This is a genomic window from Streptosporangium lutulentum, from assembly GCF_030811455.1.
In the GTDB taxonomy this organism is placed as follows: domain Bacteria; phylum Actinomycetota; class Actinomycetes; order Streptosporangiales; family Streptosporangiaceae; genus Streptosporangium; species Streptosporangium lutulentum.
Window position 1 is genome coordinate 3,025,997 of record NZ_JAUSQU010000001.1, and the last position, 922,746, is coordinate 3,948,742.

The 922,746-nt window shown below is 69.3% G+C and carries 813 protein-coding genes, 1 tRNA gene, 3 rRNA genes, 27 pseudogenes, 4 riboswitches and 2 other annotated features (1 of these 850 running past the window's edge); of the genes and pseudogenes, 405 read left to right on the forward strand and 439 right to left on the reverse strand.

The window, feature by feature from the left end; all coding sequences use genetic code 11:
- Nucleotides 1–177 precede the first annotated feature (177 nt).
- Both J2853_RS13510 and J2853_RS13515 read left to right on the forward strand, forming a co-directional pair.
- Nucleotides 178–924, forward strand: a complete 747-nt coding sequence (locus J2853_RS13510; protein ID WP_307557840.1) for an amidohydrolase family protein — start codon at nt 178–180, stop codon at nt 922–924.
- The gene (locus J2853_RS13515; RefSeq protein ID WP_307557841.1) at nt 921–1,655 is read left to right on the forward strand and encodes an amidohydrolase family protein; all 735 of its coding nucleotides are present in this window, start codon (nt 921–923) and stop codon (nt 1,653–1,655) included. Before J2853_RS13510 ends, J2853_RS13515 begins: the two co-directional genes overlap by 4 nt.
- A gap of 69 nt (nt 1,656–1,724) precedes the next feature.
- On the opposite strand, the gene J2853_RS13520 is transcribed toward J2853_RS13515, so the two are convergent.
- The 5 genes from J2853_RS13520 to J2853_RS13540 form a co-directional block, all read right to left on the reverse strand.
- On the reverse strand, nt 1,725–2,705 hold the full coding sequence (locus J2853_RS13520) for a dihydrodipicolinate synthase family protein (RefSeq protein ID WP_307557843.1): 981 nt from the start codon (nt 2,703–2,705) through the stop codon (nt 1,725–1,727).
- A gap of 10 nt (nt 2,706–2,715) precedes the next feature.
- Nucleotides 2,716–3,579 carry a carbohydrate ABC transporter permease gene (locus tag J2853_RS13525; RefSeq protein ID WP_307557845.1) on the reverse strand — a complete coding sequence of 288 codons (864 nt, stop codon included), beginning with the start codon at nt 3,577–3,579 and terminating at the stop codon, nt 2,716–2,718.
- Nucleotides 3,576–4,442: a carbohydrate ABC transporter permease gene (locus tag J2853_RS13530; RefSeq protein ID WP_307557847.1), complete on the reverse strand. Its 867-nt coding sequence runs from the start codon at nt 4,440–4,442 to the stop codon at nt 3,576–3,578. Before J2853_RS13530 ends, J2853_RS13525 begins: the two co-directional genes overlap by 4 nt.
- A gap of 56 nt (nt 4,443–4,498) precedes the next feature.
- Complete coding sequence (locus J2853_RS13535; protein ID WP_307557849.1) at nt 4,499–5,746, reverse strand: ABC transporter substrate-binding protein; 1,248 nt, start codon at nt 5,744–5,746, stop codon at nt 4,499–4,501.
- A gap of 73 nt (nt 5,747–5,819) precedes the next feature.
- On the reverse strand, nt 5,820–6,989 hold the full coding sequence (locus J2853_RS13540; RefSeq protein ID WP_307557850.1) for a DegT/DnrJ/EryC1/StrS family aminotransferase: 1,170 nt from the start codon (nt 6,987–6,989) through the stop codon (nt 5,820–5,822).
- Nucleotides 6,990–7,051: 62 nt separating this feature from the next.
- Here J2853_RS13540 and J2853_RS13545 point away from each other — a divergent pair, with 62 nt between their 5' ends.
- The gene (locus J2853_RS13545) at nt 7,052–8,257 is read left to right on the forward strand and encodes a response regulator (protein WP_307557852.1); all 1,206 of its coding nucleotides are present in this window, start codon (nt 7,052–7,054) and stop codon (nt 8,255–8,257) included.
- On the opposite strand, the gene J2853_RS13550 is transcribed toward J2853_RS13545, so the two are convergent.
- The 3 genes from J2853_RS13550 to J2853_RS13560 form a co-directional block, all read right to left on the reverse strand.
- Nucleotides 8,254–9,309 (reverse strand): dihydrodipicolinate synthase family protein, encoded by a 1,056-nt coding sequence (locus tag J2853_RS13550; protein ID WP_307557853.1) that lies wholly within the window; start codon nt 9,307–9,309, stop codon nt 8,254–8,256. The genes J2853_RS13545 and J2853_RS13550 overlap by 4 nt on opposite strands.
- 32 nt (nt 9,310–9,341) lie before the next feature.
- Nucleotides 9,342–10,358, reverse strand: coding sequence for an NAD-dependent epimerase/dehydratase family protein (locus tag J2853_RS13555; protein WP_307557855.1), 1,017 nt, complete (start codon nt 10,356–10,358; stop codon nt 9,342–9,344).
- Between the two features lie 92 nt (nt 10,359–10,450).
- Nucleotides 10,451–11,347 carry a Gfo/Idh/MocA family protein gene (locus tag J2853_RS13560; protein WP_307557857.1) on the reverse strand — a complete coding sequence of 299 codons (897 nt, stop codon included), beginning with the start codon at nt 11,345–11,347 and terminating at the stop codon, nt 10,451–10,453.
- Nucleotides 11,348–11,895: 548 nt separating this feature from the next.
- Between J2853_RS13560 and J2853_RS13565 the strand changes: the two genes are divergently transcribed.
- Nucleotides 11,896–12,723, forward strand: coding sequence for a hypothetical protein (locus J2853_RS13565; protein WP_307557859.1), 828 nt, complete (start codon nt 11,896–11,898; stop codon nt 12,721–12,723).
- On the opposite strand, the pseudogene J2853_RS48150 reads toward J2853_RS13565, so the two are convergent.
- A pseudogene (locus J2853_RS48150) lies at nt 12,703–12,939 on the reverse strand (integrase core domain-containing protein); the annotation flags it as partial. The gene J2853_RS13565 and the pseudogene J2853_RS48150 sit on opposite strands and share 21 nt — an antisense overlap.
- A gap of 166 nt (nt 12,940–13,105) precedes the next feature.
- Between J2853_RS48150 and J2853_RS13575 the strand changes: the two are divergent.
- Nucleotides 13,106–13,534, forward strand: a pseudogene (locus J2853_RS13575) (transposase); the annotation flags it as partial.
- Between the two features lie 32 nt (nt 13,535–13,566).
- Here the strand turns inward: J2853_RS13575 and J2853_RS13580 are convergent.
- Nucleotides 13,567–14,777, reverse strand: a protein-coding gene (locus J2853_RS13580) for an IS3 family transposase (RefSeq protein WP_307568558.1) whose coding sequence is annotated in 2 segments (ribosomal slippage) — nt 13,567–14,468 and nt 14,468–14,777 — 1,212 coding nt in all. Because the reading frame shifts where the segments join, the coding sequence is not laid out codon by codon here.
- Between the two features lie 70 nt (nt 14,778–14,847).
- On the opposite strand from J2853_RS13580, the pseudogene J2853_RS13585 reads away from it, so the two are divergent.
- A pseudogene (locus J2853_RS13585) lies at nt 14,848–15,243 on the forward strand (transposase); the annotation flags it as partial.
- A gap of 52 nt (nt 15,244–15,295) precedes the next feature.
- A complete protein-coding gene (locus J2853_RS13590) occupies nt 15,296–17,395 on the forward strand; it encodes an ISAzo13 family transposase (protein WP_307557860.1) in 2,100 nt (699 codons plus the stop codon).
- Nucleotides 17,396–17,407: 12 nt separating this feature from the next.
- Here J2853_RS13590 and J2853_RS13595 read toward each other — a convergent pair.
- Nucleotides 17,408–18,205, reverse strand: a pseudogene (locus tag J2853_RS13595) (IS256 family transposase); the annotation flags it as partial.
- Nucleotides 18,206–18,336: 131 nt separating this feature from the next.
- Between J2853_RS13595 and J2853_RS13600 the strand changes: the two are divergent.
- Nucleotides 18,337–18,729 carry a VOC family protein gene (locus J2853_RS13600; protein ID WP_307557862.1) on the forward strand — a complete coding sequence of 131 codons (393 nt, stop codon included), beginning with the start codon at nt 18,337–18,339 and terminating at the stop codon, nt 18,727–18,729.
- A gap of 49 nt (nt 18,730–18,778) precedes the next feature.
- Complete coding sequence (locus J2853_RS13605) at nt 18,779–19,015, forward strand: hypothetical protein (protein WP_307557863.1); 237 nt, start codon at nt 18,779–18,781, stop codon at nt 19,013–19,015.
- On the opposite strand, the gene J2853_RS13610 is transcribed toward J2853_RS13605, so the two are convergent.
- Nucleotides 18,991–19,590 carry an IS3 family transposase gene (locus J2853_RS13610; RefSeq protein WP_307557865.1) on the reverse strand — a complete coding sequence of 200 codons (600 nt, stop codon included), beginning with the start codon at nt 19,588–19,590 and terminating at the stop codon, nt 18,991–18,993. The two genes, J2853_RS13605 and J2853_RS13610, sit on opposite strands and share 25 nt — an antisense overlap.
- On the opposite strand from J2853_RS13610, the gene J2853_RS13615 reads away from it, so the two are divergent.
- Nucleotides 19,517–20,991 (forward strand): IS3 family transposase gene (locus J2853_RS13615; protein WP_307557867.1). Its coding sequence is split into 2 segments (ribosomal slippage): nt 19,517–19,856 and nt 19,856–20,991, totalling 1,476 coding nucleotides; the frame shifts between segments, so codons are not numbered across the junction. The genes J2853_RS13610 and J2853_RS13615 overlap by 74 nt on opposite strands.
- 19 nt (nt 20,992–21,010) lie before the next feature.
- On the opposite strand, the gene J2853_RS48195 is transcribed toward J2853_RS13615, so the two are convergent.
- Nucleotides 21,011–21,157, reverse strand: coding sequence for a hypothetical protein (locus J2853_RS48195; protein WP_503167740.1), 147 nt, complete (start codon nt 21,155–21,157; stop codon nt 21,011–21,013).
- Between the two features lie 82 nt (nt 21,158–21,239).
- Between J2853_RS48195 and J2853_RS47880 the strand changes: the two genes are divergently transcribed.
- Nucleotides 21,240–21,698, forward strand: coding sequence for an IS3 family transposase (locus J2853_RS47880; RefSeq protein WP_370879250.1), 459 nt, complete (start codon nt 21,240–21,242; stop codon nt 21,696–21,698).
- A 6-nt stretch (nt 21,699–21,704) separates the two neighbouring features.
- Here J2853_RS47880 and J2853_RS13625 read toward each other — a convergent pair whose 3' ends face one another.
- Together J2853_RS13625 and J2853_RS13630 are read right to left on the reverse strand one after the other, a co-directional pair.
- Nucleotides 21,705–22,772 (reverse strand): IS3 family transposase, encoded by a 1,068-nt coding sequence (locus tag J2853_RS13625; protein ID WP_370879251.1) that lies wholly within the window; start codon nt 22,770–22,772, stop codon nt 21,705–21,707.
- On the reverse strand, nt 22,769–23,038 hold the full coding sequence (locus J2853_RS13630) for a hypothetical protein (protein ID WP_307557869.1): 270 nt from the start codon (nt 23,036–23,038) through the stop codon (nt 22,769–22,771). Before J2853_RS13630 ends, J2853_RS13625 begins: the two co-directional genes overlap by 4 nt.
- Nucleotides 23,039–23,189: 151 nt before the next feature.
- On the opposite strand from J2853_RS13630, the gene J2853_RS13635 reads away from it, so the two are divergent.
- Together J2853_RS13635 and J2853_RS13640 are read left to right on the forward strand one after the other, a co-directional pair.
- A protein-coding gene (locus J2853_RS13635; protein ID WP_307568558.1) for an IS3 family transposase occupies nt 23,190–24,400 on the forward strand; the annotation gives its coding sequence in 2 pieces (ribosomal slippage) (nt 23,190–23,499 and nt 23,499–24,400; 1,212 coding nt in all).
- A 32-nt stretch (nt 24,401–24,432) separates the two neighbouring features.
- Nucleotides 24,433–25,535 (forward strand): annotated as a pseudogene (locus tag J2853_RS13640) (IS3 family transposase); the annotation flags it as partial.
- Nucleotides 25,536–25,746: 211 nt separating this feature from the next.
- Here J2853_RS13640 and J2853_RS13645 read toward each other — a convergent pair.
- Entirely contained in the window at nt 25,747–26,628 is an 882-nt protein-coding gene (locus J2853_RS13645; protein WP_307557870.1) for a recombinase family protein, read from the reverse strand.
- 1,166 nt (nt 26,629–27,794) lie between these two features.
- A complete protein-coding gene (locus J2853_RS13650) occupies nt 27,795–28,034 on the reverse strand; it encodes a hypothetical protein (RefSeq protein ID WP_307557872.1) in 240 nt (79 codons plus the stop codon).
- A gap of 120 nt (nt 28,035–28,154) precedes the next feature.
- Here J2853_RS13650 and J2853_RS13655 point away from each other — a divergent pair, with 120 nt between their 5' ends.
- The 3 genes from J2853_RS13655 to J2853_RS13665 all read left to right on the forward strand — a co-directional run bounded on the left by J2853_RS13655 (nt 28,155) and on the right by J2853_RS13665 (nt 31,695).
- Nucleotides 28,155–29,012, forward strand: coding sequence for a protein kinase family protein (locus tag J2853_RS13655; protein ID WP_307557874.1), 858 nt, complete (start codon nt 28,155–28,157; stop codon nt 29,010–29,012).
- Between the two features lie 703 nt (nt 29,013–29,715).
- Nucleotides 29,716–30,540, forward strand: coding sequence for a BtpA/SgcQ family protein (locus tag J2853_RS13660; protein ID WP_307557876.1), 825 nt, complete (start codon nt 29,716–29,718; stop codon nt 30,538–30,540).
- Nucleotides 30,541–30,603: 63 nt separating this feature from the next.
- A complete protein-coding gene (locus J2853_RS13665; protein ID WP_307557878.1) occupies nt 30,604–31,695 on the forward strand; it encodes an SIS domain-containing protein in 1,092 nt (363 codons plus the stop codon).
- Between the two features lie 38 nt (nt 31,696–31,733).
- Here the strand turns inward: J2853_RS13665 and J2853_RS13670 are convergent, their stop codons facing one another.
- On the reverse strand, nt 31,734–31,883 hold the full coding sequence (locus J2853_RS13670; RefSeq protein ID WP_307557879.1) for a helix-turn-helix domain-containing protein: 150 nt from the start codon (nt 31,881–31,883) through the stop codon (nt 31,734–31,736).
- A gap of 167 nt (nt 31,884–32,050) precedes the next feature.
- Here J2853_RS13670 and J2853_RS13675 point away from each other — a divergent pair, with 167 nt between their 5' ends.
- The 5 genes and pseudogenes from J2853_RS13675 to J2853_RS13695 form a co-directional block, all read left to right on the forward strand.
- Nucleotides 32,051–32,278: a P-loop NTPase family protein gene (locus J2853_RS13675; RefSeq protein ID WP_307557881.1), complete on the forward strand. Its 228-nt coding sequence runs from the start codon at nt 32,051–32,053 to the stop codon at nt 32,276–32,278.
- Nucleotides 32,279–32,496: 218 nt separating this feature from the next.
- Nucleotides 32,497–33,719 (forward strand): IS3 family transposase gene (locus J2853_RS13680; RefSeq protein WP_307556111.1). Its coding sequence is split into 2 segments (ribosomal slippage): nt 32,497–32,779 and nt 32,779–33,719, totalling 1,224 coding nucleotides; the frame shifts between segments, so codons are not numbered across the junction.
- Nucleotides 32,772–32,885 (forward strand) — a sequence feature (AL1L pseudoknot). It overlaps the preceding gene by 114 nt.
- An 82-nt stretch (nt 33,720–33,801) precedes the next feature.
- Nucleotides 33,802–34,215: a MerR family transcriptional regulator gene (locus tag J2853_RS13685; RefSeq protein WP_307557883.1), complete on the forward strand. Its 414-nt coding sequence runs from the start codon at nt 33,802–33,804 to the stop codon at nt 34,213–34,215.
- A gap of 15 nt (nt 34,216–34,230) precedes the next feature.
- Nucleotides 34,231–34,566, forward strand: coding sequence for a mercuric ion transporter MerT (gene merT, locus J2853_RS13690; RefSeq protein WP_307557885.1), 336 nt, complete (start codon nt 34,231–34,233; stop codon nt 34,564–34,566).
- Between the two features lie 85 nt (nt 34,567–34,651).
- Nucleotides 34,652–34,771, forward strand: a pseudogene (locus J2853_RS13695) (YnfA family protein); the annotation flags it as partial.
- Nucleotides 34,772–34,909: 138 nt separating this feature from the next.
- On the opposite strand, the gene J2853_RS13700 reads toward J2853_RS13695, so the two are convergent.
- Both J2853_RS13700 and J2853_RS13705 read right to left on the reverse strand, forming a co-directional pair.
- Nucleotides 34,910–35,851, reverse strand: coding sequence for a hypothetical protein (locus tag J2853_RS13700; protein WP_307557887.1), 942 nt, complete (start codon nt 35,849–35,851; stop codon nt 34,910–34,912).
- The gene (locus tag J2853_RS13705) at nt 35,848–36,180 is read right to left on the reverse strand and encodes a PadR family transcriptional regulator (RefSeq protein WP_307557889.1); all 333 of its coding nucleotides are present in this window, start codon (nt 36,178–36,180) and stop codon (nt 35,848–35,850) included. The genes J2853_RS13700 and J2853_RS13705 overlap by 4 nt, the downstream gene beginning before the upstream one ends.
- 293 nt (nt 36,181–36,473) lie before the next feature.
- On the opposite strand from J2853_RS13705, the gene J2853_RS13710 reads away from it, so the two are divergent.
- Nucleotides 36,474–37,367, forward strand: a complete 894-nt coding sequence (locus J2853_RS13710; RefSeq protein WP_307555729.1) for an IS982 family transposase — start codon at nt 36,474–36,476, stop codon at nt 37,365–37,367.
- A gap of 143 nt (nt 37,368–37,510) precedes the next feature.
- A complete protein-coding gene (locus tag J2853_RS13715; RefSeq protein ID WP_307557890.1) occupies nt 37,511–38,119 on the forward strand; it encodes an SUKH-4 family immunity protein in 609 nt (202 codons plus the stop codon).
- 95 nt (nt 38,120–38,214) lie between these two features.
- Here J2853_RS13715 and J2853_RS13720 read toward each other — a convergent pair whose 3' ends face one another.
- The gene (locus J2853_RS13720) at nt 38,215–38,622 is read right to left on the reverse strand and encodes a hypothetical protein (RefSeq protein WP_307557892.1); all 408 of its coding nucleotides are present in this window, start codon (nt 38,620–38,622) and stop codon (nt 38,215–38,217) included.
- A gap of 140 nt (nt 38,623–38,762) precedes the next feature.
- On the reverse strand, nt 38,763–39,656 hold the full coding sequence (locus tag J2853_RS13725) for an IS982 family transposase (protein ID WP_307555729.1): 894 nt from the start codon (nt 39,654–39,656) through the stop codon (nt 38,763–38,765).
- A gap of 752 nt (nt 39,657–40,408) precedes the next feature.
- On the opposite strand from J2853_RS13725, the gene J2853_RS13730 reads away from it, so the two are divergent.
- The gene (locus J2853_RS13730; RefSeq protein ID WP_307557894.1) at nt 40,409–41,245 is read left to right on the forward strand and encodes an SMI1/KNR4 family protein; all 837 of its coding nucleotides are present in this window, start codon (nt 40,409–40,411) and stop codon (nt 41,243–41,245) included.
- Nucleotides 41,246–41,441: 196 nt separating this feature from the next.
- Here the strand turns inward: J2853_RS13730 and J2853_RS13735 are convergent, their stop codons facing one another.
- The 3 genes from J2853_RS13735 to J2853_RS13745 are packed head-to-tail and all read right to left on the reverse strand — an operon-like array spanning nt 41,442 to nt 43,580.
- Nucleotides 41,442–42,740, reverse strand: a complete 1,299-nt coding sequence (locus tag J2853_RS13735) for an MFS transporter (RefSeq protein ID WP_307557896.1) — start codon at nt 42,738–42,740, stop codon at nt 41,442–41,444.
- On the reverse strand, nt 42,737–43,198 hold the full coding sequence (locus tag J2853_RS13740) for a DUF6596 domain-containing protein (protein ID WP_307557899.1): 462 nt from the start codon (nt 43,196–43,198) through the stop codon (nt 42,737–42,739). The genes J2853_RS13735 and J2853_RS13740 overlap by 4 nt, the downstream gene beginning before the upstream one ends.
- A gap of 58 nt (nt 43,199–43,256) precedes the next feature.
- Nucleotides 43,257–43,580, reverse strand: coding sequence for a YciI family protein (locus tag J2853_RS13745; RefSeq protein ID WP_307557901.1), 324 nt, complete (start codon nt 43,578–43,580; stop codon nt 43,257–43,259).
- A gap of 142 nt (nt 43,581–43,722) precedes the next feature.
- On the opposite strand from J2853_RS13745, the gene J2853_RS13750 reads away from it, so the two are divergent.
- The 5 genes and pseudogenes from J2853_RS13750 (at nt 43,723) to J2853_RS13765 (ending at nt 47,915) form a co-directional block, all read left to right on the forward strand.
- Nucleotides 43,723–44,388, forward strand: coding sequence for a DUF998 domain-containing protein (locus J2853_RS13750; protein ID WP_307557903.1), 666 nt, complete (start codon nt 43,723–43,725; stop codon nt 44,386–44,388).
- 450 nt (nt 44,389–44,838) lie between these two features.
- On the forward strand, nt 44,839–45,144 hold the full coding sequence (locus tag J2853_RS13755) for a hypothetical protein (RefSeq protein ID WP_307557905.1): 306 nt from the start codon (nt 44,839–44,841) through the stop codon (nt 45,142–45,144).
- Between the two features lie 772 nt (nt 45,145–45,916).
- Entirely contained in the window at nt 45,917–46,822 is a 906-nt protein-coding gene (locus tag J2853_RS13760) for a hypothetical protein (RefSeq protein ID WP_307557906.1), read from the forward strand.
- A gap of 279 nt (nt 46,823–47,101) precedes the next feature.
- Nucleotides 47,102–47,200 (forward strand): annotated as a pseudogene (locus tag J2853_RS47885) (NADP-dependent oxidoreductase); the annotation flags it as partial.
- 67 nt (nt 47,201–47,267) lie between these two features.
- Nucleotides 47,268–47,915, forward strand: a complete 648-nt coding sequence (locus tag J2853_RS13765) for a zinc-binding dehydrogenase (protein ID WP_307557908.1) — start codon at nt 47,268–47,270, stop codon at nt 47,913–47,915.
- Nucleotides 47,916–48,045: 130 nt separating this feature from the next.
- Here the strand turns inward: J2853_RS13765 and J2853_RS13770 are convergent, their stop codons facing one another.
- A complete protein-coding gene (locus tag J2853_RS13770; RefSeq protein WP_307568671.1) occupies nt 48,046–48,966 on the reverse strand; it encodes a phosphotransferase enzyme family protein in 921 nt (306 codons plus the stop codon).
- A 162-nt stretch (nt 48,967–49,128) separates the two neighbouring features.
- A complete protein-coding gene (locus tag J2853_RS13775) occupies nt 49,129–49,833 on the reverse strand; it encodes an SDR family oxidoreductase (protein WP_307557910.1) in 705 nt (234 codons plus the stop codon).
- Between the two features lie 1,261 nt (nt 49,834–51,094).
- Between J2853_RS13775 and J2853_RS13780 the strand changes: the two genes are divergently transcribed.
- The 3 genes from J2853_RS13780 to J2853_RS13790 all read left to right on the forward strand — a co-directional run bounded on the left by J2853_RS13780 (nt 51,095) and on the right by J2853_RS13790 (nt 57,965).
- Nucleotides 51,095–52,072, forward strand: coding sequence for a multicopper oxidase domain-containing protein (locus J2853_RS13780; RefSeq protein ID WP_307557912.1), 978 nt, complete (start codon nt 51,095–51,097; stop codon nt 52,070–52,072).
- Nucleotides 52,073–52,302: 230 nt separating this feature from the next.
- Entirely contained in the window at nt 52,303–56,247 is a 3,945-nt protein-coding gene (locus J2853_RS13785) for a ThuA domain-containing protein (RefSeq protein WP_307557914.1), read from the forward strand.
- Between the two features lie 83 nt (nt 56,248–56,330).
- Nucleotides 56,331–57,965: an OmpL47-type beta-barrel domain-containing protein gene (locus tag J2853_RS13790; protein WP_307557915.1), complete on the forward strand. Its 1,635-nt coding sequence runs from the start codon at nt 56,331–56,333 to the stop codon at nt 57,963–57,965.
- Nucleotides 57,966–58,355: 390 nt separating this feature from the next.
- Here the strand turns inward: J2853_RS13790 and J2853_RS13795 are convergent, their stop codons facing one another.
- The 3 genes from J2853_RS13795 to J2853_RS13805 form a co-directional block, all read right to left on the reverse strand.
- Nucleotides 58,356–58,604 carry a hypothetical protein gene (locus J2853_RS13795; protein ID WP_307557917.1) on the reverse strand — a complete coding sequence of 83 codons (249 nt, stop codon included), beginning with the start codon at nt 58,602–58,604 and terminating at the stop codon, nt 58,356–58,358.
- 128 nt (nt 58,605–58,732) lie between these two features.
- Entirely contained in the window at nt 58,733–62,638 is a 3,906-nt protein-coding gene (locus J2853_RS13800; protein WP_307557919.1) for a WD40 repeat domain-containing protein, read from the reverse strand.
- Between the two features lie 184 nt (nt 62,639–62,822).
- Nucleotides 62,823–63,839, reverse strand: a complete 1,017-nt coding sequence (locus J2853_RS13805) for a helix-turn-helix transcriptional regulator (protein ID WP_307557922.1) — start codon at nt 63,837–63,839, stop codon at nt 62,823–62,825.
- Between the two features lie 179 nt (nt 63,840–64,018).
- On the opposite strand from J2853_RS13805, the gene J2853_RS13810 reads away from it, so the two are divergent.
- From J2853_RS13810 to J2853_RS13830, 5 genes are all read left to right on the forward strand, one after another.
- Nucleotides 64,019–67,909 (forward strand): S8 family peptidase, encoded by a 3,891-nt coding sequence (locus J2853_RS13810; protein WP_307557924.1) that lies wholly within the window; start codon nt 64,019–64,021, stop codon nt 67,907–67,909.
- Between the two features lie 331 nt (nt 67,910–68,240).
- Nucleotides 68,241–68,603, forward strand: coding sequence for an Imm49 family immunity protein (locus J2853_RS13815; RefSeq protein WP_307557926.1), 363 nt, complete (start codon nt 68,241–68,243; stop codon nt 68,601–68,603).
- 270 nt (nt 68,604–68,873) lie between these two features.
- Complete coding sequence (locus tag J2853_RS13820; protein WP_307557928.1) at nt 68,874–69,395, forward strand: hypothetical protein; 522 nt, start codon at nt 68,874–68,876, stop codon at nt 69,393–69,395.
- 18 nt (nt 69,396–69,413) lie between these two features.
- A complete protein-coding gene (locus tag J2853_RS13825; protein WP_307557930.1) occupies nt 69,414–70,442 on the forward strand; it encodes a peptidase in 1,029 nt (342 codons plus the stop codon).
- Between the two features lie 339 nt (nt 70,443–70,781).
- Nucleotides 70,782–71,465 carry an MFS transporter gene (locus tag J2853_RS13830; RefSeq protein ID WP_307557932.1) on the forward strand — a complete coding sequence of 228 codons (684 nt, stop codon included), beginning with the start codon at nt 70,782–70,784 and terminating at the stop codon, nt 71,463–71,465.
- Between the two features lie 282 nt (nt 71,466–71,747).
- Here J2853_RS13830 and J2853_RS13835 read toward each other — a convergent pair.
- Nucleotides 71,748–72,212, reverse strand: a pseudogene (locus J2853_RS13835) (IS5 family transposase); the annotation flags it as partial.
- Between the two features lie 281 nt (nt 72,213–72,493).
- On the opposite strand from J2853_RS13835, the gene J2853_RS13840 reads away from it, so the two are divergent.
- Complete coding sequence (locus tag J2853_RS13840) at nt 72,494–73,579, forward strand: phosphotransferase family protein (protein WP_307557934.1); 1,086 nt, start codon at nt 72,494–72,496, stop codon at nt 73,577–73,579.
- Between the two features lie 384 nt (nt 73,580–73,963).
- Here the strand turns inward: J2853_RS13840 and J2853_RS13845 are convergent, their stop codons facing one another.
- The gene (locus J2853_RS13845) at nt 73,964–74,338 is read right to left on the reverse strand and encodes a substrate-binding domain-containing protein (protein WP_307557936.1); all 375 of its coding nucleotides are present in this window, start codon (nt 74,336–74,338) and stop codon (nt 73,964–73,966) included.
- 60 nt (nt 74,339–74,398) lie between these two features.
- Nucleotides 74,399–74,659, reverse strand: a complete 261-nt coding sequence (locus J2853_RS13850; RefSeq protein ID WP_307569049.1) for a hypothetical protein — start codon at nt 74,657–74,659, stop codon at nt 74,399–74,401.
- Nucleotides 74,660–74,917: 258 nt separating this feature from the next.
- Between J2853_RS13850 and J2853_RS13855 the strand changes: the two genes are divergently transcribed.
- The 3 genes from J2853_RS13855 (at nt 74,918) to J2853_RS13865 (ending at nt 77,001) form a co-directional block, all read left to right on the forward strand.
- On the forward strand, nt 74,918–75,895 hold the full coding sequence (locus tag J2853_RS13855) for an aldo/keto reductase (protein WP_307557937.1): 978 nt from the start codon (nt 74,918–74,920) through the stop codon (nt 75,893–75,895).
- Between the two features lie 64 nt (nt 75,896–75,959).
- Nucleotides 75,960–76,268, forward strand: a complete 309-nt coding sequence (locus J2853_RS13860; RefSeq protein ID WP_307557939.1) for a hypothetical protein — start codon at nt 75,960–75,962, stop codon at nt 76,266–76,268.
- Between the two features lie 82 nt (nt 76,269–76,350).
- Complete coding sequence (locus J2853_RS13865; RefSeq protein WP_307557940.1) at nt 76,351–77,001, forward strand: flavodoxin; 651 nt, start codon at nt 76,351–76,353, stop codon at nt 76,999–77,001.
- Nucleotides 77,002–77,543: 542 nt separating this feature from the next.
- Here the strand turns inward: J2853_RS13865 and J2853_RS13870 are convergent.
- The 6 genes from J2853_RS13870 to J2853_RS13895 form a co-directional block, all read right to left on the reverse strand.
- Nucleotides 77,544–78,536: an Acg family FMN-binding oxidoreductase gene (locus J2853_RS13870; RefSeq protein WP_307557943.1), complete on the reverse strand. Its 993-nt coding sequence runs from the start codon at nt 78,534–78,536 to the stop codon at nt 77,544–77,546.
- A 13-nt stretch (nt 78,537–78,549) separates the two neighbouring features.
- Nucleotides 78,550–79,212, reverse strand: a complete 663-nt coding sequence (locus J2853_RS13875) for a CBS domain-containing protein (RefSeq protein WP_307557945.1) — start codon at nt 79,210–79,212, stop codon at nt 78,550–78,552.
- A gap of 144 nt (nt 79,213–79,356) precedes the next feature.
- Nucleotides 79,357–79,665, reverse strand: a complete 309-nt coding sequence (locus J2853_RS13880) for a hemerythrin domain-containing protein (protein ID WP_307568673.1) — start codon at nt 79,663–79,665, stop codon at nt 79,357–79,359.
- Between the two features lie 42 nt (nt 79,666–79,707).
- Complete coding sequence (locus J2853_RS13885; RefSeq protein ID WP_307557947.1) at nt 79,708–80,523, reverse strand: universal stress protein; 816 nt, start codon at nt 80,521–80,523, stop codon at nt 79,708–79,710.
- Nucleotides 80,524–80,602: 79 nt separating this feature from the next.
- Nucleotides 80,603–81,085, reverse strand: coding sequence for a CBS domain-containing protein (locus tag J2853_RS13890; protein ID WP_307557949.1), 483 nt, complete (start codon nt 81,083–81,085; stop codon nt 80,603–80,605).
- Nucleotides 81,072–81,950 (reverse strand): universal stress protein, encoded by an 879-nt coding sequence (locus J2853_RS13895; RefSeq protein ID WP_307557950.1) that lies wholly within the window; start codon nt 81,948–81,950, stop codon nt 81,072–81,074. The genes J2853_RS13890 and J2853_RS13895 overlap by 14 nt, the downstream gene beginning before the upstream one ends.
- Before the next feature lie 317 nt (nt 81,951–82,267).
- On the opposite strand from J2853_RS13895, the gene J2853_RS13900 reads away from it, so the two are divergent.
- The gene (locus J2853_RS13900) at nt 82,268–82,702 is read left to right on the forward strand and encodes a pyridoxamine 5'-phosphate oxidase family protein (RefSeq protein ID WP_307557952.1); all 435 of its coding nucleotides are present in this window, start codon (nt 82,268–82,270) and stop codon (nt 82,700–82,702) included.
- A 59-nt stretch (nt 82,703–82,761) separates the two neighbouring features.
- Here J2853_RS13900 and J2853_RS13905 read toward each other — a convergent pair whose 3' ends face one another.
- Entirely contained in the window at nt 82,762–82,917 is a 156-nt protein-coding gene (locus J2853_RS13905; RefSeq protein WP_307557954.1) for a hypothetical protein, read from the reverse strand.
- A gap of 256 nt (nt 82,918–83,173) precedes the next feature.
- Between J2853_RS13905 and J2853_RS13910 the strand changes: the two genes are divergently transcribed.
- The 3 genes and pseudogenes from J2853_RS13910 to J2853_RS13920 all read left to right on the forward strand — a co-directional run.
- On the forward strand, nt 83,174–83,416 hold the full coding sequence (locus J2853_RS13910) for an acetate--CoA ligase family protein (protein WP_307557956.1): 243 nt from the start codon (nt 83,174–83,176) through the stop codon (nt 83,414–83,416).
- Between the two features lie 235 nt (nt 83,417–83,651).
- Nucleotides 83,652–84,326, forward strand: coding sequence for a pyridoxamine 5'-phosphate oxidase family protein (locus J2853_RS13915; RefSeq protein ID WP_307557958.1), 675 nt, complete (start codon nt 83,652–83,654; stop codon nt 84,324–84,326).
- A gap of 22 nt (nt 84,327–84,348) precedes the next feature.
- Nucleotides 84,349–84,486, forward strand: a pseudogene (locus tag J2853_RS13920) (hypothetical protein); the annotation flags it as partial.
- A 148-nt stretch (nt 84,487–84,634) separates the two neighbouring features.
- Here the strand turns inward: J2853_RS13920 and J2853_RS13925 are convergent.
- Nucleotides 84,635–85,225: an Rv1733c family protein gene (locus J2853_RS13925; protein WP_307557959.1), complete on the reverse strand. Its 591-nt coding sequence runs from the start codon at nt 85,223–85,225 to the stop codon at nt 84,635–84,637.
- A 583-nt stretch (nt 85,226–85,808) separates the two neighbouring features.
- Between J2853_RS13925 and J2853_RS13930 the strand changes: the two genes are divergently transcribed.
- A complete protein-coding gene (locus J2853_RS13930) occupies nt 85,809–86,489 on the forward strand; it encodes a CBS domain-containing protein (RefSeq protein ID WP_307557961.1) in 681 nt (226 codons plus the stop codon).
- A 93-nt stretch (nt 86,490–86,582) separates the two neighbouring features.
- Nucleotides 86,583–87,224, forward strand: a complete 642-nt coding sequence (locus J2853_RS13935; RefSeq protein WP_307557963.1) for a response regulator — start codon at nt 86,583–86,585, stop codon at nt 87,222–87,224.
- A 117-nt stretch (nt 87,225–87,341) separates the two neighbouring features.
- Here J2853_RS13935 and J2853_RS13940 read toward each other — a convergent pair whose 3' ends face one another.
- Together J2853_RS13940 and J2853_RS13945 are read right to left on the reverse strand one after the other, a co-directional pair.
- The gene (locus tag J2853_RS13940; protein WP_307557965.1) at nt 87,342–89,054 is read right to left on the reverse strand and encodes a sensor histidine kinase; all 1,713 of its coding nucleotides are present in this window, start codon (nt 89,052–89,054) and stop codon (nt 87,342–87,344) included.
- Between the two features lie 74 nt (nt 89,055–89,128).
- A complete protein-coding gene (locus J2853_RS13945; protein ID WP_307568675.1) occupies nt 89,129–89,659 on the reverse strand; it encodes a hypothetical protein in 531 nt (176 codons plus the stop codon).
- Between the two features lie 464 nt (nt 89,660–90,123).
- Between J2853_RS13945 and J2853_RS13950 the strand changes: the two genes are divergently transcribed.
- A complete protein-coding gene (locus J2853_RS13950; RefSeq protein WP_307557967.1) occupies nt 90,124–90,825 on the forward strand; it encodes a CBS domain-containing protein in 702 nt (233 codons plus the stop codon).
- Between the two features lie 68 nt (nt 90,826–90,893).
- On the opposite strand, the gene J2853_RS13955 is transcribed toward J2853_RS13950, so the two are convergent.
- The 3 genes from J2853_RS13955 to J2853_RS13965 form a co-directional block, all read right to left on the reverse strand.
- On the reverse strand, nt 90,894–91,052 hold the full coding sequence (locus J2853_RS13955) for a VOC family protein (protein ID WP_307557969.1): 159 nt from the start codon (nt 91,050–91,052) through the stop codon (nt 90,894–90,896).
- A gap of 140 nt (nt 91,053–91,192) precedes the next feature.
- Nucleotides 91,193–91,552, reverse strand: a complete 360-nt coding sequence (locus J2853_RS13960) for an antibiotic biosynthesis monooxygenase family protein (protein ID WP_307557971.1) — start codon at nt 91,550–91,552, stop codon at nt 91,193–91,195.
- 172 nt (nt 91,553–91,724) lie between these two features.
- Entirely contained in the window at nt 91,725–92,171 is a 447-nt protein-coding gene (locus J2853_RS13965) for an anthrone oxygenase family protein (RefSeq protein WP_307557973.1), read from the reverse strand.
- A 90-nt stretch (nt 92,172–92,261) separates the two neighbouring features.
- On the opposite strand from J2853_RS13965, the gene J2853_RS13970 reads away from it, so the two are divergent.
- Together J2853_RS13970 and J2853_RS13975 are read left to right on the forward strand one after the other, a co-directional pair.
- Nucleotides 92,262–92,840, forward strand: a complete 579-nt coding sequence (locus J2853_RS13970; protein WP_307557974.1) for a TetR/AcrR family transcriptional regulator — start codon at nt 92,262–92,264, stop codon at nt 92,838–92,840.
- A 129-nt stretch (nt 92,841–92,969) separates the two neighbouring features.
- Nucleotides 92,970–93,134: a TetR-like C-terminal domain-containing protein gene (locus J2853_RS13975; protein ID WP_307568677.1), complete on the forward strand. Its 165-nt coding sequence runs from the start codon at nt 92,970–92,972 to the stop codon at nt 93,132–93,134.
- A 263-nt stretch (nt 93,135–93,397) separates the two neighbouring features.
- Here J2853_RS13975 and J2853_RS13980 read toward each other — a convergent pair whose 3' ends face one another.
- Together J2853_RS13980 and J2853_RS13985 are read right to left on the reverse strand one after the other, a co-directional pair.
- On the reverse strand, nt 93,398–94,399 hold the full coding sequence (locus J2853_RS13980; RefSeq protein ID WP_307557976.1) for a carcinine hydrolase/isopenicillin-N N-acyltransferase family protein: 1,002 nt from the start codon (nt 94,397–94,399) through the stop codon (nt 93,398–93,400).
- Between the two features lie 38 nt (nt 94,400–94,437).
- Nucleotides 94,438–94,815 carry a hypothetical protein gene (locus J2853_RS13985; protein ID WP_307557978.1) on the reverse strand — a complete coding sequence of 126 codons (378 nt, stop codon included), beginning with the start codon at nt 94,813–94,815 and terminating at the stop codon, nt 94,438–94,440.
- Between the two features lie 332 nt (nt 94,816–95,147).
- On the opposite strand from J2853_RS13985, the gene J2853_RS13990 reads away from it, so the two are divergent.
- Nucleotides 95,148–95,795, forward strand: a complete 648-nt coding sequence (locus J2853_RS13990; RefSeq protein ID WP_307557980.1) for a hypothetical protein — start codon at nt 95,148–95,150, stop codon at nt 95,793–95,795.
- Between the two features lie 429 nt (nt 95,796–96,224).
- The gene (locus tag J2853_RS13995) at nt 96,225–96,605 is read left to right on the forward strand and encodes a beta-galactosidase (protein WP_307557982.1); all 381 of its coding nucleotides are present in this window, start codon (nt 96,225–96,227) and stop codon (nt 96,603–96,605) included.
- Here the strand turns inward: J2853_RS13995 and J2853_RS14000 are convergent.
- The 3 genes and pseudogenes from J2853_RS14000 to J2853_RS14005 form a co-directional block, all read right to left on the reverse strand.
- The gene (locus tag J2853_RS14000) at nt 96,532–97,539 is read right to left on the reverse strand and encodes a transposase (RefSeq protein ID WP_370879256.1); all 1,008 of its coding nucleotides are present in this window, start codon (nt 97,537–97,539) and stop codon (nt 96,532–96,534) included. The two genes, J2853_RS13995 and J2853_RS14000, sit on opposite strands and share 74 nt — an antisense overlap.
- A gap of 343 nt (nt 97,540–97,882) precedes the next feature.
- Nucleotides 97,883–98,164: pseudogene (locus J2853_RS47890) on the reverse strand (transposase domain-containing protein); the annotation flags it as partial.
- Nucleotides 98,165–98,858: 694 nt separating this feature from the next.
- A complete protein-coding gene (locus J2853_RS14005) occupies nt 98,859–100,541 on the reverse strand; it encodes an ISAzo13 family transposase (protein WP_307553887.1) in 1,683 nt (560 codons plus the stop codon).
- 208 nt (nt 100,542–100,749) lie between these two features.
- Between J2853_RS14005 and J2853_RS14010 the strand changes: the two genes are divergently transcribed.
- From J2853_RS14010 to J2853_RS14020, 4 genes are all read left to right on the forward strand, one after another.
- Nucleotides 100,750–102,549, forward strand: a complete 1,800-nt coding sequence (locus J2853_RS14010) for a tachylectin-related carbohydrate-binding protein (RefSeq protein ID WP_307557984.1) — start codon at nt 100,750–100,752, stop codon at nt 102,547–102,549.
- Nucleotides 102,550–102,637: 88 nt separating this feature from the next.
- Entirely contained in the window at nt 102,638–102,841 is a 204-nt protein-coding gene (locus J2853_RS48200) for a hypothetical protein (RefSeq protein ID WP_503167745.1), read from the forward strand.
- Nucleotides 102,838–103,038, forward strand: a complete 201-nt coding sequence (locus J2853_RS14015) for a hypothetical protein (protein WP_307557985.1) — start codon at nt 102,838–102,840, stop codon at nt 103,036–103,038. Before J2853_RS48200 ends, J2853_RS14015 begins: the two co-directional genes overlap by 4 nt.
- A 205-nt stretch (nt 103,039–103,243) precedes the next feature.
- Complete coding sequence (locus tag J2853_RS14020; RefSeq protein ID WP_307568681.1) at nt 103,244–105,232, forward strand: M64 family metallopeptidase; 1,989 nt, start codon at nt 103,244–103,246, stop codon at nt 105,230–105,232.
- A 32-nt stretch (nt 105,233–105,264) separates the two neighbouring features.
- Here J2853_RS14020 and J2853_RS14025 read toward each other — a convergent pair whose 3' ends face one another.
- A complete protein-coding gene (locus tag J2853_RS14025; protein ID WP_307557988.1) occupies nt 105,265–105,534 on the reverse strand; it encodes a hypothetical protein in 270 nt (89 codons plus the stop codon).
- 151 nt (nt 105,535–105,685) lie between these two features.
- Here J2853_RS14025 and J2853_RS14030 point away from each other — a divergent pair, with 151 nt between their 5' ends.
- Nucleotides 105,686–106,429, forward strand: a complete 744-nt coding sequence (locus J2853_RS14030) for a DUF6461 domain-containing protein (protein ID WP_307557990.1) — start codon at nt 105,686–105,688, stop codon at nt 106,427–106,429.
- Between the two features lie 111 nt (nt 106,430–106,540).
- Here J2853_RS14030 and J2853_RS14035 read toward each other — a convergent pair whose 3' ends face one another.
- A complete protein-coding gene (locus tag J2853_RS14035; protein WP_307557991.1) occupies nt 106,541–106,951 on the reverse strand; it encodes a DUF6924 domain-containing protein in 411 nt (136 codons plus the stop codon).
- A 195-nt stretch (nt 106,952–107,146) separates the two neighbouring features.
- Here J2853_RS14035 and J2853_RS14040 point away from each other — a divergent pair, with 195 nt between their 5' ends.
- Nucleotides 107,147–107,917: a Tn3 family transposase gene (locus J2853_RS14040; RefSeq protein ID WP_370879257.1), complete on the forward strand. Its 771-nt coding sequence runs from the start codon at nt 107,147–107,149 to the stop codon at nt 107,915–107,917.
- Here the strand turns inward: J2853_RS14040 and J2853_RS14045 are convergent.
- Together J2853_RS14045 and J2853_RS14050 are read right to left on the reverse strand one after the other, a co-directional pair.
- The gene (locus J2853_RS14045) at nt 107,907–108,491 is read right to left on the reverse strand and encodes a DinB family protein (protein ID WP_307557994.1); all 585 of its coding nucleotides are present in this window, start codon (nt 108,489–108,491) and stop codon (nt 107,907–107,909) included. The genes J2853_RS14040 and J2853_RS14045 overlap by 11 nt on opposite strands.
- A gap of 277 nt (nt 108,492–108,768) precedes the next feature.
- Nucleotides 108,769–109,068, reverse strand: a pseudogene (locus J2853_RS14050) (IS30 family transposase); the annotation flags it as partial.
- On the opposite strand from J2853_RS14050, the gene J2853_RS14055 reads away from it, so the two are divergent.
- Nucleotides 109,019–110,089, forward strand: a complete 1,071-nt coding sequence (locus tag J2853_RS14055) for a hypothetical protein (protein ID WP_307569051.1) — start codon at nt 109,019–109,021, stop codon at nt 110,087–110,089. The pseudogene J2853_RS14050 and the gene J2853_RS14055 overlap by 50 nt on opposite strands.
- A 148-nt stretch (nt 110,090–110,237) precedes the next feature.
- Here the strand turns inward: J2853_RS14055 and J2853_RS14060 are convergent.
- From J2853_RS14060 to J2853_RS14070, 3 genes and pseudogenes are all read right to left on the reverse strand, one after another.
- Nucleotides 110,238–110,642: pseudogene (locus tag J2853_RS14060) on the reverse strand (transposase); the annotation flags it as partial.
- Between the two features lie 49 nt (nt 110,643–110,691).
- Nucleotides 110,692–110,928 (reverse strand): hypothetical protein, encoded by a 237-nt coding sequence (locus J2853_RS14065; protein WP_307557996.1) that lies wholly within the window; start codon nt 110,926–110,928, stop codon nt 110,692–110,694.
- A 152-nt stretch (nt 110,929–111,080) separates the two neighbouring features.
- The gene (locus J2853_RS14070) at nt 111,081–111,491 is read right to left on the reverse strand and encodes a RidA family protein (protein ID WP_031172423.1); all 411 of its coding nucleotides are present in this window, start codon (nt 111,489–111,491) and stop codon (nt 111,081–111,083) included.
- Between the two features lie 76 nt (nt 111,492–111,567).
- Between J2853_RS14070 and J2853_RS14075 the strand changes: the two genes are divergently transcribed.
- Nucleotides 111,568–111,939: a winged helix-turn-helix transcriptional regulator gene (locus J2853_RS14075; RefSeq protein WP_307557998.1), complete on the forward strand. Its 372-nt coding sequence runs from the start codon at nt 111,568–111,570 to the stop codon at nt 111,937–111,939.
- Between the two features lie 263 nt (nt 111,940–112,202).
- Nucleotides 112,203–112,874, forward strand: a complete 672-nt coding sequence (locus J2853_RS14080) for a recombinase family protein (RefSeq protein ID WP_307558000.1) — start codon at nt 112,203–112,205, stop codon at nt 112,872–112,874.
- 341 nt (nt 112,875–113,215) lie between these two features.
- Here the strand turns inward: J2853_RS14080 and J2853_RS14085 are convergent, their stop codons facing one another.
- From J2853_RS14085 to J2853_RS14100, 4 genes are all read right to left on the reverse strand, one after another.
- On the reverse strand, nt 113,216–113,551 hold the full coding sequence (locus J2853_RS14085) for a hypothetical protein (protein ID WP_307558002.1): 336 nt from the start codon (nt 113,549–113,551) through the stop codon (nt 113,216–113,218).
- Nucleotides 113,552–113,560: 9 nt separating this feature from the next.
- Nucleotides 113,561–122,869, reverse strand: a complete 9,309-nt coding sequence (locus J2853_RS14090) for an RHS repeat-associated core domain-containing protein (RefSeq protein ID WP_307558003.1) — start codon at nt 122,867–122,869, stop codon at nt 113,561–113,563.
- Between the two features lie 474 nt (nt 122,870–123,343).
- Nucleotides 123,344–124,300, reverse strand: a complete 957-nt coding sequence (locus J2853_RS14095) for a tyrosine-type recombinase/integrase (protein WP_307558005.1) — start codon at nt 124,298–124,300, stop codon at nt 123,344–123,346.
- A 327-nt stretch (nt 124,301–124,627) separates the two neighbouring features.
- Nucleotides 124,628–125,095: a hemerythrin domain-containing protein gene (locus J2853_RS14100; RefSeq protein ID WP_307558007.1), complete on the reverse strand. Its 468-nt coding sequence runs from the start codon at nt 125,093–125,095 to the stop codon at nt 124,628–124,630.
- A gap of 776 nt (nt 125,096–125,871) precedes the next feature.
- Here J2853_RS14100 and J2853_RS14105 point away from each other — a divergent pair.
- From J2853_RS14105 to J2853_RS14125, 5 genes are all read left to right on the forward strand, one after another.
- Nucleotides 125,872–126,825, forward strand: a complete 954-nt coding sequence (locus J2853_RS14105) for an NHL repeat-containing protein (RefSeq protein ID WP_307558009.1) — start codon at nt 125,872–125,874, stop codon at nt 126,823–126,825.
- Between the two features lie 555 nt (nt 126,826–127,380).
- Nucleotides 127,381–128,820, forward strand: coding sequence for an FAD/NAD(P)-binding protein (locus tag J2853_RS14110; protein ID WP_307558011.1), 1,440 nt, complete (start codon nt 127,381–127,383; stop codon nt 128,818–128,820).
- 258 nt (nt 128,821–129,078) lie between these two features.
- Nucleotides 129,079–130,239 carry an NAD-dependent formate dehydrogenase gene (locus J2853_RS14115; RefSeq protein WP_307558013.1) on the forward strand — a complete coding sequence of 387 codons (1,161 nt, stop codon included), beginning with the start codon at nt 129,079–129,081 and terminating at the stop codon, nt 130,237–130,239.
- 83 nt (nt 130,240–130,322) lie between these two features.
- Nucleotides 130,323–130,808, forward strand: coding sequence for a cyanase (cynS, locus tag J2853_RS14120; protein WP_307558014.1), 486 nt, complete (start codon nt 130,323–130,325; stop codon nt 130,806–130,808).
- Entirely contained in the window at nt 130,805–130,939 is a 135-nt protein-coding gene (locus tag J2853_RS14125) for a hypothetical protein (protein WP_307558016.1), read from the forward strand. The genes cynS and J2853_RS14125 overlap by 4 nt, the downstream gene beginning before the upstream one ends.
- A 43-nt stretch (nt 130,940–130,982) precedes the next feature.
- Here the strand turns inward: J2853_RS14125 and J2853_RS14130 are convergent, their stop codons facing one another.
- Both J2853_RS14130 and J2853_RS14135 read right to left on the reverse strand, forming a co-directional pair.
- Entirely contained in the window at nt 130,983–132,071 is a 1,089-nt protein-coding gene (locus tag J2853_RS14130; RefSeq protein WP_307558018.1) for a quinone oxidoreductase family protein, read from the reverse strand.
- A gap of 15 nt (nt 132,072–132,086) precedes the next feature.
- Nucleotides 132,087–132,641: a DUF302 domain-containing protein gene (locus tag J2853_RS14135; protein ID WP_307558020.1), complete on the reverse strand. Its 555-nt coding sequence runs from the start codon at nt 132,639–132,641 to the stop codon at nt 132,087–132,089.
- Nucleotides 132,642–133,097: 456 nt separating this feature from the next.
- Between J2853_RS14135 and J2853_RS14140 the strand changes: the two genes are divergently transcribed.
- The 3 genes from J2853_RS14140 to J2853_RS14150 all read left to right on the forward strand — a co-directional run bounded on the left by J2853_RS14140 (nt 133,098) and on the right by J2853_RS14150 (nt 135,089).
- Nucleotides 133,098–133,622, forward strand: a complete 525-nt coding sequence (locus J2853_RS14140; RefSeq protein WP_307558022.1) for a MarR family winged helix-turn-helix transcriptional regulator — start codon at nt 133,098–133,100, stop codon at nt 133,620–133,622.
- Nucleotides 133,623–133,644: 22 nt separating this feature from the next.
- Nucleotides 133,645–134,373 carry an SDR family oxidoreductase gene (locus J2853_RS14145; RefSeq protein ID WP_307558024.1) on the forward strand — a complete coding sequence of 243 codons (729 nt, stop codon included), beginning with the start codon at nt 133,645–133,647 and terminating at the stop codon, nt 134,371–134,373.
- A 218-nt stretch (nt 134,374–134,591) separates the two neighbouring features.
- The gene (locus J2853_RS14150) at nt 134,592–135,089 is read left to right on the forward strand and encodes a winged helix-turn-helix transcriptional regulator (RefSeq protein ID WP_307558026.1); all 498 of its coding nucleotides are present in this window, start codon (nt 134,592–134,594) and stop codon (nt 135,087–135,089) included.
- A 136-nt stretch (nt 135,090–135,225) separates the two neighbouring features.
- On the opposite strand, the gene J2853_RS14155 is transcribed toward J2853_RS14150, so the two are convergent.
- On the reverse strand, nt 135,226–136,632 hold the full coding sequence (locus tag J2853_RS14155; protein WP_307558028.1) for an amidase: 1,407 nt from the start codon (nt 136,630–136,632) through the stop codon (nt 135,226–135,228).
- A 791-nt stretch (nt 136,633–137,423) separates the two neighbouring features.
- Here J2853_RS14155 and J2853_RS14160 point away from each other — a divergent pair.
- From J2853_RS14160 to J2853_RS14185, 6 genes and pseudogenes are all read left to right on the forward strand, one after another.
- Nucleotides 137,424–138,695, forward strand: a complete 1,272-nt coding sequence (locus J2853_RS14160) for an IS256 family transposase (RefSeq protein ID WP_307568683.1) — start codon at nt 137,424–137,426, stop codon at nt 138,693–138,695.
- Nucleotides 138,696–138,995: 300 nt separating this feature from the next.
- Complete coding sequence (gene ltrA / locus J2853_RS14165; protein ID WP_307558030.1) at nt 138,996–140,462, forward strand: group II intron reverse transcriptase/maturase; 1,467 nt, start codon at nt 138,996–138,998, stop codon at nt 140,460–140,462.
- Between the two features lie 233 nt (nt 140,463–140,695).
- A protein-coding gene (locus tag J2853_RS14170; RefSeq protein WP_307558032.1) for an IS3 family transposase occupies nt 140,696–141,870 on the forward strand; the annotation gives its coding sequence in 2 pieces (ribosomal slippage) (nt 140,696–140,957 and nt 140,957–141,870; 1,176 coding nt in all).
- 45 nt (nt 141,871–141,915) lie between these two features.
- Nucleotides 141,916–143,448 (forward strand): annotated as a pseudogene (locus J2853_RS14175) (ISL3 family transposase).
- A 142-nt stretch (nt 143,449–143,590) separates the two neighbouring features.
- Entirely contained in the window at nt 143,591–144,640 is a 1,050-nt protein-coding gene (locus J2853_RS14180) for a chymotrypsin family serine protease (protein WP_307558034.1), read from the forward strand.
- Entirely contained in the window at nt 144,637–145,113 is a 477-nt protein-coding gene (locus J2853_RS14185) for a hypothetical protein (protein WP_307569052.1), read from the forward strand. Before J2853_RS14180 ends, J2853_RS14185 begins: the two co-directional genes overlap by 4 nt.
- Nucleotides 145,114–145,205: 92 nt before the next feature.
- Here the strand turns inward: J2853_RS14185 and J2853_RS14190 are convergent.
- A pseudogene (locus J2853_RS14190) lies at nt 145,206–145,358 on the reverse strand (transposase); the annotation flags it as partial.
- A 74-nt stretch (nt 145,359–145,432) separates the two neighbouring features.
- Nucleotides 145,433–146,026: an FAD-dependent monooxygenase gene (locus J2853_RS14195; protein WP_307558036.1), complete on the reverse strand. Its 594-nt coding sequence runs from the start codon at nt 146,024–146,026 to the stop codon at nt 145,433–145,435.
- Between the two features lie 44 nt (nt 146,027–146,070).
- On the opposite strand from J2853_RS14195, the gene J2853_RS14200 reads away from it, so the two are divergent.
- Nucleotides 146,071–147,293 (forward strand): IS3 family transposase gene (locus J2853_RS14200; protein ID WP_307558038.1). Its coding sequence is split into 2 segments (ribosomal slippage): nt 146,071–146,353 and nt 146,353–147,293, totalling 1,224 coding nucleotides; the frame shifts between segments, so codons are not numbered across the junction.
- Nucleotides 146,346–146,459 (forward strand) — a sequence feature (AL1L pseudoknot). (Overlaps the previous gene by 114 nt.)
- Nucleotides 147,294–147,393: 100 nt before the next feature.
- On the opposite strand, the pseudogene J2853_RS14205 reads toward J2853_RS14200, so the two are convergent.
- Nucleotides 147,394–147,534 (reverse strand): annotated as a pseudogene (locus J2853_RS14205) (FAD-binding protein); the annotation flags it as partial.
- A 35-nt stretch (nt 147,535–147,569) separates the two neighbouring features.
- The gene (locus J2853_RS14210) at nt 147,570–148,001 is read right to left on the reverse strand and encodes a Rossmann-fold NAD(P)-binding domain-containing protein (RefSeq protein ID WP_307558040.1); all 432 of its coding nucleotides are present in this window, start codon (nt 147,999–148,001) and stop codon (nt 147,570–147,572) included.
- Between J2853_RS14210 and J2853_RS14215 the strand changes: the two genes are divergently transcribed.
- On the forward strand, nt 147,964–148,827 hold the full coding sequence (locus J2853_RS14215) for an alpha/beta hydrolase (RefSeq protein ID WP_307558042.1): 864 nt from the start codon (nt 147,964–147,966) through the stop codon (nt 148,825–148,827). The two genes, J2853_RS14210 and J2853_RS14215, sit on opposite strands and share 38 nt — an antisense overlap.
- 235 nt (nt 148,828–149,062) lie before the next feature.
- On the opposite strand, the gene J2853_RS14220 is transcribed toward J2853_RS14215, so the two are convergent.
- The 3 genes from J2853_RS14220 to J2853_RS14230 all read right to left on the reverse strand — a co-directional run bounded on the left by J2853_RS14220 (nt 149,063) and on the right by J2853_RS14230 (nt 150,878).
- Nucleotides 149,063–149,911 carry a class I SAM-dependent methyltransferase gene (locus tag J2853_RS14220; RefSeq protein ID WP_307558044.1) on the reverse strand — a complete coding sequence of 283 codons (849 nt, stop codon included), beginning with the start codon at nt 149,909–149,911 and terminating at the stop codon, nt 149,063–149,065.
- 74 nt (nt 149,912–149,985) lie between these two features.
- Nucleotides 149,986–150,702, reverse strand: a complete 717-nt coding sequence (locus J2853_RS14225) for an alpha/beta hydrolase (RefSeq protein WP_307558046.1) — start codon at nt 150,700–150,702, stop codon at nt 149,986–149,988.
- On the reverse strand, nt 150,699–150,878 hold the full coding sequence (locus J2853_RS14230; protein ID WP_307558048.1) for a hypothetical protein: 180 nt from the start codon (nt 150,876–150,878) through the stop codon (nt 150,699–150,701). The genes J2853_RS14225 and J2853_RS14230 overlap by 4 nt, the downstream gene beginning before the upstream one ends.
- Before the next feature lie 95 nt (nt 150,879–150,973).
- On the opposite strand from J2853_RS14230, the gene J2853_RS14235 reads away from it, so the two are divergent.
- Nucleotides 150,974–151,930, forward strand: coding sequence for a LysR family transcriptional regulator (locus J2853_RS14235; RefSeq protein WP_307558050.1), 957 nt, complete (start codon nt 150,974–150,976; stop codon nt 151,928–151,930).
- A 298-nt stretch (nt 151,931–152,228) separates the two neighbouring features.
- Here the strand turns inward: J2853_RS14235 and J2853_RS14240 are convergent, their stop codons facing one another.
- The gene (locus J2853_RS14240) at nt 152,229–152,663 is read right to left on the reverse strand and encodes a hypothetical protein (RefSeq protein ID WP_307558052.1); all 435 of its coding nucleotides are present in this window, start codon (nt 152,661–152,663) and stop codon (nt 152,229–152,231) included.
- Nucleotides 152,664–152,825: 162 nt separating this feature from the next.
- Between J2853_RS14240 and J2853_RS14245 the strand changes: the two genes are divergently transcribed.
- The 6 genes from J2853_RS14245 to J2853_RS14265 all read left to right on the forward strand — a co-directional run bounded on the left by J2853_RS14245 (nt 152,826) and on the right by J2853_RS14265 (nt 156,536).
- On the forward strand, nt 152,826–153,485 hold the full coding sequence (locus J2853_RS14245) for a DUF998 domain-containing protein (RefSeq protein ID WP_307558054.1): 660 nt from the start codon (nt 152,826–152,828) through the stop codon (nt 153,483–153,485).
- Nucleotides 153,486–153,526: 41 nt separating this feature from the next.
- A complete protein-coding gene (locus J2853_RS14250; protein ID WP_307558056.1) occupies nt 153,527–153,898 on the forward strand; it encodes a YciI family protein in 372 nt (123 codons plus the stop codon).
- Nucleotides 153,895–155,193 (forward strand): RNA polymerase sigma factor, encoded by a 1,299-nt coding sequence (locus J2853_RS14255; protein ID WP_370879259.1) that lies wholly within the window; start codon nt 153,895–153,897, stop codon nt 155,191–155,193. Before J2853_RS14250 ends, J2853_RS14255 begins: the two co-directional genes overlap by 4 nt.
- A 138-nt stretch (nt 155,194–155,331) precedes the next feature.
- The gene (locus tag J2853_RS14260; RefSeq protein ID WP_307558058.1) at nt 155,332–155,676 is read left to right on the forward strand and encodes a hypothetical protein; all 345 of its coding nucleotides are present in this window, start codon (nt 155,332–155,334) and stop codon (nt 155,674–155,676) included.
- Nucleotides 155,677–155,731: 55 nt separating this feature from the next.
- Nucleotides 155,732–155,830 (forward strand): DUF6193 family natural product biosynthesis protein, encoded by a 99-nt coding sequence (locus J2853_RS47895; RefSeq protein ID WP_370879528.1) that lies wholly within the window; start codon nt 155,732–155,734, stop codon nt 155,828–155,830.
- Nucleotides 155,831–156,095: 265 nt separating this feature from the next.
- A complete protein-coding gene (locus J2853_RS14265) occupies nt 156,096–156,536 on the forward strand; it encodes a YybH family protein (RefSeq protein WP_307558060.1) in 441 nt (146 codons plus the stop codon).
- A gap of 256 nt (nt 156,537–156,792) precedes the next feature.
- On the opposite strand, the gene J2853_RS14270 is transcribed toward J2853_RS14265, so the two are convergent.
- Complete coding sequence (locus J2853_RS14270) at nt 156,793–157,422, reverse strand: LUD domain-containing protein (protein ID WP_307558062.1); 630 nt, start codon at nt 157,420–157,422, stop codon at nt 156,793–156,795.
- A gap of 158 nt (nt 157,423–157,580) precedes the next feature.
- Here J2853_RS14270 and sigJ point away from each other — a divergent pair, with 158 nt between their 5' ends.
- Nucleotides 157,581–158,519 (forward strand): RNA polymerase sigma factor SigJ, encoded by a 939-nt coding sequence (sigJ, locus tag J2853_RS14275; protein ID WP_307558064.1) that lies wholly within the window; start codon nt 157,581–157,583, stop codon nt 158,517–158,519.
- Nucleotides 158,520–158,669: 150 nt separating this feature from the next.
- Here the strand turns inward: sigJ and J2853_RS14280 are convergent, their stop codons facing one another.
- Nucleotides 158,670–159,269 (reverse strand): TetR/AcrR family transcriptional regulator, encoded by a 600-nt coding sequence (locus J2853_RS14280; RefSeq protein WP_307558065.1) that lies wholly within the window; start codon nt 159,267–159,269, stop codon nt 158,670–158,672.
- A 116-nt stretch (nt 159,270–159,385) separates the two neighbouring features.
- Here J2853_RS14280 and J2853_RS14285 point away from each other — a divergent pair, with 116 nt between their 5' ends.
- The gene (locus J2853_RS14285) at nt 159,386–160,207 is read left to right on the forward strand and encodes an SDR family NAD(P)-dependent oxidoreductase (protein WP_307558067.1); all 822 of its coding nucleotides are present in this window, start codon (nt 159,386–159,388) and stop codon (nt 160,205–160,207) included.
- Nucleotides 160,208–160,534: 327 nt separating this feature from the next.
- Entirely contained in the window at nt 160,535–161,938 is a 1,404-nt protein-coding gene (locus J2853_RS14290) for an FAD-binding oxidoreductase (protein ID WP_307558069.1), read from the forward strand.
- Between the two features lie 196 nt (nt 161,939–162,134).
- Here the strand turns inward: J2853_RS14290 and soxR are convergent, their stop codons facing one another.
- Nucleotides 162,135–162,575, reverse strand: coding sequence for a redox-sensitive transcriptional activator SoxR (gene soxR / locus J2853_RS14295; RefSeq protein ID WP_307568686.1), 441 nt, complete (start codon nt 162,573–162,575; stop codon nt 162,135–162,137).
- A gap of 113 nt (nt 162,576–162,688) precedes the next feature.
- On the opposite strand from soxR, the gene J2853_RS14300 reads away from it, so the two are divergent.
- Both J2853_RS14300 and J2853_RS14305 read left to right on the forward strand, forming a co-directional pair.
- Nucleotides 162,689–163,282, forward strand: a complete 594-nt coding sequence (locus J2853_RS14300) for an NADPH-dependent FMN reductase (RefSeq protein ID WP_307558071.1) — start codon at nt 162,689–162,691, stop codon at nt 163,280–163,282.
- A 45-nt stretch (nt 163,283–163,327) separates the two neighbouring features.
- A complete protein-coding gene (locus J2853_RS14305; RefSeq protein WP_307558073.1) occupies nt 163,328–164,287 on the forward strand; it encodes an erythromycin esterase family protein in 960 nt (319 codons plus the stop codon).
- Nucleotides 164,288–164,455: 168 nt separating this feature from the next.
- Here the strand turns inward: J2853_RS14305 and J2853_RS14310 are convergent, their stop codons facing one another.
- Nucleotides 164,456–165,889: an MFS transporter gene (locus tag J2853_RS14310; RefSeq protein ID WP_307558076.1), complete on the reverse strand. Its 1,434-nt coding sequence runs from the start codon at nt 165,887–165,889 to the stop codon at nt 164,456–164,458.
- Nucleotides 165,890–165,929: 40 nt separating this feature from the next.
- On the opposite strand from J2853_RS14310, the gene J2853_RS14315 reads away from it, so the two are divergent.
- Nucleotides 165,930–166,670: a Tn3 family transposase gene (locus J2853_RS14315; protein ID WP_307558078.1), complete on the forward strand. Its 741-nt coding sequence runs from the start codon at nt 165,930–165,932 to the stop codon at nt 166,668–166,670.
- Nucleotides 166,671–166,756: 86 nt separating this feature from the next.
- Here J2853_RS14315 and J2853_RS14320 read toward each other — a convergent pair whose 3' ends face one another.
- Nucleotides 166,757–166,885 carry a hypothetical protein gene (locus J2853_RS14320; RefSeq protein ID WP_307558079.1) on the reverse strand — a complete coding sequence of 43 codons (129 nt, stop codon included), beginning with the start codon at nt 166,883–166,885 and terminating at the stop codon, nt 166,757–166,759.
- A 423-nt stretch (nt 166,886–167,308) separates the two neighbouring features.
- Here J2853_RS14320 and J2853_RS14325 point away from each other — a divergent pair, with 423 nt between their 5' ends.
- The 4 genes from J2853_RS14325 to J2853_RS14340 all read left to right on the forward strand — a co-directional run bounded on the left by J2853_RS14325 (nt 167,309) and on the right by J2853_RS14340 (nt 170,505).
- Nucleotides 167,309–168,430, forward strand: coding sequence for a tyrosine-type recombinase/integrase (locus J2853_RS14325; RefSeq protein WP_307558080.1), 1,122 nt, complete (start codon nt 167,309–167,311; stop codon nt 168,428–168,430).
- Nucleotides 168,427–168,753, forward strand: a complete 327-nt coding sequence (locus tag J2853_RS14330) for a helix-turn-helix domain-containing protein (RefSeq protein ID WP_307558081.1) — start codon at nt 168,427–168,429, stop codon at nt 168,751–168,753. The genes J2853_RS14325 and J2853_RS14330 overlap by 4 nt, the downstream gene beginning before the upstream one ends.
- Before the next feature lie 315 nt (nt 168,754–169,068).
- Entirely contained in the window at nt 169,069–170,001 is a 933-nt protein-coding gene (locus J2853_RS14335; protein ID WP_307558083.1) for a site-specific integrase, read from the forward strand.
- 36 nt (nt 170,002–170,037) lie between these two features.
- A complete protein-coding gene (locus J2853_RS14340; protein ID WP_307558085.1) occupies nt 170,038–170,505 on the forward strand; it encodes a recombinase family protein in 468 nt (155 codons plus the stop codon).
- On the opposite strand, the gene J2853_RS14345 is transcribed toward J2853_RS14340, so the two are convergent.
- Complete coding sequence (locus J2853_RS14345; RefSeq protein WP_307558086.1) at nt 170,450–171,145, reverse strand: nitroreductase; 696 nt, start codon at nt 171,143–171,145, stop codon at nt 170,450–170,452. The two genes, J2853_RS14340 and J2853_RS14345, sit on opposite strands and share 56 nt — an antisense overlap.
- A 104-nt stretch (nt 171,146–171,249) precedes the next feature.
- Between J2853_RS14345 and J2853_RS14350 the strand changes: the two genes are divergently transcribed.
- The gene (locus tag J2853_RS14350) at nt 171,250–171,861 is read left to right on the forward strand and encodes a TetR/AcrR family transcriptional regulator (protein ID WP_307558088.1); all 612 of its coding nucleotides are present in this window, start codon (nt 171,250–171,252) and stop codon (nt 171,859–171,861) included.
- Nucleotides 171,862–171,885: 24 nt separating this feature from the next.
- Here the strand turns inward: J2853_RS14350 and J2853_RS14355 are convergent, their stop codons facing one another.
- Nucleotides 171,886–172,131, reverse strand: coding sequence for a DUF6010 family protein (locus tag J2853_RS14355; RefSeq protein ID WP_307558090.1), 246 nt, complete (start codon nt 172,129–172,131; stop codon nt 171,886–171,888).
- On the opposite strand from J2853_RS14355, the gene J2853_RS14360 reads away from it, so the two are divergent.
- From J2853_RS14360 to J2853_RS14380, 5 genes are all read left to right on the forward strand, one after another.
- Complete coding sequence (locus J2853_RS14360) at nt 172,114–172,437, forward strand: hypothetical protein (protein WP_307558092.1); 324 nt, start codon at nt 172,114–172,116, stop codon at nt 172,435–172,437. The two genes, J2853_RS14355 and J2853_RS14360, sit on opposite strands and share 18 nt — an antisense overlap.
- Nucleotides 172,438–172,681: 244 nt before the next feature.
- Nucleotides 172,682–173,023 (forward strand): ArsR/SmtB family transcription factor, encoded by a 342-nt coding sequence (locus J2853_RS14365; protein WP_307558094.1) that lies wholly within the window; start codon nt 172,682–172,684, stop codon nt 173,021–173,023.
- Between the two features lie 3 nt (nt 173,024–173,026).
- On the forward strand, nt 173,027–173,533 hold the full coding sequence (locus J2853_RS14370) for an SRPBCC family protein (protein WP_307558096.1): 507 nt from the start codon (nt 173,027–173,029) through the stop codon (nt 173,531–173,533).
- On the forward strand, nt 173,533–174,153 hold the full coding sequence (locus J2853_RS14375) for a dihydrofolate reductase family protein (protein ID WP_307558098.1): 621 nt from the start codon (nt 173,533–173,535) through the stop codon (nt 174,151–174,153). The genes J2853_RS14370 and J2853_RS14375 overlap by 1 nt, the downstream gene beginning before the upstream one ends.
- Before the next feature lie 110 nt (nt 174,154–174,263).
- Nucleotides 174,264–174,467 carry a hypothetical protein gene (locus J2853_RS14380; RefSeq protein ID WP_307558100.1) on the forward strand — a complete coding sequence of 68 codons (204 nt, stop codon included), beginning with the start codon at nt 174,264–174,266 and terminating at the stop codon, nt 174,465–174,467.
- Between the two features lie 97 nt (nt 174,468–174,564).
- Here J2853_RS14380 and J2853_RS14385 read toward each other — a convergent pair whose 3' ends face one another.
- Both J2853_RS14385 and J2853_RS14390 read right to left on the reverse strand, forming a co-directional pair.
- Complete coding sequence (locus J2853_RS14385) at nt 174,565–176,001, reverse strand: MFS transporter (protein WP_307558102.1); 1,437 nt, start codon at nt 175,999–176,001, stop codon at nt 174,565–174,567.
- A 379-nt stretch (nt 176,002–176,380) separates the two neighbouring features.
- Nucleotides 176,381–177,166, reverse strand: coding sequence for a sulfite exporter TauE/SafE family protein (locus tag J2853_RS14390; RefSeq protein ID WP_307558104.1), 786 nt, complete (start codon nt 177,164–177,166; stop codon nt 176,381–176,383).
- 230 nt (nt 177,167–177,396) lie between these two features.
- Here J2853_RS14390 and J2853_RS14395 point away from each other — a divergent pair, with 230 nt between their 5' ends.
- Both J2853_RS14395 and J2853_RS14400 read left to right on the forward strand, forming a co-directional pair.
- The gene (locus J2853_RS14395; protein ID WP_307558105.1) at nt 177,397–177,912 is read left to right on the forward strand and encodes a hypothetical protein; all 516 of its coding nucleotides are present in this window, start codon (nt 177,397–177,399) and stop codon (nt 177,910–177,912) included.
- A gap of 352 nt (nt 177,913–178,264) precedes the next feature.
- A complete protein-coding gene (locus J2853_RS14400; RefSeq protein WP_307558108.1) occupies nt 178,265–178,699 on the forward strand; it encodes a GNAT family N-acetyltransferase in 435 nt (144 codons plus the stop codon).
- A 31-nt stretch (nt 178,700–178,730) separates the two neighbouring features.
- Here the strand turns inward: J2853_RS14400 and J2853_RS14405 are convergent, their stop codons facing one another.
- Nucleotides 178,731–179,009 (reverse strand): hypothetical protein, encoded by a 279-nt coding sequence (locus J2853_RS14405; protein ID WP_307558110.1) that lies wholly within the window; start codon nt 179,007–179,009, stop codon nt 178,731–178,733.
- Nucleotides 179,010–179,205: 196 nt separating this feature from the next.
- Nucleotides 179,206–180,416, reverse strand: a protein-coding gene (locus J2853_RS14410) for an IS3 family transposase (RefSeq protein ID WP_307568558.1) whose coding sequence is annotated in 2 segments (ribosomal slippage) — nt 179,206–180,107 and nt 180,107–180,416 — 1,212 coding nt in all. Because the reading frame shifts where the segments join, the coding sequence is not laid out codon by codon here.
- A 255-nt stretch (nt 180,417–180,671) separates the two neighbouring features.
- Here J2853_RS14410 and J2853_RS14415 point away from each other — a divergent pair.
- Together J2853_RS14415 and J2853_RS14420 are read left to right on the forward strand one after the other, a co-directional pair.
- The gene (locus tag J2853_RS14415) at nt 180,672–181,490 is read left to right on the forward strand and encodes a helix-turn-helix transcriptional regulator (RefSeq protein ID WP_307558112.1); all 819 of its coding nucleotides are present in this window, start codon (nt 180,672–180,674) and stop codon (nt 181,488–181,490) included.
- 26 nt (nt 181,491–181,516) lie between these two features.
- On the forward strand, nt 181,517–182,269 hold the full coding sequence (locus J2853_RS14420) for an SDR family oxidoreductase (RefSeq protein ID WP_307558113.1): 753 nt from the start codon (nt 181,517–181,519) through the stop codon (nt 182,267–182,269).
- A 351-nt stretch (nt 182,270–182,620) separates the two neighbouring features.
- Here the strand turns inward: J2853_RS14420 and J2853_RS14425 are convergent, their stop codons facing one another.
- Nucleotides 182,621–183,211, reverse strand: coding sequence for a TetR/AcrR family transcriptional regulator (locus J2853_RS14425; RefSeq protein ID WP_307558115.1), 591 nt, complete (start codon nt 183,209–183,211; stop codon nt 182,621–182,623).
- A gap of 93 nt (nt 183,212–183,304) precedes the next feature.
- Between J2853_RS14425 and J2853_RS14430 the strand changes: the two genes are divergently transcribed.
- On the forward strand, nt 183,305–184,537 hold the full coding sequence (locus J2853_RS14430) for a glycosyltransferase (protein ID WP_307558117.1): 1,233 nt from the start codon (nt 183,305–183,307) through the stop codon (nt 184,535–184,537).
- Nucleotides 184,538–184,715: 178 nt separating this feature from the next.
- Here J2853_RS14430 and J2853_RS14435 read toward each other — a convergent pair whose 3' ends face one another.
- Nucleotides 184,716–185,132 (reverse strand): SDR family NAD(P)-dependent oxidoreductase, encoded by a 417-nt coding sequence (locus J2853_RS14435; protein WP_307558119.1) that lies wholly within the window; start codon nt 185,130–185,132, stop codon nt 184,716–184,718.
- 58 nt (nt 185,133–185,190) lie between these two features.
- Here J2853_RS14435 and J2853_RS14440 point away from each other — a divergent pair, with 58 nt between their 5' ends.
- Nucleotides 185,191–185,418 (forward strand): hypothetical protein, encoded by a 228-nt coding sequence (locus J2853_RS14440; protein ID WP_307558121.1) that lies wholly within the window; start codon nt 185,191–185,193, stop codon nt 185,416–185,418.
- Nucleotides 185,379–185,639: a winged helix DNA-binding protein gene (locus J2853_RS14445; protein WP_307558123.1), complete on the forward strand. Its 261-nt coding sequence runs from the start codon at nt 185,379–185,381 to the stop codon at nt 185,637–185,639. The genes J2853_RS14440 and J2853_RS14445 overlap by 40 nt, the downstream gene beginning before the upstream one ends.
- A gap of 52 nt (nt 185,640–185,691) precedes the next feature.
- Here J2853_RS14445 and J2853_RS14450 read toward each other — a convergent pair whose 3' ends face one another.
- Nucleotides 185,692–186,687 (reverse strand): helix-turn-helix transcriptional regulator, encoded by a 996-nt coding sequence (locus J2853_RS14450; RefSeq protein ID WP_370879261.1) that lies wholly within the window; start codon nt 186,685–186,687, stop codon nt 185,692–185,694.
- A 193-nt stretch (nt 186,688–186,880) separates the two neighbouring features.
- Here J2853_RS14450 and J2853_RS14455 point away from each other — a divergent pair, with 193 nt between their 5' ends.
- A complete protein-coding gene (locus J2853_RS14455; protein WP_307558127.1) occupies nt 186,881–187,639 on the forward strand; it encodes a DeoR/GlpR family DNA-binding transcription regulator in 759 nt (252 codons plus the stop codon).
- Nucleotides 187,640–187,692: 53 nt separating this feature from the next.
- Complete coding sequence (locus J2853_RS14460; protein WP_307558129.1) at nt 187,693–188,862, forward strand: MFS transporter; 1,170 nt, start codon at nt 187,693–187,695, stop codon at nt 188,860–188,862.
- A 199-nt stretch (nt 188,863–189,061) separates the two neighbouring features.
- On the opposite strand, the gene J2853_RS14465 is transcribed toward J2853_RS14460, so the two are convergent.
- The 10 genes from J2853_RS14465 to J2853_RS14510 form a co-directional block, all read right to left on the reverse strand.
- Nucleotides 189,062–189,871, reverse strand: a complete 810-nt coding sequence (locus tag J2853_RS14465; protein ID WP_307558131.1) for a TSUP family transporter — start codon at nt 189,869–189,871, stop codon at nt 189,062–189,064.
- A gap of 171 nt (nt 189,872–190,042) precedes the next feature.
- Nucleotides 190,043–191,581, reverse strand: coding sequence for a glycoside hydrolase family 13 protein (locus J2853_RS14470; protein WP_307558133.1), 1,539 nt, complete (start codon nt 191,579–191,581; stop codon nt 190,043–190,045).
- A gap of 39 nt (nt 191,582–191,620) precedes the next feature.
- Nucleotides 191,621–192,604, reverse strand: a complete 984-nt coding sequence (locus tag J2853_RS14475; protein WP_307558135.1) for a carbohydrate ABC transporter permease — start codon at nt 192,602–192,604, stop codon at nt 191,621–191,623.
- Between the two features lie 10 nt (nt 192,605–192,614).
- On the reverse strand, nt 192,615–193,529 hold the full coding sequence (locus tag J2853_RS14480) for a carbohydrate ABC transporter permease (protein WP_370879262.1): 915 nt from the start codon (nt 193,527–193,529) through the stop codon (nt 192,615–192,617).
- Nucleotides 193,530–193,619: 90 nt separating this feature from the next.
- Nucleotides 193,620–195,011 carry an extracellular solute-binding protein gene (locus J2853_RS14485; RefSeq protein WP_307558139.1) on the reverse strand — a complete coding sequence of 464 codons (1,392 nt, stop codon included), beginning with the start codon at nt 195,009–195,011 and terminating at the stop codon, nt 193,620–193,622.
- Nucleotides 195,012–195,687: 676 nt separating this feature from the next.
- Nucleotides 195,688–196,710 (reverse strand): LacI family DNA-binding transcriptional regulator, encoded by a 1,023-nt coding sequence (locus J2853_RS14490; protein ID WP_307558140.1) that lies wholly within the window; start codon nt 196,708–196,710, stop codon nt 195,688–195,690.
- Nucleotides 196,711–197,146: 436 nt separating this feature from the next.
- A complete protein-coding gene (locus J2853_RS14495; protein WP_307558142.1) occupies nt 197,147–197,506 on the reverse strand; it encodes a hypothetical protein in 360 nt (119 codons plus the stop codon).
- A gap of 367 nt (nt 197,507–197,873) precedes the next feature.
- Complete coding sequence (locus J2853_RS14500; protein WP_307558143.1) at nt 197,874–198,245, reverse strand: MerR family transcriptional regulator; 372 nt, start codon at nt 198,243–198,245, stop codon at nt 197,874–197,876.
- 26 nt (nt 198,246–198,271) lie between these two features.
- The gene (locus tag J2853_RS14505) at nt 198,272–199,024 is read right to left on the reverse strand and encodes an SDR family NAD(P)-dependent oxidoreductase (protein ID WP_307558146.1); all 753 of its coding nucleotides are present in this window, start codon (nt 199,022–199,024) and stop codon (nt 198,272–198,274) included.
- Between the two features lie 147 nt (nt 199,025–199,171).
- A complete protein-coding gene (locus J2853_RS14510; RefSeq protein ID WP_307558148.1) occupies nt 199,172–199,450 on the reverse strand; it encodes a hypothetical protein in 279 nt (92 codons plus the stop codon).
- A 10-nt stretch (nt 199,451–199,460) separates the two neighbouring features.
- Between J2853_RS14510 and J2853_RS14515 the strand changes: the two genes are divergently transcribed.
- Nucleotides 199,461–199,961 (forward strand): nucleotidyltransferase domain-containing protein, encoded by a 501-nt coding sequence (locus J2853_RS14515; RefSeq protein ID WP_307568688.1) that lies wholly within the window; start codon nt 199,461–199,463, stop codon nt 199,959–199,961.
- Nucleotides 199,962–200,063: 102 nt separating this feature from the next.
- Here J2853_RS14515 and J2853_RS14520 read toward each other — a convergent pair whose 3' ends face one another.
- Complete coding sequence (locus J2853_RS14520) at nt 200,064–201,956, reverse strand: transketolase (RefSeq protein ID WP_307558150.1); 1,893 nt, start codon at nt 201,954–201,956, stop codon at nt 200,064–200,066.
- A gap of 742 nt (nt 201,957–202,698) precedes the next feature.
- Here J2853_RS14520 and J2853_RS14525 point away from each other — a divergent pair.
- A complete protein-coding gene (locus J2853_RS14525; protein ID WP_307558152.1) occupies nt 202,699–204,078 on the forward strand; it encodes an FAD-dependent oxidoreductase in 1,380 nt (459 codons plus the stop codon).
- 236 nt (nt 204,079–204,314) lie between these two features.
- Nucleotides 204,315–204,602, forward strand: coding sequence for a HesB/IscA family protein (locus J2853_RS14530; RefSeq protein ID WP_307558154.1), 288 nt, complete (start codon nt 204,315–204,317; stop codon nt 204,600–204,602).
- A gap of 111 nt (nt 204,603–204,713) precedes the next feature.
- Here the strand turns inward: J2853_RS14530 and J2853_RS14535 are convergent, their stop codons facing one another.
- The 7 genes from J2853_RS14535 to J2853_RS14565 form a co-directional block, all read right to left on the reverse strand.
- Nucleotides 204,714–205,187, reverse strand: coding sequence for a hemerythrin domain-containing protein (locus J2853_RS14535; protein WP_307558156.1), 474 nt, complete (start codon nt 205,185–205,187; stop codon nt 204,714–204,716).
- Nucleotides 205,188–205,339: 152 nt separating this feature from the next.
- On the reverse strand, nt 205,340–206,293 hold the full coding sequence (locus tag J2853_RS14540) for an LLM class F420-dependent oxidoreductase (RefSeq protein WP_307558158.1): 954 nt from the start codon (nt 206,291–206,293) through the stop codon (nt 205,340–205,342).
- An 82-nt stretch (nt 206,294–206,375) separates the two neighbouring features.
- Nucleotides 206,376–208,676 (reverse strand): phosphoketolase family protein, encoded by a 2,301-nt coding sequence (locus J2853_RS14545; RefSeq protein WP_307558160.1) that lies wholly within the window; start codon nt 208,674–208,676, stop codon nt 206,376–206,378.
- A 305-nt stretch (nt 208,677–208,981) separates the two neighbouring features.
- Nucleotides 208,982–209,266, reverse strand: a complete 285-nt coding sequence (locus J2853_RS14550; protein ID WP_307558162.1) for a DUF427 domain-containing protein — start codon at nt 209,264–209,266, stop codon at nt 208,982–208,984.
- Nucleotides 209,267–209,404: 138 nt separating this feature from the next.
- Nucleotides 209,405–209,809 carry a PepSY domain-containing protein gene (locus tag J2853_RS14555; protein WP_307558164.1) on the reverse strand — a complete coding sequence of 135 codons (405 nt, stop codon included), beginning with the start codon at nt 209,807–209,809 and terminating at the stop codon, nt 209,405–209,407.
- 58 nt (nt 209,810–209,867) lie between these two features.
- The gene (locus tag J2853_RS14560; protein ID WP_307558166.1) at nt 209,868–211,142 is read right to left on the reverse strand and encodes a sensor histidine kinase; all 1,275 of its coding nucleotides are present in this window, start codon (nt 211,140–211,142) and stop codon (nt 209,868–209,870) included.
- Nucleotides 211,139–211,822 carry a response regulator transcription factor gene (locus J2853_RS14565; RefSeq protein ID WP_307558168.1) on the reverse strand — a complete coding sequence of 228 codons (684 nt, stop codon included), beginning with the start codon at nt 211,820–211,822 and terminating at the stop codon, nt 211,139–211,141. The genes J2853_RS14560 and J2853_RS14565 overlap by 4 nt, the downstream gene beginning before the upstream one ends.
- An 87-nt stretch (nt 211,823–211,909) precedes the next feature.
- Here J2853_RS14565 and J2853_RS14570 point away from each other — a divergent pair, with 87 nt between their 5' ends.
- Nucleotides 211,910–212,353: a hypothetical protein gene (locus tag J2853_RS14570; protein WP_307558169.1), complete on the forward strand. Its 444-nt coding sequence runs from the start codon at nt 211,910–211,912 to the stop codon at nt 212,351–212,353.
- Nucleotides 212,354–212,517: 164 nt separating this feature from the next.
- On the opposite strand, the gene J2853_RS14575 is transcribed toward J2853_RS14570, so the two are convergent.
- From J2853_RS14575 to J2853_RS14595, 5 genes are all read right to left on the reverse strand, one after another.
- Complete coding sequence (locus J2853_RS14575; protein ID WP_307558171.1) at nt 212,518–213,258, reverse strand: ABC transporter permease; 741 nt, start codon at nt 213,256–213,258, stop codon at nt 212,518–212,520.
- Nucleotides 213,259–213,288: 30 nt separating this feature from the next.
- Entirely contained in the window at nt 213,289–214,173 is an 885-nt protein-coding gene (locus J2853_RS14580) for an ABC transporter ATP-binding protein (RefSeq protein WP_307558174.1), read from the reverse strand.
- Nucleotides 214,174–214,201: 28 nt separating this feature from the next.
- On the reverse strand, nt 214,202–214,501 hold the full coding sequence (locus J2853_RS14585) for a transcriptional regulator (RefSeq protein ID WP_307558176.1): 300 nt from the start codon (nt 214,499–214,501) through the stop codon (nt 214,202–214,204).
- Nucleotides 214,498–215,127 (reverse strand): hypothetical protein, encoded by a 630-nt coding sequence (locus tag J2853_RS14590; RefSeq protein ID WP_307558178.1) that lies wholly within the window; start codon nt 215,125–215,127, stop codon nt 214,498–214,500. The genes J2853_RS14585 and J2853_RS14590 overlap by 4 nt, the downstream gene beginning before the upstream one ends.
- Nucleotides 215,128–215,571: 444 nt before the next feature.
- A complete protein-coding gene (locus J2853_RS14595; protein WP_307558180.1) occupies nt 215,572–216,021 on the reverse strand; it encodes a hypothetical protein in 450 nt (149 codons plus the stop codon).
- Nucleotides 216,022–216,162: 141 nt separating this feature from the next.
- Between J2853_RS14595 and J2853_RS14600 the strand changes: the two genes are divergently transcribed.
- From J2853_RS14600 to J2853_RS14610, 3 genes are all read left to right on the forward strand, one after another.
- The gene (locus J2853_RS14600) at nt 216,163–217,356 is read left to right on the forward strand and encodes an RNA-guided endonuclease InsQ/TnpB family protein (RefSeq protein WP_307558182.1); all 1,194 of its coding nucleotides are present in this window, start codon (nt 216,163–216,165) and stop codon (nt 217,354–217,356) included.
- A 358-nt stretch (nt 217,357–217,714) separates the two neighbouring features.
- A complete protein-coding gene (locus tag J2853_RS14605; RefSeq protein ID WP_307558184.1) occupies nt 217,715–218,443 on the forward strand; it encodes a CHAP domain-containing protein in 729 nt (242 codons plus the stop codon).
- A gap of 56 nt (nt 218,444–218,499) precedes the next feature.
- The gene (locus J2853_RS14610; RefSeq protein ID WP_307558186.1) at nt 218,500–219,429 is read left to right on the forward strand and encodes a siderophore-interacting protein; all 930 of its coding nucleotides are present in this window, start codon (nt 218,500–218,502) and stop codon (nt 219,427–219,429) included.
- A 39-nt stretch (nt 219,430–219,468) separates the two neighbouring features.
- Here the strand turns inward: J2853_RS14610 and J2853_RS14615 are convergent, their stop codons facing one another.
- Nucleotides 219,469–220,416, reverse strand: a complete 948-nt coding sequence (locus J2853_RS14615) for an AraC family transcriptional regulator (RefSeq protein ID WP_307558187.1) — start codon at nt 220,414–220,416, stop codon at nt 219,469–219,471.
- Between the two features lie 80 nt (nt 220,417–220,496).
- Between J2853_RS14615 and J2853_RS14620 the strand changes: the two genes are divergently transcribed.
- Both J2853_RS14620 and J2853_RS14625 read left to right on the forward strand, forming a co-directional pair.
- Complete coding sequence (locus J2853_RS14620; RefSeq protein WP_307558188.1) at nt 220,497–221,339, forward strand: NAD(P)H-binding protein; 843 nt, start codon at nt 220,497–220,499, stop codon at nt 221,337–221,339.
- Between the two features lie 120 nt (nt 221,340–221,459).
- Nucleotides 221,460–221,975 carry an anthrone oxygenase family protein gene (locus tag J2853_RS14625; protein WP_307558190.1) on the forward strand — a complete coding sequence of 172 codons (516 nt, stop codon included), beginning with the start codon at nt 221,460–221,462 and terminating at the stop codon, nt 221,973–221,975.
- 112 nt (nt 221,976–222,087) lie between these two features.
- On the opposite strand, the gene cobN is transcribed toward J2853_RS14625, so the two are convergent.
- On the reverse strand, nt 222,088–225,717 hold the full coding sequence (gene cobN / locus J2853_RS14630) for a cobaltochelatase subunit CobN (protein ID WP_370879263.1): 3,630 nt from the start codon (nt 225,715–225,717) through the stop codon (nt 222,088–222,090).
- Nucleotides 225,718–225,928: 211 nt separating this feature from the next.
- A riboswitch (cobalamin riboswitch) is annotated at nt 225,929–226,113 on the reverse strand.
- Nucleotides 226,114–226,141: 28 nt separating this feature from the next.
- Between cobN and cobG the strand changes: the two genes are divergently transcribed.
- From cobG to J2853_RS14645, 3 genes are read left to right on the forward strand one after another with little or no spacing between them, the layout of a single operon-like run.
- On the forward strand, nt 226,142–227,458 hold the full coding sequence (gene cobG, locus J2853_RS14635; RefSeq protein WP_307558193.1) for a precorrin-3B synthase: 1,317 nt from the start codon (nt 226,142–226,144) through the stop codon (nt 227,456–227,458).
- Nucleotides 227,455–228,081 (forward strand): precorrin-8X methylmutase, encoded by a 627-nt coding sequence (locus tag J2853_RS14640; RefSeq protein WP_307558195.1) that lies wholly within the window; start codon nt 227,455–227,457, stop codon nt 228,079–228,081. Before cobG ends, J2853_RS14640 begins: the two co-directional genes overlap by 4 nt.
- Nucleotides 228,078–229,604: a precorrin-2 C(20)-methyltransferase gene (locus J2853_RS14645; protein ID WP_307558198.1), complete on the forward strand. Its 1,527-nt coding sequence runs from the start codon at nt 228,078–228,080 to the stop codon at nt 229,602–229,604. Before J2853_RS14640 ends, J2853_RS14645 begins: the two co-directional genes overlap by 4 nt.
- A gap of 11 nt (nt 229,605–229,615) precedes the next feature.
- Here the strand turns inward: J2853_RS14645 and J2853_RS14650 are convergent, their stop codons facing one another.
- Nucleotides 229,616–230,380, reverse strand: coding sequence for a cobalt-precorrin-6A reductase (locus J2853_RS14650; protein ID WP_307558200.1), 765 nt, complete (start codon nt 230,378–230,380; stop codon nt 229,616–229,618).
- A 155-nt stretch (nt 230,381–230,535) separates the two neighbouring features.
- Between J2853_RS14650 and J2853_RS14655 the strand changes: the two genes are divergently transcribed.
- Nucleotides 230,536–231,609 carry a cobalt-precorrin-5B (C(1))-methyltransferase gene (locus J2853_RS14655; RefSeq protein ID WP_307558202.1) on the forward strand — a complete coding sequence of 358 codons (1,074 nt, stop codon included), beginning with the start codon at nt 230,536–230,538 and terminating at the stop codon, nt 231,607–231,609.
- A 52-nt stretch (nt 231,610–231,661) separates the two neighbouring features.
- Here J2853_RS14655 and cobM read toward each other — a convergent pair whose 3' ends face one another.
- The 3 genes from cobM to J2853_RS14670 all read right to left on the reverse strand — a co-directional run bounded on the left by cobM (nt 231,662) and on the right by J2853_RS14670 (nt 234,247).
- Entirely contained in the window at nt 231,662–232,405 is a 744-nt protein-coding gene (cobM, locus tag J2853_RS14660; protein ID WP_307558204.1) for a precorrin-4 C(11)-methyltransferase, read from the reverse strand.
- Between the two features lie 182 nt (nt 232,406–232,587).
- Nucleotides 232,588–233,865, reverse strand: a complete 1,278-nt coding sequence (gene cbiE / locus J2853_RS14665; protein WP_307558206.1) for a precorrin-6y C5,15-methyltransferase (decarboxylating) subunit CbiE — start codon at nt 233,863–233,865, stop codon at nt 232,588–232,590.
- Nucleotides 233,858–234,247 carry a pyridoxamine 5'-phosphate oxidase family protein gene (locus J2853_RS14670; RefSeq protein WP_307558208.1) on the reverse strand — a complete coding sequence of 130 codons (390 nt, stop codon included), beginning with the start codon at nt 234,245–234,247 and terminating at the stop codon, nt 233,858–233,860. Before J2853_RS14670 ends, cbiE begins: the two co-directional genes overlap by 8 nt.
- A gap of 420 nt (nt 234,248–234,667) precedes the next feature.
- Here J2853_RS14670 and J2853_RS14675 point away from each other — a divergent pair, with 420 nt between their 5' ends.
- From J2853_RS14675 to J2853_RS14695, 5 genes are all read left to right on the forward strand, one after another.
- Nucleotides 234,668–235,141, forward strand: a complete 474-nt coding sequence (locus J2853_RS14675) for a low molecular weight protein-tyrosine-phosphatase (protein ID WP_307558210.1) — start codon at nt 234,668–234,670, stop codon at nt 235,139–235,141.
- A 225-nt stretch (nt 235,142–235,366) separates the two neighbouring features.
- Nucleotides 235,367–236,965 (forward strand): peroxidase family protein, encoded by a 1,599-nt coding sequence (locus tag J2853_RS14680; RefSeq protein WP_307558211.1) that lies wholly within the window; start codon nt 235,367–235,369, stop codon nt 236,963–236,965.
- A gap of 113 nt (nt 236,966–237,078) precedes the next feature.
- Complete coding sequence (locus tag J2853_RS14685) at nt 237,079–237,693, forward strand: DUF1707 SHOCT-like domain-containing protein (RefSeq protein ID WP_307558212.1); 615 nt, start codon at nt 237,079–237,081, stop codon at nt 237,691–237,693.
- A 146-nt stretch (nt 237,694–237,839) separates the two neighbouring features.
- Nucleotides 237,840–238,655, forward strand: coding sequence for a helix-turn-helix domain-containing protein (locus J2853_RS14690; RefSeq protein WP_307558214.1), 816 nt, complete (start codon nt 237,840–237,842; stop codon nt 238,653–238,655).
- Complete coding sequence (locus tag J2853_RS14695; RefSeq protein ID WP_307558216.1) at nt 238,655–239,497, forward strand: hypothetical protein; 843 nt, start codon at nt 238,655–238,657, stop codon at nt 239,495–239,497. Before J2853_RS14690 ends, J2853_RS14695 begins: the two co-directional genes overlap by 1 nt.
- Nucleotides 239,498–239,625: 128 nt before the next feature.
- On the opposite strand, the gene J2853_RS14700 is transcribed toward J2853_RS14695, so the two are convergent.
- The 5 genes from J2853_RS14700 to J2853_RS14720 all read right to left on the reverse strand — a co-directional run bounded on the left by J2853_RS14700 (nt 239,626) and on the right by J2853_RS14720 (nt 244,291).
- The gene (locus J2853_RS14700) at nt 239,626–240,630 is read right to left on the reverse strand and encodes a methyltransferase (protein WP_307558218.1); all 1,005 of its coding nucleotides are present in this window, start codon (nt 240,628–240,630) and stop codon (nt 239,626–239,628) included.
- A gap of 194 nt (nt 240,631–240,824) precedes the next feature.
- The gene (locus J2853_RS14705; RefSeq protein ID WP_307558220.1) at nt 240,825–241,616 is read right to left on the reverse strand and encodes an ABC transporter permease; all 792 of its coding nucleotides are present in this window, start codon (nt 241,614–241,616) and stop codon (nt 240,825–240,827) included.
- Nucleotides 241,616–242,404, reverse strand: a complete 789-nt coding sequence (locus J2853_RS14710) for an ABC transporter permease (RefSeq protein ID WP_307558222.1) — start codon at nt 242,402–242,404, stop codon at nt 241,616–241,618. The genes J2853_RS14705 and J2853_RS14710 overlap by 1 nt, the downstream gene beginning before the upstream one ends.
- Nucleotides 242,401–243,384, reverse strand: coding sequence for an ABC transporter substrate-binding protein (locus tag J2853_RS14715; protein WP_307558224.1), 984 nt, complete (start codon nt 243,382–243,384; stop codon nt 242,401–242,403). The genes J2853_RS14710 and J2853_RS14715 overlap by 4 nt, the downstream gene beginning before the upstream one ends.
- 448 nt (nt 243,385–243,832) lie before the next feature.
- Nucleotides 243,833–244,291 (reverse strand): rhodanese-like domain-containing protein, encoded by a 459-nt coding sequence (locus J2853_RS14720; RefSeq protein ID WP_307558226.1) that lies wholly within the window; start codon nt 244,289–244,291, stop codon nt 243,833–243,835.
- A gap of 72 nt (nt 244,292–244,363) precedes the next feature.
- On the opposite strand from J2853_RS14720, the gene J2853_RS14725 reads away from it, so the two are divergent.
- Complete coding sequence (locus J2853_RS14725; protein ID WP_307558228.1) at nt 244,364–245,362, forward strand: helix-turn-helix domain-containing protein; 999 nt, start codon at nt 244,364–244,366, stop codon at nt 245,360–245,362.
- A gap of 22 nt (nt 245,363–245,384) precedes the next feature.
- Here J2853_RS14725 and J2853_RS14730 read toward each other — a convergent pair whose 3' ends face one another.
- From J2853_RS14730 to J2853_RS14740, 3 genes are all read right to left on the reverse strand, one after another.
- Nucleotides 245,385–246,308: a carbohydrate kinase family protein gene (locus J2853_RS14730; protein ID WP_307558230.1), complete on the reverse strand. Its 924-nt coding sequence runs from the start codon at nt 246,306–246,308 to the stop codon at nt 245,385–245,387.
- A 102-nt stretch (nt 246,309–246,410) separates the two neighbouring features.
- The gene (locus tag J2853_RS14735; protein WP_307558232.1) at nt 246,411–246,938 is read right to left on the reverse strand and encodes a YetF domain-containing protein; all 528 of its coding nucleotides are present in this window, start codon (nt 246,936–246,938) and stop codon (nt 246,411–246,413) included.
- A 378-nt stretch (nt 246,939–247,316) separates the two neighbouring features.
- A complete protein-coding gene (locus J2853_RS14740; protein WP_307558234.1) occupies nt 247,317–248,324 on the reverse strand; it encodes a LysR family transcriptional regulator in 1,008 nt (335 codons plus the stop codon).
- A 104-nt stretch (nt 248,325–248,428) separates the two neighbouring features.
- On the opposite strand from J2853_RS14740, the gene J2853_RS14745 reads away from it, so the two are divergent.
- Nucleotides 248,429–249,154, forward strand: a complete 726-nt coding sequence (locus J2853_RS14745) for an SDR family NAD(P)-dependent oxidoreductase (RefSeq protein ID WP_307558236.1) — start codon at nt 248,429–248,431, stop codon at nt 249,152–249,154.
- A 484-nt stretch (nt 249,155–249,638) separates the two neighbouring features.
- Here the strand turns inward: J2853_RS14745 and J2853_RS14750 are convergent, their stop codons facing one another.
- The gene (locus J2853_RS14750; protein WP_307558237.1) at nt 249,639–250,556 is read right to left on the reverse strand and encodes a cupin domain-containing protein; all 918 of its coding nucleotides are present in this window, start codon (nt 250,554–250,556) and stop codon (nt 249,639–249,641) included.
- A gap of 73 nt (nt 250,557–250,629) precedes the next feature.
- Here J2853_RS14750 and J2853_RS14755 point away from each other — a divergent pair, with 73 nt between their 5' ends.
- Together J2853_RS14755 and J2853_RS14760 are read left to right on the forward strand one after the other, a co-directional pair.
- Nucleotides 250,630–252,045, forward strand: coding sequence for an FAD-dependent oxidoreductase (locus tag J2853_RS14755; protein WP_307558239.1), 1,416 nt, complete (start codon nt 250,630–250,632; stop codon nt 252,043–252,045).
- 165 nt (nt 252,046–252,210) lie between these two features.
- The gene (locus tag J2853_RS14760; RefSeq protein WP_307558241.1) at nt 252,211–252,786 is read left to right on the forward strand and encodes a GNAT family N-acetyltransferase; all 576 of its coding nucleotides are present in this window, start codon (nt 252,211–252,213) and stop codon (nt 252,784–252,786) included.
- 40 nt (nt 252,787–252,826) lie between these two features.
- On the opposite strand, the gene J2853_RS14765 is transcribed toward J2853_RS14760, so the two are convergent.
- From J2853_RS14765 to J2853_RS14775, 3 genes are all read right to left on the reverse strand, one after another.
- On the reverse strand, nt 252,827–254,374 hold the full coding sequence (locus J2853_RS14765; protein WP_307558243.1) for an SDR family oxidoreductase: 1,548 nt from the start codon (nt 254,372–254,374) through the stop codon (nt 252,827–252,829).
- 59 nt (nt 254,375–254,433) lie between these two features.
- Complete coding sequence (locus tag J2853_RS14770) at nt 254,434–255,339, reverse strand: Sco1979 family transcriptional regulator (RefSeq protein WP_307558244.1); 906 nt, start codon at nt 255,337–255,339, stop codon at nt 254,434–254,436.
- 107 nt (nt 255,340–255,446) lie between these two features.
- On the reverse strand, nt 255,447–255,692 hold the full coding sequence (locus J2853_RS14775) for a DUF397 domain-containing protein (RefSeq protein WP_307558246.1): 246 nt from the start codon (nt 255,690–255,692) through the stop codon (nt 255,447–255,449).
- Between the two features lie 230 nt (nt 255,693–255,922).
- Here J2853_RS14775 and J2853_RS14780 point away from each other — a divergent pair, with 230 nt between their 5' ends.
- From J2853_RS14780 to J2853_RS14790, 3 genes are all read left to right on the forward strand, one after another.
- Nucleotides 255,923–256,426, forward strand: coding sequence for an ATP-binding protein (locus J2853_RS14780; protein WP_307558248.1), 504 nt, complete (start codon nt 255,923–255,925; stop codon nt 256,424–256,426).
- A 108-nt stretch (nt 256,427–256,534) separates the two neighbouring features.
- A complete protein-coding gene (locus J2853_RS14785; protein WP_307558251.1) occupies nt 256,535–257,371 on the forward strand; it encodes an SAM-dependent methyltransferase in 837 nt (278 codons plus the stop codon).
- Nucleotides 257,372–257,459: 88 nt separating this feature from the next.
- Nucleotides 257,460–258,278 (forward strand): SAM-dependent methyltransferase, encoded by an 819-nt coding sequence (locus J2853_RS14790; protein ID WP_307558252.1) that lies wholly within the window; start codon nt 257,460–257,462, stop codon nt 258,276–258,278.
- 240 nt (nt 258,279–258,518) lie between these two features.
- On the opposite strand, the gene J2853_RS14795 is transcribed toward J2853_RS14790, so the two are convergent.
- Nucleotides 258,519–259,220 (reverse strand): fasciclin domain-containing protein, encoded by a 702-nt coding sequence (locus tag J2853_RS14795; protein ID WP_307558254.1) that lies wholly within the window; start codon nt 259,218–259,220, stop codon nt 258,519–258,521.
- Between the two features lie 190 nt (nt 259,221–259,410).
- On the opposite strand from J2853_RS14795, the gene J2853_RS14800 reads away from it, so the two are divergent.
- Nucleotides 259,411–259,872: a PPOX class F420-dependent oxidoreductase gene (locus J2853_RS14800; RefSeq protein WP_307558256.1), complete on the forward strand. Its 462-nt coding sequence runs from the start codon at nt 259,411–259,413 to the stop codon at nt 259,870–259,872.
- Nucleotides 259,873–259,945: 73 nt separating this feature from the next.
- On the opposite strand, the gene J2853_RS14805 is transcribed toward J2853_RS14800, so the two are convergent.
- Both J2853_RS14805 and J2853_RS14810 read right to left on the reverse strand, forming a co-directional pair.
- Nucleotides 259,946–261,169, reverse strand: coding sequence for an NAD(P)/FAD-dependent oxidoreductase (locus J2853_RS14805; protein WP_307558258.1), 1,224 nt, complete (start codon nt 261,167–261,169; stop codon nt 259,946–259,948).
- A 109-nt stretch (nt 261,170–261,278) separates the two neighbouring features.
- Entirely contained in the window at nt 261,279–261,914 is a 636-nt protein-coding gene (locus tag J2853_RS14810; protein ID WP_307558260.1) for a hypothetical protein, read from the reverse strand.
- Nucleotides 261,915–261,931: 17 nt separating this feature from the next.
- Here J2853_RS14810 and J2853_RS14815 point away from each other — a divergent pair, with 17 nt between their 5' ends.
- Nucleotides 261,932–262,114, forward strand: coding sequence for a hypothetical protein (locus tag J2853_RS14815; protein ID WP_307558262.1), 183 nt, complete (start codon nt 261,932–261,934; stop codon nt 262,112–262,114).
- A 113-nt stretch (nt 262,115–262,227) separates the two neighbouring features.
- Here J2853_RS14815 and J2853_RS14820 read toward each other — a convergent pair whose 3' ends face one another.
- Genes J2853_RS14820 through J2853_RS14830 form a run of 3 tightly spaced genes read right to left on the reverse strand, consistent with a single transcriptional unit; the run spans nt 262,228 to nt 265,073 of the window.
- A complete protein-coding gene (locus J2853_RS14820) occupies nt 262,228–263,328 on the reverse strand; it encodes a Gfo/Idh/MocA family protein (protein ID WP_307558264.1) in 1,101 nt (366 codons plus the stop codon).
- Nucleotides 263,325–264,074, reverse strand: coding sequence for a sugar phosphate isomerase/epimerase family protein (locus J2853_RS14825; protein WP_307558267.1), 750 nt, complete (start codon nt 264,072–264,074; stop codon nt 263,325–263,327). The genes J2853_RS14820 and J2853_RS14825 overlap by 4 nt, the downstream gene beginning before the upstream one ends.
- Nucleotides 264,075–264,134: 60 nt before the next feature.
- Nucleotides 264,135–265,073: an ROK family protein gene (locus J2853_RS14830; RefSeq protein WP_307558269.1), complete on the reverse strand. Its 939-nt coding sequence runs from the start codon at nt 265,071–265,073 to the stop codon at nt 264,135–264,137.
- Between the two features lie 436 nt (nt 265,074–265,509).
- Between J2853_RS14830 and pgm the strand changes: the two genes are divergently transcribed.
- Nucleotides 265,510–267,147, forward strand: a complete 1,638-nt coding sequence (pgm, locus tag J2853_RS14835; protein ID WP_307558272.1) for a phosphoglucomutase (alpha-D-glucose-1,6-bisphosphate-dependent) — start codon at nt 265,510–265,512, stop codon at nt 267,145–267,147.
- Here pgm and J2853_RS14840 read toward each other — a convergent pair.
- On the reverse strand, nt 267,136–268,122 hold the full coding sequence (locus tag J2853_RS14840) for a class I SAM-dependent methyltransferase (RefSeq protein ID WP_307558273.1): 987 nt from the start codon (nt 268,120–268,122) through the stop codon (nt 267,136–267,138). The genes pgm and J2853_RS14840 overlap by 12 nt on opposite strands.
- 47 nt (nt 268,123–268,169) lie before the next feature.
- Here J2853_RS14840 and J2853_RS14845 point away from each other — a divergent pair, with 47 nt between their 5' ends.
- From J2853_RS14845 to J2853_RS14855, 3 genes are all read left to right on the forward strand, one after another.
- Nucleotides 268,170–268,748 carry a helix-turn-helix domain-containing protein gene (locus J2853_RS14845; RefSeq protein ID WP_307558275.1) on the forward strand — a complete coding sequence of 193 codons (579 nt, stop codon included), beginning with the start codon at nt 268,170–268,172 and terminating at the stop codon, nt 268,746–268,748.
- Between the two features lie 264 nt (nt 268,749–269,012).
- Nucleotides 269,013–270,242, forward strand: a complete 1,230-nt coding sequence (locus J2853_RS14850) for a metal-dependent hydrolase family protein (RefSeq protein WP_307558277.1) — start codon at nt 269,013–269,015, stop codon at nt 270,240–270,242.
- Between the two features lie 318 nt (nt 270,243–270,560).
- Nucleotides 270,561–271,328: a MerR family transcriptional regulator gene (locus J2853_RS14855; RefSeq protein WP_307558278.1), complete on the forward strand. Its 768-nt coding sequence runs from the start codon at nt 270,561–270,563 to the stop codon at nt 271,326–271,328.
- 24 nt (nt 271,329–271,352) lie between these two features.
- Here J2853_RS14855 and J2853_RS14860 read toward each other — a convergent pair whose 3' ends face one another.
- The 4 genes from J2853_RS14860 to J2853_RS14875 form a co-directional block, all read right to left on the reverse strand.
- On the reverse strand, nt 271,353–272,225 hold the full coding sequence (locus J2853_RS14860) for a diacylglycerol/lipid kinase family protein (protein WP_307558280.1): 873 nt from the start codon (nt 272,223–272,225) through the stop codon (nt 271,353–271,355).
- Nucleotides 272,226–272,287: 62 nt separating this feature from the next.
- Nucleotides 272,288–272,797, reverse strand: a complete 510-nt coding sequence (locus J2853_RS14865; protein WP_307558281.1) for a hypothetical protein — start codon at nt 272,795–272,797, stop codon at nt 272,288–272,290.
- A gap of 57 nt (nt 272,798–272,854) precedes the next feature.
- Nucleotides 272,855–273,781 carry an LLM class F420-dependent oxidoreductase gene (locus tag J2853_RS14870; RefSeq protein ID WP_307558283.1) on the reverse strand — a complete coding sequence of 309 codons (927 nt, stop codon included), beginning with the start codon at nt 273,779–273,781 and terminating at the stop codon, nt 272,855–272,857.
- Nucleotides 273,782–273,822: 41 nt separating this feature from the next.
- Nucleotides 273,823–274,359, reverse strand: coding sequence for an NADPH-dependent FMN reductase (locus tag J2853_RS14875; RefSeq protein ID WP_307558285.1), 537 nt, complete (start codon nt 274,357–274,359; stop codon nt 273,823–273,825).
- A gap of 887 nt (nt 274,360–275,246) precedes the next feature.
- Between J2853_RS14875 and J2853_RS14880 the strand changes: the two genes are divergently transcribed.
- Nucleotides 275,247–276,299, forward strand: a complete 1,053-nt coding sequence (locus J2853_RS14880) for a LacI family DNA-binding transcriptional regulator (protein ID WP_307558287.1) — start codon at nt 275,247–275,249, stop codon at nt 276,297–276,299.
- Nucleotides 276,300–276,326: 27 nt separating this feature from the next.
- Here J2853_RS14880 and J2853_RS14885 read toward each other — a convergent pair whose 3' ends face one another.
- Entirely contained in the window at nt 276,327–276,788 is a 462-nt protein-coding gene (locus J2853_RS14885; protein WP_307558289.1) for a MarR family winged helix-turn-helix transcriptional regulator, read from the reverse strand.
- Nucleotides 276,789–277,232: 444 nt separating this feature from the next.
- Here J2853_RS14885 and J2853_RS14890 point away from each other — a divergent pair, with 444 nt between their 5' ends.
- The gene (locus tag J2853_RS14890) at nt 277,233–278,210 is read left to right on the forward strand and encodes a slipin family protein (RefSeq protein WP_307558291.1); all 978 of its coding nucleotides are present in this window, start codon (nt 277,233–277,235) and stop codon (nt 278,208–278,210) included.
- A gap of 55 nt (nt 278,211–278,265) precedes the next feature.
- On the opposite strand, the gene J2853_RS14895 is transcribed toward J2853_RS14890, so the two are convergent.
- Both J2853_RS14895 and J2853_RS14900 read right to left on the reverse strand, forming a co-directional pair.
- The gene (locus tag J2853_RS14895) at nt 278,266–279,453 is read right to left on the reverse strand and encodes an anhydro-N-acetylmuramic acid kinase (protein ID WP_307558293.1); all 1,188 of its coding nucleotides are present in this window, start codon (nt 279,451–279,453) and stop codon (nt 278,266–278,268) included.
- 53 nt (nt 279,454–279,506) lie between these two features.
- Nucleotides 279,507–281,081: a glycoside hydrolase family 10-like protein gene (locus J2853_RS14900; RefSeq protein ID WP_307558294.1), complete on the reverse strand. Its 1,575-nt coding sequence runs from the start codon at nt 281,079–281,081 to the stop codon at nt 279,507–279,509.
- A gap of 201 nt (nt 281,082–281,282) precedes the next feature.
- On the opposite strand from J2853_RS14900, the gene J2853_RS14905 reads away from it, so the two are divergent.
- Together J2853_RS14905 and J2853_RS14910 are read left to right on the forward strand one after the other, a co-directional pair.
- Nucleotides 281,283–282,797 carry a glycoside hydrolase family 3 protein gene (locus J2853_RS14905; protein ID WP_307558296.1) on the forward strand — a complete coding sequence of 505 codons (1,515 nt, stop codon included), beginning with the start codon at nt 281,283–281,285 and terminating at the stop codon, nt 282,795–282,797.
- Nucleotides 282,798–282,822: 25 nt separating this feature from the next.
- Nucleotides 282,823–283,755: a MurR/RpiR family transcriptional regulator gene (locus tag J2853_RS14910; RefSeq protein WP_307558298.1), complete on the forward strand. Its 933-nt coding sequence runs from the start codon at nt 282,823–282,825 to the stop codon at nt 283,753–283,755.
- A gap of 11 nt (nt 283,756–283,766) precedes the next feature.
- Here the strand turns inward: J2853_RS14910 and J2853_RS14915 are convergent, their stop codons facing one another.
- Nucleotides 283,767–284,978: a low temperature requirement protein A gene (locus J2853_RS14915; protein WP_307558300.1), complete on the reverse strand. Its 1,212-nt coding sequence runs from the start codon at nt 284,976–284,978 to the stop codon at nt 283,767–283,769.
- Nucleotides 284,979–285,193: 215 nt separating this feature from the next.
- Here J2853_RS14915 and J2853_RS14920 point away from each other — a divergent pair, with 215 nt between their 5' ends.
- Nucleotides 285,194–286,132, forward strand: a complete 939-nt coding sequence (locus J2853_RS14920; RefSeq protein WP_307558302.1) for a MerR family transcriptional regulator — start codon at nt 285,194–285,196, stop codon at nt 286,130–286,132.
- Nucleotides 286,133–286,262: 130 nt separating this feature from the next.
- Here J2853_RS14920 and J2853_RS14925 read toward each other — a convergent pair whose 3' ends face one another.
- The 5 genes from J2853_RS14925 to J2853_RS14945 all read right to left on the reverse strand — a co-directional run bounded on the left by J2853_RS14925 (nt 286,263) and on the right by J2853_RS14945 (nt 289,107).
- On the reverse strand, nt 286,263–286,715 hold the full coding sequence (locus J2853_RS14925; protein ID WP_307558304.1) for a GNAT family N-acetyltransferase: 453 nt from the start codon (nt 286,713–286,715) through the stop codon (nt 286,263–286,265).
- Between the two features lie 85 nt (nt 286,716–286,800).
- Nucleotides 286,801–288,030, reverse strand: coding sequence for an epoxide hydrolase family protein (locus tag J2853_RS14930; RefSeq protein WP_307558306.1), 1,230 nt, complete (start codon nt 288,028–288,030; stop codon nt 286,801–286,803).
- Nucleotides 288,027–288,494 carry a MarR family winged helix-turn-helix transcriptional regulator gene (locus J2853_RS14935; protein WP_307558308.1) on the reverse strand — a complete coding sequence of 156 codons (468 nt, stop codon included), beginning with the start codon at nt 288,492–288,494 and terminating at the stop codon, nt 288,027–288,029. Before J2853_RS14935 ends, J2853_RS14930 begins: the two co-directional genes overlap by 4 nt.
- A gap of 86 nt (nt 288,495–288,580) precedes the next feature.
- Nucleotides 288,581–288,772 (reverse strand): response regulator transcription factor, encoded by a 192-nt coding sequence (locus J2853_RS14940; protein WP_370879266.1) that lies wholly within the window; start codon nt 288,770–288,772, stop codon nt 288,581–288,583.
- On the reverse strand, nt 288,760–289,107 hold the full coding sequence (locus tag J2853_RS14945; protein ID WP_307558310.1) for a hypothetical protein: 348 nt from the start codon (nt 289,105–289,107) through the stop codon (nt 288,760–288,762). The genes J2853_RS14940 and J2853_RS14945 overlap by 13 nt, the downstream gene beginning before the upstream one ends.
- Before the next feature lie 409 nt (nt 289,108–289,516).
- Here J2853_RS14945 and J2853_RS14950 point away from each other — a divergent pair, with 409 nt between their 5' ends.
- Nucleotides 289,517–290,128: a class I SAM-dependent methyltransferase gene (locus J2853_RS14950; protein WP_307558312.1), complete on the forward strand. Its 612-nt coding sequence runs from the start codon at nt 289,517–289,519 to the stop codon at nt 290,126–290,128.
- A 22-nt stretch (nt 290,129–290,150) separates the two neighbouring features.
- Here J2853_RS14950 and J2853_RS14955 read toward each other — a convergent pair whose 3' ends face one another.
- Entirely contained in the window at nt 290,151–290,789 is a 639-nt protein-coding gene (locus tag J2853_RS14955) for a response regulator transcription factor (RefSeq protein WP_307558314.1), read from the reverse strand.
- Nucleotides 290,786–292,237 (reverse strand): GAF domain-containing sensor histidine kinase, encoded by a 1,452-nt coding sequence (locus J2853_RS14960; protein ID WP_307558316.1) that lies wholly within the window; start codon nt 292,235–292,237, stop codon nt 290,786–290,788. The genes J2853_RS14955 and J2853_RS14960 overlap by 4 nt, the downstream gene beginning before the upstream one ends.
- 166 nt (nt 292,238–292,403) lie before the next feature.
- Here J2853_RS14960 and J2853_RS14965 point away from each other — a divergent pair, with 166 nt between their 5' ends.
- Nucleotides 292,404–293,123, forward strand: coding sequence for an MFS transporter (locus J2853_RS14965; RefSeq protein WP_307558318.1), 720 nt, complete (start codon nt 292,404–292,406; stop codon nt 293,121–293,123).
- A 60-nt stretch (nt 293,124–293,183) separates the two neighbouring features.
- Here J2853_RS14965 and J2853_RS14970 read toward each other — a convergent pair whose 3' ends face one another.
- A complete protein-coding gene (locus J2853_RS14970) occupies nt 293,184–295,454 on the reverse strand; it encodes an LLM class flavin-dependent oxidoreductase (RefSeq protein WP_307558320.1) in 2,271 nt (756 codons plus the stop codon).
- A gap of 103 nt (nt 295,455–295,557) precedes the next feature.
- Here J2853_RS14970 and J2853_RS14975 point away from each other — a divergent pair, with 103 nt between their 5' ends.
- On the forward strand, nt 295,558–296,076 hold the full coding sequence (locus tag J2853_RS14975) for a MarR family winged helix-turn-helix transcriptional regulator (protein WP_307558321.1): 519 nt from the start codon (nt 295,558–295,560) through the stop codon (nt 296,074–296,076).
- 151 nt (nt 296,077–296,227) lie between these two features.
- Here J2853_RS14975 and J2853_RS14980 read toward each other — a convergent pair whose 3' ends face one another.
- On the reverse strand, nt 296,228–296,728 hold the full coding sequence (locus J2853_RS14980; RefSeq protein WP_307558323.1) for a carboxymuconolactone decarboxylase family protein: 501 nt from the start codon (nt 296,726–296,728) through the stop codon (nt 296,228–296,230).
- Nucleotides 296,729–296,775: 47 nt separating this feature from the next.
- Here J2853_RS14980 and pdxR point away from each other — a divergent pair, with 47 nt between their 5' ends.
- The 6 genes from pdxR to J2853_RS15010 all read left to right on the forward strand — a co-directional run bounded on the left by pdxR (nt 296,776) and on the right by J2853_RS15010 (nt 313,775).
- Entirely contained in the window at nt 296,776–298,206 is a 1,431-nt protein-coding gene (gene pdxR, locus J2853_RS14985; RefSeq protein ID WP_307558324.1) for a MocR-like pyridoxine biosynthesis transcription factor PdxR, read from the forward strand.
- A 229-nt stretch (nt 298,207–298,435) separates the two neighbouring features.
- Complete coding sequence (locus J2853_RS14990; RefSeq protein WP_307558326.1) at nt 298,436–299,206, forward strand: GNAT family N-acetyltransferase; 771 nt, start codon at nt 298,436–298,438, stop codon at nt 299,204–299,206.
- A 228-nt stretch (nt 299,207–299,434) separates the two neighbouring features.
- Nucleotides 299,435–300,835 carry a glucose-6-phosphate dehydrogenase gene (gene zwf, locus J2853_RS14995; protein WP_307558328.1) on the forward strand — a complete coding sequence of 467 codons (1,401 nt, stop codon included), beginning with the start codon at nt 299,435–299,437 and terminating at the stop codon, nt 300,833–300,835.
- Between the two features lie 201 nt (nt 300,836–301,036).
- Nucleotides 301,037–302,671 (forward strand): glucose-6-phosphate isomerase, encoded by a 1,635-nt coding sequence (gene pgi, locus J2853_RS15000; RefSeq protein WP_307558330.1) that lies wholly within the window; start codon nt 301,037–301,039, stop codon nt 302,669–302,671.
- 861 nt (nt 302,672–303,532) lie between these two features.
- Nucleotides 303,533–308,380: a non-ribosomal peptide synthetase gene (locus tag J2853_RS15005; RefSeq protein ID WP_307558332.1), complete on the forward strand. Its 4,848-nt coding sequence runs from the start codon at nt 303,533–303,535 to the stop codon at nt 308,378–308,380.
- Nucleotides 308,381–308,444: 64 nt separating this feature from the next.
- Complete coding sequence (locus J2853_RS15010; RefSeq protein WP_307558334.1) at nt 308,445–313,775, forward strand: non-ribosomal peptide synthetase/MFS transporter; 5,331 nt, start codon at nt 308,445–308,447, stop codon at nt 313,773–313,775.
- A gap of 63 nt (nt 313,776–313,838) precedes the next feature.
- Here J2853_RS15010 and J2853_RS15015 read toward each other — a convergent pair whose 3' ends face one another.
- Entirely contained in the window at nt 313,839–314,777 is a 939-nt protein-coding gene (locus J2853_RS15015) for a GlxA family transcriptional regulator (RefSeq protein WP_307558336.1), read from the reverse strand.
- Between the two features lie 86 nt (nt 314,778–314,863).
- On the opposite strand from J2853_RS15015, the gene J2853_RS15020 reads away from it, so the two are divergent.
- Nucleotides 314,864–316,087: an MFS transporter gene (locus J2853_RS15020; protein ID WP_307558339.1), complete on the forward strand. Its 1,224-nt coding sequence runs from the start codon at nt 314,864–314,866 to the stop codon at nt 316,085–316,087.
- An 89-nt stretch (nt 316,088–316,176) separates the two neighbouring features.
- On the opposite strand, the gene J2853_RS15025 is transcribed toward J2853_RS15020, so the two are convergent.
- On the reverse strand, nt 316,177–317,106 hold the full coding sequence (locus J2853_RS15025) for a sulfotransferase domain-containing protein (RefSeq protein WP_307558341.1): 930 nt from the start codon (nt 317,104–317,106) through the stop codon (nt 316,177–316,179).
- Between the two features lie 338 nt (nt 317,107–317,444).
- Here J2853_RS15025 and J2853_RS47900 point away from each other — a divergent pair, with 338 nt between their 5' ends.
- Nucleotides 317,445–318,242, forward strand: coding sequence for an alpha/beta hydrolase family protein (locus J2853_RS47900; RefSeq protein WP_370879529.1), 798 nt, complete (start codon nt 317,445–317,447; stop codon nt 318,240–318,242).
- On the opposite strand, the gene J2853_RS15030 is transcribed toward J2853_RS47900, so the two are convergent.
- Nucleotides 318,145–318,984 (reverse strand): SDR family oxidoreductase, encoded by an 840-nt coding sequence (locus J2853_RS15030; RefSeq protein WP_307558343.1) that lies wholly within the window; start codon nt 318,982–318,984, stop codon nt 318,145–318,147. The two genes, J2853_RS47900 and J2853_RS15030, sit on opposite strands and share 98 nt — an antisense overlap.
- A 136-nt stretch (nt 318,985–319,120) precedes the next feature.
- Entirely contained in the window at nt 319,121–319,618 is a 498-nt protein-coding gene (locus J2853_RS15035; protein ID WP_307558345.1) for an NUDIX hydrolase, read from the reverse strand.
- A 276-nt stretch (nt 319,619–319,894) separates the two neighbouring features.
- Between J2853_RS15035 and J2853_RS15040 the strand changes: the two genes are divergently transcribed.
- From J2853_RS15040 to J2853_RS15050, 3 genes are all read left to right on the forward strand, one after another.
- Nucleotides 319,895–320,839, forward strand: coding sequence for an RNA polymerase sigma-70 factor (locus J2853_RS15040; RefSeq protein WP_307558347.1), 945 nt, complete (start codon nt 319,895–319,897; stop codon nt 320,837–320,839).
- A 93-nt stretch (nt 320,840–320,932) separates the two neighbouring features.
- Nucleotides 320,933–322,129: an NAD(P)/FAD-dependent oxidoreductase gene (locus tag J2853_RS15045; RefSeq protein WP_307558349.1), complete on the forward strand. Its 1,197-nt coding sequence runs from the start codon at nt 320,933–320,935 to the stop codon at nt 322,127–322,129.
- Between the two features lie 155 nt (nt 322,130–322,284).
- A complete protein-coding gene (locus J2853_RS15050; RefSeq protein ID WP_307558351.1) occupies nt 322,285–322,677 on the forward strand; it encodes a hypothetical protein in 393 nt (130 codons plus the stop codon).
- A gap of 214 nt (nt 322,678–322,891) precedes the next feature.
- Here J2853_RS15050 and J2853_RS15055 read toward each other — a convergent pair whose 3' ends face one another.
- A complete protein-coding gene (locus tag J2853_RS15055) occupies nt 322,892–324,097 on the reverse strand; it encodes an APC family permease (protein WP_307558353.1) in 1,206 nt (401 codons plus the stop codon).
- A 191-nt stretch (nt 324,098–324,288) separates the two neighbouring features.
- Nucleotides 324,289–325,545, reverse strand: a complete 1,257-nt coding sequence (locus J2853_RS15060) for a M6 family metalloprotease domain-containing protein (RefSeq protein WP_307558355.1) — start codon at nt 325,543–325,545, stop codon at nt 324,289–324,291.
- Between the two features lie 63 nt (nt 325,546–325,608).
- On the opposite strand from J2853_RS15060, the gene J2853_RS15065 reads away from it, so the two are divergent.
- Nucleotides 325,609–326,571, forward strand: coding sequence for a LysR family transcriptional regulator (locus tag J2853_RS15065; RefSeq protein ID WP_307558356.1), 963 nt, complete (start codon nt 325,609–325,611; stop codon nt 326,569–326,571).
- Between the two features lie 64 nt (nt 326,572–326,635).
- Here the strand turns inward: J2853_RS15065 and J2853_RS15070 are convergent, their stop codons facing one another.
- The 4 genes from J2853_RS15070 to J2853_RS15085 all read right to left on the reverse strand — a co-directional run bounded on the left by J2853_RS15070 (nt 326,636) and on the right by J2853_RS15085 (nt 329,771).
- Nucleotides 326,636–327,640 (reverse strand): NAD(P)-dependent alcohol dehydrogenase, encoded by a 1,005-nt coding sequence (locus J2853_RS15070; RefSeq protein ID WP_307558358.1) that lies wholly within the window; start codon nt 327,638–327,640, stop codon nt 326,636–326,638.
- Nucleotides 327,637–327,852, reverse strand: coding sequence for a helix-turn-helix transcriptional regulator (locus tag J2853_RS15075; protein ID WP_370879268.1), 216 nt, complete (start codon nt 327,850–327,852; stop codon nt 327,637–327,639). Before J2853_RS15075 ends, J2853_RS15070 begins: the two co-directional genes overlap by 4 nt.
- Before the next feature lie 11 nt (nt 327,853–327,863).
- Complete coding sequence (locus J2853_RS15080) at nt 327,864–328,292, reverse strand: hypothetical protein (protein WP_307558362.1); 429 nt, start codon at nt 328,290–328,292, stop codon at nt 327,864–327,866.
- A gap of 378 nt (nt 328,293–328,670) precedes the next feature.
- On the reverse strand, nt 328,671–329,771 hold the full coding sequence (locus tag J2853_RS15085) for an ice-binding family protein (protein ID WP_307558364.1): 1,101 nt from the start codon (nt 329,769–329,771) through the stop codon (nt 328,671–328,673).
- A gap of 590 nt (nt 329,772–330,361) precedes the next feature.
- On the opposite strand from J2853_RS15085, the gene J2853_RS15090 reads away from it, so the two are divergent.
- The gene (locus tag J2853_RS15090; RefSeq protein ID WP_307558366.1) at nt 330,362–330,607 is read left to right on the forward strand and encodes a hypothetical protein; all 246 of its coding nucleotides are present in this window, start codon (nt 330,362–330,364) and stop codon (nt 330,605–330,607) included.
- Between the two features lie 157 nt (nt 330,608–330,764).
- Here J2853_RS15090 and J2853_RS15095 read toward each other — a convergent pair whose 3' ends face one another.
- Nucleotides 330,765–331,604, reverse strand: a complete 840-nt coding sequence (locus J2853_RS15095; protein ID WP_307558368.1) for an aldo/keto reductase — start codon at nt 331,602–331,604, stop codon at nt 330,765–330,767.
- A gap of 194 nt (nt 331,605–331,798) precedes the next feature.
- On the reverse strand, nt 331,799–332,272 hold the full coding sequence (locus J2853_RS15100; RefSeq protein ID WP_307558370.1) for an RrF2 family transcriptional regulator: 474 nt from the start codon (nt 332,270–332,272) through the stop codon (nt 331,799–331,801).
- A 94-nt stretch (nt 332,273–332,366) separates the two neighbouring features.
- On the opposite strand from J2853_RS15100, the gene J2853_RS15105 reads away from it, so the two are divergent.
- A complete protein-coding gene (locus J2853_RS15105) occupies nt 332,367–333,110 on the forward strand; it encodes an SDR family oxidoreductase (RefSeq protein ID WP_307558373.1) in 744 nt (247 codons plus the stop codon).
- Nucleotides 333,111–333,112: 2 nt separating this feature from the next.
- Here J2853_RS15105 and J2853_RS15110 read toward each other — a convergent pair whose 3' ends face one another.
- Nucleotides 333,113–333,328, reverse strand: coding sequence for a cysteine hydrolase family protein (locus J2853_RS15110; protein WP_307558375.1), 216 nt, complete (start codon nt 333,326–333,328; stop codon nt 333,113–333,115).
- 348 nt (nt 333,329–333,676) lie between these two features.
- On the opposite strand from J2853_RS15110, the gene J2853_RS15115 reads away from it, so the two are divergent.
- Nucleotides 333,677–334,474 (forward strand): class I SAM-dependent methyltransferase, encoded by a 798-nt coding sequence (locus J2853_RS15115; protein WP_307558378.1) that lies wholly within the window; start codon nt 333,677–333,679, stop codon nt 334,472–334,474.
- Between the two features lie 210 nt (nt 334,475–334,684).
- Here J2853_RS15115 and J2853_RS15120 read toward each other — a convergent pair whose 3' ends face one another.
- The 4 genes from J2853_RS15120 to J2853_RS15135 form a co-directional block, all read right to left on the reverse strand.
- Nucleotides 334,685–334,912, reverse strand: coding sequence for a tautomerase family protein (locus J2853_RS15120; protein WP_307558380.1), 228 nt, complete (start codon nt 334,910–334,912; stop codon nt 334,685–334,687).
- Nucleotides 334,913–335,337: 425 nt separating this feature from the next.
- Complete coding sequence (locus J2853_RS15125) at nt 335,338–336,156, reverse strand: alpha/beta fold hydrolase (protein WP_307558382.1); 819 nt, start codon at nt 336,154–336,156, stop codon at nt 335,338–335,340.
- 344 nt (nt 336,157–336,500) lie between these two features.
- On the reverse strand, nt 336,501–336,869 hold the full coding sequence (locus tag J2853_RS15130; protein ID WP_307558383.1) for a nuclear transport factor 2 family protein: 369 nt from the start codon (nt 336,867–336,869) through the stop codon (nt 336,501–336,503).
- A 479-nt stretch (nt 336,870–337,348) separates the two neighbouring features.
- Nucleotides 337,349–338,203, reverse strand: a complete 855-nt coding sequence (locus J2853_RS15135) for a TetR/AcrR family transcriptional regulator (RefSeq protein ID WP_307558385.1) — start codon at nt 338,201–338,203, stop codon at nt 337,349–337,351.
- Between J2853_RS15135 and J2853_RS15140 the strand changes: the two genes are divergently transcribed.
- The 3 genes from J2853_RS15140 (at nt 338,190) to J2853_RS15150 (ending at nt 341,215) form a co-directional block, all read left to right on the forward strand.
- On the forward strand, nt 338,190–339,068 hold the full coding sequence (locus tag J2853_RS15140; RefSeq protein WP_307558387.1) for a hypothetical protein: 879 nt from the start codon (nt 338,190–338,192) through the stop codon (nt 339,066–339,068). The two genes, J2853_RS15135 and J2853_RS15140, sit on opposite strands and share 14 nt — an antisense overlap.
- Nucleotides 339,069–339,256: 188 nt before the next feature.
- The gene (locus tag J2853_RS15145) at nt 339,257–339,730 is read left to right on the forward strand and encodes an OmpA family protein (protein WP_307558389.1); all 474 of its coding nucleotides are present in this window, start codon (nt 339,257–339,259) and stop codon (nt 339,728–339,730) included.
- A gap of 171 nt (nt 339,731–339,901) precedes the next feature.
- On the forward strand, nt 339,902–341,215 hold the full coding sequence (locus J2853_RS15150) for an ATP-binding cassette domain-containing protein (RefSeq protein WP_307558391.1): 1,314 nt from the start codon (nt 339,902–339,904) through the stop codon (nt 341,213–341,215).
- A 198-nt stretch (nt 341,216–341,413) separates the two neighbouring features.
- On the opposite strand, the gene J2853_RS15155 is transcribed toward J2853_RS15150, so the two are convergent.
- Nucleotides 341,414–344,062, reverse strand: coding sequence for a helix-turn-helix transcriptional regulator (locus J2853_RS15155; protein ID WP_307558393.1), 2,649 nt, complete (start codon nt 344,060–344,062; stop codon nt 341,414–341,416).
- 73 nt (nt 344,063–344,135) lie between these two features.
- Here J2853_RS15155 and J2853_RS15160 point away from each other — a divergent pair, with 73 nt between their 5' ends.
- The 5 genes from J2853_RS15160 (at nt 344,136) to J2853_RS15180 (ending at nt 347,940) form a co-directional block, all read left to right on the forward strand.
- A complete protein-coding gene (locus tag J2853_RS15160; protein WP_307558395.1) occupies nt 344,136–344,777 on the forward strand; it encodes a DsbA family oxidoreductase in 642 nt (213 codons plus the stop codon).
- A 38-nt stretch (nt 344,778–344,815) separates the two neighbouring features.
- Entirely contained in the window at nt 344,816–346,336 is a 1,521-nt protein-coding gene (locus J2853_RS15165; protein WP_307558397.1) for an MFS transporter, read from the forward strand.
- Nucleotides 346,337–346,355: 19 nt separating this feature from the next.
- Complete coding sequence (locus J2853_RS15170) at nt 346,356–346,982, forward strand: DsbA family protein (RefSeq protein WP_307558401.1); 627 nt, start codon at nt 346,356–346,358, stop codon at nt 346,980–346,982.
- A complete protein-coding gene (locus J2853_RS15175; RefSeq protein WP_307558403.1) occupies nt 346,973–347,203 on the forward strand; it encodes a hypothetical protein in 231 nt (76 codons plus the stop codon). The genes J2853_RS15170 and J2853_RS15175 overlap by 10 nt, the downstream gene beginning before the upstream one ends.
- A 272-nt stretch (nt 347,204–347,475) precedes the next feature.
- On the forward strand, nt 347,476–347,940 hold the full coding sequence (locus J2853_RS15180; RefSeq protein ID WP_307558405.1) for a tetratricopeptide repeat protein: 465 nt from the start codon (nt 347,476–347,478) through the stop codon (nt 347,938–347,940).
- Nucleotides 347,941–348,194: 254 nt separating this feature from the next.
- Here the strand turns inward: J2853_RS15180 and J2853_RS15185 are convergent, their stop codons facing one another.
- The 3 genes from J2853_RS15185 to J2853_RS15195 all read right to left on the reverse strand — a co-directional run bounded on the left by J2853_RS15185 (nt 348,195) and on the right by J2853_RS15195 (nt 351,521).
- Complete coding sequence (locus J2853_RS15185) at nt 348,195–348,557, reverse strand: VOC family protein (protein ID WP_307558407.1); 363 nt, start codon at nt 348,555–348,557, stop codon at nt 348,195–348,197.
- Nucleotides 348,558–348,968: 411 nt separating this feature from the next.
- On the reverse strand, nt 348,969–350,171 hold the full coding sequence (locus J2853_RS15190; RefSeq protein ID WP_307558409.1) for an SMI1/KNR4 family protein: 1,203 nt from the start codon (nt 350,169–350,171) through the stop codon (nt 348,969–348,971).
- A gap of 411 nt (nt 350,172–350,582) precedes the next feature.
- A complete protein-coding gene (locus tag J2853_RS15195) occupies nt 350,583–351,521 on the reverse strand; it encodes a cyclase family protein (RefSeq protein WP_307558410.1) in 939 nt (312 codons plus the stop codon).
- A gap of 133 nt (nt 351,522–351,654) precedes the next feature.
- On the opposite strand from J2853_RS15195, the pseudogene J2853_RS15200 reads away from it, so the two are divergent.
- A pseudogene (locus J2853_RS15200) lies at nt 351,655–351,843 on the forward strand (IS5/IS1182 family transposase); the annotation flags it as partial.
- Nucleotides 351,844–352,380: 537 nt separating this feature from the next.
- Here the strand turns inward: J2853_RS15200 and J2853_RS15205 are convergent.
- The 3 genes and pseudogenes from J2853_RS15205 to J2853_RS15215 form a co-directional block, all read right to left on the reverse strand.
- A complete protein-coding gene (locus J2853_RS15205) occupies nt 352,381–352,767 on the reverse strand; it encodes a DUF2834 domain-containing protein (RefSeq protein WP_307558412.1) in 387 nt (128 codons plus the stop codon).
- A 398-nt stretch (nt 352,768–353,165) separates the two neighbouring features.
- Nucleotides 353,166–354,086, reverse strand: coding sequence for a cytochrome P450 (locus J2853_RS15210; protein WP_307558415.1), 921 nt, complete (start codon nt 354,084–354,086; stop codon nt 353,166–353,168).
- 271 nt (nt 354,087–354,357) lie between these two features.
- A pseudogene (locus J2853_RS15215) lies at nt 354,358–354,549 on the reverse strand (MerR family transcriptional regulator); the annotation flags it as partial.
- 134 nt (nt 354,550–354,683) lie between these two features.
- On the opposite strand from J2853_RS15215, the gene J2853_RS15220 reads away from it, so the two are divergent.
- The 5 genes from J2853_RS15220 (at nt 354,684) to J2853_RS15240 (ending at nt 360,001) form a co-directional block, all read left to right on the forward strand.
- Nucleotides 354,684–356,057 carry an IS1380 family transposase gene (locus J2853_RS15220; RefSeq protein ID WP_307556262.1) on the forward strand — a complete coding sequence of 458 codons (1,374 nt, stop codon included), beginning with the start codon at nt 354,684–354,686 and terminating at the stop codon, nt 356,055–356,057.
- Between the two features lie 304 nt (nt 356,058–356,361).
- Entirely contained in the window at nt 356,362–357,849 is a 1,488-nt protein-coding gene (gene istA, locus J2853_RS15225; RefSeq protein ID WP_307558417.1) for an IS21 family transposase, read from the forward strand.
- On the forward strand, nt 357,846–358,625 hold the full coding sequence (gene istB / locus J2853_RS15230; RefSeq protein ID WP_307558420.1) for an IS21-like element helper ATPase IstB: 780 nt from the start codon (nt 357,846–357,848) through the stop codon (nt 358,623–358,625). The genes istA (J2853_RS15225) and istB (J2853_RS15230) overlap by 4 nt, the downstream gene beginning before the upstream one ends.
- 814 nt (nt 358,626–359,439) lie before the next feature.
- Entirely contained in the window at nt 359,440–359,808 is a 369-nt protein-coding gene (locus tag J2853_RS15235) for a hypothetical protein (protein WP_307558422.1), read from the forward strand.
- 22 nt (nt 359,809–359,830) lie between these two features.
- Nucleotides 359,831–360,001 (forward strand): hypothetical protein, encoded by a 171-nt coding sequence (locus J2853_RS15240; RefSeq protein ID WP_307558424.1) that lies wholly within the window; start codon nt 359,831–359,833, stop codon nt 359,999–360,001.
- 445 nt (nt 360,002–360,446) lie between these two features.
- Here the strand turns inward: J2853_RS15240 and J2853_RS47905 are convergent, their stop codons facing one another.
- From J2853_RS47905 to J2853_RS47915, 6 genes and pseudogenes are all read right to left on the reverse strand, one after another.
- A complete protein-coding gene (locus tag J2853_RS47905; RefSeq protein ID WP_370879270.1) occupies nt 360,447–361,022 on the reverse strand; it encodes a helix-turn-helix domain-containing protein in 576 nt (191 codons plus the stop codon).
- Nucleotides 361,023–361,228: 206 nt separating this feature from the next.
- The gene (locus J2853_RS15250) at nt 361,229–361,678 is read right to left on the reverse strand and encodes a hypothetical protein (protein WP_307558426.1); all 450 of its coding nucleotides are present in this window, start codon (nt 361,676–361,678) and stop codon (nt 361,229–361,231) included.
- 1,044 nt (nt 361,679–362,722) lie between these two features.
- Nucleotides 362,723–363,910 (reverse strand): ISAs1 family transposase, encoded by a 1,188-nt coding sequence (locus J2853_RS15255; RefSeq protein ID WP_307558427.1) that lies wholly within the window; start codon nt 363,908–363,910, stop codon nt 362,723–362,725.
- Nucleotides 363,911–364,048: 138 nt separating this feature from the next.
- The gene (locus J2853_RS15260) at nt 364,049–364,933 is read right to left on the reverse strand and encodes a transposase (RefSeq protein WP_307568690.1); all 885 of its coding nucleotides are present in this window, start codon (nt 364,931–364,933) and stop codon (nt 364,049–364,051) included.
- 265 nt (nt 364,934–365,198) lie between these two features.
- Nucleotides 365,199–365,528 (reverse strand): annotated as a pseudogene (locus J2853_RS47910) (transposase domain-containing protein); the annotation flags it as partial.
- Between the two features lie 149 nt (nt 365,529–365,677).
- Nucleotides 365,678–366,253 (reverse strand): annotated as a pseudogene (locus J2853_RS47915) (transposase family protein); the annotation flags it as partial.
- Nucleotides 366,254–366,304: 51 nt separating this feature from the next.
- Here J2853_RS47915 and J2853_RS15270 point away from each other — a divergent pair.
- Together J2853_RS15270 and J2853_RS15275 are read left to right on the forward strand one after the other, a co-directional pair.
- Complete coding sequence (locus J2853_RS15270; protein ID WP_307556252.1) at nt 366,305–366,628, forward strand: transposase; 324 nt, start codon at nt 366,305–366,307, stop codon at nt 366,626–366,628.
- Nucleotides 366,629–366,630: 2 nt separating this feature from the next.
- Complete coding sequence (locus tag J2853_RS15275; RefSeq protein ID WP_307556253.1) at nt 366,631–367,539, forward strand: IS3 family transposase; 909 nt, start codon at nt 366,631–366,633, stop codon at nt 367,537–367,539.
- A gap of 30 nt (nt 367,540–367,569) precedes the next feature.
- On the opposite strand, the pseudogene J2853_RS15280 reads toward J2853_RS15275, so the two are convergent.
- Together J2853_RS15280 and J2853_RS15285 are read right to left on the reverse strand one after the other, a co-directional pair.
- Nucleotides 367,570–368,679: pseudogene (locus J2853_RS15280) on the reverse strand (ISAzo13 family transposase); the annotation flags it as partial.
- A gap of 233 nt (nt 368,680–368,912) precedes the next feature.
- Complete coding sequence (locus tag J2853_RS15285; protein WP_307558430.1) at nt 368,913–369,290, reverse strand: hypothetical protein; 378 nt, start codon at nt 369,288–369,290, stop codon at nt 368,913–368,915.
- A 498-nt stretch (nt 369,291–369,788) separates the two neighbouring features.
- Between J2853_RS15285 and J2853_RS15290 the strand changes: the two genes are divergently transcribed.
- The 7 genes from J2853_RS15290 to J2853_RS15320 all read left to right on the forward strand — a co-directional run bounded on the left by J2853_RS15290 (nt 369,789) and on the right by J2853_RS15320 (nt 377,888).
- Nucleotides 369,789–370,031, forward strand: a complete 243-nt coding sequence (locus J2853_RS15290) for a hypothetical protein (protein WP_307558432.1) — start codon at nt 369,789–369,791, stop codon at nt 370,029–370,031.
- A gap of 263 nt (nt 370,032–370,294) precedes the next feature.
- On the forward strand, nt 370,295–370,846 hold the full coding sequence (locus tag J2853_RS15295; RefSeq protein WP_307558434.1) for an RNA polymerase sigma factor: 552 nt from the start codon (nt 370,295–370,297) through the stop codon (nt 370,844–370,846).
- The gene (locus J2853_RS15300; protein WP_307558436.1) at nt 370,843–372,036 is read left to right on the forward strand and encodes a hypothetical protein; all 1,194 of its coding nucleotides are present in this window, start codon (nt 370,843–370,845) and stop codon (nt 372,034–372,036) included. Before J2853_RS15295 ends, J2853_RS15300 begins: the two co-directional genes overlap by 4 nt.
- 210 nt (nt 372,037–372,246) lie before the next feature.
- Nucleotides 372,247–372,759: a hypothetical protein gene (locus J2853_RS15305; protein WP_307558438.1), complete on the forward strand. Its 513-nt coding sequence runs from the start codon at nt 372,247–372,249 to the stop codon at nt 372,757–372,759.
- A 535-nt stretch (nt 372,760–373,294) separates the two neighbouring features.
- Nucleotides 373,295–374,455, forward strand: a complete 1,161-nt coding sequence (locus tag J2853_RS15310; RefSeq protein WP_307555645.1) for an ISAs1 family transposase — start codon at nt 373,295–373,297, stop codon at nt 374,453–374,455.
- 654 nt (nt 374,456–375,109) lie between these two features.
- Nucleotides 375,110–376,381: an IS256 family transposase gene (locus J2853_RS15315; protein ID WP_307568692.1), complete on the forward strand. Its 1,272-nt coding sequence runs from the start codon at nt 375,110–375,112 to the stop codon at nt 376,379–376,381.
- Nucleotides 376,382–376,601: 220 nt separating this feature from the next.
- A complete protein-coding gene (locus tag J2853_RS15320) occupies nt 376,602–377,888 on the forward strand; it encodes an endonuclease Q family protein (RefSeq protein WP_307558439.1) in 1,287 nt (428 codons plus the stop codon).
- Between the two features lie 105 nt (nt 377,889–377,993).
- Here the strand turns inward: J2853_RS15320 and J2853_RS15325 are convergent, their stop codons facing one another.
- Nucleotides 377,994–378,497, reverse strand: a complete 504-nt coding sequence (locus J2853_RS15325) for an XdhC family protein (RefSeq protein WP_307558440.1) — start codon at nt 378,495–378,497, stop codon at nt 377,994–377,996.
- A gap of 216 nt (nt 378,498–378,713) precedes the next feature.
- Here J2853_RS15325 and efeU point away from each other — a divergent pair, with 216 nt between their 5' ends.
- From efeU to J2853_RS15340, 3 genes are all read left to right on the forward strand, one after another.
- A complete protein-coding gene (efeU, locus tag J2853_RS15330; RefSeq protein WP_307558442.1) occupies nt 378,714–379,562 on the forward strand; it encodes an iron uptake transporter permease EfeU in 849 nt (282 codons plus the stop codon).
- Between the two features lie 11 nt (nt 379,563–379,573).
- Nucleotides 379,574–380,716 carry an iron uptake system protein EfeO gene (gene efeO, locus J2853_RS15335; RefSeq protein WP_307558444.1) on the forward strand — a complete coding sequence of 381 codons (1,143 nt, stop codon included), beginning with the start codon at nt 379,574–379,576 and terminating at the stop codon, nt 380,714–380,716.
- A 90-nt stretch (nt 380,717–380,806) separates the two neighbouring features.
- On the forward strand, nt 380,807–381,658 hold the full coding sequence (locus tag J2853_RS15340; RefSeq protein WP_307558446.1) for a DUF72 domain-containing protein: 852 nt from the start codon (nt 380,807–380,809) through the stop codon (nt 381,656–381,658).
- Between the two features lie 226 nt (nt 381,659–381,884).
- Here J2853_RS15340 and J2853_RS15345 read toward each other — a convergent pair whose 3' ends face one another.
- Complete coding sequence (locus J2853_RS15345) at nt 381,885–385,166, reverse strand: hypothetical protein (protein WP_307558448.1); 3,282 nt, start codon at nt 385,164–385,166, stop codon at nt 381,885–381,887.
- A 229-nt stretch (nt 385,167–385,395) separates the two neighbouring features.
- Nucleotides 385,396–386,193: an SDR family NAD(P)-dependent oxidoreductase gene (locus J2853_RS15350; protein ID WP_307558450.1), complete on the reverse strand. Its 798-nt coding sequence runs from the start codon at nt 386,191–386,193 to the stop codon at nt 385,396–385,398.
- A gap of 299 nt (nt 386,194–386,492) precedes the next feature.
- Here J2853_RS15350 and J2853_RS15355 point away from each other — a divergent pair, with 299 nt between their 5' ends.
- Genes J2853_RS15355 through J2853_RS15365 form a run of 3 tightly spaced genes read left to right on the forward strand, consistent with a single transcriptional unit; the run spans nt 386,493 to nt 391,268 of the window.
- The gene (locus J2853_RS15355) at nt 386,493–388,187 is read left to right on the forward strand and encodes an ABC transporter ATP-binding protein (protein WP_307558452.1); all 1,695 of its coding nucleotides are present in this window, start codon (nt 386,493–386,495) and stop codon (nt 388,185–388,187) included.
- Nucleotides 388,184–390,139 (forward strand): ABC transporter ATP-binding protein, encoded by a 1,956-nt coding sequence (locus J2853_RS15360; RefSeq protein WP_307558453.1) that lies wholly within the window; start codon nt 388,184–388,186, stop codon nt 390,137–390,139. Before J2853_RS15355 ends, J2853_RS15360 begins: the two co-directional genes overlap by 4 nt.
- 52 nt (nt 390,140–390,191) lie before the next feature.
- A complete protein-coding gene (locus tag J2853_RS15365; RefSeq protein WP_307558455.1) occupies nt 390,192–391,268 on the forward strand; it encodes an iron-siderophore ABC transporter substrate-binding protein in 1,077 nt (358 codons plus the stop codon).
- A gap of 188 nt (nt 391,269–391,456) precedes the next feature.
- Here J2853_RS15365 and J2853_RS15370 read toward each other — a convergent pair whose 3' ends face one another.
- From J2853_RS15370 to J2853_RS15395, 6 genes are all read right to left on the reverse strand, one after another.
- Entirely contained in the window at nt 391,457–393,493 is a 2,037-nt protein-coding gene (locus tag J2853_RS15370; RefSeq protein WP_307558457.1) for a beta-galactosidase, read from the reverse strand.
- A gap of 97 nt (nt 393,494–393,590) precedes the next feature.
- A complete protein-coding gene (locus J2853_RS15375) occupies nt 393,591–395,756 on the reverse strand; it encodes an alpha-glucuronidase (protein ID WP_307558459.1) in 2,166 nt (721 codons plus the stop codon).
- A gap of 80 nt (nt 395,757–395,836) precedes the next feature.
- A complete protein-coding gene (locus J2853_RS15380; RefSeq protein WP_307558461.1) occupies nt 395,837–396,523 on the reverse strand; it encodes a YesL family protein in 687 nt (228 codons plus the stop codon).
- 100 nt (nt 396,524–396,623) lie between these two features.
- Nucleotides 396,624–398,261: an ABC transporter substrate-binding protein gene (locus J2853_RS15385; protein WP_307558462.1), complete on the reverse strand. Its 1,638-nt coding sequence runs from the start codon at nt 398,259–398,261 to the stop codon at nt 396,624–396,626.
- A gap of 60 nt (nt 398,262–398,321) precedes the next feature.
- Nucleotides 398,322–399,188, reverse strand: a complete 867-nt coding sequence (locus J2853_RS15390) for a carbohydrate ABC transporter permease (protein WP_307568694.1) — start codon at nt 399,186–399,188, stop codon at nt 398,322–398,324.
- Nucleotides 399,189–399,190: 2 nt separating this feature from the next.
- Nucleotides 399,191–400,180, reverse strand: a complete 990-nt coding sequence (locus tag J2853_RS15395; RefSeq protein ID WP_307558464.1) for an ABC transporter permease — start codon at nt 400,178–400,180, stop codon at nt 399,191–399,193.
- 612 nt (nt 400,181–400,792) lie between these two features.
- Between J2853_RS15395 and J2853_RS15400 the strand changes: the two genes are divergently transcribed.
- On the forward strand, nt 400,793–401,566 hold the full coding sequence (locus J2853_RS15400) for a class I SAM-dependent methyltransferase (RefSeq protein WP_307558466.1): 774 nt from the start codon (nt 400,793–400,795) through the stop codon (nt 401,564–401,566).
- 30 nt (nt 401,567–401,596) lie between these two features.
- On the opposite strand, the gene J2853_RS15405 is transcribed toward J2853_RS15400, so the two are convergent.
- Together J2853_RS15405 and J2853_RS15410 are read right to left on the reverse strand one after the other, a co-directional pair.
- Entirely contained in the window at nt 401,597–401,803 is a 207-nt protein-coding gene (locus J2853_RS15405; protein ID WP_307558467.1) for an MbtH family protein, read from the reverse strand.
- Nucleotides 401,804–401,886: 83 nt separating this feature from the next.
- Entirely contained in the window at nt 401,887–424,614 is a 22,728-nt protein-coding gene (locus J2853_RS15410) for a non-ribosomal peptide synthase/polyketide synthase (protein WP_307558470.1), read from the reverse strand.
- Between the two features lie 155 nt (nt 424,615–424,769).
- Between J2853_RS15410 and J2853_RS15415 the strand changes: the two genes are divergently transcribed.
- The 3 genes from J2853_RS15415 to J2853_RS15425 are packed head-to-tail and all read left to right on the forward strand — an operon-like array spanning nt 424,770 to nt 427,796.
- The gene (locus J2853_RS15415) at nt 424,770–425,816 is read left to right on the forward strand and encodes a FecCD family ABC transporter permease (RefSeq protein WP_307558472.1); all 1,047 of its coding nucleotides are present in this window, start codon (nt 424,770–424,772) and stop codon (nt 425,814–425,816) included.
- Nucleotides 425,817–425,818: 2 nt separating this feature from the next.
- The gene (locus J2853_RS15420) at nt 425,819–426,955 is read left to right on the forward strand and encodes a FecCD family ABC transporter permease (RefSeq protein WP_307558475.1); all 1,137 of its coding nucleotides are present in this window, start codon (nt 425,819–425,821) and stop codon (nt 426,953–426,955) included.
- Nucleotides 426,956–426,959: 4 nt separating this feature from the next.
- Complete coding sequence (locus tag J2853_RS15425) at nt 426,960–427,796, forward strand: ABC transporter ATP-binding protein (RefSeq protein ID WP_307558477.1); 837 nt, start codon at nt 426,960–426,962, stop codon at nt 427,794–427,796.
- Nucleotides 427,797–427,994: 198 nt separating this feature from the next.
- Here the strand turns inward: J2853_RS15425 and J2853_RS15430 are convergent, their stop codons facing one another.
- Nucleotides 427,995–428,939 carry a methionyl-tRNA formyltransferase gene (locus J2853_RS15430; RefSeq protein WP_307558479.1) on the reverse strand — a complete coding sequence of 315 codons (945 nt, stop codon included), beginning with the start codon at nt 428,937–428,939 and terminating at the stop codon, nt 427,995–427,997.
- An 85-nt stretch (nt 428,940–429,024) separates the two neighbouring features.
- Here J2853_RS15430 and J2853_RS15435 point away from each other — a divergent pair, with 85 nt between their 5' ends.
- The gene (locus J2853_RS15435; RefSeq protein ID WP_307558481.1) at nt 429,025–430,371 is read left to right on the forward strand and encodes a lysine N(6)-hydroxylase/L-ornithine N(5)-oxygenase family protein; all 1,347 of its coding nucleotides are present in this window, start codon (nt 429,025–429,027) and stop codon (nt 430,369–430,371) included.
- Between the two features lie 202 nt (nt 430,372–430,573).
- Here the strand turns inward: J2853_RS15435 and J2853_RS15440 are convergent, their stop codons facing one another.
- The gene (locus J2853_RS15440; protein ID WP_307558483.1) at nt 430,574–431,011 is read right to left on the reverse strand and encodes a hypothetical protein; all 438 of its coding nucleotides are present in this window, start codon (nt 431,009–431,011) and stop codon (nt 430,574–430,576) included.
- A gap of 365 nt (nt 431,012–431,376) precedes the next feature.
- Here J2853_RS15440 and J2853_RS15445 point away from each other — a divergent pair, with 365 nt between their 5' ends.
- Nucleotides 431,377–434,253: a DUF7824 domain-containing protein gene (locus J2853_RS15445; RefSeq protein ID WP_307558485.1), complete on the forward strand. Its 2,877-nt coding sequence runs from the start codon at nt 431,377–431,379 to the stop codon at nt 434,251–434,253.
- A gap of 96 nt (nt 434,254–434,349) precedes the next feature.
- On the opposite strand, the gene J2853_RS15450 is transcribed toward J2853_RS15445, so the two are convergent.
- The 3 genes from J2853_RS15450 to J2853_RS15460 all read right to left on the reverse strand — a co-directional run bounded on the left by J2853_RS15450 (nt 434,350) and on the right by J2853_RS15460 (nt 437,613).
- Entirely contained in the window at nt 434,350–435,099 is a 750-nt protein-coding gene (locus tag J2853_RS15450) for a TetR/AcrR family transcriptional regulator (protein ID WP_307558486.1), read from the reverse strand.
- Between the two features lie 87 nt (nt 435,100–435,186).
- Complete coding sequence (locus tag J2853_RS15455) at nt 435,187–436,383, reverse strand: cytochrome P450 (protein ID WP_417850192.1); 1,197 nt, start codon at nt 436,381–436,383, stop codon at nt 435,187–435,189.
- Between the two features lie 465 nt (nt 436,384–436,848).
- Entirely contained in the window at nt 436,849–437,613 is a 765-nt protein-coding gene (locus J2853_RS15460; protein WP_307558490.1) for a class I SAM-dependent methyltransferase, read from the reverse strand.
- 62 nt (nt 437,614–437,675) lie between these two features.
- On the opposite strand from J2853_RS15460, the pseudogene J2853_RS15465 reads away from it, so the two are divergent.
- A pseudogene (locus J2853_RS15465) lies at nt 437,676–437,941 on the forward strand (transposase); the annotation flags it as partial.
- A 186-nt stretch (nt 437,942–438,127) separates the two neighbouring features.
- On the opposite strand, the gene J2853_RS15470 reads toward J2853_RS15465, so the two are convergent.
- The 10 genes from J2853_RS15470 to J2853_RS15515 form a co-directional block, all read right to left on the reverse strand.
- Entirely contained in the window at nt 438,128–438,865 is a 738-nt protein-coding gene (locus J2853_RS15470) for an SAM-dependent methyltransferase (protein ID WP_307558492.1), read from the reverse strand.
- Between the two features lie 141 nt (nt 438,866–439,006).
- On the reverse strand, nt 439,007–439,132 hold the full coding sequence (locus J2853_RS15475; protein WP_307558495.1) for a hypothetical protein: 126 nt from the start codon (nt 439,130–439,132) through the stop codon (nt 439,007–439,009).
- A 118-nt stretch (nt 439,133–439,250) separates the two neighbouring features.
- The gene (locus tag J2853_RS15480; RefSeq protein ID WP_307558497.1) at nt 439,251–439,577 is read right to left on the reverse strand and encodes a DUF1048 domain-containing protein; all 327 of its coding nucleotides are present in this window, start codon (nt 439,575–439,577) and stop codon (nt 439,251–439,253) included.
- Nucleotide 439,578: 1 nt separating this feature from the next.
- Nucleotides 439,579–439,935, reverse strand: a complete 357-nt coding sequence (locus J2853_RS15485; RefSeq protein WP_307558499.1) for a DUF1048 domain-containing protein — start codon at nt 439,933–439,935, stop codon at nt 439,579–439,581.
- On the reverse strand, nt 439,932–440,258 hold the full coding sequence (locus J2853_RS15490; protein ID WP_307558501.1) for a PadR family transcriptional regulator: 327 nt from the start codon (nt 440,256–440,258) through the stop codon (nt 439,932–439,934). The genes J2853_RS15485 and J2853_RS15490 overlap by 4 nt, the downstream gene beginning before the upstream one ends.
- Before the next feature lie 232 nt (nt 440,259–440,490).
- Nucleotides 440,491–442,308, reverse strand: coding sequence for an alpha/beta hydrolase (locus tag J2853_RS15495; RefSeq protein ID WP_307558503.1), 1,818 nt, complete (start codon nt 442,306–442,308; stop codon nt 440,491–440,493).
- 53 nt (nt 442,309–442,361) lie between these two features.
- Nucleotides 442,362–443,912 (reverse strand): glycerol-3-phosphate dehydrogenase/oxidase, encoded by a 1,551-nt coding sequence (locus tag J2853_RS15500; protein ID WP_307558505.1) that lies wholly within the window; start codon nt 443,910–443,912, stop codon nt 442,362–442,364.
- Nucleotides 443,913–443,988: 76 nt separating this feature from the next.
- Nucleotides 443,989–445,464 carry a glycerol kinase GlpK gene (gene glpK / locus J2853_RS15505; RefSeq protein WP_307558507.1) on the reverse strand — a complete coding sequence of 492 codons (1,476 nt, stop codon included), beginning with the start codon at nt 445,462–445,464 and terminating at the stop codon, nt 443,989–443,991.
- Nucleotides 445,465–445,665: 201 nt separating this feature from the next.
- Entirely contained in the window at nt 445,666–446,409 is a 744-nt protein-coding gene (locus tag J2853_RS15510) for an IclR family transcriptional regulator (RefSeq protein WP_307558509.1), read from the reverse strand.
- Nucleotides 446,410–446,807: 398 nt separating this feature from the next.
- Complete coding sequence (locus tag J2853_RS15515; protein WP_307558510.1) at nt 446,808–447,470, reverse strand: class I SAM-dependent methyltransferase; 663 nt, start codon at nt 447,468–447,470, stop codon at nt 446,808–446,810.
- Between the two features lie 457 nt (nt 447,471–447,927).
- Here J2853_RS15515 and J2853_RS15520 point away from each other — a divergent pair, with 457 nt between their 5' ends.
- Complete coding sequence (locus J2853_RS15520) at nt 447,928–448,593, forward strand: DUF4097 family beta strand repeat-containing protein (RefSeq protein ID WP_307558512.1); 666 nt, start codon at nt 447,928–447,930, stop codon at nt 448,591–448,593.
- A gap of 29 nt (nt 448,594–448,622) precedes the next feature.
- Here the strand turns inward: J2853_RS15520 and J2853_RS15525 are convergent, their stop codons facing one another.
- The 3 genes from J2853_RS15525 to J2853_RS15535 all read right to left on the reverse strand — a co-directional run bounded on the left by J2853_RS15525 (nt 448,623) and on the right by J2853_RS15535 (nt 451,451).
- Nucleotides 448,623–449,336 carry an alpha/beta fold hydrolase gene (locus tag J2853_RS15525; protein WP_307558514.1) on the reverse strand — a complete coding sequence of 238 codons (714 nt, stop codon included), beginning with the start codon at nt 449,334–449,336 and terminating at the stop codon, nt 448,623–448,625.
- A 308-nt stretch (nt 449,337–449,644) separates the two neighbouring features.
- A complete protein-coding gene (locus J2853_RS15530; RefSeq protein WP_307558516.1) occupies nt 449,645–450,787 on the reverse strand; it encodes a serine hydrolase domain-containing protein in 1,143 nt (380 codons plus the stop codon).
- 169 nt (nt 450,788–450,956) lie between these two features.
- Nucleotides 450,957–451,451 (reverse strand): FBP domain-containing protein, encoded by a 495-nt coding sequence (locus J2853_RS15535; RefSeq protein WP_307558518.1) that lies wholly within the window; start codon nt 451,449–451,451, stop codon nt 450,957–450,959.
- A 70-nt stretch (nt 451,452–451,521) separates the two neighbouring features.
- On the opposite strand from J2853_RS15535, the gene J2853_RS15540 reads away from it, so the two are divergent.
- Nucleotides 451,522–452,124, forward strand: coding sequence for a TetR/AcrR family transcriptional regulator (locus tag J2853_RS15540; RefSeq protein ID WP_307558520.1), 603 nt, complete (start codon nt 451,522–451,524; stop codon nt 452,122–452,124).
- A 284-nt stretch (nt 452,125–452,408) separates the two neighbouring features.
- Here the strand turns inward: J2853_RS15540 and J2853_RS15545 are convergent, their stop codons facing one another.
- Nucleotides 452,409–453,479, reverse strand: coding sequence for an NlpC/P60 family protein (locus tag J2853_RS15545; protein WP_307558522.1), 1,071 nt, complete (start codon nt 453,477–453,479; stop codon nt 452,409–452,411).
- 528 nt (nt 453,480–454,007) lie between these two features.
- Here J2853_RS15545 and J2853_RS15550 point away from each other — a divergent pair.
- Nucleotides 454,008–454,535: pseudogene (locus tag J2853_RS15550) on the forward strand (IS5 family transposase); the annotation flags it as partial.
- A 19-nt stretch (nt 454,536–454,554) separates the two neighbouring features.
- On the opposite strand, the gene J2853_RS15555 reads toward J2853_RS15550, so the two are convergent.
- From J2853_RS15555 to J2853_RS15615, 13 genes are all read right to left on the reverse strand, one after another.
- On the reverse strand, nt 454,555–455,265 hold the full coding sequence (locus J2853_RS15555; protein WP_307558524.1) for a 4a-hydroxytetrahydrobiopterin dehydratase family protein: 711 nt from the start codon (nt 455,263–455,265) through the stop codon (nt 454,555–454,557).
- Nucleotides 455,266–455,430: 165 nt separating this feature from the next.
- Nucleotides 455,431–456,306, reverse strand: a complete 876-nt coding sequence (locus J2853_RS15560) for an LLM class F420-dependent oxidoreductase (protein ID WP_307558526.1) — start codon at nt 456,304–456,306, stop codon at nt 455,431–455,433.
- Between the two features lie 151 nt (nt 456,307–456,457).
- Nucleotides 456,458–456,640 carry a hypothetical protein gene (locus J2853_RS15565; RefSeq protein WP_307558528.1) on the reverse strand — a complete coding sequence of 61 codons (183 nt, stop codon included), beginning with the start codon at nt 456,638–456,640 and terminating at the stop codon, nt 456,458–456,460.
- A 198-nt stretch (nt 456,641–456,838) separates the two neighbouring features.
- A complete protein-coding gene (locus J2853_RS15570; protein WP_307558530.1) occupies nt 456,839–457,915 on the reverse strand; it encodes a serine hydrolase domain-containing protein in 1,077 nt (358 codons plus the stop codon).
- Nucleotides 457,908–458,825 (reverse strand): N-acetylmuramic acid 6-phosphate etherase, encoded by a 918-nt coding sequence (murQ, locus tag J2853_RS15575; RefSeq protein WP_307558532.1) that lies wholly within the window; start codon nt 458,823–458,825, stop codon nt 457,908–457,910. Before murQ ends, J2853_RS15570 begins: the two co-directional genes overlap by 8 nt.
- A gap of 106 nt (nt 458,826–458,931) precedes the next feature.
- The gene (locus J2853_RS15580) at nt 458,932–459,942 is read right to left on the reverse strand and encodes a GNAT family N-acetyltransferase (protein WP_307558534.1); all 1,011 of its coding nucleotides are present in this window, start codon (nt 459,940–459,942) and stop codon (nt 458,932–458,934) included.
- Between the two features lie 5 nt (nt 459,943–459,947).
- Nucleotides 459,948–460,958: an ABC transporter ATP-binding protein gene (locus J2853_RS15585; RefSeq protein WP_307558535.1), complete on the reverse strand. Its 1,011-nt coding sequence runs from the start codon at nt 460,956–460,958 to the stop codon at nt 459,948–459,950.
- Entirely contained in the window at nt 460,955–462,007 is a 1,053-nt protein-coding gene (locus J2853_RS15590; RefSeq protein ID WP_307558537.1) for an ABC transporter ATP-binding protein, read from the reverse strand. The genes J2853_RS15585 and J2853_RS15590 overlap by 4 nt, the downstream gene beginning before the upstream one ends.
- Before the next feature lie 129 nt (nt 462,008–462,136).
- Nucleotides 462,137–463,057, reverse strand: a complete 921-nt coding sequence (locus J2853_RS15595; RefSeq protein WP_307558539.1) for an ABC transporter permease — start codon at nt 463,055–463,057, stop codon at nt 462,137–462,139.
- 67 nt (nt 463,058–463,124) lie between these two features.
- Nucleotides 463,125–464,171 (reverse strand): ABC transporter permease, encoded by a 1,047-nt coding sequence (locus J2853_RS15600; RefSeq protein WP_307558541.1) that lies wholly within the window; start codon nt 464,169–464,171, stop codon nt 463,125–463,127.
- Nucleotides 464,168–465,979 (reverse strand): ABC transporter substrate-binding protein, encoded by a 1,812-nt coding sequence (locus J2853_RS15605; RefSeq protein WP_307558543.1) that lies wholly within the window; start codon nt 465,977–465,979, stop codon nt 464,168–464,170. The genes J2853_RS15600 and J2853_RS15605 overlap by 4 nt, the downstream gene beginning before the upstream one ends.
- A 400-nt stretch (nt 465,980–466,379) precedes the next feature.
- A complete protein-coding gene (locus J2853_RS15610) occupies nt 466,380–467,594 on the reverse strand; it encodes a phosphotransferase (RefSeq protein ID WP_307558545.1) in 1,215 nt (404 codons plus the stop codon).
- Nucleotides 467,595–467,717: 123 nt separating this feature from the next.
- Complete coding sequence (locus tag J2853_RS15615; RefSeq protein ID WP_307558547.1) at nt 467,718–467,855, reverse strand: helix-turn-helix domain-containing protein; 138 nt, start codon at nt 467,853–467,855, stop codon at nt 467,718–467,720.
- Nucleotides 467,856–468,457: 602 nt separating this feature from the next.
- Between J2853_RS15615 and J2853_RS15620 the strand changes: the two genes are divergently transcribed.
- Nucleotides 468,458–469,054: a cysteine hydrolase family protein gene (locus J2853_RS15620; RefSeq protein ID WP_307558549.1), complete on the forward strand. Its 597-nt coding sequence runs from the start codon at nt 468,458–468,460 to the stop codon at nt 469,052–469,054.
- A gap of 120 nt (nt 469,055–469,174) precedes the next feature.
- On the opposite strand, the gene J2853_RS15625 is transcribed toward J2853_RS15620, so the two are convergent.
- Together J2853_RS15625 and J2853_RS15630 are read right to left on the reverse strand one after the other, a co-directional pair.
- Nucleotides 469,175–469,717, reverse strand: a complete 543-nt coding sequence (locus tag J2853_RS15625; protein WP_307558551.1) for a DUF5946 family protein — start codon at nt 469,715–469,717, stop codon at nt 469,175–469,177.
- A gap of 448 nt (nt 469,718–470,165) precedes the next feature.
- The gene (locus J2853_RS15630; protein ID WP_307558553.1) at nt 470,166–470,549 is read right to left on the reverse strand and encodes a hypothetical protein; all 384 of its coding nucleotides are present in this window, start codon (nt 470,547–470,549) and stop codon (nt 470,166–470,168) included.
- 1,335 nt (nt 470,550–471,884) lie between these two features.
- Between J2853_RS15630 and J2853_RS15635 the strand changes: the two genes are divergently transcribed.
- Nucleotides 471,885–473,108, forward strand: coding sequence for an MFS transporter (locus tag J2853_RS15635; RefSeq protein WP_307558555.1), 1,224 nt, complete (start codon nt 471,885–471,887; stop codon nt 473,106–473,108).
- 180 nt (nt 473,109–473,288) lie between these two features.
- Here the strand turns inward: J2853_RS15635 and J2853_RS15640 are convergent, their stop codons facing one another.
- The 3 genes from J2853_RS15640 to J2853_RS15650 all read right to left on the reverse strand — a co-directional run bounded on the left by J2853_RS15640 (nt 473,289) and on the right by J2853_RS15650 (nt 475,970).
- Complete coding sequence (locus J2853_RS15640) at nt 473,289–473,489, reverse strand: hypothetical protein (protein WP_307558556.1); 201 nt, start codon at nt 473,487–473,489, stop codon at nt 473,289–473,291.
- A 49-nt stretch (nt 473,490–473,538) separates the two neighbouring features.
- Entirely contained in the window at nt 473,539–474,612 is a 1,074-nt protein-coding gene (locus J2853_RS15645) for a MerR family transcriptional regulator (protein ID WP_307558558.1), read from the reverse strand.
- 368 nt (nt 474,613–474,980) lie between these two features.
- A complete protein-coding gene (locus tag J2853_RS15650; RefSeq protein ID WP_307558560.1) occupies nt 474,981–475,970 on the reverse strand; it encodes an ArsR/SmtB family transcription factor in 990 nt (329 codons plus the stop codon).
- Nucleotides 475,971–476,104: 134 nt separating this feature from the next.
- Here J2853_RS15650 and J2853_RS15655 point away from each other — a divergent pair, with 134 nt between their 5' ends.
- The gene (locus tag J2853_RS15655) at nt 476,105–476,956 is read left to right on the forward strand and encodes an isocitrate lyase/PEP mutase family protein (RefSeq protein WP_307558562.1); all 852 of its coding nucleotides are present in this window, start codon (nt 476,105–476,107) and stop codon (nt 476,954–476,956) included.
- Here J2853_RS15655 and J2853_RS15660 read toward each other — a convergent pair.
- The gene (locus J2853_RS15660; RefSeq protein ID WP_307558564.1) at nt 476,915–477,400 is read right to left on the reverse strand and encodes a carboxymuconolactone decarboxylase family protein; all 486 of its coding nucleotides are present in this window, start codon (nt 477,398–477,400) and stop codon (nt 476,915–476,917) included. The genes J2853_RS15655 and J2853_RS15660 overlap by 42 nt on opposite strands.
- A 112-nt stretch (nt 477,401–477,512) precedes the next feature.
- Between J2853_RS15660 and J2853_RS15665 the strand changes: the two genes are divergently transcribed.
- Nucleotides 477,513–478,400, forward strand: coding sequence for a LysR family transcriptional regulator (locus tag J2853_RS15665; protein WP_307558566.1), 888 nt, complete (start codon nt 477,513–477,515; stop codon nt 478,398–478,400).
- Between the two features lie 82 nt (nt 478,401–478,482).
- On the opposite strand, the gene araA is transcribed toward J2853_RS15665, so the two are convergent.
- Together araA and J2853_RS15675 are read right to left on the reverse strand one after the other, a co-directional pair.
- Complete coding sequence (araA, locus tag J2853_RS15670) at nt 478,483–479,988, reverse strand: L-arabinose isomerase (protein ID WP_307558568.1); 1,506 nt, start codon at nt 479,986–479,988, stop codon at nt 478,483–478,485.
- On the reverse strand, nt 479,985–480,653 hold the full coding sequence (locus J2853_RS15675; protein ID WP_307558570.1) for an L-ribulose-5-phosphate 4-epimerase: 669 nt from the start codon (nt 480,651–480,653) through the stop codon (nt 479,985–479,987). The genes araA and J2853_RS15675 overlap by 4 nt, the downstream gene beginning before the upstream one ends.
- A gap of 591 nt (nt 480,654–481,244) precedes the next feature.
- Between J2853_RS15675 and J2853_RS15680 the strand changes: the two genes are divergently transcribed.
- The 9 genes from J2853_RS15680 to J2853_RS15720 all read left to right on the forward strand — a co-directional run bounded on the left by J2853_RS15680 (nt 481,245) and on the right by J2853_RS15720 (nt 491,456).
- Complete coding sequence (locus tag J2853_RS15680; RefSeq protein WP_307558572.1) at nt 481,245–481,655, forward strand: histone-like nucleoid-structuring protein Lsr2; 411 nt, start codon at nt 481,245–481,247, stop codon at nt 481,653–481,655.
- Nucleotides 481,656–481,917: 262 nt separating this feature from the next.
- Nucleotides 481,918–483,153, forward strand: coding sequence for an RNA-guided endonuclease InsQ/TnpB family protein (locus tag J2853_RS15685; protein WP_307558573.1), 1,236 nt, complete (start codon nt 481,918–481,920; stop codon nt 483,151–483,153).
- A 58-nt stretch (nt 483,154–483,211) separates the two neighbouring features.
- On the forward strand, nt 483,212–485,662 hold the full coding sequence (locus J2853_RS15690; protein WP_307558575.1) for an AfsR/SARP family transcriptional regulator: 2,451 nt from the start codon (nt 483,212–483,214) through the stop codon (nt 485,660–485,662).
- Nucleotides 485,560–485,919 carry a hypothetical protein gene (locus tag J2853_RS15695; RefSeq protein ID WP_307558577.1) on the forward strand — a complete coding sequence of 120 codons (360 nt, stop codon included), beginning with the start codon at nt 485,560–485,562 and terminating at the stop codon, nt 485,917–485,919. The genes J2853_RS15690 and J2853_RS15695 overlap by 103 nt, the downstream gene beginning before the upstream one ends.
- Nucleotides 485,920–485,929: 10 nt before the next feature.
- Complete coding sequence (locus J2853_RS15700; protein ID WP_307558579.1) at nt 485,930–487,261, forward strand: FAD-dependent monooxygenase; 1,332 nt, start codon at nt 485,930–485,932, stop codon at nt 487,259–487,261.
- A gap of 633 nt (nt 487,262–487,894) precedes the next feature.
- On the forward strand, nt 487,895–488,989 hold the full coding sequence (locus J2853_RS15705; protein WP_307558581.1) for a cellulose binding domain-containing protein: 1,095 nt from the start codon (nt 487,895–487,897) through the stop codon (nt 488,987–488,989).
- 121 nt (nt 488,990–489,110) lie between these two features.
- Nucleotides 489,111–489,509, forward strand: coding sequence for a GntR family transcriptional regulator (locus J2853_RS15710; RefSeq protein WP_307558583.1), 399 nt, complete (start codon nt 489,111–489,113; stop codon nt 489,507–489,509).
- Nucleotides 489,506–490,468, forward strand: a complete 963-nt coding sequence (locus tag J2853_RS15715) for an ABC transporter ATP-binding protein (protein WP_307558584.1) — start codon at nt 489,506–489,508, stop codon at nt 490,466–490,468. Before J2853_RS15710 ends, J2853_RS15715 begins: the two co-directional genes overlap by 4 nt.
- A 13-nt stretch (nt 490,469–490,481) precedes the next feature.
- Nucleotides 490,482–491,456 (forward strand): ABC transporter permease, encoded by a 975-nt coding sequence (locus J2853_RS15720; RefSeq protein WP_307558586.1) that lies wholly within the window; start codon nt 490,482–490,484, stop codon nt 491,454–491,456.
- A 231-nt stretch (nt 491,457–491,687) separates the two neighbouring features.
- Here J2853_RS15720 and J2853_RS15725 read toward each other — a convergent pair whose 3' ends face one another.
- Nucleotides 491,688–492,233, reverse strand: coding sequence for a ferritin-like domain-containing protein (locus tag J2853_RS15725; RefSeq protein ID WP_307558588.1), 546 nt, complete (start codon nt 492,231–492,233; stop codon nt 491,688–491,690).
- Nucleotides 492,234–492,375: 142 nt separating this feature from the next.
- Here J2853_RS15725 and J2853_RS15730 point away from each other — a divergent pair, with 142 nt between their 5' ends.
- Nucleotides 492,376–493,452, forward strand: a complete 1,077-nt coding sequence (locus tag J2853_RS15730; protein ID WP_307558589.1) for a YihY/virulence factor BrkB family protein — start codon at nt 492,376–492,378, stop codon at nt 493,450–493,452.
- 152 nt (nt 493,453–493,604) lie between these two features.
- Nucleotides 493,605–495,725 (forward strand): tetratricopeptide repeat protein, encoded by a 2,121-nt coding sequence (locus J2853_RS15735; RefSeq protein WP_307558591.1) that lies wholly within the window; start codon nt 493,605–493,607, stop codon nt 495,723–495,725.
- Between the two features lie 89 nt (nt 495,726–495,814).
- Here J2853_RS15735 and J2853_RS15740 read toward each other — a convergent pair whose 3' ends face one another.
- The 5 genes from J2853_RS15740 to J2853_RS15760 form a co-directional block, all read right to left on the reverse strand.
- Complete coding sequence (locus J2853_RS15740; protein ID WP_307558593.1) at nt 495,815–496,612, reverse strand: hypothetical protein; 798 nt, start codon at nt 496,610–496,612, stop codon at nt 495,815–495,817.
- Nucleotides 496,613–496,871: 259 nt separating this feature from the next.
- Nucleotides 496,872–497,738 (reverse strand): carbohydrate ABC transporter permease, encoded by an 867-nt coding sequence (locus J2853_RS15745; RefSeq protein WP_307558595.1) that lies wholly within the window; start codon nt 497,736–497,738, stop codon nt 496,872–496,874.
- Nucleotides 497,735–498,763, reverse strand: a complete 1,029-nt coding sequence (locus J2853_RS15750) for a carbohydrate ABC transporter permease (protein WP_307558597.1) — start codon at nt 498,761–498,763, stop codon at nt 497,735–497,737. The genes J2853_RS15745 and J2853_RS15750 overlap by 4 nt, the downstream gene beginning before the upstream one ends.
- Before the next feature lie 42 nt (nt 498,764–498,805).
- Nucleotides 498,806–500,101 (reverse strand): extracellular solute-binding protein, encoded by a 1,296-nt coding sequence (locus J2853_RS15755; RefSeq protein WP_307558599.1) that lies wholly within the window; start codon nt 500,099–500,101, stop codon nt 498,806–498,808.
- 255 nt (nt 500,102–500,356) lie between these two features.
- Nucleotides 500,357–501,778: a glycoside hydrolase family 5 protein gene (locus J2853_RS15760; protein WP_307558601.1), complete on the reverse strand. Its 1,422-nt coding sequence runs from the start codon at nt 501,776–501,778 to the stop codon at nt 500,357–500,359.
- A 539-nt stretch (nt 501,779–502,317) separates the two neighbouring features.
- On the opposite strand from J2853_RS15760, the gene J2853_RS15765 reads away from it, so the two are divergent.
- On the forward strand, nt 502,318–503,331 hold the full coding sequence (locus tag J2853_RS15765; protein ID WP_307558603.1) for a LacI family DNA-binding transcriptional regulator: 1,014 nt from the start codon (nt 502,318–502,320) through the stop codon (nt 503,329–503,331).
- Between the two features lie 455 nt (nt 503,332–503,786).
- Here the strand turns inward: J2853_RS15765 and J2853_RS15770 are convergent, their stop codons facing one another.
- Both J2853_RS15770 and J2853_RS15775 read right to left on the reverse strand, forming a co-directional pair.
- The gene (locus tag J2853_RS15770) at nt 503,787–504,140 is read right to left on the reverse strand and encodes a hypothetical protein (RefSeq protein ID WP_307558605.1); all 354 of its coding nucleotides are present in this window, start codon (nt 504,138–504,140) and stop codon (nt 503,787–503,789) included.
- 269 nt (nt 504,141–504,409) lie between these two features.
- The gene (locus J2853_RS15775) at nt 504,410–505,195 is read right to left on the reverse strand and encodes a GntR family transcriptional regulator (protein WP_307558607.1); all 786 of its coding nucleotides are present in this window, start codon (nt 505,193–505,195) and stop codon (nt 504,410–504,412) included.
- A 73-nt stretch (nt 505,196–505,268) separates the two neighbouring features.
- Between J2853_RS15775 and J2853_RS15780 the strand changes: the two genes are divergently transcribed.
- Nucleotides 505,269–505,718, forward strand: a complete 450-nt coding sequence (locus tag J2853_RS15780; RefSeq protein WP_307558609.1) for an NUDIX hydrolase — start codon at nt 505,269–505,271, stop codon at nt 505,716–505,718.
- 182 nt (nt 505,719–505,900) lie between these two features.
- Here J2853_RS15780 and J2853_RS15785 read toward each other — a convergent pair whose 3' ends face one another.
- The 13 genes from J2853_RS15785 to J2853_RS15845 form a co-directional block, all read right to left on the reverse strand.
- A complete protein-coding gene (locus J2853_RS15785) occupies nt 505,901–507,013 on the reverse strand; it encodes a hypothetical protein (RefSeq protein WP_307558611.1) in 1,113 nt (370 codons plus the stop codon).
- Complete coding sequence (locus J2853_RS15790) at nt 507,013–507,288, reverse strand: helix-turn-helix domain-containing protein (RefSeq protein ID WP_307558613.1); 276 nt, start codon at nt 507,286–507,288, stop codon at nt 507,013–507,015. The genes J2853_RS15785 and J2853_RS15790 overlap by 1 nt, the downstream gene beginning before the upstream one ends.
- On the reverse strand, nt 507,285–507,977 hold the full coding sequence (locus tag J2853_RS15795) for a hypothetical protein (protein WP_307558616.1): 693 nt from the start codon (nt 507,975–507,977) through the stop codon (nt 507,285–507,287). The genes J2853_RS15790 and J2853_RS15795 overlap by 4 nt, the downstream gene beginning before the upstream one ends.
- Nucleotides 507,978–508,019: 42 nt before the next feature.
- Nucleotides 508,020–509,912: a hypothetical protein gene (locus tag J2853_RS15800; RefSeq protein ID WP_307558618.1), complete on the reverse strand. Its 1,893-nt coding sequence runs from the start codon at nt 509,910–509,912 to the stop codon at nt 508,020–508,022.
- Between the two features lie 392 nt (nt 509,913–510,304).
- On the reverse strand, nt 510,305–511,096 hold the full coding sequence (locus J2853_RS15805) for a hypothetical protein (RefSeq protein ID WP_307558620.1): 792 nt from the start codon (nt 511,094–511,096) through the stop codon (nt 510,305–510,307).
- Nucleotides 511,097–511,115: 19 nt separating this feature from the next.
- Nucleotides 511,116–511,760 carry a Crp/Fnr family transcriptional regulator gene (locus J2853_RS15810; protein WP_307558622.1) on the reverse strand — a complete coding sequence of 215 codons (645 nt, stop codon included), beginning with the start codon at nt 511,758–511,760 and terminating at the stop codon, nt 511,116–511,118.
- 348 nt (nt 511,761–512,108) lie between these two features.
- A complete protein-coding gene (locus tag J2853_RS15815; RefSeq protein WP_307558624.1) occupies nt 512,109–512,243 on the reverse strand; it encodes a hypothetical protein in 135 nt (44 codons plus the stop codon).
- A gap of 286 nt (nt 512,244–512,529) precedes the next feature.
- Nucleotides 512,530–514,401, reverse strand: coding sequence for an ABC transporter ATP-binding protein (locus tag J2853_RS15820; protein WP_307558626.1), 1,872 nt, complete (start codon nt 514,399–514,401; stop codon nt 512,530–512,532).
- Nucleotides 514,398–514,907: a hypothetical protein gene (locus tag J2853_RS15825; protein ID WP_307558628.1), complete on the reverse strand. Its 510-nt coding sequence runs from the start codon at nt 514,905–514,907 to the stop codon at nt 514,398–514,400. Before J2853_RS15825 ends, J2853_RS15820 begins: the two co-directional genes overlap by 4 nt.
- Before the next feature lie 14 nt (nt 514,908–514,921).
- Nucleotides 514,922–515,494, reverse strand: a complete 573-nt coding sequence (locus J2853_RS15830; RefSeq protein ID WP_307558630.1) for a MauE/DoxX family redox-associated membrane protein — start codon at nt 515,492–515,494, stop codon at nt 514,922–514,924.
- Nucleotides 515,495–515,589: 95 nt separating this feature from the next.
- Nucleotides 515,590–515,778 carry a hypothetical protein gene (locus tag J2853_RS15835; RefSeq protein WP_307558632.1) on the reverse strand — a complete coding sequence of 63 codons (189 nt, stop codon included), beginning with the start codon at nt 515,776–515,778 and terminating at the stop codon, nt 515,590–515,592.
- A 77-nt stretch (nt 515,779–515,855) separates the two neighbouring features.
- Complete coding sequence (locus J2853_RS15840; RefSeq protein ID WP_307558634.1) at nt 515,856–518,843, reverse strand: AfsR/SARP family transcriptional regulator; 2,988 nt, start codon at nt 518,841–518,843, stop codon at nt 515,856–515,858.
- A gap of 35 nt (nt 518,844–518,878) precedes the next feature.
- Entirely contained in the window at nt 518,879–519,340 is a 462-nt protein-coding gene (locus J2853_RS15845; RefSeq protein WP_307558636.1) for a S26 family signal peptidase, read from the reverse strand.
- A gap of 363 nt (nt 519,341–519,703) precedes the next feature.
- On the opposite strand from J2853_RS15845, the gene J2853_RS15850 reads away from it, so the two are divergent.
- Nucleotides 519,704–521,143: an MFS transporter gene (locus J2853_RS15850; RefSeq protein ID WP_307558638.1), complete on the forward strand. Its 1,440-nt coding sequence runs from the start codon at nt 519,704–519,706 to the stop codon at nt 521,141–521,143.
- A gap of 56 nt (nt 521,144–521,199) precedes the next feature.
- On the forward strand, nt 521,200–521,772 hold the full coding sequence (locus J2853_RS15855) for a TetR/AcrR family transcriptional regulator (protein WP_307558640.1): 573 nt from the start codon (nt 521,200–521,202) through the stop codon (nt 521,770–521,772).
- Between the two features lie 79 nt (nt 521,773–521,851).
- Here J2853_RS15855 and J2853_RS15860 read toward each other — a convergent pair whose 3' ends face one another.
- Nucleotides 521,852–524,740, reverse strand: coding sequence for an AfsR/SARP family transcriptional regulator (locus J2853_RS15860; RefSeq protein WP_307558642.1), 2,889 nt, complete (start codon nt 524,738–524,740; stop codon nt 521,852–521,854).
- A 359-nt stretch (nt 524,741–525,099) separates the two neighbouring features.
- On the opposite strand from J2853_RS15860, the gene J2853_RS15865 reads away from it, so the two are divergent.
- The 5 genes from J2853_RS15865 to J2853_RS15885 all read left to right on the forward strand — a co-directional run bounded on the left by J2853_RS15865 (nt 525,100) and on the right by J2853_RS15885 (nt 531,646).
- A complete protein-coding gene (locus J2853_RS15865; RefSeq protein ID WP_307558644.1) occupies nt 525,100–526,530 on the forward strand; it encodes an N-acetylmuramoyl-L-alanine amidase in 1,431 nt (476 codons plus the stop codon).
- 279 nt (nt 526,531–526,809) lie between these two features.
- A complete protein-coding gene (locus J2853_RS15870) occupies nt 526,810–528,732 on the forward strand; it encodes a Xaa-Pro dipeptidyl-peptidase (protein ID WP_307558646.1) in 1,923 nt (640 codons plus the stop codon).
- A gap of 324 nt (nt 528,733–529,056) precedes the next feature.
- Nucleotides 529,057–529,911 (forward strand): copper resistance CopC family protein, encoded by an 855-nt coding sequence (locus J2853_RS15875; protein ID WP_307558648.1) that lies wholly within the window; start codon nt 529,057–529,059, stop codon nt 529,909–529,911.
- A gap of 34 nt (nt 529,912–529,945) precedes the next feature.
- A complete protein-coding gene (locus J2853_RS15880) occupies nt 529,946–530,320 on the forward strand; it encodes a cupredoxin domain-containing protein (RefSeq protein ID WP_307558650.1) in 375 nt (124 codons plus the stop codon).
- 9 nt (nt 530,321–530,329) lie between these two features.
- Nucleotides 530,330–531,646: a hypothetical protein gene (locus tag J2853_RS15885; RefSeq protein WP_307558652.1), complete on the forward strand. Its 1,317-nt coding sequence runs from the start codon at nt 530,330–530,332 to the stop codon at nt 531,644–531,646.
- Nucleotides 531,647–531,770: 124 nt separating this feature from the next.
- On the opposite strand, the gene J2853_RS15890 is transcribed toward J2853_RS15885, so the two are convergent.
- Together J2853_RS15890 and J2853_RS15895 are read right to left on the reverse strand one after the other, a co-directional pair.
- The gene (locus J2853_RS15890; protein WP_307558654.1) at nt 531,771–532,073 is read right to left on the reverse strand and encodes a hypothetical protein; all 303 of its coding nucleotides are present in this window, start codon (nt 532,071–532,073) and stop codon (nt 531,771–531,773) included.
- Nucleotides 532,074–532,388: 315 nt separating this feature from the next.
- Nucleotides 532,389–532,874, reverse strand: coding sequence for an FBP domain-containing protein (locus tag J2853_RS15895; protein ID WP_307558655.1), 486 nt, complete (start codon nt 532,872–532,874; stop codon nt 532,389–532,391).
- 81 nt (nt 532,875–532,955) lie between these two features.
- Here J2853_RS15895 and J2853_RS15900 point away from each other — a divergent pair, with 81 nt between their 5' ends.
- Nucleotides 532,956–533,564: a TetR/AcrR family transcriptional regulator gene (locus J2853_RS15900; RefSeq protein ID WP_307558657.1), complete on the forward strand. Its 609-nt coding sequence runs from the start codon at nt 532,956–532,958 to the stop codon at nt 533,562–533,564.
- A 383-nt stretch (nt 533,565–533,947) separates the two neighbouring features.
- Nucleotides 533,948–534,715, forward strand: a complete 768-nt coding sequence (locus J2853_RS15905) for an ArsR/SmtB family transcription factor (RefSeq protein WP_307558659.1) — start codon at nt 533,948–533,950, stop codon at nt 534,713–534,715.
- Between the two features lie 263 nt (nt 534,716–534,978).
- On the opposite strand, the gene J2853_RS15910 is transcribed toward J2853_RS15905, so the two are convergent.
- Together J2853_RS15910 and J2853_RS15915 are read right to left on the reverse strand one after the other, a co-directional pair.
- Nucleotides 534,979–535,290: a hypothetical protein gene (locus J2853_RS15910; RefSeq protein ID WP_307558661.1), complete on the reverse strand. Its 312-nt coding sequence runs from the start codon at nt 535,288–535,290 to the stop codon at nt 534,979–534,981.
- Nucleotides 535,291–535,633: 343 nt separating this feature from the next.
- Complete coding sequence (locus tag J2853_RS15915; protein WP_307558663.1) at nt 535,634–536,134, reverse strand: hypothetical protein; 501 nt, start codon at nt 536,132–536,134, stop codon at nt 535,634–535,636.
- Between the two features lie 200 nt (nt 536,135–536,334).
- Between J2853_RS15915 and nthB the strand changes: the two genes are divergently transcribed.
- Genes nthB through J2853_RS15930 form a run of 3 tightly spaced genes read left to right on the forward strand, consistent with a single transcriptional unit; the run spans nt 536,335 to nt 537,946 of the window.
- A complete protein-coding gene (gene nthB, locus J2853_RS15920; RefSeq protein ID WP_307558666.1) occupies nt 536,335–537,000 on the forward strand; it encodes a nitrile hydratase subunit beta in 666 nt (221 codons plus the stop codon).
- Nucleotides 536,997–537,593, forward strand: coding sequence for a nitrile hydratase subunit alpha (gene nthA / locus J2853_RS15925; RefSeq protein WP_307558668.1), 597 nt, complete (start codon nt 536,997–536,999; stop codon nt 537,591–537,593). The genes nthB and nthA overlap by 4 nt, the downstream gene beginning before the upstream one ends.
- Entirely contained in the window at nt 537,590–537,946 is a 357-nt protein-coding gene (locus J2853_RS15930) for a nitrile hydratase accessory protein (RefSeq protein ID WP_307558670.1), read from the forward strand. Before nthA ends, J2853_RS15930 begins: the two co-directional genes overlap by 4 nt.
- Nucleotides 537,947–538,139: 193 nt before the next feature.
- On the opposite strand, the gene J2853_RS15935 is transcribed toward J2853_RS15930, so the two are convergent.
- The 4 genes from J2853_RS15935 to J2853_RS15950 all read right to left on the reverse strand — a co-directional run bounded on the left by J2853_RS15935 (nt 538,140) and on the right by J2853_RS15950 (nt 542,361).
- Nucleotides 538,140–539,657, reverse strand: a complete 1,518-nt coding sequence (locus tag J2853_RS15935) for a carotenoid oxygenase family protein (protein WP_307558673.1) — start codon at nt 539,655–539,657, stop codon at nt 538,140–538,142.
- A gap of 212 nt (nt 539,658–539,869) precedes the next feature.
- Nucleotides 539,870–540,277 carry a cupin domain-containing protein gene (locus J2853_RS15940; RefSeq protein ID WP_307558675.1) on the reverse strand — a complete coding sequence of 136 codons (408 nt, stop codon included), beginning with the start codon at nt 540,275–540,277 and terminating at the stop codon, nt 539,870–539,872.
- Between the two features lie 45 nt (nt 540,278–540,322).
- Nucleotides 540,323–541,144 carry a phosphoenolpyruvate hydrolase family protein gene (locus J2853_RS15945; RefSeq protein ID WP_307558677.1) on the reverse strand — a complete coding sequence of 274 codons (822 nt, stop codon included), beginning with the start codon at nt 541,142–541,144 and terminating at the stop codon, nt 540,323–540,325.
- Complete coding sequence (locus J2853_RS15950) at nt 541,141–542,361, reverse strand: Tm-1-like ATP-binding domain-containing protein (protein WP_307558679.1); 1,221 nt, start codon at nt 542,359–542,361, stop codon at nt 541,141–541,143. Before J2853_RS15950 ends, J2853_RS15945 begins: the two co-directional genes overlap by 4 nt.
- Before the next feature lie 285 nt (nt 542,362–542,646).
- On the opposite strand from J2853_RS15950, the gene J2853_RS15955 reads away from it, so the two are divergent.
- Nucleotides 542,647–543,180 carry a VOC family protein gene (locus J2853_RS15955; protein ID WP_307558681.1) on the forward strand — a complete coding sequence of 178 codons (534 nt, stop codon included), beginning with the start codon at nt 542,647–542,649 and terminating at the stop codon, nt 543,178–543,180.
- Here the strand turns inward: J2853_RS15955 and J2853_RS15960 are convergent, their stop codons facing one another.
- Nucleotides 543,181–544,170, reverse strand: a complete 990-nt coding sequence (locus J2853_RS15960; RefSeq protein ID WP_307558683.1) for a helix-turn-helix transcriptional regulator — start codon at nt 544,168–544,170, stop codon at nt 543,181–543,183.
- 30 nt (nt 544,171–544,200) lie between these two features.
- Nucleotides 544,201–545,298, reverse strand: a complete 1,098-nt coding sequence (locus tag J2853_RS15965) for an IS630 family transposase (RefSeq protein ID WP_307554255.1) — start codon at nt 545,296–545,298, stop codon at nt 544,201–544,203.
- Nucleotides 545,299–545,620: 322 nt separating this feature from the next.
- Between J2853_RS15965 and J2853_RS15970 the strand changes: the two genes are divergently transcribed.
- The 3 genes from J2853_RS15970 to J2853_RS15980 all read left to right on the forward strand — a co-directional run bounded on the left by J2853_RS15970 (nt 545,621) and on the right by J2853_RS15980 (nt 548,559).
- On the forward strand, nt 545,621–546,235 hold the full coding sequence (locus tag J2853_RS15970; RefSeq protein ID WP_307558684.1) for an SDR family NAD(P)-dependent oxidoreductase: 615 nt from the start codon (nt 545,621–545,623) through the stop codon (nt 546,233–546,235).
- Nucleotides 546,236–546,364: 129 nt separating this feature from the next.
- Nucleotides 546,365–547,033, forward strand: a complete 669-nt coding sequence (locus J2853_RS15975) for a TetR/AcrR family transcriptional regulator (RefSeq protein ID WP_307558687.1) — start codon at nt 546,365–546,367, stop codon at nt 547,031–547,033.
- Complete coding sequence (locus tag J2853_RS15980) at nt 547,030–548,559, forward strand: MFS transporter (RefSeq protein ID WP_307558689.1); 1,530 nt, start codon at nt 547,030–547,032, stop codon at nt 548,557–548,559. The genes J2853_RS15975 and J2853_RS15980 overlap by 4 nt, the downstream gene beginning before the upstream one ends.
- 30 nt (nt 548,560–548,589) lie before the next feature.
- Here the strand turns inward: J2853_RS15980 and J2853_RS15985 are convergent, their stop codons facing one another.
- A complete protein-coding gene (locus J2853_RS15985; RefSeq protein WP_307558691.1) occupies nt 548,590–549,513 on the reverse strand; it encodes an SDR family oxidoreductase in 924 nt (307 codons plus the stop codon).
- Between the two features lie 109 nt (nt 549,514–549,622).
- Complete coding sequence (locus J2853_RS15990; protein ID WP_370879273.1) at nt 549,623–550,132, reverse strand: helix-turn-helix domain-containing protein; 510 nt, start codon at nt 550,130–550,132, stop codon at nt 549,623–549,625.
- A gap of 319 nt (nt 550,133–550,451) precedes the next feature.
- Here J2853_RS15990 and J2853_RS15995 point away from each other — a divergent pair, with 319 nt between their 5' ends.
- Nucleotides 550,452–550,892, forward strand: a complete 441-nt coding sequence (locus J2853_RS15995; RefSeq protein WP_307558692.1) for a hypothetical protein — start codon at nt 550,452–550,454, stop codon at nt 550,890–550,892.
- Nucleotides 550,889–552,052 carry an epoxide hydrolase family protein gene (locus J2853_RS16000; RefSeq protein ID WP_307558694.1) on the forward strand — a complete coding sequence of 388 codons (1,164 nt, stop codon included), beginning with the start codon at nt 550,889–550,891 and terminating at the stop codon, nt 552,050–552,052. The genes J2853_RS15995 and J2853_RS16000 overlap by 4 nt, the downstream gene beginning before the upstream one ends.
- Before the next feature lie 95 nt (nt 552,053–552,147).
- Here the strand turns inward: J2853_RS16000 and J2853_RS16005 are convergent, their stop codons facing one another.
- The 7 genes from J2853_RS16005 to J2853_RS16035 all read right to left on the reverse strand — a co-directional run bounded on the left by J2853_RS16005 (nt 552,148) and on the right by J2853_RS16035 (nt 559,875).
- Complete coding sequence (locus J2853_RS16005) at nt 552,148–553,575, reverse strand: L-fucose/L-arabinose isomerase family protein (protein ID WP_307558696.1); 1,428 nt, start codon at nt 553,573–553,575, stop codon at nt 552,148–552,150.
- A 43-nt stretch (nt 553,576–553,618) separates the two neighbouring features.
- Nucleotides 553,619–554,770, reverse strand: coding sequence for an L-rhamnose isomerase (gene rhaI, locus J2853_RS16010; protein ID WP_307558697.1), 1,152 nt, complete (start codon nt 554,768–554,770; stop codon nt 553,619–553,621).
- Nucleotides 554,771–554,778: 8 nt separating this feature from the next.
- Nucleotides 554,779–555,096, reverse strand: coding sequence for an L-rhamnose mutarotase (locus tag J2853_RS16015; protein WP_307558699.1), 318 nt, complete (start codon nt 555,094–555,096; stop codon nt 554,779–554,781).
- Between the two features lie 70 nt (nt 555,097–555,166).
- Nucleotides 555,167–556,255, reverse strand: a complete 1,089-nt coding sequence (gene rhaS / locus J2853_RS16020; RefSeq protein ID WP_307558701.1) for a rhamnose ABC transporter substrate-binding protein — start codon at nt 556,253–556,255, stop codon at nt 555,167–555,169.
- 47 nt (nt 556,256–556,302) lie between these two features.
- Complete coding sequence (locus J2853_RS16025) at nt 556,303–557,349, reverse strand: ABC transporter permease (protein WP_307558702.1); 1,047 nt, start codon at nt 557,347–557,349, stop codon at nt 556,303–556,305.
- A complete protein-coding gene (locus J2853_RS16030) occupies nt 557,342–558,370 on the reverse strand; it encodes an ABC transporter permease (protein WP_307558704.1) in 1,029 nt (342 codons plus the stop codon). Before J2853_RS16030 ends, J2853_RS16025 begins: the two co-directional genes overlap by 8 nt.
- Entirely contained in the window at nt 558,367–559,875 is a 1,509-nt protein-coding gene (locus J2853_RS16035) for a sugar ABC transporter ATP-binding protein (RefSeq protein WP_307558706.1), read from the reverse strand. Before J2853_RS16035 ends, J2853_RS16030 begins: the two co-directional genes overlap by 4 nt.
- A 499-nt stretch (nt 559,876–560,374) precedes the next feature.
- On the opposite strand from J2853_RS16035, the gene J2853_RS16040 reads away from it, so the two are divergent.
- Complete coding sequence (locus J2853_RS16040; protein WP_307558709.1) at nt 560,375–561,367, forward strand: peptidase; 993 nt, start codon at nt 560,375–560,377, stop codon at nt 561,365–561,367.
- A gap of 107 nt (nt 561,368–561,474) precedes the next feature.
- Here J2853_RS16040 and J2853_RS16045 read toward each other — a convergent pair whose 3' ends face one another.
- Entirely contained in the window at nt 561,475–564,894 is a 3,420-nt protein-coding gene (locus tag J2853_RS16045; RefSeq protein WP_307558711.1) for a phosphodiester glycosidase family protein, read from the reverse strand.
- Nucleotides 564,895–565,435: 541 nt separating this feature from the next.
- On the opposite strand from J2853_RS16045, the gene J2853_RS16050 reads away from it, so the two are divergent.
- The 4 genes from J2853_RS16050 (at nt 565,436) to J2853_RS16065 (ending at nt 571,669) form a co-directional block, all read left to right on the forward strand.
- A complete protein-coding gene (locus J2853_RS16050; protein ID WP_307558713.1) occupies nt 565,436–567,832 on the forward strand; it encodes a M4 family metallopeptidase in 2,397 nt (798 codons plus the stop codon).
- A 282-nt stretch (nt 567,833–568,114) separates the two neighbouring features.
- Nucleotides 568,115–568,672 carry a hypothetical protein gene (locus tag J2853_RS16055; RefSeq protein ID WP_307558715.1) on the forward strand — a complete coding sequence of 186 codons (558 nt, stop codon included), beginning with the start codon at nt 568,115–568,117 and terminating at the stop codon, nt 568,670–568,672.
- Between the two features lie 67 nt (nt 568,673–568,739).
- Nucleotides 568,740–569,744 carry a COG1361 family protein gene (locus J2853_RS16060; RefSeq protein ID WP_307558717.1) on the forward strand — a complete coding sequence of 335 codons (1,005 nt, stop codon included), beginning with the start codon at nt 568,740–568,742 and terminating at the stop codon, nt 569,742–569,744.
- Nucleotides 569,745–570,157: 413 nt separating this feature from the next.
- Complete coding sequence (locus tag J2853_RS16065; RefSeq protein WP_307558719.1) at nt 570,158–571,669, forward strand: rhamnulokinase; 1,512 nt, start codon at nt 570,158–570,160, stop codon at nt 571,667–571,669.
- A gap of 9 nt (nt 571,670–571,678) precedes the next feature.
- Here J2853_RS16065 and J2853_RS16070 read toward each other — a convergent pair whose 3' ends face one another.
- The gene (locus J2853_RS16070) at nt 571,679–573,394 is read right to left on the reverse strand and encodes an IlvD/Edd family dehydratase (protein ID WP_307558721.1); all 1,716 of its coding nucleotides are present in this window, start codon (nt 573,392–573,394) and stop codon (nt 571,679–571,681) included.
- A gap of 179 nt (nt 573,395–573,573) precedes the next feature.
- Here J2853_RS16070 and J2853_RS16075 point away from each other — a divergent pair, with 179 nt between their 5' ends.
- From J2853_RS16075 to J2853_RS16090, 4 genes are all read left to right on the forward strand, one after another.
- The gene (locus tag J2853_RS16075) at nt 573,574–574,767 is read left to right on the forward strand and encodes an RNA-guided endonuclease InsQ/TnpB family protein (RefSeq protein ID WP_307558722.1); all 1,194 of its coding nucleotides are present in this window, start codon (nt 573,574–573,576) and stop codon (nt 574,765–574,767) included.
- 62 nt (nt 574,768–574,829) lie between these two features.
- Nucleotides 574,830–575,843 (forward strand): zinc-dependent alcohol dehydrogenase, encoded by a 1,014-nt coding sequence (locus J2853_RS16080; RefSeq protein WP_307558724.1) that lies wholly within the window; start codon nt 574,830–574,832, stop codon nt 575,841–575,843.
- Nucleotides 575,844–576,058: 215 nt separating this feature from the next.
- On the forward strand, nt 576,059–576,850 hold the full coding sequence (locus J2853_RS16085) for an SDR family NAD(P)-dependent oxidoreductase (protein ID WP_307558726.1): 792 nt from the start codon (nt 576,059–576,061) through the stop codon (nt 576,848–576,850).
- A 115-nt stretch (nt 576,851–576,965) separates the two neighbouring features.
- A complete protein-coding gene (locus tag J2853_RS16090) occupies nt 576,966–577,448 on the forward strand; it encodes a metallophosphoesterase family protein (protein ID WP_307558728.1) in 483 nt (160 codons plus the stop codon).
- A 71-nt stretch (nt 577,449–577,519) separates the two neighbouring features.
- Here the strand turns inward: J2853_RS16090 and J2853_RS16095 are convergent, their stop codons facing one another.
- The 3 genes from J2853_RS16095 to J2853_RS16105 all read right to left on the reverse strand — a co-directional run bounded on the left by J2853_RS16095 (nt 577,520) and on the right by J2853_RS16105 (nt 579,637).
- Nucleotides 577,520–578,011 carry a hypothetical protein gene (locus J2853_RS16095; RefSeq protein ID WP_307558729.1) on the reverse strand — a complete coding sequence of 164 codons (492 nt, stop codon included), beginning with the start codon at nt 578,009–578,011 and terminating at the stop codon, nt 577,520–577,522.
- Nucleotides 578,012–578,119: 108 nt separating this feature from the next.
- Nucleotides 578,120–578,566 carry a MarR family winged helix-turn-helix transcriptional regulator gene (locus J2853_RS16100; protein ID WP_307558731.1) on the reverse strand — a complete coding sequence of 149 codons (447 nt, stop codon included), beginning with the start codon at nt 578,564–578,566 and terminating at the stop codon, nt 578,120–578,122.
- Between the two features lie 42 nt (nt 578,567–578,608).
- Nucleotides 578,609–579,637 carry a TerC/Alx family metal homeostasis membrane protein gene (locus J2853_RS16105; RefSeq protein ID WP_307558733.1) on the reverse strand — a complete coding sequence of 343 codons (1,029 nt, stop codon included), beginning with the start codon at nt 579,635–579,637 and terminating at the stop codon, nt 578,609–578,611.
- Nucleotides 579,638–580,007: 370 nt separating this feature from the next.
- Here J2853_RS16105 and J2853_RS16110 point away from each other — a divergent pair, with 370 nt between their 5' ends.
- From J2853_RS16110 to J2853_RS16125, 4 genes are all read left to right on the forward strand, one after another.
- Nucleotides 580,008–580,193 carry a hypothetical protein gene (locus J2853_RS16110; RefSeq protein ID WP_307558735.1) on the forward strand — a complete coding sequence of 62 codons (186 nt, stop codon included), beginning with the start codon at nt 580,008–580,010 and terminating at the stop codon, nt 580,191–580,193.
- 73 nt (nt 580,194–580,266) lie between these two features.
- Complete coding sequence (locus tag J2853_RS16115; RefSeq protein WP_307558737.1) at nt 580,267–580,887, forward strand: NUDIX hydrolase; 621 nt, start codon at nt 580,267–580,269, stop codon at nt 580,885–580,887.
- 361 nt (nt 580,888–581,248) lie between these two features.
- On the forward strand, nt 581,249–581,899 hold the full coding sequence (locus tag J2853_RS16120) for a lysophospholipid acyltransferase family protein (RefSeq protein WP_307558739.1): 651 nt from the start codon (nt 581,249–581,251) through the stop codon (nt 581,897–581,899).
- A 75-nt stretch (nt 581,900–581,974) separates the two neighbouring features.
- Nucleotides 581,975–583,606, forward strand: coding sequence for a penicillin-binding transpeptidase domain-containing protein (locus tag J2853_RS16125; RefSeq protein WP_307558741.1), 1,632 nt, complete (start codon nt 581,975–581,977; stop codon nt 583,604–583,606).
- Between the two features lie 67 nt (nt 583,607–583,673).
- Here the strand turns inward: J2853_RS16125 and J2853_RS16130 are convergent, their stop codons facing one another.
- The 4 genes from J2853_RS16130 to J2853_RS16145 form a co-directional block, all read right to left on the reverse strand.
- On the reverse strand, nt 583,674–583,961 hold the full coding sequence (locus J2853_RS16130; RefSeq protein ID WP_307558742.1) for a DUF3040 domain-containing protein: 288 nt from the start codon (nt 583,959–583,961) through the stop codon (nt 583,674–583,676).
- A gap of 216 nt (nt 583,962–584,177) precedes the next feature.
- Entirely contained in the window at nt 584,178–584,996 is an 819-nt protein-coding gene (locus J2853_RS16135; protein ID WP_307558744.1) for an ABC transporter permease, read from the reverse strand.
- Nucleotides 584,993–585,982: an aliphatic sulfonate ABC transporter substrate-binding protein gene (locus tag J2853_RS16140; protein ID WP_307558746.1), complete on the reverse strand. Its 990-nt coding sequence runs from the start codon at nt 585,980–585,982 to the stop codon at nt 584,993–584,995. Before J2853_RS16140 ends, J2853_RS16135 begins: the two co-directional genes overlap by 4 nt.
- On the reverse strand, nt 585,979–586,806 hold the full coding sequence (locus tag J2853_RS16145; protein WP_307558748.1) for an ABC transporter ATP-binding protein: 828 nt from the start codon (nt 586,804–586,806) through the stop codon (nt 585,979–585,981). The genes J2853_RS16140 and J2853_RS16145 overlap by 4 nt, the downstream gene beginning before the upstream one ends.
- A gap of 324 nt (nt 586,807–587,130) precedes the next feature.
- On the opposite strand from J2853_RS16145, the gene J2853_RS16150 reads away from it, so the two are divergent.
- Nucleotides 587,131–590,508: a S41 family peptidase gene (locus J2853_RS16150; RefSeq protein WP_307558750.1), complete on the forward strand. Its 3,378-nt coding sequence runs from the start codon at nt 587,131–587,133 to the stop codon at nt 590,506–590,508.
- Nucleotides 590,509–590,527: 19 nt separating this feature from the next.
- On the opposite strand, the gene J2853_RS16155 is transcribed toward J2853_RS16150, so the two are convergent.
- Nucleotides 590,528–591,472 carry a helix-turn-helix transcriptional regulator gene (locus tag J2853_RS16155; protein ID WP_307558752.1) on the reverse strand — a complete coding sequence of 315 codons (945 nt, stop codon included), beginning with the start codon at nt 591,470–591,472 and terminating at the stop codon, nt 590,528–590,530.
- Between the two features lie 81 nt (nt 591,473–591,553).
- On the opposite strand from J2853_RS16155, the gene J2853_RS16160 reads away from it, so the two are divergent.
- Both J2853_RS16160 and J2853_RS16165 read left to right on the forward strand, forming a co-directional pair.
- Complete coding sequence (locus J2853_RS16160) at nt 591,554–592,300, forward strand: alpha/beta fold hydrolase (protein ID WP_307558753.1); 747 nt, start codon at nt 591,554–591,556, stop codon at nt 592,298–592,300.
- Between the two features lie 387 nt (nt 592,301–592,687).
- Nucleotides 592,688–593,011: a hypothetical protein gene (locus tag J2853_RS16165; RefSeq protein ID WP_307558755.1), complete on the forward strand. Its 324-nt coding sequence runs from the start codon at nt 592,688–592,690 to the stop codon at nt 593,009–593,011.
- Nucleotides 593,012–593,149: 138 nt separating this feature from the next.
- Here J2853_RS16165 and J2853_RS16170 read toward each other — a convergent pair whose 3' ends face one another.
- The gene (locus tag J2853_RS16170; RefSeq protein WP_307558756.1) at nt 593,150–593,593 is read right to left on the reverse strand and encodes a winged helix-turn-helix transcriptional regulator; all 444 of its coding nucleotides are present in this window, start codon (nt 593,591–593,593) and stop codon (nt 593,150–593,152) included.
- Nucleotides 593,594–593,704: 111 nt separating this feature from the next.
- Here J2853_RS16170 and J2853_RS16175 point away from each other — a divergent pair, with 111 nt between their 5' ends.
- The 6 genes from J2853_RS16175 to J2853_RS16200 all read left to right on the forward strand — a co-directional run bounded on the left by J2853_RS16175 (nt 593,705) and on the right by J2853_RS16200 (nt 599,271).
- Nucleotides 593,705–594,427 (forward strand): DsbA family oxidoreductase, encoded by a 723-nt coding sequence (locus J2853_RS16175; RefSeq protein WP_307558758.1) that lies wholly within the window; start codon nt 593,705–593,707, stop codon nt 594,425–594,427.
- 184 nt (nt 594,428–594,611) lie between these two features.
- Nucleotides 594,612–595,253: an FMN-dependent NADH-azoreductase gene (locus tag J2853_RS16180; protein WP_307558760.1), complete on the forward strand. Its 642-nt coding sequence runs from the start codon at nt 594,612–594,614 to the stop codon at nt 595,251–595,253.
- Nucleotides 595,254–595,551: 298 nt separating this feature from the next.
- The gene (locus tag J2853_RS16185) at nt 595,552–596,808 is read left to right on the forward strand and encodes a sensor histidine kinase (protein WP_307558762.1); all 1,257 of its coding nucleotides are present in this window, start codon (nt 595,552–595,554) and stop codon (nt 596,806–596,808) included.
- Nucleotides 596,793–597,440 carry a response regulator transcription factor gene (locus tag J2853_RS16190; RefSeq protein ID WP_307558764.1) on the forward strand — a complete coding sequence of 216 codons (648 nt, stop codon included), beginning with the start codon at nt 596,793–596,795 and terminating at the stop codon, nt 597,438–597,440. The genes J2853_RS16185 and J2853_RS16190 overlap by 16 nt, the downstream gene beginning before the upstream one ends.
- Before the next feature lie 119 nt (nt 597,441–597,559).
- Nucleotides 597,560–598,669 carry a sensor histidine kinase gene (locus J2853_RS16195; protein WP_307558766.1) on the forward strand — a complete coding sequence of 370 codons (1,110 nt, stop codon included), beginning with the start codon at nt 597,560–597,562 and terminating at the stop codon, nt 598,667–598,669.
- A complete protein-coding gene (locus J2853_RS16200; protein ID WP_307558768.1) occupies nt 598,666–599,271 on the forward strand; it encodes a response regulator transcription factor in 606 nt (201 codons plus the stop codon). Before J2853_RS16195 ends, J2853_RS16200 begins: the two co-directional genes overlap by 4 nt.
- A 14-nt stretch (nt 599,272–599,285) precedes the next feature.
- Here J2853_RS16200 and J2853_RS16205 read toward each other — a convergent pair whose 3' ends face one another.
- Nucleotides 599,286–600,137 (reverse strand): GDSL-type esterase/lipase family protein, encoded by an 852-nt coding sequence (locus J2853_RS16205; RefSeq protein ID WP_307558770.1) that lies wholly within the window; start codon nt 600,135–600,137, stop codon nt 599,286–599,288.
- Nucleotides 600,138–600,353: 216 nt separating this feature from the next.
- Here J2853_RS16205 and J2853_RS16210 point away from each other — a divergent pair, with 216 nt between their 5' ends.
- On the forward strand, nt 600,354–601,583 hold the full coding sequence (locus J2853_RS16210; protein ID WP_307558771.1) for an isochorismate synthase: 1,230 nt from the start codon (nt 600,354–600,356) through the stop codon (nt 601,581–601,583).
- A 195-nt stretch (nt 601,584–601,778) separates the two neighbouring features.
- Complete coding sequence (locus J2853_RS16215) at nt 601,779–602,336, forward strand: GNAT family N-acetyltransferase (RefSeq protein WP_307558773.1); 558 nt, start codon at nt 601,779–601,781, stop codon at nt 602,334–602,336.
- Between the two features lie 22 nt (nt 602,337–602,358).
- Here the strand turns inward: J2853_RS16215 and J2853_RS16220 are convergent, their stop codons facing one another.
- From J2853_RS16220 to J2853_RS16235, 4 genes and pseudogenes are all read right to left on the reverse strand, one after another.
- On the reverse strand, nt 602,359–603,003 hold the full coding sequence (locus tag J2853_RS16220; RefSeq protein ID WP_307558775.1) for a response regulator: 645 nt from the start codon (nt 603,001–603,003) through the stop codon (nt 602,359–602,361).
- Nucleotides 603,004–603,094: 91 nt separating this feature from the next.
- Nucleotides 603,095–603,724 (reverse strand): annotated as a pseudogene (locus J2853_RS48155) (histidine kinase); the annotation flags it as partial.
- The gene (locus tag J2853_RS16230) at nt 603,721–604,398 is read right to left on the reverse strand and encodes a DedA family protein (protein ID WP_307558779.1); all 678 of its coding nucleotides are present in this window, start codon (nt 604,396–604,398) and stop codon (nt 603,721–603,723) included. The gene J2853_RS16230 and the pseudogene J2853_RS48155, both read right to left, overlap by 4 nt.
- A gap of 114 nt (nt 604,399–604,512) precedes the next feature.
- Entirely contained in the window at nt 604,513–605,142 is a 630-nt protein-coding gene (locus tag J2853_RS16235) for a YigZ family protein (RefSeq protein WP_307558780.1), read from the reverse strand.
- A gap of 217 nt (nt 605,143–605,359) precedes the next feature.
- Between J2853_RS16235 and J2853_RS16240 the strand changes: the two genes are divergently transcribed.
- On the forward strand, nt 605,360–607,387 hold the full coding sequence (locus J2853_RS16240; RefSeq protein ID WP_307558782.1) for a hydantoinase/oxoprolinase family protein: 2,028 nt from the start codon (nt 605,360–605,362) through the stop codon (nt 607,385–607,387).
- Nucleotides 607,388–607,436: 49 nt separating this feature from the next.
- On the opposite strand, the gene J2853_RS16245 is transcribed toward J2853_RS16240, so the two are convergent.
- The 5 genes from J2853_RS16245 to J2853_RS16265 all read right to left on the reverse strand — a co-directional run bounded on the left by J2853_RS16245 (nt 607,437) and on the right by J2853_RS16265 (nt 612,862).
- Nucleotides 607,437–608,984 (reverse strand): PucR family transcriptional regulator, encoded by a 1,548-nt coding sequence (locus tag J2853_RS16245; protein WP_307558784.1) that lies wholly within the window; start codon nt 608,982–608,984, stop codon nt 607,437–607,439.
- A 40-nt stretch (nt 608,985–609,024) separates the two neighbouring features.
- On the reverse strand, nt 609,025–610,083 hold the full coding sequence (locus tag J2853_RS16250) for a DUF917 domain-containing protein (protein ID WP_307558786.1): 1,059 nt from the start codon (nt 610,081–610,083) through the stop codon (nt 609,025–609,027).
- Complete coding sequence (locus tag J2853_RS16255; RefSeq protein WP_307558788.1) at nt 610,080–611,261, reverse strand: hypothetical protein; 1,182 nt, start codon at nt 611,259–611,261, stop codon at nt 610,080–610,082. Before J2853_RS16255 ends, J2853_RS16250 begins: the two co-directional genes overlap by 4 nt.
- Entirely contained in the window at nt 611,258–612,565 is a 1,308-nt protein-coding gene (locus J2853_RS16260) for an MFS transporter (protein WP_307558790.1), read from the reverse strand. The genes J2853_RS16255 and J2853_RS16260 overlap by 4 nt, the downstream gene beginning before the upstream one ends.
- A 135-nt stretch (nt 612,566–612,700) precedes the next feature.
- A complete protein-coding gene (locus J2853_RS16265; RefSeq protein ID WP_307558792.1) occupies nt 612,701–612,862 on the reverse strand; it encodes a hypothetical protein in 162 nt (53 codons plus the stop codon).
- An 80-nt stretch (nt 612,863–612,942) separates the two neighbouring features.
- On the opposite strand from J2853_RS16265, the gene J2853_RS16270 reads away from it, so the two are divergent.
- From J2853_RS16270 to J2853_RS16280, 4 genes are all read left to right on the forward strand, one after another.
- Nucleotides 612,943–613,704, forward strand: coding sequence for a thioesterase II family protein (locus J2853_RS16270; RefSeq protein WP_307558794.1), 762 nt, complete (start codon nt 612,943–612,945; stop codon nt 613,702–613,704).
- A complete protein-coding gene (locus tag J2853_RS48205; RefSeq protein ID WP_503167746.1) occupies nt 613,704–613,889 on the forward strand; it encodes a DUF8820 family protein in 186 nt (61 codons plus the stop codon). The genes J2853_RS16270 and J2853_RS48205 overlap by 1 nt, the downstream gene beginning before the upstream one ends.
- Nucleotides 613,890–614,109: 220 nt before the next feature.
- The gene (locus J2853_RS16275; RefSeq protein ID WP_307558795.1) at nt 614,110–615,588 is read left to right on the forward strand and encodes a sensor histidine kinase; all 1,479 of its coding nucleotides are present in this window, start codon (nt 614,110–614,112) and stop codon (nt 615,586–615,588) included.
- Between the two features lie 223 nt (nt 615,589–615,811).
- On the forward strand, nt 615,812–617,992 hold the full coding sequence (locus J2853_RS16280) for a fibronectin type III domain-containing protein (protein WP_307558797.1): 2,181 nt from the start codon (nt 615,812–615,814) through the stop codon (nt 617,990–617,992).
- Nucleotides 617,993–618,158: 166 nt separating this feature from the next.
- Here J2853_RS16280 and J2853_RS16285 read toward each other — a convergent pair whose 3' ends face one another.
- Nucleotides 618,159–619,727, reverse strand: coding sequence for an alpha/beta hydrolase (locus J2853_RS16285; protein ID WP_307558799.1), 1,569 nt, complete (start codon nt 619,725–619,727; stop codon nt 618,159–618,161).
- A 312-nt stretch (nt 619,728–620,039) separates the two neighbouring features.
- Nucleotides 620,040–620,162, reverse strand: a complete 123-nt coding sequence (locus J2853_RS16290; RefSeq protein ID WP_307558801.1) for a hypothetical protein — start codon at nt 620,160–620,162, stop codon at nt 620,040–620,042.
- Between the two features lie 359 nt (nt 620,163–620,521).
- Between J2853_RS16290 and J2853_RS16295 the strand changes: the two genes are divergently transcribed.
- On the forward strand, nt 620,522–621,043 hold the full coding sequence (locus J2853_RS16295) for a hypothetical protein (protein ID WP_307558803.1): 522 nt from the start codon (nt 620,522–620,524) through the stop codon (nt 621,041–621,043).
- A 289-nt stretch (nt 621,044–621,332) separates the two neighbouring features.
- Here the strand turns inward: J2853_RS16295 and J2853_RS16300 are convergent, their stop codons facing one another.
- Nucleotides 621,333–621,506 carry a hypothetical protein gene (locus tag J2853_RS16300; RefSeq protein WP_307558805.1) on the reverse strand — a complete coding sequence of 58 codons (174 nt, stop codon included), beginning with the start codon at nt 621,504–621,506 and terminating at the stop codon, nt 621,333–621,335.
- Between the two features lie 167 nt (nt 621,507–621,673).
- On the opposite strand from J2853_RS16300, the gene J2853_RS16305 reads away from it, so the two are divergent.
- The 4 genes from J2853_RS16305 (at nt 621,674) to J2853_RS16320 (ending at nt 624,059) form a co-directional block, all read left to right on the forward strand.
- Nucleotides 621,674–622,273: an RNA polymerase sigma factor gene (locus tag J2853_RS16305; protein ID WP_307558807.1), complete on the forward strand. Its 600-nt coding sequence runs from the start codon at nt 621,674–621,676 to the stop codon at nt 622,271–622,273.
- Nucleotides 622,266–623,312, forward strand: coding sequence for a CU044_5270 family protein (locus J2853_RS16310; RefSeq protein WP_307558809.1), 1,047 nt, complete (start codon nt 622,266–622,268; stop codon nt 623,310–623,312). The genes J2853_RS16305 and J2853_RS16310 overlap by 8 nt, the downstream gene beginning before the upstream one ends.
- 134 nt (nt 623,313–623,446) lie before the next feature.
- Nucleotides 623,447–623,902 (forward strand): NUDIX hydrolase, encoded by a 456-nt coding sequence (locus J2853_RS16315; protein ID WP_307558811.1) that lies wholly within the window; start codon nt 623,447–623,449, stop codon nt 623,900–623,902.
- Between the two features lie 84 nt (nt 623,903–623,986).
- Nucleotides 623,987–624,059, forward strand: a tRNA-Glu gene (locus tag J2853_RS16320).
- Between the two features lie 339 nt (nt 624,060–624,398).
- On the opposite strand, the gene J2853_RS16325 is transcribed toward J2853_RS16320, so the two are convergent.
- Entirely contained in the window at nt 624,399–625,346 is a 948-nt protein-coding gene (locus J2853_RS16325; RefSeq protein WP_307558814.1) for an acyltransferase domain-containing protein, read from the reverse strand.
- Nucleotides 625,347–625,698: 352 nt separating this feature from the next.
- On the opposite strand from J2853_RS16325, the gene cpt reads away from it, so the two are divergent.
- A complete protein-coding gene (gene cpt / locus J2853_RS16330) occupies nt 625,699–626,220 on the forward strand; it encodes a chloramphenicol phosphotransferase CPT (protein WP_307558815.1) in 522 nt (173 codons plus the stop codon).
- 529 nt (nt 626,221–626,749) lie between these two features.
- Here cpt and J2853_RS16335 read toward each other — a convergent pair.
- From J2853_RS16335 to J2853_RS16360, 6 genes are all read right to left on the reverse strand, one after another.
- Nucleotides 626,750–627,022 (reverse strand): hypothetical protein, encoded by a 273-nt coding sequence (locus tag J2853_RS16335; RefSeq protein ID WP_307558817.1) that lies wholly within the window; start codon nt 627,020–627,022, stop codon nt 626,750–626,752.
- Nucleotides 627,006–627,371, reverse strand: a complete 366-nt coding sequence (locus tag J2853_RS16340; protein ID WP_307558819.1) for a hypothetical protein — start codon at nt 627,369–627,371, stop codon at nt 627,006–627,008. The genes J2853_RS16335 and J2853_RS16340 overlap by 17 nt, the downstream gene beginning before the upstream one ends.
- Nucleotides 627,372–627,418: 47 nt before the next feature.
- Nucleotides 627,419–628,273: a helix-turn-helix domain-containing protein gene (locus J2853_RS16345; protein ID WP_307558821.1), complete on the reverse strand. Its 855-nt coding sequence runs from the start codon at nt 628,271–628,273 to the stop codon at nt 627,419–627,421.
- Nucleotides 628,274–628,357: 84 nt separating this feature from the next.
- Nucleotides 628,358–629,194 carry an ATP-binding cassette domain-containing protein gene (locus J2853_RS16350; RefSeq protein WP_307558822.1) on the reverse strand — a complete coding sequence of 279 codons (837 nt, stop codon included), beginning with the start codon at nt 629,192–629,194 and terminating at the stop codon, nt 628,358–628,360.
- Nucleotides 629,191–630,219, reverse strand: coding sequence for an ABC transporter permease (locus tag J2853_RS16355; RefSeq protein ID WP_307558824.1), 1,029 nt, complete (start codon nt 630,217–630,219; stop codon nt 629,191–629,193). The genes J2853_RS16350 and J2853_RS16355 overlap by 4 nt, the downstream gene beginning before the upstream one ends.
- A complete protein-coding gene (locus J2853_RS16360; RefSeq protein ID WP_307558826.1) occupies nt 630,216–631,214 on the reverse strand; it encodes a sugar ABC transporter substrate-binding protein in 999 nt (332 codons plus the stop codon). The genes J2853_RS16355 and J2853_RS16360 overlap by 4 nt, the downstream gene beginning before the upstream one ends.
- 430 nt (nt 631,215–631,644) lie before the next feature.
- Between J2853_RS16360 and J2853_RS16365 the strand changes: the two genes are divergently transcribed.
- Complete coding sequence (locus J2853_RS16365; protein ID WP_307558827.1) at nt 631,645–632,625, forward strand: sulfotransferase family protein; 981 nt, start codon at nt 631,645–631,647, stop codon at nt 632,623–632,625.
- 114 nt (nt 632,626–632,739) lie between these two features.
- Here the strand turns inward: J2853_RS16365 and J2853_RS16370 are convergent, their stop codons facing one another.
- Nucleotides 632,740–633,633 carry a hypothetical protein gene (locus J2853_RS16370; protein ID WP_307558829.1) on the reverse strand — a complete coding sequence of 298 codons (894 nt, stop codon included), beginning with the start codon at nt 633,631–633,633 and terminating at the stop codon, nt 632,740–632,742.
- Nucleotides 633,634–634,001: 368 nt separating this feature from the next.
- Nucleotides 634,002–635,324 carry a lanthionine synthetase LanC family protein gene (locus J2853_RS16375; RefSeq protein WP_307558832.1) on the reverse strand — a complete coding sequence of 441 codons (1,323 nt, stop codon included), beginning with the start codon at nt 635,322–635,324 and terminating at the stop codon, nt 634,002–634,004.
- A 273-nt stretch (nt 635,325–635,597) separates the two neighbouring features.
- Between J2853_RS16375 and J2853_RS16380 the strand changes: the two genes are divergently transcribed.
- On the forward strand, nt 635,598–636,338 hold the full coding sequence (locus J2853_RS16380) for a GntR family transcriptional regulator (RefSeq protein ID WP_307558834.1): 741 nt from the start codon (nt 635,598–635,600) through the stop codon (nt 636,336–636,338).
- Between the two features lie 149 nt (nt 636,339–636,487).
- Nucleotides 636,488–638,779, forward strand: coding sequence for an ATP-binding protein (locus J2853_RS16385; RefSeq protein WP_307558835.1), 2,292 nt, complete (start codon nt 636,488–636,490; stop codon nt 638,777–638,779).
- Here J2853_RS16385 and J2853_RS16390 read toward each other — a convergent pair.
- The 11 genes from J2853_RS16390 to J2853_RS16440 all read right to left on the reverse strand — a co-directional run bounded on the left by J2853_RS16390 (nt 638,764) and on the right by J2853_RS16440 (nt 650,474).
- Nucleotides 638,764–640,386, reverse strand: coding sequence for an FAD-dependent oxidoreductase (locus J2853_RS16390; RefSeq protein ID WP_307558837.1), 1,623 nt, complete (start codon nt 640,384–640,386; stop codon nt 638,764–638,766). The two genes, J2853_RS16385 and J2853_RS16390, sit on opposite strands and share 16 nt — an antisense overlap.
- 1 nt (nt 640,387) lies before the next feature.
- Nucleotides 640,388–640,540: a hypothetical protein gene (locus J2853_RS16395; protein WP_307558839.1), complete on the reverse strand. Its 153-nt coding sequence runs from the start codon at nt 640,538–640,540 to the stop codon at nt 640,388–640,390.
- A gap of 12 nt (nt 640,541–640,552) precedes the next feature.
- Nucleotides 640,553–643,159 (reverse strand): ATP-dependent chaperone ClpB, encoded by a 2,607-nt coding sequence (gene clpB / locus J2853_RS16400; RefSeq protein WP_307558841.1) that lies wholly within the window; start codon nt 643,157–643,159, stop codon nt 640,553–640,555.
- Nucleotides 643,150–643,461, reverse strand: a complete 312-nt coding sequence (locus J2853_RS16405; protein ID WP_307558843.1) for a chaperone modulator CbpM — start codon at nt 643,459–643,461, stop codon at nt 643,150–643,152. The genes clpB and J2853_RS16405 overlap by 10 nt, the downstream gene beginning before the upstream one ends.
- Nucleotides 643,461–644,393 carry a DnaJ C-terminal domain-containing protein gene (locus J2853_RS16410; RefSeq protein WP_307558845.1) on the reverse strand — a complete coding sequence of 311 codons (933 nt, stop codon included), beginning with the start codon at nt 644,391–644,393 and terminating at the stop codon, nt 643,461–643,463. The genes J2853_RS16405 and J2853_RS16410 overlap by 1 nt, the downstream gene beginning before the upstream one ends.
- Nucleotides 644,393–645,037, reverse strand: coding sequence for a nucleotide exchange factor GrpE (locus tag J2853_RS16415; RefSeq protein WP_307558847.1), 645 nt, complete (start codon nt 645,035–645,037; stop codon nt 644,393–644,395). Before J2853_RS16415 ends, J2853_RS16410 begins: the two co-directional genes overlap by 1 nt.
- On the reverse strand, nt 645,030–646,952 hold the full coding sequence (gene dnaK / locus J2853_RS16420; protein ID WP_307558849.1) for a molecular chaperone DnaK: 1,923 nt from the start codon (nt 646,950–646,952) through the stop codon (nt 645,030–645,032). The genes J2853_RS16415 and dnaK overlap by 8 nt, the downstream gene beginning before the upstream one ends.
- Nucleotides 646,953–647,270: 318 nt before the next feature.
- Entirely contained in the window at nt 647,271–647,771 is a 501-nt protein-coding gene (locus tag J2853_RS16425; RefSeq protein ID WP_307558851.1) for a YflT domain-containing protein, read from the reverse strand.
- 90 nt (nt 647,772–647,861) lie between these two features.
- A complete protein-coding gene (locus J2853_RS16430) occupies nt 647,862–648,476 on the reverse strand; it encodes a DedA family protein (RefSeq protein ID WP_307558853.1) in 615 nt (204 codons plus the stop codon).
- 116 nt (nt 648,477–648,592) lie between these two features.
- A complete protein-coding gene (locus J2853_RS16435) occupies nt 648,593–649,240 on the reverse strand; it encodes a response regulator (RefSeq protein ID WP_307558855.1) in 648 nt (215 codons plus the stop codon).
- Between the two features lie 121 nt (nt 649,241–649,361).
- Nucleotides 649,362–650,474, reverse strand: a complete 1,113-nt coding sequence (locus J2853_RS16440; RefSeq protein WP_307558856.1) for a sensor histidine kinase — start codon at nt 650,472–650,474, stop codon at nt 649,362–649,364.
- A gap of 289 nt (nt 650,475–650,763) precedes the next feature.
- Between J2853_RS16440 and J2853_RS16445 the strand changes: the two genes are divergently transcribed.
- Together J2853_RS16445 and J2853_RS16450 are read left to right on the forward strand one after the other, a co-directional pair.
- A complete protein-coding gene (locus J2853_RS16445) occupies nt 650,764–651,450 on the forward strand; it encodes an ABC transporter ATP-binding protein (RefSeq protein ID WP_307558858.1) in 687 nt (228 codons plus the stop codon).
- Nucleotides 651,447–652,184 carry an ABC transporter permease gene (locus J2853_RS16450; protein ID WP_307558860.1) on the forward strand — a complete coding sequence of 246 codons (738 nt, stop codon included), beginning with the start codon at nt 651,447–651,449 and terminating at the stop codon, nt 652,182–652,184. The genes J2853_RS16445 and J2853_RS16450 overlap by 4 nt, the downstream gene beginning before the upstream one ends.
- Here the strand turns inward: J2853_RS16450 and menD are convergent.
- Together menD and menB are read right to left on the reverse strand one after the other, a co-directional pair.
- Nucleotides 652,177–653,832, reverse strand: a complete 1,656-nt coding sequence (gene menD, locus J2853_RS16455; protein WP_307558862.1) for a 2-succinyl-5-enolpyruvyl-6-hydroxy-3-cyclohexene-1-carboxylic-acid synthase — start codon at nt 653,830–653,832, stop codon at nt 652,177–652,179. The genes J2853_RS16450 and menD overlap by 8 nt on opposite strands.
- Nucleotides 653,833–653,953: 121 nt before the next feature.
- A complete protein-coding gene (gene menB, locus J2853_RS16460; RefSeq protein ID WP_307568696.1) occupies nt 653,954–654,793 on the reverse strand; it encodes a 1,4-dihydroxy-2-naphthoyl-CoA synthase in 840 nt (279 codons plus the stop codon).
- A 131-nt stretch (nt 654,794–654,924) separates the two neighbouring features.
- Between menB and J2853_RS16465 the strand changes: the two genes are divergently transcribed.
- The 3 genes from J2853_RS16465 (at nt 654,925) to J2853_RS16475 (ending at nt 658,014) form a co-directional block, all read left to right on the forward strand.
- A complete protein-coding gene (locus J2853_RS16465; RefSeq protein WP_370879277.1) occupies nt 654,925–656,103 on the forward strand; it encodes an AMP-binding protein in 1,179 nt (392 codons plus the stop codon).
- Between the two features lie 50 nt (nt 656,104–656,153).
- On the forward strand, nt 656,154–656,504 hold the full coding sequence (locus J2853_RS16470; RefSeq protein WP_307558864.1) for a hypothetical protein: 351 nt from the start codon (nt 656,154–656,156) through the stop codon (nt 656,502–656,504).
- 184 nt (nt 656,505–656,688) lie between these two features.
- Nucleotides 656,689–658,014, forward strand: coding sequence for an RNA polymerase sigma factor (locus J2853_RS16475; protein ID WP_307558866.1), 1,326 nt, complete (start codon nt 656,689–656,691; stop codon nt 658,012–658,014).
- A 303-nt stretch (nt 658,015–658,317) separates the two neighbouring features.
- On the opposite strand, the gene J2853_RS16480 is transcribed toward J2853_RS16475, so the two are convergent.
- The gene (locus J2853_RS16480; protein ID WP_307558868.1) at nt 658,318–658,758 is read right to left on the reverse strand and encodes a hypothetical protein; all 441 of its coding nucleotides are present in this window, start codon (nt 658,756–658,758) and stop codon (nt 658,318–658,320) included.
- Nucleotides 658,759–658,959: 201 nt separating this feature from the next.
- Between J2853_RS16480 and J2853_RS16485 the strand changes: the two genes are divergently transcribed.
- Entirely contained in the window at nt 658,960–659,547 is a 588-nt protein-coding gene (locus tag J2853_RS16485) for a TetR/AcrR family transcriptional regulator C-terminal domain-containing protein (protein ID WP_307558870.1), read from the forward strand.
- Nucleotides 659,548–659,910: 363 nt separating this feature from the next.
- Nucleotides 659,911–660,102 (forward strand): DUF5999 family protein, encoded by a 192-nt coding sequence (locus tag J2853_RS16490; protein ID WP_307558872.1) that lies wholly within the window; start codon nt 659,911–659,913, stop codon nt 660,100–660,102.
- Between the two features lie 17 nt (nt 660,103–660,119).
- Here J2853_RS16490 and J2853_RS16495 read toward each other — a convergent pair whose 3' ends face one another.
- Complete coding sequence (locus J2853_RS16495) at nt 660,120–660,725, reverse strand: alpha/beta hydrolase family protein (protein WP_307558874.1); 606 nt, start codon at nt 660,723–660,725, stop codon at nt 660,120–660,122.
- A gap of 136 nt (nt 660,726–660,861) precedes the next feature.
- Between J2853_RS16495 and J2853_RS16500 the strand changes: the two genes are divergently transcribed.
- A complete protein-coding gene (locus J2853_RS16500) occupies nt 660,862–661,200 on the forward strand; it encodes a hypothetical protein (RefSeq protein WP_307558876.1) in 339 nt (112 codons plus the stop codon).
- Nucleotides 661,201–661,221: 21 nt separating this feature from the next.
- Here J2853_RS16500 and J2853_RS16505 read toward each other — a convergent pair whose 3' ends face one another.
- The 8 genes from J2853_RS16505 to clsA form a co-directional block, all read right to left on the reverse strand.
- Nucleotides 661,222–662,004, reverse strand: coding sequence for a hypothetical protein (locus J2853_RS16505; RefSeq protein ID WP_307558878.1), 783 nt, complete (start codon nt 662,002–662,004; stop codon nt 661,222–661,224).
- A 120-nt stretch (nt 662,005–662,124) separates the two neighbouring features.
- Nucleotides 662,125–664,980: an aminomethyl-transferring glycine dehydrogenase gene (gene gcvP, locus J2853_RS16510; protein WP_307558880.1), complete on the reverse strand. Its 2,856-nt coding sequence runs from the start codon at nt 664,978–664,980 to the stop codon at nt 662,125–662,127.
- A gap of 157 nt (nt 664,981–665,137) precedes the next feature.
- Nucleotides 665,138–665,229, reverse strand: a riboswitch (glycine riboswitch).
- A 14-nt stretch (nt 665,230–665,243) separates the two neighbouring features.
- Entirely contained in the window at nt 665,244–665,864 is a 621-nt protein-coding gene (locus J2853_RS16515) for a MerR family transcriptional regulator (RefSeq protein ID WP_307558882.1), read from the reverse strand.
- A gap of 144 nt (nt 665,865–666,008) precedes the next feature.
- Entirely contained in the window at nt 666,009–666,479 is a 471-nt protein-coding gene (locus J2853_RS16520; RefSeq protein WP_307558884.1) for a bifunctional nuclease family protein, read from the reverse strand.
- Between the two features lie 79 nt (nt 666,480–666,558).
- A complete protein-coding gene (gene ftsR / locus J2853_RS16525; RefSeq protein WP_307558886.1) occupies nt 666,559–667,209 on the reverse strand; it encodes a transcriptional regulator FtsR in 651 nt (216 codons plus the stop codon).
- A gap of 26 nt (nt 667,210–667,235) precedes the next feature.
- The gene (locus J2853_RS16530; RefSeq protein ID WP_307558887.1) at nt 667,236–667,748 is read right to left on the reverse strand and encodes a double zinc ribbon and FHA domain-containing protein; all 513 of its coding nucleotides are present in this window, start codon (nt 667,746–667,748) and stop codon (nt 667,236–667,238) included.
- A 311-nt stretch (nt 667,749–668,059) separates the two neighbouring features.
- Complete coding sequence (locus J2853_RS16535; protein WP_307558889.1) at nt 668,060–670,561, reverse strand: mannose-1-phosphate guanyltransferase; 2,502 nt, start codon at nt 670,559–670,561, stop codon at nt 668,060–668,062.
- 3 nt (nt 670,562–670,564) lie between these two features.
- Nucleotides 670,565–671,161, reverse strand: a complete 597-nt coding sequence (clsA, locus tag J2853_RS16540; protein ID WP_307558891.1) for a cardiolipin synthase ClsA — start codon at nt 671,159–671,161, stop codon at nt 670,565–670,567.
- Between the two features lie 93 nt (nt 671,162–671,254).
- A riboswitch (TPP riboswitch) is annotated at nt 671,255–671,367 on the forward strand.
- On the opposite strand from clsA, the gene thiC reads away from it, so the two are divergent.
- From thiC to J2853_RS16560, 4 genes are all read left to right on the forward strand, one after another.
- On the forward strand, nt 671,360–673,093 hold the full coding sequence (thiC, locus tag J2853_RS16545; RefSeq protein WP_307558893.1) for a phosphomethylpyrimidine synthase ThiC: 1,734 nt from the start codon (nt 671,360–671,362) through the stop codon (nt 673,091–673,093). It overlaps the preceding riboswitch by 8 nt.
- Nucleotides 673,094–673,286: 193 nt before the next feature.
- Nucleotides 673,287–673,895, forward strand: a complete 609-nt coding sequence (locus J2853_RS16550; RefSeq protein WP_307558895.1) for a class I SAM-dependent methyltransferase — start codon at nt 673,287–673,289, stop codon at nt 673,893–673,895.
- Between the two features lie 100 nt (nt 673,896–673,995).
- Nucleotides 673,996–675,177 carry an acyl-CoA dehydrogenase family protein gene (locus tag J2853_RS16555; RefSeq protein ID WP_307558896.1) on the forward strand — a complete coding sequence of 394 codons (1,182 nt, stop codon included), beginning with the start codon at nt 673,996–673,998 and terminating at the stop codon, nt 675,175–675,177.
- A gap of 68 nt (nt 675,178–675,245) precedes the next feature.
- A complete protein-coding gene (locus J2853_RS16560) occupies nt 675,246–675,677 on the forward strand; it encodes an SRPBCC family protein (RefSeq protein ID WP_307558898.1) in 432 nt (143 codons plus the stop codon).
- Between the two features lie 392 nt (nt 675,678–676,069).
- Here J2853_RS16560 and J2853_RS16565 read toward each other — a convergent pair whose 3' ends face one another.
- The 3 genes from J2853_RS16565 to J2853_RS16575 all read right to left on the reverse strand — a co-directional run bounded on the left by J2853_RS16565 (nt 676,070) and on the right by J2853_RS16575 (nt 678,645).
- On the reverse strand, nt 676,070–676,852 hold the full coding sequence (locus J2853_RS16565) for an enoyl-CoA hydratase/isomerase family protein (protein WP_307558900.1): 783 nt from the start codon (nt 676,850–676,852) through the stop codon (nt 676,070–676,072).
- Nucleotides 676,849–677,763, reverse strand: a complete 915-nt coding sequence (locus J2853_RS16570; protein WP_307558902.1) for an alpha/beta hydrolase — start codon at nt 677,761–677,763, stop codon at nt 676,849–676,851. Before J2853_RS16570 ends, J2853_RS16565 begins: the two co-directional genes overlap by 4 nt.
- A gap of 192 nt (nt 677,764–677,955) precedes the next feature.
- Nucleotides 677,956–678,645 carry a gamma-glutamyl-gamma-aminobutyrate hydrolase family protein gene (locus J2853_RS16575; RefSeq protein WP_307558904.1) on the reverse strand — a complete coding sequence of 230 codons (690 nt, stop codon included), beginning with the start codon at nt 678,643–678,645 and terminating at the stop codon, nt 677,956–677,958.
- 488 nt (nt 678,646–679,133) lie between these two features.
- Here J2853_RS16575 and J2853_RS16580 point away from each other — a divergent pair, with 488 nt between their 5' ends.
- Complete coding sequence (locus J2853_RS16580; protein ID WP_307558906.1) at nt 679,134–680,249, forward strand: globin domain-containing protein; 1,116 nt, start codon at nt 679,134–679,136, stop codon at nt 680,247–680,249.
- A 207-nt stretch (nt 680,250–680,456) separates the two neighbouring features.
- Here the strand turns inward: J2853_RS16580 and thyX are convergent, their stop codons facing one another.
- From thyX to J2853_RS16595, 3 genes are all read right to left on the reverse strand, one after another.
- Nucleotides 680,457–681,188, reverse strand: coding sequence for an FAD-dependent thymidylate synthase (gene thyX, locus J2853_RS16585; RefSeq protein ID WP_307558908.1), 732 nt, complete (start codon nt 681,186–681,188; stop codon nt 680,457–680,459).
- Nucleotides 681,189–681,387: 199 nt separating this feature from the next.
- Nucleotides 681,388–682,548, reverse strand: a complete 1,161-nt coding sequence (locus J2853_RS16590; RefSeq protein ID WP_307558910.1) for an amidohydrolase family protein — start codon at nt 682,546–682,548, stop codon at nt 681,388–681,390.
- A 102-nt stretch (nt 682,549–682,650) separates the two neighbouring features.
- Nucleotides 682,651–684,789: an anthranilate synthase component I gene (locus tag J2853_RS16595; RefSeq protein ID WP_307558912.1), complete on the reverse strand. Its 2,139-nt coding sequence runs from the start codon at nt 684,787–684,789 to the stop codon at nt 682,651–682,653.
- A 430-nt stretch (nt 684,790–685,219) separates the two neighbouring features.
- Between J2853_RS16595 and J2853_RS16600 the strand changes: the two genes are divergently transcribed.
- Nucleotides 685,220–686,437: an alginate lyase family protein gene (locus J2853_RS16600; RefSeq protein ID WP_307558913.1), complete on the forward strand. Its 1,218-nt coding sequence runs from the start codon at nt 685,220–685,222 to the stop codon at nt 686,435–686,437.
- 72 nt (nt 686,438–686,509) lie between these two features.
- Here J2853_RS16600 and J2853_RS16605 read toward each other — a convergent pair whose 3' ends face one another.
- Nucleotides 686,510–688,222, reverse strand: coding sequence for an AMP-binding protein (locus J2853_RS16605; protein ID WP_307558915.1), 1,713 nt, complete (start codon nt 688,220–688,222; stop codon nt 686,510–686,512).
- 181 nt (nt 688,223–688,403) lie between these two features.
- On the opposite strand from J2853_RS16605, the gene J2853_RS16610 reads away from it, so the two are divergent.
- Both J2853_RS16610 and J2853_RS16615 read left to right on the forward strand, forming a co-directional pair.
- Nucleotides 688,404–688,817, forward strand: coding sequence for a MerR family transcriptional regulator (locus tag J2853_RS16610; RefSeq protein WP_307558917.1), 414 nt, complete (start codon nt 688,404–688,406; stop codon nt 688,815–688,817).
- A complete protein-coding gene (locus tag J2853_RS16615; RefSeq protein WP_307558920.1) occupies nt 688,814–689,797 on the forward strand; it encodes an aldo/keto reductase in 984 nt (327 codons plus the stop codon). The genes J2853_RS16610 and J2853_RS16615 overlap by 4 nt, the downstream gene beginning before the upstream one ends.
- 397 nt (nt 689,798–690,194) lie before the next feature.
- On the opposite strand, the pseudogene J2853_RS16620 reads toward J2853_RS16615, so the two are convergent.
- From J2853_RS16620 to J2853_RS16630, 3 genes and pseudogenes are all read right to left on the reverse strand, one after another.
- Nucleotides 690,195–690,344: pseudogene (locus J2853_RS16620) on the reverse strand (ClpX C4-type zinc finger protein); the annotation flags it as partial.
- Between the two features lie 311 nt (nt 690,345–690,655).
- The gene (locus J2853_RS16625; protein WP_307558922.1) at nt 690,656–691,642 is read right to left on the reverse strand and encodes a CU044_5270 family protein; all 987 of its coding nucleotides are present in this window, start codon (nt 691,640–691,642) and stop codon (nt 690,656–690,658) included.
- The gene (locus J2853_RS16630) at nt 691,635–692,162 is read right to left on the reverse strand and encodes an RNA polymerase sigma factor (RefSeq protein ID WP_307558924.1); all 528 of its coding nucleotides are present in this window, start codon (nt 692,160–692,162) and stop codon (nt 691,635–691,637) included. Before J2853_RS16630 ends, J2853_RS16625 begins: the two co-directional genes overlap by 8 nt.
- 492 nt (nt 692,163–692,654) lie before the next feature.
- Here J2853_RS16630 and J2853_RS16635 point away from each other — a divergent pair, with 492 nt between their 5' ends.
- Complete coding sequence (locus J2853_RS16635) at nt 692,655–693,119, forward strand: 50S ribosomal protein L7/L12 (RefSeq protein WP_307558927.1); 465 nt, start codon at nt 692,655–692,657, stop codon at nt 693,117–693,119.
- Between the two features lie 115 nt (nt 693,120–693,234).
- Nucleotides 693,235–693,645, forward strand: coding sequence for a YybH family protein (locus J2853_RS16640; protein WP_307558929.1), 411 nt, complete (start codon nt 693,235–693,237; stop codon nt 693,643–693,645).
- Between the two features lie 176 nt (nt 693,646–693,821).
- Here the strand turns inward: J2853_RS16640 and J2853_RS16645 are convergent, their stop codons facing one another.
- Nucleotides 693,822–694,190 (reverse strand): (2Fe-2S) ferredoxin domain-containing protein, encoded by a 369-nt coding sequence (locus J2853_RS16645; protein WP_307558931.1) that lies wholly within the window; start codon nt 694,188–694,190, stop codon nt 693,822–693,824.
- Nucleotides 694,191–694,342: 152 nt separating this feature from the next.
- Nucleotides 694,343–695,119: a (2Fe-2S)-binding protein gene (locus J2853_RS16650; protein WP_307558933.1), complete on the reverse strand. Its 777-nt coding sequence runs from the start codon at nt 695,117–695,119 to the stop codon at nt 694,343–694,345.
- Between the two features lie 99 nt (nt 695,120–695,218).
- Nucleotides 695,219–695,414, reverse strand: a riboswitch (cobalamin riboswitch).
- Between the two features lie 203 nt (nt 695,415–695,617).
- Here J2853_RS16650 and cobF point away from each other — a divergent pair.
- Nucleotides 695,618–696,376, forward strand: coding sequence for a precorrin-6A synthase (deacetylating) (gene cobF / locus J2853_RS16655; protein ID WP_307558935.1), 759 nt, complete (start codon nt 695,618–695,620; stop codon nt 696,374–696,376).
- 120 nt (nt 696,377–696,496) lie between these two features.
- Here the strand turns inward: cobF and J2853_RS16660 are convergent, their stop codons facing one another.
- The 3 genes and pseudogenes from J2853_RS16660 to J2853_RS16670 all read right to left on the reverse strand — a co-directional run bounded on the left by J2853_RS16660 (nt 696,497) and on the right by J2853_RS16670 (nt 698,724).
- Nucleotides 696,497–696,772 (reverse strand): hypothetical protein, encoded by a 276-nt coding sequence (locus J2853_RS16660; protein WP_307558937.1) that lies wholly within the window; start codon nt 696,770–696,772, stop codon nt 696,497–696,499.
- A gap of 386 nt (nt 696,773–697,158) precedes the next feature.
- A pseudogene (locus tag J2853_RS16665) lies at nt 697,159–697,581 on the reverse strand (helix-turn-helix domain-containing protein); the annotation flags it as partial.
- 219 nt (nt 697,582–697,800) lie between these two features.
- Nucleotides 697,801–698,724, reverse strand: a complete 924-nt coding sequence (locus J2853_RS16670; RefSeq protein WP_307558941.1) for a cation diffusion facilitator family transporter — start codon at nt 698,722–698,724, stop codon at nt 697,801–697,803.
- A gap of 82 nt (nt 698,725–698,806) precedes the next feature.
- Here J2853_RS16670 and cmtR point away from each other — a divergent pair, with 82 nt between their 5' ends.
- From cmtR to J2853_RS16690, 4 genes are all read left to right on the forward strand, one after another.
- Nucleotides 698,807–699,139 carry a Cd(II)/Pb(II)-sensing metalloregulatory transcriptional regulator CmtR gene (gene cmtR / locus J2853_RS16675; protein WP_307558943.1) on the forward strand — a complete coding sequence of 111 codons (333 nt, stop codon included), beginning with the start codon at nt 698,807–698,809 and terminating at the stop codon, nt 699,137–699,139.
- A gap of 503 nt (nt 699,140–699,642) precedes the next feature.
- The gene (locus J2853_RS16680) at nt 699,643–700,632 is read left to right on the forward strand and encodes a LacI family DNA-binding transcriptional regulator (protein WP_370879530.1); all 990 of its coding nucleotides are present in this window, start codon (nt 699,643–699,645) and stop codon (nt 700,630–700,632) included.
- A gap of 168 nt (nt 700,633–700,800) precedes the next feature.
- On the forward strand, nt 700,801–701,853 hold the full coding sequence (locus J2853_RS16685; protein WP_307558947.1) for a class I SAM-dependent methyltransferase: 1,053 nt from the start codon (nt 700,801–700,803) through the stop codon (nt 701,851–701,853).
- Nucleotides 701,854–702,216: 363 nt separating this feature from the next.
- Complete coding sequence (locus tag J2853_RS16690) at nt 702,217–702,426, forward strand: TOBE domain-containing protein (protein WP_307558949.1); 210 nt, start codon at nt 702,217–702,219, stop codon at nt 702,424–702,426.
- Between the two features lie 221 nt (nt 702,427–702,647).
- On the opposite strand, the gene J2853_RS16695 is transcribed toward J2853_RS16690, so the two are convergent.
- A complete protein-coding gene (locus J2853_RS16695) occupies nt 702,648–703,601 on the reverse strand; it encodes a sporulation protein (RefSeq protein ID WP_307558951.1) in 954 nt (317 codons plus the stop codon).
- A 429-nt stretch (nt 703,602–704,030) separates the two neighbouring features.
- Between J2853_RS16695 and J2853_RS16700 the strand changes: the two genes are divergently transcribed.
- Together J2853_RS16700 and mctP are read left to right on the forward strand one after the other, a co-directional pair.
- On the forward strand, nt 704,031–704,249 hold the full coding sequence (locus J2853_RS16700; RefSeq protein WP_307558953.1) for a DUF3311 domain-containing protein: 219 nt from the start codon (nt 704,031–704,033) through the stop codon (nt 704,247–704,249).
- A 3-nt stretch (nt 704,250–704,252) separates the two neighbouring features.
- The gene (gene mctP / locus J2853_RS16705) at nt 704,253–705,836 is read left to right on the forward strand and encodes a monocarboxylate uptake permease MctP (RefSeq protein ID WP_307558955.1); all 1,584 of its coding nucleotides are present in this window, start codon (nt 704,253–704,255) and stop codon (nt 705,834–705,836) included.
- A 196-nt stretch (nt 705,837–706,032) separates the two neighbouring features.
- Here mctP and J2853_RS16710 read toward each other — a convergent pair whose 3' ends face one another.
- Nucleotides 706,033–706,359, reverse strand: a complete 327-nt coding sequence (locus J2853_RS16710) for a putative quinol monooxygenase (protein ID WP_307558958.1) — start codon at nt 706,357–706,359, stop codon at nt 706,033–706,035.
- 185 nt (nt 706,360–706,544) lie between these two features.
- Between J2853_RS16710 and J2853_RS16715 the strand changes: the two genes are divergently transcribed.
- Nucleotides 706,545–707,222, forward strand: coding sequence for a serine hydrolase domain-containing protein (locus J2853_RS16715; protein ID WP_307558960.1), 678 nt, complete (start codon nt 706,545–706,547; stop codon nt 707,220–707,222).
- Here the strand turns inward: J2853_RS16715 and J2853_RS16720 are convergent.
- Nucleotides 707,164–708,435, reverse strand: coding sequence for an IS256 family transposase (locus J2853_RS16720; protein WP_307568683.1), 1,272 nt, complete (start codon nt 708,433–708,435; stop codon nt 707,164–707,166). The two genes, J2853_RS16715 and J2853_RS16720, sit on opposite strands and share 59 nt — an antisense overlap.
- Before the next feature lie 72 nt (nt 708,436–708,507).
- Between J2853_RS16720 and J2853_RS16725 the strand changes: the two genes are divergently transcribed.
- Nucleotides 708,508–709,032, forward strand: coding sequence for a serine hydrolase domain-containing protein (locus J2853_RS16725; protein WP_307558962.1), 525 nt, complete (start codon nt 708,508–708,510; stop codon nt 709,030–709,032).
- A gap of 247 nt (nt 709,033–709,279) precedes the next feature.
- Here J2853_RS16725 and rrf read toward each other — a convergent pair.
- The 3 genes from rrf to J2853_RS16740 form a co-directional block, all read right to left on the reverse strand.
- Nucleotides 709,280–709,396 (reverse strand): 5S ribosomal RNA (rrf, locus tag J2853_RS16730).
- Nucleotides 709,397–709,601: 205 nt separating this feature from the next.
- A 23S ribosomal RNA gene (locus J2853_RS16735) occupies nt 709,602–712,737 on the reverse strand.
- A 435-nt stretch (nt 712,738–713,172) separates the two neighbouring features.
- A 16S ribosomal RNA gene (locus J2853_RS16740) occupies nt 713,173–714,693 on the reverse strand.
- Together the 16S, 23S and 5S rRNA genes form the textbook arrangement of a ribosomal RNA operon.
- A 608-nt stretch (nt 714,694–715,301) precedes the next feature.
- Here J2853_RS16740 and J2853_RS16745 point away from each other — a divergent pair.
- The 4 genes from J2853_RS16745 to gnd all read left to right on the forward strand — a co-directional run bounded on the left by J2853_RS16745 (nt 715,302) and on the right by gnd (nt 720,772).
- Nucleotides 715,302–716,417, forward strand: a complete 1,116-nt coding sequence (locus J2853_RS16745) for a PP2C family protein-serine/threonine phosphatase (protein ID WP_307558964.1) — start codon at nt 715,302–715,304, stop codon at nt 716,415–716,417.
- Nucleotides 716,418–716,694: 277 nt separating this feature from the next.
- The gene (locus J2853_RS16750; protein WP_307558966.1) at nt 716,695–718,335 is read left to right on the forward strand and encodes a serine/threonine-protein kinase; all 1,641 of its coding nucleotides are present in this window, start codon (nt 716,695–716,697) and stop codon (nt 718,333–718,335) included.
- A 93-nt stretch (nt 718,336–718,428) separates the two neighbouring features.
- The gene (locus tag J2853_RS16755; protein WP_307558968.1) at nt 718,429–719,175 is read left to right on the forward strand and encodes a hypothetical protein; all 747 of its coding nucleotides are present in this window, start codon (nt 718,429–718,431) and stop codon (nt 719,173–719,175) included.
- A gap of 166 nt (nt 719,176–719,341) precedes the next feature.
- Nucleotides 719,342–720,772, forward strand: coding sequence for an NADP-dependent phosphogluconate dehydrogenase (gene gnd, locus J2853_RS16760; RefSeq protein WP_307558970.1), 1,431 nt, complete (start codon nt 719,342–719,344; stop codon nt 720,770–720,772).
- A 251-nt stretch (nt 720,773–721,023) separates the two neighbouring features.
- Here the strand turns inward: gnd and J2853_RS16765 are convergent, their stop codons facing one another.
- On the reverse strand, nt 721,024–721,629 hold the full coding sequence (locus J2853_RS16765) for a TetR/AcrR family transcriptional regulator (protein ID WP_307558972.1): 606 nt from the start codon (nt 721,627–721,629) through the stop codon (nt 721,024–721,026).
- Between the two features lie 70 nt (nt 721,630–721,699).
- Here J2853_RS16765 and J2853_RS16770 point away from each other — a divergent pair, with 70 nt between their 5' ends.
- Entirely contained in the window at nt 721,700–723,745 is a 2,046-nt protein-coding gene (locus J2853_RS16770; RefSeq protein WP_307558974.1) for a HelD family protein, read from the forward strand.
- A 152-nt stretch (nt 723,746–723,897) separates the two neighbouring features.
- Here J2853_RS16770 and J2853_RS16775 read toward each other — a convergent pair whose 3' ends face one another.
- Nucleotides 723,898–724,344, reverse strand: a complete 447-nt coding sequence (locus J2853_RS16775; RefSeq protein ID WP_307558975.1) for a PIN domain-containing protein — start codon at nt 724,342–724,344, stop codon at nt 723,898–723,900.
- 107 nt (nt 724,345–724,451) lie between these two features.
- Here J2853_RS16775 and J2853_RS16780 point away from each other — a divergent pair, with 107 nt between their 5' ends.
- The 4 genes from J2853_RS16780 (at nt 724,452) to J2853_RS16795 (ending at nt 729,378) form a co-directional block, all read left to right on the forward strand.
- Nucleotides 724,452–725,231, forward strand: a complete 780-nt coding sequence (locus J2853_RS16780) for a hypothetical protein (RefSeq protein ID WP_307558977.1) — start codon at nt 724,452–724,454, stop codon at nt 725,229–725,231.
- Nucleotides 725,232–725,283: 52 nt separating this feature from the next.
- Complete coding sequence (locus J2853_RS16785) at nt 725,284–726,384, forward strand: hypothetical protein (protein ID WP_307558979.1); 1,101 nt, start codon at nt 725,284–725,286, stop codon at nt 726,382–726,384.
- A gap of 178 nt (nt 726,385–726,562) precedes the next feature.
- Nucleotides 726,563–728,032, forward strand: coding sequence for a hypothetical protein (locus J2853_RS16790; RefSeq protein ID WP_307558981.1), 1,470 nt, complete (start codon nt 726,563–726,565; stop codon nt 728,030–728,032).
- Nucleotides 728,029–729,378 (forward strand): AAA family ATPase, encoded by a 1,350-nt coding sequence (locus J2853_RS16795; RefSeq protein WP_307558983.1) that lies wholly within the window; start codon nt 728,029–728,031, stop codon nt 729,376–729,378. Before J2853_RS16790 ends, J2853_RS16795 begins: the two co-directional genes overlap by 4 nt.
- A gap of 123 nt (nt 729,379–729,501) precedes the next feature.
- Here the strand turns inward: J2853_RS16795 and J2853_RS16800 are convergent, their stop codons facing one another.
- From J2853_RS16800 to J2853_RS16815, 4 genes are all read right to left on the reverse strand, one after another.
- Nucleotides 729,502–731,475, reverse strand: coding sequence for a phosphocholine-specific phospholipase C (locus J2853_RS16800; RefSeq protein WP_307558985.1), 1,974 nt, complete (start codon nt 731,473–731,475; stop codon nt 729,502–729,504).
- 30 nt (nt 731,476–731,505) lie between these two features.
- The gene (locus tag J2853_RS16805) at nt 731,506–732,012 is read right to left on the reverse strand and encodes an exonuclease/endonuclease/phosphatase family protein (RefSeq protein WP_307558986.1); all 507 of its coding nucleotides are present in this window, start codon (nt 732,010–732,012) and stop codon (nt 731,506–731,508) included.
- A gap of 39 nt (nt 732,013–732,051) precedes the next feature.
- Complete coding sequence (locus J2853_RS16810) at nt 732,052–732,957, reverse strand: endonuclease/exonuclease/phosphatase family protein (protein ID WP_307558988.1); 906 nt, start codon at nt 732,955–732,957, stop codon at nt 732,052–732,054.
- Between the two features lie 119 nt (nt 732,958–733,076).
- Complete coding sequence (locus tag J2853_RS16815; protein ID WP_307555729.1) at nt 733,077–733,970, reverse strand: IS982 family transposase; 894 nt, start codon at nt 733,968–733,970, stop codon at nt 733,077–733,079.
- 235 nt (nt 733,971–734,205) lie between these two features.
- Here J2853_RS16815 and J2853_RS16820 point away from each other — a divergent pair, with 235 nt between their 5' ends.
- Nucleotides 734,206–734,547 (forward strand): Ca2+-dependent phosphoinositide-specific phospholipase C, encoded by a 342-nt coding sequence (locus J2853_RS16820; protein ID WP_307568700.1) that lies wholly within the window; start codon nt 734,206–734,208, stop codon nt 734,545–734,547.
- A 216-nt stretch (nt 734,548–734,763) separates the two neighbouring features.
- On the opposite strand, the gene J2853_RS16825 is transcribed toward J2853_RS16820, so the two are convergent.
- Complete coding sequence (locus J2853_RS16825; RefSeq protein ID WP_307558990.1) at nt 734,764–735,717, reverse strand: GNAT family N-acetyltransferase; 954 nt, start codon at nt 735,715–735,717, stop codon at nt 734,764–734,766.
- A gap of 75 nt (nt 735,718–735,792) precedes the next feature.
- The gene (locus J2853_RS16830) at nt 735,793–737,328 is read right to left on the reverse strand and encodes an MDR family MFS transporter (protein WP_307558992.1); all 1,536 of its coding nucleotides are present in this window, start codon (nt 737,326–737,328) and stop codon (nt 735,793–735,795) included.
- A 165-nt stretch (nt 737,329–737,493) separates the two neighbouring features.
- Between J2853_RS16830 and J2853_RS16835 the strand changes: the two genes are divergently transcribed.
- The 4 genes from J2853_RS16835 (at nt 737,494) to J2853_RS16850 (ending at nt 739,703) form a co-directional block, all read left to right on the forward strand.
- Complete coding sequence (locus J2853_RS16835) at nt 737,494–738,045, forward strand: TetR/AcrR family transcriptional regulator (protein WP_307558994.1); 552 nt, start codon at nt 737,494–737,496, stop codon at nt 738,043–738,045.
- Nucleotides 738,042–738,308: a DUF4031 domain-containing protein gene (locus J2853_RS16840; protein ID WP_307558995.1), complete on the forward strand. Its 267-nt coding sequence runs from the start codon at nt 738,042–738,044 to the stop codon at nt 738,306–738,308. Before J2853_RS16835 ends, J2853_RS16840 begins: the two co-directional genes overlap by 4 nt.
- An 82-nt stretch (nt 738,309–738,390) precedes the next feature.
- The gene (locus tag J2853_RS16845; RefSeq protein ID WP_307558997.1) at nt 738,391–738,936 is read left to right on the forward strand and encodes a type 1 glutamine amidotransferase domain-containing protein; all 546 of its coding nucleotides are present in this window, start codon (nt 738,391–738,393) and stop codon (nt 738,934–738,936) included.
- A 236-nt stretch (nt 738,937–739,172) separates the two neighbouring features.
- Complete coding sequence (locus tag J2853_RS16850) at nt 739,173–739,703, forward strand: ATP-binding protein (protein ID WP_307558999.1); 531 nt, start codon at nt 739,173–739,175, stop codon at nt 739,701–739,703.
- On the opposite strand, the gene J2853_RS16855 is transcribed toward J2853_RS16850, so the two are convergent.
- The 3 genes from J2853_RS16855 to J2853_RS16865 all read right to left on the reverse strand — a co-directional run bounded on the left by J2853_RS16855 (nt 739,590) and on the right by J2853_RS16865 (nt 742,266).
- Nucleotides 739,590–741,026 carry a WS/DGAT/MGAT family O-acyltransferase gene (locus tag J2853_RS16855; protein WP_307559001.1) on the reverse strand — a complete coding sequence of 479 codons (1,437 nt, stop codon included), beginning with the start codon at nt 741,024–741,026 and terminating at the stop codon, nt 739,590–739,592. The two genes, J2853_RS16850 and J2853_RS16855, sit on opposite strands and share 114 nt — an antisense overlap.
- 3 nt (nt 741,027–741,029) lie before the next feature.
- On the reverse strand, nt 741,030–741,155 hold the full coding sequence (locus J2853_RS16860; RefSeq protein WP_307559003.1) for a hypothetical protein: 126 nt from the start codon (nt 741,153–741,155) through the stop codon (nt 741,030–741,032).
- 61 nt (nt 741,156–741,216) lie between these two features.
- The gene (locus J2853_RS16865; protein WP_307559004.1) at nt 741,217–742,266 is read right to left on the reverse strand and encodes a PucR family transcriptional regulator; all 1,050 of its coding nucleotides are present in this window, start codon (nt 742,264–742,266) and stop codon (nt 741,217–741,219) included.
- Nucleotides 742,267–742,369: 103 nt separating this feature from the next.
- On the opposite strand from J2853_RS16865, the gene J2853_RS16870 reads away from it, so the two are divergent.
- Together J2853_RS16870 and J2853_RS16875 are read left to right on the forward strand one after the other, a co-directional pair.
- Entirely contained in the window at nt 742,370–743,677 is a 1,308-nt protein-coding gene (locus tag J2853_RS16870; RefSeq protein ID WP_307559006.1) for a glycine hydroxymethyltransferase, read from the forward strand.
- Between the two features lie 216 nt (nt 743,678–743,893).
- Entirely contained in the window at nt 743,894–744,136 is a 243-nt protein-coding gene (locus tag J2853_RS16875; protein ID WP_307559008.1) for a DUF2277 domain-containing protein, read from the forward strand.
- A gap of 25 nt (nt 744,137–744,161) precedes the next feature.
- Here J2853_RS16875 and J2853_RS16880 read toward each other — a convergent pair whose 3' ends face one another.
- The 5 genes from J2853_RS16880 to J2853_RS16900 form a co-directional block, all read right to left on the reverse strand.
- Nucleotides 744,162–744,542, reverse strand: coding sequence for a hypothetical protein (locus J2853_RS16880; protein ID WP_307559009.1), 381 nt, complete (start codon nt 744,540–744,542; stop codon nt 744,162–744,164).
- A 75-nt stretch (nt 744,543–744,617) separates the two neighbouring features.
- Nucleotides 744,618–745,436 (reverse strand): carbohydrate ABC transporter permease, encoded by an 819-nt coding sequence (locus J2853_RS16885; RefSeq protein ID WP_307559011.1) that lies wholly within the window; start codon nt 745,434–745,436, stop codon nt 744,618–744,620.
- The gene (locus tag J2853_RS16890) at nt 745,429–746,409 is read right to left on the reverse strand and encodes a carbohydrate ABC transporter permease (protein ID WP_307559013.1); all 981 of its coding nucleotides are present in this window, start codon (nt 746,407–746,409) and stop codon (nt 745,429–745,431) included. Before J2853_RS16890 ends, J2853_RS16885 begins: the two co-directional genes overlap by 8 nt.
- Nucleotides 746,410–746,485: 76 nt before the next feature.
- The gene (locus tag J2853_RS16895; RefSeq protein ID WP_307559015.1) at nt 746,486–747,757 is read right to left on the reverse strand and encodes an ABC transporter substrate-binding protein; all 1,272 of its coding nucleotides are present in this window, start codon (nt 747,755–747,757) and stop codon (nt 746,486–746,488) included.
- A 119-nt stretch (nt 747,758–747,876) separates the two neighbouring features.
- Nucleotides 747,877–749,070 carry an ROK family transcriptional regulator gene (locus J2853_RS16900; RefSeq protein ID WP_307559016.1) on the reverse strand — a complete coding sequence of 398 codons (1,194 nt, stop codon included), beginning with the start codon at nt 749,068–749,070 and terminating at the stop codon, nt 747,877–747,879.
- Nucleotides 749,071–749,145: 75 nt separating this feature from the next.
- On the opposite strand from J2853_RS16900, the gene J2853_RS16905 reads away from it, so the two are divergent.
- From J2853_RS16905 to J2853_RS16915, 3 genes are all read left to right on the forward strand, one after another.
- Nucleotides 749,146–750,411: a Gfo/Idh/MocA family protein gene (locus tag J2853_RS16905; RefSeq protein ID WP_307559018.1), complete on the forward strand. Its 1,266-nt coding sequence runs from the start codon at nt 749,146–749,148 to the stop codon at nt 750,409–750,411.
- A gap of 88 nt (nt 750,412–750,499) precedes the next feature.
- Complete coding sequence (locus tag J2853_RS16910) at nt 750,500–751,408, forward strand: 1-phosphofructokinase family hexose kinase (RefSeq protein WP_307559022.1); 909 nt, start codon at nt 750,500–750,502, stop codon at nt 751,406–751,408.
- A 13-nt stretch (nt 751,409–751,421) separates the two neighbouring features.
- A complete protein-coding gene (locus tag J2853_RS16915; protein WP_307559023.1) occupies nt 751,422–752,264 on the forward strand; it encodes a class II fructose-bisphosphate aldolase in 843 nt (280 codons plus the stop codon).
- A gap of 71 nt (nt 752,265–752,335) precedes the next feature.
- Here J2853_RS16915 and J2853_RS16920 read toward each other — a convergent pair whose 3' ends face one another.
- From J2853_RS16920 to J2853_RS16935, 4 genes are all read right to left on the reverse strand, one after another.
- Nucleotides 752,336–753,709 (reverse strand): NADP-dependent succinic semialdehyde dehydrogenase, encoded by a 1,374-nt coding sequence (locus J2853_RS16920; RefSeq protein ID WP_307559025.1) that lies wholly within the window; start codon nt 753,707–753,709, stop codon nt 752,336–752,338.
- A gap of 291 nt (nt 753,710–754,000) precedes the next feature.
- The gene (locus J2853_RS16925) at nt 754,001–754,171 is read right to left on the reverse strand and encodes a hypothetical protein (protein WP_307559027.1); all 171 of its coding nucleotides are present in this window, start codon (nt 754,169–754,171) and stop codon (nt 754,001–754,003) included.
- Nucleotides 754,172–754,361: 190 nt separating this feature from the next.
- Nucleotides 754,362–754,871, reverse strand: a complete 510-nt coding sequence (locus J2853_RS16930) for a GNAT family N-acetyltransferase (protein WP_307559029.1) — start codon at nt 754,869–754,871, stop codon at nt 754,362–754,364.
- A 364-nt stretch (nt 754,872–755,235) separates the two neighbouring features.
- Nucleotides 755,236–756,174, reverse strand: a complete 939-nt coding sequence (locus J2853_RS16935; protein ID WP_307559031.1) for an LLM class flavin-dependent oxidoreductase — start codon at nt 756,172–756,174, stop codon at nt 755,236–755,238.
- A gap of 111 nt (nt 756,175–756,285) precedes the next feature.
- On the opposite strand from J2853_RS16935, the gene J2853_RS16940 reads away from it, so the two are divergent.
- On the forward strand, nt 756,286–756,735 hold the full coding sequence (locus tag J2853_RS16940; RefSeq protein WP_307559033.1) for a MarR family winged helix-turn-helix transcriptional regulator: 450 nt from the start codon (nt 756,286–756,288) through the stop codon (nt 756,733–756,735).
- Here the strand turns inward: J2853_RS16940 and J2853_RS16945 are convergent.
- The 7 genes from J2853_RS16945 to J2853_RS16975 form a co-directional block, all read right to left on the reverse strand.
- The gene (locus J2853_RS16945; RefSeq protein WP_307559035.1) at nt 756,645–757,319 is read right to left on the reverse strand and encodes a hypothetical protein; all 675 of its coding nucleotides are present in this window, start codon (nt 757,317–757,319) and stop codon (nt 756,645–756,647) included. The two genes, J2853_RS16940 and J2853_RS16945, sit on opposite strands and share 91 nt — an antisense overlap.
- Nucleotides 757,316–758,563, reverse strand: a complete 1,248-nt coding sequence (locus tag J2853_RS16950; protein WP_307559038.1) for a DUF58 domain-containing protein — start codon at nt 758,561–758,563, stop codon at nt 757,316–757,318. Before J2853_RS16950 ends, J2853_RS16945 begins: the two co-directional genes overlap by 4 nt.
- Nucleotides 758,563–759,540, reverse strand: a complete 978-nt coding sequence (locus J2853_RS16955) for an AAA family ATPase (protein ID WP_307559039.1) — start codon at nt 759,538–759,540, stop codon at nt 758,563–758,565. The genes J2853_RS16950 and J2853_RS16955 overlap by 1 nt, the downstream gene beginning before the upstream one ends.
- A 2-nt stretch (nt 759,541–759,542) precedes the next feature.
- The gene (locus J2853_RS16960) at nt 759,543–759,941 is read right to left on the reverse strand and encodes a hypothetical protein (protein ID WP_307559040.1); all 399 of its coding nucleotides are present in this window, start codon (nt 759,939–759,941) and stop codon (nt 759,543–759,545) included.
- Nucleotides 759,938–760,582, reverse strand: a complete 645-nt coding sequence (locus J2853_RS16965) for a DUF4129 domain-containing protein (protein ID WP_307559042.1) — start codon at nt 760,580–760,582, stop codon at nt 759,938–759,940. The genes J2853_RS16960 and J2853_RS16965 overlap by 4 nt, the downstream gene beginning before the upstream one ends.
- A 152-nt stretch (nt 760,583–760,734) precedes the next feature.
- Entirely contained in the window at nt 760,735–762,717 is a 1,983-nt protein-coding gene (locus tag J2853_RS16970) for a Xaa-Pro dipeptidyl-peptidase (RefSeq protein WP_307559044.1), read from the reverse strand.
- Nucleotides 762,718–762,926: 209 nt separating this feature from the next.
- On the reverse strand, nt 762,927–763,106 hold the full coding sequence (locus tag J2853_RS16975; RefSeq protein ID WP_307559045.1) for a hypothetical protein: 180 nt from the start codon (nt 763,104–763,106) through the stop codon (nt 762,927–762,929).
- 159 nt (nt 763,107–763,265) lie between these two features.
- On the opposite strand from J2853_RS16975, the gene J2853_RS16980 reads away from it, so the two are divergent.
- The 5 genes from J2853_RS16980 (at nt 763,266) to J2853_RS17000 (ending at nt 767,942) form a co-directional block, all read left to right on the forward strand.
- Nucleotides 763,266–764,798, forward strand: coding sequence for a hypothetical protein (locus J2853_RS16980; RefSeq protein ID WP_307559047.1), 1,533 nt, complete (start codon nt 763,266–763,268; stop codon nt 764,796–764,798).
- A 20-nt stretch (nt 764,799–764,818) separates the two neighbouring features.
- Complete coding sequence (locus J2853_RS16985) at nt 764,819–765,352, forward strand: NUDIX hydrolase (protein WP_307559049.1); 534 nt, start codon at nt 764,819–764,821, stop codon at nt 765,350–765,352.
- Nucleotides 765,353–765,415: 63 nt separating this feature from the next.
- On the forward strand, nt 765,416–766,612 hold the full coding sequence (locus J2853_RS16990; protein WP_307559051.1) for an acyltransferase family protein: 1,197 nt from the start codon (nt 765,416–765,418) through the stop codon (nt 766,610–766,612).
- A gap of 167 nt (nt 766,613–766,779) precedes the next feature.
- Nucleotides 766,780–767,388: a nucleotidyltransferase domain-containing protein gene (locus J2853_RS16995; protein WP_307559053.1), complete on the forward strand. Its 609-nt coding sequence runs from the start codon at nt 766,780–766,782 to the stop codon at nt 767,386–767,388.
- A complete protein-coding gene (locus tag J2853_RS17000; RefSeq protein ID WP_307559055.1) occupies nt 767,385–767,942 on the forward strand; it encodes a nucleotidyltransferase domain-containing protein in 558 nt (185 codons plus the stop codon). Before J2853_RS16995 ends, J2853_RS17000 begins: the two co-directional genes overlap by 4 nt.
- Before the next feature lie 43 nt (nt 767,943–767,985).
- On the opposite strand, the gene J2853_RS17005 is transcribed toward J2853_RS17000, so the two are convergent.
- On the reverse strand, nt 767,986–768,183 hold the full coding sequence (locus J2853_RS17005) for a hypothetical protein (RefSeq protein ID WP_307559057.1): 198 nt from the start codon (nt 768,181–768,183) through the stop codon (nt 767,986–767,988).
- Nucleotides 768,184–768,332: 149 nt separating this feature from the next.
- Between J2853_RS17005 and J2853_RS17010 the strand changes: the two genes are divergently transcribed.
- A complete protein-coding gene (locus tag J2853_RS17010; RefSeq protein ID WP_307559059.1) occupies nt 768,333–770,963 on the forward strand; it encodes a DUF4132 domain-containing protein in 2,631 nt (876 codons plus the stop codon).
- 168 nt (nt 770,964–771,131) lie between these two features.
- Here J2853_RS17010 and J2853_RS17015 read toward each other — a convergent pair whose 3' ends face one another.
- The gene (locus J2853_RS17015; RefSeq protein ID WP_307559060.1) at nt 771,132–772,268 is read right to left on the reverse strand and encodes an MBL fold metallo-hydrolase; all 1,137 of its coding nucleotides are present in this window, start codon (nt 772,266–772,268) and stop codon (nt 771,132–771,134) included.
- 559 nt (nt 772,269–772,827) lie between these two features.
- Between J2853_RS17015 and J2853_RS17020 the strand changes: the two genes are divergently transcribed.
- The gene (locus J2853_RS17020) at nt 772,828–773,484 is read left to right on the forward strand and encodes a pyridoxamine 5'-phosphate oxidase family protein (protein WP_307559062.1); all 657 of its coding nucleotides are present in this window, start codon (nt 772,828–772,830) and stop codon (nt 773,482–773,484) included.
- 272 nt (nt 773,485–773,756) lie between these two features.
- Here J2853_RS17020 and J2853_RS17025 read toward each other — a convergent pair whose 3' ends face one another.
- Nucleotides 773,757–774,053: an MTH1187 family thiamine-binding protein gene (locus J2853_RS17025; RefSeq protein WP_307559064.1), complete on the reverse strand. Its 297-nt coding sequence runs from the start codon at nt 774,051–774,053 to the stop codon at nt 773,757–773,759.
- Between the two features lie 207 nt (nt 774,054–774,260).
- Here J2853_RS17025 and J2853_RS17030 point away from each other — a divergent pair, with 207 nt between their 5' ends.
- The 3 genes from J2853_RS17030 to J2853_RS17040 are packed head-to-tail and all read left to right on the forward strand — an operon-like array spanning nt 774,261 to nt 776,511.
- The gene (locus J2853_RS17030; protein WP_307559066.1) at nt 774,261–774,965 is read left to right on the forward strand and encodes an endonuclease V; all 705 of its coding nucleotides are present in this window, start codon (nt 774,261–774,263) and stop codon (nt 774,963–774,965) included.
- Nucleotides 774,962–775,951, forward strand: coding sequence for an ankyrin repeat domain-containing protein (locus J2853_RS17035; protein ID WP_307559067.1), 990 nt, complete (start codon nt 774,962–774,964; stop codon nt 775,949–775,951). The genes J2853_RS17030 and J2853_RS17035 overlap by 4 nt, the downstream gene beginning before the upstream one ends.
- A gap of 11 nt (nt 775,952–775,962) precedes the next feature.
- Nucleotides 775,963–776,511 (forward strand): hypothetical protein, encoded by a 549-nt coding sequence (locus J2853_RS17040; RefSeq protein WP_307559069.1) that lies wholly within the window; start codon nt 775,963–775,965, stop codon nt 776,509–776,511.
- Here the strand turns inward: J2853_RS17040 and J2853_RS17045 are convergent.
- From J2853_RS17045 to J2853_RS17080, 8 genes are all read right to left on the reverse strand, one after another.
- On the reverse strand, nt 776,487–776,744 hold the full coding sequence (locus J2853_RS17045; RefSeq protein WP_307559071.1) for a hypothetical protein: 258 nt from the start codon (nt 776,742–776,744) through the stop codon (nt 776,487–776,489). The genes J2853_RS17040 and J2853_RS17045 overlap by 25 nt on opposite strands.
- A gap of 21 nt (nt 776,745–776,765) precedes the next feature.
- Nucleotides 776,766–778,316: a serine/threonine-protein kinase gene (locus J2853_RS17050; protein ID WP_307559073.1), complete on the reverse strand. Its 1,551-nt coding sequence runs from the start codon at nt 778,314–778,316 to the stop codon at nt 776,766–776,768.
- Between the two features lie 39 nt (nt 778,317–778,355).
- Nucleotides 778,356–780,296 (reverse strand): HsdM family class I SAM-dependent methyltransferase, encoded by a 1,941-nt coding sequence (locus J2853_RS17055; protein WP_307559075.1) that lies wholly within the window; start codon nt 780,294–780,296, stop codon nt 778,356–778,358.
- Nucleotides 780,293–781,000, reverse strand: a complete 708-nt coding sequence (locus J2853_RS17060) for a M48 family metallopeptidase (protein ID WP_307559077.1) — start codon at nt 780,998–781,000, stop codon at nt 780,293–780,295. Before J2853_RS17060 ends, J2853_RS17055 begins: the two co-directional genes overlap by 4 nt.
- A gap of 19 nt (nt 781,001–781,019) precedes the next feature.
- Nucleotides 781,020–784,256: a type I restriction endonuclease subunit R gene (locus J2853_RS17065; protein ID WP_307559079.1), complete on the reverse strand. Its 3,237-nt coding sequence runs from the start codon at nt 784,254–784,256 to the stop codon at nt 781,020–781,022.
- A gap of 98 nt (nt 784,257–784,354) precedes the next feature.
- Nucleotides 784,355–785,593, reverse strand: a complete 1,239-nt coding sequence (locus tag J2853_RS17070) for a restriction endonuclease subunit S (RefSeq protein ID WP_307559081.1) — start codon at nt 785,591–785,593, stop codon at nt 784,355–784,357.
- The gene (locus tag J2853_RS17075; protein WP_307559083.1) at nt 785,586–788,027 is read right to left on the reverse strand and encodes a type I restriction-modification system subunit M; all 2,442 of its coding nucleotides are present in this window, start codon (nt 788,025–788,027) and stop codon (nt 785,586–785,588) included. Before J2853_RS17075 ends, J2853_RS17070 begins: the two co-directional genes overlap by 8 nt.
- A gap of 546 nt (nt 788,028–788,573) precedes the next feature.
- Nucleotides 788,574–789,269: an HAD family hydrolase gene (locus tag J2853_RS17080; RefSeq protein WP_307568702.1), complete on the reverse strand. Its 696-nt coding sequence runs from the start codon at nt 789,267–789,269 to the stop codon at nt 788,574–788,576.
- Nucleotides 789,270–789,370: 101 nt separating this feature from the next.
- Between J2853_RS17080 and J2853_RS17085 the strand changes: the two genes are divergently transcribed.
- The 8 genes from J2853_RS17085 (at nt 789,371) to J2853_RS17120 (ending at nt 796,973) form a co-directional block, all read left to right on the forward strand.
- Nucleotides 789,371–790,582, forward strand: coding sequence for a helix-turn-helix domain-containing protein (locus tag J2853_RS17085; RefSeq protein ID WP_307559085.1), 1,212 nt, complete (start codon nt 789,371–789,373; stop codon nt 790,580–790,582).
- A gap of 121 nt (nt 790,583–790,703) precedes the next feature.
- The gene (gene istA / locus J2853_RS17090; protein WP_307553885.1) at nt 790,704–791,945 is read left to right on the forward strand and encodes an IS21 family transposase; all 1,242 of its coding nucleotides are present in this window, start codon (nt 790,704–790,706) and stop codon (nt 791,943–791,945) included.
- The gene (gene istB / locus J2853_RS17095) at nt 791,945–792,760 is read left to right on the forward strand and encodes an IS21-like element helper ATPase IstB (RefSeq protein ID WP_307553883.1); all 816 of its coding nucleotides are present in this window, start codon (nt 791,945–791,947) and stop codon (nt 792,758–792,760) included. The genes istA (J2853_RS17090) and istB (J2853_RS17095) overlap by 1 nt, the downstream gene beginning before the upstream one ends.
- A gap of 123 nt (nt 792,761–792,883) precedes the next feature.
- Nucleotides 792,884–793,078, forward strand: coding sequence for a hypothetical protein (locus J2853_RS17100; RefSeq protein ID WP_307559087.1), 195 nt, complete (start codon nt 792,884–792,886; stop codon nt 793,076–793,078).
- Nucleotides 793,075–793,308 carry a hypothetical protein gene (locus J2853_RS17105; protein ID WP_307559089.1) on the forward strand — a complete coding sequence of 78 codons (234 nt, stop codon included), beginning with the start codon at nt 793,075–793,077 and terminating at the stop codon, nt 793,306–793,308. The genes J2853_RS17100 and J2853_RS17105 overlap by 4 nt, the downstream gene beginning before the upstream one ends.
- Before the next feature lie 161 nt (nt 793,309–793,469).
- Entirely contained in the window at nt 793,470–794,585 is a 1,116-nt protein-coding gene (locus J2853_RS17110; RefSeq protein WP_307559091.1) for a radical SAM protein, read from the forward strand.
- 199 nt (nt 794,586–794,784) lie between these two features.
- Nucleotides 794,785–795,582, forward strand: coding sequence for a hypothetical protein (locus J2853_RS17115; protein ID WP_307559093.1), 798 nt, complete (start codon nt 794,785–794,787; stop codon nt 795,580–795,582).
- Nucleotides 795,583–795,932: 350 nt separating this feature from the next.
- Nucleotides 795,933–796,973, forward strand: a complete 1,041-nt coding sequence (locus tag J2853_RS17120) for a helix-turn-helix domain-containing protein (RefSeq protein ID WP_307559095.1) — start codon at nt 795,933–795,935, stop codon at nt 796,971–796,973.
- Between the two features lie 57 nt (nt 796,974–797,030).
- On the opposite strand, the gene J2853_RS17125 is transcribed toward J2853_RS17120, so the two are convergent.
- The 8 genes from J2853_RS17125 to J2853_RS17160 all read right to left on the reverse strand — a co-directional run bounded on the left by J2853_RS17125 (nt 797,031) and on the right by J2853_RS17160 (nt 816,693).
- Nucleotides 797,031–797,948: a hypothetical protein gene (locus J2853_RS17125; RefSeq protein ID WP_307559097.1), complete on the reverse strand. Its 918-nt coding sequence runs from the start codon at nt 797,946–797,948 to the stop codon at nt 797,031–797,033.
- A 25-nt stretch (nt 797,949–797,973) separates the two neighbouring features.
- Nucleotides 797,974–799,086 (reverse strand): AAA family ATPase, encoded by a 1,113-nt coding sequence (locus tag J2853_RS17130; RefSeq protein ID WP_307559098.1) that lies wholly within the window; start codon nt 799,084–799,086, stop codon nt 797,974–797,976.
- A complete protein-coding gene (locus tag J2853_RS17135; RefSeq protein WP_307559100.1) occupies nt 799,070–800,230 on the reverse strand; it encodes a DUF262 domain-containing protein in 1,161 nt (386 codons plus the stop codon). Before J2853_RS17135 ends, J2853_RS17130 begins: the two co-directional genes overlap by 17 nt.
- Before the next feature lie 194 nt (nt 800,231–800,424).
- Complete coding sequence (locus J2853_RS17140) at nt 800,425–805,548, reverse strand: DEAD/DEAH box helicase family protein (RefSeq protein ID WP_307559102.1); 5,124 nt, start codon at nt 805,546–805,548, stop codon at nt 800,425–800,427.
- Nucleotides 805,545–806,444, reverse strand: a complete 900-nt coding sequence (locus J2853_RS17145) for a hypothetical protein (RefSeq protein WP_307559104.1) — start codon at nt 806,442–806,444, stop codon at nt 805,545–805,547. Before J2853_RS17145 ends, J2853_RS17140 begins: the two co-directional genes overlap by 4 nt.
- Nucleotides 806,437–808,419 carry a hypothetical protein gene (locus tag J2853_RS17150; RefSeq protein WP_307559105.1) on the reverse strand — a complete coding sequence of 661 codons (1,983 nt, stop codon included), beginning with the start codon at nt 808,417–808,419 and terminating at the stop codon, nt 806,437–806,439. The genes J2853_RS17145 and J2853_RS17150 overlap by 8 nt, the downstream gene beginning before the upstream one ends.
- Before the next feature lie 139 nt (nt 808,420–808,558).
- Entirely contained in the window at nt 808,559–810,610 is a 2,052-nt protein-coding gene (locus J2853_RS17155) for an MBL fold metallo-hydrolase (RefSeq protein ID WP_307559107.1), read from the reverse strand.
- On the reverse strand, nt 810,607–816,693 hold the full coding sequence (locus tag J2853_RS17160) for an ATP-binding protein (protein ID WP_307559109.1): 6,087 nt from the start codon (nt 816,691–816,693) through the stop codon (nt 810,607–810,609). The genes J2853_RS17155 and J2853_RS17160 overlap by 4 nt, the downstream gene beginning before the upstream one ends.
- Nucleotides 816,694–817,230: 537 nt before the next feature.
- On the opposite strand from J2853_RS17160, the gene J2853_RS17165 reads away from it, so the two are divergent.
- The 3 genes from J2853_RS17165 (at nt 817,231) to J2853_RS17175 (ending at nt 820,717) form a co-directional block, all read left to right on the forward strand.
- Entirely contained in the window at nt 817,231–817,623 is a 393-nt protein-coding gene (locus tag J2853_RS17165; protein WP_307559111.1) for a hypothetical protein, read from the forward strand.
- Nucleotides 817,624–817,992: 369 nt separating this feature from the next.
- Entirely contained in the window at nt 817,993–820,359 is a 2,367-nt protein-coding gene (locus J2853_RS17170; RefSeq protein WP_307559113.1) for an AAA family ATPase, read from the forward strand.
- A 1-nt stretch (nt 820,360) separates the two neighbouring features.
- Nucleotides 820,361–820,717 carry a hypothetical protein gene (locus J2853_RS17175; protein ID WP_307559115.1) on the forward strand — a complete coding sequence of 119 codons (357 nt, stop codon included), beginning with the start codon at nt 820,361–820,363 and terminating at the stop codon, nt 820,715–820,717.
- 104 nt (nt 820,718–820,821) lie between these two features.
- On the opposite strand, the gene J2853_RS17180 is transcribed toward J2853_RS17175, so the two are convergent.
- Together J2853_RS17180 and J2853_RS17185 are read right to left on the reverse strand one after the other, a co-directional pair.
- A complete protein-coding gene (locus tag J2853_RS17180; protein WP_307559116.1) occupies nt 820,822–822,324 on the reverse strand; it encodes a long-chain-fatty-acid--CoA ligase in 1,503 nt (500 codons plus the stop codon).
- Complete coding sequence (locus J2853_RS17185; protein ID WP_307559118.1) at nt 822,311–823,708, reverse strand: PucR family transcriptional regulator; 1,398 nt, start codon at nt 823,706–823,708, stop codon at nt 822,311–822,313. The genes J2853_RS17180 and J2853_RS17185 overlap by 14 nt, the downstream gene beginning before the upstream one ends.
- Before the next feature lie 192 nt (nt 823,709–823,900).
- Here J2853_RS17185 and J2853_RS17190 point away from each other — a divergent pair, with 192 nt between their 5' ends.
- From J2853_RS17190 to J2853_RS17215, 6 genes are all read left to right on the forward strand, one after another.
- A complete protein-coding gene (locus J2853_RS17190) occupies nt 823,901–824,659 on the forward strand; it encodes an ABC transporter ATP-binding protein (RefSeq protein WP_307559120.1) in 759 nt (252 codons plus the stop codon).
- Nucleotides 824,656–825,381: an ABC transporter ATP-binding protein gene (locus tag J2853_RS17195; protein ID WP_307559121.1), complete on the forward strand. Its 726-nt coding sequence runs from the start codon at nt 824,656–824,658 to the stop codon at nt 825,379–825,381. The genes J2853_RS17190 and J2853_RS17195 overlap by 4 nt, the downstream gene beginning before the upstream one ends.
- 2 nt (nt 825,382–825,383) lie before the next feature.
- A complete protein-coding gene (locus J2853_RS17200; RefSeq protein WP_307559123.1) occupies nt 825,384–826,265 on the forward strand; it encodes a branched-chain amino acid ABC transporter permease in 882 nt (293 codons plus the stop codon).
- Nucleotides 826,262–827,299 carry a branched-chain amino acid ABC transporter permease gene (locus J2853_RS17205; RefSeq protein WP_307559125.1) on the forward strand — a complete coding sequence of 346 codons (1,038 nt, stop codon included), beginning with the start codon at nt 826,262–826,264 and terminating at the stop codon, nt 827,297–827,299. Before J2853_RS17200 ends, J2853_RS17205 begins: the two co-directional genes overlap by 4 nt.
- 3 nt (nt 827,300–827,302) lie before the next feature.
- Nucleotides 827,303–828,589 (forward strand): ABC transporter substrate-binding protein, encoded by a 1,287-nt coding sequence (locus J2853_RS17210; protein WP_307559127.1) that lies wholly within the window; start codon nt 827,303–827,305, stop codon nt 828,587–828,589.
- A 469-nt stretch (nt 828,590–829,058) separates the two neighbouring features.
- Entirely contained in the window at nt 829,059–829,295 is a 237-nt protein-coding gene (locus tag J2853_RS17215) for a hypothetical protein (RefSeq protein ID WP_307559129.1), read from the forward strand.
- Nucleotides 829,296–829,370: 75 nt separating this feature from the next.
- Here J2853_RS17215 and J2853_RS17220 read toward each other — a convergent pair whose 3' ends face one another.
- Both J2853_RS17220 and J2853_RS17225 read right to left on the reverse strand, forming a co-directional pair.
- A complete protein-coding gene (locus J2853_RS17220) occupies nt 829,371–830,003 on the reverse strand; it encodes a class I SAM-dependent methyltransferase (protein ID WP_307559130.1) in 633 nt (210 codons plus the stop codon).
- 272 nt (nt 830,004–830,275) lie between these two features.
- Nucleotides 830,276–831,496, reverse strand: a complete 1,221-nt coding sequence (locus J2853_RS17225) for a lipase family protein (protein ID WP_307559132.1) — start codon at nt 831,494–831,496, stop codon at nt 830,276–830,278.
- A gap of 349 nt (nt 831,497–831,845) precedes the next feature.
- Here J2853_RS17225 and J2853_RS17230 point away from each other — a divergent pair, with 349 nt between their 5' ends.
- Nucleotides 831,846–832,835 carry an asparaginase gene (locus J2853_RS17230; protein WP_307559134.1) on the forward strand — a complete coding sequence of 330 codons (990 nt, stop codon included), beginning with the start codon at nt 831,846–831,848 and terminating at the stop codon, nt 832,833–832,835.
- Between the two features lie 98 nt (nt 832,836–832,933).
- On the opposite strand, the gene J2853_RS17235 is transcribed toward J2853_RS17230, so the two are convergent.
- Nucleotides 832,934–833,584: a LysE family translocator gene (locus J2853_RS17235; RefSeq protein ID WP_307559136.1), complete on the reverse strand. Its 651-nt coding sequence runs from the start codon at nt 833,582–833,584 to the stop codon at nt 832,934–832,936.
- Between the two features lie 533 nt (nt 833,585–834,117).
- On the opposite strand from J2853_RS17235, the gene J2853_RS17240 reads away from it, so the two are divergent.
- Entirely contained in the window at nt 834,118–835,596 is a 1,479-nt protein-coding gene (locus J2853_RS17240; protein ID WP_307559138.1) for an MFS transporter, read from the forward strand.
- Nucleotides 835,597–835,715: 119 nt separating this feature from the next.
- Here the strand turns inward: J2853_RS17240 and J2853_RS17245 are convergent, their stop codons facing one another.
- From J2853_RS17245 to J2853_RS17260, 4 genes are all read right to left on the reverse strand, one after another.
- Nucleotides 835,716–836,822 (reverse strand): LLM class flavin-dependent oxidoreductase, encoded by a 1,107-nt coding sequence (locus J2853_RS17245; RefSeq protein WP_307559140.1) that lies wholly within the window; start codon nt 836,820–836,822, stop codon nt 835,716–835,718.
- A gap of 106 nt (nt 836,823–836,928) precedes the next feature.
- A complete protein-coding gene (locus tag J2853_RS17250) occupies nt 836,929–837,924 on the reverse strand; it encodes an ABC transporter substrate-binding protein (RefSeq protein WP_307559142.1) in 996 nt (331 codons plus the stop codon).
- Nucleotides 837,921–838,631, reverse strand: coding sequence for an ABC transporter ATP-binding protein (locus J2853_RS17255; protein WP_307568704.1), 711 nt, complete (start codon nt 838,629–838,631; stop codon nt 837,921–837,923). Before J2853_RS17255 ends, J2853_RS17250 begins: the two co-directional genes overlap by 4 nt.
- A 68-nt stretch (nt 838,632–838,699) precedes the next feature.
- The gene (locus J2853_RS17260; RefSeq protein WP_307559144.1) at nt 838,700–839,530 is read right to left on the reverse strand and encodes an ABC transporter permease; all 831 of its coding nucleotides are present in this window, start codon (nt 839,528–839,530) and stop codon (nt 838,700–838,702) included.
- Nucleotides 839,531–839,715: 185 nt separating this feature from the next.
- Here J2853_RS17260 and J2853_RS17265 point away from each other — a divergent pair, with 185 nt between their 5' ends.
- Both J2853_RS17265 and J2853_RS17270 read left to right on the forward strand, forming a co-directional pair.
- A complete protein-coding gene (locus J2853_RS17265; protein ID WP_307559146.1) occupies nt 839,716–840,198 on the forward strand; it encodes a cation:proton antiporter regulatory subunit in 483 nt (160 codons plus the stop codon).
- Between the two features lie 8 nt (nt 840,199–840,206).
- Nucleotides 840,207–841,364 carry a cation:proton antiporter gene (locus J2853_RS17270; protein ID WP_307559148.1) on the forward strand — a complete coding sequence of 386 codons (1,158 nt, stop codon included), beginning with the start codon at nt 840,207–840,209 and terminating at the stop codon, nt 841,362–841,364.
- Nucleotides 841,365–841,706: 342 nt separating this feature from the next.
- On the opposite strand, the gene J2853_RS17275 is transcribed toward J2853_RS17270, so the two are convergent.
- Nucleotides 841,707–842,357 (reverse strand): TetR/AcrR family transcriptional regulator, encoded by a 651-nt coding sequence (locus J2853_RS17275; RefSeq protein ID WP_307559149.1) that lies wholly within the window; start codon nt 842,355–842,357, stop codon nt 841,707–841,709.
- 22 nt (nt 842,358–842,379) lie between these two features.
- Here J2853_RS17275 and J2853_RS17280 point away from each other — a divergent pair, with 22 nt between their 5' ends.
- Both J2853_RS17280 and J2853_RS17285 read left to right on the forward strand, forming a co-directional pair.
- Entirely contained in the window at nt 842,380–843,729 is a 1,350-nt protein-coding gene (locus J2853_RS17280; protein WP_307559151.1) for an MFS transporter, read from the forward strand.
- Nucleotides 843,726–844,151 (forward strand): hemerythrin domain-containing protein, encoded by a 426-nt coding sequence (locus tag J2853_RS17285; protein WP_307559153.1) that lies wholly within the window; start codon nt 843,726–843,728, stop codon nt 844,149–844,151. The genes J2853_RS17280 and J2853_RS17285 overlap by 4 nt, the downstream gene beginning before the upstream one ends.
- A 305-nt stretch (nt 844,152–844,456) precedes the next feature.
- On the opposite strand, the gene J2853_RS17290 is transcribed toward J2853_RS17285, so the two are convergent.
- The 4 genes from J2853_RS17290 to J2853_RS17305 are packed head-to-tail and all read right to left on the reverse strand — an operon-like array spanning nt 844,457 to nt 849,313.
- Entirely contained in the window at nt 844,457–845,578 is a 1,122-nt protein-coding gene (locus tag J2853_RS17290) for an MsnO8 family LLM class oxidoreductase (protein ID WP_307559155.1), read from the reverse strand.
- A complete protein-coding gene (locus J2853_RS17295; protein ID WP_307559157.1) occupies nt 845,575–846,708 on the reverse strand; it encodes an LLM class flavin-dependent oxidoreductase in 1,134 nt (377 codons plus the stop codon). Before J2853_RS17295 ends, J2853_RS17290 begins: the two co-directional genes overlap by 4 nt.
- A 52-nt stretch (nt 846,709–846,760) precedes the next feature.
- Nucleotides 846,761–848,086: an NtaA/DmoA family FMN-dependent monooxygenase gene (locus J2853_RS17300; protein WP_307559158.1), complete on the reverse strand. Its 1,326-nt coding sequence runs from the start codon at nt 848,084–848,086 to the stop codon at nt 846,761–846,763.
- A gap of 48 nt (nt 848,087–848,134) precedes the next feature.
- Nucleotides 848,135–849,313, reverse strand: coding sequence for an LLM class flavin-dependent oxidoreductase (locus tag J2853_RS17305; RefSeq protein ID WP_307559160.1), 1,179 nt, complete (start codon nt 849,311–849,313; stop codon nt 848,135–848,137).
- A 124-nt stretch (nt 849,314–849,437) separates the two neighbouring features.
- Between J2853_RS17305 and J2853_RS17310 the strand changes: the two genes are divergently transcribed.
- Nucleotides 849,438–850,439, forward strand: a complete 1,002-nt coding sequence (locus J2853_RS17310) for a hypothetical protein (protein WP_307559162.1) — start codon at nt 849,438–849,440, stop codon at nt 850,437–850,439.
- A gap of 124 nt (nt 850,440–850,563) precedes the next feature.
- Here J2853_RS17310 and J2853_RS17315 read toward each other — a convergent pair whose 3' ends face one another.
- Together J2853_RS17315 and J2853_RS47920 are read right to left on the reverse strand one after the other, a co-directional pair.
- A complete protein-coding gene (locus tag J2853_RS17315; RefSeq protein ID WP_307559164.1) occupies nt 850,564–850,866 on the reverse strand; it encodes a hypothetical protein in 303 nt (100 codons plus the stop codon).
- A 285-nt stretch (nt 850,867–851,151) separates the two neighbouring features.
- Nucleotides 851,152–851,232 (reverse strand): annotated as a pseudogene (locus tag J2853_RS47920) (MarR family transcriptional regulator); the annotation flags it as partial.
- A gap of 63 nt (nt 851,233–851,295) precedes the next feature.
- On the opposite strand from J2853_RS47920, the gene J2853_RS17320 reads away from it, so the two are divergent.
- Complete coding sequence (locus J2853_RS17320) at nt 851,296–851,706, forward strand: organic hydroperoxide resistance protein (protein WP_307559166.1); 411 nt, start codon at nt 851,296–851,298, stop codon at nt 851,704–851,706.
- Nucleotides 851,707–851,715: 9 nt separating this feature from the next.
- On the opposite strand, the gene J2853_RS17325 is transcribed toward J2853_RS17320, so the two are convergent.
- On the reverse strand, nt 851,716–852,078 hold the full coding sequence (locus J2853_RS17325; RefSeq protein ID WP_307559168.1) for a DUF2203 domain-containing protein: 363 nt from the start codon (nt 852,076–852,078) through the stop codon (nt 851,716–851,718).
- 219 nt (nt 852,079–852,297) lie between these two features.
- On the opposite strand from J2853_RS17325, the gene J2853_RS17330 reads away from it, so the two are divergent.
- Together J2853_RS17330 and J2853_RS17335 are read left to right on the forward strand one after the other, a co-directional pair.
- A complete protein-coding gene (locus tag J2853_RS17330; RefSeq protein ID WP_307559170.1) occupies nt 852,298–852,525 on the forward strand; it encodes a helix-turn-helix domain-containing protein in 228 nt (75 codons plus the stop codon).
- Between the two features lie 2 nt (nt 852,526–852,527).
- Nucleotides 852,528–853,079 carry a Clp protease N-terminal domain-containing protein gene (locus tag J2853_RS17335; RefSeq protein WP_307559172.1) on the forward strand — a complete coding sequence of 184 codons (552 nt, stop codon included), beginning with the start codon at nt 852,528–852,530 and terminating at the stop codon, nt 853,077–853,079.
- Between the two features lie 339 nt (nt 853,080–853,418).
- Here J2853_RS17335 and J2853_RS17340 read toward each other — a convergent pair whose 3' ends face one another.
- The 3 genes from J2853_RS17340 to J2853_RS17350 form a co-directional block, all read right to left on the reverse strand.
- The gene (locus tag J2853_RS17340; protein ID WP_307559173.1) at nt 853,419–854,261 is read right to left on the reverse strand and encodes an amidohydrolase family protein; all 843 of its coding nucleotides are present in this window, start codon (nt 854,259–854,261) and stop codon (nt 853,419–853,421) included.
- A 172-nt stretch (nt 854,262–854,433) separates the two neighbouring features.
- On the reverse strand, nt 854,434–856,224 hold the full coding sequence (locus J2853_RS17345) for an aldehyde ferredoxin oxidoreductase C-terminal domain-containing protein (protein ID WP_307559175.1): 1,791 nt from the start codon (nt 856,222–856,224) through the stop codon (nt 854,434–854,436).
- Between the two features lie 226 nt (nt 856,225–856,450).
- Nucleotides 856,451–857,791 (reverse strand): cation:dicarboxylate symporter family transporter, encoded by a 1,341-nt coding sequence (locus J2853_RS17350; protein ID WP_307559177.1) that lies wholly within the window; start codon nt 857,789–857,791, stop codon nt 856,451–856,453.
- Nucleotides 857,792–857,893: 102 nt separating this feature from the next.
- On the opposite strand from J2853_RS17350, the gene J2853_RS17355 reads away from it, so the two are divergent.
- The 3 genes from J2853_RS17355 (at nt 857,894) to J2853_RS17365 (ending at nt 860,572) form a co-directional block, all read left to right on the forward strand.
- Nucleotides 857,894–859,480, forward strand: coding sequence for an ATP-binding protein (locus tag J2853_RS17355; RefSeq protein ID WP_307568706.1), 1,587 nt, complete (start codon nt 857,894–857,896; stop codon nt 859,478–859,480).
- The gene (locus J2853_RS17360) at nt 859,477–860,163 is read left to right on the forward strand and encodes a response regulator (RefSeq protein ID WP_307559179.1); all 687 of its coding nucleotides are present in this window, start codon (nt 859,477–859,479) and stop codon (nt 860,161–860,163) included. The genes J2853_RS17355 and J2853_RS17360 overlap by 4 nt, the downstream gene beginning before the upstream one ends.
- Nucleotides 860,164–860,227: 64 nt before the next feature.
- Nucleotides 860,228–860,572 carry an anti-sigma factor antagonist gene (locus J2853_RS17365; RefSeq protein ID WP_307559181.1) on the forward strand — a complete coding sequence of 115 codons (345 nt, stop codon included), beginning with the start codon at nt 860,228–860,230 and terminating at the stop codon, nt 860,570–860,572.
- A 48-nt stretch (nt 860,573–860,620) separates the two neighbouring features.
- On the opposite strand, the gene J2853_RS17370 is transcribed toward J2853_RS17365, so the two are convergent.
- Both J2853_RS17370 and J2853_RS17375 read right to left on the reverse strand, forming a co-directional pair.
- Nucleotides 860,621–860,854 carry an HGxxPAAW family protein gene (locus tag J2853_RS17370; RefSeq protein WP_307559183.1) on the reverse strand — a complete coding sequence of 78 codons (234 nt, stop codon included), beginning with the start codon at nt 860,852–860,854 and terminating at the stop codon, nt 860,621–860,623.
- Nucleotides 860,855–860,878: 24 nt separating this feature from the next.
- On the reverse strand, nt 860,879–861,085 hold the full coding sequence (locus J2853_RS17375) for a hypothetical protein (protein WP_307559185.1): 207 nt from the start codon (nt 861,083–861,085) through the stop codon (nt 860,879–860,881).
- Nucleotides 861,086–861,263: 178 nt separating this feature from the next.
- On the opposite strand from J2853_RS17375, the gene J2853_RS17380 reads away from it, so the two are divergent.
- Both J2853_RS17380 and J2853_RS17385 read left to right on the forward strand, forming a co-directional pair.
- Nucleotides 861,264–861,458 (forward strand): DUF5302 domain-containing protein, encoded by a 195-nt coding sequence (locus J2853_RS17380; RefSeq protein ID WP_307559187.1) that lies wholly within the window; start codon nt 861,264–861,266, stop codon nt 861,456–861,458.
- Between the two features lie 250 nt (nt 861,459–861,708).
- On the forward strand, nt 861,709–862,149 hold the full coding sequence (locus J2853_RS17385; RefSeq protein ID WP_307559189.1) for a type II toxin-antitoxin system PemK/MazF family toxin: 441 nt from the start codon (nt 861,709–861,711) through the stop codon (nt 862,147–862,149).
- Between the two features lie 150 nt (nt 862,150–862,299).
- On the opposite strand, the gene J2853_RS17390 is transcribed toward J2853_RS17385, so the two are convergent.
- The 3 genes from J2853_RS17390 to J2853_RS17400 form a co-directional block, all read right to left on the reverse strand.
- The gene (locus J2853_RS17390; RefSeq protein ID WP_307559191.1) at nt 862,300–863,349 is read right to left on the reverse strand and encodes a LacI family DNA-binding transcriptional regulator; all 1,050 of its coding nucleotides are present in this window, start codon (nt 863,347–863,349) and stop codon (nt 862,300–862,302) included.
- A gap of 89 nt (nt 863,350–863,438) precedes the next feature.
- Nucleotides 863,439–865,943: a glycoside hydrolase family 3 C-terminal domain-containing protein gene (locus J2853_RS17395; RefSeq protein WP_307559193.1), complete on the reverse strand. Its 2,505-nt coding sequence runs from the start codon at nt 865,941–865,943 to the stop codon at nt 863,439–863,441.
- Between the two features lie 203 nt (nt 865,944–866,146).
- Nucleotides 866,147–867,496, reverse strand: coding sequence for a DUF1996 domain-containing protein (locus J2853_RS17400; protein WP_307559195.1), 1,350 nt, complete (start codon nt 867,494–867,496; stop codon nt 866,147–866,149).
- A 369-nt stretch (nt 867,497–867,865) separates the two neighbouring features.
- Between J2853_RS17400 and J2853_RS17405 the strand changes: the two genes are divergently transcribed.
- On the forward strand, nt 867,866–870,871 hold the full coding sequence (locus J2853_RS17405; protein ID WP_307559196.1) for a discoidin domain-containing protein: 3,006 nt from the start codon (nt 867,866–867,868) through the stop codon (nt 870,869–870,871).
- 100 nt (nt 870,872–870,971) lie between these two features.
- Here J2853_RS17405 and J2853_RS17410 read toward each other — a convergent pair whose 3' ends face one another.
- Nucleotides 870,972–872,369 carry an FAD-binding protein gene (locus J2853_RS17410; RefSeq protein WP_307559198.1) on the reverse strand — a complete coding sequence of 466 codons (1,398 nt, stop codon included), beginning with the start codon at nt 872,367–872,369 and terminating at the stop codon, nt 870,972–870,974.
- A gap of 358 nt (nt 872,370–872,727) precedes the next feature.
- Between J2853_RS17410 and J2853_RS17415 the strand changes: the two genes are divergently transcribed.
- Nucleotides 872,728–873,552, forward strand: a complete 825-nt coding sequence (locus J2853_RS17415; protein ID WP_307559200.1) for a helix-turn-helix transcriptional regulator — start codon at nt 872,728–872,730, stop codon at nt 873,550–873,552.
- A 23-nt stretch (nt 873,553–873,575) separates the two neighbouring features.
- Here J2853_RS17415 and J2853_RS17420 read toward each other — a convergent pair whose 3' ends face one another.
- Entirely contained in the window at nt 873,576–875,120 is a 1,545-nt protein-coding gene (locus J2853_RS17420; protein ID WP_307559202.1) for an FAD-dependent oxidoreductase, read from the reverse strand.
- Nucleotides 875,121–875,214: 94 nt separating this feature from the next.
- Between J2853_RS17420 and J2853_RS17425 the strand changes: the two genes are divergently transcribed.
- Nucleotides 875,215–875,889: a TetR/AcrR family transcriptional regulator gene (locus J2853_RS17425; RefSeq protein ID WP_307559203.1), complete on the forward strand. Its 675-nt coding sequence runs from the start codon at nt 875,215–875,217 to the stop codon at nt 875,887–875,889.
- Nucleotides 875,890–876,058: 169 nt separating this feature from the next.
- Here the strand turns inward: J2853_RS17425 and J2853_RS17430 are convergent, their stop codons facing one another.
- From J2853_RS17430 to J2853_RS17440, 3 genes are all read right to left on the reverse strand, one after another.
- Complete coding sequence (locus tag J2853_RS17430; protein WP_307559205.1) at nt 876,059–876,472, reverse strand: tautomerase family protein; 414 nt, start codon at nt 876,470–876,472, stop codon at nt 876,059–876,061.
- 21 nt (nt 876,473–876,493) lie between these two features.
- On the reverse strand, nt 876,494–877,057 hold the full coding sequence (locus J2853_RS17435) for a TetR/AcrR family transcriptional regulator (RefSeq protein WP_307559206.1): 564 nt from the start codon (nt 877,055–877,057) through the stop codon (nt 876,494–876,496).
- A gap of 221 nt (nt 877,058–877,278) precedes the next feature.
- Complete coding sequence (locus J2853_RS17440) at nt 877,279–877,410, reverse strand: hypothetical protein (RefSeq protein WP_307559208.1); 132 nt, start codon at nt 877,408–877,410, stop codon at nt 877,279–877,281.
- Here J2853_RS17440 and J2853_RS17445 point away from each other — a divergent pair.
- The 6 genes from J2853_RS17445 to J2853_RS17470 all read left to right on the forward strand — a co-directional run bounded on the left by J2853_RS17445 (nt 877,400) and on the right by J2853_RS17470 (nt 881,606).
- A complete protein-coding gene (locus tag J2853_RS17445; RefSeq protein WP_307559210.1) occupies nt 877,400–877,585 on the forward strand; it encodes a hypothetical protein in 186 nt (61 codons plus the stop codon). The two genes, J2853_RS17440 and J2853_RS17445, sit on opposite strands and share 11 nt — an antisense overlap.
- Nucleotides 877,586–877,806: 221 nt before the next feature.
- Nucleotides 877,807–878,415 carry a helix-turn-helix domain-containing protein gene (locus tag J2853_RS17450; RefSeq protein ID WP_307554050.1) on the forward strand — a complete coding sequence of 203 codons (609 nt, stop codon included), beginning with the start codon at nt 877,807–877,809 and terminating at the stop codon, nt 878,413–878,415.
- Complete coding sequence (locus J2853_RS17455; RefSeq protein ID WP_307568556.1) at nt 878,403–878,942, forward strand: transposase; 540 nt, start codon at nt 878,403–878,405, stop codon at nt 878,940–878,942. Before J2853_RS17450 ends, J2853_RS17455 begins: the two co-directional genes overlap by 13 nt.
- A gap of 63 nt (nt 878,943–879,005) precedes the next feature.
- The gene (locus tag J2853_RS17460) at nt 879,006–880,217 is read left to right on the forward strand and encodes an IS701 family transposase (RefSeq protein ID WP_307568552.1); all 1,212 of its coding nucleotides are present in this window, start codon (nt 879,006–879,008) and stop codon (nt 880,215–880,217) included.
- Between the two features lie 253 nt (nt 880,218–880,470).
- On the forward strand, nt 880,471–881,079 hold the full coding sequence (locus J2853_RS17465; protein WP_307554050.1) for a helix-turn-helix domain-containing protein: 609 nt from the start codon (nt 880,471–880,473) through the stop codon (nt 881,077–881,079).
- Complete coding sequence (locus J2853_RS17470; protein WP_307568556.1) at nt 881,067–881,606, forward strand: transposase; 540 nt, start codon at nt 881,067–881,069, stop codon at nt 881,604–881,606. Before J2853_RS17465 ends, J2853_RS17470 begins: the two co-directional genes overlap by 13 nt.
- Before the next feature lie 11 nt (nt 881,607–881,617).
- On the opposite strand, the gene J2853_RS17475 is transcribed toward J2853_RS17470, so the two are convergent.
- The gene (locus J2853_RS17475) at nt 881,618–884,029 is read right to left on the reverse strand and encodes a GH1 family beta-glucosidase (RefSeq protein ID WP_307559212.1); all 2,412 of its coding nucleotides are present in this window, start codon (nt 884,027–884,029) and stop codon (nt 881,618–881,620) included.
- 310 nt (nt 884,030–884,339) lie between these two features.
- Between J2853_RS17475 and J2853_RS17480 the strand changes: the two genes are divergently transcribed.
- From J2853_RS17480 to J2853_RS17565, 18 genes and pseudogenes are all read left to right on the forward strand, one after another.
- Nucleotides 884,340–885,101: a DeoR/GlpR family DNA-binding transcription regulator gene (locus J2853_RS17480; protein WP_307559214.1), complete on the forward strand. Its 762-nt coding sequence runs from the start codon at nt 884,340–884,342 to the stop codon at nt 885,099–885,101.
- Nucleotides 885,098–886,039, forward strand: coding sequence for a 1-phosphofructokinase (gene pfkB, locus J2853_RS17485; protein WP_307559216.1), 942 nt, complete (start codon nt 885,098–885,100; stop codon nt 886,037–886,039). Before J2853_RS17480 ends, pfkB begins: the two co-directional genes overlap by 4 nt.
- Before the next feature lie 61 nt (nt 886,040–886,100).
- Nucleotides 886,101–887,252, forward strand: a complete 1,152-nt coding sequence (mtlA, locus tag J2853_RS17490; protein ID WP_307559217.1) for a mannitol-specific PTS transporter subunit IIC — start codon at nt 886,101–886,103, stop codon at nt 887,250–887,252.
- A gap of 2 nt (nt 887,253–887,254) precedes the next feature.
- Nucleotides 887,255–887,563, forward strand: coding sequence for a PTS sugar transporter subunit IIBC family protein (locus J2853_RS17495; RefSeq protein ID WP_307559219.1), 309 nt, complete (start codon nt 887,255–887,257; stop codon nt 887,561–887,563).
- The gene (locus J2853_RS17500) at nt 887,556–888,020 is read left to right on the forward strand and encodes a PTS mannitol transporter subunit IIA (protein WP_307559221.1); all 465 of its coding nucleotides are present in this window, start codon (nt 887,556–887,558) and stop codon (nt 888,018–888,020) included. The genes J2853_RS17495 and J2853_RS17500 overlap by 8 nt, the downstream gene beginning before the upstream one ends.
- Nucleotides 888,017–889,048: a zinc-dependent dehydrogenase gene (locus J2853_RS17505; RefSeq protein ID WP_307559223.1), complete on the forward strand. Its 1,032-nt coding sequence runs from the start codon at nt 888,017–888,019 to the stop codon at nt 889,046–889,048. The genes J2853_RS17500 and J2853_RS17505 overlap by 4 nt, the downstream gene beginning before the upstream one ends.
- A 124-nt stretch (nt 889,049–889,172) precedes the next feature.
- Complete coding sequence (locus tag J2853_RS17510; protein ID WP_307559224.1) at nt 889,173–889,457, forward strand: HPr family phosphocarrier protein; 285 nt, start codon at nt 889,173–889,175, stop codon at nt 889,455–889,457.
- Nucleotides 889,450–891,150, forward strand: a complete 1,701-nt coding sequence (gene ptsP / locus J2853_RS17515; protein WP_307559226.1) for a phosphoenolpyruvate--protein phosphotransferase — start codon at nt 889,450–889,452, stop codon at nt 891,148–891,150. Before J2853_RS17510 ends, ptsP begins: the two co-directional genes overlap by 8 nt.
- A gap of 324 nt (nt 891,151–891,474) precedes the next feature.
- Entirely contained in the window at nt 891,475–894,222 is a 2,748-nt protein-coding gene (locus tag J2853_RS17520) for a helix-turn-helix transcriptional regulator (RefSeq protein ID WP_307559228.1), read from the forward strand.
- Nucleotides 894,223–894,518: 296 nt separating this feature from the next.
- Nucleotides 894,519–895,451, forward strand: a complete 933-nt coding sequence (gene bdeA, locus J2853_RS17525; RefSeq protein WP_442480523.1) for a bis(hydroxyethyl) terephthalate hydrolase — start codon at nt 894,519–894,521, stop codon at nt 895,449–895,451.
- A gap of 279 nt (nt 895,452–895,730) precedes the next feature.
- Nucleotides 895,731–896,537, forward strand: a complete 807-nt coding sequence (locus J2853_RS17530) for a DUF3152 domain-containing protein (RefSeq protein ID WP_307559230.1) — start codon at nt 895,731–895,733, stop codon at nt 896,535–896,537.
- Nucleotides 896,538–896,821: 284 nt separating this feature from the next.
- Nucleotides 896,822–897,823, forward strand: a pseudogene (locus tag J2853_RS17535) (RNA polymerase sigma factor); the annotation flags it as partial.
- 87 nt (nt 897,824–897,910) lie between these two features.
- Nucleotides 897,911–899,008, forward strand: coding sequence for an IS630 family transposase (locus J2853_RS17540; RefSeq protein WP_307554255.1), 1,098 nt, complete (start codon nt 897,911–897,913; stop codon nt 899,006–899,008).
- Nucleotides 899,009–899,127: 119 nt separating this feature from the next.
- Nucleotides 899,128–899,568 carry a nitroreductase/quinone reductase family protein gene (locus J2853_RS17545; protein ID WP_307559232.1) on the forward strand — a complete coding sequence of 147 codons (441 nt, stop codon included), beginning with the start codon at nt 899,128–899,130 and terminating at the stop codon, nt 899,566–899,568.
- Between the two features lie 157 nt (nt 899,569–899,725).
- Nucleotides 899,726–900,115, forward strand: a complete 390-nt coding sequence (locus tag J2853_RS17550) for a hypothetical protein (protein WP_307559234.1) — start codon at nt 899,726–899,728, stop codon at nt 900,113–900,115.
- Nucleotides 900,112–900,879 (forward strand): alpha/beta hydrolase, encoded by a 768-nt coding sequence (locus tag J2853_RS17555; RefSeq protein WP_307559236.1) that lies wholly within the window; start codon nt 900,112–900,114, stop codon nt 900,877–900,879. Before J2853_RS17550 ends, J2853_RS17555 begins: the two co-directional genes overlap by 4 nt.
- A gap of 94 nt (nt 900,880–900,973) precedes the next feature.
- Complete coding sequence (locus tag J2853_RS17560; protein WP_307559238.1) at nt 900,974–902,023, forward strand: NAD-dependent epimerase/dehydratase family protein; 1,050 nt, start codon at nt 900,974–900,976, stop codon at nt 902,021–902,023.
- A 77-nt stretch (nt 902,024–902,100) separates the two neighbouring features.
- Complete coding sequence (locus tag J2853_RS17565; protein WP_307559239.1) at nt 902,101–903,000, forward strand: DUF72 domain-containing protein; 900 nt, start codon at nt 902,101–902,103, stop codon at nt 902,998–903,000.
- Between the two features lie 50 nt (nt 903,001–903,050).
- On the opposite strand, the gene J2853_RS17570 is transcribed toward J2853_RS17565, so the two are convergent.
- The 3 genes from J2853_RS17570 to J2853_RS17580 form a co-directional block, all read right to left on the reverse strand.
- Nucleotides 903,051–903,323 carry a WhiB family transcriptional regulator gene (locus J2853_RS17570; protein WP_307559241.1) on the reverse strand — a complete coding sequence of 91 codons (273 nt, stop codon included), beginning with the start codon at nt 903,321–903,323 and terminating at the stop codon, nt 903,051–903,053.
- 298 nt (nt 903,324–903,621) lie between these two features.
- A complete protein-coding gene (locus tag J2853_RS17575) occupies nt 903,622–904,632 on the reverse strand; it encodes a DNA topoisomerase IB (RefSeq protein WP_307559243.1) in 1,011 nt (336 codons plus the stop codon).
- Between the two features lie 158 nt (nt 904,633–904,790).
- On the reverse strand, nt 904,791–905,549 hold the full coding sequence (locus tag J2853_RS17580; protein WP_307559245.1) for a hypothetical protein: 759 nt from the start codon (nt 905,547–905,549) through the stop codon (nt 904,791–904,793).
- A 127-nt stretch (nt 905,550–905,676) separates the two neighbouring features.
- On the opposite strand from J2853_RS17580, the gene J2853_RS17585 reads away from it, so the two are divergent.
- The 10 genes from J2853_RS17585 (at nt 905,677) to J2853_RS17630 (ending at nt 915,160) form a co-directional block, all read left to right on the forward strand.
- The gene (locus tag J2853_RS17585) at nt 905,677–906,681 is read left to right on the forward strand and encodes an AAA family ATPase (RefSeq protein WP_307559247.1); all 1,005 of its coding nucleotides are present in this window, start codon (nt 905,677–905,679) and stop codon (nt 906,679–906,681) included.
- Between the two features lie 365 nt (nt 906,682–907,046).
- Nucleotides 907,047–907,994 carry a DUF58 domain-containing protein gene (locus J2853_RS17590; RefSeq protein WP_307568709.1) on the forward strand — a complete coding sequence of 316 codons (948 nt, stop codon included), beginning with the start codon at nt 907,047–907,049 and terminating at the stop codon, nt 907,992–907,994.
- Complete coding sequence (locus tag J2853_RS17595) at nt 907,991–908,938, forward strand: VWA domain-containing protein (RefSeq protein WP_307559249.1); 948 nt, start codon at nt 907,991–907,993, stop codon at nt 908,936–908,938. Before J2853_RS17590 ends, J2853_RS17595 begins: the two co-directional genes overlap by 4 nt.
- A 32-nt stretch (nt 908,939–908,970) precedes the next feature.
- Nucleotides 908,971–909,585 (forward strand): class I SAM-dependent methyltransferase, encoded by a 615-nt coding sequence (locus tag J2853_RS17600; protein ID WP_307559251.1) that lies wholly within the window; start codon nt 908,971–908,973, stop codon nt 909,583–909,585.
- Between the two features lie 127 nt (nt 909,586–909,712).
- Nucleotides 909,713–910,279 carry a TrmH family RNA methyltransferase gene (locus tag J2853_RS17605; RefSeq protein ID WP_307559253.1) on the forward strand — a complete coding sequence of 189 codons (567 nt, stop codon included), beginning with the start codon at nt 909,713–909,715 and terminating at the stop codon, nt 910,277–910,279.
- A 104-nt stretch (nt 910,280–910,383) separates the two neighbouring features.
- Nucleotides 910,384–911,181 carry a glycerophosphodiester phosphodiesterase family protein gene (locus J2853_RS17610; protein WP_307559255.1) on the forward strand — a complete coding sequence of 266 codons (798 nt, stop codon included), beginning with the start codon at nt 910,384–910,386 and terminating at the stop codon, nt 911,179–911,181.
- Between the two features lie 59 nt (nt 911,182–911,240).
- Nucleotides 911,241–912,596 carry an MFS transporter gene (locus tag J2853_RS17615; protein WP_307559257.1) on the forward strand — a complete coding sequence of 452 codons (1,356 nt, stop codon included), beginning with the start codon at nt 911,241–911,243 and terminating at the stop codon, nt 912,594–912,596.
- 147 nt (nt 912,597–912,743) lie between these two features.
- On the forward strand, nt 912,744–913,088 hold the full coding sequence (locus J2853_RS17620) for an RNA polymerase-binding protein RbpA (RefSeq protein WP_089205581.1): 345 nt from the start codon (nt 912,744–912,746) through the stop codon (nt 913,086–913,088).
- 196 nt (nt 913,089–913,284) lie between these two features.
- Nucleotides 913,285–914,169: a TIGR03854 family LLM class F420-dependent oxidoreductase gene (locus J2853_RS17625; RefSeq protein WP_307559263.1), complete on the forward strand. Its 885-nt coding sequence runs from the start codon at nt 913,285–913,287 to the stop codon at nt 914,167–914,169.
- Between the two features lie 175 nt (nt 914,170–914,344).
- Nucleotides 914,345–915,160 carry an isocitrate lyase/PEP mutase family protein gene (locus tag J2853_RS17630; protein ID WP_307559265.1) on the forward strand — a complete coding sequence of 272 codons (816 nt, stop codon included), beginning with the start codon at nt 914,345–914,347 and terminating at the stop codon, nt 915,158–915,160.
- 28 nt (nt 915,161–915,188) lie between these two features.
- Here J2853_RS17630 and J2853_RS17635 read toward each other — a convergent pair whose 3' ends face one another.
- On the reverse strand, nt 915,189–916,415 hold the full coding sequence (locus J2853_RS17635; protein ID WP_307559267.1) for a PP2C family protein-serine/threonine phosphatase: 1,227 nt from the start codon (nt 916,413–916,415) through the stop codon (nt 915,189–915,191).
- Between the two features lie 179 nt (nt 916,416–916,594).
- Complete coding sequence (locus tag J2853_RS17640; RefSeq protein ID WP_307559269.1) at nt 916,595–916,855, reverse strand: hypothetical protein; 261 nt, start codon at nt 916,853–916,855, stop codon at nt 916,595–916,597.
- Between the two features lie 206 nt (nt 916,856–917,061).
- Here J2853_RS17640 and J2853_RS17645 point away from each other — a divergent pair, with 206 nt between their 5' ends.
- The gene (locus J2853_RS17645) at nt 917,062–917,934 is read left to right on the forward strand and encodes an MHYT domain-containing protein (protein WP_307559271.1); all 873 of its coding nucleotides are present in this window, start codon (nt 917,062–917,064) and stop codon (nt 917,932–917,934) included.
- A gap of 76 nt (nt 917,935–918,010) precedes the next feature.
- Here the strand turns inward: J2853_RS17645 and J2853_RS17650 are convergent, their stop codons facing one another.
- A complete protein-coding gene (locus J2853_RS17650; RefSeq protein ID WP_307559273.1) occupies nt 918,011–918,199 on the reverse strand; it encodes an NUDIX hydrolase in 189 nt (62 codons plus the stop codon).
- A gap of 326 nt (nt 918,200–918,525) precedes the next feature.
- Between J2853_RS17650 and J2853_RS17655 the strand changes: the two genes are divergently transcribed.
- Nucleotides 918,526–919,644: a S1 family peptidase gene (locus J2853_RS17655; protein WP_307559275.1), complete on the forward strand. Its 1,119-nt coding sequence runs from the start codon at nt 918,526–918,528 to the stop codon at nt 919,642–919,644.
- A gap of 62 nt (nt 919,645–919,706) precedes the next feature.
- Nucleotides 919,707–920,276, forward strand: coding sequence for a snapalysin family zinc-dependent metalloprotease (locus J2853_RS17660; RefSeq protein ID WP_307559276.1), 570 nt, complete (start codon nt 919,707–919,709; stop codon nt 920,274–920,276).
- A gap of 161 nt (nt 920,277–920,437) precedes the next feature.
- Here J2853_RS17660 and J2853_RS17665 read toward each other — a convergent pair whose 3' ends face one another.
- A complete protein-coding gene (locus J2853_RS17665; RefSeq protein WP_307559278.1) occupies nt 920,438–920,935 on the reverse strand; it encodes a GNAT family N-acetyltransferase in 498 nt (165 codons plus the stop codon).
- Between the two features lie 289 nt (nt 920,936–921,224).
- Here J2853_RS17665 and J2853_RS17670 point away from each other — a divergent pair, with 289 nt between their 5' ends.
- Nucleotides 921,225–921,668: an SRPBCC family protein gene (locus J2853_RS17670; RefSeq protein ID WP_307559280.1), complete on the forward strand. Its 444-nt coding sequence runs from the start codon at nt 921,225–921,227 to the stop codon at nt 921,666–921,668.
- On the opposite strand, the gene J2853_RS17675 is transcribed toward J2853_RS17670, so the two are convergent.
- Both J2853_RS17675 and J2853_RS17680 read right to left on the reverse strand, forming a co-directional pair.
- Nucleotides 921,655–922,257 (reverse strand): FxsA family protein, encoded by a 603-nt coding sequence (locus J2853_RS17675; RefSeq protein WP_307559282.1) that lies wholly within the window; start codon nt 922,255–922,257, stop codon nt 921,655–921,657. The two genes, J2853_RS17670 and J2853_RS17675, sit on opposite strands and share 14 nt — an antisense overlap.
- 167 nt (nt 922,258–922,424) lie before the next feature.
- On the reverse strand, nt 922,425–922,746 hold the 3' portion of the coding sequence (locus J2853_RS17680) for a hypothetical protein (RefSeq protein ID WP_307559283.1). It continues 272 nt past the right edge of the window; the window shows 322 of its 594 coding nt (coding positions 273–594); its start codon lies off the right edge, out of view; the stop codon is at nt 922,425–922,427.

Here is a 922,746-nt window from a genome sequence, read left to right on the forward strand (position 1 = left end):
ATAGTCAAGGCCTGGCGGCGGGAGGCGAGCCGGATCAGGGATGCTCCTGGCGATAGCCATTTTCGCGCAGCCTCGACTGCAATTGTACGAACAGAGACCATCGGCGTCACCCGCCTTGCAGCCCGTCAGACCGGAAGATTATGGTCATGACCGGTATACGAATGGAAGGATGCCCGGATGATGCCCTTCGACCCCCGGCAACTGGTCGGCGACCTGGTGGTGACGCTCGACGCCGACGTGCTCGGCGGCGCCTACCCCGACCGCGACCTCCCACCGGAGCCCGCCCCGCGCGTCCTGGCCCGCCACGGCATCACCGCGGGCGCGGTGGCCAGCCTGCGGGCCGCGCTCTTCGACATGGTGTCGGGCAACGACGAGACCCTCGCCTCGGCGACCCCGGCGGGGATCGTGCCCGTCGGCGCCCTCGACCTACGCGACCCGCTGGGCGCGGTCCGCGAGATGGAACGGCTGGCCGCCCTGGGAATGCGGGCGGTCCGGCTCTTCCCCGACGAGCAGGGGGTCGAGGCGGGCTTCCCCTCGGTGCGGCATGTCGCCGGACGGGCCGCCGCACTGGACCTGACCGTGCTGACCGGGGGTGACGTGCGCCGGTTCTGGCGGCCGCTCGCTGGTCTCGGCCTGCGGGTCGTCTTCCTCGACACGCACTTCTACCATCTTGGCGACTTCCTCGTGACCGCCGCCGACGAACCGGGCTTTCACACCTCGACCCGGCTGCTGAACTCCCCCGACGCGCTGGAGACCGTCGCCGGCGAACTCGGCGCCGAACGCCTGCTGTTCGGCTCCCGCACGCCGTACTACGAACCGCTCGTTCCTCTGCTGCGCCTGGGCACCGGCGGCCTGAAGCCCGACGAGGTCGCGCTCGTCGCCGGAGGCAACGCCCGTCGCCTGCTCCTCGGGGAACCCTCATGATCATAGATGTCCACGCACACTGGGGTCCGTGGTTCTTCACCATGGACGTCTCCACGCTGACGATCCGGGCCATGGACCGTTACGGGATCGACCTGGCCATCGTGTCGGGCACCGAGGCCGTCATCTACGACGCCCCGGCGGGCAACCGTGCCCTGGCCGCCCACCTGGACTCCGCGCCCGGCTCCGCCCGCCTGTACGGCTACGTGACCGTCAACCCGCGCCGCTTGGCCGAGGCCGAGCGCGACCTGAACGCCTACCTGCCCACCGGCCGGTTCGTCGGCGTGAAAATCCACACCGAGTACACCGGTTCCCCCGTCGCCTCTCCGCGGATGCGCGACGCGCTGGCCCTGGTGGCGTCCGCGGGTGTCCCCGCGCTGGTGCACACCTGGGGCGCCTCCGTGCTCGACCTGGCCCAGGTCTGCCTCGACACACCCGGCCTGCGTGTGATCGCCGGGCACATGGGCGCGGACGGCTACCGGCACGCCATCGAGGCCGCCCGCGCCTGTGACCGCCTCTATCTGGAGCCGTGCTGGTCGCATTTCCCCTCCGGGCGCATCGCGGAGGTCGCCGCCGCCGTGGACCCGGAACGGCTGCTGTTCGGCACCGACTCCACGCTCATCGACCCGGCCTCCGCCTTCGGCTCCGTCGCGGCGGCCGGCCTGACCGGCGACGCGGCCGACCTCCTGGCCTGGCGCAACGCCGCCGCCCTCTTCAATCTCCCGATCGGCTGAGGGGTCCCCGGGCAGGTCACACCCCCACCTTCTTCAGCCTCCCGGTCGGCTGAGGGACCTTCGGGCAGGTCACATCCCGGCGAGCGCGGCCTTCTTCCTCGCCCGCTCGTCCTCTCCCATCACCGGGCCGTAGCAGTCGAAGGCGTGCGAGCGCGGGATGCGCCCCTCGGCGGCGGCCAGCCACAGCATGCGCTGGACGTAGCCCTCCATCGGCGCGGTGAACGTCGCGGCGGCCAGCCGGTCGAGCAGCGCCGACGCCCGCTCGAACTCCCGCAGGTCGTTCCCGGCGAAGGCGCGCATCACGTCGCGGGTGACGCCCACCCGCGCGGCCGCGAGTCCGACCAGCGCCGCCTCGGCGCCCCACAGCAGCGACGGGCCGAACATCCGGTCCTCCCCGGTGATCGCCAGCCGTCCCGCCTCGCGGGTGATCCGGATCGCCTCCTGACATCCCATCGCGTCCGACAGCAGCGCCGTCTTCAGCCCCGCCACCCCGGGGTGGCGGACGATCTCCTCCAATACGGCGGGCGGGCAGGGCAGCGTGTAGAGGTCGAAGGCGATCATGGGCAGTCCGGCGCCCCGCCAGACGGCGTCGTGCAGGGCGACCCGGTCCTCGGCGGAGGGAAACACCAGCACCCCGACGGCCCCGAGCGCGGCGGCGACCCGCGCCTCCTCGACGACCCGCTCCGTCGAACCCGGGGACGCGCCCTGGGAGACTGCCGGATCGTCCGGTCGCGCCGTACTCACGGTGACCGTGACCCCGCCCGGCCGCACTTCATCAGGGGCGCCGCCGACGCCGACCAGCACCGGCACGCCCAGGGAGACCGCGCGCTCGATCACGGCGAACCGTACCGGCGGGGGCAGGAAGGGACCGCGGCCGGTGTGGGCGAGCACCGCGAGCCCGTCGGCGCCGTCGGCGATCAGGCCGCGGAAGTAGGCCGTCACGAGGTCGAGGTCCACCTCGCCCGAGGCCGTCATGGGGGTGGCCGCCGCGGCGAGCAGCATGCCGCGCAGTTGCTCCCGCAGCCGCGCGGCCTGTAATGACATATCCATCTAAAGCACTTTATTTGAGCCCCGTCATCGCGATGCTGTTGACCAGGTAGCGCTGCAGGAGCGCGAACACCAGCAGGCAGGGCAGCACCGACAGCGCGGCGGAGGCCATGAGCACGGCCAGCGGCGAACCCTCCGTACGCATCGACGCCAGCCCCACGGTGAGGGTGCGCATCTCGTCCGACTGCGCCATGACGAGCGGCCACAGGAAGTCGTTCCAGTGCCACAGGAACACGAACACCCCGAGCGTGGCCAGGATCGGCTTGGTCAGCGGGATCACGATCTGCCAGTAGATGCGCCACTCGGAAGCCCCGTCGACCTTGGCCGCCTCGAACAGCTCGTCGGGCAGGTCGCGGATGAACTGCCGCATGAGGAAGACCGCCTGCGAGTTGGCCAGCGTCGGCACGATCAGACCCCAGAACGTGTCCACCCCGCCGAGCTCCGAGATCAGCACGAACATCGGGATCAGCGTTGCCTGGAACGGCACCATGAGCGTCGCGAGGAACGCCCACATCATGGTGTCGCGTCCGGGGAAGCGCTTCTTGGCGAAGGCATAGCCGGCCATCGACGCGGTCAGCAGGATGATCACCACGGACACGAGCGCGTAGATCACCGTGTTGACCGTCCAGCCGACGAACCCGGAGGACGACAGCAGGTTCACGATGGTGTCCAGGGACAGCGACCCCGGCCATCGGGCGGGCAGGGTGGGCTCGCCCGGCGGCGACAGCGCCACCACGAACATCACGAAGAACGGGCTGACCGTGATCACCGACACGAGCGCGAGCAGCATCCACAGCGGCCAGGGAAAGGACCTGCGCCGGGACTTGGCCGGAGGCTTCACGGCCGAGGTGGCGGGTCGGGTGGCGGTGAGCGTCATGCGTTTCCCCGATCGAGCAGGCGGCGCTGGGCCAGCGACACGACGAGCACCAGCGCGAAGAGCACGATGCCGATCGTGGCCGCGTAGCCGAGGTTGGAGAATCTGAAACCCTGGTCGTACAGGCCGTAGATGAGCGTGTAACTCGCCCTGGCCGGCCCTCCACCGGTCATCACGTAGATGGTGTCGAACGTCTGGAAGGCTCCGATGGTCTCGATGATGACGACGAAGAACAGGGCGGGCCTGAGCAGCGGCAGCGTGATCCGGCGGAACCGCTGCCACGGCCCGGCCCCGTCGACCGTCGCCGCCTCCAGGTAGGAGGTCGGGATCGACTTGAGGCCCGCGAGCAGGATCAACATGGAGTAGCCGAAGCCCTTCCACACCGACACCACCGCCAGCGCGGGCAGGACGAGGGCGGTTTCCTCCAGGAAGCCGACGGGGCCGAGATCGAGCTTGTCCAGCAGCCCGTTGATCATTCCGTCGAACTCGTAGATCCACCGCCAGATCACGCCGGCCAGCACGAAACTGGTGACGTACGGCAGGAAGAGCATGCCCCGGAACAGCCCGCGCATGAAGACGACCGCGTTGAGCAGCAGCGCGGTGCCGAGCGCGATGAGAACGGTCAGGGGCACATAGATCGCGACATAGACCAGCGTGATCCGCAGACTGTCCCAGAACTTCGGATCGTCGAACAACCGGGCGTAGTTGTCGACGCCGATGAAGTTCCACTCACCGCCGAGGTTCAGATCGGTCAGGCTCATGCCCCCTGCGCCCAGGATGGGTACGAACCTGAAGATCAGGAAGAGCACCAGCATGGGGAGGACGAACAGCAGGCCCATCATGGGGTCCCGCATGCGCTGTCGCACAGGTTCACGCCTTTCGCACATAACGGCCCCCTGCCGGGACAAGGGGGCGAATCGCTTCAGCCGCCGTTGGCCAGCAGCGTATTGGCCTCCTGGGCCGCGTCGTCGAGGGCCGTCTTGGCGTCCTTCTTGCCGAGCAGGGCAGCCTGGATCTCCGGCACGATCAGCGCCATCACCTGACGGGCCATCGGGTGGGTGTCACCCGGGAAGGCGTACTCCAGCGACTTGGCGAACTCCTGGACGACCGGGGAGGCACCGGGCACGGTCACGTCGGTGCGCGCCGGGAAGAAGCCCGACTCCTTGGCCAGCTCCGCCGAGACCTCCGGCGAGGACAGGAAGGCGGCGAACTTCTTGGCGGCCTCGGCGTTCGGCGAGTGCTTGGCCAGCACGAGCCCGCCGGGGATGCCGAACGCGACCTTCTTCTTGCTCTCCAGCGGCAGCCCGACGCCGACGTTGTCATCGCCGATGGCCGCGCCGAACTGGGTGGCCTGCAGCGCGGTGGCCGCGTGGTAGACGGCCGTCTTGCCCGCGGCCAGCGGGCCGCCCTCGATGTCGTTCTTCTTGGTCGCCGCGTTCTCCGGCAGGCCGCCCAGCTTCTGCAGGTCGAGCAGGAACTGCAGGGCCTCGACGCCCTCGGGTCCGTTGAAGGCGACGGTCTTGCCGTCGGCGGCGAACACGCTGCCGCCGTTGCCCCACAGCAGCGGGTAGAAGCTCTGGTTCAGGCCGACCTCGGGGGCACCCGGGTAGTCGAGGATCGCGACCTTCTGGGCGGCGAGCTTGGGCGCGGCGGCCTTGAACGCCTCCCAGGTCTGGGGGAAATCGGTCACGCCCGCGTCGGCGAACACCTTCTTGTTGTAGATCGGCGCGGTGACGGTCTGGTAGATCGGCACGCCGTAGAGCTTGCCGTCCATGGTCAGCGCGGTGAGGGCGTTGGGCAGGAAGGAGGCCTTGGCGGGGGCCACCACGTCGTCCACCGGGGCGAGCGCGCCCTGCTGGGCGTACTGGGGGATCTGGTCGGGGCCGAGCACGACCAGATCGAAGCCCTTCTTCGAGGCGAGTGCCGTGGTGACCTTCTCCTGGCGTCCGTCCCAGGGCTGCTGGTCGATCTTGAGGTCGATCGTGGCGTTCTTGGCCTCGAAGTCCTTCTCGACCTTGGTCCAGAACGCCTGACTCTTGGCCTGGTCCCCGATCACGGGATACATCCACAGCGTCACCGTGCTCTTGTCCGACCCTGAGCCGGAGCCGCCGCATCCGGCGAGTGTGACTCCCAGGGCGGCCGCGAGGCCGGTGAGTGCGACTTTCCTCATCGGAGCCTTCCTCTCATTGGTGATACCGGCTTCATCGTCAATACCGGTCCAGACCGAAATTTAGCGACCACCGTCAGAAGGGGTCAATGCCCGATATCCGAACGTAACGCCGAAACCCCTCGGCGATCGCCGTGACGTGGTCGGCGGTGTAGTTCTCGTTCAGGTCCACGATCAGCAGCGTCTCACCGACCAGGCGGTCCGCCTCGGGGCAGGCGGTGGGCGGCGCCGTCAGGGGGAAACGGGACGTGCCGTACATCGGCCCGTCCCACAGCGGTGCCCGGTTGAGCGGCTCGGCCAGATACCCGGCCCGGGCCGGAATCCCGTCGGCGGCCAACCTGGCGGCGAGCTCGCGCGCTCCCCCGCCCGGCAGCACGACCGGGAAGTACCACCACGCGTGCCCGCGGGGGTCGGGCAGCGCGAGGCCGGGCAGCCCCGCCAACTCCCGCAGCAACCGTAGAGCCCAGCGCCGCCGGGCGCCCACCACCCCGGGCAGCTTGACCAACTGCGCCCGGGCCACGGCGGCCTGCAGTTCGGTCATCCGGTAGTTGAGCCCGAAGCTCTGGTGGTGCCGCCCGCCGGCCCGGTCCCAGCCCTTGTCGGAGAACAGGCGCATCGCCATGGCCAGCGCGTCGTCATCGGTGATCACAAGGCCGCCGTCGCCGCACGTGATGTGCTTCCACTGCTGCAGGCTGAAGCAGCCGACCTCGCCGACACCGCCTACCGGCCGTCCGTCGGGCAACTCGCCCAGCCAAGCCTGCGCGCAGTCCTCGATCAGCATGAGCCCGTGCTCGTCGGCGATCACCCGCAACTCGTCCAGAGCCGCGGTGGCGCCGAAGAGATGCACCGCCATGATCGCCCTGGTACGCGGAGTGATCGCGGCCCGAACGGCGCCCGGATCGAGATTCCCCGAGAGTGGATCGACGTCGGCGAAGACAGGGACCGCGTTCTGCGCCAAGATAGGGGCCACGGTTCCGAAGTCGGTCATGGGCGTCGTGATGATCTCATCGCCCGGATCGGGGGCGGCCGCCACGACCGCGAGGTGCAGAGCCGCGGTGCCCGAGCTGCACGCGACAGCGTGCCGGGCGCCGCACAACTCGGCCATCTCGCGTTCGAGCGCCTTGGCTTCGGTGCCCCACACGGAGTTGAGCATCCCCGAGCGGATCACCCGCTCGACGGCGGCCACCTCCTCGTCGCCGAGTGTCCTGCCGTCCGCTTCCGCGGCGCTGGGGAACTTCGGAGTCACGCAACACCTCGCACGAGATAAAGTAATAGCGGTCTTGACCGTAATTTAGCCAGGAGGCTTCAGTGGGGATCCTCATCGGGGTGGTCGGCCCCCACGACCTGGTCGACGACGTGGCGGCCGTCTGCGAGGAACAACCGGGTGTGAGCACCCTGCGGCTCGACTACGACCACGAGTCCCAGGCGCCCACGATCGTCGAGGCGCACGCGAACGCGGTGGAGGGCTGGCTGTTCACCGGCATCGTGCCGCACATGCTCGCGCACGAGGCCGACGTCCTCACCCGTCCCGCCACGTTCGTTGACTACTCGGGCGCGACCCTGCTCAGCGCCCTCGTACGGCTCCAGCACCAGGGCCACGACGTCACCCGCCTGTCCATCGACACCCTGTCGAGCGCCGAGGTGACCGCCACGTTCGCCGAGGCCGGCCTGCCCACCGACGAGCTGCGGGTGCTCCCCTGGCGCAGCGGCACGACCTCGCAGTCGGCCATCGCCTTCCACCGTCGCGGCGGCGAGCACGTCGTGATCACCTGCCTCAGCTCGGTGCACGAGGCGTTGCGCGGCAAGCTCCCCGTGCTGCGCCTGGCACCGTCGGTGCACTCGGTCCGCGTCGCCCTGCGCCAGCTCCTGATGTCCGCGGAGGGCCAGGCGCATGAGGACGCGCAGATCGCGCTGGGACTGATCGAGCTCGACGGCGAGGAAGGCCTGCTGCGCGAGGCGACCGCGCTGGGCGGCACGCTCGCGGCCTTCCGCGGCGGCATCCATCTGCTGGTCACCACCCGCGGCCCGTTGCACGACGCGACGGGCGGCTTCTCCAGCCTGCCGATGCTGTCGCGGCTGGCCGCCTACAGCCGGGTCGTGCGGGCCGGGTTCGGTCTGGGCCGCAGCGCCGCCGAGGCCGAGAGCCTGGCCCGCAGGGCGCTGGCCAGGGCACGGCGCATCGGCGACGTGGCCGCGGTGCTGTCGCTGCGGGCCGACACCGACGTCGTGCTGGAGTCGGTCGCCCCGCCCCCGGCCAGCGAGACGAACCTGCCGCTCCTGGCCCACCGGGTGGGCCTGTCGGTGGCGACGCTGGAGAAACTGCTGGAGGCTCGGGCGACAGTGGGCGATCAGCCGCTGACCACCCGCGAGATCGCCGAGCGGCTCGCGGTGCAGCAGCGCACGGCCCGCCGGATGCTGCACCGCCTGGAGCTGGCCGGGCTGGCCGAACGCACCGGCAACCTCTCCAGCGGCTCCAGTGGCCGCCCGCTGACGCTCTACCGCCTGACCCTTTAGCGCAACCACCGGTCCAGTCCCTCGGCGACGAACTCGTCGTCGCGTAGCCACGGATAGGCCGCCCAGATCCGGTCGATCTCGGCGAGCTGCCCGGGGGAGAGCTCCTCCTCCGGGTCCAGGCACCAGCGCCCGGCCAGCAGACCCTGGCGCCGCAACACCTCGTGGATACCGGGGATGCAGCCGTGGAAGCCGTGCTCGGCGTCGAAGATGGCGGCGTTGGCGTCGGTCAGGTGCCCGTCGAGGGTGAGCAGCCTGCGCACGGCGGCGTCGTCGCCGCCACGGGCGCGCCGCGCCTCGTCGAGCAACTCGACCGCCCGCCTCACCCACACCGCCCACTGGCCGAGGAGACCGCCGACGAACTCGACGTCGACCTCGTCACCGTCCACGACGACTCGGTGCGAAGTGATCAGGTCCGACAGGATGTGGTCGTCGTTGCCGGTGTAGAGCGCCACCTCGCGGGTGCGCCCGGCCCTGACCACACCGTGGAGCACGTCCAGCGTCCGGTAACGGTTGAACGGGGCGACCTTGATGCCGACGACCGCGTCGATCGAGGCCAGGCGCGTCCAGTAGTCGCGGGTCAGCGCCCGGCCGCCGACGGCGGGCTGCAGGTAGAAGCCGATCACCGGCAGCACCTCCCCCACCGCGCGGGTCCGCTCGATGAGCTGGTCCTCGTCCAGCTCGCGGTGCGGGCTCAGCAGCACCATGTGGTAGCCGAGCGAGGCCGCCAGTTCCGCCTCCGCCACCGCCTGCGCGGTGCTGCCGGTCGCGCCCGCCACCAGCACCACCTCGCGCTCGTAGCCTCGGACGGTCTCGGCGGCCAACTCCAACACGGGCGGCAGCAGGCCGGTGCCGTGGATCGCGAACTGGGTCGTGTGTACCCCGACGGCCAGGCCGCCCGCCCCCGCCTCGACGTAGTAGCGAGTCAGCGCCCGCTGCCGCCGCTCGTCGAGCCGCCGGTCCTCGGTCAGCGCCAGAGGGTGCGCCGGGATGACCATGCCCTTGCGGAACAGGTCGTGGACGGAGCCCTGTCTCTCAGGTGCCGTGCTGAGCACGTACGTTCCCCTTTCGCACTCGCCGATGCGGGTCAGAACGCGCCGTCACGGCGCTCGAATTTGGTGGGCTTGCCCAGCAGCGGCCCCCCGTCACTCACCCAGCGGGCGGTGTGCTCGACCAGTTCGGCGAGCGTGAGATCGGGGTAGCCGAAAAGACCGTGGCAGCGCGAGGCGTTGGACAGCAGCGCCGTGGGGGCCTCCTCGCCGACGAAGACCGGCTCCCTGTCCAGTAGGCGGCCGAGGTCGGTGGCGACCTGCCGTACCGAGACCAGCTCGGGTCCGGTCACGTTGAGCACGTACGGCGGGACGGAGGCCAGCAGCAGCGAGCGGAGCGTCACCTCGTTGGCGTAGCCCTGCCAGACCACGTTCGCCTGGCCGGTGGTCACGTCGATGGCCTGTCCGGCGACGATCTTCTGCGCGAGGTCGACCAGCACGCCGTAGCGCATTTCGACGGCGTAGTTGAGCCGGATCAGTGCCGTCGGCGTGCCGCGCTCCTCGGCGAAATGAGTGAGCACACGCTCGCGGCCCAGGCAGCTCATGGCGTAGTCGCCGACCGGCCCGGTGGGCGAGTCCTCCGTGGGACCGCCGGAGGTGACCGGGACGAGCGGGTAGACGTTGCCCGTCGACAGCGCGGCGATCCTGCTGCCCGCGAACCGGTCGGCCACGCGACCTGGCAGGTAGGCGTTGGTGAACCAGGTGGCGTGCTCGCGCCCCTGGGTGCCGAACTTGGCCCCGACGAGGAAGACCACGTTGGGCGCGTCGGGCAGCTCCCGCAGCGTGTTCTCGTCGGCAACGTCGGCCGCCACGACCGTGGCGCCCTCGTCGCTGAGCGCCTGTGCCAGGCCCGGCTCGGAGAAACGCGACACCGCGATGACACGCTTGCCGCCTCCGGCCGCCCTGACCCCGTTCAATGCCAGGCGGACGAGGCTGGGGCCCAGCTTGCCGCCGGCGCCGAGCACCATGATGTCGCCGTCGAGCTTGCCCAGATCCTCGACCAGCCCGTCACGGGGGCGCGACAGGCGTTCTTCCAGCTCTGCGATGGTCCGCACGCGGAACTCCTCACTCTCATTTACGGTCCAGACCGTAACTGGATGCGAGTTCGGCTGTCAACGCCCGCCCGGCGTGCCGGGCGGACGGGATCCTAGGCGCAGGCCTCGCGGGCGGCCACCAGCGTGCCGAGCACGGACCTGGTCTGCTCCCAGGGCACCGGGCTCGGGGCGCCGCCCACCATGGACAAAAACGCCTCCACGGTGCCCCGGTAGCCCAGGCCGACGAGGTGGTCCGGCCCAGGCTCCACCACGACCTCATGGGTGCCGGCGCGCGTGTGGACACTGACCGTGTACGACTCCTCGTCGGTGACCCCGACGACCTCCACGGTGCCGACGACGCCGTTCTCCCAGGCCAGCGCCATGACGCCGGTGTCCTCCGACTTCAGAGCGGTGTAGGAGCGGGTGGCGGCCGCCGCCCCGGCCAGCCTCACGGCGGGGCCGAGAAGGGCGACCAGCAGTTCCACACCGTGCACGCCCATGGTCACCATCGTGCCGCCGCCCACGGCCGGGTCGTCCTGCCACGGGTTGTGGCCACCCGCCCACAGGCCCACGTCGTGCCGTACGGTGGCCCGCACCGAGAGCACCTCCCCAAGGTCCTCGGCCATCAGAGCGGTGAAGGCGGGCGCGAAGCGCAGCACCGAGGTGGACAACACCAGCTCGGGCCGCGAAGAGGCCGCCACGTCGACGGCGGCAAGCTGGGCGGCGGTCGCGGCGGCCGGTTTGTTGACGAAGCACGGCAGGTCCGCCGCCAGCACCCGGGCGAGCGCGGGAGCCACCCCCGGGTTGGGCACAGTCAGCACCACTCCGTCGGGGCGGGCGGCGAGCAGATCGTCCAGCCCGGCGGCGACCTCGGCCCCGGGATGTTCCTCGGTGAAGCGGGCCAGCCGAGCCCGGTCCTCCTCCCACACCATGAGGTCGGCGTGGGAGGCGAGGGTGCGGGCGTCGGTGTAGGGGTGGCTGGTGGCCAGCCCGGCGATGGCGATGCGCACGACGTTCTCCTGGTCGGTGAGGGGCTACCGACCGTACACCTCACGCGGGGAGCACAAACGTGGGCCGTAGTCGGCCGTTGTCGTGGAGGGCGTCCGAAAAGCCGGCGTTCGAGCAGCCGTTCATGCTGGTCGCCGCGATGAGTCGGCGACATGGGAGACCCTCACGTCTGATCCTCGATGCGAGGATTACAGCCCCGACCGTAAATAGCGTTGGAACGCTACAGGCACGCCAGAGCGGCTCATATGCCTTATTGATCCTTGACAGATCATCGCACACCTGTTTACGGTCGGGACCGTAAATTTTCTGATCTTGATGGCATCGATCGGAAATTCATGGGACACCCCTACGTCCGCCGTTGGCGGTCCCCCACTTCCCCGCTACAAGGCCGGCTTCGTCATGTCAGTGGCAATGCGCACGCGCGAGCCGGTGCCAAGGCGATGCCCCCGCCCTCCGGTCAGCAGCAAGAGGAGCAGATGTGAAGGATTTAGGTACGAGGCGCCTTCTCGCCGTAGCGTCGGCCAGAAGAGGAAGGCGAGTCCTACCGACATTGTTGGTCTCGTCGATCACAGCGGCAACGGCGTTTCTGACCCTGGCCGGTCCCGCTCACGCGATCAACGACAACAACCGTCCACTTGCCGGCCTGGCCGACGCGACGCCACCGGTGGCTCCGCCTTCGGACTCGGCCATCGAGACCATCGAGGCCGTCAATCGATCGGTGCTCGCCGAGCCGACCCAGTGGGCCGGCGCCTGGTATGACCGGGCGAGTGGCCAGGTGGTCACCGCTGTCCCGACCGGCGCGACAGAACGGACACGGGCAACGGCCCGGTCCTCGGTCGGCTCAAAGGGAGCGGTGGTGTCGGTCGGCCGTAGTTTCGCGGATCTCGCCCGGATCTCCGATGAGATCATGGAGCGCCGCTCCGTCGCCTCGGTCCCCATCGTGACCACGGGAATGGACTGGGAGCACAACGCGGTCGTCGTCGGCCTGGAGACGATCACCGACGATGCCAGGGCTGTTCTGGCGGCCGATTACGGCGATACCGTGACAGTTCGTCAGGTCCCCCAAGCGACACGGCAGGACGGACCCGACCGCTGGCGGGACCGGTATCCGTACTGGGGCGGTTCGGCCTGGGGAAACCCCGCCAGTAATGCCAGGCATTGCTCCACGGCATTTCCCATGAGACGCCCGGACCGCTCGAAGAAATTCCTGGTGACCGCCGGACACTGCAACAGTCCGAACGCCCTGGACGCGGCCACCCTGAACACCGACAGCACGAGCTGGAACAACGTCATCGGCACCAGCAAGGGCTACCTGGGGGGCCACGATGATTCCGGACAGCCGCCTTATGGGCGTAGCCTATGCGGCTGGTTGGGATGAAAGGGACTCGTTGAGCACTTCAAGCGGCGTCCGGTAGCCGAGCGCCGAGTGCAGGCGCCGCTGGTTGTAGAACCCTTCGATGTAGCGGATGACCTGCCGTTTCGCTTTGGCTCGGGTGGTGAAGACGAAGCGGTGGAGCCATTCGTTCTTGATCGCGGCGAAGAACGACTCGGCCATCGCGTTGTCATAGCAGACACCGGTGCGGCCGACCGAGCGACGGATTCCTAAGCCGGTCAGGAACCGGCCGAACTCATCTGAGGTGCAGTTCGAGGAGCAATGCTTGAACTCTGTGGATCTGTCGGGAAGGGGTGCACCTTCCCGATGATCATGTGAGACCTCAAGCATGACCGACGCGCCAACGTCGGTCGGGAAGGCACACCCGTTGCTCACCGTAGTCCCTGACCCCGCCGGCGGCGATCGCCCTCTCACCGACAGCTCCATCTCGCCGTCGCTGATCGATGAGATCGTGCGTGAGGGCGCCCGCCGAATGCTGGCCGAAGCGCTGAAGGCCGAGGTGGATGCCTACATCGCCGCCTTCGCCGACGAGCGCGATGAGTTCGGCCGCCGCCTGGTCGTGCGCAACGGCTCGCACCAAGCGCGGGAGGTCCTCACCGCGGCCGGCGCCATCGAGGTGACCGCCCCGCGCATCAACGACAAGCGCATCGACCCCGATACCGGCGAGCGGCAGCGGTTTTCCTCATCCATCCTGCCGCCGTGGGCGCGCAAGACCCCGCGCATCACCGAGGTGTTGCCGCTGCTGTATCTGCACGGCCTGTCTTCGGGTGACTTCGTGCCCGCCCTGGGTCAGTTCGGGCCTTGGCCCCAAAATGTTGACACCAGCTGTCATGCGGCGAGCAGGACCCTATCGGACCGCTGCTCGTAGGTGATCGGGCTGAGGTAGTTCAGGCTGGAGTGCCTCCTTCGGGTGTTGTAGCGAGTGATCCACTTGAAGACCTCCAGGCGAGCCTGGCGGGCCGAGGACCAGCGTTTGGCGCCCTGCAGCGTCTCGCGTTTGAGAGTGGCGTTGAACGCCTCGGCGGCAGCGTTGTCCGCGCTTGTCCCGACGGCGCCCATCGACTGGCGAACACCGAACTCCTTGCACACGGCGGCGAAGTCGGCGGAGGTGTATTGCGCCCCGTGATCGGAGTGAAAGACCGCCCCGGCCAGGTCACCACCCCGCGTGGCGGCGGCTGCCCGCAGCGCGTCGGTCACCAGCTCGGTGCGCATGTGATCGGCGATCGACCAACCAGCCAGGCGACGTGAATGCAGGTCCAGCACCGTCGCGAGATACAAGAACTGTCCCTCACCGACGGGCAGATAGGTGATGTCGCCCACGTACCGCTGGTTCGGCGCGGCCGCGGTGAAGTCCCGCTTGATCAGGTCGGGCATCTTCTGATGGGAGGGCTCGGGCACCGTGGTGCGGACCCTCTTACGCAGATGCAGCCCGACGATGCCGAAGACCCGCATGATCCGCGCCACCCGCTTGTGATTGACCCGCCGGCCCGCATCGCGCAGCTCGGCAGTCACCCGCGGGCTGCCGTAGGTGCCATCGAAGTCGGCGTGGATCTGCCTGATCTCCGCCGCGAGCGCAGCGTCGGCCGCCGTCCGCACCGCCCTCGCCGGTGTGGCGGCCACCCACCGATAGAACCCCGACCGGGAGACCTCCAGCACTCGGCACAGTCGCTTCACCCCGAAGGCGTCACGGTGATCGGCAACGAACTGGAAGCGACTCACCAGTTCGTCTCCCCGGCGAAATACTTGGCCGCCCGCCGCAAAATCTCGCGCTCCAGCTCCAGTTCCCGGATCCGGGCCCGCAACTGCTTGTTCTCCTCTTCCAGCACGTTGCCGGAGGTTACCAATCCCGTCGGCGGCCTCTTCACCGAGCCCGTCTTCGGAGCAGTGCCGGCAGACCGCGCCTGGTGCACCCACAGGCGCAACGTCTCACGGTTGACGCCCAGGTCCTTGGCCACCGACGCGTACGTCCGCGACGGGTCCGACAGATACAACGCGACGGCGTCTGTCTTGAACTCAACTGAGTAGGCCTTCATGGCCACGAGGAACTCCTTGGTCTCCAGATCTCTATGATCTGGCACTCAAGATGTCCACACCTCGGGGTGAAGGCCCTTCCTCGGCTCGACCGCGGGCCTGTCCGCACCGGTGATCACCAAGCTGACCGAGCAGTGGGCGGCCGAACAACGCACGTTTGCCGCCCGTGACCTGGCAGGTGTCGACTACGTCTACCTGTGGGCCGATGGCATCCACGTCAACATCCGGCTGGCCGAGCACAAGCTGTGCCTGCTGGTGATGATCGGGGTGCGCGCCGATGGCCGCAAGGAGCTCATCGCGCTGTCTGATGGCTACCGCGAGTCGACCGAGTCGTGGGCGGATTTGCTGCGCGATTGCAAGCGGCGCGGCATGCGCGCCCCGGTGCTCGCCGTCGGCGATGGGGCGCTCGGGTTCTGGGGTGCGTTGCGTGAGGTGTTTCCGCAGGCCAAGGCTCAGCGCTGCTGGTTTCACAGAAGCCGTAAGGAAATAACACGACGATTCCCGGTTTGGGGTTCGATGTGCTGCTATGGCGATCTTGTCCGAGGTGCTGGAGCAGCTGGCATTGAAGTTCGAGGTGCTGTTGCCGCATCTGAACGAGCGGCAGCGGCGGTTGCTGCTGGCCGCGGAGGCCCGCCTGCTCGGACATGGCGGAGTCCGAGCGGTGGCGCGGCTGGCCGGGGTGAGCGAGACCACCGTCCGCCGGGGCGTGTTTGAGCTGGAGGAGGGGCAGGACCCGTTTCCAGAGGGGCGGGTGCGGATGGAGGGCGGTGGCCGCAAGAACGCTGAGAACCTGGATCCGGGTCTCATACCGGCGTTATTGGCGCTGGTCGAACCCGAGGAGCGGGGTGATCCTGAGTCGCCGTTGCGCTGGACGACGAAGTCTCTGCGGCATCTGGCCGCAGAGCTGACCCGCCAAGGGCATCTGGTCTCCGCTCCGACGGTCGGGCGTCTGCTGCGCCAGGCCGGTTTCAGTCTCCAGGCGAACGCCAAGACGCTCGAGGGCACCCAGCATCCCAATCGGGACGCCCAGTTCCGCTATATCAACGAGCAGGTCAAACAGCATCAGGTCGACCGCCAGCCGGTGATCAGCGTGGATACCAAGAAACGTGAGCAGCTCGGCCGGCTGCCGATGGCCGGGCGGGAATGGCGGCCCAAGGGTGATCCGGTGCGGGTAGAGGACCACCATTTCTTCTTCACCGGCCCGGACGTGGAGCAGGCGATCCCGTACGGGATCTACGACATCACCGCCAACACCGGCTGGGTGAACGTCGGCGTCGACCACGACACCCCCGTCTTCGCGGTCGAGTCCATCCGCCGTTGGTGGAAGGCCCGCGGCAGCCTCGACTACCCCGACGCAACCCGGCTGCTGATCACCGCGGACTCGGGCGGCTCCAACGGCCACCGCTACCGCGTCTGGAAGAGCGAGCTGGCCGCGCTGGCTGCCGAGACCGGCCTATCGATCACGGTCTGCCACTTCCCGCCCGGCACCTCCAAGTGGAACAAGATCGAACACCGGTTGTTCTCCCATATCACCTTCAACTGGCGAGGCAGGCCCCTGACCAGCTACGAAGTAGTCGTCCAGACGATTGCGGCGACCCGCACTCGTGGCGGGCTGCGCGTCCAGGCCACTCTGGACCCCGGCGACTACCCCATCGGCGTCGCGATCAGCAAGGAACGCTTCGCCGCGCTGCCGCTGGAGCGGCACCTCGTTCACGGCACCTGGAACTACACCCTCCACCCCCAGCCCGCCACCGAGACCACCGCAACCACGGCCGCCGGCGAGACGAACGGTCCCGCCCAACGCCGTCAAGCCATGCTTCAACGCCTGGCTGACCCACGGCTGACCGGCCTGAACACCACACAACTCGAACGACTGGCTGCCCGGCTCGCCCCCGCTCAGGCCGCCCGCACCCAGGAACGACACAGCCAGCAACGCAGCGGACGAGCCCGCCGCGCCACCGGCAGACTCCGCGTCACGCCCCTGTTCGACGACGCCGCACGCCTGCTGCTTACACTCCTCTACCAGCGTCAGGCCTGCTCCATGAAAGTGCTGGCCGACCTGCTGGAAGTCACTGACGTCTGCATCAGCGACCTCGTCCGAGAGACCCGCCGGGTGCTGGAAGACGACAGCTACCACCCCGGCGTCGCACCGGTCCGTTTCGGTACCTCCGCTGCGCTGCTCGCCTTTTTGGACAGCAACCTGCAACCCGCACGAACCACGATCATCGAACGGCTGTCTGACCCGGCCCTGACCGGGCTGCCCCGCACCGAACTCGATCACCTCATCAAGCAACTCGCCGCCCGACAAACAGCTCAAAACGAGCGCCTCGGCTACCAACGCCGCGGCGGCCCCCGCCAGCCCGGAGCCCGGGGCGGCATCTTCCCCCAGAAGATCGGCAATAGTGAACGCGTCCTGCTGACGATCCTCTACCAGCGGAAACTCTGCACAATCGACGTCCTCGCCGATGCCCTCGGCGACGTCAGCCGATCCGCCATCGGCAACGTCATCCGCGAAACCCGCCCCCTCCTCCAACAAGAGGGCCACACCCCAGACCGAGCACCTACCCGCTACCGCACCGCAGCCGACCTCCTCGCCGCAGTACCAAGCCGCGACACGACACGTTGATTCCTTACGGCTTCTGTGAAACCAGCAGCGCTGTTCCTTGGTTTCGGGGAACACCTCGCGCAGCGCCTTCCAGAAGCCCAGCGCGCCGTCGCCGACGGCAAGATGCGGGGCGCGCATCCCGCGCCGGGCGCAGTCGCGCAGCACATTCGCCCACGACTCCGACGACTCCCGGTAGCCCTCATCCAGGGCTATCAGCTCCTTGCTGCCGTCGGCTCGGACGCCTACCAAAACCAGCACGCACGCCTTGGCCTGGTCCAACCTGACCTTCAGATGCACGCCGTCGGCCCAGACGTAGACGAAGTCGGTCGCCGACAAGTCGCGCTTCTGGAACGCCTTGTGATCGTCGGTCCACTGAGACGTCAGCCTCGACACCGTCGCCGATGACAGCCCGGTGGCCGACCCGAGGAACTGCTCCAGAGCGGGGACGAAGTCGCCGGTGGACAGGCCATGCAGATACAGCAGCGGAAGCACCTCGGATATCTTCGGGGTCTTGCGGGCCCACGGCGGCAAGATCGCCGATGAGAACCGCTTGCGTTCCCCGGTCTGGGCATCTACCCGCTTGTCGTTCACTCGCGGCGCCTTGACCTGCACCGGTCCGGCCGAGGTGGCAATCGTCCGCTCGCCGTGGAACCCGTTGCGCACCACCAGACGACGGCCGTCGGCGTCGCGAGCGTCGGCCAGCTCGGCCAAGTAGGAGTTGACCTCGGCCTCCAGAGCGGCGGCCAACATCCGCCGCGCCCCCTCCCGGACGATCTCATCAATCAAAGATCCGTTCGACGTCGTGCCGACGGTATTGACTACGGTAAGCATGGGCGTGCCTTCCCAGCCGACGCGCCAACGTCGGCCTACTCAGTGACCTTCGAATCGATCACTCGGGAGGGTACGCCCCCGAGCCGACCCACAGGTTCTGAGCATTGCTCTTCGCTGGAAGAATGATCAGCATGAGCCTCAAAGAGATCCGTAATTTCGACTACACGATCCTGCTCTGCGAGAAGATGAAGGAGACGAGAGCCTTCTACGAGGACGTGATGGGCTTTCCCGTCGAACTCGACCTCGAAAACTGGGTGAGCTTCAGGGTGGGCGCCACGTTGCTGACCCTACGGCCAAGGGGGCAGGGGCCGGCCTGGAACGACGGCCCTTCAGCGTCAGGAGCCGCGGCCGTCCAGCTTGCGTTTCGCGTGCCGCCCCCTGCCGTGGACGCCTGCCATGCAGAGCTGGTCGCCAAGGGCGTCACCATCGTCAGGGAACCGACGGACCTGCCCGGGTGGCGCCACCGGACGCTGTTCTTCCGCGATCCCGAAGACAATGTGATCGAGATTTACGCCGAGTACTGAGCGAGCCCGGCGTCAGCCGTACCAGGCCAGGCGCTAAAAGGATTACCTCATGACACCCGAGTACATGAAGGTCGGCGGCAAGCTCTACCAACTCGTGAATCACTACTGCTTACCTGACGACGGATGGAGCGTCGAGCTTACAGAGATGGGGGAGAACGGCGGCGGGCTGCTGCATGTACTGATTCCTGATGAAGATGCCGACCGACCGTGCGAGGTTCCACTGAGCTTGCTCCGCTTTGACGGACACCTTTGGTGTGGTGGTCAGGCCGTGTACGCGGCCTCGTAGGCGGCGGGACTACGGTAACCGAGGCTGCTGTGTAGCCGGTGCAGGTTGTACCAGCCCTCGATGAACTCGAAGATCGCGCTGCGGGCCGCGGCACGGCTGGGCCAGGGGCGATCGCCGAGCAGTTCGCCCTTCAACTTAGCGAAGAACGACTCGGCCAGAGCGTTGTCCCAGCACTGGCCGGTCCGGCCGACCGACAACCGAACCCCGAGACGACCAGCCAACTCAGCGAAGGCGCCACTGGTGTATTGACAGCCGCGATCCGAGTGAAAAATCACCGGCTGGGTGGGGCGACGCCGGCGACAGGCCGCGCTCAAGGCATCAGCAACCAACTCGGTGCGCAGGTGATCGGCGGTGGCCCAGCCCACCACCCGGCGTGAGGCGATATCGATGACAACCGCCAGATACACCCAGCCCTCCTGGGTCCCCTCCCTGCCAAAATGGACAGAGGTAGCAAGTAGGCATAAAACTCTGTATCGAGGGCGGGGAAGGAGACATCCCTTCGTGGAAGCAAGCAAGCTGGATCCGCAAATCCCTGACCCGCAGGTGCGTGAGCGGGCTGCGGTCCGCCGATACACCGCGGCCTACAAGGCCCGGATCCTGGCGGAGTACGACCAGCTCGACAAGGCCGGCAAGGGCGCGCTGATGCGCCGGGAAGGCCTGTACTCGTCGTTGATCTCCAGTTGGAAGACAGCCCGAGACCATGGCGCGAGCGAGGCTCTGGCCCGGCCGGTCGGCCGCCCCAAGGCCGATCCACGCGATAAGAAGATCGACACGCTGGAGGGCGAGGTTGAGCGGCTGCGCGCCGAACTCGACAAGACCCGCCAAGTGATCGAGGTGCAGGGAAAGCTCTTCGCGCTGCTGGATCAGTTCGCCACCGGCAGCGAGGCACCGACGGGCCGGGGCGAGCAGTGACCGAGATCATCGAAACCGCCCAAGCCGAGGCGATTGAGGAACTGACTCCGTTGCTTGGGCGGCGCAACGCGTGCGCGGCGGCCGGAGTGCCACAGGCCAACTGGTATCGCAAGAACCGCACCAGCCCCGCCCCGGACCGGCCGAGCATCCCGCGCACGCCGCACCCGGCCGCGCTCTCGCACGGTGAGCGCGAGCGCATCCGCACCGTGCTGAATGAGCGGTTCGCTGACGCGGCCCCGGCCACGGCGTACTTCACGCTGCTGGACGAGGGCACCTACCTGGCATCCGAATCCACCATGTACCGGATCCTGCGCGAACACGGCGAGGTCGGCCGCGATCGGCGCCGTCAGGCCACCCACCCGGCCAAGACCATCCCCGAGCTATTCGCCGACGCCCCGAACCGGGTGTGGGCCTGGGATATCACCAAGCTACGCGGCCCGCACAAGGGCATCTGGTACCACTTGTACACGATCATCGACATCTACAGCCGTTGCGTGGTCGGCTGGATGGTCGCCTCCCGCGAGTCGGCCGCGCTGGCCAAGCGGCTGATCGCTCAGACCATCATCAAGCAGAAGGTCAACCGTGACGCCCTGACCCTGCATGCCGACCGCGGCAGCTCGATGAAGTCCAAGACCGTCGCCGAGTTGCTCATCGACCTGGGCGTGGCCAAGTCGCATAGTCGCCCCAAGACATCCAACGACAACCCGCATATCGAGGCGAGCTTCAAAACGCTCAAGTACTGTCCGGCCTTCCCAGGCCGGTTCGGCTCGATCGAGGACGCCCGCGCCTTCTGCCAGGACTTTTACACCTGGTACAACCAGGAGCATTACCACTCCGGGATCGGCTACCACCACCCGGCTGACGCGCATTACGGTCGCGCTGCCGCCGTCCGAGACCGCCGCGCCCACGTCCTGGCCACCGCCCAAGCCGCCCACCCCGAACGCTTCGCCAGCGGCGGCGCCCCCACCCCTCCCAACCTGCCCGGCCCGGCGTGGATCAACAAACCCAAACAGGACCAGACGGACGAGCAGAAGGACACACCAGAGAAGCCGACACAGAATTAGCCCAGCTCAACTGCCTTGATCAAATTGACAGGTTCCGTTTCAGCACCGTGAAAACCGACCCTGGGGGCTTGCCCAGTGCCCGGGAGATCACGCTGATGGAGTCACCGGTGCGCCACCGCCGCCATAAGTCTTCTTTCATCGCGTCCGACATTCCCGGCCGACCCATCCGAGCCACGATCCACCCATCCACTAGCAGCGTTGCGTTGATCGTCTGAATCTAAGACAGCTTTCTTCGCGAAGGAGACCCGGTGAGGGTGCATCCCTTCATTGAGGCGGAAAAGCAGAGCGGGCACAACGTCAAACGGGCGTGTGAGCTGCGAGGAGTCTCCCGAGCCGCCTTCTATGCCCGTTGCCAGGGCACCACCGGTCCTCGTGCGGTGCGTGATGGGCACCTGGCTGAGCGCATCACCGAGATCCATCGACACTCGCGCGGCACCTACGGCGCTCCACGGATCCACGCCGTCTTGCAGCGGGAAGGAACTGGCTGTGGCCGGCGCCGAGTGGCGCGGCTGATGAGAGCGGCCGGGTTGCAGGGCCGTCACCGGCGCCGTCGGCAGGTGACCACGATCGCCGATCCGTCCGCGGCCGTTAGGCCCGACCTCATTGGCCGTGCGTTCCAGCCGGATGCGGCCGCGGTCGACACGCGCTGGTGCGGGGACATCACCTACATCCCGACCGGAACCTGTCAATTTGATCAAGGCAGTTGAGCTGGGCTAATTCTGTGTCGGCTTCTCTGGTGTGTCCTTCTGCTCGTCCGTCTGGTCCTGTTTGGGTTTGTTGATCCACGTCGGGCCGGGCAGGTTGGGAGGGGTGGGGGCGCCGCCGCTGGCGAAGCGTTCGGGGTGGGCGGCTTGGGCGGTGGCCAGGACGTGGGCGCGGCGGTCTCGGACGGCGGCAGCGCGACCGTAATGCGCGTCAGCCGGGTGGTGGTAGCCGATCCCGGAGTGGTAATGCTCCTGGTTGTACCAGGTGTAAAAGTCCTGGCAGAAGGCGCGGGCGTCCTCGATCGAGCCGAACCGGCCTGGGAAGGCCGGACAGTACTTGAGCGTTTTGAAGCTCGCCTCGATATGCGGGTTGTCGTTGGATGTCTTGGGGCGACTATGCGACTTGGCCACGCCCAGGTCGATGAGCAACTCGGCGACGGTCTTGGACTTCATCGAGCTGCCGCGGTCGGCATGCAGGGTCAGGGCGTCACGGTTGACCTTCTGCTTGATGATGGTCTGAGCGATCAGCCGCTTGGCCAGCGCGGCCGACTCGCGGGAGGCGACCATCCAGCCGACCACGCAACGGCTGTAGATGTCGATGATCGTGTACAAGTGGTACCAGATGCCCTTGTGCGGGCCGCGTAGCTTGGTGATATCCCAGGCCCACACCCGGTTCGGGGCGTCGGCGAATAGCTCGGGGATGGTCTTGGCCGGGTGGGTGGCCTGACGGCGCCGATCGCGGCCGACCTCGCCGTGTTCGCGCAGGATCCGGTACATGGTGGATTCGGATGCCAGGTAGGTGCCCTCGTCCAGCAGCGTGAAGTACGCCGTGGCCGGGGCCGCGTCAGCGAACCGCTCATTCAGCACGGTGCGGATGCGCTCGCGCTCACCGTGCGAGAGCGCGGCCGGGTGCGGCGTGCGCGGGATGCTCGGCCGGTCCGGGGCGGGGCTGGTGCGGTTCTTGCGATACCAGTTGGCCTGTGGCACTCCGGCCGCCGCGCACGCGTTGCGCCGCCCAAGCAACGGAGTCAGTTCCTCAATCGCCTCGGCTTGGGCGGTTTCGATGATCTCGGTCACTGCTCGCCCCGGCCCGTCGGTGCCTCGCTGCCGGTGGCGAACTGATCCAGCAGCGCGAAGAGCTTTCCCTGCACCTCGATCACTTGGCGGGTCTTGTCGAGTTCGGCGCGCAGCCGCTCAACCTCGCCCTCCAGCGTGTCGATCTTCTTATCGCGTGGATCGGCCTTGGGGCGGCCGACCGGCCGGGCCAGAGCCTCGCTCGCGCCATGGTCTCGGGCTGTCTTCCAACTGGAGATCAACGACGAGTACAGGCCTTCCCGGCGCATCAGCGCGCCCTTGCCGGCCTTGTCGAGCTGGTCGTACTCCGCCAGGATCCGGGCCTTGTAGGCCGCGGTGTATCGGCGGACGGGCCTTCACCCCGAGGTGTGGACATCTTGAGTGCCAGATCATAGAGATCTGGAGACCAAGGAGTTCCTCGTGGCCATGAAGGCCTACTCAGTTGAGTTCAAGACAGACGCCGTCGCGTTGTATCTGTCGGACCCGTCGCGGACGTACGCGTCGGTGGCCAAGGACCTGGGCGTCAACCGTGAGACGTTGCGCCTGTGGGTGCACCAGGCGCGGTCTGCCGGCACTGCTCCGAAGACGGGCTCGGTGAAGAGGCCGCCGACGGGATTGGTAACCTCCGGCAACGTGCTGGAAGAGGAGAACAAGCAGTTGCGGGCCCGGATCCGGGAACTGGAGCTGGAGCGCGAGATTTTGCGGCGGGCGGCCAAGTATTTCGCCGGGGAGACGAACTGGTGAGTCGCTTCCAGTTCGTTGCCGATCACCGTGACGCCTTCGGGGTGAAGCGACTGTGCCGAGTGCTGGAGGTCTCCCGGTCGGGGTTCTATCGGTGGGTGGCCGCCACACCGGCGAGGGCGGTGCGGACGGCGGCCGACGCTGCGCTCGCGGCGGAGATCAGGCAGATCCACGCCGACTTCGATGGCACCTACGGCAGCCCGCGGGTGACTGCCGAGCTGCGCGATGCGGGCCGGCGGGTCAATCACAAGCGGGTGGCGCGGATCATGCGGGTCTTCGGCATCGTCGGGCTGCATCTGCGTAAGAGGGTCCGCACCACGGTGCCCGAGCCCTCCCATCAGAAGATGCCCGACCTGATCAAGCGGGACTTCACCGCGGCCGCGCCGAACCAGCGGTACGTGGGCGACATCACCTATCTGCCCGTCGGTGAGGGACAGTTCTTGTATCTCGCGACGGTGCTGGACCTGCATTCACGTCGCCTGGCTGGTTGGTCGATCGCCGATCACATGCGCACCGAGCTGGTGACCGACGCGCTGCGGGCAGCCGCCGCCACGCGGGGTGGTGACCTGGCCGGGGCGGTCTTTCACTCCGATCACGGGGCGCAATACACCTCCGCCGACTTCGCCGCCGTGTGCAAGGAGTTCGGTGTTCGCCAGTCGATGGGCGCCGTCGGGACAAGCGCGGACAACGCTGCCGCCGAGGCGTTCAACGCCACTCTCAAACGCGAGACGCTGCAGGGCGCCAAACGCTGGTCCTCGGCCCGCCAGGCTCGCCTGGAGGTCTTCAAGTGGATCACTCGCTACAACACCCGAAGGAGGCACTCCAGCCTGAACTACCTCAGCCCGATCACCTACGAGCAGCGGTCCGATAGGGTCCTGCTCGCCGCATGACAGCTGGTGTCCACATTTTGGGGCCAAGGCCCCGTGAGACGTTGCGCCTGTGGGTGCACCAGGCGCGGTCTGCCGGCACTGCTCCGAAGACGGGCTCGGTGAAGAGGCCGCCGACGGGATTGGTAACCTCCGGCAACGTGCTGGAAGAGGAGAACAAGCAGTTGCGGGCCCGGATCCGGGAACTGGAGCTGGAGCGCGAGATTTTGCGGCGGGCGGCCAAGTATTTCGCCGGGGAGACGAACTGGTGAGTCGCTTCCAGTTCGTTGCCGATCACCGTGACGCCTTCGGGGTGAAGCGACTGTGCCGAGTGCTGGAGGTCTCCCGGTCGGGGTTCTATCGGTGGGTGGCCGCCACACCGGCGAGGGCGGTGCGGACGGCGGCCGACGCTGCGCTCGCGGCGGAGATCAGGCAGATCCACGCCGACTTCGATGGCACCTACGGCAGCCCGCGGGTGACTGCCGAGCTGCGCGATGCGGGCCGGCGGGTCAATCACAAGCGGGTGGCGCGGATCATGCGGGTCTTCGGCATCGTCGGGCTGCATCTGCGTAAGAGGGTCCGCACCACGGTGCCCGAGCCCTCCCATCAGAAGATGCCCGACCTGATCAAGCGGGACTTCACCGCGGCCGCGCCGAACCAGCGGTACGTGGGCGACATCACCTATCTGCCCGTCGGTGAGGGACAGTTCTTGTATCTCGCGACGGTGCTGGACCTGCATTCACGTCGCCTGGCTGGTTGGTCGATCGCCGATCACATGCGCACCGAGCTGGTGACCGACGCGCTGCGGGCAGCCGCCGCCACGCGGGGTGGTGACCTGGCCGGGGCGGTCTTTCACTCCGATCACGGGGCGCAATACACCTCCGCCGACTTCGCCGCCGTGTGCAAGGAGTTCGGTGTTCGCCAGTCGATGGGCGCCGTCGGGACAAGCGCGGACAACGCTGCCGCCGAGGCGTTCAACGCCACTCTCAAACGCGAGACGCTGCAGGGCGCCAAACGCTGGTCCTCGGCCCGCCAGGCTCGCCTGGAGGTCTTCAAGTGGATCACTCGCTACAACACCCGAAGGAGGCACTCCAGCCTGAACTACCTCAGCCCGATCACCTACGAGCAGCGGTCCGATAGGGTCCTGCTCGCCGCATGACAGCTGGTGTCCACATTTTGGGGCCAAGGCCCGACCGCAGCCCGCTCACGCACCTGCGGGTCAGGGATTTGCGGATCCAGCTTGCTTGCTTCCACGAAGGGATGTCTCCTTCCCCGCCCTCGATACAGAGTTTTATGACTACTTGCTACCTCTGTCCATTTTGGCAGGGAGGGCCACCGTTACCACCGAGATGCCGCTCGACCTGCGAAGGCTAAATCACGGTTGAGGTAGTCGCATGAAGGGTGGAGACGCCGGTGGGCCGCAAGGTGATGAAATCGGCGTGGGCGATGGCGATGGCGTCGGGGTAGGTCTGGGCCTTGTCGTGTTCGGCGAGGGCGCGGTAGATGCTGGCCAGGCTCGGGCTTCGGCCTTTGCGTTTGCCGGTTCCGATGATCAGGTCGGGTCCGATGGACTCGACGGACTCGCCTGCGGCCTTGCGTCGGAGCACGGTATGGAGCATGTCGTCGGTGATGAGGGGCGGACGACCACCGTGCTTGCCCTTGCGGGCGGCCGCGTCGAGCCCTTCGAGGGTGGCTTCGCGGATGTTCTCGCGTTCGGTCTCGGCCATGGCGGCGAAGAATCCGAACAAGATGCGGCCGGGCCCGGTGGGGTCGTAGGTGCCGGGAAGAGGTCCGGCGAGCATCTCCAGGACCAGGCCGTGGGCGGTGAGGTGATCGGCGAGCGCGGTGAGTTCGGCGGCGTCGCGGCCCAGGCGTTTCATCTCGTACACCGTGAAGATCACCCGGCAGTGCGGGGCGTGGCCTTTGATCTGGCGGGCCAGGGCGAACGCCGCCTCGAACTGCGGGCGCACCCGCACCCGGGTGCTGATCTTCTCGGAGAAGATCTTGTCGCGGCCGATGCCGTGCGCGGCCAGGGCGTCCAGCTGTGACTGCAATTCCTGGGTGAGCGTGAAGCAGCGGGCGTAGCCGATGCGGATGTCCGCGGTCGGGGTGTCGGGTGCGACAGCGAGTGGGGCGGGCGTGCCGGGCCGCCAGGGCTGTCCCGGTCCGCGGTCGGCCGGAGTCGGCACACGCAGGAGCTTGGCGAGCCGGGGCACCTGGGTGAAGCGGCCGGTGTGGTAGGTGCCGGCCACCGCGCCGCCGCGGGAGCGGCAGGGCGAGCCGGGCTCGACTGGCTATGACGGTTCCAGTTGGCCCCATTCGGCGGCCTGAACTGGACCCACTTAACGATCTTCATGGACTGGCGTGACGGCTTGATTCGGCCCCACCTTGGGCCAAGCGGAGCCGACGACAATGGGCCGGTCTCTGGACTCGGCCCAGAACTTTCAAAGCTCCGGCGAGGGGCAAGGTAGGTGGACCTGTGCGGCAAGGGTTGTGGTGATTGCCTTGCCGCACCTCGGGCCCGCGTGCAACCGCCGGAAGTTCCCAACAGCCGACCGCCTCCCACAACTCGAACCCGGCGGCCAAGGGCCCTGTCTCCCCGCACCGAATTGCCTACCGGGTGATCTCAACAATCCCTCACCGTGCTCCTCGCCGGAGCTTTGGGAGTCCTGGGCCTACTCAGAGGCTGCCGCCCCCGGACCCCTGCCAGGCGAGTGCATCGCCCGCTCAGCGGGTGTGAGGGCTGGGGTGTGCGGTGCGGCTGACGCCCTCGCTCCGGATCCCGGGCGGGGTCGTCACATCCCCTCGGATGCCACATCCGGGGTGGGGCCGCTTCAGGCCGACATCGAATTTTCAAGATCACCAGCGAGGCCGCATGGGTCCAGGTCAAGCCGTCCGGGTGGGGCCGTTCCAAGCCGTCATAACCACTCGACGCTGCAGCGGGGGCAGCGGTGGCGTTCGACGGCATCGGCGTCGCTCGGGGCGGACTCGGCAGGGGCGGTCATGCCTCCGGATGCTCTCACAAACATTTCTCAGAGGGAGCGGTTCCCCGTTTTTGCGTGAGAACGAGTTGTGAGAGTGGATTGGGCATCCGGAACGCGTCCTGGACGCCCTCTTGATCTTGCTCCGGGAATGGACCGTTTCTGAGAACGATGCCGAGCGACCTGTGGGAACAGGCTTAGCGTACGTTTTCGTTCCGCTGCACTCCGACCCCCGGTGCCCAGGTCCAGTTCGATGGAGACGAGGCTCGGGAGCTGGCTGAAGGTCATGTTCGGCACGATGAACTGGGCTTGCGAGAGAGCATTTTGAGGCGCCGTTCTCGTTGCGTAGCCTCGCGCGACTGCTGCGCCCCCTCGCCTTTCCCAGTGCTTCCGCGCGCCCGGCAGCCCGGCAGCGACCCGGTTGAGGCCGACTCGGCTCAGGTGCCCCTGTTCCTGCAGCCCCCAAACTGACGCCACCATTTGTTCAGGACCAGGCTGGCGAAAGCCGTGGTCGTGGCGGCGGCGGGTTCGACCGCGCCCAGGAGCGCGGTCGTGATGGCCGCTTGACTGCCCTGCTCCGTCGCAGGCCACCCGGAGCGGTTCTTCCGCTCGGCGACACGGACCGGACCGCGGCCGGTGAACGGCGCGGGACGCACCACCGCCTCGGCTTCATCCACTGGATGGTCCCGCCCGGATTGTATGGACGCCATTCCCTCCTCGGCGAGGTGTTGCGGTACTCGATCAAGCCCGTGTGCCGTACGGTCTAACACTTGGCCGAATCGAAGAGGGGAACCGCTATGAGCTCCGCCACGTACGCCGAACCCTTCGATTCCGAACCCGAGTTCGCGCTGATCGGCGGGGAGGTCACCGAGGGCGTCGTGCGCGTCGGTGATACGGTACGGCGTCCGGCCGGCTTCAACGCCCCGCTCGTTCATGCCCTGCTCGATCGCCTGGAGGCGGCCGGGTTCGCGGGCGCTCCGAGGTTTCTCGGCATCGACGCGGCCGGGCGCGAGGTTCTGACGTTCATCCCCGGCGAAGTCGCAGGACGGCCACGGCCCGCCTGGATCGCCGACGAGGAGCGGATGGCCTCGGTCGGCCGCCTTGTCCGGGCCTACGACGACGCGGTCGCCGGCTTCGTCCTCCCCGAAGGGGTCAGGCCTTTCGCAGGGCTCGGCGAACTCACCGAGCCGCCGGGCATGCCGCCCGCGCCGCCCTATCCGGTCGAACTGGTCGGGCACATGGACCTCACTCCCGACAACGTCGTGTTCCGAGACGGCCAGGCCGTCGCCCTCATCGACTTCGACATGGCCAAGCCCGTCTCCAGGGTCGACGAGGTGTGCAACATGATGTTCTCCTGGGCCCCGCTGGGCGATCCCGCCGACGCCGATCCGCCCCTACGGGACGTGGACGTGCCACGCCGCTGCCGGATCCTCGCCGATGCGTACGGCATGTCGGACACGGATCGGGCTCGGCTCGTCGAGGTGGCCGTGCTGCGGTCGAGACGGGCCTGGTACTCGATGAAGCAGATCGCCGAGGCGCAAGGCGGAGGCTGGGCTCGAATGTGGCAGGAAGGCGCCGGGGATGAGCTCAAACGCCAGGAGGCGTGGCTGGAGCGCCACGGCACGACGATCGCAACCGCGTTGACCGCGCCATAGTGTCCCTCGCGGCGACCAGACCAACCACGCGTACCCCGGTTCTACGGCGAGAGGAAGGCACCGATCCCAGCGGACCACCACCCGCTGCCTGACGGCGACATGGCACCGTCAAAGTCGCACGGCCGTACGCGTGCGAGTGTCGTCGCCCCCGGTGAAGGGGCCGTTCCTGATATGGGACGCCTTTCCAAGTGTCGTCACCACCCTGGACGACACCGTCCCGGACCTCGTCGTCATCTGCACGTGTCCCACCGCACCCGATACGACCCGGGACCTGATAACACCACCCGTTCGCAGGTTGACAACCATGGTCTGGAACGGCCGAGATTCGGATCATGGAACGTGGGCAATCACGAACGCCCACCCCCGATGACACCAAGACGGCGCATCCGCCAATCGTGCTGGCGCGTCGAGGAATTCGAACCTAAGACGTCGAGTAGCAGGCGGGCGCTGCGGCCCGTGACCTGCGAACCCCCTTTCCGCTGTCCCCCGCGTTCACGAACCCCCGGCCTCGTTCCGGGCGGCCGGTGAACCCCCCGATCTGCATGGGTGCGCCCGGGCGGCGGTGGTAGGCGGCCCGCGATGCGCGGGACTTCGTCGCGATCGGAGGGTGGGCGAGCGGCTGGAACGGTGTCATGGTGGGAAGGGCCGGAGATCTTGGAGCCGACCGTCCTTCGCGGGCGGTCCCGAGGCGGAAGCGGTGGCCATGCCGGATTCGAGCGGAGCGTCGTGGCTGGGGCGCGGCAAGCTGGTACTGGGCATGATCCATCTGCCGCCGCTGCCCGGCACCCCGTATCACGATGGGGGCGGCGTCGAGCCGATCGTGGAGCGCGCCGTCGCCTGCGCGCGGGCGCTCGTGGACGGCGGCGCGGACGGGTGCCTGATCCAGACCGTGGACCGGGTGTACGCCGCCGGAACGGACTCTGATCCGGCGCGGATCGCGGCCATGGCCCTCATCACCCGCGCCGTCGTGGAGACGGCCGGGCCCGAGTTTCGGATCGGGGCGCAACTGATGCGCAACGCCGTGCAGGCATCGCTGGCGGTGACGCAGGTCGCCGGCGGCCACTTCACCCGGGTCGGCGCGCTGGTCGGCGCGACGATGACCGCGGGCGGGCTGATGCAGGGCGACCCGCTCGCGGTGGCGGAGTACCGGAACAAGATCGGCGCACACGGCATCGCCCTGATCGCCGAGATCGAGTCGATGCACTTCTCCTGGTTCGGCGGCGGCAGGACGGTCGCCGAGGTCGCCGCGACCGCCTGGCAGGCCGGCGCGGACGCGGTCTCCCTGTGCCACCGCGACGACGACATCACCCTCGGCATGATCGCCGCCGTACGGGCGGCCTGCCCCGGGCTGCCGGTCATCCTGGCCGGGCACACCCATCACGGCAACGCCGCCCGCATGCTGGGATCAGCCGAGGGTGCGGACGGGGCGTTCGTCGGCACCTGCCTGGAGAGCGGAGGCTGGGGCGGCGTGATCGACAAGGACAAGGTGGCGGCGTACGTGGACATCGTGCGCTCCGCACAGCGGTAACCGAGACACCCAAGACTGAACGACGCCGGGCGCGGTGACGGTCGGCAGCAGAGGAAGGCGAGCATGACGATGACCTCTCCCTCTCCCTACACGCTGGCGGAGATCCCCCGCCAAGTCGCGGCGCTGAGCGCGGACCTGCGCGCGTGCTACCCCGTGGTCGCCGACGCCGTACGGCGACGGGCGAGCAAACAGGGGTGGGATGGCCTCTTGCGGGTGGTTGTGACCGGGAACGGCGACTCGCTGCACGCGGCGCTGGCCACCGAGATGGCCTTCCACACCTTCGGTGGGGTGGCGTGCGAGCCGGTGAGCACGCTGCGCCTGCTGGAGTACGGCACCCCGTGGGAGCGCCGAACGGGAGTGCACACGCTCGTGGTAGGCGTCTCCGCCTCGGGCGGCAACGCCCGGGTCGTCGACACGCTCGCACGCGCCGCCACGCAGGGCGCCTGGACGCTGGCCGTCACCTCGACCGCGGACAGCGCCGTGGCGCGGGCCGCCGAGCACGCGCTGGTGCTGCCCTTGACCGGATTACTGCCATGCCCGGGGATCCGCACCTTCCAGGCCAGCCTCCTGACGCTGTACATGGTCGCGATCGAGATCGGCCGGGCCCGCGGCCACCTCGGGGACCGCGAAGCCGACGACGCCGGAGCCGAGCTCGCCGCGGTGGCCGACGCCGTGGCGGCGACCGTCGACCTCGTACGGCACAGCTGCGCCCAGGTCGCCGAGCAGGTGGCCGGCTCCCCGATGATGCTGATGCTGGGCAGCGGCCCCGGGTACGGCAGCGCCCAGTTCACCGCCGCCAAACTCGTCGAGGCGGCCGGAGTGTTCGCCGCCGCCCAGGACCTCGAGGAGTGGGAGCACGTGGAAGTGCTGGCCCGCCCGCGAGACATGCCTACCGTGGTGTTCGCTCCGCCGGGCCGTACCAGGCAGCGGGCGCTGGCCGTGGCACGGCAGGCCCGCACCCTCGGCCGCACCGTGATCGCCGTCGGCGAGGACGGTGACAGCGAGCTCGCGGCGGCCGCCAGGACCCTGCTGCCGGTGGGCGGCGGAGTGCGTGAGGAGTTCTCACCGCTGCTGGCGCAAGTGGCGGCCGGCTACCTAGCCGGTGAGATCGCCAGCCGGCTGGGGCGGGTGCCGTTCTCCACCAACCGGCCCTGACGGCGAGGGCCTAAGCTGTTCCGTTCTCGCCCTCTGGCTTACGTAGTAGGGCTGTGCTCGGGTGGGTCGTAGCTGAAGAGGTCGCCTGGCTGGCAGACGCGCACGTCGCACAGCCGGATCAGCGTGGAGAAGCGGATCGCATCGGGAGAGATCACCGCCACCGTCCGCGCCTCCGTCCACGTGGTCACCGCCCGCGGCCACGGCGCCCAGCAGCGGCGCAAGCGCCTCGAATCCGCCAGGCGCAGGGGCCAGATGTATGCCGACCCGGCACGCACCGGGCAATCTGCCCCACCGAAGGACTCAGCAGACGTACGCGGAACTCCATCAGCCAGAAAGGGCGGTGTCCGTGAACCCTATGGATGAGATCCGCCAAGGCGGCGAGTTCAAGACCAAGACGCGCGCCGAGCTTCCCGTCGTGGATGCGTTGCCGAGGAACCGCGTGCTCGTGATCGACACCGATCCGCAAGGTCAGGTCGCCGCGCCCCTGAAGCACTCCTACGACATGGCCATCATCGACGTCGACCCGCACGGAAACATCGTTCCGTCCTTCACCACCGACATAGAGCCAACCCCCTCAGACTGAAACCCGCTCAGACCTGCTTAGACGAATGGCGATCATCCATCCGGAGCACTCGCAGGAGGCCCTGCGGGCCGGCGCATAAGCCTGGTTGCCGCCGAAGGGGATGGGCGCACGGCCGCCCCCTGCATCTGGTGGGTCCTGGGGCGGGGATATTCAGGAGCGGACACTTTGGGCCACCCCGAGTTAGTTGGAGGCTCCGATACCTGGAAGGGTGAGGAGTTATGGCACCACCGAGGAAGTATGCCCCTGAGCTGCGGGAACGCGCTGTCCGTATGGTTTTCGAGCTGCGTGCGGCCGGTGAGGGGGCGGGCGTGCTGGCCCGGGTCGCAGACCAGCTCGGGGTGCACCGCGAGGCGCTACGGACCTGGGTGCGCCAGGCCGAGGTCGATGGCGGGAAGCGCCCGGGGACATCGACTTCTGACGCCCAGCGGATCACCGAACTCGAGCGTGAGAATCGCGAGTTGCGGCGGGCGAACGAGATCCTGAAGGCCGCCTCGGCGTATTTCGCCCGGGAACTCGATCCCAGACTGCCGCGCTAGTCGAGTTCATCGATACCCATCGCGAACGGTTCGGTGTGGAGCCGATCTGTGCCGTGCTGGAGTTCGCGCCGTCCACGTACTGGGCGGCGAAGAAACGGGAGTCGAATCCGTCGGCTCGTGCGGTCCGGGACGAAGAGGTGAAAAAGGAGATCCTGAAAGTGTGGAACGGCCCGGGACGTGGCCTATATGGGGCGCGGAAGGTGTGGGGCCAGCTCAACCGCCAGGGCGTCACGGTCGCCCGGTGCACGGTCGAGCGGCTGATGCGCGAGCTGGGCCTGTGCGGGGCGACCTGGTCGCGCAAACGGCCCCGGACCACCGTCCCCGGCGCCGATCGACCCGGTGACCTGCTGGAACGCAACTTCACCGCGGGCCGGCCGGACCTGCGATGGGTCGCGGACATCACCTATGTCGCCACCGCCTCCGGCTGGGTGTACACCGCGTTCGTCCAGGACCTGTACTCCCGTCGGATCGTCGGCTGGCAGGTCGCCGACCACCTGGGCACCGATCTGGCACTCGACGCCCTGGAAATGGCGATCTGGGCGCGTGGAGGCGTCATCGATGACCTTGTTCACCATTCCGATAGAGGCGTTCAATATACTTCTATCCGCTACGCCGAACGGCTCGACCAGGTCGGTGCGGCTCGTTCTGTGGGCAGCAAAGGCGATTCGTATGACAATGCCGCTGCGGAGTCGCTCAACAGTCTCTACAAGAAGGAGCTAATCGAGTTCCATGGCGGCTGGAAAGGCGTCATGGATGTGACGATTTCCACCATGGAATGGGTTGCCTGGTATAATTCTGAAAGGCTACATTCTTACTGCGGGAACGTTCCTCCGGCCGAGTACGAGGAGACGTTCCACCGATCAACCGCCGACGGCGGCCTGGCGATCGAGAACCAAGCGATCTAGCCTCCAACTTCACCGGGGCGGCCCAAGAAGAAGACCAAGAATAGGCCGCCCGGCGAGAGCGCGTCCGGTGAGGGGTGCCAGGATGCGGCTGTGCAGCGGACAGGTGGCCGAACGCGCCGGCGTCAACCTGCAGACGCTGCGTTACTACGAGCGCCGCGGACTGATCGCCGAACCGGCGCGCAGCCCAGGCGGGCACCGCACCTACCCGCCCGAGACCGTCACCCTGCTGACCGTGATCAAGGCCGCGCAGCGGCTCGGCTTTACCTTGGAGGAGGTGGCCGAGTTTCTCGACACCGGCCGGCGCGGTCACCCCACTCCCGACCTGCGCGAACGCGCTCAGGAAAAGATCGCCGAGGTGGACGCGCGGATCGCTGATTTGACCACCATCCGGCGCGCTCAACGCGGTGGTCAGCGCCGGTTGCGACAGCCTGACCCACTGCACCTGCCCCGACTGTCCTCTGCCGTTTGCCGACCTGGCCACGAGCCGTACCCCTGAGGAGAACTGACCGCAGTGAGCGTCCACCATGACCATCGCGCCCCCGCCGGGCCCGTCCCGGTGACCCTGCCTACTGTCGGCCGACAGCCTGGAGCGGCGGGCGACCCGGACGCCAACGGCGGCGGGCCACCGCTGCGCAGCAAGGTCACCGCCGCCCTGGCCGTACTGGCGTGCGCCGCATGCTGCGCGCTGCCGGTGCTGATCGGCGTCGGGCTGCTCGCCGGTGCCGGCGCCGCGCTGGCCGAACAGACGCTGCTGGCCGCCTCCAGACTACTGGTCGCCGCCGCGGCGGGCATGTGGTGGCTGCACCGCCGCCGCGCCTCGCGCGCGGCCGGAAGCTGCGGATGCTGAACACCCGCCACGCTGCACCAGCCCCGGCAGCGACCCAGGTGGCCCGGCGAAGGGCCGGCTGCCGGGATGCGCTGTATTACCTGCCATGACGATCGTCCGTTCCCTGGTGTTGTTCGCCCTGGCCGCACTCGCCGAGATCGGCGGAGCCTGGCTGATCTGGCAAGGCATCCGCGAGCAGCGCAGTCTGGCCTGGGTCGGTGCCGGCGAGGCCGTCGAGATCGTGAACATCGGTAGCACCGCGATCTCCATCGCGGGCTGGACGGTCCGGGACGGCACGGCCGTGCGACACACCTTCGCGGCCGGCACGAGGCTGCCTGGTTGTTGATCCGCTGAGCGTTCTTTCTCAGGAAGCCGGGGCTCGTCTCAGGCCGCTCCGCCGCCGGGTCAAGGCAGCCGCGGCGGTGAAGGCCAGGGCCGCGCATCCGCACTGGGCGAGGGCGGTGGAGGTGGGCATCGACGGCAGGTCCCCGAGGTCGCCCAGGGCCGCCGCGGGCAGGAACAACAGCAGCGCCGCCCGCCGGCCCACGGCGGAGCGGCACGCGCACCCGGCCGCCAGCGCGACCACGATCAGCCACGGCATCGGCTTCCAGCCCGTGCTGACGTGGTCGGCGATCGCCTCCACCCATCGCGCTTGCATGATGGCCTTGCTGGCGGTGAGCCCCACCAGGGCGAGCGGCCCCCACAGCAGGAAAGCCCGCCGGGGAATGACCGTTATAGCGCGATACGCCGCGGGCGCGAAGGCGATGGCGACGGCCGCGAGTTGGGCCAGCAGGACCGGACCGTAGTTGGCTAACAACAGCGTGTCCAGATCCAGGAGGTAGGGGTGGTTGGCCTGGTACAGCACGTACGCGACCATGCCCAGTACGGCGATCCATCGTCGGCCGAGCAGCACGGCCAGCGCGGGCAGGGCTGCGACCAGGGCCGGCTCGGTCAGGAAACGGATCGAGCTCGGTTGCTCCAGGAAGGCCGCACCGTAACGCAGGGATTCGGCGAACCGCAGCGACACGGTCGCCACCTCGGCGACCAGCACCAGGAACGGCCACAGCGCCACGGCGACGGCCAACCCGTCGCGCCAGGCGCCCGCCGAGACCGCGCCGAAGGCCCGCCGGGCGTGCACCCGTGCCGCACCCCGCAGCAGGTCGGCCACGTCAGCCAGGTCCGGGCGGGTCTGTCCGGGCCGTGCCCCCGCCTGCAGCACTCCCATCATCTCCGCTTCGTGCCGCGCCCGGTGGTCGCGGGGATAGCAGGCCAGCAGCCGCCGGTAGCGGGCTTCGAGCGGGCTCATGCCGTTCCTCCCAAGCCGATCGCGCGCAGGCGTGCGGTGGCCGCCTTGGCGTGCCTGCGCATCCGCTCGGCCTCCGCCGCCAGTCTCGCCGCACCGTCGCCGGTCAGCCGGTAGTAGCGGCGCACCCGGCCGTCGACGATCTCCTCTCGGTCCTCGGTGATCAGGCCCTCTTCCTGGAGTCGGTCGAAAGCGGCGTACAAGGTGCCGGCGCGCAGGCGAACCTGGCCGTCCGAGATGCGCTCCACGTCGGTGATGACGCCGTATCCGTGTTGCGGACCGGCAGCTAGCGCGGTCAGGATCAGGAAAGTCGGCTCCTGCATCTGTCTCATGTGATCAATATATACCGATCACCTACTTATGGGCGCGCGGCAGTCACAACCGTTGAGGCGTCAAGTTGGATCGCATGACGACGCCTCTGAGGGGCATGGACTGCTGCCCGTACTCGCGCTGGCGGTGGCGGTGGCGGTGAGCGGGTGCGGCGGCGCGCCGCCGCACCCGCTCGTCTCGCTATGCTTTCTTACCGCCAGTAGTTGATCACTGTGTTGCGACGACCCCTAGACGAGTAAGTCCGATGTCTGGGGCCGGTGACCGGGCATGAAGAGAGGGCGTTCAAGATCATGTTGTGACGCAAGACCTGAACACCCTCTTGACCGCACTATATGTGAAGATCGACGACAAGATCGGAGGAAGCCGATCGATGGGCAGGCCGCCGCTGCTCAGCGACTCCGAGCTCGTCTGCCTAGCGGTGGCCCAGGCGCTGCTCGGTCACCACTCCGAGGCCCGCTGGCTGCGCTTCGCCCGCACGCACCTGTCCGGCATGTTCCCGTACCTGCCGCAGCAGTCGGGCTACAACAAACGCCTGCGCGCGGCATTGCCCCTGGTCAAGCAGATGATCCGGGAGCTGGCCACCGACAGCGACTTTTGGTTCGACAACCACTGGATCGTTGACTCCACACCGGTGCCGTGCGGGATGTCGCGCCCAACCGTGCAGCGCTCGAACCTGGCCGGCTGGGCCGGCTATGGCTACTGCGCCTCACACTCCCGGTTCTTCTGGGGCCTGCGGCTGTATCTGGTGTGCACCCCGACCGGCATGCCGATCTTATGGGCGCTGGCCAACCCGAAGATCGGCGAGCGGGAGGTGCTGGCCGCGATGCTCGAGGTCGATGCCGGCCTGATCGCCGAACGCGAGGGCATTCTGCTCATCTGCGACAAGGGTTTCGCCTCCAAGCCTTTTGAGAAGGAACTCGCCGCCCACGGCATCGACCTGCTGCGTCCCTCCCGCAAGCGGGAGAAACAGCGGCACGGCGAGCCAATGCTCAAGAAGGTCCGCCAGCTCATCGAGTCGGTCAACGACACTCTCAAAGGCCAACTCGACCTGGAACAACACGGCGGACGGACCTTCGAGGGCGTCGCCGTCCGCGTCGCCCAGCGCATCCTGGCGATGGCCGCGGCAATCTGGCACAACAACAAGACCGGAGCCCCGGTCACCCGCTCGCTGATCGCCTACGACCACTGATCACATCGGACTTACTCGTCTAGAAGCGGGGCGGAATCAAGGACACCGAAAGCGCCTCGATCCGCGACGCTGTTGTTGTGACCGCTTCCGTCCACTGACGGTCCCACGGCGCCCGTGTCGCCGTCCAGTTCGGAGTTTCGGCAGTGCTTTTTGATGTCACCCGCAGCGAACTCGTCGACGTCTTCGGCGAGGACCGTCTCACGACCCTGCCCTCCATCGCCTTTCCGCCCGCCGCCGCGGACACCGAGGGCGCCAGCCTCCTGCAGACCGTCGGCGTCCCCACCGGGACGCTCCGGCTGCGTGAGCCCGTCGAGGACTCCGGCCGCCTGCCCCTCGTCCAGGACGTCATTGACGTCGAGGACTTCGAGGACGCCTCGGAGGGCGCGGGCGAATGGCCCGTCATCGGCTGGTTGCTCAACGCCCACCTCGCCCTCGACCCCGCTTCCGGAAAGGTGCACGCCTTGGACGCCGACGAGGAGATCGTGCGGGAACTCCATACGGACGTCTCCTCCCTCGTCCAGGTCGCCCTCCGGTTCCAGCGACTGCTGGAAGGGTTCACCTTCGGCGGCGGCGAGGAAGCCGACTTCGAGCGTCTGGAACGCGAGGTCGCGCTTATCCGTCAGGAGACGAGCGGCATTGACCCGCTTCCCTTCCAGGACGACGAGACCGTCTGGTCGGTGGTCGGCGAGGAGATCGCCGCGGGCCGACGCTTCAAGGGCGACAGTCCGGGAGCCCGCTCGCTCTACGGGTGATCGCCGGCCGATGTCGCCCACGCACCGCGCGGTCTGCGCGGTGCGTGGGCGCTTTCCTGCGGACGGGTCTCCTCGTCGATCTGCCCGACCACTGATCAGTGCCGTGGTGACCGGAACAAGAGCTTCGTGTCACCGCATGGCCACATGTCGGCCGGTTCCACACGCAGCGAACGACATGGGGCGGCGCGACGGTCGGCGACGCGCAGCACCGGCGCGAGATCCTCCCAGGTGACCCCGGCCCGGCGGGCCGCGTCGATCAGGTCGGGCTCAGCGTCGGCCAGCCAGTCCCGCAGCGTTGCCAGCAACGTGAGCCCGGCCGGCGCCTCGTCGCCGGTCAGGGTATGGGAGTCCGGGCGCGGCTCGGTGAATTGCAGCAGTGAGGCCAGTTGGTCGACGTAGATGGGTTCGCTGCCGGGCGGCTGCCAACGATACTCGCCTGCGGGGTCGTCGTTGAGGAACCGCCGGGCGTCGTCGGGGTCGGCGAGGTCGTATGCAGACTTCACGGCACCATCTTCCAGATGTCGTCAAAGTGATGACAGATTCGTCGTCACAACGATGACACGTCATCCTCTCTTACCGCTCCTACTTGTCACTTGGCCGTAGCGTCGGGGGCACCGGGCCTAGACGAGTAAGTCCGATGTGATCAGTGGTCGTAGGCGATCAGCGAGCGGGTGACCGGGGCTCCGGTCTTGTTGTTGTGCCAGATTGCCGCGGCCATCGCCAGGATGCGCTGGGCGACGCGGACGGCGACGCCCTCGAAGGTCCGTCCGCCGTGTTGTTCCAGGTCGAGTTGGCCTTTGAGAGTGTCGTTGACCGACTCGATGAGCTGGCGGACCTTCTTGAGCATTGGCTCGCCGTGCCGCTGTTTCTCCCGCTTGCGGGAGGGACGCAGCAGGTCGATGCCGTGGGCGGCGAGTTCCTTCTCAAAAGGCTTGGAGGCGAAACCCTTGTCGCAGATGAGCAGAATGCCCTCGCGTTCGGCGATCAGGCCGGCATCGACCTCGAGCATCGCGGCCAGCACCTCCCGCTCGCCGATCTTCGGGTTGGCCAGCGCCCATAAGATCGGCATGCCGGTCGGGGTGCACACCAGATACAGCCGCAGGCCCCAGAAGAACCGGGAGTGTGAGGCGCAGTAGCCATAGCCGGCCCAGCCGGCCAGGTTCGAGCGCTGCACGGTTGGGCGCGACATCCCGCACGGCACCGGTGTGGAGTCAACGATCCAGTGGTTGTCGAACCAAAAGTCGCTGTCGGTGGCCAGCTCCCGGATCATCTGCTTGACCAGGGGCAATGCCGCGCGCAGGCGTTTGTTGTAGCCCGACTGCTGCGGCAGGTACGGGAACATGCCGGACAGGTGCGTGCGGGCGAAGCGCAGCCAGCGGGCCTCGGAGTGGTGACCGAGCAGCGCCTGGGCCACCGCCAGGCAGACGAGCTCGGAGTCGCTGAGCAGCGGCGGCCTGCCCATCGATCGGCTTCCTCCGATCTTGTCGTCGATCTTCACATATAGTGCGGTCAAGAGGGTGTTCAGGTCTTGCGTCACAACATGATCTTGAACGCCCTCTCTTCATGCCCGGTCACCGGCCCCAGACATCGGACTTACTCGTCTAGAAACCCCAGAGTTCCTGCGAACCCAAGGGCCGACGTTGAACTGTTGGGGTGGTCTGGGAAGTTATGCATCCTTGGGTTCGTCGGAACCCAGGGATTCCTACGGCCGGCCGGTCCCGGAGCGGCACCGGGCAGTGCCCAGGGCAGGCGACGGAGGTCGCCCCGGTCTCGCGAGCGGCTGAACTGGTGTGCGGAACCGCTCCCCGCGTGAGTAGGCATTCTCTGTCAGGACAACACTCGGCACCGGATCGTGCCGTCCTCGACCAGGGCCGGCACGCGACTCCTCGGCTTCACCACCGCTACAAAAACCTCAGCAACGAGGGAGAAGCTTCACCGATCCCGAGATCCCTTCAGCTGCCAGGCCAACGTGCTCTACGCGAAAAACGCCCTGGTCCTGGGGCTGGGCGACCTGGGGAGGCGCTCGGGAACCCAGAGCTTATTTCTTACTCGGCGATGGGGTTCATCATCCGGCGGACAGCGGCCAACAGCACCTACCGGCCGGCCTGAGAGCGCCTCCCCCGGCAAGACAGGACGTGGCACCGGGCATGGGTGTCGATCCGACGCCGCGGCCGGCCCCCGCGTGGAAAGAGGCGGGTCCGATCCTCGCCCCACGTGGACGGACACCACGGTTGGATCTTTGGTCGACGGGACGAGAAGCTTGATCATCAGCCACTACGCTTACGGGCCATGACAGCGATTGATGACTTGATCCGCTTTGTGCCGCCGCCCGTGGAACCGGTCGACGCGCACGGCGACTGGAGCGCGGTCGAGGCCACCCTCGGGCTTGGGCTGCCCACCGACTTCAAGGCCCTCATCGAACGATACGGGCTCGGCCAGTTTCTCAGCTTCATCACGCCGTTGACCCCGTTCGGTGCCCGCGACCTGCTGGTCCAGCACGCACAACGGCTGCTGGACAGAGAACGGTCCTACCGCGAGCAGTATCCCGACGAATGCCCGTACCCGTTCTATCCGGAACCCGGCGGGCTGCTGGAGTGGGCCGGCACCGACAACGGTGACTCGCTCTGCTGGCTGACCGACGGAGAGCCGGACAGCTGGAAGGTCGTGGTCTGGAACCCGCGCAACGTCTACTACGACGCGCAGGACGTCGGCGCGGTGGAGTTCCTCCACGGCTGGTTGAGTGGACGGATCACCACGACGATATTGCCCGGCGAGGTCGCGGCGTCGCCGTGGTTCGAGCCGTTTCGCGAGCGCGAACACGTCCGCATCGAGCTGTCCGACGGCGAGCTGCCTTACCTTGAGCGGCTGCGGATCCTCCGTGACGCGCTCGCGCCCACGGCCGACCGGGGCGTGAACGACGACGGGGACGACTACCGGCAAGACCATTTCGCCGCCACGGACCTCGGCTGGTCGCTGACCTACGAGACGGCCTACGGTCACCAGATCCTGGTCGCCTTCCCGGCCGAAGACGAAGCGCGGGCTCGCGCCACACTGTTCGACGCCGTCCACCGCATGGGCTGCCAGGTGCTGTCGACGACGACACGCCTCGGAGAGCCCACCTGGTAGCTCGCTCCCTCGCTATGACCTGGGGAAAGTCCGTGTTGTGCGTGGATTTAATGGGTTCTGGCTCACTCTTGATGTCGGTGAGGGTCTTGAGTGCAGCTCTGAGTTCAGGTGGGGGTGTTCACGAGTATGGCTGAGCTGCACGGATCCGAGGGTTCGATGATCGCTTCCCGGACGCACAGTGATCGTTTCCCGGTGCTTACGTTTGGGATGCGACCGTCGCTCCGTCCGCGTCGGTCCGGGCGGCTTCGGCCGGCTCCGCTTGCTCGTCTTCCCCAAGGCCGTCTTTGATCTGCCACACCGATGGAACGAGCAGGGCGGTTACGGTGATGAGGATGGCCAGGACTGCGCCGGCCGCAAGGACGGTGCCACTGCCGAATACCAGTGCCGCGGGTCCGGCGAGCCCCATGCCCAAGGGTGCCGCCGCGAGTGAGCCCAGCGTGACGACGGAGCTGGCCCTGGCGATGAGATGGTCGGGAACGTGGCGCTGGATGATAGTGGTCTGCAAAACGTTATAGATCACCACTTCCAGGCCGGCCAGGAAAGCGGCCGGCAGCAGCAGCCAGAGGGTGGCGGGTACAGCCAGGAGGGCTGGCAGCGGCGTCATCAGTAGAAACACCGCCAAAGCCGCACCCACGGGCCGGGAGGGCTTCCATCGAACCGCGACGAAGCCACCGGCGAGTCCTCCGACGGCGTACGCGATGCCGATCGCGGACCAGGCCGGTGCTCCGCCGAGATGCTCGTCTGCCACATACGGGCCGAGCACCAGGAACGGCGCGACCACGATCAAATTGGTCAACGCCACATGGATGACCGACACCAACAGCCACGATCGCCTGGTGACTTCCGTGAGGCCTCCCTTGATGCTGGCCAGTAGCCCTGTGCTCGCTGCCAGTCGCTGCGTGGCGACAGCGCGAGGAAGGCGAGAGAGAAAGGCCGCACTCACCAGGAACGTGGCCGCATCGATCAGGATCGCCCAGCCGGGCCCTACGGTTGCCGCCAGCGCTCCGGCCACGCTGAGCGCCAGGATCGAGGTGATGCTGCGCGACATCGACAGAAGCGAGTTGGCTTCCTGCACCCGTTTCTTGCCTGCGAGCGAGACCACAAGGCCGACAGAGGCGGGGTTGAAGAGGGCGGATCCCATGCCCGCGATGAGTTGCAGGACCACGATCATCCAGATGCGGGCCGTTCCGCTGAGGAGAAGCGCCGCGGTGGCCCCTTGAGCAAGGAAGCGCATCAGGTCGGCGACCAGCATGACGTTGCGCCGGGAGAAGCGGTCGCCGAGGGCGCCGCCGAGGAGGCTCAGCGCGATGATCGGTATCCGGGTGCTCAGGACGACGATGCCGAGGTCGGCGGGCGATCCGGTGAGGTGCAAGACAGCGAACGCGATCGCCAAGGGGGTCAGTGCGTCCCCGAACGTCGAGGCGGTATGTCCGAAGTAGTAGCGACGAAAGTCCCGGACGGTTAGGGGAGCGATCGCCTCGCGGATAGGTCTCACAGGCCATCACCGCTGTTCATGGCGGTGAGCGGGACTGAAACGCGGGGGCCGGAGGCGATATCGGCCCATCGGAGCCTTAGGCATGGGCAATCTGAATGCGATGGGCCAAGGTCACGCAAGGGGGCGCCTCTCTGGAGGGAATGCACTGATCCGAGTTCACGTCTGATGCCGTCAAGCTGCAGCACGTACAAGCCGGGCGTGCCGCCGAGCTCCCGCGCGCGCAGCATCGCGAGGAAATCACGGCGGATGAGGAGCTGATCCCAGCGCCCCCGGTTCTGCTCGTGCAACTGGACGGGTTCGCCCGAGGGCCCGATCCTCGCGGCGGAGCGGGACGCCTGGATCTCCTGAGCCAGCTCCTCGGCGAGGCCGACGTCGTGCACCATCCGCGTGAGCCCAGCGATGATCTTTGCCGACTCGAGTTTCCAGACCGCGTCGATGGTGCGATGGACGTTCGTCACAGCATGATGACAGCACCGCCCCGACTCGCCCGCAAGCCGGGACGGTGCCGTGGGCGGCTCAGGGGCCGAAGACCTGCTGGATCACACTCTCTCCGTCGCCAACGATCCTGCGGAAGCGGCGGGCCAGCTCGATCGCCTCCTCCTTGGAACGGACCTCGATCAGCGCGAAGCCGACCACGGCCTCCTTGGCCTCGGCGAACGGCCCGTCGGTCATCGTGATCGTGTCGCCGGAGGACGTGATGCGGACGCCCGCCGGCTCAAGGCCACCGGTGGCCAGCAGGGCGCCCGCCGCGGTCAGCTCCTCGACGAACTTGGCCATCTCGACGTACAGCTTCTCGTCGGGGGCGGTGTCGGAGGCCTTGGACATCATCAGGTAGCGCATGGGTTTTCTCCTTGAGTTCCGTTGCTCTGCCTACGCGTCGAACAATCCAATGCGACAGGGAACGGAGCCATTCCCTGTCACATCACCGGATCGACGTGTGAGCGAGAACCGAAGAAGACAGACCCCATGAAAGGCCTCGGCCATGACCGCCGTCCAGATCCCCGCCGCCACCGCCACCTCCCCCTCGGCCGTTACCCGCTCCCTGCTCATCTGCGCGGTCGTCTCGGCGCCCCTGTGGGCGGTCGTCTCCCTGACTCAGGCCGCCACCCGTGAAGGCTTCGACCTGATCCGCCATCCACTGAGCATGCTGAGCAACGGCTCCCTCGGCTGGCTGCAGATCACCAACTTCCTGGTCGCCGGCGTCCTGACCATCGCCGGGGCGACCGGCCTGCGCCGGGCCATGCACGGCTCCCCCGGAGGCACGTGGGCGCCCCGGCTGGTCCGCGTCAACGGCATCGGCATGATCGCCGCGGGGGTCTTCGTCATGGACCCGGCCGACGGCTTCCCCGTCGGCACCCCCTCCGGGATGCCCGAGACTCTCACCTGGCACACCTACGGCCACCTGGCCTCCGGCTCGATCGCCTTCATCGCCCTGATCGCCGCCTGCTACGTCCTGGGCCGCCACTTCAGTCGCGCCGGAAACCTCGGCCACGCCATCGCCTCCCGCGTCGCCGGCACCGCCCTTCTGCTCGGCAACGGCTGGTCGATGACCGGCGGCAAGGCCGGATCCCTGACCTTGGCCGTCGGCGCCATCACCGCGATGCTCTGGATCTCCGTGGTCGCCGTCCGGTACCGCCGCGGCCTCTGAACCTCCCTCCGAAAAGCACGACCGGTGAGCCGGTGGGCGGGGTCAGAAGCTGCTGCACTGGGGGGCGTCGAACGGATAAGTCCCGGCACCCCTTCTCCTTCGCCGGAGCTTCAGAATCCCAGCCATCACCTCAGGTCAGAGGTATGTTCGTTGGATTTTCCGCGATTGCTACCGGGACCCCTTTCCTGACCGTGTTCAGGCGTTTCGGTCGAAATGCCCGAACAGGCTCACGTGCCTTATTTGCCATACTTGCTACTTGCCTGGCAAGATCATCTCTCTCCGATCTGCGAGGAGGATAAGAACCCCAGATAAGTCGCGCTTCGCCGTCCTGGGTGCGAACCACTGCCCTTTTCTCCCGCGTTTGGTCTGCCCCCAGATAAACGATGGCACCCCCAGCTACGCCGTTAGGCGACCTTTCTAGTTGATCACGATATTCGCAAAGGGAAGATCTTGAATTTTCGCCGTATCAGCATCATGACTGCCCCCCTATTGGTCGCAGCGGCCATCGCCCTGCCGGTTACGGCCGCCCACGCATCCGAGACCTCGCAGGCGACGACGGCCCAGGTGGCCGCCGACTCCTGCAGCAAGGCATCCGCCGACGCGAGAGCCTGGCTGACGAAGGTCGGCAAGCCGATCAACGGTTCATGGTCGGTCCTGCGCAGTAGGATCGTCAGCGTAACCGGGACCATGTGGAACGGCCCCACCAAACAAGCGGGCCTCAAGATTACGACGCGGCTGACCAAACTGTGCCGCTGAGCGCGCCTTCCGCCCGGGATGCTCACTGACCGGGTGATGACGGTGAGGGGGGCGGACCGCCCCCTCATCGTCTCTCCGATGGCCTACGCCGCCCGGGCGAGAAGGGCGACGCGTTCGAGCCCCCCGCACCTTCCGTAAATCTACGTAGTGATGGGCTCCGGGTCGCACACCTCGCGGCCCGGAGCCCGTCACCGCAAAGCTAGCTCGCCCACGGCCTGGAGCGTGGCCGACGCTTGCCGCCGGTCAACTCCCTCGCTGACGCTCGGTCGACGGACTGGACAGTCGGCCGCGCGCCAGCCGGACAGGCCGCAAGGGGCGAGCCGGAGAACGGTGAGAGAGGAAAGCGACTGCGCATCGACTGCCTGGTCCGCGCGAACGCTTCTGCCGGGTCTTCGGGGAGGAATGGAGCTGTCAGCGGCGCTACCGCGTGCAGTTTTCTGCACGCCGGGTTGTGCCTGGTAGCGGCTTCGGGAGCGGGGGCTGATCGGCTGGTCGATCGCCTATACATTAGTCGTGCAACTTAAGGCAATTTTGTCCAGTTTATCGCCAGTTTACCCAAGAGAGGGCAAGTTCGGTTTGCCCCATTTCTAGTGAAATCCAACTGGCGCAAAGCCAACAATTCCGTATACTCCACGAGGACGATCTTGTTGCGCTTTAAGCGTTTCGCGAAGATTGTCCCTTTGGGTGCCCGGCACCCATTTCGCTGGATCTTGATGCAGCTGTCCGCTCAGCTACTCGAGCGCACCGCGAGCCGAAACTCTCGCCGCAGGAGGTGGTAACGCTCCAGGCGGACAACGCCCGGTTGCAGGCCGAGCTCACGGCCGCCCGCCAGCACAATGCGACCCTGGCGGCGGTAGCCGAGCGGGCCCGCGGAGACCACGCTGTCGCCGCTCGCGAGACCAAACGCCTGAGCAGGCTGGTGCCCGGCCCCGCCACCGGTGAATGCGATGCGGTCCGCGATGATGGCGACACCCCGCACCGCACCGGCGCAGAGGAACGGGACCTCCTGACCCGGCTGCTGGAACAGGCCGAGGAAGAACGCGACCGGGCGGTACGCGAGCGCGGCCTGCTGGCGCTGCGAGTGCACGCGGCGCACCTGGCGCCCGACCCCATCGAAGACGACGCCGTCTCGGCGACGTTCGCCGACCTGCTCGCCGATGCCCGTGACCGCTACCCCCTGCTGGAGATCAACGCCGACCCCGAGATCGCCGCTTTACTGGAGGCATATCCCAAGGCCGCGGCCTGGAGGCGGAAACCTCCGACGCGATGGCGACGATGGCGACGATGGCAGCGTATGCACAAGCCAAACGGCAGGCCCACGCCGCGGGCGGCGACTCGGTCGTCTCACAGGCGCCCTGTCACTTCACGTTGGGAGCGCTCCTTGCTCAAACGCCTGCTCGTTTCCGCCACCCTGGTCGCCGCCGCGTTCATCGCGCCGGCTGCGGTCGGCCCGGTCCACGCCTCCACCGTCACCGCCGCGGCGTCCGCGTCCGCGGGGAGCTCGTGCTGTTGTGGGACTTCGATGAGCGCCGCAGGCGCAGTCCGGAATGTCTTCGGGGTGCCGGCGAAGCCGCCGCTAGGAAAATCTCCAGCGATGCTTTCGTCCTCGCTCGGTTGCTGCGGGCAACAGCGGGCAGTGAAGTGGTGGTCGGCTACCGCCGATGAAGCCACGTTCTGAAGTCCTCATCGTCGCCGGGCACGTTTTAGCCCATGCCCAGGACCTGCCCCGTGTTGCCGGCCACCACCGAGATGGGCAAACGCCTCCCCATCGGCTCTGGGGCGCGTTGAACAGCGGCAGGGTGGGAATCTCGTGATCACTGAAGGTGTTGCACCGCCCGTCAGTAGCAGTCGTGTAAAGGGCTCTCCCGTGCGTGCCATACAGATCGATCGCTTCGGCACACCCGACGTTCTCAGTCTCGTCGAGGCTTCCCAGCCTGAACCAGGTCCTGAGGAGGTGGTGATCCGGACAGTCGCGACCAGCATCAATCCGGTCGACGACAAGACGCGGGAGGGCGCCATCGGCGAGGGAACACCCCCGCTGCCGATGACGCTCGGATGGGACCTGGCCGGCATCGTGGTCGACGGCGGCAGCAGCGATCTGCGCCGGGGAACGCGTCATCGCGATGTCGCACCAGCTCAGCTCCGGCCGGGGAACCTGGGCCGACCTGGTCGCGCTTCCGGCGCAGGCGGTAGCCGCCGCGCCGGAGGCGGTCAGCCTGGTCGAGGCAGCCACCCTGCCGCTTCCCGGGCTGACGGCCTTGCAGACACTGGACTGGCTTGCGGTGTCTGCTGGAGAGCGGCTGCTGGTCGCCGGTGCCGCAGGTGCAGTTGGAGGGCTGGCACTGCAGATCGCTCGCGCACGCGGCGTCGAAGTCGACGCTCTGGTCTCCAGGGACGCGCAGGTCGCGTTCGCCCATGGCCACGGCGCGGGCCTCGTCACCACCGACAGTCGCGATCTTCAAGAGCGCAGCTATGACGCGGTCTTCGACACCTTCGGGGCTTTTGTGAACGAGGCCGTGGCTGACGGCGGCCGATATGCGTCGATCGCCACCCAAGCCGGGCCGGTCCCCGACCTGTCCGCACGCGGTGTCCGTACCACCGTCAACCAAGTGCAGGAGGATGGCGCGGGACTGAACGAGCTCGCCAAGCTCGTCGACCGCGGCTCTTTGCATCTGCGTGTGCACTCCACCTTCGGCCTGCACGAGATTCAAGCCGCACACGAACGCTTCCTCCAAGGCAGCCTGGCAGGAAAGATCACCGTGACCTTCTGAGACTTCTGATCCTCCGGCGTACCCCCTAGCCGGAGGATCAGGGCAAGGTACTCACCCCGGACGACTCACCCGCGGGAGCCTTTCGGGGTGATGCCGGGTGAGGTGAGCGGCTGGTCGGAAGGGGCCTAGATCAGTCGTCGGCCGGCCCGGCCAGGAGTGTGTCGGTCGCGGCGAGGTCGGCCGGCAGGACGCTCACGGCGCGGTGCCGCAGCAGCCAGAACGCGTCCAGGTCGTCCTGGAACACACCCGGCTTGAGGTAGTGCTGCCGCACCCCGTACAGGCTTTTCAGCAGTTGCAACAGGGCGACCCGCCCACAGGTGCGCACATCAGCGGCCGCCACGGCGGGGTGCTCTTGCCGGTAGGCGCCGATCAGGGTGGCGGCGGCACCGAGCCAGTCCGCATCGCCGGTCACGCTGTTGGGGTAGAACGCCATCCGGCCCAGGTCGTAGGCGAGGAGGAACGGGTCCGGGGGCCGGAAGTCCAGCACCGCCGACAGGCGCTCGCCGACGAACAGCAGGTTCACCGGCGAGTAGTCGCCGTGCACGACCTGGACGGTCAGGTCCGCAGGCAGGCCGGCGACCAGCTCGGGGACGTGGACGAGCTGGTCGCGGCGCTCCAGCAGGGTGCGCTGCGCCTCGACGTCGAATGCATCGCCGTCGCCGGCGTCGATCCGCCCGGCGATGGTCTCCAGGAGCTGGTCGATCGTCGCGGTGATGTCGTCGACGTCGATGTCGCGCCACCGCTGCCCCGCCGGCCCTTCAGCCGGGGCGCTGCCCGGCAGGCCGGCGAACAGGGCGTGGATGCGGCCCAGTGCGGTACCGGCTGCGGCCAGCTGCGGCGGCGACAGCAGGGTGGAGACGTGGCCGGGCATCCACTCCCACACCGACACCGCCGGTGGGGTGCTGTCGTCGATCACCTTTCCTTCCTGGTTGGGGAGCACTCGCGGCCCGGGGATGCCCGCGTCCGTCGCTCGGGTCGACAGCGCGATGGCTGCGCTCTGACCTGTGCACTGACACCTCGTGGCAAATCGCCACTGACAGTTTCGTGGCAGTTCTCAGTCGATCGCGATGACACGCCCGGCGGCCCTGTGGCCGCCGGGCGTGCACAGGTGGTCAGGCCGCCTGGTGGACGGCATCGATGACACGGTCTTGCCGCTCGGTGCTGAGCGTGGTCGAACAAGGCAGGCGCAAGGCCGTGCGCCCGAGCCGCTCGGCTATCGGGATGCGAGAGCCGGGTACAGGGCGGTGACGGGCTGGGAGAGTGCGGCATGCACGCCCTTGGTCGTCTCGTCGACGAGGACCTCGTTCTCGCCCGCCTCCAGCGCGTCGAACACCGACGCGACGACGTCGGACGGCTGGTGCATGCCGGCCGTGTCGTTGCCCGCTTGCATTGGCGTGTCGGTCGGGCCGAAGTAGGCGCCGAGCACTTGTACCCCGTCCGGGGCGAATTCGAGCCGCAGGGCGTTGGTCGCCATCCACAGGCCGGCCTTGGAGACGCTGTGGGCCTTGCCGACGGCGAACCAGCTGAGGACGGAACCCACGTTGACGAGCGCACCCTTGGCCGATCGCAGGGCAGGGGCGAGGGCGCGGGTGAGGCGGATCGGTCCGATCAGGTTCGTCTCGATGGTCGCGGTGATGTCGTCGAACGGGGCGCTCAGCAGGTCGCCTCGGGGGAAGACGGCTGCGTTGTTCACCAAGATGGTGGTGTCGCCGGCCTCGCCCGCGGCCCGCTCGATCGAGGCGGGGTCGGTCAGGTCCAGTTGCAGCGGCACGACGCGCTCGTCGTGCCATTCCTTGGGGTTGCGTGCGGCGGCGTAGACGCGACCGGCGCCTCGCTTCAGGGCGGCCTCGACCAGTGCGCCGCCGATTCCGCCGTTGGCGCCGGTGATGAGGACGGTCGCGTTGTTGAGCGATGTCATCTTCTTGTTCCTCTTTCTTTCAGAATGGATCTGTTAGGACGAGTCGGCGTGGATTCCACGACGGCTCGTGTGCACCATCACGCCGCCGGAACGGCACTCGATCCGCAGCTGATACAGGAGCTGGAAAAGGCCGCCGCGGTGGAAAAGAGGCTCCGCGAAAGGGGCAAAAATCTCAGACGAGGAAGCCTCGCGAGGGCGATGCCGAGACCACAGCCCGCCGCCGACTACGGCGACGGCACCGCGCCCGGCTGACGGCGCCCGAACTGGGCCGCTCACGGGGCGGGCTGACCAGCAAGGTCCACGCTTCGCTCGGCCGTACTTCCTGGAGGCCGGGCTTCCCCGGCGCCGGGCCCTGACCAGGTTCCCGGATGGCCATCCGCGCGCCGTTTGATCGTACGACCGTCAACGGCACCTACGCCGGGCCCTTGACAGGGCACGGATGCCGCCTGCGCTCTGTCACAAAGGAAGCCGGAGCAGACCGGCGCGCACACAGGACGGCACTTGGGACTTCGGCAAGATGAGCCTGCCCCTCACGCAGCAATGCCCCCGCCAGCATCCTGTGGGCCGTGATGGCCACTTCCCGCGCGATCCCCGGCATCTTTTGCATGAGCTTCGACATAAGAACTGAATCGCTGCACAACGGGATCGGAGCGGCTGGGTGCCGCGTTCGGCCCCCGCGAGCCCTCGGCATCCCCACGCCATCCGCCCGAAGGCCAGGGCGTATGGGTCGCAGCCGGTAAGCGTGCCAGGTGGCGGGGTGCGGCGGGGACGAGCCGATGGCCGGCACAGGCGGTGACGGGCCTTCAGCGGGAGGGCCGCCGAGAGGCGGCGGCAGGGCGGCGGCAGGGCGGCGGCAGGGCGGCGGCAGGGCGGCGGCGTGTGGCCGAGTCGGTGCGAGCATGAGCGGATTCACCATGCGGCTCGCCGGGAGGGGCGGCGACCAGGGGTTATGGGGCGGGGGGTGCGGACGTGGGGGATGCGGAGAACTTCGATTTTGGGGCCACCGTAACAGCCGTATCCACCTTTGGCCAGATATGAGCAGAAGTTCTGACTCTTCCAGCGATACTTCTTGACATTTCGCCGAAAATGTCGCGTACTTCGATCGGATGTTGATCTCACCACCCCCTACGACACCACCGATCACGACGCGACCGGTCCAGGCCTAGACCCACGTCGCGCGAAAGCAGTGTCCCGAGCACCCGCAAGTCACCCTCACGTAAGCGTCACCGATTGGGGAACCATGACCGAGGTAGGCAGAGGCATGGCGAAAAGCCTGCTCTCCCGGCGTGCCTTCACCACGTCCGCGGCGGCTGCCGCGTTGGCACCATTGGTCACAGCGAGTCAGACCGCGGCGTCGGCCCAGGCCGGTACGGCCGGCACGACCATGGGCGCGGTCCGCCGCATTATCCTGTACGCCGAGCGACTGGAGGACGGCCGGCTGGGCTACGGCCTGGAGCCCGGCAAGGCCACGATTCCCGGGCCGCTCATCGAGATGGTCGAGGGCGACACGCTTGAGATCGAGATGGTCAACAACCTGGACGTGACGGCGAGCCTGCACGTCCACGGGGTGGACTACGACGTGGCCAGCGACGGTACGAGACTGAACGACAGCGTGGTCGAGCCCGGCGGCCGGCGCACCTACATCTGGCGCACCCACGCGCAGGGCAGGCGCGGGGGCGGCGCCGGCATCGAGCCCGGCAGCGCGGGCTACTGGCACTACCACGACCACGTGGTGGGGACCGATCACGGCACGGGCGGCATCCGGCAGGGGCTGTACGGCCCGCTGGTGGTCCGGCGGAAGAAGGACGTCAGGCCGGACAAGACGTTCACCGTCGTCTTCAACGACATGATGATCAACAATCACCCCGCGCACCACGCGCCGGAGTTCGTCGCCAAGGTCGGCGAGCGGGTGGAGTGGATCGTGATCACCCATGGCGAGCTCTACCACACGTTCCACATCCACGGGCACCGCTGGGCCGACAACCGCACCGGCATGCTGGAGAGCCTCGAGGACCCGAGCCGGATCATCGACACCAAGATCACCGGACCCGCCGAGTCGTTCGGCTTCCAGCTGATCGCGGGCGAGCGTGTCGGCCCGGGGGCGTGGATGTACCACTGCCACGTCCAGAGCCACTCCGACATGGGGATGGCCGGCATCTTCACGGTGACGGACGCGGACGGGAACGTGCCGGGTCAACCGGGCGGCGGTCACTCGGGCGGTGACCACGCGGGCCACTGACGGCCGCGCACGGTCCGCCCGGCCCCGGGCCGCCCCCGAGACCGGATCCGGTCGCCCCATGCCGTACGAGCACGGCTCCACACAGACGTCGACACCCCCCCCGGACCGCGGCCGACCCCCGAACTCGTCCGCAAACGGTCCTGAATCACCCTCGATCCCAAGGAGCAATGATGGGTCGAACAGGCTATTCACCGCCCCGACCACCCGCCTGGCGACGCGTACTGATCACGATGTCGAGTGCCGTCCTGGTGCTCGGACTGGCGACCCCGACCGCCGTGCCGGCCCAGGCACAGGCTCGGCTACAGGCACAGGCCCCCGCCCCGGCCGCCAAGAAGCCCGCCGTCAACGTGCTGGTATTCAGCGGTCAGGCCGCGCAGCAGGACGACCCGGTGCGGGCGGCCGCGACGGCGATCAGGGAACTGAGCAAGAAGAACGGGTTCTCCGTCGAGGAGGCCCAGGATCCGGCGTTCTTCACCGCCGACAACCTGGCGCGGTTCCGCGGCGTGGTGTTCCTGTCCGCCAACGGCGTGAGCCTGGACGAATCGCAGCTCGCCGCCTTCCAGGCGTACATCAGGGGTGGCGGCGGGTTCGTCGGCATCCGCGACGCCGCCCGCGCGCAGGTGGACTCCGCCTGGTTCACCGAACTGATCGGCACCCGTCCCGTCGGCGCCCTCCCCATCGCGGAGAAGGTGACGGAGACCGCGGCGAGCGCGGAGAACCCGCCGAACGAGACCAAGGACAAGGTTTTCGACGGGGACAACGACACCAAGTGGCTGGCCCGGACGCGGACCGGGTGGGTGCAGGGCAAGCTGGAGAAGCCCGTCGCGGTGGCGCACTACGCGCTGACGTCGGCCAACGACTCCGCCGGCCGGGACCCGAAGGACTGGACCCTCCAGGGCTCGCAGAACGGGACGACCTGGACGGATCTCGACAAGCGCAGCGGGGAGACCTTCCCCCAGCGGGCTCAGAGCAAGGAGTACAAGTTCGAGAACACCACGGCGTACCAGTACTACCGGCTCAACGTCACCGCGAACAGCGGTGAGCCCCTGACCCAGCTCGCCGAGCTGCGGCTGTTCGGGCCCGACTCCGCGCCTCCCCCCGAGGCGAAGGAGCAGAAGGCCGTCGTGGACATCCTCGACCGCCGGCATCCGGCGAACGAGGGACTTCCGCTCACCCTGTCGCGGACCGACAAATGGCTGAGCTGGAACCCCAATCCGGTGGGCAAGGTCCACACGATCGCGCAGGTCGAGGAGTGGACCTACAACCCGAGCATGAACGGCAACGGCCCGTTCCATCCGGTCTCCTGGTGCCGTGACTACGACGGCGGCCGGTCCTTCTACACCGGCATGGGCGGCACCGCGGCGAGCTACACCGGCGACAAGCAGTTCCGCACGCACCTCGCCGGCGCCATCCGGTGGGCGACCGGCATCGTCCGGGGCGACTGCCAGGCGACCATCGCGGCCAACTACACCACGGAACGGCTGACCGCGCCGAACACGCAGGGCCAGCTCGACCAGATCGGCGAGCCGCACGGCCTGACCATCGCGCCGAACGGCAAGGTGTTCTACATCGGCAAGGCGGCATGCGCCACCGGCCCGATCGCCAACTGGAACGACCCGAAGGTGGGCCTCGGCTGCGGCACCATCCACCAGTGGGACCCGAGGACCAAGCAGGTCAAGCTGCTGACCACGCTGCCCGTCATGGGCAACCGCGGCAGCGGCGACGAGCTGGTCAAGAACGAGGAGGGCCTGGTCGGCATCACCCTCGACCCGGACTTCGCGGAGAACGGCTGGATCTACGCGTACTGGATGCCGCACGCGTCGATCGACCGGGACAGGCGCATCGGCAAGCGGACGGTCTCCCGGTTCGACTACGACTCGCGGACCCAGACGATCGACCAGAGCAGCCGCAAGGACCTCCTGCAGTGGGACACCCAGATCCACAGCTGCTGCCATGCGGGCGGAGGCATGACCTTCGACGAGGACGGCAACCTCTACATCGGCACCGGTGACAGCAACTCCTCCGGTGGATCCGGCGGTTACTCCGGGAACAACTGGACCCAGGACTACAAGGGCACCTCGTTCCAGGACGCCCGCCGTACCTCCGGCAACACCAACGACCTCAACGGCAAGATCCTCCGCATCCACCCGGAGCCCGACGGCACCTACACGATCCCCGAGGGCAACCTGTTCACCGGCGAGGAAGAGGGCGGCGGCAAGACCCGCGCGGAGATCTGGGTGATGGGCGTCCGCAACATCGCGCGGCTGGAGTGGGACAAGAAGAACGACTGGATCACGGCCGGCTGGGTCGGCCCGGACGCCGGCGGCCCGAGCGAGACGTGGGGACCGGCGAAGTACGAGACCGTGACGGTTCTCACCTCCGCAGGCAACCAGGGCTGGCCGTACTGCATGGGCAACAAGCAGCCCTACCGCGACCGCAGCAACAGCAACGCCACCCAGCCCGCCGAGTGGTACGACTGCGACAACCTGAAGAACACCTCGCCGCGCAACACCGGCCTCGTCGACATCCCGCCGGCCCGCGACAACATGATCTGGTACTCGCCGCAGGGCGGTGGCCCGGTCTACCCGGAGCGGCAGGACGGCAGCGGTCTCCCGACCTACAAGCAGGGCGAGGAGACCTTCACCATGCCCTACCTCAAGGGCGGAGGCCAGGCGGTCATGTCGGGCCCGACCTACCACCGCTCCCAGACCGACACCGGCAGCGGGGTCGCGTGGCCGGAGTACTGGGACGGCAAGTGGTTCATCGGTGACCAGTCCAACGGCAACAACCGCGTCGCCGTGACCGTGAACCCGGAGACCGCCCGGGACGCGGGCCGGCCGGCGTTCGCCGAGGACCTGCGGAACATCATCCCGGGCGGCGGCGGCGCCAACCAGCTCCAGTCGTGGATGGACGCGAAGTTCGGTCCCGACGGCGCGCTCTACATGCTCGACTACGCCGGCGGCTTCTTCAGCCTGCACGCGAACCAGAAGCTGGTCCGCGTCACCTACAAGGGCGGCCCGGCGACGCCGAACCCGGACGCCGCCGTGGCGCGTCCCGCCCGGCAGAACGCCGAGCCCAGGACGATGACGTTCTCCAGCGCCAAGGCCGGCGGCGTGGCGTGGGAGTGGGACTTCGGCGACGGCAGCGCGCCGTCGAAGGAGGCCGACCCGACGCACACCTACGCCGGCTTCGGCACCTACGAGGCGACGCTGAAGGTCACCTACGCCGACGGCGAGCAGGCCACCGGGAAGATCGCTGTCACGGTCGGCTGCGCCGCGCCCGACGCCCGGCCGACGGTGCAGCTGCTCGACGCCTTCACCGGCGTGCGCAACAAGGCGGCCGGCGGCGGCTGCACGATCAACGACCTGATCGACGACGAGCGCGACTGGAAGAACCGCAACCAGTTCGTCCAGCACCTCGACACCGTCGTGAAGCAGCTCCTCAAGGACGGCGTCATCACCGCACAGGAGGCGGAGGCGCTGCGCACCGCCGGCGCCAAGTCGGAGGTCGGGAAGGTGAGCGGGTACCAGTCCATTTTCGACGGCACGGCGTCGTCGCTGCTGGGCTGGAGCCAGGCCCCGTCCGGGCGATTCGCCCTCCAGCCGGACGGCACGATCCGCAGCTCCGGCGGTCTGGGCATGCTGTGGTACTCCGACAAGGCCTACGCGGACTTCTCGGTCCGGATGCAGTTCCGTGACAGCTCGCCCGACCCGCATCGCGCCAACAGCGGCGTCTTCGTCCGGTTCCCGGACCCGAGGACCCCGCTGGAGCAGCGTCCCGCCGGAAGCTGCGGCACGGTCGGCTCGGCGCGCACGTCACCCGCGTGGGTCGCGATCTTCTGCGGCCACGAGATCCAGATCTACGACGGCGACACGGGCGAGCCGCAGAAGACGGGCTCCGTCTACAACTTCTCGCCCAACGGCCTGAGCCGGGCCGGGGTGACCCCCAAGGGCCAGTGGAACGACTACGAGGTCCGGGCGGTCGGCCAGCACTACACGATCATCCGCAACGGCACGGTGATCAGCGAGTTCGACAACACGCCGGGCAAGGCGTCGTCCCGCGCCGGTGACCCGCCCACGGACCTGCGCCAGTTCATCAGCGGGTTCCTCGGGCTGCAGAACCACGGCAACAACGACGTGATCGACTTCCGCAACATCCGCGTGCGCGAACTCTAGGACGGTACACCGGCCGGGTGCCGGGCCGGGGAGCGTTCCCCGTGCCCGGCACTCCACCCCAGCTCGGAAAGGTGCATCGACACATGCATGTCGGATCTCTCCCCTCCCTCGTGATCAGAGCCTTGCGGCGGGCGTCCGGAGCGGTGACGGCACCGCGCCTCGCCGTGGTGCTGCTCGCCGTGGCGCTTCCCGCGCTCTTCCTGTCGTCGGTCCAGGCCACCGCGCAGCCCCGTACGCAGCTCACCGCCGCGCAGGCGGCCGACCAGGTGCTCACCTGGACCGCCGACGACAGCATGACCGCCTACAAGTCGACGCCGGAATCGGCGACGGCGGGCCCCGCCACCATCGTCTTCGAGAACAGCGCGGCCACCGGCAACACCACCGGCATGACGCACACGCTGACGTTCGACACCTCCACCCCCGGCTACAACCACGACGTCAGCCTCAACATCATCGCCAGCCCCTTCGACGCCGGCGGCGGCCGGCACATCGCCCAGGTGAACCTCACCCCCGGCAAGTACCGCTTCTACTGCGTGATCCCCGGTCACGGCCAGATGACCGGCGAACTCGTCGTCACCGAAGGCGGGGGCGAGGACACGACCGCACCGCAGGTCTCCGCGCAGGTGGCGGGCGACCAGGACGCGGACGGCGACTACGTGGGCGCGGCGACGGTCACGATCACGGCGAGCGACACCGAGTCCGGGGTCGACACCGTGGAGTACTCGCTCGACGGCGGGGGGTTCGCGGCCTACTCGGCCCCGGTGTCGGTCAACCAGGTGGGGGCGCACACGGTGACCTTCCGGGCCACCGACAAGGCGGGCAACACCTCGCCCGTGGACTCGGTGGAGTTCACGGTGGTGGCTCCGCAGGAGGAGGACACCACTCCGCCCGAGGTCACCGGGGAGGTGACCGGTGACCAGGACGCGGACGGCGACTACGTGGGCGCGGCGACGGTCACGATCACGGCGAGCGACACCGGCTCCGGGGTCGACACCGTGGAGTACTCGCTCGACGGCCAGCCGTTCGCGGCGTACACACAGCCGCTGTCGGTCAACCAGCCCGGCGCGCACACGGTGACCTTCCGGGCCACCGACAAGGCGGGCAACACCTCGCCCGTGGACTCGGTGGAGTTCACGGTGGCGGCCTCGCAGGAGGAGGACACCACTCCCCCGCAGGTCTCGGCGCAGCTGTCGGGCGAGCAGGATTCGGCGGGCAACTACGTCGGCTCGGCGACCGTGATGATCTCGGTGAGCGACACCGAGTCGGGGGTCGCCACGGTGGAGTACTCGCTCGACGGCGGGGCCTACACCGAGTACCCGTCCCCCGTGTCGGTCAACCAGGCGGGCGCGCACACCCTGTCGTACCGGGCCACCGACAAGGCCGGAAACACCTCGCCGGTGGCGACGCTGAGGTTCACCGTGGTGGCTCCGGAGGACGACACCACGCTGCCGCAGGTGTCGGCCGCGCTCACCGGCACCCAGGACTGGGCCTGGAACTACGTCGGCTCGGCGACGGTGAAGCTGACGGCGAGCGACGTCGGCTCCGGGCTGGACACCGTGGAGTACTCGCTCGACGGCCAGCCGTTCGCGGCGTACACACAGCCGCTGTCGGTCAACCAGCCCGGTGCGCACACCCTGTCGTACCGGGCCACCGACAAGGCCGGGAACATGTCGGTGGGCACGGCCAAGTTCATGATCGTGGAAGCCGGCGGCGAGTAGCGCCCGCCGCGGGCAGGGGTGACGGCCGCCCCGAGAGACGAGGTCGTCAGCCGGTGAGCGGCCTCCGTCCAGGGACGGGGGCCGCTCACGCGTCAGGCCGCCCAGAAGACGGCGACGGCGTTCTGCAGCAAGAGGCGTGGGGCTCAGAGTGGGAGTTCGTACGCAGGTGGGCGGCCGAGGCCGCCATCGCGACCAACCCACACCCGGGCAGGCCAGCCATAGCCCCTCCGGTTTCCCGGGTGGGGGCCGCGCCATGCGGCCATCACGACGTAGGCGTCACAGCGGTTCGCCTGGATGCCGGCGGGCGGCGAAGTCTCCCACCGCCGGTAGGCGTCGAGGATCAGGGCTACACCGTGCTCTTCATTGGCCGGGTGATCGTTGCGATGACCGTCACCTGGATGTGGTTTGCACAGCGATCTCTTTGGCGGGGTCCTGGTCGGCCGGGTCGGCTTTCGGGCGCGCGCTGCGCAGTGCGGTCTCGACGCGGCGATTGCCGGTCATGGTCGCGGTGACAGCGGTCATGGTGAGGAGGAGGCCGGCGGCGGCGTAGAGCGGGGTGCGCAGGTCGTAGGTGGTGGCCAGCCAGCCGCCGAGGAAGGCGCCGAACCCGGCGGCCTCCGGGCCGGCACGGCCACTCACCAATGGTGTCTCGACGACGATCTCGGCCGTGAACCCGTCGAAGCGCGACTGGCGGCCGAGAACCCCGTGCGGATGACGAACCGCGCCGAGGGTGTGTCCAAGCCTCCAGCGACCCCGGTGGGTTCACCTCAGGACTTCGCGCACGGGGAGACGTATTCCGGGAACTCGTCAGGCGGCACCGCCGGCTCCGCCCTGAACCGGGAGCAGAGGAGGCCGCCGTCCGGGCTGAACGCGAGAGACCGTACCGTCCCCGCGTGACCGGCGAGCGCCGCCGGCAACGCGGACGGGCTTCCGGCCCGCCATAGCCGGATCACTCCCTGAACGGTGAACGCGACGGTGCCCCCGTCCGGGCTGAGGGCCAGACTTTCCGCGATCTCACTCATCGGATACCTGGCCTGTCGCCCGGAACGAAGGTCCAGCACCTCGAACGCTTTATAGGTGACATAGCCGAAATGAGAACCATCGGCGCTGAAGGCCGCGAGCGTTTCGGGGTTGGTGTGGTCGATGGGGTGGACGGCCGGCATGCGGCGGCCCGGGACGTCCCAGAGGCGGAGTGCTCCGTCGCCCGAGGCGGTCGCGAACCGTGATCCGTCGCCGGCCAGCCATATCCGGGCGATGTCCTTGAGCGGGAAACGTGGGCCCGCCCTGGTGCTCGTGGTGAGGTCCCACAGTTGTGCTCCGGATTCGTTGCTCGCGGTGAGTAGCCGCCCGCTACGGTCCAGGGCGACCCGGGTGATGGTGCCGCTTTCGTCCTCAACGGCGTCGGTCACGGGGTGAGGCGTCGTCTGGCGCACGCCGATGTCCCACGAACGCATCGTCCCGTCGGAGGCGGTGCTCAGTAACGTGCGGCTGTCCGGGCTGATGGACATGGACCGGATGGATGACGTATGTCCCACGAGGGGCTGGCCGAGCTCCTGCCCGGAGAGCGGGTCCCACAGGCGGATGACGCCGTCGATGCCGCCAATGGCCAGTACTCTCCCGCTGGGAGCGACCGTCAGTGCCCTTGGCATCGTGTCCTCGCGGAAGTAGGAGACCCCGGCGTTCAAACCGGGTTTCCTGGTCGAGACGTCCCAGCGGTCCACGCCCCCGCCGGTGCGGGCGGTCACCACGTACCGTCCGTCGGGGCTGAAGGCGAGCGTTTCCACCTTCTTCAGCGTTCCTGGATTCTCGATCGGCCGGCCACGTGACTCCCCGGTCCGAGCGTCCCAGGACCGGAGGGCGCCCTTGTCGTCGCCCGCCACGATCGTCCGGCGATCAGGGCTGATGCCGATCGCCGTCACGTCGGACATACCGGAGGCGATCGGGGGGCCGACCGCCTCCCAGGAGTGGACGTCTATCCGGTGGAGGACGCCGTCGCCGTCACCCACCACCAGCAGGGTTCCGTCACGGCTCAGATCCAGGGAGGTGACCTTCGGAACCAGCGCGCTGAGCGTCGTGCCACCGTCGCGCCAGACGGTGACGCCGATGGAATCATGCCCGGCGATCACCCGTCCGTCGTCACTCGGGACGATGTGCCACGCTCTCGCCAAGGCGTCGATTCTCCGGATCACCTCAAGCGTTCGGGCATCGCGCACCTCCGGCAGTGGATACGCACCTATATATACCTTTCGCCCATCCGGCGAATAACGGACGAAGCCCGAGGACAGCCGCGTGGAGACGGTTCGCAGGCCAGGGTAGGAGATCACGTTCAGCAGGGCGTGCTCGGCCTCGTCGGTGGCGGCGATCCGAGCGGCCATCACGGCCAGCCGGCGTGAGGACTCCGGGGCGGAGTGGAGGAAACGCTCACTGTCGGAAGCCCACTGCTTGGACAGGGCGATGTTGCGCTCGTTGGTGATGGTGAGGGCCGAGGCGAACGCGAGTCCCGCCGCCACGAGCGAGGTGACGAGCAACGCGACCAGCCCGGTCACCACACCGCGCCGGACCCGGATACGCCGCCGCTCCCCGGCCCGCCCCGCCCGCAGGAACTCCTGCGCCACGCCGGGCAGGACGGGGGATCGATCGGGATCGGTGATCCAGTCGATCCGCGCCGCCTCTGCGGCGGCTAGTTTGGGCCCCCGGTAGAGCACGGAGTCGTGGCGGTCGAGGCGCGCCCACTCCTCGGCGTCCGTGGTGATCTCACCGAGGAGGATCCGGCTCGCGACATCGTCTTCCACCCAGGTACGCAGTCGCGGCCAGGCGCTCACCAGGACGTCGTGGGCGAGTTCCACGGTGCCGGCCGCGGTCAGAGCCGGTGCCGCCGCAGGATCGCGGGCAACGGCACTTTCGATGGTCGGCTCCGGTGGCCCGGTCGGGGCGGGAGGGCCGGTGACCATCAGCCGGGCGGCGGCGAAGCTCTCGATGACCTGCCGAACCGGCCGCGGTCGCTCGGGCTCGCACATGGCGGCCAGTTCCCCCCACGTCACGCGGCGCCGGGTGACGTGGCCGTCGGCGGTGGTGAGCGTCAACGCCCTGATGAGGCGTTCGGCGATCTCCCGCTGCAACTCCTGTTCGCTCATCGGGCCCAGCACGAACACACGCTCCTCCAGTGCCCGCGCCAGCACCGGGTGGGCGGCGCACCGGTCGACGAAGTCACCGCGCACCGCGAGCACCACGACCCCGGCCGGCTCACCACCCCGGCGGCCGGTGCCGCGGCGAGCCCCATCCGGTGGACCGGCGCCGGTATCGGCCGGACCGATCCCGGTGGCGATCGCCTCCAGCGCGGCCATGAACGCCTCGGCCTCCCCGGCGTGTGCGCCGGTGGCGGCGGTGAACACCTCCTCGAACTGGTCGACGACCACCACCAGCCGCGGCGGGCCCTCACCGGTCGCGCCGTGCTGGTGGCGGCGGATCGCCTCGGCGGCCAGAAGCTGCCGGGCCCGTGCCCCGGCCCGGCCCGGATCGGCGTGCAGCTCCGCCAGTACGGTGTCGGGGTCGGCGCCGCAGCGCACCGCCAACTGCACCGCCAGCTCTTGCAGCGGCCGGGCCCCGGGAGTGAAGGTCACCTGCGGCCAGGACGCGCCGCCGCCGGTATCGCCCGGGGGCGCGGTGGCCAGGGCGGGCAGCAGCCCGGCGTGCAGCAGCGAGGACTTGCCCGCCCCCGAGGCGCCGGTCACCACGATCAGCCCGCCACCGGGGCGGGCGGTGACCATCGCCGCCAGCCGGGCGGTCGACTGGCCCCGCCCGTAGAACACGCCCGCCTGGGCCGGGCCGAACGGCGCCAGCCCCTGGTACGGACAGCCTTCCACCCACACCGCACCGCCACCGGTGTCCGGCAGCGGGCCCGGTCCGGCGGGAAGACGGCGCTCCAGGGCGCTCAGCTTTCCGCTCAGTTGCTCGCGCATCACCACCAGCAAGGCTTCTTGCCGCCGGCGATGGTCGCGGTCGAAGCGGTGCTCGGCATCTTGCCGGTACAGGGCCTGCTGGATTCGCCCGGCCGCCGCGTCCAGCCGTCCCAGCATCGGTGCCAGCGCCGCCGTCTGCTCGCCGAGCGCGGCGAAGCCCGCGACCATCTCCTCCAGCAGCCGCCCATCGCCATGGGCGATCGCCTCGCCGATCACTACCTGCGTGGCCTGCACCTCGCTCAGCACCACGGTCAGCACCTCGGCCAGCGCGTCGGCGCGGGCATCACCGGCTCGCAGGATCTCCTCCAGGCGGGCCGCCAGTTCCCGCTCCACCCGCTCCACATGTTCACCCGGCTCAGCGGCCGAAACGCCATCGCCGGGAGACGGGGCGTCGGCCTGCGCACCGCCTCGGGTTCTGGCGACGGCGGCGACCAGGGAGGCCCCGATGACATCGGACAGCAGGTTCGCCCCCACCGACCCGGCCACCAGGATTCCGGCCAATGCCACCTCCGGGCCCGGTTCGACCACGGCCAGGGGAGCCAGCGCGCTGGCGCACAACCCCGCCAGCAGCGTCCGTGGCGTCGCCCACCCCAGCCCCCGCGCGGACAGGACGGTCGCCTGGCGTACCCAGCCGCGCGCGCCGTCCTGGGCCGCGGCGACCTGGCCGGGCGACAAGACCGGGCCATCGGGCCGCTGCCCGCCCTGTCGGTCCACCTGCTACTCCTGATCTCGCGGCCCCGCGCTTGAACCTCGGGTGCCGACGTCGAACGGTGAAGCGCGTCTCCGGCACCGCATCGGTATCCACGGGCTTATCGACCCGGCCTCGCTGAGCGCTACCTGATCTCAGCGGATTGTTATGGCCCGCCGGCCATTCATGATCAATTGGACAGGCGGTGTGTCAGCCGCCCAGAAGGTTCTGGTGGGCGGCGAGCAGGCCCGCCTGGAAGCGGGTGCCCGCGCCGAGGTGGTCGCAGAGGGAACGCACCCGGCGCTGGACCGTACGCAGGCTGACGTCCAGTTGCCGCGCGATCGCGTCGTCCTTCAGCCCGGCCGCCAGCAGCGCGAGCACGTCCGCGTCGAAGTCCCCCAGCGGGGCCACCGGGAGCGCCCCGGCCTGTGAAGGTTCACCCAGGTCCGACGCGAAAGACCGGAACGCGGCGGGGCGCAGCGGGGTGGCGGTCCGCCAGAGCACCTCGAACAGCCCGACGAGCGCGTCGAGGAGGGCGGAGGGGTGCACGACGAGCGCGCTCTCCACCGCCCGGTCCTCCTCCGAGCCCAGCGGCAGGATCGCGGCCCGGCGGTCGGCCACGGCCAGCTTCATCGGGACGTGACCGAGACGCGCCTGCTCGCCCTCGGCTATCGCCCGCCGCGTGTGCTCGAACATGCCCGGGTCCTCGAACGCGCGCGGGCCGTAGATCCCCCGGACCCTCGCCCAGGATCGCGGAGCCCACTCCTCCAAATCGGCGCCGATGTCGACGGCGTACGGTGGGTGCACCAGGACGAGGAACTCCTCGGTCGCGTTGCGCTCGATCTGGAGGTAGCGCCTGGCCACGGCCGCCTGCCCGATGACGACCTCGACGAGCTCCTCGGGCTGCGGCCCGGTACGGTCGGCGACCTCGGCGGTCAGCAGGGCCGCCGCCGCGCGGCTGTGCGCGATCTCCTCCTGGCGCCGCGCGGCCAGCGCGTCCAGCGCGAGGTGCGGGGGCGTGGCGACCAGCCGCAACGGACGGCCCGCCAGGCGCGCGACCAGGCCCAGGTCCTCAAGGCGCGGCAGCATCCGGCGCAGCCCGGCCACCGACGCCTCGGTCTCGGCGGCCAGCTCGGTCAGCGTGGCTGGGCCGTGGCGCAGCAGCGCCCGGTAGGCCCCCTCCTCGGTCGCCGTGACGCCGAGCCCGTCCAGCAGCCGCCGATCCATGACGCCGGTCCCCCTCCGAGTCTTCTCGCCGTGCGAGTCGAACGTAGGCGAGTCCTGTCACGTTCGCGTGACGGGTTTGCGACAAGTCATGTTCTGGCCAGCCGAGAAGCATGGACACGCCCAGCCCTTGGCCGCTAGTAATTCGGTCGATCTACTTATCGTATTCCGGAGGTCCGTTGATGCGGAGATGGATGACGGCCGTCGCGGTGGCCACGGCGTGCGGTGTCGCACTCGGGGCCCCCGCGTCCGCCGCGATCGGCAACGCCCAGGCGAAGAACAGCCCGGGCGGCCCGGACACCGCCGCGGCCGAACCGAGAACGTTCACCGCGAAGCCGGACACCCTCGACGTCACGCTGGTGACCGGCGACCGTGTCCACGTCAGGCTCCTCGACGACGGCCGCCAGACGGCCACCGTCACCCCGGCCCCCCGCGAGGGCGGCCACATCCCGGCCTTCCAGGTGCTGGAGGACAAGGGGGAACTCAGCGTCATCCCGGGCGACGTCATCGGCCTGGTCCCGAACCGGCTCGATCCCGAGCTGTTCAACGTGACGGCGCTGATCGGCCAGGGCGGCGCCGACTCCGCCGACGGGACGGTTCCGCTGATCGCGACCTACACCGACCGGACCCTCGCCGCCACCGCCGCGGCACCGCCCGCGATCCCGGCGACCACCCTGACGCACCGCCTGGAGAGCATCGGCGGCGCCGGGATGTCGGTGGACAAGAAACAGGCCGCGCGACTCGGCGGCGCGCTGGCCGCTCTCGCCCGCGGCGAGAACGGCCAGGGAGACCGTACGGAGAACCCGCTGGCCGCCCCGCTGGCGGGGATCGACAAGATCTGGCTCGACCGGCGGGTACGGGTCGCCCTGGACCACAGCGTCCCGCAGATCTCCGCGCCCGCCGCGTGGGCGGCCGGGTTCGACGGGACCGGTACCACCGTGGCGGTGCTCGACACCGGCGTGGACGCGGGCCACCCCGACCTGGCCGGGAAGATCGCGGACGCACGGGACTTCACCGGGGAGAACGACGCGGGCGACCGCCACGGGCACGGTACGCACGTCGCCGACACCATCGCGGGCAGCGGGGCGGCCTCCGGCGGGCGGCTGAAGGGCGTGGCCCCCGGCGCGAGGCTCCTGAACGGCAGGGTGCTGGGCGAGGACGGCTCAGGCAGCACGTCGGGGATCATCGACGGCATGGAGTGGGCGGTCGCCGAGAAGCGCGCCGACGTCGTCAACATGAGCCTCGGCAGCCCGGAGCCCGGCGGCCCGCTCACCGAGGCCGTCGACGAGCTGACGCGGCGCCACGGCGCGCTCTTCGTCATCGCGGCGGGCAACCTGGGCTGTGACGGGTGCGTCGGAACCCCCGGCGACGCGGCGTCGGCGCTGACCGTCGGCGCCGTGGACCGCGCCGACCGGCTAGCGGACTTCTCCAGCCGAGGCCCGATATCCGCTAACTTCTCGGTCAAGCCCGACCTCACCGCGCCCGGCGTGGGCATCGTCGCGGCACGGGCCGAGGGGACGCTGCTCGGCGAGGAGGCCGGCGAGTTCTACACCGCCGTCTCCGGCACCTCCATGGCCACCCCGCACGTGGCGGGGGCCGCGGCCCTGCTGCGGCAGGCCAGGCCCGGCATCCGCGCGGGCGAGCTCAAGGCCCTGATGACGAGCACGGCCAGGCATCAGGACGGCGCCACCGTCGACGAGCAGGGCAGCGGCCGGGTGGACGTCGCCGCCGCGCTCGCCGTACCGGTCGTGGCCTCCGAGGGCGCGCTCGGTTTCGGCAACGTCATCAAGGGCGGCGACCGGGTCGTCCGTACGCTCACCTACCGCAACGTCACCACCGCGCCCGTGCGACTCGCGCTGAAGACGACCGGGACGTTCACCGTGTCACCGGCGACGGTCACCCTCCCGGCCGGGGGCACGGCCGAGGTCACCGTCACGCTCGACCCCGCCGGTGCCCCGATGGGCCTGCTGCGGGAGGAACTGGTGGCGAGCGCGCCGCAGGGCGGGGGCGTGCGGACACTGCTCACCGGGAACATGGACGAGCCGCGCGTGGAGCTGCGGATCAAGGGCATCGCCAGGGACGGCCGTACGGCGAGTGGCGGGTTCAGCGTGCTCGACCTGGAGCGGGGCACGAACGTGGGCCGCGTCCTGCCGAACGACGCCGCCCTGCCCTGCTCCGCGGATCAGTACGGTTCCGGCACCTGCCTGCTGGTGCGGCCGGGCACCTACTCCGTGCTCGGCCACCTCTTCACGATGCCCGCGTGGGAGGACGGCACGCCCGAGGACGCGACGCCGCTGAACGTGAGCCTGGTCGGCGACCCGGAGACGCGGATCACCAAGAACACCGAGATCGTGCTGGACGCCCGCAAGGCCGTCGAGGTCAAGGTCCAGACCCCCGACCACGAGACCAAGCGCAACATGGGGGCCGCCGCGTACCTCAAGTGGTACCGGTCGGCGCTGAAGGGGAACACCCCGATCCTGGGCGGTACGTATCTCATGCCGGGGGCGCTGATCGAGGAGCGGTTGTTCGTCCAGCCGACCAGGAAGGTCACCAAGGGCGTCTTCTCCGTCGGTACCCAATGGCGCCTCGAAGCGCCCGCCGTCACCATGAAGGCACCCGGCATCGAGCTGAACCCCGACTACTACGCGCCGCAGTGGTTCAGCGACCACTTCGAGGAGATGCCCAGGCTGGACGGTACGGAGCTGCTGCTGGCCGCCGACGCCGGACAGGGCAGGCCCGAGGACCTCAGGGGCGGGAACCTGCGCGGCAAGCTGGCCCTGATCCGGCGGAGCGACGCGATCCCGGTCGCGGTCCAGTCCGGCAACGCCGCCGCCGCGGGCGCGAAAATGGTCGCGATCTACAACGACCGCCCCGGCGCCAACCCCTCCCCGGGCGGGGTGGTCATGAAGCTCACCGTCCCGACGGTGTGGCTGTCACGGGAGGAGGGGGAGAAACTGCTCGCCCTGGCGCGCCGCGTCCCGGTACCGGTCGTGGCCAAGGGCGTCGTGGTGAGCCCCTACCAGTACGACCTGTTCCTGCGGGAGAGAGACCGGGTGCCCGACGACCTGCGCTACGTCGTGAACACCAGGTCGCTGGCCAGGGAGGAGGCCGAATTCCGCACCCAACTCGCCGGTGACGTGGTGGCGAACGAGGCACGCTGGGCCTTCGAGCCCTGGGACACCTTCTCGGTCACCACGAACCGGTCCCGGCCCCGTACGCCCCGCACCCAGGTCACCTACATCGTCCCGGATTCCGAGGTGCGCTGGAACAGCGGCGTGACCACGCCCGAGCGGCCGCACGGCTACACGTGGCCGCGTCCCGAGACGCCGCTCGTGGAGCTCGTCGACCCGGTGATGCGGGTCTACCACCGGGCGGGACAGAAGACCGACCTCACCTGGTTCAAGCAGCCGCTGGCACCGGGCGTCAACCCGCTCAGCCCGGTACGCAGGGAGGACGACCTGCTGTTCGTCTCCATGAAGGGCTTCGTGGACGCGAGCCGCAACTCCGCCTCCGCGTACACGAGCGACTTCGAGCGGGGACTGCGCACCAAGTTCAAGGTGTACAAGGGAGACGAACTGCTCACGGAGACGGACTACACGCCCACGGGCACCGTCGCGCTCTCGGCGGAGAGGGCGGGCTACCGCGTCGAATACACCGTGGAGAACCAGGCGACCTGGGCGAAATTGTCCACGAGGACCGGCTCGGTCTGGACGTTCACCTCGGAACGCGCGGCGGAGGGCGTCAAGACCGTCATCCCGCTGCTGCTCGCCGACTACGACATCGCGCTCGACAAGCAGAACCGGGGCAACCCCTCCTCCATCGGCCTGACGCTGTACCACCAGGCGGGCGCGGCCGGCGGCGCCGTCAAGGACGTCGCGCTGGAGGTGTCGTACAACGACGGCGCGAGCTGGAAGCCCGTACGGCGGCTCACCTCCACCGGCGCCGGGTCCTACCGGGCGCAGCTCGACCGGGAGTCCGGGGGCAACGGCTTCGTCTCCCTGCGGCTGAACGCCTCCGACAAGCAGGGCAACACCCTCAGGCAGGAGGTGATCCGCGCCTACACCACCCGCTGAACCCCTCACCTGCCCCGCCGGGCCCCCGGACGTCCTGTCCGGGGGCCCGCCGCCCTCCTCGGCGGGCTCGCCGGCGGCGGAGGCACGCTGTGGGGCGTGTCGGCTGGTCCGGCGCCACCCTGCTAAGGGCCACCTTGGCGACCCGCACGGGCCGTCTCGACGGTTCTCGATGTTTCGCGGTTGATCACGATGCCGTGTGCCCCCGTTGGCCCCCTCGGCTCACGCGGGCATACTTCGCACGGCGAACGCAGCGGACGCGAGCTGCTCTTCGTCAACGTCGAAGACCCATGAGTACAGTCCACCGGGCTTCAGGGGCAGGACGCCCACATTGATGGAGCCGGTGGTCGCGGCTGCCCAGGAGGCCGTCGAGGGGATCGAGGCGTCCGAGGACGACCGCTGGGACGCGCTGCCGTCCGCACTGTCGGCGGCGAAGTGGCACTGCCTCCAGGACTCGGTGGCGGGCGATCTCAGAACCTGGGAGTCGTGGGTCCTGGCCATGCAGGTGGGATCCGCGCTCTTCGCCGCCGGCACCGCGCAGGAGGGCCCGGTGACCTGCCGGGTCGGGACCCTGGACGAGGTGCGCAAGCTCCCCGCGACCGGTCCGCAGGACTACTTGCATGCCGGGAACTGGCTCACCGCGTTCTACCTGGCGCTCATCCGCCGCGAGAACGAGCCGCTGGGGGATGGAGGCTAACACCGAGACCGCACTGTTCGCTACAGGACATTGCCTCTGGATAGGGGCGTGTAGTTCGTGGGCCCATTGCCGGAGGACTGTGCCCTTCGGCAATTCATTGCCACGAAACGGCATTTCGGCGAATGCGCGCGTTTCACCTTGATCTTGATGCAACTACCGAGAGCTACCATCTGCTACGAGGCGTAGCAGTATGTCAACGTGCTTGATCCCTTAGGTCAGTGTCCGAGCTGCGCCTCGCCTTTCACACTCGCTTGAACATTGGATCAAAAAATGCGTAAACCGTTTTGGGTGGTCACCGCAGCCGTCGGCCTGGTCACCGCGACCGCCCTACCGGCCCTGGCCGTAGACACCGTCGTCACATTCTCGATTACGACCGCCGGTCTGACGATCAGCGCGCCGGGGACAGTGAACCTCGGCTCGGTGGAATCCGGCACCCCCAATATCTCGGGGCAGATCGGCCCGGTCACGGTGACCGACGAGCGCGCCACCCTGAACGGCTCCTGGACCGCGACCGCCATCTCCACCGACTTCACCACCGGCGGGGGCACCGAGCCCGAAACCATCCCGAACATCAATGTCAGCTATTCCCCCGGAGAGGCCACCGCCACGACCGGCGAGGGGACCTTCACGCCCGGCCCCGGTGGCGTCCTCAACATACCGCGCGTCGCGTTCACCGGTACCGCGCTCACAGGTGACAACACCGCCACCTGGAATCCGACGCTCACTGTGACGATTCCGCCCGCGGCCGTCGGAGGAACATATTCCGGCATCATCACCCAGTCGGTCGGCTAAACGGATCCGGAGACAATCGTGCGTCTTCGCAGCATCGTCGTGGGGTTGCTGGTGGCCGGGATTCTCGCCCCGGCCGCCGGTACGCTCGACAAGCCCGCGCAGGCGGCGGCCCAGTCATCGACGGGCGGCATCGGGATCCGCCTGCTCGAAGCACCGGTCGCGGCCCGAGCCGACAGGCGGGCCTGGGCCTACATCATCGATCACCTCGCGCCGGGGTCCGTCATCCACCGGCAGGTCGAGGTGTTCAACACGACCGGCTCGCCCAAACACGTTTCGATTTACACGGCCGCGGGGGAGATCCGCAACCAGAAATTCCAGTTCGCCGCCGGTCACACCGCCAATGAGCTGTCCACCTGGACCACCACGGACCGGCATGAGGTGACCCTGGCGCCGCAGGGCCGCTCGGCGGTTACCGCGACCATCACCGTGCCAGACGATGCCGCTCCCGGAGAGCGCTACGCCATGATCTGGGCCGAGGCGGCCAAGGCCGCGCCGCGCGATGGCGGCGTCGCCCAGGTCAACCGCGTCGGTATCCGGATCTACTTGGACGTCGGCCCCGGCAACCCTCCGGCGTCGGACTTCACCATCGACTCCGTGACGGCCCAGCGGTCACCGGACGGTCAGCAGAGCGTTCTCGCGCAGGTGCACAACACCGGAGGCCGCGCACTCGACCTGAGCGGCGACGTGAAACTGACCAGCAGCTCCGGCAGCCAGTACCACAGCGCGGGCCCGTACACGCTCCAAACGGGCACGACACTCGCTCCCGGCCATGCCGGATCCGTCACCGCCGCCCTCACCGAGCAGGTGTCCGATGGCCCGTGGCGCGCCCACATCCGTCTGGAGAGCGGGCTGACGAAACGCACTGCCGAAGCGACCATCTACTTCCCCGCCGCAGGGACGGCGCAAGCGATCAAGGCGGAGATGGACACCAGCTCCTACCCCATGGCGGCGCTGGCCGGCGGCATCGTCCTCGCCGCACTCGCGGCCATCACGTTCCTGCTGATTCAGCGGAAACGCCGTTCACGCCGGGAACGAAGCAACGCGTGAGATCTCGCGAATCGGCCGCGAACGCCGACCAAACCGGCCCGGACGCACGCGGCGGCTGATCAGGTTATAAAATATGACTCTTAGTTACTTTGGGCTGATGGCATGGGCCCAGTGGAGGGCCGACTACGCCCTCCAGTGCCTTCTTCGGCTGGCGGGGCACGGTGCCGTCCCTCAGATGGCCGTACACCGTCGAGCGCGGCACCCCGAACAGGTCCGCGATCTGCTGGACGGTCTTGTCTCGCGTGTCGTACAGCTCCTGGGCGAGGGCGGCCTGGTCGGCTGGCCCGAGAGCTGCACCTGTCCGTCGGCACGATCGGGCTCTTTTATTCGATCGCCTCGGTGGGGAGCCTCGCCGGTGCGCTGACGGCCGCGAAGATCGCTGCACGGATCGGCCAGGGCCCGGCGATCCGGGTCCCGATCGCGATCGCCGCACCGTTCCAACTGCTGACCCCGATGGCCCAGCCCGGCTGGCTGTTGTGGGTGGCCGCCTTCGCCTACCTGGTGATCTCGTGCTGCGTCGTGGTCAACAACGTCACCCAGGTCGGCTTCCGCCAACGACTGACCCCCGAGCACCTGCTCGGCCGGATGAACGCCACCATGCGCTTCCTCGTCTGGGGCACCACCCCGATCGGCGCCCTCATCGGCGTGCTGGGCCAACTACTCGGACCACCCCCCACACTGTGGCTGGCCGCCATCGGTGCGGTGATCCCGGTCTTGCCGCTGATCCTTTCCCCACTGCGGTATCTGCGTGAACTGCCGACGATGCCTTTACAATGTAGATTAATAAGTGGACTTTGTTCGACCGCACCCACAAGAAATCCGATGGCGTATCCCCTCTCCGTAACAAGAGCCTGCGGATCGCAGATGACGCCAACTCGGCCACGTGCACCCTCGCCGACGACTCCCCCATCGCCAGATCGCCCCCCGCTCTCCTGCCCCGGTCATCAGCCATACCCGCCAAAGGACAAGCACGGTGGACGGCCTGGTGTGCTCCTCCAGCGCCCGCCGCAATCAGCACCGTGAAAGCCCTCCCCCAGCCGGGCGACACTCGCGGTCGGGCGGCGCAGCAGGCGACGTAGGAGCGGCTGGTCACGCTGGACGCGACCGGTGGCAGGGACCCCGTCACCGTCGTACCACTCGTTGCTTTGTCCATGGGGCGGCGCCTGCCGATCTGATCGGGAAGCCCTCTGGGACGCCGAAAGCGTCGGGCCGGAGCAGGCGCGCGGCGGCGAGATCGTCATGATGCGCCCAGGCGACACCGTCTACACGCCTCCGGGGGAATGACATTCGCCCTCCTAAGAACTGCTAAAACAATGAGCTGAGACGGCGCCAGCAGATCAGGGCGCAGCCGAGCCTGAGGAAGGCTTCGTGGATGTCGTCACGAACTTCCCAGCGGATGCGCAGCCTGCGGAAGTGATGGAGCAAGGCGAAGGCCTGCTCGACGACCCAGCGGTGTTTACCCAGGCCAGAGCCATGCTCGGTGCCGCGCCGTGCGATGAGCGGGCGAACGCCCAGGGCGCGAACCTGCCTGCGGTACTTGTCGTAGTCGTAGCCGCGATCGGCCAAGAGGACGTCGGGCCGTCGGCGGGGCCGTCCGCGCTTGCCGCGCACCGGCGGGATCGCCTCCGATAGCGGCACCAGCTGGGTGACATCGTTGCGGTTGCCGCCCGTCAAGATGGCAGCCAGTGGGATGCCGGTGGCGTCGGTGATCAGGTGGTGTTTGCCGCCGGCCCGTCCTCGATCGACCGGGGACGGCCCGGCCTGCGCCCCCCTTTAAGGCTCTGACGCGGAATACGAGCAAGCCGTCCAGGACGCCAGGCACGTAGTCACCGGTGCCGCTGTCACCGAACCGGCGCCGCTTACCCCCGAGGCCGCCGCCGACTACCTGCCCCTCTGCCTATCCCCCTATCCCCACGCCTGCCTGGCAGAACCTCCTGGCGAAGCGTCAGCGACCGGGGTCGTGCCGAAACCGGCATGACATTCCCGTCGCACCTGTGGTCGGATGCTCTTCGTCCGAGACCCACTCGCGGACCACGTCAGGAAGGAAGTAGATGACCGACCGTGACCTGCCCGGCGCTGAGACGATCGAGGCCGTCCTCGCATCCCATGAGGGCGCATGGGGAGCCGGAACGCGCGTGCTCTCGGTGCGGGACCTGTCGCCCGGACTGGGACAGGCAGCAGTCCTTGGGGTGAGCACCACCGCACCAGACGATTGCCCGTCCCAGTGGATCGTCAAGATCCCCGGTTGGGGTCACCAGTCCCTGCTCGACTCGCGTGATGGCCAACTGGACCGCCGCGAAGCCCACTTCTTCGGCAGCGGCATTCCCGCTCTGCTGCCCCGCGGCCTGGCCACACCGCCGGACGCGACCGTGGTCAGCCACGACGGTCTCGCCTGGATTGTCATGCGCGACATCGGCGCTGCCCTGCACCAGCCCTGGAACCCCACCACCGCCACAACGACCGCCCTGCGCACCGCGCTGTTATATGTCCCAGGAGCCTTGCACCCCGACCTCCTCGACACCCCCTGGCTGGAGCACGAAGGCTACGCCGCCTACACCCACCACATCCCAGCCGGCCACGACAACCTCGACGCCCTGGCCCACGAGCCGCAGCTCAAGGCACTGTTCACTCGCGAGCAGGTCCACGCCCTGCACACCTGCCTGGACGCGGCTGCGGAGCTGAACTCACGCGCCGCCACGCTACCCACCACTCTCGTCCACGGCGATCTCACTCCGCGCAATGCCGGCCTGGACCGAGACAACGCCCTCGTCCTCATCGACTGGGAGCACGTCGGCGTCGGCCCCGTGGGCTTCGACCTTGGCACCTTCGTCTCTCTCTACCGCGCCTTCGGCGGCCACGGCGAGCTGAACGAGCCGGCCCTCCTCGAGGTCTACAGCCAAGCCCTCAGTGACCTGGCCGACACCGAGATGCGCCACTCCGCCGCCCTCGGCTTCGCCACTGTCCACCTCACCTGGGGACTACACCTACGTCTCGGCCCCGGCCTGACCGCAGTACGCCAGGGCTTCCAAGGCGAGACCCCGGGAGAACTCGCCCCGCACCTCGATGACATCCGCTCGGGATGCCTGCGCGCCCTGTCCTGGGCATCTGCGGCCGGAGTAGGCGCCGCGGGCCACTGACAAGCCGTCCGGCCGAATCGCGGGTCCCGGACGCCCGCGTAATTGCGCCCGAGCATGGGAAGCGGCAAACCAGACAGGCATCGATCCATCCGGCTCATTCTGGTACGACTCCTTAACGCTGAACTCCAGAGTGTGGTTTCTCACCCATGGAGTTCGTCGCCCCCGCCAGTGGCTCACCGCTGTTTTCTCGTACTCACGTCACCGTCCTTCGCATCGACCGGTATGACGCGGGCCGCGTCCGCGCGTGCGGGACCGAAGCCGAGCGGTCGTGCCGACAGCGCGACGGCCGAAGAACTTTTCACGCCTTTCCCGGTGGCGTGACCGCCAATTGTCTCGGGCTGGTGTGCGCGCGGCGTCGCCCGCGACGCCCAGGCTCGTCGAAAGTCACATGGGAGGCGGGGCCGTCGAGCGGCGAATGACGAGTTTGGGCGTCACGGAGAAGCGCACCGCCGACATGCGTCCCTCGATGCGTTCCAGCAGCAGCCGTCCCGCCGTGCGCCCCATGACGGCCCCGTCTTGGTCGACGCTCGTCAGTGCGATATTGGGCAGGGCCGCGAGGAGCGTGTTGTCGTAACCGGCGATCGAAACGTCGGCGGGGATGCTGCAGAGGGCCGTGATTCCACCTTCTCCCTCATTCGGCGCAGGTGGCAGGCCGGGCCGTTCGGGGTAATGACAGGGCCCCCATCGTGCTTTCCGGCAGGTCAGCACGGTGTGACACTGAAACCCAGTGGGCGGGCGGTGGTGCCGCAGCATGGACATGACGCGCCGCGCCCGGTCGTGACGACCCGCGCGGCCCTCAGGGTTAGGTGAGTGGCGCGGTCACGGCTGGGTCCTGGGCTGTTCCCGGTCTCGCGTGGAGAGGCCCGCGGCAGGGTGGGAGGCGGTCATGTCCAGCAGGAGCAGCGCGTCATGGTCGGGGGTACCGGGCTCGGCCACCTCCTCACGGCGCAGTCCCGGGGTCCGGCGCAGACCGGTTCCGACGGTGAGGCCCACCTGGCCGGGGCTGGTCTGGGTACGGCGGGCGTACAGGAAACGACCCAGCTCCGGGCCGCTTGCGTCAGAGGCGTGCCGATGTGCCATATCTCCGGTGTCACACCGCGCTGACCTGCGCGGCATTCATCTGAGGGGCCCTGCCATTACCCCGAACCACCCGGCCTGTCACCGCGACCGCCGCGAGAGCAGACTGAATGGGCGAGGACGAACGGCAGGCGAGCCCTCAACCTACTGATGTCACGCGAGTAATTACCCTACGTAATAATGGCAATGAGCGACAGACCGGGCATATCACCCTAATGTCGCGCTACGCCCGACAGATCATCTGCACAAGGAGATAACGGCATGCGATACATCAAGCTGCGCGACCTGGAGGTTTCCCGGATCGGACTGGGCGCGATGGGCATGTCGCACGGCTACACCGGCGCCGGCACCGACGAGGCGGAATCCATCCGCACCGTCCACCGGGCCCTGGAGCTAGGCGTCACCTTGATCGACACAGCCGAGATCTACGGCCCCTACACCAACGAGGAACTTCTCGGCCGGGCCTTGAAGGGGCACCGTGACCAGGTGGTGCTGGCGACGAAATTCGGCTTGATCGCACACGCCGGCGCGGGCCCCTGGAATCTGGACAGCAGTCCGAACAACATCCGCACCTCGGTCGAAGGCTCACTGAAGCGGTTGGGCACCGACCACATCGACCTGTACTACCAGCACCGGGTCGACCCGGACACACCCATCGAGGAGACCGTCGGCGTCCTGTCCGAGCTGGTCGAGCAGGGCAAGATCCGCACGATCGGCCTGTCGGAGGCCGGACCCGAGACCATCCGCCGCGCCCACGCCGTCCACCCGATCACCGCGGTCCAGTCGGAATACTCCCTATGGACCCGGGGCCTGGAGGAGCGGGTGCTGCCGCTGCTGCGCGAGCTGCGCATCGGGCTGGTGCCCTTCTCACCGCTGGGCCGCGGTTTCCTCACCGGGAAGATCCGCTCCACCGAAGGCTTCGCCGAAGACGACTTCCGCCACGACAACCCGCGCTTCACCGGTGAGAACTTCCAGCGCAACCTGCGTATCGCCGACGAGGTCCAAACCGTCGCCGCCGAGGCCGGCGCCACCCCGGCCCAGGTCGCCCTCGCGTGGTTGCTGGCCCAAGGCGACGACATCGCCCCCATCCCCGGCACCAAGCGCGTCAGCCGCGTTGAGGAGAACACCGCCGCCGACGCCGTCCAGCTGACCGATGAACAACTCGCCAAGCTCGCCGGCCTGCCCCCGGCCTCCGGTGACACCCACACCGAGGCCGCCCTGCGCATGCTGGAGCGCTGACCCACGTCACAGGCCCGAGCCCCGTCCGTGCCATCCTCACCACCCCCCACGAAAAGGGCAACCCATGCAGAGCGTCACCTTGGACAACGGCCTGGAGATGCCCCTCCTGGGTTTCGGCGTCTTCCAGATCCCGCCGGATGAGACCGAGCCGTCACCGACGCGCCGGCCTCCGCCGGCTCATCCAGCGGCAGATCGCGGTGACGTCACGTCGGCCGACGCCGGCCGGATGGCCGACGACCTCGATGTCTTCGGCTTCGAGCTCACCGACGACCAGATGGCCCGCATCGCCGCCCCGGACACCGGGTCCTCGCTGGACTTCGACCACCGCGACCCCGCCATCGCCGGCCGGCTCGGCACCAGACGCGTCGACTGACCGCGCCGAGATGGGACACACGCCGTCCGCCGCGCCGGGGCGACGCTCGCTCCTTCGCGGCGCACTCATCACAGGAACGGCCGTGATCACCGGCATGCAGGTGAGCGGTTGCTCCGCGCTCTCGCCGCGTCCGGCCACGCAACACCGGGTCCCGCCCTCACCATCGGGCAGGGCCGTTCTCCTGGCCGATTTCTCCCGGGCGGGCGAGAACTACCACTACGGTGGGCGCACTCGCCTCACGGTCGGCAACACCGAAGTGCTGGCTCGGATGATCAGCAGGCACATCGAATGCGATGTGCACCGCATCCTGCCTGCCGATCCCTACCCCGATGGCTACTCCCCGACCGTCGAGCGCAACGTCCGCGAGCAGAACGCCGACGCCCGTCCAGCCGTCGACGGCCCTTCGCCGTCGATGGATCGCTACGACACGGTGCTGCTGGGCAGCCCCATCTGGAACGTCCGCGCACCCATGATCATGTCGACGTTCACCGAGGGACTCGACTTCCGCGGCAAGACCGTCATCCCTTTCACCACCCACGCGATGAGCGGGCTGGGAACCACGGCACGCGGCTACGCCGCCTCATGCCCTGGCGCGATCTTCGCCGAAGGCCTCGCCGTCCGCGGCGAGCAGGTCAACGACGCCGACGCCGACGTCCAAGCATGGCTGGGGCGCCTCGGCCTTCTCCCCCTATCGCCCGGCCCCACCCGCCCACCGGCAAGCAACCCCGGGTAACAGCCCAGAACTCCTCCGGCTACGGGGCAAAGACATCCCAGGAGCCGTCGTGCGCACGAGCACCAAGCTCCTTGATCAAAGCGAGCGACGCGGAAGGATGTCCTTCCAGAGAGTCGGCGAACTTCATGACGTCGATCGTGAGTACCGTGACCGATTCCAAAGCCTGGACAGTCGTTTCTCACGTGACCGTACCTCCGCGTTGCAGTGCCTCGCGTTCGCCGAGAACTTGGCCCGGGTATCGGATGACGAGCACCCTCTCCGACCGAGGCCCTGCAGCGGGCCATCTCGTGGTCCGCCCACCGCTCAGAACGTGGCGGGACTGTAGAGAATCGGCCGACTGCGGGAACAGCACTCTCAAGATCTTCGAAGCACACCAAGATCACCCTGCCAGGCCACACGCTCGGTCACCACCGAATTCGTGCCAGAGCCGTTTGATTGACAGACCCGATCCAGGCTGCTCCCCCTTCCTCGCACCGGTGATCAACCTGTAAATGATCACCGGCATTCCTAGATCATTTTTAGGGCTTCTCAGCCCGGTTCGGTCAGTGTTCTTCCAGCATGTCGGTCACCGGGCGCCGGACGCCCTTGGTGTCGTCGAAGGTGATGCCCAGACGCATGATCATCTGAGGGTACTCCTGCGAGCACAGCTCCTGGCGCAGAAACTCCCGCAGGTGGAACATCTCCAACGCCTGGGTGTGGAAGGCCGCGCTGAGGCCGTGGGCGGAGGCGTGCAGCAGGACACGCTGCAGTGCCTGGCCGGCCGCGATCCAGTCCTGGCGGGAGTCGCCCTTCGTGGTCAGGACCGCCACGACCCCGGTGGAGGCGGAGAAGAACTGGTCGGCGTCACTGCCCCAGGGATGGCCGTGGGCGTAGTCACGCTGGGCGAAGTGCGGGCGAGTCCGCCGGGGCTCGCGCGGGTAGCTCTCGGCCGGCACCCCGTCCTTGCGCGAGCTTCCCGGCGGCCGCGCCCAGCGGATCAGCTCCAGCGACAGCAGCCGGTTCTGAGACTGCACGTCCTGGGCGGCGCAGGTGATCGCGGCGAGCACCCGGACGGCCGGCTCGGAGCGGACCGGCGTCAGGCGCGCCCCCTCGGTGCTCGCCTCGGCCACCAGCACCTCCATGAGGCGCTCAGGAACTGGCAGCTTCGTGAAGCCGGCCCGGTGGGTGCGGCGGCGTTCGATCTCGGCATGCAGCAGCAGGGCGTCCTCGTCGGCGGCCACGGCCGCAGCCGGCCGTACCGTCGCCAGCAGGGCCGGGCGGTCGGGGTCGGGCAGCACGCGCACCCGCGGCTCATAACCGAGCGCGCGCACCGCGAGCCGCACGTTCATCAGGGCCGCACCACAGCTGATCAGCAACTCCCGGCCGGCGACGTCGCCGACCCGCAGCTTTCTGTCGCTGTCGGCACGCAGCGCGATCTCATCACCGTCGACGACGAAGGACCATGGCTGGGTGTTGTGCACCGACGGCGCCCACCTGGCGGCCTCAACCGCCGCACGGACCACCGAGGCGATCTCCTCGGTTGCACGGACGTTCATGATTTCACCTCTGTCACAGGAATGGTGGAATAGGGGCCAGGTCATCGGATCGGTAGGTGAGAGCGTTTTCGACGTCGAGGATGCCCTCGATCCCACGGACCGCGGCGACCAGGCGTGCGATCTGTGAGCGGAACCCGATCTGGCCCGTCAGCGTGACCACGCCCGCTTCGATGCCGACGATCAGCTTTTCCGGGTTGATGTAGAGCTGGTTACAGACCTTGATGACCTCGCGTTCGATCTCCTCGGCCGGACGGATGAAGACCTTGAGCAGGTCGCTCTGGCAGACGGTGCCGGTGATGTGTCCAGTGGACGCGTCGATCACGGGCAGTTGCTTGATGCGGTGCTGGTGCATCAGCCGTGCCGCGTCCTGGACGGCGGTGTCCTTCGTGATGGTGATCGCGGGGGTGGTCATCACCTCTCTGGCCGTGCCGCCCGCTGCCTTGCGGTGCTCCTGACGTCTTTTGTAGCTATCGAAGACGCTGATTGAGCGCCCGCCGGAATCGGTCTCCCGGAGCAGGAGATCATCATCGGAGACCACGCCGATGGGGTGATCGTCGGCGTCGATGACGGTGAGTGCGCCGACCTTGAAGCGCCGCATGGCGTCGACCATCTCGGTGAACGACGTCTCCGGCCGCACCGCGACCACCGTGTCGCCCATGACTTCTCCGACCTTCATGATGAACCTCCTCACTACGACAATCACGGAGCGGTTCGGAAAGCGTCACCGGCGAAAGTCCCTGATCAGGAGGACTTATGGTCTGTCCTGCTCTGGGTGAGCTGCCCTCACAAGATGAGCTTCGCCCTGCCGGTGAACCCGCGGTCAAAGAGAGGCCAGAGAGAAGTAGGCCTCTTCCTCCTGGTCGAAGTGCAGGAGGAGCACCGCGTGCAGGCCGTAGAGGCAGGCGCACAGATCGTCGAGCTGCTCCGGACGCACTCCGCCGTCCTCGGCGAGGGCGAGGTGGCGGCCCAGCCGGCGCACGAGCCGTTCGATCTCCGCATGCGCCCTGCTCATGGTCATCGTGACCTCGGGACCGCCGAGAATGTGCCCCATCGCCGGATACAGCCGCTGTTCCTCAGCTCGTTCGTGCGGGAGCAGGCGTTCGGTGAGAAATCCATGGACCTCCCGCAGGAGGCCGCTTCGTGAGTTGACTGCGTTCGGTTGTCTCGATGGTCACGACCGGACCACCGCCACCGGGCATGAGGCTCGCCGAAGTAGCTCCTGGCTTACCGAGCCGAGAATCTGGGCCCGGACACGGCCCAGTCCTCTGGATCCGACGGCTAGCAGCGATGCGTGGCGGCTGTGGGACAACAGGACGGCGAGCGGCGGTTCGCTGAAGGTGCTGGTGGTGACGACCGGGCTGGAATGGTTTCTGGGCAGCGCGGCCATGGCCTCGGCGACCCATTGCTGAACCTCCTGCTCGGGCCGCGGCGAGGTCTGTGCCCGCGCATGAATCGCGTGCACCGGCAACCGGTGGATGCGGGCATGCCCGAGCGCGAACCTCAGGGCCGCCAGCGAGCCGGTGGATCCGTCCACTCCCACCACGACGGTCGCGGGACACGGCCGCGAGGCCGGCTCTGCTTGCGGAATGACGAGCACGGGGCAGAGCGCGTGGGCGGCGACGTGGGCGCTCACCGAGCCGATCAGCAGTCCAGCGACTCCGCCGAGGCCCCGGGAGCCGACCACCAGCATCTCCGCCGCCCGGCTGAGCGAGACCAACTCCGGCCCGGGGGTTCCCCGGATCAGGATCGAACGCACCTCCCGGCCGGACAGCAGCCGCTCAGCCAGTCCCATGCCGTCGAACAGGATGCGGCCCGCGAGCCTGCGCTGCTGCTCGGTGATCACTGCCTCGCACTCAGCGCGGGGACCGTCCCAGACATGGCAGACGGTCAACTCCGCTCGTCGCGCCCTGCACTCCCTCGCCGCCCACTCGATGGCGCTGCGACTGTGTGGCGATCCGTCGAACGCGACGATGATCTCTCGTCTCATGGGCACACCCACTCAGGTGCGATCGTTACGTCGCATCGAAGGTCGGTAAGGGGAGTGAATCGGCGAAATGAGCTCTGCGTCATCCCACGGGGGCGTGGGACGGCAGTACCGGGACCAGCCGGAACATCCCCGTCATCAGCTTCGGCGGCTCCTTGTCCTCGGTGATGCGGCCGGCCACGACCCGCAGCACGTCGGTGACGGTCATCATCCCCATCAGCTTCCTGTCCTCCCCTAGGACCCCGATCGCGTCGACACCGGCGTCGATCATGGCTGCCGCGGCGTTGGCCAGGGGCGTGCCGGGAGTGGTGTGCGGACAACGGCGATCGGCCAGCAACGCGTGGATTTGCATGCGTGACTGCTCGATCGGGCCACCGGACCAGTGGGCGGTGAGGTCTTCGCGGGTCACCACCCCGCGCAGGCAGCCATGTTTGTCGACGACCGGCAGGTGGTGGATACCCGCGCGGCGCATGATCTCCCAGGCCAGGAGCGGAGATTCGTCGTCTTCGACGACGACCAGCGTCCGGCTCATCACCTGCGCCACCGTGACGTTATGTGGATCCATCACACCTCCCCCACGGCGGCACCACCGCGACGGAGCAGCGAGCGTGGTGCAAGATCCCGTGGCTGACCGAGCCCAGCATGGCCGAGCCGAACCTTCCCAGCCCTCGGGAGCCGACGACGACCAGGTCCGCGGCGGCCGAGGCCTTGCAGATGACGTCGACCGGGTGCCCGCAGACCACCGTCTGCTCGACCTCGACCTTCGGATACTTCTCCCACCAGGCAGTAAGCGTGTCCGTGGAAACGCGCCGCTCGGCGGCCCGGATGTCCTCGATCAGCGACGTGTAGACGAAGGCGCCCGGTCCTACGACGGGCATCTGCCAGGTGTGGATCGCGTGCAGCTTGCTCTGGCGGCGGGAGGCTTCCTCGAAGGCGTACGCCAGCGCCGCCTCCGAGTGGGCCGAGCCGTCGAAACCCACGACGATCTGACCGCGGGTCTGCTCCGATGCGCCCCTGACGACCACGACCGGAGTGGCCACCTGCCCGGCCAGAGCCAAAGACACCGATCCAAGCAGCAACCCGGTGAATCCGCCCAGCCCGCGGCTGCCCACCACAACCTGTTCGGCGTCCTCGGCCTCACCTCGCAGGACCTCCGCCACCCGGCCCGCCTCCAGCACGGTATCCACCTCCAGATGCGGGGCGCGCCCACGCGCCAGCTCGGCCGCGCTCTCCAGCACGCTCTGGCCGTATTCGGTGATGGAGTCACGAAACCCCGGCGGAGTCTGCAGCGGGATATCACCGGTCCACGGCTCACACACATGAACGATCTTCAGCGCGCACCCGCGCCGCACCGCGTCATCGGCGGCCCACTCGACCGCGTCATCGGCGGGAGACGAGCCGTCCGCGCCCACCACTACCTGCGCTGTCATATCGACCTCCTCGGGTTCTCCTTCCATTCGACCGGTCACCGGCGTTTTCCGCAGCGGCCGAAAGGCCCATGGGGCAGGGACTTCCGGCCCCTACCGCCAGCCCGTCGCCCGCACCGGCGAGCGATTGACCCGGCTTTCCCACCGGGTCCGCGGTGAGATCCAGACTGCGTCGGCGGCTGCCGCCCTTCGCACGCGAATGTCCGATTAATGCCGACTCAGCGGCATCGGGACGAATGATGTCGCCGTCGGGACTTTGGTCCCTAGCGGAACATGCGGGGGAAGATGCCACGGTGGATCTATGAAACACGGAGAGTGCGATGAATGAGCGAGAACTGCGGCGCCTCTCTCGGGAGGAGTCCCTCCGCCTGCTCTCCGACGTGGCGATGGGGCGGGTGGTGTTCACCATGCACGCGCTCCCCGCGATCCAGCCGGTCAACCACGTCATCGACGGCGGAGACATCATCATCCGCACTCACCTGGGCGCGGCCATCACCATGGCGGTCGACGGCCATGACGCGGTGGTCGCCTACGAAGCGGACGCGATCGACCCGGACGACCATCTCGGTTGGAGTGTGATCATCGTCGGAATGGCCCGCCTGATCCATGATGAGGGGGATATCACCCGATATCGTCGGCTGTTGCGTCCGTGGGTGTCCGGCACGACAGATCACCTGATTCGTATCCGGCCCGAACTCGTCACCGGGTCCCGGCTGGTGATCTTCAGCCGGGCGGTGGGGCCGAAGGACCCCTGACATGGCGTCGAGCGTCGGGAAAAGCCTGCATCATGTCAAGCGTTGATGAAGGTGACGCACTACTTCGAAACGGTGAGATCACCCAGGTCAGACCGCTGCGAAGCACAGACCGCGCAGCCCTGCACGACCTGGTGGACCGCACCTCCGCCGAGGTGGCCGTCCTGATCGACGACCACGTACACGGGCGTGGCCTCGGCACCCTCCTGCTGGAACATCTGGCGATCGACGCCGCGGCCCACAGTGTGAGCGAGCTGATGGCCGAGGTGCTCACCGGGAACGGGGCGACGCTGAAGGTTCTTGCCGATCTCGGTCTTGCGATGACGCGCGAGTTCACGGGCAGCGAGGTGCGTGTCCGGATCGATCGGTGTCCCGCCGTACCGGAGTTGTCACCCGGCATCCAGCAGCAGACGCGCTCTCGGCTGCGTGCGGCCGCCGGTACCGACCCGGTCGATCTGACCGCCGACGGGCAGCGTGAGTGCCGAACTGCTCACCGACCGCGCCTTCCGCACCCCGCCGCTGACCGGCCAGGACGCCACGGAAATGATCCAGGAACTGCACTGCGCGCCGTTCCTGTTCGGATACGGGGGCCGCCCGGTGGCCGATACCTCCGCCCTGAAGGATCACATCGTCCGCGTGGCGAAACTCGTGGACGACCTTCCCCAGATTGCCCGCACGGGGTGTGGACCTCACCAAGTCAAGCGCCTGAACAGATAAGGTCTCCCGGCCGCAATGAACAGGACCTTTGGCCCTGTTCCCTCCGCTTCCCCTCGCCATAGCGTTCTCAATGAAAGGACATCCTCAGAGGCCGACGGTGAAGGTTCGGCGTCGTACCCGAAGCAGACCCGCCGTATGAGAAGAAGTTCAAGAACGCTACAACGGCAAGGAGAATCGGCCACCGCTGCGCACCCGGTCTCCGCCGACGACATCCACCTTTTGTTGGGAGAATCCCATGGCTGAACGCCTCAATGCTCCCGGTGACCTCGGCCGCCGGATCGCCAGGCGACGTGAAAGCCTCGGCCTGGACCGGGAGCAGCTGGCCAACCGCGCCGGAATCGACCCCGCCTACCTCGCCTACGTGGAGCAGAGGGCGGCCGCGCCTGCCATCGAGACCATAAACCGCCTGGCCTACGCTCTGGACACCAGCAGCGCAGAGCTACTCGGCGAGACCATCGACCTGCCGCCCGGGCGAGGCACCGCCGCCTGGCATCCTGAGCTGGAAAAACTGGACACCGAGGAGTGCTTGCGGCTCATCTCCCCCGGCGGAGTCGGCCGGTTGGCCTTCAACGACCTCGGCGGACCGATGATCTTGCCGGTCAACTATGTCCTTCACGAAGGCTCCGTGATCTTCCGCACCGCCTTCGGCGGCCCGTTCGACGCAAACCTGAGTACCGGGGTGAACGGCGTCGAGTTCAAAATCGCCTTCGAGGTCGATCGAATCGACGATGCCAACAGCGAAGGCTGGAGTGTGCTCATCCGGGGTGGTGTCCACCACGTCTCCACCGCCGAGGAACAGGCGGCTGTGATGACCTTGAACGTCCGGCCCTGGGCCGGCGGCGACCGCGAACTCTACGTCAAGATCACTCCTGCCGAGATCACCGGCCGCCGCATCTGGCACGGCCCGTGAGCTCCGCCAAGTCGGCTACGTAATCATCCGGGCGCTGCTGAAATACCGGTGGCGTCGCCTGCCCGAGGCGCGCTGGGCCGCCCGCGCCGCCGGATACGCCGGTGCGACGCTTCCCTGGCAGAGCGACAGCGACGGCCGGGAGAGTCGTTCAAAGCCACATGGATCCACGTTGAGCGCGGTCGTTCATGTCAGGGTGTCGGCACGTCTGCGCCCCGGCCTCTCCGCAACATCCCCGTGCGGCGGCCTCCAATGCGGACTCCGAATCACCGCCCGACACAATCGGCCGGATCCTTCCTGTGATCAGCTGATCAGCTCTGCCTTGGCCTGCGCCACCGCTGGTCGGCAAGCATCCATTCTTTCTCCCATGCGGCGTCACGACGCCGGTTCAGCAGCACCCGAACGCCTGCGAGACAGAGCGACAGGATCATCACAGCCCAGATCACCGCCATGATCATCGTGGACGCGGTGACCACGATCGTTCTCTGGTGGTTCTGCGGGGAAGCCGCCGGTCTGCCTGCTCCGTCAATCCAGATCTTGATCTGGGACCCGGCCGGCGTACTCGTCGGAAGTAGCACCTGACCTGTTCTCAGAGTTCCTCCCGGAGCGATCCACCGCACCGTCCGCGTCCAGCTTCCGGTGGCGCGCCATGGCGCATGGGGCTTGTCCACGACTTCGGCGGCGACCGCCCGCTGATGAGCCGGGTCGCCGACTTCCGCCCGAAGGCCGTTCGCATATGTCTGCCGGCCGAGTGCGACCATCGGCCACAGTCCGGCGATAAAGACCACCAAGGTCATCAGCACGGCCAGTGTCTCGATCCGATCCGAGCGCCTGCGCAAAGGATTGCCGTCAAAACGGTGAAGCCGCAGGCAGCGCATGATCCAATGGCTGAAGGAACGCATCGAATCACCTCCTGCCAGGGGTATGCCTCCACGGTCCGGTCTGTGCGCTCAGCACGCCAGGGTCCTTTGCTCGCCGCGTTCAAGGGCGAAAGTCCTTTTCTCATCGGAAAGAGGTCCCTTTCGAGCCGCGGCCGGTGAACATTCGAACAGAGGTTTACGCCACCACACCGGCAGCGGCTCGGAGGCCCTGATCTACAGGCCTCCTCGGGAGGCGGACGGCCGGCACCGAATCGGTCGGCGCCGCGTCAAGGCTGGGCAAAGCGACGTTCATTGAGATGTTCATTGATCGGTGCGGCCGTATCCCTTAGAGCCGACAGTCCCTACCCGAAAGGGCACTTGGACTCTAGGGGATGCCCTGAGGGTGATCGATGCTGCCTGTAAGAACCGAACCGCCGCCGAAGAGCGCGGCGCATTGCCGGATGTGAGTCGTATCGCCCGGCTTTGTTCGCCACCGTCGGACGACCACGCAGCGAAATGAACCGTCGACGGATCATCTGAACATTCGGTGTGACCGTCGCTCTTTCGCAGGCGGTTTCGATGACCGTGCCGGCCCGTATCACCCGCGGGCACGTTGGAGGCAGAGATGCACCATGTCACCGTCAAAGACGTGATGACCTGTCGGGTGATCTCCGTTGGCGAGAACACCTGTTTCAAGGACATCGTCCAGGTGCTCCTCACTCACGCGGTGAGCGCCCTGCCGGTGGTGGACGACGACGGCCATGTGGTCGGTGTCGTCTCCGAGGCCGATCTGCTGCACAAGGAAGAGCTGAGGGAGCCGTTCCTGGGCGAGAGCTACCAGCCGCATGCCTCGTCGGGCCGGGAGTTCTGCGTGGACAGGGCCAAGGGCGAGGCGGCTCGGGAGTTGATGAGCGCTCCCGCGATCACCGTCTCCATGGACGACTCGGTGGTGGCCGCCGGCCGCCTGATGGAAGGCAGCGGTGTCAAGCGGCTCCCGGTGGTCGATGTGCACGGCCGGCTGGTGGGCGTCGTCAGCCGCTGTGACCTGCTGAAGGTGTTCATCCGCTCTGACCGCGACATCGAGCGCGAGGTTCGCGTGGACGTTCTGGTGCGATCGTTGTGGATGGATACCTCGCGGGTCCAGGTCGCGGTCAAGGACGGCGTGGTGACGCTGAGCGGGCGGATGGCCCTGCGCAAGGACGCGCAGATCGCGGTGTGGATGACCCGGCAGGTCAACGGGGTGGTCGACGTGATCGACGCACTCACCTGGGACCGGGACAACACTCCTACCGGGGAGCGGTGTTGAAAGATCCCCACCAGCAAGATCAAATTATATGGCTGGAGTACTGAGGACCTTGGTCCCTACCTCCGGGGCCGCGAGGACGTTAGCGTTCAAGACATGATTCGCGTGTTCCTGGTCGATGACCATGAGGTGGTGCGCCGCGGCGTGGCCGCGCTGCTGGAATCCGAAGGCGACATCGAGGTGATCGGCGAGGCGGGAACCGCGGAGTCGGCGGTAGCCCGCATTCCGGCGCTCAGGCCGGACGTCGCGGTTCTGGACGTGCGCCTGCCCGATGGCAACGGAGTGGACGTCTGCCGGGAGGTCCGCTCCAAGATGCCGGAGCTGGCCTGCCTGATGCTGACCTCCTTCGCCGACGACGACGCCCTGTTCAACGCGGTGATGGCGGGCGCGTCCGGTTACGTGCTCAAGCAGATCCACGGCTCGGATCTGGTCGGCGCGGTCCGGACGGTGGCCGGTGGCCAGTCGCTGCTGGATCCGCAGACCACCACGGCCATGCTGGCGCGGCTGCGCGAGCAGGCCGCCCGTAAGGACCCTTTGAGCGCGCTGTCGGAGCAGGAACGGCAGATCCTGGAGTTGATCGGTGAGGGACTGACCAATCGGCAGATCGGCGAACGGATGTATCTCGCCGAGAAGACCGTCAAGAACTACGTGTCCAACCTGTTGTCCAAACTCAGCATGCAGCGCCGCACCCAGGCGGCCGCGCTGGCCGCACAGCTGAAGGCCGGTCGCCCGCGGTAAAGGAAACTTCACTCCTGCGGCGCGGCAGCGGCGCCCCGCAAGGCCTACCGGCTGTGACGTGTTCCGGCCGGCTGTCACTCTGGGCGGTGACCATGGTGAGGAACCTGCCGATCGCTTCTACGACCTCTCCTCGCCGAACGGGACACTCCAGACCATTCGGGTGCCGCCCTCGGGTGGGGAGCCGATCTTGAAGGACCCCCCCAGCCGTTCAGCTCGTTCCTGGAGGTTGCGCAGCCCGCTGCGCCTGCCATCGGCGGACAGCCCGACGCCGTTGTCGGCCACGACGAGGGTGAGCCGCTCCCGGCCGGCCTCCACCGAGACCTCGACCTTGGAGGCTTTGGCGTGACGTACGACGTTGGACAGTGCCTCGCGCAGCACGGCCGGCAGGTGCTCGGCGATCTGCGGCGGCACGTCGCTGTCCAGCCGGCCCTCCATGATCAGGCTCGGCATGAAGCCCAGGTGACCCCGTGCCCCCTCCACCAGGGCCACGATCTGCGCGCGCAGGCTCACCTCACCGTCCTGGGGGGAAGACTGCAGGGCGAAGATGGTCGAGCGGATCTGCCGGATGGTGCCGTCCAGTTCATCGATGGAGTTCTGCACCCGCGCCGAGGCTTCCGGCCGCTCGATCAGCCGCATGGTGCTCATCAGCGTCATGGCCACGGCGAACAGCCGCTGGATCACCACGTCGTGCAGATCCTTGGCGATCCGGTCGCGATCTTCCAGCAAACTCAGCCGCTCGGCGTCCATCCGGCTTTCGGCCAGCTCCAGGGCGATGGCGGCCTGACCGGCGAAGGAGTGCAGGGTACGCAACTCCGCCCGGCTGAACGGGATACGGCCCGAGCGTTTGCCCAGCGACAGCACCCCGCGTACGCTCCCCGACGCGCCGATCGGCACGGCGGCCACCGGCCCGAGCGAGATGTACTCGGCGATCACAACAGGTATCTCCGCCTCGGCCGGGTCGGTGACCATGAACGGCTCACCGCTGGTGAAGGCGCGGCCCGCCAGCGAATTGGCGATCGGCGCCTCGGCATGGGCCACCTGATCGCTGGCCTCCCCATCGGCGATCAGCGTTCGCAGGATCTGCCCGCTGTCATCCGGTAGCAGAACCGCCACGACGTCGGCCCCGGCCATCTCCCGTGCCCGCCGTGCTATCAGGGTGAGCACCCGGTGCGGATCGGCTCCCGACAGCAGGCTGGTGGTGACCTCCGCCGAGGCCTGCAACCACATCTCCCGGCGGCGGGTCTCCTCATACAGCCGGGCGTTTTCGATGGCGACGCCGGCCGCGGTGGCCAGCGCGGTGACGATCGCCTCGTCTTCTTCGTCGAACTCCCCGCCGCCGCGTTTCTCGGTGAGGTAGAGGTTGCCGAACACCTCGTCGCGAACCCGGACCGGCACCCCCAAAAACGAGCCCATCGGTGGATGGCCCGGCGGAAAACCATAAGATTCGGGGTGATCGGAGATGTGGGTCAGTCGCAGCGACTGCGGCTGTTTGATCAGCAGACCCAGCAGTCCGAGTCCGTGCGGCCAGTGTTCGATCTTGGCGATCTCCTCCTCGCTCAACCCCACCGGGATGAACTGAATCAGCGTGCTCTGCTCACCGGCTACGCCCAGAGCGCCATAAGTGGCGTCGACCAAGGTGGTGGCGGTCTCCACGATCCGGCGCAGCACGGTCTCCAGGTCCAGATCACTGCCCACGGCGACCACCGCGTTCAACAGCGCGTGTACCCGGTCGCGGGTGGCCAGAACGGCCTCCAGGCGCACCCGCAGCTCCGCCAGCAGCTCATCCAAGCGCATCTGCGGGATCAACGCACCGGGCTCGATCTTCGCCATACCCCAAGTTTCGCACCCATACGTGCGGACGCCCACCCCGGCGAGGAGTGGGCGTCCAGGTGTTTGAATGTCATTCACTTCAGGATCGGCAGGCGCCTGACCAGCGAGGTGCGGCCCCACCAGGCGCCGACGCCGAGGACGTCACCGGCGCCGGTCAGCGCCAGCCCGGCCAGCACGACGGCGTAGACGAGGTGCTCGTCCAGGAACGGGTTGGTCTCCAGCGGAAGCGCGGCGGCCCACATGAGCACCAGCAGCAGACCTCCGGTGATGGCGGCGATCCGAATGCCGGCGCCGAGGATGAGCGCGGCACCGACACCGAGGAGACCGATCATGAACAGCCAGTCGACCCACGCCTGCCCGGCCAGGCCGCTGAAGAAGCCGCCGAGCGCGTTCTCACCGGTGCCCTTGAGAAAGCCCGTGGTCGGGCTGCCGCCGGCGATCCAGGCGCGATCCGCCGGAGTGGCGAACCCCCAGCCGAGGAACTTGTCCAGGAACGCCCACAGGAAGGTCCAGCCCAGGCTGATGCGGGCGATCGCCCAGACGTAGCCGGCCGGACGGGTCGCGATCTCTGCCGGGGCGGTGTCCATGACGGGCGTGGTGTCCATGATGGGCGTGGTGAGATCTGTGCGGCTGCTCTGGCGGTGGCCTTTGGTGATCGTCATGGTTGCGCTCCCGGGGGCTGGTGGGCTCTGGTTTGTCTGGCTTAAGCACACCGTTTTCCGGGGTTTCCCGGCAGTGCCATACGACTTACGCGCCCAGCCCTGAAGGCCCTGTTTTACGGGACTTTCGACTCTGGATCGGATCAGTTCCTCCACCTCTTCCGGCCGTTGGAGGACAGACGCGGGGTCGGTTCGAGATGTTGCCGTGCACGTAGGTCGAAAGACCTCAGCATCAGGGACGTGTGGCCTCTGCCCGGCCCGGCCCCTGTCACGGTGAGATGGAGATCCGAGGACCCGATAGGGACAGGCAGGCCGACCCATCCTTGATGGCGGCTGAATCAATGCAAAAGAGCAAACCTGCAGGTCTGTCTGGTTGAAGTGTGGGCCCGCAGCGCGAGGGAGGTTCAGCGATGCACGCGACGGTCAAGAACGTCATGACCACGCAGGTGACGTCGGTCAACGGCAACACCCCGTTCAAGGAGGTCGCCGAGCTGCTCATCGCCCATGGTGTGAGCGCGCTCCCCGTCGTGGACGGCGAAGGGCACGTCCTCGGCATCGTCTCCGAAGTGGACCTGTTGCACAAAGAGGAGTTCAAGGAACGGTACTACCGCGAGGGCTACCAGCCGCCGCTACGCACCCGGTTGCGCCACCGCCTGGGCCAGAAAGGCGGCGACGGCCGAGCCAAGGCCCGTGGCGACACCGCCGCCGAGCTGATGACCGCCCCCGCGGTCACGATCCGGCCGCACGCCTCGATCGTGTCCGCGGTACGCCTCATGTCCGAACACGGAGTCAAAAGACTGCCCGTGGTGGATGCCGACGGGCTTCTTCAAGGCATCGTCAGTCGTCATGACCTGCTGAAGGTCTTCGTCCGCAGCGACGCCGACATCACCGAAGAGGTGCGCGAGAACATTCTCGGGCATTCCTTGTGGACCGCGCCCAACGATGCCACCGCCACCGTCGCGCACGGCATCGTCACACTGACCGGACGCATGCACCGGCGCGGCGACGCCCAACTCGCGGCGCGAATGATCCACCGGGTGAACGGGGTCGTCGACGTGATCGACAATCTGGAGTGGGACGTCGATGACACTCCGGCTTGGACGGGACGGTAAAGACACCGGTCTACGACATCACAGTCCGACAGCCATCACCGTCACCCACACCACCCATGCGGCGGCCCTTACCGATCTCCCGGTGAGCAGGCGCGCATGATGAGTGTGACCGGCGTGAAGTGCGCCACCGGCGGATCGACGCTCAGGCCGAGGATTTCGGCCAGGAACTGCGCCGAGGCTTGCGGGTCACGGGCGGGGACGATGGTGTGATTCAGTTCCACGGTCATAGTGACTCCTGTTCGGGGGCGGGGCTACGCGTGGTGGGGTGCTCGGTGGCCTTGGCGGCCCGGCATGGTGCATGGATGCGTGACTGCCCGGGGAAGGGCGGGGTCTCTCCGGCTGCCCTCCCCCGGACGCGGCCGCCGTGTCATACGTCGATCTGCTCGAAGATGTGCGGGTACGACACGACGTCGTCGGGGAACTCGGCCGCCATGCGCTGGAACTCTGGGCCGCCGAACGCCGTGGCGAGCGCCTCGGTCGACTCCCAGACCGCGACGTTCATCAGAAGCTGACTGTCCGCCGTTCCCTTGTGCATCTGCAGGGAGACGAACCCCGGCTGAGCCTTCACGAACTCGGCCTGCCTCCGAAAGAGGGCCAGGAACGATTCAGTCCTCTCCTTCGGGACGAAGAAGGTGTTGGCCAGGACGATGGGCCCGGTCTTCTCCTTGAACTGCGCGAACATCGGCGTGTGCGGGTCGAGACTCTGCAGCTTGGCCGTTCTCGGCACTTCCTCTCGCTATCGGTCAGTGGGTGTCGCCGGCGCCCGCGTGCTGGGGATACCAGCGGAGTTCGAGGGTGTTGGTGTCCGGGTCCTGGATGTAGATGGAGGTGGCGGTGCCGCACTTCGGGCGCACGGTCGAGTGGTTGCGGCTGACGACCGGGCGGGTGAGCCCGCGGGCTCAGGTGAGGGCGGCGACCAGCAGGGCGAAGGCGGCGATGATGACGGCGACGCGGACGTAGTGGAAGCGGTCCCAGCGGTTCATCTGCTCCTTCCAGTCGGCAGGCCGGTTGTCAGGGGTCCACGTCTTGCCCCGGTTGTTGATCGGAACGAGCAGCAGAAGCGACATGACCACACTGAGGATCAGCAGCGCGCCGGCGGTGACGACGAGGCCGGTGCCGTGGTGGTGCCATCCGGCGATGGCCCAGACCGCGACAAGAGCGAGCGAAGTGAGGTACCAGACCGGCATCACGGCGCCGAGCATCCGGCCCCCGTGGGCACGGCCGAGTTGGCCGCTGTCCTCCGGGAGGGCGTTGAGGATCGGGTTGATGACGAAGGCGACGGAGAACTCCACCCCCACCATCACACCGACGACCACGATGGTGACGACCTCGAGTGCGTTGAGCATGATGACCCTCTTTAAATCTAGTGCTGCTAGCTGATAGAGCAACACTAGTACTGCTGACGCTCCCTTGTCTAGCGGTGCTAGGATCGAACCATGTCGGTACAGGAACGCAAGCAGCGCGAACGGGCGGAGCGCGAGCGCCTCATCGTGGCGACGGCCCGTGAACTCGCCGAGCAGCAGGGCTGGGACGCGGTCACCACCCGCCAGCTCGCCGAGCGCATCGAATACAGCCAACCCGTCCTCTACAGCCACTTCCGCGGCAAGCGGGAGATCATCGGCGCCGTCGCCCTCCAGGGCGCCACAGAGATGGCCGCGGCGGTACGGGCCGCGACCGCCGCCGCGGACGGCCCGCGCGCCCGGGTGTACGCCCTCGCCCGCGCCTATCTCGACTTCGCCGAACGCAACCCGGCGGTCTACGACGCCATCTTCCAGCTCGACGGCGGCCTCGCGTACGCACAGGAGGAAACCCCGGAACCTCTCAAGGACGCCTTCGCCGCGCTGCTGGAGAGCCTCGGCGAGGTCGCCGGGGACGGCGTCGCCCCGGGGCTGTTCACCGAGATGTTCTGGGCGTCCCTGCACGGCCTGGCGACCCTGACCCGGTCGGGACGGCTGCCGCCGGAAGACACCGAGCCGAGGGTGGAACTGCTGGTGGACCGGCTCGCCATGGTCTGACACACCATCCCGGCGGGCACGCAGCCGGGGCCCTCGGGCCCCGCCGCCGCCTGCCTGCGGCAACGCTTCCGGTCACTCGCGTCCACACGGTGCGGCCGCAGATCGCCGGGCCCCGTACCCCGCGCCCGGCTGCTACAGGCCATGCTCGATCGCGCTCGGGAACGCGGCGAGCACCCACCCGACACGTTCGGCGTGCTCGACCACATCCTCGCCCCGATGTACATCCGGGTCCTGTTCGGAGCGGGACCGCTCACCCCGGACTACGTCGACGGCCTGGTCGCCCGATTGCTATGACCGCAACCTGACCCTGAGGCCGAGCGCGCCACGCGGCCTCGTTCATCCGGGGGCGGAGAGGCCGGCGAAGTCCATCGTGTCTTCGTGCTCGATCGACGAAGACACGGAACGTCACTATTCGGCCCTACGGGAGCGACAACTCGCGACAGTTGAATACGTGGCTCCACCAGTACCGGAGCCGGATGGGACTCGACCTACCCGGGCGCTGAGTCGCGCCGCGGGCGGTCAGCCTCGGCCGATCGCGGGAACGCCGCGGAGGGCGGTCACGACTCCGGGGGCTCCGGGGCGAGGCCGATCTCGTGGACGCGGTCCCAGCGCTGGCCGGTGACCAGACGGCCGGTGCCGGCGTCCAGGTCGTAGACGACCGACCAGCGCGTGTGCGGCTGGGCGACCTTCCGGAGCAGCTCCATCGCCTCCGTACGGCCGCCCTCGGCCAGGAGGCGGTAACGGCGGTCGGCCAGCTTGGTGGCCCGGTCAGCTCCCGTCAAAGCGATGTTCGTGAGGTAGCGCTCGTCGAGGACGTTGACCCGGCCCTCGCCGTACTCGACCACGGCCGACCTGCCCGCCCTGTCCGCGATCAGATAGTGCAGCTGCGGGCCGCCGGTGAAGTCGATGTCGTAGCGGCGCATCAGCTCGATCGCCTCGGGCACGCTCGCGGCGCGGTCGAGGACGAGCCGGATGATCCGCAGGCCCCCGACGGTGGCGTTCCCCGGCCTCGCGGCGGGCAGCCGCGCGTCCGGCGCCGCCGCGAGCCCTATGGCGAGCCCCTGGTCGTTCATGCCGTCGAACGGCGCCAGCACCGCGTGCGCCAGCCGCCGCCGGTCCTGCGGGTCCGCGAGGTCCGGCGCGCCGTGGCCGGCCTCGAACAGGTACGAGACGTCGGCCAGCGAGACCGAGGCGTGACCGCCCGGCGGACGCGCGCGGACGATCATCGCCGGGCTGGGGTCCCAGTCGAAGTTCCTGCCGAACTCGCCCTCGCGATGGAACAGCGAGCAGGCCCAGCCGTCTGCCGGGCGGGCCAGCTCCTCGTCGGTGAGCGGAGCCTCGGCGTCGTAGCCGCCGTGATAGGCCATCCGGTACATCGGCAGGTCGTCGACCCGGCGCAGGCTCGCCGTCGTACGCGTGATCTCGGCGGGGGTCTGCCTGAGGACCTCCACGCGGGCGACGGGCGCCGGTGACGGCATCCCGGCGCTTCCCGGCGTGCACGCCGGGGCCGCGGCAAGGGCCAGCGCCGACAATACCGTGGCAACAATACGGCTTCGCATGCCCGGATTGTGTCGCCCTCCGGGAGTCCTGTCACGACTTAACGGCCGCCCGACGCTCCGGGAGTCCTGTCATGCCCTCCGGACCCGGGGTCGAGGGCATGCCCTCGCCGGGCGGGCAGGCTCCGGGATGGGGAAGGTCGGCGCGGACGATCTTGCTTGGTGGTGGTGCGGGAGACCGGTGATCCATCCTGTCTGCCTGCCCCAGGGGTTACCAGCCCAGAACGCCGAGAACGACTCTCCTCGTGCCGATAGGGCAACCAGCGGGCGAGGAAGGTCACCGGGAGCAGGTACACGCGGTTGATGAGGTCGGCCTCGGTTTCGACCGCGTACGCCTCGGCGAAGCCGTCGTAGTCGTTGGCCGCGGCCTGGTCGGCGGGCCCGGCGGAGTTCTCGATCGTGGGAGGTATGCGGATCATCCTGGCATGGCCGTCACCACGGGCGTGTCCAGATCTGATCGGAGTAGGGGACGAACGTTTCCTGGATCGGAGCTGGACCCGATCATGACCCTGGGCCCGATCCCATGATGGGCGCAGACACAGTCGATGAGGGAAACTCCGGCGCGGCATGGAACCAATGGGCGTGTAATGGCATCCAACAAGATCACAGCACCGGAGGGAACTCATGTGATCATCTGGTTGAACGACACTGTTGGGGCAGGTAGCCATGTCACCATGGCCGGGCCTTTGGATAGACGACCGGAGGTGCGCATGACGCAGGGTGCCCTCGCAGCCGTGAATGTGTTCCAGGCATGGTGATCCGTAAACGCGCTCCACGCTCCACGCAGCGAATCGACGTGACCCGCCTTCCCGAAGAGGTCGTGGCGCTCATCGACGCCCTCGAGCCCGGCGAGAACTTGATCGTCACGCGTGACGGCGCGTCGATCGCGACGATCTCCAGCACCATCGACGTGGTTCAAGGCGCCGTCGTCGATCGCGACACGCCAGAGGAGACCGATGACCAACCACCGATCGACTACGACAGCGTGACCGTCGTCGCCACCGCGATGAAGCTGTCAAAGGCGGCCCGGATGTCGCTGTCCACCCAGCTGGGGGCGGACTACATCGTGCTCGACATGCGCGCGGCTCCCGCAACGGCCGACGTGCTGCTGGCACCGGCAGGCAGCCCGCAGCTGATCGCCAGTCTCCGAGCGATGTTCCCAAAAGCTCGTGTCATCATCACCGAAATCGAGGACCCCGAGCTCGGAGTCAATTACCAAGGCCCGGTCCAACGCCTGCTCAACGCCGGCGCCGATGCCTACCTGCCCGCGACGAGCGTCCCTCGTCTGGCCAGGCAGCTCGACTACACGCTCACCCATGGGCTTCAACTCACCGGAGGGATCGCCACGCCACGAGAGATCACACCGGCCACGGAACCACCAGATCCCGAAGATGACTGACCCGTTGCTGCTCCTCACACGAACCAGGGGTGCCATTAAGAGATGCGGCACCCCTGGTAGGACAACCAGCGGGCGAGGAAGGTTACCGGAAGTAGGTACACGCGAGGGGGAGCCGACACCGGCAACCTGGCCCGGTAGAGCGGAGCCCAGGCAGACGGGATGGATCACGCGGTAACCCCCTTGCGGTGAGAGATCAAAACCCGCCGGGCGCGAGGTCGAGTGACGCCGAGGCCCGCGCGGTGAAAGCCGAGCGTGCGGCAGGGGTGGCGGCCGCCGGCGGGCATCACCGATGACGTTGGTATGAGCGAGGAGGGAAGCCCGCCCAGCGTGCGGGCCGCTCAGTCGTTGACGTAGCGCGGGAACGCGCCGTCGAGCAGCTGCCCGAGCTCGAGAACCTCGCCGACGCCGAGCACTGGCGAGCTGGAGCGGATGAGCGAGCGAGCCCGCTGGGCCTACTCGGTCTCCTCGCCGATCCTTCGCCGCTACGCCCTGACGATGACCCGGCGTATCGCCGAGCGCTACCGCGACCACCTCGCCCTCGCCCTGTGGCACATCGACAACGAACTCGGCTGCCACGTGCCGTACGACTACTCCGACGACTCCGCCGCCGGCTCGAAACCCGGTACGGGACCGTCACCGCGCTCAACACCGCACAGTGAACTCCTTCTTCCGGGAACCGGGGTTCCCCCAGAGATCATGTGTCCACCAAACCGGGATAACTCCCAAGGCCGGGTAGTTAGCGTTTTCGCGGCCTTGGCAAGGGAGTCTGCGAGTGCGTCGTGGCGGTGTAAAGGCCGGAACCGATCTTGAGAATGAGGCCGCTTTCGGCCCATCGTGAGAGCTGCCGGTACATGGTGCCCAGGGTGATGTCGCCCAGGTGGTAGGCGATATCGCGGGGCCGCCAGGAGCGGCTGGGATCTTGCTGGAGGAGGGCCAGGACCCGCTTGCTGCGGCGGTCGGTCAGTGCGGCCAGCCGATCATCTCGCGATACCGCGGGCAGGGGGGCCTGCGAGGGCGGAGCCGCAAGGATGGCGATGGACAGAGCGGTGACGGGGCGGCTGCGGTCGGGTCGGCCGTCGTCGAGCCGATCGTTGTAGCGGGAGATCGGTGACGTGACCTTGCGGGTGCTCACCCGCAGGCGGCGGGGCGGAAGCAAGTTGGCCAGAACACGGCGCCCGATAGCCCCGACCAGAGTGATGCCGCAGGCGGTGATGCCGGCGGCCTGGACGACCAGATCGCGGGCCGTGTGCAGGGCGATGGAAAAACCGCAGCGGTCCGGATCGGTGCCGGGCCGGGACTCGGCGGCGTCGACCATCACCGTGCGAAGGAGCTGATAAAGCGTCAGCACCGACCACATCTCCTGCTCACACCCAGCCGGGTCGCCCGAGCGCAGTACTCGTCCCTGCATGATGGTGTGACGCAGCGCGTAGTAGGCCGACTCGTGTTCCCACCGCTGGTGGTAGAGCCTGACCAGGGCCGCAGCCGGATAACGGGCCGCGTCGGTCAAGGTGGTGACCAGGCGGTAGGAGCCGGTGAAGGTGGTGCCGTCCGCGCAGGTCACGGTTATGCGGGCTTCGACGATGCGGATCTGGAGGGTGCCGATCGTCGACAGGTAGGAGCCGTCGGCGAGCACAGTCAGGACGGGGGTGCGCCGGTTGCTGCGCAGCCGGCCCAGGGCTTGTGCGCCGGTGGCACTGACCTGGGTGAGAAAGGCATTGCTGTCGAAGCCTTTGTCCCATAACACGAGCATGTCCGGCGTCAGCAGGTGCAGCAGGCGCCGGGCATAGCCTCCTCTCGCCTTCGCTGGTGGGGCCGAAGACCGCGCCGATGAGGGCCCGGGTTCCGGTCTCGACGAGGGCCATCAGCTCCAGTTGGGGGTAGCCGCCGCGGCTTGGGCTGCCGAGCCAGGCCCGGTTGCGGGCGGTGTCGGGGGCCTTGAGTGAGCTGCAGCCGTCGAAGGAGACCGTGCGGTAGGGCCCGAATCGCACCCCGGGAGTTGAGGGTTGTGCCAGCGGCCCGCTTAGCACCTCAAACAGGCGGCGCATCGGTGCGCTGCCGACCCGGCGGCGCAGGTCACGCAGGGCTTTGGCGGTGGGCATCACGGCTGGCGGCGCGGTCAGCGAGGCCGTCAGTTTCTGCCAGACCAGCTGGTAGCCGATCTCGGGGAACAGGCACATGGCCAGCAGGAAGTAGACCCCGACCCGCGAGGGCAGAGCGCGCAGCCGGCGCTGCACTTTGCGTGTCTCGTGAAGGACCGCATCGACGAGCTCGAACGGCACGAGCGCGGTCAGCTCGCCCAAATGCCCGGGCGCGAACACCCCTTCGGCTGCTGGCCAGGGCGAGTTACTCGTCTTGATAGCGCTGGACACAGCAGTCCTGGCAGACTCAGTGATCAACGGAGATCCAGTTCTTCGACGGCTGGTTGTGGAAGATCACCTGTCTACTGGATCTCCGTTCCCACGTCCCGGGAACTCACGTGCTTGACAGCGCCACGAGCGCCTTAAATACCCGGCCTTGGGATAACTCCACATCTACCGCTGATCCTGGCATCGCCACAATGGTGGGACTCGAGTACTGCGGCTGGCGGGTCGACCTCATCCAGGTTGCCGGCGTCGACACCAGGAGCGCAGAAATAATTCGCCCACCAAGCGGCGGCGAACTCGGCGCTGGTACGGGCTGCGTGCGGATGAATCACGGTGCGGCACCTCTCGGCTTCTGGGTCGCCATCTCATCCCCACCCGCGGGTCCTGGCGTCTGCGTTGTCACTTAGCTAAGAAGTAGACGCTTGAGGGAAGGAAATGTCGCACCCATAAAGGCGTGCCGATGATGGTGCGATCGCCGGCGCGGTGTCCGTCATGGGCGTCGCTGTCGAAAAAGACGCGGGCGCAGTACTCCGACGATCCCGAACTGGTCGGGCCCACTCCTTTGACCCGGCTGGAGTTCCAACAAGCCTATCTGTACGCATATGGCGACGCTTGTCTTACATGTTGGCATAGTGCTCATTGCGGCATCAGCGGCCAGACCTTGTTGCGCGAACGGATTCACTTTAGGGCTCGCAGATTATTAACACGCAGCTTTGATCTTCGGTAGCGGAATGATGCCTTCCACCGCGGCCAGATCGTAGAGAGCCTCCAGCGTTGGCAGGCGATGAGGACTGGGCTGGATGGTGTACCCGGCCTGCTGGAGGAGTTGCCGGGTCTCACGCATGCGCCGGTTGAGGGTTTCGGGCCGGACGGTGAACAACTCGGCGATGGCGACCTGGGGTAAGCCGAACCGGTAGTGGACAAGGGCGCTCAGCAGCCGGTCGGCGAGGGTGAGGATGGGACGGCGTCCGGTGCCGGGAGCGGCCATGCGCGGACGGTGCCCGCGTCGCTTGTCCAGGTGTGCTTCGCGCTGCTGGTCATGCAGCGTCAGCAGGGTGGCGATCAGGGTGTCCCAGCCCGGGCCGGTCAGTCCGGTCAGGGCAGGGTGACAGAGCCAGGCCAGGTCGGGGCTCGGCTGGTCGAACGGGTCCGGGACATCGTTGACCTGGGCGTAAGCCTGCGGACGCAGCGTGTAGTTCCAATCGCCGTGCCAGTCGTGACGCTGCAACGGTAGAGCGTCCATCTGCCTGTCGCTGATGGTGATGCCGGTCGGGTAGATGCTGATATCGAGGTCGGCGTGCACGCGAAGCCCGGTGCGGGTGGTGGTGGAGGCGATGGTCTGCATGATGACCTCGTGGCTGCTCAGCGGTCGGCCCCGCCAGTTCATGGTGATGTGCGAGAACAGCCGATGCTCGACCTTGTTCCACTTGGAGGTGCCGGGCGGAAAATGGCACACGGTGATCTCCAGCCCGGTCTCCACCGCCAGTGCGGCCAGCTCAGACTTCCAGGCTCGGGTGCGATACCCGTTGGATCCTCCCGCGTCGGCGGTGATCAGCAGGCGTGTGGCCAGCGGGTAGTCGTTGCTGCCGGTTGCTTTCCACCAGCGGCGGATGGACTCCACGGCGAAGGCGGCGGTGTCGTGGTCGGTGCCGACGTTCACCCAGCCGGCATTCGCCGTGAGGTCGTAGATGCCGTACGGCACCGCTTTGCCCAGGCTCTGGTCGAGGAAGTCGTGGGTGCGGGTGGCCGTCGGTTCGCCCACCGGCCGCCAGGTTCGGCCCGCGTTCTTGAACTCCCCGACGAGTTCCTTCTTCTTGGTGTCCACGCTGATCACCGGATCGCCCGTGTGCTGATAGCTCGTGACCTGCTCGTTGATGTAGCGGAACTGGCCATCGCGGTCCGGATGCTGCTTGCCTTCGATGGTCTTGGCGTTGGCCTGCAGGCTGAATCCTTCCTCTCGCAGGAGGTCGGCGATGACATCGGCGCTGACCCGATGTCCTTGCTGCGTCAGTTCGGTGGCCAGGGTGCGGGTGGACTTGGTGGTCCACCGCAACGGCGACATCGGATCGCCCCGTTCGTCCGGTTCAACCAGGGCCAGCAGCGCTGGCCGCAGCCCGGGGTCCAGATCGACCAGGCGTTTGCGGCCCCCACCCCGGCGGCGCGCCCGCCCCAGCGGCTCGGTACCTGAGTCCAGCTCATCGACTCCTAACGACACCGTCGCCTCACGGACATCCGCAGCTCGGGCCACCGCCCGGATCCCGCCATGCCCCAAGGCACGAGCTTCGGCCCCCATCAGCAGCCGCCGCTGCCGTTCATCCAGATGAGGAAAAATCGTCCCGAACTTCAGCCTCAGCGTCTCCACCGTTTCCTGCGTCACGCCCATACCATCTCAACGAACGCAAACCCGGCAAGCTACGGCTTATTTCTCTGCGAGCCCTTAGTGTTCAAAGGCGATGTCAAGGTCATAACCGAATCGGTTTTCGAAATGCGGCCCCGCCGATCGGGAACATGCTGATTCGGAGTTCCATCTCGCTGCCGACCGCGATGGTGCGCGTGCCCACCGCCCATCGACGACCGAAGAGGATTCCACCATGGCAGATGACGAGCAGAAGTTCGCCGAGGGCGGCGTCAAGATGTTGATCTCCCTGGGGGGCCTTGCCTTGGGCGGCGCCCCGACTGTCGTCGGATTGATCAGCTTCGTGTCCGGTGTCATCGGCTTCCTGGCCGGCGGCTCCACTGACGACGCCGTGGCGCGCCTCAAACAGGAGATCGACACGCTCAAAGCAGACCTGGCCAGGCTGGACGAGCGGATCGACGAACTGGCTCTAGAACAGGGTCAGGAGGCCAACCGGAACGTCCAGGCACGCGTCGATGCCCAACTCGATGACATCGAACGCCTCAGGCTCCGTTTCGCTGACTCGCCAAGTGACGTGGACACGGCCGTGGACGTGGCCAATGAGCTCGGTGTCGTCATCGACGCGTTCCTCCGACACGACTTCGACCTCTGGCGCTGGACGGACGTGGTCGAGAAGGACGGGCATATAGACCTCGAGAGGCTGCGGTTCAAGAACGTCCCGACCCTGCCGGTCTACCTGCTCGGGCTGCTGACCTGGCTCGCCGCCCGACAAGTGGTCGTCGACGCGAAGCAGCGGCACCGACTGGACGGCGACGCGCCCAGGATCAGCCGTCACCTCCAGGCCGTCTCGGTACACGATGAGTTCGACAAGTACGCGGACGGGAATGCCTCGGTCCCCGCCTCGATCACCGAGCACATCAAGTGGCGGATCAGGGCCTGGGTGATCTCGCTCAATCGGCAGCCGGTGGACCGGACCTGTCGTTTCTACTTCGAGGTGCGGGACTGGATGACGGACCGCAGGATGTCGGCGGACAACTTCGAGATCATCACCCCCGGTGACAACGTGTTGTGCACCATCAACCCTGCCTCGCTGGGCACCCCGCACACCGAACTTCAGATGGAAACCGACGCAGGAGTGGACATCCTCAACGAGATGGCGGTGACGCTTGACCGGGTGGCCAGGACGGGCTCGGTACGCGAGCAGCTCATCGGCCGGTTTCCCGACACCAAGGTCTACCCGTCGGCCATCCTCTACGTCATCGCGCAAAACGGCGACCTACACTGGTACCGCAACGAGTCGTCAAGCCAACCCGGTGGTTCGACCACCTGGCAGGGCCCGAAGCAGGTGGGCAACGGCTGGCACGGCTTCACCACGGTCTTCTCCGGCGGCGGGGCCGCAATCTACGGCGCCCAGCCCGACGGCACGCTGGTCTGGTATGGCCACGATGGCTGCTTCACTGGCTCACTGACCTGGCGAGCGCTGCGTCAGGTCGGCAGCGGCTGGCACGGCTTCAAGGCGATCTTCTCAGGGGGCGAATATGTCGTCTACGGCATCCTGCCCGACGGCACGCTGGTCTGGTACAAGCACAACGGGGCCGCGAACGGCGGTAATGACACCACCTGGTCTGGTCCGGTCGTGGTTGGTTCGGGGTGGCATTCGTTCGCGAAGGTCTTCTCCGGGGGGCAGGGCGTCATCTTCGCCATTGGCACCGACGGAATTCTCACCCGCTACCACCACAGGGGATATGCCACCGGCACACATGACTGGGGACCGCATATCGCGATCGGCACCGGCTGGAACAGCTTCCAGGAGGTCGTGGCCGGACCCGACGGGGTGTTTTACGCCTTCACCAGGGATGGCCGGATTCTCTGGTACTGCTACCGGGGTGAGCGCCCGGCACCGCTGTTTCCTCCCGGCGGAGCCGGGGGCCACGATCCGCACATCTGGGAGGGACCGGTCGAGATCAAGCGCGGTGTGCCCGGTTTCAAGTCCGTCTTCCGGCTGATGGATCCGCCGTACCACGGCCCCAACTAAAGGCACATCCGATGCTGCGCGAGCTCGGCGTCACCGCATCCAGCCGGCTTCCGGCTGTCCTGACAGCGGCGAACAGCCGGCCGTAGCGATCGGCTCCAGCGTCCGCACCGCCCTCATCACCCTGATCTCCTGCGTCTACTGCTCCGGCTGGTGGATCAGCGGCTTTGTCCTCGCCGTCTTCCTGCCGGCCACTGGAGCCTTCGGCCAAGCCTCCCCGCTGGTCCACGCCATCGAATGGGCCGCCGTCCTCGGCAACCGCCGGGACGACTCCTGCAAGGACTCCAGCGCATGACCGCCCGCCGGCGGGGAGAGCTCACCGCGGCCGCCGCCCGCTTCACCACCCGGTTCCTCAAGACCCGCCTCAACGGCCAATCCTCCGGCCGGCAGAACACCGCCTGGAACTTCTACGACCAGGCGCCCGAAGTCCGCTTCCTCCTGAGTCGGCAACGCCATGTCCGGCGCCCGCCTCTTCGCCGGCCGCCGCGCTGACGACGGCACCGTCGAACCCGGGCACATCGGGAGCCGCGGCCTCGCGCCTACGCTTCCCGTTTCTTCAGACGACGGAAAAGGCCGTCCGAATATTCGTCATTTGCCCGATGCTGTACCGATCTGTCGTGGCTACCGTCCCAGGTGGGGGGCCGAGGCTCGCACTCCGCGCGGCTGGCCGCCTCCTGCAAATGAGGGTGAGGTGACCATGGCCAAGCGGAGGATAGCCGCCGCCGTGGGTGCGGTCGGTTTGTTGGGCACGCTGCTGATGGGAGCGGTCCCGGCGGTCCCGGCGATCGCCGCGTCGGCGGACGTCGGGTCGGCGACGGTGGTGCCGCTGCAGGTGACCGGCCCGCCGGAGGAACGGCTGAACCTGATCATCTTAGGCGACGGCTACACGGCCGAGGAGATGCAGCAGTTCCGCGACGACGTTGACAAGCACCTCAACGTGCAGTGGAGCATCGAGCCGTTCCGCAGCTACCGTGACTACTTCAACGTGTACATGATCGAGATCGTGTCGGGGGCGTCCGGCATCAGCTGCGACCCCGACGACGGCAACGTCCGCCGCGACACGCCGCTGAAGCTCCAGTACGCGTCCACCTGCCCGGCCGGCGTGAACGCCCGCGGCGTCACGTTCGGCACCGGCGGACAGCAGGCGCTGGAGCAGTACGTGTCGATGATCCCGGGTGTGACGGCCCAGAACCGGCAGACCCTGACGATCGCCAACACCAGCACGTACGGCGGCATCGGCGGCCGCAACGCCACGACGACCGGCCAGGCGCCGCAGGGCCCTCTGGTCAGCCCGCACGAGCTGGGCCACTCGCTGGGCCAGCTCCAGGACGAGTACCCGTACAGCGCCCGCAACGTCCCCGGCGGCGTGCACCCGGACACCGAGCCGACGTCGATCCACCACACCCGGCTGACCACGCAGGAGATGCTGGACCAGCAGGCCAAGTGGTACCGCTGGCTGGGTGAGAAGAGCCTGTCCGGCGGCATCATCGACCGCTATGAGAGCGGCATGACCCGCTCGTCCAACGTGTGGCGGCCGAGCGAGCACTCGATCATGCGATGGATCGGCTACCACTTCGACCAGGTCGGCCGCGAGCGGATGATCGAGAAGATCTCCGGCCGGCGCGACGTGGCGCAGATGTCCCTGCACTCCACACCCACCGACCAGCCGGTCTCCCCCAAGGACGTGCTCTGGGTCGAGACGATGCACCCGCTCTACCACGAGCTCACCGTCACCTGGGCGGTCAACGGCAGGACCGTCAAGAAGACCGACAACAGCCGGAACCTCGACCTCGAGAAGCACCGCGTACGGCCCGGCGACACCGTCACCGTCACGGTGTCCGACGACACCAAGGACGTACGCGACCCGGCCGTGGCCGACGGCGGCACGCTCACCCAGACCCGGCAGTGGACGATCGCCGAGCCCGCCGCCAAGGGCGCTTCCACGCCGCCCGAGGCGAGCCCGGTCGAGTTCACCTCGTCGACGGCGACCACCCACCCCGTCGGCGGCAAGGACGTCGTGTACGTCGAGACGACCCACCCGCGCGACCGCGTCCTGGACGTCACCTGGAAGCTCAACGGCAAGACGCTGCACAACCGGGAGAACAGCCGCAACCTCAACCTCGCCGACCTGCGCCTGAAGCCGGGCACGTACCAGCTGACGGCGACGGTGTCCGACCCGGCAAGGCACCGCGGCCCGACCGACACGCTCACCTGGACCGTCGACAACGTCGCGCCCGAGGTGACGCACGCGCTGTCCCAGCCGGTCTCGGCCAACGGCGAGCGCGGCCGCACGCCGAGCTACAAGTTCGACGAGTGGTTCGAGATGGGCCTCAACGCCACCGACAACCAGGAGGGCTACGTCGTCATCGAGTTCCAGCTCGACGGTGACGGCTGGTTCAACTACCACGGCTGGCCGGACGCGTCCGAGGGCACGCCGTACCGCTTCACCCCGTCCGGGACGGTCATCAAGGAGATCGCCTACGGCAACCTCGGCACCGGCGGTCTCACCAAGGCGCCGTTCGAGCAGTCCTACCCGGACTTCAAGCCCGGCTACGGCAAGCACGAGATCCAGTACCGGGCCATCGACGCCGCGGGCAACATCAGCGAGCCGAAGAAGTTCACGGTGACGGTCAACGACACCAACGGCGCAGTGCCCCTGCCCCCGGGCGCCATCGTCGTCGACTGACGCGCACTCCTGTGAAGCCCGCAGCTCGGGCTTCATGAAGAACCGGCCCGCCCGGCCGATCGGCCGGGCGGGCCGGACTGGATGAGGTCGCGGAGGCAGACGAGCCGCTGACGCTGGAAGAGTTCCTTGCCGCGCGGTAGCCGTACCCCGTGACCGGCGACGCGAACTGGCTCGGCGCCGCCGCCACCCTGATCGGCGCCTACCGGCAAGCGCACCCCGCCGTAGGTGCAGATGACCGAGCCGGCGGCGCTGATGCATCCGGCGGCCAGGTTGGTGATCGGCCTCGGTACTGGTGGAGTCACTTATTCGACTATCGCGAGTTCTCGATGCCGAGGGCCGTGGTAGTGACTTTCCGTGATGCCGGCGGCAACAAGCCGGGCTCTCGGGCAGCAGGTGCGCGCGGAAGGGCGAAGTGGGCCTGACTATGTCGGTGGGGCCTGCCAAGATCGCGACATGACAATCGATGCGCTGACGCCGTTCCGGTGGCTGCAACCGCCGTACGGCGATCGGGGCGACCTGCTCGGCGAGATCTACTGCGTGACCTTGGTGCGTGGGCTCGACCCGGCCGAGGTGCTGCGCCGGTTCGGCGCCCGTACAAGCACGCAGATGAGCTTCGCCGAGTTGGAGCTGGCAGTCTCCGACTTCACGATGGTGACCGAGGGTGGTGAGGGAGGTGGTTATGTCGGAGTGGTCGCAACCGGCGACGGGTGCGCGGCGGTGGAGCCGTGTGGCTGGTCGGGGACGGGCAACCCGACGCTGGAGCGTCTGTCGGCCGATACCGACGTGGTGTCCGTCCTGCGGCATGACTATGCCTGCGACTACTTTCATTACGCCGCGGACGGCATGGTGCTCACGGCTTTCGACCCGACTTTTCCCGAGCGTCGCTCCGGTGCCGACACCGACCGGCTCGCCGGCCTCATGCGCGAGTTCGGTCTGCCTCTCGAGGAGGGCTCAGATGAGGACGGGGATCAACGCTACGACGACCTGTCCGGGCATGGCCTCGCGCGGATGTTCGCGATGGCGGCCCGCCTCACCGGCGTGACGTTCACCGCCGATCTGCTGGACGGACCGTTCCTGGTGGGCGCGATCGCCGACCTGCCACCGTCACAAGAGCCTCAGCCCGGGAAGAGCCTCGGCGCTTTACTCGAGCAACTGAAAGCGGCAGGCGGCCCTGAGTCTGATCATGGCGCTGCTTAACCCCCATGGGCCTGCGGTACTGACTGGTGGGCTCGCGTATTCAACTGTCGCGAGTTGTCGTTCCCCTGGGCCCTACTGGTGACGTTCCGTGCTCGCCGGAGGCGTGGCGGTTCAGTCGTGGAACCCGCGGAAGACGCCGTCCGCGTCGGCGCTCTCGGCGAACTCGCCGAAGTCCATGTTGCCGATGGAGAGGTTGGCGTGAATCCCGGGGATCTCGGAGGGGATGACGCGCATCTCCCATGTGACTTCCAGCTCGATGACCAGGAACGGCATCTCCTGCGAATCGACGGTGACCTTGTCGGCGATGACGAGGATCGGGTCCTGGTATCCGTCCGGGAGCAGGGCGAGGATCTGCTGCGCGGTGAGGCCTTGATAGGCGGGGTCCTCGACGACCTCGAACTCCTTTGCCCAGCCGTCCTTGTCGATGTCGCCGAGCGTGTTTCGTACGGCCTGCCATCGTTCCTGGTCAGAGAAGTCGGTACGCACCACGAGCAGGGCGTCGACTTTGGGCAACATGTCCATCTGACGATCTTCGAGGCAATGCCAGTGGCTCCGCAAGCTCACCGACGACCGTAGTGTCTGTAGTGGCGTTTGGAACATCGGTACAGCGGTTAACGCTAAGCCGGTGATCATGGCGTCTAGCACAGGTGACAGGCCCGGCGGCGGGGTTCGGCGGAAGATCCCTTATCAGGGTCGGGCGCCGATAGCTTCACGCTCATGCCAGTGGAGTTCCTGACCGACGAACAAGCGGTGTCGTACGGCAAGTTCGACTTCGAGGTGAACGCCTGGACCGGCTTCCCGGACGCCTTCGTGCACCTCGGGGATGGCACCACCCGGATGAAGGACCTGTCCACCTCGGTAGTCGCGCTGCTGGTGTCCGAGGCGTGCAACATCGGCCTGGTCCCGGTGGTGAACCCCGCCCATGAGTCGCTGACCCGGGCCCGGCTCGTGCACGTCGACCAGTACTACCTGCGGGCCGACACGATCGCCGCGACGAACGCGCGGCTGATCGCCGCCCAGGCCAAGGTGCCCATCGTGAAGTTCTGGGGTGAGGGCCTGCTCGCCTCGGTCGACGGACTGCGGTTCGTCGTCCCCGTCCGGACCGTCAGCGCGGCGCCGTCGCCGAAGTACTTCGGGTTCAAGCGGGGCATCACCTGGCTCAACGCAGTAAACGACCAGGTCGCGGACATCGGGCAGATGGTCGTCCCCGGCACCCCGCGCGACTCCCTGCACATCCTGGACGCGCTGCTGAACCTGGACGGCGGGGTCAGGCCGGAGATGGTGGCGACCGACAACGACCCCGGCTGCCGGCTCCCTGCGCCCGCTGCGCGACCCGGACGCGCCCGAGCTGGACGAGGACGACAAAGGCGTGGACTGAACGCCCACATCGGGCGACGCGGGCATATCAGGTGGCCGAGGTGCTCGGAAATCGCAAGCGCCGGTAGGGGGCTGATGTCAGGCTGCCTGATATGTCCAACTAAGCCTTGATTGGTGCGGCCGACCTGGCGGCCTGCTCGATCTTCGCGCAGTAGGCTGCACGGGCTTCCTCGTCGATCTGCTTCTCGTGTTCGGGGCGCACCCCGGTCCGGCCGTCGAGGCCCTCGCGCAGGATATCGGCGTGCCCGGCATGCCGGTTGGACTCGCCGAGGACATGGACCATGACGGCGAACAGGTTCGTGTTGGGATAAGGCTCCGGCCACCACGGCACGTGGCCGGGGGCGTCGAGGGGAAGCTCGTTGATCGTCGCGTCCGAGTGTTCCCACGTGCGCCGGTAGAACCCGATGATCTGATCGCGGGTCTCGTCCGCGGTCGCCCACAGATCGCTGCCGTTGGAGTCCTGCCACCGGGGCAGCGGTTCCGGGGAAGGGCGGTCGAAGACCTCGCCGAAGTACCTGGCCTCGACGGTGGCCACGTGTTTGACCAGGCCGAGGAGGTTGGTCCCGGTCGCTGTCAAAGGTCGGCGGGCGTCGTATTCGGACAAGCCGTCGAGTTTCCAGAGCAGCGCCTTGCGGTCCCGCCGCAGTCTCTCGTGCAGGTTGTCTTTCGCGAATTCATCGATCATGCGGCATGAGCCTGCCATGGGCTGCTCGTGATCTCAAGATCCCGTACGTGGTCCGCAACGACTGGCAGAGCCGAGGCCTGGCCATGGCCGCCGTTTTTCACACTCACGGACGGCACTGCCTCGGGGCGAAGAGCGGGCGCCGTCGCCGGCCTCTGGCGGCCGCGAGGGCGTAAGGCCGAACGGGGCGGCGGAAACGGGCAGGCTGGACACCCTCACCAGGGTCAACCCTGCGACCGAGGATCGAACCCTGCCCGTCTGTCGTCAAACGATGACGTGCTCAAAGGATCAATGCATCACCGCTGTTCAGGATCTCAGCGTAGATCTCTTCCGGAGTGCCGTAGCCATGGATCTTGCGGGGGCGATTGTTGAGCTCGGCAGCGATGGCGTCCAGGTCGTCTTGGCTGAAGGTGCGTAGATCCGCGCCCTTGGGCAGGTACTGGCACAGGAGCCGGTTGGTGTTTTTGTTGGTTCCTCGCTGCCAGGGGCTGCGTGGTTTGCAGAAGGAGACCGGCATCGTGGTCGCGCCGGTGAAGGCGCGATGCTCGGCCATCTCCCGGCCGCGATCCCACGTCAACGAACTGCACGCCTGGGCAGCGCTACCGGGGTTCGGCGCGCACCTGATCCACGGCGTCGGCGGCCAGGGCAAGACCCGCCTGGCCGGCCAGTTGACCGAGGCGGGCTGGGCGACGGTATGGCTGAACCCCCGCACCTCCCCCCAAGCGTTGGAAGAGGTAAAGCTGATCATCGTTGACTACGCCGAATCCCGAACCGGCCAACTGCAGGCACTGCTGAAGGCCTGCGCCCAGCATCACAGCGCCACCCCGATCAAGATCCTGCTTTTGGCCCGTACCGCCGGATCCTGGTGGGACAACCTGAACGCGATGTCCGCGACAGCCGAGGCATTGCTGGACGGCACCCCCGTCAATGTCCTGCCGGCCTTGGAATCCGACCCCTCTGGTCGGGCGGGGGCCTACCGGGATGCGGCCCGCGCGTTCGCCGTCGTCCTGGACGTCACCACCGCGCCGGTCGCGCCGGGGCACTCCTGGGCGGCTTTGGCCGCGGGGTTGCCGGAGCGGCTGCTGCGGCGCGTTGGGTTGGACAACGCGCTGACCGTGCGTATGAGCGCGCTGGCCGACCTGCTGGACACCGCCCTGGCCCCACCGGCCACCACCGGCGTCCGCACGGAGGTGGCCGGCTTCACGTCGGTCACCGTGCAGGGAGTAGGGGATCGGCTGCTGCGCCTGCTCCAGGCCCCGGCCATCGATCCCGCCGATCTGCAGCGGTGGGCCGATGGACTTCCCCCCATCAGCTACGCCCTGGCCGAATGGGCCGCCCGCCTCACCCAGCGTCTGGTGACCTACCACCGAACCCACACCGGCTCCTCCGCCCTCGCCACCAGCCTGAACAACCTGTCGAACCGACTGGGTGAGCTGGGGCGGCGAGAGGAGGGCCTGGCCGCCAGCACCGAAGCCACCGAGACCTATCGCCGACTAGCGGAAACGCGCCCGGAGGTACATCAGCGTGATCTGGAACGATCGTTGGAGGTCTTGGCTTGGCTGCGGGGCATCACCAGCAACGACGGTGATGCACCGAGTTGACTGGCAGCTGCTGAACCCCGTTTCTCAAAATCCTCTTGCGTGTTAAGACCCCTTCCAATCCCGACCCCAACAGCAAGGCGTTCAAGGACGATGAAGAGAATGCCACATATGACAGAAACCCTCCATCCCCTAAAACGCAACCGCAGAGAAAGGCGGGCACTGACAGGCCGTACCGGTAGAGCAGCGGCAACACCTCGGTGATCTGGGGAGTTTTGCGCGCCCACGGCGGCAAGATGGCGGAGGAGAACCGTTGCCGCTCGCCGGTGTCGGGGCCGATGCGCTTGTCGTTGACACGGGGTGCGGTCACGTCGATCGCGCCGACCGCGGTGAGGATCTCCCGTGGCTGATGGGAGCCGTTACGGACGACCGGGCGGCGGCCGTGTTCGTCACGTTCGTCGGCGAACTGGGCGAGGTAGGCGTCGACTTCGGCCTTCAGCGCTTCGGCCGGCATCCGGCGGGCGCCCTCCCGGACGATCTCATCGATCAACGAGGAGGAGGAGCTGTCCGCAGGACGACGATCGCCGCCGTTGGAGTCAGGGACTACGGTGAGCAACGGGTGTGCCTTCCCGACCGACGTTGGCGCGTCGGTCATGCTTGAGATCTCACGTGATCATCGGGAAGGCGTGATCGAGGTCCTGATCGAGGTCCCGCAGGCGGCCGGTCAATTCCTCGATCTGGGCTTGGGTCTGCTCGATCTGGCTGGTCAGCACCTGCTCGCGGGCGTCGATCCGGTCCAGCAGCCAGGTGCCGGGGTCGAAGGTGTGGGCGTTCAGGTGACGCGCCAGGTGGGGGTGGAGGTGCCCGTCAGCCGGCGGGTCATCACGTCGGTCATCGCCCATTACATCCGCGATTCGAAGTTGGCTGGATCGTGTTCATAGCCGCGCACCAGGCGGCGGTGCAGGTCCGGGATGCCGTAGGCCTGTTCCACCACCCATCGCCCGGCCCACCTCACGCGGTCCGGCAGTGAGCAGGGCCCGCCATGTGTGCCGAATCAGTCGAGCAGTGCGGTTGCCTCGACCTCGACGAGCACATCCGGCTCGAAGAGGTAGTCGACACCGATGAGGCTGGCCGGCGGCATGGGAAGCTGGAGGCTGATCTCTTCGGCGACAGCCTCTACTCCAGCCATGAAGTCGCCGATCTTCTCCGGGCTCCACTGAGTCACGTAGAACGTCAGGCGCAGCACGTCCGCGAACGAGGCGCCCGCGCCCGCCAGGCCGAGGGCGGTGTTCCGCAGTGCCTGGGCGACCTGCCCGGCAAGATCGCCGGGGGCCACCGGGGTTCCGTCGGCCTGGCGGGCGACCTGCCCGCTGACATGTACCTGAGTCGTGCCCTTGCCGACGGCCACGTGGTGGTAGGGGGTGGGCTGCATCATGCCTTCCGGCGTGAAGTGCTGGACAGTCATGGCCGTTTCTCCTCAAAGTAGGTATCCGTAAGATATCTAGTACAAGAAGGACACTTCAACGAGACTAGGTTTCACCATGGATACCGACGGCGAACTTCGCATCGACGCCCCGCACCGCGAACTCCTCGATCAGGTGCTCGACAAGTGGTCCCTCGGTGTACTCAACGAGCTCTGCGAACACCCCTGCCGCTTCAACGAGCTGCGCCGGGCCATTCCCGCAGTCACGCAGAAGTCGCTGACCGCGACTCTTCGCCGACTTGAGCGCAACGGGGTGATCGAACGCGAGGTCGTCTGCACGCGTCCGGTGGCGGTCAGGTACCGGATCACGCCGCTCGGCAAGACCCTGCGGCAGCCCATTGACGTCTTGCTGGCGTGGGCCTCGGAGCACATGCCCGCCATCGAACGCGCGCGCGGCGCTTTCGATACGCGGGAAGATACAGGCCTCTGAGCCTTCTACCCTGGCCGGCACCGGCCAGCCCTACAGACCCTCCACTCGGGTCAGAGAAGACCGACATCCCAGACGACTGCGGAGCGCTAGGTCGACGCGGCCGTAGTGGTTGATGGTTTTGGTGAGCTGGCGGTCGTCGGCGGCCTCGAATAAACGATCGTTTATTGACGATCATGGTAGAGGGCTTCCACAGGTCCCAAAAACCCCTTCAAAAACCAGGGGTCGCCAACAACCTCCTGGCACCGTTTTCTGAGAATTCCGGGGTGACCGCACCCCCGCATCCCGCCGAACTGCTCGCCGCCGAACCCGCCGACCCGACCGGCATCAAGATCGGCTACGCCCGGGTCTCCACCGGTGGCCAGAACCTGGAACGGCAACTCGACGCGCTCAAGGCGGCCGGGTGCCGGCGGGTGTTCGCCGAGAAGAAGTCCGGTGCCGGCGCCGAGCGGGCCGAACTCGCCGCGGCGCTGGAGTTCATGCAGCCCGGCGACACCCTCGTCGTGCCATCGCTGGACCGGCTGTCGCGTTCCCTGCAGGAGCTGATCACCACGGTGGCCGAGCTGCGCCGCCGCGAGATCGGCTTCACCTCACTGCACGAGAACCTGGATACCACCACCCCGGGCGGCCGGTTGGTCTTCCACGTCTTCGCCGCGCTGGCCGAGTTCATCCGCGAGCTCATCATCTCCGGCACCCGCGAGGGACTGGCCGCCGCCCGGGCCCGCGGCCGCGTCGGCGGCCGACCCACCGTCATCACCCCCGACATCCTGCGCGCGGCCCGGGATCTGCTGCCCAACCCCGAGCACTCGGTCACCTCGATCGCCAAGCTGCTCGGGGTCAGCGCGGGCACGCTGTACAACCACATCCCCGATCTGCGCGAACTCCGCACAGGCAACACCAATCCCGACCCCAGAGATCCAGCTTCCACTGGTTCATAGCTCACTACCGCAGGTGACTGTAAAGCAGCGGTGTTAACGGCACGCCGTGGAGGGTCGACTTGGCGACGGCCCGAGTCTCCATGCGGCGTTCGGCTTCAAGTGGCGCCGAGGAGGCGGCCCAGCGCTTTCTGGATGGCAACACCGCCACCAGATCACTACTCAGCGATACCACGACCAGCGCAAATCCCAACCCTATCTCAAAATGTTACTAGAACACTAAGCACGAGCATTTGCCCTTATTTTTTACAATTGACCCATTTCGGAAATAACATATTGGATCAACACCCCAAAGGATTTGTCATCGCGAGTCCATTCTACCTTATGTTCCGTGCGGGTAGAGATCAGCCGGGCAACGAAACCAGCCGCGCAATTACCGCAACCCCAAGCACAAGAGATGCAATTCGCATTGATGTAGTACGGGCTATAACCATAGACAGCATATTAATGCTGATAGCAGTATAGAAAATCAATCGTGCCACAAGAAGAGCGTCAGAATCTACACCTAAAGACTCCCCGGTGTTCCAACTGTAATCATATACATCAATAAGGAAGCCCACGAGAGAAATCAACACACTTAGCGAAAACAACAGTGCCCAAACTAATGTGCGTGCCGCATGCTTCGCTTCCCCGCCTGGAACATCTTTCGAGGAGTAGCTGCCCTCAACTTGATCAACCATGGACCTTCCTCACCTAGTGCCGCCAAGGATTCCCACCACGATAGGCTTGGCTGCCATAAAATCGCGCGCGTAACGTTGTGCTTTAATGGAGTCCCAGTGCTCGCGCCCTCCATTATAGACCGCTGCGATCCACGTTGCCTCCCCATCGCCCAAGTAGCCGCCTCCCATTTGGCTACGCAGCGTAGAGATGTAGGACGCAACAATAAATAGATTTGACGCAGGATTCTTCAACGTTCTGACAATAGCCTGCATATCTAACGTATTTACATTTTCGTATTTATAGCCAAGGATTTGAGCGGCCAGCCCGATCTGCATGGAAACAGGTCCGAGCGAAGTCGCCATGGCCTCCGCTTTCCCCTGGAACATGTACCGGGCCTGGAGCGCAAGGTCATCGATCGCGGGAGGGTCGCCACCTACCTCGTTGAACGCGATACCGGCCAAGATCCAAGCCGGAACCCCGAAGTATGCGGCTGCGGCGGAGATTACATCCTTGTAACCCTTTACCCATCTTTCTTTGAAATTCATAACCTGTTCGCGAGCTTTTTCCTCGCTAATGGTCTTCTTAAGGGTTGCATATCTTAAACCATCTATATCACGCCATGTTGGCCCCTTGACCTTGGCCCACTGTCGAGCGAATTCGTCAGCAGCTCGATGCATGGCGGTACGACCATCTTTAACGGACTTGCTGTATACGCCTTCCGCACATCCCTGTCCATGCTCTACGCAATCGCCTGGATCCTTCACGGGATACTGGTTATGGTATGCAGCAGTCACCGCCCACAGAATTGAAAGTGTCTTATCGCTATGAATAGGTGCGTATTTTGACATGTAGTCATTCTGCGCTTCTTCATTCGCATACCAGAAGTCAATCACTTGATCGTCCGTCCTTTTGGGCACGGGCCGACCATTCGGCATGTATTCAAAACCCAGTCTTTCGATCTCATCATCTGAGAGATGCGGGCGATTCTCATAATCGTAGCCAGGGGCTGTGGTGTAGTCAGCCCACCATCTGGCCCTGGCGTCGGTTTCAAAACACATGCCCGAACTGCAGATGTACCCGCTGTTAACAGCATACGGATCGCTGAGCGAAATAGAGGGAGCGGTTGCAAGCCAGGAATGCCCGGTGGGGTCGATACCGGTAAGAGGCGCCGCGTTGGCATAGGTGTAGCGATTGGCCTGCACCGACGGGTTCGGGTCCAGGGTCACGGTGTCGCGGGAGGCGAAGGCGCCGGTGCCGGGCTGATACCAGCGGGCGTTCATGTTGACCTTGCCGGTGTCCGGGTCGGTGTATTCACCCTGGTAGCCGAGCGTGCGTTGGGTGCCGGAGCGATGGGTGACCTCGCCGAACGGGTCGTAGGCGGTCGAGTCGACCAGGGCGGTGCCGGAGAAGGTGGCGACCACGTCACCGTGCAGATCGGCCATCACGCCGAGCGCGGGGCCGGTGCCTTCTTGCAGGCTGAGCAGCCCGCCGGACAGGTCGCGGCCGTACTTGGCCTGGGTGGCGCCGGCGGCGTCGGTGACGGTGACGATGTCGTTGTCCAGGCCGGAGTAGACAAAGCGCTGCTGGGTGGCGCCCTGGGTGCGGGAGGTCACCCGGCCGAGCGCGTCATAGCCGTAGGAGGCCTCACCGTCGATGATCATCCGGTCGAAGGCGTCGAAGGTCAGGTTTTTGGTGACCCCGGCTTTGGTCTCGGTGGCGGTGGTGCCGCGGGGGGTGTAGGTGTAGTCGACGCCGGCGCCGGAGGTCAGCCGGTTGCGCTCGTCGTAGGTGAAGGTCTTGCTGCCGGCGCTGGTGCGGTTGCCAGCGTCATCCCAGCCGTACGCGGTGCTCGCGCCGCCGGGGGCGGTCCAGGAGGTCAGCCGTCCGGCGTGGTCGTAGCCGTAGCTGTTGGTGCCCGCGCCGGCGGTGCCGGAGGTGGTCTTGGAGGTGAGATTGTCGTCCTTGTCCCACCCGTAGGCGATCTTCGACAGTTCGGAGCCGGAGCTGTTCTTCAGCGTCTGGGAGGTGAGCCGGTTGGCGGCGTCGTAGGTGTAGGCCTGGGCGTTGACCGGGTTGGCCGAGGTTTTGCTGAGGAGGTTGTCGGCTTTGTCGTAGTCGTAGGTGAAGGTGCGCCCGGTCACCGGGTCCCCGGCGGTCTTCAGCCGGCTGGCGGCATCCCAGGTGTAGTTCGCCATGCCGGTGGCGTCGATGCGCTGGGTGGGGTTGCCCAGGGCGTCGTAGGTGTAGGCGGCGATCTGGTTGGTGGCCTTGGAGGCCTTGGTCAGCAGGCCGCGGTCGTTGTATTCCAGGCTGTAGTCGCCGATCGCGGTGACTCGGCCGGCCTGATCGTAGCTGACGGTGCGCTCAGGGGTGGTCACTGAGGCCCCCGTGCCGGTTTCCTTCACTACTTGCCCGAGAGGGTCGAAGGTGCGGTCGATGCGCACCCCGCCCGGCTGCAGGCTGGAGGTGGCGTTGCCTGCGGCGTCGTAGAGGGTGGTCCAGGTCCGATCGGCCGCGCTGGGATGGGCCGCGGTGGCCGGCTCGATGACCGACTCGACCAAGCCCAGGGTGTTGTAGCTGGTCCAGGTCGTGTTGCCGCGGCCGTCGGTGGTGCGGGTGCGCGCGCCGGTGGCGTCGTAGCCGAACGTCGAGGTGATCGACTTGTTGGTGGAGACCGGCTCGATGAGTGCGGTCATCCGGCCCAGGGCGTCGAACTGCTGGCGGGTGATGTGTCCCTCGCCGGAGGTGGTGGACGTCGGGTTGCCGGCCGGGTCGTAGCCGACACCGAGGGTGCGGACGACCGCTCCGGTGCGGGTGAGGTCCTTGGCGGCGATCTGGCGTCCGGCCAGGTCGTATTCGATTTCGGTGACGTTTTCCAGCGGGTTGGTCACCTTGGTCTGCCGGCCCAGGACGTCGTAGCCGATGCTGGTTTTGTTGAGGTTCGGGTCGGTAACGGCAGTGACCTGGCCGGCGGCGTTGACCGTGTAGCTGGTGGTCTTATCACCGGGGGCGACGCTTGTGATCAGGTTTCCGGCGCTGTCGTAGGTCAGCTTGGTGGTGAGCGCGGCGGTGGTGGGTTTGCGCTCGATCTGGGTGGTGGTGATTGTGCGGCCGAGGTCGTCGTAGGTGGCCTCGACCCGGGCACCGGTGGGGTCGATCACCGCGAGCGGTTCGCCCAGCAGGTCATAGGTCGACACCCATTGCCCGCCTGGCCCGTCCGGTCCGGGGGCGGTCTCCCGCACTGGGCGGCTGAGCGCGTCGTAGGTGGTGGAGGTGACATAGCCGCGCGGGTCGGTGACGCTGATCTGGCGGCCTGCCGCGTCGTAGTCGTAGCTGGTCGTGGGGATCAGTGTGGTTGTGCCCGGTGGGGTGTAGGCCGGGGCGGTGGTCGAGGTCAGGCGGCCGGCCTTGTCGAACGCCGAGGTGATCGTGCGGCCTTCCGCGTCGACGGCCTGGGTCACGAGACCGATGGTGTTGTAGCCCTGCTTGACCGTGGGCCGGCTCTCAGTGGTGGATCCTGCTTTGTCGACCTTCACCTGGGGGGCCGTGGTCTCGATGAGCCGGCCCGCGTTGTCGTAGCGCATCGTGGTGGTGAAGTCCGCCGCGGTGGCGCCGGTGGCGTTACCCCGCGGGTCGGTGGTGGTGATCAGCAGGCCGCGCTCGTCGTAGGTGCTGGTGGAGACCAGGTCGTCGGCGCCGTTCTCCACGGTTTGCCGTGTCACCTGGCCTAAGGGGTTGTAGGCGTAGGTGGTGGATTCCACCCGGGTGCTGCCCGCACCGGTGAGGTCCTTCTTGGTGACGTTGCCGGCCGCGTCGTAGGTGTAGGCGGTTTTGCGCTTCAGCGCGGCGGGGTCAAACGTGGTGGAGGTCAGCCGGCCGGCGGCGTCGTAGACGTTCTCAGTGATGGCCTTGTTGTCGGTGGCCTTCATACCGCCCGTGACCTGCTTGATCAGGTTACCGGCCGCGTCGTAGGTGTTGTCCTCCAGCACCACGTCTTCTGTGGTGGTGGAGCCGTTCAGCCGGGCATCATCGGCCATCACCTGCGACAGCTTGTTGTCGGCGAAGTAGGTGTAGGAGGTTTTGCGGCCCATCGCGTCCACCTGGGAGGCCAGCCGGCCTGCCGGGTCGTAGGACTTGGACTCCAGCACCACGTCCTGGGGTGCCTGCGGGCTGACCGGGCTGCCGGTCCAGTTCTTGAGCGTGGTGGAGGCCGGTTCACCGCGCTCGGTGTAGCCGAAGGTGAGCACCGTGCCCAGCGGGTCGGTCGTCGAAGTACGGGCGCCGGTGACATCCCAGGTGGAGCGGACCACGCCGCCCTCGGGGTCGGTGACCGTCTCAAGGCGGCCGTGCGCGTCGTAGGTGGAGGTGGTGGTGCGCGCCGGATCGCCGCCGGTCAGGTCGGTGAGACTCTGGGTGAGCGCGTTGCCGTCGGCGTCGTAGGTGGAGGTGGTCTTGGCGGTATGGGTCACGCCGGTGACCTCGTTCTTCACCCCGGCACCGGTCTGGGTGAGCACCCGGCCGAGGCCGTCGTAGGTGAAGGTCAAGGTCACCCCATCCGGGTGCGCCGCAGAGGTCTCCGTGCGCGAGGTCACCCGGCCCAAAGCGTCACGAACGGAGGTGATGACCAGCCCGGACGGGGTGCGCTGCTCGGCCAGGTCACCGGCGGCGGTGTAGCGGTAGGTGCTCTCTTCGCCCTTGGCGTTCTTCTCCGACTTCACCAGCCCGGCCGGGGTGTTGCCGCCGCCGACGGCCGCCTCGGTGCCGTCGGTGTAGGTGGTGCTGGTCGAGCGACCGTCGGGGAAGTCCGCGGTGGCCGGGGTGGTCTGCTTGGCCGGTTCACCAAACTCGGTGTAGGTGATTTTGGTCGCGTAGGTGTTATCGGTTGCCGACGATGACCGCGCGTCCCGCGACACGGTGAGCTGGTCGTTGCGGGGGTCGAACGGGTTGTCCTCGTTGACGTGGTAGGTGAAGTAAGTGGTGTTGCAGCTGCCTGCGGTGCGGCAGGTGCGCTGGCTGATCAGGTTGCCGCGCTCGTTGTGGGACAGCTCGGTGACGTTGCCGTTGCGATCGGTGATCTTCGCGGGGTTTCCGGCGGTGTCGTAGGCGTAGCTGGTGACCTTCTCAAGCTGGTCGGTCTGCGACACCATCCGGTGGTTGCGGGTGGCGTCGCTGACATAGCTCAAGGTGTCGTTGCGGGGGTCGGTGACCACGGTGGAGGCGTTGACGCCGTTTTCGGTGCCGGTCTTGGCGTACTGCAACGCGCCGAGTTTCCAGGTGCCGCCGTTGTGGTCGGTGTGGGTGAGCAGCCGCCCGCCATCAGCGGCGAAGGTGTTACTCGCCCGCACCCGCCCGGAGGGCAGGGTCGCCGTCGTCATCTGCGGCTGCGCCAGACGGGCGGCGTAGTGGGTGCGCACCTCGGCCAGCCCGAGCGGCTTGCCATAGACGGCGACCTCATCGAGGTCTCCGGTGAAGGGGAAGGCCCCGGCGGTGGTGACGGTGGCGGGCCAGGACGGGGAGGCATAGCCATACCCAAGACGCGCCTCACCCTGGTCCAGGTGGGTGATCTCACCGCTGAGCGTGCCGACGACCTGCCCGTCCAAAAACAGGGTCTGGGTGTTTTCCGCTCCCGAGAGCACCACGTGGTGCCAGGCGCCGTCGTTCACCGCGGCGGCCGAGGTGATCGGCTCGGTCTTGCCGGTGTAGAACTGGCCGCGCAGCTTGCCGTCGGTGCCGACATAGACGGCCGGGGTGAAGTTGCTCTGCAGGGAGTTCTGGTAGCCGATGACGGTGCCCGAGCCGGTGGTCTTAAACCACGCCTCGACCGCCAGCAGCCCGCCTCGTCCGTTGATCGCACCAGAGGGCAGTTGCACGTAGGTGGAGGTGGCGGTGCCGGCGAAGCGCATCGCGCCATCGCCGCTGCCGGCCAGCGCGCCGGGGGTGGCCGGGCTGACGTTGTAGGAGGCGCCGGCGAGCGTGGCGTCGGCGTCACCGGCGTTCCAGTCCGCCGAGCTGACGATCTTGTCGCCGAGTTTCGTGGTCGCCTCACCCAGCCGCCAGTACCCGGTGGGAGCGGCGTTGGTCATCACGCTGCGATAGCGCGAGGCGCTGGTGTAGGCGTAGACGGTGCAGGCGGTGCCCGCACCGGGTGCGCAGACCTTCGTCAGGGCGTCACCGGTATAGGTGTAGGTCCAGGTCAGCGCAGCACCATCGAGGGGGTCGGTGGACACGGTGGACACGTGGTTGCCGGTCCAGGTGAAGGTCAGCGACCGGCCGCCGGGCGCGGTGACCTTGGCCAGCTTGCCATCGGTTCCGTAGACCAGGTCCTGGGTCCGGCCGCGGCGGTCACTCACCTTGGTCAGCCGACCGGCATTGTCGAACCAGTAGGAGGTGGAGGAGGTGTCCATCAACCGCCAGCCACCCCCGGTGACCTCGGCCAGCGTGGCGTGCGTCCCCGGTGGTGGCACGTAGGTTCCGTCGCCCTTGGCCGCGAAACGCAACTGACGGCCATCGGGGTAGGTGAGCAGCAACGTGGCGGTGTGCGGCTCAGGCAGCACCCGCATGTCCCAGCGGGTGCTCCAGCCCGCACCGAACGCCCCATCCGCGCGAGGATCAAGGCTGTTGTAGGTACGGGTGACCGACAACGGCAACCCGGCCGCGGCGACGGTCGCATCGGTGACCGACTGGGTGTAGTTGCCGCTCACGTGGTCGAAGTCGCGCCCGTTGGTTCCCGAGGCCAGCAGCGAGTTGATCGTGCCTTGCTCCGGCGAGGTGGTGAACGTCCGCCATGGCGAGGTGACCGTGGCAAGACTGGTGCTTGCCTGCACGTACCAGGAGTAGGTTTCGCCCCACTTGAGCTTTCCGGCGGGTACCTGCCAACTCCACGCGTTACTCCATGATGGAGAGCTCTCGCACCAGTCCCATCGCTGCGGGGTGCCCTTACACAGTTGAAACCAATACGACACCGGCATAGAGGAAGCGCTTGGCTTGGCATAGGCCGCTAGCGTCGGCCGAAGAGAGCCGACCTGGGTGTTGTCTTCTGGTGAGGCCCATTGCCATGGCAGTACGTCTATCTTCATCGATTGCCAGGCCGACCAGGGGCCGACCACCCCAGAACCATCGGTGACACCCCGCACCCGCCAGCGCACCAGCCACCCATTGGTTAGCTCTCCGGCCGGAATCTGCACCGACACCGGGTAGCCCGGAGGGTTGTAATAGGTGCTCGTCCCCGACCAGATATACCCCGACCCCTGACCCGCCGGCGCAGCCGGATCATGCTCCACCTCAGCCGAGACCCTCACATCACGGCCACCCGGATCCGCCGGGAGCGCCTCGAGATACGGGGTCAACGTCGAGGCGACCCACACCCCCGACGACAACGTCCCCGGATTCATCCTCACATTCGACACCGACGGCTTATGAACATCCACCCGCATGCTCTGCCAGGCCGACCAAGGGCCGACCACCCCAGAACCATCGATGGCACCCCGCACCCGCCAGCGCACCAACCAGCCATCGGTTAACCGCCCGGCCGGAATCTGCACCGACACCGGGTTACCCGAGGGGTTGAAATAAGTGCTCGTCCCCGACCAGATATACCCCGACCCCTGACCCGCCGGCGCAGCCGGATCATGCTCCACCTCAGCCGACACCTTCACACTACGGCCAGCCGGATCCGTCACCTTCGCCGAGAAAGACGGGGTCAACGTCGAGGCGACCCACACCCCCGACGACAACGTCCCCGGACTCATCACCAAGTTCGACACCGACGGCTTATGAACATCCACCCGCATGCTCTGCCAGGCCGACCAAGGGCCGACCACCCCAGAACCATCGGTGACACCCCGCACCCGCCAGCGCACCAGCCACCCATCGGTTAGCTCTCCGGCCGGAATCTGCACCGACACCGGGTAGCCCGGAGGGTTGAAATAGGTGCTCGTCCCCGACCAGATATACCCCGACCCCTGACCCGCCGGCGCAGCCGGATCATGCTCCACCTCAGCCGAGACCCTCACATCACGGCCACCCGGATCCGCCGGGAGCGCCTCGAGATACGGGGTCAACGTCGAGGCGACCCACACCCCCGACGACAACGTCCCCGGATTCATCCTCACATTCGACACCGACGGCTTATGAACATCCACCCGCATGCTCTGCCAGGCCGACCAAGGGCCGACCACCCCAGAACCATCGATGGCACCCCGCACCCGCCAGCGCACCAACCAGCCATCGGTTAACCGCCCGGCCGGAATCTGCACCGACACCGGGTTACCCGAGGGGTTGAAATAAGTGCTCGTCCCCGACCAGATATACCCCGACCCCTGACCCGCCGGCGCAGCCGGATCATGCTCCACCTCAGCCGACACCTTCACACTACGGCCAGCCGGATCCGTCACCTTCGCCGAGAAAGACGGGGTCAACGTCGAGGCGACCCACACCCCCGACGACAACGTCCCCGGACTCATCACCAAGTTCGACACCGACGGCTTATGAACATCCACCCGCATGCTCTGCCAGGCCGACCAAGGGCCGACCACCCCAGAACCATCGGTGACACCCCGCACCCGCCAGCGCACCAGCCACCCATCGGTTAGCTCTCCGGCCGGAATCTGCACCGACACCGGGTAGCCCGGAGGGTTGAAATAGGTGCTCGTCCCCGACCAGATATACCCCGACCCCTGACCCGCCGGCGCAGCCGGATCATGCTCCACCTCAGCCGAGACCCTCACATCACGGCCACCCGGATCCGCCGGGAGCGCCTCGAGATACGGGGTCAACGTCGAGGCGACCCACACCCCCGACGACAACGTCCCCGGATTCATCCTCACATTCGACACCGACGGCACCGATTCGGCAGCCCCTACGCGTGATGGCTGCTCCGCGGAAGAGGGCACTTCCGCGTCTTCCATGGCCGGGCTTTCCGAGGTGGACCATAATGCTTCCCCGTCGGAAAAAGCCGTAGTCTCAGCCACCTTGTCATCTCGGTCCTTCTTACCGGGAAGAGGTGGAGGCGACTTCAAGCCGCCCGTGGCAGGCTCATCCGTAAATTTATGGCGACTTTCCGGAGGAAGCGCGCCCTTAGGAGGCTTCGGATCGCGCTTGGCCAACTTAATATCGGCGCTGGTCGCCTCAGTCGAGGCCATAGATGGCAGGCCATTCGCCGAACCGGTCAATTGCTTAGGTGAGTCCGGGCTGCCTTGAATCGAGGTGACCGCTTGTACTGCAGCGGTGACCGGAACCGCCTGGAACAACAACAGGCCGGGCAGCAACGCCGTAACAACCGCCCCCGTCACCCAGGCCTTCCGCCCTGCCGAACGCGACCATGACAAAGTACGGCGCATACGCCGTCACCCTCCGAACAAGTCAGCGCGAGAACCAGCGTCCTCGCGTTACCCCAGCCCGCCAAAAACCCAAGCAATGCCGGGGACGACGGTTCGGAGTCCGCAATTTAACAAACGATCAGAAGTTACACATGGAGAATCCCGGGACGCAAGATCTTTGTCGGGAGAAAATAAATACGAGATTCCAGGTTTAAGAAAGATCATTCCCGCATTCGTGTGCGTCGGGTAACTAAGAGTTACGGAACCGCGAAGCCAAATAATGACACAGAGGAAACGCGTAATAACACCGCGTCTAACCGCGACCTGTACATCGCCGGATCAGAAAAGAGCCCGGACCTCAACCCACCGGCCGCGATGCACTACACGGCCACTTTGCGCGATACCAGCCACCAGACATCCCAGCGACGCACAGGGGGAACCCTTTCCACTTCGTAGCTACTGACATCCCGTTGAGGAAAAACATGTGCCTAGTTCTCAGTAGTCGAGGGCACGGTCGATGAGATCGGCGATCTCGACGGCCGAGGCCCGGAAGTAGCGGGCGGTGGTCTCGATGGAGGCATGTCCGAGCAGGGCCTGGATCTGGGCGTGGTCGGCGCCGGCCTCGCGCAGCCGGGTGGCGTAGGTGTGGCGCAGCCGGTGCGGGCGCAGCCCGGGAAGGTCGGCGGCCTTTCCGACGGCGCGCACCACGTCGGTGACCCCGTCGACCGACAGGCGGCCGCGCTGGCCGGTCCACAGCCCGTCGCCAGCGGTCTCGGCCAGGGCGGGCCGGGCGGTGAGCAACTCGGTGCGGGCCAGCAGCCAGGCCGACAGGCGTTCGCGGGCCGGGATCGGCAGCGGCACGGTGCGGACCTCATCGCCCTTGCCGAGCAGGCGGGCGGTGCCGCTGCGCGCCGTGATGGGCACGTCGGCGATGCTCAGGCGCTGGCATTCCTCGGCGCGGGCGCCGGTGCCGAGCAGGACGGCGATGAGGGCAGCGTCGCGGGGTCCGCGCCGGTCGGCGGCCCGGCGCACCGCGTTCTCCTGCGCCCGGGTCAGAGCCTCGGGGGCGCCGGGTTTGGGCACCCGAGCGCGTTTGACCGCCAGCCGCAGCCCGGGCCCGTGTTCATACAGCAGGGTGATGGCGGCCAGGGCCTGGTTGACGGTGGCCGGGGAGGCGCTGCCGCCGAGCAGGTGCCGGCGCCAGGCGGTGACGGAGGCCTCGGCACCGACCCGGTCGGCGAAAGCATCGACGTGCTCGGCGGCCCGGGCCAGGAGCCAGTCACGATACGCGAGGGCCTGTCGCCGGTAGGCGGTCACCGTGTTGGCGGCCAGCGCGCAGCGATCCAGGTGCGCGGTGAACGCGGCGAGCGCCGAGGCGGCGGCCGCCGCGAGATCGTTACCGGACCGGATCGGCACCACATTGTCGAGGCGGTCATCGGCTGTCGCGGTCACCTTCGGCACCTCTCCTTATTATCCGGGGAGTTTTTTCGGGGTTAGCTCCAGGCCCGGATCGATGTTATCCGGGGAGATCATACTCAGACTCCCCGGATAATCAGAGTTATCCAGGGAGTTTCAGCAAAGCCGTTACGAAACGGCCTCCGCCTTCGGGAATTCCTCGATCAGCATCCCGGTATCGTTGCGCCGCCCATCGACCGTCCACCCGATGGGCCAGCAATGATCACCTCTCACGACTACCACCACTGTCGCGGCGAACGAGGCCTCACCGGTGAAGGTCGCCTCGTCGAATCACGGGCAGTACGACGGGATGGAAGGCCGAGATCAGAGCGGTCCGAGAAGGTCATGCGGATCGGCGTCGAGGTTCAGCGTGGACAGGACGCCTAGAAGTTCGCGCTCCTCGTACTGGAAATGGGACTCCATGATCGCGGAGAGACCGTCCAGGTGCATGGTCAGCTCGCTCGGCGTGGCGTCCGAGGTGATCGTGCGGTCCAACCGCCCGAGCAGCATCGCGATCATCTCGTGGTCCTGCTGGAGCTTGGCGATCGTGGGCCGCAGCGACGGATGGCGCGCGGACAGTTCGGGAAAGAGCCCGACGTCCTCGCGCACGTGATGCCCGTCGAGAGCGGCGCAGAATCCCTTGCAGTACAGCAGAAGGTCTGCCCGTGCCGAGGCGGTGTCCCCGGCTTCCAGGGATTCACGCGCGAGGCGCAGTGCTCGATGCAGGCGTTGATGCGCCGCCTGCAGTTCAAGGTTCCAGGCTATGAGCCTGTTCTTCTCGCTCTCACCCACGGGTGGGGAACGGGGAAAGGGTCATCATGACCGCCTTCCGGATCCGACGCCTCCATGCCTGACGCAGTCCGCCACCGACACGCGACGCTGCCTGGAATTCTAAGCCGACGGCCCCAGAAGAACAACTCAGGCCGGCCGCCCCACAACATCGGTGTTCACCTTCACCGCCGCCGCCCAGGTCCCGGGATAACCAAGGGCGCACCGGCTTCGCCGCGCCGTTGTGCGGAAGCTGACGTCTCTGCCACGTCCTTCTGCAGACTTCGAGTAGGGCGCTACTCGCATGCCGGGCTCCCCAGCGCGTGACAGTGAGAAATACGCGCGGCAATACCCGATGTAGGCAATGAACCACTGCTGCCTGGTCTCCCGCGCCCGCCGCACGATCTTAAAGATCAGCGCGACCTGGCCCTGGAAGAACGCGTTTTTAACCTGTTGGCAGCGCCTATGCGCACCCCCAGCACCCAGCTGACCAGCACCATAACGCCCGGCGAGTAAGGAAGGAGTGACTGCAACACCCCGCAGTCCGTGGAAGCCGACGCTCACCCGAGCGCCTTGGCCTCCAGCCCAGCACCGGTGATGCCAAAGGTGTCGCCGCCGCTATCGGCATCGGTGGCGGGTGCCGGACTGATCACCTGAATCGCCGTCCCCACCATTATTGCCGCCGACCCACTACCCGACGACCTTCGCCAAGTGTTCGACCATCAATCTCATACCAGTCACGAATCCACACCACTCCTGCGCATACCTACGACCAGTCTCATTCATCGGAAGGATCAGGAATGCCACGTAAACGCAAACGCGTCCTAGCGATCGTAATTGCTGTGTTCGCCACCCTCGCCTTTTCGGGTACAGTCTCACCGGTCGGTGCGGTTGCCGCAAATGATGCCGGCGTCCAGTCAACGGACCCGATCCTGTGGTACAACTCGGCCAACGGATCAGGCGGCATCGGTACCATCGACACCGGCGATAATCACGTGACGCTGCGCACATATCCGACGGGCGCGTTCGCTTCCAACTGGACCCACGCCGTTTCTACGGGGAACCGGATCCTGTGGTACAACTCGGCCAACGGATCAGGCGGCGTCGGCACCATCGACACCGGCAATAACCATGTGACACTGCGCACGTATCCGGCGGGATCGTTCGCTTCCAACTGGACCCACGTCGTTGCTGCTGGGAACCGGATTCTTTGGTACAACTCGGCCAACGGATCGGGTGGAGTCGGTGCTATCGACAGCGGTAATAACCATGTGACACTGCGCACGTATCCGGCGGGATCGTTCGCTTCCAACTGGACCCACGTCGTTGCTGCAGGGGGCCGGATTCTTTGGTACAACTCGGCCAACGGGTCAGGTGGGGTCGGTGCCATCGACGCCACCAATAGTCACCTGACACTGCGCACGTATCCGGCGGGATCGTTCGCTTCCAACTGGAACCGCGTTGTTTCGGTGGGGGGCCGGATCCTGTGGTACAACTCGGCCAACGGATCGGGTGGAGTCGGTGCCATCGACGCCACCAATAGCCACCTGACACTGCGCACATATCCGGCGGGATCGTTCGCTTCCAACTGGAACCGCGTTGTTTCGGTGGGGAACCGGATCCTGTGGTACAACTCAGCCAACGGATCAGGGGGAATCGGTACCATCGACACCAGCAATAATCACGTGACGCTGCGCACATATCCGGCGGGAGCGTTCTATAGGAACTGGACCCACGTCACTGCGGCATCATAGATATGATCCCGAACCTCGTTTGACCATTCGCGACCGGCCGGGGAAATCCAGCGATTCCGGTCTTGGTCGGCATTCCGCTGGTATCGCGCCGCTCTTGGGTGCTCGGTACGGAAGCAGGAGCCGTCGCCGGCGTTCAAGAGCTGTATCGGCTTCGGAAGTCGGCGCTGAATTCAAAGCAAATTCCCAATGCGCTTGAGTTTTCCGAAGCATCGTTCGACCAGATTGCGCCGCTTGTAGGTCTGGGCGTTGAAGGCGTGAGGGCGGCCTCCCCGGCCGCCCTCACGTTTGCGGTTAGCCGGTTGGTCCCTGCGTTCGGGGCCGAACTCCACCGGCAGCTTCCGGATCGTGCCCTGCGACACCCGGCCCATGTCGGGGTGCCGTCAAGAGTCGCGTCAGGAGCCGCAAACGATGGTGTTCCTGCAGGTGAGCGCCATCAACTGACGCCGTTCGGTGGCCGACCGAAGCCCCTCGTCCGGTCAGGGTCGTTCCGAGCGGAGCCGTTCGGCGCACGCTATCCTTTATATCCTACAGATATAGTGGGGTATCATGGATCGTGTGGCAGGTTCTCCATCGGTTGCCGTCGTGGGCGGCGGCGCGAGCGGCACCTTGGCCGCAGTCCATCTTCTTCACCGGGCGCGGGCGCTCGCCATGCCGCTGGAAGTCGTGATGATCGACCAGTACGGACGGCACGCGTTGGGGCAGGCGTACTCGACCACCGATCCGCATCACCTCCTCAACGCCTGTGTCGACAAGATGAGCGCGCTGGACGGCGATCCCGGACATCTGTTGCGGTGGGCCCATGACAGGGGGCTGGACATCGCCGGCTCCGGTTACCTACCGCGGCAGGTGTACGGGCGCTACCTGCGCGACGTGCTGTCCGCCGCCGAAGATCGGCCTCTGCGCGTGGTCCGCAGGGTGACCGGTACGGCGAGCGCCCTGACCTGTGATCCGGGCGTGCGGGTCCGGTTGTCGCAGGGCGGGCACGTCGACGCCGACGCCGTCGTCCTGGCCCTGGGCAATCGCACCCCGACCGCGTGGCCGCACCTCGCGGATGCCGCGAGTCCACGTCACATCGCCGATCCATGGGCGCCGAACGCGCTGGACCCGATCTGCGACGGCGCGCCGGTGCTCGTCCTGGGCACCGGATTGACCATGGTGGACGTGGCGGTCACCGTGACCCGGGCGCACCCGGACACGGTGGTGTACGCGGTGTCGCGGCACGCTCTGCTGCCCCGGACGCACCCGTATCCCCCGCCGTCTCCGGTCCCGGTGCCGATCCCGGACGGGCCACTGGGAGTCGCCGACCTGCTGCGTGCCGTACGCCTGGCGGTGAAGGACAACGCAGGCGACTGGCACGGCGTGGTGGACGGCCTGCGCCCGCAGGCCCAGAGGCTGTGGGCCCGGCTCACCCCGGATGACCAGAGGCGATTTCTGGGTGTGGCCGCCCGCTACTGGGAGGTCCACCGGCACCGGATTCCTCCCGCCACAGCCACCCGCATCGCCGACCTGCGGGCCACCGGCCGCCTTCGCGTGCTCCGCGGACAGGTGCTCCAGGCCACGGCCGTCCCCGACGGACTGCGCGCCCAGGTGGAGGCCGACGGCGCCGTTCGGGAGCTCGATGTCGGCTGGCTGGTCAACGCCACCGGGCCCGGGTCCGACATCGCCCGTGATCCCTTCCTCGCCTCCCTCATCGCCGGCGGCACGGCCCGGCCGGATCGGCTGCGGCTCGGCCTGGACGCCGGCCTGGGCGGCGCGGTCCTGGACGCGACGGGACACTCCGACGGCAGGGTCTTCACGCTGGGGCCCATGCTGCGCGGAAGCCTGTACGAGACGACGGCGATCCCGGAGATTCGCGCCCAGGCGGCGGCTCTCGCGTCACGCCTCATCGAGGCGGTCACCGTCCGGCCCGGCCGGGCTCATCCCGAGTCCGGCTCCTCCGAGCGCGACGAGCCGCCACTGACCGCACCACCGGTACGGCAGGCGCGGTCAGCCTAGGGTCAGGAGTTCCTCGTGGAAACCGCCGACGTCACGCGCCCGGAAGGATGAAAAAAGCACGAGCCGGCCGCCCTGCCAGGTGACGCGAGCCGCCTCGCGGAGACCCGTGTCGCCTCTGCTCTCGACCCCCGCGAGGCGTTGGCTCGGCGAGCACCCACGTATAGACGCTGCCTATCAGTGGATAGAAGCAAACGCTTTGACCTGTGGATATTCGTTGGCGGAGAGTGAGATCACCCCCACCGACAAGGAGCAGCGGCAATGGCCAAGGTTCTGTGTGTGCTGTATGACGACCCGATCGACGGATACCCCAAGACCTATGCGCGCGACGACCTGCCGACGCTCGCGGGTTACCCGGGCGGGCAGACCCTGCCGACTCCCAAGGGCGTCGACTTCACCCCCGGTCACCTGCTCGGCAGTGTCTCCGGCGAGCTGGGCCTGCGGCACTTCCTCGAGGAGCGCGGCCACACCCTGGTCGTCACCTCCGACAAGGAAGGCGCGGACTCGGTCTTCGACCGCGAACTGCCCGACGCGGACGTGGTGATCTCCCAGCCGTTCTGGCCGGCCTATCTCACGGCCGAACGCATCGCGAAGGCGCCGAAGCTGAAGCTCGCGATCACCGCGGGCATCGGCTCCGACCACGTGGACCTCGACGCGGCCATCACGCACGGCGTCACCGTCGCCGAGGTCACCTACTGCAACAGCATCAGCGTCGCCGAGCACGTCGTCATGATGATCCTGTCGCAGGTGCGCAACTACATTCCGTCTCACCAGGTGGTACTCGACGGAGGGTGGAACATCGCCGACTGCGTGAGCCGCTCCTACGACGTCGAGGGCATGCACATCGGCACCGTCGCCGCGGGGCGGATCGGCCTGGCCGTACTGCGCCGCCTGAAGCCGTTCGATGTGCACCTGCACTACACCGACCGGCACAGGCTGCCCCGCGAGATCGAAGAGGAGCTGAACCTCACCTGGCACGCCGGCACGCAGGACATGGTCCCGCACTGCGACGTGGTCACCGTCAACGCCCCGCTGCACCCCGAGACCGAGGGCCTGTTCGACGACAGGCTCATCTCCACGATGAAGCGCGGTGCGTACCTGATCAACACGGCCCGGGCGAAGATCGCCGACCGCGACTCAATCGTCCGGGCCTTGGAGAGCGGTCAGCTGGCCGGCTACGCGGGCGACGTCTGGTACCCCCAGCCCGCCCCCGCCGACCACCCCTGGCGCACCATGCCGCACCATGGGATGACCCCGCACATCTCAGGCTCCTCCCTGTCGGCCCAGGCCAGATACGCCGCCGGGACCCGGGAGATCCTGGAGAACTGGCTGGACGGCGAGCCGATCCGCGATGAATACCTGATCGTCCAAGGCGGCGGCCTCGCCGGCACAGGCGCCCACTCCTACTCCACCCGGACCTGACAACCGGCCCCGTACGGTCCCGGCGCGCGGGTCGGGACCGTACAGGGGGACAACCACCTGGTCTTCCCGCAGATACCCAGCGGATGAGCATGCGCTCGGCAACCGTCGACAACAACGGAGAAACCGTGGTCACCAAGCAAGAAGCAGCAGAAGCCGTCCGTCAGGCCAAGGTGGTGACCGGCGTGACATGGGACCAGCTCGCCAAGGCCGTCGGCCGGCCCCTGGCGTGGACCACGGCAGCACTGCTCGGCCAGCACCCGATGAGCAAGGACGAGGCGGCGACGGCAGCGGCCTTGCTTGAACTCGGCGAAGACGTCGCCCTCGCCTTCCAGTTGCAGCCCACCCGCGGAGCGTTCGACTCCCCCGTCCCTGTCGATCCGACCATCTACCGGCTTTATGAGGTCATCCAGGTCTACGGGCCCACCATCAAGGAACTGATCCACGAACAGTGCGGTGACGGCATCATGAGCGCCATCAACTTCCGCCTGGACGTGAAGCGGGTGCCCGACCCGGCAGGTGACCGGGTCGTCATCACCCTCGACGGGAAGTATCTGCCGTATCAATGGTGACGGCCACGCTCGCACGGGGACGGCACCGTCCGAGCGATGTTTTCGGGCAGCTCGGCGACCTGGAGGTGGACGCGGTGGCGAAAGAGCTCGACGTCCTTCTTGAGGACACCCTTCGCGAGGTGGCTTCCTGACCCCGATGACGGAGAACCCGGCGGGGTCGCGAGGGACGAGCCCTCACGTCCCCGCGGCCAGGTCGCGATCCACGATCACCGCGATCTTGCCCAGCGTTTCGCCGCCCTCCTTCAGCGACCGCAGTCCGGCGCTGATCGCCTCGACGGTGCTGTCGACGGTCTGGCTGACGTGCGGGATCACGAGTCCCTTCGTCGCCCACTCCATCGCCAGGTCCATCCCGCGCTGGAGGAAGCCACGCGCCTCGCCGTCGAGCATGGCGGGTTCGGAGAAGTAGCGCAGCAGGTTGACGTTGACATGCCTGGCTTCGCGCCCGGCCAGGATGGCGTCCACCGGGCTGTGCGTCTCGGCCAGGCGGGTCGTCCTGCCGGGGCCGACACCGAGCACGATCCAGCTGCCACCCCGCCGGACGGTCTTCGCGGTCTCGGCGAAGCTCTGCTCGCTGTACGTGGTGTCGAAGACCAGGTCAACGCCCCGGCCGTCCGTCAGCTCCGCGATCTCGGCGGCGATGTCGTCACGCTTGTAGTCGAAGACGAAGTGCGCGCCGGACTGCCGGGCCAGCGTGATCGACTGCGGCCTGCCACCACTGCTGATCACCGTCCCGGCGTCCAGGGCACGTGCCGCCATCTGCACGGCCAGATGCCCGACACCGCCCCCACCGCCCGGTACGTAAACCGTGGCACCGGGCTGGACGGCCCCGTAGAGACCCGCGAAAGCCGAGAGGAAGCACATGGGAAGCGCCGCCGCGTCACGGAAGCTCACGGACGGCGGCTTGCGGGCGGTGAGGAACCGCGGTGCGACGGCGTAGGAATCGCCGTCACCACCCGTCGCGGCCCAGCCCCCGTCACCGTTCAGGCCCGCCATGGCGGCCACCTCGTCACCGACGGCCACGCCCTCCACGTCACGGCCCACATCGGCCACCACGCCGGCGAGGTCGAAACCGAGCACGACGGGAGGCGTCCGTCCCATGAAGTTGAGGTCGGCCAGCTTGTACTCCAGCGGGTTGAGCGACGAAGCGGCGACGCGGATCAGCACCTCGTCGGCCGCCGGCCGCGGGACGGGAACGCGTACCGCCTCAAGTGGCAGCCCGGCGCGGTCCCTCGTATAACCGACACCGAGAAAGGTCTGCTCCATGTCCGCCACCCCTCTCTACCTCGTACGGGCGCCCGCCGGGACGAGCCGTTCCGGCACGGGCACGCCGAGGTGGTCGAGAAGAGCGGCGACCTTCCGGTCGAGTTCGACGCCGACGGCCGCTATCTGCGGATCGCCGAAGGAGGCGAACTGCGCGCTCGGCTGGTCGAAGGAGAAACGCGTCACCCCGCGGGTGTCCTCGTAGATCGTGGTACGCAGAGGCGCGTAGAGCAGGATGCCGGGATCGTGGTGGAACATCCGCTGGGCGATGGTGTGGTTGCCCATCAGGTACTGCGTGCTGTGCCACCGGTCACCGGATCCGTGCATGATCGCCGTGTTGTCCAGGCTCCAGAAGATCATGAAGCCGTGGGGCGCGTTCTCCGCGACGGTTCGCAGGACGGCGGCCCAGTCGGCATTGGAGAGGCGCAGGCGTTCGTACTTCGCCATGTCGAGCGGCGGCACCGCCCGCTCGTACCTCTCCCGGAAGGCCGCGAACGGCATGCCCGTGTCCACGGTCAGCCGGTGGACCTCGCGCGCGACGTCCTCAACGGAGTGGGTCTGGATGGCCGTCATGGTGATTCCCCCTTCACCGGTGCGGGCAGGTGTGGCAGTTCGCTCCGTGGGCGGAGCCGGCGTCGCCGTACGGCAGGGCGCGGTTCCCGCATCTCCTCCAGGACAGGACTGCCGACCGACATGACTTTCGAAACAAAAGTCGCTCTACGTGCGACGCTACGCTTGACACTTCTCAAATGCAAGCCAGGGTTCGGCGTTCGAGGGCCCGACCTTCCGGCGACGCATGGGGATACGACGCCCCCCGCGAAAGCCGCGCCGGGGGGCTGCCGCCGCCCGTGCGACCAGCCGCCCCCTCCCACTTGCGCACAGCCGGCTTGCTCGCTATCTTCCCAGGAAGATGGTTTCCCAGGAAGAATTGGTGGTCACAAGCTTGTGAGAGATGCGGATCTCAGTCCCGGTCGCCCCGACCGCCAGGACCCCGACGACGAAACACCGCGCGTCAGCGGACCCGACCCCATGGGGGTAGCCGCCCTCTGGCAGCGCGAACTGCCGGGCCTCGACGTCACCAACATCGTGCTGGCATCAGCGGTCCACCGGATCGCGCAGCTCCTCGAACAGGACTTCACACAACTCGCCAAGGAGTACGACCTTCTGCCCTCCGAAATGCGGATCCTGCTGGCTCTGCGCCGTTCCCCGCCGGACTACGCGCTCAGCCCGACCCAGCTGTTCCGCCGGCTCATGGTCACCTCCGGCGCGGTGACCAAGCAGGTGAACCGGCTGTGCGAACGCGGCCTGGTGAGCAGGCATCTCGACCCGCAGACGCCACGCGGGCAGCTCGTCCGCCTGCAACCGGCCGGAAGGCACATCGCCGACCAGGCGGTGCGCCGGATGTGCGCGGTGCACGCGGGGCTGGAAACCCTGGACAGGGCCGAGGCGCGCCAGGACATCGTGATGTTGCAACGCGTGCTGGGCGCACTGGACCCCTCTGTCGGCTCCCCTGGCGGCTCCCCTGGTGCGGACAGCGCGCACTCGTACCCGTAAGCCACGAACCAAAGGACATAAAATGACCGGAAAGATCGTCCTCATCACCGGAGCCAGCAGCGGCATCGGTGCCGCCACCGCCCGGCGTCTCGCCGGGGCGGGACACCATGTGGTGCTCGGCGCCCGGCGAGTCGACCGGCTCGCCGCCCTCACCGCCGCCATCCGCGAGGACGGCGGCTCGGCCGAACACACACTCCTCGACGTGACCAGCGCAGACAGCGTCGACTCCTTCGTGCAGGCGGCCCACCGCCGGCACGGGCACATCGACGTCCTCGTCAACAACGCCGGCGTGATGCCGCTGTCGCGCCTCGACGCGCTGCGCGTCGAGGAGTGGAACCAGATGATCGACGTCAACCTCCGCGGCACCCTGTACGGCATCGCAGCCGCGCTCCCTCTGATGCGCGAGCAACGGTCGGGCCACGTGATCAACGTGTCCTCCACCCTCGGCCACGAGGTCGTACCCAACTCCGCCGTCTACAGCGCCACCAAGTTCGCGGTCCGCGCGCTGGCCGAAGGGCTCCGCAAGGAGCAGCAGGACATCAGGGTGACCCTGATCAGCCCGTCGTTCACCCAATCCGAGCTGAACACCCTGGGCGGCGATCCCGACACCATGGCCTGGGTGCGCACCCTGGCGGACAAGCTCAACATGCCCGCGACCACCGTGGCAGAGGCCATCGCCTACGCGATCGAGCAACCCGCCTCCATCGACGTCAGCGAGATCGTCATCCGCCCCGTCGCCGAGGCCGCCTGACACCGAATCGGCTGCCCCCGGCGAGCACACCGTGGCGAACGACACTCGATGTCAAAGGACACACCGCCTGAAGGGAATGACGAGGCGGTCGCGCGGTGAGCGGCGTGACGCCGCATGCCAGGTCGAAGCGCCATGGGGCGAGGGGCCGCCCCCCTTTCCGGCCTTTCGAGCTAGACTTGCTTAACGCAAGCCAGTGGTGGGTTCGAAAGGAGGCCGATGTGACAACAGCGCCACAGGTGCCCGTTCCCTGCCCGATCGGCCGCGCCGTCGGTCTGCTGGGCGAGCGGTGGACGCTGCTCATCCTGCGTAACGCCAACCTGGGCACCACCCGCTTCGACGCCTTCCGCGCAGAGCTCGGCGTCGCCGACAACATCCTGTCCAACAGGCTCGCCCGGCTGGTCGAGGCCGGACTGCTCGCGCGGGTGCCGTACCGCGACGGGGGGCGCACCCGGCAGGAGTACCGGCTCACGACCGCGGGGGCCGAGGTACTGCCGGTGCTGCACGCTCTGGCCGTCTGGGGCGAGGAGCACACCGAGCCGGCCGAGCCGACCGGCTCGATGCAGGTGATCCACCAGCGGTGCGGCCAGGTCACGACCCCGGGCAGGGTGTGTGACGGCTGCGGCGAGCTCGTCCTGCGCGAGGAGGAGGCGTGGGTACGCCCCTGGCTCTCCCCCGACCCGATCATCCTTGCCAGCCCGGTCGCTACCGGCACCTGACCCCCGGGCGCCCGCCGGACCGGCGGCGGCTCCGTGTCATGGACGGGTCAAGGGCCGCCGTGCTGAACGCGCACGTGATCGCCACCGTGCTGCGGCCCCTGGTGGCCGTCGCGTTCATCATCGGCCCTCCCGGCCGTCAGAGGGCGGGATGCTGGTTGCGGACCGGGCTCAGCGACTCCAACAGCGAGGCGATGTACAGGATCGTCGACTCTGAGTGCCAGTTGGCCGCCAGCTGCACAGCGATCGGCATGCCGTCGCTGCTCGTGCCGAACCGCATGGACAGGGCCGGGAGCCCGGTCAGGTTGAACGGGACGGTCGCCGACATCACATGGAAAGCGTTCACCGTCCGGCCGTCGACGGTGAACTGTGTAAGCCCGTGCGCGTGCGCGGGGATCGACGTCACCGGGAGCAGCAGCGCGTCGTACCGCTGGAAGTACTCCGCGAAACCGTCCCGAAGCCGCTCGATGCCCTGCTCGGCCAGGACGTAGTCCTCCACGGACGTGTCGGGTACGGCGAGCATGGACGTGGAGTACGTGAACATCTGGTCCTCGTGACCGGCGGTGATTTCCCGGAACGCCGGTTTCATCTCCATGACGTGCTGCCGGGTGAAGAGTTCGAGAGGGTTGTCACGCTCAAGAGCCGGGATCCCCACGGCCTCGACCCGGACCCCCGCCCCCCGCAGGGCGTCGGCGGCCTCTTGCACAGTTGCCGCGATCTCTGCGTCGATCGGACCGAGTCCCGAGTCGACCAGCCAGCCAACGCGGACGGGCCGGTCCGGCGAGGCACCCAGGCCGGCGTCGAACTCGCGCGGAACGGTGGCGAAGCCGTCGGCGCCGTCAGGACCGGCCAGTATCGAATACGCCAGTGCGAGGTCGCGGATGGTGCGGGCCATGGGACCGACGTGCCAGTCACGACGCGGCTCCCGTGGCCAGACCCCCGTCATCGGGATGCGCCCGTGCGTCGGCTTGAGGCCCGCGATACCGGTGTCGGCCGCCGGTCCGCGCACCGAGATGGACAGGTCGCTTGCGATACCCAGCGGCGACATCCCTGCCGCGATCGCCGCGGACTCCCCGCCGCTCGAACCGCCGGAGCTGCGGTCGAGGTCCCAGGGGTTGTTCGTCCGGCCCGTCAGAAGGTTGTCGGACTCGATCCAGTACGCGAATTCCGGGAGATTGGTCTTCGCCAGGAGGATCGCACCGGCCCCCTTCATGCGCGCCACGCTGGTGGCGTCCGTGTCCGGGATACGCCCCGCGAAGATCGGCGAACCGCGCTGGGTGAGCACCCCGGCGGTGTCGAACGAGTCCTTGACCGTGAAGGGCACGCCGTGGAGCGGCCCCACCTCCGCGCCCGCCGCGAGCTCCTCGTCCGCCGCCCTCGCGGCGTCCAGCGCACCGTCGGCAAGCGTGACGACGGCGTTGATCCTCGAATCGGCGGCTTCGATGCGCTCCAGGTGCGCCTGAACCACCTCAACGGAGGAAGCCCTCCTCGTGCGGATCAGCTCGGCGAGCTCGGTCGCGTCGCAGTGGTTGAGATCAGTGCTCACGATGGATCCCCTTTTACTGGAAACAGACAGCACCGCCCGGTGCCGGTGCGCCGCAGGCAGCGGCGGCTCGTCAGATGCGGAGGACCTGGCGCGTGCCCGCCATGGCGCGGTCGAGCCGGCCGGGGCTGCAATGGATGCGCAGGAGAGTTGACGTGCTAGTTCCGTACGCCTCACAGCCTGACAAGGTGACTCTCATGGATTCGTACCGTAACCGTATGTGTCGGCTCTTGATCGAGATGAGAGGGTCACTCCATGATCGTTTACTTCTATCCCTTCGGTCTCGGTGCCTTCGAGCCTGTTGAGGTCCAGGTAGGGGTCTGTCCAGTAAACGGCGTGCGCCGTGAGGCGCTGTGATTTGAGTGGAGGTGGAAGACCTTCGCCTTCGGCCTGTCGTAGCAGGCCGGTGAAGCTGGGGGCAGCCTGGTCCGGGTGATGCCGGGGAGGGCGGGAGCAGCCCTGACAAAGCCGGGACGTGCCAGTACTGCCAGATGGTGCGGGTCCGGTGAGCATGATGAAGAGGAGTACGAGAGGAACCGACGTCGTTAAGTCCCTTCACTGGACGCCTGCTCGAACCTGGCGGATCTGGGCAGGACGCGGTGCGCACCTGTCGGCCGAAGGCCGGTGGGGAACTCCTGGGCCGGTTTGCCGATGCCGACCGGGAGGGAGCAATGATCGAAACCTGTGGATCTGCCGGGGAGGGGTGTACCTTCCCGGATCATCCGATGATGGTTTCGAGATAAGGCCGACGTTGGCGCGTCGGTCGGGAAGGCACACCCGTGCCGCTCACCGTAGTGCCCGAACCGCCCGCTGACGACAGCTCATCGACGGCCGCCGCCTCCTCGTTGATCGATGAGATCGTCCGTGAGGGCGCCCGTAAGATGCTGGCCGCCGCGTTGCAGGCCGAGGTGGACGCCTACATCGCCGCCTTCGCTGACGAGCGCGATGCGGCCGGTCGCCGTCTGGTGGTGCGTAACGGCTCCCATCAGCCGCGCGAGATCCTCACCGCGGCCGGCGCGATCGAGGTCACGGCCCCGCGCGTCAACGACAAGCGCATCGACGAGCAGACGGGTGAGCGTCAGCGGTTCTCCTCATCGATCCTGCCGGCCTGGGCGCGTAAGACCCCGCAGGTCAGCGAGGTGTTGCCGCTGTTGTACCTGCACGGCCTGTCCTCGGGCGATTTCATCCCCGCGCTGGGCCAATTCCTCGGCTCGACCGCGGGCCTGTCCGCGCCGGTGATCACTCGTCTGACCGAGACCTGGAAGGGCGAGCAGCGCGCGTTTGCCGCCCGCGACCTGTCCGGCGCCGACTACGTCTACCTGTGGGTCGACGGCATCCACGTCAACATCCGGCTGGAGGAGCACAAGCTGTGCCTGCTGGTGATGATCGGGGTGCGCGCTGATGGCCGCAAGGAACTCGTCGCGCTGAGCGACGGCTATCGGGAGTCGGCTGAGTCGTGGGCCGATCTGCTGCGCGATGCCAAAAGGCGCGGGATGCGGGCGCCGGTGCTGGCGATGGGGGACGGTGCGCTGGGGTTCTGGTCCGCGCTTCGGGAGGTGTTTCCGCAGGCCAGAGAGCAGAGGTGTTGGTTTCACAAGATCGCTAATGTGCTGGGGGCGCTGCCGAAGTCCGCTCACCCCGCAGCGAAGAAGGCCCTGGCCGAGATCTGGAACGCCGAGGACAAAGACCATGCCCAGGCCGCGGTCAAGGGCTTCCAGGCCGCCTACGGCGCCAAGTATCCCAAGGCCGTGACCAAGGTGGTCGACGACCTCGAGGAGCTGCTCGCCTTCTATGACTTCCCGGCCGAGCACTGGGTGCACCTACGCACGACCAACCCGATCGAGTCGACCTTCGCCACCGTCCGGCACCGCACCAAGGTCACCAAGGGGCCCGGCTCACGCGCTGCCGGGCTGGCCATGGCGTTCAAGCTGATCGAGTCCGCCCAGGCCCGCTGGCGCGCGGTCAACGCCCCTCATCTGGTCGCGCTGGTCCGCGCCGGGGCGACCTTCACCGGCGGCAAGCTCGTCGAACGACCCGACGACCACGTCCCATCCGCAGCCGCTTAAAAGATCTTGATCCACAGGTATTGACGATTGCTCCCGGGAGGCCATGGGGAAGGTCTGCGGCGTACTCATGGCGATGCCGCAGGGACAAAGTCGGGCTCCTACTTCGTCGAGCGAATCACGGTGAACACGGGAACCACTCGGTCGCAGCTCCAGGTCACGGGCATCCAGCCTGTCGGCCGGGATAGGCACATCGACCGCTGAACGGGCCGGGTGGGGCGGAGCCGCCGTAGTAGTCCGGGGCCGGGAGAGCCGGTCACATGGCGAAGGGCGGCAGCGGATTCGAGAAGAGAGGAGGCTGTAATGCCGAAAGACGCGCTGCCGAATGGCAGCGCCAGCGTCCTGGCCCCGGTGGGGTCGTGGTCGCGGGTATCGGAGATGCAGGCCAAACTTCACCGTTGGGCGGCGGCTGATCCTGGCCGTCGGTTCGACGACCTGTTCAACTTCGTGCATGACCCGGTCACGCTGCTCGTGGCATTCGATCGGGTTGCGGACAACCGCGGGGCACGCACTCCCGGCGTGGACGGCCTAACAGTCACCGACGTCGAGGAGCGCATCGGTGTTCCGGGGTTCCTGGACGACCTGCGAACCTCCCTGAAGGATGGTTCGTTCCGGCCTTTGCCGGTGCGGGAACGTAAGATCCCCAAACCGGGTGGGTCAGGAAAGGTCCGCGCCCTCGGGATTCCGACGGTGAGCGACCGGGTCGTGCAGGCAGCGCTGAAACTCGTGCTGGAACCGATCTTCGAGGCCGGCTTCGAGCCGGTCTCCTATGGGTTCCGGCCCAACCGGCGTGCTCAGGATGCGATCGCTGAGATCCATCATTTCGGCACCCGAGGCTATCGGTGGGTGCTGGATGCGGACATCGAGGCGTGCTTCGACCGGATCGACCACACGGCCCTGATGGATCGGGTGCGTTCCCGGGTGAAGGACAAACGCATTCTGGCGCTGGTCAAAGCGTTCTTGAAAGCCGGGATCTTGACCGAGCTCGGTGAGAACAAGAGCACCACGACCGGGACGCCGCAGGGTGGCATCCTGTCTCCGCTGCTGGCCAACATCGCCTTGTCGGTGCTCGATGAGTATCTGATGGAGCCGTGGAAGAGCAGCGGGTCGATGTCGAGTGAGGGCAGGCGCGGATACCGCCGCCGCAAGGGTCTGCCGACATGGCGGCTGGTCCGCTATGCCGACGACTTCGTCGTCTTGGTCCATGGGACCGAGCACGACACGCAGGTGGTGCGCGAGGACGTCGCGAAAGTGCTGAAACCGATCGGGCTGCGGCTGTCACCGGCCAAGACCCAGATCGCGCATCTGAGCGATGGGTTCGACTTTCTGGGGTTCCGCATCCGGTGGCGCCGCAAGAGGGGAACCGATAAGTGGCACGTCTATACCTTCATCGCCGACCGGCCCATCCGGTCGTTGAAGGCCAAGATCCGTGCCCTGACCCATAGGAAGTCACAACAAGACCTGGGATCCGTGCTGATCAGGCTCAACCAGATCATGCGCGGCTGGGCCAACTACTTCAAGCATGCCGTGGCCAAGGACCGGTTCTCCGCACTTCACCAGTTCGTGTGGTGGAGGCTGATCCGGATGCTGCAGGTCCGGCACCGCTGGAGTTGGAAGGACGTCCGACGTCATTTCACCACCCCAACCGGGAGGTGGCTGCCCATCACGGCGACGGGCGGGACCGAGTTGTTCGACATCGCCAAGGTGGCGGTGACCCGCTACCGCTGGCGGAGCAACAACATCCCCAATCCCTGGAATTCACCCATATGACGGCAGAGTCCGTGGAGAGCCCGTTGCGTTGAAAGGCGCACGGCGGGTTCGGCGAGCGGCTTGAGGAGACGGGTTCAGAGAAATCCGAGCACCGCGCCTCAAGCCGACTCGACTCTGTCGCAGATTCGGTGGTGACGGAACGTCTCATTGCGCCACGCTGAGTCATTGAGGTGCCCAGCGGATTCCGGACAGTCGGCTACATAAGCTGACAGAAGTCTGGAAGAGGTAGGTACGTGACAAGGCGCCGCAGGCAGTTCTCACCTGAGTTCAAGGACGAAGCCATTCGCATGGTGCTGGAGGACGATCGCACGGTCGCGGCGGTAGCGCGCGAGTTCGACATCAACGCCAGCACCCTGGGCAGCTGGGTGAACCGGCACCGGATCACGAGCGCGCAGGACGAGCAGCAGCCGGTCTCCGGGCCGCAGCGGGCGCGAATCCGGGAGCTGGAGCGGGAGAACGCCGAGCTGCGTGAGAAGTTGATCTTCCTGAAAAAAGCGGCCGCCTTCTTCGCGGCCGAGAGTCGATGACGCTCGCCAAGTACGAGCTCATCGACGCGGAGAAGGCTCACCATGCGATCGCCAGGATGTGTACCTGGCTGGGCGTGTCCCGCTCGGGCTTCTACGAGTGGCGTGAGCGGCCGACCTCGGCCACCGCGCAACGCCGGACCCTGCTGGCCGCTTTGGTCGCCGAGATCTTCGCCGACTCACACGAGACCTACGGCTACCGGCGCGTCCACGCCGCCCTGTTGCGCCGCGGCGAGCACTGCTCGGCCGAGCTGGTCCGCGCCCTGATGCGCGAGCAAGGCCTCGTTCCGGCTCAAGCACGCGCTTTCCGGCCGGTCACCACCGCAGCAGGCGACTTTCGCGGCATCCCCGACCTGGTCGGCCGCGACTTCACCGCCACCCAGCCGGGCACCAAGCTGGTCGGCGACATCACCTACATCCCCACCTGGGAAGGCTTCCTCTACCTGGCCACCGTGATCGACTGCCACAGCAAGGCGGTCCTCGGCTGGGCCATGGCCGACCACTACCGCACCGAGCTGATCAAAGACGCGGTCCGGATGGCGGTCGGCACCGGCCTGATCGAACCCGATGCGGTCTTCCACTCCGACCGCGGCTCGAATTACACCTCTGAGGAGTTCGGCCGCTTCCTGACCGGTCTGCAGATCCGCCGCTCGGTCGGCCGCACCGGGGTCTGCTACGACAACGCGATGGCCGAGTCGTTCTTCGGCGCGCTCAAGAACGAATGGCTGCACCGCTTCGTCTTCACCACCCGGGTCAAGGCAAGACGGCAGGTCATCCGCTACATCGAAGGGTTCTATAACCGCCGGCGTCTGCACTCGGCGCTCGGCTACCGGCCGCCCCTGGAGGTACTCAACGAGTCCCTTTCAGCCCAACCAGCCGCATAGGCTACGCCCATAAGACGGCTGTCCGGAATCACCGTGGCCCCTCACATGCATAGTGTCGAGGAACTCGTGAATGTGATGTTTTCGGGGTTATCGCCGCTGATCGTGGAGGACGTGGCGGATAAGGGCGAGCAGCTCCAGGTGCGGGCACGTACCCCGGAGGGACCGGTCTCCTGCTCGAAGTGCGGCGCCGAGACAGCACGGGCGCACGGCTATCACGACAGGACCGTTGCCGATGCCCCGGTCGACGCCCGCCACGTGCTCGTGGTGGTGCGAATTCGCCGCCTGGTCCGCCCGACACGCGGCTGCCGCCAGACCTTCCGCGAACAGCTGCCCGGCGTGCTGGAACGCTACCAACGCCGCACACCCCGCCTGGTCTGCCAGATCGGCGCTGTGGTCCGCGAACTGGCCGGACGTGCCGGCGAGCGGGTCTTATCCGCGCTGGCCGTTCGCCTGTCGCGGCATACCGCCCTGTGCCTCCTGCTGCGCCTGTCCCTGCCACCGCCACGCGTACCTCGGGTGTTGGGGGTGGATGACTTCGCCCTGCGCCGACGCCACCGCTAAGCCACCGTGCTGATCGACGCCGAGACCCGCCGGCGCATCGACGTCTTGGCCGACCGCACCGCCGACACGCTGGAAGCCTGGCTGCGCGCCCATCCCGGAGTGAAGATCGTGTGCCGAGACGGCTCGGGCGCCTACGCCGAAGCCATCCGCCGCGCGCTGCCACACGCCATCCAGGTTGGTGACCGCTGGCACCTATGGCACAACCTCGGCCAGGCCGTCGCCAAGGCGGTCGCCGCGCACAGTGCCTGCTGGGCCAAGGCCGGACCGCCACTGCAGGACGGCCAGCGCGTGCAGAGCACCCGCGAGCGCTGGCACCAGGTCCACGACCTGCTCGGCAAGGGCGTCGGCCTGCTGGAATGCGCGCGCCGGCTGAACCTGTCCCTGGGCACCGTTAAACGCTACGCGCGCGTGCCCGAACCGCAGCGTCTGCACCGCGCCCCGCAGTACCGGCCCACCCTCGTCGACCCCTACCGCGACCGCCTCAAACGCCGCCGCGCCGAAGACCCCGCCGTCCCCGTCCTGCACCTGTTCACCGAGATCAAAGCCCTCGGCTACCAGGGCAGCTTCAACCTGCTCTACCGCTACATCACCCAAGGCCGAGTCGAAGGTGACCGCCCGCCCATCTCACCACGTCGGCTGGCCCGGCTCCTGCTGACGCGGCCCGACAACCTTAAGGATGAGCATCGGTGTCTGCTGGACGACCTCACCGCCACCTGCCCCGAGATGATCGACCTGGCCGGGCTCGTCCGTGGCTTCGCCGACCTGATGCGGCCGCGCGAAGGCAACGCCGACCGCCTCGATGAGTGGATCGCCACCGCCCGGGCCGCCGATCTCCCTCATCTACACGCCTTCAGCCGCGGCCTCGACCAGGACCACGACGCCGTCCGTGCAGCCGTCACCTTGCCCTATCACAACGGCGGCACCGAAGGCGTGAACACCAAGACCAAGCGCATCATGCGCCAGATGCACGGCCGCGCCGGCTTCAAACTGCTCCGCCACCGCATCCTCTTGGCCTAACGCTCCGTCACCACCGAATCTGCGACAGAGCCGAAAACCGTACAGTCCCCTGACTGGGATCGCGCTGGACAACGGCGACGCCGACGAGACCTTCGCGATCGGTTTCGAGAGCGAGGATTCGCCGGCGGCCAGGACTGCCGAGGTGGCCGCCGCGGAAACCCCGTACTCGATCACTCCCCGGTACGCCGAGGTCGCCAACAGCTACCAGGCGCTGAACACCATCATTGACCAGGTGCTCGATCTGGACGGGACGATCCCGTCGGGAACCGCGCTGTTCGCCACGCAGGTCTGGCCCGAGCGCAACCTGGTCGTGGTGCAGTCCACCGATGCCTCCGCGGGGCTGCGTAGGGCGCTGGCGGACCGGTATGGCACGTACAACGTCGCCATCTGGTTGCGTTCGGAGAGTGACCGTCCGCGCCTGAACGTTCGGACGAAGTCCTCCGCCTCCGTCTCCGCCGCCGCGGACAGCCGGCAGAATGACACGGGAAAGCTCAACGGCGGTTCCAAGTTCGTTTCCTATAAGTCTGATCTCACCGAAGCCGGGGCGTGTACGACCGCATTCGCTATGGGGAGCGCGGCCGACAACCTCGTGGTGAGCGCCGGGCACTGCGCTGAGGGAGACGGGCGACTCTGGGACGCCGGCGTCATCGAATGGACGAACTGGCGGGACGGTCAAGGAACGATCAAACGGCCGAACCAGCCGACCTACTACGGCGACGTGTCCCTGATGCGGACGGGATTCGGCCAGGTCACAAGCCCCACCATCTTCATCGGCGGTAGGGACTCATCCGTCAAGGAATGGGTGGGCGGGCGGTTCTCGGTCCGCGCTCGGGAAGGCGACCAGTACTGCATCGGCGGCGCCAGCCCGAATCCCGAATCCAACGGCCAGATCTGCCGCTTCAAGGTCACCGACATCGCCTGGAAGGTCGACTATACAGACCCGAAAACCAGGGAACACGACGGCACGGTGCGGTGGGTTCAGGTCGGCAAGAAAACCGGCACGTGCCCGGTCGCCGGTGATTCAGGCGCGCCGGTCTACACTTTCCGCCAGAGTGATGGATACGTGGTGGCCAAGGGCATCTTCAGCGGCGGAGCAGGCGATGACAAGCCTGTCCAGTCCACCTGCGTGACTTACTTCACTGACTTCCATGACGTGATGAAGGCCGTCGGCAAGGACATCTACAAGAAATGAATCCCCTGGGCCCGTCCTTCCTGTGGCGCATGTGCTGCCTCCTGGTGTTGGCCGTCGCGATTTCCATGGCGGTCTCCATACGGGAGTCTCGGCCGGCTGAACCACCCTTCAATGGGTGGATCGACACGGTCGAGGTGGAAGGACGGGTCCTCATCCTGCGTGCGGTCAGTGGGATGAACTCCACGGAATGCCTTAAGGCTGACGAAGCTGAAGCGGCCGAGTTCGAGACGAGCGTGCGGGTCCGGGTAGTGCTTCGCGATGTCTGCCCGCGACGTGAACGCACGCTGCTTGAGAAGTGGCGGGACGAGTTGTGGCCGCGTCCTTCCATCGGTACCGGCGGGGTCATCTCTGTGCCCGTCACGCTCGACCGGCCCTTGGGGCGCCGGAAGGTCTTCGACGAGGAGGGCCGCGAGATCCGGGTCTGCCCGATCACGGGATCGCGATTGAAGACCATGCAACAGTGCCTGAAGTAGGGTGTGGGTGCCGAATACCCTGTCATGTCATGTGACCTGCTGGTATTCGTGGATGAATCCTCCGACTCGGTCGCGCCGGAAGATGCGTAACTGTACAAGATGGCGTTCACGATTTCTCGCAGGTCGTGCACACGCGCTGCCGTACCCGGCCCGCGCCGGGCCGCTCGCCAGGCCGTCAAGGTCGGTTCGATCAACGCCCACCGGGCGTCGGACAAGTCGCTGCGGTAGGCGCGCCGGGAAGCCATGCGATGGTCAACGACCGAACCGTCGCTCCGATATGGACAGATCATTCCGCAACAAGATCAGATGCCCTCTAAGCCTAAGAAGTAGATGGACTCGGCTGTCTGCAGGCCCGCGAGGACCTCGGGCACCACCCATCCCATGTCGCCGTAGATGCGGGCAGCACCTTGTGCGGGCCGTCGGCCGGTGTGGCGGCGCTGCGATCGGTGCGGTAGCCGAAGAAGGCGACGTTCCTGCCGTCTGCGACGCTGATCACGGCAACGGTGCGGCCGCCCGCGGAAAGGGTGCCGGTGGTTCCCTCCGCGATGTCCGCTGGCCGCTTGTCGAGCATGTAGACGGCGACCATGTGGTCAAGGTCGAGGCGATAGTCCTCTTCGGGGCCGAATGCCAGCGCGCGGGTGGCCGAATGCAGGCCGTCGGCACCGATGAGCAGATCGGCGTGCTCGATGCTGCCGTCGCTGAGGGTGACGTGCACCGCCCGCTCATCGTGGTTGACGGCATCGATGGTGGTGGCGAAGCGGATCTCGGTCGTGTCGCGGACCGCCTCATACAAGACGGTCTTTACGTCACCGCGCAGGATGTTCATCGACCGGTTGCCCATGGTGGCCGCGATGGTTTCGCGGGTCAGGGAGAAGCCCCGCTGCCCATTGGCCTTGTGATAGATGTGGGCCACCCCGAGTTAGTTGGAGGCTCCGATACCTGGAAGGGTGAGGAGTTATGGCACCACCGAGGAAGTATGCCCCTGAGCTGCGGGAACGCGCTGTCCGTATGGTTTTCGAGCTGCGTGCGGCCGGTGAGGGGGCGGGCGTGCTGGCCCGGGTCGCAGACCAGCTCGGGGTGCACCGCGAGGCGCTACGGACCTGGGTGCGCCAGGCCGAGGTCGATGGCGGGAAGCGCCCGGGGACATCGACTTCTGACGCCCAGCGGATCACCGAACTCGAGCGTGAGAATCGCGAGTTGCGGCGGGCGAACGAGATCCTGAAGGCCGCCTCGGCGTATTTCGCCCGGGAACTCGATCCCAGACTGCCGCGCTAGTCGAGTTCATCGATACCCATCGCGAACGGTTCGGTGTGGAGCCGATCTGTGCCGTGCTGGAGTTCGCGCCGTCCACGTACTGGGCGGCGAAGAAACGGGAGTCGAATCCGTCGGCTCGTGCGGTCCGGGACGAAGAGGTGAAAAAGGAGATCCTGAAAGTGTGGAACGGCCCGGGACGTGGCCTATATGGGGCGCGGAAGGTGTGGGGCCAGCTCAACCGCCAGGGCGTCACGGTCGCCCGGTGCACGGTCGAGCGGCTGATGCGCGAGCTGGGCCTGTGCGGGGCGACCTGGTCGCGCAAACGGCCCCGGACCACCGTCCCCGGCGCCGATCGACCCGGTGACCTGCTGGAACGCAACTTCACCGCGGGCCGGCCGGACCTGCGATGGGTCGCGGACATCACCTATGTCGCCACCGCCTCCGGCTGGGTGTACACCGCGTTCGTCCAGGACCTGTACTCCCGTCGGATCGTCGGCTGGCAGGTCGCCGACCACCTGGGCACCGATCTGGCACTCGACGCCCTGGAAATGGCGATCTGGGCGCGTGGAGGCGTCATCGATGACCTTGTTCACCATTCCGATAGAGGCGTTCAATATACTTCTATCCGCTACGCCGAACGGCTCGACCAGGTCGGTGCGGCTCGTTCTGTGGGCAGCAAAGGCGATTCGTATGACAATGCCGCTGCGGAGTCGCTCAACAGTCTCTACAAGAAGGAGATAATCGAGTTCCATGGCGGCTGGAAAGGCGTCATGGATGTGACGATTTCCACCATGGAATGGGTTGCCTGGTATAATTCTGAAAGGCTACATTCTTACTGCGGGAACGTTCCTCCGGCCGAGTACGAGGAGACGTTCCACCGATCAACCGCCGACGGCGGCCTGGCGATCGAGAACCAAGCGATCTAGCCTCCAACTTCACCGGGGCGGCCCAGATGAGCTCCTTGGTGATGAAGGCCTTGTCCTTGAGCGCGGGCAAGATGCCCATCCGCTCGGCAGCGTTGTAGCCGATGCCGCCGAAGGCAACCCCGTAACCGCCGCCGCGACGCTGGGACGCGCGTTCGATGATGAGGCTTTCCCAACCGATCTGGCGCAACCGCAGGGCGGCGGCCAGGCCGGCGATGCCTGCTCCGATGATGATGACGCGCATGAGACTCCTTAGCTGGGTGGTGATCTGGGGTGGCGTCAGAGCCGGTCGAGAACGTGCAGCTCTTTGACAGGATCGAGCCAGGTATCTGGCGACGGCGCGTCGAAGCGCGATATGGGATCTCCTTCGGCCTGCAGCCAGGCCCAGGTGTCGGCGATCGTGTCCCGCAACGGGCGGCAGGTCAGTCCTGCGGCGAAGACGGCGGTGACGTCGGCGTCGTGCAGGCCGGTCGGCGCGGGGTCATGCGGGAATCGGAGCCCGAACTCCATACCCAGCGGCAAGCCCTCCGCCTCCAGCAGCTCCGCGGGCGCCCACACCAGTTCGGTGTTGAACCCGGTCACCTTCAGCGCCGTCTCCAGCAGTTCTCCGATCGTGACGGCACCGGGGCGGCCGGTCACGGTGAAGGCGCCACCGATGCCACGATCGGCGGCGGTGAGCATCCAGGCGGCCATGTCGCGGGCGTCGACCACGTCGGCCGCCTTCGCCGACGTCACCGCGGAGCTGTGCCGCGATCTGGGGGTCGGCCGGCTCGCCGCGGTGGTGGGCATCTCGGCGGGCGGGCGCACCGCCCTGGCCATGGCGGCACGTCATCCGCACCTGGTGGAGCGGTTGATCTTGCAAAGTGCGGTCGGGTTCCTGCCCTGGCCGGACCGGCGCACCCGCCTGGGGGGCCGGCTGGTATTCAACGCCGGCATCGAGGCGGCCACCTGGGCCGCCGTCCACCTGCTGATGCGCATTGCACCGCAGGCAGGGTTGCGACTGCTGCTACGCGACTTGTCCACCCTGCCCATCCGCCACGTCGTGGCCGGCCTGAGCGAGCACGACCGGGCCGAACTCCTCGCACTGTTCGGGCTCATGCGCTCAGGCAGCGGTTTTCTCAACGACATGCTGGTTGTGCCCGACTGCGCCGCCCAGGTTGGCCAGCCCGCCCTGATCATCGCCAGCCGCACGGACCGCTCGGTTCCCTTCGCCCACGCCGAATCCCTCGCCACGGCCCTGCCCTGGGCCGAACTGGTGGCAAGCCAGGCCGATGGCCACATGATCTGGTTCGGATCCGACTACCCCGCGATCGCCGGCAAGATCAAGGATTCCTCGCCACGGGTTGAGCATTCGCCCGATCCTTCCGGCCCGCGGCGGCATACTTCGCCCTGGCAGGCTGGGGCGCGAGCGTCAGCCGATGATCGCTCGCTTCCCCGAGAGTGCGCGGCGGCCGGGGAAGACCAGCCCCCGTCGGCGGCGGCCCGCCAGTCGGTTCTCTCCACGCGCCGAGGCGACCATTGCGCCCCAAACGAGTGATCTTCATCACCTACTAACCTCTCGGGGAGCGCCAAAAGAGACACCACGCGCTTCGAAGAGAGCGACACGGGCTGTTCGCTTCGCCCGCTTCCAAAGAGACGTGACCTGCGAGGGACACAGATTTTGCCGTGACAAGATGCCATCTCTGCGGATCGAGCACGTCCGAAAGGAGCCTCAGCCGGACGGACCGTACGGCGGAGCGCCAGTATCAAGGCCGCAGGATTGGGTGCGGTGGTCAGTGGCGGCGGGCTGTGACGATCCAGGCACGCGAGTCGAAGTACACACCGCTGTCGGTGTTGTGGGCGGCGAGGGTGGCGCGTAGCCGCGTGCGTGCGTGCTCGGCTGTCGCGGTGTCGAGGTGGGCAAGCAGGTCTTCGTATTCCCGCAGGCGGAGCACGTTGTCGAAGGCGGTGGCGGTGTCCGGACCGTAGAAGACGGGCTCGCGCACGTCGGTGAAGCCGACCTGCGTGAAGCCTGCCGCCGCCAGGATGCCTTGCGTGACGGTCGGATCGGCGAGTGAGAACGGGCCCGGACCGCCGGTGGGAGGGGCGGGTGCGGCCGTTGCGGCGGTGAGGCTCCGGCGGATCGCGGAGGCCCATTCATTGCGGTCGCGATCCTGCCAGACCAGCAGCACGAGGCGCGCTCCGGGGCGCAGAGCGCGCCCGATATTGGTGAACGCGGCGACCGGGTCGGCGAAGAACATCGCCCCGAACCTGCTGATACAAAGGTCGAAATGCGTCGATGGGAAGCGGTGAACCTGAGCGTCCGCCTGCTGGTAGGCGATGTTGGGCAGTCCCTGGTCGTCACTGAGCTGACGGGCCCGTTCGAGCATCGGCGCGGAGAGATCGACGCCTACCACGCTGCCGGTGACGGCGGCGCGGGCGGCCTCGCGCGTGGACTGCCCCGTACCACAGCCGATGTCGAGCACACGGTCGCGCGAGCCGACGCGGGCAGCGGCACGGAAGAGTTCGTTGTGCAGCCGCAACTCTGCGTCGTAGTCGAACAGGTCCGTCTTCCTGGTCCCGTGCTCACCCACGGCCGGCGCGGAGTTCGGCCGCATCCGGGTACCCTCCTGGTTGGACATCACCGTCACCGGATCCTCTCGATACCGATTCGACACGTTGGTGCCCGGCGGGCCGGCCGCCGCCGAGGAACGGTTCACTGCTCGGCCCTCGTGGCAGACGCGGTAGCCGCGGTAGCCGCGTAGCCCGCCAACATGTCCGCCACCTCTTCGGGACGGCTGAGCGCGACGCAGTGGCCGCCCGCGATCTCGTCGGGGACGGTACCCAGGCGCTCGGGCACCAGCCGGCGAAAGAAGTCGGGCGGGAAGAAGCGGTCCTCGCCGCAGAGCACGAACCTCGTCGGCACGTTCGGCCACGCGTCCAACGGCCACGGAGCGGCCGATGCGGCCCTGGACGGATGGCCGCGCTCCTTGCCCATCGCCTCCTCGGCCAGCTCCCGCGGTACGTCGTGGTAGAAGCTCACGAATGGATCCGCGCTGCCGGTCAAACCGCCGTCGCGCCTGGCCTGCTCCTCCACCGCGCTCTGGAAGCCGGTGTTGGCCCACCACTCATCCGGCGACTCACCCGGCGACGGGATCATGCCGGCCAGGAGGACCAGCACATCGACGGGCAGCCGATCGGCGACCAACGGGGCGGTGAACGCACCGAACGAGTGGCCCACGACGACCAGGTCCTGCCTGTCACCGACGGCCTCGACCACGGCGTCGGCGTAGTCCGTCAGGGTCTTCGACTCGTCGTCACCCGGAAGGTCGGGAGCCAGCACGTCGTGCCCCCGCGCCCGGAGCTCGGCCTCCACCAGGTGCCAGGACCATCCGACGTCTCCTCCGCCGTGGATCAACACGAATGTGCTCATTGGACTCTCCCCTGATCGGTGGAACCCGGATTTATCAGGCGGAACTCGGAGCGCTCGACCATGATCCGGATCGCGAGGCAGGTCGAGCCCCAGACGACGTAGACGATCGCCAGGGTGGCCCCGACGAGCAGGAGAGGGCTTCGATCTTTTGCCGGTGCAACGGTGGTCGCTGTCATGCCAGCCACGCTAGGAGCCGAGCACCATCGTGAAAAGCGATTGTTTCCGATCAATTCGATCGCTAAAAGCGATGGCCGGGCGTACGGTGGAACCCGTGACCGATCTCGAACTGAGGCACCTGGCCGCCATGGCCGCTGTCGCCGAGGAAGGCTCGTTCGGCCGGGCGGCGGCCCGCCTCGGCTACACCCAGTCGACCGTGAGCCAGCAGATCGCCGCGTTGGAGAGGTCTGTCGGCGGCCCGGTGTTCGATCGACCGGGTGGGCCCAGACCGGTGCGGATCACACCGCTCGGCGCCGTCGTCCTCGAGCACGGACGCGAGCTGCTGGCGAAGGCGGCGGCCCTGGCCGAGGCCGTGGACCGGTTCCAGGCCGGCGACGGCCGGATCGACATCGGCACCTTCCAGAGCGTATCCACGGTGATCTTGCCGGTCGTCGTACGTCGGCTGCGCGACGAGCACCCAGGCTGCGACATCCGGCTGTCCGAGGAAGAGCCGGAGGCGCCTCAGATCGGCGATCTCGACCTGCTGTTCTACGACGGCCCCCTCAACGGCGACGTCGAGCATGTCAAGCTGCTCGACGATCCGTACCTGCTGGTGGCCGGTCGCGGCACCTTCTCCGAGCATTCCGTCCCGCTGGAACGGCTCGACGGCGCACCGCTGGTGGCCTGGCCGTCGACCTGCGACCAGCCCAGGATGGAGGAGGCGTTAACCCGCGCCGGCGCGAACCCGAAGATCGTCTTCCGTACGGCAGGCAACGAGACGCTGCTGTCGATGGTGCGCGCCGGGATGGGATCGGCGGTGCTGCCGTGGCTCGCCATCCACGCTGCCGACGCCCAGTCCGACGACCGGCTCCGCGTCCACGAGCTGCGACCGGCCATTCCCCCACGCGAGATCTGCCTGCACTGGCGAGCCGGCCGTACCCACTCCCCCTTGGCGGCCCGAGCGATCGAGATCGCCATTGAAGTCGCGTCCGACCTGGCCGACGAGCCGGCCCTGAAACAGGGGTGCTGTCAACGAACGTGTCACCCGCCCCGAACGAGCAAGAAGCCGTAGGTCAACGGGGTGTCATGGAGAGCGTGACGGCTCAGGGCGCTCACCCTCTCCAGGAGAGCCGTCGCCTGGTCTGAGCGACCAACCGGGTCGTCCCGGTAGCACGCTCGTCAACGGCACCCCGTGGTGTGGGCGTCCTTCGCAACGGCGGCGTACCGGATCGACTTTTCGGTTCCACCTGGCCGCCGGACGGCGGTTCGATGCCCGCGCTCCGGCATCGAACCGCCGACCAGGCGCTCCCCGTTCGTCCCGGCCGCTCAGATCGGCTCAGATCGGCTCAGGTCGGCGACATGAGCCGAGGTCAGATCCGGGTCATGTTGGATTCGTATCCGCCTCCGCCGGGGTAGACCCAGGCGCCGGTGACGGTGGTGCCGTCGGCGCTGAACATGCCTTCGTAGTAGGCGGGGCTGCCCTTCGCGCCGCCCCAGATGATCAACTTGTCGCCGGTCAGCTCGTACACGTAGTCGAGGGTGTTCCCGGTCGAGTCGTAGAAGCGCGACATCACGTCCGTGCCGGCCGGCTCGCCGAACGGGCGCAGGTTTCCGATCACTTCCAGACCGGTGACAGGCTGGCCGAACTGGGTGAGGTCGACATGCTGGAGCAGGAAGAATCCGCCGGGCATCCACTCGTACCGCACGGTTCCCTCAGCGCCGCCGGTGATCGCCCAGGTGCCGACCAGGCGATCCAGGGCCTTCACATCGGCGCTCGGCTGGTAGGTCTCCGTCATCTCGGACATCTCATTCTCCTTGTGGTTTCGGTGACCGCTTGCCGGTACCTCGGAGCCCGCTTACGCGCTTCGACACGATCCGGGTGTGTTTCAGATCACATCGCGGCCGCGTCGAGAGCCCGGATCCGGCTCCGAGGTAGCGGCAGGAACCCACCCCTCAAGGAGGAAGTCATGGCCACCACCGCAGCCACCACCCCGGCCGCCACCGGCGTCCCCGCCGTCCGCCGTTCGACCGGCCACCTGCTGCTCGCCGGCGCTCTGGCCGGGCCGGTGTTCTTCACCTCGGCGACCGTCCAGATGCTCACCCGCGAGGGTTTCGACATCACCCGCCATCCGATCAGCCAGCTCTCCACCGGAGACCTCGGCTGGATCCAGATCGCCACGTTCGTCCTCGCCGGCCTGGGCGCCCTGGCACTGACCGGCGGCATCAGGCGCACCGTCACCGAGGGGATCGGCCGGCGGGCGCTGCCCATCCTCGTCGGGATCTTCGGGGCCGGGATGATCGCCGCGGGCGTGTTCATCATGGACCCGGAAAACGGCTTTCCCGCCGGAACTCCCGACGGGCCGGTGGCTCAGATGTCCTGGCACAGCATCACGCACTCGGCCGCGGCCGCCGTCTCCTTCACCGCGCTGGCCGTCGCCGCCATCGTGCTGGCCGTCCGATGCGCCCGCCGCCGGGCCGTGCCGGCGGCCATCGGCAGCGGCGCCGCCGGACTCGTCCTGCTGGTGCCCATGTCGCCCGATCACATGAGCATCCAGATCGCCGTCAACGGCCTGGTCGCCTTCACCTGGACGACCGTCCTGGCCCTGTCCCTGCGCCGCTCCGCCTGACCTCGCGTACGCTTTCCCGAACGTTCGAAAGAGGATCCACCATGAAGTACTTACTGCTCAGCCACACCCCGGCCGCGGCCTGGGACGCCGCGACCGCTGACACCCCGTCGGAGGAGGCGCTGGCGGCGTTCGCCGCCTACCAGAAGTTCGAGCGGGAACTGATCGCCACCGGCGAGTTCGTCAGCAGCGAGGGCCTCGGCCACCCCGCGGTCGCCACCACGGTCCGCAAGACCGCTGACGGCGTGGTGGCGACCGACGGGCCGTTCGCCGAACTGAAGGAGGTCCTGGCCAGCTTCGCCGTCATCGACGTGGCCAGCCAGGAACGAGCCGTGGAGATCGTCTCGCGGATCGTCGAGGTGCTGGGTGAGCCGATCGAGATCCGGCCGATCATGGGTGAGGACTTCACGGCGTGACCGACCATGCCGAACCGGCGGCCGGCAGGGCGGCGGGAAAGGCGCACGCGAGCATGAACGCCGACATCGAGCACCTGCTGCGGGTCGAGGCGCCACAGGTGCTCGGTGCGCTGGTGCGGCGTTTCGGCCGCTTCGACGTCGCCGAGGACGCGGTACAGGAGGCACTGCTCACCGCGAGCCGCATCTGGCCGGCCGACGGCGTGCCGGACAACCCACGCAGCTGGCTGATTCGCATCGGCTATCGACGGATGGTCGACCTGCTCCGCGCCGACCAGTCCCGGCGCCGACGTGAGCAGGAGGCCGGCGTCGCCGAGCTGGCCATGCGGGAACCGGACCGCCGGCCGGGCACCGCACGGGAGACCGACGACAGCCTCGCCCTGCTGCTGCTCTGCTGCCACCCGGCGCTGAGCGCCACCTCCCAGGTGGCGCTCACGCTGCGGGCCGTGGGCGGCCTCACGACCGCCGAGATCGCGCATGCCCACGGAACCCCGGAGAACACCATGGGCACCCGGATCAGCCGCGCCAAGCAGCGGCTGGCCCGCGCCGGCGCCCGCTTCACCCCGCCGACCGACACCGACCGCGAAAGCCGGATGGCCGCCGCGATGCAGGTGCTCTACCTGATCTTCAACGAGGGATACACCGCCTCCACCGGCGACTGGCTCGCCCGCATCGACCTGACCAGCGAGGCCATCCGGCTGACCCGCATGCTCCACGCCTCCGTGCCCGCCGACGTCGAGGTCACCGGCCTGCTCGCGCTGATGCTGCTCACCGAGGCCCGTCGTCCCGCCCGCACCAGCGGCCACGACGAGCTGGTGCCCTTGGACGAGCAGGACCGGACGCGATGGGACCGCGACCTCATCCGCGAGGGCACCGAGCTGATCGACAGCGTCTGGGACCGCCGCGAGGTCGGCCCCTACCAGCTGCAGGCGGCGATCGCGGCCGTGCACGCCGCGGCGACCTCGCCGCAGCAGACCGACTGGCCGCAGATCGCGGCGCTCTACCTGTGGCTCGAACGGCTCAACCCCATCCCGCCGGTACGGCTGAGCCGGGTGGTGGCCGTGGCCAAAGCGTACGGGCCGGTTCGAGGACTGGCCCTGCTCGACGACCTCAACCGCCGCTTCCAGCTCGGCCAGGACCCGCTGATCCGGCAGCGTGAACGCGCGGTGCGCGCCCACCTGCTCCAGATGACCGGCGACGCGGCCGACGCGGCGAGACTGTACCGTGAGGCGGCTTCCCTGACCGGCAACCTGGTCGAGCAGCGATATCTGCTCGACCAGGCCGACCGTCTGGGCTGAGAACGCGGGCGTGGTGCGCTCCCACCGGTACCCCCGGCTCGCGCGGCGCCCGCCCATGGATCTCACACGACGTCCCGCGATGGCCGGTGCCGATGGCGTACCGGCCCACCGACGGTAGGGCGTCGTAGGCTCCACAACATGCACAGCACGCTGACGGAGCACGCCCGGTGTCTCTACGGAGACGAGTACCGACCCACGCCGAAGTGCGACCTCGAACACCGAGAGCACTACTTCGTCGAGGAGCTGACCTTCGCCGGCGCGGATTCGATCCTCGCCATGCTGCGTGAGCTATGCCCGCACGTAGTTGACGGCCTTCTGCCGGTCTGGGTACGCAACCTGTCCTATCGGCTGGTGCTTTTGCAGCGGCCGAACGAACCGGCGCTGATGCGAGAAGCCGCCGAGAACCTGTGGCTGCACGGACCGGACTGGGACGACATCGCAACAGACCTGACAAGGCAAGCAGACGCCCTGGGAACGGATTGATCACGCATATGACAACGGACACTTCCTCGTCCTGGGAGCTCCGGGCGCGGGCCGCATCGGTGAGACCGACACCCTGGAGGAGGCGTTCGCGCTGATCGCGGCGGACCTGCCGCCGGACGCCGGGCCTGCCGTACGGGGACCGGGCGGCCGGTAGGCCTCAGCAAACACCTGGGCGTCCATGGCGCTACAGCTTCGTCCTGCCCGACCTGCCCCCGGTGCGATCCGCGAGCTGCGCGACCCCGGCGCGGCCGTCGGCGACGAAGACGACACGTGACCTATCGAGGGGTCCCCAGCGGACAGTGCTCACCGGTGGTACTGCCGGGAGGTGCCGGTTGCCGCGAGCCTGACATCCCGGGGTGCTGTGTCGTCGAACCGGTGACAAGCCAAGGTTCCACACCGATGGGAAGTGATGGGTAGCGATGTCTGCGCACCGCGAGGTAGACGAAGCCAAGATCAAGCAGCAGGTCGAGAAGATCGTCGAAGGAATCCGCGCCAAGGATCTCAAGGGCCTGAGGCGGCTTTACGCGACAGACGTCGTCTCCTTCGACGTCGAGCCGCCGCTGCAGCACGTAGGGATAGAGGCGAAGACGGCGAACTGGACGAAGGTGTTCACGCTCTTCCAGGATGTGAACTATGAGCTTCGCGACCTGACACTCACCGTGGGCGATGACGTGGCATTCGGCCACGGCTTCGGTCGGCTCAGCGGCACGTTGAAGAACGGGACGGCGACGAGTGGCATGTGGGTCCGGGCCACGTTCTGCTTCCGGAAGACCGACGACCATTGGCTGATCGCGCACGACCAGGTCTCTGTGCCGTTCGACATCGCAAGCGGCAAGGGCGTGGCCGACCTCGAGCCCTGACGAGTCGTCGACGTTCGGGGGCGTCGCGGGCGCTGCCGCCGTCAAGCCGCCGGGCTGGTTTCGCAGGCCAGGGGCGCGGCGGTGCCGGCGGTGACGCCCCCGTCCGTGCTGACCAGGGCGTCACCGGCCGAGCGGGTCCGGGCGGGTGCTGAGGGGTTCGTTGGCGTCCTGCCATTGCCGGCACGATGAGACCTGGCCGCGGGACCGGAGTGCCCGGCGCCGATGTATCGGGTCCCCTGCGAGGAATGCCGGTGGTTCAGAATCCGATGGTTTCGCGGAGCAGCAGGACGGTGCCGCGCCCGGGGTGGGGTTCCGCGTTGAGGATGAGAAGGCGGTTGAGGGCACTGGGCTGTCCGTAGACCTTCATGGCGCGCTCGTTTTCCAGCGGAAGGCAGTGGTCTTCGACGCGCCGCAGCGCGGTGCTCAGGTCGGACACCACCTTCTGCGCCCCGGCGATCCAGATCACGCGGGCCGCGGAGCCCGAGTAGCCGGCCAGCTGGCTTCCGCCGGCCGAGGCGGCCACAAGGGATCCGGTCTCGGTGACCGCGGCGACGCTGCCCACGATGACGTCGGGGCAGGCGATCATCCGCCAGATCTCGGTCAATTGGGTGGCGCGGTCCATTGTCCTGCTGCGTTCCTTGACGGACTCGTATCGCCCGCTGCTGTTGATGTCCTCATCGATGCCGGACAGGCGGAGGGTCTCGCTGGCCCCGGTGAACACGCTGGCGCCCTCGGGTATCAGCTCTTTGACGCGAGTACGCGCGGCGGCGGCGTCGTCGAGGATTTCCACGGTGAAACCGTGTGCGGTCAGCGCCGTGGCCGCCCGCTCCAGGCGCTGCGCGAGCGCCGGGTCGGCGAACGGTGTCGCCGGAATTGAGGTAGTCATGATCTCTCTGAGCTTCCTGTGCGCTGGATGATGTGTTCGTCTCAGCAGTCCGACAACGCGGCCCCCCGGAATGTGAGGCGACGCACCGGCCTCACATTCCGGTGCGCTGTGTTGTCGAACTGGTGAGGGCAGATGCGACCAAGGGAGCCGTCGGCACCATGACCACCCGATCCCGGCCAGGACACGGCCGGCCCGATCCCGGCCAGGACACGATCACGAGCGAGCGGCGCCAGCTGATCAATATCGCCTACCGGCTCCTGGGCTCCCTGGCCGAGGCCGAGGACGCCGTTCAAGAGGCCTACGCCCGCTGGTACACCATGTCCCCGCAGCAGCAGGAGGCCATCGAGTCCCCCGGCGCCTGGCTGACGACGGTCGCCGGCCGTATCTGCCTCAATGTGCTCTCCTCGGCGCGGGCCCGGCGAGAGACCTACGTAGGCGAATGGATCCCCGAGCCGCTACCCGAACGTACGGAGCGGAGCACCGGGCGGCCTGCCGGCACCACCGTCGACCCGGCCGACCGGGTCACCCTGGATGAGTCGGTCAACCTGGCCTTCCTGGTGGTGCTCGAATCGATGACCCCGGCCGAGCGCGTCGCGTTCATCCTGCACGACGTCTTCTGCCACTCCTTCGCCGAAGTGGCCGAGATCGTCGGCCGCACGCCGGCGGCCTGCCGCCAGCTGGCCTCCTCGGCCCGCCGCCGTATCCGGGCCTCGCAGCCTTCCGCGACCCCGGCGGCCCAGCGTGCCGGCATCGTCAGGGACTTCAAGCAGGCATGGGAGGCCAAGGACATCAACGCCCTGATCGGCCTGCTCGACCCCGACGCCACGGCGATCGCCGACGGCGGCGGCCTCGCCACCACTTTCCTGCGCCCCATCGAAGGCGGCGAGCAGATCGCGCGCGCCTGGGTCGAGCTCGCCGACCGGAGGCCCGGCAACATGACGTTCCTGGAGCGTACGGTCAACGGTCAGCCCGGTCTGGTGGCTCAGCGGGACGGCGTCACCGTGACGGTGTTCGCGTTCGAGGTCGCGGGCGACCGGATCAAGCACATCTGGGTAGTGCGCAACCCCGAGAAACTGCGTCGCTGGACGACGGATTGAGGCGCGTCTCCCCACCGGGAGCGGCGCTCGGGTCGGCGCGACGTGCCCCAACCTGGTGCCCGGCGACCTGCGGCGACGTGTCTGCACACGGCGCACGGCTCGTGGTGGTCATCTGCGACAGACCGTGAAGCGACCACGGTGCCGACCTGTTCAGGGGCCGAAAGCTCTGAGGGTCACGTCGACAAGTGAGTCGGCGTATGTGGCGGTCAGCGGACCGCTGCGGTGCAGCCACCGCTGGAAGAGGGGGGCGTAGAGCACCTCGAGGACCAGGTCGAGGTCGGCGTCGGCGTCGAGCTGGCCGACTTCCTGGGCGCTGCGCAGACGTGCTTTCTTCGCCTCTTCCAGCGGCTGGGCCAGCTTCTCGCGGTACTGGGCCGCCAGCTCGGCATCGTTGGAGATCTCGGTGTTGAGGGCCCGGATCAGCCGGTCGAAGGACGGGTCGGCGAACTCCTCCGCCGTGGCGCGCATGACAAGCTTGAGGTCCGCCTCAAGGTCTCCCGTGTCCGGCAGCGCGACCGACTGCCCGTCCGCATCCTCACTCAGAGCCAGAAAGGCAGCGAAGACGACCGCGCTCTTCGACGGCCACCGCCGGTAGATCGTCTGCTTGCCGACGCCGGCACGGGCAGCGATGGCTTCGACGGTGACCTTCTCGTACGCCTCCTCGGCGACCAGGGCGCGGGTGGCCGCGAGGATCGCCTGCCGGGACCGTTCCTTGCGCCGGGAGTGGTCCGGCCCCTTCTCGTTGGACATGCGTTCAGCCTATCCATGAAACTAAACGAGACGATCCGTATTGATGGATTGAGAGCAACACTCTAAACTCAAAACGAACCGAGACGAACCGTTTTATTTACTGAGAGTGAGGTGCCGTGACGAATGCAAGAGTCTGGCTCATCACCGGCGCATCCCGCGGCCTGGGCAGGGCTTTCACCGAGGCCGTCTTGGCGGCCGGTGACCGCGTCGTGGCTGCCGCCCGCAACGTCGGGCCCCTGGAGGAACTGACCGAGAAGTACCCCGGCCGGCTTGTCCCGCTTCCGTTGGATGTCACCGACCGTCAGGGCGTGTTCGACGGGGTGGAGCGGGCGGCAGCCGCGTTCGGCAGGCTGGACGTTGTCGTCAACAACGCCGGCGCGATGCTCTACGGGATGGTGGAGGAAGCCACGGAAGAGCAGATCCGGGCGCATTTGGATGTGAACTTCTTCGGCGCTGTGTGGGTGGCCCAGGCGGTCCTTCCTTACTTGCGCGCCCAGGGCGGGGGACGGCTCCTCCAGGTCACCTCGATGGGCAGCGGCGGTGGCATGGCCACCGTCGGCTTCTACGGCGCAGGCAAGGCCGCGCTGGACTCGGTCAGCGAGGCACTGGCGATGGAGGTCGAGGGGTTCGGCGTCAAGGTCACCATCGTGCAGATGGGCGGCTACGACACCGGCCTGTTCACCACCGGCACCACGACCACCGAACCCCTGGCGCGGTACCAGCCCCTGCGCACCGAGATGGAGGCGATGTGGGGCGACGCCGTCACCCCGGGACCGGGCACCGCCGCTCCGGTCATCATGGAGCTGGCCTCACTGCCGGACCCGCCCCGACGGCTGATCGTCGGCAGCCGGTCCTTCGATCACGTCTTGGAGATGGACCAGGCCCAAGCGGATCTGTACCGGTCCTGGGAGCACCTCAGCCGCCTCGCCCCGGGCTGACCGGGTCCGCGCCACGACGTTCTCATGCCCGTACCCGCCCCGCCGCGCAGTCGCGGGGCGGGTACGGGCATGTGCCGGGAAGCACGCCGTACCGGCAGGGACCGCCGGAGTCGACCGCAGGGCAGCCCGTCCCGCACGGCACGCTGGCACGGAAAACGTCACAATTGAAGTTGCATGTCCGGATCTGAGTGGTTTATGGCTAGATGAAGGCGGCACACAACAACGAGGTCGCGGCACTATAGATCACAAACAGACTGCGCCTCGCGGAACCCCCAAGAACAGGGAGCGCAAAAGTCGAAAATTCGCACTAGCAACAGGACATATGCCATGACTTTCACCGACTCATCCCTGCCGCCGGTCCTGCCGGAAGATGCCGCGGCCCTCGTGGCCGCGGTGGCAGGTTCGGTCCTGCTGCCGGGCGACGCGGGATACGACGACGAACGCGCCGTCTTCAACCTGAATCACGACCTGGCGCCCGCGGCGATCGTGGTGGCGGAAAGCGCGGCCGATGTCCAGGCCACCGTCGCTTTCGCGGCGGAGCAGCACCGGCCGATCCTGGTGAAGACCACCGGCCACCAGATGATCGGCCCGGCGCACGGCTCCGTCGTGATCGCGACCCGTCGGATGAATGACGTGGCCATCGACGCAGTCAGCCGCACGGCCCGGGTCGGCGCCGGAGCGATATGGTCCGAGGTCATCACGGAGGCGGCCAAGGCCGGGCTGGCTCCGCTGAACGGATCGAATCCCACGGTGGGAGTCTCCGGTTACACCCTGGGCGGCGGCCTCAGCCCGACCCTCGGCCGCTCCCACGGCTACGCCGCCGACCATGCGCGCTCGCTCGAGGTGGTGACCGCCGACGGCGAACTGCGGCATGCCGACGCGGAATCCGAACCCGAACTGTTCTGGGCGCTGCGCGGCGGCAAGGGCAACTTCGGAGTCGTCACCGCGCTGGAATTCGCCTTGTTCCCGGTGCCCCGCCTCTACGGCGGCGGCATCTACTTCCCCAGTGAGCGGATGGCCGACGTGCTGCGAGCCTGGACCGCCTGGTACTCGGGCACACCGGAGACCATGGTCTCCTCGTTCGCGGCGATGCGACTGCCACCGCTGCCCGAACTGCCCGAACCGCTACGCGGGGCGTTCGTGGTGTCTCTGCGGTTCGCTTACAACGGCACGGCCGCGGACGGCGAACGGATGATCGCGCCGCTGCGGGCGGTGGCTCCGGCAGTCCTGGACACCGTGCGGGACATGCCGTACACCGAGGTCGCATCGATCCACAACGAGCCGACCGAATCGCTGCCCTACTACGAACGGGGCATCATGCTGCGGGAGTTCCCCGCGGAGGCACAGGACAAGCTGGTCGAACTCGTCGGCCCGGACTCCGACACCACCCTGTGGATCGCCGAACTGCGCGCCCTGGGCGGGGCCTGGGACCGGGAGCCCGCGGTACCCAACGCCGTGGCGACCAGGGGCCTGCCGTACAGCCTGTTGGGCGTCGAGGTCGGCCCGCTGGCGCAGGAACAGCGGCTCAAGAAGTCGGTCGCCGCGCTGCTCGACGGCATGAAACCATGGCAGGGCGACCGGCGACTGGTGAACAACCTCGCCCCGGAAGAGGCGACCGACGCCGCCGCGATCTACGGCCCGGAACGCTACGAGCGCCTGATGGCCGTCAAGAGGACCTACGACCCGGCCAACATGTTCCGGATCAACCACAACGTGGTACCGGCCGCCTGATCAGACGAATGATGGCCAGAGCCTCGGCGAAAGGTCTTCCAGAGCGAACCTGTGACCAGCGTGTTCACCAGCGGACCGCGCCTGGGCGGGCAGGCGCGCGGCCAGGCGGAATGGTGACGTGGATACCATCGGCCCACAGGTATAAGAAATAAGCTCTGGGTTCCCGAAGCTGCCACAAAGTGACAGGTAACTCAGCTCAAGGCTCCAGCAGGCGGCGGGGACCCGGCCCGTGTTCGGCGAGAGTGTCCCCGGGGTTGACCAGAGCACACTCCTCGAACGACAGACAGCCGCAGCCGATGCACTCGGTGAACCGGTCGCGCATCCGCTCCATCTTCTCGATACGAGCGTTGATCTCCTCGCTCCAGCACACCGACGCCTTGAACCAGAACTCCCGGGTGGGCGAAACGCCCTCCGGCAGAAAGCCCAGCACTCCCCCGATCACCGACAGCGGCATGCCGACGCTCTGCGAGGCACAGATGAACGCCACCCGGCGTAGCGTGCTGCGGTGATAGCGGCGCTGATTACCGGTCGTACGGCGGCTGGCGATGAGTCCTTGCCTCTCATAGAAGCGCAGCGCGGAGGTCGGCACACCGCTGCGCTCGGACAGCTCGCCGATGGTCAGTTCCTTGGCGATCATCGCGGATTCCGGCACGGGACAACCCTAGCTTGACGTGAACCTTGGTTTAAGTACGAGGCTGTTCACACGGCGCGACAAGCACCCAAACCCCTGCCACCAGTGGAGGCTCCACCATGCCTGAAAAGCCGATCCGGCTCGCCGTCATCGTCGGCAGCGTCCGAGAGGGCCGGTTCGGCCCGACCATCGCACGCTGGTTCGCCGACCAGGCCCGCCCGCACGAGGACCTGAACCTCGACATCATCGACCTGGCCGAGATCCGGCTCCCCATGGTGCTGCCGGCTTTCGGGACCGAGCCGACGCCGGAGGCGGCACGAGCCCTGAAGTCGCTGACCCCGCGGCTGGCCGCGGCCGACGCGTTCGTCATCGTGACACCGGAGTACAACCACAGCTTTCCGGCGCCCCTGAAGAACGTTATCGACTGGCACGGCCCGCAGTGGCACGTCAAACCAGTCGGCTTCGTCTCCTACGGCGGCATCTCCGGCGGACTGCGAGCAGTCGAGCACCTGCGTCTGGTCTTCGCCGAACTACACGCGGTCGGCATCCGCGACACCGTCAGCTTCCACAACGCCTGGAACCAGTTCGACGACAACGGAGCCCCGACCAGTCCTGAAGGCTGCAACAGCGCCGCCAAGACCATGCTCGACCAGCTCACCTGGTGGGCCCGAACGCTACGCGAGGGCAAGACCGCCCGCCCCTACGCCGCCTGAGCCCGACGCACGAACCGTTGAAACCCGTCCATCAAGGAGACCGCGATGACCGAAACGGTACCCCAGTGGATCAGGCGCAATGCCCATCCCCTCACCACCCTCGACCCCCAAGCCCCGCTCACCGATCTGGCGCCCCTGCGCGAGACGACGCGCGATGCCACGGTCGTCGCCCTTGGCGCATCGGCCCGCCAGACATACGAGCTGTCGGCCATCGCCCACCGAATGCTGAGGTTCCTGGTCGAGGAACTGGGGTTTCGCTCGATCGCCCTGGAGGGCGACGACGCGGGACGCCTCAAACTCGACGAATACGTACGCACCGGACAGGGCGACCCGCGAGCGTTGCTGGCCGGGGCCCGGTCCTTCTGGCAGACCGAGGAGATCCTTGAGGTCATCCGGTGGATGCGCGCCCACAACGAACGTCACCCAGCCGACCCGGTCCGCTTCGCCGGCGTCCCCGACCGTCCCCAGCAGGTCGCGCCACGCCTCGACGCCCTACAGGGAATGGTCGGGGACGTCATCGAACGACGCCTGGCCGAGGACACGATCCGGTGGCACGAACACACCGGCGACAAGATCGTCTACTGGGGTGGCATGGCCCACACGGCCAACGGCGCCACTCGGACCCTCTCCCCGCCGTCTCCGCCACTCACGCACCGCAACGCGGGCAGTCATCTGCGCGAACATTTCGGGCCCGGTTACCTGTCCCTCGGGCTGACCTTTCACCATGGTTCCCTCCCCTCTCGTGTCCCCGCCCCGCCCGCGGACTTCGCCGAGGCACCCCTGGGCGCCGCCGGCTTGGACGCCTTCTTCCTGGATCTGCGCGCCGAGGGCCCCGACGTGGTCCAGGCCTGGCTCGACGCGCCGACCAGGACGCGACTGATAGGTCCCGTCTACGACCCTGACAACGACGCAGCCCATCACCTGTCCGGCGACTCGCTCTCCGCCTGGTTCGACGTCATCGCCCACTGCCGGCAGGTAACACCCGTCCACCTCATCACCCGCTGATCCGAGGAACGACCGCCGGATATCAGAACCGTCCGAATGCTCGGTGATGGTGGATCTCACAGTTTCGCCCCATAACCGGCGGCTTGCTCGCCGCTGCGGGTGTTCGTCGGCACCGAAGGGCCGCGGATCACCCAGCAGGCCTACAGCAGGCCTCCTACGCCGAGCGGCTCAAGACGTGGGCCGGCGGGGAGAAGCTGTCAGCGGCGGCCCACTGACCGCTTGGCCTCCTGAGGGGTCGGCCCGGACGCCCCTCGGTGTCCGGTCCGCGGTCAGCCACAGGCCGGTGAACACGGCGCAGGCCAGCGTCACGGCACCCGCCGCGAGGAAAGCGCTGTTGAGGCCGGACTCGAAGGAGGCGCCGCCGGACTCCCGCGTGTGGACGATCGCCCCGAGCACCGCCACACCGAGCACCGCGCCGATCTGCCGGGTGGTGCTGCTGACGCCCGAGGCGAGGCCGCCCTCCCGCGGGCTGACCGCCTGGATGGCGGCCCCGGTCAGCGGCGACATGGTGAGCGCGAACCCGATGCCGACGACCGCCAGCCGCCACCACACGTTCCCGTAGCCGGTATCGGCGTGGACGAAGCCCAGCGCCAGCAGCCCCAGCCCGGCCAGCGCCAGACCGACGCCGGCGACGACGCGGAAGCCGTACCTGGCCGCGAACCGGCCCGCGTACGGGCTGACGATCACCATGGCCAGCGAGACCGGCAGGGTCCGCAGCCCGGCCACCAGGATCGAAGTGCCCTGAACGTAGACGAAGAACTGGGAGAAGAAGAACGACGACCCCATCAGCGCGAACCCGACCACGACCATCGCCGTGTTGGACGCCGTGAACAGCCGCTGACGAAACAGCCGCAGCGGCAGCATCGGCGTCGACACACGACCCTCGACCACGACGAACACGGCCAGGAGCACCAGCCCGGCGGCGAAGCCGCCCAGGATCACCGGCGAGGTCCAGCCGCGGGAACCGCCCTCGATCAGGCCGTAGGTCACCGCGCCCACGCCCGCGGCGGACAGGACCGTGCCGGGGACGTCGATCGGCGGCGCGCTCGGGTTGCGAGACTCCCCCAGCACGCGCAGCCCGGCCAGCAGCAGGACCGCCCCGACGGGCACGTTGACCAGGAAGATGGCGGGCCAGCCGAAAGCCTCCACCAAGATCCCGCCCGCCAGCGGTCCGGCGGCCAGGCCGATGCCGCTGAACCCGGCCCACAACCCGATCGCTCTGACGCGCTCCCCCGGGGCGGGATACGCGGCGACGAGCAGCGCCAGCGAGGCGGGGCTCAGCGCCGCGGCCCCAACGCCCTGCAGCACCCGCCCGGCGATCAGCCAACCGATCGAGGGCGCGAGCGAACACACCACCGACGCGGCCGTGAACACCGCCACCCCGGCCAGGAACACCCGCCTGCGGCCGAACCGGTCGGCGAAAACGCCGCCCGACAGCAGCAGCATGGCCACCAGCAGCACATAAGCGTCGACGATCCACTGCAGGCCGGTCAGCCCGATATGGAGCCGCTGCTGCATATCGGGCAGGGCCGCACCGACGACCGTGTTGTCGAGCAGCACCATGAACTGACCTGCACAGGTCAGAGTGAGCAACCCTTTCACGCACATCCCTCCTAAAACAGTTGATTACTGGTCTCACGCTTTGAACGCGGTCAACGACCAGGTGATGGGGATCGGACAGGTGGTGGTGCCAGGCACGCCGCGTGACTCCCTGTGCATCCCGGACTGTCTGATCAACCTCGACGCCGGGCCGAAACCCGAGGTGGTCATGACCGACCAGGCGTCCGATTCGGACATGGTGTTCGGGATCTTCTCCATGCCCGGCTACCGGTTCGCGCCCCGCTTCGCCGACCTGGGCGACCAGCGGTTCTGGCGCACCGACCTGCCCGACGGCACACCCCTGGCAGCTACGGGCCGCCGGAAGCGATCGCCCGCAACAAGATCAACCGGAAGAAGATCCACACGCGGTGGTGGACATGACCCGGGTCGCCGGGTCGCCGGGTCGCTGGTCACCAACCAGGTCCGTGTCTACGACCTGCTGCGCATGTTCGCCCGCAACGGACACCCCACCCCGCTCGGTCAGGCGTTCGCCGAGTACGGCCGGATCGACAAGACCCTCCACCCGCTGAGCATCCTCGACCCGATAGACAACACCTACCGCCGCAAACTCAACAAGCGGCTCACCGTCCAGGAACCGAGGCACCGTCTCGCCCGCAAGATCTGCCACGGCTGCGACCAGATGTGGCAGGCCTACCGCGAGAGAGCCGACGAGGCGGAAGATGGGCGATCGCCTCGTCGGCCAGTTCCACCGAGCTCACTTCACCGGCACACAATGCGGCTGCGAGGTCTTCGGCCGCCTGAAAATTCCATTCCACAAATGTGAATCTAACGGCCTGCCGCAGACGCTCGTCCCCACACAGGTCGCCGCATCCGCCGGAAAGCCGAAACGGCCACCTTCATTGGCCGAAGTCACGCACCCGTTTCTGCCATCCAAAATGGCCAGCCCCAGGTCAGCATGGTCGGCACCGGATCGACTCCACTGGCAAGGACATGAAATGCCACTTCGCGCAACGAGATAGATGTCTCAATTCTCATCATGTTTCCTCCGTCCACCGACTATTCGCTCGACCGCTGGCCATAACGCGCGGAGATTGTCCAGTAAACGGGGTGACTCATTTTAAATTCGTTCTATCGAGGTGGCTGGAGTCAGGCGGCCTTTTCTGTCTGGTCCGCGCCCCGCCGCGGCCCGTTTCTGCCGCATTCCGGAACCGCCGCGTATCGCAGTGGATGCGAATTGGCGACTGCTTGCGCCCCTTTGAATCGCCTGGTGGGAAAGGGTGTCGTGAGCTGGAGTTATCACGAGAGATACGTGCGGCTGGTGAGGTTATCAGGCTCTGAGCTGCAGCGGAGGCTCACATGCCGAAATGGTCCTCTGACCTGGAATGACGATCGGCGCTTCGCGTCAGATGCGAAAATTTCGCGTCAGATGCGATTGACGGAGAGTCGTCAGAGGAGGCCTCCATGGGCGTGGACGGGCTTGCCCCAGGAACTGCGGGGCTGCATCTGGTCGGTGGAGTTGCGCTGCTTCGGCCTGAGGAGCAGGTGTTCGAGGCGATGCTGGACGGTTGGCGCAACCAGCAGTTGGCCAGGAACCTGGCGCTGTCCACGATCGAGAAGAGGGAAGGGCGTCTGAGGGCCTTCGGCGAGCACGCCGAGGCGTTCCCCTGGCAGTGGACGCCGCAGCACGCCGATGAGTGGTTCGGGGATCTGCGGGCGGTGCGGGGCTGCGCGCACTCGACGCTGCGGTCCTATCAGGATGCGCTGCGCTTGTTCTGCCGATACGTGGTCGACCCGGCCTACGACTGGTCGGCGGTATGTGAGCAGCGATTCGGCGCCCATCCGATCCAGGTGGTGCACGAGTGGAACGCCGCGGCGCATGTCCAGGAGATTGAGGCCCGGCCCGAGAAGCGGGCCTTCACCATTGATGAGCTGCAGGACTTCTTCGACTACGCAGACGATCAGGTGACCACGGCGCGAGAGCGGGGGCGCAAAGGGTGGTTGCCGGCCTTCCGGGACGCCACCCTGTTCAAGATCGCCTACAGCTACGGCCTGCGACGCAACGAGACCCGGATGCTGGATGTCTGCGACCTTGGCCGCAACCCGCACGGCCCCGAGTTCGGCGACTATGGCCTGCTCCACGTCCGCTATGGCAAGGCCAAGAAGGGCTCACCGCCCAAACGGCGCAGCGTGGTGACGGTCTGGACCTGGACCGCCGAGATCCTGGACGAGTGGGTCACCGAGTTTCGGCCGCTGCTGGCGGTCCCCGGCATGTCGGCGCTCTGGCCGTCCGAGCGCGGCGCCAGGATCGGGTTGCAGCGCATCAACTCCCGGTTCGCCGCCTACCGCGACGCCCTTGGCCTCGATGCGGGCCTGGACTTTCACGGGTTGAGAAGGTCCTACGTCACGCACCTCATCGAGGCGGGCCGTGACCCGATGTTCGTCCAGTTCCAATGCGGACACGAGCACGCCAGCACGACGTCCCTCTACACCTGCGTGTCTTCGGACTTCCGCACCCGCACCCTGCGCCGGGCCTTGGACGAGACCCTGGCCGCCGCCCTTGAACCGCCCCGGAGGACTCGATGAAACGCCAGGTCAGCTACCAGTGGCGGCTACGAGAGGTGATGGCCGCCCATGGCATGTTCACCATCAGCGACCTGGTCCCGCTCCTGGTCGAGCGCGGCATCAACCTGTCGGTCTCCCAAGTCCACCGCCTGGCCACCGGTGTTCCCGAACGCCTGTCTCTGCCGGTGCTCGCCGCGCTCTGCGACATCTTCACCTGCACCCCGGCCGAACTGATCGCCACCAAAGCCGAGAATGCGATCGTCCGCAAGACCGCGACCGACGACGGCCCGGTCAATCTCAACGCCCGGCGGCCCAAGCGCGCCCGCCTTCGTTCCGAAGAGTGAGCGGACCCGGCCTGACCTGCGATGCTTGCGGGAAAGAGGGGCGGAGATACCGACGCGGGCTCTGCGGCCATTGCGCGTTGGCCGAAGACTTGCGAGCTGTCCTGAACCGTGGAGACGGCAGCATTCGGGCCGAGCTGCTGCCCTTCTTCGACGGCTTTCGCGCGATGGGCAACCCGCGGGCGGGCATTCAGTGGATCCGTCATCCCCATGTTCATCAAATGCTCCGGACCCTGGCCGACCCGGCCACACCCCTCACGCACGAGACGCTCAACGTGATGTCGCCCTGGCGTTCGGGCCTACCTGCGCGACCTTCTGATGCTGCACGGCGTCCTTTCGCCCGCAGACCGGCACCTCATACTGTTCCAGCGGTGGCTGCGCGACACCCTCAACCAGATCACCGAACCCGATGGCCGGCAGCTGGTGGCCAGGTTCGCCACCTGGCACTGCCTCCATCGGCTCCGGCGGTTCGCCGAACACGGGCCGATCACCGAGAAGCAAACCCAGCAGGCCCGAGGCGAGATCCTGCAGGCCATCGCGTTCTTGACCTGGTTAGACCAGCATGGCCGCACCCTCGCCACCTGCGACCAGACCGACATCGACGGCTGGTATGCGGGCGCCTACACCGCCAGACGCCTCACCCACGCCTTCCTCAGGTGGGCCATGCGGACCAAGCTCCTGCCCCGGCTGGCACTCCCGCACCACCCCACCACCAACCCCGCGCCCATCAGCCAGCAGCAGCGCCTGGCCGCCCTGCGCCGTCTCCTCACCGACGACGAGATCCCTCTGCTCACCCGGACCGCCGCCGTCATGGTGCTGCTCTATGCCCAGCCTCTGACTCGGATCCTGCGTCTGACCATCGACGACGTTGTCCAACACGACGGCCACGTCAGCCTCCGCCTCGGCGACCCAGCCACACCCGTCCCGGAGCCCTTCGCCACCCTGCTACTGCGCCACCTCGACCAGCGCCTCAACCTGAGCACCGCGACCAATCAGAATTCCCGCTGGCTCTTCCCTGGCCGCCTCGGCGGCCAGCCCATGACCACCGACGCCATTGAACAACGACTGCGAACCCACCAGATCGCCACCCTCAACAGCCGGGCCGCCGCACTACGGCACCTGGTTCTTCAGGCACCGGCACCGGTCATCGCCCGGATGCTCGGCTACACCGACCAGCAGACCAGCCGCATCGCTACTGCCTCCGGCAGCCCATGGAGCCGCTATGCCCCAGGCGACGACCACTCCCCGTGACGACCTCGGGCTCAACCACAGCCGAATAGGCGACAGTTGATTACGCGAGGTCGCCAGAGTCCGCCCCCCACGAGAACCTGGACACCACCAACCCCCGGCGGACGGCTCGTCTTCCACGTCTTCGCCGCGCTCGCGGAGTTCATCCGCGAGTTGATCGTCATCGGTACCAAGGAGGGCCTCGCGGCCGCCCGCGCCCGCGGCCGGGTCGGCGGACGCCCCAGCGTCGCCACCGAGGAGATCGTTCGCGCCGCCCGCGACCTGCTGCCCGACCCGGGCCGCTCCATCACCTCGATCGCGAAACTACTGGGCGTCTCCCCGGGCACTCTGTACAACCACATCCCGGACCTGCGCGAGCTGCGCGCCGGCTCCGTTCCCCGTCAGCTCGAAGCGCCGACGGAGTCGGCCAGCTCCAGCAAGATCAATCTCAGCGGCACTTTCCGTACCTCAACTACTCACACTCGTGGAAGGCCGTGGTCGTCTCAAGTGCGGCCCGCCCAGTCGTGACCTGGTTCACCGGCGCGGCCTCGTCGGCATAGCCGAAGGAGATGCCGACGAGCAGCTTTCCCGTGGTGACGCCGAGTTCGCCGCGAATGGTGTCGGCGTAGAAGCTCAGCAGCCCCTGAGGGCAGCTGTCCACGCCGTACGCGGTCATCGCCAGCAGCAGCGTCTGCATGTAGGCGCCGACATCCGCGGCCAGCCGCGGCCCGCCGTCGCCGGTGACGAACAGGAACGCCACGTGCGGCGCCCCATAGAAGCGCAGACTCTCGGCGTCGTAGGCCGCCCGCGCCGCGTGGTTGTCAAGACCGATGCCCAGCGCGCCGTAGAGCTCGGCGCCGAACTCCGCTCGCCGGGCCTGGTGCACTTGCGAGTACATGTCCTCCGAATACGGGAAGTCGACCGAGACGCGCCGCTCGGCGTGGGCCCTGGGCAGGGCGTCCGCCAGCCGGTCACGCACCGCGCCGCTGGCCACCTCCACCTGCCACGGCTGGGCGTTGGAATTGGACGGCGCGGCGCCGGCCAGGGAGAAGATCGCGCGCACCGTCTCCTCGGGTACGGCTTGCGGCCGGAACGCGCGCGTGGCACGACGTCCACGGATCAGCCTTTCGGCCTGGCTGCTCAGCTCGAAGGTCTCCGCCCGGTTCATGGGACGCTCCTCAACAACGACTTAAGTAAACGGAAGCGTTTACCTCCTGCTGTGAAGCTACCACCACGCACGAAGTGAAGTAAACGCAGGCGTACACTTGGTCCATGCTGACGGCCACAACACCGCAACGGCAGGGGCGCGGCGGACGTGAGCGCATCCTGGCCGCCGCCGCCCGTTTGTTCGCGAACCAGGGGATCGGCGCGACCGGCATGGAGCAGATCGCGGACGAGGCTCCAGTGTCCAAACGCACGCTCTACGCGCACTTCCGGACCAAGAACGACCTGGTGATCGCCCACCTGCAAGACCTCATCTCATCGGGCAACACCCTGGAGAGCGTGCTGACCCGCGAGGACCTCTCCCCGTGGGAGCGGATCCTGCAGCTGTTCGACCTGCCCGTGGCGGACGCGGCCCCGGTGCGCGGGTGCCCGTTCATCGATGCCGCGGCGGAGTTCCCCGACCCCGGGAGCGTGGTCCACTCCTACGCCCGCGAGCAGAAACTGCGGATGGTGCAGCTGGTCACCGCGCTGCTGACGGAGCTTGGCTGCCGCGACCCCGCCGTACTCGCCGAGCAACTGGTCACCCTCGCGGACGGGGCGGCCAGCCGCGCCATGGTGCTGGGCGAGGCCGGCTACGGCCGGCACGCACGGGCCGCCGCGGAGATCCTCCTCGCACACAGCCTGGCGGAACGGGCTGACGGGGGCGGCGAGGCTCGATGATGTGCGCGTCGTGAACGAGCCGCCTCACCCATGAGGCCAGCGCCGGCGCAAGTGTGACGACGCTGGCCATGAGCCCGGCAGGCGGGTATGGCCGCCGGTCCGAAAGACAGAGCCAGCGGGCCGGCGGGCGCGGAGCCGGCCGAGGACGGACGGCCCGCCGGCGAAGCACCAGAGCGCGATCACCGGGTCGCAGATGGCGCAGCCGAAGGAGGAGTGCTCGGCGAAGGGCAGGATCGGGGCATCCTTAAGGTGGTGGATGACGTCCCACACGGCTGCAACCTGCTGCTGAGCATCGAGGGAAGCGGCACCATCGACTGGAACACCGGCCCGGACAGCCAGTTCGACTTCGCGATCAACACCGACCCGCTCAACGGCACCATCACCGTGTCCGCCACCATCACCTCGGGCCCGCTGACCGGTGACAGCGGCATCGCTGTTCCCGTCCTCGCCCAACCGACCAGCAGACCAGCCGCATCGCTACTGCCTCCGGCAGCCCGTGGAGCCGCTATACCCCAGGCGACGACCACTCCCCGTGACGACCTCGGGCTCAACCACAGCCGAATAGGCGACAGTTGATTACGCGAGGCCGCCAGAGTGGCACCCCTCGTAGGGGTGCCGTCAACGAGCGGCGAACCCGGTGACAGGTAACCCGCCGATAGCTTTCGGATCGAAGGCGCCCTGCTCGCTCGTCGGTGTCGTCGGACGCTTCGGCTTCGGCGAGGAGGCGGCAGCCGCCGGCAAGGGTCACGATCGTCATCTGACAAGGCCTGCCTGATTCCTCCGGTTTTACGCATGCCGATATGGGCATATGATGGCACCCATGGCACGAGCAGCGACGACGTCGGACATCTTCAACGCGATCGCCGAGCCGCAGCGCCGGGAGATCCTGATGCTGCTGCGGGCGGGTGAGCGGCCGGTGACCGAGTTGGCCCAGGAATTGGGGATGACCCAGCCGGGGGCGTCCAAACACCTGCGGGTGCTCCGGGAGGTCGGACTGGTGCGGGACCGCAAGGCAGGCAAGCAGCGCCTGTACGACCTTGACGCCCGCGGGCTGCGATCGGTCCACGAGTGGACCGGCGGGTTCGAGCGGTTCTGGAACGAGAGCTTCGACCGGCTGGACGCCTACGTGCAGGACCTCAAGCAGGCAAGACAGGAGGAATAGCTGATGAGCGAGATGGGACGAGGAGCGCCGGCGCAGTCCGCGACGGCCGACCGCGAGATCGTGATCTCCCGGGTCATCGACGCCCCACGGGAGCTGGTGTTCGAGGCGTTCACCGAGGTCCGGCACCTGTCGAGGTGGTGGGGACCGGAGGGGTTCACCACCACCACGCGGTCCTTCGAGTTCCGCGTCGGCGGAGAGTGGGACTTCGTGATGCACGGACCGGACGGGACGGACTACCAAGAGTGGATCACCTGGATCGAGCTCGCCCCGCCGGAACGGATCGCGATGCTGCACGGTGAGACCCGCGACGACCCGAACGCCTTCGAGTCGGTCCTGACGTTCGAGCCCGACGGCACGGCGACCCGGATCGAGATGCACACGGTGTTCCCCACCAAGGAGCAGCGCGACGAGGCGGTCGAGAAGTACCACGCGATCGAGGGTGGCCGGCAGACCCTGAGCAACCTGGCTGCCTACGTCACCGAGACCGTTCGGAAGGGAGCGGAGGACTGATGGCCGGAAAGGTGTTCTTCAGCGTGTCGATGTCGCTGGACGGGTTCATCGCGCCCGAGTCCCCCGAGGACTTGATGAAGCGGCAGTGGATGGAACTACAGCAGTGGATCTTCCCGCTGCGGTTCTTCCGGGAGAACCTGAAGCTCGGCGAGGGCGGTAAGGAAGGGCGCGACGACGACATCGTGCGGGAGACGTTCGAGCGCACCGGCGCGAATGTCATGGGCAAGCGCATGTTCGACGCCGGCGAGCAGATGTGGCCGCAGGAGGCGCCGTTCCACACGCCGGTCTTCGTCGTGACGCACGAGAAGCGTGACCCCTGGGAGCGGCCGGGCGGAACCACCTTCCACTTCGTCAACGACGGCATCAAGTCCGCCCTCGACCAGGCCCGCCAAGCCGCCGGCGACCGCGACGTCCGCATCGCGGGCGGCGGCGCGACGATCCTGGAGTACATGAACGCCGGCCTGATCGACGAATTCTCGATCGCGCTCTCACCCGTGCTGTTCGGCTCCGGAGTCCGCCTGTTCGAGGGCGTGGACGCGGGCCGCGTGGCCCTGGAGCCGGTCCGCGCGGAGCCCTCCCCAAGGGTGACGCACCTGACCTACACCGTCCGGGAGCGATAACTGTCCCGACCTCAGCGCTCTCCCACCGAGGCCGGCTGCCCGCGGACGGCCCGGCCCGCCCCGGCGGTGACGGATGGCGATACGTGCTCACCTATGAGGGAGCTGACCACGTGCGCCGACACGGTGTCCGACTGCCGTCCGCAGTGATCCCCGGCTACGACGAACTTCCCAGCAACGAGAACAGCGACGAAGCAGCGTTCGTGACTCGCCACGAGGCGGCGATCGAGCCGGCCAACCTGGTGCAGACCGGGCTGGTGATCGACGCCACCGAGAACGACGGCTGGTCACCGGAACAGGTCACCGCCAGGCCCTGACGAGGCCGCACGCTCCAGGCGTCCGGACGGGGAGAGCGACAAATAGGAGTGCCGTAAAAAACGTGTCACCAACCACAAACCAGAGAGAAGGGGCAGGTCAGAGGCTTGCATCGAGGAGCTGCGATCGCTGGTCGGCGGGCCTGGCGTCGCGCAGGCCGAAGGCGGAGACCGCCGCCCCCAGCAGCACCATGACCACCGGGACGACGAGCGCGGTGCGGTAGGCGTCCAGCACCGCGCCCGGTGAGCCATCGGCGCCGGCCACTGCGATCCCGTACACCGCGGTCGCCGCGGAGATCCCGACCGCCGAGCCGAACTGGGTGAAGGTGTACAGCAGGCCGCCGGCCAGGCCCTGCTCCTCCTCCGCCACGCTGTCGGTTGCCGCGATCGTGAGCGGACCGTAGGCGAGGGCGAAGGCGGTGCCCGAGATGATCAGGGTCGGGAACATCGCCGCGTACGACCAGTCCATCTCCACCAGCAGGAAGAGCCCGTACGCCACAATCGCCAGCAGGAAGCCGCCGAAGATCACCCGGGCGTGGCCGTACCGGTTCACCAGGCGGGGGGTGAGGATGGGAGCCAGCACGGCGTCGCAACCCATCGCGATCAGCGCGATCGCCGTCTGCAGGGAGGACCAGCCGCGCAACTCCTGCAGGTAGAGCGTGACGATGAACTGAAAGCCGAAGAACGCACCCAGAAAGAGCAGCGCGGCGAGGTTGGCCCGGACCATCGCGGCCTTGCGGAAGATCCCCAGCCGGACGAGCGGCGCTTTGGCACGCCGTTCGATCACGATGAACGCCGCCACCAACGCCAGCCCGGCGGCGAACGCGCCGATGGTCAGCCCGAGCCCTTCGCCGCCGTGCTCGAGCCGGACGATGCCGTAGGCGAGCAGCAGCATCGCGGCGGCGGCGCTGGCCGCGCCGGCCAGGTCGTAGCCGCGATGCACGGGCTCGGGGCGGGCCTCGGCGGGCAGCAGCCTGAGCGCCGCCAGCAGGAGAGCGCCGGCCAAGAACACCGGGGCGAAGAACACCCAGCGCCAGCCGAGTTCGGTCAGCAGCCCGCCGATGACGAGGCCCAGCGAGAAGCCGCCGGCGCCGACGCCGGCGAAGACCAGCAGGGCCTTGTCGCGCTGCGGCCCCTGCGGATACGAGGTCGTGATGATCGACAGGGCGGCGGGGGTCATGAAGGCCGCCGCCACACCGGTGACGAACCGGGCCAGGACCAGCATCCAGCCGTCGGTCGCGAAGCCGCCCAGCATGGAGAAGACCAGGAAGACGCCCAGCCAGGTGAGGAACATCCGCCGCCTGCCCAGCAGGTCGGCGGCGCGGCCGCCAAGCAGGGTGAAACCGGCGTAGCCCAGCACGTAGCCACTCATCACCCACGCAGCGGTGCCGGTGGTCAGGCCGAGGTCGGCGCGGATGGTGGGAACGGCAACGGCCAGCATGGCGACGTCGCTGCCCTCGAGGAAGATCGTGCCGCACAGGATGAGCAGCAGAGCCCAGGCTCGCCCGCTCATGCGGGCCGCGGGAACGGGGGACACGGATGCGCTCCTCACCCGTTGAGTCGCTTGGTCACATCCGGTTCATCAGCGACGGACGCTGTCCGTCGCGCAAGCCGCACGAGCCCAGCCACGTCGCCCGTGCCCGCACGTCGAACCATCCATCCCGGAGCCCCCATGATCGCCATGGCCGCGACCGTACCAAGCACCCAGCGACCTAGGCCACGCCTTTTATCCGTACCCGGCGTCTGGGGGCGGAACGTGCTTGCGCCCGGACGCCCCACGACTTGCGCCCTGGTTCCCTCTCCAGCGGTCGGCCGCAACCAAGCGCAGCGGAACGAAAACGTATGCTGAGCCCGTTCTTGTGGGTCAACCGCGACGGCTGAACGCGGGAGCCGGCTCCCGTTGCCCCGCACGGCCATCAGTTGAGCGCTTGGACGACGTAGAGGCCGGCCAGGGCGATGGCCAACACTCCCAGTAGCAGCCGCAGTCCGGTCTCTGGCAGGCGTGGCTGGAGGTGGGCGCCCAGATAGCCGCCGATCAGCCCGCCCAGTCCGCACACCAGGCCCAGCGCCCAGTCCGGCGCGATGTCGCCGGGAGTGGCCAGCGCCAGGACGGCGTAGGTGAGCGCTCCCGCGATCGAGGTGAGGAACGTCGAGGCCAGCGCGGCGGGTGCGACCTTGGCGACCGGCAGGCCACGCCCGACCAGGATCGGTCCGAGCAGTGACCCGCCGCCGATGCCGTACATGCCGCCGACCATCCCCACGACCACCGCGAGCGCGAAGACAGCACGCGCGGAGGGATCATCGGGCGCGCTGTGGCGGCCAGGTGAGCGCACCGTGCGCACGCACAACCACAGGCCCAACGGGAACAGCAAACAGGCCACCAGGAGACGGAACACCTGGGCGCCGGGCAGCAGGAAGACCCGCACGATCGCACCGATGACGACGCCGGGCAAGGTGCCGAGCACCAGCAGGCGCGTCAGCGACCCGCCCAGATGGCCGCGCTTGCGGTACCGCAGCAACGCGCCAGGGGTGGCCACGACGTTGAACAGCAGGTTGGTGGGCGTCACCGCCGGACTGGGCACCTGCAACACGCTGAGCTGGACCGGCAGCAGGAACACCGCGCCCGACACCCCGACCGGAGTGGTGACCACCGAGATGAGCAGGCCCGCGGCGAACCCAAGCAGCCCCTGCCACCAACTCATCGGCTCACCGTCCGGGCTTCCACATCGCAGAGTCTGTCAGAGCACGCTGTCCACCCCCGCGCCCGACGACGGGCGCGGGGTGCTGGTCCGGCTCACCCCGCACGGGGTGAAGGCTGCCTCCCGGCTGGCCGAGGCCAGAGCCGAGCGATTCTCCGCCGTCCTGGACCGAGTCCCCTAAGGCGAACGCGCCGACGTGCTGCGCGCCCTGACCATCCTCACGGAGGCCATAGATGAAACCTAAGAATCGGCGCGCCCAGGCGCTCATCGCGGCGCTCGCGCTCATCGTCGTCGCCGCGACCGTGTACGTGCTCATCAGTCGCAACGAACAACAGGCGCTGGCCGCCCGGCAGGCCGAGATCGCAGCCAGGAGCCGGACGGTGATGCCGTTCGACCTGGAGCGCACCACGCACCGCTTCGCCAAGTCGGCCACCGGCGGCGTGCAGACGGTCACCTCCGAGGATCCGGCCGACATCGAGCAGGTCGCTCTGATTCGCGAGCACCTGACCGAGGAGGCGGCGGGGTTCGGCAAGGGCGACTACGGTGACCCCGCCTCCATCCACGGCACCGACATGCCGGGCCTGCGCGAGCTGGAACAAGGCCACGGCCGCGTCGACATCCGCTACACCGAACTGCCCGCAGGCGCCCGGATCACTTACACCACCTCCGACGCGCCCCTGGTCACAGCGTTGCACGCGTGGTTCGACGCCCAGGTCACCGACCACGGCCAGCACGCCGAACACGGCTGACCCACCCCCTCCGAACGCTTCGTTTTCCACCGGACCCGCATATTCCCTTTATACCCATCCGGGGTAGGGTTTCTTTCGCTGACGCAAATACCTAACCCCGGTATTGTTCCAGTCCGAGCGTCTGGACTTTGTCCAGGTAGCAGGCCATCCCCTCCCGGGCATCCGCCCGGGACCTCTCATCGCCGCCGGCGCAGCCATCCTGGCGCTGCGTCAGCTGGGCCACGTCCCGCCCACCGGCGGCACCCCTGGCCACTGACCGGCCCGATACCACCGGGCCTGCCCGCTCCTGCGGGCGGCCGCCGGCCTGACAGCACCCCCACCACTTCCTGAACCCGTACGTGGAAGGACCACCGTGATCACCATCCGTCGCGCCGCCCCCGATGACGCCGCCACCGTGCACGACCTCATCCATGGCCTGGCCGGACATCAAGACCAAGCCTGGGGCGTCACCGTGAGCGTCGACGACCTCAAGCGGCTGCTCACCCGCCCGGAGGTCGGCTATCTGATTGCCGAACGGGACGGCCACCCCATCGGCTACGTCTCCTGGCTGCAGCGCGTCAGCTTCTGGTCCGGCCAGGACTACCTTCACCTGGACGACCTGTACGTGACCGGTACCGAACGCGGCAACGGCGTGGGTGAGCAGCTCATGCGGGCCATCGCCGAGGCCGCCGACGGCAAGGTGATCCGCTGGGAGGTGGCCGAGGCCAACGCAGGCGCGCACCGCTTCTACGAGCGCCTCGGCGCCACCCTCGTCGCCAAGAAGATCGGCCGCTGGCAGCCGAAGTAGCCCCGTGCTCCCGACGCCCGGCGGTGTCGGATCAGATCCTGTAGCGCACGACATTCGCATCGAAGTGGAGCGAGACCATGGCTGACCCCGCCCCGCCCGTGCGGCGGTCACTGAGCGGATGCCCGCCTACCGCGAGCACGCCATCGCGATCGCGGCGGCCGTCAACGCCGACGGCGCCGCCCGCGTCCATCCCGATCCGCCACAGACGCCGATCTTCCACATCCACCTGCCGGCACTCCGGCGGGCCGTCGAACAGGCCGGCGCGGCCATGTTCGCCGAACACGACATCCAGCTGTACGGCCGGGAGCATGCGATGTCGCCGATTCGCATCAACTGCGATACGCGGCGGCTCCGGAATACGGCAGATTCGGGCCGTCGAGCCTCTGACATGCGACGTTGCAAGTCCAGCCGTCCGGCGTCCGGAAACGTCTACTTCGGACGCCTTGGCGACCGGGCGCGACGCCGCCCAGAAACGGGCCTTGGCCCCAAAATGTGGACACCAGCTGTCATGCGGCGAGCAGGACCCTATCGGACCGCTGCTCGTAGGTGATCGGGCTGAGGTAGTTCAGGCTGGAGTGCCTCCTTCGGGTGTTGTAGCGAGTGATCCACTTGAAGACCTCCAGGCGAGCCTGGCGGGCCGAGGACCAGCGTTTGGCGCCCTGCAGCGTCTCGCGTTTGAGAGTGGCGTTGAACGCCTCGGCGGCAGCGTTGTCCGCGCTTGTCCCGACGGCGCCCATCGACTGGCGAACACCGAACTCCTTGCACACGGCGGCGAAGTCGGCGGAGGTGTATTGCGCCCCGTGATCGGAGTGAAAGACCGCCCCGGCCAGGTCACCACCCCGCGTGGCGGCGGCTGCCCGCAGCGCGTCGGTCACCAGCTCGGTGCGCATGTGATCGGCGATCGACCAACCAGCCAGGCGACGTGAATGCAGGTCCAGCACCGTCGCGAGATACAAGAACTGTCCCTCACCGACGGGCAGATAGGTGATGTCGCCCACGTACCGCTGGTTCGGCGCGGCCGCGGTGAAGTCCCGCTTGATCAGGTCGGGCATCTTCTGATGGGAGGGCTCGGGCACCGTGGTGCGGACCCTCTTACGCAGATGCAGCCCGACGATGCCGAAGACCCGCATGATCCGCGCCACCCGCTTGTGATTGACCCGCCGGCCCGCATCGCGCAGCTCGGCAGTCACCCGCGGGCTGCCGTAGGTGCCATCGAAGTCGGCGTGGATCTGCCTGATCTCCGCCGCGAGCGCAGCGTCGGCCGCCGTCCGCACCGCCCTCGCCGGTGTGGCGGCCACCCACCGATAGAACCCCGACCGGGAGACCTCCAGCACTCGGCACAGTCGCTTCACCCCGAAGGCGTCACGGTGATCGGCAACGAACTGGAAGCGACTCACCAGTTCGTCTCCCCGGCGAAATACTTGGCCGCCCGCCGCAAAATCTCGCGCTCCAGCTCCAGTTCCCGGATCCGGGCCCGCAACTGCTTGTTCTCCTCTTCCAGCACGTTGCCGGAGGTTACCAATCCCGTCGGCGGCCTCTTCACCGAGCCCGTCTTCGGAGCAGTGCCGGCAGACCGCGCCTGGTGCACCCACAGGCGCAACGTCTCACGGTTGACGCCCAGGTCCTTGGCCACCGACGCGTACGTCCGCGACGGGTCCGACAGATACAACGCGACGGCGTCTGTCTTGAACTCAACTGAGTAGGCCTTCATGGCCACGAGGAACTCCTTGGTCTCCAGATCTCTATGATCTGGCACTCAAGATGTCCACACCTCGGGGTGAAGGCCCAACCTCTGTCCAGAAAACGCTGCGGCACAGCGCGCTCGCACACGAGGCGGCCCGGTCGGCAACACCTCCGGGCAGCGACACGTGTGAGCGCGCCGTACGGGCGAGGTCTGTTAATCACGACATAGCATGACCTGATGGGTATTTCCCGGCTCTCCACAAATGCGCGGCAGCGGCGCAGCTCCGAGATGCGCGCATTCCTCCGGTCGCGGCGCGCCCGGGTGACGCCCGCTGACGTGGGCATGCCGGCAGGCGAGGGCCGCCGTACGCCCGGGCTGCGGCGAGAGGAGGTGGCGGTGCTCGCCGGCGTAGGGGTGTCCTGGTACACCTGGCTCGAGCAGGGACGCGACATCAACGTCTCCGCCGACGTCCTGGACGCCATCGCCAGGGTGCTGCGCCTGGAGCCCGCCGAGCGCGAGCACCTGTACCTCCTCGCCGGCCTCAATCCGCCGCAGGCGGCGCCTTCCGAAGGCCGGGTCCCCGATGCCGTGCGGCGACTCCTGGAGGGCTGGCTGCCGCGGCCCGCGTACGTCATCGACCGGCACTGGAACGTCCTCGCGGTCAACCGCGCGGCGGAGATCGTGTTCCAGTGCAACGAGTACGACCACAACTGCCTGGTCAGCTTCTTCACCAACGCCCGCTACCGTGCGGCAGCCGTGGACTGGCACGACGCGGCGCGAGCGATGATCGGCCTGTTCCGGGCGGACACCGCCCGCTACCCGGACGATCCCGAATTCGGCCGCCTGGCCGCGGACATGTGCGCCGCGAGCCCCGCCTTCGCCGAGATCTGGGCGGAACTCCCCGTGGGCGGCCCCACCCACGGCACCAAGGCCCTGGAGATTCCCGGCCTGGGGACGCTGACCTTCGAGGCCACCATCCTGCCGCTGCCCGAACTGCCTGGCCACCGCCTGTCGCTGCACACCCCCGCCCCCGGGACGGGAACGGAGGCCCTGCTGGAGCGCTTGGTGGTGGTGTCAGACCCAGGTTCAGCCAACACTGCCGCGTAAGCTCGCACCGCTCGAGAATCGTCGGCATGAAGCGATTCACGAACAAAACAGTTTTGATCACCGGCGGCACCAGCGGCATCGGCTTCGCGACCGCACGCAGACTCCTCGATGAGGGTGCGTACGTCATCATCACCGGCCGCGACCAGGCCCGCCTCGACACCGCGGCAGAACGCCTGGGCTCCGAACGGGTCCTGCCCGTCCGCGCGGACGTCAGCGTCGACGCCGACCTCGACCTCCTCATGCGACGCGGCGAGACCTGGCGCGGCACCCTCGACGCGGTCTTCGCCAATGCCGGAATTGCGGACTTCAGGCCAGAGTTCACCCCGAAGGACTTCGACCACACCGTCGGAATCAACTTCAAGGGAGTGTTCTTCACGATCCAAAAGGCGCTGCCGCTGATGGGCGACGGAGGCGCCGTCGTCATCAATGCCTCCTGGACCCTGCACCGCGGCCTCCCGGCGGCCTCGATCTACGCCGCCAGCAAGGCCGCCGTGCACAATCTCGCCCGCACGCTCGGCACCGACCTCGCGTCGCGTGGCATCCGCGTCAACTCCGTCAGCCCCGGCTACATCGAGACCGAGATGTACCGGTCCGCCATCGACCCCAACGCGGAGACCCGCATCACAGCGGAGGTGCCGCTCGGCTCACTCGGCCACCCGGACGATGTCGCCGCCGCCGTCGCCTTCCTGGCCTCGGACGACGCGTCGTACATCACCGGTCAGGACCTCATCATCGACGGCGGCCTCGTGGGAGCGGCGCCCCTCGGGCTGCGCCTTTGACAGCCGTACAACAGCCGTGGCAGGCCCACCGCCACGCCGCCGTACGCGGCGAGGCATACACCGGCGCGACGTCCTCACCCGGTTCCAGGCAGCGCCGTACGTGCTCCACCACGGGCGGCATCTCGCGGGCCTTGGCGAAGCGGCCCAGCCGCTGAAAGCACTTGAGTGCGAGCGTCAGCAGGTGCTCATCGGTGTCGGCCTGTCACCGCGGCTCAGAGCTATATGTGTTGGATTCTTCGGCAGGACTGCCATGACCCTGTTTTTGGTGGAGGTCTTCAGTCCACTGTAAGTGATCTTGAACTTCCGAAGGATGGCCTTTACGTTGTAGATTAATAAGGCCGAAGCCGGCCGTCACTCCGCGCGAAGCCGCGCCAAGTGGTAGTCGAGCAACGCAGCGACCTCCTCGGGCGTGTAGTGCCCGACCAGGGTGGCGTTCACGATGCCCTGCGAGAAGGCGTACAGGATGCTCGCCTCCTTGTCCGCGTCCAGGTGGGCGGCGAGCTGCCCGGCGGCCTGGGCGGCCCTGATCTGCTCGGCGAAGAAGGAGAGCAGGAGCGGCAGCCCGAGCCGCATCGCCGCCGCCTGGTCGTCGTCCACCACCGAGCTCGCGTGGAACGCCAGCCCGATGCGGTTCAGGTAGCTGCGCTCGTCGTCCAGCGGCAACAACTCCAGCACGAGGTCCCGCAGCAGGTCGAACGGCGTGGACCGGCGCGCGGCCACGACCGCCACCCGGTTGCCGATCCAGATTCCGATGTGCTCCAGCGCCAGCAGCAGCATGTGATTCTTCGTCGTGACGTAGTACTGCACCGCGCCCATGGACATTCCGGCCTCGGCGGCGACCTCTCTGAGGCTGACGCTCTCCATGCCCTTGCCGTGGATGACGCGGTGCACGGCCTCGGCGATGTGCCGCCGCCGGTCGTCATGGTCGACGATCTTCGGCATGGCTCACCACTTTCTCATGCGAGTGCATGGTAAAAGCTTACCGCCCCGTTTATCATGCGACTGCATGATAAAACGACACGGGTGGTGACGCGGATGCGAGTTCTGATCATCGGAGTCGGTACGCGAGGGGACGTGGCACCGTACGCGGGGTTGGGGGTGCGCTTACGCGAGGCCGGGCACGAGGTGGCCATCGCCGCGCACGAGCCGTACGCGGAACCGGTGACCGACGCGGGCCTGGAGCATCTGCCACTTCCCGGAGATCCGCTCTCCGCGCTGACCGGCCGCATCTCCATCAGCGCGTTCAAGGAGTACAGCGAGCAGCTCATGGACGGCCTGGCCCAGATCGCCGAGCGGCAGGAGGCGGACCTGCTCCTGCTGGGCGTGGCGGGCGCGCAGGGCTCTCATGTCGCCGAGGCGATGGGCGTGCCGAGCATGGGGGTGCACCTGCAGCCGATAGACCCCACGGGTGACTTCCCGCCGGTCATGAGCCTGTTCCGGGGGTCGCTCGGGCGCTGGGGGAACCGCAGGGCGGCCCGGCTCGCGTTCGAGGTGCCCGCCGCCGGCCCGCTGCTCGCCGGGATGAGCACGAAGATGCGGGCCCGGCTCGGGCTGCCCCCGATGACCCCGCGCGACCTCTACCGGCGCCGGGAGAGCACACGCTGGCCGGTCTTCCACGGGATCAGCCCGCTGGTGCTGCCGCGCCCGGCCGACTGGCGGCCGGGGCTGGAGGTCACGGGTTACTGGTGGCCGCTCCAGCCGCGGGACTGGCGGCCGGATCCGGTGCTGCGCGACTTCCTGGCGTCGGGGCCCGCACCGGTCTTCGTCGGCTTCGGCAGCCTGGCGGGCGCGCGGGCCGAGCAGTACACGGATCTGGCCGTGCGGGCGCTGCGGCTAGCCGGGTTGCGCGGCGTGTTGCAGACCGGCCTGCGTGGACGCCTCTCCGACGATGTGCTGGCGGTCGGCGACGTGCCGCACGACTGGCTGTTCCCCCACATGGCCGCCGTCGCCCACCACTGCGGCGGCGGCACCACCGGGAGCGGGGTGCGGGCGGGAGTGCCCGCCGTGGCCGTGCCGGTCATGAACGACCAGCCGTTCTGGGCGTCCAGGCTGACGGCACTCGGCGTGGCCCCGGCCGCGATCCCGTTCCGCCGCCTGACCCCCGCACGCCTGGCCGCCGCCCTCACCACCGCGGTCACCGACCCGGTCTACCGGCAGCGAGCCCAGGCCCTGTCGGTCGGGGTATCGGCGGAGGACGGCGCTGCACCCGTCGTCGAGGCGGTGAACCGGCTCCGGGTCGCCCGCGGGCCCGGCCGCCGAACAGCGTGACAGCCGCCGAACATCCGACACGACTCCGGCGGACAGGCGTTCGGCGCAGCGAACCCCTTGTTCCGGGGACCGGGGTTCCCCAGAGATCAGGTGGCGTCCACCGAACCGGACCTCCTCCACCCGGCCGACGGGCAGCGCCTCCCCATCACCGGCTTCGGCCTGGCGACCTCCCCCGCGATCACCCGGCAGGATCGAGCCCGACGGGCGCCTGAGGCGGTCTGACCGCGGCGACGCTGCCGTACGACCGGCCCTTGAGGACCGGCACGGCGAACCGGGTGGACATCTCATCGAAGTCGGAGTGGTCCGAGGCGATGCCCACGCGCCGCTGGATCCCGGCGTTGTTGATCAGTACGTCCAGCTCCGGCATGACCTGCCGGACGTGGTCGGCGAGACGCCGGCGGTCCTGCGGGACGCCGACGTCGTTGGTGAAAGTCTCGATGCCGGGCACGTGGTCGGCCACCGAGGCGAGCCGGTCGGCGCTTCGTCCCGTGATCATGACGCGGTGTCCGGCCGCGTGGTAACGGCGGGCCAGGCCGAGGCCGATTCCCGAGCCGCCGCCGGTGATCAGTACTGAGGACTTCCCCGGTGTTGTCATGTAAACAAGGCTTCCACTCGTCTGTTTACATGACAACTCGGCACGTAATCTGGGACGCATGACACATCCGCTCGACCCGGCCGAGACAGCGCGCTGGACCGCGTGGAAACGCGCCCACGACACCGTACTGGAGGCCATCGGGGAGGAAATCCGCCACGTCGCGGGCATCTCGGTGGCCGACTTCGCCGTTCTCTCCCGCGTCATCGAGAACGGCGGCGGGCGCATGCCCAGCAGGAACTGGGCGCCATGCTCGACTGGAAGCGCGCCCGCCTCTCCCGCCAGCTGACCCGCATGGCCGAACGGGGCCTGCTGCGACGCGAACCGGGCAGCGGCCGGCAGCAGATCGTCGCCGTCACGCCCCAGGGCTCCTCCGCCCTGGTCGCCGCGCGTCCGGCCCACGCCCGGGCGGTCCGCCGCACACTGCTGGAGCCCAGCGCCTCATTCGGCGGCGGCTTCTGGGAAACCGTCCACGACATCACCGCCGGCACCCAGGGGCCCGCACATTGACGATCACAACGATCGCGCCCCTTTACAAAGTAGATCGAATAAGGGCGGGCGGTCATTCCCCGCGCGTGCCGTACAGCTCGGAGAGCCTGGCGACGGCGGCGGCCATCTGGGCGCGCAGCTCGGGCGGCCCGAGGACCTCGACGTCGCCGCCCAGGCGTAGCAGCTGCCAGCAGGCGTGCTTGACGGACTCGGTCGGCAGGCGCAGGACGACCCAGCCGTGCTCGTCGGGCGGACCGGCCGCGGCGAGCGCGGGGTCGGCGGTCTCCGCGCCGAGGGTGTAGCGCAGCATCGGCTCGACGCCGGGCGCCATCCGGACCAGGGCCTCACCGGTGTACATCCGCGCCCGGAACTCCTCGGTGTAGCGCTGCCAGTACGCCGTCAGGTCGAAGTCGCCGGGGCGCTCGAAGCGCCCGCCCAGGAGCTCGGCGGAGAGGATCCGCTCCACCTTGTAGGTGCGCGGCGCTCCCCCGTCGGCGGCGGCCACCATGTACCACGACCCTCCCTTCAGGACCAGGCCGTAGGGGTGGGCCAGGCGCTCGACGTCGCGCGGCCCCCAGCGACGGTAGACCATGCGCAGCGGCCGCTGGTCCCACACCGCCTCGGCGACCTCGCCGAGGAAGGACGGCGCCTTGTCGGCACCGCGATACCAGCCGGGAATGTCCAGGTGGAAGCGCTCGCGCATCCGGGAGGCGTGGAAACGCGGCTCGGGCGGCAGCGCGGCGAGCATTTTCAGCTCGGCGTTGGCGGCCACCTCCCCCAGCCCGAGCTCGGCGGCGGGACCGGGCAGCCCGGCGAGGAAGAGCGAGGAGGCCTCCTCGGTGGTCAGGCCGTTGAGCCGGGTGCGGTAGCCGTCCAGCAACCGGTACCCGCCGGCGGGCCCGCGGTCGGCGTACACCGGGACCCCTGCCGACGACAGCGCCTCCACATCCCGGTAGATCGTCCGGATCGAGACCTCCAGCTCCCCCGCCAGCTCGGGGGCCGTCATCCGCCCCCGGGTCTGCAGGAGCAACAACAGGGACAACAGACGGCTGGCACGCACGACACCCATTGTCGACCCTCCACACGGGTCGGTGCCACGGGCCCGAACAGCCCCGGACGACGCGCCGGGACCATCGGGCGGCGGGTGAGGCCGCCCTCGTTGTCACCGAGAGCCCATCCGCCGGGACCCGTCGCACCGGCCCGAACGGAGGACCCTGCCCCGCGATTTGCTAATCTCACATCATCGATGTTCAAATAAACACATGGAGAGTTCAGATCGGATCAGGGCGATCATGTCCGCACTACGCGTCAGCGACGCCGTCTCGGTGGCGGAACTGGCGGTCGAGCACGCCGTGTCGGAGATGACCATCCGCCGCGACCTGGACGAGCTCGCCCAGCAGGGCGTGGTCAGACGGATCCGCGGCGGCGCGGTGAGCCTGCTGCTGCGCGGGGAGGAGCCACCCTTCGGGGTGCGCGAGCGCGAGGCGGTGGAGGTCAAGCAGCGGATCGCCGTCGAGGTCGCGGCGCTGCTCGCCGACGGCGAGGCCGTGCTGCTGGACGGCGGCACCACCACCCTGGAGATCGCCCGCGCGCTCCGAGACCGCCGCATGACGGTCCTGCCGCTCTCCCTGCAGTCGGCCGGCGAGCTCAGTACGGCTCCGCGAATCCGCCTGGTGCTTCCCGGGGGCGAGGTCCGTCCCGGCGAGCTGAACTTCACCGGCCCGCTGACCGAGAGCTCCATCCGCTCCCTGCGTTTCGACACCGCGATCATCGGCTGCTGCGGGCTGTCCGCCGAGCACGGCCTCACCGCCCACGACCTGTCCGACGTCGCCGTCAAGCAGGCCGCCATCGCCTCGGCCCGGCGCGTCATCGTCGCGACCGACTCCGGCAAGTTCACCCGCACCGCCTTCGGCGCCGTCTGCCCCCTGGCCCATCTCGACATGCTCGTCACCGACACCGCGCTCCCCGGCTCCGAGCACGACGCCCTCACCGCCGCGGGCGTCGCCGTCCGCACCGTCTGACCGGGTCTCCCCGTGATGCCGCCTCGTCACCACCGCCTGACTGGAGCCCCTCCATGACGCACGTCCTCCCCCTCGACCGGGCCACGCTCGTCCGCGGCCGGATCGCGCTCTACCTGCTCTTCCTGCTCTCCGGCATGGCCATCGGCACCTGGACGGCACGAATTCCAGCGATCAAGCAAGAGCTGGGACTGAGCGACGGCCAGCTCAGCATCGGACTGCTCGGCATCGCCGCCGGGGCGCTCGCCGGCATGCAGGTGGTCGGCCGCCTGGTCGACCGCTACGGCAGCGTCAAGGTGATGGTGCCGATGGCGTTCGCGCAGAGCGTCGTTCTGATCCTGCCCGCCTACATGCCGAACCTGGTCGCCCTGGCCCTCGCGCTGTTCGCCTTCGGCGCCGTGCACGGCACGCTGGACGTGTCGATGAACGCCAACGCCGTCGAGGTCGAGCAGGCCACGGGCCGGCCGATCATGTCGTCGTTCCACGCGGTGTTCAGCATCGGCGGGTTCCTCGGCGCGACCTCCGGCGGGCTGCTGGCCCACGCCGCGTTCAGCCCCGGCACCACGTTCGTCGCGGTCGCCGTCGTGATCGTCGCGCTCGCGTTCTGGGCGGCCCGCTGGGCGCTCTCCCTGACCGCCGAGCCCGCTCCGGCCGGTGCCGGCCCGGCGGGCAAGAACCACGGCGTGCTCCTCCTGGGCGTCCTCGCGTTCTGTTGCATGATCGGCGAAGGCGCGGCGGCCGACTGGAGCTCGGTCTACCTGCTTGAGGACCTCGGCAGCTCCGCCGGATTCGCCGCGGCCGCCTACGCCGCCTTCTCCATCATGATGACCGCGGGCCGGCTCGCCGGAGATCGGCTGGCCGTCTGGCTGGGCCCGGTGACACTCGTACGCGGCTGCGGGGTGCTGGCCGCCTCGGGCCTCGGCCTGGCTCTGCTGATCGGTCATCCGATCGCCGGAGTGATCGGCTTCGGCTGCTTCGGCGCGGGACTGTCCTGCATCGTCCCGCAGGTCTTCTCCGCGGCCGGACGGCGCGACCCGGTCCGCGCCGGACAGGCACTGGCCCGCGTGGCGAGCCTGGGATACGTGGGCTTCCTCAGCGGCCCCGTGCTGATCGGCGGCGCCGCCGAACTCCTGGGCCTCCCCCGCGCGCTGGCGATCCCCGCCCTGTTGGCCCTGTTCGTGGCGTTGGCGGCGTTCGCGCTCAGGACCAGGCCCTTCACAAAGTAAACAGACGACGGGCCATATCGGGGGTGCGACCACCCGGCCGGTCCGCGGGCGGCCTCGGGGGCTCCTCGTATGACAGTCTCCGCCCGGCCGGAAAGAACGTGGCCGGGCCCTTCATCCGGAGGTCGTGGAGAAGCGGCTCAAGGTCTCCGTCGCCGACCACGCCCCCGTGGTGAACGGGAACCGACCGGCACGGGCCCGGCTATCCGGAGAACTGCTCGTAGCCGAGCTTGGCCACCAGCGCGACCACCACGCAGAGCAGGACGACCCGCACGAACCCGGCGCCCCGGCGCAGGGCCATCCGGGCACCGAGCTGAGCCCCGGCGACGTTGCACACGGCCATGGCCAGGCCGAGCAGCCACAGCACGTGGCCCTGGGAGGCGAAGACCAGCAGGGCGCCCAGGTTCGTGCACGAGTTGATGATCTTGGAGTGGGCCGAACCGCCCACGAAGTCCATGCCGAGGATCGTCGTGAAGGCGATGACCAGGAAGGTGCCCGTGCCGGGGCCCAGGATGCCGTCGTAGAAGGCGATCCCCACGCCGGTGACGGCGATCACGGCCAGGGCGCGGGCACGGGTGCGCAGTTGAAGCCGGAGGTGGGTGCCGAAAGCCGGGCGCAAGGTGACGAACAGCGCCACGCCGATCAGGACGGCCATCACCAGCGGGGCCAGCGCGTCCGGGGAGATGACCGTCGCCGACACGGCGCCGAGCCCGGCGAACGCCACCGCGCTCAGCCCGGCGGGCACCGCGACCCGTCTGTCGATCTTCGTGGTCCTGGCGAAGGTGACGGCGGCCGACGCCGTGCCGAAGATGGAGGCGAACTTGTTGGTGGCCAGCGCGTGGACCGGCGAGACCCCCGCCAGCAGGAGCGCGGGAAGTTGCAGCAGCCCTCCCCCGCCGACCACCGCGTCGACCCATCCCGCTCCGGTCGCGGCAACCAGCAACAGGACAATATCCGCTACACCCACCAAAACCCCCGAGTCATGAAATCGCCCGGCAGAGCGTATCGGCATGCCCCTCGGCGCGACGACGCCCTCCCCCGGAACGAAAAAACGGCCGTCCCGGCCCGCGTGGGAGCGCACAGGCCGGGGGCGACCGACGAGGCGGCGGCCGGTACGGCGGGCGGCCGTACCGGCCCTCCTCCTGCGAGGGGACGACCCGCTTTTCGCGGGACGGCGAGGTGATCAGGTCGTGCGTAGCCACACCGCGGTGTCGGAGGGAAGCTCGTCGCCCTCGATGGGGCCGCTGGCCAGCAGGACGGCCTCGTGGGGCGGCAGCCTCACGGGGTCGGCGGCCAGGTTGACGACGCAGGTCAGACCGGACTCCCGGGTGAAGGCGAGCACCTCGGGACCGAGGTCCAGCCAGGTGATGCCACCGTCGTCAAGCCACTCGCGCCGAAGGTGCAGGGCGGTGCGGTAGAGGTTGAGCATCGACCCCAGATCGGCCTGCTGGGCCTCGACGGTGACCTTCTTCCAGGCCTCCGGCTGCGGCAGCCACGGCGTCCCCGTTCCGAACCCGAACGGCGCCTCGTCTCCCGACCAGGGCAGCGGCACGCGGCAGCCGTCCCGGCCGATGACGGTGTGACCCGAACGGTGCCACATCGGATCCTCACGGAACGCGTCGGGGATGTCCTCGACCTCCGCCAGGCCGAGTTCCTCTCCCTGGTAGATGTAGACGCTGCCGGGCAACGCCATGGCGAGCAGCGCCGCCGCCCTGGCGCGACGGTAGCCGAGCTCGAGGTCGGACGGCGCCCCGTCCCTGCGGTTACCGTTGTCCCAGGAGGTGTCGGCCCTGCCGTACCGCGTGACCGGGCGGACGACGTCGTGGTTGGACAGCACCCAGGTCGCCGGAGCGCCGAGTGGCTGGTGCGTGGCCAGGGTCTGCTCGATCGACGTGCGCAGCGCGGCCGGGTCCCACGGGCTGCCCAGGAAGTCGAAGTTGAAGGCGGTGTGCAGCTCGTCGGGGCGCAGGTAGCGGGCGAAACGCTCCTGGTCGGGGAACCAGACCTCGCCGATCAGAAGCCGCTCGTCGTACTCGTCGCACAGGCGGCGCCAGCTCCGGTAGACGTCGTGCACCTCGGGCAGGTCGGTGTAGCCCTCGGGGTCGCCGCCGTCGAAATCCTTGACCAGCACGGCGGCCGAGTCGATGCGGATGCCGTCGACACCGCGGTCGAACCAGAACCGCAGCACGTCGTGGAACTCCTGGTGCACCTCCGGGTTGGTCCAGTTGAAGTCGGGCTGCTCGGGAGCGAACAGGTGCAGGTACCACTGCCCGTCGGGAACCTGCGTCCAGGCCGGGCCACCGAAGATGGACTTCCAGTCGTTCGGCTCGTCCTGGAACCAGAACCGGTTCCTGGCCGCCGACCCCGGTCCGGCGGCCAGAGCCTCCTGGAACCAGGCGCTCTGGTCGGAGCTGTGATTGGGCACCACATCGATGATGATGCGGATCCCCAGCTCGTGCGCCTCCTCGATGAACCGCTCCGCCTCGGCCAGCGTCCCGAACGACGGCTCGATGTCCCGGTAGTCGGCCACGTCGTAGCCGCCGTCGGCCATCGGTGACGGATACCAGGGGTTCAGCCAGATCGCGCCGATCCCCAGGTCTGACAGATAGGGCAGGCGACTCCGCAGGCCGGCCAGGTCCCCGATCCCATCACCGTTGCCATCGGCGAAACTCCGCAGATAGACCTGGTAGATCGCGGCTCCCCGCCACCACGTTTCCGACATGCTGGAACAACTCCTCGCGGTTGAGTGTGGGTGACGAAGTCAGCCCTTGAGGCTGCCGGCCGTGAGGCCGGCCATGATGCTGCGCTGGAAGATGAAGAAGACGACCATGGTCGGGATGCTCGCGATCACCAGCGATGCGATGAGCACGTTCTGCGGCATCTGCGAGGAGAGCGAGGCGATGCCGATGCTGATGGACATCTTTTCGCTGTCCGGCAGGACCAGCAGCGGCCAGACGAAATCCCGCCAGACGTTCACGACGGTGAGGATGGACACCACACCGAGGATGGGCCGGGAGATCGGCATCACCACCGACCACAGGGTGCGCCCCGGCGACGCGCCGTCGATCTCGGCGGCCTCGAGCAGTTCCCTGGGGATCGAGTCGAAGAACCGCTTGAGCAGGAAGATGTTGAAGCCGTTGGCCGCGGCCGGCAGCCAGATCGCCCACGGGGTGTTGAGCAGGTTCCAGCCGAAGATCGGCAGGTCCTTCACCGTCAGGTACGCCGGGAGCATGATGACCATGGGCGGGATCATCAGCGTCGCCAGCATCAGGGCCAGGATGACCTTGCCGAATATCGGGCGGAGCTTGGACAGGGCGTAGGCCGCCGTGACGTCGATGGCGAGCGTCAGCAGCCAGGCGCCGCCCGCGTAGAGGGCGGTGTTGCCGAGCAGCGTGCCCAGGCCGAGCAGGTCCCACGCCTCCAGGTAGCCGTCGAAGGAGATGTGCTCCGGCAGGAAGGTCGGCGGGATCGCGTTGAGTTCCTCGGCGGACTTCATCGCACCGGTGATCATCCAGTAGAGCGGGAAGACGAACGCGGCGGTGAAGCTCACCACCACGACCACCAGCACGATCCAGTAGATGATCCGGCCGCGGGTGGTGTTGAGCTGGTGCGGCGAGACCACGGTGCGGAACTGCGTGTTCATCGTCTTGCGGGGACGCCGGGGCGCGCGCCTGCGATGGTCCTTCCCCGCGGGTGCGGGCGGCGTGCCGGCGGGGCGGCCCGGGGTGATGGTGATGTTGGACACGGTTATCCCCTCACACCGTGTTGTCGCGCGAGAGGCGCAGGTAGATGGCGGAGAACGTCATGAGCACGATCATGAGCATCAGGCCGAGCGCGTTGCCGGCGTTGAGGTTGCCGAAGTTGAAGGCGTACTGGTACATGAGGTAGACGACGCTGATCGTGGCGTCCTCGGGGCCGCCTCCGGTGAGCAGGTAGGGCTCGATGAAGACCTGCATGGTCGCCACGATCTGCAGCATCAGCATCACCAGCAGGATCAGCTTGGTCTGCGGGATCGTGACGTGCCTGATCCTCTTGAAGAGGCCGGCGCCGTCGAGCTCGGCGGCCTCGTACAGCTCGCTCGGGATGGTCTGCAGGGCGGCGAGGTAGATCAGCGTGCCGCTGCCCAGGTTCATCCAGGTGGAGACGATGACCAGCGAGATCAGCGCGGTGCTGGTGGAGTTGAGCCACTGCAGCCCCGGCAGGCTGAAGAAGCCGAGAATCTGGTTGAACAGTCCGTAGTCGGGGTCGTAGAACCACTGGAACAGCAGGACGCCCACCGCGGGCGGCAGCATGACCGGCAGGTAGACGATGAAGCGCAGGTAGGCGCGCGCGTGCCGCAGCTCGTTGAGGACGAGCGCGATGACGAAGGGGATCGCGTAGCCGCACAGCAGGGCCAGCAGGGTGAACAGCGCGGTGTTGATCCAGGCGGGCGCGAAGGCCGGATCGTTGAAGACCGTCCGGAAGTTCTCCAGCCCCACCCACACGGGCGGGTCCACGAAGTTGGTCTGCTGGAAGCTGAGGATGACCTCCCAGACCATCGGGTACCAGGAGAAGAACGCGAAACAGATCAGCGCGCCACACAGGAAGCCGTAGGCGGTCAGATTGCGTTTGACAGAGCGCCGCCGTTTCGTGGGCTGCCGCTGCTTGCGGTCCGCTACCGGGGTACTCACTGTGGTCATCGTTGTGTTTCCGATCTCGACATGATTGCCGGGGCGCCGGCCGTGCGCTGGTGACGGTCGGCGCCCCGGGGTATCGAACGGTCAGCCCTTCGAGGTCAGCAGAGAATTGACCTTCGTCTCGGCGTCGGCGAGAAGCTGATCGATGTTGGCGTCCTGGCGGGTGAGCACGGCCGACATCGGGGTGTCGAGAATCTTGTAGATCTCCTGCGCGTACGGACCCGGCTCCGCCTTGGCCGGGATGCCCTTGGAGCCCTCCACCCAGCCGGCGAACTGCGCGGCGTCGATGTTGGCGTTCGCCTTGCGCAGCTCGTTGACGGCCTGGCCGGACGGGGTGTCCGCGCCGTACAGGTCGGGGTAGGGCTGGCCGACGGTCAGGTCAGCGCCCTTGGCCCGCACGTAGTCGAGCTGGCCCTTGCCCGGGGTGAGGAACTCGTACTCGATCCACTTGATACCGGCCTTGATCTGCTCCGGGGTGGACTTCGGGTTGATCATGTAGCCGGCGCCGCCGTTGAACAGGCTCTTGGCCTCGGGCAGCGCGGTGACCGCGTAGTTCTCGAACTTGCCGCCGAAGTCGTTGCGCAGCCCGATGAGGACGTCGGGCGCACCCAGCATCATGCCCATCTTGCCGGCGCCCATGGCCTTCATCAGGGCCGGCCAGTCGATGTAGAGGCGGGACCCCATGCTGTTGTCGGCCCAGCGCATCTGCTTGAGGTTCTCCAGCACGGCCTTGCCCTCGGGGGTGTTGAAGGCGGCCTTCGTGCCGTCGTCCGTGATGACCGAGCCACCGCGGCCGTAGAGGGAGGCGGTGAAGTGCCAGCCGCCGACGTTGTTGCCGCTGTACTCGCCGAACCCGACGTAACCGGCACCGAGCCCGGCGATCTTCTTCGCGGCGGCCTGCACTTCGGCCCACGTCTTGGGCGGGGTGTTCGGGTCGAGGCCGGCCTTGGTGAAGACCTCCTTGTTGTAGACCAGGCCCATGCCGTAGCCGTCGGTCGGCAGGCCGTAGACCTTGCCGTCCTTCTTGAAGAGGTCCAGGGAGCTGTTGTAGTCGGCGAACGTCTTCAGCTCGCTGGTGTAGGGCGTGAGGTCGGCGGCCTGCCCGCTCTCCATGAGGCGGCCCACGTTCGGGAAGTTGACGTAGAAGACCGTCTCAAGCTCGCCACCGGCGAGCTTGGCCTCGAAGGTGCGCGGCTCGTAACAGGGGAAGGCGTCGGTGGCCTTGGAGATGGTGATGTGGGGATACAGCTTCTGGAAGGCCGCGATGTCCTCTTCGAAGGTCGCGCGCTGTGCCGCGTTCGTCTTCGGCGGCATGCAGTTGACCGTGATCGACACCGGCGCCTCCCCGCCGGCCGCGGTGCCACTCGAGGAGGCGGTGGGAGCGGTTCCGGAGCTGTTGGAGTCGCTGGAGCCGCACCCGGCGGCGGTGAGCGCGATCGCTGCGGCTAACAGCATCGAGAGCTTGCGGGATTTCATCGAGGAGACTCCTTGGCGGGTCGGTTGCGAGAAACATATAGAGGCGTGCAGGGAGTAGCAAGAGCTCGTCATCAGTGATGCAAAAAAGTGACAGTGAACGGTCGGCTATCGGTCCGTAATATTCCGGCAACCAGGCGAAATACGGACTGACCTGCAGAAACGGGCATACGACGGAGCAGATGATTGATCGTTTGCATGAAGATGCCCACCGGTGTCGATTTCTTGTGAGGATCTTTAGCGGCGAACTCCGCCGGAGACACCCGCCGACGGCGGTGACCGGGCAACCCGGGCGGCCGGCACGACGGCCCCGAGATGATCAGGCTGCGACAGGCTTGCAGCCCGGAACGGTCACGGGCCACAACGAACGCGCGACCCGCATGCCCCGCGAGCCGGACCGGTCGCGCCGGAAACGGGCCCGCGCCCCGGACCGGTCGGTGGCCGGTGACCGGTCGGTGGCCGGTCGATCAGGAACGGGCCCGCGGAACGGGACGGCACCCCGAGGACCGCCGAACCAAGGCCGCCGGACCGGAACGCGTCCGCGGAACGAGACGGCGCCCGGGACCGCCGGACGGCAACGGCCGGCTCGCGGCGGACCCGCGGAGCGAGACCGCCGGGCCGGAGCGATCAGGCCGCGGACCGGGGACGGGGTGAGGCCCGGGTGAGGCGGGGGCGGCCTTCAGGCCGCCAGGGGCTTGCGGATCGCCGGGGCGGTGGAGGCGCGCACCACCAGTTCGGGTTCGAACAACAGCTCGTCCCCCTGCACGGCGGCCGCGTCGATCTGGGCGATGAGCAGGTCCACCGCCGCGCGGCCCATCGCGTCGATCGGCTGGCGCACCGTGGTCAGCGGCGGATCGGTGCAGTTCATCAGGGCCGAGTCGTCGTACCCGATCACGGAGATGTCGCGCGGCACCGTCAGTCCCGCGCGTCTGGCGGCACGTACCGCCCCCAGGGCGAGCAGGTCACTGGCGCAGATGAGGCCGGTGAAGCCCCGCCGTACCAGCCTGGCGGCGGCGGCGTGTCCCCCCTCCAGCGAGAACATGGCGTGCTCGACGGACTCCGGGCCGAACTCGAGGCCGTGGACCTGCGCGTACGCGGCGAAGGTGTCCAGCTTGCGGCGGGAGGGCATGTGGTCGGAGGGACCCATCACCATTCCGATGCGTTCGTGCCCGAGGGCTCGCAGGTGCCCGGCCGCCATCTCCGCGGCGGCGACGTCGTCGCAGGAGACCTGCGGGAAGCTGAGATGCTCGACCGCGGCGTTCACCAGGACGGTGGGCAGGCGCCGTTCCAGGATCCGTTCGTAGTGCTCGTGGGAGGCGTCCCCCTGGGCGTACATCCCGCCGGCGAAGACCACCCCCGAGACGTGCTGGGACAGCAGCAGGTCGACGTATTCGGACTCCGACACCCCGCCCACGGTCCGGGTGCACAGCACGGAGGTGAAGCCCTGCTGGGCGAGCGCGCCGCCGACGACCTCCGCGAACGCGGGGAAGATCGGGTTCTGCAACTCGGGGAGAACCAGGCCCACCAGCCGGGCGCGGTCACCGCGCAGGCGGGTCGGGCGCTCGTAGCCGAGGACGTCGAGTGCCGTCAGCACGGCGTCCCTGGTCGCGTCCGAGACGCCACGCTTGCCGTTGAGCACGCGACTCACCGTCGCCTCGCTCATCCCGACCTTCTTGGCTACCTCAGCAAGCCTGCGCGTCATGGACGCAAGTATACGACAGACTGCGCAAGCATTTACACAAATTTTGCGACCGAGTGTCATACCAAATGGGCAGAACCTCGCACCGGGGGTGCCAAATGAGAACTCTATGCCCTATTGGGCATAATTTCCGGCGCTTCGGATGGCACTTTTTGATCCTTGGGGGCGCCACCCTCCCTCCGGCGGGGCTGGACCGGTCCAGGTACCCCGGACTCGCGACGTGAGGGTGACGAATATCACCCAGTTCTTTGCCATATAAGCATGAAATATTGCAGATATATGGCCGATCTTCTATGGGATAGGCATCGCCTGGTTCCGGAGCTTTGTCGAAACAGCGGCATCACCCTGTCCCTGACCAGGGGCAAGGCCATGGGTCAGGAGACCCGGACGAGCGCGGACGCGACTCGGGACGAGGGGGGAAGCGCGCCGCGCGGAGACATCACCCCTGGTCCGGCGGCGGCTGCCATGATCCGGCCGGCGAGCGCACGTAGCGACCGGGCTCGAACCGCCCCGTCCGCAAGACGATCTCCAACACCAACGTCAGGTCGAGGAGCAGTCCGTCATAGCGGGACTCGGCGGCCGGATCGTGCGCGCCGTCGGTCCGGCCGTCCACGGTGGCGGCGATGTCGCCGTACACGTCCAGGCTTCCGAACGGCGTCCAGCGGTCCAGGCCGGGAGCCCCGCCCACCCCCTCCGAGCCCTCCCACGTGATGCGCGCGCGGCGCAGCAACGCGAGGTGCTCCGGCAGGACATCGAACGGGAACTCCTCGGTCATCTCCAGCGGGCCTCGATAGGTCATACCGCCATCCTGCCATCTGACCGTTTTGTCCTATTTATTGCTTTCTGAAGGCCGGCCGCACCGGCGCGCCGGCAAGGCCTACGGCTCCCGCGCCCACCGCGCCCACCTGCGACGGCGTGGCATCCGCTGCACCATCCCGGAAAAGACCGATCAGCTCCGCCACCGCAAGAACCGCGGGATCCGTGGTGGCAGGCCACCGAAGTTATGCAAGCTCGACCACCGGGAGCCGGCACGCCGTGGAATGCGGGATCAACCGACTCAAGCGCCACCGAGCCGTGGCCACCCGATATGACAAACTCGCCGTCCGCTTCGAGGCCACCGTCATCATCGCCACCATCAACGAGTGGCTGTGACCGTGGAACGCGGATCAGGCAACCGAGCGGATCTTCCCCTCGGTCACCCGACGCAGCGTCGCCGCCAACCGGTCGCGTGCCTCGATCTGGACGGCAATGCGCTCATCAAGGACGGCGAGGCGATCCAGCGCGATCTGAATTCCCCTGTCCGACGGTGGCGCGGCCACCACGTCACCATCCAGGCACGGCAGGAACGCACGGACATCTCCCAGGGTGAGACCGGCGACCAGCAAATGGCGGATGTTACGGACCCGCACCACCACGTCCTCGTCGTAGATCCGGTAGCCGTTGGGTGCCCGTCTGGAGGTGATCAACCCCTCATCCTCGTAGTGCCGAAGCGCACGCGCGGTCGTGCCCGTGGCCTGTGCCAACTCGCCGATACGCACCGACCCCACCTCCGCCGCCAGTCCTATCACGCGACCACCGCCCCGCCGTCCACCGGGAGCACCACTCCCGTGACGAACGAGGCCTGCGGCGAGGCGAGTTGCGTGATCGCCCACGCCACCTCTTCGGGGCGACCGATCCGTCCCAGCGGCGTGTGGGCCATCTGCCACTCCCTGACCGCGGTCATCCGCTCAGGCGACAGCCCTTGATGCTCACCGATCGGGGTATCGATCCCGCCGGGTGCCACCGCGACCACCCGGACCCGGCGTGGCGCCAACTCCACCGCCCAGCTACGGGTGAGCAGTTCCAGGGCGACCTTCGTCGCCGCATACACCGAGTTGCCCGGCCAAGCACGCTGCCCGACCGACGTGCTCACGTTCACAATCACTCCGCCACGAATCTCCAGCGCGGGCAACGCGGCCTGCGCCAGCAGCATCGGCGCGACCAGGTTCGTCGCCATCTGCGTTTCGATCAAATCCCGGGTCAGCATCCCGAGCGCCGCGCTGCGAACGATCCCCGCGTTGTTGACCAGCACGTCCAACCGGCCGTGTGAATCCATGACGCCGCGCACGATCTTCTCCGCGGCATCCTCGGCGGTGACGTCAGCGATCACCGGATGGATGCTGTCATAGCCGGTCGCGACCTCCGCCAGCGGCTCCGCCCTGCGGCCCACCGCCACTACCTGCGCGCCTTTGCCCGCGAACATCCGCGCCGTCGCACGGCCGATGCCCGTGCCGGCTCCGGTAACGATAACCACCATGTCCTGCAGTGAGCTGTCCATGCGAGAAATCTTCAGACCATGACGCCAATGACAAGGTCAAGACGGCCGACACTTTTCCCGGCCGAACTACACATCAGCCACTACACCGACTTCTGAAACACGCCCTGGGCTCGGATGCGCTGTGGCTCATTGGGGATGCCGATTCCTTCAGGAGGCCGAACAACTCGTCGATCCGTCCGCCGACGACGGAGCGCAGGTGCGCGGCGAGACAGTCCCAATCTTCGTGCGTCGGTGCTTGTCCGGGTGGCAGAGCGGTGAGTGCTTCTCGGATTTCGGCTGACGGCCGTCGTCGATGACTTCATCATCGCCATCGCGCCGCCGTCCGCACAGTGCGACCTGGGTTTCGGCGACGTCGAACGACCAAGGAACGTCGCACCAGGCGTGTTCACAAATCAGCTCCAGGCTGTCCGAGTTGAATGCCATCATGTGGGACGTGATGAACGAAACGGACGTATTGAAAGTGCTTGACGCCCTGGAGGAGGCCGATCTCACGGCCTGGGTCGACGGCGGATGGGGCATCGACGCTCTCGTCGGCCAGACGACGCGGGAGCATTCGGATCTTGATCTGGTTATATCATTGCCGCAGGTGGAGGCCGTTCGGATGGTCCTGGGCCGGCTCGGATATGACCGCCTTCTTCGGGACTGGCCGCCGGCCGCCGTCGCCGTCGCCGATGCGCGAGGACGTGAGATCGACCTGCATCCAATCACCCCTGCCCCTGACGGCGGCGGAACACAAGCGCAGCCCGACGGGAGTTCCTTCTACTATCCACCTCCCGTCCGAGGCATGATCAAAGATCGTCCGGTCTCCTGCGTCGATGCCTCGACACAGGTTCGTTGTCATCTTGGTTACCAACCTTCGGAGAAGGACCACCAGGACATGCTCCGCTTGCATGCAGCGACCGGGGTGGAACTCCCGGCCCGATTTCAGCCGCGCTGATCGGTTTCCCACCTCACTTTCGAAACAGGCCTCAGGAGACCCCGGCGCGGCGCCACCCCCTCCCCTGGGCCGGCGTGAGCGCTCTCCCCGGAGGGTGAAGGATCAGCCCTCGGCGAGCAGGGCGCGTGCGGCGGATTCGATGTGCCGCACGTCGATGCCCGCCGCGGCCAGCAGCTCCTCGGTGGTGCCCGAGCCCGGCAGTTCCCGGACGGCCAGGTGGGCGAGGCGCAAGGTCTGCGCCCCCTCGCTCAGCAGGGCGTCCGTCACGGCCGAGCCGAGGCCGCCCTCGGGATGGTGGTCTTCGGCCACGACGAGCCGGCCCTGGGTGGCCGCCACGGCAGCATGGAGTGTTCGGCTGTCGGCGGGCTTGACCGAGTACAGGTCGATCACGCGAGCCTGAATGCCGTCCTGGGCCAGCCGGTCGGCGGCGGCCAGGCAATGGTGAACGGTGACCCCGGCGCCGATCAGGGTCACCGCGTCGGCCGAACCGGACCGCAGAACCTTGGACCCGCCGACGGGGAAGGTGTCGTCTTCGTCGTAGAGGACGGGGTAGGCGCCGCGAGTGGTCCTGAGATAGCTGACGCCGGAGGTGTCGGCCATGGCGCGCACGAGGGCGGCGGTGCTGGTGGCGTCGCTGGGATAGAGAACCGTCGACCCCTGAACGGCCCGCATCATCGCGAGATCCTCCAGGGCCATCTGGGACGGCCCGTCGGCGCCGATCTCGACGCCCGCGTGCGAGCCGACGAGACGCACGTTCGCCTGTGAGACGGCGGCCATCCGGATGAAGTCGTAGGCCCGGGTGAAGAACGCCGCGAAGGTGGAGGCGAAGGGAATGTAGTGACGGACGCTGAAGCCGACCGCCGAGGCGACGAGCTGCTGTTCGGCGATGAACATTTCGAAGTAGCGGCCGGGGTACGCCTTGGCGAACTGTTCGGCGTAGGTGGAGTTGCTCACCTCGCCGTCGAGGGCGACCACGTTCGGATACTGGTCGCCGAGCGCTGTCAGCGCCTCGCCGTAGGCCTTGCGGGTCGCGATCTTGTCGCCCGGCGAGTACCGGGGCATGAACGACGACGTGCTCGGCTCGGAGGGCGTGATGGCCGGGGCGGCGGCCGCGTCGGGCAGCGGACCGCGCACCACCAGGTTGCTCTCGCCGCCGAGTTCGGCGATGGCCCGCACGGCCATGTCCTTGGGGAACGGCTTGCCGTGCCAGCCCTCGTGGTCTTCGACCTCGGAGAATCCGCGGCCCTTGACGGTACGGGCGAGGATCACCGTCGGCTTGGCTCCGCCACCGTCCGCGGCCGTGGTCAACGCGTCGTCGATCTCGGCGAGGTCGTGACCGTCGACGGTCAGCACCCGCGCGCCGAAGGCCTCGGCGCGGCGTGTGTAGGCGTCGATGTCCCAGCCGAGTTCGGTCGGTCCTCGCTGGCCGAGACGGTTGACGTCGACGATCGCGATCAGGTTGGACAACTGGTAGTACGAGGCCTTGTCGAGGGCCTCCCAGATGGAGCCCTCGGCCGTTTCGCTGTCCCCGCACAGCACCCAGACCCGGTAGGGGATCCGATCGAGATGCTTGCCGGCCAGTGCGACGCCGACGCCGACGGGCAGTCCTTGGCCGAGCGAGCCGGTGGCGACGTCGACCCAGGGCAGCACCGGGGTGGGGTGGCCCTCAAGACGGGAGCCGAAGCGCCGGTATCCCGTCATCAGCTCCTCGTCGGACACCACTCCCACTCCCTTGTAGATGGAGTACAGCAAGGGGGAGGCGTGACCTTTGGAAAAGATGAGATGGTCGTTGGCGTCGGAGTGGGGCCGATCCCAGTCGTAGCGCAGGTGACGGCCGACCAGCACCGCGAGGACGTCCGCGGCGGACATGCTCGAGGTCGGGTGCCCCGACCCGGCACTGGTGCTGGATCGAATCGAGTCGACCCGGAGCTGCCTGGCGAACTGCCGCGCCGTGTCGAAATCCGTCCCGGCCGGTGGCCGGCTGTTGCTTTCCATGGCAGACACCCTTTCTGTCGAACTGGTGAGGAACGCTCTTTACGAGACGGACGAATTCGACGCCGCCCGATCCGCGGGCACACCGCGCGGATTCGCGCGACGCCCGCGGCCGGCTCCGGCTGCCCCTTCACCGCGGGCACGGCCGCGGTCCCTTTCGGCCTCGGCGGTGAAACGCGATGAAAACCGGGAAACGCACCGGTCCGATCGATCGCGGCACGTCCTTTTCCGTGTTCCCGGCTCCGCCGGAGACGTGAGCGGCACCCCACGGACCGGCGGCTGCTCCGTCCGACCAGAATCACATCATCTACGTTGATTCTGTCACCAAGCGGACCGTCTTCTCCCATCATCGCCGGTTTCCTTACGCGCGTTCCGCATCACTTGACGACCCGCATAAGCGACGAACAGCCTGTTTTTACCTTTCCCGATAGGCGATTCTATTTTTTGCCGAATGACACCTTTCCCTTGGAAAGAACGCGAATCCATCCCGGGCGGAAAACCCTGACGTGATACTCGGACAAGCAATTTCGGATGGTCGAGGACTTCCCGTTTCCCTTTCCATGGAAAACGGTGCCGTCCGGCGAATCCCCTGCGGTTCCCACGCGGGCCCGGCTCGCCCGGGATTCCCCGCGTGGCGTGGGTCGTCACCGAGATCGCATCCGCGTGGGCGGTGGCGGCGTGGTCGTTTGCGGGCTCCGCGGGGAGGGAGCCCACGGCATCGGCGATTCACGGGGATGATGGGGCGATGACCGAACGACTGGTGGTGATCGGCGGCGACGCCGCGGGGATGAGCGCGGCCTCCCAGGCGCGAGACAGGCGCGGCCCCGACGACCTGAGGATCGTCGCCTTCGAGAAGGGCAGGCACGTCTCCTACTCCGCCTGCGGGATCCCCTACCTGGTGGGCGGGGAGGTGACCGACGTCAAGGACCTGATAGCCCGCCGGCCCGAGGTCTTCCGGGACGAGCTGTCCATGGACCTGCGGCTGGACAGCGAGGTCGTCGAGATCGACCTGGATCGCCGCGCGGTGGCCGTACAGGATCATCAGGGCGGCACCCGGTACTGGGAACCGTTCGACCAGCTCGTCGTCGCCACCGGCGCCGTGCCGCACCGCCCCGAGCTGCCCGGCGCCACGGCGGAGGGGGTGTACGGCGTGCAGAACCTGGACGACGGCATCGCGCTGCTCCAGGAGCTGGAGAACCGGCGCCCGCGCACCGCCGTGGTGGTCGGCGGCGGATACATCGGGCTGGAGATGGCCGAGGCGCTGGTACGGCGAGGGCTGAAGGTGTCGCTCATCGACGCCGCCGAGCAGCCGATGAGCACGCTCGACCCGGACATGGGCGCCCTGATCGCCGACGCCCTGCGCGGCCTGGGGGTCGAGGTGTACCTGGGCGAGCGCATCGAGGGCTTCTCCGAGTCCGGCGGGCGGGTCACCGCCGCCTGCACCGAGAACCGGGCCGTGCCCGCGGACCTCGTCGTCCTCGGTCTCGGCACCCGCCCGAACAGCGCGCTGGCCGAGGCCGCCGGCATTCCCGTCGGCGAGACCTCCGGGATCCGGACCGACCGGCGGATGCGCACCGCCGTCGAGGGCGTCTGGGCGGCCGGTGACTGCGTCGAGACCTTCCACCTGGTCTCACGGCGGCCCGTCGCGATCGCGCTCGGCACCCACGCCAACAAGCAGGGGCGCACCGTGGGCGTCAACATCGGCGGCGGGTACGCCGCCTTTCCCGGAGTCGTCGGGACCGCGGTTTCCAAGATCTGCGAGTACGAGGTGGCGCGCACCGGCCTGACGACGGCCGAGGCGGCCGAGGCCGGGTTCGAGACGGCCGAGGAGATCGTGGAGTCCACCACGCGTGCCGGCTACTTTCCCGGTGCCCGCCAGATCAAGATCAAGATGATCGCCGACCGCGGGACGGGCCGCCTGCTGGGCGCCCAGATCGTCGGCCAGGAGGGCGCGGCCAAGCGCATCGACGCCCTGGCCATCGCCGTCTGGCACGAGATGACCGTGGAGGACATGACGGGGCTCGACCTGTCGTACGCTCCCCCGTTCGCACCGGTGTGGGACCCCGTCCTGATCGCCGCGCGTAAGGCGGCCGAGCGCGTCGACCAGCTCAGCCGGAAGGACTGACCCGCTCACGGGGCCGCCGCGACGACGCGAACGATCGACGACGGGGCGGACTCCACAAGGACGCGCGGGAGGCGCCGTCGTCGCGGGCGATCCGTGCCCCGGCGGCACGCGGGGCCCGCGATCACCTGATCGACCGGTCGCGTCCGCCGGGGGAAAAAGCCGGGGCGGCATGATTGGGCCGGATGAGAGCGGGCAAGGGCGAGGAATCCAAGCTTCGATACCGACAAGGAGTGACAATGCTCACATTGACGGACACCGCAGCCCAGGTAATCAGGGATCTCAGCGCCCAGGCGATGGATTCCCCCGACACCGGAGTCCGCATCTCGTCCGAGAGCGACGGCACCGGCTCGCTCGTACTCTCGATCGTGGAACGCCCCGAGTCGACCGACAAGGTGGTGGAGTCGGAGGGTGCCCGGCTCTTCCTCGACCCCCAGGTCGTCGAGATGCTCGACGACAAGTCGCTGGACGCCGACGTCGACGAGGGAGGGGGCGTCGCGTTTCTCGTCACCGAGCAGGCCCCCTGACCATTCCGGGGGAGACACGGCACGCGGCCCCGGTCCCCTTTCGGGGACCGGGGCCGCGGGGCGTTCACCCTGCCCGTCGTCCTGCCCGTCGTCTTCCGGCGGGACGGACCCTCACGTGCCGGCGCTGCTCAGCGCGAGCGGATCGCGCGGCGCCTCGGACCTCGCCTTCTCCATCCGCTCGCCGATCTCCTGAAGGTCCTTGCGCCCCATGGCCTCCCGCACCTGCGGGAACCATTCCTGCTCCTCCTCCTCGACGTGGTGGCGGACATTTTCCATCAGCACGGTGACCTTGGCGTCGAACCGCTCGTCCTTGGGGTCCAGGTCTCTCAGCTCGGAGAGCATCCAGACCACCACGTGATGCTCCTCCACGCTCTCCAGAACGTGCGAGGAGGTCGCGGGCACGCTCTCGCGGGCGGCCGGGTAGAAGATCTCCTCTTCGATGTAGGCGTGAGCGGTGAGCTCCTTGATCATCTGATCGACGAGTTCCCGCTTCTTCTTGTACGCCTGCTCTCCGGCCTTCTCGAACTCCTTGAACAGCTTCTCGACGGTCTTGTGGTCGTCCTTCAGGAGCACGATCGCGTCCACGACGTTCCTTTCGTCTCAGGGTTTTCTTCTCAGGTTTTTCGTCTGGGGTTTCCGGTTCGGGGGCCGAGCGGGGCCTTGGCGGCTCCTTCCCGCCTCCTGTGGAAGATCTCGTAGCCGTGCGGGGTCCGATCCGGGGACGGGGAAGCCGGCGATCACCGCACCCGGGGCAGGACCTCCTTGGCGTAGAACTCGAAGAAGGCGTCCTGCTCCTGGCCGATCTGGCTGATGTAGACCTCGTCGAAGCCCGCGTCCGCGTATTTCTTGATCGCTTCGATGTGCACCGCGGGGTCGGGTCCGCAGGGCGAGCCCTGGGCGGCCTCCTCCTCGGTCACCGTCTCGGCGAGCTCCTCGAAGTGCCGGGGCAGGGGCAGCAGTTGCGCCGCCTCGCCCTTGATGCCCTGGGTCGGCCAGAGCCGGTGCACGGTCTTGCGGGCCGTGGCCTCGTCGGCGGCGTAGCAGACCTTCAGCCCGCCCTGGGCGGGCTTGCCCGCGCCTCCGGCCTTGTGGAACATCTCCACCATCTCCGCGTTCGGGCGGGTGGAGATGTAACCGTCGGCGATGCGCCCGGCCAGCTGCACCGACTTCTCCCCGAAGGCGGACATGTAGACGGGCGGGGGTTCGTCCGGAAGCGTGTACAGCCGGGCGGTGTCGAGCCTGTAATGGGTGCCTCGATGGGTCACGAGCCTTCCGCTCCACAGGTCCCGCATGAGCTCGACCGCCTCTTCGAGCATCTCCAGCCGCTCGGCGGCCGGAGGCCAGCGCGAGTCGACGATGTGCTCGTTGAGTGCCTCCCCGGTGCCGATGCCCAGCCGGAACCGGCCCTCGGACAGGACCGCGCTGGTGGCGGCGGCCTGCGCGATGATCGCCGGATGGATGCGGACCAGCGGGCAGGTGACCGCGGTGGTGATGGGCAGCGAGGTCGCCTCGGCGATCGCCCCGATCACCGACCAGACGAACGAGCTCTGACCCTGGACGTCCAGCCACGGATGGAAGTGGTCGGATATCCACAGTCCCTCGAACCCCGCCTGCTCGGCGCGTTTCGCCTGCCGTACAAGCTCTCGGGGGTTGTGCTCCTCGCTCGACAGGAAATATCCGAAAGCGGTCATTTTCGCCTCCCCAACGATGTGAGCTGCATCGACGTCCCCTATACCCCTGCCGCGAAGGTCAAACGACCGGCCCCGTCCGGGCTCAGTACGGCCAGGCCCAGTCACGGATCTCGGGCGGGTCCTCCCCGTGCTCGCGGGTGTGGGCGCGGGCCCGCAGACGCTCGTCGACCATGTGCTGGCGCAGGTGCGCGGCCCTGGTGCCGAGCCCGGGGACCCGGTCGACGACGTCCATCACCAGGTGGAAGCGGTCGATGTCGTTGAGCATGGCCATGTCGAACGGCGTGGTCGTGGTGCCTTCCTCCCTGTAGCCGCGCACGTGGAAGTTCTCGTGGCCGGCGCGGCGGTAGATCAGCCGGTGGATCAGCCAGGGGTAACCGTGGAAGTCGAAGATGACCGGCCGGTCGGTGGTGAACAGGGCGTCGAACTCGGCGTCGGCCATGCCGTGCGGGTGCTCCGAGGGCTGCTGCAGCCGCATCAGGTCGACCACGTTGATCACACGCACCTTCAGCTCGGGCAGGTGCTCGCGGAGGATGGCCGCCGCGGCCAGGGTCTCCAGGGTGGGCACGTCACCCGCGCAGGCCAGCACCACGTCCGGGTCCTGTCCCGAGTCCGTGGACGCCCACTCCAGGATGCCCAGCCCCCGGGTGCAGTGCGCGACCGCCTCGTCCATCGGCAGCAGGTCGAGCACCGGTTGCTTTCCGGCCACGATCACGTTGACGTAGTCGCGCGAGCGCAGGCAGTGATCCGCCGTCGACAGCAGCGTGTTGGCGTCCGGCGGCAGGTAGACGCGCACCACCGAGGCCTTCTTGTTCATCACCACGTCCAGGAAGCCGGGGTCCTGGTGGCTGAAGCCGTTGTGGTCCTGACGCCACACGTGGGAGGACAGCAGGTAGTTCAGCGAGGCCACCGGCCGCCGCCAGGGGATCCTCTTCGACGACTCCAGCCATTTGGCGTGCTGGTTGAACATGGCGTCGATGATGTGGATGAAGGCCTCGTAGCAGTTGAACAACCCGTGGCGCCCGGTGAGGAGGTAGCCCTCCAGCCAGCCCTGGCACAGGTGCTCGCTGAGCACCTCCATCACCCGCCCGCCCGGAGCGAGGTGCTCGTCGGTGGGCAGTGTCCCGGCGTTCCAGGCCCGGCCGGTGACCTCGAAGACGGCCGACAGCCGGTTGGAGGCCGTCTCGTCGGGCCCCATCAGCCGGAAGTTGTCCGGGTTCGCGGCGATGACGTCACGCAGGAAGGCACCGAGCACCCGGGTCGGCTCGCTCGGCGCGGAGGCGGGGGTCTTGACCTCGACGGCGTGGTCGCGGAAGTCGGGCAGGATCAGCGGGCGCAGCAGCTCGCCCCCGTTGGTGTGCGGGTTGGCGCTCATCCGGCGCGACCCCTCGGGCACCGTCCGGAGGATTTCGGCGACGGGCCTTCCCTCGGCGTCGAAGAGCTCCTCGGGCCGGTAGGAGCGCATCCACTCCTCCAGCATCTCCCGGTGATCGGCGTTGTCGCGGACCGCGGAGAGCGGCACCTGGTGCGAGCGCCAGGTGCCCTCCACCGGAAGTCCGTCCACCTCCTTCGGTCCCGTCCAGCCCTTCGGCGTACGCAGAATGATCATTGGTGGGCGGTCGCCCTCGGCGATCTCGTCGAACACCACGTCCAGGGTCTCGGCCATGATCTGGTGCATGGCCGACGGATCGTCGCCCGCCACGACGTGGGGGCTGAAGCCGTATCCCTGGATGAGCTTGAGCAGCTCCTCCTCCGGGATGCGGGCCAGGACGGTCGGGTTGGCGATCTTGTAACCGTTCAGGTGCAGGATCGGCAGGACGGCGCCGTCACGGCCGGGGTCGCGGAACTTGCCGGAGTGCCAGCTCGCCGCGAGCGGCCCGGTCTCGGCCTCTCCGTCGCCGATCACGCAGGCCACGACCAGACGCGGGTTGTCGAAGGCGGCGCCGTAGGCGTGGGCCAGCGAGTAGCCGAGCTCACCGCCCTCGTGAATGGAACCGGGCGTCTCCGGGGCGACGTGGCTGGGGATGCCGCCGGGGAAGGAGAACTGCCGGAACAGCCGCCGCATGCCCGCGGCGTCCCGTGAGATGTCCGGATACTTCTCGGTGTAGGACCCTTCCAGCCAGGCGTGGGCGACGGCCGCGGGGCCGCCGTGCCCGGGACCGGCGATGTAGATCATGTCCTGATCCCGGTCGGCGATGATCCGGTTGAGGTGCGCGAAGCAGAAGTTCAGCCCCGGCGTGGTCCCCCAGTGCCCCAGCAGCCGGGGCTTGATGTGCTCGGGCCGCAACGGCTCGGCCAGCAGCGGATTGTCCAGCAGGTAGATCTGGCCGACCGACAGGTAATTGGCCGCCCGCCAGTAGGCGTCGATGCGCGCGAGTGCGTCCATACACCCGACAGTTCCTCCGCTGAGGGATTCAAACCTCGCACCGGCGGAAACGCGGTCACCTCATGTGGCGTGACCGCGTTCTCAGGGACAACCGTCGGCCGGAGAAGACCTTTCCCGGGGTTTCGATGAGTTTGCCCCAGGGGCGATCCCGCTGAGATGTTCAGCTTCGCGCGGATGCCCGGCCCGGTCCTCAGGCAGCACGAAGGGCGAGTACCAAAGGACGGTCGGTCACGGGCAGGCGAGTGGCGGTGTCAGGTGACGCCGCCACTTCGCGATCGGTGCCCCGCCCCCTCGACGAGACGGGCTCAGGCGGTGACCTCCACACCGTTCCAGAACGCCACGTGGTCCTTGATCTCGGCGGCCTCCGCCTTGGGGTCCGCGTAGTACCAGGCGGCGTCGGGATTCTCCTTGCCCCCCACGTCCAGCGTGTAGTAGTTCGCCGTCCCCTTCCAGGGACAGACGGTGGTGGTCTCCGACGGCTTCAGGTATTGCGTGGACACCGAGTCGAGAGGGAAGTAGTGGTTTCCCTCCACGATCCGGGTGTCGTCACTTTCCGCGATGACCTCGCCGTTCCAGCGTGCAGTTGCCATGTGTCCAGGCTCGCACACCCCCCTCGATCGGAGGCCGGGTCCCCCTTGATCCGGACGCGAACGCGGACGGGCGGGACAGGAGGCGGCGGCAGGCCGTCGAATCCGGCCTGCCGCCGCCTCGTGGCGTTACCGGCCCCCTCAGTCGTCGTCCTGATCGTCGTCCTGATCGGTGCCCGTCTCGTTCTCCTGGTCCTGCTCCAGGATCGCACCGGTGGTGGCGTCGATCTCGAATTCATGCTCGACGGTGCCCTTGCGGAGCTCGATCTCCCAGGTGGTGGGGGTCTCGTCGCCGTCGAACTCCACCTCGGTCACCTGGGCGCCGGGCACCTTGTCCTGAGCGATCTTGACGGCCGCCTCCCGCTTGACCTTCGCCTCGGCCTCGCCGGGCTCCGGGGTACGCGGAGTCGTCGGGCTCGCCGGTGCGGGGGTGGTCGTTCCCCCGGAGGGGGTGGGCATCGCGCTCGCGGCGAAGGCGACACCGCCGCCGGCGACAGCGGTGAACAGTCCAACGGTGGCCACGGTGAGTTTCATTGTTCTTCTCATGCCTCCGAGCGTGCCGCCCGCCACGATAGAGCCGTGCTGCGGGAACCCTAAGGGATGGTTAAGGCGATGCGGGCGGACCGAAGGTCACCTCGACGACGGCCCCGCCCGCCGGAGCCGCGCCCACGCTCAGCGAGCCGCCTGACGACTCCGCGGTACGGCGGGCGATGTCCAGCCCCAGGCCGGTCGAATCGCCGCCGCTGTTGCCCCGGACCAGCCACTCGGCCCCGAAACCGGGTCCCGCGTCGGTCACGACCAGGCTCGCGCCGCCCTCCGCGCCGGGGCCGAGCCGCACCCCGAACGACACCCCCTCGGGAGTGTGCGCGAAGACGTTGCCGAACAACGCGTCGACGCACGCGGCCAGCTCGTTCGAGGCCACGGCGACCGGCAGCGGCTTCGAGGGAAGGTCGAGTCTCATCTCCCGGTCCTGGTCCTCGGCCAGCACCGACCAGAACCGGACGCGATCCACCACCACCGAGGTGGCGTCGCACGACTCTCGCACCGGCGAACGCCGCCTGGCGGTATTGATGATCGAGGTCACGGCCCGCTCCAGATCGTCCACGCGGGCCCCGATCTGCTTCGCCTCACCGGAGTCGGTCAGGGCCTCGGCGTTCAGCCGCAGTCCGGTCAGCGGGGTGCGCAGGCGGTGCGAGAGATCGACGACCGACTCGCGTTCGGCGGCCAGCAGATCGTCGATCCGCCCGGCGAGATGGTTGAGGGCCAGCGCCACCGACCGGACCTCTCTCGGGCCCTCCGCCGAGGCGCGCGCGGCCAGCTCCCCACCCGCCAGGCGATGCGAGACCTCGGCCAGGGCGGCGATCGACGTCGTCACGGTCCTGGCGAGCCTGTCCGCCACCACGATACCCAGCACGATCAGTGCCAGCCCGAGAGCCAGCAACCCGATCCACGCCTCCCGCACGCCCCGGTTGAGATCCGCCTCGCTCACGAACACCCGGACCACCACCGCTCCCAGCGACGGGCTCTGCACCGAGACCAGGACCTCGTTGCCGCCGGGCACCCGCGCCGTGACGCTGCGCCCCAGCGCCGCCAGGCGAACCGCGTCCGATCGGGGAACCGGGCGGCCGAGCGTTCTGCCGTCGGGCAGGAAGACCGTCAGGGGATACCCTCCCGACGCCGTGACCTGCTCGACCGTGAGAGCCAGTTCCTCGGGGGTCAGGGTGCTCACCGCCGCCGCGACCGACTCCGCCGCGTCGGTCGCCCGGTTGACGGCTCCGTTCTCGGCGACGGTGCCGATCAGCAACGCCATCGGCACCAGAAGCGCGATCAGCACCAGCGAGGTGGTGGCCGCCATGACCAGGGCCAGCCAGCGCCTCATGTGGGATCGACCAGCTTGACACCGACCCCGCGCACGGTGAGCAGGTAGCGAGGATTCTGGGCGGTCTCGCCGAGTTTTCGCCGCAGCCACGACAGGTGGACGTCCACGGTTTTGTCGGCTCCGCCGTAGGGCACCTGCCAGACCTCGGTCAGCAACTCCCTCTTGGTCACCACCTCTCCCGCACGAGTCGCGAGGAAGTGCAGGAGGTCGAACTCGCGGGGCGTCAGCTCAAGCGGCGCACCGTCCAGGAACGCGTCACGAGAGCGGGGGTCCAGTCGCAGTCCCGCGATCGCGACCGATGTGTCGGGAGCGGGGTCGTCGCCCGTCCGGCGCAGGACCGCCCGGACCCGGGCGTCGAGCTGCGCCGCGCTGAACGGCTTGACCACGTAGTCGTCCGCTCCCGCGTTGAGGACGGGGACCATCTCGGCATCGCCGTCGCGAGCGGTCGCGACGATCACAGGCACCCTGCTCACGGCCCTGAGCATGCGCAACAGCTCGGCCCCGTCGAGGTCGGGCAGCCCCAGGTCGAGCACGACCAGGTCGGGCCGGTCACGCATCGCCAGGCGCAGGCCGTCGAGAGCGGTGGGAGACGACGAGACGACATGACCCAGCTCCCGCAGCCCTCGCGTGAGAGCGGTACGGATCGTCATGTCGTCCTCGATGAGCAGGATTTCCGCCATGTGATGACACCGTAAACGGTGAACGACGACATCGATGGCAGGATGGACGTTGTCTTAGCCCGGCCGTGACACCGGAGGGGAGAAAGCATGGCGATGCGCCGGCGGCTGCTGCTGGCCGTGACCGGTTGGCTTGCCACGGCGCTCGTCGCGACGGCGGCGGGAGTCACCGTTCTGAACGTGCTGGGCGGTTCCCTGACCGGCGCCGGTGGTCACGCCCTGACGCCGGAGGAGGTCCGCGCGGAGCTGATCGCCGCCGCCACCCGCCCGCCCCTGCCGTCCTCGGCCGCCTCCCCCGAGCCGTCCGCTCCCGCGAAGGTGCTCAGCACCGGCGGCGGCACCGTGGTCGCGGTCTGCCAGGACGGTCTGGTCCGCCTGCGCTCCTGGAGTCCCGCCCAGGGATACTCCGTCGACGACGTCGAACCGGGTCCCGCGCGCCAGACGGAGGTGGAGTTCGAGTCGGACCGGTCGGAGCTCAAGGTCGAGGTCCGGTGCGGGGCCGACGGCCTTCCCGTTCACACGGTGGAGTCCTAACGCCCGGTTGACTCGTTCCCAGCGGCTTCGGCGAGAAAGGCGTCGGCCGGCTTTCCGAGGAAAGCCGGCCGACGCCTTTACAATGTAGATCAGATGAGGACGGAGGAGGCCGCCGTGACCCCGTGACAGCGGCCTCCTCCGCCGGTCTTCCCCGGAGGCGGGCGTCAGGAGAAACGGCGGCCCTCGTCACGGCGGTAGGCCCAGACGGCGAGAGCGCCGAAGACCACGACCCACACGCCCAGCATCACCAGGGAGAGCACGTTGGGAGGGAAGTCCGTACTCGCCGCCCAGACCAGCTCGACCGCTCCCCGGGCCGGCAGGTAGGGGGCGATGATCTGGATGAACTCCGGGGCGCCCGCCGGAGGGCCGGTGAGCAGCCCGGCGCCCACGGCCATCGGGAAGAACACCACCTGGGCGACGACGATCGCGGCCTTGGACGGCAGCGCGTAGCCGATGAACAGGCCCATCAGGGTGAAGGGGATCGACCCCAGCAGTACGGCGGCCAGGCCGAGCACCAGCTGTGCGGGGGTCACCGTCGCCTCGGTGAGAAAGGCCGCGATGAGCAACACGGGAATCATCGCGATCCCCATGATCGCGATCACGCTGAGGATCCGTCCGGTGAACCTGGCCAGCGGCCCGGCCGGCAACGTGCGCAGGTAGGGATCCCACGGCTGGGCCCGATCCTCCGCCACCCCGATGCCGTAGGTGAACAGGCAGGCCGACATGACCGCGAAGACCAGCATCGCCCCGGTGGAGTAGGTCGCCGCGACCGGATCGTTCCCGGTGAACGGCACCACGAAGAACAGCATCGACATCGCCGGGAAGGCCGCGCTTCCGACCACCGCGATCGGTACGCGGACCGTCTCCAGGAATTGGTATCGGGCATGGGTGAGAACGAGGGACATCACAAGCTCCTGTTGATGAACGGGGCGGGGTCAGGCCGTCTGGGATTCGCGGGCGGTGATGGTGAGGAAGGCCTCTTCGAGGGAGGTGGGCCGGATCTCCAGATCGGAGAAGGGAACATCGGCCCTGACCAGCTCGCGGACCAGGGCGTCGGCGTCGGCGGTGAGCAGGTGCGTGCGGGAGCCGTCGTGCTCGACGCCGAGGACGCCGGGCAGATCGGGAAGCTCGGCGCTGGTGAGGGTGACGCGGCGGATGCCGACCAGGCCCCGGATCGCGTCCATGGTGCCGTCGGTGAGCACCCGGCCTTCGCCGATCACCACGACCCGCTCGGCCAGCGCCTCGATCTCCTCCAGGTAGTGGCTGGTGATGACCACGGTCCCGCCCTCGGCGTGGAAGTGGCGGATCCCGTCCCAGAGCGCGCGACGGGCCTCGACGTCGAGCCCGGTGGTGGGCTCGTCGAGGAAGACCAGCCGGGGATCGCCGACGAAGGCCAGCGCCACCGCCAGGCGTCGCTTCTGCCCGCCGGACAATCCTCCGATCTGCCGCCGGGTGAGGTCCTCGAGGCCGAACCGCTCCAGCAACGCCCCACGGGCGACCGCGGCGGGGAAGTGCGCCGCCACGAAGTCGACGCACTCGCCGACCCGCAGCGTCGGCGGCAGGCCGGTCTCCTGCGGGGTGACCCCGACGCCGCGGCGCCGGACCGGGTCCAGGGGCGAGCCGCCGAGCAGCTCGACGGTGCCCGACGTCGGCCGCCGCAGTCCGGCGAACAGGTTGACCAGGGTGGACTTGCCCGCGCCGTTCGGCCCGAGCAGTCCGACCAGCTCTCCGGCGTGGATGTCGAGGGAGACCCGGTCCAGCGCCGTCACCGCGCCGTACCTCCGGGTGGCCTCGACGGTGCGAGCCAGGATCTCTGCCATGGGGGGTCCTCTTCTTCTCCGTCGGGTTCTACGTCAGGTCGAGTAATTCGCGGATGGCGGTGGTGTAGTCCTCGAAGGCGCGGCGCCCCTGCCGGGTCAGGGCGACGTAGGTCGCGGGGGTGCGCCCCCGGTGGGTCTTGATGATCTCCACGTAGCCGGCCTCCTCAAGCTTGGTGAGGTGCACCGACAGGTTTCCCGCGGTCATCCCGAGCAGGTCCTTCAGCCCCGGGAAGGTGATCTGGTTCTCCTCGCCCAGGGCGTTGAGCGTGGTCATCACCCTCAGCCGGGCCTGCGCGTGGATGACGGGGTCGAGCTCGTGCGCGGTCATGTCCTGTCCCGCTGCCGCCACCACTGCACCACGCCGACGGCGGCGAACCCGCCGCCCGCGCCGACGGACATGAGCAGGGCGTGCAGGGCAGGGCCCCCCACGGCGCCGATCACGTTGAACACCGCGACCCCCGCGCCGAGGTAGAACATCGTCGGCCTCCCCCAGAGCGCGCCTCCGGCCATGTAGAGGACGGCCACGATCGTCATGGACATCACCCCCCAGAGCAGGCCGATCTCGTCCGGCGGCAGCAGGAGGCTGAGCCGGGTGCCGAGCGCGCCCATGCAGGCGAAGCCGAAGGCCCAGGCGAAGCCGTACATCATGCCTTGTTCCCCGGACTTGCCCCGCACCTGGCCGGCCGCTCCCTTCCACTGCGTGAGGGAGTTGCTCGCCATGGCCAGGAGCATGAAGGGGAACAGCACCGCGAGCGCCACGCTCTGGGTGATGAAACCGTAGGTGTAGTGCAGGAACAGGGCGCCGAAACCCACCAGCCAGGCGACTCCCCACGGGGTGTACATCATCAGCGGGTTGCCGCCGAGCCCCACGCTCGTCCTGACCTGCTGCTTCTCGATCAGCCGGAGCGTCTCCTCGGGGCTCAGGGGCCTCTCGTCGTCCTCAAGCCGGTCCATGAGCCCACCCTCAAACTAGTTTGCGCTTCAAACTTCTGGTTTGAACTGTAAACCACGCTGCGACTCAAACTCAAGGGGATATTTCTGGCTTCATGTGAAATGCCCGCGGTGAGTCGTGGTCCCGCCCTCGACTGGTTGATCCGGCCTCCCCTGTTCAAGGGCTCCGGCCTGGGATTCGAAGGCTCTGACCTGGGAGGAGAGGGGGCGTCGCGCTAAGGTGCGGCCGTGAGCCGGTCTTCGCGGGACGGGATCGTCACCGCGTGCGCCAGGAAGGCTCCGGCCAGGTCGCGTAGTGGTCCGGCGATGCTCCCTGTCCCCTGCGGAGGCGGTGCACGGCCGGTGAACCGTCCGGCGGTCACCGCCGCGGGTGGTCGGTGGCGTAGACCCGGTCTTGGGCGGAAACGGGTGTCGAAGCCGGTGGCCGCGGCGGATGGTCGGCGCGGACTACTTCGTTCGCGGGCGGTTGCCCCACTTCGGCTTGCGGAACAGGTCGCGTCGCTCCAGGAGGTAGGCGAGTTTCGAGGCGGCGACCCTGACCGTCTCCTCGTAGCGGTGACGCTTCTCCGGGACGACCGCACTCCAGCGTTCGAGCAGGACGGCCATCTCGTCGGCGATCTCGCCGATCACCCGGTAGCGGGTGCTGAAGGTGTAGAGGTCACCGTGCACCTCGTTGACCAGGGCTTCGTCGACCTGCCGGGTCAGCGGCCTGATCTTCTTGAGGATGTCGGCCTCCATCGCCGGGGTGACCGGCGCCCGGCGGGCGTCGCCGTCCGGAACCATGATGAGCGCCCGGATCCGCGTGATGGCCAGGGTCCGTTCCGGCTGCGGGGTCGAGGGATGCTCGGCGAGGTCCAGAAGACGCCGGAGGGTCTCCTGCGTCTTGTCGTCGAACATAGAAACCCAATCCGCCTTCGTGTCCTGTCACCGAGCACCTGCAGCGTGGAGGTCCCGTCCTTCAGGACGGGAAGGAAACACGTAACAGCCACCCATGATGATCCCCCGGTTTTGTCGGTGGGCATCGGTAGGTTACTCGGTGTGTCCCGCTATCGGCTGCACCCCTCACCCGCCCAGGAGGCGGCGCTGATGGAGCACTGCGGGCAGGCTCGATATGTGTGGAACCTGGCCGTGGAACAACACGCCCACTGGCGGCCCGGGCGCACACCGGCGCCGGGGTTCACCGAGCAGTGCCGCCAACTCACCGAGGCCCGCGCCGCCTCGCCGTGGCTGGCCGCCGGGTCGATCATCGTCCAGCAGCAGGCGCTGAAGGACTTCCGCCAGGCGATGGCGAACTTCTTCGGCACAACCCACCGGCGGCCGAGGTGGCGTCGGCGTGGCCGCGGTGAGGGGTTTCGGATCGTCGCGGTCAAACCCGGTGATGTGCGCCGCCTGTCGCGCAAGGTCGGCCAGGTGCGCATCCCCAAAGTGGGATGGGTGCGATTCCGCTGGTCGCGCCCGGTGGAGGAAGCGAAGTCGTTTCGCGTCACCCGGGATGCGGCGGGGCGCTGGCATGTGGCGTTCGCGATCATCCCGGAGCCGATTCCGGCCCCGGGGACCGGTGCGGTGGTCGGGGTGGATCGGGGGGTGGTGGTGTCGGCGGCGTTGTCCACCGGTGAGCCGCTGACCGTTCCCACCTTGAGTCCAGGGCAGAAGAAGCGGCTGGTGCGGTTGCAGCGTGCTCTGGCCCGCGCCCGGTCCGGGTCCAAGCGCCGCGCCAAGGTCAAGACGGCCATCGCGAGGCTGAAGGCCCGGGAGGGTGATCGGCGCAAAAATTGGGTGGAGCAGACCAGCACCGATCTGGCCCGCCGCTTCGACGTGATCGGCATCGAGGACCTGAAGATCTCCGCGATGGTCCGGTCGGCGAAAGGCAGTATCACGGCGCCGGGTCGGAACGTGCGCCAGAAGGCGGGGTTGAACCGGGGCATTCTGGCCAGTGGGTGGGGGCGGTTGGCGGCCCGGCTGGAGCACAAGGCTCCGGGCCGGGTGTGGAAGATTGATCCGCGGTATACGTCGCAGACCTGCAATGCGTGCAAACACGTCGCCCGGGAGAGTCGCGAGAGCCAAGCGCTCTTCTCGTGTGTGGCATGCGGGCATCGGGACCACGCTGACGTCAACGCGGCGAAGAACCTCCGAGATACCGCCGCGGGATATGCGGTGGCTGCGCGGGGAGGCTCGCCGTTGGGCGGGCCTGCGAACCGCGAACCTCAACGTGACCTCCTCCTGGTGGGGTAGGTGCCGTTGGAATCCTCTGCCCGAAAGGCAGAGGAGGATGTCAAATGCTATCGACCAGGCGGTGCCCGTTCTCCCACTCCCCGAGCCGATGGGCGTACGGCGGGCGTACGGCGGACGCCGACGCGGACCGCAGGCAGGCGGCAGGCGGCAGGCGGCAGGCGGCAGGCGGACGATGATAGACGATGAAAGGCCGACGTTCACCCCCTCCATCAAATCCGGTATTCGACGGCCCCCTGGTGTAGTTATTTGTTGGAATATCCCCACTTTTCCATTTTTCTGCGAATAAAGTCCAGCGTTGTCGGACGGTGACCACCCTTCACGGAAGGGCGCAGCGGAGTGGACGGGGTGGCTGACGGCCATGGATCCGATCGGTGACGATCTGCTCAGAATCATGGAGCCGGAGCTCGGATACAGGGAAGGGCCCGGACAGCACAGCAAGTTCGGCGAGTGGTACTCGCTCACGGTCGACCAGGACCCCCAGTACAAGACGGCTCCCTGGTGCGACATGTTCATCGCCTGGGCCGCCGAGCGGGCGGACGTCGAGGAGTTCGTCGGCCAGTTCGCCTGGACGCCCTCCCACGCCCGCTGGTTCGAGACCCAGGGCGCGTGGTCGCAGACCCCCGAGGCCGGGTCCCTGATCTTCTTCGACTGGTCGGGCGGCAAGGACATCAAGGGCATCGACCATGTCGGCGTCGTCGAGCGGGTGGAGGGTGGAACGATCCACACCATCGAGGGAAACGTCGACGGGGTCTGGCTCAAGCGCAAGGCACGCGACGAGAGCAAGGTCGTCGGTTACGGGTCGCCGCGCAAGGTCAAGGAGAACCTGGCCGGTGTCACGGCCGGACAGGACGCGTCCGTCCTGCAGGCGGCGGGGCGGATCGAGGTCCGCCCCGCGCTCGTGCCCGGCTCCATGATCCTGACCGACTATCCGGGGAGGTTCCCGATCTCCCTGGAGGCGGCCCCCGTCGCGGCGCTGCTGACCCTCATCCTCGGAATGACGTTCGTCCTGGTCAGGGCTCGCCCTCATACCTCGACGGGGCGCCATCGCAGAAAGCGGCGGAGGCGTGAGCCGTACCGGCTTGATTAATAAGGTTAGGCAAAGCTAAGTTTCTCGCGACGATGTTTCCGAGCTAAGGCGGCGCGATGACAGCCGGCAGCGAGCAGACCATGGAGCGTACGGCGGAGGCCCCCGCCTATCGGCCCTTCCACGTGGAGGTCCTGCGGACGCGACGGCTCAGCCCGAGTTTCGTGCGGGTCACCTTCGGCGGCGAGGAACTGTCCGCCTTCGCCGACGAGGGCTTCGACCAGCGGATCAAGGTGGTCTTCCCGCTGTCCTGCGGCGGCTTCACCCCCGTCGGCGACGGCGACGACTGGTACCGGCGCTGGCGCGCGCTCCCCGCGGAGCTGCAGAACCCGATCCGCACCTACACCGTGCGCGCCGTACGGCCGGAGCTGCGCGAGCTCGACGTCGACTTCGTCCTCCACGGCGAGACCGGTCCCGCCTCCCGGTGGGCGATCCACGCCGCTCCCGGCCACCGGGTCGTGGTGATCGGCCCCAACGCCGCCCACCTCGGCCCCACCGGCGGCCAGGAGTGGGCTCCGCCCGCCGGGGCGTCGCACCTGTTGCTGGCCGGCGACGAGACGGCCGTCCCCGCCATCACCACCATCGCCGAGGCGCTCTCCGGCGGCGTGCGGGCCACGGTCCTGCTCGAGGTTCCCCGCTCCGCCGACGTACTCCCCCTCGACGTCCGGCCGGGCGTGGAGATCACCTGGTTGTCCCGCGGCGGAGCCCGTCACGGCGACCTGCTCATACCCGCCGTCCGCGACGTCCTCGCCGGGCTCGAAGCACCCGGCACGACGACGGGAACGGACCTGGAGGACGTCGACATCGAGGCGGACACCCTCTGGGACGTCCCGGAGGTCTCGGGCGGCGACGGACTCTACGCCTGGCTGGCGGGCGAGGCCGGTGTGGTCAAAACGCTCCGCCGCCACCTCGTGCAGGAGGCGGGGATCGACCGTTCCTCGGTCGCCTTCATGGGCTACTGGCGGCTGGGACGTTCGGAGCTCGGCTGAGATCCCCGTCCCTCCCGGTGCGGGCCGGAGGGACGGGGATCACCTCCCGGACGCCCCCACGCGGTGCTCCTGCGGGCTGATGCCGCGCACCCGTTTGAAGGCGGTGCTGAGCGCGAAGGAGCTGCCGTAGCCGACCTGCCGGGCCACCGCGCCGACGGTGGCGTCCCGCTCGCGCAGCAGATCGGCGGCCAGGGCCAGCCGCCAGCCGGTGAGGAACGTCATGGGCGGCTCACCGACCAGCTCGGCGAAGCGGCGGGCCAGGGCCGCACGGGACACCCCGGCCCCCGTGGCCAGCGTGGACACGGTCCAGGGGTGGGCGGGGTTGTTGAGCAGCATCCGCAGGGCCTTGCCCACCACGGGGTCGCTGTGCGCCCGATACCAGGCCGGGGCCTCGGCCTCCTGGAGGGCGAACCAGGTCCGCAGGACGGCGATGAGCAGCAGATCCAGCAGCCGGTCGAGAACCGCCTCCTGGCCGGGCTCGTCCTTGACGATCTCGGAGGCGAGCAGCGGGACGAGGGGGCAGTCCCAGGCGTCCTCCTCAAGGACCAGCAGCGTGGGCAGCGCTTCGAGCAGCCGCTGGCTGATCTCTCCGCCCATCTGGTACGTGCCGGTGAGCATCACGGTCGAGCCCGCCGAGCCGTCCGGGTCGCCCCAGGTGCGGACGCCCAGATTCATCGACTGGGACAGGTCCTCCCCCTCCGGGGTGGTACAGCGCTGCCCGGGGTGGATGACGATCTGGGGCGGTGTCGCCGGGTCGTCGGCGACGGTGTACGGCTCGGGGCCGCGCGTGATCGCGACGTCCCCGGGGCGCAGCCGTACGGGCTCACCGTCGTCGGGGACCACCCATGCCTCGCCCCGCACGACGGCCACCAGGGTGAGCGGCGCCCGGTCCTGAATGCGGAGGGACCAGGGCGGGTTCATGATCGAACGGAGGAGGAACGCTCCTCTGGCCCGAGGGCCGTCCAAAAGACCGGTGAATGCGTCCACCCCTCGATCCTAGACGCAGGAACATGGAATTGAGCCTCTCAACCATGTTCCGTCTCACTGTGAGGGGCTTTACTCGAAGCATGACGAACAACGATCACATGAAGAGAACGACGCTGGTCCTCGGCGGCACGGGCAAGACCGGCCGCCGGGTGGTGGAGCGGCTCACGGCGCGGGGCCTGTCTCCGAGGGCCGGTTCCCGCTCGGGCGAGCCGCCGTTCGACTGGGAGGACCAGGCCACCTGGGCGCCCGTGCTGAAGGACGTCGACGCGGTCTACCTGTCGTACCAGCCGGACCTGGCGTTCCCCGGCGCCGTCGCCACGGTCCGTTCGTTCACCGCGCTGGCGGTCGAGAGCGGTGTGCGGCGGCTGGTGCTCCTGTCCGGCAGGGGCGAGGAGGAGGCCCTGGCCTGCGAGCGGACGGTGCGGGGCTCCGGCGCCGAGTGGACGATCCTGCGGTCGAGCTGGTTCTGCCAGAACTTCAGCGAGGACTACCTGCTGGAACCGGTGCTCGGCGGCGTGGTCGCGTTCCCCGCCGGGGACGTGGCGGAGCCGTTCATCGACGTGGAGGACATCGCGGACGTCGCGGTCGCGGCGCTGACGGAGGACGGGCACGCGGGGCAGCTCTACGAACTGACCGGCCCCCGGCTGCTGACCTTCGCGGACGCGGCCGGCGAGATCGCCAAGGCGTCCGGGCGGGAGGTCGAGTACGTGCCGGTCTCCTTCGAGCAGTACGCGGCCGCGCTGGCGGAGCACGGCGTGCCGGCCGAGTACGCGACGCCGCTGCTCGACCTGTTCGCCAGGGTCCTGGACGGCCGCAACGCCTACCTGACGGACGGCGTCCGGCGCGCCCTGGGACGGGAGCCCCGGGATTTCACCGACTACGCGCGGGACGCCGCCGCCACCGGTGTCTGGGGCGGCCGGTAGGACGCCGGCGGCCGCGCGCACGAACTCCGTTTTCCCGCGGCTGCTCGTAAGCCCAGAATCTCCGTGGGAAACGCGTGCGATGTCGTGCTGAAGGATTTGATTCACATCATGGAGGTTGAGATGTTGGGGTTTTTCCGGCCCGTGGTGCTGATCGCGGCCACGATGACCGTGGGGCTCGTGGCGGGTCTCTTCTACGCCTATTCCTGCTCCGTCATGCTCGGTCTGGGCCGGGCGGAGGACCGGACCTTCGTCGACGCGATGCAGGGGATCAACACGGCGATCCTCAACGGCTGGTTCTTCCTGTGCTTCATCGGCTCGCTGGTGCTGATCATCCTGGCCGCGGTGCTCCATCTCCGCGAGGACGGGCGGTCCCTGCTGCCCTGGATCGTGGCCGCGGCCGTCATGTACGGGGCGACGCTCGTCATCACCGCCGTCGTCAACGTGCCGCTCAACAACGCGCTCGACGCCGCCGGGGAACCCGGCCGGATCGCCGATCTCGCGGCGGTGCGCGAGCGGTTCGAGTCGACGTGGGTCTACTGGAACGTCGCCCGCACGGTGACGTCCACGGCCGCGTTCGGCTGCCTCACCTGGGCCCTCGTGCTGTACGGGCGCATCACGACCTCGGGCGGAGCGTGACCCGCCCCTTCGACTCCTCGCGCGCCGCTCCCAACCGGGGGCGGGGCGGCGGGCGAGGAGTCGAAGGGGCGCCGCCGGGGCGCCGAGTGGACCATTCGGCGCCCCGCGCCGGTCAGGCTCCGTCTTCGAGGTCTCCCTCGGACTTGAGGTAGACCTCCTGGAGGTCGCGCAGGATGTCGGGGTCGGGGTGCTCCCACATGCCCCGGCCGGCCGCCTCCAGCAGCCGTTCGGCGATGCCGTGCAGCGCCCAGGGGTTGGACGTGGCGAGGAAGGCCTGGTTCTCCGGGTCGAGCACGTAGGTCTCGGCCAGTTTGTCGTACATCCAGTCGGCGACCACCCCGGTGGTGGCGTCGTAGCCGAACAGGTAGTCGACCGTGGCGGCGAGTTCGAAGGCGCCCTTGTAGCCGTGCTTGCGCATGGCGGTCAGCCAGCGGGGGTTGACCACCCGGGCGCGGAAGATCCTGGAGGTCTCCTCCGAGAGCGTCCGGGTGCGGACGGCGTCCGGCCGGGTGCTGTCACCGATGTAGGCGGCGGGGGCCTTGCCGGTGAGCGCGCGGACGGTGGCGATCATTCCGCCGTGGTACTGGAAGTAGTCGTCGGAGTCGGCGATGTCGTGCTCGCGGGTGTCGACGTTCTTGGCCGCCACCGCGATCCGGCGGTAGGCCGTCTCCATGTCCTGCCTGGCCGGGACGCCGTCGACGCCGCGGCCGTAGGCGAAGCCGCCCCACACCGCGTAGACCTCGGCGAGGTCGGTGTCGTCGCGCCAGTTGCGGCTGTCGATCAGCGGTAGCAGCCCGGCGCCGTAGGCTCCCGGACGGGATCCGAAGATCCGCATGGTGGCCCTGCGTTCGTCGCCGTGCCCCTCCAGGTCGGCGAGCACGTGCGCCCGGACGTAGTTGTGCTCCTCGGGCTCCTCCTGGGCGGCGGCCAGCCGTACCGCGTCGTCCAGCATCGCCACGACGTGCGGGAACGCGTCGCGGAAGAACCCGCTGATCCTGACCGTGACGTCCACGCGCGGGCGGCCGAGCTCCCCGGCCGGGATCGGCTCCAGCCCGGTCACCCGCCGTGAGGCCTCGTCCCACACCGGGCGCACGCCGAGCAGGGCCAGCACCTCGGCCACGTCGTCCCCGGCGGTGCGCATGGCGCTGGTCCCCCACACCGACAGCCCGACCGAACGCGGCCAGTCGCCGGTGTCGTTCCGGTAGCGCTCCAGCAGGGAGTCCGCCATCGCCTGGCCGGTCTCCCAGGCCAGCCTGCTCGGCACCGCCTTGGGGTCGACGGAGTAGAAGTTGCGGCCGGTGGGGAGCACGTTGATCAGCCCGCGCAGCGGCGAGCCGCTCGGTCCCGCCGGCACGTAGCCGCCGTCGAGGGCGTGCAGGATCGCGTCGATCTCGTCGGTGGTCCGCGCCAGCCTGGGCACGATCTCCGTCGCGGCGAACCGCAGGATCCGCTCCACCTGCCCGGTGTCCACCACGGTGCCCCCCATGACACCCGCGACGGTGTCGAGGGACAGGACGGCGGCGGTGACGTCGGCGACGGCGGACGGCTCCCAGGCCCGGTGTTCCATGGCCTCGACCAGCGCGCGGGCCAGCGTCTCGGCCTCGTCCGTGCCGATCCGCCCCGCCGTGCCGTCCTCGGCCAGGCCGAGGGCCTCGCGCAGGCCGGGAAGGGCCTCGCTGCCGGCCCACATCTGGCGGGCGCGGAGCATCGCCAGCACCAGGTCGATCCGCGTCTCGCCCTCGGGGGCGAGGCCCAGCACGTGCAGGCCGTCGCGGATCTGGACGTCCTTGACCTCGCACAGCCAGCCGTCGACGTGCAGCAGGAAGTCGTCGAACTCCGCGTCGTGCGGGCGGTCGGCGAGACCCAGGTCGTGGTCGAGTTTGGCGGCCTGGATGAGGGTCCAGATCTGGGCGCGGATCGCCGGGAGCTTCGCCGGGTCCATCGCCGCGATGGAGGCGTGCTCGTCGAGGAGCTGCTCCAGCCGGGCCATGTCGCCGTAGGTGTCGGCGCGGGCCATCGGCGGGACGAGGTGGTCCACCAGGGTGGCGTGGGCGCGCCGCTTGGCCTGGGTGCCCTCGCCGGGGTCGTTGACCAGGAACGGATAGATCAGCGGCAGGTCGCCGAGCGCGGCGTCGGGGCCGCAGGAGGCGGACATCCCGTTGGACTTGCCGGGCAGCCACTCCAGGTTGCCGTGCTTGCCCACGTGGACCACGGCGTGGGCGCCGAAGCCGTCGGCCAGCCAGCGGTAGGCGGCCAGGTAGTGGTGGCTGGGCGGCAGGTCGGGGTCGTGGTAGATCGCGATGGGGTTCTCGCCGAACCCGCGCGGGGGCTGCACCATGACCACGACGTTGCCGGCGCGCAGCGCGGCCAGCACGATCTCACCCTCCGGGTCCTGTGACCTGTCCACGAACAGCTCGCCGGGCGCCGGGCCCCAGTGCTCCTCCATCCGGGTACGCAGGTCTTCGGGCAGGGTGGCGTACCACTCGGCGTAGCGGCTCGCCGCGATGCGCACCGGGTTGCCCGCGAGCTGCTCCTCGGTGAGCCAGTCCGCGTCCTGCCCGCCCGCGGCGATCAGCGCGTGGATCAGCGCGTCGCCGTCCTGCTCGGTCACGCCCGGCAGTTCGCCCTCGGCGCCGATGTCGTAGCCACGTTCGCGCAGCACGGCCAGCAGCCGCACCAGGCTGGCGGGGGTGTCCAGGCCGACGGCGTTGCCGATCCGGGAGTGCTTGGTGGGGTAGGCCGACAGCATCAGCACGAGCTTCCGCTCCCCGGCGGGGACGTGCCGCAGTACGGCGTGCCGCACCGCGATGCCCGCCACGCGTGAGGCCCGTTCGGGGTCGGCCACGTAGACGGTCAGCCCGTCCTCGTCGATCTCCTTGAAGGAGAACGGCACCGTGATGATCCGCCCGTCGAACTCGGGGATCGCGACCTGGGTGGCCGCGTCCAGCGGCGACAGGCCGTCGTCGCTGTCGGTCCAGGACGCCCGGCTGCCGGTCAGGCAGAGTCCCTGCAGGATGGGCACGTCCAGGTCGGCGAGCGCGCCGACGTCCCAGGACTCGTCGTCCCCGCCGGCCGACGCGGTCGCCGGCCGGGTCCCGCCCGCGGCGAGCACGGTCACCACCAGGGCGTCCACCGTGCGCAGCGCCTCCAGCAGGCCGGGCTCGGCGGTGCGCAGGGAGGCGCAGTAGACGGGCAGCGCCCGGCCGCCCGCGTCCTCGATCGCCGCGCAGAGGGCCTCGACGAAGGCGGTGTTGCCGGCGACGTGGTGGGCCCGGTAGTAGAGCACCCCGACGACCGGCCCGTCCTGGCGACGGCTCTCGCGCTCCAGCACGCCCCAGCTCGGGGTGGGGGCGGGCGCGGCGAACCCGTGCCCGGTGAGCAGCAGGGTGTCGGACAGGAACCGGTGGAGTTCGACGAGGTTGGCGGGCCCGCCGTGGGCCAGGTAGGCGTGCGCCTCCGCGCAGACCCCGCCGGGCACGGTGGACAGCTCCATCAGCTCGGCGTCGGGCGCCCGCTCGCCGCCGAGCACGACGACGGGCCGGGGCCCGGCGAGCAGGGCGTCCAGTCCCTCCTCCCAGGCCCGGCGCCCGCCCAGCAGGCGGACCACCACCGCGTCGACGCCCTCCAGCAGGGGCGGGAGGTCCTCGGCGGAGAGCCGGGCGGGGTTGCCCAGCCGGTAGTCGGCGCCGCTCGCGCGGGCGCTGAGCAGGTCGGTGTCGGAGGTCGAAAGCAGGAGGATCACGCGCCACACTCCAGGGAAAGCGGGACGGTACGGCCCGGGGATGCCACAGGGTGGCGGAACGGCGAGAACGGGGCGGTACGCCCAGGGGATGCCACAGGGTGGCGGAACGGCGAAGGCGGGACGGTACGGCTCAGGGGTGCCACGAAGTGGCGGGGGAACGGCGAAAAGCGCACAGGGCTTCCTCCCTCGGGGTCCTCGCCCCGGGTCGTCGTCGGCTACGACGGCTGGAGTCTCCTGGCTCCCGGATCGGTGCTCACCCCGGCCTTCCCGTCCGTCGTCGGACAGTGACCTGGGTGGGGTTCGCTCCCCGGTTACAGTGGCGGGACCGCGCCGGACTCACACCGGCTTCCTCCCTTTTGCCATCGCAATGATGACACTACGGCAGTCCCCTTCCTTGCAAGAAACTGGCGTTAACATCCTGAGCGTGGTCATTGCACACTTTTCCGGACGATCGCGACTTGACGCATGTCCCGGGGCGCTCCAGGTGCACGCCGCCGCCGACGGCGGCCTGGCGCGCGTCCGCGTTCCCGGAGGCCGGTTGACGACCTCCCAGCTGCGGGAACTCGCCGGAGCCGCCTCCACGTACGGCAGCGGTGTCATCGAGCTGACCTCCCGGGCCAACGTCCAGGTGCGCGGCCTGGGCGAGGGAGGTGGATTCGCGGCCCGCATGGCGGCCGCGGGCCTGCTGCCCTCGGCCACCCACGAGCGGATCCGCAACGTCCTCGCCTCCCCCCTGACCGGTCTCGACGGCGGCGGGATCACCGACGTCGGCCCGCTGATCTCCGAGCTGGACCGGCACCTGTGCGCCCGGCCCGCCCTCGCCGCCCTTCCCGGACGGTTCATGTTCGCGCTCGACGACGGCCGCGGCGACGTGGCCGGGCTCGGCGCCGACGCCACGATCCTGCCGACCGGCCCCGACGAGGCCGCGGTGGTCCTCGCGGGCGTCGACGGCGGCCTGCGCGTCCTGCTGGACGCGGCGGTGCGGGCCCTGCTCACCGCCGCCGAGGAGTTCCTCGCGGAACTGGCCGCCCAGCAGATCACCGCCTGGCGGATCGGCGAGCTGGAGGACGGCCCCGCACGGGTCGCCGCCCGGATGCGCGCCCGCTCCGGCGAGTACCCGCCGCTCCCCGGCCATGACCCCGCACGGGCCGCCGGGACCGCCGCGTCCGCCGCCCCCCTGCGGCTTCGCCCCGTCGGGCTCGGGCCGGTGGGCGTCGTCGAACGACCGCGCGCGTCCGCCGACCGGCGGGTCGCCCTCGGGGTCGCGGTGCCGCTGGGACGGCTGACCTCCGCCCAGGCCGAACTGCTCGCCGGCCTGGCGTCCTGCGGAGAGCTGCGGCTCACCCCGTGGCGGGGCATGGTCCTGCCCCGGCTGGACCGGAAGGAGGTCGCCGGGACGGCCGCCCGGCTGGCGGAGGCCGGTCTGGTCACCGACCCCGCCTCACCGTGGATCGGCGTCACCGCCTGCACCGGCCGTCCCGGCTGCGCCAAGTCGCTGGCGGACGTGCGGGCCGACGCGACCCTCGCCATCACCTCGGTACGGAACGAACCGGCTGATTCCGGTACGCTCCCCGTGCACTGGGCGGGCTGCGAGAGGCGCTGCGGTCGCCCCAGGGGACGAGTCGCGGACGTGGTCGCCACCGGCGACGGGTACCGCCTGGACCTGGACGGCCGGAGCCTAGCCTGTGCGGACATCGAAGAGACCGCGGCCGCGATGACGGCCGCCAGAGGGGAACTGTGATCGACTACGTCCGTGACGGCGCCGAGATCTACCGCCGTTCCTTCGCCACCATCCGCGCCGAGGCGGACCTGAGCGGCATGCCCGCGGACGTCGCCCAGGTGGCGGTCCGCATGATCCACTCCTGCGGGATGGTCGACCTGGTCACCGACCTCGGATGGTCTCCAGGTGTCGTGGCGTCGGCGCGCGAGGCCCTGCGGGCGGGCGCCCCGGTGCTGTGCGACGCGACGATGGTCTCCTCGGGGGTGACCCGGCGCCGCCTTCCCGCCGACAACGAGGTGATCTGCACGCTGGGCGACCTCCGCGTGCCGGAACTCGCCGAACGGCTGGGCACCACCCGCAGCGCGGCCGCCATGGAGCTGTGGCGGGAGCGGCTGGAGGGCTCCGTGGTCGCGATCGGCAACGCGCCCACCGCGCTGTTCCGGCTGCTGGAGATGGTCGAGGAGGGCGCCGGGCGACCGGCCGCCGTCCTCGGGATACCGGTCGGCTTCATCGGCGCCGCCGAGTCCAAACAGGCCCTCGCGGAACACGGGGCCGGCCTGGAGTACCTGGTCGTGCACGGCCGCCGGGGCGGAAGTGCGATGACCGCCGCCGCGGTCAACGCGATAGCGAGCGAGGACGAATGAGCGACATGCTGACCGGACGGCTCTGGGGTGTGGGACTCGGCCCCGGGGATCCCGAACTGGTGACCGTCAAGGCCGCCCGCCTCATCGGCGAGGCGGACGTGATCGCGTTCCACAGCGCCCGGCACGGCCGGAGCATCGCCCGGTCGGTGGCCGCGCCGTACCTGCGGGACGGCCAGATCGAGGAAGCCCTCATCTACCCCCTCACCACCGAGACCACCGACCACCCCGGCGGCTACCAGGGGGCCATCGACGACTTCTACGCCGCCTGCGCGGTGCGGCTGGCGGCCCATCTGGACGCCGGGCGCGACGTGGTGGTGCTGTGCGAGGGCGACCCGCTCTTCTACGGCTCCTACATGCACATGCACAAGCGCCTGTCGCACCGCTACACCACCGAGGTGGTCCCCGGCGTGACCTCGGTGAGCGGCGCCTCCGCGGTCCTCGGGCGCCCGCTGGTCGAACGGGACGAGATCCTGACCGTGCTGCCCGGAACGCTCCCGGCCGAGGTCCTCGCCGAGCGCCTGGCCGCCACCGACTCGGCGGCGGTGCTCAAACTCGGCCGGACGTTCACCAAGGTCCGCGACGCGCTGGCCGAGGCCGGGCGCCTCGACGAGGCCTGGTACGTGGAGCGCGCCACCACCGGCGGGCAGCGCCTGGCCCCGCTCGCCGAGGTGGACCCGGACAGCGTGCCGTACTTCTCGCTGGCCCTGATCCCGAGCCCGGCCAACGCGGCGCCGGCCGCGGCCGCGCGGGAGAGCGAGACCTCGGCCGCCGGGACCTCGGGCGAGGTCGTCGTGGTCGGGCTCGGCCCGGCCGGACGGCCGTGGCTGACGCCCGAGGCGCAGGAGGCGCTGGCCGCCGCCGACGAGCTCATCGGGTACGGCCCCTACCTCGACCGGGTGCCGCCCAACCCGCGCCAGCTCCGCCATCCCACCGACAACCGGGTGGAGGCCGAACGGGCCGCGCACGCGCTGGAGCTGGCCCTCGCCGGATCCCGGGTGGCGGTGGTCTCCTCGGGTGATCCCGGGGTGTTCGCCATGGCCAGCGCGGTGCTGGAGGTGGCGTGCGAGCCACGGTTCGCCGACGTCCGGGTGCGGGTGCTGCCTGGCCTGACCGCGGCGCACGCGGTGGCGAGCCGGGCGGGGGCGCCCCTGGGTCACGACTACTGCGTGCTGTCGCTGTCGGACCTGCTCAAGCCCTGGGAGGTCGTCGCCGAGCGGATCAGCGCCGCGGCGAAGGCGGACCTGGTCCTGGCGATCTACAACCCGGCCTCCAAGAGCCGCACCTGGCAGGTGGCCGCCGCGCGGGACCTGCTGCTGGAGCATCGCGCGCCGGAGACCCCCGTCGTGATCGGCCGCGACGTCGGCGGAGCGGGGGAACGCCTGACCTTCACCACGCTCGGCGAGCTCGATCCCGCCGTGGTCGACATGCGCTGCCTGCTGATCGTGGGGTCCTCCACCACCCGCGTGGCCGAGCGGGGCGACGGCGGCCGGGTGGTGTTCACCCCCCGCCGCTACCCGGCGTGAACACCTCCCCGCTACCCGGCGTGAACGTCTCCGGCGCCCGCCACGGTCTCCAGCCAGGCGACCGCGTCCTCGACCGTCTCCACCGCGGTGACCCCGCCGGGCGGGGGCGGGCGCCGTACGATCACGACCGGAAGCCCGAGCTCGCGGGCGGCGAGCAGCTTGGCCGTGGTCATCTCGCCGCCGCTGTCCTTGGTGACCAGCATGTCCACCCGGTGCTCGCGCATGAGGGCCAGCTCCCCCTCCACCGTGAACGGGCCGCGGCTGAGCAGCACCTCCAGGCGGCGCGGGAGGGGCGGCTGCGGCGGGTCCACCGAACGGGCCAGGAACCACAGGCCGTCGAGGCCCGCGAAGACCGGCAGGCTGCGGCGGCCGGTGCTCAGGAACACCCGTTCCCCCAGCTCGGGCAGCGACTCGGCGGCGGCGGCGAGCGAGGGCACCCAGCGCCAGTCGTCACCGGGACCCTCCTGCCAGCCGGGGCGCCGCAGGATCAGCAGCGGCACGCCCGCCCTGCCCGTCGCCTCGACCGCCGAGGCGGTCATCCGCGCGGCGAACGGGTGCGTGGCGTCCACGACGACGTCGATCCGGCGCTCGGCCAGCCAGGCCACCAGCCCCTCGGGGCCGCCGAACCCCCCCTCGTGCACCTCCCCCACCGGCAGCTTCGGATTGCGCACCCGGCCCGCCAGAGAGGACACCAGATGTGTCCCGGCACGCCCGGCGAGCGCCGCGGCCAGCCGCCTGGCCTCGTCCGTGCCGCCCAGCACCAGGATGTTCAGCACACCGTCCCCTTTTCCATGTCGACCGCGTATCTTCCACCGCGGGACCTCGCCCCGCGGTCTCCTTCGCCACGAGACGTCGCGACGTGTCCCCCGCCGCGCCCTCCGCGCCCTCCGTCACAGGACCTCGCCCCGCCATGCCGACCGATCCTCGCACCATGAGCGCGCCCCTGCGCCACGGGTGGACCACCGGCGCCTGCGCGACCGCGGCCACCGCCGCCGCCTACACCGCGCTGCTGAGCGGCGAGTTCCCCGACCCGGTGGAGATCACGCTGCCCAAGGGGCAGCGCCCCGCGTTCGCGCTGGCCAGGGAGGAGCTGGCGGAGGGCCGGGCCATGGCGGCGGTGGTCAAGGACGCCGGCGACGACCCCGACGTGACGCACGGCGCGCTGATCTCCGCGACGGTACGGCACGGCGCCCCCGGCACCGGGACGGTGTTCGTGGCGGGCCCGGGAGTCGGCACCGTCACCAAGCCCGGACTCCCCCTGGACGTGGGCGAACCGGCCATCAACCCGGTGCCCCGGCGGATGATGCGCGAGCACGTCGCCGAGGTGGCCGCCCGGCACGGGGGCAGCGGCGACGTGGTCGTGGAGATCTCGGTGGAGCACGGCGAGGAGCTGGCCCTGCGCACCTGGAACCCCCGCCTGGGCATCCTGGGCGGGCTGTCGATCCTCGGCACGACCGGCGTCGTCGTGCCGTACTCGTGCTCGGCCTGGATCGACAGTATCCGGCGCGGCATCGACGTGGCCAGGGCCGCGGGCTACACCCATGTCGCCGGATGCACGGGAAGCACGTCGGAGAAGGTCGCCGCCGAGCTGTACGGGCTGCCGGACGACGCCCTGCTGGACATGGGCGACTTCGCGGGAGCCGTGCTGAAATACCTGCGCAGGCACCCCGTCCCCCGGCTGACCGTCGCCGGGGGCGTCGGCAAGCTCTCCAAGCTCGCCGACGGTCACCTCGACCTTCACTCCGGGCGCTCGCAGGTCAACCCCGGCATGCTCGCCGAGATCGCCCGCTCGGCGGGAGGCTCTCCGGGCCTGGCCGAGCGGGTGCTGGCCGCCAACACCGCGCTGCACGCCCTCCGGCTCTGCCAGGAGGAGGGCCTGCCGCTGGGCGACCTGATCGCCGAACGGGCCCGCCTGACCGCCGTCGGCGTGCTGCGCGAGGCGCCGGTGGAGGTGGACGTGGTGGTCATCGACCGCGCCGGGGTGATCGTCGGCCGCGCGGGATGAGCGGGCCCGGCCGCGGCGGCCGGCAGTCCCCGGCCGCCGCGGGACGGCCGGCTCAGTCACGGCAGCGGGCCGCCGAGTACAGATGGCTGTCGGGAAACTCGGAGGCGGTCAGCACCCGGCCGACGACGATCACCGCGGTACGGAGGATCCCCGCGGCGCGGACCTGCTCCGCGATGTCGGCCAGGGTGCCGCGCAGGATCACCTCGTCGTCCCGGCTGGCCCTGGCCACCACCGCCACCGGGCAGTCGGCGCCGTAGTTGGCGACGAGTTCCCCGGCGACCGCCTCGATGCGCTGCACCGCCAGATGGAGGACCATCGTGGCCCGGCTGCGCCCGAGCGTGTCCAGATCCTCGCCGTCGGGCATGGGCGTGGCCCGCACCGAGGTCCGGGTCAGCACGACCGTCTGCCCCACGCCGGGCACGGTGAGCTCACGCCTCAGCGACGCCGCGGCGGCGGCGAACGCGGGCACGCCGGGGATCACCTCGTAGGGCACCCCGGCCGCGTCCAGCCGCCGCATCTGCTCGGCCATCGCGCTGAACACCGACGGGTCGCCGGAGTGCAGCCGGGCCACGTCGTGCCCGGCCTCGTGGGCGGCGAGCAGCTCCGCCACGATCTCCTCCAGGGCCATCCTCGCGGTGTCGACCAGCCGCGCGCCGGGCGGGCAGGACTCCAGCAGCTCGGCCGGGACGAGGGATCCGGCGTACAGGCACACGGGCGAGGACGCGATCGCCCGCTGCCCTCGCACGGTGATCAGGTCCGCGGCCCCGGGACCCGCCCCGACGAACCGCACCGTCATCGTTCACCCTCCGACTGAAAACGTCTCACCCGAACACACTCCCCTTGAACAGGGCCCACTTCGACACCTCTCGAACACGCGCTCCACGCGAGGACGCCGCTTCTGTGCGTCCCCGCGAACGCGACCTTCTGAGCACATCCCGGCCCGGCGCGGCCTCTCCCCGGCCACGCGCCGTCACTTCGTCACACGCCGTCGCCGTCCGGAGTCCGGGGGAACGGCTTGACGACCGTCCAGATCGTCACCGGCATCATGGACCGCCAACCGGTGAAGCCTCCGACCGGGGCCGCCCTGCCGACCGCCAGCCGGACCAGGTCGCCGCCGAGTTCGCCGTACCGGGAGGCCAGGACCGTCTCCGACTCGACGGTCACCGCGTTGGCCACCAGGCGCCCGCCCGGGCGCAACGCCTCCCAGCAGACGTCGACCATCCCCGCGGCGGTCGCCCCGCCGCCGATGAAGACCGCGTCGGGTTCCTCCAGCCCCGCGAGCGCGGCGGGAGCCGCGCCGGTCACCACCTTCAGGCCGGGGACGCCCAGCGTCGAGGCGTTGCGGGCGATCCTGGCGGCTCGCTCGGGGTGGTTCTCCACCGCGACCGCCCGGTTGGACGGGTGAGCGCGCATCCACTCGATCCCGATGCTGCCCGCCCCCGCGCCGACGTCCCACAGCAGCTCGCCGGGGGCGGGCGCCAGCCGGGACAGCGTCACCGCGCGCACCTCGCTCTTGGTGAGCTGGCCGTCGTGCTCGAACGCCTCGTCCGGCAGGCCCGGGACGCACGGCAGCGGCACCGCACCGGCGTCGGCGCGGCACTCCACGGCGACGACGTTGAGATCGTGGGTCACGGGCGGGGACCAGTGTCCCGCCGTACCGGAGATCACGCGTTCCTCGGCTCCGCCGAGACGCTCCAGGACCGTCATCGGGCTCCCGCCGTACCCGCGCGCGGTGAGCAGCTCCGCCACCCGGGCCGGGGTGCGGCCGTCCGCGCTGAGAACCAGGACGCGACGGCCGGCGTGGATCGCGGTGTGCAGCGACTCGACCGGCCGCGCCACGAGGCTGACCACCTCGACCCGGTCGGCGGCCCAGCCGAGCCGGGCGCAGGCCAGGGAGACCGCCGACGGATGCGGCAGCACCCGCACGCGGTCCGCGCCGAGCAGCCGGACCAGCGTCGTGCCGATGCCGTGGAACATGGGATCGCCGCTGGCCAGCACGCACACCCGGCGGCCCCGGTGGGAGGCGATCAGCGCGGGCAGGGCCGGAAGCAGCGGCGAGGGCCACGCGACGCGTTCGGCGGCCGGTTCAGGGACGAGCGCGAGCTGCCGGGCGCTGCCCATCAGGACCTCCGCGGCGTGCAGCTCACGCCGCGCCGCCGGGGAGAGACCCTCCCAGCCGTCGGCACCGAGGCCGACGACGGTGACGGGGGCGGGGGTGACGGGAACGGCGGCGGTGACGGGAACGAGGTCAGACATTGCCCAGTATCCGGGTGACGCTGATCTCGATCACGACGCGGGCGGGGTTCTCCCGAGGTTGCCGGTAGCGCTCGGCGTACCGGCGTTCGGCGTCGGCGACCGAGGCGGGATCCCTGCGGATCACCGCGCGCCCCTCAAGGGTCGACCAGCGGCGCCCGTCCACCTGGCAGACCGCGACCGCCGCGCCCTCGTCTCCGGCGGCGAGCACGTGGCGAACCTTGTGCGAGCCGCCCGAGGTGATCACTCGTGCCGTCGCGGAGCCGACGTCCAGCGTCACTCCCACCGGGACGACGTGCGGCGTGCCGTCGGCGCGCACGGTGGTCAGCGTGCACAGGTGACGCTCCTGCCAGAAGGCGCGGAATCCCTCTCCGAGGTCCTTCAACTCCCACCCCTCCTGTTGTCTCCATGTCGTGCGCCGGGATCTTCCGTGCCCCCACCGGGCGACATGGTAGCCGTGACGGGGGCCCGACGACGGATCGCCTCCCCGGGCTCCGGGAAGGCCGCCCGCCGCGGCCGGTGCGGCACGGGTCCGCCGGCCGAACCGGGCCGGAGGCGGACGCCCGTCCACGGACCCATCGAACAGCACGCCCGATCGATCCGCCGCACCGCCCCCGCGGGAAGGCACACGTCCTTCTCGGTCCTTCCCGGTGTCCCGCCCTCGCGTGACCGCGACGGCCCCGGCGAGACCTCGCCGCACGGCCCGCCGGGACCTCGCTGCGCCGCCCGTCGGGACCGGATCCGTCCTGGCACGCGCCCGGACCCGAAGGTGCGACGGTACGGCGCCGGCGGCATCCTGGTAGGCATGAGCTACCACGTGTGTCTGGTCTGCATGGGAAACATCTGCCGCTCCCCGATGGCCGAGGTGGTGTTGAGGAAGACCCTCGACGACCACGGCCTGGGCGACCTCGTCACGGTCGACAGCGCGGGCACCGGGGGCTGGCACCAGGGCAGCCCGATGGACGAGCGTGCCGCCGCGGTGCTCGCCGACCACGGCTACGACGGCTCCTCGCACCGGGCCAGGCAGTTCCTGGGCGGCTGGTACGGCCGGATCGACCTGGTGCTGGCCATGGACGGCGAGAACCTGCGCGCCCTGCGCCGTCTGGCCCCCGACGACGCCGACGTGCGGTTGTTCCGCTCGTTCGACCCGGCCGCGCCCGAGGGCGCCGAGGTTCCCGATCCCTACTACGGCGACGGCGAGGGCTTCGCCGAGGTGCTGAAGATGGTCAAGGCGGCCTCCGAGGGCCTGGCCGGGCATCTGGCGGACAGGCTCCGGTGAGGCCTGGGCCTTCGGGGCCTGTGCCCCGCTCCGGCCGTCGCGAGGCCCCGCCCTTCACAAAGTAATTCAAGCACCGATCACCGGTACGGCCTCACCCGCGAACACCCTCGGCCGATTACCGAATGTTGACTGACACTCACGCTTCGTGTTACCTCTTGGTCGCGCACCGGCCCCTTCCCTGCCCGCTTCCCGCTCGGGCTCGGCCACGCACTGGAGGCGACACTCATGATCAACCGCGATCTCGACCGGATCGGCCTGCGCAACTGGATCGAATACACCATCGGCTCCAGCGGCGCCGCGGCATGGCGGTTCGTCGAGCGCACGCCCTCCCTGCGCCACCTGGCCAACCGCCAGTTGATCAATCGCGCCGTCGCCAAGCTGCCGGCCCGGCCGTATCCGTTCAGCACCCTCTCCCCCTACACCTCGTGGAGTTCGCTCACCGACCGGACCTACTGGTCGCGCCACCTGCCGCCCACGCCGTCGGCCGGGGAAGGGCTCCCCGCGCCCGCGGACACGGCCCGGCTCTTCGCCCGCGAGGGCGAGACGATCCACTGCCCCCGCTCGACCGTGCTCTTCGCCTACTTCGCCCAGTGGTTCACCGACGGGTTCGTCCGCGGCGACTCGACCGCGCCCCGCGATCCGGCCGTCAACACCTCGCCCCACGACATCGACCTCAACCAGGTCTACGGCCTCACCCCGGCCGTCACCGCCAGGCTCAGGACCTTCTCCGGCGGCCTGCTCAAGACGCAGCGGATCAACGACGGGGAGTTCCCGCCCTACCTGTGCTCCGACGGCGAGATCAAGCCCGAGTTCGAGGGGCTGAGCGTGGTCCGTTTCGCGGACATGCCCCGGGGCATGCGCGACACCCTGTTCGCGATGGGCAGCGACCGGGCCAACGTCCAGATCGGCTTCACCATGATCAATGTGCTCTTCCTCCGGGAGCACAACAGGATCGCCCGCCTCCTCGCCGGCCGCCATCCGGGCTGGGACGACGAGCGCCTGTTCCAGACCGCCCGCAACATCGCCATCGTCCTCCTCCTGAAGATCATGCTTGAGGAGTACATCAACCACATCACGGCCTACCGGTTCCGCTTCTTCACCGACCCCCCGGCCTTCTCCAAGGCCGACTGGCAACGGACCAACCACGCCAGCGTCGAGTTCAACCTCGTGTACCGCTGGCACAGCCTGCTGCCGTCCACGCTGCTCGTCGCCGGACTGAACCTGCCGCTGCTATCCACCCTGGCGGCGAACAACCTGCTCACCGAGCACGGCCTGGGCCAGGTCTTCGAAGACTCCTCACGGCAGCGGGCCGGGCGCATCGGCCTCTTCAACACCGCCCCCGACCTGCTGCACATCGAGGCGCTCAGCATCGCCGAGGCCCGCACGCTCCACCTGGCCTCCTTCAACGACTACCGCGCCTGCTGCGGCTTCCCCCGCCTGACCTCCTTCGGCCAGATCTCCGCCGACCCGCGCGTCCGGCGGGAGCTTTCGGCCCTGTACCGGAGCGTCGACGACGTCGAGTTCTACGTCGGGCTGTTCGCCGAGGACCCGTTACCGGGCTCGATCCTGCCGCCGCTGATGCAACGCCTGATCGCCATCGACGCGTTCTCACAGGCCTTCACCAACCCGCTGCTCGCGCCGCTGGTCTTCACCCCCGCCACCTTCTCCCCCCTGGGCATGGAGATCATCGACCGGACGTCCAGCCTGAGCGACCTGGTCAACCGCAACATTCCCGAGCAGCCCCGCGAGCGGACGGTCAGCATGACGGCGCGCGACGCGGCGTACGACCCGAAGCGGACGAGGAGCGCGCGTCCCAGGCGATGACCCCGCCGAGGAGACGACCGGTCCGGCGCCGTGCCCACCGGTTGCGGCGGACGGCGGAACGGGGGCGCGGACCCACATTACCGAGCCGGATCCGATCATCTAGTCTCCAAGGTATGGCGACCCTTCCGGACCGGGATCCGCGGGAAATACGAGCCGCTGACGGCGACCGCGACCACACTGCTTCAATCCTCCGCAACGCGGCCGGCGACGGCCGGCTGACCATGGAGGAGTTCCAGGAAAGGCTCAGCGCGGTCTACACCGCCAAGACCTACGCCGACCTGGAGCTTCTCACCCGCGATCTGCCGGACCTCACTTCTCCGGCGACCGCCCAGAACTACACCGGCCGGCAGTCGGGTGCGCCGACCAGCACCGTCGCCATCGGGGTCATGGGTGGCTTCAAACGGGTCGGCCGCTGGCGGGCTCCCAGGAACTTCACCGCCCTGGCCTTCTGGGGCGGCGGCCAGATCGACCTGCGTGAGGCGGTGTTCACCGACCGCGAGATAAAGATCCGGGCGTTCGCCCTCATGGGCGGCATCGAGGTGATCGTGCCCGAGGACGCCGAGGTGTTCGTCAACGGGATCGGGTTCATGGGCGGGTTCGGTCATGAGGCGAGCGGGGTCGGCCGGCCGAACGCGCCCACGATCGTGGTCACCGGATTCGCCATGATGGGCGGGGTCGACGTCAAGCGCAAGGCGTCCAAGAACAAGAACAGGAAGCTCGAGTCATGAGCGTCTCCCGGTAGCGGTTCCCGGGTGCCGCCGCGGGGAGACGCACGCGGCCGATCCGCCGCGCGGGAAGACCTTCCGGCCTCGGGGGCGAGTGGCCGCGGGCGCCGACTTGACCTTGTCGCAGCGTCAACGTTTCTAATGAGGGCATGCGGATCGGCGAGCTTGCCGCGCTGGTCGGGGTGTCCACCCGGACCGTGCGCCACTACCACCATCTGGATCTCCTCCCCGAACCGGTACGGCTGGCCAACGGCTACCGGGAGTACCGATTGCGCGACGCGGTCGCCCTGGCCCGCGTACGGCGGCTGGCCGAACTGGGCCTGTCACTGGACGAGATCCGTGACGTGCTGGCCGACGACCGGGGCCGGGAACTGCGTGAGGTGCTCGTCGAGCTGGACGCCGACCTGGCCAGGCAGCAGGAGGCGATAAGCCTCAGCCGCGACCGGCTGGCCGCGCTGCTGGCGGAGGTGGACCTGCACCCCGACTCGACGGTGTCCCCCGACATGGCGAAGGTGCTGCGCGGCCTCCACACCGAGGGCTCGAAGTTCGCCGAGATCGACCGCGAACTGCTGGCGCTGATGGACACCGTGGCCGACCCGGCCGACCGGGCCCGGATCCTCGACATGATGCGCCCGCTCTCCGAGCCCGACGCCCTCGCGCGAACGGCTCTCCTCTACAGGCGGCTCGACGAACTCGCCGACGCGGACGCCGGTGATCCCCGCGTCACCGCGCTCGCCGCCGACCTCGCCGCCCACGTCCCCGACGAGATGGCGGCGGTGATGGTCGCGAACCTGGACTCGGTTCCCGATCCCCTGCGCCCGCCCGGAGACGGTCCGGCGGAGAGCGCGGAGAGCACCGAGAGCACGGACGGCAGGCGATGGATGGAGACGATGCACGCCGAGATGTCCCCCGCCCAGATCGAGGTGTTCCGGCTGCTCATGATTTCACTGAGGGAGAAAATGTGATGCTCCGGATCGCGCGTGCCGCGATGTTCACCGTACTCCCCGCGGAGCTGCTGCTCGCGGTCCTGCTCGTGTCGGGGGTGTCGCTGCCCGTCCCGGTGATCGTGGTGGCCGAACTGGCCGTCGTGTCGGTGCTCGTCCTGGAGGGGGTGACCGCGTACCGGCTGTTCGGCGCCGAACGCCGGGGCGGCGCGGACCGGCGGACGGCACTCCGGGCGACCTTTCGCCGGCTGGTCCCCATACAGGTGATCAAGGTCATGGAGTTCGAGCTGAAGGGCCTGGCGAGCCTCGTCCTGTGGGTGGCGCGACGCCGCCACAGCGTGCCGCCCGGCTCCACGGCCGTGGCGTACTCGAAGGAGCAGACGCCGACCCTGGTGGCGTTCCTGTTCGTGATGATCGTGGAGACGGTGGTCCTGGATCTGCTGCTGATGGCGACCGGCGTTCCGGCCGGGCCGCGCCTCGTGGTGCTGGTGCTCCACCTCTACGGGATCGTGTTCGTGCTGGCGCTCGGCGCGGCCTGCGTCACCCGCCCGCATGTCGTCACCTCCGGGGAACTGCGCATCCGCTACGGGGTGTACTTCGACCTGCGGATCCCCCGTGACCTGATCTCCTCGGTACGGCTGTCGCGCAACTACAACGAGTCCGGGATGGTCATGGTGGCCGACGGGCGGCTCGGGGTGGCGGTGTCCTCCCAGACCAACGTGATCGTCGAGCTGACGGAACCGATCACCGTCGTCCGCCCCCTCGGCGGCCTCGCCGAGGTCACCTCGGTCCGCTTCTTCGCCGACGTCCCGAACACCGTCCTGAGCACCCTGCGGTCCCTTCCGCACCGCGAGGTCTCCTGATCCGCGATGCCGCGACGGCGATGCCGGCGCCGTCCGGACCTCCGCGAACTCATCGAATGCGGAGAGGTGAGCGCGTTCGCGCTCACCTCGGACCGCCCGGCCCCGGCCGTCGTCCGGGGCCGGGCGGCTCAGCTCGGCAGTGCCTCCACGACGGCGGCCCCGCCCGGCAGCTCGATCTGCCGGGCGAGCCGGAACCCGGCCTTGCCCAGCAGCTCGCCGTACTCGGAGGTGCTGCGTTCCATGCCCTCGCCGAACAGGGCGAGCATCCGCATGTCCAGGTCCTTGCTGACGTGGGGGAGGTCGTCGTCGGGGACGACCATCTCCACCAGCAGGACGCGGCCGTCGTCGGCCATGACGTTCCTGATGTTGCGCAGGATCCGCACGGCGTCCTCGTCGGACCAGTTGTGGATCACACTGCCCAGCAGGTAGGCGTCCCCGCCGGCGGGGACCGCGACGAAGAAGTCGCCGCCGACGTATTCACACCGGTTTTCGAGGCCGGCCTCGGCGAAGAACTCCGGGGCGCCCTTGACCACCTGCTCCTGGTCGAACAGGACTCCGCGTATCCCCGGGTAGGCGTTCAGGACGGCGGCCAGGATGTGCCCCTTGCCTCCGGCCACGTCCACCAGGGTGCGCACGCCGGAGAAGTCGTAGCGGGACGCCACGGCCTTCGCGAACGGCCAGGCCCTGGACATCATGTAGTCGTCGAACAGCGCTCCGGCCTCGGGGTTGGCCTTGAGGTAGCCGTACAGGGGCCCGTGGTGGGCGGCGAAGCCCGACCTGCCGGTGCGCACGCTCAGAGGGAGCTTGCCCATCCCGTACCAGAAGCCCTCCTCGATGATCATTCGTACGGCGGGACGCAACGAGTCGGGCGTGTCTCCGCGGAGGGTGGAGCCCGCCTCGGTCAGCTCGTAGACCCCGGGAGCCGTCGTCGCGACGATGCCCATGGAGGCGAGCTGGCGGAGCATCCTGCCGAGCGCGGACGGGTCCGCGTCACAGCGCGCCGCGAGCTCGCCGACGCTCAGGGGACCTTCTCGCAGGTGGTCGGCGCAGCCCAGTTCGGCCATCGCCGCGAGGGCGGCGAACCGGGAGACCCCGCCGATCGCATCCCAGATCGGCGCTTGCGGGTCGTTCATCCGTCATCCTTTCGTCCGGCACGCAGATTCGATCTCTCGGCGGACCTGTTCGATGTCCCGCACGCCGGTTTGACGAGCGGTGGGGTACGGCACGCCGGCCGGAGAGACCCGGCGGGCCTGTGCGGACGGCGCGCGCAGGCCGGTGCGAGCCTGCTTGGGCGGGCCCGTTCCGCGATCTCGGGTGCGGCAGGTCATCAGGCCGTCTGCCGGGCGGAGCGGTGCCAGGACAGGACCCGTCGTTCGACCGCGAGGAACGCCGCGTTGAACGCGTATCCCAGGACGCCCAGCGCCACGATGGCCCCCCACACGCCCGCCAGGTCGTACGACCTCTGGGCGTCCAGGAGCTGGAAGCCGATCCCGTCGGTGCTGCCCACCAGTTCGGAGATCACCATGAGGATCAGCGCCAGCGACAGGCTGATCCGCAACCCGGCGAAGATCTTCGGCATGGCGGAGGGCAGGATGACCCGCAGCAGTCGTTGCCCGCCCGGCATCCCGAAGACCCTGGCGACGTCCAGGTGCTGGCGATCGACGTGCCGGGCCCCCTCGCACGCGTTGATCAGAATCGGCCAGACGACGCCGAACGCGATCACGTTGATCTGCATCCGCGGGCCGATGGCGAACAACGCCATGAAGAACGGCAGCAGCATGGGCGGGGGGACGGCCCGGGCGAACTGGATGAGGGGGTCCACGAAGCGGAAGAGCAGGGGGGAACGGCCCAGCGCGATCCCGAGCGTGACTCCGGCGACTCCGGCCAGCGCCCACCCGGCCAGCAGGCGTCCGGTGCTCGCCGGGATGTTCGTCAGCGCCGCGTCGCTGAGCCAGAGCCGCTCGGCGGGGCCGGTCAGCCACATCTCGTGCATCGCGGCGGCGATCCGCGACGGCGGCGGGAAGGCCGGCAGTTCCGCGCCGCGGGTGACCGCCTCCCACAGCATCAGGACCACCGGCACCGGCCACAGACGGCCGGCGGCGCGCAGCGCGCCGTTCATCACGCCACCTCCGTACGGGCGCTGTGCCAGCGGAAGAGCCGCCGCTCCGCCAGCACGAACAGGCCGTTGGTGACCACGCCGATGACGCCGGCCCAGACGGAGGCGGCGATGATGTGCTCCATCGGGTTCAGGCCGCCGGCCGTCTCCAGGACAAAACTGCCGATGCCGTCGGAGCCGCCGCCCAGCAGCTCCACGCTGATCGCCACGATGAGCGCGATCGCGGAGGCCAGCCGGACGCCGGCGGCGATGAACGGCGCGGTGCTCGGCAGCGATATCCACCAGAGCACGGCCAGCCGGCCGAATCCGAAGCTGCGCAGCGTCTCCTTGGCGAGCGGGTCGACGTCCTTGAGGCCGTACATCGTGTTGATCAGGACAGGCCAGGTCGCCGCGTAGACGATCAGGGTGATCTTCATGTCGAACCTGTCGGAGAACAGGGTGAGCGCCAGCGGGATCAGCGCGATCGACGGGATGGGGCGGAGGAACTCCATGATCGGCCGGAGCGCGCTCTCCACGCGGGGCAGGCTGCCGAGCAGGAATCCGGCGGGTACCGCGACCGCGACGGTGGCCAGCAGGCCGAGGGCCCACACACCGAGGGTCGAGGCGACGTCGGAGAGGAATTCCGGGTCGGTCACGAGCGAGGCCGCCCGGCCCGCCACCGCGGAGGCCGGCGGGAACGCGAGCGGGTCGATCAGTCCGGTCCGACCGGCGATCTCCAGCGCGCAGAACAGCACCGCGACGCCGACGGCGCCGCAGAACAGCCTGCTGTCGAGGGGATTGCGCCTGATCACCCGGCGTTTCCGGAAAGGAGTGCCTTGGCCTCGATCCTGCTCTTCAGGTAGCCCTGCTCCAGCATCAGGTCCGCCACCCGCTGCAGCCGGGTCTGGTCAAGGCTGGTGGGGAAGGAGCCGAGGGTGATGACGGCGGCGGTGGCCGTGTCGATCTTGGTGTAGGTCGGCAGGATCTCCTCGACGGCCTTGCGGTCGGTGGCGGAGATCTGCTGGGCCTTGGCGATCGCCCGCTGGAAGGCGGCGGTCGTCGCGGGGTTCTTGTTCGCGAAGTCCTCTGTGACGACGACGCCCGCGATGGGGAAGCCCTCCATGGGGCCGACCATGGTGTCGGCGAGCTTGCCGGCGCCGATGGTCTTCTGGACGGCGGTCAGGTGGGGCTCGGTCATCCACGCGGCGTCGACGATGCCGGTGTTGAGTTTGTCCGCCATGTCAGGGAAGGGAAACTCCAGGAACTCGACGTCGGCCTCGGTGAGCCCATGGGTCTTGAGCAGAGCGGCCACCGCCAGGGTCCCGACGTTCTTCCTGCTGTTGACGGCGATCTTCCGGCCCTTGAGGTCGGCGGGCGTCTTGATCGGGGAGTCCTTGGGCACCATGAGGTTGAACGCGTTCGGGGCGGCCTGGTAGAGGTCCGAGACGACCTTCAGCTTGATCCCGGCCGAGACGGCGAGGAAGGTCGAGACGTAGTTGGTCTGGGTGGCGTCCAGGGAACCCCCGATGAGGGCCTGCTGAGCCTGCGCACCGCCCACGACCGGCTCGATGGCGACGGTGAGGCCCTCTTCCTTGAAGAAGCCTCTCGCGTTCGCGATGTAGAGCGCGGCCGAGTCGGGGATGGGGAGCGCGCCGACCGTGAGCCGGGTCTTCTCCGGGCCTCCCGTGCCCGCCGCGGTGCCGGCCGGTTCGCCGGAGCCGCCGCAGGCGCTCAGCACCAGGGCGGCGGTGACGCCCGCGATGACCGCGCGACTCGCCCGTCCGAACCTCATGAGGTCTCCTTAGCTGCGTGGGGTCGCGTCGGGCGGCACTCGCGCAGAGCTCGCCGGGCGGCATGGAGGGAGCCCGGGGAGGTACGGGACCGAGGGGGTGCGCCGGCCGTGGATCAGGGGCGAAACAGTTCCGTTGAATTACCACTCAATGTCCAAGCCTTTTAGGCCTTAAATACCATATAGGCGAACCACCCGCACGCACCAGCCAATGGACGGGTTTATTTGGCTGAGATTAGAGATATAGAAAGAAAGCCTTTTCGCAACTTTATGAAATTGCACGGTCACTGAACGAAGTGCCATTGTCTACTTACAGGCATAACGTGCCGATTCAAGATGCAAAACGAGTTATGTACGTTTACCGCGGTGTCTCCGCCCGCGTCGCCACCGGGCGGCGTACGGGCGGCGGCGCCCGGAGTCCGCGTCCGGCCTCCGGGCGCCGCCGCTCATGTCAGCAGCCGCACGCGATCCCGGACGACGGGGCGGTCAGGTCGTCGACGGGACGGGTGCGAGGCCCGGCGGCCGTCTCCACCGGGAAGCCCTCCCTCACCCAGTACTCATAGCCCCCGATCATCTCCTTGACCCGGTAGCCGAGCGTGGCGAACTCCAGCGCGGCCCTGGTCGCGCCGTTGCAGCCGGGCCCCCAGCAGTAGGTGACGACGACCGTGCCCGGCTCGATCAGGAGCGACGCCCGCGCGGCGATCTCCGCGGTCGGCAGGTGTACGGCGCCGGGCAGGCGGCCCTGCTCCCAGGCCCGCGCGTCGCGGGAGTCGACCACGACGAGCCCCGGGGTACGGGCCTCCAGGTCGGCGTGCACGTCACTGACATCGGTCTCGAAGGACAGCCGCGCCGCGAAGTGGGCGGCGGCCCGCGCCGGCGCGGCCGGCGGGATGAAAAGCGAGGAGGACATGCCCACGATCCTGGCGGGAGCGCAGGCCCCTCCGACAGTGGCGTGAACGACGCCGTTCGCTAAGTTAACGCCATGCGCGTCCTGCAGATCACCCGCCCCGGCCGTTCCGTCTCCGTGCTGGCCTACGACGGCATGTCCGCCTTCGAGCTGGGCATCGTCACCGAGGTGTTCGGCCTGCCCCGCCCGGAACTCGACGTCCCCTGGTACGACCTGAAGGTGTGCGCGCAGGGACCGGGCCCGGTGCGCGTCATCGGCGGCGCGTTCCTGAACACCCCGCACGGCCTGGATGCCTTCTCGGCGGCCCACACGGTCATCGTCCCCGGGGTCCCCGACGTGACCGGCGATCCGGCGCCGGAGCTGACCACGGCCCTGCGGCGGGCGCACCGGCGGGGGGCGCGCGTCGTCTCCATCTGCTCCGGCGCGTTCGCGCTGGCGGCCGCCGGGCTGCTCGACGGACGCCGGGCCACCACCCACTGGCGCCATGCCGACCTGCTGCGCCGCCGTTACCCCAAGGTCCAGGTGGACGCGAACGCCCTCTACGTCGACGAGGACGACGTGATCACCGGCGCCGGCAGCGCGGCCGGCCTCGACGTGTGCACGCACCTCGTCCGCAAGGACCACGGCGCGGCGATCGCCAACGCCGTCGCACGCCGGCTGGTCATCCAGCCCCACCGCGACGGCGGGCAGGCCCAGTACATCGAGACGCCCGTGACCGCCGATCCGGACGACGACCGGATCGCCCGGAACCTGGCCTGGGCGCTGGAGCGCCTCCCCGAACCTCTCACCGTGGAGACCCTGGCCCGCCAGGCGCACATGTCGACGCGCACCTACCTGCGCCACTTCGCGAAGGCGACGGGAACCAGCCCCATCCGCTGGCTCATCGTCCAGCGGGTGCAGGCCAGCCTCCCCCTGCTGGAGACCACCGCCGCCTCCGTCGAACAGATCGCGGCCGCGACCGGCTTCGACACCGCCGTGACCTACCGGCACCACTTCGCCCGGATCATGCGGACCTCCCCCACCGCCTACCGCCGGGCGTTCCACACCGGCGAGTCGGAAAGGAGCACGCCCTGAGGCGTCATCGTGGAAAACAGACTCACCTACCCGGCCGCGCGTGGCGCAGGCGGGCACAGGCGGCGTCGAGCGTGGCGGCATCGATCATCTCCTCGTGGGTGCCCGGGCTGCCGCAGGCGTACGCCCCGGAGACCGAGCCCGCCAGCACGCACTCCTCCGGCTCCGCGCCGGCCAGCCACGACCGGGTGAAGGCGGTGCTGAACGCGTCGCCCGCGCCGTTGCTGTCCACGACGGGCCGCTCGGGCGTCACTGCGGGGAAGGCCCGTACGACACCGTCCGCGCGTACCAGCATCCGGCAACCGTCGGCTCCGCCGGTCGCGACGACCACGGCGGCGCGACCCTCGTCGAGGATGTGGCGCATCACCTCCTCGCACCGGTCCCCGACCGTCGCCGCGCTCATGAAGACCAGGTCGGAGCGGAAGGCATAGGGGCGCGCCCAGGGGTCGCGGCCGTCCCAGGAGTGCAGGTCCGTCGAGACGGACCTGCCGAGGCGCTCGGCGTCGTCGAACACGGTGCCGGGGTGGTAGGCACGCGATATGTGCACGTGCCCGCAGCGTTCGAGGAAGGGCAGGTAGAACTCGGGCGGCAGCCTCAGATCAGCCGGGTGCCTGCCGTCGTAGAAGGAGAAGCGCCGTCCCCGGGCGTCCACCAGATTGACGCTGCGCGGTGTGCCGTTGGGTGCGGGCAGGTGGCTGACGTCGAGCCCGACGGCGGCGTACCTGTCGAGGATTAGCCGTCCCTGCGGGTCGTCGCCGATGAAGTCGACGAACTTCGTGCGCAGGCCGAGGGCGTGGAAACCGAGTGCCACACCGTTCCCGGAGTGGCCCACGTAGTCGTGGATCGGAGGGACGCCGGCGGAGTCTCCCCCGGGTATGGCCAGCGCGTCGACACGCACGATCGTGTCCACGCCGGTGCCGCCGACCACCAGGACGTCATAGTCGACCATCAACCGCCTTCATCCCTCAAATGGGCATCAAACACTTTTTCACCATACGGCTCAGTAGTTCCAAAGATCAGGCGAGCCGCGAAATCTCCCGGCGGCGCGGTGCTACCGTCCGCCCCCGGGCGGAGAGACCGGGTCCGGTGGTGCGGTCGGGGGGTGCGGCAGGACGGAGACGGCGCCCTTGGCCTCGAAGATCGCGAGGTGGATGCCGTCCGGACTGTGGTGCCCGTGCTGGCGGAGCACGGCGTCGAGATCGGCTCTGGTGAGCCCGCAACGGCGCAGGTTGCGCAGGTTGACGTGCCCGTCGTGGATCAGGATCCGCAGTGGTGGGTCGACCAGGCGGCTGATGGCCGGCAGGAGCCGCAGCCTGGTGATGGCCGCGTGGGCGGCGAGCAGCGCCAGTAGCGCCGCGGTGCCGGTCAGCCATGAGGCGTCGGTCGCGGTGGCGGTGCGTCCCACGATGGCACCGACCGCGACGGCGGCGACCCAGTCGAACGGGGCGAACTCCGCCATGGTCCGGCGCTCGGTGAGCCGGAACGCCACCGCGGCGGTCAGGAACAGCGCCGTCGCCTTGACCGCGGCATGGGCCGCACGGTGCCAGTCGCCGATCAGGGCGTCGCCGAAGCTGTCCACGACGGCCGCCCTCAGCCGGCGCCGTCGAGAGCGAGCGGGATCCGGCGGCTCCCCGGACCGGCGATGCCGGAGCCTTGGCCGGTCACGGCCCGGGGCGGTGCGGATTCCGATGGCTGTCTCATACGACCAGGCTAAACCGCCTCGCTTCGACCATGGCGAAACGCCTTACAGGCAGCGTTTCGTATACACGAGGGCGTGGCGCGAAGGTGGCACGAACAGAGACTCACCGGCGAGAGGACGGTCTGGTCGCGGTACGGGAGCTTCCAGTCGGGCCGGACGAAGCGGCAAATGTAGCCATCGGGTAGTGCTCGAGGTGGTCCCGGTGCTCGGGCTCGGCCTCCCGGAAAGTCCTCGCCCTCACCCACGGCCCATAAGCATTCAGCGCATAGTGAGATCGAGGGCGGCGATCAAAGCGGCGAGTTCGCGTTGCCGCGATGTGGCCGACCAGACCGCCCATGTTCTGCGGACGATGGGATCGCCGATCAGCGGGTGCCACACCATGCCCTCGGGCAGTGGGCGGGCCCAGCCGGGCGAGGCGAACGCGAATGCTCGTCCCGTGCCGACGGCCGCGAGTTTCACCTCGGGAGTGACCGGCCGATCCTCGTCGGCGGGCTGGTCGGCGACAGCGACGCCGTGACCGCGTAGTGTGGCCGCAACCTGGTCGTACCAGGCCGGCGTGTCCGACCGTGCGAAGCCGATCCATGCCAGTCCGGCGAGCCTGTGCAGCCGGACACCGGCGGCCTCGGCGATCTCCTCCGAACGTGCTGTGGCAAGGATGACCCCCATCGACTCCTCGACGGCGAGCACGGCGTCGAAACACGGATCTGCCGGCCGATCCCGGACCAGCGCCACGTCCAGCTCGCCTGCCTGCAACGCGGCCAGTTGCACGACACTCGAAGAGTGCCGGACCTCGACTCTCAAGTCCTGATGTACCGTGCTCAACTCAGTGAGCACGGTCGGCAACAGATCGACGGGAAACTCAAGCGGCACACCGATTCTCAGCAACCCGGTGGCCGCAGGCAGCCCGCTGACAGCGGCCACGATTCGATCATGATGTCCGATGAGCTCGCGAACTTCCTGAAGCAGCACCTTGCCCGCGCCGGTAGGCCGTGCCCCGGTGTGGCTGCGCAGGAGCAGCTGGACACCGAGCCGGCGTTCCAGCGCCTGCACCGTCTGTGACAGCGCGGATTGGCTCACATGCAGCTTGCGGGCCGCGGCGGACAAGCTCCCTTCCTCCACCACGGTCACGAACGCGCGCATCTCTCGTATCTCCACGTCCTCATTGTTGTCGATTTCCTGGTGTGCGGTTGCGGCCGGATTCAGCCAGCGGCCGTGCTTATGGCCTCTATCGGCAATAGCGGGATCCAATCGGCAATAGCGAATCACCGGTGGAAGTTGCAATCGATGAGCCGCCAAAAGGAGCACCGCCCCGTACGGGTGAGCCCCCTTACCGGCGATGGGAAAGTCAACCAAAACGGAGATTCGGCAACATGGAATTCGCAAACCAGATCGTGCTGGTCACCGGCGGAACTGCGGGAATCGGCCTGGAGGCCGCGCGTTTGTTCGTCCGTGAGGGCGCGCAGGTGATCATCACCGGTCGTGACACCGAGCGGGGCAAGAAGGCCGTCAACGCGATCAACGACACCGGGCGCGTGCGCTTCATCCAGGCCGACCTGGCCGACCTGGACTCGGTGAACTCGCTGGTCGAGCAGAGTGGCCCGGTCGACGTCATCGTCAACAACGCCGGAGCCTTCCCGGTCGCACTGACGATCGAGCAGGATGTCGCGGGCTTCCAGAAGATCTTTGACACCAATGTGCGCGGCGCTTACTTCCTCGTCGCCAAACTCGTGCCGCACATGCTCGGCAAGGGCCGGGGCAACATCGTCAACGTCACCACCATGGCCACGTCCAAGGGAATACCCGGAGCATCGGTCTACAGCGCCTCGAAGTCCGCGCTGGCCTCGTTCACTCGCACGTGGGCCGCGGAATTCGGCCCCCACATCCGGGTCAACACCGTTGCTCCCGGCACGACCAGGACCGACGGGGTGCTCGTCGAATGGGGTGAGAGCATCGAGGACATCGCCAGGACGTCGCCACTGGGCCGCACCGCCCGCGCTCACGAGATCGCCGAGGCCATCCTGTTCCTCGCGTCCCCGCGCGCGAGCTACCTCACCGGTGCGACGATCAATGTCGACGCCGGCGCCACCGCCGTCTGATGTGCTCTTGGATCGGGAATCGGATCACCCCATGGGGCGATCTCCGTGCCCGGAAGGTCTCGGTAACGGACATGGGCGACCTGCGACCACGGAAGCCGGCCGCAGATCACACCGAGGAGCATGCTCGGCTACTACGACTGCCGGCTGTCGAACGGACCGTCGCCCAGGATTCCCGAGCGGTCCGGCAGTCCGATCGCCACACGGAGCCTGGCGAACTCGACCGCGAGGACCTGAGGCGGATAGTGAGCATTGAGGCCGCTGGGATTCGGAAGGACCCATACGCGCGCACCGCCGACGGTCTCCGATTGCGGCCGACCACCGCACCGGAGACGCCGAAGGCCGAGCGGTAGCCGGTGACGCCCAGCAGAGCCAGCCACCTGGGCCGCAGAGACTCCATCCTCCTGACCAGGTCCCTGCCTCCCTCCACGTACTCCTGCGGGGTGAGGTCGGCCGCCCGAGCCGTCGGCCTGCGCACGACAATCGTTCACACCGCGTGTTCGAGATTCCGGCGGAACCGGGCCGGCGTCGACCCGGTCGCCATGCGGAACGCCCGGCTGAACGCGGACTCGGAACGGTAGCCGACTTCGGCGGCGACCGAGGCGACCGTGAGCTCGGTGTCGACGAGAAGTTCGGCTGCGGTCATCAACCGGATGTGCGTGAGAAACGCGCCGACGGTCATTCCGGTGCTGTGGGAGAAGTGCCGGATGAATGTGGCCCGCGACATCGCCGCCACTCGTGCGAGGCGCGCGATCGGCCACTCGCCGCCGGGGTCCCGGAACACCTCGTCGATGACGGCACGGATCCGCTCGTCGTGGGCGGCGGTCCACAACGCTGTTTCGGCGAGTCGTCCGTTCGACTTCCGCAGCACCATCGCGAGCAGCGCGTTGCAGAGCGCCGAGAGAATGGCCGCGGTGCCGGGCCCGTCGTTCTGCGCCTCCCGCCGCATGATCGCGCTCAGCATCCGGACGTTCTCATTCGCCTCGCCGGACTCCGCGAAGGACACGCGCAAGGGGTCGGGAAGGCTCCGAAAGAGCATGGCACCCGCGCCGGGACCGAACGAGTAGTGCCCGCAGAAGAGGTCGATCACGCTCTCACCCGCCCGGCTGCGGATGGTGGAGAACGCGCCACCGGGAGTTTCGACGACCCCTTGCTCGTGCCCGGCTCCGGTGGTGCGGATGCGGTGCGGCGTACCACGAGGGAGCAGCACGACGTCGCCCGGCTGAAGCTCGATGCGCCGATCTGAAAGCTCGAGCACGCACGCGCCGTCGAGCAGGACGTGGAAGTGCGCCTTGCCCTCGCCCTGCGGGGGCACGTCCATGACGGTCGCACCGGCGAGAAGGCAGCGCTTGTCCAGGATCGCCTGCAGTCTCGCCAGGCGGATGAGGTGACTGACTGAATCCATGATGAGACGATCGTGAGGAAAAATGAGATTAATAAGCCTTGTGAGCTCAATTCTACATATCGAGACTGGAGGTATGGACACCACCAACGACACTCTTCAGGCCGATCTTCTTGTCATCGGTTTCGGCAAGGGCGGCAAGGCCGTCGCGAAAACGATGGGCCGCCTCGGCAAGCGCGTGGTGCTCGTCGAGCAGTCGCAGCGGATGTACGGAGGCACCTGCCCCAACGTCGGCTGCGTACCGACCAAGGCACTGGTCCACCACGCCGGTCAGCGCCGGGAGAGCGACTCGGCGCAGGAATGGTACGCGCGCTCGGTCAAGGAGGTCCAAACTCTCACCGCGCTGTTTCGGCGCGGCAACTACGAGGCGTTGAACAACGCCGAAACCTCAACCGTCCTCACCGGCCGAGCCACCTTCCTCGATCCGCACACCGTCAGCGTCGACGCCGGCGGCGAACGCCTGCTGGTCTCCGCCGCGACCATCCTGATCAACACCGGCGCCGAAACGGTTATCCCGGACACCCCGGGCCTGCGCGAGAGCAAGCACACCCTGACCAGCACCGCGCTGATCGAGACGACCACCCTGCCCGAACGGCTGGCGATCGTGGGCGGCGGCTACATCGGCATCGAGTTCGCCTCGATCTACCGTCAGTTCGGCGCCCACGTCACCCTGTTCGAAGCCTCCGGGCGAATCCTGAGCCGGGAGGACGACGAGGCCGCCGCCGTCGCCGAGGCCATCCTCACCGGCGACGGCATCGAGATCATCAAGGGCGCGCACGTCAGCGAGGTACGCGACACCGCGCACGGCGCGAGCGTGATCTATGAGGCGGGCGGGCGCCGGTACACCCTGGACGTCGATGCCATCCTGGCCGCCACCGGGCGCGCGCCGGCAACCCGTGATCTCGGGCTGGAGGCCGCCGGGGTCCGCACCACCGCGCACGGCGCGGTCGAGGTCGACGAGTATCTGCGCACCAGCCAGCCGCACATCTACGCCCTGGGCGATGTGCGCGGCGGGCCGCAGCACACCTATCTGTCCCTCGATGACAGCCGGGTCGTCTTGGATCAGCTTCTGGGCCAGGGCCGGCGCTCGGTGTCCGATCGGGTCGCGGTGCCGCGCACCCTGTTCATGACTCCGCCGCTGGCCACCGTCGGGCTCACCGAAAAGGAGGCCCGCGCGGCCGGATACCGGGTGAAGATCGCCAGTGAGCCCGTGGCCGAGATCGTGGCGATGCCGCGCGCCTACATCGTGGAGGAGACCCGCGGATTCATGAAGTTCGTGATCGACGCCGACACCGACAAGATCCTGGGCGCCGTTCTGCTGAGCGTCGACGCGCAGGAGCTGATCAACACGGTCGCGCTCGCCATCCGGCACGACATCACGGCGTCGGAGCTTCGTGACGCGGTTTACAACCATCCCACCTCGACCGAGGCGTTCAACGAGGTGCTGGCCACCATCGTGCGTGTTGATGCGCCGCAGACCGCCGGCGTGTAACCCGTTCGGGCTCGCTCCCGATCAGGGGAGCTCACCCCGCGTCGACGTCGCACCGCCGGTGCCGGCCCCGGACGTCGACGTTGTCGACGCGGAGAGCTGTGAGAAGGTGAACGACGTGGTGGACGACGCCCCTCGCCACCGGCCGCCGCCCAGGGAAGGACTTTGATGACCGTCGCGTTGCGGGCAGAGGCCACGCCGTCCGCTCCCGCGCTCTTCCTGCGCCCCTGGAACGACGGCGACGTCCCGTCGCTGGTCGAGGTGTACCGCGACCCCGTGTTGCGTCACTGGACGACGCTCTCCGCCGAGAGCGTCGACGACGCGGTGCGGTGGCTGGACGTCCAGAGGCGGGGCTGGGAGACCGGGGAGCGGCTGAGCTTCGCGGTGCACGAGGACCGGACCGGCTCCGGCGAGAGCGAGAGCGAGAGCCGGTTGGTGGCCAACGTGGTGCTGAAGAGAACCGACCGCCACAGTGGGTCCGCCGAGGTCGGCTACTGGACGGCGGCCCACGCCCGGGGCCGGGGGGTGGCCCCTCGCGCGCTTGAGGCCCTCACCGTGTGGGCCTTCGACACCTTCGCCGCCGACAAGCTGGAACGTCTCGAACTGCTTCACCAGGTGGACAACACCGCGTCGTGCCGCGTCGCGGAGAAGGCCCGATACCGGTTCCACGAGGTCCTGCCCGCCCGGCCGCCCTTCCCCAGGGACGGTCACCTGCACGTACGGCGGGCCGACGCCCCCCTCTGACGACGGCGGGCTGCCGCGCCCACCTGGCGTGCCGGGACGCCTACGGGGTTTCCGGGGCGCCCTGACCGCGGGCGTCCCCGGTTCCGGCGGGGCCCGCGCGCGGGGCACCCGTCCCCGGCAGGGCGCCGCCGGACGGCTCGCCCCGCTCGGCGGTGGCCGCCACGTTGCGCGGCATCCGGCCGAATATCAGGACGTGGAAGGGCTTGAGCGACCACCAGTAGAGATGGCCCGCCAGGCCCCGGGGATGGAAGATCGCGCGCTGGCCGTAGACGGTCTCGTCCCGTTGCCGGAGCACCCGCAGCTCCAGCCACGCGAGACCGGGCAGGCGCATCTCCGCGCGCAGGCGCAGCAGGTGTCCGGGCTCGACCTCCTCCACGCGCCAGAAGTCGACGGAGTCTCCCACCCGGAGCCGCCGGGGGTCGCGGCGTCCGCGGCGCAGTCCCACGCCGCCGACGAGCCGGTCGAGGAGGCCGCGCAGGCGCCAGGCGACGGGCAGGGAGTACCAGCCCTTCTCGCCGCCGATCGCCTCGATCACCGTCCAGAGTGCCTGCGGGGACGCCTTGACGCGGCGGGCCCGCGCGTCGACGTAGAGGCTGCCGCCCGCCCAGTCGGGGTCGTTCGGCAGCGGGTCGCTCGGCGCCCCGGGGGTCGAGGCCGAGGACCAGCGCGTGAGGACCTCGGCCTCCCTGATCCGCCGCAGGGCCAGCTCTACGGCCCTTCTCAGCCCGATCAGGCCGTCCGCCGGGTCCTTGACGTGATCGGCGATGTCGTGTTCCCGGCAGATCGACTCGTTGCGCAGCGACTCCACCAGCGGGCGGGCCAGTCCGGCCGGAACGGGGGTGACCAGCCCCACCCAGTGGCTCGACAGGCCGGGGCTGAGCATCGGGACCGGGATGATCAACCGGCGGGGCAGCCCCGCGACCTCGGCGTAGACCCTCATCATGTCGGCGTAGGTCAGCACGTCCGGGCCGCCGACGTCGAAGGAGCGGTTCACCTCCTCCTCGATGTCCGCCCAGGCCGCGAGGTAGCGCAGGACGTCGCGGATCGCGATGGGTTGCGTCCTGGTCCTCACCCATCGCGGCGTCGTCATCACGGGCAGCCGTTCGGTGAGATAGCGCAGCATCTCGAAGGAGGCCGAACCCGATCCGATGATGACGGCCGCCCGGAGCACCACTGCGGGCACCTCGGAGCCCAGGAAGATCTCCCCCACCTCGACGCGGGACCGCATGTGGGGCGAGAGGTCCTCGTTGGGCGCGAGGCCGCCGAGATAGACGATGCGGCCCACTCCCGCCTCCTTGGCCGCGGCGGCGAACGTGGTGGCCGCGCGGCGGTCGGCGTCGGCGAAGTCCTCTCCCCCGCCCATCGTGTGGATGAGGTAGTAGGCGACGTCGACCCCGTCGAGCGCCTTCCTCGTCTGCTCCGCGTCGGTCGCGTCGGCTTCCGCGATCTCCACCCGCGCGGCCCACGGCTGGTCGCGCAGGCGGCCGGCCGACCGCGCCATGCAGCGGACCTCGTGACGCGCGTCGAGCAGTTCGGGAACGAGCCGCCCCCCGATGTAGCCGGTCGCACCGGTCACGAGACATTTCATTTAATAATTGTCGTACGGCCCGGCCGAATGGTTGCCGACTTGGCCGTTTCACGGCTTTTTTATAGCTGTTCGCGGATCCGGAGGAGGATCTCCCGCGTGCGTGAGGCCGGTTCGGCCTCGATGCACAGGCGTTCCATCACCTCGAGGTAGCTGTCGACCTCTTCCCGCTTCTCCAGATAGACCGCGCTGGTCAGCTGCTCCATGTAGACCACATCGGGCAGGTCGGGCTGGGAGAACCTCAGGATGCTGAAGGGCCCTCCCGCCGCGGCGTGGCCGCCGACGCTGAACGGCACGATCTGGACGGTCACGTTGGGCAGTTCGAGCGCCTCAAGGAGGTGGTCGATCTGGCCGCGCATCACCTCGGCCCCGCCGAGCGCGCGACGCAGCACCGCCTCGTCCAGCACGGCCCACACGTGGGGCGACTCCTCGCCGCGCAGCAGCCTCTGGCGTGCCATGCGCAGCCGTACCCGCCGCTCCAGCTCCTCCTCGGAGGCGGAGGGGAACCCCAGCCGGATCACGGCCCGCGCGTAGCCCTCGCTCTGGAGCAGGCCGGGCACGAACTGGACCTCGTAGTTCCGGATGACGGTGGCCGACTCCTCCAGGCCCACGTACGTCTCGAACCAGCTGGGCAGGACGTCGTTGTAGTTGTGCCACCAGCCGGTGACGTTGGCCCGTCCGACGAGGGCCAGCAGGGGCTCCCGCTCGCTCTCCTCCGTCACGCCGTACAGCGTGAGCAGGTCGGCCACGTCCCTGATCCGGAAGCTCACCCGGCCGAGCTCCATGCGGCTGATCTTCGAATGCGAGGCGCGGATGACGTGTCCCGCCGCCTCAAGGGTGATGTCGCGCTGCTCGCGGAGCCTGCGGAGCTGGGCGCCCAGCACGATTCTCAACACGGTCGAACTGCCCCGGAGCGGAACCACGGGCGCGGAGCTGACTCGCTCACCGCCGGCGTGAGGTGCGATCATCTACAGTCCTTATAGCGCGGAATGCGAGCCTTTACCTACTCTTCGTGCCTTCGAGATCCCTCACGGTACTCCGGTCGCGCATTTTCGGCTATACAGAACTTTATTCTTCAACCATTTCCGGTGACAAGGTCATCGAAGTCGCCGCTCTTCACCCTTCTGAGGAATGCGTCGACCTCGCGGCGAGTGTAGATCAACGCGGGCCCCTCGGGGTCGCGGGAGTTGCGCATCGCGACCCTGCCGTCGGGCAGCTCGGCGACCTCCACGCAGTTGCCGCTGGGATTGCTGAAGTGGCTCTTGCGCCAGACGACCCCGTCCAGCAGAGCCGCCGACATACCGCTGCGCAGCTGATTCATCGTCGCCTCTCACCCGTCAGGCAGGGGAACATACGTACGAGCATATATCTTTGTGCAGATGCACGTGCATTTGTACTTGCTTATGCACATCATGACGGGCAGGATGACGGGACGGATTGCCTTCGTTACGCGATCGCCACCCCTCACCAAGGTCGCCGATGACTGGTTGTCAAAGACATGGAGCCTCACCTGTCCGATCTGAGATCGGAGGATGGGAACGGTGGCTGTCGATGCTCGATCACATGCTCCCGCCGGGTTCCCCGCCGCCGTGGGCGGACGGTGAAACCCATGCCGACCGGCTCCGGATGACCGTGTGGAGTCTCCGCCACGCCCCCTACGCGGCGCGGACCGCCCGCGAGTTCACCTCCACCGCCCTGAGAACGTGGGGGCTGGAGCAGCTGGTCGACGACACCGGCGTCGTGGTGTCCGAGCTGGTGACCAACGCGGTGCGTCACGGCACGCGGGGCGCCCTCCACCCCCGGCCCGCCCCGGACATCAGGGTGATCCTGTGCCGGACCGAACGCTCGGTGTTGTGCGCGGTCACCGACCCCAGCGACCAGGGACCCCGCCTGCGCGAGCCCGACCACGAGGCGGAGGGCGGCCGCGGGCTGCAGGTCGTCCAGGGGGTCAGCGAGATGTGGGGCTGGGCTCCTCTGGAGACACGGGGCAAGGCCGTGTGGGCGGCCTTCGCCCTTCCGCACAGGACCGCGCGCCGCCTGGAGGCCTGTCACTGACGATCCTGCCTTTCCAATGCCAAAAAGCGGACTTAGGGAAATAAGCCCCATAGTCGGCTTAAGACGGATATTGTCCGCGGAAGCCCGATCCGCTGGATGGAGAACGTCATGGCGTCGTCAGAACCTGAGCGCCTCAGGTTTGACCCCAAGACCCCGAATTCGGGACGGATGGCCGACTACTTCGTCGGTGGCAAGGACAACTTCGCCGCCGACCGCGCGATCGCGCGGCAGGCACTCGCGATCGCTCCCGACCTTCCGGTCGTATCGCGAGAGGGACGCGGTTTTCTCGGCCGGGCGGTCCGGTTCCTCGTCGAGGCGGGCATCCGGCAGTTCGTCGACATCGGCTGCGGCCTGCCGACCCGGGGCAACGTGCACGAGATCCTCCGCGCGGCCGCCCCCGACGCGCGGGTGGCGTACGTCGACAACGACCCGGTGGTCGCCGTCCACGCCCGTGCCCTGCTCCAGAACGAGGACCTGGCCGCGGTCGTCGAGGCCGACGCCCGCGACCCCGAGCGGCTCCTCTCCCATCTGCGGTTCAGCGGCGTCATCGATCTGTCCCGGCCCGTGGCGATCCTCCTTTTCTCGGTCCTGGCGGATGTCCCCGACGACGTCGAGGCCATGCGGATCACGGCCGGCCTCCGGAAGGCGATCGCGCCGGGCAGCTACATGGCCATCTCCCACGCGGTCTCCGACCTGTGCCCGGAGACGACGGCGCGGCTCGCCGCCCTCTACCAGAACCACGGTGCGATCACCGGCCCGCGCCGCGGCAACCTGCGCACCAGGGCCGAGGTCGAACTCCTGTTCGGCGAGCTGGAACTCGTCGAACCCGGGGTGGTCTACGTCCCGCGGTGGCGACCCGGCGGCGCGGTGCCCCACCGGCCCGATTCCGTATGGGTGGTCGGCGGAATCGGCCGTAAAGCATGGATAGACTGCCGCCAGAAATGATCGGAGCTTTCCCCGTTCACCTGTGTCTCGACCTCCGTTCGCGAGCGGCACCGCTCGCCGGTGCGACAGGCGGCAGAGGAGATGACGTATGAGCGACGCGGCCCGGCGGCCACCGGCAGGTCTGGACACGAGCGTGGCCAACGTCGCCCGGATGAACGACTACTACCTCGGCGGCAAGGACAACTTCGCCGCCGACCGCGCGGCCGCGGAGGAGGTGCTCGCCCTGGCGCCCGAGATCAGGACCATGGCCAGGGAGGGCCAGGACTTCATGGCCCGGGGGGTGCGCTATCTCGTCGGGCAGGGCATCACCCAGTTCGTCTCCCTCGGCGTGGGGCTGCCCACGCAGAACAGCGTCCATCAGGTCGCCCAGGCGCTCCTGCCCGACGCCCGCGTGGTCTACGTCTCCACCGACCCGGTCGTGCTCTCCCACGCCCGCGCCCTGCTGGCCACCAACCCCGCCACCGCCGTCGTCGAGGGTGACGTCCTCCACCCCCGCCGGTTGCTCGCCGATCCCGAGTTGAGACGGCTCATCGACCTGGACCGGCCGGTGGCCGTCCTGATCGCGTCCGCCCTCCAGTTCATCCCGGACGAGGACGACCCGTTCAAGTGCGTGGCCGTCCTGCGCGACGCGCTGCCGGTCGGCAGCGCCTTCGCCTTCGGGCACGTCGTCTTCGACCGGCGCCCCGAGGTCATGGAGCCGATCGTCGGCATCTACCGGAGGATCCTCGGCCGCCAGGAGGGCGACGGCCGCACGAGCGAGCAGGTGCTGCGCTTCTTCGACGGACTGGAGCTGGTGGAGCCCGGTTTCGTCTACACGCGCGACTGGCGTCCCGACAACCCGCTCACCGTCCAGGGCCGGGACAGGACCTGGTCCATGGTCGGGATCGCCAGGAAGACCGAAGGCTGACCGGCGCCGGCCCGTGTCCTCGCCGGCGTCGAGTCGCCCCGGACGCGGATCGCGCCGTCCGAAGACTTCGCGAGCCGTCGCCTCCGGCCTCCGCGGCCTCGCTCGAAGCCGTCCCCCGGGCCCGTGACGCCCGCCTTCCGCGCCCGTTCACCGTCAACGGGCGCGGTGCTCGCCGGCGAGGCCTCTCATCGGCCGGAGGACCTGGTGAGGGGCGCCTGTGGCAGGCACCCCTCCGGCTCCTCAGCTCGCGCTCTCGCTCGGTGTCGCCGATGCCTCGGCGCCGGGCAGAAGAACGGAGTCGACGAGGTAGACCGTGGCGTTGGAGGTCTGCAGGTTGCCGCAGAGGATCTTGGCGTCGCCGACGGTGTAGTCCTCACCGGAGCCCGTGACGGTCAGGGTGCCGCCGCCGAGCGTCGTGAGCGGTCCCGCCGTGAGATCCGCGGGGGCCTTCCTCCCCTCGACGACGTGGTTCTGCAGGATCTTGGTCAACTTGTCCTTGTCGCCCATGATCGTGTCGAGCTCCTCCTTCGGGATCTTGTCGAACGCCGCGTTGGTGGGCGCGAACACCGTGATGTCCTTGGCGGAGTTCAGTGTCTCGGTCAGTCCGGCCGCGTCGACGGCCTTGGCCAGGCTGGACAGTTCCGGGTTGGCGGCGAGAGCGGTGCCGACCGGCTCCGTGGCCATGCTGGCGGCGCTGCCGGGTCCGGACGTGGGCAGGGAGGCGCAGCCCGGGCCGACCGGCGAGGCCGTGGCCCCCGGCGAGGTCATGTCCGTGGGCGACGGCATGTCGGTGGGCGAGGTCATGTCCGTGGGCGACGGCATGTCCGTGGGGGCTGGGGCAGGAGAGAGGAAGAGGAAGGAACTCGTGGTGGCCGCCTGGGCAGCCGGGGCTGCTGCCAGGGTGAGCGCTGCCAGAGCCGAGGCGAGAAGAGACTTCTTCACGTTGATCTCCTTGGTTGGGCGGATGAGCCCTTCCGGATCCGCCAAGCGGGTCCCGACGTGCTCATCGGTCTATTCGTAGATCAATGCCCTGCACATTGGTGACAAATACCCCACTAGACGACTCTTGACCACATATCTCCCTAAATGACCAGATGTGAACAGCTGTGACACGTCGCCGTACAGTGGGAACATGAGCCCGAAGATCGCGACCAACGAGGTCGTCTCACGTGAGCAGCTACTGGAATTCCTGCGTGGGCGCCACCGCGCGCTCGTCATCACGGCACGCCGTGACGGCACACCGCAGGCCTCCCCCGTGACATGCGGTGTCGACGCCGAGGGCCGCATCGTGATCTCCACCTATCCCGAGCGCGCCAAGACGGCCAACGCCCGCCGCGATCCCCGGGTGAGCGTCGTGGTCCTGTCGGACGACTTCGACGGGCCCTGGGTGCAGGTGGACGGCACGGCCGAGGTCCTGGACCTGCCCGAGGCCCTGGAGCCCCTGGTCGACTACTACCGGTCGATCTCCGGCGAGCACCCCGACTGGGACGAGTACCGCGAGGCCATGACCCGCCAGGGCAAGTCGCTGCTGCGCCTCACCCCGCAACGCTGGGGCCCGATCGCCACCGGCGGGTTCCCCGCACGCCTCGCCTGAGCCCCGGCCGCCCGCGATCGGCCCGCCTCGGACTCCCCGGAGCCCGGCCCCGCGGGGATCGGCTCGCCCGAGCTCATCCCAGGTCCTCCAGTACGGCGTCCGCCGCCCGGCGGCCCGAGACCAGGGCGCCCTGGTGGGAGCCGGTGTCGCGGTGGTCGCCGCACACGTAGCGACCGGGCGCGAAACGGACCGGGCGGCGCATCGGGAACGGCGGGGTCATCGCGGGCAGCGCCGCCTCGATCGGATAGGTCGCGAGGTGCTCCCAGGCGGAGGTGTTCGCCCTGTAGATCTGAGCCAGCCGGGCCCGGACCCGAGGCTCGTCGGCGTCGGAGAGAAGCCCCAGGACCGAGGTGGAGACCAGGGCGCGGCCGTCCGAGGAGTACTCGGGCGCGGCGTCGGTGATGACCAGGGTGTCGGTGATCTGGCCCTCCGCGTCCACGATCTGGGTGGGATCGTCGGCGGGGGACCAGGGGACGGCGTGGTAGAAGGTCGTCACCGCGCGCATCGCCGGGATCTCCAGCCCGGGGTAGAGGGCCGCGGCCATGGCCGGGTCGGTCGCCACGACCACCGTGCGGGCCGGGATCGTCTCGCCTCCCGCCGTCTCCACGCCCTCGTCCGTCACGGCGAGGACCGGGGTGTCGAGCTTCAGCGCCTCCGGCGGGATGCGCTCGGCGAGCCGGCGGGGGATCTCGCCCATGCCGAGGGCGGGCACCCCGACCGTGCCGAGGGCGAAGGACCGCCAGATCAGGTTGAAGAAGCGGCTGGAGGTCTCAAGCTCCCGTTCGAGGAAGACACCGGCCAGGAAGGGGCGGATCAGCTTCTCGATCATCTTGGAGGAGATGCCCCGGTGCCGCAGCTCCTCCTCCGTGGTGCGGTCCGGGTCACGGCGCAGCAACTCGGGAGGGAAGGTGACGTCGCGCGTGGTCAGCGCGGCCAGGGCGGCCTTGTCCCTGAGCGACCCCACATCGGCCAGCAGGCCGCTGAGCGCGTGCCGGGGATGCCGCCAGGGCAGCATGAAACGCTCCCGACGCCCCCTGTCGAAGGCGATCACCCCGGAGGGGATGGCGCGCAGATTCAGCGCGCCGACGTCGAGAACGCGGGCGGCCTCCGGATAGGCGGTGTTGAACACCTGGAAACCGCGATCGAGCCGGAAACCGTCGACGATGTCGGTGCGCACGCGACCGCCCACCTCGCCCGCGGCGTCGATGACGCGGACCGGAACCCCGGCGGAGTGCAGCCGGATCGCGCACGCGAGGCCCGCGAGCCCCGCGCCGATGACCACCACTGTGTCCGGCATGACGCCTCCCCCTCGAATCACGACGACGTGGAGCGGCCGGATCGGCCACCTCTGACCTCGGGTGGCGAGCCGCCGGGGGTCGCGTCCGCGTTCCGCTCCTCTCCCAGACCTACCCCAGCTTCACCGTGATCTCTCCCCCGAGCTGGAACCCTCCGGACAGTTCGAGGTCGTCCCCGCTCCAGAATCGGCCGGGGTCGTACCAGTTCGGCCTGCGACCGCCGGGAAGCAGCCCCATGGCCTCGTAGGTGACGGCGACGACCTCCGCGCAGTAGGCGCTCTCCAGGGCGCTCTCCTCCGCCCCCCGCTTCAGGATCTTCGGCAGCCGTCCCTTCATCCAGCGTCCGGCCAGCCTGGCCGTGGAGGGGAAGGGCGTGCCGTCCAGGCGGGCGACGGTGCGCAGGACGGCGTCGTCCATCTCCCGGGAGGTCTGGGGCTCCAGCTGGCGCAGCCAGGCACGCTGGCCGTACCTGGTGGCCCAGACGGAGACCGCGTCGCGCAGGTCGTGCAGCTGGACGCCGCGCTGGTGGACTCCCGACCACAGGTCGGGCAGGGAACGGCCGAGTTCGGCGTGCCACATCAACGGCGGCATGTCGTCGATGACGACGGACATGCCGACATGGTTGACGGGGCTGTTCGTCATGGTCTGGATGGCTCGGTCGGGAACGGTTCGGCCGCGGAACAGCCACACGTCGCCGGTACGGGTCAGGTTCGCGGCCTCATCGAGGCTGATGCTCTTGCCGGGCATTCCGCTAGCGTAGGCACATGCGATGGTGGAAGGTACTCGGTCTGGCAGGTGTCGCCGGCGTCGCGGCCACGGGCGTGGTCATGGTGCGGGCCGAAAGAAGGCGACAGGCCTACACACCGGACGAGATCCGGACCCGGCTCCGCGCCCGCCTGGAGGACTCTGCCACGGGCGACCCCCGGGCCGCCGGCCGTACTCCCTAGGAGTCTCCCCCGCCGCCTGATCCAGGTGAGCGGGTCGAACGAGCGGGACGGCTCACCCACCGCCGTCCCGCCGTCGTGTCAGGCCGCGCCCGCGGCGCCGCCCGCCTCAGGGCTCACCCGTCGCCTTTCACCGGATCCCACCCCTCGGGCAGCGGATCGGGCCTCGGGCACGTGCTGCCGACCTTGAGGAACTCGGCCCGCTCGGCGGACTCGGCGATGGTCAGCATCGTGTCCAGGACGTGCAGGCCCAGCTCTCCGGTGGCGCGGTGCGGCCGGCCCGCGCGGATGGCCTGGGCCATGTCGAGCACGCCCAGCCCGCGACCGGCGGTGGTTCCCGGCGTGGGGAGCGCGATCCACTCGTCGCCGCCGGCCCGGCGCAGCCGTACCTGGCCGCCGAAGGTGTTGGGGTCGGGCACCTCCATGGTCGCCTCCGTGCCCGTGATCTCGACGAACCCCGCACGGTGGAGCGGCGAGTCGAAGGTGAACATCATCGTGGCGGCCTGCCCCGCGGCGAACTCCAGGAGCGCCGCCGTGTGGGTGGGGACCTCGACGGCGAAGCGGGTCCCGGCCCTGGGGCCCGAGCCGATGATCCGCTCCTCCCGTGCCCGGCGGGCCATCGCGGCCACCCGCCCGGCCGGGCCGAACAGCGTCACGAGGGCGGTCAGGTAGTAGGGGCCCATGTCGAACAGCGGCCCGGCGCCCCGCTGGAACAGGAACTCCGGGCTGTGGTGCCACGCCTCGGGGCCGGGGGTCTGCAGCAGCGTCAGAGCGGTCAGCGGAGTGCCGATGGCCCCTTCGGCGACGAGCCGGGCCGCGGTCTGCAGGCCGGCGCCGAGGAAGGTGTCGGGAGCGCTGCCCAGGCGCACCCCCGCCGCCTCGGCGGCCCGGGTCAGCTCCGCGCCGGACTCCCTGTCCAGGGTGAAGGGCTTCTCGTTGTAGACGTGGCGTCCGGCCCCGACCGCCGCCATCGCCACCTCGGCGTGAGCGGACGGGATCGTGAGGTTGACGACCAGCTCGACGTCCGGGTGGGCCATCGCCCGCTCCGGGGTGGTCGCCACCGGCACGCCGTACCGGCTCGCGACCTCCCGGGCACGGTCCGGATCGAGGTCGGCGCACGCCACCACCCGCACGTCGGGGAAGGTGGTCAGGTTGCTCAGATACTGGTGGCTGATGGTGCCGCAGCCGACGATCGCCACCCCGAGCGGGCTCGTCACGGGCTCACCTGCCCGGCGGCGACCAGGCCGGTCAGGTAGGCGTGACTGTCGGCCAGTGCCTCGACCATGTCGGTGGCGCAGTGATCCAGCTCCACGATCCGCACCGCGTCCGGCGCGGCGGTCAGCGCGCTCACGATCGGCACGCCGCCCGCGCCCACCGCCGTCATCGGGCCCTCCTTCGTCGCCGGCCCGTCCTTGACGTGCAGGTAACGCACCCGCTCACCCAGCCGGGCCAGCAGCTCCGAGGGGTCGACCCCACCGGTCGCCGCCCAGTAGACGTCGACCTCCAGCAGCACCTCGGGAGCCAGCAGCTCGACCAGCGCCTCCAGCGCGGGACGGCCGTCCACCCGCTGCTCCAGCTCCCACCAGTGATTGTGGTATCCGAGCCGCAGGCCGTGGCCGGCCGCCTCGTCCGCCGCCTCGTTGATGCTCCGGGCGGCCAGCTCCAGCCCGTCCCGGTCGGCGAACCACTCCGCGGGGGCCGCCGGCACGATGACGGTGTCCGCCCCGATGACGACGGCCGCGGCGAGCACGCTCGAACGGCGCTCGTCGAGCAGCGGGGCGTGCACGCTGCACACCGTCAGCCCGGCCTCCTCAAGGTCGGCGGCGAGCCCGACCGGATCCACGTGCGGGTCGTACGGCTCGACCGCGCCGTACCCGATGTCGGCGATGCGCCGTAGCACGGCACGGCGGTCGACGGCCGCCTGCTCACGCACGGAGTACAACTGGACGGCGAGTGGGCTCATCCCAGGTCCCTTCGACGTTTTAGGATCTGCTCCGCGCCGGAGGAGGTCCCCCGACGGCGTTCAAGTGCCCCGGTGAGGCGTTCTCTCCTCGGAGGGAAGGACCAGGGCGGCGGCGCCGTACAGACCCGCGTCACGTTCCAGCGAGGTCCGCTCGACGGTGAGGCGTCGCAGGAAGCCGAGTCCGGCCTGCTTGGCGACCGCCTGGCGAAGGGGGGCGAGCAGTGTCTCACCCGCCGCGGCCACACCGCCTCCGATGACGACGTCGTCGACGTCGAACAGGGCGGCCGTGGTGAGGATCGCCGAGGCCAGCGCGTCCGCGGTCCGCTGGAAGGCCCGCTGCGCGGGGAGGACCCCGCGGGCGGCGTCCGCCGCGAGCGCCTTGGCGTCCGGGTGCGCGGCCGGGCACGTCCAGCCGTTCGCCAGCGCCCAGCGGACCATGCTGGGGCCGCTGGCGACGGTCTCCAGACATCCCACCGCCCCGCAGGGGCAGGGCTCGCCCCTCGGGTCCACGGATATGTGTCCGATGTGACCGGCGTTTCCCGTCGGTCCCAGGTACGGCACGCCGTCCAGGACCAGCCCGCCGCCCACCCCCGTGGACACCACGATCCCCAGCATGACCCGGGAGCCCGAGCCGCCGTGCCCGCCTCGCCACCACTCCCCCAGCGCCATGCACTGGCCGTCTCCGGCCAGCGCGACGGGAACGCCGCGAGGGCCGGGAAGCCCGGCGAGAAGCTCGCGCACCGTGTCGACCAGCGGGAAGTCCCGCCAGGACGGGATGTTGACCGGGCTGACCGTGCCGGCAACGGAGTCGATGGGACCGGCGGAGCCGATTCCCACGCCGGTCAGATCCGCGACCGCGGTGTCGCGGACCAGCGAGGCCAGCGTCGCCACGGGATCCGGTCCCACCGGCAGCTCCGCCCGCCGGGTCATGGTCCCGTCGGGGTGAACGAGCGCGACGGCGAACTTGGTGCCCCCGATGTCGATCGCCAGGGCGGTCAAAGCCGGACCTCGCCGACGCTTCCGAACGGGGAGAGGCTGGCGGTGGCCGGTGCGGCCACCACACGGCTGTTCACGGATTCCTCCGATGTATCGGCGTTGAGGGTTCGCGGATTCGGGTAAGCAAACCGGGCAGAAACGACAAACAAGGTGAACGTATGACGTCGATGACAACGTTGTCAACGGCGTATTCCGTTCATCATCGGCGTGTTTCGCAGGGCGGGTCTTCGACCGACGGGCGCTCCGGGGACGGAAGCGGGCGCGACGCGCTTCGGGGACGGAAGCGGTCGTGATGCGGAGATCCACCGGCCGCACGGCCGGGAGCGGCCGACCGGCTCCGGGGATCACCCGCGAGATTCCCGCGCATACGAGATCGAGTATGCGGTCTCCTTGAATTTAAGGGTAGATACGGTTGGCAAGGATGACTTGGGAGATTTTCATGACGCATGAACGAGCGGGACTGCCCGCTCAGCCGTCCGATCTTGTCGACGTGGCCCGCCTGGTGACCTCTTACTACGCGCTGCACCCCGACCCCGGGGAGGTCGGTCAGCGGGTGACGTTCGGGACGTCGGGGCACCGTGGCTCCTCGCTGAACGTCGCGTTCAACGAGGACCACATCCTCGCGACCAGCCAGGCCATCGTGGAGTACCGCGCGGCGCAGGGGGTGGACGGCCCGCTGTTCCTGGGCGCCGACACCCACGCGCTGTCGGAGCCCGCCCGGGTCTCGGCGCTGGAGGTCTTCGCGGCCAACGGCGTGACGGTCCTGATCGACGACCGGGACGGCTACACCCCGACACCGGCGGTCTCGCACGCGATCCTCACCTACAACCGGGGGCGTACGGCGGGACCGGCCGACGGCGTGGTGGTGACCCCCTCGCACAATCCGCCCGGCGACGGCGGCTTCAAGTACAACCCTCCGAACGGCGGCCCGGCCGACACCGACGCCACCTCGTGGATCCAGGACCGCGCCAACGCGTTGATCGCGGACGGGCTCAAGGAGGTCAGGCGGATTCCCTACACCAGGGCGCTGGCCGCCGACACCACCGGCCGTCACGACTTCCTCGGCCACTACGTCGACGACCTGCCCTCGGTGCTGGACCTCGACGCGATCCGGGCGGCGGGGGTGCGCATCGGCGCCGACCCGCTGGGCGGGGCGAGCGTGGCCTACTGGGGGGAGATCGCCGAGCGGCACCGGCTGGATCTGACGGTGGTGAACCCGCTGACCGACCCGACGTGGCGGTTCATGACGCTGGACTGGGACGGCAAGATCCGGATGGACTGCTCGTCGCCGTACGCGATGGCCTCGCTCATCGCCGGCCGCGACGCGTTCGACGTCTCCACGGGCAACGACGCCGACGCCGACCGGCACGGCGTCGTCACTCCCGACGGGGGGCTGCTGAACCCCAACCACTACCTCGCCGTGGCGATCTCCTACCTCTACTCCCACCGGCCCGGCTGGCCGGCGGACGCCGGGATCGGCAAGACGCTGGTGAGCAGCGGCATGATCGACCGGGTGGCGGCGGATCTGGGCAGGCGGCTCATGGAGGTGCCCGTCGGGTTCAAGTGGTTCGTGCCGGGCCTGCTCGACGGCTCCCTCGGGTTCGGCGGCGAGGAGAGCGCGGGGGCGTCGTTCCTGCGCCGCGACGGCTCGGTGTGGACCACCGACAAGGACGGCCTGATCCTGGCGCTGCTCGCCGCGGAGATCATCGCGACCACCGGCCGCTCGCCGAGCGAGCACTACGGCGATCTGGTGTCCAGGTTCGGCGACCCCGCCTACGCCCGGGTCGACGCCCCGGCGAGCCGGGAGGAGAAGGCGGTGCTCGCCAGGCTCTCGGCCGAGCAGGTCACCGCGGACACCCTCGCCGGCGAGCCGATCACGCAGGTGCTGACCGCGGCCCCCGGCAACGGCGCCGCCCTCGGCGGGGTCAAGGTCTCCACCGAGAGCGCCTGGTTCGCCGCCCGTCCCTCCGGCACGGAGGACGTCTACAAGATCTACGCCGAGTCCTTCAAGGGACCGGAGCATCTGGCGCGGGTGCAGGAGGAGGCCAGGAACCTGGTGTCGGCGTCACTGAGCTGAACCGGCCGGGGAGCCCCGCCGGAGCCGATGCCCACCGCACGGGTGAGCCGCTCCGGCGGCGTCGCCCGCGCCCGGCCCCGCGGAGAAGCCGGCGAGCGGGCGGTGGTGACCGGGGCGGGCATCCGTACGGGTGCGGCCGCCCGCCGGACGGTCAGGGCCGGCGAGCCACCCACGTGGTCCGACGGTCCGGACGGTGAGGTCCTCGCGCCGCAGGACGCCGTGGGGGCCGTCGCCGTGGATGACCGTGTCGAGGGCGACCAGGTCCTCATCGGGCAACCGGCCGTCGAGATGCGAGCGCAGCCTCCGCAGGCACACCTGGGCGTAGCGGCCGGTGGCGGCCGGCAGAGGGGTGGGCAGGTCGACGGCCCACGGGCGTTCGGCCTCCAGGACGAATCCCGCCCGGGCCAGGTGCTCCGTCCAGTCGGCGGCCGGCCCCTTGTTCAGGACGGCGTGGACGCGGGCTTCCAGGCCGGGACGGCCCACGCCTATGTCGTCGGGCAGGAAGCGGGGGAAGAAGTCCATCTCGGTCACGGCCAGGAGGCCGCCCGGCCGCAGGCCGTCGAACGCTCCGGCCAGAACGCGGTCGGGGTCGGCCATGTCGTGCAGGGAGGAGGCCGCCCACACCAGATCGCAGGGGGCGAGTGCCGGCCAGCCCTCCGTCAGGTCCGCCCGGACGCCGAGGACCCGGTCGGCGAGACCGAGCAGGGACGCCTTCTTCGACAGTCGATGGAGCATCCGCGGGGAAAGATCCACGGCCGTCACGTCGGCCCGCACGAAACGCCGCGCCAGGGCGATGGCGCCGGTCCCGGTCCCGCTGCCCAGATCGACGATGCGGCGAGGTTCCCGATCGGCCAGCTCACCCAGCCAGGCGGTCAGCTCCGACAGATGAGCCCGCAGAACCTCGGCGTCCAGTTCCAGGAGTTCGGCGAGGAGGTCGGACCCCGGGTGGTTCCGGTCCTGGTGAGAGGTGTTCATATTTCGACGATAACCATGCATTGCGCCTATCGTTTACACTCTTGCGCATGACGCAAGAAAGCGATGTGGACAGTACGGTCCGCATGCGCATCAGAGGTCTGAGACAGGCACGCGGCTGGTCACTCGACAACCTCGCGGAGCGCGCCTTCCTGAGTCCCTCCACCCTGAGCCGGATCGAGACCGGCCACCGGCGCATCGGCCTCGACCAGCTGATCTCACTGGCCCGCGCCCTGGACATCTCGCTCGACCAGCTGGTGGAAACCGTCAACGACGACGACGTCGTGATCAGGCCTCGGTGCGACGAACGGCACGGGCTGACCACCTGGCCGCTGAACCGCGGATCCGGGTCAGCCGGCATCACGGTCGCCAAGATGCGCATCACCGACGAAGCGCATGGCCAGGGAGCCGATCAGCTCGCGGTCCACCCCGGCACGGACTGGTTCACCGTCCTGTCGGGGACCATCACGCTGATCCTCGGCGAGCGCACCATCCAGGTCGAGACCGGCCAGGCGGCCGAGTTCTCCACCATGATCCCCCACGCCATCAAGGCACACGGCGGACCGGCGGAAATCCTGGGCATCCTCGATCGCGACGGCCGGCGCGCCCACCTCCACCCCCCGGCGTGACCGGCTCCCTCCGGCTCACTTACCGCCGACGGCCACGCTCCGAGACTTCTGGACGTCCCGCGGAGCCGCTTCGACCTCCACCGCGCCACCCGGGACAGGAATCGCCCGTACGCGCCCGGCAGGATCGTGCGGTCAACGGATCATCTGTCGCAGCCGGAGGGGGAAATGTCCGACGTTCGGAGGTAGCGGAGCGGGGTGCCGGGCGTGGACGCTGGGTGAACGCCTATATAAGCCTTATAAGACGAAAAAGGGTGGGAAAACGGCATGTCGACGTGGTTCAGCGGCGCGGTGGTCATCGACGGTAGCGGGAGCGACCCGGTTCGGGGGCAGGCGGTGGAGGTCGACGAGGGGCGGATCGTCCGGGTGGGCGGGACGCCTCCGGCGGGGGCCGAGGTGGTCGAGTGCGACGGGCTGACCCTCACGCCCGGGCTCATCGACGCGCACGTGCACCTGGGGTTGAGCAGTGACATCAACGCCAGCCTGCGGCGGGAGCTGTCGGTGGCCGAACTGGCCGCGGACATGTTCGCGAACTGCGCGCAGACGCTGGAGGCCGGGTTCACCACCGTGCGGGACGTCGGAGGCATCGACGGGGGTCTCGCCGCGGTCGTCGCACAGGGAAAGGTGCGCGGGCCGCGGATCCTGCAGTGCGGTCCCATCCAGTGCCAGACGGGCGGGCACGGGTATTTCGCGGCCGACTGGGAGCCGACCGCCGACTGGCACGATCACCACATCCCGGGGCTGCGGTCGATGGCGCTGCTGTCGGACGGGCCGGACGAGATGCGTAAGAACGTGCGGGAGTCGTTCAGGCGTGGCGCCGAGTTCATCAAGCTCTGCGTCACCGGCGGGGTCGTGTCCAAGCACGACAAGCTGACCGACACGCAGTTCACCGTGGAGGAGATCGCGGTGGCCGTGCAGGAGGCCGCCGCGCGCGGCACGTACGTCACCGTGCACGCGCACAACAACCAGGGCATCCGCAACGCCGTCAAGGCCGGGGCGCTGTGCGTGGAGCACGGCTCCGAGATCGACGAGGAGACGGCGGCGCTGATGGCGGCCAACGGGGTGGCGCACGTCCCGACGCTGGCGGTGGTGCACGCCCTCGCGGAGAACGCGGCGGCCAGCGGGGTGCCGGCGTCGATCTCGGAGCGGCTGGGGATCGCGATGCAGGGGCAGGCCGACGGGTTGCTGGCCTCTCGCGCGGCGGGTGTGCGCGTGGGGCTCGGGTCGGACCTGATCGGGCCCGACCAGTCTGGCCGCGGGTACGAGCTGGTGCTCAGGTCGAAGATCGAGAATCCGATGGCCGCGCTGGTGTCGGCCACCAGCGTCAATGCCGGAATCCTCGGGATCGGCGACCAGGTCGGCACGGTGCAGGAGGGCAAGCGGGCCGACCTGGTGGCCTTCGCCGGCAACCCGCTGGACGATCCGTCGATCTTCGCCGACCGGTCCCGGGTGGCGCTGGTGGTCCAGAACGGCGCCATCGTGATGGACCGGCGCTAGCGCGTGTTCCGAGTTCGGATCCTCAGGGGCGGAGGCCGCGGCTCCGTTCCTCGTCGGTGAGATTCACCTGCGCGCCGTCTCCGTACCCTCTCCGGGCCGGATGGCGCCGCGCAGGTGAATCGGCGACCCCGTGATCTGAACTCCCCGGCGGGCCCCGGCCCCCCGCCTCGCTGTGAGGACCTCGTCGCCCGCGTGTGACCGCCTTGCGGAAGTCGCGCTTCCTGATCACTCTTGACCTTCTCGTTGCGTCAACTCCTACGGTCGTGAACGAGCCGGAAAGCACCGGCTCGGCGATGGACAAGAACGGGTGAGCCGGTCATGGCATGGTCGATCACGCAGGTGGCCCGGATGTCGGGAGTGACGTCCCGGACGCTGCGCCACTACGACGAGATCGGGCTGCTGCCGCCCGCGCGGGTCGGCGCGAACGGCTACCGCTACTACGAGGAGGACCAGTTGCTGCGCTTGCAGCAGGTCCTGGTGTTGCGCGAACTGGGTCTCGGCCTGACCGAGATCAAGGAAATCGTCGAGCGGCACACCGACCCCGTCGTAGCGCTGCGCGAGCACCACCGGCGCCTGCTGGCGGAGCGCGACCGGCTGGACGACGTCACCCGCATGGTGGAACGCACCATCGCCGAACTTCAGCGGAACGAAGGGAAGACGACCATGTCCAAGATCAGCAGACCGGAGAACCTGTTCGAGGGATTCGACGGCGCACGGTACGAGGCCGACGCCCGCGAGCGGTGGCCGGAGCAGTGGCAGCGGAGCGGGCAGCAGGAACTCCTGGCCGGCCGCACTCCGCAGGAGCTGGAGCGGATGCAGCGGGAGGCGACGGCAGGGATGATACGGATGGCCGAGCACATGCTCACCGGCACCCCCGTCGACGCCCCGCAGGTCCTCGCCGAGCTCGACGTCCACTATCGGCACCTCAGCGAGTCCTGGACGCCGACCACGGAGCAGTATCTGCACCTGGCCCGGATGCAGGCGCAGGAGGAGCGGTTCCGGGTGAACTACGAGAAGGTCGCCGAGGGCCTGGCCGAGTACATGCGCGACGCCATGACCGCCTACGCGCACGCCCGGCTGAGCTGAACCGGGAACGGGTCCCGGCGCGGTTCAGGTGAACATCCGCCAGGCGGCGGGCATGACCGTCCAGCGCCGCCTGGCCGTACGGCCGACCAGTTCGCCGTCGGCGTTCACCGGTACGGCCTCACCCTCCACGGTCACCTCGCGCCCGCGGCCGGTGGTCACTCCCCGCATCTCGGGGTGGCGCCCCCGGCGTAGCCGCAGCGCGTAGGCGAGCCGCTCCAGCGGCCCGGTCGTCAGCGCGACGACGACGTCCACCATGCCGTCGTCGGGCCTGGCCCGGGGGGTCAGCGGGGTGCCGCCGCCGATGGTGACGCCGTTGCCGATGCCGAGCATGAGCACCGGGTCCTCCCCGGCCATCTGCCGGCCGTCCACCGTCACGCGCAGCCTCCAGCCGGGGCTGCGCACGCCCGCGAGCAGCCCGCCCACCGCGTAGGCGAGCCGCCCGAGCCCGGGCTTGAGCGGCTTGGCCTGCTCGGACGCCTCCGCGCCGACGCCGAGATGCACCGCGTTGACGACGACCCCGCCCTCGTCGTCAATGAGGAGGTCGAGGGGGTGAGGCCGTCCGGCGAGCACGACGCGTGCCGCCACCTGGGGGTCCAGCGGAATGCCCAGCCCTCGGGCGAAGTCGTTGCCGGTGCCCAGCGGGACGAGCCCCACCGTCCGGGTGTCCAGCTCGCCGCGCCGGTACAGGGTGGAGACCACCACGTGGAGCGACCCGTCGCCGCCCAGCACGACCACGTCACGGCCGGGGCAGGCGTCGAGCATCTCCTCCAGGTCCTTCTCGCCGACGGGCGCCTCGACCACGTCGGCGCCGCCGCGCAATGTCTCGATGACGGCGGTCCTGACGTCGTCGTCCGCGCTTCCCGCTCCCTCGTTGTAGATCGCCAGTAACTCGGCCATGTCGCTCCTTCGCGTGATCGTCTCCCCGGTCCCTGCCCCCAGGAACGGCGACCACGCTCACCTCAGCCCAGCCGCCACCAGCGCCAGCCCAGCCAGAGGCCCGCCGCGACCGCCAGCAGGGCGGACAGGACGTACACCACGACGATGCTCGTGCTCGTGAGCAAGCGGTCGTTGCCCGCGACGAGGATGGCCATGAGCACCGCGCTCAGCAGGCCCACCCCCACACCCGCGGCGAGGCCGACCCCGGAGGCCACCAGCGCGCGCTTCAGGGCGCTCCTGTGCCGGGGAGGCGGCGTCATGACCGGCAGGAGCCGCTCGACGACGAGCGCGGGATCGTCGTCGACCTGGCCGGCGGCGAGCTGGACGGCCACCCCGCCCCGCTTCGGCTCGCTCAGGTAGATCCACTGACGTCTGTCGAGGAAAATGGCCGCGTCACCCGCTCCGGGATAGCTCAGCCAGAGGAACGGCGCGCCCTCGGGAAACTTCCTGAGCCTGTGCCGGACGACCGGGACGCGAAGGTCGAGCGCCGCCTCCAGGACTCGCAATGCCCGTTCCTGATCCGCGTTACCCACGATGACCTCCCCCTTCCCACCTTCACACGGCACGGCGGGTCGTCCTCGACATCGTGCCTACGCCCCCGGGCGCACGTCCAGGGCGGCCGCGAGCTCGGTCAGTTGCGCGACCCCTCCGCGCAGGTCCGGCGGAAGCGGCTGGAGGGCGACGTGGTCCGCCCCGGCGTCGAGGTGCGCGCGGACCCGTGTGGCGACGGTGTCCGCGTCTCCCCACGCGACGATCGCGTCCACCAGCCGGTCGCTGCCGCCGCCGGCGAAGTCCTCGTCCGCGTAGCCGAGGTGGCGCAGGTTGTTGACGTAGTTTCCCAAGGTCAGATATATCGCCATGTGCGCACGGGCGATCCTCCTGGCCTCGGCCGGGTCTCTCTCCAGGACCACGGCCTGCTCGGGAGCGAGGATCCGGCCGGGGCCGAGGGTCTCGCGGGCGATCGCGGTGTGCTCCGGCGGCACGAAGTACGGGTGGGCCCCGTCGGCCTTGTCCCTGGCGAGCTCCAGCATCCGTGGCCGCAACGCGGCGAGCAACCTGGGCGTGGGCGGGTCGGGGGCGAACGGCAGATCGCCCACGACGGTGTCCATCGCGTCGAGATACGCGCTCATCGCGGCGACGGGACGCCTGTAGTCGTGTCCGCGCTGGGTGACCATGGGGGCGTGGCTGACCCCGACGCCCAGGGCGAACCGCCCCGGGTAGGCCTCGCCGTACGCCGCCGCACCGGTCGCCATGGCGGTCGCGTCGCGCACCCAGATGCTGGCGATGCCGCTCCCGACGGCGATGGTCCGGGTGGCCGCGAGCAGGATCCCGGCGGTGCTGAACGCCTCCCTGCTTCCCGGCGCCTCCCCGAACCACAGCGCGCCGTACCCGAGCTCCTCGATCTCCGTCGCCGCCTGCCGTACGGCCTGCACCGGAGCCCGTCCGAACAGGGGGTGCCACACACCGATCCGGCCGATGCCCATCGCGCCGCCTCCGATCCAGCTCGACTGAACCACCCGGTCAGTTTAGTGATCCTGGTACAGGCACCCCCCGGCCCTCACGTCCGGGCCTTGGCGAGCGACGGCGAGCACAGCTCGTCCAGCACCTTGTGGAACCGGCCGCGGAACTCCTTGTCGGCGAGCTTGCCGGTGGCGTCGAAGCGGCTGCGGCCCGAGGAGACCGCCAGATCCGCGCCGTACACGATCGCGCCCGCGGCGCCGAGTGCCCGTCGCAGGTGGGTCTGCGTCCACATCGCCTCGTGGGGACGCAGGCAGGCGGTCACCACCCCCACGGGCTTTCCCAGCAGAATCGCGCCGGCACGCGGAGACGACAGCCAGCCGAGCGCGTTGCTCAGCTGGACCGGCAGCGTGCTGTGGGCCGGAGCCGTGATCAGCATGCCGTTCGCCTCAGACACCATGCGGTACAGCTCGTCCACCGGCTGCGGGAGCTCGCCGTCCACGACGGGCGGTATCCGGTCCAGTCCCTCCCAGATCTCGAAGTCCGCCGTCGCCGGCAGCTCCCACGACGCGGCCTCCAGCAGCCTCCAGACGTACGCCCCCGGGTGCAGGCTGCCAGCAATCCCAATGATCTTCATCCCCGACCTCATCCCTGTCGCGATGCCGTGACACTACGCACGAGGGGGATCTCACTGCTTCGGTCACCTGACCGCGGTCGGCAGCATGAGAATTCCCCGACTCGCCGGCGGGAACCGCTGTACGGGTCCGCCATGATCCACGTGGAAGGCCCGTCCGCGGTGCCGCCGGAACCGATGCAGTCGCTCCGCTCACGAAGTCCGAGACAACGGGGACTTCTTCGCCGGTCACTATTGCCACACGGGTGTCGCCGGGCCTCACATTCCCTCACATTCAGGACGTGCCCACAGAAAAGGGTCACGAACATGAACCCTGAACACCGATCCCCCCATAAACCAGTGATTTATCGGTCAAAGCCAACGAAAACCACAGGTCCCAGGCCATGTCGTCGGCCATGATCGGCGTTCAGAAAATTTGAAAACCGCACCCGCCCGGCCCCGCGGAGCGCCTCCGGCGCCCCGCGATCATCGGCTCCGGCCCCTCCGGAGACCACGCTCTCCGGGGGGAGAGGGAGACCCCTCACGGTCAGGCCCCGAAACCACGGCACGCCTGTCCCGCGGGACGTTCGAAGATCGTCGGCGGGGTGCCCGTCGAGCCCTCGGCGGGGAAGTCGGGAGAGCGCTCTCCGAGCGCTGAGGTGTCCCCCACCGCGAATCGGACCGTGCCAGAGCCTCGCTCCACGGCGCGAAATCTTCTCCGTGCCCGACCGAAACAGACAGAGCCCACCATCGGCGGTCTTTCGGCGACGCCCCGGCGGCGGGAGCGGTTCTCGGGTAAAGGGCCCTCCGCAGAGGGGCGGGGACCGCGGGCCGCACCGGCGACGGCCCTCCCCTGGACAAGGCCGCCGACCTGGATGGAGAGCGCTCTCCCATATGCTATAAAAGCTCTCATGAGCGAAGACCTCCCGTCGATACCGAGCTCGTCCACCTTGGAGGACGTGGCCCGGGTGGCGGGAGTGTCCCGCGCGACCGTCTCTCGCGTGATCAACGGCATTCGCAACGTCGATCCCGACATCCAGGAGAAGGTCCGCCAGGCCATCGTCACCACCGGGTACGCCCCGAACCGGGCCGCGCGTTCCCTCGTCACCCGCCGCACCGGCTCGATCGCCCTGGTCGTCTCCGGCGCCGGCGGCGAAGGCGAGGAGGATCCGTTCCCGAACCGGGTCTTCGGCGACCCGTTCTTCGGCCGCGTGGCCAGCGGCGTCCTCGGTTTCCTGCGCCCCCTCGGCATGCACCCGGTCCTGATGCTCGCCGAGACCGCCGAGAGCCGGGAGCAGGTGATCTCCTACCTCCGGCAGGGCAACGCCGACGGCGCGCTCCTCGTCTCCAGCCACGCCGCGGACCCGCTGCCGAAGCTCCTCGTCGACGCCGGGCTACCCGCCGTCCTCTTCGCCAGGCCGCCCAGGCCGATCCCCATCAGCTACGTCGACGTCGCGCACCGGGCGGGAGGGACCCTGGCCGCCGAGCACCTCGTCGCCCGCGGCTGTCAGCGCGTCGCGACCATCACCGGCCCTCTCGACGTTCCCGCCAGCCAGGACCGGCTGGCGGGGTTCCAGGAGACGATGGCCAGGCACGGCCATCCCTACATCCCCATCGTCGAGGGCGACTTCAGCCATGACAGCGGCGAGACCGCGATGCAGCGGCTCATGGCGGAGCACCCGGACGTGGACGGCGTCTTCATCGCCAACGACCTGATGGCGCAGGGCGCTCTCCTCGTCCTGCGCGACCACGGCCGGCGGATACCCGACGACGTCGCCGTGGTCGGCTTCGACGACAGCAGCGCCGCCCTCGCCTGCCGTCCCCAGCTGACCACGGTCCGCCAGCCCATGGAGGACATGGCCGCGGAGATGGCCCGCCTGCTGCTCTCCCACGTCGAGGAGCCGGAGCGGCGGGTGACCTCGGTCATCTTCGAGCCCACCCTGGTGATCCGGCAGTCGGCCTGACGGCCACCCGTACCGCCCTTCGCCGGGTCACGGAGCGGACGCGCTCCCCTCCCCTTGCGTGCTGTGCCAGACCGGGAGGGCGAGCGCCGCGTCCATGCGCCGCAGCTCATCGCGGTGCAGCGCGCTCAGGCGCACCAGGACCTGCTCCCCCTCCGGCGTCAGCGAAACCCGCACCGCCCGTCCGTCGCTCGGGTGCGCGCCCCGCTCCACGAGCCCCTGCCCCTGTGCCCGGTCGACCAGTTCGACCACGCTGTGGTGGCGCAGCTGGAGCCGGTCGGCGAGCTCCCGCACGGTCGCCCACTCCCTGCCCGGAAACCCCTTCAGCGACAGCAGCAGCTGGTACTGCTGGGGGGTGAGACCGTCCCTGCGCACCGTCTCCTCACTGAAGCGCAGGTAACGGCGGATCCCGAAGCGGAACCGGGCCAACGCCTCGAAATCCTGTTTCGTCAGGGGCTCGAACTCCCCTCCCCCGCCTTCCGCCGTCACCACAGCAGGTCCCCTTTTCGCCTGATCTCCTGTTTCATCCAGGGAAAGTATATCGTGATACGACATATTTGTATCCGCCCCCGGGATGCGTACGCAATATGAGGGGTGCCACCCCACCTTTAGGGGAAGAAAAGTACATATCGGATACTTTGTATCGTGCTACGATAGAAGTATCCGAACGGGCACATTCAGCGAGATAACACCCGACGGACAGACCCCCCGGGAGGTCGTCGTGTTCAGTGATCACGAACGCGAGGTGTCGCACGGGATCCGGCGCCGCCTGGCGGCCGGGAATCCACGCACGAGTCCGCGAACCGCGGCACCCGTCCTCGCCGCCCCGCGACCGCTCGCCACGGGTGGCGCCGACGGCACCGGCCGCCGATCCGGACCTTCGAGGTGCCGGAAGCGCCGGAGCGGCGGGACCGAGGGCGGACATCGGAGGACGGAATGATCATCTATGCGCTGACCGTGATCCTGGTGGTGGTCGCGATGTTGCTCGCGTCGAGCGCTCGGATCGTCCAGCAGTTCGAGCGGGGCGTCGTCTTCCGGTTCGGGCAGGTGCGCAAAGAGCTCCGCAAGCCCGGGCTCGTCCTGATCGTGCCGGTCGTCGACCGTCTGCAGAAGGTCAACATGCAGATCGTCACCATGCCGGTGCCCGTGCAGGACGCCATCACCCGCGACAACGTGACCGTCCGCGTGGACGCCGTCATCTACTTCCGGGTCATCGACCCGGTCCGCGTGATCGTCAACGTCCAGGACTACGAGTCCGCCATTCGCCAGGTGGCGCTGGCCTCGCTGCGCTCGATCATCGGCAAGAGCGAGCTGGACGACCTGCTGTCCAACCGGGAGCGGCTCAACGAGGGGCTGGAGTTGATGATCGACAACCCAGCCGTGGGCTGGGGCGTGCACATCGACCGCGTCGAGATCAAGGACGTGTCACTGCCCGAGTCGATGAAACGCTCCATGTCACGGCAGGCCGAGGCCGAACGCGAACGGCGCTCCCGCGTCATCACCGCCGAAGGTGAGCTGCAGGCCTCCAAGAAGCTGGCCCAGGCCGCCGAAACGATGACCTCGCACCCGGCCGCCCTGCAGTTGCGCCTGCTCCAGACCGTCGTCGAGGTCGCCGCCGAGAAGAACTCCACCCTCGTGCTGCCCTTCCCCGTCGAACTGCTCCGCTTCCTGGAACGATCGACGCCCCCCGAGGTCGCGGAGCTCTTCGAGACCGACCGGCCCGCCGAGACCGTGGAGGTTTCCAGGGACGACCGGCCCGCCGAGCCGGCGGAGGTCTCCGAGGCGGAGCAGGACACCTCGCACTCCATCCCCGCGCCCTCTCCGGACCTGTCGATCTCACCGCCCGACCGGCGTCCCCCGGACCCTCGCGTCCTCGATCGAAGGATCGCGTCCAGGCGCTCACCGGACCTATAGGGCGGATGCCCCGTTTCTCCTGGCGTGCGGGTCGGGCTCGGCAGGGGGGAGGACGTCAGCTCCCCACGAAGGCGAGGCGGTCCGGTGCGCCGCGGAGGGGCGGGGGCAGCCTGAGCGGGCCCCGGCCAGGGGTGATCGTGCCGAGGATCCGCGCTCCGGACGCGCCCGTGCAGCCGGGGACCGTACCGGGCAGCCCGTGCGCCGTCAGCCAGCCCAAGAACGAGAAGGCGATCGCCTCCTTGGCGTCGGCGGGCACGCCGAGCTCGTCGCTCGGCGTGATCCGGGCCTCCGGGGCCCGCTCGCGCAGCATGCCGAGCAGGACCGGATTCCGCACCCCGCCTCCCGAGACCACCACGGTCTCGAGCCGGTGCCTGCGGATCTCCGTGGCCACGGTCTCGGCGGTGAGCGCGGTCAGCGTCGCCAGCAGATCGGGAAGGGCCGCCCCGTACGGCGAGGCCATCCTGGCCAGGTAGCCCGGGTGGAACAGCTCCTTGCCGGTGCTCTTCGGCGGGAGCTCACGATAGTACGGCTCCGCCAGCAGATCGCGCAGCAGGTCCTCGTTGATCTCCCCCGCCGCGGCGAGACGGCCGTCCTCGTCGAAGGGCCGGCCCGTGGCGGCGGACACCGCCGCGTCCATCAGCGCCGACGCCGGACCCGTGTCATAGGCGATTCCGGGATCTCGCACGGTCAGGTTCGCGATCCCGCCGAGGTTGAGCGCGCCGCTCGCACCGGGCAGCCCGGCCAGGAGCAGCAGGTCGAAACGGGAGACCAGCGGCGCGCCCTGCCCTCCCGCGCTCACGTCCCGCACGCGCAGATCCGAGACCACGGGCGCGCCGGTCCTCTCGGCGATCCAGGCGGGCTGGCCGAGTTGCAGGGTGCCCCGCACCCGGCCGTTCTCCACCCAGTGGAACAGCGTCTGCCCGTGCGAGCACACGAGATCGACCGGGCCGCACTCCTCGGCCGCGTCGGCGAACGCCTGGCCTATCAGGGTGTCGAGCCGGCATACCTCGGCCATGCCGGTCGGGTTCGGCGGGAGCGCGGCGAGGATCCGCTCGCGGAGCTCCCGCCCGTACGGCCGCGTGCCGGTGTGCTCGACGGTCCCCGTGAGCACCCCGGCGGTCATCGACCATTCCACGATCGCGCTGTCGATCCCGTCGTGAGACGTCCCCGACATCAGCCCGAGCACCCGCACCCGCTGTCCCTCCCCGATCTCCTCGGTGCCTCCGAACTCTTGACGGATCACCGCGGGGGGACGGCCCCTGGCGGGGTCGCGGGGGGATTCTCAACCGGACGTCATCACCGCACGCGGCGCCCGAAGCTCGGCGGGCTCTGGCGTCCGGGACGGTCCACGGCGGTCACGTAGTAATACGTTCCCCTGGTGCCCGCGGAATCCACCCAGCGTACGTCCCGGCCCGCGGGAACGACCGCGACCAGGTGCCGGGCGTCGGTGAAGTCCTCCGGCCCGGCGCTCCGGTCGAGGCGGAAGATCGCATACTGGAACGGGACGTCCCTGCCGGCGGCGCGGATGTTCAGCTCGACGCCTCCGTTCACCCTCTGCGCCCGGACGAGCAGCGGACGGAGCGGTGCCCTGCCCTTCGCGAGCCGGGGAAGCAACGGAGCCAGCGCGGGCCGGGTGTAGTGATCGGTCACGGCGGTGCTGATCGACCCGAGCCGGTCGTCGCGCACGTCGCCGGAGTTGTACCAGATATCGCCGCCGACCTGCGGGTGATCCCGGTTGAGGGTCAGGTGCCTGGTGAGCTCGCCCGGCTGGAACCACTCGGCGGGCTGCCCCGCGGCCCCCGCCTTGTAGGCCGCCTGCCCGATCCAGAGCTGCGTGCCGGTGCCCGCCGCCACGTCGGACCACCAGGGGACCAGCTTGGCGTAGTCGGCGTTGGACTGTCCGATGTACCAGTAGAGCTGCGGCGCGATGTAGTCCAGCCAGCCCTTCTTGACCCAGCCCCGGGTGTCGGCGTGCAGGTTGTCGTAGGACTGGCCGCCGCTGGTCTCCGAGCCGAGGGGGTCGGTGGCCTTGTTCCGCCAGATGCCGGACGGGCTGATGCCCCAGGCGATCTCCGGCTTGGCCCGCCGTACCCGCTGCTGCATCTCCCGCACGAGCAGGTCCACGTTGTTCCGCCGCCAGGTCGCGAGGTCGGGGAAGCCCCCGCCGTACCGGGCGTAGGCCGCGCTGTCGTCGAAGTCCGGGGTGTTGACCGGGTAGAAGTAGTCGTCGAAGTGCAGGCCGTCGATGTCGTACCGGGTGACCGCGTCCATCATCGCGTCCTGCACGAACGCGCGGACCTCGGGCATGCCCGGGTTGTAGTACAGCTTGCCGCCGTAGGCGACGATCCAGTCGGGGTGCTTGCTGCCCGGATGGTCGGGGTGCAGCTTGGCGGGGTCGGCCTGCATCGACACGCGGTAGGGGTTGAACCACGCGTGGAAGGCCAGGCCCCGCTTGTGGGTCTCCTCGACCACGAACGCCAGGGGGTCGTAGCCGGGGTTCTGCCCCTGGACGCCGGTCAGATACTGCGACCAGGGTTCGTACGGCGAGGGCCAGAAGGCGTCGGCGGTCGGCCGGACCTGGACGAACACGGAGTTCAGCTTGCGTGCCTGCGCCAGGTCCAGCCAGGCGAGATACTCGGCCTTCTGCTGGTCCGCGCTCAGCCCGGTCCTCGACGGCCAGTTGATGTTGGCGACCGAGGCGATCCACATGCCGCGCATCTGGCGCAGCGGCTGCGCTCCCCCCGCCGAGGCGGCGATCTCATCGGCCGCGGCGGAGGCGGAGGTCGGGGCGAAGACGGGCAGGGACACTGTGGTCGCCGCGGCGGCGAGGGCGAGGCCGCGCAGGACGGTACGCCGGTCGGGTGAGCTCATGCGGACTCCAAGGGGGTGTTCAGCTCCTGGCGGTTCCGGCCGTGAGGCCACGGACCAGGTGCCGTGGGACGAACACGAAGCTGGTCACGGAGGTCTCGCTCGCGAGAATGACAGAAAGCTACCTTCAAAGCAATTATGATGAAATAAATTGTCATTGATGTGTGATCTGCTCCGTGACGCTTCCAGCGAGAAGGTGGCCCTATGCCCCATCGCAGTCCCGACCTGGCCCGGCTGGCCCTGACCGTACTCCAGCCGGGCTTCGAGGGCACCGTTCCGCCCCGCTGGCTGCTCCGGGAACTCGCCGACGGCCTCGGCGGGACCGTCCTGTTCGCCCGGAACCTGACCGGCGCCGCGCAGACGGCCGAGCTCGTCGCCCGGCTACGCGAGGAGAATCCGGCCGTGGTCGTCGCGGTGGACGAGGAGGGCGGATCGGTCACCCGGTTGCAGGCCGCGACGGGCAGTTCCTGGCCGGGCAACCGGGCGCTGGGCGTGGTCGACGACGTGGAACGCACCAAGCGGGTCGCCGGGGAGATCGGCCGTCTCCTCGCCGCGGCCGACATCACCCTGGATTACGCCCCCGTGGCGGACGTCAACGCCAACCCGGCCAACCCGGTGATCGGCATCCGCTCCTTCGGGCCCGACCCCGGGCTCGTCTCCCGCCAGACCACCGCCTGGATCACCGGCCTGCAGGACGCGGGGGTGGCCGCCTGCGCCAAGCACTTTCCCGGCCACGGCGACACCGTCACCGACTCCCACCACGCGCTGCCGACCGTGCACGCCTCCCTTCGCCTCCTCCGGGAGCGTGACCTGCCGCCCTTCGCCGCCGCGGTGAAGGCCGGGGTCCGGGCCGTGATGTGCGGTCACCTGCTGGTGCCCGCGCTCGATCCCGACCACCCCGCCACGCTGAGCAGGAAGATCATGACCGGGCTGCTCCGCGAGGAGCTGGGCTTCGACGGCATGCTGGTCACCGACGCCATCGAGATGGGCGCCGTCGCCGCCCTCCACCCGCCCGGGGAGATCGCGGTCCGCGCGCTGGCCGCCGGCGTGGACGCGATCTGCGCCGGCATCACCTCCCCCGACGGGGAGACCGTCCGGGAACTGCGCGACGCGATCGTGGAGGCCGTACACGACGGAAGGCTTCCCGAGGATCGGCTGGCCGAGGCGGCGGCGCGGGTGCTCGCCCTGGCCCGCTGGTACGCCGAGAACGCCTCCGTCAGGAAAGCTCGGGAAACGCCGAACCCCGGCGGAGAAGGCGAGGACCGCGAGGAGGACGGGGACCTCGGCCTGGAGGTCGCCCGCGCGGCCATGCGCGTGGTCACCGCCGACGGTCACGAGGCCCGCCTCTCACGGCCGCCCCTGGTCGTGGACATCGCCCCGAGGCTGAGCCGGGCGGTCGACCCCGACACCCTGACCGGCGTCGCCGGCGCCCTGGCCGAGCTGTTACCGGGCACCGTCGCGTACGCCGTCGCCTCCGAGGCGGCGGAACTCCCCGACCTCGGCGACCGTGAGCGACCGCTCGTGCTGGTGGCACACGACGCCCGGCGCCAGGCATGGGTCCGGAACCTGCTGGCGCGGGCCGTCCGGCTGCGCTCCGACGCCATCGTGGTCGAGACCGGGCTTCCCGGCGAGCCCACCGGCGCCGTATACGTCACAACAAATGGCATTTCTCGGGCATCGGCCCGTGCTGTCGCTCAATGGCTGACCAAGGGCCAATAAAGTGGCCCTGACACGAGAGGTACGCATGAACGACCACGACGGCCCCACACCCGTGAACCTGGTGGCGACGGTAAGGGCCGTCCTGCCCTCGCTCACCCCCGCCGCCCGGGGCATCGCCCGTCTCATCCTGGACGATCCCGGCATGGTGGCCCGCAGCACCATCACGGAGTTCAGCGCGGTCTCCGGGACGAGCGAGGCCACGATCGTGCGCACCGCCAGGGCGCTGGGCTTCGCCGGATACTCCCAGCTGCGGTTCGCCCTGGCCGCCGTGGTGGCCAGGGACGAGCCCGAACGGCTGGTCCCCGGTGACCTGGGACCCGACGACCCGCTCACCGACGTGATCGCGAAGGTGACCAGGGCCGAGTCCGAGGCACTGGCCGACACCGCGGCGCAGCTCAACCCCGACCGGCTGGGCGCGGTGGTGGAGGCCATGGCCGCCGCCCGCAAGGTCGACGTCTACGGCGTCGGCGCCTCCGGCCTCGTCGCGGTCGACATGGCGCAGAAACTGATGCGGATCGGCCTGTCCAGCCACGCCTTCACCGACGCCCACCTCGCGCTCACCAGCGCCGCGCTGGTACGCCAGGGCGACGTCACCGTGGGAGTGAGCTGCACCGGCGAGACCCCCGACGTGCTCGGGCCGATGCGCCTCGCGAGCAAGGCCGGAGCCACCACCGTGGCCATCACCAACAACCCGCGCTCCTCGCTGGCCGAACTCGCCGACCACGTCCTGGTCTCCGCCGGCAGGGAGACCGCCTTCCGGCCGGGCGCGCTGGCCAGCCGCATCAGCCAGCTCCTGATCGTCGACTGCATCTTCGTCGGCATCGCCCAGCGCACCTTCGACACCTCCGACGCGGCCTTACGGGCCACCAGGGACGCCCTCGACGAGTTCCTGACGGACACCCGCCGCCGCAACAAGGCCGCCCAGAGCCACGAGCGCGCGGAACCCCGGCCGGTCTGACCGCCGGCCGGTCATCGGCGAGATCGCCCGGCGGTTTCAGGCGCGATGGTGACGGTGATCAGCAGGACGCAGACGGCCGCGATCGCCGCGACCACGGCGGCCACTCCGATCCACGGCACCGCGAGCGGCAGGAGCAGGACGACGGCGGCGCAGCCCAGGACCGCGGCGGGACGCATGACGGGCTCCGCCATGATGGGCGCGTGGACCATCCACAGCAAGGCGAGGAACACGCCGACCGGGATCGCGACGGCGTAGCAGATCGCGAGGGGTGAGGCCCCGACGTCGTGCCCGGTCTGCTCGACCATGACCTCAAGGCCGGCGCCGAGGGCCGCGAGGGCCGCAAAAATGCCGTAGTGGCCGTATCCCCACAGGTAGGAACGATGGCGGCGGTCGCTGAGACCTTCGCCGACCGGGGTAAGGAAGTACAGCCACCACAGGGCGAACAACAGGACCAGCCCGGAGACGACGACGGTGACGAAGGAAGCGCTGATCTCGGCCCCTTCGAGCGCTCCCTCGAGCCCCTTGGTCGCGGCCAGGACGCTCTCGCCGAGCAGAATGATCGTGAACAGGCCGTAGCGCTCGGCGATGTGATGCGGGTGCCAGTTGGTGGCCCTGGCCCGTTCCGCCCACCGCGGCACCATGAGTTCCAGGACGGCCAGGCCGGCGAAGAACAGCAGCTGGGTGAACGACGACAGGACACCCGTCGCCGCGAGGAGGAGGTGAAGTCCCCAGCCCCCCTGAAGGACGGTGATGCCGGTGGCGTAGCGCAGCGCGGTACGACGCCTCGCCGGGTCCTCGACCCCGGCCCTCACCCACTGGGTGACGAGCCCGATCCTCATGATGAGGTAGCCGAGCGTGACGGCACGGTAGTCCGAGTGGTCGGCCGCGGCCGGCACCCCGGCGGCGAGGACCAGCACCCCGGCCATCTGCACCATGGTCAGCAGCCGGTAGGCGACGTCGTCGGTGTCGTACGACGACGCGAACCAGGTGAAGTTCATCCACGCCCACCAGATCGCGAAGAAGACCTGGAGGAACGGGACGAGCCCGGCCGCTCCGTGACCGTCGGCGATGCTGTGCGCGAGCTGGGCGGTGGCGGCCGCGATCGCGACCACGAAGGTGAGATCGAACAGAAGTTCGAGCTGGCTCGAGACGCGGTGCGGTTCGTCGATCGGACGCGCGCTCATCCGGATCCGGATCCGCATCCTGGCACTTGCTGGTGGCAAGGTCTCGCTCCTGTCGTCCCATGGGTCCGTCCTGCTGGAAGACAGGACAGCGTCCTGTTCTGTGACACCTCGGCGCCGGAAACTCGCATCGATCGGAAGGGCCGAGGTCACCGGGCCGCGTCGACGTGGCGATCACGCGTGGATGAGGTGTGGTTTGCGGCCGGCGGGCGAATGGGCTTGAGTCTCCTCCAAGGGGAGGCGCGAGGGTGGAGGGCATGGACGGCGACACGCTCTACTCGATCGGCGACCTGGCCCGGCGGACCGGATTGACGGTCAAGGCCATTCGGTTCTACTCCGACCGCGGGATCGTGCCGCCGACCGACCGTAGCCCGGCCGGCTACCGCCTCTACGACATCGACGCCGTCGCACGCCTGGACCTCGTACGGACGCTGCGCGACCTGGGACTGGACCTTCCCACGATCCGCAGGGTCGTGAACCGGGAGGTCTCGCTTCCCGAGGTCGCCGCGGCGCACGCCGAGGCACTGGCGGTGCAGGTCCGCACGCTGCGCCTGCGGCGCGCGGTGCTGACGGTGGTGGCCAGGCGCGGGTCGACCCCTGAGGAGATGGATCTCATGCACAAGCTGGCCAAGCTCTCCGAGGACGAACGCCGACGTCTGATCGGCGATTTCCTCGACGCCGTCTTCGGCGGCCTGGACGCCCACCCCGGATTCGCGGGGATCATGCGCACGATGACCCCCGAACTGCCCGACAACCCCGAGGCCGAGCAGGTCGAGGCGTGGGTGGAGCTGGCCGAACTGTCTCAGGACCCGGATTTTCGCGCCGGAATGCGGCGGACGGCGGAGCAGCACGCGGCCGAACACGCCCGGGGCGACCTCACGGTCCCGCGCCGCGACGCCGCGGCCATGGTCCGCGACCAGGCGGGCCCGGCCCTGGCGGCCGGGATCGACCCGCTCTCGCCCGGGGCCGACCCGGTCGTCGGGGCGATCACGGCTCAGTACGCGCGCGCCTTCGGCCACCCCGACGACGCCGACCTGCGGCGCCGCCTGTTGACCCTGCTGGAGACCGCGAACGACCCCCGCAGGGAGCTGTATCTTCGGCGGCTCGCAGTGATCAACGGCTGGCCGGCCCCGGAGAGCCTGGCTCCGGTGCTCGACTGGTCCGTCCAGGCCCTGCGCGCCCGGGTACCGGGATAGCGGGTAACGGTGGGGGAACCGATCCGGTTCGGCCACCGGTGAACGGCGACCTGGGCCGCCGTCATCGCCGCGGAGAGGTGGGCGGACCTGACGTCACGACCCCGCGACAGCGACGCCGAACGCGCGGGCCTCAAACGGGGTAGGCGTACCTCGTGATCCACAGGCCGGGGATCACCTCGACGTCCTCGACCCTGCCGAAGCCGAGCCGCTCGTAGAGCGTGCGGGCGGGCACGTTGGCCCTGCCGGTGGACACGACGATCCGGCGGTCGCCCGCCCGCGCCATGACCTCGCGCACCAGCGCGCCCCCGATCCCCCGCCGGTGCATGCCCGGATCCACGACGAGCCGGTCGATGTCCACCGTCCGCGCCGTCTCCGACCACGCCACGGCCCCGGCCAGCCGGTCGTCGTCGAAGGCGCCCAGCCACGTCAACCGCTCCGCGCACAGGTCCTCAAGGGTCTCGTGCAGCGGGGGGATCCGGTCGTCTTCGATGAGCTTCGCCTCGACGGCGTAGGCCGCGTGCTGCATGGCGAGCAGGTCTCGTCCGAGAGTTCCGCGGTCAGGGGTCACGTCGGTGATGCGCATCCTGGAAGGATGCCAGCCCCTCGTTCCCCCGGCCAAGGCGTTTTCCGAGCCCGGCGCCCGTACCGCGTGAACGCCGGGTCGGCGGCTATCGGCGTCCGCGGAAGGTCCGGCGCAGGTCGTCGACCCACTCGTTGGGTATCTCCCAGGGGATGAAGTGTCCGCCGTGGTCATGGGCGGTGATGTTGACGTGGTTGTACCAGGCCGCGCGGTCGCTGTTGAGGAAGTGTTCCACCCGCTGCTCGTTGGTGGTGACGCCCGGCGGGTTTTCGAAGTCGACGAAGGTGACGCCGGTGGGTGCCTCGATGACCGGCCGGCGGTTGTGCACAGGCTGCCAGGGGTAACGGTTGTTGTTCGCGTAGGTGCGGATCGAGGTGGCGATCGTGTCTCCGGCCCAGTAGATGGTGGCGTGGGTGAGCAGGTCGTCTTTGGTGAAGACGTTCTCGATGTCGCCGTGATTGTCCGACCAGGCGGCCCAGCGTTTCAGGATCCAGGCGAGCATGCCGACGGGTGAGTCGGTGAGGCCGTAGCCGAGCGTGGCGGGGTCGAGCACGTGCGCGGCGAGGTGGACGGCGAACCGCCTGTCCAGCTCCACGATTCGCCGGCGGATGTCGGACGGGAGCTCGTCGGGGATGGGGTGGCCGCCGGAGAGGTCCCAGGCGCGGTCTCCGTTGAACATGGTGAGCTTCTGCGCGGAGCCGATGTGGATGGCGAGGAGCTCGTCGGCGTACTTGTGGCCGAGCTGTCCGGTGACGAGTGCGCCGACGTCGCATCCCGCCGCCGCGTACCTCCGGTGGCCGAGGACGCCGGTCATGAGCTCGTGCCAGATGTCGGCGATCTTCCAGAAGTTCATGTCGGGATGGCCGGTCAGCGGGGTGGAGAATCCAAAGCCGGGCAGGGAGGGCACGATGACGTCGAACGCCTCGGCCGGGTCGGCGCCGAACGCGCCGGGGTCGGCCAGCGGGTCGACGACCTTGGACCAGTGCCAGAACGTCCACGGCCAGCCGTGGGACAGGATGAGGGGCGTGGGGTCGGGACCGACGCCGGGCTTGCGCATGAAGTGCACGGGCACGCCGCCGACGTCGACCTTGTAGTGCTGGTAGGCGTTGATCGCCGCTTCCGCCGCGCGCCAGTCGTACTCATTGATCCAGTACTCCACGAGTTCCTGCAGGTAAGTGCGCCGCAGGCCGTAGTAGCCGTCCTCGTTGCCGGCGTCCGGCGGCCACCTGGTGGCCTTCAGCCGGGCGGTGAGGTCCTTGAGCACGTCGTCCCGGACGTGGATCGGAGCCGGCCGGAGGGGGAAGGACGCGTCTGTCATGAGTCGGCTCCCAGGTTGTCGCCGGATGTGGCGAGTTCGATGACGCGGCGCAGCGCGGGAACGGAACGTGCGATGGCGTCGCGCTGCTCGTCGTCCATATCCGCGATGAGCTGCCCGAGCCGGGTCACCCGGTTCGCGTGGCGTGCCCGCACGACCTCGGCCCCGGCGTCCGTCAACGCCACCAGGACGGCCCTGCCGTCACTGGGATCGGGGCGACGCTCGACCAGGCCGTCACGTTCCAGACGGCTCACGAGGCTCGTGATCGCCGGCTGTGTGAGCTGCTCCGTCGTGGTCAAGGCGGTCAGTCGCGTAGGCCCCCGCCGGGACAGCGTGTGCAGCACCGACAACGAGCTGAAGCCGAACTGCTGCACCGTCGGAAGTCGGATGAACAGCGTGTTGAAGTCTTCGATCACCGTCGTCAGCTCGTCGACGTTCAGCCGCTGCCCGCCCGTTCCTGTCTCCACCCGCGAAACTGTATCCATAATTTATATAAAAAGGCAATGTAGATTGCGGGGTGCGCACCGCCGGCCGCGGTCGCGCTCCGCCGGTGTCAGGCCGAGTCGGTCAGGTCGAGCGTGGTGAGTTCGCCGCGGGAGGCGACGCCGAGCTTGGGATACGCCTTGTAGAGGTGGTAGCCGACGGTGCGAGGACTGAGGAACAGCTGAGCGGCGATGTCCTTGTTCGACAGGCCCTGCGCGGCCAGCCGGATGATCTGTAGCTCCTGCGGGGTCAGTCGACCCACAGGGCGCCCCGCATGGGCACCGTGCCCGACAACGCGTCGGCGGTGAGTTCCCGAAACCGCCTCTCGTCGCCCTGTACGGCGGAAAGGTAGGCCAGGACGCTCTTGAGGTGAATGACCCATTGGTGCTGGCCGGTGCCCTCGGCGATGCGCAGCGCCGTACTGGCGGTGGCCGTCGCGTCGTGATGGCGTCCGTCGTGGAGGAGCTCGGCCTGGGCCAGGAAGAACAGCAGCATCGGCAGGACGCCGATGCTTCCCTCGGCGCGGCACTGCGCGGCCAGGTGTATGGCCGCCGGGCGGCGAAGACCAGCGCTTCGCGGGAGGAACGATCCAACCACTGCGCGTCGTCGAAGAGGCACAGCACCGGCCCGTCCTCGGCGACCTCCGCCAGGAGCGAGAGCACGGCGAGCCCGACGAGCAGCCGATCCGTCCCGTCCGCGTGGGCCAGTCCGAACGCCCCCTCCAGCGCGCGCCGCTGCGGCTCGGGCAGCGCGTCTCGCCCGTACACCATGCGCGAAACAGTACCTATCAAGATTCGATCATGACCAGCCGAACAGCCCAAGGGTGACGGATTCCCCGCCCGGAAGAGCTCCGTACGTTTGTGACCGGCAGGAACACGACCCGGAGCGCCGGAGGAGGGAACTCCGCGAGATGTCTCCCGTTGTTCACCCTGGACCCGTGATGACGGTGATCGCGCTGTTGGCACCATGAGCGTACGAATCGGGCGGCCACGACCCTGGAGCACACATGGTGAGACCGACCGGCCCCGGCCTTGAGGCTTCCGCGAGCACGTCCCTGCTACACGAGTTCCTGCGATCGCCGTTGCTGACCGCCACGGTCGCGCCGAGTTCGCGACGGCTCTCCGCGCAGATGACCGTGCCGATCCCCGAGCGCGGAGAACCGACGATCGTGGAGCTGGGCCCCGGCACCGGGGCGTTCACCCGGTTCATCCAGGATCGCCTGGGCGGCCGGGGCCGCCATCTCGCCATCGAGCTCAACCCGCGCCTCGCCGGGTTCCTCGGCCGCCGCTTCCCCGGCGTCGAGGTCGTGCACGCGAGCGCGGCCGACCTGCTCGCGTTGATGGCGGAGCGCGGCCTGTCCGCGGACGTCGTGGTCAGCGGGCTGCCGTGGGTCGCGTTCCGGCCGGCGGCGGGCGTGCCGTTGCTGCCGCTGGTGGCCGGCTCGCTGTCCCCCGGCGGCGTGTTCACCCAGTTCGCCTACACCTGGACCCGGTGGGCGCCACCCGCGCGACGGCACCTCCGTGACCTTCACACGACGTTCGAGGAGGTCGTGCTGAGCCGGACGGTATGGCGCAACCTGCCCCCCGCCCTGGTGTACCTCGCCCGCCGCCCCCGGTGACGCGGCCGCTTCCCGGTCCCGCTCACTCGCCGAGGCCGGCGGAACGCGCCCGGACGATCGCCTCGGCCCGGCTGGCGACCTGCAGTTTGGCGAAGATGCTGGAGATGTGGTTGCTGACGGTGTTCGGCGCCAGCCTGAGCCGGGTGGCGATCGCGGGATTGGCGAGGCCGGTGGCGATCAGGCCGAGCACCTCGTGCTCTCGCGGGGTCAGCTGGGGGAACGCGGGCTCCTCGCGCCGGGGGGCGGTGAGGTAGGTCAGTGCCCGGCGGGCGACGCCGGTGCCGAAAATGGCCTCACCGGCGGCGACGGCGGCGATGGCGCGGATCATGTTGTCGGGGTCGGCGCCTTTGAGCACGTATCCGAGCGCGCCGGCCCGCATCGCGGCGAAGACGGAATCGTCGTCTTCGAACATGGTGAGCATGAGCACGGCGACGGCCGGAACGACCCGGGCGATCTCTCTCGTGGCCTCGATCCCGGTCATGCCGGGCATCTGGATGTCCATCACGACGACGTCGGGTCGCAGCGTCACCGCGGCACGCACCGCCTCCGTGCCGGTGCTCGCGGTTCCGACCAGCTCGTAGCCGTCGACGGCGGACAACAGCGCGCGCAGTCCTTCCCGGACGACGGCGTGGTCGTCGGCCACGACGATTCTCAGGGTCATGCCGGTCCTCCGATTCCGTCGGGGAGCGTGATGCCCGACGCCGGTCCGTCCGAGGCGGTCGCGAGAGGAAGGTGAACGTCGACCCGCCCGCCGCCGCGGTCGTGCCGGATCGTACAGCGCCCGCCGAGTTCCGCCGCCCGTTCCCGGATCGACGTCAGCCCGACGCCCGGCCTCCAGTCGCCGCCCGCGTTGGCGCCGTCGTCGTGGACTCCCACGTGCAGCGTGTCCGGGTTCATCGTGAGGGTGACGACGGCGGTGGACGCCCCGGAGTGCCGGGTGACGTTGGTGAGCGCCTCGGTGACGATGCGGTAGGCGGCGACTTCCACCGCGGCGGGCAGTTCGGCCATCGGTTCGGGCGCGTCGACGGTGACCTGGAGCGGCGCCGCGTCGGCCCGCCGGGACAGCACCGTCGCGTACTCGCGCAGCGCACCGACCAGGCCCATGCTGTCCAGCGCGGGTGGCCGCAGGTCGTACACGAGCCGGCGGCGTTCCTCCTCCCGGGCGCTGATGACCCGTTCCCGGGACCGTCGCAGTTCCTCCGCGAGGATGCCGGCGTGCACGGCGACGGCGATCGGCGCGGCGAGCAGGCCGATTATCCGCTCGTCGCTCGGGTCCAGCCTGAACTCTCCGGAGCGCAGGCCGACGACGAGCTCACCGAGCCTCTCGTCGCCCTGACCCAGCGGGGTCGCGTGCAGCGCGGCCGGCGCCTCGCCGTACGCCACGATCTGCGTCCCGCGGAGCACGATGGCGGCCGAGGGGAGGCGCATGACCCGGCACAGCGCCTCGAGAATGCCGGCCAGCCCGGTGCCACTGGTCGTCCCGACCTCACCCAGTCGCGCCCCGACCTCGGCGAGCGCGCGCACCGGATCCTGCCTGGCGCCGTAGACGGCGCGGTCCACGATGTGCTGCAGCCATACGCGCACCGGGTTGAACCCCATCGCGATCAGCAGGGTGGCCAGCACCGAGGGACCGAGGGCGACCTGTTCGCGCAGGACCTGCTCCAGGGCCGCCACCATCGCGAGGTAGACACCGACCACGCCGGCGGTGAGCAGCAGGTAGAGCAGCGATCTGGAGAACACGAGCCGGATGTCGAGCAGCCGGTGACGCAGGATCGCCACGCTGATCGACAGAGGCACCAGGGCGATCGGAAAGATCGTGAGCACGCTGTCCGGCAGCAGGGGATCCAGCGCGAACAGCGTCAGGACGATCAGCAGTGCCAGCAGCAGCCAGCCGATCGGGTTGGCCGGGCGGTGCACGGCGATGGGCAGGCCGGCCACCGCCAGGGCCAGCCCGATCGTCGCGTTCGTGACCACCAGCAGGTCGAGCAACCGCTCCCAGTCGAGACTCGACGCCGCGCCGGCGATGGCGGCCGTGGCGACCTCGGTCAGCGCGATCCCGAACAGCACCCCGGCGGCGATCATGGTGCGCCGTCGGCGCGAACGGGTCATTGCTTCATCTTCCCGGCGATCACCCCCAGCCGAGTAGTGGCGGGCCACCATTTCCCGCCGGTGATGCACCCGGCCGGCCCGAGGGTCTGCCACCTGTGAGGTGGTCCACTCCCTGCCGCAGGCTGAGCACCGATCCCTTCACCGGCCCGGACCCGAGGAGTCGACCATGTCCACCGACCAGAGCCCCACCACCACCGACACCGCCGCCGGCAGACCGCCGCGAGACCTGCGCCGGTTCTGGCGTGTCCTGCTGGCCGTCGTCGCGCCGTTGCCCATGCTCGCCCTGGCGATCCACACCCTGCTGAGCCCTGTCGCGGGCGGCACCGGGTTCAAGGACACGGTGGCCGCGTACGCGGCGCACCGGCAGCTCGCGGATTCCCTCCAATGGGTGAACGCGGTGTTCGTGATCGGTCTCGTCCCGGCAGCGTTCGCGGTGGCGTGGGTGTCCCGTCGCGGAGCCCCGAGGCTGGCCACCGCGGGGGCCCTCCTGTCGCTGTCCGCTTTCCTGTCGGCCTTCCCGACGCTTCCCGACGACAACACGCTCGCGCTTCTCACCGTGCAGGAGAAACTCGACCTCACCACCGTCGAGAAGCTGGACCAGGCGCTGTGGGCCACGCCCCTGGTCTCGATCACCTCCGGTCTTTTCATCCTCGGGCTCACGATCGGCCTGGGCCTGCTGGGGGCGGCGCTCTGGCGCAGCCGGGTCGCTCCCGCCTGGATGGGCATCGCGCTCATGGTCGGCGCCGTCACCCACCCGTTCATCCCCGGCCAGGTGGGTGCCGCCGCCGGCCTGGCGATCGGCGCCGTCGGCTTCGCCGGAGCCGGTGTCGCCCTGCTGCGCACGCGCGACGACGACTTCGACCTGCCCCCCTCCCGGCACATGTGACCCGGACCGCCGCAAGGGCGCCATGCCGTCCCGGCGGGCGGTGTGGCGCGCGGGACACCGTCAGGGCGCGGGTGTGATGTTGAAGTTGCGGTTGAAGACCTCGTCGGGATCCCACTCGGCCTTGAGTTCGCGCAGGCGGGTCAGGGCCGGCTCAGGGAAGGCGTCGAGCAGGCGGCCCGGGTCTGTGCCCGTCTCGAAGCTCAGGTACATGCCGTCGAGGTGCGGATACAGTCGCGCCCAGTTCGCGTCCAGGCCGGCCACCTGGCTCGGTGCCGACGCGGCGAGCACGGAGAAGTTCTGGGTGCGGTGCGACCACGCCATGGCGTCCCCCGGGACGTCGCTCACCGCGCCGCCCATCGAACGGAACTGCACGACCATGATGTCGCCCGACCTCATCATCGCTTCGACGACCTCGGCGGCCTCCCTCGTGAGGTGCTCGATCAGGCCGCTCCGCGTGTCCGCGAGGCCGTGGCCGCGGTGCTCGTTCTCTGCCGGGGCGACGGTCAGGTGGTACGGCACGAGTTGCGCCTGCTGGTCGATGACAGGCCCGGCGCCGAGGAACGGGCTGAGGGCGTTCTGCGCGTCCTCGACGTCGTCGCCCGCGTACACGAGTGTGATCTGAGCGGTCACCGCTCCCCCGCCCCGAGCCGGGAACAGCGACAGGAAGCTCGTGATCTCACGCGGGGCGGCCTCGACCAGCCGTCCCCATTCGACGAGGAAGTCCGCCGTCTCGCTCGCGTCGGCGACGATCGTCGCGTAGGCGACGTTCCCGACCTCGTAGGCGTCGAGTTCGAACGCCGTCACGACGCCGAAGTTGCCGCCCGCGCCGCGGATCGCCCAGAAGAGGTCCGGATGGTGGCCGGCGTCGACGCGGAGCCTGCGGCCGTCGGCGACGACGATCTCGGCCGCCGTGACGTGGTCGATGGTGAGGCCGTGCTTGCGGGTCAGATAGCCGATCCCGGCGGCCGTCGCGAGGCCGCCGACGCCGACGTCGCCGTAGTCTCCCGAGCTCATCGCGAGGCCGTACGGCGCGAGCGCGCGGGCGACGTGTCCCCAGCGTGCGCCCGGCTCGACGCGGACGCGCCCGGTTTCCCGGTCGAGCACCTCGACGGCGTTCATCTTCGACAGGTCGATGACGACGCCGCCGTCGTTGGTCGAGCGGCCGCTGATGCCGTGCCCGCCGCTGCGCACCGAGATCTGGACGTTCTGGCCGCGTGCGTAGGCGAGGGCCTCCACGACGTCGTCGGCGTTCTCACAGCGGATGACCAGCGCCGGCGATCCGGTGCGGGTGTAGGTGTGGCGCACGCCGTCGTAGGCCCGGTCTCCCGGCTCGACGACCTTCCTCGCGAGTGATTCCGGGAGGGCGTCGTAGTCGATGGTGTCGTGCCGCCTGGCGAGCACGGTCGCCGGGCGCTTCGGCCCGGTGTCCGCACCGGCCCTCGCGCGCTCGCGGGCGACCTCCTCGCGGAGAGCGGGCCCGACCTCCTCGCCGAAGGTCCGGATGACGTCCGGGTCGTCCTGGCCGATGAGGAAGGCCGAGAAGCCGTGGTCGAGCACCAGGGGGAGCAACTCCTCCACCCACTGTTTCGGCGGCCCCTGCAGGTATCCGCGTCCGGCCGGGGAGAAGCCCACCCGGAGGAGGTTGAGCAACCGCCGGATCGCGCTCGGGTCGCGGCCCGCGGCGAGAGCGGCGTCATCGATGATCTGGTTCGACTCCGTCACCCCGGGAGTCCGGATGTACTCGAGCGTCGGCAGCCATCCGTCGGCCTTGCGTCCCGTGAGGCGCAGCATCCGCGGCTGGTAGGCGCCCAGCCAGACGCCGATGTCGTGCGCGGGACGGGGTCCGCGCTTCATCTCCGGGATCGAGTAGTGCCTCCCCTCATGGCGCAGGGGGCCGGGCTCGCGGTCGTTCCAGACGCCCCGGATGATGTCGATCGCCTCGTCGAGCGCCTCGATGTTCTGGCCGGTCGTCATCCGCCGGCCGCCCATGCCCTGAACGGCGTCGGGGAAGGCCCCCGCGCCGAGACCCAGTTCGAACCGGCCCTCCGACAGGAGATCGAGACTCGCCGTCGCGCGGCCGAGCACGGCGGGCGGCCGCAGCGGAAGGTTCATGACGTTCGCCGAGACGTGGATGCGCCGCGTCTTCGCCGCGACCCAGGTCAGCAGGGTGTAGGTGTCAAGGAAGTCGGCGTTGTACGGATGATCCTGGAACATCGCGACATCCAGGCCGGCGGCCTCCGTGAGTTCGGCCAGCGCCACGGCCTGGGCCGGGTTGTGCGCCGAAGGGGTGATGAACGTGCCGAACAACAGGTCGTGTCCGTAGTCAGGCATTAAAAGGCCCTCGATATCGTGTTGCCATGCAGCTAATCTTTCCTCCAATCTATATTAGAGACAACATATCTACTAACCAACACATTCCTGGTATCCTGCGGACATGACGGAAGACCCGGCCGACGCGCTCCCGGCGGGAGAGCAGGCCGCCGGCGCCAACCTGGGCTGGTCCCTCGGCATGGTCCTGCGCGCGTGGCAGGAAGAGGTCGGCGACGTGCTTCACGGCATGCCGGGAAGCAGCAGGGGCTACCACGTGCTCTCGGCCGTCGCCCATGGCGGGCCGCAGAGGCAGAAGGCCCTGGCCGAGCGCCTCGCGATCGACCGCACCGTGCTCGTCTACCTCATCGACGACCTCGTCGAGGCCGGCCTCGTCGAAAGGCGGCTCGACCCGCAGGATCGGCGTGCGCGCCGGATCGTCGCCACCGAGCGCGGACGGCGGGTCCTGGCCGAAGCGGAAACCCGCGTCTCGGCCGCGGAAGAGCGCATCCTCGACGGAATCTCGCCCGCCGACCAGGCGGCCTTCCACCGGATCGCGACGCGCGCGGCGACGAAGATCCGGGAGACGTCACCCGGAACGGACCCGTGCGTCGCCGCTCGATCGGTGCTCGACACACCGGCCTGACGCAGCGGCCCGTCACCGGACCTCGACGGGGTGGTCGATCCGGAGTGGTGAAGACGGCGCTGGTCGGCCCCTCTCGCCCAGCGCTCGCCGCCTGCCTCCGGACCCGCCCCCGATGCCCCCGTAACGATCATGCGGGGCCGCCCGGCCGGTGTCAGGCGCCCGGCGTGTGGTGGCCGGGGACCATCCGGGTGGACACCCCGAAGCGGTTCCACGCGTTGATCGTCGTGATCGCGACGATGAGCCGGGCCAGTTCGGTCTCGTCGAACTCGTTCGCGGCCCTCGCGTACACCTCATCCGGGACGAAGCCGTCCGTGAGCACGGTGATCGCCTCGGTCAGCTCGATCGCCGCGACCTCCTTCGCCGTGTAGAAGTGCCTCGACTCCGTCCACGCGTCGAGCTGGATGATCCGCTCCGCCGACTCGCCGGCCGCCAGCGCGTCCTTGCTGTGCATGTCCAGGCAGAAGGCGCAGTGGTTGAGCTGGGACGCGCGGATCTTGACCAGGTTGAGCAGGGTCGGCTCGACGCCCTGCCCGGCGGCCGTGTCAAGACGGATCATGGCCTTGTACGCCTCGGGGGCGAGCTTCGCCCAGTCAAGGCGCGGGGCGTGTTCCGGGAGGCGCTCCTTGCTTTCGTGCGTTCCGTTCGTTGTCATATCCGCAACGCTACGCGTCCAGTGGCACTGGGATATGGTCCATTTCCATGACGAATTCCCGGGCCAATTCCGCGTCCGCCCCGTCTTCCCCGTTCGGTGTCGACCTGCATCTGGAACCGACCGGATCCGGGCTGCGCGCCGGGCTCGCGGGCGCCCTGCGGGAGGCCGTGCGCACGGGACGCCTGGTGCCCGGTACCCGGCTGCCGTCGTCCCGTTCGCTCGCCGCCGATCTCGGCGTCGCCCGTAACACCGTGGCCGACGCCTACGCCGAACTGGTCGCCGAGGGCTGGCTCACCGCCCGGCAGGGTTCCGGGACCCGGGTGGCCAAGCGGGCCGAGCCGCGCAGGGCCGCGCCCCCTGCGAGACCGGCCCGGCACCGTCCCACGTACGGCCTGCTGCCGGGTTCGCCGGACCTCGCGGATTTTCCCCGCACACAGTGGCTCGCCGCGGCCCGCCGCGCTCTGACCGCGGCACCGCACGACGCCTTCGGCTACGGCGACGCCCTCGGCCGGATAGAGCTGCGCACCGCCCTCGCGGACTATCTGGCGCGGGTCCGCGGGGTGTACGCCGAGCCGGAGCGGGTCGTCGTCTGCTCCGGTTTCCACCACGGTCTGGCGCTGATGGCGCAGGCGCTCAGGGCGCGGCGGGTACGGGCGGTGGCCGTCGAGTCGTACGGCCTCGACATCTATCGCGACCTGCTGACCGGCGCCGGCCTGCGCACCCCGCCCCTCCACGTCGACGAACACGGCGCGCGCACCGGCGACCTGGCGCGGCTGAGCGGAGTCGGCGCGGTGCTGATGACACCGGCGCACCAGTTCCCGACGGGGGTCGCGCTGCGCTCGGACCGGCGTACGGCGGCCGTCGACTGGGCGCGTGCCACCGGCGGGCTGATCCTGGAGGACGACTACGACGGGGAGTTCAGATACGACCGCCAGCCGGTGGGCGCCCTGCAGGGCCTCGACCCGGAGCGGGTGGTGTACTTCGGCACGGCGAGCAAGTCACTGGCGCCGGGGCTGCGGCTCGGCTGGATGGTGCTGCCGGAGGAACTGGTCCCGGAGATCCTCGCGGCCAAGAGGCACTTCGACTACATGTCGAGCGCGCTGGAGCAGCTGACGCTCGCGGAGTTCATCGCGTCGGGCGCGCACGACCGCCATGTGCGCTCGATGCGGCTGCGCTACCGGCGGCGCCGCGACCAACTGGTCGCGGCTCTGGCGCGGCGGGCCCCCGGCGTCCGCGTGACCGGGATGGCCGCCGGGCTGCAGGTGGTCCTCGAACTCCCGCGCGGGACCGAGCGCTCGGTCGTCCAGGCGGCGGCCCGGCAGGGCCTGGCGGTCAGCGGAATGGCGCAGTTCCGCTACGAGGTGGCCGGCTCCGGCCGGCGGTTGCCCGAGCAGGACGCGCTGGTGGTCAACTACGCGGCTCCCTCGGACAGCGCGTGGGCGGGCGCGCTGGACACCCTGTGCGGGGTCATGCCGTAGGCGGGACAGCCTCCCGGGGGCGATCATCGGGCCCGGGCGCCGGCCCGCACGAACGACGCCCGGGTGGCCGCCCTTCCGGCGCACGGCGACGAGGGGCGTTCCCGCCAGGGGCGTCCCTTCGCCGGCGAGGTTTTTGGTGGTCTTCGGCGCGTGCTTCAGGGGTGGTTTGGATGGGCCAAAATCGACATATGTCCAATTCTTGATGGTTTTCGGAGGTATGTACGTGTCGATGCCCTCTGCCGTGAGCAGCCCGGAATTGGTGAGGGGCCTGCAGGAGAGAGCGGCCCGGGCCCTTCCGGCGGAGCAGGTCAAAATTGTCGAGGGGTGGTGGCTGCGCCATGCCCCCGGCCGTTCCTGGTGGGTCGGGACGGTGCTGCCGCACGGTGACGCCGAGCCGGGCGAACTGGTGCGCAGGGTCGTCGAGGCGGAGGAGTTCTACGCCGGCCACGACACGGCCACGCGGGTTCAGATCAGCCCGGGAGCGTGCCCTGAAGGGCTCGGCACCCTCCTGGCGGAGCGTGGCTATCGCCGCCGGAAATCGGTGTCGTTGCAGGTGGCGTCGACCGCGCGTGTCCTGGGGCAGGCGCCGGCGGGCTCGCCGCGGGTTCGGCTGCACGACCGCCCGACCCGCGCGTGGTTCGAGACCTGGCACGCCGTGCACGGTCACGGCGGCGACCCCCGTTCCGAGTGGGACATGCTCGATCGGGTGGAGCTGCCGTGCGCCTACGCCTGCGCCATGATCGGGGACGATGTCGTCGCGGTGAGCCGCGTGGTCGCCGACACCGGCTGGGCGGGAGTGTTCGGCATGGCCACACTTCCCGGGGCGCGCGGGCGGGGCACGGCCGGCGGCGTGCTCGCCGCGCTGGCCGGCTGGGCCGGCGCGCACGAAGCCGACCGCATGTATCTCCAGGTGGAACACGACAACCTCCCGGCTCTCCGGCTGTACGAGCGGACGGGTTTCAGCGAGGTATGCGGCTACCACTACCGCACCGCGGACTGAGTCCCCCTTCGGACACGATCACAGCCGCTCATCGACCCGGGTGCCGTACGGTGCCCGGGTTCGTGAAGGCCGGATCCGCGACCGTTCGCAGATGGCAAAGGTCAGGTCCGCGCTGCCCTGACGCGGCGTGAGACCACGGGGGCGGTGGGTATAGAAGCCCCCTAGACCCCGGCCGGTCACCCGGCACGCGAAGGCGTCGTCCTGGCGTGGCGCGGGGGGAGGGAAATCGTGAACACGACCACGACCGCACGGTCGGGGCAGGTCCTGGTGGTGTACGGCATCGCCGGCGACCTCGCCAAAAAAATGATCATTCCGGCGCTGTACCGACTGGCCGGCCGCGGCATGCTCGACGTCCCGGTGATCGGTGTGGACCGCGGCGACCTCGACCCGGCCGGGCTGCGGCGACACGTCCACGAGAGCGTCGCGGCCGCGTACGGCCAGGTGGACGAGAAGGTGCTCGGCTCGCTCACCGAGAAGCTGGGCCTGGTGGCCGGCGACGTGACCGACGCCGCCACGTTCGCCGAGATCGGGCGGCGGATCGGGGACGACGCGTTCGCCGTGCACTATCTCGCCATGCCGCCTCCGCTGTTCGTGCCCACCGCCCGCGGGCTGGGCTCGGCGGGGTTGAACACCCGGGGCCGGCTGGTGGTGGAGAAACCGTTCGGCCAGGACCTCGCCTCCGCCGAGCGGCTCAACACCGAGTTGCACCGATACTTCCCCGAGGAGCGGTTGCTGCGCGTCGACCACTTCCTCGGCAAAGAATCCGTCGAGAACCTCTTGGTCTTCCGGTTCGCCAACAGCATCCTCGAACCTGTCTGGAACCGGTCCCACATCGCCGCCGTGCAGATCACCATGGCCGAGGCGTTCGACGTCGCCGAGCGCGGGGCGTTCTACGACGCGGTCGGCGCCCTGCGGGACGTGGTGCAGAACCATCTGATCCAGGTGCTGACCTACCTGGCCATGGACCCTCCGGCGGATGACGGCGCCGAGGCGGAGCGCGACGAGAAGCATCGGCTGCTGCGCGCGATCCGGGCCGTCGCCCCGGAAGACGTGGTGCGCGGCCAGTACACCGGCTACCTCGACACCCCCGGGGTGGCCGCCGGTTCGACCACCGAGACCTACATCGCCCTGCGGCTGTGGATCGACAACTGGCGCTGGGCGGACGTGCCGTTCGTGATCAGGGCGGGCAAGGCGCTCGCGGTGACCGGCACCGAGGTCGTCGTCGAGTTCCGCCCCCCGCCGCGCATGCTCTTCCTGCCCGCCGACGCCGCCCGCCCTCAGCCGAACATCGTGCGGTTCCGGCTTGAGCCCGACCCGGGTGTCACCTTCGAGCTGCTCGCCAAGAAACCGGGTGAGGCCAACGCCACCCGGGAGGTGCCCGTCTCCGTCGACTTCGCGACCGCGCTCGGCAGGACGGAGAGCGCCTACGAGCGGATCCTGTCCAACGCGCTCTCCGGCGACCCCCGCCACTTCGCCCGCGAGGACAACGTGGAAGAGGCCTGGCGCATCGTCGATCCCGCCCTCGGCCACCAGCCGCCGGAGCCGTACGAGCCCGGCGGCTGGGGACCGCCCACCGCCGACCGGCTCGCCCTGCCCGGCCACTGGCTCTCCCCGGAAGTACGTCCGTGAGCCCTCGGCCGACCGACGAACGAGCACGGTGGAGCGCGGTGGATCGCGGTGCCCGGACGGGTGCCGCGGGCCCCTCGGATACGCGTGCCGTCCGCGGGCAGGGAGCATGGGTGTGCTCTCATGAGGAGGGTTCCGCCCCGTGCGTCCCGCAGGACCTGACCCGTCCCGCGGCTATTCCCACAGCTACCGGAGGACCTGCCGATGCCGACCATCCCGCTCCGTGACCGCGCCTCGTGGAAGGCGCTTGAGCGGCACCACGCCGAGATCCGCGATCGCCACCTGCGTGAGTTGTTCGCCGAGGATCCCGGACGCGGCGAGCGAATGACCGCTGAGGCGTCCGGGCTGTACCTCGACTACTCGAAGAACCGTGTCACCGGCGAGACGATGCGCCTGCTGACCGAGCTCGCGCGGGAGTCCGAGGTCGAGCAGCGCAGGGACCTGATGTTCCGGGGCGAGCCGATCAACACCTCCGAGCACAGGGCGGTGCTGCACGTCGCGCTGCGGATGCCGAAGGACGCTTCGCTCGTCGTCGACGGGACCGACGTCGTCGCGGAGGTCCACGGGGTGCTCGACCGGATGACCGACTTCGCCAGACGCGTGCGCTCCGGCCAGTGGAAGGGCCACACCGGAAAGCCGATCAAGAACATCGTCAACATCGGCATCGGGGGTTCCGACCTCGGGCCGGTCATGGCCTACGAGGCGCTGCGCCACTACGGCAGGCACGACCTGACGTTCCGGTTCGTGTCGAACGTCGACTCCACCGACTTCGTGGAGGCGACCCGGGACCTGTTCGCCGACGAGACGCTGTTCATCGTCTGCTCCAAGACCTTCGGGACGCTGGAGACCCTCACCAACGCCCGATCGGCGCGCGACTGGGTCATCGGCCAGCTCGGCACGGACGAGGCGATCGCACGGCACTTCGTCGCGGTGTCCACCAACGCCGAACGGGTCGCGGAGTTCGGCATCGACACCGCCAACATGTTCGGCTTCTGGGACTGGGTCGGCGGGCGCTACTCGATGGACTCCGCCATCGGCCTGTCCACCATGGTCGCGATCGGCCCGGAGCACTTCCACGAGATGCTGGCCGGCTTCCACGAGATGGACGAGCATTTCCGCACGGCCCCGCTCGCGGAGAACCTGCCCGTGCTCATGGGGCTGCTCACCGTGTGGTACACGGACTTCTTCGGGGCACAGACCGTCGGCGTCATGCCGTACGAGCAGTATCTGAAGCGGTTCCCCGCCTACCTCCAGCAGCTCACGATGGAGTCGAACGGCAAGCATGTGACCCGCGACGGCGACCCCGTCGACTACGACACCGGACCGGTCTACTGGGGTGAGCCCGGCACGAACGGCCAGCACAGCTTCTACCAGCTCATCCACCAGGGCACGCGGCTGATCCCGGTCGACCTGATCGGATTCGGCGCGAGCCTCAACCCGCTGCGCGACCACCACGACCTGCTGATGGCCAACGTCTTCGCGCAGGCGCAGGCGCTCGCCTTCGGCAAGACCAGGCAGGAGGTCGAGGACGAGGGCACCCCGGCGGACGTCGTGCCGCATCGGGTCATGGAGGGCAACCGCCCCACCAACGTGCTGCTCGCCGAGCGGCTCACCCCGCACGTGCTCGGCGCTCTCGTGGCCCTCTACGAGCACAGCGTGTTCACCCAGGGGACGATCTGGGGGGTCGACTCCTTCGACCAGTGGGGCGTGGAACTCGGCAAGGTGCTCGCCGGCCGGATCGCCCCCGAACTGGAGAGCGACGCCGAGCCGGAGCTTGACCACGACTCCTCCACCAACGCCCTCATCCGCCGTTACCGGGGGATGAAGAACCGGGGGTGACCCCCACCCCGCTCGTGATCTCACGGGCGGGGACGACGCTTCGCCGGGCACGTCCGGCCCTTGAAGGGCCGGACGTGCCCGCGGTCGTTTCCGGGGAAGGCTCGGGTCAAGCACCGCCCGGCATGCGGTTCCGTCGTGTGAAGGCCCGCCGGTGTGCCGGGCGCCTCACGGAGCGGCGCGCCCCCGGCTCCGTGGTGCCCTCGTCCGCGCGGGCCTTCCGGCGGTCTCCCTCGATCCGTGGAAAACGGCCTGTTGGAAGGCTCTGCCACGCGCTTTAAGCCGTTTCCAAGTCATCTGCAAGACAAAACCCACAATATTAGTCCAGCAACGTCTTCTCACAAGAAAATGAGGAATGCCCTGCGAAGACGACACTAGACACCAAAATTGGTGATATCGCCCATCTGGATACATTGCCCCGATCGGCATGGATATCCATGAAAGTTCACCGAACGCGATCGAAGGCGGTCGAATGACCGTCGCGATGGCGGCACTTCGGCCTGCCCGAAAGCCGCCGGCCCCAAATCCGATCGGCCGTCCCCGCAACCTCCCGCGGCCGCCTTCCCCCGAGAGACCGACGATCCACCACCGATGAGCTTCCTGCGCAATGTCATGTTTTGACCGAAAAAAGTGATTAATTACATATGGTCGACATGTCGTTAAGTGCGACCTTTAATCCCTCGACATCCACGGGGTGCCATATATCGCAAGGTAGTCGAAATGCTACTCAAAGGTAATTATACCCAACTAAATCTCATTAGGGTAAAAAAGCGATTTTGGCCTACCTAAGTCGGGCTCTCTTTGTCACTCTTGCCCGCGTATGACCCATGCATCCTTTTCCGAACACCAAGATGGAGATCGTAGTTGGCTGGCAACCTTGCACTGCTCGAACCGGTCCACAAGGCCTTCGAACAGCAGGTGCGACGAACCCCCTACCGCACAGCGATCATCGCCGGGGCGGCCCGCACGACCTACACCGGCCTCAACGTCCAGGCCAACCGGATAGCCCACGAACTCATCTCCCGGGGAGTCGGGCCGGGCTCGGCCGTCGGCGTGTGCCTGAACCGCGACGAGACGCTGATCGCGGCGCTCCTGGGCGTCTGGAAGACCGGCGCCGCCTACGTGCCGCTGGACTCGACCTACCCGGCCGACCGTCTGGAGTTCATCATCGAGGACGCCGGGGTGTCACACACGGTGACCTCCGCGGCGCTGTCGGAGCGGCTCCCCGAGCGCGGCCTCATCCTGACGGACATGATCGACGACCGGCTGTGGAACGATCCGAATTTGCCGAGCGACCCGTCTGATCTGGCCTATCTCATGTACACCTCCGGCTCGACCGGCCGCCCCAAGGGCGTCGCCATCGAGCATCGCAACGTGATGACGCTGCTGCGCTGGGACGCCGACCACTTCACCGCCGAGGAGCTGTCCGGCTTCCTCGCCTCGACCTCGGTCTGCTTCGACCCGTCCGTCCCCCAGCTCTACCTGCCCCTGCTGCTGGGCGGCACGGTGATCATGGCGGAGAACCCCCTCGCGCTGCACACCCTGCCCGCCAGGGACGAGGTCACGATGATCAGCGCGGCGGCCTCGGCGCTGACCGCGCTGCTGCGGGAGCCCCTGCCCCCGGGTGTGCGCACGGTGCTCTCCAGCGGCGAGCCGGTGAGCCGGGCGCTGGCCGACCGCGTCTTCGCCAACCCCGGCGTGCGGCGCATGGTGAACCTGTACGGGCCGACCGAGTGCACCGTGCACTGCTGCGCTCAGGAGATCCCCAGGGACGGGACGGACGAGCCGCCGATCGGCACGCCGTACGCCTGGTCGGAGCTGTCGGTGCGCGGCACCGGCGGCGAGGCGCTCGGCGACGACGAGCTCGGCGAGCTGTGGGTGGCCGGTCCGCTGGTCGGCCGGGGCTACCTGAACCGGCCCGAGCTGACCGCCGAGCGGTTCGTGACCGACGCCGAGGGCGTGCGCCACTACCGCACCGGCGACCTGGTCCGCAGGAAGGACGGGCTCTACTTCTACGAGGGGCGGATCGACGACCAGGTGAAGGTCGCGGGCTTCCGCGTCGAGCTGGGCGAGGTGCAGGGCAGGCTGGTGCGCCACCCGCTGGTGAACCATGCCGTCGTGCTCGCCCCCACCGACGAGGAGGGCACCCGGCGGCTGGTCGCCTACGTCGAACCGGCCGGTCCCGGCCTCGACGACGGGCGGTTGCGGTCCTGGCTGCGCGACTGGCTGCCCGACTACATGATCCCTTCCAGGATCGTCTTCCTCGACACCATCCCCGTGGGTCCCACCGGGAAGGCCGACCGCTCCCGCCTGCCCGCGGTGACGTTCTCCTCCGTCCAGGGCTCCCCCGCCCCGGCCTCCTCCGCCGCGGGCGCGACCGGGACCGCGTACGCCGCCCCCCGCGACGAGACCGAGCGCCGGCTCGCCGCCATCACCGCCGAGGTGCTCGGCGTCGAGCGGGTCGGCGTCCACGACCACTTCCTCGACCTGGGCGGGCACTCTCTGGCCGCCGCCAGGATCTGCGCCAGGATCGCGCAGACCCTCGGGGTCCGCGTCCCGCTGACGACGTTCCTGGCGCGGCCCACGATCGCCGAGCTGGCGTCGTACGTCGCCGAGGCCGCTCCGTCCGCCGTGACGCCGCTGATCCGCCATACCGGGCGGACCGGCTATCCGCTGACCGGCACCCAGCTCGGCATGTGCCTGATGCGCGAGGTCAGCCAGAACCCCGGCGCCACCGCCATCGCCTTCCGGCTCGGGCTGCGCGGCCTCACCTCCGCGGAGCCGCTGCGGGCCGCGCTGGACGCGATCGTGCGCCGCCACGAGGCCCTGCGCTCCGCCGTCGTGGACAACGTGACCGTCCAGGTCGGACCGCCGGTGCCGGTGCCGCTGGACGAGCACCGCCCGGCTTCGGCGGAGGAGGCCGACGAGCTTCGGCGGGCCGCGGTCGCCCATGACTTCGACCTCTCCCGGGAGTCGCCGCTGCTGCGGGCCACCCTGCTGTGGTCAGGGCCGGACAGCGCGGAGCTGGTGCTCCTCACCGACCACAGCGCGTTCGACGGCTGGTCGCTGGGGGTCGTCATGCGGGAGCTCCTCGACGAGCTCACCCGTCCCGGCAGCGTCCCGGAGCCGGCGTTCCAGATCGGCGACGTCGTGCTGCGCGAGCAGGCGGCCGCCGGAGACACCGAGGCGTTGCGGGCCTTCTGGGCCGAGGAGCTCGCTGGAACGGTCCCGCCGTACGAGCTGCTGCCCCGCCCGGACGACGGCCTCAGCCACCTGCGCGGCGAGCGCCTCGTGCGCCGGATCGACCCGGCGACGACCGCGCGGGTCGCCGAGCTCGCGGCCGACTGCGGCGCCACCCCGTTCACCGTCTACCTGACAGTGCTCGGCATGCTGGTCGCCGGGCTGACCGACCGGCGTGACGTCGTCCTCGGCGCCGCCGTGGCCGATCGCGCCGAGGAGGGCCTGGAGGCTGTGATCGGCCTGCTGGTCGACGTGGTCCCGGTACGGCTGCGTCTGGAGGACGGGCTGACGCTGCGCGCGGCCGTACGGCACGCGGGAGCCGTGACCGTCCGCGCGATGGACCACCGCGCGCTGCCCGGGCGGGAACGGACCGAGGTCAGCGGCATCGACCGCCCGCCCGGCGCGGTGCTGACGCCCGTCACGCTCTCGATCCAGCCGTCGGAGATCCCTCTCCGCCTGGAGCGCGAGGGGGTGGGCGTGGACCTGATCGGCGAGCTGGACGCGGGCAGCGCCCAGGCGCCGCTGATCGTCTACGTCAACGACACGGTGGCCGGGTCCGAGTTCCAGGTCGAGTACGACACGGAGCACCTGGACCGGGCCGGGGCCGAGATCCTCACCGACCGCCTGGTCCGCCTGCTGGCGGACGCGCTGGCCGACCCCGACCGGCCGCTGTCGGCGTTCGAGGTGGTCGGCGCCGAGGAGCGGGCGGCGCTGCTGGCGGCGGGAACCGGCGTGCCGTTGCCCGCCGGCGCGCCGCGGACCGTGGTGGAGGCGGTGCTGGAACACGCCGAACGGCACCCGCACGCCCCGGCGGTCGTCGACGCCGACGGCGTCCTCACTTACCGCGAGCTGGTCGACCGGTCGCGGCGGGTGGCCGCGGCGCTCGGCCCGGCGGCCGCGGGTGCCTGTGTGGGCGTGTGCCTGCCCCGCGACCGTCATCTCCCCGCGGCGTTGCTGGGCGTGCTGCTCGCCGGTGGCGCCTACGTCCCGCTCGACCCCGGCCATCCGCTCCAGCGGCTCCGCCATCAGGTCGACGACTCCTCCACCAAGGTGATCATCGCGGCGGGCGAGGGACTGGCGGTGGCCGCGAAGCTGGGCGGCACCGTCGTCGACCTGGCCGAGTCGTCGGCGGAGGCCGTACAGGACGGGGTGGATCCCGGTGACCTCTCACAGGTGGAACCCGGCGACCTCGCCTACGTCCTCTACACCTCCGGCTCCACCGGCAGGCCCAAGGGCGTCGAGATCACCCACGCCAACCTCGCCGCGTTCGTCGCCTCGATGACGATCGCCCCGGGGATCAGGCCCGGCGACGTGATGCTCGGCCTGACGCCGTTCTCGTTCGACGTGTTCGGCTTCGACCTGTGGGTGAGCCTGTGCCACGGCCTGCGGCTGGAACTGCTGGGCAGTGACGACACGCTTGACGGGCGGGCCGTCGCGCGGCGGATCGAGGAGGCGGGGGTCACCCTGATGACCGCGACCCCGACGACGCTGCGCATGCTGGTCGCCTCCGGCTGGCGCGGCGGGGACGTGCGCGTGGTCAGCATCGGCGAGGTGCTCGACCCCGCCCTCGCCGGTGACCTGCTGGAGCGGGTCGCCGAGCTGTGGAACGCCTACGGCCCCACCGAGACCACGATCTACTCCACCATGATCCAGGTCACGGCCCCGGTCGGCGACCAGGTCTCGATCGGCACGCCGTTGGCCGGGGAGCGCGCCTACGTGCTCGACCGGGCGGGCCGGATGCTGCCCGCCGGGACGCCCGGCGAGCTGTGGATCGGCGGCGCCGGCGTGGCCAGGGACTATCGGGGCCGGCCGGAGCTGACCGCCGCGGCCTTCGCCGAGGACCCCCTGGGCGGGCGCCGCTACCGTACCGGCGACCTGGCCCGCTGGCGGCCCGACGGCACGCTCGACTTCCTCGGCCGCCGGGACCAGCAGGTGAAGGTCCGCGGCCACCGGATCGAGCTGGGCGAGATCGAGACCGCGCTCCGCGAGAGCGTCGCCGACGCGGCCGTGACCGTGCACGGCGGCGACCACCTGGTCGGCTATCTCGCCGCGCCACCGGAGACCGACACCGGCGAGCTGGAGCGGCGCCTGAGCTCCCGGCTCCCCGACTACATGGTCCCCCGCCGCTGGATGCTCCTGGACGCCCTGCCCGTCACGGCCTCCGGCAAAGTGGACCGCACCGCTCTGCCCGACCCCGGCGACGAGGCCTCGCGGGTGCCGCCGAGCACCGAGGCCGAGCTGCTGGTCGCCGAGGTGTGGGCCGCCGTGCTGAACCGCTCCGGTCTCGGCGCGCGCGACGACTTCTTCGCCCTCGGCGGTCACTCCGCGACCGCCGCCCTCGTGGCGGCCCGGCTGAGCGACGCCCTGGGCCTGCGGGTGCCCGTGCGCCTGCTGTTCGAACGGCGGACGCTGGCCGACTACGCCGTGCGGCTCGAATCCCTGCTCCTGGCCGACCTGGAGGCGGGGTCATGACGAAGCTCACCGAGGTCGTCACCGGAAACAGTGAATCGGTCATGAGACCGACGGAGGAGACATCGTGACCATCAGCGACGAGCACCGGAGCGCCCTCACGGCCCGGCTGTCGGCCGCGCGCCGCGCCGCTCAGGCCGCCCCGGTGATCCCCGCCAGGGAGGCGACCGGCGGCCCCGACCCCCTGTCCCCCGCCCAGGCCCGGCTGTGGTTCCTCGACCAGCTCGACGACCTGGCCGCCTACAACGTGCCCGCCGCCGTACGGCTGCGCGGCCCGCTGAACACCACCGCGCTGCTGGGCGCCGTACGCGACCTCGCCGACCGGCACGAGGTGCTGCGCAGCCTGGTCACCGACGAGGGCGCCACCCCGGTCGACGCCGGCCGGGTCCCGATCACGGTTGAGGACCTCGACGACCACGACCTGCTGGAGGCGCGGCTGCAGGAGGAGCTCGCCCGCCCGTTCGCGCTGGACTCCGAGCCGCCCTCCCGCGCCCTGCTGCTCCGCCTCCCCGGCGCCGACGAGCACGTCCTGGCGCTGACCGTGCACCACATCGCCTTCGACGCCTGGTCGCGCAACCTGGCGCTGGCCGAGCTGTCCGCCCTGTACGCGGCGCGGCTCGGCCTGGCCGAGCCGCCCGCGCCGCCGGGGGTGCTGTACGCCGACTACGCGGCGTGGCTGGCCGGGCAGCCGGAGGGCGACCTCGCGTGGTGGGCCGAACGGCTGGCCGGGCTCGAACCGGTCCTGGACCTGCCCGTGGACCGGGCCCGGCCGTCGGTCGCCGACTGGTCGGGCGCCACCGTCCCGGTACGGCTGGCGCCCGCGCTGACCGCCCGGGTCCGCGAGGTCGCCGCCGAGACCGGCTGCACGCCGTTCATGGTGCTGCTGGCCGCCTGGCAGGAGTTGCTGGGCCGGGTCTCCGGCACCGACGACGTGCCGGTCGGCGTGCCCGAGGCGGGACGGCTCCACCCCGACACCGCGCGCATGCTCGGCTGTTTCGTCAACACGCTCGTCCTGCGCGGTGACAGATCCGGCGAGCCGACCGGCCGGGAGCTGCTGGCCCGGACCAAGGACTCCGTGCTGGACGCCCTCACCCACCGCGACGTGCCCTTCGAGCGGATCGTGGAGCACCTGCACCCCGAACGCAACCTCGCCACCACCCCGATCTTCCAGGTGCTGCTCAACGTCCTGGACGACCCCCCGCGGGCGCTGGACTTCCCCGGCCTGGCCGTGGAGCACGTGCAGGCCCCGCTGCGCACCGCCAAGTACGACCTCAACCTCGCCTTCGTCAACCAGGGCGAGGAGTACGACGGCGAGTTCGCCTACCGCACCGACCTGTTCGACGAGTCGACCGTGCGGCGCATGGCCGGCTGGTACCTGAACCTGCTGGAGGGCATGCTCGCCGACCTGGACGCGCCCGCGGCGGCCGTACCGCTGGAGCCGGTGACCGGGCCCCTCGTCTCGGGCACCCCGACGCGGATGGACCTGACCCGGCCGCTGCATGTGGTGATCGGCGACCGGATACGGAGCAGGCCTGAGGCGACCGCCGTGGTGGACGTCTCAGGGTCGCTCACCTACGGCGAGGTGGACCGGCTGGCCAACCGCCTGGCCCGTCACCTGGTCGCGGCCGGGGTGCGGCCGGACGAACCGGTCGGCATGCTGGTCGACCGGCACCGCGGGCTGGTCCCCGCGCTCCTCGGCGTGCTGCGGGCGGGCGGTGCCTTCATGCCGCTGGATCCCGTCTACCCCGGCGACCGCCTCGCCTACATGTTGGAGACGGCCGGCGCGCGCGTCGTGCTGGCCGACCGCGAGCACGCCGATCGGGTCCCCGGCGCGCTGGTCCTGCCCGACCTGCTGGCCGCCGGGTCCGACGAGCCCCTGGAGGTCGACGTCACCCCCGGTCACCTCGCGTATGTGATCTTCACGTCCGGCTCCACCGGACGGCCCAAGGGCACCGCGATCGAGCACCGGTCGGCGATGCACTACCTGCACGGCCTGACCGAGCTGGTGCCCGACGTCCACGAGTCCTACGGCGTGGTCTCCACGGTCGCCGCCGACCTGGTGATGACCTGCCTGTACGGCGCGCTCGTCCGGGGCGCCGCGCTCCATCTCGTGGACCAGGAGGCCGCCGTCGATCCGGAGGCGTACGCCGCCTATCTCACGGCGCACCCCGTCGATGTGATCAAGATGGTGCCCAGCCACCTGGAGCTGCTGGCCGCCCACGGCGACCTGGTCCGGATGCTGCCGCGCAGGCTGCTGATCCTCGCCGGTGAGGCGACGTCGTGGGAGCTGGCCGAACGCATCCGCGCCGCCCGCCCCGACCTGGAGGTGCAGATCCACTGCGGGCCGACGGAGACGACGGTCTCGGTGCTCGGCGGCCGGGTGCCCGACTCGCCGTCGGGGTCGGGGTCGGTTCCGCTCGGCCGCCCGCTGCCCGGCGTCGACTGCTACATCGTCGACCCGGCGGGCCGTCCGCTGCCCGCCGGGGTTCCGGGCGACCTGTGGGTGGCCGGCCCCCGCCTGGCCCGCGGTTACCTGAACCGCCCCGACCTGACCGCCGAACGGTTCGTCCCCGATCCGGTGACCGGGACCGGCCGCTGCTATCGCACCGGCGACCGGGTCCGTCTCAACTCCGCCGGACTCGTGGAGTTCCTCGGCCGGGTCGACGACCAGGTCAAGATCAGGGGCTTCCGGGTGGAGCTGGGCGAGGTGAAGGCCGCCCTGCAGGAGCGGCCCGGGGTCCGGGAGGCCGCGGTGCTGCCGATCGGCGAGGGCCGCTCCCAGCGGCTGGTCGCCTGGGTCGCGCCCGCCTCCGTGGACCTCGCCGCGGTCCGGGCGGGGTTGCGTGAGCGGTTACCCGACTACATGGTCCCGTCCGCGATCGTCGTCCTCGACGAGCTGCCGCTCACCCCGCTGGGCAAGGTCGACCGAACCCGCCTGCCGGCTCCCGAGGCGACGCCCGCCGCGGAGCGGGTCGCGCCGAGCACCCCGGCCGAACTGCGGATCGCGGCGGTGTGGGCGAGCATCCTGGAGGTGGAGGACGTCGGCGTCGACGACGACTTCTTCGCGCTGGGCGGCGACTCCTTCCGTGCGGTGCGGGCCGTCCGGGAGATCGACCCGGCGCTGCGCGTGATCGACCTGTTCACCCGGCCCACGATCCGTGAGCTGGCCGCCCACCTCGACGGCGGCGCCGAGGCCCCGGCCGGGCTGCTGCACCGCCTGGCCGGCCCGCGCGTGGCGACCCGTACCCTCGTCTGCCTGCCCTACGGCGGCGGTTCGGCCGCCGCCTACCGGCCGCTCGTCGCCGAGCTGGCCCGCACCTCCCCCACCACGGCGGTGCTCGCCGTCGAGCTGCCCGGGCACGACCCGGCCCGGCCCAACGAGGCCATGCTGTCGATGACGGAGCTGACCGACCGGCTCGTGGCCGAGCTGGCCGAGGTCTCCGGCCCGATCGCGCTGTACGGCCACTGCGTCGGCTCGGCCGCCGCGACCGAGCTGGCGCTGCGGCTGGAGGCGTCCGGGAAGCCGGTCGCCGGCGTCTTCGTCGGCGGCAGTTTCCCCGACGCACGGCTGCCCGGACGGCTGTCGGCCTGGTGGAACCGGAGGTTCCCCGCCCACCGCTGGGCCTCCGACCGCGCCCAGCGCGACTTCCTGCGCACGCTGGGCGCCCTGGACGAGGATTTCGGCGATACCGAGATCGTGCTGCGCGGCCTGCGGCATGACGTCGGGGAGGCACAGGCCTGGTTCAGCCGCCGCCTCGGCTCCCCCACCTTCGAGGAGCGCAGGCTCCAGGCGCCGCTGCTGTGCGTGATCGGCGAGCGGGACCGCGCGACCGAGCTCTACCAGGAACGCCACCGCGAGTGGGGGGCGTTCGCCGACCGGGTGGAGCTGGCCACGATCCCCCGGGCCGGTCACTACTTCCTCAAGCATCAGGCCGGGACCCTGGCCGGGCTGATCGAGGAACACCTGGACCGCTGGTCCGGCGGCGACCTGCCCGAGCCGATCGGGGAGGTCGAGGTCGCGGGCCAGAGCGCCCGCCGGAGCCTGCGCCGCTTCTACACCGTCGCGGCCGGACAGACCGTGTCGCTGCTCGGCGCCGCACTGACCTCTTTCGCGCTGGGCGTGTGGGCCTACCAGGAAAGCGGCCGGGTGCTGGACTACGCCCTGATCACCATGCTCGCCCTGTTGCCGTCGCTGCTGGCGGCGCCGTTGGGCGGCGCGGTCGCCGACCGGGTGGACCGGCGGCTGGTCATGCTGGTGTGCGACGGCGTCTCCGCCGTGGCCACCGGGGTCCTGGTGATCCTGCTGTGGCTGGGACGGCTGGAGGTCTGGCAGGTCGGAATCATCGCCGGGCTGCTGTCGCTGGTGACGGCCTTCCACCGGCCCGCCTATCTGGCGGCGGTGGCCCAGCTGGTGCCCAAGCCGTACCTCATGCAGGCCAACGCGCTGGCGAACCTCGGCACCGGCCTGGGCATGTTCGTCGGCCCGCTGGGCGGCGCCGCGCTCATCACGATGGTCGGGCTGCACGGCGTGGTGGCCGTGAACATCGTCACGTTCCTCGCCGGACTCGGCACGCTGCTGCTGGTCCGCTTCCCCGACCGGCTGTTCCACCGGATGGAGGAGTCCTTCGGTCAGGCCATCATCGGCGGCTGGCGCTTCCTCGTACGGCGCCGCCCTCTGCTGATCATGATTGTGTTCTTCGTCGTGCAGAACTACCTGAGCATGCTCGCCCTGGCCGTGACCGTGCCCGCGGTGCTGTCGTTCAGCGACGCCGCGGGGGTGGGCACGGTGACCGCGCTGCAGGGCCTGGGCGCGGTGCTCGGCTCCCTGATCATGGTGTTCTGGAGCGGCACCGAGCGGCGCGCGATCGGCATGGTCGGCTTCGTGATCGGGTTCGGGGCCGGGGTGCTGCTGGTCGGGTTGCGGCCCTCGCTGGTGCTGGCGGCCTTCGGCGGGCTGGTGTCGTGGGCGTTCCTCAGCGTGCTGAACGCGCACTGGCTCGCGATCATCCAGCTCAAGGTCGGCCTGGAGCTGCAGGGCCGGGTGCTGGCCACCAACCAGATGCTGGCGGTGTCGATGACACCGCTGGCGTTCCTCACCGCGCCCTTGCTGGCCGACGACGTCTTCGGCCCGCTCCTCGTCCCGGGCGGTCCTCTCGCGGACACGATCATCGGTGACGTCGTCGGAGTGGGGCCGGGGCGCGGGGTCGGGCTGCTGCTGACCGTCTGCGGCGCGCTGCTGATGCTCTGGGGCGCGCTGGGGCTGTGGTACCGGCCGCTGCGGCGCATGGAGGACGCGCTGCCCGACGCGGTCACGGGCGCCGAGATCGCCGACGACCTGGACGCGGTCCAGGCCGAGGCCGACGCCGCCCTGCGGAAGGGCGCCGCCCCCGTCCGATGAACGGCCGGCCGCTCACCGCGCCGCCGACGGCCGGGCACGCGGGTGGAGCGGCTGAGACCGCGGTCAGCGGAAGGAGCGGCGGTAGGCGGCCGGGGTGGTGTCGAGGGCGTTGCGGAAACGGCGGCGCAGGTTGACCGCGGAGGAGAGGCCGACACGCTGGGCGATCGTCTCGACCGGCAGGTCGGTCTCCTCCAGGAGGGCCCGGGTGCCGGCGATGCGCCGGTCGAGCAGCCAGCGGCCGGGGGAGATGCCGAGCTGTTCGGCGAAGTGGCGGCTGAGGGTGCGCGACGACATCCCCGACCGGGCCGCCATGTCCTCCAGGGTCAACGGCCGGCCGAGGTTGGCGGTGATCCAGTCGAGCAGCGGGGCGAGGGAGTCGGGGACCGGCCCGGTCGTCGGCAGCGCGGGATACTGGCGCTGGCGCCCCTCCCGGTGCGGGGCCGCCGACAGGTGCCGGCCGATCCGCATGGCGAGGGCGGCGCCGTGGTCGCGCCTGACCTGGTTGAGGCACAGGTCGACGGTGGTGGCCGAGGCGCCCGCGGTCGCGACGTCGCCGTGGTCGACGTACAGGACGGTGGCGTCGGCGCGGACCCTCGGGTAGCGCCGGCCCAGCTCACAGGTGAGCTCCCAGTGGGCCGCGGCGCCGCGGCCGTCCAGCAGGCCCAGGCTCGCCGGGAGGTGAATGCCCCAGCCGATCCCGACGATCCGCGCGCCGCGGCCGTGGGCGGCCAGGACCGCCTCGCCGAGTTCCGCGGAGATGTCCGGCCCGGGGCACCAGCCCGCGATGAGAATCGTGTCGGCCTCCGCCAGGGCCTCCGGGCCGTCGTCGACGACGATGTCGGCGCCCATCGTGGTCGGGATCGGGCCGGGCCGCTCGGCGCAGAGCCGGAAGTCGTAGAGCCGGGGGATGTCGGGGCCGTGATAGCCGAACACGGCGGACGCGCACGTCACCGGATACATCTCCTGCGTCGGGCCGACCAGGGCGACCACGCGATGCCTCATGGCACGAATGTACTCAATGATGTCGTTCATGGCTTCTGTGTGGATACGCGCGGATGTCCAGAATGAAGGATCATGGAGTTCGCCACATGACCGCGATCCTCGATCGTGAAGCCGCCTCAAACACTCCGGACACGCTCTGGACCAGGAATTTCTCGTTCTACTTCGCCGCCCGGGTGGTGTCACTGCTGGGCGACGCCATGATGCCGGTCGCGACCGCGCTGGCGGTCGGGGCCGTCTACAGGGTTTCGGGTGTGGGGTACGTTCTTGCCGTCTGGACGGCGCCCTTCGTGCTGTTCGTTCTGTTCGGCGGGGTCTTCGCCGACCGGGTCGGCGCACGCGCCATGATGGTCGGCGCGGACCTGGTGCGGATCCTCACCCAGAGCGTGCTCGCCGTCGCGTTCTTCACCGGAACCCCGCCGCTGTGGCTGCTGATGGTCGCCTCCGCGCTGTCCGGCACGGCCGCCGCGATGTTCCAGCCCGGAGTCAACGGCATGGTCCCGCTGGTCGCGAAGGACCCCCAGCGGGCCAACGGCACCCTCAAGATCGCTGACGCCGCCACCCAGCTCGGCGGGCCGGTCCTGGCCGGACTTCTGATGGCGCTGACCGGCGCGGGCGCCGTCTACGCCTTCGACGCCGCCACCTTCCTGGTCAGCGGCCTCTGCCTGGCCCTGATCAGGATCGCCCCCGCCGCCAGGGTCAGGGAGCACTCGACGGTCCTGCTCGACCTGCGGCGCGGCTGGACGGAGTTCCGCTCCCGCAGCTGGATGTGGTCGGTGATCCTGGTCTGGGTCTTCTTCGGCATGCTCGTCTTCGGCCCCTCCATCCCGCTCGGCTCACAGCTGATCGGCGACCGCCTCGGTGACGCCGCCTACGGCTGGGCGATGGCCGCCCTCGGCACCGGCACCGTGCTCGGCGGCCTCGTCGCGATCCGCTTCCGCCCCGCCCGCCCCCTGGCCGCGGGCGGGGTCGCCCTGATCGGCTTCACCTGCATCCCGTTGTCGGTCGCCCTGGAGCTGCCGCTCCCCCTGCTGATGGCGGGCCATCTGATCGGCGGCGCCTCCTGGGCGTTCTGGTCGGTGATGTGGTCCACCAGCGTCCAGACCCAGGTGGCCCCCGACGTCCTCAACCGCGTCACCGCCTACGAGGTCGCGGGCTCGGTCTCGGGGGTGGCCGTGGGCCAGGCCCTCGTCGGCCCGGTCTCCTCGATCGTCGACCCCCGGGACCTGCTGTTCGTCTCGACCGGCGTCACCGCCGCCGTCTGCGCCGCCCTGCTGCTCATCCCGCCGATCCGCAGGCTCCGCCGAGTCTGACCACTCGGAATGACCCGGCCGGCGAACCTTTCCCGTGGTATTTCAGGTCGGGCGGCCGTGGAGGTCTTACGGAGAAGTGACCGGCGCGGCTACGGAAAGATCTTTTCTCGGTGCACCCAGTTGACCAGTTCCGGGTCGGCCACTCGCGGGCCGGCCAGTTCCCGGACCCGGTCCCGGTAGTGCCGAAGGTCGTCCGCGTCGAGCAACTCGCGCCACTGCCCGCTCGCGCCCCGGCGGAAGAACTGTTTGCGGTCGATCCACACCCTCGCCTCGGGCGCCAGTTCGTCCGCCCGATTCCTCATCTCGCCGAAGCCCGCCGCCCTGACCAGCTCCGGCCACTTCTCCTCGGGAACCTCGATGCCGAGCCGGGCGGCGAGCCGGCGCATCACGCCTTCAAGGTCGTCCTGCATCTCCTGGTAGTGCAGGAGTACGACGTTGGGCCGGTCGCGCATCCGCCAGAAGGTGGAGAGGTGGTGCAGCATCGGCCGGAGGCCGACTATGCCCTCGGAGGTGTCGACCCACAGCCAGAACCGGCCCTGGGCCGACTCAGGCTGCTCAGGCAGCGGGTCGGGCGGCGGAGCATCGGCCTTCTCCGCCTCGACGACCGCCGCGCGGAGCGCCATCACGGCCGGGAAGTTCGTGTTGGCCATGTGGTTGTCCCAGGAGATCGCCACGTCTCGCGGGTCGCGCCCCACGCAGATGTAGGTGACCCGTTCGTCGTACGGAAGTCCGTCGAGCGGAACGTGAGTCTTCATGAATCGGCGGTGCCGCTGCGCGGTCAGTTCGGTCACTATCTCCTCGCGCAGGTGAAGAAGATAGTCGGGCCACACCGATATCGCGTCAAGCGGCCGGGGGAACTCGGTCGATTGGAAGATCAGCAGCGCACAGATCATCTGGGTCCAGGTCGTACCGCACTTCGAGGGGGCCGAGATCACGATGTCCCCGTCCCGAAACGCGATGTCGTCCCAGCGGGTGCTGTCCATCAGGATGTTCTGGTAACGAGCGATTGATGATCCCATTTCCGTACCGTACGCGCATGACGCATTGTCGATCCAGAACCGAGCCTGTTCCGTTTTGGCGGACATCCGATCCTCCTGTCGACGCCATCTGGAGAACGGCCCCGTGTCGCCGGGCGGATTCAACCGGTCGTCGCAACACCTTGGTCGTGCGGGAGGATGGTGCGGCGCGATGGAAGGGCGGATCGCGGAGCGCACATCGTTCCCCGCGACGGAAAAGCCGCACGTCACCGGCTCGCAATCTCTCGCAATCTCGATCAGGAGAATCAGTGCGCTTCAGGCAAGAACCACAGGTGGCAGGAAACGGCCTTGAAAGCAGCCAAGCCCCGAGAGGCTACGGCATGAAGGCGATACCCGCTCTCTTGTCCTTGGGGCTCCTCGGCGCGTGTTCACCCGGGGAGCCCCAGCGGTGGGCACCCACCGCATCACTACAGGACCAATGCGAAAATGCGCCCGCCAACGCCACGCGTGTGACTCTCCGCGCCCAGGACGGGGTTCGCCTGGGTGCGGCAGTGATCGGTTCTCCTGACTCCCGGGTCGGCGTGATAGTCGTCCATGGATTCGACCAGTCGCTCTGCGACTGGCTGGGAGAGGCGAGACGAATCGCATCTTCTCTAAAGGTCAGGGTTCTCGTTTTTGACCGGCGCGGGGTGGCGTCCAGCGAGGGAGAACCGGAAGCCCGGAAGTATGTGGACGACACCGTCGAAGCAGCACGCTGGATGAAACAAACGGGAGCACAGGAGATAGCCGTAATGGGTTCCTCGTACGGGGCGCCCATCGCGTTGGCCGCCGGTCAAGGAAACGGCGGATATCCAGACGGCGACGGCACCCAGGCGCCCGGGTCGGAACCGTCCGCCTGCGCCGTGATCGCCGTTTCTCCGGCGACGTCGATAGAAGAGCCGTCCGGCACCGTTCTGCCTCTGTCCGTAAAGTCGTACGGGCCGAAGCTCTGGATAGTCGCAGAGGAGGGACGGCCGGATATCGCGGCGAACGCCGCCGAACTTTTCCACAGGCTAGGCCGAGAGCACCGCCGTCACCTGATCAGAATTCCGGGAGAAGATCACAGCATCGCGCTGGTGGAGAACCACGAAGCAGCACGGGCGGCCATCGATGCGGCGATTGATTCTTGCGAACCATAGCCGATCCCTTTTCGCCCTTGGGCGAGCCGGCACGCCACGCGGTCGTGATCGAACGGCACCCGGAGCCCCCGGTTGTGACGGGCGGGATTGTGGTGATCAACCCGTCTACCGGTGGGAGGTGGTTCGAGCATTTCCGGAGCCGGTCAATCGCCTCCACCTGCTCGCGATGTGTCACCGGGCCAGGGCCTGCGAAGATGTACGCCTTGCCGGCATGACCGTCGTCGAGCAGCGCCACGGCCGCGACATCGGCGATGTCGGCCTCATGCGTGGGAATCTCGACGGCATCGGGGAACGGGTCGCGCACCACGCCCTCGAAACGGATGGACGGGCCCCACAGGAACAGCTTGTTCAAAGCGAACTCTCCGGGGCGCACGTGGGTCCAGGACAGGCCGGCCTGTTCAACGGCTTGTTCCACCGGCAGGTGGAAGCTGGTGTCGTAGCCGGCGGTCACCGCGGCCGACGACAGCACCACCACGTGACTCACGCCGGCCTCGCGGGCCTGGCGGGCCACATGCCGCGCCGTTTCCGGCACCGGGAAAGGAAACATCCGTTCGACACCTCGAAGGGCGTCCCCCAGTGTCGCCGGGTCGGCGAGGTCACCGCGCGCCACCTCCACTCCGGTGGGCAGACGCGCGGCGGCCGGGTCACGGGTCAGCGCCCGCACCGTCGCGCCGGTCCGTACCAACCGGTCCACCACGTTACGGCCGACATTGCCGGTCGCCCCCGTCACCGGAATCGTCATGGCGAACCTCCTTGTGGTCACATCGGTACGCGGGCACCGGACAGCGCCCGCCGGTGCGGTGCGTCCGGAGAGACCCCGTGGACGGCCGCGTCCCGGCCGATGCGACCGCGGTGTCGTCCGAGGTCGCGCGCCAGAATCACAGGCCGAACGGCACAGGTCTGGCCGGAACCCCGTCGGCGATCAGCGCCGCCAGCGGCGTGGCCAGATCGCGCGGTGAGAACACGTCGGGACCGCGGTAGTCCGCGATGTCCGACAGCCGCCACCAGCGGAAGCCGACGATGTTCTCGGCGGCGAGTTCGTCATCGGACATCGCGCCACGGGGGTTGAACGACGCGGTGCGGACAAGGAAGTAGTCGTTGATCACTCCGTCATAGCCGACCGCGTGTCCGGGGTCGATGACCTCCTGGTGCCAGACATGCGGTGGATCGGCGTCAACGGTGAGTCCTGTCTCCTCGTGCAGTTCCCGGCGCAGGGCGACAAGGGTGGCCTCGCCGGGATCGACGCCTCCCCCTGGCGCCGCCCACACAACGATCGTCCCGGCCGGCTTGGAAAAGACGAACCGGCACAGCAGGATGCGGTCGTCCTCGTCGAGGACGACCGCGCGGACCGAACGACGCAGACGCACCGGGGACATCCGTGCATGCTATCCGTTCGCCTCCGGCCTGAACGATCCCTTGAACGCTCGTCTCCCTCGAAGCCGGAGCGGTTCGATCCCGGAGGAGGGGCCGTCCGCCGACGCGGAAGGCGGCCCTTCTCGGCCGGTTCACGCCATCCGCAGGACGCCGGTGGCGAGCAGGAGGATGACCTCGGCGACCTCAAGCGACGCAGGCGTGGTGGCCCCTCGATCGTGGGGTAGCGAGCGAGCCTCCTGGAGGAGGTTTCGGTAACTCTGCCCCCATAGGATCGGGTCATGCCCTTGACCGCGGACGACGTCGACCGGTTCGAGGCATCCAGGCCGCGCCTGAATGCCATCGCCTACCGCTTCCTCGGCTCCGCCGGGGAGGCCGAGGACGCCGTGCAGGAGACGTTCCTGCGCTGGCAGGCCGCCGACGTCGACCGCGTCGAGGTCCCCGAGGCCTGGCTGACGAAGGTCCTCACCAACCTGTGCCTCAACCAGCTCGCCTCCGCGCGGGCGCGCCGCGAGACGTACGTGGGCCAATGGCTTCCCGAGCCGCTGCTCGCCGGGGACCCGATGCTCGGCCCGGCCGACACCGCCGAGCAGCGCGAATCGGTCTCGTACGCGGTCCTCACCCTCATGGAGCGCCTCTCCCCCAACGAACGGGCGGTGTACGTGCTGCGAGAGGCCTTCGACTACCCGCACCGGGAGATCGCCGAGATCCTCGACATCACCGAGGCCGCCAGCCAGCAGATCCTCCACCGTGCCAAGAAGCACGTCGCGGACGGCAAAGCCCGCACCGAGGTCGACGAGGCCGCCGCCCGGCGGATCGTCGAGGAGTTCCTGACGGCCGCCACCAGCGGCCGGACCGAGCCGCTCGTGCGCCTGCTCACCGAGGACGCCATCTCGATCGGTGACGGCGGCGGGAAGATCCCGGCCCGCGCCAAGGCGGTCGAGGGCGCCGTCGCGGTCGCGAAGTTCCTGAGGGGCCTGTTCAAACCCGGCGAGGCCAAGCGCGCCCTGGCCGGCGGCGCGCCCGAGGTCTACGTCTGGACCGCCAACGGCGACCCCGCAGCCGTGGCCGTCGTGGACGGCCGGGTCGTCGGTGTCATGTGCCTGGAGGTCACCGCCGAGGGCATCTCCGCGGTCCACAACCAGGTCAACCCCGACAAGCTCGAACGCGCGACCGCGCACTGGGCGGCCGCCGACCACGGGAAGCCCTTGTTCCACGCCTTCTGAGCGTTATGTGAGGTGCTTCACATCGCGTTCCTGTCAGGAAACGGCGGGCTGCCCGGTTCAAGGGGCGAACCCGCGCAAGACAGGAGCAAGGAAATGCAGCACCGCATCCTCGTCCTCGGAGCCGGATACACCGGAGCCATCGTCGCCGGCCGCCTCGCCAAGCGGCTCCGCCGCGAGGACGTCGCCATCACCCTCGTCAACGCCGAGCCCGACTTCGTCGAACGCGTCCGCCTGCACCAGCTGGCGACCGGCCAGGACCTCAGGCCCCGGCCGCTCAGCGAGATGTTCGCGGGCACCGGCGTCGAACTGAGGATCGCGAAGGTCACCGGCATCGACGCCGACCACAAGACCGTCGCCGTCATCGACGCGGACGGCGCCGAAGAACTCGCCTACGACACGCTCGTCTACGCCCTCGGCAGCGGCTGGAACACCCAGGGCGTCCCCGGGACCGCCGAGCACGCCTATGAGATCGCCGGGCGCCCCGGAGCACTCCGGCTGCGCGAGCGCCTGGCCCGCCTCGACGCCGGACAGACCGTGGTCGTCGTCGGCGGCGGCCTCACCGGCCTGGAGGCCGCGACCGAGATCGCCGAGGCCCGCCCGGACCTCGACGTCGCCCTCGCCGTCCGTGGCGGCCTCGGCGACTGGCTCTCGCCCAAGGGCCGCGAGCACCTGCGGAACACCCTCGGCAAGCTCGGGATCACCGTGCACGAGCACGCCGCCGTCACCGGTGTCGAAGCCGACCGCGTCGCCACCGCCGACGGCAAGGTCATCCCGGCCGTGGTCACCGTGTGGACCACCGGTTTCGCGGTCCACCCGATCGCGAAGGCGACCGCCCTGGAGGTCACCGGCACCGGCCAGATCGTGGTCGACGGGACCATGCGCTCGGTCTCGCACCCGGACGTGTACGCCGTCGGCGACGCGGCCATGGCGATGGGCCCCGGGGACAAGCCGCTGCGGATGTCGTGCGCCTCGGGAACTCCGGCCGCGTGGCAGGCCGCCGACGCGATCGCGGCGCGCCTGACCGGCGGGAAGCTCCCGAACGCGCCGATCCGCTACTTCAACCAGTGCGTCTCGCTGGGCCGTAAGCAGGGCTTGATCCAGTACGTCACCGCCGACGACCGCGCCGTGGGGGCGGTGCTGACCGGACGGCTCGCCGCCGTCTACAAGGAACTGATCTGCAAGGGCGCCGCCTGGGGCGTCGCCAACCCGACGCTCGGACTGCCGACCCGGCGGCGCCACGTCACCCGGGAGCGGGCCGCGGCGGGTTCGGCCGTCAAAAGGCCGGCGTAGAGCACGGATCCGGTCGTCAAGAGACCTGTGCGGAAGACCGAAGCGAAGCGCCCTTGCTGCGAGGGCGCCCGTTTCGGCCGGTCAGGCTCCGGGATCGGCGATTTTGTGACGACGTCCGGCACGGTCCGCATCAGCGTGACTCCGGCGGCGCCGCGATGCCACTCCCAAAAGCGGAACTGCAGCCGAGGAGCAGCAACGCCAACGTCGCCAAGGTGCAGGCGGGGGTCAACGCCACCCTGGAACGCGATCTCCCGCAGATGCTCGGCGGCGCCTTCCTCACCGGCCTGCGCTTCAACCTGGTCCGGGTGACCCTGCCCCAGGAGGTCCAGCGGTCGGTGGACACCTCCCTCGCGGCGGCCGCGGGCGTCGCCGAGGCCCGGGCGAAGGTCGACCAGGCCAAGGCCGAGGCGGAGGCCAACCGGGCCAGGCAGAACGGCTATGACAAGTGCCCCGCCTGCGCCGAGATCGACAAGCTCAAGTCCCTCCCCCAGGGCATCACCGTCTACGCTCCCGGCAATCCCGACGCCGTCGTCATCCCGAGCAGATAGGCGGCCGGACCGCCGGAAAAGAAGTGATCGCTCCGGGGCGTCCTTGCTGCTCCGACGACAACTCCGTGGCACCGGGCGGCGCGACCGCCCCCTTGCGAAACCGCCCAAGCCCCGGTCGTACGGTCAGACGGCGGTCATCGCGCGGCGGCCATGGTCCCGGGCGATGATGAGCGCCGGCTCGTCGACGCCGGCGCTCATTGCCGGTCGATGTCGGTCAATGCCTGAAGACGCTCACTTCTCCAGGCTCGGTCTCCAGGGCCTCGCGGTTGAACACCAGCAGGCCGAGGAAGAACAGCCCGCCCGCCAGAAGCAGGCCGACCACGATCAGGACGGGGACCAACGCCCCCGCCGGCACCGCCAGCATGAACAACGCGACGACCGACCACGTCAGCGCGCCGAACGCGACCGGCAGCTCGAAGCGCCCGAGGTCGAACGCGCCCTTCCTGCGATCCAGCCGTCTGCGCACTCCCAGGTAGAGGATGACCGTCAAGCCGTAGATGATCGCTGGGAGAATCGTCGCCGCCGTGATCAGCTCCAGCAGTGCGGCGCCCGGCAGCACGACCATCAGGACGACGCCTATGACGAAGATCAGGATCGTCGCCGGGACCGGCGTGTGCGTGCGCGGATCGACCCGCCGCATCAGCCGGTGGGCGGGGAAACGCGAGTCGCGCGACATCGCGAAAACGATCCGCGAGCACGCGGCGTCGAAGCCGACGAGCGTGGCGAGGCCTATGAGCATCGCGAGCATCAGCCCACCTCCGATGGCGAAATAGTCGGAGGCGTTCTCGGCGACACCGCGCGAGGTGAGGTTGCCGACCGCGCCGTCGCCCGTGATCGCCACAGCGACGAAAAGCATGATCGCCACCACCACGACGAGCACCAGTTCGAGCCCCACCGCGCTCGCGTTGATCAAACTGACGATGCGCGTCGAGCCCACCGCGATCAACACCTGGATGAGGAGTACCACGAGCGTGATCAGGCGCGCGGTGCCCTCGTCCGGCTCCAGGCCGATGAGCGGCATGAACGCCTGGCTGGCAAGCGCGTTGTCGACCGCCACCACGGCGATCGCCAGGTAGCAGAAGGTCAGCCAGCCGAACCCCCAGCCGATCTTCGGGTTGGCCAGCCGCGAGGCCCATTGGTAGGAGGAGCCGCTGAGCGGGATACGGGCCGCGAACTGCGCGACGATCAACGCCACCAGGGCCTGTCCTACCGCCGCGATGACCCAGAGCCAGATCCCGATCGGCCCCGCGTTCTGCAACACATCGTCGTATGTCGCGAAGATGCCGACCGCCACCGAGATGAACGCGAACGAGATCGCGAACACCTGAAAGGAACCCAGCGTCCGTTTCAGCTCCTGCCGGTAGCCCCCGAGCTGGACGGAGTTCTCCCCGCTCTGCCCACCCACCGAAGCTTCCGCCATCTTGGCCACCTCACCTTTTGTGGAGGGGGCACCACCGAACCTAGAGCAGACGAGCCGAATGCCGTTCCGAAGACTCTCGTCCGAAGATCCTTTTTCCGGAAATTGCGGAACCTTGCACAGAGGGATCAGCCCCTCGCCCAGGATGGCCTTCCTGCCGGGGGCGACAGGAAGGCCACAATCTCCTACCGGGGTTACGTCCGGCTGACGCGTACGGTGGTGTGGCCGCCGTTGGCCTTCAGCACGTCGATGCGGACGCCGGTCGCGGCATCGGTGAAGGACTGCCCGGGCTGGTAGGCACCGTCGTCGAGCGGCAGGCACCCGTTTCCGGGGGTGGAGCCGGGCGTGGAGTCCATGACGCGCATCGGTCCGGCGCCGGTCTGCGCGGCCGAGTCGACCTTGTAGATGAGGACGCCGGAGGAGCAGGCGGCCGAGTCAAGACCCTCGGCGCGCCGGGCCTCGGCGACGTAGGCCGTGGTGGGCCCGGTCCGTACGACGGCCAGCTTGGTGCCGCCGCCCTTGCTCTCGATCGGGCTCAGCTTGACGGTGCTCTGTCCCGCGGCGTCCAGGCAGGCCACCTCCTTGTCGTCGATCCAGCCGAGCTTCCAGGAATGCCAGCCCGAGTAACGGGGCGAGGCCCCGCTGATGAGGCCCATGACGTCCCAGCCTCCGACGTAGCCGTGGGTCTCACCGCTGAAGGCGTACAGGTCCGGCAGGCCGAAGATGTGGCCCGTCTCGTGGCTGAGCACCTTGAAGCCCCACCGCCACATGTCCTGGCCGAAGGTCACGGCCCACTTGACGCGCTTACCGTCGGCGACGACTCCGGTGGTGCCGGGGTCGAAGAGATAGGTGGGCGAGAACGTGATCGCGCCGGCCGCCTTGGTGGGGACCACGTAGACGATGTCGTAGTCGCCGAAGTCCACGTACGGGTCCGCGGCGGCGACGGCCTGGCCGACGTAGAGCTCGTGCTGCTCGAAGGTGATGCCGCGCTCGAATCCGTAGGTGTTCGCGTTCTGCGGCATGCGCATCCAGCGATTGATCGGCGTGATGCTGAGTCGCGCGTCACCGTAGGAGGCCTCGCGCAGCCAGTCCGCGGCGGGTGTGAGCTGCGCGGCGTCCTCGGTGGTGGACTCGGTGGCCGGCGCGTCGGGGAAGTCCACGAACAGCATGGCCGCGCGGATCTTACCGTCGGGACGCAGGAACTGGGCCGGGTCGGTGTCGTGTCCCTCGTCGGTCCACCCGGTTCTGCCGGGCAGCGCGCAGTCGGCCGGCGCCGCGGGCTTACGGGCGGCTTGCTGCGCCGCGTTCGCCTGGACGCTGTCGGGCTGGGAGCCGTCCGCCTGGGCGGGGAGCGCGGTGAGCAGCGCCAGCGCGGCCGTGGCCAACGGCAACAGCAGGCGCCCGAACCGAGGGGCGGACCGCTCGCCACGGTGGAGGATATAGTGTGACATATTACATAGTCTCAATAGGGGACTTCATCGATGGAAGATCTTATTTGCCCATAATGTGATGTTATGGAGCTGGAGATCCGCCACCTGCGGGTGATCTGCGCAATCGCCGACCATGGCAGCCTGACGCGTGCCGCCACCGCACTGGCGCTGACCCAGCCTGGCCTCAGCGCCCAGCTCGGACGCATCGAGATCATGCTCGGCGGCAGGCTTTTCGACCGCCGCCACGAGGGTGTGACCCCCACCGAATTCGGCGAAATGGTGCTCACCCGCGCCCGAGCCCTCCTGCCGAGCGTCGACGAGTTACTGAACACCACCGCCACGGCGGCCCGCGGCGAACGAGGGACTCGCCGCGTCCGGCTCGGCTCGGTCAACGCGCCGCTGCTCGGCGGGCTCATCACCGCCGTGGAGGAGCTGGTCCACGGAGCCCAGATCACCTCACGCGCGTGGCGCTCGCCGCTGACCTTGGTGGACGACGTAGCCGCCGGCCGGCTGGAGGCCGCCGTCGTCGGCGACAGCCCCGGCTACGAACTGGGCCCGCGGACCGGTGTCGTCCTCCACCCCGTCGTCACCGAACCGGTCTTCGCCCTGCTCCCCGCCGACCACCCGCTGGCCGTCCTCGACGAGGTGAGCCTCCACCGACTGGCCGAAGAGGACTGGGCCGTACCGGAGCCCAACGACGACAGGACCAGGGAGTACTGGAGCTCGGCCCTCGCCCTGACAGGCGTCCAGGCCAGGACTCCCTACGAAGCCGAAGGCCGCCTGCTCATCGACATCGTCCGCGCGGGGCGCGCGGTCAGCCTCTGCCAGGCCACCTTCGACGAGATGCCCGGCATCGCCGTCCGCCCCATCGCCGGCAACCCTCTCTGGTACCGGCACATCCTGACCTGGCACCACAAGAGCCCCGTCGCCCCCTTCGGCGACGCCATCGCCCAGCGGGTCACCGACCAGTACACCGCGAACTGCCGGCTCAGCCCCGTCTACGCGAGATGGCGCGAACGGCACCACCGCACCGCGATCACCGAGTGAGACGGCCCGGCGTCAGGGGCGCCGGCCACATCGAGCGGCGTGCGGGATCGGATACGGTGGACCGTCAGTCACCGGGCGTACGGCCGGCCCCTGATCCCATGGCAATGACGATCTTCCCGGTGGGGTGGCCTTCGGCGAGGTGGCGGATGGCGTCGGGGGCGTCGGCGAGGCGGTAGGTGCGGTCGACGACCGGGGTGACCGCACCGGATTCGATCAGCCGGCCCAGTTCCTCCAGTTCCTGGGCGCGTTCCCTGGAGGCAAGGCCGCGCAGGCGCTGGCTGGTGAACATCGACACCAGGGGTGCTCGCAACTGACGGGTGTAGCCACCGAGCAGTCCGCCGGCGTCATGCCCGCCGCCGGCCAGCACCAGCGTCCCGCGCGGGGTCAGGGCGCGCCGCAGCAGCGACAGCGGACGGCATCCCGCGATGTCGATGACCACGTCGTGGCGTGGCCCATCGCGGTCGATCTCCTCACGGGTGTAGTCGATCACCTCATCGGCGCCGAGCGACCGCACCAGTTCCGCCTTGCCGGTGCTGCACACACCGGTCACCCTCGCGCCGAACGCCTTGGCGATCTGCACCGCGAACGACCCGATGCCGCCGCCCGCGCCGACGACCATCACCCTCTGCCCCGCCCGCACCCTGCCGCCGTCGCGGACGCACTCCAGCGCGGTCACCCCGGAGATGGGCACCGCGGCGGCCTGCTCGAACGACAGGCTGGGCGGCTTGGGCGCGAGCTTCTCGCAGGAGGCGGTCGCGTACTCGGCGAACGTGCCGCCCGCGCCGGTGCCGTACACCTCGTCACCGGGCTGGAACCGCCTCACACCGGAACCGATCGCCGACACCACCCCGGCCAGCGCCCTGCCTCGCACCGCCACCCTGGGCCGCCGCAGCCCGAACGCGACACGCGCGCCGTACGGCCGGCCGGTCATGCAGACCCACACGCCCGGGTCCACCCCGGCGGCGCGCACCTGGACCAGCACCTGGTCCTCGCCGACCGACGGCTGGTCCACCTCGCATAACCGGAGCACATCCGCCGAACCGTACACGTCCTGAGCGATCGCTTTCATTTCGTCTCCTCCTGGGAGCCGGGGTATTGGAACACCTCGTCAAGCGGGACCTTGAACACGTGCGCGATCTGGAAGGCCATCTCCAGGGACGGTGAGTACCGGCCCTGCTCGATGGCGATGACGGTCTGCCGGGTCACGCCGATACGCTCGGCCAGCTCGGCCTGGGTCATCTCGTCGTGCGCGAAACGCAGTGCCCGGATGCGGTTGGTCACACGGGTCGGTTTCACCATTGAGGGAGGCTCCTGCGGTACACGACGACCTTGGTGACATTGCCCAGGACCGACGACAGCGCGAAGCACAGGTAGACCACGTTGGCGATCCAGAACCGCTCCCACCCGGCCATCGCCATGAGCATCGCCGCGACCGCGCCGATCACCACGAACGACTGGCCGACGTGATCACCCAGCCACCCGATCTCCCGATCCCGCACGTCCTTGACCAGGGACGCCTTCGGATTCACCACACCGATCGCCACCTCGGCCACGATCGCGGCGACGACGGCCGCCCCGACGCTCCACAGCAGCGCCGCGGCATAGGGCGCCTCGGCCAGCGGCTGCCCACCGGCCCGGCCTGACACCACGATCACGTAACCGCCGTACGCGACGACGGCCACCACCAGCCGGATCCAGGCCCGTTTCTCCTCGAGTGTCATGACCGGCTCCTCATGTACAGAATCTTTGACATTTCGAAAGTAACAAATCTTTGACCTCATGTCTAGAAAGCTTTACATCGATCCTCGGCTGGGCCCGATCCCCGAACAGGGATCGCGCACCTGCCGGCCGATGAAACCGCTCCGTCCGCTACCCGCCGGTGGCGGGACACGGCTACGCGCAAGCTGCCCGAACTCGATCGACACATCGCGCAGACTCAGGCCCTGCGGCAGGCAGTTGCGGACTGCCTGAAGCGCGGCTGCATGAAATTCGATCAGTGCGTACTACTCGATACGACGGATGCGGCGCCCTGACCGCAAACGCCCGACGGCCATGCGACTGCCGAAGCCCCAACGCTCGCCCACATTGGAAACGGTCGGTTAGGCGACCGAGTGGGTGATGGTGGCGGTATATTCGCCGACGACGACGCTGGCGGGCAGGGTCACGGTGATCGTCGGGTTCCAGGTGGCGGAGTTTTCGCCCGTGCCGTCGGAGACGGAAAAAGCCGTGCGCGCGGAGCTGAGGGAGCCGGTGATGCCGGGGGCGAACGTCGCGTCCCCGGTCGTGTCCGTGGTCTCGCCGGGTGAGTAGCTGATGAAGCTTTTGGCGATGGTCTCGGATGCGGTGGCGCCGCCGGTGGTGAAGGTCGTCGAGCTGACGGTCGCGATCCAGGCGGTGTCGGGGCCGTAGCGGGTGTCGGTCACGGTGACCTCACCGAGCGGAGCCGAAACTCCGGCGCTGCCCGCTCGTGCGGAACCTAGGTCCGCGTTCTGGGGCACGCTGATGGACAGGGTGCCGGCGGGGCGTGTAATGGTGTCGGCGTCCAGGGTGACGGTGCCGTCACGGGCCAGGACGCGGCCGTTGATGACTATGTTGGCGCCGGCGGTGATCGAGGCCAGCGCGAGGATGTTCCCGGCGAGGGTGGAGTCGGCTCCCAGCGTGGCCGAGGTGCCGACCTGCCAGAAGACATTGCGCGCCTGGGCGCCGCCGGTGAGGGTCACCGTACTGGCGGCTGCGGTCAGGAGGGTGGAGACGGTCTGGAAGATGAATATCGCGTCCGGGTCCCCCTGGGCGTCCAGCGTGAGGTTCCCGGTGTTGCTGAAGGTGCCCGAGACCGAGGTGTAGACCCCTGGCGTCAGGGTGGTGGCGCCGAGATCGGTGGGCACGGTGTCGGTGGGCGTGCGGGAGGCGACGTCGTCGTAGGCGATGGCGAAGTCACTTTGGGCCTGGACGGCGGCGGCGTCGTCCACATGGACCGTCCCGATCACGTTCCCGGGCGGGAAACCGGCCACCGTCACGCCTGGGGTCACCCCGAGGTCACCGGTGACGGTGCTGTCACCGGTGTTGACAACGGAGTCGCCGGCCAGAACGGCGAATCTCGCGGCCGTGCCGAGAGCCACCGCCGGTTGCGGTTGCGCGGCACTCGCGCCGGACCACCCGGCCAGGAGCAAGGACAGGAGGGAGGCCAGGAGTACGGTCACGACGGAGAAGGACGCCAAACCCTCCACCGGAGGCCCTGCCGGCCCGAAACTTCTGGCGTGTCGTAGCCCGGCCGAGATGAGGCTCCTCATGCGTCCCTCTCTTTTACCTCCAGGATCACAGCAGCTCAGGGCGCCGTCTTGCGAAGCTTGTCGCTGCGGATCGGCCACGCCCGGATCTGATGTCACAACCGGGCGGGCGTGCCGTTGACAGGTGTCACGGGATCAAGGATCGAGACCCACGAGGGCGCGACTCGCTGCGTCCCGGCCGCCCTTTCTCCAGCCACGCGCGGCGGTACTTCTCCCAACTGCGGAGCGTGCCATATCCGAAGACCGTCTCGAAGTCACGTGCCGCACGAATGATGATCTCGCTGTAGCCGAGAATAGAGGATCCTCGTAGCAATGGCCGTGAAACAAACCAACGGCGTGTCGCTGACCTGCGAAGACTTCTGATGCCACGCGACCGTGCCTCAGGTGAGGCCAGGTCTGCCCGTGCAGGTCGGAAACAGGTCCGTTGGATTCGGTCACGGAGCGCCTCCGGTGAGCCAGAGTCCTCATCAGCAAGGACCACCTGCGCGCCAGCCGAGCGCGGCGTGGGCTATGTGGTGCAGGCCAAGGGTGCGGTCACCGCACATCGGGCGCATGCCACACCCGAGACGCTCACCTACTGCGGCCTGGGGCCGCCGCCCAAGCCGCGCTATCGCACCAAGCCGGTCAGCCTGCGCGAGCACGTGCTGACCGGCGGCCGCACCGCGGCGGTGACGCCGACCTGGCGGGCCGGGGTGAAGGGGAACCTGACCTCGCAGGCGGCGGAGGGAAAGTGCCGCCCCTGTCGCTGATCGTCACGCCGGGACAGCGGACGGATTGCACCCGATTCAAGCCGGTCCTGGACAAGATCCGTGTCCAGCGTACGGGACGTGGCCGGCCACGCCGTACTCCGGACAGCGTGGGTGCGGATCCTCAGCCGGCTCCGATCACGACCAAAGAGGCAGAGCCCTATGCCGGCTCGGACAGCCGGTCCAGGCGGTCGCGGTGGTCCTGGAGCAGGTGGAGCTGAGCCGCAGCGAGGTTTTCCTCCAGGTGATCCATCCGGGCGGTGCCCGGGATCGGGAGAATGACCGGCGAGTGGTCGAGGAGCCAGGCGAGCGCGACCTGCGTGGGGGTGGCGCCGAGTTCGGCCGCCACGGCGGCGATCTCGGCCTTCGCCCCCGACGCCCCTGCCGCGACAGGCCGCCACGGGAGAAACGCGATCCCCGCCGCTTCGCAGGCCGCGAGCACGGGCTCGTGCTCGCGGTCGAGGATGTTGTAGCGGTTCTGCACGCTCACGACGTCGATGAGCTCCCGTGCCTGGTCGAGTTCGGCGACGGTGACCTCGGACAGTCCGATCCGGCCGAGCTTGCCTTCGGTCTGGAGGTCCCGCAGCGTGCCGAGTTGGTCGGAGAGGGGTGTCTCCGGGTCGATGCGGTGCAGCTGGAGCAGCTCGATGCGTTCGACGCGGAGCCGGCGCAGGGCCTGGTCTACCTGGTCGCGCAGGATGGACGGCCGTCCGTCGAGCTTCCACTCGCCCGCGGGGCCCGTTCGTGCGACGCCGACCTTGGTCGTGATGAGCAGGCCGTCCGGGTAGGGGTGCAGGGCCTCGGCGAGGAGTTCCTCGTTGGCTCCTCCGCCGTACAGGTGGGCGGTGTCGATCAGCGTGACGCCCAGGTCGACGGCCCGCCGGGCGACCATGAGAGAGGTCTCACGGGCGGAGCCCGGCTCGGTCGGCAACTGCATGGCCCCGAACCCGAGCCGCCGTACACTTAAGTCCCCGCCGATACGAAACTCGGTCGATGCCATGCGCCGTCTTCGCCCCTCTCGATCAACACGTAACCCTAACAGCGCGATTGGCCACCGAGCCGGTCCAGGAGCGAGGACGAGCGCTCGCCCCGGCGAAAACAACGAGTTCCCGATGCGGGGATCACCCGCATCCCGCTCGACCATCCCACCGTCCGCGGCCAGGCCTCCGGCTGTCGTATGCAGCGACGGATGCGCTAGGACGTTCCGGTCAGGCGCAGGCGGGTACGGGGTGGGGCCGATGGGGGCAGTGCGGCGATGATCTCAGCGAGCGAGGTCGCGGCGAGGCTGTTCCGCCAGGCTTCGTGGGCTTCGGCCATCTTCTCGGCGAGGACGCAGGGGTTCTGACACTCCTCGGCGGGCAGAGCTCCCCGTCCCTGCTGGCGGATCTCACGGCACTCGTAGGGCGAGGACACACCGTCGACCGCCTCGACGATCTGCAGGAGCGTGATCTCGGAAGCGGGCCGGGCCAGCCGGAACCCGCCGCGCGGGCCTGTTGTCGCAGCCAGCGCGCCGGCCTTGACCAGCGCCTGTAGCTGCTTGGCGAGATAGGCCACCGGCAGGTCGAAGTACTGGGCGAGCTGTGCCGCCGACGCGGTGGCCCCTGCCTCGAGCTGCGCCAGCGATGCGGCGCAGTGCAACAGCCATTCCGTACTCACAGGCAGCTTCATAAGCCCGATACTATCTCAGACATTGCGGATCTTTTTAGTCCGAGATAGCGTGAGCGGCAGCATGCAAGACAGAGGAGAGACCACCATGAGGACCATGCGAATCGCCGTTGCCGGAGCCACCGGGAACATCGGGGCCCGCGCCGTCGCCGTCCTGGAACAGGCCGGACACGAGGTCGTGCGCATCAGCCGCTCACTCGGCGTGGACCTGACCACCGGCGACGGCCTCGACGCCGCCCTGACCGGCGTCGAGGCCGTCATCGACGCCACGAGCCACACGGCAGCCGACCGGGACGACGCGGTGGCGTACTTCGGCACCACCACCCGGAACCTGCTCGCCGCCGAGGAACAGGCCGGTGTCCGTCACCACGTGCTGCTCTCGATCGTCGGCGTCGATCGTGTTGAGGGGAACGCGCACTACGCCGGCAAGCGCGAGCAGGAGCGCCTCGTGACCGAGGGCCCGGTGCCGTGGACGATCGTTCCCGCCACGCAGTTCCACGACTTCGCCGCGGCGGTGACGAGCTGGACCGAGCAGGACGGCGCCGCCGCGATCCCACCGCTGCTCGTCCAGCCGATCGCGCCCGCGGACGTGGCCGACATCCTCACCGAGATCGCCACAGGCGCACCGCAGGGGCGTTACCGCGATGTCGCCGGCCCTGAGCCGCAGGACCTGGTGGACATGGCCCGGCGCACCAACGACGCGCGCGGACACGCGGTCAAGCTCGTACCGACGTGGTCATCGCTGCTCGGTCCGGAGATGGCCGGCGACGTACTCCTACCCGGCGAGGGCGCCCGCATCGCGCCAACCACCTTCGACGAGTGGCTCGCAAAGCAGCAATAGCGTCACCCCGGCCCAGCCAAGGCGCTGATCAATTGGTTTCCCGCTGCCACGTCAAGGCCTGAGGCCCGGAGCCCGAAACATATGAAGATCACCGGGATTGCGGCGGCTCCGGCCATGGGGAGAACCTTTTCCATGACAGGAAGCACTCCGGCGGCGAAGGGGTAGTCGTCCACGATGCCCGCCTGCAGGTCGCCGACGATGAGCGCGGTGGTGGTCATACGGTTTCCTTGTCTGTACGACGCGCCATCGGCCATCCTCCACGATCGGATCCTTGGCGCTGCTGTCGTCGATCTAGTACGACGACTGTCCAGGGGACCTTGACGTTCGCCGTCGGATCGATGTTGATCTCGCAGGCACTCTGTGCCGCGACCGAGGCGCCGGCGTGACGTGGATCGGCGGTGGGCGAGGGGCGAGGGGAACGTCCGCCGATCTCCTGCCCGGGTGAATCCCGCTAGCCCTCCCCCTGTCAGCCGGGGCGCAACGTCCAGATCAGGGCCCCACTGGGCATCCGATCAGAGCAGGATATGCGGGTGACAGCGGCGTCGCCGCACCGTCAGAATTGGATCATGTTCCCCGATTTTCGGCTGCGAGCCACCTTCGACAAGGCGGCTGACATCTACCAAGACGCACGCCCCGACTATCCGGACGAGCTGTATTCCGATCTGCTTGCGATCACGAAGGTCACGCCGTCCCAGCACCTGCTCGAAGTCGGTTGTGGGCCGGGCAAGGCCACGCCGCCCTTGGCGCGGATGGGCTTCCCCATCACCGCGATCGAACTCGGCCCCGCCCTGGCGGCGGAGGCACGACACCGCCTCGCCGGATTCCCCGGCGTTTCCGTGATCACGTCGTCCTTCGAAGACTGGGAGCCGACGGCGGGCGCCCGCTTCGATCTCGTCTACGCGGCCACGGCATGGAAATGGGTGGACCCGAAGATCAAGTACGCGAAAGCAGCGACGCTGCTTGCCCAGAACGGCCACGTGGCCGTGTGGAACGCCGACCACGCCTTTCCAGCGGACTTCGACCCGTTCTTCACCGAGATCCAGAAGGTCTATGAGGAGATCGGCGAAGGTGACGGCGGCCCGTGGCCACCGCCGCTGCCCGAGGACACGCCCGATCCCGTCGCCGCAGAGATCGATGCCTCCGGGCACTTCACGGTGGTGGAGACCCGGCGCTACGTATGGGGGTCGCGCTACACGGCAGACGAGTACATCGCCCTGCTCAACACGTTCTCCGGCCACATCGCCATGGAGCCGGCCAAGAACGAGTTCCTCTACCGGGAGATACGGCGTCTCCTCGCCACACGCCCGGACGCACGACTCACCCGCCACTGGTCGGTCGTCCTCACCGTCGGTCGACGCCTGTGACCTGGAGCCAAGAGGAACGAGTGATCGTCTGCCGGGGCGGCTGAGCTTGTTCCGCTCTGACGGACACCACTGGTGTGGTGCTCAGTCCGCAGATACGGTCTCGTAGTCGGCGGAGCTGCGACATCCGAGGCCGCTGTGCAGCCGATACAGGCCGTACCAGCTCTCGATGAATTCGAAGATTGGCCGGCCCCGGGAACCGCCGCCGCGTGATCAGGCGTCCGTCGCGCCCTTGGCGAGCGCCTTCACGTCTTCCGTCGTGTAGGGCTTTCCCCCGATCCCCCAGTCACCGCTCTTCACCTCGCTGACGACGACCCAGGTGATCGAGCGCAGGTTCTCGCCCTCGATCCTGACCATCGCCTCGGTGAGGTCGCGTACGATCCTCTGCTTTTCCTCAGTACCGAATGTTCCTTCTAGGACTTTTACCTCGATAAGTGGCATCTCCAACCTCCTCATATCCATCGGCGACCGGCCGCGGATCCTACGTCGCGATCCGGCGCGTGCGCGTCAGGCCGCCGACGCCCGCAGGCGCACACGGCTGCGGCGGACCATGCCGTCGGCGGCAGCTGCGAACAAGGAGGATGGGGTGGTACGAGGGGAGGAACTGCGGTGCTCACCGACAGACCCAGACCTTTTTCATAATTCTACCAACCCGGCGGGCAACCTCCCGGGCGGCCCAGGCGTGTTGACGGTCATGAAAAATTGGACGCCTGGAGGAGACAGATGACGTTCGCGACCGCACCGCTCCGGTCGCTGACCGCGATCGGGGCCGGCCTGTCCATCAGCAGGCTTTCTCCGATCTTGCCGTTGGCCGCCCGCGCCGGAGCTGCCGCTCACCCGCCCGCACCACCTTGCCTGACCCCGCGTCAGCCCTTGACGAACTCGATCAGATCGCCGTTGAGCTGGTCGATGTGGGTGGCGAACAAGCCGTGCCCGGCCATGGGGTACTCCTTGTAGACGCAGCCGGGGATCAGCTTGGCCGTACGCCGCCCGGTCACGTCGATGAGGGCCGACTGGTCGGCGGCGCCGTGCACGACGAGCGCCGGCACGGTGATCCGGCGCAGCCCCTCGCGATGGTCGGCGCGGGCGGTCGCACGCCACAACTCGATGCCCGCCATCGGCGCGGTCTCCAGGCACCGGCGCACGCCCTGCTCGATCAGGGCGGGCGAGACGTCGTTGCCCAGGTGAGTGGCGTAGAAGCCCTGCGCCCGGTCGGCGAACCACTTGGGCCGGTCGGTGCGGAACTGCTTGACGGCCGCCTCGGACAGCTCGATCGGCAGGCCCTCCGGGTTGTCCTCGGTGCGCATGACGAACGGCAGCATCGCCGAGACGAAGGCGACCCTGGCGACCCGGTCCTCACCGTGCCTGGCCAGGTAGCGGGCCACCTCGGCACCACCGGCCGAGTGCCCGACCAGGGTCACGCCGCGCAGGTCGAGGTATTCGATCAGGCCGGCGATGTCGTCGGCGAGGGTGTCGAAGTCGTAGCCGCTACCGGGCCGATCGGAGCCACCGTGCCCGCGCCGGTCGAGCAGCACGCATCGGTATCCCTGTTCCACGAAGAACGGCACCTGGTACTCCCACATATCGGAGGCCAGCGACCAGCTCGCCACGAACACGATGGGCTCGCCGGTTCCGTAGTCCTCGTAGGCCAGGCGGGTGCCGTCGGCGGTATCAAAGAAAGGCATCGTCGCAACTCCTTGGTAGTGGAACGTGGCTTGATACGAGCAACCGACGCGTAGCCGCGTCGATTACGTATAGGTGATGCGCGGCCCCGCCCTTTCCTGTTCACGCGTGAGGCGCGGACCGCGCTGGGTGCCGGAGACGGCCGCGACGCAAACGGCGGCGCCTGCACGCCGACCCGTCTGCAGACAGAGCGCCCGGATGAGGAAGGACGACGCCGTCGTCATGGAACAGAGCAGGTAGACGGTCATCCCGGCCGGGAACGCCCGCTGGTGGAGCAGGCTCAGGTCGATCCGTGGTGAGCCGCCGCGTATCGCAGGTCGGGGGTTTCCGCGGGCCGTATCGGGGGTCAGATCTGGGCGGGGACTTTGTCGAGGAAGCCGTGGACCTTGCTGATGCGGCCGTCTTCGGTGAGTACCGCGACGTCGAAACCGACCACGAGGCCCTCGCCGCCGACCGGGCCCAGTTCCCAGGTGAAGCGGGCGATGTCGTGGTGGGCGTCCACCGGGCCGGCCAGGGTGAAGGCGAAGTCGGGGAACTGGCCCTGCACGGCGGCGATCGTGGCGTCGATCGCCTCGCGGCCTTCGGCGACCGCCATCGGGTCGGTGTAGGTGCCGTCCTCGGCCCAGATCTGCTCGATCGTCGCGCGGCGGGTGACCGGGTCGGTCTCGTTCCAGGTGGCGATGTACTGGGCGATGAGCTGGTCGATGTGGTTCATGGTGGATTCCTCCGTGTCGTGTTCTTGCTGGTCACAAACGTACGGAGATCCACTGGACGGGGAATCCGTCACCCTTAGGCAATTCGACTGTTCGTTGATGAATTTGATTAGGTCATCCGGTAGGTACTTTTTGGCATGTTGTGCGGGCGAGGCGCGGAGGGCCTCGGTCATCGACGACCTCCTCACCACGGTCGGCTCCGGGGGAAGCGGAGCTCTGGTGGTGAGCGGGAGCCGGGTATCGGCAAGACGGCCGGCCGGGCTGTCGAAGACGGCCCTCCTCGACCGCTGCGCCGACCTGCGGCCCGGACCGGCGACCGGCACCTCGGCCTCGGCCGTTCCGTCGTCGCTCAGGTCCCTCCACCGGCCCTCTCCCCCTGAACGCGCCACGTGCGGCATCCGTATGACTCGAAAGCGTGCGGCGGCCGGGAGCCCGGCCGGCAAGGACGGCAGTCGTGCTCAACGTCGGGAAACGGCGACTTTCACGACCTCGTTCGGGATCCTCTCTCCAGCATGGCGGCGAAACCGTCGAGGTGACGTGCGAGGCCGTACTCGAACAGTCCGTCCAGGTCCGACACTGTTTCCTCGGGAATCGCCGCCAGGAGAGGAAATCGTCCGCGGCCGAGGAGTTCGTCCGCCCGGCCCTGCTGGGCGAGTCGCCACCGGGTGAGCGTCACTCCGGTCTCGTGCTCCGCTTCGGCTTCGTCGGCCATGGACAGGGCGGTGGTGACGACCAGCGCGTGCAGCGTGAGCGCCTCACGGATTCGCGTCGTCATGGGCAGCCCGAGCCCGTCGAGCGCGCGCAGGGTCCACTCGGTGTGGGCCATCATGTTGGGCACGAGCAACGGGCGCGTGAAGGAGACGGCCCTGGGCAGCCAGAGGTGTCGGCGCCCCAACTCCCATTGCCGGCGGGAGATCAGTTCGAGTTTGGCTCGCCACCCCTCCGGCCCGGGGGTGGGCAGTTCCGGTTCGGCGAAGACTTCGTCGACCATCTGCGTCACCAGTTCGTCCTTGTTCGCCACGTGCCGGTACAGCGACATCGCACCGGCGTCGAGTTCCGACGCCAATCGCCGCATGGACACGGCGTCGAGTCCTTCACGGTCGGCGATCGCGATGGCGGTTAGGAGCACATGCCTGCGGTTCAGTGTCTGTTTGGGGGTGTCGGCTCGCCGCGGGCTTGGCTGCGTGGTCGGGCCGGCCTGCCGTTCCCGAACCGTACGGACGCCGACCACCGTGCCGGCGCCGACCTTCGTTTCGACCAGCCCCTCGTACGGTCGTGAGCTGATGCGGGCATCGATCTGGGCGAAGCCGTTGAAGTTCGGGGTGTCGTTCGTCATCTACGGCGCGACGCTCGCCTGGCTGTTGCCGAAACTTCACCGGGCAAGGCGCACGATGTGGGCCCTCGGAACGGCCTTCGCCGTCACCGGGCTGATCGACGTCGGTTTCATCGCGGTGCAGGCCGCCCGCGGCACCTACAGCCATTTCAACGTCAACACCGACGCGTTCAACCAGATCGGGCAGGTGGTCTTCTCCTCAGGCGTGGTCGGGTTGTTCGGGGCGAGCCTGCTCATCGCCGTCATGCTGCTGTTCCAGCGGGTCGGCGACACGGCACTCACCTGGGCCCTGCGTGCCGGGATCGGGCTGTCCGTCATCGGCATGGCGCTGGCGTCCTTCATCCGCGGGTGGTCCGCGACCGGACCACGGACGGCCGAGGACGCCTACGGGAACCCGGTCACGCTGCTGGGGCAGCACGGGGTCGGGGCACCGGACGGCGACGGCATGCCGGTCACGAACTGGAGCACCGTAGGCGGCGACCTGCGCGTTCCGCACTTCATCGGCCTGCACTCCATCCAGGTGTTCGTGCTCGCGGTGCTGCTTCTCACCGCCCTCGCGGCCCGGGTCGGCTGGCTGCGCGGCGAACGCGTGCGCGCCCGGCTGACCGGGGTCGTCATCCTGGGCTACACCGCGCTGTTCGCCATCACGACGTGGCAGGCGATGCGCGGCCAGTCGCTGGTCCACCCCGACGCGGCCACGTGGACCGCACTCGCCGTAACGGCAGTCGTGACCGCGCTGCCGGCGGCCCTGGTCATCTCGGCCGCCCGCCGCAGCGAGGCGGCACCCGCCGGCGACGGGCACCCGCCCGGCGCGCCGCCTCGCGAGCCCGTCGGGTCCTTGAGCCGAGACCATACCGCGGCTCGATGAGAACGAAGACGCGCGCCGCGTGGACGTCGAACGGGGTGTCGGGTCGGCGTCAGCCGCTTCGACACCCCGTTCGGAGTCGCCGACGCGACCGCCCGCCGGCCGGGCGACACGAGATAGAGAAGGCCGGCAAAATGCTGCGCCAGTCCCGGTCCGCTCGCGACCGCCCCCGTCGACCACAGTCGAGGACCATGACCAAGCTCCGCCATCTCAGACATCACACCATCTCCCCCGCCACAGTGGTGACGGTGGCGGGCCACACCGACTCCTCCGGCGACGACGCCGTCAACGACCCGCTGTCGCTGCACCGCGCCCAGGCGGTACGGCAGGCCCTGTCGGCGCTGCTGTCCAGGGACGGGGTCCGCTTCCAGACCGAGGGGTACGGCTCGCGCCGCCCGCTGTACAGCAACGACAGCGATGAGGGCAAGCACCGCAACCGCCGCGTCACGGTGACCTTCCCCAAACCTCAGCCCGCTCCCCGGGAACCGGTGGCCACGACCTCTCCCGGCGCGACCGGCCTGCCCGGCCGCCTGGAGGTCCCCACCGACGACGGCGTGGACTTCTACTGCGCGTGCACAGACGTCTCCGGCGTCCGCGTAATCGCGTTGACACCCCCACACCCCGTTCGTATGGTGAGGAATCCTCGTTGTCGTCGATCGGAGTAGGGCGTTGTTCGTCTGAGGTCTGAGACACCGTGCCGCACAGCGTCTGTTCGTCGCTGTCCGCGTGCTCGTGTGCGACCTCGGCCGTCGAGCCGTCCGCCCGACCGGGACCCTCTCCCCTTCGCGGTGTCTCCATCCGTTGACCTGTTCTCCTCGCAGCGACCGGAGGCACGTATGTCTCACGCCCCCACTTTTCTCACCTGTTCGGCACTCTCCTTCGCCTGGCCCGACGGGACAACCGTGTTCGACGGCTTCCAGTTGGCCGTCGGCTCAGGCAGAACCGGCCTGATCGGACTCAACGGCTCAGGGAAATCAACTCTGTTGCGGCTGCTGGCCGGCGAACTCACCCCCTCCACAGGCACGGTCAAAACCGCCGGTGACATCGGGTACCTTCCGCAGACGGTCGTCCTCGACACCGGCCTGCGGGTGGACGAGGCCCTCGGCATCGCCGCCACGCGAGCCGGGCTGCTCGCCATCGAGGTGGGTGACACGAGCGAGGAGCACTTCACCGCGGTCGGCGACGACTGGGACGTCGAGGAACGGGCCCGCGCCACCCTCGACCAGCTCGGACTCGGGCACATCGGCCTCGACCGCACCATCGGCGAGATGTCGGGCGGTGAGTGTGTCCTGCTCCGGCTCGCCACGCTCCTGCTGGCACGCCCCGACATCCTGCTGCTGGACGAACCGACCAACAATCTCGACCTGGTTGCCAGGGAGAGGCTGTACGCGGCCGTGGACTCCTGGTCGGGTGTGATGGTCGTGGTGAGCCATGACCGCGCCCTGCTGGAGCGGGTCGACCAGATCGCGGATCTGCGGGACGGCGAGGTGCGGTGGTACGGCGGGGCCCATTCCGCGTACGAGGAGGCGCTGGCCCAGGAGCAGGAGGCGGCCGAGCGGATGGTGCGGGTCGCCGAGGCCGACGTGCACCGGCAGAAGCGGGAACTGTCCGATGCTCAGGTCAAGTTGGCCAGGCGGGCGCGGTACGGCCAGAAGATGTACGACACCAAACGGGAGCCGCGGATCGTCATGAACGCGCGCAAGCGCGCCGCGCAGGAGTCCGCGGGCAAGCACCGGATCCTGCACACCGAGAAACTCGCGGAGGCGAAGGAGCGCCTCGACGAGGCGGTGGAGGCCGTACGGGACGACTCACTGAGCGTGGTCGAGAATGTGGCCCGTTTCGCGCCCGGGGCGACGAACAACGCGATCCGGGCGCGGCTCGCGCGCTTCCTCTTCCGGGGGGCGAGCGCCGACCGGCCGGCCGGCACCCTCTCTGGCGGAGAGCGCTTCCGCGCCTCGCTGGCGGCGCTGCTGCTGGCAGAGCCCGCGCCGCAGTTGCTGTTGTTGGACGAGCCGACCAACAGCCTGGATCTGGCGAGCGTAAGACGGCTCACGGCGGCGCTGGAGGCGTACGAGGGTGCGCTGATCGTCGCGAGCCACGATGTGCCGTTCCTGGACTCGATCGGCATCACCCGCCGGCTGACACTCTGATCTGCGGCGACCGGTCGTACGACGGGTCAAGCGGTCCGACCCGGCGTTGTCCGGGTCGGTGTCCCAACCAGCGTGCCGGGTCGCGTCCGCGAGGTTGGCGTGAGAGCGGGCCTGGTCACAGGCGGGGCGTCGCAAGGTGAAGGCGGCCGGCCCCGGGCCCGGCCCGCCTCCGGATCCGTCGACGGCCCCTGCGCGCGGCTATCCGACCAGGTCGAGCTTGGTCAGCTCGCCCCTGGAGGCCACACCCAGCTTGGGATAGGCGTTGTAAAGGTGATAGCCGACGGTTCTGGGGCTGAGGAACAGCTGAGCGCCGATGTCCTTGTTGCTGAGGCCCGTGGCGGCCAGCCGTACCACCTGAAGTTCTTGCGGTGTGAGACGGCCCAGCAGGTCCGGTTCTTGGTGGGAGGTCGTACGGCTCTCGCCTGTCGCACGCAGTTCACTGCCGGCCCGGTCGGACCAGGGGGTGGCGCCGAGCCGCCGGAAGGTCTCCACGGCGGAACGGAGGTGGGGGCGGGCGTCGACGCGGCGGTGCGCGCGGCGCAGCCACTCGCCGTAGTGAAGCTGGGTGCGGGCGTGCTCGAACGGTGCGGACCCGAGCCGCAGGGCGTGTCGGTAGTGGGGCTCCGCCTTTCGATCATCGGCCATGAGCGCACGGCAGCGTGACACGATCGCGTCGATCGCGGGCTGCCTGATGTGGTCGGCCCATGTCACGTAGCGGGTGAACGCTTTGTCCGCCGTCCCGCGCCGGCCCGCGCGAACCGCGACCTCCACGTGGTCCGCGAGCCACGAACCCGGGAGCTCGTGTTCGGTGGAGTGGCCGGCGAGCCGGTCGGCGGCCGTGTCGTACCTGCCGAGGCCGAGCTCCAGCATGATCATGTTCCGCGCGGCCTCGTGCCTAAGGTCCGGGAGATCCACCGTGTCCATGATCGCTTCTAACTCGGCATGCCGTTCCGTCTCTCCGGCGATCGCCGCCAGGTGCGCCAGCACCGCTGCCAGGTGCGCCCGGATTCTGAGCTGGCCGGTGTCCTCGGCGACGCGCATGCCCTCCAGCCCGCTGGCGCGCGCCTCACGATGCCTGCCGAGGTTCACCTGACTGCTCGCCAGTGCCAGCAGAGCGTGCGGCAGGACACCGATCGCTCCCTGGGTACGGCACTTCTGCTCGACGGTGAAGGCGCGGCGCAGGGCGCGCTGGTCATCACGCAGGAAGGAGGTCAGGCATGCCGCCCACACGGCGGCCCGAAGCGAGCCCTCCGGTTCCTCCTCGTCGAGTTCACGCACGGCGGCCGACCATTGCGTAACGTCCGTCGAGGCCAGATGGGCCATGGCCCGTGCGCGCCGCGCCGCCGGAAGTGTCCTGGCCTGGTCGGCCGCCTTCTCTGCTGCCGACGGATCGCCGGCGACCCAGGCCGACCCTGCGGCTTGGACCAGCATGCGCCCGGCGATGTCGGGCGCCACCTCAACGAGCGACCGCGCGGCGTCGGACAGGATCGAGTGCGCCTTGTGCAGGTCTCCCTGCAGGTCGGCGGCCATGGCCCGGACCTCGGCCATGCGGCCCAGCGAGACCGGTTCGGTGAGATGGAGGCTCGCCCGTTCCGCCAGCGAGCCCGCGTGCTCCACCTGTCCGGCCTCCAGCGCCGCCCGCGCCGCCGCCGACGGTCTGCGGCCCCGGTCCCGGGGGTCGGGGCTGAGGGCGGCGGCGCGCTCGTAGGCTCTGGCCAGTGCGGCGTGGCTGCCACGATCCTGTGCCCGTTGGGCGCTTCTCTCCAGCGACGCGGCGACGTGCTCGTCGGGTTCGGTCGTCGCCGCGGCCAGGTGCCAGGCCGCACGATCGTCATGCAGGCTCGCGGCGAGAGCGCGGTGCGCGGCGATTCGCCGCGCTGCCGGGGCGCTGTGGTAGACGGCGGCGCGGATCAGTGGGTGGCGGAATGTCAGCCGGTCCTCGTGCAGGTGGACGAAGCTGTGGCGCTCGGCCGGCTCAAGGTCGGCGACGGTCGCGCCGAGGTGGGCCGCCGCCTTGAACACCGTGGCCGGATCGCCGCTGTCGTCGGCCGCGATCACCAGCAGGAGAGTCCTGGTCCGTTCAGGAAGGCGGCCGATCCGGTCGGCGAAGGCCTGCTCGATCTTGCCGGTTGTCGAGATCGCCGAGTACGGCGAGCCCGACCGGCCTTGGCGTTGCGCGGTGACGAGTTCGAGCAGGGCCAGCGGATTTCCCTCGGCCTCGCGCAGAACATGGGCGCGCCGGTGATGGTCGAGGTCCGCGGCGTACAGGGCGAGCAGGTCCGCCGAGGCCGCACCGTCCAGTCGAGACGGTCGCAGCTCCGCCAGCCCGGGCGCGGGGAATTCGGGGGCGTGCAGGTCACGCGCGGCGAAGACAATCGCTACCCGCTCGGTCTCAAGGCGGCGGGCGGCGAACAGCAGGGCCTCCGCCGAGGACCGGTCCAGCCAGTGGGCGTCGTCGATCAGGCACAGCAGGGGTCGCTCTTCCGCCAGGTCCGCGAGCAGGGTGAGCACGGCCAGACCGACCAGGAAGCGATCGCCTCCGGCGGCCGATCCCAGCCCGAGGGCCGCCCGCAACGCCTGCGTCTGCGCTGCCGGAAGGCAGTCGAGGCGGCCGGTGAACCTGCGCAGGAGCTGGTGCAGGCCGGCGAAGGGCAGCGTGCTCTCGAACTCGACCCCGGCGCAGCGCATCACCCGCATGTCGGCTGCCGCCGCGGCGGCATGGTCCAGCAGCGCCGACTTGCCGATCCCCGCCTCACCTCGGATCACCAGCACGCTGCCACGGCTGGAACGGGCATCGGCGAGCACCTGGTCGATCGTGGCCTTTTCCGCGCCCCGCCCCATCAGCATGCCCGGAATCCTACTGCTTGGACATCTGTCGACCGGGGCGGCGAAACCCAGTCAGTCGACAGAGGCCCCGGTCATGGGACCGCTCCTAGCGTTGCTGCCCATGGACCCCAAGGTCAATGTGCAGATGGTCTTCGACATCCCGTGCGTGTGGTCGTACTTCACCTACGCCCGCCTCCAGCGGGCCCTTGCCCGTTTCCGTGCCGGTGGCGGCCAGGCGGAGCTGACCTTCCGCCCGTACCAACTGGTTCCGGACGCGACAGTCGAAGGCCGGCTCAAGGTTGACGTGCTCCGGCACGCGTTCGGCGACGACGCCGAGCATTCCATCGGCCGGATCGCCGCCCTCGCCTCGGACGAAGGACTCACCTTCCACCCCGCACGGGCGGTCCATTCCAATACCTTCCAGGCGCACCGGCTCATCGCGGTGGCGAGTGCGCAGGGCCGCGGCGAGGACATGGCCGAGCGGCTGTTCCGCGCACATCACACCGACCAGCTCAACCTCGCCGACCTCGACACGCTGAAGACGCTCGCCGCCGAGGTCGGCGTCGGCTGGAGCGACGAAGGCACCGCGCGGACACGCGAGGAGCTCGAGTCGACCCGGCGTCTCGGCGTTCACGGCATCCCGATCCTCCAGTTCGAGGGCCGGCCCGCGCTGACCGGCACTCCGTCCGAAGACTCCCTGCTTACGGCGCTGCACTCGGCTGTCGGCAGGCGCTGAGTGGCACCCGGATTCACGACCACAGACAGGAGACCCCCATGACCACGATCGCCACACCCCGAGCGGGCAAGAAGGAGTGGACCGGCCTGGCGGTACTGGCCATGCCGACCCTGCTCGTCGCGATGGACATGACCGTGCTGCACCTGGCGGTTCCATCCCTGAGCGCCGACCTGCAGCCAAGCACCGCGCAACTTCTGTGGATCATGGACATCTACGGATTCCTGGTCGCGGGCCTGCTCATCACCATGGGGACACTCGGCGACCGCGTCGGACGGAGAAAGCTCCTGCTGGCAGGCGCCGCCGCCTTCGGCGTGGCCTCGGTGCTGGCCGCTCTGTCCAGCAGTGCCGAGATGTTGATCGCGACCCGGGCGCTGCTCGGAATCGCCGGCGCGACGTTGATGCCCTCCACGCTTTCCCTGATCCGCACCATGTTCCACGACGCGTCGCAGCGTACGGTCGCCATCAGTGTCTGGATGACCGCCTTCGCGGTCGGCGGCGCGCTGGGTCCCCTACTCGGCGGATTCCTGCTCAACCACTTCTGGTGGGGGTCGGCGTTCCTGGTCGGCGTCCCGGTCATGGCGATCCTGCTCGTACTCGGCCCGGTGCTGCTGCCCGAGCACCGCGACCGTGAGGCGGGCCGGCTGGACCTGGCAAGCGTCGCACTGTCACTGATGGCCGTACTCTCGGTGGTCTACGGACTCAAGCTGACGGCCGAGCACGGCTTCGGCTGGTCACCCGTCGCGTTCGTGGTGTCGGGACTGGCCTCCGGGCTCGTCTTCATCCGCCGGCAGGGCAAGCTCGCCGACCCGCTGCTCGACCTCAAGCTGTTCCGCGAACGCACCTTCAGCGCCTCGGCCGCCCTGCTCACCGTCGGTATTCTCGTGATGGCCGGTTCACCGCTGTTCACGTTGCAGTACCTCCAGCTCGTGAACGGGCTCTCCCCGCTGCAGGCCGGTCTCTGGTCGCTGCCCAACGCGGCCGGTCTGATGGTCGGCGCCATGACCGCTCCGGCTCTGGCGGCCAGGCTGCGCCCCGGCTTTGTCATCGCGGCGGGCCTGCTCCTGGCAGCCGCCGGTCTCGGGATGCTCCTGCTGGTCAGTGCGACCGCCGGGTTGGGAATCCTGGTCGCGGCATCCGCGGTGATGGGCCTGGGACTGGGGCCGATGGCGGCCCTGGGCACCGACCTGATCGTCGGGGCGGCCCCGCCGGAGCGCGCCGGAGCGGCGTCCGCGATCTCAGAAACGAGCACCGAACTCGGGGCCGGGCTGGGCATCGCGGTGCTGGGCAGCATCGGCTTCGCCGTCTACCGCGGCCAGATCGCCGACACCATGCCGGTCGGCGTGGATGACGAGGCCGCGCGCGAATCGCTCGGCGGCGCGGTGGCGGTGGCCGGAGAACTCTCCGGAGAGGCGGGGGCGGCACTGCTCACCGTCGCCCGTGAGGCCTTCGTCCAAGGACTGCACACGACAGCCGCCGTCGGAGCCGCCGTCGCCGTCGCGCTCGCGGTCCTGGCGGCGACCCTGCTGCGGAACGTCCGGCCCGGATCCGGCGAGCACTGAGAGAGCGGAGATTCCCCACATGGAACGAACCGAGACCAAGAACGTCAAGGTCGAGATCGTCCTCGACGTCATCTGCGCGGCCTCCTACATCGCGTTCGTACGGCTGAGGCGAGCGATCGAGAAGGTGCGGGCCGACGGCGCGAAGGTCGAGGTGGCCGTCAAGCCCTTCCTGCTCGCCCCCGACGCGGACTTCGACGGGGAGCCACTGCTGGACGTGCTGACCGCCAGATTCGGAGAGCACGTGGTGGCAGAGACACGGCAGGCGGCGGCGGACGCGGTACGAGACGGTGTGACCCTGGCCTACGAACGGGCGGTGGCCGCGGACACCTTCGAGGCACACCGCCTCATCGCCTCGGCCGCGGCCCGCGGCCTGGCCGAGCCCATGGCCGAGCGGCTGTTCAGAGCACATTTCACCGACGGACTGAACATCGCCGATCTCGGCACCCTGGAACGGCTGGCCGCCGAGATCGGAGTCGATCGGAACGACGCGGCAGCGGACGAGGTGCGCGCCGAGCTCGCCGGCGTATACGAACGGGGCATCCGTTCCGTACCGTGGATCTCCTTCAACGACGGTCCCGCGGCGGTCGGAGCACGGCCCGAGAAGGCGTATTTCCAGGCCTTGCGAGCGTCCAGAGCGTGTACATGACGCTCGCCGTCGGCGGCTCCGCGCTGGGCGCCCTGGTCGGCGGATCCATCGCCCGCTGGATCGGCATCACCGGGCCCTTCTGGATGTCAGCGGTGATGATGGCCGTGCTCATGGGTGTGGCCTGGCGCCCCTTCGGCCGGCCGCTCCTCCCTTGCGACGCGAACAGGCGGGAGGACGGCCATGACGGCAGGCACGACAGCCAGGCACCCGTGGCCCGGTGAAGCCCACGGCCTTCGTCTCAGCCTTACGCCGATCAGATTTGGCCGCTGATCAGAGGCGAAATCGGTAGGCTGGGACAAGGTCATTCATTCCTGTGCAAGCAGGTAGAAAGACTCAGGGCTCGTCAGGCGTTCAGAGCGCCAGGCGAGTCCGTTCCGGTTATTCGTGCAGCCCCAACGACCCCAGTCGCTGATCAAGGAATCGCCATCCCGGCCTCGAACGCGGCTTATCAGACATATGTATTCGGTGCCCTGTACAGGTGAAGGAGCCGCCCATGACCCCCGACCCGACGATGACCCGAATCGGCCAGGGGGTGGAGTTGCACCACCGCCAAGGCCAGCGTGAAGCCGCGCGCGAGTTGTTCGCGCAGATCTGGGACGACATCGGCGGCGAGCAAGGCGACCCGCTGCATGTGTGCGTCCTTGCCCACTCGATGGCCGATGTGCAGGACGACGTGCACCAGGAGCTGATGTGGGATCTGCGAGCGCTTGCCGCCGTCGGCCTGATCACCGATGAGCGGGTGGCCCAAGCCGGAGTGCCGCTTTCGGTGGCCGGCTTGTATCCGTCGTTGCACCTGAACTTGAGCGATTGCTATCGCAAGCTGGGCGATCTCGATCGTGCCCGTGAGCACCTGCAGCAGGCGCGAGCCGGGATCGGCGCGCTTGGCGACGACGAGTACGGGCAGCTCATCAAGGGTGGGCTGAAGCAACTGGCCGAACAGTTGGATGACGCCGGCTGACTGCGCCCCGGCGAATTCCCGCACCAGCCGTTGATCTTCTTCGTGGATGCTCCGAGCCGGGGTGCCCTCAGGTCAGGAGGCCCGGGGTTTCGGGCGTTTCCCAGGCTGTCAGCTACCACCCTGGCCGACCCGGCACAGCGGCCGCCCGCCGCGAGCGAACGCGGCAAATCCACGACACCGGTGTGTGCCGTCGCGATGATCAGATCACATCCACCGGCCGGTATGTCCGCTCCTGCCGATGAGCGGTCGCACGATCAGCCGTCGTCGCGACACAAGCAGAAGGGGTGACCGGCCGGGTCGAAGAGCACCCGGACATTGTCTCGCGGCTGTTCCGCGGCGACCGAAGCTCCGAGGGCGACTGCCTCGGCGACCGCGGAGTCCAGGTCTCCGACCTGGAAGTCGAAGTGCATCATCGGACGCTGCTGCCCATCGACAGGCGGCCAGACGGGAGCCTGGTAACCGGTCGCCTGCTGGAACACGACATAAATGGACCCCTCAGGAGCCGCGAGAATCGTCGTTCCCGGCTCCTCATGGCCAATGGGCCACCCGAGCAGCTCGGAGTAGAACCTCGCCAAAGCGCCGGGATCGGGCGCCTCGATAGCGGTTCCCCACCACATGCCCCCTGTTCGAGATCACACCGGTGCACCTTCCCACGTAAGCGTCGATGATGGTCGCGGGGACACGCTACAGCCGGTTGCGGACGTTCTACTTCCGGATTGGCGACCCGTTGGGATCACCGTGGCGCACCGCGCCGGACGCACCACGGCCCATCGTCGAACACTGCTTTCGGCCCGCGCACGTTCGCACATACCTGGCTCTGCAGGGCGAAGATCGGGGTGGTGCCAGCCGGACAAACGGCTCCGGCGTCAACAAAGAAGGGGACGACGACCTCGTCTCCAGGGCCAATGCCCAACGCCGGCAGGGTCGGACGCAGGCCGAAGGGCCTTCGGCGAGGCACGAGACCACAAGGACCCCTCCGGCCTGTGGGACAGGATCGCCATGGTGCCCCACGCACACCGCTGAAGCGGTCACGCGGTCCCTTGCGCCGGTGGCTCCGATGTGTCAGCGGTGAATTGGCTCTCCCACTCCCGGCGTTCTCGTTCCAGCTCGGCGAAGTCGTCGGCGGTGTTCGGGACGAATCCGAGGAACTCGAGCGGGTCGTCGTCCGGGTCGAGGGTCGCGAAGCCTGCGGCGTCGAGGCGGCCGCGCATCCAGTCGAGGAGGGTCTCGGTGAGAGTACCGGGCAGCGGAGGGCCCTGGTCGTCGTGGCGCGGGTAGACGATGACCGGCCATCGGTCGGGGTCTCCCTGGGTCAGCCATCCGAGCTCGTCACCGTCGATGGAGTTGGCGAACGCCAGGAAGCCTCCGGGCTCCGGCCAGGCGGCCAAAGGGAAGTCCTCAGGGAACGACTCTCGGAGGTCGCGGTAGCCGTCGCTGACCACGGACGCCGTCTGGACGAGACCGTACCGGTCGCCGCGCAGGGGTGCGACGAACCGCATCCAGCCGCTGAAGCAGCCGGTTCCGTAGACGTCCATCAGCTCGACGTACTCGGACGGCAGCCGCGTGCCGAGGGTCGCGAACACCTCTTCCCAGGTGAGCTCGCCGAGATAGGGATCTTCGGGCGGCGGGGCAAGGAGGCGGAGAGCGGCGAGGCCGGCTCCCTCGGTGAGTGCGGCCCGGCGCTCGTTTTCCGGGACCCGTTCGGGTGACTTCTCGGGTGGGGTCCAGGGCGTGGCCGCCCGTAGGAAGCGGGTCCTGCGCGCAACCGGCAGAAGCGGGCCGAGAATCTGGCCGCTCGGCAGAGAGATCCCCTCGCTGAGGATGAGCGTCAAGGTCTCAAACAGGGGGGTGTCGAGGGTGAGCCAGGGGTTGTCGCCCTTGAGGGCGGAGTCCTGTTCGAAGATCACGACGGGCCATCGGTCCGGGTCCTTGGACGCGGAGGTGTCCCAGAACAGGTAAGAGCTGCTTCGCGTACTTCCCCAGGCGAGCAGCCCACCTTCCGAGGGGTGGAATGGTGGCGGCGTGTGCGGCGGTACCGTTCGGGCGACGATGCGGCAGTGGCGGTGCGTCTGCTCCAACCAGCCGACGTAGTCAAAGGCGTCGAGCCGGTTGAACTCGTACTCCTGAACGCATGGCGTGTACAGCCAGACGAAGTCGCCGATGTCGAGCGGGCCGTACGCGGCAAGGGCCTTGTAGTCCGAGGGCAGCGCGATGCCGACGTGAGACTCCACTACCTCCCAATCAACCTCGATCGGATCGGCTTCCACACGAGAAAGGAGGCCGAGGTAAGCGTTCGCGTCCATGGCCAGTGATTTTGCCATTGCCACACGACGTCTCGGGAAGAACATCGCCGAGGACACAGCTGGAGGGCACTGCTTACCACCTCCGACGAGTCGAACGGCTCGGCGAACGCCACACGATCACGAGCCTGCGACTCGCGCAGCACGAGCCGCTCGGTCCTGATCGGGGCGGCCGGCCGGCGTATCCGACGTCAGTCCGGCCGACAGCTATCGCTCGCTGCGACACCTCGCCCTGAGGCGCTCGTGCCGCCTGGTTCCCGACCAGCACGGCGTGTCCTCCACGACCGTGTTCCAGGTGCGGGCCGGGTCCTTCACGGCGTCGCACCCCCTCGTGAACCGCGGTCAGAATGTGGCGATCGGGTTGACCGGGCTGCCGGACGTACCGGCGAAGCGGACCGGCGCGACTGCGAGGTGGAAGTCCCACTGGCCGAGCTCGGCAGCCGTCGTCGCGCACACCTCCAGATCGCAGTTGTCGAGCAGCCACAGACCCATCGCGACGAGGCTCACGGCGTGAACCGGCATCAATATGTCTTCGTACCCCGACGGCTGAACGTCCTGGGGGGTGTCAGCGCCGATCAGCGCGACCCCCCGTTCCTGCAGCCACGGCAGGCAGGACGCGTGCCAGCCGGCCTGCGTGAAACCGCCGGCCTCACCGGCCTCGTGCCGGAAGCGGCCATAGCCGGTCCGCAGGAGTACCGCATCGCCGGGTCGCACCCGCACACCCTGGCGACGCTCGGCCTCCTCGAGATCGTCGGGAAACACACCCTGCCCCGGCTCCAACCACGGCACATCGCGAACCCTCGCGATGTCCAGCAGGACACCACGCGTGATGATCCCGTTCGCCGCCGCCGTGACGGCCGCCCACGCCGATCCCGTTGCGGCGTCGACCAACGAGTGCGACCGCCCGTTGTACATCGTGCCGTCCCAGAAGAGGTGACACGGCGAGTCGACGTGGGTGATGGTGTTGCCGTGGAAGGTGATGCCGAGCCGCTCGGACGAAAAGCCCCAGCGCCGGTCGTTGTGGAATGCCGACACCGGCATGTTCTCGGCACCCGGCATGTCGGCGGCGCACGGGCACGTCGTCGTCGACCGCTCCATCTCCGCCGGTACGGCAACCTCCCACGCGCACGACACGCTCCTGCCGTGGCGCACGGCCCGTGCCGCCGCCAGCCGGACGTCGTCGGTGATGTGGTTCAAAGTGCCGAGCTCGTCCTCGTCGCCCCACCGTCCCCAGTTCGACAGCGTGTCGAAGTATCCGAGCACGTCGTCCTGTGTGGGCATCGGTCGCCTTGCCGTCATCCCAGCATCGACTCCTCCGGTCACGTGGTGAGGCACCGCAGGCAGGATATCCCGCCCTCTCCCTTGACATGACCTCGCCGGGGCCGGAGCGACGGTGACAGGCCGTCACGGCCCGCTCACCGAGTCTCAGCGTGCGTTCAACCAGTTCCTGCGAGGCATCCGTGGAATCGGCGAACGGGCGAACACCCTGGTCAAGACCACATCCAAAGCCCCGCGCCGAGTCAGCCTCGACCCGAGCCGGATCACCCGGATCGCCGCCACAGCCCTCGTCCTGCTTCAACTGGAGTACGGACGGACCGCGTAAGGCGATCACGTACCGCCCTGAGCAGTTACAGGGAAAAGTCCGCTGGACGCGAAACGCGCCGCTGATGACGACCGTTCAGCCGGGGACGTGGTGACAGCCTGGATGGGTAGGGCAGACCAGCTTTCATGATCACATTCTTGGCCAGCGGTCGCCCGAGTAACGACGGATCAGAACTCTCGTCACAAGATAGACGACGCCCAGGAAAAGCCCACCGAGCAGCAGCATAAATACGATCCACTCAAAGCCATACCCAAGCATTCGTACCTCCGCCGCCAGTACTCCTAAAGTCCACTCGGTTCGGGCCCGCTCACCGGCATGCCGTCCTCAGAGCATCTCGATCAAAGGTCACAAAAACAACAGCGGCTCTGATTCGAGAAGCGATCGTCGTGTCCCCCGGTTCAGCGCCACAGATCGAGTTCAGGCTCTTCAGGCCTTGCGTGTTCGGCCTGCGACAGAACGAGACAGATGCGCTTTCACGCCGACCTGCACACGCACTCGAAACACTCCAGGGCCCGCAGCAAGGAGGGGGCGGCCAGGTCAGCACTTTCCGGCACGCCGAGCACGAGAGAACGTCGGGCGCTCAACAGGCAGGCCGAAGGCACCCCGTATAGGTTGCCGCCGGCGTTCCCGCAGCCACAGGTAGAGCGGGAGCCCGACCGAGGCGCCGGCGAACGACCCGACGACGACCCACACGCGATCGCGGACGCGCAGGGCGCGGTCGGTAACGGCCGCGGCGAGCAGCACCACCACCACGATGGCGACGTCCCAGCCGAAGAACGCGGCGACGTCGTTGGCGACCATGTCGTCGACGAAGCGTGGCAGGTCGAGCCCGTGCTCTCCGAGCCAGCCGATGGCGTGGCGATAGGGCACGACGATGCCAACGGCGAGCAGCAGCAGGTAGAGGCGTTGTCGCGGGGTGCTCATCGGGTCTCCTGACGTGCGGTGAGGGATCGGGTCGGCGCCGGGTGCAGCGCGCCCGGGTTGCAGGAGAGCGTGCTGTGGTGCGACGACCCAGCGATGGCGTCGACACCGGTGGCGGACATCAGTCGACATCGGCGGCGGGCGTCACCCGCTCGACGGTGGCGCGGACCCGGGCGGGGTGGCAGACGCCGCTGCGCTGAGCACCAGGATGGGTGTGGCGATCATCTGAACAGCCTGAACGCCCCGAAGCTCGAGGTGACCGCTCCGGGGCGCTTTTTGTCGCCCTTGACGGAACCCTGAGGCAACGTCCTCAGCCAAGGGCATCCGGCGCCTGGCTGCTTCTTCGTCCTGCATCGGTCCCTACGCCGCGTTGTTTCCAGTCGTAGGTTCGTCTCGAACGCTCACCAGGTGACGCGGAGCGCTATGGGTCCGATGTCGACCGCGTGGCGGGTCCATTCGATGTGGTCGACCGGATCCTGAAGCTGAAGGCCGGGCAGCTGACGGGCGAGCGCGCTGAGGGCGGCGCCGACCTCCAGGCGGGCCAACGGCGCGCCCAGGCAATGGTGCAGCCCGTGACCGAACACCAAGGGCGGGCTGGACTTTCGTCCGGGTAGGAACCGGTCGGGCTCGGGGAAGTGCCCGGGGTCTCGGTTGGCGGCTTCGAGCCGGACGAGGACCAGGTCGCCGGCGCTGATCGGGACGCCGGCCAGCTCGAGGTCTTCGTGGGCATAGCGGGGAAACGGTTCGCCGGTCAGTCCGGCCTGCATGCGCAGGACTTCCGCCACGGTCGCGTCAGCCTGGTCGGAGTCGGCGGTGGCCAGCGTGGCGAGTCGCCCTTCGGTAAGGAGCCGGATCGCGCCGACGGAGATGGCGTTCGTGGCCGAGAGGTAGCCCGCGGAGACGATCGTGGTGGTCATGGCGATGAGCTCGGTGTCGCTGAGCCGCCCGTCGTCGGTGTCGCGTACCGCGATCAGGCTGCTGAGCAGGTCGCCGCCGGGTTCCTTGCGTTTGGCCGCGACCAGTCCGGCGGCGTAACCGCCGAGCGCGTCCCACGCCTGTGCGGCCGCGGCCATGTCCTCTTCCGCGCCGAAGACGAAATCCGCGGCGCTCGCGGCGTCAGCCAGGGCGCGGAATCGCTCGCGCTCGTCGATCCCCACGCCGAGCAGCTCGCTGATCACCGTGATCGACAGCGGGGTGGCGATTTCCGCGACAAGATCGGCGGGCGGGCCGCCGCCGGCGACCGCCGACACATAGCCGGCGGCCAGTTGCTCGACGCGCGGGCGCAGTGCGGCAAGGCTGCGGGGGCCGAAGGCCTTCGACACCAGGCGGCGGCGCCATGCTATCCATCAGCACCAGCAGGTCACGATCCCACGCCGCCGACTTCGACGTCGGGACGTCGACCTCTCGGAGGAAGGCCACCAGTTCGGGCGAAGCGGTGTCGTCCGGACCCAGAGCTCCCACCTCGGCCTGCCTGAGCAGATCGGCGAGGCGGGATCGTCTGACCCAGATCTCCTGCTCTCGCTGGGCAAGGTCCGCGTCGATCTCCCGCAGGATCTCGGGCAGATCCCTGGCCCGGTCGTCCCTGATGATGTCGCGCGCCTCCTCCAGACTCAGCCCAAGATCGACGAGACGGCGGACGCGCGCCAAAGCGATGGCGTCGCGCATGCCGTACTTGCGGTAGCCGTTGGCACGGCGGGACGGTTCAGGCAGGACGCCCTGGTGGTGGTAGTAGCGCACCGTCCGGGTCGACACCCTCAGCAGCGCGGCGAGTTCTCCGATCCGCATGCCCACAGTTAACCTCGGGCTTTCACGGTGAATATCGCCAGCCTTGATCGTTTACATGAGAAAAGTGCCTTTGAACTGGGATGATCGGACTTGTCTAAGGTCCCGTCCACACCAGCTCAAGAGGCACTTTTCACGTGAAGACTATCGCTTCGCGACCCAAGATCGTCATGTCCGCCGACGGCTCCGGGCTCATCTCCCAATCAGGCGCGCTGCTGTTGCTGGAAACGCTGCGCGTCACCGGCCTGGACCAGGCCCTGTCGGAGCAATTGCAACGATGGCGACCGGCCCGCGCGATCCACGATCCCGGAAAGATCATCGCTGATCTCGCCGTCAGCCTCGCCCTGGGAGGCGACTGCCTGGCCGACATCGCGATACTGCGCTCTCAGCCGGAACTGTTCGGCCCCATCGCCTCTGACCCGACCGTCTCCCGGCTGATCGACCGGCTCGCCACCGACACCGCCAAAGCCCTGAAAGCGATTCGACGCGCACGCGCCATCGCCCGTGAACACGCCTGGACCCTCGCCGCGTCAGCCGCGCCCGGAGCCGACGGCCAGCTGATCCCCATCGATCTGGACGCCACCATCGTCATCGCCCACTCTGAGAAGGAAAACGCCACCCCGACCTGGAAGAAAACCTTCGGCTTCCACCCCATGACCGCCTTCGCCGACCACGGCACCGACGGAGCCGGTGAGCCACTGGCCCTGGTGCTGCGAGCGGGCAACGCCGGCTCCAACACCGCCACCGACCACATCAACGCCACCGTCTTGGCCCTGGCCCAACTGCCCCGGGCCCGACGCCGTCAGATTCTGATCCGCACCGACTCAGGCGGCGGCACTCATGAGTTCCTCACCTGGCTGACCCGTCCAGGCCGGTGGTTGAAATACTCCATCGGCTTCACCATCACCGACGACATCGGCGCCGCGATCGGTCGCTTGCCCGCCAGCGCGTGGACACCCGCCTACGACGCCGAGGGGCAGGTCAGAGCAGGCGCCTGGGTCGCCGAGATCACCGGCCTGGCGAACCTGACCTCCTGGCCCAAGGGCATGCGCGTCATCGTCCGCAGGGAGCGCCCGCACCCCGGTGCGCGGCTGCGCTTCACCGACCCCGGCGGGCACCGCTTCACCTGTTTCGTCACCAACACCAAGCAAGGCCAGCTCGCCGATCTGGAGCTGCGCCATCGTCGCCGCGCCCGCGCCGAGGACCGCATCCGCTGCGCCAAGGACACCGGCCTGCGCAACCTGCCGCTGCACGATTTCACCCAGAACCAGATGTGGTGCGAGATCGTCGCGTTGGCCGGCGACCTCATGGCCTGGATGCAGATGCTCGCCCTGCAGGGCCCGGCCCGCCGCTGGGAGCCCAAACGCTTGCGGCTGCGCCTGTTCGCCGTCGCCGGACGCCTGGTCCACGGCGGCCGGCGGCTCCGGCTCCGCATCGCCGCCCGATGGCCCTGGGCACCGCAGATCATCGCCGCCGTCACCCGCCTGCAAGCCCTGCCGGCACCGCCCTGACCAGCATCAAGCCGCTCCACCGACCAAGAAAGGACACCCACGGGCTCGTGGAACCCCGCCCACCCGGCGCGACAGCCGGGCCACCACGCTGACCAGGAAGCGAAATCACGCCTCAGCCAAATGCTTCAGCCGATGTCCGTGGCCATGTAAAAGTCCCCACAGGTGGCCAGTTCGAGGTCACCACTGATGGCCGATTTAGGTCCCCGCTTCTCGTTCGCGTGTCGTCGGGAGGTGTGTGCCCTGAGCGGTGATCGTGACGGTGTCAGCCAGTCACGAGATCACCGCTCAGGGGGTCTGTTCGGCCATGAAATCTTCGGGGGAAGTCATGGACATCATCGCCGCCTACCGCGAGGTAGGCACCTATCGCGGGGCCGCGCAGATATGCGGCACCACGCACAAGACCGTCAGACGCATCATCGAGCGCTCCCTGACCGGCAACAAGCCGACCTGCCGCAAACGCCGTGAACACAACTTCGACGCGGTCACCGAACTGGTAGCCGGCAAGGTGCAGGCCACCGCGGGGAAGATCTCGGCCAAACGGCTGCTGCCGCTGGCCCAGGCCGCCGGGTATACCGGATCGGCGCGTAACCTGCGGCGTCTGGTCGCATCAGCGAAGAAGACCTGGCGGCGCGATCACCATCGCGGGCGGCGTCCGGCGATCTGGACGCCGGGCGAGATGCTGGTCATCGACTGGGGGGACGCCGGCGGTGGGTTGCACGTGTTCTGCGCGGTGCTGGCCTGGTCCAGGATCCGGTTCGTGCGCTTCGCCGACAACCAGCGGGCCGCCACCACCCTGGCCATGCTGGCTGAATGCTTCGAAGAACTCGGCGGGGTGCCCAAAGCGGTGCTGGCCGATCGGATGGGCTGCCTGAAGGGCGGCGTGGTCGCCAACAAGGTCATCCCGACCGCCGATTACGTCCGCTTGGCGACGCACTACGCCTTTCGGCCGGACTGGTGCGAGGCCGCTGATCCCGAATCGAAGGGGATCGTGGAGAACCTGGTCGGCTATGCCAAGCGTGACCTGATTGCACCGCACGCCCCGTTCGATGATCTGACGGCGGCCAACGTCGCGGCGCGGCAGTGGTGCGCCGAGGTCAACGCGGTGCCGCACTCGGAGATCTGCGCGATCCCGGTCGAGCGACTGGCCGCTGAGCGCGAGTTGCTGAGCGCGCTGCCGTCGCTGCGGCCCGCGATCGGCAAGGCGCCGGCCACCCGCAAGGTCGACAAACTCTCATGCGTGCGCTTCGGCTCGGCCCGCTACTCGGTGCCGACCCGGCTGATCGGCGCCGCCGTCGCCGTCGTGGAGGCCGACGGGCGGCTGCTGGTCTCGGACCTGGCCACCGGTGAGATCGTCGCCGAGCACGTCCCGGTCGCTCCCGGCGAGGCAGCGGTCACCGACGCACACTACGGCGGTCCCCGGCCCGCACCACGCCGCCCCGCCCGACCCAGGACCGAGGCGGAGAAGACCTTCCTGGGACTCGGCCCGGTCGCGGAGGCGTTCTTGGCAGCCTCGGCCGCCTCCGGCAACACCCGCCTGGCCGCTGACTTGGAGGAGCTGGCCGCACTGCGTGCCGCGCACGGCGAAGCGGCCCTGCTGTCGGCGCTGGAGCGCGCAGTCGCTTTTCGCCGCTGGCGGGCCGAGGACGTGCGCTCGATTTTGGCCGCTGGAGCCGGAACCGCGCAGCCCTGCCCGGCCGGAGAGGCCCTCGTTTTGGAGCTGCCGCAGGTGCCGACCCGGCCGCTGTCGGCCTATACCCTCGACAAGCTCAACCAGATCGGGCAGGTGTCATGACCGCGCCCGCTCTTCCGCCGCTGGCCGCCGACCTCGATGGCGGGCTGCGCCGTCTGAAGCTGTCAACGATCCGGGCTCTGGCACCGGAGCTGCTCCTCACTGCCCGCACGCAACGGTGGAACCCCGAGGAGTTCCTGCGCACGCTCATCGATGCCGAGCTGGCTGCTCGGGATGCCTCCAACGCCCGAATGAGGATGAAGGCCGCCGCGTTCCCGGTCATCAAGACGATCGAGGAGTTCGACGTCGCCGCCTCCTCGATCCCCCGGGCAACGTTCGACTACCTGGCCTCGCTGGAGTGGGTTCGAGCGGCGGAGAACTACTGCGCGGTCGGGCCGGCCGGCACCGGCAAGTCCCACAGCCTCATCGCGTTCGGCGTCGCCGCTATCCAGGCCGGTTACAAGGTCCGTTATTTCACCGCCGCCGAGCTGGTCGAGACGCTCTATCGGGGTCTGGCCGACAACTCCGTCGGCCGCGTGATCGAGAATCTACTGCGCGCCGATCTGGTCGTCATCGACGAGGTGGGATTCGCTCCGCTGGACGATACCGGCACCCAGTTACTGTTTCGGTTCGTCGCCGCCGCCTATGAGCGCCGCGCGCTCGGGATCGGCTCGCACTGGCCTTTCGATCAGTGGGGGCGTTTCCTGCCCGAGCACACCACCGCGGTCAGCCTGCTGGATCGGCTCCTACACCACAGCATCGTCGTGGTCACCGAGGGCGAGTCCTTCCGCATGCGACAGGCCCGCATCCGAGGCCCAGGACGACCCACCATGAAGTAGTCAACTACGAAGAGCTGGGGACTTTTTCTTGGCCACCAGCGGCGACACGCACCTGGCCATTGACAGCCGACCACACGAAGATCACGAAAGATCGAGGTTAAGACCTTGACGCCGTGTCAAGGTCAAACCCGGTTTCACAAACTCGTAGGAGCCAGACATCAGGGCATGCGGCCCAGGCCGGCGACCGGATCGGTCCACAAGTAAGCAAGATGTCACCTGGACAGGCTCGGGAGCGGCGGACGGCCGGCTCGACATCCAGCGCAGCGCGTTCGGCGGATCGGAGATCGCATGAACAACAGCGGCCCTGGGTGGAGAAGCGATCGTCGCATCCCCCGGTTCAGCGCCACAGATCGATTTCAGGCACTCTTCATGCCTTACGTGTTCGGCCTGTACCAGAATGAGACAGATGCGCTTTCACGCCGACCTGCACACGCACTCGAAACACTCCGGGGCCTGCAGCAAGTAGGAGGCGGCCAGGTCAATACTTTCCGGCAAGCCGAGCACGAGAGAACATCAGGCGTTCAACAATCGGGCCGAAGGCATCACGTACCCGATGAACCGCGTGAACAGCCGACGAGAGCGCCAGATGAACCGCAGGAGCGGTTGAGCGTCTGGGAACGTCATGTGCCGATCGGCGAGAACCTTCTCTACAGGGTCAAGGATCCGCCCGCGGAGCAGGTCGCCAAGGTGAGCCGATCACGTACGAAGCCGATTTTCGGTGCTGTACAGGAATTTCAGACGCTACATGATTGGAACCAAAATCCGGCGTTGACCGTTTCACGGTGTGGCGACTCTGCGGCACGGAGGAGAGTGCGTGAACAAGTCGAAACAACGATCGAACAAGAGGGAAAAGCGGCTGCGAGCGCAGCGATTTCGGAACATGAAGGCACAGGCTCGGCGGAATACAGCGGACAGGAGCGTGTTCCCGAAGTTTGCCTCCTACACCGTGGTCGGTGTCGCCGCGATTTGGGGCGTGGTTCTTCTTGTCGCACCGGGACTCGAATGGCTGACAGCGGCCGGCATGGCTTCGATGCTGGTCTGCTTTGTCGCGTTGGCCATTCTAAGACACATGGGAATGCCGAGCAAAAACGGTCTGCCCATCAGCGTCGTCGCGTCGGTCAGCGGGATTATGGGAATCAGTTTCATAATCGTCTCAGAGATCCTGAAAGCCGGAGGATCTTAAAACGCGGTGAGATCCCGAAGAGATGAAGGGTTCACCCTTCTTTGATCCCAACATCGGCCCGCCGACCAAGGCATGGGAGGCCGAACGCATCGAGTGGGTGCCCCTCGCCGACCGCCGCGAGTCGGTCGGCAAGAGCGACATCGTGAGCGGCACCAGCATGGCCACGCTGCTCTACGTCCTCACCGACTCGTAGAAAACGAAGCGCTCCGACCATGGTTGAAGGTAACCACTTCGAGAAGTGACCTCCTCGCCGCCCCAGGTCGACGCCACGGGTTGAGTTCAGGCTCTTTTCAGGCCTTGCGTGTTCGACCAGTGAGAAAATGTCACAGGTGCGCTTTCATACAGATCTGCACATGCACTCGAAATACTCCAGGGCCTGCAGTAAATAGCAGGCGGCCAGGTCAATACTTTCCGGCAAGCCGAGCACGAGAGAACGTCTGGCGTTCAACAGGCGGGCCGAAGGCGTCACGTACCCGATGAACCGCGTGAACAGCCGACGAGAGCGCCAGATGAACCGCAGGAGCGGTTGAACGTCTGGGAACGTCATGTGCCGATCGGCGAGAACCTTCTTTCTCTACAGGGTTAAAGGTGATCCGCCTTCGGCGTCTCGCCGCGCGTCGGGCGGCAAGCCGGCCCGGCTACGGCTCTTCGGCCGGTCCGGGCCAGCACCGCCCACGCGCCACGTTCACCAGGCGGACAGCCGGAACCCGAGAACCTCTCCGGAAGTCACGACGATCCCTCCGTAAGGCTGCCGCACCGTTTCCGTTCCCCGGCCTGGCGGCCCTGCGGTACGGGTCGGCTTGCCATCGAATGGCCTCACGAACTCGCCGTGAGGCCACAGGATGCGGAAGATTCCCGCAGTAAGGTGCAGCCGTGTGACGGCTTGCGCTCTTCGACCTGGCCAACACCCTCACCAACCTGGGCGAGGCGTTCCAAGTACGGGCCAGGGAGTTCACCGACGAACCTGGTCTTGAAGATGAGGCGTCCAGACAGGCCAGGCCGATCTCGTTGAACCGGTGGATCACATCGCGCCCGGTGTCCTCGTCGGCCCGCACCAGCTGGGCGATCACCGGCACCCGGTTCCCGCAGGCCGATGCCAACAACATCATCGCGCGCCGATAGCACACCGAGTCGGTGCTGCCCCGGCGCACGATCTGCTGTAGCCGCTGCCCCTCCTGGTCAGTCAGTCTGCGGACGCGGACAGGCTCAGCCACCGCGCCTTCCAGCGGTCGGATCGGACGTCACCCCACATCCACCACCAACCCGGCGAACCCATGCGGTCACAGCACTAGCCGCGATGTCCCTCAGGCCGGCGTCGAGTCTGGCCTCGATGTCCTTGAGGACACTCTCGACGTCGTTGTTGTCGCTGGTCCAGTCCCCGGTGCCGGTGCCGGCCTTGGCCTTGTTTCCGGTGTCGGCATCAGCCTTGGCTTTCAGCGTTGGCGTCGAGGTCAGCCTCAGCCTTGTTACTGGTGTCGGTGTCGAGCTTGTTCATGAGCTCAGGCTCCTCCTCGGCCCTCTGCTTGGCGACGGCGACGGCGAGGCTCTCAAGGTCGGAGGCGCCCAGATTGATGCTGACCCTCTGGGTAAGATTCTGCGACTGGCGCTGCAGCGACCGCTGGAACTGACGCTGCCAGCTTCGCTGGCGGTGCCAGGAACGCTGGAACTGGCGATGCCAGGAACGGTGGCAGGCGTCGTCGCAGTCGTCGTCGCAATCGTCGTCGCAATCGAACAAAGTGCCTTGGGTGGCGCTGGCGCTGGCTGTGGCGCTGGCTGTGGTGATGGCGGTCGCGGCGCCGAGGCTAACAATTCCGCCTGCCAGCACTGTGCTGACGGCGAATGCTGCGACGACACCCTTGAGCTCGGACATGAAGTATCCCCTTTAAAAGGATCGATTACCCCTACTTAAACGTTTCTAAATCAATTAGAAAACGTCTCCGATAATCCTTATGGATCATCTCTGCACAATCTTGATTTCCTCGCACATCGTTGGATAAACGGCGATCTTCATCTTCTTTTGCTCGATTACCCTCTTGTTGATGATATTGGACTTACCTATTAACTTTCGCATGTCTACGTCAAGTCGCAATATCATCAAGTTTGCGACCTTTTTGGCAAATAGTCACAATATCAATCATTAGATCTCGGATCCGATAGCTCGCATTATGCATCGAATTTTCCTTTTTGACATGACTTATTGGGGCGAGACTTGTTCGCCACAAAATGCACTTGAATGCCGTTATATGGTGGACAAATTGTCTTGATCATCTAGCTCCGCAAAAGGCATTTATCCGACATGCGTACGATTTAATGAGACCAACTCTGGGTGCGGGTACGTATTCATGAGGAACGCCGCATTTTTGCCGCTCCACCCCGACCGACCTCCGCCGGCTTCCGTCGTATCGCGGCCGTCTTCCTTGACAGTCCGCGATCCGGTGTGGCGAGGTCGCGTAGGGCTCCCAGGGCGGAGCAAGTCTTGGGCGCGTGATCTGCGGTGGAGGGTGCGCCGCGAAATCAGTCTGGATCCACCGCGTGGATTCCGCCGCCATGCATTACTGACGGTACTGAAGCGCCGGGATTGCCGGCTGAAAGCGGCTCACCAGTTCGTCTCGCCCGCGAAATACTTCGCGCCCGGCGCAGAATGTCGCACTCCATTTGTCTCCGGATTTCCATCATCCGGTACTCAAGGTGTCCACACTTCAGGGGCAAGGCCCAAGGCCGGGTAGTTAGCGTTTTCGCGGCCTTGGCAAGGGAGTCTGCGAGTGCGTCGTGGCGGTGTAAAGGCCGGAACCGATCTTGAGAATGAGGCCGCTTTCGGCCCATCGTGAGAGCTGCCGGTACATGGTGCCCAGGGTGATGTCGCCCAGGTGGTAGGCGATATCGCGGGGCCGCCAGGAGCAGGGCCGAAGCGTTCTCATGTTGTGAGACCGAGTAGCTGAAGGCCGTCCGTGGGGTGGCTGCGGTAGTGGTCAATGGCGGCGGCGATGTTGGTCCAGCCGATCAAGCGGGCCAGGCCGATGGCCAGGTTACGCAGGCTCGCCATGACCCGTGGGGCGGTGCCGGTCCGAACGCGTGAGGCGTCTTCGCGGTAGGTGACGTCGCGGATGTGGTGCAGGGCCTCGATACTCCAGTGGCCGCGGATCAGTGTGGCGAGGTGGGCGTGGGTGACGCGGCCGGGCGGCAGGCTGGTGATCGCGTAGATCGTGACGATGGTGGTTTTGCCGGTGCGGCGGTCGGTGCGGCGGCGTTTGACCTGGATGGCCTGGGCGGCGTGGGGGAAGGGCAGGCCGGGCCGGACGGTGCAGATCTTCATGCGGCGGATCTCGCGGCGGCCGTGGCCGCGGGTATCGGTGCGGTCGTTGAGCAGGGCGTGGCGCCAGGGCAGAGCCTTGAGCCGGCGGTGCAAGGTGGGCTGGTTGCCTTTGACGATGAATAGGTAATGGCCGCCGGAGTCGATGATCTGGCGGGCATGGGCGTGCTGGGTATGCAGGGCGTCGGCGGTGACTACCACGTCGGACAGGTCCAGGCCGGACAGCAGGGGCGCAACTGCAGGGATCTCGTTGCTCTTGGCGGTGACCTGGCGTTGGGCGACGACGGTCTGGGTGTCGTGGCGCAAGGCGGCCAGCAGGTGCACCGTGCCGTTGGCGGTGCGACTGCCGCGTAGGGTCTTGCCGTCGATGGCCAGGCCGGTCAGCGGTGGTCGGCTTTCGGGGTGGTCGGTGGCGGGCGGGCCGCCGGCGGCGAGGGTGGCCAGGTAGGTGCCGGTCGCGGTGTCGAAGGCGTCGCCGTCCAGGCGGGCGAGTAGTCGCCGCAGGGTGCTGGCGGCCAGGCGAACGGTGCCGGGGAGCCCGGCACGAGACAGGATGTCCGGGTCGTATCCGTGGATGGATCTGTTGATCGCCGCTATGGAGGTGGCTCCGCTGAGTACGGCGAGCAGGGTTAGGGCCAGCAGTGGGCCGAGTCGGTAGCGACGTCCGCGGTGGCTGCGTGGGTCGGGCAGGGTGCCCAGTACCTCGGCCAGCGCGGGCAGATCGGTCGATGGGTCGAAAGCGGGGACGTGCTCCAAGTGGCGGGCGAGCACGTTGATCGGGAATGATGGCACGCGAACGCGGCCCCTGTTCTTGATCGACTGGCTAGACACCGACGATCATCAGGGGTCGCGTTTGTCATCTCCGCATCGGGGTGGCCTCTACTGCCAGCCCGCTGCAGGGCTGCGACCGTCTCAGCAGCCGAGAACGCCTCAGCCTTGCCGCCAGGAGCGGCTGGGATCTTGCTGGAGGAGGGCCAGGACCCGTTGTCTGCGGCGGTCGGTCAGTGCGGCCAGCCGGTCGTCTCGCGATACCGCGGGCAGGGGGGCCTGCGAGGGCGGAGCCGCAAGGATGGCGATGGACAGAGCGGTGACGGGGCGGCTGCGGTCGGGTCGGCCGTCGTCGAGCCGGTCGTTGTAGCGGGAGATCGGTGACGTGACCTTGCGGGTGCTCACCCGCAGGCGGCGGGGCGGAAGCAGGTTGGCCAGGAGGCGGCGCCCAATGGTCCCAACCAGAGTGATGCCGCAGGCGGTGATGCCGGCGGCCTGGACGACCAGATCGCGGGCCGTGTGCAGGGCGATGGAAAAACCGCAGCGGTCCGGATCGGTGCCGGGCCGGGACTCGGCGGCGTCGACCATCACCGTGCGAAGGAGCTGATAAAGCGTCAGCACCGACCACATCTCCTGCTCACACCCAGCCGGGTCGCCCGAGCGCAGTACTCGTCCCTGCATGATGGTGTGACGCAGCGCGTAGTAGGCCGACTCGTGTTCCCACCGCTGGTGGTAGAGCCTGACCAGGGCCGCAGCCGGATAACGGGCCGCGTCGGTCAAGGTGGTGACCAGGCGGTAGGAGCCGGTGAAGGTGGTGCCGTCCGCGCAGGTCACGGTTATGCGGGCTTCGACGATGCGGATCTGGAGGGTGCCGATCGTCGACAGGTAGGAGCCGTCGGCGAGCACAGTCAGGACGGGGGTGCGCCGGTTGCTGCGCAGCCGGCCCAGGGCTTGTGCGCCGGTGGCACTGACCTGGGTGAGAAAGGCATTGCTGTCGAAGCCTTTGTCCCATAACACGAGCATGTCCGGCGTCAGCAGGTGCAGCAGGCGCCGGGCATAGCCTCCTCTCGCCTTCGCTGGTGGGGCCGAAGACCGCGCCGATGAGGGCCCGGGTTCCGGTCTCGACGAGGGCCATCAGCTCCAGTTGGGGGTAGCCGCCGCGGCTTGGGCTGCCGAGCCAGGCCCGGTTGCGGGCGGTGTCGGGGGCCTTGAGTGAGCTGCAGCCGTCGAAGGAGACCGTGCGGTAGGGCCCGAATCGCACCCCGGGAGTTGAGGGTTGTGCCAGCGGCCCGCTTAGCACCTCAAACAGGCGGCGCATCGGTGCGCTGCCGACCCGGCGGCGCAGGTCACGCAGGGCTTTGGCGGTGGGCATCACGACGGGCAGGGCGGTCAGCGAGGCCGTCAGTTTCTGCCAGACCAGCTGGTAGCCGATCTCGGGGAACAGGCACATGGCCAGCAGGAAGTAGACCCCGACCCGCGAGGGCAGAGCGCGCAGCCGGCGCTGCACTTTGCGTGTCTCGTGAAGGACCGCATCGACGAGCTCGAACGGCACGAGCGCGGTCAGCTCGCCCAAATGCCCGGGCGCGAACACCCCTTCGGCTGCTGGCCAGGGCGAGTTACTCGTCTTGATAGCGCTGGACACAGCAGTCCTGGCAGACTCAGTGATCAACGGAGATCCAGTTCTTCGACGGCTGGTTGTGGAAGATCACCTGTCTACTGGATCTCCGTTCCCACGTCCCGGGAACTCACGTGCTTGACAGCGCCACGAGCGCCTTAAGGGCTCGCAGATTATTAACACGCAGCTTTGATCTTCGGTAGCGGAATGATGCCTTCCACCGCGGCCAGATCGTAGAGAGCCTCCAGCGTTGGCAGGCGATGAGGACTGGGCTGGATGGTGTACCCGGCCTGCTGGAGGAGTTGCCGGGTCTCACGCATGCGCCGGTTGAGGGTTTCGGGCCGGACGGTGAACAACTCGGCGATGGCGACCTGGGGTAAGCCGAACCGGTAGTGGACAAGGGCGCTCAGCAGCCGGTCGGCGAGGGTGAGGATGGGACGGCGTCCGGTGCCGGGAGCGGCCATGCGCGGACGGTGCCCGCGTCGCTTGTCCAGGTGTGCTTCGCGCTGCTGGTCATGCAGCGTCAGCAGGGTGGCGATCAGGGTGTCCCAGCCCGGGCCGGTCAGTCCGGTCAGGGCAGGGTGACAGAGCCAGGCCAGGTCGGGGCTCGGCTGGTCGAACGGGTCCGGGACATCGTTGACCTGGGCGTAAGCCTGCGGACGCAGCGTGTAGTTCCAATCGCCGTGCCAGTCGTGACGCTGCAACGGTAGAGCGTCCATCTGCCTGTCGCTGATGGTGATGCCGGTCGGGTAGTGGCCTTCCCCTTCTATCGTGGAGATCTGACCTAAGGAGAAGGTTGGGTCGTGGGAGAGACCAGACGCAGGTTCGATCCGGAGTTCCGGGCGGGCGCGGTGCGCATCGTGCGGGAGACAGGAAAGTCGATCGCGCAAGTCGCCAAGGATCTGGGCATCAATGCGGGCACGCTGGCCAACTGGGTGCAGATGGACCGGCTGGCCCGCGAGCAGAACGCCGGCAGCGAGGAACTGTCCGGATCCGAGCGGGAAGAGCTCGCCAGGTTGCGCAGGCAGCGGGCGGAGTGGGCCAAGGAGCGCGCCGAGCTGGAGATGGAGCGTGATGTCCTCAAACGCTCCGTGGTCTTGTGGGTCAAGGAAGCGACGGGCCGGTAAGCGTGGCGGCCTTCATCAGCTCCCAGAAGACCGAGCACGACGTCCCCCACGCGGTGACCTGCCGGGCCTTGGGTGTCTCGCAGTCTTGGTACTACAAGTGGCGCGACCGGGCGCCAACGGCCCGCCAGCAGCGCCGCAAGGATCTCGACGCGGAGATTGCGGCGAAGTTCACCGCCTCGGGCGGCACCTACGGCAGCCCACGCATCACCCGTGACCTACACGAACAGGGATGGCGGATATCGGAGAACACCGTCGCGCAGCGCATGGCCGAGCTTGGCTTAGCCGGCAGAGCACCAAGGAGACGCCGATCGCTGACCCGGCAGGGCAAACGGCCTGCCGCCCCTGACCTGGTGCGGCGCTCGTTCACTGCGGTCGCGCCGGACGTGCTGTGGTGCGGCGATGTGACCGAGATCGTCACCGACGAGGGCAAGCTGTATCTGGCCACGGTCGAGGATCTGTTCTCCCGCCGGTTGCTGGGGTATGCGATGTCGGAGCATCACGATGCGGCGCTGACCATTGCCTCCCTGCAGATGGCCGCTGTCACCCGCGGCGGGAACGTCGACGGGGTGATCTTCCACACCGATCGCGGCAGCGAGTACACCGCTGCCCGCTTCCAAGCAGCCTGCCGGCATTGGGGCGTGGTCCAGTCGATGGGCCGGGTCGGCTGTGCACTGGACAACGCCGCCGCCGAGTCGTTCAACTCCACCCTCAAGGTCGAATACGTGCACCGACACCGCTTCCGCGCCCGGGCCGAAGCCCGGCTGAAGATCGCGACCTGGATCGCTGACTTCTACAACGCTCGCCGACGACACAGCGCCGCTGACGGGCTACCACCGATCGTCTACGAGCAGCAGATCATGACCGCTCGAATAGCCGCCAGAGCGAGGCTTCAGGAGGCCAGCGCCGCATAACCGAATCTCCACGTTTTCAGGGGATAGACAGTAGATGCTGATATCGAGGTCGGCGTGCACGCGAAGCCCGGTGCGGGTGGTGGTGGAGGCGATGGTCTGCATGATGACCTCGTGGCTGCTCAGCGGTCGGCCCCGCCAGTTCATGGTGATGTGCGAGAACAGCCGATGCTCGACCTTGTTCCACTTGGAGGTGCCGGGCGGAAAATGGCACACGGTGATCTCCAGCCCGGTCTCCACCGCCAGTGCGGCCAGCTCAGACTTCCAGGCTCGGGTGCGATACCCGTTGGATCCTCCCGCGTCGGCGGTGATCAGCAGGCGTGTGGCCAGCGGGTAGTCGTTGCTGCCGGTTGCTTTCCACCAGCGGCGGATGGACTCCACGGCGAAGGCGGCGGTGTCGTGGTCGGTGCCGACGTTCACCCAGCCGGCATTCGCCGTGAGGTCGTAGATGCCGTACGGCACCGCTTTGCCCAGGCTCTGGTCGAGGAAGTCGTGGGTGCGGGTGGCCGTCGGTTCGCCCACCGGCCGCCAGGTTCGGCCCGCGTTCTTGAACTCCCCGACGAGTTCCTTCTTCTTGGTGTCCACGCTGATCACCGGATCGCCCGTGTGCTGATAGCTCGTGACCTGCTCGTTGATGTAGCGGAACTGGCCATCGCGGTCCGGATGCTGCTTGCCTTCGATGGTCTTGGCGTTGGCCTGCAGGCTGAATCCTTCCTCTCGCAGGAGGTCGGCGATGACATCGGCGCTGACCCGATGTCCTTGCTGCGTCAGTTCGGTGGCCAGGGTGCGGGTGGACTTGGTGGTCCACCGCAACGGCGACATCGGATCGCCCCGTTCGTCCGGTTCAACCAGGGCCAGCAGCGCTGGCCGCAGCCCGGGGTCCAGATCGACCAGGCGTTTGCGGCCCCCACCCCGGCGGCGCGCCCGCCCCAGCGGCTCGGTACCTGAGTCCAGCTCATCGACTCCTAACGACACCGTCGCCTCACGGACATCCGCAGCTCGGGCCACCGCCCGGATCCCGCCATGCCCCAAGGCACGAGCTTCGGCCCCCATCAGCAGCCGCCGCTGCCGTTCATCCAGATGAGGAAAAATCGTCCCGAACTTCAGCCTCAGCGTCTCCACCGTTTCCTGCGTCACGCCCATACCATCTCAACGAACGCAAACCCGGCAAGCTACGGCTTATTTCTCTGCGAGCCCTAACTACCCGGCCTTGGGGCAAGGCCCCCTGGGCATCAGCCACCAATCCAACCCCTCATGAATTTGAACAAGCGCTGCCCAGGTGGGCGACCGGTCGGCGAAGGCAATCGGAGCCGCCCGAGCGATGTCGCAAGTTGCGGAGTGGCTCGAACGTCGACACCGCGCCAGCGTGCCCGCTGCTACGCGGTCAACGTCACCACCAGGAACACCGCCCCCAGCACCAGCGCGACCGGTGTCATCACCGAGCGCTCGAACTTGCTGCGCGACAACAGGTTCAGCACCGAATTCAGCACCAGGTAAATCACGATCACCCACATCCCGATCGTCAACAGCGGCTCGCCGATGATCGACACCAGGCCGGCTTTGCTCAGTAGGAACAGCGCGAACACAACGTAAATCGGGACCGCGACTACGCTCCCGATCCGCAGGTTTCGAGGCAGCACGTCGTACTGACCGCCCCAGGCGAAGCGGCCCAAAGGCGCTCCGGCAGCAAGGGCGATCTGGAAAACGGCGAGTAGGGCGAGCAGGATCAGGCCTATGATCGCAAATGCTGACATGGCCTGACGCTACCGGGTTTCGAGGTCAACAGGTGTCCCCGATGGGTTTCCTGGGAAACAACCTCCAAGGCCCTGGATGGCGGGGCTGAATCGCCCCGGCTTCGATGGAGACCAGGGGCACACCACCTCCACAGGACCCGGGGCAGACCACAGAGCCTCCATCGAGGCTGGGGCGATTCATTGGGCACAGCCCCGGTGGCGTGGACCATCTGTTGCCACCGAAGGAAGTTCGGCATGGCTGCACACTGGAGGGCGGCCGGCATCTCAAGGGACAGATCGGGTTCAGGCGCGCTTCCGGGCTTTCATGTTCGGCCTGTGACAAAATGTCACAGGTGCGCTTTCATGCCGATCTGCACATGCACTCGAAATACTCCAGGGCCTGCAGCAAGGAGGAGAAGGCCGGGTCAACACTTTCCGGCAAGCCGAGCACGAGAGAATATAGGTGCTCAACAGGCGGACCGAGGGCATCACGTACCCGCCGAACTGTATGAACAGCCGATGAGAACGCCAGATGAGTCGCAGGGGCAGCCGATCATCTGGGAATGTCAAGCACTGATCGGCGAGAATCTTCTCTACAGGGTAGATCCGGAGGAGCTTACCAAGCTGACGATGCAACTCATTGTCTTCTCCGTCGGCTTAAGTAAGCCATTAAGCGTTCAGGAAGTACTGGCACGTTATTGCGAATGTGAGGTAACGGCCGTGGTTGCGCTGGGGTCGATGGGGCCTTCGGAACGCATGTGATCTGATCGTCTCGTCGCGTGTTGCTGGGCTTGAAGGGGATTACGACCGTGTCGGTGAGGTCGAGTTCGTCGATGCGATCCCCGCTGGTGCCGGGCGGCCCTGGCAGGGCCGCCGGGAAACGATCTCAATGGCGAGTCACGGGATCGTCCTTGGCCAGCTCGAAGGCGACCGGCGCCGCGAGGCTCTGACCTGGGGATGAAACACTTCCGGAGGTGCCGGACACCTGCTGGTGTGTTCTAGCACCTTTTGATGAGGAGACACCTGTGCAGGATCCACGCGGGCCCTCCGGCGCGCGCGATCGTTTCGAGGCACTCTACCTCGCCCATTACCTGGCGATCCATCGCTATGTGCTGCGTCGTACCGAGTCGCCCGACGACATCGCCGACGTGATCGCGGAGACTTTCCTCGTCGCGTGGCGGCGGCTGGACAGCGTTCCCGCGGGAGAGGCCACCGTGTTGTGGTTGTACGGCGCGGCCCGCCGCGTCCTGGCCAACCACCGGCGCGGGGAGTCACGCCGCACCGCGCTGGCCTCGCGGCTACGTGACGAACTGGCCGCCGGTCGGGGGACGATGCCTGCCCATTCACAAGCCGAGGCAGTCCACACCGCCTTCGCCACCTTGACCCCAGCAGAACGGGAGGTACTCGCGCTGGCCTACTGGGAACAACTGACCGGCCCACAGATCGCCAAGGTGCTCAACTGCAGCAGCACTGCCGCCCGGCTGCGTCTGTACCGGGCCCGCAAGCGGCTGACTCGGCTGCTCGAGACGACAGACGAGTTCCATGTGATCTCCGTTTTGAGGGGAGAGACCCGATGAGCAAGATCGACCGCATGATGTCGGCCATCGATCCCGCCGCCGGCTCCGCTGAGCCGCGCTTGAGCCAGGGTGTCTATGACCTGCTTGAGGAGATCGTGGCGACCCCGCCCGCGCGCCGTCGGCTGTCCTGGCTCCCGGTGGCAGGCCGGCGCCGCCTGGCCTGGGGATGGGCCCTGGGGACGGCCACGGCCACGATTGCCGTCGTTATGGCTGTCGTCACGCTGGTGGTGAACCTGGCCACCGTACCCATACTCGTCCCCGCACCGGTGCTCGTCCCGGCCGGCCGCAACGATGCCCTGCTCCGGCTGGCGGACCAGGTCGTACAACTGCCGGACGACAGCGGCGTCTACTGGCTCAGGCCTCTGCTCAACAACGGGCTGATACGAGTCCAGGCGGGCGGCGAGAGGTTCAATGTGCTCTCCTCGACACGGATCGACCTTTGGCAGCCGCGCGACCCCCGCGACCCTGTCCAGGTGGAGAGCCGGGAGCAGTTCACCCGGCCCGCCACTCCTGCCGACGAGCGCACCTGGCGGGCGGTCGGCTCTCCAGCCACGGTCCAGAAAGTGTGTACGCCGGGCACCCGCGTGCAGGACTGTAAGCAGATACGGCTGCACACAACCTCCTCAAAATGTGTGTATACACGCGCGACCGAACCTGGCGGCGTGCTCGATGACCGGCGACTGGGCGAACTTACGCTCACCGACCTCGCAGCACTGCCCGACGACGCCGTCCGGCTGCAAGAAAAACTTCGGACCTACTGGAAAGCCAGTCAGGATGGGGATAGCTACGAGGAGTTCCTCTCCAGAGCCTCGGCGCTGCTGGAACTGCCGGTCAAGCCCCCGGTCCGGGCGGCCGCCCTCCGCCTTCTGGCCGCACTGCCGACCACCACAGTGGGCGGCTCGGCCACCGACCCGCTGGGGCGCTCGGGTATCGGGGTCACCTTCGTGAAGAGCGAGGGTTTCTCCGCCCAGTTCGGCGCTGACGACGAGGTGGCCGAGCGGTACTCCACCATCCTCGACCCGCAGACCGGCACCATCCTGGCCCACACTTCCAGCGCAGCCGAGAGCGCGGAGGGGATCGAGAAGGGGACGGCCATGTACTACCAGGCGTGGGCACCTGAAGCCGGCTGGACAAGCGAACGCCCCGAGCGGCCACACGGCTGCCGGCTCAGTGACCGCCCGATCCCATGACAGGGCGCCCTGTACAAGCGCTATCGGCCTCCGGGACTGGTAGAACACAGAAATTGGCAGTAGCGATGATCATATTACCGGCGGCCCACGGATCGGCCTAAGAACTCCTAACAGAATGAGGTCGGCCGCGTCTGGGAACATGATTGGTCCTTGGAGTGGGCCGTCTACCCAAACTGGGGCAACTCCGGAAGTGTCCTATACGATCTTTCAATGCTGATGCGGAAGGACGTGCCAACAGACCGTCGCTCGCAGGCGTGGTTCGTGGTGGCAGTGAGTGCTTCGCTGGTGCCGTGGGCGTTGCTCGCCACGACGGAGAGCGGAGGGTCTCCCCTTCCCTTGCCTTTGGCAATGCTCGCCACTTTCTTTCCCGGGGTCTCGAACCGGGACTTCATAGCTCTGGACGTCTTTGTCATCGGCGTCCTGCCGCTTTTGATGGGCGTCGCCGCCATGAAAAGATCTCGCACGCTGGTCGGCACTATCAGCGCGATCTGCGGTGTCCTGGCCTTGCTCCATCTGTGGCTCGTGCTGGGAGAACTTCCGATAACCCTTCCGCCGGCGGATGCCACCGCGGACATGTTCGCCGGCAGTCAACCGGACTTCCACTTCGGTACGCACCCGGAGGGAGGGCTCTGGGCGCTGGCGCCCGTCGCCTATGCGGCCAGCGTTATCGCACTCCTTGTCGCCGCCCGACGGGGAGGTCGCGGGGTGACGCGGGACGGCTGACCTTGTGCCTGTCGTACTCCCTGTTCACTTTCCGGTCCCCATGCCCAATGAGGCTCTGCTTGCGTCCGGGATCGCGGTAACGGCGTTCGATCGTGGGTAGCAGCGACTCGATACGTTGCCGGGTCTCATCGGGGACAATCCGCGGTGGCCGCTCACCCTTCCTCACCCTCGGTTCGACGATTGGCCATGTTCCCGGACGCTGCCGACCTCATTCTGTTAGGAATTCTAAGGCATCGGTACTCGGCTCTTACTCACTCGAGTTCGTACGCGCCCTCAGAGTGAGTGTCGGTAAGGTCGGGTCGCCCGAAGGAATCTCATCCTCGGGCGACCCCAGGGCCCCGGCATAGTGGCGTTGAATGATGTGATGTCCGGTTCGCGGAGTGACGGACGCGAAGCCGGCCGGTAAGCAAGCAGGCACGATCTTCGAGATCATGAGGTTCTCTACGCCAAATGATCAGAGAAGGCCGTGCCTGCCCCCTCATCATTGCCGATCAACCCTGCCCTGAACCAACTGGCCGAAGTGAGCTGCGACTCCATGCCCGTCGTAGTCGCCGAGTACGCCAGCCTGCTGGATCAGTTACGGCAGGTTCCCGATCCGCGCGATCGACGCGGGATCCGACACGCGCTGGCTTCGGTACTGGCAGTGGCCGCAGCGGCGGTCCTGGCCGGAGCGCGGTCCTTCACCGCGATCGGCGAATGGATCGCTGATGCTCCAGTCCAGGTCCAGGCCATATTGGAGGTCAGACGCGACCCCGTGATCGGAGCTCATCGGCCACCACACGAGGCGACGATCCGCCGGTTGCTGGAGGTTGTCGACGCCGACATGCTCGATGCGATCCTCACTGGGTGGCTGACCGCCCGCCTGCAGATACACGCCGAAAGCGCCCCGACATCCGGGCGCGGCCGACAACGCCAGGCCATCGCGGTGGATGGCAAGGCGCTACGCGGTGCTCGCCTGGCCGAACACAGCACCGTGCACCTGCTGGCCGCCTTCGATCACAACTCCGGCTTGGTGCTGGCCCAGACCGACGTGGACGGCAAAACGAACGAGATCACCCGATTCCAGCCCCTGCTGGAAGGTCTTGACCTGGACGGATGTGTCCTCACCGCCGACGCGCTGCACACCCAGCGCGATCATGCCACCTTCCTGGTGACCAAGAAGAACGCCCATTACATACTGATCGTGAAGAAGAATCAGCCCAGCCTGCACACCCAGCTCAAACGCCTGCTGTGGAAACGGGTCCCCATTGCCGACCGCCGGCGCGATCGCGGACACGGCCGCGAGGAACGCCGCACGCTGAAGGTGCTCACCGTCAAAGCCGGCCTGCTCTTCCCGCACGCTGTCCAAGCCATGCAGATCAAACGCCAGGTCAGGGATCTGAAGCAGGGCAAATGGCGAACCGTGACCGTCTACGCCATCACCAGCCTGCCCACCTGGCAGGCCAGCCCCGCCGACCTCGCCGCATGGATCCGCGGCCACTGGAGCATCGAAAATCGGCTCCACTACGTCCGCGACGTCACCTACGGCGAGGACCACTCCCAAGCCCGCACCGGCAACGCACCCCGCAACATGGCCGCCCTGCGCAACCTCGCCATCGGCGTTCTGCGCCTGACCGGCGCGACCAACCTCGCCCAGGCCATCCGGCACCTCTCCCGAGACGCCACCCGCCCTCTGGCCCTCCTCGGCCTCACATGATCAAGAGCCGCCCAACCGACTTTGCCGGGGCCCTGCGGGCGACCCGACCTCAGTGATTCGGTGAGCTGACCTGTCCCCGGACGCGTGAACGTGATGGGGAAGCTCATAACGGGCCCTCAGGCAGGCTGTTCGCAGAGACGTCAGGGGGATGAACGCTGTTTGTGTGCCCAGTTCCCCAGGGGTGGGTCCTGCCGGCGCGGGAATGCTGGCGAGGCGTTCGACGAGTGCTACGACGGTGTCTCGGTCTCCCTCTGACGTGGGCGCACGGCCTGCCCTGCCTGGATGAGCTCGCCGATGATCGGGCCGACCGGCTTGGAGAAGACTCGAGAGGTCTTGTTCGGTGGCACGTGCAGCAGGCAGATCTTGTAGGGCTGCCCGGTGGACTCATCGACGGCCTCGTCCCAGCGAATGCAGTCGAGTTCGAGGCGGCGGATCTCGTCGATCCGGCATCCTCCGAACAGCGAGACCCCTACCAGGGCACGGATTCAATCGGGTAGTAGGTGGCGTGCCAGCCGGATGCTCTGGCGAGCAATGATCGAAACCTGTGGATCTGCCGGGGAGGGGTGTACCTTCCCGGATCATCCGATGATGGTTTCGAGATAAGGCCGACGTTGGCGCGTCGGTCGGGAAGGCACACCCGTGCCGCTCACCGTAGTGCCCGAACCGCCCGCTGACGACAGCTCATCGACGGCCGCCGCCTCCTCGTTGATCGATGAGATCGTCCGTGAGGGCGCCCGTAAGATGCTGGCCGCCGCGTTGCAGGCCGAGGTGGACGCCTACATCGCCGCCTTCGCTGACGAGCGCGATGCGGCCGGTCGCCGTCTGGTGGTGCGTAACGGCTCCCATCAGCCGCGCGAGATCCTCACCGCGGCCGGCGCGATCGAGGTCACGGCCCCGCGCGTCAACGACAAGCGCATCGACGAGCAGACGGGTGAGCGTCAGCGGTTCTCCTCATCGATCCTGCCGGCCTGGGCGCGTAAGACCCCGCAGGTCAGCGAGGTGTTGCCGCTGTTGTACCTGCACGGCCTGTCCTCGGGCGATTTCATCCCCGCGCTGGGCCAATTCCTCGGCTCGACCGCGGGCCTGTCCGCGCCGGTGATCACTCGTCTGACCGAGACCTGGAAGGGCGAGCAGCGCGCGTTTGCCGCCCGCGACCTGTCCGGCGCCGACTACGTCTACCTGTGGGTCGACGGCATCCACGTCAACATCCGGCTGGAGGAGCACAAGCTGTGCCTGCTGGTGATGATCGGGGTGCGCGCTGATGGCCGCAAGGAACTCGTCGCGCTGAGCGACGGCTATCGGGAGTCGGCTGAGTCGTGGGCCGATCTGCTGCGCGATGCCAAAAGGCGCGGGATGCGGGCGCCGGTGCTGGCGATGGGGGACGGTGCGCTGGGGTTCTGGTCCGCGCTTCGGGAGGTGTTTCCGCAGGCCAGAGAGCAGAGGTGTTGGTTTCACAAGATCGCTAATGTGCTGGGGGCGCTGCCGAAGTCCGCTCACCCCGCAGCGAAGAAGGCCCTGGCCGAGATCTGGAACGCCGAGGACAAAAACCATGCCCAGGCCGCGGTCAAGGGCTTCCAGGCCGCCTACGGCGCCAAGTATCCCAAGGCCGTGACCAAGGTGGTCGACGACCTCGAGGAGCTGCTCGCCTTCTATGACTTCCCGGCCGAGCACTGGGTGCACCTACGCACGACCAACCCGATCGAGTCGACCTTCGCCACCGTCCGGCACCGCACCAAGGTCACCAAGGGGCCCGGCTCACGCGCTGCCGGGCTGGCCATGGCGTTCAAGCTGATCGAGTCCGCCCAGGCCCGCTGGCGCGCGGTCAACGCCCCTCATCTGGTCGCGCTGGTCCGCGCCGGGGCGACCTTCACCGGCGGCAAGCTCGTCGAACGACCCGACGACCACGTCCCATCCGCAGCCGCTTAAAAGATCTTGATCCACAGGTATTGACGATTGCTCTGCTCTGGCCGCCAGGGTCCCGTAGGCGCGTAGATCATCGGCAGTTAGGGTCAGGCCCGCTGCCATGAGCTTGGCCCAGGTGAACCGCGCCGGGATTGCTGCAGGCTTTGATGTACCCCGAGTTCGACGGAGTCGGCTTGGTGGACCTTCAGGCTCTGCGTGTTCGACCTGTGACAAAATGTCATAGGTGCGCTTTCACGCCGATCTACACATGCACTCGAAATACTCCAGGGCCTGCAGCAAGGACAGCGACCTGGAGCACCTGACGCTGTGGGCACGGCGCAAGGGTGTCACTGTGATGGGCACCGGCGACTTCACCCATCCGGTCTGGTTCGACCACCTCCGTGAGTCCCTCGTTCCGGCGGAGCCCGGCTTGTTCCGGCTGCGCGCGGAGCTGGACAAGGACACCTCTCGCAGGCTGCCGCCCAGCGTGGCCTCCGACCCGGTGCGGTTCATGCTGTCGGTGGAGATCTCCACGGTCTACCGGCGCGCGGGGCGCACCCGCAAGATCCATCACCTGGTGTACCTGCCCGGCTTCGACGCGGCGGAGGCGTTCAACCGCAGGCTGGCCCAGATCGGCGACCTCGGCTCGGACGGCAGGCCCACCCTTGGCCTGGACTCCCGCGACCTGCTGGAGATCACCCTGGACTGCGGCGACGGCGCCTATCTGGTGCCGGCGCACGTCTGGACGCCGTGGTTCGGGGTGTTCGGCTCCAAGTCCGGGTTCGACACGGTCGAGGAGTGCTACGGCGAGCTGTCCGACCACATCTTCGCGCTGGAGACCGGGCTGTCCAGCGACCCCGAGATGAACTGGCGGGTCTCCGGCCTGGATCGCTACCGGATGGTGAGCTACTCCGACGCGCACTCACCGCCCAGGATCGGCCGTGAGACCACCGTCTTCGACGTTGGCCTGGACTACTTCGCGATTCTGCGCGCGCTGCGGACCGGCGCCGGGTACGAGGGGACGGTCGAGTTCTTTCCCGAGGAGGGCAGGTACCACCTGGACGGGCACCGCAAGTGCGGCGTCCGGATGACCCCGGAGGAGACGCGCAGGCGCGACGGTGTCTGCCCGGTGTGCGGCAAGCCGCTCACCGTGGGGGTGCTGAGCCGGGTCGAAGAGCTGGCCGACCGGAAGCAGCCCGTGCGGCCGGACGGCGCCGCCGGTTTCCGCAGTCTCGTCCCGTTCCAGGAGATCGTGGGTGAGGTCCTCGGCGTGGGACCGACGAGCAAGAAGGTGCTCGCGGAGGTCGACGCGCTCGTCGCCGCCCTGGGGCCGGAGCTGGCGATCCTGGAGAACACGCCCATCGACGACATCGCGGCCCGCTCCCTGCCGCTTGCCGAGGCCGTACGCCGGTTGCGTCGCGGCGAGGTGATCCGGGACCCCGGATACGACGGTGAGTACGGGGTGATCCGGCTTTTCGCGCCCGGCGAGCCGATCCCGGCGGACGCGGCCGTCACCCCGCCGCTTTTCTAGGGCAGCCCCGTCGCACCGCCGCTTTCCTGGAGCCCTCTGTCACCCCGCCGTCTTCGGCAAGGCCGCGGCCGGCGCGCCGGGATCGGGTGTGTCGCGTGCCGTGTCTCAGAAGTGGAAGCCACCCGGACGGCCGTTGCGGTCGGCGAGCAGGCCCGCGAGAGTCGCGAGGGCGATCTCCGGCGGCGTGCGGGAACCGATGTTGAGACCCACGGGGCGATGGACCTGGGCGATCTTCTCCGGTGGCACGCCCAGTTCGGCGAGTGCCTTGACGTGTGGGCCCTCATGGCGCGGGTTGCCCATGATGCCGACCCACCGGACCGGACGGGCGAGGACGTCTCGCAGTACCGTCCCCACCTCGGCGCGATGGTGGTCGGTGACCACGACATCGGCCGTGCCGTCCAGCTCCGGGCCGGCGGAGGTCAGGGCTCCGGAGGGCGCGAGCGCAGGGTCCGGTTCCAGGAGTAGCGTGCGGAACCCCAGTTCGGCGCCGAAGCTGAGCAGGAACCCGGCGACCGGGGAGGCGAACACCGCGACCAGGGTGCGCGTCTCGCTGTCCGGCCGCGCGTCGCCGTGCGCCACCGCGCATGCCGGGTCAGGTACGTGCGTCATGTCGCCAGCTTACGACGGCAGGCCGCCGCGAGCCGCCGACCGCTCAGGGGCGGGAATCGCCGACAGGCGTGGATGATGATCATGTCCGGTCCGGGTCCTCACCAAGATCCCGACTCTAGGGACAGTGTGTCATTTTTGACTCGATACACCCCACGAAGGAAACTTGAGGGCATATCAAGTAAGGTTTGCCTGCCCTAGTTTAGGCAAGCCTTCCTAATGACCCTTGGAGTGACGGTGTTCGCCAGCTACCTCATTGGCCTGCGCGAAGGGCTCGAGGCCACGCTCGTGGTGTCCGTTCTCGTCGCGTTCCTGGTCAAGGGCGATCGCAAAGACCGCCTTTTCCTCGTGTGGGCGGGGGTGATCGCCGCGGTGGTGCTCGCCGTCGGATTCGGCGCGCTGCTCACCTTCACCGCGGCTCACCTCGGACACCAGCAGCAGGAACTGTTCGACGCGATCACCTCGTTGCTCGCCACCGTCTTCGTCACCTGGATGATCTTCTGGATGCGCCGGGCCGCCCGGTCGCTCTCCGGCGACCTGCGCACCAAGCTCGGCGAGGCGATCCGGCTCGGTCCGGTCGCCGTGGCCGTCATGGCGTTCCTGGCCGTGGCCCGCGAGGGCCTGGAGACCTCGCTGCTGTTCTTCGCCTCCGTACAGGGCGCGACCACGAGCGCCACCCCGCTGATCGGCATCAGCCTGGGCATCCTCACCTCGATCGTGCTCGGCTGGGGCATCTACAAGAGCGCGCTCAAGGTCAATCTCACCAAGTTCTTCACCTGGACGGGGTTGCTGCTGATCCTGGTCGCCGCCGGCATCTTCAAGTACGGCGTGCACGACCTGCAGGAGGCCAACATCCTTCCGGGTCTCTCCACCCAAGCCTTCGACATCAGCGCCATCCTTCCCCCCGACTCCTGGTGGGGCGCGCTGGTCGCCGGCATGTTCAACATCACTCCGCAGCCGACCGTGCTGGAGACTATCGCCTGGGTCGTCTACGCGGTGCCCACGCTGATTCTCTTCCTTCGCCCGCAGTCCAAGCGCCCGGCGCCCGCCGTCACGACACCTGCCTAAATAGGAGCACCATGCGTACGTCCATCACCCTCGTCGCCGCCGGGCTGGCCTTGGCAGCACTGTCCGCCTGCTCCGGCGAGCCCCAGCAGGCGAGCACCGCCGCGAGCGCCGGCCCCGCCAAGGACAGCAAGATCGCTGTTGCGGCGAACGACACCGAGTGCAAGGTCGCCGTCAGCGAGGTGAGCTCCGGCACCTCCACGTTCGCCATCACCAACGGCGGCTCCAAGGTCACCGAGTTCTACGTCTACGCGCCGGGCGACCGGGTGATGGGCGAGGTGGAGAACATCGTCCCCGGCCTGACCCGCGACGTCATCGTCGAACTGCCCGCCGGCACCTACGAGACGGCCTGCAAGCCCGGCATGATCGGCGATGGCATCCGCAACCCGCTGAAGGTCAGCGGCGAGCACACGCCGCTGACCGACGACGCCATGCTGGCGGACGCCACCGCGAGCTACAAGCGCTACGTCAAGTCGCAGAGCGACACGCTGCTGGTCAAGACCCAGGAGTTCGTCGACGCCGTCAAGGCCGGCGACATCGACAAGGCCAAGGACCTCTTCCCGGTCGCGCGCACCTACTGGGAGCGCATCGAGCCCGTCGCGGAGATCTTCGGCGATCTCGACCCCGCCATCGACGCGCGCGAGGCCGACCTGGAGGAGGGTCAGAAGTGGACCGGCTACCACAGGATCGAGAAGGACCTGTGGATCAAGAAGGACGTCTCCAAGGACGGTTCGATCGCCGACAAGCTCATGACCGACGTCAAGACCATCGTGGACAAGTCCAACACCGCGGAGCTCTCCCCCGTCCAGCTGGCCAACGGCGCAAAGGAACTGCTCGACGAGGTGGCCACCGGGAAGATCACCGGCGAGGAGGACGTCTGGTCGCACACCGACCTGTGGGACTTCGACGCCAACCTGCAGGGATCCAAGGCGGCCGTCCAGTCGCTGCGCCCGGTGCTGGAGGAGCGCTCGCCCGAGCTGGTCAAGACGCTCGACGAGAAGTTCACCGCCGCCGAGGCCGCACTGGACTCCCACCAGAAGGGCGACGGCTGGAGGCTGCACAACGAGCTGTCCAAGGAGGAGCTGAAGGAGCTCTCCGACGCGATCAACGCGCTGGCCGAGCCGATCAGCAAGATCGCCGCCATCATCGTGAAGTGAGCCGCCCGGCCCGTGCCCGCCGTACGGCGGGCACGGGCGGCGGTACCCCTTCGGTCCTCTCTCCTGCGAACCTTGGATAGCGTCGAGGCCATGCGGCTTCATGTGGGATGCGCGATGTGGTCCAACACGGCGTGGCAGGGACGCTTCCTGCCCCATCCGCTTCCTCCGGGGGAGCGCCTGCGGTCCTACGCGACCTGGTGCAACGCGGTGGAGGGCAACACGACGTTCTACGCGACACCGACGAGGAGCACGGTGGAGTCGTGGGCCCGGCAGACCGCCCCCGGCTTCCGTTTTGTGGCCAAGCTGCCCAAGTCGATCACGCACGATCGCCGCCTCACCGGCGTCGACGAGGAGCTCCGATCGTTTCTAGAGGCGATCGAGCCGCTCGGGCCGCGAGCCCACGCCCTCTGGATCCAACTGCCGGCGTCGTTCGGCCCGACCGACCTCGGCGCCCTGGCGGGCTTTCTCCACCGGCTCCCCCGCTCGCACAGGTACGCCGTCGAAGTCCGCCACCGCGCGTTCTTCGACGACGCGCGATCCGAGCGGCTGCTCAAAGGCGTTCTCGCCGGCTCCGATGCCGAGTGGATCCCGTTCGACACCGACACCCTCTTCCGGAGTCCCCCGACCAGCGACGCCGAGCGAGACGCGTGGGCGAAGAAACCGCGCGTGCCACGGCGGGCGTTCGCCCTCACCGACCGTCCGATCGTCCGCTATCTCGGCCGGGACGACACGGCGCGCACGGTCGAGGGCTGGCAGCCGTGGATCGGCACGGTCGCCGGATGGCTGCGCGAAGGCCGCTCGCCGACGGTGTTCATCCACACCCCCGACAACGCCGACGCGCCGATGCTCGCCCGGCGTTTTCACGATGACGTGCGGGCGCTGCTGCCCGGGATCGAGCCGCTGCCCGAACCCGTTCCGGTCGAACCGCTGACCCTCTTCTGACCGATCGCGGCACCACCTGACGGAAGACGCCGCGCGCCGTAGGCCCGGACCGAGCTGATCGCGGCACCACCTGACGGAAGACGCCACGTGCCGGCGGCCCGGACCGTGCCGCCGGCGATGGCGTGACGGCCGGTCCGGCGTCATACACGGCGGGATCCGCCGCATGCCCCGACCTCCCGCTCCATGAGACGGAGGTCAGGGCAGGCCACCCCGGTGAGACGAGGGGTCAGCGGGGTCCGTCACCGTCCAGCACGCGCTGCCAGGCGGCGGCGAACAACTCCGGCAGCGGCCTGGCGGGCAGGAACTCACCGCTGACCTTGTCGCCGGAGAGCGTGAGCCCGTACGGCCCGGCCTTCCAGGTCTCCACCGGCAGGTGCGGCTTGTCCGCCTTCGCCCAGCCGCCCGGCAGGAACACGCCGCGCCCCGCGCGCGCCCGCTTGGCCTCCACCACCAGGCCGCGCCCGGCCAGGACCGCCACCGCGCCCTTGTGACGGGCCGGCGTCCAGCCGTTCCAGAGGCGGACGTTCTTGTCGGTGGGGGCGAGCAGCGCGAGCAGTTGGAGATAGAGGGCCGCCGGGTCCGGCTCAAGGCCCAGCCGCTCCCCCACCTCGGCCACGAGGTCCGGGACGACGGCCCGCGGGTTCGCCTCGTACGCGCCACCGGGCAGCGCACCGGACCGGATCCGCGCCGTCATGCGCCGGCAGGCGTCGTCGAGCAGCCATTCGACGGCGGTGAACTCCCGGCTGCCGTACCAGAGCGTGGTCATCAGGGTCTGGGAGCGGGAGTCCTCGGTGAACAGCGCGGGCCGGAAGAACAGCCTCGCACGGTCGTCGAACGAGGTGTTCCGGCCCAGGAGCGCGACGGTCAACCCGTCGTCGACGACGTCCGCCCCGAGAGGCTCACGGCTCCGATAGGGCTCGTCGCCGAAGAGCGCCCGCAGCTGTTCGGGCCGGTCACGTTCCCGTCCGGGCAGTCCCGCCTCCAGCAGCAGGCCCGGATGGGCCAGCCGTTCCCACAACAGGTCCACCGTGTCGCAGGCACCGTCTCGGACGGGGTCACCGGCGGGAAGTTCGGCATAGGCCCAGCGGACGCCCTTGGCGAGAGTGGTGAGGAGTTCTTTGAACTCCGGGACCCTCCTCTCGACGCCGGCGACGTCTACCATGTGACGCCCCCTCTCGAGCCAGGTGTCGAGGTCGGCGGTGAGGAGCGGAAGGCCGCGCGGGTCGGCGAGCGCCGCGCACAGATCGCCGCCGGACATCGTCGGCGTCCCCAGCGCCCTCGCCGCGGCCAGGGTCTCCTCGGGTATCCGCGGTCTGCGGCCGAACCGCTCGATCCACCCCTCGGCCACGTGCTCGGCGACGGCGCGCAGCCCGCCGGGCTCCCACAGCCGCTCCGGGTCTTCGGGCAGCGCGCCGGCCAGAAGATCGAGCCGCTGCTCGTCGGTCGGCTTGCCGAGCTCCACACGGGCGTCGTCGACCTCCGCGGCCTTGATCTGGAGGATGCCGCGTTCCGTCGCGTCGAGGAAGGGCAGCGTGTAGCTGCCGGCGCCGGGGATTCCGGCGAGGACGAGTGCGGCCGCGGCACGGCTCAGCCCGGTGCGTTCCGCGAGAAGGTCGACGGCCTCGCGATCCCAGGGCACCGGACCGCGCTCGCGGACGAGGGAGACGAGACGGCGCAACCGGCCGGCGTCGCCCCAGCCGCGCGGGACGCCGGCCACCGTGAGGACGGTCCCGAGGGCCGGCGGATCCGCCTCACCGGTGCGCAGGTCGACGAAACGACGCCCGACCTGGTGGACCCACCCCGTCGCGACGGCCGCACCGCTTTCGTCGCGGACGACGCTCCGCTCGGCCTCCACCACGCCGACGCGCAGCGGCGCGTCCGGGTCCGCGAACACGGTCTCGGCCCAGACCTCCAGCAGGGCCAGCAACCGTTCACGGCGTTCGGGGCGGGTCGAGGCGGCCGCCGCGCGAAACGCCACCCCGCCGATCCGGCCGATGAGCGATTCCCACCGAATCTGGGGCCACTTCGTGGCGCCGGCCTCCTCCATCTGGTCCTGACTCAGTGAGCCCTTCAGGAAGGCGTCGGCGACCTGGATGGATGACAGGGTTCTGTTGGCGCTGACGCTGCCGACCAGCCCGTAGAGCGCGTTGACGAGGGATTCGTCGTCCAGAGGATGCCGCATGAGCGCCCCCGCCGACGGCGTCCGGAGCAGCGGGCGCAGCGCGGGCACCCGCGCGAGGTTGTCCCTGCCCGGCCGGTCGACGAGCCTGCGCACCAGGGGCGCGAAGCCCGGGTCGGCGGCGAGCGCGGGGATGTCCTCATCCGCGTCCCGGTCCGACAGCCAGACGGAGAAGTCGAGGGAGGCGTCCGGCACCGGGGCCGCCACGGGCACCCCGTGCGCCAGGCAGGTCTCCAGGACCCGGACATCGATCTCGCGGCGGCCGTTGGAGAGCCCGTCCAGCCGCACCGGGACGCCGTCGGCGGCGAGCCGGGCGCTCATGGAGACGACGAGGGCGGCGAACTCCCGCGGCACGGTTCTGGCGTATCTGTCCCGGTGAGGCCGCTGAGCGTGCAGCACCGCCCGGCCGAGCCAGCCGGCCGCGCCGTCCGAGGGCTCCACGCCGTAGGCGTCGTCGCCGGTCAGGGCGGCGAGCGCCTCGCACTCTCCGAGGAGTTCCAGCCACCAGCCGTCGATCCCGTCGGCGGAGGGGAACAGCTCCAGCAGCATGCTCCGCACCCGGGGCGAGGCTTTCGCCAGCGAGACGAGCTCCGGGCGCAGCGCCTTCCACAGCTCCGCGGGGGCATGACGGAACGCGGGCAGCGGCAGCAGCCGCTCGATGAGGCGCCGCCGCTCGTCGGCCGGTTCGTTCCCGGCGGCCTCCGCGAGCGTCGTGATCTGGCGGGGCAGCTCCGGCCAGGGCGGCAGCCCGCTCCGCGTGCGGACCTCGGCCAGCTCGGCCAGCGCGTCGAGGGCGGGCTTGGGCTCGAACCGGTCTCGCAGCCCGGCCGCGAACCGGCCGGCGGTCTTGCCGCTCAGCGCACCGGCCGCCGCGAACTCCAGGTGGGCCGCGCACCATGAGGCGGCCTCGATCGGCAGTGAGTGCGTCTCTTCGGCCTCGCGCGCCCTGCCGAACGCGGAGGCGGCCCGCTTGGCGTCGCCCGCCCGCAGGAGTGCCCGGGCGGCATGCTCCCAGAAGACCGGCAGCTGCTCGACGGGCAGGCCGCGGGCCAACCGCCCGTAGATGTCCGCCGCGTCGCCGGACGTGGCGCGGGATGCCCGATGGAGGACGGGGACGGTGGCCAGAGCCGTCTTCGCACCGGCAGGGTCGTGGACCAGCGCCCATGCCGGGTAGGCCCTGGTCTCCAGCGCCTGCCGGGGTATCGGCTCGTGCACGGCGCCCCGGTCGTCACGGCAGATCAGCTCGTTGTCGTCGTCGAGGCTCAGCTCGTATCCGTTCCCGGCCGGAGCCCACTGCCGCGGGTCTGCCGGTGACGTCAAATCTCCCATGCCCGGCATGCTCGCAGACAAGGCCGACAAGATCCGCATTTGGGCGATCTCCCCAAGATTCCGGGGGCCTGCGGGCGGTCGGCGGCGGGGGACGCGCTTCGGCCGAACCCGGCTCCCAACGGCGGCGCCAGGACCGGCATTCCCGGGACCAGGACAGAAGGTCTTCCGTACGGTGGCGGCGAGGTGACGAGCAGGGCGTCGGTGGCGATGAGCGTGTCGGCCGGTCCGGTCACGCGTCGTGCCAGCCTCCGTCGATGCGCAAGGTCGCGCCGGTGATGTAACCCGCCACCGGGCTGGCCAGGAACGCGACGAGGTCGGCGTACTCGCGGGGCCGGCCGACGCGGCCGACGTCGTTGGGCGAGAGCCCGTTGACGAGGTTCGGCTCGATCTCCCGCCAGGTCTCCCCCCAGCCGTTCCGCCGACCCATGTTCACCAGGAATTCCTGGATGGCGGGGGTGAGAACGCCTCCCGCCGCGACGGAGTTCGACGTCACCCCGGAATGCCTCAGCTCACGCGAGAGGGACGTGGCGAGGGTGTTCCGAGCGGCGTTGGTCGCCGCGTAATGGGGCTGGCTCGCCGCGGGCAGCTCGCCGGTGACGCTGCTGATCTGAATGACCCGTCCCCATCCGCGCTCACGCATGCCGGGAACGAGGCGCTGGATCATTCGCACACTGGAGATGACATTTACATTGTAGATTTCGGCCCAGTCCTCGGGAGAGGAGCCGGTCCAGCTCATCGTCATGTCGTAGACGCCGACGTTGTTGACGAGGATGTCGACCGGCCCGCCTCCGGTCACCGCGGCCTCGACCGCGTCGGCGCCGGCGTCCGTGCCGAGGTCGCCGATGGCGACGGCGGCGTCACCGCCGTCCTCACGGATGGACGTGGCCACCGCCGCGGTCCTTGCCTCGTCCCGTCCGTGGACGACGACGGAGGCGCCTTCGGCGGCCAGCAGCTTGACGATCGTCTCACCGAGCCCGCTGCTCGATCCGGTCACGAGTGCCCGCTTGCCGCTGAGTCGCAAATCCATCGTGGTGATCTCCTTTACGCGCCCCCGACGCCTGTTCCGCGTTCGAGGGTTTTCCGGCGTTTGACGAGGTCCACCGCCCCGGGTGGACCATCGGGTCCAATATGCACGCCAAAAATTGGACTGGCAAGTCCAGTTCATTCGCCCGGCTCGACCCGTCGGAGGCGCGCGCGAGGGAGGCCCGATCCGGATCGGCGAGCACGCGAGCCCGCCGGCCGGAAACCGGCAGGACTGGCCCACCGCTGCAAATGTAGGCTAGCCTTACCTAAATTTCCTGATAGGGCTGTTCCTGAGGAGTACGGGTGGTTTTGGCGGCTTCGTCGGGACGAGATGTCCTGAGGCGTGCGATCAGGGGGCAACGGCGGGACGTCGCGCTCGGTTCACTCCTGGGAGCCGGGCACCAAGCCGGGGAGGCGCTGGTCCCCGTCCTGATCGGCATCGTGATCGACCAGGCCGTCGCCAGGGGCGAGGTGAGCGCGCTGCTGCTCTGGCTCGCCGTCCTCGCCGTGGTCTACGTGGGACTGTCGTACAGCTTCCGTTTCGGCGCCCGCGCCGGGGAACGGGCCGCCGAACAGGCCGGTCACGTGCTGCGCGTGGAGCTCGTACGGCGGGTGCTGCACCCCGGCGGCGGGGCCGAGAACGGCCGGCTGCCGGGCGCCCTGACCACGATCGCGACCGAGGACGCCAAGCGGGTCGGCGCCGTGAACCTGGCGGTGATGTTCGGGATATCGGCGATCATGGGGCTTCTCGTGGGTGCCGTGGTGCTGCTGTGGATCTCCCTCCCGCTCGGCCTGATCGTGCTGCTGGGAACGCCGGTGCTGCTCTGGCTCGGGCACCTGGTGAGCAAGCCGCTGGAACGTCGCAGTGAGGCCGAGCAGGAGCGGGCCGCGCACGCGTCAGGCGTCGCCGCCGACCTGGTGGCCGGGCTGCGGGTGCTCAAGGGCATCGGCGCCGAGGACGCGGCGGTCGACCGCTACCGGCGTACCAGCCGTGTCTCGCTGGTCGCCACCCTGCGCGCGGCGCGGGCGGAGGCCCTGCAGAACGGCACGGTGCTCGCCCTGACCGGGTGCTTCATCGCCGTCGTCGCGCTGGTCGGCGGGCGGCTCGCCGTCCAGGGCGACATCAGCCTGGGCCAGCTGGTCTCGGCGGTCGGGCTCGCGCTGTTCCTGCTCGGCCCGCTGGAGGTGTTCGCCTGGGTGAACGCCGATCTCGCCCAGGGCCGAGCGTCGGCGGCGCGCATCGCCGAGGTCCTGTCCACGCCCCCGGACGTCACGGCAGGCGGCGGGCGACTGCCGCTGCCGGTACGGGGTGAGGTACGGCTGCGCGGCGTCAGTCACGGCGGGCTGCGCGAGGTCGACCTGGACGTCGCGCCCGGCGAGCTGCTCGGCGTGGCCGCGACCGACCCCGCGGACGCGGCGGCCCTGCTGCGCTGCCTGAGCCGGCAGGCCGACCCCGAGGCCGGGGTGGTCGAGCTGGACGGCGTATCGCTGCGCGAGCTGGACCCGGCCGACCTCCGCCTGGCGGTGCTGGTGGCCGAGCACGACGCGGACCTGTTCGAGGGCACCCTGTGGAGCAATGTCGGCGCCGCCGGTCCCGGGTCGGCCGATCCGGGACCGGCGATGGCCGCGGCCGGAGCCGACGAGATCGTCCGGGCGATGCCCCGGGGCGGCGACACGGCGGTGAGCGGGCGCGGGCACTCACTGTCCGGCGGGCAGCGCCAGCGCGTGGCCCTCGCCCGGGCTCTGGCCGCCGACCGGGCCGTGCTGGTGGTCCATGATCCGACCACCGCGGTCGACGGGGTCACCGAGGCCGGCATCGCCCCCGGCATCCGTGAGATCCGCCGGGGCCGCACGACGATCCTGGTCACCACCAGCCCCGCGCTGCTCGCGGTCGCCGACCGGGTGGTGTTGCTCGACGGCGGCCGGATCACCGACACGGCCTCACACGCCGACCTGGTACGACGCCATGCCGCCTACCGGACGGCGGTCCTCGCGTGAGCGGCGGCCCCGGTACCGGGAAGGCCGAGACGACGACCACCACGGAGGACCACCAGATGCCGGATCCGGCCGGAGCCGACACCCCGGACACCTCACGGGACCGGGAGGCGGACGCGGCGCGGGCGCCGGAGGGGGCTCGGGAGCTGCTGCCCGTCGCGACCCCGGCCCGGACCCGCGCCGTCGTCCGCGAGCTGCTGCGCCCGCACCGGGGACTGCTCCTCGGCGGATTCGTCGTGATGGTCGCGGCGACCGTCGTGGGACTGCTCACGCAGCCGCTGCTGGGACACATCGTGGACCTGGTCACCGTCCGCCGCCCGGTCGAGGCGCTCACCATGCCGGCGGTGCTCCTGGTGCTCGTCGCGGTCGCACAGGGAATCACCACCGCGCTCGGGCTGTCGCTGATCTCGCAGCTCGGGGAGACCGTGCTCGCCCGGTTGCGCGAACGGTTCGTCGAGCGAGCCCTGGGTCTGCCCCTGGAGCAACTGGAGAAGGCCGGCTCGGGCGACCTCACCGCCCGCATCACCGGCGACGTCTCGCTGGTGGCCGAGGCCATCCGGAGCGCCCTTCCCGAGCTGGTCCGTTCGGTGCTGGCCATCGTGCTGACGCTGGGGGCGCTGGCGGTGCTCGACTGGCGGTTCATGCTCGCGGCACTGCTCGCGGTGCCGATCCAGGCGCACACCGCGCGCTGGTACGTGCGCAGAGCCTCCTCGATCTACGCCGAGCAGCGCGTCGCCACCGGCGTCCAGCAGCAGCAGTTGCTGGATACCATCGGCGGCGCCTCCACCGTCCGGGCGTTCCGGCTGGAGGATGAGCACACCGAGCTGGTCACCCGGCGATCCTGGTCCGCGGTGGAGCTGACGATGCGCGGGGTCCGGCTGATGCTGCGGTTCTACAGCCGTCTGCACCTGGGCGAGTACATCGGTCTGGCCGCGGTCCTGGTGGTCGGGTTCCTCCTGGTACGCAGCGGATCCACGTCCATCGGCACCGCGACGGCCGCGGCACTGTACTTCCACAGCCTGTTCACGCCGATCAACTCCGCGCTCGTGCTGATCGACGACGCGCAGTCTGCCGGCGCGAGCCTCGCCCGGCTGGTCGGGGTCGCCGACCGGCCGGTGGAGGAGCCGGAGCGGACGCGCGCGCGGTCGCCGGAACCCACCGCCCCGCTGGACGAGGTGGTGACGGTGACCGGGGTCGATCACGCGTACGAGCCCGGCCGGCCCGTGCTGCACGACGTGAACCTCACGCTCCGATCCGGGGAGCGCGTGGCCCTGGTCGGCGCCAGCGGCGCGGGCAAGACCACGCTCGCCAAGCTCATCGCCGGCATCCACCGGCCGACCACCGGTTCCGTACGGCTGGCCGTCGCCGGACCGCACGGGACCGGCCCCGCGGTGGCCCTGGTCACCCAGGAGGTGCACGTCTTCGCCGGGCCGCTCGCCGACGACCTGCGGCTGGCCGGCCCCGGCGCCACCGACGACGAGCTGCGCGAGGCTCTCACCCGGGTGGGCGCCCTGACCTGGGCCGAGGCCCTGCCCGACGGCCTGGAAACGGTCGTGGGCGAGGGCGGCCACCGCCTCACCGCCACGCAGGTCCAGCACCTCGCCCTCGCCCGGCTGGTCCTGGCCGGCCCGCCGATCGCCGTGCTCGACGAGGCGACGGCCGAGGCGGGCAGCGCCGGGGCCCGTGTCCTGGAGAAGGCGACCGAGCGGGCGATCGAGGGCCGCACCGCCCTGATCGTCGCCCATCGGCTCACCCAGGCCGCGACCGCCGACCGCATCGTCGTCATGGACGACGGCCGGATCGTGGAGAGCGGCGGGCACGACGAGCTGCGCGCCGCCGGCGGAACCTACGCCGCCCTCTGGGGGGCGTGGTCGGACACCCGCTTCGCCGCTCCTTCGCATGACACTGCACCACCCGCCGGCTCCCCCGCCCAGGACGCCGCCGCTCCCCTCTGACCTTCCACACCCAACGCGTCCACCGTCTGACGAGAAAACGAAGGACCCCCTGATGCTCCGCTCCCTGAGAGGCGCCCGGCTCGCCGCGGCGTTCGTCTCCATGCTGCTGCTCTCCGGTACCGCCGCCGCGTGCGGCTCCGGCTCCGGCTCCCCCGCCGCCGCTCCCGGCACCGCGGGCTCCGGCGCCGCCGCACCGGGGAGCGGCGCCTTCCCGGTGACGATCGAGAACAAGTTCGGCAGCACCACCATCACGTCCGAACCCCAGCGGATCGTCACGGTCGGCCTGACCGACCAGGACGCCGTGCTGGCCCTCGGCAAGGTCCCGGTCGGCACCACCGACTGGCTCGGCGGCTACAAGGGCGCCATCGGCCCCTGGGCGACCGGCAAGCTGGGCTCCGCCGCCGTGCCGACCATGCTCACCGACACCGGCACCGGACCGCAGGTCGAGAAGATCGCCGCGCTCGCGCCGGACCTGATCCTCGCGCTGTACTCGGGCCTCACCAAGGAGCAGTACGAGACCCTGTCGAAGCTGGCCCCGGTCGTGGCCCAGCCGAAGGAGTACAACGACTACGGCATCCCCTGGCAGGCGCAGACCGAGATCATCGGCAAGGCCCTCGGCAAGGAGGCCGAGGGCAGGAAGCTCGTCGAGGACGTCACCGCCTCGTTCGCGGCCGCAAGGAAGGAGCACCCGGAGTTCGCCGGGGCCGGTGCCGTGGTGGCCACGCCGTACGAGGGGTTCTTCGTCTACGGCAGCCAGGACTCACGCTCGCGCACCCTCACCTCGCTCGGCTTCACACTGCCGTCCGATCTCGACACCGTCATCGGTGACCAGTTCGGCGCCAGCATCAGCAAGGAGCGCAGCGACCTGCTCGACCAGAAGGCGATCGTGTGGACCGTGCCCGACCTCGTCAAGGGCCCGGCCGCGCTGCACGAGGACAAGCTCTACAAGGATCTGAACGTGGCGAAGGAGAGCCGCGAGGTCTTCATCGGGGAATCCACCGACTACGGCAAGGCCTTCTCGTTCGTCACCGTGCTGAGCCTGCCGTACGTCATCGAGCGGCTCGTTCCGCAGCTCGCGGCGGCCGTCGACGGCGACCCCGCCACGAAGGTGGAGGAGCCGGCGGCCTGACGCGCCACGAGAGAAGGAGGGCCGGGCCGCGAGCCGATTCGCGGCCCGGCCCTCCGCGTTCTCCGGGTGCCGTTCGGGATGATCGCCCGCCGTTCCCGAGCCGGAGGCCACCGCCGCGGCCCGGATCCCCGCCGACTCAACGGCGCCCGTTCCCCTGCCGGCCGCGCGTGGTGCTGCCGGGGGGTGCGTCACACGGGCGCCTGCCGTGTCCTGCGGATCACCGCGGCTCCGAGGGGGGCCAGGGTGATCTCTTCGGCGGCCGGCGTTCCGGTGAGGAGGTCGGTTCCCCGGCCGGTCAGGGGAACGGCGGCCGTTCGTTCGGCGTCGTGGTTGAGAAGGAAGAGGTACTCCTCCCGCTCGTCCGCGCGCACGACGCATTCGACCTGGGCGGGCACGCCGGGGAAAGGACTCTCCACGCCCGCGGCGCGCACCTCCTCCAGCAGCACCTCGGCGAAGGCCGTCTCCTCCAGCAGAGTGGCGACGTAGACGACCCGGCCGGAGCCGTAGGCGTTGGCGACGATCGCGGCGCGGCCCTTGAGCAGTCCGTCGGCGTAGACCGCCAGAGCGGTTCCCGTCTCGAGGTGGAGGTCCTCCCGCCACCAGCTCGCGGTCGTGGTGTGCCCGTCGGCGAACCGTACGGTGAACCGCTCGCCAGGGCGGGCCGGCCAGTATTCGTCGATCCTGGCCCCGATGAGATGGCGGAAGGCGCCGGGGTAGCCGTCCGGGCGGACCCGGTTGCACTCGTCCACCACCCCGGAGAAGAAGGACATCACGACGGTGCCGCCCGCGCGGGCGAACGCGGTGATCGCCTCCACGCCCCGGTCGTCGATGAGATAGGCGTTGGGCACGATCAGCACCCGGTAGGGAGCGAGGTCGCTGTGCGGGGAGACGACGTCGACGGCGTGGTGGCGCTCCCACAGCGGCGTGTAGTGGCGCATGACGGTGTCGGCGTAACCGAAGTCGTTGCGGGGCAGCCCGGCGACCTCCTCCAACCCCCACCAGCCGTTCCAGTCGAACAGGACGGCGACCTCGGCGCGGCCGGTCGTCCCCGCCACGGGTGCGAGGAGCTCGACCTCGCGGCCGAGGTCGGTGACCTCGCGGAAGGTCCGCGAGCCGGGCCCGGAGTGCGGCAGCATCGCGGAGTGGAAGCGTTCCTGGCCGCCGCGAGCGGCCCGCCACTGGAAGAACATGACCGAGTCGGCGCCGCGGGCCACCGCCTGGAGCGAGCCGAGCCGCATCCGTCCGGGCTCCTTGACCACGTTGAGCTTCCACTGGCTGACCGCGCCGGCCGCCTGTTCCATGAGCATCCACGGCTGCCCTCCCTTGAGGGAGCGGAACAGGTCGAACTGGAAGGCCGCCGACACGTGCGAGTCGGGATCGGCGGGGTCGGGGTAGATGTCCAGGGCCACGGCGTCCTGGAACGGAGCCCACCTCCAGTAGTCGGCGTTCCGGTAGAAGCGCATGAAGTTCGTCAGGACCGGGATGTCGTCGCGGAAGGAGCGGACGATGTCCCGTTCGGCGAGGTAGCACTCCAGGAGCGCGTCGGAGGTGAAGCGTTTGAAATCCAGGATGCGGCTGGGGTTCATCCAGGTGCGCGGGATGTTCGGCACCTCGATGTGGTCCCAGTCGGTGTAGACCTGGCTCCAGACGCGTGTCGTCCACGCCTCGTTGAGGGTGTCGAGATCGCCGTACCTGCGCTTCAGCCACCGCCGGAAGTTGGCCGAGCTCGCCTCGTTGTACGCCGTGGGGCCGTGCTCGTTGCCGATGTGCCACATCGCCAGTGCCGGGTGGAAGGAGTAACGCTCGGCGAGCCTGGTGGTGATGCCGGCCGCGTACCGGCGGTAGATCGGCGAGGAGGGGTCATAGTGCAGACGGCTCCCGAACCCGAACGGCTCGCCGTCCGCCATGATCGGGAAGACCTCCGGGTGCAGGTACGTCAGCCAGGCCGGGGGCGCCGCGGTCGGGGTGGCCAGGTCGACGGCGATGCCGTTGTCGTGGAGGAGGTCCATGACCTCGTCCATCCAGCCGAACTCGTACCCGCCGGGCTCGGGTTCGAGCGAGGCCCACGCGAAGACGCCGAGCGTGACGACGTTGACGCCGGCCTGCCGCATGAGCCGCACGTCCTCGCGCCAGACGCCGGGATCCCACTGTTCGGGGTTGTAGTCACCGCCGAACGCCAGGCCGCCGACGCGGTTCCTGAAGCCGTCCATTCGAGGGTTCGTCATGGTGGGACACTCCCGTGGTGATGCCGCTGAGCCGGAAACCCGCCGCGGGCCGAAGAACAGGACGACGAGCGGGGACGGTGCGGACCGGGCCTGGGCATCAAGGGATGCGGCGGCCGTGGACGTCGGGCACCCCTGATTTGCGGAGGAAATAGGCGTTGATCTGGTCGCGCCACTCCCGCGCGCAGCGGAGTTGCTCGTCGAGGAGGTCCGTCACCCGGGCGTGCAGTGCCGCCGGCACCGATCCGGTGCCGGCGAGGGTCTCCCACAGCGACCGGAGCTCGGCCACCCGCTCCACCCCGGCGAAGTGGGTGTCGTAGATGTGCTGGATGACGGTGGACCCGCTGTGCAGCACATGCCCGTACGGGACGTGGTGGAAGAACAGCAGCAGCTCGTCGGGGCAGCGCTCGAGCGACTCGTACACCTCCGACCAGGGCGGCGGGTACTGGCCGGTGAACCCGGTCCCGGTGGCGCGGGTGCGGTCCACCCCGACGCCGTCGCGGTCGGCGAAGTGGTAGGTGCCCCACGGCGTGTACTCGTACCCGTCGACGTCGGGACCGTAGTGATGCCCGGGACGCACCATGAACCCGACGCCGAGCGGCGCGGTGTAGCTCTCGTAGGTGCGCCAGGAGTCGTCCATCATCGCGTGCAGGGTGCGCCGCAGCCCCTCGGGATCGCCCGTCGCCACCGGTACGAAGGTGAGGTCGATCCATTCGTCGAGGATCTCGGCCGGATCCGTCCACGGCGCCCAGGCGAGCCGGCCGAACGCGTACAGGTTGGCCTGCGCGAGCGGGTGGCCGGTCCAGTATGCGTCGTCTCCCACGTTGGAGACCCCGACCAGGCCGCCGCCCCCGCCCGGCGCCCGCCCGTCGTGTTCCCCTCCCTCGCCGTCCGCCACCGCGCCGGCGAGGTGGGCCACGGTCGGGCCGGCGTGTCCCCAGGGGCGGAACCCGAGCACCTCGCTCCACATGGGGGCGAGATAGCACACGTGCCGCTGCTGACCGGTGTACTCCTGCGTCACCTGAAGCTCCACGGCCACGCGGGTGGCCGGCATGGCCGCGACGACGGGCGACACCGGCTCCCGTACCTGGAAGTCGATCGGGCCGTGCTTCACCTGGATGACCACGTTGTCCCGGAATCGCCCGTCGAGCCGGGCGAAGTGGTCATAGGCCGCGCGGGCCCGGTCGGTCGACCGGTCGCGCCAGTCCTGCCGGTGGTCGTACACGAAGGCGCGCCAGTGGACGACCCCGCCGAACGGCGCCAGCGCGTCGGCGAGCGCGTTCGCGCCGTCGGCGTGGTCGCGCCCGTACGCGAACGGTCCCGGCTGCCCCTCCGAGTCGGCCTTCACCACGTAGCCGCCGAAGTCGGGGATCGTCTCGTACACCCGCTCGGTGGTTCCCGCCCACCATGTCCGCACGTCCTCGTCGAGCGGGTCGGCGGTCGGCAACCCGCCGAGGACGACGGGCGAGGCGAAACCGACCGACAGATGCACCCGGATCCCGTACGGCCTCAGCTCGCCGGCGATCGCGGCGACGTCACCGAGCCGGTCCGTCAGCAGGTGGGCCTCCGTGGCGTGCACGTTCACGTTGTTCACCGTGATCGCGTTCACCCCGCACGCGGCCAGCAGCCGCCCGTAGGCCCGCACCCGTCCCAGGTCGCCGCGCGGGGCGCCGTCCCGCCAGAAGATCGAGCCGCCCGCGTAGCCGCGCTCGACCTGGCCCATCACCGGATGCACGTCGACGTGGTCCCAGTGATCGAGCATGCGCCGGGGCATCGCGGGCCGGTGATGCTCCGGCGGCCGGGCGGCCCCGAACGCCGTCTCGCCGAGCCGTACGACGTGGAACAGGCCGTGGAGCAGGCCTGCCGCCTCGTCGGCGAGCACCACCGTGACGCCGTCGTGGCGGGCGATCACGAACCCCTCGTCACCGATCGCGCGGCCGCCGGATTCGCCGGGTCCGCGGCGCCGCCGGAACTCGGCCTGGACCGTCTCGACGACGGCCGGCAGGGGCCCCGCCGCGGAGAGCGCGAACACGAGGTCGAACGGCTCGCCGGTCCGGTCACCATGTGTGTCCCGGTCGCCGGTCCCGCCGGGCGCGGAGTGCCGCACGCCGCCGCCGTACCGGGCGCAGGCCCGCGCCACCTCCTCCCCCACCGTGTCGACGAGGGGGCCGTCGCCGCGCACGAGCGTACGACGCGAGCCGATCGCCCGGAAGACCTCCGGCGGCAGCCACGCCGGGTGGACGTCGGCAGGTTCGTAGAGGGTCACAGGGCTCCTTCGGCCGAGGTGCGGGGCCGTCGGGGCGGCCGGTCCGGACGGGTGGTCTTCGGTGACGGGGGTCCGCGGCTTCAGGTCGTGAATCTGTCGCGGACCTCGGCGATCATCGGGCGGCTGTTCAGCAGAAGCATCGAGGCGAGCACCGACGCCAGCAGCACCGACGCCGCCTCGGAGGCGACCAGCGTGACGCCGGCCGCCACGATCAGGAGGCCGGCGTTGCCCAGCGTGGCCCGGGGGGAACGAGTGAGGAAGTACGCGGCCAGGCGGGCCACGTCCCTCGCCCGGAAAGCGAACAGGGAGGTGATCACCAGCGCGTTGGCGACCCAGAGGGTCGCCGCCAGCGCGATGAGGACCGACAGCACGGCCCACCACCCCGGGACTCCGGCGGCGGCGAGGTTCCCGAGGCTCGACCCGATGACGGCCAGCCACACCAGCCACGGGACCCAGAGCTTCACGACCCCGCGGACGTTGGCCCGGTAGCCGCGCCAGAACGCCGCCGCGGGATGAAGATCGGTGAGATCGCGGCGACGATGGTGCAACGCGTACAACGCGGCCGAGAGCGCGGGACCGGCCGGAAGCAGGCAGGCCGCGGCCAGCGGGACGTTGGCGGCGTCACGGTCGAGCAGAACCAGCCCGACCAGTCCGGGCACGACGGCGGTCAGGAGGAGGAGCTCGACCACGAGCAGGGTGTAGACGAGCGCGCAGGCGCGGGAGAGGGGTCCTTCCCCGAACCGGCGTCCGGCCGTCGCATCGATCATCGGGGAGACTCCGGCTCGGTCCGCATCACTGTCCTTCGCTCACCACACCGGCCGGTTCCGTCGCACCCGGCAGCCGGTGGCCCCGCACCGGGCGCGGCCGTCATCCGTGTTGCTTCTTGAAGCGCTCGTGGGCGGCGTTCACCATGTTGACGAAGGACGACATGTTCTTCCCTTCGAGCTCGGCGACGTAGGCGTCCCATTCGCCGAAGTCGCGCTTGCCGAGGATGAACATGACCGTGTTCTGGGTGACGTGGTCCTTCAGCGGTGTCTGCCACAGCGTCACCTGCTCGCGCTCCTCGTCGGTGAGCGGGTGCGGAGGCGGCACCGGCACGGGCTTCCTCGCGTTCATCACCTTCTGGAACGCCACCTCCTCCTCGGAGAAGGTCGACTGGAGGAGTTCGGTGGCCCCGCCGTAGGCGAAGACGCCGTTGGAGAAACCGAAGTCCTTCTGCAGGTGCTTCGGCGCCTTGGGATTGAGCCCGACGAAGTCGACGTCCGATGCCAGCTTGTACTTCCCGGACGCCTCCTTGGTATAGGTGACCCCCTCGACACCCCACTTGGAGAACGCCTGACCCGCATCGGAGTACCAGAGCCAGTCGATGAACTGCATCATGGCGACGAAGTTCTTGCTGTCGCGAGCCTTCTTGGAGATCATGACGCCGTTCTCCAGGCGGGTGTTCCCCGCCCCGTACTTGATGGGTCCGAGCGGGCCGACGGGTAAGGGGATCTTGACGAGCCTGGCCTCCGGATTCGCCTTCTCCAGCGGCGGCCGATACTCGTTGACCAGCGTCTGCGCGTTCGAACTGATCACGAAGGACTTGCCGGACACCAGCTTCTGGATCGCCAGGTCGTCGGCCTGCGTGAAGCTCTCCGGGTCGAGCAACTCCTCCTTCACCAGCGTGTTGAGGTACTGCAGCATCTGCTTGTACTGCTCCATGGCACCGGTGAAGGCGAATTTCTGGACAGCGGGGTCCCACATCACCCCTTCCCCGTAACCCCAGCCGCCGGGGGCGCCGTAGGAGATGCCGATGATGTTCAGCAGGTTGGCGCCGGGCGTGAGGGTTCCCCAGCGGTCGGACAGGGGGTAGGAGTCGGGGTATTCCTCCTTCAGCGCCTTCAGCACGGTGCGCAGTTCCTCCCAGGTCTGCGGAATCTGGAGGCCGAGCTTTTCGAGGATGTCCGCACGGACCGCCAGGGAGTAGTCCACCCAGGGGTTCTCGTGGAGCCCTGGGAGCACGTAGAAGCGGCCGTCCGACTGCCGGAGCGTGTCCAGGTCAGGCTGGAGATTCCACTTGGCGACCTTCTCCTTGAAGTTCGGCATCAGGTCGAGATAGTCGCTGACCGGGAGGATCGCGCCGGAGGCGACGAAGGGGGTCTCCTGAGCGGGGTACGTCTTCGGGATGATGAGCGGGGCGTCACCGGCGCCGATCACCAGGCTGCGCTTGTTCTCGTAGTCGCTGAGCGGCACCACACTCGACTGGAACGTCACGTTGGTCCGCTTGGTGAGCTCCGACCAGAACAGCCAGTCGTTCTTGATCGGGTAGAACGGGTGGTTGTTGTAGAGGACGGTGAACGAGAGCGGCGCGGCTGCCTTGAACTGGCTACCGGCGCCGTAGTTGGGCATCGCGCCGTCCCGGTTCGCCGAGAGGTTGTCGGTCTGCGGCTTGGAATCGTCACTGCCGCAGCCGACGAGTACGGCGAAGGCACCTATCGAGACCATCGCCTGACGCCGGTTCATCTGGTACATGGGAGTCCTTTCTCTCAAAACGAGTGGGGTGGAGAGCGACCGAGGCGGGGCCTATCCCTTGACCGCGCCGAGCGTGACCCCCGTGACGAAGTACCGCTGGACGAAGGGGTAGATCCCCAGGATGGGGAGGATGGTGAGCACCATCGTCACCGCCTTGATGTTGGCGGCCACCGTCATGTTCATGGCGTCGGCGCCGACGGACGACGCGCCGGTGGCTCCGGCGATCAGGTTGCGCAGGAAGACGGTCACCGGGAAGAGATCGGACTGACTCATGTAGAGGAAGGCGGAGAACCACGAGTTCCAGAACGCGACGGCGTAGAAGAGCACCATCGTGGCGATCACCGCCTTCGACAGCGGCAGCACGATCCGGAGCAGGATGCCGTAGGTGCTCATGCCGTCGATCGCGGCGGCCTCCTCCAACTCGACCGGCAGTCCCTCGAAGAACGCCTTCATGATCAGGAGGTTGAAGACGCTGATGGCGTTCGGCAGGACGATGGCCCAGAGGCTGTCCTTCAGCCCGAGGCTGGTGATCAGGACGTAGTTGGGGATGATGCCGCCCGAGAAGAACATGGTGAAGACGGCGATCCCGATCAGGAACGTGCGGCCCTTGAGATGTCTCTTGGACAGGACGTAGGCGTAGCAGGTGGTCATGAACATCGCGATCAACGTGGCGACGACCGTGTACACCACCGTGTTGCGGTAGTTCGTCCAGAACGTCGGGTCGGAGATCACGTATTCGTACGTGGTGAGGGTGAACCCGCGGGGGATGAGGTTGACCTGACCCGACCGGATGAAGTTCTCGTCGCTCAACGAGCGGGCGACGACGTTGAGGAAGGGGTACAGGGTCACGATCACGACGCCGGTGAGGATGACGGCGTTGACTCCCTGGAATACGCGGTAGCCCCTGGTCCTGTCCATGGTCACCACAGGCTCGTCCCCACTGTGCGACGGGAGATCAGGTTCGCCGACAGGACCAGGGTCAGTCCGATCAGGGCCTCGAACAGGCCGATCGCCGTGGCGTAGCTGAAGTTGTTGGAAACCACACCCATGCGGTACAGGTACGTGGAGATCACGTCCGCGGTCGGGTACGTCAGCGGGTTGTAGAGCAGGAGGACCTTCTCGAACCCGACCGCCATGAACGCGCCGATGTTCAGGATCAGCAGGACGACCGCGGTCGGCCGGATGCCGGGCAGGGTCACGTGCCAGGTCTGCCGCCAGCGGCCGGCGCCGTCGATCCGGGCCGCCTCGTACAGCTGGTCGTCGATGGTCGTGAGCGCGGCGAGATAGAGGATCGTCCCCCACCCGACGGTCTGCCACATCTCCGAGGAGACGTAGATCGTACGGAACCATTCCGGCTGCTGCATGAACGTGATGGGATCGTCGCCCGCCACGCGCAGGATCTGGTTCACCGGCCCGTCGCCCGACAGCAACTCCACGACGAGGCCGGCCACGACCACGATCGAGAGGAAGTGCGGCAGGTAGGACACCGACTGGACGAACCGCTTGAGGCGCCGGTGCCGGACCTCGTTGATCAGCAATGCGAGCACGATCGGCATGGGGAAGCAGAACAGCAGGGTCAGCGCGCCGAGGACCAGCGTGTTGGTGAACACCTGCCAGAACGTCGGGTCGTTCAGGAACATCCGCACGTAGCGCAGACCCACCCACTCCTCGCCCAGCACGCTGCCGCCGGGCTCGAACTTCCGGAAGGCGATCACGTTGCCGATCATCGGCAGGTACCGGAATATCGCGAAGAACAGCAGCGGGAGAATCGCCAGCGAGTACAGCTGCCAGTCGCGACGGAGCGCCTGACGCCAGGTACGGCGGGGGGCGCGATTCCGGGCGGGATCGGGCTTCGTCTCGTGGGGATCCCGGGTGCCGGATGACACGTCGACCGTCCTGACCGTGCTCATCCCGGTGCCTCCGGTGAACGCGCCGGCGGCCGCGGCCGGCGCCCCACAGGCTGGGTGGTCTTCTCGGCCGGTGTTCCGGGTGGATGGGGCGTCTCGTCTCGGCCGATGGGATCGGACCGGATATCTCGCCATCGTGCGGAATCACTCGATGTGGCGCTCGTGTCGTGTGACGGCTGATCGCTCATGCATCCCCTCGGCCGACGACGGCGTCACCCCACGCTGTCAGCGGACGGCGTCATCGTGGGGGCTGAAACTTTCAGAATGGTGCATTAATATTTCGGAAACATAGGCGTACCCACACGAATACGTCAAGGGCGCGTCGAGCCGGACAGTCAAGGAGCCGTCCGCTCGCGGCCCGGCCCGAGGCTCGACGTCCGGGAGCTCGCGGTCTCGCCGCTGTTCACGGACAGGTGGCGGGCGAGGAACGGCCTTACCCGGCACCCGCTCCCGTCACGAGCGGACGCCGACTGAAGCCTGGCTGAAATGTGGGTTATGTCCGGACCCATCGTGGGGTGGCCTGACCGTCGCGGGTGGTGCCGGTGACGCTCGCGCCGTTCACCGCCCGGGCTAAACCGTTGGACAACTCCTCCACCCACGGCCATCGTTGGCGGCATGAAACAGGAGGAGATCTGGAACGTCGATACCGCTCGGAGCTATGACACACCCGGCACCGGCATGTTCGCGCCCGAGGTCTTGGAGCCGACCGTGGACCGCCTCGCCGAACTCGCGGGCACCGGGCGGGCACTCGAGTTCGCCATCGGAACCGGCCGCGTGGCCGTGCCCCTCGCCGAGCGAGGAGTGCCCGTCACCGGCATCGAACTGTCACCCCCGATGATCGACCAACTGCGAACGAAGGTAGACGAAGCGACGATCCCGGTGGTCGTCGGCGACATGGCGACCGCCCTCGCCCCGGGGAAGTACGCGCTCGTCTACCTCGTCTTCAACACGATCTCCAATCTGCTCACGCAGGCCGAGCAGGTCGAGTGCTTCCGCAACGCCGCCCGCCACCTCACACCCGGCGGCCGGTTCGTGATCGAACTCTGGGTACCCGAGCTGCGCAGGCTCCCGCCGGGCCGGCAGGCCACGGTCTGGCTCTGCGAGCCCGGCTACATCGGCTTGGACACCTACGACGTCCTGCGCCAGCACGCCGTGTCGCACCACTTCAGGTTCGACGAGAGCGGGCAGACCCGGCTGTCCCGTAGTCCGCACCGCTACATCTGGCCGGCCGAGCTCGACCTCATGGCCCAGTTGGCCGGGTTCGAGGTGGAGAGCAGGCACGCCGACTGGTCCGGAGCCGACTTCACCGCCGACTCGCGTTCCCACGTGTCCGTCTACCGCATCCCGCCGGACCACCAGCTTCGCCCGGAGCCGAGCGGAACGCGGTAAACCCTGATTCCCGTACGCGCGTTCCCCGGGTCAGCCCTCCTGCTCCACAAGACTCTTCGGGCGCATGTCGGTCCAGTTGGCCTCGATGTGATCCAGGCACTCCTGACGGGTGGCGGGGCCGTGGACGACGGTCCAGCCGGCCGGGACGTCGACGAACTCGGGCCACAGGCTGTGCTGCCCCTCGTCGTTGACCAGCACGGAGTAGACACCGTCGGGGTTCTCGAACGGGTTGCTCATATCGGCTTCCTCTTCCTCTTGTGCGTGAATGAGTTGATCTGGCGTCGTACATGGGAACGCGCCGGTCCATCGGCCGGTTCGGTTCAGCGGCCGGCCTCCAGCACCTCCGCGCGGTCCACCAGGGCCCGTAGTACCCGGAACCAGGTCTCGGCGAGGTCCCGGACCGCCTCCTCGGTCAGCACCCCCGAGGCGTAGGACCAGGAGGCGACGAACTCCGGCCCTCCGGCCCGGTCCTCGGTCAGGGCGTTGACGGTGAGGGCGTGCGACATCGGCATCCGCGGATCGTCGCCCAGCTCCGCGGCCTCCGACTCGGCCGCCCACGACCAGTCGGTCGCCTCGGGGAGGCCGAAGCGGCCCAGGTAGTTGAACTGGATCTGCGGCTCCCGGTGGCGGGCCAGCTCCGGCCCGGTCACCGGGTTCAGGTGCCGCAGCAGGCCGTGGCCGATGCCGGCGGCGGGCAGGGAGGCCAGGTGTCCCCCGATCCGGGCCAGTGCCTCGTCGAGCGCGGGACCGCCGGCGAGCGCGTCGGCCAGGTCCACGGCGCCCGGGTCCAGGCGGACCGGGACGACGCTGGTGAACCAGCCGACCGTGCGCGACAGGTCCGCGTCGCCCGCCAGCTCCTCCTGGCGGCCGTGGCCCTCCAGGTCCACCAGCACCGCGTCGCCGGGACCCCGCACGCCCGCCCGGCGGCGCCAGTTGGCGACGGCCAGTGCCAGGGCGGTCAGCAGCACGTCGTTGACGGTCGCCCCGAAGGCCGCGGGCACCCGGCTGAGCAGCGGCGCCGTACGGTCCGCGGGCAGGGTGAGGGACAGGTGCCGCGAGGTGGCGACCACGTCCCGGTCCGGGTCGAGGGCCCGCGCCACGGGAAGCGGGTCGTCGGCTGCGAGGATCGAGGTCCACAGCGGCAGTTCGTCCTCGCGGGCCGGATCCGTGGCCCGCTCGCCGAGCAGCTCCGACCAGCGGCGGAACGACAGGCCGACCGGAGCCGGCACCGGCGGCCTGCCCGCCTCGACGTCCTGCCAGGCGGCGGCGAGGTCAGGCAGCAGGACGCGCCAGGACACGCCGTCCACCGCCAGGTGGTGGATCAGCAGCAGCAGCCGTCCGGGGCGTTCGCGTCCGGCGTCGAACCAGACCGCCCGCACCATGTCGCCCGTCTCCGGGTCGAGACGGGACCGGGCGGCGCGGGCGTGCTCGGCGATGACCGCGCGGAGCGCCGTGTCCTCAACGGCCGCGCCGGCCGCTTCGCCGGTCGGCGCGTCGAGTGCGGACGTGTCGACCCGGACGAGCCAGGACGCCACGTCCACCGTGCCCGGGGCGGGCACCCTCAGCGACCACCGCTCGGCGCCGTCCCCGCCGAAGGACGCGCGTGTCCGCTCCAGGCGGGCCCGCAGCATGTCGTGCCGGTCCGCGACGGCCTGGAGCACGGACCTGAGTCCGGGCTCGTCCAGGGTCGCCGGGGTCTGCAGGAGTGCCGCCTGGTGGTACCCCCGGATCGGACCGCCGCGCTCCCGCATGGCGTGCATGATCGGGGTCAGCGGGACCACGCCCGTTCCCTCCCCCGTCCGGCTCCCGGTGTCCGGGCCCGACGCGACGGCCACGGCGGCCAGACCGGCGACCGTGCGGTGCTGGAAGACCTCGCGCGGGGTGACCCTCAGGCCCGCCGCGCGGGCCCGGCTGACCAGCCGCATCGCGACGATGCTGTCGCCGCCGAGGCTGAAGAGGTCGTCGTCGGCGCCGATCTCGGACAGGCCGAGCACCTCGGTGACGACCGCGGAGAGGGCGCGTTCGACGTCGCCCGACGGCTTGCGGCCGCCGGCGGCGGACGTGAACTCCGGCACCGGGAGCCTCTTCCGGTCGAGCTTGCCGTTGGGCAGCAGCGGCAGCTCCTCCAGGATCACCACCGCCGCCGGGACCATGTAGTCCGGCAGGAGCGCCGCGACGAACGCGCGCAGGGCGGCCGGGTCAGGGAGCCCGGTGTTCCCCGCCGAGGCCGGGATCGGGGTCCCGCTGTCCCCGGCCGGACCCGGGGACGCGCCGCTCCCGGCCGGGACGACGTAGGCGGCCAGTTGCCTGACCCCGGGCCGGTCCTCGCGGGCGACGACCACGACCTGGGCGACCGACTCGTGCCGGTCCAGTACGGCCTCGATCTCGGCCGGCTCGACGCGGAACCCGCGGATCTTCACCTGGTCGTCGGCGCGCCCGCCGTACTCCAGCCGCCCGCCGTCGTTCCAGCGGGCCACGTCGCCGGTGCGGTACATGCGGCTGCCCGGCGTCCCGAACGGGTCGGCGACGAACCGCTCGGCGGACAGGCCCGGACGGCCGAGGTAACCGCGGGCCAGGCCCGCGCCGGCGAGGTACAGCTCACCGGTGACCCCCGGCGGAACGGGCCGCAGGGCGGCGTCGAGCACGTAGGCGCGGGCGTTGCCGACCGGGCGGCCGACCAGCGGAGACTCGCTGTCGCGGATCCGGGCGACCAGAGCGTCCACGGTGGCCTCGGTGGGACCGTAGAGGTTGAACGCCTCCGTGGAGCGCAGACCGGCCAGGTCGCTCCAGAGCGAGTCCGGTACGGCCTCACCCCCGACGCCGACCACGGCGAGCGGGCACTCACCGTCCTCGATCAGGCCGAGGCCGGCCATCTGCGCGAAGAACGAGGGCGTGACCTCGATGAAGTCCAGCCCCTGCTCGCGGATGGCCGCGACCGTCAGCTCGGGGTCGCGGCGCGTCTCGTCGTCCACGATGTGCAGCGCGTGCCCGTCCAGCAGCCACAGCTGCGGCTGCCACGACGCGTCGAAGGAGAACGACCAGGCGTGGCCGACGCGCAGGTGGCGGCGGCCGGTGGCGCGCTTGGCCGGGTCGTGGAGCGTACGGCGGTGGCTGTGGAAGAGATTGACGACGCCGCTGTGACAGACCACCACACCCTTGGGACGGCCGGTGGAGCCGGAGGTGTAGATCACGTACGCCGGGTGCCGCGGGTCCGGGGCGGTGGAGAGGTCGTCCGCGGATTGCAGGGCGAGCCGTCCGGCGGTTTCGAGGGTGTCGAGCCGCAGTCGCGGCACCTCGCTGTCCGGCAGGGCTCCGGCGAGCTTCGCGCTGGTCAGGATCAGCCGGGGCCGGGCGTCGTCGAGCATGTCGAGTATCCGCCCGGCGGGCAGGTCCGTGTCGACGGGCAGGTAGGCCGCGCCCGACTTCAGCACGGCGAGGATCGCGAGCATGAAGTCCGCCGAGCGCGGCAGCGACAGGACGACGATCTCCTCCGGGCCCGCGCCGTGCTCGACGAGCAGGCGGGCAAGCCGGTTGGCGCGCTCGTTGAGTTCGGCGAAGGTCCAGGCGACCGTGCCCGAGACGACGGCGACGGCGTCCGGGGTGGCGGCCGCCTGGGCCTCGAAGAGCGCAGGGACGGTGGCGGGGGCGCCGGGCGCCGCCGTCAGGCCGGTGTCGTTCCAGGTCTCCAGGACGGTGTGGCGGTCGGCGGGGCCGAGGATGTCGACCCGGCCGAGGAGCTGTCCGGCGTCGGCCGTCATCGCCTCGAAGAGCCGCACCATCGAGGCGGTCATGCGCTCGGCCGCCGCGCGGTCGAACAGGTCGGGCCGGTACTCGGCGGTGAGGACGAGCCGGTCGGCGGGCTCGACCGCCCAGGCGAACGGGTAATGGGTGGAGTCCCGGTGGTCGCGCACGACGGTGCGCAGGCCGCCGCCGGCCCCGAGCGCGGGCCCTCCCGCGTCGGGGTAGGACTCGAACACGACGAGCGTGTCGAAGAGCTCGCCCAGCCCCGCCCGCCGCTGGATGTCGGCCAGGCCGTGGTGCTGGTGGGCGATGAGCCGGGACTGCTCGTCCTGGAGCCGGTCGAGGAACGCCGACAGGGACTCGCCGTCACGGACGCGGACCCGGACCGGGACCGTGTTGATGAACAGGCCGATCATCGACTCGACGCCGTCCAGCTCCGGGGGCCGCCCGGAGACGGTCGCGCCGAAGACCACGTCGTCGCGGCCGGTGAGCCGGGACAGCAGGATGCTCCAGGCGCCCTGGACCAGGGTGTTGACGGTCAGGCTGCGGGACCGGGCGAGAGCCGTCAGCGCCTCGGTCAGCTCCCGGGTCAGGTGCGTGGTGTGCGTCTCGGGCACGATCGGGGCCCGGTTCGGATCGGCGGGCACCAGGTGGGTGGGTTCCTCCAGTCCGTCCAGTGCCTCGGCCCAGGCGTCGGCGGAGACCTCGGCGTCCTGTCGCGCGAGCCAGGCGAGGAAGTCCCGGTACGGGGCCGGCGGCCCGGAGGGATCCGCCCTCCGGCCGAGCGGATCGGAGGAGTCCGCGCCGTGGGCGTACAGCTCGGACAGCTCGCGCATCAGCTGCGACACCGACCAGCCGTCCAGCAGCAGATGCTGGTGCGACAGCACCAGGCGGTGCCGTCCCGAGGAGAGGCGGGCCAGCATCAGCCGCAGCAGCGGCGGCTCGGAGGGCGTGAAACGGCGCCGTTCCTGGGCGAGACAGCGAGTCCACCGGGCTTCGTGGTCCGCCTCGTCCAACCCCGAGAGGTCCACCTGGCGCCAGGGCAGGGTGACCGTGCGCGGGACGACGGCCACCGGACGGCCCGAGGACAGGTAGCGGAAGCCGGCGCGCAGGTTGTCGTGCCGGTCGAGCAGCGCCTGCCCGGCCTCGCGCAGCCGGGCGGCGTCGAGCGGGCCGTCGAGGTCGTACGACACCTGGACCGTGTAGACGTCTGGCCCGTCGGCTCCGGAGTCGAACGAGGCGTGGAACAGCAGGCCCGCCTGGAGCGGCGTCAGCGGCAGGATCTCCGCGTCCCCCGCCGGCAACCCGGCGCGCTCGTCGTCGGTGAGCGTGACGAGGGCGGCGTACGCGGGGGACGCGAGGGACGCGCCGCCCGGCGCCCCGGCGACGGCGGCCAGCGCGGCGACCGTCTTGTGCCGGAAGACGTCCCGGGGGCTGATCACCAGCCCGGCCGCGCGGGCCCGGCCGACCAGCTGCATGGCGACGATGCTGTCACCGCCGAGGGTGAAGAAATCGTCCTCGGCGCCGACCCGTTCGAGGCCGAGGACGGCGGCGAACAGCTCGCACAGCAGTTCCTCGCGTGGGGTGCGCGGGAGGGTATCGGTCACCTCGGCCGCGAAGTCGAACGCCGGCAGTGCCCTGCGGTCGAGCTTGCCGTTCGGGGTGAGGGGAACGGCCTCCAGGGTGACGAAGGCCGCCGGGACCATGTGCTCGGGCAGCGCGGCGCCGGCGTGGTCGCGCAGGGTCGCGGCCCCGGGGGCGTCCCGGCCCCCGGCCGGGACGACGTAGGCGAGCAGCCGTTCCTCGCGGACGACCACCGTGGCGTGCGCCACCGCCTCGTGGCGGGACAGCACCGCCTCGATCTCGCCGAGCTCGATCCGGAAGCCCCGGACCTTGACCTGGTCGTCGGCCCGCCCGAGGAACTCCAGCGACCCGTCAGGACTCCACCGCGCCAGGTCTCCCGTGCGGTACATGCGCGTGCCGGGGGCGCCGTGCGGGTCGGCGACGAACCGCTCACCGGTCAGCGAGGGACGGTCCAGGTAACCCCTGGCGAGCTGGACGCCCGCCAGGTACAGCTCCCCGGCCACGCCCGGCGGCACCGGGCGCAGCGCGGCGTCCAGCACGTACGTCCTGGTGTTCCACACCGGCCGTCCGATCGGGACGCCTCCCGCTCCGGGCAGGACCCGGACGGCGGTCACGTCGACGGACGCCTCGGTCGGCCCGTACAGGTTGTGCAGCTCGGCGCCGAGCACGGTGTGGAAGAGGGAGGCGAGGTCGGCGGGCAGCGCCTCCCCGCTGCACATCACCCGGCGCAGCCCCCCACACCGCGCGGCGCCCGGCTCCCGCAGGAACGCCCGCAGCATCGACGGCACGAAGTGCACCGTGGTGATCCGCTCGTCCTGGATCAGCCCGGCCAGGTACGCCGGGTCCCTGTGGCCCTCCGGCCGTGCCACCACCAGCGCCGCCCCGGTGATCAGCGGCCAGAAGAACTCCCACACCGACACGTCGAAGCTGGACGGCGTCTTCTGCAGCACCCGGTCCTCGGCGGTCAGGCCGTAGGCGTCCTGCATCCACAGCAGGCGGTTGACGATGCCCTCGTGCGGCACCACCACACCCTTGGGACGGCCGGTGGAACCGGAGGTGTAGATCACGTACGCCGGGTGCCTGGGGTCGTACGACCCGGGCAACTCCCCGGGCGGCCCGTCGGGCAGTCCGTCGCTCAGCACGCAGACCGGACGGGCGTCGTCGAGCATGAACGCGACGCGTTCCCGGGGGTAGTCGGCGTCCAGCGGCAGGTACGCCGCGCCCGTCCGGTGCACCGCCAGGAGGGCGACCACCAGTTCCGTCGAGCGCGGCAGCGCCACCGCCACCGTGCGTTCGGGGCCGGCGCCCATCCCGGCCAGCGTCCGTGCCACGCGTTCGACCCGGGCGTCCAGCTCCGCGTAGGTCAGGCGCTCCTCGCCGGAGACCAGGGCGAGCGCGTCCGGCGTCCGTGCCGCCTGGGCGCGGAACAGCTCCGGCAGGGTGGTCGCCTCCACCGCTCGCGCGGTGTCGTTCCACTCGCCGACGACCAGCTCGCGCTCCCGCTCGTCCAGCACCTCCAGTTCGCGCACCGGGCGGCCGGGGTCGGCGACGACCTGGTGCAGCAGCCGCACCAGCCGCCGCGCGATCCGCTCGACCGTGTCGTGGTCGAACAGGTCGGCGCTGTACTCGATCCAGCCCTGGATGCCGTTGCCGTCGCCCTGCTCGACGAAGTCGAAGCTCAGGTCGAACTTCGCGGTCTCCTGGCCGAGCGGTTCCGGCCTCGCGGACAGCTCCGGGAGGTCGGGGGCCACGCCCCGGCCGGTCAGGTAGACGACCATCACCTGGAACAGCGGGTGCCTGGCCAGCGAGCGGACGGGGTTGATCGCCTCCACCAGCCGCTCGAACGGCAGGTCCTGGTGCTCGTAGGCGGCCAGGTCGGTCTCGCGCACCCGTGCCAGCAGCTCGCCGAAGGTCGGCGCGCCGGACAGGTCGGTGCGCAGCACCAGGGAGTTGACGAAGAAGCCGACCAGGTCCTCCAGGCTCTCGTCGACGCGTCCGGAGATCGGCGCGCCGAGGGGGATGTCCTCCCCCGCTCCCAGCCGGTGCAGCAGTGCGGCGACGGCGGCCTGGGCCACCATGAACATGCTGACGCCCTGGTCTCGGGCGAGCCGTCGCAGGCCGCGCTCCAGTTCGGGGTCGAGCGACAGGCCGACCACCCCGCCTCGGTGACCGCTCTCCTGGGGGCGCGGCCGGTCCGTCGGGAGCGTCAGCTCCTCGGGCAGCTCCGCCAGGGCGCGCCGCCAGAAGGCGAGCCGGCGGGCCTGCGGGCTGCCGGGGTCGTCGGCGTCGCCGAGCACGTCGCGATGCCAGAGGGTGTAGTCGGCGTACTGGACCGGCAGCGGCGCCCACCCCGGCTCCCGGCCCTCGACGCGGGCGCGGTAGGCGATGGCGAGATCGCCCCACAGAGGCCGGTCCGACCACTCGTCACCGGCGATGTGGTGAACCACCAGCAGCAGCACGTGCTCCTGCGGCGCCACCTGGAACACCCAGGCCCGCAGCGGCGGTTCGCGGTCGAGTTCGAAGCCCTGCCCGGCCGCCTCGGCCAGCCTTCCGGGAAGCTCGGCCTCGGTGACCCGTTCGGTGTGGGTCACGACGTGGACCAGGCCGGGGTCGAGAACGAGCTGGTGGGGGTGTCCGTCCCGTTCGGGGAACACCGTGCGCAGGCTCTCGTGCCGGATCACCAGATCCCGCACCGCGGCCCCCAGGGCGTCCGCGTCCAGCGGGCCCGACAGCCGCCAGGCCATCGGGATGTTGTAGACGGGGCTCGGGCCCTGGAGCCGGTGCAGGACCCACAGCCGCCGCTGGGCGAAGGACAGCGGCGGGAACTCCGGCCGGACGGCGGGCAGGAGGGCGGGCATGCCGCCCGGCTTCTCCTCCCGCAGCCGTTCGGCGAGCCGGGCGACGGTGGGCGCCTCGAAGATCGCACGAAGGGTGATCTCGGCGCCCAGGGCCGTGCGGATGCGGCTGATCAGCCGCATCGCCAGCAGGGAGTGGCCGCCGAGGGCGAAGAAGTCGTCGTCGACCCCCACCTGGTCCGCCCCCAGCACGGCGGCGAACAGCTCGCACAGGATCTCCTCGCGGGCGTCGCGGGGGCGCCGCCCGGACGTGGCGGCCGCCGGATCCGGGGAGGGGAGCGCGAGGCGGTCCAGCTTGCCGCCGCCCGTCCTCGGCAGGGCCGTGAGCCGCACGAAGGCCGCGGGGACCATGTGCTCGGGCAGCGCGGCGGCGAGGTGCGCCCGCAGCTTCGCGGAGTCGATTTCCCGTCCGGGACAGGCATCGGAGGGGCCGTCCGGCCCGGACCGCGGGACCACGTAGGCCACCAGCCGCCGCGCGCCGGGGGTGTCCTCGCGGATCGCCACGGCGGCGTGCGCCACGTCGGGGTGGGCGCGCAGCACCGTCTCGATCTCACCGAGCTCGATCCGGAAGCCGCGCAGCTTCACCTGGTCGTCGGCCCGGCCGAGGAACACGAGGGTGCCGTCGGCGCGGCGGCGCACCAGGTCGCCGGTCCGGTACATCCGGCTGCCCGGCGTCCCGAACGGGTCGGCGACGAACCGCTCGGCGGTCAGCCCCGGACGACCGAGATATCCGCGGGCCAGGCCCTCACCGGCCACGTAGAGCTCGCCGGGCACGCCGGCCGGGACCGGCCGCAGCGTGGCGTCCAGCACGTGGGCGCGGGTGTTGGCCACCGGCGCGGCCCAGGGCCCGGTACGGCCGGCGCCCTGGGCGGAGCCGTCGTGCCGGAGGCCGCGGTGACGGCCGTCGCTGTGCCATCCGTAGGCGTCGACGGCGCACTCGGTCGGTCCGTACATGTCGTGGACGACCGTGCCGGGCAGCGCGCACAGCCGGTTCCAGAGCGGGGCGGGGGTGGCCTCGCCGCCCACCACGACGACTCCGGGGCGGGAGCGGCCGGGGTCGAGGAAGCCGTGGTGGATCATTTCCCGCAGGTAGGTGGGGGTGACGTCGACGTAGTCGATGCGTTCGTCGTCCAGGTAGGCCAGCAGGGCGGCCGGGTCGGTCATGGTGTTCTCGTCGACGACGTGCAGCTCGTGACCGGCCAGCAGCCAGAGCATCGGCTCCCAGGAGCCGTCGAAGCCGAACGACGCGGCGTGCACCGCGCGCAGCGTCTCGCGTCCGGCGGCCCGGCGGGCCGGTTCGATGAGGTCCTCGTGGTTCGAGCCGAACAGGTTGCTCAGACCGCCGTGGGTGCCGAGCACGCCCTTGGGCCTGCCGGTGGAACCTGAGGTGTAGATGACGTACGCGACGGCGGACGGCAGGGCCCGGGTTCCCGGGAAGGACTCGTCCCGGGCATGGTCCGCCGGCTCCGCGAGGGTCAGCGGGTCGTCGAGCAGCAGCGACCCGGCGCGCCCGGCGGGGAGCCTGGGGGCGATGGCCGAGGTGGTGAGCACGCACACCGGTGCCGCGTCGTCGAGCATGTACTCCAGCCGTTCGGCCGGATATCCGGGGTCGAGCGGAAGGTAGGCGGCGCCCGCGGCGAGCACCCCGAGGATCGCCGGCACCATCTCGGCCCGGGGAAGGGCCAGTCCGACCACGCTCTCGGCGGTCACCCCGCGCCTCAGCAGCAGCGCGGCGATGTCGCCGGCTCTGGCGGACAGCTCGCCGAAAGTCATCCGGCGGCCGTCGACGACCAGTGCGACCCGGTCGCCTCTCCGCCGGGCGGTCTCGGCGAACAGCGCGGGGACCGTGCGCCGTTCCACCGGTCGCGCGGTGTCGTTCCAGGCGCCCGTGGACGCCTCGCGCTCCTCTTCGGTCAGTACGGGAACCCGGCTGACCGGCAGGCTCGGATCGGCGGCCAGCCTGCCCAGCAAGGTCACGGTGCGGTCGGCCAGCGCTCGTGCCGTCTCCCGGTCGGCGAGGTCCTCGGCGTACTCCAGCAGCAGGGTGACGCGGTTCTCCTCGACGTGGTCGACGAAGGTGAAGTCCAGGTCGAACTTGGCGGTCTCGATCCGGGCCGGCCACCACTCGGTGGACAGGTCCAGCACCCGCGGATCGCCGCCGGGGCGGTAGTGATAGCCCATCATGACCTGGAACAGCGGGTTGCGGCCGGGCACGCGCGGCGGGTTGACCGCCTCCACGATCCGTTCGAAGGGCAGGTCCTGGTGCTCGAAGGCGGCCAGGTCGGCGTTCCTGACCCGGTCCAGCAGCTCGACGAACGTCGGGTCGCCGGACAGGTCGGTGCGCAGCACCAGCGTGTTGACGAAGAAGCCGACCAGGTCGTCCAGGGCGCTGTCGGTGCGCCCGGCGATCGGGGCGCCCAGCGGGATGTCGGTGCCCGCTCCCATCCGGTGCAGCAGGGTCGCGACCGCCGCGTGGAGCAGCATGAACATGCTGGTACCGGTCTCGGCGCACATCGCGCGCAGGGCTCGGGCGGTCTCGGCGGGCAGCTCCGTGCGCACCGTGCCGGCGCGACCGGTCGGTTCGGCGGGACGGGACCGGTCGAGCGGCAGCGGGATCTCCTCCAGCAGGCCGGTCAGTGCCCGGGTCCAGAAGGCGAGCTGCCGCGCGCCCTCGCCGCCGGGGTCGGCGGGCTCTCCGAGGAGTCCCCGCTGCCAGAGGGTGTAGTCGGCGTACTGCACCGGAAGCGGCGCCCACCCCGGCGCCCGGCCCTCCAGGCGAGCCCGGTAGGCGGTGTCCAGGTCGGCGAGGAAGGGCCGGTCGGACCACTCGTCGGTGGTGATGTGGTGCAGCACGATCGCCACCACGTGGTCGTCCGGCGACACCCGGAGCACCTCGGCCCGCAGCGGGAGCTCGGTGGCCAGGTCGAACGGGCGGCCGACCGCCGCGCCGATCCGGGCGTCCAGTTCCTCCTGCGGGCAGTCCTCGACGGTGAGGTACGGCTCCGCCTCCGCGGCGGGCACGATCAGCTGGTACGGCTCGCCCTCGTGTTCGGCGAAGACGGTGCGCAGCGCCTCGTGACGACCCGCCACGTCGCGCAGCGCCTGGTGGAGCGCGTCGGCCTCCAGCGTCCCGCGCAGCCGGAAGACCAGCGGGAAGTGGTAGGCGTCGCCGCCGCTGAGCCGTTCGGCCAGCCACAGCCGCCGCTGTGCCGGGGAGACCGGGATCCGCTCGGGGCGCTCCGCGATCGGTGCGACGGCCGGGCGGGCGGGCCGGCCGGCGTCGGCGCGCACGGCCAGCAGGGCGGGCGTGGGGGCCTCGAACAGGTCGCGGATGGCGAGTTCGGCGCCCAGGTCCGTGCGGGCCCGGCTGATGAGCCGGGTGGCGAGCAGCGAGTGGCCGCCGAGGTCGAAGAAGTTGTCCTCGGCGCCGACCTCCGGCAGGACCAGGACCCCCGCGAAGAGGCGGCAGAGCACCTCTTCGCGGGCGGTCTGAGGCCCGCGTCCTCCGGCGAGCGGCACCGGCGGTTCGGCCTCGGGCAGCGCCCGCACGTCGAGCTTGCCGTTGTCGTTCATGGGCAGCCGGTCGAGGGTGACGAAGCCGGCCGGGACCATGTAGTCGGGCAGTTGCCGCCGCAGGTCCTCCCGGAGCCGCCGCACGAGACCGCTCGTGTCTCGCGTCGCCGTCGGGACGTTGGCGTACGGGGCCACGCCGCCGCCCGGCGGGTAGAGGCCCGCGGTGACCCGGAACTCTCCCCGGACGAAGACGGCGTCGTAGTGGCCCGGCTCGCGCGACCAGGTGGTGAGGAGGCGGTAGCCCTCCTCGGCCCCGAGTTCGTGCAGCGCCTCGGGCTCCACTCCCCCGGTCAGGGTGGCGCCGCGCTCGCCGGCGGCGCGGGCGTCGGGGACGCCGGTCACCCGCAACCGCTCCGGCCGCCGCTCGCGCAGGTGGCGGGCGAGGCCGCCGGCCCACACCGGCCCGTCGGCCCACACCGGCACAAGCCCGCCGGCAGACTCCGGCACCGGGCCGGCGGTTCCTTCCAGAACCGGTCCGTCGGCCTCCGGCATCGGCCCATCGATCCGTCCAGGCACCGGCTCGCCGGACCGGATCTGCCCGTCGGTCCACTCCAGCACCGGCTCGTCTCCGAGCCGGACGTCGGCCTCACCGTGGTAGAGGACGGCGTCGTAACGGTAACGGGTCAGCTCGTTGTGGTGGTGCCCGCGCTTGGTGCGCAGGTCGACGCCGAAGCCCAGGGTGGTGAAGTAGTCGGGGTCGACGAGGAGTTCCTTCTCCAGCGCGAGGTTCCGCTCGACGGCTCGGCGGACGTGCTCGGGGTCGGAGTTCTCCCCCGAGCGGGTGAGCTGGATGCCGGTGTGGAAGGCGCGGGCCTGCCTCAGGTTCCGCACGTCGCCGACGAACAGGGCGCCCCCGGGCGCCAGCAGCCCCATGGCGCCCCGGATGACCTCGGTCAGGTGGTCGATGCTCGGGAAGTACTGGATGACGGAGTTGATGACGATCGTGTCGAAGTAGCCGGCGGGCATGCCCTCGGTCACGTGGGCGGGCCGGCAGCGCAGCTCGACCTTGGCGGCCAGCTCGGGGTCGCGCCGCAGGTCCTCGCCGATCTTGCGGATCACGGGTGCGGCGAAGTCCGTCGCCCAGTACGCCTCCGCGTCGGGCGCCAGGCGCGACAGCAGCAGGCCGGAGCCGACGCCGATCTCCAGGATCCGGCGCGGGCGCAACTCCCGGATGCGGGCGACGGTCTGCTCGCGCCACTCGCGCATGTGCTCGACCGGGATGGGCCGCCCGTCGTAGCTGCTGTCCCAGCCCGCGAAGTCCTCGGTGAAGACGGCGGTGCCGATCTGCTCGTACTCGTCGGAGTAGATCTCCTGCCACTCGTCGATCCGCTCCCGCTCGGCGGACTCCCGTTCCTCGCCGGTGAGTTCGGCGGGCACGACGTAGCCGATGAGGCGCTGGGTGCCGGGGGCCGAGGGGTCGTCGCGGGCGATGACGGCGGCCTGGGCGACCTGGGGGTGCCGGGCGAGCACCGTCTCGATCTCGCCCGGTTCCACCCGGTACCCACGGATCTTGACCTGGTCGTCGGTGCGTCCGAGGAAGTCCAGGTTGCCGTCGGCGCGGCGGCGCACCAGGTCGCCGGTGCGGTACATGCGCTCGCCGGGCTCGCCGTAGGGGTCGGCGACGAACCGCTCGGCGGTCAGGCCCGGCCGGTCGAGGTAGCCGCGGGCGAGGCCGATGCCGGCGATGTACAGCTCGCCGGGGACTCCGTCGGGGACCGGGCGCAGCCAGGCGTCCAGGATGTGGGCGCGGGTGCCGCGGATGGGGCGGCCGACGGTGGAGGTGGAACTGTCGTCGGTGCCGCCTCCGAGGGTGTTGATCGTGTACTCGGTGGGACCGTAGAGGTTGTAGCCGTAGGTGCCCTCGGTGTCGCGGAGCCGGCTCCAGACCGTTTCCGGCACCGCCTCGCCGCCGAGCAGCACCAGGGGCGGACGGTGGCCTTCGAGCAGCCCCTCCTCGATCAGCAGGTGGGCGTAGGTGGGGGTGACGTTGACGACGTCGATGCGGTGGGTCTCGCAGTACGCGACCAGGGCCTCGGCGTCACGCCTCAGCTCCTCGTCGCAGATGTGCACCTCGTGCCCCTCGACCAGCCAGAGCAGTTCCTCCCACGACATGTCGAAGGCGAAGGAGACCGTGTGCGCGACGCGCATCCGCCGGCCGCCGGCGGAGGCGATGGCCGGGGCGAAGATCTCCTTCTGGTGGTTGAGCTGCATGTTGGTCAGGCCGCGGTACGGCGTGACGACGCCCTTGGGACGCCCGGTGGACCCGGAGGTGTAGATGACGTACGCCGGGTGTTCCAGGCTGAAGCGGGGACGGTCGGCCTCGGTGACCGGGTCGCCGGAGAGCCCGTCCAGCTCCCGCGCCGTCGCCGGGTCGTCGAGCGCGACGCGCGGGACGTCCAGGACGCCGGGGCCGTCGGGCCCTCCGGAAAGACGGAGGACGCCGGGGCCGGCCGAGGGGTCGCCCCCCAGGCGCGCGGAGACCGCGGAGGTGCAGAGCAGCAGCGCCGGCCGGGCGTCGGCGAGCATCGTCGTGAGCCGGTCGTCCGGGTGGTCCAGTTCCAGCGGCAGGTAGGCGGCGCCGGTGCGCAGCACGGCGAAGAGCGCGACGACCATGTCGATGGAGCGCGGCAGGCCGAGTGCGACGATCTTCTCCGGTGCCGCTCCCCGGGCGAGCAGCAGCCGGGCCATGCGGTTGATCCGGGCGTCCAGGTCGGCGTAGGTGACGCGCCGGTCGCCGAAGACGAGCGCGGTCGCCTCTGGGGTGCGGACCGCCTGGGCGGCGAGCAGGTCGGCGACGGTCTCCCGCGGGACGGGCACGCGGCCCGCGGCCCACTCCCGCTCCAGCGCGGCGCGCTCGGCGGGTAGCAACGGGTCGAGGCGGCCGACGGGCGCGTCCAGGTCGTGGGCCAGCCGCTCCAGGAGCAGGACGAAGCGGTCCAGCAGCGCCTGGGCTCGCGGGCGGGCGATGACGTCGGGCCGGTGGGCGAGGGTGACCCGGATCCGCTCCCCCGGCGTCACGATGAGGTTGACGGGGTAGTGGGTGGCGTCGACGTTGGCGACGGCGGTGGCGCCGTGCCGGTCGGAGAGCTCCGCGAGCCGCTCCTCGGTGTCGCTGTTGCGCAGCACGAAGAGGGTGTCGAACAGCTGCCGGTGGCCGGTCTCGGCCTGCAGCACGCCCAGGCCCAGATACTCGTACGGCATCAGGGCCAGGCGCTCGTCCTGGACGCGCCGCAGCAGGTCCAGCACCGGCTCGGCCGGGGTGAAGGCGAGGCGGGCGGGGACGGTGTTGAGGAACATGCCGATGACGTTCTCGACGTCCGGCACCTCGCTCGGCCGTCCCGCGACCGTCGTTCCGAAGACGACGTCGGTGCGGCCGGTGGCACCGGCCAGCACCAGCCCCCAGACGGTGTTGAGCACCGTGTTGAGGGTCAGGCCGTGCCCGCGGACGGCGTCGCGCAGCCGGCCGCTCAGCTCCGAGGTGAGGTCGGCGTCCAGGCTCTCCGGGATGACCGGCTCCAGACCCTGGCCCGCGGCGAGCAGGGTGGGCTCGTCCAGCCCGCCGAGGGCGGCGCGCCAGGCCCGGGTGGCGACCTCGGTGTCCTGGGCCTCCAGCCAGGTCAGGTAGTCGCGGTAGGAGCCGGGGTCCGGCAGTTCACGCCCGTCGCCGTCCGTCTCGTACAGCGCGAAGAGCTGGTCGAGGAAGAGCCAGGCGGACCAGCCGTCCCACAGCAGCAGGTGCCGTCCGATGACGAGCCGGTCGCCGCGGGTCTCGCCGAGGCGGATCAACAGCATCCGGAAGAGCAACGGCCGGGCCAGGTCGAACCTGCGGGTCCGCTCGGCGTCCATCAGCTCGCGCAGCCGCGCGTCCTGCGCGTCGGCGGGCAGCGCGGACAGGTCGACCTCTTCGAGCGGTATCCCGGGGTCGCCGACGATGAACTGCACCGGCTGGCGCAGGCCGTCGCTGGTGAACCCGGCGCGCAGGCTGGGGTTGCGGGCCAGCAGCGCCCCGACGGCGGTGCGCAGGCGCCCGGCGTCGAGGCGGACGGCGACGTCGAAGGACTCGTGGACGGTGTAGACGTCCAGGGCGCCGTCGTCGTACGTCGAGTGGAAGAACAACCCCTCCTGCAGGGGCGCCAGCGGCCAGATGTCCTCCACGGAGCCGCCCCCGAGGCGGTGCACGCGCTCGGTCTCCTCCTCGGTCAGGGCGAAGGCGGAACCCGGGTCCCGGGGTTCGGCCGCGGGGGCCGTCGTGGCGGCCGTCGCCGCGACCGCCGCCAGACCGGCGGGGGTGCGGTGCTCGAAGACGTCGCGGGGGTTCACCTCCAGGCCCGCCCGGCGGGCACGGCTGGAGACGCCGATCGAGGTGATGCTGTCGCCGCCGAGCATGAAGAAGTCGTCGTCGACGCCGACCTCGTCGAGCCTCAGCACGGCCGCGAAGATCTCGGTGAGGACGTGTTCGCGCTCGTCGCGCGGGGCGCGGGACTCGGCGCGCACCGCCTGCGGGGCGGGGAGCGCGTTGCGGTCGAGCTTGCCGCTGGGGGTCAGCGGCAGGGCGTCGAGCAGCACGTACGCCCCGGGCACCATGGGCGCGGGCAGCGCCTCGGTGAGGGCCGCCCTCAGCGCGGCCACGTCGAACGACTCCTGCGAGTCGTGGGCGGAGGGATCCGGCGAGCCCTGCCGGTCCCGCGCGGGAACGTCGAGCGAGACCCGCCCGTCGTGGACGGAGGGATCCGGTGAGCCCCGCCCGTCCCGCGCGGGGACGATGTACGCCACGAGGGTCGATCCGTGGACGGTCACCGCCGCCTGGGCGACGGCGGGCCGGCTCGCCAGGGCGGCCTCGATCTCGCCGGGCTCGATGCGGTTGCCGCGCAGCTTGACCTGGCGGTCGGTGCGGCCGAGGTATTCGACGGTGCCGTCCTCGCGGAGACGCACCAGGTCTCCGGTCCGGTACATGCGGCTGCCGGCCGGACCGTACGGATCGGCAGTGAACCTCTCGGCGGTCAGGCCGGGCCGGGCGTGATAGCCCCGGGCCAGCTGCACGCCGGCCAGGTACAGCTCGCCGGGCACGCCGGCCGGCACCGGGCGCAGGCAGGAGTCCAGCACCCGCAGGCCGGTGTTCCACACCGGGCGGCCGATGGGCACGGTGGTGTCCGCCGAGCCGTCGTAGGCGTGGTGGGTGACGTCGACGGCGGCCTCGGTGGGCCCGTACAGGTTGTGCAGCGGCACCCCGGTGAGCGCCTGCCAGCGCGCGGCCGCGGCACCGGGCAGCGCCTCCCCGCTGCTGAGGACGCGGCGCAGGGGCGCGGCCCAGGACGGATCACCGGTGATCTCGTCGGCTCCCAGGAAGGCTTCGAGCATCGACGGCACGAAGTGCATCGTGGTGACGCGCTGTTCGCGGATGAGCCCGGCCAGGTAGGACGGGTCGCGGTGCCCGTCGGGCTTGGCGAGCACCACCGCGGCTCCCTCGCACAACGCCCAGAAGAACTCCCAGACGCTCACGTCGAAGCTGGACGGCGTCTTCTGCAGCACCCGGTCGTCGGCGCGCAGCCCGTACTCACCCTGCATCCACACCAGCCGGTTGACGATGGCGCGGTGGGTGACGACGACGCCCTTGGGGCGGCCGGTCGAACCGGAGGTGTAGATCAGGTACGCCGGATCGTCCGGGCCCGCGGCCACCGGGACGGAATCCGCGCTTCGGCCGCCGTCCGCCGGGCCCGGCAGGTCTGCAGGACCGGTCGGGACAGCCGGATCGGACAGGTCTGCCGCGGCGGGCGGACCTGACGGAGTGGACGGGACAGGGGCGTCAGCCGAATCGGCCGAGGCGTCGAGGACGAGTGGGGTGAGGCCGTCTGCCTCGGGCAGGCGCGGGGCCGTGGCGGCGGTCGTCACGACCGTCCTCGCGCCGGAGTCGGTGAGCATGTACGCGATGCGGTCGGCGGGGTAGTCCACGTCGATCGGCAGGTAGGCGGCGCCGGACTTCAGCACGCCGAGCAGCGCGACCATCAGTTCCGCCGAACGCGGCACGGCGACCGCGACGATCCGTTCCGGCCCGGCGCCCCGGGCGCGCAGGAGGCGGGCCAGCGCCTCGGCGCGCGCGTCCAGCTCCTCGTAGGTGAGGCTCTCGCCGTCGTAGACGACCGCCGTGGCCCGCGGGGTGCGGGCCGCCTGGGCCTCGAAGGCGGCGGCCAGAGTCGTCTCGGGGACGGGCCTGCCCTCCCCCTCCGGCAGGGCCCGCGCGTGTTCCCCGCCCGACAGCAGGTCGACGCCGGCGACGATCTGCCCGGGGTCGGCGGCCAGGGCCTGGAGGATCCGGGTCAGCCGGTCCGCGATCCGCCGGACGGCCTCGCCGTCCAGCCTTCGGACGTGGTGCTTCAGGCGCAGGTCGAGCCGGCGGCCCGGCTTGACGATCAGGGCGAGCGGGTAGTGGACGGCGTCGTGGAACGCGTGCCCGGTGATGCGGACCGTGCCGGAGGGGTCGGCGAGGCCGGTGCCGGCCGGGTAGTTCTCGAAGACGACGAGCGTGTCGAAGAGTTCGCCGCCGCCCGCGAGCCCGGCGACGCGCTGGATCTCGGCGAGACCGAGATGCCAGTGGTCCAGGAGCCCGGCCTGCTCGTCCTGGAGCCGGCCCACCAGGCCGGCCAGGGTGTCGGCGGGTTCCCACCGGAAGCGGGTCGGCAGGGTGTTGATGAACAGGCCGACCATGGACTCGATGCCGTCGACCTCGGCGTCACGGCCGGAGACGGTGGTGCCGAAGACCACGTCCTGACGGCCGGTCAGCCGCCCGAGGAGCAGACCCCAGGCACTCTGGACGACCGTGCCGAGGGTGACCCCGTGCTCCCTCGCGCGGGCCGCGAGCCGGGCGGTGACGTGCTCGGACAGCTCGATGCGGACCTGCTCGGACCCGAGCGGCCCGCCGTCCGCCGGGACGTCGACCAGGCGGGTCGGCTCGTCGAACCCGGCGAGCGCGGTCCGCCAGGCCGCGCGGGCGGCGTCGCGGTCCGCCGCCGACAGGCGGCGCAGGTAGTCGCGGTAGGGGGCCACCTCGGGCAGCGCGGCCGGGGCGGCCCCGTAGGAGGCCATCAGCTCGCGGTGCAGCACCGGCAGCGACCAGCCGTCCGCCACGATGTGGTGGAACGTCAGCACCAGCAGGCCGCGGTCATGCCCGAGCCGTACCAGCGCGCAGCGCACCAGCGGCGGCCGGGCCAGGTCGAAGCGGCGGGCGCGCTCCTCGGCCGTGACGGCGTCGACGAGCGACCGCTGTGCCTCGGCGTCCCGCGCGGACAGGTCCACCTCGTGCCAGGGCACCTCCAGCCGCCCGGCGACGATCTGCACGGCCCTGCCGTCCGGGAGCCGGCGGAAGCAGGCGCGCAGCGGGGCGTGCCGGTCCAGGAGGTTCTGGGCGGCGCGGCGCAGGGCCTCGCCGTCGACCGGGCCGGCCAGCTCGATGACCTGCTGGACGACATAGGCGTCGCCGTCCGAGCCGTCCACGAGGGAGTGGAAGAAGAAGCCCTCCTGGAGGGGGCTGAGCGGCAGCAGGTCCTCGACCGTGACCGGGTGGTCGCCCTGGACCTCCGCGAGCTCGGCCGGGGTCAGCTCCACGAGAGGGACGTCGCCCGCCTCTTCCCTCGCGTTCGCGGCGTTCCCGGTGTCCGTGCGGTCCACCGCGATCCGGGCCAGCGCGGCGACCGTACGGTGCCGGAAGACGTCCCTGGAGGTGAGCCGCAGTCCCGCCCCGCGGGCGAGGACGAGCAGCTGGATGGCGATGATGCTGTCGCCGCCGAGGGCGAAGAAGTCGTCGTCGGCGGAGACCGACCGCAGGTGAAGCGCCTCGGCGTACAGCGCGCAGAGCAGTTCCTCACGGGCGTCGCGCGGAGCGCGGCCCGAGCTGAGGGCGGCGTAGTCGGGAGCCGGGAGCGCGGCGCCGTCCAGTTTTCCGCTCGGGGTGACCGGGAGCCGGTCGAGGGGGACGAACGCCGAGGGGACCATGTAGTCGGGGAGCCACTCGGCCCCGTAGGAGCGCAGGGTCTTCATCAGGGCGGTGACATCCCGGAACGGCACGGGCCGGTTGGCGTGCGGGAAGGCGCCGCCCGGACGGTAGAGGTCGCCGAGCGGCGTGTCCCCGACGGCGAGGACCGCGTCGAGGCCGCCGTCGTCGGCGTGGCCGTTCCACGTGACGGCCACGCGGTAGCCGTGCCGGGCGGCGAGCGCGTGCAGGGTCTCGGGGTCGGTGTCGTCCGCGTGGACGGCGGGGCGGCTGCTGTCGTCGAGGGCGCACAGCGCGGCGAGGTCCTCGGTGAGCCGGGCGTTGGGGAGGCCGGTGACCCGGAGCCGGGCGGGCCGGGCGGTCAGGTGCGCGTCGAGCGCGTCCAGACTCCCGAGGTCGTCCCAGCGGATCTCCTCCGTGCCGGCCGGAACCGGTGTGACGGTGGTCCGCTTTCGCAGCACCACGTCGTAGCGGTAACGGGTCAGCTCGTTGTGGTGGGCACCCCGCTTGACGCGGATGTCGGCCTCGAAATCCTCCAGCGTCCCGAAGAAGTCGGGGTCGAGCAGCAGCTCGCCCTCCCAGGCCACGGTCCGCTCGACGGCCGCCAGCAGGGCCTGCTTGTCCTGCGGATCGGCGACGCGCCGGGTCTCGACGGCGGCTCGCAGGCAGCGCAGCAGGCGCAGGTTCCGCACGTCGCCGAGGAAGACGCTGCCGCCGGGGGCCAGGAGCGTCCCGGCCTTCCGCAGCACGTCCGCCAGATACTCGGCGCTCGGGAAGTACTGGGCGACGGAGTTGACGACGACGGTGTCGAAGAGGCCCTCGGGGAGTCCGGTGACGTCGTGCGCGGGCTGGGCCCGCAGCTCGACCCGTCCTGCCAGCTCGGGTACCGCGTCGACCTGGGCCCGCAGTGCCCGTACCGCCTCCTCCGAGAGGTCCGTGCCCCAGTAGGTCTCGCAGCCGGGCGCGACGCGGGAGAGGATGAGCCCGCTGCCGACGCCGATCTCCAGCACCCGGCGCGGTCGCAGCTCCTCGATGCGGCCGATCGTGGCGTCCCTCCACTCCCGCATCTCCTCGACCGGGATGGGCAGGCCGTCGTACATGCTGTTCCAGCCCGCGAAGTTCTCCTGGAAACCCTCGGAGCCGGCGGCGGAGTAGAGCAGTTCGTGGAGGTCCTTCCACTCCCCCACCCGTTCGGTCTCGTCGTGGCCCGCCTCGGCTTCGAGCGACGGGACGATGTACGCGGCCAGGCGCCGGTCGCCGGGCCGGTCCTCGCGGACCACGACCGCGACCTGGTCCACGGCCGGGTGCCCCCGCAGTACGGACTCGATCTCACCGGGCTCGATCCTGAACCCGCGGATCTTCACCTGCGCGTCGACGCGGCCGAGGTACTCCAGCCGCCCGTCGGGCTTCCAGCGCACCAGGTCGCCCGTGCGGTACAGCCGCTCCCCCGCCTGCCCGAAGGGGTCGGCGACGAACCGCTCGGCGGTCAGATCCGGCCGTCCGAGGTAGCCGCGTGCCAGCCCCTCACCGCCGAGGTACAGCTCTCCCGTGACCCCGGCGGGAACCGGCCGGAGACGGGCGTCGAGCACGTAGGCCCGCGTGCCCGGGTCGGGGACGCCGATGGGCACGATGGAGCCGGACGGGATCTCGGGGTCGCACAGGCCGAGGGTGGAGTTGGTGGTCGCCTCGGTCGGTCCGTAGGCGTTGAACATCATCCGGCCGCGCGCGTAACGGCCGACCAGCTCGGGCGAGACGCGTTCCGTACCGGCCAGCAGGGTGGCGGCGGGCGGCAGGTGGACGTCGTCCGGCATGGCGGCGAGCAGGGCCGGGGGCAGGATCATGAAGGTGATGCCGTTGGCGTTCGCGTAGTCGGCGAGCGGTGCGCCGGGCACCCGGCGTTCGGCCGGTACGACGACGAGGCGGCCGCCGGAGAGCAGGCCGAGGCACAGGTCCCAGAAGGCCACGTCGAAGCTGGGCGAGGCGAACTGCAGGACGCGGCTGTCCGGTCCGACGCCGAAGCGCTCGCTCTGGGTGGCCACGAGTTTGGCGACCCCGGCGTGAGACAGCACGACGCCCTTGGGGCGGCCGGTGGAACCCGAGGTGTAGATCACATATGCCGCGTTGAGGACGGACAGCGGCCCCCGGTCGGTCTCCGCCGGGTCGTGGTCCGGACGGGCCGATAACTCCCGCGCGGTCTCCGGCGCGTCGAGGACCAGCGGCTCCATCCCGTCGCACGCGGGGATGTCGGCCACCGTGTCGGCGGTGGTGACCAGGCAGGCGGGCGCGGCGTCGGCCAGCATGTAGGCGATACGGTCGGCGGGGTAGTCGGTGTCCACCGGCAGGTAGGCGGCGCCGGACTTCAGGACGGCCACCTCGGCGATGATCAGCTCGGCCGATCGGGGCAGGGCCAGGGCCACCACGCGTTCGGGCCCGGCGCCACGCGCGATCAGCGCGTGGGCCAGCCGGTTGGCTCGTTCGTCCAGCTCGGTGTAGGTGAGGTGGGTGTCCTCGAAGACCAGGGCCACGGCGTCCGGCCTCAGGCGGACCTGCTCGGCGAACATCTCCGGCCAGGTGCGCGGCGGGACGAGGTGGCCGGTGTCGTTCCACTCGACGAGGATCCGGTGTCGTTCCTCCGCGTCCAGCAGCTCCAGCTCTCCGACGCAGGCGTCCGGCCGGACCAGGCCGTCGGCCAGCAGGGTCGCGTAGTGGCCCAGCAGGCGGTCGACGGTCGCGGCCTCGAACAGGTCCGGGCGGTAGCTGACGCGCGCCTCCCGCACCGAGACCTCCAGCGCCACATCCAGCGGTCCGGCGGTCTCCCCCGCCTCGGAACCCGCGCCAGGACCGAAACCGGGATCGAAGCTCGCGTCGAACCCGTTGACGACGTCCGTGCCGGAACCCGTACCGGTGCTGAAGCCCGTGTTGAAGAACAGCCCGCCGCCGCGCGTGGGTTCCGGCCGCAGCCCGGCCACGAGCGCGGACAGCGGCATCCGGTGCGCGCGCGCCTCCTCACAGGCGACGGTCACGCGCCGCACCAGCTCGCCGAAGGTCGTGTCGCCACTCACCTCGACACGTACCGGCAACCCGTCGTACCCGACGCTGATGTCACCCGACCCGCCGTAGCGGTGCAGCAGCGCGACGTACGCGGCGAGCAGGGACGCCTCGGGCGCGGTGACGGTGAGCATGCGGCTACGCGTCCGTCGTTCCCCCGCGGGCAGCGGCGGATACGGGAAGTCAACCGGAAGGGCCGTCTCCTGCGGAAGCGGAGCGAGCCGTCGATCCCAGTACGCCGTCGCCTCTTCAATAGCGGACACAGGTGACCGAGCCTCCCAAGCTGAGCGGAACCGGCTCACATCGAGCCACGACCGCCACATACTAAGGTAAGCATTACCTAAGTAGATAGACCCTCCGTCGGGAGAGACCGTACGATTCCGGGCATTAAAGTTAAGGCCTGCCTAACCTAAGGAAGTTGAAAAGTGGAGACAGCTCGGTGACCCGGAGCGAGAGGCTGCGCCCGGCCTTTCTGGTGGTGCTGCTCGGCGCCCTCCTCGTCGCGCTCTGCCTGCTGTCGATCGCGCTCGGCGCCCGGAGCGTCCCCCTCGACCAGGTCGTGCAGACGCTTCTCGGCCACCCGGGCAGCGGGCTCGTCGAGAACGTCATCTGGTCGGTACGCGTGCCCCGCACCGCGCTGGGCCTCACGGCCGGCGCCGCCCTCGGGCTGTCCGGTGCGCTCATGCAGGCGCTGACCCGCAACCCGCTCGCCGACCCCGGACTGCTGGGCGTCAGCGCCGGAGCCTCCTTCGCGATCGTGCTGTCGGTCGCGGTGCTCGGGCTGGGGTCGCTGTTCGAATACATCTGGTTCGCGTTCGCGGGCGCGCTCATCGCGAGCGTCCTGGTCTTCCTGCTGGGCAAGCTGGGGCGTTCCGGCCTGACGCCGGTCAAGCTCGCGCTCGCCGGGGTCGCCGTGACCTCGCTGCTGTCCTCGATCACCAGTGCCGTCGTCCTGACCAACCCGGAGGCGCTCAACCGCTTCCGCTTCTGGGCGGCCGGTTCGCTCGCCGACCAGAGCGGCGACGTGGTGCTCCAGATCCTGCCGTTCGTCGCCGCCGGCACGGTGCTGGCACTGGCCTGCGCGCCCGCGCTCAACAGCCTGGCGCTCGGCGACGACGTGGCCGCCTCACTGGGACAGCGGCTCGGTCTCGTACGGCTTCAGGGGGTGGTCGCGATCACGCTGCTCACCGGCGCGGCGGTGACGGTCATCGGCCCCGTCGTCTTCATCGGGCTGGTGGTCCCGCACGTCGCCCGGATCCTCGCCCAGCACGCCGGGCTGGGCCCCGACCACCGCTGGCTGCTGCCGCTGTCGGCGGTGCTCGCGCCCTGCCTGCTGCTCACCGCGGACCTCATCGGGCGGGTCATCGCCCGGCCCATCGAGATCCAGGCCGGAATCCTCGTCGCCTTCATCGGCGGCCCGTTCTTCATCGCCCTGGTCCGTCGACGCCGACTCGCGGAGGTGTGAGCATGGTCCGCCCGTCTCCCGAGGTCCGTTCCGACGACCCTCCTCTCGATCCCTCGAACCTCAAGAAGGCGCGGCTCCGATCCGGCGCGGACGCCGTTCCCTCCCACCGGACCTTCCGGCTGGCCGCGCCGCCCGTCTCCGGAATCCTGCGGCTCCGGCTGGTCTCGGTGTGCGCGGCGCTCGCCGTCGCCACTTTTCTCGTCCTCTGCTGGGGCGTCTCGACCGGCGACTACCCGATCGGCCTGCCCCAGGTCATGAAGGCGCTGATCGGCTCCGGCGACCCCGGCACCCTGCTGGTCGTCCGGGAGCTGCGGCTGCCGCGGGCCGCGGTCGGGCTGCTGGTCGGCGTCGCCTTCGGCATCTCGGGCGCGCTGTTCCAGACCATGACCCGCAACCCGCTGGCCAGCCCGGACATGATCGGCATCACCGAGGGCTCCGGCACCGCCGTCGTCGCCGGCATCGTGCTGGGCTGGAGCGGCGGCCTCGGCACCCAGGCCTTCGGGCTGCTCGGCGCGCTGACCACCGCCCTGCTCGTCTACGCGCTGGCCTGGAAGCGCGGCACCACCGGCTACCGGATCGTCCTGGTCGGCATCGGGGTGTCGTGGATCTGCACCAGTGCCACCGACTACCTGGTGGCCAGGGGCGGGCAGTTCCAGGCGCAGGCCGCGCTCGGCTGGCTGGTGGGCAACCTCAACGGCCGCACCTGGGACCAGGCGGTCCCGCTCGCCGCCGTCATGGTGGTGCTGGTGCCGATCGCGCTCATGCTGAGCCGTCTGATGCGCACGCTCCAGCTCGGCGACGACGTCGCCGCCGGCCTCGGCACCCGCGTGCAGTCCGTCCGCCTGGCCCTGCTGCTCACGGGGGTCGGGCTGATCGCCTTCGGCACCGCGGCGGCCGGGCCGATCGCCTTCGTGGCACTCGCCGCGCCGCAGATCGCCCAGCGGATGGCCCGCACCGCCTGGCCGCCCCCGATCGCCTCGGGACTGGCCGGGGCACTGGTCGTGCTCTCCAGCGATCTCATCGCGCGCACGCTGATCTCCGGCATGGAACTGCCGGTCGGGATCGTCACCGGCGTCCTCGGGGCACCGGTCCTACTCTGGCTGCTCATCCGCGCCAACCGCGCGGGCTCAGGAGGCTGAACCCATGTCGACCACCGATCCGGACCTGCGGGCGAGCGGCCTCTCCCTGTCATACGACAGCCGCCTGGTCGTGGAGAACCTCGACCTGGTCGTCCCGCCGGGTCGCATCACCGCCATCGTCGGCGCCAACGCCTGCGGCAAGTCCACGCTGCTGCGGGCCCTGGCCCGTCTTCTCACCCCGCGTCAGGGCGCCGTCCAGCTCGACGGCCGTGCCCTGCAGTCCATTCCGACCAGGGAACTGGCCCGGCGCCTCGGCATCCTGCCGCAGGGGCCGGTGGCCCCGGAGGGGCTGACCGTCATCGACCTGGTCAACCGCGGCCGTTCACCGCACCAGACCTGGTGGCGGCAGTGGTCGAAGCTCGACGAGCAGGCCGTCCACGGCGCGCTGGCCGCCACGGGCATGACCGACCTCGCCGACCGCGCGGTCGACGAACTGTCCGGCGGGCAGCGCCAGCGCGCCTGGATCGCCATGGCCGTCGCCCAGGGCACCCCGGTGCTCCTGCTGGACGAGCCGACGACGTATCTGGATCTGGCCCACCAGATCGACGTCCTGGACCTCATCACGGACCTCAACCGGCGTGAGAACCGTACGATCGTGATGGTTCTCCACGACCTCAACCAGGCCTGCCGGTACGCCGACCACGTCATCGCCATGAAGTCGGGCCACATCGTCGCCGAGGGCGCCCCGGCCGACGTCATCACCGCCCGGTCCGTGGAGGAGATCTTCAATCTGCGGTGCCAGGTCACGACGGATCCGGTCAGCAACACACCGTTGATCATCCCGATGGGCCGCCACCACGACGTCTCAGACGTGCAGGCGTCCGCCGGGACGGCCGGCTGAGCACCGCGCCCACGCCCGGCCGAGCACCGTCGTCACCCTCCCCGGCCGGGCCCTGGTCCCCCGCATCCGGCCGAGCAGCGTCGTCACGTCCTGCCGGGTGCCGCTCTCACGACCGGCCGGGCCCTGTCCTCACACCCGGCCGGGTGCCGTCGTCGCACTCGGCCGCGTGCCGTCCTCGCGACCGGTTGAGCACCGCGTTCACGGCCGGGAGGTGAGATAGCCGCCCATCGTCTGGAAGTAGTCGACGGCCGCGTGCTCCGTACCGTCGTCGGTGCGCAGCCGCTTGACGACCAACCCGGGCCACTGCCCGCTCCGGGCGTTCAGACCGGTGACGATGACCACGCCGTCGCCCTCCCGGATGAAGACGCGCCCCGGGGTGCCGCCGTAGCGGGCCTGCGACACCTCCGCCGACACGATCCGGATGCGCTCCCCTCGGTAGTGGGTGAACGCGTTGGGGTACGGGTCCGACTGGGCGCGCACCAGCCGCTCCAGGTCCTCCGCCGGCCAGTTCCAGTCGATCCGGCTGTCCTCGATGGATCGCTTGTGGAAGAAACTCGCCTTGCTGCGGTCCTGCGGAACCCACCGCGCCCTGCCGGAGGCGATCAGGTCGAGTGCCTCGCGCACGATCGGCTCGATCAGGTCGACCGTCCGGTGGAACAGGTCGGTCACGGTGTCGCGCGGCCCCACCGGCACGGCCCGTTGCAGCACGATGTCACCCGCGTCCAACTCGGCGTTCATCCGGTGCGCGGTGACGCCGACCTCCTTCTCGCCGTTGATCAGGGCCCAGATCAACGGCGAGAACCCCGCGTACGCGGGCAGCAGCGAGTCGTGGATGTTGAGCGTGCCGTGCGGCGGGATGTCGAAGATCTCCGGCGGTAACCAGGTCCGCCAGTTGTTGGCGACGATGATGTCCGGCGCCGCGTCGCGGAGCGCGCGAATCAGGTCGTCGTCGGGCCGCGAGCGCAGCAGCACGGGGACGCCGTTCTTCTCGGCGAGTTCGGCGACCGAGTCGTCCCAGATCTTCTCGTAGGCGTGGTCGCTCTTGGGGTGGGTGACGACGAGGACCACCTCGTGGCCTGCGTCCAGCAAAGCCTGCAGCGTGCGATGACCCCAGGTTTGGTAGCCGAACATGACGACCCGCATGGTGGATCCTCTCCTTGATATGCATTCTTGCAAGGCAAGGCTAACCTTATCTAAGATGTGGCCCGCATAGGGAGGCGATGCCGCGGTGGACGACACACTGCACAGTGGTCCGGACAGCATCTACGACATCCTGGGGGTCGGTTTCGGACCCTCGAATCTGGCACTGGCCATAGCTGTTGAGGAGCACAACGCAAGGGTTCCAACCGCGGAACGACTACAGGCCGGATTCCTGGAGAGGCAGCCGCACTTCGGCTGGCACCGGGGAATGCTCATCGACGACGCGACGATGCAGGTCCCCTTCCTCAAGGACCTGGTCACCATGCGCGACCCGGCGAGCGACTTCAGCTTCCTGTGCTACCTGCAGGAGCGGGGCAGGCTGGTGGACTTCCTCAACCAGAAGACCCTCTTCCCGTTACGGGTGGAGTTCCACGACTACTTCGAGTGGGCGGCCGCCCGCGTGAGGCACCTGGTCGCCTACTCCGCCGAGGTCCTGTCCGTCGAGCCGGTGATGACGGAGGACGGCGAGGTCCGCTGGTTCGACGTGGTCAGCCGTGACCCCGACGACCCGGCCCGCACGATCCTGCGCCGGGCCCGCAACATCTCCGTGGCCACCGGTCTGGAACCCCACCTGCCGCCGGACACCGTTCTTTCCGACCGGGTCTGGCACACCAGCCAGCTGGTCCCGCGCGTCACCGAACTGGCCGCCGCGGGCACCCCGGTGCGTCGCGCCCTCGTGCTCGGCGCCGGGCAGAGCGCCGCCGAGGCGGTCGACTACCTTCACCGCACCCTCGCCGAGACCGAGGTCTGCGCGGTCCACGCCAAGTACGGCTACACCCCCGCCGACGACAGCCCCTTCGCCAACCGGATCTTCGATCCCGAAGCGGTCGACATCTACTTCAACGCCCCGCCCGGGGTGAAGCAGTCCTTCTTCGACTACCACCGCAGCACCAACTACTCGGTGGTCGACGTGGACCTCCTGCAGTCCCTGTACGCGACCACGTACCGCGAGAAGGTCCAGGGACGGCAGCGCCTGCGCATCCTCAACGTCTCCCGCATCCGGGACGTCCGCGTCCTGGACGACCGCCTGGACGTCACCGTGGAGTTCCTGCCCACCGGTGAGCGGAGGGTCCTGGCCGTGGACGTCCTCGTCCACGCCACCGGCTATCGCCCCTCCGACATCGGCACCCTTCTCGGCGACGCGGCCAAGCTCTGCATGCGCGACGAGGAGGACGCCGTCCGCGTCGGCCGCGACCACCGCGTGGAGCTCAGCCCCGAGGTCACCGCCGGCATCTACCTCCAGGGCGGCACCGAGCACACCCACGGCATCACCTCCACCCTCCTGTCCACCACCGCCATCCGCGCCGGCGAGATCCGCGACTCCCTCCTCGCCCACCGCGCGTCCGCGGCCGCCCTCACCGGCCTTCCCGCCTGAACCTCCCCCGGCGCCGGACGACCCCGCCGTCCCGGCGTCCGGGAAACCGAAGCGCCTCCCGGCTTGAGCCGGGAGGCGCTTCGGTTCTCACCGGGGTCCGCGACGATCCGGGCCCGGCCTCTGCCGAGGCCCCCCGATCCCACGACGTACCGAACCCCGGTCATGGTCTCGGGAACTCCGGATCATGTCATGCGGCCCGGGTTCAGGAGGACTTCGCCTTGAGGCACTTCTTGAGCGTGTCCCTGGCGTTCTGCTGACGCGGTGTGACCTTCGAGAGTTCCGCGCTGAGCACCTGCATGTACTTGGCCCCGGCGGCGTTGTAGGCGTCCAGCGCCTTCTTCGCGGCGGGGTCCAACGCCGGCGCGTTGGCGCTGAGCTCGTGCTGGGCCATCTGCTGCGAGAGCTTGTCGACGTTCGCGGCGTCGCGTGCCTTCATCATGGCCTCGTAGGCGTTCTTGACCGCCGGGACGGCGTCGACCTTGGCGAGGTTGTCCTCGGCCTCCATCAGCGCGAGGTGCTCCTGGGCGCAGGGGGCCGGCGCGGCGGGGGCCGAGGCCGAGGCGGCCGAGGCGGTGGCGGCGGTGGTCAGGGCGGAGAAAAGCCCGACGGCGACCAGCGCCGTCGCGGTACGGATGTACATGATGCTCCCGTGAGTGCTGAGGGTTGGTTGGCATGTGACCTTCTACACCGTAATCACTCTGAGCAAACGTTCGGCTACCCTGGGTTCGAGTCAAGCGATCGTCTACTCCAAGTTCATGCCAAGGGCGTCACGGACCCCCGGAGCCGATCGGCGCGAGGTGGAGCCGGGGAGATGCGACCTCGCGACCCGACCGGGCGTCCGATCGCCCGTACCGCCGGGAGAAACGCCTGTCCTGAAAGACGACAGGGGCGGGTGAGGAGGAGGCGCCGGCGTTGGGCCTTCCGCGACGGCTACCACGTCTCGACCCGTAGACGCCCCTCGGGGATGATCGGGTTCTGTCGGAGCCGATCTCTATGGTGTGCGGCATGACGACACCCCCCGAGAACGGGTCCTGGCCGGGCGTGCGCACGGCCATCGCCGCCGGCGACCCGGCGCTGGTCGCGGACGCCGTGCTGGCCCTCGGCAAGGCCGGGCGCCGCGAGGTGGCTCGCGAGCTGCCCGGCCACATCGGCGTCGCCAGGGAAGCGGCCGAGGAACACGACCGGCGCCGGGGCAGGTGGACCGGCAGCGAGGAATGGATCGAGTCCATGCGGATCGCCGGCGCGGGCGTGCTCGACGGGGCGGCGACCGTGGCGACCTGGCTCTACCGGCGTGACCTCACCCGTTGGCGACGGTCACTCGACTCCGAGCCGCTGCTGCGTGTGATCGCCGCGCGGCCGCCGGAGTGGCAGGCCGACCTCGCCGTACGGCTGGCCCTGCGGCTGCGCGGCAGCCGGGCCCAGGCCAGGGACGACAGCATGCCACTGGCCCTGGAGCTGCTGCGCCGCACCGGCGCCGTCCCACCCGGCCACGACCCGCTCACGATCGCCTGGGTGTCCCAGCCACCGGACCTGGAGCACGACCCGCTGGCCGAGCACCTGGTGCCCCGGTTGTTCGAGGCCGAGGGCGTGGGCCGGGCGCTGCGCGAGGACAACGTCGACCCGCCCTCCTGGAACGCCGGCCGCCGCACCTGGCTGGGGGCGCTGCGCACCGCGGTCGCGGCCGGCCGGTTCGCCCCCGAGCCGCTGGTCAGCGGCTGTGTGCGCCGGTTCCTGCGCGGCGGCAGCGCCACCGACCTGCGGTTCTTCGCCCGCCTGCACGAGATGCTCGCCCCGGCGCCGGGCAAGGACCGCGCCCGCGACTACCTGCGGCTGCTGCCCGCCGCGCCGGGCCCGGTGGCCGAGCTGGCGCTGCGGCAGCTGCGCGGCGCGGGCGAGCTGAGCGGCGAGGAGGTCGGTGAGGCGGTGTCGGCGCTGCTGTTCCGTCCCGAGAGCAAGCTCGTGCGTGCCGGGCTGACCCTCCTGGACCAGGCCGTCCGCGACGCGACCGGCGACCTCGACGACCTGGCCTCGGCGCTCGCCTCGGCATTCCTGTGCGAGTCGTACGAGGTGCGCGAGCGCACGGTGCGCCTGGCCATCAAGCATGCCGGGCGCTTCACGCCCGCCGGCGCCGAGGCCGTGCGCGAGGCGGCGGGCGTCCTGCCCGCGGAGCTGGCGGCGCGGCTGTCGGAGGCGTACGGCGTGGTGGCGGCCGAGCCGGAGGCGGCCGACGGATTCGAGCCCGGGACGCTGCCGCCGTTCGAGCCGCTCGCCCGCGAGCCGTTCCCGCCGGCGCTCGACGACCTGACCGCCGCCTACAACCGGGTCGACGACGGCATCGCCTTCGAACGGTGGCTCGACGGCTTCGTCCGCGACCCGTCCAAGCGGCCGCGCCCCGGCCGGGGCCGCATCTACGAGCTGCGCCAATGGTGCCGCCTTGAGGAGTGGACGGAGGCGCTGCTGCGCGAGGCCGCCGACCCCGGCGAGGAACCGCCCGTCCCCGAGCCCGAACACGCTCCCGAATACGCCAGGCACGTCATCGGCGTGCGCACCGCCGAGGGCGACGTCAAGGTGAAGTTCGGCCGGCTGCCCGCCGAGATGCGAAAGAGCATCACCGCGAGCCTCACGAAAAGAGGCGTTCCGCTGGGCAACCTGGAGCACTTCAAGGAGGGCCCGCCGCTCGAAGCGGAGATCCTGGGCGTGTCGATCATGACGTCGGGCCACTGGAGGGGCCGCGGCAAGGAGGAGGAAAGGCCGCGAGACCGGCTGCCGGACCCGCACCACGTCTCACCGCCGCACTACGCCATGCTGTTGCGCTGCGCCGAGATCCACACCGCGCTGAAGGCCGGGACGCTTCCGCCGTACCTGCTGGCCACCCCGACCCTGACCTCCGGCCACCTCGACCCCGCCGAACTGGTGGCCCGCCTGGAGGGGTACGAGCACGCCGGCGTCCAGGCCCTTCCCGCCGATCTGGGACAGGCGCTGCTGCGGCTGCCGCGCGCGGTCGACCCGCATGTGATCGACCGCGCCGGGAAGCTGACCTCGGAGGCGGGCGCCACGCTGGCGCGCTGGCTGGCCGACCGGCCGGAGCCGGAGCTGCGCGTGGACTGGTCGCACGCCGGCGGCGACTACACCCACGACCGGCAGAAGGGCGAGCACAGTCCTCGGTTGCACCCCCGCATCCGGATCGAGCCGACGGGACTGGCACTGATCGACACGCTGCTGTCCGACCCGCGTCCCTGGACGAGCGAAGGACACGGCCTGTACATGGACTCCTGGCGGTTGACGCTTCCCTCGGACCGGGAGGCGGTGGCCATGCACCTCCTGCCGCACCTGCTCAACACCTGGGACCGGGCCGGCTACTTCCACGAGTACGTGGCGGCGCTGTTCTCCCAGGACGGGCCGACGGGCGAGGCGACGGCGCTGCTGATCTCCGTCCAGCTGACCGAGATCGGCATGTTCGCCTGGCCCGAGCGCGGTCGGCGGCTGCTGCTGGGCGCGGCCGCCGCCGGCTGCCTGCCCGCCGTGGAGTGCGGGCGGCAGCTCGGGCTGTCCCTGCGCAGGGACGTGGCCAAGATGAGCCACGTACGCTCGGCGCTGGAGGAATGCGTGAAACAGGGCGCGCACCGGCAGGTGTGGGAGATCATGACCGGGTTGCTGCCCGTCTACCTGCCAGGACCTGACGAGCGGCCGCATTCCGGGCACACCCAGGCGCTCTCCTTCGCGACCGGCGCCGCCCTCTGGGCCGGAGCGCGCGGCCCCGTCCCCGCGGTCGCGGAGGCGGCGGCCCGCAAGGGGTCGAGCGACTTCGTGCGCACCGCCCGCACCCTGCACGAGCGGCTGCTCGGCGGACGGGAGCAGGCCGCGACGCGGACGCGCGTCTAGACGAGCGGAAGGCGGTGCGCGCCGGTCACGGTCGGCGTGAGGACGTAGGAGTCTGTGGCCATGACCTGCGCGTTTCGCCCGTGGGGGGTCCCGCCCTCAAGGGGCGTCGGCGGGACCACCCGCGTCCGCCGCTCCGGGCCGGTCCAGCCCGGCTGCCAGCTCGGCGATCGCCTCGTCGATCTCGTCACACAGGACGGCCATGGGCGGCGTGTCGTCCGGGCCGTCGGCGCGTTCGAGCCACCGTCCCATGACGACGCGCAGCGCCGTCAGCGCCGTCGCCGCGCACAGCGCCGGATAGATCCCGCCCGAGGCGGGTCCGCCGTGGTGCCGGTCTTGGCCCCGGGCCGCGATGCCGGGCTGGATGCGTCCGGCGATGGCGTCGGCGAGCGCCTTTTCCTGAGCCGCCAGCACGGCGAGCTGGTGAGGAACGAGCGACGGCGTCCTCCGGATGAGCTGCAGCGCCTTGACGTAATCATGGCCGGCGGCATCACCTTGGTCGACGACGGCGATCACCGCCTCGCGAAGCGCCCGCAACACCGATTCGGTGCCGGGCCGGGCCCGGAACTCGGCGATGAGCGCTTCGGCGCCGGCCGCGGCCGCCGCCACCACCGCCTCCTCCTTGCTGGAGAAGTAGTTGAAGAACGTCCGCACCGCGATGTCGGCCTCACTCGCGATCTGCTCGACGGTGACGTTCTCCACGCCGTCGCGCAGCGCCAGGCGCAGCGCCGCTTCCCGCACAGCGGCCCGGGTGGCCAGCTTCTTACGCTCGCGGCGCCCGGCCGCGGCCGCTGTGCCGGTGGCGGGAACGGCACGGGCCGCCGTGACCGGCGGGTCGAGGCGAACCATGGTGATCCCCTTCTGTTCGCGTGGCGTGCCGCGGTCTCGGCGGGCCTCGGCCGCTCGAGGACGGCAACCCAGCCTAGAGGGGATCGGTCAGGCCCACGTCACGGGCAGGGAGTGCACCCCGAAGATGAGCATCTCGTTGCGCAGCGGCACCTGGTCGGCGGGCACGGCCAGGCGCAGCTTGGGCAGCCGGGTCAGCAGTTCGCTCAGACCGACCTTCATCTCCGCCCGGGCGAGCTGCTGGCCCAGGCACTGGTGGATGCCGTGCCCGAAAGCCAGGTGCGGGCTGCGGGGCCGGTGCACGTCCAGCCGGTCGGGCTCGCTCCAGTGGCGGGGGTCGCGGTTGGCCTCGGGCGTCGCGATGATCACGGTGGAACCCGCTTCGATCTTCACGTCGGCCAGCGTGACGTCCTCGGTGGCCACCCGGCTGACGCCCATCTGGATGATGGACAGATACCGCAGCAACTCCTCGACCGCGGTGTCCATGAGGGCGGGGTCGGCGCGCAGCGCGGCAAGTTGGTCGGGGTGCTCCAGCAGCGCGAAGGTGCCCAGGCCCAGCATGTTGGCGGTGGTCTCGTGGCCGGCGCCGAGCAGGACGAGGGCCATGTCGGTCAGCTGGGCGTCGGTCAGCGGCGGGTCCGCGTCATGGACGAGCCCCGACAGCATGTCGTCGGCCGGCTTGGCCCGCTTGGCCGCCACCAGTTCCTGGATGAAGGCATACAGCTCAAGGCCGGCGTGGGCCCGTTCCTGGTCACCGGCGTTGGCGTTCAGCGCGACGGCGGTGCGCTCCTGGAACTCGGCCCGGTCGGCGTAGTCGACGCCGAGCATCTCGCAGATCACCAGCGAGGGAATCGGCAGCGCGTAGGCGGGCACGAGGTCGGCTTCGGTGCCTGCGGCCTGCATGGCCGCGATGTGCTCCACGGCGATCTCGCGGATGCGCGATTCCAGCGCCCGCATCCGCCGTACGGTGAACTGGCCGGTCAGCAGCCGCCGCAGCCGCGTGTGCTCCGGCGGGTCCATGAAGACGAACATCCCGTCGGTGCGGCTTTCCACGGCCTGCGCGGCGACGGCCGTCTGCCCGCCCTGGTGCGGCTGGGTGGCGTCGGGGTGACGCACCCGGTCAGAGCTGAAGCGGAGATCGCTCAAGACGGCGCGGGTCTCGTCCAGGCCGGTGACCAGCCAGCCGGAAGCACCGTTGAGCAGCTTCAGCGGCTGCACCGGTCCCTGTCCACGTCGCTGCCGCAGACCGGGCGGCGGGTCGAACGGGCATCCGCCCCGCTCGACCATGTCCGCGGACAGCAGTCGGCGCATCGCGGTAGGGGATTTCGCCGTCGGTCTGGTCTCGGTCTGCTCGCCGGAAGTCGTCATCACCACATCCTTTTCTCGGGCGGGCACGGTTCGGCCGCCCGTCGCTGGCGGGTCTGCCCGCCAGGCTACACCCAAAGATGCATAGTGTGCATAGATGCATAACGAGCATGTTTATGCGGGTGCCGGCGAGCTCCGCCATCTGCCCCGCACCGGGTTGATCCTGCTTCGTGGCCGGTGTCGTTGACGCACTCGACGCGCTCGGGGGCGGCCTGCTCGGCGGCCGCGATGCGCTCGGCGGTGACCTGCCTGCTCGGCCATCCGCTCCGGCTCGCTCTCTTCCTCCTCGCGCCCGAGGTGATCGCACCCGTGTGGCCGAGCGCTTCAGTTGGCGGGAATCGCCCGCTGAAACGCTCAGCCACCACAATCGATCGTTACGAGGCGCCGTCAGCCGGCTTCGAGAACGAAGAACAGGAAGCCCAGGAACCTCTGGCCGGTGATCTCGCGCAACTCCTCGGGGAACAGTTCGCGGGCTTCCGGCACAAACGGCGGTTCGCTGATGACACTGATGCGAAAGCCGGCCGCGGTGAAGGCCTCGGTCATCGCGTGCAGCGGCCGGTCCCAGAAGCTCATCTGGACGGTCTGCCCGCCCATGGTCCATTCTTCGGTCCGGATACGGGTCTCGAAATAGCTGGGCTTCTCCCCTGCCATGTGACGCATGAGGGTGATCGCGAATGGATGATCGACCGAGACGAGGAGCCGGCCGCCAGGCCTCAGCACGCGTCGCAGCTCGGCCAGTGTCGGTCCCCAGTCCTCCAGGTAGTGCAGCACCAGGGACGCGATGACGTCGTCGAACGCCTCGTCGGAAAAGGGCAGTGGGCCGGCCAGGTCGACGACCCGCAGGTCCGCGCCGGCGCCCAGCCGCCGTCGGGCCAGCTCCAGTATCCCGGCGCTCGCGTCGATGCCGGTCACGATGGCGCCTCGATCGCGCAGCGCGTGGAACAGGGGGCCCGAGCCGCAACCGGCGTCGAGGATGCGCCGACCGGTCACGTCCCCGGCGAGCTCCAGCATCGCGGGCCGCTCGTAGTACGCGTTCAGGAGGCTGGTCTCGTTCTCGGCCGCATACCCCTCGGCGATCCTGTCGTAGTCGTTGAATCGGGACGAATGTGCAGCCTCGGCATGATTTTCGGGCATGGTAGACATACGCGCCATTTTTGCCCATCAGCCTCGGACGGCACAGACGTACGGCCCGTTTGCCGTGACTGAACGCTTCGATCGGCGAAAATCGCCACCGACTGGCCGTGCGCAACGGCCACCACCGACCCGGAAGGTCACAACCTCGGCCGGCGTCGTCGAGGTGCGAGCTCCGCGAATAAACGACAAGCGCGTCGACGCCGCCAGCGGAGAGCGCAAGCGGTTCTCCTCGGCGATCCTGCCGCCATGGTGCCGTAAGCCCCCGAAGGTCGCCGACGTGCTACCCCTGCTCTATCTGCACGGACTCTCCTCTGGAGACTTCGTGCCCGCGCTGGAGCAGTTCCTGCGTTAACGGCGCTCACCTGGTGCCGCTCGTCCGGGCCGGAGCCTGCTTCAAACGAGGCCAACTCGTCGAACGCCCCGGGGCGCACGCAGCCTGAGGACGAGAGTCGAACCACGAGACCGCTGTACCCCGGCCGCGCGGCGCTGCGAGCTGTCGGGATTGAGCTTGGACACCAGGGCCTATCCAGGGTCAGTCGGACGTCTGACGCAGGACCAGGGAGACGAAGCCCCAGGTGTCCCGGTAGACGCGCAGCCATTCGGAGCGGCGGGTGGTGGCTGTCGCAAGCACGTGCGAGCTGCCCGGATCGGCAGAGTGGTCCAGGGCCCATGAGGCCAGTGACCCCCAGCAGGCCCATTCATAGTTGTCCAGCTCACGACGCGTGCTGACGTGCCCGTCGACAGGAACCCACCCATCGGCGACAACGCGGTCCACGGTGGTCGCCAGGTCGGTGAAGTCCCCGAGCATCTCGATGGCCTCCTGAGAAGGGTCGCGGTCCCAGAACCCCTCACCGATCAGGACGCGGCCGCCGGGAGCCAGGTGCTTGCGTGCCGCCGCGAGGGTGGGGAGCAGACCGCCGAAGGCATGCGTGGCCCCGACGCTGAGCACCAGGTCGAACGACTCCGAAGAAACGAAGTCTGCGGCCTCCTGGTGGTGCAGGACGAGGCGCTCTTGGACGCCGAGGCGGCTCGCTGCCTGGCGGGCCTGCGCCAGGGCGTCCTCGGAGATGTCCACGCCCTCGGCGTGCAGGTGCGGATGCGTGGCCAGGGCGCGCAGGAGCCATTCCCCGCCGCCGCAACCAAGGTCGAGCACACGCTCGTCGCCGCGCGAGACGCCGCGTTCCAGCAACCGGCGCACCGAGTCGTCATCGAGCGGAGACTTTATTGGATGATCGGCATGGGCGATCCTGGAGATCTGTTCACGGTTCACCGGCGCAGCTTGTCAGCGCCAGAGGTCGCGCGCACCTCATTTTCGTCTGCGGATTGGAGCCCTCCGAGGCAACCGCCGATCCACAGGTCTTGACGATTACCCCCAGTTCGAGCCGGGAGACACTGCTGAAAACTGACACATTCATCCTTTGTCGCGCGGGTGATACGCGAGTTGACGCTCGATGGATGCGTCGGCGAAGTCACCCGCCCCGTTGATCACCTCGCCCGCGCCGAGCTGGATTCCCCGGGCAAGCCCGAAGCCCTTCAAAACAGCGCCCCTGCCATCGGGATCGGGGCCGGTGAAGTCGTCGCCCCCGCCGAGATCGACATTCTGGGCCGATACGGCACCGATGATCTGAGACCTCGTACTCTCGGGCCGACGGGTGTCACTTCTCGGCCGTGCCGGGTTCCCCGCTGATGGACTCCTGGTAGATGTCCGCATAGGTGCGCGAGTCCTTGACCAGGTCGTCGCAGAAGGCGGCGACGTCGTCGCCGATGAGTTCCAGGACTCCCTTGCCGGCCGCGACGCCCTCCTCGAAGAAATCGACGATCCCTGAGAGCAGGGACCCGTCGAACAAGTCGATCGGCCCGACCTTGAAGAGGTACCTCTGAATCTCCTTGTAGACGATCTGGTAGTCCGGCGGGAGCGCCTTGACCCGCGCCTTGTACGCCCGCCACTGCTTCTTGCCCTCGATGATGTCTTGGATGCCCACGTCAGCCTCCTAGCCGGCCCAGTTTCCTTGCGACGTTCCTGTTCAACTGCTCGCGCCACCGGTCGCGAAAGCTCCGGGCCCCTTCTCCGCCGGCCAGCGCCGCGCAGAAGCCCCCGATGTCGTCACCCAGCACCTCGTGAATGCTCTGCCCATCGGCCGCCGTCTCCTCGAGCAGTCCCAGAGCGCTGTCGAGAATCGGCATCAGGTTTCGACCTGTGAAGTCCCCGTAGGGAAAAAGATGACCCTTGATCTCTTCCCACGCCGCCCGGTGGTCGGCCGGCAACACCGCGGCCCGAACTTCGAACGCCTTCCATTCCCTGGTGAGATCGCTGCCTGTCATGGTCTCCCAGAAGTTCATCTCCCGCCCTCCTTGAGCTTGTCGATCCGCGATGTGACGTACTCCCATTTCGCCCAGAACCTCGCGAGCTCGTCGCGCCCCGCGTCGTTGAGCGCGTAGAACTTGCGCGGCGGGCCCAGCCCGGACGGTCGTTTCGTCACCTGGACGAGCCCGTTCTTCTCCAGTCGCAGCAGGATGGTGTAAACCGTCCCCTCGACGACGTCGGCGAAGCCGAGGTCGTTCAGCCGGCGCGTGATGGCGTACCCGTAGGTCTCCTCGCTGCCGATGATTTCAAGCACGCAGCCCTCAAGCGTGCCCTTCAGCATCTCCGTCAGGTCGTCCATCGTGGGTCCTCTTCGATCTCCTGGTACTCCGTAGCACCGAGTACCACTATACGGTACCACGTAGTAGTGGACCATGCCCAGGGTGTTCCGCGACAGCATGCGTCCCCTGCGGCGGCCCGACGCGTGACACCGTCCTCCGCCGGGCCTGGAATTCCGCCGGGCCTGGAATGACAAAACGGCGGCCGCCCGGAAACCCGGGCGGCCGCCGCTCGCTCGACGGCGTCGAGAACGGTTACGCCATCGTCAGGGTGTTGGTGACCGAGATGAGGACCACCACGGCGGCGTTGATGAAGCCGCCGATGTACGGGTTGCCGGTCGTCCGGTAGATCTTGCGGGACACCACCGCGGCGACCGCCAGGATCACCACGACCGGGAACAGCCAGATGCTGTAGATGCCGCCGAACCCGTCGACCAGGTCGCCGGTCACGAAGAACGTGCCGTACTGGACGATCACCAGCACGAGCGGCGCGAGCGAGTTGAACAGCACCAGCACCGCGGTGTTCAACCCCTCCTTGCCGCGCAGCGTGAACCGGTTGAAGCTGTTGATCGCCAGCGAGTTCGCGAAGAAGTAGATCAGGAACAGCGGCAGGTACAGCAGCGCGATGCCGATCTTGTCCGGTGTGAACGTCTTCACCGCGACCACCCAGAGCCGGAAGTCGGTGGTGAAGAAGTAGTCGACGACGAACACGAGCGCGAACGCGGCCACCACCACGGTCAGCGCCAGCCCGATGCCGTGGAAGAACGCCCGCCAGCCCGGCAGCACGCCGAGCGCTCGCAGGTCCTGCCCGTTACCGCGGCCGAACAGCCGGTACGCGAGCGCCATGATGATCAGCCCGACGACGCCGTTCACCGCGGCCCACAGCCCGATGAAGTACGGCGCCTCCTGCGGCAACCCGGCCGGGGCGAAGTCGTCGACGCGCTGGCTCAGCCAGACGTAGCTGAAGGCGGACACGACGGCGGCGACGACGAGGCCGCCCCAGAACCAGGCGAGTCCCTTACGGGTGGTCGGCACGGCCTCGGCCACGGCGGTGTTCCGCAGCCCGGCGAAGGCGCGGGTGCCGAGCAGCGCCTGGGCGAACGCGACGAGGAAGATGCCGAACCCGATCAGGCCGAGGGTGTTGAAGGCCACCTTGAACTGCCACACCTGGGAGCCGGCCGCGATGGGGTTCGGCGCGCCGAGGGCCTGCTGGAAGAACTGGATCTGGCGGTCGGCGGCGGTGGCCGAGGTGTGACCCCACGGGTGGGTCTGGTTCAGGCTGTACAGCACGCGCATCGCGCCGTTCTGGTCGTACACCTGACCGGCCACGCGCTTGTCGGTGACCTGCGCGGGGTCGGCGCCGAAGTGCAGGAACGACTGCGCGTTGGGGGTCGAGGGGTAGTCCCGCGGCACGGTGACGACGTTGCCGTCGGCGTCGCGGCTGCGGAAGAAGAACTCGTCGTACTGGGCCTGGATGAGGCCGACGTCGCGGGTGCCGTAGATGTTCGCGTACTGCTTGGTCTCGGGGTCGCGGTAGGTCGGGTCGTTGTCGACGAGCAGCGCCGCGGCGATGAGCGGCGCGGGGGCCGCGTTGTCCTCTGCGACGGAGAAGTTCACCGCGCGGGCGCCGAAGGAGTGGCCGCTGACGCCGATCTTGCTCGCGTCCACGTACGGCAGGTCCGAGACGAGCCGCACGGCGTCGTACATGCCGGTGCCGCCGACGGCCTCGGTGCCCTCGGGCAGGTAATCGGAGTTGCCGTGGCCGTACATGTCGATGGACACCACGACGTAGCCGCGCCGGGCGAGCTCGACGAAGTTGAGGTCCTGCATCTCGCGGGTGTTGTACCAGCCGTGGCTGACGACGACCGCGGGGGCCTTGCGTTCAGCGGTGGCGGAGTCGGGTTTGAACAGCAGCGCGCTCAGCAGGTGGCCCGAGCGGGTCTCCCAGCGCATGTCCTTGATGGTGACGCTGCCGCCGGCCGTCTGCACGAACGAGGCGCCGATGCCGGAGATCAGGCACAGCACGAGGGACAGGGCGAGCCAGAATCCGTTGCGGCGCAAAAGGGGCTTCATGGTGGTACCTACTTGTAAGGGGGGTTGCCGGGGAGTGAGAGGCGGGGTCAGGCCTAGGTGAGCAGGGCGGAGATGCGCTCGCGGACCTGGGGGGTGTCCAGGCCGCGGACGGTCAGGGTGGTGCGGCGGCGCACGACGTCGTCGACGGTGGCCGCCCACTCGTGGTCGCGGGCGTAGACGGCCTGGGCCCAGATGTCCGGCCCGCCGGGGTGGATGCGCTCACCGAGCGCCGGGTCCTCGCGGATGAGCCGGGCCAGGTCGAAGGCGATGGTGCCGTAGTGGGTGGCCAGGTGCCGGGCGACCAGCGGCTCCATCCGGGCGCCGGGCTCGCGATCGGTCCACAGCCGCATGGCCACCGCGTCCGGGCTGGCCAGCCCGGGCAGCGGCACCGCGGGCAGGATGTCGGCCAGGTCGTCGCCGAGCGGCCGGCCGGGCAACCGGGACAGCGTGTTCAGCACGTGCCGGCCGATGTGCCGGTACGTGGTCCACTTGCCGCCGGCGACCGAGAGCATGCCGCCACGGCCGCGGGTGACCACGGTCTCCCGGCGCGCCGCGGCGACGTCGCCGGGGCCGCCGGGCAGCACCCGCAGCCCGGCGAAGGCGTAGGTGATGTCCTCGCGGCGCAGCCGGTCCGTGCGCACCGACAGTCCGGCCTCGGCGAGGATCTGGTCGATGTCGGCGTCGGTGGCGCGCACCTCGGCGGGGTCGCCCTCGTACGCCTCGTCGGTGGTGCCGAGCAGCAGGTGGTCCTCCCACGGGATGGCGAACGCCACCCGGTGCCGGTCGATCGGCGTGGTGAGCGCCGCCTTCCACGGCTCGTCGCGGCGCAGCACCAGATGCGCGCCCTTGGACAGCCGCACGCTGGGCGCGGCCCCGGGGTCCTCCATCCGGCGCAGCCGGTCCACCCAGGGGCCGGTGGCGTTCAGCACCAGCCTGGCCTCGACGCCGAACTCGCTGCCGTTGAGGCGGTCGCGCAGTTCGGCGCCGCACACCTGGCCGGAGCGGGTGCGCAGGCCGACGACCTCGGCGTGGTTGAGCACCACGGCGCCGGCGTCCACCGCGGCGCGCACCGTCATCACCGCGACGCGGCTGTCGTTCATCTGGTGGTCGCCGTAGACGGCGGCGGCGCGCAACCCGTCGGTGCGCAGCGCGGGCACCTTCGCCACGGCCTGGCGCGGCGTGATCAGCCGCCCGAGGCCGTCGCCGAACGCCGACAGCGCCGAGTACAGGAACACCCCGGCGCCCAGCTTGGCCGCGCCGTGCGGGCCGCCGCGGTAGATCGGCACCACGAACTGCAGCGGCTTCACCAGGTGCGGCGCGACGTCGGCGCCGAGCGCGCGGCGCTCCCGGTGGTTCTCGGCGACCAGCTTGAGGTTGCCGTTCTGCAGGTACCGCAGGCCGCCGTGCACGAGTTTGGAGGAGGCGCTGGAGGTGGCCCCGGCGAAGTCGCCGGCGTCCACCATGGCCGCCCGCAACCCGGCCTGGCAGGCCATCCAGGTGACCGCGATGCCAAGGATGCCGCCGCCGATGACGAGCAGGTCGTAGCCGGTGCCGGACAGCTCCTCACGGGTCGCGGCGCGCAGGTCGCGGGTGGCGATGGTCATGGATGTGTCCCCTTCGTACGGAGGTCGCCGGGCGGGCCGGCGGAGAGCTGATGCACCGTCGCCGGTACGGACGGGGTCAGTTCTCGACCCAGTCGAGGGTGCGGGCGACCGCCTTCTTCCAGTTGCGGTACTCGCGTTCGCGCACCTCCGGGCCTATGCGCGGCTGCCATTCGGCGGCCTTGTGCCAGTTGGCGCGCAGGGTGTCGGTGTCCGGCCAGTAGCCGATGGCCAGGCCCGCGGCGTAGGCGGCGCCGAGCGCGGTGGTCTCGGCCACCATCGGCCGTACCACCGAGACCGCGAGCACGTCGGCGAGGGTCTGCATGAGCAGGTGGTCGGCGGTCATGCCGCCGTCGGCGCGCAGCGAGGTGAGCGCCAGGCCCGCGTCGGCGTTCATCGCGTCGACCACCTCGCGGGTCTGGAACGCGGTGGCCTCCAGTACGGCCCGCGCGATGTGGCCCTTGTTGACGAACGCGGTGAGCCCGGCGATGACACCGCGGGCGTCGGACCGCCAGTGCGGGGCGAACAGGCCGGAGAAGGCGGGCACGAAGTAGCAGCCGCCGTTGTCGTCCACGGTGCGGGCGAGCGTCTCGATCTCGGCGGCGGTGGAGATGAGGCCGAGGTTGTCGCGCAGCCACTGCACCAGTGAGCCGGTGACCGCGATCGCGCCCTCCAGCGCGTACACCGCGGGGGTGTCGCCGATCTGGTAGCCGACCGTGGTGAGCAGGCCGTGCTTGGAGGCGATCGGCTCGCGGCCGGTGTTCATCAGCAGGAAGCTGCCCGAGCCGTAGGTGGACTTGACCTCGCCGGGCGCGAAGCACGCCTGGCCGAACAGCGCGGCCTGCTGGTCGCCGAGCGCGGCGGCGACCGGGATGCCGGCGGCCGTGCGGCCGTACACCTCGGACGAGGGGCGGATCTGCGGCAGCATCGCGCGGGGCACGGCCAGCACGTCGAGCAGCTCGTCGTCCCAGTCCAGGGTGTGGATGTTCATCATCAGGGTGCGGCTGGCGTTGGTCACGTCGGTGACGTGCCGGCCGGTGAGCTTCCAGATCAGCCAGCTGTCCACGGTGCCGAACAGCACCTCGCCACGCTCGGCCCGCTCACGCAGCCCCGGCGTGCCGTCCAGCAGCCAGCGCACCTTCGGCCCGGAGAAGTACGTGGAGAGCGGCAGCCCGGTGCGGTCACGGAACAGCTGCTCGTGCGCGGCGAGGGAACGGACCAGCGCGTCGGTGCGGGTGTCCTGCCAGACGATGGCGGGGCAGACCGGCCGACCGGTGGCGCGGTCCCACAGCACCGCGGTCTCCCGCTGGTTGGTGATGCCGAGCGCGGCGATCTGGCCGCTGTCGATGCCGGCGCCGCCGATCGCCTCGTCCAGCACGCCGCTGACGGCCTGCCAGATCTCCTCGGCGTCGTGCTCCACCCAGCCCGGCTTCGGGTAGATCTGGCGGTGCTCGCGCTGGGCGACGGAGATGATGCTGCCGTCCCGGTCGAACACGATGCACCGGCTCGACGTGGTGCCTTGGTCGATGGAGGCGACGTAGTCCTGTCGGGGCACGGATTTCCTCGCAAGTTCTTGAGTGATGGTTCGGCATCGCCGAACGCTGAGGGGAATATTATTCGGTCATCGGAGCAAGTCAACAGAGTTTCCCGGACGTTTCCGGACATTTATGCACGTTTCGGCGGCGTTCACCGGAGGGGGCGTGCATCTGAGGGGGCGTGCATCTGAGGGGGCGTGCATCTGAGGGGGCGTGCGCGCTCAGCGGGCCAGGTCGCGGCTGATCGCGCGGGCCGCGTCGCGCACGTAGGAGACCAGCTCCATCTGTGGATCGCCGTCCGCGGTGAGCCGCTCGATGGCGCCACGGATGCCGATCGCGCCGACCACCACGCCGTGATCCTTGATCGGCGCGGCGATGGACACCTCGCCCTCCTCCAGTTCCTCCAGGTCACAGGCCCATCCCTGCGTGCGCACCAGGTCGAGCTCGGCCTCCAGGGCGGCGGCTTCGGTGAGGGTGCGCGGGGTGCAGGCGGCGAGAGGCCGCGCCGGGTCGGTGTAGGGATCGGAGGCGAGCAGCACCTTGCCGAGCGCGGTGGCGTGCGCCGGCAGGTGCGCGCCGACCTGCAGCACCTGCATGCTGTTGTCGGGCCGGAACACGTGATGGATGACGAGCACCTGGCCCTCGTGCAGGGTGCCGATCCACACACTCTCCCGGCTCCTCCCTGCCAGGCCGTCGGCCCAGTTCAGCGACCGTGCCCGCAGCTCGTTGAGGTCAAGGTAACTGCCGCCCAGGGCGAGCAGCGTGGCACCCAGCCGGTACTTGCCGCTGGCCCGGTCCTGCTCGACGAAACCCACGTGCACCAGCGTGCGCAGGATCCCGTGAAGCGTCCCCTTCGGCAGTCCCATCGCCGTGGCCAGCTCGGCCACGCCGAGCTGACGCGAACCGGACGCGAGCAGCCGCAGGATGGCCGCGGCGCGTTCGACGGATTGAATCGTCTCTCCCACGCCGCAACCGTACCGCGCGTTCGGCATTGCCGAACACCAAAAACGCCCGTCCGGCTCCCCGAGCCATGGGCGGGCGATGACGACGCCGCGGCGGTGCTGTGCCGCGGGCGGACCGCGACCGGCGTCAGCCTAATTCGGGACTATCACTATTCGGCCTCTTTGACGTGCCGATTCACGTGGCCGGCGTGACGGTCGGCTACTGAGAGCGTTGTCTTCCGGTGTGGTCCGGACGGGGGCGGGGCCGGTGGGGTCGGTCGGGGCGAATCTGCCGTCCGATGTCATCGGGGCTTCCTGACCGCGGCCCGGACCAGAACTCGAGGCGGTGCGCAGACCGGCACCCAGCCTCCCGATCCTGGCCCGCGAGATCAGACCGTCTCCGGCCGCGGAAACGCCTGTTTTCAGGCTTTCTCGGGGTTCGCCGGTTTACGGAACAGCAGATGACCGGCCTCGAACCTCTCCAACTCCTCCCGCTCGCGCAGCAACCGGGCGACTTCGACGAACCCCGCCCTGCGCGCCAGCTCCGCCACACCGTCGATCGGCCACCGGTACGCCAACGTCACCTTGTGCTCGAACGGCTCAGCCACATGTGAGGCCCCCTCGCGGGACGCCTGGAAAGCGAGCAACAGGTAGCCGCCCGGTGCCAGCACCCGGTCGAATTCGGCGAACACCACCGGCAGTCGCTCAGGCGGCGTGTGAATGATGGAGTACCAAGAGACGACGCCCGCAAGGCCTCCGTCCGGCAGGTCCAGCCCGGTCATCGACCCCTCGTCGAACCGTATGTCCGGGTACTCCTTGCGGGCCAGCTCAATCATCGTCGGCGACAGGTCCACGCCGAAGACGTCCAGCCCGAGGGAACGCAGGAAGGCAGTCCCCATGCCGGGGCCACAACCGAGGTCGGCCACTGGGCCTCCGCCTGCGGCCTGAACCAGTTCGGCGAATGCGGTGAGCAGCCCACGCTCCAACGGCAGCCCTCCGAGGGAGTCGCGAAAAAGCTCCGCATAGATGACGGCGACGCCGTCATAGGAAGTCCGGGTGGTGTTGAGGTAGGAAGGTTCGGTCATAGCCGGGCACCCTAGCCTGTCCACATGCCGGGTGTTCCTCGGCCCGGGGGGGTGCGGAACCCCTGTGCACTGCGGCTCCATACCCGTTTCCCAGGATCACGGACCGCTCCGAACAGGGCAAGCAGAATACATTCGGCTCGCGCTCGGCCTCGGCGTCGCGAGCCAGCCGCTCGGCGACCCGCCGTGCCTCCACCGCGGCGTCCTTGTCAGCGGGCGAGCCTGCCGGCATCGCGATCTCCTCCGTAGTCCCCGACGCCTTCGCCATAGCGTTCACCCTCATACCATCGCAACACACCAGAGAGCCACTGTTGCATTCTATTCAAAACCATCGCAACGATTTTCGAGCATCTACCTGCAATAATGATGATTGTTCGCAACAAGCTTGTTGCCTGAATATAGAAAGCAACGTAGCGTTTCCCATGTCAGAAACAACACGGCACAGCGCAGGGAGCACACCATGCAGACCTTCACCACCCCCGCCCCGATCACCACCGTCCTGGACATCCCCGCCGGACGCATCCAGCTCATCGCCGCCGACCGGGCCGACACCACCGTCGAGATCCGGCCCACCAACCCCACCAAGAACCGCGACGTGAAGATCGCCGAGCAGACCGCCGTCGCCTACACCGACGGCGTCCTGCACATCCACACCCCCCAGTCCGGCCACCAGCTCTTCGGCCCCTCCGGATCCATCGAGGTCACCGTCAAACTGCCCACCGGCTCCCACATCAAGGCCACCACCGCCGGCTCCGAACTGCGCGGCGTCGGCCGCCTCGGCGACGTCACCTTCGACGGCGCCTACCGCCAGATCAAAATCGACGAGGCCGCCGCCCTCCGCCTCACCGCGTTCGACGGCGACGTCGAGGTCGGCCGGCTGGGCGGCCCCGCGGACATCAGCACCGCACGGGGCGACATCCGCATCACCGAGGCCATGGGCGGCACGGTGGTGCTGCGCACCCAGTCCGGTGACATCTCGGTCGGCGCCGCCGCCGGAGTCTCGGCCGCCCTGGACGCCGGCACCTCCTACGGCCGGATCACCAACGCCCTGAAGAACGACGGCACCGCCGACCTGGACATCCGCGCCACCACCTCCAACGGCGACATCACCGCCCGCAGCCTCTGACCCGCGGCCCCTGGCCGACGAGCATTCCGTTACGTATTCTCACTCGCCGCCTTTTCGATGAGGGCCACGGTGGGGCCCGGACGTGAGACGAACACCAGGTGCGAGGCGCCCTCGACCATCTGGACCTGCGCGCCGGAGCGCTGAGCCATGAACTCCTGCGCCGCCGGCGGGATGATCCGGTCGGCACCGCTGATCAGGTTGTAGTTCGGGATCGTGTGCCAGGCCTGCGGTCCGGCGGCGGGCTCGCCGAGGGCGGCGCCGGTGGCCGGGCGCTGCGCGATCGCGAAGAGCGCGGCTTCCTCGGCGAGCACATCCCCTGCGAAATGGGGATGGAACACCCGCGGGTCAATGTAGAGGTCGACCTGCCCATCGGGCAGCGGCACGGGTTTGAGTGACTCGCCCACGGTGCTGCCCGGGAACTTCTCGACCAGTTCCTGTACGCTCTCGCCCGTCTCCGGCACGAACGCCGCCAGGTAGACCAGCGCCTTCACCTCGGGATTGCCGGTGGCGGCGGCGGAGATGACGGCCCCGCCGTATGAGTGGCCGACCAGTACGATCGGCCCCTCGATGCTGTCCAGTAGTGCCTTGACCTGCTTCGCGTCGGAGGAGAGCCCCCGAAGCGGGTTCGGCGCGGCGACGACCGGATAGCCGTCGGCGACAAGCCGCTTGACGATCGTGGTGAAGCCGCTGCCGTCCGCGAAGGCTCCGTGCACGAGCACGATCGTCGGTTTGTTGTGTGCCATTTTTTCCACCTCTCATGACGTGATGGTGGAAAGCTACGGCGGCGCACTGAACGGGAAATGGACGCGAACGAGCGCCGTTCGGAGGCGGGATTCCCAGATCGTTCCATCCGCATCAAGTCGGATCCGCCAACCTGACCCCCGGAGGACGGACAAGCCAAGGGGGGTGGTCGCCTACGATGGCGCCGGGCCGTGGCCGGGCTCGCGGCGCGTAGTACCTTCGTGTCCTTCCCCGGCGGTGCACGAAAGCTGGGTTCGCCCATCGTCGAGCGCCTCTTCCCGTCGACGTACCCGCAAGGCCTCCGTGCGGCTCAATCGTCGATCAGGCACTTACGCACAGCCGCGATCAGACGGTTGGCGCGGGCGTCGCCGTGGCCGATCATGCGGTTGGCGACGTATGCGAAGCCCACGCCGAATTCGTCGTCACCGAAGGTGAACTGTCCGCCTGCTCCGTCGTTGCCGAAGCTGCGCTCCCCCAGCATCGGCCGGAAGGCCGAGTCGAGCAGGAAGCCCGAGCCCCAGCGTGCCCCGGCGTCGAAGCCCAACCATCCTTTGCCGGAGGAAACCTCGCGGACCGCGTCCGTCACGGTGTCCGGTGTGAGCAGCCGCTCTTGGCCCTCGATGCCGGTCACGGCCGCCGCGTACAGCCCGGCGAGTCCGCTCGCTGAGGCCGTGGCGCCCGCTCCGGGCAACTGCATGCCGAGCAGCGCCGGATCGTTCCAGCCGTGCGGCTCGTCGAGACCGGGGAAGACCAGCGCGCCGTTCATCGTCACGATGCGGGTGAGCAGGTGTTCAGGTCCTGGCATCGGAGAGCGCCCTTCGGCCTCGACGAGCCGGGCACGGTCGTCCATCTCCTCGGCGGGCAGGCCTATCCAGGCCCGTAGCCTCAGCGGCTCTCCCACAGCACGGCGGAAGTATGCGCCAGGGGTGAGCCCGGTGATGCGCCGGATGACCTCGCCGATGAGGAACCCGAAGACATGGCCGTGGTACTCATACGCCGTGTCCGGCTCCCACAGCGGTTCCTGCTCCTCGATGGCGTGGATCACCGGTGTCCAGGCGGCGATCTCCTCGAAGCTGAGCAGCGGGTCAAGAGTGGGGAGCCCCGCCCGGTGTCCGAGGACCATGCGACACGTGATGGCCTCCTTGCCGTGCTGTGCGAACTCGGGCCAGTACCGGCTCACCGGGGCATCGAGATCCAATTTTCTCTCCTGCGCGAGGAGGTGGGCGCAGATGCTGACGATGCCCTTGGCGCAGGAGAAGACCGGCACGACCGTGTCCTGTGTCCACGGCCGACCGGTCCGTCCGTCCGCGACCCCGCCCCACAGGTCCACAACCTTGCGTCCGCCGACGAACACGGTGACGGCCGCGCCGAGTTCACCGTATTCCTCGAAGTTTTGGGAGAATGCGTCTGCGAGCGCGCCGAACCGTTCGTCGACGAATCCGCTGCGCTTCATAGTGATCTTCTTCCTCTTGATGCGTTGTCGAAATGGCTTCGGTGTATGCCCATGTACGGGCCCCGAGTCCCTGCGGCCACGATCGTGGGCGGAGTTCCTTGAACCATGTGCCGGCCGGTAGCGCCCCGCAGGGTCGCGTCCGCGGCCGCCCGATCGAGGCCGTCTCAGCTCATGCCAGGATCTTGTCCAGGAACGCGGACAGCTTGTCCACGGTGCGATCGATCTGCTGCTCCACGGTCAGGGACTCTTCGAGGCGCCCGCCCAGGTCGGGGATCTTCTTGCCTCGCACGTACAGGGAACAAGCGAGGTCGGTGCACATGTACACGCCGACCGAGTTGTTGTCCCGGCCGGCCTGACCCGCTCGCCGGGCGGTCATCAAGGAGACGCCGTTGCCGGGGTGTGTGGTCAGGCACAGGGAACACATGCCGCGGTGGAGACGCCCGCGCTGCTGGGTGACCACGCGGAGCGCCACCCCTACGACCTCGCCGCCGCGCTCGGTGACGACGTAACCGCGATCGGGCGCGCCAGGGTCGCACCAGCCCAGGAAGTCCAGATCGTCCCAGGGCTGCTCGGCCAGGTCCCGCGGAAGCGCCAGCCGCTTGGCCTCCCCTCGGGAACAGTTGACGAACGACGTGCGGATTTCTTGCTCACTCACTGCTTTCATGGCGCCGAACGCTACATTGCCTAGGTATATTAGGCAAATATTCGGAGCCCTAGGCAAAGTGGAGGTGCGCGTGGCTCGTGCGGGACTGACATCTGAGCGCGTGACGGAGGCAGCCGCAGAACTGGCGGACGCCGTCGGGTTCGAGAACATCACCGTGTCCGCGCTGGCACGGAGCTTCAAGGTCAAGGACGCCAGCCTGTACTCGCACGTCAAGAACCTTCGGGATCTACGGGAACGGGTCGCGCTGCTCGCCGCGGAGGAGTTGGCCGACCGCATCGCTGCGGCGGTCGCGGGTCGGTCCGGGAAAGAAGCCATGGTCGCGTTCGCCAACGCCTACCGGGACTACGCGCTGGCCCACCCCGGCCGCTACGCGGCGACCCAGGCGGTCCAGCTGGACCCTGCCCTCCTCGCCCGGTCCACCGTCTATATCCGCACCATCGAGCTGACCCACGCGATGCTGCGCGCGTACAGGCTGGTCGAGCCGGACCTGACTGACGCGGGCCGCCTGCTACGTAGTGCCTTCCACGGCTACATCAACCTGGAGGCCAACGGTGGATTCAGCCATTCCCGCGACGTGCAGAGGTCCTGGGAGCAGGCACTGAACGGCCTCCACCTCCTGCTGGAGAACTGGCCTTCGGATTCGTCGCATCACGCAGCGGAGGAAGGGCCATGACGACGAACCCACGCCCATGCGAAAAGACGGCTCCCCACCCGTAAGCGGGTCGCCGATGTGTGGTGGCGAGCGGAGGGCGGCGCGGCGGACGTTGTCGTGAACGGAGGCGTGGGCGTCGGTTGAGGCCGGCACCTCAACGGCCACAAGATGTCCCCGTCTCGGTCCGGCTCGTCGAGGGCGCACAGCACGTGTCCGGTCATGACCACGTCGCGCGTCATGGGTGCTGTCAGCGGTGGGCCGTCGCGGTCCGGCGCCGGCCCACCGTCACACCACACGTCAACCGGCTACCAGGTGCCCAGGACGAGGCGTCCGCCGACGGGGTTCAAAGCGAAGGGACCGGAGGAGGTGTACCACTTGCCGGCGTAAGCGCCGCCGTTCTTCCAGACATGGAAGCTGAAGCCACCATCAGCGTCGGGATACGCGGCCACGATGTCATCGGTGCCGTCACCGTCGACGTCCCCGGCGGCGACGCGATCACCCGTGGCCGTCGTGCTCCAACCACCGGACTCGTAATTGGTGGAACGGGCGAAGGCAGCGCCGCTGGAGGCCCACCGCCAGATCGTCATGGTGCCGTCCCCGTCATCACGCATCATCGCCGGAGCCTCGGCCCCTCCTCCGCCGACGATGTTGTCGTAGCGGATGGGCGTATAGAGGCCGGCGTTGCCGGCGGTCCAGGTGCGCGAGACGGTGCCCTGGCTGCCGGTCTGCTCGATGACGACCGGTTGCGTGTGGGCGCTGTCCCCCCATCGGACGAACAACGCCACGTGATTCTCGTCCCGATCGCCGGTATGCCGCAGGAGCGCGTCCCCCGGCTGCAGGTCGCTGCGGGGGATCTGACGCGCCCTGTTCATCAGGTTGCCGGTCCAGAAGGCGCCCCCGGATCCGCCGAGGCCCCACGCCATCGAGACGAATCCGGAGCAGTCCGTGCGGTAGTCGCCGTACGAGTTGCGATAGCACCTCTCTTGGCTGTAAGGGATGCCGACGTTCAGCCAGTCGCGCGCTCGGGTGAGCACCTGGTTCCGGGTCACCGTCTTGTCGGCGCCGTTGTTGTCGCAGGGCAGGGGCGTGGTCGTCACCGCGAGCAGTCGGGTCGGTCCGTCCGGCGGCAGACCGGGGTACTTCGGCAGCGGCGGGTCTCCGGGCGACGGACTCTGCTCGACCGATGTGACGGCCGGTGCCGGCGACTCATGGTTGCGCGCCGAGTTACCGAGCTCGTCCTGCGCCTCGGAGGCGATGGCTGGACGAGATAGCTCGGCCGCTACGGCCGGCGTCGAGAAGACGGTGACCGGGCCCGAGGCGATGACGGTGACCGCGAGCATCGTCCACAAACTGCGGGACAGGAGGGGGATGTTCATGGCGAGAAGCTTCGGTTGTGCTAATCCAAATACGATCCAAATCGACTCCAAAGCGTTGAAGCTGGTCACAGAGCGATGACCACGGCCGTCCGCTGTACGGGGTCCCGGCGGTGATCGCCGAAAATCCAATGGATATGCCCAGAGGCGGAGCGGGCGCGGCGGCGTCGACCTGGTCGTGGCAATGCTCGCATCGGCCTCCGCCGGTGGCGATGGCGCACACCTTCCCGGCCTTGGTCCGGCTGCGGCACCGCACAGCCGGGGCGTGGAGTGGCTCCGACCGGGTGATCATGCGCGTGCGGCGCGTGCCCAGGGCGCGGCGACGGTGACGGCCGCCACGCCCAGCGTGGCGAACCCGGGTGCGCACCCGGCGACCGGCTGGCGGGCGAAGGAGCGGAAGGCTTTCTCACGCCATGTTTCTCCAGGTTGACGATTGGTGGCGAAAAGCCGCGTATTCCCGTTTTATCCGGAGGCTAGCGAGCCGCCACGGCGCCCTTTAGGGTCTGGTCGAGATCACGCGAAACTGGTGGACGCATGGACAAGCTCCGGCTGAAAGCCGCCCGGCTCGGACGCTCAAGGGGCGGGCAGACCAGCAAGGTCCACCTCGCCGCCGACCGCAAGTGCCGCCCGCTAGCGTTGGTCCTGACCGTGGGACAGGCCGCCGACAGCCCGCAGTTCATCCCGGTGCTGGAGAAGATACGGGTCCGCGGGCCGGTCGGCCGTCCCCGCACCCGACCCGGTGCGGTCGCCGCCGACAAGGCCTACTCCTCCCGCGGCAACCGCACCTACCTGCGGAAACGCCGCATCAAGGTGGTCATCCCGGAGAAGAGGGACCAGGCTGCCAACCGGAAGAACAAGGGCAGCAAGGGAGGTCGGCCCGTCAGTTACGACGCCGACCTGTACAAGGAGCGCAACACCGTCGAACGGCTGATCAACAAGCTCAAGGCCTGGCGAGGCATCGCCACCCGTTACGACAAGACCCCTGAGAGCTACCTCGCCGGCCTCCACCTTCGCGCCGCGATGATCTGGATCAAAGACCTCACCCGGACCACCCCTTGATCACAACCCGATACGCGCCCTAGTCCCTTCCCTGCCATGTCGTCACGCAGGCCTCGTTGCCTTCCGCGTCCGCCAGCACCCAGAAGGCGGGCGCCCGGACGTCGGACAGCAACACCCCGCCCGCCGCCAGCGCGGCCTTGATGCGACCAGGCGCCTCGTCGTGCGGGACCGAGACGTCGAAGTGGATCCGGTTGCGCTGCGGCCGGGGCGCGTCCATCTGCTGGAACCAGATCGCCGGTCCCTGCCCGAGGGGGTCGACGAGCGGGTCCTCCTCCCCCGACGCGCCGGCCTCGTCGTCGTAACCCATCACCGCTTTCCAGAACGGGCGGATCGCGGCGATGTCGAGCGCGTCGATCCCGAGCTCCAGGATCTGGATCGACCGCGTATCCCGCGCACCGACGTCGGCGCCGGTGCGCAGCCCGAGCTCGCTCACCGCCTCGGAGATCCGGCCGGCGAGCTCGACCTCGAGTGGCGTCACCCGGCCGACCTCGAGCGACTGCAGCGTGAGGACCACTCGATCCCTGCGGACGTCCAGCCACAGACTTCCGTCACCGTCGTCACCGGCCGTGGCCACCACGCGCGCGGCGACGTCGGCCGCCTGCGCCAGCGACGCCACGGGCACCGCCGTGCGCACGGTGCCCAGGACATAGCGCCAGCCCAGGTCGCCGACGGCGTCGGAGATCTCCTGCCGGCTCAGCCTCTTACCCGTATCCGGAACCTTCTGCGTCATACCGACATGATCGCAGCAACTCGCGTCCTACGAGGAACATCACCGGACAACTCGTCACCGCGCGTTCGGGCACCCGCGCGGTTCGGTCAGGAGCCGGCCCGTCGCCAGGCGGACAGCATGTCCCGGACGGCAGAGGGATCCTGCGAGGGTCGCGCGTCCCATCGGTCAGCGTCCGGCCGGCGTGATCCCGGAGACCTGTGAGGCGAGCTCGGCCAGACGCGCCAGGGAGGAGTCGTCGGCGGCGTCGGGGACGGCCGCGATGACGTGGTCGATGCCGAGGGCCGCGAGCTCGCCGCAGCGCTGGACGCTCTGATCGACGCTCTGGTCGTCGGCGATGCGCATGTGGAGCGTCTTCTCGATCGCCTCGAAGGGGCGCCCCAGACGCGCGCAGTGCGCGCGCAGCACGTCGAGCTTGTGGCGCACGTCGGCGCCGTGGAGGAAGTTGCAGGCGTCGGCGTACTCGGCGACGAGGCGGAGGGTCTTCTTCTCCCCGCTGCCGCCGATCAGGATCGGCGGATGGGGCCTGGACAGGGCCTGCGGCGAATTGAGCGTGCGCTCCAGCGTGTAGTGCCTGCCCTCGTACGGTTTCTCCTCGCCGCTCCACATCTGCCTGGCGATCTGGAGCGTCTCCTCCAGGCGCTCGAAGCGCTCGGCCGTCGGCGGGAAACGAAAGCCGAGGCCGCGGGCCTCCTCCGCGTACCAGCCGGCACCGATGCCGAGAACGGCGCGGCCACCCGACAGCACGTCCAAAGTGGTGACCTGCTTCACCAGCAGGCCGGGTTCGCGGTAGGAGACGCCGGTGACGAGGGTTCCCAGCGTGACGCGCCGGGTGAGGGCCGCGGCGTAGGCCAGGGCACTGTATCCCTCCAGCATCGGATCCTCCGGAGCGCCGAAGTTGGTGATCTGCCAGTGGTGGTCCATCACCCAGAGGCTGTGCAGCCCCGCTTCGTCCGCGCCGCGGGCGACGGCCGCGAACCTCTCGGCGATGGCCGCGTCGCCGCCGGGCCAGGTGAATCGGGGGCAGGTGAGTCCGAGTTTCATCGAGCGCTCCTTGGGAGCCGGCCAGGCAGGCCGGCGTGTCATGGGTTTCCGAAGGGGTGTGACCGGTGCCGCTCCGACCGCTCCGGTGAGGGCGTGCCCCAGCCGGACGGGATCGGCGCAGCGGTGCCGCACCGTCCGATGAGGGCACGCCTCAGACGAACGGGTCGGCACAGTCGAGGGCCGCCCGCGGGCGGGCCGCCGGGCGGAGAGTCGTCCCGACGGTCGTCACGGCGTCCTCATCCGGAGGGAGCCGAACGCCCGGCAGGGCGGAGGAGTCGTCCTGACGGCCGTCACGGCCGGTCAGGCGGAGGGCGAGCCTCGGTGCGTGGAACACCGGGAAAACCGTGAGCCGTGAACGGCGACGATGGCAGGACCTCACCGCGGAGCGGCGTTCCGGTGGCGCGGGTGGAGCCCGGCGCGGTGGTGAACGGTGGCCTTGTCGAGAGAGACCGAGGGGCGCGGGCGTGTGGTCAACCGGCGCCGCGAAGGGATTCTATCGGACTTCTGGTGACGTTTCGGCCAGGCACGGCGTTCAGGACAGGCGCAGGGCCTCGGCGGCGACCGCGTGGCGGAGGTCGCGGATGCCCGCGCGGCCACGGAGCGGGTGAACGTTGTTGGTCAGCAGGACGACCGTGAGAGCGCGTGCGGGATCGACGACGAGGGAGGTCCCGGTGAAGCCGGAGTGGCCGTATCCGCCGGTCAGCGGGCCGACGATGGCGGGGTCGCCGATGCGCACCCCCAGGCCGTGGCGGAAGTCCGCGCCCTCGGCCCCCTGGTCGCGGGTCATCTCCGCGACCGCTTCCGGACTCAGGATCGGGGCGCCTCCGGTGCGCAGCACCTCGGTGAAACGCACCAGGTCGTCGGCCGTGGAGAAGACCCCGGCGTGCCCGGCGACCCCGCCCAGGCCGTACGCGGTCTCGTCGTGGACCTCTCCGCGCACGCATCCGGAGCCGAGTCGCTCGGGCTTGTCCTCGGTGGCGACGATCCGAGGGCGCAGGGACGCGGCGGGCCGGTATCCGGTGTCCGGCAGGCCCAGCGGGCCGGTGACCCGGGCGTGCAGCAGCGCGTCCAGGGACGCCTTCCCGGCGATCTCGGCCACCCGCCCCGCCGTGATCAGCCCGACGTCGGAGTAGAGGTAGCGCCCGCCCACCGGGTGGAGCGCCCGCGTCGACAGGATCAGCTCCATCCGTGAGGCATGGATCTCGGAACCGTCTCCGGGGATCTCCTCGTGGGCCCTGCGCCCGGGCGGCAGGCCCGCGGTGTGGGTGAGCAGGTGCCGCAGGGTGACCTCCGGTGCCCCCGCGTAACAGGCGGGCAGCCAGGTGGCGACGGGTTCGTCCAGATCGAGGCGTCCCTCGTCGACCAGCGACAGGATGACGGCCGTCGTGAAGAGCTTGGTGATCGACGCGAGATCGAAGATCGAGTCGCGGCGGGCGGGCGGGCGGTCGTCCGCCAGTTCCTCCGAGACCGTCGCGTACCGTACGGTCTCCCCCACCGCGGCGGCGGCCACCGTGGTCCCGGCCACGGCGATCACCGCGACCGCGGCCGAGCACACGCGGGGCACCGCCGCCTCCAGGATCCCGCCGAGCACGGCCGGGGCTTCAGGCACCTTGCGCCCTGTCCGCCCCCAGCGCCGCCTCCAGACGGTCGCCGTGACGTTCCAGCAGGGTCCGGGCGTCGTCGGCGTCGAGACCGTGCTCGATCATCAGCACCGCGATCTTCACGTTCCATCCGGCCGCCTCGAGCGCGGGACGGATGACAGGGAGCTCGGCGCCGGTGATGTCGCCGACCATCCGGGCGGCCCGGTCGGCGAGCTTGGAGTTCATCGCCGACACCTCGATCATGGTGTTCCCGTAGGTCCGACCCAGCCTGACCATCGCGATCGTGGAGATCATGTTGAGGACCAGCTTCTGCGCGGTCCCGGCCTTGAGCCTGGTCGAGCCGGTCACCACCTCCGGGCCGACGATCACCTCGATCGGGTGCAGCACCGCCTCGGAGAGCGGGGTTCCGGCGTTGCACGACAGTCCCACGGTCAGGGCCCCGCGACGGCCCGCCTCGGCGAGCGCCCCGAGGACGAACGGCGCCCGGCCGCTGGCCGAGACCCCCACCACCGAGTCGAGTGCGCCCACCTCCCGCTCGGTGATCGCGGCGGCTCCCCCGGCGTCGTCGTCCTCCGCGCCCTCGACCGAGCGGGTCAGCGCGGGCTCGCCGCCCGCGATGATTCCCTGCACCAGCTCAGGGTCGGTGCCGAAGGTCGGCGGGCATTCGGAGGCGTCCAGTACGGCCAGCCGGCCCGACGTTCCGGCGCCCACGTAGAACAGGCGTCCCCCCGCCTTCATCCGGGTGACGACGGCGTCGACCGCGGCCGAGATCTCCGGGACCACCACGGCCACCGCCGCGGGCACCGTGATGTCGGCCGCGTTCATCAATCGGGCGACCTGCTCGGTGGAGAGCCGGTCGATCTGGCTGTAGCGCGGATCGCTCTGTTCCGTGGCCAGAGCAGCGAGTGAATCAATCATGTCGTCTCATGTCGCTAATTTTCATATCACACTTCTATTGTGTAGATAATCTTTCACAGGTCAGGTCTCGTCACGCGCGCCGTCGTGTCGCCGGATCCGGCCGCCGTCACAGGCCGCGGCCGTAGAGCCAGAAGACCCGTTCGGTGTGCGCCCCGACGGCCCTGGAGTAGAACCCCATCGGCCCCACCCAGCTGATCTGCGCGCTGGTCAGGCCCGCGTCCCGCTGCTCGGCGAGGCAGCGGCGCAGCAGCACCCGGCCGATGCCGAGGCCTCGCGCGGCGGGGGCGGTGCCCATCGGGCCGAACCAGGCGGGCCTGGCGCCCCACGCGGCGAAACCGAGGATCTCCCCCCTCCTGGAGGCGTAATGGCAGCCGGTCGCCCGCTCCACCTCCCACGCCCAGTTCTCGTTCCAGTTCTCCCGGACGAAGGCGCGCACGGCGGCGCGGTCGGCGGGACCGGCCGCGTGGACGGTGACGCCCTCCCTCGCGAGGCGCGCGAGATCGGTGTCCGTCGTCAGCGGAGCGGTCAGGTCGGCGGTCATGTTCCAGGCGGCGTGGTAGCGCTCGTAGCCGAGGCTCTCGGCCAGGCAGGCCGCCGCGGTGTAGCGCACGTCGATGCCCGGCCAGGCGTAGCAGGGTGGATTTCCGGCGAACCGGGCCTCGGCCGCCCCCTCGCCGCGCAGCCAGTCCTCGGCCGCGGCGACCAGCGCCCGTCCCGCGCCCCTGCCCCGGGCGGCCGGATGTACGGCGAGCAGGTCGATGTGCCCCACCGACCGGTCACGCGCCGACATCGAGGCGAACACCACCCCGTCGAGATCGCCGGTCACCAGCGCGGTCCAGCGGCGTTCCGGCGGCGGCGCCGAGAGCAGCGCCACCAGGCGTGGCGCCTCCTCGGCGTCCAGGGTGAGCGCGGCCCCGGCGAGCTCGCCGAGCGCCGAAGCGTCGGCCGCGACCGCCTCGCGGATCCCCTCGGCGGGGGTGGAACCGCCGTCACCTCGCGCGGTACCCCGGCCGAACCCGCCACCGGCCGCCCGGCCCGCGGCCGCCCCGCCGCCGGTCGCCTCTCCCGTGACGGCTCCTCCGACGGCTCGCGTGGCGGGGTCGTAGACCTCTCCCACGGGGTTCATGCTCGGCCGACCGGCGTGGCGACGACGCTCCGGCGCCGGGGGTGGAAGCAGGCGTGTTCCTGGAGCATGCCCCCGTCATGGCCGAGTTCCGGGCGCTCCGACTCACAGCGGCCGGTGCGGAACGGGCAGCGCCGCGCGAACAGGCACCCCGCGTCGTCGCGGCCCTCGTCGAGCGCCTCGGTCGGCACCACCGGCTGCTCGCCCGGCCGTTCCAGGCCGCGCAGTACCGGAATGGCCGACAGCAGCGACTGCGTGTAGGGGTGGACGGGATCGGAGATGATCGTCTCCACGTGACCGCGTTCGACGACCTGTCCGCGGTAGATGACGTACAGCTCACCGTCCTCGCCGATGTAGCGGGCGGTGGCCACGTCGTGGGTGATGAACAGCACGCTCACGCCGAGCCGCTCGCGCAGGTCCTTGAGCAGTGCCAGGATGCCCAGCCGCAGCGACACGTCGATCATGGAGACGGCCTCGTCCGCGACGAGCATCTCCGGATCGACCGTGAGCGCGCGGGCGATGACGACCCGCTGGCGCATGCCGCCGGAGAGCTGGTGGGGATAACGCGGCAGGACGTAGCCGGGGTCGAGCCCGACCAGTTCCAGCAGTTCCTCCGCCCGTCCCTCCACCCACGACCGCGGACGGCGGGTCCACTTGGCCCGCAGGTCGAGGGGCGCGTTCAGCGTCTGGTGGATCGTGCGGGTCGGGTTGAGCGCGGAGTACGGATCCTGGTGGATGAGCTGGATCCGGCGGAAGTACGGTTCCCGCTGCCTCGGGCGCAGGGGTGACATGGGGGTGCCGTCGATGGTGATCTCCCCGGAGTCGTGGCTCTCCAGCCCGGCGATGATCCGTCCCAGCGTCGTCTTGCCGGAACCGGACTCACCGATGAACGAGGCCGCGCCGCCCTTCCTGATGGCGAAGTCGACCCCGCGCAACGCTCTCACCTCCCGCCCGGCGAGGACTCCGCCTCGCTGCCTGAAGGTCTTCGTGATGCCCTCTCCCGTGATCACCCCTGCCTCCTCTCCGCTCCGTGCGCCTTCGCGACCCTCTGCGCCCCCGCCGCGGCCGTCCGCCTGCCGCGTTCCGCCTCGGCCGCGACCGCGTGACACGCCACGATCCACTCCCCGCGGGCGACCACCGGCGGCTCCTCCGTCTCGCAGACGTCCATGCGCAGATGGCAACGCTCTCTGAACACGCATCCCCGCGCCGGGATCGTCCCAAGCGTGGGCGGGCGGCCGGGTAGTGCCCGGGCCTCGCCGATGTCTCCCACGAGACGCGGGATGGCCCGGATCAGGCCCTGGGTGTAGGGGTGGCGGGGCGCGCCGAGCACCTCCATGGTCGGCCCCTGCTCGACCACCCGCCCGCCGTACATGACGGCCAGCCGGTCGGCGACCTCGGCCACCACGCCGAGGTCGTGGGTGATGACGAGCGTGGTGAGCCCGCGTTCGGTGTGCACCTCGCGGATGATCCGCAGGATCGTGGCCTGGGTGATCATGTCGAGTGCGGTGGTGGGCTCGTCCAGCACGACGAGGTGCGCGTTGAGGACCAGCGCGAGCATGATGCCCACGCGCTGGCGCATCCCGCCCGACAGCTCGTGCTGGTGGGAGTCGAGCACGCGGGCGCCGTCCAGCCCCATCCGGCCGAGCAGGTCCTTGGCGTCCCTGACCAGTGCGCGCAGGTCGTCCACCTCGTGCGAGCGCCCGAGGTCGAGGAGTTGCTTACCGACCGTCTTGAGGGGGTTGAGGGAGTTCTGGGCGGCCTGAAAGACGTATCCGATGTGCCGTCCTCGTGCCTTGCGCAGGTCGTTCCCGCCCAGCTGGACGACGTCGCCGAGACCGTCGATCTCCACGCTGCCCGACCTGATCCTGCCGGGTGGCTGAACGGCGTTGAGCAGCGACAGCGCCAGGGTGGACTTCCCCGAGCCGGACTCGCCGACCACGCCGGTGATCGTCCCGGGAACCAGTTCCAGATCGATCCCGGCGACGGCGGGGAGTTCCCCCGCCGGGGTCCGGTAGACGACGGAGAGGTCGTTGACGCGCACTCCCGGCGCCTGCTTCACGGGCGACGCTCCTTGAGGCCTCCCGGGGAGCGAGGTCCCGCCGGGCTCCTCGGGGAAGCACTCCCCCTCGGGAGCGGACGCCGTCCGTCCGGGATCCGGTGCCTTCTTCGTGGGGAACAGGAACATCCGTCACTCCTCCCGCAGCCGGGGATTGAAGATCTCGTCCATCGCGTCGACGACGAGCACGATGCCCAGGGTGAGCAGCAGGATCGCCAGCAACGGCGCCAGCAGGTACGGCAGCGCGGCGGTGGTCGTCAGCGCGCCGCCCCCGAACACGGCGAGGTTGAGCATCACACCCCAGTTGTTGGCGTCGAACGGCAGCACACCCAGGAAGAACAGTCCCACCTGCGCGTACACCGCGCCGGTCACCGCGATGAGCATGTTCATCGCGATGAAGGGGGCCATGCTCGGCAGCAACTCCCTGCCGATGATGTGCCTCGTGGACAGGCCCAGCCCCTTGGCCGCCTCGATGAAGCCGCGCTCGCGCAGGGACAGGGTCTGGGCTCGCACGGAACGCGCCACGCCGCCCCAGCCGAGGAGACCGAGCACCAGTCCCATCTCGAACGCGCCGGTGAACTTCCACACGGTCGACAGGACCAGCAGCAGCGGCAGGCCCGGGATCGCCAGATTCATGTCGGTGATCCGCATGAGCAGGCTGTCCCAGCGCCCTCGCCTGAACCCGGCGAACAACCCGACACCGGTGCCGAGCACGATCGCGATGACCGCGGTGATCAGTCCGGTCAGCAGGACGTACCGCGCTCCGGTGATCACCAGGGCGAGCACGTCGGTGCCCTCGAAGTCGGTGCCGAAGGGGTGGATCAAACTCGGCGAGGCGTAGAGCGCGTTGTTGTCGCGCGGCAGCTGCGCCGGGTAGAACAGCGGCCCGAAGGCGCCCATGACCGCGAACACGGCCAGGATGATCACGCCGAGCATCCGGCTGGGCTTGCGCCGCAGCACCCGCCAGACACCGCGCCAGAAGTTTCGCCTCAGGGTCGCGCGGGCGCCACCGGGCGTGCGCGTACCGCTCGGGATGATGGTCGGCGCGGTCATGCGGTCCCCTCCTTCGGTCGCGTGACCGTCGGGATCACGGCGCCGAGGCCTCCGTCGTGTCGCCAGGTCATGAGGCGGTCTCCCCTCCGCTCCGCACGCGCGGATCGATCGCGGTGTAGAGCATGTCCGCCACGATGTTGGCGACGACGATCGCCACGGTGATCAGCAGGAAGGCACCGCCCATCAGCGCGTAGTCACGGCTGGTGATGCTGTTGATCAGCAGCAGCCCCAGCCCCGGATAGTTGAAGATCATCTCGATGAAGATCGCGCCGCCGAAGAGCATGCCCAGCGAGAGCGCGAGGATGGTGAACAGCGGCAGGATCGCGTTGCGGGCCACGTAGCGGAAGATGATCCCGCGCTTGAGGCCGCGCAGCTCGGCGGCGAGGATGAAGTCGTCGCCGAGCACCGTGACCACGCTCGACTTCATCGCCAGGATCCAGCCTCCGTAGCTGGCCAGCGCGTAGGTCACGATCGGCAGTGTGGCGTGCTGGATCAACGAGCCGATGTAGCCGGCGTTGAAGCCGGGCTCGAACAGGATGTCCGCCGTGCCGCCGGCGGGGAAGATCGGCAGCAGGGTCGTGAAGATCGCGGCTATCAGCAGCGCGAGGACGTACTGCGGCAGGCCGTGCAGGAGCGAGCCCGAGATGGCCAGGAGGTCGCCGAGCATGCCCGAGCGCCTCATCGCCGCGTAGACGCCCATGGTGATGCCGACCACGAAACTCAGCAGGGTGCCGACCAGGACCGGGACGATCGTCCACGCGGCCGCCGAGGCGAGCAGCGTCGTGACCTGCACGCCGGGCGTGCTCAGCGACTGTCCCAGGTTGAGGTGGATCAGGCCCCTCATGTAGTCGACGTACTGCTCCCACAGGGTGCCGCGCGGCATGAAGCCGTACAGCGCGGCCGTGGCCCGCTGGGCCTGCTCCGGCGACATGCCCTGCTCCACCAGGCTCTCGTAGCGGGCGAGCAGGGGGTCGCCGGGGATGTTTCTGATGATCACGAAGCTGATCGTGGTGACCACCAGGATCATGACGAATCCGCGGACCAGGTGGCCCGCCAGCCGCCGTACGACGTTGTTGACCCCGGGAAGGCGCCGGGCCCCGATGAGCGTCGTCATGCCTGCTTCCTCTTGATCAGACCGAGCTGGAGCCAGACACCGGAGGTGAGTCGCAGTGTGTCGCTGTTGTTCGGCGGGAAACCGGTGAAGCGGGTGGTGTTGACGAACTGGGTGTTGACGTAGTCCCACATCTGGATCACCGGAAGGTCCTGGTTCGTGGCCTCGGCGAGGACCCCGATGATCTTCTTCTGCTCGGCCTCGGAGGCCGAGTTCAGTTGGACCGCGAGCGCGCCGGGGTCGACCTTGCCGACGCCCTTGACGTCGAGGGTCTCCGGTCCGCCCATCCAGTTGCCCTCCGTGCCCGGGGCCACGTGCTTGAGTTTGCCGCCGAAGAGCTGCCAGCCGTTCGACGCGCCGTACAGGCGCTGGTAGATGTTGTACGGCGAGGGCCCGAGCGCGACCAGCCAGAATCCGACGTCGTACCTGCCCTGGGCGATCTCCTGCAGGTAGAGCGGGTAGTCGGCGGTGCTGACGACCTGGGCGTCGATCCCGGCGTCGTTGAGCTGGCTGGTGACGGCCTTCGCCCCGGACACCCAGTCGGAGAACGACGCGGGCACGTTGATGGTCATCTTCCAGGGTGTGCCGTCCGGCATCGCCCACTTGCCGCCGATCTTCCGCATGCCCGCGGCCCTGAGTTCCTCCGCGGCCTTGGCGGGGTTGAACGTGTAGGGGTCGAGCGTGGAGAGCTTGTCGCCGAGCCAGGCTTCGGCGGCCTCCTGGTGCATGCCGGAGGTGGTCAGCGCGGCGACGCCGCCCTCCGGCGAGGCGACCTTCGTGACCTGCGCGCGGTCGATCAGATAGGCCAGCGCCCGGCGGACGTGCACGTTGTCGTAGGGCTTCTTGGACTGGTTGAACGCCAGCGCGTTGCCGACCGGCGAGTACCCCTTGACGACGTTGTTGCCCGAGGTCTGGACGATGCGCTTCATGACGTTGGCGGGGAGCGCGGTGAACGGCGCGTTGTCCAGCTGCCCGGAGATCAGGTAGTTCCAGACCTGCTCGTTGCCGGTGTAGTTGAGAATCTTCACCTTGTCGGGGGCGACGTTGGCGGCGTTGTAGAAATACTTGTTCTTGACCAGCAGCGCCTCACCGGGGTTCACCCGCGCCAGCGCGAACGGCCCCGCGGAGACGTCCTTGGGCGGGGCGAAGGCGATGACCTTGTCGGCCAGGCTGGTGATCTCGGCGCGCGCCGCGTCGGCCCCGGGAGCGTCGCTCTGCGCGGTCTTCAGCTTGGTCCAGAAGTCGGCGGGCAGCACACCGGCCCAGACGTGCTCCGGGACGATGAAGGTCTCCATCACGCCCTGGACGAAGGAGTTGCTCGGGTTCTTCGCCGACTGGGTGATTTTGATCGTCCGGTCATTAATGATCTTAATGTCGGAGGCCGTACCGGCCGCGGAGGGGTCGAGCGCGTAGGCGGTGCCGCCCTGGGTGTAGGCCAGGCCGATGGAGAACTTCACGTCCTCGGCGGTGATCGGCGTGCCGTCGGACCACCTGCCGTTCGGGCGGAGATTGATGGTGATCGAGGACTGGCGAGGAGCGATCTTCCAGCTCTCCGCGACGCCCGGGTAGAACTCGTCGGAGTCGGTCAGATTGTTCTTGGTCCACCCGAGCCACTCGGAGTTGTACCCCTGGAAGGCGTTGCCCTTGGGGTTGTACGGATTGATCGGCGCGTTCGCGTCGAGGCCCGGCTTGAGGGCGTCGATCGTCGTGTACACACCGCCGTCACTCGCGGCGGAGCCGCCTCCGGCACCACCGCCGCACGCCGCGGTGGTGAGGGCGATCAACACCGCTACCACTGCTAGTCGCTTCATGAACTACTCCGGGGAGTCTTGCCAGGCCAGGACGTCGGGGTTGTCCGGACACTACGTTCACTCGGCGACCTGAGTCAATAATTTCCAAAGCCCGCGTGTTTAATGTAACTTTCCTTCATTTCTTGTCCGCGGACACCCCATGCCACGAATCCCTCGCCCTGGACGGGGATCCGAGCCCTGCGGCCGACGGCCACGCCCGCCCCGGCTCACCCACCGGCTTCCATGCACGGGCTTTAATTTTTACGTTCCGGCTCGCCGGCGCCGTCCGGTGAACCCGGGACGGAGCCGGATCCAGGTTCTTCGCGGCCCACGACCGACAGGCCCGCTCCGGAGTCGGAGCGGGCCTACCGGTCGTGGGCGGACATCGGGCAGCGGTCGTCCGGACGGTCCGGCGACGGATCTAGGCGGGGTCCGGACCGTTGACCGCGCCAAGGGTGTCCAGGTCCAGGAGGGCGTTCGACGCGCGTTCGAGGATGCCGAGACTGATCGAGTCGGGCTGGAATTTCGGCTGGATCGCGCTGCGTCCGATGGACAGCAGCCAGCCGAAGTAGGACCAGAGCATCTGCCGGCGGTAGGCGAGCCACGCGGCCTCGACGTCCGGCGCCGTGCCTCCCGCCGCATCGAGCCGCTCCAGGTAGAAGGCCAGCAGGTCACGTTCCCAGGCGCGCCGGTCCTCCACGGCCAGCCCGGTCGCGATGGTGTACGACACGTCGTAGGCCCAGCTGCCGCGCATGACGACCTGCCAGTCGCCGAACCCCAGCCGGCCGGACCGGGTCTTGTAGACGTTGCCGATGTGCGAGTCGCCGTGCAGGAGGGTCAGGGGGCCCTGACCCGCCAGCTCCAGCGATCGCCAGAGCGCTCGGTAGAGGTCGTCGTGGAGGGGCAGGACGGCCTCGGGCATCACGGCCTTGGCGCGCTGGACCCCGACCTGGCTGCGCTTCTCCAGCCCGGCGAACTTGGCGAGGTTGCCGATGAAGGTCTCCGGCGTCTTCCGGAGGAACGAATGCCGATCCAGCTCCGCGTCGTCCCAGTACCGTCCGTGCCAGACCGCCATGTCGGCGAGCAGGCCCTTCATCTCCTCAAGGGAGATCGGGGTCTGCGGGGTGCAGAAGGTCGCCCCCTTGGTGGCGACGATGTCCTCCATCAGCGCGATCGAGCGCCCCGACGCCGGATCGACCGCTCCGTGATAGCCGTGGGGCGCCTCGATGTCCAGGTGGGGCCGGAGGTGCGTGTAGAACCCCGGCTCACCCGTGAGCACGTCGGCCATCCCCAGGAGCAGGCGCTGGGTCCAGCTCCGGCTCGTCTTGGCGAAGAGCGCCGTGGGCAGGCCCGCGTCGCGACCGGCGGCGTTGTAGACGACCGTGGCCCGCCAGCGGCTCGACGTACCGTTGCTCACGTCCTCCAGGCCGTGGGACTCGACCGCCGCGCCGGCGTGCTCACCGCACAGGACGGCGGTCAGCCATTCGCCGGTGACCTCCCTTGTCCGCACCGGCACGTCCGTCGAACGGGTCGCCGGCCGTCGGGTGAGCTGCTCCCGGAGAGCGTGGCCGCTGTATCGCAGGATTCCCTTGGCCACCACCAGCCCCGGACTGTCAGTGCGCGAACCGGTGTCCAATGACTGATCTCCTCGGTCATAGGCCGCAGATCCAGAAATGGATCTTGCTTCATGCGGAGTATGACCGATCAGGGAGCTCTGAGCCACCGTGAATCTCGGAATCAGGGCGGCCGACCGGGATGATCAGCCGTCCACCGGGACCACGGGCGCCGGGGAGCCAGGTCCGGCGATGCGCTTGGAGACGGCCTGCCGGGGGATCGACAGGTCTGCGGCGGCGTGCTGGAACCGGCCGGTGCCCACGACGGCGACGAACGTGCGCACAGCATCGAGATCCGCACCGGCCGATCTTAGTTCACAACTTACAGTTGTGAACTTTCGGTCAGGCGTTGTTTGACGAGCTTATCAACCGCACGTTTTGATCTCTCAAGTCAACGAATGGTTGTTTCGCAGAGATAGCGGGTGTGCGTTGGGGGAGTTCGCCTGGGCGGCGGTTCACGTGGTTCTGGGCCGCGTATACGGTCAGCGCGTCCGGCGCATGGCTCGCGTTCGACGCGTTCGCCCCGATCGCGATTCCCGCTCTGGACGCAGGGCCTGTCGAGGTGCCGGTTCCGGCCGCCGCAGGGCTCGCGGTCGGGGCGGTGGTCGCGGTGCCGCTCGGGCCGTGGGTGGAGTTCCGGCGCGAACGGCCGGTGATGATCGCGATGGACCTGATCCGGTTCGCGGCGCTGATGAGCGTCGCTCACCGTCCTCATGCTCGGCGACCTCGGGTCCACACCCTGGCGGTGCGACCCCGCCTTCGGCGCCCCCCGCATCGGCGGCTTCATCGGCTCGCGACTGGCCCGTCCGTTCCTCCTCCCTCGACACGACCGCACGTCCCACCTCAAGAACGCCGACCAGGCACCACCGGAAAGGCAGACACTCTCATGAGCACCGCCCCCACGCTCGACCCCGCACACACCGCCCTGCTCGTCATGGACTATCAGCCCGCGATCCTCGCGCTGCTCCCCGAAAGCGACAGTGAAGCCTTGCTGGGACGCATGGAAAAGGTAATCGCCGCCGTTCGCGCCAGGGGCGGTACCGTCGCCTACGTCCGGGTCGGCTTCACCGAGGCCGACTGGGCTGCGATCCCGCCCACCAACAGATCTTTCGCACCGATCGCCCAGCACCGTCTCATGCACCACGCGGACCTTGACACCGCTGTCCACGAACGTCTCGCTCCCCAGGACGGAGACATCATCGTGCGTAAGATCCGTTACGGAGGCCTGTCCACCACCGACCTCGATCAGCGGCTGCGCGAACACGGCATCACCACTCTGATCATCTCGGGCATCAGTACCAGCGGCGTCGTCCTGTCCACCGTCCTCGACGCGGCCGACCGCGACTACCGGCTCTACGTCCTGGCCGACGGCGTCGCCGACCCTGACCCCGAAGCGCATGACGTCCTGCTCCGTCAGGTCTTTCCCTCACGGGCCCACATCCTCGAAACCGCCGAGTTGCACACCCTCCTGCGAGCCGACTGACGCCGGCCGCGCCGGCACACCCGGCAGGAGAACGACCGCTCGCTCTCCTGGTGCCCGCCCCGGGACGCGGCCAAGCCGCGGACCAACGAGACCGGACGCCGCACCGTGCTGTGTCCGGCCTCAGCTCCCCGGCCTTGCCAGGGCCCGGGCATTCCACCGGCGGATCGTGGCATGGTGTGGCGACCACGACCGCCACACGTCGCGGCCCCAAGCCCAGGCGAGTCGCTCATGCTCGACCGCGTCACGGGCGGCGAGTACGTCGACGGCGGTCATCAGGCCGTGCTGCTGCGGCGGCCGCAGCCAGTGGAAGTAGTCCGGGCGGCCGGCCATCATCTGCTTGTGCAGCGCTGGACCGTCGCGCGGATCGGCCTCGCCCTCAACGAACAGGCACAGCGTCATCAGGCACAGCGCCAGGCCCTGGATCCCCCGCCGGCTACTGTCGCCGGAGTGCTGCGCGATGTATGCGTCCACGATCAACTGGTGGACATGACGGTACTCGGCGATGGTGTACGAGCGTGCCAGTAGCTCGCCGTAGCGCTCCCAGCACTCGGCCGACGCCCTGCGCTCGTCAGGGAGCGGCCCACCCGTGGCTGGGGCCACCAGCCCGCACCCGGGACAGGTGGTCGTGGTCATCGGGACCCGCTCAAGCCGGCCGACGCCCACGGGCGCACCTGCTCATGGTGGCCGGCCCAAGCCGGCCAGGCTGCCTGAGTCCGGCCGCGGACCGCTGTTGCGTGGCCGGCCCTGTTGATGGCGCGGTGGATGCCGGCCCCGGTGACCTCGCCGAGGAAGACCGATGGCGACGGGTGCAGCCAATCCGCCGCCACCAGATCATCGTCGTGTGATGCGACGTTCACACTCAAGATCTTATCCGCCGCGTGGCTCCGCGCTCTGGAACGGCCGCCCCACCACCCGACGCCTACTGCCGGGCGCCCTAGGACAATCATCCTGTTGGCGAATGCGTGACCGTAGGAGGTGGCGCCGTGGCCCAAGGTTCCCGAACACAGCTGGAAGTGCAGAATTTTCAACTGGGCTCGCTGCGGGTCCTTCGCCTCGCGGGTGAGCTGGATGCCCTTACGGCCCCCAATGCCTGATCGGCGATTTCACTCGCCTACGGCGTCGCGTTGTTGTTGTTGTTGGTGTTGTTGACCGGTTCGGAGCGCCGGCGGTCGCGGCCGTCGCGTCCGTCGCGTCCGTCGCGGCGGCGCTCGTCTTCGCTGAAGGTGGTGTTGTTGTTGTTGAGGTTCACGTTGAGGTGGAACCTCCTGTGGTCGCGGTGACTGGAGCAGCTGCGGTGGTGGCAGCTGCGGTGGTGGTGGCAGCAGCAGCCGCGGCGCCAGCCCCAGCCGCCACCGCCGCAGTTGGCGACGCTCGCGCCTGCGGTGACCGTGGCGGTGGCGTTGGCGGCGGTGGTCGCCGCGCTCAGGCTCACGACTCCGCCGGCCAGGGCCGCGCTGATCGCGAGCCCCGCGATGACATTTTTGATGTCGGGCATTACATTTCCCCTTAAAAGGATCGGTTGCCCCGATTCTGATATTTCCAGAATTATCGGAAAATGATCGGGATGACCACTTATAGATCGTCCCTGTTGTCATAGTTTCCTCGGATGTCATGCGACAAACGAATATTGACGGCTTTTGCTGTCTTATTATCCAACCATTGATGATGTTAGACCCTTATTGATTGTTTTACTATGAAATGCTTCCAATGTCGGATTTGACCCATAAGTTCCAGAGCGATCATGGAAGGCGCGCCGGGGGGCCGACGGCCCAGGAATGCCCGACAAAACAAATGAGCCGATCTTCTTGTTCCGCCTCCCTACCTGAGGCACGTCTCATTGAGCATGACGCATCCGTTTGGATGCCTCAGATACGAAAGACGGCATGCTCCTGACCGAGCCCGTGTCGACGACCGCCGTCCAAGCCTCCTCGGTGGCAGACCCGGGCGAATGCATTGGTCGGCCGGATGATGGAAACGGCGAAAGAGCCGGGAGGCTGATTGGACGACAAGTATTGACGGTGGGTCCGCATATTCTGAATCAACACGCATAGGTTGATATAGCATGACAATCTCAACTCTGATTTCGCCGCCGACGATGATCGGGCCCCCAACGACGGCACATGGTAAATGCAGCACCGCCAACGGCGGGGTATCCAGATCTACGTCCTGACCCGTGAAGACAAGCCCTCGCTTCCGCGAGGCTTTCTTCGTTATCGAGGTACAGCCGGAATGCGACAGGAACAGACTCTCGGCCCGCGTATCCATATGAAATTCGACCGATCCGTGGGGCCTTGCCAAAGCCGCACAGGATACGTGACCGGTCGTTGGCCAACCATGATTGTTCTCACCGGTACCGGCTATTCCATTGGCCCCAAAGCCGGACCACATCACAGCGCCGGTGCAATGGGTTCCCCGCCGCCCTCGTGCATCTGCGGGCCGGCTCCGTTCGCGTCGCCGCCGGCGAGAAGGTGACGACGGGGCAGTCGATCGCGGACTGCGGCAACCCTGGCAACTCCACCGGCCACACGTGCACGTGCAGATCATGAACAGCCCGGCTGTCACGCTCAGCGGCGTGACGGGGCACCGGGGCGCGACGACAATCACGGCCGGCCGGGCCGCCCGTCCCCGCGAGCCCTACCGGAACGCGCGCCACGGCGCGGGCGACAGGACGGCGAGCCTGCGGCTGACCTGCGGCACCGTCACCGGGGCCCCGGCCAGGCTGCACGGGGGAACCCGGTCGGCGTTGCGTGCGGGGCCGCTCGCTCCGGGATCTGACGGTGAGGTCTCAAACCCGCCAGCACACGGCCATGATCGCTGCTGGACTGGGTTCATGCCCACGACCACCACCTCTACCCCCGCCCCGGCCGCGCCGGCACGATCACCGCTGATCGGTTGGCTGGCCGTCGTTTCAGTGATGTTGGGGATCTTCTCGATCGTCACCGCCGAGATCCTGCCGATCGGCTTGCTGACGTCCATCGGATCCGACTTCGACGTCTCCGACGGCGCGGCGGGCCTGATGATGACGATCCCCGGCATTCTCGCCGCGATCGCCGCCCCGACGGTCACCGTCGTGACCGGGCGGTTCGACCGGCGCTTGATGCTGTGCGCCCTGATACTCCTTCTGGCCGTCGCGAACTTCCTCGCGGCCGCCGCACCGGCCTACTGGGTCATGGTGATCTCCCGCGTCCTGGTCGGGCTGGTCATCGGTGGTTTCTGGTCGATCGGCGCCGGCCTCGCCGTACGACTGGTGCGAACGGAGCGGGTCGGCACGGCGACCGCGGTGATCTTCTCCGCCGTCCCGCTGGGATCCGTACTGGGCGTACCCGCGGGCACCCTCATCGGGCACCTCGCAGGCTGGCGGACGGCCTTCGTCGTCATGGGGGTGATGACGGTGGGGGTGTTCCTCGCGCTGCTCGTGCTGGTGCCGCCGCTGCCCGCCGTCCAGGTGACGCGGTTGGCGGTCCTCGGCGACCTGCTCCGCGGCGCCGGCGTCCGGGCCGGGCTTGTTCTGACCTTTCTCATAGTGATGGCCCATTTCGGGACCTACACCTACGTGACTCCTTTCCTCCAGCAGGTCACCCAGGTAAGCCCCGGTCTGATCACCACGTTCCTGCTCGTGTACGGCATCGTCGGCATCGCCGGTAATTTCATCGCGGGCATGACGGCGACACGTAACCTGCGAGCCACGTTCGTCGTCAGCGGCTGCATGATCGCCGGCGCGACCCTGCTGCTTCCGGTCCTCGGCAGGGGAGACGTCGGCGCGATCGTGCTGCTCGTCGTGTGGGGGCTGGCCTATGGTGCCGTCCCGGTCTGCTCGCAGACCTGGTTCTCCACCTCGGCCCCCCACGCGCCGGAGGCGGCCTCCATCCTCTTCACCTCGTCCTTCCAGGCCACCATCGCCGTCGGCGCCCTGCTCGGAGGTGTCGTGGTGGACGCGGCCTCCCCCTCCACCGTCATGGTGGTCGGTGGGGCGATCGCGACCCTCATGGTGCTGACGGTCACCGCCGGCCGAGTCGCCCCCGAAGCGGCATCACCACGTCCGGGCGTGAGGTGATCGGGGTGTCCGCGCCGCGGTCATCCGTACAGGCTCACCACCCCGATCGTCCGTGAGAACCGGACGGCCGTAGGACCTCGTCGCGCGCACCGCGGCGAAGAACCGCGGCCCGGCCCGGCCCGCGCCCGGCGTCGGCTGCGGGCCGCGCCGAAGTCCAAAGCCCCCGGGGAGGGGAGGATGTCAACGGCGATCCGCCTTCGGGGCGGTGTGGTGCCAGAGCTGGGGCACCGCCCGAATGATCATGGCGACGGTCGCCGCGGTGAGCAGGCCACCGACCGCGCAGACCGCCGAGGCGGTCTGCAACCTCCGGTAGGCGGGGATCTCCAGGGGACGCCGGTCGAGCGTGTACGTGCCGAAGGAGCGGGCGGCCGACGCCCTCACCTTCTCGCACCGCCGTCGCGGCGGGCTCGGCCGACCAGCCGGAATCCGGTCAAAGGGTCACCACATCGGCCACCACGCACGCGATGTTGTCCGGTGCGCCCGCGGCGTACGCCAGCCCGACCAGCTCGTCGAGGACCTGCTCGGGGTCACCCGCGCCGCTCAGCACGCCGCGCAGGGATTCCTCCGGGACGACGGTGGACAGCCCGTCGGAGCACAGCAGGTAACGGTCGCCGGCGGCGGCCGTGTGCAGCGACATGTCCGGCTGGGACCCGCCCGTACCCGTGAGCGCGCGGACCAGCAGGGAGCGTTGCGGATGCGAGGCGGCCTCCTCGGGGCTGAGGTCGCCCTCGTCGACCAGCGACTGCACGTAGGTGTGGTCGTGGGTGATCTGGAAGATCTCGCCGTCGCGCAGCAGGTACGCCCGCGTGTCACCGATGTGCACCAGCGCCAGCCGGGAACCCGACCACAGCATCGCGGTCAGCGTCGTGACCGCCTCGCCGGACGAGGTCGACCCGGCGATGTCCCGGATCGCCCGGTCGGCCTGACCGACCGCGTCGGTGAGCGCGCCGAGAAGGTCACCGGCGGGTACGGCCCTCGTCTCCAACGGCTTGAGCGCCTCGACGGCCGCCGCGCTCGCGAGATCACCGCCCGGCCCGCGCACCCCGTCGGCCACCGCCAGCAGCCGGGTGCCCGCGTAGGCGGTGTCCTCGTTGCTCGTGCGGACCAGTCCCAGCTCCGACCGGGCCGCGTAACGAATCCCGATCATGGTTTCCGCGTCTTCCACGGCACTTCCCCTTCCTGACAGATAGTCGACGAGGAAGGTGGCCAGCTGTTCGCGGGCGGCGGTTTCGGCCACGAACAGCGCCCGGTAGGCGGCGACCTGCTCGGCCGCCGCCTCAGGCTCCAGGTCGCACACCTGGCGGATGCGGGCCAGCGGCATTCCCAGCCGCCGCAACCACGCGATCAACCGGGCCCGCTCCAGCTGCGCCGGATCGTAGAAGCGGTACCCCGACTCCCCGTCCACCGCGGCCGGCCGGAGCAACCCGAGCTCGTCGTACAGTCGCAACGCCTTCGGCGACAGTCGCGCGGCCCGGGCGAACGCCCCGATCGTGAGCAGCCCCACACCCAACCTCCTCGTGCCGGTCAGGACGACCGGCACCACGATGCTGCGGCTTCACCCAGGGGCAAGGTCCACACTTCCTCGCCGACCGGGCCGCGAACGATGCGGATCGTAACCGCCGGGGACGTAAAAATACGGGGTGTCACTCAACGGTCGACCAGCGGGCCCACGGTGGAAACCACGGTGGCGCCGTTGAGGCGCCTGCCCCGAACGGCGACACCCTGATCACCGGCCACGCGGGCGAATCACGAAGGACCGGTCATGGACGCGCCGACGGCGGCCGCAGGCCGCGACCGCCGCCTGTCCGGCGTTCCAGCGTGGTCACAACGCCCGCTCGGCAAGTCCGGCGAAACCCTGCTTCGAGCGGGCTCTCACGCCTGCGCGGTGAGCAAAGCATCGGCGAGGCCGGTGCGGGCGTACAGTACCGAGCGGCCCGCCCGGTGGGTGCTGGTCAGGCCGGCGGCCCGCAGTGCGGTGAGATGCTGGGACACACCCGCCGCGGAAAGGCCCGACCGCTGGGCGAGTTCGGTGGTCGAGGTGGGTGAGTCCAGCTCGACCAGGATCAGCGCGCGGGACCTGCCGATCACGGCGGCGAGGGCTTCCACGCGCTCATGGGGCCGACGCTCCCACAACGTGCCGATCCCGCGCGCCGGGTAGGCCAGCTGCGGTGGTTCCGATCCGGCGGAACGCGTCAGCACGCGCGGCCAGGCGAAGACCGACGGCACCAGGAGCAGCCCGGCCCCGGTCTCGATTCTGGTGATGGCGCAGTGCCGTTGCACCAGGTGGAGGCCACCGCCGGCCCAGCGCACCGTGTGGTGCAACTCGTTGAGGGCCTGGGCCGTACCCTGCTCGGCCACCTGGCGGCCCCGATGGAAGACGTCCGCCTCCAGCACCGAGCGGATCCTGGCCCAGTAAGGCGCCATCGCGAGCTGCCAGTAGGTTTCGATCTCCGTGACGATCCGCGGCAGGTAGGCCCGAGGGGTCCGGTGAAGGCTCCGCAGCCGGGAGGACAACCGGCCGTCGCGCTCGGTGGCCAGGCGGTCGAGGTCCCGCCGTACCTGCTCGGGGTCGGTGGCCTCGATGGCGGCCAGCTCGTCGGAAAGGTCGGGGGACGCGGTCGCCGGTGCGGGGTTGAGAAAGTCAGGGAGGTGGCCGACGGGCGGGATCATGTCAGCCAGCCAACCGTGATCGAGACCCGCGGCTGCGAGCCGAGGACGTACCTGGTCGGCCCAGCCGCGATGGGGGTCCGCCACCGCAGCGGCGTTCAGCACTCTGCAACCGGTGACGACCTCCCACATGGGCGAGACGGCGAACCGGGTCTCGGCCAGATCGTTCACCGAGAAGGTCAGCCGCGCCTTCATATCGCCTCCGTCGCTCCAGGATTCGGTCCGAGCTTAATCAATGGACGCTCGCTTCCCCGCCCGGCAGCATCCCATGAGCGGTGCCCACGAGGCAGGGTGCCGGAAAGCGGAACGACGCGAAGGCGGTCATGCATATGTCTGTTGACATCTCCCCCTCCATTGGCGCCGCGGCCGACAAGGCCCGGCTGTTTCGCACCTTGAGCGCTGAGTCCGTGCTGGTGCTGCCCAACGCCTGGGACGCCGCCAGCGCGGCGATGATCGCCGCGGCCGGTGCCACGGCGATTGCCACGACCAGCGGTGGCGTGTCGTGGTCCCTGGGTCGCGGGGACGGGCAACGGCTCAGCCGGGGCGAGATGGCGGAGGCCGCGCGGCGCATCGTGGACTCCGTCGACGTGCCGGTGACGGTCGACGTGGAGGGAGGGTACGGACCGGGCCCGGCGGATGTCGCCGCGACCGTGCGGGCGGTGATCGAAGCCGGTGCGGTGGGTGTCAATCTGGAGGACTCCACGGCCGCCGGCGGTCCACTGTTCGACGTCGCCGAACAGAGCGCCAGGCTGCGCGCCGCCCGGGACGCCGCGGCGGCGGCGGGCCTGCCGGCACTGTTCGTCAACGCGCGCACCGACGTCTTCCTGTTCGCGATCGGCCCGTCCGACGCCCGGCTGGGCGAGGTGCTGGCGCGCACGGCGGCATACGCCGCGGCGGGAGCCGACGGCATCTTCGTTCCCGGCCTGCTCGATCTGGACGTGCTGAGCACTCTCTGCGCCGAATCGCCCCTGCCGGTCAACGCGATGGCCGTCGCCGGTGGGCCGCGTGTCACCGAGTTCGCGCAGGCGGGGGTGCGCAGGGTCAGCCTGGGCACGGGACTGGCCCAGGCTGCCTACGCCGCGGCCCGCAGAGCCGCTGCCGAACTGCTCGGCGCGGGAAGTCTCACGGCTCTGGACGGCTCACTGGACTTCAGCGAACTCGACGCCTTGTTTCGTCATTGATCGAGGCCGGGAGGGCGGCTCGGGCAGGCGATCGAGGACGTGGACGGTGGTGTTGGCGATCGGCAGCAGCCCGCGCTCGGCGAAGACCTTCTTGGCGACCAGGGTCGCGTTGATTGACCGCGGCACACCACAGTAGACGGCGGAGTGCAACAGTGCCTCGGAGATCTCCGCAGGGGTGAGGCCGACGTTGAGCGCGCCGTTGACGTGCACCTCCACCTCGATCTCGCACCCCCCAAGGGCGGTGAGCACACCGAGGGTGACCAACTGCCGGTCGCGCGGCGACAGCTCGGAACGGGAGTACATGTCCCCGAACGCCCACGCCACCACCTGGTGACCCAGTTCCGGCGAGACATCGGCCAGCGAGTCCACGACGCGCTGCCCGGCCTCGCCGTCGACCTGCTCAAGGACCCGCATGCCGTACTCGTAGCGCTCCTGGCGGTTCATTTCATTCTCCTTCAGATGTCGTCCGGTGCGATGACTCGATCCTGTCGCGCACCACGCCGGAGCCCGCCCGATTACGCATGCTCCCTATACTTCCCATGCCTGGGAGGTATGAATGGAACTACGGCTGCTCGCCTACGTGGTCGCGATAGCCGAGGAGGGGAGCGTCAGCGCGGCGGCGCGGCGGCTGCACCTGACGCAGCCGACACTGAGCCGCCAGCTCCGCGAACTCGAACGGGAGGTCGGCACCACCCTCTTCGAACGCACCGGCCGCGGGCTCGCGCCGACCCAGGCGGGCCAGATCCTCGTCCAGCGGGCGCTCACCGTGCTCGCCCAGACCGAAGCCGCCCTCGCCGCGGTACGGCTGGCCGGGCAGGGCCTGAGCGGGCGGCTGACCATGACCTTCGCCGGCTCCGGCATCAACGGCCCGCTCGGTGCGGCACTGGGACGGCTGCGCCGCGAACTTCCCCGGGTGGACCTGCAGCTCGAGGAGAGCTTCAACGACACCGAGATGTCGACCGGGGTGCTGAATGGCCGCTGCGATCTCGCCGTACAGCGGCTTCCCCTCCGCGACGCACGCCTGGCCACCGAGGTCTGGTGGCGCGAGCCACTGACGCTGTTCGTGCCCGAAGGCCATCCCCTGGCGTACGGGACCGATCCCGTCCCGCTGTCGGCGCTCGGCCGGATCCCCCTGGTCGTCTGGCCCCGCGACGTCTCGCCCCGGTCCTACGACGAGATCATCGCCCTGTGCCACCACGCCGACGTCGTCCCTCGGATCGGGGCGGAGGGGCGCAGCATCCAGACGATCCTCGCCCTGGTCGCGGCCGGGTTCGGCGCCGCCGTACTCGCCGACTCCCACCGCGCGCTGCGGCGCGTCGGCGTCATACCCCGGCCACTGGCGGGAACCGAGACCGTGCTCCATCTCGTCTGGCGGGCGGACGACGACGACCCCCTCATCGAGCGGGTCCGGGCCGTCCTGCACCGGGCGCTGCCGTCGCAGTGACAGTCCCCCAGAGCGCCGGACCTTCCCCCCGGAGAGGCTCCCGATCCGGTGCCCGCTCTCCAGGCACCGGATCGGGAGCCTCTCAGAAGCCCTGGGCCAGGCGGTAGTACGCCTGGTTCCAGCGGATCTCCTTGGCGAACTCCCGGATCTTGGTGTCCGCGTCGATGACAAGAAGCTCGACACCGACCATGTCGGCGAGATCGGCGAGCTCCTCGACGCCGACGGCGGCGGAGAGCACGGTGTGGTGCGGGCCCCCGGCCGTCAGCCACGCCTCCGTGGAGGTGCGCAGGTCGGGCAGCGGCTTCCACACCGCACGGGCCACCGGGAGGTTCGGCAGCGGCTCGGTGGGGGCGACCACCTCGATCTCGTTGGCGACCAGCCGGAACCGGTCTCCCATGTCCGCCAGGCCCACGACCACCGCGGGACCGGGCTCGGCGTCGAAGACGAGCCTGACCGGGTCCTCCCGGCCGCCGATGCCCAGCGCGTGGATCTCGCACGAGGGCACGCCCTCGGCGATGGACGGGCACACCTCGAGCATGTGGGCGCCGAGAATGCGCTCCTGCCCCGGCTCCAGGTTGTAGGTGTAGTCCTCCATGAACGACGTCCCGCCGGCCAGCCCGGCGGACATCACCTTCAGCGTGCGCAGCAGTACCGAGGTCTTCCAGTCGCCCTCGCCGCCGAAGCCGTAGCCGTCGGCCATCAGCCGCTGGACGGCCAGGCCGGGGAGCTGCCGCAGCCCGCCGAGGTCCTCGAAGTTCGTGGTGAACGCGCCGAAGCCGCCGGAGACGAGGAAGTGCCGCAGGCCGAGCTCGATCCGCGCGGCGTAGCGCAGCGAGTCGTGCCGGTCCCCGCCGGAACGCAGTTCGGGCACGAGCCGGTAGGTGTCCGCGTACTCGCCGACCAGCGTGGTCACCTCGTCCTCGGCGACGTCGTCGACCGCCGCCACCAGGTCGTTGACGCCGTAGGTGTTGACCGACACGCCGAACCGCCGCTGAGCCTCCACCTTGTCGCCCTCGGTGACCGCGACGTCACGCATGTTGTCGCCGAACCGGGCCAGCCGCAGCGAGCCCAGCTCCGCGCGCCCGGCCGCCGCCCGCGCCCACGCGCCGATCCGCTCCGCCACCGAGGGGTCGCTCACGTGCCCGGCGACGGTCTTGCGGGGCACCCCGAGCCGCGACTGGATGTAGCCGAACTCCCGGTCGCCGTGCGCCGCCTGGTTGAGGTTCATGAAGTCCATGTCGATGGAGCTCCACGGCAGGGTCACGTTGGCCTGCGTGTGCAGGTGCAGCAGCGGCGTCCGCAGCGCGTCGAGCCCGGCGATCCACATCTTCGCCGGCGAGAACGTGTGCATCCACGCGATCACGCCGACGCACGCGTCCGAGCTGTTCGCGTCGAGGCAGACCCGACGGATCGACTCGGCGTCGGTGAGCACCGGCCGCCACACCACGCGGACCGGGACGCCGGAGGCGTCGTTCAGGGCGTCGGCGATCTGCCGCGACTGCTCGGCGACCTGGCGCAGAGTGTCATCGCCGTAGAGTGCCTGGCTTCCCGTGAGGAACCAGATCTCGCGCTCTTCGAGGGACTTCACCTGTCGACTCCTTGCCCGTAGACGTTCTGGTAGCGGTCGTAAAGCTTGTCGATGTCCCCCGGCGCGATCGTGAGGGTCTGGCCGAGCTGCCGCGCGATGTGCACGGTCCGGGCCACGTCCTCGCACATCACCGCGGCCTTGACCGCCGCCTTCGCCGAGTCGCCGATGGTGAACACCCCGTGGCTGCGCATCAGCACGGCGGGCGAGCGGTGACCCGACAGGGTCTCGACGATGCCCCGGCCGATGTCGTCCCCGCCGATCAGCGCGAACGGGCCGATCGGGATCTCCCCGCCGAACTCGTCGGCCATCGCCGTCAGCACGCACGGAATGGCCTCGCCCCGTGCCGCCCACGCGGTCGCATAGGTCGAGTGGGTGTGCACCACGCCGTTGACCTGCGGCATGTTCCGGTAGACATAGGCGTGCGCGAACACGTCGCTCGACGGCTTCAACCCGCCGTCCACGGGTTCGCCGTACAGGTCGCACAGGACCATCGAGTCCGGCGTCAGCTCCTCGTACGGCAGGCCGCTCGGCTTGATGAGCATCAGCTCCGCGCCGGGGACCCGCGCGGAAACGTTGCCCGCGGTCCACACGACCAGCTCTGAGGCGACAAGCTGCCGGTGGTGCTCCGTGAGTTCCTCACGGAGCCGGGTAAGGGGTACGGTCATCGTCTCCTCGCTCACTAACCTATCGCTTGCTTTTGGTTGCGCTAGTGGCCATGACATGGGCCGATCCGGCGCGGAGGGATCCCATGAGACAAGCGCCTTTCTGGTGACGAACGACTGCGCGGGCGGGCACCGGGGCCGTCTCGGAGGGCGATCTCCGATCCGGTGGCCCGGCTGTTGCGCACACTGGGGCATCTGAGTGTTTGCGATAACAGCCCAAGGTGTCAAGCCCAGATCTCGCCCTCCCGTATAACCGCATTTTTCCTGTTAAAAAGGATGGGGTTCTTGACCGAATTCAGTGATAGCGCTAACACTCACTGCGTCAACTCCGTCCCTGTTACGGGAGCACCTCCCCTTCACCGCGACCGCCGGGAAAGAGGCCGTGAACGCACGGCCCGTCGCCTGCGTCGACTCCGCCGCCCCGCCCCCGGCGCGGCGGCCTCGACGGCCGGCGGCGCCCGTCCCCGCCCGGACCGGCAGGGCCCGGAAAGGGCCGTGGATCGACAAACAACAGACCAAGAGCATGATCGATCCGGCCGGAAGCGGCATGATGCCACGGGCGACACCGATCAAGATCCATGGGAAGGACGGCAGATGGCGCAGAAGGTGATCCTGGTTGACGACCTCGACAACTCCGAGGGATCCGACGTGATGCGCAGGGAGTTCCCGCTGCTCGACCGGACCTTCGCCATCGATCTGTCCGACGGCAACCAGCAACGGCTCTGCGACGCCCTGGCCTTCATCGAGAGAATCCTGGAGAGGTCCCGCGAGGTCAAGCAGGCCACCCGCTCCAGGAAGGCCGTCGACACCGCGCCCCGGCTGCGCGGGTACACCAACACCGACGTTCGCGAATGGGCGCGCGAGCAAGGGCTGGAGGTCTCCCCCCGCGGAAAGATCACCGACGAGGTCCTCGACAAGTTCGTCGCCGCCCATCCCGACGCCCTGCCGGAGGAGCAGGAGGCCCCCGGCGCGGAGGGCACGCACGGAACACCGCCCGAACTCTGAGTTCGGGGGCGGGCGGAGAGGCGCCGGACCCGGCGCCCCCTCACCGCTCGTCCCGGACGCCTGAGCGCGCTCGAACCGGCCCCGGCCGTCTCCACCCGCCGATCCGCATGGGGAACAATCGACGCCATCGGGTTTGCGCGGAGGGTACCGCCTGCTTCAGCCGGCGGGTGAATCCGCGCCCTTTCTCCTCGAACGCGCATGCCGGGCACACCAAAAGTGATACAACCAGAACAAGCATTCGAGTTGAAGAAGCGGGGGTGGGATGGGGGTGCGGCGTTCGTTTAAGTTCCTGCTCCGCCCCACCACCCATCAGCAGACCGCGCTGACCGCGTGCCTGGATGACCACCGCGACCTGTACAACGCCGCGCTGGAGCACCGCCGGACCGCCTATCGCAAAGCCGGGGTAAGCGTCCGCTACGCAGATCAGTCGGCGGAGTTGAAGGACATCCGTGCGGCCGACCCGAACGGTCAGGGGCGCTGGTCGGCGGGCTCACAACAGCAGACGTTGCGCCGCCTGGATCGGGCGTTTGCCGCGTTCTTCCACCGGATCAAAGCCGGGCAGACACCCGGCTACCCGCGCTTCAAGGGCCGGGGCCGGTTCGACACGATCGAGTGGCCCGCGACGAAGAACGGCGCCACCTGGGACTCCACGCCGCACGACCCCACCGCCACCCGCCTTCGCCTGCTCGGCATCGGACACCTCCGCGTTCACCAGCACCGGACCGTGCGCGGCACGGTGAAAACGATCAGCGTGAAACGCGAAGGCACCCGCTGGTACGTCATCCTGTCGTGCGACGACGTGCCCGCCGAGCCGTTGCCCGCCACCGGCCGCCAGGCCGGGTTCGACATGGGGATCGTTCACTTCACCACGGCCTCCGAACCGATCGAGGGTGTGACCGACGGCCAAGGGCACGTCGCCAACCCGCGCTATTTGAAGACCGCAGCCGACCGGATCGCCGCCGCGCAGCGGGTATACGCGCGCACCCGGCGCGGGTCGAAACGGCGTACCAAGGCCGCCCGGCAGATCGGGAGGTTGCACAGGAAGGTCGCCCGGCAACGCGCCGATCATGCGCACAAGACGGCGCTGGCTGTGGTGCGCGCCTGCGATGTGATCGCGGTTGAGGATCTGCGTATCGCGAACATGACCAAAGCCCCTGCCCCCCGACCCGATCCTGAGCGGACGGGTGCATACCTCCGCAATGGGTCGGCGGCCAAGGCCGGGTTGACCACAAGCATTGTGGATGCGGGTTGGGGGGTGTTCCTGACGATCCTCGCGAGTAAGGCTGAAAGCGCCGGCCGCGAAGTGATCGCGGTGAATCCGGCCAACACCTCCCGCACGTGTCCCGCCCCCGGGTGCGGGCACCTGGCGAGGGAGAACCGCCTGACCCAGGCCGATTTCGTCTGTGTCGTCTGCGGGTACACTGCGAACGCGGACGTGGTCGGCGCGTTGAACGTCAAGAGGATCGGGCTGGTCCTTCGCGACACCCGTGAGGGTTAGCGAGAAGCCCCCTCGTTCACGGGGGAGTGGAGTCACGCAGTTCGGCATCCTCGGGCCGTTGGTCGTCCGCTCCCCCGCCGGTGAGGCGATCGCCGTGGGCGGCCCCCGGCCGCGCGCCCTGCTGGTGATGCTGCTGCTGAACGCCGGCCGGGTGGTCGGCATGGAACAGCTGATCGACGGCCAGTACGGCGACGCACCGCCCGCCGGCGCCGTCAACGCGGTACAGGCCCAGGTGTCCCGCCTGCGCCGCAACCTGCCCCCGGAGCTGATCGAGTTTCACGCGAGTGGGTACCGGCTCGCGATCGACCCCGGCGATGTCGACGTCCACCGGTTCGAGCGGCTCGCCCGCGAAGGGCGGCGGCTGATCTCGGCGGGCCGTCACGCCGTCGCCGCGGAGCCGCTGCGGGAGGCGCTCGATCTGTGGCGGGGGCCCGCCCTGGCCGACCTGCCCTTCCGGCAGGCTCAGGTGGCCCGGCTGGAGGAGCTCCGGCTGGCGGCGACGGAAGACCTCATCGAGGCGGAGCTCGCCCTTCCCGAGGGCAGTCCGGTGGCCGAGCTGCGGAGGCTGGTGGCCGAGCATCCGCTGCGGGAGCGGCTCAGCGGGCAGCTGATGCGCGCCCTGCAGGCGACGGGACGTCAGGCGGAGGCGTCGGCGGTGTTCGAGAAGGTCCGCCGCCTGCTCGCCGAAGAACTCGGCGCCGACCCCTCGCCCGAACTCGCCGCGGTCCACCTGTCCGTCCTGCGCGCCGAGCGGCCGGCGCCCCGGCAGCGGCTCGCGGCGCAGCTCACCAGCTTCGTGGGGCGCGAGCGGGAGCTTGAGCGGATCGACGCGCTGCGCGACTCCCGGCTGATCACGATCACCGGTCCCGGCGGCACCGGTAAGACCCGGCTGGCGATCGAGGCGGCCGGACGTACGCGAGGCGAGGTGTGCTTCGTTGACCTCTCCCCTCTCGACCGCGGCGACCAGGTGCCCCAGGCGGTGCTCGGCGCACTCGGGCTGCGCGAGGTCGCGCTTCAGTCGTTCCCGTCACCACGCGCGCCCGACCCCGCACAGCGCCTGGTGTCGGCGCTCGCCGACCAGGAGCTGATGCTCGTCCTCGACAACTGCGAGCACGTGATCGCCGCCGCCGCCACGCTGGCCCGTGACCTGCTGAGCGCCTGCCCGAGGCTGAGCGTCCTGGCCACCGGTCGCGAACCCCTCGGCATCGTCGGCGAGACGCTGGTGTCGCTGGCCCCGCTCGCCGTCCCGTCACCGGACTCCCCCGCGTCCGACGCACCGGCCTATCCGGCCGTGCGGCTGTTCGCCGACCGGGCGGCGGCCGTACGGCCGGAGTTCGAGGTGGGGCAGGGCAATGCCGAGGCGGTCACCCGGATCTGCTCGGCCCTGGACGGGCTGCCCCTGGCCATCGAGCTGGCGGCGGCGCGGCTGAGGTCGTTCACCGTCGAGGAGATCGACGCGCGCCTGGCCGCGAACGACCGGTTCCGGCTGCTGTCACGCGGCGACCGTACGGCGGCGGCCCGGCATCGGACCCTGCGCGCGGCGGTGGAGTGGAGCTGGGACCTCCTCACGGCGCGGGAGCAGACGCTGGCCAGACGGTTCGCCGTGTTCGCGGGAGGCGCCTCCTCGGAGGCGGTCGAGGCGGTCTGCGAGGTGGAGGGCGCCGCCGAACTGCTGGCCGATCTGGTGGACAAGTCGCTGATCGAGATGGGCGGCGGCCGGTACCGGATGCTCAACACGATCTCGCTGTTCTGCGCCGAACGGCTGGCCGAGACCGGAGAGCGCGATCACCTGGCCGCCCTCCACGCCCGGTACTTCCTCGGCCTGGCCCAGCGCGCCGATCCCCACCTTCGCCGGTCCGAACAGCTCCTCTGGCTGGCCGGGCTCTCCGCCGATCACGGCAACCTGATGGCCGCGCTGCGCTGGGCCGTGCCGAACGACCGGGAGACGGCGCTGCGGCTGATCACCGCGCTGGCCGCGTACTGGTGGCTGAGCGGGCGGCACAGTCACGCCGGCGAGGCGGCCGCCGAGCTCCTTGAGGCGACCGCCCGGCCGGTCCCGGGACTGGAGGAGGAGTACGTCATGTGCGTGGCGCACGCCGTGCCACGGGCGCTGCCCGAACACTGGGCGCGAGCCAGAGCGATCATGCGGACGTGCTGGGACGTCGGGCCGAGGGGCTGGTGCGCGAGGGTCATCTCGCCGCCGCTGCCGCCGACTACCGGAGCTCCGGGGAACTCGCCCGGAAGGCGGGCCGGCCAGGCGTGCCCGCATCGGTCGATGTGGGGCTGGGGGAGATCGCCCGGCTCGAAGGCGACCTGGCCGAGGCCCGGCGCCGGCTGGAGACGGCCCTGCACGCCACGGAGTCCTCGGAGAGCGGGATCTTCGGCGCCGAGGGAGCGCGGGCACAGGTGCTCACCGCGCTGGGCCGGCTGGCCGAGGCCGAGGGCGAGATCGCCGAGGCGCGGCTGCGCCATCACGAGGCGCTGGCCGCCGCGCGGAGGTCGCCGCTGACGACGGATCTGGCCGACGCCGCCGAGGGCCAGGCCGGAGCCGCCCTGCTGACGGGGGCGGGACAGCGGGCGGCGCTGCTGCTCGGTGTGGCGGTGGCGCTGCGCGGTATGGCGGTGGCCGGCGACCCCGACGTCGCCCGGATCGCCCTGGGCGCCCGCGATCTCGTCGGCCCGGAGGCGTTCGCGTCGGCGTTCGCCCGCGGGGCCGCGATGCGCCGGCAGGAGGCGTTGACAGTCTTCGACGGCGAGGACGCGTAACTGTCAGCCGGTGGTCGATGAGCTGTCAGCGGCCCTCGCGAAGCTCGTGACCATGAAGAACACCACCGTCCTCATCTCCGGTGCGAGCATCGCCGGCCCCGCACTCGCCTACTGGCTGAACCGCTACGGCTGCACCGTCACCATCGTCGAGAAGGCGCCCGCGCTGCGCGCCGGTGGCCAGGCCGTCGACTTCAAGGGCGCGACCCACCTCACCGTGCTGGAACGCATGGGGATCCTGGAGGAGGTACGGCGGCACCGGACCGGCGGGACCGACCAGACCATCGTCGACGCGAACGGCAGGAAACTGGCGGTCATGCCCGGCGAGTTCTCCGGTGGAGACCTGGAGATCCTCCGCGGTGACCTCGCCGCCCTGCTGTACGACAAGACCTCGGAGAGCTGCGAGCACGTCTTCGGTGACTCCGTCACCTCGCTGACCGAGACGGCCGGCGGCGTGCACGTCACCTTCGAGCGCGGCGTACCGCGCACCTTCGACCTCGTGGTGGGCGCGGACGGCATCCATTCCAACGTGCGGCGCCTGGCCTTCGGCCCCGAATCGGAGTACGTGCGCTTTCTCGGCTACCACTACGCCCTGGCCCACCTGGACCTCGACGTCGGTCCCGACGCCGTGATGTACAACGAGCCGGGCAGGCTGGCGGCGGTCGGCGGCCCCAAGGCGCCCGCGTTCTTCGTTTTCGCCTCCGAGCGGCCGGACTACGACCGCGACGACGTCGACCGGCGGAAACGGATCCTGATCGACGCCTACCGGAACGCGGGCTGGCGGATCCCCGAGCTCATGGACAGGGTGCCCGGCGCGCGCGAGTTCCATCTCGACTCGATCAGCCGGGTCGAGATCGACCACTACGCCAGTGGCCGGGTGGCGCTGATCGGCGACGCCGCCTACGGCAACACCCTGGCCGGCTTCGGCAGCGGACTGGCCATCGTGGGCGCGTACGTGCTGGCCGGGGAACTGGCGGCGGCCGGCGGCGACCACCGGGTGGCGTTCCGGAAGTACGAGGAGGCGTTCCACGGCTATGCCAAGGTGGCCAGGCAGGGCGGTGCCGGCCGTTTCCTCGCCCCGGCGACGCGGAGAGGGATCAGGATGCGGAACCGGCTGTTCAAGAACAGGTTCCTGTTCCAGGCGATGATGAGGCTCACCGACAGGTTCGCCACGGACATCGAGCTCAAGGACTACACGGCGACGTCGTTCGCCGGGTCCTCGGCCTCCGCCGACGCCGGAAATCGCGGCGGGGAGTCCGAAGCGCGCGTCACGACCGGTCTCCTGGACGAGCGAACGGCGACTCCCCCGCAGCCGAAGACGGATTCCGTCATCGACGGCGACTGAGAACCGGCCCGGTTCCCGGATATGCCCGGCGAGCCGGCCGCCTCGCGGTAGGAGGCGCGGATGGTCTCCCGGCATCGCCGGTATTCGTCGTCGTCGATCTCGCCGTTGGCGAACCGCCTGAAGAGCCGCTTCTCCTCGGACGAACGACCGGAGCCGTGCGGGCCGTTCGGGTACGAGTGATGGATCAGAACGCTGACACCGCCGAGCATCAACACCGCGAACAGGACGTCGAAGGCCACGAACAGGGCCTTCCAGCCGTTGATGTCGTAGAGGTGCACATACATCAGCGTGGTTCCTCTCGTGATGTCGGGGTGACAGGTGATCGGCGGGCTTCGAGGCTTCCGTGGTGATGCCCGTGGATTCATCGTCGGTCATGCGAGCTCTTTCAACCAGGACAGGCTTCACCCTGGGTTGCCCGTTCCTGGGTGTGCGGCAACCACCTTCGCCGTTCGGTCGCGACGCCGGACCGGGGCCGCGGCCCCTGCCCTCCGCGCCGCCGCCGGGGGCGGGATCGCTGAAAATTACACCCCTGCGGCCCTCGACGCCGCAGGTCGGCGCCTTCGTGACGGGCCGATGGCTTCCCGCTCCGCGGGGAGCCGCCTAGCATCGGGCCGACTACGGCGGGAGCGGACGATGCGGCGGACGACGCACGGGAGCAACTCGGTTCTGACGGTTCTGGTGGCGATGGCCGCGACCCTCGGATTCCTTCTGGCGGGTACGGCGGTGCCGGCGCAGGCCGCGGCCATCCGGATCATGGCACTCGGCGACTCGATCACCGGTTCGCCCGGGTGCTGGCGGGCCATCCTGTGGAACCGGCTCGCGAACACCGGCCACACCGACATCGACTTCGTGGGGACGCTCCCGCCCCAGGGCTGCGGCCTCGCCTACGACGGGGAGAACGAGGGTCACGGCGGGGCGCTGGTCACCGGCGTCGCCGACCAGAACCAGCTTCCCGGCTGGCTCTCGGCGACCCGGCCCGACATCGTGATGATGCATTTCGGCACCAACGACGTCTGGAGCAACCGCCCGACCGCGACCATCCTGTCCGCCTACGGCAAGCTGGTGGACCAGATGCGGGCGAGCAATCCCGACATGAAGATCCTGGTCGCCCAGATAATCCCCATGGATCCCCCCACCTGCGCCGAGTGCGGGCAGCGGACGTCCGCGCTCAACGCCGCGATCCCCGGCTGGGCGGCGGCCAGGACCACCGCGCGATCACCCGTCGTCGTGGTCGACCAGTGGACGGGCTTCAGCACCGCGGCCGACACCTACGACGGGGTGCACCCCGACGCGTCGGGCGACCAGAAGATCTCCGACCGGTGGTTCCCCGCCCTGACCGCCCTGCTCGACGGCGGCCCGACCGTCCCGCCGACCCAGCCCCCGACGCCGCCCGTCACCCCCACCCCGACTCCCACCGTCCCGCCCCCGGCGGGTGGCTGCACGGCCGTCTACAGGACCGCCAACCAGTGGTCGGGCGGTTTCCAGGGCGAGGTGGTCGTCAAGAACGCGGGTACCGTCCCGATCACCGGCTGGGCGACGAGCTGGACCTTCCCCGGCGGGCAGATCAGCCAGGCGTGGAACGCCACGCTCACCCAGAGCGGATCGGCCGTGACCGCGCGGAACGCCGCGTGGAACGGCTCCCTGGCCCCCGGGGCGACCGCGACCTTCGGCTTCATCTCCTCCGGGACCGGCTCCCCCGCACCGCAGATGTCCTGCACGACCGGCTAGGGATCCCCGGATCCGGTCCGCGCGCCGGGCTCCGCGACCGGAAGGCCTCTTCGAGCGAAGGGCCGGTTTGACGAAGATCGCGGACATCCATACCCTTTTACTAATCTAATAGTGAAAGGGTATGGCGGTGATCAACCTTCAGCTCGACCCGGGCTCCGGTGTGGCGACCTATCTGCAGCTGGTGCATCAGGTCAAACACGCCCTGCGGCTCGGTGTGCTCATGCCGGGCGATCAGCTGCCGACGATCAAAGAGGTCGTCGCCGACCTCGCGATCAATCCGAACACGGTGGCCAAGGCCTACCGCGAGCTGGAACGCGAGGGCCTGGTCGTCGGCCGGCCCGGGCTGGGCACGTTCGTGCAGCGATCCCTGGGCGGCGGGTCCACGGCCGATCACACCCGGCTGCGCCGTGATCTCGCCCGGTGGCTGCGCGACTGTCGTGAGGCGGGGCTCGACCCGGACGACATGGAGGCGTTGTTCACCTCGATGCTCAGCGATTCCCTCCGGGAGGAGACCGCATGACAGCGGATCGGACGGTACGGCTGTTCGGCGACGGATCCGGTGAGTTCGCCGCCCCCGCGCAGGGCCCGGCGGCCCTGGAGTCCACGGGACTCACCAAGCGGTACCGGGGCACGTGGGCGTTGCGCGACTGCTCGTTGTCCGTCCCCGCCGGCCGGGTGGTCGCGCTCGTCGGACCGAACGGCGCGGGCAAGTCCACATTCCTGCACCTGGCCGTCGGTCTGATCACACCCACTCGTGGAAGCGTGCGCGTCTTCGGCGAACCGGTCGGGCAACGGGCGGCCGCCCTCGCGCGGGTGGCGTTCCTGGCTCAGGACAAACCCCTCTACGATGGCTTCACCGTCGCCGAGATGCTCCGCTTCGGACACCATCTCAATCCGGGCTGGGACGACGCCCTGGCCCGGCAGCGGCTGGCGGAGCTGAACATCCCGTTGAACCGCAGGATCGGCAAGCTCTCCGGAGGTCAGCAGGCACAGGTGGCGCTGACCGTCGCCGTGGCCAAGCGGCCGGATCTGCTGGTCATGGACGAGCCGCTGGCCAACCTCGACCCGGTGGCCCGGCACGACGTCATGCGCTCCCTGATGGCGGCGGTGGCCGAGACGCGGATGACCGTCGTGCTCTCCTCCCATGTGGTGTCCGACCTGGACGGCACCTGCGACTGGCTGGTCGTGCTCAACCGCGGCCAGGTCCAGGTCAGCGGCGACATCGACGAGCTGCTCACCGCTCACCGGATGCTGTCCGGCCCGGCCGGGTCCGCCGACGCGATGGCGGCCCGGATGCCGGTGATCAGCGACAGCCGTAGCGAACGGCAGGCCGCCCTGCTGGTGCGCACCGGCCCGGGGGCGCCGTCGCACGACCCCCGATGGAGCGCCCGCGGCGTGAGCCTGGAGGAGCTGGTACTGGCCTACCTGCGCCGTCCCGACGCCACCTCGCTGCCTCGTCCGGCCCTGACCGGTTACTGATCTTCAAGGAGACATGGAAGTGTTGTGGCTTACCTGGCGGCAGCATCGCACGCAGGTGCTCGTCACCACGGCGCTGCTGGCCGTTCTCGGCGTGACCCTGCTCGTCAACGGCCTGAGCGCGGCCGGGTTCGCCGCCCAGAACCCTCCGCCGGCGACTGACTGCATGTCGGACGTGTCCGCCTGCGTCACCTATACCAGGGGGATGATGGGGCTGATGTGGTCGGTGGGTGACATCCTCGCGCTGCTTCCGCTGCTGGCCCCGGCGATGATCGGCGCTTTCTGGGGCGCCCCGCTCCTGGCCGGGGAGTTCGAGCGCGGCACGCACCAGCTGACCTGGACCCAGTCGGTGACGCGACGCCGCTGGCTGATCGCCAAGATCGGCGGGCTCGGCGCCGCCGTCACGCTCGGCGGGCTGGCACTGGGCGCCACCGTGAACGCGTGGCTGACCGTCTTCGACGCTCCCGCCTTCCCCGTCAACTACCTCGGCCAGAGCTGGTTCCGCCTGGTCGGCGTCCTTCCGGCGGTGTGGTGGCTGTCGGCGTTCGTGCTCGGCGTGGCCTTGGGCGCGCTGTTCCGGCGGACCCTGCCGGCGATGGGGGTGACCCTGGCGGTGTGCGCGGTGGTGTTCTTCGGACTCCGCGTGGCCCCGCCCTTCTACGCGACTCCGGAGCGGGCCGTGCAGACCACCGTCGCGGGTAACTCCGTACCGGATGACTCCATGATTGTGGACGACTTCTGGACGGACGGAAGCGGCACGAGGCTCACCTCCCAGAATGTGGAGCTCGCGCTCGCCGTCCCCTGCGGGACGGACCCGGGAACCACGGAGTACGCCACGTGTTCGTTCCGTCAGGGTTATCGGCAGACGGTGGAATTCCACCCCGAGAGCAGGTTCTGGCGGTTCCAGTGGACCGAAGCGGGGATCCTGCTCATCCCCACCCTCGCTCTGGGTGGCATCGTCGTCCGGCGCACCCTTCGGCCCCGCATCTGAGACCGATCACCGCCCCATCACGGCGGCGGCGCCGTCCACGATCACGGTGAGGCTCCGGTCACCCTCGGCGCCCGGTGTCCCACCCGCCGGGGGAATCGAGAGGGTCACCGTCGAAACCGCTCGCGTCGATCGGCCGGCTCGCCGCCGGGACCGAGACGCCGGGACCGAGACGCCGCGTCGGCCGGACGCCCGTACGGCTCACCTCGCCGTACGGGCGTCCGGCCGCCGGGCTCAGCTCTTGAGAGCGCCGGGGAGCCTCTCCAGCAGGGACTTGAGGTCGTCGGCGTGCTCCTCCTCCTGGGCGAGCAGGTCTTCGAAGATGCGCCTGGTCGTCACGTCGTCGTCACCGAGCCACTTGACGATCTCGGTGTAGGAGGCGATCGCGATCCTTTCCGCGATCAGATCCTCCTTGACCATCTCGATCAGGTCGAGGTTGTCGTCATATTGCGCGTGCGAGCGGGCGGTCAGGGTGTCCGGATTGAAATCGGGCTCGCCGCCGAGCTGCACGATGCGCTGGGCGATCCGGTCGGCGTGCTCCTGCTCCTCGGCCGCGTGCTCCAGGAACTCCGCGGCCACCGCCCCGGCGTGGATCCCGGAGGCGGTGTAGTAGTGGCGCTTGTATCGGAGCACGCAGACCAGCTCGGTGGCCAGCGCCTCGTTGCACACCTGGATCACCCGAGGAAGGTCACCGCCATAGGCGGACGTGATCGGCCCCCTGTCGATCTCCTCACGGGCTCGTGCTCGGATCTCCTTGATATCTGTCAGGAATTCAGCCATGCCCCTCCCCTACCCCGATTTTCGGAGACATCAAGTGTTCGCGGTCGCGGAGCAGGAAGGGACTTCCCTGTTCGCACCATCGCTTTTCGGGTAGCAGGTGCTTGATATGGGCACCGCGACGAAAGTTCCGCAGACACGGAGCATGAACGGTGAGGAGCTTTCCGCCGACCACGCGTGGGACACCCTGCGCAAGTACGGCCGCTGGCATCTCGTCCGTGACTCCTTCACACGATTCAGGTACGGCGACGGCCTGACCAACGCACGGGCACTGGCCTTCCAGATCTGCCTCTCGATCATTCCCGGCGCCATCGCGCTGGTCGGGCTGAGCGCGATGGTCAACCAGCGGCAGCTCGGCAAGGTGCTGGAGCTGACCCTGAGCCGGCTCGCGCCGGGGGCGGGGGTCGAGGCGGTCAGGGACGTGCTCGCCGACAGCCACCGGCAGGCGGGCCACACCGGGGGCGCTGTCGCCCTGTGGCTCGGCCTGATCACCGCGCTGGTCTCGCTGACCAGCGCCATGGCCCAGGTGGAACGCGGGGCGAACCGCATCTACGGCGTCGAACGCGATCGCCCGTTCCACCGCAAGTACGGCAGGGCCCTGCTGATGGCACTGTCCGCGGGCGCCTTCATGACCGTCGGCTTCACCGTGATGGTCGGTGGCGGGGCGATCGGGCGAGCCCTCGCCCAGGTCTACGAGTGGGGTGACGGCGCGATGGAGGCCTACAACCTGGTGCGCTGGCCGCTCGGGTTCCTCCTCGCGCTGCTGTCCGCCTCGGTGCTGTTCCGCGCCGCCCCCCGGCGAAGACAGCCGGGCCACACCTGGCTGGCGTTCGGGGCCCTGGTCTCCATCGCCCTGTGGACGGTCTTCACCCTGCTGCTGGCCTTCTACATCGAGAGCAGCGGCACCTTCGGCGCCACCTACGGCCCGCTCACCGCCGTCATGGCGCTGCTGCTGTGGTCGTTCCTGAGCTCGATCGCGCTCTTCCTCGGCCTGGCCTTCGCGGCGCAACTGGAGGCGTGCCGCGGCGGGAGCGCGGGGCCCGTCACGCCGGACCCCGGCCCCACCGCCGAGGAGGAACGGGAGCCGCTGGTGGGGGCCGCGGGCACGGCGGTCATCACGGCCGTACGAAAGCTGCCGGTGGCGGCCGCGGGCACGGCGATCGTCTCGGCCGCACGGAGACTGCCGGACCTCCTGCGCCGCCGGCCGGGCCCGGGGAGCTAGTCTCCGCCCGCCCGACGGCGGGACGACGTGTGACTCCCCTACCGGAGAACCCACGAAGGCGGTCAGACCCCCTTGCGACAGTCAACTCCTGCCCTTATGCTGCGCCGAACCATAGTGAAATATATTCATATGCAGTGAATCAGGGGTGAAAGGTGTCGGCGCAGGAACGCAGGCTCGCCGCCATCGCGGCGGCTTCGGCCGACGCCTTCCGGCACGGCGACTACCACCAGGTGCGAGCCGAGGACGTCGCGGAGCGCGTACGGCTGCCCCGGGGCGGAGAGCGTGAGCGGGGACGCAGCGCCGTCTGGCTGTACAACGAGGTCAGGAGCCGCCGCGTGCTCGTGGCCCTGGCGGTCAAGCACGCGTTCGACGAGTTCACCGCCAGCGACACCGTCCTCGCCGGCGAGGCCGCCGGCGGCCGGGACGCCGGGCCGCCGCGCTCCCTGCTCGACGCCCAGAGACCGGTCACCGCGGCGCTGCGCAGGGTGGCCCGTTTCCACCAGGTGGAGCGCTTCATGCTCGACCAGGTGCGCCTGGGGATCGGGGACATCTCGACGTCGGAGAAACGCCTGTCCGCGAGCCAGAGCCAGCCGTCGTGGGAGGTGACGGAGGTCTACGGCGCCACGGCCGCCGGCGGGTGGGACGGCCGCGTCACCGCGTACGCGCAGTATCTCGCCCCCCGGCTGGAACGTGCCGCGCTCGCCGTCTGCGTCCCGCCCGCCGGCTGGGCCGGGGCGAGCGCCGAGCGCCTGTCGGAGCTGGCCTTCCGCTCGATGACCGACGATCCCGAGGGCCCGGTCGACCATCAGGCGTCCGCGCTCTCCGCGCACTGGTTCGCCCGTGACCTCGTCCCGCTCGCCGGCGAGTGGACCGAGCGGTTGCTTACGGCCGAGCGGGGCGCCGAGCTCGCCGGACGCGCCGGCGACCGTGCCCGGGCGCACGCCCTCGAGGTGGTCTTCCAGGTCCTGCTGGACGGCCCCCTGCTCGCGCGGGCGGCGGAGGTCGGCGGGGAGCTGACGGACCTGCTGGCCGACGACCCCTCCGAACGGCGGGCCCTGGGCGACGTGACCGGCAGGCGGGGGCTCGCCCTGCTGCGCCTGGGCGACCTACCTGCCGCGAGAGCCTGCTTCGAGCACTCCCTGCGGGTCGCGGACGAGTTCCCCGCGCCCGACGGCGCGAGTTCCCACCACTCGCGAGCCGAGCACAACCTGGCCGAGGCGCTGGTGGAGGACGGCCGGCCGGGCGAGGGGTTTCGCGCGCTCAAGGACATGTACGGCAGGCAGGCCCGGGGCGTCTCGGCGACGGAGATCTCCCCGGCCTGGCGGCGCCTCACCCTCACCCATCAGGCGATGGCCAGGGCCGCCTCCAGGGCAGGGCGGACGGTCACCGGCGTGACCCTCGCCGAGGCGGTGCTGGCCGATCGGGAAGAACGCCTCGGCCAGGACAACGTCAACACGGCCTCGGCCGGGGTGACGCTCGCCGAGGCACTGCTCACCGCGGGCCACCCCGCACAGGCACGGCACCACCTGACCGAGGCGCTCCGGCTGCGCGCGCGGCAGCTGACGCCCGAGGGGTACTGGCCCCAGTACGACATCGTGCGCCTGGCGGAGATCGAGCTGACGGCGGGGTCTCCCGCGCAGGCCGTACGGCTGCTCACCGATGTCGTCGTCACCACCGAGTGGTTCGCACGGCAGGTCTCCCCGAAACTCCACGCCGAGGCCGCGCTGGTCCGCTGCCTGGCGCTCACCGCGTCGGGAGAACCGGCCCAGGCACTCGCCGGTCTTCGGTCGCTGCCCCCCGACCGGGCGACGCGGCGCGCTCAGGCCGCCGCCCAGCTGGCCCTCGGCGACGCGACGGCCGCGGCGCGGACGCTCACGGCCCTCGCCGAGACCGAACGCGACCTGGACGACGACTTCCCCGGCCAGGCGGAGAGGCTGCTCCTGACCGCCAGAACCGCACACGCGCTGGGGCGCGACGGCGAGGCGGAGGCGGCGAGCGCCGCGCTCATCTCGATGGGCGGGGAGTCCGTGGACGCCTGCCATCCCCTCGTCCTCGCGGGACGGCTGAACCTCGCGCTCCTGCGGGTGGGCGCGGGCCGGGTGGACGAGGTCTCCTCGCTGCTCGCGCCGCTGCTCGACCGGCGTCCCCTGGCCCACGGCCGCGCGTCGCTGAGCGACGGCCATCCTCTCCTGGCCGAGGCGAGATCCGTGGCGATCCGGGTGGGAGAGGCGCCGCCGAGCACGCCGGAAGACCGCCTCTGGGAGGACGGCTGATCAGGCCCGCCCTCTGGGAGGACGGCTGATCAAGCCCGCCGCGACCGGTCGTCGTGTCCCGGGCTCATGCCTGCGGAGCGGGGAGAGGGTCACGGAGAGTCTCCCGACGGGTGGAGCGGATCGTCTGGAACGGTCCATTCGATCTCCTCGACGGAGTGTTTTCGCAGGAGGGCGAGTCCGTGCTCGCCGAGCACGCGGCGGGTCCACTCGACGGTCTCGCCGACGTCGGAAGCCGCCCCTCTCCGTAGCAGCCTTCCCAGAGTGAACGCGGTCTCGTACGTGGCCGGATCCCCCTCGGGGAGGCACGGGAGTGCCCGCGCGAGCAGGTTCGCGGCGTCACAGCGGTCGGTGCCCGTGGCGTCCGGACGGCCGGAGCGCAGGGCCAGCGCCGTGCCGAGCCGGTAGCGCAGATACAGGGCGGCCCGCTCGTCGTCGTCGCATCCGTCGAGGGCCGCCCGCAGCCGATCGATCGCGAGATCGAGGTCGTAGGGCACCCGCCGGTCCTCGTGCCGGCTCAGCAGCAGTTCGGCGAGGGCCGCGTGATCGGCCGCGCTGAACCAGGCGTTCTCCGAGCGAAGGTCGTCGGCCTCGGAGAGCATGGTGATGGCGACGTCCCGATCGGCGGGATCGCCGAGGACCTCCCAGCGGACCTCGTGCGCCCGGCCCACGAGGGAGAAGGACCACTGCCCGCAGTCGTGGGCGAGGAGCCAGCCCGCGTGGTCGGCCGCCTCGTCGAGATCATCGCGGCTCGCACCACCGAGGCCGTCCTCGGCCGTGCACCGTCTCAGGAGCGCGTCGACGAGGGCGCGGCGCCACTCGGGCTCACCGTCGGTGCCGGTCATCTCCGCCCGCTGGGCACGCAGCCATGCGATCTCATCCCCTGCCATGCCGGCTCTCCCTTCGCGGACCATACAAAACTATATATAAATAATCACCTCCGACTTGTGGCAAATAAAGAACTGTTCCCGGGAAAGACGGGAGGCAGCGATCGAGCGGGCATCGACGGGTCCGGGTGCCGCGTTCCCGGAGCGGAGGGAGTGGCCCCGTCGATGCCCGCGGTCTTCGTCCCGCCCCGGCCGTGCGCGCCGCCCCGGCCTCCGCCAGGGTCGGGACGGCGCGCACGGTCGGGCCGGGAAGCGTGATGGATCAGCCCTTCGTCGCCCCGGCCGCGAGTCCGCCGATGAGATGGCGTTCGGCGATGGAGTAGAACCCGAGGGCGGGCAGCATCGCGAGGACGACGTAGGCCAGGACCCGCGCCGTGTCATCGGAGTACTGCCCCTGGAACTGCTGGACCCCGACCGGGATGGTCCACAGGTCCGGGTCGTTGAAGACGACCAGCGGCAGCATGAAGTTGTTCCAGCTGGCCACGATCGCGAGCACGGACACCGTGGCGAGCGCCGGCCGGGCCATCGGCAGGAGGATCCGCCAGAAGAACCCGTAGGCGGTGCATCCGTCGAGTGTCGCCGCCTCCTCGACCTCCCTCGGGATGCTCCTGAAGAAGGTGCGCAGGACGATGATCGTCACCGGCAGGCCGAAGGCGGCCTGGGGCAGGATCACCCCGAGGGGGTTGTCCAGCAGGCCGAAGGTCCGCAGCAGGATGAACAGGGGAAGGATCGCCACCGCGAAGGGGAACATCAGCCCGACGGAGAAGAGCGTGAAGATCAGTTCCCTTCCCCTGAAGGCGAAGCGGGCGAAGACGAACGCCGCCAGTGCCGAGACGCTGACGACGAGGAGCGTCGTGCTCACCCCGATGAGCACGCTGTTGCCGAGCGGGCGCCAGAAGGAGGAGGAGACGAAGAGGTCGGTGTAGTTCGAGAAGACCCACGGCGAGGGCAGCCCGAAGGGATTGGCCGTCAGCTGGGCGTTGTCCTTGAAGCCGCCGAGCACGCCGTAGACGATCGGCACGACGATGAACGCCCCGAGCACGATGACGATCGCGTGCAGGATGAGACCCCGGAACCGCGCGCCCGGCCGCCGGCCGGGCGCCTTCGCCCGGGCGCTCCGCCCGGTCATCGCTGGTCTCGCATAACGGTGATCGCTCCTTCGGTGTCACGGCGCAGGACGTATCGCTGGTAGCCCAGCGCGAAGACGAGGCTGATGAGGACCATCACCACGCTGATCGCGTTGGCGTAGCCGACCTGGTAGCGCTTGAAACCCTGCTGGAACATCGTCACGGCCATGGTCTCGGAGCCGTGGATGGGTCCTCCCTCGGTGAGCACCCACACCAGGTCGAAGAGCTGGATCGCCCCGATGACGGCCAGGAAGACGCTGATGCGGATCGTCGGCCCGAGCAGCGGCAGGGTGACGTACCAGAACGCCTTCCAGCCGCTCGCCCCGTCGATCTCGGCCGCCTCGGTCAGCTCCTTGGGGATGCCCTGCCGCCCCGCCAGGTAGAGGATCATGTGGAAGCCGAAGTACTTCCAGGTCATGACGAGGAACAGCGAGTACAGGACCAGGGACGGGTCCGCGAGCCAGGTCGCCGCCAGGTTGTCCAGTCCGACCAGGCTCAGGATGTGGTTCGCCAGGCCCCGGGTGGGCGAGAAGACCATCGTGAACAGGACGGCCGTGATGACCTCGGACAGGACGTAGGGCGCGAAGAACACCACCCGGTACAGTGCACGGCCGCGCATGCGCTGGTTGAGCAGCAACGCGATGGCGAGGGCCAGCGGCAGCTGGATCACCAGGGAGAGGACGATCAGGATCAGGCCGCGCTGGAGGTCGCCGAGGAAGACCTTGTCCTCGAAGAGCCGGACGAAGTTGTCCAGCCCCACGAAGTCGGTCGGCAGGCCGCCCAGCCCGTTCCACTTGAACAGGCTGGTGTAGGCGGCGATGACGATCGGCGCGAGGACCAGCAGGCAGAACAGCACCAGTGCCGGGAGCAGGAACAGCGTGATCGTCACCCAGCCGCGGCGCCGTTCGCGCCGCCGGCGCCGATCGGGCGTGCCCGCCTCCTTCGTGGCCGCGCGGGACGCCGCCGCGTCCCCCGGCCGCTCGCCGGCCGGGGGGCTGAGCTCGGACACGCCTTTCGGTGCACTCATCGTTCGCGCTCGTCCCCTACTCGTTCCTCGCCCGGTCACCCGTCACTGGTTCTGCGCCGTCTCGGTGATGGCGTCGGTGACCTCCTTGGGCCCGAGCGTCCCGGCGATGAGTTCGGCCACGCTGTCGTTCACCTGCTGTCCGACGGCGGGCGGGTAGGCCTGATCGAGGTAGAGCTGGAATCCGGCCGCCTTCCCGAGCTCCGTGGACACCGAGGCGAGCTTCTCGTCCTTGATGGCGTCCTCGGCTCCCTTGACGATCGGGAGGAACGCCCCGGTGGCCACGACCTTGCGCTGGTTGTCGAGGTTGGAGATGAACTTCAGGAAGTCGACCGCCTCCGGCGGCGCGTCCTTGCCGACGGCGAACCCGCCGCCGCCCCCGAAGGCGTCCGACGGGTCACCCTTGCCGCCTTCGACCGCGGGGAAGGGGAAGAAGGCCAGGTCCTCGCCGATGCCGTCGGGGGTGCCCGACGCGTCGCGCTGGACCGTGGGCGCCCACTGACCCATCAGTTCCATGGCCGCCTTGCCTCCGCCCATCAGCGCGGCCTGCCCGTCGGGCACGCCGTACCCCGCGCCGAGGAAGCCCTTCTGGAAGGGGTCGAGGTCGACGAGTTCCTTGAGGCGCTCGCCGGCCTGCACGAACTCGGGTGCGGTGAAGGTGGCGTCGGCGCCCGCCTGCTTGAGCGCGGGAAGGCCCGCCACGCGCATGGCGAGATAGGCCCAGTAGTAGTGGCCCGGCCACTTGTCCTTGCCCCCGAGGGCGATCGGGGTGATTCCCGCCGCCTTGAGTTTCTTGACGGTGTCGAGGAACGCGGTCCACGTGGTCGGTGTCTCGGAGATGCCCGCCTTGGCGAACAGCGCCTTGTTGTACCAGAAGCCCACCATGCCGACGTCGAACGGGACCGCGTAGGTCTTGCCGTCGAACTGGTAGGGCTGCACGGAGGCCGGCGTGAGCGTCCCGACCCAGGGGGCGATGTCGGCGGTGATGTCCTTGGCCAGCCCGGCGTCGATCTGCTGCTGCAGCACGCCGCCGCCCCACGTGTTGAAGATGTCGGGGATCGAGCCCGACTGGGTGAGCGTGGTCAGCTTGGCCTTGTACGCCTCATTCTCCAGGGCCGTGATCTTGATGGTGACGCCGGGGTGCGCCTTCTGGTACTCGTCGGCCAGCGCCTGCCACACGGGCAGCATCGGCTCGATGTTCTGGATGTGCCACCACTCGATCGTCTTCGAGGCGGCCTGTCCGGTTTCGCCTCCGCCGCCTCCGCCCTCGCTTGCGCAGCCCCCCAGGAGCAGCGCGGCGGCTGCCAGCAGCGCCACGCTCCGTCGACCTAACGAGATCACGATGATCCCTTCCTTTTCGATGGAGATGTCCAGGTTGTTTTGGTAACCCTCATCGGTGCCGTCCGGCCGGGAGCGGACGCGTGACGCGCGCGCTCTCACGTCGCGGAGCCCGTTATCGGCTCATCACCACTCGCATCTGATCAACGAAACTTTCGATCATATATCGATAGTTTCTGTGGGTGACGTGAGGCTATAGCGGCTTCCCGGCCGGATCAACGGCTGTTGTCGAGCTGTTACGCGGCGTCGCGAAGACCGCTACGAGGTGGCTCCGGAGCCGGGTCCCGTCCGCCCCGCGAGGCCGGCGGTCAGGAGTTCGACCAGCGGCTCCCGCCGTACGCAACCGGCCAGCGCGAAGGAGTCGGCGAGCGCGGCCAGCTCCTCCTCGGACAGGCCGCGGAAGAGCTCCGCGTACTCGGGGACGAGCGCCTGCGCGATGAGGATGTGCCGGATCAGGTCGTCGACCTGGTAGCGCGCGCCCCACGGGTACGGGTTCCAGGACGGGGCCTCGGTGTCCATGAGCCGGTGCAGGGGCGCGAGGTCGTCGGCCGTCTCCTCCATCGTCGAGCCCCACCGGTCGGCGCCGAGACGGTGCTTCTTGCCGATGAAGGCGCCGAAGCGGCTCAGGTACGGCCCCGCCGGGTCGGCGTGCACCACGCCCTGCAGCCCGACGTCCTTGTAGGTCCACAGCGACCAGCCGGCGTCGTGGACGTCGTAGATGGCGAGCTGGTCGCGGAGGATCCGGTAACGCTGGGCGTCGATCTCCGGATTCCCGGTGTAGACGGGCCCGAACTCCCCCACCCACAGCGGCGTGCCGGTCTCCCGCTGGAAAAGGGTCCGCTTCTCGAAGGCCCGCTCCAGATGGCCGCGGTCGACCCACTCCCCCCGGGTGTACCCGGGGTACGGCCCGCCGTGCGCGAATCCGGCGAGAGCGTAGTCGTGACAGACGAAGACGGTGTTCTCGTACACCTCGCGGAAGATCGTGAAATCGGTGGAGTAGGTGTTGCCGTCCAGGAAGAGCACGTGCGCGGGGTCGACGGCGCGGACCGCCTTGACCAGCCGGTCGTAGAACGGCCCGACGACCCGGCCGGCCACGTCGCCCGGCTCGTTCACCGGGTTGTACCCGGCGACCCACGGGTTGTCCCGGTAACGGTCGGCCATGAACTCCCACAGGTGCACGACCCGATCCTGGAAGTGCCGGTGCTGCCAGAACGCCGCGACGTGGGTGGGGTTGTCGGAGTGCCAGTGCTGGTTCTGCGAGCCGGGCAGGGCGTGCAGGTCGATCACGCTGTAGATCCCGTGCGCGCCCAGCAACCCGATGACCCGGTCCAGATGGCGGAACCCCTCCTCCCTCACCTCCATCGGCCGGTCGTCGGATTCGAAGTGCCGGTAGTTCACCGGGATCCGGACGCAGTTGACGCCCATCGCGCCGAGCAGCGCGGCGTCCTCCGGGCCGAAGAACGAGGTCAGCAGCCGGTCGAAGAAGAACGCGGCGCGTTCCTCCCCGAGCACGCCGCCCACGGCGATGCGCATCGTCGACTCGTTGGCGGGGTAGCCGGTGATGAAGTTCTCCATGTTCATCCAGCCCCCGAGGCCGACCCCGCGCAGCCGTACCGGATTTCCCGAGGAGTCGACGAGGCGGGATCCGTTCACGCGCAGGAGCATCTGGTTGTCGGGCATCAAATCTCCTCAGCCACTCGCCGGGAACCGCCTGCCGAGGAGCACGATTCACCGAACGGCTAAAAATGTTTCGGATATGTTCCGAATATTTCGCTTCCGTGACATTAGATAGGTCTTCCATCCCACGTCAATAGCGACGAGACGAAGGAGGCCGGACCGCGAAGGCCCTCCCTTGCGGAGCGGCGTTCGTCTCACGGGCCGCCCGGGGTTTCTCTGAAAGTTTCATGACGCCCCAGGACCGAATTACTCCCCCGAGCCGGAAACAACCGCCGCCCCCATCCGGCGGGCCGTGGATTCCCCATCCGATGGATCAAAGGCCGGAGCGGAGACCAGACAGGACCGAGTCGTCGTCCACGACCGACCCTCTCGCGACGGGCCATGGAATGTTTCATTTGATTTCAGAAAGTTTCAAAAACCAAAACCGCCACAGGCTGCCCGCCGGCCCTCGACAGCCCGAAAAGTGGGGCTTTCACGAGGGGATGTAGTCCATCGCAGGCCACCGAGCGACACTCCGAAAGCTTTCGGATATGCTGCCTGGCATGTCAGGTAAGCGCCGGGTGACGATCGCCCACATCGCCGAGGAGGCGGGCGTCTCCTCTCCCACGGTCTCCAAGGTGATCAACGGCAGGTCCGAGGTCTCGCCCCAGACCCGCAAGCGGGTCGAGCAGTTGCTCCAGGAGCACGGCTACATCCGGCGCACCGCGAGCGCGGACGGACCGGCGGGCATGATCGACCTGATCTTCGCCGAGCTGGAGAGCCCGTGGGCGATGGAGCTCATCCGCGGCGCCGAGAGCGCGGCCAGGGAGGCGGAGGCCAGCATCGTGATCTCCGTACTGCACACCCACGCCGGCCCCGGCCGCGACTGGCTCGAGCGCCTGGCGGCCCGCCGCACCGACGGCGTGATCATCGTCAGCTCCCGGCTCTCCGCCCAGCAGTACGGCCAGCTCAACGCCCGCTCGATCCCCTTCGTGGTCATCGACCCCGACGGCGAGCCCGCCCCCGACGTGGCCTCCGTGGGCGCCACCAACTGGCAGGGCGGCCTGACCGCCACCCGCCACCTCCTGGAGCTCGGCCACCGCCGGATCGGCATGATCGGCGGGCCACCCGACATGCTGTGCAGCCGCGCCCGCATAGACGGCTACCGGGCCGCGCTGGAGACCGCCGGGGTCAAGGTCGACCCATCGCTGATCATGAACGGAGACTTCCTCGTCGGCTCCGGGCACGACCACGGCCACGCCCTGCTCTCGCTCCCCGACCGGCCCACCGCCATCTTCGCGGGCAGCGACATGCAGGCCTTCGGCGTCTTCGAGGCCGCCCGCCAGCGCGGGCTCCGCGTGCCCGACGACCTGAGCGTCGTCGGCTTCGACGACCTGCCCCTGTCCAAGTCCGCCTGGCCGCCGCTCACCACGGTCCGCCAGCCCCTGGAGGAGATGGCCTTCCTCGCCACCCGCATGGCACTGGGCATCGCCCGGGGCGAGACCCCCGAACCGCGCAGGGTCGAGCTCTCGACCGACCTCGTCGTCCGCGAGAGCTCGGCTCCCCCTGCAACCTGACGACACCGGTCGCCGGGCACTCCGCCCGGGAACTGAACCCACGTACGAACTCAGAACAACTACCAAGAGGCGTGCGCCGGTACAGACTTACGGCGCCCGCCATACTCGCCTACCGAACCTGCCCGGCCAATAATGCCGACCAAACGGCCCGAGCCTCACTGATCCGCCACAGCCGGGTCTCATGAATCCGAGGACCGTCCTCATGCTGGAGGATCCGCCGAATGAACCCTCGGCCAGCGCTGACATGCAGCTCGTAGAACGTGGCCCGGCACGCGCATGTCCACGCCTCCGGACGTGCCCGTTCTAAGATGTCGTCCGGCGTTCGCCACTCCAGCCGCGCATGGTCCCGCTGAAGCGTGGAGACGTGCCGCGGGCTGACGCATTCCTCGGACATGGGCAGCACGGTGAACCCCGCCCCGTAGATCATCGGTTCGGCGTACGACGACGCCTGCCCTTCAGCGCGGCCCATGATCCATCCCGGCGACCTTCGGGACCAGCCAGGGCGGCATGTGCTGCTCCCGCAGTTCCGCGTACAGCACCGCGATTCGCTGTGCGGCCCGCTCGGGGTCGGTGGCAGAGTGCCAGGCGTAGACGAAGCGGCTATGCCGAAAGCTCCACCCGATGCGCCACCAGAACCGCTCCCCGTCACACCGGACGACCAGGCCCACCCAAACCGACACCAGCGCCAGGTCGTACCCATCATGGATATCGCAGGTAATCTGCTGAACGGCGAGCTCACGCCGAAGTAACTCCGCGGTCTCCAGCGAAGTCATCCCCATGGGAACCAGCGGCCTGATCGATTCCTCCATGACCGCTCCTACCCCGTGCCTAAAGCAGAACGCGGCTCCTGATACATCGAGTGTCCGTTATAGGAAGCCTCGTCAGGCCAGACAGGAAATCCGCACCAGAGAGAGGCGTTCCGCCTCTCCTCTCTACGAGACACACGCCGATCTGTCATGGATGTAGCCCTTCGGTCTGCTGATTTCGTACCGCCAGCACATCCATCAAGATATCTACTCGTCTAGAGGAGTAAGGATGCCATATCATTTATGGCTCCTCTAGACGAGTTCGTCAAGTGTTATCGAGCAGGAAGCTCGTACGAAAGCACGTAGGCATCGCTGGACATCACTGTGTCGCACACCTCCACAGCACGTCCGTCTGCGGCGTAAGCCGTACGGACCAAGCGAAACACCGGAACGCCCGGCGCCAGTTTGAGCGCCCGCACCTCATCGCGGAGCGGCATCCGGGAACGGATCTCCTCCACGAAGTGATCCAGCCTGTACCCCAATTCCTCCAGCCGGGCATATATCCCACCCGGACCACTGTCTGGCAGTGCGATCTGCGTGTCCCGAGCGATCTCCGCCGGGATATACGAGACGGCCGTCTCCACCGGCTGACCGTTGATCAGATACCGGCGTGACCGCCGGATCACATGATCTTCCAGGGGGATCCCCAATTTCTCGGCCACCTCCGCCGACACCTGCTCTTCGGCGATCGTTAAAGAGTCGACAGATGGCTTCCCACCCGTTCCTTCCGTCTCCGCGATGAACGCGGCCTTGCCCCGTTCGCGGTGGCGGCGGGCAAAACGATCAGAAGCCAGCCGTCGCACCAGAGGATGAGCCCGAACGAAGACACCACGCCCATGCTCGGCGACCGTCAGCCCTTCGCCCTGGAGGACCTGGAGTGCGTTGCGAACAGTCATCCGTGCGACGCCGTAATGTTGCATGAGCCGAGCCTCTGAAGGGATCTTGTCACCTTCGGATAGGGTGCCACGCTCGATCGCATCACGGATGTGATCGGCGATCTGTCGGAAGACGGCCCGGTCACTGGTCGGGTCCAGATCCGGCAACAGCAGCTCGGCCACACCCAACTCCTCAACTCATACATACATGTACCGCAGTTTGAGAATAGCGATCAGCAGCCCCGGAGGTAATCCGATGGATCACCACAACACGCACTCCGTCAGCGTGGCAGGTGTGATCATCAACGACCAGGGGCGTGCCCTCCTTATCCAGCGCAGAGACAACAATCACTGGGAAGCTCCCGGCGGAGTCCTGGAACGCGACGAGGACATCACCACCGGCCTGCTTCGAGAGATTCGAGAAGAGACCGGCCTGACCATCGAGCCCGTCACCCTGACCGGTGTCTACAAGAACATGACGCGGGGCATCGTCGCCCTGGTCTTCCGTTGCAAGGTCATCGACGGCCGACTCACCGAAACCGACGAAGCCCGCGCCTTCCGCTGGGTCACTGCCGAAGAGGTCCAGAAACTCGCATCCGAGGCATTCGCCGTCCGCGTCCTCGATGCCATGCACCACGACCGCGTACCGGCCGTACGCCACCACGACGGCACCCGGCTGCTCGGACCGTCACAGCTACACGAGTGACCTTCTATAGGCATCGGACGAGGATATGCATTCCAGCGAAAAGCGTGCTCACCTCGGTCCAGACGTTCGACCAGTCTAGGGACGGAGCTGGATAGCCGCAGTCCCCAAGGCTGAGAGGAGCTTGACGACGAAGGACTCGCAACGCCCTTCGGCGTTGCGAGTCCGTATCGTTCCGCACATTGCTACAGCAGAGAGTGGGCAGCCTCGGCCCACTCATCGATGCGGGCTGCTGCGAAGGACACCTTCCCAACCGCAGAGGAGATCTTCACCAGCGGCTTCCGCAGATGCCGGCTGAGACCGCTGGCCCCGTCGACGATCGTGCCGAACTCGTTGAGCTCCTGGACGCCTCCCCGGGCCGATGCAGCCAATCCGATCAAGCCGTTGAGGAACTCATCGAGTTCCTCCGCACGGTCATCGCGCGGGGTGACAGCGACGAAATTCAGGATGCCTCGCACGCCACCGTCGATCGCCTGCATCCGCTTGGCGAACCGCTTGGCGCTCGCCTCCAGCTCATCGGCCGGGCTACTGATGGCCATCGCGTACTTGGCGACCACGGCCAGGCGGGCGCTCATCGGAGCGCCTTCATGGGTGAGCCGGCTCAAATCGGGCCCGGATGCCTCCGACAGCGCTCCGATGGTCTCGATAGAGGAGGCGATCTCCTCCAGGTCTCCGGTCATCGCCTCCATTTCGGTCTCGAGCAGGACAATGCTGTCCAGGAAACCGGGGGCGTCCTCCGCTAGGACGGGATCGACCGCCATGGGTTCGATCTCCTGCCCCCGCATGACCCTGGCAGGAGTCAGGAGGTCGAACCCATCGCGCATGCCTGCCTCCAGCGCGCCCTCAAGGGCCTTGCGGGCCTTGATCAGGCCGCCCTTCACCTGGACGAACCTGATGGTCCTGATGGTCGAGATGTCGAATGGGAGTTGGCTGTGCTCACCGAGCTGGATCGTGGGTTTCCCGGTGGCATGACGTAACCCGAGCTCGTACATCACGTTCGCGTTGCCGCCACCCAGATCGGCGATGACGATGTCGGCTTCCAGAATGTTGCGGCAGACCTGTTCGTTGATCTCGCCCGAGCCAGGAAGATCATCTGCGCGGACCGGGTTGATGCCGAACTTTCGGCAGGCGGCCAGGGTGACGTGCTCGAAGACTTCCAGGGCATCCTCGTAGGTCTTCTGCTCCGGACTGTCGGGGGGCGCAAAGGCATCGCCGATCGGACCGATGGCGAAGCACGTCCACACGCGCTCCGGCTTCTCCGGCGGTTCCGCGAGGGCGGGTGGGGCCATGACGCTCATCAATTCTCCTCTGTCTCTCGGGCGGCATATCTGGCGCCCGTCTCCATGTCTTCGGCGTAGACCGGGACCTGGTCGATGCCGAGGGTGTTCAGTAGAAACGCGGTCGGGATGCGGTAGTGGTTGCCAACCCGGACTACGGGACAGGGAAAGCTCCCAACTCGGATCAGGCGGTAGGCGGTACCAGGACAGATGCCGAGGGCCCTGGCGGCGGTGCGCAGGTCGACAGCCAGAGGGAGGCCAAACACCTCGGCGAAGGTCAGCGGTGTCTCGGTCATCGGGCGGCACCCACGGGACGCAATGACAGAGTTCCGATGGGGCGGCCTTCGGCGGGGCGCCGCGCGCGATAGACGATGTCCATCAGCCCGAGCCGATGGGCGAGCGTCCCGAGCCGTTCGCCCTCGACCTGTGCGGGCGAGGCTGCGAAGCGGATCGCGGCAGAGAGTCCATCCTCCCGTGCCGGCGGAGCGATCTCCAGCTCCCACCCGTCTCGGGGGAACAGGTCCAGGTCGTCCAGCTGTGCGAATACAGAGGGATCTTCCGTGGCGATCTCCCTGGCACCGCTCCGAGCCGCGGACCAGGTCCTGTTGGCTGCGGACTTGAGGAGCCGCTTGCCCACACCGGGCAGTTCAACGTTGGCGGCCGTCAAACCCTCCAGAAAAGAGGTGACCATTTCGGCTTCGAGATCCTCGTGACTTACGCGCAGCCGAGTGGAGATCAGAGAGAGGGCGCGACGCATCCAGGGCTCCGCCAACCAGACGGCGAACAGCCGCCCCATCTCGTCTCCCGGCGCGTCTCGCTGAGCCTCGAGAATCGCCTCCCGCCAGACCGCGTCGCGCAGCCCTGTGTCACCACCGACGCCGCGTACCGCATCCCGGGCCTGATTCACCGTCAATCGGACGCGGCCGGTGCCGGAGTTGACGGACAGACCGGGGTGTTCCCCCGAGACGATCCACTCGTCGATCATGCGAGACAAGACGCCCCACGGGTGAAGTGCCATGAGTACTCCTCAGTCGTGTCGATTGATCACGTCGAGAAACCGCCCAACATTGGGATGCCGGTCGTCACCGACAGCGAACAGCACTGCGTCGACGGCCGCCTCGTGCTTCGAGTCCCCGGCCGCGACGCGATGCCAGCGCAGCATCGTGTCGCGGAGGGTGCCGCCCGGTCCGCGAGCCCTTAGCGTCCGCCTGATCAGCAGGACAGTCAGGGCGAATACCTCGTCGTCCGCGAACTGCGCTCCAAACCAGGCCAGATCACAGCGGAGCAGTTTGGGCAGGATGTAGGTCGCGTAACCTGCCTCTGCGCCCTCGGACTCCGTCCAGGCGCGCAGCACTCGGAGCACGGCACGCCGGTCGCCTCGGCGAAACAGATCGAGCAGTGCGTTGTCCACAGCGCGGTCGACGTAGCGGTGGGGCTCCACCTCCGCACCCCGAATGAGTTTGCGCATTAGCCCTAACGCCAGCCCGAGCGGAGCGATCTCGGAGCCGCCGCCGCAAGTGAGGGCCGCGACGCAGCGTAGGGGCCAGTCCCGTTCGTAGGCCCAGCTTCCCAGCTGACCTGCGGTCTCCCGCGAAAGATCCGGGTCGTTCACCAGAACCCGCAATGCTTTGGCCGCTACGGCACGCCCCGAGGGCCCGCCGGACATCGCGCAGACCCGGATCCGGTTCAGCCGTCCGGTTCCCCGCTCCGGCGGAACCGACATGGCGAGCGCCCATCCTGCTCGCTCGATCAACTCGCGCTCCTCGACGCTCCGTAACCAGGGGACGAGGAGATCAGCCAACGGCCCGCGCCACACATGCCGCAGGATGGCCCCGGGCCACTGACAACGAGCGAAGGCCACGCGGGTTTCCGGGGATCGGCCGGGGCGCCGAACCATGTCGGTGCGGACACCGATGGGGCGCAGCAGCGCGGAAATGGAATGCTGTCTTCCTCGGTTGGAGATGCCAGGGTCACAGGACGCCCCCTCCACCTTCAACGACAGACGTTCAGCCTGCTCTGCGATGGTCTGAGGGCTGGAGCCTGTGAAAACCACCGCCGCGATAAGCGCGTTCCGGGCCTGTGGATCCTCCAGCCAGCTTGGCAGGAACACCGCGATCTCGCGATCGGCCCGCTCGGCCAGGATTCCCCGAATGCGTGCGGCGCGTGTACCTGCGGCCTCGAGGGATTCTGCGGTGGCGATCACCGCGTCCACCACATCCAGTGCGTCGCGAGGAGAGGCGCCAGGAGGAAGGATCTCCGGCAACAGCTCCGCGGGGAGCCCGTCAAGCAGCCGTTGCCGCGCCTCCTCCCCAGGGACGGCAGCGGCGAGCTTCGCGTGGAAAATCTGCTCGGCGACCGGCGGTGTGCAGTGGACCGGCGCCATGCCAAGGAAGTCCTCCAGCTGGGCCACCAGTTCGGGATCGTCCGGAAGGATGACGACCATCGCAGCGTCTGCCTCAAGCAATCGGGAACCGATCGAGGTAAGGGCCGCGCGATTTCTGACAAGGCCGCCGAGGGTGCCTTCGACCAGGTACCCGTTCGCCTCGCCAAGAATCGGACGCCAGGTGCCGAAATCGAGATCGTCGTCGAGGTGATGAACGGAGGCGGCGGCGCCGTGCGTGCCGCACAGCAAGTTCAGCGCGGCCGTCTGCCTGCCGGTTCCACGCCCACCCGCCAGAAGCACGATTCCATTGCGGCTCTTCTTTTGCGCACTCGCCATCCAGTCGGGAGTAACAAACCCCTCAACAGCGTCCGCAAGCAGGCTCGCGGGCAGCCTGCCTCGCAGCCCTCGGCCGTTTCGGAGGTCCGGACCGGCCAGGAGATGGCTGCTCAGGCTCTGGTTTCCACCGATGAGACCGTTGTTGACGGCGATGTACAAGTGCGGCGGGTTGACGGGCTCGGAGGACGAAGTCTCAGGCATCGCGACCACCGTGGTCGACCGTGGTTGGGCCTCCGGTCTGGATCCTCGCAAGGTCAGGGAGAAGCAACGGGACGAGGGCGTAGGGGGCAGGATTCTGGGCGGTTACGGGAGCGCGGGCGGTGGCCACAAGGGCAGCGACGCTGAGCTCGTCGTGGAAACGATGGAGCCCGGGATGCAGCCGAATGCGGGTTCTGGTGTGGAAGACGTGCAGGGTCGGGTGGTTCATATGGATGACCTCCATGGACTCGGGAACGAGCCGAGGCCGTTTAGCAGCCCTGGCTCTCCTGTCGGCATGAGTGTCTGACGGCGCCCAGCGGACTTCGGCACTGCGAGTGCACAGAACGTGTGATCTGGGTCTCACTCGTATCCGGCGGAGCATGCTCAAGACGCCGTCAATGGAATTGGGTAATGGCTTGGTCACCATGGATGACTCCGTTGTTCAGGTTTCCTCCGGTGACCCAGTTGATCTCTTGTACTTGGCGCCTCGGCCGGTCGGTGGCGGGAGGCCGCGGCATAACATCCGGAGGCGGTTCCTCCATGAGGCGGCGGTCAAGAAGGTTGCCCGAAGGAGCCGGTATGTGGATCCATGCCCGCTGCTCGAACCCCTTGCCCCGAACGGTCGCCGATACCTCGATGAAATGATCAGGATGCAGTGTCCGGCCGCTGAGGACCGCATCCTCGTAACAGATGTTGGAGAGGATGGCCACCATTCGGGTCACGTGCGGGCTTGCCGCGGCAAGGATCGTCTTGTTCTGGTCCGCGTTGAGCAGACGGTGGGCGTCGTTGCGGGGGGTGCCGTTGCCGTCGTGTTCCAGACCTTCGACGGGGAGGGGTCCGATGTGCAGGCTGACACGAAGCCGGATCGGGGTCGGGGTCAGAGCGCGCTCGGAGAGAACAGCCTGGAGCTCCTTGAGCCACGGAGAAATGACATGCGGCATCATGCTCGGATTGAACCCGAACACATACCCGTCTCCTCGAGTAGCGGGGAACTCGCGGTCACGCCAGAGGCCCGCCAGACCAGCACGATTGAATGACAATTCGAGGATTTTTGGAATGACCTGAGCAATGATCTCATGTTCGACGGAAGAGCGTTTGGTGAAGCCCTCGGCATCCACCGCGACGATACCCCGATAATCCGGCATCGGAATACTACAGTTCGAACGTTTGAATGGTTCTTCATTCATGATGGCTACTTTCTCCCTTTCAGATCTCAAGTTCTCTCGCGGCCTTGCGAAGCGTTGGAAGATCGGTGATCGTGATCGCGTTCCGGCGAGCCTCGACACCGAAGCCCTCCAGTTGTTCGAGCAACTTGGAGATGGTGTTCCGGCCGACCCTGAGATGGCGGCCGAGATCGGTACGGGTAGCGTGCAGCACGACCTGTGTGGTGGTTCCAGCGCCGTTCCAGTCCCGGTCGGCAAGACGAGCCAGGGCGAACACCAGCCTGTCCAGGGGGCGACCTTTCCCTTGCACGATCATCGACTCGATGAGGCGCCCGCGTGCATGCTCTGCTACCTGGTCGACAAGTTCGCTCTTCGTCATGAATTTGAGGTACGTTTCGGCGGAAATGACGGCGACCTTGCACGGCTCCAGCGTCTCGACATTCGCGAAGCGACTGATGCCCCGCAGGACGGCAGTCCTCCCCAGGATCTCTCCCGGCCCGCGAAAGGCGAGAACGCCACATTCGCCGTTTGGCTCCAAGCGCTCCACCTTGGCCTGACCTTTGAGAATGATGACCACTTTGTCACCTGGATCACCTTGCCTAAGGAGAAGCGTCTCAGCACCATAGTGGATCTGCCGAGAGTTGGCGATGAGTTCTTTTTGCATTTCCCGCTCACGGACTGTACTCATGCGGCGATTCTAGGAGCCACACGACCCAATGCGGAGCTATAATTTAGTTCTTAAAAAAGGAGCCGCGACGGCACTATTCCAAGGCATTTTTGGTCAGCTTCCAAATTTTTGGAGAGGTCATCAAATTGTTGAGAATTTTTCATTTTCGGAGAGCCGAAGGCATCAAGCTCTACAAGTACGGTTTCTGACGAAACTGCTGCACGCTCTCCAGCTCGGCTGAAGTGAAAATCCGGAAAGGTCTACGGCTGAGCCATAGATGGCCATGGCGAGAACCGCCGCAAGCAGCGGCCCAAGCACTGCCCTGTTCGGCCCGAGTGGTGCTCGTGCGCGTGGTGTGCAGGAGCATGGCTACATCCGGCGCACCGCGAGCGCGGACGGACCGGCGGGCATGATCGACCTGATCTTCGCCGAACTGGAGAGCTCGTAGGCGATGGAGCTTATCCGCGGTACCGAGAACGCGGTCAGGGAGGCGGAGGCCAGCATCGTGATCTCCGTACTGCACACCCATGCCGGCCCCGGCCGCGACACTGGGCATCGCCCGAGGCGAGACCCCCGAGCCGCGCAGGGTCGAGCTCTCGACCGACCTCGTCGTCCGCGAGAGCTCGGCTCCCCCCGCAACCTGACGACACCGGTCGCCGGGCACTCCGACCGGGAAACGGCGCGCGGCCACGCCGCCGGCCCGCCACAGCGCGTCAGCCGGCGTCGTCACCCGTGACGCCGCCGCGACGGCGCCCGCCTCCACGGGCCGTCGCCGTCGCACGACCGGCTCTCACTGAACGCCGGCGTCCTCGCGATAGCCCCTGGACTGGATCTCGAACAGCCTGGCGTATCCCCCGCCCGTGGCCGTGAGCTCGTCGTGCGTCCCCTGCTCGACGATCCGGCCGTCGTCGAGCACGACGATCAGGTCCGCGTCGCGGACCGCGCCGAGCCGGTGCGACACGAGCAGGCTGGTACGGTCGGCGCGATGCTCACGCAGCCGCCGGTGCACCTCGTACTCGGCCTGCGCGTCCAGGCCCGAGCTGGGCTCGTCGAGGATGAGCAGGTCGCGCCGCTCGCGCAGCATGGCGCGGGCCAGCGCCAGGCGCTGCCACTGGCCTCCCGAGAGCACCACTCCCGCCTGCGGATCCTCGTCCTCGGACCCGAAGAAGATCCGGCTGAGCATCGTGTCATAACCCCGGGGCAACGCCTGGACGATCTCGTGGACGTCCGCCATCTCGGCGGCGGCCTGGATCCGGGCGCGGTCGGGCAGGGCTCCGATCTCCCCCACCCCGATGTTCTCCGCCGCGCTCAGGTCGTAGCTCATGTAGTCCTGGAAGAGCACACCCATCCGGTCGCGCAGTTCGGCCGGCGGCACCTCGCGAATGTCCACACCGTCCCAGAGGATCGCCCCGCGACACGGATCGTAGAACCGGCACAGCAACTTGATCAGGGTGCTCTTACCGGTTCCGTTGAGTCCCACCAGCGCGACCGACGAGCCATGGGGAATCGTCAGGTCGACTCCCTTCAGCACCCACGGATGATCCTCGGCGTAGCGGAACCACACATCGCGCAGTTCGATGCCCCGTCGTAGCGCGGGCAACGCGACGGCCGTCCCCTCCGCCCGCGGATGGAGCGGCCCCAGGTCGTCGGGCAGCGAGGTCACCTGTTCGTGGTGATCGAACAGCGACAGTGCCTGGCGGGCGTTGGCCGCGTTCTCCACCATCGCGATCAGCGCGCCCTGCGTCCCGGCCACCGCGGCGGCGAAGGCGGTCACGTCCCCGAGCGTCAGCCGGCCGTTCACCGCGGCGTAGACCGCCCATATCAGGCCCGCTCCGCTGACCACGGCGGAGAGCGTCGCGAGCAGCGTCTGCGTGATCGCCTCCCGCCGGTCCAGCCGCCGCTCACCCGCCTGGACGGTGAACAGTTCTCTGAACATCCGGTCCTTGAGGAAGTCGCCCAGCCCGAAGAGCCGGACCTCCTTCGCGGCTTCCACGTCGGTGATGAGGGAGGAGTAGAAGATCTGCCGCCGGACCGTCGCCGACTGCCCGGCGAACATCCTCATCCGCCGTTTCTCCAATGCCAGCCGCGCGACCAGGGCGGGGATCGCCGCCAGCGCCACCAGTCCCGCCATGAGCGGGCTCAGCACGGCCAGGGCGATCAGGAGGCCGGCCAGGGTGATGACGTTGCGCCCGACATCGAACAGTCCGGACGTGAGGGGCGTCAGCGCGCTTCCCGTCGCCTGGGTCGCCATGCGCAGCCTGTCCAGGAACGCCGGATTCTCAAACCGTGACAGACCCTGGAACCGGTTCACCGCCGTGTACAGCCGGTCCTGCATCAGGCGATCCAGCCTGCGCTCCGATTCGGCCTGCTGGTACGCGATGACATGCGGCAGTACCCCGGAGAGCAGCCCTATGACGGTGAGGCCGCCGACCGGCGGCAGCACACCACTCGTGTCGCCGGAGGCCAGCTCGTCGATGAGAAGCTTCGTCATCCACACGGCGCCCATGGGCAGTACGCCGCCGACGACGGTGACCGCAAGCTGGGACAGCGCCAGACCTGGGCCGGCCCGCCAGCACAGCAACGCCACCGCGCCGGCCTGCCGCAGTGAGCGCCGTAGCCAGCCCCCACGTGGCTCGGCGCCCGGAATCCGGGAGTCCGTCATATCACCGGAGCCATCTCGCCGAGCCCTTTCAGCTCGCTCAGCTCCGTCCCCGCCTCCAGGACCGTACCCTCCGGGCTGACACGCAGGAACGTCGGGAAGGCTTCGACACCGAGCGCTCTCACCATGCTCTCTGCGGCCTCCGCGGTGATGACGCTCACCCCGTCGCCGAGTATCTCGACAAGGTCGTCGGCCTCCCTGCCGTCACCGGAGATGACCGCCAGGGCCGTGCGGCTGCGGGCCGCGACGGCGAACTGCGGTGCGCGCTCGTGGCACGTGTCGCAGTGAACATCGAAGAACGCCACGAGTTGCGGGCGGACGGCACCGCTCGCGGGCAGCGTGCGTCCGATCAGAGCGACCGGGACGTACGGCATGAGCGGCGTACGGCCGGCCAGGCTTTCGAGCTCGGCCGTGTGCTCGCGCAGACGGCGCAGCACCGCGAAGGTGACCAGCAGGTTGAGCAGGCACAGCGCACCGAGCAACACGACGGCGGCGATCAGGAAATTCATCGGGCAACCTCACTTCAGGACTTCGGGCCTGCGGACCCGGCAGGTCGTCGAGGTGATAGAGGAGCGGCGAACAGCTCCATCAGGTCGTCCAGCCGCGTGACGAACAGGATGCCCACGGCGGCGGTGACCAGCGCGAGGGCGATACCGGCCGGATGCGGTGAGGAGCCGGCTCCGCCGACGACACCTCCAGCCGTGAACCCGGCACCCCCGGCGACCGCCAGGGCGATGTTGCGCACCACGTGCACCCGGCCGAGCGGCTTGGCGGAGGCGCCGAAACATCGGCACGGCGTCCGTTGTCCCCGGCGCAGGGCGATCAGGATGCCGGCCGTCATGACAACGAGCATCCCGGTAGCCGTCACGAATCCCAGCGGCACGGTGGACGGCAGCGCCAGCAGGACGACCACCGCGGCCTCCGCCCCCACCAGGACGTGCGCGGCCACCGCCGACCATGCTCCGGGAAGCACCCTGAGGGACACGATCGAGGCCACGAACCCGTCGAACGCCGCGCGTCCGCGAACCTTGCCGGCCAGCGCGATCACGAAGACACCGATCAGCAGCATCCGGCACGTGATTATCAGATAGAGCATCCTGCCCGTCCCACCCCCTCGTCCTCCGCGGTCTGGCGGCGGCTTCGAACGCCGCCAGACCGCGAAGCCCTGATCGATCCCGCGTCAGGAGAACGTCAGCACAGGGTGGGGTTGGCGCACGGCCCGCAGGAGGACCTGCCGCCGACGACGTGGCAGAGCTTCCTGTACTTGGTGCGCTCCCTGCAGTAGCAGGCCTCGTAATAGCTGGTGTCCGCCTTCGCGGTCGCCTTCGGCGCCAGCTTCTCGAGCACCCGGTCACCGAGCCTTGCCAGAAGATCGGTCATTTGCCCCACTCCCTTCATAGCGATGTGGTCTGACCAGAACGCTATTTTGGGGAAATACAAGCGCCGATACAGCGAAGCTACAACCGGACGGTGAGCAGCTTCTCCAATACCGGATCCCGTCGCATCGCGGAGTCGGCGAAAAGCTCCTCGGCCCGGTCGGCCTCCCGCGTCGCGGCAGGTGAGTCGTCCAGCGCGGCGTACGCCCTGGCGAGCTGGCGGGCCGCGGCGGCCTGGCCGTAGGCGTCACCGGCCTGCGCGGTCAGCTCCAGGACCCGGGCCAGGTCGGCCGAGGCCGAGGCCGGCTCGCCGCACCGGAGCCAGATCTCGGACCTGCTCAGCAGTACCTCCCACTCGTCCTCCCGGTTACCGGTCTCCTGGCAGCGGCGCAGTGCGTCCCCCAACGCGGCCAGCGCCTCGCTCCTGCGGTCGAGCAGGCAGTAGGCGCGGCCGAGCGCGGCCAGGGTGATGCCCTCCCCCAGCGGGTCACCGTCCGATCTGCGGATGGTCAGGCACTTCTCGAAGCACTCCACCGCCTCCGCGAACCGGCCGAGCCGGAGCAGAACCTCGCCCAGATTGTGCCTGACCGCCCCGATCCGATGCGGTGCGTGCGTCTCCAGCAGCAGCAGACCGGCGGTGATGTGGCCGAGGGCCGCGTCGAAGTCGTCGGCGCGCATGCTCAGCCAGCCGAGATTGTGCAGCGCCATCCCCTCGGACTCCCGGTCGCCCAGCTCACGCCAGAGCCTGAGCGCGTGGTGCATGCGGTCGTGAGCCACATCGGACCTGCCCGCCATCCAGTCCACCAGCCCCAGCATCGTGAGCGCGGACGCCTCCCCCGCCCGGTCTCCCTGCCTTCGCGCCACCTCAAGCGCGAGTCGCGCGACGGTCTCCAGCTCGCTCCAGTGGCCGCGTTTGGTCGCCAGCGCCCTGATCAACGGCATCAGATGGATGACGAAGCACGCGATCTCGGGCTGCCTCGTCGCCGCCTGTACGGCGGCCGCGATCAGGCACGGCATCTCGGTCTCCAGCCATCGCGCGGCCTCGGCGGGCGTACGGAGGGCCGTCCCGCTCTCCTGCGGGACCGGCCGCTGCGCGTCGCCGAACCGCCGGTGTGGCTGGATCAGTTCGTTCACCTGCCGGCAGAGGTCGAGGTACCAGTCCAGTGCCCGCCGGACGGCCCGCGCGCGCTCGTCCGGCGGGTCGTAGACGGCGGCCAGCTCCGCGGCGAACAGCCTCAGCAGGTCGTGCATGCGAAACCGCCCGTCACCGACCGGCTCGACCAGTCGGGCCTCGGCCAGCCGGTCGAGCGCGTCCTCGGCCACCTCCGGGTCCGCGTCGAGGAGCGCCGCGGCGAGCCCGACGCTGACCTCGGGCACGGCGAACACCCCGAACAGCCGGAAGGCACGCGCCGCGGCGTCCGTGGCCCGGTCCGAGCCGCTCGTCAGTGCCGCGTAACCGACCTCGAAACAGGATCGGACACCCAGGTCCGCCACCCGCAGCTCGTCCAGCCGTCGTCGCTGGTCGCGCAGTCGCTCACCGAACCGCGCAAGCGACCAGTCGGGACGGCCGGCGAGACGTGCGCCGGCGATGCGCAGCGCCAGCGGGTGGTGTCCGCACCAGCGCACGATGCCGGCCGCCGCCTCGATCTCGGCGGTCACCCGGGCCTGGCCCGCCAGCAGCGTGAGCATCCGCACCGCGTCCGCCTCGTCGAGCACGTCGACGGCGACCGGCACGGCGTCCACGGTGGTCAGCGCCGTCCGGCTGGTGATCAGTACCGCGCAGCCGCCGCCCGCCGGCAGCAACGGCGCCACCTGGGCGGCGTCGACGGCGTTGTCGAGGACGACCAGGACCCGCCGGTCGGCGAGCAGTGACTGGTACTGGGCGGCCGCTTCCGCCTGTGCCATGGGAACGTCTCCGTGGGGCACTCCCATGGCCCTCAGGAAACGGCCGAGCACCTCGGCGGGGCTCAAGGGCAGCAGGCCGGGGCTCGATCCCTGCAGGTCGGCGTAGAGCTGGCCGTCGGCGTAACGGTCCGTCACCGCGTACGCCGCCCGCAACGCCAGCGCCGACTTGCCGACCCCGCCCAGGCCGTGCAGCGCCAGCACCCTCGACCCGGCGCCCGGCTCCGGGCCGCCGCGCAAGACGGTGAGCATCCGGGCGAGTTCGGCCGACCGGCCCACGAACGCCGTGGGCTCCCGGGGAAGCTGGCGCGGGCAGGGGCGTCCGTCGCCGGCCCGCACGGCCACGGCCGGGGTGTCCTCAACGGCTCTCACGGTCACGGTGTCCTCCCCTGCCCGGAGCCCGACCGGCGACATCAGCTCCGCGTCCCGGCGCAGGACCGCCTGGTGCAGGCGGCACAGCTCGGGGCCGGGGTCGAGTCCGAGTTCCTCGGCCAGGATCCGGCGGGCCGCGCCGAAGACGTCCAGCGCGCCGACCACGTCACCGCACCGGTACAGGGCCACCATGAGCTGGCCGTGCAGCCGCTCCCGCAGGGGGTGCTGCCCGACCAGTTCGCGCAGCCGCTTGACCGTCGCCATGGGCCTGCCGAGCGCGAACTGGATCTCCGTGTACTCCTCCACCGCGCTCAAGTACTGGTCGGTGAGACGGGCGACCACCTCGCGCAGGGTCGGCCCCAGGGGCACGTCCTCGGCCGCCGCCCCTCTCCACAGCGCCAGTGCCTGGGTGTAGGCGTCCTGGGCCATCTCGAGATCCCGCCGGGCCAGCGCCTGGCGGCCGCGTGCGGACAGCGCCTCGAACGCGAACAGGTCGAACTCGTCCGGCTCGACCCGCAGCAGATAACCGGCGTCCAGGGTGACCAGCCGCTCGACGGTCTCCTCGGCGGTGGGGGGCAGCAGCTTGCGCAACTGCATGAGATAGGTGCGCAGGTTCGCCACCGCCGAACGGGGTGGCTGATCGTCCCACATCTCAGCCACCAGCGATCGGACCGGCACGACGTGCCCGGCACGCGCGAGCAACATGGCGAGGACCACACGCTGTTTCGGCGCCGCGATCCTCACGGGGAGCTCACCGGCCTGGACCATCACCGGGCCAAGGAGTCGAAACTTCACCGTTCTGCCTTCCTCACCCACCCCTTCGCCGTCGGCTACAGGGCCGGCCCGCCCAGCTGCCGCAGCGCGACGCCCAGCAGCCGGTCCGTGGGAAAGAACCCCCATTGCCGGGAGTCGACGCTGTCCTGGTTGTCCCCGAGGACCACCACCATCCCGGAGGGAACGCGGGACACCCCGTCACCCGCGGCGATCCCCGCCGGCACCGGATCACCGGGGAGCGCGGCGACCCGTTTGATGTTCCAGCGCCCACCGGTCGCGGCGGCGGGTCCGGGCTCGTATCGACCGCCGGGATCGAGCGGGGGTTCGAGCACGACGACATCACCCCGGCTCAGTTGGCCGAGCCTCCGCCGCCGTACCAGGACGCGATCGCCGTCGGCCAGCGTCGGGGTCATGCTCGTCCCGCTGACGGTGATCACCACGTAGCGCCCGCGAGCCCAGAGCGCTCCCGCGACCAGCACGAGAGCACCGGCAACCAGTCCCCGAAGGATCAACTCCACCGCGCCCTTCCGCCATCGGTCCGAGGGAAGGGTCGGCCCGTTCCCGGGAAACGATCTCCATTGGCGCGGGATCTGTCAACCGGCCCCGGCGAGCGTCCACCCCGCGCGGCCCGGAGATCCGCCCGGGCACCGGTCGCCCCGTGACAGGCGGCGCCTCGCTCGGACCGCGACGCGTTCCGCCCCGGAGAGGGGGCCGGGGGTTCCGCGCTCCCTTGTCGCGTCCACGCGGGCCGTGACGCATGCCTTCTTGCCACTCGTTGACACGCGTTTGACCTGAAAGACCAGGAGTTTTGCCTTGCTTGACCTGCAAAATACGATATGTCATCGTATGTAGACATCGACCGTAGACTTAGGGGAACGAATGTGAGCGAGCAGCAGGCCCAGAGAGCGCCCGGCCGGGCCCTCGTTCCCGGTTTGGTGTTCGTCGGGACGGTGGTCGCCGTCATCAGCAGTCTGGGGGCGCCGCTCATCCCCGCGGTCGCCGCCGCCAACAACGTCTCCCTGAGCGACGCGCAGTGGTCCCTGACCGTCTCGTTGCTGGTCAGCGCGATGGCCACCCCGGTAATGGGCCGGCTCGGCGACGGGCCACACCGCCGGGCGGTGATCCTGGCCGGCCTCGGGATCGTCACCCTCGGCGGTGTGCTGGCGGCTCTTCCGCTGGGTTTCGCCTCCCTCCTGGCGGGACGCGGCCTTCAGGGGGTCGGCCTCGGGCTCATCCCGCTGAGCATGGCCGTGGCCCGCGACGCTCTTCCGGTGGAACGCGCCCGTCCGGCCGTGGCGACGCTGTCGATCACCACCGCCGCCGGAATCGGCCTCGGCTACCCGATCACCGGGCTGATCGCCCAGTACGGCGGCCTGCACGCGGCGTTCTGGTTCGGCGCGGCGGTGAGCTCCCTGGCGCTGGCCGTCGCGGCGCTCGTGGTGCCGTCCTCGGCGCACCACCCGCCCCGGCGCCTCGACGTCTCCGGCGCGGTCCTGCTGGGCGCGGCACTGGCCGGTCTGCTGCTCGCCGTCAGCGAGGGCGGGAGCTGGGGGTGGACCTCGGCCCGCCTGGTCATCGCCGGCGCCGTGTCGCTCGCCGGGCTCGCCGGCTGGGTCCTGCTGGAGCTGCGCCGCACGCACCCGCTCGTCGAGGTGCGGTTGTTGCGCCTGCGGACGGTGTTCACCGCGGACGTGACCGTGTTGCTGACCGGAGTCGGGTTCTACCTCCTGGTCTCGCTGGTGACGAGGTTCGTCCAGACGCCGCTCGGCAGCGGCTACGGGCTCGGCGCCTCGACCTCCGTGGCCGGGCTGGTCCTGCTCCCGTTCTCCGCCGCCGGCCTCGCCGCCTCAAAGATCGCACCCGCCCTGGTCCGGCGCGTCTCGGCCGGGACCGTCCTGCCCCTCGGGTCGGGAGTGATGGTGCTCAGCATGCTGATGTTCGCCTACGCGCGCGGCGCCCTGTGGGAGATCGTCGTCGTCATGGGGATCGCCGGGCTCGGGGTCGGTTGCATTCTCGCCGTTCTTCCCGGGTTCATCGTCGGTTCGGTGCCCGCCCACGAGACCGGAAGCGCCCTGAGCTTCAACCAGGTGCTCCGCTACGTCGGTTTCGCCGTCGGCAGCGCGCTGAGCGCCGTGGTGCTCCAGGCCCACACCGCGCCGGGCCGGGCCCTCCCCGAGGGGGACGGCTACACCGTCGCCGGGCTCGTCGCCTGCGGTGTCTGGGTCCTCACCGCCGCCGTGACCCTCGTGCTGCCCCGCCTGCGAGCCCGCACGACCGTTCCCGCCGTCCGGGAGGTGGCGGTGGAGACCGACGTGCGGTAGATCAAGAGCATCGCCCGACCGGGCGACCACAGGCCACCAGGCACGAGGATTGACCCATGCCCAAGGAAACGACTCCGCGCCGCCGCGACTCGGCGGCCAGCCGCGAACGGCTGCTGAGCGCGGCGGGCGAACTGTTCGCCGATCGCGGGTTCGACCGGACGTCGGCACGTGAGATCGGCGAACGCGCCGGCGTCGACCCCACGATGATCGCCCGATACTTCGGGGGGAAGGCTCAGCTCTTCATCGCGGTCCTTCGCACCGAGGCGGACATCCCCGCCGACCTTCTCGATCCGGATCGGCTGACCGCGTTGCTCGACCGCATGGACCGCCACGGTCCCGGTCCGGTCATCCAGGCCGGCATCCGGCCCTACGGCGACGCCGAGGCCCAGGCCGCCGCCCGCGCTGAGCTCCAGCACCGCCTGGTCGCACCGCTGCGCGAACGCCTCGCCCGCGAGGGCGACGAGCAGGCGGACCTCCGCGCCGAACTGCTCGTCGCCGCCTTCACCGGCGTCATCCTCAGCCGCCGTTCCGGAGCCTTCGAGCACCTCTCCGGAGCGACCGCCGACGAACTCCTGCCCCTCCTCCGGGATCTCCTCGGCGCCGGGGAGCAGCGGGCGCACGAAGGCTGATCCGATGGGGTCCGCCCTCGCGCGCGTCTCCGGCGGCCTGCTGCACCTCCGCGAGAACCCCACCGGCCCCCCGGGTTCGTCATCCCCGCGACGGAGGGCCGTACGGACCGGCTATGGGTCTCAGTGCCAGGTCGGCGCCTCCGCGCAGCTCGCGCCGTAGCGTGCTGGCATGGCGCAGGTAGTCCCTGGCCAGGTGGGCACGGCCGGCGGAGTGATGCAGTTCGCCGAGTGTCTGGATCGCGGCCGCCTCCCCGCTCCGGTCGCCGAGCTGCTGGAAGATCACCAGAGATCTCTCCAGCTGGGCCGAGGCGTGCGACCGCTCGCCGCGGACCACCTGGAGCCCGCCCAGGCCCTGCAAGGCGTAGGCCCCGCAGTGGCGGTCGCCGAGGCTCTCGAAGATGTCCAGCGCGTGCCCCTGGAAGCGCATCGCCTGGTCCGCGTCGGCGGCCAGGACGTGTAATCGCCCGACCTGCATGGACACGCACCCCTCCCGGTGGGGGTCACCCAGCTCCCTGGCCAGCCGGAGCGCCTGTTCGAGCCACTCGGAGGCCTGGCCCGGCTCGCCCAGCTCCAGGCAGACCCGCCCGATCGCCTGCCGCGCGTACGCCTCACCGCTCCGGTTGCCCGTGGCGAGGAACATGGCGAGGGCCCTGCGGAAGTATCCGAGGGCCACCCGATGCTCACCGCAGAACTGGTTCACCGCCCCCAGCCCGCAGATCGAGGTCGCCTCCCCCCGCGTGTCGCCCAGCTCGCGGAAGATCACACGAGATCGCCTGAACATCTCCGCCGCCTCGGCGTAACGGTCCTGGTAGAGACAGACCTGGGCCAGGCCGCGCAGCATGGCCGCCTCGCCCTCGAGGTCCTCGGCGAGACGGGCGGCGTCCAGGGCGATCCGGTGCGTGTACTGCCACGCGTCGAAGTGACATCGCAGGTCGAAGTAGGGGACGAGGACCGCGGCGAGTCCCCACGCCGACTCGGCCGCTCCCGTGTCGGCGGCCAGCCGTACCGCGCCCACCAGCGCGTCGTGCTCGGCGTCGAACCACGACAGCGGGTCCGCGGTCAGCCGTCCGACGGTGTCGCCCGCCAGGTTCCAGCGGACGGCCTTCTCCGAGGTCATGCTGAAAACCGTGGTGGGCAGCCGCGCCCTGGCGTTCTCGGCGGTGGCCATCCACGCCCCGAACACCCTGGTGAGCGCGTGCCGTTCGAGGTCGCCGCCGGCCTTCTCCCTCGCGACGCAGCGGAGCAGGTCGTACAGCCGGAAGCGGGGCTGCCCGATCAGGTCGGTCCCGGCCAGCTGCAACAGGTTCGCGTCGACCAGCACGTCCATCACGTCGTCGGCCCGGTGCCGGTCCAGCACGGCGTCGACCACCCAGCCGGGAAGGGAGCCGGGACCGAGGAGTCCGAGCGCGCGGAAGGTCATGGCGGCGTCGTCGGGCAGCAGCCGGTAGCTCCGGTTGAGGCTGACCCGCATCTCCAGGTCCCCCGCGTACAGCTCGCCGAGTCTGCCCGACTCGTCGTCCAGCCGTTGCCGCAGCACGCGCAGCGACCAGCCCGGCCGCCCGGCCAGCCTCGCGCCCGCGATCCTGACGGCCAGCGGCAGCCGGTCGCAGTAGCGCACGATCGCCGCGGCGGCCTCCCGCTCCCCCTCCAGCCGCTCGGCGCCCACGATCCTGCCCAGGAGCTCCTCGGCCTCCTCCTGCGGCAGCACGTCCAGCTCCAGCCGCGTCGCGCCGGGCAGTTCGGTGATCCGCCGCCGGCTCGTCACGAGCACCGCGCAACCGCTGCCCGGCAGCAACGGGCGCACCTGCGCGGCTCCGGCGGCGTCGTCGAGGAGTATGAGCATCGGGCGTCCGGCCAGCAGGGACCGGTACAGCGCGGACCGTTCGTGCACGGTGTGCGGCAGGCCGTCCTCTCCGACGCCCAGCGCCCGCAGCGCCTGGGCCAGCAGCTCGCCGGGATCGGCCGGCTCGTGCGCGGTGCCTCCGAGGTTCAGGTAGAGCTGCCCGTCGGGGTAGTCGGCTTGGACGGCGTGCGCGCAGTGCACGGCCAGCGCCGACTTGCCCACCCCCGGCGGCCCCGCCACCACGATGACCGAAGGCGGCCCGTCCGGCGATCGCTCCCGGGGCGAGAGCGCCCGCCTGAGCGCGGCGACGGCGTCGGCCCGGCCGGTGAAGTCCGAAACGTCCGGGGGGAGCTGGTGAGGGGTGGGAAGGGTCGTGGCCGGAGGGGGCTCCCCCGCCAGAATGACCGCGTGTGCCCGGCGCAGCTCCGCGCCGGGTTCGATTCCGAGTTCGGTGACCAGCCGCTGCCTGATCGCGGTGTAGGTGCGAAGCGCCTCGGCCTGCCGCCCGCTCCGGTGCAGGGCGAGCATCAGACGTTGCGAGAGGTCCTCCCGGAAGGGGTGCTCTCCCAGCAGCCCGCGCAACTCGCCGATCGCGTCGGCGTACCGGCCCCGGTCCATTCTCAGGTCGATCAGCTCCTCGGCCGCGGCGAGCCGTACCTCCGTGAGCGACCGCAGGCGGCTGTCCCAGAGCGGGCTGTTCGGCAGGTCGGCGAGCGGGGTGCCGCGCCACAGCGCGAGCGCCCGGCACAGCCGGTCGTGGGCCTCCTCCGTACGGCCGGCCGCCCGCGCTCCGGCGATCAGGTCCTCGAAGAGGAGGAGGTCGAGGTGTTCGGCCGGCACCTCGATCGCGTAGCCGCGCGGGTGCGCCCGGATTCCGGCGCCGGTCGCCTTGAGGCCGCCACGCAGCGAGCTCACGTACGTGCGGAGGTTCGCGTGGGCGGACTGCGGGCGGTCTCGTGGCCAGAGCACCTCGACGAGGAAGTCCGCGGTGACCACCTGGTTCGCGTCGAGCAGCAGCGAGGCCAGCAGGACTCGGGGCTTCGTGCCCCCGAGGTGGAGAGAACGTCCCGAGATCCGGACGTCCAGCGGACCGAGCACGCTGAATACGGGCTGATCAATCACCATGACCGGACTTACCCCTCCCGAGGAGGCGTTGCAACCATTCATGCGGGTTATGTCATTTGACCCTTACAGATCTTTAAACCCATTTTTGATGTTCCCTGTGCGACTGAACCCCGGCAAGTGTCATTCGGAGAGATCCAACAGACAGGGCACGTTCCCCGTCAAGGCCATGCCCGCCGCAATCGCAGGAGATGACCCGTCCCGCCCGCCCACGCTGCGAGGTGCGTCCGACAGTCCCTTCGAACCCTGCGGTTGACAACGACGAGGGGCTGTCTCCGCCGTCGGCCGACGGCGGAGACAGCCCTTTCGACGAACCCACCTTTTAGGAGATACCCCCGATGCCCCGACTCCGTCGTTTAGCCATGCTGCTGGCAGGCTCACTTCTTCCTCTCGCGCACCTGGCGGGACCGCCCGCCAGTACCGCCCCGACGGCCCCACCGTCTCAGACCGCCCCGGCGGGCACCCTGGACTCGGCCTTCGCCCGCGCCGCCGCGACCTACGAGGTGCCCCGCGACCTGCTGGTCACGCTCGGATACGCCGAGACCCACCTCGACGGGCACGGCGGCGCGCCGAGCGCGAGCGGCGGCTACGGAGTCATGCACCTGGTCAGCAGCCCGGCCGGCCGCACCCTGGAACGCGCGGCGACACTGACCAGGCAACCGGTCGCGGCGCTGAAGGCCGACGACGCGGCCAACATCGTGGGCGGCGCGGCGGTGCTGCGCGCCTACGCCGACGAGCTCGGCCTGGACGCGACCGCCCGCAAGGACCCCGGGAAGTGGTATCAGGCGGTGGCCAAGTACGGCAACGCCTCGACCCCCGAGGTGTCCCGGCTGTACGCCGACACCGTCTACGAACTGCTGGCCAAGGGGGTACAAGCCGTCACCACCGGCGGCGAGGCTGTGACCACGACGGCGCGGACGGTGCAGCTCGACCGCGGCGGCTACGGCACGGCACGTGATCTGGGCACCCTGGCCGCCGCGGCCGTGGACTACCCCTCGGCCCGCTGGGTGGCGGCCAGGTCCTCCAACTACGCCGTCTCCAAGCGCCCGTCCAGCAACGTGATCGACCGGATCGTCGTCCACGTGACCCAGGGCTCCTACGCGGGCACGATCTCCTGGTTCCAGAACCCCGCGTCCCAGGTCTCGTCCCACTACGTCGTCCGCTCCTCGGACGGCGCCGTCACCCAGATGGTCCGTGAGAAGGACCGGGCCTGGCACGCCGGGAATTACAACAGCCGGTCGGTCGGCATCGAGCACGAGGGCTTCGTCGACAACGCCTCCTGGTTCACCGACTCGATGTACCGCGCGTCGGCCGCGCTGACCCGCAGCATCGCCGACCGGTACGGCATCCCCAAGGACCGCGCCCACATCGTCGGGCACAACCAGGTGCCCGGTGCGACGCACACCGACCCGGGCCCCAAGTGGGACTGGACCAGATACATGCAACTGGTCAACGGCGGCGGTAACCCGAACACCCCGCAGTCGGTCTGCGGCAAGGGCTACACGCTGGTCGACAGCGCGGCCCTCGGCTCGGCGGGCACCGTCTACCTGCTCTACAACACCGCCAACGACAACAACTGCGTGGCCACCATGAAGAACTCGTCCCTCGGCAAGGCCACCGCCACCACGGCCTACCTCGAGGTACAGGGCCAACGCCGGGTCACCCACTCCGGCAACGTCACCCACTACGCCGGCCCGGTACGCGGCTACGCGCTCGACAAGTGCGTCAAATGGGGCGGCAAGGCCGGCTCCTTCTCCTACAACAGTCCCTTCGAGTACTGCATATCCACCTAGCGGCTCGTTCCCGTGACGGCCGGCGCGTAGGCGGCCCGACGAACGCGGGAGCCCGGGCCGACGCCGTCGGCCCGGGCTCCCGATCGGATCGGGAACCGGCGGGCCGTGGCACGCGAATCCATCCCCCACCGATCCCGACAATCCATGAGGGATCCATACCGTCGGCGCCATGTCACATACCAGGACCAGGGTGATGTCGAACGTGTAAAGGATCTTGTCGGCCATACAGGACACTCGTGAAGATTGCGGATGTTTCCCTAGCTCCTCTGGAGGCTCCGCTTGCCAAAGTTACGAGCAGTCCTCATCGCCTTCGCCGTTGTCGCGGCGGGTGCAACCCCGGCTCACGCGAACACCGAGCCCTCCATCACCGTCAAGCAGGGGCGGACCCAGCCGGTCTTCTCCTACGCCGACGCCATCCGCGAGTCCGTCTACGTCGAGTCGAGCGTCGACAGCGACTCCAACGGGAAACTGGACCGGGTCCGCGTTGACATCATCAGGCCCAAGGAGTCGGGCCCCAGGCTCAAGGTGCCGGTGATCATCGACGAGAGCCCGTACTACGACAACTCCGGTCGTGGCAACGAGGCCGAGCGGAAGACCTACGACGCCAACGGCAACATCACGAAATTCCCCCTGTTCTACGACAACTATTTCGTGCCGCGTGGTTACGCCGTCCTCCACGTCGACATGATCGGCACCACCGGGTCCGAGGGCTGCCCCGACGTCGGCGGCCCGGCCGACGTGCTGGGCGGCAAGGCCGTCATCGACTGGCTGAACGGCCGCGCCGCCGCCTACCGCGCCGACGGCACGCCCGCGGCCGCGAACTGGACCACCGGCAAGGCCGCGATGATCGGCAAGTCCTACGACGGCACGCTGGCCAACGCCGTCGCGGCGACCGGGGTGAAGGGGCTGGAGACGATCGTCCCGATCTCGGCGATCAGCTCGTGGTACAAGTACCAGCGCTCCAACGGCGTGGTCTACAACTACAACTACATGTCGCGGCTGGGAAACACCGTCGACACCGACCCCGACGCCAAGTGCGCGGCCGTACGGGCGCGCATGGACGCCGAGGACGGCGACGACACCGGCAACTACAACGCCTTCTGGGCCGAGCGGGACTACATCTCCGGCTCGCTGGCCGACGTCTCCAAGGTGCGCGCCAGCGTCTTCGCCGTGCACACGGTCAACGACCTCAACGTCAAGCCCGACCACTTCTCCGAGTGGTGGCAGGCCCTGGCCGACAGGAACGTGCCCCGCAAGATCTGGGTCGGGCAGTACCAGCACGTCGACCCCTTCGACTTCGAGGGTCGCCGGGACATCTGGGTCGACACGCTGCACGGCTGGTTCGACTACTGGCTGCTCGGCGTGAAGAACGAGATCATGCGCGAGCCCCGCGCCGACGTGCAGACCAGCCTCAACACCTGGATCACCCAGCGCGACTGGCCGGCACCGCTCGCCCTGAAGGTCCCGTTCCGTCCCGCGGCCGACGGCTCGTTCGGCCTCATCTCCGCCAGGAAGGGGCAGACCGCCACGTTCACCGACGTCCGCCAGTCCGAGGACGCGATGGTGGCCGACGTCGGCACGACCAAGCCGGGAAGGGTGGCCTTCACCACCGGCGCGTTGCCGTTGGACCTGCGCCTGTCCGGTACGCCCGTGGTGGACCTGCGCGTCGCGCTCGACAAGCCCACCTCGAACCTGACCGCGCTTCTCGTCGACTTCGGCGAGGACACCCGGGTCGACTGGCGTCGTAACCAGGGCGTCACCAACCTCACCGAGGAGAGCTGCCACGGCGAGAGCACGGCCGCCGACGACGCCTGCTACAAGAAGGTCGTCACCAACCTGGCCACCCGCCCGCTGGAGATCGTCGCCCGCGGCTGGATCGACGTGCAGAACCGCCAGTCGCTCAGCTCGCCCTCACCGCTGACGCCGGGCACCTACGGCCAGGTCAAGTGGGAGACCCTGCCGCAGGAGTACATCTTCAAGAAGGGCCACAGGCTGGGCCTCGTGGTCGCCGGTACCGACTCGAACTACAGCGGCGAGACGGCCACCGGTGCGAACGTCACCATCGACCTGGCCAAGAGCAAGGTCGACATCCCGCTGGCGCTCACCCTCCTCACCAGCCGTGACGTGCCGAAGGACACGTCCAGGTGGCAGGGCCCGCAGCAGCTGAACCTGCCGGTGCCGGAGGAGAACACGTTCTTCTGATCCCCGACGACTGACCCCGTACGACGTACGACGTGATGGAGGCGTGAGTCCGGCCTGGCGCCGGGCTCACGCCTCCTTCGGTTCGGTACGGCGCGCCTCGCCGGAGCGGCCGGTTTCACTCCTCCCGCCGCGCGCTTTTTCGCGGCAGAGACAAAGCCGTACCTGCATAAACCGAAATCACTGCTCATAACGGTAAATGTGAGCATAGTTCTGTTCAAAACAAGCAAAAGTCGCTACTCTCAGCGGGAATTGGTCTCCACCGGCCGGAGTCTTCCGCAGTTCTCCCGGCCGGTGGGCTCTACCACGCGGAGAGCGGAGGCGGCGATGGCGCGGTGGCTGGACCGGTTGCTCGTGCTGACCCTCGTCGCCGGCGTCGCGCTGACCGCCCTCACGACACCCGCGGCCGCGCACGGCCAGCTCGTGGTGTCGACACCGGCCAAGGACAGCACGGTGTCCACCCCGCTGGAGTCGCTCGCGCTCTACTTCACCGAGAAGCCCTCCGCCGACGCGTACTTCACCCTCACCGCCCCCAGCGGCGTCCGAGTCGACCGGCCCTGGTCGCACGGCGAGCCCATCCGTCTCGACGAGCCGGTTCAGGAGTACACGCTCATCAACGGCGTCTGGGAACCGAGCCTCTACCACACCGGATTCCCGGCGAAGGTCCCGGTTGCCCACTGGCCGGAGCGGGGCCTGTACGTCGCGCGCTACCAGTCGGTCGCCTCGGACGGCGAGGCGGTCCAAGGGGAGGTCCGGTTCACCTACACGGGCAAGACCTCGGCGCCGCCCAAGGGCTGGAAGGCCCCCACCAACCCGCCCAACCCCGCCCTGCTGGCCGCGCTCGGCCACGGCGGCCCCACCCCGACCAGGGCGTTCGGGGCCACCACGCCCCAGCCCGCGTCGCCTGCCGTACCGCAGACCGGGCCGCAGTCCGCGCCCGCCACACCCCAGGCCGGATCTCAGCCGGCGCCCCCCACCGACTCCGGCACCGGCGTGATGGTGTGGCTGCTGCCCGCCGTCCTCGTCGCCGGCGTGGGGGTCATGGTGGTCCGGGCGGCACGCCGGCCCTCGCCCTCGGGAACGACCCGGCCGCATCCCGCCGGGCCCCGGGCGAGAACGCCGGCCCAGCGCGCGGCCCCGCCGCGCAAGGCACGGCGCACCAAGGCCGCCAAGCGACGTTGACCCGCCGTCCTCACCGCCCCCCAGGAGAACAGCCATGACGTTCCCCCTTGCCCGATTCCGCCCGTTGCTCGCCGCCGTGCTCGGCCTGGCGCTGCTGATGGCCATGCCGGCGTGCGGCGCGTCGAGTGCCGCTCCCGGAGCCTCGGAGGTCAAGGAGATCGCGGTGACCATCGCCGGTCAGACCGTGACCCCGCCACCGGGACGGATCGACGTGGCCAAGGGCCAGACGGTGCGGATCGCCGTGACCGGTGACGTGGCCGACGTGGCGCACGTGCACGGCTACGACAAGGCGGCGGACCTGAAGCCCGGCACTCCCGTGACGATCGAGTTCGTCGCGGACCGGGACGGCCTGTTCGAGGTCGAGACACATGATACGAATCTGCAGCTGTTCCAGCTCGTGGTGCGTTAGGCCCGCGGGATGCTACTGGCTCACGGTATCGGCGGCCGGCAGGATCTGCCGATACCGTTCGAGGCCGCGCTGATCGGCGCGATCCTCGCACTGCTGGTGTCGTTCGCGGCGCTCGGCGCCCTGTGGACCGAACCACGGCTGGGCGGCGACCTTCGCCGCGGCCGCCCGCTGCCCGCCGTCCTCCGGCGGGCGGTGGCCTCTCCGGCGTGGCCGTGGCTCTGGCGGATCGCCGGGCTCGTCGCCGCGGCGTACTTCTGCGTAGGTCTGATCTTCGGCCCCGACCGTGCCGAGAATCCCACGGCGGGGGTCTTCTACGTTCTGTTCTGGGTCGGCCTGGCGCCGCTGTCGCTGCTGTTCGGCCCGGTGTGGCGTGCCCTCAACCCGTTGCGGACGCTGCACCTGCTGGTCTGCAAGGGACTCGGGCGCGACCCGCGCACCGGGCTGCGGCCGTTGCCGCCGGGTCTCGGCCACTGGCCCGCCGCGGCCGGCCTCTTCGCCTTCGTGTGGCTGGAACTGGTCGCCCCCGAGCGGGCCACCCTGCCCGTCATCGGGACCTGGCTCGCGGCGTACGCCGTGCTCATGCTCGCGGGAGCGGTGCTCTTCGGGTCGCGGTGGTTCGGCCACGCGGACGCGTTCGAGGTCTACAGCTCCCTCGTCGGCAGGCTCTCCCCGGTGGAGAGACGTCGCGACGGCGTCCTGGCCTGGCGCAACTCACTCGACGGGATGGCCGGACTCCGGCCGGTGCCCGGACTGACGGTGCTGGTGGTGGTGCTCCTCGGGTCCACCATGTACGACAGTCTCTCCAACGCCCCGATCTGGGTGCGCCTCGTGCAGGAGAGTTCGATGCCGGCGCCGGTGATGGGGACGGCGGGCCTGGTCGTCGTCATCGGCCTGGTGCTCGCGGCGTACCGTGGTGCGACCGCGCTGGCCGGCCGCTGGGGCGCGGCGGAGCCGGGCACGACGGCGGGCGAGCTCGCCCACGCGATCGTGCCGATCGCCGTCGGGTACGTGATCGCCCACTACTACTCGCTCTTCCTCCTGGAGGGACAGCGGACCCTCGCCCTGCTCTCCGATCCGCTGGACACCGGCGCCAACTGGCTGGGCACCGCCGGATGGACCGTCCACGCGGCCGGCACCACCCCCGCCGGGATCGCCGTGCTCCAGGTGACGGTCATCGTCATCGGCCACGTGCTCGGCACCGTCCTCGCCCACGACCGCGCGCTGGTCCTGTTCCCGAGGCGGACGGCCGTCATCGGGCAGATCCCCCTCCTGGTGCTGATGGTGCTCTACACCGTGGCGGGCCTGCTTCTCCTCTTCGCCGGCTGATCCGCGCGGCGGCACGGGCCGCCACGCCGGGCCGGAGAGCGTGACCGAGAGCCGTGGCCGGCGAGCCGGCGGCCGGTACGTCGCCGGTTCGCCGTGGCCGGGTCACCAGACGTCCCTGCCGATCTCAGCCCGCCACCCGGCCGCCGCCCTTGCACCGGCGGCAGCCGACCCACACCGTCGTGACGACGGCGCCTCCTCCGGCGGTCGTGGTCTCGCGTTCCTTGTCGTGACCACCCGCTCCGCCGCAGTCGCCACAGGTCTTCTTCATCCCTGCCCGCGCCTTCGCCTTCTTCTGCCCGGCGACCGGTGCGACATCGGCGAAAGAAGCCTTGATCTTCTCGGCCTGTTCCCGGGTCAGGAAGGGAAGGACGACCTTGCCCCCTCCTTCCGTGGGGATTCCAAGAACATGTTGTCCCAGCTCGGGCACGGCTTTCTCCTAACGTCAGGGCTGATCATCACAAAGTCATCAAAGACGAACCGTCTATCACGCGTCGCCGATCCTCACGGTAAGTGCGCGCGGAGAACGCCGCAGCCGCACTCGCGCACGGCGCGGGCGGTGAACGGGTCGAGCGGGGTGTCATCACCCGGCCTCAGGGTGACGGGCTCCGCCCCGGCTCGGGCGAGGGTCAGCGTCGGCCGGATGGTGCCGGGACCGCCGGCAGCCGGTGCGACAGCGGGCCGTGCCCGGTGCGTTCCGGTTCCGGCGCACCGCGCACGAGGCCGGGCTCGACGAGGATGTCGATCATTGGGTCACCTTCCGCAGGAACCCGGTCACGTTGGCCGAGGTCCTGTGGATCTTCTCTTCGAGCGTGAGCGACTCGTGCATCCGCCCACCGGGTCCGACGTCCTTCTTGCCGCGCAGGTAGAGGGAGCAGGCCAGGTCGGTGCAGATGTAGGTGCCCACGGAGTTGCCGCCGCCGCCGGGGAGACGGGCGACCATCAGCGACACGCCGTCGCCGGTGTGCGTGGTCAGGCAGAGCGAGCACATGCTGCGCCGCACCTGTCCGGCATGCGAGGTGGCCCGTCGCAGTGCCACCCCTGCCAGGCCGTCCTCGTGCTCGGCGACCAGGTAGGCGCGCCCCGGCGACGAGGGGTCCTGCCAGCCCAGGAAGTCGAGGTCGTCCCACGGCCGGGCATCCAGGTCCCTGGGTACGGCAAGGCGTTTGGCCTCGCCCTTGGTGCAGTTGACAAAAGAGGCGCGGATCTCGTCCTCGCTGATTGACCTCATAGCCATGAAACTATTCGACGTATGCCCGTGCCGCAAATGATTATGAATTATCCTAGGAGCCCTAGGAATGGAGGACGGCGCATGGCGCGTGCCGGAGTGACGGTCGAGCTGCTGGCCGAGGCGGCGGCGGAACTGGCCGACGAGGTGGGGCTGGAGAACGTGACGGTCTCGGAGCTGGCGCGCAGGTTCGGCGTGAAGGACGCCAGCCTGTACTCACACATCCAAAACGCGCACGAGCTGCGGGTCCGGGTGGCCGTGCTGGCCCTGGCCGAGCTCGCCGACCGGGTCGCGGCGGCACTGGCGGGGCGGGCGGGCAAGGACGCGCTGGTCGCCTTCGCCGACGCCTACCGCGACTACGCCAGGGAGCATCCGGGCAGATACACGGCGACGCAGGTCGAGCTCGACCCGGAGACCGCGAAGGCGAGCGCCGCGCGACGACACTCGGACATGGCGCGGGCCATCCTGCGGGGCTACTCGCTGGCGGAACCCGACCAGACCGATGCGGTCCGGCTGCTGGGCAGCACCTTTCACGGGTTCGTGAGCCTGGAACGGGCAGGCGGCTTCCGCCATCATCCACGCGGTGCGGACGAATCCTGGGGTCGAGTGCTCGACACACTCGACGTCGCGCTCCGCAACTGGCCGGCGCAGGCCGTCGATTCCGGCAGCGGCCGGAAACAGAGGGGCTCCTGATCCGCCTGTCGGCGGAAACGCGTTGCGATCCGCCGATGTGAACGTTCGGCACGACGGCGGCTTTCTGCCGACGCGAACGTTCGGCACGACGGCGGCGACTCATAGTGACGCGCACCCGCCAACTGAACAATGGCGCCGCAGATCGCACCTCGAAGGGTCACGACACGGCCGTCTCGATCTTGACGCTCGACGCCGCATTTTCGATCCGTGCAAACGCACATGCCTAAAAGGCGCGACCGGAAATCCCGCGGTTCATGGCCGCCGGCCAGTCGCGATCCCTCCCCTGGGGGAGGCGCTCGGCCTTCGCAAGGGCTGTCATACCCCGACGTTAACGGCGAAACGCTTCGATGGCCGTCAAATAGAGGCGGGCTTAATCTGGCCATATGAGACAGCTGGAATCCGTACTCCAGGTGGGCGGAGACACCGACATCGCGATGATCGGCGCTCTGGTCGCCGACCCCGGGCGATGCCGGATCCTGCTCGCCCTCGATGACGGCCGGGCCCTGCCCGCCAGCCATCTGGCCGCCGAAGCCGGGGTCAGCCCCGCCACCGCCAGCAGCCACCTGGGCAAACTGACCGAAGCAGGGCTGCTCGCCGTCGAGGCCCGTGGACGCCACCGCTACTACCACCTCGCCGGGCCCGCCGTCGCGCACCTCATCGAGGCCCTGCAACAACTCGCGCCCGCCGCACCGATCCGCTCGCTCCGTCAGGAAAGTCGCGCCCGGGCGCTGCGCGAGGCCCGCACCTGCTACGACCACCTGGCCGGGCGCCTGGGCGTCGAACTCATGTCCGCGATGATCGAACGCGGCCATCTGAGCGGCGGGGACGGCACCTTCGACCTCGCGCGCGCCCACCACGACCAGCCCACCGGCTACGGCCACGACGTCGACTACACCCTCACCGAATCCGGTGAGGCACTCCTCACCGGATTCGGCCTGCACCTGCCGATATGCCGACGGCCCGTCCGCTACTGCGTCGATTGGAGCGAGCAACGCCACCACCTCGCCGGAGCACTCGGCCGCGGCCTGCTCGGCCGGTTCACGCAAGCCGACTGGATACGGCGCACCGACACCACCCGCGCCGTCCGCCTCACCGACATCGGCCGCCAAAGCCTGCACGACCTCTTCGGCGTCGACCTCACGTCACCGTGAGTGAGCCCGGCCCCTGCGACCCGGCCCACGCCGTACCGCATCCGCACGGACGGTCACTGTCGGTGAGGAGCGGCTGACGCGCGGCACGGACCAAGGACGACGCCGCCACCGGCGAACCGATGGAACGGGGGCCGTCCGCCGACGATCAGCGCTGAGACGCGTGAGCACATCTGCTTGATCGTCGGCGGACGGCCCCCGCCGGGTGGGGCATCGCCGGGCACTCGACCTGGAGTCCGAAGACGCCGGCCGAGCACCTCGTCGCCCTAGTGGCGGTTGAAGCCGCGGTCACGGTGGTCGCGGCTGTAGTGGTGGTCGCGGGCGTAGTCGAAGGAGACGGCGCTCCAGCGACCGCCGGACCAGCGGTAGAAGCGGTGTCCGTCGAAGTGGTAGCGCCCGCCGCGGTTGAGGGTGTTCATGGTCACGCTCGCGTTCGCGACGGTGGCGACGGCGGTGGTGGCGGCGGCGGTGGCGGCGGCGGTGGCCGCGGACGCGGCTCCTCCGGTGGAGGCGATGACGCCGCCGGCGATGGCCAGGGTCGCGACTGCGGTGGCGAGGCTTCGGGTGAGCTTGTACATGTCATTTCCCCTTTGTGGTGGTGCGTTGTTCTCAACGCATGCCTCAACCTAGATGGGTGAAATGTTCTTTTCTGCGTATAAAGTCACATTTATAGGCCAGTGTGCACTATGACGCATTTATGCCGATTTTTTGGATGTGTCATCTGGGGCCGGCGCCGGGCCGTACGGCGGTGACCTGCGCAAACGTGGCTCCTGGCGCAGGATCCGCCCCAGCCGGCGCTCGACGGCTTCGAGACGGCGCGGACCGCACGACGCGCCGTCTCGGCTGCCGCACCGCGAAAGCGGGCTCCCCCTGGGATCGCCTGGCACCGCCGCGCGGGCCGTCCGCAGCCGAAGAACGCGGTCAGGCGAGGCTGTCGTCTCCGCAGAAGACACACCCCCGGTAATAGGACAGCGGGGAAAGGACCCGGTGGCGTACGCAAGAGACGGCGACCACCTCCTCCGGGACCGGGAACCGGCGTGGTTCCGGAACGGCCGTGGACGGGTCGAACGCCTTGACCATCTGGCGGAACCGCCGCAGGGAGTCCTGGACGAAGGGGGGATCGTAGCCGAGCTCGTCCCAGCGGTGGCGGCTGAGCGCCAGGTCGACGACCTCCACCACGAAGCCCTTGTTCGTGGTGTGCTCGGCGGGGGCATCTCCCCAGTCGAGGTCTTCCAGGTCGAACCCCACGACTCCCCTGCCGAAGGCGGTCTGGTCCTGCTCCGCGATCAGTGCGGCGAATCGGAATTCCCACTCCCGGCTCGCGAGAGCGGACACCGCGAGCGTCAGCACCTCGACGAAGACCTCGGTGCCCCCGTTCGACATGTACAGATAACTGCCACCACCGCGGAACCTGTTCGCCACGCGATCACCCTACGGCGAAGGCACCCGGACCGGATCTCAACCCGGCGGAAACCGGCGTTCGGGGAACCGCGTGTATTCCCGACGGGCGCCGCCGCTCAGATCGGAAACCGCCCTGTCGGCGAATTTCACCCGCACCGAACCTGAGTCATACGTTCCGCTAAACGTCTGTCTGTCATCGTAGATCTACGAGAGGTGATGACATGGACGGAATCGCCGACATGGGGGGCACCGAGGGCTGGGGCCCCGTTCATCCGCCGCGCGACGACGAACCGGTCTTCGAGAAAACCTGGCAGGGCCGGGCGTTCGCGCTGGGACATTTCTCCATGCGGCTTTCCGGATGGAACATGGACGCGTTCCGGCATGCGATCGAGCGCCTGGACCGGAGCGCCTACCTGGACGACGGCTACTACGGCCGCTGGCTCAACGGCACCGAGCTGATGCTCACCGAGAGCGCCGTCCTGGCGCCGGACGCGATCGACGCCCGAGCGCGCAACCTGCGCGGCGAACACGTCGGGGAACCGCCGGTCCCCGAACCCGCCGGCCCCGGCCGCGCCCCGGCCGCCGAGAGCTCGCTACGCACCGTGGACACCCCTCCGGCCTTCGCCGTGGGCCAGCGGGTGCGCGCCAGGAACATGTCACCGCCCGGGCACACCAGGCTGCCGGGTTACGTGCGCGGGCACGCCGGAGTCGTCGACCTGATCCAGCCCGCCGCGGTGCTGCCGGACACGAACGCCCACTTCCAGGGCGAGAACCCGCAGTACGTCTACTCCGTGCGGTTCGACTCCCGCGAGCTGTGGGGCGCCGGCACCGACCCCTTCGCGGTCACCGCCGACCTGTTCGAGAGCTATCTGGAGAAGATCGCATGACCGGTGACGGATCCGCCGAACGCCTTCCCCCGGCGCTGCGCGCCGAGGCCCTCGAACAGTTGCTCACCGAGCGGGGCCTGGTCGACCCGGCCGCGATGGACAGGCTCATCACCCGGTACGAGACCAGCGTGGGCCCGCTCAACGGCGCCAAGGTGGTCGCCAGGGCATGGACCGACCCGGAGTACCGGCGGAGGCTGCTCGACGAGGGCACCGCCGCCATCAAGGAGCTGGGCTTCGGGGGGCCGCAGGGCGAGCACATCGTTGTCGTGGAGAACACCGCGACCGTCCACAACGTGGTGGTCTGCACGCTGTGCTCGTGCTACCCGTGGCCGGTGCTCGGCCTGCCGCCGAGCTGGTACAAAGACCCCGCCTACCGTGCGCGGATGGTCAGGGAGCCGCGCACGGTGCTGTCCGAGATGGGTCTCGAACTCGCCGGCGACGTGCGGATCACCATCCGCGACTCCAGCAGCGAGGTGCGCTGGCTGGTGCTGCCCGAACGGCCGGCCGGCACCGAGAACCTGTCCGAGGAACAGCTCGTGCCGCTGGTCACCCGGGACGCGATGGTCGGCGTGGCCAGGGTGAAAGCGCCGTGACCGCCCCGCTGGACATCGAGGGCCCGGCCGCGCCGCCGCGTTCCAACGGCGAGCTGGTGTTCGCCGAACCGTGGGAGAGCCGCGCCTTCGGCATGGCCGTCGCCCTGCACGAGGCGGGCGTGTTCACCTGGCCGCGGTTCCAGGCGGCGCTGATCGCCCGGATCGCGGCCTGGGAGTCCGCGCCGGCCGAGGGCGAGGGCTGGAACTACTACCGGAACTGGCTGGGCGCACTGGAGGACGTGCTGGCCGACGGCGGCATCGTGTTCGCCGGCGAGGTCACCGCGCGCGCCCGGACGCTGACCCGGCGTCCCGCCGGCCACGACCACCCGGACGACCACGACCACCCGCACTGACCCCGGAGAAGACCGGCTGGAGGGTGGCCTCCCGGCTCGGCGCGCGGACTCTGGGATCGGCGGCCTCCTTCACCCCGAGGAACGGCAACCCCTCAACCGGTGTCGCGTTCGCTCCTGATCGGCCGCCGGCGATCAAGAGCCTCGTGGATATGGCGCCGTCATCCGGATGCGGTCCGGCTCCCCCGGTGCCACGTCATAGCCGCAGAGCGTGGGCGGGTGACTCGGCGTCGCGCCAGCCGGGGATCGACTCGCCCGCCGCCCAGGTGGCGTGGGTTCCGCTGGAGATGCGCTCGGGAAGCCTGAGCCGCGCCAGCGGACCGTCGGCCACCCCTGCCGCGTCGAAGATCAGGCACTCGGAACGATCCTCGTTCATGTCGGTGGTCAGCGTGACGAGGTAACCGTCGTCCTCGGCGGAGGATCCCACCCGCGGCGCCATCGCGGGCTCGCTGCCGTACACGCCGGTGGGCAGCCCGAAACGCTCCTCGGTCCCGGTGAGCAGGTCGTGACGGACCAGCCCGTCGAACAGGAACCACCCCTCCAGCCCGGTCGCCGCGTAGGCGTAGCGGTGGCGACGGCCGCCGTAGGCGTTGTTGAGCACGCCGAACTCGGTGACGGAGTCGGTCAACCGCTCCTCCGCGCACCGGCCCGTCACCAGGTTCAGCCGCCAGCGGTGGAGCCGGGTCTGCATGCGGTCGAGCGCCAGGAAGCGGAACATCCGCTGATACAGGCCGCCCTCACCGGTGTCCCCGGGCTCGGGGGAATCCTGGAAGAACCCGTCCAGGACGATCTCGTCGCCCTCCTCGTAGGCGTTGACCCAGTGCAGGACGTAGGTGGGATCGGCCTCGAACCACTGGATCGGCCGGCCGCCGCCTCGGCGGGGCACGACGGCCAGCCTGGTCGGCAGCTCGGGGTGGAACCGCGCCGCGTACAGGCCCTTCGCCATCAGCTCGGGCTCCCAGAACAGGGGGCAGTCGTTGAGGATGGCGTAGTTCTCGGTGAAGGCCATGTCGTGCGGCAGGCGCGGCCCCGGAAGCGGGACCTCCACGTAGTGGCTGAGCCGGTCGTCGGCGTCGACGACCCCGTAGTGCATGTAGGGCTCGCCGGTGCCGTAGTTGAAGAAGAGAAGCTCGCCCGTGCGCGGGTCGGTCTTCGTGTGCGCCGAGACCCCGCAGTCGTAGGGGAAGGCCCCGCCCCACTCCGCCTTGCCGAGTGTCTCCAGGGTCAGCGGATCCAGCCGGTAGAGGTCTCCGCACTGGTAGAAGCTGGTGAGCGCGACGCCCGCGTGGACCATGACGTCGGTGCTGGAGGCGTCCTTCATCCGGCCTCGGGCGCCCCAGCCGTCCTGGCGCGGCGAGGAGGCGGGCCGCTCGGCGAGCCCGGCCCAGAGCGGTTTTCCCGCCTCCCGCTCGGCGAGCAGCCCGTCGGTGCGGATGAAACGGTTGCGGTAGAAGGCCTTGCCGTCCCTGAAGCCGACGACGTGGACCATGCCGTCGCCGTCGAAGGGGTGGTAGCGCTCGAGCGCGGGGTGCACCGGGTTCTCGGTGTTGCGCAGGTAGACCCCGTCGAGGTCCGCCGGTATCTCTCCCTCGATCACCTCCAGGTCCTCGGCGCGCCACTCGGTGGTCTGCGGCCGCCACGGCCCGGTGCGGTAGGGGTGGTCGTCGTCCTGTGGCAGGGTCGACAGCACGCGTCCGACGACTTCGACGTCCAATGCTCTTCTCCTCAGCTGGCCGCGCCGGGCCCGGTCGCCGGGGTCCGACCTCCCCGGACCGCCGAGCCGGACCCTGTCGTCCGGCGCCGACGACGAAACCGGTGATCGTCTTCCCCATTCTGATCGCCCGCCCGCCCGCCGACAAGGGCGGCGGGGCGCCCTGGAACGAAAGGACGGGCCCGGCGACGTCGTGGCCTCGGGGAAGGTCGCGATCAGGCCTGGCGCCACTCCGCCACGGTGCCCGCCTCGTGGACGCGCAGGTCGGGTGCGCCCTCCAGCGCCTTCTCCTCACCGCCGGGGGTGTAGGTGACGATCAGACGCAGCGGGCGCCAGGTCGCGTTGAAGGTCGAGTGGTAGGCGCCCGCGGGAATGTGCACGGTGTCGCCTTCCTTGATCGTGAACGGCTCGCCGTCGGCGACCGTCTGCACGGCCTCGCCGGAGATCACGTAGAGGATCTCCTCGGCGTCCGGGTGGTTGTGCCGGGCGTGCCCGCGGCCCGGGTTGACGATGACCTCGCCGAAGGTGCTGCCCGATCCCTCGACGGTGGACGGGGTGACGAACCATTTGATGAACCCCCAGTCGAAGGCCATCGTGGGTACGGCGTCCGGGCTCACATGCACGACATCTCCTCAGAGCTTCCCTCGGGGTCCACGTGGACCGGTGATTCAGAACTTCAGCGACTTGAAGGCCCTGACCTGCTCGGTGATCGCGCGCTCGGTCGGCAGCCGCTCGACCGACGACGCTCCGAAGAAGCCCACGACTCCCCGGGTGCGTTCCAGGACGTAACGCGCGTCCTGCGGCTCGGCGATCGGGCCGCCGTGGCAGAGGACGAGGATGTCGGGCCGGACGGCCACCGCGGCGTCACGCATCGCCTGGACCCGTTCGACGGACTCGTCCAGGGTCAGGGCGGTGCCCGCGCCGATGCTGCCCGCGGTGGTCAGCCCGACGTGCGGGACCAGGACGTCGGCGCCCGCCTCGGCCATGGCCCGCGCCTGGCCGGGGTCGAAGACGTAGGGCGCGGTGAGCAGGTCGCGCTCGTGCGCGAGCCGTACCATCTCGATCTCCAGGTCGTAGCCCATACCGGTCTCCTCCAGGTTCTGGCGGAAGACCCCGTCGTACAGGCCGACGGTCGGGAAGTTCTGGACGCCGGCGAAGCCCATGTCGGCCAGCTGGTCGAGGAACCTGGGCATCAGCCGGAACGGGTCGGTGCCGCACACCCCGGCGAGGACCGGGGTGTCCCGGACGACGGGAAGCACCTCTCCCGCCATCTCGACGACGATCTGGTTGGCGTCGCCGTACGGCAGCAGCCCGGCGAGCGAGCCGCGGCCCGCCATCCGGTAGCGGCCCGAGTTGTAGATGATGATCAGGTCGACGCCGCCGGCCTCGGCGCACTTGGCGGACAGTCCGGTTCCGGCGCCCGCCCCGATGACCGGCCTGCCCTCGGCGACGGTACGGCGGAGCCTGGTGAGAACGTCGTCGCGGTTCATCCCGCCCCTCCGGAGGAGATCATCAGGTGCAGCCGGTCGGCCATCGCACGGCCGAAGCCGGGGTCGTTGACGTGCAGGTCGAGTTCCTCCACCCGTACGGCGGAGCCTCGCAGGCCCTCGCGTACGGCCTCGAAGCAGGCCTGGTCGGCCTTCGGGTCGTGGAACGCCAGCCCCGGGGAGTCCAGGGCGGATACTCCCCCGCGCGGAAGGAAGAGCATGGTCGGACCGGTCGCGCCGCGCAGCTTCCCTGCCACCTGGTGGCCGAGTTCGGCCATCTCCCCCGCCGTGGTGCGCATCAGCGTCACGGTCGGATTGTGGATGTGGAACAGCCGCCCCTCGAAGCCCTCGGGCACGGTGTCCCTGGGACCGAAGTTGACCATGTCCAGCGCTCCGGGGGCGACGACCTGGGGCACGCCGTTCGCGCCCGCCGCGGTCAGTCGCCCAGGCCCCGCCGACAGCACTCCCCCGACCAGGTCGTCGGCCAGCTCGGTGGTGGTGAGGTCGAGCACTCCCGCGATCAGCCCGCTGCCGACCAGCGCCTCCAGCGCCTGCCCGCCGGATCCGGTGGCGTGGAAGACGAGGACCTCGTATCCGAGCTCCTCCAGGCGTTCCCTGGCGGCGTCGACTCCGGGCGTGGTCACGCCGAACATCGACGCGGCGACGAGCGGGCGGTCGTCGGCGTCGGCGGGGACCGCGACGCGCGCCATGCCCGCCACGGCGGCCGCGGCGTTGCCGAGGATGCGCCCGGAGACCCGGTTGATGCCCGCGATGTCGACGACGCTGTACATCAGCGTCACGTCCTTGGCGCCCACGTAGGGGGAGACGTCGCCGGAGGCCATGGTCGACACGATGACCTTGGGCAGGCCGATCGGCAGATCCCTGACGGCTCGGCCCGCGATCGAGGATCCGCCGCTGCCGCCCACCGCGAGCACGGCGTCGAGCCGGTTCCCGGCGTACAGCTCGGCCAGGATCACCGCGGCGCCCTCGCCCATCGCCGTGACGGCCGCGCCCCGGTCGCCGGCCGCGCGCAGCGCCTCGAGGTCGGCACCCCCGGCCTTGGCGACCCGGCCGTTGTCGATGTCGGCCGCCACCCGCGACTCACCCACCCCGGCGTCGACCAGGACGACCTCGCAGCCGAGATCGCGCAGTCGCTCACGGAGCCAGGCGTACTCCTGCCCTTTCGTGTCCAGCGTCCCTATCAGACAGATCGTCGGCATCTCGCCACGCCCCTCTGCTCGAAGACCTTCCTCGTCACGTTAATCGTGTTGATCGGCTTCGGGAACCCGGCGTACCGGACGCGATCACGTCCTTTCGCGGCGCGACCTCGCCTCGACGCGCGCCGGAGAGGCGCGGGTGTGCCGCCGGTGCCGACGTTCGGTCACCTCGGTCTCGCCGGCGCGGTGACCGCGTTCTCCGGCTCGCACCTCACATGGCGCCCCAATTCTCCTAGAATGTCATTCTAGGATTGGCCTGCTCACCGGTCCGTACCGCAAGGAGCCCACGTGCACGTCTCGCCAGAACTCCCGGAACTCCGTCAGCTCCGGGAACTCAACGCCGTCTTCGACCACACCGCCGTCGCCGCACCGCGGATCAGGGATCTCCTGCCGATCTACCATGATCTGCTGGGCGGCACCTTCCGCAGCGGCGGCGACCACCAGCTCGGCGGCTACCGGGCCATGCAGCTCACCTATCCGGGCGGCAGCAAGATCGAACTGATGGAGCCGCTCGCCGGATCCACCTTCTTCGACAGTTTCTTCGAGCTCACCCGCGGCAGGGGCGGCGTGCACCACCTCAACTTCCACGTGGACGACATCGACCGGGCGGTGTCCCTGCTCACCGGGCGCGGCTACCGCCTGCACGGCCTCAACCTGGGCGACCCGAGGTGGCGCGAGGTGTTCCTGCACCCCAAGGAGGCTCACGGCGTGCTGGTCCAGCTCGCCCAGCCCGGCCCCCGCGACTCCGAACCTCTCCCCTCCCTCGACGACGTCCTGGCCGGCCGGGGCCGCCGGGGCAACGGAATCCCCAGCCCCGCCTGATCAGAGCCCGGAACGACGTCGCGGCCCCGGCGCGTCATGCCCGTTTCCCCCGCGCGTGCCCGCGCCGCCCTCCACCCGCGCGGTTCTCGAACCGGATCGGGGCACCGGCTCGGCTCGGCGGCCGAGCCTTTCCTCACAGGCGGCCGGCTCGCCGGCCGCGCCTCGGAGTATCCGAGCCGGCATGGCCCAGCCGGCCAGCAGGTTCACGGCCTCCTGCGAGGGGGAACCGGGTTCGGCGGTGTAGACGACCAGCAGCTGGTCAGGGTCGGCGGCCATCGTCAGCACCTCGTAGTCGAGTTCCAGGTCGCCGACCAGGGGATGGCGGAAGCGTTTCCTGCCGAAGGTGCTCTCGACGACGCGATGAGCGGCCCAGAAGCGGCGGAAGTCCTCGCTCTTCGTCCTCAGCTCATCCACCAGCTCGGCGGTGCGCCGGTCGTTCGGGTGGCGACCGGCGCTCAACCGCAGCATTCCCACGAGCTGGGAGGTCACGGCCGCCCAGTCGCGGTACAGCACCCGCGTGGACTCGTCCAGGAGCATCCAGCGCACCAGGTTGCGGTGCTTGCACGGCATGGCGTTGAAGTCGGCCATCAACGCCCGTCCGATGACGTTGCAGGCCAGCACGTCTATCCGGCGGTCCAGAACGTACGCGGGCTGCAGGGGGAGGGCGTCCATGAGTCGGTGCAGGCCCGTGCGGACGCCCTGCGGGGCCACCTGCCGGCGGACGCACGCGGGCCGCGGCCGGGCCAGGTTGAACAGGTGCGCCCGCTCGGCCGGGTCCAGCCGCAGCGCCACGGCCAGGGCGTCCAGCACGGCCTCGGACGGGGTGATGTTCCGCCCCTGTTCCAGACGGGTGTAGTAGTCAGCGCTCACCCCGGCCAGCCGCGCCAGCTCCTCACGACGCAGGCCGGGCACCCGCCGATACGGCATGGCCGCGGGCAGCCCGACCGATTCGGGCTTGATTCGAGCTCGCCGGTTACGCAAGAACTCCATGAGCTCAGCGTTTCGGGTCATAGTGGCCCGTCACGCAACCTTGGCCGGGTAACTGGTCCAGCTTCTGATGGGTGAGCTGGCGGCGAAGTTCGTCTTGGGCCGGGCTTGGGCGTTGCGCCAGCGCACATAGGCGCCGATCGCCGCGTTCTGCTCGGCATGGCTGCGGTGATCAGTGCCATTGAGGGCGTAGTAGCGCAAGGCGGCGAATTCGGACTCGATCCAGTTCAACCACGAGCCATAGGTCGGCAGGAACACCAGCTCGACATCGTTGGCAGCCGCCCAGGCGCGGACCTCGCGGTGCTTGTGCGGCGAGTAGTTATCCATGATCACATGCAGTTTTTCGCCAGGCCAGCGCGCCCGGAGCGTCTTGAGGAAGGACAAGAACTCCCGCCAGCGTTTGCGTTTGCGGATGCGGTAAAACAGCTTGCCGGTGGCCAGATCCAGGGCCGCGATCATCTGCATGACGCCGTCGTAGCGATGGTAGGTGGCCCGCAGCCGGGCCGGTGAACCCTGAGGTCGCCACCGTTTGCCCTTACGCGGCAGCAGATTCAGCGGCCCGAGCTCATCGACGCAGATCACCCGCCCATCAGCGGGCGGGCTGTCATACAGCTTCAGCACGCGTCGCATCTTGGCGATGAAGTGCGGGTCGGTGGATGCCTTCCACGTCGTGGTGGTCTGCCAGCTCACCCCGCCCTTGCGCAGGATCCGCCGCAGATGCTCGCGGCTGATCGCCGCCACCACCCCTCGGGCGATGAGGTGCTCGGCCAGCGTGCGCAGGCTCCAGGTCGACATGCCGGCGATGCCCCACTCAGCGGGGACCGTCTTGGCGATCAGGCAGATGCGCTCACGCACCCGCTCACTGATCGCCGGGGGACGGCCCCCGCTCCATTTTGGGTCCAGCGCGTCAAACCCCCGCTCGTTGAAGGCGTGGATGACATCACGGACGTAGTCGTCACCGACCTGCATCAACGAGGTGATGTCCGGCACCGACTGGCCCTGGCCGGACATCATCACCACGATCGCCCGCCGCAACTTGATCGGATCCTTCGCGGTCCTCGTGATCCGCTGCAGTCTGCGGCCTTCCTCCATCGACAACGGCCGGACGAACACCTCTGGTCGGCGCGCCATGACCACCTCCCTATCTTGCGGAAGCAGCCAGCCTGACGGGTTCACCCCAGGAGATCAATTACCCGTCCAAGGTTCAGTGACGGGCCAATAGCTCCATGGTGCTCCGCCGTTTCCCAGCCCGGTGCGACGGGGTGCTCCGTTCCTAGGTATTCGTCTCCTAGGTCAAACTGGGCACCCGCACGGTCTCGGAAGACGTTCGGACCGGCGTTATTAGTGGAAGGACGGCCACAACGGCCGCCTCTCGTGAGACGGCGCGCAGCCCCGTGCGGATCGTGGCCGGCTCACCGAACCAGTCGGCGCTCATCCGATGGGGAGAAACATCGTGAAAACCTGGCTCATCGCCGGCTGCTCCACCGGCTTCGGCCGACATCTCGCCCAGGCCGTGCTGGCTCACGGCCACAGAGTCGTTGTGACCGCCCGCGACGTCGAACAGGTTGCCGACCTCGCGAGGGAAGGCGGCCGCCACGCACTGGCGATGAAACTCGACGTCACCGACCATGAGCAGGTGGTGTCCACGATCGGCCGGATCATGTCGGCCTTCGGAGGCATCGACGTGCTGGTCAACAACTCCGGCGTCGGCTGCTTCGCCGCGGCCGGGCGAAGCCCCGGCGATCAGATCCGCCGGGCGGGGCTCAGCGCCTTCGGGTTACCCGACGAGGTCCTCCTCGTCGAACCCAGCGAGCTTCACATCGGCAGGATCCTCTGTCCGCGGGCGGAGACCGCCTTGGCGGAGGAGCTCGGTCGCACGCCCACGGCCGGCACCCGGCGGGCGGCCGTCCGCGAGAGCGTGGGATCGGACGGCGACGATCCCGAACACGCGGCCATGGCGATCATCAAGGCGGTCGACGCCGACCCCCCTCCGCCCCGGTTGTCGTTCGGCCACGACGCCTACGAGTTCACCCTTGTCAGGCTCGGCGAACTGCGCGGGAGACTCTGACCCCTGAAGGCGGAGGATCCCGCTCGAAGATCGGAGAGTCCGCCTTCGGACGCCCGGTCAAAACAAAATTCTAGAATTATTGCCTTTACTCTTGAGGACGACCGTGACGACACCTCCGGAGAGGACCCGATGACACGCAAGCCTGGTGCCTGGGAGTGGAGCCGCACGGCGCAGACCCGTAAGAGCATGCTTCAGGCCGCGCGGGAGGTCTTCACCGAACGCGGCTTCGCCGAGGCCGGCGTGGCCGATGTCGTCGAACGCGCGGGGCTGAGCGTCGGCAGCCTCTACCACCACTTCGGGGGCAAGACCGAGCTGTTCCTCGCGCTGTGGGAGAACCACCAGACCGAGCACGAGGAGAACGCGGCCGGGGCGGTGGCGAAGGCCCGCCAGTCGGGTGTCCACGATCCCCTCGAACTGTTCGTCTCCGGCGCCCGAGCCTTCCTTGAGGGCTCCTGGGAGCGCCGGGACCTGGCCCGGTTGTTCATGGACGGCGACGTGCCACCGGGATTCGAGCTGATGCGCCGTACCCGGGGCCGCACGTGGGTCCGGCAGAACGCGGTCCTGCTGGGGGCGGGCAGCGCCCCCCTCGACCGCCTGACCGTCGCCGTCCTGACAACGATCATCGGCGAGGCGGGCCGGGAGGTCGCCACCTCCGACAGCCGGGAGGACGCCGAACAGATCACCGAGGCCGCGATCGAGCTCATCCGCCGCCTGGACCCGCTCCGCGACCTCCCTCACCCGGACCCGCAGGACCAGGGGCACCGGCAGGAACGGACCGGCGAACCCGGGCCACGGTGATCCGCCGCCGAGCGGCCGGGGCGGAGCACGCGAGCTCGCGGTCGATCGCGCGGAACGCGGCCCCCCAGGAGACCGGGTCCAAGAAGGCCGGGTCCAAGAAGGCCGGGCTCAAGGAGGAGGGCGACCCGTTCTCGTGGCGGTTCACCGCACCGCTGCTCATGGGCTCCGCCCTCAACCCGATCAACAGTTCCCTGATCGCCACCGCCCTCACGCCGATCGCCCACGCCATGGGCGTCTCGGTCGGCAATACCGCCGTGCTGGTGGCCGCCCTCTACCTGGCCAGCGCGATCGCCCAGCCGACCGCCGGCAAGCTGGCCGAGGAGTTCGGTCCCCGCCGGATCTTCCTGGCCGGCGCCTTCTTCGTGCTCGCCGGCGGCGTCCTGGGTGCCCTGGGCCAGAATCTGACAATGCTGCTGGTGTCACGTGTGTTGATCGGCATCGGCACCTCGGCCGGTTATCCGACGGCCATGCTGCTGATCCGGCGTCGCGCGGCGGCGGCCGGGATGCGTGAGCCGCCCGGCGGAGTGCTGGGTGCGCTGTCGATCACCGGACAGGCGACCATCGCACTCGGCCTGCCCCTCGGCGGCCTGCTCGTCGGCGCGGCCGGATGGCGCTGGACCTTCCTGATCAACATCCCGTTCGCGCTCGCCGCCCTGGCGATGACACTCGCCTGGATCCCCCGCGACGTCCCCTCCACGCGGTCGCGGAGCCTGCGCGAACTGAGCGCCCGCATCGACATCGCGGGCATCGCCGGCTTCGGCGGGGCCATGACCTCGCTGCTGGTGTTCCTGATGTCGCTGCCCGAGGCGAACTGGATCGCCCTCGCCCTGGCGATCGTCCTGGCCACCGCGCTGACCGTCTGGGAACTCCGGGCCTCCAGCCCCTTCCTCGACGTACGGCTCCTCGCCTCGAACCTGGCGCTGACCCGCACCTACCTGCGCAGCGGGCTGACTCTGCTGGGCGTGTACACCGTGCTGTACGGCGTCACCCAGTGGCTTGAGGCCGGCCGAGGGTTCTCCTCCGAGCTTGTCGGCCTGCTGGTCCTGCCGATGACCGGACTGGGCGTGCTCGTGTCCCAGGCCGTCGCCCGCCGTGACCTGACACGCGGGGCACTCATCGCCGCCGCCGTCTCCTCCCTGGCCGGCTCGATCGGGATGCTGTTCCTGGACGCGACGGCGCCGGTCATCGCCATCGTCTGTGTGACCATGCTCTTCGGGGTCGCCCTCGGCACCACGTCCATCGGCAACCAGACCGCCCTCTACACCCAGGCCCCGGCCGAGCGGATCGGCACCGCCTCCGGGTTGTTCCGCACCTTCGGCTACATCGGTTCCATCGCCTCCTCCACGATCACCGGTATCGCCTTCAAGAACGACGTCACGGACGGCGGGCTGCACACCATCGCCCTCATCCTCATCGCCGTCAGCGCTCTCATCCTCGTGATGACCCTCGCCGACCGCGCGCTGAGAAACCCCGCCGCGGCCCGCTCCGGACGGGCTGAACGGCGTCGGCGGGGCCGAACCGGATGACCCCGCCGGCGCTCGCCGTCGTGGACGGCCTCAGGTGGCCGACGACGGCCTCCTGCCGTTCTGCAGCGCGTTGGGCGCCGCCTTCCCGACCAGGCCGGGAATCACCTGGCCGAGCTCGGCGGGATCCCAGCGAGATCCCTTGTCGACCTCCGGCCCCGCCTGCCAGCCCTCGGCCACGCTGATCACGCCGCCTCTGACGTTGAAGACCCTGCCGGTGATCTCCCTGGCCTCCTCGCTGGCCAGCCAGACGGCCAGCGGGGCCACGTTGTCGGCCTGAAAGGCGTTGAAGTCGGTGGCGACGGGCCTGGGCCTTCCGGACATGAGGTTCTCGGTCATCCGGGTGAGGGCGGTGGGGGCGAGCGCGTTGACGGTCACGCCGTACCTGGCCAGCTCCTGGGAGGCGATGACGGTGAGCGAGGCGATGCCCGCCTTGGCCGCGCCGTAGTTGCCCTGGCCGGGATTGCCGTAGATGCCCGAGGAGGAGGTGGTGTTGATGATGCGCGCGTCGACGTCCGCCCCGCTCTTGAACCGTTCGCGCCAGTAGGCGGCGGCGTGCCGCATCGGGGCGAAGGTGCCGCGCAGGTGGACCCGGATCACCGCGTCCCACTCGTCGATCGTCATGTTCACCAGCATCCGGTCGCGCAGGATGCCGGCGTTGTTGACCAGGACGTCCAGCTCGCCGTAGTGGTCGATCGCCGCCTGGACGAGCCGTCCGGCGCCGTCGAAGTCGGAGACGTCCTCGCCGTTGGCGATGGCCTCTCCGCCCATCGCCCGGATCTCGTCGACGACCTCTCCCGCCGGTCCCTCCGACGAGCCGGTGCCGTCCACCTTCGCGCCGAGGTCGTTGACGACGACCCTGGCGCCCTGGCGTGCGAACTCCAGGGCGTGACCGCGCCCGATGCCCCGGGCCGCCCCGGTGACGATGACCACCCGCCCCGACACGATGCCGCTCATGCAACCTCCCAATTTTAGAATAAAGTTCTAAACAGGAGCGTGTCGAAGATCTAGGCCGATGTCAACGCCCCTCCGGAGACACCGGCCGGGCGATGGACACGACCGGTCCTCATGGCCCGACGCGCCCGCCCAGAGGGATAACAGTGATCAGGCGCCGCCGCCGAGGACGGCGGCGGCCCCACACATACGCGGGTACGCCCTCCATCGCCGTCAGCAACTCCAGTAGCGCGGGCCGCACCCACTGGCGCTGCGGCGCGGGCCGCCGCCTGTGCTGCTTCGGCTTGGCGAGGTGTAGCAGGTGGGCGTGCTCCGCGTCGGAGAGCTCGAGCGCACCGGAGATCGCGTCCAGCGCCTCGACCGAGACGTTGCGGCCGTTGCCCTGCTCAAGGCGCGTGTAATACGCCATGGAGACCCCGGCGAGCCGTGCCAGCTCCTCCAGCCTCAGACCCGGCACCCGGCGCCGCCGGCCGTACTCGGCGAGCCCCACGTCGGCCGGCTTCAGCCGGGCCCTGCGGGTGCGCAGGAACTCGCTCAGCTCCGTGCGCGGGTCGAGGTGCCGCTCATGGCCGGGGCCCGACACGGCTGCCTGGCCGGTGCGGAGGTCGGGGTGGATGGCCATGCCCCCAATATGCGCCGGGTGGGCCCGGTCGGGGCCCGCCAGCCTGTCCCTGCCGGTGGTAGTCCGCCGGGCGTAGGCAGAGGGGGTGTCTGGGTAACGCCGCACGACCGGAGCAACCTGAATGCCACCCGGGGAAAACGCCCGGGGCCATCCGACCGAGATGCCCTTGCACGACGTTGCGCGCGCCTACCAGGCCATGGACACCCGTCAAGCAGTCAAAGTCGCCGTCCGTCCGTAAGTCCCACGGCAGGGGACGACGACAGGCCGATTTGCGTCAGATCAACTTGACGTCAGATCAACTTGACGCGATGCTGGGATCATGTCCACTCCAGACGACCTCGAGGGCCGGTTCACGCTGCTGACCGCCGTCGCCCGCTACGACCGACTGCGCACCCGCGATGCTCTGGCCTCAGCGTTCGATGATGACGACGACCCCCGGTTCACACCCACCGATCCCGGCACGGCGCCCCTGGCGCGCGACGAGGCGCTGGAACTCCTCGCGCTGGGCGAGGTGATCGCACGGAAGGCGGGCTACGGACGTCAGCTCTCCGTGCGATCCGCCCGGAGAGCCGGCGCTTCGTGGTCGCAGATCGGTGCGGCCCTGGGGACCAGCAAGCAAGCCGCGTGGGAGACGCACGGCCGGTGGATCGACGACCAGGCCGAGCAGCACCGGCGCAGTGGCTACGAGGGCTTGGACGAGAACGATGTGGCGACCGCACGCGCGGTCGCCGGCGAGCCCGAAAGCGAGGAGGCGGAATGAGTGAGCGTGGGGAGACCATCATCCGCCCTTTCACCCTCGACATCCCGCAGGCGGACCTGGACGACTTGGCCGGCCGCCTGGCCGCGACCAGGTGGCCGGACGAGACAGCCGGCGCCGGCTGGTCCCGCGGAGTGCCGCTGGCCTACCTCAAAGAGCTGGCCGAGTACTGGCGCACCGTCTACGACTGGCGGGAACACGAGGCGGACCTCAACCGGATCCCCCAGTTCACGACCACGATCGACAACACCAACGTCCACTTCCTGCACATCCGCTCCGCCGAACCCGATGCGCTGCCGCTGCTGGTCACCCACGGATGGCCCGGATCCATCATCGAGTTCCTCGACGTCATCGGGCCGCTGACCGACCCCCGCGCTCACGGTGGTGACCCCGCCGACGCCTTCCACCTGGTGATCCCCTCCATCCCCGGTTACGGACTGTCCGGGCCGACCCGCGAAGACGGCTGGGATGTGCGCCGCGTCGCCGGGGCCTGGGCCGAGCTGATGCGACGCCTGGGCTACCACCGCTACGGCGCGCAAGGCGGCGACTGGGGACACGCGATCACCCGGGAACTCGGCGTCATCGATGCCGGCCACGTCATAGGAATCCATCTCAACACCCTGTTGACGCTGCCTCCCAGCGACCCGGCCGAGGCGGCCGAGCTCACCGAGGACGACAAAGCGCGGCTTGAACGGATGATCAGCGCGGAACCCGAGATGTCGGGCTACGCGAAGATCCAGGGCACCCGGCCGCAAACACTGGCCTACGCGCTCACCGACTCCCCGGTCGGACAGCTTGCCTGGATCGTCGAGAAGTTCAAAGAGTGGACCGACTCCACCGACATGCCCGAGGACGCGGTCTCCCGTGACCGGCTCCTGACCAACGTGATGCTCTACTGGCTCACCGCCACCGCGGGCTCATCGGCCCGCCACTACTGGGAAGCCTTCCATCCCTCCCACCCTCCGCGCACCGAGCCGCCGGCGACGCCCACCGGAGTGGCGGTCTTCGCCGCGGACCTGGCCCGCCCCGTCCGGCGGCTCGCCGAACGAGACAACACCATCGTCCATTGGTCCGAATTCGACCGAGGCGGCCACTTCGCCGCCATGGAAGAACCGGACCTGTTCACTCACGACGTCCGCGCGTTCTTCCGCCGACTCCGCTGACGGGCCTCCGGAGGGCCGGACGGGCGCGTTCGGCGGATCCGAGCGGGTCACCGGCACGATCACATGCTCGGGGCGACCCGCTCGACACCGGCCTCCTAGGGATTGACCACGACCATCTCTATGCCGAGCAGGTCGGCCACGGCGCGCAGTTCGGCGGCGCGGTGACCGGTGCCCAGGGCCCAGTGGTGGGAGATGCCGGTCGCGCTCCAGGCGTCGGTCCACTCGCCGGGGTCGCACCCGAAGTCCACCCGCGAGGTGGTGTTGCCGATCCGCAGGAGCGGGCCGTCCACCGTGGTCCCCTCGGAGACGACGAAGGCGAACTTCCCGTCCCGCTTCTGCAGCAGGCCGAGGGCGGTCACCGGGCCGTGCGTGACGTCGAACTCGACCGACACGCCCCAGCCGCGCTTGCCGTGGTAGACGCCCAGCCCGCGCAGCAGCGGCCGCTGCGAGCTGATCGCGAGATGGGCCGGCCCGTCGTGGCCCATCTCGACGTGCCCCCGCAGGAAGTCCAGCGCCTGGAACTCGGTGAAGGAGCCTCCGGCGCCGAGCCGGTCCATGACGAGCATGGCCAGGGAGGTGCGCAGCTCGTACTCGCCCGCCGCGGGGATCCCCCTGGCGGTCAGCAGGGACGCACCGAGGATCATGCCGGCGCCGAGACGCTCGTGGATCTCGCCGTCCAGGCCCCGGTGGTAGTAGGCCAGGCTGTCGAGGGCGAAGTCGTCGACGAGCCGGTCCAGGCCGACCGAGACGCGGGCGGCCCAGGAGAAGTCGTCGTCGTTGACCGTGTCGGCCAGCTCGAAGACCTCTCTGGCGAGGTCGGTGCGTTCCTTGACCTCGGCGTCGGTCACCTTCTCCACCCGTACGCGGAGGTCGTCGAACTCCAGCACCTCGACGTGCCCGCCGAGGTTGACCGGGATCAGGGTCAGGTCGGTGGCCACGTCCAGCATGCCGGGGTAGAGGTGGCCCATCAGGCCGTGCCGTCCCCGCTGGAGGGCGGCACGCACCCCGGCGGCCTTGACCCAGCGTCCGATCTTGGCCCAGGCCCGCTCGTCCTCCAGGTACCCCGACACCGATCGGAAGGGGATGCCGGCCCTGATGAAGGTGTTGGCCATCTCCGGCAGCGGGCAGGCGCCGCAGTAGGCCAGCCACTGGCCGGTGTCGAAGGTCTCGTGGTCCATCGACTCGCTCGGCTGCAGGTTGATCAGCAGTACCGGCGCGCCGCTGCGCTGCGCGACGGGGAGCAGCATGGTCGCGGTCATGTAGGTCGTCAGGAAGCCGACGATGATGTCGCAACCGGCCGCGCGGAGCTTCTCCGCCGCCACGGCGCCCTCCTGGGCGTCGGAGATGAAACCGACGTCGATGACGTCGCAACCGAGCTCGCGCATCCGCTCCGACACCCGCTCGGAGGAGCGCTGGAGCTGCGGCAGCAGGTCCGGGAACTGCGGCCAGTAGGCTCCGAGTCCTCCCGCCACCAGCCCCACCTTGGGCCGGGGGGCGTCGATCCGGTTGAGGGCGATGGTCATCGTTGTTCTCTCCTGTCAGTTCTTGTCCGCTCGGCCCCGCTCATCAGGCGCCCCAGCCGGCGGGGGCGCCGCCGACCCGCTCATCACGGACCCTCTCGAAATACCCCGACCGGGCATACGCCGCCATCGGATCGGGATCCAACCCCATCTCGGTGCGCACCTGCCCCAGCAACGGCCGCACATCGGTGTTATACGCATCCATCACCACCGCGTTGGCCCCCAGCACATCCCCCGCCGCCTGCGCCACCGCCAACGCCGCCCGATCCACCAGCAACGCCTTGGCCGTGGCCTCCTGCACATTCATCACCGACCGGATCTGCCCCGCGATCTTCGGCTCGATGTTGTGACACTGATCCAACATGAACGCCACATTCGCCTCGGCGTCATACCCACCCCCGCCGATCACCTCGAACATGATCCGAAACAACTGGAACGGATCCGCCGCCCCCACCATCAGATCGTCATCGGCATAAAACCGCGAGTTGAAATCAAACCCGCCCAGCTTGCCCTCCCGCAGCAAAAACGCCACGATGAACTCGATGTTGGTGCCCGGCGCGTGATGCCCGGTATCCACCACCACCTGCGCCTTGTCGCCCAACCGCAGGCAGTGCGCATACGCCGTGCCCCAGTCCGGCACATCACTGACATAAAACGCCGGCTCGAACAACTTGTACTCCAGCAAGAACCGCTGATGCGCCCCCAGCCGGGCATACACCCGCTCCAGCGCCTGCGCCAGCCGATCCTGCCGGGAGCGGATGTCGTCTTGCCCCGGATAGTTGGTGCCGTCGGAAAACCACAGCTTCAACGTCGCTGAGCCGGTGGCATCCATGATGTCCACGCACTCCAGCAGGTGATCGAGCGCCCGCGCCCGCACCTTCGGGTCCGGGTTGGTCACGCTGCCCAGCATGTAGGCGTCGTCTTGGAAGACGTTGGAGTTGATCGCCCCGATGCCCACCCCCAGCTCCGCCGCCCGTGAGGCCAGGTCGGCGTAGTCGGCCACCCGGTCCCACGGGATGTGCAACGCCACCGTGGGGGCCACCCCGGTGAAGCGGTGCACCTGCGCGGCGTCGGCGAGCTTCTCATACGGGTCCCGGGGCACTCCGGCCTGGGCGAAGACCTTGAAGCGGGTGCCGGAGTCACCGAACGCCCAGGACGGTGTCTCGATGCGCTGCCGCCGCAGCAAATCCTTGATCATTGAAATCCCTAATCCAGATGAAACGCCTCGACGAGGGTCACGAACCCCTCGTCCGGCCTGCCGTCGAGGTCTTCGAAGAACGGCGCCATCTCGGCCTGCCACCGCGCGTTGACCTCGGTCGCCGCCATGCCCTCGCGGGCCGCGTCGAAGTCCTCGGTCTCCAGGTAGCCGACAAGTAGCCCGTCCTGCCGCAGGAACAGTGAGTAGTTGTGCCAGCCGGTGGCCCGCAGGGCGTCCTGCATCTCGGGCCACACCGCCCGGTGCCGCTCGCGGTATTCGTCCAGGCGGTCGGGCCGCACCTTCAGCAGGAAGCAGACACGCTGCATGAAACGCCTTCCTTCCTCCTGCGGCTCGCGCCTCCCCGTGCCGACAGGCGCGAGCCGCAGGAGGCGTCTCTCAGAAGTCGAACTGGTCGATGTTGGCCGCGTCGAAGGTGAACGGCGGGCCGAGGATGATCTCGCCGTCCTTGCCGATGGTCCGCTCGCCGAGCTTGCCCGCCTTGAGCACCTCGCCCTCGGCGCCGGTGATCTGGCCGGAGGCCAGCGCGGCGGCGGCGTAGGAGGCGAGGTAGCCGAGGTCCTTCGGGTTCCACAGCGCGAACTTCTGGACGGTGTCGTCCTTGACGAACTGGCGCATCTGGTTGGGCGTGCCGAGGCCCGTCAGGACGACCTTGCCCTTGTACTTGGAGCCGGAGATGTAGCGGGCCGCGGCGGAGATGCCGACGGTGGTCGGCGAGATGATGCCCTTCAGGTCCGGGTAGGCCTGGAGCAGTCCCTGGGTCTCCTGGAAGGACTTCTGGTCGTCGTCGTCGCCGTAGGCGACCTTGACCAGCTTCATGTCCTTGTACTCGGGCTTGGTGAGCTCGTCCTTCATGAACTCGATCCAGGTGTTCTGGTTCGTCGCGTTGGCCGTCGCGGAGAGGATCGCGATCTCGCCCTTGTGGTCGATCATGTCGGCGAGCAGCTTGACCTGACTGCGGCCGATCTCCTCGGAGTTGGCCTGGTTGATGAAGATGTCCCGGCAGTCCTTGGAGGCGTCCGAGTCATAGGAAACGATCTTGATGCCCTTGGCCCTGGCCTGCTGGAGCGGGCCGCAAACCGCGTTGGCGTCGTTGGCCGCGATCAGGATGGCGTCATGGCCCTGCTGGGTCAGCGTGTTGATGTAGGAGACCTGCGAGGAGGCGGAGGCGTCGGACGGGCCGACCTCCTTGGCGTCGCCCTTGTACTCCGCGGCGGCCTCGATGCCCGCCTTGTCGACGATCGTCTCGTACGGGTTGTTGATCTGCTTGGGCAGGAAGGCGATCTTCAAGCCCTCCTTGATCGGCGCGTTCGGGTCGGCCTTGGCGGGAGCCGAGGACGCGGGGGCCGCGGGAGCCGCGGAGGCGGCCGAGTCCTTGGTGGTCCCGCCACAGGCCGCCAGGCCCAGGACGAGCAGGCTCGCGGCGACGACGGCTGAAGCCATCCGCCGGGGGGCTTTTGTCACCATTGTTCCTCTCTTGTGGATCTCGCTTGATGAGTTCTGGCTGACGTGTTTCACGGGACCGGCGATCGGCGCCGCTGCCGTACGACGGCCGCGAGGCGCGGGGTGAGCACCGAGACGATGAGAAGCAGGCCGGTGACGACCGACTGGATCTCGGTCGTCACGTCGTTGAGCATGAGCAGGTTGCGCAGGAGGCCGATGAGCAGCACCCCGGCGATCACACCGCCGAGGGTGCCCTTGCCCCCGTCGAAGTCGACACCGCCGATCAGCACGGCGGCGATGACCGCCAGCTCGATGCCGACGCCGTTGTCGGCGCGGGCGCTGCCGTACCGGAGGGTGAAGACGACCCCGGCGAAGGCCGCGATCGTGCCGGAGAGCACGAACAGCACGAGCTTGATCCGCTTGACCCGGATCCCGGCGAAGAAGGCGGCCTCCTCCTGCGAGCCGATGGCGAACAGGGACCGGCCGAAACCGGTGGAGTGCAGGACGACGGCGGTCACCACGGCCAGCACGACGAACAGCGCCACCGGATACGGGATCGGGGTGCCGGGCACGTCGTCCACCGCGAGGGAGGCGTACTGCTGGGGGAACTCGGCGATGGCCCTGTCCCCGAGCACGACGTAGGCGAGCCCCCGGTAGAGCGCCATCGTCCCGATGGTGACCGCCAGGGACGGCAGCCCCAGCCGGGTCACCAGGAGACCGTTGACCAGGCCGCACACCGCCCCGACCACGATCACCAACGGGATGATCGTCTCGATCGCCCAACCGGCGTCCCACAGCGAGCCCACCAGCGCGCTGGACAGGCCCAGCACCGAGGCGACCGACAGGTCCACCTCGGCGGCGACGACGAGCATCGTCATCGCCAGGGCGATCAGCGCGATCTCACCGAGGTCCCCGAGCGCGAACGACAGGTTGCCCGCGCTCGCGAAGCTCGGGGAGGTGAACGACCCCCCGAGGAAGACGACCAGCAGCAGGGCCGTGACGAGCACGTCCCAGCGGAGAAGGTGGCCGGCGCCTCGTCTGGAGGCCCCGGAGCCGGGGGCGGGCGGCGCGGGAGACGCCTTCTGGGCCGACGTGGCCCCGGACGTTGTTTCAGACACCGCGGACGTTCCTCCTTCGCAGCAGCCGGGCGACGCGCAGCGCGAGCACCCGGTCGACGCTGATCGCCAGGAGCAGTAGCGCGCCGGTGACGGCCTGCTGCCAGAACGGATTGACGCGCAGCACCACCAGGGCGCTGCCGATCGTCGTGAGGAGCAGGGCACCGAGCGTCGCGCCGTAGACGCTTCCCACCCCGCCGGTGATGGCCACCCCGCCGACGACGACGGCGCTCACGACCAGGAGCTCCCAGCCGTTCGCCGAGTCGGCGACGACCGTGCCGAACCTCGCCAGCCAGAGCACGCCGCCGAGGCCGGCGAGCGACCCGCTCAGCAGGTAGGCGGCCAGGACGCGCCGCCGTACCGGGATCCCCGCCAGGAGCGCGGCCTCGGGGCTGGAGCCGATGGCGTAGAACTCCCGGCCCGACGGGTAGGAGCGCAGGTAGAAGCCCATGGCCAGCATGATGAGAACGGTGATCAGCGGCAGGTACGGCACGCCGAGCACGCTGCCGTTGCCCAGGTCGAGCAGGCCCGCCGGCAGGTCGACCGCGTTGATCTGCCGTCCGTGGGCGAGGTAGTAGTCGATGCCCTGGATGACGTAGAGCGTGCCGAGGGTCACCACGAGCGCGGGCACCCGGCAGAAGCTGACCAGCAGGCCGTTGATCAGCCCGCAGGCGGCGCCGATCGCGACTCCCAGGATCACCACGGAGACGATGCCCCTGCTGTGATCGGCGGACAGGAAGTCTCCGGCGGAGAAGGCGACCAGGCCGACCACCGAGCCGACGGACAGGTCGATGTTCCGCGTCATGACCACCGCCGACTGGCCCACGGCCAGCAGCGCCAGGATCGAGGTGTTGAGCAGGATGTCCTTGACGCCCTGACCGGACAGGAAGTTGGGGTTGGCCGCCGCGGTCACGCCGACCAAAACCACCAGGGCCGCGACCAGGCTCAGCTCCCGCGCCCGGAAGACCAGGTCGACCAGGTTGCGGGCGCTGCGTCCCGCCACCGCCTCCGTCGCCGTACTCATGCGGCCCTCCCGGTCGCTGCGGACATGACGCTCTCCTCGGTGGCGTCGGCGCGGGGGATCTCGGCGGCGATCCGCCCCTCGTGCATGACGAGCACCCGGTCGGCCATGCCCAGCACCTCGGGCAGGTCGGAGGAGATCATCAGCACCGCGATTCCCTGGGCGGCCAGTTCGGAGAGCAGCCGGTGCACCTCGGCCTTGGTGCCGACGTCGATGCCCCGGGTGGGCTCGTCGACGATCAGCACCGAGGGGCCGGTCGCCAGCCACTTGGCCAGCACGACCTTCTGCTGGTTGCCGCCCGACAGCACGCCCACCCCGTCGGTGAGCCGGGCGAACTTCAGTTGCAGCCGCACGGCCCAGTCCCTGGCCCGGTCGCGCTCGGCGGCGCGCGAGATCAGGGGGCCCTTTCTGAGATCCCGCAGGCCCGCCAGCCCGATGTTGCGCTCGATCGACAGTTCCATGACCAGCCCCTGCTGGCGCCGGTCCTCCGGCACCAGGGCCAGCCCCGCCGCCATCGCGGCGGTCGGGGAGGCGGCGGGCAGCCGGGTGCCGCCGACCGTCACCGATCCGGCGTCGAACCGGTCGATCCCGAAGATCGCTCGCGCGACCTCGCTGCGACCGGCCCCGACCAGGCCGGCCAGCGCCACGATCTCGCCCCTTCGCACCTCGAAGGAGACGTCGGCGAAGACGCCCTCCCTGGTCAGCCGGTCCACCTTCAGGGCGACCTCGCCCGGCACGGTCTCCTGCTTGGGGTAGAGGGCGTCCAGGTCACGGCCGACCATGCGCCGGATCAGGTCGTCGTGGGTCAGGCCCTCGACCGGTTCGCCGGCGATCCAGGCGCCGTCGCGGAGGGTCGTGACCCGCTGGCAGAGCTCGAAGATCTCATCCAGCCGGTGGGAGATGAACAGTACCGCGCACCCCTGCTCCCGCAGCGCCTTGACGACGTTGAACAGCCGGGCCACCTCATTGCCCGACAGGGCGGCGGTGGGCTCGTCCATGATGAGCACCCGCGCGTTCCTGGACAGGGCCTTGGCGATCTCGACGAGCTGCTGGTCGGCGATGGACAGGCCGCGGGCGGGGCGCTGCGGGTCGAGCCCGACGCCGAGCCGCTCGAACAGCCTGTCGGCCTCGGCGTTCATGGCCCTGCGGTCGATGCGGCCCAGACCGCCCCGGGGCTGGCGGCCCATGAAGATGTTCTCGGCGACCGACAGGTCGGGGAAGAGCGTCGGCTCCTGGTAGATGACGGCGACGCCCGCCTGCTGTGCGTCGGCCGGTCCGTGGAAGACCACGGGCTCGCCGTCCAGCAGGATCTGGCCGCTGTCGGGGCGATGCACCCCGGCCAGCGTCTTGACCAGTGTCGACTTTCCGGCGCCGTTCTCTCCGGCGAGAGCGTGTGCCTCACCGGCGAAGAGCTCCAGCGAGACGTCTCGTAGTGCCCGTACCGCGCCGAAGGCCTTGCTGACATGTGATAGCGCCAGAGTGGGCTGCTCTGTCCCGGTTTCTCCCACCAGCAGCTCCTGCCAAAAACGATTTAACGGGTTGTGGTGGACAGTAGAACCAAGCTCCGACGGGTGTCAATGGAGCATGAACATGCCGTTTCCTTAGCGTTACACGACCTCCGGCGCCGCATCGCGGCATCCCGCCAGGCCAGCTCACCCGCGCACGACGGGCCGTGCGAGGAGCTTCCGCTTATTACGTTTTAACAACCCCGGCCGGAACCAGACCCGGAAGGCCGCCGGCGAAGTTGACGAGACTTTTGACCTCAACGCGAACACGGAGAGTAAAGCACTGAAAACGGATCGTGTTAGCTTCTGAAGACTTGATCCACTTCGAATGGAGAAGCTCGCTTTCGAAGGCTCTTCCACCTTCCGCATCACTACGGTTCGGGGATCCACCATGCGCAGTCCGCTGTTCGGCACCGCCGCGTCCGCCGCCCTCGCCCTGCTCGCCGGCACCCATACCGGCGCGATCACCCACTCGGTGGCCTAGCCGGGATCAGCGACAATCGTGTTTCGCCGTCTCACCGCTCTGGCCCTGTTGATGACCGCCGCGCTCGCCCCGGCCACCGGCATCTCGCAGGCATCCGCCCGGCCCGCACCGGACGGCATCGGGATCCGGCCGGTCGACGTACCTATCGTGACCAGGGCCGATCCACGGGCCCGGCGCTACATCGTCGACCACCTCAAACCAGGCATGGTCATCAACCGGCACCTCGAGGTGTCCAACCCGACCGACGAGCCTCTGCGGGTGGCGATCTATCCGGCCGCGGCGTCGATCAGCGACGGAAGGTTCGCGTTCGCCGACGGTCGCGCCTCCAACGAGCTGTCCACCTGGACATCCACGACTCCCCACAGGCTGTCCCTGGCACCGCACACCAGCTCCAGGGCCACCGTGACCGTCACCGTTCCGGACGACGCCTCCGCCGGAGAGCGCTACGCCATGGTGTGGGCCGAGGTGGGCACGATCACGCCGCCCGGCGGCATCCGCGAGGTGAACCGTGCCGGCGTCCGGATCTATCTCTCGATCGGCCCTGGTGACGCGCCGCCGACGGACTTCACCATCGACACGCTGACCACCCAGCGGACGGCCGAGGGCAGGCCGATACTCCTCGCCCAGGTGCGCAACACGGGGGGCCGCGCCCTCGATCTGACCGGTGACCTGCGGCTCTCGGACGGTCCACGGGGCATGGGTGCGGGATCGTTCGACGTCCAGCCCGGCACGACCCTCCCGCCCGGCGGCACCGGCACCGCCACCGTGGCCCTCGGGGACCAGGTGCCCGATGGGCCGTGGCAGGCACGGATCCGCCTGCGGAGCGGACTGGTGGAACGCCTCGCCAAGGCGACCATCCGCTTCCCGCCTTCCGCCGGCGTGGCGGCGGCGTCGACGGAGGCGGATCTCCTCCCTGTGGCGATCGCGGCGGGTCTGGTTCTGAGCGTGACCGGGCTGGCCGTCGTCTTCCTCGGGCGCGGCCGCCGGCGCGCCGCTCACACGCGACCGTGACGACCCTCTGTGGTACGGCCTGGCCGTATCACAGAGGGTCTCGCCGGCGATTCGACCGCCCTGCCCCAGCGGACCCACGGACCGCTGGGGCAGCGCGGGTCTTCAGGTCAGGCCGCCGCCCGCGCCGACAGCGTGACCGTCGACCGCCGGGTGACGCCGTTCACGGTGACCGCGACGACGACCTGTCCCGCGCGCAGCGCCGTGAGCGTTCCCGTGGCGGGATCGAGCACCGCGACATGGCGCGACTTCGCCCCGGCGCGGGTGCCGATGTGGAGGTTCGGCGAGCCCGACCAGTCCGCCGACGCGGGATAGGCGACGGGCACCGTACGGGTTCCCTGTGACAGGCTCGCCGCGACGTGGCCGGGCCTGCCGATCTCCACCGACGCGGGCGCGGTGAGCGTCAGCTCGTCGACGTGCGGGCGGACCTGCGTGCCGATCCAGGCCGGGGCGTCGGCGAACCAGTTGCGGCGCACGTGCGCCGCCTCCTGCTCGCTCACCGGATCGACCCCCCACAGCGACCAGCCGGTGAATCCTCCGTCGTCGGCGGCCGTGGCCGGGTTCTTGCCCGCGTTGCCGTTGACGAAGTACGGCACGGCGTCGATCCGCGAGGCGTGGAAGGTCCCGACGTGGGCGCCGATGTAGGCGGCTCCCTTGCCGGTGGTGCGCTGGAAGTCGGCGAGCCAGCCCTCGACCAGCGCGGCCTCCTTGCGGTCGCCGAGCTGGCTTGCCTTGCCGGGCGTCGGATCGCGCGGCGGCACGTGGAACAGCACCGCGACCGAGCCGATCGACGGGTCCTTCGCCGCCGCGTCAAGGCGCTCGCGCAACATGGCCACCTGCTCGAACCCTCCACCCCCCAGGTTCAGCCGCGAGGTGTCGAGGGTCACGAAACGGGTTCCCCTGTGGTCGAAGCTGCCGTACGTGTCGCCGAAGACCGACCGGAAATTGTCGATCTTCCCGCCCATGACCTCGTGGTTTCCCGGCAGGTAGTGGACGGGTAGCTCGCCGTGGAGTTCCTCGTCGAGGATCCGCCTGGCGAGCGCGAAGTCCTCAGGTGACGCCTCGTCGACGAGGTCTCCGTTGATGAGCAGGAAGTCGGGCCTGGCCGCCTTGATCTCCCGCAGGGTGCGGCGGGCGGCCGCGACGAGGTCGCTGTCGGGGTTCCGGGCCACGAACTGGGCGTCGGACATGACCGCGAACCGCCATGGCATCGCCGCGACCTCCGCCCCGGTGCGGACCACCGGGTCGGCCGTCCTCGGAGCCACCGGCGCGGTCAGGGACGGCGGCACCCTCGCGACGAGCCCGTCGACGACGATCTCGTTGGTGTACTTCTGGTCGGCCTTGGTCTCCGCGACGTAGAAGCGCCGGAGCCTGAGCGGGTGATTCGTCCCCGGCGGCACGGTGAACTCGACGAATCTCCAGCCGGTCCAGGTGAGGTAGGGACCTCGCAGGATCTGCGACTGCCCCTGCGCGTCGTAGAACTCCAGGCTCGGCCACTCCCCCTTGCCCGTCGAGTGGATCCACATGCCGAACGCCTGCGGCTGGCCGGGCACGACGACCTGCTGGGGCGGGGAGGCGTAGGCCGCACGGGTCGCCGTCGACTGCGTGAAGTCGTAGGCGAGCTTCAGCCCGCCGCCGCTCTGGCCCGGCGTCGCCGACAGCGAGCCCGTCGCGCGCGCCGCGGCGAACGTCCACGATCCCGCGTCCTCGAAGTCGGCGACCGGGACGCTCTCGTATCCGATGGTCACCGGCACCGCGGTGCTGAAGCCGCCGGCCCTCAACGTCACCAGGCCCGAACCGACCTCCTTCTTCGCCTTCACGGTGAAGAAGCCGTGTTCGGAGGCGACGACGTCGAGCAGTTCCCTGTCGTAGTCGAGCCGCACGTCGGCCGGTTCGATGGGGGCGGAGTTGCCGTTGCGGTCGTAGCCGACCACGCCGAACGTCCCCGTGGCGTTCGCACCCGCGAGGCCCACCAGGTCGGCCGTGGCGCCCACGCGCGCGAGGGGTTGCAGAACCGTGAGATCGATCTCTCCCTTTTTGCCGTCGCGCGACGCGGTGACGGTCGTCTGCCCGGGCAGGAGCGCGCGGAAGGTGCCGCGATCGACGAGGCCGTGCACCGCCTTGCTCACCCGCCACGAGGGAGTGCCCGCCGCGGGGCCGTACGTCTCGTCGTGACCGGCGGCGGTGAGTTCGCGGGTGAACCCGGGGAACACCCGGTCGGGACGACCGCCGCTGACCGGCCCGGCGCCCGGAGCCCTGGCCGGGTCGCTCGCCGTCTCCACCCAGAAGCCCTTGAGCCTGCCGCTTCCGGCGGGTGCGTAGAGCGCGAGGCCGTTGGGGACGTGCCGCTCGCCTCCGTCGGAGGGACTGTTCTCGATCTGGGCCTCGGCGGAGCCGGGCTCGCGGGCGAGCATCGTCGAGGAGCCGCCGCCGTCGAGGTTCAGCGCGTCGTGGGCGCCCAGCTCGGCCATCATCGCGCCGAGTTCGGTGAGCGTGACGCCCCTGCTGTCGGCCTGCCGGCCGTCGACGGTCAGCAGGTACATCCTGCGGCCGTCGGCGGAGAACCCGACGGCGGTGCGCGGGTGGGCCGTGTTGTCGGCCGAGGTCTGCACGACGCCGTCCTTGACGAGGACCTGGCTGCCGCCGACGGCCACCTCGACCGTCCTGCCGTCGGAGGACTTCGGCTGGTATCTCACCTCGACGCGGTCGCCCGTCTTCAGCGCGGCGAGCGCGGCCGCCCCGGCGTCCCGGCCGAGCAGGATCGTCGTGCCCGCGGGGATCGGGCCGCTCCCGGCGGAGGCTCGCACCTCGGTGACGGCACCGTTCCTGAGCTCGACCTCGGTGACCGCGTCCGAGCCCTCGACCGCGCGGGCCCTGCCGTAGGAGCCCCAGAGCGGGGTGAACAGCCCGACGCCGTCGTCCTGAATGAGCTGGTTGAACTGGGTCAGCGTGATCGGGGCGCCGCCCTCGGGGGACGCGGTGCCGTCGAAGTACATCCGCAGCACCCGTCCGACCCCGTCGGCCGTGATCGCGACGGCGTTGTCGTGGCCGGCGATCGGGCTCTGCACGAGGTCGCCCTCGTGGACGCCGATGCCCTGAGCCGCGCCGGAGTTGTTGATGTCGAAGAAGTCCCCGTTGACGGCGGCGACGGCGCGGGCCCTTCCCGCCGGCACGGACAGCGGCTCGTCCTTCGAGACCTCGCCGGAGTACAGGTAGCCGGCGCTCGCGCCGCCCGTGAGATCGGCGGAGATCGTGTCGGCACGCAACCAGCCGGCGCTGTCGTAGCGGTCGAAGGAGGTGAGGGTGATGCCCGGCGCGACCGGCCGGGTCCTCTTCGCCGTCTCCAGCCGCCCGGTGGGCGGGGCGACGAGCAGCGTGGAGCGGGCGGGCTGGGACGACGCCGGCGGCGCGTCCTCCGCGAGGGTCTGCTGGGGCGGCGGGTCGGCCTGTACGGGCCCGGCCGCGCCGAACGTGAGTGTGAGGGCGAGCACGGCGGTGGCCGCGAGGCGGAGACGGTGGTGTGGGGGCACCCCCGAACCCAATCGCGTAATGGTTACAAGTTTCAAGACCCAGAGATGTCTTAAAAGAAAATTTCAGACTTTCGGGGTCCCCGGGACGCCGCGGGCGGAGCCCGCGGTCCGGCGCCCGCCGTCGTCGCGATCGAATACGCCGGGGCGGACCGGCCGGGCGATTCGCCGGCCGTCCGGCGCTCGCGGGCGGGCGGTGCGAAGGCGCTGATCAGCGTCCACCGGACGTCGAGGGCCCACAACTCGCCCGCTGTCCTAAATCGGCCATCACTGCACTGATCAGGCACGTCAGGTAAATCACTCAACTAATGCCAAACAGTGAATTCAATATTGTTTACCAAAACATTGACGAAGAGGGGCGGATGGAGTCAAATGCGGATCAGTCCCACCAGTACTGGCGAGCCTCTCCGCCCCAATTTCCGTCAACGCCAGCGCGCGGCGTTCGCGGATTTCACGGCGAGTTCTCGCGTCCAGAAGGTTCGACGGGTCACGACCGCCCTCCAAAAGAGTTCGTGGTCCCGTCGCCCAGCAGAAGGAGTACCGCGTGAAACGCTCTGTTGCGTTTGCGCTAGTGGCCGCGGCGACCAGCGTGGTCGTGTCACTGTCCACCGCATCGGCTGGAGCAGCGGGGCTGACCGCCCTGGCTCCTCCCGACACCCCCGCCCAGGCCGCCGACCGTATGGTCGAAGCCCAGCCCGCCGTCCTCAAGGCATCGGCCAGGGACAAGTTCCTCCGCCACAGCGCCGTCGCGGGCAAGGGAGGGCTCAACTACGTCTCCTACACCCGCACCTATTCCGGCCTGCCGGTCTACGGCGGCGACTTCGTCGTCGTCACCAACCCCAGCGGCGGGGTGCTGAGCACGTCGATCGCCCAGAACGAGCCGTTGAACGTCAGCGTCCTCCCCAAGGTGCCGGTGGACAGGGCCGCGGAGATCGCCAAGGGCGAGGGCACCGAGGTCACCGAGGTCACCGCGCCGAAGCTGACGGTGATGGCCCAGGGCGCGGGACGGCTCGCCTACGAGGTCGTCGTGAACGGCACGGCTCAGGGTCGCGAGAGCAAGCTCCACGTCTTCGTCGACGCCCAGACCGGTGAGGTCGTCGAGAAGTGGGACGAGGTCCAGGACGGCCAGGGCTCCGGCTACTACAACGGTCCGGTCACCATCGGCACCACGCAGTCCGGCTCGACCTACTCCATGACCGACCCCGCCCGCCCGGGCGTCCGCTGCGGCGGTCAGGGCGGCACCGCCTACACCGGGCCCGACGACAGCTGGGGCAACGCCACGGGCACCAACCTGGAGACCGCCTGCGTGGACGCGCTCTACGCGGTGGGCAAGCAGTGGGACATGCTGAGCGCGTGGCTCGGCCGTAACGGCATCAACGGCACCGGCGGCGGCTTCCCCATCAGGGTCGGGCTCAACGACGCCAACGCCTTCTGGAACGGCAGCTACACCAACTTCGGCCGCTCGTCCGACAGCCAGCGACAGGCGACCCCGATGGATGTGGTGGCCCACGAGTTCGGCCACGCCATCTTCCAGACCACTCCCGGCGGTTCGGGCGGCAGCACCGAGAAGGGCGGGCTCAACGAGTCGACCGGTGACATCTTCGGCGCGCTGACCGAGTTCTACGCCAACCAGCCGGCCCAGTACGACCCGCCGGACCTGAGCGTGGGCGAGGAGGTCAACCTGTCCGGCAACGGGCCGATCCGCTACATGCACAGGCCGTCACAGGTCTCCGGTCACCCCGACTGCTACTCCTCCTCGGTGCCGAGCCTTGAGGTGCACCGCGGAGCGGGCGTGCAGAACCACTGGTTCTACCTGCTCTCCCAGGGCACGAACCCGACCAACGGGCAGCCGGTCAGCCCCACCTGCAACGGCTCCACCGTCACCGGGATCGGCATCCAGAAGGCCGGCCAGATCTTCATGGGCGCGCTGCAGCGCAAGACCACGACCTGGACCCACCAGCTCGTCCGCAGGGCCTCGCTGGAAGCCGCGATCCAGCTGTTCCCCGGCTCCTGTGCCGAGTTCAACGCGACCAAGGCGGCCTGGACCGCGGTGAGCGTTCCCGCCGCGTCGGGCGAGCCCGCCTCGTGCGCGTCGGGCAACGACTTCTCCCTGACGCTCAACCCGACCTCGGCGAACGTGCAGCCCGGCCAGCAGGCCACCGCGACGGTCGGCACGCAGACCACCTCGGGAAGCGCCCAGAGCGTGTCGTTCTCGGCGTCCGGCCTGCCCTCGGGCGCGACCGCCTCCTTCAGCCCGGCCTCGGTGACCTCGGGCGGCTCCTCCACCCTGACGATCTCGGTCCCCGCGGGCACGGCCTCCGGCTCCTACAGCGTGATCGTCACCGCTGACGGGTCCAGCGTCGACAGGACGGCCACGTTCACACTCACCGTCGGTGCGGCGAGCAACGTCGTCTTCAACGACACGTTCGAGACCGGCCTCGGCTGGACCACGAACGCGAGCGGCACCGACACCGCCACCTCCGGCGTGTGGGAGCGCGGCGACCCCGCGGCGACCGCCTCGGGGACGGCCCTCCAGCTCGGCACCACCGTCAGCGGGACCAACGGGCTGGTGACCGGCCGCCTGGCCGGCACCGCCGCGGGTGACTACGACGTCGACGGCGGACTGACCAGCATCAGATCGCCCGAGATCGCCCTGCCCACCGGGACGCTGACACTCAATCTGTCCTGGTATCTCGCCCACCTCAACAACGCCTCCAGCGCCGACTACTTCCGGGTGCGCGTGCTGTCCGGCGCCACCAGCACCCAGGTCTTCCAGCAGCTGGGCGCGGCCTCCAACCGCGCCGGAGCCTGGCAGACCGCGACGGTCAACCTGTCGAGCTACGCCGGTCAGACCATCCGGCTCCTGATCGAGACCGCCGACGCCTCGACGGCCAGCCTCGTCGAGGCCGGAGTCGACAACGTGACGATCACCAGGTCCTGATCCCCACCCCTCGCGGCCCCGGCTCCGTACAGGCGCCGGGGCCGCGTCATGCCCGGCCCACGGTGCCTCCCCACCGTCTCACCGCTCCGACGCCAGATCCGGACACCGCCCAGCTCTTCCGGCATTTTCGTCATTACCAGCACATGTCCCGACCGACCCTTTGCCGTCATCGTCACGCTTCGTAGTCATTGGCGATTTAAGGTGATCACTGCAGGTAGGGAGAGATCCATCTCCTGCTCACCCCCCGGATGGATCCGTTCGATCATTCGGAAGGAAGAGACCTTGCGTAAGAGATTCGTCATGCTCACCTCGGCGAGCGCGGGTGCACTGATGCTCGCCCTCGCGGCACCCGCGATGGCCGCCCCCGAGGCCGACACCATTGTCACGTTCGACGTGACCGCGGGCAGCCTGGACATCACCGCCCCGGCAGGTCCGGTCGATCTCGGCGACGGCGCTCCGGGAAGCACGATCACCAACCAGCTCGGCGTGGTGGCGGTCTCCGACACCCGCGGCGGGGCTACATCGGTCTGGGACGCAACGGTGTACTCGACGGCCTTCACCAACGGCGCGCTGACCATCCCCGTCGGCGCCGTGTCCTACTGGTCCGGAGACTCCCTCCCCGGATCGGAGACCGGCGGCGGCACCTTCACCCCGGGCCAGCCCACGACCGACGACCAAGTCCCCCTGACCGGTACGGCGATCACCGCCATACCGGCCTTCTCCCACTCGGGAGGCACCGGCGGCAGCACGGCGTCATGGAACCCCACCCTGGTGGTCAGGGTCCCCATCACGGCACAGCTCGGCACCTACACGGGAACGGTGACACATCAGGTGGCATAACCGGATCGCTGGACGGTTCGCGCTGACATTGCTGGTCGCGCTCTGCTCGATCGCGATCGGCACGCCTGTGAGCGCGAACCGGACCGCCGGGGAGGATTCCCGCGGCACGATCGGCATCCGGCTGCTCGAGGCGCCCGTCGCCCGCCGCGACGACCCGCGGGCGCTTATGTACATCGTCGACCATGTCTCTCCCGGCACCGTCATCAAGCGACGGCTGGAGGTTTCCAACACCACCGACGAGCTGCAGCGCCTCGCCCTGTACCCGGCCGCCGCCGATATCGTGCACAACAGCTTCGGCATGGCGAGAGGTCACGCCCAGAACGAGCTGACGAGCTGGATGTCACTCGATCGGCCCTCGGTCGCCGTGCCGGCGGGCGGGAACGAGACCGCCCAAGTCACGATCAAGGTGCCGCCGACCGCCTCGCTCGGCGAACGGTACGGCGTCGTCTGGGCACAGGCTGTCGCCAAGCCCGACGACGCTCACGGCGTGCGCGTCATCAGCCGGGTCGGCATCCGCGTCTACCTCAACATCGGGCTCGGGGGTGAACCGCCGTCGGACTTCCAGATCGAGAAGCTGACGCCCATGCGCGCCCCGGACGGCAGGCCGCAACTGTTGGCCACGGTCCGCAACACCGGCGAGCGAACCCTGGACATGAGCGGGACGCTGTCGTTGTCAGACGGGCCCGGTGGCCTGCGTGCCGGGCCGTTCTCCGCCGACCTGGGCGTCACGCTGGCCCCCGACAACGCCGCACCGGTGACCGTGACATTGGACCAGCGGATGCCGGACGGCCCGTGGAAGGCGGAGCTGACCCTGACGAGCGGCATGGTGAAGCGGACGGTCACCGCCACCCTCACCTTCCCGCGATCCGGCATGGGCCTGGCCGTCTCGCCGGACTCGAACCTGCTGACCCTCCTGGGCGTCATCGGAGGGCTGGTCGTGCTCGTGGCCACCTTCGTCCTGGCCATCGGCCTTCGCCGGCGTCGCGCCCGTTCCGTTCAGAGCCGACAGTCGGCCGGCTCCTCCCCTGGCGGAAGCCGTGAGCCCGCGCCCCCGAATTTCGACGACCGGTAACCTGCCCGCCCCGAGACCGGCCTCGGGGCGGGCACAGACAGACGTCGGCCCGACGTGCGGAAAACGAGACCGGCCCGTATCGCAGCAGCTTTTTATTACCGACGAGCAGGGTTTCATTGAAATCACCGGCGATTGGTCTCACATTTTCAGCATGGCCGATCAGTCCCCGCATGTCGGCGGGCTTCGGGAAGAGACCGGCCGCGAGCCGGCGGCGACGATGGTCACGGCGAGTCCATCGGAGAATGTCCGCCGTGCCGGGGAAGGCCGTATGCCGGAATCTCGCAGACCGGATATCCGTCTGATCCGCTGTAATCGCCAGGCTGGAACATTCGAGCCGTCAGTCTGACAAGAAACTGTCAGACCATTCAATATACAACCCATTCCGATATGGATTTTCAGGCTACGCTTGGACCGTGCCTGCCTATGTGGCCGTGGATCTCGGAGCTGAAAGCGGCCGGGTGCTGACCGGCGAATTCGATGGTGAACGGCTCTCGGTCAGGGAAGTGCACCGTTTCGCCAACCGGCCGGTCCGCATTCTCGACGATCTGCACTGGGATGTTCTCAGCCTCCTCGCGGAGACGCGCAGAGGAATCGCGCTGGCCGCCTCCCGGAGCCGGGTCACGAGCGTGGGCGTGGACGCGTGGGGCAACGACTTCGCGCTCCTCGACCGCGACCGGCGGCTTCTGGCCAACCCCCGCCACCACCGTGACCCCTACGCCTCGGGCCTGGTGGGCCTCGTCTCCTCCCAGGAGCACTACGAGGTGACCGGCGTCCAGCCCATGCCGACCAACACCGCCTGCCAGCTACTGGCACACGCCTCCTCCCCGCTGCTGGAGGTGGCCGACCACCTGGCGATGCTGCCCGATCTGTTCACGCTCTGGCTGAGCGGCGAGACGCTCACCGAGCGGACGATCGCGAGCACGAGCCAGCTGCTGGACGCCAGGACCGGCCGGTGGTCGAGCGGCCTCATCGCCCGGCTCGGCCTCCCCCGTCACCTCTTCACCGGCCAGGTCGTCGAGCCGGGTACGGTCGCCGGCCCGCTGCGCGGCGAGGGCTCCGGGGGTCCCGGGGGAATCGCAGTCGTCGCCGTGGCCGGTCACGACACCGCCTCCGCGGTGGCGGCGCTTCCCGTCTCCTCCGGCTCGGTCGGCTACATCTCCTGCGGCACGTGGTCACTGGCCGGGCTGGAGGTCGATCGGCCGATCACGACCCGGGAGGCCAGGCTCGCCGGTTTCACCAACGAGGGCGGCGTCATGGGAACCGTGCGGTTCCTGCGCAACCTCAACGGCCTGTGGCTGCTCCAGGAGTGCCGCAGGGTGTGGGGCTCACGGACCTCGTACGCGGATCTGGTCGCCGACGCCGCCGCCGCGCCGCCCTTCGGGTCCCTGATCGACCCCGATCACCCGGCGTTCCTCCAGCCCGGTGACATGCCCGCCAGGATCGCGGCCTTCTGCCTTTCCACCGGCCAGCCCCCGCCCGCGAACCGCGCCCAGACGGTGCGCTGCGTCCTGGAGAGCCTGGCGTGCTCCCACCGGTGGGCCCTGGAGCAGGCGGAGTTCCTCAGCGACCGCCGGGTGGAGGCCGTACACCTCGTGGGAGGCGGGGCCTCCAGCGACACGCTCTGCCGGCTCACCGCCGACTTCGGCGGGCGCCCCGTGCTCGCGGGGCCGGTGGAGGCGGTCGGGATCGGCAACCTGCTGATGCAGGTCATGGCCGACGGCCGCATCGGCTCCCTCACCGAGCTGCGCGAGGTCGCCCGCCGCTCGTTCCGGCCCCGGCTGTTCGTCCCCGACGACGGCCGCGAGCCGTACGAGATCGCCTACTCCCGGTTCCGGCAGCTGACCGGCATCAGGAGGTTCTGGAGCAAGGCCGCGCCCGCGAGGGGCACGGGCGAGGTGATCGCGGGGACGCTCCCCCGCCGGTGAGCGGGCCCGTCAGTGGGACTCGCGGGAAACCCGGTCCCCGCTGGAACCGACCAGGAAGTCGAGGTCGGCGCCCTGGCTGGCCTGCATCACGTGATCGATGTAAAGGCGCTCCCACCCCCGGGAGGGGGAGGCGAAACCCGCCAGCATCGCCTCCGAGGGCCGCCGCCGTTGCAGGTCCTCCTGCGGGATGTCGAGATCCAGCCGCCTCGCCTCGACGTCCAGGACGATGGGGTCGCCGGTCTCGACCAGCGACAGCGGGCCGCCCGCCGCCGCCTCGGGCGTCACGTGCAGGACCACCGTGCCGTACGCGGTGCCGCTCATCCGGCCGTCGCAGATCCGCACCATGTCCCGCACTCCCCGCTCCAGGAGCTTGGCAGGCAACGGCATGTTCGCCACCTCCGGCATCCCCGGGTACCCCTTGGGGCCGCAGCCGCGCAGCACGAGCACCGAGGAGGCGTCGACGTCGAGATCCGGGTCGTCGATGCGGGCGTGCATGTCCTCGACGCTGTCGAAGACGAGGGCCCTGCCGCGGTGACGCATCAGCTCGGGCGAGGCCGCGGCGGGCTTGACGACCGCGCCGCCCGGCGCGAGGTTGCCGTACAGCACGGCGATGCCCGCGGCGCTCTGCAACGGCTCGCCGCGCGGCCGGATGACGGTCTTGTCCCAGATCTGCGTGTCGTCCAGGTATTCGGTCAGCGGCCTGCCGGTCACGGTCAGCGCCTCGGGATCCAGCAGGTCGCGGACCTCGCGCAGCACGGCGAGCAGCCCGCCCGCGCGGTGGAAGTCCTCCATCAGGTGCCGGCCCGCGGGCTGCAGGTCGACCAGGAGCGGCACCGCGGCGCCGGTGCGGTCGAAGTCGTCGAGCGAGAGCTCGATGCCGAGCCGTCCCGCGATGGCCAGCAGGTGCACCACCGCGTTGGTCGATCCGCCGATCGCCGCCAGCGCCACGATCGCGTTGAGGAACGAGCCCCTGCTCAGCAGGTTGCTCGGGCGGTGCCCCCGCTCGACGAGCTCGACGGCCAGCCGGCCGGTGTCGTGGGCGCTCTGGAGCAGGCGGCTGTCGGGGGCGGGGGTGCCGGCGACGCCGGGGATGACGGTGCCGAGCGCCTCGGCGACGCAGGCCATGGTCGAGGCCGTGCCCATGGTGTTGCAGTGTCCCCGGCTGCGGATCATCGACGACTCCGACCGCATGAACGCCTTCTCCGACAGCGTGCCCGCGCGGACCTCCTCGCTGAGCCTCCACACATCCGTGCCGCAGCCCAGGGCCACCCCACGGAAGGTTCCGGTCAGCATGGGGCCACCGGGCAACACCACGGCGGGCAGGTCGACGGAGGCCGCGGCCATCAGCAGGGACGGAATGGTCTTGTCGCAGCCGCCCAGCAGCACCACGCCGTCGACGGGGTTGGCCCGCAGCATCTCCTCGGTCGCCATCGCGGCCATGTTGCGCCACAGCATCGCCGTGGGCCGGACCAGGGTCTCTCCCAGGGAGACGACCGGAAGGTTCATCGGGACGCCCCCGGCCTCCCAGATCCCCTGTTTGACGCTCTCGGAGACCTCGTTGAGGTGGGAGTTGCACGGGGTCAGATCGGAGGCGGTGTTGGCGATCGCGATGTGCGGGCGGCCGTCGAAGGCGTGCGCCGGCAGCCCCCGTCGCATCCAGGCACGGTGAATGTAGGCGTTCCGATCGGTCCCCGCATACCACTGAGAGCTGCGTTGCTCCACCATCAGATATTTGCCCCCCTTTGCACCTTTGACCCCATTTCTGGAACGGTAGTCTAATATCCGAAATTCACCGAACACCTACAGCATGGAGGTCCCGTCCTTCAGGACGGGAAGAAAACACAGAACGGTCACCCATAGTGGTCTCCCGGTTTTTGTCGGTGGGAATCGGTAGGTTGCTCGGTGTGTCCCGCTACCGGCTGCGACCCTCACCCGCCCAGGAGGCGGTGTTGCTGGAGCACTGCGGGCACGCCCGGTATGTGTGGAACCTGGCCGTGGAACAACACACCCACTGGCAGCGTGGGCGGGCGTCGGCGCCGGGGTTCACCGAGCAGTGCCGCCAGCTCACCGAGGCCCGCGCCGCCTGCGAGTGGCTGGCCGCCGGATCGATCATCGTCCAGCAGCAGGCGCTGAAGGACTTCCACCAGGCGATGGCGAACTTCTTCGGTGCGACCCACCGCCGGCCGAGGTGGCGCCGGCGTGGTCGCGGTGAGGGGTTTCGGATCGTCGCGGTCAAGGCGGGTGATGTGCGCCGCCTGTCGCGCAAGGGCGGCCAGGTGCGGATCCCCAAGGTGGGGTGGGTGCGATTCCGGTGGTCCCGCCCCGTGGGGGAGGCCAAGTCCTTCCGCGTCACCCGGGATGCGGCGGGCCGCTGGCACGTGGCGTTCGCGCTCATCCCTCAGCCGATCCCGGCCCCGGGGACGGGTGCGGTCGTCGGCGTGGATCGGGGGGTGGTGGTGTCGGCGGCGTTGTCCACCGGTGACCTGCTGACCGTTCCCGCATTGGGTGAGGCCGAAAAGAAGCGGCTGGTGCGGTTGCAGCGCGCCCTGGCCCGCGCTAAGCCCGGGTCCAAGCGCCGCACCAAGGTCAAGGTGGCGATCGCCCGGTTGAAGGCCCGGGAGGGTGATCGGCGTAAGGACTGGGTGGAGCAGATCAGCACCGATCTGGCCCGCCGGTTCGACGTGATCGGCATCGAGGACCTGAAGGTCTCCGCGATGACCCGGTCGGCGAAGGGCACCCTGGAGGCGCCGGGTAGGAACGTGCGGCAGAAGGCGGGATTGAACCGGGGCATTTTGGCCAACGGGTGGGAGCGATTGGCGGCCCGGCTGGAGCACAAGGCTCCGGGCCGGGTGTGGAAGATTGATCCGCGGTATACGTCGCAGACCTGCAACGCGTGCAGGCACATCGCCCGGGAGAGTCGCGAGAGCCAAGCGCTCTTCCGGTGCGTGGCCTGCAAGCATCGGGATCATGCTGATGTCAACGCGGCGAAGAACATCCGAGATACCGCCGAGGGATATGCGGTGGCTGCGCGGGGAGGCTTGCCGTTGGGCGGGCCGGTGAACCGCGAACCTCAACGTGACCTTCTCCTGGTGGGGTAGGTGCCGTTGGAATCTTCTGCCCTTTCAGGCAGAGGAGGATGTCAAAATGGAAGGGCTCGCGAGTGAGAGCGTTCGTCGTCACCGGGCCCCGCCGCTTCGCGGTGGAGGACGTCGAACCCCCGGTCGCGGGGGCGGGTCAGGTCGTGGTCGACGTCGAGCGCGCCGGGGTCTGCGGTACCGACGTCGAATTCTTCACCGGCGAGATGGCCTATCTCCATCAGGGTCACGCCGAATACCCGATGCGCCTCGGGCACGAGTGGTGCGGGACCGTCTCCGCGGTCGGTGACGGCGTCGACGAGTCCTGGATCGGCCGGCGCGCCACCGGTGACACCATGCTCGGCTGCGGCCGGTGCCGCCGCTGCCTGAGCGGGCTGCAGCACGTGTGCGAGGACCGCTTCGAGATCGGCATCCGCGGCGGGTGGCCCGGCGCCCTGGCCGAGCGGATGACGGTCCCGGCCACGGCGCTGCACGCGCTGCCGGACACGGTCGACGCGACGGCGGGCGCCCTGGTCGAGCCGGGCGGCAACGCGCTGCGGGCCGTACAGGGGGCGGATCTGGAGTCGGGGGCCAGGGTGCTGGTGCTCGGACCGGGCACGATCGGCCTGCTCGCCGCCCGGTTCGCCCTCGCCCACGGCGCCGAGGTCCACGTCATGGGCCTGTCCCAGCGGTCGCTGGACTTCGCCCGCACGCTCGGGGTGCACGGCGCGTGGACCGCGGACCGGCTTCCCGCGCTGCCGTTCGACGCCGTCATCGACGCCTCCAACGCCTCCGGCCTGCCGGCCCGGGCCCTTGACCTGGTGGAGCCGGGAAAACGAGTGGTCTACATCGGCCTCGCGGGCGGCCCCAGCACCGTCGACACCCGCACGATGGTGCTCAAGGACGTCACGGCCGTCGGGATCCTGAGCGCCTCCCCAGGGCTCGCCGGCACGATCGAGCACTACGCCTCCGGAGCGGTGGATCCGCGACCGCTCGTGGCGGCCACCGTCGGGCTCGACGAGGTCGGCGAGGTCCTCGCGGGATCGCGCCCGGCCGGTTCCGGCCCCGGACCCAAGATCCACGTCGACCCCCGCGTCTGATCGCCCCGGGAACCCGGGAACCCGGGAATCGGCGCCCGGCGCCCGGTGATCAGCGGCCGGCCGGTCCGGACGGCGACCGGTGGGAGCGACGGCCGGCGGTGGGCACGCCCGTGGTCTCACCCCGCCGGACCGGCGCGGACCACGGGCGGATCACGGCCGGAGCATCGGGGAGACGGGCCGGCGTAGAGCATGCCGACGGGGGAAGACAACGGGGCATGAATGAGACAAACAAGCGAACCGTGCTGGTCAGCGGCTCGACCTCCGGCATCGGCGAGGCCATCGCCACCGCCTTCGCCCGCGACGGCGCGACAGTCGTGATCAACGGCCGGAACCGGGAACGCACCGAGGCCGCGGCCGAGCGCGTCCGCTCCGCCACCGGTCACGACGCGTTGCTCCCCGTGGCGGCCGATCTGGCGACCGCCGAGGGCGCACAGATCGTGTTCGACGCCGTGCCGTACGTGGACGTGCTGGTGAACAACCTCGGCATCTTCGGCGCCGTCCCGCTCTTCGAGATCACCGACGAGGAGTGGCGACGCTACTTCGAGGTGAACGTCCTCAGCGGGGTGCGCCTCGCCCGCCACTACACCCCGCTGATGGTGGAGCGCGGCTGGGGCCGCGTGATCTTCATCAGCAGCGAGTCCTCGCTGATGACCCCCAGCGAGATGGTGCACTACGGGGTCACCAAGACCGCGCAGCTCGCGGTGTCGCGCGGCCTGGCGCAGGAGGTCGCCGGCACCGGCGTCACCGTCAACGCCATACTCGCGGGGCCCACGCTCACGCCGGGCGTCGCGACGTTCATCGCCGATCGTGTCGGGGCGGACGTCCCGTTCGAGGAGGCCGAACGGCGTTTCATGGCCGAGGAGCGCCCCGGCTCGCTCCTGCGGCGGTTGATCCGGCCCGAGGAGATCGCCGGCCTGGTCCACTACGCCGGCTCGGACGCCGGCTCGGCCACCACCGGCGCCGCGCTGCGGGTCGACGGCGGCCTGGTGCCCACCGTCATCCCCTGACCGGCCGCCGTCACGGGGGGGCGCTCCAGACGTTCCGGACACGGTACGGCCCGCCGGACGGCACCCCCCGCGGGCCGTCACCCCGGCGGGGCCGCGGGCGTGCGACGCTGTGGGGATGAAGGTCGTGGCCCTGTCCGACACCCACGCGCCCCGGCGGTGGAGATCATGCCCGCCGCGCGTGGCCGAGCATCTCCGGGACGCCGACGTGATCCTGCACGCCGGTGACGTCTGCGTCGCCGGGGTGCTCGACGAGCTCGCCGCCTACGCGCCGGTCCACGTGGTCAAGGGCAACAACGACGGGCCCGACGTGGTCGCGCCGGAGACGCTCGAACTCGATCTCGGCGGGCTGCGCGTGGCGATGATCCACGACAGCGGTGCGGCGCCGGGGCGGCCGGCCCGGATGCGGCGCCGGTTCCCCGGGGCCGACCTGGTGGTCTTCGGGCACTCTCACATCCCCCTCGACCACAGCGAGAACGGCCTGCGCATCTTCAACCCGGGATCACCCACCGACCGCCGCCGCCAGCCCCACGGCACCCTGGGCCTGTTGCTGATCGAGGACGGCCGTCTCCTCGACGCCAGGATCGTCCCGGTCACCTGAGCGGCGGGCTTCCCGGCCGCCCGCGCCCGCCGAGCCGTCCGGTTCGCGAGGCGGAGCGGTGTTCACCGAGCTCACGGGTAGGCTCCCGGACGGACGATCATGAGGACCACGACGGTCGCCCACAGCAGGTTGTAGATTCCGGCGAGCATGCTCAGGGTGCGCAGCCGCCCGCCGTCGTCGGGGTCGGCGAGGGCGTCCCGTTGACGCGGACAGATGTACAGGGCGAGCAGCCCGCCCGCGCCGGCGGTGAGGATCATGGCGATGTTGATCCAGATCTCGCCCATCCGGCCCTGGACGAGGGCCAGGGCGATCCCCACGACGGGCACGACGACGCCGAAGACGCCGTAGCCGCGGGTGATGCGGTGCAGCGCGACGGCCACGGCCCGGTTACGGTCTCCCGGAGCCTCCGGTCGCGGGCCGGCGGGCACCCCCTCGGCAGCCGGACCCACCGCGACACTCGTGGCGACCGGGGCGTAGCGCGGAAACAGACTCGCCGCGACGGCCGAGCCTCCGACGAACACGATGCCGGCGAGCACATGCACCGACAGCAGAAACCCTTCCATCGACTCCCCCTTCGCAACCTTCAGACATACTGAAGCCTAACAGATGCTTCAGTGTGCCTGAAGGTTGCGAAGGGGGACGGACCGCCCCGGGGCGCCTCGCCCGCCCGGTCAGGGCCGGGGAGGCCCCCCGAACGCGGCGCGCACCACGTCGGCGACCTGACGCTGGATCGGGTCGGCGTCCGGGCCGAACAACCGCTCGTCGACCCCGGCCACGGCCTTCATCGCCTCTCGCATGAGACTCGCGCCCTCGGGCGTGACCTCGATGGCCGAGGCGGACCCGGCGCGGGCGGTGTTGTCACGAACCAGCCCGGCGCCGGAGAGCGCCTTCACCGCCGTATGGACGCTCTGAACCGTGATCCCCGACATCCGCGCCAGGTCGCTGAACGACACACCGGGCACGCCGGCGATGTGCCCGAGCAGGCCCAGCCTGCCGACCGTCAGCCCCAGCGGCACAAGAGCGGTGCCGAGTTCGGACTCGATCCGGTGCGCCAGCGTGAGCAGCACGATGGAAGGGCTGGTCTCCGGCGGCCCCGGACGGGTGTTCTCGATAGTCACCCCGCCAGTCTTCCGGACTCGACGGCGACGCGCCGGATCAGGTCACCTCCCGGAGGTTCGGCCGGCCGTGGCCAAGGGGGCGGGCTTCGCGTCGCGGCGGTTGGCGTACACGCTCGTGAGCGTGACAGTGGCCAGGATCGCGACGATGGCCCCCAGCGAGACCGGAGTGGGAATCTCCGGGACCCAGGTCCAGACACCGTGCGCCCAGTGCAGGACGAGCTTGATCCCGATGAAGGCCAGGATGATGCCGAGGCCGTGGTTCAGGTGCCGCAGCTTCGCCAGGACGCTGCGGAGCACGAAGTAGAGTGCCCGCAGGCCCAGCAGGGCGAAGGCGTTGGTGGCGAAGACGAGGAAGGGATCCTCGGTCACGCCGTACACCGCGGGCACCGAGTCGACGGCGAAGACGATGTCGGTGGCGAAGACGGCCACGATGGCCAGCGCCAGCGGGGTCAGAGCGCGGCGGCCGCCCTCACGGACGACCAGGCGGGAGCCTCGGTAGTCGTCGGTGACCGGCATGAAACGCCGCAACAGCCGGATCGTGCGCATGGAGGAGATGTCGACCTCCTGCTCCTTCCCGCTCAGCGCGTCCTTGAGGATCTTGCCGGCGGTGACGATCAGGATCCCGCCGAACAGCAGGAACGCCCACGTACCGCTTTGCAGGACGGCCGCCCCCAGCGCGATGAAGATCGCACGCAGCACCAGTGCCCCGATGATGCCGTACAGCAGGACGCGCTGGGCCAGCGCGGTCGGGACCGCGAAGGCGGACAGCAGCAGCATGAACACGAACAGGTTGTCCACCGACAGCGACTTCTCCACCACGTAACCGGTGAAGAACTCGGTCGCCACCCCGGACCCGAAGGACAGCCATACGTAGACGCCGAAGACCAGAGGCAGGGCCAGGTAGAAGACCGACCAGCCCACCGCCTCGCGTATCCGCACCTCGTGGGGACGCCGGGTCAGCATGAAGTCCAGGGCCAGCAGTGCCACCAGAGCGGCCACGGTGATCGTCCACAGTTGCGGTGAACCGATCGTTTCAAGATTGTCCAACAACAGAGTTGCCTCAGCAGGCATGAAACCTCCTCGAACGTGCTTGGCGTTCGAGGTCTCCTTCACCCGTGCCTGCGGGCGGCCGTCCGGGGACGTTTTGAAACGTCCGTACTGACCGGATCGGCTCTTGGGAAGTACTCCCCTCGTCGTCCCAGGGTAGGCCAGCCACGGGCCGGGATACCACCCCAACCCGGTCGCGGACATTTGACGGGAGTCCGAGCCGCACGGATAGTGGAATCGAAGCGGAGGGGAGTACCCACCGTCCGACGCCCCGATCGTCATCACGGCCCCTGAGAGCAGGAGCCCGGCGGGGTGGCCCCCGTGCGAGACGGGGGTGTGGGAAGACCTTCGCCCTCAGGGTCACGTGTCCGCAGCGTGGTCGAAGGAGGGCTTGATGTCGACCGCCGTGCTTCTCGAAATTCTGCTGGGCGTCCTGCTGACGATCTCCGCGCTCGTCACCGTCGCCGTTCTGTGGCGGGGAAGGCGGCGACCCCTGTCGCCGGCCGTCCTCGAACGGCCCCTTCCTGACCGCCCGCCGCCGCCCGGCCCGAGACAGCGGGACCTGGCCGGACGACGGTGACGTCCGGCCGTCCGTTTCCGGGGGCGGGAACCGCCCGGTCTTTCATCGGTGTTCGTGTGCGATCGTGGTCGCCATGGCCCTGTTGCCCCCGTCCGACGAGCTTCGTCCCCGCATCGCCGCCAACCTGGCCGCCTTCCGGCGGCGGGGAGCCCTGCCGCTGACCGACGGCCTGCGGCACGCGGCGGTCACCGTGTGCGTGCTGGAGGACGACGAGGGCGGGCCGTACACGATCGTGATCAGGCGGGCCGCGCACGGCCGCAACGCCGGGCAGTGGGCGCTGCCCGGGGGACGGCTGGACGAGGGCGAGGACGCCCTGACGGCGGCGCTGCGGGAGTTGGACGAGGAGGTCTCGATCCGGGGCGTGGAGGTGGCCGGGCTGCTGGACGACTTCGTCACCGACTCCGGATTCGTGATCACTCCGGTGGTGGCGTTCGGCGGGCGGCAACGGCCTCGCAGGGACCCGTACGAGGTCGCCTCCATCCACCGGGTGCCGCTGGAGCGGTTCCTGGCGCCGGGGGTGCCGCGCTGGCGGATCGACGAGGAGGGACGGAGCCTGCTGCAGATGCCGCTCGGCCCCTCGATCGTGATCCACGCGCCCACCGGGGCCATCTTGTGGCAGTTCGCCGAGGTCGCTCTCAAGGGCCGTGACCTGCGGGTGGCGGGTGTGGCCCAGCCCCACTGGACACGCCGTTGACCGTGAAACGGAATAACCACCCGCAGACGTCCGTTAGAGTGATCGTGCCGATGTGGTTTGTGTCCCCCGGGCCGCAAATTACCGCCTTCACGGAATACCGTTCGGCTGGAGCCGTGTTGTGCCTCTCGCCGAGGAGGCGACCGCCACATCGGCACCAAACGTCCGCCCCGTGAGCGCCTTCGCTCACGGGGCGTCTCGTTTTTCTGAGTTCGCTTTGAAAAATCCCTAGGTTCGCCCTGGAAGAGGCCCATGGCCTTGGAGAAGCACTAAAAAGGTAGAGTCCTCGCTTGCGCGGGTGCGTACATCTAACGGCTATCGGGACACCACCCAGCGTTGTGAACCCGTCTCATGAGGAGAGCCTGTGCTCTATCGCCTGACCAAGATCTTCGGCGGCCCCGTCCTGCACCTGCTGTGGCCGACCACGGTCACCGGGGAGGAGCACGTGCCAAGGTCGGGCCCGGCCATCCTGGCCTCCAACCACCTGTCGATCGTCGACTCGACCTTCCTGCCGCTGGTGCTTCCGCGCCAGGTGCGCTTCGTCGCCAAGTCCGAGTACTTCACCGGCAACCCCGCCACCGCGATGTGGATGCGGGCCACCGGTCAGATCAGCATCGACCGGCAGAGCCCGACCGCCGCCCAGGACATGCTCGACACGGCCGCGCAGGTGCTCAAGGACGGCGAGCTGTTCGGCATCTATCCCGAGGGCACCCGCTCCCCCGACGGCCGCCTCTACCGCGGCAAGGTCGGGGTCGCCTGGCTGGCCCTCGCCACCGGCGCACCGGTGATCCCGGTGGCGATGGCCGGCACCGACAAGGTGCTGCCGATCGGCGCCTCGGTGCCCAAGCTCGGCAGGGTGAAGGTGCAGATCGGCAAGCCGCTGACGTTCACCGGCTCGGAGCGGAGCGCGCGCGACCGGCGCAGGGTGACCGACGAGATCATGGCGGCGATCGGGGCACTGTCCGGGCAGGAGTACGTGGAGTCCTATACACCAAGCCGGAATAAGGACAAATAGTCGTTTGTAGCCATATGTCGCATTGATAACGCTAAGCTGCGGCACTTCAGGCTTGGAGAACTGGGGGTGGTTCAAATGCCACGTGGCAAGACGATCGCGATCACGTCGATAACCGTTGTGCTGGTGGCAGGGGCCGCCGGCGGCGGCGCGTGGTGGTACCTGCACACCAGGGGCACCCCCCAGGAGACCGCTCAGCGGTTCGCCCAAGCGTGGCAGAAGGGCGACCTGGCCGCCATGCGCGCCGAGCTCGGCGCGGCCGACCCGGCGTTCGACAAGACATACGAGAACATGAGCAAGGCCCTCGGGGTCGAGAGCACCGCCGTACGGCTCGGCTCGGTCCGCGAGACCGGCGACGGCAAGGGGCAGGCGAGCTACACCACCACGCTGAAGCTGAAGAACATCGGCGAGTGGAGCTACTCCGGCACCATCGACCTGGCGGTCGTCGACCGCAACTGGCGGGTCACGTGGTCCCCCGCGGCCGTGCACCCCGACCTGACCGCGGGCACCGCCTTCGCCCTGAAGACCACCTGGCCGGAGCGCGCGAAGCTCACCGATGCCGAGGGCGACCGCATCGACGGCGGCGACGTGGGCGGCTCGGTCCAGCAGCTCGTCGGCTACCTGGACAAGGCCACGGCGAAAGACGTCAAGAGCCTGGGCTCCTCCTACAAGGCGGGTGACGCGATCGGCAGGGGCGGGTTGCAGCAGACCTTCCAGCGGCGCCTGGCCGGCACCCCCTCCACCGAGATCGATCTCGTCGGCGCGGACAAGAAGACCGTGAAAACCCTCGACAAGATCGAAGGGAAGAGCGGCGAGGCCCTGGAGACCACCCTGGACATGCGGGTCCAGCAGGCGGCCGCCGGCGCGGTCCGCGACCTGAAGCAGACCGCCGCCCTGGTCGCGATCAAACCCTCCTCCGGCGAGATCCTCGCGGTGGTGAACAACAAGGGCGGCTTCAACCGGGCGCTCGACGGCAACTACCCTCCCGGCTCGACCTTCAAGGCGATCACCGCCATCGGGCTGCTGGCCGGAGGGATGTCCCCCGGCGATCAGGTCACCTGCCCCAAGGACGTCAAGGTGGGCGGCCTGCCGATCCGCAACTCCCACCACGGCCAGTACGGCTCGGTGTCCCTCTCCGCCGCCTTCGCCTACTCCTGCAACACCACCTTCGCCCCGCTGACCCAGAAGCGGCTGAGCGCCGACAAGCTGACGGACACCGCGGAGCTGTTCGGTTTCAACAAACCGCTCAACATCGGCGTTCCGGCGACGAAGGGCAGCTTCCCCACGCCGCAGAGCGACGCCGAACTGGCCGCGGCGTCCTTCGGGCAGGGCCGCATCACCGCCAGCCCGCTGCTGATGGCCTCGGCCGCCGCCGCGCTGGCCGACGGCACCTGGCGCCCGCCGACCCTGGTCTCCTCCATCAAGCAGAAGACCGAACCGCAACCGCTCCCCGAGGGGATCACGTCCGAAATCGGTCAGATGATGTCCGCGGTGGTCACCATGGGAACCGCCAAGGACGCGGGCCTGCCGTCCGGCACCCGGGGCAAGACCGGCACCGCGGAGTACGGCTCGCAGGACGACCTGAAGACACACGCCTGGTTCATCGGCTACCGCGGCGATCTGGCCTTCGCGGTGATCGTCGAGGAGGGCGAGGGCGGCGGAACGGTCGCCGCCCCGGTGGCCGCCGACTTCCTGCGCGCCCTGAACTGATTCTCTCGCCGGCGCCGGGGGCTTCCGCCGATGCCGGGGAGCGCGGGGGCCACCGCGAGGATCGGGCTCACAGGGGAAGAGCGGCGGCCTCGTGGCGCAGGACCATGATGAGGAGCATGGCGATCAGTGTCGCGATCAGCAGCCAGCTGAACATGATGATGACCGTCGATCGGCGGGGGCGCCTGGCCGGCCGCTTCCCCTCCTTGTTTTTGGCATCACGCCTGCGCCGGCCGCCCTCCTTGCGCTGAACGCGCTCGTTGAACGACTCCAGCCGCGCGACCAGTCGCGGGTCCTCGTCTATCAGGTGACGCTCGATCTGCAGCAGCATCCGCTCCTCGTCCTGCGACCAGGCCATGCCGCACCTCCCGGGAAAGCAAGGCGTGTGCCGACGTTCTGCCCAATCATGAAGATCATTATCCGTTCCGAGGGTCTTGATTTACTTCTTCTTTTCGCCAACGCGATCAAAGCGGTCGATCATGCCCCGGCCGTAGGGGCGAGAAGGTGACGGAGGAGGTGTTGGGCGGTTCCCAGCGTTCTCGACGATCTAGACATTCCAGATCGCAGATCTTTTTCAGAACCTGTTTCGTACGGCTCGGCGCTCAACCAGACCCAGCACGGCGTCGGCTGTCTTGCCGAAGAGCGCGAGCAGCAGGATGGCGAGCAGGAGAATGTCGGTACGTCCCGTGTTCTGGCTGTCGATCAGCAGGAAACCGAGTCCCTTCGACGACGCGATGAGCTCGGCGGCGACCAGGAACAACCAGCCCTGCGCGAGGCCGAGCCGGAGCCCGGCGAAGACCGCGGGCGCGGCGCTGGGCAGCTGGATCCGGGTGAGCAGTTCCAGGCCGCGCAGGCCGTAGGCCCGCCCGGCCTCCACCAGGTGGGGGTCGACGTGGGCGAGCGCGGAGGACACGGTGGTGTAGACGGGAAAGAACGCGCCGATCGCCACCAAGACGATCTTCGGCCCTTCCCCGATCCCCAGCCAGAGCACCAGCAGCGGGACCCAGGCCAGGGAGGGGACGGCGCGCAGCGCGGCGATGCTGGGCGCCAGCAGGCGCCGGACCGGCCGGTACAGGCCGACGAGCACGCCACCGGCCAGCCCGGCCACCGCCCCGGCGCCGAACCCGATGAGCACCCGCTGGACGCTGATCGCGATGTGCTGCCACAGCTCTCCTCGCCGTACCAGCTCGCCCAGCGCCGACAGCACGCTCAGCGGCTGCGGCAACTGGCTCGGCGTGAATGCCTCCGCGACCGTGGCGAACTGCCACGCGGCGAGCACCGCCAGCGGCACGAGCACCCCGAGGGCCACTCCGCCGAGACGGGGGAACCCGGGCTTCTCACGCACCCGCTCCGGTGTCGCGATCACCGGCTTCCGTTCGGTGCCGGCGGTCATGACGCGTGTGCCTTCTCCGCGAAGGCGGGGTCGAACAGCGAGTCGAGCGCGGCCCGGGCCTCGTCGGCCGAGCGCACCTGGTTCTCCTCCACCAGGATCGGCAGGATGCGTTCGAGCACCGCGCGCTGCTCGGGGCCCGGCACCGGGCTGATCTCCGTCTTGGTGCGCTCCGTCAGCACGAGCTTGGCGATCTCGGGTGAGAGCTTGGCCTCCTCGGCCAGCAGCGTCACGGTCTCGTCCGGATGCGCGCCGATCCACGCTCGGGCCTTCTCGTAGGCGTTGACGACGGACTGCACGAGATCCGGGTGGTCCTTGATGAAGGCCTCGCGGGCGTTGAGGAAGCCGTACGACGTGAACGCCGGATTCCGGTAGATCAGCTTCGATCCGGCGTCGATCTGGCTCTGCGCCATGAGCGGGTCGAGCCCGGCCCAGGCATCCACGTCGCCCCGTTCCAGCGCGGTCTTCCCGTCCGCGTGCTGCAGGTTGACGACCTCGACGTCGGCCCCGGTCAGTTTCGCCTCGTGCAGTGACTGGAGCAGGAAGAAGTACGGGTCGGTCCCCTTGGTGGCCGCCACCTTCCTGCCCTTGAGTCCGGCGATGCCGGTGATGGAGGACGTCTTGGCCACCACGAGCGCCGCCCACTCGGGCCGGCTGTACACCTCGATCGCCTTGATGGCGGTGCCGTTGGCCCGGGCCTGGAGTGCGGCCGCCCCGGCCGTGGAGCCGACGTCGATCGTCTCGGCGCGCAGGTTCTCGTTGGCCTTGTTGCTCCCCGCCGACAGGACCCAGGTGACCTTGGTCCCCTTGGCGGAAAGCTCCTGTTCCAGCCAGCCCTGCTTGCGGACGACAAGGCTGAGCGGGTTGTAGTAGGCGTAGTCGAGCCGCAGCGCCCCGGCGGCCGGGGCGGCGGTGCCCTCTCCGGACGCGCACCCCGTCACCAGGGTCGCGAGCAGGGTGGAGACAAGAAAGGCTCGGCGGCGAATCATCGCGGGGTCTCCTTGAAGGGGGTGGGACGGGGAACGCCGAGGCGGTCAAGAAGGTCCGCGCGCAGGGCGGCGAGTTCGGGGTGACCGCGGTCTCGGGGACGGGGGTAGGGGACGTCGAGCACGGTCAGAACCGTCGCACCCTCGTGCGGTTCCTCCCCACCGAGGAGGATCACGCGATCGGCGAGGTGCAGCGCCTCGTCGACGTCGTGGGTGACGAGCAGGACCGTGGTGTTCGCGCGTCGCTGGACGTCGGCCAGGAGGTCCTGCATCCGCAGCCGGGTGAGGGCGTCGAGCGCGGCGAACGGCTCGTCGAGCAGCAGCACGCCCGGACGCCGGGCGAGGGCACGGGCCAGCGCGGTTCGCTGGGCCATGCCTCCGGAGATCTGCCGTGGCCGGTGCCGATGGAAACGGTCGAGGCCCACGACCTCCAGCCAGCGGCGTACGGCCTCGCGGCCGCTCGCGCGAGGTGTGCCCCTCGGCAGCCCGAGGGCGACGTTGCCCACCAGGTCCAGCCAGGGAAGCAGCCTCGGCTCCTGGAAGACGACGGCGCACCGTTCTTCGATGCCGCGCACCTTCCTGCCTTCGACGACCACGTCGCCGCTGGTGGGCTCGTCGAGACCCGCGACGAGCCGGAGCAGGGTCGACTTGCCGCACCCGGAGGGCCCGAGGATCGCCACGATCTCACCGGGGACGATCTCGAGTTCGAGATCACGGAGAACGACGTGGCCGGCTGCGCCCGCCCGGACGCCGAACGTTCGGCCGACCCCTCGCAGAACCACACTCGCGGGCCCGGCCTCCACGGCCGGGCTCAAGGAAGATCCCATTGGATCTTTCTACCACATAAAACCTACCTAATTAATAGGTTAAATGGTCATATCGGCCGGGGAACATCCGTACATGGGCGGAAGGTCGCCACCGCCTCGGCCCCGCCCACGGAGGCGCCGGCGGCGGGCCTGGGGTTCTCCGTCAGCCGTGGATGGCCGGTGGCATTCGATCACAGTCCGGCATGACGTGAGCAGCCTCTCCGATGCGCCGCCGGGGCCGGGCAGGGCTACCTCGGTGGACGGGTTGCTCCCGGTCATCACGAGCGTGAAATCATGATCGGGTGACCGGAGTCGTTCCCGGCCACCCGATCATGGAGCGACACGATGCCCGCCTACCTTCGATTTCCGACGATCTTCGGCGACATGGTCGTCTTCGCCGCCGAGGACGATCTGTGGATGGTGTCCACCACCGGCGGAAGGGCCTTCCGGCTGACCGCCGGGGAGGCCGAGGCGGGATATCCCCGGTTCTCCCCGCGCGGCGACCAGCTCGCCTTCGTCGGCCGCGAGGAGGGGCCGGAAGAGGTCTACGTGATGCCCGCCGACGGCGGCGCGGCCCGGCGGGTCACCTACCACGGGGCACGCTCCACCGTCACCGGCTGGGACCCCGACGGCGCCATCGTGTACGCCAGCGACGAGTGCCAGCCCATCGAAGGACAGAACTGGCTGCATCGGGTCCAGCCGTACGGCATCCCCGAGCGCCTGCCGTACGGCCCGGCCAACACCATCTCCTACGGCCCGCAGATCGTGCTCGGCCGCAACACCGCCGATCCCGCCCGGTGGAAGCGTTACCGGGGCGGCACCGTAGGTGATCTGTGGATCCAGATCGACGGCACCGAGCGGTTCCGGCGGCTGATCGCCCTGCCCGGCAACCTCGCCTCGCCCTGCTGGTGCGGGGACCGTGTCTACTTCGTCTCCGACCACGAGGGCGTCGGCAACATCTACTCCTGCACCGCCGACGGCGGCGACCTGCGCAGGCACTCCGACCACGCCGACTACTACGCCCGCAACCTGTCCGGCGACGGCCACCGGCTGGTCTACCACGCCGGAGCCGAGCTCCACCTGGTGGAGGACGGCGAGTCCCGCCCGATCGAGGTGCGGTTGCGCAGTTCACGCACCCAGCGCAACCGCCGTTTCGCCCCGGCCGAGGACTTCCTCGACAGTGCCACACTCAACCCCGACGGCAGCGGCCTGGCCGTCACCACCCGGGGCAAGGCGTTCTCCTTCGCAGCCTGGGAGGGGCCGGTGCGCCAGCACGGCTCGCTGTACGGCGTCCGTTACCGTCTGCTGAACTGGCTGAACGACGGCGAGCGGCTCATCGCGGCGGCCAGCGACGACGGTGATCGCGAGGTGCTGGTCGTGCTCACCGCCGACGGCAGCGCCGAGCCGGTCCGGCTCGACCACCTCGACACCGGCCGCGTCACCGCGCTGGAGGTCTCCCCCAGGGCCGACAGGGTCGCGATCGCCAACCACCGCAACGAGCTGATCATCGTCGATCTCCCGAGGGGGGACGGCCTCACCGCGGACGCCGACTCCCCGAAGGGCACCGGCCCCGAGGAGGACACCGGCCCTGCGGAAGGCGGCGGCCCCACGCGGAACGCCGATCCCGCGCAGGACACCGGCCCCGAGGAAACCACCGGCCCCGGACGGAACGCCGGCTCCATGGAGGACACCGGTACCGCGCGGTGCGGCGAACCCGGCAGGAGCACCGTGGTCGACTCCAGCCGGTTCGGTGCGATCGAGGACCTCGCCTGGTCCCCCGACGGCCGCTGGCTCGCCTACGCCTGCCGCGACACCGCGCAGACCATGGCGATCAAACTGTGCCGGGTCGAGACCGGCGAGACGTCCTTCGCCACCCGACCGGTGCTGTGGGACACCTGCCCCTCCTTCGACCCCGGCGGCGACTACCTCTACTTCATCGGCCGTCGCGTCTTCAACCCGGTCTACGACGAGCTCCAGTCCGCCCTGGGCTTCCCCCTCGGTTCCCGCCCCTACGCCGTCGCGCTCCGTGCCGACGTCGGCTCCCCCTTCGTCCCCGAGCCCCGGCCGCTCAAGGACGACGACGATGACGACGACGGCGGCGGCGAGGAGGAGATCGAGGTCGTCATCGACCTGGAGGGCATCGAGAACCGGGTCGCCGGCTTTCCCGTCCCCGAGGGCCGCTACGACCGCATCGCCGGGATCAAGGGCAAGGCCGTCTACCTCACCTTTCCCGTCGAGGGCAGCCTCGGCGACGACTACGCCGACTCCTCCGATTCCTCCGACGGCACGCTCCACCTCTACGACTTCGCCAAGCAGAAGCAGGAGACCCTGGTCGGGGACGTGTCCGAGTTCCAGCTCGGCCGTGACGGCGCCACCCTGCTCTATCAGGCGGGCAAGCGGCTCCGAGTGATCAGGGCGGGTGAGACGCCCGAGGAGGACGACTCGTCGAACCGTACGGGCGGCTGGGTCGACATGCACCGGGTCAAGGTGTCCATCCGCCCGGAGGCCGAGTGGCGTCAGATGTTCCGTGAGGCCTGGCGGCTGCAGCGGGAGAACTTCTGGAGCGAGGACATGGCCGGGATCGACTGGGACGGCGTCTACCGGCGCTACCTGCCGCTGGTGGATCGCGTCACCACCCGCGGGGAGTTCTCCGACCTGCTCTGGGAGCTCCTCGGCGAGCTCGGCACCTCCCACGCCTACGAGAGCGGGGGCGCCTACCGGTCCCGGCCGCACTACCGGCAGGGAAAGCTCGGCGTCGACTGGTCCTTCGAGGACGGCCACTACCGGATCGCCGGGATCGTCAACGGCGACCGCTGGGACCCCGAGGCGACCTCACCGCTCAATCGCCTCGGGGTGGACGTACGGCCGGGCGACGTGGTGCTGGCCGTCAACGGCCAGCCCGTCGGCCCGGAGGCCGGCCCGGACGAGCGACTGGTCAATCAGGCCGACCAGGAGGTCCAGCTCACGATCAGGCGCGGGCAGGAAAAGCGGACCGTCACCGTGAGGGCCATCGGCGACGAGCAGCCCGGCCGCTACCGCGACTGGGTGGAGGCCAACCGGGCCCGCTGCCACGAGCTCAGCGGCGGCCGGATCGGTTACCTGCACATCCCCGACATGGGCCCGGAGGGATACGCCGAGTTCCACCGCGGTTTCCTCGCCGAGTACGACCGCGAGGGCCTGGTGGTGGATGTCCGCTTCAACGGCGGAGGCCACGTGTCGGCCCTGCTGCTGGAGAAGCTCTCCCGGCGGCGCCTCGGCTACGACTTCCCCCGCTGGGGCGTGCCCGAGCCCTATCCCGACGAGTCGCCGCGAGGACCGATGGTCGCGATCACCAACGAGTGGGCGGGCTCGGACGGCGACATCTTCAGTCACACCTTCAAGGTGCTCGGCCTGGGCCCGTTGATCGGCAAGCGCACCTGGGGCGGTGTGATCGGCATCTGGCCCCGGCACCAGCTGGCCGACGGCACGGTCACCACCCAGCCGGAGTTCTCCTTCGCCTTCGACGACGTGGGCTGGCGGGTGGAGAACTACGGCACCGACCCGGACATCGAGATCGACATCACCCCGCAGGACTACGCCAGGGGCGTCGACACCCAGCTCGACAAGGCGATCGAGGTCGCCTTGGACCGCCTGGCCACGCATCCGCCGCACACGCCCAACCCGGATGCCCGGCCCCGGCTCCCGGTGCCGTCCCTGCCACCCCGGCTGAGAGCTCAGCCGTAGGCGTCGCCGCCCGCGGGGCTCAGCCCGCGGACTCCATGAGCCGCCCGGCCAGCGCCCTGACCTCCCCGCGCAGCTCGTCCGGTGCGATCACGGTGAACGGCCAGCCGAGCCCTGCCAGCATCTGCGCCATCCCGTCCAGCCGCTCGGCCCTGGCGGTCATCACCACCCCGTCGGGGGTCTCGGCCAGTGCCGCCGCGGAGGCCGGGATCCGTCCGGCCGCCTCCTCCAGGGTGGTGGCCAGCAGCACCTTCACCTCATGCCGGTACGGCACCGCCGACAACGATCGGACCACGTGCGCCACCGGGTCGAAGCCGTCGGGAGCGTCGAACGCCCGCTCGGTGCGCCTGGCACTCGCCACCCGGTCGACCCGGAAGGTCCGTACCTCCCCGCTGTCGTGATCGAGCCCGGCGACGTACCAGCGCCCGGAGTGGAAGACGATGCCGTAGGGGTCCAGGTCGCGCTCGGAGTCGTCTCCGCGCCAGGACCGGTAGGCCAGCCGTACGGTGACCCGGCTCCGGGCGGCCTCGGCGAGCGCGAGCAACGGCCCGGCCTGCGGGGTGCTCGCCCGCGCCGGGGTCCCGGTGTGATCCAGCGTCGCCGACACCGCCTCGACCCGCTCGCGCAGCGGCCCCGGGAGCACCCGCTGGATCTTGGCCAGCGCGCTCTCGGTCGCCGTCTCCCCCACCGCCAGCCCGGTCCGGCGCCCGGCCATCAGCCCCAGCACGACGGCCGTGGCCTCGTCGTCGGTGAGCATGAGCGGCGGCAGCTTGTAGCCGGGCAGGAGGCGGTAGCCGCCGTAGCGGCCCCGCTCTGCCTCCACCGGCACCCCGATCTCGGACAGCCGCACCGCGTAGCGGCGCACGGTCCGCTCGTCGACCTCCAGCCGGACGGCGAGCTCCGGCCCGGTCAGACCGGGAGCGGCCTGCAACAGCTCCAGCAGCGCGAGCACTCGGGTGACGGTCATCGAAACTCCTCGCAAAATCAGGACCGATTCTGTCCGGATTTGATCTTAGAGTAGAACCAAGCAACGAAGGAGAGAGAAAAAATGAGCACATATGTCCTGGTCCCCGGCTTCTGGCTCGGCGCGTGGGCCTGGGAGCGGGTCGCCCGGCCGCTGCGCGAGGCCGGTCACGAGGTCCATGCGGTGACCCTCACCGGACTCGGCGACCGGGCGCACCTGGCCGGTCCCGGCGTCGACCTGGAGACCCACATTCAGGACATCGTCAACGTCATCGTCTTCGCGGACCTGCACGAGGTGATCCTCGTCGGCCACAGCGGGGCGGGCGCCCCGGTCACGGGGGCGGCCGACCGGATCCCCGAGCGCGTCGCCCGGGTGGTCTACGTCGACAGCGGCCCGCAGCCCGACGGCATGACCCAGATGGACCTCAACGAGCCCGAGTGGCGAGCCTTCATCGAGAGGCGGGTCGCCGAGGAGGGCGGCGGGACGGCCTACCCGCTCATCTCCTGGGAGGAACAGGAGCGGGCCGGGGCCGGACTGGAGGGTCTGGGCGAGGCCGAGCGCGAGTGGTTCGCCTCCCGCGCGACCCCCCAGCCGTACGGCGCCATGACCCAGCCGCTGACCCTCACGGGCGGCGCGGACAAACTACCCAAAACGCTCATCTCCTGCTCGTTCCCGCTGGAGCAGGTCCACGCCATGATCGCCGCCGACCACCCGTTCTTCGCGGCGCTCGCCGGACCGGAGTGGAGCTTCGACGAGGTGCCCACCGGTCACTGGCCGATGTTCTCCAAGCCCGTGGAGACCGCGGCCGCACTCGCCGCGCTGTCAGGCTGAGCGCCGGCGGGGGTGCGGTCCGCCCGGATCCCCGCCCGGCCCGCCGCCCGCCGTTCCGCTGCCGTCGTGCGCGTCCGGTGACCCACCTCTCATGGCCGGAGACGTGCGGAGACCTCCCGACCGGGCGGAGGACGACGGACGGCCTTCCCGACACCGCGGGGCCGTGACCGGTCAGAATTGTCCATCGTCCGGGCGAACGCAGGAGCGTCGTCACGCGATGTAGCCATTGGCGTGCTTATAGTGACATTGCCTGGTCGGACACCATCGTGATTCCCCACGCACCAGCACGTGCCGGGGACGGATGGCGTGCCGATGCCGGAGACACCTGCCACCGGCTCATGTCACACCACGTGCGGGGCCGGGTGCCGATACACGAAGGAGCCCCTGATGTCCCATGTTCACCGCGCCGCCCTGGCCACGGCCGCACTCGCCGTCCCACTCGCCATTCCGTTCGTCCTCGCGCCCGTCGTCCACGCCGACGCCCCGCAGCCGTACTACAAATGTTCCAGCGGGCCGTTCCCCGGGCCTGGATTCACCGTCGACCGCCTCTTCCCCGTGATCAAGGGGAGCGGCTGCCGGATCAATCCTCTCGGCGCGAAGAACTCCATCGGTTTCACCTCCAAACGCGCCCCCGTCTACACCTGCGCCTCGATCCAACACCCCAGCGAGCTCCAGATGGTCATGGGCCAGTCCTGCAAAAGGCACACCTGAACCGAGGTCCCTGCGGCGATGGAGTGCGATCTCGCGAACCGGCGCCCCCGGGCCGGGGTGACGTGGCGTCGCACGCCGAGGTGGAGAGACCGTCCGCCCGGCCATGGCACCGTGCCCTCGCCGGGCGGGCAGGCCTCTTCAGGACGCGTTCCGTGGTGCGCCGGCGGCGTCGAAAGCGGTCTGGTGGTGTCGGATCTCGGCGTGGTGGTCGGAGGACCAGGCGGCCAGGGCGAGAACGGTGGACAGCAGCGAGGTGCCGAGGTCGGTCAGGGCGTATTCGACGCGGGGCGGGACCTCGGGGTAGGCCGTGCGATCGACAAGTCCGCTGCGCTGCAGGTGCTTGAGAGTGAGGGTGAGCATCCGCTGGGAGATGCGGGGGATCGCATAGGCGAGGTCTGAGTATCGGGTCGGGCCGTCGGCGAGGGTGCCGATGATCAGTACGCTCCACTTGTCGCCGACGAGATCGAGGATCTCACGGATGAAGTCGGCGTCCTGGTCGCCCCAGTGGGCGCACGGGCCCGGGACGCGCCGCACGTTCGCGCGCACATCGGTGCGCGTCGCTCCCAGTTTGCTCGCACTCATAGCCGCCGCCTTTTCCCCGATCGCACACATGAATGTGCCTTTTGTACCGATTGTCACACTAATGCACAGTGGGGTTGCGAACAGATCGTAAGCGGTCAGGAAGGGCACCCCATGAAGATCGAACTCTGGGCGGACATCGTCTGCCCGTACTGCGGGCTGATGGACAACCGCCTGCGCCTGGCGCTGGATCGCTTCGAGCACGCCGACGACGTCCAGGTGATCCACCGCTCCATCCAGCTCCACCCCGACCTTCCCCGTGAAGGCGTCACCCAGCGCCGGCTGTTCCAGATGGCCGGGATGCCCACCGCGACCGGCGAGAAGCTCCTGACCTCGATCGAGGCCACGGCCCACGCGGAGGGGCTGAGCCCCTACCACGCGCTGGAGCGAACCCTGGGCCCGACCGACCACGCCCACGAACTGCTCGCCCACGCCACCGCCCAGGGCCGCGGCAACGAGGTGTGGACGGCGATGTTCCGCGCCCACTTCGGACAGGCCCGCAAGCTGTGGACCCTCGACGAGGTCCTCGACTTCGCCGAAGAGGTGGGCCTGGACCGCGGCGAGGCCGCCCAGGCGCTCCGTGAGCGGCGCTACCGCGCACAGGTGGAAGCCGACCAGCGCGAGGCCGAGCGCCTGGGCGCCCGCGGCGCGCCGTTCCTCGTCATCGACGGCGCGTACGCCGTCCCCGGCGCCCTCGACACCGACCGGTTGCTCGCCGCGATGACCCGGGCCTGGCGGGAAAGTCACCCCGCCCCGCGGCCGCTTCCGGTCATCGCGGACGCGGAGGGTCTCTGCGGCCCGGACGGCTGCGCCGTCCCTCAGCGCCCCGCCCGCTGAACGCCCCCGTCTCACCGACACCCGCTGCCCCCGGCGCCCGGCGGGCCGGCCGCGAGGTCCACCTCGTCGTCGGCGCCGGCGGCCCGCCCTCCCAGATCTCCGAGGACGCCGCCCGCACCGCCACCAGGCTCCGCGCCGTACCGACCGCCGTACCGACCGCCGTACCGACACAGAAAGCACGATCATGTCCTACCTTCTCCGCATCGACTCCTCCGTCTCCGGGAGCGCGTCCTTCTCCCGGCAGGTCGCCGACACCTTCACCACCGCCTGGGGCGGCGACATCGTCACCCGCGACCTGGCCCTCGACCCCGTCCGCCACCTCGACGCCGCGGGCGTCACGGCCCGCACCACCCCGGCGTCCGAGCACACCCCGGAGCAGCAGGCCGCCGCCGCCGCGCAGGACGAACTCGTCGAGGAGTTCCTGGGCGCCGGCGCCTACCTGTTCGCGGTGCCGGTGTACAACTACTCGATGCCGTCGGCGTTCAAGGCGTGGCTGGACCACATCATGATCGTCGGCAGGACCATCGGCCTCGGCGACGCCGTCCCCACCCGCGGGCGGCCCGCCGTCATCGTCTCCGCCCGGGGCGGCGGCTACGGTCCCGGCGCCCCCCAGCACGGCAAGGACTTCCTCGTCCCCGCGCTGGAGAGCATCCTCGGCGACCCCGGCCTCATGGCCCTCGACGTCCATACCATCACCCCCGAACTCACCTACGCGCCCGTCATGGAACCCCTCCGGCACCTGCTGCCCCTCCATGAGGCCTCGCTGGAGAACTCGCACGCACTGGCACGCCGGTACGCCGAGACGATGTCCCTGACCACGGCCTGACCACGACCCGCGGCCCCGTCGGCAGCCGGGCGAGCCCGGCGGCCCTCGGCCTTCCCTCCCGAGGGGCGCGTTCCGTCCTTCGTCATGTCCGTGAGGACTCGGCGTCGGGGAGCGCACGGGGTGAGGCCGTATGGGCCTGTACGCACGATCGGGTGGGTCCAGGCCCACTCCGATGCCGATTCGATGTGAATCGGACTCCGTGCGCTGCATAGTGGACTCCACACCATTTTCAGATGATTCGTCCCAATACGGGCCCTACGGATGCCCGCGGTCGGATCATGAAGGAGGAAGGAGGACCATGAGACAGCCGGCAGCCTGGGGGGCGAGTGCCTGCGTGGGGTTCGCGCGCGCGTGCGTCGTGGTGGTCGTCAGCATGCTGGTCCCGGCCGTGTGGGCCGCCGCCGTGGCACTGTGGATCTGGTGGGGCGCGGACGCGTGGACGTGGATCGCGCCGTTCATATGGGCGTGCATTGGCACGTTCGTCCTGTCGCGTCCGGTCTGCCGGATGTTCCGCTCCCTCGTCGCGACATGGACGGACACCGTCATCCCCGCCGGCTACCGGCAGGCCGGGCCGGTGACGCGGATGTCCACCGGGTACTGGTGGAACGGCTTCAGCTACGAACGCACCAGGCGCGACGCCCTCATGGATCAGAGAATGCGGATCCGATGGAGGGATCCCGCCGTCTGGCGTGACCTGCGCTTCATGGGGATCGCGCCGATCACCGCGGGCGTGATCGCGGCCATTCCGCCCGCCGGAGTCGCGGCGGCGGTCCTCGGGTTTTCTCAGCCGGAGCTCTCCACGCGTCTCATCGGGGTGCTCGGCCTGGTCGTGGCGATCGCCGGCGCCCCGTACGCCTGGCGGCCCGTCGAGCCGGTGGCCGTCCGCTTCCTGCGCCCCTCGCCCGCGATGGCGCTGGCCGATCGGGTGGATGAGCTGACGGCCCAGCGCGCGGACACCACGGTCGCGCAGGCCGCCGAGATCCGCCGGATCGAGCGGGACCTGCACGACGGGGCGCAGGCCCGCCTGGTCGGGCTCGGGCTCTCCCTGGCGATCGCGGAGAAGCTGATGGAAACCGACCCCGACCAGGCCAAGGCCCTGATGAGGGAGGCGCGGGCCGGCGCCACCGCGTCACTGACCGAGCTCCGCGAACTGGTCCAGGGGATCAACCCGTCGGTGCTGAACGAGCGAGGGCTCATCGACGCCGTTCGCGCTCTCGCCCTGGACAGCCCGCTTGAGGCGACTGTCAGCGCCGACGTCCGGCTGCTCCTGGACCCGCCGATCGAGTCCGCCCTGTACTTCGGAACCGCCGAACTGATGACCAACGCGGTCAAGCATGCCCACGCGACCCGGGCACGAATCGCCATCGACCGGGACGGCACCGGCATCGTCGTGGATGTCGAGGACAACGGCCGGGGTGGGGCCGGCGTGCGAGCCGGCAGCGGACTCGATGGGCTGCGCCGCCGCCTCGCGGTCTTCGACGGCACCCTGGAGATCACCAGCCCGGCGGGCGGACCGACCCACGTGAGAATGACGGTGCCATGCGAATCGTCGTAGCCGAAGACCTCTACCTCCTGCGCGACGGGATCGTCCGCCTCATCGAGGCGTACGGCCACCAGGTGGTGGCGACGGCGACCACCGGACCCGAGACGCTCGACGCGCTGCTGAAGTGGCGGCCGGATGTCGCCGTCGTCGACGTCCGCATGCCGCCGACCCAGTCGGACGAGGGCCTGCGGGCCGCTCTCGCCGCCCGCGACGAGGTTCCCGGGCTGCCGATCCTGATTCTCTCTCAGCACGTCGAACAGTTGTACGCCCGCGAACTCCTGGCCGACGGCTCCGGTGGCATCGGCTATCTCCTGAAAGACAGCGTGTTCGACGCCGACCAGTTCATCGACGCGCTGGAGCGCGTCGCCGGCGGCGGGACCGCCATGGACCCGGCCGTCATCGCCAAACTGCTGTCCAGCGGATCCTCCAGCCGGCGGCTCGGACAGCTCACCGAACGCGAACACTCCGTGCTCGGCCTCATGGCCGAGGGGCTGTCCAATCAGGCCATCGGCCGGCGGCTGTTCCTCAGCGAGAGCGCCATCGGCAAGTACACCACCTCCCTGTTCGGCAAGCTCGGCATCACCGACGACGACAACGGCAACCGCCGCGTCCTCGCCGTCCTCACCTACCTGAACGAGTCCTGACGCGCTTGTTCCGCCGGGGAGCCGGGGAGCCGGGCAACCGGTAACGATCCGCCGGGCCGGCGACGCCCGGCCCGGCGATTACCGCCGGGCCGGGCGCGCCGCGTGGTAGGGATGATCAGGTGACGAGGAAGCCCGAGATTCCCGGGCGCGACCGGGAAGGCCGGGGATCCGGCGTGACGGGGAGGCCCGGCGACCTCGGCGCGCTCGCGTTCCATCCCTGGCTGCTGCTCGCCTATCCGCCGGTGCGCGAGCTCGCCGAGGGACTGGTCCGGCCCGCGGCCCCGGCCGCGCTCTGCCTGGCCCTCTTCGTCGCCCTCTACGCGCTCTCCGTCACGCTGTCCTTCCGCGGCCGGCGCCGCGCCGCGACCGGGACGCTGGTCGCCCTCGTGCTGGTGACCTTCCTGCTGCTGACGGCCGTCGCGGAGGGCTGGTTCTATCTCGCGCCGCTGATGACCATCGCCTGCGGGGTCGTGATGCGGGACGGGCCGGTCTACCCCGTTCTCACCGCCCTGACCGTCGCGCTGGCCGTGGCGATGTGGTGGAACGGATCGAGCTGGGAGAACATCTCCCTGTCCGTCTGGGGGACGGCCGCGGGCGGCCTGGTGGTCAGCATCGTCCTGAAGCTGTTCTCCGTGATAGCCGAGCTTCACAGGACCCGCGAGGAACTGGCCCACGCCGCGGTGGCCGAGGAACGACTGCGGTTCTCCAGGGACCTGCACGACCTGCTCGGGCACACCCTGTCGGTGATGGTGGTCAAGGCGCAGGTCGTGCGGCGTCTGGCCCCGCACGACGCGGAGGCGGCGGCCCGGCAGGCGGCCGACGTCGAGGCCATCGGCCGGGAGGCGCTGACCGAGGTCAGGGGTGCGATCACCGGTTATCGCGGCCGTGGGCTGGCCGCCGAGCTGGCGTCCGCCCGCACCGCGCTGGCCGACGCGGGCATCAGCACCGCGGTGACCGTCCCCGGCGCACGGCCGGCCCCGGAGCTGGACGCCCTGCTGGGCTGGGCCGTACGGGAGGGGGTGACCAACGTCGTCCGCCACAGCGGCGCCCGCACCTGCGAGATCAGGCTGGAGGGAACCGTGCTGGAGATCCGCGACGACGGCCGGGGGCCCGGCGCGAGCACCCTCGGCAACGGGCTGCGCGGCCTGGCCGAGCGGACCGCGGCCCTGGGCGGGACGCTGGAGACGCGTGAGGACGGCGGCTTCCTGCTGAGGGTGACGATTCCATGATCAGAGTGTTGCTGGCCGAGGACCAGGGCATGATGCGCGGCGCGCTCGCCCTGCTTCTCGATCTGGAGGACGACCTCGAGATCGTCGCCACGGTCGGCACGGGAGACGAGGTCGTGCCCGCCGCGCTGCGTGCCCGTCCCGACGTCGCGCTGCTGGACATCGAGATGCCGGGGATCAGCGGCCTGGACGCCGCCGCCGGGCTGCGCGACCGGCTGCCCGGCTGCCGGGTGCTGATGCTGACCACGTTCGGCCGGCCGGGCTACCTGCGCCGGGCGATGGAGGCGGGCGCCGCCGGGTTCCTGGTCAAGGACGGGCCGGTGGAGGAGCTGGCCGCCGCGATCCGCAGGGTCCTGACGGGTGAGAAGGTGATCGATCCCACGCTGGCCGCCGCCGCGCTGAGCACCGGCGCCAACCCGCTGACCGATCGCGAGCGGGACGTGCTGGCCGCGGCGGCCGACGGTGCGACGATCGCCGACATCTCCTCTCGGCTGCACCTGTCGGAGAGCACGGTGCGCAACTACCTGTCCGCCGCGATCGGCAAGACCGGCACCCGCAACCGCGTCGAGGCCGCCCGCACCGCCCGGGACAACGGCTGGCTGTGAACGCCGGGTGACGGTCAGGGGACGGGGATCGGCTGCCGGTCGTCCCCTGTGATCCATCCGCGGGCCGCCTCGAAGGTCTTCTGCGCGATCAGCTTCTGGCCTGCCTCGTTGGGGTGGAAGTAGTCCCACTTGCTGAGGTGGCCCAGTGTGAAGGACTGGTTGAACACGGCGTTGCCGTCGGATCTGCAGGCCGGGCCGTACGCGACGCAGAGCCTGGCGAGGACGGCGTTGTAGGCGGCGACCCTGGCCCGCACGCGGTCGCGGCGCGCCCGGTCGGCCGCGGACGTCGAGGCGGGTTTGGCCAGCATGGTGGGGCAGATCCGCCCGACGGCCCAGAACCCGCGCGCCACCAGGTCGCCCTTGCCGACCCGCCACAGCCGCTTGAGGTCGGGGATGCTCGCCACGAACACCCTGCCGCCGGGCCGCCCGGCCCGGAACAGCGTCAGGGCCTCGGCCATTCGCCTCTCGTAGACGTTCACGGGGGTCATCAGGCGTTCTTCGGACACGCAGGCGTCCTGGGCGCCGACCAGGATGGTCACGTAGTCCGCGCCGCGGGCGACCGCCTTCTCGACCTGCCCGGCGAGGTCGGCGCTGGTCGCCCCGGGGACGGCGAAGTTCAGGTTCTGCCAGGCGAGGCTCTCGTCCAGGCTCCGCAGCCTCAGGTAGTGGCTCTGGACGAAGGCGTGGTCGCCCATCGACCAGGAACGCGAGACACAGGGGACGTACCAGCCGCAGGCGTTGAACCCGGCACTGATCGAGTCTCCGAGCGCCGCCATGACCACCGGTCGCGACGACGTGGCCGTGGCGCCTCCGGCGGGGGCCGCCAAGACGACTGTGAGCGCCGTCACCCCTGTGAATGCGATCACAGTTCTGTGGAACGCGGCGCCTGTGAATGCGGTCACAGTCCTGCGAAGCATGGCACCTCCGGCTGAGAGATCACGTCTGCTTCGGATGTATCACCGCAGGACAGCGCGGTGCGCTCCATTGACCGAGTGCCTTGGTTTTCTTGACAGAACGTGGCGGCTGTGCTGGTTCCGGGGGCCTCGTCGAACACGTTCAGATTCCGGCATAGAGTGGCGGAGGTGAGTGTTGCGCTCGGATTGACCCGTCCCCTCGTGGTGCGAACCACCCCCGTCGGCGACCCCGGCGACCTGTTCGCCGAACTGCCCGAAACAGCCCCCTATGCCTGGATCAGACATGGTGAGGGGCTGGTCGCCTGGGGCGAGGCCGCACGTGTGACCGTACCGCCGGGTCCCCGGCGTTTCGACTGGGCCCGCGACTGGTTGTCGACCATCTTCGGCGAGGCCGACGTCGACGACGACGTGCGGACCCCCGGCTCCGGACCGGTCGCCTTCGGCTCGTTCACCTTCGACCCCGACTCCCGGGGCTCCGTCCTCGTCGTGCCCCAGACGATCCTCGCCCGCCGCGACGGCCGCGCATGGCTGACCACCGTCGGCGAGGAGCGGCTCGACCTGGTCACCCCGCTCCGCGATCCCGGCAGGATCCGGTACGGCGACGGCAGCCTGACCGCTCCCGAGTGGGAGCACGCCGTGGCGCGAGCCGTCAGGCGGATCCGGTCGGGCCGCCTGGAGAAGACCGTGCTCGCCCGCGACCTGACCGCCACCGCGGAGCGGTCGATCGACGTCCGCCTGCTGCTGACCCGGCTGGCCCGCCGCTATCCCGACTGCTACACCTTCTCCTGCGCCGGCCTGATCGGGGCCACCCCCGAACTGCTGGTACGGCGTACCGGGGAGATGATCGAGTCCCTGGTCCTGGCCGGCACGATCCCCCGGGGCACCGGCCGGGCCGACGACATGGCGCGCGGCTCGGCCCTGTTCGCCTCGGCGAAGGACCGCTACGAGCACACCTGCGCGGTGGAGTCGGTGCGCGAGGCGCTGAGCCCGCTCTGCTCCGAGCTGAAGATCCCCGAGGAGCCCGAGCTCCTGATGCTGCCGAACGTCCAGCACCTGGCCAGCCCCGTGACCGGACGACTCTCCGCCGGGGCCTCGGTCCTGGACGTGGTGGCGGCCATGCACCCGACCGCCGCCGTCGGAGGCACGCCCACCGAGGCCGCGCTCGAGGTCATCCGCGAACTGGAGGGCATGGACCGCGGCGGTTACGCCGGGCCGGTCGGCTGGATCGACGCCCGGGGCGACGGCGAATGGGGCATCGCGTTGCGCTGCGCCCAGATCGACGGCCCCCGGGCCCGGCTGTTCGCCGGCTGCGGCATCATGGGCGACTCCGATCCGGCGTCCGAGCTCGCCGAGGCCCAGGCCAAGCTCCGCGCGATGCAGTACGCCCTGGAAGGCTGACTCCCACGTGAACCGCGCCGGTCGGGCGGGCGCCCGTTTTCCCCACCCGCGCCTGTCCGCCGTCCGGCACATGGGCGTACCCTCACAAGGGCAAGACATCGGACATTTCCCGCAAGAAAACCAAAGCTTTCTTCTGCTCGACGTTCTTTCTTTCATCGCCGCGCAGCCGGCCCACTCGTCAGGGAGAGGAAGATCATGGCTTTACTGACCACCGCCCGCCTCACGATACGTGACTGGAGCCCCGACGACGCCGCCGAGGCCCTGACCGTCTACGGCGCGCCAGAGGTCACCCGGTGGCTTTCCCCGGCGATGACCCAGATCGACGACGAACAGGCGATGCGGACCACGCTCGAGTCATGGGTTCGCAATCGCGACGCCCTGATCCCCCCGCTGGGCCGCTGGGCGATCGTCCGCACCTCCGACCAGCGGGTCGTCGGCGGCCTCTCCCTGAGATACCTGCCGCCGGACGAGGAGGACATCGAGATCGGCTGGCAGCTCGCCCCCGGCTCCTGGGGGAACGGCTACGCCACCGAGGCCGCCCGGGCCCTGGCCGGGTGGGCGTTCTCCATCGGCGCCCACGAGCTCGTCGCGGTCGTCCGGGTGAACAACGATCGCGGCGCCGCCACGTCCAGGCGCATCGGCATGCAGTGGGTGGGCGAGACGGACAAGTACTACGAGACGCACCTCAACGTCTACCGGCTCTGGCCCAGCGACCTCACCACCGCCGAGGAGAAGGACGCGCTCCAGCTCTGACCGGGAAGGCCGCCGGGAGCCGTCAGGAGCCCAGGTAGCGCAGCACGGCCAGAACCCGCCGGCTGTAGCCGGTGACGTGCAGGAGCCCGAGCTTGTCGAAGATGGCGTTGACGTGCTTCTCGACGGCGCTCTGGGAGACGTGGAGCCGTTCGGCGACGGAGGCGTTGGTGCAGCCCTGCGCCATGTGGTCGAGCACGTCGCGCTCACGGGGGGTGAGGCGGCTCAGCGGGTCGACGTGGGTGGTGCGGGCGAGAAGCTGCCGCACGACCTCGGGGTCGAAGGCCGCTCCCCCGGCCCCGACCCGGTCGAGCGCGTCGAGGAAGTCGGCGACCTGGGCCACCCGGTCCTTGAGCAGGTAGCCCACACCGTCCACGTCGCCGCTCATCAGCTCGGTGGCGTAGTGCTTCTCGACGTACTGCGACAGGACCAGCACCCGCGTTCCCGGCCAGCGGCGCCGGATCTCCAGCGCCGCCCGCAGCCCCTCGTCGGTGTGGGTGGGCGGCATCCGGACGTCGGCGACCACGATGTCGGGCCGGTGCTCGGCCACCGCGTCGAGGAGCGTCTCGCCGTCGCCGACCGCGGCCGGGACCTCGTGGCCCTCCTCGACCAGCAGCCGGATCAGCCCCTCGCGCAGCAGCGTGGAGTCCTCGGCCAGGATCACCCGCACGGGAGCTCCGCGGTGACCGTGGTGGGCCCGCCGGGCGGGCTGTCCACCCGGAACCGGCCGTCCAGGGCGGCCACGCGGCGGGCCAGGCCGGCAGCATGGCCAGCGCGACCAGGCGCTGCTGCACGCCGTCGTGAAGGTCGCGCTCGATGCGCCTTCGCTCCTGGTCGACGGCCGCGACGATGCCCGCGCGGGTCTCGGCCAGCTCGGTGATGCGGTGTTCGAGCAGTTCGGTGGAGCTCGGCCCGAGTGCCTGCCGGGCGACCTGCCGCTCCAGGGCCACGAGCCCGATGAATCCCATGATCTCCAGGAAGAGCAGGACCAGCCCGCCGACCAGGAAGTAGAGCACGAGGACCGCGGTCGGCTCCATGTCGTCGAACGGCCTGCCCCGGCCCCACTGCCAGGCGAGCTGGACGCCGAGGCCGGCCCCGAAGACCAGGAGTGCGAGCACCAGGCCGCCCAGCACGCCGATCGGCCAGCGCCTCGCCAGGTAGCGCAGCGCCCGCCGCCCGTCGTAGCCGGACACCTCCACCCCGCCGAACAGCCTCAGCCGTACGACCTCGGCGTCCGCCAGCCGTACGGCCCCGGCCAGCACGCGCGGGCGCGCCCGGGAGAGGAGCAGGAAGGGGCCGGCGAGGATGAGGAAGGCCAGCTCGACCAGGGCCGCCGGAACTCCGAGCGCGTGCCCGGCCAGCGCCCGGCAGGCCCTGATCGCGACGCTCACGGGCGCGCGTGGTGCTTTCCCTTGCGCTGGTCCCTCAGCCGTATCACCACGAAGACCACCACGGCGAGCACGACGATGCCCAGGACGGCCTTGGACACGATCCCCATGTAGTTCTCGACCAGCGACCAGTTCTCCCCGAGTAGGTATCCGGCCATCACGAAGGCCGTGTTCCAGATGAGGCTGCCCAGCGTGGTGAGGAGGGTGAACGTCATGATCGGCATGCGCTCGACCCCCGCCGGGATCGAGATGAGGCTCCGGAAGATGGGGATCATCCGGCCGAAGAAGACGGTCTTCCTGCCGTGTTTGGCGAACCAGGCCTCAGTCTTCTCGATGTCGGAGACCTTGATCAGCGGCAGCTTCGCCGCGATGGCCACCACCCGGTCCCGGCCCAGCAGCGCCCCCAGGCCGTAGAGCGCCAGCGCGCCGATCACCGACCCCAGGGTGGTCCAGAGCACCGCGTCGAACAGGCTCATGCTCCCCTTGCTCGCGGTGAACCCGGCCAGCGGGAGGATCACCTCGCTCGGCAGCGGTGGGAACAGATTCTCCAGCGCGATGGCCAATCCCGCCCCTGGCGCCCCCAGGGTTTCCATAAGACCGACCGCCCATCCGGCGATTCCGGTGGCATCGGGTGAACTCAGAATCAAGGCGCTTCCATCGGCTGTCAGTGAACTCATGCACACAAGGCTACGTAGATCCGAACGCGGCGCGCATGCGGATCACATCACGTCTGCCGCGGACGCACCCCAGCGCCGGGGTGCGGAAAACCTCAGGTGCCCCGGGAGAGGCGGTCAGGCCCCCCTGAGGTAGAGCGTCCGGCCGGGCTCGATCACCGCGTGGCCCGAGGTCAGCGTGGCGATCCAGCCGGGAAAGGCGGCCAGGTCCGATTCGCGCACCGCGACGCGGAAGCCGACCTCGGCGCCGTAGACGACCTCCCTGACCTCGTACCGCGAGGCGTGCAGATCGTTCTCCAGCCGTCCCGCCCGGATGTGGTCCACGATCACCGTCATGACCTTCGCGGGCACCATCTCGACCAGGGGCGCGAGGTCCAGCGCCTTGCCGACCGACGAGCCGTACGCCCGGACCAGGCCCCCCGCGCCGAGTTTCACGCCGCCGAAGTAACGCGTCACCACCGCCACCACGTCGCCGAGTCCCCGGCGCAGCAGTGTCTCCAGCATCGGGGTCCCGGCGGTGCCGCCGGGCTCCCCGTCGTCGTCGGCCCGCTGGACCCGCCGATCTCCGCCGATCACGTAGGCGGAGCAGTTGTGGGAGGCGTCGGCGTAGAGCACCTTGCACTCGGCGACGAAGGCGCGCGCCTCCTCCTCGGAGGACACCGGCGCCAGGGTGCAGAGGAATCGAGACCGCTTGATCTCGGTCTCGTGCTCGGTGATGTCTTCCAGCGTCAGGTACGGCACAGACATTTGAACAGGTTATCGGCCTGTCGGGGCGTCTCCCGTCCTCCGGGCCACGCGGGGCCTCAACCCCTCTGACCTGCGGCTTAGCCGATTCTTTTCCCGCTTGTCCTTTCTTGGTCCGCCGCCCGTCCCCGGCGGCACGGGCGGAACGCACGGGTGAATCGCACAACACCATGCACCTCGCACAAGGGCCCGGCGGGGCGCTGCGCATACGGTCCAGGACATGAGTTACCGAGTCGCCATGGACATCGGCGGTACCTTCACCGACGTGGTCCGCTATGACGAGAGGACCGGGGCCGTGATGGCCTCCAAGGTCCCGAGCACTCCCGGCGACCTGGTCGAGGGTGTGTTCTCCGCGCTCGGGCAGGTCGTGGACGACCTGTCCGGGATCTCTCACTTCGTCCACGGCACCACCCAGGGTCTCAACGCCCTGCTGGAGCGCAAGGGCGGACGCACGTTGCTGCTGAGCAGCGAGGGAGTCAAGGACGTCTACCAGGTCACCCCGGGCAGCGGGGACCCGGTGACCGACCTGCGGTGCCGTAGACCCGAACCCCTGGTGCCCAGGTCGGACATCGTGGAGATCCCCGGGCGGCTGGACCGGTGCGGCGAGGAACTCATCCCCCTGGACGAGGACGCCGTCCGCGCGGCCGCCCGGAGGGTCAGGAGCGAGCGCTTCGACGCGATCGCGGTCTGCCTGCTGTTCAGCCACGCCAACCCGGCCCACGAGATCCGTGTGAGGGAGATCCTCGCCGAGGAGCTGGACGAGGAGACCCTCGTCGTCCTGTCCCACGAGGTCGCCCGCGAATGGCGCGAGGCCGAGCGAACCTCCTCCACCGTGCTGGAGGCGTACACGGGCCCCACGGTCCGCTGCTACCTGGGCATGGTCGAGGAACGGTCCGCCCAGCGCGGCCTGAAGGTCCCCGTGCACGTCATGCAGTCCTCCGGCGGCCTGGTCACCGCCTCCTACGCGAGGCGGCGGCCCCTGCAGACCCTGCTGTCGGGGCCGGTGGGCGGCGCCGTGGGCGGGGTCGCGGCGACCTGGCTCCTGGGGCGCGAGAACGCCATCTGCATGGACATGGGCGGCACCTCCTTCGACGTCTCCCTCGTGGTCGGCGGGCGTCCCGACATCAGCACCGACGCCCACGTCGAGGGATTCCCCGTGCTGATGCCGACCGTGAACCTCCACACGATCGGCGCGGGCGGCGGCTCCATCGCCTACGCCGAGGCGGGGACCCTGCGCGTCGGCCCCGAGTCCGCCGGAGCCGTGCCCGGCCCCGCCTGCTACGGCCAGGGCGGCATCCAGCCGACCGTCACCGACGCCAACGTCGTGCTCGGCCGGATGGACCCCGCCTGGTTCGCGGGCGGACTGATGTCCCTGAACGCCCGGGCGGCCGGCACGGCGGTCTCCAACCTGGCGCGCGAGCTGCGCCTGGAGACGCGCCAGATCGCCGAGGGCATCTGCAGCATGGCCAATGCCAAGATGGCCCAGGCCATCCGGACCCTCACCGTCGAGCACGGCGTCGAGCCCCGCGACTTCGCGCTGTTCGCCTTCGGCGGCGCGGGCGCGATGCACGCGGTCTTCATCGCCCGCGAGCTCGGCATCTCCGAGGTGGTCGTCCCCCGGTTCCCCGGCGCGTTCTCCGCCTGGGGCATGCTGGAGGCCGACGTCCGGCGCGACCTCACCCACCCTTACTTCCGGGCGGGCGAGGACCTGAACTGCGCCGACATGGCGGCCCGGCTGCTGGAGCTGGAGGCCCGGACCCTCGACGCGCTGACCGGGCAGAACATCGAGGCCTCCCAGATGTGCGTCGAGCACGCGGTGGACATGCGCTACGAGGGCCAGGACCACGCGCTGACCGTCCCCCTGGACAGCGCGGACGAGCCCTGTGTCCCCGGTTTCGCCGAGCGGATCGCCACCCGCCACGCCGAGGAGTACCTCAGGCGGTACGGCCACGCGGCCCCCGAGGCACCGGTGGAGTTCGTGATGCTTCGCAGCACCGGCTTCGGTACCTTCCCCCGGGTCTCCGCCGTCCTCGACGAGCCGTGCGACGAGGCGCGGATCGTCCGGGATGTGATCTTCGACGGCGAGGTGCACCCCACCCCGATCCTGCGCCGGAGCGGCCTGCGCGGCGAGCTCACCGGCCCGGCGATCGTGGTCGAGGAGACCGCGACCACGGTGATCCCCCCCGGCTGCCTGGCCTCGGTGGACGACAACGGGTTCCTGATCATCAAGGTGGGAACGGAACGTTGACCGGGCACCCCGCGTCCCGTGGGCCGACAGGGCCTCTCCCCCTGTCGGCCTACGGGATGGGCCGGGGCCGAAGGACGTGGGCGGCCAGGTGGAGAGCCAGCCGGGTCCCCGGGTCGTCCACGTCGAAGCCCGCGGCGCGGATCCGCTCCAGGCGGGTGGTGACCGTGTTGCGGTGGATGCCGAGCCGCTCGGCGGCGCGGGAGGCCCCGCCCTCGTCCAGGACGGCGGTGAGGGTCTCCAGGAGCGTCCCGTCGCGGTCCACGCTCAGCAGCGGGTCCAGGATCATCTGGGCCGGGGCGCGCAGGACGCCGCCCGGCAGGGCGGCCAGCAGCTTGGCCGGGCCCATCCGGTCGGCCCTCGCGACCACGCCGGCCGGGGAGACGAACGCGGCGGCCTCCGCCCCGAGCAGCGACTCCTCCATGACGCCGAGGTCGGGCACCTGCGTGCCGACTCCCGCCGCACAGGGCACCGGCAGGGCGGCGAGACACTCGGCCAGGCGGCCGGCGAGCCGGTCGGGCGGCAGCGCCGACCATCCCGCCCAGCTCTCGTCACGGCGCAGCACGGGGCCGGGCCCCACGGTCGCGGCGATGACCGACCCGACCATCCGCACATCGTCCAGGTCGGTGTCGTGGCACCGGATGGCGTAGGCGGTGAGCGGACCGCCGACCGGCCAGTGGAGGGCGACCGCCCGCGCGAGCGTTCCGTCCCCGCTCGCCTCCGGGTCCTCCCCCTCCGGCATCGCGCCCTGCGCCGTCCCCGGTGGCCCCGTCCCCTCCCGGACGTCCCCCGTCCGCACGGAGGCCCGCGCCCGCGACGAGGCGAGGGTGAGCAACCGGGTGGCGAGGGCCGACTGCAGGGCGACGTCCCGCTCGGCGGCGAGCCGTTCGGTGGCCGCCCAGGCGACCAGCGGGGTGACCGCCAGCCCCAGAACGGCGTTCACCACCGAGGGCCAGCCGGGAGACTGGAAGGAGCCGTGGGCCACGAGGACCGCCAGCGTGCCGCCGCTCGCGTCGGGGATGTCCACCTCCGCGAGTGAGGGTCCCTGCGCGCGGCGGCCCGCCAGGTGCGAACCCCACGGGTCGAGGAGTGCCACCGCGTTCCCCTGGAGTTCGGAGTTGAGCACGCCGAGCACCCGCCGGGCCGAGGCACCCGCCTCGGCCAGCCTGGTCGCGCAGCGGGCCACGAGCTGGGTCCTGGCCGCCTCGGGCCGGGCCGCCGCCGAGGCCACTCGCACGGCCGTCACCAGCGGATCCTCGTCCACGAAGATCAACGTCACGCCGAGGCGTTCGGCCAGCCCCGCACCGGATCCGGCGCTCATTCCGGCCGACGACGCGATGACGCACGCGGCGGCCTGCTCCCAGGCCCTGCGCATGGCCATCTCCACCGCCCAGCCGCCGGCGGCGGCCTGACCGACCAGCACCACCGCCGTATGAGGCGGCACCGAACCGAACAGCGTCAGGTCGTCGACGATCCGGACCTGGCGCACCGGGTTCTCCCCCGTGCCCCACATCCGGGCCCCGGCCAGCGGCCCCCCGTTGACCAGCTCGGCCACCGTGACCGGAACCTCCCAGTCCCGTCGCCCCCGCGACTCGATCACAGCACCTCCCCCGGTCCGTCGACGCCGGGCGCGCCCGCCGTCACAACGGCACCCCGAACGCCCGCAGTCCTCCCAGCGCGACGCCTTCCCCGGTGTGCCACACCGGCGCCGCTCTCACCACCATGACCTCCACCTCCAGTCCGGGAACCGCCTTGTCGACGTCGACCGCCATGCCGTCCACCGTCGAGATCATGCAGATCTGGTCGGGCGCCATGGCCGCCATCGCCCCGTCCACCAGGGCGAACACGATCTCATTGTGCGCCTCCAGCCGGATGAGCCTGCCGAGCCCTTCCTTCTCCTCGACCACGATGCTGGACGGCAGCGACGGCAGCGTCAGGTCCATGCCGTGCCCGGTGCTGGTCTCCACCGCGGCGATCCGGCCCCTGCACAGGGTCCGCACGCCGTACGGCGCGGCGATGGAACGCGGCGCTCCCGGCACTCCCGCCTCCATCAGGCGGCTGACCGTGCCGGGGACCACGACGCGTGCCAGCACCTCGGCGGTCATCGGGTAGCAGGCGGTCACCGTCCAGCCTCCCAGGGCCAGGACCAGCGGGCGGATCAGCTCCTCCACCCGGTCCGGCCCGGTGTCCAGCACCACCACGTCATCGGCGGGACCGGCCATCACCAGCGGCGTGACGCTGACCCCTCCCAGGGTGTAGGTGCTCTGGTTGAGCAGCGGGAACACCCTCCCGCTGCCGTCCCCGTCCACCAGCGGGATGTCCAGCAGCGCCGCGGTGATCACCGGGAGCAGCGCGCTCTCGGCGTCGAGGTTGAGCGCCACCACGGCGCCGATCTCCTGGCCGAGCCTGCGTTCCAGCCCGCGGATCACCTGGACGGGCTCGTTGCCCGTGGGCAGGCGCTCGCCGAGCGCCGTGCTGGAGCCGACGAGGCAGACCGCGGCGCAGAGCGTCCGCGGCGGCAGATCGGCGGCCCGGCACACCCTCACCCCCTCCCCGAGCACCGACCTGGCCCAGTCGGACGCGAGGTGGAAGGACAGCTCGGCCGCGCCGGTGGCGAACAGCTGTGATCCGGCGGCGAAGGCGCCGAACGACGTCAGGTCGATCTTCGGGGGCGCCTTTCCTGCGCTCTGGTGGTTCACATGATCGCCCCCTCCGCCCTGATCTCGACCCGGAAGAGGCCGTCGGGCAGGTAGGACAACGCGTTGACGATCGTGTCGGTGACCCGGGCGGAGCCGGGGGCGGCTCCGGCGCTCACGGCACGGGTCAGCGCCTCGTCCCGGGCCTCGTCGATCGCGCGGTCGAGCTCGGCGCGGCCCTTGGCCTGCACGATCCGCTCCACGTCGACCGAGGGCCTGGCCAGTGCCGCCCCGTAGGCCACCGCCAGCTCGGCCTGCTCCGGCACCTTCCAGCCCGGGCCCGCCTGCCGGGCGAAAGGCCCCACCGCGATCCCCTCCGACGCCGACACGACCAGCGGCAGCCGCACGTTCAGCGGGACGAACGTGTCGCGCCGATCACCCAGCCTGGGCTTCCCCCCGGTCACCAGGCCGGTGCGCACTATGATCCCCCGCTCCTGGACCGCGGTCTCGTCCAGTCCCGCCAGCGCGGCGCCACCGCGCAACGCGCAGGTGAAGGCGCCCAGGTAGCAGATCAGCGGGTAGCGGCGGAAGTAGTGCGTGGAGGCCAGTCCCGCCCCGGTTCTGGCGAAGAACACCGACACCCCCGGCAGGTCACGGATCATCCGGTCGGCGATCACGGCCGCCTGCGGACCGAGCGCCGCGTTCAGGATCGCGCTGTTCTCCCGCTCTCGCAGCCCGGCCCGGCCGAACTCGTACGACAGGGTGATCCGCGCCCCGGGCACCTCGTCCGCGATGATCTCGGCCACGGCCAGTTCGTGGTGGGGCAGCACCGGCGACCCGGTCGCGGTCACCGCGAAGTCCGTCAGGCCGCACTCCGCCGCGAAGCGAGCCACCGCGGCGGTGTCCAGCTCGGCGACCGGCCGCCCGGTGAGGCTGTGCCCGCCCCGCACCACCGTCGCCACTCCCGAGTCCTCGGGCCAGCCCACCATCGGGCCGAGCCCCGGCGGGCAGGGCCCCGCGACCCGGATCGCCGCCACCGGCGCCCGCCGTACCCCGTCCATGTCCACCGCCACCGCCGCGGCCCTGGGCGTCGCCGACGGCGCCCGCCGCGCCCCGTCCGGGTACGTCACGACCGGCACGGCCCCGGACGCGCCGGTCGCCACCCGCACCTCGGTCAGGACGTTGCCGTGGACGGCCACCGTCACCGTCGCGTGTCGTCCGAGATCGACGCCGAGGATCACTCCAGACCACGCCCCTCGGTCTCCGGCAGCGGAAGGGCGAGCAGCGCGGTGATCACCATGAACGCGTTGATCACCAGCATCGTCGCGGTGAACCCGGTGGCGCGGGCGAGCAGCAGGCCCACGGCCGCCGGAGCGACGGTGGTGGAGACGAGCTGGGCGGCGGTCGCCCAGGCGTAGCCGGTGCCGCGTATCGCGGTCGGGTAGAACTCGCCGTTCCAGGTGTTCCACACGCCCCAGGCGCCCAGGCTGAAGAACGACAGGATGAAGTTACCGGCGTACAGGCCGGCCGTCGTGGACGCGACCGCGAAGAAGAAGCCGCCGAGCACCGCGGCCACCACGTAGCACAGGAAGACCTTCTTACGGCCGAAGCGGCCCGTGAGCAGCGACGCGCTGACGTAGCCGGGGATCGTCACGAGCGCGCTGAGCGCGGCGAAGCCGAGGGTGGCGTCCAGGCTCATGCCCTTTCCCCGCATGAGCGTGGGCAGCCAGACCTGCAGGCCCCAGTAGCCCCAGTTGAAGGTGAAGTTGAGCAGCAACATCAGCAGGGTGACCCGGCGGAGCTCTCCGCGGAGCAGGTCCAGGGGGCGGCCCACCCGCTTGACGCCGACGATGAAAACCTCGCCTGCGTCGGGGCTGCCCAGCTCGCGCAGCACCGCCTTCGCCTCGGCCTGACGGTTCCGCGTGGCCAGCCAGTAGGGCGATTCGGGCACCCAGGCCCGGATCGCGAAAGCCCAGAACCCCACCAGCGCGCTGGCGATCACGACCCCGTGCCAGCCCATGTCCCCCAGGGTCACCGAGACCGCGATGGCGGCGAGCACGCCGACCGGCCAGCCGATCGACAGATAGACCGTCGCCCTGCCCCGGCTCCTGGTGGGCAGCAGTTCCAGGAAGTAGGGGAAGGTGACGGTGTAGACGCCGGCCAGAGCGAAGCCGGAGGCCACGCGCAGCGCCATCAGCGTCGTCACGTTCGGGGAGAACGCCGAGGCGAACGCGATCACCCCGTAGGCGATCAGGGACCAGAAGCAGGTGGGCCGGCGGCCTATCCGATCCGAGAGCGGGCCCCAGACCAGGGCGCCGGGGATCATGCCGAGCGCGACCGCCGACAGCACCAGCCCGACCCCGGCCTCGTCGACCCCGAAGGCCGTCCCGAAGTCTCCGGCGACGTAGATGAGGGCGACCTGCTCCCAGGACTCGATGACGAACGCGACGAACAGCGCCAGCGCGATCAGGACGTGTCTGCGGGTGAACGGCATCCGGTCGAAGGCGGCGCCGATCGGCAGCCTCCGGATCTCGGTGGCGATCATGGCGGTCTCTGGGAGGACGGTGATCTCTGAGATGCGGGCACGAAGCACTGCGGCGCCACAGGTCCGGCCTCCTCCCCCGGGCCTTTACCGGTGGCCCGCCCCGCACGATGTCCTGCCGTTCAGGATAACCACAGGTCAAGTGGTGTTCTCATGGACGTGCACGATGAGCCGATCCCTCTTGACCAGCCGTAGAACGACGGTCGTCCGCGCGATCTCCGGCTCGCCCTCGGCGAAGCCCCGGCGGATCAGCCGGTCCGGCGGCACCGGCGCCGTCGTCAACGGCGCCGTGGAAGCCATGATCGGCAACCGGGCGAAGGCGGGGGCCGGCGCGGATCGCGTTACCTTGGATCTCTCCCTGACGCGAAGGAGGACGGCCATTGTCCGGCGAGTGGATCGTGAGGGGAACGAACAGACCGGACGCCGACGTCAGGCTGTTCTGTTTCGCGCACGCGGGCGGCGGATCGGCGTTGTTCCACGGGTGGGACGAACTGCTCTCACCCGAGGTGGACGTGTGTCCGGTGGTCCTGCCGGGGCGCGAGTCGAGAATCCGGGAGACGCCGTTCAACCGGATGGAGCAGCTGGTCGGCCCGCTGTACGAGGCGTTGCGGGAACACGCCGATCGGCCGTTCGCGTTCTTCGGTCACAGCATGGGCTCCGCGGTCGCGTGGGAAATGGCCCGGAAATTCTCCGCGAGCCCTTCCGGCGGCCCGCTCGTTCTCTTCGTCTCCGGCCGGAGGGCCCCGCACCTGCCCACCCGGCGCCGGCTTTTCTCCGACTTGCGCGACGAGGAGCTGATGGCCGAGCTGGGCACGCTGAACGGCACCCCCTCGGAGGTGCTGGGCCGGCGCGACCTCCTGAGGCTGTTCCTTCCGGGCCTGCGAGCCGACTTCGAGCTGAACGAACGGCACACCCCGCTTCCGGGCCCGGAGCTGTCATGCCATGTGTCGGCGCTGTGCGGTGACGCCGATCCCGAGGTCGATCCGGACGAGATCGCCGCCTGGCGGGACGCCACGGCGGGCGGCTTCACCCAGCGGATGTTCGGCGGTGACCACTTCTATCTCAAAGGGCCACGCCCCGAGGTTCTCCAAGCGATCCAGGAGGACCTCCGCCGGGCGATGCTCGCCCACCTCGCGGGCTGATCGCCTGCCGGTGGACGCCCGACGTTTCGGACCCCGACCGGCTAGCGATCGGCGTCTTCGAGACCTCGGCCGTCGCCCACCTGCTGCATCCCGAGCACGGGGCCACGGGTTGCCCGCCGGGCACCTACGTCGTCCGGCGGCAGCGCGAGCACGAAGGGCACAGGGCGCGACTCGTCGCCGACTGACCGCCGGCGCGGGCCTCTCCGTGCACGGGTGGCCGGCCTCGCCCGAGGGCCGCGACCCGGCTTCCGGAGGGTCTTCCGGCTCTTCGACCGGACGTCGGCGCGGTCGCCGGGTCCGCGGCGTGGGTGCCCGCCCCCCAAAGCTTTACCTTACTTCGGGACGTTACTGCTGGATATCGCGGTTCTTTGACTTATCGGAGGTGAGCGATGTACGGGGGGTCGGATGACGAACTGGTACCCGTCGTCGTTCCGTGCCCGTAGAACATTGGCGACCGCCGTCGTCGCGACGCTGGTGTGCGTCGGAGTCAGTTTGCTCTTCCTCCTGTTCGCGGGCGGCAAGGAGGCCGCCAGCGCCCAGATGCTGGCCACCGGGGCCTGGAACCGTGTGGTGCCCCTCATCAGGCAGGGGCCCCTCCCGCCCGTGCTGCCGGACGTCAAGGGCGCGGCGATTCAGGTCGTGGACGCCCATGGCCGGGCGGTCGCGGCGACAAGTCAGCTCGCCGGCAAGCCGCCGATCGCCACCTTCCACTCGACCAGCAAGGACGTGCGCGCCGCACGGGTGCTGTGCCCTCCTGCCGGGCTGAAGGGCTGCATGACCGTCGTCTCCTACAAGGTCTATCAACCGGAGGGGGTCTGGCTGCTCTACGTGGCGGTTCCGGTGGTCCCCTGGTACGGGGACTCCACGGCGCTGCTCCTGGCGGTCGGCGTGTCCCTGCTGGTGATCACGATGATGACCGCCTGGACGTTCCGTGATCTCAGCAAGGCCCTGGCCCCGGTGAACGCCATCCGGACGGAACTGGCGGAGATCACCGCCACCGGCCTCGACCGCCGGGTCCCGGTGCCCAGGAAGTATGACGAGATCAAGTCCCTGGCCGAAACGGTGAACGACACCCTGGACCGCCTTGAGGGCGCCTACCAGCGGCTACGGCGCTTCACCTCGGACGCCTCGCACGACCTGCGCAGCCCGATCACCGCCATGCGGACCCAGCTGGAGGAGGCGCTCATGTATCCGCAGGACACCGACTGGCCGAAGATGACCGTGGCGGCGCTCTCCGGCCTGGACCGGCTGCAGGCGATCGTGACCGACCTGCTGACCCTCGCCCGGCTGGACGCACGCGCCCCCCTCAGCCGCGAGCCGACCGAGCTGGACCGACTGGTCGGCGCCGAGCTGGACCGCAGGACCTACCGGGTGGAGATCGTCAAGGATCTGCGGCCGGACGTCCTCATCGACTGTGACCGGCTGCGGATCACCCGGGTGCTGGTCAACCTGCTCGACAACGCCGAACGTCACGCCACCTCTCAGATCACCGTCAGCGTGCGGGCCGACGGGCCGACGGCGATCCTGGAGGTCGTCGACGACGGCACCGGAATCGCCGTCGAACACCGGGAGATGGTCTTCGACCGGTTCACCCGGCTGGACGCCTCACGCGACCGGGACGCGGGAGGGACCGGGCTGGGACTGGCGATCGCACGGGAGATCGCCGAAGCGCACCAGGGCACCCTGACCATCGAGGACAGCGAACGAGGAGCACGCTTCGTCCTGCGCCTCCCCGCACGCGCCCCCTCCCCGGCCGCCGGCCCCGGCGGCTCTTCCGAGACACGGGTCCCGAGCGCGGACGCCGAGGACGAGGGCATGCGCCCGAGACCACCCGCACGTGGAAGCCTGATGATTCCGAACCTGCGCGAGGGCGAGGCCTCATAGCCACCCGCGCCGGGGCGAAATTTTCGGAGTTCCGGAGCGAACACGAGAGAACGCCTCTCGTTTTCAGCTAGTTTCCAAAAGTTTCGGAATTCTCACAGAGATATTTCCAGCTCAGCAATGTGAAGGAAAATTGATCTTAGAAACATTTCGGCATCAACATTGACGTGTTTCGAGCGGGCTCTCAGACTGATCGCCAACATCCCACCCGGAAGGGAGAGCCCTAGTGATCATCAGCTTGACCCGCTCTCAGATCCGCTCGAGGGTCGTCGCTCTGGCGGTAGCGGTGATGCTCTCGGTCGCTGGAACGGTGACGGTCGCATCCACCGAGGCCGCCGCGGCCGTCGGAGTCGAGAACGAGGGCGCCGACTGCGCGGTGACCGGCCTGCCCGACGCAGGATCCTTGCCCACCAACTCCAGGCTCCCCGACCCCTTCAGAAAACTGGACGGTACGCGCATCTCCACCACGTCCGAGTGGCGGTGCCGGCGGGAGGAGACCAAGAGGCTGTCGGAGAGGTTCGTCTACGGCGAGAAGCCCGGAAAGCCGGCAAGTGTCACGGGGACGGTCTCGAGAACCGGCATCACCGTGAACGTGAACCACAACGGCAGGAGCTCCAGCTTCTCGGCGAGCGTCTCATTGCCGAGTGGTTCCGGACCTTTCCCGGCCGTCGTCGTCCTGGGAGGATTCGGAGCGGACACGGCCGCCATCAGAGCGGCCGGTGCCGCCGTCATCAGTTACGACCCCTACGCGGTCGGGCGCGAGGGCACGCCGCGAAACAACAAACAAGGCGCGTTCTACAGCATCTACGGCTCCTCCAGCAGCACGGGGCTGCTCCTCGCCTGGGGCTGGGGGGTGAGCCGGATCATCGACGTCATCGAGCAGTCGGACGGCAGCATTCTCAAAGCGGACGCGACCGGCGTCACCGGATGCTCGCGGTTCGGAAAGGGCGCCTTCGTGGCCGGTGCGTTCGATCAGCGCATCGCGTTGACCATGCCGATCGAATCCGGTAGCGCCGGTGTTCCCATCTTCCGCGGGATCCCCGGGGAAGGCGCCCAGAGTCTGAGCAGCGCCTACGGAGAGCAGCCGTGGCTGGGCGACGCGTTCGGCTCCTTCACGAGCAGCCCGACCAGGCTGCCGGTGGACACGCACCAGATGGTGGCCATGGTCGCCCCCCGCGGCCTGTTCATCATGGACAACCCCCACATCGCCAACCTCGGCCCCCGATCCGCGAGCGTCGCGGCCCTGGGCGGAGCCGAGGTCTACAAAGCCCTCGGCGCGGGAGAGAACATCACCTACTGGTCCGACGTCCAGGACGGCAGCCACTGCGCCAACAGGTCTGAGTGGAGGACCCCGCTGCAGCAGAACATCCAGAAATTCCTGCTGAAGACCGGCAACGCCCCAGGCGCGATCAGGATCTCGTCCAGGGCTCTCGGCAACCTGGCCGAGTGGAGAGACTGGCAGACCCCGACCCTCGGCAGCGCCGGCGACACCACCCCGCCGAGCGCGCCGGGCACCCCGGCCGCGTCCAACGTGACCGCAACCGGCGCCACGCTGACCTGGGCCGCCTCCACCGACCAGGGCGGCTCCGGCCTGGCCGGCTACAACGTCCACCGCGAGCAGGGAGCCACCGACCCGCAGATCGGCCAGTCCACCACCGCCTCGATCACCCTCACCGGACTGACCGCGAACACCCAGTACCAGGTGTACGTGCGGGCACGGGACGGCGCGGGCAACCTGTCCGCCACCTCACAACCGGTCACCTTCACCACGACCACCGGCGGCGGCGGTGGCGACACCTCACCGCCGACGGCCCCGGGCGGCCTGGCCGCCTCGGCCACCACGTCCACGGGCACCACCCTGAACTGGACCGCCTCGACCGACGACACCGGCGTCACCGGCTACGACATCCTGCGCGCGCCCGGCGCGAGCGGCGGCACCTTCACCCAGGCCGGCACCTCGACCACGACCACGTTCGGCGACACGGGCCTGACCCCGAGCACCACCTATCGCTATCAGGTCAGGGCACGGGACGCCGCGGGCAACACCTCCCCGGTCTCCAACACCACGGAGGTCACCACCCAGCCCGGCGCGTCCACCGGAACCTGCACGGCCGTTCCGTCCGTGCAGACCCAGTGGAGCACCGGATACGTCATCCAGCCGCTGACCATCACCAACACCGGCACCTCGGCGATCACCGGATGGACGGTCACCTTCACCCTGCCGGCCGGGCACACGCTGACCGGCTCGTGGAACGGCGCCGTCACCGCCGGCGGGCAGACCGTGGCCATCAGGAACGCCGGCCACAACGGCACCCTCGCCCCCGGAGCCGCCACCGCCAGCGTCGGCTTCCAGGTGAGCCGCCCGAACGGCAGCACCGCGCTTCCGTCCGGATACACCTGCGCCTGACAGCCGACGCTCCCCGGCCCGCCCGCCCCTCACCGGTGTGGGCGGGCCGTTTCCGCGGTTCCGTCACCTGCCGTCCCGGGTGCCGCCGGCCAGGATCGGGCTCCGGCCCACGGAGGCCCACGGAGGCCCACGGAGGCCCACGGGCGCCGCCGGGGTGACGCGGAGATCAGCGGGTGTGAAGGGGGCGGTCGGTCCGGGTGAGCGGCTGCTTCCTCGCCGAGTCCGTCGCGGTAGGCGGTTGCGTCAGGTATTCGGGGGCGCAGCGGGTGCCGCGTGGCGGCAGCCTGAGCTCGATCAGGTACTTCACGATCTTGTCGTGAACGCAGGCGCTGTTGCGGAACTGGCCGTGCCCGGCGCCCTCGTACTCCAGCAGAACCGATCGCGGGATCTGCCGCGCGGCCGTACGGTTCCACGCGGCCGGAGTGGCGACGTCGTAGCGGGCCATGGCCATCAGGATGGGTGGGGTTCCGCTGATCTTGAGCCTGCGCTGCGGGTTGGACACGGGGCCCTGCCAGTTGAGACAGCCCACCACGTCGGACCAGAACGGTGAGATCTTCGTGTGCGGGGCGATCGTCTCAAGCCGCCGCCGGTACTGGTCGAGCTGGGAGAAGCTCGTGACGTCCCACGTCCAGTCGGAACACCAGATGGCGGGGTAGGGATTGTTGATCATCTCCGCCCTGGTGATGCCCGCGGGCATCAGGGACGCCCCCCTGGCGTCGAGGGCGTTCAGCAGGCCGGCGGTATCGAACCACTCCCTGGGGTCGTACATGGTGATGAACAGCATCCGCCTCAGGTCCTCGGCGGAGATCGGGGAACCGTCGGAGGGAAATATCAGGTCGCCGGCCGTCGCCTTGGCGTGCAATCCGTCCCACACGTCGACGACGTTCCGGCCGTGCAGCGCGCAGGCCGCGGTCTCGCCGCACCACTTGGCGAATTCGAGGAAGCTGCCCTCGAAGTCCTCCGTCGTGGTCTTCAGGTACTGCCACGCGGAGGTGATGCTGTGGTCGATGTTGGAGTCGATCGCCATCGCGCGGATGTTCCCGGGGAACAGCTCGGCGTACTGCTGGAGGACCTGCGTACCGTAGGAGATCGCGAAGAGGCTGATCCTGCGCTCGCCGAGCGCCACCCGGATCGCGTCGACGTCGCGAGCCGCGCTGGCGGTGTCCACGTGGTCGAACAGCGGGCCGGTCCGCTCGCGGCAGTCCCTCGACAGCTCCGCGTTGAATCGCAGGAACGCCCGGTACTCGGCCTCATCGGCCGGATAGGTGTACGGCGTGCGGTTGACCAGATCCTCGCTGCACACCACCTGGGTGCTGTGACCGACGCCGCGGGGGTCGAGGCTGACGAGGTCGAAGTACTGCCGGATCGGGTCACTGTCCGGGATGACCCGCTCAAGGATGAACGGGTCGATCCCCGAGCTTCCGGGGCCGCCCGGGTGGGCGATCAGCACGCCGATCCGCTTGGCCGGGTTCAGTGCCTTGAGCCGGCCGACCGCCAGGTCGAGGGTCGGCCCGCTCGGCTTCTTCCAGTCGATCGGCACCTTCAGGGTCGCGCACTCGTCCTCGTGGGTGGCGCCGCACTCCGTCCACCGGATCGGCGCGGAGGGGCGCCATCCCGAGGTCGCGACCTGCGCGGCGGCCGGCTCAGCGGGGGACGGCTCCGCGAGGACCGGCTGCGTGAGCGAGGTCGTCAGCGCGAGTACCGCGAGCGCGACGGTGAACAATCGCCTCTTCATGTATTCCTTTCACGATCATGTCCCGCACGCGAGGGGCAGCGGTAGATCAGGAACATGCAGAAATGACTCCGATCACTTCCGGTGACACTCGCCGGTGGGCGAATGCCGCATCGCCGGTCGTGGGGGTCGCCTGAACCCGCCTCACATGCGCTTCCTTCTGGGGGTGTAATTCATTGGTCACTATCGGTTGATAAGACCAAAAATCGTGATATCAATGATCGAAAACGATCATAATTGATGAAAAACGCCAATGCTTATATTTCATCAAATATCGACTGAAAACCGTCTTCGGACACCGGTCCGCGGCCCCGATCACCGTCGCCGCGCCGCCTCGTCGATCTCCTCCGGCGCGCCCGCCGCCCTGCCGACGTAGGCGTTGGCCGCCTCGGCGAACGGACCACCGAGGAGAGGCCGCGCCACACCGACCCGGTCCACCGAAGAGGCCTTCTGCCGTACGGAATGCGCGGCATCACAGACCCCGAAAGCACGCAAGATCCATCGCCGCCGGAACGGGGAAATTTTCGTTTACCCTTCCGAAAAACAAATCCTTCACCTGGCGAAAGAGGGGTCTATATATTTCCTGTGCTGTCAAGGTCGCGCCGCGGGTGGAAATGCCGTCAGACCTCGCCAGGGCGCGTAATTTTGCATAAGGAGCACGCCGCATGCCATCGAAGCGACAATGTGTCCGAACCGCGATCAGCTGCGCTTTCGCGGCGGCCGCCGTCCTCGGTCTCGGAGCTTTCTCTCCGGCCCCGCCGAACACCCCGGGCGTTTCACCCACACCGCGGGCTTCGGTGGCAGAGCCGCCTCCCGAGCGCGAGGTCCGGGCTCTGACGGCTACCGAGATCCGGCGAAAGGGACTGGATCGCTTCATCGACATGTCCCACCAGAAGGAGACCCCTCCCACCCTGGTCGACGGCTCTCAGAACAAAGCCGCCGCGAGCACTCCCGCCCCCACCGACGATTTCCCCGTGAACAGCGCCGGAGATCTCGTTTCAGGGTGCTGGTCTCTGGAGACGTATGATTCGGTCGCCCGCGCGGGAATCGGTTATCACACGTGGTGCGGCGACGGCACCAGAATCACACACACCTCGACAAGCTGTACCGGCACGGGCTCGCCCGGCTACATGTATGAGGGTTGTGCGAGCCGCACGAACTACGGGGTGGGCTGGAACGCCTGGGACGCCGGGGAGCAATGGCATTTCTGCACCTCCTACGATTCCAGCACCGGCATGTGTTCCACCCGGACAGGCCCGTGGCAGAAGAACCGCTATGGGGCGGACGGGCAGGTCTGGCTCCTTGAGTGGGGCAACTAGGAGTCAGCCGCCCTCGGCGGGCCGTGACTCCGGGAGACGTCACATCCAGGGGCGAACCGATATCTGACGTGCCTGTCCGGGCTGCGCCTCCGTGCCGCGGTACCGGCGGGCACCACGCCCTGCCACGGTGGATACGACGGAGGGGTGCCACGCGTCGTGGCACCCCTCCTGGTCTGTGACACCCTCATACGGGGCACCCGGCCCCTTCACGCCCCGCCCTGCCGAGTCACAACACGAGGGTGTTCACATCAGGGCTCTTGCCCGAAAGGATGGAGCCCGCCTCGCGGTGCTAGGACACAATCACGGCGAAGGGCTCGTCGGCGGCGGTACCGTTCGCCCCGGTGCAGACGAGGACGGAATCGGGCTGGGCAGCACAGAGGCTATGGGTGGGAGCCGTGTAGATCTCCGCCTTCCAGTCGGCGGAGGTACCGGGAGTCGCGATCACGACGGACCGGGAAGCCACCTACGCCTCGTCGGCCGGCCAATTCTCCCCCGGCGGATGATCTTGTACTGCCCCCGCAGACCACGGCTGAGGAACGACCATGAAGGGGCCCGGCACCGGCGGGAACCGTTTGCGGCCGATTCGGCAACAACGGACGTCCTGATCCAAAGCCCGAGAGGCCCCGCAGAATGAATGAGACCAGCCGAGGAGAGGCCGATGATGCCTCTTTCATCGAGCGGTCCCGGCGCGAGCCCGAGGCCTTCGCCGAGGTCTTCCGCCGCTATGCCCCGGATATCACCCGCTACGTCGCCCGCAGGCTGGGGGAGGATGCCGCCGAAGACGTGGTGGCGGAGACGTTCCTGACGGCGTTCCGGCAGCGGGAAGGCTATGACCTCGCCCGCCCGCACGCACGGCCCTGGCTGTACGGGATCGCAACCAACCTGATGGGGCGACATCGGCGAACCGAGGTGCGGCAGTTACGCATCCTCGAGCGCACCGGAGTCGACCCGGTGACGGCACCGTTCACCGAACGCACCGACGAGCGACTCATCGCCGAAGCCTCCCGCCGCAACCTCGCGAACGCCCTGGCGGCCCTCCCGAAAGGGCATCGCGACGCGTTGCTCCTGGTGGCATGGGGCGACCTCAGCTATCCAGAGGCCGCTGAGGCGCTGGGCGTACGCCTCGGAACGGTGCGATCACGCATCAACCGGGCTCGAAACAAACTCCGCAAAGAACTCGGCGAGATCAACCCCATGGCCACCGTTAGCGAGGAACCCGTCTATGAATGAGATGACGCAGCTCAAGCGGTTCCGCTCGGAGATCCCCCGGCGCGACCTCACCGAACTGCAGACTCAGGAGAACCGGCTGCTGGCCGCCATCGCCGATCAACCGTCCGCGGGCGTGGAGCGCGCCGTCAGGCGTCCGCGCTTCACCAACCGCCTGAGACTGGGCCTCACGGGGCTGGCCGTCGCCACGGTGACAGCCGGGACCCTGACGATCGTCACCGACTCGGAACCAGACGCTCCCCAGACCATTCACACGATGCCCATGGCGGCGTCGCAAGTGCTCAAGCGGGCGGCCGACAACGTGGGCAAGACTCCGGAACTGTATCCGGAGCCCGGCCAGTTCCTGGTCTTCGAGTCGCAGACGATGAACCCCTCCGCCGGCCAAGACCGTAAAGGACGTCCTGAAATACACCTGTACCGAACAAAACGCAAGGTCTGGCTACCGGTAGAAGGTGATGCGACCGGTGGAGTCATCGAGAGTGAGCTTCTGCCGCCCAAACCGTTTCCCGGTCGGCCCCTCTCACCCGAGGCCAGCGAGGACGTTGGCCGCCACGGCCCGTCGAAGCTCGCCGACTTCGACGACCGAGCAGAATACCTGCGTTCCGACTACACCTACGTGAGCCGTCTGCCGACCGAGCCGGCGAAGATGTACGAGCATCTCTACAGCCACCTGGGACACAACGCCCAAGCGGATACCGACGCCTGGGGGCGGGTCCGTGACCTGCTCACGGAGGCATACCTGCCCGCGGCGCAGCGTGCCGCCCTGTTCCGTGCGGCCGCGGCGATTCCCGGTGTCATCACCGTTGACAATGCCGTGGACGCGGTGGGCCGTAAGGGAATCGCCGCGGCGAGGGTCGACCCGGTGATCGGTGAGCGGCAGGAGTACATCTTCGACCGCAAAACGTACATGTACCTCGGTGAGCGCAGCGTCGTCATAGACGCGGCCAAGGCCGAGGCGCCGGTGGGAAGTGTGCTGACCTCCTCGGCCCAGCTGAAGGTCTCTGTCGCCGATCACGCCCCTGCCGTCGTCGACGAGGACTGACTCACGCGGGGCGATGCAGGATCCAGGCGGCTCCCGGCCCCGGATGTTCGAGCCGGGCGAACGGCGGGAGCCGCCTGGCGTGACGGCAAGGCCATGGTCTCGTATCCATGCTTTCGCGACGATGAGGAGTGGCTGTGACGCAACGCCATCAGGTCACCGTCGACGTTCACGTGATCCTCGAACGCCAAGGCCGGATTCTGTTGTGCCTGCGAGAGGGCACGGGGTACGCCGACGGCCTGTACTGTCTGCCGTCCGGGCATCTGGAGGCCGGCGAGACGGTGGTGGAGTGCGCCGTCCGGGAGGTCCGCGAAGAGGTCGGGGTGCGCATCGACCCCGCCGATTTGCGGCCGGTCACGGTCGTCCACCATCTGTCGCCGGAGGGTGAACCCCGGGTCGGGTTCTTCTTCGCCGCCGATGTCTGGGACGGCGAGGTCGTGAACGCCGAGCCGCATAAATGCGGCCGGGTCGACTGGGTTCCAGCCGACCGGCTGCCGGACAACACGGTGGCGTACACGGCGGCGGGTGTAGCTCTTTACCTCGATGGTGTTGGCATCGGGGTGCATGGTTGGCCGGGACCGGAAGCGGCCTGACTCCACGCCGATCGGAAACCCCGGCTGACGCGACTGGTAGCCTGATCTTCCGGTGAGAGGTCCGTAGGGTCTCAACGCCGGGCCGCTCTCGTTGTCCAGTGGCCGAGGACACACGCCTCTCGGGGCGTGGACGCCGGTTCGAATCCGGCCGAGGGCACAAGGAGCTCTCGTTCGCCCCTTCGGAGGTGAGCGGGGGCTCTTTCACGTTCCCGAGGTCTATCCGTCGGCCGGCTGCCCCTCCCGCTCGGCGACGAACGTTCCCCTGCACAGCAAAGCCCCCGCTTCGTGACCTGAGATTGTCGAGACGCTCAGGAAGGTGCAGGGCCTGTGCACGACGGTGCCGACGATGCCTTCGAACCGGTACTTACGTTCCGGTCCAGCGGCACGATCATGCCCTCGCGCAGGCCGCGCAGCAGGCGCGGCGCATAGGTCGTCTCCCCGTCGGTGATCGGCCCGAACACCGCGTCCAGGACCGCACGGGTGCCACAGGACGCCACTACCAGATCGGGAAGCGGCCGCGGCGCCAGTGCCAGTGGCGGCCGGCCTTCAGGTGGTCGATGACCGCGCGCTGGAGCACGGTGCGGCGCGGCAGCCGGTCGAGCGGCGTGCTCAGGGTGCGGAACACGAACCGCAGCACCTCGACGTCGGCGTCCAGCCCTTCCGGCTCCTCGTAGGGCTCCAGCTCGAACCTCCGCTGGAACAGGACGATGTTGGAGTCCCCGGGCAGGTACTCCAGCAGCTGCGGGTCGAGCAGCCACGAGCCGCAGGAGAACGCCGTGTAGCGCTCGTCGGGAAAATGGCGCGGGAAGAACGCGCGGGCCTCGTCGAGCGACGCCGCGACCGCCTCCGGGGTCATCGGCCCCGACTCGGGGATGTGCAGGTCGATGGTGGTGCCGCCGCGGTGGTGCTGCAGCCGGCCCAGCTCGTAGACGCCGCCGCGCGCGTGCAGCGTCAGCCAGCTCTGCATGACCGGCCAGCCCTCGCGGTGCATCCGCCGGTCGATCGCGAGGTTGCGGCCCAGGTCCGCGAGGGTCACCCATGACACGGCATCGGCGATGCCGTGGTCGCGGTGGTACCCCGTGACGACGTCGACCAGGGCCAGGTACGCGTACACGTAGAGATGCCGCCAGGCGGGACCCCGTTCGCGCGGCAGCTCCGGACCGGGGGACAGCCAGCCGTGGCCCCCGAGATCGGCGCGGACCAGGGCGATCGAGAGGTCGAGCAGCCAGCGCAGCTCCGGAGTCCACAGTGGAGAGTCCGGGTCGGGCCAGCCCGCCATGATCTCGGCGGCGTCGTCCGGCCGCACCGCGAGCCGGTCGAGGAGCGCCGGCGCATCGGCCTTGGCGGGCAGCGGAGCCGACGGCCGGTCGCCGGCGAGCCGATGCACACGGTCGACGTCCTCGACGGGAACCCCGAGCCGGGCGGCGGTGTCGTCCAGATCCACGCGGACGATCCTACTTACCTTGTGTCCCGTTTTGTCGATCTCCTGCTCTCCTCGGCGCGAGAGGACTGCGAGCAGGGTCACCACCTGCCTCAAGTCGGTGAGACGGCCGACAGGACGCCTCACCTGCCTCGTTCTGGATGAGACGGGACATCTGACCTGCAACCCCTCGTTCGTGGCACGCGCCAGATCTGCCGTGAACCCCGTGCGGCCAAGAAGGGCCGGACCTCATGAACAAGGTCCGCGCATTTGCGACCGTCAACGTGACGGTCGCAAAGCGCTGCATGGCAGGGGCCGCCGAAATCCGTTTCGTGCCGTGTGGGGGAAGCTCTACTGTGGCGGGGTGGGGACTCAGATGATCATTATCAATGGTGGTTCCAGCTCGGGAAAGTCCGGGATCGTACGGTGCCTGCAGGCCGTTCTTCCGGATCCGTGGCTGGCGTTCGGCATCGATTCATTCGTCGACGCGATGCCCGCGAGGATGCAGGCGTCGGACGAGGGGATCGAGATCGCGGCCGACGGCGGGGTGAGCGTCGGGGCGGGCTTCCGGGCGCTGGAGGCGGCCTGGATAGAGGGCGTCGTGGCCATGGCCCGTGCCGGCGCCGGGGTCATCATCGATGACGTCTTTCTCGGCGGAGCCTCGTCCCAGCAGCGGTGGCAGAAGGCTCTGAACGGGCTGGACGTGCTGTGGGTCGGTGTGAGGTGTGAGAGTGCGGTCGCCGCGGGCCGCGAGGTCGCACGTGGAGATCGGGTCCAGGGTATGGCTGCGTTGCAAGCGGATGTGGTTCACGACGGCGTGATGTACGACCTGGAGGTGGACACGACGCATACCGAGTCCCTGGTGTGCGCGCGGACCATCGCCGCCCGTGTCAGCTGATCGACGGATCGGCTCCCGGCCGCCCGGCGTTTGGCACCGCCGCAGCTTGAGCTGCGGCGGCGCCGGGGTGGACGCCACCACGATCGACAACAAGAGCGGAATCGCCACCGGCCGGCTTCCCGGTGGCTCAACCCGGTGAACGTTCCCGGTCAGAGCACCAGCGGCGCCAGTGGCCGTCCCTACAGGTGCCCGGTGATGTCGCTGACCCACAGCCGGTCAGGCGCTTCCACCGTGAAGGCCCGGTGGACCGGATCCTCCTCGGTGGCGGCGTTGACGAGGTTGCGGCGGCCCAGTTTTTGTGACCCGATACGGAAAGCTGACAGAACTCAATCGGGTGAGGCTCGGGCACGAAGCACTTCCTTCCCAGCCGACACAGGGTCGACTCAGGTGAGGCGGCCGTGCCACGGGGGAAGCTCAGGGCCTGTGACGTGTGCGAACTTCCGGTTGGTGGCCGTGACCCCGGGAGACGTTACGTCTCCCTTGAGTGTGTCCCCCGGAGATCGATGATCTGTCCCGGGGCCACGGCGTTCTACCTGGCAGACCTCAGCGGCAGGTCGTAGGAGAACGACCATGACGCGGGCAGGGAAGGGGAAGCCTGCCAGAGCTCCAGTTCGACTTCCTGCATGCGGTCGCACAACTCGTCGACCGTGAGAGCTTCGATGATCCGGACCTGCTGGGGGTCACGGCATTCCCACGCGGTGAAACAGCGCCGCCACTGTCTCCACATCACCAGCCATCCGTACGTGCCGGCCTGCACCTGAGCGGCTGCCTCGATCTTCGCGGCGTCACACTCGGAGCGCATGCCGGGCCACGACGAGGTTTTCGAGGAGCCGGCCGTGCGGCAGTTCGGGTAAGGGGCGGGACTGCACGATCTCGTAGTGGGCGGCGATCCTGGCGGCGGCCCTCGCCGGACTCCTGGCGTAGGTGCGCAGAGGGCCGCCGCCGCGACTGGGTTCGGGGCTGGTCCACCAGATGTACCGGCCGTCCGTGTGGGCCACAAGCCCGTGGTACACCGAGATCAGCACCTGTCCGTAAGTGACCTCGTGTACGTCCGCCGGGATGTTCAGCAGGGCCAGCTCGATCTGTAGCGCTTCGGCGGCTCGGATGATCTCATCTCTGGAAAGACCGCTGTGCGGAAAGATGGGGGGCACGCAAACTACGCTAAATACCAGATAATGCCCACCTCAACAGTGTTGCGTCATGTTGCGTTGAATTTTCCTGCAACCGTTTCCAGGAGACGACGAGCGTCCTCGCCGTAGACGGCGGCACCGCTCAACGTCTCGAACGCCTTTTCATACACGGCGATGTCACTGGGCGCCTTGTGCTGGATCTGACCGGGCACGGTGTCGACGCGGACCCGGTCACCGTCGTAGATCCAGAAATTCTCCGGCGGCATGATCGGCGGCCGGGCGGCCGAGGGAATGATGCCGAAACTGACGTTGGCGACGCCGGACGTCAGCTCGGCGAGCCGTCCGATCTGGACGACCATCGGCCCCGGCTCGACCACCGGGGTGCGAAGGGCCTGCTCACCGATGATGAACGCGAACCGCCTGCTGCCGCTGCGCAGGATCTCCTGCTGTTTCAGCCTGGCGGCCACGGCCGCGTCGATGTCGTCGGGGATGCCCCGGAAGTCGATGATGGCCCGCAGGTGCGCGCGCACGTAGTCCGGCGTCTGGATCAGGCCCGGGACGGCCGAGTGCTGCCAGACCCTGAACTGGCGGGTCTTCTCGTAGAGCGGCAGGAACGACGACTGCACGTGGCGAAGTCCCGTCTCCTCCAGCCGTCGCCACTCGGTGTACATCGCCTCGATGTTCTGTGCGGCCGCGATGAGATCAACCACCTGCTCCTCGGCCTCGCACGCTCGGCACCACATCTTGATGTCGGCCTGGTTCGGCATCTGTACGGCATTCTCAATCTTGGAAATCTTCGTGTGGTCCATGCCGGTCTTGCTGGCCAGCGCTCGACCGGTCAGCCCGGCGTCCGCGCGGATCGCGCGGAGCCGGGCGGCGAGAATGCCTTTGGCCTCGTTGATTCGGGCTGTGGAGGTCGCCATCTGCCATCACCTCATCATTGGCAGGTCAAATATCCATTGATGACGGTACGGCAGCTTTTGATCGCAATTGCATAATGTTGCGAATCATTGCGAGGATTCATCGTCCGCAGGCGGAGGGCTCCCCCTGCTCAGCTCATGGGCGAGCTGCTCAAGCTCGGCTCCCCCGGCCATCAGCGAGGTCAGTTCCTCGGGGGTGATGTCCGCCTTGCCGTACTCACCGAGGCCGGCGCCCCGGTTGAGCAGCAGGAAGCGGTCGCCGATCGGATAGGCGTGGTGCGGGTTGTGGGTGATGAAGACGACGCCGAGGCCCCGGTCACGGGCCCGGGCGATGTAACGCAGGACGACCCCGGCCTGTTTGACGCCCAGGGCGGAGGTGGGCTCGTCCAGGATGAGCACGCGGGCGCCGAAATGCACCGCTCGGGCGATGGCCACCGACTGGCGCTCGCCGCCGGACAGGGTGCCCACGGGCTGGTCGACGTCGCGGATGTCGATGCCCATGGACCGCAGTTCCTCGCGGACCACCCGTTTGGCCCCGGCCACGTCGAAGCGGCGGAACGGCCCCCGGCCGAGCGTGGGCTCGGAGCCGAGGAAGAAGTTCCGCCAGACCGACATCAGCGGGATCATCGCCAGGTCCTGGTAGAGGGTGGCGATCCCCCGGTCGAGGGCGTCCCGGGGACTGGTGAAGGCGACGGGAACGCCGTCCACCAGGTACTCGCCGGAGTCGGGGGCGTGCATGCCCGCGAGGATCTTGATCAGCGTGGACTTTCCCGCGCCGTTGTCACCGAGGACGCAGGTCACCTCCCCCGCGCACACCCGCGTCGAGACGTCCCGCAGCGCGATCACACCGCCGAACGTCTTGCCCACGGCCCGGACCTCCAGCAGGACGGCGGAGCCCGCGGGGGGCTCATCGGTCGCGGTCAATGTCTCACCTCCTCCGCGTAGCGGCGGACGAACCGGTTGGCGAGAGTGGCCAGCAGCAGCATCGCGCCCAGGAAGAAGGTGAACCAGTCGGCGTCCCAGCCGGCGAAGACGATGCCCTTGTCCGCCATGCCGAAGATCACGGCACCGATCGCGGCGCCGACGGCGGAGCCGTATCCACCGGTCAGCAGGCAACCGCCGATCACCGCGGCGATGATGTAGACGAACTCCTGGCCGATGCCGGAGTTGGCCTGCACCGAGGTGAAGCGCAGCGCCATGATCGAGCCGACCATCCAGGCCGCCACGGCGGTGGTCATGAACAGTGCGATCTTCGTCCGCTCCGCGGGGACCCCGACGGCGCGGGCGGCCTGGTCGTCGCCGCCCACCGCGAAGATCCAGTTTCCCGCGCGGGTCCGGGTGAGCACCCAGGTGGCCAGTGCGGTGACGCCTGCCCACCACAGGATGGCCACCCGGAAGTCGGTCCCGCCGACCGGGATCGTCCCGGCGAACAGGGCCCGCGCCTCCTCGTATCCTTCGGCCCTGCGCAGGCCGCTGACCTGAACGGTCCCGGTGAGGGCCTTGGTGACGCCCAGATTGATCCCCTGGAGCATCAGGAACGTGCCGAGTGTGACGATGAAACTCGGCAGCTTGGTGCGGACCACGATCAGCCCGTTCACGAACCCGATCAGCAGGGCGGCGACGAGGGCGACGAGCATCGCCGCCCAGATCGAGAGTCCGTACCGGGTGGCGAGGATGACCATGATGAGGCCGGTGGTGCCGGTGAGCGCCCCTGCCGACAGGTCGAACTCCCCGCCGATCATCAGCAGCGCGATCGCCACCGCCATGATCCCGAGCGTGGAGGCAGGGTCCAGCCAGTTGGCCACGCCCTCGACCGAGCGGAACGTGGCCGACTGGCTCGCGAAGAACGCGAAGACCACGACCGCGCCGACCACCGCGCCGAGCTCCGGCCGGATCAGCAGCCGCCGGGCCACCCCGATCCGGGCGAGCCGTTCGTCCGCCACCGTCACCGGGTGCCGCTCTCGGCGAGCTTGGCCACCTGCTCGGCGTTGTCCTTGGTGACGAACCCCGGTCCGGTGTTGACCGGCAGGCCCCCGCCGACGGTGTTGAGGTTGTCCTTGTAGAGGGTCAGGAAGGTGATCGGCAACCAGCCCTGGAGATACTGCTGCTGGTCCACCGCGAACAGGATCTCGCCGTCCTTGATGGCGGTGACCACGTCGGCCGACAGGTCGAAGGTGCCGAGCTTGGCGGTGGAGCCGCCGTCGGCGATCGCGTCACGGGCGGCCACGGCCACGGCCGGGTTGAGGGTGAGCACGCCGTTGAGGGAGGTGTCCGACTGGAGCCGGGCCTTGATCTTGGAGGTGGCGTCGGCGAGGTTGCCCACGTCCACCTGGAGCCGTTCGACCGTGCCGCCCAGCCCCGCGGTCGCGCCGTTGCACCGCTGGTCGAGGCCCACGTTGCCGGCCTCGTGGATCACGCAGAGCAGCTTGGAGACCCCCTCGGCCTTGAGCTTCTCCCCCGCGCCGCGCCCCGCCACCTCCTCGGACTGGCCGACGTGGGTGATCGCGCCGAACTCGCGGGACCTGTCGCCGCCGGAGTTGATGGTGATCACCGGAATCCCGGCGGCCACGGCCTTTTCGACCGATTCCTTCAGCGCGTCCGGGTTGGCCATGGAGACCACGACGCCGTCGGCCTTCTGGCTCACGGCCTGGTCGACGAGCTGGGACTGCCGGGCGGGATCCCCGTCGCCCTGGTAACTCACCGTGACCCCGTACCGCCTGCCGGCGGCCTCGGCGCCGTTCTTGACCACGTCCCAGAAGGCGTCTCCCGAACCCGCGTGGGTAATGACCGCGAAAGTACCGCCCTCGGCCGCCGCCGGGCCCGAGGCGGTCGCCGCGCCCGCCGGTTCTCCGCCGCCCTGCCCGTCGGCCTGCCCGCCCGAGCAACCGGTCAGGGCGGAGAACCCCAGCATGGCCGCCACGACCAGCCCTGTTGTCCACTTCATCGGTAACCTCCGTGCGTTGCGTCGCCGGATCTTTCCCGCTTCTGGTTTGTAACCAACGCATTAACTAAATGTCAATGATTTGTCGTGACATTAGGACTTGCAACCGCACAGCATGCCTGAAAGATGGCCAGGTCAGTGATGGTGCGATGGCGTCAACATGTCGCCGGGCGCGAAATTCGAGGAGGGTATCCTGGTCGTGACGACGGCGCCGACCTCCCGGCCGTGGCCTGGGAGAACACCAACTTCACGTTCATCGAGTGAAACGAGGTGGCCCGCCTCGAATGACCTGGGCACCGATATCGACGCCCCAAGCCCTCTCCACCGAATTCCCGGCACGCGGCGATTCTCCCGCCGTCGGGCACTTGCCTTCGCTCCAGAAAAGACTATATTTGCCATAATATTAGTAGGAATTAAGGGTAATGTGATGCCCATGCCGGATTTCCTCACGATCGGGGCGCCGAAATCAGGGACCACCGCGCTGCACGCGGCGCTGGCCCGGCACCCGGGGCTCTTCCTGTCACCGGTGAAGGAACCGAAGTTCTTCCTCACCGACGGCCCACCGCCGACCCGCGGCGGGCCCGGAGACGTTCAGACCTACCGCGAGCACATCTGGCGGCGAGAGGATTACGAGGCCCTCTTCAGCGCCGCCCCACCGGGCACGCTGACCGGCGAATCCACCCCGCTCTACCTCTACGACCTGGCGGCGCAGCGGCGCATCAGGGCCGCGATCCCCGACGCCAGGCTCATCGTGGTGCTCCGCGACCCCGTGGAGCGGGCCCACTCCAACTGGACCCACCTGTGGTCGGCCGGGCTGGAGCCGATCGGCGACATCCTGCGGGCCTGTGAGGAGGAGCAACGCCGGATCGCGGCGGGCTGGGCGCCGTTCTGGCACTACCGCGGGCTCGGCAGGTACGGCGAGCAGCTGGCGCACCTGTTCACCCTGTTCCCCCGCGAACAGGTTCTGGTCTTCCGCTACCGGGACCTGGTCGACCGGCCCGCCGAAACCCTGGACCGGATCTGCCGCTTCCTCGGGGTCGAGACCGGTGTCATCACCGAGGTTCCCCGGGAGAACGTGACCGCGCACCCGGAGTCGACGCGCGGGCACCGCGTGCTGTCCCGGGCGTTGCGCGTCGGGTCGGCGGTCGGCCGGTTCCTGCCGTCGAGGGTGAGCGGAGTCCTGACCGATCCGCTGGAGCAGCGGCTGCAGCAGCGGGCGCGCTCTCGCCAGCCTCTGACCTGGGACCAGCGGGAGCAGCTGATCGGTTACTTCGCCAAGGACGTGGCGCTGCTCCAGAAGGTGACCGGCGAGGACTTCAGCGACTGGCTACGTCCTCGCGAGCGCTCCGGCGGACTGGTGGGCACCCGCCCCGCCGGCCAGCGCCAGGCCCGCAACGGGCGCCCGCAGCCGTAGCGCGGAGCCCGTACCGCGACGAACCACGCGGTACCGGAGCCCGTACGCCCCGCCGGTGTCCGGCGCGGGGCCCGTGCGGCGCGGCGGCGCCGCACGGGAGGTCGCGCGCCCTCGTCAGCGGAGTTCGGTGCGGAGCTCGTGCGCCCCGTCGGCGCGGGTGTACTCGTAGTAGAGCCGCCGCCCGCCCTCCGGCAGGTCCACGATGTCCAGGTAGCGCAGGCCACCGCCCGCGTGCGGCGAGGCCGCGGCGGGCACGGCACCGACCGGGGTCAGCACCGCCGGGTCGACACCGACGGCCACACCGGTCTTCTCCTCGTAGTTCTCCGCCGCGGTGGCCCGGCCGTCGTAGAAGGCCACCACCTGGTCGCCCAGGAAACGGACCGCGGCGATCCGCGCCCCCCGGGCGTCCCAGAGGCCGGGACGGCCGCTGAGCGCCGTGCCCTGCCAGATCCATTCGAGCCCGTCGGCGCTGGTGGCGTAGTCGCTCACCATCTGGTCGGCCTCCTCGGGCTCGGCCAGCGGGTGGCAGGAGGCCCACAGGTGCCACATGTCGCCCCGCCGTACGATCACCGGGTCCTTGACGCCCGTCTTCGGGTCGCCGGGCAGCACCATCCGGCGGTTCCCGGGGTCGAAGCCGGACGGGTCGTCGGCCTCCAGCACCTCCACCCGCCAGTGTTTGGTGCCGTAGGTGGCGCAGCTCAGGTAGAGCCGCCAGCGGCCTTCCGGAGTACGGACCAGCGTGGGCCGCTCCAGCGACTCGGTGTCCATCTCCTGCCGGCCGATCGTGAGGATGGTCTCGAACCGCACGCCGTCCGAGGATCGGGCGACGGCGACGGCGTAACCGCGCCCCTCACCGATCGGCCGGCGCAGCCGGTACGCGAGATAGATCAGCCCGTCGCTCGCCACCGCGCTCGGGGCACCCGCCCAGTGGCCTTCGCCCGGCTCCGCCGGTTCGATCGCCACCGCCGAACGTTCGGGGTCGGGAAGGAAGTCCTCGATAGTCAGCACGGCACCGACGTTAGGCAAGGCTTGCGCAGCACTCACGGAGAATCACCAATCATGGTCACGAGTTTTGGTCACCCTTGGACAATCGATGAGGGCAGATCGTCTTCAGGGCCTCCCGCGCGAGAGCGCCGGCGGCTGCTGCCCCTTTTCGAGGAGGGGCGCGATCCGGCGTGCCGGATTCGGCGTCGGGGGGCGGACGCGGGGGGTCGGATTCGGCGTCGAGGGGCGGACGCGGGGGGTCGAGCCCGGGAAAGGGCCCGATGTTCGACGGTACCTCCTGCCGGAGGGTGCCTCGAAGCGGGAATCGACGCTGGTCACGCCACATCTCCTGTGCTGGTGGGCTTCGCGCGCCGACACGGTCTTCAGGATCCTCAGGAACTGCGGAGGGTCGCGCTGGGCAGCGGAATGGCGGGGAACGGGTTGTCGGGGGGCAGGATGAGCCGCCGGGCCTCCGCCGGGCGCGCGGTGGCGTCCAGGTGAAGGAGCGCGGCTCCGATCCCGGCCGCGCCGACCATGTAGCCGGTGTCGGCGGTGACCTCCCAGGGCCGCAACCGCCGATAGGCCTGGTACCAGCGGGAGCCCTGATCATCGTGGCCGGTGGCCCGCCCGATCAGGTTCGCCCCCAGCGCGTGGGCGAGTTCCAGGTGTGTCTGACGACCGGTGGCCGCCCAGAGCCCGACGAACAGCTCCAGCAGCCCGGCCGCGCCACAGCACTGGCAGGCCGCGTTCCAGTAGCCGTCCGTCTGGCGGGCGGGCACGCCGCTGACGGCGATCCCTCTGGCCAGCCGCTCGACCCAGTCGAGATCGGCGGCGTCGCCCGCCACCCGGTGCAGTTCGTAGAACATCCGCGCGACCCCGGCGGAGCCGGAGCAGAAGCCGAGGTAGTGCAGGTCACGGCCCTGCGGGAGGTGGTGAGGGATCATCGCGCATCGTTCGGTGACGGTGCTGACCGCCCGGACGAAGTCGGCCCCCCTCCTGGCGGCGCCCAGGAAGGCGTTCTCCCCGGTCACGCCGTACAGGCGGGCGAGCAGGAAGGCGGTGCCGGCCGTACCGGACAGGAAACCCGGCGTGACGGCGTCCAGCGGAAGGTCGGCGCATGCGCCCTCGCCGAAGCGGTGGCCGGGCACGACGAGGGTGGCGATTCGGGCGCCGGCCTCGACCGCGAGTTCCTGGTAGGCGGGCACTCCCAGAATGCCCGCGGCGTGCAGGAGGCCGAGGATGATCCCGCCGTCGCCGCGCTGGGCGGGGTCGCCGGTCCAGCCCAGGCCGCCGTCGATCGGGCGGGCGCTGCGCGCGATGTGGTCGGCGACGGCCCCGGCCTCGATCTCGAAGGAGTCGTCGCCGGTGGCCCATCCGGCCTCGGCGAGCACGAACATCACCCCCGCCAGGCCGTGGTGGAGGGAGAGGTCGGCCTGGTCCCGCCAGGTGGCGGTCAGGTATCGGGCTCCGGCCCTCGCGTCGACGAGGTAGCTCTGGTCTCCCGTGGCCGCGGCGAGTTCGAGGAAGAACAGGACGATCCCGGCCGCTCCGGAGTACAGCGACAGCGGGTGGTCGGGCATGGCGGCCCGGCCGCGGGGGTCGGGGTTGGCTCGCCAGTGACGGCCCCGCTCGTCGTCCACGGCCGCCGAACGGATCCAGCTCGCGGCCCTGACCGCGGTGACCAGTGGGTTCTCGGCCCCCGGTTCCGGGCTCATGGCTGCTCCTTCGTGTGGCGAGACCATTACCTTACCCGCATTTCCTACAGGTTCAATGGGTAATTCTGATACCCAGGATACTCACCATGTCGCGCGGCGTCATCCTCCCGGTTATACCCACCGTCCGGGTCGGGCCACATCCCATGAACCGACACTACTGCCGTAGGCGGCCTCCGCCCACCCGGGCGTGTCTCCGCCAAGCAGAAGCGGTCATTTGTCATGACATTCTGATGTCCGATAGCCTGATCACGGAGCGTAAATACGGGAGGGCGGATGACCGCGAAGCTCGCCATCGATCTCGACCGGGCCAGCCCGATCCCGCTGTACTTCCAGGTCGCCGAGCAGATCTCCGAGGCCATCCGGCGTGGCGACCTGCCCCCCGGCTCCCGGCTGGACAACGAGATCCTGCTCGCCGACCGGCTCGGCCTGTCCCGGCCGACCGTGCGCCAGGCGATCCAGTATCTCGTCGACAAGGGCCTGCTGGTGCGCAAGAGAGGCGTCGGCACCCAGGTGGTCCACGGCCAGGTCAAGCGCTCGGTGGAACTCACCAGCCTCTACGACGACCTGCGCAGGGCCGGTCAGGAGCCCGCCACCCGGGTGCTGACCCTGGAGCCCGCACCGGTCCAGGAGGACATCGCCGCGATCCTCGGGGTCACGATCGGCACGGAGATGCTGCGCGTGGAGCGGATCCGCTACGCCGCCGGAGAGCCGCTGGCGCTGCTGCACAACTGGCTGCCCATCGGCCTCGCCCCGCTGACCGCCGAGAACCTCTCGGAACGCGGGCTCTACGAGCTGCTGCGCGCGGCCGGGGTGCGGATGCGCGTGGCGAACCAGCGCATCGGAGCGCGCGCGGCCACCGCGACCGAGGCCGGACTGCTCGGCGAGCGACGTGGCGCGCCGCTTCTCACCATGCTCCGCACCACCTACGACGACCAGGGCAGGGCCGTTGAGTACGGCTCCCACGTCTACCGGGCCTCGCACTATTCCCTGGAGGTCACGCTCATCGAGCGCTGACCGGCCCGAACCGCCCTCCACCAGGTCAAACCCCGTAAAAATAGCTTTGACCTGGTGGTTCTTCCGTGCACCGCTTCATCCTGCGGGAAGAGGACACGTAGGATCAACATGGAGGAAGCATGCCATGACCTCAGATCCAGGACAGGGCAATGCGCGGCCGGAGGAGTGAGTGGGCGGCGGTCCTCAAACTGCTGAGAACCGTCTCAAGTGCGCACCAGAGCGTCACGCTCGTCGAGGGCGAGCCGGGGATAGGGAAAAGCCTTCTCCTCCTCGAAGCCGCGAGCGTCGCCTCCGCGCGAGGAATCGCGGTGGCGGCCGGACGGGCCGACCAGCTGGGGCGGCTGATGCCGCTGGGACCGCTGCTGTCCGCCCTGGAGGAGTCACCGGCGCCCATCATCACCGCCAGGCACACCTTCCCCTTTCCCGAGGGCTCCGGCCTGCTGTTGTGGCTGGCCGAGCAGGTTCAGACCTCGCTGAAGGAGAGAACCGACTCCGGACCGCTGCTCGTCACCCTGGACGATCTCCAGTGGGCCGATCCGGCCACGCTCATGGCTCTGCGGACGTTGCCCGCGCGGCTGGCGTCGCGTCCCGTGTCGTGGCTCCTGGCCCGCCGCACCGCCCCGGGCCACGACGACGCCGACCGGCTGTTCGACCTGCTGGAGGAGGAGGGTGCCACCCGGATCCTCCTGCACCCGCTCGACGACGGCGCGGTGGCCGAGCTGTCCGCCGACGTGCTGGGCGCTCCCGCCGGGGAGGAACTGGCCGTGCTGGCCGCTCAGGCCGGCGGCAACCCGCTCCTGCTCTCCGAACTCCTCACCGGGCTGCGTGAGGAGAACTGCGTCCGCGTCGAGGGCGGTGTCGCCCGGCTGACCGGGTCGGCGCTGCCACGGCGCGTCCACACCGCCGTGCGGCGGCGCCTGGACGAGCTCGGCACCAAGACCCGGCACCTGCTGGAGGCCACGGCGGTGCTCGGGCGCTCGTTCTCGCCGACGTACGCGGCCGAACTGCTCGGCGAGACTCCGACCGCGCTGCTTCCCGCGCTCAGGGAGGCGCTGGCGGCGGGCGTGCTCGTCGCCACCGCGGACGAACTGGTGTTCAGGCACGAACTGCTGTGGCGATCGGTCGTCGAGAGGGTGCCCCCGCCGGTACGGCAGGCGTTGCACCACCAGATCGAGCACAACCCGCCCACCCGCCCGACCCCCGCGTACCGGCGTTCCGGCGGCTCCGGCGGCTCCACGGCCGGGTCTCCGGTGGACCTGTCCTTGCTGGCCTGGGACGAGGGCAGGCTCTCGCACGCTCTCGATCTGGCCCGTGAAGCCGTGGAACGACCGGCCGACGGATGCCGCCCCCAGCCGCGGACCGTCCTGGCGACGATGCTGGCCGATCTCTGGCTCCTCGACGAGGCGGAGACGGCGGCGGCGAGCGCCGAGGCGGAGGCGGTGGGACAGCCCTTGTGGGCCGCCGGGATCGCCGTCCTCCGCGCCCGGCTGGCCCTCGCCGCGGGCCGGCTCGACAGCGCGATCGAGCGGGCCGAGACCGGCCTGACCGCCGCGGGCGTCCTGGGCGATCCGGCCCTCGTCTCCTCGGCCGTGGCGGTGCTCGGCCTGGCGTCGCTGCGCGCGGGCGACCTTCCCCGCGCCGTCAGGTTCATGGAAAGGGATCCGGCCGGGTCGGCCCGGGGCATGGCGCCGTACGCGCGGTTCCGCTCGGAGCTGACGGCCGGGCGAATCAGCGAGGCGCGTGACGGAGCGGAGGCCGCGATGAGCTCGCTCGGCCAGGTCTACGACGCGCTGCCCGGCCATACCGGGGCGCTGACCTGCGATCCCACCGCCGCGGCGTGGCTGGTACGGGTGGCGATGGCGACCGGCGACCCGCAGCGGGCCGACGCCGTCGTCGACGCGGCCGAGCACCTCGCCTGGAACAATCCCACCCTGTCCGGTCCCGCGGTGGCCGCCGTCCACGCGCGGGGCCTGCGCGACCACGACCCCGACGCGCTGGGCCGGGCCGCCGCCGGGCACGCCGGCGCGTGGGCCAGGGCCTCGGCGGCGGAGGATCTCGGCGTGCTGCTCAGCGTGGACCACGGCTCCCGCGACCTGGCCGTCGACCGTCTCAACGACGCGCTCACCTGGTACGGAGCCGCGGACGCCACGCGTGACGAGGCGCGGGTGCGGGGCAGGCTGCGGGCGCTGGGCGAGCGCCGCCGTCACTGGGTGAGGACCGATCACCCCGTATCGGGGTGGGCCAGCCTGACCGGTACCGAGCACGCGGTCTGCGATCTGGTCGCCCAGGGGCTGACGAACCGGGAGACCGCCGAGCAGATGTTCATCAGCGAGCACACCGTCGCCTTCCATCTGCGCCAGGTCTTCCGCAAGCTGAACATCCGCTCGCGCGTCGAGCTGGCCAGACGCTCCGCGGAGGAGAGCGTTCATCCGAGGGGCTGAGACGCCTCGCGTGCGACGTGCTCGTGCACCAGCCGGACCGCCATCGCACCCTCACCCACGGCCGAGGCGACCCGCTTGACCGACTGGCTTCTGACGTCGCCCGCCGCGAAGACGCCCGGCAGGCTGGTCTCCAGGGGCAGGCCGTCGTCGAACCCGGTGAGAACGAATCCCTTGTCGTCGAGGGCGAGGGCGGGAGCGAGCCAGGCCGTGCACGGGTCCGCGCCGATGAACACGAACATGGCCCGCGTGAGCAGACGCGTCCGCTCTCCGGTCTGATTGTTCTCGGCGATGACGGCCTCCAGGCCGTCGGTGCCGACGAGCTTGCACACCTCGGTGTGGAGCATCACGTCCACCCGGGGATTGTTCTTGATCCGATCAGTGAGATAGTGCGACATGTCCTGCTCGAGGGCTTCGCCGCGGATGAGCAGGCGCACCGAGGAGGCGTGCTCGGACAGGAAGATCGTCGCCTGGCCGGCCGAGTTTCCACCGCCCACCACCACGACCTGTTCGCCCTTGCAGAGCCCGGCCTCGGCCAGGGTCGCGGCGTAGTACACGCCGTTGCCCTCGAAGTCCTCCAGCCTCGGCACCGCCGGCTTGCGGTAGCGCGCTCCGGTGGCGATGATCACCGTGCGACCGTGGACCGGCGGCCCCTCGCCGAGGCCCACGGTGTAGTGGCCGTCCCGCCGCTCCAGCCAGGCGGCCTCGGCCGGGAGCCCGAAGGACGCGCCGAACTTCTCGGCCTGGACGACGGCCCGCTCGGTGAGTTCGGCGCCGGAGATGCCCAGGGGGAAGCCGAGATAGTTCTCGATGCACGAGGAGGTGCCCGCCTGCCCACCGAGCGCGACCGCGTCGAGCATCACCGTGCTCAGCCCTTCCGACGCTCCGTACACCGCCGCCGCCAGGCCCGCCGGGCCCGCCCCCACGATGACGAGGTCGGCGACGGTCTCCGGCGCGGCCGGCATGGGCAGGCCGACGGCGCGGGCCAGCTCGGCGTTGCCGGGATTGCGCAGGACCCGGGTGCCGCCCAGGATCACGATCGGGGTCTGCTCCGACGTGATGCCGAGGTTCCGGATCAGCGCCTCCGCGTCCTTGTCCTCCTCCAGGTCGATCCACCGGTGCGGCAGCCGGTTCCTGGCGGCGAACTCGCGTAGCCTCCGGGTGTCGGGCGAGTAGCGGGAGCCGATGCCCCTCAGGCCCGACCCACTGGTGATCAGCAACGAGCGGCGGATGATGTAGGCCCGCAGGACCAGGTCCCCCAGCTCGCAGTCGCGGGCGACGATCTCCCGCAGGCGCCAGGCCGGAACCGCCAGGACCTCACCCGCCTCGCAGGCGACCGACGCCAGGAAGGCCTTCAGGCCCGTGAGCAGCCCCAGCTCGCCGAGGAAGCGACCGGGCCCGTGCACCCAGGTCACCTGCTCGTCGTCGACGCCGGCCACCTTCCCCGCCAGGATGACGAAGAACTCCGGGTAGTCCTCGCCCTGCCTGATCAGGACGTCGCCCACCCGGGTGGGCCGGCGGGTTCCGTAGGGTGTGAGCCTGTCGATCTGCTCGTCGCTCAACCGGGGAAATGCTCCGTGATGGTCGGGCGTCTCCGTGAACGTGTCCATCTCAGCCATCCTTCCCGCCTGCCGTCGCACCCGCCGAGGCGAGCGCGCCCTCCACCCAGGTGCGCAGTTCGGTGACCGGCGCGGCGCCCGCCGCGATCGCGGGCACGCGGTTCTTCTTCCCGCAGTTCTTGCACTGCACGATGCGCGATGACATGGCCGGTCCTCCTCATTCGTAGGTGACCACGAGTTCTCCGCCGGCGAGGCCGACCCGGATCACGGAGCCCTCCTGGGCCTCCCCTGTGATCAGCGCACGTCCGATGCGGGTCTCGACCTCCCTCGCGATGAACCGGCGCAGCGGGCGGGCGCCGTACACGGGGTCGTATCCCCGCTCGGCGATGTACCTGAGCGCGTCCTCGGAGACCTCCAGCCGGATCCCCCGCCGGTCGAGCCGGCCGCGCAGCTCGCCGAGCATGAGGTCGACGATGCGCTCGATCTCCTCGGGGGTGAGCGGCTTGAAGATCACGATGTCGTCCACCCGGTTGAGGAACTCGGGACGGAAGCGGGAGCGCAGCTCCGCCATGACCTGCTGCTTGGCGTCCTGTTTGATCTCGCCCCCCGGGGTGACGCCCTCCAGGAGGTAGATGGAGCCGATGTTGGAGGTCATGATCAGGACGGTGTTGCGGAAGTCGACGGTCCTGCCCTGCGCGTCGGTGAGCCGCCCGTCGTCCAGCACCTGGAGCAGCGTGTTGAAGACGTCGGAATGCGCCTTCTCCACCTCGTCGAACAGCACGACGGAGTAGGGCTTGCGTCGTACGGCCTCGGTGAGCTGACCGCCCTCCTCGTATCCGACGTAGCCCGGAGGCGCGCCGACGAGGCGGCTGACCGTGTGCCGCTCCTGATACTCGCTCATGTCGATGCGGACCATGTTGTCCTCGGTGTCGAACAACGCCTCCGCGAGCGCCTTGGCCAGCTCGGTCTTGCCGACCCCCGTCGGGCCCAGGAAGATGAACGATCCGATCGGCCGGCGCGGATCCTTGATGCCGGAACGGGCCCGGATGACGGCGTCGGCCACCAGCTGCACCGCCTCGTCCTGGCCGATCACCCGCTCGTGCAGGATCTCGTCGAGGCGCAGCAGCTTCTCCCGCTCCCCCTCCTGCAGGCGGCTCACCGGGATGCCCGTCCACCTGGAGACGATCATCGAGATCTCGTCGTCGGTGACGACCTCGCGCAGCAGGCGCGCGACGCCCTGCTTGTTGAGCAGACGTTCCTCCTCGGTCCGCAGCCGCCGTTCGAGCTCGGGCAGCTTGCCGTGCCGCAGCTCGGCCGCGCGGTTGAGGTCGTAGTCGCGCTCGGCCCGCTCGGCCTCGGCGCGCACCTGCTCCATCTCGCTGCGCAGGGCCTGGACCGTGCGCAGCGCCTGGCGTTCGGCCTCCCACTGCGCGCGCATGGCATCGGCCCCGGCGCGCAGGTCGGCGAGCTCCCTGCGCAGCTCCTCCAGGCGGGCCCTGCTCGCGGTGTCCTCCTCCTTGGCGAGTGCGGTCTCCTCGATCTCCAGCCGCATCACCCGGCGGGTGAGCTCGTCGAGCTCGGCCGGCATGGAGTCGATCTCCGTACGGAGCATCGCGCAGGCCTCGTCCACCAGGTCGATGGCCTTGTCGGGAAGGAACCTGTCGGAGATGTAACGGTGGCTCAGCACGACGGCGGCCACCAGGGCACTGTCCTGGATCTTCACCCCGTGGAAGACCTCCAGCCGCTCGCGCAGGCCACGCAGGATCGACACGGCGTCCTCGACCGAGGGCTCGTCGATCATCACCGGCTGGAAGCGGCGCTCCAGGGCGGCGTCCTTCTCGACGTGTTTGCGATACTCCCCGAGGGTCGTCGCCCCGATCATGTGCAGCTCGCCGCGGGCGAGCATGGGTTTGAGCATGTTGCCCGCGTCCATGGCGCCCTCCGCCGCGCCGGCGCCCACCACCGTGTGCATCTCGTCGACGAAGAGCAGGATCCGCCCCTCGGAGGCCTTGACCTCGCTCAGCACCGCCTTCAGGCGTTCCTCGAACTCACCCCGGTACTTGGCGCCGGCCACGAGCGAGCCCATGTCGAGGCTGAAGATCGTTTTTCCTTTGAGTCCCTCGGGCACGTCCCCGTTGTCGATCCGCTGGGCGAGACCCTCCACGATGGCGGTCTTGCCCACTCCGGGATCGCCGACCAGGACGGGGTTGTTCTTGGTCTTGCGGGACAGGATCTGTATGACACGGCGGATCTCGGCGTCGCGCCCGATGACCGGGTCGAGTTTGCCCGCCGTCGCGTCGGCCACCAGATCGCGCCCGTACTTCTCCAGCGCCTCGTAGGCGACCTCGGGCATCGCCGACGTCACCCGCTGGTTACCCCGGATCGAGGTGAGCGCCTTGAGGAAGTTGTCCCTGCTCAGCCCCCTCTGGTGCAGCAGCCATCCGGCGGCGGTCTCGTTCCCCTCCTCTATCAGGGCGATGAGCAGGTGCTCGACCGAGACGTACTCGTCCTTGAGCCGGTCGGCCTCGCGCTTGGCCGCCTCCAGCAGGCGTGACAGCCGCTGCGTCACGTAGACCTGGCCGGGCTCGGCCCCGGGCCCGCTGACCCGGGGCCTGCGGCTCAGCTCGGCCTCCAGCTCCTCCCTGAGCCGGTTGGGGTCGGCGTCGGCGGCGAGCATAAGACGGGGTATCAGCCCCTCAGGCTGGTCGAGCAACGCCAGCAGCAGGTGCTCACCGTCGACTTCGGTATGACCGAAGCGAAGGGCCTTGGTCTGGGCGTCGTGCAGCGCTTCCTGCGACTTCTGCGTCAGCTGGTTCAGGTCCACGAAGAGCCTCCTTGGGGCCGGGAACGGTCGCGCAGGGCGGCCTCCAGTTCGGCGATGCGGTCCAGCAGATGCACCACGAGGCCGAGAGCGGCGTAGTTGAGCGAGAATCCCGCGCGCAGGCGCTGAACCCGCGCCATGACCCGCAGTTCAGGTATCGGGAACCACAGGCGGCCGGCGGCGTCGCGCTGAGCTTCGAGCACGCCGAGAACGACGAGGCGGCGCACCAGCTCCGGATGGGTCCCGGTGGCTCTGGCGAACGTCTCCAGGTCCAGCCGGTCCGGCCTGGTGAGGGAGTAGGTCATCACCGCCTCCTCGGATCGAACGTCGAGACCGCGGCGAGCCGCTCGAACAGGTGCCGCTCCTCTTCCGACAGCCGTGGCGGAACCATGATCCGCACCTCGGCGTACAGGTCACCCGGCTTGCCCCGGGAGCTGGGCATCCCCCTGCCGCGCAATCGCAGCCGCCGGCCGCTGGACGTGCCCGCGGGCACCTTGACCTTGGCCTCGCCCCCCGGGGTCTCGACCACGACGGAGGCGCCGAGCGCCGCCTCCCACGGGGTGACGGGGAGGTTGACGTAGATGTCGCGGCCCTTGACCCGGTAGCGGGGATGCGGCGCGATCCTGACGATCAGGTAGAGGTCGCCGGCGGGAGCCCCGTCACCGCCCCTGCCTCCCTGCCCGGCCAGCCTGATGCGCTGCCCGTCGGTCACACCCGCGGGAATCCCGACCTCCAGCCTGCGCGAGTCGCCCAGGACGATCGAACGCCGGCCGCCGTGGTAGGCCTCCTCCACGGTCAGCTCGATCTCGGCCTCCTGATCGGCGCCGGGGATCGGCCCCCAGTTCCGGCCCGCCCGGCCCCCGCGACCGGTGAAGATGCCTCCGAGGAGATCCTCGAGGTCGATGTCCTGGGCGAACCCCCCGCCGAACCCCGCGGCCCCTGCCCCTGCCCTGCCCTGCCCGGCCCGGCCTCGGGCGCGCGCCCAGGTCTCCGGGTCCACGCCCTCGGGCACCTGGCGGAAGTCGGCGCCGAACGCGTCGTAGCGGCGCCGGGTCGCCGGGTCGGACAGGACGCTGTAGGCCTCCGACGCCTCCTTGAACCGATCCTCGGCGGCCGGGTCCTTGTTGACGTCGGGATGGTTGTCCCGTGCCAGCTTCCGGTAGGCGCGCTGGATCTCGTCCTGGCTCGCGTTTCTCGGCACCCCGAGGATCTCGTAGAAGTCGCGTCCGGGGGGCATCATTCCCCCTTGGCCACCACGACCATCGCGGGCCGCAGCTGCCGTTCGCCGTCTCCGTAGGCAGGCCTTATCACGTGCAGGACGGTTCCTTCGGGGGCGTCCTCCTGCGTGAGCACGGCCACCGCCTCGTGCCTGGCCGGGTCGAACATCGTCCCGGCGTCGTCGCGGCGGGCGAAGCCGAGGCGGGAGAGCACGTCCTGGGCCTGGTCCCGGATCGCTTTCAGCCCCTCGACGATCGACGCGGGATCGGTCTCCGCGTGTTCGAGGGCGCGTTCCAGGTTGTCCAGGACGGGCAACCACTCGGCGGCCGCCCGTGCCTGTTCGTCGGCCCGCACCCGCTCAACGTCCCGGATAACGCGTTTGCGAAGGTTGTCCAGGTCTGCCAGAGCGCGTCGCCAGCGGTCCTCCAGGTCGGAGACCTGTGTCTGGAGCTCCTCGATCCGCTGCCGAAGCCCTGCCGCATCCGGTCCGGTGCCGGTCTCCGGCTCAGCTCCCCGCTCCCGCGCGGCGCCGGTCTCCGGTTCAGTCATCCGCTCCGGCCCGATGCCGGCGCCCGGACCGGCCCTCCGCTCCCGCGCGGTGCCTTCGTCCGGGACGGCGTGCTCGGTGCGCCCGGTTTCCCTTGGTTCGGATCGCTCATTCATTGGTCGTGAACTCCGCATCGATGACGTCGTCGTCGTTCCCGCCCTGACCGCCCTGACCGCCCTGGCCACCCTGAGCTCCCTGAGCGCCTTCTCCCGGCCGGCCGGGACCGCCCGAAGGGCCGGAGGCCGACGCTCCGAGGCTGTGGTACGACTGCTGCAGGTCGGTCGTGAGAGCCCGGAGCCGATCGAGCGGAACCTCCTGCTTGACCGCCTCGCGGGCGTCGGTCACCAGCATCTCGGCCCGCGCCTTCTCATGGACGGGCACCGCGTCCCCCAGCTCCGCCAGGCGCCGTTCCACCTGGTAGGCGACGCTGTCGAGCTCGTTGCGCGCGTCGATCAGCTGCCGCAGCCGCTGGTCCTCGTCACGGTGCCGCTCGGCGTCGGCGACCATCCGCTCGACCTCGTTCTGGTCCAGGGTCGAGCTCTCGGTGATGGTGATGCGCTGCTCGGCGCCGGTGTCCTTGTCCTTGGCGGAGACGTTCAGGATCCCGTTGGCGTCGATGTCGAAGGTCACTTCGATCTGGGGTACGCCGCGCGGCGCCGGCCTGATGTTCTCCAGTCGGAACCGTCCGAGGACCCGGTTGTCGGCGGCGCGCTCACGCTCGCCCTGCAGCACCACGACGTCCACGGCGGTCTGGTTGTCCTCCGCGGTGCTGAACACCTCGGAGCGGCGGGCCGGAATTGTGGTGTTCCGCTCGATGACCTTGGTCATGATCCCACCGAGTGTCTCGATGCCCAGCGAGAGCGGCGTCACGTCGAGCAGGACGACGTCCTTCACCTCGCCCTTGATGACGGCCGCCTGCACCGCGGCGCCCAGCGCCACGACCTCGTCGGGGTTGACCGTCATGTTCGGGTCCTTGCCTCCCGTCATGCGGCGCACCAGGTTCTGTACGGCGGGCATCCTGGTCGAGCCGCCCACCAGGATCACCTCGTCGATGTCGTCGGCGGTGAGCTTGGCGTCGGACATGGCCTGCTGGACCGGACCCTTGCAGCGCTCGACGAGATCGGCGGTGATCTCCTCGAACGTCGCCCGCCTGAGCGTGGTGTTCAGGTGCTTGGGCCCCGAGGCGTCCGCGGTGATGAAGGGCAGGCTGACCTGCGTCTGGGTGACCGAGGACAGCTCGACCTTGGCCTTCTCCGCCGCCTCGAACAGCCTCTGCAGGGCCTGGGGGTCGCTGCGCAGGTCGATGCCGTTGTCCCGCTGGAACTCGTCGGCGAGATGGTCGACGATGCGCCGGTCGAAGTCGTCCCCGCCCAGGTGGGTGTCACCCGCGGTCGCGAGCACCTCGACGACACCCTCACCGACGGTGAGGACGCTGACGTCGAAGGTCCCGCCGCCCAGGTCGAAGACCAGCACGGTCTCGTTCTCCTTGCGGTCCAGGCCGTAGGCGAGGGCCGCCGCGGTCGGCTCGTTGATGATCCGCAGCACCTCAAGACCCGCGATCTTTCCCGCGTCCTTGGTCGCCTGGCGCTGGGAGTCGTTGAAGTAGGCGGGCACGGTGATGACGGCCTCGGTGACCTTCTCCCCGAGGAACTTCGAGGCGTCGTCCACGAGCTTGCGCAGGACCGCGGCGGCGATCTCCTCGGGCGCGTACGACTTTCCGTAGACCGTGAAACGAACGGCCCCGTCCGGCCCCGAGACCACGTCGAACGACACGGCGTTCAGCTCGCTGGCGACCTCGTCGTGGCGGCGGCCGATGAAACGCTTGGCCGAATAGATCGTTCCCTTGGGGTTGAGGATCGCCTGGCGGCGGGCCAGTTGCCCTACCAGACGCTCTCCCTGCTCGGTGAACGCCACCACCGACGGCGTCGTGCGCGCCCCCTCGGAGTTGGGAATCACCGTGGGTTTGTCACCTTCCATCGCGGCGATGACCGAGTTGGTGGTGCCAAGGTCGATTCCAACTGCTTTAGCCATTTTGGCCTCCTGTTTGCGCCGACCCTCGCGTATGCGCCGATATCGACACCTACATGCGCTGTGACGCCGACACTCGCCGGGCGGTGGCGGCGCCGCGTCCTCAGAACCGACGGTTCCATGCCTCGATGGGCCGCATGCCGGAGCGGCCGGGTACGGCAGACCTCGTGAACGGACTCCCCCGTCTTCGTCCGGCTCGGCCCTCAGGGGGTCTCTCCGGCCGCGGCGGCGAACCCGGCGTCCGGCTCCCGGGGGTGCGAACGGTTCCGTCCGCACCGCCGTCCCTCACCGGAGGTTCTCCCACCTTGCGCGAAGCCTCCGTTATGGGAGGTCTCTCATGTTGCCGGAAGCCTCTCGCTGCACCTGGGGCAGGCCGGCGTCGAGCAGCTTGCGCGCCTCGACCGCGTGCTCGGCCGTGACCAGGACCTCGTAACGCTCGGCGACCAGGGAACTGGAGGAGAGGAAGTCCCGTTTCCCTCCGGTGAGCGCGTGGGCGATCAGCCCGAAGATCGCTCCCGCTATGGCGCCCCAGATCAGACCCCACAGGGGCAGGGCGATCGGGAAGCCCCTGGCGAAGATCGCGAAGAACAGGCCGATCAGCAGACCGAACCAGGCACCCGAGGCGGCGCCCATCCCGGCCGCCCGCAGAGAGGTCAGCCGCCCGAGCACCTGTTCGATGAGCCGGAGGTTCACTCCGACGATCATCGTGTGCTCGACCGGGAACCGCTGGTCCGACAGATAGTCCACGGCCCGCTGGGCCTCGGCATAGGTATGGAAGGTGGACACGGGCTCGTGGCCGGTCAGAGTGATATCAGGTCGCATGGCGCTTCCCTTCACGGTGATTCCTCCTACCCACCGTGACCGCACCGCGGCGATCGCACATCCCCAGGTCTGGTAATCAGTCCGCCGGCTTCAAGCCTCCTGCGCGGCCGTTTTCGCCGCTCTGCGCCTGACGAACAGCATGGTCCCGGCACCGACCAGCACCGCGGCCGCCAGCCCCGCCCAGGAGACGCCCTTGAGCCACTTCTCCGCGACCCTGCCCAGGTAGTAGACGACCGCGGTGGTCCCGCCCGCCCAGACGATCCCGCCGAGCACGTTGGCGATCAGGAACTTCCAGTACGGCATCCGGACCGCACCCGCGAGCGGACCGGCCAGGATGCGCAGCAGCGCGACGAACCGGCCGAAGAACACCGTCCACATGCCGTAACGCTGGAAGTATCGCTCCGCCCTGCCGATGTGCCCCGGACCGAAATGCTTGGGGAACCTGCGGCCCAACCGGTCGAACATGGGCCTGCCGCCCTTGCGGCCGATGGCGTAGCCGATCGAGTCACCGACGATGGCTCCGGCGCTCGCGCAGACGCCCACCCAGATCGGGTCGACCGCCCCCTGCGCCGCCAGCAGCGCGGAACTGACCAGCACGATCTCCCCGGGCAGCGGAATGCCCAGGCTCTCCACCCCGATCACCAAACCGACCAGGAGACAGATCCACAGCGGAGAGATCGCCTGGAGCCACGCGTCGACATGCATGACAGACACCTTATTGCGGCGTCCCGACCGCCCCTCTCAGGCCGGGGCGGAGCCCGACGCCACGATCTCCCTCACCACGGAGGCGCCGACGGCCGGGCGGTACCGGAAACCACGGCTCACTCTTTACCCGGCGCCAGACCGTGCCGGAAGGCGTAGGTCACCGCCTGGGCTCGGTCCCGCAGGCCCGCCTTGGCGAACAGATTGTTGACGTGGGTCTTGACCGTCGCCTCGGAGATGAACAGCTCGCCGGCGATCTCCCCGTTCGACCGCCCCGCCGCGATCAACCGCAGCACCTCGCCCTCGCGGGGCGTCAGCCCGTCGGGCAGGCCGGGCACGTGGCGGCCCCTGGTCACCGCCTCGGCCAGCCGCCGCTGGATCCCGGGGTCGAACTGGGCCTGCCCCTCGACCACGGTGGTGATGGCGCAGGCCAGCGACTCGGCGTCGGTGTCCTTGGTCAGGTAGCCGCGCGCCCCCGCGCCCAGCGCGGCGAACACCGACTCGTCGTCGGAGTAGGTCGTCAGGACCACCACCTGAACGTCCGGGTGGTCCGCCCGAATCCGGCGGGTGGCCTCCACCCCGTCCATCCGGGGCATCCGCAGGTCCATCAGCACCACGTCGGGCCGGAGCGAGGCGACCAGGCGCATCGCCTCCTGCCCGTCGGACGCCGTTCCCGCCACCTCGATGCCGGGGAGCAACCCGAGCAACAGCACCAAACCCTCGCGGACGACGGTCTGGTCGTCGGCGACCACCACCCGAACGGTCACCGGGCCACGCTCCTCACCTTGAGACCACTCCCGCGAACGGGAGTCGTACGGGCCCCCGAGACCGCATGACCCCCCACCGTCGTCCCGGAGACACCCGCGGTCACGAGACCCCCCGGCGCCGTCACGCGGGCACCCGCAGCAACACGCTGAACCCCTCCGCGCCCGCCCCCACCGCCAGCGACCCGCCGATCAGCTCGGCTCGCTCCCGCATGCCCACCAGGCCGTAGCCGCCCCCCGACGACGCCAGCCGATCCGGGGTGCCCCCGGTGTCACGCACCTCCAGCTCGCACCAGCTCCCTAGACGGCGCAACGCCACCGACACCGCCGCGCCCCGCGCGTGCTTCCGCACGTTCGTCAACGCCTCCTGGGCGGTCCTGGCCACCGCCATCCTCGCCCCCGCCTCCAGCGAGTCGAACTCCCCGGCGACCGAGATCGAGCAGGGCGCCCCGGTCGCCGACCGGAACTCCACCGCGAGCCGCTCCAGCCGCTCGGTCAGCGGCAGTTCCTCCCCCCGCAGCGTGTCGAGCGCCCTGCGGGTCTCCTCCAGTCCGGCCCGCGCCAGCCCGACCGCGCGATTGACCCGGTCCAGGGTCGCCGCCGGATCACCCCCTCGCTCCAGGAGCAGCCGCGCCCCCTCCAGATGCACGATCTGCGCCGACTGCGAGTGCGCCAGGATGTCGTGAACCTCCCTGGCCAGCCGGGTCCGCTCGGCGAGCACCGCCTCGCGCGCCCTCGCGTCGGCGATCTCCGCGCCCTGCCTCCGCGTCTCCCCGAGCCGCTGGATCACGAAAGCGAGGATCGCCGAGTAGGTCAGGCCCAGTACGTTCCCCAGGATGGCTCCGAGCTCCATCCCGGTCAGGAGGGAGATGCCCGCGAAGGCCGCCATGTCGAACACCGCCAGCGCGGCCGCGGCCCAGGCCCCCGTCCTGAACGGCGCGACGTAGACCATCGCGTAGAGGAAGGCCATCCCGCTGTAGGGCACGAATCCGTTCAGGGTCAACCCGCCGAGCAGGGCCACCGCCAGCAGGATGGAGTTGCGCCTGTCCCCCTCCAGCGCCAGCGCACCCAGCAGGCAGCCGACGGCCGCGGCGCCGACGGGCAACGCCAGCGCGAAACCCGGCCACCCCCAGCGCGTCGTGACGTCCACCAGGCCGTAGACCGCGCCGAAGATCAACTGCCCGACCAGCAGCACGACGAAGGCCCGGCGCACGAAGGGGCGAGCGAAGAAGGCCACGCCGTCACGCTACCGGCGCGCCGAGGGCGTGACCATGGTCCCGTGGGTGGAGACCCCCTCCACCCACGGCCGGGGAGAACGGCCCCTCCGATCATCGCCCCGGCCCGTACGGGAACCACGACGTGGGCGAACGGCCCTGTCCTCGCAGAGCCTTCACGGGGCCATCACAGCGCCCCCACGGAGTCGTTCCCCACCCCGGAGGGGGACGGCGTCCGTCCCGGGATGGACATCCGCATCTCCACCGCAGACGCCACGAATCTCCCCCTTCCCGGGTGTCATCGTCGAGATCATGTCAGCCATCGATGTCGTCCATCTGAGTAAGTCGTTCGGCGACGTCCACGCCGTCGACGACCTGTCGTTCACCGCCGGACCGGGGGCGATAACGGCCTTCCTCGGTCCCAACGGGGCGGGGAAGACCACCACCCTGCGCATGATCCTCGGGCTGGTCACCCCCACGACGGGCACCGCGACGGTCGGCGGCGCGCCGTACCGCGACCTGGACCGGCCGATCACCATGGTCGGCGCGGTGCTGGAGGCGACGGCCTTCCACCCCGGTCTGACCGCCCACGCCCACTTGGAGGCGATCCGCGTCGCCGCCGGGCTGGACCCCTCACGCGTGGCACACGTCCTGGACCAGGTCGACCTCACCGGCGCGGCCCACCGGAAGGTCCACGGTTTCTCCCTCGGCATGCGCCAGCGACTCGCCCTGGCCACCGCCCTGCTCGGCGATCCGGGCATCCTCGTCCTGGACGAGCCGGCCAACGGCCTGGATCCGGCGGGCATGCGCTGGTTACGCGGCTTCCTGCGGGCCTACGCCCACCAGGGACGCACCGTCCTGGTCTCCACCCACGTGCTGTCGGAGATCCAGCAGATCACCGACCAAGTGATCATCATCTCGGCGGGACGGCTCCTCTTCGCCGGCCCGCTGCCCGCCGGCTCCGACCTGGAGGAGCTCTACCTGGAGGTGACCGGATGAAGCGCCTGATCCACGCGGAGCTGTTCAAGGCCCGCTCGAACCGCGCGGTCTGGATCCTGGCCGCGATCACCCCGGCGTTCTGCGCGCTGTGGGCACTCCTGTCGGTGTCACTGATGAACCTGGACAGCCCGGTACCGCTCGACCAGCGGGTGGAGAACGTCTACAACATGGCCCAGCAGGCCTACATCTTCACTTTCGTCCTGGGCGTCCTCGGCATGACCGGGGAGTACCGCCACCAGACGATCACCTGGTCCTTCCTGGTCACACCCGTGCGCGGCCGGGTGGTGACGGCCAAACTGGTCGCCTACGGACTGATCGGCCTGCTCGTGGCGGCCGGGTCCACCCTGGTGACGTTCGGCGCGGGCGCCGCCCTGCTCGCCGCGGGCGGGCACCCGATGACGACGCCGGACCTGCCGGCCGTCCTGGCCGGGACGACGCTCAGCATCGCCCTGTACGCCGTGTTCGGCGTCGCGCTCGGCGCCCTCATCCGCAACCAGGTCGCGGCGATCGTCGTGGCGGCCGTGTGGTTCGTCTTCGGCGACTACCTTCTCTCCTCGCTCCTGCCCGAGCTCGGCCGATGGCTGCCCACGGGGGCGGCCCGCGCGGTCGGCGGCATGACCCTGCAGAGCGGTGACCTGCTGCCCGCCTGGGGCGGCGGGCTGCTGTTCGCCGCCTACGTCGTGGCGATCGTGCTCGCCGCCCGCCTGATCACCCTGCGCCGCGACGTCACATGAGGTCACGGATCGCGGCGTGGGCCGCGTCGCGCATCATGGCGTGCAGCGTCGCGTTGGACTCCCGGTCGGTGCGCACCTCGACGATCCGCGGCCCCTCCCCGCGCAACGCCTTGGCCAGCTGGCCGGGTTCGTTCACGAAGGTGTACGGCGTGCCGGTGGAGGCGGCCACGTAGCCCAGGTCCACCCCGTGCGCGGTGCCGAAGATCCGCTCGAACGGATCACGCAACGCGGCCTGGGGCAGCAGCGAGAAGATCCCGCCACCGTCGTTGTTGACCACGACCAGGCACAGGTCGGGGCGGGGCTCACGGGGCCCGAGGATCAGCCCGTTCTGGTCGTGCAGGAAGGTCAGGTCACCCATCAGGGCGTAGGTGGGGCCGTTGTGGGACAGCGCCGCGCCCATGGCGCTGGACACCACGCCGTCGATCCCGGCGGCTCCCCGGTTGGCCAGGATCCGCAGGCCCCTGCGGGGACGCATCGCCTGGTCCAGGTCGCGGATCGGCATGGAGGACCCGGAGAACAGCAGCGATCCGTTGGGCAGCGTGTCCACCAGGTCACGGGCCAGGCGCGGCTCGCTGAGGCCGGCTCCGTCCAGCACCTCGTCGATCGCGCCCCTGGCCGCCGTGTCGGCGCGGCGCCAGGAGTGCAGCCAGGCGTCGTTCCCCGCGGGAATGGGGATCTCCACCTCCTGGGCCACCTGGGTCGCCGAACGGGTCGGGTCGGGCCAGCGGGTCATGTCGCGGGCGACCACGACGTGCTCGTCGGCCTGCTTGAGCCAGCTCAGCAGCGGCCGGGACAGGCTGGGGCGGCCCAGGGTGACCACCACCTCCGGCCGGTGCCTGTCGGCGAACTCGGGGGTGCCGAGGAGGAAGTGGTAGGCGGACATGGCGTGGTCGCCGTAGCGGGCGCCGCCGTTGGGCTCCGACAGGACCGGCCACCCGGCCATGCCCGCCGCCGCCACGTATCTGCGCACGTTGGACGCGCCGTCGCCGACGACCAGCACGCCCCGCCGCGTCGGCTGCAGGTGAAGCGCCACGGGCGGGGAGGCCACCCTGGCGCGGATCCACGGCCCTGTCGCGTCGCCCTCCAGCGACTCGCACCAGGAGGTGTCACCGTCCGGGACCAGCGGCTCACGGAAGGCCAGGTTCAGGTGGACCGGCCCCGGGTCGTAGGGACCCAGCGAGCGCTGGTGGGCGCGGCAGGCCAGGGAGCGCCAGTAGGCGACCTGACCCGGACGGTCCTCGGGCACGCCGACCTCGCTGAACCAGCGGACGGCCGAGCCGTACAGCTTGATCTGGTCGATGGTCTGGCTGGCGCCGGTGTCGCGCAGCTCGGGGGGCCGGTCGGCGGTGAGCACCAGCAGCGGCACCCCCGACTCGTGCGCCTCGATGACGGCCGGATGGAAGTTGGCCGCCGCGGTGCCGGAGGTGCAGATCAGAGCCACCGGACGCTCGCTGCGCCGTGCCAGGCCGAGCGCCAGGAAGGAGGCGGAGCGCTCGTCCACGCGCACGTGCAGCCGGATGCGGCTGTCGGCGTGCACGGCGAGGGCCAGGGGCGTCGAGCGCGAGCCGGGCGCGAGCACCACGTCCGTGAGGCCACAGCGCGCAAGCTCGTCGACCAGCACGGTCGCGAGCGCGGTCGCGGGGTTCACCGCAGTGCCTCCCTGGGCATTCGCATACGCACCGGCCGGCCCGCCTCGCGGCGGGCCGGCGCCTCCTCCATCACGAGGTGACGTCCTCCAGGACCGTACCCCGCTCCGATCACCTCTGCCATTACGGCCGACGCGGGAACTTGCCGAAATCGGGGGCGCGCTTCTCCTTGAACGCGTCGCGGCCCTCCTGCGCCTCCTCGCTCATGTAGTAGAGCAGGGTGGCGTCACCGGCGAACTGCTGCATCCCCGCGGCCCCGTCGGTCACCGCGTTCAGCGCGCCCTTGAGCATGCGCAGGGCCAGCGGCGACTTCTCCAGCATCTCCCTGGCCCAGCTGACCGTCTCCTCCTCCAGCCGGGCGAGGGGGACGACGGCGTTGACCAGGCCCCAGTTCAGGGCGGTCTGCGCGTCGTACTGGCGGCAGAGGTACCAGATCTCGCGGGCCCGCTTCAGGCCGACGGTCTCGGCCAGCAGCCAGGAGCCGTAGCCGCCGTCGAAGGAGCCGACCTTCGGGCCGGTCTGCCCGAAGACCGCGTTGTCGGCGGCGATGGACAGGTCGCAGCAGACGTGCAGCACGTGGCCGCCGCCGATGGCGTAACCCGCGATCATCGCGATGACCGGCTTGGGACAGCGGCGGATCTGCACCTGCAGGTCCAGCACGTTGAGCCGGCCCACATGCGGGGTCGACTTGTCGACGTAGCCGTCGTCGCCGCGGATCTTCTGGTCTCCGCCCGAGCAGAAGGCCCTGTCGCCCGCGCCGGTGAAGATGATCACACCGACCTCGGGGTCCTCCTGCGCGATGTTGAAGGCGTTCTTGAGCTCGAAGAGCGTCGTCGGACGGAACGCGTTGTGCCGCTCGGGACGGTTGATCGTGATCTTCGCGATGCCCTCGGCGGTCTCGTAGATAATGTCCTCGTACTGCCCCGACGGCTTCCAGTCGACCGTGCCCCCGGTCGCGCTCACCGTCTCGGGGGTCTCCCCGCTCACCGCTCGCTCATCCGTGCTCAGCTCGACTGGCTCCGTGCTCACGATCGCCTCGCCCTCTCCGCCGCGCCGGGGCCGCTCCCCAGCCTGTCGGCACTAACCTTACGACTATGATGACCATTCCTATGCACGGGGAGTGGCCTTCCGTGGACCGGGAGCTGCACGCGATCATGTCCCCGGCCGGGCCCGAGCTGTTCCGGGCCGTCGGCGCCGCCCTCGACGGCCGCGGCCCCGCCGTCCTGCCCCTGTCCCCCGACCTGCCCGCCCCCGCGCTGCGGGCGACGCTGGAGGCGTTACGGCCCACCCACGTCGACGGCGTACGGTACCCCGGCGGCGTGGGGGTGTCCGCCGACGTGGCCCTGGTCATCGCCACCAGCGGCTCGACCGGCGTCCCCAAGGGCGTGCAGCTCTCCGCCGACGCCCTGCGGGCCTCCGCGGCCGCCTCGCTGCGCCGCCTGGACGCCCGCCCGGGTGAGCGATGGCTGTGCTGCCTGCCCCCTTCCCATGTCTCCGGCCTGCAGGTGCTCGTCCGATCGCTGCTGGGCGAGACCGAGCCGATCGTGCACGACGGGTTCTCCCCCGAGGCGGTGCTCGCCGCCGACGCCGATCACGTCTCCCTGGTGCCGACCCAGCTCAGGCGCCTGCTTCACGCTGATCTGTCGGTCTTCAAGACGATCCTGCTCGGCGGCGCCGCCGCTCCGGCGGAGCTGCTCGCGGCGGCCGAGGCCGCCGGCGGCCGGGTCGTCACCACGTACGGCATGAGCGAGACCTGCGGCGGGTGCGTCTACGACGGCGTTCCTCTGGACGGCGTGGATCTCGAGGTCGGCGCCGACGGCCGGATCCGCATCTCCGGCCCGGTGCTGTTCCACGGTTACCGGCTCCGCCCCGACCTCACCCGGGCCGCCCGCGACGGCGGCTGGTTCGTCACCTCCGACCTCGGCACGCTGGCCGACGGGCGGCTACGCGTGCTGGGACGGGCCGACGACGTCATCAACACCGGCGGCGAGAAGGTCGTCGCCGCGACCGTGGCGGCCGTCGTGGCCGAACACCCCGCGATCACCGATGTCGCCGTGGTCGGCCGCCCCGACCCCGAGTGGGGCGAGCGGGTGGTGGCCGTCGTGGTCTCCTCCGCGCCCCCGCCCCTGGCCGAGCTCCGCGCCTTCGCCAAGGAGCGGCTCCCCGCCTACGCGGCCCCCGCCGAGCTGATTGTTCTGTCCGAAATACCGCTTTTGCCTAATGGCAAGCCAGACCTCGCGGCCCTCCGTTATGGTCTTCAACGGGAACCATGAAGGTGCTTCCGCACGTCCAAGAGGCAGCCGGAGCAGGAAGGACGAGCCCGATGAACGTAACCCGCAAGACCTGGGTCTCCGCTGGGATCGTCGGTGCGGTCCTCGTCGGCGGCATGTCCGTCGCGGCGGCCGCCGCGGACGGCGGAATCGAAAAGATCAAGGGCGGGACCGGAAAGATCGAGAAGGTCGGCGAGCGCACCCCCGTCGAGCCGCGGCAGCCGGGCACCTCCTCGCCCCAGAGCCCGCCCCCCTCGGGAGAGACCCCTCCCCCGTCGGACGACGTGGTGTCCAGGGAGATCAACCCGGACCCGGGGCAGACCGCGCGATACTGGACCGACGCCCGCCTGGAGGGGGCGCAGCCCATGCCCATGCCCGAAGGCCCGGTGAACGTGACCGAATAGGCCTGTCACACGCCCCTGACCGGGGTGGATGGCATGGACGACAACCCATCCATCATATTTTCCGAGTCAAACCGGGAACAGAAAGTTCTTGGTCGGGGTTATTGGTACTGGTGCGTTGAGGGACCCCCAGCACCCCACCCAACAAACTGTACGCAGACGACTCCGTGATGGAGGAGGTGTCCTCATGCCCCAAACCGCCGCGGCGACCTCATCTGAGACCTCGACGGCCCTTGAACAGTGCCTTGACCGAGGGCGAGCCCAGGGCCACCTTTCCCTTGCGGAGCTGCGTCGCGCCTTCGCCGAGGCGGGCATCAGCCCAGCCGAGGGCAGGTCGATCCTGCGAGAGCTCACCGAGGCGGGAGTCAGCCTGGCGGCCGAGAACGAGTCTCCCCTCGCCGCCGCGAAGAAGTCCGCGGCCAAGAGCACCCGCAAGACCGCCGGGCGCAAGACCAAGGCCGAGACCGCGAAGAAGCCGGCGACCGCCAAGACCGAGACCGCCCCCAAGGACGTCGAGGCGGAGATCGACGACGAGGAGTGGACTCCCTCCGGCGAGGTCGAGCTCGAGGCCGAGCCCACCATCGACCTGGACGACCAGTCGTCCGTCATGGGCGACTCGGTGCACACCTACCTGAAGTCGATCGGCCGCCGCACCCTGCTCACCGCCGCCCAGGAGGTGGAGCTCGCCAAGCGCATCGAGGCCGGCCTGTACGCCGAGTCCAAGCTGGAGTCCCAGCCGGGCCTGTCCGCCGCCGTGCGCGACGATCTGGAGTGGGTGGCCGAGGACGGCCGCCGCGCCAAGGACCACATGCTGGAGGCCAACCTCCGCCTGGTCGTCTCCGTCGCGAAGAAGTACACCGACCGCGGCATGGCCCTGCTCGACGTGGTCCAGGAGGGCAACCTCGGCCTGATCCGCGCGGTCGAGAAGTTCGACTACACCAAGGGTTACAAGTTCTCCACCTACGCCATGTGGTGGATCCGCCAGGCCATCCAGCGAGGCTTCGCCGACTCGGCCCGCACCATCCGCCTGCCCGTCCACGTGCTGGAGATGCTCTCCAAGCTGTCGCGCGTCGAGCGCGACATGCACCAGCGCCTGGGCCGCGAGCCCACGGCGGAGGAGCTGGGAATCGAGCTGGACAAGAGCCCCGACCAGATCGAGGAACTGCTCCGCACCAGCCGCCAGCCGATCAGCCTCAACGCCACCATCGGCGAGGACGGCGAGACCACCATCGGCGACCTCATCGAGGACGTCGACTCCCCCGAGGCCTCCGAGGTGGTGGACCGCCAGCTGCTCGGAGAGCAGTTGCGCGGCGTGCTCGGCAACCTCTCCCCCCGGGAGGCCAAGATCATGGCCCTGCGCTTCGGGCTCGTCGACGGCAAGCCCCACACCCTCGACGAGATCGGCAAGCACCTCGGGCTGACCCGTGAGCGGATCCGCCAGCTGGAGAAGGAGTCCCTCTCCAAGCTCCGCCACCCCAGCAACACGCGCCCGCTGCTCGACTGGGCCAGCTGACCGCTTCGCGAGGCGCCGCCGCGAGCTCTTCTCGCGGCGGCGCCTTCGTCTTGACGGAGCGCCCGAGCCCGCGTGATCCCGTGGGCGATCAGCCTGTCCAGGTTGGCACGATCCCGTTGACGATCGGCATCGGCGGTCTCGCCGCCGGACGGCCGAAAGTCCCGCCCCGTCCCGGCGGGATGTGCGGGAGACTCCGGGCTCCTGCCCGTTGTACCGGCCGATGAACGACGACACCCACCGCGACAGGTCGCGGTGGGTGCGGAATCGAATCGTCGTCGCCCCTTCGGCAGAAGGAGCGGGGGGTCACCTCGCGCCGGGCACCCGGAGGGGAGCGGGGGCGGCCTCGGGACGCCCGGAGGCGGCCGGGCGCGGAACCCGGGCGATGCCGGTCAGGCGGTTCTGCTCACGCAGAGTGCGCAGGCGGTTGACCTCGGCGGTCCACTCGGCGCCCTTCGGGGTGGCCTTGCCCTTGCGGCGGCGGATCCGGTCGTCGTAGGACTTGATCCCGAACGCCGCCCGCTGACTGGCCTCGGCGCTGCGCAGCGCCTCGGTCAGCGCACTGTCGAAGGCCAGACCGGCGGCTCGAAGCTCCTGGGGAGAGGCATGGTCGGCCTGTGTCCGGCGCAGCGCGGCCTCCGCCGTCCGCGCCTTCTCCAGAAGCTCGGGGAAGCTCTTCCCGACCTCCTGGTCAGCGTGGTGACGAACCTCCGCCTCCCGGCTCACGCGCGGTCGGAAAAACGCCATCTTCTGCCCTCTCTCATCTGTCCGCCGGACCTTCCCCGGCACGTCACGGCTCCTGGCTCTCGCCTCCGGCGTGAAAACCGGGGCACCGGCCCGCATCTCGGGTAGCTTACGCCGTTCCCCTCCGTCTCACGCACTCAGGGATCGAGCCGTCCGGCGCGCCTTCCTTTACACAGTAAGGTCAAGGGTGGCAGGATGCTCGGTATGCCTGCCAAACGACCACCCGTCCCGCTCTCCAGGGAGCGCATCATCGATGCGGCCCTGCACATCGCCGACAGCCAGGGGCTGAGGCGGCTGACGATGCGGCGGCTGGGCGACGCGCTCCAGGTGGAGGCGATGGCCATCTACCATCACCTGCCGCGCGGCAAGGACGCCCTCATGGACGCGCTCGCCGAGCACGTCACCGCCGTTCACGTCGAGCCCGGCGGGAGCTGGCAGGAATGCGCGAAGGCCTGGTGCCGGGCGAGCCGGGACGCGCTCAGGGAGCACCCGGGGGTGCTGGCGCTGGCGCTGACCAAGCCGCCCAAGGGGCGCACCGCGCTCGCCATCAGGGAGCAGACCGACCAACTGGCCGAGGCGGGGCTCGGCGACGCGCCGGAGGCCGTGCGGGCGCTGCGCGCCTACGTCTTCGGCGCGGTGGCGGTGGAGGTGCAGCAGTCCGGCTGGGCCGAGCCAACGGATGATCATGATGGGCCATGGCGCCCTCCGTCGCAGGGCGGCGGCGATCCGAGGTCCGACGCCGACTTCGAACTCGGCCTGGACGCACTCCTGGCGGGGTTGACCAGGCACTGAGCCATGCCGGAGACTTGTTCTGGAGGGTTTGAGCGACTGGCGGCGTGTCACGCTTGGCCCGGTATCATTCCATGAGGCATGCTGTGCGATAGGTCACACCCCCCCGAAAGCTCCCGAGGGACTCACCCGATAGCAGTTCGCAAACAGTCCTAACGGACTATGTCGCCGGGGTGGGATCAGATCGCACACTTGTTCCTGATGTGCGGGCCTCACTTTGTCCGGGGCGCGCACGGCCATACGTCAACCATTTCAGATGCTCGTCTCCCCGTCCTGCGTGGAAACGGAGTCCCATCGGGGACGGTCCCCACCGGCTGTCCGATGTCGACCCCAGCGAGCCGACACGAGAGATCCGGAGGCACGCCGATGTGCCCGCACGAGCCGTCCTGTCCGTCCGCCGACGCGCTGGACCGCGAAGCCGCCCGCACGATGGCAGCCCATCCCGAGCAGGGATGGAGCCTGCTCTGCAACGGTGTGGTGTTGTTCGAGGACACCGGCGAGCTCCTGCCCGACGGCGCCGTCATCGAGCCGCACCGTCCACTGGCCGGCGTCGTCTGACCGTCACGCTCCGACCATCACGCCGAGCCCGGCCGCATCCTCACATCGAGCCACTCGGCGACGGCCTCCCCCACACGGGCGGGGGCCTTCTTGAGATCGTGGCCCTCCCCCGGAAGCACCACCAGTCGCGCGGTGTCCGCCGCCTCGGGCACGCCGAAGGGGTCTCGGTCTCCGCTCACCACCAGCACGTCCACGCCCGCCGCGCGCAGCTCCCCGGCGCGAGACCGCTCCGGTCTGCCCGGCGGGTGCAACGGGAACGCCAGCGCGACGACCGCCTCGGCCCCGGCCCGCGGAGCCGTACGGCACGCGACCCTGGCGCCGTTGCTCCGCCCGCCCTGCACGAGCGGCAGCCCCGGATAGCGCCCGCGAAGCGCGGCCACCAGCGCCTCCCACGCCTCGTCCTGCTTGACCGCCGACCCCGGCGCCCGGGCGCCCCGCATGCGGAACGGCTGAAGCACCCGCGCGACCACGCCCCCGATTCCCGTCACGGCGTCCCGTACGGCCAGCAGGTCCGGGGCGTCCACTCCCCCGGCCGAACCGTGGGTGAGCACCAGCAGGAAGCGGGCCGCGGCGACCTCGTCGATCTCCGCGACGGCCGGGCCGTGCGGAGTCACGATCTCCACAGGCGGCACCGCGACCGCGGTGGACACGCGTCTCGAACTCGGAGTGGACACAGATCTCGTCCTAACGGCTGATACCAAGGGCCGCACTCACGTGGAGAATCAGAGAGTGCCGGACTATCAAGATATTCGCCAGGACATGCGAGCCACCATCGAGGCCCGCCGGGAGCTCGGCCCGGAATACGAGGCCGCCCTGGTCGAGTCGTTCGTCGAGCGCCTCGACCAGAGCATCGCCCACCGCGTCCGGGCCGAGATGCACGCCGCCGGGGCCCCGCCCCACCCCTCTGCCCCGCCGCGGAAGAAGAGCGGCAATCCCTCGATCCCGATCGCGCTGGGCTCGATGGGCATCGGTATCCCGCTGACCGCCATCGCCGCGACGGAGGCGGGCACCGCGGGGCTGCTGCTGGCCTGGGTGGGCATCGTGGCGATCAACCTCGCCCACGCGATCGGCAACCGGCGCGACCGCGGCCGCGACTGAGACCTGAGCCCCCCACGGGGCTCAGGCGTCGCGGTCGAGCCGGAGACGGACCTCGGCGGCGAGCTCCTCGTCGGTGCTTTCCAGTCCGTAGCTCCACACCCGCTCGGCGTCCTCGTCACGCCCTCTGAGCGGGAGCGTGCGGGCCAGGAGCTCGATGGCCAGCGCGCTGGTCTCGACGTCGCCGCCCTCCTCGACCGCCGCGGAGAACTCGGCGCACGCCAGCTCCAGATGGGCGATGCCGAGCATCACCCGTAACCTGGGCACCTCGGCCACCTCCGGCACCGAGAGCGCCTCCAGGAGCACCTCCGCGGCCGCGCCCGCCTCGCCCTCCTCCAAGAACACCTCGGCCAGCCTCTGAGCGGCCCGAGAGGCGATCTCCGGGTCGGCGGTGGCCAGAGCCGCCCGCAGCGCCTCCTCCGCCTCCTGGTCCCCTGTGGCGAGCCTGGCGAGGGCCATGTGCGCCAGCGGGACGTAGGCCGGATTGCCGAGCCCGAGCGCGGCCTGCCAGGCGGCCCGGGCCTGGTCGACCAGATCCTCCCGCTCGAAGCTCCCGGCGAGCAGGCAGGCGGCCTGCGCGGCGAATTCCGGGTGACCGGTCCCCAGTGCCGTGCGCGCGGCCGCACGGGCTCCCGGCACGTCTCCGCTCTCCTCCAGCACCACCGCCAGACCCACCGCCGCCTGGGCCCGGTCGGGCTCCGCCGGATCGGCGGCCAGTTCCGCGAAGATCGTGGCGGCGCCGTCGAGATCGCCCGCCTCGGCCAGCTTCCGCGCGGTGTGCAAGGGACGCGTGTCCACCTCTGGCATGCAAGGTCCTTCCCCGGAATAAGGAAACGCCCCGAGCCTAACGACTCGGGGCCACGCACGTCCCCCTCCATAGGCGACGGGTGTGCGGCTCACCCGGCGAGGTGAGCCGCACCGGGTGGATCAGTCCTCGTAGGCCTCCAGCGGCGGGCAGGAGCACACCAGGTTGCGGTCGCCGTAGGCCTGGTCGATGCGGCGGACCGGCGACCAGTACTTGCCGTCGCGCAGGGAGGCCAGCGGGTAGGCCGCCTCGGTGCGCGTGTAGGGGTGGGCCCACTCGTCGGCGACCAGGCAGTCGGCCGTGTGCGGGGCGTTGCGCAGCGGGTTGTCGACCTTGTCGTACGCCCCGGAGGCGACCTTCTCGATCTCGCCCCGGATCGCGGTCATCGCCTCGCAGAACCTGTCGAGCTCGGCCAGGTCCTCGCTCTCCGTCGGTTCGATCATCAGCGTGCCGGCCACGGGGAAGGACATGGTCGGCGCGTGGAAGCCGTAGTCGATGAGCCGCTTGGCCACGTCGTCCACGGTCACGCCGGTCTCCTTGGTGATCTGGCGCAGGTCGATGATGCACTCGTGGGCGACCAGGCCGCCGCGGCCGGTGTAGAGGACCGGGTAGTGCGGGCTGAGCCTGCGGGCCAGGTAGTTGGCCGACAGGATGGCCTGCTCGGTGGCCGCCCTGAGCCCGTCGGCGCCCATCATCCGGATGTACGCCCAGGAGATGGGCAGGATGCCCGCCGAGCCGTACGGCGCGGCCGAGACCGGGCCGACCGGGGAGTCGTCGCGCAGCGGGTGGCCGGGCAGGTAGTCGGCGAGGTGAGCGCGGACCGCGACCGGGCCGACGCCGGGGCCGCCGCCGCCGTGCGGGATGCAGAAGGTCTTGTGCAGGTTCAGGTGGGAGACGTCCGCCCCGAACTCACCCAGCTTGGCCAGGCCGACCAGCGCGTTGAGGTTGGCGCCGTCGACGTAGACCTGGCCGCCCGCCTCGTGCACCAGCTCGCAGATCTGGACGATCGTCTCCTCGTACACGCCGTGCGTGGACGGGTAGGTCACCATGATCGCGGCGAGCCGGTCACGGTGCTTCTCGATCTTCGCGGTGAGGTCGGCGAGGTCCACGTTGCCGTTGTCGTCACAGGCGACCACGGTCACGCGCATGCCCGCCATGACGGCGCTGGCGGCGTTGGTGCCATGCGCGGAGGACGGGATCAGGCAGACGTCCCGGCTCCCCTCGCCACGCGCCTTGTGGTAGGCGCGGATCGCCAGGAGGCCCGCGAACTCGCCCTGGGAGCCGGCGTTGGGCTGGATCGACACGGCGTCGTAGCCGGTGACCTCGGCCAGCCAGCCCTCCAGCTCCCCGATCAGCTCGATGTAGCCCCTGGCCTGGTCCTCGGGAGCGTAGGGGTGCAGCCCGGCGAACTCCGGCCAGGTGATCGGCTCCATCTCGGTGGTCGCGTTGAGCTTCATGGTGCAGGAGCCCAGCGGGATCATCGACCGGTCGAGCGCGATGTCCTTGTCCTGGAGCTTGCGCAGGTAACGCAGCAGCGCCGTCTCGGAGCGGTGGCTGTGGAAGACCGGGTGGGTCAGGTATTCGCTGGTGCGCACCAGGGCGGCGGGCAGGGCGTCGTGCGTGGTGGAGTCGAGGTCGGCCAGGACCGCGCCGTTGACCTCGAAGGCCGCCAGGACCTGCTCCAGATGGACGAACTCGGTCTTCTCATCGCAGGTGACGCCCACGTGGTCGGCGTCGGCCAGGCGCAGGTTGATCCCGTTGTCGCGGGCCGCGGCGACGATCTCGGCCGCGCGGCCGGGCACCCTGGCCAGCACGGTGTCGAAGAAGGTGTCGTGCACGACCTCGACGCCGCCCTGGCGGAGGCCCTCGGCGAGCACGACGGCGTGCCGGTGGGCGCGGAGGCCGATCCGGCGCAGCCCCTCGGGACCGTGGTAGACGGCGTACATGCCCGCGATCACGGCGAGCAGCACCTGCGCGGTGCAGATGTTGCTGGTCGCCTTCTCCCTGCGGATGTGCTGCTCGCGGGTCTGCAGGGCGAGCCGGTAGGCGGGGCGCCTGTCGGCGTCCTGGGAGACTCCGACCAGGCGGCCGGGCATCTGACGCTGCAGTCCCTCGCGAACCGCCATGTAGGCCGCGTGGGGGCCGCCGAAGCCGAGCGGGACGCCGAAGCGCTGCGAGGAGCCGATCGCGATGTCGGCGCCGAGCTCGCCGGGCGCGGCGAGCACGGTGAGGGCGAGCAGGTCGGCGGCGGCGACCACCTGGGCGCCGATCGCGTGCGCGGCGTCGGCGACGGCGCGGAAGTCCCCGACCCGGCCGCCGGCGCCCGGGTACTGGACGAGCACGCCGAAGCACTCGGGGAGTTCGCCAGTGAGGTCGTTCTCGACCAGCTCGATGCCGAGCGGCTCGGCCCGGGTCCGCAGCACCGCCTTGGTCTGCGGCAGCGCGTCGGCGTCGACCACGAACACGTTCGTGGTCGTGCGGCTCGCGCGGCGGGCCAGGGTCATGGCCTCGGCCGCGGCGGTGGCCTCGTCCAGCAGGGAGGCGCCGGCGACGTCGAGCGCGGTCAGGTCGGAGACGACCGTCTGGAAGTTGAGCAGGGCCTCCAGCCGGCCCTGGGAGATCTCCGGCTGGTAGGGCGTGTACGCGGTGTACCAGCCCGGGTTCTCCAGGAGGTTGCGGCGGATGACACCCGGGGTGATCGTGTCGTGGTAGCCGAGGCCGATCATCGAGGTGAGCACGCTGTTGCGCTTCGCGAGGGCGCGCAGCTCGGCGATGGCCTCGGGCTCGCTCGCCGCCGGGGGCAGGCTCAGCCGGTCGGAGACCCGGATCGCCTCCGGAACGGCCACCGCGATCATGTCGGCGGTGGAGGCGAATCCGACCGCCTCCAGCATGCGGGTCTGGGCTGCGTCGTCAGGCCCGATGTGGCGGGTCGCGAACGGCGGAGATATGAGCTCACTGAGCGGTGACAGGTCGGTCATGGAGAGCCTCCCGATGCGGTGGAGACCGGCGCAGGGCGCGGGCGTATGCCGGATTCCCCCTCTGTCACCTCGACCTGAGAGCTTCGCCTTCCCTGCCGGGGAGACTTTCACCGTCGGTGAGACACGTCTGGCGGACGTGCCTTCTTTCCAGAGTTGCCTCATCCGCGCGGTACAGGGTGCCTGAGAGATTCCGGGGAGGTTGCTCCTTCGGCGCCCCGATCTTGTCGGGGTCTCTCCCGCACGGTGTCAGTGGCGAGACAACTTTACCCCGTACGGCGAGCCCTGCGACGACGGGCCAGCTCATCGGCGTGATGATCTTCTAAAGGGCTCTCGCCCGACTCCGCGGGTTCGCCGGGAAGATCTGCGAGGGAGCCCTCCACCTCCTGCCACACCCGTCCGAGCGCGATGCCGAAGACGCCCTGACCGCCCTGGAGCAGGTCGATGACCTCGTCGGGCGAGGTGCACTCGTAGACGCTCACCCCGTCGCTCATCAACGTGATCTGGGCGAGGTGGTTGACGCCGCGGTCACGCAGGTGCTGCACCGCGATGCGGATCTGCTGGAGGGAGACGCCGGTGTCGAGAAGCCGCTTGACGACCTTGAGCACGAGGATGTCGCGGAAGCCGTACAGCCGTTGGGAACCCGAACCGTGAGCGGCTCGCACGGTGGGCTCGACCAGTCCGGTGCGCGCCCAGTAATCCAGTTGCCGGTAGGTGATGCCGACCGCGGCACAGGCCGTCGCACCTTTGTATCCGATGTCGGCGGGCACTTTCACCGGTTGCCCGTCGAACAGCAGACCTTCTTCACCCGCGCGCTGACGTGCCGATTGGCGCCGTTCCGGGTCATCCTGATCGGCGTTTCTATCCTCGCCGCTGCTGACCGCCACGCGGACCTCCGGCTTTCTCTCATCCCACGGCCTGATCTGGGGGTTTGCGCACGGCCGCAGGTTTCACTTGCACCGTAAGACTGGGGCCAAGCTCAGTCAACGACCCCACCCGGCGCGTCGTGAAGCGTAAATGCACCGAAATACCTACCCCGCGCGACCAAAGTCCTCGGGCGTAATCGTGTCAAGGAATTCCCTGAACTTCTCCACTTCGTCCTCCTGGTCGTCGGGAATGATCACCCCGGCTTCCCGGACCACCTCCTCGCTCGCGAAGATGCGTGCGCCGGTGCGGAGTGCCAAGGCGATCGAGTCCGAAGGACGGGCGCTCACCTCGACCCCGTTCGAGAACACAAGATCGGCGAAGAAGATCCCGTCGCGTAGCGCGACGATGTTGACCGTGCTCAGCCGGATCCCCAGCCCGTCGAGCACATCACGGAAAAGGTCATGGGTGAGCGGCCGGGGCGGTGGCTCCTCGGCCTGGGCCATGGCGATCGCCGTGGCCTCAGTCATACCGATCCAGATCGGTAGATAGCGCTCTCCTTGCGCCTCCTTGAGCAGGACGATCGGCTGGTTGGAGGGCATCTCAACCCGAACGCCCACGACCTCCATCTGCAACACGGGCTGCTCCGTCTTCGCTGGATTCCGACCGGTTTGTTCAACGTAACACTCGTGGGGGTACGAGTGCCTGGTCAGGTTCTCACCGGCCCAGGACCCCACGAACGCCCGAACGCAGAAGTGAGGCGTGCAATTCCAGCAGCAGGCCCGTTATCTCCCTGGCCGTCTCGTCGGCCTGGTCGATGGCGCCCGGCCCCCGGCGGCGCAGCAGAGGGGCGACGGCCTGCTCCACGAGGCCGGCCTCGCGCTCGGCGGCGGCCCTGACCGCCCGCAGGTGACGCGCCCGCAGGCCGAAGGCCGCGAGGGCGCCGACGCTGCGGGCCACGGCCAGCGCCTCGGCGTTGTAGTGGCGGGCCACGGCGGCCAGCAGGCCGTAGTCCTCCAGCTCTGTGAGGGTCTCCTCGTCGAGCTCGGCGGCGGCGAGGAGCTCCTCGCGGCTGAGACGGACCTCGGGGGGCGCGTCGTCGGGGACGGCCCGCGGTTTCGAGACCGGCCGATCGTCGCGATCGGCCGCCTCGAGGTGGTCCTTGATCACACGCAGCGGCAGGTAGCGGTCACGCTGCTCGCTGAGGATGTAGCGCAGCCGCTCGACGTCGGCGTAGGTGAACTTGCGGTAGCCGGAGGGACTGCGCTCCGGCTCGATCAACCCCTCGCCCTCCAGGAAACGAATCTTGGAGATGCTGACGTCGGGGAACTCGCTCTGCAGGAGAGCGAGCACCTCCCCGATGCTCATGTGCGCACGAGCGGCCTGCGAGCTCATCATCCTCCAGCGGCGCCACGGGTGAGGAAGACCAGGCGGAACTTGCCGATCTGCACTTCGTCCCCGCCGTACAGCGGGACCTCCTCGATCCGCTCGCGGTTGACGTAGGTGCCGTTCAGGCTGCCGACGTCACGGACGGTGAACATCGCGCCGCCGTGCCGGTAGAACTCCACGTGACGCCGCGAGACCGTGACGTCGTCGAGGAAGATGTCGCTCGCGGGATGACGGCCCACTGTGGTGAGGTCGTTGTCCAGGAGAAAACGGCTGCCCGCGTTGGGACCGCGCATGGCGACCAGCAACGCGGTGCCCGGGGGCAACTGCTCCACGGCTTGCCGCTCGGCGAGAAGCGTCTCTCCGGTCTCCGCCTCGTAGGCCTCGATCCCGGAGAGGGAGATGGTCGACGTGCTGTCTCCGGGTGGTTCGGCCCTGCTCAGCGGCGACCCGCAATGTGAACAGAAACGGGCATCCTCAGGGTTGGCATGACCGCACTGCGTGCAGTAGACGCTCGGCATCGATCGGCTCGGCCTCCTACCGCGAAGACGCGGCAACGGTGCTCAGGATGCGCGCCTCGCTTCTTCGCTTCTCAAGTGTTCTTTCAGACTGCGAATGTCGCAACCTACAGTGATGAGACGCGAAGGTCAAGGCTGACGCGGACCGCGGGTTCGGTCGGTGACAAAGTTACAGCGGGTACTGCCCGCGGTCCATGCCGCCGCGCTGTATTCGCTGTGTTTGCTGTGGGTTTCGTGTCCAGGTGATCCGCCGTGTTCGCCGCGTCCGCCGTGTTCGCCGGGAGGCCGGGAGGCCGGGACCGGGTGACCGCCCGTCAGCCGCCGGCCGCCTCCTCCACCACTCGCGCCCAGTGCTCGATCATGACCTGCGCGGAGTCGACGTCGGACCCCTCGGCCCACAGGTGGGTGACGGCCTCGGCCGGGTCGGGCAGCACCAGCGCCCAGCTCCCGTCCTCGGCGACGACCCGCACCCCGTCGGTGGTGTCGATGCGGTGGTGCTCGGCGGCCTCGATGACCGATCGCATCACCGCGCCCTTGGCCGCCCACGGGGTCGGCACCGTCCGGCGCAGCAGCTTGGCCTCGGGGATCCTGGCGTCGATCTGGCTGAGCGACAGCCGGGTCCTGGCCACCAGGCCGAGCAGGCGCAGGAAAACCGCCAGGCCGTCCACCGTGGGGCCGAACTCGGGCACGATGAAGCCGCCCCGCCCGTCCGCCGCGAAGACCATCTCCGGCCTTCTGGCGGCGGCGGTGAGCGCGTCGATCGCGGTGGAGGTCCACTCGGCCTGCACCCCGTGGAACCGGCAGACCTGCTCGGCCACCCGGGTGGTGGTGACGGGCAGCGCCACCCTGCCGCCGCGCCGTTCGGCCGCGACCAGGTCCAGCACCACCAGCAGGGCCCGCTCCTCGCTGATCAGCTGGCCCATCTCGTCCACGAGCGCGACCCGCTCCCCCACGGGGTCGAACCGCACCCCGAAGGCCGCCCTGGAGGAGCTGACGAGCTCCGCGAGGCGCTGGAGGTCGCGGCGGCGCTCGGCGAAGGTCTCGGTGGGAGAGGCGTCGTCCAGCCTGTTGTTGACGGTCAGCACGTCCACCCCGACCCTGCCGAGGAGGCTGGGCAGGACGAGCGAGGAGGTGCCGCCCGCGCAGTCGACCACGACCTTCATGTCCGCGTCGCGGACCCCGGTGATGTCCACGCAGCGCAGCAGTTCGTGGGTGTAGTCCTCCACCGCCCTGGCGGGGAAGCTGAGCTCGGCGATCTCGCCGGGGAAGGCCCTGCGGAACTCCTGCCGGGCGAAGACCCGGTCCAGCTTGCGCTGGGCCGCCGGAGACAGGTCGGCGCCGTGCTCGTCCATGAAGACGATGTCCACGCTCTGGGGGTCGCCGGGGGTGGTGCGCAGCGCTATGCCGCCGACGGCCTTCTCCCTGGCGGTGTGGAAGCGGGCGACGGGGAGCGCGGCGGCCTCCAGATCGAGCACGTTGATCGCGCTGGCGTTCAGGGCGCTGATCACGGCCCGCTTGAACGCCCGCGCGGCGCGGGAGGAGTCGCGGGAGGTGATGACCGAGGCGCCCTTCTTCAGGGTGGTGGCGTAAGCGCTGGCCAGCCGGACGCACAGCTCGGGGGTGATCTCCACGTTGACCAGCCCGGACACCCCTCGCGGGCCGAACAGGTTGCGCTGGCCCCGCGGCTCCCAGATGACGCTGTTGTTGATCACCGCCCCGGCTTCGATGGTCTTGAAGGGGTAGATCTTGACCCCGGAGGAGATGTACGCCTCGGCCTCGATGATGCACTCGTCGCCGACGACGGCGCCCTCCTCGACCCTGGCGCCGGTCATCAGGTCGGTGTTCTTGCCGATGACGCAGCCGCGCAGGTGGGTGCTCGGGCCGACGTAGACGTTATCGTGAACGGCCGCGCGATGCAGGAATGCTCCCTCGCGGACCACGGCGTTGCTTCCCAGCACGGAGTATTCGCGCAGCTCGGCCCCGGCCTCGACCTTGGCGTAGTCGCCGATGTAGAGGGGGCCCTTGAGGATGGCGTCGGCGTCCACCGAGGCGCCTTCGGCCACCCAGATGCCCGGCGAGACCTCGAAGGCGTCTATGTCCACCTTCACCCGGCCCGACAGCACGTCGGCCTGAGCCTTGAGATAACTCTCGTGGGTGCCGACGTCCTCCCAGTAGCCCTCGGCGACGTAGCCGTACAGCGGGGCGCCGCGCTCCAGCAGCTTCGGGAACACGTCGCCCGACCAGTCGACGGACTCTCCTACGGCGATCTCGTCGAGGACCTCCGGCTCCATCACGTAGATGCCGGTGTTGACGGTGTCGGAGAAGACCTGACCCCAGGTGGGCTTCTCCAGGAAGCGCTCCACCCGGCCCTGGTCGTCCACGATGACGATGCCGAACTCCAGCGGGTTGGGGACGCGCTTGAGCCCGATGGTGACCATCGCGCCGTTCTCGCGGTGGAACCGGACCATGTCGGTCAGGTCGATGTCGGTCAGCGCGTCACCGGAGATGACCAGGAAGCGCTCGTCGCGAAGCTTGTCGGCGGCGTTCTTGACGCTGCCGGCGGTGCCGAGGGGCGTGTCCTCGGTGGCGTAGTACAGGCTCATCCCGAGCTCGTCGCCGTCGCCGAAGTAGTTTCGGACCAGGGCGGCCAGGAACTGCACGGTCACCACGGTCTCGGTGAAGCCGTGCCGTTTCAGCAGCCGCAGCACATGCTCCATGATCGGCCGGTTGATCACAGGCAATAGAGGTTTGGGCTGGTTCGCGGTCATCGGCCGGAGCCGAGTTCCCTCCCCGCCCGCCATCACAACGGCCTTCACAGATCACCTCTTAAGGCGTTTAGCCTCGCTTATGAGCTGACGCACCTGTACCCAATACAGCACCCCGGACCACCAGTACAGACCTGTTCCCCAGATCGCGAGCGACCAGCCGACGAATCGGGCCGGATCCGCGTACCAGGCGTCGTAGTGGGCGAGGAAGAGCAGAGGGAAGGCGTAGAGCAGGTTGGCGGTGGCCGCCTTGCCGAGGAAGTGCACCGGCAGCGCCGGGCCGTACCCGAGGCGGCGCAGGATGAGGGGGATTCCCAGCAGCATGACGTCCCGCAGCGGGATCGCCAGCGCGAGCCACCAGGGGATGATGCCGCGCATGGCCAGGCCGAACAGCGTGGCCAGGATGTAGAGCCGGTCTGCCAGCGGATCCAGCAGGCGGCCGAGCTTGCTCGTCTGGTTCCAGGCCCGTGCGATCTTGCCGTCGAGCCAGTCGGAGAACCCTGCCAGCATCAGCAGCGCGACGGCCCAGCCGTCGGCCTGGGGGCCCAGCACCAGCCAGAGGAAGACCGGCACGCCGAGAAGCCTCGCCAGGCTCAACGCGTTGGGAACCGTCCAGATTCGATCTTCGGCCCCCGATGCTTCCGGATTCACCGATATGTCTCCCTCCCCGTACCTGATGGTGACACTACTGCGTCGGCTGCGAATGGGGGATGGCGGGCGGACGAGGGAGCGTTTATGGTTTTGATCAACCAACGCGGGAGCCCGGAGGACCGGGCTGAGAGGACGGCTACTGCGGCCGCCGACCGCTAGAACCTGCTCCGGATAATGCCGGCGAAGGGAGTTTGCGCGATGACTTCCGCGCGTATTTCCAGCTTCAAGACCTACCAGGGCGACCTGAACGTCCCCATGCGCGAGGTGCGCCTGACCAACGGCGAGTCGGTCACCCTGTACGACACCTCGGGCCCCTACACCGACCCGTCCCAGGTCACCGACATCACCCGCGGCCTGCCCCGCCTGCGGGAGGAGTGGATCCTGGACCGGGCCGACACGGCCCGGTACGGCGGCCGTCCCGCCGAGCCCGGCGACGACGGCTACCGGGACCGGGACTCCTGGGCCCGCGACCTCCGTTCCCTCGACGCGGTCTTCACCGGCGGCGGCGACCGGCCGCTGCGGGCGACGGGGGCGCCGGTGACCCAGCTCGCCTACGCCCGGCGCGGCCTGATCACCCGGGAGATGGAGTTCGTCGCGATCCGCGAGGGCGTGACCCCGGAGTTCGTCCGGGCCGAGGTGGCCGCCGGACGGGCGATCATCCCGGCCAACGTCAACCACCCGGAGAGCGAACCGATGATCATCGGCCGCAACTTCCTGGTGAAGATCAACGCCAACATCGGCAACTCCGCCGTGGCCTCCACCATCGAGGAGGAGGTGGACAAGATGACGTGGGCCACCCGGTGGGGCGCCGACACCGTGATGGACCTGTCCACCGGGCGCAACATCCACACCACCCGCGAGTGGATCATCCGCAACTCCCCCGTGCCGATCGGGACCGTCCCGCTCTACCAGGCGCTGGAGAAGGCCGGCGGCGACGCGGCCGGCCTGTCGTGGGAGATCTACCGCGACACCCTGATCGAGCAGTGCGAGCAGGGCGTGGACTACTTCACCGTCCACGCGGGGGTGCGCCTGGCCCACGTGCCGCTGACCGCGCGGCGCAGGACCGGCATCGTCTCCCGGGGCGGCTCGATCATGGCGGCCTGGTGCCTGGCCCACCACCGCGAGAGCTTCCTCTACGAGCACTTCGCCGACATCTGCGAGATCCTGGCCCGCTACGACGTGGCGTTCTCGCTGGGCGACGGCCTGCGCCCCGGGTCGATCTCCGACGCCAACGACGAGGCGCAGTTCGCCGAGCTGCGGACGCTGGGCGAGCTCACGAAGATCGCCCACGCGCACGACGTCCAGGTGATGATCGAGGGGCCCGGCCACGTCCCCATGCACAAGATCAAGGAGAACGTCGACCTGCAGCGCGAGCTCTGCGACGACGCCCCGTTCTACACCCTCGGCCCGCTGACGACCGACATCGCCCCCGGCTACGACCACATCACCTCGGCCGTCGGCGCGGCGATGATCGGCTGGTACGGCACGGCCATGCTCTGTTACGTCACGCCCAAGGAGCACCTGGGCCTGCCGAACAAGGACGACGTGAAGACCGGCGTGATCACCTACAAGATCGCGGCGCACGCGGCCGACCTCGCCAAGGGCCACCCCGGCGCGCAGGCCTGGGACGACGCCCTGTCCGACGCCCGGTTCGAGTTCCGCTGGGAGGACCAGTTCGACCTCTCCCTGGATCCCGACACCGCCCGGTCCTTCCACGACGAGACGCTGCCCGCCGCCCCGGCCAAGACCGCGCACTTCTGCTCGATGTGCGGGCCGAAGTTCTGCTCCATGAAGATCAGTCACGACGTGCGCAGGTTCGCCGAGGAGCGCGGCCTGACCGACGCCGAGGCGTTGGAGGCCGGGATGAGGGAGAAGTCCGAGGAGTTCTCCCGTGAGGGCGGCCGGGTCTACCTGCCCGTCGAAAGCCTCTGAGGGCGCCCGGCGGGGGCGGGGAGGGCGTCGTTCCCCCCGGCCCCGCCTCCCCTTCGCCGAGGGCCGGTGAGGACACCTGGTGAGGCATGGGGAGGACGTCGTTCCCGGCGCCGTCTTCCCCGCGTCCATCGGGTCTCCCGGAGCGGGAGGGCGGCGTACTCGCCGCCCGCGCGAACCCTCTACCCTTCACAGCATGACGAAAGACACCACGCTCTTCCTGGGCCAGTGGCTGCGCTCCCCGGGGACCGTCGGAGCGGTGGCGCCGAGTTCGCGACGACTCGCCGAGGCGGTGACCGCACCGGTTCCGCACCGGGGCGATCCCGTGATCGTCGAGCTCGGTCCCGGCACGGGCGCGTTCACGGCCGAGATCCAACGTCGGCTGGGAGGCCGGGGACACCACCTGGCCGTCGAGATCAACCCGAAGCTGGCCGAGTTCCTCGCCGACCGGAACCCGAAGGTGGACGTCGTGGTCGACGACGCGGTACGGCTGCCGCAACTGCTCCAGGAGCGCGGTCTCGGCAAGGCCGACGTGATCGTGAGCGGGCTCCCCTGGGCGGCGTTCTCCTCGGAGACGCAGACCAACCTGTTGAACGCCGTCGTCGCGATCATGGGACCCCAGACGGCCTTCACCACTTTCGCCTACAGCTTCGCCAAGCGGCTGCCGCCCGCGCGGCGCTTCAAGAAGCGCCTGACCGACACCTTCGAGGAGGTCGTCCTGGGCCGGACCGTGTGGGGCAACGTGCCGCCGGCCTTCGTCTATCACGCGCGCAGGCCGCACGAGCACGCGGACGCCTCGGGCTGATCGGGCGGACGGCCCGCGCCGACCGCCCTCGCGAAGCGGTGGAGTGTTACCCGAACATCGTTCTACGATTGCGCCCGCAACCAGAATGGAGTTGATCGCGGTGGACTTCACCCTTCCCGAGAGCGCGCTCGCCGTCCAGCGCGGCATCGCCGACATCTGCGCGCGCTACGACCTGGACTACTGGCAGCGTTGCGAGAACGACAAGCGCTGGCCGGAGGAGGTCTGGGCGGAGCTCGCCAAGGGGGGCTGGCTCGGTCTGGCCGTGCCCGAGGAGTACGGCGGCGGCGGGCAGGGCCTGCTGGAGCTGGCCGTGGCCACCGAGACCCTGTCCGCGTCCGGCTCGGCCGGCGGCTCTGCGTTCACGTACGTGCTCACCCCCGGCTTCGGCGCCATGACCCTGGCCAGGCACGGCAGCCCGTGGCAGCGGGGCGAGCTGTTGCCCAGGCTCGCCACCGGCGAGCTGGAGACCTGTTTCGCCCTGACCGAGCCGGACGCCGGATCCAACGCCCTGGGCATCTCCACCTTCGCCCGCCGTGACGGCGAGGAGTTCGTCGTCACGGGCCGGAAGATCTGGATCACCGGCGTGCAGCGCGCCACCTGGATGCTCCTGGTCACCCGGACCATTCCCGCCGCCGAGGCCAAGCCCCGCAGCGACGGCCTGACGGTCCTGCTGGTGAACGTCCCCGACGCGGTCGCCGCCGGGCGGCTCTCCTTCCAGCCGATCCCGAAGATGGGCGCGAACACCACCCCGTCCAACATGGTCTTCATCGACGAGCTGCGGGTGCCCGCGGCGAACGTGGTGGGCGAGGTGGACCAGGGCGCGCGGGTGCTGTGGGACATCCTCAACCCCGAACGGATCCTGCTGGCCGCCTCCGCCCTGGGCGGCGCCGAGGTCGCGTTGAGGGTGGCCGTGCGGTACGCCAAGGAGCGCGAGGTCTTCGGCCGCCCGATCGGCGCCAACCAGGCCATCGCCTTCCCGCTCGCCCAGGTCAAGGCCAAGATCGAACTGGCCAGGCTGATGCTCTACAAGGCCGCGTGGCTGTTCGACAGCCGCCGGCCGTGCGGCACCGAGGCCAACATCGCCAAGCTGACCGCCTCCCAGGCCGCCTGGGAGGCGGCCGACCACGCGTTCCAGACCCACGGCGGCATGGCCTACTCCCTGGAGTATCCGGTCGCCCGGCTGCTGGCCGACGCCCGCATCGGCAGGGTCGCCCCCGTGACCGAGGAACTCCTGCTGAACCATCTCGCCACCCAGGTGCTCGGGCTGCCCAGAAGTTTCTGAGCCGGTTGCCGGACGCGCCGCGGGGGAAGACCATTGAGCAGATCTGAGCGAGCACGAGGGAGTGGTCGATGTCCGTCTACGCCAGCACCGTGGTCAACACCCCCGCCGACGAGGTGTGGAGCTACCTGAGAGACTTCGGCAACCTGGCCGAGTGGCTGCCCGGAATGACCTCCTGCGTGATAGAGGAGGGCGTGAACTCACAGCCGGGGGCGGTGCGCAGGATGGAGGGCCCGGGCGGGCTCTTCAGGGAGCGGCTGCTCGTCCTCGACGACGACGCCCGCTCCGCGACCTACGAGATCCTGGAGTCCCCGCTGGCGGTCACCAACTACCGCGCCACCTATCGGGTCGCCCCGGTCACCGACAGCGGCCAGGCGTTCATCGAGTGGTCGGCCACCTTCGAGGCCGACGACGAGGCGAAGCTCAACAAGATCTTCACCCGCGGCGTCTTCGAGCCCGGCCTGGCCTCCCTGAACAAGCGTTTCCAGGACGGCCTCTCGTAGGTCCCGCCGGAAATCCTCCCGGCGGTGGCTCCTGCGCCTTCCTCAGGGCCCGGCCCCTCGTCTTCTTCGAGGTGACCGGGCCCCGGCCTGTTCCCCGGTGTCGCGCGGATCAGTCGCCGCTGCCGCGGCTCGCCCGCTGGAAGCTCGCGAGGACCGCGAGCGCCGGCCAGGGCCGCGCTCCCGTTCGTGTGGGACCTGGTTTCACCACGGTGACGGACATGTCGTGGTCATCCTCTCGCTCGTCGGCATCTCGTTCATGACGCTGTCGGAGCGGAGAGCGAAATCTTGCGCCGGATCGCGGAACTTCTTCCCGGGAGAGCTGAAACCGGATGCGCGTCCGGCCGCCTGAAACCGGGCGGCCTCTTCTCTCCCGGTCGGCCCTGTCAGCCGAATCAGTCGAAGGTGGGCGGGCGCTTCTCCCGCAGCGCCCGCACGCCCTCCGCCACATCCGGGCCGGTGAAGCCGAGAAACTCCATGGCCAGGGACGCGTCGAAGGAGGGTCCCGCGAGGCGGAGCCAGTTGTTGAGGGTGTACTTGGTCAGGCGAATCGCCTCGGCGGATCCCCCGGCCAGCCGGACCGCGATCTCCACGGCCTTGTCGTGCACCTGATCGTCGTCGACGCAGAGGCTGACCAGGCCCATCGCCTCCGCCTGCTCACCCGTGACCGGTTCGCACAGCAGCAGGTGGTACTTGGCCTTGGCCAGCCCGCACAGCAGCGGCCAGACGATGGCGGCGTGGTCGCCCGCCGCGACGCCGAGCCGGGTGTGGCCGTCGATGATGCGCGCCGTACGGCCCGCGACGGAGATGTCGGCCAGCAGGGCGACGGCGAGGCCCGCGCCCACCGCGGGTCCCTGGATGGCCGAGACGACGGGCTTGGAACAGTTGAGCACGTTGTAGACGATGTCGCGGGCCTCGGCGAAGACGCGCATGCGCGTGCCGTGGTCGCGCATCATCTCCTCGATCATCGACAGGTCGCCACCGGAGGAGAACGCCTCGCCCTCGCCCCGGATGACCACCGCGCGCACCTCGTCGTCGCGGTCCACGTCACGCCAGATCTCGGCCAGCTCGCGATGCCCGGTCATGTCCACGGCGTTGAGCCTGCGCGGCTCGCTGATCACGATCCTGAGCACCCCGTCGGCCGCCCAGTCGATCTTCAACTTCTCGTACTCCTTCAACGGAACGCCTCCTTGAGCCGTGCGGCGGCGTATTCACGCGCCTCGATCGCCTGGTCGAAACAGCCCGGCAGGCCGAAGAAGCCGTGGATGGCCCCCTCGTAGCGTCTGAGCTCCACCGGGACCCCGGCCGCGGCGAGCTGGGCGGCGTAGGCCTCGCCCTCGTCGCGGAGCGGGTCGCATTCGGCCGTGATCACCGTCGCCGGGGCCAGGCCCGCCTTGTCGGCGAGCCGGACCGGGGCCAGCCTGGGGTCGGCCGGGTCCCCGCCGTACTGCGCGATGAACCAGGCCATCTCGCCGGCGCCGAGCCCGAAGCCGGTGGCGTACGTCCGGTAGCTCTCGGTGTCCATCGCGACGTCGACCACCGGGTAGATCAGCACCTGGTGCGCCAGCCGGAGCCCGGCGTCCCTGGCCTGCCAGGCGGCCACCGCGGCGACGTTGCCGCCGGCGCTGTCACCGCAGACGGCGACCCTCTCCGGGTCGGCCTGGTAGGCCTCCGGCCGGGCGAAGACGTCCTTGACCACGCTCCACGCGTCGTCGGCCGCGGCGGGGAAGGGATGGTCGGGGGCGAGCCGGTAGTCCACAGAGATCACGATCGAGCCGTTGCGCACCGCCAGATCCCGGCCGAGGGCATCGTTGCGATCCACGTCGCCGAAGACCCAGCCTCCGCCGTGGAAGTAAACGATCACGGGAAGCGGGTGGTCGCCGTCCTGGGGGCGGTAGATCCGGACCCGCACCCCCGCGACCGCCTCGTCCCGGACCAGCGGTAGCGGCAGGATCGGCCCCCGCTGCTCGACGAAGGCGTCCATGGTCCGCATCTCGGCGATCAGTTCGGGCGTCAGCTCGGAGAAGAAGGGCGTCGCGTCGGCCGGAAGCAGCTTCAGGTAGGCCTCGGCCTGCGGGTGCAACGACATGATCGCACTTTACTCGGCGCGAGTCCCTCGCAGTGGGAAGCGCCGGAGAGGACGTCCGAGGCCGCCCGGCGGGCGCGGCGGGCGAGGGGGAGAAGAAGCCGGGCGAAGGGGCCTGCCGCGCGGGCGGCGGACCGAACGAGAGAGGCGCGGCGGGCCGGGCGAGAGGCGGGCGTGGCGGGTCAGAAGGCCGGGTCAGTGACGGGCGGCCGCGACCAGGGCCTCCACGAGCCGGTTGTCCTCACCGCGCTCGGGGTTCCACTGCACGCCGATGCCGAAACGGTGCCCCTGGAGCTCGATGCCCTCGACGATCTGGTCGTCCGCCCAGGCCACGGCGAGCAGGTTGGTGCCCAGCCGCTTGACGGCCTGGTGGTGCGGCGCGGTCACCTCCGCGCGGTCGCCCACCGCCTTGCCCAGCTTGCTCGACACGCTGATCTGGATGACGTGCGTACGGCCGGCCGCGGCGTGTCGGTCGTGGTTCACCACCTCGGGAAGCCAGGGGATCAGGGCGCCGCCCTGGGCGACGTTCAGGACGTGCATGCCCCGGCCGACGGCCAGCAGCGGCAGGTCGGCCTGGACCGCCGCGCGGGCCAGCGCCAGCTCGAAGCGGTCGCGGTGGGGCTGGGGAGCCTCGACCCGATCTTCGGAGGCGGCGCCGTACAGGGTGGCGTCGAGCTCACCCCCACCGGCGAGGATCACACCGGAGAGGCCGCTCACGTAGTCGTTGATCCCGCCCAGATTCAGCGGTGGCAGCAGCACCGGAAGGCCGCCCGCCTTCTCCACCGCCCGGGCGTAGGAGGGCGGCGACAGGACAGCCTCCCTGACCCATGTGCCCCAGCGGGCGGCCTCAAGGTAGGCGGTGATACCGATCAAGGGTCGGGGCATGCGTTCTCCAGGGGACCGTGCGCAAGGTGGCACCACCTGTTTCGGGCAGCACCCATCCCATCTCAGCAGCATCCCTATCATGGCGCACAAAATTTCGGCTACGTCACGCCTTCCGGGTATGAGTGCTCCTCCTTCGAAGCACCCGGGCCTCGCCTCGGACGGAGAGCCCGCTCGGGGAACCGTCGAAGGGAGACGCGACAAGGATATTCATCATCATTAAATCGGTGACTTCGGGCGAATGTGATCCTTATTCGCTTACCTCACCCGGGGTCGGCGAGGCGGTCACGGAAAATAACTTTCCCATTACGGATAGTTTGATTTCGCACCATATTGCTGAGAAACGGTTGTGACGTCTACATGGTGATGGAAGACTCAAATTCGAGCGACCACGTGCGCCGGGGCCACAGGTCACTCATCACCCGGAACCGTCAGGGAGGTGGATCTGCATGATCGGACTTTGATCCGATCAATTAGGGTGGGTTCGGTAAATGTCTTTGAATCCGCGTCTCGTCAAGGAAAGCTTCGCCGTCATCGAGCCCGTCGCGGACAAGGCCGCGGCGTACTTCTACGGCCGCCTGTTCGCCGGGAACCCGCACCTGCGCGGAATGTTCCCACCGGCCATGGACGTCCAGCGCGACCGCCTGTTCAGCGCGCTGACCAGGATCGTCTGGAGCCTGGACAGCCCCGACAGCCTGGCTTCGTACCTCGGCCAGCTCGGCCGTGACCATCGCAAGTACGGGGTGGTCGCCGAGCACTACACCGCGGTCGGCAACGCGCTTCTGTCCACGATCAAACACTTCTCCGCCGAGACCTGGAACGCGGAGATAGAGGCCGCCTGGGTGACCGCGTACACCTCGGCCGCCAATCTCATGATCGAGTCAGCCGAGGCGGACTCCGGCGTTTCCCCCGCCTGGTGGCTCGCCGAGGTGATCGACCACGAGCGCCGCACACCGGACATCGCGGTGATCACTCTGCGGCTCGACCAGCCCCTGCCGTACCTGGCGGGACAGTACGTCAACGTGCAGACCGCGCGCTGGCCGCGTGTCTGGCGCACGTTCTCCATCGCGAACGCGCCACGGGAGGACAACACCGTCCGCCTGCACGTCCGCGCGATCCCCGGGGGGTGGGTCTCGACCGCGCTGGTCGAGCACACGCGGATCGGCGACACCGTGACGTTCGGCCCGCCGGTCGGCACCATGACCCCCACCGGCTCGGGGCGCGACATCCTGTGTGTCGCGGGAGGCACCGGGCTCGCCCCGATCAAGGCCATCGTGGAGCACGTGATCGCCTCGGGACAGCGTCCCAACATCCATCTGCTGTACGGCGCGCGTCACGCCCACGAGCTCTACGACCTGACCGACCTGGTCCGGATGGAGTCGGCCTTCCCGTGGCTGCGGGTGCTTCCCGTGGTCTCCGATCAGCCCGGCTACGACGGCATGCGAGGCAGGGTGTCCGACGTGATGGAACGGTTCCACTCCTGGGCCGACCACGACATCTACATCTGCGGTCCCACCGACATGGTCAACGAAACCGTTCGCAAGCTCCAGCGGACCGGGGTGCCCCTGGCCAACATCCACCGGGACATCGTCCAGGGCGAACCCTGAACGACGTCCGAGATCGGCGACTCACCTTTCGTGGAATCCGGCGGAACACGTCACGGCATGACACCACGGGCCCGGCCCGGGGAAAGACGTCCGTGCGTGACACCCCTCGCCGCCGGCCCCCTTCTCTTCTACAAGGACACTCGGCATCCCGGCAGCCGGGCCGTTCCCCGCCACCGGGCGCCGAGACACACGCCCCGCCCGCCCCGTCTAGGGTGCGATCCGGCCGGCCTCGACGAAGGCCGCGTGCGTGAGGGGCATGAGCTCCGCCCAGGCGGCCTCCATCTTCTCCCCCACCATCTCGATCTCCCGCTGCGGGAACGAGGGCATCTTGGACTGCTCGTTCTTGGTGCGCAGGGAGAGGAAGTGCATGAGCGAGCGGGCATTGCAGGTGGCGTACATCGTGGAGAACAGGCCGACGGGCAGCACCGCCCTGGCCACCTCGCGGGCGATCCCGACCTCCAGCATCTCCCGGTAGGCGGCGTACGACTGCCGATACGACGCCTCCATCGTCTCTACCGTGATCTTGTGCTGCTCCTCGCTGCCCTCGACGAAGACGTACTTGCCCGGGCGGCCCTCCTGGACCAGCTTCCGCTCCGCCCCCGGAACGTAGAAATTGGCCTCAAGCTCCCGGTAACGACCGCTTTCCTCGTTGTAGGACCATCCGACCCTGTGGCGCTGGAATTCGCGGAAGACGAAGATCGGCGCGCCGATGAGGAAGGTCATCGAATTGTGCTCGAACGGGCTGCCGTGCCGATCGCGCATCAGGAAGTTGATCAGCCCCTTGGACCGCGCCGGGTCCTTTCCGACCTCCTCAAGGGACTTCTCCCCCGCGGTCGACACCCGAGCCGCCCAGAGCACGTCGGAGTCGGAAGCGCTGTGCTTGACCAACTCCACGGTCACGTCGTCGAGAAAACGCGCCTCTGCCTCATAACCCGTCAACTGGCTCCCCCTCATCCGTGGTTCGCGCCATATCGTAAACCGTGGAAGCGCCGATCTTGCCGACGGACCCTCGCACGACCGGTGGCCGAAAAAAGATCATGCCTCTCACCCGGTGCCCCTCCGGCCGTGTTCACCGGCGGCGGTTCGCCTCGGAGCGGGCGGACCATGCTCGGGGGGTCCGCCCTCTGAGCGAGGCGGTCTACAGCCGGTATACCCGGCGGGCATTGCCGGAGCCGATCATGTGGGCCACCCGAGCCGCGTCCGGGACGCTCCACTCGTCGGCGGCCAGCCGCAGCGACAGCGCCCTGGCCAGGCTCCGCCGGTAGTACAGCGCGCCCAGGTGGCAGGTCTCGGCCACCCCGTGGCCGCCGGAGCCGAACAGCTGCTTGTGAAAGGGGACAAGCTCCAGCAGCTCCCCCATGACCGCCGCCGAACCCACGGCGGTGCAGCTCAGGGCCAGGCCCACGTCGACGTAGACGTGAGGGAGGACACCGGCGAGGTAGGCCGCCTGGCGGTGGAAGGGATAGCAGTGCAGCAGGATGACGGGCACGCCGATCGGCTGCACCGCCCGGAGGAATCCGATCATCAGCGAGGGGTCCCCGCCGTGGGGGTCCGGGGCGGAATCGCCGTAGCCGATGTGGAACCGCAGAGGTCTGTTGCGTTCCCTGGCCACGTCCGCGGCCACCCAGAGCAGGTGACGCAGCAGCACCGGGTCGGTGAGCCGCTCGGCGGGCCCGGCCAGCCGCCGGGTGGCCGCCGCGATCACCGATCCTCTGCTGGGCCTGGCCGGGTCACGGCCCAGGCCCTGCCGGTAGGCGGCGGACGACGTGAGCCCGGCGGCCCGGGCGGCCCGGCTCACGAGCTGCTGGGTGAGGGTGGAGATGTAGGAGACGCCCGAGGCCGCCGTCCGCGCGACGTCGAGCTCGACCTGCTCGATCGTGACGATCTCCCCGGCCGAGGCGCCGCCCGCGTGGCCCATCTCCTCGGCCGACAGCAGGTCGGGACCGCCCGGGCCGCCGTCGACCAGGAAGGTGGTGATCCCGGCCGCGCCCAGCAGCCGCCGGTTCACCTCGGCCGCGCCCAGTTCGGCCCGGCGGGCCAGGTAGACGGCCGGCGGCACGTGCGGATCCAGGTCGAGGACCGGCGCGCACCAGCGGCGGACCGCGGCGCCCGCCGGGGTGTCGAAGTGGGTGGTGCCGGGAGGGGCGGGGGTGCCGGCCTGGGTGAGCAGCATCTCGAACCGGCCCCGCGCCAGGTCGTCGCGGCGCACTCCGTGGCAGTGATGGTCGATCAGCGGGGCCAGCAGGGCCTCCCGCACCGTGTCGGGAAGCTCGACGGGCAGCGCGTCGTCCGATCTCATGCCGGCTCCTCCCATGGCTGCGGGCGGATCGATATGGCCGATCCGCCCGCAGTTCTCACCTCAGGAGAACCATACGACTACCCAGTGTGATCTCGTGGCTCTTTACACAGAGGTACGGCAGAGCCTGAGAACGTTGGCGATGATCATCGCTCCGGCGCCGCCCCGGGCGGTGAGGATCGACTCGGGGTGGAACTGCACGGCGAAGCGCCGCCTCGCCACGTCCTCGATCGCCATCACCGCCCCGTCCGGAGTGAGCGCGGTGGTGGTGAAGCCGACGACTCCCTGCTCCTTGGCGTGGACCGAGTGGTAGCGCGCCGCGGTGAACTCCTCGGGGAGCCCCTCCAGCAGCGCGCTGTCGCCGATCCGTCTCACCTGGCCGCGCTTGCCGTGCTCGGGGTAGGAGAGCAGGTCGAGCGTGCCGCCCGCCTGCTCGACCATGCCCTGCAGGCCGAGGCAGACGCCGAACACCGGCAGGCCGCGCTCGTAGAGCGCCCCGACCAGCGCCGGCAGGCCGAAGTCGGACGGCCAGCCGGGCCCCGGCGACAGCACCACGAGCGACGGGGCGATCTCGTCGATCATCGGGGCGGGGAAGCCGTGCCTGAGCGTGACGACCTCGGCGCCCTGCTGGCGGAAGTAGTCGGCCAGGGTGTTGACGAAGGAGTCCTCGTGGTCGACGAGCAGCACCTTCATGCCCTCGCCCGGCCGCTCTCCCGCCGGTTCGGCCACGGCCTGCCCCTGCGGGGCGCCGACCGCGGCCAGGGCGCCGAGCAGGGCGCTGGCCTTGAGCTCCGTCTCCCGCTCCTCGGACTCGGGGTCGGAGTCGAACAGCAGCGTGGCCCCGGCCCTGACGGTGGCGACGCCGCCGCGGATCTGCGCGGTGCGCAGGGTCAGGCCGGTGTTCATCGAGCCGTCGAAGCCGATGAAGCCGACCGCTCCGCCGTACCAGCGCCTGGTGGTGGCCTCGTGGTCCTCGATGAACTGCATCGCCCAGGTCTTGGGGGCCCCGGTGACGGTGACGGCCCACATGTGGGTGAGGAAGGCGTCCAGGGCGTCGAACTCCGGCCGCAGGCGGCCCTCGATGTGGTCCACGGTGTGGATCAGCCGGGAGTACATCTCGATCTGACGCCGTCCGATGACCTGGACGCTGCCCGGCACGCAGATTCGGGACTTGTCGTTGCGGTCCACGTCGGTGCACATGGTCAGCTCGGACTCCTCCTTCACGCTGGACAGGAGGGTGCGGATCGCGTCGGCGTCCTCGATCGGGTTGCTGCCCCGGGCGATGGTGCCGGAGATGGGACAGGTCTCGACGCGCTCGCCGCTGACCCGGACGTACATCTCCGGGGAGGCGCCGACCAGGTGCTCGCCCTCGCCGAGGTTGAACAGGAACTCGTACGGCGCGGGGTTGACCTTGCGCAGGCCGCGGTAGAAGGCGGCCGGGTCGGTGCAGGGGGCGTGGAAGACCTGACCGGGGACGACCTCGAACAGGTCGCCTCGGACGAACTTCTCCTTGGCCGCGGCCACGACCTGGGCGTAGGAGCCCTTCTCCGGGTCGGCGGGGATCTCGGTGGGGGTGGCGGGCAGCGGGACGCTCTCCCCCTCGCGGGCGAGGCCCCGGGTGGAGAGACCGTCCACGGTGAACTCGTAGCGGTACTCCTTGCTGGTCTCCCGCTTGCGGTCGATCACCATCACCCGGTCGGGCAGGTGCAGCACGAGGTCGCGCTGGTCCTCGGCGCGCGCGAGGACCTGCCGGATCGGCTCGAACTGGAAGGCCAGGTCGTATCCGAAGGAGCCGTAGAGCCCCAGGTGTTCGTTCTCGCCCTTGAACGCGGCGATGATCTCACGGATCGCGGTGAACACCGTGGGACGGCGGCTGCGCATCTCCTCGGGAAGGATGTCCTCGGACTCCGCGACGTAGACCTCGATGTGATCCGCCGTCGGCTGCCCGGTCGGCTTGCCCGCGGCGAGCAGGCAGGACGCGACGACGGGCAGCACCACCCTGCCGCGCGCGTTCAGCGCGCGGGCGGAGATCCTGCGGCCTCTGGCCACGATCTCCATGCAGGGGTCGACGTAGGCCAGATGCCATCGGCTGTAGCGGCCGGGATACTCCATCCCGGAGGAGAGCACTCCCCCGCGGCGCTCGCCGAGCGTCGTGACGACATCCTCGAGCACCGTCTCGGGCACGTCGAAGGCCTCGACCTCGACCTCGATGCCCCCGGCGGTGGTATATCCGCTGGTCTCCACTGCAGTCTCGCCCCTTTTTGGTTTCCCTGAAGGCCAGAGGGGGGTGGAAACGCAAAAGGCCACCTCCCTGGGCGGCCGTCTGTCTCTCGCGAATGCGAAACCTGCGCCGCTCAGAAGCGGCGCCACCACTGAAGGGTGTCGAGGTATCGCATGGGCAAAGCGTACCGGCGAAAACCGTGATCATGCAACGTGCCCGCGTCGCGCCCTTGGTCATGTCTCGTGCATGTTTGCGGTAAGAGGCCCCTTCTGATCGATTACGTCTCACCTACGCCCCATCCATAAGGGACTCCGATGACCACCTTAAATGTTAGGAAACTTTCCTAAATACCTTGACGGGCGCTTGTCGAGCTGAGTTGGATGGGCGGTCATCGAGGCCCTCGGCCGAGATCTCTCGCCACCCCCTTGGCCTGTGGCCAGCGAGGAGTTCCCCATGCTCAGACGTGTCCGCACAACGGCCGTCGCGGTCATCGGCGCCGCGGCTCTCGCCGTCGCCTCCATCGCCGCCCCCGCCGCCGGCGCCGCGCCCCTCCCGACGACGACGGCCGTCAAGGCCGCCCCGGCGACCTTCACCCATCCCGGGGTCCTGGTCGGCAAGGGCCAGCTCGACTTCGTCCGGTCGAAGGTCAACGCGGGCGCCCAGCCGTGGAAGCGCGCCTACGACCAGATGATGGCCCATTCGCTGGCCTCGCTGTCCCGGACCCCGAAGCCGCGCGCCGTCGTGGAGTGCGGTTCGTACTCCAACCCCAACAACGGCTGCACCGACGAGCGCCAGGACGCGCTCGCCGCCTACACCCTCGCACTGGCCTGGTACATCACCCAGGACAGCAGGTACGCCAGGAAGTCCATCGAGATCATGGACGCCTGGTCCGCGGTGATCAAGGATCACACCAACACCAACGCGCCCCTGCAGACCGGGTGGGCCGGCTCCTCGTGGCCCAGGGCCGCCGAGATCATCCGGTACACCTACACCGGCTGGTCCGCCGCCGGCGTCAGCCGCTTCTCCACCATGCTGCGCGACGTCTACCTGCCCAAGGTCATCAACGGTTCCAACAGCAACGGCAACTGGGAACTGACCATGATGGAGGCCGCGCTCGGGATCTCGGTCTTCCTGGAGGACCGGGCCGCCTACGACAAGGCCGTGAGCAAGTTCCGCGGCCGCGTGCCCGCCTTCATCTACATCAGCGCCGACGGCGCGCTTCCCAAGGCGCCTCCGGGCAGCGGCATCGACACCAGGGCCGAGATCGTCGGCTACTGGCAGGGGCAGTCCACGTTCGTGGACGGCCTCACCCAGGAGACCTGCCGGGACTTCGTCCACACCGGGTACGGCCTCTCCGCCATCTCGCACTTCGCCGAGACCACCCGGATCCAGGGCCAGGACCTCTACCCGGAGATCAGCGAGCGGCTGCGCCACGCGCTGGGGCTCCAGTCGAAGTACCAGCTTGGCGCGGCCGTGCCGTCCTCGCTGTGCAAGGGCGATCTCACCCTTGGCCTGGGCCCGGTCACGGAGGTCGGGTTCAACGCCCTCGGCAACCGGATGGGCATCGCGATGACGAACACGCAGAAGCTCACCGAGCAGCAGCGTCCGGCCGGGACGAACGTCCTCTTCGTCGCGTGGGAGACCCTCACCCACGCCGGTAACCCCGGCTGACACCGACCCGTGACGGGAGGCCGGCAGGGGCAGCCGGCCTCCCGTCACGACCCCGGGCCGAACGGGTGAGCGTCAGGAGCGCGGTTCGCGGAGCTCGGGAAACTCCTCGTCGCGCCACTCCGGGAGGGAGGAGCCTCCGGCCGCGGCGTCCTGCTCGCGGCCCCGGAGATCGACCCGGCGGATCTTGCCCGACACCGTCTTCGGCAGCTCGAAGAACTCCAGCCGGCGCACCCGCTGGAACGGCGCGAGCTTCTCCCGGGCATGACGCAGAATGGCCAGCGCGGTCTCCCGGTCCGGTTCCCACCCCGCCGTGAGCGCGACATATGCCTTCGGCACCGCCAGTCGCAGCTCGTCCGGAGCCGGCACCACGGCCGCCTCCGCGACCGCGGGGTGCTCGATCAGCACGCTCTCCAGCTCGAACGGCGAGATCTTGTAGTCGGAGGCCTTGAACACGTCGTCGGTGCGCCCGATGTAGAAGATGTAACCGTCCGCGTCGCGGACCGCCACGTCCCCGGTGTGGTAGTAACCGTCTCTCATCGCCTCGGAATGCCGCTCGTCATCGCCCTGGTAACCCGTCATCAGCGAGACCGGACGGCGGCTCAGGTCGATGCAGATCTCGCCCTCGTCCGATTGCCCGCCGGTGACGAGGTCGACCAGCGACACCGGCATCCCGGGGAGAGGCAGACCCATGGAACCGGGCTTGACCGGCATTCCCGGCACGTTGCCGATCAGCAACGTGGTCTCGGTCTGACCGAAGCCGTCGCGCAGCGTCAGCCCCCACTGCCGCTGGACCTGCTCGATCACCTCCGGGTTCAGCGGCTCACCCGCCGACAGCACCTCCCGCAGGTCGCCGGGGCCGCCGGACAGATCAGCCTTTATCAGCATCCGCCACACCGTCGGCGGCGCGCAGAACGTCGTCACCCGCGCGCGGCGGATCTGGCCCAGCAGGGCGCCGGGATCGAACCGGCGGTAGTTGTACACGAAGATCGTGGCCTGGGCGATCCACGGTGCGAAGAAACAGCTCCAGGCGTGCTTGGCCCAGCCCGGGGAGCTGATGTTCAGATGCACGTCCCCCGGACGCGAACCGATCCAGTAGGCCGTCGACAGGTGTCCCATCGGGTAGGAGATCTGCGTGTGCTCGACCAGCTTGGGCCTGCTCGTGGTGCCCGAGGTGAAGTAGAGCAGCAGCGGGTCCTCCGGCGTCGTGCCCGGGTGCGCCACCGGCCGGCCGGGGAAGGCGTACGCGTCCCGGTAGGACGCCCAGCCCGCCGGGGCCTCACCCACGCAGATCCGCCCGTACTCCCCCGCCACTCCGTCGAACTTGGCGGTGTCCGCGGCGTTGGCGACCACGTACCGCGCACCGCCCCGGTCGATGCGGTCCGCCAGGTCCACCGGTCCGAGCGCGCTGGTGGTCGGCATGATCACCGCGCCCAGCTTCATCACCGCCAGCATCGACTCCCACAGCTCGACCTGGTTGTTCAGCATGAGCATCACCCGGTCGCCGTGGGAGACGCCCCGCTCCGCCAGAAACGCCGCGACCTGGTTCGATCGCCGCGCCATCTCGTCGAAGGTGTACCGGGCCTCGGAGCCGTCCTCCTCCACCAGCCACAGTGCCGTCTGGTCGTTGTCCCGGGCGATCACGTCGAACCAGTCCACCGCCCAGTTGAAACGCCCTTCGAGCTCCGGCCAGGCGAACTGCTCCACCGCCCTGGCGTAGTCGCCGCGCAGGCCCAGAAGCAGGTCGCGTGCCTTGAGGTAGATCTCGGTATTCCTGGTCGCGCCCACGGCGACACTCCTCTCGACGATCGCCACAAGGTACGGCACCGCCGCCGGAGGTGACACCCCTCGGACGGGGACACTCGTCGCGGCGGCCGGAACCGTGACGCGTTCCTCGAAGGCAAGCTTTACTTTCGCATTACGTGAACTGGTTTGACCTGGTGTGCGCTCCAGGATGGAGAGTGAACGCATGAAGACGGCGATTACCGGGCTCACACCGGAGGTGGAGGTCCCCGAAGAGGGGCTGCCGATCAGCGCGGCCGCCGCCGCCTGCGGGCTGAGCGTCGACGCCCTGCGCTACTACGAACGGGAGGGGCTGACGCTGACGCCCGCCGACCGGGCGCCCTCCGGACGGAGGCGCTACTTCGAACAGGATCTGAGCTGGCTGGCCGGCCTCGTCATGCTCCGCCGGACCGGCATGCCGATTCGCGACATCCGGGCCTTCGCCCAGGTCTGCAGGGAAAAGGACACCGAACCCGAACGCCTCGCCGTACTGGAGGCTCACCGCGACCGGATCCTCGCCCAGCTCCGTGAGACCCAGGGGCACCTGGCCGCAATAGAACGAAAAATCAACTTTTATCGAGAGAGCATCGTAAAAAAATGAAGATTCTTGCACTGGGATCCCAAGGTCTGACCGTCTCCGCGGAAGGGCTCGGCGCCATGGGCATGAGTGTCTGGTACGGCGCCCGCGACGAGCAGGAGTCTCTGGCCACCCTCCGCCGCGCCGTCGACCTCGGGGTCACCTTCATCGACACGGCGGAGGCCTACGGTCCCTTCGAGAACGAGAAGCTGGTCGGCCGTGCCGTCGCCGGCCGCCGTGACGAGGTCACCATCGCCACGAAGTTCGCCACCGAGTTCGACGACGACGGCACCGGCCGCGGTATCAACGGCAGCCCCGCCCACGCCCACCGGGCCGTCGACCGGTCCCTCAAGCACCTGGGCGTCGACGTCATCGACCTGTACTACCTGCACCGCGTCGACCCCGACGTGCCCATCGAGGACACGGTCGGCGCGATGGCCGAGATGGTTCACGCCGGCAAGGTCCGCTACATCGGGCTCTCCGAGGCCGCCCCCACGACGATCCGGCGGGCGCACGCCGTCCACCCGCTCACCGCGGTGCAGTCGGAATACTCCCTGTTCAGCCGCGAGCCCGAGGACAACGGCGTCCTGGAGACCCTTCGCGAACTCGGCATCGGCTTCGTGGCCTTCTCCCCGCTGGGCCGCGGCTTCCTCTCCGGGCGGATCACCCGTGTCGACGACCTCGATCCCGACGACGCCCGCCGCCACCTGCCCCGATTCGCCCCGGAGAACATCGCCAAGAACCTCGCCGTCGTCGAGGACCTCAAGAATCTCGCCGCGTCGAAGGGCGTCACGCCGTCGCAGCTGGCGCTGGCCTGGGTGATGGCTCAGGGCGTCGTGCCGATCCCCGGCACCAAACGGCGCACCTACCTGGAGCAGAACGCCGCCGCCGCCGACATCACCCTGACACCCGGGGAACTGGCCACGCTGGACTCCGCCCTTCCCCCCGGCGTCGCCGCCGGGGAACGCGACACGCCCGCCGGCCTGGCGAGAACGTATCTCTGACCCCCGCGGCGGGGGAGCCGTCGCGCGTGCCGGACGTCGAACTCGTCGGCCGGGCGGGACGCGCGATGTCCACGGCCTTCGCGCCGCGCCGGAGCCCCGCCACCCGGCTCCGCACCGCCTACTCCTCCCCGGAGAACCTCTCCCAGGCCGACTGCCGCGTCATCCCCAGGGCCGCGCCGATCCTGGCCCACGTGACGCCGTGCTCCCGCAGCCGCCCGACCCAGAGCTGCAGGTTGGCGTTGATCTGGGCGCCGGCCGCGGCGGTGCGGGGCAGGAGGTCGAGCATCTCCTCGTCGGTCAGCTTGTCCGGCCAGGGGATCTCCGGCACCTCCGGAGGCTCGGAGGTCAGGCCGTCGGCGTCATCGCCCTCGCCGGCCTCGGCGCGCTCCGGTCGCGGGAGCTGCTGCTCAAGGATTTGGTTGCAGAGCTCCACGCACAGGTTGCAGATGTAGACGCCGGGACCGGCGATCAGCTTGTCCACCTCGGTCTGCGGCTTCGCGCAGAAAGAGCAACGGAGCGCACGATCGGCAAGGGCCTGGGCCGCCATGGGTCCTCCTGGGTCGATGGCCGTCAGGCTGTGCCTGACAATGATGACCGCGATCTTACGATGTCAGGCGCAGCCTGACAAGAGCCGTCGCGTGCCGCCGGGGAAGCGTGCCCGTGAGACGACGTGGGCCCGTGAGACGACGTGGGCCCGGCGTCACCGCCGGGCCCGCCCGTGCTCACCTGCTCACCTGCTCATCTGCTCACCGCGGCGTGTCCCGCGATGCCGTACGAAGACCCCGGTGTGTCCCGCGACGCGGTCGACGGACGTGCCGTCGGACGGCGAAGGTGGCCGGGGTCGCCCCCGGCCACCCGCTACCGGCGCTGCCCGGCCTTCTCCACGATGCCCGACGCCAGCTCGGCGACGGTGAAGACGCTGCCCGCCTTGAACATCACCTCCGACCCCGTCATCTGGTCGCGTAGCCACACCATGCGCGTACCGAGATAGCGGAAGGTCCGCGGCTCAAGGATGAGATATCGCCGCGTCTCCGCGCCCGCCGCCTCCCGGAACACCCCGAGGCCCTTGCGTCCCGCACCGTCCTCGACGCCCACCTCGACCCCGACTCCGGGGATCCTCCCCAGCGCGCGGTACATCGCCGCCTCCAGCTTCGGCGGCATGATCGCCTGCTGCTGCAGGTAGACGGAGATCACCCGGAAGGCGCGCGCGTCGGGATCCTCCGCCGTACGCGTCACCCCCTCCTCGACCGGAAACTCGACCCAGTGCCTGTCGTCCCGGACCTGCGCGAGGAGCTTGTCGGGGTCGGTGGGCAGCTCGCGGAGCCTCCTGTCGTACTGCTGGGGCGAGAGGTCGTCGTCGCCGGGGTCCGGGGGAACGTCGCTGATCCGGAACCGTCCGTCGACGTCGTAGCCGCCGGTCTGCTTTCCGTCGTAGCGGATCCACCGCTCCATCGTGGTCCCGTCGCCCGGATCCCCGTTGGGCTGCCTGGAGAGGGTCTTGCTGTACTGCCACTGGTCCGGACGCGGGGACGTGCCCGTCGACCGCGTCTCCGCGACGAGGGCGGCCTGCGCGAACACCTCCGAGGGGCTGGCATACCGCGCCGCCGATGGAGGCACCCCGCCGATCTCACCGGTCCTGTCGATCTGGACGAGGGTCAGCACCAGGGCCGCCACGAGGCCGAAGGCACCGGCGAGCAGCACCGGACGGCCGGGGAACAAAAACCTTCGCCGGTCGGCGGCGCGACCCGTTCCGGCCACCAGTCGGGCACGAGGAGCCGCGAGCCGTCCGGCGTCCGGCTCGGGCGCTTCGGCGCGCAGTTCGCGGAGCGCTGTCAGATCATCCACGGTCGGCCTCCTCTTCGATGGCGGTGGGGTCGGCGCCGCCGAGCGCGGCGCGGGTCTTCTTCCTGGCCCGGTGGAGCCGTGAGCGCACCGTTCCGACGGGGATGCTCAGGGCGTGGGCGACCTCGTCGTAGCTGAGGTCGGCCCACGCGATCAGTAGCAGCACGTCCCGGTCGCCCCCTGACAGGGTCGCGAGCGCGCCGGCCAGCTCCCGGCGCGCGGCCGAGGCGGTGACGCTGGCGTCCACGCGGTCGGCGTAACTCTCGGCCACCTCGTCCACACCGGTCCGGGCCAGCGCGCGGTAGGCCCGGACCTCCGCCCGGCGGTGCTTGCCGACGAGGTTGGCGGCGATGCCGTACAGCCAGGGACGGGCGTCCGGCCGGGTCACGTCGTAGCGCCCGCGCTTTCCGAAGGCGGCGAGAAAGGTGTCGGCGACGATGTCGTCGGCGATGGAGTCACCCAGCCTGCGGGTGACATACCGATGGAGCTCCGGCGCGTGACGGTCGAACAGGGTCGCGAACACGTCGGGCTCGTCTCGGGACCGTCGGATCAGCTCCGCGTCGTCGGTGCGGTCCGATGTATGGGCGCATTGTGCGTCGGCGATCAAACATGGCTCCGCTCATCGGGCCTCTGTTCTCACGAGGCGGGGGGCACGGTCATCTCTATTCACCCGAACCGGGCGATCGAGTTCACGCCCTTACCGGTTCCGGCGGCCGGCAAGCCTGGAAGGACGCTCACGAAGCTGCGGCAAGCGGTCTTCATCATCGTTCGTGAACGCGTGAAAGCGCACGACGGCGGTTGCCGCCGAGCTGGACGAGACGCCCGTCAAGGCGGACGAGGAGACCTCGCCGGCGCGGCTCCCCGATGCTCCGGTCATGGGCGCTCGCCCGGAGCGAGCGAGGCGGCACCCGCCTTCCGCCCGTCCCGAGGCCGGCGCCGAACGGCGCGGGCGGTCGCGTCAACGGCCGGACCGCTTCCTGTACAGCGTGCGCGGACCCGTCATACGATGCGGTTCGTGCCGAACATCGGACCCGTAGAGCTGCTCATCGCCGCCGCTCTGCTCGCGGTGATCCTGGCGATCGTCCTCGGTGTCGTCGTGGTCGCCCGGAGGGGAGACAGGGCGTCCCTTCCACCGCCGATGCCGCCGGCGCCCCAGGATCTGCAGGAGCTCGTCACGCGGCTGACGCGCCAGGGACAGAAGATCCATGCGATCAAGGCGCTGCGCCATCACACCGGGCTCGGCCTGTCCGAGTCCAAGAAGGTCATCGACGCCGTGGCCCTGGGGCACCCCATGTGGAGCCATCCCGTGCTGGCCCCGTTCCGGCCCTCCCCCGTGGCCCTGCCGCACGCCGGTCCCGACCTGGCCACCCGCGTGCGCGAGCTCAAGGCCGCCGGTCGCACGGCGCAGGCGATCCACCTGGTACGCGGCGAGACCGGCATGGGTCAGGCCGAGGCCGAGCTGTTCGTCGGCAGCCTCTGAACGCCCCCGGCGAGCGTGCCCCCGGTGCTCCGGTCAGGAGGTTCCTGTTGACATTGTCGCCAATGTCAAGGTTTAGCCTCAAAGCTCCTGTCCCCGCATCCTGGAACGGACGCCGATGACCATCCTGGCCGACCCTGACGACCGCGCCCTCCTGCTCGACCGCGACCGGAGCTTCTTCGACGCCCTGGTCGCCGCCGACCTCTCCTGCCTGGACGACCTGCTGGCGGACGACTTCGTCATGGTCGCCATCGACAACGGCGCGACCGTGACCCGAGCCGACCTGCTCGGTCTGATGTCATCCGGAACCGTCCGGTTTCCGGCCGTGCAGTCCTTCCCGGACGAGGCCGTCGTCCGCCGTATCGGAGACGTCGGCATCGTCGTCGGGCGAACCGGCATGAACTTCACCGGCGCCGACGGCGCCGTCTTCACCGCCGGCAGCCGGTACACCCACGTCTTCGTCTCCGACTCCGTCGCGGGATGGCGCCTCGTCTCCGCGCAGGGCACGGAGATCAAGCCCGGCTCGTGACGCCCCTCTCGCCGGGGCCCGCCGGACTCCCCCGTCTCCAGACGGAGAGCGGACAGGACGGCGGCGGCCGATCCGGGACCGGTCGGCCGGGGACGCGATCGCGTTCGGCCGGCGGGGTCTCCGTGTCATCGGGATGACGGTGGAAATCCCGAGCCCCTCGATCCGGCGGGCCACCGTCAGGAAAGTGCCGGCGCGGTGCGGACACGGCGGGGCGGGGTGAAGACGTACAGGCTGAGGATGTCGGACGGTTCGGCCACTCCCGGGCCACCGGCACGAACCCAGGCCGCGATGTCCTCGGCCGCGTCCGGGTCGTTGACCAGGCCGAGCCACACGGGACGGCCTCCCGCGGCGCGGCCGGCGGCCGACGGCTGGACGACGATCACGTTCGCCCGCTCGCACACGTCCAGGCAGTCGGTGACGCGGACCGCGGCGGTCTCGGACAAGCGGGCGACCTGCTCGGCGTGGTCGAGTCCGGCCACCTTCCCCGGGTCGCCGCAGCAGCAGCCGCGGCAGACGACGATCCTGCATGGTGCCGGTTTCCTCATGCGCACGTGAATCCTTTGCCGGTGCATTCGAGCAGGTCAGATGACGGTTCGAGGCAGGGGCACGGGGTTCGCCCCGGCCGGTCGGGCGGGCGGGCCGGGAACCCGCCGGTCGCCGGCGGGTTCCCGGACACGCGGAGGGCCGGCCGAGCGGCTCATGGGGCTCCCCGGGCAGCTCGTACGGCTCGCGTCCACTGCTCGCGGCGGATCTCCGGATCGATCAGAGCGCAGTCGCCGCACATGCCGCCGCCCGGCAGGCGGTAGTACAGGCAGCAGCTGCGCCGGACGAAGAACGAGTGTCCCGGGGCGGGTTCGGCCAGCTCACCGCCGCCTTCCAGGACCCCCGTGGAAAGCAGTTCGCGCCCCAGCGCGCTCGCGCCGGCGGCGTGTCCCGGATGGCGGCGGGCGATCGCCTGGACGGTCCCGGCCAGCGCGGAGGCGGCGTTGCCCCACAGCAGACCGGGGGCGATCTTGGTGACCTCCCGCGTGGTGCGGGCCAGTGGCTCCAGCAGCCCGGTGACCACGACGCGGTAGATCGGCTCGGCCGCCCGGTTCGGGTCGGTGATCTCCCAGCCCTCCGGGTGGGCGACTCGCAGCGGGAGCGGGCCGCTCGGCGTGGGACGCCAGAACGCGCGGTCCGGCGCCAGGTCGACGAGCACCCCGCGGGTGACGGCCGCACCGATGACCGGCGACCACAGGCGAGCGGCCAGGCCCTGGAAGAAGATGGAGGCGGCGACCAGGTCCTCGGTGGTGCCCAGGCGTCGCGCCACCTCGGCGATCCTGCCCGACAGCACGCTCGGGCCGGTGAGCAGCTCGGTGAGCGGGAGCCACCCGGATTCGAGCGGTCCCGTTTCGAGCTCGAAGTAGGCGCTGATCGTCGCCACCTCGGACAGAACGCCTGCGACGCGACGGGAGGTCGCGGGTCGTGGCATCACCGGGACGGCCCCGATCGACGGGCAGGCCGAAGGGCGCACTGCCGGTAGGACCACATGGCGGCCACCGTCCTCTCCTGGGGAGATCCGCCCCATATCGTGAGGAGGCGACCGCGTGAGTCTCCTGGCTCTCGGGTCGATGCTCGTCCCGGCCTTCCCACCCGCACGCGGGCAGTGGCTTGTTCGGGATCCGCTCGCCGATCACAGTGGCGGGACCGCACCGGATTCACACCGGCTTCCTCGTTCCGCCGTCGCCTTCACCAGTCATGGTCGCACGAACGGTCACTGAGGACATAGCGGACCCAGCTCCCCGTTCCGTGGTCCGCGCGCCGAGCCGGCGGATCGCCGAGGGTCGCGGCCCCCGAGAAATCCCTCACCGTGGTCCGCGCGCCGAGCCGGCGGATCGCCGGGGGTCGCGGCCCCCGAGAGGTCCCTCACCATGGTCCGCGCGGCCGTCCGGCGCGCCGGTCTCTCCACGACAGCGGCAGACTCTTCCTCGTGAAGCGAATTCTCATCGTCGGCATCGGCGCGGGAGACCCCGACCACCTCACCCTCCAGGCGGTCAAGGCCATCGCGGCGGCCGACGTGTTCTTCATCCTGGACAAGGGCGAGGCCGGGCACGATCTCATCCGGCTCCGGCAGGACCTCGTCGACGCGCACGCCCGCGCGCCGTACCGGCTGGTCAAGGCCCGTGATCCCGACCGCGACCGGACCAGCGCCGCCTATGCCACCGCGGTCCAGGACTGGCGATCACGCCGCGCCGGCGTCTACGAACGGCTCATCCGCGACGAGCTCGGCGACGACGAGACCGGCGCGTTTCTCGTCTGGGGCGACCCCTCCCTCTACGACAGCACGCCGGCCGTCCTTGAGGAGGTCCTGGATCGGGGCGCGGTCCGATTCGTCTACGACGTCGTGCCCGGCATCAGCAGCGTGTCCGCTCTGGCCGCCCGGCACCGCATCGGCCTGACCCGGATCGCGCGGCCCCTGCACATCACCACGGGCCGCCGCCTGGCCCTGGAGGTCCCCGAGGCCGACGACATCGTCGTCATGCTCGACGCCCGCTGTGCCTTCGCCACCCTTCCCGACGCCGCCGAATTCGAGATCTACTGGGGCGCCTATCTCGGCACCCCCGACGAGATCCTGGTGGCCGGAGCGGTCACGGAGGTCGCCGGCCAGATCCGCGACGTCCGCGCCGCGGCTCGGGAACGCAAAGGCTGGATCATGGACACCTACCTGCTGAGACGGGTCTCTCGGTGAGACCGCGGGGATCACGGTCCAAAACGGCTCTGTCCCGCAGGATGCCCCTGGCCAATACGGCTGACCAGGGGCAAATGTGAAAACTCAGCAGAAAAGTGGAATTAATCAACCGCTAATGAACTACCAGCGGTAGATGGTGTAAGGGTTGTAGTAGACCTGGCCGTAGCTGAAAGGGTTGTAGTAGACCTGGCCGTAGCCGAGGGTGTTGTAGTAAACCCGGCCGTAGCCATAAGGGTTGAAGGGATCGATGAAGAAGTTGCCGCTGGCGCTCGAGTTCTCGGACGTGGCGGCGGATTCCTGAGTCGCGCTTGCGCCGGCAGGCTGGGCCGACACCGTCAGGCCGACGATGAGGGTGGAAGCCACCAATGTTCCGGCGGCGAGAGCGTGCTTGAACATGAAAAATCACTCCGTGTCTGATGTTTGAGCCTGGCGTGCTGCCTGGGCTTACAGAGCGCCGACCCGGCTTCCCGGAAATATGGCGAATCGGCGTCATGTAAGACGCTAGTTGAGGGTCATCCGTACGTTCACCCCAGAGAGAACAAAGCCTTGGTCCGGGATCATCACTGAAGAAAGGCGGAGGTTACACCTGAATGGAGATCAAAAGCCCGTTCTAGGTGACGAATCCGATAAATCGGCCGGACACGCCGACGAGACAGCCGAGCCGGTTTCTCGGTCGGAGCGGTGGTCGCCCGCACCGCGGACGACAGGCCACGCCGGGTTCTCCGGCCTTCTCTCACCCTCTCCGGTTTGAGGGCCGCGCCTCATCCGCCGGACGGTCCGCCGCGCCGAGGTCGGAGGCGACCGGTCCAGCCCAGTCGGCACAGCAGGTAGGCCACCCCACGCGCGGTGTAGGACACGTGGAATCTCTCAGCGATCAGCACGGCCACGCGTGAGGCGGTCCAGCACTGATCGTCCCAGCCGTAGGCGGCGGGCCCCTCCTCCAGGGCCTTCTCCAGCAACGTCAGCTGTTCGTCGGTGAGCTTGCAGCCGTTGCCGGCGGCGCCCTTGGAGGCCAGCGCGGCCTTGCCTCCCCGGCTCCAGAGCGCGTACCACTCGTAGGCGGACTTGCGGGTGATTCCCAGCAACCGGGCCACCCGCGGCGGCTCCATTTTCCCCGCGAACATGTCCGCGGCCCGGAACCGCAGCCTCTCGCGTCTGACCCGCTCCTGCGCGGACAGTCCCCCGCCCCTGTCGGAGTACCTCATGCTTCAAGGTTGTCATCCGGACAAAAGACACTCAACGGGCACCCGGCCCCATGTCACCTCCGCATTTCCCGGCCGTCGCACGCGGGCCGTACTCGCCGGGGATCGGACGGCATATGAAGCGCGGGCACGCGCCGGGCCATGGACGCATCCGTGAGGTGACCGAGCACCCCGCGCCGAGGTCGTCGGGCGCCGTTCACCGTGAGGACGCGATCTCCTGCCTCAGCGGTGCCGGGCGCCTTCGTGGTCGGCGTGCCCGGCAGGCTCCAGTTGCAGCGTGGAGTGCTCCACGTCGAAGTGGCCGGCCAGGCACTCGTGCAGCCGGTCCAGTACCTGGCCGAGGTCACCGCTGGTCAGGACCTGCTCTTCCACCACGACATGGGCCGACATGACCGGGACGCCCGAGGTGATGGTCCAGGCGTGCAGATCGTGGACGTCGAGGACGCCCTGCGCCTCCAGCAGATGCCGCCGGACCTCCTGCAGGTCGACGCCCTTGGGAACGGCCTCCAGCAGGATGTCCACGGCCTCGCGCAGCAGGCTCCAGGTGCGGGGCACGATCAGCAGGGCGATGACGACGGAGACGATCGGGTCCACCCTCGTCCAGCCGGTGAGCGCGATGACGACCGCGGCCACGATCACCGCGACCGACCCCAGCAGATCGCCGAGAACCTCCAGGTAGGCCCCCCGCAGGTTGAGACTCTCGGCCTGTCCGCGGCGCAGCAGCCACAACCCGACCGCGTTGGCGACCAGGCCGGCCACGGCCGCGACCAGCATCACCGTGCCGCCGACCGGCTCGGGGTCGCTGAAGCGCCGGACGGCCTCGTACAGGATGTAGACGCTCAGGGCGAGCAGCACGACCGCGTTGACCGCCGCGGCGAGGATCTCCGCGCGCTGGTAGCCGAAGGTCCGCTGGAGGCCGGCCGGTCTGCCGGCCACCCAGATCGCGAACAGCGCCAGTGCGATCCCCGCCGCGTCGGTGGCCATGTGCCCGGCGTCGGCGAGCAGGGCCAGGCTGCCCGACAGCACCGCCCCGATGATTTCGACGACGAACACGACGAGGGTCAGCGCCAGCACGACGGCCAGGCGACCGCGGTATGCCGCGGCTCCCGTCGCCCGGGGGTGGCCGTGCCCGTGTCCGTGTCCCATCCAGCGCCTCCTTGGTCAGTACAGCTTCCAGTGTTTATACACTAGCCACTGTATATACAGCAATCGGTGTATCGTCGTTGCCATGTTCACCGCCGCGACCCGCCTTGACGCGATGGCCCGGCTCGGAAGGGCGCTGGCCGATCCGAACCGCTGCCGGATACTGATCGCCCTGCTCGAAGGACCTACCTACCCCGCCCGGCTGGCCGACGAGCTCGGACTGACCCGCCAGAACGTGTCCAACCATCTGTCGTGCCTGCGAGGCTGCGGCCTGGTGATCGCGGCGCCCGAGGGACGTCAGACCCGCTACGAACTGTCCGACCGGCGCCTCGCCCATGCCATCGAGGACCTCCTCCACGTCGTGCTCGCCGTCGATCCCGGCCACCGTGACGCGCACGAGGCGCCTGGCGCCGACTAGGCCCCGCCTGCTCGGCATCACCGCGCTCAGGATCGCCACCGGCGCCACCACCGGTGGCGACCTGCCATTCACCGCATCGCCGACCCGGCGGCGGGGCACGCGCCCCGGCGCCCGGGTGCCGTACGGCCCTCGGGAGAAGCCGGAGCCCGACCGCAGCGATCAGGCTCCGGGGCCGGCTTCGGGCGGAAACCATCTGAAACCAAAGTAAAAGGTTTTCGAAGCATGGGTCCGGTGTGAGTCGATGTCGGCGGGAAGGCACCGTCGCCCTTGCTCTACCCCGTTCGGTCAGGCTATTTTCTGCATGGCACGTACCACGCGCCCCGACCGGGCGCACACCCTCTCAGCGAAAAGGTTTTCCTAAAGGGTTAACGGCGCCCTTCGGTATGAGCAGGATCGTGACCGGAGGACCCTCTCGCGGGAACCCCTTGCCAACGTCCACAGACGTGCCCAGATGACGGAAGGAACGGACGGTGAGATCACGTACCGAGCGCCGCTCCCCCGTGATGACCGATGTGGCCAAGGCGGCGGGCGTTTCTCATCAGACGGTCTCGCGGGTGCTCAACGAGCATCCCAACGTTCGTGCCGAGACGCGCACCCGGATCCTGGAAGTGATCGACCGGCTCGGCTACCGCCGCAACCTCGTCGCTCGCGCGCTGGTCACCCGCCACACCCGGACCTTGGGCGTGGTCGGCTTCAACACCACGCTGTACGGCCCGGCCAGCACGGTCGACGGCATCGAGCAGGCGGCCAGGGCGGCCGGTTACTTCGTGAGCATCGTCAGCCTGCGCACCGTCGACGCGGCGGGCATGCGCGACGCGATCGGCTATCTGGCCGACCAGGGGGTCGACGGGATCGTCGTGGTGGCGCCGCGGCGCTTGGCGGCCCGCGCCTTCGACGGCCTGCCCCGGGACATGCCCGCGGTGGCCGTCGAAGGTCAGCAGGAGGGCGAGATGTCGGTGGTCAGCGTGGATCAGATCGAGGGCGCCCGACTGGCCACCGAGCACCTGCTGGAGCTGGGGCACCAGACCGTCTGGCATGTCAGCGGCCCCTCCGACTGGCTGGAGGCCGAGAGCCGCATCGAGGGCTGGCGCACGGCCCTCGAAGCCGCCGGCCGGACCGTCCCCACGCCGTTGGCCGGCGACTGGAGCCCGCGTTCGGGATACGCGGCGGGCCGTCTGCTCGCCGCGATGGCCGACCAGGTCACCGCGGTGTTCGTGGCCAACGACCAGATGGCCCTCGGCGTGCTGCGCGCGCTGACCGAGGAAGGAGTGAAAGTCCCCGAGCAGGTCAGCCTCGTGGGTTTCGACGACATCCCCGAGGCGGAGTTCTTCTCCCCGCCGCTCACCAGCGTCAGGCAGGACTTCGGCGCCGTGGGCAGGAGCAGCATCGAGGTGCTGCTCCGGCAGATCGAGACGGGCGAGGCCCCCGTACGCGAGCGGCTGACCGTGCCTCCCCTGCTCGTCGCCAGGAACAGCACCGCCCCCCTGCGGTGACCACTCGCGGCGCGAGGAGAGAGGCGTCCTCGCGAGACGGTCTCCCCCGGGGCTCCACCGGCTGTGCACCGAGACGTCGCCCCTCGTGATATCGACCCGAAAGTCCTCAAAGCCCTCGCGTCTCCTGGCCTTCTAGCCATGTCAAGGCGGCATCTGCATGATTGACGTATGGCTGACGACGTGACACCGGTATCCACACCGCGGGCGATGACCGCCGCCCAGGCTCTCCGATGGGAGGAACTCCTGCGGAATGTCGCTGAAATGCTCCCGGCCGGACCGGCGTACGTGGTGGTCGACGGCGGCGGCGAGCAGGACCTGATCGTCGCCGAACGCCTCGCGGACACCGTCCACGCCGCAGGACGCGCCTGCGTCCGCCTGTTCGACACCGTCCCGTCCACCGGCGATGACACCTGGAGCGCCGCGTGCGACGCCGACGCGGTCGTGGTGGCACAAGGCTCCCACTGGCGGGCCCACCCACCTCGCGACCGCTGGGACGTGGTGATCCGGCTGCGCACCGCGTCCACCAGGCCCGGGAACGCGAAGTCCGACGCTGACATCGTCATCGACCTGAACGATCCGGCCTGGCCGGTGATCCGCCACGTCGCCGCCCGGCTGGCCGGCCACCCCCGGTGGTACGTCACCGAAAGCCGGGCCTTCTTCGCCACCCGCGCCGCCACCTGGGACACCAAGTTCGGCGACGACCTGCCCGCCTACGCCGCCGCGATCGCCGAGGCAGGTCTGCCGAAAGGCGGCGTCGTCGCCGACGTCGGCTGCGGCACCGGCCGCGCCCTACCCGCCCTCCGCCGCGCCGTCGGTCCCCGCGGCGGTGTCATCGCGGTGGATCTGACCCCCGAGATGCTCGAACAGGTCCGCTCTCAAGGCCGCGCCGAGCACGCGGCCCTCGTCCTCGCCGACGCCCGGCACCTGCCCCTCACCGACGCGTCCGTCGACGCGGTGTTCGCCGCCGGGCTCATCACGCACCTGCCCGACACCGACGCGTGCCTTCACGAGCTGGCGCGCATCACCCGGCCGGGTGGCCGGCTCGTCCTCTTCCATCCCTCGGGACGTGCCGCTCTCGCCGCCCGCCACGGCCGCACCCTGCGCCCCGACGAGCCTCTCGCCGAAGCGCCCCTGCGTCGATCGATGCACCAGACCGGGTGGCAGCTGACCGGCTACGACGACCCGGAACACCGTTTCCTCGCCATCGCCGCCCGCCGGTAGCCGAGCACGGAACCGGCGGGTTCACGGTACGGAGATCCGCACCACGGGGTGGGCACGCCGATACGCGGGGAATCCGCGCCATGAGGATTGATACGGCCGATACATGAGAAATCCGCGCCGTGGGGGTGGACGCGACCGGTACGTGAGGAATCCGCGCCGTGGGGGTGGATACGGCCGGGCGGACGTCGTCGCCGCGGGACGATTCCCGAACACCCCCTTCCCGATGAACGGTCGGCGCGCTCGTGACGATCGCGACTCCTCGTTGGCATTTCTCAGGTGAACACCGGTTTTACCGTGGCCGTGATGTGCCGGGAAGGGGGAACAGGGGAGGCAGGGAACGATTTCGATCAGGGAGAGCCTGTCATGCTGTTGAGTGCGCGCAACAAGATTCCGGCACGGGTCACCGCCGTCACCCACGGTGAGGCGACGGCCAACGTGGAGCTGGATGCGAGCGGGGTACGGCTGGTGGCCTCGATCACCATGGAGGCCGCGCGGGAGCTGGGCCTGTCTCAGGGCAGCGAGGTGATCGCGGTGATCAAGGCGTCCGACCTGATCCTGGCGACGCGCGACTGAGGACGTCAAGGGGGCGGTACGGCCCCGCCGGATCGGTCACGCGATGCGCGCCGAGGTGGACATCGTGGTCGGCCACGACCTGTCACCGCTCCAGGCCCATGCCGTGGCCCACATCGCCCCGGCAGGTGGTGACGGCCCCCCTCCCGCGCCAGGCGAGGCGGGCCGTCACCACCGGATCCCGTCAGGTCCCGTCCGGGCTCACCGGGCGGGTCCCCGGGCGGTCACTCCTCTTCGCCCTCCTCGCCTTCGAAGAACTCCTCGGCCATGTCCGCGACCACGTAGCCGCCGACCAGTCCCGCCGCTCCGGCGGTCACGACCGATCCCATCCCCGAACCGTGGTGCCCGCCGCGGTGACCACCGCCGTGGTGGGCGTACGGGTCGTGGCCGCCCTGGTGGAAGCCGCCGTGGGAGTACTGGGCCAGAGAGGCCAGCCAGCCGTTGATCTCCGATGCCCAGTCGCGGTGCAGGGCCTGGTCGTGGCTGACCTGCCAGCGGCCGATGGCGTCGGTGCTCGAACGGCCGGCGCGCTTGTCGGCTTCCACGATGACGTCCAGGCCACCGGGGCCTGCGACGAGGGTCAGTTCGACCTCGTTGATCTGCCCGGAGTACTGGGGCGGGGGGTAGAACTCGATCTCCTGGAAGAACGGCAGCTGCTGCCTGATGCCGTAGATGTGGCCCCGCTCCAGATCGGCTCCCTTGAACTGGAACCCGAACTGCGAGAACGCCCGCAGCACGGCCTCCTGGGAGGCCAGCGGTTCGATCTCGAGCGGGTCCAGGTCGCCCTTGTCGACCGCCTTGGCGATGGCCAGCTCGGTGCGCACGCCCATGGCCATGCCGCGCAGGTGCTGACCGGCGATCTCGGTGATCGGCGCCTCCCACGGAACGGGAAAACCGAACGGGACGACCTTGTCCTCACCGGTGCGCAGTTTGAACGGTCCCGAGACCTGCACGCGATGGAACTCCATCAGGCCGATCTGCTCACCCTCGCCGTGCTCAGATTCGACCCGGGTGACCAGCCCCAGCGCGATGTACTCGATGTCGGCGTCGAAGTCGCCGCCCTTGATCCGCACTTCTCCGTGCACCAGCCCGCCGGGCTGTACCCGAGACGCGGCCAGGACGGTGTCCACCGAAGGCGCCCCGACACCGAGGGCCCCCAGCATCCGTTTGAAGATCACGTTTTCCTCTCCTGCTCATGCGATGAATGAGACCGAACAACAAACGATCACCAGGTGGGCAGGGTTCCCGGACACGCCGAGCACGCACGGAGTGGCCATCGGAAGCGGCGGACGGCCTCACGTGCGTATCCTGGTCGGCTGGGTGGTTCGGGGAGCGTCTCGCGCCGCGTCGGTCACGACGTGCGGGCGGGCCCGCCCGTCCTGGACAACGGCGAGGTGGGCGCCGGTCCATCGGTCCTCCGCCGGGATGACGTTGTCGTCCGAGGCGCCGATCGCGACGGCGACAAGGAGGGGCGGCCCTACCGTTCATCGCGCGAACCGATCCGCTCGGCGCTCGGTGACCCGAATGAAACGGTCATGTAATTACGCTGCCGGTCAGCCGAAGGAGATGGTCCCGCCGACCATCCCCCTCTCCATCTCGAGGAGGCCATGTTGACCACTCCCAATGGGAGCGATCGAAGCGATCGCAGTCCCTGGAATTGGCTGCTGATTTTACCGATCGTCCTACCTTTACTTAGCTTTCTCTACAATTCCGATGAACCTCGGCTTTTTGGCTTCCCGTTGTTCTACTGGTTCCAATTCGCCTGCATCGCGGTCGGCGTCGTGACCACCACGGTCGTCTACCAGATGACCAAGCGGAGGCGATGACCGGTGAACGAGCACCTGACCGAGATCATCGTCTTCTCCGTGTTGTTCCTGCTCGTCAGCGGCATGGGGTTCGTGGCCGCGCGCTGGCGCCGTCCGGACAGCCTTGCCAGCCTCGACGAATGGGGCCTCGGAGGCCGGAACTTCGGGCCGTGGGTGACCTGGTTCCTCGTCGGAGGCGACCTCTACACCGCTTACACCTTCGTGGCCGTGCCCGCGCTGATCTGGGGCGCGGGCGCGATGGGCTTCTTCGCCGTGCCGTACACGATCGTGGTCTATCCGATCGTGTTCCTGGTGCTGCTCCGGCTCTGGTCGGTCTCGCACGTGCACGGCTTCGTGACGCCGGCCGACTTCGTCCGGGCTCGCTTCGGCTCCCCCACGCTGGCACTGCTGATCGCGATCACCGGCATCGTCGCGACGATGCCCTACATCGCGCTCCAGCTCGTCGGTATCGAGGCCGTGCTGAAGTCGATGGGGGTGACCGGCCATCTGCCGATCATCATCGCGTTCGCCATCCTGGCCGCCTACACCTACCAGTCGGGCCTGCGCGCCCCGGCCCTGATCGCCTTCGTCAAGGACACGCTGATCTACATCGTGATCATCGTCGCGATCATCGTGATCCCGATCAAGCTGGGCGGCTGGGACGCGGTCTTCGACAACGCCCAGGCCAAGTTCGCGGCCTCGCCCGCACCGGGCGACGGCATCTTCCTCAACGCCAACAACCAGCTGCAGTACATCACCCTGGCCCTGGGCTCGGCACTCGCGCTCTTCCTCTACCCGCACAGCATCACCGGCGTGCTGGCCTCCAGGAACCGTGACGTGATCAAGCGGAACATGTCCGCGCTCCCGGCCTACAGCCTGCTCCTGGGCCTGATCGCACTGCTCGGCTACATGGCCATCGCGGCCGGGATCACCCCCATCGGCACGGACAACAACACGATCGTGCCGCAGCTGTTCGACCAGATGTTCCCCGACTGGTTCACCGGGGTCGCCTACGCCGCGATCGGCATCGGTGCGCTGGTCCCCGCGGCGATCATGTCGATCGCCGCGGCGAACCTCTTCACTCGCAACATCTACAAGGAGTACATCAGGCCGAACGCCAACGACGCCGACGAGGCCCGGGTCTCCAAGATCACTTCACTGCTCGTCAAGGTCGGCGCGGTGCTGTGCATCCTGTTCCTGGACACCGGCTTCTCCATCGACCTCCAGCTCATCGGCGGCATCATCATCCTGCAGACGCTCCCGGCGGTCGCGCTGGGGCTCTACACCCGCTGGTTCCACCGCATCGGCCTGATCGCCGGATGGGCCGCCGGAATGGTCGCCGGAATGCTCATGCTCTACAACATCGGCAACCCCGCCACCGGCAAGCTGCACTTCGCCGGATCGGCGTTCCCGCTGGAGAAGCTGGGCCTGGACACCAAGATGACGATCTACGCGGGCGTCGTGGCGCTGGCCGTCAACCTCGCGGTCGCCGCGCTCGCCACGGTCATCGCCCGTGGTGCCAAGGTGGCCGACGGCGACGACACCACCCGGCCCGACCACTATCTCGCCGACGAGGGCGACCCCCGGGTCAAGGACCTCGACCTCTGATCTGGTACGGCTCGCACTCCCCGAAAACAGATGACCTGGTACGGCTCGCACTCCCCGAAAACGGAGGGCGAGCCGTACGGATCTCATCGACGCCCGTCGGCCGTTCCGGTCGCATCGCAAGGCCGGAAAGCATCTCGCCGTGATGAGCCGCGAGCCCGCCCGTGCGAGATCACCGGCCCGGGTCCGTCTCGACGCTCTACGAGGCCGGGGTCAGCTCCGCCATCTGTGACCAGCCCTCACCGGGCACCTCGACGTTGATGATCTGCGGGGTCTTCGCGATCACCTTGGGCATCCAGGCCATGGCGGTCTTGAAGTGTTCGGAGCTCACATGCGTTTCGCCCGCGGCGGACGAGGCGAACGCCTCGACCAGGACGAACTCGTCGGGCGTGTCGACGCTCTTGGACCATTCGAAGAAGATGTTCCCCGGTTCCCGCCGCGTGGCCTGGGTGAAGTCGTCGACGAGCGAGAGCCAGTCATCGCTTCGCTCGGGACGGACGGCGAACTTGACGACAATGAAGATCATGAGTTGGTTTCCCTCGCTGTGCCGCAGGTGACGATTCTCCGCCGGGCGCGGGTTGGGCGTGCCGCTTGGTCATCATCGACATTGTAATGAGCCACGCCCGCCCGGCTTCCGCTTCCATCGGGCGGGCTTACCTATATCCGGCCACACCTGTACCGTCACGATCACGGCGAATGGAGGGCCATCGGATGCGCGCGACCCGCCTCGGATCGATTTCACTGGTCATCGCCATGAGCCCGTGCTCCCAGACACCTCCCACCCCGGAGACCGAACCCCCACGAATCGGATACGCCTCCGCCGTTCAGGCCGGTGCGGACGATCTGGTGACCGCCGGATCACCTGGGGCGACGGTCCATTTTCGCGAGGGCGACGAGGTGAGGGAGGCAGCGGCCGGATTCGCCGACGCGACGGCACGAGACCCGATGCGGCCGGACCACCGCTTCCGGATCGCGAGCATCACCAAGACATTCACCGCGACGCTCGTGCTCCAACTGGTTCACGAGCGGAAACTCGCCCTTGGCGACACACTCGGGCGCCTACTGCCCGGAATCCTGCCGGGCGCCGATGCCGTGACCGTCACGCAGTTACTGACGCATACCAGTGGCATACCGGACTATCTCACCACTCCCCGTTTCATGGAAGCCATCCTGGAGCGCGGTGAGCACTCACGGAGATGGCCGCCCCGGACATTGCTGAGCTACGTGGGCAAACTCTCCGAAAGCGGCGACTATCGCTACTCCAACACCAATTTCATCCTGCTCGGGCTCATCATCGGAGCAATCGTCAATACCTGTGGATCAAGATCTTTTAAGCGGCTGCGGATGGGACGTGGTCGTCGGGTCGTTCGACGAGCTTGCCGCCGGTGAAGGTCGCCCCGGCGCGGACCAGCGCGACCAGATGAGGGGCGTTGACCGCGCGCCAGCGGGCCTGGGCGGACTCGATCAGCTTGAACGCCATGGCCAGCCCGGCAGCGCGTGAGCCGGGCCCCTTGGTGACCTTGGTGCGGTGCCGGACGGTGGCGAAGGTCGACTCGATCGGGTTGGTCGTGCGTAGGTGCACCCAGTGCTCGGCCGGGAAGTCATAGAAGGCGAGCAGCTCCTCGAGGTCGTCGACCACCTTGGTCACGGCCTTGGGATACTTGGCGCCGTAGGCGGCCTGGAAGCCCTTGACCGCGGCCTGGGCATGGTCTTTGTCCTCGGCGTTCCAGATCTCGGCCAGGGCCTTCTTCGCTGCGGGGTGAGCGGACTTCGGCAGCGCCCCCAGCACATTAGCGATCTTGTGAAACCAACACCTCTGCTCTCTGGCCTGCGGAAACACCTCCCGAAGCGCGGACCAGAACCCCAGCGCACCGTCCCCCATCGCCAGCACCGGCGCCCGCATCCCGCGCCTTTTGGCATCGCGCAGCAGATCGGCCCACGACTCAGCCGACTCCCGATAGCCGTCGCTCAGCGCGACGAGTTCCTTGCGGCCATCAGCGCGCACCCCGATCATCACCAGCAGGCACAGCTTGTGCTCCTCCAGCCGGATGTTGACGTGGATGCCGTCGACCCACAGGTAGACGTAGTCGGCGCCGGACAGGTCGCGGGCGGCAAACGCGCGCTGCTCGCCCTTCCAGGTCTCGGTCAGACGAGTGATCACCGGCGCGGACAGGCCCGCGGTCGAGCCGAGGAATTGGCCCAGCGCGGGGATGAAATCGCCCGAGGACAGGCCGTGCAGGTACAACAGCGGCAACACCTCGCTGACCTGCGGGGTCTTACGCGCCCAGGCCGGCAGGATCGATGAGGAGAACCGCTGACGCTCACCCGTCTGCTCGTCGATGCGCTTGTCGTTGACGCGCGGGGCCGTGACCTCGATCGCGCCGGCCGCGGTGAGGATCTCGCGCGGCTGATGGGAGCCGTTACGCACCACCAGACGGCGACCGGCCGCATCGCGCTCGTCAGCGAAGGCGGCGATGTAGGCGTCCACCTCGGCCTGCAACGCGGCGGCCAGCATCTTACGGGCGCCCTCACGGACGATCTCATCGATCAACGAGGAGGCGGCGGCCGTCGATGAGCTGTCGTCAGCGGGCGGTTCGGGCACTACGGTGAGCGGCACGGGTGTGCCTTCCCGACCGACGCGCCAACGTCGGCCTTATCTCGAAACCATCATCGGATGATCCGGGAAGGTACACCCCTCCCCGGCAGATCCACAGGTTTCGATCATTGCTCCATCATCGAGAAGGCCACCGGTCAGCCGTACGAGCAAGCGCTCCGCACGCGGATCGTGAAACCGCTCGGGCTCAGTGCCACAGAACTACCGGACGACCTCCTGCCGCAAAAGCTCGCCCAGGGCGAGCACGGCGAGAGTCGGGGAGCGACGCTCGTGCACTCCTCGATCTTCTGGTCAGCCGGCGGGCTGGTATCTACCGCGCACGACGTAGCGGTTTTCTATCGGGCGTTGTTCAACGGAGACCTGCCCGGAGGAAAGGCTCTCATTCGTAAGAACGGAATCGGTTTCGGCGTCTTCTCCGACGAGCTGCCATGCGGCATTCGCGTATGGAGCCATTCTGGGATGATCCACGGTTACTCAGGGGTCGCGATGAGCAGCGAGGACGGACGCCGCCAGATAGTGATCCAGCTCAACTCGTCCGCTGCCGGAGAGACCACGGCCATAGCGCAGAGACTGATGTGCCTGTGAAGTCGCGGAAAAACAGGCTGGATCGGTCGAGGAAACGACCCGCACACGAAACGGCCGGCCCGGGAAAGAATTCCGGCACAAGCCTGGGGAAAACCCTCAGGTCCGCGCGGTGGATCCGCAGGCAAAAAGCCGCCAGGGAAAACCCCAGGGAAAACCGCAGGGAACCCTGGGAAAGCCCTCAACGAAAAAAAGGGGGCTGGAAATGAAGAAAGGGCCACCCCGCATGGGGTGACCCTTCTCAAAGATTGTCCGGCGGCGACCTACTCTCCCACACCGTCCCCGGTGCAGTACCATCGGCGCTGAAGAGCTTAACTTCCGGGTTCGGAATGTAACCGGGTGTTTCCCCTTCGCCATAACCGCCGTAACACTATGAAACTATCAACACCACACACCCCCACCAACTCTGCCGTGGGGGGCGGTGTTTGCTGTTTCAGAATCACATAGTGGACGCGGGCAACACTGCCCTCCTACCAACCAACCCCAGCGGTCACGCGCTGCTCCGGACCCGGCGAAGGATACAGAGCGCAGCGACAACCACCATCGGTTGACCTTCAGAGCACGATTGCTTTGTGGTCAAGTCCTCGGCCTATTAGTACCGGTCAGCTCCACACGTTACCGTGCTTCCACCTCCGGCCTATCAACCCGGTCGTCTCCCGGGGGCCTTACCCACTCACGTGGTGGGAGACCTCATCTCAAGGCGAGCTTCCCGCTTAGATGCTTTCAGCGGTTATCCCTTCCGAACGTAGCCAACCAGCCATGCTCCTGGCGGAACAACTGGCACACCAGAGGTTCGTCCGTCCCGGTCCTCTCGTACTAGGGACAGCTCCTTTCAAGTCTCCTGCGCGCGCAGCGGATAGGGACCGAACTGTCTCGCGACGTTCTAAACCCAGCTCGCGTACCGCTTTAATGGGCGAACAGCCCAACCCTTGGGACCTACTCCAGCCCCAGGATGCGACGAGCCGACATCGAGGTGCCAAACCATCCCGTCGATATGGACTCTTGGGGAAGATCAGCCTGTTATCCCCGGGGTACCTTTTAGCCGTTGAGCGACGGCGCTTCCACATGCCACCGCCGGATCACTAGTCCCAGCTTTCGCTCCTGCTCGACCCGTCGGTCTCACAGTCAAGCTCCCTTGTGCACTTACACTCGACACCTGGTTACCAACCAGGCTGAGGGAACCTTTGGGCGCCTCCGTTACTCTTTAGGAGGCAACCGCCCCAGTTAAACTACCCACCAGACACTGTCCCTGATCCGGATCACGGACCGAAGTTAGACGTTCAAAACGACCAGAGTGGTATTTCACCAATGACTCCACCACCACTAGCGTGATAGCTTCAAAGTCTCCCACCTATCCTACACAAGACGTTCCAAACGCCAATGTCAAGCTGTAGTGAAGGTCCCGGGGTCTTTCCGTCCTGCTGCGCGTAACGAGCATCTTTACTCGTAGTGCAATTTCGCCGGGTCTGCGGTTGAGACAGCGGGGAAGTCGTTACGCCATTCGTGCAGGTCGGAACTTACCCGACAAGGAATTTCGCTACCTTAGGATGGTTATAGTTACCACCGCCGTTTACTGGCGCTTAAGTTCTCAGCCTCGCACACCGAAGTGCGCTAACCGGTCCCCTTAACGTTCCAGCACCGGGCAGGCGTCAGTCCGTATACATCGTCTTACGACTTCGCACGGACCTGTGTTTTTAGTAAACAGTCGCTTCCCCCTGGCCTCTGCGACCCCCACCAGCTCACAAAGCAAGTCTGATCACCAGCGGAGGCCCCCCTTCTCCCGAAGTTACGGGGGCAATTTGCCGAGTTCCTTAACCACAGTTCACCCGATCGCCTTGGTATTCTCTACCTGACCACCTGAGTCGGTTTGGGGTACGGGCCGCCACGACACTCACTAGAGGCTTTTCTCGGCAGCATAGGATCACCCACTTCGCCACAATCGGCTCGGCATCACATCTCAGGATTACATGAGAGGCGGATTTGCCTACCTCTCTCCCTACATGCTTACCCCAGGACTACCATCGCCTGGGCTGGGCTACCTTCCTGCGTCACCCCATCGCTTACCTACTACCAGTTCAGGCCAGGCGTTCAGCCTCACCCCTACACACCCCGAAGGATGCAAACGAGGGACTTAAGGACCCTTAGTATCACTGGATTCAGTATTGGCGCATCGTAGCGGGTACGGGAATATCAACCCGTTGTCCATCGACTACGCCTGTCGGCCTCGCCTTAGGTCCCGACTTACCCTGGGCGGATTAGCCTGGCCCAGGAACCCTTGGTCATCCGGCGCAGAAGTTTCTCACTTCTGATTCGCTACTCATGCCTGCATTCTCACTCGCACGGCCTCCACGACTAGATCACTCTGCCGCTTCGCCGGCCGCACGACGCTCCCCTACCCATCCACACACCTAAACCACAAAGGCTCAGCATACGTGTGAATGCCACGACTTCGGCGGTGTACTTGAGCCCCGCTACATTGTCGGCGCGGAATCACTTGACCAGTGAGCTATTACGCACTCTTTCAAGGGTGGCTGCTTCTAAGCCAACCTCCTGGTTGTCACTGCGACTCCACATCCTTTCCCACTTAGCACACGCTTAGGGGCCTTAGTCGGTGGTCTGGGCTGTTTCCCTCTCGACTACGGAGCTTATCCCCCGCAGTCTCACTGCTGCGCTCTCACTTACCGGCATTCGGAGTTTGGCTGACGTCAGTAACCTTGTCGGGCCCATTAGCCATCCAGTGCTCTACCTCCGGCAAGAAACACGCAACGCTGCACCTAAATGCATTTCGGGGAGAACCAGCTATCACGGAGTTTGATTGGCCTTTCACCCCTAAACACAGGTCATCCCCCAGGTTTTCAACCCTGGTGGGTTCGGTCCTCCACGCGGTCTTACCCGCGCTTCAACCTGCCCATGCCTAGATCACTCCGCTTCGGGTCTACAGCATGCGACTCAAACGCCCTATTCAGACTCGCTTTCGCTACGGCTCCCCCACACGGGTTAACCTCGCCACACACCATAACTCGCAGGCTCATTCTTCAAAAGGCACGCAGTCACATCACAAACACTCCGAAAAGTGTTTACGCTCCTACGGCTTGTAGGCACACGGTTTCAGGTACTATTTCACGACCCCTCACCGGGGCGCTTTTCACCTTTCCCTCACGGTACTTGTTCACTATCGGTCATCAGGGAGTATTTAGGCTTACCAGGTGGTCCTGGCAGATTCACACAGGATTTCTCGGGCCCCGTGCTACTTGGGATCCCCTCAAACAGTCCAACCGATTTCGCCTACCCGACTCTCACGGTCTACGGCGCCCCTTCCCAGAGGCTTCGACTATCGAAAGGATTTTTTACTGTTTGCAGAAACGGCAGTTCCTGCTAGAGGGTCCCACAACCCCGCCCGCGCAACGCCTGCCGGCTATCACACGCGAACGGTTTAGCCTGTTCCGCTTTCGCTCACCACTACTCACGGAATCACTATTTGTTTTCTCTTCCTACGGGTACTGAGATGTTTCACTTCCCCGCGTTACCACCAACCGCCCTATACATTCAGGCGGAGGCAACACCACATGACTGGTGCTAGGTTTCCCCATTCGGACATCCCCGGATCAACGTCTGGTTGGCGACTCCCCGGGGCTTAACGCAGCCTCCCACGTCCTTCATCGGCTCCTGATGCCAAGGCATCCACCGTGTGCCCTAAAAAACTTGGCCACAAAGATGCTCGCGTCCACTATGCAAATCTCAAACAACAAACAGCGACCGTATCCACCCCACCACCAGACACCCACACCCCCGCGAAGAGGTGATGAGCCGATGTGGCAGGAGAACGGTCCCGCAAACGAGGAACCAACGGCGCCCAACCCCACAACAGGGGCGAGCAGCCACTTACCCAGGCCACCACCCGACGGCGGTGACCCGAAAGCGGCCCGTTTCCTCAGGACCCAACAGTGTGTTCACCCCGGCCGAACCCCTGAAACCGTCGTTCCCACTCCCATGCTCCGAAGAGCGTGGGCGGTACTTGCCGGTCAGCGATCCCGCCGAACCGAATAGCCAGTGCTCCACTAATGAGCGTGCCATGCGTGAGACGAACGCTCACGAACACGGCGTAGACCCCGCAGCTTGCGCTGCACGGTCGGTGCTCCTTAGAAAGGAGGTGATCCAGCCGCACCTTCCGGTACGGCTACCTTGTTACGACTTCGTCCCAATCGCCAGCCCCACCTTCGACCGCTCCCCCCAGCAAGCTGGTTGGGCCACGGGCTTCGGGTGTTGCCGACTTTCGTGACGTGACGGGCGGTGTGTACAAGGCCCGGGAACGTATTCACCGCAGCGTTGCTGATCTGCGATTACTAGCGACTCCGACTTCATGGGGTCGAGTTGCAGACCCCAATCCGAACTGAGACCGGCTTTTAGGGATTCGCTCCACCTTGCGGTATCGCAGCCCTCTGTACCGGCCATTGTAGCATGTTTGCAGCCCAAGACATAAGGGGCATGATGACTTGACGTCATCCCCACCTTCCTCCGAGTTGACCCCGGCAGTCTCCAATGAGTCCCCAACCACCCGAAAGTGTTGCTGGCAACATTGAACAAGGGTTGCGCTCGTTGCGGGACTTAACCCAACATCTCACGACACGAGCTGACGACAGCCATGCACCACCTGTCACCCGATCCGAAGAGGCACCCATCTCTGAGTGTTTCCGGGCAATGTCAAGCCTTGGTAAGGTTCTTCGCGTTGCGTCGAATTAAGCAACATGCTCCGCCGCTTGTGCGGGCCCCCGTCAATTCCTTTGAGTTTTAGCCTTGCGGCCGTACTCCCCAGGCGGGGCGCTTAATGCGTTAGCTACGGCGCGGAAACCGTGGAAGGTCCCCACACCTAGCGCCCAACGTTTACAGCGTGGACTACCAGGGTATCTAATCCTGTTCGCTCCCCACGCTTTCGCTCCTCAGCGTCAGGTAAGGCCCAGAGAACCGCCTTCGCCACCGGTGTTCCTCCTGATATCTGCGCATTTCACCGCTACACCAGGAATTCCGTTCTCCCCTACCTACCTCTAGCCAGCCCGTATCGAATGCAGACCTGGAGTTAAGCCCCAAGCTTTCACACCCGACGTGACAAGCCACCTACGAGCTCTTTACGCCCAATAATTCCGGACAACGCTTGCGCCCTACGTATTACCGCGGCTGCTGGCACGTAGTTAGCCGGCGCTTCTTCTGCAGGTACACGTCAACTTCGTCCCTGCTGAAAGAGGTTTACAACCCGAAGGCCGTCATCCCCCACGCGGCGTCGCTGCGTCAGGCTTTCGCCCATTGCGCAATATTCCCCACTGCTGCCTCCCGTAGGAGTCTGGGCCGTGTCTCAGTCCCAGTGTGGCCGGTCGCCCTCTCAGGCCGGCTACCCGTCGTCGCCTTGGTAGGCCGTTACCCCACCAACAAGCTGATAGGCCGCGAGTCCATCCCTGACCGAAAAACTTTCCACACCCACCCCATGCGAGGAGGTGTCGTATCCGGTATTAGACCCAGTTTCCCGGGCTTATCCCAGAGTCAGGGGCAGGTTACTCACGTGTTACTCACCCGTTCGCCGCTCGAGTACCCCGAAGGGCCTTTCCGCTCGACTTGCATGTGTTAAGCACGCCGCCAGCGTTCGTCCTGAGCCAGGATCAAACTCTCCAAACAATGTCTGAAAAAGTTCACCCCAGCTGAAAGCACCCGCCCCTCACACAAGAGGGGCGCGTGTATCAACCAAAGGAATCCGTCCCCCACCCAGCGGGTGGGATGAACGGGGTTGTGCATCATGCACTGGCTTTTAACACACTGTTGAGTTCTCAAGAAACGGACGCGTACACCGGAGTGAATCAGAACCCGCAGGGCCCGACCATCCGGGGCGTTCGTTTTGTTTTATTGTGTTCTTTCGTTGTGCCTTTATTCTTTCAGACCCGCTTTTTCGTGTCAAACTCGCTTGTTTGAAGCGATTGACTCGATCTTGCTGGTCTTCATAGAATTCCGGCGACCCCGTTTCCGGAGCAACCCCTCCAACCTAGTCCACCACTCGATTCATGTCGAATCAGGCCATTTTGGGCACAAATATCCCAAAAGAGTGGATGTGATCGGGGAGGTTCCGAGGACGCGACGTTGCCGTCGTCTCCCTCGGGTCTGGTGAACCTTATGGACACCCGTCTACCTCGTCAAATCAACCGGCTCCACCACGGCGATTCATCCCGGCCGACCAGGCGGCCTACCGATAAAATCGCCCTCACCAGCCCTCTACCGCAGGCGAGACGCCGATGCCCGTAGAAGAGATCGTCCGCAGCGTGTGGTCCCCAGGCGAAGAGGTGTTCTACGCCGCCTCGGGCGAAGGACGACCACCTGCGAGGGGCACGTTCATCCTTCGACGGCCCGGCGTCGCCCGCTACCGCCTGCTGCTGGTCACCCTGACCGCCGCCGCACTCGCGGTCGGTCCCCTCAGCGCCACGATGGGCACCGGATGGGCGCCGCTGATTCTGCTCGCCCCGATCCTGCTGCTCGGCGGCCTGCGTCTGCGGTTACCCGCCATGGGCCTTCTCACCATGGTGTCCGTCATATCCGTGATCATCACGCTCACCGTGGCCGTACAACCCGGCCAGCTCATCGCGCTCATTGTGGTGGCAGGGCTGGCGTTGCGCCTGTCGCACATGCGCGGCGGCGTCGGCATCTACGGCCTGCGCGGAGATCAGGCCCTCATCGAGCTGAAACAGCGGCTGCAGAGGATGTGCCAGATGCCGACGCTGCCTCGCGGCTGGGGCCGTAAGGCCGTCATCCGGCGAGCCCCCGGATCGCTGTTCGGAGGCGACTTCCTGGTTTCCTGCCAGGAGGGCGACAACCTTCAGGTCGCGCTCGTCGACGTCTCCGGCAAAGGCGGCGACGCCGCCAGCCGGGCGATGATGCTCGCCGGAACCTTCGGCGGACTGCTCGGAGCCGTGCCCGCGTCCCGGTTCCTGCCCGCGTGCAACGCCTACCTGATTCGCGAGGACGGGCGCGAGGGTCTGGTCACCGCCGTACATCTGAGCCTGCACCTGAGCACCGGGCGCTACGTCATCACCTGCGCCGGCCATCCGTCACCCGCCAAGTTCGGCCGGGGCAGCGGCGGATGGGAGCCGAGCGCGGCGCACGGCATCGCGCTGGGTGTCGTACCCGACGCTCAGTGGGACAGCGTCCAGGGCACCCTGCGCAAGGGTGACGCGCTGATGTTGTTCACCGATGGGATGTGGGGAGCACGCGCCGACGTCGACGCCGGCATCGACCGGCTGCTCGGCCAAGCCGGGATCCTCGTCCAGCAGGGCTACGACAAGGCCGCGGCTCTCATCAAGGAGCTGAGCCACGGCGACGACGACAGCGCCATGGTGCTGATCTGGCGGACCTGAGAACCGGACCGCGACAGATCACACCGGAAAACGGAAGACGGAAGACGGAAGACGGCATAAGGCTTACTCCGAATGCCGCGGGAGAGGTAACGCGAATCACGGCTCCGGCGAAACACTGACCGTAAGCCGCTCCTCCGGAAGCCGGATGAGCCTGGCAGGAGGCCGGACGAACCCCGCAGGTGGTGCGGAACCGCTCCTCACTTGCACGAGAAGGCTTATGCACCCGGAATAAAAGTAAAAATCCGATAATCTGCCGCTCGTCTTCAGGAGGTGGCGAGTGGCCGAAACAGGTGCCATTGCAGTACCGGGGTATGAGGTGTCCGGTGTGCTCGGCCAGGGTGGTTTCGGAATCGTCTACCGGGCCAGGCAGTTGGCGGTGGAGCGCGAGGTGGCGCTCAAGGTGGACAACCGGGTGCTGGTCTCGGAGCGGGACCGGCGCCGCTTCATGCGCGAGGTCACCGCGGCCGGAGCGCTCTCCGGCCATCCGCACGTCGCCCACGTCTACGACGCGGGGGTCCTGCCCGACGGCCGACCGTACATGGTCCTGGAGCTGTGCCCCGGCGGGTCCCTGTCGGATCGGATGCGGGCCGAGAGACAACTGCCCGCCGCCGAGGTCGCCGACATCGGCATCCGCATCGCCGACGCGCTGGCGGCCGCGCACGACGCCGGGGTGTTGCACCGCGACATCAAGCCCGCCAACATCCTGATCAACCGGTACGGCAACGTGGTGCTCGCCGACTTCGGCCTGGCCGCCATGTCGGCCTCGGGCGCCGAGGTCTCGGTGACGCGTGAGTCGCTCACCCCGGCCTACGCCCCGCCCGAGGCGTTCGAGCTGACCGAGCCCTCCGCCGCCGGGGACGTCTACTCCCTCGCCGCCACGCTCTACGCGCTGCTGTCGGGCCGCCCACCGAGGTTCCCGGAGGGCGGCGTGGTCAACATCGCGGTCGTCATGGCCCTGCACCGCCTGCCCATCCCGGACATCCCGGGAGTGCCGCCGGAACTGACCGACCTGCTCAGGCAGGCCATGGTCACCGATCCCGGGCAGCGCACCCCGTCCGCCGCCATGGTGCGGGACGCCCTCACCGACCTGCGTCTGGATCACGGCGCCCCGGCGTCCCGGTCCTCGCGGCGCTCCGTCCCCCTCCCCCCGCCGGCGTCGCCCCTCGCGGGCGCACCCTCGTCGTACGGCACGCCGCCGATCCGCCCGGCCGCGGACGGGGAGCAGGCCCGCGCGCATCCGACCTCCCCCGGCCTGCGGAGGGTCGCGAGCACCCAGCCGCCCGCTGGGGCCGCCGTCGCGCAGGACTCGACGAACACCCGGGTGTTCGTCGCGGTGACCGCGGCCTTCCTGATCCTGCTGGTGGCCGGGGTCGGACTGATGTTCCTCGAGAACGGCCCGAACCTGTTCGGGCCGCCGCCACCGCCACCGCCCTGGTCCCAGGGGGAAGCTCCCCGGAACGCCGGCGCGGGGAACGGAGAGGTCCCCGCGAGGGCCACGGAGGTTCTCACGGTGACGGCCGCCTGTCCCGCGGCGGCGGTGCCCGGCGCGCGGGCCGCGTGCGTGAAGGAGGCGGAGTGCTGGAGCGGCCTTCTCGACGTCATGGGCGACGTCACGGCCAAAAGGATCGCCTGCGAGGAGTCCCATTCCTGGGAGACCTACGCGATCGCTCCCCTGCCCGCGGACTCTCTCACCTACGACTCGCGGGCCCTGGAAAAACATCCGACGGTAAAAAAAGTGTGCGCGAAGTCGATCTTGCTCGCGTCCCGGTATGGAGACGCTCGCGCCACCGCGTCCGCCACGTGGCGAAGTACGGTCCTGCCGCCCTCGAAGGAGCAGTTCGAGGGCGGCACGAGGACCTATCGCTGTCTCGGCGGCATCCTCGGCTCGGAGAAACCCGGCATCCGGTTCCGTCCCTGAAGGGCTGATTTCCGTCCCGGATGCGACCCGTTCGGGCCCGGATGAGGCGGCTCCGTGTTGGAACGGCGAGGGAGTTACTCGTACGGTGGGAGCATGACGACCGCAGAGAGCGAGGCGAGCCCCGCTGTGCGGCGACCGCCGGAACACGTTACGGCAGTATTCGACGCAATCATGGAGTGGGAGGCCGCCTACCCCGAGTCGGCTCCGACCGGGCAGGGAGAAGCGATTCTCTGGGCTCTGGGCAAGCGCGACCAGGCGCCGATCAGCGGCCGCCCGACGACGGGAGGCGTGCCGACCGTCGCCGACGCGCGTGCGGAGATCGACGCCGCCGAGCGGGTCGAGCGCCGGGGCCGGATCATTCCGGCCGACGGTGTCGTGAGCGCGTTGAGATGGCTGATCGGTGCCAAGGACGGGATTCCGATCCCCGGTCGCCAGCCTCCCGGAGGCTGGGGACACCTGGTCGGCGGGCGTGGTGTGGTAGTGCGCAGCGACGAGGAGCTCAACCGGATCATCGAGCGGGCCAAGGAAGGCCGGCCGAACGCCCCGACCGAGTGGGACGGGGCCTGGTGCCTGGGAACGATCGCCGTGTGTGAGTGGGTGCTCGGCACCCGCACGAAGTCGCCCATCCGCGACACACCGCGCCCCATGCACGGACCGACCGGGCTCAACCTCGGGAGGGAAGAGACCGCGGCCGAAGATGTCTCCCGCCAGCTGGGCCGGGGGCGTCAGCACTCCCCCGGCTACGGCGACGGGGTCATCCGCACGATCCACTGGCTACGGGGGCAGACCATCATCCCGCCCGTGAACGAGCAAGGACTACCGACGCTCAGCAGCCGCTGACCGCCTCCTGCGACCTTCTGTAATTCCCCTCCGATCCTCTTCACGAGGCGACCGGCCCGGACCACCTTTGGGTGTCCGGGCCGGTCGTGTCACAACCCCTTTGCATCCTCCGAACCGTTCACGGTGCAGACTTGTCATTCTTGGACGTGAAAAGGGGTGCAAGAGGATGACTCAGGCACAGATCGGTGTAACGGGACTGGCGGTGATGGGCGCGAATCTCGCCCGTAACCTCGCCCGGCACGGACACACGGTAGCTGTACACAACAGGTCGCAGTACAGGACCAAGGCATTGATCGAAGAGCACGGGCACGAGGGCACCTTCGTCGCCTGTGACACTCCGGAAGAGCTCGTCGCGGCGCTGGAGCGCCCCCGGCGCGTTCTGATCATGGTTCAGGCGGGGGCGCCGACCGACGCGGTCATCGAGGAGTTCGCGCCCCTGCTGGAACCGGGCGACATGATCGTGGACGGCGGGAACGCGCACTTCCTCGACACCCGTCGCCGTGAGGCGGCGCTGCGCGAGCGTGACATCCACTTCGTCGGCGCCGGTGTGTCCGGCGGCGAGGAGGGGGCGCTGCTCGGGCCGAGCATCATGCCCGGCGGCTCGAAGGAGTCCTACCGGGCTCTGGGCCCCATGCTGGAGGACATCGCCGCGAAGGTGGACGGCGTGCCCTGCTGCACGCACATCGGCCCCGACGGCGCCGGGCACTTCGTCAAGATGGTGCACAACGGCATCGAGTACGCCGACATGCAGCTCATCGCCGAGGCCTACGACCTGCTCCGGCAGGGTCTCGGCCTGAGTCCGGCCGAGCTCGCGGACGTCTTCGAGCAGTGGAACCAGGGCGAGCTGTCGTCCTACCTCATCGAGATCACCGCCGAGGTGCTCCGGCAGGTCGACGCGGGCACCGGAAAACCGCTCGTGGACGTGATCTCCGACCAGGCCGAGCAGAAGGGCACCGGCCGGTGGACGGTGCAGATCGCACTGGACCTGGGCGTCCCGGTGAGCGGGATCGCCGAGGCGGTGTTCGCCCGCTCGCTCTCCGGTCACGCGGAACTGCGGGAGGCCTCCCGCGGCCTGCCGGGGCCCGCCGGCGCGACGGCCGGATCTGCCGGCGAGGGCTTCGCGGAAGACGTACGGCAGGCGCTGTACGCCTCGAAGATCGTCGCCTACGCCCAGGGGTTCGACCAGATCCGGGCCGGCAGCACCGAGTACGGCTGGGACATCAACCCGGGCTCGCTGGCCACGATCTGGCGGGGCGGCTGCATCATCCGGGCCGTCTTCCTGGACCGCATCCGTGAGGCCTACGAGGCGGAGACCAAGCCGGTCACCCTGCTGGCCGCGCCGTATTTCGCCGATGCCCTGACCGTGGCGCAGGAATCGTGGCGGCGGGTGGTGGTGAAGGCGGCCGAGCTGGGCATTCCGGCGCCCGGCTTCTCGACCGCGCTGGCCTACTACGACGCGCTGCGGGCCGAGCGCCTGCCCGCGGCCCTGATCCAGGGGCAGCGGGACTTCTTCGGCGCCCACACCTACCGGCGGGTGGACAGGGACGGTTCCTTCCACACCCTCTGGTCCGGTGACCGCTCGGAGGTCGAGGCCTAGGATTCCGTCGCGGCGGTCGTCGCGCCCCCGGCTCCGGGGACGCAACGATCGCCGGGCTTCACCGAGCAGACTGTGAGGGCCCGGTGGCGAGGGGCTATGCGCCGTCACCGGGCCGTCTGCCGTGAGATCCGTCCGGCCCCGCCGACGACGCCCGCGGCCGGTTCCGGAATCGCGCCGGCGATCCGTACGGGCCTGAGTGGCCCTCAACCCAGTTCAGGCAGGGGCCCTCAGCCCAGTTCAGGCAAAGGCCCTCAGCCCAGTTCGGGCAGGAGCCGGAAGGCGCGGTCGGCGGCGGCGACCGCCGAGGGGTGAATCTGCTCGGCCGTCTCCCCCCGCACCAGCCTCAGCCAGTTCCCGCGGGCCAGCACCCGTTGCACGGCGACCACCTGAGCGGCGACGAGACGTGCGGTGAGCTCGTCCGTGATCTCGGCCAGCGCCTCGGCGAGCGCCTCCTCGTCCGTCGCGGTGTAGTGGAGCACGCGGGCCGCCAGGCTGGGCGTCTCGAAGATCATCCGATGGTAGCCGAGCACCTCGGGGATGTCGTTGAGCCCCGTCACGGGCTCGCGCCGGTCCAGTCCCGCCAGGAAGTGACGGTGGAGGGCCGCCAGCGGCGCCTCGCCCTGTTCGCGGCGCCGTACGACCCTGGCCGCCTCGCCCTGGTGGTCGGAGATCCGGTGCAGGACGAGGTCCTCCTTGGTCGCGAAGTATTTGAACAGCGTCGGCTTGGAGATCCCCGCCGACGCCGCCACCTCCGCGACCGACACCTGGTCGAATCCCCGGTCCAGGAACAGGGAGATCGCCGCCGTGGAGATCGCCTCATGGACCTGCCGCCTCTTGCGTTCCCGAAGTCCCGTCACCCATTCAACCTAACAGAAGCGCAACTGGGTTAATATTTTAACCCGGTTAAGTTTTTAGGGGTGGTGTGTGATGATCGGCACGGAGCTCGACGACGAGCGGGCCTACCTGGCGAGGTGCGGGGCGGCCCTGCTCCGGATGATCGACGGCGTGCGGCTGAACGTCGTCATCGGCGAGCGGGTGGCGGGCGACCGCTACAGCGCGGAGAGGCTCGGACGCCACCTCAAGAGCCTCGCCAAAGAGCTGGCCGAGGAGCCGGACGGCCCTCCCTTCTTCGGCCGCCTCGACTTCGACTCGGGCGAGCACCGCGGGCAGCGCTACTACATCGGCCGGCGGCACGTCTCAGGCGACACCGGGCAGCAGCCGATGGTGATCGACTGGCGGGCGCCCGTCTCCAGGGTGTTCTACCGGGCCGGTGCCCGGGACCCGCAGGGCGTCTCCGTCCGCCGCCGCTTCGGCTGGTCGAAGGAGCCGATCACGTTGACCGGTTTCGAGGACGAGCGTCTCGGCCACGGCCAGGAACTGGGAACGGCGAGCCGGATCATGGCCGCCGAGATCGAACGCCCCCGCGTCGGCCCGATGCGTGACATCGTCGCCACGATCCAGCCCGAACAGGACGAGCTGGTCCGCGCCGGGCTCGACGAGTCGATCTGCGTGCAGGGCGCGCCCGGCACGGGCAAGACCGCGGTGGGACTGCACCGGGCCGCCTACCTGCTCTACACCCACCGGCAGCGGCTCTCGCGCGCGGGCGTCCTGATCCTCGGCCCCAACCAGTCGTTCCTCGGCTACATCTCGGCCGTGCTCCCCGCGCTGGGTGAGGTCGACGTCGAGCAGACGACCGTGGACCGGTTGCTGGCCCGCGGACCGCTCCGCGGCGCCGACGGCGAGGAGGCCGCGGCCGTCAAGCACGACGTCCGCATGGCGGCGGTGCTGCGCCGGGCGCTCTACGAGCGCGTGCGCGAACCCGGCGGGCCGATCACCGTCCCCGACGGCTCCTACCGCCGGCGCGTGCGGGAGGAGGAGCTCCGGAGCATCGTGGAGGGCGCCCGCCGGGAGGCGACGCCGTACGACGTCGGCCGCGAGCGCGTGCTGTCGCGCACCGTCGCCGTCCTGCGGCGCCAGGCGGAGTCGCGCGGCCAGACCCCGAACGCCGCGTGGATACGGAAGATGAACAGGGCGGTCACCGGTTTCCTGGACGAGGTGTGGCCGGCCGTCCGGCCGCAGGAGGTCGTGGCGGGGTTGCTCGGCGACCCGGCCGCGCTGGCCAGGGCAGCGGAGGGGGTCCTCACCCCGGCCGAGCAGGCGGCGATCCTGTGGGCGCGTCCTCCTCGCTCGTTCAAGAGCGCCAGGTGGTCGGCGGCCGACGCCGTGCTCGTCGACGAGGTCGCGGGCCTTCTGGAGCGCCCGCGGGGTTACGGCCACGTCATCGTCGACGAGGCGCAGGACCTGTCGGCGATGCAGTGCCGGGCCATCGCCCGCAGGAGCGAGCACGGCTCGATCACGGTGCTCGGCGACCTGGCCCAGGGCACCACCCCGTGGGCGGCTCGCGGCTGGCGGGAGCAGCTCGGCCATCTCGGCAGGCCGAGGGCGGAGCTGATCGCCCTGACCCTCGGCTTCCGGGTACCCGCGGCCGTCGTCGCGATGGCCAACCGCCTGCTGGAGACGCTGGCGGCGGACGTGCCCGAAACCCGCTCGTTCCGTGCCGACGGCCGCCTCCGGATCCGTGAGGCCCCCGACCTCGCCCGCGCCACGGTCGCCGCGGTGCGCGAGGCCCTCGATCATGAGGGCTCGATCGCGGTGATGGCCGCGGACGCCACCCTGGAGAGGCTGACGACGGCGCTGAGAGCCCAGGGCGTCGCGGTCGCCACGCTCGACGATCCCGCATCCGACGCCCCCGCGGCCCGCGTCACCGCCGTCCCCGCGGCGATGGCGAAGGGCCTCGAATACGACCACGTGGTGGTGGCCGAGCCGGCCGAGGTCGTCGAAGCCGAGGCGCGGGGACTCAACCGGCTCTACGTCGTGCTCACCCGGGCCGTCTCGCGTCTGGACGTGCTGCACTCCCGGCCCCTGCCGCCCCAGATCCTCCCGCGGGTCGAAGCCGACCGCATCGAAGCGTGACGCACGCCTCCGGGGGCGAGCCGCGTCTCTCCGGCGGGCGATCGGGCAGGCCGATGGAGACACGGCCCGACCCGTGGTCCCGGCCGTATGGCGGATGATCAGTCAGGCCGGCGGAGACGGTCTGACCCGTGATTTCGGCCGTACAGGGGTGATCAGGCGGCCAGGTCCAGGGAGATGACCTGACCCGCGGTACGGCGGAGCCTGCGGTTGAGGGCGTTCGGGCGGGAGACCACCACGACCATGACGCCCCGCCCGGACAGCCAGCCGGCGAGGTCGGTGAAGATGCCGTCGCCGGAGCCGATGACCACGCGTTCGAAGCGGTCGTCGAGGTGGTCGAGACGGATCACCTCGCCCAGCGCCCGGTCGGCTCCGTCGGGGCCGGAGCGGATCAGGAGCTGGACCCCGGCCAGGGCCAGGCCGACGGTGACCAGGGCGCCGTGGTTGACGGCGGCGACGTACTGGTCCATGCCGCCGGTGGGCACCTGTTCGCGGTAGTGACTCATCATGGTCTGAACGTCTCTGGTGGCGGGGCGCGCGGCACCCGTCAGGTTTTCCACGTCCAGCAGGTGGACGGCCCGACCTTGCGATAGGTTGCGCATTAAATGCCCCTTTCGCCCCGCTATTACCGTTCTATGGCCTGCACTTTAATGCTGGAAATAGCTGGAATTCAAGGGAGACTGGTGGAACTCCTGTTACGATCCGGGCCGTGAGTGAATCACTGGACGCGCTGGAACGGCGGATAGCCGAGCTCCGCGCCGAGGTGCGACGAGCGGTCAAGGCGAAGGAGAACTCGCTCGCCCGATCGCTGCGCGGGGATCTGCGCCGGGCCGAGAAGGCCTGGGACGAGGCGATCACCGCCGAGGAGCCCCCGCCGAAACTCCGCGAGCCCGAAGCCTCGCTGCTGCCCATCAGGGAGCAGGTGCACCAGGCGCTCGCCCTGCTGGGCGTGCCCACCTCGGCCAAGCTCATCGTGGCGGTGAACGACGCGTTCTTCTCCCGCGAGCTGCGCGGCTCCCAGCTCACCAGCCTGCGCCGGGACGAGGAACGCTCCTTCCGCAGCGATCCCTACGCCCGGCCGTACTACCTGTGCGCCGCGCTGACCGACCGGCTCTCCCCCGCCCGGGGGCTGCTCGCCGACAGCAGCTGGGCGCCCGAGCTGCGGGTGCTGGGGCCCCTGAGCCCCCGCGTCGACTTCCTCACCTCCACCATGCGCATCGCCGAGCACCTGACCCGGCTGGCCGAGCCGCCCATGGGCGCGCTGCGGCTGCTGTCGCGGATGGCGCAGAACATCCCCGGCGCCGTCGAGGGCTTCGCCCCGGCCGATCCCGCGACCGCGATCCGCGCGGCCGGAGCCGAGCTGGAGGTGCACAGGGCCGCCGACACCGCGCAGCGGACCGAGGTGGCGGCGCGGGTGGCCAGACAACTACCGGACGTGGAGCGCCTGTTCGGCGCCGCCACGATGAGCACCTTGAGGGGGGCCTGTTGAGCAGGCTGGATGAAAGCCCGTTCCCGAACAGGCCGGACGAGGGAGCCCTCTCGTGAACAGGCTGGAGGAGCTGCGGGGGCCGATGCCGTCCCACCCGCACGACGCGCGGGCCATCGCGGCGCTGGCCGCCAATCCCGGCTGCGCCCGGCGGGCCCTGATGGACGCCGCGGGAGTGGACAAGGACCGGGTCGCCAGGCATCTGGGCTTCCCCGCCCCGTTCGGACAGTCGCAGTTCGCGATCACCCGGGGAAACGTGTTCGAGGCGCTGGTGAAGGAGAACGGCTGCGCCGAACTGCTGCGCCTCCTGCGGGAGCTGCTCGGCCTGCCCATCGCCCAGGTCGGCTACCAGGACGTGGAGAGCGTCGGCTCCCACCTGCGCCACTCCCACACCCGGGCGCTGATCGACCGGGCCGCGCGCGAGGACGACGGCACCGCGGTGTTCTACGACCATCCGCTGTTCAGCCTGGAGATCGCCGGTCACACGTCGTACCTGGAGCCCGACGTGGTGGCCTTCCAGATCGGCGGGCGCTTCCGCATCGTGGAGATCAAGTCCTTCGGCCTGATCGACGGCCAGGCCGAGCCGGAAAAGGTCGCGGCGGCCGCCCGGCAGGCGGCGGTCTACGTGCTGGCGCTGCGCACGCTCATGGCCGACCTCGGGCACGATCCGGAGCGCGTCTCCCACGACGTGGTGCTCGTCTGCCCGGAGAACTTCGCCAACCGGCCCGCCGCCGCGCTGGTGGACGTGCGCAAGCAGCTCGCGGTGCTCAAGCGGCAGCTGGCCAGGATGACCCGGGTGGACCGCCTGCTGGAGGGCCTGCCGCGGGATCTCACCTTCGACCTGGTCCCCGACCCGGACGGCGTCCCCACCCGTCCGGCGGACGAGCTGGCCGGGGCGTTGCGCCAGGTGCCCGCCCGCTACGCGCCCGACTGCCTGTCGACCTGCGACATGTGCATGTTCTGCCGCGACGAGGCCCGCTGCGACGGCTCCACCGACCTGCTGGGCCGCCAGATCCGCGACCAGCTCGGCGGCGTCTCCCGCATGACCGAGGCGCTCGGCCTGGCGGAGGGCACCCTTGAGCCCGCGGAGGGCCAGGAGGAGATCGCCCGCCTGCTCCGGCTGGCGGACCGCCTGCGCGAGGAGGCGCTGAATTGAACACGTCGCCCGCGCAAGGAAACTCCGCGTCCGACGCACCGCTTGCGCAAAAACGCCCTGCGGCGAACACGCCGCCCGCGCAAGGATGCTCCGCGTCGGACGCACCGCTTGCGCAAGGATGCTCTACGTCGAACGCCTCCGGCGGCACCGCACCCGCACGGCCGAGGGGAGAGGGACCATGAGCGCGCTGACCGCGCTGGCGCAGTTGCGGGCCGTCAGGGACGGCTCCGCGCAGCGGATCACCACGGTCCGGCACTGCCACATCGCCCCCCGCCCGCTGGTGTTCATCCCGCTCAAACTCGCGGGCGAGGCCGCCGCGCCGTTGGGCGCCATGGTGGGCACCGATCCCCACCACCCCCGGCTGCTCGTCGTGCCCCAGCCGCGCAACCGGGATCTGCGCTTCGCCTTCGCCGCCGACCTGGCCGAGGTGTTCCTGCCGTACATCGAGGGGTTCGAGAAGACCACCGAGACGGTCGAGCGGAAGGCCGGCGAGCCCTACGAACGGTGCCTGGACGCGCCGCAGATCCTCGTGCCGAACCGGTCGGCGATCGCGTTCACCGGGCTGCTGGGCCGGTCCACCCGGTTCCGCCGGGCCGACGGCCCCTACCCGGTGCATCCGTCGGTGCCGCTGCTGGGCCGGTGGCTGACCTACTTCGCCGACCGGTCGCAGCAGCCGGGTTCCTCCCTGCTGCTCGCGGCGACCGAGGCGCTGAGCCTGCACTGGGCGACCGGGCAGAGCGGCCTGGAGGACGCCAACCTGGCGGCGCTGCTCGGGTGGATCGCCCCGCCCGCGGGCATGTCGGGACGGCGTGCGGCCGAGGAGGCCGAGGATCCGCTGCTCTGGCCGCCGGCCGGGCCCGTCACCGACCCCGGCTTCGACAACGAGGTGCTCGGGCCCGCCGTGAGCGCCTACGAGGAGGCGCCGACCGACCGCGCCGTGGATCGTGTCACCCAGGCGTTGCGGACCCAGCTCGAACCGACCTGGCGGCTGATGTGGCGGGCGGTCGAGGAGCTGCGCGCGCTGCCCGAGGGCGGGCGGGTGAAGGACCGCTGGGAGATCGACCGCGGGTCGTTCACCCGGTTCGTCGAGCGGATCGGCGAGGGAGGCCCTCCGCAGGCGCGCAGGGACGGGGCGGTCGGCGCCGCCGCGCGCCTGGCGGGGCTGGAGCGGGCACGGGCGAGCTACGACGTGCAGCGGGCCCACGACGACCCGCTGATCATGGCCGAGTACCGGCTGACCGGCGAGGCGTTCGCCGGGACGGTGACGGCCGCCGACCCCGAGCACACCGAGGGTGAGGGGCGCTCACGCAAGCTGCGGCCACTGATCACCGTCCGGACCGGCGATCCGGTACGGCTGGCGACCGGCACCACGGTCGGCAGCCCGGACCGGCGCGGCCACGCCGCCGAGATCGTCGAGATCGCGGACGGGGAGATCACCTTGAAGATCACCAAGGGCATGGGCCGGGGGAAGACGCCCGCCCCGGGGACGGTGCCCGAACCCGGCGAGCGGATCACCTACACCTCGCTGACCGACGACTTCCAGTCCTCGGCGTCGCTCCCCGACCCCGAGCAGACGCCGTGGACCCACGGCGGCCCCCCGGAGGAATACGTGCCCAGCGACGACGACGCCCAGGAGGAATGGTCTTGACAGAACCGCAGGAGACGTCCTCCGCCGTCCGGCGGACGAAAGGGACGGCCCTGACACCGCAGCAGGAGGCGGCGGCCGTCGTCGGCGCGGTCCTGGCGGACCTGCCCCGCAACCGGGGCGTGGTGGTGGACTCCCCGCCGGGCGCGGGCAAGTCCACGCTGGTGGTCAAGGCCGCGGGGCACATCGCCGAGACCGGTGAGCCGTTGATGATCGTCGCGCAGACCAACGAGCAGGTCGACGACCTGGTGGAGCGGCTCGCGCTCGAACACCCCGACCTGCCGATCGGCCGCCTGTCGGCCAGTGGTTACATCACGCCCGGCCGCATCCTCGCCCACTCCAACGTCTCGGTGGCGGGCAAGCTGCCCGATCTCGGCGACCCCGCCGTGGTGATCGCCACCGCCGACAAGTGGGCCTGGATCGGCGACAGAAGCTGGCCGTGGGCGATCGTGGACGAGGCCTACCAGATGCGCTCGGACAAGCTGCTGCGCATCGCCTCGTTGTTCGAGCGGTCGCTGTTCGTGGGCGATCCGGGCCAGCTCGACCCGTTCTCGATCGTGGACGGCGACCGCTGGGCGGGCCTGTCGTGGGATCCGGTGCAGAGCGCGGTCTCGGTGCTGCTGCGGCACAACCCCGACCTGCCGGTGCACCGGCTGCCGGTCTCCTGGCGGCTTCCCGCCTCGGCGGCGCCGGTGGTCTCCGAGGCGTTCTACCCGTTCACCGGATTCCGCGCCGGGACGGACCACGCCGACCGGTCGCTGGAGTTCACCGTGAACGGCATGCGCACCTCCTACGACCTGGCGCTGGAGGAGGCGGCCGCCTCGGGCTGGGCGCTGTACGAGCTGCCCAGCCGCCACACCGTGCGCACGGACGCGGAGGCCGTACAGGCCGCCGCCGTGCTGGCGGTGCGGCTGCTGCAGCGGGGGCCGGTCGCGCACTCCGAGCGCGGCAGCCACCCCGTCACGGCCGCGCGGATCGCCATCGGGGCCGCCCATCGCGACCAGGTCGCCGCGATCCGTGCCGCGGGGGTGCCTGAGGAGATCACCGTGGACACCGCCAACCGCCTCCAGGGCCGGGAGTACGACGTGACGATCGTGCTCCACCCCCTCTCGGGACGACGGGACGCCACCGCCTTCCACCTGGAGTCGGGGCGGCTGTGCGTGCTCACCTCCCGGCACCGCCACGCGTGCGTCGTGGTCGCCAGGGCGGGCATCCCCGAGCTCCTGGACGCCCACCCGTCGGCCGAGCCCGTCCAGCTGGGCGTGCCGGTGAAGTTTCCCGACGGCTGGGAGGCCAACCAGGCGGTGCTGGCCCACCTCTCCAAGCATCGGGTCACCCCCGCCGGGTGAGGACTCCCGCCGTGAGGCCGGCCCGGCTTCGGGGGGCGGGCCTCACGGCCTGCGGCGCTCACGCCACGATCCGTCACCCGTCCCGGCGGGCAGGTGGGGGTGACGGACCGCGCCGGCCGAGGGTCAAACGTCGTGCAGGGTGCCCACGTAGCGCTGGGCGAAGCGGTCGCCGGTGCCGGCCGTGACGGTGAAGTCGTACCGGCCGCCGTTACCGGCCCAGGTCGGCTGGGCGTGACCGCCGGGCCCGACCCAGACGGTCTGCGGCTTGCCGCCGAAGTCGTTCGGCGTGATCGTGAAGGCGACCTCGGCTCCGCCGTCGTTGATCAGCTTCAACTCGATCGAGGCGGTTTCCCTGTGCCCGCCGTTGCGCGGCTTCGCCTGGACCGACGGGACGGCGACGTCGTCCTGCTCTGCCCGCACGACCGTGCCGGCGAAGCGGCGCACGAAGCCGTCGGCGCCGTGCACGGTGAAGTCGTAGCGGCCGTCCGTCGCCGTGGCGTCCCACACGTAGGTCCGCGAGGAACGCGGTGCCACCGTGAACGGGGTGCCGGTGAAGGGCAGGGCGAGGTTGGACAGGACCGTGAAGTGGAAGGCGGCCGTGCCGTCGTTGACAAGGGTGCAGGTGACCTTGCCGCTCTTGCGGTCCACCGACACGTCCGCCCACGGGCGGTAGGGAAGGGGGCGGTGAGGCCGGTCCCCGGGCTCCTGGACGGCCTCCGTCTGCTGCCCGGCCGCCGGTGGCCTCACCGCCGGCAGCGAACTGTTCGCGTCGGCCGCGGCCATCAGCGCCACCGTGTCGGGCAGTCGCGGGATGCTGTAGTCGGGCTTGGTGAAGTCGAAGCAACTGGTGAGGTCGCCGCAGACCGCGCGCCGCCAGTCCGAGATGTTGGGCTCCCGGACACCGGTGACGCGCTCCAGGAAGCGCAGCACCGAGGTGTGGTCGAAGACCTGGGAGTTGACCCAGCCGCCGCGCGACCACGGTGAGACGGCCCACAGCGGCACCCGGCTGCCGAGCCCGATGGGCTTGCCGCCGGCGAACTCGTCCGGCGTGCCCGGCTCGGGGAACGGCGGGATGACGTGGTCGAAGTAGCCGTCGTTCTCGTCGTACATCAGCAGGAAGACGGTGTGCTCCCACACCTCGGGGTTGGAGAACAGCGACTGCAGGGCGGTGTTCACCCAGTGGGCGCCGTAGCCGGGACTGGCCGCCGGGTGCTCGCAGAACAGGTAGGGCGCCACCAGCCAGGAGACCGTGGGCAGGGTGCCGTCCTTGCAGTGCTGGTCGAACGCCGTCAGGTCGAACCTGGTCATCGCGTTGACGTACCGCGGGTCGTCCTTCGGGAAGGCGTGGAACTGCTTGAAGTACGACAGCGCGTTGTCGTCGTAGTCGCCGTTGCGGTCGTCCGAGCCGTCGGGGTTGTGGTAGACGCGCCAGCTGACGCCGGCTTTCTCCAGCCGCTCGGCGTAGGTCGTCCAGTCGGCCACCGGGTTGTCCGTCACCGGGGTGTTGTCGGTCCACGGGCCGGTGGTGCCGTCGCGGCCGGGACCCGCGGTGCCCGACCACAGGTACAGGCGGTTGGGGTCGGTGGGGCCGTTCATGGAGCAGAAGTAACCGTCGCAGAGGGTGAAGGCGTCGGCCAGCGCGTACTGGTAGGGGATGTCCTGGCGGGTGAAGTACCCCATGGTCCGCTCGCCCTTGGCGGAGACCCACTTGTCCATGGCGCCGCCGTTGACGGCCGTGTGACCGGTGTCCCAGTCGTGCGGGAGGCCGCCGGCGTTCTGCGCGTTGTACTTGGTGGTGTCCATCCGGAACGGCAGCAGGTAGCCCTCGGTGCGCCCCCTGTCGGGCTGGCGGAACACCGAGTCCCCGTTGGGGAAGACCAGTGTCTGCCGGTCCTCGAAGCCCCGCACCCCGTTCAGGGCGCCGAAGTAGTGGTCGAAGCTGCGGTTCTCCTGCATCAGGATGACGACGTGCTTGACGTCGGCGATGCTCCCGTGCCGGTGGTCCGCGGCGTTGGCCGTGCCGGGCAGCCCTACGGCGACGGCCGCTCCGGCCGCCGCGGTGGCGCCCATGAAGGCGCGGCGGCTGATCTCAGTCATGCGAGGGGAATTCCTTCGGTCGATCGGGGGTCAGCGGGCGGCGGGCAGGGTGAAGGAGACGACGGCCGCGGCGTGGTCGGAGGGCCATCCGTTGGCGGCGGTGTCCGGCACCGGCCGCGGCCAGCCGGTGTACAGGCTGTGGGCCTCCAGGACCTTCAGCTTCCCCGCGTACTGGATCTGGTCGATGCGGTCCTGGGGTTCGGCGCCGCCGCCGTCGTGCTCCGGCCGTACCGGTGACCAGGTGGTGCCGGGGTCCTTCACCGGATTGGAGCGGGCGTCGCGGAAGGCGTCGACCAGACCTGCCCGCTCCAGTGCGTCCGTGACCGGCCAGCGGACGCGGCCGGCTCCGCCGTGCGCGGATGCCGTACGGGACGTCCAGTCCAGGTGGGAGGGAGAGGCGAGGCCGGCGGCCAGGACCACCGGGACGTCGGAGGCGAGGTCCCGGCGCATCGTGGCCAGCAGCGCCTGAGCCTGCCGGTAGCGAAGCGTCAGCTTCTCGGCGGCCTCCACCTGCGCCGCGGTCCGGCCGGAGCGCACCGCGTACGGTCCGTAGTCGGCCTCGTCCAGCTGGGCCGTCTACAGCCGCAGCGTGCGGTCGCCCGGCAGCCGGACGGTGACGGCCGCGGCGGGCAGGTCGGCGGTGGGGGCCGTGGGCTCGCTGAGCGGATGGCGGCTGACGATGCCGAGGCTGCCGTCGCTCTGGTAGAACTCCCAGCCCAGTGCCTCGGCGAGCGCGCGGGCGGCGGTGCCGCCGGTCTCCTGGAGCGCGACGAGGTCCAGGCCCTGGGTGAGCACGACGCGCAGCTGCTTCTCCAGGAGGTCTTCCACGTTTGATCCGGCGTCCCACAGGTTCAAGGTTGCGATCTTGACCTGGACGCGGTCCCTGGCCGCTCGCACCGGCACCTGGACGGTGACGGTGTCGGTGCCGGCCACGCTGTCCCGCACGCCGACCACCAGTTGCCCGGGGGTGCGGGGTGCGGAGACGGGGGCGGTGCCGGTCACGGTGCCGTCGGCGGCGACCGACAGCCAGGGCGCGCCGCCGAGGCGGCTGAAGGTCGCGTTGCCGGTGGGGTTGCCCTCCGGCCTGATCCACAGCCCGCCCAGGCGGACGGAGAACGCCGCGCCGGCGTCCTGCGGGGCGGTGGTGAGGGAGTCCACGGCCGCGTGCGGACGCGGGATGACAGGTCTGGGAACGAAGGAGAACGGGGCGGTGCGGGCGAGGACGCCGTAGCCGTCCTTGGCCAGCAGGTAGGCGGTGTAGGGGCCGCCGCTCAGGCCGGAGGTGTCGAGGGTGGTGTCGCCGGAGGCGCCGGGTGTGTACACCCACACCAGCGAACCGCCGTTGCCGGGCTGCCGGTCGCCGTCGTAGACGCCGATCCAGTTCGTGGGATCGGGGACGCCGACAGTCCAGTGGAAGGTCAGCCGGTCACCCTCATGAGGGCTGGTCGGAGAGGTGAGAGCGATGGTGTCGCCGTCTGTCACGGCGCCAAGGAGGGGTGGCACGGGAGTATGGGTCCTCTCCGCCCGGGCTCCGCTCGATCGGTACCCGGGTTGGACAAGTTGTCTATATAACTCGCCCTAGACGAGTAAGTCCGATGTGATCAGTGGTCGTAGGCGATCAGCGAGCGGGTGACCGGGGCTCCGGTCTTGTTGTTGTGCCAGATTGCCGCGGCCATCGCCAGGATGCGCTGGGCGACGCGGACGGCGACGCCCTCGAAGGTCCGTCCGCCGTGTTGTTCCAGGTCGAGTTGGCCTTTGAGAGTGTCGTTGACCGACTCGATGAGCTGGCGGACCTTCTTGAGCATTGGCTCGCCGTGCCGCTGTTTCTCCCGCTTGCGGGAGGGACGCAGCAGGTCGATGCCGTGGGCGGCGAGTTCCTTCTCAAAAGGCTTGGAGGCGAAACCCTTGTCGCAGATGAGCAGAATGCCCTCGCGTTCGGCGATCAGGCCGGCATCGACCTCGAGCATCGCGGCCAGCACCTCCCGCTCGCCGATCTTCGGGTTGGCCAGCGCCCATAAGATCGGCATGCCGGTCGGGGTGCACACCAGATACAGCCGCAGGCCCCAGAAGAACCGGGAGTGTGAGGCGCAGTAGCCATAGCCGGCCCAGCCGGCCAGGTTCGAGCGCTGCACGGTTGGGCGCGACATCCCGCACGGCACCGGTGTGGAGTCAACGATCCAGTGGTTGTCGAACCAAAAGTCGCTGTCGGTGGCCAGCTCCCGGATCATCTGCTTGACCAGGGGCAATGCCGCGCGCAGGCGTTTGTTGTAGCCCGACTGCTGCGGCAGGTACGGGAACATGCCGGACAGGTGCGTGCGGGCGAAGCGCAGCCAGCGGGCCTCGGAGTGGTGACCGAGCAGCGCCTGGGCCACCGCTAGGCAGACGAGCTCGGAGTCGCTGAGCAGCGGCGGCCTGCCCATCGATCGGCTTCCTCCGATCTTGTCGTCGATCTTCACATATAGTGCGGTCAAGAGGGTGTTCAGGTCTTGCGTCACAACATGATCTTGAACGCCCTCTCTTCATGCCCGGTCACCGGCCCCAGACATCGGACTTACTCGTCTAGTAAGCAGTCCTCCGGCTGCCAGTCCGTGAACGGCAGGCGACAGCCGCCCGAGAAACGCCGTAAATCACCGCAAAGCACCCAGCCAGGGGGCATGCCCGCACACCCGCCGATCCACCGTCGCCCCCATCCACCCCCCAGCCGGCGAGGCCGTCACCGCCGGAACCGGCATCCCCGGCGACCCGGACGCGGCGATCACGATGGTGAACGACCCGCGGGGCGCGAACGCGGCGACGATCCGCGACCTGGTCGAGCGCGGTTACATGGTGCGTACCCGATCGGACGAGCCGATGAGCACGGTCAAGAACGAGGAGTTCAGCCGGGTTGACATCGCGCTGGCCAGTGGGGCTCAGATGGTGACGACGGATTTCCCGACGGTGGGCATGGCCGCGCGGTACGACAGCGATTGTGTGGCGGAGCTTCCCGGCGGAGCCGTGGTGCGTTGCAACCCGGTGTCCGCTCCGCGCAACTGCCGCGATGACAAGCTGGAGACGAAGAGCTCTTCCAGGTAGTCGCGCCCCTTCGCCTTGGCCTTCGGCCTCTGTCCGCGGCGAGCCTCCATGGTCGGCCGCGGACAGAGGTGCTCGCCGGACGGCGCCGCGCGTCACGCCCTGCCCGTTTGCCGGCCCCCTGGAGGATGAGCCGGGTCTCGGAGGTCACGGGGCCTGCGCGCCGCCGCTGCTCCGGCGGCGGTGAGCCCCGGGGTACGGCGGGGCCGTACCCGGAGGTCAGACCGTACGCCGCCAGACGTCGATGGCCAGCACCTGGCGCATGCCGACCGACAGGTACAGGTCCAGCGCGGGCGTGCTGTTGTTGGCGTCCACGTGGAGGTAGGTGCCGGCCCGGCCGCGCCGGGCGTCCGCGGCGAACGCCGCGCGCAGCATGAACCGGCCCAGGCCGCGGCCCCTGAAGGCCGGCAGCACGGCCAGCCGGCGCACGTAGCCGCAGTTCTCGTCACCGGCGAAGGCGTCGGTGCCCAGCAGCATCGCCACCGGCTCATCGCCGATCCGCGCGACCGTGAGCTGTGACCAGTCGGAGCTGGCCGAGGAGTCCAGTTCTCCGTACCACTCGTCGTAGTCCACCGGGGTGAACCCGAAGTGGTCGGCGAAGCCGGCCTGCTGGACGGCGTGGCCCTGGCGGCGCACCTCCTCGGTGAGGCCGTCGTGCACCGACACCCCCGGGGGAAGGCCGGGTTCGGGGACCGAGGCCCCGTGGTCGGCCCGGAGCCGGATGAAACCGGTGGCGGCGCCGAACCCGCGGGCGGCGGCGACGGCGCGCTTGCCGCTGTCCTCCCGGTACAGGCCGATGTCCACCACGGCCCTGTCATGGCCGAGTCCGGTGGCGATCCGCCTGGCCCGTTCGGTCACCGTGTCCCAGAGCCCGTCCGTCAGCTCCGGCGCGTCGGGGTGCACGACCACGTCGATGTCCACGTTGTCGCTGCCGCCCTTGCGGCGGGCCCAGGCCCAGGCGACCAGGCGACCGGTCCCGTCGTGGACGACCCAGCCGTCGGCCTCCCTGTCGAAGGACGGTTCGTTCAGCTCGTCGGTGACGTCGTCGAGGGTCATGTCGGCCTTGCCGATCACCTGGGTGTCGCAGAGCGAGATCAGCTCGTGGATTTCCCGCGCGTCTTCCACCAGGGGCCGCCGGGTCAGGTACCCGGCGGCGGGTGCGCTTGTCGTCATGGCCTCATGGTGCCGGGCACCGCTTGCATCTCGCTGGGGCGCGACTTGGCGCCGGGCGCCTCTCGCCGGGGCCGGTCAGTCGACGACCGGAACGGGGTTCTGCGTCTCGTCCGCCTTGTCGAACCCTCCGCGCAGCGGGATCTCCCGGATGAAGGCCGTGGCGATCGGAACCACGACGGCGAACAGGATCGCCCACCAGAACACGCTGGAGATGGACGTCGCCAGCGACTCCAGGAAACCGGCCCGCACGGCCGGGGGCAGCTGCCGCATGGCCGCGGGGTCGAACTGGCCGCCGCCGGTGGCGAGCCTGTCCCCCACGGCGGGGCCCAGCCTGTCCGTCAGGCTGGAGGTGAGCTGATTGTTGAAGATCGCGCCGAACAGCGAGACGCCGAACGAGCCGCCGATGGAGCGGAAGAAGGTGGAGGCGCTGCTGGCGACGCCCAGGTCCTTCTGCTCCACGCTGTTCTGCGCGATCAGCATGGTGGTCTGCATCAGGAAGCCCATGCCGAGGCCGAGCACCGCGATGAACACGCCGGTCTGCCAGGAGGGTGTGTTGACGTCCATCAGGGAGAGCAGCCACATGGCGAGCGCCATGATCACGCCGCCGAGGACCGGATAGACCTTGTACCTGCCGGTTTTGGTGATGGCCCGGCCGACGAAGAGCGAGACGACCATGGAGGCGCCCATCATCGGCAGCAGCAACAGGCCGGAGTTGGTGGCCGAGGCTCCCTGGACCGTCTGCTGGAACAGCGGCAGGAAGTTGATCGCGCCGAACATGGCGAAGCCGAGCAGGAAGCCGACGATCGAGATCAGCGTGAAGTTGCGGTCGCGGAACACGTTGAGCGGCATGATCGGCTCGGCGGCGCGGCGCTCGACCGGGAGGAACAGCGCCAGCGCGACCACGGCGAGTGCCCCCAGGCCGAGGATCTGCGGCGAGGTCCACCCGTAGTCGTTGCCGCCCCAGGTGGTGATCAGGACCAGCGCGGTGATGCCGATCGACAGCAGGGCGGCGCCGAGCCAGTCGATGCGGTGTTCGGTGCGGTACGTGGGCAGCTTCAGCTTGACCGCCAGCAGGGCCAGGGCGACGAACCCGACGGGCAGGTTCACGTAGAAGGCCCAGCGCCAGTCGAGGTGGTCGGTGATGAACCCTCCGACGAGCGGGCCGGCGATCATCGCCAGCGCCATCACGGCGGCCATCAGGCCCTGGTACTGGCCCCGCTCGCGGGGCGGGACGAGGTCACCGATGATCGCCATGGCGTTGACCAGCAGACCGCCGGCGCCGAGGCCCTGGATCGCGCGGAAGGCGATGAGCTGGGCCATGCCGTCGGCGGGGCCGCCCAGCATGGCGGACCCGGCCAGGCCGCAGAGCACCGAGCCGATCATGAAGAGCACGATGGAGGCGAGGAAGATGTTCTTCCTGCCGTAGAGGTCGCCGATCTTGCCCCAGATGGGGGTCGAGACGGTGGTGCCGAGCACGTAGGCGGTGACCACCCAGGACAGGTGGGCCAGGCCGCCGAGATCGCCGAGGATGCGGGGCAGCGCCGTACCGACGATCATGTTGTCGAGCATGGCCAGGGCTATCGCGAGCATCAGGCCCGGCAGCACTACCATGACTTCACGCCGTCGCCTCGGTGCGGCTGCGGTCTCCGTCACTTCCGTCCCCCCTTTACGAGGAAAAGAATCTCTGGCTTACCTGCCGACCGGCTAGCGTCGGATACGATGGAAATGTAAGCCGCTACTTTCAGACCGTCAAGCCGATTAAGCCCAGAGGGGATTATGAGGGAACACCCGGACACCCGGACCCGCATTCAGGAGATCGCGCTGAAGCTCTTCATCGAGCAAGGGTACGAGGCGACCTCGCTTCGGGAGATCGCGGAGGCTCTCGGCGTGACCAAGGCGGCCCTCTACTATCACTTCAGGACCAAGGACGACATCGTCACCAGCCTGGCGGAGGATCGACTGCGGGCGGTCCAGGAGCTGATCGCCTGGGCCGAGACCCAGCCGCGCACCGACGAGACCCGGCGCGAGCTGATCCGCCGCTACTCCGAGGACCTGCACCGGGGACGGCACCACGAGGTCATGCGATTCTCCGAGCGCAACCAGACGGCGCTCAAGCATCACCCCGTGATGGAGAAGACCCGGGACCGGATGTTCGATCTGATCACCTTCCTCGTCGACCCGGACGACTCGACCAGCACCCGGCTGAAGAACTCGATGGCCCTGTTCTCCATGCACGCGGCCTGGTTCATGCTCAAGGACGACAAACTCCCCGACGACGAGCGCCAGGCGGCCGCCCTGGAGGTCGCGCTGGAACTCATCCAGCGGTGAGCGTGCTCATCGACCCGCCGAACTGGCCGGGTCCCCGCGATCTGCTCTGGTCACATCTGGTCAGCGACAGCTCGGCCGAGGAGCTGCACGCCTTCGCCTCGCGCCTGGGCGTGCCGCCGCGGGCGTTCGACCGCGACCACTACGACGTTCCCGAGACCGTCTACGAGCGGGCCGTCGCGCTGGGCGCGCAGGCCGTGTCCTCGCGCGAACTCGTCACCCGGCTCATCGCGTCAGGTCTGCGTCGTCGCAAAATTCGCCCTTGAATCCATGCCCTTCGCATAGACATCCCCATGTCGGGCATGACCCGCCCCTGAAGGACATAACCGCATATCAAAGGGGGAACCCATGCTCAACGACAAGACGATCGCGTTCCTCGTGGCGCCGGAGGGCGTCGAGCAGGTCGAGCTCACCGAACCGTGGAAGGCCGTCAAGCAGGCGGGTGGCACCCCCAAGCTGATCTCCACCCAACCGGGGCAGATCCAGGGGTTCAACCACCTCGACAAGGCCGACCGGTTCCCGGTGGACGCGACGGTCGACGAGATGTCGGCGTCCGACTTCGACGGGCTGGTACTGCCCGGCGGCGTCGCCAACCCCGACATGCTGCGAACCGTGCCGGCCGCCGTCCGGTTCGTGAAGGGCTTCTTCGACGCGGGCAAGCCCGTCGCGGCCATCTGCCACGCGCCCTGGACCCTCGTCGAGGCCGACGTGGTGCGCGGCCGGACGGTCACCTCCTGGCCGAGCCTCCAGACCGACCTGCGCAACGCGGGCGCGACCTGGGAGGACAAGGAGGTCGTGGTCTGCGGATCCGGCCCGAACACCCTGATCACCAGCCGTAAGCCCGACGACCTCAAGGCCTTCAACCAGGCCGCCGTCGACGCCTTCTCCGGCTGAGGCCCGCACGTCGGAATTCTCCGGCTGAGGCCCGCACGCCGGAACTCACCCGCGGTCGCGGGACGGACCGTCCCCCGGCCGCGGGGGTTCCGGAGACATCCGAACCCCGACAATCCCTGTGGCCCCTGCGGTCCCGGGGGTCCCTGGAGATCATCGCGCAGACACGATCACCTCTGTTCGGTTAGGACGACCAAGGTGGGGCAAGGCTCTAGTCGTCAGCCGTGAAGGAGGAGACTGTGGAGGCCACGATCGCGTTGCGTCTACCGCGTGACGCCGCGAGTGTTCCTGTCATCAGACAACTGCTGGACGCCTCGCTGGGTGCTCTCGGGGTGGTGCCACAGATCCGGGAGGACATCCAGCTCATGCTCTCGGAGGCGTGTTCCAACGTCATCCAGCACGCGACCCCCAGCGACGACTACATGGTGAGCACCGAACTCTGCCGTGACCGTTGCGTGATCAAGGTGGTGGACGCGGGGAACGGTTTCGACTTCCCGGGAGTGTCGTCCTCCCCGTCCCCCACCTCCGAACACGGCCGCGGCCTGCTCATCATGCAGGCGCTGGCCGACGACATCCGCTTCGTGAACAGGCACGAGCGGGGCTCGATCGTCTGCCTGGAGAAGATCCTGCACTTCGTCGAGGACGCCCCCGGTCTGTCACTGCTGCTCAGCGAGGAGCTTGAGCTCGGACAGCGCGTCCCTGAGGTAGTCGGTGACCGTCCACACGTCGGGAACCATCTCCCGGCAGGTGATCACGCCGACGTCCAGTGAGCCGTCGTAGGAGAAGACCGTGATGTTGAGTCCGCCGCTGGCGTCGGTGACCACCGAGACGGGGTGATAGGAGAGCAGCCGGGCTCCACTCACGTAGAGCGGGATCTGCGGGCCGGGAACGTTGGAGATCACAACGTTGATCGGTCCCGCGCTCCCGGCGAAGAGGTTGAAGGCCGCCCGGGCCGCCAGCCCGGTCAGGGCCGAGGGCATCATGTCGCTGAGTTCCTGGAGCCAGCGCGCCGGGGCGAGCGACGAGCGATCCTTGATCAGCTCCATCGCGTCCCGTACGGCCAGCAGCCGTTCCAGCGGATCGGCGACCTGCGTGGCCAGAGTAGTGATCATGATGGTGACCTGATTGCCCACGCTGTGGTCGCCGGGAACGCGGAGCGAGAAGGGCACCCCGGCGACGAGCGGCTGCTCGGGCAGCGCGTCGTGCTTGAGCAGCCACTGCCGCAGCGCCCCCGCGCACACGGTCATCACCACGTCGTTCACCGTGACGCCGAAGGCGTTCTTGACCTGCTTGACGTCCTTCAGCGGCAGCGTGGTGAAGGCGAACCGGCGGTGGGCGGTGATCCTGCCGCTGAAGGGCGTGCGGGGCACGGTCAGGCGGGGAAGGGCGGGCACCGGGGTGCCACCGGACAGGCGGTTGACCAGATCCCGGGTGATCCGCGAGACCAGCCCCGCTCCGGGCACCTGGGAGATCAGGGGGATCTCGTCCAGGTGCGGAACGGCGTTGATCAGGAACTTCACCGTGTTCGCCGGGTTGACGACGGCCCTGGCCACCCCTCTGGCGACCATCTCCCGGGGCTCGATCCGCTCTTCGGGCTCACCCGGAGGCGCCATCTCGATCTCGGCGGGCTCGGCCGAGGTGTCCAGCAGGGAGGCGAGCACGTCGGCGCCGGTGACCCCGTCGACAGCGGAGTGGTGGACCTTCATGTAAAGGGCCGTCCGGTCACCGGCGAGGCCGTGGATCAGGTACATCTCCCAGAGCGGGCGGCGCCGATCCAACCGGCGGGCGTGCAGCCTGGCCACCTGCTCGCCCAGCTGCTCGTCGTCGCCCGGCGCGGGGAGCGCGATCTCGCGCACGTGGTAGTCGAGGTCGATCCTGGTCTCCTCGGTCCAGTACGGATGATCCAGACCGAACGGCACGAAGACCAGCCTCCGGCGGAACGGCGCGGCCAGGTGGAGCCGCCGGGCCAGCAGCGAGACCAGGTCGCCGCGGGTCAGCCCGCCGGACAGGATCGCCAGCCCCGCGATGTTCGCGACGTTCGTCGAGGTCTCGAAATTCAGGAACTGCGTGTCCACCGCGCTGAGCTGCCGCACCGTCTACCTCCGGGAAGTCGTACTCCCATCCTGCTCCCGGGAGGTCATCAGGGCCAACACCGCCAGGGCGGCCAGCACGACCACCGAGACGATGAGCAGCGCGAGCCCGGCTATCACGAGCACGACCATGACAGTGACAATTCCGCCGATCAACTCCAGCACCGCAGAGCTGTGCCCGGTTTATGTGCCGTTACACCGCATTCCAGCGAATCAGCTTCAACGCGAGATGGAGTTCTAACCGATGCGCCCCATTCTTCAGGCTCCGCCCGGTGAGCTCCTCGATCCTTCCCAGCCGGTAGTACAGGCTGGTGCGGTGCAGGTGGAGCATCCGGGCGGTCTCCTGGGCGTCTCCCCCGCCGTCCAGGTAGGCCTCCAGCGTCACCATGAGCGCCGGATGCTCGCGCAGCGCGGCGATCGGGGTCGCGGTGGGCTCGGCGATCAGCCGGTAGACGCCCAGATCGGGCCAGCGGGCGACCGCCCCGAGCCCCGGTTCGGCCGCCGCGGCCCTGGCAGCGGCGATCGCCTCCCGGTGGGCCTCCAGGGCGGATTCGAGCTCCGGGTGGACCGCGCTGATCCCGACCTTTCCCCCGGTGCCCGCGGCCAGCCGCTCTCCCAGAGCCTGCGCGTCCTCGCGCTGGTTCAGCAGCAGCACGGCGTGCCGGTCCAGGATCGTGAAGGCCGGAGGCCGGCGCATGCGTACGAGCTCCGCGCCGACCGCCTCGCGCAGGTTCGCGGGATCACTGCGCAGGGCCAGGACGCGCAGCGGTCCCTCGCCGAGGACTCCGGCCGCCCGCCGTACGGCGATCTCTCCGGTGAGCAGGCGTCGCAGGGTGTGAGAACTCCCGCCGTCGTCGAGCAGGGCCGCGATCACGGCGGCGTCGTGGACGGCCCTGGCCTGCTCCTCGGCGTTCAGCGGGCCCGCGCCCTCGATGATCCATAGATAGCCGACGCGCCTGTCCTGGTGAAGCAGCGGCACGCAGAGCCGCGGCGCCATGCCCAGCTCCGGATTCTCCGGAAGCCGGACCGGCTCGCAGGTCTTCGTCACCCCGTGGGCCTCCTGCCAGGCCTCGACCTCGGCCGGAACCGACCGTGACAGAATGGCGTGGGCCCGGACCTGATCGACCTCGCCGTGGTGGGCGCTGTGCGCGACGACCCGGCCCTCGAGGTCGTCCACGGACATGCCCCGGCCGACGGCCACGGCCAGTGATTCAAGAAGGTCCTGAACGTCGTCCGCGATCACTCTCAGATCCTACAGATGTAGGAAGGATCTCCACCGGCGGGACGATGACTCCTCTCGGCGTGGGCCATACCGTCACACCCATCACCCCGTGAGAGGAACCGTCGTGGAGGAGCGCAGCCGGGTCGCGCCCTGGGCACCGCCCCGGGCGCAGCGACGCCTGGCGGAGCTGGAGTCCGAACTGGCCGGACTGGGCCTCGACGAGATCACCCGGCTGGTCGACGCGGTGCTGGCGGAGCACCGGGGCCGTCTGGACGAGGACGGCATCGTTCTCTACGCCGGCACCAACACCATGAGCCCGCGAGCCCGCGCGGCCCACGAGGCCTCCCTGGGCAGCCGCCCGTCGATGGGGTGGCCCGGGGACAAGCTCCAGACAGGTCTGGACGAGCTGGACGTGCTGGAGGTGCTCGCCCCGCTCCAGGTCGCGGCGGTGATGGGGGGCGAGTTCGCCGAGGTGAGGCTGCAGAGCGCGACGCTGGCCAACCTCGCCTGCTACAGCGCCCTCACCCTGCCGGGCGACACGATCGCGGTGCTGCCCGCGAACGCCGGCGGCCACACCAGCCACCACGCCCAGGGCGCGGCCGGGATCCGCGCCCTGCGAGTGGTCGACCTGCCCTACGACGCCGGGCGGTTCGACGTCGATCACGCCGCCCTGCCGGCGTTCCTGCGCAGGCACCGGCCCACGCTGGTGGTGATCGGGGCGAGCCTGATGCTGTTCCCCCACGACGTGGCCCGGATCCGGAAGGCGTGTGACGAGGTGGGGGCGTTCCTGGTCTACGACGCCTCGCACACGGCCGGGCTGATCGCGGCCGGCCGGTTCCAGCGACCGCTGGACGAGGGCGCGCACCTGGTGACCATGTCCACCTACACGTCCTTCGGCGGCCCGCCGGGCGCGGCCGTCGTGACCCGCGACGAGAACCTCGCGCGCCGGGTGTCGACGGCCGCCTATCCCGGGCTGACCGCCAACTACGACGCCTCCCGGCTGGCCCCGCTGGCCGTCGCCGCCGCCGAGCACGCCGCCGGGGGCCCCGGTTACGCCGACCGCTGCATGGCCGGCGCCGCCTCCCTGGCCGCGGCGCTGGACGGCGAGGGCTTCACCGTGGCGGCCGCCGATCTGGGCTGGACCGCCTCCCACCACGTGGCGGTGGACGCCGCCGCGTTCGGCGGCGGGGGCGGCGCGGCCCGGCTGCTGGCCGAGGGCGGCGTCTACCTCAGCGGCGTCGGCCTGCCCGGCCAGGCTCCCGGCGAACCCCCGCGCGGCCTGCGGATCGGCACCCAGGAGGTGACCCGACGAGGCTTCGGCCCCGGCGGCATGCGCGAGATCGCGGTCCTGATGCGCCGTCTGCTGATCGACCGCCAGGACCCGCTCAAGGTGCTGCAGGACACGGTGGCCCTGCGCCGTTCCATCCCATGATCCCGGACCGGCCCGCTCGACCCCCAGGGGCCTGCCCCTCTGGCGGGCCGGTCCGTTCTCGCCTCACCGCCGCGCGGAAGGGGCGCGCTCCGTCGGAGCTCCGCGACAGGACGTACGGGACGAAGATCCGTACGATGGCCGTCGGCGGTTCCGGATCGCGGCGGCAGATGCCCGAAAGGATCGCGCGGACGCCCGGACACGGCGTACCGTCTTGCCATGTGCCGGAGCATCAAGACCCTTCGCGAGCCCTACACCAGCGACGTGACCGACGACGACGTGCGAGCCGCGGCGCTCCAGTACGTCCGCAAGGTGTCGGGTTTCCGCTCCCCTTCCGCCCGTAACGCCGAGGCCTTCGACCGGGCCGTGGACGCCATATCCGCCGCGACCCGGATCCTGCTCGACGACCTCCGGCTCAAGCACGTCTCCCGGGCCGAGGCCGGCGTCGACCAACCCGGCTGATCTCCGTCAAGGACGGGTCACACGGTCATCTCCGCGTCACGAGCCAGCGCCAGCGCGGGATCTCGGTGACGAGGCAGGCCGCCGCGAGCACGCTCACCACGATCGCGATCGCCGGGTACCAGGCGGCCCAGGAGGAGATCACGGCGGCGGCCAGTTGCATGAGCACCAGGGCGATGGTCACCGCCCCGGGCACCGCGATCATCCCGTGTGCCTTGTCGCCGGGGGTGGTGAACACCGTCGGCAGGCCGATGAGCACCACGACCGACAGGATCGCGAGCGGAATGGAGAAGGACCACAGGGCCCACGGGGTCGCGATCCAGGCGACGAGTTCGGAGGAGGCGCGGAAGACGGACGCGAGACGGCTGTCGGGTGACTGTCCACCTGGACCGGTTCGCTGATTCGGCACGGGCGCACTTTTCCATGTTTCATGGGATAAATCCACATAAATGGTGCGTCCAAAATGTCGTGCTCCGTGCGTTTCTCAGCCCTTGATACCGGTGTGGGCGATGCCCTGGATGAACTGACGCTGCAGGAAGACGAAAACGGCGATGACGGGCAGGGAGGCGACCAGCGAACCCGCCATCAGGACCGGATAGTCGGTCCTGAACTGCCCCTGGAGGGAGGCCAGTCCGGCCGAGAGCGTCATCCGCTCGGGATCGGTGTTGACCACCAGCGGCCAGAGCAGGTCGTTCCACGACCACAGCAGCACCAGGACCGACAGCGCGACCAGCCCGGGCCTGGCCAGCGGCAGCATGATCGACCAGTAGATCCGCAGCGGCCCCGCGCCGTCGAGACGGGCCGCCTCCTCCAGCTCGCGGGGCAGCCCGAGGAAGAACTGCCTCAGCAGGAAGACCCCGAAGGCGCTGAACAGGCCGGGGACGATGAGCGCCTGCAGGGTGTTGAGCCAGCCGAGCGACAACATGATCTCGTACTGCGGGATGACGAACAGCTGCGGCGGAACCATCAGCACCGACAGGAACACCCCGAACAGCAGGCCCCGGCCGGGGAATCGGAGCCGGGCGAAGGCGTAGGCGGCCATCGAGGACAGCAGCACCTGCCCGACCGTCCGGCCGGCCGCCATCAGCACGGTGTTGAGGAACTGGTGGCCGAAGGGCAGCAGCTCGAACATCCGGCCGTAGTTCTCCCAGCGCCCCTCGGGCAGCAACGAGGGAGGCACCCGGGTGGCACCGCTCAGCGTTTTGAGCGAGGTGACGATCTGCCAGGCGAACGGCGTCACCATCACCAGGGAAGCGGCGATCAGCGCCACGTGCGCGCCGAGACGGGCCCTGGGCTCACGCATAGTGCACCCACCGTCGTTGCAGCCGGAACTGGACGGCCGTCATCGCGGTGATGAGGAGGAGCAGCATCACCACGATCGCCGCCGCGTAGCCGCGGTCGTTGGTGACGAAGGCCCTGTCGTAGAACAGCTGGACCACCGTCTGGAGCCGGGGGAAGGCGGGGTTGGCACGCGCCGCCGGCCCCGATCCGGCCATCACGTAGACGAGGTCGAACAGTTGCAGGGACCCGATCACCGAGATGATCGAGACGAAGAACGCCGTCGGTGACAGCAGGGGCAGCGTGACCCTGAAGAACTGGGTGATCCGGCCGGCGCCGTCGATCTCGGCCGCCTCGTAGTACTCCCGGGGGATCGCCTGCATCCCGGCCAGGAAGATGATCAGGTTGTAGCCGAGGCCGCTCCAGATCCCCACGGCCGCGAGGGCGTACAGGGCGGTGGCGGGGTCGGCCACCCAGTGCGGCCCGTCGACGCCGACCAGGGACAGGCCGTGGTTGATCAGGCCGTAATCGCCGTTGTACAGCCATCTCCACGCCATGGCGACGGCGACGGGCATGGTGACCACCGGCAGGAAGAACAGCGTGCGGTACACCCCGGCCCCGCGCAGTCCTCTCTGGTTGAGCAGCGCGGCGAAGACGATGGCCAGCGGGATCCCGGCGAGTCCCAGCGCCGTGTAGCCCAGGGTGTTGACCAGCGCCCGGCCGACCTCCGGATCCGCGAGGAGCCGGGCGTAGTTGTCGAGTCCCGTCCAGGTGTGACCGCCGAAGTATCCCCACTCGGTCAGCGAGAAGTACGCGGTCTGCAGGACCGGCCAGAGATGGAACACGGCGAGGCCGATCCCGGTGGGGGCGATGAACGCGTATCCCCACAGCGCTTCGGCGACCCGCCCGCGTCCCCGGCCCCCCGGGTGGCGGGGCTTCCTGTCGGGGGGCGCGCCGCGCTCGGCACGGGCGTCACCCGATCGCGTCGTGAGCGTCATGTCGCTACCCGGAGCGGGGCTTTCGTCGATGTCACCCGGAGCGGGGCACTCGTCGACGTTCCCCGGAGCGGGGCGTTCATGATCTCTCCCTGGACAGCAGGGCGTTCATCTCCGCCGCCAGGCCGGCGGCGGCCTCCTCGACCGGCACCTCGCCGGTCCAGGCCCTGGCGAGGTGGGTGAGCTCCGACTCGTTCCAGGCGGCGGTGTTCGCGGACACCGGGTACGGCACGCCGTAGGCCACCGCGTCCACGAAGGTCCGCAGGTCGAACTCCGGGTGCGCGCTCACCCAGGCGTCCTGCGTGCCGGTGTGGGCCGGCATCGGGCCCTTCCTGCCGAGGATGTCCGCGGCCTGCCTGGAGCCGAGGAACCTCACGAACTGCCAGGCCTCCTCGGGGTGCCCGGTCGTGGCCGACACGACGTTGGCGACCCCGTGGATGACCGTGGCCCGCCTCTCGCCCCTGGGCAGGGGCGCCACGTCCACCCTGCCCCTGGTGTAGGCGTTGGCGGAGAACTCCGCGACGTTCCACGAACCGCCCCAGTACATGGCGATCTTTCCCACCTCGAACAGCTGGAGCGGGACCGTGTCGGTCATGCTCATCAGGTCGGGCGACCGCCCCGCCCTGATCAGGTCGGTCCAGAACCGCAGTCCCGCGATCGTCCTCGGGTCGTCGTAGCCGGATCTCCTCCCGTCCGGGGAGATCACGTGTCCCCCGGCCTGGGCGATCGTGTTGTACTGGCACTCCTGGAAGCTGCCGAGCATCGCCGCGGTGCCGTACACGCCCGCGGCCGGATCGGTCAGCCTGGCCGCGGCGGACTGGAAGTCGGCCCAGGTCCAGTCGTCCGCGGGATGGGCGACGTCCTTGGCGTCGAACAGCGCCTTGTTGTACCAGACACCGATCGTGTCCATGTCCTTGGGCAGGCCGAAGCGCTCGCCGTTCAGGGTGTACAGGTCCACCAGCGGCCTGGGATAGACCGACAGGTCCACCCCGTCCCTGGCGATCTCCTTCTCCAGCGACCGGAGCATCCCGTTGGAGGCGTAGAGCCGGAAGTTGGGGCCGTTCATCCAGAAGACGTCGGGCGCCGCTCCGCCGCCGGCCGCGGCCCTGAGCCTGGTCCAGTAGTCGGTCCAGGGGGCGAGCTGGACGTCGATCGTGACGTCCGGGTGGGTCCTGGTGAACTCCCTGCCCAGCTCGTCCATCACGGGTCTCTGGCTGTTGTCCCAGATCGCGTACGACAGCGTGATCCTGTCACGGCCGCCCGCGGCGTCGGACTCGCCGTCGCCCGAACACGCGGAGACGACCAGCAGCACGCCCAGCAGGGCCGCGCCGAACCGCGTCGACTTCCGCATTCCCGATCCTCCCGTGAACGAGGCGCGCCGCCCGCCCCGCGTTCCACGCCGGTCCCCGGCCGGCCGCCCCCTGCCGTGACCACGAGCTTCAACTAATCATGGAGTCCATGGAAATTAAGTCAAGGTTCGACTCGGTCGCGGGACCGTCCACCCGCCAGGAATTGTTTCGGCGAGGCGAGCTCGCCTCGCCTGTGCAGCACCGAGTCGACGTGGTTCAGCGCCAGGCGGACCGCGCCGAGCGCCACTCCCTCGTCGCCGAAGCCGGACACGCGGACCTCTGGAGTGCGGATGCACCAGCGGTCCAGTTCGCGGCGGAACGGTTCGAGGATCAGATCCCCCGACCGGGAGAACCCTCCTCCGATCACGACCAGTTCGGGGTCGAGCGCGAGGACCAGCGCCGAGGCGCCGACCGCGATGTCCCTGACGTAGCGCCGCACGGCCGAGGCCGCCTTGCGGTCCCCGCCCCGGGCGGCCAGGAAGACGTCCTCCATCACCGTGTCGGGATCGGCGTGGGAGCCGTCGCCCGTCCAGGATCTCAGGTGGTCCGGGGCCTGGACCCACCTCGCCGCGGGAAGCGAGCCGATCTCGCCCGCGGCGTTGCCGAACCCCCGGTGCAGCTTCCCGTCGATGATCAGACCCGCGCCGGTGCGCAGGCCCGCGAGGATGAAGACCACGTCCTTGGCGTACCTGGCCACTCCGCGCCAGGACTCGGCCAGCGCCGCGATCTTGCTGTCGTTCTCCACCAGGACGGGGCCGCTCACCAGCCGCCCGACGTGGGAGGCCACATCGACGCCCGTCCACTCCGGCAGCGCCTCCGACAGCATGACCCGCCCGGTCGCGTCGACCAGGCCCGTCGTCGCGACACCCGAGGCCCACACCTCGGTGGCCGCCAGGCCCGCGTCGGCCAGGACCGCGTTGACGGTCCGGTCCACGGCGGCCAGCCGTTGCCTGCGTCCCATCTTCAGCGTGACGGCGGTCCTGGCGGTGTGCGTGACGGCGCCGTCGAGGTCGGCCACCAGTGCCAGGATCTTGTGACCGCCGATGTCGACGCCGAGAACCCGGCCCGCGTCCGAATGGAACCGGTAGCGGCGGGCCGGACGTCCCACCGTGCCCGCGGTGGGCTCGGCCTCGGTCATCCAGCCGTGCTCCAGCAGCTCGCGGACCACGTCCTCGGTGGAGGCGCGGGACAGTCCCGTCCGCCGGGCGACCTCGGTGAGCGTGAGCGCCCGCTCTCCGCGTAAGACCCCGATGACCGCGAGAGCGTTGAGCCGGCGGAGCCGGGAGAGGTCTCCCCCGCTCAGGCCTTCGTCCATCGCGCCCCCTTGAGATCCGCTTCATTACGACTAATAATGGTGGACTCCAGCGTAATTATGGAGGGAAAGGTCCACATGTCTGGGGTGACTCTAGCCCTCGTCGGGGCCGGGCTACGCGGGCAGTCCTACGCGCGGCACGCACTGGCGGCGGGCACCGGGCGGGTGGTCGCGATCGCCGAGCCGGATCACCACCGCCGCGAGAGCGCGGCGGCCGAGTTCGGGGTCCCCCCTGAGCAGGTGTACGCCGACTGGGCCGACCTCGCGGCGGCGGGGCGGCTGGCCGACGCGGCCGTCGTCGCCACCCAGGATCAGCTGCACACCGCCCCCGCCGTACGGCTGGCCGATCTGGGCTATCACCTCCTCCTGGAGAAGCCCATGGCCACCAGCGAGCGCGAGGCGGCCGCGATCGCCGACGCGGCCCGGCGCAACAAGATCATGTTGGCCGTCTGCCACGTCCTGCGCTACACGCCGTACACGCGGACGCTCAAACGGCTGCTCGGCGAGGGCCGCATCGGCCGGCTGGTCAGCGTCCAGCACCTGGAGCCCGTCGGATGGTGGCACCACGCCCACTCCTTCGTCCGGGGCAACTGGCGCCGCGAGGACACCTCCGCGCCCATGCTCCTGACCAAGTCCTGCCACGACATCGACTGGCTCATCCACCTGTTCGGCGACACACCAGCCAAGATCAGCTCTTTCGGCGACCTGAACCACTTCCGGGCGGAGGAGCGCCCCGCCGAGGCCGCGGACCGCTGCGTCGACTGCCCGATCGAAGCGGACTGCCCGTACTCGGCGAAAAGGCTCTACCTCGGCTGCCTCGGCGATCCCGCCCGCGAGTTCTGGCCCCTGAGCGCGGTCACCGAGAAGCACACCGAGGCCGGCGTGCTGGAGGCACTGCGCACGGGACCGTACGGCCGCTGCGTCTACGCCTGCGACAACACCGTCGTGGATCACCAGGTGGTCAACATGGAGTTCCCCGGCGGGGCCACCTGCTCGTTCACGATGAGCGCCTTCACGCCCATGGAGCACCGCCGCACCAGACTGCTCGGCACCCGGGGCTACATCGACGGCGACGGCCGCACCCTGCGCCTGGTCGACTTCCGGACGGGAGACGAGGAGAGCATCGACGGCCACGGCGGCTCCGGTTCGTCCGCCGCCGACGGCCACAGCGGCGGCGACAGGGCGCTCACCGAGGCCTTCCTCGCCGCCGTCTCCACCGGCGACCCCACCCTGCTCTCCTCCGACGCGGCCACGAGCCTCGCCACCCATCGCGTCGTGTGGGCCGCCGAACGCGCCCGGACCACGAACACCGTCGTTCACCTGGACAGGCAGGGACTCGCGTGAGGAAGGAACGCCGCATGACCCCTCACGCCGGGACCGGGACCGCCTCACGGCCCGAGCGCCGGCGCCGCGCCGCGGCGGGGCGGACGGTGTGATCGTCACCGTCACCCTGAACGCGGCCCTCGACGTCACCTACCGGATCGATCAGGTCGACTGGAACGGCGTCAACCGCGTCCAGAGCCCCCACCGCCGTGCGGGCGGCAAGGGCGTCAACGTGGCCCGCGTCCTGGCCGCCCTCGGCCACGACGTCCTGGTCCTCGGTCTCGCCGGAGGCCCCACCGGGCAGGCCCTCGCGATCGACCTCACCGCCTCCGCGCTCCCGCACGCCCTGACGGCCGTCGACGCCGACTCCCGCACCACCCTCACCGTCACCGGGCTTTCGGGGACGACCCTGTTCAACGAGCCGGGGCCGCTGGTGACGCCGGAGGAGCTCGGGCGGTTCCTCGACGGGTTCGACGAGGCGCTCACCGGGGCCGCCGCCGTCGTGCTCTCCGGAAGCCTGCCGCGCGGGGTTCCGGCCGACTTCTACGCGACGCTGGCCGCCCGCGCGGCCGATCGCGGGATCCCGGCACTCGTGGACGCCGACGGTGAGGCCCTCAGGCACGCCCCCACCGGGCGTCCCTCCATCGTCAAGCCGAACCTGGAGGAACTCGCACGGGCATCCCCCGCCGGGGCCACGGGGCCCGAACGGCAGGCGGAGCTGATGAGAGAGGCGGGCGCGGCGGCCGTGGTGGTCTCCATGGGGCACGACGGGCTGGTGGCCGTCACGGCCGAGGGGACCTGGCGCGCGCGCATGCCGTACAGGGTGGCGGGCAATCCGACGGGGGCGGGCGACGCCCTCGTGGCGGGGCTGGCGATGGGGGTGGTGGAGGGAACGCCGTGGCCGGAGAGGCTGAGGCTGGCCGCCGCCCTGGGTGCCGCCGCCGTGGCCACGCCCGTGGCGGGCGAGATCGACCACGGGACGTTCCAGGACGTCCATCGCCGGATCAACGTGTCCTAGATCGGAGTTCATCATGCCCGTGGCCGGTATCGGCGACATCATCGGCGGCGCCCGGACCGGGGTCGGCGCCTTCAACGTCATCCAGCTGGAACACGCGGAGGCGATCGTCACGGGAGCGGAGGCGGCCGGGGTCCCCGTCGTCCTGCAGATCAGCCAGAACTGCGTGCGCTACCACGGCGCGCTGGCCCCGATCGCCCTGGCCTCGCTCGCCGTGGCCCGCGCCGCGTCGGTGCCGGTGGCGGTCCATCTCGACCACGCCACCGACCGGGCGCTGGTCGAGGAGGCGGTGGCGCTCGGCGTCGGCTCGGTGATGTTCGACGCCTCGGCACTGCCCGATCAGCAGAATCTGGTCTGCACCGCCGAGATCGCCGCCTGGTGCCACGAACGTGGCGTCTGGGTGGAGGCCGAGCTGGGCGAGGTGGGCGGCAAGGACGGAGTGCACGCGCCCGGCGCCCGCACCGATCCGCACCAGGCGTCCGCCTACGTGAGCAGGACGGGCGTGGACGCCCTGGCGGTGGCGGTCGGCACCTCGCACGGCATGACCACCAAGGACGCCGTGCTGGATCTCGCTCTGATCGCCGAGCTGCGCGCCGCCGTACCGGTCCCGCTCGTGCTGCACGGCTCCTCGGGCGTGCCCGACGACACGTTGCGCGAAGCCGTACGGCACGGCATGAAGAAGATCAACATCGCGACCCATCTGAACAGGGCGTTCACCCGTGGAATCCGCGATCACCTGGCCGCCGACGACAAGGTCGTCGACTCCCGCAAATATCTCGGGCGCGGCCGTGACGCCGTCGCCCGCGAGGTCACCCACCTGCTCAGGGTGCTGACCGGGCCCCATCCGCCCCTGCCGTGACGGGGCCGCCCCATCCGGGAGACGCTCTCAGGTGTCTCCCGGATGGGGCGGCCCCGGATCCCGCCCGCGGCTCAGCCGACCCAGACGGTCTTGAGGTTGCAGAACTCGCGGATGCCGTGCGCGGACAGCTCCCGGCCGTAGCCCGAGTTCTTGACACCGCCGAACGGCAGCTCGGGATAGGAGACGACCATCCCGTTGATCGTGACGACGCCCGCCTCCAGGTCGGCGATGAAACGCTCCTGCTCGCCCTCGTCGGTGGTCCAGGCGTTGGAGCCGAGCCCGAAGTCGGTGGCGTTGGCCAGCGCGAGCGCCTCGTTGATGTTCTCCACCCGGTACAGCGAGGCCACCGGGCCGAACGCCTCCTCCGAGAAGATCCGCATCGAGGGGGTGACCTCGGCGACCACGGTCGGCTGGTAGAACCAGCCCGGCCGGTCGGGAGTGAATCCCCCGCACAGCACGCGCGCCCCGCGGACGACCGCGTCGGTCACGAGCGACTCCAGATCGTCACGCCCCTGCTCGGTGGCGAGAGGCCCCACGTCGGTCGACTCGTCCGCCGGGTCTCCCACGCGCAGCGCCTCCATCCGCGCCACGAACCGCTCGGTGAAGTCGGCGTACACGTCGGCGTGCACGATGAAACGCTTGGCCGCGATACAGGACTGGCCGTTGTTCTGCACCCGCGCGGTGACCGCGGTGGACACGGCGCCGTCGAGGTCGGCGGACGGCATCACGATATACGGGTCCGAACCGCCCAGTTCCAGAACGGTCTTCTTGACCTCGCTGCCCGCGATCGACGCGACCGACCGGCCGGCCGGCTCGGACCCGGTCAGGGTGGCGGCCACCACCCGCCGGTCGCGCAGCACCCGCTCGACCTGCTCGGACCCGATGAGCAACGTCTGGAAGCAGCCCCGGGGGAAACCCGCCCTGGTGAACAACTCGCCCAGGTAAAGCGCGGTCTGCGGCACGTTCGAGGCGTGCTTGAGCAGCCCCACGTTGCCGGCCATCAGCGCCGGGGCGGCGAACCGCATCGCCTGCCACAGGGGGAAGTTCCACGGCATCACCGCGAGCACCGGCCCCAGCGGCTGGTAGCGCGCGTAAACCCGCCGCGCTCCCACGGCGGATGCGTCCGCCGGTTCGTCGGCCAGCAAGGCCTCGGCGTGGTCGGCGTAGAAACGCATTCCCTTCACGCACTTGGCCACCTCGCTCCGGGCCTGGGCCAGGGGTTTTCCCATCTCGGTGGTCATCATCCGGGCCACCCGCTCCTGCTCCGACTCCAGCAGGTCCGCGGTGCCGTGCATCCAGGCCGCCCGCTGTTTGAAGTCGGTGGCCCGGTAGGTCTCGAACTCCGCGGCGGCGAGCGCGAGCCGTTCGTCCAGCTCCTGCTCGCTCAGCGGTTCGAAGGTTTTCAGCGTCTCCCCGGTGGTGGGATTGATCGTCGCGATCGCCATCGGTACCTCCTCGGCAACCCTCGCCCTCGGACAACGGGGCGGTCGGGCTTGAGAGCTCCCGGACGGGGGCCGGTCCGCGGCACGGCCCGCGCCTGCGAGAACGGACCGGCCTTCCACGGCCTCGGCCACACGCGGCACGGGCGGGAGCCCGCGAAAGTCGGCGTCCCGTCCCTTATGTCCAGTATCCCTCTCTCCGCTCCCTGAGCGGTGAGAGGGAATCGGACACCGGCCACGTGCCCCTTTTCGAGGGCTTTACACGATCACCCGGTGATGGAGCCCACCGGCCGGCGATCAGTCCCGGACGCGGGAGGAGCGGAAGAGCCGGGCCACGAACATGACCACCACGGCCACCAGACCGATGATCAGAGCCCACTTGAGCAGTCCGAAGATGATGCCCAGGAGCGAGCCGAGCAGGAAGAAGGCGAGCACCACGGCCGCCACGATCAACAGAATTCGTCCCATGCCCACCACGCTATGCGCCGGTACGGCCCGGCGGCAGAGGTGCGGGCCAAAGTCAGGGACAAGCCAGGGTCAGGCCTTAGGGACTGTCCGGCAAATGATCAGGGTTCGCGACCGGACGATCGGCCGTGGCGGGCCGGACCCTCTCTTCGGCTCCGGCCCGGACGCGAGCGATCATGGGCTTCTCGGACCCTCAGCGAAGGATCAGCTCGTACTCGATCTGCTCGACCGGGTTGCCGTCACCGAAGTCGTGGCCGCGGACCGCACCCGACTCCGTGAAGCCGCTCTTGGCGTAGAAGCGGCGGGACTGGGGCGTGTCACGTAGCGTCCACAGATGGATCCGCCCGAAGCCGTCCTCGCGCATCCCTCGCAGGGAGGCGGTCATCAGGGCACTCGCGACCCCGCTTCCCCAGCCGTCCGGGTGACCGTAGAAGCCGAAGATCTCCGCTGACTCCGGCCGCTCCGATGAGGAGCCGAAGTAGGAGTAGGCCAGCGAGCGCCCGTCCAGGGCGGCCAGCAGGACCGTGTCCTTGCCCTCGGCGAGCACGTCGTGCCATTTGTGGCGCCGCCGCCTTACCGCTTCGGCGAAGAACTCCGGAGAGAAGAAGCCGGCGTAGGCGGCCTTCCACGACTCCGCGTGGATCTCGCCGACCACATCCCCGTCGCCCGGGGAAGCCGGGAACACCGTGAAGTCTCTGGTCACAAGATCACAGTATCGAGCTCGGTACACTCTCGCAAAGAAAAAGCAGTTGCACATTACAGTAACTGCAAATAATTTGCAGGAAAAGACGATCTCGGCCCGGCCTCCGAGAGGCGCGCATGCTCGTCCGTCCTCCCGGGTGGTGGCAACGATCTATCCCCTGGACGCGCCGGCGGACCCGGCTGAGCGCTCCGCCTCAGGTTCCGAGGCCGGCGCCGACGGCGAGATCGCGACTGCGCTGACGCCGAAAGAGCGGTGCCCCGGTCCCGCGTTCAGGAGACACGACGTCGATACGCTCGCTGGAAGCGGGCCTGGGGCGTGGAAGTCCCGCAAAATACGGCAAGTAGCCGACAGGGCCGATGAGGACCTATGCCTTCGAAGCGCACTGGGCCTCGCGCACAGGAGTGATGATCTCGTCGACGAGCCGCTGTGCGACCTGTGCGGGGTAGGGGCTTCGCAGGCTGAGCACGATGTGTGTCAGGCCGGCGGCGATGAGATCCAGGATCGCCTTGCGGTCACCGGCGGGGTCGTCGTAGGAGACGATGTACTGCACGGAGCGGGTGATCGCCCGCGGGTCCCGGCCGATGGCCTCGCAGTGTGCGTCCAGGACGCGGCCGCGCTGGACGATGTAGTCGAGGGTGTTGTGCGGGGGGCCGGGGATGTTCCAAATGTCCGCCTGCTCGGCCACCAGGCGCAGGGTCCGGGTCCCCCAGCCGCCGACCAGCAGCGGTGGGCCCGGTCGCTGGACGGGCTTGGGCTCGTTGCGGTTGCCCTTGAGGGTGTAGTGGCGACCGTGGAAGTCGAAGACGTCCCGCGTCCACATGGACTTGAGGATGGCGATGGTCTCCGCCAGGCGGGCGATGCCCTCGGCCGGTGGGACCAAGGTCAGGCCGTAGGCGTCGTACTCCGCGACGGCGGGGTTCTCACCTGCGACGCCTCCGGCGTTGGGCGGTTGACGAGTGCCGCCCACGCCGAGGCCCATGACCAGACGGCCCCGGGAGATCACGTCGACCGTCGTGGCGATCTTGCCCAGGACGGCGGGCTGACGGATTCGATTGCTCGTGACCAGGAGCCCCAGCCGCAGTCGCCGGGTCTGCGCGGCGAGGGCGCTCAGAAGCGTCCACCCTTCGAGGATCTGCCCGTCCCTCGGGCCCGCGATCGGCATCAGGTGGCCCCACAGCCATGCGTCCGTAATCTGCGGCAGGGCGTCGGCCTCCTGCCACACGCGCAGGATCTCCTCGTAGGAGACGCGCATCGGGGTGGTCTTGATGCCGAACGTCACCCCGCCCTGGTGTTGGTCGCTCACGATGTGTACGCGCCCTTCGACTCGACGTGCCACCGCCTGGAGGTGGCAGTTCCGTCACTATAGCCGATCGTCAGCGAAGCTGACTATCAGCGCTCGGGTAAGATGCTGGGCATGACCGGCGACGCACCGTCCAATCCCCTCGCCTCCCGTTTGGGCTATCTGCTCAAGCACGCATATCTGCAACTGACCGAGGCGTCCGCGCACGCGCTGGCGCCATTCGGAATCGACGGCCGCGAGCTGGCGATCCTGGCCGTGCTCGCGACCGAATCCCCGCTGTCCCAGCTGGAGGCGGCCGGCAGACTCGGCGTCGACCGCACGACGATGGTGGCGCTCGTCGACGCGCTGGAAGGCAAGGGCCTCGTCGAGCGCCACCGCAGTGCCCAGGACCGGCGCAAGAACACCGTGCAGCTGACACCGGCGGGCCAGGACCGCCTACGCCGGGCCGAGCACGCCCGCCAGGAGATGGAGCGTCAGTTCCTCGCCCCGCTCTCCGGCTCGGACGCGGACCGCTTGGTCCGCGCCCTGCGGACCCTGGTCATCACCCCGAAGGCCGCTGACTGACGTCCGGGGACGCGCGGCCTGGCACCCGGTCGGGCCGTGGCCGCCGTGCCCGGCCGTTCGGCGCGTCCGCGTCCCTCCTTCTCCGGCCTCGTCAGAACGTAGGCGACGCCGAGCGCTCCCCCGGCGCCGAGGACGACGGCCACGGCCGAGGGGATCGCGAGGGACGCGCCGGCCAGCGCGGTGACGGGCAGGCACAGGGCCACGGACGCGGCGAGCACGCCCCCGAGCCGGCCCAGCCAGGCGATGAGCGGCGACAGGGGAATGCGCGCCGGCACCGGGAGGTGAGCCGCGAGGGCGGCCATGGCGTGGTGGATGTAGAGGAGCGCCCCGATCGCCAGCGCCACGATCCAGGACGGGGCGTAGCCGTACACGACGGTGGTCAGCAGCCAGGCCACCACGGTGGCGACCTCCAGGGAGAGCACCCAGGGGCTTTCCGGCTCCGCGGCCGCGAGCAGGCCGATCAGGGCGGCGAACAGCGGCATCACGATCCCGGCGCGGTAGTCCGGCGGCATCGCGACGAGCAGGGCCGCGGTTCCGCAGGCCCACACCATCGCCCGCCAGCTCAGCGAGTGCAGCGTGCTCATCGCGACACCGCGGCGATCCGGGCGACGTCTCGCAGGACCGCGTCCAGGCTGCCCGAGCCACGCCAGACCTCGACCGGAACCCCGGCCTCACGCAGGCGGCCGATGATGTTCTCGCGTTCCAGACGCCAGAGCCGCTCGGCCAGGTCCGACCACTCGGTCCCGGTCCGGTGGTGAAGTCCGGCGGGCAGGGTGTCGACCGCGATCAGGGAGCGGCGGGTGCGGGCCAGGGTGGCCAGGGCCGTGGCGCTGCGCGGGTCCAGGAGCGGGGTCAGCATGATGATCAGGGCGTTCGAGGCAGGCCGGCCGGCGAGCGGCGGGCGGTCGCCGAGCGCGTCCCAGCCTCCGGGCATGACCCTGGTGTCGGCCAGCCAGGCGAGCTGGGCCAGGTAGTGCCGCCGGCCCGTGCCGGGACGCAGCCTCCGCAGCCGGGGCCCGAGCTCCGTCAGGGAGACCCTGTCACCCTGACGGGTGTAGTGCTCGGCGATCGCGGCGGCGGCCCGGACCGTGGCGTCCAGCACGCTCGCCGTACCGTCGTCGCCGCCCGCCTCGTGCAGGACGTCCAGCAGCAGCACGATCTCGGCGTCGCGTTCGGGCCGGGTGGCGTTGACGTACGGCTCGCGGGTGCGCAGGGTGGTCCGCCAGTCGATGCGGCGCAGCCGGTCGCCCGGCCGGTAGGGCCGCACCCCGGCGAGCTCACCGCCCTCGCCGGACCGGCGGGAGCCGTGGATCCCGGACATCCCGTCGGCTCGGGGCACGAAGGCGTGCGAGGCGAAAGGCTCGGCGGACGGCAGGGCCCGCACGGTCCTGGGGGGCAGCACCAGCTCGGGGAACTCCAGGAGCCCGTCGCAGGCGATCACCCGGACCCGTACCGGTCCCAGCGAGTGGACGCCCCAGCGCCGGGCCGTACCGGCGAGGGTCACCTCGGCGGGCACCTCCGCGACGTGGTGCCCGACGTCCTGGTCGAGGCCGGGCGAGAAGACGGGGCTGACCACGCACAGCGCCGAGGGGTCACCGTCCACGGTGACCGAGGCGCTGACGTCGCCGCCCTCCACGATGTCGGTGTCGTCGAGGCGCATGGCCGCCCGGGGCGGCCCCGCCGGCCGGGAGCGCAGGGTGAGGGCCGTGCCCAGGGCGAACGGCACGGCCATGACCAGCAGGTCCACCCGGCCGAGTGTCGTCGCGAGCAGGCACAGCCCGGCGCTGAGGACGACGGCACGCCGCAGCGCCGGAGTGGAGGTCCACATCACGTGCCACCGGTGTAGGCGGGAAGGTGCCCGGAGGCGGGGGCGGGGGTGCGGGCGCAGATCTCCTCGACGATCGAGATGGGGTCGACGCGGCGGAGCCACGTCTCCGGGCGGAGGCCGATCCGGTGGGACAGCGCGGCGGGGGCGACCCGCTTGACGTCTTCGGGGATGACGTAGTCGCGGCCGTCGAGCACCGCGCAGGCGCGGGCGGTCAGCAGGAGGGCGAGCGAGCCGCGGGGGGAGGCGCCGAGGAGGAGCTGGGGGTGGTCTCGGGTGGCGGACACGAGGTCGACGATGTAGCGGCCGACCGAATCCTCCACAGCCACGTCCTCCAGCGCCCGCTGCATCTCCTTCAGGGTGGCGGCGTCCACGACGGGTTCGAGCGTGGTCTCCTCGGTACGGCGGGCCATCCGGCGCCCCAGGATCGCCCACTCCTCCTCCGGGGACGGGTAACCGAAGGACACCCGCAGCAGGAACCGGTCGAGCTGGGCCTCGGGCAGGGGGTAGGTGCCCTCGTACTCGATCGGATTGGCGGTGGCGAGCACGTGAAACGGCGCCTCCAGCGGATACGTGACGCCCTCGACGCTGACCTGGTGTTCCTGCATGGCCTCCAGCAGCGCCGCCTGCGTCTTGGGCGGGGTGCGGTTGATCTCGTCGGCGAGCAGCAGGTTGGTGAAGACCGGGCCCTCGCGGAAGACGAAGTCGCCGTCGCGCTGGTTGTAGAGGAACGAGCCGGTCACATCGGCCGGCAGCAGGTCGGGGGTGAACTGCAGGCGGGTGAAGTCCAGGCCGAGGACCTGCGCGAAGCAGCGGGCGGTGAGGGTCTTGGCCAGGCCGGGAAAGTCCTCCAGCAACACGTGGCCGCCGGCCAGGATCCCGGCCAGTACCAGTTCCAGGGCGTCGCGCTTGCCGACCACGACGGTGTTGACCCGGTCGATCACCTCGCCCGCGTGCCTGCCGACGTCGGCGAGTTCCATGTCTATATCTCCTCGATGCGCGCGATCAGGCGGGCCAGCTCGGCGCGGGTCGGGACCGCCGTCAGGGGGACGGTGATCAGTTCGTGCAGTTCGGCGCCCAGGATCTCCGCGGCGCGGGCGGGTCCGGTCGTGCCGTGTCGCCGGCGGAGCCGTTCCACGACGAGTTCGGCCAGGCGGCGCTGGACGAGCGAGTGGAACCTCGGCAGGTCGTCCCGGGTGGAGGCGAGCCGGTGCTCCCACCACCGGACCGCGGCGAACGCCCGGTCCGCCGCCTCCGCGGCGCGGGTCGCCTGAGGCGGTGCGGGCGGCCTCGACGAGACGACCGGGATCCGGCGGACGATCACGACGGCCAGCGTGACGGCGACGGCCAGGATCCCGAGATGCCACAGGACGACCGTCACGGTGACAGCTCCGCGTCCACCTCGGCCAGCGCCCGCCGGGCCGTGACGCGCAGCGCGCCGGTCACCTCGTGCGGGGCGTACCGCGCCTGGCGGTAGGCGTCGGCGAGGCGGCCCAGCGCGGTTTCGCCCACCCGGTGCGCGGCGAGCAGCCGGGTGACCAGGTCGGCGGCGGTGTCGGCGGCCAGTCGCGGGGTTCCGGCCCCGGCGGCCACGTGTTCCAGCCGGAGCCAGCAGGCGATCACCGCGCGGCGTGGGTCGTCCCCGGCGTCGAGGTCGGACAGGGCCGCCCGGAGCGCGGCCCGCACCTCGCCGGCGGCGGCCACCGGTTCCTCCCGTGCGGGCTCCCGTGCCGGGCGGGTGGCGGGCGGGCGATCGTCCGAACGGGTGAGCATCCGGATCAGCATGACGATCATGGGCGCGGCGATCACGGCGCCGATCACGACCAGGGCCCAGAAGGAGAACTCTCCCATCGGGTCGTCCCCCACGGGCAGGACGCCGATGCTCCGATCCAGGACCGGGGCGGGGCTCCGCCCGTCGAGATCCGGGACGAGGACGTCCAGGTCGAGAGCGGCGTCGAGCCGGATTCCGCCCGCGGCGAGCCCGACGGCCGCCAGCCCCACCATGACCAGGGCGAACGGCATCCACCGATGCCACCAGACCGGTAGTGAGCTTCTCAAACGGAGCATATCGCCGCTTACTCCATCAGCGCGCCGCCTCGCCGTCAAGAACCGGAATCCGTACGGGCCGCCGCCGGGGATCGGCTCCCCCGCGGCGGCCCGCCCGGCTGAAAGGACTAATCCAGGGCGGAGCGACCGCCGACCAGGGGAAGCGTGACCGAGCTGTCGGCGGGCACGACCGAGACGCCGGTTCCGGCGGGCAGGCGAAGGGTGAAGTCGCGGTCGGTGGAGATGAGCACGACACCGATCCGGTGGCCGGCCTTGACGATGTAGTCGTTGGGCTGGAGGTCGACGTCGAAGTCGTGGAAACGACCCTCGCGGAGCAGTTCGGTCCGGGAGACGGACTCACGGTTGCGGACGTCGAGCCAGCCCCTGGTGATGATCTTGTAGGGGGCGGTCACCGTGACGTGCTCGGCGAGCCTGGCACAGCCGGTGTCGCCCGGCACGCCCTGGCCGTAGCAGACCGGGGTGGCGCCGTAGACGACCGAACCGTAGGCGCGGGCGTCGGTGCCGTAGTCGACGAGCAGTGCCGTCAGGTACGGCGAGCGCCCGCCCTGGAAGGCCGCCTTCACCGAGACCTTCGGGGTGCCGGACAGGCGCACGTCCCTGGTCATGGGACTGGACAGGTAGGCCAGCCGGTTGGGGTCGGTGGTCACGACGTTCGCGGCGAGCTGCTCGGCGGTGCGGACGTTCTGGTCGACGAAGGACTCGGCGGCGTGACCCCGGGGGCGGCTGCCGCTCAGGGCGCCGTTCTTGCCGTAGATCCCGGCGGACAGGTTCAGCCGCACGTCACGGGTGCCCGGCAGCGGCCACGAGTCGTGCTGAGCCCACTGGCCGGGACCCGACTCCACGTCCGCCTGCGGCTCGTCCATGATGCCGTTGCGCAGGCCGTACAGGTAGAAGTCGAACCAGTGGTGAAGCTGGCGCAGCCACTCGGCGTTGCGCTGGGCGAAGGAGAACGGGTTGAAGTGGGCGCCCTGGTGCAGCCAGATCTTGCGCGGCACGTCCTCCTTGGCGAGTGCCTTCCACCACTGGACGGCCTGCTTGGTCTTGACGTTCCAGTCGTTGAGACCGTGCACCAGGAACACGCTGGCGCGCACCTTTCGCACGTCGTTGAGATAGTTGCGCTCGTCCCAGAATCTGGAGTAGTCGCCGGTGACGCGGTCCTGGTCCTTTTCGATCCGGTCGATGAGCGCGCCACAGGCCTGGTCGGCGTCGTCGCGGGTCAGGACGTAGCGGGCGAGCACGTCGGCGTCCTCACCCTGGTAGCCGCCCGGGGCCAGCACGCCGCCGTTCGCGCGGTAGTAGTCGTACCAGGAGGAGATGGCGGCGATCGGCACGATCGTCTTGAGTCCCTGGACCCCGGTGGCGGCGACGGCGTTGGGGAGCGTGCCGTTGTAGGAGACGCCGATCATGCCGACCTTGCCGGTGGACCAGTCGGCCCTGATCTCGTTTCCGGCCACGTCGAACCCGCGAGCCCGGCCGTTGAGCCAGTTGATCGCGGCCTTGGGCCCGGCGGCCTCGTTGTCCAGACCGGTCGTCGGACAGCCGGTCGCGCGACCCGAGCCGAGGTTCTCCACCAGCGCGACCGCGTAGCCGCGAGGGACGAAGTAGTTGTCGTAGTAACCGGTGAACGGCTGCGCGATCGCGCGGGCCGCGCTCGAGTCGTCGAGACCGAACATCTCGTCACGCAGGTCGTTGAACTTGTTGTGCCGGTATTCCATGCCCGCCGGGTCTGAGCCGTCGAGGTCCACGACGTGGTTGGGCACGTCGTTGCCGCCCGCGTAATAGGGGCTGGCCTCCATGATGACCGGGACCTTCAACCCCGACGCGGTTTCCCTGGGCCGCATGATGTCGACCGCGACCCGGTCGGGGCGGCCGTCCGCGTCGCTGTCGACTCCGGCGACCTCGACGAACACGGTCTCGGTCAGGGCGTCGGTCCGCGAGTAGACCGGCTGGGTCTCGTTGTTCTCGATCGGCGCGGTCGCGGGCCGCGCGACGGCGGGGGACGCGGCGGCGGGTTGCGCGGCCGCGGCGGGCAGGACGCCGGAAGGCACGGCCATTGCCAGCGCGATGAGGACTGTCTTCCACTTGTTCATCGAGGAGAACTCCCAGAGGGTCGACGAGAACCTGACAACTCCGGTCAATCTCGTCGAAGCAATCTTGACCTGCAAGATTGAAGGTATAACGAATAAGCGACTATCACGCGTTACGTGGAATTTTCGGCGCGTTTCACGCCGGTGGGCACGATCACCCCTAACCTGGGGATCCGCGAACATCTCAGACCATCAATCAGCTGAATATTCAATCAACCTGACGAGAAAGGATTGACATCCGCAGATCCGCCGAGCGATTTGCCGAGCGATTTGCCGCCAAAATCCCCTGGCTCGATTCCAAGCACCCGTTCTCGTCCGGCCACCACCAGGACCCGCCCTTGGACCGATTCTTCGATGGCATGCGCGGAGGCGGAAGCGTGGAGCTTGCTCATAGGCCTGCCGATTCACCGTGCGATTCGGCCTCGGTCACGACCCGGCGGCCGTCGACGGTGGTGGAGACGGCACCGGCTCGCGGATCGGCCCGTGCGCCCGTCTCCAGATCTGGGTATTCCGAACGGAGGCGAGACGACGCACACGACCACGGGAGGGCAATGCACATGACCACGCCGCGTTTGACCGGCTATCAGTACCTGGAGTCTCTCGATTCGGTCCGGACACCCTGGCTCGCTTCGACCGCGGTCGGCTCTGCCGAAGAAGAACAACGACGTGAGCTTCACGAACTGGAGGTTCTTCTCGAAGTGCTTCTGACGCTGGCGCTGGGCCGCGACATTGTGGTCCCACAGTCCTACGCCTTTGACTCGTGGAGTTTCCTGCGGGTGGCGAAGACCGTGTTCCGTGCCCGCGACCTGGCGGGTTCGGCGGCCAAGGACGAACATCCCTTCCGACTCCACCTTTACAACGCGAGCACCTACAACGACGCGGTGACCCGCATGCTCACCCGTGTCCACGATCGCGAAAACCCGTTCGTGAGCTCACTGCTACCGGAGTTGCGCACCCTGCCCGCCGGCCAGGTAGCCGGAATCACCAGGCTCGAACAGCTGTGTCAGAGCGGCTGGATAGGAGACGAACGCGCTCAGGCGCTGAAGTGTGTCGAAAGGAATTTCCAGAACCTCCCCAGAGTTCCCGCCCGCCCTCGGCCCGGGCAGGCCCGGCTCGCGGAACTGCTCAACCACTTCGTTGACGATTCGGCCCAGACGGCTCATTGGTTCAGCGGGCAGGCCAAGGAAGTGCACGAGGACCTGACCGGCGCCATCCGCCGGCTCGACCCGCGACGCAGCGGGCTGCTCAGCCAACGTAGCCTGCTACGAGCTCTCGAACCCTGGCCCGCCGACCCGGAGAGACGCACGCCAGAGGAGATCATCGGCCGGGAACGGCTGGACCTGGTGATCGAGTTCGTGGACACGCTCTACAACATGATCGTCGCGGATTCCATCGGCATCGCCCCCGTGACCTTCTCCACCGAGCTGACTCTCGGCAACGAGCGGCTCCATGCGAGGGGTATCGCCCAGAAGCTCGCCTGGGCGGGCTACGCGGCGGCGACAGAAGGACTGACCGTGTCGATACCGCAGGGCAAAGAAGGTTCGGTGTTCGAGGCTTGGACCGGCGACGGGCCGTCGCCCGGCGAGGAGGTCAAGGAGCTGAGGAGCCATGTGGAGGAGGGCCTGGCCGCACTGTTTCAACAGCGCGCGTGCCGAGGAGAGAGAGGCGGTGCCCGATCGGACTTCTGGAATGGGCTGGACAAGCTGAACGCCGCGCTCGACAGCGAGGATGTCGTCGCGGCTGAGAGAGCTCTGGCCGCTCACGTCAAGTGTGTAAGCAGGATTCTCGGCCGTGGTGCCGACGTTGTACCGGCGTCGAGCGGCGGGGGTGGAGGGGCGTCGACCTGGTGGATGCGACTCGTCCACAAGGGCACCTGGGGCGGGGCCGGCGTCGGGTTGACGACCATGGTACAGATGCCGATCGTGCCCGCGATCCTGACAGCGGGGCTGCTCACAATAGCCCCGGAGCTTGCCGAGGGGGGTAGGGCGGTCACCCAGCGTGGGAGGCGGTTCGCCATGCACCGCAAGGCATTGGGAACGGTGCTCGAGGTAAGGGGCAGCACGTCGAGGGGGACGACCGCGTGACGCGGCGACCTATACGCCGTGTGCGCGAAGTGCGCGCCTACGCCAACCGGTTCGTCGAGGTCTTCGATGACGAGGTGGAGTTCCCTGACGGCGCGCAGGGTTGCTACCTGAGAATCGTTCACGTGGGGACCGGCCCCGGTGTCGTGATTCTGCCCGTCCACGCCGGGTCGGTCGGGCTCGTGTACACCTACCGTTACCCGCTGGGGGCATGGCAGTGGGGCCTGCCTCGCGGCTTCGGACGGCATCCGGACCCTGAAGTGACAGCGCGGGCCGAGCTCCGGCAGGAACTCGGCGTCGAGGCCGCGAAAGTACGCCTCCTGGGCATGCAGACTCCTGACTCGGGATTGCTGGCGAGTCGCGTGGCGATCATGCTCGCGGAGGTCGCCGATCCCTCCGGCCGCCCTCAGGACAGGCGGGAGGTCGCCGCGTCGCGATGGGTCCCGCTGCATGAGCTGCGGGCCATGGCAGCCGCGAACGAGCTGGAAGACGGAATGACCCTGGCCGCACTGGCCCTTGCCGATGCGAAGGGCGTCTTCGAACCGCCCCACGTTTGAAGGAGGCCACGAACCCCTTAATCGCGCCCCGGCCTGCAGACGTTGATCGCTAGCATGAGCCGAATGCCGACAATTCAGGAAGCACCGCAGCAAACCAGGCGCCGCCTGGCATGGCTCGACGCCCTGCGTGGCATCGCCGCTCTGGTGGTGGTCGTGGAGCACGCGCTCGAGCCGCTGCTCCCCGAGGCGCGGCAGCCGGTCAAGGCGGTCTTCGAGCCGGGCTGGTACGGGGTGATGGTGTTCTTCTTGGTCAGCGGCTACATCGTGCCCGCGTCGCTGGAGCGGCGAGGTAGCGTGCGGGCCTTCTGGATCTCTCGTTTCTTCCGGTTGTACCCGCTGTTCGGTGTATGCGTGGCGGGCATGGCTCTGCTGGTGGCGGTGGGCTGGGACGACCTGCACCTCTGGTGGGGTTCCCGGCCGGTTTCCCTGGCGCTGGGTCATCTGACGATGCTGCAGAACCTGCTGTACATGCCGAACCTGGTCAACGTGCTGTGGACGCTGTCGTATGAGATGGCCTTCTACCTGCTGCTGACCGTGATGTTCACCTTCGGCGTGAACCGGAGGAGCACCACGGCGGCGCTCGGCTTCGCCGCGGTGGCCGTGCTGGGCGCGGGCGCGCTGCCGGTCACGCTGTTGTCGGCCGGCGGGTCGGGCCGGATGCTGACGGTCACGCTGCTGGTGACCGCGCTGGTGGCGGTGGGCCTGGCCGCCGTGCTCAAGGGCTCAGGCGCGGTACGGCAGGCGGGCGCGATCGTCATCGGGGTCACCGTGCTGGGGTTGTTGATGGTCAATCAGGGCTATCCCGGCCCTTGGCAGGGGCTGCTGATCCTGGCCACCATGTTCGCCGGCACGGCGCTGTATCGGGCTGAGCAGAGCGAGATCTCCTGGAGACAGGCCGGATGGGTGGTCCTGGTGCCGCTGGCCGGGATCTGGCTGGCGCGCGACGAGTTCGGCCTGCAGACGGCCATGGCCGCCGCCTGGATCACCTTCGCCGCCGGGATGGCGCTGCGGCATCGGAATGCGCCGCGAGCTCTGGCCTGGCTGGGGTTGGTCAGCTACTCGATCTACCTGCTTCACCCGCTGCTGCTGGAAAGCGTCCAGCGGTTCTGGCCCGAGCCGCTGTCCGCGCCGCTGGGTCTGCGACTGGTTGCTCTGGCGGGCGTAGTGGGGCTGCTGCTCGGACTCAGCGCGCTGACCTGGCGTTTCGTGGAGACTCCGGCACAACGGCTGGGCAAGCGCCTCGCGTCAGGCGACAGATGAGGCCGGTGCGGCCCGCTCCCGGCCATGGCCGCTCCTGAGCCGACCGGGTGACCGGCGCGGCCAGGGGGACGGCCGCGCCGGAAACCCCGTGTCGCGAACGCGCACCGGCCTGGCAGTCTGTGCGGATGCAAACACGGTGCCTCCCGCCTCACTCCATATTGTCGGTGGTGGTCGGTTCGCGGGCCTACGGCCTGGAGACCGAGGAGTCCGACGTCGACCGGCGCGGTGTCTTCGTGGCGCCGACCCGGTCGTTCTGGCGGCTGGCCAAGCCGCCCACCCACGTCGAGGGACCGCTGCCCGAGCAGTTCTCCTGGGAGGTCGAGCGCTTCTGCGGGCTCGCGCTGGAGGCCAACCCGACGATCCTGGAGTGCCTGTGGTCGCCGGTCGTCGAGCACACCACTCCGGCGGGCGAGGAACTGCTCTCCATCCGGCACGCCTTCCTGTCCGGTCGCGCCCACCGGACCTTCGTCGGATACGCCGACGCCCAGTTCCGCCGCCTGAATCCCGAGCGCCCCCGGTGGAAGCAGGCCATGCACATGATCCGGCTGCTGCTCAGCGGCCTGCACCTGGCCCGCCACGGCGAGCCCCTGGTCCGGGTGGACGCCCATCGCGACCGGCTGCTCGCCGTACGACGGGGAGAGCTTTCCTGGGACGAGGTCACCCGCTGGCGCTCCGAACTGGTCACGAGCTTCGACGACCCGGGCGCGCTGCCCGCCGAGCCCGACCGGCGGCGCGTGGAGGAATACCTGATCAACACGAGAGAGGCCGCCCTGTGACCGTCACCCTGCCCGCCTGGCTGGCCGAGATCCCGGCCGAGCAGGAGCACCCGGCGGCCTTCGCCACGGTCAGCGGCGCGCACCTGTACGGCTTCCCCTCGTCCGACTCCGACGTCGACCTGCGCGGCGTGCACCTGCTGCCGCTCGAAGAGGTGATCGGCCTGAGCACGGGCGAGGAGACCCTCACCCGTTCCTGGGTACGGCACGGCGTCGAGGTGGACCTGGTCACCCACGACCTGGCCAAGTTCTGCCGCCTACTGCTACGCCGCAACGGTTACGTGCTGGAGCAACTGCTCTCCCCGCTGGTGGTGACCACCTCCCCGGTCCACCAGGAGCTGATCGCCGCCAAACGTGTCGCCGAGCACGGCCTGTTGCCCGGTGACGCGCCGGACCGGGTACGGCTGGCGCACGACGTCGCCGGCCTCACCGCGGAGCTAGAGGGGGCCAGGGACGTCTCCCGGCTTCCCGAGACCACGACCTCGGCCTCGGTCCTCCACGATCTCGTCGTCCGCACCCGCCTGTCGGTCCGCGCCTCGCCGGAAGACTCCCGGTGATCGGCCTCCTCCCCGCAGGGGAACTCCCATGGGTAAGGCACGATCACCGTTCGGGTTTAGAGGCGGCGAGAATCGCGAGCAGGTTCAAGAGCGAGGCCACGAGCACCACGCCACCGAGGAGGTTCAGATAGCGGGCGAAAACAGCCGGCGACAGACCCCATCCCATCACCGCGACCAGTGCGCCCAGGACGGCGAGACTGCCGCACGTCCAGGCCCAGGCGCGGCGTTTGGCCGTATCCATGGGCTCCTCCCAGGCGTCGGATCGAGCGTATGACGCCCCCGTCCCACAGGGAAGGGGGCGTCGGCCTTCGCCTGGATGAGCGCTTCCTCCGGTGTTTTGTCGGAGCCGGCTGATAGTCGTAGGGCACCCCCTACCGCTGGAGATCACCGATGACTCAGGACACTTTCCGGGACAAGACTGCCGGCGGCAGGCCACCGGAGGGGTCCACACCACCGGACCTGTCCGAGCGGATCGACCCCGCCGCCGATCCGGTGCCCCCGCTCGCCGGGCTCGCCCCAGCCGCGAAGAGCGGCTTGGGTCTCCTCGACGAGCTCTCCCCCGAGCAGCTCGGCTGGCTCAGTGACGACATCGACCAGACCCGCGTGGACGTGTTCGCCCGGCTCGACGAGCTCTACGTGCCAGAGCGGCAATGGCACGTGCAGCCCTTCACCGAGAAGGTCGTCTCCGTGCTCGGGCCCGATATCGGCGACGCGCAGTGGCGCGCGATGGGAGTGTGGGCGCAGCTGCGGACGAACCTGTCCCACACCCGCGAGCGTGACCACCTTCGCGATCCGGTATCGCTGGCCCTGCGCGTCGCCGAGCGGAAACTCGCCTGGACCGGTGACGAGATCGAGCTGCTCTGGCAGGCCTCGGTCGAGCCGATCCTGTTCGACCGCGACCCCGGGTCCCCGCTGGTCCTCCCGCTGGCCGTCACCAGAAAGCTCTCCCACGAGGCACAGCGCCGCCATCTCCCCCTGATGCGCCAGGTCCAGGAGCTCCTGAACAGGTGCCGTGGATGGTTCAACTCGCAGGACAAACTCAACCTGGACGTCCTCCTCGCCGAGCACTCAGAGGACGACCCCATAAAGGCCGCCACCTGCCTGGTCGGCAAGGGCGACGGCTTCGCCACTCTGATGACCGCCGAGTACGGCGTGCGCCTCGGCGGCCCGCAGACACTCCCCTTGCTGCATCACTGGATCACCGCCACCCCCGCCCGCCCCAGTGCCACCTGGCTCCGGCGGGCCGCCACCCTTCTCACTCCGGACGCCGCCGCGCTCATCCGGGAGATGTTGGGCCGGCTGCCCGCCTATCGGGAGACGACGACCCTGCATCGGTACGGCGACTACGAGCGGACCGTGACGACATATCTGCACCCGCGCACCGCCACCCCGCTGCGCGGCATGGTGTGGACGTGCGAGCTGATCGACGAGCCGTGGGTGGTCCCGCTGCTGGGTGAGATCGCCCTGGCGGCGGGCACCGGAATCGGCGGGTCGGGGCCCAATCCGCGCAGCGAGATGCTCGCCAACGCCGCCCTGGGCGTGCTGGCCAAACGCGGCGGCCTGGAGGTGGTGGCTCCGCTTGCCCGGCTCCAGACCAAGGTCAGGCGAAGGTCGATCCTGGCGAAGGTCGCACAGATACTGGACGCGGTGGCCGCGCAGGCCGGTCTGAACCGCGAGCAACTGCTCGACCGGACCGTGCCGACGTTCGGGCTCGGCCCCGACGGAGTCCGGGAGGAGAAAGCCGGCGAGCACGTCCTTCGTCTGGCGTTGACCGAGACGGGCACCCCGACGCTGACCTTTCTCAACCCGGCGGGGAAGGCCGTCAAGTCCGCGCCGAAAGCGGTCAGAGAGAGTCATGGCGCGCTGGTCGCCGAGTTCAGGGGCACTCTCGCGGAGATGCGCAAGACCCTGCCCGCCGAACGACTCCGCGTCGAGCGGGCACTCGCAGAAGACCGGCTCTGGCGCTGGAACCAGGTCGAGGAGTTCTTCCTCGACCACCCCGTCACCGGCGTCCACGGCAGGCGGCTGATCTGGAAGATCCTGCAGGGCCCCGCCGGGATCCCGGTCAGGACCGCCGAGGGCTGGGAGCTCACCGATCCGCTCGGCCGCCGGATCCAGCCCCGGGCCGAAACCCCGATGCAGCTCTGGCATCCCATCGAGGCGGCCGTCGAGGAGGTCCGGAGCTGGCGCGACCACCTTCTGGAGATCGGGCTGCGGCAGCCGTTCAAGCAGGCCTTTCGCGAGGTCTATCTGCTCACCCCGGCCGAGGAGCAGACAGGGACGTTCTCCAACCGCTTCGCGGGCCATGTGCTGCGGTACGGCCAGGCCAAGGCTCTGCTGTCCGAGCGCGGCTGGACCGGGCTCTCACTCGGCCACTGGGACGCGGCGGGCGGCTCGGAGCAGGGCGAGGCCGTCAAGGAGGTCCCCGGCTGGCGGGCGCGCTGGAACATGCACCTGCCGTGGGGCTCCTGGGAGACCGACGGTTACGGCACTCCGGCCTCGTCCTGTGTCAGCGAACCGATCCGGTTCGACCGCACCGGCGTGGAACCGCGGGAGTCCGTCCCTCTCACCGAGGTGCCGCCGCTGGTCCTGTCAGAGATCATGCGGGACGCCGACCTCGCCGTCGGCGTCTCCTCCGTCGGTCTCGATCCCCAGGGACAGGGCGACTACTGGCAGTCCTACAACTTCGGTGACCTCACCGAGAGCGCCGAGGTCCGCCGCGACGCCCTGACCCGGCTGCTCCCCCGCCTGCGCATCTCCGACCGGGTCGAGCTCACCGAGCGTTTCCTGAGGGTCCGCGGAGACCTCCGCACCTACAGGATCCACCTGGGATCGGGCAACATCCTGATGGAGCCCAACGACGCCTACCTGTGCATCGTCCCCCGGGGCTCGTTCGACCAGGTCTTCCTGCCGTTCGAGGAAGACGGCGGCATGCTCGCGGTCATCATGTCCAAGGCGTTCCTGCTCGCCGACGACACCGCCATCACCGACCCGTCCATCACCCACCAGATCAAGGGCTGACCCGATCCCGAACCGCGTCGCCCGCTCAGGTGTCCGAGGCCACGCACGACAGTCGCCGGTCACAGCCGGCTTCGCCCGTGCCTCTCGACGCGGCCCGGGCGCGCGACGCGGGCTCGGCGCCACCTTGTCGTCCGTACCCACCGGCCGGAGTCCCGGCCGGTCCGGCGCCTATCGCGATCGGCCGGTCTCCCCGCCGTGGAGCAGCTCCCACCAGCTGTCCACCAGGGGCGCGTCGCCGGTGTCGATGCGATCGCCAGGGCGGGGGATCGCCAGGCGGACGTCGCGGGCCTTGGCCTCGCGCCACAGGCGGTCGACGGGTTCGGCCCACGGGTGCATGGCGAGCGCGAAGGTCGCCCAGTGGACCGGGAGGAGCAGCTCGCCGCCCAGGTCGAGGTGGGCGTTGACCGCCTCCTCCGGGTTCATGTGGATGTCGGGCCAGGCGGGGCTGTACGCGCCGATCGGCATGAGGGTGAGATCGAAGGGGCCGTGCGCGGCGCCGATTCCGGCGTAGCCGTCGAAATATCCGGAGTCGCCCGCGTAGAAGACCCGCTTGTCCTTGCCCGCGATCACCCAGGAGCCCCACAGGGTCGTGTTACGGGTGAAGGTGCGTCCCGAGAAGTGCCTGGCGGCGGTGGCGACGAACCGCAGGCCGGCGACGCTCGCCTCCTCGTCCCAGTCGAGCTCGATGATCCGTGAGGCGGGCACGCCCCAGCGCTCCAGGTGGGCGCCGATCCCCAGCGGCACCAGGAACGGCGCCGCCTGCATGGCGGTGAGCGCGCGAACCGTCGCGCGGTCGAGATGGTCGTAGTGGTCGTGCGAGATCACGATCGCGTCGAGCGAGGGAAGGCCGCTCAGCGGCACCGGCAGCGGATGCAGGCGTCGCGGACCGGCCAGCTGCGTCGGCGAGGCCCGACGGCTCCACACCGGGTCGATGAGCACGCGGCGGCCCTCGATCTCCACCAGCGTGGTGGCGTGGCCGTACCAGACGACGCTCAACCCCGTCGCGGACGGCGCGACGGCCGGAGAGGTCACCAGGGGAACCGGCACGGACGGGCGGCGCTCCTCCGCGTTGAGGATCATGTTCAGCAGGACGGCCGGCGCGCTCTCCATCGACGGCGCGACGGCTCCGGGCAGGGAATTGCGGAAGACGCCGTCATGAAACTGCGGCGAGCGGCGCATCCGCTCCAGCCGCTCTCCCTCGGCCCGGCCGCCCAGCTCCGCCGGAATGTTCCTCAGCGCCCATCCCGCGGCGGCCAGCGCCAGCCCGCCCACGAGGACACGTCCGATCGATCTGCCTGCCGCCATCGGCCCACGCTCCTGAAGTCGCCCGCTCAGGCAAACGATCCCTGCTCCGGAGGTGTTCCCGTTTCGCTGTGGGCGAGATGCCCGCTGACGTGCCGGGCGACGCCGATCCGGGACGCGACCTTCGCGGTCTCAGGATGTGGGAGCTCGATCGATGTGGGGGCTCGATGCCGGAGGTGTCCGGCGGTGCCGTGACGACCCGGCTCCACCCGTGGATCACCGGCGGAAAGCGCCCCCGGACATCCGGCTGTTTCGCGGGAGACGACGGGCGCCGAATCGTCGTCGGATACGAACAGCGGAATCCTCCTCAATATTGGGCACATATCCGAAGGTGTCTCGGAAATCCAAAAAGATTGAGAAAGCCGTTCTTGGCGCTTTACGGACCTGCTCAGAAGCCATCGGGAGTGTTCGGTGACAGCTTCCTTACCGGCATTCCATGTCGGACCACCCGGCCAAGGCGAACACTTGGTGATACGGGCGATCGGCCTTGACGTAGCCGACGCCCGCCGAGATCACCCGAAACACGAGTCGTACCGCCATCCACGAAAAGCAGGGAGTGCCGATGTCCGAGACAACACCCGAGTCCGGTGACCTCGGCCCGCGTGTCGCCTTCCACCGCGAACGGCTCGGCCTGACGCGTGAGGAACTCGACAAACGCACGGGCATCCCCCCGGGGTCGGTCGACTACATCGAGGAGAATCCCGTCGGCGTGACCGAAGGCGCCCTGTCCCATCTCGCCGACGCCTTGGAGACCACGCGCGGAGACCTCATCGCCGGTGACGTGCCCCAGCCTCCCGGCCACGACAGGCCCGCCTCGCAAGAGCTCGACCCGGCCGAGTGCATGCACCTCATCGCTCCCGGCGGGACCGGCAGGATCGCCTTCGCCGACGTGCCCGGACCGACCGTGCTCCCGGTCGACTACATGGTGCACGACGGGGCGGTCGTCTTCCGCACCCAGGCCGGCGGCCCGATGGACCAGGACCTGCGTGACGGTCTCCAGGACGCCGACATCACGATCGGTTTCGAGGTGGACCAGATCGACGAGGCCGAGCAGGAAGGATGGAGCGTGCTCATCCAGGGTCCCGTCCACCCCGTCACCGAAGAGGAACTGCCTGCGGTGACGGGGCCGGGTGTGGACTTCCGAGCGGGTGACGAGCGCGAGCTCTACGTCAGGATCGCCGCGCAACGAATCACCGGCCACCGCATCATCGGCTCCTGACGCGACCGTCCGCCGCCGAGGGGGCGACCCGGATCCGCCGCGACGGCGGGAAGGGGCCCCCGGGTGGCCGGGCGGCTTCACGAGGGCGAGCCCGGCCCGGGTGGCCGGACTCGCTCACGAGAGGCGGCGCCTGGGCCACCCGGTAGGGAGCGGCCCGGGTGGCCAACCGCTCACGGCGTACCGCGACGGCCGGGGAGCGCACGGCGGCGCCGGCTGGAAGCGTCCCTCCGGTGGTCCGGTTCGCGGGATCGGCGTGAACGCCGCCGGCGCCGTCAGGCGAGGTGCCTTTCGATGGTGGCGACCTTGGCGTCCAGCCTGCCCTCCTGCCCGCCCCGGATGTCGGCCTTGAGAACGAGGCTGACCCGCCCGCAGCGGGCCTCGACCGCCGCGACCGCGTCCTTGACCACGGCCATGACCTCGTCCCACTCCCCCTCGACCGTGGTGAACATGGCGTCGGTCCGGTTCGGCAGGCCCGACGCGCGGACCACCCGCACGGCCTCGGCGACGAGTTCGCCGACGTCCTCCCCCGCGCCGATCGGAGTCACGCTGAACGCTACGAGAACTGACATGGACGGCCCTTTCCCCGAAGATCTGTCCACGCACCCTAAGTTCTCTTCAAATCAACAGGCAAGCAGGGCGAGGTGAGCCGGAACCCGCGCGAACCGACCCGCGCGCCGAACTCACGCCCCTTCCTCCACGGCTTCACCGGCCATGGCAAAAACAGCCGGACATTCCTGCGATATAACGCCGTGACCCAAAATGGCGATCATAGAGACATGAAGGTACGAACGCCACGTACTGTCCTAGAGGCCGAGGCCATTCAGGACGAGCTCAGATCACTGCTCGACCTCACGGGTCCCGGCCCTCGCCGGCCCTCCAGGGTCGCGGGGGTGGACGTGGCATACCGGGGGGAACGGCTGGCCGCCGCGGTGGCCGTGCTGGACGGCACGACGCTGGAGACCGTCGAGGAGGTCACCGTCGGCGGGCGGGTGACCTTCGACTACGTCCCCGGCCTCCTCGCCTTCCGTGAGATCCCCGCCCTGCTCGAAGCCCTGGACCGCCTGACCGTCACCCCCGAGCTGATCGTCTGCGACGGGTACGGCCTGGCCCATCCCCGCCGCTTCGGCCTCGCCTGCCATCTGGGTGTGCTCACCGGGCTGCCCACGATCGGCGTCGGCAAGACGACCTTCGTCGGCGCCTACCCCGACCCCGCCCCCGAGCGGGGATCCTGGACCGACCTGACGCTGGACGGCGAGGTCGTCGGACGGGTTCTCCGCACCCAGCGGGGGGTCAAACCCGTCTTCGTCTCCGTCGGGCACCGCGTCGACCTCGACACGGCCTGCCACAACGTCCTCAATCTGACCCCCCGCTACCGTCTGCCGGAGACCACCCGCGTCTCCGACCGTCTGTCACGCCGGGCTCTGATCGAAGACTGTCGTTCGCTCCTGGTTGGATCTGATCAGCGCAAGAAGATGGGATGACCGTGGGCGACGACGAGTGGGCCGAGGACATCGGCGCATGGCGTGACAGCAATCTGGCCCAGATCCGCGAACGGCTGGCAGACGGGCTGGATCCCGGCCGGCTGCTGCCCTGGCTGCGCTCGACGCCGCTGCACCAGGCCGCCCAGGAGGGAGCGGTCCAGGTGATCGAGCTGCTCCTGGACTCGGGGGCCGCGGTGGACCCGATCGACGGCGACGGCGCCACCCCTCTGTGGGAGGCCGTACGGCACGGTCAGGACGCCGCCGTCCAGGCTCTCCTCGACGCGGGCGCCGATCCCTGGCGGCCGTGCATCGCCGGACGCTCCCCTGGTGTCCAGGCGATGTTCACCGAGCTCGCCGACCTGTTCGTCCACCTTCCCGGAGCCCCCCGCGTCAGCCCTCGGCTGCGCGAGCTTCAGGACACCGTCGACGAGATGATGTTCTCCTACGAGACCTACAACGAGGACCTCTGCGTCGCCTTCGTCGGCGGAGTGGACGAGGACGAGATCATCCGGCGCCTGGGCGCCGCGCCGGAGCTCTGCCCGCCGGTGGATCCCACCGAGTTGTGGAAGGCGGAGCAGAGCTCCCCCGTCGAGGTCCTGCGGATCGCCAGCCCGCCGGGGGGCGGGGTCGTGCTCTTCCAGAGCGGCGGCATCCTGCCGGTGCACGACGGCGTCGGCCGGATGGTCACCACCGGCGGCGGGATCCTGGCCGGGGCGTTCCCGTCCGCCAGTCCCTCGGTCGACATCTGGCGGGACGGCTTCGCCGTCGCGCGGCCCTCGGTTCACGAGCAGCTCAGCGACAACAGCCTGTTCGAGGTGTGGATGTGCCGTTTCGGCGACCGCGGCGCGCACCCCTCCACCGCGATCGAGCGCGCGCTGGCCCTGATGACGCTGCTGACCGCCACCTACATCACCGAAGAGTGGCTGTGGAGCGCTCCGATGAGACTCGTCCCGGTTCGGCTTCTGAGCGAAGGCTTGGGTCGATAGAGTCACAAACGATGAAAAAGCACACGATCACCGCGCTGTGGGAAGAGATCCCCGACGACGCCGACGACCGCGTCCTGGTCCGCGGCGGATTCCGGGTCTACCTGTGCCTCTGCGGCACGCAGCTGGCGGACCGGGCGGCCGCGGAACTGCACGCGGCGGAGACCAACCAGTGCACCACCTGCCTGGGCTCCACCGTCGAGAACATCCTGCCCAGCTTCTCCCAGCCGTGTACGGCCTGCGCCGGAACCGGCCGGCGCAAGGCGCAGCTCACCTGGGAACTCGCTTACGTGGAGGCCGAGACCGCGATCCCCGTCGAGATCGTCCGCAAGGTGATCGCCGGCTTCACCGAGCCCTTCCGGCTCTCACAGGTGGCCGACACGGTCCGGGACCTCCTCGGCCTTCCGGTCGGCCGGCTGCCCGTGGGCCCGCGCGTCCGTGACATCCTGCGACGGCTCGAAGCGGACGGCGAGCTCGTGCTGGTCTCCGCCCCGGACGAGCTGCTCCGCGGCACCTCCGTCATGCTCTACCGCGACCCCTACTGGCAGCACGCCTCCGACTGAGCGCGGCCGGCGAGATCCTCCCCCAGGACGGGAACCACGATGATCCGCCAGGTAGCCGCAAGCCGACCGTCGACGTCGGTGTCGAAGCGGAGTGCCAGCGGATCGCGCACCGTCTCCTCCGCCTGATCGAGGCGCCGCACCTGCGTATGCGCAGGACGCCTCAATCCCGGCCCCTCAACCTCCAGCGCCCACCAGCCCTCGGACCGCTGGGCCGTGACCCGAAACTCGTTCACTCGCCCTCCCCCTCGTCGTCATCAGAGATCCAGGTGGCCCAGGCTCTCTCGCACCCTGACCACCGCCGAATGGTCGGAGCCGTACAGACGGCTGAGATCGTCGAGCAGATCGGTGAGTGTACGGCTCGCGGATTCGACATCGCCCGTACTTTTCTCCAGTTCGCCGATCTGCCGTCGCAGTTCCAGAGTCCGCGGGTCATCCTCCGGATAGACGTGCAGCTCGTCGGCGAGCAGGTCGTTCATCAGACGGAGCGCCAGACCGCTGTCCCCGATATGTGCGTGGCATGTGGCTTCTTGCATACGGCACTGGAAGACCCGCTCATCATGAGGGTGATATTGCTTCGCTAGATCCACTGCGAGCCAGTGAAAAGCAGGGGCGGCGCGGCGATGATCGCCGGCCTCGAAGAGCACGTTGGCGAGTTGCCCGCGAAGATTAAGCACCTCTGGATCCTCCGCACCGAGGACCCGGCCCGCGGGCTCGGCGACGGCGGCGAGCACCTCGACAGCCTGGCTGTAGCGGGAGTCGCGGGCGAGCGACATCGCCTCACGGCGCGCCCGCTCGATGTCGCCCCTGCTGAAGTCCCCGTCGCCCGAAGACCGGGAGATCACGGATGCGGCATGTGTGGTCACACCATCGGCGACACCGGTGAAGACCCGGCTGACCGCGTGGGCGTACATGCGCCGGGGGCTGGGCCCGCACACAGTGATCCCGGGAAGCTGCCCCACACCTGTCACATAGGGAAGCAACCGGTCATGGACCGTACCGGCATCCGAAGGTCTGTCCTCGATGCGCTTGGCCAGCAACGACAGAATGATCTCGTCCAGCTCGGGTGGCACATCGGACCGAAACTGTCGCACGCGAGGGGGCGCGGTGTGAATCTGTTGCTCGTACACGCTGTACTCGGTGGGCCCTGTGAACAGTCTCCGGCCCGTGAGCAGTTCGTGCAGGACGCACCCGAGGGCATATAGGTCGCTCTGCGGCGCGAGCGACCCGGCGCGGACCTGCTCGGGCGGCATGTATGACGCGGTGCCCAGGATCTGACCGGTCCGGCTGAGCCGGGACAGCTCCGGGTCATGGAGCATGGCCAGGCCGAAGTCGAGCACCTTGAGCGTGCCGTCGGGGCAAAGCGTGATGTTGGAGGGCTTCAGGTCCCGATGGAGGATCGACCGTTCGTGGGCGGCGCTCAGCACCGCGGCGACCTGAGTCCCGATCGCGGCGACCCAGCCGACGGAAAGAGGCCCCTGCTCGTCGATGACGAAGTCGAGCGTCACGCCCTCGACGAACTGCATCACCATGAACGGGCGCCGTCCGCGTCGGGGATCGTCGAACGTCCCCGCGTCGTGGATGGCGGGCGTTCCAGGATGATCCAGTTGCGCCATGATCATCGCCTCGTGGGTGAATCTCCGCTCCAGTTCTGGGTCGGCGACACCGTCAGGGAGCAGGATGAACTTCACGGCGACGCGCCGGTCCAAATGCTTGTCGTAACCTCCCCAGACCTCTCCCATGCCTCCCTTGCCAAGGTGCACCTCGTCCAGTTCGTACCGTTCGAGGATGACCGTACGCTCAACCACCACGCCTCCGGGCGTCACAAAGGGATCAACAGAGAGAAACTACTCGGGTTGGAGAGTTCCATCGAGAAGGCCGTCGAGGCCGAGCCGTACCAGGCTGTCGCTGATCCTTCTGATCTCATGGACGTTCTCTTCAAAAGCGATAAGCCTTCGGAAGACGTCACCGTATATGCGTTGTTCGTCAATGGGCAGGCGCGGAAGCTGAGCCCGCCGAGGATCCATTCGAGCAGAGGACCCGAGGCGCGTGCTGGCCTCCCCCGTCACTCTGAGACATCCTGCGAGGAAGTGTGGATCGAGTCGCTCTGGATCCGCCCGAAATAGCAGAAGTTGAGGACCGAGCGCGGCTCCGGTCTCCTTCGCCACACGGATGACCGGGTCACCGCGAGGAATGAGCGGAGCGACGACGTCTCCGGATTCGATGACGACCAGCCCCGGTTCGTCCTCGGTGTATCCGCTGGGAGAACGGTCGAGCATAAGGTCTTTGGCTGTCAGGACGGGGAGAGAGCCTTCCTCAGTGGCCATTTTGAGCGGCCCCTGATGAACGGTCACCACTCCGGCTCTGGCCAGTTCCCCGACGCTGGTCATCGGCAGCTCCCGCCGCCGCGCCGACGGGGTCAAGGTGGGGATGTCCAGTCGCGCGAGAGCTGCCATCGCATGCTTTCGAGCCTCGATGAACGCCGACGGCTTCGATTGACTCAGGCCGCTAACCCGGTGAGCGGGAGTGAGTGCGACCTCTTCGTCGAGCAGATCGATGATTCGCACGGTACGGCTGGCGTCGGGCAGCTCTGCACCGTCGTTATAGGCGTGCCATGCGGTTTCCGCGAGTTCGAGATCCTCACCCGCGTTGACCATGAGCACGTCGAAGGTAGGCTGATCATCAAGGTCGGGGCGGCGGAGCACCCACAGGTCGGGGGCACCGCTGGACGCGGGTGCGGCCCCGGCGGAAAGCGTCATGACTGCGCGCAGCACGCCGGCCCGGAGCAGGTTGCCTCGGACCCGCCGGCCGGACCGACGGCTGGCTGCGACACCCGGCATCATGATGACGACGAGCCCACCGGGTCGGACGTGAGCGAGACAGTGCTGGAGCCAGGCCAGCTCGGACTCGCCTCGTGGCGGCAGACCGTACTCCCAGCGTGGATCGCTGGTCAGCTCCTCGTAACCCCAGCCCCGATCGTTGAACGGCGGGTTGCACACGACCGCGTCCACCCGCTCCCCCGGGAAGGCGTCGGCCCTCAACGAGTCACCCGACCGGATGACGGCTTCGGTGTCGTGTAACAGCAGCCGGACCGCTGTCAGCCGGGCCGCCGATTCATTGACGTCCTGGCCGAAGGCCCGGGTGGCTTCCGAGGCCAGCAGCAGCGTGCCGATGCCGCATGACGGATCCATGACGGTCCCGCCGGACGTTCCGGCGATCCTGACCATCAGCCTGGCCACCTTCTGCGGAGTGACCAGCAGCCGTCGCGAGTGTGCGTCAACGTAGCGAGCGCAGATCTCCTCGAAGGTCTCAGCGAACCCCTGCTCCGTTCCGACTTCCGCAATGGCACGGATCAGCGCAGGATCAATCTCCAGCTCGTGCGAGAGCTCCCCGGGCAGATCTGTCACCGTTCGGGAGACAGCGGCTGGAAGCTGCTTGAGCATCTGGTCGTCACTGAGGCGAGAGAGCTTCTTCCAGCCCGAGGGGTCTCGCCGTAGGTAAAGAAGAAACGCGCCCGTGTAGCCGACCGCCTCACCGAGGCGAAGATCGTCTCCTACGGTCCGGAGCCACTGCCAGATTCGCTCCAGAGGTGGCACCTCGACATATCTGCCATGTCGGCGCAGCCACTGCTCGACCTGGCCCAGGGAGAACGCCGGGCTGGTGGCTGTGCCACCCACCGGCTGCGGAAAGTCGTCGAAACGCTTGCGCCAGTTACTCACCGCCGCCCGGCCCACGTCCGCGAGCCGCGCGACGTCGGCGGCATTGACCGTGACATCGTCTCGCATCATCGTCCTTCCGCCGGGAGCCACAGGTCGGGGCCGAGACGGCGCAGGCGCTCACGGCAGTCCTCGTAGTCGGGCATCGTCCGCTCGACCAGCCGCCAGAACTCCGCGCTGTGATCATGACGCAGCAGATGGGCCAGCTCGTGGACCAGGACGTAGTCGACCAGCGTAGGCGGCAGCTGCATCGTCGCCCAGTGAATGTTGACCGCCCCCGAGGGGGAGCACGACCCCCAGCGATACCCCAGCGGCAAGACTCGCAGACCGACCACGTCGACTCCCATGCGTGAGGCCCACGGCTTGATCCGCCGTTTCAGCCAGGCCTCACCGACCCGGCTGTACCACCGGACCAGCTCGCGGGCCCCGCCGTCCCTGCTGAGCTCCAGACGCCCGCGGACGAGCCGGACCTCGGATGGAGGGTCGACGATCCGCAGCCGATAGGACCTGCCGAGATAGGAGAACCCCTCACCGGAGACATATTGCCTGTCCGGTCGGGACTCCCCCAGCTCACGCCGCTCGGCGAGCTTGCCGTACAGCCAGGACCGCTTCGCCTCGACCACCTTGACCAGCTCATCACGGGACACCTGAGGCGGGACGACCGCGCTGACCGAGGCATCCCGTTCGACGGTGAGCCGCACGCTTCTGCGGCGCGGGCTCACCGACACATTGACGTCAAGATCGCAGACGTGCAGGACACCAGGAAAATCACTCACGGTCATCAGCATGCCAGGCTCAGTTCCTGGGGATGTACTGCCGGTTGCTCTTGACCACGTCGAAGAGCTGAGCGGCGAGTTTGGGGAGCTGGCTGAACTCGCCGACCCTCGCATCGTCCAGGACGCGGAAGATGCGTCGGAGAAAGTCCTCCTGATCCACCTGCTTGCCCGCGCTCCAGAAGTCAGTGCGGTGAATGGTCTCGGCCGCGACCCGGTGCAGGGTTCTGGCGACGTCGGCGAGGTGCTCGCTCTGGGCGTCGTCGGCGGAGGTGGCGGTCTCGGTGAGGATCACTCCGTACAGCGCGCTCTCCACCTTGCTGAGCCCGAATGGGTTCTCCGGCTGCTCATCCTTCACCTGGGTCAGAAGGTCGCGCAGTGCGATGACCTGCTGCTCCCAGTCGGTGGCGAGCTGCTCCAGGATCTCCTCCAGCCGCTCACTCAGCTGCTGGTAACGGGCCGGGTCTTCGGCCAGGTGGATGCTGATGTGGTACCGGATGGCATGTTCCATCTCCGATGCCTTGGCACGGGGTCCGGGCAGCGCCTCCACCTTCTCCGCGAAGTCGGGGGCGGTGAGTGCGATCGGCGGGAGCTTCTGCTCGATGCCGAGCGACGTGATGTGCTCGTCGATCAGCGCGCGGATCTTCTCACCGTACGCGGCGGGGTCGAACTCGCCGCCATCGTCGCGATAGCGCCGCGTCGCCGTCATCTTGATCACCGTGAACCGCTTGGCGTCCGCGAGGTACGGCTTGGCCGCCGGATCCGGCAGGACGGCGTTCACAGTCTTGAGGAAGCGCGTGAGCGCGACGTTGAATCTGTCGCGCAGCTCGGGATCCGCCAGCAGCTGCACGCAGTCCTCGATGTCCTCCAGGTTGCTGAACATCAGGCGCAGCCGGTCCCGCTGCGGCTCCAGTTTGGCGATCTCGGCCCGAGGGTCTTTCATCGCGTTCTCGACGTCTTGCGTGTCGTCGGTGTCGAAGTCGTCGCGGGCGTAGATCCGCAGCGCTTCGAGCAGGTTCTTGGCCACGCCGCGGTAGTCGACCACGTAGCCGAAGTCCTTGCCGTCGGAGGTCCGGTTGACCCGGGCGACGGCCTGCAGCAGCTCGGCCTCCTGCAGGTTCCGGTCCAGATACATGACCTGCTCGATCGGCGCGTCGAACCCGGTCAGCAGCATCGACTTCACGATGACGAACCCGATGTCGGACTCGTCGTACGAGGTGGTGAAGCCTTCGATCCGCTTGGCCTGCTTCTCCGGCTCGGTCCACTCCCTGTAGCGGCTCTCGTCATGGGCGTCTCCGGCGGAGATGATCGGGACGAAGTCCATGCGCTTGAGCAGGTCGAGGTGGCGGGCGGCGTTCACCAGGTAGGCCTGGCGCGGCTTGAGCTCGTCGGACGGGGTCTGGAGGATCTTCTCGGGCAGCCGTTCGATCTCCCGGACCAGCTCGTCCCTGGCGGCGATGAGCGCCTCGCGATAGCGGACGGTCGCCTCCCGGTCGGCGGCGACGACCTGTGCCTTGAAGCCCTCGGGCAGGATCTTGCCGACGTAGTGCCGCAGCATGTGCTTGGCCTTGGCCGCGATGAGCTGCTCGGCCACCGACACCTGGCCCTTGGTGGCGTAGCGCCGCTGAAGCTGCTCCCGCTCTTCCTCCGTCAGCTCGTCCAGGTCCTCCTCGAAGACCTCGTCGAGATCCCGGCCGTCGCGGACCGCGCCCTTGACCGTGTGACCCTCGTAGAGGATCGGCACGATCACACCGTCCTCCTCCGCCTCCTTGAGGCGGTATTTGTCGATGAAGCTGCCGAAGAGCTCCTCGCTGGTCTTCCGCAGGCCCTTCTTGGTCATGATGGGCGTGCCGGTGAAGCCGATCCTGGCCGCGTTGGGCAGCGCCTCCCGGAGATTGGCGCCGAGCGCGGCGGTGTGCGAACGGTGCGCCTCGTCGATCAGCACAATGATCGACTCGTCGGCGTTCACCTCACCCAGCGCCACTCCCGCGGCCAGCCCCTCGCTGCCCCCGCCACCGTCCTGGTTCTTCTGGATCATCACGAAGACCACGCCGGGCCCGTGCTTGGCGAGAATCGTCCTGGCCCGCGCCGCGCTCTTGGCGATGTCCACCTTCTCATTGCTGAGGTTCATGGTCTCGCTGAGCTGTCCCTGGAGCTGGGTGCGGTCGGTGACCACGACGACCTTGATGTTCTTCAGGTCGCCGGTGGAGCGGAGCTTACGGACCAGGAAGGTCATCGTGAGGCTCTTGCCGGAGCCCTGGGTGTGCCAGATGATCCCGCCGCGCCTGTCGTGCACGCCGTCATGAGCCCGGGTCTTGCCGGTCCGCAGCCGCTTGATCGTCCTGTCCACCGCCCTGAACTGCTGGTATCTCGGGGCGGCCTTGATGGTCTTTCCCTGGTCGGTGGTCATGAACGTCACGTAGTTGTGGACGATGTCGAGCAGCCTGCCGGGGTTGAGCACGGCCGCCGCCAGGATCTCCTGCCGGCTGAGCTGGGCGGGGGTCTTGCCGCGCTCCATGGCGAGCTGCTCCCTGGTCAGCGGGTACGGGTCACGCCAGGGCACGTAATGCTCGAACCTGGCGGTGACAGTGCCGAGCTTGGCCTCCTCGCCGCTGCTCACGATCGTGAGCTGCACAGTGTGAAAGAGCTTCTGGTTGCCGGTACGGCTGTCGCTGGGCCGCTGTTCGGCGTAGTCGAGGATTTGGTTGACGGCCTTTTCCAGGTTGCTGGTCCTGGGCTCCTTGCACTCCACAACGACGAGCGGGATGCCGTTCACGAACAGCACCATGTCGGGGATGATCGGCTTGCCCTGGGTGCCGGGGATGTCCAGCCGAAACTGGTTGACGACCGTGAACTCGTTGTTCTGCGGCGTCTTCCAGTCGATGAAGTGGACCGGCCGCCCCTTGCCGCCCTCCCAGCCCTGCACGCCGTCCACGACCGTGCCCTTGATCAGTAGATCGGTGGCCTTCTGGTTGGCTTCGAGGAGGCTGCTAGAGGGGATGCGGGTGAGCGCGTTGACCGCGCTGCCGATCCGGGCGTCGTCCAGCCAGGGCTTGCCGTCGGAGTCGAGATTGATCTTGTAGATGGCGTCTCGGAGCCGGTCCTCGAGGATCGTCTCGTCGAAGGTGGTCCGCCCGGAGGCGAAGGGGTTCATCGGGATGACCGCGCCGTGCACGGCGCCTTCGAGATGCTTCCAGCCCATCGCCGTGAACTGCTCAATGAGGGGGCGCTCCACCAGGGTGTATTCCAGACTGGACATCAGACTCGCGCTCCCGTTGTCATCTCATCGCTTATTGACGTGTCCCCCGAAAAATCGCCCCCGGCCAGGGGTGGGTTGTGGCCTGCCCCATGCCGGTCTTACAGGTCTTCCAGTACGGTTTCCGCCTGCGAAACGCGCACGCGTCCCGTCAACAGGTCCTCCATGAGGCCCTGCTTGAGCAAAGCCAACTTCTTGCCGCGCTCCTGCTCGATTTGGATGCCCCTGTGTCCCGTCTCTCTGGTTTTGACGATGCGGTCCTGTTCTGGAATCTCAGGAACACGAACTAACAACTGCTTGACCGTGGCACCGCTGATCTTGACCATGCTCTCGGACGTGCCCTGTGACATGGCCTGGATCTGTCGTCGCACTTCGGGACTCTGAAGAACGATCTCCAGGAACTCTGTCCGACAGTTAGATGTGGGCGTGAGCCTCATCATCAGATCGGGGTAAATGCAGGGTGTCCCTATGTCACGATAACGACCTACCAGGCCAACAAGGTCACGAGTGTTGGCGCGACTCATCAACAGGTCGCCATCCCCGAGAAAAGCCGCAGAATTTCTAGAATCGCGACTGGGAACGTTCTTGAGCTGACGAGGCGCGAATCCACTGGAGGTCAGACACCCTAGCCCCAAGGCGAGCAAACCAGTCCAGTCGTCCACCTCCTTTGGAGAAAATCCATTGCGAGGTGATAGAGCAAGAAAAATGCCCAGAGACGCTTCCTTGGCCGCGACATTATCCAGCTGATAATCCGTGATCGCCGCCTGCTTGGCCCACAGTTTATCGACGATCTGAGCGCTTATCGCCAGTTGGGTGTCGAGGGTGTCGAGGATCTCCGCGATCCGCCGCTGGTCAGTTAGAGGTGGGAGAAAGATCTGCGTGTTCAAGTAGTCCGCGTAGCGGAGGTTGATGATTCCTGTGGTTTGCTGCTGGAAGCGCCAAATCTCCGGCCGTCCGTGCAACCAATGAAGCCGCCAGGCGAGAAATGATGGATCCGCCACTCGACGGTCAACTCGAAGAGTTCGGAAAAAGTTCGAGCTTGCGTAAGCCCCATCGCCTTCTTGGCGGAAGAGCGCAACCCTTCCAACGGGTTTACCTGGCCCGCCACCCGATGCCTCAAGAAGAAGATCTCCGTCCTGGAGGCGTCTATCAGCCAGTTCCCGGGAGGAGAATCTGCGAAGAGCACCTGTAGATATATCTACATGCCCATCATTATCGAGGTTGATAGAACGCAGGACGGAAACATTTGATCCACGTCCGGGTACGGGCTCTTCGCCCCACGCTCCAGGGAAATGCCGCGTTAAGAGATCATGGATTCTCTTCTGTTCCCACTCACTCATAACCGAGCTCTTTCAAGTAGGACCCAAGACGGGTGACAGCGATTTCTCGTTGGGATTCAAGTTCTCGAAGGGTAACGGCGTACTTGTCCACCCAGGTACGGAAAGCACCTTCCAGCACTCGGCGGCCGATGACCGTACGAGAGCCCAGACGAATGGCGAGGGCGGTATGGAAGACGTCGAGGACGAGGCCGAGGCGGGTGTCGTCGGTGAGGGCGTTGGCGGCTTCGAAGAGGCGGGGGATGAAGGCGGCCTCAAGGTCCCCGGCCGTACGGCGGGCGGCGGTCACGTCGGACTTGAGCTGCTTCAGCTCGGCGGCGCTGAGCTGGGTCTCCGGTTCATCCGCCTCTTCGTCTTCCTCACTGGGCTTGGCGGTCGCCACCTTGTACTGGGCGTTCAGCTCCGCATAGCGAGCTTCAGCCTCCTCCAGTTCGGCCAGATACTCCGGGATCAGCGCCGGGACGACCCGGTGGTCACGGGCCTTGCGCTTCTCGGCAGCGATCTTCTGCTTGTCCCAGTACTCCGCCTCTTCCTCATCCAGCGCGAACGCGCTCTCGATGGTGGTGAGCCAGCCCTCGACGACACCTTCGAAACCGTTCAGAGCAAGCGCCTTGATGTCGTACTGAGTCTCACCCCACCAGGCGGCCACGGTCCCCGCCAGTTCAAACCGGTCCAACAGCCCGAAAGGCTTCAGCTCCGCGACGAACGACTCCAGCAGCTCGGCCCGGATCTCCATGACCTTCCGGCTCTCGGGCAGCTCGGCCAGGCGCTTGCTATGCCGAGACCACCAGTCGGAGAACGCCTCGCGAAGCCGTGCCTCGGCGGGCTCAGCCAGCGACGGCAGCCGCTCCGCCGTACGCTGCCAGCCCTCGGGCAGGAAGTCGTAGTAATCGGCGTCCCGCTCGGCGAACAGCGTCGCCGGGTCGATGCCGAAGGTGGCGAACAGGTGGGCCTTATCGCGGACCTCAGCCCTGGGGACGCCGCCGTGCAGGTGGGCGCGGACGTCCTGAGGCTCGGGCGGCGGGGTGTTGTCGACGTAGCGGCGGATGTTGAGGTTGAAGTCGTTCTCCTTCAACTCCTTGATGTCTACAACCCGGGCGAAGCCGGGGATGTCGCGGTATTCCTCGAAGGTGGCGACGATCTTCTCGGCGTGCTGGGCGTCCAGGTAGTTCTGCGCGCGGCCCGAGGTGTACTCGCGGTCTGCGTTGATAAACAGCACCTTGCCGCGCCGCTCCTCGGGGCGCTGGGCCGTACCGCGCAGGACCAGGACACAGGCGGGGATACCGGTGCCGTAAAAGAGGTTCGGAGCGAGACCGATGACCGCCTCCAGGCGGTCAGCCTTGATGATGCCCTCGCGGATATCCTTCTCCTTGCCGCCGCGGAAGAGCACGCCGTGCGGCAGGACCGTCGCGCCGATGCCGTCGGGCATGAGCACGGCAAGCACGTGCTGGGCGAACATCAGGTCCGCCTTCTTACCGGTATCGGGCGCGAAGCCGTACTTGAACCGCTCGGGATGTTCGATGCCGTCCCGGACATAGTTCTGTGAGAACGGTGGGTTGGTGAGTACCCGGTGGAAGCGGGTCAGCTCGCCGCCCTGCGTGTGCAGCGGGTTGGCGAGAGTGTCGTCGTTGTGCAGGTCGGCGTTGAGCACGCCGTGGAGGATCATGTTCATCTTGGAGATGGCCCAGGTGCCGCCGTTGTACTCCTGCCCACAGAGGGTGAGGTCACGGAAGTCCTGGCCGTGCTCCTCGACGTACTCCTTGGCATGGATGAGCATGCCGCCCGAGCCGGCGCACGGGTCGTAGACGCGCATGTTCGGGCCGGGCTTCACCAAGCGGACCATCATGCGGACGACGCCACGCGGGGTGTAGAACTCTCCACCCTTCTTGCCCGCCGAGTCGGCGAACTCGCCGATCAGATACTCATAGGCGGCACCGAGCAGATCGGGAAACTCGAAGTCGGCGTTACGCAGCCGGTAGCGGCCGAAGTGGTCAACGAGCTGCTGGAGCCGCTTGTCCGGGATCGTGGACTGACCGACCTTCTTGGTGAAGTCGATGTGCTCCAGAACGCCTTCGAGCGCTTTGGAGTTGGCCAACTCCAGCTCGCTGAGCGCCTTGTTGAGCAGGCTGCCGACACCCTTTCCCCGAGAGGCGTCCCTGATGTGCGGCCACCGGGCCCCTTCCGGGACGAAGAAACTACTGCTCTCGTAGAACATCGGGTTGTCCGCGGCCTGCTCGGCCTCTTCTCTGCTCCGGCCGCCGAGCTCCAATTTCTCGATCAGCTCGCTCTGGATCACCCCGAACTGATCCGAGCAGCGCTTCAGGAAGAGCATCCCGAAGATGTATTCCTTGAACTCCGAGGCGTCCATCTTGCCGCGGAGGATGTCCGCCGCTCCGAGTAGATGCCGCTCCAACTGCGGCAACGTCAGCTTCGCCACGTGGCGCCCTTCTCCTTGACCGTTTGGGCAGGGTCGCCCCGTCGTATACGGGACCGGGGAGCGCCCAAATCAGCATAATCGGAGCATACATCGATTATCTCGTGAATGTAGTTCACACGATGTTTAATGCCACATTGATATTTATAATCCTGTTTATGGCTTCACATGATGGTTTGCTCTAGTATCTGACGAAAGCCGAACGAATGCCTGGGTCGCCCCATGGGCCGACCACACCTCACGCACCGACGCCTGATCAGCGATCTCCAGCGGCCCTATTGCTGGCGTGTATCGACAGCCGCATCAGATCAGGCGGCTTGTATATCCCGTCTGAACCAGGCGCTCATAGGTGGACCGGACGTCAGCGGGAAACGGCTGCTCGATGGCAAAGCCACGCTTCAAGATCGGCCGCACAGACTGCCACTCCGAGATCATGACTGCCCAGGCCGACCCCGACATCGGCAGGCTGTGCGGCATGGCGCATGCCGTGGTAGTCCAGATGCCTTGAGGCCCTGGCCTTGTATGTTGACGAGTCAAAAACGCAGAACGCTAACCATTCAACTGTTCGATTGTGACGACGGCACGGACAAGGGCCGTGGTGTCGGAGAGATCGGAGAGCACGTGGTGTGCGCCCGCTTCGGCAAGCTCTTCCGGCGAGCTTTTCCCGGTCGCGACTCCGATCACGAGGGCTCCGCCGTCGAGGGCCGCGCGGACATCGCTCGGCGTGTCGCCGATCAGAACGGTGGTGCTCACGTCGAAGTCGAAGTGATGCCGCTCGTTCGCACGGGCGCGGGCGATGGGCACCAGCTTCGTGCGTAGCTCCTCGTCGTCACCGTATGCACCGCTGTCGAAGTCAATGTGCCGATGAAGGTCGAAGATCTGTAGTTTCGCGAGCGCCGACGGTCGAGTGTTGCCGGTGAGAACGGACTGGACGACGTCACCGTGTTCAGCCAGTGCTCTGAGGGCTTGCGGTGCGCCGGACAGTGCGCGACCTCTGCGCCGCATGTCCTCCGCGCGCTCCCAGTACCCGCGCGCCTGGGCCTGGGCGAATCTGTCGAAGTAGTCACCCGGATCTTCCAGGTCGTGAAGCTCAAGGGTCTCTCGAAAGATCACACGCTCTGTTCTTCCTGTGACCTCGGCCATCTGCGTCATCGGGCAGCCGGTCACCGTCTCGAAGGCGGTACGGAAGACCTCGCTTCCCACCCCACCCGAGGTGATCAACGTATGGTCGATGTCCCACAACACCAATCGGACAGCGGACATGGTTCGCCTCTCCTGCTGTTTCTTCGGCCTGCACGTTTCATACTGCTTCAGAGAGCCGTCCAGAGGTGAAGGGGAGAACGCGCGTGTCTGAGATCCCCGTGGGCGAGCGGGTGCAGTTCTACCGCAAGGCCCAGAAGAAGAAACAGGCCGTGGTCGCGGGTCTTGCGGGGATCACGGAGGACTACCTGTCGCAGATCGAGCGGGGCCTGAAGACACCGGCGATGCCACTCCTGCATCGACTCGCCCGCGTGCTGAATGTGCCCGTCTCCACGCTGCTCGGTGAGCCGGCGTTCGAGGAAGAGGGCGCGATCCACCCTGTTGGAAGAACCTTGCAGCGGGTTCTCACCTCCTACGCCCCCATCCCGTCCGATCAGCCCTTGCCTGAACTGGCCGAGCTTCGTGAACGAGTGAGCGCCATCTGGAGCCTGTGGCAGACATCTCCCACCCGGTTCACCGACGCAGCTCCTCTGGTGCCCGACCTTCTGCGTGACGTGCAGTTCGTAACGCGCGTACTCCGGCCCACGGGCGACGCGGCAATGCGCCGCGACGCTTACCGGATCTCGGCGGACCTGTACTTCTTCCTACGGACCTTCACCAAGCGAATCGGACGCCCCGACCTGTCGTTGCTGGTCGCCGACCGAGGGATGGTCGCGGCCGAGGAAACCGACGACCCGCTGCGCGTCGCCGTGGCCAAATGGAATCTCGGACAGATCCTGTTGTCGCAGGGCGAAGCGGAAGGTGCGGAAGAAGTCGCACTCCACGCCATCGAAGCACTTCACAACGACCTGCCTTCGGACTCACATGCACGTATTGCCGTGGAAGGCGCGCTGTGGCTGGTGGCAACGATCGCGGCAGTCCGAAGAGGAGATTTCTGGACGGCTCGTGATCGGCTGCGGGAGCGTGCTCTACCTGCTACACGACAGTCAGGTGGCCACAACGTGTTATGGACCGTGTTCGGCGTACCGAATGTCGGTCTTCATGCGGTCAGCATCGAGGTGGAGGCGGGCGAGACAGCCGAAGCGCTGCGCCTGGCGGACGACGTTGTTGTCTCTCATCTTCCATCGCTGGAACGACGTACAACTTTCGCCCTGGAAGTGGCGCGTTGCTATGACCAGCGCCGCGACGATGCGGCCGTTTTTATTCACCTCCTTACGGCCGAGGCCAGCGGGCCGGAGGATCTGAAGTACAACATCCTTGCCCGCGACCTGATCCGTGGACTGCTAAAACGGGCTCGTCCCACCTACTCGCCGCAGATACAGGCCATGGCCCAACGGGTTGGCCTACTGGCCCGGTAACCCGAACTGACAGCTCACCCGAGCTGAGAGTTCGGGTCGTTCTCTTCGTTGTCGACGACGGGTGAAAACTGACCCCGTGGCGACGGCCGAAAATTGACCCCCCTTGTAGTCACTCTGGAGGGTGATCAAGGTGGAGGACTGGGCGGAGATCCGCCGGTTGCATCGAGCCGAGACGATGCCGATCAAGGCGATCGCTCGGCATATGGGCATCTCGAAGAACACCGTGAAACGGGCGCTGGCGGCCGATGCACCGCCAGCATATGAGCGGGTGGGCAAGGGATCGATCGTGGACGCGGCCGAACCGCGGATCCGGGCGCTGCTGGCGGAGTTTCCGACCATGCCCGCGACGGTGATCGCCGAGCGGATCGGCTGGGAGCGCTCGCTCACGGTCCTCAAAGACCGGATCCGTGTGCTGCGGCCGCAGTTCCAGCCGGTCGATCCGGCGTCGCGGACCACCTATCACGCGGGCGAGCTGGCCCAATGTGATCTGTGGTTTCCGCCGGTGAAGGTGCCGGTGGGGGCTGGGCATCTGGCCAGCCCGCCGGTGCTGGTCATCGTCAGCGGATACTCGCGGTGGATGATGGCCCGGATGCTGCCTTCGCGCACCGCGGGGGATCTGTTTTCCGGGCACTGGGCTTTGTTGTCGGAGCTGGGCGCGGTGCCCAAGACGCTGGTGTGGGACAACGAGTCCGCGATCGGCCAGTGGCGGGGCGGCAAACCGCAGCTCACCGCGGACGCCCATGCTTTTCGCGGAGCGCTGGGGGTGCGCATCGCGCAGTGCCGTCCGGGAGATCCCGAGGCCAAGGGGCTGGTCGAGCGGGCCAACGGCTATCTGGAGACCTCGTTTCTGCCCGGCCGCGATTTTGCTTCGCCGCAGGACTTCAACGCCCAGCTGGCCGCCTGGCTGCCCCGGGCCAACAGCCGCCATCACCGGCGTATCCAGTGCCGTCCGCTGGATCGGCTGCACGCCGATCTGGCGGCGATGGTGGCGTTGCCGCCGATCGCGCCGGCCGTGGGCTGGCGCACCTCAACTCGGCTGGCGCGTGATCACTATGTGCGGATCGCCTCGTGTGACTACTCGGTCCATCCCTCGGTGATCGGCCGTCTGGTGGAGGTGGTCGCCTCCTTGGAGGAGGTCACGGTGACCTGCGGCGGGCAGTTGGTGGCCCGCCACCGGCGGTGCTGGGCGCCGCACCAGACCATCACCGATGCGCTGCATGCGCAGGTGGCCGCCGCGATGCGCCGCACCGGCCTGCGCACGACCCCTGCCCCGGCCACAGCCGGGGCCCCCGCTGAGGTTGAGGTCGAGCAGCGTCGGTTGAGTGACTACGACGCGTTGCTCGGCATCGAGGGAGTGGCGTGATGACCGCGACCGGCACGAACACCACCACCACGACCAGCGGCCGCAACGTCGCGGCCGAGCTGGCCTATCTGACCCGGGTGCTCAAGGCCCCATCCCTGGCGGCCTCCATCGATCGGCTGGCCGAGCGGGCCAGGGCCGAGTCCTGGACGCATGAGGAGTTCTTGGCCGCCTGCCTGCAACGCGAGGTCGCCGCCCGGGAATCACACGGCGGCGAGGCCCGGATCCGCTTCGCCCGCTTTCCGGCCCGCAAGGCGTTGGAGGACTTCGACTACGACCACCAGCGCTCTCTCAAGCGTGAGGTCATCGCGCATCTGGGCGCGCTGGACTTCGTCACCGCCAAGGACAACGTGGTCTTCCTCGGCCCGCCCGGCACCGGCAAGACCCATCTGTCCATCGGGTTGGGGATCCGGGCGTGTCAGGCCGGTCACCGGGTCGCTTTCGCCACCGCCGCCCAGTGGGTGGCCCGGCTGGCCGATGCCCATGCCGCCGGCATGCTGCAGGGCGAGCTCATCAAGTTGTCTCGGATCCCGGTGCTGATCGTGGACGAGGTCGGCTACATCCCCTTCGAACCGGAGGCGGCCAATCTGTTCTTCCAGTTGGTCTCCAGTCGCTATGAGCGGGCCAGTTTGATCGTCACCAGCAACAAACCTTTCGGACGCTGGGGCGAGGTGTTCGGCGACGATGTTGTGGCCGCCGCCATGATCGACCGGCTGGTCCACCACGCCGAAGTCATCAGTTTGAAGGGAGACAGCTACCGCCTCAAAAACCGTGACCTTGGCCGCGTGCCCGCGGCCAATCCCAGCAACGACCAGTAACGATCAAATACGCGAGAGGGGTCAATTTTCAGACGACGATAGGGGGTCAGGATTCAGACGTCGTTGACATTCGTCCGCGCCTAGCGTCGATACCCCGACGTGAGGCGATGAGGAGGACTTCCCGTGACAGGGACGCGGAACAACCAGGGCGTGTCTCATCCGCAGAGACACGACTGGGACGCGAGGCGTCGGCATGCCGTCTACGCCTCACAGCAAGCGGCCGAACCCGATCGCATCGCGCAACGGATCGCCTTCCACCACGCCCGCCTGTGCAAGCAGTCTCCGCCGTCGAAGCCGATCACCGGGAGCCCTCTGTGACCTTGGCAGAGCTGAAGGCCCACTACGGGCGCACCTGGACGATCTCCGAGGGGATCGGGGACGGCTGGTATGCCGTGCGGCGCGCTGCCATGTCGGCATACGGACGTGAGCATGGCCTGTCCGATGTGCGGTGCGGGCCGACCTTGATGGAGCTGGCCCGCAACCTGGAAGCCGAGACCCGGCTTGAAAACCGGTCCTGGCTGCGAGTGTCGTTGCGGCAGGTGTCCTGACCCATAGACGGGCGTGGCGGCGGCTCTGGGAGGGGTGGCGCCGTCACGCCTGGCCAGGAGTCGGCTGGACAGCTCCTGGCTCATTTTCTCGCCGGATGCCGTCGTTCGGCGGGAGCTGTTGACCGTAACAAGCGAACAGCCTGGAGGACGAGATGCCCACCATGCACACATTCATCGTGAGTCCGTTTCTCGGCGAGTACCTGGTGCTTCGCCCTGGCAGTCCGGGAGGCCTGAAGATCTCCGAGGGTAAGTACCGAGAACTCACCAAAGCCATGTCGTCGCCGGCGTGGTTCACCGACGCCGTCTTCACGTCCTGGGCCTACGACATCTCCGGGAGCCCGCTCACCGAAACGGTCCTCATCAGGCCCGAGTCTCCTTACGGATACGTTCGGGCGACGTACGAACTCAACCTGGGCTGCAACTACGACTGCGAGCACTGCTACCTCGGGCTGAAAAAGTTCGAGGGGCTGGCGTGGTCCGACCGGGAGAAGCTGCTCCACATCCTGCGTGACGCCGGGGTGTTGTGGCTCCAGCTCACCGGTGGCGAACCGATGATCGACAAGCTGTTCCCCGAGGTGTACGGCCTGGCCTACAAACTCGGCATGATGCTGACCATCCTGTCCAACGGCTCTCGCCTGGCCAGCCCGAAGATCCTGGACCTGCTCACTACTCATCGGCCGCACGACATCACGCTCAGCATGTACGGCGCGACCGAAGCGAGCTACGACGGGCTGACCCGCCGCCGAGGGGCCTACCGGCTGTTCATCAAGGGGGTGGCAGCGGCGCGTGAGGCCGGTCTTCCGCTGAAGCTCAGCCTGATCGTGACCAACACGAACAAGGACGAGCTGGAACAGATGCAGGCGATGGCCGAGGGGTGGGGGATTCCGCACGACGCCTTCATGAACATGTCGCCGACGATCTACGGTGGCCCCGAAACCCTCCCCTCGCAGTCGATCGAGCACCTGCGCAAGCGCAAGCCGTTCACCGGCTGCCACGCCGGTCACACCTTCTTCCATGTCGATCCGCACGGCATGGCGAGCATTTGCAAGATCGGCCGTGACCCGCAGATCCCGCTGATGGATGAGGGCGTTGAAGGGCTGACCCGGCTCGGCGCCATCGCTGACTCCCTGATGCTGCGCCAGGGCGGATGCACCGGCTGCACCCTGAGCGGCTCGTGCGGGACCTGCATGCCGCTCGTCACCCTCTACCGCAAGGCGAAGTCGCCCCTGCGGAACTACTGCCAGCACCAAGAAAGAGAGGAGGTGAAAGCCGAGTGACCGCCATTTTCGTAGAGGTCGGAACAAGACCCGCCGACAGACCGGAGATCGAGTTCATCGCGGACCTGAACACGCTCGTTGACTCCAACAAGTGTTCCTGCTCTGCCGGTGACGATCAGCCCTACTAGAAAAGTACCGAGGTGAGGGCCGCCCTACGATGGCCGTGGGGCGGCCCTTTCGACGTGAGGAACGGAGAGTTATGGCGGTTGCGCGCATCCACTGGGACGACCTTCCGAACGAGACCAGGGCTGCCATCGAGAAGCACACCGGTTCAGTGTGGTCATCACAAACGGTCTCGGAAGGGCTCAACTCCGCGATCGCGGCGCTGCTGGACACCTCATCGGGAAAGGTGTTCGTCAAAGGGCTGCACCGGGACTATCCCCGCAGGTGGACCCAGGACATGGAAGCGATGATCAACCCGCACGTCCACGGCCTGTCCCCTCGCCTGCTGTGGCGCATAGACGGCGAGTGGGATGTCCTGGGGTTCGAGGCCGTTGACGGCTGCCACGCTGACTTCCAGTCTGGATCGCCGGATCTTGCCCCGCTTGTCGACACCGTGATGACCCTGGGAAACCTCCCCTGCCCGGATCTGCCGGTGACGGTTGCCGAGCATCGCTGGCGAACATACGTGGCCGCCCCGGAGGAGTTGGAGTGGCTCAGGGGCGATCGGCTCCTACACACCGACTACAACCCGCTCAACGTCCTGATCACGGATGGCAGAGCCCTGCTCATCGACTGGGCATGGCCTACCCGAGGAGCCGGATGGATCGACCCGGCGTGCCTCGTCCTGCGCCTGATAGCGGGGGGTCACACCGCAGAGGAGGCGGAAAGAGTCGTCGTGCAGACGCCCGCGTGGTCGAGCGCACCCGAGAGGGGCGTCGAGGTCTTCGCCTGGGCGAACGTCCGGCTGTGGGATGAGATCGCGGGCAACGATCCGGCTCCATGGGTTGAGCGGATGGCGTGTGCCGCGCATGAGTGGCTGGAGTACCGGGTCTAAACGCCACCTATGGGACCGTACGGAGGCTGATGGATCGGGCATGTTCCGAGACAAGCAGAAACGTACGGTCGCGGTGTGTTACCAAGGGGTGGGTCGGTCTCCTTCTGTAGGCCGACCCACCTCATCATGGCTTGTCCGGAAACCATCAAGCCGGCGTGAGCAGGAAGACCGAGACGACGAACACCATCAACGAACAGCAGATGTGACCAGCGATCGGACCATGCCATAACGCCCGGAAGGGCTTGATCGGCAACCCTGTCACCTGGACAACAAAAACGGCCCCGAGCCGGTGTTAGAGCACCGACCCAGGGCCTTGATCAATCACCCTGACAACACCAGGAGAAAGATCCATGCTCGACTCTACCGGCGCGCCCGCGCCCGTATCAAACATCTCCTCCGACCAGGCAACCGGCACGCGCCCGCGGTCCGTTCCCTCGGTTTCGGAGGGTGGACGGAGCATCCGGCGCGCGGAACGCCCCGCCGACCGGTTCACCCAGATCTCGAATCAGTGGGTCCGCGACAGGCGGCTGTCGTGGAAGGCACGCGGCGTCCTCACCTGGCTGACCTCCCACGCGGCCGGCTTCAGGGTGTCGGAGAAGACCATCATCTGCGCCGCCCCCGACGGCCGTGACGCGATCCGGGCCGCCATCAGGGAGCTGGAGGCGTACGGCTACCTCCTGCGCGAGCGCGAGCGTGGCCGCGACGGCACGCTCGGCGGCGTCGACTACATCCTCTGCGACCCATGGTCACCACAGCTCGAAACCATCGCATCCGCTCCGGGCAAGGGAGTCGTCCCGGCCTCGCCCGCGCCGGAAAATCCGCCGCTGGCCACGACCAGCGGACACACCGGGAAATCCCAGGTCACCACCTACGACGGAAAAACCAACGGTGGAAAATCCACCCCTATAAGAAGAACAGACAAGCAAGAAGACCAGCACCCCAAGAAGATCAGAAAAACCCCTCTCCTTCTCGCCGTAGGCGAGCGTGCGGACCGTACCGCGCCCGTTCTCGCCATAGGCAAGCGTGCGGGCCGCACCGCGCCAGGCGCCGTCACGACGCCTCCGGCGAATCCGCAAGAGCTGACTCGGATGGCCGGCGACATGCTCGCCAGGCTCCCCGAGCACTACCGCTCCGCGCCAGCCTGGCTACGCTCCCGGTTGCTGAAGAGAATCTCCGAGGCCCTGGTCCACCACGCTCCCCTGGCCCTCGCCGTCTACTGCGCCAAGTTCGCCGCCGACCCGGCGTTCGGAGACTACGAACACCTCCGCCGCTTCGACGACATACTCCGAAAACTGACCGCCGACATCACCGACGGCACCGCCTGCCCCGGCTGCGGACGCGACCCCCGGCATCCGTTCTGCGCCGTCGACGTCGAAGGCGGCTATCGATGAAACGGCGGGCATCGCGCTTGGCGAACTCTGGCCTCCTGATGGCCATGGGTCTCCAGGTCAGCTTTGAATCTTCCGCCCTATATACGCGATGACCGCCGTACCGTTTTCGCGACAGAGCCGGAAATGCAGGCGGCCGACGTTCGGCGTCATTCGGGCATGCAGGTCGAACACCCTGGTGATCCCATCCAGGTCGGTGAACCCGCACAGGCGCCTCCGAGTTTCGGACTCAGGTGTGACCTTGGTGTGCCAGGCCGGTTCGGGGGATTTCTGGGTGTTCCATGCGTTCAGAGAGGCGTCCAGCCCCAGCAGTAGATCTTTGACCGGGGCCAGCCAGTAATGATGGAGTGTCCTGAGGTCTTCTTCGACCCGATGGAGAAACCGCAGGTGAGGGAAGAAGTCGGCGCGAGAGTCCCAGAGAGCTTGACCGGTCCTGACGTCGGCCAGCCCCGTCGCCTTCGCCCACTCCTCGTGAACGGTCAGGTGTTCGAGCGCGGAAGCATGTCTGACCTCCACTTCTTCCTCATGGAGATGGAGGACCCCGTCGTCGCTCTCCTCCAGGGCGCTCCGCTTCGGGGTAATCCACTCGCGGTTCCAGCGCTCTTCGAGCGGGAGGCTGACGGCGAGGCCGTCGATCAGGTGAGCGGTCCCGATCCCGTCAGTACGGCTCTCAGCGAACCGGTATTCGACCTCGCCTTCGATACCGGAATGCACCGAGCTGAATGGGGCTTTGTTCTGCATGAGACGGAGGAACTGCCATCGGTCTCGATTTCGCGGATTTCCCATCCATTGGGATATCGAATATCCAGCGGCAAGATCCAGCGTGGTGAGCGGCGACGCAGAGATCAAAGAGACGTCCTGCCGCCAACGTCGGCATTGCCGGAGCAAATCGACGAAAGCACCCATCGCCTCGTCAATTTTACGTTCGTCGGAATTCGAGGCACAGGACAGCTCGTTGAGACAGAGGAAAACGGGCACGGGGGGTCTTTCTCCTCATAAACGGTCAACCCAGAAGTTGGTCGAGCGAGTGCTCCCACTCATCGAAGAACCCGGAAGGCCAGTCTGAGATCATGCCGTCCGGTCCCAGCATCGGATTAAGAACCTCTATCCCGTCGCGCTGACGCTGAAAATAGAGCAGTTTCACCGCGGAGTCCGCAAGTGTTCCACGCTTCACTGCCAGCCGTAGGCCGTTCAGGACGTGATCACTGTGACTTTCCACGATGAGCTGCGCTCCGGCGGCCACCGCGGCTGCGGCAAGTGTCGCCATCACCGTCTGCCCTCGGGGGTGCAGATGAGCCTCCGGGTTCTCCAGGAGAATTAAGCTGCCCGGCACAGCCGACAGACAGGCCAGCACGATGGGCAGAACATAGGAAAGGCCAAAACCGACATTGGTGGGCCGATGAGAGAGTGCCGTGGGCAGGCCGGCGACGCCGATGCGATAGCCGAGCCTTACCAGGTCAGTGCCCTCGATGGTGGCGGCCTGCAAGTTCACGCCGGGGCAGATCTCCTGCATCCAAGCGTCTGTCTGATCGAGCAGCGAAGCGGACCGAGCCTCGGGATGGTGCAGCCGTGGCGAGGCCAGCCGTTCGTCCTGGCGATGCCGGAGGAAGTTGACCGCGTGCTCCCCTCTGCAGCCGAGGAACCCTCGTCGGACCGCTATCTCATGTGATCGGGGATAGCTGACGGCGGGGGCCAGCCGGTCCGCCTTGAGATACTGGAAATTGGGGCCGAACAGACCTGCCGGACGGTGAGTGGTGCCCGAATCAAGGTGCAGGAGGTCGTTCTCCTGACCGTAGGCGGCGGTCCACGTCTGGATGACACCGTCCTCGACAACCGAAAGGACGATCTGCGGACCTTCCCCGCCGGTGTCGATGTGGTTCTCATGAAGCACGTCGCGGCCCGTGCCGAGCTCCACCAGCTCACCGTTGAGGAGAAAACCCGAGCCGGCGCTCCCGTCGAGCAACCCGGCCACCTGGGATTGACGGAGCAGCGCGAGAGACTGCAGGACCGTGCTCTTACCCGCCGAGTTCAGTCCGGAGAGCAGGGTGAACGCGCCCAGGGGAATGGCAGCGCTTGCGAAGGCTTTGAAGTTGACGATGTCAAGCCGGTCGAGCATTCACCACTCCATCAAAGAGATCTTTCACCGAACTAAAACGCCGACGCACCTTACTGATGTCTCCAGTCCCTTGGGATATGGACCGTTCAAACTCGGGATCGTCGGTAAGAAGGTTGACAAGACCATCCTGAACCATGTCACACCGATCCATCAGCGTACCCAGATCTCTGATGCCCTGCCTGGCGAGATTCACCGCAACAGCTTCGAATAGAGCTTTATTGATGGGAAACTTTCGATCATTTCCCCGATAGCGCTTACGGAAGGCATAATGACCAAAAACGGCGTATGCGGCTTTCATTGACCGGGCAAAATGATCACGAATATCCTCTATTTCAGCTATTGTCATCTTATTGACGCTTCGCATAGCCTCACGGAGGAAATGATCGAAGTCCGCGTGAGAATAAGTGTCCAGAGACACCAGCCAGAACGCGATGAAACGGAGAACCATCTCTCGATCTGCCATCCGTTCCGGATTGACGCTTTCATCTGTCGCCCGGAGGAAGAAGACGGACTCGGCGAGCTCGCCGAGGATGGATCTGGCAGGTCCCGGAATGAGGGCGTGCCGAAGCTCCTGGCGGGAGAGCGGCAGACCACCTGTGTTGATCCTCGCGAAGATGTTGAACTTCACGGCCTCCGGGGTGCCCCGACGGATCAGGTGCACCACCAGCTCGGTCTCTCGCAACCGCAGCTGCAGACGTCCTGGGAGATCATCGAAGGTGCATCCGTTGTAGTCCAGGTATTCCAGCCCTTGGAGGGTCAACCGCTCCCGCCCGATGCTGTTCGGATCCATGAAGCGGCCGATCGTGGTGAGCCGTTGAATCCCGTCCACGATGGTCCAGACATCGCCCTCGTCCTCGGACGCATAGAGGGTGGGCAGCGGGATTCTCAGCAGCAGAGACTCGATCAGACGGCTCTGATGCTTCTGGTTCCAGATGTCGGCCCGGCGCTGGAAGTCCGGCGCCAGGTCGATCATCTTGGTCCTGATCCGCGACAGCACCAAGTCCACGGTGGGAGTCCTTGTGACCACATCGATCCGCTCTGGGTCGAAAGGTTCGTCGATCGCCTCGATGATTTCCAGCTCGACGCCTGTGCTCGCGCCGACGGAGTCATACTCGAACAGGACGTCGTCAGGTGCGGGACGCATCGTATGGCTTCCTGAGGTTCATGTTCCAATGATCCGGATGATGTGCGGTCCAGCGTATCCATGCCTAGTTCCACGAAGTGGATGTCCGTGTCCTCATGGGTCGCCGATCTGTTGCCCATAAGCATGTGAGCCTCGCCACAGAACCGAAGACTACGGCCCATCGAAGACCCCCGCCCAGCGGGGACAGCCAGGTCTCATCGATCCCCATCGCGGTTCCGCCTGCGTCGGGGCGCCACCTGCTGGACGATCAACAACGGACTGCGTTCGGCGGTGAACCAGTCCGTGATGATGACCCGCGACGGGTCACCCGCATGGGCGAGCGCCGCGTCGAGCGCGGGCTGGAGCCGGGGGCTCACGAAGCTCTCCTCACACGCTTCCAAGGGGTGGCGGGCCACGATGGCATACGGCGTGCGCCGTACTTTTACCCCTATGACCCCCGCGTCCGGGAGCAGGAAGTCCCCGTCGTACAGCGCCCGCAGTCCTCCCAGCGACACTCGCTCACGTTTCACCGCCGAGCTCGCCAGGGCGAGTGGCTCACCGGACAATACGGCGAACAGATCCGCGCCGAGCCGCCAGTCCAGCAGCGGGTGGAACACCATGTTGTCGTAGTCCCGCAGGCAGCCGTAGCACGACGTTTCGCAGGCATCCGCGTGTGCTGGATCGGTGAGATCTTCGAGGAACCGGGCGACGTGCCCGGTGAACTCCGAGGCGACCTCGCCAAGGTGGGTGCTGAACCCCGCGCCGTTCTCCAGCGCGTCCGCGAGAAACGCGTACAGTGCCGTCCCTTCACGGTGCGGTCCCGGGTGCACGCCCGCGATGAGCTCTCGCGGGTCGACGTCGAGGAACTCCGCGGCGGCGGTGCGCAGCAGAAACGCCAGGGAGTACCAGGCGGCTCGCCGGCCCTGATGGAGATCCGCTCGGTATCGGGGCCTGGGCTCATCCAGGCCGAGCCGGAGCCCTCGCAGGGGATCACTGGTCGCTCGCGGCCCGACGAACAGGAAGTCCGTGGGGAGTACGGCCCCGAGCGCGGCCTGGACGGGGTCTCCGAACCCTTTCGCCGTCGGGTCGGCATCCTGGGGCACGACATAACCGCCCCAGCTTCCGGAGGCCTTCCGGAAGGCGAAGCCGCCGCCGTCATTGTCGTTGACGATGTAGCGTTTCCCCGGCCCCGTGTAGAGCTCCGCGGAGCGCCACGTCTCGTGGCGTAGGGCGTTCAGGTCGGTGGTGGCACGGGCGGTCACCATACGGGCCGACCAGGAGAAGTTTCCGTCGAAGTCGCGGGGAGGACTGGCCCTGAACCCCGCTGGTTCCCGCAGGTCCACGACGCGGAATCGCTCAGAGCCGCACAGCGGGCACGGCCCTTCCACCCCGGCGCCCAGGTGGTTGCACGTGGAGCACAGTCCGATCAGTCGTGGATTCGTGAGCGGCTCGGCGATCGCCCTGGGCTTGCCGTAGGAGTTCGGGGTGAAGTCGGTGACGCCCACCACCGTGAAGACCTGGCCGTCCTTCACGATCTCGCTACCGGGGGCGAAGGACGATACGGCCATTGCGAGGTCCCGGTCCACGGTCGCCTCCGGCGGCCATGGATACGAGCGGTCGGGTTCCTTCAGATAGAGCTGCCGCACCCGGGTGGGGAACCCGAACATGGGAAGTGCCCCGAGATGCGCGAGACGCTCGCCGAGGTCCTCGCTCTCCCCGGGCAGGGCGGCGATTTCCCCGACGCGGTCGAGAAGCCGCTCCGCCCACTCTCCGTCGAATCGTCCCGGAGTGAACGTCGTGAAGGCCGTGAACGCGGCGGCGCTCGAAGTGATCTGGTCCGGGTTCTCGCGAAACCACCGGCGGATGACGGGTTCGGCGTCGGTCCACTTCGCGGCGCTGCCGAACTGACCGTGGACACCCCCGGTGCGGTCGGCGGCGGAGATGCCGGTTGCCGCGAACGCCATTCGGAGCGTGTCGCTCGCGACGGTCCGTTCCAGAATCTCCCGCCGGTCCAGCGCCAGGTAGGGCGCCGGAACAGGGTCGTTGGTCACCGCCCCCGGGTTGCGGAAGTAGTGCTCGTCGTGGCTCCGCCCCCGGCAGACGGTGAGGGCCACCGCGACCGGCGACGACCGGCGGCCCGCACGGCCGACCCGTTGCTGATAGTTGAACCGGGTGGGCGGCATGTTCGCCATGACCACGGCGGACAGCGGCCCGATGTCGATCCCCGCCTCCATCGTGGTCGTCACCGAGAGCAGGTCCAGCTCGTGAACGAGAGCCTGCTCCTCCTCATCGAGAAAGACGCGCTGGAACCGGGCCTGCCGTCGCTGCGCCTCGACCCGGCCGGTCTGTCCGGTCAGCTCCGCGCAGTTCAAGCGGAACGCCCCCGACGCGGTCGCGGCCTTCCAGGCGTAATAGTCGTCCTCGGTCGCTCTCAACGCCTCCGGTTCCGCGGGGAGCCGCGCCCGGCAGCCCGTGCACACGCCGGCGCTCGCGGCGAGATGCTGCCGACCGCACATCCCGCACAGCCATGCGTGATTCTCGGCGGGGCGGAGAGCGACCTTCGCGGGATCGACAAGGAAATCGGCGACGATGCCCCGCCAGTAGGCTTCCGCCTGGTCGCGTACGTCACCGGGATCGAGGCCATGGACCTCGGCGACCTTCTTCCAGTAGCTGTTCAGCCGTTTGGGAACGCTTGAGGTGTAGGGATCGCGCAGGCCGGGGAAACGTCGCAGCTCGGCGAGAACCCGCAGGCTGCCCTGGCCGAGCCCGGCGAGTTTCGTGTCGATTCGCGGGTCAGCGGCGTCGATCCACCCCATCCCCAGCGATTCGAAGTCACGGTTCGAGCCAGAGAACAGTGCCTCCACGGCATTCTCCAGGAGGTCGGCCTCGGCGCTCAGGACGGTGTCGCGCAGCGCGTCCGACAGCCCGGGGATGAGCCGAATCGGGCGGACCTTCCAGTCGTAGAGTCCGTGCCAGTCGGTGCCACCTGGCTGCTGTACCGAGGGCTTCGGCCCGGCAGGGTTGACGCCGAGCGTCATCAGTCGCCGGTGGATGAAGGTCTTCGCGAGCAGGTCGAGGCGGAGCGGAGCAGTGAGCTTCGCTGCGGCGACCGCGGCGGCCTCCTCGTCATCGTCGAGCCAGGCCAGCCGCAGGTCTTTCAGCGCGTCCGGATCCTTCGAGGCGAGCCGATCGAGGTCGACCTTGTTGCCCGAGGTCCGGGCCTGGGCGATGTCGTCGCCGCTGACGGTCTGCTCCCGGGTCCCCTGTAGCGCGAAGATCCGTACGAGGTCCTGATAGTGGCGCAGGGCCAGACCCGCGGAGAGCTTCGCGGCATTCTGCCGGCTGTCGGAGAAGACGATGAGTTTCCGGTCAGCGGCATCGTCGAACTGCGCCGCGAGCTCCGTTGAGAGGACCTGATTCACCTTCTCGAACCCGGTGCGCATGGCACTGATGGGAGACATCTGCCGGTCAGGATGAGTGAGGGGAAGGACGCCGACGGTGCGATTCTTGGTGCGTTCCCAGTCGGTGGCGCACGAGGGACAGCCGGACGGGAACGGGGAGAGCTTGTCGAGGTCGACTCGGGGCTCCCCTGTCTCCGGGTCCTTGCTGGACTCGATGTGGAAGCTCCAGCCGGTCGCACCCTCCTCCCTGTTGGCGAGCGTGCCGGCGTGGGGGTCGAGGACGGAAAGGCGGAAGGAGAGGGTCACCGCGCCCTTCCCCCTCTGGAAGGTGTTTCTGTCGTTCGCCTGCTGCTGAGTGGTCCGCGGCCAGTACACGACGTAGTTGTGGGCCGTACGGTCTGGCCTGGCCAGATCCGGGATCCTCGATAGATCCGGCGTGTCCGGAAGAAGGTGCGAGTCGAAGGCGGCACGGTCGAACGCGTCCCAGGGGGCGTACCCACCGAGGAAGGTGTCCCCGCATGATCGGCAGAAGAGCAGCTCCAGCACTCGGGCACCGCACCCGCAGAAGATCCTCGGCCGTTCGTACAGCCGGCCGATCCCCCGTCCCTCATACACGCCACCGGGGATCTGAGGGCATGCCGGATCCGAGCACGCCCACATTCCCGCGACATTGCGGAAGAACAGATGTCCGCGGACCTTCTCCGTGGGGGCGACCGTGGCATCGCGCAGAGGGACCGTACGACCGCCACCCACCGCCAGCTCCCCCGGGATGAAGTCGAACTTGTCCTGGCCGACCGCGAAGAACTCTTCAGGAAACCCCCGGTCCCGTTCGGAGTCCAGCGACGCCGTTGTCGCGACGATCCGCAGCCGCTCCGGGTGGTCCATGATCCCCAACCGCTGCCGGAGGTTGCGGATGAGATACGCCACCTCCGTCCCGGCTGTGCCCCGGTGGATGTGCAACTCGTCGACGACCAGCGTGAATCGGGCTTCCGGCGTCTCGGAGAGCCACCGCCTGGTGTCCGCGAAGAATCCCGCGTCGCGATCTCGCAGCAGCATGATGTTCAGCATCGAATGGTTCGTGATGAGCAGGTCTGGCGGCGCGTCGTACATGTCCCACCGCGACAGCATCTCCGCTCCACCTGGTCGGGGTGCGAAATACCGGGTGTTGTCGTCCTCTGCCTTCGCCGCCTGACGGCTCCGCTTTTCGGCTTCCCGGAGGAACTCACGCAGTTGCCTGACCGCACCTTCCTGCTCCGGCCGGCCCAGCACCGGGGTCCCCCCTGTGTACCGGCCGAAGTAGAAGCGGTGCCCATCCCTGTTGGCATCGAGCCACGCCCGCGCCGCGTCGCCGTCCAACGCCCGGCGTAATCGCACCAGCTGGTCGTCGACCAGGGCGTTCGTCGGATACAGCACCATGGCTCGTACGGCCCGAGGTCGCCCCCGTTCACCGGCCCGGTGCGGCACGTACGGCGCGCTTGAGCGCTCCCACCAACGCTCTGTCGTCCCCGGCGTGCCATCCCACGACCGGGACTCCTTGAGGAGGTCCGCGATGATCGGCAGGAGGAACGCCTCGGTCTTTCCCGACCCGGTCCCCGCCGTCACCACCACATTCCGCCCCGGAATGAGGGCCGAGACCAGCGCCCGCTCCTGATGCGTGTACAGCTCCCGGTCCGCGCCGAGCAACCCCAATTGTGCGAAGTCCGCGAGCTCCGCAGGGGCGCCCGCGCGTGCCACCGACTCAGCGAGGGGGCGACCCGTGGTCGCGTACTCCGGTCGGACCTCCACGTACGGCTCCGTATACATCCCGCCTGGAATGTCCAGCAACGCCCGCCGCTCCGCGCGCAACCGTGGATCCCGTAGCCGGAACGCCGTGTCGTAATACCGCAGATACGCCTCACGCAGCGCTTCGAAGGTCTGAGCCACATCGAGCTCACTCATTGAATCTCCAATTTTCGGCGCGACGACTTGGCGATCTTCTCGGCGATCCATTTCGGCACCCCGTCATAGGCATGGCCCTCTGTCAGCCGTATCGGCGGCAGCCCCGTGCACAGGACCGCTGCTTCCCTTTGCCTGCGAGGAAGCGCGGCCCGGTGATCGACGATGAGTCGTCCCAGATTGTGCCGTGTTCCCTTACCCGGCTCCGCTCGCCAACGGAACGGAAAAGCGCCAGGTGGCAACGACAGACAGATCCCTTCGCTCCTGTCGACGGGGTACCACTGGCCGTTGCGGAAGATGGCATGCTGGGGGATCCGCCCATGCAGGAGATATTCATACAATCCCGCGCGCGGAGACGGGGTCGGTCTTGGCCATCCGAACCGTCCGGACAATGTGTCAAAAGGGGCTAGATCAGTGTTTCGAGCCGGCCCCGGCCCCGGTTGTCCCAGCACCAGGGGAGTCAACTCACCCGCGATCCGCTCCGCGGCACACGGTTTCAGCGTGGCTCCGAGCGCTGCCCCTGCCTGCTCGTCGTGCCCCTGGAACCACACCGTCGACGGCAGCTGGATCTGGGTCTCCTGCTGACGCCGGTTTACAACCACGCCCGGCAGGCGCATCCAGTGTTCTGGGGCCGGACGGGTCCCGGTAAGCAGGGTCACGCCCGTCTCACCGGGAAGGGCCGTCAGTGTCAACGCCTGAGTCCGCCAGGTGCGCGCGGTCCAGTTGAGGCGGAGGAACCCCAGCACCTCCAGCGACTCGATCCACTGAGAGGCCTCGCTGCCGTTGGTCCTGGCAGCCCAGGCCGCATCGCGGCGGAGCCGGTCCAGCCGTCCCGAGCCGACCTCTGCGAGCCAGGAAACGAACAGGTCCGGGTCGAAGGCGTGCGGAGTGTCAGCCACGGCCACGACCACCCATGAGCACCGCATTCAGGTATCTCTTCCAGAGTTTCTCTGGCGGCGGACGCTCGATCGTGAACATGACTTTCCAGAACTTCCGCATCGCCGGAGTGACCTGAGTGATTCGTGGCTCTTCCGAGTGGCTCATCCGCACCTCGATGGTTCCGTCCGGGTGATCGATCACGAGCCAGACCGCAGAGTCGGGGATCTCCATCGCGCTGGATTCACCGCACAGCCCTGTGTGACGTTCATGCCACCACACAGGCGGTTCCGTCGAGGCCAGATCGGTGTGGCGGCCCTCAGCGTCGATCACCGTGGATACCTGTACCAAGGGCTGCTCGGAATTCGCTTTTGGCGAATTCGTCTTTTCGAGAACGATGTCCTGGGAGGCGTGCAGGTGAAAAGTCAGCCGTCCAACTTCGGTATCAACCATATGCTCACCTGCGGCGAGTCCCCGGCCGCGAAGCTCCGTGCGCTCTCCTGTAATGGAGATCGGTGCGCCGTCGAGCCGAACGACGTCCACCCCCGGCGGGAGTACCAGATCCGGTTCGCCTCCCACGAGGTAGTGCCGTCGCTCTCCGGTGAGCCGAAGGTGCAGACCACCCGTAAGTCTGGGCCTGCGTGCTCTGGCTCCGGCACCTTCGGTGAACTCGACGTCGGCCGCCACGAACCAGCCGTCTACGGAGCTTTCCTCAGGTTCCTCCCACGAGAAGCCTTCCCGCGCCACGAGGCTTCGGGCTTCCGCCTCGCCCTGCCTGTCGAAGAGGATGAGGGAGGGCGTATGAGGCACGACCTTTTCGACCTCCGTCCATCCACCCAAGGGATCCTCTTGGAGGATGAGCGGGTGCCGCCGGGGCTGAAGGCTGATCCCCAGCCGCTCGCCGCGCGCGGTAACCCCCGCGGTGAGACCCTGGCAGAGATCTGGCAGGTCGCCTGAGAGCGTATACAGGGCTCCTGTGTCTCGTGCGGCTACGACGAGGTGGCCACCAGAGTGTGTCAGCGCGTCCCCGTCGACGCCGTCGACGCGCTCCGCTCGCCATTGCAGCGTCCAGCCGTTCCGCGGATCGTCGATCGCGGTGATCCGCAGTGGCAGCCGCCGCAGCCCGTTCGGGACAGGGGGAACGCGACTGTCCGACTCGGCGATGGAGATCAGCAGCGGGCCGAGAAGATTGTCCTCGTTGTTCTTGTCAAGGGCACCCCGAAGCCGGGCGGAGAGACGCGGTCGGCCCTTCCACATCCGCAGCCCTCGTAAAAGGGCGACCGGCTCGCGTACCTGGCACTCCTTGAAGAACGGAGCCAGTCGATCGTGATCGGCGGCGCACACGAGTGCCTGCGACTGGGCATACCCGATGCGCTCCCGCCCCTTGGATGTGTGCAGCGTACTGAATCCCCGCGTTCCCTCGCGCTCCTTAAGCCACCCGTCGAGGTATTTCCAGAAGGTCTCCACTGTTTGGTAATCGCGCTGGAGATGTTTCTTGTGATCGTCCAGCTGGAACCCGGGCGGTGGACGGAGAAGTTCGGCCAGCCGAACGTAGTAGGCATGAGCACCTCGCCCACCCTCACCCCGCATCCGCGTCGCCGCCAGCACGCACACCGCGAGGAGCGGCAGGCATGGGGGCGGCCCCTCCTGGGTGGACCGCTTCCAGACAAGGGCCTCGCGGTAGATCTGCCGGTACGCGTCGCCACGCCAGTCAATGGCCTCCTGCGCGACGGCGGTGCACAGGTCGTCGATGGAGTCGGTGACCTTCGCGTCGCCGTGAAGCCGCACGGCCTCCTGGTCATCGACGAAGAACAACAGTGGGCGACCGGCCTGATCGACACCGAAGAACTCCTTGGTGAGCCGTGCCTGCCACCAATCATAAGAACGCATGGAAATTATCCGTACTAAGAGGATGACCCAGGAAAATTTTCTGTAGATATAAATCTGAAGGTGGAATCGCACCGAAAAGTCTATGGATGGGTTCAGCTGAGAGCTCAAGGACGAAATTTTGTGTCTGGCCCTTGGGCATGAGTACGACAGCCGAACACTCGTCGTGTGGTTACCAGGCCGGTCTTTAAAATGCGGCGGAACACGCCCCTGAAAACTCTTGAGCCCGGCCTGGTAACCGCACGACGTATTAGGTCGCTCTCCAGGCCCTCGTGTCCGTCGTGGTGTGCCGACGCACCCGGAGAACCTCACGGAACCCGAGTTGGCGCTTGGCCATGCCGTGGACCAGCATCACCTCGCGCGCCGACACCTCGTCAGCGATCTCCAGCAGTCCCCGCTTGTCGGCGTGCGCGGACAGTCTCATCAGATCCACCCGCGCCTTGATCGGGATCTTCTTCTCCTCGCCCATGTCATCGATGACCAGGTGAGGCGCACTGTCCCGCGCGGATGTCAGCAGTCGCTTGCCCGGTGATTCCTCGTCCTGGTAGCCGGAGAGAAACAGAGCACTTTTCGGATCCGGGAGAATTCTGGCCGCCCACCGCACAGCGGGACCGCCGGAGAGCATTCCTGAGGTGCTGATCACCACTCCGCGGGTGAACTCATCCAGGTCGCCGGGCCTGGCACGACTCACATTGTCACCGAAGATCGAAAGTCGGCGAGGCCCATCTGCGGTCACGGTCTCGAACGACCTGCTGATGTCGGCGGCCATACCGTCGACGAGGACCGGAATGTGCGGAAGGTGGCCTCGCATGATGAGGGCTAGTTCCTGCGCGCGACCGAGGGCGAACGCCGGAATGAGCACTCGGCCCCCCTCGGCGTATACCCCCTCCACAGCTCTGACGAGATCACCGACCATGCCGTCGCGATCACGGTGATCCTCCGTACAACAGGTGGACTCCATGATGAGCAGGTCAGCGTATCGAGCCGAATCAGGAATGCTGTAGCCGTCGACGCTTTCCTGCCGGAACCCTGAGATATCCCCGGTGACGACGACACGGGATTCTCCGGCCCGCACCACGACTCCGGCGGCTCCCAGGATGTGGCCGGCCGGAAACAGCTCCACCGTCAGGTCGCCGACCCGGCGTGGAACGCCGAAGGCCAGTTCCTCGCAGCGCTGCGTCGCCCTGGCGATCGCCTCACGCGGGTAGAGCGGCTCCGTCTCTACCCCCCAGTCACTCGCCAGCCGCTGTCGCTGGTTCATGATCTTTACGGAGTCAAGCCACATCGCCGGCATGAGTTGCGTGGTCTCCGGCGTGGCGATGATCCGTAGATTCGGCGACCGGCCGGCCAACGCTGGGACGTACCCACAGTGATCATTATGGGCATGCGTCACCACAACGGCGTGGATGGGGCCGTCCAGCGCGCGCTCGATCTCCGGAGGCGGTTCGGACGGGTCTCCCGGAACGAGTCCCGCGTCAACCAGAATGCGAGTGTCTCCCGCCTCGATCAGCAGACACGAGCCGCCGATCTTCGTCCCGCCGCCCAGCGGCGCAACCCTCAGGTCGCGTTCCTGGGAGACGACCACCGTAGCCGTGAGCGGTGGCTTCGGAGGTTCGATCAGCGCCTGGAGTGCGGAGACAAACGACTCGGGATTGATTCCGGCAGCCTGCGCCGCTACTTCCAGCGGGGATGGCCGGGACTCCGCCGACACCTCTGGCAGCCGGTGTGGGTCGCGACTCCTCGCATCGCCCTCGATCTCTAGGGGCTCCTCCTGGAGCAGCGCGAGGAGCGCCGACGCCATGGACTTGACGTCACGAAGCCGCCGCCGCATCGCCGAGAGCTCGACATCAAGCCGATCGGCCCGTTCCACCGCCTCGCGCGCCGCCTCACGGTGTTTCTCCGCGTCGGCCAGCGCGTTGTCATGCCGCCCGGTGGCCGTCCGCAGCTTCTCCTGCAACTGCTTGTTCTTGTCGTTCAGACGGTGGAGCCTGCGATCTGCAGCCGTGTCGGACGATCTTCTCGCGGCTGACTCCGCGATCCTGGCCGCGGCCGCCCGCACCGCCGAATCGGAGTGGAGAAAAAGCTCGGCGAAATCCCGCTCGGCTTGCCTCGATCGAGGAATCCGCAGACGCTCCCGGCTGAGTTGCCGTAGCTCCGTCGACTCGGTGAGCATGTCGAACAGCATGCTCCTGTGATCGGCGACGAATGCCTCGGCACCACCTCCGTATCCCGCCATCGCGGGACGGGTGAGGATAACCTCTGCTGTCGCGCGCAGCAGCGGGGACAGCGGGTCGGCTGTCATGCGCGGCCCTCCAGCCAATCGCTCGCCGCGGCCAGGACCGGCTCGCAGGCGAAGGTACCGTCGTCTCTCGGCTCCAGTGCACCGAGTAGACGGAGGACTTCGACCAGGGCAGCCCAGGAGGGGTACCCGTTGGCGCGGAGACTGTCCCGATGCAGCGGATCGGTGGCCTCATCACCGGCCATCTCCTCCAGATATTCGGCGAGCTCATCCGGGCGCGCCGGACCCACCTCAATCATCTGCTGCCAGGCCTGCCGGAGCGTGGAGTCCCTGAGCACGCCGGTCGCTCTGATGAATTCCCCGGCGTTCGCCCGGATCCAGTCGCGGCAGCGCTCAAGCGCGTGGTCTCGGTCAGCGGGCTGGCCCTCGACAACCTTACTGATCAAGAGCGGCCACCCACCGGTGTGCTTCAGCAGCGCGTCCTGACTGGCCGGATTGCGATAGCCGAGATCGGCGTCGTTCATCCACTGGCGTACGTCCGGCTCGTCGTAACGCCGGAGCTCCATGACCCAGGCGAGACGCGAGAGCTCACCCGTATCCGTGCCCACAGCCAGCCAGAGAGGGATCAGCTCGGGCGGTGCCACCAGTGCCACCGCCAACGTTCCGGGGCCTCCCGACGATACGGCGCTCGCCGCACTCTTGAGAGTCTCAGTCGCCTGCTCGAACGAACGCCCCGCAAGGTTCACGACCACGACGCCGTGGCCGGCGCTGTCCCTGGCTCGCTGGACAGCGCCTTCAAAGGTGCATCCATTCCCCACCCGCCATACCTGGGCGACGTGCTGACGTTCAGCTTCTTCTTTCAGCGCCGCACCGACGCGTTCGATGTGCAGGGCCTCAGAGCCCGTGATCAGATGGAGGCTGTCACCGGGACTCAGCAGGCGAGTCACCTGGCCTCCCGTAAGCGGGGACCGGTCGGGGCCGTTCCGGTAAAGAGCCCGATAGGAGTGAGCGTCGAAGGAGTCAGGCTGTTCGAACTCCTCGGCCTTCGAAAGGATGGTGTTGACCTCGTCCGCGCCCCCCAGCAGGGTCAGCACGTGGGGCGTGCGGAGGCGATATCCGTCGACGTCCGAGGAGAGCACACCGAGGTTGGCGCATTCCTCCAGCAGTCCGCGGAAATCATCGCTGGTGCATTTCTTGAAACCGGCGGGCCACCAGGTGAGGCATTCCTCCCGCAGCTTCTGTACGCTGATGGTCGCGTCCATGCCGTTCGACAGTGCATGGAACGCGACCGCATAAGCGATCACCTTGTAGCGCTTGTCCAGGTCGAGCGTCCACTCGAATCGGTCCCGGAACCCGACCTCGAGTGCCTTGTCCCGCCAGACCGTGTCCACGTCCTCACGCGTGATCTCGTACGGCAGGCCGCCACCGTGGATCGGCATCCGACGCAGCCGCCTCAGCAGGGCTTCGGCGAAGAGCTGGATATGCGCGGGGGCGTTGTTGGCCTCGGCGATGATACGCGCCGCCAAGGTGGCCTGGAAACGGAAACCCAGCGCCATAAAAGGGCGTGTAAGCAGATCGAAGGCATCTTGTGGGTCCAACGGCCCGATCGGAATCGGCGTCCCCAGGTGCGTCAGGGGCTGGTTGGAAAGGCCCTTGAACCTGGCGGTCTGATGGAGGCCGGCGAAGACCACCTTGACTCGCTGGTCTGTGTCCCGCATGAGATCGCGGAGAGCCTCCACGTTCGTGAACTTCGCGTTGGCGGCATCCTGGTTGAGGAAGGCATCCGCCTCGTCGAGCAAAATCAGCACCTGCCGGGTCGGGTCCTGCTCCATCCATTGCCTGACCAGCCGGCAGATTTCTCCACGATCCTTCAGCGAAGCCCCCGACTGCGGGAGCGCCCCTGCTTCGGCGAGTCTGCCTGCCAGGCGCGGCCACAGTGCGCTCTCCGGAACGATCTTGCCGATCTCCTGGATGGTCTCCAGGATCACAACGCGGTCGGGATCACTTCTACGGAGACTCCGCTCGGCCTCGCGAAGCAACGCCGACTTGCCGAGCTGGCGTCCGCCGTACACGATCGACGAACCCGAACTGCTGGTCACGCTCTCCAACTGGGAGGAACGACCGTAGAACATCTCCATCGGCACATCCCCGGTGGGGGCATAGGGGTTGGCCGCGCTGAACGGCGCGAGCAAGTTGACCGTGGCGGTCCAGCTCGCCTCGGGCAGGGCGGCGAGGTAGTTGATCGCTGCGTCGTCCACCACCGCGGCGACCGGACGGGGACGCCTGCGCGCGGCCGTGGTCAGCTGCTCACGCTGGTTCGGGGACAGCACTCCGAAATAGAACACCAGGACAGTCCGGTCCTGGGGCTCGTCCTTTAGCCATTCGATCAGCTGCTGCGGTCCGGGCCTGCGCCAGACAAACAGCAGCCGCAGGCTGTTTCCCGATGGGCTCATCTTCGACCCGAACTCCGGAAGCAACGCGTCACCGAAACGGACTTCGTTCAGAGTCACCCACAGCCGATTCGGCGCCTCGACTCCGGGCTCTTGAAGACCCTCCAGTCCGATCATCCGCAGCACGGCTTTGATCGCACTTTCCAGGTTGCCTGCGGCTTTGCGTCCCAGAGCCAGTGTCTTCCACAGGCGCAGCCCTTCTTTGGACTCCTCACGCCGGCCGGGAGGCAGCGCCTGGATGTCGAGTTGGGCCTCGGACATAACGCGGTGCAGGTCCGGATCGGCGACATCGCGACCGATCTGAATAGCCTCCATGAGGCTTTTGACCCATTCGTCACTCTCCCGCTTCCGTGCCCGTCCCCCCGAGGAAAGGAAGGACATGCTCTCGAACGCCTGAGGAAAACTCGGGAAGAAGCGGCTGAAGTGATCAACGGCCTTCTGGGTCGTAGGAAGCGGTTTTCCTGCCTCCGCCTGAGCCATGCACTCACGTGCGGTCGTCAGATCGCCTCTAGCGATGTGCTCCCTGATGCGGGGTGCGGCCGCTCGCACATCAGGGTGATCGCTGCTCTTCTCATCCAGCCGGGCTTCTTCAGCAGAGATCTGTGCGGCACGGACGGCCTTGGCCTTGGACTCCAGTGCCGCGATGTTCTCCGTGATGATGCCGAAGTCCTCCCTGCCGGACTCGGCCAGTGCCTGAAGCCTGCTCACGATCCTCGTCGCATCCGCCTCAGTGAGCACTCCATCCCTGCGCCAGCCGGCGAGCTGATCCTTGGCGGCCTCCACGCGCTGGTCCCGGAGCTTTCTCGCATCCACAACGAGTGCGTCCCTCTTCTGCCGTAGGCTCGCCGCTAGGTCGGGATCCTGGCGTGAGAGCACCGTGACCACGGCGCGCGTCCCCTCGTGGTCGTCCCGCGCGGCTCGGGTGTCGAAAGCCATTCGCCAGTCGAGTGAGTCCGCTGTCGCGATCCGGGCCAGCGCCTCCAGCGTCGGAATCTCTCGAGGTCGCAGGCTCTCCGGATCGACCACCACCTCGGGAGCGAAGAGAAGATCCTGGTTGAGCACGGCGGCCACCGTTGGTTCCGTCTCGCTCAAGACCGCACCGTCAAGCAGATGGAGGGTGTCGGTGATCAAGTAGGCCGCTCCCGTCGCGGCCGCCGCCAGCGCTGGATCCCCAGCCTTGGCAAGAGCGTCAAACTCCTCACGGAGGGTCGCCCGGTGGGGACCGACCTCCTGCCGGAGCTTCGCCAACCCCTGGAACAGCCATTCGCTCGACCCGTCCCGGCGCCGGCTATGAACGCCTTGTACGGCGGTCGCCCAGGTTGCGACGTGTTCCAACGCCTCATCGATCATTTCAACCAGCTTGGATCGCGCCCCTGCAATGATCTTGTTGTTGCGAGACCCCGCTGAACGCTTCGCCTCACGGTCGATCAGTCTGTCGATCTCGTCGGCCGCGCGAAGTTTATCGAGCTTCTCGACGGTCTCTTTCAGGAGCCCGGTGTCGTTGCGGGCCGCGACGCCGACCAGCTCGCCCACGGCCCCCTCCGGCTGGATGAGCGACTTCCACACCCCGGTGGCCAGAGCGAATTTGATCCTTCTGTGCGGTCCCTCTTCGAGAAGACGCAAACAGGTAGCGGTCGCGCGATCCTGATCGCGCTCAGCTTCCGCGGAGTCACGCATCTGATCGGAGAGTCCCGGTACCAGATAGACGCCGGAGCGCAGTGCCTGGCTGAAAGCCTCTCCGCATGCCGTCATGGCCGGATATGGCAGGACCGTAGAAGCCAACTCCTCCACCAAGCGCGCCGACTCGGGGGTGGGATGGACCAGCCCCGCGCGAATCGACGCCGCCCAGGCCAAAAGACGGCCCGCTGCGTCACCACTCAGATCGTCGGTCACGATCTGCTGGGCCGTTTCGCTGAATGCCGCAGAGAGCCGCCCAGCGAACGCGCTCATATCGACGGCCAGAGCGGCGCAGCGCCGTGCGGCTATCTCGGAGTGCGGACGCCCCACCGCGACTCGGATCCAGGCTGCCAGGCCGAAACGCTGCGCACGAAGTGCTGCGACTTCCTCTTCCCCGAAGTTCCCGGGAGACGATGCTTCGGAATCAGCGACCGATCCCGCATAAGGGAGCGCCGGTTCCTCGGCCGTTGAGGCCTCCGGAACGACGGACGCCTTCGGGCGTACGTTACGCGGTTGAGCCGGGCGTGCCTCGGGCTGAGATCCGAACCGGCTTTCCAGCATGCGGTCCAGATCAGCCAGGTTTGATATTTCCTCCACGCTGTCTGGATCGACGACAGCCTCTCCTGCCGGTGGCCCGGCGTCGGGAGCGGAAGCAGGAGGTGTCACGCCCCCCTCGTCGCCCTCTTCCTCGTCGTTCTCATCCGACATTTCGTCCTTAGCTGGAGCCTTCCCGGAGACATCATCGGCGAATGGCAGTTCCACCTTGAGCCGTCCATTCAGGGCAGCTCGGATCACCGGCTGCCACCGCGAGGGCAGTTCCCTTCTCGCAGAATCTTCGAGCTCATCCGCGAGCAGGATCGCGTCCGTGTCAGCGGAAAGTTCGATCAAACCGGCAAGGGCCTCAAGCCCGGCAGAGGAGCCTTCAGCAGCCGCCTTTCGAACTTCGGCGAGCAGCCCATCGAGAAGCGGCGGTCCCTGGAGATGTACCAGCGCACCCACGCGGTCAGCCTGAGCTTGTACGACCTCGGCCTGATCGAGGGCACGCTCCAGCTCGTCCACCACGGTCGTCGTCACCTCAGCCGAGCTGATGCGCTGGATCTGGTCTCGAACCTCGTCGAATTCGTCCAAGACTCGCGCGATCATGTCGACATCCGGGTCGGAGGGACGCAGGCCACTGGAGAGCGCCTCATGAACCCGTCCAGCCGCTCCGGCGGCTGCTCCGAAGCAGTCCCTGAGTTGTTCCAAGGAGCGCCGTAGGTCCTGAGCGGGAAAATCAATCCGGTGATCTTCGGACATTGGTGCGCTCTCCTCCTCTTCGGTGACCACGACATGGTCGTGAGGCGCTTGCATGAGCGCTAGGGCCACTGCACCCAGGACGTCGGCTCCAGCAGGAGCTTCCGGCAATTCGGGTGAGTCGCTCTGGACCTGCCGCCACAGCCTCTCCACAACGCCCCCAGCCTCGGCTCCCAGCCTGTGGGCTGACGCGGCGAGCATGCCCAGTGCGACAGGAGAGAGAGGAAGGTCTCGCCGAAGAGCATCCGCGAGAATGAGGTCGACCAGATTGCCAGGCATCTGTGCCATGTTGCGCAGCGCCATTCCGATGCCGCCGGCCTCTCTCAACACCTTCTCCGCGGTTTCCTCACTCAGTAGAAGGCCGCAGTCCTCGGCGGACAGCTCATCGGTGTTGCCGAAAGCCCAGATAGCCAAGGCACTCAGGATGCCGACGAGCGATAATCGTTTGGCGTCTGAGGCGTTTAGCACGCGCACGAGATTCGCGGCGACCGACGGGGTCATCGCTTTCTGGTGAGACAGCCCTACCTGGTGGAAGATCGCTTGCCGTACCTGTGGGGGATAGTGCCTGACGGCGGCCAGGAAGTCGTCAGCGCTCACTCTGGTTGCGGCACTCGCGAGCACTTGATCCAGTTGCTGGAAAGAATCGAACTTCGAGAGCAACCCCAGTGGCGCATGGCGTTCGGGCTCGCTCTCCTTGTGACGGCTCCGTTTCACGATCGAGGCCACCTCCATCTCCAGCGGAGCACGCTAGAGGTCAGCACAGATAGATGGACTTACCGCTTGGAGTCGATCTCGCAAGGCCGCGGCCCGAGTGCCTCACGCCACAACATCGACTCTTGTGTATAGGGAAGGTACAGGCGATGCCAAAAAACTACAATAGTCGATTTTATCTCGTGATCTGGATTCACAGCCTGCATGCATGTTTCTTGCTCGGGGATCATCCAGGCAGGCGATGAAGGGCCCCCATCCACAGGCCAACCCGGACTGCGGGATCCAGGCCACAACGGCGCCGCGCCGTTTGCTGGCCGCCGACTCATCGGCAAGTGCGATGAAGGGACCGTTCCAAGTTGCTCTTGCTCAAGATCTATGCAATTCCCTAGCGTTTCCAGTCATATCATGATCTTTAGCATTAAAAGTAGATAATTACATAAAAACATTGCGATCGGCCTTCACGAGCGGATCACCAGTTCGGTTCACATGTACGACAGGGCCTTTCAACCTGCGATCAGCAGGGAGCCCCTCGCCCGCCAGGAGAGCATCACTGTGGTCGGGATCACCTTCCGGGCCATCGACGTCGATACCCCCGCCTACGACACCTATCGGGATCGCCATTCTGTTCATCAAGTCCCGATCCCCTGGAGAGGCGTGGTCCACCTTGGCGAATCGTCGATGGGAGCGAAGTTCGCGGCGAAGGTTCTACGTGCTCGTTTCGCTGACGATCCGGGTGCCTGTAAGCGGTTCCTCCGCGAAGCAGCGGCCGCTCGACAGGTCGCGCCGTTCTGTACGGAACGCGTGATCGCCATTGACATGGCGGGCGACCAGTCGTACATCGTGAGCGAATACGTCGACGGGGTGTCCCTGTCCGAACTGGTCCGCGACGAAGGACCTCGCAACGAGGGCGGGCTCGACGGCCGATCCGTCGTGATCAGCGGCTGAGCCAGCGGCACAAATCGAATCTTCGACCCAACCACCGTCCGCCGCCTCGATAAGAGCATCACCAAACACGTGCACGAGGACGACCCCAGCCACAACTCTGACATCGACTCCACCTTCACAGTCAAGACAGGGACACTGGGCCGTCGTCTCTCGCAATGACAACGGAGGCGTCCGCGCGTGGGACCTCGCCATCCTCGAGGACATCAAGAACAACCGACCTCGAGACCGAGGTAGAGCTGGTTGCGCCGTTCGGCGACGGGATACATCAAAATAAATAAAGAAAGTTGTGAACTGAAGTCACACATGCTTCACTGGACATCGTCGGCCGACGATTCGATCGGCTCTTCCCCCGCTCCACCAGGAGAATCTGTGTCCTCTTCCCCAGCACATGTAACGCTCCACGACACCATCCAGGCTCGGCTGGCCGAGTCCGGGCTCCCGGCTGAGGCTAAGGACGCGGTGCTGTCGGCCCTCGGCGAGCCCCCACCGACGGCATCCGGCTCCCCCACCGGGATCTACCTGCGTGCGATCACCGTCGCGGGTTTCCGGGGCATCGGCCGATCGGCCCGGCTCCAGCTCCCCCAGGGCAATGGGCTCGTCGTTGTCATCGGGCGCAACGGCTCGGGCAAGTCCAGCTTCGCCGAAGCCGCCGAGATGGCCCTGACCGGCCAGAACTCGCGCTGGAACGCCAAGTCACAGATCTGGACGAGCAGCTTCAAGAACCTCCACAGCCAGGCGAACCCCGAGATCGAGGTGGAGCTGCTGGTCTCGGGTGAGGACCGGCCCACTATGGTCCGCCGGGAATGGACCGGCACCAAAGTAGAGGACTCGGCTGCGGTCGTGCGTCGCTCCGGGCAGGGGCCCGCCCCGCTGAGCACGCTGAACCTGGCTCACGCGCTGACGGCCTACCGCCCGTTCCTGCCCTACGCGGAGCTGGGCAACGCTCTGGACAAGCCGTCCGACCTGTATGACAAGGTCTCCGGAATCCTCGGGCTGGGTTCGCTCTCCGAAGCGTGCAAGACGCTCCGCGACCAGAAGAACGCCTTCGGCAAGGAGGTGGTGGCCTCTCGTCAGGCTCTCGTCCCCCTACTCAGCGGGCTGGCCCCCATCGACGACCCCAGGGCGCGTGCCGCCTATGCCGAGCTGAGCAAGAGCAACCCCGACCTCTCCGTGGTGGAGAAGCTCGCCATCGGTGACGGAGCGCATGCGGAGCTGCGGGCCCTTCGCCGTATGGCGGAGTTGGCGGGGCCCGAGCCGCAGTCCGTACGAGACGCGGCGGAGCGGGTGCGTGCGGCCGCGCGCACCCTGGAGGAGGTTCGGCGTGGTTCGGCGGAGGATGCTCGTGAGCGTGCCGAGCTGCTTGACCTGGCGCTCGCGCATCACCGGAGGCATCAGAACGACCAGGCCTGCCCGGTCTGCGAGACGCAGGGGCGCCTCGACGAGGCCTGGGCCGTACGCGCGCAGGCGGAGGTTACCCGGTTGCGCCGGGAGGCCGCCTCCGCCGATGCCGCCCGGGTCGAGTCGCGGTCCGCCTGGGCCGCGGCGCATCGGCTGATCGGCGATTCACCCGCGGGGCTGCCGGATTCACTCACGGCGTCCTGGCGGCAGTGGCAGGCCTGCCGGGAAGGCGAGGATGTCCAGCGGTTCGTGGAGGTCGGCCTGCGGCTGGCGGAGGAGTGCCGGCTGAGCAGGGACGAGGCCGTCAAGCGCCTCGCCGACCAGGACGACCGGTGGAGCGAGCTCGCCGGGGCCGTGACGGCGTGGTGCCGGGAGGCGCGCGGGGCCGCCGAGGCCAAGATCCGGCTGCCGCTGGTCAAGGCCGCCGACGAGTGGCTTCACGAGGTTCACGACGACCTCCGTACGGCCCGCATGTCGGCGCAGGGGCAGGATGCCCGGATGTACTGGGCGATCATGCGCCAGCAGAGCAACGTCAGCCTGGGCGAGATCCGGCTGGCGGGCAACCGTACCCAGCGCAAGGTCGAACTCGACGTGACGGTGGACGAGGTGTCGGGGGCGGCTCTCGGCGTGATGAGCCAGGGAGAGCTGCACGCGCTGGCGCTCTCGCTGTTCCTGCCCCGGGCGCTGGCGAAGGAGAGCCCCTTCCGGTTCCTGGTCATCGACGATCCGGTGCAGTCGATGGACCCGAGCAAGGTCGACGGCCTGGCCCAGGTCCTGGAGGCGGTGGCGGAGTTCCGGCAGGTGGTCGTGTTCACCCATGACACCCGCCTGAGGGAGGCGATCCACCGCCTGCGCATCCAGGCGACGATCCTGGAGGTGCGGCGCAAGGAGCGCTCCCAGGTCGAGGTGGAGGTCTCCGACGATCCGGTTGAGCGGGCGTTGAAGGACGCCCGCTCCGTCCTCGCCGATCCAGGGCTCCCCGCAGGCGTGGCGCCCGCCGTTCTGCCTGGTCTGTGCAGGGTGGCGCTGGAGAGTGCCCTCGTCGAGGTCGCCCGGCGGCGGCTGCTGACCGCGGACGCCGACCACGACGCGGTCGAGCGGCGGATCGCCGAGACACGCAGGTCGTCGGACATCGCCGCCCTGGCCCTCGGCGTCGAGCCCGGCGAGGTGGTCGGGTGGCTCAACCGCACCATCGGCAGATGGGCCGGGGACGTGTTTCGCGCCTGCAACAGGGGCGCCCACGACCAGGGAGACTTCGATGCCGCTTTCCGCGGCACCGGAAAGGATCCGATCGAGTACGTGACCAAGCTGGCCCGGCTCCTCCGAGAGGTGAACTGAGATGCTGACCTGCACACGCCTGCTCGACGACGCCGACACGGTCCTTCGCTCCGAAGACCAGGGGCCCTGGCCGCGCACAACCGCGTTCCTGCTCCGGAAGGCACTGGAGACATGCATGAGTGATTTCTGGCTCCGCACCCAGCCAGGTGTGGAGCGATGCGGCATGCGGACGCAGGTGCTCTGCCTGACGGAGTACGCCGATGCGGCCAGTGCCCGACGTGCTGCCGGAGCGTGGGCCGCGCTCAGCGCCGCCTGTCACTACCACGGTTACGAGCTCAACCCGACGGCTGGTGATCTGCGTATTCTCCACAATGAGGTGCGCACCCTCGCCGAGGATCTCAGCTCCGTCTCGCGGTGAATGAGGACTTACCCGGTCTGGTAACGCGGGCCGGATGAGCACTCCTCATCCGGCCTGGGATCTACTTGACAATCGGGAGATCAGGAGCCGGTCGGGCGGGGTGCTCATCTCCTTCGGGTGGGCGGGGCGGTCGCGTCGAGCGGCAGGGCGATGGCGTGTTTGAGGATCTTGCCGGTGGGGCTCAGGGGAAGCTCGTCGGCGAAGGAGATGTGGCGGGGATACTTGTAGGCCGCCATCCGCTCCCTCACGAAGGCGCGCAGGTCGTCGGCCTCGACCGGTGCCCGCAGCACCACGACGGCCGCGACCTCCTCCCCGAGTTCCGGATGGGGAACCCCGACGACCGCCGCGTGCCGTACGGCGGGGTGCTCGTGCAGGACCTCCTCCACCTCCCGGGGATACACGGTGCGGCCACCCCGGATGATCACGTCGCGGCGCCGTCCGACGACGAAGAAGAACCCGTCGTCGTCGACCCTGCCGAGGTCGCCGGTGTGGAACCAGCCGTCACGGATCGCCTCCGCGGTCGCGGCGGGGTTGTTCCAGTAGCCCTTCATCACGTTGGGGCCCCGGATGACGATCTCACCGACGTGGCCGCACGGCACCTCGCGGCCGAACTCGTCGACCACCCTCATCTCGACGTCCTTGATGGGCCAGCCGATGGACCCCGGCCTGCGGCCGTGGCCGGCGCGGTTGGTCGCGGCCGACGGGGAGGTCTCGCTGAGGCCGTACCCCTCCATGATCAGGCAGTCGAACCGCGTCTCGTACGCCCGCAGCACGTCGAGCGGGAGCGCGGCGCCGCCGGAGACGCACAGGCGCAGCAGTGACAGGTCGGAGACCCCGAGGTGGTCGAGCAGCGCGATGTACATCGTGGGCACGCCCTGGAAGACCGTGACGCCGTCGCGTCTGATCACCTCCAGCGCCCGGCCCGGCTCGAAGCGCGGCAGCAGCGTGAGCCGCGCGCCGGCGTGGACGGTCGCGTTGAGCGAGCACGTCTGACCGAAGGCGTGGTAGAGCGGAAGCGCGCCGAGGACGACGTCGTCCACTCCGAGGGCGTGCATGCGGGCCACCGTCGTGGCGTTGCTCACGAGGTTGGCGTGGGTCAGCTCGATGCCCTTGGGCCGGCCGGTCGTCCCCGAGGTGTAGTGGATGACGGCGGTGTCGTCGCCCGCCCTCTGGACGATCTCGTGTTCGGACTCCACCCCGCGCAGCAGCCGGCGGAACTCCTCGGGGACCACGAAGAAGCAGTCGGCGCCGGTGCCCGAGGTACCGGCCTCGGCGGTCTCCGCGAGGGCGTGCCAGGCGATCAGCAGCCGGGCCCCGCAGTCACCGACGTACGCGGCGATCTCCCGTCTCTTCAGCAGCGGGTCGAGCGGGACGACCACGGCTCCGATCCGGAGAATCCCGTAGTAGACGACGGCGAACTCCGGGACGTTCGGCAGCATGACCGCCACCCGGTCGCCGACGCCGATCCCGCGCAGGAGCAGCAGCGACGCGACGCGCGCGCTCATCAGTTCGAGTCCGTCGTAGGTGATCTCCGCCTCGTCGAGGGTGATGACCGCTCTGCCGGTGAGCCGCTCGGCGGCGGCGTGAAGCCGGTCAGCGAGATTCATGGAAACGACCGTACGTCTGGCTTCCGCCGCTCTCATTGGTCGCGGCGGCCAGTCTTTTCCCATCGAGGTTGGTGCCCGGCGACAGCGTGTCCTGAAGCGCGATCGCGACGAGCAGATCGAGGAGGTCGTTGATGCGGCGCAGATTGCGTCCGGTGCGCTCCCGGATCCGGCGCAGGCGGTACTGGGCGGTGTTGGGGTGGATCTGCAGCCGCTCCGCGCAGGCGCGCAGGTTCAGGTCGTCGGCGGCGAAGGCCCGGATCGTGGCCGTGAGCACGCCGCCGCGCGCCCGGTCCTCGGCCAGAAGGGCCGTGATCCGCGGATCGACCAGGTGCCGGGCGGTGTCGTCGGCCTTCAGCGCCAGATACTGGAAGGCCGTGATCCTCGGCAGGGCCGCCACCCCTCCCTCCTCGGGCAGGAACTCCAGCACCGTGCGAGCCTCCTGGTAGGCCTGCGGGATCTGGGCGGTTCCGGCGATCACGGTGCTGACGCCCATCGCCAGGGCGATTCCCTCGCCGAGGAGGTTCTCCCGCACCGTCTGCAGCCGGTCGCACAGCTGCTCGGCGTCGACCCCCGGTCCGAGCGCGGGAATGGCCACGATCTCCGACTGCCGTACGACCGACAGCGTCCTCGTGCCGTTCCCGGCGGTCCGGGCGATCGCCGCGCAGGCCGCGTGCCGCGCGTCGGCGCCGCGGTCCGGGCCCGTCGCCACGGACTCTCCCCCGGACCTGGCGGTCCGCGGCAGGAGAATCGCGATCAGCACGAGCAACGGCGTGCGGGTGTCGGGCCCGAGGCCGTGCGCCTGGGCCGCGGCGAGCTGCTGTCCGCGCGTCGGCGTGTTCCCCGCCAGGAGGGTTTCCAGCAGGTCCCTGCTCTCCCGCACCGCCTCGGCGGTGGCGTACTGCTGGAACTCCATGTACGCGTTGGCGGCGTGCGTGCTGGCGAAGTCGCAGTAGCGCATCAGCGGAGTCACCAGCGAGAGCGCGGCCTCGTGACCGGCGAACGAGCGGCCGGCGCGCTTGACCACCGATTCCCAGAAGACCTGCTGGCCGACGCGGAAGGCGTTGATGTAGTCGGCCAGGGCGACCCCGGACCGTGCCCGCCGCATCCCCGCCCGGCGGGTGAAGGCGATGTCGTCGAACGTCACCGTGCGGTCTTCGAGCAGTACGGCCAGCTTGCTGCGGTAGTGCTGGGTCACCTGGTTTCGCACGTCGGCGTGGAACGTCTCGTCCTGAGCCGCGTACGCGGGGATCTCGGCCCGCATGGTCCTGGCCGCGGTGCCGGCCAGCTCGTCTAGGTCGTTGAGGAGTTCGGAAAGGATACGTGCGCGTTCAGCGCGGACCGCTTCCGTACCAGTGAGTGCTTCCGTGCTGAATCCACTGGACATGCCGGGATGATCCATGGTTGCGGCCTGGCGGTCAACGGGTCGTAACCGGTCCGAGACACACGCTGTGCGCGGCGGACAACACCCCTGTCACATTTTGGGTGGCCGTGCCCAATGCGGTTCCTTGCGGGCGGATCCTACGCTGACCAGAACTTCAGAACATTGTTCTTCCGCTCGTTGCGCCCAGGAGGCCGGATGCTGGAGGTACACGATCTTACCGTTCGCTTCGGGGGCATCACCGCGCTGGATGGCGTGGGCTTCTCCGTGAGCCGCGGCGAGATGGTGGGGCTCATCGGACCGAACGGCGCCGGCAAGACCACACTGTTCAACTGCCTGACCCGGCGATACGACGCCGACTCGGGAAGCGTCCTGTACGAGGGAAAGAACCTGCTGGCCATGGCGCCGCACGCGATCGCGGGGACGGGCATCGCGCGGACCTTCCAGAACCTCGGCCTGTTCCCGCACCTGTCGGTGCGCGACAACGTACTGGTCGGCGCGCACCACCGCGGAGGGGCCGGTTTCCTCACCGCGGCCCTGTGGCTGCCGACGGTCCGCCGCGAGGAGAACCGGCTCCGCGCCGAGGCGGACAGGATCCTGGATCGGCTGGCGCTGACCGAGGTCGCCGACCACCCCGCGTCGGGGCTGCCGTTCGGCACGCTCAAGCGGGTGGAACTGGCTCGGGCGCTGATCGGGCGCCCCGCGTTGCTGCTGCTGGACGAACCCGTCAACGGGCTCAACTCCGCGGAGGTCGAGGGGTTCGCCGACACCCTTCGCGCGATCCGCGAGGAGTTCGACGTGACGGTGGTCGTGGTCGAGCACCACATGGGTTTCGTGATGGGGATCTGCGACCGGGTCGTCTGCCTGGACTTCGGCCGCAAGATCGCCGAGGGGCCGCCCGCGGAGGTCCAGCGCGATCCCGGGGTCATGCGGGCATATCTGGGGACGGCCATATGAGCGAGAACGCCTTTCTGACGGTCACGGACCTGCGCGCCGGCTACGGGGGCGCCCGGGTCCTGCACGGTGTGAGCCTGACCGTGGGCCAGGGGGAGATATGCGCCATCCTCGGACCCAACGGAGCGGGCAAGACCACCCTGCTGCGGGCGCTCTCCGGCATGGTCCGGGTGCGCGGCGACGTCCGGCTCGACGGAGCCGACCTGGCCGGGCGCTCACCGGACACGCTCGCCCGGCAGGGCGTCGCGCACGTGCCCGAGGGGCGCGGCACGTTCATGCCGCTGACCGTCGAGGAGAACCTGCGCCTGGGGGCCTTCGTACGCCGGGGGCGCGGCGCGGTGAACGACGACCTGGAGCGCGTCTACACCTACTTCCCGGTGCTGAAGACGCGGCTGACGCAGGTGGCCGGCAGCCTCAGCGGCGGTGAGCAGCAGATGCTGGCGATCGGCCGGGCGCTCATGCTGCGGCCACGGCTGCTCCTTCTGGACGAGCCCTCCCTCGGCCTCGCCCCAATGGTCACCCAGGAACTCTTCCGCATCGTGCGGGCAGTCAACGAAGAGGAGCGGACCACCGTGGTCGTCGTCGAGCAGAACGCCCATCTCGCTCTCAGCGTCGCCCAACAGGCGCATGTCCTCGAGAGCGGCCGGATCGTGCTGTCGGGATCGGCGGAGCAGATCAGGGCGGACGAACAGGTCGCCCAGTCCTACCTCGGATACCGGGTCTAGACATGGCCGGCTTCCTGCAGCAGATCATCGAAGGGCTCGGCGCGGGCGCGATCTACGCCAGCCTGGCCCTGGCCCTGGTGTTGATCTACCAGTTCACCGGGATCGTCAACTTCGCCCAGGGTGAGCTGGCGATGTTCTCCACCTACATCGCCTGGCAGTTCACGGCCGCGGGCCTGCCGTTCTGGCTGGCACTGGTGCTCACGCTGGCGGTGTCCTTCGCGGGCGGCATGCTCATCGAGCGGGTCGTCATCCGTCCCGTGGAGGGCGCCCCCGAACTGACCGTGGTGATCGTCACCGTGGGGCTGTTCATCTTCGTCAACGCCGCCGCCGGATGGATCTGGACGTTCCTCATCAAGGACTTCCCCAATCCGTTCCCCGGCGGCGCGATCGAGGCCGGCGGGCTCAGCGTGGGGTATTCGACGCTGGGCATCCTGGTCGTGGTCGGCCTGGTCATGGGCCTGCTGTACCTGCTCTTCCAGCACACCAAGATCGGCCTGGGGATGCGCGCGGTGGCGACCAATCCCTCCTCGGCCCGGCTCGTCGGCATCCGGGTGGGCTGGACCCTCGCGCTCGGCTGGGGACTCGCCGCCACCGTCGGCGCGGTGTCGGGCGTTCTGGTGGCCCCGCTGCTCTTCCTGGAGCCCAACATGATGGGCGGCGTCCTCATCTACGCCTTCGCCGCGGCGACCCTCGGAGGGTTCGACAGTCCGCTGGGCGCGGTGGTGGGCGGCCTGATCGTCGGCGTCGCCGAGACGCTCGCCGGCGCGTACGTCGGCTTCATCGGATCCGACCTCAAGGTGGGCGTGCCATTGGTCATCATCCTCTGCATCCTGCTGTTGCGGCCCCAGGGCCTGTTCGGCCGAGCGGTGGTGGAGAGGGCATGAGCGGGCCGGCGGAAGTGACCGAGAAGAAGGCCGTGCGAGCGGACGTACCCACCCGTGGGCGGTCCCTGGCGCGCGTCGCCACCGCGCACTGGCGGTGGATCGCGGTGGCGCTGCTGCTCGCGGTGGCCCTTTACGCGCCGTTCCAGCTCGTGCCCTTCCGCGTCTTCCAGCTCACCATGGTGCTGGTCTACGCGGTGGCGCTGCTCGGACTGAACCTCCTCGTCGGGCACGCCGGTCAGATCTCCCTCGGGCACGGCGCCTTCTTCGCCGTCGGAGCCTACGGGTCGGCGATCATGCTCGACCGGTGGGAGCTGCCGCACCTGGCGACCCTGCCGATCGCCGCCGCGGTGGCGTTCGCGATCGGCCTGGCGCTCGGCCTGCCCGCCATGCGCCTGCGCGGGCTCTACCTGGCCCTGGTGACACTGGCCATCGCCGTCTTCCTCGTGCCGTTGCTCAAGCGGTTCGAGGCGCTGACCGGCGGTTCCATGGGGCTGACACTCGGCAAACCGGTACCGCCGGCGTGGACGGGGCTGGCCGAGGACCAGTGGCTGTACTTCCTGGCACTGGCCGTGGCCGTCCTCGCCTTCCTGCTCGCCTACGGTCTGCTGCGCTCGCGCGTCGGCCGCGCCCTGCACGCCATCCGGGACAACGAGGCGGCGGCCGAGGTCATGGGCGTGCGGCTGTCGTTCTACAAGACGCTCGCCTTCGCGTGGAGCGCGATGTTCGCGGGGGCGGCGGGCTGCGTCTACACGTGGGTCATCGGGTTCGTCTCCCCGGACTCGTTCGTCCTCACGCTTTCGATCACCCTTCTGGCGAGCATCGTCGTCGGCGGCCTCGGCTCGTTCGCGGGACCGCTGCTGGGCGGGCTGTTCATGATGTTCGTCCCGAGCATCTCCCAGGACGTCAACGACGCCGCGCCCGGCGTCATCTTCGGCTTGTTGATCATCGCGGTGATGTACGTCGCTCCGACAGGTCTTGCCGGACTGGCGGGGCGCGTGACGCGCTCGATCACAAAGATTCTCCGGAAGGAGTAGGAAATGCGGGTATCTGCGATCGGCTGTACGGCGGTGACGGCGACCCTGCTGGTCGCCCTGGCGGCCTGCGGGGGGAGAGAGGCCGCCACGCCGAGCACGGCGGCGTCGGGGTCGGGATCCGGGGAATGCCAGGGGCAGCAGACCACCGGCATCACGGACACGAGCATCAAACTCGGCGGCATCTACCCTCTTTCGGGGCCCGCTTCCGCGTACGGCGACATCCCCAAGGGCATCAAGGCCTACTTCGACTACGTCAACGCCGAGAAGAACGGCATCGCCGGCCGCAAGGTCGAGTTCGTGGTGCGCGACGACGGCTACCAGCCGCCCAAGGCCGTCGAGGAGGCCAGAAGGCTCGTCGAGCAGGAGCAGGTGTTCGCGCTCTTCCAGACGCTGGGCACGCCCTCGACGGCGGCGACCTGGGACTACACCAACCAGCAGAAGGTGCCGCAGGTCTTCGTCGCGACCGGCGCGTCGATGTGGGGTACGGACACCGCGCACCCGTGGACCATCGGCTGGCAGCCCAACTACATCTCCGAGGCCCGCGTCTACGCGCAGTACCTCAAGCAGGAGCGGCCCGACGCCAAGGTGGCGGTGCTGTTCCAGAACGACGACTTCGGCAAGGACCTGCTGGGCGGGTTCAAGAAGGCCATCGAGGGCAGCCAGGTCACGGTGGTCGCGGAGCAGAGCTACGAGGTCTCCGACCCGAGCGTGGACCCCCAGATGCGCAACCTCGCCGAGTCCAAGGCAGACGTTCTGCTCAATGTGACGACGCCCAAGTTCGGCTCCCAGGCGCTGGCGGCCGACGCCAAGAACACGAGCTGGAATCCGCTGCACATCGTCAACAACGTCGCCGCCTCGGTCACCGTCCTCAAGCCGGTCGGCTTCGAGAACGTGCAGGGCGTCGTGTCGTCCACGTACTACAAGGACCCCAACGATCCGAAGTGGGCGGACGACCCGGAGATGAAGCTCTACAACGAGAAGATGAAGCAGTACGCGCCCGACGCCGATCCGACCATTCCCTACCACGCCTTCGGATGGGCGGCGGCCAGCAGCTTCCAGAAGGCGATGGAGGCGGTGAAGTGCCCGACCCGCGAGGGACTGCGCGACTCCCTGCGGGCGCTTCAGAACGTCCAGGTCGACATGCTGCTGCCGGGAGTCACGCTGAACACCGCGGCGGATGACGGCTTCCCCATCGAGTCCATGCAGCTCATGGAGTTCAAGGGCGAGCGCTGGGAGCTCTTCGGCGACGTGATCGACACCCGTAAGGAGTTCGGCCCGCTGACCGACTGAGCGCCGGACCGCCCGGAAGTCGTCAGGCCGCTTTCCCGGAGAAGTCCCCGATCCCGCTCTGCGCGGGGTCGGGGACTTCTCCGTGTGTCCCGGTCCCCTCGACGTGACGCGGAACGACGAGCGCGTGTCGCCGGTGCGCACGCGTGGTGTACGGCTCTCCCCGTCGTCGCCGTCATGATCGCGGGGCCCCTGAACGTTTCAGGATCGCGGCACGTTCTCTCACCGGTCGTGCCAGGTCACACCCCTCCGAGCCGGGTGAGGGCGGGCACGGCCTGTCGTCGCGTGGCCTCCGATGCGACGCTTCACCATGCCGGCCGGTTCGACGGTGGTCATCGCGACGGTCGTCGGCCCGACGCCAGCCGGTTCGACGCCAGCCGGTTCGACGCCGGTCGGCTTGGTCGGGAAGCCGGGTTCCGGCCGGTCCGGACGAGGTCCCGAGGTGGACTTCGCTCATCTCACAGGAGGATGGATGCGCAGAGTACGAACCCTGCTGGCCGCGGTCGCCCTCGCCGGTGGCCTGGCGGTCTCGACGGGTGTGGCGCCCGCGCAGGCCGCCGTGCTCCGGAACGTCTACTACGGCTCGGACGACTGCTACCGATACGGGAACCACGGGGTCCAGAACGGTTACTGGACCTCGTTCACCTGCACCTTCGTCAGCACCGGGTCGGCCTATCCGCCCTACGGCCTCTGGTTCCTCTACGCGTGAGGCCTCCGGCGCGGCCGGTCGACCAGAGGCGTCACGGACCCGACGTCCTCCGCCCGTCCGCCGGTCACCCGGGCGTCAGGCAAAGGGCTTGCGGGCGGCGAAGCGTTCGATCATGCCGAGTTTGAAACGGTCGTGCCGTTCCACGGCCAATCCCATGGCGCGGACCAGCGGCAGCGGGCGGCGGCGGAAGTGCTCACCCTGCAACGGAACGCTCACCAGGTCGGCCGCCGCCTGCAGCACCCGGATCGGCCAGGACGACGAGGCGACGTGGTCGGCCAGCAGCAGCAGGCCGCCCGGTCGCAGCACGCGGTCCATCTCGGTGAGCGCCCGTGACTCGTCGGGGATCGCGCACAGCGAGAACGTGCAGACCACCGTGTCGAAGCACGCGTCGGGGAAGGGCAGTTCCTGCGCGTCGGCCTGCCGGAAGTCGGTCCGCAGGCCGAGCGGCCCGGCGCGGCGCCGGGCCACCGCGAGCATCGCCTCGCTCCACTCCACGCCGGTCAGCCGCACGCCGTCCGGGTAGTGCCCGAGGTTCAGGCCGGTGCCGATCGCGACCTCCAGCACCTCGCCGGAAGCCTGCCGGCAGACCCACTCGCGGGTGTCGCCGAAGAAGCGGCGCTCGGCGAACGCCATCTGCCGGTCGTAGGTCACGGCCTGGCGGTCCCAGTATGCGCGTAACCGGAGGTCCCGCCCGTCGAAGTCGGCCACCGCGCCACCAGCCCTTCTCTCGGTTCCCCGAATCTACCTACCGGGATCACCGTTCGCGCGCCTCCGGCTACGAAGCGGAAACCCGCCCGGAGCCGCACCCGCGGCAGACGGGAATCGCCGCCCTTCAGGACGGAGTGGATGTCAACGCGCTCGCGTCGTTCACACGCGTGCGGACCGCGCCGCCCGGCGGGGAAAGCCCACGGAGGAAGAGGGCCCGAGGTTCGGTCGCGGACGCGTCGGCCCCACGCGTCGGCCCGACAGGTCGGAGAGGATCAGTCGCCGAATTCGTTCTGCACTCCGCGGGGGACGAGCGACGAGATGTAGTGCCGGGGAAAGTGATCCTCGACGGAGAGCGCGGTGGGCAGCGAGCGGGTCAACTGGAATTTCCCGGCGACGAACGCCAGATTGGCCAGAAGTATCGCCGAGACACCCGAAGTCTGGGAGGTCGGGTTCATGCTTTCCCTCCATTCTCCCTCCGGGGGCGGAGAGGAATGGCCGAGATATCCCAGCAGGCCCGTCAGCGTGTCACGACGCGGAACCCGATACCGGTACTCGCGCCCGAAGTGCTGGAACGGCCCTGACACCGCAGGCGGAAGGTGCGGAACCATGTCGTCGTTGTAAACGTGGCGAACGACCTTCTCCCGAAGGAATTCGTCGTCCTGGCAGGCTTCGGCGAAATCGGGATTGCCGATCATCGGCTGGCCGAAGGTGTAGACCGCTTTCAGACGGTCGGCGAACACCTCCCGATACTTGCTCTCGTGTCTCATCATGACGGCCATGAGCCCGGCCATCGCGCCGCCCGAGCTGTGCCCGGTGATGTAGAGCGCCTCAAGGCCGCCCTCCATCGGGGGAAGGCCGGGGCCGTGGGCGCCGTCGGAGGACGAGACGCCGGCCGGCCCGCGTTCGCAGGCGCGCCGCAGGGTGTTCATGACCTCGTAGCGCGTCGCCCGCGTGTTGCGGTAGAAGCCGCCGTGCACCGTGGGGTGGCGATCTCCGATCTGGTAGCTGATCCGTTCCGGCTCAAGGTCGAGGTTCGTCATCCAGTTGATGAGGCTTAACGGTTCCGTGCCCCTGTAGCACAGGATGGCGACCTTGCCGCTCCTGCTCTGGATGACGAACGCCGTCGAGCGGAGGAACAGCGCGTCGACGGACAACTGGATCATCCGGCACCGGTTGCCCTCAAGTCCCAGCCTCGCCATGATCATGGAGACGGTCTCCGGGCCCGCGTAGGCGTAGGCCGAACACGTCGCCATGACGTACGCGATTTCAGGATCCGGATGCGCCCCGGCGCGCAGCAAGCGCTCCTCCAGATCCTTGTAGACGGGAAATCCCGGAGTCTCACGGCGGCCGAAGGGCCGGAGTTCCTCATAGGTCGGAGCCCTCGACTCCCACGTCCGCAGCCCGCCCGTCTCCGGCTCCTTTTCCGGCCGCCGCCCCACCGGACCCGTTCTCTCGAACCTCCGAGTGGTCCCGGCGGTATCCACAGCGTCCACGTCATGCGCCTTCCGGTCATGTGCAGGGATGACACTCGCCACCTGATTGCGATTGCGACCAGAAATGGGGCAAATGGCCGTCACCGGCAGCGTGAGGTCCATCGGGCCTGGCTTGTCTAGTGCACTTTCCTCGGCCTTCCGAGAGCAAACCCCGGTGCTCACCAACTCATTTCCATGGACCGCACAAGGAACGGATCGCGTCGTGAGGCGCTGCGATTCGAAAGGGAAAAGGGAGAGTTTCGTCGCCCGCCCCGCCCCGTCGCGGAATCGGCCGTCGGCCCCGGAGGAAGAGCGCGAGGCGGCCCCCGTTAGGCTCCGCCTACGATCGTCGACGTCGAAAGGAGTGGTCGTGTCCGCCCGCATCGCGCTCTTCTCGCTCGGTGGCACGATCGCCATGACCCCCGGCGCCCAGGGTGGCGGCGTCCAGCCCACGCTGACGGGCGAGCAGCTCCTGGCCGGGGTGCCCGGACTCGCCGATCTCGACGTCGAGATCGAGGCGCGAGACTTCCGCCGGCTTCCCGGCGCCTCCCTGAGCTTCGACGACCTCAGGAGCCTGGCGAACGCGATCGGCGACTGCGACGCGGACGGCGTCGTGATCACCCAGGGAACCGACACCATCGAGGAGACGGCCTACCTCCTCGATCTGCTCCACACCGGCCGGACCCCGCTGGTGGTGACCGGAGCCATGCGCAATCCCACCATGGCCGGCGCCGACGGCCCGGCCAACGTGCTCGCCGCGATCGAGGTGGCGGCCGATCCCGCCGCACACGGGCGCGGCTGCCTGGTGGTGTTCGCCGACGAGATCCACGCCGCCTGCCGGGTCCGCAAGACCCACAGCACCAGCGTCGCCACCTTCGCCTCTCCCAACGGCGGCGCGCTCGGCCACCTCGTCGAGGGCAGGGCGCGGTTCCTCTCCGCTCCGGGCGAGCGGGTCACCGTACGGCTCGCACCGGAGGCGGGCTTCCGCCGGGTCGCCCTCGTCACCGCGACCCTCGGCGACGACGGGGAGATCCTGCGGGCGGTCGCGGACCGCGCCGACGGCCTGGTGGTCGCCGCGATGGGGGTCGGCCACGTGCCCGAAAGCTACCTCGACGCGCTGACCGAGCTCGCCGGGCGCATGCCCGTCCTGCTCGCCTCGCGCACCGGCGCCGGATCCGTGCTCTCCCGCACCTACGGCTACCCCGGTTCCGAGAGCGATCTCCTCGCCCGGGGGCTGACCGGCGCGGGTTTCCTTCATCCGTACAAGGCGCGCATCCTGCTCACCGTCCTGCTGACCGCGGGCGCGTCCTGGGACGAGATCGTCGAGACGGTCTCCAGAGCGGGGGCCGTCCGCGCGTGACCGGCGGGCCCTGCCGTCGCGAGGGTCGTGTCAGGAGGCCGCGCGGGCGTGGCGCTCGCGGGCCTCCGGTGAGGATCGCCGATGTGCGGAGAACGGGGCTAGCGGGTCTCGGCGGCCATGCGCAGGCCCAGGGTGATGAGAACGGCGCCGCTGACCGCTTCCAGACGGCGGCGGACCACGGACCGGCGGAACCACGCTCCGGCGCGTCCGACCACCGCCGCCAGGGCAAGGTACAAGGCGATCTCGACAGCCACCTGCAGCAGCGCGAGGAGCGCGGTGGTGGAGAACAGCGGCCGGTCGGCCGGCACGAACTGGGGGTAGAAAGCGATCATGAAGGCTGCGGCCTTCGGGTTCGCGAGCATCACGAGGGCTCCCTCGCCGAAGGCTCCCCACCAGCTCCGCTCGGGGCCGGACAGCGCGTCCTCGGCGAGCTCCGGCGTCGTCCCGCTCCTCCTGCTCCGCCACACGGCGCGCCACGACTTCAGCCCGAGGTAGAGCAGGAAGCCCGCACCGACCACGCGGAGAACGAGGAAGGCCACCTCCGAGGCGGCCACCAGAGCCGCCAGACCGGCGGCGGCGAACAACGCCCAGGCGTACAGGCCGGCCTCCAGGCCCAGCACCGTCGGCACCGCTCCCCTGAAACCGTGCAGCGCAGCACGGCGTAAGATCAACGCCATCGCGGGACCCGGTGATGCCGAGATCAGGACGACGGCGAGGACAAAGGCAGGCAGAGACGCGACGAGATCCATGACCTGGATCATGCTTGAGCCCGTCGTTCCGCCACAACCGTTTTTCTCGGCGTGAGAGTCTCTCGCGGCCCCCGCCCGCCTGACGTGCGAGGACGTCACCACGCCGTTCTCCGTCGGCGGTACGGCGGGCGACGAGCCGGAGCGATCGGCGCCTCGTCCCGGCTGTGATCGCCGGTGGCCGTGACCTCATCGCTCCTCCGGCCGGGGGGACCCGGCTCGTGATTGGCCCGATTTGCCTCCAACATATGATTTGTATGTCCAAAAGGGGTAGATATGCGCCTGTTATGGCGCGAAGTCCCACCGGAAGTGCGGAAGGAGGCGGTCATGCCGGTCCTCAGCCGACTGCCCGTGCCACGGGGAAGCTCGAAGCACGCGGAGCCGGGCCGCCTGGACCGAGACGCGGGCGTCGCGGTCGGGCACGCGGGCCGCCCGGCCCCTTCGACCGTTCCGGTCGCTCCCGCCATTCCAGCCCCTTCGGTCGCTTCGGCGCGGCAGGGCACGTGGACCGGTGCGCCGCGCCGGTGCACCGCCGGATGAGCGCCGGTGCCCAGCCGGGCGAGGCTCCGGCCACATACGGTCAGGAGGGTGCGGACCCTCGTCGATGGAAGGCGCTGACCGTCTGCCTGGTCGCCGGTTTCATGACGTTGCTGGACGTCAGCATCGTCAACGTGGCGCTTCCCACCATCCGTACCGGCCTGGACGCCCCGCAGAGCACGCTGCAGTGGGTGGTGTCCGGGTACGCCCTGGCCTTCGGGCTGGTGCTGGTGCCCTCCGGCCGGTTCGGCGACATGTACGGCCGGCGCAACGCGTTCATCTTCGGCGTCGTCCTCTTCACCCTGACCAGCGCGGCGGCCGGGATCGCCCAGGACCCCGTCTGGCTGGTCCTCGCGCGCCTCGTCCAGGGGGTGGCCGGCGGGATGATCAATCCGCAGGTCAGCGGCCTGATCCAGCAGCTTTTCCGGGGTTCGGAGCGAGGCCGGGCCTTCGGCCTGCTGGGCGCCACCATCGGCATCTCGACCGCGATCGGACCGCTGCTCGGCGGGCTGCTCATCTTTCTCGGCGGTGAGCAGCAGGGGTGGCGCCTCGTCTTCTACGTCAACGTGCCGATCGGCATCCTGGCCGTGGCCCTGGCATACCGCTACATCCCGCTGGTGAAAGCGGAGAAACGGAAACGGGAGAGCATCGACCCCGTGGGCGTGCTGCTGCTCGCCGTCGGCGTCGTGCTGATATTGCTGCCGCTCGTGGAGGGCCAGCAGTGGCACAGCCCCGAGCGGTGGCTGCTGCCGCCCGCCGGACTCGCCGTGATCGCCGGCTTCGTGATCTGGGAACGCCGGTACGGACGGCATAACCGGCCGGTCGTCGACCTGTCCCTGTTCGGCAGGCGCTCGTACGCTCTCGGCGCCCTGCTCGCGGCACTCTACTTCGCCGGTTTCACCGCGATCTTCTTCATTCTCACCCTGTACCTGCAGAACGGCCTGCACTACTCGGCCCTGGAGGCGGGTCTGGCGACCACGTCGTTCGCGGTGGGATCGGCCGTGACCTCCGTACTGGGCGGCCGGATCATCACCCGGCTCGGCCGCCCGCTGGTGGTGTGGGGGCTGGTGCTGGTCGCCGTCTCGCTGGCCGTCACGGAGTTCATGGTGCGGCTGATCCCCGGCCAGCACGTGGGCTGGGCGATCGCGGTGCCGCTCCTCGCCGCGGGCCTGGGCAGCGGCCTGGTGATCTCCCCGAACCAGACCCTGACCCTGTCCGAGGTGCCGGTCGCCGGGGCCGGCACCGCCGGCGGCGTCCTGCAGACGGGGCAGCGGATCGGCTCCTCCATCGGCATCGCGGCGGTCGGCTCGGTGTTCTTCACGACTGCCTCGTCGAACGGAGACTACGCCCTGGCGTTCCGGCACGGGCTGCTGATCACCATCGCCTTCGTACTGGTGGCTCTGGTCGTCGCCCTCGTCGACGTGACCGCCGACAACAAGATCGGCCGCCGCATCGCCCGCCGGTTCACCCACCGCTGAGCGGACGGGCGCCGGGACTCCTCCCGGCGCGGGCCTCACGCGGGCCACGGCCGGGTCGTGTCCGGGTGACGACCACCACGATCACCTCTGCACCCGCGCGGGGTGTGTCACCACCCCGATCACCTCAGCGCGGGCTTGGCCACCCGGGGAAGCACGCCCTCGCCGAACCAGTACGCCTCCTCCAGGTGGGGGTAGCCGGACAGGATGAACTCCTCGATGCCGAGCGAGGCGTACTCCTCGATCCGCTCGGCGACCTGGGAGTGGCTGCCGACCAGCGCCGTGCCGGCGCCGCCGCGGATGAGGCCGACCCCGGCCCAGAGGTTCGGGTAGATCTCCAGATCGCGGGCCGTACCGCCGGCGAAGCCCTCGTGCAGCTCCAGCATCCGCTTCTGCCCGACCGACTCGCTGCGGCCCAGCGTCTTCCTGGCCGACACGATGTCCGCCGGGTCGAGCGCGGCCAGCAGCCGTTCCGCCTCCGCCCAGGCGTCCCGCTCGGTGTCACGGGTGATCACGTGCAGCCGGATGCCGAACCGGATCTCGCGCCCTTTCTCCTCGGCCAGCCCGCGGATCCACTTGATCTTCTCGGCCACCTGGTCCGGGGGCTCGCCCCAGGTCAGGTAGACGTCCACGTGCTTGGCCGCGACCGGCCCCGCGGCCTGCGAGGAACCGCCGAAGTAGATCTCCGGGACGAGCTCGGGCACCTCCGCGACCATCGCGCCGTCGACCTGGTAATGCCTGCCGGTGAAGTCGTACGGCGTGCCGCTCCACGCTCCGCGCACGATCGACAGGAACTCGTCGGTCCGCGCGTAACGCTCGTCCTTGGAGAGGTGGTCGCCGAACCTGGCCTGCTCGGCCGTCTCCCCGCCGGTCACCACGTTGAGCAGGAGCCTGCCACGCGAGATCCGCTGGTAGGTGGCGGCCATCTGCGCTGCCAGGGTCGGCGACATGAAGCCGGGCCGGAACGCGACGAGGAACTTCAGCCGTTCCGTCTCACGGGTCAGCGCGGCGGTGACCAGCCACGCGTCCTCGCACCAGGTGCCGGTCGGGGTGAGGACGGCCTCGAAGCCGAGCTGCTCGGCCGAACGGGCGATCTGCGCCAGGTATTCGATGTCCGGCGGCCGGAACGGGGCCGACTCGGAGCGCCCGTACCTTCGCAGGAGGCCGGGTCCGCCACCGGTGAGGACCCGGCTGTCGCCGGAGGTGGGCAGGAACCAGTGGAATTTCATCGAATGCCTCCAATATGAATGGTCTCCGGCCCGAACCGCGAGGTGGGCGTTCCGGCGGCCTCATCGGGGCCGGTCGCCCGAAGGCTCCCCGGCCGCGAGGGAAGCGTCACGGGGTGCTCTCCAGGGCCGCGTCATACCGGGTGTCGACCACGTCGGCGATCTTGACGGGGACGGGGATGAGCTTGGCCTCGCTGAACGCGTCGGCCACGAGCTGCTCGCGGGCGACGACGTCCCCTGCGAGCTTGAGGTCCTTGAACTGGCCGCGGTCGATCGCCACGGAGACGACCGCCTGGTCCACACCGGTGAGCTGGGAGAAGACCTTCGCCCACTCCTCCTTGTGGCCGTTGGCCCACTCGTGGGCTTTGCGGATGCGCGCCACCCAGTCGCCCAGCGCCGCCGAGCGGGCCGGGTCGGCGAGGGCGTCCTGGCCGGCGATCTGGAACTCGAATCCGTTGGCGTAGCCCTCGCCGTCGACCAGGATGCGCGCCTTGGTCTGGGCCTCGGCCTGGGCGGTGTAGGGATCCCAGATGGCCCAGGCGTCGATCTTGCCCGAGGAGAGCGCGGCCAGGGCGTCCGGGGGCTGGAGATACTGCGGCTGGATGTCGGCGAAGGTCAACCCCTCCTTCTTGAGTACGGCCAGCAGGTGGAAGTTGGCGGAGCTGCCCTTGGCCACGGCGACGCGCTTGCCCCGCAGGTCGGCGGGAGTCTTGATCGGCGAATCGGCCGGGACGACGATGGCCTGGCCGCCGATGCCCTTCTCCGAGACCGCGACGATGGAGATCTTCGATCCCGCGGCGGCGGCGAAGACCGGCGGGGAGTTGCCGACCGCGCCGAAGTCCAGGGAACCGGCGTTGATGGCCTCCAGGATCGGCGGCCCGGAGGTGAACTGGGCCCAGGTGACCTTGTATTTGACGTCTTTGAGCTGTCCCGCCGCGGTGAGGAGCGCCTGCAGCCCCGTCCCCTTCTGGTCCCCGACCCGGAGCGTCACCTGGGAGAGGTCGACCGAGCCGTCCGCTCGTACGGCCTGCTCCTCGCCTCCGCCGCAGGCGGCCGTGACGGTGAGGAGCAGGGCGGCCATCAGAATGGCGACACGGCGTTTCACGTTGTTCCCTCCGGGGTGACGCCGAGCCTGGTGAGCAGGGTCGAGCGCAGGGCGATGAGATCTCGATGATCGCGGTGGCGAGGCCGGGGCAGGTCCACCCTGGACTCGTGGGCGATCACGCCCCGGTCGAGCACCAGGATGCGGTCGGCCAGGAGCATGGCCTCGTCCACGTCGTGGGTGACGAGCAGGATGCCGGGACCGTGCCGTGTCCAGAGATCGAGCACGAGCCGGTGGATGGTGATGCGGGTCAGCGCGTCCAGGGCGCTGAACGGCTCGTCCAGCAGGAGCAGGTCGGGCTCGCGGACCAGTGCCCTGGCCAGAGAGGCCCGCTGGGCCTCTCCTCCGGACAGGGTGAGCGGCCAGGCGCCGTGCAACTCGCCGAGCCCGACCTCCTCCAGCGCCGCCAGCGCGGCGGCGTGCGGGTCGGGGGTCCGCAGCCCGAGCGCGACGTTGGCCAGGACCCGTTTCCACGGCACCAGCCGGGGTTCCTGGAAGGCCACCGCGACGGTGCCGTCGACCTCGGCCTCGCCCTTCGCCCCGGGGTCGAGCCCCGCGAGCACCCGCAGCAGCGTGGACTTGCCCGAACCGCTCCGGCCGAGCAGGGCGACGAACTCTCCCCGGCGGATCTCCAGATCGACGCCGTCGAGAACCCGCCGCTCGCCGAAGGTCCGGGTGAGGCCGTTCACCCTCACCGTCGGCGCCGGGATCGCGGCCCTTCTGGAATCCCGGGGCGCGGCGGTCTCGGAACCCGAGGTGGCCGTCCCGAGGTCCGAGGTCACGATGACAGGAAGCTCCGTCGCCACGACAGGGCCCTCCTCTCCAGTAGGCGCACCAGCGCGTCGGTGAGCAGGCCGAAGATCGCATAGACGATCAGGCCGACGACGATCACATCGGTGCGCAGAAACTCACGGGCATCGTTGATCATGTAGCCGAGGCCGGCGTCCGCGTTGATCTGTTCCGCCACGATCAGCGCCAGCCAGGCGACGCCCAGGCTCTGCCGCAGGCCGACGAGGGTCTGGGGCAGCGCGCCGGGCAGGACGATGTGGGCGATCATCGCCGAGCGGCGCAGCCGCAGCACCTGGGACAGCTCGGCGAGCTTGCCGTCCACTCCGCGGATCCCGGCGAAGGTGTTGAGGTAGAGCGGGAAGACCACGCCGAGGGCGACCAGCGCCACCTTCGGCGTCTCGCCGATCCCGAACCAGAGGATGAACAGCGGGATCAGGCCGAACAGCGGCAGCGCCCGCAGCATCTGCAGCAGCGGGTCGACCGTGTTCTCCCCCACCCGGCTGAGCCCGGCGATCAGCGCCAGGCCGATCCCGGCCAGCGCGCCGAGGGTGAAGCCGATCGCCACGCGTTGCAGCGAGGTCGCGATCGCCGAGGGCAGGACACCCGCCTGGATCAGGTCGGCGGCGGTGGTGACGATCTTTACCGGTGAGGCGAGGAGACGTTCGGGGAGCAGGCCGGCGCTGCTGGCGATCTGCCAGACGACGACGATGACCAGCGGGCTGAGCATGCGCTGCCAAGCGGCGGCGAGCGGCCGGGGAACGCGTGGACGCGCCCGTACGGCCCGGCTCCGCACCCCCACGTCGATGACGGGAGCGGACACGAGAGACCTCATTCACGGCTGGAGACTGGGTCACAACCCATCGTCAGACATATAACCCACAAAGTCAATCGGAAATACATGTTATATAGATCATCGCATGCCGCCCGACACCGCCCCAACCTGTCAGATAGTTGGTAGATTCAAATAAAAGCCCCATATGTATGCACAGGTGGAGGGTCAGCACCGTGGAGGTCGAACAGACGGCGTTGCCGGGAATCGGACTGCGGCACGAGTTCACGACGCGGTCTGGCCGGCGAATCGGGATCGTCTCTCACCGCACGGGCCGTCGCGACCTGGTGATATACGACTCGGCCGATCCCGACCGCGCGTGCGAGACCGTCAAGCTGAACGACGAGGAGGCCGACGCGCTCGTCGAGTTGCTCGGCGCCCCCCGCATCGTCCAGCGTCTGAACGCCCTGCACCGGGAGGTCGAGGGGTTGGTCAGCCTCCAGCTGCCTATCCTGCCCGGCACCCCGTACGCCGGACGGCCGATGGGTGACGCGCGCGTCCGCACCCGCACCGGCGCGTCCATCGTGGCCGTGGTACGCGAGGGCCAGGTGGTCGCCAGCCCCGCCCCCGACTTCGAGCTGGCCGACGGCGACGTGGTGGTCGTGGTGGGCAGCCCGGAGAGCACCTCCGCCGTCTCCGACATCCTGGCCCACGGGTAGGGCATCGGGTGCACATCGCAATTCTTTTCCTGGAGCTCGGTGCTGTCCTGCTCGGGCTCGGCATCCTGGGCGCGCTGGCGTTACGCGTCGGCATCTCCCCCATCCCCCTCTACCTGATCGCCGGCCTGGCCTTCGGCACGGGCGGCATCATGCCCCTGGCCACCAGCGAGGAGTTCATCTCGGTCGGCGCCGAACTCGGCGTCATCCTGCTGTTGCTCACGCTCGGCCTGGAGTACAACGCCGACGAGCTCGTGACCAGCCTGAAGGGCAACGCCCGGGCCGGGATCGTCGACCTGGTGCTCAACGCGGCACCCGGCGCGATCGCCGCGCTGCTGCTCGGCTGGGGGCCGGTCGCCGCCCTCGCCATGGCGGGGGTCACCTACGCGACCTCCTCGGGCATCACCGCCAAGGTCCTGTCCGACCTGGGGTGGATCGGCAACCGGGAAACCCCGGTGGTGCTGTCGCTGCTGGTCTTCGAAGACCTGACCATGGCGATCTACCTGCCCATCCTCACGGCCGTGCTGGCCGGGCTGAGCTTCGCCAGCGGCGCGGTCACCGTGGCGATCGCGCTGGCCACGGTCAGCGTGGTGCTGCTGGTCGCGCTCCGCTACGGCAGGTTCATCGAGGCGTTCGTGTCCAGCCCCAACAACGAGGTGCTGCTGCTGAAGGTCGTCGGCCTCGCGCTTCTGGTCGCCGGGGTGGCCCAGCAGCTCCAGGTCTCGGCCGCCGTCGGCGCGTTCCTCGTCGGCATCGCGCTGTCGGGGAAACTCGCCGAGGACGCCCAGGCGCTGCTGACCCCGCTCCGGGACCTGTTCGCCGCGGTGTTCTTCGTGTTCTTCGGACTGCAGACCGACCCCACCAAGATCCTCCCGGTCGCCGGGCTGGCCGTACTGCTCGCCGTGATCAGCATGATCACAAAGCTGCTCACCGGTGCGTACGCCGCCCGCCGGGCGGGCATCGCCAAGGCCGGGCGCGCGCGGGCCGGAATCGCGCTCATCCCCCGCGGCGAGTTCAACATCGTGATCGCCGGACTCGCGGTGACCGCCGGGGTCCACCCCGATCTGGGCCCGCTGGCCGCCGCCTACGTCCTCATTCTCGCCGCGTTCGGCCCGCTGGCCGCCCGGCTCGTCCAGCCCTTCATCACCGCCATCGCCAAACGCGCCTGACCTCGCTGTCCGGTGCGGGGGATCTCTTCCGATTCCGGACCCAGGCTTCCAGCGACCGTGCCACGTCCGGCTCAACCCTTCCGTCCGATGGGTCCGGTTCCCTGAAGGATGATCAGCGTGGGGACGCTGGGGGTCGATGCCGGGTGGAGTGGCCGAGCCGGTTGACGGGTTCGGGTTCGCGTGCGTGACGGCGGACGGCGCCGAAGTCCGGTGAGGCCTCGCTGAGGCGTGGGCAGCTCCGTTGGAGCCGGGTCGGCCGGTCCGTCGGTTCCGCTCGCACAGTCGGTTCCGCTCACACAGAGGCCCGGTCTCCCCGCTCCGACCACGCTCGTGCTCCGGGCATCACGAAGCGGCCCCTTCCAGCAGGCCTTTCACAAGGGCACGCACGCCCTTGTCGTAGGTGTCACGCGCGGCCAGCTCCTCCCACCTGGGGCCCAGCGCCGCCAGGTGCGGCAGTTCCTCGGCGTCAAGGTCGACGAAGGTCCGGCTGCGGTAGGTCGGTCTGTCGTCCTGGCGTCGTCGCGCCGCGGAGGCCCGCGCGGCGATCTCGCCACCCGTGTAGTGCCAGATGATCCGGTACGCGTCCACGGCGGCTTCGGTGCCGAGCCCGGCGCGGACCGCCGCGTCGATGATCGTCTCCGGGTACCACAGCGCTCGGATGGAGAACAGGTCGTCGGCCCTGAGCACGTCCACGATCCACGGACGCCCGGACACCGCGTCACGCATGGCCGCGGCGGCGGCCACGATGCGCTCGGCGGGATCTTCGGGAAGCTCGGGCTTCGGCAGTCCGGCGGCGTAGTCGTCGAGGAGCAACCGGAGCAGTTCCTCCTTGTCGCGCACGTGGTGGTAGAGAGCCATCGCGGTGGTGCCCATCTCTCGGCCCAGCCTGCGCATGGACAGGCCCTCGGGGCCTTCCGCGTCAACGATCCGGTGCGCCGCGGACACGATCTCGGCCTTGGAGATCTTCGGGGGCCGTCCCGTGCGAGCTGACATACCGCCATGTTACTTTCTATACATGTATAAAAAGTCCCCCTGGCCGGCCATGGGCGTACTCGCCTTCGCCGTGGCCGTCGGAACGCTGCAGATGACGGCCATGGTGCCGATGCTCCCCGTCCTCCAGCAGCGGCTCCACACGCCGCTGACCTCCGTCTCCTGGACCCTCACCGCCGCGCTGCTCTCGGGCGCGGTCTCCATCCCCCTGCTGTCGCGCCTCGGCGACCTGTACGGCAGACATCCCGTGGCACTGGTGGCGCTCGCCCTGCTGGTGGCCGGGTCGCTGCTCAGCGCCGTGGCCACCACGCTTCCCCTTCTCATCGCCGGCCGGGTGCTGCAGGGCATGGCCGCTCCCCTGCTGCCGCTGGCCATGGGCATCGCCAGGCAGTCCGTGCCCAGGGACCGCCTGCCCACGGCCATCGGCGTGCTGAGCGCCATGATGGGCGTCGGCAGCGGCGCGGGCATGATCCTCGCCGGGCTGGTCGGCGGCACCTACCAGGCGCTGTTCTGGATCCTGGCCGGGCTCGGCGCGGCGGCGTTCGCCCTGGTCGCGGTCGTCGTGCGCGAGCCCGCGCGCAGCTCGCCCGGCGGCCGTCCCGACCTGGTGGGCGCGGCGCTGGTGGCCGCCTGGCTGATCTGCCTGCTGCTGGCCATCAGCAAGGGCACGGCCTGGGGCTGGACCTCGCCGGGCACACTCGGGCTGCTCGGGGCCGCCGTCGCGCTGGCCGCCGTCTGGGTGGTGACCGCCCGCCGCACCGCGTCACCGCTGATCGAGATCCCGATGCTCCTGCACAGGGGGACGGTCGGCGCGACGGTCGCTTCGATGCTGCTCGGCTTCGCCCTGTTCGCCGCGATCACCACGCTGTCGTCCGTGGCGCAGCAGGTGTTGGGCGCCTCGGTGCTCCAGGTCGGCCTGTACCTGCTGCCGACCGCGCTGCTCATGCTGATGGTCTCGCTGTCGGCGGGCCGGTTGATGCGCAGGTTCTCCTCCTCCTCCATGGTCGGCACCGGCTCCCTGCTGGTGGCCGCCGCCACGCTCTGGCTGAGCCTCTCGCATGGCGGCTCCGCCGACCTGTACGGCGCGGCGGCCGTGCTCGGCGTCGGCATCGGCCTCGGGTACGCGGCGCTCGGCACCATGTCGGTCGAGCACGTCGAACCGGCCAAGACAGCAGCCGCAGGCGGCGTGAACGCGCTGGTCAGAGTCGTCGGCAGCAGCCTGGCCGGCGCGGTGACCGCGGCCTTGCTCTCCGGCTCGGGCCCGGGATGGAGCTTCGCCGCCTCGGCGGTCGCGGCCCTGGTCTCGGCCGTCTTCGGCTACGCGCACGGCGCGCCGGCCCGCGTCCCCGATGTACTGACCAAGGAGATGGCATGACGTCCGAACGGCTCATCGCGTGGGGTGACGAGCTGGTGAAGCTCCACGACGGCTTCCGCGGAGACCTCGCCGAGCTACGGCGTTCACGCGGCACCGGCCTCGGCACCGGGCTCCGTGAGCACTGCCTGACTTTCTGCGAGGCCCTGCACCTGCACCACACAGGGGAGGACAACGTGCTGTTCCCCCACCTCGCCGACCGGCACCCCGAACTGGCCGATGTGCTGGCCCGGCTGCGAAGCGAACACCATGTGGTGGCACGTCTCCTGGCCCAGGTACGGGCCCTGGTCGCCACCGGCGACGCGGACGCGATCGCAGCCGAGCTCGACCGGCTCACCGGCGAGCTGGAAAGGCACCTGGACTACGAGGAAGAGCAGCTCGTGCCACTGCTCAACCAGATGACCGACATGCCGGAAGACCTCTGACCGAACGCCGCCCCAAGCGGCGCCCGACCTGTGGCGGGCTCCGGCGGCGGGTCAGGCGCAGTGGCGGGCGAGGGTGCGGGTCGCCACGTTGCCCTTCACGCTCGTGCCGGGTGAAACGCCGCGCTCGCCGAGGCGGCGGACCGGATCGTCACGCCGCCGCTCACACACTCGCTCGAAAGGGACCGAAGGCGCCACGACGTGGATGCGGTCATCGCGTGGCGAAGACACCGCCGTTGACGTGGATGATCCGGCCGGTGACGGTGGCCGGGGAGCGGCCCCGGCCGGGGTGGTCCCCGGGTGCGCGATCAGCTCCGCGCCCACTCCTCGGCGAGCAGCTCGAAGGACCGGACCCGGTCGGCGTGGTCGTGGGTGATGGTGGTGACGAGCAGTTCGTCGGCGCCTGTCACGTCGCGCAGGACCCGCAGCCTCTCGGCGACGGTCCGCGGCGAGCCGACGAACTGGGTGTCCAGCCGGTCGGCGACCAGGGCGCGGTCCTCCTCCGTCCACTCGTGAGCGGCGGCCTCCTCCGGCGACGGGAACGGCATCGCGCCCGCGCCGGTGCGGATGCTGCGCACCCACAGCCCGTACGGCGAGGCGAGCTCGCGGGCCGTGTCGTCGTCCTCGGCCACGACCACGTCGGCGGAGACGACCAGATGGGGTGCGGTCAGGGTCTTCGAGGGCTTGAAGGCCGCCCGGTAGGCGTCGGCCGCCTCCAGCACGGTGGACGGGCTGACGTGGTAGTTCGCGGCGAACGGCAGCCCGCGCTCCCCCGCCACCTGCGCGCTCTGCCCGCCGCTGCTGCCCAGCACCCACAGCTCCAGCTTCGCGCCCTCCCCCGGTGTGGCATGCGCGGCCAGCCCCTCGGCGGACCGGTAGGTCCCGGCCAGCAGCGCGATGATGTCGTCCACCTGATCGGCGAAGTCGGGGCTCTCCGCACCCGGCTGCTGCAGCAGCGAGCCGTACAGCGCGAAGAGCGGCGACGCGGCGAGCGCGGCGAAGGAGAACCCCTCCGGGATGAGCAGTCCGTCCACGACCCTGGCGGGCTTGGGCGGCGGCGGGGTCCTCTTCGCGAGCTCCGCGAGCTCGGTCCTGCGCTGGCCCGACCGGCCGAGGCCGAGGTCGATCCGGCCCGGATACAGGGCGTCGATCAGGCCGAACTGCTCGACGACGGCCAGCGCGGTCCGGTGGCCGAGCTGTACGGCTCCCGAGCCGACCCTGATCGTGCTGGTCGCCGCGGCCACCAGGGCGATCAGCACGGCGGGAGCCGCGCTAGCGACGCCGGGGGCGAAGTGGTGTTCGGCCACCCAGTAGCGGTGGTAGCCGAACGCCTCCGCGCGTCTGGCCAGGTCCAGGGTGTTGCGCAGCGCGTCGCCGGCCGTGCCTCCGGAGGGGATGGGTGCCAGGTCCAGGATCGACAGGGATGTCATGACTGCCTCCCGTGCTGCGGGCTCGCGGACTGCGGACTTGCGGACTGCGGGCTCGCGGGCCGCGGACTCGCGGACCGCGGGTCCCCGTGGCGGGGGAAGGGCCTGCTGGGAATCTCCCTGCGCAGTACGGGGGCGATCTCGGCCTGGAAGAGCTCGAGCCCGGCCCGGTGCTGCTTGTCGGTCAGGCCGTCCGCGTCGGCCTGCAGGTGCATGACCTCGTGCCCGAACGCCGCGTGACAACGGTGGACCTTGTCGATGATCTGCTGTGGGCTGCCGACCAGGATCGAGCCGCGCTCGATCGCGTCCTCCAGCGTGGGGAAGACCGGGGTCACGCCGACCTTCCTGAACAGCTCCAGCCGGGCGTTGAAGATCGGACGGTAGGTCTCGATCGCCTCCTGCGAGGTCCTGGCCGTGTGGAAGCCCGCGCTGCCCGCGCCGACCAGGGCGTCCGCCGGATCGTGGCCGTAGAACTCCCAGCGTTCCCGGTAGTGGCGGATCAGCTCGGCGTAGGGCTCGATCGGGTTGCTGACGTTGGCGGAGAAGAGCGGGTCACCGTACCGCGCGGCGAGGTCCACCGACTCCCTGCTGGTGGCGCTGCCGTGCCAGACGCGGATCGGCCGCTGCAGCGGGCGCGGCCAGGTCTCGGCCTCCTCCAGGGAGGGCCGGAACCTGCCGGACCAGGTCACCTTGTCCTCCCGCCACAGGCGGCGGAACAGCTCGTAGCCCTCCCGGTTGCGGTCCCACTGGTCCTCGGCGGTCACGTGGAAGAGCTGGGCCTGCGCGGTGCCGTTCCCCTTGCCGATGATCAGCTCCAGGCGGCCGTCGGACAGGTGGTCGAGGGTGGCGTAGTCCTCGTAGGCGCGGACCGGGTCGAGCAGGCTCAGCGTGGTGACCGCGGTGAACAGCTTGATCGTGGACGTCCTGGCGGCGATGTGGCTCAGCACGACCGGCGGGGAGGAGGAGATGAACGGGCGCTCGTGCCGCTCTCCGACGCCGTAGCCGTCGAAGCCGAGCTCCTCGGCCAGGACCGCGTTCTCCACGACCTCGCGCAGGCGCGCGTTGGTGGACTTCAGCTCGCCGGTGATCGGGTTCGGCCCGTGCGCGATCAGGGTGATGGCGAGGAATTTCATCGAACCTCCTTGAGCGTGGAGACCTCGGCGGGCTCTGGCCCGGGAAAGGAGGTCACAGGTCGTTCTCCAGCCCCAGGTGGCCGCGTAGCGTGGTCGTCTCGTAGTCGGTGCGGAAGACCCCGCGCTCCTGCAGCAGCGGCACGACCCTGTCCACGAAGCCGTCCAGACCGGTCGGCGTGAGATGCGGCACCAGGATGAAGCCGTCGGCGGCGTCGGCCTGCACGAACTCGTTGATCTCCTCGGCGATCCGCGCGGGCGAGCCGATGAAGGACTGCCTGCCGGTGACCTCGATGATCAGGTCACGGATGCCCAGCCGTTTCGCCTCGGCCAGGGCTCGCCACTCCGCGGCCGTCTTCAGCGGATCGCGGTGCATCCGGGCGCGGCCCTTGATGATCGAGTCTTCCGAGACGTCCGGATCGATGTCCGGCAGCGGGCCGTCGGGGTCGTAGGACGACAGGTCACGGTTCCACAGTTGCTCCAGCAGCAGGATCGCGGTCTGCGGGCTGACCTGCTGGCGGCGGATGTGGTCGGCGTTCTCCCGGGCCTCGGCGTCGGTGTCGCCGAGCGCGAACGTGACCCCGGGGAGGATCTTCAGGGAGTCCGGAGACCGGCCGTGTCCGGCGAGCCTGGACTTGACGTCGCGGTAGAAGGCCTGACCGGCCTCCAGCGTGCTGTGCCGGGAGAAGACGGCGTCGGCGGTGGAGGCGGCGAACTCCCTGCCCTCCTCGGAGTCGCCCGCCTGGAGGGTCAGCGGGTAGCGCTGCGGGCTGCGGGGCACGGTGAAGTGGCCGCCGATGTCGAACTGGGCGCCGTGGTGGGTGAACGCCCCCGCGTCCGCCGCGGCGAACGTGCCGGCGACGGGATCGGCGACGAGATCCTCCGGGACCCAGGAGTCCCAGAGCTCTCGGGTGGTCCGCAGGAACTCCTCGGCGCGCTCGTAGCGCTGGGAGTGGTCCAGGAAGCCGCCCCTGCGGAAGTTCTCCCCGGTGAACGCGTCGGAGGAGGTGACAATGTTCCAGCCGGCCCGGCCACCGGACAGATGGTCGAGGGTGGCGAGCTTGCGGGCGATCTCGTAGGGCTCGTTGAAGGTGGCGTTGATCGTCGCGGCCAGGCCGAGGCGGTCGGTCACCGCGGCGAGGGCGGCGAGCACGGTGAGCGCGTCGGGACGGCCGACCACGTCGAGATCGTGGATCCTGCCGCGCTGCTCGCGCAACCGCTGGCCGTCCGCCAGGAAGAAGAAGTCGAATCTGCCGCGTTCGGCGGTCCGCGCGAGGTGGACGAACGAGGCGAAGTCGATCTGGCTACCCGAGGCCGGATCGCTCCAGACCGTGTGGTTGTTCACGCCCGGGAAGTGGGCTGCGAGGATGACCTGCTTCATCGAATCTCCTTGAGCGTGGAGACACCGGGCTTGGGGCCGGAGAGGGAGTCATCGGCGGCTCCCCGCGTAGCGGCCGGCGGGACGGGGCAGTCCGAGGTGACCGCGGAGCGTGGCCGCCTCGTACCCGGAACGGAAGGCGCCGCGCCGCTGCAACTCCGGCACCAGTCGCCTGGTGATCGCGCCGAGATCGGTCGGCAGCACGGCGGGCCGCAGCCGGAACCCTTCCAGGCCGGCGCGGCGCCAGTCCAGGATCAGGTCGGCGAGCTCGCCGGGCGTGCCGGTGAAGATCGCCGCGTCGGAGACGTGGCCGGCACCGTCGAGCTCGTCGAGGCGGGCCTTGCGCTCGCGGGCGTCCTCGCCCACGTAGACGACCAGGTCAGCGAAGATCTTCAGCACGTCGTTGCCGATTCCCCGGACCTCTTCCACGATAGCGCGCGCCTGTTCGGCGTCGTGCGGCGTGACGTAGACGACGTCGGCGCCGCGCGCTGCGAACTCGTACGGCACCCGGGCATGGGCCAGGGCGGTGACCGGCGGCTGGCCCTGGGGCGGCCTCGGGACGATGGAGGGCCCTTTGACACTGAAGCGCGATCCCTCGAAGTCGATGTAGTGCAACCGGTCGCGGTCGACGAAGCGGCCGGTGGGCACGTCGCGGATGACCGCGTCGTCCTCCCAGCTGTCCCAGAGGCGGCGCACCACCTCGACGACGTCCGCGGCCTCGTCGAACAACTCGTGGATGAGACGGACCGTCTCGGGGTCGTCGAGGCTCTCCGGCCGCAGCCCGGGAATGTCCCGGCGGCCGAAGTGGGCGGCTTCGGCGCCGCGCCCCGAGACCTGCGCGCGCCATCCGGCCCGCCCGCCGCTGACGTAGTCGAGGGTGGCCAGGCCACTGGCGATGTGGAAGGGCTCGGTGTGCGTCGTCGTGACCGTGGGGACCAGCCCGATCCTGCCGGTCAGCGGTGCGATCCGCGAGGCGACGAGGAGGGCGTCGAAACGCCCGCGCACCTGGTCGGTGCGTCCGTCCGGGCCCTCGTGACGCGTGCTCTGCAGGGCGAGGGAATCCTCGATGGTGACGAAGTCGAGCAGACCGCGCTCGGCCTCGGCCACCAGGGCGGCCCAGTAGGCGGCGGTGAACAGGTCTTTCGGAAAGGCGGCGGGGTCACGCCAGGCCGCCGGATGCCATCCGGCTCCGTCGAGAGCGACGGCGAGGTGGAGAGAAGCTGCCGACATGTCTCAATGATAACACCAAACCCCATAATCTCTACATGTTTAGTTGGTTTTTAAGAACGGATTGGCGGACTGGATCCGCTCGCCCGCCCGGCGTGCCCCACGGAGATCTGGTAGGCATTTGCGAGTGAAGCGCTTCCTGACCATCCTCGCGACAGCCATCCCCCTCCTGGCGGCCACCGGACCGGTGTCCGCCGCCGCCCCCAGCACGCCGCAGGTGCCGACGGGAGTCTCCGCCGGATACGTCGTCTTCGACCGCCAGACGGGCAAGATCACCTCACACCGCAACGCCCACCGGAAGTTCCGCTCCGCGTCGGCGGTGAAGATCCTCATCGCGATCGACTACCTGGAGTCGCACAAGAGCGTCTCCACCGGCGACCTCGCGCTGCTCAAGACCATGCTGCGGGTCAGCGACGACGACGCGGCGACCTCCTTCTGGAACCGGGGAGGCCAAGGGAAGATCATCGAGCGGGTGGCACGCAAGCTGCGACTGACCGACACGGCTCCCCCGCCCTCAGGCTGGCCGGGTTTCTGGGGCTACACCTCGATCAGCGCACTGGACATCGCCAAGACCTACCGCTACCTGCTCGACCGCGCCGCCCCCAGGGTCAGCGACCTGATCCTCGGCCACCTGCGCAAGGCCGAGCAGTGCGGCTCCGACGGTTTCGACCAGTATTTCGGGATCCCCCGTGGGGTCCGCGGCCCGTGGGCGGTCAAGCAGGGCTGGTCCGGATACGGCTCGACGCCTCCCTCCCGATGCAGGCGGACGACCGTCCTCAAGACCACGTCGGACACCGCCGCACTCCCCGCCACGCCCGCCGTCACCACCGCGAGCCTCTCCCACACCGCGGGGCTCCCCGCCGCGCCCGCCGTCACCACCGCGGAGCTCTCGCGCACCGCGGAACTCCCCGCGACGCCGGCCGCCGCCTCGGCGCGGGTCACACCCGCCGCCGTCCACCCGGTCCCCGACTTCGGCCGCCCGGTGCTGCACACCACCGGGCTCGTCGGCCCGAAGGAGCGCTGGATCATGGTCCTGCTCACCGCCCACCCCTCGACGACCACCTGGCAACGCTCCACCGGCCAGGTGACGAAACTGGCCCGGGAGGTCCACCTCAGCGGAACCTCCTGAACCCCGGCCACAGGTCACGGGCGCGTTGTCCACCGAAGGAGGGCTTCGGGCCGGCAGGGACTTCCGTGTCTCCGACGAGGAACGTCGCATCAGCCGAGACAGGCCCCGCCACGGCGGGGTCCTCTCAGCCGGGGGTGCCCAGCATCTCCGGAGGATGAATCCGGTAGGCACACCTCGGGCAGTGGAACGGCATGAGGATGTCCATCACCAGCTCGTGCTGGTGGATCAGCATCCAGTCGTAGATCTGGTACAGGATGTAGATGCAGAGATGAAGCTTGTGGGCCAGGGTTCTGTACACGAAGGGCTCCTGCGGATTCCGCAGGACCTCCATGATGGCTTCCAGCTTCCGGGTCTCGACCATCAGCGCGGCCCAGTCCTGAAGCTCGCGTCGGGCCTCGTCTGACAAGGGGTTCGGTTTCAAGGGCATGACTGGTCTCCCCAGATAGGTGGGATGAACCGAACTATATTGTATACGGTATACAATATCCCTTATGTGGCGAGTAAATTCATGCCCCAGACCGCCTCAAGGAGATATGTGGGCTTCCTAACGTCTCCGACCAGGCCGTCCCCCGCCCCGGCCGATCGGCCTCCGCGCCGACGGATCCCTTCCGCCCGGAACGTCACCCGGTCCCGAGCAGCGCCAGAACCGCACGGCGCGCGTCCTCGGCCGTGGCCGTCACAGAGCGCCGCCGAGGGTGGCGGCGAGGCGGCGCCCGGCGGCCTCCAGCCTCTTGAGCAGCGGCGGCAACGTTCCCGAGTCGAGCCGCAGGGCGGCGCCGAGCTCCTTGATCGTCTCCGACCGGCAATCAAATCGTGCACAATGAATATGCAGAACATAAATCTAGAAGGAGAGTCCATGAGCGCGCTCTACACCGCCATCGCCACCGCCTCCGGCCGCGATGGACGAGCGGTGTCCTCGGACAACCGGCTTGACGTGACACTCGCCTCACCGAAGGAGCTCGGCGGGTCGGGCGAGGGCACCAACCCCGAGCAGCTGTTCGCGGCGGGCTACGCCGCCTGCTTCGCCAGCGCGCTGCAACTGGTCGGCAAGCGGATGAAGCTCGACGTCTCCGAGGTCTCGGTGACCGCCGAGGTGGGCCTCGTGCGGGAAGAGAAGACCTTCGGGCTGAGCGTGGCGCTGCGCGTCGAACTCCCCGACGCGTTGCACGGCGAGGAGGGCACCGCCCTGGTGGAGGCCGCCCACCAGACCTGCCCCTACTCCAATGCCACCCGGGGCAACATCCCCGTCAGCCTTGTGATCGAGTAACCGCCCCGCTCAGGGAAGGGGACGGCGGCCGGCGAATCCGAGCTCGGAACGGTGATACCAGGCCAGGTCGCGGTCCCCTTCGAGCCAGCACAACCGGACCGACACCCCGCCGAGCGTCGAGGGGAAGTCCACCAGCAGGGGCGCGATGCCCTTGACCTCGATGCTCTCCGCCTCGAACCAGCCGAGGATCTCGTCCAGGCGCGCCTCGAGCGCCTTCGCCTCCGGCAGGCCGCCGGACTCCGACACACCGTCCTCGCGAAGGTCGTGGGCGAGCTCGGCCAGCTTTCCGCGCATGCTCACAAACTCATCGGTCCGCTTCAGCAGGGCGGGCATGAGCGCCCGCGCCTCCTTGACGGTGAAGATCCTGTCCACCCCCGAACGTTATCGCCTCGCCGATGAGCCCGCACAGCGACCGGGCGGCCATCCGGCCGCCCGATGACCACTTTCCCACCGCCCGCCACTCGCCGCCGCCCGCCACTCGCCGCCGGTCGCCGGTCGCCGGTCGCCGGTCGCCGGTCGCCGGTCGCCGGTCGCAGGAAAAGCCTGTCAGCATATGCTGACAAAAATAAAGTGTCAGCATATGCTGACACCATGGGATCGGTAAACGAACTCGCCGAAGCCGTCGGCGGCAAGGACCCCGTGGCCGCGCTGGCGGCCGTGGCGGCCCTGCGAAGGCTCCTGGAGGAGCTTGAGGCGGCACACGTCACCAGCGCCCGGCTCCAAGGATCGTCATGGGAGGCCATCGCCGCGGCACTCGGCGTGAAACGGCAGACGGCACACAGGAAGCACGCACACCGGATCATCGACGGCGGGAGATGACGATGTTCGCCAGATTCACCCCGGAGGCCCGACGGATCACCGTCCGCGCCGGTCTTCTGACCCTCGACGAGGGCCGCACCACGCTCGACGAGGACATGTTCCTCCTCGCCCTGGCCGAGTCCTGGCCGGTGGCGGGCTTCACGGTCACCCCCGAGGCGGTCCGAGCGGAGATAGCGAAGCGCCGGGCGGCGGAGAACCGGTCGGGCGATCGTGAGCTGCTGGCCACCCTCGGCATCGACCTGGACGAGATCCGCCGCCGGATCCCCGTCCGGCGGGACGACCCGTCGGCGTGGCGGCTGCGCCGCTCCCGAGTCCGCCCGCTGAACGTGACGCTCATCGGCCCGGTCGGCGACCTCCCCCTCACGGACAGGGCGAGAAAGGTCGTCGAAGTCGCCGGGAACTGGCGCGGTTCCTCCGCACGGGTGACGGACGAGGACCTGCTGAGGGGCCTGCTGGCGGACGGCTCGAACGCCTCCGTGTCGATCCTGCGCCGCCTCGGCGTCGACCTGCTCCCGCTGGCGAGAAGCCTGGACTTCCTGCGCAGGCCGGCCTGAGCGGTCCCCGCCTCGATCGTGCCCGCACGCGACCCCTGGAGACCTCGCCGGACGGGGCCGGTCGCGGACGAGGTCCGGCACGGGCGTGACCACGGCGCCGCCGTCCACGCCGGTCTCGGCCGCCACCGCGCTCCCACCCCGCACGTGATCCCGCGGTCAGGCCCCGATCCCGCAGAAACGGGCGGCCGTGCCGCCGAGACCGGCCGTGATCCCGCGGTCAGGCCCCGATCCCGCAGAAACGGGCGGCCGTGCCGCCGAGACCGGCCGTGATCCCGCGGTCAGGCCCCGATCCCGTAGAAACGGGCGGCCGTGCCGCCGAGACCGGCCGTGATCCCGCGGTCAGGCCCCGATCCCGTAGAAGCGGGCGGCCGTGCCGCCGAGGACGGCGTCCCGGTCGGCGTCGGCGAGGCCCGCGAGAAGCACTCCGGTCTCCTTCCACACCTTGGCGTAGTCGCCCGCGAGCAGGGCCACCGGCCAGTCGCTGCCGAACATCAGCCGCTCGGGGCCGAACACCTCGATCGCGTGCTCGACGTAGGGCCGGAGATCCTCGGCGGTCCAGGTCTCGGCGTCGGCGGCGGTGTTGAGGCCGGAGACCTTGGCGTACACGTTGGGGTGCTCGGCGGCGCGGGCGATCAGCGACGCCCACGGCTCCCAGCCTCTCTCCTTGATCGGCGGCTTGGCCAGGTGGTCGATGACCAGTCGCAGACCCGGCACGCGCTCGGCGAGGACCGGCACATGCTCCAGGTGCCTGGGCAGCACGGCGACCACGTCGAAGGGCAGCCCCGCGGCGGAGAGGAGGCCGAGTCCCTCGATCACCGGTTCCCGGATCACCCAGTCGGGGTCGGGATCGTTGTGGATGAGGTGCCGGACCCCGGCGAACTTCGGATGCCTGCCGTATCGCTCCAGCGCCTCGGCCGCCTCTCCGGGCCGGTCCAGCGGCACCCAGCCGACCACGGCGGCGATGAAGTCGTGGGCCTGCGCCTGCGCCAGCATGGCATCGGTGTCGGCGTAGGAGTCCGTCGCCTGGACCAGCACGGTCCGGTCCACCCCCGCGGCGGCGAGCTGCGGGATGAGCTCCTCCGGGACGAAGGTACGGAAGATCGGCTCCACCTCCGCCGTCGGCCACGCGTAGGAACCCGTCTCCAGGTTCCAGAAATGCTGGTGGGAATCGATGACGGACATTCACCCCTCCTCGTTGGTCGATCGCGTGAGCGTGCCACGGCGTCCTGCCGGTGGCGTCGACGCCACCGAGCTTACGGGCTCATGATCCGTACGTCCCGCCGGACCGGCGCCGGTCGAGCTCCGGGAGGTCCGGCCGAACCCGGGGAGCCCGGGGCCGGGGAAGGGGCGGTCGCTACCCGAGCGCGGGGGCGTTCCAGCCCAGTTCCTCGTAGAAGCTCTGGCGCGCTCGCGCGAAGGCGTCGCGCGCCAGCACCGCGCCCGCGTACGGCCCCGAGGTGATCGGCTCGTCGTGGAAGCGTCCGGGCAGCTCGTCGGGCCCGCCCTCCTCCCGTGACGCGTAGGCGCGCATCAGGTCGAGGCGTCGCTGACCGATGTCGAGCAGATCCTCCGTGGTGAACCCCGCTCCGGAGACGGCGGTGACCAGCGACGTCAGATGGCCGATCGTCAGCGGCCTGGTGGGGGAACCGGCGAAGACGCAGAGGTTGAGCGCGTCCAGGGCGCTCCACAGCCGCAGCAGACGGGCGCTGCGGCGTCCCCGCTCGGCGTCCAGCGCGACCGCCTCGGCGGGCTCGACGCCGATCCGCGCCGCCTCGGGGAAGGAGTACGGCAGGCCGAGGTCGGGATCGAAGTCGAGGTCGTGCTCCAGCGCGTCATAGCGTGGCCCGTTCGGAGCCGCGGCGTAGCCGATCCCGATCCCCGGCTGGACTCTCGGGTCGAAACACGGCACCTCGGCGCCCTTGACGGTCATCGCGTACGGCGCCGCCTCGGGGCCGATCAGACGGGAGGCGCGGGCCGATCCCTCGGCGAGCAGGTCTCCGAGGGCCCCGCCTCGCAGCGCGACGTCCCGGACCAGACCGGCGAGCGCGTCGGCGTCACCGAAGGCGGGTCCCGCGGGCAGCAGGCCGCGGGAGGCGCACTCCATCGCGAAGGCGAGCGTCCCGCCGAGGGAGACCGGGTCGAGGCCGAGGTCGTGGCAGAGCGCGTTGGCGCCGAGCACCGTGTCGAGGTCGTCGATCCCCAGGTTCCAGCCGAGCGACAGGACCGCCTCCTGGCCCAGCCCGCCGGACCTTCGCTCGGGCGTCCCCGGCGGGGCGTACACCTTGAGGCAGTCGTTGGGGCAGCCGGGGCACCCGCCCTCCGTCGCCACCGCCCGCCCGTCGTAGGCGTGCGGGGCGATCGGCCGCAGGCCGTTCTCACCCGGGACGGAGAAGTTCCGCACGGCCACGTAGCCGGGATCCGGGATGTCGCCCACCCACCCGGCGAACCCGGGCTCGCCGTGCTGGAGCGCGGCGAGCCGGTTGCCGGGGATCGCCTCCCGGTAGAAGGCGGCCAGGCCGGCCAGCGCGTCCGGGTTGGCGACGGGAACCTCGGCGTCTCCCACGCACACGATCGCCTTGAGGTTCTTGGCGCCGAAGACCGCGCCCACGCCGTATCTCGCCGCGGCGAAGGCGTGGTCGGTCACCACGCTCGCGTAGCGGACCAGGTTCTCCCCCGCCGGCCCGATCGCCGCGACATGGGCGGCCAGGCCGTGGCGGGCGCGCAGGGCGTCGGTCGTGGCGGCGGTGCCCAGCCCCCGCAGTTCCCCCGCGGCGTGAATCGAGACGTGGCCGCCGGTGACCAGAAGGTAGGAGAGCGCCTCCGCGCGTCCGGTGATCGCCAGGGCCCCGGCGCCCGCGCCGCGAAGGCCCGCCGCGAACGGCCCCAGCGCGTGAGTCTCTCCGGCCACCCCGGTCAGCGGCGACTTGGCCAGGAACACCGACTTGGCCAGCCCCGGTCCCCGCACGCCTCCCAGCACGCCGGCCGCGATGTAGACGAGCGCCCGCGGATCATACGGATCCAGTCCCGCGGGTGTGCGTTCGGCGAGCAGCCGCAACCCGAGGACGGATCCGCCGAAGTGATCCGCCTCGGCGGATCCATCCTCCCTCTCGACGGTTCCACGGGTCAGGTCGACGGCAAAGAGCATGGCGCGGTCTCCTCGGCAGGCACAGGCGGGTGAGGCTCGCGGGCCCACGGTTCCCGCCACGGGAGGCGCGGTCCGTCACGAGCCGGCGCGTCGACGTCCCGTGGCGGGGAGCCCCGGGCGTGCGCCTCCTCATCCTGCCCGACCGGCGGGACGAGGATTCACCGCGCCTGCCCCCGGGAGGGGGCCGGCTCGGATTCGCGGGGGCCGTTCGGAAGGGCGGTGACGGCTACGCCGGCGACAGCGCCGGGTCGGACCGCTCGGCGGGCGGCACCGGGGGGTCGTTGTCGTCGTCCAGGAGGGTGGTCTCGTCGAAGGGCGCCTGCCCCGACAGCACCGCGGCCGCGCGTTCCCGGTCGAACTCGCCGGTCCAGGTGCCGACCAGGACGGTGGCGACCGCGTTGCCCGCGAAGTTGGTCAGTGCCCGCGCCTCGGACATGAAGCGGTCGATGCCGACGATGAGGCCGACTCCGTCGACCAGGTCGGGGCGGTGCGACTGCAGGCCGCCGGCGAGGGTGGCCAGACCGGCGCCGGTGACGCCGGCGGCGCCCTTCGACGCGATCATCATGAAGACCAGCAGGGAGATCTGCTCGCCGAAGGACAGCGGTGCGCCGGTGGCGCTCGCGACGAACAGGGTGGACATCGTCAGGTAGATGGCGGTGCCGTCCAGGTTGAAGGAGTATCCGGTCGGCACGGTGATGCCGACGACGGGACGGCTCACGCCGAGGTGCTCCATCTTGGCGATCAGGCGGGGGAGGGCCGACTCCGAGGACGAGGTGGACAGGATCAGCAGGAACTCCCTGCCGAGATAGCGCAGCAGCGAGACCAGGTTGACCTTGGCGACCATCCAGAGCATCGGCCCGAGAATGCCGAACACGAAGAGCACGCAGGTCACGTAGAAGGCGAGCATGATGACGCCGAGGCTCTTGAGCGCGTCCACGCCGGTGGCGCCGACCACCGCGGCCATCGCGCCGAAGGCGCCGACGGGGGCGGCCCACATGATCATGGAGAGGATCCGGAAGACGAGCCGCTGGATGTGCCCGATGCCGTTCAGGATGGGCGTGGCCCGCTCCCCCATGGCCAGCAGGGCGAATCCGGTGAGCAGCGCGACGAGCAGCGTCTGCAGCACCTGGCCCTCGGTGAACGCCGACACCAGCGTGGTGGGGATGATCCCCAGCAGGAACGTCACCGTGTCGCTCTCGCCGCCCTTGGCGGCTTCGGCCTCGGCGGCCTTGCGGAGCTCGTCGGTGAGCTGGAGGCCGTGGCCGGGGTCGACCAGGTTGCCCACGATCAGGCCGATGGCCAGCGCGACGGTCGACATGACGAGGAAGTAACCGAGCGCCAGGCCGCCGACCTTGCCGACCTTGGCGGCCTTGGTGACCGATCCGACGCCGAGGACGATGGTGCAGAAGATGATGGGACTGATCATCATCTTGATCAGCGCCACGAAGGCCGTGCCCAGTGGCTTCAGGGCCACGCCAAGGTCGGGGGTGACGAGCCCGACGGTGATCCCAACGACCACTGCGACAATTACTGCAATATATAGATAATGAGTACGATCTCGGGACATAAGAGACACTCGGTCTTCCGGGTCTAGACAAAAACTCTGGCCGAGCGACTATGTCCTCCCCCTGTGATCCAAGTCACCATTGCGTACATTTTGGTTGTGGACATGAGAGAACTGCCGAGACGGATACACCGCTGGAGTCTGGCCCGGCAGATGCTCGTGTTGCAGACGGTCGTGGTCGGGGTCACCGTGGCGGGGAGCGCGCTTCTGGCCTTCTCCCAGGCGGGAGACCTGCTCGGCGACGAGGCCAGCAGGAGGGCGGAGGCGGTGGCCGTCAGCGTGGCAGACTCCCCCTCGGTCCTGGCGGGCCTCGGCGACTCCGCCGTCCTGCAGCCCTACGCCGAACGGGTCCGGCTGGAGACCGGGGTCGACTTCATCACGATCATGAGCCCGAGCGGGATCCGCTACACCCACCCCAACCCCGCCCAGATCGGCGGCCATTTCCTCGGCAACACCACGCGCGCGCTGAAGGGCGAGACGTTCACCGAGACCTACACGGGCACCCTCGGCCCCTCGGTCCGCGCCGTCGCGCCGGTACGCGACTCCGACGGCACCGTGAAGGGCCTGGTCAGCGCGGGCATCACGATCGACCAGATCGGGGTGAGGACCCGGGGACAGATCGCCGGCGTCGCGCTCATCGGCCTGCTCGGCCTGTCCGTCGGCGGGATCGGCACCTACCTGGTCGGGACCCGGCTGCGCCGCCAGACCCACGGGATGGGCCCCGCCGAGCTCAGCCGGATGTACGAGTACCACGACGCGATCCTGCACGCCGTACGGGAAGGGCTGCTGCTCGTCGACGACGCGGGCAGGGTGACGTTGTGCAACGATGGCGCCGGGGAGCTCCTCGGCCTGTACGGCGACGTGAGCGGGCGGCACGTCACCGAACTGGGTCTCGCCCCTTCCCTCGCCGAGCTCCTGACGAGCGGGGAGACCCGGACCGATGAGATCCACATGACAGGAGAGCGGACGCTCGTGGTGAACGTCGCCATGGTCCGGTCGGGCAACCGCTCACTCGGAATCGCGGTCACCCTGCGCGACCACACCGAGTTGCAGTCCCTGACCGGGCAGCTCAACGCCGAACGAGGCTTCGCCGACTCCCTGCGGGCCACCGCCCACGAGTCGGCCAACCGGCTGCACACCGTCATCACCCTCGTCGAGCTGGGCCGCACCGAACAGGCGATGGCGTTCGCGACCGCGGAGATCAAGGCGGCGCAGCAGCTCACCGACCGGGTGGTGGGGGCCGTGCGCGAGCCCGTGCTCGCCGCGCTGCTGCTGGGCAAGAACGCCGAGGCCGGGGAGCGCGGCGTGGAACTGGTGATCAGCCCGGACACCGAGCTCGACGACATCGACCTGGACGACCGGGATCTGGTGACGATCCTCGGCAACCTGATCGACAACGCGGTCGACGCGGCCATGGCGGGCGCCCCGCCCGCGCGGGTGGAGGTGTCCCTGCGGGCCGACGAGACGACCTTCCTGATCAGCGTCGCCGACAGCGGCCAGGGGCTCGACCCCGCCACGGCGAGCAAGGCCTTCCAGCAGGGCTGGACCACCAAGGGCGACGGCCGGGGCCTCGGGCTGGCCATGGTCGGGCAGGCCGTGAACCGCCTGGGCGGCGTGATCGACGTGGGCAACGGGCCGGGCGCGGTGTTCACCGTACGGCTGCCGCTGCCGCGGGAAGCGCGCGTTTCATGATCTCGGTGCTGGTCGTCGAAGACGAGGAGATCACCGCCGAGGCGAACCGCCTCTTCGTGGAGCGGGTGCCCGGTTTCCGGGTGGACGGGGTGGCCAGGACCGGCGGGGAGGCGCTGCGCTTCCTGCGGCGGCACCCGGTCGACCTGATCCTGCTCGACCTCTACCTGCCCGACATGCACGGCCTGGAGGTGTGCCGGGCACTGCGGGCCGCCGGCGTGCTGTCCGACGTCATCGCGATCACCTCCGCGCGCGACCTGTCGGTGGTCAGGTCCGCGGTGTCGGTCGGGGTGGCCCAGTATCTGCTCAAGCCGTTCACGTTCGCCTCGTTGAACGAGAAACTCATGCGCTACGCGGAGTTCCGGTCGTCGGTGGACGGCTCGGGCGAGGCCAGCGGCCAGAGCGAGGTGGACCGCGCCCTCGCCACCCTGTGGGGCCCGGCGCACAATCCGCTGCCGAAGGGAATGACCCCGGCCACCCTCGACGCCATCCTGGCCGAACTGCGCAAGGCCTCCGAAGGCCTGTCCGCGCAGGCCGCGGGCACCGCGATCGGCGTCTCCCGGGTGACCGCCCGCCGCTACCTGGAATACCTCACGGAGAGCGGGATCGCCCGCAGGGTTCCGCAGTACGGCGGGCTGGGACGTCCCGAGCTGCTCTACCGGCTCCTGGAGCTCCGTACGTCATAACGGCCGCGGAACTGGTAGGACATAAGCAGTCCGCCCTGCCACCCGCGGGCTTCAGGAGTGAAGCATGCCCTTTTTCACAGCGTCATCGAGTCCGCACGGCACGGCGTTCGTCGTCCAGGCCCGCGGAGAACTCGACTACCAGCACGCCCCCGTCTTCCGCAGCGAGATGACCAAGGCCTGGGAGTCGGGAGTGTCCTCCGTGGTCGTCATCGACGTCACCGAACTCACCTTCTGTGACTCCACCGGAGTCGGAGAGCTCATCCTGAGTCTCCAGCGGAGCCAGGCCCTGGGCACCCGTCTGACCCTCGTCGGCGTCCACGGCACCTTGGAGCGGATCCTCGCCATCACCGGCCTGCGCCCCGCCTTTGAGCTCTCCCCCTCCGTCGAGGAGGCTCTGCGGGGCACCTGATCGGCCTGCCGTCCGGTCTGATCGGCCTCAACCGTGACCCATCGGGGCTCAGTGGCCGCGGTGGGCCTGGTCCATCGGCATCCGGGGCGCGTCCACGATCACATCGGAGAAGATGTCGACCACGAGGGCGACCACGCCGCCGATCGCGACGATCCCGGCCCCCACCCAGAAGAACATCCAGTTGGGGCCGAGGCACAGGGCCACGCCACCGACGGTGAACCCCGCCAGAATGATGATCACCGCAAGCCAAGACTTGGGGCTTCCTCCGTGACTACCAGCCATGATCTTTCCCGTCCTCTCCGTGGATCAGTAATGCGCGTGCGCCGTGGCGATCGCCCGGATCGGCGGCCGGTGGAGCTTCGGCAGCTCCTCCAGGTCGTACCCGGGCTTTCGATGACCGCCGGCGGAATCCTCTCCGCCTGGCCGCGCGACTTTCCGGCCCTCCGGACTGAGCGTGACCACCAGGACGCGCTCGTCCTGGCCGTCGTACCACCACCGGATATAGCCGATCATCTCAAGACGCTTCAGCAGCGAGGACAGCGTACCGGGGCCGAGCCTCAGTGGCTCGCTCAGCTCCCTGGTCGGCGGCGGTCCCGGACACCGTATCGACCGAACCGAGTCCCCGTTTGGAACGTGAGAGGATGTTCGAGTTGGCCGGGGTTGGACTGCCCGTCCAGATCAGGAGGTCCGTATGTCTGAGGTCACACCGGAACCCGAAAGTTCCGAGGATGAGCTGAAGCGCAAGTTCCGCGAGGCCCTGGAGCGCAAGAAGCTCGCCCAGACGGACGCGGGCGCCGGGGGCAAGGGGAAGAACTCCTCGAAGATCCATGGCGCCCACGGCCCGGTTGGGGGCAAGCGTTCCTTCCGCCGCAAGAGCGGCGGCTGAGCCAGACTCGATCCAGGCCTGGCTCAGCTCTGAGCCAGGCCTTTCTTCTTTCCGGTCTCTTTCCGGCCGGGGCCCGTGGCCGGAGCGGGGCCGGCGAGGCACGCGGCCGGGGTGAGGCACGCGGCCGGGGTGAGGCGCAGGACCCGCTGGTCGAAACGTACGGCCGGCGACGCACACAGGCCCTTTGGCCGTGTCGGTGACACCTAAAGGCCCTTTGGTCGAAATGTGCGACCTCCAATAGGCTGTCCACATGAATGATCATGGCGAAGACCCCAGGCCGGCCCGCGGCGCAGTCCGGGAGGTCTACCGCGTGGACCGGGCGGCGACCCTCAGCTACTCCCCCGACCTCGACGGGCTCGCCGACCCCGGTGAGATCGTCTGGGCCTGGGTCCCCTATGAGGAGGATCCGGAGCGGGGCAAGGACCGGCCCCTGCTGGTCGTCGGCCGCCACAAGCGCGAGCTGCTCGCGATGATGTTGTCCAGCCGCGGCGGCGACGACCCGGCCGAGTGGCTGGAACTCGGCCCCGGCCGCTGGGACAGGGAGAACCGCGTCTCCTACCTGCGCCTGGACCGGGTCTTCACCCTCGACGAGGACGACATCCGGCGCGAGGGCTCGATCCTGGACGGCGAGCGGTTCGTCGAGGTCGCTCTCGCCCTGAAGCGCATCCACGGCTGGTCCATCGCCAGGTAGTCACCGGCGTCCCCTCACGGCGACGTCCCTCTCACGGCGACGCCCTCTCACCGCGGCGGCGCTTCCGCTCGGGGGCACTCCCCCGAACCCGGGTTCGCGTTCCCCCCGCCCCCGCCCGCCGGGTTCGGCGTGGCCGGGCACCGGCGGCCGTCAGGCCGACTCCCTGATCACCAGGGTGGGCTCGAAGATCCGCGAGGTCACCGGCTGGTCCGGCCGCTCGATGTGGGTGAGCAGCAGCCGCCCCATCTCCGCGGCCATGTCCTCGACGGGATGGCGGACGGTGGTGAGCGACGGGCGGCAGGCCAGCGCCGCGCTGCTGTCGTCGAAGCCCACCACGGCCACGTCGCCGGGCACGCGGCGCCCGTGCTGGCGCAGCACCAGCAGCGCGCCCTGGGCCATCAGGTCGTTGGCCGCGAAGACGCCGTCGATGTCGGGGTGCTCGGCGAGCAGTCGTTCCATCGCGACCTCCCCGCTGGAAAGGGTGAAGTTGCCCTCGGCGCAGGGGAGGTAAGGATGGCCGTGGACGGCCATCGCATCCTGGAACCCCGCCAGGCGGTCCTGGGCGGCGGGCACGTCGAGCGGGCCGGATATCGTCGCCAGCCTGCGGCAGCCGCGGGCGAAGAGGTGGTCGGCGGCCAGCTTGCCCCCGGTCCGGTGCGCCACGTCGACGTAGGTGATCGGGATCGGCCGGGCCGGTCTGGCGAAGAGCACGGCGGGCAGCGAGGTGTCGGCGAGCAGCTTGGGCAGCGTGTCCTCGGTGCCGATGGAGACCAGGACGGCCCCATCGGCGTTGCCCTGGCGCAGATAGCCGATGACCTGGTCGCGGCTCTGCGGGGTGTCGGCGAACACCAGGGTCGGATAGATGCCCAGCGGGCGCAGGAAGCCGACGACGCCCCCGACCACGCGCCCGAAGAACGGATCGGCGAAGACCCGGTGGGGGAACGAGTCGTCCTCGCCTCCTCCGGCCCCGGAGACGATCAGAGCGATCGCCCCCGTCCGCCGGGTGACCAGGGAACGCGCGGCCTGGTTGGGAACGTAGCCGGTGAGGACGATCGCCTGCTTGACCCGCTCCTGGATCTCGAGATCGACGTTGCGAATTCCGTTGATCACGCGGGAGACCGTGGCGCGGGAGACTCCCGCCGTCCACGCCACGTCCTCCAGGGTGGGGGGTCCCGAGATTCTCGGGAGACCTTCGTTCAAGGGAATTCTCCTGGGGGGCGACCGGCGGTGAAACGGGAACCCTCGTGGGCGACCGTGGGAAATCCCCTCCCCGAAGGGAGGGGAGGGTGTCAGGGGGCCTTCAGCAGCATGGGAGAGCGTTCTCCGACCGGTTCGGGCCGGGACGGAGGACACGTGCCGAGGAGCGCCGTGCCGCTCAACGGCAGGTCGGCGGCCGAGCGTCCGGCGAGCACCGTGAAGGCGCCCTCCTCGGTCCGCCAGGTGCGATGCTCGGCCGACCAGTGCTGGAGGGCCCGCGCCCGGATGTCCACCGTGACGTCGACGACCTCGCCCGGCCCCGCGTCAGCCGTGGCGTAGCCGGCCAGCCAGCGCGCGGGACGGACCACCCCGGTCTCCAGCCGGGACAGATACACCTGGACGACTTCGCGCCCGGCCCGCCCGCCGGTGTTGCGCAGCCGTACCCGGACGGAGAGCGGTTCGCCGGGGGCGGCGTCCGGGGGAACGGAGAGGCTCTCGTACGACCAGGACGTGTAACCGAGCCCGTGCCCGAACCAGTACGCGGGCGGCTCGGGCCGCCGCAGCCAGGCGCGGTAGCCGATGTCCAGGCCCTCGGCGTAGGCGAGCGTCCCGCCCGTGGGGACGGTGGAGACGAGTGCCCGGTCGGCCCAGGTGGTGGGCAGCCGGCCACCGGGTTCGGCGCGGCCGAACAGGACGTCGGCGAGGCCGTGCCCGGCCTCCTGACCGGGGAACCAGCTCAGAAGTACGGCCGGCACCTCCTCGCGCCACGGCAGGAGCACGGGGCCGCCGGAGTTGACGACCACGACGGTGGCCGGGTTGGCGGCGGCCACCGCGCGGACCAGCTCGTCCTGGCGTCCCGGCAGGTCCAGGCTCCCGCGGTCGACACCCTCACTCTCGATCTCCTCCGTGGTGCCCACCACGACGATGACGGCGTCGCAGGTCCGGGCGAGCTCGACCGCGGCGGCCAGTTCCGCCTCGTCGTCACGCCGGGGCGGGTCGGCCGCCAGGACGGAGGCGACTCCGCCACCGGGGTCGAGCCGCCGCCGGGAGACGAGTTCCACGTCCCGGCCCGCGGCCATCGTGAGCCGGGCGCGCCGGTACGGCGGGGACAGGTGCACGGTGGCGGGGTCGTCGGTGTCGCGTTCCACCTCCTCGTCGACCAGGACGCGGCCGTCCGCCTCCAGGAGGACGTGGCCCCATCCGGCGACGGCCAGCTCCCAGAGGCCGTCCGTCTCCGGGCTCAGAAGCGCTCGGATCTCGACGGCGGCGGCGGAGTCGATCCGCGCCGGTTCCAGGATGCGGCCGGTCAGCCGGTGCTCGGCGTGGATCTCGGCGCCGTCGGCGTCCAGCAGCCGGACCAGGACGCCGGGTTCACCGGTCAGCGGGTTGCGGGCGTTGTCCGTGCCCAGCGGAGTGGGCCGGTCCCGGGGGTGCGCGCCGGAGCAGTGGACCACCTCCGCCGTTCCGGACAGCGCATCGCGGATGCCGTCGAGAGGGGTCGAGACGGAGAGGGGGTAGACCCCCGCGCTGCCGCCGCCCTGGATCCGGACGGCGGCGGCGTTCGGCCCGAGCACGGCGACCCTGCGCAGGCGCGAGGGATCCAGGGGAAGCAGTGAGTCCTCGTTGCGCAGGAGCACGGTGCCCGCGGCGACGGCCCGGCGCAGCAGCGCGCGGGCGGGGCCGTGGTCTTCGTGTGGGGCGGGGTCCGAGGCGGCCGCGTGGCCGTCCGCCGGGAGGCCGGGATCGAGCGCGCCGACCCGGAAGGCCAGCCGGAGCAGGCGCCGCACCTTGTCGTCGATCGCGGCCTCCGGCACGTCGCCCGCGCGCACCGCGGCGACCAGCGCCTCCCCCCAGGGGCCCTGCGGTCCCGGCATCGCGAGGTCCTGCGCGGCGCGGGCGGCGGGAGTGGTGGAGCGGACGCCTCCCCAGTCCGAGACGACCACCCCGTCGAAGCCCCACGCCGCCTTGAGCGGGTCGGCGAGCAGGGGGTTCTCCGACATCGTGGTCCCGTTCACCCCGTTGTAGGCCGACATGACGGCCCAGACGCCCGCCTCCACCGCGGCCTCGAACGGCGCCAGGTACAGCTCGCGCAGGGTCTGCTCGTCGATGCGGGCGTCGAGGGTGAGCCGTTCGGTCTCGGAGTCGTTGGCGACGTAGTGCTTGGCGGTGGCCGCCACCCCGCCGGCCTGGACGCCGCGGATGCAGGCGGCGCCGATCCGGCCGGTCAGCAGGGGGTCCTCGGAGTAGCACTCGAAATGGCGCCCGCCGAGCGGCGAGCGGTGCAGGTTGAGCGTCGGGGCGAGCAGGACGTGCACGCCCTTGCGCCGCGCCTCGGCGGCGAGCAGCCCGCCCAGCAGCCGGACCAGATCGTCGTCCCAGGTCGCGGCCAGCGCGGTCGCCGAGGGCAGGGTCAGGGAGGGGCTCCGTTCGTCCCACCCCTCCCCGCGCACACCGGCCGGGCCGTCGGAGGTGACCATGGCCCGCAGCCCGATGCCCGGCTCGGCGTGGGTGGACCACACGGTCGCCCCGGTGAGCAGCCGTACTTTCCGCTCCAGGTCCAGCTTCTCCACCAGGCGGTCGAGTTCGTCGATGATCACATGGTTTCCCTTCGCTGTTGGAGAGCGCTCTCCGACGTGTTCCCAGCGTCACCGCCCCGATGGGCGCTGTCAATGCCCGGGATCGCGGCGCGGAGGCCGGCGCGTCCTCCGGGGAACCTCTCCGTGTCGAGGGGGCACGTGCCCGGCCCCGGTCGCCGGGAACCGGGGTCCGGGCCCCCGGGGCCGGGGCCGGGCACGCGCGGTCAGGGGAGCTCGAAGTTCTCCGTGAGGGCGGCGCCGCGGTGCGGCTTGTACAGGTCGTAGCCGCGCGGGTTGCACTGGAGGCCACCGTTGATGCAGTGGGTCACCAGGGCGTCGAGGATGGCGGGGTTGTCCCACGCGTTGAAGAAGTCGTAGTGCCAGGTGTAGCCGCGCCCGCTGGCCAGCCGCGCCTGCGACAGATCACCGCTCGCGGGGAAGGCGATCTTGAACTCCAGCATCGGCACCGCCACCGGGTGGGTGGCCGGGCAGTAGCCGTCGGCGGGATAGGACATGTGACTCTTGTGGTTGGGGCTGTCGAGGTTGACGCCGTCCCAGCAGCTCGGCGCCTGGTAGCGGACGTTCACCTGGCTGCCCGCCACACAGGACGTCGGGATGTCCCAGCTGCGGGAGATGTCGCCGCATTCGAAGCCCTCGACGGTGCCCGGGGAGTCACGGAACTCCGCCAGCGTCGCGGTCGGGCTGCCGACGACGAAGCGCAGGCCCTGGGGGAAGGGTTGCACCTGCCAGTAGTCGAGGATGCCGGACTTGTAGTAGATGACCTGGTTGCCGGTCGGCTCGATGAGCTGGCTGCCCTTGTAGAAGCTCGGGAACCAGTAGGCCGACCTGTCGTGCGGGTTGGTGCACGAGGTGCCGCCGCCGAGGAGGGACGACGCCGTGCTGCTCGCGTTGGTCGTCCTGTTGCCGACGAAGGTGTGCATGTGCGAGGCGCCGGGCAGGCCGGGGTAGACGATCGGGTCGTCGGGCCGGTTCGCCGTCGGGGAGCAGTTGGCCTGGAACTCGTGGTGCGTCACCTCGTCGGTGAACGTCGGCTTCGGCCGCGGAGTGGTCCCCGCGCCGCCGGTGCCGTACACCTTGAACTCCCACAGCGAGTAGCCGTAGCCGGTGCCGCGGGCGGTGCCGTACATCCGCACGTACCGGCCGGAGCCGGAGACGTTGAGGGTCTGGGTGCCGCCGGCGCCGGTGGTGGTGGAGTAGAGGTCGGTCCAGGGGGAGGAGCCGCTGGAGACCTGGATCTTGAACGCCCTGCCGTAGGCGCCCTCCCAGCCGAGGACGACCTGGGAGACCGTCGCGGTGGCGCCGAGGTCGACCTGGAGCCACTGCGGGTCGGCGGCGGCGCTGGACCACCGGGTCGCGTTGTTGCCGTCGAAGGCAGCCCCGGCTCCGTAGCCGCCCCCTTCGGTGGAGGAGGCGGTCGCGGGCCGTCCCTGCGAGAGCAGGGCGTCCGCCGCGACGGCGGGGGTGATGATCGCCAGGGCGGCCGCGACGAGCGCGGTCACCGTGACGGCGATCAGGCCCAGGCGGAATCCGACCGGACTTCGGGATGAGTGCATGCCCTCTCCTTGGGTGGGGGTGACCGTTGGGAACGGCGGATGGGAGAGCGCTCTCCGTTCAGCTTGTTCCTCGCCCTCACGGCTTGTCAAGAAGAGGATGACTGAAACTGAAATATGCCGTTCACGTCTTTGATACGAGTCGTCCACGGGTCTCCGCCACCCAGAAAGGGGGCCTTACCTGTGGAAAAGCGTTTTTAGCGGCACTTACGGCGCGTCGAGGTTTCCGGCGCGTCAAACGGCGCGTTTCGAACCCGTGCGGGAAAGAGCCTTGACACTGTCCGATTTCCAGGGGCACCCTCGGTTACGGAGAGCGCTCTCCTCCCCCTGCCCGTCCTGGTACGGCAGGCACCCCCTTTGTGAGGAGAGATCGTGCATCCAGCTCGTAGTTCGGGCCGGTTCCGGTTGGGCCTGGTCATCGCCGCCCTGGCGAGCCTGGTCGTTTCCGGTCTGGCGTTCATCAGCCCGGCGTCGGCCGCCGACGGTCTGCTGTCGCAGGGCAGGCCGGCGACGGCCTCGTCGTCCGAGGGCGCCGCCTACAACGCGTCGGCGGCGGTCGACGGAAACCTGACGGGCACCCGGTGGGCCAGCTCGTTCAGCGACCCGCAGTGGTTCCAGGTCGACCTCGGCGCGACGGCGACGATCAGCCGGGTCGTGCTGACCTGGGAGACCGCGTACGGCAGGGCATTCAAGATCCAGACCTCCGCCGACGCCTCCTCCTGGACCGACGTCTACTCCACCACCACCGGCACCGGCGGCACCCAGACGCTGGACGTGACCGGCTCCGGCCGGTACGTGCGGATGTACGGCACCGCCCGCGGCACCGGCTACGGCTACTCGCTGTGGGAGTTCCAGGTCTACGGCAGCACGGGCGGTCCCCAGGAACCGGAGGAGCCCGAGGAGCCCGGCACCTGGACCGAGGTGTGGAAGGACGACTTCACCGGACCCGCCGGCACCTCCCCCTCGGCCGCGGGCTGGATCCTGCGCACCGGAACGCAGTATCCCGGCGGTGCCGCGAACTGGGGCACCGGCGAGGTCGAGACCATGAGCGCCTCGACGGCCAACGTCTTCCTGGACGGCGCCGGCAACCTGAACATCAAGGCGATCAAGGACGGCGCGGGCAACTGGACCTCCGGCCGGATCGAGACCCAGCGCACCGACTTCGCGCCGCAGCCGGGCGAGATGCTCCGGTTCAGCGCCCGGCTCAAGCAGCCCGACGTCGCGAACGCCCTGGGCTACTGGCCCGGCTTCCGGGCGACCGGCGCCGCCTACCGGGGCAACCACAACAACTGGCCGTCCGTCGGCGAGACCGACATCATGACCGGCGTCAACGGCCGCGACCAACTGGCCAACACCCTGCACTGCGGCACCGCCCCCGACGGGGTGTGCAACGAGTACAACGGCCGCACCAGCGGCTTCGCCACCTGTGAGGGCTGCCGGAGCGGCTACCACGAGTACAGCCAGGTCATCGACCGCACCAAGACCGACGAGGAGGTCCGCTTCTACCTCGACGGCAGGCAGACCTGGGTCGTGCGCCAGAGCCAGGTCGGCGTCACCGCGTGGCGGGCCGCCCTCCACCACGGCTTCTACCTCCGCCTCGACCTGGCCATCGGCGGCTCGCTGCCAGGAGCGCTCGCGGGCGTCACGACGCCGGTCGCCGCCACCACCTCCGGCGGTGTGCTGAGCGTGGACCAGGTCTCGGTCTCCCGGCAGGCCGGCACCGTCCCCGTCGCCATGACCGACCCGGCCACCCCCGCCGGGCCGAGCACGGTCAGGGTCACCGGTTCGCAGGGCAACTGGCAGCTCCAGGTGAACGGCTCACCCTACGAGATCAAGGGCATGACCTACGGCCCGCCGCAGGCCGCGGCCGACGGCTACATGCGCGACCTGAAGGCCATGGGCGTCAACACGATCCGCATCTGGGGCGTCGACGCCAGCACTCCGGCGCTGCTCGACAGGGCCGCGCAGCAGGGCATCAAGGTCGTCGTCGGGCACTGGCTCAACCAGGGCGCCGACTACGTCAACGACACCGCGTACAAGACCGCGGTGAAGAACGAGATCGTCGCCCGGGTCAACGAGCTCAAGGGCCGCCAGGGCGTGCTCATGTGGGACGTCGGCAACGAGGTCATCCTCACCATGCAGGACCACGGCCTGCCGGCCGACGTGGTCGAGCAGCGGCGGGTGGCGTACGCGAGGTTCGTCAACGAGGTGGCGCAGGCGATCCACGCCGCCGACCCCAACCACCCGGTCACCTCCACCGACGCCTACACCCACGCCTGGACCTATTACAAGGCCCACTCCCCCGCCCTGGACCTGCTCGCGGTCAACTCCTACGGCGCCATCCACACCGTGAAGCAGGACTGGATCAACGGCGGGTACACCAAGCCGTACATCGTCACCGAGGCCGGGCCCGACGGCGAGTGGGAGGTTCCCAACGACGTCAACGGCGTGCCCAGCGAGCCGACCGACCTGCAGAAGCGGGCCCAGTACACCGCCAGCTGGAACGCGATCAAGGGTCACCCGGGCGTCGCGCTCGGCGCGACCGAGTTCCACTACGGCCTGGAGAACGACTTCGGCGGGGTGTGGCTCAACACCACCACCGGCGGCTGGCGCAGGCACGGCTACCACGCGCTCAAGGCGGCCTACACCGGGCAGCCTCCGGCGAACACTCCCCCCGAGATCACCTCGATGACGGTCGGCTCGCAGACCGCCGTCCAGGCCGGGAAGACCTTCACCGTCGAGGTCGCCGCGACCGACCCGAACAGCGACCTGATCCGCTACAACCTGATGTTCAGCAACAAGCACATCAACGGCAACCGCGGCCTCGACAACGTCCGGTTCACCCAGACCGGCCCCGGCAGGTTCACGGTGACCGCACCGGAGCAGATGGGCGTGTGGAAGGTGTACGTGTACGCCTTCGACGGGCACGGCAACGCCGGCATCGAGCAGCGGTCGTTCCGCGTGGTCCCCCCGGTGGTCACCGGGACCAACGTGGCGCTCGGCAAGCCGACCACCGCCTCCTCCTACCAGGCGACCGGCGACGGCGGCCCGTTCACCCCCGGCCGGGCCACCGACGGCAGCTTCACCTCCCGCTGGGCCAGCGAGTGGGCCGACCCGCAGTGGATCCAGGTGGACCTCGGCGCGACCACCGCGATCAGGAGCGTCCAGCTCGGCTGGGAGGCCGCGTACGGAAAGGCCTACCAGCTCCAGACCTCGGTCAACGGCACGACCTGGAACACCGTCCACTCGACCACGACCGGCGACGGCGGGTTCGACTCCGTCGACCTCAACGCGCCGGCCAGGTACGTCCGGCTGAACCTCACCCAGCGCGGCACGGCGTACGGCTACTCGCTCTACGAGTTCGGCGTCTACGGCTAGCGCCGCGTGGGACGCCCTGCCCCGTGGACCGTCTCACGCCGTCCGCGGGGCAGGGCCGCACTCCGGTCCTCGCTCACGTCCGGCCGGAGGCGGGCCGTTCTCAGAGGTGCGGGATCTCGTGGTTGGCCTGGAAGAGCCCGCCGGGGTCGACGGCCTTGCGGATGCGGAGCAGCTCCTCCCAGGTCGGGGCGTCGTAGCCGGTCGACGGGTCCACGGGCTCCTCCTGGAAGTTCAGGTACTGCCGCCCGCGTGAGTAGGGCGCCATCGCGGTGACCACCCGCTCACAGTCGGCGACGGTCCGCTCTGCGAGCTCGCCCACCATCATGCCGCCGGTGATGAGCTGGAACCGGCCGTCCAGCCTCGCCGTCGCGCCCGCGCCGGGCTGTGAGCGCCCGAGCGCCCCTCCGAGCTGGCGCAGCTCCGCCTTCATGAAGAGCGAGTTGCCGGAGTCGGCGCCGGCGACCTCGATCAGCCGGTCCACGGCGGCCGGCGGCAGCTCGTCGAGCAGCGACGACCGCCCGCCGCCCGGCGTGGGCCGCTCCGGGTCCAGGTGAAGCCGCATCAGCGACGCGGCCGGCACCCGTCCGAACGTGTCCGTCTCGGGTCCGAGCTCCCGCAACGGCGCCAGGATCCGCTCCGCCTCGGCGTCGTCCGCCAGCACGGCGCCGTCGACGACGACCAGCCGGCGACCGCGGAACGGCTCCGGGATCTCGGGGATCGGCGGGTACTCCAGGTGCCGGTAAGACGTGGTGACCGCGTCGGGCGCGTCCGCGGCCCACCGCGCCCATCGGCTCAGCACCCGGTGCGCGTCCCGCAGGTCCCAGACCAGCATGCCGGCGTACGCGGTCTCGATCGGGTAGAGCGTGAACTCGATAGCCGTCACCACTCCGAAGTTGGCGCCGCCGCCCCCGCGTACCGCCCAGAACAGCTCCGGCTCGTGCTCGGCGTCGACCCGGGTCGGCGAGCCGTCCGCGGTGACCAGTTCGACGGCGGTCACGCTGTTGGAGGCCAGCCCCAGCGACCGGCCGTACCAGCTGACGCCCCCGCCGAGCGAGTAGCCGACCACACCGGCGTCCGGCGACGATCCGTGCAGAGCGGCCAGGCCGTACGCCGCGGCCGCGTCGACCACGGCCGACCACAGGACACCGGCCTCGGCCCGGGCCCGGCGGGCGCCGGCGTCGATCTCGATCCCGGTCATCCCGGACATGCGCGTCAGCACGCTGCCGCTCAGGTCACCGAGCGGGTGGGCGTTGTGCCCGGTACCCAGCGGCGCGACGCGCAGCCCGGCGGCCGCCGCGGCCCGGACCACGGCCGCGACCTCCGCGGCGTCGGCCGGGAAGGCCACCGCGGCGGGACGCAGGTCGACGGCGAGCGCCCAGGTCGTCCGGGCGCGATCGTATTCCTCGTCACCGGGCAGGTGGACGCCTCCGCTGGCCGTACCGCGCAGTGACGACAGGTCTCGTCCGGCCCTCTTGGGCCGTTTGTCCTCGGTGTTCACGTGCTGTCCCCCCGGACGTGAGTCAATCATCGCGCGTCAACTGTCACCGGCCGCGCGTCCCGTTACCAGGGGAGAGTCCTGCCCCGGCTACGACCTGGCGGCCGTCGGCGCCCATCTGCTCCACCGGTTCGCGGCGGAGGCCGCCTCGACCGTCCGTGAGATTCCTGGCACCGAGCGTGCTCGCGGGGGTGGATCCGGGACGGCCGCCGACGGCGGCCGTGAAACTTTTTCGGGTCCGGCCCGCCCGGACCCGAACGCCGCGTGCGGGCCCGGATCCGGGCCGCGAACCGCTCACCCGGCGCCCCCGCCGGCCACGCTCCGGTGGTCGATCAGGGGATCTGCCAGGCAGAATGGCGAGGTGAGCTCCGACGAACTAGCCCATTTCCTGCGTTCCCGGCGGGCGGCGATACAACCCGACGAGATCGGTTTGGGCACCCGGTCGCGTCGGCGTACTCAAGGGCTCCGGCGCGAGGACGTCGCCGAGCTGGCCACCGTGTCGGCCGACTACTACCGCCGCCTGGAACAGGCCCGCATCGGGCCGCCGTCGCCGCAGGTCCTGGAGACCCTGGCGCGAGCTCTGCGCCTGACCGCCGACGAACGCGACTACCTGTACCGGATCGCCGGCAGGGAACCGCCCTCGCGGCCCGCGCTCAGCCGGCACGTCGCTCCCGCGCTGCGGCAGCTCGTCGACGGCCTGGGCGACTCCCCGGCCCAGGTCATGACGCTCCTCGGTGAGACGATCATCCAGAACCCGATGGCCGCCGCCCTGCTCGGCGACCACTCGGTCTACACCGGTGACGCCCGCAACAGCACCTACCGCTGGTTCACCGACCCGGCCTCGCGCTCGATCCACCCGCCCGAGGATCACGAGGAGGAGAGCCTCTCCCGGGTGGCCGAGCTGCGTGCGAGGTCGGTGGAGGTCGGCGACCCGGAGGCCGACCGGCTCATCGGCACGCTCCGCGTCCGCAGCGCCGAGTTCGAGCGGATATGGCGGGAACAGCGAGTGGCGGTCTGCCGGTCCGGCACCAAGGCCCTGGTGCACCCCCGGGTCGGCGTGCTCGAACTGGAATGCCAGATCCTCAGGACCGAGGGCCTCGGGCAGCTGCTCGTCGCCTTCACCGCGGCCCCCGGCAGCCGCGCGGCCGGACAGCTGCGCGAGCTCTCGCTCGTCCACGCCGGATAACACCGCCCCGTACGGTCCGGGTCTCACCGTGGCGGCCCGAACCAGGTGGTCAGCGCCTCGCCGAGGCCGTCGCGTCCGCCCGCCCAGGCCACGTACCCGTCGGGCCGTACCAACAGGGCGCCCGTGTCCGGCGCGGCCTCGGCGGAGGCCGCTCGCACCCGGTCCCGGTGTCTCGCCACGGCCTCGCCCGGCCAGGTCTGCCCGGGCGGTCCGACGAGGAGTCCCCGGCCGTCCGCCAGCAACCCGCCTGCCGGGCCCGCCGTGTCCCCCGCCTGTCCGCCCGGCGTCAGCCCTTCCAGAGCCGGGACGAACCGGCCGACCGGAGACTCGGCGGCATCGGGCGCGTAGCGCACGTCCGTGCCCTCGACCATCGCCGAGAAGTACCGCCTGGCGTCCGGCAGTTCCAGCACCTCGGTGAGCACCTCCCGCAGCGCGTCCGCCTGCGCCCCCGGCCGCATCAGCGCCACCTGCGCCCGGGTGTTGCGCAGCACGCGGGCGGCCGCCGGGTGCCGCTCGGCGGTGTAGGTGTCCAGCAGGCTGTCGGGGGCCAGCCCGCGCGCCACCAGGGCGAGTTTCCATCCCAGGTTGACGGCGTCCTGCAGGCCGAGGTTGAGCCCCTGTCCGCCGATGGGCGAGTGGACGTGCGCCGCGTCTCCGGCCAGCAGGATCCTGCCTTCGCGGTAGGTGTCGGCGTGCCGGGTGTTGTCGCTGTAGCGGATCCCGGTCTCCAGCCGGGTGACGACCACGTCGACGCCGGTCACGCGGCGCAGGCTGTCCTGCAACTCCCCGGCCGTCATCGGCGCGTCCCGCTCGTCCGGCCCGCCGTCGAACTCGATGGTGGCGATCTCGCCGGGCACCAGCGACAGGTTCACCAGCCCGCCGGGGCCGCGCAGGGATGAGGTGACGGCGCCGGGATCGGCCAGCTCGGCCACCGCGGTCCGGCCCGTCATGGTCGCGGACGTGCCGGAGAAGACGAATCCGGCCCGCTTGCGCACCACGCTCCGTCCGCCGTCGCATCCGACCAGGTACGCCCCGCGCACCACCTGCCCGTCGGCGAGCGTGGCGGCGACGCCGCTCTCGTCCTGGGTCACGTCCGTCACCTGGCAGCCCTGGCGGACCGTGACCCCGAGCTCGGCGGCCCGCGTGGCCAGCATGCCTTCGAGCCGATGCTGCTTGAGCATGAGGTATTCGGCGCCGCCGCCCGGCTCCAGCAGCGGGATCCCGCTGAAGTGCCCTCTGACCATGCCCTTGTGGACCAGCTCGGCCATGAGGGCGACGATGTCGGCCTCCGGGGGCGGAGGGGCTGTCACGGCGTCGCCCGGCTCGCGACGCGGACGGAGTTCGTCGAACATCGTCCGCTGCGCCTCGGCCAGCCGACCGGCCAGGCCGCGCAGCGCCAGCGATTGCAGGGTGCGCGCGTTGAGCGAGCGAAGACCGAGGCTGCGCGTTCTGCACTCCTCGCCCGAAGCGGCCTCCAGGACGAGCACCTCGGCCCCGGACAGCGACAGCTCGCAGGCCAGCAGCAGGCCGACGGGCCCACCGCCGACGATGATGATCGCGTCAGTCATCCCGACTCCTCTTACTTACGGTGTATATGTACGGTGTAAGTAGAACACATACGGCGTAAGCTTTGTCAAACGACCCGGAGGAAAGGACGGCTGGATGGCACGGCGCGAGCCGTTGAACAGGCAGAGGGTTCTCGACGCGGCCCTGGAGCTGGCCGACAGGGAGGGCCTGGAGGGCCTGTCCATGAGACGCCTGGCCAAGACGCTCGGCGTTGAGGCGATGTCGCTCTACAACCACGTCTCCAACAAGGCCGATCTCATCGACGGCATCGTGGAGCGCGTGTTCGAGCAGGTCGAGCCGCCGGACCGGGCCCTGCCGTGGCCGGAGCAGGTGCGGACGACGGCGCTGAACATGCACCGGATCTTCGGTCGCCACCCCGTGGTCCCGCTGGCGCTGGCCACCGACCGGTCCAATCCGACCTCGCCTCAGGTGATGAGGGCTCTGGACGGACTGGTGGGGGCGTTGTTCGACGCCGGTTTCGACGAACTGGGCGCCTGGAGGGCGCTCGGGGCGATAAACGGGCTGCTGTTCGGCGCGCTGCTGCTGTCGACGGGTGGGTTCACCGGCGCCCCCGGGGTGCACGCGGGCGAGGAACAGGTCGGGGTCTACATCCGGCGGCTCGACCCGGCGCGGCTGCCGCACTTCAGCAGGCTGCTGCACTGGACGACGGAAGGCGGCGTGGACCCGGCCGCCGACTTCGAGCAGGCTCTGGACATGTTGATCCAAGGACTGGTGGAGACGGCGAAAAGCGGTCACCCGGCCACCGGATGACACTCCGATCCCGCGGCGTGCGCCCGCCGCCGGCCCGGCCGCGCGCTGCCGTGCGGTCGACGGCGCGGATGCGGCCGCGCGCGGGGCTGGGGGTGGGTGTAGAGGCCGGCATCTGCGCCCGCACGATCCAACCGGCCGGGGCGGGCCGCGCTCCGGCCGACCGGACCCACTAACGCCGTTCACCGTTCGGTTGCTGCTCAAGCCCCGCGTACTGTGCCACGCCATCGCCGAACGACCAGTCGATCGACTCGTTCTCGGTGATCCTGACGAATACGTTGCGCGGCTCGGTGCCGGCGTACCCCAGGGCGAGATCGGCGATCCTGCGGTAGAGGGCCCGCTTCTGATCCGCCGTCCGGCCAGAGCGCATGGTGATGGAGACGAACACGAGGTCGTCGTCACGGCGCACGCCTGGGTAGTCGCCGTAGCGGACCACGCCCTGCGTACCGTCGTGGCTGGTGAGCACCTGGAACAGGTCGTTGTACGGGATGCCGATGGTCTCCACCAGGGCGTCATGCACGGCCTGGCCCAGGGCTTCCAGCCGCCTGCCATCCGCGCGGAGCGCATCGATGCGCACAAAGGGCATGAAGTCGTCCTTTCACAAAATTCAATGCGCGTGGACGGCGAGCAGGCTGAGCGCGCCGTCCACGGCCAGTGCGTACACCTGCGGGTCGGCGGCGGCGCGGGCCAGCACGTATCCGCCCTGGAGCACCGCGACCAGCGCCGTGGCGGTGGCCGCCGGATCGAGCGCGGCGTCCATCTCCCCGTTCTCCCGCGCTTCGGTGAGGGCGCCGGTGAACCGTACGCGCAGCCAGGCGAAGACCGCTTCGACCGGGCAGCGCAACTCCGGATCGGCCATCACGTCCGGGTCCTGGGTGAGCCGGCCGACCGGGCAGCCGCGCAGCGCGTCCCGTTCCCGGCGCAGGTACGCGGTGATCCGCTCGATCGAGGTCCCGGGTCCTGAGAACACTGCCTCCGCGCGGTCGCGTAGTTCCTCGGCGCTGCGCGTGATCGCGACCAGCGCCAGGTCCGGCTTGCCGCGGAAATGGTGGTACATGCTGCCCTGGCCTGTGCCGGACCGCTGCTGGATCGCCTTCGGCGAGGTACCCACGTACCCGCGTTCCCACAACAGCTCGCGGGTGCTCTCGATGAGCCGTTCCTTCGTATCCATTCGCATCAGTGTACATACCAGTAGGTACAGAAGCATCCCCTGGTTGCCACCACTCCCCGGAGACGACCGGGCGCCCCGCCACGTCCGCGATCAAGTCCTTCTGCGGAGTGGCTCGGAAGGGCGCCCGGATCGCCGTCGACGCCGCGTCTCAGAAGTGGAAGCCGCCGGGCGGGCACCAACGGCGACTGCGACAGCGCCCAGCACCAGGCGACCTGGTCGTACTACTCCAGCAGCAGCGGCGAGCGCACCGAACTCTGCCTCGAAGGCCGGTACCGCAGCGGTGACTGCCTGCTCGCCCACCAGGACAGCGACAACTCCGCCAGCATCGCGATGCTGTCATCCGTGAACTGCACGGACAGGCAGGTCCCCAGAGCGTACAACGACATCTTCGTCATCACGGCCGTCTACCGGGCAACGGCGAGCACCACCACCGCGGACTGCCGTGCCGGGCAGTACGACACGAACACCTACTGGTCTCAGAAGGTGGACGACGGCGCCACACTGCTGTGTCTGAAGGCATACGACTGAGCCCGCTGCGGCCGGCGGGGGCTGGTAGCACAGCCGTGTTTCGTGACCCGGCACCCACACCTGGAGATCCTCAGACGTCACCACGTCCGTCGTGCGGCGCGACCACAGATCACGAAACGTGGCTGTGGCACTAGTGCAACGTTCCTCATTGCATGTTGCGTTTGCCTCTGGTCAGCGGTCCTGACCAGGGGCATCGTGGATGGTGGGGAGGTGATGCTGTCATGCCGAAACTGCTGCACGCCCGGACACCGCGTGATGGCGAGGAAGAGCGTCAGATCCGCAGGCTCGCCGGTGCCCGACATGCCCCTGCCGACTGGATTCAACGTGCTCAGATCGTCGTGTTGAGCTGGGAGGGGATGCGCGGCCCGGCGATCGCCGCCCGGCTGGGCTGTCACCCGGAGACGGTGCGCCGCCGGGTGCGCCGGTTCAACGCCGAAGGCATCGACGGGCTCGGTGATCGGCCCGGGCCCGGCCGTAGACCGCGGATCACTCAGGCCGAGCGATCGCGGATCATCGCGCTGGTCAAGACGACGCCGCCGGGGCGGTTGCGCTGGCGGCCCTGGGGGGAGTTGGAGGCTGACGATGAGGAGGGGCCAGCGGTGTGGACCCTGGATGCCCTGACCGCCGCCGCCCGTGAGCAGGGCATCAACATTGCCCGCTCCCAGGTGCGCCGGATCCTGCTGAAGGAAGGGGTGAGATGGCGCCGCACCCGATCCTGGACCATGAGCAAGGACCCGGACTTCGCCGCAAAAGAACACAGGTCGTCGGCCTGTACACCGACCCGCCGCCCGGCGCGGTCGTCGTCTGCGCCGACGAACTGGGGCCGGTAACCCCGCGCACGTTCCCGCCCGCGCCCGCCTGGTCACCCGACGGCCACCGGATCAAAGCGTCGCTGGAGTACTTTCGCGGCCCTGACAAGACCTGGGTATACGGCGCGCTTCGTGTTGCCGACGGTACTGCGGTCACGATGACCGCCTCGTCTCGCAACAGCTTCTTCTACCAGCGGTTTCTCCAGCAGGTCGAGGAGGCCAATCCCGGCGAGAACGATATCTGGGTCATCGCCGACAACCTCTCCAGCCATGACAGTCTGGCCACCCGGACCTGGCTGGCCGATCACCCGCGGATCCGGCACGCGTTCATCCCGGTCGGCGCCTGCTGGCTCAACCTGCAGGAGGCGTGGTGGCGGATCTTCCGTCACCACGCGCTGGCCGGAGTGTCCTTCGCTGACGGCAGGGACATCGACCACGCCACTCGCATCGCCACCGCCCAGCTCAACCAGCGGGCTAAACCTTGGGTCTGGGGACGGCCACCACCAGCTCCCAGGCACCTACGCCGTCAGTTCACCTACAGCATTTGAGGAACGTTGCACTAGTACTACAGTCATGTTTCGTGATCTATAGTTTGTCTTGTGTCGGATGTAGTGACGTCTGAGGATCTGCAGTCTTGGGCAGCAGGGCTGGATGGATTGTTCGCGCGGGTCGCGAGTCGGTTCGGTCGGGTAGAGCCGCGTCGGCAGGCGCGGGCATATCTCGTCGGGCTACTGGCGCCGGTGGAGCGTAAGAACGGCTGGCAACTGGCGGAGGCCGCAGGTGATTCCCACCCTCATCGGATGCAGCGATTGCTGAACAACGTGCGGTGGGATCCTCGAGATGTCCGCATTGACCTGCGTGATTATGTGATCGAGCAGCTTGGGGATCCGGGCGGCGTGCTGATCGTGGATGAGACCGGGTTCGTCAAGAAGGGCACCCGATCGGCCGGGGTTCAGCGGCAGTATTCAGGGACAGCGGGCCGGGTGGAGAACTGCCAACTCGGGGTGTTTCTCGCGTACGCGACGCCACGAGGGCGGGCGTTGATGGATGCCGAGCTGTATATGCCGAAGTCCTGGCTGAGCGACCGGGATCGCTGCGAGCAGGCCGGCGTCCCGAAGGAGGTGGGGTTCGCCACCAAGCCGGCGCTGGCGGCAGCGATGCTGGGCCGGGCCCTGGAAGGCGGAGTACCCGCTTCCTGGGTGACCGCGGACGAGGCGTACGGCCAGGATCACAAGTTCCGTCTCTACCTGGAGAAACGCAAGGTCGGGTATGTGGTCGCCGTACCCAAAAGTCAGTCGGTCGGCGCTGGCATCGGTTACGGCAACACCGGCTCACGAGCTGATGCGGTGACCGCAGATGCGCCTGAGCAGGCGTGGAAACGCCTGTCGGCGGGCGAGGGGACCAAGGGACTGAGGTTGTATGACTGGGCGATGGCGACCCTGCCGCCCCACTCGGAGGATCACCTCGGCGGACCCGGCGGCTTCCAGCGGTGGCTGCTGGTGCGCCGCAGCCTTACGCCCAATGACCGGGGCGAGCTGGAACTGGCCTTCTATCTGTGCTTCGGACCCACAGACACCACCCTGGACCAGCTCATTCGCATCGCCGGCGCCCGCTGGGCGATCGAGGAATGCTTCCAATCGGCCAAGAACGAAGTCGGCCTGGACCAGTACCAGGTCCGCCGCTACGACGGCTGGCACCGCCACATCACCTTGGCCATGCTCGCCCACGCCTACCTCGCCGTCACCGCTGCCAACGCCCCAAAAGCACGCGCGGCCTGGTCCCCCTCACCCCAGCCGAGATCCGTCGTCTCCTGGCACACCTGACCAGCGCCGCCATCCACCCGATCGATCAGATCCTTCAACGGGCTCTCACCTGGTCGCACAACCGACGCGCCCACCAAGCCCGCGCCCGCAGCAGCCACTATTGGAAACGCTGGCTCCGCCACAACAAGATCCAGTTATAGATCACGAAACATGACTGTAGTACTAGTGCAACGTTCCTCATTGCATGTTGCGTTTGCCTCTGGTCAGCGGTCCTGACCAGGGGCATCGTGGATGGTGGGGAGGTGATGCTGTCATGCCGAAACTGCTGCACGCCCGGACACCGCGTGATGGCGAGGAAGAGCGTCAGATCCGCAGGCTCGCCGGTGCCCGACATGCCCCTGCCGACTGGATTCAACGTGCTCAGATCGTCGTGTTGAGCTGGGAGGGGATGCGCGGCCCGGCGATCGCCGCCCGGCTGGGCTGTCACCCGGAGACGGTGCGCCGCCGGGTGCGCCGGTTCAACGCCGAAGGCATCGACGGGCTCGGTGATCGGCCCGGGCCCGGCCGTAGACCGCGGATCACTCAGGCCGAGCGATCGCGGATCATCGCGCTGGTCAAGACGACGCCGCCGGGGCGGTTGCGCTGGCGGCCCTGGGGGGAGTTGGAGGCTGACGATGAGGAGGGGCCAGCGGTGTGGACCCTGGATGCCCTGACCGCCGCCGCCCGTGAGCAGGGCATCAACATTGCCCGCTCCCAGGTGCGCCGGATCCTGCTGAAGGAAGGGGTGAGATGGCGCCGCACCCGATCCTGGACCATGAGCAAGGACCCGGACTTCGCCGCAAAAGAACACAGGTCGTCGGCCTGTACACCGACCCGCCGCCCGGCGCGGTCGTCGTCTGCGCCGACGAACTGGGGCCGGTAACCCCGCGCACGTTCCCGCCCGCGCCCGCCTGGTCACCCGACGGCCACCGGATCAAAGCGTCGCTGGAGTACTTTCGCGGCCCTGACAAGACCTGGGTATACGGCGCGCTTCGTGTTGCCGACGGTACTGCGGTCACGATGACCGCCTCGTCTCGCAACAGCTTCTTCTACCAGCGGTTTCTCCAGCAGGTCGAGGAGGCCAATCCCGGCGAGAACGATATCTGGGTCATCGCCGACAACCTCTCCAGCCATGACAGTCTGGCCACCCGGACCTGGCTGGCCGATCACCCGCGGATCCGGCACGCGTTCATCCCGGTCGGCGCCTGCTGGCTCAACCTGCAGGAGGCGTGGTGGCGGATCTTCCGTCACCACGCGCTGGCCGGAGTGTCCTTCGCTGACGGCAGGGACATCGACCACGCCACTCGCATCGCCACCGCCCAGCTCAACCAGCGGGCTAAACCTTGGGTCTGGGGACGGCCACCACCAGCTCCCAGGCACCTACGCCGTCAGTTCACCTACAGCATTTGAGGAACGTTGCACTAGGTGGACTTCCGGATGACCAGTTCCGTGGGGAGGATCGTCGACGACGCGGGGCCGCCGTCGATCTGGCGCAGGAGCAGGCGCACCGCCGCCGCGGCCTGACCCGCCCTGAGGGTGCGCACGGTGGTGAGCGGGGGCATGGTGTAGGAGGCGGCTTCGATGTCGTCGAATCCCACGACCGCGACGTCCTCCGGCACGCGCCGCCCGGCCTCGTGCAGTGCGTGCAGGGCGCCGATCGCCATCAGGTCTCCCGCCACGAAGACCGCGTCCAGGGCCGGGTCGTCCCGCAGCAGCAGGCGCATCGCGTCCGCGCCCGACGACCGGCTGAGATCGCCGATGGCGACGATCGAGCGGTTCCCGGTGCCGCGCAGGGCCTCCCGGTACCCGGTGAGCCGATCCTGCGCGGAGACCATGTCCACGGGCCCGCAGATCGTGGCGATCCTCCGCCGCCCCCGCTGGAGCAGATGCGTGACCGCCGCCGTGGCCCCGCCCACGTTGTCGACGTCGGCGTACGGCAGGGCCGCCGAAACCGAGGACCTGCCCAGCGACACGACCGGGACGCCCGTCCGGGCCAGCGCGCCCGGCAGCGGGTCGGCGCCGTGTGCCGAGACGAGGACGACCCCGTCCACGTGCCCGGCGGCGACGTGCTGCTCCACCCGGAGCCGGCTCTTCGCCGAACCCGTGAGCATGAGCGTGACGTGCTTGCCCGCCTCCTCCAGCTCGCGGCCGACGGCCCGGACCATCGTCGAGAACAGCGGGTCGTCACCGTACGCCCCGTCGTCGGACTCCGAGACGATCAACGCGATCGAGTCGGTGCGCTGGGTCACCAGGCTGCGGGCCGCCGAGTTGGGGACGTAGCCGAGCTCGTTGACGGCGTGCATGACGATCTCACGGAACTCCGCGCTGACCGTGCCCTCTCCGTTGATCACCCGGGAGACGGTCGACCTCGACACCCCGGCCCGGGCGGCGACGGCCTCAAGGGTGGGGCGCTTGGCGCGCTCCGTTCGCAGGCCGTTCCGCTCGATCACGTCGCGGTACCACAGCGCGCTGTCCTTGGGCAGCCGCCGCTGGGTGTCGTAGTCGACGTGCACGATCCCGAAACGCCGGTGGTAGCCCTCCGCCCACTCGAAGTTGTCCAGCAACGACCAGACGAGGTATCCGCGGAGATCCGTTCCGGCTTCGATGGCGGCGTGCGCGGCCCGCAGGTGGCCTTCGAGGAAGGCGGTCCTGTCGGCGTCGTGCACGCGCTCGCCCGTCACCACGTCGTCGAAGGCGGCTCCGTTCTCGGTGACGAGCAGGCCGACCTCGGGGTAGTCCCGCGTGAGCCGTACGAGCAGCTGGGAGAGACCCGTCGGGACGATCGGCCAGCCCATGGCGGTCGTCGGGGCGTAGGCGCCGCTGAACAGGATGTCCTCGGTCCCGGGGTAGACCGGGTTGGCCGGCTCGCCCGGCCCGGACTGCACGACGCAGGGGGTGTAGTAGTTGATCCCGAGCAGGTCGATCGGCTGGTTGACGGTTGCGAGGTCGCCGTCGTGGATGTGCCCCAGGCCGGCGATGCGGTCCACGATCTCCAGTAGCGGGGCCGGGTACTCCCCGCGCAGGGCCGGGTCGAGGAGTTGCCGGTTGAGCAGGCAGTCGACCCGGTTCACCGCCTCGGCGTCCTCGGCGGACAGCACGAGGTCCGGGTCGTTCAGCTGGCCGGGGGTCACCACGGGGGCGAGGTTCAGCGTGAGGGCGATCTCCCGGGCGCCCGCCTCGCGCAGCGTCCGGGCGCCCAGCCCGTGTGCGAGGAGGAGGTGGTGGGCGGCCCGGAAGGCGTCCGCCTGCGAGGTGCGGCCCGGTGCGTGCACGCCGATGCCGTATCCGAGGAAGGCCGACACCCAGGGTTCGTTGACGGTCATCCACGTGCCGACGCGGTCGCCGAGCCGGTCGTGCACGGCGTGCGCGTAGTCGGCGAACCGGTAGGCGGTGTCCCGGTTGGTCCAGCCGCCGAGGTCCTCCAGCACCTGGGGAAGATCCCAGTGGTAGAGGGTCACGTACGGCGAGATGTCGGCCGCGAGCAGCTCGTCCACGAGCCGCTCGTAGAAGTCCAGGCCGGCCGCGTTGACGGGGCCCGAGCCGCTCGGCTGGATCCGCGGCCACGCCACCGAGAACCGGTAGGCCCGCAGGCCGAGCTCGCCCATCAGGCGGACGTCGTCCCGGTAACGGCGGTAGTGGTCGGAGGCCGTGTCTCCGGTGTGGCCGTCGGCGACCATGCCCGGCGCGTGGGAGAAGGTGTCCCAGATCGACGGGCCGCGGCCGTCCTCCCGCACTGATCCTTCGATCTGGTAGGCGGCGGTGGCGGCCCCCCAGACGAAGCCGCTGGGAAAGGTCAGCGTCTGACCCTGGGTGGCGATGGTGGTCGCAGTCATCCCTTGACAGCCCCCGTCCGTTCTTGTGGTGTCGCGCAACGCCGGGAGGCGGCCGCAGCCGTCACCACCGTGCCGATCGATGAACACCTCATCATCGAGCAGCCGTCGGCCCGGCGTCGAGGGGATAAAGGGTGATCTGCGTATCCCTTCCTGCCCGCGGCCGGTTCGCCCCGCCCGAAACCGTTCCAGGTCACAGCCGGATACCGGGTTGTTCCGTGACCGAACAGATGGGGGCCGGACCGTTGACGCTCCAACACATACGGGTGTAAATAAAGGTGAAACAACACTGAAACGGCGGTGAATCAACAGCATGTACGCCGAGGAGCGGCAACAGGAGATCCTGCGTCGCGCACGGTCCGTCGGACGGGTGGATGTGCCGACGCTGGCGGGAGAGTTCGAGGTCACCACCGAGACGATCCGCCGCGACCTGACCGCGCTGGAGCGCCTGGGAGTGTTGCGTCGCGTGCACGGCGGGGCGATCCCGGTCGAGCGGCTGGGGTTCGAGCCGGAGCTGGCCACCCGCGACGAGGTGCTGACGGCGGAGAAGGAGCGCATCGCCAAGGCGGCGCTCGCCGAGCTCCCGGAGGACGGCGCGATCATCATCGACGCCGGGTCGACGACCGGCCGGCTGGCCCAGGCGCTGCCGATCGACCGGGAGCTGACCGTCATCGTGAACTCCCCACCCCTGGCGACCCTGCTGGCCACGCGCGCCAACCTGACCGTGATCATGCTGGGCGGCCGGGTGCGCGGGCGGACCCTGGCCACGGTCGACGACTGGGCCCTGAGGCCCCTCGCCGACCTGCACGTCGACGTCGCCTTCATGGCCGCCAACGGGTGCTCGGTGGACAAGGGGCTGACGACGCCGGATCCGGCCGAGGCCGCGATCAAACGGGCGATGATCGGCGCGGCGGAGCGCAGCGTGCTGCTCGCCGACCACACGAAGTTCACCAACACCTATCTGGCGCGCTTCGCCACGTTGCCGGAGATCGACGTGGTGATCACCGATACGGGGCTCGACCTCGCGCTCGCGACCGAGATCGCCATGGCGGGACCCGAGACGGTGCGCGCATGATCGTCACGCTGACCCTCAACCCCAGCCTGGACCGCACGATAGAGATCGGATCGCTGACCCGCGGCGCGGTCATCCGCGCCGCGGCCGCCCACCTCGACCCGGGCGGCAAGGGCGTGAACGTCTCCCGCGCGCTGCTGGCCAACCAGGTCCGATCGTGCGCGGTCGTCCCCTTCGGCGGCGACGAGGGGCGGCGGCTGGTGAGCCTGCTCGCAGCCGAGGGCATCGACATGATCACGGTCCCGGTCGCCGGGCCCACCCGGTCCAACGTCGCCCTGGCCGAGCCCGACGGCACCGTCACCAAAATCAACGAGCCCGGCACCGCCCTGTCGGCGAAGGAGCTCGACACCGTCGCCGAGGCCGTCCTCGGTGCCGCGACCTCGGCGGACTGGGTGGTCGCCTCGGGCAGTCTCCCTCCCGAGGTCCCGTCAGACGTCTACGCCGACCTGTGCCGCCGCTTCAGCGGCGCGGGGATCAACGTCGCGATCGACACCAGCGGTCCCGCCCTGCTCTACGCCGTGGCCGAGAGCCCCGCCCTGGTCAAGCCGAACAGGGAGGAGCTCAGCGAGGCGACGGGCATGACCATCGTGTCGCTGGGCGACGCGATCGAGGCCGCGGAGATCCTGCGGGCGCGGGGCGCGAACACCGTCCTGGCCAGTCTCGGCGCCGACGGCGCCGTCCTGCTCCAGGACGACCAGATCTGGTACGGCGAGGGCCCGGTGGCCGAGCCCCGCAGCACCGTGGGCGCCGGCGACGCCATGCTCGCCGGATTCCTCGCCGCCGGGGCCCGGGGTGAGGCCGCGCTGGTCGAGGCGCTGGCCTGGGCCACCGCGGCGGTGGGCCTGCCCGGCAGCCGGATGCCGTCGCCGGGTGACATCCGGCGCGACCACGTGCGCGTGACCAGAGCCGATCCAACCTTGTCGCTGCGGTCCGGGGGCTGACAGTGGCGCTTTCATCACCCAGGCCGGCGACACGCCGGCCACCCCGGAAGGAGCAGCATCCATGACCGAATACACCCCCACAGTCCAAGGAACCGGGGTACGAGCGACCATCCAGCGGTTCGGCGGCCACCTCGCCGGAATGATCATGCCCAACATCGGCGCGTTCATCGCCTGGGGACTGATCACCGCTCTCTTCATCCCCACCGGCTGGCTGCCGAACGAGGACTTCGCCAAGCTGGTCGACCCCATCATCAAAACGCTGCTGCCCATCCTGATCGGCTACACCGGCGGGCGCATGGTCCACGGCCAGCGCGGCGCCGTGGTCGGCGCCGTGGCCACCATGGGCGTCGTCGTCGGAGCGGACATCCCGATGTTCCTCGGCGCGATGATCATCGGGCCGCTCGCGGCCTACCTCCTCAAGCTGGTCGACGGCTTCATCCAGGACCGGACCAAGGCCGGCTTCGAGATGCTGGTGGACAACTTCACCGCCGGCATCATCGGCGGCGGCATGGCACTGCTGGGGCTCAAGGCCATCGGCCCGCTGGTCGAGGTGGTCACCGAATGGGCCGGCGACGTGGTCGCCTGGCTGGTGGGCCACAACCTGCTGCCGCTGGCCTCGGTCCTGATCGAGCCCGCCAAGGTGCTGTTCCTCAACAACGCCATCAACCACGGCGTGCTCGGGCCGCTCGGCGTGGCCGAGGCCGTGGAGCACGGCAAGTCGATCCTGTTCATGCTGGAGTCGAACCCCGGCCCCGGCCTGGGCCTGCTCCTGGCCTTCATGTTCTTCGGCCCCCGCGCGCTGCGGCCCAGCACCCCCGCCGCGATCATCATCCACTTCCTCGGCGGCATCCACGAGATCTACTTCCCGTACGTGCTCATGAAGCCCCGGCTGATCCTCGCCGTGATCGCCGGCGGTGCCGCGGGTATCCTCGTCTTCATCGCGACCGGCGCCGGACTGGTGGCCACGCCGTCGCCCGGCAGCATCTTCGCCTACCTCGCGGTGACTCCCAGGGGCGGCTGGTTCGGCGTCATCGCCGGCATCCTCGCCGCCACGGCCGCCTCCTTCCTCGTCGCCTCCGCGCTTCTGGGCTTCGGCCGGGGCGAAAAGGCCGAAGCCGCGGAGACCGGCGAGGACGGCGACTCCCGTGACTCCCGTGACTCCCGCGAGAACACCGTCGAACCGGAAACCTCATCCGTCGCCAAGGAGGCCTGATCATGGCCAGCATCGACAGCAAGGACATCCGCAAGATCATCGTGGCCTGCGACGCGGGCATGGGCAGCAGCGTGATGCTCGCCGGCCAGCTCCGCAAGCAGCTCAAGGGCCAGCAGATCCAGGTGGAGCACACCCCGGTCAACTCGATCCCCGCCGACGCCGACGTGGTGGTCTGCCACGCCGGACTGGCCGCCCGCGCGAAGGCGACCGCCCCGGACAAGGTGCTGATCTCCTTCCAGCTCTTCATCGGGGACCCGGCGGTGACCAAGCTGGTCAACACGATCAAAAACGGCGGGACCGTCGATGCCTGAGACGGCCCCCCTCCCCCTCGACCCGCGGGCCATCCTGCTGAACGCCTCGGCCACCGGTCGTGACGACGCGATCCGGCAGTGCGGCGAGGCCCTGCTCACCGTCGGCGCGGTGGAGGAGTCCTACATCGCCACCATGCTCGAACGCGAGCGTTCGATCTCGACCTACGTGGGCGAGGGCGTCGCCATCCCGCACGGCACCCTGGCCGCCAAGGACGCGGTGCGGCACGACGCCATCAGCGTCGTCCGCTTCCCCGCGGGCGTCGACTGGGACGGCGACCGGGTGACGGTGTGCATCGGCATCGCCGCCCGGGGCAACGGCCACGTGGCGCTGCTCGCCCAGCTCGCCGAAATTCTCATGGAACCCGACCAGGCACAGGCCCTTCGCGAGGCGACAGAGGTCGCCGAGGTGGTCCGGCTCCTGCAATCCAACGAAACCGAAGAGGACGAATCACAGTGAAGGTGGCCCGTTTCCACGCCCCCGGCGACATCCGCGTCGAGGAGGCGGCCGAGCCCGTCGCCGGGCCGGGAGAAGTCAAGATCCGCGTGCGCAACTGCTCGACCTGCGGCACCGACGTCAAGATCCTCAAGCACGGCCACCACCACATCAGGCCGCCCCGTGTCATGGGACACGAGATCGCCGGCGAGGTGGTCGAGGCCGTCGAGGCCGACGGATGGGCGCCGGGTGACCGGGTGCAGGTGATCGCGGCGATCCCCTGCGGCGCCTGCGCCGAGTGCCGGCGGGGCCGGATGACCGTCTGCCCGAACCAGGAGTCGATGGGATACCACTACGACGGCGGTTTCGCCGAGTACATGGTCGTCCCGGCCAAGGTCCTGGCGGTGGACGGCCTCAACCGCATCCCCGACGGGGTCGGCTTCGCCGAGGCCTCGGTCGCCGAGCCGCTCGCGTGCGTGCTCAACGGCCAGGAACTGGCGCACGTCAGCGAGGGCGACGACGTGGTGATCATGGGCTCGGGCCCGATCGGCTGCCTTCACGTACGGCTGGCGCGCTCACGGGGCGCGGCCCGCGTCTTCCTGGTCGACATCAACGCCGAGCGGCTGGAGATGGCCGCCGGACTGGTCAAGCCGGACGCCACCGTGCACGGTGAGGACGTCGTCGAGCAGATCCTCAAGCTGACCGAGGGCAGGGGCGCCGACGTCGTCATCACGGCCGCCGCCTCCGGCGCCGCCCAGGAGCAGGCACTGCGGATGGCGGCCCGCCAGGGGCGGATCAGCTTCTTCGGCGGCCTGCCCAAGGACAACCCGATCATCAACTGCGACTCCAACCTGGTCCACTACCGGGAGCTGACCATCGTCGGCGCCAACGGGTCGAGCCCGGCGCACAACGCCCGGGCCCTGCGGCTCATCGCCGACGGCGCGGTCCCGGTCTCCGACCTGATCACCCACCGGATCCCGCTCCCCGAGGTTCTGCACGGGCTCGACATCGTCAGCAGGGGCGAGGCCATCAAGGTCACCGTCGAGCCCTGAGCCGAACCCCGAGCCCGCTCGCGGGGCGCCTCCTGAGGTTCCCACCGGTCGCGGGACCGGCGGGAACCCCGCGACTCCAAACACATCGTCATTCTCGCCAGAACTCGCAGAAGGAGAACCGGAGATGCCGGAGAGGACAGTGGTCATCGCCTCAAGCTCGGGCCTCCACGCCCGGCCCGCGAAGATCTTCGTTCAGGCCGCGGCCAAGCAGGGGGTCCCGGTCCGCATCCGCGTCGGGGACGGCAAGTCCGTGCCGGCCAACAGCATGCTCGCCGTACTGGCGCTGGGCGCCGTGCGGGGCACCGAGGTCACCCTCGACGCGGAGGGGCCGGGTGCCGACGAGGCGCTGGCCTCCCTCGCCGAGCTGCTCTCACGCGACCTCGACGCCGAGGAAGCCCTCGATGGCTGAGACGCTACGCGGCCTGGGCGTCAGTCCGGGCCGCGCCGCCGGGCGGGTCTACCGGATGGCCGGGCCGCCGCCGCTGCCGGCTCCCGCGCGGGCCGTCGAGGCGGACCGGGAGCTGAGCGAGGCGCTGCGCGCCCTGGAGGCGACGGCCGCCGAACTGGCGGCGCGGGCGGAGAGGGCCCCCGACTCCACCGCCGGGGAGATCCTGGAGGCGCAGTCCTTCATCGCCCGGGATCCCGGCCTGTACGAATCCGTCGAGGCGAACGTCAGGGCGGGGATGGACGCCGCGCACGCGATCGACGCCGCCTGTGCCCACCATCGCCGGGCGCTGCTGGAGGCCGGCGGCTACTTCGCCGAGCGGGCCTCCGACCTCGACGACATCCGCAACCGGGCGGTCGCCGTGGTGCTGGGCCTTCCCATGCCGGGCATCCCCGACCCCGGGCACCCGTTCGTCCTGGTGGCCGAGGACCTCGCCCCCGCCGACACGGTGAACCTCGACCCCGCCCTCGTCCTGGCCCTTCTCACCGAGAAGGGCGGCCCGACCAGCCACACCGCGATCCTCGCCCGCGCCCGCGCCCTGCCCGCCGTGGTGGCCTGCCGGGGGGTGATCGGCCTCGACGACGGAACCTGGGTGTCGGTCGACGGCGCCCGGGGCGAGGTGGAGACCGGCATCGGCGAGGAGGCCGCGACGGAGATCCAGCGGCGGGCGGTCGCCGACCGCCGGCGTTCCGGCACGAGCCGCGGCCCGGGCCGGACCTCCGACGACCACCCGGTCAAGCTGCTGCTCAACATCGGCTCCGCGGCCGACCTCCGGGCGACCGGATCGCCGGCCGGCCGGGACGCTCCCGCGGATCCGGCGGGCGAGGGCCGCGGGGACGTGGCCTCGGAGGGGGTGGGGCTCTTCCGGACGGAGTTCCTCTTCCTGGACCGCAGGGAGCCGCCGGGCTACGAGGAGCAGGTCGCCGCCTACGAGGCGGTCCTGCGGGCCGCCCCCGGCGGGCACGTCGTGATCCGCACCCTCGACGCGGGAACCGACAAGCCGCTGCCCTTCCTCGGGCTGCCCGAGGAGCCCAATCCGGCCCTCGGCGTCCGGGGGCTGCGGGTGTCCCGGATCCGGCCCGAGGTGCTCGACACCCAGCTCGACGCCATCGCCGAGGCGGCCCGCGCGGCCGGCGCCGAACCGTGGGTCATGGCTCCCATGGTGACCACGGCGGGCGAGGCGGCGGACTTCGCCGGCCGGGCCCGCGCCCGGGGGATCAGGCACGTCGGGGCGATGGTGGAGGTCCCGGCCGCCGCCCTGCGCGCCGGGCGCCTGCTGAACGAACTCGACTTCCTGAGCATCGGCACCAACGACCTCAGCCAGTACACCTTCGCCTCCGACCGCCAGCACGGCGAGCTCGCCGACCTGCTCGACCCCTGGCAGGCGGCGCTGCTCCAGCTGATCGCGGACTGCGCCGCGGCCGGTCAGGCGGCGGGCAAACCCGTCGGCGTGTGCGGCGAGGCGGCGGCCGACCCTCTCCTGGCCACCGTCCTGGTCGGGCTCGGGGTGAGCAGTCTGTCGATGTCCGCGCCGAGCATCGCCCCGGTGCGCGACAGCCTCGCCGCCCACTCCCTGGCGCAGTGCCGCCAGAACGCCCGGCTGGCCCTGGGCGCCGACGACCCGGCGCAGGCGCGGAAGCTGGTCATGCCCGGCTGACGAACCCCCGCCGGCCACCCCGACGACCACCTCGCCGGCCGTCCCGCCGATCCGGGACCGCCGGCCGACGGGGGCGCCGCCCTGACGCGGGGCCGGCCGCGGGCACTCTCCGCGATGCGGCGAGCGTCCGCGACCACCTGTGTCCCCAAAACCCCACACGGGCAGGAGGAGGACAGTCTCCTCCCCGGGGACGGTGCCGCGCATCGGTGAAATCACCGGTCCGCGGTCCCGCCCCCTGTACGGCGGGGCGGGACCGCGGGACCGCCGACGACAGGTCCGTTATCTACTCTTTTCACCCGCGACATGTCCGCGTATCACTAATGCATGTCTACCGTCTCCCCCGTCACCCGCTCACCGGCGCTGCACGGCCGTGACGCGGAACAGGACACGCTGCTGCGACTGCTCGACGGCGCCCGCACCGGATACGGCGGCGCGACGCTCCTCACCGGGGCTCCGGGAACGGGCAAGACCGCGATGCTCGACTTCGCGGTGGAGCACGCGGGCGACTTCGTCGTCCTCAGGGCGCGCGGCACCGAGTCGGAGTCGCGCCTGCCGTGCGCCGGGCTGCACGGACTGCTCCGGCCGGTCATGGACCGGCTGCCCGCGCTGCCCCCGGCGCAGGCCGCGGTGCTCGCGGAGGCGCTGGAGCTGGGGGCGGCCGGGAGCGGACTGGCGTTGCCCGCCGCGGTTCTCAACCTCTTAGGGGTCGTCGGCCGGCCGGTGCTGGCCTGCGTCGACGACGTCCACCACCTCGACGAGCCCAGCCGCGAGGCGCTCTTCTTCGCGGCCCGGCGGCTGGCCGGGGAGCCGATCACGCTGTTGTTCGCCGCGGACGACACCGCCGTCGTTCCCGACGACATCCCGGCGCTCCCGCTGGGAGGGCTCACCGACGAGGCGTGCCGCCGGTTGATCGACGACCTGGCGCCGCCGGAGCTCACCGAGGACCTGCGGACGCCGCTGATGGAGCTCGCCTGCGGCAACCCCCTCGCCGTCGGCGAGCTGATCGGCTCGTTGCGTCCGGAGCAGCTGACCGGCGCCGCCGCCCCGCCGGAGACGCTGCCGCAGGGCGGGCGGCTGTGGCGCGCGTACGCCCAGCGGCTGGCCCGGCTGCCCGGCGACACCGCGCGCCTGCTCCTGCTGCTCGCCGCCGACCCGGACCTGGACATGCTCACCCTGGTCAGGGCCACCGAACCGGAGTGCGCGCTGACCGTGCTCGAACCGGCCGAGCGGGCGGGCGTGATCGTTCGCGTCGCCGGTGACCGCTACGACTTCCGCGAGCGGGCGATGAGACCGGTGGTCTACACCGGAGCGTCCCTCGCCCGGCGGCGCGCGGCGCACCGCCTGCTCGCCGGTGTCCTCGAACACGATCACCAGCGGCTCCGGCGGGCCTGGCACCGGGCCGCGGCGCTGGACGGCTCCGGTGAGCGGCTGGCCGACGAGCTGGCCGCCGCCGCCGCCGCGGCCGCCGGTTCCCACGGCGGTCACCCCGCCCCCTTCCTGGCCTTCGAACGGGCGGCCGAGCTCACCGCCCACGGTGACGTCAGGGCCGCGCGCCTGGCCGCCGCCGCCAACCGCGCCTGGCAGGCCGGTCTGCCGCAGCGCGCCAGGTCGCTGCTCGCCCGCCTGCACTCCCTGACGGTCTCCGAGGAGGTACGGGGCCAGGCCGAACTGATCCACGGCAGCCTGGAGTTGCGCAGCGGCAAGACCGGCAGCGCCAGGGACGAGCTGCTGGCCGCGGCCGAGTGGCTGCTCGGCCACGATCGCGGGCAGGCCGTCCGCGCGCTCATCCGGGCGAGCGAGGCCAGCTACCTGGCCGGGGACAACCACCGGTTCCTGGCCACGGCCCAGCGGGCCGCCGCGCTGCGCCGCCCGGACGACCCCGCGGCCACCCAGCTGATGTTCGAGTATCTGGCCGGTACGGCGGCGACCTTCCGCGGCCGTCACCGGGAGGCGGCCGATCCGCTGCGCCGGGTCGTGGAGCTCGCCGACTCGGTGCACAGCCCGTCGGTGCTGGCATGGGCGGGCGCGGCCAGCCTGCTGCTCGGCGACGACGCCCAGGCGCTGAGGCTGTCCACCCGGGCCGTGGAGACCGCACGCGTGCAGGGCGCCGTCTCCATGTTGCCGCAGGTGCTGGACTTCGTCATCCAGGCCGAGGTCTGGATGGGCCGCTACGGCTCGGTCACCGCCAACGCGATCGAGGGGCTCCGGCTGGCCCAGGAGTCGGGCCAGCTCAACAGCGCCGCTCAGCACCTCGCCTGGCTCGCGATGACCGCGGCCGTGGAAGGCGACGAGGAGACGTGCAGGATCAGGGCCGGAAGCGCCATCGAGCTCGCGGGCGCACACGACCTGGGCATCGCGGGAGCGCTGAGCAACTGGGCGCTGGCCCATCTCGACCTCGCCGCCGGACGCCACGCCGACGCGGCGAAGCGGCTGCGGGCGACGGCCAGGATCAACGGGACCAACGGCCATCTCGTGGTGCGGGTCATAGCGACCCCCCATTTTGTGGAGGCCGCCGTGCGGACGGGCGGCCGCAAGCAGGCCGAGGCCGCGCTGCGGGTGCTCGACCGCTGGGTGGGAAGCACCCGCAGCCCCGACCGGCTGGCGCTGGCGGCGCGCTGCCACGCGCTCCTGGCCGCTCCGGACGATGCCGAGGACCTCTTCAGGAGCGCACTCGACCTGCACCACCAGGGGTTCTCCGAGTTCGAGACGGCCCGCACCCAGCTGTTGTTCGGCAGCGCGCTCCGCAGGAACAGGCGGCCTGGCGCGGCCAGGGAGCACCTGCACAGCGCGCTGGAGACGTTCGAGCGGTTCGGCGCGCGGCTCTGGGTCGAGCAGACGCGCACCGAGCTCCGGGGAGCGGGCGAGGCCGTCCGGTCCCCCCGGCCCAGGGCCGCCGAGAAGCTGACCGCGCAGCAGTTCCAGATCGCCCGGATCGTCGCCGAGGGCGCCACCAACCGCGAGGTGGCGGCCCGGCTCTTCCTGAGCCCCCGCACCGTCGAGCACCACCTCAGGAACATCTTCACCAAGCTCGACATCCGCTCCCGGGTGGAGCTGGTCCGGCTGCTCTCCTGAGCTCCTCCCCGGCCCGAAGACCGGAGCACCGGCCCGCTTTCCGGTGGACCGCGTCTCCCCCGCAGGCGTGACCACCGATCCAGATGACGAGGAAACGGGTGATTTCACCGATGCGTGACTGACCAAGTGATCCAACAATTGCGACTGCCGACAGTCAGAGAAAACGCCGGCCACACCGCGTGCCCCCCGCACCGGCCGGCGGCACGGACGACCGTCGATGTGGTTCCTCTCCTCCGAACAGGGAGTAAAACGACGTGCAGTCAGAGAACATCACCCCCCGCAGCCCGTACCGCTCGATGTCCGGCCACACCGGGATCGTCTCCCGGCCGCCTCGCCGCGGTAGGACCGTCGCCAAGCTGACCCTCATGTTGGCCCTGATCGGTGGCAGCGGCATCGTCGCCCCCGCGGCCCAGGCCGCTGTCAGCCCCGCTCCCGCCCCGCTGGCCGCCAACCCCTACGAGCGCGGCCCGGCTCCCACGAACTCCAGCATCGAGGCCACCCGGGGCGCGTTCGCGACCTCCAGCACCACCGTCTCCTCGCTCCTCGTGAGCGGCTTCGGCGGAGGGACGATCTACTACCCGACCAGCACGGCCCAGGGAACGTTCGGGGGCATCGCCATCTCCCCCGGATACACCGCCAGCAGGTCCAGCATGGCCTGGCTCGCCGAGCGGGTCGCCTCCCACGGCTTCGTCGTCATCAACATCGACACCAACTCGACCCTCGACCAACCGGCCAGCCGGGGCCGTCAGCTCCTGGCGGCGCTGGACTACCTGGTCGAGGACAGCTCGGTCCGCACCCGGGTCGACGGCGCCCGGCTCGGCGTCATGGGCCACTCGATGGGAGGCGGCGGCACGCTGTCGGCGGCGAGCAGCCGGCCGTCACTGCAGGCGGCCATCCCGCTCACCGGGTGGCACACCACGAAGAGCTGGTCGAGCCTGCGGGTCCCGACGCTGGTCGTCGGCGCCGAGAACGACTCGGTCGCCCCGGTGTCCTCGCACTCCAAGCCGTTCTACAACAGCATCCCGGCGTCGTCGGAGAAGGCCTACCTGGAGCTCAACGGCGCCAGCCACTTCGCGCCCAACTCCTCCAACACCACGATCGCCAAGTACAGCGTCTCGTGGCTGAAGCGCTTCATCGACGACGACACCCGCTACGAGCAGTTCCTGTGCCCCTCGCCCCCCAACAGCACCACCATCTCGGACTACCAGGACACCTGCCCCCATTCGTAGGACCCGCGGTCGTCGCCTCGCCACGGCGGGAGGCGACGGCCCGCAGGACCTGCCCCCGAACGGCGGCCGCGGCGCGCGGCCGCCGTTCGGCGTGCCGGGCGCCGGCCCCGCGGTCGCGAGCGGCGGCGGGGCGACCTCCGTGACGCGGATCGGCGAGGTGTCGCCGCCCCCTCGGCGCACCGTCCGCGGGCCGTCAGGGCAGCGCCGGACGATGGATTTCTTCCAAATTGACCGATCACGGTGACTTGGGTAATGACAGGGTAATAGGGTTTACGGCCTATGTCCTGGAACGTAAAACGTTGTGACCGTAAGCCCTTTTTGGCGCTGCTCGCCTTCAGCATTTCGGCCACGCTCGTGGTCAGCGGCAGCAGCTTGTTAAGCGGTCACTTCGAACCGGTTCCCGGCGATCCCGCACCACCGCCCGCCGCCCTCCTGCCCGACGTCGAGGTGACCCCCGTGCCCCCGCCGGAGCCGACCGGTCCCGCGGACCCCACGGCCTCGCAGAAGCCCAAGGAGCCGATGCTCCTCGCCAACGGGCGGCAGCAACCGTTGAAGGTGAAGGTGCCGAGGTCGGCGAGCGGCCGCTACACCGTCGTCCCCGGCGGGGCAGCGCCGCCCAAGGACGCCAAGGGCCGGCGAATCCGCTACATGGTGGAGGTCGAACGCGGCCTGCCGTTCGACGCGAACGAGTTCGCCGACGAGGTGCACCGGATCCTCAACGACCCGCGGAGCTGGGGGTTCCGGTTCCAGCGGGTGTCGCACGGTCCGGCGGAGCTGCGGGTGTCGCTGTCCAGCCCCGCGATGACGGACCGGCAGTGCCTGCCGTTGCAGGTCCTCGGCCGGTTGTCCTGCTGGAACGGCAAGCGCGCGGTCATCAACGCGGTGCGCTGGAACTCGGGGGCGACGGGCTACGGACGCGACGTGGCCACCTACCGCGAGTACGTCGTCAATCACGAGGTCGGCCACGGTCTGGGCCACGGCCACGTGAGCTGTCCGGGGCACGGCAGGCGGGCCCCGGTGATGGTCCAGCAGACCAAATCCCTGTACGGCTGCCGCCCCAACGCCTGGCCGTCGCCCAAGAAGTGAGGGAGACCGGCCCCGGAGCCGAGGCGACCCCCGGATCGAACGCGGCGACGCTTTTTCTCGAATCCCAGAAGTGCCAGGTAGGATGGCGCAGGCTGTTCGGCGCCCGGTACGGGGGATGTCGCAGACCGCTTCAGGGCGCCCGGGGGAGGGCGGCCCGGCTGCTCGCCCGCCTCTGTCAGGGCGGCGTGGCCGGACCGCTTGTGGCCGCAGCATGGCGGCGCGGGACGTACCGTGTGATCGGCACAGGTCTACCCCGCTTCAAGCCCCGGGAAGGTGTGAGCGCTGCGATGACCACGACCACCGAGAACGACGATGTGATCCTCGCCGTCGGCGACGACGACGACGCCCCCGAAAAGCTGGCGGCCGCCATCGGGGCGACCTCCGATCCGGTCAAGGACTATCTCAAGCAGATCGGCAAGGTTCCGCTGCTCACCGCCCATCAGGAGGTCGAGCTCGCCAAGCGCATCGAGGCCGGTCTGTTCGCCACCGAGCAGCTCGGCGAGGACGGTGAGACGCTTCCGGTCGACGTCCGCGCCGAGCTGGAGTGGATCGCCGAGGACGGCCGCCGGGCCAAGAACCACCTGCTGGAGGCCAACCTCCGCCTCGTGGTCTCGCTGGCCAAGCGCTACACCGGCCGCGGCATGCTCTTCCTGGACCTGATCCAGGAGGGCAACCTGGGCCTGATCCGCGCGGTCGAGAAGTTCGACTACACCAAGGGTTTCAAGTTCTCCACCTACGCCACCTGGTGGATCAAGCAGGCGATCACCCGCGCCATGGCCGACCAGGCGCGGACCATCCGCATCCCGGTCCACATGGTCGAGGTGATCAACAAGCTGGCCCGGGTCCAGCGGCAGATGCTGGCCGATCTCGGCCGCGACCCCACCCCGGACGAGCTGGCGACCGAGCTGGAGATGACCCCGCAGCGGGTCGCCGAGATCCAGAAGTACGGGCGCGAGCCGATCTCCCTGCACTCCCCGCTCGGCACCGAGGGCGACAGCGAGTTCGGCGACCTCATCGAGGACTCCGAGGCCGTCACCCCCGACGACGCGGTGACCTTCATGCTCCTGCAGGAGCAGCTCCACTCCGTCCTGGACGCGCTGTCGGAGCGCGAGGCCGGGGTGATGGCGCTGCGCTTCGGCCTGGCCGACGGCGAGCCCAAGACCCTCGACGAGATCGGCAAGGTCTACGGGGTGACGCGCGAGCGCATCCGGCAGATCGAGACCAAGACCATGGGCAAGCTGCGTCACCCGTCGCGATCGAGGGCGCTGCGCGACTACCTGACCTAGTGGCCCGTCACTGAACCTTGGACGGGTAATTGATCTCCTGGGGTGAACCCGTCAGGCTGGCTGCTTCCGCAAGATAGGGAGGTGGTCATGGCGCGCCGACCAGAGGTGTTCGTCCGGCCGTTGTCGATGGAGGAAGGCCGCAGACTGCAGCGGATCACGAGGACCGCGAAGGATCCGATCAAGTTGCGGCGGGCGATCGTGGTGATGATGTCCGGCCAGGGCCAGTCGGTGCCGGACATCACCTCGTTGATGCAGGTCGGTGACGACTACGTCCGTGATGTCATCCACGCCTTCAACGAGCGGGGGTTTGACGCGCTGGACCCAAAATGGAGCGGGGGCCGTCCCCCGGCGATCAGTGAGCGGGTGCGTGAGCGCATCTGCCTGATCGCCAAGACGGTCCCCGCTGAGTGGGGCATCGCCGGCATGTCGACCTGGAGCCTGCGCACGCTGGCCGAGCACCTCATCGCCCGAGGGGTGGTGGCGGCGATCAGCCGCGAGCATCTGCGGCGGATCCTGCGCAAGGGCGGGGTGAGCTGGCAGACCACCACGACGTGGAAGGCATCCACCGACCCGCACTTCATCGCCAAGATGCGACGCGTGCTGAAGCTGTATGACAGCCCGCCCGCTGATGGGCGGGTGATCTGCGTCGATGAGCTCGGGCCGCTGAATCTGCTGCCGCGTAAGGGCAAACGGTGGCGACCTCAGGGTTCACCGGCCCGGCTGCGGGCCACCTACCATCGCTACGACGGCGTCATGCAGATGATCGCGGCCCTGGATCTGGCCACCGGCAAGCTGTTTTACCGCATCCGCAAACGCAAACGCTGGCGGGAGTTCTTGTCCTTCCTCAAGACGCTTCGGGCGCGCTGGCCTGGCGAAAAACTGCATGTGATCATGGATAACTACTCGCCGCACAAGCACCGCGAGGTCCGCGCCTGGGCGGCTGCCAACGATGTCGAGCTGGTGTTCCTGCCGACCTATGGCTCGTGGTTGAACTGGATCGAGTCAGAATTCGCCGCCTTGCGCTACTACGCCCTCAATGGCACTGATCACCGCAGCCATGCCGAGCAGAACGCGGCGATCGGCGCCTATGTGCGCTGGCGCAACGCCCAAGCCCGGCCCAAGACGAACTTCGCCGCCAGCTCACCCATCAGAAGCTGGACCAGTTACCCGGCCAAGGTTGCGTGACGGGCCACTAGACGGCCCTCGGCACGCTCCCCCGGGCGAAGCGCGCATACGGGCGCAGGTGAGATGAGATCCGGCCGTCACCGGCAATAGTGTTGGAGATCCACAACGCAGGAGGATCGATGACACCGCCCGGGGACGAAGAGGTTCTGGACAATCCGACGGCATGGGTGGCCAAGCACATCCGCACCTATATCGAGACCGACGGCAGGAAGGGTCACCTGTACAACGGCATGACCACGCTCCTGCTGAGCACCCGGGGCCGCCGGTCGGGCCTGCTGCGCCGTACGGCGCTCATCTACGGCCAGGACGGCGACCGCTACCTGCTGGTGGCCTCCAACGGGGGCTCGGCGAACCATCCGGCCTGGTATCTCAACCTGTCCGACGACCCCGGCGTCGAGATCCAGGTCGGCCCGGACAAATTCGCCGCCCGGGCCCGGACCGCCACCGCCGAGGAGAAGCCGGAACTGTGGCGGAAGATGGCCGAGATCTTCCCGACCTATGACAGCTACCAGGCCAAAGCCGGCCGGGAGATCCCGCTGGTGATCATCGAGCGCGTCTGACGACCCCGGGCCGCGCGCGCCCGACCGTGTGTCGGGAGTCGCGCGGGCCGGGAAATCATGTCACCGTGATGATGCCGGTCAGGTGAGTTCCTTGATCCGTCCACCGGTCATCCGAGCTAGCGTAAGGCTGGTGCGATCGAGGAAGGGAGCTCCTCCCATGCTGTCCAACGGTGACTACGGGGTCCCCGGCTCACTGGCGAGGGTGCTCGCCGACGTCACCGCCGAGCGAACAGCCCAGGACGCCATGTGGGGCATCCAGGACATCCCCGACGGCACCGGGCCGGAGCATACGAAAGCCGCCGACCAGGCCAAGCAGGACGTCGCCGAGGCGGCGGGGGAAGATCTGCTGACCTGGCGGCACATCCTGCTCGAAGAGGTGCTTGAGGCCTTCGCCGAAAAAGACCCCGACGCCCTGCGGACCGAGCTGATCCAGGTGGCGGCCGTCGCCGTGAAATGGGCCCAGGCGCTCGACCGCCGTGACCGGCGGGAGGCAGCCGTACCGGCCGTCACCGGCGAGCGGCCCTCCACCCCGCACGGCCGGCGATGAACGCCCGGGAACTCGCGCTGACCGGCGCCCACGGGGTGCGGCTGGCCGCGATCCGCGAGGGCGCCAATCCCGAGGCGATCGTCGTGTTCGCCCACGGATTCCTGTCCGACAAGCACGCGCTCGGCCGGTTCGACCGTCTCGCCGCCCGATACGTCGAGGCCGGCTACTCCACGCTCAGGTTCGACTTCTCCGGCTGCGGCGCCAGCGGCGACGCGCCGATCACCGACGAGCGGCGGATCGGCGACCTGCGCGCCGTGCTCGACCAGGTGGAGACCTGGGGTTACCGGTGCGTCGCCCTGCACGGCCACAGCAAGGGCGGGTCCGTCTCCCTTCGCACCCCCGACCCGAGGGTGTCGGCGATGGTCCTGACCGGCGCGCGCACCGCGCCCGTGTACTACGACTGGTCCGAGCACCTGCCCGCCGACGTCCTGACGGGCATCCGCACGCGCGGCCGCGGCCGCAGCCCGGCCACCGGCTCACGCGCCTTCCACCTGCTCACCCAGCAGAGCCTCGACGACTTCGCCACCGTCGACACACGGGAGATCCTCTCCGCGGTCAAGCTGCCCGTCCTGCTGATGTACGGCGACGCGCCGCACGACCGCGAGGAACTCCTGCTCGCCGAGCACGCGGCCTGCGGGATGAAATACCTCTCCCCCGAGTCGCGGCTGCGGATCATCCACGGCGCCGACCACAGCATGGAGGGGCACATCGAGGAGGTCGCCGACCACGGCATCGCCTGGCTGCGGACGCACTGCCCCACCTGACCTGCATGGATTTGCCCGGTATTCCCGGTTCCACCGTACGGCAAAGCCGTGGCCGACCGTGGTTCGGCCGTCGCGCGGGGGGCACCCGATACACATGCGCGTAGTAGTCGTCGGGGCGACCGGGAACGTGGGCACGAGCGTGGTGTCCGCCCTCGCGTCCGATCCACATATCACCTCCATCGTGGGCCTGGCCCGCAGGCTGCCGGACTGGCATCCGGACAAGACCACCTGGCACGCCGTGGAGGCCGCCACCGGGGACCTGGCGCCGCACTTCGCCGGGGCCGACGCGGTCATCCACCTGGCGTGGCTGTTCCAGCCCACCCGTGACCCGGTGACGACCTGGCGGGGCAACGTCATCGGCAGCACCAAGGTCTTCGAGGCCGCGGCGCGGGCACAGGTCTCCGTCCTGATCCACGCCTCCTCCGTGGGCGCCTACTCCTCCGGGGCCAAGGACCGGCCGGTCACCGAGGACTGGCCCACCCACGGCTGGCCGGGCGCCTCCTACGGCCGCGAGAAGGCCTACGTCGAGCGCGTGCTCGACGTGTTCGAGCGGGATCATCCGAACATCAGGGTCGTGCGGCTGCGGCCGGGCTTCATCTTCAAACGGGAGGCGGCGACCGGGCAGCGGCGGCTGTTCGGAGGGCCGCTGGTGCCCCAGCGGGTGATACGGCCCGGCATGATCCCCTTCGTTCCCGACACCCCGGGGCTCGAGTTCCAGACGGTCCACACCGACGACGTCGCCGAGGCCTACCGGCTGGCGCTCACCCGGCCGGTGTCGGGCGCCTTCAACATCGCCGCCGACCCGGTGATCACCCCCTCCGTGCTGGCCGAGCTGCTCGACGCCCGGTTGATGCCCGTCTCGGGCTGGACGCTCAGGAGCACCGTCGCCGCCGCCTGGCGCATGCGCCTGGTCCCCGCGTCGCCGGACCTGGTCGACCTGGTGCTCAGAATGCCGATCATGGATATCGGCCGGGCCCACACCGAGCTGGGCTGGCGACCGCGCCGCTCCTCCGTCGACGCCCTGCGGGAGCTGTTCGAGGGTCTGCGCACCTCCGAGGGGATGGACACCCCGCCGCTCTCGCCCGACACCGGCGGTCCCGCGCGGATCCGTGAGATAGCGAGCGGGGTCGGGAAGCGACCGTGAGCGCTCCGACCCCGTAGGCGGCCCGAAAAAGCCCCCGTGCGGGCGGTGGAAGCCGGATCACCGGGAAGCATCCCCCCATGAGGAAGATTGTCGCGGGGACGGCCTCCTGGACCGACAGGTCGCTGCTGGAGTCGGGCTGGTATCCCGACGACGCCTCGACCCCGGCGAAACGCCTGGCCTACTACGCGTCGCGGTTCCCGCTCGTGGAGGTGGACGCCACCTACTACCACCCTCCGGCGCAGCGCACCGCGGAGGCGTGGCGGGACCGCACGCCGCCGGACTTCACCTTCGACATCAAGGCCTTCTCCCTGCTGACCGGGCACCCCACCCGGCCCGACGCCCTCTACAAGGACCTGCGGGAGAGACTCGGCACGCCGAAGCGGAACCTCTACCTCGACGACGTGCCGCCGGAGATCGTCGAGGAGGTCTGGCAGCGGTTCCTCGGCGCGCTGACGCCCCTGCACGAGGCGGGAAAGCTGGGAGCCGTGCTCTTCCAGTTCCCTCCGTGGTTCCCGATCGGAGAGCGCAACAGGCGCTACATCCTGGAGTGCGCGCGGCGCTGCCGGCCGATGCGCGTCAGCGTCGAGTTCCGCAACCACACCTGGATGGAGGAGGAGAACCGCGTCGCCACCCTTGAGTTCCTCTCCGCGAACGACCTCTCCTACGTCTGCGTCGACATGCCGCAGGGCCATCCGTCGTCGATCCCGCCGGTCCTGGCCGCCACCTCCGACCTCGTGGTGGCGCGGTTCCACGGGCATTCCGAGCGGTGGAACAGCAAGAAGATCGAGGAACGCTTCGCCTATCTGTACTCGGAGGCGGAGCTCAGACGGTTGGCGGCCGGGATCCTCCGGCTCGCGGAGGACGCCGAGGTCACCCACGTGATCTTCAACAACTGCTGCGCGGACGCCTCCCAGCGCAACGCCGCCCGGTTCCTCGCCCTCGTCGACGAACTCAGCGGGCAGCGAACCCCCGGCTGAACACCGGAGCGGCCGCTGCCTCGCCCCGCTCCCTCACCCCTCGTCTCGTGTCATCTGACCTCGCGCCGCATCTGCGACATGGTCGCTCTGCGCTCCTCCGGGGTGGTACCTCCCCACACGCCGTACATCTGCTGGGTGCTCAGGGCGTACTCCAGGCAGCGCCCGCGCACGGGGCAGCGACGGCAGACGGCTTTGGCGCGTTCGTACTGCACCTGGCCGGGCCCCTCGGCGGAGACGGGGAAGAACAGCTCGGGATCTTCGCCAAGACAGGAGGAACGGCGAGACCAGTGGACGATTGGAATGACTTTGTTCTGGACATACATAGCGATCCAAGTGGAAGTGGCGGCGACTCACGATTGGCGGCTCAGCTTCTTGATCGGGTGCCCACTGTAATCCCATATATACCTTTTCGGGTGAAAAATCACAGGGCTTTGACCTGTGGTTTTCCGAGAAAAGGGTCCCCGGCCTCGTTGGTCTCCCCTCTCGCGACGAAGCGTTCACGAAGGCCGCGGCCCTCACCGGCGATCAGCCGCCGACGGCCTGGCGCGCCCGCCCACGGGCACGCGGTGGGTCGTCTTCAGACCGGTCACGTCGCGCGGGCCGTTCCCGGCGAACCGGAGGTCAGGTCACCGCCGAGCGCCGCAGCAGGGAGATGACCGCCCGCTCCACCTCGCCATGCGTGGCCGGCTGCCCAAACCCGACATCGGCGCCCAGCCCGCCGAGCACCCGCGTGATGGTCCGGCCCTCCTCGTAGGCCTCGATGACGCGCGGATCGACGTAGGAGGCCCGTGCGACGGCCGGGGTGTTGCCCAGATAGTCGGCCACCTCGTCGATCACCCGGCTGAGCGCCTTCCTCCTGCCGTTGCCGGAACGGGCCCGCCAGGAGACCGCCAGCCCCACGGCGGCCAGCACCGTCGCGTGCCAGGTCCTGAAGTCCTTGGCCGACACCTCGAAGTCGAACGCCTCGCGCAGATAGGCGTTGATGTCGTCGCTGCGCACGTCGGCCCAGCCGGAACCGTCCCTGTAGCGCAACAGCTCCCCCTCGCCCGCGGCCCTGTCCAAGGCGTTGATCACCTTGCACACGTCCGCGTCGGCGATCTCCACCTCTCTGAATTTGCCGCCCTTGGCCGGATAACCGCAGACGACACGCCCCGCCGTACAGGTGACGTGTTCCGTCCGGAGCGTGGCCAGCCCGAAGGAGTCGTAGGACTCCCCTCCCACCCGGAAGAACCCGATGTCGAGCATCCGCGCCGCGGCGGCCAGCACCCGCTCCCGCGTCAGCCCCCGCCGCTCCAGATCCTCGGCGACCCGCTGCCGGAACTCCGGCAGCCGCTCGGCCACCTCCAGCACCCGGTCGAACTTCGCCCGGTCCTGCTCCACGCGCCAGACGTCGTGATAGCGGTACTGGCGCCGCCCCGCCGCGTCGCTGCCGACCGCCTGGATGTGCCCGTCCGCCGACCGGCAGATCCAGACGTCGGTCCAGGCCGGCGGGATCGCCAGCGCCTCGATCCGGTCGAGGGTACGGCGGTCGCGGACCTGTCCCCCGCCGGAACGGTGGTAGCTGAAGCCCCTGCCCCTGCGCCGCCGCAGGATGCCCGGCTCCGCCGGGTCGCTGTGCCGAAGTTCGCTCACGCGTTGCGTCTACCCGGGAAGAACATCTTCATGACGGAGAACACCGGACCCGGCTCCGCGCTCCAGGACGCCGTGTCGCCGCCCCGGCCGGAAACGCCCGCCCCGGCGACGGTCCGCCGGGGCGGCCACCGGACCGGCCGCCCCGCCGGCGGATCGCCCTAAATGGGCTCGCCCTCGTCCTCGTCGCCCTCCTGAGGCCCGGGAGTGCCGGTCCCGCTCCGGCCGGGGGACGGGGTGGGCTGCCCGGGAACCGGCGTCGTCGGGACCGGCGGCGGGGTCGGCACGAACACCGTCGCGGGCAACGGCCTCAGCGGCGGCTCGACCTCCTCGGCCCTGCGCAACAGCAGCCAGAGCATCACCGTCAGCAACACCAGCAGCACGGTCAGCACGACCGAGGCGATGATCACCGACCGCTGGGTCTCCGTGGGCGGCGGCGCGCCCTTGGGCGGCGGGGGCAGGGCGGGCGAACGATCACTCGCCCAGTGCGGCGCGAAGTCCGGGCCGTGCTCCTCACCGATCAGCGTGCCGCTCACCAGCACCGGTTCGAGGAACCACTCGGCCCCCGCCCGGTCAGGCTCGTACGGCGTGACCACCCACGGAGCGCTCCCCCCGTCCATCGCCAGCACCTGAGGGGTCGTGTCGGCCACCGCGGTGCGTCCTCGCGCGGCCCTGGCCATCCACCCCCACATGCCGGAACGGCTGGCCATCGCCTCACGGATCCCGCTGACGAACCGGTCACGGGCGGCGGGATCGAGCGCGGCGCCCCTGGTCAGCACGGCGACCGAGACCGCCCGGCCGTCGGGCCCCCTCCCGAGGTAGACCAGCCCCGCAGGACCCACCCGCAGCCGGGCCTGCATGAGAAAAGGCCCCAGGTGGGGTGGGTCATCGTATTGGAGCGGACTGGCCACGTCTGCCATGAAAGCACACCCCGGCGATCACATCGCGCCCGTGTGCGGTACTGACAGCGAACCCACATGGGTACTGTCAGAAAATACGAAGCCGACCAGCCGTGCGACCCGGCATCTCATTTGGTGGAATATCAACATGACCGTCGCCGAAGAACTGCCGAGCGAAATCGACACCACGCTGTTGCGCGATGCCCTGACCGAGGTTCGGCGGGTCATCGTAGGCCAGGACCACATGGTGGAACGGTTGCTCGTGGCGCTCCTCGCCCGAGGCCACTGCCTGCTGGAAGGAGTGCCCGGCGTCGCCAAGACCCTGGCCGCCTCCACCCTGGCCACCGTGATCGGCGGCGACTTCGCCCGCATCCAGTTCACTCCCGACCTCGTCCCCAGCGACATCGTGGGAACCCGCGTCTACCACCCCTCCCGCGAGGTCTTCGACATCGAGCTCGGTCCGGTGTTCGTCAACTTCCTGCTCGCCGACGAGATCAACCGGGCCCCGGCCAAGGTGCAGTCCGCCCTCCTGGAGGTCATGGCCGAACGACAGGTGACCCTGGCCGGGAAGACCCACCCGCTGCCCAGGCCGTTCATCGTGCTGGCCACCCAGAACCCGATCGAGTCCGAGGGCGTCTACCCCCTCCCCGAGGTCCAGCGCGACCGCTTCCTGTTCAAGATCCGCATCACCCACCCCAGCGCGCACGAGGAGCTGGAGATCCTCCACCGGATGAGCGTGACCCCTCCGACGCCCCGGCGGGTGCTCGACCCCGTGCGACTGGCCGCGCTGCAGAAGACGGCCGACCAGGTCTCCGTGCACCAGCTCGTCGCCGACTACGTGGTCAGGCTGGTGATGGCCACCCGCTCCCCCGGCGACTACGGCCTGGCCGAGCTGGAGGAGAACATCGAGATCGGGGTCAGCCCGCGCGCCACGCTGGGCCTGGTCGCCGCCGGACGCGGCCTGGCCCTGCTGCGGGGCCGCGACTACCTCCTTCCCGACGACGTGCGCGACGTGGCCGTGGACGTGATGTCCCACCGGCTGATGCTCACCTTCGACGCGCTGGCCGACGGGGTGGACCCCGAGGACGTCGTCAGGCAGATCCTGGCAGCCGTCCCGCCCCCCCTCGTGGTCTGGAACCAGGGCCCCCGGTGAACCCGCGCGCAGCGACGCGATCAACCCACGAGGAGGCGCCGGTGAACTGGACTGAGGACCGCCGTGAGGGCGCGCCGGTGAACTGGACTGAGGAACGCGGGAGCGGAGCGGACGCGTGACGAGGGAAGATCACCGGGTAAGAGCGCCCGAACCGCGACGCGCAGCGTCGCCATCAGCGCAGAGCGAAGCGGATGAGGGACGAGGGAAGCCACCGGTCACCAGCCCCCGAGCCGCGACGCGCAGCGACGCATTGAGCACGCGAGGGGGCGCCGGTGAGCTGGACTGAGGACCGAAGGAGCGAAGCGGATGAGGGACGAGGGAAGCCACCGGTCACCAGCCCCCGAGCCGCGGCGCGCAGCGACGCGATAAGCACAGCCGAGCAGGCGCTGCGCCGCCTCGAACTGACCATCGTCCGGCGGCTCGACGGGTTGCTGCACGGCGCCCACCAGGGTCTCCTCCCGGGGCCCGGCAGCGAGTTCGGCGACAGCCGGGTCTACGTGCCCGGCGAGGACGACATCCGGCGGATGGACTGGGCGGTGACCGCCCGCACGACCGTCCCGCACGTCCGGGATCTGATCGCCGACCGGGAACTGGAGACCTGGGCGCTGGCCGATCTGTCACCCAGCATGGACTTCGGCACCGCCGGAATGGAGAAGCGCGACCTGGTGGTGTCCGCGATCGGCGCGATCGGCTTCCTGTCGGGCCGGATCGGCAACCGCTTCGGCGCCTACGTCCTGCACGACGAGTACATCCACCGGATACCCGCCAGAGGCGGCCGTCCGGCCCTGTACGGCCTGCTGCACTCGCTGATGGACGCCCCCAGGGGCCGTACCGTCGCCGGAGCCCCCGACCTGGCGGAGGCCATCGAGATCCTGGCCGCCGCGCGGCGGCGGCGCGGCCTGCGAGTGATCGTCTCCGACTTCCTCGATCCCGAGCCCAGCCTCGACCCCGGCCTGGAGCTGCCCTGGGAGCGGCCGATGCGCCGCCTGGCCGCCCGCCACCAGGTGGTGGCCATCGAGGTGATCGACCCTCGCGAGCTCGAACTGCCACCGGTGGGGCTGGTCAACCTGACCGACCCCGAATCGGGACGGAGCCGCCAGATCCAGCTCACCCCCAAGGTGCGCAGGGCCTACGCGGAGGCCGCCGCCACGCAGCGGGCGACGAACCGGATCGCGCTGCGCCGCTGCGGCGTCGCGCACCTGGTCCTGCGCACCGACCGCGACTGGGTCCTCGACATCGCCCAGTTCGTCCTGCGGCAGCGGCGGACGGCACACCTGACACATCGGCCCTCGAGGTCCGGAGCGACACATTGACCTTCCTCTCGCCGGCCTGGCTGTGGCTGTTCGCCGCGTTGGCGCTGCTCGCGGCGGCCTATGTCGCCGCCCAGTTCGCCCGGCGCCGCTACGCCCTGCGCTTCACCAACCTGCCGCTGCTGGCGCTCGTGGCCCCGTCGGGGCCCGGCTGGCGCCGGCACGTCGCCCCCGCGTTGTTCCTGGTGATGATGGGCCTGCTGGTCATCGGCGCGGCCCGGCCGGCCGACTCGGTGCAGGTCCCCCGTGACCGGGCGACCATCATCATCGCGCTGGACGTCTCGCTGTCGATGGAGGCCGACGACGTCACGCCCAAGCGGATCACCGCGGCCAAGGAGGCCGCCCAGAAGTTCGTCAACGACCTGCCGGAACGCTTCAACGTCGGACTCGTCGCCTTCGCCCGTTCCGCCTCCGTCGTGGTCTCCCCCACCACCGACCATCAGGCGGTCTTCACCTCGCTCGGCAACCTGAGCACCCGGGCGGGCACCGCCATCGGCGAGGCCGTGTTCAGCTCCCTCGACTCCGTCCACTCCTTCGACCAGCAGGCGGTCACCGACCCGCCGCCCGCCGCGATCGTGTTGCTGTCCGACGGCGACAACACCTCGGGCCGCTCGGTGGCCGACGCGATCGAGACGGCGATGAACGCGCGCGTGCCGGTCTCCACGATCGCCTACGGCACCCAGGACGGCACCGTCTCGATCGACGGCCGCGACGTGAACGTGCCGGTGAACAAGGCCACCCTGCAGACCCTGTCCGACGGCACCGGCGGCCGGGCGTACGAGGCGGAGTCGGGCAGCCAGCTACGGGAGGTGTACGAGCAGATCGGCACCTCGCTGGGCTATCAGACGGTCGAGCAGGAGATCAGCCATCGGTTCGTCGTGGCGGCGATCCTGATCGGCCTGCTGACCGCGGGGACGGCCCTGGTGCTGGGGTCGCGACTGCCCTGAGCCGGTCCCGGCCATTGGTAACGTTCTACGACGTGGCACATTACTTCGAGGAGCGGCCCGAGACCGCCAGCCGTCCCGGCTCGGTCACGCTCGTGCTCCCCGACCTTCACCTGAAGCTGGAGACCGACAGCGGGACGTTCTCCCCCGAGCGGGTCGACCAGGGCACCCGGATCCTGCTGGAGAGCGTGCCCCCTCCCCCTCCCGGGGGCGACCTGCTGGACCTGGGGTGCGGCTACGGGCCGATCGCGCTGACGATGGCCTCGCGCGCTCCGCGGGCCACGGTGTGGGCGGTGGACGTCAACCGCAGGTCGGTGGAGCTGTGCGCCAGAAATGCCCGGACCGCCGCCCTTGACAAAGTAAGGTCGATGCACGTCGACGAGGTTCCGCCCGAGATCCGCTTCTCGGCGATCTGGTCCAACCCCGCGATCCGCATCGGCAAGGCGGCGATGCACCAGATGCTGAGCCGCTGGCTGACGCGCCTCACCCCCGACGGCGTCGCCTACCTGGTGGTCCAGAAGCACCTGGGGTCCGACTCCCTGCAACGCTGGCTGAACGAGCAGGGCTGGCCCACCGACCGCACGGCCTCCCGGTCGTCCTACCGGGTCCTTGCGGTGCGGGCCGGGAGGGAAGCGGACCGGGCGGGGTGAGCGGACAGGGTGAGCGGACGGGGGCGGCGCACGCCTCCCCACCGGCAGGCAGGACGCGCCACCCGCGAGACGAACGCCGGGCGGCGCGGAACGACCGCGGAAACGAACGAGGAACGGTGAACGACCGATGACGGACAACCCGCGCAGGCAGCTGCGGCCGACCGATGTCAAGCGGCTCAACCGCACGTGGCGCAGGAGCACCGAGGGGCGGCTCTCCCTGATCCTGGAGTCGGTGACCGGTCCGTTCAACATCGGTTCGATCTTCCGTACGGCCGCCGCCTTCGGGGTGGAGCGGATCTGGCTGGCGGGCAACGCCACTCCCCCGACCAACCCCAAGGCGCAGAAGACCGCGCTGGGCACCGACCGCCTGGTGGCCTGGGAGGAGCCGGTTCCCGTGCTGGAGGCCGTACGGGCCGCCAGGAAGGACGGGTTCACCGTGGTCGCGGTGGAGCTGACCGGCGACGCGGTGCCCCTGCCCGAGGCCAAGCTGAGCGGCGACGTGTGCCTGGTGGTGGGCAGCGAGGACCACGGCTGCTCCCCCGCGCTGCTGGAGGCCGCCGACAGCGTCTGCTACATCCCTCAGGTCGGCAGGGTGGGCTCGTTCAACGTCGGGATCGCGGCGGCGATCGCGGTGGCCGAGGCCCGCCGTCAGGAGTGGTCGGGCAAGTCACTGCCGGATCCCGAATCGGACTGATCGATCGCCTCTCATGGCCTCGCGACCTCGATCAACGGTCCGTGACCCAAACGTTCACCTTCTCACGATGACGAGGCGCGCCCGCAGCGGGCATACTCCTGCACGTGCAGCGTCGTTACGCCTTCCTCGACCATCCCGGCCCCCTGGCCTTCGCCCACCGGGGCGGAGCCTTCGAGGGCAGGGAGAACACCCATGCCGCGTTCGCGCACGCCGTGGAGCTCGGTTACACCCACCTGGAGACGGACGCCCACGCGACCGCCGACGGGGTGCTGCTGGCCTTCCACGATCACACCCTGGACCGGGTGACCGACCGAAACGGCCGGATCGCCGGCCTGCCGTACCGGCTGGTGCGTGAGGCGCGGATCGGCGGCGTGGACGAGATCCCGCTCGTGGAGGACCTGCTGGGCTCCTGGCCCGAGGCGCGCTTCAACATCGACGTCAAGGAGGCCTCGGCCATCGCGCCGCTGGCCGAGGTGATCAGGCGGACCAACTCCTACGACCGGATCTGCCTGACCTCCTTCTCCGAGGAGCGCCTGGCCCGCGCCCGCGCCGCGGTCGGCCACGAGGTGTGCTCCTCGCTCGGGCCGCGCGGCGTCGCGACCCTGCGCGCCGCCGCCACGACCTCCGGTTACGGCCGCCTGCTCACCCGGCTGGCCCGCGCCGGGGTGCCGTGCGCGCAGATCCCGGTGGGCTTCCGCGGCCTGCGGATCACCACGCCCGCCCTGATCCGTACGGCCCACGCCCTCGGCATGCAGATCCACGTGTGGACCATCAACGCCCCCCGGGAGATGGAGCGGCTGCTCGACCTCGGCGTGGACGGCCTGATGACCGACAACGTCTCCGGTCTCCGCGAAGTGCTGGAGGCCCGCGGCCAGTGGCATTCCGGCCGGCTCGCCGCGTGAGCCGCACACCCCCCGACACCGGCCGGACCGCCGGCCGACCCCCCAACGAGCGAGGACCCATGACCTCCGAACAGGTCGCCGAGGACACCCCCCAGGCCCGCCGCCGCGAACAGCGCGGCTGGTACTTCTACGACTGGGCGAACTCCGCCTTCCCCACCACGGTCCTGACGGTCTTCCTCGGGCCGTACCTGACGACGATCGCGGAGGCCGCCGCCCAGGGCCGCCCGTACGTGGACGTGCTGGGGTTCGACATACGGCCCAGCGCCTACTACTCCTTCGTGGTGGGCGTCGCGGCCATCCTGCAGATCATCCTGATGCCCCTGGCGGGAGCCCTGGCCGACCACACCGGCCGCAAGAAGGAGCTCATGGGCCTGTTCGCCTATCTCGGCGCCGGGGCCACGATCTGTTTCTGGTTCGTCGCGGACGGACGCTACCTGCTGGGCGGGGTGCTGTTCATCCTGGCCAACACCGCCTTCGCGGCCGCATTCGTGATCTACAACTCGTTCTTGCCCGAGATCTCCACGGCGGACGAGCGCGACAAGGTCTCCGCCCAGGGCTGGGGCTTCGGCTACCTGGGCGGCGGCCTGCTGCTCGCCGTCCACCTCGTCCTCTTCCTCGGCCACGACTCCTTCGGCGTCTCCGAGGGCGACGCCGTACGTCTCGCGCTGTCCTCCGCCGGCCTGTGGTGGGGCGGGTTCACGATCATCCCGCTGCTGCGGCTGCGCAACCGGCGGGCGCTCGTCCCGGGCGCCGAGACCGCCGGTCAGGCCGTGGCGGGCAGTTTCCGGCAGCTGGGCCGTACGATCAGGGAGCTGCGCCGCTACCCGCTGACGCTGGGCTTCCTGGTGGCCTACCTGATCTACAACGACGGCGTGCAGACCGTCATCTCCTTCTCGGCCACCTACGCCGACAAGGAGCTCGGGCTGAGCCAGACCGTCAGGATCGGGGCGATCCTGATGGTGCAGTTCGTCGCCTTCTTCGGCGCCCTGCTGCTCGGCCGGTTCGCCGCCTACTGGGGGGCGAAGCGGGTCGTGATGTGCGCCCTGGTCGCCTGGACCGTCGTGGTGGGCGTGGCCTACTTCCTGCCCAAGGGCTCGGCCGTGGCGTTCTTCGCGCTCGGGTTCGCCATCGCGATCGTGATGGGTGGCACCCAGGCCCTGTCGCGGTCGCTGTTCTCCCACGTGATCCCGGTGGGCAAGGAGGCGGAATATTACAGCCTGTACGAGATCAGTGACAAGGGGTCGACGTTCCTCGGCTCGTTCACCCTCGGCCTGGCGCTCCAGCTAACCGACAGTTACCGCCTCGGCATCATCTCTTTGGTGATCTTCTTTGTGCTCGGGCTGGTGCTGCTCACCCTCATCGACCTGCCCAAGGCCATCCGAGCGGCCGGAAACACGGTGCCGGAACGCATCTGAGAACCCCTCGGAAAGGAGCTTCTCACAGACCGGGTCAAGAACGCGCGATTGGATCACCTCGTCTGGGGGAATCCACACACGGTATCAAGCGTTGTACGCCGTGGGAGACAAACCCCTCACGACGGGGCCCTCAGGAGGCATTCAGACATGGGCGAGCGTGCGCTACGCGGTACCCGACTCGGGGCGACCAGCTACGAGAACGACCGCAACACCGATCTGGCCCCGCGCCAGGAGGTGTCCTACACCTGCCCGAAGGGCCATCGATTCGACGTTCCGCTTGCCGCTGAAGCCGAGATCCCGGCGACCTGGGAGTGCCGCATGTGCGGCGCTACCGCGCTCCGGGTGGACGGCGAGCTGCCGGAGGCAAAGAAGGCCAAGCCCCCACGGACGCACTGGGACATGCTGCTGGAGCGCCGCACGATCGAAGACCTGGAGGAGGTGCTCAACGAGCGCCTGGCGATTCTACGCGCCCAGCGCCGCAAGAGCGCCTGACCGACTCTAGAGACAGTCTCAGAGAGACGGAAACCTCCGGCATCCCACACGGGACGCCGGAGGTTTCCGGTTTCCCGCCCTTCTCGGCTCGTCTCTCACCGGCCCGGTTCTCACCATCCGGTGGTAAACATCGCGCGTCTTCGTCCCGTTTCCCTCCGGGCCGGAAATCCCGGGCCTCCACCTGTAAAGGAATGCGATGAAGGTACGGATGGGAATCGCCCCGGCGGCGACCGAGAGCGCGGACCGCTTCGCCGGGACCGTCGACCGGGCCGAGGCCCTGGGCATCGACTCGCTGTGGCTTTCGGAGGTCGTCTTCGGGCCGTCGGTCGAGCCGTTCGTCGGAATGGGGTACGCGCTGTCCAGGACGACCCGGATGAAGGTCGGTACGGGCGTGGCCATCCTGCCGGGCCGTCACCCGGTGCTGGTCGCCAAGCAGCTCGCCTCCCTGTCCGCGCTGGCCCCCGGCCGGGTGCTCCCCGCCTTCGGCCTCCATCCGGCCAGACCCGAGGAGAAAAGCGTCTTCCCCATCGCCGGCAGCTCCCGCGGCGCCGTCTTCGACGAGTCGCTGGAACTGCTCAGGTTGCTGCTCCGGCAGGAGAGGGTGACCTTCAGGGGCAGGTTCCACAGCGTCGAGGACGCCGGCGTCGGGCCGCTCCCCGCCAAGCCGCTGGACATCTGGCTGGGCGGCAGCGGCCCGGTCGCGCTGCGTCGCGTCGGCCGTCTCGCGGACGGCTGGCTCGCCAGCTTCCTCACTCCCCAGGAGGCCGGCGCGGGCCGGAAGGCGATCCAGGATCACGCCGCCGAGGCCGGTCGTGAGATCGAACCCGACCATTACGGCATCAGCCTCGCCGTGGCCCTCGGCTCCATCCCGGACGAGCTGGCGGCCGCGATCCGCAGACGCCGCCCCGACGCCGATCCCGCGGACCTCGTCCCGGTCGGCTGGCAGGCGTGCCGCGACCGGATCGAGCGCTACATCGCCGCGGGCATCACCAAGTTCGTCGTACGGCCGGCCGGGCGGACCCCGGAGACGGAGCACTTCATGGAGGAGTTCGCCCGGGAGCTGATGCCCATGGAGAACTGACGACCGCGAGGATCCCCCCGGAACCCGGGACCGGCGGGGCACGACCGCGGCGCCCCCTCCGCGACGTCCTCGCCCGGCATCGCGGCGGCCTCGGAAGCGGCCTCGGAAGTGGCCCAATCTCTTACCGGGGAATTGGCTCTTCAGGTCGTCCCCGCCCGCTGCCTAGAGTCGTCGCATGGCTATGGAGACCACCGAGGGCACGACGAGCGCGACAGCCCACGAGAAGGCCGCGGCGCTGCGGGCGCTGCACGTTCCGGGCAGCCCGCTGGTGGTGCCCAACATCTGGGACGCGGCGTCGGCCCGTGCCGTCGAGGCGGCCGGATTCCCGGTGGTCGCCACCGGGAGCGCCGCGATCGCCTCCATGCTCGGATACGACGACGGGGAGGCGGCGCCGGCCGGGGAGATGCTGGCCGCGGTCACCCGGATCGTCCGGGCCGTCGGCGTGCCCGTCACCGCCGACATGGAGCGCGGCTACGGGCAGAAGCCCGCGGAGCTGGTCGCGCGCCTGGCCTCCGCCGGCGTGGCCGGCTGCAACCTGGAGGACTCCGACCCCCGTACGGGCGAGATGGTCGACGCCGACGAGCAGGCCGCGTTCCTGGGAGCCGTCCGGGCCGCCGCCGTCGACGCGGGCGTCGACCTGGTGATCAACGCGCGTGTCGACCCCTACCTCCACGGCACGGGCACGCCCTCCGAGAGGCTCGCGGAATCGGTGCGGCGCGGGCGTCTGTACCTGCGGGCCGGCGCCGACTGCGTCTATCCGATCTTCGCCACCGAGGCCGAGGACATCCGCGCGCTGGCCGGGGAGATCGACGGTCCGATCAACGTCCTGTTCCGTCCCGGCACGCCGTCGATCGGGGAGCTGGCGGCCCTCGGAGTGGCCCGCGTGAGCTTCGGGCCCGGACTGTACCGGGTCGTGCAGGCCCACACGGCCCGGATGCTCGCGGCCGTCCGGTCCGGGAACAGCCCCTACCCGCCGGATGCCGCCGGCTGATTCCGGGCCGCCCTCTCGGTGCCGGAGGTCAGAGGCGCAGCTTCCGGTGACCGCCTCCGTGCCATTCCACGAACAGGACGCTGGCGTCGTCCTGGAGCAGGCCGTCGTGATACTCCAGCACGCTGCGGATGAGGCGGCGCAGGGTCTCCGGCACCGGAAGCCCGTCGGCGCTGCGCCGGATGATGAAGTCGACGAACCGTTCGAGACCGAACTCCTGGCCCTTGCTGTTGCGTGCCTCGGTGATGCCGTCGGTGTAGAGCAGCACGCGGTCGCCCGGTTCGAGTTGCTCGCCGCACAGGGTCACGGGCAGGCCGAGGTCGAGGCCCATGGGGTGGGCGGGCGGGCATTGGAGGCTGGTGGTCCAGCGTCCGCCCCGGATCACCACCGGCGGGTGATGGCCCCGGTTGACCCAGCTGAACATGCCGGTGCGGGTGTTCAGCTCGGCCAGAATCGCGGTGGCGAAACGGTTGGCCAGGCCGAACTCCTCGATCAGGACCTCCTCGATCCCCTCGCTGACGCGGATCAGGTCGGCGCCCTGGCGGCGGTAGTTGCGGCAGGCGGCCAGCGCCAGGTTGGAGGTCAGTCCGGCGGACGCGTCATGACCCATCGCGTCGAAGATCGAAAGATGGACCTTCTCCCCGGCCAGGGCGTATTCGAAGGCGTCGCCGCCGATCTCGTAGGCCGGTTCGAGAGCGGCGGCGATCACCACCTCCTCGTTGGCGAAGGTCAGCGGCGGCAGGAGGTTCCACTGCATCTCCGCGGCGACGTTCATCGGCCGGGTCCGGACCAGCCGGGCGTAGGAGTCGCTGTGGCCGCGCTTGCTCACCACCATCAGTGCCACCACGGAGGCCAGGTGCCGCATGTTCTGCTGGGTCCGCTCGTCGGCCTCCCGGGCGCTGATCCGCAGCATCCCCAGGCGTTCGGTGCCGTCCAGCAGCGGCACCCACCACCAGTCCACGCCGCCGACGCCCTGTTTGGGCAGGACTCTCACGTCCTGGAAGGCCCGCCCGGCCAGCGTTCCGTCGATCCGCAGCTCGGCCAGCTCCGGGTCCGCGTCCTCACCGGCGTTCGTGCCGTGGCCGGTCAGCAGGCGGAGCACCTCCCGTTGCAGGTCGGTCAGGTAGATCAGCACGTCGTACAGGCCGGCATGGGCGGCATGCTCCTGGACCAGGGCCGGCAGCTGCTCCATCGCGCTCAGATGACTGGCCTGGACCAGCCCGGCCAGCATTCGCGCACAGCCCTCCGAAGGATCCATGGCGCTTTCCCTGTCTGCTGTGACGTCCCGCGTCCTTCCAAGGCCCCTTGGGGGCTTCCGTCCCACCTCTCGGCGGAAGCCCCGGTAGCCCGCACGTACCTCTTACCCGAAGGTTCCGTCATGACCCGGCTTCCGGGTTTCCGCCCGTGACGACGGACCGGGACGCACGAGGTCGCGGATCACCACTCATCGACGGGAAGGTCGATGCCGTTGACGCGATCGTAGATCACCACCCCGTCCGCCAGCCTGACCACGCGTACCCTGCGGGCGAGTCCCGCCGTCTCCAGACCGCGAGCCGAGTGCACCGCGTACTGCGCGAAGTGGTAGCGGTCGCGAGTACCTCCGTGGGGGTCGTCGCGCTCGCACACGACCTCGTAGCGGTCACCCGGCCAGATCGGGGGCAGCTCCGTTTTTTGTCCTTGATCGGCGAGCATGGTCATCCGCCCGCCTCCTCTCCTGAAAAGTTCGTCTTAGGTGGGAGATATCGACATGCTGCAGTCGATTAAGGTCCCCTCAATCCACCCATTATGGTCATTCGACACGTTTGGGATGTAATGTGAGCACTCCTTTGACCGACCAACCAGCCAGTGAGTCTTGACCACGCTCTGGCACGTTCCAATAATGATCAGCACTGCCAGGAGCCTTCATGCCCCCCGTCGATCATTTCGCCCATGGGTTCACCACCCCCGCGGCCGCCTATGTCATGTCAAGTATCGGGTGCCTGCTGGGGCTCCTGCTCGCCGCCCGCGCCCGCGAGGCCGGGGGCCGCTCCCGCACCCTGTGGCTGGCCTCCGCCGCCCTGTCCATCGGTGGAACCGGGATCTGGGTGATGCACTTCATCGCGATGATGGGCTTCAACGTCCGCGGCACGGCGATCCGCTACGACGTGCCCCTCACCATCGCCTCGGCCCTCCTCGCCGTGGTCGTCGTGGGGGCCGGGCTCTTCCTGGTCTCCGCCAAGGGAACGGGTCCCCTCTCGCTCATCAGCGGCGGGTTGCTGACCGGCCTCGGCGTGGCCGGCATGCACTACCTGGGCATGGCGGGCATGAACATGTCCGCGCACGTGAGCTATGACCCTCTCCTGGTGGCGCTGTCCCTGCTGATCGCCGTGGTGGCCGCGACGGTGGCGCTCTGGTTCAGCCTGCGCGCCACCGGGGCCCTCGCCATCACGGGTGCCGCCCTGCTGATGGGCGTCGCGGTCAACGGGATGCACTACACCGGCATGTTCGCCATGGACGTCACCGTCCACGACACCTCCATGTCCACGAGCGGAGCCTCGGCCATGGACTTCATGCTTCCTCTGATCATCGGGATCAGCCTGCTCACCCTGGGACTGCTCCTCACCATCTTCCTGTCCCCCTCCGAGAAGGAGATGCGCGAGGACGCCGCGCTGCTCTCCCAGTTCCAGCGGCCTCGCGACGGCGTCGCCGGCAGCGTCCCGCCCCCCGGGGCCGACGCCGGCCGGCCGGCCGAGCCCCGCGCCCCTTCCCTGTTCGACTCCGCAGACCCCGGTCACTGAACCGGGCACGGGCGGGCTCCGCAACGGGCCGCCGCTCCCGCGCGTCCGTGAGCGCCGGAGCGGCGGCCCGGACCCGTCAGTCCCCCGGGTACAGGGCGGGGGCCATCTGATGGGGGAAGACGTGTTCCAGGTCGTGGCCGGACGGCAGGACGCAGCGGCGCTCACCCTGCTCCGCGTACGGGCATCGGAGCGCGTCGGCGCGGCGCGGTAACGACATGTCCTCTTCGCGCCCGTTCACCCCGTCAACGGCGGCTTCGTGAGTCATGGGCGCGTGTCCTCCTATGGCATCCGGACCGGGGGCGTCCCCGAGCGGAACGGTCCAGCCGTGGGTTCGAGACGGGCGTGACGGCCGGAATCGATCACCCCGTCCGTACGATGCAGCAATCTATCTCCCCGGATTACGGGTGCCCAGAACCGGTGGTTTGACCATGACCTCATTGGCCCTTGTCAGAGGTCGGACCTCACGCGCGGAACACCGCTCTTCCCCGTCTTGATGATCAAGACCCCATAACATCACGATAGGGATTTTTTGGGACATCCCCCGGTGAGGCCCAGCCAATACTTTGACATCACCCCTCACAAGGAGTGCTTATGTTGAGTCGAGGCCCCCTCCTCGCCGGCGCCACCACCGTGGCCCTGTACCTGGCAGCCACCGTCGCACCCGCCGTGGCTCAGGCCGCTCCCCCGGCCCAGCCCCCGTCCGCAGTCGTCGAGGCGCTCCAGCGCGACCTCGGCCTCTCCGCCGAGCAGGCCGTCACCCGGCTGGCCAACGAATCACGCGCCATGACCGCGGAGTCCAACCTGAGCAAGACGCTCGGCGACAAGTACGCCGGCTCCTGGCTCAACGCCGACGGCTCAAAGCTCTCCGTCGCCACCAGCGACGCCGCCTCGGCCGGGGCCATCCAGGCACAGGGCGCCCAGCCCGTGGTCGTCAGCCGGACCCTGACCGAGCTCAACGCCATCAAGGACCGGCTCGACCAGGCCTCGGCCGAGGCGAAGGCCGGCGCGTCCCTGTGGTACGTCGACATCCCGACGAACAGCGTCGTCGTCCAGGCCACCCAGCAGGCCGGGGGCGAGGCCCTCGTCGCCGCCGCCGGCGTGGACAAGAACGCGGTGCGGGTGACCCCCTCCGCCGAGCAGCCCCAGCCCTACATCAACATCATCGGCGGCCTCGCCTACTACATCGGCGGCAGCCGCTGCAGCGTCGGCTTCTCCGTCACCCGGGGAACCACCCCCGGCTTCGTCACCGCGGGACACTGCGGCAGGGCGGGCAACGCCACCACCAGCCCGTCCGGCACCTTCCAGGGCTCCTCGTTCCCGGGCAACGACTACGCCTGGGTCGCGACTCCCGGCCACACCCCCCAGCCCTGGGTGCGTGGATCGGGCGGCGCCAACGTCATCGTCCGCGGATCCACCCAGGCGGTCGTCGGCTCCTCGATCTGCCGCTCCGGCTCCACCACCGGCTGGCGCTGCGGCGTCATCCAGCAGCACAACGCCAGCGTGACCTACCCGCAGGGCACGGTGAGCGGCCTGACCCGTACCACCGTGTGCGCCCAGCCGGGCGACTCCGGCGGCTCGTTCATCTCCGGCAGCCAGGCCCAGGGCGTGACCTCGGGCGGCTCCGGTAACTGCACCACCGGTGGCACCACGTACCACCAGCCGGTCAGAGAGATCCTCTCGGCGTACGGCCTCACGCTCCGCGTCGGCTGACCGCTCTCCTCACCAGCTGCTCTTTTCGAGCAACCCCCCATGGCCGAGGAGAACCGGAAAAGATGTCAAGGATCATCCGCTTAAGCGTCGCCTTCCTCCTGGGACTCGCCTTCCTCGTGACGGCCGTCCCCGCCCAGGCGACGACCACCCACGAAACAGCGGGTCACACGGCGGCGGCCGTGCGCGTACTCCGGTACGACGCGAGCCGGGCCGCGGAGTTCCGTTCCGCCGTCGACCAGGCGGCCCGGCTCTGGAACTCCAGCGTGACCAACGTGCGGCTGGTGGCCGGAAGTCCGGCGGACTTCGTGGTGGTGGCCGACAACGGCTGGCCGCGCGCACAGCCCACCAGCCTGGGCCGTGGCACCGTGTGGATGGGCAGGCAGGCGACCGCGGAGGGGCACAATCCCCTGCGCATCGCCGCCCACGAGATCGGCCATATCCTGGGCCTGCCCGACCGTCGCACCGGCCGGTGCACGGATCTGATGTCCGGCGCGAGCGCGGGCACCAGCTGTACCAACGCCAATCCGAACACGGCTGAGAGAGCCGAGGTCAACCGGAACTTCGCCGGTTTCGCCCCGGCCATCGAATTCGGCAGAACCTACGTCGACAGCCCCGAGACCGCGACACGCTAGGCACCACCGAGCACCCCGGCGAGGTCCGCCGGCCCGGCCGCAGTCAGGCCGGACCGGCGGACCTCGCCCTTTTTCCGGGAGCCCGCGAGCCGCTCACGGGAAGACTGTTCCGGCCGGGCGCTTCGCGAATGGACAAAAGCCCGCGAGCCGCTCGAAGCGGTTCAGGTCAGGTGCTTCTCGAAGCAGTGGGAGCCCGCGAGCCTCTCGTAGGGAGGGAAGACCGGGATGGGGGTGTATCCCTCGCGCAGGTACATCCTCACGGCGTCCGGCTGGCGATCTCCGGTGTGCAGGATGATCCGTGACGCGCCGAGCGCGCGAGCCGCGTCCTCGGCCGCCGCCAGCAGCGCGCGCGCCACGTCCGTGCCGCGGTGGGACGGGGCCACGAACATCCGTTTGAGCTCCAGCTCACCGCCGAGGCGGCGCAGCGCGACGTGCCCGGCCGGCACGTCCTCCCCCGCGTAGGCGACCCCGGTGTAGACGACGGTCCCGGACTCGACGTTCATGCCCTCGGGCAGGTGGTCCGGACTGCCGGCGATCAGGTCGGCGTAGCGGGCGCCCATCTCCTCCTCCATGGCCTCGCGTAGCGCGACGGCCGCGGCGTCGTCCCAGGACACCGGCCTGACCACGGTCGCACCGGCTTCCTTCGCGGATGCGCTCATGCGTGAACTCCTCCTGTCTGCCGCCACCCTCTGTTCGCGGTCACCGGAAGATCCTGGCAGCCCCCGGGCGGACGGCCGTCTCCGCCCCCACCTTCCCGGAACGGGACCGGCCGCGCGAGCGGGCGCCGCCCGCCGGAGAACAGGGGAACCGCGACGGCGGGAACCGGGGCCGCGGCGGCGCATGAGATCTCGTCTCCCGGCCGGTCACCGCCACGGCGGCCCGAGCCCGGAGAGGCCGGGCGTCCTTCCCGCAGGGGTCGGGCCGGAGCCCCTGGGGAACGATCCGGGGGTGACTCAATCTCGTATCAGCGTCTCGGTGGACGCGCACGCCCGCCCTGAACGGGTGTTCTCCGTCCTGACCGACTGGCCCCGGCACGACGAGTGGATGGTCCTGACCCGTGCCCACGTCGCCGTCGGGGACGGCCGCAGCGCCGGAAGCCGGCTGGAGGCCTTCACCGGGGTGGGCCCGGTCGGGTTCCTCGACACCATGGAGATCACCGAGTGGGACCCGCCCAGGACCGTGAAGGTCCGGCACACGGGCCGGCTGGTGCGCGGCACCGGAACCTTCCGCGTGTCGCCGCGAGAGGGCGGCGGCAGCACGATCGTCTGGGAGGAGGAACTCGACCTGCCGTTCGGCCCGGTCGGGCGGCTCGGCCGTCCGCTGGTCGGGCCGCTGGGCGCGGCGATGTTGCGGCTCTCGCTCCGCCGCCTGGCCGAGCTCAGCGATCGGTGAGATCCCTGCCGGAGCCGCCGGGCTCCCTCGGCCCCCCGGGCCCGCCCGCGCCGCTCGGCTCGTCCCGCAGGACCTCGCCGTGGATGACCGTGCCGCCCTGACCGCCCTGACCCCTGGGGCTGCCCTGGCCCCTCGGGCCGCTTTGGCCGTTCATGACGTCGAAGGGCGAGCCCAGGCCGCCGAACGGCGAGCCAAGGCCGGGGCCCGCCGCGTTCTGGGCGAGAGTGCGGACACGGCGGGCGAAGAACCAGGCGCCGAGCCTGCGGAGCAGCGGCCGGGTGAACGGCAGGATGAACAGGAAACCGAGGACGTCGGTGAGGAAGCCCGGGGTGAGCAGCAGCGTGCCGCCCGCGACGATCAGGGCGCCGTCGGCGAGTTCCCGATCGGGCATCCGGCCGCTCTGCAGCGCGGCCTGCAGGTTACGCCAGGCCCTTCGGCCCTCGCGGCGGACGATCCAGGCGCCGAGCAGGCTGTCGGCGAGCAGGATGGCCACCGTGGGCCAGCCGCCGATGACCTCACCGACCTGGATGAGCACCCAGATCTCCAGGACCGGGACCACAAGGAAGACCAGGAACAGCAGAAGGCGCATCTTTTCCTCAACTCACGCGGCAGCCGTACGACATGGACAACGTCGCGGGGGCGCTTCGCGTTCCACAACTCCGTGCGAGCGCCTGTGGCGCTCGCACGGAGTTCCTTTACCCCTTGGTCTGGAGGCTGGAGCACTGGCTCGCATCCAGATAGCGACCGGCGTCGGCGTCAGTCCCAGGCGTCATCCGGGATCCGGTAGAGGACCCGGGTGGCCTCGAGCCATCTCCGATCGATGAAACGGCCGCTGACCCGCCCCACCAGGGTAAGGAAAGTGCTCATCATCCGCTCGTCACCGGGGTGGCTGAAATCAAGCCCCATCGAGTAGAGGTCGAAGATCGACCCAGTCTCCATTTCGCCCTCGCAGAAGCCCGATAACTCCTCGACGAACCTCCCGTTGTGGAAATAGTCCAGATCGTGGACGCCGTCGACAAGCCGATCGTATTCCACGCGAAAGAGCCGTCGCCCGCCCACGGTGAGCACATACTCCTCC

Coding starts and splice junctions, on each gene's coding strand:
- J2853_RS13510 (WP_307557840.1), top strand. CDS start 178: ATGATGCCCTTCGACCCCCGGCAACTGGTCGGCGACCTGGTGGTGACG.
- J2853_RS13515 (WP_307557841.1), top strand. CDS start 921: ATGATCATAGATGTCCACGCACACTGGGGTCCGTGGTTCTTCACCATG.
- J2853_RS13520 (WP_307557843.1), bottom strand. CDS start 2,705: ATGGATATGTCATTACAGGCCGCGCGGCTGCGGGAGCAACTGCGCGGC.
- J2853_RS13525 (WP_307557845.1), bottom strand. CDS start 3,579: ATGACGCTCACCGCCACCCGACCCGCCACCTCGGCCGTGAAGCCTCCG.
- J2853_RS13535 (WP_307557849.1), bottom strand. CDS start 5,746: ATGAGGAAAGTCGCACTCACCGGCCTCGCGGCCGCCCTGGGAGTCACA.
- J2853_RS13590 (WP_307557860.1), top strand. CDS start 15,296: ATGGCGATCTTGTCCGAGGTGCTGGAGCAGCTGGCATTGAAGTTCGAG.
- J2853_RS13600 (WP_307557862.1), top strand. CDS start 18,337: ATGAGCCTCAAAGAGATCCGTAATTTCGACTACACGATCCTGCTCTGC.
- J2853_RS13605 (WP_307557863.1), top strand. CDS start 18,779: ATGACACCCGAGTACATGAAGGTCGGCGGCAAGCTCTACCAACTCGTG.
- J2853_RS48195 (WP_503167740.1), bottom strand. CDS start 21,157: ATGGGTCGGCCGGGAATGTCGGACGCGATGAAAGAAGACTTATGGCGG.
- J2853_RS13630 (WP_307557869.1), bottom strand. CDS start 23,038: ATGCGCCGGGAAGGCCTGTACTCGTCGTTGATCTCCAGTTGGAAGACA.
- J2853_RS13655 (WP_307557874.1), top strand. CDS start 28,155: ATGAGCTCCGCCACGTACGCCGAACCCTTCGATTCCGAACCCGAGTTC.
- J2853_RS13660 (WP_307557876.1), top strand. CDS start 29,716: ATGCCGGATTCGAGCGGAGCGTCGTGGCTGGGGCGCGGCAAGCTGGTA.
- J2853_RS13665 (WP_307557878.1), top strand. CDS start 30,604: ATGACGATGACCTCTCCCTCTCCCTACACGCTGGCGGAGATCCCCCGC.
- J2853_RS13675 (WP_307557881.1), top strand. CDS start 32,051: ATGGATGAGATCCGCCAAGGCGGCGAGTTCAAGACCAAGACGCGCGCC.
- J2853_RS13685 (WP_307557883.1), top strand. CDS start 33,802: ATGCGGCTGTGCAGCGGACAGGTGGCCGAACGCGCCGGCGTCAACCTG.
- J2853_RS13700 (WP_307557887.1), bottom strand. CDS start 35,851: ATGAGCCCGCTCGAAGCCCGCTACCGGCGGCTGCTGGCCTGCTATCCC.
- J2853_RS13705 (WP_307557889.1), bottom strand. CDS start 36,180: ATGAGACAGATGCAGGAGCCGACTTTCCTGATCCTGACCGCGCTAGCT.
- J2853_RS13730 (WP_307557894.1), top strand. CDS start 40,409: ATGACAGCGATTGATGACTTGATCCGCTTTGTGCCGCCGCCCGTGGAA.
- J2853_RS13745 (WP_307557901.1), bottom strand. CDS start 43,580: ATGCGCTACCTGATGATGTCCAAGGCCTCCGACACCGCCCCCGACGAG.
- J2853_RS13750 (WP_307557903.1), top strand. CDS start 43,723: ATGACCGCCGTCCAGATCCCCGCCGCCACCGCCACCTCCCCCTCGGCC.
- J2853_RS13765 (WP_307557908.1), top strand. CDS start 47,268: ATGTCGCACCAGCTCAGCTCCGGCCGGGGAACCTGGGCCGACCTGGTC.
- J2853_RS13775 (WP_307557910.1), bottom strand. CDS start 49,833: ATGACATCGCTCAACAACGCGACCGTCCTCATCACCGGCGCCAACGGC.
- J2853_RS13780 (WP_307557912.1), top strand. CDS start 51,095: ATGGCGAAAAGCCTGCTCTCCCGGCGTGCCTTCACCACGTCCGCGGCG.
- J2853_RS13785 (WP_307557914.1), top strand. CDS start 52,303: ATGTCGAGTGCCGTCCTGGTGCTCGGACTGGCGACCCCGACCGCCGTG.
- J2853_RS13790 (WP_307557915.1), top strand. CDS start 56,331: ATGCATGTCGGATCTCTCCCCTCCCTCGTGATCAGAGCCTTGCGGCGG.
- J2853_RS13805 (WP_307557922.1), bottom strand. CDS start 63,839: ATGGATCGGCGGCTGCTGGACGGGCTCGGCGTCACGGCGACCGAGGAG.
- J2853_RS13810 (WP_307557924.1), top strand. CDS start 64,019: ATGCGGAGATGGATGACGGCCGTCGCGGTGGCCACGGCGTGCGGTGTC.
- J2853_RS13815 (WP_307557926.1), top strand. CDS start 68,241: ATGGAGCCGGTGGTCGCGGCTGCCCAGGAGGCCGTCGAGGGGATCGAG.
- J2853_RS13820 (WP_307557928.1), top strand. CDS start 68,874: ATGCGTAAACCGTTTTGGGTGGTCACCGCAGCCGTCGGCCTGGTCACC.
- J2853_RS13840 (WP_307557934.1), top strand. CDS start 72,494: ATGACCGACCGTGACCTGCCCGGCGCTGAGACGATCGAGGCCGTCCTC.
- J2853_RS13845 (WP_307557936.1), bottom strand. CDS start 74,338: ATGTCCATGCTGCGGCACCACCGCCCGCCCACTGGGTTTCAGTGTCAC.
- J2853_RS13850 (WP_307569049.1), bottom strand. CDS start 74,659: ATGGCACATCGGCACGCCTCTGACGCAAGCGGCCCGGAGCTGGGTCGT.
- J2853_RS13855 (WP_307557937.1), top strand. CDS start 74,918: ATGCGATACATCAAGCTGCGCGACCTGGAGGTTTCCCGGATCGGACTG.
- J2853_RS13860 (WP_307557939.1), top strand. CDS start 75,960: ATGCAGAGCGTCACCTTGGACAACGGCCTGGAGATGCCCCTCCTGGGT.
- J2853_RS13870 (WP_307557943.1), bottom strand. CDS start 78,536: ATGAACGTCCGTGCAACCGAGGAGATCGCCTCGGTGGTCCGTGCGGCG.
- J2853_RS13875 (WP_307557945.1), bottom strand. CDS start 79,212: ATGAAGGTCGGAGAAGTCATGGGCGACACGGTGGTCGCGGTGCGGCCG.
- J2853_RS13885 (WP_307557947.1), bottom strand. CDS start 80,523: ATGAGACGAGAGATCATCGTCGCGTTCGACGGATCGCCACACAGTCGC.
- J2853_RS13890 (WP_307557949.1), bottom strand. CDS start 81,085: ATGGATCCACATAACGTCACGGTGGCGCAGGTGATGAGCCGGACGCTG.
- J2853_RS13895 (WP_307557950.1), bottom strand. CDS start 81,950: ATGACAGCGCAGGTAGTGGTGGGCGCGGACGGCTCGTCTCCCGCCGAT.
- J2853_RS13900 (WP_307557952.1), top strand. CDS start 82,268: ATGAATGAGCGAGAACTGCGGCGCCTCTCTCGGGAGGAGTCCCTCCGC.
- J2853_RS13905 (WP_307557954.1), bottom strand. CDS start 82,917: ATGTTCCAGCAGGAGGGTGCCGAGGCCACGCCCGTGTACGTGGTCGTC.
- J2853_RS13915 (WP_307557958.1), top strand. CDS start 83,652: ATGGCTGAACGCCTCAATGCTCCCGGTGACCTCGGCCGCCGGATCGCC.
- J2853_RS13925 (WP_307557959.1), bottom strand. CDS start 85,225: ATGCGTTCCTTCAGCCATTGGATCATGCGCTGCCTGCGGCTTCACCGT.
- J2853_RS13930 (WP_307557961.1), top strand. CDS start 85,809: ATGCACCATGTCACCGTCAAAGACGTGATGACCTGTCGGGTGATCTCC.
- J2853_RS13935 (WP_307557963.1), top strand. CDS start 86,583: ATGATTCGCGTGTTCCTGGTCGATGACCATGAGGTGGTGCGCCGCGGC.
- J2853_RS13940 (WP_307557965.1), bottom strand. CDS start 89,054: ATGGCGAAGATCGAGCCCGGTGCGTTGATCCCGCAGATGCGCTTGGAT.
- J2853_RS13945 (WP_307568675.1), bottom strand. CDS start 89,659: ATGGACACCACGCCCGTCATGGACACCGCCCCGGCAGAGATCGCGACC.
- J2853_RS13950 (WP_307557967.1), top strand. CDS start 90,124: ATGCACGCGACGGTCAAGAACGTCATGACCACGCAGGTGACGTCGGTC.
- J2853_RS13955 (WP_307557969.1), bottom strand. CDS start 91,052: ATGACCGTGGAACTGAATCACACCATCGTCCCCGCCCGTGACCCGCAA.
- J2853_RS13965 (WP_307557973.1), bottom strand. CDS start 92,171: ATGCTCAACGCACTCGAGGTCGTCACCATCGTGGTCGTCGGTGTGATG.
- J2853_RS13970 (WP_307557974.1), top strand. CDS start 92,262: ATGTCGGTACAGGAACGCAAGCAGCGCGAACGGGCGGAGCGCGAGCGC.
- J2853_RS13980 (WP_307557976.1), bottom strand. CDS start 94,399: ATGCGAAGCCGTATTGTTGCCACGGTATTGTCGGCGCTGGCCCTTGCC.
- J2853_RS13985 (WP_307557978.1), bottom strand. CDS start 94,815: ATGATCCGCATACCTCCCACGATCGAGAACTCCGCCGGGCCCGCCGAC.
- J2853_RS13990 (WP_307557980.1), top strand. CDS start 95,148: ATGGTGATCCGTAAACGCGCTCCACGCTCCACGCAGCGAATCGACGTG.
- J2853_RS13995 (WP_307557982.1), top strand. CDS start 96,225: ATGAGCGAGCGAGCCCGCTGGGCCTACTCGGTCTCCTCGCCGATCCTT.
- J2853_RS14005 (WP_307553887.1), bottom strand. CDS start 100,541: ATGGGCGTGACGCAGGAAACGGTGGAGACGCTGAGGCTGAAGTTCGGG.
- J2853_RS14010 (WP_307557984.1), top strand. CDS start 100,750: ATGGCAGATGACGAGCAGAAGTTCGCCGAGGGCGGCGTCAAGATGTTG.
- J2853_RS14015 (WP_307557985.1), top strand. CDS start 102,838: ATGACCGCCCGCCGGCGGGGAGAGCTCACCGCGGCCGCCGCCCGCTTC.
- J2853_RS14020 (WP_307568681.1), top strand. CDS start 103,244: ATGGCCAAGCGGAGGATAGCCGCCGCCGTGGGTGCGGTCGGTTTGTTG.
- J2853_RS14030 (WP_307557990.1), top strand. CDS start 105,686: ATGACAATCGATGCGCTGACGCCGTTCCGGTGGCTGCAACCGCCGTAC.
- J2853_RS14035 (WP_307557991.1), bottom strand. CDS start 106,951: ATGGACATGTTGCCCAAAGTCGACGCCCTGCTCGTGGTGCGTACCGAC.
- J2853_RS14040 (WP_370879257.1), top strand. CDS start 107,147: ATGCCAGTGGAGTTCCTGACCGACGAACAAGCGGTGTCGTACGGCAAG.
- J2853_RS14045 (WP_307557994.1), bottom strand. CDS start 108,491: ATGATCGATGAATTCGCGAAAGACAACCTGCACGAGAGACTGCGGCGG.
- J2853_RS14065 (WP_307557996.1), bottom strand. CDS start 110,928: ATGGGCGATGACCGACGTGATGACCCGCCGGCTGACGGGCACCTCCAC.
- J2853_RS14070 (WP_031172423.1), bottom strand. CDS start 111,491: ATGACTGTCCAGCACTTCACGCCGGAAGGCATGATGCAGCCCACCCCC.
- J2853_RS14075 (WP_307557998.1), top strand. CDS start 111,568: ATGGATACCGACGGCGAACTTCGCATCGACGCCCCGCACCGCGAACTC.
- J2853_RS14085 (WP_307558002.1), bottom strand. CDS start 113,551: ATGGTTGATCAAGTTGAGGGCAGCTACTCCTCGAAAGATGTTCCAGGC.
- J2853_RS14090 (WP_307558003.1), bottom strand. CDS start 122,869: ATGCGCCGTACTTTGTCATGGTCGCGTTCGGCAGGGCGGAAGGCCTGG.
- J2853_RS14105 (WP_307558009.1), top strand. CDS start 125,872: ATGCCACGTAAACGCAAACGCGTCCTAGCGATCGTAATTGCTGTGTTC.
- J2853_RS14115 (WP_307558013.1), top strand. CDS start 129,079: ATGGCCAAGGTTCTGTGTGTGCTGTATGACGACCCGATCGACGGATAC.
- cynS (WP_307558014.1), top strand. CDS start 130,323: ATGAGCATGCGCTCGGCAACCGTCGACAACAACGGAGAAACCGTGGTC.
- J2853_RS14130 (WP_307558018.1), bottom strand. CDS start 132,071: ATGGAGCAGACCTTTCTCGGTGTCGGTTATACGAGGGACCGCGCCGGG.
- J2853_RS14135 (WP_307558020.1), bottom strand. CDS start 132,641: ATGACGGCCATCCAGACCCACTCCGTTGAGGACGTCGCGCGCGAGGTC.
- J2853_RS14140 (WP_307558022.1), top strand. CDS start 133,098: ATGGGGGTAGCCGCCCTCTGGCAGCGCGAACTGCCGGGCCTCGACGTC.
- J2853_RS14145 (WP_307558024.1), top strand. CDS start 133,645: ATGACCGGAAAGATCGTCCTCATCACCGGAGCCAGCAGCGGCATCGGT.
- ltrA (WP_307558030.1), top strand. CDS start 138,996: ATGCCGAAAGACGCGCTGCCGAATGGCAGCGCCAGCGTCCTGGCCCCG.
- J2853_RS14185 (WP_307569052.1), top strand. CDS start 144,637: ATGAATCCCCTGGGCCCGTCCTTCCTGTGGCGCATGTGCTGCCTCCTG.
- J2853_RS14220 (WP_307558044.1), bottom strand. CDS start 149,911: ATGTCCAACCAGGAGGGTACCCGGATGCGGCCGAACTCCGCGCCGGCC.
- J2853_RS14225 (WP_307558046.1), bottom strand. CDS start 150,702: ATGAGCACATTCGTGTTGATCCACGGCGGAGGAGACGTCGGATGGTCC.
- J2853_RS14230 (WP_307558048.1), bottom strand. CDS start 150,878: ATGACAGCGACCACCGTTGCACCGGCAAAAGATCGAAGCCCTCTCCTG.
- J2853_RS14240 (WP_307558052.1), bottom strand. CDS start 152,663: ATGTCCGAGATGACGGAGACCTACCAGCCGAGCGCCGATGTGAAGGCC.
- J2853_RS14245 (WP_307558054.1), top strand. CDS start 152,826: ATGGCCACCACCGCAGCCACCACCCCGGCCGCCACCGGCGTCCCCGCC.
- J2853_RS14250 (WP_307558056.1), top strand. CDS start 153,527: ATGAAGTACTTACTGCTCAGCCACACCCCGGCCGCGGCCTGGGACGCC.
- J2853_RS14260 (WP_307558058.1), top strand. CDS start 155,332: ATGCACAGCACGCTGACGGAGCACGCCCGGTGTCTCTACGGAGACGAG.
- J2853_RS14265 (WP_307558060.1), top strand. CDS start 156,096: ATGTCTGCGCACCGCGAGGTAGACGAAGCCAAGATCAAGCAGCAGGTC.
- J2853_RS14270 (WP_307558062.1), bottom strand. CDS start 157,422: ATGACTACCTCAATTCCGGCGACACCGTTCGCCGACCCGGCGCTCGCG.
- sigJ (WP_307558064.1), top strand. CDS start 157,581: ATGACCACCCGATCCCGGCCAGGACACGGCCGGCCCGATCCCGGCCAG.
- J2853_RS14280 (WP_307558065.1), bottom strand. CDS start 159,269: ATGTCCAACGAGAAGGGGCCGGACCACTCCCGGCGCAAGGAACGGTCC.
- J2853_RS14290 (WP_307558069.1), top strand. CDS start 160,535: ATGACTTTCACCGACTCATCCCTGCCGCCGGTCCTGCCGGAAGATGCC.
- soxR (WP_307568686.1), bottom strand. CDS start 162,575: ATGATCGCCAAGGAACTGACCATCGGCGAGCTGTCCGAGCGCAGCGGT.
- J2853_RS14300 (WP_307558071.1), top strand. CDS start 162,689: ATGCCTGAAAAGCCGATCCGGCTCGCCGTCATCGTCGGCAGCGTCCGA.
- J2853_RS14305 (WP_307558073.1), top strand. CDS start 163,328: ATGACCGAAACGGTACCCCAGTGGATCAGGCGCAATGCCCATCCCCTC.
- J2853_RS14320 (WP_307558079.1), bottom strand. CDS start 166,885: ATGATGAGAATTGAGACATCTATCTCGTTGCGCGAAGTGGCATTTCAT.
- J2853_RS14325 (WP_307558080.1), top strand. CDS start 167,309: ATGGGCGTGGACGGGCTTGCCCCAGGAACTGCGGGGCTGCATCTGGTC.
- J2853_RS14330 (WP_307558081.1), top strand. CDS start 168,427: ATGAAACGCCAGGTCAGCTACCAGTGGCGGCTACGAGAGGTGATGGCC.
- J2853_RS14335 (WP_307558083.1), top strand. CDS start 169,069: ATGCTGCACGGCGTCCTTTCGCCCGCAGACCGGCACCTCATACTGTTC.
- J2853_RS14345 (WP_307558086.1), bottom strand. CDS start 171,145: ATGAACCGGGCGGAGACCTTCGAGCTGAGCAGCCAGGCCGAAAGGCTG.
- J2853_RS14350 (WP_307558088.1), top strand. CDS start 171,250: ATGCTGACGGCCACAACACCGCAACGGCAGGGGCGCGGCGGACGTGAG.
- J2853_RS14365 (WP_307558094.1), top strand. CDS start 172,682: ATGGCACGAGCAGCGACGACGTCGGACATCTTCAACGCGATCGCCGAG.
- J2853_RS14370 (WP_307558096.1), top strand. CDS start 173,027: ATGAGCGAGATGGGACGAGGAGCGCCGGCGCAGTCCGCGACGGCCGAC.
- J2853_RS14375 (WP_307558098.1), top strand. CDS start 173,533: ATGGCCGGAAAGGTGTTCTTCAGCGTGTCGATGTCGCTGGACGGGTTC.
- J2853_RS14390 (WP_307558104.1), bottom strand. CDS start 177,166: ATGAGTTGGTGGCAGGGGCTGCTTGGGTTCGCCGCGGGCCTGCTCATC.
- J2853_RS14395 (WP_307558105.1), top strand. CDS start 177,397: ATGAAACCTAAGAATCGGCGCGCCCAGGCGCTCATCGCGGCGCTCGCG.
- J2853_RS14405 (WP_307558110.1), bottom strand. CDS start 179,009: ATGCTCCCGGCCGTACAGCTGGATGTCGTGTTCGGCGAACATGGCCGC.
- J2853_RS14415 (WP_307558112.1), top strand. CDS start 180,672: ATGCGCGCATTCCTCCGGTCGCGGCGCGCCCGGGTGACGCCCGCTGAC.
- J2853_RS14420 (WP_307558113.1), top strand. CDS start 181,517: ATGAAGCGATTCACGAACAAAACAGTTTTGATCACCGGCGGCACCAGC.
- J2853_RS14425 (WP_307558115.1), bottom strand. CDS start 183,211: ATGCCGAAGATCGTCGACCATGACGACCGGCGGCGGCACATCGCCGAG.
- J2853_RS14430 (WP_307558117.1), top strand. CDS start 183,305: ATGCGAGTTCTGATCATCGGAGTCGGTACGCGAGGGGACGTGGCACCG.
- J2853_RS14435 (WP_307558119.1), bottom strand. CDS start 185,132: ATGACAACACCGGGGAAGTCCTCAGTACTGATCACCGGCGGCGGCTCG.
- J2853_RS14440 (WP_307558121.1), top strand. CDS start 185,191: ATGACACATCCGCTCGACCCGGCCGAGACAGCGCGCTGGACCGCGTGG.
- J2853_RS14445 (WP_307558123.1), top strand. CDS start 185,379: ATGCTCGACTGGAAGCGCGCCCGCCTCTCCCGCCAGCTGACCCGCATG.
- J2853_RS14450 (WP_370879261.1), bottom strand. CDS start 186,687: ATGGGTGTCGTGCGTGCCAGCCGTCTGTTGTCCCTGTTGTTGCTCCTG.
- J2853_RS14455 (WP_307558127.1), top strand. CDS start 186,881: ATGGAGAGTTCAGATCGGATCAGGGCGATCATGTCCGCACTACGCGTC.
- J2853_RS14460 (WP_307558129.1), top strand. CDS start 187,693: ATGACGCACGTCCTCCCCCTCGACCGGGCCACGCTCGTCCGCGGCCGG.
- J2853_RS14465 (WP_307558131.1), bottom strand. CDS start 189,871: ATGCCGATACGCTCTGCCGGGCGATTTCATGACTCGGGGGTTTTGGTG.
- J2853_RS14470 (WP_307558133.1), bottom strand. CDS start 191,581: ATGTCGGAAACGTGGTGGCGGGGAGCCGCGATCTACCAGGTCTATCTG.
- J2853_RS14485 (WP_307558139.1), bottom strand. CDS start 195,011: ATGAAATCCCGCAAGCTCTCGATGCTGTTAGCCGCAGCGATCGCGCTC.
- J2853_RS14490 (WP_307558140.1), bottom strand. CDS start 196,710: ATGACGCGCAGGCTTGCTGAGGTAGCCAAGAAGGTCGGGATGAGCGAG.
- J2853_RS14495 (WP_307558142.1), bottom strand. CDS start 197,506: ATGACCTATCGAGGCCCGCTGGAGATGACCGAGGAGTTCCCGTTCGAT.
- J2853_RS14505 (WP_307558146.1), bottom strand. CDS start 199,024: ATGGACAGCTCACTGCAGGACATGGTGGTTATCGTTACCGGAGCCGGC.
- J2853_RS14510 (WP_307558148.1), bottom strand. CDS start 199,450: ATGATGGCATTCAACTCGGACAGCCTGGAGCTGATTTGTGAACACGCC.
- J2853_RS14515 (WP_307568688.1), top strand. CDS start 199,461: ATGAACGAAACGGACGTATTGAAAGTGCTTGACGCCCTGGAGGAGGCC.
- J2853_RS14520 (WP_307558150.1), bottom strand. CDS start 201,956: ATGGAAAGCAACAGCCGGCCACCGGCCGGGACGGATTTCGACACGGCG.
- J2853_RS14525 (WP_307558152.1), top strand. CDS start 202,699: ATGACCGAACGACTGGTGGTGATCGGCGGCGACGCCGCGGGGATGAGC.
- J2853_RS14530 (WP_307558154.1), top strand. CDS start 204,315: ATGCTCACATTGACGGACACCGCAGCCCAGGTAATCAGGGATCTCAGC.
- J2853_RS14540 (WP_307558158.1), bottom strand. CDS start 206,293: ATGACCGCTTTCGGATATTTCCTGTCGAGCGAGGAGCACAACCCCCGA.
- J2853_RS14545 (WP_307558160.1), bottom strand. CDS start 208,676: ATGGACGCACTCGCGCGCATCGACGCCTACTGGCGGGCGGCCAATTAC.
- J2853_RS14550 (WP_307558162.1), bottom strand. CDS start 209,266: ATGGCAACTGCACGCTGGAACGGCGAGGTCATCGCGGAAAGTGACGAC.
- J2853_RS14555 (WP_307558164.1), bottom strand. CDS start 209,809: ATGAGAAGAACAATGAAACTCACCGTGGCCACCGTTGGACTGTTCACC.
- J2853_RS14560 (WP_307558166.1), bottom strand. CDS start 211,142: ATGAGGCGCTGGCTGGCCCTGGTCATGGCGGCCACCACCTCGCTGGTG.
- J2853_RS14565 (WP_307558168.1), bottom strand. CDS start 211,822: ATGGCGGAAATCCTGCTCATCGAGGACGACATGACGATCCGTACCGCT.
- J2853_RS14570 (WP_307558169.1), top strand. CDS start 211,910: ATGGCGATGCGCCGGCGGCTGCTGCTGGCCGTGACCGGTTGGCTTGCC.
- J2853_RS14575 (WP_307558171.1), bottom strand. CDS start 213,258: ATGTCCCTCGTTCTCACCCATGCCCGATACCAATTCCTGGAGACGGTC.
- J2853_RS14580 (WP_307558174.1), bottom strand. CDS start 214,173: ATGGCAGAGATCCTGGCTCGCACCGTCGAGGCCACCCGGAGGTACGGC.
- J2853_RS14585 (WP_307558176.1), bottom strand. CDS start 214,501: ATGACCGCGCACGAGCTCGACCCCGTCATCCACGCGCAGGCCCGGCTG.
- J2853_RS14590 (WP_307558178.1), bottom strand. CDS start 215,127: ATGGACCGGCTTGAGGACGACGAGAGGCCCCTGAGCCCCGAGGAGACG.
- J2853_RS14595 (WP_307558180.1), bottom strand. CDS start 216,021: ATGTTCGACGACAAGACGCAGGAGACCCTCCGGCGTCTTCTGGACCTC.
- J2853_RS14605 (WP_307558184.1), top strand. CDS start 217,715: ATGGATCCGATCGGTGACGATCTGCTCAGAATCATGGAGCCGGAGCTC.
- J2853_RS14610 (WP_307558186.1), top strand. CDS start 218,500: ATGACAGCCGGCAGCGAGCAGACCATGGAGCGTACGGCGGAGGCCCCC.
- J2853_RS14620 (WP_307558188.1), top strand. CDS start 220,497: ATGACGAACAACGATCACATGAAGAGAACGACGCTGGTCCTCGGCGGC.
- J2853_RS14625 (WP_307558190.1), top strand. CDS start 221,460: ATGTTGGGGTTTTTCCGGCCCGTGGTGCTGATCGCGGCCACGATGACC.
- J2853_RS14645 (WP_307558198.1), top strand. CDS start 228,078: ATGAGCGACATGCTGACCGGACGGCTCTGGGGTGTGGGACTCGGCCCC.
- J2853_RS14655 (WP_307558202.1), top strand. CDS start 230,536: ATGAGCGCGCCCCTGCGCCACGGGTGGACCACCGGCGCCTGCGCGACC.
- cobM (WP_307558204.1), bottom strand. CDS start 232,405: ATGACGGTGCGGTTCGTCGGGGCGGGTCCCGGGGCCGCGGACCTGATC.
- cbiE (WP_307558206.1), bottom strand. CDS start 233,865: ATGTCTGACCTCGTTCCCGTCACCGCCGCCGTTCCCGTCACCCCCGCC.
- J2853_RS14675 (WP_307558210.1), top strand. CDS start 234,668: ATGAGCTACCACGTGTGTCTGGTCTGCATGGGAAACATCTGCCGCTCC.
- J2853_RS14680 (WP_307558211.1), top strand. CDS start 235,367: ATGATCAACCGCGATCTCGACCGGATCGGCCTGCGCAACTGGATCGAA.
- J2853_RS14685 (WP_307558212.1), top strand. CDS start 237,079: ATGGCGACCCTTCCGGACCGGGATCCGCGGGAAATACGAGCCGCTGAC.
- J2853_RS14690 (WP_307558214.1), top strand. CDS start 237,840: ATGCGGATCGGCGAGCTTGCCGCGCTGGTCGGGGTGTCCACCCGGACC.
- J2853_RS14695 (WP_307558216.1), top strand. CDS start 238,655: ATGCTCCGGATCGCGCGTGCCGCGATGTTCACCGTACTCCCCGCGGAG.
- J2853_RS14700 (WP_307558218.1), bottom strand. CDS start 240,630: ATGAACGACCCGCAAGCGCCGATCTGGGATGCGATCGGCGGGGTCTCC.
- J2853_RS14705 (WP_307558220.1), bottom strand. CDS start 241,616: ATGAACGGCGCGCTGCGCGCCGCCGGCCGTCTGTGGCCGGTGCCGGTG.
- J2853_RS14715 (WP_307558224.1), bottom strand. CDS start 243,384: ATGAGGTTCGGACGGGCGAGTCGCGCGGTCATCGCGGGCGTCACCGCC.
- J2853_RS14720 (WP_307558226.1), bottom strand. CDS start 244,291: ATGTCCTCCTCGCTTTTCATCCCGCCGGCCGCGCCGGCGCGGGCCGCC.
- J2853_RS14725 (WP_307558228.1), top strand. CDS start 244,364: ATGCGCGTCCTGCAGATCACCCGCCCCGGCCGTTCCGTCTCCGTGCTG.
- J2853_RS14730 (WP_307558230.1), bottom strand. CDS start 246,308: ATGGTCGACTATGACGTCCTGGTGGTCGGCGGCACCGGCGTGGACACG.
- J2853_RS14745 (WP_307558236.1), top strand. CDS start 248,429: ATGGAATTCGCAAACCAGATCGTGCTGGTCACCGGCGGAACTGCGGGA.
- J2853_RS14750 (WP_307558237.1), bottom strand. CDS start 250,556: ATGGATTCAGTCAGTCACCTCATCCGCCTGGCGAGACTGCAGGCGATC.
- J2853_RS14755 (WP_307558239.1), top strand. CDS start 250,630: ATGGACACCACCAACGACACTCTTCAGGCCGATCTTCTTGTCATCGGT.
- J2853_RS14760 (WP_307558241.1), top strand. CDS start 252,211: ATGACCGTCGCGTTGCGGGCAGAGGCCACGCCGTCCGCTCCCGCGCTC.
- J2853_RS14765 (WP_307558243.1), bottom strand. CDS start 254,374: ATGAAATGTCTCGTGACCGGTGCGACCGGCTACATCGGGGGGCGGCTC.
- J2853_RS14770 (WP_307558244.1), bottom strand. CDS start 255,339: ATGATCGCACCTCACGCCGGCGGTGAGCGAGTCAGCTCCGCGCCCGTG.
- J2853_RS14775 (WP_307558246.1), bottom strand. CDS start 255,692: ATGAATCAGCTGCGCAGCGGTATGTCGGCGGCTCTGCTGGACGGGGTC.
- J2853_RS14780 (WP_307558248.1), top strand. CDS start 255,923: ATGCTCGATCACATGCTCCCGCCGGGTTCCCCGCCGCCGTGGGCGGAC.
- J2853_RS14785 (WP_307558251.1), top strand. CDS start 256,535: ATGGCGTCGTCAGAACCTGAGCGCCTCAGGTTTGACCCCAAGACCCCG.
- J2853_RS14790 (WP_307558252.1), top strand. CDS start 257,460: ATGAGCGACGCGGCCCGGCGGCCACCGGCAGGTCTGGACACGAGCGTG.
- J2853_RS14800 (WP_307558256.1), top strand. CDS start 259,411: ATGAGCCCGAAGATCGCGACCAACGAGGTCGTCTCACGTGAGCAGCTA.
- J2853_RS14805 (WP_307558258.1), bottom strand. CDS start 261,169: ATGCCGGACACAGTGGTGGTCATCGGCGCGGGGCTCGCGGGCCTCGCG.
- J2853_RS14810 (WP_307558260.1), bottom strand. CDS start 261,914: ATGCCCGGCAAGAGCATCAGCCTCGATGAGGCCGCGAACCTGACCCGT.
- J2853_RS14815 (WP_307558262.1), top strand. CDS start 261,932: ATGCGATGGTGGAAGGTACTCGGTCTGGCAGGTGTCGCCGGCGTCGCG.
- J2853_RS14825 (WP_307558267.1), bottom strand. CDS start 264,074: ATGAGCCCACTCGCCGTCCAGTTGTACTCCGTGCGTGAGCAGGCGGCC.
- pgm (WP_307558272.1), top strand. CDS start 265,510: ATGACGCATGAACGAGCGGGACTGCCCGCTCAGCCGTCCGATCTTGTC.
- J2853_RS14840 (WP_307558273.1), bottom strand. CDS start 268,122: ATGAACACCTCTCACCAGGACCGGAACCACCCGGGGTCCGACCTCCTC.
- J2853_RS14845 (WP_307558275.1), top strand. CDS start 268,170: ATGACGCAAGAAAGCGATGTGGACAGTACGGTCCGCATGCGCATCAGA.
- J2853_RS14850 (WP_307558277.1), top strand. CDS start 269,013: ATGTCGACGTGGTTCAGCGGCGCGGTGGTCATCGACGGTAGCGGGAGC.
- J2853_RS14855 (WP_307558278.1), top strand. CDS start 270,561: ATGGCATGGTCGATCACGCAGGTGGCCCGGATGTCGGGAGTGACGTCC.
- J2853_RS14860 (WP_307558280.1), bottom strand. CDS start 272,225: ATGGCCGAGTTACTGGCGATCTACAACGAGGGAGCGGGAAGCGCGGAC.
- J2853_RS14875 (WP_307558285.1), bottom strand. CDS start 274,359: ATGAAGATCATTGGGATTGCTGGCAGCCTGCACCCGGGGGCGTACGTC.
- J2853_RS14880 (WP_307558287.1), top strand. CDS start 275,247: ATGAGCGAAGACCTCCCGTCGATACCGAGCTCGTCCACCTTGGAGGAC.
- J2853_RS14890 (WP_307558291.1), top strand. CDS start 277,233: ATGATCATCTATGCGCTGACCGTGATCCTGGTGGTGGTCGCGATGTTG.
- J2853_RS14900 (WP_307558294.1), bottom strand. CDS start 281,081: ATGAGCTCACCCGACCGGCGTACCGTCCTGCGCGGCCTCGCCCTCGCC.
- J2853_RS14905 (WP_307558296.1), top strand. CDS start 281,283: ATGCCCCATCGCAGTCCCGACCTGGCCCGGCTGGCCCTGACCGTACTC.
- J2853_RS14910 (WP_307558298.1), top strand. CDS start 282,823: ATGAACGACCACGACGGCCCCACACCCGTGAACCTGGTGGCGACGGTA.
- J2853_RS14920 (WP_307558302.1), top strand. CDS start 285,194: ATGGACGGCGACACGCTCTACTCGATCGGCGACCTGGCCCGGCGGACC.
- J2853_RS14925 (WP_307558304.1), bottom strand. CDS start 286,715: ATGCGCATCACCGACGTGACCCCTGACCGCGGAACTCTCGGACGAGAC.
- J2853_RS14930 (WP_307558306.1), bottom strand. CDS start 288,030: ATGACAGACGCGTCCTTCCCCCTCCGGCCGGCTCCGATCCACGTCCGG.
- J2853_RS14950 (WP_307558312.1), top strand. CDS start 289,517: ATGGTGAGACCGACCGGCCCCGGCCTTGAGGCTTCCGCGAGCACGTCC.
- J2853_RS14955 (WP_307558314.1), bottom strand. CDS start 290,789: ATGACCCTGAGAATCGTCGTGGCCGACGACCACGCCGTCGTCCGGGAA.
- J2853_RS14960 (WP_307558316.1), bottom strand. CDS start 292,237: ATGACCCGTTCGCGCCGACGGCGCACCATGATCGCCGCCGGGGTGCTG.
- J2853_RS14965 (WP_307558318.1), top strand. CDS start 292,404: ATGTCCACCGACCAGAGCCCCACCACCACCGACACCGCCGCCGGCAGA.
- J2853_RS14970 (WP_307558320.1), bottom strand. CDS start 295,454: ATGCCTGACTACGGACACGACCTGTTGTTCGGCACGTTCATCACCCCT.
- J2853_RS14975 (WP_307558321.1), top strand. CDS start 295,558: ATGACGGAAGACCCGGCCGACGCGCTCCCGGCGGGAGAGCAGGCCGCC.
- J2853_RS14980 (WP_307558323.1), bottom strand. CDS start 296,728: ATGACAACGAACGGAACGCACGAAAGCAAGGAGCGCCTCCCGGAACAC.
- pdxR (WP_307558324.1), top strand. CDS start 296,776: ATGACGAATTCCCGGGCCAATTCCGCGTCCGCCCCGTCTTCCCCGTTC.
- J2853_RS14990 (WP_307558326.1), top strand. CDS start 298,436: ATGCCCTCTGCCGTGAGCAGCCCGGAATTGGTGAGGGGCCTGCAGGAG.
- pgi (WP_307558330.1), top strand. CDS start 301,037: ATGCCGACCATCCCGCTCCGTGACCGCGCCTCGTGGAAGGCGCTTGAG.
- J2853_RS15015 (WP_307558336.1), bottom strand. CDS start 314,777: ATGAGGCATCGCGTGGTCGCCCTGGTCGGCCCGACGCAGGAGATGTAT.
- J2853_RS15020 (WP_307558339.1), top strand. CDS start 314,864: ATGACCGCGATCCTCGATCGTGAAGCCGCCTCAAACACTCCGGACACG.
- J2853_RS15025 (WP_307558341.1), bottom strand. CDS start 317,106: ATGGGATCATCAATCGCTCGTTACCAGAACATCCTGATGGACAGCACC.
- J2853_RS47900 (WP_370879529.1), top strand. CDS start 317,445: ATGAAGGCGATACCCGCTCTCTTGTCCTTGGGGCTCCTCGGCGCGTGT.
- J2853_RS15030 (WP_307558343.1), bottom strand. CDS start 318,984: ATGACGATTCCGGTGACGGGGGCGACCGGCAATGTCGGCCGTAACGTG.
- J2853_RS15035 (WP_307558345.1), bottom strand. CDS start 319,618: ATGTCCCCGGTGCGTCTGCGTCGTTCGGTCCGCGCGGTCGTCCTCGAC.
- J2853_RS15040 (WP_307558347.1), top strand. CDS start 319,895: ATGCCCTTGACCGCGGACGACGTCGACCGGTTCGAGGCATCCAGGCCG.
- J2853_RS15045 (WP_307558349.1), top strand. CDS start 320,933: ATGCAGCACCGCATCCTCGTCCTCGGAGCCGGATACACCGGAGCCATC.
- J2853_RS15050 (WP_307558351.1), top strand. CDS start 322,285: ATGCCACTCCCAAAAGCGGAACTGCAGCCGAGGAGCAGCAACGCCAAC.
- J2853_RS15055 (WP_307558353.1), bottom strand. CDS start 324,097: ATGGCGGAAGCTTCGGTGGGTGGGCAGAGCGGGGAGAACTCCGTCCAG.
- J2853_RS15060 (WP_307558355.1), bottom strand. CDS start 325,545: ATGTCACACTATATCCTCCACCGTGGCGAGCGGTCCGCCCCTCGGTTC.
- J2853_RS15065 (WP_307558356.1), top strand. CDS start 325,609: ATGGAGCTGGAGATCCGCCACCTGCGGGTGATCTGCGCAATCGCCGAC.
- J2853_RS15070 (WP_307558358.1), bottom strand. CDS start 327,640: ATGAAAGCGATCGCTCAGGACGTGTACGGTTCGGCGGATGTGCTCCGG.
- J2853_RS15080 (WP_307558362.1), bottom strand. CDS start 328,292: ATGACACTCGAGGAGAAACGGGCCTGGATCCGGCTGGTGGTGGCCGTC.
- J2853_RS15095 (WP_307558368.1), bottom strand. CDS start 331,604: ATGGCATCGACCGAGTTTCGTATCGGCGGGGACTTAAGTGTACGGCGG.
- J2853_RS15100 (WP_307558370.1), bottom strand. CDS start 332,272: ATGAAGCTGCCTGTGAGTACGGAATGGCTGTTGCACTGCGCCGCATCG.
- J2853_RS15105 (WP_307558373.1), top strand. CDS start 332,367: ATGCGAATCGCCGTTGCCGGAGCCACCGGGAACATCGGGGCCCGCGCC.
- J2853_RS15110 (WP_307558375.1), bottom strand. CDS start 333,328: ATGACCACCACCGCGCTCATCGTCGGCGACCTGCAGGCGGGCATCGTG.
- J2853_RS15115 (WP_307558378.1), top strand. CDS start 333,677: ATGTTCCCCGATTTTCGGCTGCGAGCCACCTTCGACAAGGCGGCTGAC.
- J2853_RS15120 (WP_307558380.1), bottom strand. CDS start 334,912: ATGCCACTTATCGAGGTAAAAGTCCTAGAAGGAACATTCGGTACTGAG.
- J2853_RS15125 (WP_307558382.1), bottom strand. CDS start 336,156: ATGCCTTTCTTTGATACCGCCGACGGCACCCGCCTGGCCTACGAGGAC.
- J2853_RS15130 (WP_307558383.1), bottom strand. CDS start 336,869: ATGAACCACATCGACCAGCTCATCGCCCAGTACATCGCCACCTGGAAC.
- J2853_RS15135 (WP_307558385.1), bottom strand. CDS start 338,203: ATGACGAACGACACCCCGAACTTCAACGGCTTCGCCCAGATCGATGCC.
- J2853_RS15145 (WP_307558389.1), top strand. CDS start 339,257: ATGACCAAGCTCCGCCATCTCAGACATCACACCATCTCCCCCGCCACA.
- J2853_RS15150 (WP_307558391.1), top strand. CDS start 339,902: ATGTCTCACGCCCCCACTTTTCTCACCTGTTCGGCACTCTCCTTCGCC.
- J2853_RS15155 (WP_307558393.1), bottom strand. CDS start 344,062: ATGCTGATGGGGCGGGGCGCGGAAAAGGCCACGATCGACCAGGTGCTC.
- J2853_RS15160 (WP_307558395.1), top strand. CDS start 344,136: ATGGGACCGCTCCTAGCGTTGCTGCCCATGGACCCCAAGGTCAATGTG.
- J2853_RS15165 (WP_307558397.1), top strand. CDS start 344,816: ATGACCACGATCGCCACACCCCGAGCGGGCAAGAAGGAGTGGACCGGC.
- J2853_RS15170 (WP_307558401.1), top strand. CDS start 346,356: ATGGAACGAACCGAGACCAAGAACGTCAAGGTCGAGATCGTCCTCGAC.
- J2853_RS15180 (WP_307558405.1), top strand. CDS start 347,476: ATGACCCCCGACCCGACGATGACCCGAATCGGCCAGGGGGTGGAGTTG.
- J2853_RS15185 (WP_307558407.1), bottom strand. CDS start 348,557: ATGTGGTGGGGAACCGCTATCGAGGCGCCCGATCCCGGCGCTTTGGCG.
- J2853_RS15195 (WP_307558410.1), bottom strand. CDS start 351,521: ATGCCCACACAGGACGACGTGCTCGGATACTTCGACACGCTGTCGAAC.
- J2853_RS15205 (WP_307558412.1), bottom strand. CDS start 352,767: ATGAGCACCCCGCGACAACGCCTCTACCTGCTGCTGCTCGCCGTTGGC.
- istA (WP_307558417.1), top strand. CDS start 356,362: ATGAAATCTTCGGGGGAAGTCATGGACATCATCGCCGCCTACCGCGAG.
- istB (WP_307558420.1), top strand. CDS start 357,846: ATGACCGCGCCCGCTCTTCCGCCGCTGGCCGCCGACCTCGATGGCGGG.
- J2853_RS15240 (WP_307558424.1), top strand. CDS start 359,831: ATGAAGGGTTCACCCTTCTTTGATCCCAACATCGGCCCGCCGACCAAG.
- J2853_RS15250 (WP_307558426.1), bottom strand. CDS start 361,678: ATGTCCGAGCTCAAGGGTGTCGTCGCAGCATTCGCCGTCAGCACAGTG.
- J2853_RS15285 (WP_307558430.1), bottom strand. CDS start 369,290: ATGTCAGCATTTGCGATCATAGGCCTGATCCTGCTCGCCCTACTCGCC.
- J2853_RS15290 (WP_307558432.1), top strand. CDS start 369,789: ATGAGAACGCCAGATGAGTCGCAGGGGCAGCCGATCATCTGGGAATGT.
- J2853_RS15300 (WP_307558436.1), top strand. CDS start 370,843: ATGAGCAAGATCGACCGCATGATGTCGGCCATCGATCCCGCCGCCGGC.
- J2853_RS15305 (WP_307558438.1), top strand. CDS start 372,247: ATGCTGATGCGGAAGGACGTGCCAACAGACCGTCGCTCGCAGGCGTGG.
- J2853_RS15310 (WP_307555645.1), top strand. CDS start 373,295: ATGCCCGTCGTAGTCGCCGAGTACGCCAGCCTGCTGGATCAGTTACGG.
- J2853_RS15325 (WP_307558440.1), bottom strand. CDS start 378,497: ATGACGCACGTACCTGACCCGGCATGCGCGGTGGCGCACGGCGACGCG.
- efeU (WP_307558442.1), top strand. CDS start 378,714: ATGACCCTTGGAGTGACGGTGTTCGCCAGCTACCTCATTGGCCTGCGC.
- efeO (WP_307558444.1), top strand. CDS start 379,574: ATGCGTACGTCCATCACCCTCGTCGCCGCCGGGCTGGCCTTGGCAGCA.
- J2853_RS15340 (WP_307558446.1), top strand. CDS start 380,807: ATGCGGCTTCATGTGGGATGCGCGATGTGGTCCAACACGGCGTGGCAG.
- J2853_RS15345 (WP_307558448.1), bottom strand. CDS start 385,166: ATGGGAGATTTGACGTCACCGGCAGACCCGCGGCAGTGGGCTCCGGCC.
- J2853_RS15350 (WP_307558450.1), bottom strand. CDS start 386,193: ATGGATTTGCGACTCAGCGGCAAGCGGGCACTCGTGACCGGATCGAGC.
- J2853_RS15365 (WP_307558455.1), top strand. CDS start 390,192: ATGCTCCGCTCCCTGAGAGGCGCCCGGCTCGCCGCGGCGTTCGTCTCC.
- J2853_RS15370 (WP_307558457.1), bottom strand. CDS start 393,493: ATGACGAACCCTCGAATGGACGGCTTCAGGAACCGCGTCGGCGGCCTG.
- J2853_RS15380 (WP_307558461.1), bottom strand. CDS start 396,523: ATGATCGATGCGACGGCCGGACGCCGGTTCGGGGAAGGACCCCTCTCC.
- J2853_RS15385 (WP_307558462.1), bottom strand. CDS start 398,261: ATGAACCGGCGTCAGGCGATGGTCTCGATAGGTGCCTTCGCCGTACTC.
- J2853_RS15390 (WP_307568694.1), bottom strand. CDS start 399,188: ATGGACAGGACCAGGGGCTACCGCGTATTCCAGGGAGTCAACGCCGTC.
- J2853_RS15395 (WP_307558464.1), bottom strand. CDS start 400,180: ATGAGCACGGTCAGGACGGTCGACGTGTCATCCGGCACCCGGGATCCC.
- J2853_RS15400 (WP_307558466.1), top strand. CDS start 400,793: ATGAAACAGGAGGAGATCTGGAACGTCGATACCGCTCGGAGCTATGAC.
- J2853_RS15405 (WP_307558467.1), bottom strand. CDS start 401,803: ATGAGCAACCCGTTCGAGAACCCCGACGGTGTCTACTCCGTGCTGGTC.
- J2853_RS15420 (WP_307558475.1), top strand. CDS start 425,819: ATGGTCCGCCCGTCTCCCGAGGTCCGTTCCGACGACCCTCCTCTCGAT.
- J2853_RS15425 (WP_307558477.1), top strand. CDS start 426,960: ATGTCGACCACCGATCCGGACCTGCGGGCGAGCGGCCTCTCCCTGTCA.
- J2853_RS15430 (WP_307558479.1), bottom strand. CDS start 428,939: ATGCGGGTCGTCATGTTCGGCTACCAAACCTGGGGTCATCGCACGCTG.
- J2853_RS15440 (WP_307558483.1), bottom strand. CDS start 431,011: ATGTACATCCGTACCGCGACGGCGCTGGTCGCCGTCGGGCTTTTCTCC.
- J2853_RS15445 (WP_307558485.1), top strand. CDS start 431,377: ATGACGACACCCCCCGAGAACGGGTCCTGGCCGGGCGTGCGCACGGCC.
- J2853_RS15450 (WP_307558486.1), bottom strand. CDS start 435,099: ATGGTTCGCCTCGACCCGCCGGTCACGGCGGCCCGTGCCGTTCCCGCC.
- J2853_RS15455 (WP_417850192.1), bottom strand. CDS start 436,383: ATGGTCGAGCGGGGCGGATGCCCGTTCGACCCGCCGCCCGGTCTGCGG.
- J2853_RS15460 (WP_307558490.1), bottom strand. CDS start 437,613: ATGGCGCGTATGTCTACCATGCCCGAAAATCATGCCGAGGCTGCACAT.
- J2853_RS15485 (WP_307558499.1), bottom strand. CDS start 439,935: ATGAACTTCTGGGAGACCATGACAGGCAGCGATCTCACCAGGGAATGG.
- J2853_RS15490 (WP_307558501.1), bottom strand. CDS start 440,258: ATGGACGACCTGACGGAGATGCTGAAGGGCACGCTTGAGGGCTGCGTG.
- J2853_RS15495 (WP_307558503.1), bottom strand. CDS start 442,308: ATGAAGCCCCTTTTGCGCCGCAACGGATTCTGGCTCGCCCTGTCCCTC.
- J2853_RS15500 (WP_307558505.1), bottom strand. CDS start 443,912: ATGACCATCGCCACCCGCGACCTGCGCGCCGCGACCCGTGAGGAGCTG.
- J2853_RS15515 (WP_307558510.1), bottom strand. CDS start 447,470: ATGACCGAACCTTCCTACCTCAACACCACCCGGACTTCCTATGACGGC.
- J2853_RS15520 (WP_307558512.1), top strand. CDS start 447,928: ATGCAGACCTTCACCACCCCCGCCCCGATCACCACCGTCCTGGACATC.
- J2853_RS15525 (WP_307558514.1), bottom strand. CDS start 449,336: ATGGCACACAACAAACCGACGATCGTGCTCGTGCACGGAGCCTTCGCG.
- J2853_RS15530 (WP_307558516.1), bottom strand. CDS start 450,787: ATGAAGCGCAGCGGATTCGTCGACGAACGGTTCGGCGCGCTCGCAGAC.
- J2853_RS15535 (WP_307558518.1), bottom strand. CDS start 451,451: ATGAAAGCAGTGAGTGAGCAAGAAATCCGCACGTCGTTCGTCAACTGT.
- J2853_RS15545 (WP_307558522.1), bottom strand. CDS start 453,479: ATGAACATCCCCCTCCTGTCCCGCAGTTTGTGGACGATGCTCGCGGTC.
- J2853_RS15555 (WP_307558524.1), bottom strand. CDS start 455,265: ATGACGCAGAAGGTTCCGGATACGGGTAAGAGGCTGAGCCGGCAGGAG.
- J2853_RS15560 (WP_307558526.1), bottom strand. CDS start 456,306: ATGAAACTCGGACTCACCTGCCCCCGATTCACCTGGCCCGGCGGCGAC.
- murQ (WP_307558532.1), bottom strand. CDS start 458,825: ATGATTGATTCACTCGCTGCTCTGGCCACGGAACAGAGCGATCCGCGC.
- J2853_RS15595 (WP_307558539.1), bottom strand. CDS start 463,057: ATGACCGCGCCGACCATCATCCCGAGCGGTACGCGCACGCCCGGTGGC.
- J2853_RS15600 (WP_307558541.1), bottom strand. CDS start 464,171: ATGACGACGCTCATCGGGGCCCGGCGCCTTCCCGGGGTCAACAACGTC.
- J2853_RS15605 (WP_307558543.1), bottom strand. CDS start 465,979: ATGAAGCGACTAGCAGTGGTAGCGGTGTTGATCGCCCTCACCACCGCG.
- J2853_RS15620 (WP_307558549.1), top strand. CDS start 468,458: ATGAGCACCGCCCCCACGCTCGACCCCGCACACACCGCCCTGCTCGTC.
- J2853_RS15630 (WP_307558553.1), bottom strand. CDS start 470,549: ATGCCCGACATCAAAAATGTCATCGCGGGGCTCGCGATCAGCGCGGCC.
- J2853_RS15635 (WP_307558555.1), top strand. CDS start 471,885: ATGCCCACGACCACCACCTCTACCCCCGCCCCGGCCGCGCCGGCACGA.
- J2853_RS15650 (WP_307558560.1), bottom strand. CDS start 475,970: ATGAAGGCGCGGCTGACCTTCTCGGTGAACGATCTGGCCGAGACCCGG.
- J2853_RS15655 (WP_307558562.1), top strand. CDS start 476,105: ATGTCTGTTGACATCTCCCCCTCCATTGGCGCCGCGGCCGACAAGGCC.
- J2853_RS15660 (WP_307558564.1), bottom strand. CDS start 477,400: ATGAACCGCCAGGAGCGCTACGAGTACGGCATGCGGGTCCTTGAGCAG.
- J2853_RS15665 (WP_307558566.1), top strand. CDS start 477,513: ATGGAACTACGGCTGCTCGCCTACGTGGTCGCGATAGCCGAGGAGGGG.
- J2853_RS15675 (WP_307558570.1), bottom strand. CDS start 480,653: ATGACCGTACCCCTTACCCGGCTCCGTGAGGAACTCACGGAGCACCAC.
- J2853_RS15680 (WP_307558572.1), top strand. CDS start 481,245: ATGGCGCAGAAGGTGATCCTGGTTGACGACCTCGACAACTCCGAGGGA.
- J2853_RS15685 (WP_307558573.1), top strand. CDS start 481,918: ATGGGGGTGCGGCGTTCGTTTAAGTTCCTGCTCCGCCCCACCACCCAT.
- J2853_RS15705 (WP_307558581.1), top strand. CDS start 487,895: ATGCGGCGGACGACGCACGGGAGCAACTCGGTTCTGACGGTTCTGGTG.
- J2853_RS15710 (WP_307558583.1), top strand. CDS start 489,111: ATGGCGGTGATCAACCTTCAGCTCGACCCGGGCTCCGGTGTGGCGACC.
- J2853_RS15715 (WP_307558584.1), top strand. CDS start 489,506: ATGACAGCGGATCGGACGGTACGGCTGTTCGGCGACGGATCCGGTGAG.
- J2853_RS15720 (WP_307558586.1), top strand. CDS start 490,482: ATGGAAGTGTTGTGGCTTACCTGGCGGCAGCATCGCACGCAGGTGCTC.
- J2853_RS15725 (WP_307558588.1), bottom strand. CDS start 492,233: ATGGCTGAATTCCTGACAGATATCAAGGAGATCCGAGCACGAGCCCGT.
- J2853_RS15730 (WP_307558589.1), top strand. CDS start 492,376: ATGAACGGTGAGGAGCTTTCCGCCGACCACGCGTGGGACACCCTGCGC.
- J2853_RS15740 (WP_307558593.1), bottom strand. CDS start 496,612: ATGGCAGGGGATGAGATCGCATGGCTGCGTGCCCAGCGGGCGGAGATG.
- J2853_RS15745 (WP_307558595.1), bottom strand. CDS start 497,738: ATGACCGGGCGGAGCGCCCGGGCGAAGGCGCCCGGCCGGCGGCCGGGC.
- J2853_RS15750 (WP_307558597.1), bottom strand. CDS start 498,763: ATGAGTGCACCGAAAGGCGTGTCCGAGCTCAGCCCCCCGGCCGGCGAG.
- J2853_RS15760 (WP_307558601.1), bottom strand. CDS start 501,778: ATGCCCGACAACCAGATGCTCCTGCGCGTGAACGGATCCCGCCTCGTC.
- J2853_RS15765 (WP_307558603.1), top strand. CDS start 502,318: ATGTCAGGTAAGCGCCGGGTGACGATCGCCCACATCGCCGAGGAGGCG.
- J2853_RS15770 (WP_307558605.1), bottom strand. CDS start 504,140: ATGGAGGAATCGATCAGGCCGCTGGTTCCCATGGGGATGACTTCGCTG.
- J2853_RS15780 (WP_307558609.1), top strand. CDS start 505,269: ATGGATCACCACAACACGCACTCCGTCAGCGTGGCAGGTGTGATCATC.
- J2853_RS15785 (WP_307558611.1), bottom strand. CDS start 507,013: ATGAGCGTCATGGCCCCACCCGCCCTCGCGGAACCGCCGGAGAAGCCG.
- J2853_RS15790 (WP_307558613.1), bottom strand. CDS start 507,288: ATGACCGAGACACCGCTGACCTTCGCCGAGGTGTTTGGCCTCCCTCTG.
- J2853_RS15795 (WP_307558616.1), bottom strand. CDS start 507,977: ATGATCGACGAGTGGATCGTCTCGGGGGAACACCCCGGTCTGTCCGTC.
- J2853_RS15800 (WP_307558618.1), bottom strand. CDS start 509,912: ATGCCTGAGACTTCGTCCTCCGAGCCCGTCAACCCGCCGCACTTGTAC.
- J2853_RS15805 (WP_307558620.1), bottom strand. CDS start 511,096: ATGAATGAAGAACCATTCAAACGTTCGAACTGTAGTATTCCGATGCCG.
- J2853_RS15810 (WP_307558622.1), bottom strand. CDS start 511,760: ATGAGTACAGTCCGTGAGCGGGAAATGCAAAAAGAACTCATCGCCAAC.
- J2853_RS15815 (WP_307558624.1), bottom strand. CDS start 512,243: ATGCTGGCCTCCGCCTCCCTGACCGCGTTCTCGGTACCGCGGATAAGC.
- J2853_RS15820 (WP_307558626.1), bottom strand. CDS start 514,401: ATGACGGACTCCCGGATTCCGGGCGCCGAGCCACGTGGGGGCTGGCTA.
- J2853_RS15825 (WP_307558628.1), bottom strand. CDS start 514,907: ATGAATTTCCTGATCGCCGCCGTCGTGTTGCTCGGTGCGCTGTGCCTG.
- J2853_RS15830 (WP_307558630.1), bottom strand. CDS start 515,494: ATGCTCTATCTGATAATCACGTGCCGGATGCTGCTGATCGGTGTCTTC.
- J2853_RS15835 (WP_307558632.1), bottom strand. CDS start 515,778: ATGACCGATCTTCTGGCAAGGCTCGGTGACCGGGTGCTCGAGAAGCTG.
- J2853_RS15855 (WP_307558640.1), top strand. CDS start 521,200: ATGCCCAAGGAAACGACTCCGCGCCGCCGCGACTCGGCGGCCAGCCGC.
- J2853_RS15860 (WP_307558642.1), bottom strand. CDS start 524,740: ATGGTGATTGATCAGCCCGTATTCAGCGTGCTCGGTCCGCTGGACGTC.
- J2853_RS15865 (WP_307558644.1), top strand. CDS start 525,100: ATGCTGCTGGCAGGCTCACTTCTTCCTCTCGCGCACCTGGCGGGACCG.
- J2853_RS15875 (WP_307558648.1), top strand. CDS start 529,057: ATGGCGCGGTGGCTGGACCGGTTGCTCGTGCTGACCCTCGTCGCCGGC.
- J2853_RS15880 (WP_307558650.1), top strand. CDS start 529,946: ATGACGTTCCCCCTTGCCCGATTCCGCCCGTTGCTCGCCGCCGTGCTC.
- J2853_RS15885 (WP_307558652.1), top strand. CDS start 530,330: ATGCTACTGGCTCACGGTATCGGCGGCCGGCAGGATCTGCCGATACCG.
- J2853_RS15895 (WP_307558655.1), bottom strand. CDS start 532,874: ATGAGGTCAATCAGCGAGGACGAGATCCGCGCCTCTTTTGTCAACTGC.
- J2853_RS15900 (WP_307558657.1), top strand. CDS start 532,956: ATGGCGCGTGCCGGAGTGACGGTCGAGCTGCTGGCCGAGGCGGCGGCG.
- J2853_RS15905 (WP_307558659.1), top strand. CDS start 533,948: ATGAGACAGCTGGAATCCGTACTCCAGGTGGGCGGAGACACCGACATC.
- J2853_RS15910 (WP_307558661.1), bottom strand. CDS start 535,290: ATGTACAAGCTCACCCGAAGCCTCGCCACCGCAGTCGCGACCCTGGCC.
- nthB (WP_307558666.1), top strand. CDS start 536,335: ATGGACGGAATCGCCGACATGGGGGGCACCGAGGGCTGGGGCCCCGTT.
- nthA (WP_307558668.1), top strand. CDS start 536,997: ATGACCGGTGACGGATCCGCCGAACGCCTTCCCCCGGCGCTGCGCGCC.
- J2853_RS15945 (WP_307558677.1), bottom strand. CDS start 541,144: ATGAACCGCGACGACGTTCTCACCAGGCTCCGCCGTACCGTCGCCGAG.
- J2853_RS15950 (WP_307558679.1), bottom strand. CDS start 542,361: ATGCCGACGATCTGTCTGATAGGGACGCTGGACACGAAAGGGCAGGAG.
- J2853_RS15960 (WP_307558683.1), bottom strand. CDS start 544,170: ATGGAGTTCTTGCGTAACCGGCGAGCTCGAATCAAGCCCGAATCGGTC.
- J2853_RS15965 (WP_307554255.1), bottom strand. CDS start 545,298: ATGGCGCGCCGACCAGAGGTGTTCGTCCGGCCGTTGTCGATGGAGGAA.
- J2853_RS15975 (WP_307558687.1), top strand. CDS start 546,365: ATGACACGCAAGCCTGGTGCCTGGGAGTGGAGCCGCACGGCGCAGACC.
- J2853_RS15985 (WP_307558691.1), bottom strand. CDS start 549,513: ATGAGCGGCATCGTGTCGGGGCGGGTGGTCATCGTCACCGGGGCGGCC.
- J2853_RS15990 (WP_370879273.1), bottom strand. CDS start 550,132: ATGGCCATCCACCCCGACCTCCGCACCGGCCAGGCAGCCGTGTCGGGC.
- J2853_RS15995 (WP_307558692.1), top strand. CDS start 550,452: ATGTCCACTCCAGACGACCTCGAGGGCCGGTTCACGCTGCTGACCGCC.
- J2853_RS16000 (WP_307558694.1), top strand. CDS start 550,889: ATGAGTGAGCGTGGGGAGACCATCATCCGCCCTTTCACCCTCGACATC.
- J2853_RS16005 (WP_307558696.1), bottom strand. CDS start 553,575: ATGACCATCGCCCTCAACCGGATCGACGCCCCCCGGCCCAAGGTGGGG.
- rhaI (WP_307558697.1), bottom strand. CDS start 554,770: ATGATCAAGGATTTGCTGCGGCGGCAGCGCATCGAGACACCGTCCTGG.
- J2853_RS16015 (WP_307558699.1), bottom strand. CDS start 555,096: ATGCAGCGTGTCTGCTTCCTGCTGAAGGTGCGGCCCGACCGCCTGGAC.
- rhaS (WP_307558701.1), bottom strand. CDS start 556,255: ATGGTGACAAAAGCCCCCCGGCGGATGGCTTCAGCCGTCGTCGCCGCG.
- J2853_RS16030 (WP_307558704.1), bottom strand. CDS start 558,370: ATGAGTACGGCGACGGAGGCGGTGGCGGGACGCAGCGCCCGCAACCTG.
- J2853_RS16070 (WP_307558721.1), bottom strand. CDS start 573,394: ATGGTGGAGCAACGCAGCTCTCAGTGGTATGCGGGGACCGATCGGAAC.
- J2853_RS16085 (WP_307558726.1), top strand. CDS start 576,059: ATGAATGAGACAAACAAGCGAACCGTGCTGGTCAGCGGCTCGACCTCC.
- J2853_RS16090 (WP_307558728.1), top strand. CDS start 576,966: ATGAAGGTCGTGGCCCTGTCCGACACCCACGCGCCCCGGCGGTGGAGA.
- J2853_RS16095 (WP_307558729.1), bottom strand. CDS start 578,011: ATGGAAGGGTTTCTGCTGTCGGTGCATGTGCTCGCCGGCATCGTGTTC.
- J2853_RS16105 (WP_307558733.1), bottom strand. CDS start 579,637: ATGCCTGCTGAGGCAACTCTGTTGTTGGACAATCTTGAAACGATCGGT.
- J2853_RS16110 (WP_307558735.1), top strand. CDS start 580,008: ATGTCGACCGCCGTGCTTCTCGAAATTCTGCTGGGCGTCCTGCTGACG.
- J2853_RS16115 (WP_307558737.1), top strand. CDS start 580,267: ATGGCCCTGTTGCCCCCGTCCGACGAGCTTCGTCCCCGCATCGCCGCC.
- J2853_RS16125 (WP_307558741.1), top strand. CDS start 581,975: ATGCCACGTGGCAAGACGATCGCGATCACGTCGATAACCGTTGTGCTG.
- J2853_RS16130 (WP_307558742.1), bottom strand. CDS start 583,961: ATGGCCTGGTCGCAGGACGAGGAGCGGATGCTGCTGCAGATCGAGCGT.
- J2853_RS16135 (WP_307558744.1), bottom strand. CDS start 584,996: ATGACCGCCGGCACCGAACGGAAGCCGGTGATCGCGACACCGGAGCGG.
- J2853_RS16140 (WP_307558746.1), bottom strand. CDS start 585,982: ATGATTCGCCGCCGAGCCTTTCTTGTCTCCACCCTGCTCGCGACCCTG.
- J2853_RS16145 (WP_307558748.1), bottom strand. CDS start 586,806: ATGGGATCTTCCTTGAGCCCGGCCGTGGAGGCCGGGCCCGCGAGTGTG.
- J2853_RS16150 (WP_307558750.1), top strand. CDS start 587,131: ATGCCCGCCTACCTTCGATTTCCGACGATCTTCGGCGACATGGTCGTC.
- J2853_RS16155 (WP_307558752.1), bottom strand. CDS start 591,472: ATGACCGTCACCCGAGTGCTCGCGCTGCTGGAGCTGTTGCAGGCCGCT.
- J2853_RS16160 (WP_307558753.1), top strand. CDS start 591,554: ATGAGCACATATGTCCTGGTCCCCGGCTTCTGGCTCGGCGCGTGGGCC.
- J2853_RS16165 (WP_307558755.1), top strand. CDS start 592,688: ATGTCCCATGTTCACCGCGCCGCCCTGGCCACGGCCGCACTCGCCGTC.
- J2853_RS16170 (WP_307558756.1), bottom strand. CDS start 593,593: ATGAGTGCGAGCAAACTGGGAGCGACGCGCACCGATGTGCGCGCGAAC.
- J2853_RS16175 (WP_307558758.1), top strand. CDS start 593,705: ATGAAGATCGAACTCTGGGCGGACATCGTCTGCCCGTACTGCGGGCTG.
- J2853_RS16180 (WP_307558760.1), top strand. CDS start 594,612: ATGTCCTACCTTCTCCGCATCGACTCCTCCGTCTCCGGGAGCGCGTCC.
- J2853_RS16185 (WP_307558762.1), top strand. CDS start 595,552: ATGAGACAGCCGGCAGCCTGGGGGGCGAGTGCCTGCGTGGGGTTCGCG.
- J2853_RS16190 (WP_307558764.1), top strand. CDS start 596,793: ATGCGAATCGTCGTAGCCGAAGACCTCTACCTCCTGCGCGACGGGATC.
- J2853_RS16200 (WP_307558768.1), top strand. CDS start 598,666: ATGATCAGAGTGTTGCTGGCCGAGGACCAGGGCATGATGCGCGGCGCG.
- J2853_RS16215 (WP_307558773.1), top strand. CDS start 601,779: ATGGCTTTACTGACCACCGCCCGCCTCACGATACGTGACTGGAGCCCC.
- J2853_RS16230 (WP_307558779.1), bottom strand. CDS start 604,398: ATGAGTTCACTGACAGCCGATGGAAGCGCCTTGATTCTGAGTTCACCC.
- J2853_RS16235 (WP_307558780.1), bottom strand. CDS start 605,142: ATGTCTGTGCCGTACCTGACGCTGGAAGACATCACCGAGCACGAGACC.
- J2853_RS16240 (WP_307558782.1), top strand. CDS start 605,360: ATGAGTTACCGAGTCGCCATGGACATCGGCGGTACCTTCACCGACGTG.
- J2853_RS16260 (WP_307558790.1), bottom strand. CDS start 612,565: ATGATCGCCACCGAGATCCGGAGGCTGCCGATCGGCGCCGCCTTCGAC.
- J2853_RS16265 (WP_307558792.1), bottom strand. CDS start 612,862: ATGGCTTCCACGGCGCCGTTGACGACGGCGCCGGTGCCGCCGGACCGG.
- J2853_RS16275 (WP_307558795.1), top strand. CDS start 614,110: ATGACGAACTGGTACCCGTCGTCGTTCCGTGCCCGTAGAACATTGGCG.
- J2853_RS16285 (WP_307558799.1), bottom strand. CDS start 619,727: ATGAAGAGGCGATTGTTCACCGTCGCGCTCGCGGTACTCGCGCTGACG.
- J2853_RS16305 (WP_307558807.1), top strand. CDS start 621,674: ATGAATGAGACCAGCCGAGGAGAGGCCGATGATGCCTCTTTCATCGAG.
- J2853_RS16310 (WP_307558809.1), top strand. CDS start 622,266: ATGAATGAGATGACGCAGCTCAAGCGGTTCCGCTCGGAGATCCCCCGG.
- cpt (WP_307558815.1), top strand. CDS start 625,699: ATGATCATTATCAATGGTGGTTCCAGCTCGGGAAAGTCCGGGATCGTA.
- J2853_RS16335 (WP_307558817.1), bottom strand. CDS start 627,022: ATGCGCTCCGAGTGTGACGCCGCGAAGATCGAGGCAGCCGCTCAGGTG.
- J2853_RS16345 (WP_307558821.1), bottom strand. CDS start 628,273: ATGGCGACCTCCACAGCCCGAATCAACGAGGCCAAAGGCATTCTCGCC.
- J2853_RS16360 (WP_307558826.1), bottom strand. CDS start 631,214: ATGAAGTGGACAACAGGGCTGGTCGTGGCGGCCATGCTGGGGTTCTCC.
- J2853_RS16365 (WP_307558827.1), top strand. CDS start 631,645: ATGCCGGATTTCCTCACGATCGGGGCGCCGAAATCAGGGACCACCGCG.
- J2853_RS16375 (WP_307558832.1), bottom strand. CDS start 635,324: ATGAGCCCGGAACCGGGGGCCGAGAACCCACTGGTCACCGCGGTCAGG.
- J2853_RS16380 (WP_307558834.1), top strand. CDS start 635,598: ATGACCGCGAAGCTCGCCATCGATCTCGACCGGGCCAGCCCGATCCCG.
- J2853_RS16385 (WP_307558835.1), top strand. CDS start 636,488: ATGCGCGGCCGGAGGAGTGAGTGGGCGGCGGTCCTCAAACTGCTGAGA.
- J2853_RS16390 (WP_307558837.1), bottom strand. CDS start 640,386: ATGGACACGTTCACGGAGACGCCCGACCATCACGGAGCATTTCCCCGG.
- J2853_RS16395 (WP_307558839.1), bottom strand. CDS start 640,540: ATGTCATCGCGCATCGTGCAGTGCAAGAACTGCGGGAAGAAGAACCGC.
- J2853_RS16405 (WP_307558843.1), bottom strand. CDS start 643,461: ATGACCTACTCCCTCACCAGGCCGGACCGGCTGGACCTGGAGACGTTC.
- J2853_RS16410 (WP_307558845.1), bottom strand. CDS start 644,393: ATGCCCCCCGGACGCGACTTCTACGAGATCCTCGGGGTGCCGAGAAAC.
- J2853_RS16415 (WP_307558847.1), bottom strand. CDS start 645,037: ATGAATGAGCGATCCGAACCAAGGGAAACCGGGCGCACCGAGCACGCC.
- dnaK (WP_307558849.1), bottom strand. CDS start 646,952: ATGGCTAAAGCAGTTGGAATCGACCTTGGCACCACCAACTCGGTCATC.
- J2853_RS16425 (WP_307558851.1), bottom strand. CDS start 647,771: ATGCGACCTGATATCACTCTGACCGGCCACGAGCCCGTGTCCACCTTC.
- J2853_RS16430 (WP_307558853.1), bottom strand. CDS start 648,476: ATGCATGTCGACGCGTGGCTCCAGGCGATCTCTCCGCTGTGGATCTGT.
- J2853_RS16445 (WP_307558858.1), top strand. CDS start 650,764: ATGTCAGCCATCGATGTCGTCCATCTGAGTAAGTCGTTCGGCGACGTC.
- J2853_RS16450 (WP_307558860.1), top strand. CDS start 651,447: ATGAAGCGCCTGATCCACGCGGAGCTGTTCAAGGCCCGCTCGAACCGC.
- J2853_RS16465 (WP_370879277.1), top strand. CDS start 654,925: ATGATGACCATTCCTATGCACGGGGAGTGGCCTTCCGTGGACCGGGAG.
- J2853_RS16470 (WP_307558864.1), top strand. CDS start 656,154: ATGAACGTAACCCGCAAGACCTGGGTCTCCGCTGGGATCGTCGGTGCG.
- J2853_RS16475 (WP_307558866.1), top strand. CDS start 656,689: ATGCCCCAAACCGCCGCGGCGACCTCATCTGAGACCTCGACGGCCCTT.
- J2853_RS16480 (WP_307558868.1), bottom strand. CDS start 658,758: ATGGCGTTTTTCCGACCGCGCGTGAGCCGGGAGGCGGAGGTTCGTCAC.
- J2853_RS16485 (WP_307558870.1), top strand. CDS start 658,960: ATGCCTGCCAAACGACCACCCGTCCCGCTCTCCAGGGAGCGCATCATC.
- J2853_RS16490 (WP_307558872.1), top strand. CDS start 659,911: ATGTGCCCGCACGAGCCGTCCTGTCCGTCCGCCGACGCGCTGGACCGC.
- J2853_RS16500 (WP_307558876.1), top strand. CDS start 660,862: ATGCGAGCCACCATCGAGGCCCGCCGGGAGCTCGGCCCGGAATACGAG.
- J2853_RS16505 (WP_307558878.1), bottom strand. CDS start 662,004: ATGCCAGAGGTGGACACGCGTCCCTTGCACACCGCGCGGAAGCTGGCC.
- gcvP (WP_307558880.1), bottom strand. CDS start 664,980: ATGACCGACCTGTCACCGCTCAGTGAGCTCATATCTCCGCCGTTCGCG.
- ftsR (WP_307558886.1), bottom strand. CDS start 667,209: ATGAGCATCGGGGAGGTGCTCGCTCTCCTGCAGAGCGAGTTCCCCGAC.
- J2853_RS16530 (WP_307558887.1), bottom strand. CDS start 667,748: ATGCCGAGCGTCTACTGCACGCAGTGCGGTCATGCCAACCCTGAGGAT.
- thiC (WP_307558893.1), top strand. CDS start 671,360: ATGACTTCCGCGCGTATTTCCAGCTTCAAGACCTACCAGGGCGACCTG.
- J2853_RS16550 (WP_307558895.1), top strand. CDS start 673,287: ATGACGAAAGACACCACGCTCTTCCTGGGCCAGTGGCTGCGCTCCCCG.
- J2853_RS16560 (WP_307558898.1), top strand. CDS start 675,246: ATGTCCGTCTACGCCAGCACCGTGGTCAACACCCCCGCCGACGAGGTG.
- J2853_RS16570 (WP_307558902.1), bottom strand. CDS start 677,763: ATGTCGTTGCACCCGCAGGCCGAGGCCTACCTGAAGCTGCTTCCGGCC.
- J2853_RS16575 (WP_307558904.1), bottom strand. CDS start 678,645: ATGCCCCGACCCTTGATCGGTATCACCGCCTACCTTGAGGCCGCCCGC.
- J2853_RS16580 (WP_307558906.1), top strand. CDS start 679,134: ATGTCTTTGAATCCGCGTCTCGTCAAGGAAAGCTTCGCCGTCATCGAG.
- J2853_RS16590 (WP_307558910.1), bottom strand. CDS start 682,548: ATGAGATCGGACGACGCGCTGCCCGTCGAGCTTCCCGACACGGTGCGG.
- J2853_RS16600 (WP_307558913.1), top strand. CDS start 685,220: ATGCTCAGACGTGTCCGCACAACGGCCGTCGCGGTCATCGGCGCCGCG.
- J2853_RS16610 (WP_307558917.1), top strand. CDS start 688,404: ATGAAGACGGCGATTACCGGGCTCACACCGGAGGTGGAGGTCCCCGAA.
- J2853_RS16615 (WP_307558920.1), top strand. CDS start 688,814: ATGAAGATTCTTGCACTGGGATCCCAAGGTCTGACCGTCTCCGCGGAA.
- J2853_RS16640 (WP_307558929.1), top strand. CDS start 693,235: ATGACCATCCTGGCCGACCCTGACGACCGCGCCCTCCTGCTCGACCGC.
- J2853_RS16645 (WP_307558931.1), bottom strand. CDS start 694,190: ATGAGGAAACCGGCACCATGCAGGATCGTCGTCTGCCGCGGCTGCTGC.
- J2853_RS16650 (WP_307558933.1), bottom strand. CDS start 695,119: ATGCCACGACCCGCGACCTCCCGTCGCGTCGCAGGCGTTCTGTCCGAG.
- J2853_RS16660 (WP_307558937.1), bottom strand. CDS start 696,772: ATGTTCAAGCACGCTCTCGCCGCCGGAACATTGGTGGCTTCCACCCTC.
- J2853_RS16670 (WP_307558941.1), bottom strand. CDS start 698,724: ATGGGACACGGACACGGGCACGGCCACCCCCGGGCGACGGGAGCCGCG.
- cmtR (WP_307558943.1), top strand. CDS start 698,807: ATGTTCACCGCCGCGACCCGCCTTGACGCGATGGCCCGGCTCGGAAGG.
- J2853_RS16680 (WP_370879530.1), top strand. CDS start 699,643: ATGACCGATGTGGCCAAGGCGGCGGGCGTTTCTCATCAGACGGTCTCG.
- J2853_RS16685 (WP_307558947.1), top strand. CDS start 700,801: ATGGCTGACGACGTGACACCGGTATCCACACCGCGGGCGATGACCGCC.
- J2853_RS16690 (WP_307558949.1), top strand. CDS start 702,217: ATGCTGTTGAGTGCGCGCAACAAGATTCCGGCACGGGTCACCGCCGTC.
- J2853_RS16700 (WP_307558953.1), top strand. CDS start 704,031: ATGTTGACCACTCCCAATGGGAGCGATCGAAGCGATCGCAGTCCCTGG.
- J2853_RS16710 (WP_307558958.1), bottom strand. CDS start 706,359: ATGATCTTCATTGTCGTCAAGTTCGCCGTCCGTCCCGAGCGAAGCGAT.
- J2853_RS16715 (WP_307558960.1), top strand. CDS start 706,545: ATGCGCGCGACCCGCCTCGGATCGATTTCACTGGTCATCGCCATGAGC.
- J2853_RS16725 (WP_307558962.1), top strand. CDS start 708,508: ATGATCCGGGAAGGTACACCCCTCCCCGGCAGATCCACAGGTTTCGAT.
- J2853_RS16745 (WP_307558964.1), top strand. CDS start 715,302: ATGCCCGTAGAAGAGATCGTCCGCAGCGTGTGGTCCCCAGGCGAAGAG.
- J2853_RS16755 (WP_307558968.1), top strand. CDS start 718,429: ATGACGACCGCAGAGAGCGAGGCGAGCCCCGCTGTGCGGCGACCGCCG.
- gnd (WP_307558970.1), top strand. CDS start 719,342: ATGACTCAGGCACAGATCGGTGTAACGGGACTGGCGGTGATGGGCGCG.
- J2853_RS16770 (WP_307558974.1), top strand. CDS start 721,700: ATGATCGGCACGGAGCTCGACGACGAGCGGGCCTACCTGGCGAGGTGC.
- J2853_RS16775 (WP_307558975.1), bottom strand. CDS start 724,344: ATGCGCAACCTATCGCAAGGTCGGGCCGTCCACCTGCTGGACGTGGAA.
- J2853_RS16790 (WP_307558981.1), top strand. CDS start 726,563: ATGAGCGCGCTGACCGCGCTGGCGCAGTTGCGGGCCGTCAGGGACGGC.
- J2853_RS16800 (WP_307558985.1), bottom strand. CDS start 731,475: ATGACTGAGATCAGCCGCCGCGCCTTCATGGGCGCCACCGCGGCGGCC.
- J2853_RS16825 (WP_307558990.1), bottom strand. CDS start 735,717: ATGACGACAAGCGCACCCGCCGCCGGGTACCTGACCCGGCGGCCCCTG.
- J2853_RS16830 (WP_307558992.1), bottom strand. CDS start 737,328: ATGGTAGTGCTGCCGGGCCTGATGCTCGCGATAGCCCTGGCCATGCTC.
- J2853_RS16835 (WP_307558994.1), top strand. CDS start 737,494: ATGAGGGAACACCCGGACACCCGGACCCGCATTCAGGAGATCGCGCTG.
- J2853_RS16845 (WP_307558997.1), top strand. CDS start 738,391: ATGCTCAACGACAAGACGATCGCGTTCCTCGTGGCGCCGGAGGGCGTC.
- J2853_RS16860 (WP_307559003.1), bottom strand. CDS start 741,155: ATGGTCGTGCTCGTGATAGCCGGGCTCGCGCTGCTCATCGTCTCGGTG.
- J2853_RS16875 (WP_307559008.1), top strand. CDS start 743,894: ATGTGCCGGAGCATCAAGACCCTTCGCGAGCCCTACACCAGCGACGTG.
- J2853_RS16885 (WP_307559011.1), bottom strand. CDS start 745,436: ATGCGTGAGCCCAGGGCCCGTCTCGGCGCGCACGTGGCGCTGATCGCC.
- J2853_RS16890 (WP_307559013.1), bottom strand. CDS start 746,409: ATGACGCTCACGACGCGATCGGGTGACGCCCGTGCCGAGCGCGGCGCG.
- J2853_RS16895 (WP_307559015.1), bottom strand. CDS start 747,757: ATGCGGAAGTCGACGCGGTTCGGCGCGGCCCTGCTGGGCGTGCTGCTG.
- J2853_RS16900 (WP_307559016.1), bottom strand. CDS start 749,070: ATGGACGAAGGCCTGAGCGGGGGAGACCTCTCCCGGCTCCGCCGGCTC.
- J2853_RS16905 (WP_307559018.1), top strand. CDS start 749,146: ATGTCTGGGGTGACTCTAGCCCTCGTCGGGGCCGGGCTACGCGGGCAG.
- J2853_RS16915 (WP_307559023.1), top strand. CDS start 751,422: ATGCCCGTGGCCGGTATCGGCGACATCATCGGCGGCGCCCGGACCGGG.
- J2853_RS16920 (WP_307559025.1), bottom strand. CDS start 753,709: ATGGCGATCGCGACGATCAATCCCACCACCGGGGAGACGCTGAAAACC.
- J2853_RS16925 (WP_307559027.1), bottom strand. CDS start 754,171: ATGGGACGAATTCTGTTGATCGTGGCGGCCGTGGTGCTCGCCTTCTTC.
- J2853_RS16940 (WP_307559033.1), top strand. CDS start 756,286: ATGACCGGCGACGCACCGTCCAATCCCCTCGCCTCCCGTTTGGGCTAT.
- J2853_RS16945 (WP_307559035.1), bottom strand. CDS start 757,319: ATGAGCACGCTGCACTCGCTGAGCTGGCGGGCGATGGTGTGGGCCTGC.
- J2853_RS16950 (WP_307559038.1), bottom strand. CDS start 758,563: ATGTGGACCTCCACTCCGGCGCTGCGGCGTGCCGTCGTCCTCAGCGCC.
- J2853_RS16955 (WP_307559039.1), bottom strand. CDS start 759,540: ATGGAACTCGCCGACGTCGGCAGGCACGCGGGCGAGGTGATCGACCGG.
- J2853_RS16965 (WP_307559042.1), bottom strand. CDS start 760,582: ATGCCGTTCGCCCTGGTCATGGTGGGGCTGGCGGCCGTCGGGCTCGCC.
- J2853_RS16970 (WP_307559044.1), bottom strand. CDS start 762,717: ATGAACAAGTGGAAGACAGTCCTCATCGCGCTGGCAATGGCCGTGCCT.
- J2853_RS16975 (WP_307559045.1), bottom strand. CDS start 763,106: ATGAGCAAGCTCCACGCTTCCGCCTCCGCGCATGCCATCGAAGAATCG.
- J2853_RS16980 (WP_307559047.1), top strand. CDS start 763,266: ATGCACATGACCACGCCGCGTTTGACCGGCTATCAGTACCTGGAGTCT.
- J2853_RS16990 (WP_307559051.1), top strand. CDS start 765,416: ATGCCGACAATTCAGGAAGCACCGCAGCAAACCAGGCGCCGCCTGGCA.
- J2853_RS17005 (WP_307559057.1), bottom strand. CDS start 768,183: ATGGATACGGCCAAACGCCGCGCCTGGGCCTGGACGTGCGGCAGTCTC.
- J2853_RS17010 (WP_307559059.1), top strand. CDS start 768,333: ATGACTCAGGACACTTTCCGGGACAAGACTGCCGGCGGCAGGCCACCG.
- J2853_RS17015 (WP_307559060.1), bottom strand. CDS start 772,268: ATGGCGGCAGGCAGATCGATCGGACGTGTCCTCGTGGGCGGGCTGGCG.
- J2853_RS17020 (WP_307559062.1), top strand. CDS start 772,828: ATGTCCGAGACAACACCCGAGTCCGGTGACCTCGGCCCGCGTGTCGCC.
- J2853_RS17025 (WP_307559064.1), bottom strand. CDS start 774,053: ATGTCAGTTCTCGTAGCGTTCAGCGTGACTCCGATCGGCGCGGGGGAG.
- J2853_RS17030 (WP_307559066.1), top strand. CDS start 774,261: ATGAAGGTACGAACGCCACGTACTGTCCTAGAGGCCGAGGCCATTCAG.
- J2853_RS17035 (WP_307559067.1), top strand. CDS start 774,962: ATGACCGTGGGCGACGACGAGTGGGCCGAGGACATCGGCGCATGGCGT.
- J2853_RS17040 (WP_307559069.1), top strand. CDS start 775,963: ATGAAAAAGCACACGATCACCGCGCTGTGGGAAGAGATCCCCGACGAC.
- J2853_RS17055 (WP_307559075.1), bottom strand. CDS start 780,296: ATGATGCGAGACGATGTCACGGTCAATGCCGCCGACGTCGCGCGGCTC.
- J2853_RS17065 (WP_307559079.1), bottom strand. CDS start 784,256: ATGTCCAGTCTGGAATACACCCTGGTGGAGCGCCCCCTCATTGAGCAG.
- J2853_RS17070 (WP_307559081.1), bottom strand. CDS start 785,593: ATGAGTGAGTGGGAACAGAAGAGAATCCATGATCTCTTAACGCGGCAT.
- istB (WP_307553883.1), top strand. CDS start 791,945: ATGACCGCGACCGGCACGAACACCACCACCACGACCAGCGGCCGCAAC.
- J2853_RS17110 (WP_307559091.1), top strand. CDS start 793,470: ATGCACACATTCATCGTGAGTCCGTTTCTCGGCGAGTACCTGGTGCTT.
- J2853_RS17115 (WP_307559093.1), top strand. CDS start 794,785: ATGGCGGTTGCGCGCATCCACTGGGACGACCTTCCGAACGAGACCAGG.
- J2853_RS17120 (WP_307559095.1), top strand. CDS start 795,933: ATGCTCGACTCTACCGGCGCGCCCGCGCCCGTATCAAACATCTCCTCC.
- J2853_RS17130 (WP_307559098.1), bottom strand. CDS start 799,086: ATGCTCGACCGGCTTGACATCGTCAACTTCAAAGCCTTCGCAAGCGCT.
- J2853_RS17135 (WP_307559100.1), bottom strand. CDS start 800,230: ATGCGTCCCGCACCTGACGACGTCCTGTTCGAGTATGACTCCGTCGGC.
- J2853_RS17140 (WP_307559102.1), bottom strand. CDS start 805,548: ATGAGTGAGCTCGATGTGGCTCAGACCTTCGAAGCGCTGCGTGAGGCG.
- J2853_RS17155 (WP_307559107.1), bottom strand. CDS start 810,610: ATGACAGCCGACCCGCTGTCCCCGCTGCTGCGCGCGACAGCAGAGGTT.
- J2853_RS17175 (WP_307559115.1), top strand. CDS start 820,361: ATGCTGACCTGCACACGCCTGCTCGACGACGCCGACACGGTCCTTCGC.
- J2853_RS17180 (WP_307559116.1), bottom strand. CDS start 822,324: ATGAATCTCGCTGACCGGCTTCACGCCGCCGCCGAGCGGCTCACCGGC.
- J2853_RS17185 (WP_307559118.1), bottom strand. CDS start 823,708: ATGTCCAGTGGATTCAGCACGGAAGCACTCACTGGTACGGAAGCGGTC.
- J2853_RS17190 (WP_307559120.1), top strand. CDS start 823,901: ATGCTGGAGGTACACGATCTTACCGTTCGCTTCGGGGGCATCACCGCG.
- J2853_RS17195 (WP_307559121.1), top strand. CDS start 824,656: ATGAGCGAGAACGCCTTTCTGACGGTCACGGACCTGCGCGCCGGCTAC.
- J2853_RS17200 (WP_307559123.1), top strand. CDS start 825,384: ATGGCCGGCTTCCTGCAGCAGATCATCGAAGGGCTCGGCGCGGGCGCG.
- J2853_RS17205 (WP_307559125.1), top strand. CDS start 826,262: ATGAGCGGGCCGGCGGAAGTGACCGAGAAGAAGGCCGTGCGAGCGGAC.
- J2853_RS17210 (WP_307559127.1), top strand. CDS start 827,303: ATGCGGGTATCTGCGATCGGCTGTACGGCGGTGACGGCGACCCTGCTG.
- J2853_RS17215 (WP_307559129.1), top strand. CDS start 829,059: ATGCGCAGAGTACGAACCCTGCTGGCCGCGGTCGCCCTCGCCGGTGGC.
- J2853_RS17235 (WP_307559136.1), bottom strand. CDS start 833,584: ATGGATCTCGTCGCGTCTCTGCCTGCCTTTGTCCTCGCCGTCGTCCTG.
- J2853_RS17240 (WP_307559138.1), top strand. CDS start 834,118: ATGAGCGCCGGTGCCCAGCCGGGCGAGGCTCCGGCCACATACGGTCAG.
- J2853_RS17245 (WP_307559140.1), bottom strand. CDS start 836,822: ATGAAATTCCACTGGTTCCTGCCCACCTCCGGCGACAGCCGGGTCCTC.
- J2853_RS17275 (WP_307559149.1), bottom strand. CDS start 842,357: ATGTCAGCTCGCACGGGACGGCCCCCGAAGATCTCCAAGGCCGAGATC.
- J2853_RS17280 (WP_307559151.1), top strand. CDS start 842,380: ATGTATAAAAAGTCCCCCTGGCCGGCCATGGGCGTACTCGCCTTCGCC.
- J2853_RS17285 (WP_307559153.1), top strand. CDS start 843,726: ATGACGTCCGAACGGCTCATCGCGTGGGGTGACGAGCTGGTGAAGCTC.
- J2853_RS17290 (WP_307559155.1), bottom strand. CDS start 845,578: ATGACATCCCTGTCGATCCTGGACCTGGCACCCATCCCCTCCGGAGGC.
- J2853_RS17295 (WP_307559157.1), bottom strand. CDS start 846,708: ATGAAATTCCTCGCCATCACCCTGATCGCGCACGGGCCGAACCCGATC.
- J2853_RS17300 (WP_307559158.1), bottom strand. CDS start 848,086: ATGAAGCAGGTCATCCTCGCAGCCCACTTCCCGGGCGTGAACAACCAC.
- J2853_RS17305 (WP_307559160.1), bottom strand. CDS start 849,313: ATGTCGGCAGCTTCTCTCCACCTCGCCGTCGCTCTCGACGGAGCCGGA.
- J2853_RS17315 (WP_307559164.1), bottom strand. CDS start 850,866: ATGCCCTTGAAACCGAACCCCTTGTCAGACGAGGCCCGACGCGAGCTT.
- J2853_RS17320 (WP_307559166.1), top strand. CDS start 851,296: ATGAGCGCGCTCTACACCGCCATCGCCACCGCCTCCGGCCGCGATGGA.
- J2853_RS17330 (WP_307559170.1), top strand. CDS start 852,298: ATGGGATCGGTAAACGAACTCGCCGAAGCCGTCGGCGGCAAGGACCCC.
- J2853_RS17335 (WP_307559172.1), top strand. CDS start 852,528: ATGTTCGCCAGATTCACCCCGGAGGCCCGACGGATCACCGTCCGCGCC.
- J2853_RS17340 (WP_307559173.1), bottom strand. CDS start 854,261: ATGTCCGTCATCGATTCCCACCAGCATTTCTGGAACCTGGAGACGGGT.
- J2853_RS17345 (WP_307559175.1), bottom strand. CDS start 856,224: ATGCTCTTTGCCGTCGACCTGACCCGTGGAACCGTCGAGAGGGAGGAT.
- J2853_RS17350 (WP_307559177.1), bottom strand. CDS start 857,791: ATGTCCCGAGATCGTACTCATTATCTATATATTGCAGTAATTGTCGCA.
- J2853_RS17355 (WP_307568706.1), top strand. CDS start 857,894: ATGAGAGAACTGCCGAGACGGATACACCGCTGGAGTCTGGCCCGGCAG.
- J2853_RS17360 (WP_307559179.1), top strand. CDS start 859,477: ATGATCTCGGTGCTGGTCGTCGAAGACGAGGAGATCACCGCCGAGGCG.
- J2853_RS17365 (WP_307559181.1), top strand. CDS start 860,228: ATGCCCTTTTTCACAGCGTCATCGAGTCCGCACGGCACGGCGTTCGTC.
- J2853_RS17370 (WP_307559183.1), bottom strand. CDS start 860,854: ATGGCTGGTAGTCACGGAGGAAGCCCCAAGTCTTGGCTTGCGGTGATC.
- J2853_RS17375 (WP_307559185.1), bottom strand. CDS start 861,085: ATGATCGGCTATATCCGGTGGTGGTACGACGGCCAGGACGAGCGCGTC.
- J2853_RS17380 (WP_307559187.1), top strand. CDS start 861,264: ATGTCTGAGGTCACACCGGAACCCGAAAGTTCCGAGGATGAGCTGAAG.
- J2853_RS17385 (WP_307559189.1), top strand. CDS start 861,709: ATGAATGATCATGGCGAAGACCCCAGGCCGGCCCGCGGCGCAGTCCGG.
- J2853_RS17400 (WP_307559195.1), bottom strand. CDS start 867,496: ATGCACTCATCCCGAAGTCCGGTCGGATTCCGCCTGGGCCTGATCGCC.
- J2853_RS17420 (WP_307559202.1), bottom strand. CDS start 875,120: ATGACTGACGCGATCATCATCGTCGGCGGTGGGCCCGTCGGCCTGCTG.
- J2853_RS17425 (WP_307559203.1), top strand. CDS start 875,215: ATGGCACGGCGCGAGCCGTTGAACAGGCAGAGGGTTCTCGACGCGGCC.
- J2853_RS17430 (WP_307559205.1), bottom strand. CDS start 876,472: ATGCCCTTTGTGCGCATCGATGCGCTCCGCGCGGATGGCAGGCGGCTG.
- J2853_RS17435 (WP_307559206.1), bottom strand. CDS start 877,057: ATGGATACGAAGGAACGGCTCATCGAGAGCACCCGCGAGCTGTTGTGG.
- J2853_RS17450 (WP_307554050.1), top strand. CDS start 877,807: ATGCCGAAACTGCTGCACGCCCGGACACCGCGTGATGGCGAGGAAGAG.
- J2853_RS17465 (WP_307554050.1), top strand. CDS start 880,471: ATGCCGAAACTGCTGCACGCCCGGACACCGCGTGATGGCGAGGAAGAG.
- J2853_RS17475 (WP_307559212.1), bottom strand. CDS start 884,029: ATGACTGCGACCACCATCGCCACCCAGGGTCAGACGCTGACCTTTCCC.
- J2853_RS17480 (WP_307559214.1), top strand. CDS start 884,340: ATGTACGCCGAGGAGCGGCAACAGGAGATCCTGCGTCGCGCACGGTCC.
- pfkB (WP_307559216.1), top strand. CDS start 885,098: ATGATCGTCACGCTGACCCTCAACCCCAGCCTGGACCGCACGATAGAG.
- mtlA (WP_307559217.1), top strand. CDS start 886,101: ATGACCGAATACACCCCCACAGTCCAAGGAACCGGGGTACGAGCGACC.
- J2853_RS17495 (WP_307559219.1), top strand. CDS start 887,255: ATGGCCAGCATCGACAGCAAGGACATCCGCAAGATCATCGTGGCCTGC.
- J2853_RS17500 (WP_307559221.1), top strand. CDS start 887,556: ATGCCTGAGACGGCCCCCCTCCCCCTCGACCCGCGGGCCATCCTGCTG.
- J2853_RS17510 (WP_307559224.1), top strand. CDS start 889,173: ATGCCGGAGAGGACAGTGGTCATCGCCTCAAGCTCGGGCCTCCACGCC.
- ptsP (WP_307559226.1), top strand. CDS start 889,450: ATGGCTGAGACGCTACGCGGCCTGGGCGTCAGTCCGGGCCGCGCCGCC.
- J2853_RS17520 (WP_307559228.1), top strand. CDS start 891,475: ATGTCTACCGTCTCCCCCGTCACCCGCTCACCGGCGCTGCACGGCCGT.
- bdeA (WP_442480523.1), top strand. CDS start 894,519: ATGTCCGGCCACACCGGGATCGTCTCCCGGCCGCCTCGCCGCGGTAGG.
- J2853_RS17530 (WP_307559230.1), top strand. CDS start 895,731: ATGTCCTGGAACGTAAAACGTTGTGACCGTAAGCCCTTTTTGGCGCTG.
- J2853_RS17540 (WP_307554255.1), top strand. CDS start 897,911: ATGGCGCGCCGACCAGAGGTGTTCGTCCGGCCGTTGTCGATGGAGGAA.
- J2853_RS17545 (WP_307559232.1), top strand. CDS start 899,128: ATGACACCGCCCGGGGACGAAGAGGTTCTGGACAATCCGACGGCATGG.
- J2853_RS17550 (WP_307559234.1), top strand. CDS start 899,726: ATGCTGTCCAACGGTGACTACGGGGTCCCCGGCTCACTGGCGAGGGTG.
- J2853_RS17555 (WP_307559236.1), top strand. CDS start 900,112: ATGAACGCCCGGGAACTCGCGCTGACCGGCGCCCACGGGGTGCGGCTG.
- J2853_RS17560 (WP_307559238.1), top strand. CDS start 900,974: ATGCGCGTAGTAGTCGTCGGGGCGACCGGGAACGTGGGCACGAGCGTG.
- J2853_RS17565 (WP_307559239.1), top strand. CDS start 902,101: ATGAGGAAGATTGTCGCGGGGACGGCCTCCTGGACCGACAGGTCGCTG.
- J2853_RS17570 (WP_307559241.1), bottom strand. CDS start 903,323: ATGTATGTCCAGAACAAAGTCATTCCAATCGTCCACTGGTCTCGCCGT.
- J2853_RS17580 (WP_307559245.1), bottom strand. CDS start 905,549: ATGGCAGACGTGGCCAGTCCGCTCCAATACGATGACCCACCCCACCTG.
- J2853_RS17585 (WP_307559247.1), top strand. CDS start 905,677: ATGACCGTCGCCGAAGAACTGCCGAGCGAAATCGACACCACGCTGTTG.
- J2853_RS17605 (WP_307559253.1), top strand. CDS start 909,713: ATGACGGACAACCCGCGCAGGCAGCTGCGGCCGACCGATGTCAAGCGG.
- J2853_RS17615 (WP_307559257.1), top strand. CDS start 911,241: ATGACCTCCGAACAGGTCGCCGAGGACACCCCCCAGGCCCGCCGCCGC.
- J2853_RS17620 (WP_089205581.1), top strand. CDS start 912,744: ATGGGCGAGCGTGCGCTACGCGGTACCCGACTCGGGGCGACCAGCTAC.
- J2853_RS17625 (WP_307559263.1), top strand. CDS start 913,285: ATGAAGGTACGGATGGGAATCGCCCCGGCGGCGACCGAGAGCGCGGAC.
- J2853_RS17630 (WP_307559265.1), top strand. CDS start 914,345: ATGGCTATGGAGACCACCGAGGGCACGACGAGCGCGACAGCCCACGAG.
- J2853_RS17635 (WP_307559267.1), bottom strand. CDS start 916,415: ATGGATCCTTCGGAGGGCTGTGCGCGAATGCTGGCCGGGCTGGTCCAG.
- J2853_RS17640 (WP_307559269.1), bottom strand. CDS start 916,855: ATGACCATGCTCGCCGATCAAGGACAAAAAACGGAGCTGCCCCCGATC.
- J2853_RS17645 (WP_307559271.1), top strand. CDS start 917,062: ATGCCCCCCGTCGATCATTTCGCCCATGGGTTCACCACCCCCGCGGCC.
- J2853_RS17650 (WP_307559273.1), bottom strand. CDS start 918,199: ATGACTCACGAAGCCGCCGTTGACGGGGTGAACGGGCGCGAAGAGGAC.
- J2853_RS17655 (WP_307559275.1), top strand. CDS start 918,526: ATGTTGAGTCGAGGCCCCCTCCTCGCCGGCGCCACCACCGTGGCCCTG.
- J2853_RS17660 (WP_307559276.1), top strand. CDS start 919,707: ATGTCAAGGATCATCCGCTTAAGCGTCGCCTTCCTCCTGGGACTCGCC.
- J2853_RS17665 (WP_307559278.1), bottom strand. CDS start 920,935: ATGAGCGCATCCGCGAAGGAAGCCGGTGCGACCGTGGTCAGGCCGGTG.
- J2853_RS17675 (WP_307559282.1), bottom strand. CDS start 922,257: ATGCGCCTTCTGCTGTTCCTGGTCTTCCTTGTGGTCCCGGTCCTGGAG.